This is a genomic window from Methylococcus geothermalis, assembly GCF_012769535.1.
GTDB classification, from domain to species: Bacteria; Pseudomonadota; Gammaproteobacteria; order Methylococcales; family Methylococcaceae; genus Methylococcus; species Methylococcus geothermalis.
In genome coordinates this window covers 1,565,542-2,488,287 of sequence record NZ_CP046565.1, presented here as the reverse complement: position 1 = coordinate 2,488,287, position 922,746 = coordinate 1,565,542, and the positions used below count along the sequence as shown (strand labels likewise).

General features: G+C 63.7%; 791 protein-coding genes, 8 tRNA genes, 1 other RNA gene, 6 pseudogenes, 1 CRISPR repeat array and 1 other annotated feature (2 of these 808 cut by a window edge). Of the genes and pseudogenes, 362 read left to right on the top strand and 444 right to left on the bottom strand.

Going from position 1 to position 922,746, the window contains the following annotated elements:
• Positions 1–1,192 carry the beginning of a DNA mismatch repair protein MutS gene (mutS, locus tag GNH96_RS11555; RefSeq protein WP_169603817.1) on the bottom strand. The gene continues 1,373 nt to the left of window position 1, outside the view, so only the first 1,192 of its 2,565 coding nucleotides appear in the window; it begins with the start codon at positions 1,190–1,192; its stop codon lies beyond the left edge, outside the window.
• Positions 1,193–1,386: 194 nt separating this feature from the next.
• On the opposite strand from mutS, the gene GNH96_RS11550 reads away from it, so the two are divergent.
• The 3 genes from GNH96_RS11550 to groL all read left to right on the top strand — a co-directional run bounded on the left by GNH96_RS11550 (position 1,387) and on the right by groL (position 4,016).
• Positions 1,387–1,764: a cupin domain-containing protein gene (locus GNH96_RS11550; protein ID WP_169603816.1), complete on the top strand. Its 378-nt coding sequence runs from the start codon at positions 1,387–1,389 to the stop codon at positions 1,762–1,764.
• A gap of 286 nt (positions 1,765–2,050) precedes the next feature.
• Positions 2,051–2,341: a co-chaperone GroES gene (gene groES, locus GNH96_RS11545; RefSeq protein ID WP_169603815.1), complete on the top strand. Its 291-nt coding sequence runs from the start codon at positions 2,051–2,053 to the stop codon at positions 2,339–2,341.
• Positions 2,342–2,387: 46 nt separating this feature from the next.
• Complete coding sequence (gene groL, locus GNH96_RS11540; protein ID WP_169603814.1) at positions 2,388–4,016, top strand: chaperonin GroEL; 1,629 nt, start codon at positions 2,388–2,390, stop codon at positions 4,014–4,016.
• A gap of 288 nt (positions 4,017–4,304) precedes the next feature.
• On the opposite strand, the gene GNH96_RS11535 is transcribed toward groL, so the two are convergent.
• From GNH96_RS11535 to GNH96_RS11435, 21 genes are all read right to left on the bottom strand, one after another.
• Positions 4,305–5,948, bottom strand: coding sequence for an FAD-dependent oxidoreductase (locus GNH96_RS11535; protein ID WP_267313371.1), 1,644 nt, complete (start codon positions 5,946–5,948; stop codon positions 4,305–4,307).
• 185 nt (positions 5,949–6,133) lie between these two features.
• The gene (locus GNH96_RS11530) at positions 6,134–7,069 is read right to left on the bottom strand and encodes a SufB/SufD family protein (protein WP_169603812.1); all 936 of its coding nucleotides are present in this window, start codon (positions 7,067–7,069) and stop codon (positions 6,134–6,136) included.
• Entirely contained in the window at positions 7,062–7,781 is a 720-nt protein-coding gene (locus GNH96_RS11525) for an ATP-binding cassette domain-containing protein (RefSeq protein ID WP_169603811.1), read from the bottom strand. The genes GNH96_RS11530 and GNH96_RS11525 overlap by 8 nt, the downstream gene beginning before the upstream one ends.
• Positions 7,782–7,803: 22 nt before the next feature.
• A complete protein-coding gene (locus GNH96_RS11520) occupies positions 7,804–8,547 on the bottom strand; it encodes a ZIP family metal transporter (protein ID WP_169603810.1) in 744 nt (247 codons plus the stop codon).
• 63 nt (positions 8,548–8,610) lie between these two features.
• A complete protein-coding gene (locus GNH96_RS11515; protein WP_169603809.1) occupies positions 8,611–9,216 on the bottom strand; it encodes a formylmethanofuran dehydrogenase subunit E family protein in 606 nt (201 codons plus the stop codon).
• A gap of 137 nt (positions 9,217–9,353) precedes the next feature.
• Complete coding sequence (locus GNH96_RS11510) at positions 9,354–10,151, bottom strand: sulfite exporter TauE/SafE family protein (protein WP_169603808.1); 798 nt, start codon at positions 10,149–10,151, stop codon at positions 9,354–9,356.
• Positions 10,148–10,525, bottom strand: coding sequence for a hypothetical protein (locus GNH96_RS11505; protein ID WP_169603807.1), 378 nt, complete (start codon positions 10,523–10,525; stop codon positions 10,148–10,150). The genes GNH96_RS11510 and GNH96_RS11505 overlap by 4 nt, the downstream gene beginning before the upstream one ends.
• 102 nt (positions 10,526–10,627) lie before the next feature.
• Positions 10,628–10,972: a hypothetical protein gene (locus GNH96_RS11500; protein WP_169603806.1), complete on the bottom strand. Its 345-nt coding sequence runs from the start codon at positions 10,970–10,972 to the stop codon at positions 10,628–10,630.
• A 146-nt stretch (positions 10,973–11,118) separates the two neighbouring features.
• Entirely contained in the window at positions 11,119–12,336 is a 1,218-nt protein-coding gene (gene arsB, locus GNH96_RS11495; RefSeq protein WP_456085582.1) for an ACR3 family arsenite efflux transporter, read from the bottom strand.
• A gap of 184 nt (positions 12,337–12,520) precedes the next feature.
• Positions 12,521–13,009 (bottom strand): arsenate reductase ArsC, encoded by a 489-nt coding sequence (locus GNH96_RS11490; RefSeq protein ID WP_169603805.1) that lies wholly within the window; start codon positions 13,007–13,009, stop codon positions 12,521–12,523.
• Between the two features lie 55 nt (positions 13,010–13,064).
• On the bottom strand, positions 13,065–13,562 hold the full coding sequence (locus GNH96_RS11485) for an arsenate reductase ArsC (RefSeq protein ID WP_169603804.1): 498 nt from the start codon (positions 13,560–13,562) through the stop codon (positions 13,065–13,067).
• Complete coding sequence (locus GNH96_RS11480; RefSeq protein ID WP_169603803.1) at positions 13,559–13,900, bottom strand: ArsR/SmtB family transcription factor; 342 nt, start codon at positions 13,898–13,900, stop codon at positions 13,559–13,561. Before GNH96_RS11480 ends, GNH96_RS11485 begins: the two co-directional genes overlap by 4 nt.
• Before the next feature lie 148 nt (positions 13,901–14,048).
• Positions 14,049–14,282: a formate dehydrogenase subunit delta gene (locus GNH96_RS11475; protein ID WP_169603802.1), complete on the bottom strand. Its 234-nt coding sequence runs from the start codon at positions 14,280–14,282 to the stop codon at positions 14,049–14,051.
• 32 nt (positions 14,283–14,314) lie between these two features.
• Positions 14,315–15,217, bottom strand: a complete 903-nt coding sequence (gene fdhD, locus GNH96_RS11470) for a formate dehydrogenase accessory sulfurtransferase FdhD (protein WP_169603801.1) — start codon at positions 15,215–15,217, stop codon at positions 14,315–14,317.
• 6 nt (positions 15,218–15,223) lie between these two features.
• Positions 15,224–18,067, bottom strand: coding sequence for a formate dehydrogenase subunit alpha (gene fdhF, locus GNH96_RS11465; protein ID WP_169603800.1), 2,844 nt, complete (start codon positions 18,065–18,067; stop codon positions 15,224–15,226).
• 57 nt (positions 18,068–18,124) lie between these two features.
• The gene (locus tag GNH96_RS11460) at positions 18,125–19,675 is read right to left on the bottom strand and encodes a formate dehydrogenase beta subunit (RefSeq protein WP_169603799.1); all 1,551 of its coding nucleotides are present in this window, start codon (positions 19,673–19,675) and stop codon (positions 18,125–18,127) included.
• Positions 19,672–20,151, bottom strand: coding sequence for a formate dehydrogenase subunit gamma (locus tag GNH96_RS11455; RefSeq protein ID WP_169603798.1), 480 nt, complete (start codon positions 20,149–20,151; stop codon positions 19,672–19,674). Before GNH96_RS11455 ends, GNH96_RS11460 begins: the two co-directional genes overlap by 4 nt.
• A gap of 142 nt (positions 20,152–20,293) precedes the next feature.
• Positions 20,294–21,925, bottom strand: coding sequence for a GTPase domain-containing protein (locus tag GNH96_RS11450; RefSeq protein WP_169603797.1), 1,632 nt, complete (start codon positions 21,923–21,925; stop codon positions 20,294–20,296).
• On the bottom strand, positions 21,922–23,724 hold the full coding sequence (locus tag GNH96_RS11445) for a GTPase domain-containing protein (protein WP_169603796.1): 1,803 nt from the start codon (positions 23,722–23,724) through the stop codon (positions 21,922–21,924). Before GNH96_RS11445 ends, GNH96_RS11450 begins: the two co-directional genes overlap by 4 nt.
• A gap of 157 nt (positions 23,725–23,881) precedes the next feature.
• On the bottom strand, positions 23,882–24,619 hold the full coding sequence (locus GNH96_RS11440) for a J domain-containing protein (protein WP_169603795.1): 738 nt from the start codon (positions 24,617–24,619) through the stop codon (positions 23,882–23,884).
• Positions 24,616–25,323 carry a VWA domain-containing protein gene (locus tag GNH96_RS11435; RefSeq protein WP_169603794.1) on the bottom strand — a complete coding sequence of 236 codons (708 nt, stop codon included), beginning with the start codon at positions 25,321–25,323 and terminating at the stop codon, positions 24,616–24,618. The genes GNH96_RS11440 and GNH96_RS11435 overlap by 4 nt, the downstream gene beginning before the upstream one ends.
• A 186-nt stretch (positions 25,324–25,509) precedes the next feature.
• Between GNH96_RS11435 and GNH96_RS11430 the strand changes: the two genes are divergently transcribed.
• Positions 25,510–25,938, top strand: coding sequence for a hypothetical protein (locus tag GNH96_RS11430; protein ID WP_169603793.1), 429 nt, complete (start codon positions 25,510–25,512; stop codon positions 25,936–25,938).
• 84 nt (positions 25,939–26,022) lie between these two features.
• Here GNH96_RS11430 and GNH96_RS11425 read toward each other — a convergent pair whose 3' ends face one another.
• The gene (locus GNH96_RS11425) at positions 26,023–28,515 is read right to left on the bottom strand and encodes an ABC transporter permease (protein ID WP_169603792.1); all 2,493 of its coding nucleotides are present in this window, start codon (positions 28,513–28,515) and stop codon (positions 26,023–26,025) included.
• The gene (locus GNH96_RS11420) at positions 28,512–29,222 is read right to left on the bottom strand and encodes an ABC transporter ATP-binding protein (protein WP_169603791.1); all 711 of its coding nucleotides are present in this window, start codon (positions 29,220–29,222) and stop codon (positions 28,512–28,514) included. The genes GNH96_RS11425 and GNH96_RS11420 overlap by 4 nt, the downstream gene beginning before the upstream one ends.
• Positions 29,223–29,238: 16 nt before the next feature.
• On the opposite strand from GNH96_RS11420, the gene GNH96_RS11415 reads away from it, so the two are divergent.
• Together GNH96_RS11415 and GNH96_RS11410 are read left to right on the top strand one after the other, a co-directional pair.
• On the top strand, positions 29,239–29,826 hold the full coding sequence (locus tag GNH96_RS11415) for an arylesterase (RefSeq protein WP_228719834.1): 588 nt from the start codon (positions 29,239–29,241) through the stop codon (positions 29,824–29,826).
• Complete coding sequence (locus GNH96_RS11410) at positions 29,823–30,182, top strand: HopJ type III effector protein (protein ID WP_407658824.1); 360 nt, start codon at positions 29,823–29,825, stop codon at positions 30,180–30,182. Before GNH96_RS11415 ends, GNH96_RS11410 begins: the two co-directional genes overlap by 4 nt.
• Before the next feature lie 4 nt (positions 30,183–30,186).
• Here GNH96_RS11410 and GNH96_RS11405 read toward each other — a convergent pair whose 3' ends face one another.
• From GNH96_RS11405 to GNH96_RS11380, 6 genes are all read right to left on the bottom strand, one after another.
• Positions 30,187–31,113, bottom strand: a complete 927-nt coding sequence (locus tag GNH96_RS11405) for a transglycosylase SLT domain-containing protein (RefSeq protein WP_228719833.1) — start codon at positions 31,111–31,113, stop codon at positions 30,187–30,189.
• 450 nt (positions 31,114–31,563) lie between these two features.
• Positions 31,564–33,144 carry an FAD-binding oxidoreductase gene (locus tag GNH96_RS11400; protein WP_169603789.1) on the bottom strand — a complete coding sequence of 527 codons (1,581 nt, stop codon included), beginning with the start codon at positions 33,142–33,144 and terminating at the stop codon, positions 31,564–31,566.
• A 79-nt stretch (positions 33,145–33,223) separates the two neighbouring features.
• Entirely contained in the window at positions 33,224–33,772 is a 549-nt protein-coding gene (gene sufT / locus GNH96_RS11395) for a putative Fe-S cluster assembly protein SufT (RefSeq protein ID WP_169603788.1), read from the bottom strand.
• Complete coding sequence (locus GNH96_RS11390) at positions 33,759–34,529, bottom strand: SDR family NAD(P)-dependent oxidoreductase (protein ID WP_169603787.1); 771 nt, start codon at positions 34,527–34,529, stop codon at positions 33,759–33,761. The genes sufT and GNH96_RS11390 overlap by 14 nt, the downstream gene beginning before the upstream one ends.
• Positions 34,530–34,543: 14 nt before the next feature.
• Positions 34,544–35,269, bottom strand: a complete 726-nt coding sequence (gene ubiG / locus GNH96_RS11385; protein ID WP_169603786.1) for a bifunctional 2-polyprenyl-6-hydroxyphenol methylase/3-demethylubiquinol 3-O-methyltransferase UbiG — start codon at positions 35,267–35,269, stop codon at positions 34,544–34,546.
• Between the two features lie 13 nt (positions 35,270–35,282).
• Positions 35,283–36,599 carry a TRZ/ATZ family hydrolase gene (locus GNH96_RS11380; RefSeq protein WP_169603785.1) on the bottom strand — a complete coding sequence of 439 codons (1,317 nt, stop codon included), beginning with the start codon at positions 36,597–36,599 and terminating at the stop codon, positions 35,283–35,285.
• A 389-nt stretch (positions 36,600–36,988) separates the two neighbouring features.
• Here GNH96_RS11380 and GNH96_RS16080 point away from each other — a divergent pair, with 389 nt between their 5' ends.
• Together GNH96_RS16080 and murI are read left to right on the top strand one after the other, a co-directional pair.
• Complete coding sequence (locus GNH96_RS16080; protein ID WP_323848027.1) at positions 36,989–38,929, top strand: AI-2E family transporter; 1,941 nt, start codon at positions 36,989–36,991, stop codon at positions 38,927–38,929.
• A gap of 20 nt (positions 38,930–38,949) precedes the next feature.
• The gene (murI, locus tag GNH96_RS11365) at positions 38,950–39,789 is read left to right on the top strand and encodes a glutamate racemase (RefSeq protein ID WP_169603783.1); all 840 of its coding nucleotides are present in this window, start codon (positions 38,950–38,952) and stop codon (positions 39,787–39,789) included.
• Positions 39,790–39,881: 92 nt separating this feature from the next.
• On the opposite strand, the gene GNH96_RS11360 is transcribed toward murI, so the two are convergent.
• Positions 39,882–41,282 carry a TolC family outer membrane protein gene (locus GNH96_RS11360; RefSeq protein ID WP_169603782.1) on the bottom strand — a complete coding sequence of 467 codons (1,401 nt, stop codon included), beginning with the start codon at positions 41,280–41,282 and terminating at the stop codon, positions 39,882–39,884.
• A gap of 195 nt (positions 41,283–41,477) precedes the next feature.
• On the opposite strand from GNH96_RS11360, the gene GNH96_RS11355 reads away from it, so the two are divergent.
• The 9 genes from GNH96_RS11355 (at position 41,478) to dnaE (ending at position 52,575) form a co-directional block, all read left to right on the top strand.
• On the top strand, positions 41,478–42,743 hold the full coding sequence (locus GNH96_RS11355) for an ABC transporter substrate-binding protein (RefSeq protein WP_228719832.1): 1,266 nt from the start codon (positions 41,478–41,480) through the stop codon (positions 42,741–42,743).
• Complete coding sequence (locus tag GNH96_RS11350; RefSeq protein ID WP_407658822.1) at positions 42,730–43,698, top strand: PQQ-dependent catabolism-associated beta-propeller protein; 969 nt, start codon at positions 42,730–42,732, stop codon at positions 43,696–43,698. The genes GNH96_RS11355 and GNH96_RS11350 overlap by 14 nt, the downstream gene beginning before the upstream one ends.
• The gene (locus tag GNH96_RS11345; RefSeq protein ID WP_169603780.1) at positions 43,695–44,438 is read left to right on the top strand and encodes an ABC transporter ATP-binding protein; all 744 of its coding nucleotides are present in this window, start codon (positions 43,695–43,697) and stop codon (positions 44,436–44,438) included. The genes GNH96_RS11350 and GNH96_RS11345 overlap by 4 nt, the downstream gene beginning before the upstream one ends.
• Positions 44,435–45,238 carry an ABC transporter permease gene (locus GNH96_RS11340; RefSeq protein ID WP_169603779.1) on the top strand — a complete coding sequence of 268 codons (804 nt, stop codon included), beginning with the start codon at positions 44,435–44,437 and terminating at the stop codon, positions 45,236–45,238. Before GNH96_RS11345 ends, GNH96_RS11340 begins: the two co-directional genes overlap by 4 nt.
• Positions 45,239–45,243: 5 nt before the next feature.
• Entirely contained in the window at positions 45,244–46,317 is a 1,074-nt protein-coding gene (gene rfbB / locus GNH96_RS11335; RefSeq protein ID WP_169603778.1) for a dTDP-glucose 4,6-dehydratase, read from the top strand.
• Positions 46,314–47,201, top strand: coding sequence for a glucose-1-phosphate thymidylyltransferase RfbA (gene rfbA, locus GNH96_RS11330; protein ID WP_169603777.1), 888 nt, complete (start codon positions 46,314–46,316; stop codon positions 47,199–47,201). The genes rfbB and rfbA overlap by 4 nt, the downstream gene beginning before the upstream one ends.
• Complete coding sequence (gene rfbC / locus GNH96_RS11325) at positions 47,198–47,755, top strand: dTDP-4-dehydrorhamnose 3,5-epimerase (RefSeq protein ID WP_169603776.1); 558 nt, start codon at positions 47,198–47,200, stop codon at positions 47,753–47,755. Before rfbA ends, rfbC begins: the two co-directional genes overlap by 4 nt.
• Positions 47,752–48,657 (top strand): dTDP-4-dehydrorhamnose reductase, encoded by a 906-nt coding sequence (gene rfbD / locus GNH96_RS11320; RefSeq protein WP_169603775.1) that lies wholly within the window; start codon positions 47,752–47,754, stop codon positions 48,655–48,657. The genes rfbC and rfbD overlap by 4 nt, the downstream gene beginning before the upstream one ends.
• A 417-nt stretch (positions 48,658–49,074) precedes the next feature.
• Entirely contained in the window at positions 49,075–52,575 is a 3,501-nt protein-coding gene (gene dnaE, locus GNH96_RS11315; RefSeq protein WP_169603774.1) for a DNA polymerase III subunit alpha, read from the top strand.
• 657 nt (positions 52,576–53,232) lie between these two features.
• Here the strand turns inward: dnaE and GNH96_RS11310 are convergent.
• The 7 genes from GNH96_RS11310 to GNH96_RS11280 all read right to left on the bottom strand — a co-directional run bounded on the left by GNH96_RS11310 (position 53,233) and on the right by GNH96_RS11280 (position 60,432).
• Positions 53,233–55,026: a peptidoglycan recognition protein family protein gene (locus tag GNH96_RS11310; protein WP_169603773.1), complete on the bottom strand. Its 1,794-nt coding sequence runs from the start codon at positions 55,024–55,026 to the stop codon at positions 53,233–53,235.
• An 11-nt stretch (positions 55,027–55,037) separates the two neighbouring features.
• Positions 55,038–56,309, bottom strand: coding sequence for a hypothetical protein (locus GNH96_RS11305; protein ID WP_169603772.1), 1,272 nt, complete (start codon positions 56,307–56,309; stop codon positions 55,038–55,040).
• 207 nt (positions 56,310–56,516) lie between these two features.
• A complete protein-coding gene (locus tag GNH96_RS11300; RefSeq protein ID WP_169603771.1) occupies positions 56,517–57,002 on the bottom strand; it encodes a hypothetical protein in 486 nt (161 codons plus the stop codon).
• 85 nt (positions 57,003–57,087) lie between these two features.
• The gene (locus GNH96_RS11295; protein ID WP_169603770.1) at positions 57,088–57,597 is read right to left on the bottom strand and encodes a DUF1269 domain-containing protein; all 510 of its coding nucleotides are present in this window, start codon (positions 57,595–57,597) and stop codon (positions 57,088–57,090) included.
• 96 nt (positions 57,598–57,693) lie between these two features.
• Positions 57,694–58,068 carry a hypothetical protein gene (locus GNH96_RS11290; RefSeq protein WP_228719831.1) on the bottom strand — a complete coding sequence of 125 codons (375 nt, stop codon included), beginning with the start codon at positions 58,066–58,068 and terminating at the stop codon, positions 57,694–57,696.
• A gap of 31 nt (positions 58,069–58,099) precedes the next feature.
• Positions 58,100–59,083 (bottom strand): ribonuclease T2 family protein, encoded by a 984-nt coding sequence (locus GNH96_RS11285; RefSeq protein ID WP_228719830.1) that lies wholly within the window; start codon positions 59,081–59,083, stop codon positions 58,100–58,102.
• The gene (locus tag GNH96_RS11280) at positions 59,080–60,432 is read right to left on the bottom strand and encodes a UDP-N-acetylmuramoyl-tripeptide--D-alanyl-D-alanine ligase (RefSeq protein ID WP_169603769.1); all 1,353 of its coding nucleotides are present in this window, start codon (positions 60,430–60,432) and stop codon (positions 59,080–59,082) included. The genes GNH96_RS11285 and GNH96_RS11280 overlap by 4 nt, the downstream gene beginning before the upstream one ends.
• 203 nt (positions 60,433–60,635) lie before the next feature.
• On the opposite strand from GNH96_RS11280, the gene GNH96_RS11275 reads away from it, so the two are divergent.
• The gene (locus GNH96_RS11275) at positions 60,636–60,926 is read left to right on the top strand and encodes a hypothetical protein (RefSeq protein ID WP_169603768.1); all 291 of its coding nucleotides are present in this window, start codon (positions 60,636–60,638) and stop codon (positions 60,924–60,926) included.
• A 9-nt stretch (positions 60,927–60,935) separates the two neighbouring features.
• Here GNH96_RS11275 and GNH96_RS11270 read toward each other — a convergent pair whose 3' ends face one another.
• Positions 60,936–62,150, bottom strand: a complete 1,215-nt coding sequence (locus GNH96_RS11270; protein WP_228719829.1) for an N-acetylmuramoyl-L-alanine amidase — start codon at positions 62,148–62,150, stop codon at positions 60,936–60,938.
• A 219-nt stretch (positions 62,151–62,369) separates the two neighbouring features.
• On the opposite strand from GNH96_RS11270, the gene GNH96_RS11265 reads away from it, so the two are divergent.
• The 5 genes from GNH96_RS11265 to GNH96_RS16190 are packed head-to-tail and all read left to right on the top strand — an operon-like array spanning position 62,370 to position 67,406.
• Positions 62,370–63,575: an efflux RND transporter periplasmic adaptor subunit gene (locus tag GNH96_RS11265; RefSeq protein ID WP_169603767.1), complete on the top strand. Its 1,206-nt coding sequence runs from the start codon at positions 62,370–62,372 to the stop codon at positions 63,573–63,575.
• Between the two features lie 3 nt (positions 63,576–63,578).
• A complete protein-coding gene (locus GNH96_RS11260; RefSeq protein ID WP_169603766.1) occupies positions 63,579–66,680 on the top strand; it encodes an efflux RND transporter permease subunit in 3,102 nt (1,033 codons plus the stop codon).
• A gap of 37 nt (positions 66,681–66,717) precedes the next feature.
• Positions 66,718–67,035 carry a P-II family nitrogen regulator gene (locus tag GNH96_RS11255; RefSeq protein ID WP_169603765.1) on the top strand — a complete coding sequence of 106 codons (318 nt, stop codon included), beginning with the start codon at positions 66,718–66,720 and terminating at the stop codon, positions 67,033–67,035.
• A 33-nt stretch (positions 67,036–67,068) separates the two neighbouring features.
• A complete protein-coding gene (locus GNH96_RS16365; protein ID WP_169603764.1) occupies positions 67,069–67,278 on the top strand; it encodes a sigma factor in 210 nt (69 codons plus the stop codon).
• Positions 67,275–67,406 carry a hypothetical protein gene (locus GNH96_RS16190; RefSeq protein WP_267313369.1) on the top strand — a complete coding sequence of 44 codons (132 nt, stop codon included), beginning with the start codon at positions 67,275–67,277 and terminating at the stop codon, positions 67,404–67,406. Before GNH96_RS16365 ends, GNH96_RS16190 begins: the two co-directional genes overlap by 4 nt.
• Before the next feature lie 25 nt (positions 67,407–67,431).
• Here GNH96_RS16190 and tsaE read toward each other — a convergent pair whose 3' ends face one another.
• Both tsaE and GNH96_RS11240 read right to left on the bottom strand, forming a co-directional pair.
• A complete protein-coding gene (gene tsaE, locus GNH96_RS11245) occupies positions 67,432–67,851 on the bottom strand; it encodes a tRNA (adenosine(37)-N6)-threonylcarbamoyltransferase complex ATPase subunit type 1 TsaE (RefSeq protein ID WP_169603763.1) in 420 nt (139 codons plus the stop codon).
• Positions 67,848–69,272, bottom strand: coding sequence for an NAD(P)H-hydrate dehydratase (locus GNH96_RS11240; protein ID WP_323848025.1), 1,425 nt, complete (start codon positions 69,270–69,272; stop codon positions 67,848–67,850). The genes tsaE and GNH96_RS11240 overlap by 4 nt, the downstream gene beginning before the upstream one ends.
• A 146-nt stretch (positions 69,273–69,418) precedes the next feature.
• On the opposite strand from GNH96_RS11240, the gene queG reads away from it, so the two are divergent.
• Together queG and GNH96_RS11230 are read left to right on the top strand one after the other, a co-directional pair.
• The gene (gene queG, locus GNH96_RS11235; RefSeq protein WP_169603761.1) at positions 69,419–70,492 is read left to right on the top strand and encodes a tRNA epoxyqueuosine(34) reductase QueG; all 1,074 of its coding nucleotides are present in this window, start codon (positions 69,419–69,421) and stop codon (positions 70,490–70,492) included.
• A 117-nt stretch (positions 70,493–70,609) separates the two neighbouring features.
• Entirely contained in the window at positions 70,610–72,811 is a 2,202-nt protein-coding gene (locus tag GNH96_RS11230; RefSeq protein ID WP_169603760.1) for a carboxypeptidase-like regulatory domain-containing protein, read from the top strand.
• Here the strand turns inward: GNH96_RS11230 and GNH96_RS11225 are convergent.
• Positions 72,801–73,160 carry a glutathione S-transferase family protein gene (locus GNH96_RS11225; protein WP_228719828.1) on the bottom strand — a complete coding sequence of 120 codons (360 nt, stop codon included), beginning with the start codon at positions 73,158–73,160 and terminating at the stop codon, positions 72,801–72,803. The genes GNH96_RS11230 and GNH96_RS11225 overlap by 11 nt on opposite strands.
• 222 nt (positions 73,161–73,382) lie before the next feature.
• Between GNH96_RS11225 and GNH96_RS16250 the strand changes: the two genes are divergently transcribed.
• The 5 genes from GNH96_RS16250 (at position 73,383) to GNH96_RS11200 (ending at position 80,441) form a co-directional block, all read left to right on the top strand.
• Positions 73,383–74,468, top strand: coding sequence for a DUF2760 domain-containing protein (locus GNH96_RS16250; RefSeq protein WP_323848024.1), 1,086 nt, complete (start codon positions 73,383–73,385; stop codon positions 74,466–74,468).
• Complete coding sequence (locus GNH96_RS11215; protein ID WP_169603759.1) at positions 74,465–76,420, top strand: Hsp70 family protein; 1,956 nt, start codon at positions 74,465–74,467, stop codon at positions 76,418–76,420. Before GNH96_RS16250 ends, GNH96_RS11215 begins: the two co-directional genes overlap by 4 nt.
• Before the next feature lie 58 nt (positions 76,421–76,478).
• Positions 76,479–79,217 (top strand): Hsp70 family protein, encoded by a 2,739-nt coding sequence (locus GNH96_RS11210; RefSeq protein WP_169603758.1) that lies wholly within the window; start codon positions 76,479–76,481, stop codon positions 79,215–79,217.
• A gap of 29 nt (positions 79,218–79,246) precedes the next feature.
• A complete protein-coding gene (locus tag GNH96_RS11205; RefSeq protein WP_169603757.1) occupies positions 79,247–79,684 on the top strand; it encodes a nucleoside deaminase in 438 nt (145 codons plus the stop codon).
• A gap of 79 nt (positions 79,685–79,763) precedes the next feature.
• The gene (locus GNH96_RS11200; RefSeq protein ID WP_169603756.1) at positions 79,764–80,441 is read left to right on the top strand and encodes a Bax inhibitor-1/YccA family protein; all 678 of its coding nucleotides are present in this window, start codon (positions 79,764–79,766) and stop codon (positions 80,439–80,441) included.
• A 68-nt stretch (positions 80,442–80,509) separates the two neighbouring features.
• Here the strand turns inward: GNH96_RS11200 and pnp are convergent, their stop codons facing one another.
• The 7 genes from pnp to rimP form a co-directional block, all read right to left on the bottom strand.
• A complete protein-coding gene (gene pnp, locus GNH96_RS11195) occupies positions 80,510–82,585 on the bottom strand; it encodes a polyribonucleotide nucleotidyltransferase (protein WP_169603755.1) in 2,076 nt (691 codons plus the stop codon).
• Positions 82,586–82,617: 32 nt separating this feature from the next.
• The gene (gene rpsO, locus GNH96_RS11190; RefSeq protein ID WP_169603754.1) at positions 82,618–82,887 is read right to left on the bottom strand and encodes a 30S ribosomal protein S15; all 270 of its coding nucleotides are present in this window, start codon (positions 82,885–82,887) and stop codon (positions 82,618–82,620) included.
• Between the two features lie 99 nt (positions 82,888–82,986).
• Positions 82,987–83,916, bottom strand: coding sequence for a tRNA pseudouridine(55) synthase TruB (gene truB / locus GNH96_RS11185; protein WP_169603753.1), 930 nt, complete (start codon positions 83,914–83,916; stop codon positions 82,987–82,989).
• Between the two features lie 3 nt (positions 83,917–83,919).
• Positions 83,920–84,279: a 30S ribosome-binding factor RbfA gene (gene rbfA / locus GNH96_RS11180; RefSeq protein ID WP_169603752.1), complete on the bottom strand. Its 360-nt coding sequence runs from the start codon at positions 84,277–84,279 to the stop codon at positions 83,920–83,922.
• 17 nt (positions 84,280–84,296) lie between these two features.
• Complete coding sequence (gene infB, locus GNH96_RS11175) at positions 84,297–86,903, bottom strand: translation initiation factor IF-2 (protein ID WP_169603751.1); 2,607 nt, start codon at positions 86,901–86,903, stop codon at positions 84,297–84,299.
• A 27-nt stretch (positions 86,904–86,930) separates the two neighbouring features.
• On the bottom strand, positions 86,931–88,436 hold the full coding sequence (gene nusA, locus GNH96_RS11170) for a transcription termination factor NusA (RefSeq protein ID WP_169603750.1): 1,506 nt from the start codon (positions 88,434–88,436) through the stop codon (positions 86,931–86,933).
• Positions 88,437–88,455: 19 nt separating this feature from the next.
• Positions 88,456–88,908, bottom strand: coding sequence for a ribosome maturation factor RimP (rimP, locus tag GNH96_RS11165; protein ID WP_169603749.1), 453 nt, complete (start codon positions 88,906–88,908; stop codon positions 88,456–88,458).
• 243 nt (positions 88,909–89,151) lie between these two features.
• On the opposite strand from rimP, the gene GNH96_RS11160 reads away from it, so the two are divergent.
• Positions 89,152–89,880 (top strand): UDP-2,3-diacylglucosamine diphosphatase, encoded by a 729-nt coding sequence (locus GNH96_RS11160; protein WP_169603748.1) that lies wholly within the window; start codon positions 89,152–89,154, stop codon positions 89,878–89,880.
• Positions 89,881–89,891: 11 nt separating this feature from the next.
• Here the strand turns inward: GNH96_RS11160 and epmA are convergent, their stop codons facing one another.
• Both epmA and efp read right to left on the bottom strand, forming a co-directional pair.
• Complete coding sequence (gene epmA / locus GNH96_RS11155) at positions 89,892–90,881, bottom strand: EF-P lysine aminoacylase EpmA (protein WP_169603747.1); 990 nt, start codon at positions 90,879–90,881, stop codon at positions 89,892–89,894.
• A complete protein-coding gene (gene efp, locus GNH96_RS11150; RefSeq protein ID WP_169603746.1) occupies positions 90,871–91,437 on the bottom strand; it encodes an elongation factor P in 567 nt (188 codons plus the stop codon). Before efp ends, epmA begins: the two co-directional genes overlap by 11 nt.
• A 99-nt stretch (positions 91,438–91,536) precedes the next feature.
• On the opposite strand from efp, the gene epmB reads away from it, so the two are divergent.
• Positions 91,537–92,508 (top strand): EF-P beta-lysylation protein EpmB, encoded by a 972-nt coding sequence (gene epmB / locus GNH96_RS11145; RefSeq protein WP_169603745.1) that lies wholly within the window; start codon positions 91,537–91,539, stop codon positions 92,506–92,508.
• Here epmB and GNH96_RS11140 read toward each other — a convergent pair.
• Complete coding sequence (locus GNH96_RS11140; protein ID WP_169603744.1) at positions 92,501–93,403, bottom strand: 5'-nucleotidase; 903 nt, start codon at positions 93,401–93,403, stop codon at positions 92,501–92,503. The two genes, epmB and GNH96_RS11140, sit on opposite strands and share 8 nt — an antisense overlap.
• A 154-nt stretch (positions 93,404–93,557) precedes the next feature.
• Here GNH96_RS11140 and GNH96_RS11135 point away from each other — a divergent pair, with 154 nt between their 5' ends.
• On the top strand, positions 93,558–93,995 hold the full coding sequence (locus GNH96_RS11135) for a hypothetical protein (protein ID WP_169603743.1): 438 nt from the start codon (positions 93,558–93,560) through the stop codon (positions 93,993–93,995).
• A gap of 34 nt (positions 93,996–94,029) precedes the next feature.
• On the opposite strand, the gene GNH96_RS11130 is transcribed toward GNH96_RS11135, so the two are convergent.
• The 9 genes from GNH96_RS11130 to GNH96_RS11090 form a co-directional block, all read right to left on the bottom strand.
• A complete protein-coding gene (locus tag GNH96_RS11130) occupies positions 94,030–94,374 on the bottom strand; it encodes a histidine triad nucleotide-binding protein (protein ID WP_169603742.1) in 345 nt (114 codons plus the stop codon).
• 26 nt (positions 94,375–94,400) lie between these two features.
• Complete coding sequence (recR, locus tag GNH96_RS11125) at positions 94,401–94,997, bottom strand: recombination mediator RecR (RefSeq protein ID WP_169603741.1); 597 nt, start codon at positions 94,995–94,997, stop codon at positions 94,401–94,403.
• 6 nt (positions 94,998–95,003) lie between these two features.
• Positions 95,004–95,327 carry a YbaB/EbfC family nucleoid-associated protein gene (locus GNH96_RS11120; protein WP_169603740.1) on the bottom strand — a complete coding sequence of 108 codons (324 nt, stop codon included), beginning with the start codon at positions 95,325–95,327 and terminating at the stop codon, positions 95,004–95,006.
• A gap of 4 nt (positions 95,328–95,331) precedes the next feature.
• On the bottom strand, positions 95,332–96,981 hold the full coding sequence (gene dnaX / locus GNH96_RS11115; protein WP_169603739.1) for a DNA polymerase III subunit gamma/tau: 1,650 nt from the start codon (positions 96,979–96,981) through the stop codon (positions 95,332–95,334).
• Between the two features lie 36 nt (positions 96,982–97,017).
• An RNA gene (gene ffs / locus GNH96_RS11110) (signal recognition particle sRNA small type) lies at positions 97,018–97,114 on the bottom strand.
• A gap of 96 nt (positions 97,115–97,210) precedes the next feature.
• The gene (locus tag GNH96_RS11105) at positions 97,211–97,747 is read right to left on the bottom strand and encodes a DUF2058 domain-containing protein (protein WP_169603738.1); all 537 of its coding nucleotides are present in this window, start codon (positions 97,745–97,747) and stop codon (positions 97,211–97,213) included.
• A 50-nt stretch (positions 97,748–97,797) separates the two neighbouring features.
• Entirely contained in the window at positions 97,798–98,979 is a 1,182-nt protein-coding gene (locus tag GNH96_RS11100; protein ID WP_169603737.1) for an acetate/propionate family kinase, read from the bottom strand.
• A 6-nt stretch (positions 98,980–98,985) separates the two neighbouring features.
• Entirely contained in the window at positions 98,986–101,421 is a 2,436-nt protein-coding gene (locus GNH96_RS11095) for a phosphoketolase family protein (RefSeq protein ID WP_169603736.1), read from the bottom strand.
• 155 nt (positions 101,422–101,576) lie between these two features.
• Entirely contained in the window at positions 101,577–104,966 is a 3,390-nt protein-coding gene (locus tag GNH96_RS11090; RefSeq protein ID WP_169603735.1) for a GH36-type glycosyl hydrolase domain-containing protein, read from the bottom strand.
• Between the two features lie 315 nt (positions 104,967–105,281).
• Between GNH96_RS11090 and GNH96_RS11085 the strand changes: the two genes are divergently transcribed.
• Positions 105,282–107,633: a fatty acid cis/trans isomerase gene (locus GNH96_RS11085; RefSeq protein WP_169603734.1), complete on the top strand. Its 2,352-nt coding sequence runs from the start codon at positions 105,282–105,284 to the stop codon at positions 107,631–107,633.
• Between the two features lies 1 nt (position 107,634).
• Here GNH96_RS11085 and GNH96_RS11080 read toward each other — a convergent pair whose 3' ends face one another.
• From GNH96_RS11080 to GNH96_RS10930, 31 genes are all read right to left on the bottom strand, one after another.
• Positions 107,635–107,970, bottom strand: a complete 336-nt coding sequence (locus GNH96_RS11080; protein ID WP_169603733.1) for a hypothetical protein — start codon at positions 107,968–107,970, stop codon at positions 107,635–107,637.
• 1 nt (position 107,971) lies between these two features.
• Positions 107,972–109,396 (bottom strand): GGDEF domain-containing protein, encoded by a 1,425-nt coding sequence (locus GNH96_RS11075; RefSeq protein ID WP_169603732.1) that lies wholly within the window; start codon positions 109,394–109,396, stop codon positions 107,972–107,974.
• Between the two features lie 240 nt (positions 109,397–109,636).
• Positions 109,637–111,131: a CRISPR direct-repeat array (repeat unit 36 nt; unit sequence GTCTTAATCCCTTCTTCATCAGGTCTCGATTACTAC).
• A 171-nt stretch (positions 111,132–111,302) separates the two neighbouring features.
• Positions 111,303–111,620: a CRISPR-associated endonuclease Cas2 gene (gene cas2, locus GNH96_RS11070; RefSeq protein ID WP_169603731.1), complete on the bottom strand. Its 318-nt coding sequence runs from the start codon at positions 111,618–111,620 to the stop codon at positions 111,303–111,305.
• A gap of 3 nt (positions 111,621–111,623) precedes the next feature.
• Positions 111,624–112,397, bottom strand: a complete 774-nt coding sequence (locus GNH96_RS11065) for a CRISPR-associated endonuclease Cas1 (protein ID WP_169603730.1) — start codon at positions 112,395–112,397, stop codon at positions 111,624–111,626.
• Positions 112,394–113,368 carry a CRISPR-associated endonuclease Cas1 gene (cas1, locus tag GNH96_RS11060; RefSeq protein ID WP_169603729.1) on the bottom strand — a complete coding sequence of 325 codons (975 nt, stop codon included), beginning with the start codon at positions 113,366–113,368 and terminating at the stop codon, positions 112,394–112,396. The genes GNH96_RS11065 and cas1 overlap by 4 nt, the downstream gene beginning before the upstream one ends.
• 7 nt (positions 113,369–113,375) lie before the next feature.
• On the bottom strand, positions 113,376–113,660 hold the full coding sequence (gene cas2 / locus GNH96_RS11055) for a CRISPR-associated endonuclease Cas2 (protein WP_169603728.1): 285 nt from the start codon (positions 113,658–113,660) through the stop codon (positions 113,376–113,378).
• Between the two features lie 99 nt (positions 113,661–113,759).
• Complete coding sequence (csx2, locus tag GNH96_RS11050; RefSeq protein WP_169603727.1) at positions 113,760–114,932, bottom strand: TIGR02221 family CRISPR-associated protein; 1,173 nt, start codon at positions 114,930–114,932, stop codon at positions 113,760–113,762.
• 72 nt (positions 114,933–115,004) lie between these two features.
• Positions 115,005–115,322: a CRISPR-associated protein Csx16 gene (gene csx16, locus GNH96_RS11045; RefSeq protein WP_228719827.1), complete on the bottom strand. Its 318-nt coding sequence runs from the start codon at positions 115,320–115,322 to the stop codon at positions 115,005–115,007.
• Positions 115,323–115,364: 42 nt separating this feature from the next.
• Complete coding sequence (locus GNH96_RS11040; protein ID WP_169603726.1) at positions 115,365–117,071, bottom strand: RAMP superfamily CRISPR-associated protein; 1,707 nt, start codon at positions 117,069–117,071, stop codon at positions 115,365–115,367.
• On the bottom strand, positions 117,068–118,042 hold the full coding sequence (gene csm4, locus GNH96_RS11035; RefSeq protein ID WP_169603725.1) for a type III-A CRISPR-associated RAMP protein Csm4: 975 nt from the start codon (positions 118,040–118,042) through the stop codon (positions 117,068–117,070). The genes GNH96_RS11040 and csm4 overlap by 4 nt, the downstream gene beginning before the upstream one ends.
• A gap of 120 nt (positions 118,043–118,162) precedes the next feature.
• Positions 118,163–118,888: a type III-A CRISPR-associated RAMP protein Csm3 gene (gene csm3, locus GNH96_RS11030; RefSeq protein WP_169603724.1), complete on the bottom strand. Its 726-nt coding sequence runs from the start codon at positions 118,886–118,888 to the stop codon at positions 118,163–118,165.
• Positions 118,889–118,904: 16 nt separating this feature from the next.
• Complete coding sequence (csm2, locus tag GNH96_RS11025) at positions 118,905–119,402, bottom strand: type III-A CRISPR-associated protein Csm2 (RefSeq protein ID WP_169603723.1); 498 nt, start codon at positions 119,400–119,402, stop codon at positions 118,905–118,907.
• 11 nt (positions 119,403–119,413) lie between these two features.
• A complete protein-coding gene (gene cas10, locus GNH96_RS11020) occupies positions 119,414–122,179 on the bottom strand; it encodes a type III-A CRISPR-associated protein Cas10/Csm1 (protein WP_228719826.1) in 2,766 nt (921 codons plus the stop codon).
• A gap of 297 nt (positions 122,180–122,476) precedes the next feature.
• Positions 122,477–123,607 carry a CRISPR-associated ring nuclease Csm6 gene (gene csm6 / locus GNH96_RS11015; RefSeq protein ID WP_169603721.1) on the bottom strand — a complete coding sequence of 377 codons (1,131 nt, stop codon included), beginning with the start codon at positions 123,605–123,607 and terminating at the stop codon, positions 122,477–122,479.
• A 30-nt stretch (positions 123,608–123,637) separates the two neighbouring features.
• Entirely contained in the window at positions 123,638–124,630 is a 993-nt protein-coding gene (gene cas6 / locus GNH96_RS11010) for a CRISPR system precrRNA processing endoribonuclease RAMP protein Cas6 (RefSeq protein WP_169603720.1), read from the bottom strand.
• Positions 124,631–124,739: 109 nt separating this feature from the next.
• A complete protein-coding gene (locus tag GNH96_RS11005; protein WP_169603719.1) occupies positions 124,740–126,224 on the bottom strand; it encodes an NADH-quinone oxidoreductase subunit N in 1,485 nt (494 codons plus the stop codon).
• A 1-nt stretch (position 126,225) separates the two neighbouring features.
• Positions 126,226–127,701 carry an NADH-quinone oxidoreductase subunit M gene (nuoM, locus tag GNH96_RS11000; protein WP_169603718.1) on the bottom strand — a complete coding sequence of 492 codons (1,476 nt, stop codon included), beginning with the start codon at positions 127,699–127,701 and terminating at the stop codon, positions 126,226–126,228.
• Complete coding sequence (gene nuoL / locus GNH96_RS10995) at positions 127,698–129,563, bottom strand: NADH-quinone oxidoreductase subunit L (RefSeq protein ID WP_169603717.1); 1,866 nt, start codon at positions 129,561–129,563, stop codon at positions 127,698–127,700. The genes nuoM and nuoL overlap by 4 nt, the downstream gene beginning before the upstream one ends.
• Before the next feature lie 8 nt (positions 129,564–129,571).
• On the bottom strand, positions 129,572–129,880 hold the full coding sequence (nuoK, locus tag GNH96_RS10990) for an NADH-quinone oxidoreductase subunit NuoK (RefSeq protein ID WP_169603716.1): 309 nt from the start codon (positions 129,878–129,880) through the stop codon (positions 129,572–129,574).
• 11 nt (positions 129,881–129,891) lie between these two features.
• Positions 129,892–130,386, bottom strand: a complete 495-nt coding sequence (nuoJ, locus tag GNH96_RS10985) for an NADH-quinone oxidoreductase subunit J (RefSeq protein WP_169603715.1) — start codon at positions 130,384–130,386, stop codon at positions 129,892–129,894.
• 22 nt (positions 130,387–130,408) lie between these two features.
• Positions 130,409–130,924, bottom strand: a complete 516-nt coding sequence (gene nuoI, locus GNH96_RS10980; protein WP_169603714.1) for an NADH-quinone oxidoreductase subunit NuoI — start codon at positions 130,922–130,924, stop codon at positions 130,409–130,411.
• Between the two features lie 13 nt (positions 130,925–130,937).
• Positions 130,938–131,888: an NADH-quinone oxidoreductase subunit NuoH gene (nuoH, locus tag GNH96_RS10975; protein WP_169603713.1), complete on the bottom strand. Its 951-nt coding sequence runs from the start codon at positions 131,886–131,888 to the stop codon at positions 130,938–130,940.
• Positions 131,885–134,701 carry an NADH-quinone oxidoreductase subunit NuoG gene (gene nuoG / locus GNH96_RS10970; protein ID WP_169603712.1) on the bottom strand — a complete coding sequence of 939 codons (2,817 nt, stop codon included), beginning with the start codon at positions 134,699–134,701 and terminating at the stop codon, positions 131,885–131,887. Before nuoG ends, nuoH begins: the two co-directional genes overlap by 4 nt.
• Entirely contained in the window at positions 134,694–135,977 is a 1,284-nt protein-coding gene (gene nuoF / locus GNH96_RS10965; protein ID WP_169603711.1) for an NADH-quinone oxidoreductase subunit NuoF, read from the bottom strand. Before nuoF ends, nuoG begins: the two co-directional genes overlap by 8 nt.
• Positions 135,977–136,450, bottom strand: a complete 474-nt coding sequence (nuoE, locus tag GNH96_RS10960) for an NADH-quinone oxidoreductase subunit NuoE (RefSeq protein ID WP_169603710.1) — start codon at positions 136,448–136,450, stop codon at positions 135,977–135,979. The genes nuoF and nuoE overlap by 1 nt, the downstream gene beginning before the upstream one ends.
• A gap of 15 nt (positions 136,451–136,465) precedes the next feature.
• The gene (gene nuoC, locus GNH96_RS10955; RefSeq protein ID WP_169603709.1) at positions 136,466–138,229 is read right to left on the bottom strand and encodes an NADH-quinone oxidoreductase subunit C/D; all 1,764 of its coding nucleotides are present in this window, start codon (positions 138,227–138,229) and stop codon (positions 136,466–136,468) included.
• Between the two features lie 18 nt (positions 138,230–138,247).
• On the bottom strand, positions 138,248–138,889 hold the full coding sequence (locus GNH96_RS10950; RefSeq protein WP_169603708.1) for a NuoB/complex I 20 kDa subunit family protein: 642 nt from the start codon (positions 138,887–138,889) through the stop codon (positions 138,248–138,250).
• A 9-nt stretch (positions 138,890–138,898) separates the two neighbouring features.
• Complete coding sequence (gene ndhC, locus GNH96_RS10945; protein ID WP_169603707.1) at positions 138,899–139,318, bottom strand: NADH-quinone oxidoreductase subunit A; 420 nt, start codon at positions 139,316–139,318, stop codon at positions 138,899–138,901.
• Positions 139,319–139,492: 174 nt separating this feature from the next.
• Positions 139,493–142,657: an efflux RND transporter permease subunit gene (locus GNH96_RS10940; protein ID WP_169603706.1), complete on the bottom strand. Its 3,165-nt coding sequence runs from the start codon at positions 142,655–142,657 to the stop codon at positions 139,493–139,495.
• Entirely contained in the window at positions 142,654–143,793 is a 1,140-nt protein-coding gene (locus tag GNH96_RS10935) for an efflux RND transporter periplasmic adaptor subunit (protein WP_228719825.1), read from the bottom strand. Before GNH96_RS10935 ends, GNH96_RS10940 begins: the two co-directional genes overlap by 4 nt.
• Positions 143,794–143,962: 169 nt before the next feature.
• A complete protein-coding gene (locus GNH96_RS10930; protein ID WP_169603704.1) occupies positions 143,963–145,558 on the bottom strand; it encodes an efflux transporter outer membrane subunit in 1,596 nt (531 codons plus the stop codon).
• A gap of 74 nt (positions 145,559–145,632) precedes the next feature.
• Between GNH96_RS10930 and GNH96_RS10925 the strand changes: the two genes are divergently transcribed.
• Together GNH96_RS10925 and GNH96_RS10920 are read left to right on the top strand one after the other, a co-directional pair.
• Entirely contained in the window at positions 145,633–146,181 is a 549-nt protein-coding gene (locus GNH96_RS10925; RefSeq protein WP_169603703.1) for a hypothetical protein, read from the top strand.
• A gap of 239 nt (positions 146,182–146,420) precedes the next feature.
• Positions 146,421–147,326 (top strand): RodZ domain-containing protein, encoded by a 906-nt coding sequence (locus GNH96_RS10920; protein WP_169603702.1) that lies wholly within the window; start codon positions 146,421–146,423, stop codon positions 147,324–147,326.
• Positions 147,327–147,651: 325 nt separating this feature from the next.
• Here the strand turns inward: GNH96_RS10920 and GNH96_RS10915 are convergent, their stop codons facing one another.
• The 4 genes from GNH96_RS10915 to GNH96_RS10900 form a co-directional block, all read right to left on the bottom strand.
• Complete coding sequence (locus GNH96_RS10915) at positions 147,652–148,737, bottom strand: YkgJ family cysteine cluster protein (protein ID WP_169603701.1); 1,086 nt, start codon at positions 148,735–148,737, stop codon at positions 147,652–147,654.
• A 65-nt stretch (positions 148,738–148,802) separates the two neighbouring features.
• Positions 148,803–149,306, bottom strand: coding sequence for a hypothetical protein (locus GNH96_RS10910; protein ID WP_169603700.1), 504 nt, complete (start codon positions 149,304–149,306; stop codon positions 148,803–148,805).
• Between the two features lie 18 nt (positions 149,307–149,324).
• On the bottom strand, positions 149,325–151,226 hold the full coding sequence (locus tag GNH96_RS10905) for an ATP-binding cassette domain-containing protein (RefSeq protein WP_169603699.1): 1,902 nt from the start codon (positions 151,224–151,226) through the stop codon (positions 149,325–149,327).
• A gap of 18 nt (positions 151,227–151,244) precedes the next feature.
• Positions 151,245–151,769, bottom strand: a complete 525-nt coding sequence (locus GNH96_RS10900) for a YcxB family protein (RefSeq protein ID WP_169603698.1) — start codon at positions 151,767–151,769, stop codon at positions 151,245–151,247.
• Between the two features lie 178 nt (positions 151,770–151,947).
• On the opposite strand from GNH96_RS10900, the gene bfr reads away from it, so the two are divergent.
• From bfr to GNH96_RS10835, 13 genes are all read left to right on the top strand, one after another.
• A complete protein-coding gene (gene bfr, locus GNH96_RS10895; RefSeq protein ID WP_169603697.1) occupies positions 151,948–152,427 on the top strand; it encodes a bacterioferritin in 480 nt (159 codons plus the stop codon).
• A 133-nt stretch (positions 152,428–152,560) separates the two neighbouring features.
• Entirely contained in the window at positions 152,561–152,764 is a 204-nt protein-coding gene (locus GNH96_RS10890; RefSeq protein ID WP_169603696.1) for a (2Fe-2S)-binding protein, read from the top strand.
• Between the two features lie 420 nt (positions 152,765–153,184).
• A complete protein-coding gene (locus GNH96_RS10885) occupies positions 153,185–154,558 on the top strand; it encodes a porin (RefSeq protein WP_169603695.1) in 1,374 nt (457 codons plus the stop codon).
• Between the two features lie 454 nt (positions 154,559–155,012).
• On the top strand, positions 155,013–157,082 hold the full coding sequence (chrA, locus tag GNH96_RS10880) for a chromate efflux transporter (RefSeq protein ID WP_169603694.1): 2,070 nt from the start codon (positions 155,013–155,015) through the stop codon (positions 157,080–157,082).
• A gap of 274 nt (positions 157,083–157,356) precedes the next feature.
• Complete coding sequence (locus GNH96_RS10875; RefSeq protein ID WP_223163407.1) at positions 157,357–158,871, top strand: efflux transporter outer membrane subunit; 1,515 nt, start codon at positions 157,357–157,359, stop codon at positions 158,869–158,871.
• 61 nt (positions 158,872–158,932) lie between these two features.
• On the top strand, positions 158,933–159,976 hold the full coding sequence (locus GNH96_RS10870) for an efflux RND transporter periplasmic adaptor subunit (RefSeq protein WP_169603692.1): 1,044 nt from the start codon (positions 158,933–158,935) through the stop codon (positions 159,974–159,976).
• Positions 159,973–161,742, top strand: a complete 1,770-nt coding sequence (locus GNH96_RS10865; RefSeq protein WP_169603691.1) for an ATP-binding cassette domain-containing protein — start codon at positions 159,973–159,975, stop codon at positions 161,740–161,742. The genes GNH96_RS10870 and GNH96_RS10865 overlap by 4 nt, the downstream gene beginning before the upstream one ends.
• The gene (locus tag GNH96_RS10860) at positions 161,739–162,890 is read left to right on the top strand and encodes an ABC transporter permease (protein WP_169603690.1); all 1,152 of its coding nucleotides are present in this window, start codon (positions 161,739–161,741) and stop codon (positions 162,888–162,890) included. The genes GNH96_RS10865 and GNH96_RS10860 overlap by 4 nt, the downstream gene beginning before the upstream one ends.
• Before the next feature lie 103 nt (positions 162,891–162,993).
• Entirely contained in the window at positions 162,994–164,004 is a 1,011-nt protein-coding gene (locus GNH96_RS10855; RefSeq protein WP_323848023.1) for an ABC transporter permease, read from the top strand.
• A 151-nt stretch (positions 164,005–164,155) separates the two neighbouring features.
• On the top strand, positions 164,156–164,524 hold the full coding sequence (locus GNH96_RS16360; protein ID WP_407658819.1) for a hypothetical protein: 369 nt from the start codon (positions 164,156–164,158) through the stop codon (positions 164,522–164,524).
• Positions 164,525–164,721: 197 nt separating this feature from the next.
• A complete protein-coding gene (locus tag GNH96_RS10845) occupies positions 164,722–165,258 on the top strand; it encodes a flavodoxin (protein WP_169603688.1) in 537 nt (178 codons plus the stop codon).
• A gap of 143 nt (positions 165,259–165,401) precedes the next feature.
• Positions 165,402–165,545 (top strand): hypothetical protein, encoded by a 144-nt coding sequence (locus tag GNH96_RS10840; protein ID WP_169603687.1) that lies wholly within the window; start codon positions 165,402–165,404, stop codon positions 165,543–165,545.
• Between the two features lie 26 nt (positions 165,546–165,571).
• On the top strand, positions 165,572–166,039 hold the full coding sequence (locus tag GNH96_RS10835) for a type II toxin-antitoxin system RatA family toxin (protein WP_267313368.1): 468 nt from the start codon (positions 165,572–165,574) through the stop codon (positions 166,037–166,039).
• Between the two features lie 11 nt (positions 166,040–166,050).
• Here the strand turns inward: GNH96_RS10835 and GNH96_RS10830 are convergent, their stop codons facing one another.
• Positions 166,051–168,390 (bottom strand): DNA translocase FtsK, encoded by a 2,340-nt coding sequence (locus GNH96_RS10830; protein WP_169603685.1) that lies wholly within the window; start codon positions 168,388–168,390, stop codon positions 166,051–166,053.
• A gap of 192 nt (positions 168,391–168,582) precedes the next feature.
• Between GNH96_RS10830 and trxB the strand changes: the two genes are divergently transcribed.
• From trxB to miaA, 4 genes are all read left to right on the top strand, one after another.
• Positions 168,583–169,536 carry a thioredoxin-disulfide reductase gene (trxB, locus tag GNH96_RS10825; RefSeq protein ID WP_169603684.1) on the top strand — a complete coding sequence of 318 codons (954 nt, stop codon included), beginning with the start codon at positions 168,583–168,585 and terminating at the stop codon, positions 169,534–169,536.
• 48 nt (positions 169,537–169,584) lie between these two features.
• Positions 169,585–170,196: a hypothetical protein gene (locus tag GNH96_RS10820; RefSeq protein WP_228719824.1), complete on the top strand. Its 612-nt coding sequence runs from the start codon at positions 169,585–169,587 to the stop codon at positions 170,194–170,196.
• Between the two features lie 135 nt (positions 170,197–170,331).
• On the top strand, positions 170,332–172,134 hold the full coding sequence (gene mutL, locus GNH96_RS10815) for a DNA mismatch repair endonuclease MutL (protein ID WP_169603683.1): 1,803 nt from the start codon (positions 170,332–170,334) through the stop codon (positions 172,132–172,134).
• Positions 172,131–173,069: a tRNA (adenosine(37)-N6)-dimethylallyltransferase MiaA gene (gene miaA, locus GNH96_RS10810; protein WP_169603682.1), complete on the top strand. Its 939-nt coding sequence runs from the start codon at positions 172,131–172,133 to the stop codon at positions 173,067–173,069. Before mutL ends, miaA begins: the two co-directional genes overlap by 4 nt.
• A gap of 151 nt (positions 173,070–173,220) precedes the next feature.
• Here the strand turns inward: miaA and pqqE are convergent, their stop codons facing one another.
• The 7 genes from pqqE to GNH96_RS10775 form a co-directional block, all read right to left on the bottom strand.
• The gene (pqqE, locus tag GNH96_RS10805) at positions 173,221–174,342 is read right to left on the bottom strand and encodes a pyrroloquinoline quinone biosynthesis protein PqqE (RefSeq protein ID WP_169603681.1); all 1,122 of its coding nucleotides are present in this window, start codon (positions 174,340–174,342) and stop codon (positions 173,221–173,223) included.
• A complete protein-coding gene (pqqD, locus tag GNH96_RS10800) occupies positions 174,311–174,592 on the bottom strand; it encodes a pyrroloquinoline quinone biosynthesis peptide chaperone PqqD (protein ID WP_169603680.1) in 282 nt (93 codons plus the stop codon). Before pqqD ends, pqqE begins: the two co-directional genes overlap by 32 nt.
• A complete protein-coding gene (gene pqqC / locus GNH96_RS10795) occupies positions 174,589–175,323 on the bottom strand; it encodes a pyrroloquinoline-quinone synthase PqqC (protein ID WP_169603679.1) in 735 nt (244 codons plus the stop codon). The genes pqqD and pqqC overlap by 4 nt, the downstream gene beginning before the upstream one ends.
• Positions 175,324–175,331: 8 nt before the next feature.
• Positions 175,332–176,246 (bottom strand): pyrroloquinoline quinone biosynthesis protein PqqB, encoded by a 915-nt coding sequence (gene pqqB, locus GNH96_RS10790; RefSeq protein WP_169603678.1) that lies wholly within the window; start codon positions 176,244–176,246, stop codon positions 175,332–175,334.
• 86 nt (positions 176,247–176,332) lie between these two features.
• Positions 176,333–176,407: a pyrroloquinoline quinone precursor peptide PqqA gene (gene pqqA, locus GNH96_RS10785; protein ID WP_010960722.1), complete on the bottom strand. Its 75-nt coding sequence runs from the start codon at positions 176,405–176,407 to the stop codon at positions 176,333–176,335.
• A gap of 174 nt (positions 176,408–176,581) precedes the next feature.
• Complete coding sequence (locus tag GNH96_RS10780) at positions 176,582–176,953, bottom strand: hypothetical protein (RefSeq protein ID WP_169603677.1); 372 nt, start codon at positions 176,951–176,953, stop codon at positions 176,582–176,584.
• 41 nt (positions 176,954–176,994) lie between these two features.
• Positions 176,995–177,171 (bottom strand): hypothetical protein, encoded by a 177-nt coding sequence (locus tag GNH96_RS10775; RefSeq protein ID WP_169603676.1) that lies wholly within the window; start codon positions 177,169–177,171, stop codon positions 176,995–176,997.
• A gap of 429 nt (positions 177,172–177,600) precedes the next feature.
• On the opposite strand from GNH96_RS10775, the gene GNH96_RS10770 reads away from it, so the two are divergent.
• From GNH96_RS10770 to GNH96_RS10760, 3 genes are read left to right on the top strand one after another with little or no spacing between them, the layout of a single operon-like run.
• Positions 177,601–179,208 (top strand): SulP family inorganic anion transporter, encoded by a 1,608-nt coding sequence (locus GNH96_RS10770; RefSeq protein WP_169603675.1) that lies wholly within the window; start codon positions 177,601–177,603, stop codon positions 179,206–179,208.
• A 54-nt stretch (positions 179,209–179,262) separates the two neighbouring features.
• Positions 179,263–179,907 carry a carbonic anhydrase gene (locus GNH96_RS10765; protein ID WP_169603674.1) on the top strand — a complete coding sequence of 215 codons (645 nt, stop codon included), beginning with the start codon at positions 179,263–179,265 and terminating at the stop codon, positions 179,905–179,907.
• Positions 179,908–179,960: 53 nt separating this feature from the next.
• The gene (locus GNH96_RS10760) at positions 179,961–180,599 is read left to right on the top strand and encodes a class I SAM-dependent methyltransferase (RefSeq protein ID WP_169603673.1); all 639 of its coding nucleotides are present in this window, start codon (positions 179,961–179,963) and stop codon (positions 180,597–180,599) included.
• Here the strand turns inward: GNH96_RS10760 and GNH96_RS10755 are convergent.
• Genes GNH96_RS10755 through GNH96_RS10710 form a run of 10 tightly spaced genes read right to left on the bottom strand, consistent with a single transcriptional unit; the run spans position 180,596 to position 191,402 of the window.
• Positions 180,596–181,012 carry an ATP-binding protein gene (locus GNH96_RS10755; protein WP_169603672.1) on the bottom strand — a complete coding sequence of 139 codons (417 nt, stop codon included), beginning with the start codon at positions 181,010–181,012 and terminating at the stop codon, positions 180,596–180,598. The genes GNH96_RS10760 and GNH96_RS10755 overlap by 4 nt on opposite strands.
• Complete coding sequence (locus GNH96_RS10750; RefSeq protein ID WP_169603671.1) at positions 181,009–182,214, bottom strand: PP2C family protein-serine/threonine phosphatase; 1,206 nt, start codon at positions 182,212–182,214, stop codon at positions 181,009–181,011. The genes GNH96_RS10755 and GNH96_RS10750 overlap by 4 nt, the downstream gene beginning before the upstream one ends.
• A complete protein-coding gene (locus tag GNH96_RS10745; protein WP_169603670.1) occupies positions 182,215–183,678 on the bottom strand; it encodes a sugar phosphate nucleotidyltransferase in 1,464 nt (487 codons plus the stop codon).
• A 28-nt stretch (positions 183,679–183,706) separates the two neighbouring features.
• Positions 183,707–184,921, bottom strand: a complete 1,215-nt coding sequence (locus GNH96_RS10740; RefSeq protein WP_169603669.1) for a glycosyltransferase 87 family protein — start codon at positions 184,919–184,921, stop codon at positions 183,707–183,709.
• Positions 184,902–186,218, bottom strand: coding sequence for a WecB/TagA/CpsF family glycosyltransferase (locus tag GNH96_RS10735; RefSeq protein ID WP_169603668.1), 1,317 nt, complete (start codon positions 186,216–186,218; stop codon positions 184,902–184,904). The genes GNH96_RS10740 and GNH96_RS10735 overlap by 20 nt, the downstream gene beginning before the upstream one ends.
• Position 186,219: 1 nt before the next feature.
• Positions 186,220–186,738: a serine O-acetyltransferase gene (locus GNH96_RS10730; RefSeq protein ID WP_169603667.1), complete on the bottom strand. Its 519-nt coding sequence runs from the start codon at positions 186,736–186,738 to the stop codon at positions 186,220–186,222.
• A 5-nt stretch (positions 186,739–186,743) separates the two neighbouring features.
• The gene (locus GNH96_RS10725) at positions 186,744–187,718 is read right to left on the bottom strand and encodes a glycosyltransferase family 2 protein (protein WP_169603666.1); all 975 of its coding nucleotides are present in this window, start codon (positions 187,716–187,718) and stop codon (positions 186,744–186,746) included.
• A complete protein-coding gene (locus GNH96_RS10720) occupies positions 187,705–188,895 on the bottom strand; it encodes a glycosyltransferase family 2 protein (protein WP_169603665.1) in 1,191 nt (396 codons plus the stop codon). Before GNH96_RS10720 ends, GNH96_RS10725 begins: the two co-directional genes overlap by 14 nt.
• A gap of 18 nt (positions 188,896–188,913) precedes the next feature.
• On the bottom strand, positions 188,914–190,143 hold the full coding sequence (locus GNH96_RS10715; protein ID WP_169603664.1) for a glycosyltransferase family 4 protein: 1,230 nt from the start codon (positions 190,141–190,143) through the stop codon (positions 188,914–188,916).
• Complete coding sequence (locus tag GNH96_RS10710) at positions 190,140–191,402, bottom strand: glycosyltransferase family 4 protein (RefSeq protein WP_169603663.1); 1,263 nt, start codon at positions 191,400–191,402, stop codon at positions 190,140–190,142. Before GNH96_RS10710 ends, GNH96_RS10715 begins: the two co-directional genes overlap by 4 nt.
• Positions 191,403–191,584: 182 nt before the next feature.
• Here GNH96_RS10710 and GNH96_RS10705 point away from each other — a divergent pair, with 182 nt between their 5' ends.
• The 7 genes from GNH96_RS10705 to GNH96_RS10675 all read left to right on the top strand — a co-directional run bounded on the left by GNH96_RS10705 (position 191,585) and on the right by GNH96_RS10675 (position 199,171).
• The gene (locus GNH96_RS10705; RefSeq protein WP_169603662.1) at positions 191,585–191,929 is read left to right on the top strand and encodes an STAS domain-containing protein; all 345 of its coding nucleotides are present in this window, start codon (positions 191,585–191,587) and stop codon (positions 191,927–191,929) included.
• Between the two features lie 61 nt (positions 191,930–191,990).
• Positions 191,991–192,986 carry a polysaccharide biosynthesis/export family protein gene (locus GNH96_RS10700; RefSeq protein WP_169603661.1) on the top strand — a complete coding sequence of 332 codons (996 nt, stop codon included), beginning with the start codon at positions 191,991–191,993 and terminating at the stop codon, positions 192,984–192,986.
• 8 nt (positions 192,987–192,994) lie between these two features.
• On the top strand, positions 192,995–195,124 hold the full coding sequence (locus GNH96_RS10695) for a GumC family protein (RefSeq protein WP_228719823.1): 2,130 nt from the start codon (positions 192,995–192,997) through the stop codon (positions 195,122–195,124).
• On the top strand, positions 195,121–196,179 hold the full coding sequence (locus GNH96_RS10690; protein WP_169603660.1) for a glycosyltransferase family 4 protein: 1,059 nt from the start codon (positions 195,121–195,123) through the stop codon (positions 196,177–196,179). The genes GNH96_RS10695 and GNH96_RS10690 overlap by 4 nt, the downstream gene beginning before the upstream one ends.
• Positions 196,172–197,188 carry a glycosyltransferase gene (locus tag GNH96_RS10685; protein WP_169603659.1) on the top strand — a complete coding sequence of 339 codons (1,017 nt, stop codon included), beginning with the start codon at positions 196,172–196,174 and terminating at the stop codon, positions 197,186–197,188. Before GNH96_RS10690 ends, GNH96_RS10685 begins: the two co-directional genes overlap by 8 nt.
• 4 nt (positions 197,189–197,192) lie before the next feature.
• Positions 197,193–197,783 (top strand): acyltransferase, encoded by a 591-nt coding sequence (locus GNH96_RS10680; protein ID WP_169603658.1) that lies wholly within the window; start codon positions 197,193–197,195, stop codon positions 197,781–197,783.
• On the top strand, positions 197,783–199,171 hold the full coding sequence (locus tag GNH96_RS10675; protein WP_169603657.1) for an O-antigen ligase family protein: 1,389 nt from the start codon (positions 197,783–197,785) through the stop codon (positions 199,169–199,171). The genes GNH96_RS10680 and GNH96_RS10675 overlap by 1 nt, the downstream gene beginning before the upstream one ends.
• On the opposite strand, the gene GNH96_RS10670 is transcribed toward GNH96_RS10675, so the two are convergent.
• On the bottom strand, positions 199,166–201,988 hold the full coding sequence (locus tag GNH96_RS10670; protein WP_169603656.1) for an MFS transporter: 2,823 nt from the start codon (positions 201,986–201,988) through the stop codon (positions 199,166–199,168). The genes GNH96_RS10675 and GNH96_RS10670 overlap by 6 nt on opposite strands.
• Before the next feature lie 128 nt (positions 201,989–202,116).
• Between GNH96_RS10670 and GNH96_RS10665 the strand changes: the two genes are divergently transcribed.
• The 13 genes from GNH96_RS10665 (at position 202,117) to lapB (ending at position 218,276) form a co-directional block, all read left to right on the top strand.
• The gene (locus GNH96_RS10665; RefSeq protein WP_228719822.1) at positions 202,117–202,845 is read left to right on the top strand and encodes a glycosyltransferase family 25 protein; all 729 of its coding nucleotides are present in this window, start codon (positions 202,117–202,119) and stop codon (positions 202,843–202,845) included.
• A gap of 23 nt (positions 202,846–202,868) precedes the next feature.
• Positions 202,869–204,683: a cellulose-binding protein gene (locus GNH96_RS10660; RefSeq protein ID WP_228719821.1), complete on the top strand. Its 1,815-nt coding sequence runs from the start codon at positions 202,869–202,871 to the stop codon at positions 204,681–204,683.
• Between the two features lie 93 nt (positions 204,684–204,776).
• Positions 204,777–207,359 (top strand): DNA gyrase subunit A, encoded by a 2,583-nt coding sequence (gyrA, locus tag GNH96_RS10655; RefSeq protein ID WP_169603654.1) that lies wholly within the window; start codon positions 204,777–204,779, stop codon positions 207,357–207,359.
• A gap of 130 nt (positions 207,360–207,489) precedes the next feature.
• Positions 207,490–208,572, top strand: coding sequence for a 3-phosphoserine/phosphohydroxythreonine transaminase (gene serC, locus GNH96_RS10650; protein WP_169603653.1), 1,083 nt, complete (start codon positions 207,490–207,492; stop codon positions 208,570–208,572).
• 9 nt (positions 208,573–208,581) lie between these two features.
• On the top strand, positions 208,582–209,784 hold the full coding sequence (locus GNH96_RS10645) for a 3-phosphoglycerate dehydrogenase family protein (protein WP_169603652.1): 1,203 nt from the start codon (positions 208,582–208,584) through the stop codon (positions 209,782–209,784).
• Positions 209,785–209,787: 3 nt separating this feature from the next.
• Positions 209,788–210,876 carry a prephenate dehydratase gene (gene pheA / locus GNH96_RS10640; RefSeq protein ID WP_169603651.1) on the top strand — a complete coding sequence of 363 codons (1,089 nt, stop codon included), beginning with the start codon at positions 209,788–209,790 and terminating at the stop codon, positions 210,874–210,876.
• Positions 210,877–210,885: 9 nt separating this feature from the next.
• On the top strand, positions 210,886–212,001 hold the full coding sequence (hisC, locus tag GNH96_RS10635) for a histidinol-phosphate transaminase (RefSeq protein WP_169603650.1): 1,116 nt from the start codon (positions 210,886–210,888) through the stop codon (positions 211,999–212,001).
• The gene (locus GNH96_RS10630; protein WP_169603649.1) at positions 211,998–212,870 is read left to right on the top strand and encodes a prephenate dehydrogenase; all 873 of its coding nucleotides are present in this window, start codon (positions 211,998–212,000) and stop codon (positions 212,868–212,870) included. The genes hisC and GNH96_RS10630 overlap by 4 nt, the downstream gene beginning before the upstream one ends.
• Positions 212,863–214,176 carry a 3-phosphoshikimate 1-carboxyvinyltransferase gene (gene aroA / locus GNH96_RS10625; protein ID WP_169603648.1) on the top strand — a complete coding sequence of 438 codons (1,314 nt, stop codon included), beginning with the start codon at positions 212,863–212,865 and terminating at the stop codon, positions 214,174–214,176. The genes GNH96_RS10630 and aroA overlap by 8 nt, the downstream gene beginning before the upstream one ends.
• A 6-nt stretch (positions 214,177–214,182) precedes the next feature.
• Positions 214,183–214,860, top strand: a complete 678-nt coding sequence (gene cmk, locus GNH96_RS10620; RefSeq protein ID WP_169603647.1) for a (d)CMP kinase — start codon at positions 214,183–214,185, stop codon at positions 214,858–214,860.
• A gap of 110 nt (positions 214,861–214,970) precedes the next feature.
• Positions 214,971–216,638 carry a 30S ribosomal protein S1 gene (gene rpsA / locus GNH96_RS10615; protein ID WP_169603646.1) on the top strand — a complete coding sequence of 556 codons (1,668 nt, stop codon included), beginning with the start codon at positions 214,971–214,973 and terminating at the stop codon, positions 216,636–216,638.
• 69 nt (positions 216,639–216,707) lie between these two features.
• Entirely contained in the window at positions 216,708–216,995 is a 288-nt protein-coding gene (locus GNH96_RS10610) for an integration host factor subunit beta (RefSeq protein WP_169603645.1), read from the top strand.
• 60 nt (positions 216,996–217,055) lie between these two features.
• Positions 217,056–218,276 carry a lipopolysaccharide assembly protein LapB gene (gene lapB, locus GNH96_RS10605; protein WP_169603644.1) on the top strand — a complete coding sequence of 407 codons (1,221 nt, stop codon included), beginning with the start codon at positions 217,056–217,058 and terminating at the stop codon, positions 218,274–218,276.
• On the opposite strand, the gene asd is transcribed toward lapB, so the two are convergent.
• The 4 genes from asd to GNH96_RS10585 all read right to left on the bottom strand — a co-directional run bounded on the left by asd (position 218,242) and on the right by GNH96_RS10585 (position 222,335).
• Positions 218,242–219,108 (bottom strand): archaetidylserine decarboxylase, encoded by an 867-nt coding sequence (gene asd, locus GNH96_RS10600; RefSeq protein ID WP_223163406.1) that lies wholly within the window; start codon positions 219,106–219,108, stop codon positions 218,242–218,244. The genes lapB and asd overlap by 35 nt on opposite strands.
• Positions 219,105–219,947 (bottom strand): hypothetical protein, encoded by an 843-nt coding sequence (locus tag GNH96_RS10595; RefSeq protein ID WP_228719819.1) that lies wholly within the window; start codon positions 219,945–219,947, stop codon positions 219,105–219,107. The genes asd and GNH96_RS10595 overlap by 4 nt, the downstream gene beginning before the upstream one ends.
• A 132-nt stretch (positions 219,948–220,079) precedes the next feature.
• On the bottom strand, positions 220,080–221,051 hold the full coding sequence (locus GNH96_RS10590) for a 2-hydroxyacid dehydrogenase (RefSeq protein WP_169603642.1): 972 nt from the start codon (positions 221,049–221,051) through the stop codon (positions 220,080–220,082).
• Positions 221,052–221,147: 96 nt separating this feature from the next.
• Positions 221,148–222,335 carry an aminotransferase class V-fold PLP-dependent enzyme gene (locus tag GNH96_RS10585; protein WP_169603641.1) on the bottom strand — a complete coding sequence of 396 codons (1,188 nt, stop codon included), beginning with the start codon at positions 222,333–222,335 and terminating at the stop codon, positions 221,148–221,150.
• 288 nt (positions 222,336–222,623) lie between these two features.
• On the opposite strand from GNH96_RS10585, the gene GNH96_RS10580 reads away from it, so the two are divergent.
• A tRNA-Met gene (locus GNH96_RS10580) sits at positions 222,624–222,700 on the top strand.
• Between the two features lie 714 nt (positions 222,701–223,414).
• On the opposite strand, the gene GNH96_RS10575 is transcribed toward GNH96_RS10580, so the two are convergent.
• Positions 223,415–223,487, bottom strand: a tRNA-Lys gene (locus GNH96_RS10575).
• Between the two features lie 143 nt (positions 223,488–223,630).
• On the opposite strand from GNH96_RS10575, the gene GNH96_RS10570 reads away from it, so the two are divergent.
• Both GNH96_RS10570 and mtaB read left to right on the top strand, forming a co-directional pair.
• A complete protein-coding gene (locus GNH96_RS10570) occupies positions 223,631–224,392 on the top strand; it encodes a hypothetical protein (RefSeq protein ID WP_169603640.1) in 762 nt (253 codons plus the stop codon).
• Positions 224,393–224,420: 28 nt separating this feature from the next.
• Entirely contained in the window at positions 224,421–225,731 is a 1,311-nt protein-coding gene (gene mtaB, locus GNH96_RS10565) for a tRNA (N(6)-L-threonylcarbamoyladenosine(37)-C(2))-methylthiotransferase MtaB (RefSeq protein WP_169603639.1), read from the top strand.
• Here mtaB and cysZ read toward each other — a convergent pair.
• The 6 genes from cysZ to GNH96_RS10535 are packed head-to-tail and all read right to left on the bottom strand — an operon-like array spanning position 225,685 to position 232,461.
• The gene (cysZ, locus tag GNH96_RS10560; RefSeq protein WP_169603638.1) at positions 225,685–226,446 is read right to left on the bottom strand and encodes a sulfate transporter CysZ; all 762 of its coding nucleotides are present in this window, start codon (positions 226,444–226,446) and stop codon (positions 225,685–225,687) included. The two genes, mtaB and cysZ, sit on opposite strands and share 47 nt — an antisense overlap.
• A gap of 36 nt (positions 226,447–226,482) precedes the next feature.
• The gene (locus GNH96_RS10555; RefSeq protein WP_169603637.1) at positions 226,483–227,865 is read right to left on the bottom strand and encodes a sigma 54-interacting transcriptional regulator; all 1,383 of its coding nucleotides are present in this window, start codon (positions 227,863–227,865) and stop codon (positions 226,483–226,485) included.
• 20 nt (positions 227,866–227,885) lie between these two features.
• The gene (locus GNH96_RS10550) at positions 227,886–228,398 is read right to left on the bottom strand and encodes a surface-like protein (protein ID WP_228719818.1); all 513 of its coding nucleotides are present in this window, start codon (positions 228,396–228,398) and stop codon (positions 227,886–227,888) included.
• A 49-nt stretch (positions 228,399–228,447) separates the two neighbouring features.
• Positions 228,448–230,001 (bottom strand): sensor histidine kinase, encoded by a 1,554-nt coding sequence (locus GNH96_RS10545; RefSeq protein ID WP_169603635.1) that lies wholly within the window; start codon positions 229,999–230,001, stop codon positions 228,448–228,450.
• A gap of 28 nt (positions 230,002–230,029) precedes the next feature.
• Entirely contained in the window at positions 230,030–230,908 is an 879-nt protein-coding gene (locus tag GNH96_RS10540; RefSeq protein WP_188114775.1) for a ribose-phosphate pyrophosphokinase, read from the bottom strand.
• Between the two features lie 2 nt (positions 230,909–230,910).
• Entirely contained in the window at positions 230,911–232,461 is a 1,551-nt protein-coding gene (locus GNH96_RS10535; RefSeq protein WP_169603634.1) for a thymidine phosphorylase family protein, read from the bottom strand.
• Positions 232,462–232,552: 91 nt separating this feature from the next.
• Between GNH96_RS10535 and GNH96_RS10530 the strand changes: the two genes are divergently transcribed.
• The 7 genes from GNH96_RS10530 (at position 232,553) to GNH96_RS10500 (ending at position 241,658) form a co-directional block, all read left to right on the top strand.
• The gene (locus GNH96_RS10530) at positions 232,553–233,329 is read left to right on the top strand and encodes an ABC transporter permease (protein WP_169603633.1); all 777 of its coding nucleotides are present in this window, start codon (positions 232,553–232,555) and stop codon (positions 233,327–233,329) included.
• Entirely contained in the window at positions 233,326–234,066 is a 741-nt protein-coding gene (locus GNH96_RS10525; protein ID WP_169603632.1) for an ABC transporter ATP-binding protein, read from the top strand. Before GNH96_RS10530 ends, GNH96_RS10525 begins: the two co-directional genes overlap by 4 nt.
• A 98-nt stretch (positions 234,067–234,164) precedes the next feature.
• Entirely contained in the window at positions 234,165–234,803 is a 639-nt protein-coding gene (locus GNH96_RS10520; RefSeq protein WP_169603631.1) for a DUF2076 domain-containing protein, read from the top strand.
• Between the two features lie 538 nt (positions 234,804–235,341).
• Positions 235,342–236,460: an efflux RND transporter periplasmic adaptor subunit gene (locus GNH96_RS10515; protein ID WP_228719817.1), complete on the top strand. Its 1,119-nt coding sequence runs from the start codon at positions 235,342–235,344 to the stop codon at positions 236,458–236,460.
• A 26-nt stretch (positions 236,461–236,486) separates the two neighbouring features.
• Positions 236,487–239,642 carry an efflux RND transporter permease subunit gene (locus tag GNH96_RS10510; protein WP_169603629.1) on the top strand — a complete coding sequence of 1,052 codons (3,156 nt, stop codon included), beginning with the start codon at positions 236,487–236,489 and terminating at the stop codon, positions 239,640–239,642.
• Positions 239,639–240,949, top strand: coding sequence for a TolC family protein (locus GNH96_RS10505; protein WP_169603628.1), 1,311 nt, complete (start codon positions 239,639–239,641; stop codon positions 240,947–240,949). Before GNH96_RS10510 ends, GNH96_RS10505 begins: the two co-directional genes overlap by 4 nt.
• 184 nt (positions 240,950–241,133) lie before the next feature.
• Positions 241,134–241,658 carry a hypothetical protein gene (locus GNH96_RS10500; protein WP_188114774.1) on the top strand — a complete coding sequence of 175 codons (525 nt, stop codon included), beginning with the start codon at positions 241,134–241,136 and terminating at the stop codon, positions 241,656–241,658.
• 13 nt (positions 241,659–241,671) lie between these two features.
• Here GNH96_RS10500 and alr read toward each other — a convergent pair whose 3' ends face one another.
• The 5 genes from alr to GNH96_RS10475 form a co-directional block, all read right to left on the bottom strand.
• Positions 241,672–242,751 (bottom strand): alanine racemase, encoded by a 1,080-nt coding sequence (gene alr, locus GNH96_RS10495; protein ID WP_169603627.1) that lies wholly within the window; start codon positions 242,749–242,751, stop codon positions 241,672–241,674.
• 4 nt (positions 242,752–242,755) lie between these two features.
• On the bottom strand, positions 242,756–244,141 hold the full coding sequence (gene dnaB / locus GNH96_RS10490) for a replicative DNA helicase (RefSeq protein WP_169603626.1): 1,386 nt from the start codon (positions 244,139–244,141) through the stop codon (positions 242,756–242,758).
• Between the two features lie 11 nt (positions 244,142–244,152).
• Entirely contained in the window at positions 244,153–245,574 is a 1,422-nt protein-coding gene (hldE, locus tag GNH96_RS10485) for a bifunctional D-glycero-beta-D-manno-heptose-7-phosphate kinase/D-glycero-beta-D-manno-heptose 1-phosphate adenylyltransferase HldE (protein ID WP_169603625.1), read from the bottom strand.
• A 76-nt stretch (positions 245,575–245,650) separates the two neighbouring features.
• The gene (gene pip, locus GNH96_RS10480) at positions 245,651–246,601 is read right to left on the bottom strand and encodes a prolyl aminopeptidase (RefSeq protein WP_169603624.1); all 951 of its coding nucleotides are present in this window, start codon (positions 246,599–246,601) and stop codon (positions 245,651–245,653) included.
• A 113-nt stretch (positions 246,602–246,714) separates the two neighbouring features.
• Positions 246,715–247,641: a hypothetical protein gene (locus GNH96_RS10475; RefSeq protein WP_169603623.1), complete on the bottom strand. Its 927-nt coding sequence runs from the start codon at positions 247,639–247,641 to the stop codon at positions 246,715–246,717.
• A gap of 463 nt (positions 247,642–248,104) precedes the next feature.
• Here GNH96_RS10475 and GNH96_RS10470 point away from each other — a divergent pair, with 463 nt between their 5' ends.
• From GNH96_RS10470 to GNH96_RS10425, 10 genes are all read left to right on the top strand, one after another.
• Complete coding sequence (locus tag GNH96_RS10470) at positions 248,105–249,073, top strand: HpcH/HpaI aldolase/citrate lyase family protein (protein WP_169603622.1); 969 nt, start codon at positions 248,105–248,107, stop codon at positions 249,071–249,073.
• 55 nt (positions 249,074–249,128) lie between these two features.
• On the top strand, positions 249,129–250,307 hold the full coding sequence (gene sucC, locus GNH96_RS10465; RefSeq protein ID WP_169603621.1) for an ADP-forming succinate--CoA ligase subunit beta: 1,179 nt from the start codon (positions 249,129–249,131) through the stop codon (positions 250,305–250,307).
• The gene (gene sucD, locus GNH96_RS10460) at positions 250,304–251,206 is read left to right on the top strand and encodes a succinate--CoA ligase subunit alpha (protein ID WP_169603620.1); all 903 of its coding nucleotides are present in this window, start codon (positions 250,304–250,306) and stop codon (positions 251,204–251,206) included. The genes sucC (GNH96_RS10465) and sucD (GNH96_RS10460) overlap by 4 nt, the downstream gene beginning before the upstream one ends.
• A gap of 60 nt (positions 251,207–251,266) precedes the next feature.
• On the top strand, positions 251,267–251,587 hold the full coding sequence (locus GNH96_RS10455; protein ID WP_169603619.1) for a rhodanese-like domain-containing protein: 321 nt from the start codon (positions 251,267–251,269) through the stop codon (positions 251,585–251,587).
• 1 nt (position 251,588) lies between these two features.
• Positions 251,589–252,035, top strand: a complete 447-nt coding sequence (gene dtd / locus GNH96_RS10450; RefSeq protein ID WP_169603618.1) for a D-aminoacyl-tRNA deacylase — start codon at positions 251,589–251,591, stop codon at positions 252,033–252,035.
• 69 nt (positions 252,036–252,104) lie between these two features.
• Entirely contained in the window at positions 252,105–252,953 is an 849-nt protein-coding gene (locus tag GNH96_RS10445) for a GNAT family N-acetyltransferase (protein WP_169603617.1), read from the top strand.
• Positions 252,954–253,041: 88 nt separating this feature from the next.
• Positions 253,042–254,025, top strand: a complete 984-nt coding sequence (gene dusB / locus GNH96_RS10440; RefSeq protein WP_169603616.1) for a tRNA dihydrouridine synthase DusB — start codon at positions 253,042–253,044, stop codon at positions 254,023–254,025.
• A 14-nt stretch (positions 254,026–254,039) separates the two neighbouring features.
• Positions 254,040–254,312 (top strand): helix-turn-helix domain-containing protein, encoded by a 273-nt coding sequence (locus GNH96_RS10435; RefSeq protein ID WP_228719816.1) that lies wholly within the window; start codon positions 254,040–254,042, stop codon positions 254,310–254,312.
• A 34-nt stretch (positions 254,313–254,346) separates the two neighbouring features.
• Positions 254,347–255,909, top strand: coding sequence for a bifunctional phosphoribosylaminoimidazolecarboxamide formyltransferase/IMP cyclohydrolase (gene purH, locus GNH96_RS10430; protein ID WP_169603614.1), 1,563 nt, complete (start codon positions 254,347–254,349; stop codon positions 255,907–255,909).
• Positions 255,910–255,915: 6 nt separating this feature from the next.
• Positions 255,916–257,115 carry a (Fe-S)-binding protein gene (locus tag GNH96_RS10425; protein ID WP_169603613.1) on the top strand — a complete coding sequence of 400 codons (1,200 nt, stop codon included), beginning with the start codon at positions 255,916–255,918 and terminating at the stop codon, positions 257,113–257,115.
• Between the two features lie 64 nt (positions 257,116–257,179).
• Here the strand turns inward: GNH96_RS10425 and speD are convergent, their stop codons facing one another.
• The 3 genes from speD to GNH96_RS10410 form a co-directional block, all read right to left on the bottom strand.
• Positions 257,180–257,980 (bottom strand): adenosylmethionine decarboxylase, encoded by an 801-nt coding sequence (gene speD, locus GNH96_RS10420; RefSeq protein WP_169603612.1) that lies wholly within the window; start codon positions 257,978–257,980, stop codon positions 257,180–257,182.
• A gap of 93 nt (positions 257,981–258,073) precedes the next feature.
• Positions 258,074–258,490: an OsmC family protein gene (locus tag GNH96_RS10415; protein ID WP_169603611.1), complete on the bottom strand. Its 417-nt coding sequence runs from the start codon at positions 258,488–258,490 to the stop codon at positions 258,074–258,076.
• Between the two features lie 67 nt (positions 258,491–258,557).
• A complete protein-coding gene (locus GNH96_RS10410) occupies positions 258,558–258,911 on the bottom strand; it encodes a hypothetical protein (RefSeq protein ID WP_169603610.1) in 354 nt (117 codons plus the stop codon).
• Positions 258,912–259,026: 115 nt separating this feature from the next.
• On the opposite strand from GNH96_RS10410, the gene GNH96_RS10405 reads away from it, so the two are divergent.
• Positions 259,027–259,689, top strand: coding sequence for an alpha/beta fold hydrolase (locus GNH96_RS10405; RefSeq protein ID WP_169603609.1), 663 nt, complete (start codon positions 259,027–259,029; stop codon positions 259,687–259,689).
• A gap of 84 nt (positions 259,690–259,773) precedes the next feature.
• Positions 259,774–265,536 carry an alpha-2-macroglobulin family protein gene (locus GNH96_RS10400; protein WP_169603608.1) on the top strand — a complete coding sequence of 1,921 codons (5,763 nt, stop codon included), beginning with the start codon at positions 259,774–259,776 and terminating at the stop codon, positions 265,534–265,536.
• 552 nt (positions 265,537–266,088) lie between these two features.
• Here GNH96_RS10400 and GNH96_RS10395 read toward each other — a convergent pair.
• The 3 genes from GNH96_RS10395 to GNH96_RS10385 all read right to left on the bottom strand — a co-directional run bounded on the left by GNH96_RS10395 (position 266,089) and on the right by GNH96_RS10385 (position 268,924).
• Entirely contained in the window at positions 266,089–266,409 is a 321-nt protein-coding gene (locus tag GNH96_RS10395; RefSeq protein ID WP_228719815.1) for a hypothetical protein, read from the bottom strand.
• A 566-nt stretch (positions 266,410–266,975) separates the two neighbouring features.
• The gene (locus GNH96_RS10390) at positions 266,976–268,193 is read right to left on the bottom strand and encodes a UbiH/UbiF/VisC/COQ6 family ubiquinone biosynthesis hydroxylase (protein ID WP_169603606.1); all 1,218 of its coding nucleotides are present in this window, start codon (positions 268,191–268,193) and stop codon (positions 266,976–266,978) included.
• 32 nt (positions 268,194–268,225) lie between these two features.
• Positions 268,226–268,924 (bottom strand): hypothetical protein, encoded by a 699-nt coding sequence (locus tag GNH96_RS10385; protein ID WP_228719814.1) that lies wholly within the window; start codon positions 268,922–268,924, stop codon positions 268,226–268,228.
• A gap of 142 nt (positions 268,925–269,066) precedes the next feature.
• Here GNH96_RS10385 and GNH96_RS10380 point away from each other — a divergent pair, with 142 nt between their 5' ends.
• The 4 genes from GNH96_RS10380 to GNH96_RS10365 all read left to right on the top strand — a co-directional run bounded on the left by GNH96_RS10380 (position 269,067) and on the right by GNH96_RS10365 (position 275,630).
• Entirely contained in the window at positions 269,067–270,542 is a 1,476-nt protein-coding gene (locus GNH96_RS10380; RefSeq protein WP_169603605.1) for an NAD-dependent succinate-semialdehyde dehydrogenase, read from the top strand.
• A 111-nt stretch (positions 270,543–270,653) separates the two neighbouring features.
• Complete coding sequence (locus GNH96_RS10375) at positions 270,654–274,583, top strand: DUF3683 domain-containing protein (RefSeq protein WP_169603604.1); 3,930 nt, start codon at positions 270,654–270,656, stop codon at positions 274,581–274,583.
• 82 nt (positions 274,584–274,665) lie between these two features.
• Positions 274,666–275,436, top strand: coding sequence for an alpha/beta hydrolase (locus GNH96_RS10370; protein ID WP_169603603.1), 771 nt, complete (start codon positions 274,666–274,668; stop codon positions 275,434–275,436).
• Positions 275,433–275,630 (top strand): hypothetical protein, encoded by a 198-nt coding sequence (locus GNH96_RS10365; RefSeq protein ID WP_169603602.1) that lies wholly within the window; start codon positions 275,433–275,435, stop codon positions 275,628–275,630. The genes GNH96_RS10370 and GNH96_RS10365 overlap by 4 nt, the downstream gene beginning before the upstream one ends.
• A 7-nt stretch (positions 275,631–275,637) precedes the next feature.
• On the opposite strand, the gene nhaD is transcribed toward GNH96_RS10365, so the two are convergent.
• The 5 genes and pseudogenes from nhaD to GNH96_RS10345 form a co-directional block, all read right to left on the bottom strand.
• On the bottom strand, positions 275,638–277,083 hold the full coding sequence (gene nhaD / locus GNH96_RS10360) for a sodium:proton antiporter NhaD (RefSeq protein WP_169603601.1): 1,446 nt from the start codon (positions 277,081–277,083) through the stop codon (positions 275,638–275,640).
• 48 nt (positions 277,084–277,131) lie between these two features.
• Positions 277,132–278,346 carry a cation:proton antiporter gene (locus tag GNH96_RS10355; RefSeq protein WP_169603600.1) on the bottom strand — a complete coding sequence of 405 codons (1,215 nt, stop codon included), beginning with the start codon at positions 278,344–278,346 and terminating at the stop codon, positions 277,132–277,134.
• Positions 278,347–278,511: 165 nt separating this feature from the next.
• Positions 278,512–278,715 carry a glucan biosynthesis protein gene (locus GNH96_RS16355; RefSeq protein WP_407658816.1) on the bottom strand — a complete coding sequence of 68 codons (204 nt, stop codon included), beginning with the start codon at positions 278,713–278,715 and terminating at the stop codon, positions 278,512–278,514.
• Positions 278,716–278,748: 33 nt separating this feature from the next.
• A pseudogene (locus GNH96_RS16350) lies at positions 278,749–278,816 on the bottom strand (hypothetical protein); the annotation flags it as partial.
• A gap of 89 nt (positions 278,817–278,905) precedes the next feature.
• Positions 278,906–280,276, bottom strand: coding sequence for an OpgC family protein (locus GNH96_RS10345; RefSeq protein ID WP_169603598.1), 1,371 nt, complete (start codon positions 280,274–280,276; stop codon positions 278,906–278,908).
• Between the two features lie 188 nt (positions 280,277–280,464).
• Here GNH96_RS10345 and GNH96_RS10340 point away from each other — a divergent pair, with 188 nt between their 5' ends.
• From GNH96_RS10340 to GNH96_RS10305, 8 genes are all read left to right on the top strand, one after another.
• On the top strand, positions 280,465–281,139 hold the full coding sequence (locus GNH96_RS10340) for a response regulator (protein WP_169603597.1): 675 nt from the start codon (positions 280,465–280,467) through the stop codon (positions 281,137–281,139).
• Positions 281,132–282,532 (top strand): sensor histidine kinase, encoded by a 1,401-nt coding sequence (locus GNH96_RS10335; RefSeq protein ID WP_169603596.1) that lies wholly within the window; start codon positions 281,132–281,134, stop codon positions 282,530–282,532. The genes GNH96_RS10340 and GNH96_RS10335 overlap by 8 nt, the downstream gene beginning before the upstream one ends.
• 60 nt (positions 282,533–282,592) lie before the next feature.
• A complete protein-coding gene (locus GNH96_RS10330) occupies positions 282,593–283,723 on the top strand; it encodes an efflux RND transporter periplasmic adaptor subunit (RefSeq protein WP_169603595.1) in 1,131 nt (376 codons plus the stop codon).
• Positions 283,724–283,733: 10 nt separating this feature from the next.
• Positions 283,734–286,835 carry an efflux RND transporter permease subunit gene (locus GNH96_RS10325; RefSeq protein WP_169603594.1) on the top strand — a complete coding sequence of 1,034 codons (3,102 nt, stop codon included), beginning with the start codon at positions 283,734–283,736 and terminating at the stop codon, positions 286,833–286,835.
• Entirely contained in the window at positions 286,832–288,136 is a 1,305-nt protein-coding gene (locus tag GNH96_RS10320) for a TolC family protein (RefSeq protein ID WP_169603593.1), read from the top strand. Before GNH96_RS10325 ends, GNH96_RS10320 begins: the two co-directional genes overlap by 4 nt.
• Before the next feature lie 167 nt (positions 288,137–288,303).
• Positions 288,304–288,753 carry a MarR family winged helix-turn-helix transcriptional regulator gene (locus GNH96_RS10315; RefSeq protein WP_169603592.1) on the top strand — a complete coding sequence of 150 codons (450 nt, stop codon included), beginning with the start codon at positions 288,304–288,306 and terminating at the stop codon, positions 288,751–288,753.
• A 126-nt stretch (positions 288,754–288,879) separates the two neighbouring features.
• Positions 288,880–290,373: a SulP family inorganic anion transporter gene (locus tag GNH96_RS10310; protein ID WP_169603591.1), complete on the top strand. Its 1,494-nt coding sequence runs from the start codon at positions 288,880–288,882 to the stop codon at positions 290,371–290,373.
• The gene (locus GNH96_RS10305) at positions 290,373–291,242 is read left to right on the top strand and encodes a universal stress protein (protein ID WP_169603590.1); all 870 of its coding nucleotides are present in this window, start codon (positions 290,373–290,375) and stop codon (positions 291,240–291,242) included. Before GNH96_RS10310 ends, GNH96_RS10305 begins: the two co-directional genes overlap by 1 nt.
• A gap of 120 nt (positions 291,243–291,362) precedes the next feature.
• Here GNH96_RS10305 and pdxR read toward each other — a convergent pair whose 3' ends face one another.
• Positions 291,363–292,814 carry a MocR-like pyridoxine biosynthesis transcription factor PdxR gene (gene pdxR / locus GNH96_RS10300; protein ID WP_169603589.1) on the bottom strand — a complete coding sequence of 484 codons (1,452 nt, stop codon included), beginning with the start codon at positions 292,812–292,814 and terminating at the stop codon, positions 291,363–291,365.
• An 89-nt stretch (positions 292,815–292,903) separates the two neighbouring features.
• Between pdxR and GNH96_RS10295 the strand changes: the two genes are divergently transcribed.
• Positions 292,904–293,359, top strand: coding sequence for a 2,4'-dihydroxyacetophenone dioxygenase family protein (locus GNH96_RS10295; protein WP_169603588.1), 456 nt, complete (start codon positions 292,904–292,906; stop codon positions 293,357–293,359).
• Between the two features lie 61 nt (positions 293,360–293,420).
• Positions 293,421–294,317: a haloalkane dehalogenase gene (locus tag GNH96_RS10290; RefSeq protein WP_169603587.1), complete on the top strand. Its 897-nt coding sequence runs from the start codon at positions 293,421–293,423 to the stop codon at positions 294,315–294,317.
• Between the two features lie 6 nt (positions 294,318–294,323).
• On the opposite strand, the gene GNH96_RS10285 is transcribed toward GNH96_RS10290, so the two are convergent.
• From GNH96_RS10285 to GNH96_RS10260, 6 genes are all read right to left on the bottom strand, one after another.
• Complete coding sequence (locus tag GNH96_RS10285; RefSeq protein ID WP_169603586.1) at positions 294,324–295,568, bottom strand: alpha/beta hydrolase family protein; 1,245 nt, start codon at positions 295,566–295,568, stop codon at positions 294,324–294,326.
• A 70-nt stretch (positions 295,569–295,638) separates the two neighbouring features.
• Complete coding sequence (locus GNH96_RS10280; RefSeq protein WP_169603585.1) at positions 295,639–297,099, bottom strand: efflux transporter outer membrane subunit; 1,461 nt, start codon at positions 297,097–297,099, stop codon at positions 295,639–295,641.
• Entirely contained in the window at positions 297,096–298,076 is a 981-nt protein-coding gene (locus GNH96_RS10275) for an efflux RND transporter periplasmic adaptor subunit (RefSeq protein WP_169603584.1), read from the bottom strand. Before GNH96_RS10275 ends, GNH96_RS10280 begins: the two co-directional genes overlap by 4 nt.
• Positions 298,077–298,104: 28 nt before the next feature.
• Positions 298,105–298,812 (bottom strand): ABC transporter ATP-binding protein, encoded by a 708-nt coding sequence (locus tag GNH96_RS10270; protein ID WP_169603583.1) that lies wholly within the window; start codon positions 298,810–298,812, stop codon positions 298,105–298,107.
• A 7-nt stretch (positions 298,813–298,819) separates the two neighbouring features.
• Positions 298,820–299,980, bottom strand: a complete 1,161-nt coding sequence (locus GNH96_RS10265; protein ID WP_169603582.1) for an ABC transporter permease — start codon at positions 299,978–299,980, stop codon at positions 298,820–298,822.
• A complete protein-coding gene (locus GNH96_RS10260) occupies positions 299,977–300,633 on the bottom strand; it encodes a CerR family C-terminal domain-containing protein (RefSeq protein ID WP_169603581.1) in 657 nt (218 codons plus the stop codon). Before GNH96_RS10260 ends, GNH96_RS10265 begins: the two co-directional genes overlap by 4 nt.
• Before the next feature lie 161 nt (positions 300,634–300,794).
• Here GNH96_RS10260 and GNH96_RS10255 point away from each other — a divergent pair, with 161 nt between their 5' ends.
• The gene (locus GNH96_RS10255) at positions 300,795–301,076 is read left to right on the top strand and encodes a hypothetical protein (RefSeq protein ID WP_169603580.1); all 282 of its coding nucleotides are present in this window, start codon (positions 300,795–300,797) and stop codon (positions 301,074–301,076) included.
• A 52-nt stretch (positions 301,077–301,128) separates the two neighbouring features.
• Here GNH96_RS10255 and GNH96_RS10250 read toward each other — a convergent pair whose 3' ends face one another.
• Together GNH96_RS10250 and GNH96_RS10245 are read right to left on the bottom strand one after the other, a co-directional pair.
• Complete coding sequence (locus GNH96_RS10250; protein WP_169603579.1) at positions 301,129–302,451, bottom strand: ATP-binding protein; 1,323 nt, start codon at positions 302,449–302,451, stop codon at positions 301,129–301,131.
• Positions 302,448–303,110 carry a response regulator gene (locus GNH96_RS10245; protein WP_169603578.1) on the bottom strand — a complete coding sequence of 221 codons (663 nt, stop codon included), beginning with the start codon at positions 303,108–303,110 and terminating at the stop codon, positions 302,448–302,450. The genes GNH96_RS10250 and GNH96_RS10245 overlap by 4 nt, the downstream gene beginning before the upstream one ends.
• A 142-nt stretch (positions 303,111–303,252) precedes the next feature.
• On the opposite strand from GNH96_RS10245, the gene trhP reads away from it, so the two are divergent.
• The 11 genes from trhP to GNH96_RS10190 all read left to right on the top strand — a co-directional run bounded on the left by trhP (position 303,253) and on the right by GNH96_RS10190 (position 311,541).
• Positions 303,253–304,593 carry a prephenate-dependent tRNA uridine(34) hydroxylase TrhP gene (gene trhP, locus GNH96_RS10240; RefSeq protein ID WP_169603577.1) on the top strand — a complete coding sequence of 447 codons (1,341 nt, stop codon included), beginning with the start codon at positions 303,253–303,255 and terminating at the stop codon, positions 304,591–304,593.
• A 31-nt stretch (positions 304,594–304,624) separates the two neighbouring features.
• Positions 304,625–305,110, top strand: coding sequence for a ribonuclease E activity regulator RraA (rraA, locus tag GNH96_RS10235; RefSeq protein ID WP_169603576.1), 486 nt, complete (start codon positions 304,625–304,627; stop codon positions 305,108–305,110).
• On the top strand, positions 305,110–305,718 hold the full coding sequence (locus GNH96_RS10230; protein WP_169603575.1) for a cob(I)yrinic acid a,c-diamide adenosyltransferase: 609 nt from the start codon (positions 305,110–305,112) through the stop codon (positions 305,716–305,718). The genes rraA and GNH96_RS10230 overlap by 1 nt, the downstream gene beginning before the upstream one ends.
• 23 nt (positions 305,719–305,741) lie before the next feature.
• Entirely contained in the window at positions 305,742–306,683 is a 942-nt protein-coding gene (gene ispH, locus GNH96_RS10225) for a 4-hydroxy-3-methylbut-2-enyl diphosphate reductase (RefSeq protein ID WP_169603574.1), read from the top strand.
• Between the two features lie 38 nt (positions 306,684–306,721).
• Complete coding sequence (locus tag GNH96_RS10220) at positions 306,722–307,084, top strand: rhodanese-like domain-containing protein (protein WP_169603573.1); 363 nt, start codon at positions 306,722–306,724, stop codon at positions 307,082–307,084.
• A 4-nt stretch (positions 307,085–307,088) separates the two neighbouring features.
• Complete coding sequence (locus GNH96_RS10215; protein ID WP_169603572.1) at positions 307,089–307,514, top strand: RNA-binding S4 domain-containing protein; 426 nt, start codon at positions 307,089–307,091, stop codon at positions 307,512–307,514.
• Between the two features lie 7 nt (positions 307,515–307,521).
• A complete protein-coding gene (gene xseA / locus GNH96_RS10210; protein WP_169603571.1) occupies positions 307,522–308,925 on the top strand; it encodes an exodeoxyribonuclease VII large subunit in 1,404 nt (467 codons plus the stop codon).
• A gap of 40 nt (positions 308,926–308,965) precedes the next feature.
• Entirely contained in the window at positions 308,966–309,505 is a 540-nt protein-coding gene (locus GNH96_RS10205) for an OmpA/MotB family protein (RefSeq protein WP_169603570.1), read from the top strand.
• 142 nt (positions 309,506–309,647) lie between these two features.
• Positions 309,648–310,058 (top strand): ketosteroid isomerase-related protein, encoded by a 411-nt coding sequence (locus GNH96_RS10200; protein ID WP_169603569.1) that lies wholly within the window; start codon positions 309,648–309,650, stop codon positions 310,056–310,058.
• Positions 310,059–310,063: 5 nt separating this feature from the next.
• Entirely contained in the window at positions 310,064–310,675 is a 612-nt protein-coding gene (locus GNH96_RS10195; protein ID WP_169603568.1) for a GNAT family N-acetyltransferase, read from the top strand.
• Positions 310,672–311,541 carry a carbon-nitrogen hydrolase family protein gene (locus GNH96_RS10190; RefSeq protein ID WP_169603567.1) on the top strand — a complete coding sequence of 290 codons (870 nt, stop codon included), beginning with the start codon at positions 310,672–310,674 and terminating at the stop codon, positions 311,539–311,541. The genes GNH96_RS10195 and GNH96_RS10190 overlap by 4 nt, the downstream gene beginning before the upstream one ends.
• A gap of 7 nt (positions 311,542–311,548) precedes the next feature.
• Here the strand turns inward: GNH96_RS10190 and GNH96_RS10185 are convergent, their stop codons facing one another.
• Complete coding sequence (locus tag GNH96_RS10185; protein WP_169603566.1) at positions 311,549–311,959, bottom strand: hypothetical protein; 411 nt, start codon at positions 311,957–311,959, stop codon at positions 311,549–311,551.
• Positions 311,960–312,160: 201 nt separating this feature from the next.
• On the opposite strand from GNH96_RS10185, the gene GNH96_RS10180 reads away from it, so the two are divergent.
• Positions 312,161–313,003 carry a DMT family transporter gene (locus GNH96_RS10180; protein WP_228719813.1) on the top strand — a complete coding sequence of 281 codons (843 nt, stop codon included), beginning with the start codon at positions 312,161–312,163 and terminating at the stop codon, positions 313,001–313,003.
• Between the two features lie 4 nt (positions 313,004–313,007).
• Here GNH96_RS10180 and GNH96_RS10175 read toward each other — a convergent pair whose 3' ends face one another.
• Both GNH96_RS10175 and GNH96_RS10170 read right to left on the bottom strand, forming a co-directional pair.
• Positions 313,008–313,664, bottom strand: coding sequence for a DUF2231 domain-containing protein (locus tag GNH96_RS10175; protein ID WP_169603565.1), 657 nt, complete (start codon positions 313,662–313,664; stop codon positions 313,008–313,010).
• A 97-nt stretch (positions 313,665–313,761) separates the two neighbouring features.
• Positions 313,762–314,907 (bottom strand): lytic transglycosylase domain-containing protein, encoded by a 1,146-nt coding sequence (locus GNH96_RS10170; protein WP_228719812.1) that lies wholly within the window; start codon positions 314,905–314,907, stop codon positions 313,762–313,764.
• Here GNH96_RS10170 and GNH96_RS16075 point away from each other — a divergent pair.
• Complete coding sequence (locus GNH96_RS16075; protein WP_228719811.1) at positions 314,906–315,070, top strand: hypothetical protein; 165 nt, start codon at positions 314,906–314,908, stop codon at positions 315,068–315,070. The two genes, GNH96_RS10170 and GNH96_RS16075, sit on opposite strands and share 2 nt — an antisense overlap.
• Positions 315,071–315,249: 179 nt before the next feature.
• Here the strand turns inward: GNH96_RS16075 and GNH96_RS10165 are convergent, their stop codons facing one another.
• The 5 genes from GNH96_RS10165 to GNH96_RS10145 form a co-directional block, all read right to left on the bottom strand.
• Positions 315,250–315,768 (bottom strand): hypothetical protein, encoded by a 519-nt coding sequence (locus GNH96_RS10165; RefSeq protein ID WP_169603563.1) that lies wholly within the window; start codon positions 315,766–315,768, stop codon positions 315,250–315,252.
• A gap of 39 nt (positions 315,769–315,807) precedes the next feature.
• On the bottom strand, positions 315,808–316,182 hold the full coding sequence (locus tag GNH96_RS10160) for an NAD(+)--dinitrogen-reductase ADP-D-ribosyltransferase (protein WP_267313366.1): 375 nt from the start codon (positions 316,180–316,182) through the stop codon (positions 315,808–315,810).
• Positions 316,183–316,274: 92 nt separating this feature from the next.
• Positions 316,275–317,579 carry an ATP-dependent Clp protease ATP-binding subunit ClpX gene (clpX, locus tag GNH96_RS10155; protein ID WP_169603562.1) on the bottom strand — a complete coding sequence of 435 codons (1,305 nt, stop codon included), beginning with the start codon at positions 317,577–317,579 and terminating at the stop codon, positions 316,275–316,277.
• A 25-nt stretch (positions 317,580–317,604) separates the two neighbouring features.
• Positions 317,605–318,330, bottom strand: coding sequence for a serine O-acetyltransferase (gene cysE / locus GNH96_RS10150; protein WP_228719810.1), 726 nt, complete (start codon positions 318,328–318,330; stop codon positions 317,605–317,607).
• 14 nt (positions 318,331–318,344) lie between these two features.
• On the bottom strand, positions 318,345–318,512 hold the full coding sequence (locus GNH96_RS10145; RefSeq protein ID WP_169603560.1) for a hypothetical protein: 168 nt from the start codon (positions 318,510–318,512) through the stop codon (positions 318,345–318,347).
• A gap of 269 nt (positions 318,513–318,781) precedes the next feature.
• On the opposite strand from GNH96_RS10145, the gene GNH96_RS10140 reads away from it, so the two are divergent.
• From GNH96_RS10140 to budA, 6 genes are read left to right on the top strand one after another with little or no spacing between them, the layout of a single operon-like run.
• Positions 318,782–319,855: a DUF1611 domain-containing protein gene (locus GNH96_RS10140; RefSeq protein WP_169603559.1), complete on the top strand. Its 1,074-nt coding sequence runs from the start codon at positions 318,782–318,784 to the stop codon at positions 319,853–319,855.
• Positions 319,852–320,922 (top strand): dipeptide epimerase, encoded by a 1,071-nt coding sequence (locus tag GNH96_RS10135; protein WP_169603558.1) that lies wholly within the window; start codon positions 319,852–319,854, stop codon positions 320,920–320,922. Before GNH96_RS10140 ends, GNH96_RS10135 begins: the two co-directional genes overlap by 4 nt.
• A 22-nt stretch (positions 320,923–320,944) precedes the next feature.
• Positions 320,945–321,385, top strand: coding sequence for a DUF2721 domain-containing protein (locus GNH96_RS10130; RefSeq protein WP_169603557.1), 441 nt, complete (start codon positions 320,945–320,947; stop codon positions 321,383–321,385).
• Positions 321,386–321,398: 13 nt separating this feature from the next.
• Positions 321,399–323,111 (top strand): NAD-dependent malic enzyme, encoded by a 1,713-nt coding sequence (locus GNH96_RS10125; protein ID WP_169603556.1) that lies wholly within the window; start codon positions 321,399–321,401, stop codon positions 323,109–323,111.
• A gap of 22 nt (positions 323,112–323,133) precedes the next feature.
• Positions 323,134–324,795, top strand: coding sequence for an acetolactate synthase AlsS (alsS, locus tag GNH96_RS10120; RefSeq protein WP_169603555.1), 1,662 nt, complete (start codon positions 323,134–323,136; stop codon positions 324,793–324,795).
• 15 nt (positions 324,796–324,810) lie between these two features.
• Positions 324,811–325,593 carry an acetolactate decarboxylase gene (gene budA / locus GNH96_RS10115; RefSeq protein WP_169603554.1) on the top strand — a complete coding sequence of 261 codons (783 nt, stop codon included), beginning with the start codon at positions 324,811–324,813 and terminating at the stop codon, positions 325,591–325,593.
• Positions 325,594–325,623: 30 nt separating this feature from the next.
• On the opposite strand, the gene GNH96_RS10110 is transcribed toward budA, so the two are convergent.
• The 7 genes from GNH96_RS10110 to GNH96_RS10080 form a co-directional block, all read right to left on the bottom strand.
• On the bottom strand, positions 325,624–326,094 hold the full coding sequence (locus tag GNH96_RS10110) for a DUF1579 domain-containing protein (RefSeq protein ID WP_228719809.1): 471 nt from the start codon (positions 326,092–326,094) through the stop codon (positions 325,624–325,626).
• 129 nt (positions 326,095–326,223) lie between these two features.
• Complete coding sequence (locus tag GNH96_RS10105; RefSeq protein ID WP_228719808.1) at positions 326,224–326,331, bottom strand: VOC family protein; 108 nt, start codon at positions 326,329–326,331, stop codon at positions 326,224–326,226.
• A 6-nt stretch (positions 326,332–326,337) separates the two neighbouring features.
• Positions 326,338–326,724 (bottom strand): YciI family protein, encoded by a 387-nt coding sequence (locus tag GNH96_RS10100; protein WP_169603552.1) that lies wholly within the window; start codon positions 326,722–326,724, stop codon positions 326,338–326,340.
• 35 nt (positions 326,725–326,759) lie between these two features.
• The gene (locus GNH96_RS10095; protein WP_169601118.1) at positions 326,760–327,011 is read right to left on the bottom strand and encodes an SRPBCC family protein; all 252 of its coding nucleotides are present in this window, start codon (positions 327,009–327,011) and stop codon (positions 326,760–326,762) included.
• Between the two features lie 44 nt (positions 327,012–327,055).
• A complete protein-coding gene (locus GNH96_RS10090) occupies positions 327,056–327,382 on the bottom strand; it encodes a YciI family protein (protein WP_223163405.1) in 327 nt (108 codons plus the stop codon).
• Positions 327,383–327,513: 131 nt separating this feature from the next.
• Positions 327,514–327,936: a VOC family protein gene (locus tag GNH96_RS10085; protein ID WP_169603551.1), complete on the bottom strand. Its 423-nt coding sequence runs from the start codon at positions 327,934–327,936 to the stop codon at positions 327,514–327,516.
• A 446-nt stretch (positions 327,937–328,382) separates the two neighbouring features.
• Positions 328,383–329,216, bottom strand: coding sequence for an acid phosphatase (locus GNH96_RS10080; protein ID WP_169603550.1), 834 nt, complete (start codon positions 329,214–329,216; stop codon positions 328,383–328,385).
• A 275-nt stretch (positions 329,217–329,491) separates the two neighbouring features.
• Between GNH96_RS10080 and cfa the strand changes: the two genes are divergently transcribed.
• The 8 genes from cfa to GNH96_RS10035 all read left to right on the top strand — a co-directional run bounded on the left by cfa (position 329,492) and on the right by GNH96_RS10035 (position 352,761).
• Positions 329,492–330,649, top strand: a complete 1,158-nt coding sequence (gene cfa, locus GNH96_RS10070) for a cyclopropane fatty acyl phospholipid synthase (protein ID WP_169603549.1) — start codon at positions 329,492–329,494, stop codon at positions 330,647–330,649.
• 404 nt (positions 330,650–331,053) lie between these two features.
• On the top strand, positions 331,054–332,343 hold the full coding sequence (locus GNH96_RS10065; RefSeq protein ID WP_169603548.1) for a PKD domain-containing protein: 1,290 nt from the start codon (positions 331,054–331,056) through the stop codon (positions 332,341–332,343).
• Between the two features lie 47 nt (positions 332,344–332,390).
• Positions 332,391–333,881 carry a hypothetical protein gene (locus tag GNH96_RS10060; RefSeq protein ID WP_169603547.1) on the top strand — a complete coding sequence of 497 codons (1,491 nt, stop codon included), beginning with the start codon at positions 332,391–332,393 and terminating at the stop codon, positions 333,879–333,881.
• Positions 333,882–334,042: 161 nt separating this feature from the next.
• Positions 334,043–335,686 carry a ShlB/FhaC/HecB family hemolysin secretion/activation protein gene (locus tag GNH96_RS10055; protein ID WP_228719807.1) on the top strand — a complete coding sequence of 548 codons (1,644 nt, stop codon included), beginning with the start codon at positions 334,043–334,045 and terminating at the stop codon, positions 335,684–335,686.
• 13 nt (positions 335,687–335,699) lie between these two features.
• Positions 335,700–345,740, top strand: a complete 10,041-nt coding sequence (locus GNH96_RS10050; protein ID WP_169603546.1) for a filamentous haemagglutinin family protein — start codon at positions 335,700–335,702, stop codon at positions 345,738–345,740.
• Between the two features lie 1,315 nt (positions 345,741–347,055).
• Positions 347,056–348,144 carry an efflux RND transporter periplasmic adaptor subunit gene (locus GNH96_RS10045; protein ID WP_169603545.1) on the top strand — a complete coding sequence of 363 codons (1,089 nt, stop codon included), beginning with the start codon at positions 347,056–347,058 and terminating at the stop codon, positions 348,142–348,144.
• A gap of 20 nt (positions 348,145–348,164) precedes the next feature.
• Positions 348,165–351,341: an efflux RND transporter permease subunit gene (locus GNH96_RS10040; RefSeq protein ID WP_169603544.1), complete on the top strand. Its 3,177-nt coding sequence runs from the start codon at positions 348,165–348,167 to the stop codon at positions 351,339–351,341.
• A gap of 25 nt (positions 351,342–351,366) precedes the next feature.
• Positions 351,367–352,761, top strand: coding sequence for a TolC family protein (locus GNH96_RS10035; protein WP_228719806.1), 1,395 nt, complete (start codon positions 351,367–351,369; stop codon positions 352,759–352,761).
• Between the two features lie 549 nt (positions 352,762–353,310).
• Here the strand turns inward: GNH96_RS10035 and GNH96_RS10030 are convergent.
• The 12 genes from GNH96_RS10030 to GNH96_RS09975 all read right to left on the bottom strand — a co-directional run bounded on the left by GNH96_RS10030 (position 353,311) and on the right by GNH96_RS09975 (position 367,659).
• A complete protein-coding gene (locus tag GNH96_RS10030) occupies positions 353,311–354,084 on the bottom strand; it encodes a hypothetical protein (RefSeq protein WP_228719805.1) in 774 nt (257 codons plus the stop codon).
• Positions 354,085–354,108: 24 nt separating this feature from the next.
• Positions 354,109–355,887, bottom strand: coding sequence for a putative porin (locus GNH96_RS10025; RefSeq protein WP_169603542.1), 1,779 nt, complete (start codon positions 355,885–355,887; stop codon positions 354,109–354,111).
• A 59-nt stretch (positions 355,888–355,946) separates the two neighbouring features.
• Positions 355,947–356,609 (bottom strand): TonB family protein, encoded by a 663-nt coding sequence (locus tag GNH96_RS10020; protein WP_169603541.1) that lies wholly within the window; start codon positions 356,607–356,609, stop codon positions 355,947–355,949.
• Positions 356,610–356,620: 11 nt separating this feature from the next.
• Entirely contained in the window at positions 356,621–357,025 is a 405-nt protein-coding gene (locus GNH96_RS10015) for an ExbD/TolR family protein (RefSeq protein ID WP_169603540.1), read from the bottom strand.
• Positions 357,022–358,845 carry a DUF2341 domain-containing protein gene (locus GNH96_RS10010; RefSeq protein WP_169603539.1) on the bottom strand — a complete coding sequence of 608 codons (1,824 nt, stop codon included), beginning with the start codon at positions 358,843–358,845 and terminating at the stop codon, positions 357,022–357,024. The genes GNH96_RS10015 and GNH96_RS10010 overlap by 4 nt, the downstream gene beginning before the upstream one ends.
• A 617-nt stretch (positions 358,846–359,462) precedes the next feature.
• Positions 359,463–359,813: a c-type cytochrome gene (locus tag GNH96_RS10005; protein ID WP_228719804.1), complete on the bottom strand. Its 351-nt coding sequence runs from the start codon at positions 359,811–359,813 to the stop codon at positions 359,463–359,465.
• Between the two features lie 419 nt (positions 359,814–360,232).
• Positions 360,233–360,631 carry a YkvA family protein gene (locus GNH96_RS10000; RefSeq protein ID WP_169603537.1) on the bottom strand — a complete coding sequence of 133 codons (399 nt, stop codon included), beginning with the start codon at positions 360,629–360,631 and terminating at the stop codon, positions 360,233–360,235.
• Between the two features lie 27 nt (positions 360,632–360,658).
• Positions 360,659–362,281 (bottom strand): ABC transporter ATP-binding protein, encoded by a 1,623-nt coding sequence (locus GNH96_RS09995; protein ID WP_169603536.1) that lies wholly within the window; start codon positions 362,279–362,281, stop codon positions 360,659–360,661.
• Entirely contained in the window at positions 362,278–363,120 is an 843-nt protein-coding gene (gene serB, locus GNH96_RS09990) for a phosphoserine phosphatase SerB (protein ID WP_169603535.1), read from the bottom strand. Before serB ends, GNH96_RS09995 begins: the two co-directional genes overlap by 4 nt.
• Positions 363,121–363,131: 11 nt before the next feature.
• Positions 363,132–364,520 (bottom strand): ABC transporter permease, encoded by a 1,389-nt coding sequence (locus tag GNH96_RS09985; protein ID WP_169603534.1) that lies wholly within the window; start codon positions 364,518–364,520, stop codon positions 363,132–363,134.
• Positions 364,520–365,497, bottom strand: coding sequence for an ABC transporter permease (locus GNH96_RS09980; protein WP_169603533.1), 978 nt, complete (start codon positions 365,495–365,497; stop codon positions 364,520–364,522). Before GNH96_RS09980 ends, GNH96_RS09985 begins: the two co-directional genes overlap by 1 nt.
• Entirely contained in the window at positions 365,494–367,659 is a 2,166-nt protein-coding gene (locus GNH96_RS09975; protein ID WP_169603532.1) for an ABC transporter substrate-binding protein, read from the bottom strand. Before GNH96_RS09975 ends, GNH96_RS09980 begins: the two co-directional genes overlap by 4 nt.
• Positions 367,660–367,788: 129 nt before the next feature.
• Between GNH96_RS09975 and GNH96_RS09970 the strand changes: the two genes are divergently transcribed.
• Positions 367,789–368,571 (top strand): enoyl-ACP reductase FabI, encoded by a 783-nt coding sequence (locus GNH96_RS09970; RefSeq protein WP_169603531.1) that lies wholly within the window; start codon positions 367,789–367,791, stop codon positions 368,569–368,571.
• A gap of 226 nt (positions 368,572–368,797) precedes the next feature.
• Here the strand turns inward: GNH96_RS09970 and GNH96_RS09965 are convergent, their stop codons facing one another.
• The 11 genes from GNH96_RS09965 to GNH96_RS09915 all read right to left on the bottom strand — a co-directional run bounded on the left by GNH96_RS09965 (position 368,798) and on the right by GNH96_RS09915 (position 382,055).
• A complete protein-coding gene (locus tag GNH96_RS09965; RefSeq protein WP_169603530.1) occupies positions 368,798–369,211 on the bottom strand; it encodes a hypothetical protein in 414 nt (137 codons plus the stop codon).
• Positions 369,212–369,357: 146 nt separating this feature from the next.
• Positions 369,358–372,435, bottom strand: coding sequence for a hypothetical protein (locus GNH96_RS09960; protein WP_228719803.1), 3,078 nt, complete (start codon positions 372,433–372,435; stop codon positions 369,358–369,360).
• A 413-nt stretch (positions 372,436–372,848) separates the two neighbouring features.
• On the bottom strand, positions 372,849–373,616 hold the full coding sequence (locus GNH96_RS09955) for a LuxR C-terminal-related transcriptional regulator (RefSeq protein WP_169603529.1): 768 nt from the start codon (positions 373,614–373,616) through the stop codon (positions 372,849–372,851).
• 72 nt (positions 373,617–373,688) lie between these two features.
• Positions 373,689–373,901 (bottom strand): FmdB family zinc ribbon protein, encoded by a 213-nt coding sequence (locus GNH96_RS09950; RefSeq protein ID WP_169603528.1) that lies wholly within the window; start codon positions 373,899–373,901, stop codon positions 373,689–373,691.
• A 13-nt stretch (positions 373,902–373,914) separates the two neighbouring features.
• Positions 373,915–374,337, bottom strand: a complete 423-nt coding sequence (gene hemJ / locus GNH96_RS09945) for a protoporphyrinogen oxidase HemJ (protein ID WP_169603527.1) — start codon at positions 374,335–374,337, stop codon at positions 373,915–373,917.
• A gap of 4 nt (positions 374,338–374,341) precedes the next feature.
• Positions 374,342–374,839 (bottom strand): TlpA disulfide reductase family protein, encoded by a 498-nt coding sequence (locus tag GNH96_RS09940; protein ID WP_169603526.1) that lies wholly within the window; start codon positions 374,837–374,839, stop codon positions 374,342–374,344.
• A gap of 38 nt (positions 374,840–374,877) precedes the next feature.
• Positions 374,878–375,804, bottom strand: coding sequence for a Tim44 domain-containing protein (locus tag GNH96_RS09935; protein WP_169603525.1), 927 nt, complete (start codon positions 375,802–375,804; stop codon positions 374,878–374,880).
• A gap of 332 nt (positions 375,805–376,136) precedes the next feature.
• Positions 376,137–376,307 carry a rubredoxin gene (locus GNH96_RS09930; RefSeq protein WP_169603524.1) on the bottom strand — a complete coding sequence of 57 codons (171 nt, stop codon included), beginning with the start codon at positions 376,305–376,307 and terminating at the stop codon, positions 376,137–376,139.
• A 39-nt stretch (positions 376,308–376,346) separates the two neighbouring features.
• A complete protein-coding gene (gene prlC, locus GNH96_RS09925) occupies positions 376,347–378,395 on the bottom strand; it encodes an oligopeptidase A (RefSeq protein WP_169603523.1) in 2,049 nt (682 codons plus the stop codon).
• A gap of 217 nt (positions 378,396–378,612) precedes the next feature.
• Positions 378,613–380,745 (bottom strand): sodium-translocating pyrophosphatase, encoded by a 2,133-nt coding sequence (locus GNH96_RS09920; protein ID WP_223163404.1) that lies wholly within the window; start codon positions 380,743–380,745, stop codon positions 378,613–378,615.
• A gap of 47 nt (positions 380,746–380,792) precedes the next feature.
• Positions 380,793–382,055, bottom strand: coding sequence for a 6-phosphofructokinase (locus GNH96_RS09915; RefSeq protein ID WP_169603522.1), 1,263 nt, complete (start codon positions 382,053–382,055; stop codon positions 380,793–380,795).
• 425 nt (positions 382,056–382,480) lie between these two features.
• Between GNH96_RS09915 and GNH96_RS09910 the strand changes: the two genes are divergently transcribed.
• Positions 382,481–383,779 (top strand): hemolysin family protein, encoded by a 1,299-nt coding sequence (locus GNH96_RS09910; RefSeq protein WP_169603521.1) that lies wholly within the window; start codon positions 382,481–382,483, stop codon positions 383,777–383,779.
• A gap of 16 nt (positions 383,780–383,795) precedes the next feature.
• On the opposite strand, the gene GNH96_RS09905 is transcribed toward GNH96_RS09910, so the two are convergent.
• Positions 383,796–384,419: a histidine phosphatase family protein gene (locus tag GNH96_RS09905; protein WP_169603520.1), complete on the bottom strand. Its 624-nt coding sequence runs from the start codon at positions 384,417–384,419 to the stop codon at positions 383,796–383,798.
• A complete protein-coding gene (argH, locus tag GNH96_RS09900) occupies positions 384,419–385,816 on the bottom strand; it encodes an argininosuccinate lyase (protein WP_169603519.1) in 1,398 nt (465 codons plus the stop codon). The genes GNH96_RS09905 and argH overlap by 1 nt, the downstream gene beginning before the upstream one ends.
• 138 nt (positions 385,817–385,954) lie before the next feature.
• Between argH and pgi the strand changes: the two genes are divergently transcribed.
• From pgi to GNH96_RS09865, 7 genes are all read left to right on the top strand, one after another.
• A complete protein-coding gene (gene pgi, locus GNH96_RS09895) occupies positions 385,955–387,595 on the top strand; it encodes a glucose-6-phosphate isomerase (protein ID WP_169603518.1) in 1,641 nt (546 codons plus the stop codon).
• Between the two features lie 34 nt (positions 387,596–387,629).
• Positions 387,630–391,772 carry an EAL domain-containing protein gene (locus GNH96_RS09890; RefSeq protein WP_169603517.1) on the top strand — a complete coding sequence of 1,381 codons (4,143 nt, stop codon included), beginning with the start codon at positions 387,630–387,632 and terminating at the stop codon, positions 391,770–391,772.
• Between the two features lie 81 nt (positions 391,773–391,853).
• Positions 391,854–393,251 (top strand): DUF6513 domain-containing protein, encoded by a 1,398-nt coding sequence (locus GNH96_RS09885; RefSeq protein WP_169603516.1) that lies wholly within the window; start codon positions 391,854–391,856, stop codon positions 393,249–393,251.
• Between the two features lie 3 nt (positions 393,252–393,254).
• Positions 393,255–393,845: a DUF447 domain-containing protein gene (locus GNH96_RS09880; RefSeq protein WP_169603515.1), complete on the top strand. Its 591-nt coding sequence runs from the start codon at positions 393,255–393,257 to the stop codon at positions 393,843–393,845.
• The gene (locus tag GNH96_RS09875; RefSeq protein ID WP_169603514.1) at positions 393,842–394,663 is read left to right on the top strand and encodes a (5-formylfuran-3-yl)methyl phosphate synthase; all 822 of its coding nucleotides are present in this window, start codon (positions 393,842–393,844) and stop codon (positions 394,661–394,663) included. The genes GNH96_RS09880 and GNH96_RS09875 overlap by 4 nt, the downstream gene beginning before the upstream one ends.
• A 62-nt stretch (positions 394,664–394,725) precedes the next feature.
• On the top strand, positions 394,726–395,754 hold the full coding sequence (locus GNH96_RS09870) for a quinone-dependent dihydroorotate dehydrogenase (protein WP_169604672.1): 1,029 nt from the start codon (positions 394,726–394,728) through the stop codon (positions 395,752–395,754).
• Positions 395,751–396,110 (top strand): VOC family protein, encoded by a 360-nt coding sequence (locus GNH96_RS09865; protein WP_169603513.1) that lies wholly within the window; start codon positions 395,751–395,753, stop codon positions 396,108–396,110. The genes GNH96_RS09870 and GNH96_RS09865 overlap by 4 nt, the downstream gene beginning before the upstream one ends.
• A 16-nt stretch (positions 396,111–396,126) precedes the next feature.
• On the opposite strand, the gene GNH96_RS09860 is transcribed toward GNH96_RS09865, so the two are convergent.
• Genes GNH96_RS09860 through GNH96_RS09850 form a run of 3 tightly spaced genes read right to left on the bottom strand, consistent with a single transcriptional unit; the run spans position 396,127 to position 397,386 of the window.
• Positions 396,127–396,720, bottom strand: coding sequence for a UbiX family flavin prenyltransferase (locus GNH96_RS09860; RefSeq protein ID WP_169603512.1), 594 nt, complete (start codon positions 396,718–396,720; stop codon positions 396,127–396,129).
• A 28-nt stretch (positions 396,721–396,748) separates the two neighbouring features.
• A complete protein-coding gene (locus tag GNH96_RS09855; RefSeq protein ID WP_169603511.1) occupies positions 396,749–397,156 on the bottom strand; it encodes a type II toxin-antitoxin system VapC family toxin in 408 nt (135 codons plus the stop codon).
• Complete coding sequence (locus tag GNH96_RS09850; RefSeq protein WP_169603510.1) at positions 397,156–397,386, bottom strand: AbrB/MazE/SpoVT family DNA-binding domain-containing protein; 231 nt, start codon at positions 397,384–397,386, stop codon at positions 397,156–397,158. Before GNH96_RS09850 ends, GNH96_RS09855 begins: the two co-directional genes overlap by 1 nt.
• A gap of 107 nt (positions 397,387–397,493) precedes the next feature.
• Here GNH96_RS09850 and GNH96_RS09845 point away from each other — a divergent pair, with 107 nt between their 5' ends.
• The 3 genes from GNH96_RS09845 (at position 397,494) to GNH96_RS09835 (ending at position 411,841) form a co-directional block, all read left to right on the top strand.
• Positions 397,494–400,592, top strand: coding sequence for an efflux RND transporter permease subunit (locus GNH96_RS09845; protein WP_169603509.1), 3,099 nt, complete (start codon positions 397,494–397,496; stop codon positions 400,590–400,592).
• A gap of 248 nt (positions 400,593–400,840) precedes the next feature.
• Entirely contained in the window at positions 400,841–409,579 is an 8,739-nt protein-coding gene (locus GNH96_RS09840) for a type I polyketide synthase (protein ID WP_169603508.1), read from the top strand.
• A gap of 339 nt (positions 409,580–409,918) precedes the next feature.
• Positions 409,919–411,841: a putative bifunctional diguanylate cyclase/phosphodiesterase gene (locus GNH96_RS09835; RefSeq protein WP_169603507.1), complete on the top strand. Its 1,923-nt coding sequence runs from the start codon at positions 409,919–409,921 to the stop codon at positions 411,839–411,841.
• A gap of 204 nt (positions 411,842–412,045) precedes the next feature.
• On the opposite strand, the gene aspS is transcribed toward GNH96_RS09835, so the two are convergent.
• Complete coding sequence (aspS, locus tag GNH96_RS09830; protein WP_169603506.1) at positions 412,046–413,845, bottom strand: aspartate--tRNA ligase; 1,800 nt, start codon at positions 413,843–413,845, stop codon at positions 412,046–412,048.
• A 71-nt stretch (positions 413,846–413,916) separates the two neighbouring features.
• A complete protein-coding gene (locus tag GNH96_RS09825; protein WP_169603505.1) occupies positions 413,917–414,204 on the bottom strand; it encodes an FmdB family zinc ribbon protein in 288 nt (95 codons plus the stop codon).
• 173 nt (positions 414,205–414,377) lie between these two features.
• Here GNH96_RS09825 and GNH96_RS09820 point away from each other — a divergent pair, with 173 nt between their 5' ends.
• Entirely contained in the window at positions 414,378–415,349 is a 972-nt protein-coding gene (locus GNH96_RS09820; protein ID WP_169603504.1) for a COX15/CtaA family protein, read from the top strand.
• On the opposite strand, the gene GNH96_RS09815 is transcribed toward GNH96_RS09820, so the two are convergent.
• From GNH96_RS09815 to GNH96_RS09780, 8 genes are read right to left on the bottom strand one after another with little or no spacing between them, the layout of a single operon-like run.
• Entirely contained in the window at positions 415,346–416,053 is a 708-nt protein-coding gene (locus GNH96_RS09815; protein WP_169603503.1) for a hypothetical protein, read from the bottom strand. The two genes, GNH96_RS09820 and GNH96_RS09815, sit on opposite strands and share 4 nt — an antisense overlap.
• Complete coding sequence (locus tag GNH96_RS09810) at positions 416,050–416,790, bottom strand: type III pantothenate kinase (protein WP_169603502.1); 741 nt, start codon at positions 416,788–416,790, stop codon at positions 416,050–416,052. Before GNH96_RS09810 ends, GNH96_RS09815 begins: the two co-directional genes overlap by 4 nt.
• A complete protein-coding gene (locus GNH96_RS09805; protein ID WP_169603501.1) occupies positions 416,787–417,782 on the bottom strand; it encodes a biotin--[acetyl-CoA-carboxylase] ligase in 996 nt (331 codons plus the stop codon). Before GNH96_RS09805 ends, GNH96_RS09810 begins: the two co-directional genes overlap by 4 nt.
• On the bottom strand, positions 417,779–419,086 hold the full coding sequence (locus tag GNH96_RS09800; protein WP_169603500.1) for a replication-associated recombination protein A: 1,308 nt from the start codon (positions 419,084–419,086) through the stop codon (positions 417,779–417,781). Before GNH96_RS09800 ends, GNH96_RS09805 begins: the two co-directional genes overlap by 4 nt.
• Positions 419,087–419,092: 6 nt before the next feature.
• On the bottom strand, positions 419,093–419,719 hold the full coding sequence (lolA, locus tag GNH96_RS09795; RefSeq protein WP_169603499.1) for an outer membrane lipoprotein chaperone LolA: 627 nt from the start codon (positions 419,717–419,719) through the stop codon (positions 419,093–419,095).
• A gap of 4 nt (positions 419,720–419,723) precedes the next feature.
• Entirely contained in the window at positions 419,724–421,085 is a 1,362-nt protein-coding gene (purB, locus tag GNH96_RS09790; RefSeq protein WP_169603498.1) for an adenylosuccinate lyase, read from the bottom strand.
• A gap of 22 nt (positions 421,086–421,107) precedes the next feature.
• Positions 421,108–422,223: a tRNA 2-thiouridine(34) synthase MnmA gene (mnmA, locus tag GNH96_RS09785; protein WP_169603497.1), complete on the bottom strand. Its 1,116-nt coding sequence runs from the start codon at positions 422,221–422,223 to the stop codon at positions 421,108–421,110.
• 7 nt (positions 422,224–422,230) lie between these two features.
• Positions 422,231–422,707 carry an NUDIX hydrolase gene (locus GNH96_RS09780; protein WP_169603496.1) on the bottom strand — a complete coding sequence of 159 codons (477 nt, stop codon included), beginning with the start codon at positions 422,705–422,707 and terminating at the stop codon, positions 422,231–422,233.
• A gap of 110 nt (positions 422,708–422,817) precedes the next feature.
• On the opposite strand from GNH96_RS09780, the gene GNH96_RS09775 reads away from it, so the two are divergent.
• The 3 genes from GNH96_RS09775 (at position 422,818) to clpA (ending at position 426,274) form a co-directional block, all read left to right on the top strand.
• A complete protein-coding gene (locus tag GNH96_RS09775; protein WP_169603495.1) occupies positions 422,818–423,567 on the top strand; it encodes an elongation factor-1 alpha in 750 nt (249 codons plus the stop codon).
• 85 nt (positions 423,568–423,652) lie between these two features.
• The gene (gene clpS, locus GNH96_RS09770; protein WP_169603494.1) at positions 423,653–423,973 is read left to right on the top strand and encodes an ATP-dependent Clp protease adapter ClpS; all 321 of its coding nucleotides are present in this window, start codon (positions 423,653–423,655) and stop codon (positions 423,971–423,973) included.
• Positions 423,974–424,003: 30 nt separating this feature from the next.
• Entirely contained in the window at positions 424,004–426,274 is a 2,271-nt protein-coding gene (gene clpA, locus GNH96_RS09765) for an ATP-dependent Clp protease ATP-binding subunit ClpA (protein ID WP_169603493.1), read from the top strand.
• A gap of 8 nt (positions 426,275–426,282) precedes the next feature.
• Here the strand turns inward: clpA and infA are convergent, their stop codons facing one another.
• Genes infA through GNH96_RS09745 form a run of 4 tightly spaced genes read right to left on the bottom strand, consistent with a single transcriptional unit; the run spans position 426,283 to position 429,106 of the window.
• The gene (gene infA / locus GNH96_RS09760; protein ID WP_010961043.1) at positions 426,283–426,501 is read right to left on the bottom strand and encodes a translation initiation factor IF-1; all 219 of its coding nucleotides are present in this window, start codon (positions 426,499–426,501) and stop codon (positions 426,283–426,285) included.
• A 39-nt stretch (positions 426,502–426,540) separates the two neighbouring features.
• Positions 426,541–427,260, bottom strand: a complete 720-nt coding sequence (locus GNH96_RS09755) for an arginyltransferase (RefSeq protein ID WP_228719802.1) — start codon at positions 427,258–427,260, stop codon at positions 426,541–426,543.
• A complete protein-coding gene (gene aat / locus GNH96_RS09750) occupies positions 427,257–427,964 on the bottom strand; it encodes a leucyl/phenylalanyl-tRNA--protein transferase (RefSeq protein ID WP_169603492.1) in 708 nt (235 codons plus the stop codon). Before aat ends, GNH96_RS09755 begins: the two co-directional genes overlap by 4 nt.
• Positions 427,958–429,106 (bottom strand): GNAT family N-acetyltransferase, encoded by a 1,149-nt coding sequence (locus tag GNH96_RS09745; protein WP_169603491.1) that lies wholly within the window; start codon positions 429,104–429,106, stop codon positions 427,958–427,960. The genes aat and GNH96_RS09745 overlap by 7 nt, the downstream gene beginning before the upstream one ends.
• Positions 429,107–429,195: 89 nt before the next feature.
• Between GNH96_RS09745 and ettA the strand changes: the two genes are divergently transcribed.
• Both ettA and GNH96_RS09735 read left to right on the top strand, forming a co-directional pair.
• The gene (gene ettA / locus GNH96_RS09740) at positions 429,196–430,863 is read left to right on the top strand and encodes an energy-dependent translational throttle protein EttA (protein ID WP_169603490.1); all 1,668 of its coding nucleotides are present in this window, start codon (positions 429,196–429,198) and stop codon (positions 430,861–430,863) included.
• Positions 430,864–430,877: 14 nt separating this feature from the next.
• On the top strand, positions 430,878–431,756 hold the full coding sequence (locus tag GNH96_RS09735; RefSeq protein ID WP_169603489.1) for an ATP-binding protein: 879 nt from the start codon (positions 430,878–430,880) through the stop codon (positions 431,754–431,756).
• A gap of 128 nt (positions 431,757–431,884) precedes the next feature.
• Here GNH96_RS09735 and amoB read toward each other — a convergent pair whose 3' ends face one another.
• The 3 genes from amoB to amoC form a co-directional block, all read right to left on the bottom strand.
• Entirely contained in the window at positions 431,885–433,129 is a 1,245-nt protein-coding gene (gene amoB, locus GNH96_RS09730; RefSeq protein WP_169602352.1) for a bacterial ammonia monooxygenase, subunit AmoB, read from the bottom strand.
• 104 nt (positions 433,130–433,233) lie between these two features.
• On the bottom strand, positions 433,234–433,977 hold the full coding sequence (gene amoA / locus GNH96_RS09725; RefSeq protein WP_169603488.1) for a bacterial ammonia monooxygenase, subunit AmoA: 744 nt from the start codon (positions 433,975–433,977) through the stop codon (positions 433,234–433,236).
• Positions 433,978–434,126: 149 nt separating this feature from the next.
• On the bottom strand, positions 434,127–434,909 hold the full coding sequence (amoC, locus tag GNH96_RS09720) for a bacterial ammonia monooxygenase, subunit AmoC (protein ID WP_169602347.1): 783 nt from the start codon (positions 434,907–434,909) through the stop codon (positions 434,127–434,129).
• A 320-nt stretch (positions 434,910–435,229) separates the two neighbouring features.
• On the opposite strand from amoC, the gene GNH96_RS09715 reads away from it, so the two are divergent.
• Both GNH96_RS09715 and GNH96_RS09710 read left to right on the top strand, forming a co-directional pair.
• Complete coding sequence (locus GNH96_RS09715) at positions 435,230–435,580, top strand: c-type cytochrome (protein ID WP_228719801.1); 351 nt, start codon at positions 435,230–435,232, stop codon at positions 435,578–435,580.
• Positions 435,577–436,854: an NAD(P)/FAD-dependent oxidoreductase gene (locus GNH96_RS09710; RefSeq protein WP_169603487.1), complete on the top strand. Its 1,278-nt coding sequence runs from the start codon at positions 435,577–435,579 to the stop codon at positions 436,852–436,854. The genes GNH96_RS09715 and GNH96_RS09710 overlap by 4 nt, the downstream gene beginning before the upstream one ends.
• Here GNH96_RS09710 and GNH96_RS09705 read toward each other — a convergent pair.
• Together GNH96_RS09705 and GNH96_RS09700 are read right to left on the bottom strand one after the other, a co-directional pair.
• Positions 436,829–437,995, bottom strand: coding sequence for a cation diffusion facilitator family transporter (locus tag GNH96_RS09705; RefSeq protein WP_169603486.1), 1,167 nt, complete (start codon positions 437,993–437,995; stop codon positions 436,829–436,831). The genes GNH96_RS09710 and GNH96_RS09705 overlap by 26 nt on opposite strands.
• Before the next feature lie 25 nt (positions 437,996–438,020).
• A complete protein-coding gene (locus GNH96_RS09700; protein WP_169603485.1) occupies positions 438,021–438,617 on the bottom strand; it encodes a DUF4202 domain-containing protein in 597 nt (198 codons plus the stop codon).
• A gap of 125 nt (positions 438,618–438,742) precedes the next feature.
• Here GNH96_RS09700 and GNH96_RS09695 point away from each other — a divergent pair, with 125 nt between their 5' ends.
• The 3 genes from GNH96_RS09695 to tilS are packed head-to-tail and all read left to right on the top strand — an operon-like array spanning position 438,743 to position 441,850.
• Entirely contained in the window at positions 438,743–439,462 is a 720-nt protein-coding gene (locus GNH96_RS09695; RefSeq protein ID WP_169603484.1) for a dienelactone hydrolase family protein, read from the top strand.
• A gap of 41 nt (positions 439,463–439,503) precedes the next feature.
• A complete protein-coding gene (locus GNH96_RS09690; RefSeq protein WP_169603483.1) occupies positions 439,504–440,469 on the top strand; it encodes an acetyl-CoA carboxylase carboxyltransferase subunit alpha in 966 nt (321 codons plus the stop codon).
• Positions 440,470–440,497: 28 nt separating this feature from the next.
• Entirely contained in the window at positions 440,498–441,850 is a 1,353-nt protein-coding gene (tilS, locus tag GNH96_RS09685; RefSeq protein WP_169603482.1) for a tRNA lysidine(34) synthetase TilS, read from the top strand.
• Here the strand turns inward: tilS and GNH96_RS09680 are convergent.
• Positions 441,835–444,273: a fatty acid cis/trans isomerase gene (locus GNH96_RS09680; protein WP_169603481.1), complete on the bottom strand. Its 2,439-nt coding sequence runs from the start codon at positions 444,271–444,273 to the stop codon at positions 441,835–441,837. The two genes, tilS and GNH96_RS09680, sit on opposite strands and share 16 nt — an antisense overlap.
• A 77-nt stretch (positions 444,274–444,350) precedes the next feature.
• Between GNH96_RS09680 and GNH96_RS09675 the strand changes: the two genes are divergently transcribed.
• The 3 genes from GNH96_RS09675 (at position 444,351) to GNH96_RS09665 (ending at position 447,466) form a co-directional block, all read left to right on the top strand.
• Positions 444,351–445,835, top strand: a complete 1,485-nt coding sequence (locus GNH96_RS09675; RefSeq protein ID WP_169603480.1) for a lipopolysaccharide biosynthesis protein — start codon at positions 444,351–444,353, stop codon at positions 445,833–445,835.
• A gap of 348 nt (positions 445,836–446,183) precedes the next feature.
• A complete protein-coding gene (locus GNH96_RS09670) occupies positions 446,184–446,612 on the top strand; it encodes a universal stress protein (RefSeq protein ID WP_169603479.1) in 429 nt (142 codons plus the stop codon).
• Positions 446,609–447,466: a c-type cytochrome gene (locus GNH96_RS09665; protein ID WP_228719800.1), complete on the top strand. Its 858-nt coding sequence runs from the start codon at positions 446,609–446,611 to the stop codon at positions 447,464–447,466. Before GNH96_RS09670 ends, GNH96_RS09665 begins: the two co-directional genes overlap by 4 nt.
• Here GNH96_RS09665 and GNH96_RS09660 read toward each other — a convergent pair.
• The 4 genes from GNH96_RS09660 to GNH96_RS09645 all read right to left on the bottom strand — a co-directional run bounded on the left by GNH96_RS09660 (position 447,453) and on the right by GNH96_RS09645 (position 451,126).
• Positions 447,453–447,641 (bottom strand): hypothetical protein, encoded by a 189-nt coding sequence (locus tag GNH96_RS09660; RefSeq protein WP_169603478.1) that lies wholly within the window; start codon positions 447,639–447,641, stop codon positions 447,453–447,455. The two genes, GNH96_RS09665 and GNH96_RS09660, sit on opposite strands and share 14 nt — an antisense overlap.
• 101 nt (positions 447,642–447,742) lie before the next feature.
• Positions 447,743–448,759 carry a site-specific integrase gene (locus GNH96_RS09655; RefSeq protein WP_228719799.1) on the bottom strand — a complete coding sequence of 339 codons (1,017 nt, stop codon included), beginning with the start codon at positions 448,757–448,759 and terminating at the stop codon, positions 447,743–447,745.
• 253 nt (positions 448,760–449,012) lie between these two features.
• Entirely contained in the window at positions 449,013–450,377 is a 1,365-nt protein-coding gene (gene radA / locus GNH96_RS09650) for a DNA repair protein RadA (RefSeq protein ID WP_169604667.1), read from the bottom strand.
• 5 nt (positions 450,378–450,382) lie between these two features.
• Positions 450,383–451,126, bottom strand: coding sequence for a class I SAM-dependent methyltransferase (locus GNH96_RS09645; RefSeq protein WP_169603477.1), 744 nt, complete (start codon positions 451,124–451,126; stop codon positions 450,383–450,385).
• Positions 451,127–451,233: 107 nt separating this feature from the next.
• Here GNH96_RS09645 and htpX point away from each other — a divergent pair, with 107 nt between their 5' ends.
• On the top strand, positions 451,234–452,118 hold the full coding sequence (htpX, locus tag GNH96_RS09640) for a protease HtpX (protein ID WP_169604666.1): 885 nt from the start codon (positions 451,234–451,236) through the stop codon (positions 452,116–452,118).
• A 137-nt stretch (positions 452,119–452,255) separates the two neighbouring features.
• Here htpX and GNH96_RS09635 read toward each other — a convergent pair whose 3' ends face one another.
• The 6 genes from GNH96_RS09635 to modA (GNH96_RS09610) form a co-directional block, all read right to left on the bottom strand.
• Positions 452,256–453,059: a sulfite exporter TauE/SafE family protein gene (locus GNH96_RS09635; protein ID WP_169603476.1), complete on the bottom strand. Its 804-nt coding sequence runs from the start codon at positions 453,057–453,059 to the stop codon at positions 452,256–452,258.
• 95 nt (positions 453,060–453,154) lie between these two features.
• On the bottom strand, positions 453,155–453,583 hold the full coding sequence (locus tag GNH96_RS09630) for a TOBE domain-containing protein (protein ID WP_169603475.1): 429 nt from the start codon (positions 453,581–453,583) through the stop codon (positions 453,155–453,157).
• Positions 453,584–453,711: 128 nt separating this feature from the next.
• On the bottom strand, positions 453,712–454,782 hold the full coding sequence (gene modC / locus GNH96_RS09625) for a molybdenum ABC transporter ATP-binding protein (RefSeq protein WP_169603474.1): 1,071 nt from the start codon (positions 454,780–454,782) through the stop codon (positions 453,712–453,714).
• 1 nt (position 454,783) lies between these two features.
• Entirely contained in the window at positions 454,784–455,461 is a 678-nt protein-coding gene (gene modB / locus GNH96_RS09620; RefSeq protein ID WP_169603473.1) for a molybdate ABC transporter permease subunit, read from the bottom strand.
• A 13-nt stretch (positions 455,462–455,474) separates the two neighbouring features.
• The gene (gene modA, locus GNH96_RS09615) at positions 455,475–456,245 is read right to left on the bottom strand and encodes a molybdate ABC transporter substrate-binding protein (RefSeq protein ID WP_169603472.1); all 771 of its coding nucleotides are present in this window, start codon (positions 456,243–456,245) and stop codon (positions 455,475–455,477) included.
• 29 nt (positions 456,246–456,274) lie between these two features.
• Positions 456,275–457,024, bottom strand: a complete 750-nt coding sequence (gene modA / locus GNH96_RS09610; RefSeq protein ID WP_169603471.1) for a molybdate ABC transporter substrate-binding protein — start codon at positions 457,022–457,024, stop codon at positions 456,275–456,277.
• A gap of 328 nt (positions 457,025–457,352) precedes the next feature.
• Here modA (GNH96_RS09610) and GNH96_RS09605 point away from each other — a divergent pair, with 328 nt between their 5' ends.
• The 3 genes from GNH96_RS09605 (at position 457,353) to GNH96_RS09595 (ending at position 462,614) form a co-directional block, all read left to right on the top strand.
• Positions 457,353–459,083: an OprO/OprP family phosphate-selective porin gene (locus GNH96_RS09605; RefSeq protein ID WP_228719798.1), complete on the top strand. Its 1,731-nt coding sequence runs from the start codon at positions 457,353–457,355 to the stop codon at positions 459,081–459,083.
• A 464-nt stretch (positions 459,084–459,547) separates the two neighbouring features.
• Entirely contained in the window at positions 459,548–461,086 is a 1,539-nt protein-coding gene (locus tag GNH96_RS09600) for a hypothetical protein (RefSeq protein ID WP_169603470.1), read from the top strand.
• Positions 461,087–461,120: 34 nt separating this feature from the next.
• Positions 461,121–462,614 carry a PKD domain-containing protein gene (locus tag GNH96_RS09595; RefSeq protein ID WP_169603469.1) on the top strand — a complete coding sequence of 498 codons (1,494 nt, stop codon included), beginning with the start codon at positions 461,121–461,123 and terminating at the stop codon, positions 462,612–462,614.
• An 18-nt stretch (positions 462,615–462,632) separates the two neighbouring features.
• Here the strand turns inward: GNH96_RS09595 and GNH96_RS09590 are convergent, their stop codons facing one another.
• The 12 genes from GNH96_RS09590 to GNH96_RS09535 all read right to left on the bottom strand — a co-directional run bounded on the left by GNH96_RS09590 (position 462,633) and on the right by GNH96_RS09535 (position 473,332).
• Entirely contained in the window at positions 462,633–463,082 is a 450-nt protein-coding gene (locus tag GNH96_RS09590) for a winged helix-turn-helix domain-containing protein (protein WP_223163403.1), read from the bottom strand.
• A gap of 486 nt (positions 463,083–463,568) precedes the next feature.
• The gene (locus GNH96_RS09585) at positions 463,569–464,147 is read right to left on the bottom strand and encodes a recombinase family protein (RefSeq protein ID WP_169603468.1); all 579 of its coding nucleotides are present in this window, start codon (positions 464,145–464,147) and stop codon (positions 463,569–463,571) included.
• A gap of 716 nt (positions 464,148–464,863) precedes the next feature.
• Entirely contained in the window at positions 464,864–466,069 is a 1,206-nt protein-coding gene (locus tag GNH96_RS09580) for an AAA family ATPase (protein ID WP_223163402.1), read from the bottom strand.
• Complete coding sequence (locus tag GNH96_RS09575) at positions 466,050–466,307, bottom strand: hypothetical protein (protein WP_169603467.1); 258 nt, start codon at positions 466,305–466,307, stop codon at positions 466,050–466,052. Before GNH96_RS09575 ends, GNH96_RS09580 begins: the two co-directional genes overlap by 20 nt.
• A 93-nt stretch (positions 466,308–466,400) precedes the next feature.
• Positions 466,401–466,697, bottom strand: coding sequence for a hypothetical protein (locus GNH96_RS09570; protein ID WP_169603466.1), 297 nt, complete (start codon positions 466,695–466,697; stop codon positions 466,401–466,403).
• A complete protein-coding gene (locus GNH96_RS09565) occupies positions 466,687–466,986 on the bottom strand; it encodes a hypothetical protein (RefSeq protein WP_169603465.1) in 300 nt (99 codons plus the stop codon). Before GNH96_RS09565 ends, GNH96_RS09570 begins: the two co-directional genes overlap by 11 nt.
• 604 nt (positions 466,987–467,590) lie before the next feature.
• Entirely contained in the window at positions 467,591–468,214 is a 624-nt protein-coding gene (locus GNH96_RS09560) for a hypothetical protein (protein ID WP_169603464.1), read from the bottom strand.
• A 317-nt stretch (positions 468,215–468,531) separates the two neighbouring features.
• The gene (locus GNH96_RS09555) at positions 468,532–469,008 is read right to left on the bottom strand and encodes a hypothetical protein (protein ID WP_169603463.1); all 477 of its coding nucleotides are present in this window, start codon (positions 469,006–469,008) and stop codon (positions 468,532–468,534) included.
• A gap of 82 nt (positions 469,009–469,090) precedes the next feature.
• Positions 469,091–469,279: a hypothetical protein gene (locus GNH96_RS09550; protein WP_169603462.1), complete on the bottom strand. Its 189-nt coding sequence runs from the start codon at positions 469,277–469,279 to the stop codon at positions 469,091–469,093.
• Between the two features lie 228 nt (positions 469,280–469,507).
• Positions 469,508–472,147 carry a PriCT-2 domain-containing protein gene (locus GNH96_RS15830; RefSeq protein WP_188114773.1) on the bottom strand — a complete coding sequence of 880 codons (2,640 nt, stop codon included), beginning with the start codon at positions 472,145–472,147 and terminating at the stop codon, positions 469,508–469,510.
• Complete coding sequence (locus GNH96_RS09540; RefSeq protein ID WP_169603461.1) at positions 472,144–472,434, bottom strand: helix-turn-helix transcriptional regulator; 291 nt, start codon at positions 472,432–472,434, stop codon at positions 472,144–472,146. The genes GNH96_RS15830 and GNH96_RS09540 overlap by 4 nt, the downstream gene beginning before the upstream one ends.
• A 79-nt stretch (positions 472,435–472,513) precedes the next feature.
• Positions 472,514–473,332 (bottom strand): hypothetical protein, encoded by an 819-nt coding sequence (locus GNH96_RS09535; protein ID WP_169603460.1) that lies wholly within the window; start codon positions 473,330–473,332, stop codon positions 472,514–472,516.
• Positions 473,333–473,490: 158 nt separating this feature from the next.
• Here GNH96_RS09535 and GNH96_RS09530 point away from each other — a divergent pair, with 158 nt between their 5' ends.
• The gene (locus GNH96_RS09530; RefSeq protein WP_169603459.1) at positions 473,491–473,772 is read left to right on the top strand and encodes a DUF1640 domain-containing protein; all 282 of its coding nucleotides are present in this window, start codon (positions 473,491–473,493) and stop codon (positions 473,770–473,772) included.
• 22 nt (positions 473,773–473,794) lie between these two features.
• On the opposite strand, the gene GNH96_RS09525 is transcribed toward GNH96_RS09530, so the two are convergent.
• The gene (locus GNH96_RS09525; RefSeq protein WP_169603458.1) at positions 473,795–475,006 is read right to left on the bottom strand and encodes a tyrosine-type recombinase/integrase; all 1,212 of its coding nucleotides are present in this window, start codon (positions 475,004–475,006) and stop codon (positions 473,795–473,797) included.
• Between the two features lie 184 nt (positions 475,007–475,190).
• Positions 475,191–475,265: transfer RNA gene (locus GNH96_RS09520), tRNA-Val, on the bottom strand.
• Between the two features lie 525 nt (positions 475,266–475,790).
• Here GNH96_RS09520 and pstB point away from each other — a divergent pair.
• Positions 475,791–476,756, top strand: a complete 966-nt coding sequence (gene pstB / locus GNH96_RS09515; RefSeq protein ID WP_169603457.1) for a phosphate ABC transporter ATP-binding protein PstB — start codon at positions 475,791–475,793, stop codon at positions 476,754–476,756.
• 307 nt (positions 476,757–477,063) lie between these two features.
• Here pstB and glnA read toward each other — a convergent pair whose 3' ends face one another.
• The 4 genes from glnA to secA all read right to left on the bottom strand — a co-directional run bounded on the left by glnA (position 477,064) and on the right by secA (position 483,526).
• Positions 477,064–478,473: a glutamate--ammonia ligase gene (glnA, locus tag GNH96_RS09510; RefSeq protein ID WP_169603456.1), complete on the bottom strand. Its 1,410-nt coding sequence runs from the start codon at positions 478,471–478,473 to the stop codon at positions 477,064–477,066.
• Between the two features lie 161 nt (positions 478,474–478,634).
• On the bottom strand, positions 478,635–479,591 hold the full coding sequence (locus GNH96_RS09505; protein ID WP_169603455.1) for a Nudix family hydrolase: 957 nt from the start codon (positions 479,589–479,591) through the stop codon (positions 478,635–478,637).
• 7 nt (positions 479,592–479,598) lie between these two features.
• On the bottom strand, positions 479,599–480,807 hold the full coding sequence (gene argJ / locus GNH96_RS09500; RefSeq protein WP_169603454.1) for a bifunctional glutamate N-acetyltransferase/amino-acid acetyltransferase ArgJ: 1,209 nt from the start codon (positions 480,805–480,807) through the stop codon (positions 479,599–479,601).
• 1 nt (position 480,808) lies between these two features.
• Positions 480,809–483,526: a preprotein translocase subunit SecA gene (secA, locus tag GNH96_RS09495; RefSeq protein ID WP_169603453.1), complete on the bottom strand. Its 2,718-nt coding sequence runs from the start codon at positions 483,524–483,526 to the stop codon at positions 480,809–480,811.
• A gap of 178 nt (positions 483,527–483,704) precedes the next feature.
• Here secA and uvrC point away from each other — a divergent pair, with 178 nt between their 5' ends.
• Both uvrC and pgsA read left to right on the top strand, forming a co-directional pair.
• Positions 483,705–485,543, top strand: a complete 1,839-nt coding sequence (gene uvrC / locus GNH96_RS09490; protein ID WP_169603452.1) for an excinuclease ABC subunit UvrC — start codon at positions 483,705–483,707, stop codon at positions 485,541–485,543.
• Between the two features lie 3 nt (positions 485,544–485,546).
• Positions 485,547–486,116, top strand: a complete 570-nt coding sequence (gene pgsA, locus GNH96_RS09485) for a CDP-diacylglycerol--glycerol-3-phosphate 3-phosphatidyltransferase (protein ID WP_169603451.1) — start codon at positions 485,547–485,549, stop codon at positions 486,114–486,116.
• A gap of 31 nt (positions 486,117–486,147) precedes the next feature.
• On the opposite strand, the gene GNH96_RS09480 is transcribed toward pgsA, so the two are convergent.
• From GNH96_RS09480 to GNH96_RS09455, 7 genes are all read right to left on the bottom strand, one after another.
• The gene (locus tag GNH96_RS09480; RefSeq protein WP_228719797.1) at positions 486,148–488,406 is read right to left on the bottom strand and encodes a PAS domain S-box protein; all 2,259 of its coding nucleotides are present in this window, start codon (positions 488,404–488,406) and stop codon (positions 486,148–486,150) included.
• Positions 488,403–488,555: a hypothetical protein gene (locus tag GNH96_RS16065; RefSeq protein ID WP_228719796.1), complete on the bottom strand. Its 153-nt coding sequence runs from the start codon at positions 488,553–488,555 to the stop codon at positions 488,403–488,405. Before GNH96_RS16065 ends, GNH96_RS09480 begins: the two co-directional genes overlap by 4 nt.
• An 11-nt stretch (positions 488,556–488,566) precedes the next feature.
• Positions 488,567–491,944, bottom strand: a complete 3,378-nt coding sequence (locus GNH96_RS09475) for an NAD-glutamate dehydrogenase domain-containing protein (protein WP_169603450.1) — start codon at positions 491,942–491,944, stop codon at positions 488,567–488,569.
• Positions 491,945–491,973: 29 nt separating this feature from the next.
• Positions 491,974–492,402 (bottom strand): ATP-binding protein, encoded by a 429-nt coding sequence (locus GNH96_RS09470; RefSeq protein WP_169603449.1) that lies wholly within the window; start codon positions 492,400–492,402, stop codon positions 491,974–491,976.
• Between the two features lie 13 nt (positions 492,403–492,415).
• Entirely contained in the window at positions 492,416–492,751 is a 336-nt protein-coding gene (locus tag GNH96_RS09465; protein ID WP_169603448.1) for an STAS domain-containing protein, read from the bottom strand.
• Between the two features lie 104 nt (positions 492,752–492,855).
• Positions 492,856–494,496 carry an ATP-binding protein gene (locus GNH96_RS09460; RefSeq protein ID WP_169603447.1) on the bottom strand — a complete coding sequence of 547 codons (1,641 nt, stop codon included), beginning with the start codon at positions 494,494–494,496 and terminating at the stop codon, positions 492,856–492,858.
• A 30-nt stretch (positions 494,497–494,526) separates the two neighbouring features.
• Positions 494,527–494,664, bottom strand: coding sequence for a hypothetical protein (locus GNH96_RS09455; protein ID WP_169603446.1), 138 nt, complete (start codon positions 494,662–494,664; stop codon positions 494,527–494,529).
• Positions 494,665–494,744: 80 nt separating this feature from the next.
• Here GNH96_RS09455 and GNH96_RS09450 point away from each other — a divergent pair, with 80 nt between their 5' ends.
• The 3 genes from GNH96_RS09450 to mepA are packed head-to-tail and all read left to right on the top strand — an operon-like array spanning position 494,745 to position 497,932.
• On the top strand, positions 494,745–496,016 hold the full coding sequence (locus GNH96_RS09450; protein ID WP_169603445.1) for a hypothetical protein: 1,272 nt from the start codon (positions 494,745–494,747) through the stop codon (positions 496,014–496,016).
• Positions 496,000–497,076, top strand: a complete 1,077-nt coding sequence (locus GNH96_RS09445; protein ID WP_169603444.1) for a hypothetical protein — start codon at positions 496,000–496,002, stop codon at positions 497,074–497,076. Before GNH96_RS09450 ends, GNH96_RS09445 begins: the two co-directional genes overlap by 17 nt.
• 16 nt (positions 497,077–497,092) lie before the next feature.
• The gene (gene mepA / locus GNH96_RS09440; RefSeq protein WP_228719795.1) at positions 497,093–497,932 is read left to right on the top strand and encodes a penicillin-insensitive murein endopeptidase; all 840 of its coding nucleotides are present in this window, start codon (positions 497,093–497,095) and stop codon (positions 497,930–497,932) included.
• Between the two features lie 87 nt (positions 497,933–498,019).
• Here mepA and GNH96_RS09435 read toward each other — a convergent pair whose 3' ends face one another.
• Genes GNH96_RS09435 through leuS form a run of 4 tightly spaced genes read right to left on the bottom strand, consistent with a single transcriptional unit; the run spans position 498,020 to position 502,465 of the window.
• On the bottom strand, positions 498,020–498,232 hold the full coding sequence (locus GNH96_RS09435) for a hypothetical protein (protein WP_169603443.1): 213 nt from the start codon (positions 498,230–498,232) through the stop codon (positions 498,020–498,022).
• Between the two features lie 26 nt (positions 498,233–498,258).
• Entirely contained in the window at positions 498,259–499,263 is a 1,005-nt protein-coding gene (holA, locus tag GNH96_RS09430; RefSeq protein WP_169603442.1) for a DNA polymerase III subunit delta, read from the bottom strand.
• Positions 499,260–499,772, bottom strand: coding sequence for an LPS-assembly lipoprotein LptE (locus GNH96_RS09425; RefSeq protein ID WP_228719794.1), 513 nt, complete (start codon positions 499,770–499,772; stop codon positions 499,260–499,262). Before GNH96_RS09425 ends, holA begins: the two co-directional genes overlap by 4 nt.
• A gap of 2 nt (positions 499,773–499,774) precedes the next feature.
• Positions 499,775–502,465: a leucine--tRNA ligase gene (gene leuS / locus GNH96_RS09420; protein ID WP_169603440.1), complete on the bottom strand. Its 2,691-nt coding sequence runs from the start codon at positions 502,463–502,465 to the stop codon at positions 499,775–499,777.
• 120 nt (positions 502,466–502,585) lie between these two features.
• Here leuS and GNH96_RS09415 point away from each other — a divergent pair, with 120 nt between their 5' ends.
• Positions 502,586–503,362 carry a ParA family protein gene (locus GNH96_RS09415; RefSeq protein ID WP_169603439.1) on the top strand — a complete coding sequence of 259 codons (777 nt, stop codon included), beginning with the start codon at positions 502,586–502,588 and terminating at the stop codon, positions 503,360–503,362.
• Here the strand turns inward: GNH96_RS09415 and lnt are convergent.
• The 17 genes from lnt to rpoE all read right to left on the bottom strand — a co-directional run bounded on the left by lnt (position 503,359) and on the right by rpoE (position 518,882).
• On the bottom strand, positions 503,359–504,864 hold the full coding sequence (gene lnt / locus GNH96_RS09410; protein ID WP_169603438.1) for an apolipoprotein N-acyltransferase: 1,506 nt from the start codon (positions 504,862–504,864) through the stop codon (positions 503,359–503,361). The genes GNH96_RS09415 and lnt overlap by 4 nt on opposite strands.
• Before the next feature lie 3 nt (positions 504,865–504,867).
• Entirely contained in the window at positions 504,868–505,722 is an 855-nt protein-coding gene (locus tag GNH96_RS09405) for an HlyC/CorC family transporter (RefSeq protein WP_169603437.1), read from the bottom strand.
• Positions 505,719–506,171 (bottom strand): rRNA maturation RNase YbeY, encoded by a 453-nt coding sequence (gene ybeY / locus GNH96_RS09400; RefSeq protein WP_169603436.1) that lies wholly within the window; start codon positions 506,169–506,171, stop codon positions 505,719–505,721. Before ybeY ends, GNH96_RS09405 begins: the two co-directional genes overlap by 4 nt.
• Positions 506,168–507,154, bottom strand: coding sequence for a PhoH family protein (locus GNH96_RS09395; protein WP_169603435.1), 987 nt, complete (start codon positions 507,152–507,154; stop codon positions 506,168–506,170). Before GNH96_RS09395 ends, ybeY begins: the two co-directional genes overlap by 4 nt.
• Positions 507,147–508,520 carry a tRNA (N6-isopentenyl adenosine(37)-C2)-methylthiotransferase MiaB gene (miaB, locus tag GNH96_RS09390; RefSeq protein WP_169603434.1) on the bottom strand — a complete coding sequence of 458 codons (1,374 nt, stop codon included), beginning with the start codon at positions 508,518–508,520 and terminating at the stop codon, positions 507,147–507,149. Before miaB ends, GNH96_RS09395 begins: the two co-directional genes overlap by 8 nt.
• A 133-nt stretch (positions 508,521–508,653) precedes the next feature.
• The gene (locus GNH96_RS09385) at positions 508,654–509,190 is read right to left on the bottom strand and encodes a hypothetical protein (protein WP_169603433.1); all 537 of its coding nucleotides are present in this window, start codon (positions 509,188–509,190) and stop codon (positions 508,654–508,656) included.
• A 257-nt stretch (positions 509,191–509,447) separates the two neighbouring features.
• Positions 509,448–510,194 carry a DNA repair protein RecO gene (gene recO / locus GNH96_RS09380; RefSeq protein WP_228719793.1) on the bottom strand — a complete coding sequence of 249 codons (747 nt, stop codon included), beginning with the start codon at positions 510,192–510,194 and terminating at the stop codon, positions 509,448–509,450.
• Between the two features lie 59 nt (positions 510,195–510,253).
• Positions 510,254–511,135 (bottom strand): GTPase Era, encoded by an 882-nt coding sequence (gene era / locus GNH96_RS09375; protein ID WP_169603432.1) that lies wholly within the window; start codon positions 511,133–511,135, stop codon positions 510,254–510,256.
• A complete protein-coding gene (gene rnc / locus GNH96_RS09370; RefSeq protein ID WP_169603431.1) occupies positions 511,132–511,824 on the bottom strand; it encodes a ribonuclease III in 693 nt (230 codons plus the stop codon). Before rnc ends, era begins: the two co-directional genes overlap by 4 nt.
• Positions 511,821–512,198: a DUF4845 domain-containing protein gene (locus tag GNH96_RS09365; RefSeq protein ID WP_169603430.1), complete on the bottom strand. Its 378-nt coding sequence runs from the start codon at positions 512,196–512,198 to the stop codon at positions 511,821–511,823. Before GNH96_RS09365 ends, rnc begins: the two co-directional genes overlap by 4 nt.
• A 3-nt stretch (positions 512,199–512,201) precedes the next feature.
• Positions 512,202–512,990, bottom strand: a complete 789-nt coding sequence (gene lepB / locus GNH96_RS09360) for a signal peptidase I (RefSeq protein ID WP_169603429.1) — start codon at positions 512,988–512,990, stop codon at positions 512,202–512,204.
• Between the two features lie 15 nt (positions 512,991–513,005).
• Positions 513,006–514,811, bottom strand: coding sequence for a translation elongation factor 4 (lepA, locus tag GNH96_RS09355; RefSeq protein WP_169603428.1), 1,806 nt, complete (start codon positions 514,809–514,811; stop codon positions 513,006–513,008).
• On the bottom strand, positions 514,808–516,229 hold the full coding sequence (locus tag GNH96_RS09350) for a DegQ family serine endoprotease (RefSeq protein WP_169603427.1): 1,422 nt from the start codon (positions 516,227–516,229) through the stop codon (positions 514,808–514,810). The genes lepA and GNH96_RS09350 overlap by 4 nt, the downstream gene beginning before the upstream one ends.
• 57 nt (positions 516,230–516,286) lie before the next feature.
• Positions 516,287–516,727: a SoxR reducing system RseC family protein gene (locus GNH96_RS09345; RefSeq protein WP_169603426.1), complete on the bottom strand. Its 441-nt coding sequence runs from the start codon at positions 516,725–516,727 to the stop codon at positions 516,287–516,289.
• 5 nt (positions 516,728–516,732) lie between these two features.
• Complete coding sequence (locus GNH96_RS09340) at positions 516,733–517,737, bottom strand: MucB/RseB C-terminal domain-containing protein (RefSeq protein WP_169603425.1); 1,005 nt, start codon at positions 517,735–517,737, stop codon at positions 516,733–516,735.
• Positions 517,738–517,755: 18 nt separating this feature from the next.
• On the bottom strand, positions 517,756–518,262 hold the full coding sequence (locus GNH96_RS09335) for a sigma-E factor negative regulatory protein (protein WP_169603424.1): 507 nt from the start codon (positions 518,260–518,262) through the stop codon (positions 517,756–517,758).
• A 20-nt stretch (positions 518,263–518,282) separates the two neighbouring features.
• Entirely contained in the window at positions 518,283–518,882 is a 600-nt protein-coding gene (rpoE, locus tag GNH96_RS09330; protein WP_456085589.1) for an RNA polymerase sigma factor RpoE, read from the bottom strand.
• A 158-nt stretch (positions 518,883–519,040) separates the two neighbouring features.
• Here rpoE and nadB point away from each other — a divergent pair, with 158 nt between their 5' ends.
• Positions 519,041–520,642, top strand: a complete 1,602-nt coding sequence (gene nadB / locus GNH96_RS09325; RefSeq protein WP_169603423.1) for an L-aspartate oxidase — start codon at positions 519,041–519,043, stop codon at positions 520,640–520,642.
• A 10-nt stretch (positions 520,643–520,652) separates the two neighbouring features.
• Here nadB and malQ read toward each other — a convergent pair whose 3' ends face one another.
• On the bottom strand, positions 520,653–522,137 hold the full coding sequence (malQ, locus tag GNH96_RS09320; RefSeq protein WP_169603422.1) for a 4-alpha-glucanotransferase: 1,485 nt from the start codon (positions 522,135–522,137) through the stop codon (positions 520,653–520,655).
• Positions 522,138–522,240: 103 nt separating this feature from the next.
• On the bottom strand, positions 522,241–523,515 hold the full coding sequence (glgC, locus tag GNH96_RS09315) for a glucose-1-phosphate adenylyltransferase (protein WP_169603421.1): 1,275 nt from the start codon (positions 523,513–523,515) through the stop codon (positions 522,241–522,243).
• Between the two features lie 149 nt (positions 523,516–523,664).
• On the opposite strand from glgC, the gene glgB reads away from it, so the two are divergent.
• On the top strand, positions 523,665–525,887 hold the full coding sequence (gene glgB, locus GNH96_RS09310) for a 1,4-alpha-glucan branching protein GlgB (RefSeq protein ID WP_169603420.1): 2,223 nt from the start codon (positions 523,665–523,667) through the stop codon (positions 525,885–525,887).
• Entirely contained in the window at positions 525,884–527,347 is a 1,464-nt protein-coding gene (glgA, locus tag GNH96_RS09305; protein WP_169603419.1) for a glycogen synthase GlgA, read from the top strand. The genes glgB and glgA overlap by 4 nt, the downstream gene beginning before the upstream one ends.
• A gap of 21 nt (positions 527,348–527,368) precedes the next feature.
• Here glgA and GNH96_RS09300 read toward each other — a convergent pair whose 3' ends face one another.
• From GNH96_RS09300 to rluC, 3 genes are all read right to left on the bottom strand, one after another.
• Positions 527,369–527,971, bottom strand: a complete 603-nt coding sequence (locus GNH96_RS09300; protein ID WP_169603418.1) for an NUDIX domain-containing protein — start codon at positions 527,969–527,971, stop codon at positions 527,369–527,371.
• Positions 527,971–528,954: a signal peptide peptidase SppA gene (gene sppA, locus GNH96_RS09295; protein ID WP_169603417.1), complete on the bottom strand. Its 984-nt coding sequence runs from the start codon at positions 528,952–528,954 to the stop codon at positions 527,971–527,973. The genes GNH96_RS09300 and sppA overlap by 1 nt, the downstream gene beginning before the upstream one ends.
• A gap of 67 nt (positions 528,955–529,021) precedes the next feature.
• Positions 529,022–529,975 carry a 23S rRNA pseudouridine(955/2504/2580) synthase RluC gene (rluC, locus tag GNH96_RS09290; RefSeq protein WP_169603416.1) on the bottom strand — a complete coding sequence of 318 codons (954 nt, stop codon included), beginning with the start codon at positions 529,973–529,975 and terminating at the stop codon, positions 529,022–529,024.
• A 659-nt stretch (positions 529,976–530,634) separates the two neighbouring features.
• Here rluC and GNH96_RS09285 point away from each other — a divergent pair.
• A complete protein-coding gene (locus tag GNH96_RS09285; protein ID WP_169603415.1) occupies positions 530,635–533,325 on the top strand; it encodes an Rne/Rng family ribonuclease in 2,691 nt (896 codons plus the stop codon).
• 351 nt (positions 533,326–533,676) lie between these two features.
• Here the strand turns inward: GNH96_RS09285 and hrpA are convergent, their stop codons facing one another.
• The 10 genes from hrpA to dapC form a co-directional block, all read right to left on the bottom strand.
• Positions 533,677–537,561 carry an ATP-dependent RNA helicase HrpA gene (gene hrpA, locus GNH96_RS09280; RefSeq protein ID WP_169603414.1) on the bottom strand — a complete coding sequence of 1,295 codons (3,885 nt, stop codon included), beginning with the start codon at positions 537,559–537,561 and terminating at the stop codon, positions 533,677–533,679.
• Between the two features lie 6 nt (positions 537,562–537,567).
• Entirely contained in the window at positions 537,568–538,332 is a 765-nt protein-coding gene (locus GNH96_RS09275; protein ID WP_169603413.1) for an ABC transporter permease, read from the bottom strand.
• Positions 538,325–539,254: an ATP-binding cassette domain-containing protein gene (locus GNH96_RS09270; protein WP_228719792.1), complete on the bottom strand. Its 930-nt coding sequence runs from the start codon at positions 539,252–539,254 to the stop codon at positions 538,325–538,327. The genes GNH96_RS09275 and GNH96_RS09270 overlap by 8 nt, the downstream gene beginning before the upstream one ends.
• Before the next feature lie 122 nt (positions 539,255–539,376).
• On the bottom strand, positions 539,377–540,096 hold the full coding sequence (locus GNH96_RS09265) for an SAM hydrolase/SAM-dependent halogenase family protein (RefSeq protein WP_169603411.1): 720 nt from the start codon (positions 540,094–540,096) through the stop codon (positions 539,377–539,379).
• A gap of 23 nt (positions 540,097–540,119) precedes the next feature.
• A complete protein-coding gene (gene tatC / locus GNH96_RS09260; protein WP_169603410.1) occupies positions 540,120–540,923 on the bottom strand; it encodes a twin-arginine translocase subunit TatC in 804 nt (267 codons plus the stop codon).
• Positions 540,910–541,224 carry a Sec-independent protein translocase protein TatB gene (gene tatB, locus GNH96_RS09255; RefSeq protein ID WP_169603409.1) on the bottom strand — a complete coding sequence of 105 codons (315 nt, stop codon included), beginning with the start codon at positions 541,222–541,224 and terminating at the stop codon, positions 540,910–540,912. The genes tatC and tatB overlap by 14 nt, the downstream gene beginning before the upstream one ends.
• A 7-nt stretch (positions 541,225–541,231) precedes the next feature.
• Positions 541,232–541,450, bottom strand: coding sequence for a twin-arginine translocase TatA/TatE family subunit (tatA, locus tag GNH96_RS09250; protein WP_169603408.1), 219 nt, complete (start codon positions 541,448–541,450; stop codon positions 541,232–541,234).
• A gap of 83 nt (positions 541,451–541,533) precedes the next feature.
• Positions 541,534–541,938, bottom strand: coding sequence for a hypothetical protein (locus tag GNH96_RS09245; protein ID WP_169603407.1), 405 nt, complete (start codon positions 541,936–541,938; stop codon positions 541,534–541,536).
• A 35-nt stretch (positions 541,939–541,973) separates the two neighbouring features.
• Positions 541,974–542,789, bottom strand: coding sequence for a 2,3,4,5-tetrahydropyridine-2,6-dicarboxylate N-succinyltransferase (gene dapD / locus GNH96_RS09240; RefSeq protein WP_169603406.1), 816 nt, complete (start codon positions 542,787–542,789; stop codon positions 541,974–541,976).
• Positions 542,790–542,800: 11 nt separating this feature from the next.
• On the bottom strand, positions 542,801–543,997 hold the full coding sequence (gene dapC, locus GNH96_RS09235) for a succinyldiaminopimelate transaminase (RefSeq protein WP_169603405.1): 1,197 nt from the start codon (positions 543,995–543,997) through the stop codon (positions 542,801–542,803).
• A gap of 365 nt (positions 543,998–544,362) precedes the next feature.
• Here dapC and GNH96_RS09230 point away from each other — a divergent pair, with 365 nt between their 5' ends.
• Genes GNH96_RS09230 through GNH96_RS09215 form a run of 4 tightly spaced genes read left to right on the top strand, consistent with a single transcriptional unit; the run spans position 544,363 to position 548,266 of the window.
• Positions 544,363–545,688 carry an NAD(P)/FAD-dependent oxidoreductase gene (locus GNH96_RS09230; protein WP_223163401.1) on the top strand — a complete coding sequence of 442 codons (1,326 nt, stop codon included), beginning with the start codon at positions 544,363–544,365 and terminating at the stop codon, positions 545,686–545,688.
• Entirely contained in the window at positions 545,688–546,707 is a 1,020-nt protein-coding gene (locus GNH96_RS09225) for a chorismate transformation enzyme, FkbO/Hyg5 family (RefSeq protein WP_169603404.1), read from the top strand. Before GNH96_RS09230 ends, GNH96_RS09225 begins: the two co-directional genes overlap by 1 nt.
• An 18-nt stretch (positions 546,708–546,725) precedes the next feature.
• On the top strand, positions 546,726–547,502 hold the full coding sequence (locus GNH96_RS09220; RefSeq protein ID WP_228719791.1) for a lysophospholipid acyltransferase family protein: 777 nt from the start codon (positions 546,726–546,728) through the stop codon (positions 547,500–547,502).
• Entirely contained in the window at positions 547,499–548,266 is a 768-nt protein-coding gene (locus tag GNH96_RS09215; RefSeq protein ID WP_169603403.1) for a glycosyltransferase family 2 protein, read from the top strand. Before GNH96_RS09220 ends, GNH96_RS09215 begins: the two co-directional genes overlap by 4 nt.
• 53 nt (positions 548,267–548,319) lie before the next feature.
• Here the strand turns inward: GNH96_RS09215 and glcF are convergent, their stop codons facing one another.
• From glcF to GNH96_RS09190, 5 genes are read right to left on the bottom strand one after another with little or no spacing between them, the layout of a single operon-like run.
• Positions 548,320–549,522, bottom strand: coding sequence for a glycolate oxidase subunit GlcF (gene glcF / locus GNH96_RS09210; protein WP_169603402.1), 1,203 nt, complete (start codon positions 549,520–549,522; stop codon positions 548,320–548,322).
• Positions 549,523–550,593 carry a glycolate oxidase subunit GlcE gene (gene glcE / locus GNH96_RS09205; RefSeq protein ID WP_228719790.1) on the bottom strand — a complete coding sequence of 357 codons (1,071 nt, stop codon included), beginning with the start codon at positions 550,591–550,593 and terminating at the stop codon, positions 549,523–549,525.
• A gap of 4 nt (positions 550,594–550,597) precedes the next feature.
• The gene (locus tag GNH96_RS09200; RefSeq protein ID WP_169603401.1) at positions 550,598–552,079 is read right to left on the bottom strand and encodes an FAD-linked oxidase C-terminal domain-containing protein; all 1,482 of its coding nucleotides are present in this window, start codon (positions 552,077–552,079) and stop codon (positions 550,598–550,600) included.
• On the bottom strand, positions 552,076–552,789 hold the full coding sequence (locus tag GNH96_RS09195) for a rhomboid family intramembrane serine protease (RefSeq protein ID WP_169603400.1): 714 nt from the start codon (positions 552,787–552,789) through the stop codon (positions 552,076–552,078). Before GNH96_RS09195 ends, GNH96_RS09200 begins: the two co-directional genes overlap by 4 nt.
• Complete coding sequence (locus GNH96_RS09190; protein ID WP_169603399.1) at positions 552,786–553,688, bottom strand: hypothetical protein; 903 nt, start codon at positions 553,686–553,688, stop codon at positions 552,786–552,788. The genes GNH96_RS09195 and GNH96_RS09190 overlap by 4 nt, the downstream gene beginning before the upstream one ends.
• A 368-nt stretch (positions 553,689–554,056) precedes the next feature.
• Here GNH96_RS09190 and soxC point away from each other — a divergent pair, with 368 nt between their 5' ends.
• From soxC to GNH96_RS09170, 4 genes are all read left to right on the top strand, one after another.
• Positions 554,057–555,319, top strand: a complete 1,263-nt coding sequence (soxC, locus tag GNH96_RS09185; RefSeq protein WP_169603398.1) for a sulfite dehydrogenase — start codon at positions 554,057–554,059, stop codon at positions 555,317–555,319.
• Positions 555,306–555,842: a c-type cytochrome gene (locus GNH96_RS09180; protein WP_228719789.1), complete on the top strand. Its 537-nt coding sequence runs from the start codon at positions 555,306–555,308 to the stop codon at positions 555,840–555,842. The genes soxC and GNH96_RS09180 overlap by 14 nt, the downstream gene beginning before the upstream one ends.
• Before the next feature lie 19 nt (positions 555,843–555,861).
• Positions 555,862–557,556, top strand: a complete 1,695-nt coding sequence (locus GNH96_RS09175; protein ID WP_169603397.1) for an MFS transporter — start codon at positions 555,862–555,864, stop codon at positions 557,554–557,556.
• A 223-nt stretch (positions 557,557–557,779) separates the two neighbouring features.
• Positions 557,780–559,816, top strand: coding sequence for an O-linked N-acetylglucosamine transferase, SPINDLY family protein (locus GNH96_RS09170; protein ID WP_228719788.1), 2,037 nt, complete (start codon positions 557,780–557,782; stop codon positions 559,814–559,816).
• A 50-nt stretch (positions 559,817–559,866) separates the two neighbouring features.
• Here GNH96_RS09170 and GNH96_RS09165 read toward each other — a convergent pair whose 3' ends face one another.
• From GNH96_RS09165 to GNH96_RS09140, 8 genes and pseudogenes are all read right to left on the bottom strand, one after another.
• Positions 559,867–560,280 (bottom strand): pilin, encoded by a 414-nt coding sequence (locus GNH96_RS09165; RefSeq protein ID WP_169603396.1) that lies wholly within the window; start codon positions 560,278–560,280, stop codon positions 559,867–559,869.
• 109 nt (positions 560,281–560,389) lie between these two features.
• Entirely contained in the window at positions 560,390–562,564 is a 2,175-nt protein-coding gene (locus GNH96_RS16060; protein ID WP_228719787.1) for a tetratricopeptide repeat protein, read from the bottom strand.
• Positions 562,565–563,053: 489 nt separating this feature from the next.
• Positions 563,054–563,617, bottom strand: a pseudogene (locus GNH96_RS16345) (tetratricopeptide repeat protein); the annotation flags it as partial.
• Positions 563,618–563,793: 176 nt separating this feature from the next.
• Positions 563,794–564,492, bottom strand: a complete 699-nt coding sequence (locus GNH96_RS09155; RefSeq protein WP_169603394.1) for a glycosyltransferase family protein — start codon at positions 564,490–564,492, stop codon at positions 563,794–563,796.
• A 332-nt stretch (positions 564,493–564,824) separates the two neighbouring features.
• Positions 564,825–565,721, bottom strand: coding sequence for a class I SAM-dependent methyltransferase (locus GNH96_RS16050; RefSeq protein WP_228719785.1), 897 nt, complete (start codon positions 565,719–565,721; stop codon positions 564,825–564,827).
• Positions 565,721–566,443 (bottom strand): hypothetical protein, encoded by a 723-nt coding sequence (locus tag GNH96_RS16045; protein WP_228719784.1) that lies wholly within the window; start codon positions 566,441–566,443, stop codon positions 565,721–565,723. Before GNH96_RS16045 ends, GNH96_RS16050 begins: the two co-directional genes overlap by 1 nt.
• Positions 566,433–568,187 (bottom strand): tetratricopeptide repeat protein, encoded by a 1,755-nt coding sequence (locus tag GNH96_RS09145; RefSeq protein WP_169603393.1) that lies wholly within the window; start codon positions 568,185–568,187, stop codon positions 566,433–566,435. Before GNH96_RS09145 ends, GNH96_RS16045 begins: the two co-directional genes overlap by 11 nt.
• 20 nt (positions 568,188–568,207) lie before the next feature.
• Positions 568,208–568,525, bottom strand: coding sequence for a hypothetical protein (locus GNH96_RS09140; protein WP_169603392.1), 318 nt, complete (start codon positions 568,523–568,525; stop codon positions 568,208–568,210).
• A 302-nt stretch (positions 568,526–568,827) separates the two neighbouring features.
• On the opposite strand from GNH96_RS09140, the gene GNH96_RS09135 reads away from it, so the two are divergent.
• Positions 568,828–570,567, top strand: a complete 1,740-nt coding sequence (locus tag GNH96_RS09135; RefSeq protein ID WP_169603391.1) for a cation:proton antiporter — start codon at positions 568,828–568,830, stop codon at positions 570,565–570,567.
• Between the two features lie 31 nt (positions 570,568–570,598).
• On the opposite strand, the gene pta is transcribed toward GNH96_RS09135, so the two are convergent.
• The 3 genes from pta to GNH96_RS09120 all read right to left on the bottom strand — a co-directional run bounded on the left by pta (position 570,599) and on the right by GNH96_RS09120 (position 574,580).
• Positions 570,599–572,698 carry a phosphate acetyltransferase gene (pta, locus tag GNH96_RS09130; protein WP_169603390.1) on the bottom strand — a complete coding sequence of 700 codons (2,100 nt, stop codon included), beginning with the start codon at positions 572,696–572,698 and terminating at the stop codon, positions 570,599–570,601.
• Positions 572,695–573,129: a hypothetical protein gene (locus tag GNH96_RS09125; RefSeq protein WP_169603389.1), complete on the bottom strand. Its 435-nt coding sequence runs from the start codon at positions 573,127–573,129 to the stop codon at positions 572,695–572,697. Before GNH96_RS09125 ends, pta begins: the two co-directional genes overlap by 4 nt.
• Before the next feature lie 185 nt (positions 573,130–573,314).
• The gene (locus GNH96_RS09120; protein WP_223163400.1) at positions 573,315–574,580 is read right to left on the bottom strand and encodes an MFS transporter; all 1,266 of its coding nucleotides are present in this window, start codon (positions 574,578–574,580) and stop codon (positions 573,315–573,317) included.
• Positions 574,581–574,745: 165 nt separating this feature from the next.
• Between GNH96_RS09120 and GNH96_RS09115 the strand changes: the two genes are divergently transcribed.
• The 17 genes from GNH96_RS09115 to GNH96_RS09035 all read left to right on the top strand — a co-directional run bounded on the left by GNH96_RS09115 (position 574,746) and on the right by GNH96_RS09035 (position 593,468).
• Positions 574,746–575,576 (top strand): 4'-phosphopantetheinyl transferase family protein, encoded by an 831-nt coding sequence (locus GNH96_RS09115; protein WP_228719783.1) that lies wholly within the window; start codon positions 574,746–574,748, stop codon positions 575,574–575,576.
• Between the two features lie 89 nt (positions 575,577–575,665).
• Entirely contained in the window at positions 575,666–575,875 is a 210-nt protein-coding gene (locus tag GNH96_RS09110; RefSeq protein WP_169603388.1) for a cold-shock protein, read from the top strand.
• 179 nt (positions 575,876–576,054) lie between these two features.
• A complete protein-coding gene (locus GNH96_RS09105) occupies positions 576,055–578,784 on the top strand; it encodes a DUF499 domain-containing protein (RefSeq protein WP_169603387.1) in 2,730 nt (909 codons plus the stop codon).
• On the top strand, positions 578,784–579,776 hold the full coding sequence (locus GNH96_RS09100) for a hypothetical protein (protein ID WP_169603386.1): 993 nt from the start codon (positions 578,784–578,786) through the stop codon (positions 579,774–579,776). Before GNH96_RS09105 ends, GNH96_RS09100 begins: the two co-directional genes overlap by 1 nt.
• An 8-nt stretch (positions 579,777–579,784) precedes the next feature.
• A complete protein-coding gene (locus GNH96_RS09095) occupies positions 579,785–580,534 on the top strand; it encodes a TIGR04255 family protein (RefSeq protein WP_169603385.1) in 750 nt (249 codons plus the stop codon).
• A 1-nt stretch (position 580,535) separates the two neighbouring features.
• A complete protein-coding gene (locus GNH96_RS09090; protein ID WP_169603384.1) occupies positions 580,536–580,826 on the top strand; it encodes a hypothetical protein in 291 nt (96 codons plus the stop codon).
• Positions 580,816–581,163 carry a type II toxin-antitoxin system PemK/MazF family toxin gene (locus GNH96_RS09085; protein WP_169603383.1) on the top strand — a complete coding sequence of 116 codons (348 nt, stop codon included), beginning with the start codon at positions 580,816–580,818 and terminating at the stop codon, positions 581,161–581,163. Before GNH96_RS09090 ends, GNH96_RS09085 begins: the two co-directional genes overlap by 11 nt.
• Positions 581,164–581,166: 3 nt before the next feature.
• Positions 581,167–584,373, top strand: coding sequence for a DUF1156 domain-containing protein (locus GNH96_RS09080; protein ID WP_169603382.1), 3,207 nt, complete (start codon positions 581,167–581,169; stop codon positions 584,371–584,373).
• On the top strand, positions 584,370–585,569 hold the full coding sequence (locus GNH96_RS09075; protein ID WP_169603381.1) for an ATP-binding protein: 1,200 nt from the start codon (positions 584,370–584,372) through the stop codon (positions 585,567–585,569). Before GNH96_RS09080 ends, GNH96_RS09075 begins: the two co-directional genes overlap by 4 nt.
• The gene (locus GNH96_RS09070) at positions 585,566–586,555 is read left to right on the top strand and encodes a ParA family protein (RefSeq protein ID WP_169603380.1); all 990 of its coding nucleotides are present in this window, start codon (positions 585,566–585,568) and stop codon (positions 586,553–586,555) included. Before GNH96_RS09075 ends, GNH96_RS09070 begins: the two co-directional genes overlap by 4 nt.
• Positions 586,555–587,052, top strand: a complete 498-nt coding sequence (locus tag GNH96_RS09065; protein ID WP_169603379.1) for a hypothetical protein — start codon at positions 586,555–586,557, stop codon at positions 587,050–587,052. The genes GNH96_RS09070 and GNH96_RS09065 overlap by 1 nt, the downstream gene beginning before the upstream one ends.
• Before the next feature lie 9 nt (positions 587,053–587,061).
• On the top strand, positions 587,062–589,839 hold the full coding sequence (locus GNH96_RS09060) for a DEAD/DEAH box helicase (RefSeq protein WP_169603378.1): 2,778 nt from the start codon (positions 587,062–587,064) through the stop codon (positions 589,837–589,839).
• A gap of 103 nt (positions 589,840–589,942) precedes the next feature.
• Positions 589,943–590,140: a bestrophin-like domain gene (locus tag GNH96_RS09055; RefSeq protein WP_169603377.1), complete on the top strand. Its 198-nt coding sequence runs from the start codon at positions 589,943–589,945 to the stop codon at positions 590,138–590,140.
• 141 nt (positions 590,141–590,281) lie between these two features.
• On the top strand, positions 590,282–591,955 hold the full coding sequence (locus GNH96_RS09050; protein ID WP_169603376.1) for a formate--tetrahydrofolate ligase: 1,674 nt from the start codon (positions 590,282–590,284) through the stop codon (positions 591,953–591,955).
• A gap of 256 nt (positions 591,956–592,211) precedes the next feature.
• Positions 592,212–592,532, top strand: a complete 321-nt coding sequence (locus GNH96_RS09045) for a hypothetical protein (protein ID WP_169603375.1) — start codon at positions 592,212–592,214, stop codon at positions 592,530–592,532.
• 144 nt (positions 592,533–592,676) lie between these two features.
• Positions 592,677–592,910, top strand: coding sequence for a Mor transcription activator family protein (locus tag GNH96_RS09040; protein ID WP_169603374.1), 234 nt, complete (start codon positions 592,677–592,679; stop codon positions 592,908–592,910).
• Between the two features lie 18 nt (positions 592,911–592,928).
• Positions 592,929–593,468 carry a DUF4823 domain-containing protein gene (locus GNH96_RS09035; RefSeq protein ID WP_169603373.1) on the top strand — a complete coding sequence of 180 codons (540 nt, stop codon included), beginning with the start codon at positions 592,929–592,931 and terminating at the stop codon, positions 593,466–593,468.
• Positions 593,469–593,678: 210 nt separating this feature from the next.
• Here GNH96_RS09035 and ffh read toward each other — a convergent pair whose 3' ends face one another.
• Positions 593,679–595,037, bottom strand: coding sequence for a signal recognition particle protein (ffh, locus tag GNH96_RS09030; protein WP_169603372.1), 1,359 nt, complete (start codon positions 595,035–595,037; stop codon positions 593,679–593,681).
• Positions 595,038–595,139: 102 nt separating this feature from the next.
• On the opposite strand from ffh, the gene GNH96_RS09025 reads away from it, so the two are divergent.
• Positions 595,140–595,961 carry a cytochrome C assembly family protein gene (locus tag GNH96_RS09025; RefSeq protein WP_169603371.1) on the top strand — a complete coding sequence of 274 codons (822 nt, stop codon included), beginning with the start codon at positions 595,140–595,142 and terminating at the stop codon, positions 595,959–595,961.
• Between the two features lie 109 nt (positions 595,962–596,070).
• On the opposite strand, the gene ubiA is transcribed toward GNH96_RS09025, so the two are convergent.
• From ubiA to tusD, 6 genes are all read right to left on the bottom strand, one after another.
• Entirely contained in the window at positions 596,071–596,949 is an 879-nt protein-coding gene (gene ubiA, locus GNH96_RS09020) for a 4-hydroxybenzoate octaprenyltransferase (RefSeq protein WP_169603370.1), read from the bottom strand.
• On the bottom strand, positions 596,946–597,446 hold the full coding sequence (locus tag GNH96_RS09015) for a chorismate--pyruvate lyase family protein (RefSeq protein ID WP_169603369.1): 501 nt from the start codon (positions 597,444–597,446) through the stop codon (positions 596,946–596,948). Before GNH96_RS09015 ends, ubiA begins: the two co-directional genes overlap by 4 nt.
• Before the next feature lie 136 nt (positions 597,447–597,582).
• Positions 597,583–597,906, bottom strand: coding sequence for a TusE/DsrC/DsvC family sulfur relay protein (locus tag GNH96_RS09010; RefSeq protein WP_169603368.1), 324 nt, complete (start codon positions 597,904–597,906; stop codon positions 597,583–597,585).
• Complete coding sequence (tusB, locus tag GNH96_RS09005) at positions 597,897–598,205, bottom strand: sulfurtransferase complex subunit TusB (RefSeq protein ID WP_169603367.1); 309 nt, start codon at positions 598,203–598,205, stop codon at positions 597,897–597,899. The genes GNH96_RS09010 and tusB overlap by 10 nt, the downstream gene beginning before the upstream one ends.
• Positions 598,202–598,570, bottom strand: a complete 369-nt coding sequence (gene tusC, locus GNH96_RS09000) for a sulfurtransferase complex subunit TusC (RefSeq protein WP_169603366.1) — start codon at positions 598,568–598,570, stop codon at positions 598,202–598,204. The genes tusB and tusC overlap by 4 nt, the downstream gene beginning before the upstream one ends.
• Positions 598,567–598,938, bottom strand: coding sequence for a sulfurtransferase complex subunit TusD (tusD, locus tag GNH96_RS08995; protein WP_169603365.1), 372 nt, complete (start codon positions 598,936–598,938; stop codon positions 598,567–598,569). Before tusD ends, tusC begins: the two co-directional genes overlap by 4 nt.
• A 63-nt stretch (positions 598,939–599,001) precedes the next feature.
• Between tusD and GNH96_RS08990 the strand changes: the two genes are divergently transcribed.
• Both GNH96_RS08990 and GNH96_RS08985 read left to right on the top strand, forming a co-directional pair.
• Entirely contained in the window at positions 599,002–600,495 is a 1,494-nt protein-coding gene (locus tag GNH96_RS08990; protein ID WP_228719781.1) for a beta-barrel assembly-enhancing protease, read from the top strand.
• Between the two features lie 286 nt (positions 600,496–600,781).
• A complete protein-coding gene (locus tag GNH96_RS08985) occupies positions 600,782–602,512 on the top strand; it encodes a tetratricopeptide repeat protein (protein ID WP_169603364.1) in 1,731 nt (576 codons plus the stop codon).
• A gap of 102 nt (positions 602,513–602,614) precedes the next feature.
• Here GNH96_RS08985 and GNH96_RS08980 read toward each other — a convergent pair whose 3' ends face one another.
• The 5 genes from GNH96_RS08980 to GNH96_RS08960 form a co-directional block, all read right to left on the bottom strand.
• Complete coding sequence (locus GNH96_RS08980; protein WP_223163399.1) at positions 602,615–603,064, bottom strand: YciI family protein; 450 nt, start codon at positions 603,062–603,064, stop codon at positions 602,615–602,617.
• Between the two features lie 40 nt (positions 603,065–603,104).
• Complete coding sequence (locus GNH96_RS08975; protein WP_169603363.1) at positions 603,105–603,713, bottom strand: GyrI-like domain-containing protein; 609 nt, start codon at positions 603,711–603,713, stop codon at positions 603,105–603,107.
• Positions 603,714–603,726: 13 nt separating this feature from the next.
• Positions 603,727–604,980: an RNA polymerase sigma factor gene (locus tag GNH96_RS08970; RefSeq protein ID WP_169603362.1), complete on the bottom strand. Its 1,254-nt coding sequence runs from the start codon at positions 604,978–604,980 to the stop codon at positions 603,727–603,729.
• A 64-nt stretch (positions 604,981–605,044) separates the two neighbouring features.
• Positions 605,045–605,728 (bottom strand): helix-turn-helix transcriptional regulator, encoded by a 684-nt coding sequence (locus GNH96_RS08965; RefSeq protein WP_169603361.1) that lies wholly within the window; start codon positions 605,726–605,728, stop codon positions 605,045–605,047.
• Positions 605,729–605,777: 49 nt separating this feature from the next.
• On the bottom strand, positions 605,778–606,149 hold the full coding sequence (locus GNH96_RS08960; protein WP_169603360.1) for a VOC family protein: 372 nt from the start codon (positions 606,147–606,149) through the stop codon (positions 605,778–605,780).
• 343 nt (positions 606,150–606,492) lie between these two features.
• On the opposite strand from GNH96_RS08960, the gene GNH96_RS08955 reads away from it, so the two are divergent.
• The gene (locus GNH96_RS08955; protein WP_169603359.1) at positions 606,493–608,592 is read left to right on the top strand and encodes a phosphocholine-specific phospholipase C; all 2,100 of its coding nucleotides are present in this window, start codon (positions 606,493–606,495) and stop codon (positions 608,590–608,592) included.
• 71 nt (positions 608,593–608,663) lie between these two features.
• Here the strand turns inward: GNH96_RS08955 and GNH96_RS08950 are convergent, their stop codons facing one another.
• From GNH96_RS08950 to GNH96_RS08940, 3 genes are read right to left on the bottom strand one after another with little or no spacing between them, the layout of a single operon-like run.
• Positions 608,664–609,320 carry an RluA family pseudouridine synthase gene (locus tag GNH96_RS08950; RefSeq protein ID WP_228719780.1) on the bottom strand — a complete coding sequence of 219 codons (657 nt, stop codon included), beginning with the start codon at positions 609,318–609,320 and terminating at the stop codon, positions 608,664–608,666.
• Positions 609,304–609,963: a thermonuclease family protein gene (locus GNH96_RS08945; protein WP_169603358.1), complete on the bottom strand. Its 660-nt coding sequence runs from the start codon at positions 609,961–609,963 to the stop codon at positions 609,304–609,306. Before GNH96_RS08945 ends, GNH96_RS08950 begins: the two co-directional genes overlap by 17 nt.
• Entirely contained in the window at positions 609,963–610,445 is a 483-nt protein-coding gene (locus GNH96_RS08940) for a HepT-like ribonuclease domain-containing protein (protein ID WP_169603357.1), read from the bottom strand. Before GNH96_RS08940 ends, GNH96_RS08945 begins: the two co-directional genes overlap by 1 nt.
• 149 nt (positions 610,446–610,594) lie before the next feature.
• Between GNH96_RS08940 and GNH96_RS08935 the strand changes: the two genes are divergently transcribed.
• The 12 genes from GNH96_RS08935 to GNH96_RS08880 all read left to right on the top strand — a co-directional run bounded on the left by GNH96_RS08935 (position 610,595) and on the right by GNH96_RS08880 (position 627,255).
• The gene (locus tag GNH96_RS08935; protein WP_407658811.1) at positions 610,595–612,148 is read left to right on the top strand and encodes an efflux transporter outer membrane subunit; all 1,554 of its coding nucleotides are present in this window, start codon (positions 610,595–610,597) and stop codon (positions 612,146–612,148) included.
• Between the two features lie 29 nt (positions 612,149–612,177).
• The gene (locus tag GNH96_RS08930; protein ID WP_169603355.1) at positions 612,178–613,347 is read left to right on the top strand and encodes an efflux RND transporter periplasmic adaptor subunit; all 1,170 of its coding nucleotides are present in this window, start codon (positions 612,178–612,180) and stop codon (positions 613,345–613,347) included.
• Positions 613,344–616,511 (top strand): efflux RND transporter permease subunit, encoded by a 3,168-nt coding sequence (locus GNH96_RS08925; protein WP_169603354.1) that lies wholly within the window; start codon positions 613,344–613,346, stop codon positions 616,509–616,511. The genes GNH96_RS08930 and GNH96_RS08925 overlap by 4 nt, the downstream gene beginning before the upstream one ends.
• A 53-nt stretch (positions 616,512–616,564) precedes the next feature.
• On the top strand, positions 616,565–617,212 hold the full coding sequence (locus GNH96_RS08920; RefSeq protein ID WP_169603353.1) for a CerR family C-terminal domain-containing protein: 648 nt from the start codon (positions 616,565–616,567) through the stop codon (positions 617,210–617,212).
• A gap of 157 nt (positions 617,213–617,369) precedes the next feature.
• Complete coding sequence (locus GNH96_RS08915) at positions 617,370–618,842, top strand: DegQ family serine endoprotease (protein ID WP_169603352.1); 1,473 nt, start codon at positions 617,370–617,372, stop codon at positions 618,840–618,842.
• A 112-nt stretch (positions 618,843–618,954) separates the two neighbouring features.
• A complete protein-coding gene (locus tag GNH96_RS08910) occupies positions 618,955–619,191 on the top strand; it encodes a HypC/HybG/HupF family hydrogenase formation chaperone (RefSeq protein WP_169603351.1) in 237 nt (78 codons plus the stop codon).
• A complete protein-coding gene (gene hypA, locus GNH96_RS08905) occupies positions 619,184–619,537 on the top strand; it encodes a hydrogenase maturation nickel metallochaperone HypA (protein ID WP_169603350.1) in 354 nt (117 codons plus the stop codon). The genes GNH96_RS08910 and hypA overlap by 8 nt, the downstream gene beginning before the upstream one ends.
• 35 nt (positions 619,538–619,572) lie before the next feature.
• A complete protein-coding gene (gene hypB / locus GNH96_RS08900; RefSeq protein ID WP_169603349.1) occupies positions 619,573–620,412 on the top strand; it encodes a hydrogenase nickel incorporation protein HypB in 840 nt (279 codons plus the stop codon).
• A 12-nt stretch (positions 620,413–620,424) separates the two neighbouring features.
• A complete protein-coding gene (gene hypD, locus GNH96_RS08895) occupies positions 620,425–621,525 on the top strand; it encodes a hydrogenase formation protein HypD (RefSeq protein ID WP_169603348.1) in 1,101 nt (366 codons plus the stop codon).
• Between the two features lie 9 nt (positions 621,526–621,534).
• The gene (gene hypF, locus GNH96_RS08890; RefSeq protein ID WP_169603347.1) at positions 621,535–623,793 is read left to right on the top strand and encodes a carbamoyltransferase HypF; all 2,259 of its coding nucleotides are present in this window, start codon (positions 621,535–621,537) and stop codon (positions 623,791–623,793) included.
• Positions 623,794–623,872: 79 nt separating this feature from the next.
• Positions 623,873–624,925: a PspC domain-containing protein gene (locus tag GNH96_RS08885; protein WP_169603346.1), complete on the top strand. Its 1,053-nt coding sequence runs from the start codon at positions 623,873–623,875 to the stop codon at positions 624,923–624,925.
• On the top strand, positions 624,925–627,255 hold the full coding sequence (locus GNH96_RS08880; protein WP_228719779.1) for a mechanosensitive ion channel domain-containing protein: 2,331 nt from the start codon (positions 624,925–624,927) through the stop codon (positions 627,253–627,255). Before GNH96_RS08885 ends, GNH96_RS08880 begins: the two co-directional genes overlap by 1 nt.
• Here the strand turns inward: GNH96_RS08880 and GNH96_RS08875 are convergent, their stop codons facing one another.
• Positions 627,256–628,476: a toxic anion resistance protein gene (locus GNH96_RS08875; protein ID WP_169603344.1), complete on the bottom strand. Its 1,221-nt coding sequence runs from the start codon at positions 628,474–628,476 to the stop codon at positions 627,256–627,258.
• Between the two features lie 208 nt (positions 628,477–628,684).
• Here GNH96_RS08875 and GNH96_RS08870 point away from each other — a divergent pair, with 208 nt between their 5' ends.
• The 5 genes from GNH96_RS08870 to GNH96_RS08850 all read left to right on the top strand — a co-directional run bounded on the left by GNH96_RS08870 (position 628,685) and on the right by GNH96_RS08850 (position 634,511).
• Positions 628,685–631,594, top strand: a complete 2,910-nt coding sequence (locus GNH96_RS08870; protein WP_169603343.1) for a ribonucleoside-diphosphate reductase subunit alpha — start codon at positions 628,685–628,687, stop codon at positions 631,592–631,594.
• A 110-nt stretch (positions 631,595–631,704) separates the two neighbouring features.
• On the top strand, positions 631,705–632,124 hold the full coding sequence (locus GNH96_RS08865; RefSeq protein WP_169603342.1) for a hypothetical protein: 420 nt from the start codon (positions 631,705–631,707) through the stop codon (positions 632,122–632,124).
• Positions 632,125–632,161: 37 nt separating this feature from the next.
• The gene (locus GNH96_RS08860; protein ID WP_169603341.1) at positions 632,162–632,716 is read left to right on the top strand and encodes a cytochrome b; all 555 of its coding nucleotides are present in this window, start codon (positions 632,162–632,164) and stop codon (positions 632,714–632,716) included.
• A 52-nt stretch (positions 632,717–632,768) separates the two neighbouring features.
• A complete protein-coding gene (locus GNH96_RS08855; RefSeq protein WP_169603340.1) occupies positions 632,769–633,989 on the top strand; it encodes a ribonucleotide-diphosphate reductase subunit beta in 1,221 nt (406 codons plus the stop codon).
• 114 nt (positions 633,990–634,103) lie between these two features.
• Complete coding sequence (locus GNH96_RS08850) at positions 634,104–634,511, top strand: VanZ family protein (RefSeq protein WP_169603339.1); 408 nt, start codon at positions 634,104–634,106, stop codon at positions 634,509–634,511.
• Positions 634,512–634,732: 221 nt separating this feature from the next.
• Here GNH96_RS08850 and GNH96_RS08845 read toward each other — a convergent pair whose 3' ends face one another.
• Positions 634,733–635,842 carry a fatty acid desaturase gene (locus tag GNH96_RS08845; protein WP_169603338.1) on the bottom strand — a complete coding sequence of 370 codons (1,110 nt, stop codon included), beginning with the start codon at positions 635,840–635,842 and terminating at the stop codon, positions 634,733–634,735.
• Between the two features lie 20 nt (positions 635,843–635,862).
• Here GNH96_RS08845 and GNH96_RS08840 point away from each other — a divergent pair, with 20 nt between their 5' ends.
• Both GNH96_RS08840 and GNH96_RS08835 read left to right on the top strand, forming a co-directional pair.
• Positions 635,863–637,626, top strand: a complete 1,764-nt coding sequence (locus GNH96_RS08840; RefSeq protein WP_228719778.1) for a carbamoyltransferase family protein — start codon at positions 635,863–635,865, stop codon at positions 637,624–637,626.
• Positions 637,623–639,575 carry an iron-containing redox enzyme family protein gene (locus tag GNH96_RS08835; protein ID WP_228719777.1) on the top strand — a complete coding sequence of 651 codons (1,953 nt, stop codon included), beginning with the start codon at positions 637,623–637,625 and terminating at the stop codon, positions 639,573–639,575. The genes GNH96_RS08840 and GNH96_RS08835 overlap by 4 nt, the downstream gene beginning before the upstream one ends.
• A gap of 278 nt (positions 639,576–639,853) precedes the next feature.
• Here GNH96_RS08835 and GNH96_RS08830 read toward each other — a convergent pair whose 3' ends face one another.
• Both GNH96_RS08830 and GNH96_RS08825 read right to left on the bottom strand, forming a co-directional pair.
• Entirely contained in the window at positions 639,854–641,386 is a 1,533-nt protein-coding gene (locus tag GNH96_RS08830; RefSeq protein ID WP_169603336.1) for a long-chain-fatty-acid--CoA ligase, read from the bottom strand.
• A gap of 157 nt (positions 641,387–641,543) precedes the next feature.
• Positions 641,544–641,933: a glycine zipper family protein gene (locus GNH96_RS08825; protein ID WP_323848020.1), complete on the bottom strand. Its 390-nt coding sequence runs from the start codon at positions 641,931–641,933 to the stop codon at positions 641,544–641,546.
• A 266-nt stretch (positions 641,934–642,199) separates the two neighbouring features.
• Between GNH96_RS08825 and GNH96_RS08820 the strand changes: the two genes are divergently transcribed.
• Positions 642,200–643,930, top strand: coding sequence for a DEAD/DEAH box helicase (locus tag GNH96_RS08820; RefSeq protein WP_169603334.1), 1,731 nt, complete (start codon positions 642,200–642,202; stop codon positions 643,928–643,930).
• A gap of 163 nt (positions 643,931–644,093) precedes the next feature.
• On the opposite strand, the gene GNH96_RS08815 is transcribed toward GNH96_RS08820, so the two are convergent.
• Positions 644,094–645,158 (bottom strand): NAD(P)-dependent alcohol dehydrogenase, encoded by a 1,065-nt coding sequence (locus tag GNH96_RS08815; RefSeq protein WP_169603333.1) that lies wholly within the window; start codon positions 645,156–645,158, stop codon positions 644,094–644,096.
• Positions 645,159–645,288: 130 nt separating this feature from the next.
• Here GNH96_RS08815 and GNH96_RS08810 point away from each other — a divergent pair, with 130 nt between their 5' ends.
• The 3 genes from GNH96_RS08810 (at position 645,289) to GNH96_RS08800 (ending at position 648,918) form a co-directional block, all read left to right on the top strand.
• On the top strand, positions 645,289–645,561 hold the full coding sequence (locus GNH96_RS08810) for a type II toxin-antitoxin system Phd/YefM family antitoxin (RefSeq protein ID WP_169603332.1): 273 nt from the start codon (positions 645,289–645,291) through the stop codon (positions 645,559–645,561).
• 201 nt (positions 645,562–645,762) lie between these two features.
• On the top strand, positions 645,763–647,901 hold the full coding sequence (gene pbpC / locus GNH96_RS08805) for a penicillin-binding protein 1C (RefSeq protein ID WP_169603331.1): 2,139 nt from the start codon (positions 645,763–645,765) through the stop codon (positions 647,899–647,901).
• Between the two features lie 57 nt (positions 647,902–647,958).
• Complete coding sequence (locus GNH96_RS08800; protein ID WP_169603330.1) at positions 647,959–648,918, top strand: nuclease-related domain-containing protein; 960 nt, start codon at positions 647,959–647,961, stop codon at positions 648,916–648,918.
• A 24-nt stretch (positions 648,919–648,942) separates the two neighbouring features.
• On the opposite strand, the gene GNH96_RS08795 is transcribed toward GNH96_RS08800, so the two are convergent.
• Genes GNH96_RS08795 through GNH96_RS08785 form a run of 3 tightly spaced genes read right to left on the bottom strand, consistent with a single transcriptional unit; the run spans position 648,943 to position 655,162 of the window.
• On the bottom strand, positions 648,943–649,521 hold the full coding sequence (locus tag GNH96_RS08795; protein WP_169603329.1) for a DUF4136 domain-containing protein: 579 nt from the start codon (positions 649,519–649,521) through the stop codon (positions 648,943–648,945).
• A gap of 14 nt (positions 649,522–649,535) precedes the next feature.
• Complete coding sequence (locus tag GNH96_RS08790) at positions 649,536–650,888, bottom strand: GH1 family beta-glucosidase (RefSeq protein WP_169603328.1); 1,353 nt, start codon at positions 650,886–650,888, stop codon at positions 649,536–649,538.
• A 29-nt stretch (positions 650,889–650,917) separates the two neighbouring features.
• Positions 650,918–655,162, bottom strand: a complete 4,245-nt coding sequence (locus GNH96_RS08785) for a DEAD/DEAH box helicase (protein WP_169603327.1) — start codon at positions 655,160–655,162, stop codon at positions 650,918–650,920.
• Between the two features lie 192 nt (positions 655,163–655,354).
• On the opposite strand from GNH96_RS08785, the gene GNH96_RS08780 reads away from it, so the two are divergent.
• From GNH96_RS08780 to GNH96_RS08765, 4 genes are all read left to right on the top strand, one after another.
• Positions 655,355–656,548 carry an ammonium transporter gene (locus tag GNH96_RS08780; RefSeq protein ID WP_169603326.1) on the top strand — a complete coding sequence of 398 codons (1,194 nt, stop codon included), beginning with the start codon at positions 655,355–655,357 and terminating at the stop codon, positions 656,546–656,548.
• Between the two features lie 300 nt (positions 656,549–656,848).
• Positions 656,849–657,082: a DUF4160 domain-containing protein gene (locus GNH96_RS16340; protein WP_169604649.1), complete on the top strand. Its 234-nt coding sequence runs from the start codon at positions 656,849–656,851 to the stop codon at positions 657,080–657,082.
• On the top strand, positions 657,036–657,338 hold the full coding sequence (locus GNH96_RS08770) for a DUF2442 domain-containing protein (RefSeq protein ID WP_323848019.1): 303 nt from the start codon (positions 657,036–657,038) through the stop codon (positions 657,336–657,338). The genes GNH96_RS16340 and GNH96_RS08770 overlap by 47 nt, the downstream gene beginning before the upstream one ends.
• Entirely contained in the window at positions 657,256–657,780 is a 525-nt protein-coding gene (locus GNH96_RS08765) for an NYN domain-containing protein (protein ID WP_228719776.1), read from the top strand. Before GNH96_RS08770 ends, GNH96_RS08765 begins: the two co-directional genes overlap by 83 nt.
• A gap of 293 nt (positions 657,781–658,073) precedes the next feature.
• Here the strand turns inward: GNH96_RS08765 and GNH96_RS08760 are convergent, their stop codons facing one another.
• Genes GNH96_RS08760 through GNH96_RS08745 form a run of 4 tightly spaced genes read right to left on the bottom strand, consistent with a single transcriptional unit; the run spans position 658,074 to position 661,237 of the window.
• A complete protein-coding gene (locus GNH96_RS08760; protein ID WP_169603323.1) occupies positions 658,074–658,364 on the bottom strand; it encodes a hypothetical protein in 291 nt (96 codons plus the stop codon).
• Entirely contained in the window at positions 658,361–658,870 is a 510-nt protein-coding gene (locus tag GNH96_RS08755) for a hypothetical protein (RefSeq protein ID WP_228719775.1), read from the bottom strand. The genes GNH96_RS08760 and GNH96_RS08755 overlap by 4 nt, the downstream gene beginning before the upstream one ends.
• On the bottom strand, positions 658,860–659,609 hold the full coding sequence (locus GNH96_RS08750) for a glycine zipper 2TM domain-containing protein (RefSeq protein WP_169603321.1): 750 nt from the start codon (positions 659,607–659,609) through the stop codon (positions 658,860–658,862). Before GNH96_RS08750 ends, GNH96_RS08755 begins: the two co-directional genes overlap by 11 nt.
• Positions 659,610–659,620: 11 nt before the next feature.
• Complete coding sequence (locus tag GNH96_RS08745; protein ID WP_169603320.1) at positions 659,621–661,237, bottom strand: formylglycine-generating enzyme family protein; 1,617 nt, start codon at positions 661,235–661,237, stop codon at positions 659,621–659,623.
• A 190-nt stretch (positions 661,238–661,427) separates the two neighbouring features.
• Here GNH96_RS08745 and GNH96_RS08740 point away from each other — a divergent pair, with 190 nt between their 5' ends.
• On the top strand, positions 661,428–662,759 hold the full coding sequence (locus GNH96_RS08740) for a POT family MFS transporter (RefSeq protein ID WP_169603319.1): 1,332 nt from the start codon (positions 661,428–661,430) through the stop codon (positions 662,757–662,759).
• 96 nt (positions 662,760–662,855) lie between these two features.
• On the opposite strand, the gene ggt is transcribed toward GNH96_RS08740, so the two are convergent.
• Together ggt and GNH96_RS08730 are read right to left on the bottom strand one after the other, a co-directional pair.
• Complete coding sequence (ggt, locus tag GNH96_RS08735; RefSeq protein WP_169603318.1) at positions 662,856–664,616, bottom strand: gamma-glutamyltransferase; 1,761 nt, start codon at positions 664,614–664,616, stop codon at positions 662,856–662,858.
• Between the two features lie 183 nt (positions 664,617–664,799).
• Entirely contained in the window at positions 664,800–666,140 is a 1,341-nt protein-coding gene (locus GNH96_RS08730; protein WP_169602424.1) for an IS1380 family transposase, read from the bottom strand.
• A 584-nt stretch (positions 666,141–666,724) separates the two neighbouring features.
• Between GNH96_RS08730 and GNH96_RS08725 the strand changes: the two are divergent.
• Positions 666,725–666,961, top strand: a pseudogene (locus GNH96_RS08725) (transposase); the annotation flags it as partial.
• 544 nt (positions 666,962–667,505) lie between these two features.
• Here the strand turns inward: GNH96_RS08725 and GNH96_RS16335 are convergent.
• Together GNH96_RS16335 and GNH96_RS16040 are read right to left on the bottom strand one after the other, a co-directional pair.
• Positions 667,506–667,646 carry a hypothetical protein gene (locus tag GNH96_RS16335; RefSeq protein WP_407658849.1) on the bottom strand — a complete coding sequence of 47 codons (141 nt, stop codon included), beginning with the start codon at positions 667,644–667,646 and terminating at the stop codon, positions 667,506–667,508.
• Entirely contained in the window at positions 667,619–667,948 is a 330-nt protein-coding gene (locus GNH96_RS16040) for a hypothetical protein (RefSeq protein WP_228719774.1), read from the bottom strand. The genes GNH96_RS16335 and GNH96_RS16040 overlap by 28 nt, the downstream gene beginning before the upstream one ends.
• Before the next feature lie 174 nt (positions 667,949–668,122).
• On the opposite strand from GNH96_RS16040, the gene GNH96_RS08715 reads away from it, so the two are divergent.
• Both GNH96_RS08715 and GNH96_RS16330 read left to right on the top strand, forming a co-directional pair.
• Positions 668,123–669,360, top strand: a protein-coding gene (locus GNH96_RS08715) for an IS3 family transposase (protein ID WP_407658810.1) whose coding sequence is annotated in 2 segments (ribosomal slippage) — positions 668,123–668,402 and positions 668,402–669,360 — 1,239 coding nt in all. Because the reading frame shifts where the segments join, the coding sequence is not laid out codon by codon here.
• Positions 668,401–668,517, top strand: a sequence feature (AL1L pseudoknot). Its footprint overlaps the gene before it by 117 nt.
• Positions 669,361–669,398: 38 nt before the next feature.
• Positions 669,399–669,485, top strand: a pseudogene (locus GNH96_RS16330) (alpha/beta fold hydrolase); the annotation flags it as partial.
• 401 nt (positions 669,486–669,886) lie between these two features.
• Here the strand turns inward: GNH96_RS16330 and GNH96_RS08705 are convergent.
• Together GNH96_RS08705 and GNH96_RS08700 are read right to left on the bottom strand one after the other, a co-directional pair.
• Complete coding sequence (locus GNH96_RS08705; protein ID WP_169603316.1) at positions 669,887–670,537, bottom strand: glutathione S-transferase family protein; 651 nt, start codon at positions 670,535–670,537, stop codon at positions 669,887–669,889.
• The gene (locus GNH96_RS08700) at positions 670,534–671,322 is read right to left on the bottom strand and encodes a ceramidase domain-containing protein (RefSeq protein ID WP_169603315.1); all 789 of its coding nucleotides are present in this window, start codon (positions 671,320–671,322) and stop codon (positions 670,534–670,536) included. The genes GNH96_RS08705 and GNH96_RS08700 overlap by 4 nt, the downstream gene beginning before the upstream one ends.
• 91 nt (positions 671,323–671,413) lie before the next feature.
• Here GNH96_RS08700 and GNH96_RS08695 point away from each other — a divergent pair, with 91 nt between their 5' ends.
• The 3 genes from GNH96_RS08695 (at position 671,414) to GNH96_RS08685 (ending at position 675,157) form a co-directional block, all read left to right on the top strand.
• Positions 671,414–672,304 (top strand): LysR family transcriptional regulator, encoded by an 891-nt coding sequence (locus GNH96_RS08695; RefSeq protein ID WP_169603314.1) that lies wholly within the window; start codon positions 671,414–671,416, stop codon positions 672,302–672,304.
• Between the two features lie 102 nt (positions 672,305–672,406).
• Positions 672,407–673,183 (top strand): class I SAM-dependent methyltransferase, encoded by a 777-nt coding sequence (locus GNH96_RS08690; protein WP_169603313.1) that lies wholly within the window; start codon positions 672,407–672,409, stop codon positions 673,181–673,183.
• 39 nt (positions 673,184–673,222) lie between these two features.
• The gene (locus tag GNH96_RS08685) at positions 673,223–675,157 is read left to right on the top strand and encodes a hypothetical protein (protein ID WP_169603312.1); all 1,935 of its coding nucleotides are present in this window, start codon (positions 673,223–673,225) and stop codon (positions 675,155–675,157) included.
• Between the two features lie 49 nt (positions 675,158–675,206).
• Here the strand turns inward: GNH96_RS08685 and GNH96_RS08680 are convergent, their stop codons facing one another.
• Both GNH96_RS08680 and GNH96_RS08675 read right to left on the bottom strand, forming a co-directional pair.
• Complete coding sequence (locus GNH96_RS08680; RefSeq protein ID WP_169603311.1) at positions 675,207–676,856, bottom strand: alpha-keto acid decarboxylase family protein; 1,650 nt, start codon at positions 676,854–676,856, stop codon at positions 675,207–675,209.
• A gap of 309 nt (positions 676,857–677,165) precedes the next feature.
• Positions 677,166–678,275 carry a hypothetical protein gene (locus tag GNH96_RS08675; protein WP_228719773.1) on the bottom strand — a complete coding sequence of 370 codons (1,110 nt, stop codon included), beginning with the start codon at positions 678,273–678,275 and terminating at the stop codon, positions 677,166–677,168.
• Between the two features lie 207 nt (positions 678,276–678,482).
• Between GNH96_RS08675 and GNH96_RS08670 the strand changes: the two genes are divergently transcribed.
• The 7 genes from GNH96_RS08670 to GNH96_RS08640 are packed head-to-tail and all read left to right on the top strand — an operon-like array spanning position 678,483 to position 684,608.
• Entirely contained in the window at positions 678,483–678,941 is a 459-nt protein-coding gene (locus GNH96_RS08670) for an SUF system Fe-S cluster assembly regulator (RefSeq protein ID WP_169603310.1), read from the top strand.
• Between the two features lie 16 nt (positions 678,942–678,957).
• On the top strand, positions 678,958–680,403 hold the full coding sequence (gene sufB / locus GNH96_RS08665) for a Fe-S cluster assembly protein SufB (RefSeq protein ID WP_169603309.1): 1,446 nt from the start codon (positions 678,958–678,960) through the stop codon (positions 680,401–680,403).
• 38 nt (positions 680,404–680,441) lie between these two features.
• Positions 680,442–681,197, top strand: coding sequence for a Fe-S cluster assembly ATPase SufC (gene sufC / locus GNH96_RS08660; RefSeq protein WP_169604646.1), 756 nt, complete (start codon positions 680,442–680,444; stop codon positions 681,195–681,197).
• A 1-nt stretch (position 681,198) separates the two neighbouring features.
• Complete coding sequence (sufD, locus tag GNH96_RS08655; protein ID WP_169603308.1) at positions 681,199–682,560, top strand: Fe-S cluster assembly protein SufD; 1,362 nt, start codon at positions 681,199–681,201, stop codon at positions 682,558–682,560.
• 14 nt (positions 682,561–682,574) lie between these two features.
• Positions 682,575–683,819, top strand: a complete 1,245-nt coding sequence (locus GNH96_RS08650) for a cysteine desulfurase (protein ID WP_169603307.1) — start codon at positions 682,575–682,577, stop codon at positions 683,817–683,819.
• The gene (gene sufU, locus GNH96_RS08645; protein ID WP_169603306.1) at positions 683,819–684,274 is read left to right on the top strand and encodes a Fe-S cluster assembly sulfur transfer protein SufU; all 456 of its coding nucleotides are present in this window, start codon (positions 683,819–683,821) and stop codon (positions 684,272–684,274) included. Before GNH96_RS08650 ends, sufU begins: the two co-directional genes overlap by 1 nt.
• Before the next feature lie 13 nt (positions 684,275–684,287).
• The gene (locus GNH96_RS08640; protein WP_169603305.1) at positions 684,288–684,608 is read left to right on the top strand and encodes a non-heme iron oxygenase ferredoxin subunit; all 321 of its coding nucleotides are present in this window, start codon (positions 684,288–684,290) and stop codon (positions 684,606–684,608) included.
• Here GNH96_RS08640 and pssA read toward each other — a convergent pair.
• The 5 genes from pssA to GNH96_RS08615 all read right to left on the bottom strand — a co-directional run bounded on the left by pssA (position 684,605) and on the right by GNH96_RS08615 (position 692,122).
• Positions 684,605–685,120: a CDP-diacylglycerol--serine O-phosphatidyltransferase gene (gene pssA / locus GNH96_RS08635; protein WP_169603304.1), complete on the bottom strand. Its 516-nt coding sequence runs from the start codon at positions 685,118–685,120 to the stop codon at positions 684,605–684,607. The two genes, GNH96_RS08640 and pssA, sit on opposite strands and share 4 nt — an antisense overlap.
• Positions 685,121–685,227: 107 nt before the next feature.
• Positions 685,228–688,218, bottom strand: a complete 2,991-nt coding sequence (locus tag GNH96_RS08630) for a sensor domain-containing protein (RefSeq protein ID WP_228719772.1) — start codon at positions 688,216–688,218, stop codon at positions 685,228–685,230.
• Positions 688,219–688,246: 28 nt separating this feature from the next.
• The gene (locus GNH96_RS08625) at positions 688,247–690,703 is read right to left on the bottom strand and encodes a sensor domain-containing protein (RefSeq protein ID WP_228719771.1); all 2,457 of its coding nucleotides are present in this window, start codon (positions 690,701–690,703) and stop codon (positions 688,247–688,249) included.
• 17 nt (positions 690,704–690,720) lie between these two features.
• Positions 690,721–691,386 carry a DUF1614 domain-containing protein gene (locus GNH96_RS08620; protein ID WP_169603303.1) on the bottom strand — a complete coding sequence of 222 codons (666 nt, stop codon included), beginning with the start codon at positions 691,384–691,386 and terminating at the stop codon, positions 690,721–690,723.
• A 205-nt stretch (positions 691,387–691,591) separates the two neighbouring features.
• The gene (locus tag GNH96_RS08615) at positions 691,592–692,122 is read right to left on the bottom strand and encodes an Hsp20/alpha crystallin family protein (protein WP_169603302.1); all 531 of its coding nucleotides are present in this window, start codon (positions 692,120–692,122) and stop codon (positions 691,592–691,594) included.
• A 351-nt stretch (positions 692,123–692,473) separates the two neighbouring features.
• Here GNH96_RS08615 and GNH96_RS08610 point away from each other — a divergent pair, with 351 nt between their 5' ends.
• From GNH96_RS08610 to GNH96_RS08595, 4 genes are all read left to right on the top strand, one after another.
• Entirely contained in the window at positions 692,474–693,628 is a 1,155-nt protein-coding gene (locus GNH96_RS08610; RefSeq protein WP_169603301.1) for an efflux RND transporter periplasmic adaptor subunit, read from the top strand.
• Positions 693,625–696,690, top strand: coding sequence for an efflux RND transporter permease subunit (locus GNH96_RS08605; RefSeq protein WP_169603300.1), 3,066 nt, complete (start codon positions 693,625–693,627; stop codon positions 696,688–696,690). Before GNH96_RS08610 ends, GNH96_RS08605 begins: the two co-directional genes overlap by 4 nt.
• Positions 696,687–697,004, top strand: coding sequence for a P-II family nitrogen regulator (locus GNH96_RS08600; RefSeq protein WP_169603299.1), 318 nt, complete (start codon positions 696,687–696,689; stop codon positions 697,002–697,004). The genes GNH96_RS08605 and GNH96_RS08600 overlap by 4 nt, the downstream gene beginning before the upstream one ends.
• Positions 697,005–697,079: 75 nt before the next feature.
• Entirely contained in the window at positions 697,080–698,960 is a 1,881-nt protein-coding gene (locus GNH96_RS08595; RefSeq protein ID WP_169603298.1) for a potassium transporter Kup, read from the top strand.
• Here GNH96_RS08595 and GNH96_RS08590 read toward each other — a convergent pair.
• From GNH96_RS08590 to rluD, 3 genes are read right to left on the bottom strand one after another with little or no spacing between them, the layout of a single operon-like run.
• Positions 698,947–699,765, bottom strand: coding sequence for a ZIP family metal transporter (locus GNH96_RS08590; protein ID WP_169603297.1), 819 nt, complete (start codon positions 699,763–699,765; stop codon positions 698,947–698,949). The genes GNH96_RS08595 and GNH96_RS08590 overlap by 14 nt on opposite strands.
• A 22-nt stretch (positions 699,766–699,787) precedes the next feature.
• On the bottom strand, positions 699,788–700,513 hold the full coding sequence (gene pgeF, locus GNH96_RS08585; RefSeq protein WP_169603296.1) for a peptidoglycan editing factor PgeF: 726 nt from the start codon (positions 700,511–700,513) through the stop codon (positions 699,788–699,790).
• The gene (gene rluD / locus GNH96_RS08580; protein ID WP_169603295.1) at positions 700,510–701,514 is read right to left on the bottom strand and encodes a 23S rRNA pseudouridine(1911/1915/1917) synthase RluD; all 1,005 of its coding nucleotides are present in this window, start codon (positions 701,512–701,514) and stop codon (positions 700,510–700,512) included. Before rluD ends, pgeF begins: the two co-directional genes overlap by 4 nt.
• Before the next feature lie 45 nt (positions 701,515–701,559).
• Here rluD and GNH96_RS08575 point away from each other — a divergent pair, with 45 nt between their 5' ends.
• Both GNH96_RS08575 and GNH96_RS08570 read left to right on the top strand, forming a co-directional pair.
• Complete coding sequence (locus GNH96_RS08575; RefSeq protein ID WP_169603294.1) at positions 701,560–702,420, top strand: outer membrane protein assembly factor BamD; 861 nt, start codon at positions 701,560–701,562, stop codon at positions 702,418–702,420.
• A gap of 7 nt (positions 702,421–702,427) precedes the next feature.
• Positions 702,428–703,315, top strand: coding sequence for a carbohydrate kinase family protein (locus GNH96_RS08570; protein ID WP_169603293.1), 888 nt, complete (start codon positions 702,428–702,430; stop codon positions 703,313–703,315).
• A 1-nt stretch (position 703,316) separates the two neighbouring features.
• Here the strand turns inward: GNH96_RS08570 and GNH96_RS08565 are convergent, their stop codons facing one another.
• The 5 genes from GNH96_RS08565 to msbA all read right to left on the bottom strand — a co-directional run bounded on the left by GNH96_RS08565 (position 703,317) and on the right by msbA (position 709,484).
• Positions 703,317–704,939 carry an NAD+ synthase gene (locus tag GNH96_RS08565; RefSeq protein WP_169603292.1) on the bottom strand — a complete coding sequence of 541 codons (1,623 nt, stop codon included), beginning with the start codon at positions 704,937–704,939 and terminating at the stop codon, positions 703,317–703,319.
• A gap of 44 nt (positions 704,940–704,983) precedes the next feature.
• Positions 704,984–705,856: a succinate--CoA ligase subunit alpha gene (gene sucD / locus GNH96_RS08560; RefSeq protein WP_169603291.1), complete on the bottom strand. Its 873-nt coding sequence runs from the start codon at positions 705,854–705,856 to the stop codon at positions 704,984–704,986.
• A complete protein-coding gene (gene sucC, locus GNH96_RS08555; protein ID WP_169603290.1) occupies positions 705,853–707,013 on the bottom strand; it encodes an ADP-forming succinate--CoA ligase subunit beta in 1,161 nt (386 codons plus the stop codon). Before sucC (GNH96_RS08555) ends, sucD (GNH96_RS08560) begins: the two co-directional genes overlap by 4 nt.
• Positions 707,014–707,145: 132 nt before the next feature.
• The gene (locus GNH96_RS08550; RefSeq protein WP_169603289.1) at positions 707,146–707,607 is read right to left on the bottom strand and encodes a hypothetical protein; all 462 of its coding nucleotides are present in this window, start codon (positions 707,605–707,607) and stop codon (positions 707,146–707,148) included.
• A gap of 71 nt (positions 707,608–707,678) precedes the next feature.
• Complete coding sequence (gene msbA, locus GNH96_RS08545; protein WP_169603288.1) at positions 707,679–709,484, bottom strand: lipid A export permease/ATP-binding protein MsbA; 1,806 nt, start codon at positions 709,482–709,484, stop codon at positions 707,679–707,681.
• A 174-nt stretch (positions 709,485–709,658) separates the two neighbouring features.
• Here msbA and GNH96_RS08540 point away from each other — a divergent pair, with 174 nt between their 5' ends.
• Entirely contained in the window at positions 709,659–711,710 is a 2,052-nt protein-coding gene (locus GNH96_RS08540) for an acyltransferase family protein (protein ID WP_169603287.1), read from the top strand.
• 8 nt (positions 711,711–711,718) lie between these two features.
• Entirely contained in the window at positions 711,719–713,239 is a 1,521-nt protein-coding gene (locus tag GNH96_RS08535; RefSeq protein WP_169603286.1) for a hypothetical protein, read from the top strand.
• On the opposite strand, the gene GNH96_RS08530 is transcribed toward GNH96_RS08535, so the two are convergent.
• Entirely contained in the window at positions 713,225–714,538 is a 1,314-nt protein-coding gene (locus GNH96_RS08530) for a M18 family aminopeptidase (RefSeq protein WP_169603285.1), read from the bottom strand. The two genes, GNH96_RS08535 and GNH96_RS08530, sit on opposite strands and share 15 nt — an antisense overlap.
• Positions 714,539–714,789: 251 nt before the next feature.
• Between GNH96_RS08530 and GNH96_RS08525 the strand changes: the two genes are divergently transcribed.
• From GNH96_RS08525 to GNH96_RS08485, 9 genes are all read left to right on the top strand, one after another.
• The gene (locus GNH96_RS08525) at positions 714,790–715,167 is read left to right on the top strand and encodes a VOC family protein (protein WP_169603284.1); all 378 of its coding nucleotides are present in this window, start codon (positions 714,790–714,792) and stop codon (positions 715,165–715,167) included.
• The gene (locus tag GNH96_RS08520; RefSeq protein WP_169603283.1) at positions 715,164–715,814 is read left to right on the top strand and encodes an HAD family hydrolase; all 651 of its coding nucleotides are present in this window, start codon (positions 715,164–715,166) and stop codon (positions 715,812–715,814) included. Before GNH96_RS08525 ends, GNH96_RS08520 begins: the two co-directional genes overlap by 4 nt.
• 19 nt (positions 715,815–715,833) lie before the next feature.
• Positions 715,834–716,622 (top strand): hypothetical protein, encoded by a 789-nt coding sequence (locus GNH96_RS08515; protein ID WP_169603282.1) that lies wholly within the window; start codon positions 715,834–715,836, stop codon positions 716,620–716,622.
• A gap of 1 nt (position 716,623) precedes the next feature.
• Positions 716,624–717,340 (top strand): MgtC/SapB family protein, encoded by a 717-nt coding sequence (locus GNH96_RS08510; RefSeq protein ID WP_169603281.1) that lies wholly within the window; start codon positions 716,624–716,626, stop codon positions 717,338–717,340.
• 157 nt (positions 717,341–717,497) lie between these two features.
• Entirely contained in the window at positions 717,498–719,099 is a 1,602-nt protein-coding gene (locus tag GNH96_RS08505; RefSeq protein WP_169603280.1) for a multiheme c-type cytochrome, read from the top strand.
• Complete coding sequence (gene haoB / locus GNH96_RS08500; RefSeq protein ID WP_169603279.1) at positions 719,099–720,091, top strand: hydroxylamine oxidation protein HaoB; 993 nt, start codon at positions 719,099–719,101, stop codon at positions 720,089–720,091. The genes GNH96_RS08505 and haoB overlap by 1 nt, the downstream gene beginning before the upstream one ends.
• 47 nt (positions 720,092–720,138) lie before the next feature.
• A complete protein-coding gene (gene ccmA / locus GNH96_RS08495; protein ID WP_169603278.1) occupies positions 720,139–720,762 on the top strand; it encodes a cytochrome c biogenesis heme-transporting ATPase CcmA in 624 nt (207 codons plus the stop codon).
• Positions 720,759–721,436 (top strand): heme exporter protein CcmB, encoded by a 678-nt coding sequence (ccmB, locus tag GNH96_RS08490; protein ID WP_169603277.1) that lies wholly within the window; start codon positions 720,759–720,761, stop codon positions 721,434–721,436. Before ccmA ends, ccmB begins: the two co-directional genes overlap by 4 nt.
• A gap of 4 nt (positions 721,437–721,440) precedes the next feature.
• Entirely contained in the window at positions 721,441–722,172 is a 732-nt protein-coding gene (locus GNH96_RS08485; RefSeq protein ID WP_169603276.1) for a heme ABC transporter permease, read from the top strand.
• 1 nt (position 722,173) lies between these two features.
• On the opposite strand, the gene GNH96_RS08480 is transcribed toward GNH96_RS08485, so the two are convergent.
• The 6 genes from GNH96_RS08480 to GNH96_RS08455 form a co-directional block, all read right to left on the bottom strand.
• Entirely contained in the window at positions 722,174–723,124 is a 951-nt protein-coding gene (locus GNH96_RS08480; protein ID WP_169603275.1) for a hypothetical protein, read from the bottom strand.
• A gap of 132 nt (positions 723,125–723,256) precedes the next feature.
• Positions 723,257–724,456 (bottom strand): amidase, encoded by a 1,200-nt coding sequence (locus GNH96_RS08475; RefSeq protein ID WP_169603274.1) that lies wholly within the window; start codon positions 724,454–724,456, stop codon positions 723,257–723,259.
• A gap of 189 nt (positions 724,457–724,645) precedes the next feature.
• The gene (locus GNH96_RS08470) at positions 724,646–725,698 is read right to left on the bottom strand and encodes a PstS family phosphate ABC transporter substrate-binding protein (RefSeq protein ID WP_169603273.1); all 1,053 of its coding nucleotides are present in this window, start codon (positions 725,696–725,698) and stop codon (positions 724,646–724,648) included.
• 92 nt (positions 725,699–725,790) lie between these two features.
• The gene (locus tag GNH96_RS08465; protein WP_169603272.1) at positions 725,791–726,162 is read right to left on the bottom strand and encodes a c-type cytochrome; all 372 of its coding nucleotides are present in this window, start codon (positions 726,160–726,162) and stop codon (positions 725,791–725,793) included.
• Positions 726,163–726,210: 48 nt separating this feature from the next.
• On the bottom strand, positions 726,211–727,836 hold the full coding sequence (locus GNH96_RS08460; RefSeq protein WP_228719769.1) for a porin: 1,626 nt from the start codon (positions 727,834–727,836) through the stop codon (positions 726,211–726,213).
• Between the two features lie 488 nt (positions 727,837–728,324).
• Positions 728,325–728,612, bottom strand: coding sequence for a hypothetical protein (locus tag GNH96_RS08455; RefSeq protein WP_228719768.1), 288 nt, complete (start codon positions 728,610–728,612; stop codon positions 728,325–728,327).
• A gap of 195 nt (positions 728,613–728,807) precedes the next feature.
• On the opposite strand from GNH96_RS08455, the gene GNH96_RS08450 reads away from it, so the two are divergent.
• From GNH96_RS08450 to GNH96_RS08440, 3 genes are read left to right on the top strand one after another with little or no spacing between them, the layout of a single operon-like run.
• On the top strand, positions 728,808–729,809 hold the full coding sequence (locus GNH96_RS08450; RefSeq protein ID WP_169603270.1) for a DUF6635 family protein: 1,002 nt from the start codon (positions 728,808–728,810) through the stop codon (positions 729,807–729,809).
• Positions 729,806–731,422: an alpha-amylase family glycosyl hydrolase gene (locus GNH96_RS08445; protein ID WP_223163395.1), complete on the top strand. Its 1,617-nt coding sequence runs from the start codon at positions 729,806–729,808 to the stop codon at positions 731,420–731,422. The genes GNH96_RS08450 and GNH96_RS08445 overlap by 4 nt, the downstream gene beginning before the upstream one ends.
• A gap of 16 nt (positions 731,423–731,438) precedes the next feature.
• Positions 731,439–733,862, top strand: a complete 2,424-nt coding sequence (locus tag GNH96_RS08440; RefSeq protein WP_169603269.1) for a beta-galactosidase — start codon at positions 731,439–731,441, stop codon at positions 733,860–733,862.
• 10 nt (positions 733,863–733,872) lie between these two features.
• Here the strand turns inward: GNH96_RS08440 and GNH96_RS08435 are convergent, their stop codons facing one another.
• Positions 733,873–735,396, bottom strand: coding sequence for a sulfatase family protein (locus GNH96_RS08435; protein ID WP_169603268.1), 1,524 nt, complete (start codon positions 735,394–735,396; stop codon positions 733,873–733,875).
• A 562-nt stretch (positions 735,397–735,958) separates the two neighbouring features.
• Between GNH96_RS08435 and GNH96_RS08430 the strand changes: the two genes are divergently transcribed.
• Entirely contained in the window at positions 735,959–737,305 is a 1,347-nt protein-coding gene (locus tag GNH96_RS08430) for a sulfite exporter TauE/SafE family protein (protein ID WP_228719767.1), read from the top strand.
• 26 nt (positions 737,306–737,331) lie between these two features.
• Here the strand turns inward: GNH96_RS08430 and GNH96_RS08425 are convergent, their stop codons facing one another.
• From GNH96_RS08425 to GNH96_RS08410, 4 genes are all read right to left on the bottom strand, one after another.
• A complete protein-coding gene (locus GNH96_RS08425) occupies positions 737,332–737,787 on the bottom strand; it encodes an HAD family hydrolase (protein ID WP_169603267.1) in 456 nt (151 codons plus the stop codon).
• 700 nt (positions 737,788–738,487) lie between these two features.
• Positions 738,488–738,685: a hypothetical protein gene (locus GNH96_RS08420; protein WP_169603266.1), complete on the bottom strand. Its 198-nt coding sequence runs from the start codon at positions 738,683–738,685 to the stop codon at positions 738,488–738,490.
• Positions 738,686–738,879: 194 nt separating this feature from the next.
• Positions 738,880–739,881 (bottom strand): glycosyltransferase family 4 protein, encoded by a 1,002-nt coding sequence (locus GNH96_RS08415; RefSeq protein WP_169603265.1) that lies wholly within the window; start codon positions 739,879–739,881, stop codon positions 738,880–738,882.
• Entirely contained in the window at positions 739,838–740,644 is an 807-nt protein-coding gene (locus GNH96_RS08410) for a UDP-2,3-diacylglucosamine diphosphatase (RefSeq protein ID WP_169603264.1), read from the bottom strand. Before GNH96_RS08410 ends, GNH96_RS08415 begins: the two co-directional genes overlap by 44 nt.
• Positions 740,645–740,972: 328 nt before the next feature.
• Here GNH96_RS08410 and GNH96_RS16245 point away from each other — a divergent pair, with 328 nt between their 5' ends.
• Positions 740,973–741,380 carry a DnaJ domain-containing protein gene (locus GNH96_RS16245; RefSeq protein WP_223163394.1) on the top strand — a complete coding sequence of 136 codons (408 nt, stop codon included), beginning with the start codon at positions 740,973–740,975 and terminating at the stop codon, positions 741,378–741,380.
• Positions 741,381–741,530: 150 nt separating this feature from the next.
• On the opposite strand, the gene GNH96_RS08400 is transcribed toward GNH96_RS16245, so the two are convergent.
• Both GNH96_RS08400 and GNH96_RS16185 read right to left on the bottom strand, forming a co-directional pair.
• Positions 741,531–742,460, bottom strand: coding sequence for a TIGR01777 family oxidoreductase (locus GNH96_RS08400; RefSeq protein WP_169604640.1), 930 nt, complete (start codon positions 742,458–742,460; stop codon positions 741,531–741,533).
• Between the two features lie 669 nt (positions 742,461–743,129).
• Entirely contained in the window at positions 743,130–743,252 is a 123-nt protein-coding gene (locus tag GNH96_RS16185) for a hypothetical protein (RefSeq protein ID WP_267313363.1), read from the bottom strand.
• A 219-nt stretch (positions 743,253–743,471) separates the two neighbouring features.
• On the opposite strand from GNH96_RS16185, the gene rplU reads away from it, so the two are divergent.
• The 4 genes from rplU to proB are packed head-to-tail and all read left to right on the top strand — an operon-like array spanning position 743,472 to position 746,268.
• A complete protein-coding gene (rplU, locus tag GNH96_RS08395; protein ID WP_169603263.1) occupies positions 743,472–743,783 on the top strand; it encodes a 50S ribosomal protein L21 in 312 nt (103 codons plus the stop codon).
• Positions 743,784–743,807: 24 nt separating this feature from the next.
• On the top strand, positions 743,808–744,065 hold the full coding sequence (gene rpmA, locus GNH96_RS08390) for a 50S ribosomal protein L27 (RefSeq protein ID WP_169603262.1): 258 nt from the start codon (positions 743,808–743,810) through the stop codon (positions 744,063–744,065).
• Between the two features lie 60 nt (positions 744,066–744,125).
• Complete coding sequence (gene cgtA, locus GNH96_RS08385; protein WP_169603261.1) at positions 744,126–745,160, top strand: Obg family GTPase CgtA; 1,035 nt, start codon at positions 744,126–744,128, stop codon at positions 745,158–745,160.
• The gene (gene proB / locus GNH96_RS08380; protein ID WP_169603260.1) at positions 745,144–746,268 is read left to right on the top strand and encodes a glutamate 5-kinase; all 1,125 of its coding nucleotides are present in this window, start codon (positions 745,144–745,146) and stop codon (positions 746,266–746,268) included. The genes cgtA and proB overlap by 17 nt, the downstream gene beginning before the upstream one ends.
• Before the next feature lie 42 nt (positions 746,269–746,310).
• Here proB and rpsT read toward each other — a convergent pair whose 3' ends face one another.
• The gene (gene rpsT, locus GNH96_RS08375; RefSeq protein ID WP_010961480.1) at positions 746,311–746,589 is read right to left on the bottom strand and encodes a 30S ribosomal protein S20; all 279 of its coding nucleotides are present in this window, start codon (positions 746,587–746,589) and stop codon (positions 746,311–746,313) included.
• A gap of 190 nt (positions 746,590–746,779) precedes the next feature.
• Between rpsT and murJ the strand changes: the two genes are divergently transcribed.
• Genes murJ through lspA form a run of 4 tightly spaced genes read left to right on the top strand, consistent with a single transcriptional unit; the run spans position 746,780 to position 752,568 of the window.
• Positions 746,780–748,291, top strand: coding sequence for a murein biosynthesis integral membrane protein MurJ (murJ, locus tag GNH96_RS08370; protein WP_267313362.1), 1,512 nt, complete (start codon positions 746,780–746,782; stop codon positions 748,289–748,291).
• Positions 748,292–748,299: 8 nt separating this feature from the next.
• Complete coding sequence (gene ribF, locus GNH96_RS08365) at positions 748,300–749,229, top strand: bifunctional riboflavin kinase/FAD synthetase (protein ID WP_169603259.1); 930 nt, start codon at positions 748,300–748,302, stop codon at positions 749,227–749,229.
• A 28-nt stretch (positions 749,230–749,257) separates the two neighbouring features.
• Positions 749,258–752,077 (top strand): isoleucine--tRNA ligase, encoded by a 2,820-nt coding sequence (gene ileS, locus GNH96_RS08360; protein ID WP_169603258.1) that lies wholly within the window; start codon positions 749,258–749,260, stop codon positions 752,075–752,077.
• An 8-nt stretch (positions 752,078–752,085) separates the two neighbouring features.
• A complete protein-coding gene (gene lspA, locus GNH96_RS08355) occupies positions 752,086–752,568 on the top strand; it encodes a signal peptidase II (RefSeq protein ID WP_188114772.1) in 483 nt (160 codons plus the stop codon).
• On the opposite strand, the gene GNH96_RS08350 is transcribed toward lspA, so the two are convergent.
• Complete coding sequence (locus GNH96_RS08350) at positions 752,565–752,987, bottom strand: hypothetical protein (RefSeq protein WP_169603257.1); 423 nt, start codon at positions 752,985–752,987, stop codon at positions 752,565–752,567. The genes lspA and GNH96_RS08350 overlap by 4 nt on opposite strands.
• 32 nt (positions 752,988–753,019) lie before the next feature.
• Positions 753,020–753,643, bottom strand: coding sequence for a TetR/AcrR family transcriptional regulator (locus GNH96_RS08345; RefSeq protein ID WP_169603256.1), 624 nt, complete (start codon positions 753,641–753,643; stop codon positions 753,020–753,022).
• 111 nt (positions 753,644–753,754) lie between these two features.
• Here GNH96_RS08345 and GNH96_RS08340 point away from each other — a divergent pair, with 111 nt between their 5' ends.
• The 3 genes from GNH96_RS08340 to GNH96_RS08330 all read left to right on the top strand — a co-directional run bounded on the left by GNH96_RS08340 (position 753,755) and on the right by GNH96_RS08330 (position 759,657).
• Entirely contained in the window at positions 753,755–754,780 is a 1,026-nt protein-coding gene (locus GNH96_RS08340; protein WP_169603255.1) for an HlyD family secretion protein, read from the top strand.
• Between the two features lie 11 nt (positions 754,781–754,791).
• Positions 754,792–756,336: a DHA2 family efflux MFS transporter permease subunit gene (locus tag GNH96_RS08335; RefSeq protein WP_228719766.1), complete on the top strand. Its 1,545-nt coding sequence runs from the start codon at positions 754,792–754,794 to the stop codon at positions 756,334–756,336.
• A 228-nt stretch (positions 756,337–756,564) separates the two neighbouring features.
• Entirely contained in the window at positions 756,565–759,657 is a 3,093-nt protein-coding gene (locus GNH96_RS08330) for a cytochrome C (protein WP_169603253.1), read from the top strand.
• 405 nt (positions 759,658–760,062) lie between these two features.
• Here the strand turns inward: GNH96_RS08330 and metE are convergent, their stop codons facing one another.
• Positions 760,063–762,375, bottom strand: a complete 2,313-nt coding sequence (metE, locus tag GNH96_RS08325) for a 5-methyltetrahydropteroyltriglutamate--homocysteine S-methyltransferase (protein WP_169603252.1) — start codon at positions 762,373–762,375, stop codon at positions 760,063–760,065.
• 100 nt (positions 762,376–762,475) lie between these two features.
• Between metE and GNH96_RS08320 the strand changes: the two genes are divergently transcribed.
• The 5 genes from GNH96_RS08320 to GNH96_RS08300 all read left to right on the top strand — a co-directional run bounded on the left by GNH96_RS08320 (position 762,476) and on the right by GNH96_RS08300 (position 769,729).
• On the top strand, positions 762,476–763,417 hold the full coding sequence (locus tag GNH96_RS08320; RefSeq protein WP_169603251.1) for a LysR family transcriptional regulator: 942 nt from the start codon (positions 762,476–762,478) through the stop codon (positions 763,415–763,417).
• A 51-nt stretch (positions 763,418–763,468) separates the two neighbouring features.
• On the top strand, positions 763,469–763,912 hold the full coding sequence (locus GNH96_RS08315; RefSeq protein WP_169603250.1) for a hypothetical protein: 444 nt from the start codon (positions 763,469–763,471) through the stop codon (positions 763,910–763,912).
• Positions 763,913–764,014: 102 nt separating this feature from the next.
• Positions 764,015–765,295 carry a TolC family protein gene (locus GNH96_RS08310; RefSeq protein ID WP_169603249.1) on the top strand — a complete coding sequence of 427 codons (1,281 nt, stop codon included), beginning with the start codon at positions 764,015–764,017 and terminating at the stop codon, positions 765,293–765,295.
• Positions 765,292–766,575, top strand: a complete 1,284-nt coding sequence (locus tag GNH96_RS08305) for an efflux RND transporter periplasmic adaptor subunit (RefSeq protein WP_169603248.1) — start codon at positions 765,292–765,294, stop codon at positions 766,573–766,575. Before GNH96_RS08310 ends, GNH96_RS08305 begins: the two co-directional genes overlap by 4 nt.
• A 1-nt stretch (position 766,576) precedes the next feature.
• Positions 766,577–769,729 carry an efflux RND transporter permease subunit gene (locus GNH96_RS08300; RefSeq protein WP_169603247.1) on the top strand — a complete coding sequence of 1,051 codons (3,153 nt, stop codon included), beginning with the start codon at positions 766,577–766,579 and terminating at the stop codon, positions 769,727–769,729.
• 308 nt (positions 769,730–770,037) lie between these two features.
• Here the strand turns inward: GNH96_RS08300 and GNH96_RS08295 are convergent, their stop codons facing one another.
• The 6 genes and pseudogenes from GNH96_RS08295 to gndA form a co-directional block, all read right to left on the bottom strand.
• Positions 770,038–770,988, bottom strand: a complete 951-nt coding sequence (locus GNH96_RS08295; protein ID WP_169603246.1) for an IS5 family transposase — start codon at positions 770,986–770,988, stop codon at positions 770,038–770,040.
• A 68-nt stretch (positions 770,989–771,056) separates the two neighbouring features.
• Positions 771,057–771,505, bottom strand: a pseudogene (locus tag GNH96_RS16030) (IS3 family transposase); the annotation flags it as partial.
• Between the two features lie 105 nt (positions 771,506–771,610).
• Positions 771,611–771,748: pseudogene (locus GNH96_RS16025) on the bottom strand (hypothetical protein); the annotation flags it as partial.
• A gap of 229 nt (positions 771,749–771,977) precedes the next feature.
• Positions 771,978–772,460: a hypothetical protein gene (locus GNH96_RS08280; RefSeq protein WP_228719765.1), complete on the bottom strand. Its 483-nt coding sequence runs from the start codon at positions 772,458–772,460 to the stop codon at positions 771,978–771,980.
• A gap of 68 nt (positions 772,461–772,528) precedes the next feature.
• On the bottom strand, positions 772,529–773,560 hold the full coding sequence (gene moaA / locus GNH96_RS08275) for a GTP 3',8-cyclase MoaA (RefSeq protein ID WP_169603243.1): 1,032 nt from the start codon (positions 773,558–773,560) through the stop codon (positions 772,529–772,531).
• 106 nt (positions 773,561–773,666) lie between these two features.
• Entirely contained in the window at positions 773,667–775,187 is a 1,521-nt protein-coding gene (gndA, locus tag GNH96_RS08270; protein WP_169603242.1) for an NADP-dependent phosphogluconate dehydrogenase, read from the bottom strand.
• Between the two features lie 156 nt (positions 775,188–775,343).
• Here gndA and GNH96_RS08265 point away from each other — a divergent pair, with 156 nt between their 5' ends.
• From GNH96_RS08265 to odhB, 3 genes are all read left to right on the top strand, one after another.
• Positions 775,344–777,134, top strand: a complete 1,791-nt coding sequence (locus GNH96_RS08265; RefSeq protein ID WP_169603241.1) for a trypsin-like peptidase domain-containing protein — start codon at positions 775,344–775,346, stop codon at positions 777,132–777,134.
• Between the two features lie 151 nt (positions 777,135–777,285).
• Positions 777,286–780,060 (top strand): 2-oxoglutarate dehydrogenase E1 component, encoded by a 2,775-nt coding sequence (locus GNH96_RS08260; RefSeq protein WP_169603240.1) that lies wholly within the window; start codon positions 777,286–777,288, stop codon positions 780,058–780,060.
• Positions 780,061–780,063: 3 nt separating this feature from the next.
• Complete coding sequence (gene odhB / locus GNH96_RS08255; protein WP_169603239.1) at positions 780,064–781,209, top strand: 2-oxoglutarate dehydrogenase complex dihydrolipoyllysine-residue succinyltransferase; 1,146 nt, start codon at positions 780,064–780,066, stop codon at positions 781,207–781,209.
• Between the two features lie 122 nt (positions 781,210–781,331).
• Here odhB and GNH96_RS08250 read toward each other — a convergent pair whose 3' ends face one another.
• From GNH96_RS08250 to GNH96_RS08230, 5 genes are read right to left on the bottom strand one after another with little or no spacing between them, the layout of a single operon-like run.
• Entirely contained in the window at positions 781,332–783,356 is a 2,025-nt protein-coding gene (locus tag GNH96_RS08250; protein WP_228719764.1) for a methyl-accepting chemotaxis protein, read from the bottom strand.
• Between the two features lie 12 nt (positions 783,357–783,368).
• Positions 783,369–784,640: an ABC transporter substrate-binding protein gene (locus GNH96_RS08245; protein ID WP_169603238.1), complete on the bottom strand. Its 1,272-nt coding sequence runs from the start codon at positions 784,638–784,640 to the stop codon at positions 783,369–783,371.
• 32 nt (positions 784,641–784,672) lie between these two features.
• Complete coding sequence (locus GNH96_RS08240) at positions 784,673–784,999, bottom strand: STAS domain-containing protein (protein WP_169603237.1); 327 nt, start codon at positions 784,997–784,999, stop codon at positions 784,673–784,675.
• A 36-nt stretch (positions 785,000–785,035) separates the two neighbouring features.
• A complete protein-coding gene (locus tag GNH96_RS08235) occupies positions 785,036–786,763 on the bottom strand; it encodes a solute carrier family 23 protein (RefSeq protein WP_169603236.1) in 1,728 nt (575 codons plus the stop codon).
• Between the two features lie 12 nt (positions 786,764–786,775).
• Positions 786,776–787,492, bottom strand: a complete 717-nt coding sequence (locus tag GNH96_RS08230; protein ID WP_169603235.1) for a carbonic anhydrase — start codon at positions 787,490–787,492, stop codon at positions 786,776–786,778.
• Positions 787,493–787,616: 124 nt separating this feature from the next.
• Here GNH96_RS08230 and GNH96_RS08225 point away from each other — a divergent pair, with 124 nt between their 5' ends.
• The 8 genes from GNH96_RS08225 to mrcB all read left to right on the top strand — a co-directional run bounded on the left by GNH96_RS08225 (position 787,617) and on the right by mrcB (position 795,329).
• Positions 787,617–788,099 (top strand): ATP-binding protein, encoded by a 483-nt coding sequence (locus GNH96_RS08225; protein WP_169603234.1) that lies wholly within the window; start codon positions 787,617–787,619, stop codon positions 788,097–788,099.
• Between the two features lie 108 nt (positions 788,100–788,207).
• The gene (locus tag GNH96_RS08220; protein WP_169603233.1) at positions 788,208–788,753 is read left to right on the top strand and encodes a hypothetical protein; all 546 of its coding nucleotides are present in this window, start codon (positions 788,208–788,210) and stop codon (positions 788,751–788,753) included.
• 47 nt (positions 788,754–788,800) lie between these two features.
• Positions 788,801–789,544: a pyridoxine 5'-phosphate synthase gene (gene pdxJ, locus GNH96_RS08215; protein ID WP_169603232.1), complete on the top strand. Its 744-nt coding sequence runs from the start codon at positions 788,801–788,803 to the stop codon at positions 789,542–789,544.
• Between the two features lie 114 nt (positions 789,545–789,658).
• Entirely contained in the window at positions 789,659–790,318 is a 660-nt protein-coding gene (locus GNH96_RS08210) for a hypothetical protein (RefSeq protein WP_228719763.1), read from the top strand.
• 67 nt (positions 790,319–790,385) lie between these two features.
• Positions 790,386–791,441 carry a tRNA dihydrouridine(20/20a) synthase DusA gene (dusA, locus tag GNH96_RS08205; protein ID WP_169603231.1) on the top strand — a complete coding sequence of 352 codons (1,056 nt, stop codon included), beginning with the start codon at positions 790,386–790,388 and terminating at the stop codon, positions 791,439–791,441.
• A gap of 12 nt (positions 791,442–791,453) precedes the next feature.
• Positions 791,454–792,011 (top strand): GTP cyclohydrolase I FolE, encoded by a 558-nt coding sequence (folE, locus tag GNH96_RS08200; protein ID WP_188114771.1) that lies wholly within the window; start codon positions 791,454–791,456, stop codon positions 792,009–792,011.
• Between the two features lie 4 nt (positions 792,012–792,015).
• Complete coding sequence (gene hemH / locus GNH96_RS08195) at positions 792,016–792,993, top strand: ferrochelatase (protein ID WP_169603230.1); 978 nt, start codon at positions 792,016–792,018, stop codon at positions 792,991–792,993.
• 47 nt (positions 792,994–793,040) lie between these two features.
• Positions 793,041–795,329 (top strand): penicillin-binding protein 1B, encoded by a 2,289-nt coding sequence (gene mrcB, locus GNH96_RS08190; RefSeq protein WP_228719762.1) that lies wholly within the window; start codon positions 793,041–793,043, stop codon positions 795,327–795,329.
• A 150-nt stretch (positions 795,330–795,479) separates the two neighbouring features.
• Here the strand turns inward: mrcB and GNH96_RS08185 are convergent, their stop codons facing one another.
• The 4 genes from GNH96_RS08185 to hypE form a co-directional block, all read right to left on the bottom strand.
• Complete coding sequence (locus GNH96_RS08185; RefSeq protein ID WP_169603229.1) at positions 795,480–799,526, bottom strand: bifunctional diguanylate cyclase/phosphodiesterase; 4,047 nt, start codon at positions 799,524–799,526, stop codon at positions 795,480–795,482.
• 58 nt (positions 799,527–799,584) lie between these two features.
• Positions 799,585–801,675 carry a methyl-accepting chemotaxis protein gene (locus GNH96_RS08180; protein ID WP_169603228.1) on the bottom strand — a complete coding sequence of 697 codons (2,091 nt, stop codon included), beginning with the start codon at positions 801,673–801,675 and terminating at the stop codon, positions 799,585–799,587.
• Between the two features lie 128 nt (positions 801,676–801,803).
• Positions 801,804–803,519 carry an ABC transporter ATP-binding protein/permease gene (locus GNH96_RS08175; protein WP_169603227.1) on the bottom strand — a complete coding sequence of 572 codons (1,716 nt, stop codon included), beginning with the start codon at positions 803,517–803,519 and terminating at the stop codon, positions 801,804–801,806.
• Positions 803,520–803,721: 202 nt separating this feature from the next.
• On the bottom strand, positions 803,722–804,747 hold the full coding sequence (gene hypE / locus GNH96_RS08170) for a hydrogenase expression/formation protein HypE (protein WP_169603226.1): 1,026 nt from the start codon (positions 804,745–804,747) through the stop codon (positions 803,722–803,724).
• 136 nt (positions 804,748–804,883) lie between these two features.
• On the opposite strand from hypE, the gene GNH96_RS08165 reads away from it, so the two are divergent.
• A tRNA-Gly gene (locus tag GNH96_RS08165) sits at positions 804,884–804,959 on the top strand.
• Between the two features lie 53 nt (positions 804,960–805,012).
• Positions 805,013–805,086 (top strand) — tRNA-Cys (locus GNH96_RS08160).
• Between the two features lie 231 nt (positions 805,087–805,317).
• Here the strand turns inward: GNH96_RS08160 and GNH96_RS08155 are convergent.
• From GNH96_RS08155 to GNH96_RS08120, 7 genes are all read right to left on the bottom strand, one after another.
• The gene (locus tag GNH96_RS08155) at positions 805,318–805,818 is read right to left on the bottom strand and encodes a DUF1269 domain-containing protein (RefSeq protein WP_169603225.1); all 501 of its coding nucleotides are present in this window, start codon (positions 805,816–805,818) and stop codon (positions 805,318–805,320) included.
• A gap of 339 nt (positions 805,819–806,157) precedes the next feature.
• Positions 806,158–806,244: transfer RNA gene (locus tag GNH96_RS08145), tRNA-Leu, on the bottom strand.
• A gap of 174 nt (positions 806,245–806,418) precedes the next feature.
• Complete coding sequence (locus tag GNH96_RS08140) at positions 806,419–808,824, bottom strand: PAS domain S-box protein (protein WP_169603224.1); 2,406 nt, start codon at positions 808,822–808,824, stop codon at positions 806,419–806,421.
• Between the two features lie 3 nt (positions 808,825–808,827).
• Positions 808,828–809,454 (bottom strand): MEDS domain-containing protein, encoded by a 627-nt coding sequence (locus GNH96_RS08135; RefSeq protein WP_169603223.1) that lies wholly within the window; start codon positions 809,452–809,454, stop codon positions 808,828–808,830.
• Positions 809,455–809,527: 73 nt separating this feature from the next.
• Complete coding sequence (locus tag GNH96_RS08130; protein ID WP_169603222.1) at positions 809,528–811,762, bottom strand: heavy metal translocating P-type ATPase; 2,235 nt, start codon at positions 811,760–811,762, stop codon at positions 809,528–809,530.
• 111 nt (positions 811,763–811,873) lie between these two features.
• A complete protein-coding gene (locus GNH96_RS08125; protein ID WP_169603221.1) occupies positions 811,874–813,589 on the bottom strand; it encodes a DUF2207 domain-containing protein in 1,716 nt (571 codons plus the stop codon).
• Between the two features lie 15 nt (positions 813,590–813,604).
• Positions 813,605–814,165 carry a LemA family protein gene (locus GNH96_RS08120; protein ID WP_169603220.1) on the bottom strand — a complete coding sequence of 187 codons (561 nt, stop codon included), beginning with the start codon at positions 814,163–814,165 and terminating at the stop codon, positions 813,605–813,607.
• A gap of 180 nt (positions 814,166–814,345) precedes the next feature.
• On the opposite strand from GNH96_RS08120, the gene GNH96_RS08115 reads away from it, so the two are divergent.
• Together GNH96_RS08115 and pyrC are read left to right on the top strand one after the other, a co-directional pair.
• A complete protein-coding gene (locus GNH96_RS08115; RefSeq protein WP_169603219.1) occupies positions 814,346–816,688 on the top strand; it encodes a TonB-dependent receptor in 2,343 nt (780 codons plus the stop codon).
• Positions 816,689–816,746: 58 nt separating this feature from the next.
• Positions 816,747–817,790, top strand: coding sequence for a dihydroorotase (pyrC, locus tag GNH96_RS08110; RefSeq protein ID WP_169603218.1), 1,044 nt, complete (start codon positions 816,747–816,749; stop codon positions 817,788–817,790).
• 61 nt (positions 817,791–817,851) lie between these two features.
• Here pyrC and GNH96_RS08105 read toward each other — a convergent pair whose 3' ends face one another.
• A complete protein-coding gene (locus GNH96_RS08105; protein WP_169603217.1) occupies positions 817,852–818,715 on the bottom strand; it encodes an MlaA family lipoprotein in 864 nt (287 codons plus the stop codon).
• A 151-nt stretch (positions 818,716–818,866) separates the two neighbouring features.
• On the opposite strand from GNH96_RS08105, the gene rnt reads away from it, so the two are divergent.
• Positions 818,867–819,496, top strand: coding sequence for a ribonuclease T (rnt, locus tag GNH96_RS08100; RefSeq protein WP_169603216.1), 630 nt, complete (start codon positions 818,867–818,869; stop codon positions 819,494–819,496).
• Positions 819,497–819,502: 6 nt separating this feature from the next.
• On the opposite strand, the gene grxD is transcribed toward rnt, so the two are convergent.
• Positions 819,503–819,835 carry a Grx4 family monothiol glutaredoxin gene (grxD, locus tag GNH96_RS08095; RefSeq protein WP_169604633.1) on the bottom strand — a complete coding sequence of 111 codons (333 nt, stop codon included), beginning with the start codon at positions 819,833–819,835 and terminating at the stop codon, positions 819,503–819,505.
• A 230-nt stretch (positions 819,836–820,065) separates the two neighbouring features.
• Here grxD and GNH96_RS08090 point away from each other — a divergent pair, with 230 nt between their 5' ends.
• From GNH96_RS08090 to cpdA, 7 genes are all read left to right on the top strand, one after another.
• Positions 820,066–821,241: an aspartate aminotransferase family protein gene (locus GNH96_RS08090; RefSeq protein WP_169603215.1), complete on the top strand. Its 1,176-nt coding sequence runs from the start codon at positions 820,066–820,068 to the stop codon at positions 821,239–821,241.
• A 25-nt stretch (positions 821,242–821,266) separates the two neighbouring features.
• Positions 821,267–822,163, top strand: coding sequence for an ornithine carbamoyltransferase (argF, locus tag GNH96_RS08085; protein ID WP_169603214.1), 897 nt, complete (start codon positions 821,267–821,269; stop codon positions 822,161–822,163).
• 255 nt (positions 822,164–822,418) lie between these two features.
• Positions 822,419–822,847 carry a TIGR04211 family SH3 domain-containing protein gene (locus tag GNH96_RS08080; RefSeq protein ID WP_228720075.1) on the top strand — a complete coding sequence of 143 codons (429 nt, stop codon included), beginning with the start codon at positions 822,419–822,421 and terminating at the stop codon, positions 822,845–822,847.
• Between the two features lie 60 nt (positions 822,848–822,907).
• Positions 822,908–824,596, top strand: coding sequence for a dihydroxy-acid dehydratase (gene ilvD, locus GNH96_RS08075; RefSeq protein WP_169603212.1), 1,689 nt, complete (start codon positions 822,908–822,910; stop codon positions 824,594–824,596).
• Between the two features lie 19 nt (positions 824,597–824,615).
• Positions 824,616–825,788, top strand: coding sequence for an acetylornithine deacetylase (gene argE, locus GNH96_RS08070; protein WP_169603211.1), 1,173 nt, complete (start codon positions 824,616–824,618; stop codon positions 825,786–825,788).
• Between the two features lie 16 nt (positions 825,789–825,804).
• Positions 825,805–827,154: an amino-acid N-acetyltransferase gene (argA, locus tag GNH96_RS08065; RefSeq protein ID WP_169603210.1), complete on the top strand. Its 1,350-nt coding sequence runs from the start codon at positions 825,805–825,807 to the stop codon at positions 827,152–827,154.
• 6 nt (positions 827,155–827,160) lie between these two features.
• A complete protein-coding gene (gene cpdA, locus GNH96_RS08060; RefSeq protein WP_169603209.1) occupies positions 827,161–827,952 on the top strand; it encodes a 3',5'-cyclic-AMP phosphodiesterase in 792 nt (263 codons plus the stop codon).
• On the opposite strand, the gene GNH96_RS08055 is transcribed toward cpdA, so the two are convergent.
• On the bottom strand, positions 827,853–828,428 hold the full coding sequence (locus GNH96_RS08055) for an RNA pyrophosphohydrolase (RefSeq protein WP_169603208.1): 576 nt from the start codon (positions 828,426–828,428) through the stop codon (positions 827,853–827,855). The two genes, cpdA and GNH96_RS08055, sit on opposite strands and share 100 nt — an antisense overlap.
• 189 nt (positions 828,429–828,617) lie before the next feature.
• Between GNH96_RS08055 and GNH96_RS08050 the strand changes: the two genes are divergently transcribed.
• Complete coding sequence (locus tag GNH96_RS08050; RefSeq protein ID WP_169603207.1) at positions 828,618–829,280, top strand: histidinol-phosphatase; 663 nt, start codon at positions 828,618–828,620, stop codon at positions 829,278–829,280.
• 7 nt (positions 829,281–829,287) lie between these two features.
• Here GNH96_RS08050 and GNH96_RS08045 read toward each other — a convergent pair whose 3' ends face one another.
• Positions 829,288–829,518: a sulfurtransferase TusA family protein gene (locus GNH96_RS08045; RefSeq protein WP_169603206.1), complete on the bottom strand. Its 231-nt coding sequence runs from the start codon at positions 829,516–829,518 to the stop codon at positions 829,288–829,290.
• A gap of 47 nt (positions 829,519–829,565) precedes the next feature.
• Between GNH96_RS08045 and cysG the strand changes: the two genes are divergently transcribed.
• Positions 829,566–830,993 carry a siroheme synthase CysG gene (gene cysG / locus GNH96_RS08040; RefSeq protein ID WP_169603205.1) on the top strand — a complete coding sequence of 476 codons (1,428 nt, stop codon included), beginning with the start codon at positions 829,566–829,568 and terminating at the stop codon, positions 830,991–830,993.
• An 11-nt stretch (positions 830,994–831,004) separates the two neighbouring features.
• Here the strand turns inward: cysG and yacG are convergent, their stop codons facing one another.
• The 9 genes from yacG to GNH96_RS07995 form a co-directional block, all read right to left on the bottom strand.
• Positions 831,005–831,220 (bottom strand): DNA gyrase inhibitor YacG, encoded by a 216-nt coding sequence (yacG, locus tag GNH96_RS08035; protein ID WP_169603204.1) that lies wholly within the window; start codon positions 831,218–831,220, stop codon positions 831,005–831,007.
• Positions 831,221–831,231: 11 nt separating this feature from the next.
• On the bottom strand, positions 831,232–831,999 hold the full coding sequence (gene zapD, locus GNH96_RS08030; protein WP_169603203.1) for a cell division protein ZapD: 768 nt from the start codon (positions 831,997–831,999) through the stop codon (positions 831,232–831,234).
• A gap of 102 nt (positions 832,000–832,101) precedes the next feature.
• Entirely contained in the window at positions 832,102–832,698 is a 597-nt protein-coding gene (gene coaE / locus GNH96_RS08025) for a dephospho-CoA kinase (protein WP_169603202.1), read from the bottom strand.
• Positions 832,699–832,705: 7 nt separating this feature from the next.
• Positions 832,706–833,584, bottom strand: a complete 879-nt coding sequence (locus tag GNH96_RS08020) for a prepilin peptidase (RefSeq protein WP_169603201.1) — start codon at positions 833,582–833,584, stop codon at positions 832,706–832,708.
• Between the two features lie 10 nt (positions 833,585–833,594).
• Positions 833,595–834,809, bottom strand: coding sequence for a type II secretion system F family protein (locus GNH96_RS08015; RefSeq protein ID WP_169603200.1), 1,215 nt, complete (start codon positions 834,807–834,809; stop codon positions 833,595–833,597).
• Between the two features lie 4 nt (positions 834,810–834,813).
• Positions 834,814–836,529: a type IV-A pilus assembly ATPase PilB gene (gene pilB, locus GNH96_RS08010; protein WP_169603199.1), complete on the bottom strand. Its 1,716-nt coding sequence runs from the start codon at positions 836,527–836,529 to the stop codon at positions 834,814–834,816.
• Positions 836,530–836,578: 49 nt separating this feature from the next.
• A complete protein-coding gene (locus GNH96_RS08005; RefSeq protein ID WP_169603198.1) occupies positions 836,579–839,344 on the bottom strand; it encodes a valine--tRNA ligase in 2,766 nt (921 codons plus the stop codon).
• A gap of 94 nt (positions 839,345–839,438) precedes the next feature.
• Entirely contained in the window at positions 839,439–839,870 is a 432-nt protein-coding gene (locus GNH96_RS08000) for a DNA polymerase III subunit chi (protein WP_169603197.1), read from the bottom strand.
• Complete coding sequence (locus tag GNH96_RS07995) at positions 839,867–841,360, bottom strand: leucyl aminopeptidase (protein ID WP_169603196.1); 1,494 nt, start codon at positions 841,358–841,360, stop codon at positions 839,867–839,869. The genes GNH96_RS08000 and GNH96_RS07995 overlap by 4 nt, the downstream gene beginning before the upstream one ends.
• A gap of 81 nt (positions 841,361–841,441) precedes the next feature.
• On the opposite strand from GNH96_RS07995, the gene lptF reads away from it, so the two are divergent.
• Together lptF and lptG are read left to right on the top strand one after the other, a co-directional pair.
• Entirely contained in the window at positions 841,442–842,578 is a 1,137-nt protein-coding gene (gene lptF, locus GNH96_RS07990; protein WP_169603195.1) for an LPS export ABC transporter permease LptF, read from the top strand.
• Positions 842,575–843,645 (top strand): LPS export ABC transporter permease LptG, encoded by a 1,071-nt coding sequence (gene lptG, locus GNH96_RS07985; protein WP_169603194.1) that lies wholly within the window; start codon positions 842,575–842,577, stop codon positions 843,643–843,645. Before lptF ends, lptG begins: the two co-directional genes overlap by 4 nt.
• Positions 843,646–843,651: 6 nt before the next feature.
• Here the strand turns inward: lptG and GNH96_RS07980 are convergent, their stop codons facing one another.
• Together GNH96_RS07980 and GNH96_RS07975 are read right to left on the bottom strand one after the other, a co-directional pair.
• A complete protein-coding gene (locus GNH96_RS07980; RefSeq protein WP_169603193.1) occupies positions 843,652–844,098 on the bottom strand; it encodes an RDD family protein in 447 nt (148 codons plus the stop codon).
• Between the two features lie 10 nt (positions 844,099–844,108).
• Positions 844,109–844,297: a hypothetical protein gene (locus GNH96_RS07975; RefSeq protein WP_169603192.1), complete on the bottom strand. Its 189-nt coding sequence runs from the start codon at positions 844,295–844,297 to the stop codon at positions 844,109–844,111.
• Between the two features lie 559 nt (positions 844,298–844,856).
• On the opposite strand from GNH96_RS07975, the gene GNH96_RS07970 reads away from it, so the two are divergent.
• Positions 844,857–846,029: a TolC family protein gene (locus GNH96_RS07970; RefSeq protein WP_228720074.1), complete on the top strand. Its 1,173-nt coding sequence runs from the start codon at positions 844,857–844,859 to the stop codon at positions 846,027–846,029.
• Between the two features lie 142 nt (positions 846,030–846,171).
• On the opposite strand, the gene smbP is transcribed toward GNH96_RS07970, so the two are convergent.
• Together smbP and GNH96_RS07960 are read right to left on the bottom strand one after the other, a co-directional pair.
• Positions 846,172–846,540: a small metal-binding protein SmbP gene (gene smbP, locus GNH96_RS07965; protein WP_228720073.1), complete on the bottom strand. Its 369-nt coding sequence runs from the start codon at positions 846,538–846,540 to the stop codon at positions 846,172–846,174.
• Positions 846,541–846,599: 59 nt separating this feature from the next.
• A complete protein-coding gene (locus GNH96_RS07960) occupies positions 846,600–847,916 on the bottom strand; it encodes a porin (RefSeq protein ID WP_228720072.1) in 1,317 nt (438 codons plus the stop codon).
• Between the two features lie 383 nt (positions 847,917–848,299).
• Here GNH96_RS07960 and GNH96_RS16020 point away from each other — a divergent pair, with 383 nt between their 5' ends.
• Positions 848,300–848,788, top strand: a complete 489-nt coding sequence (locus tag GNH96_RS16020) for a hypothetical protein (protein ID WP_228720071.1) — start codon at positions 848,300–848,302, stop codon at positions 848,786–848,788.
• Here the strand turns inward: GNH96_RS16020 and mltB are convergent.
• Entirely contained in the window at positions 848,769–849,896 is a 1,128-nt protein-coding gene (gene mltB, locus GNH96_RS07950; RefSeq protein ID WP_169603189.1) for a lytic murein transglycosylase B, read from the bottom strand. The two genes, GNH96_RS16020 and mltB, sit on opposite strands and share 20 nt — an antisense overlap.
• A gap of 125 nt (positions 849,897–850,021) precedes the next feature.
• Between mltB and GNH96_RS07945 the strand changes: the two genes are divergently transcribed.
• Complete coding sequence (locus GNH96_RS07945) at positions 850,022–851,176, top strand: transglycosylase SLT domain-containing protein (RefSeq protein ID WP_228720070.1); 1,155 nt, start codon at positions 850,022–850,024, stop codon at positions 851,174–851,176.
• A gap of 4 nt (positions 851,177–851,180) precedes the next feature.
• Here the strand turns inward: GNH96_RS07945 and GNH96_RS07940 are convergent, their stop codons facing one another.
• On the bottom strand, positions 851,181–851,921 hold the full coding sequence (locus GNH96_RS07940) for a 4Fe4S-binding leucine-rich repeat protein (RefSeq protein WP_228720069.1): 741 nt from the start codon (positions 851,919–851,921) through the stop codon (positions 851,181–851,183).
• 19 nt (positions 851,922–851,940) lie between these two features.
• Positions 851,941–852,672 carry an ankyrin repeat domain-containing protein gene (locus GNH96_RS07935; protein WP_267313393.1) on the bottom strand — a complete coding sequence of 244 codons (732 nt, stop codon included), beginning with the start codon at positions 852,670–852,672 and terminating at the stop codon, positions 851,941–851,943.
• Between the two features lie 248 nt (positions 852,673–852,920).
• Here GNH96_RS07935 and GNH96_RS07930 point away from each other — a divergent pair, with 248 nt between their 5' ends.
• The 3 genes from GNH96_RS07930 (at position 852,921) to GNH96_RS07920 (ending at position 856,579) form a co-directional block, all read left to right on the top strand.
• Positions 852,921–854,147, top strand: coding sequence for a polysaccharide deacetylase family protein (locus GNH96_RS07930; RefSeq protein ID WP_169603186.1), 1,227 nt, complete (start codon positions 852,921–852,923; stop codon positions 854,145–854,147).
• A 90-nt stretch (positions 854,148–854,237) separates the two neighbouring features.
• Entirely contained in the window at positions 854,238–855,698 is a 1,461-nt protein-coding gene (locus GNH96_RS07925; RefSeq protein WP_169603185.1) for a glycosyl hydrolase family 57, read from the top strand.
• 143 nt (positions 855,699–855,841) lie between these two features.
• Positions 855,842–856,579 (top strand): helix-turn-helix domain-containing protein, encoded by a 738-nt coding sequence (locus tag GNH96_RS07920; RefSeq protein WP_169603184.1) that lies wholly within the window; start codon positions 855,842–855,844, stop codon positions 856,577–856,579.
• On the opposite strand, the gene GNH96_RS07915 is transcribed toward GNH96_RS07920, so the two are convergent.
• Entirely contained in the window at positions 856,569–857,333 is a 765-nt protein-coding gene (locus GNH96_RS07915) for an ABC transporter permease (protein WP_169603183.1), read from the bottom strand. The genes GNH96_RS07920 and GNH96_RS07915 overlap by 11 nt on opposite strands.
• Before the next feature lie 6 nt (positions 857,334–857,339).
• Entirely contained in the window at positions 857,340–858,266 is a 927-nt protein-coding gene (locus GNH96_RS07910; RefSeq protein WP_169603182.1) for an ABC transporter ATP-binding protein, read from the bottom strand.
• Positions 858,267–858,328: 62 nt separating this feature from the next.
• On the opposite strand from GNH96_RS07910, the gene ppx reads away from it, so the two are divergent.
• Positions 858,329–859,873: an exopolyphosphatase gene (gene ppx / locus GNH96_RS07905; protein WP_169603181.1), complete on the top strand. Its 1,545-nt coding sequence runs from the start codon at positions 858,329–858,331 to the stop codon at positions 859,871–859,873.
• Positions 859,874–860,195: 322 nt separating this feature from the next.
• Here ppx and GNH96_RS07900 read toward each other — a convergent pair whose 3' ends face one another.
• Together GNH96_RS07900 and GNH96_RS07895 are read right to left on the bottom strand one after the other, a co-directional pair.
• On the bottom strand, positions 860,196–861,371 hold the full coding sequence (locus GNH96_RS07900) for a glycosyltransferase (RefSeq protein WP_169603180.1): 1,176 nt from the start codon (positions 861,369–861,371) through the stop codon (positions 860,196–860,198).
• Between the two features lie 25 nt (positions 861,372–861,396).
• Positions 861,397–862,578, bottom strand: a complete 1,182-nt coding sequence (locus tag GNH96_RS07895; protein ID WP_169603179.1) for a DegT/DnrJ/EryC1/StrS family aminotransferase — start codon at positions 862,576–862,578, stop codon at positions 861,397–861,399.
• A gap of 234 nt (positions 862,579–862,812) precedes the next feature.
• Between GNH96_RS07895 and GNH96_RS07890 the strand changes: the two genes are divergently transcribed.
• On the top strand, positions 862,813–863,913 hold the full coding sequence (locus GNH96_RS07890; RefSeq protein ID WP_169603178.1) for a glycosyltransferase: 1,101 nt from the start codon (positions 862,813–862,815) through the stop codon (positions 863,911–863,913).
• On the opposite strand, the gene asnB is transcribed toward GNH96_RS07890, so the two are convergent.
• The 7 genes from asnB to grxC all read right to left on the bottom strand — a co-directional run bounded on the left by asnB (position 863,906) and on the right by grxC (position 873,781).
• Positions 863,906–865,723 carry an asparagine synthase (glutamine-hydrolyzing) gene (gene asnB / locus GNH96_RS07885; protein WP_169603177.1) on the bottom strand — a complete coding sequence of 606 codons (1,818 nt, stop codon included), beginning with the start codon at positions 865,721–865,723 and terminating at the stop codon, positions 863,906–863,908. The two genes, GNH96_RS07890 and asnB, sit on opposite strands and share 8 nt — an antisense overlap.
• A 106-nt stretch (positions 865,724–865,829) precedes the next feature.
• Positions 865,830–866,759 carry a cupredoxin domain-containing protein gene (locus GNH96_RS07880; protein ID WP_169603176.1) on the bottom strand — a complete coding sequence of 310 codons (930 nt, stop codon included), beginning with the start codon at positions 866,757–866,759 and terminating at the stop codon, positions 865,830–865,832.
• A 2-nt stretch (positions 866,760–866,761) separates the two neighbouring features.
• The gene (locus GNH96_RS07875) at positions 866,762–868,486 is read right to left on the bottom strand and encodes a multicopper oxidase domain-containing protein (RefSeq protein WP_169603175.1); all 1,725 of its coding nucleotides are present in this window, start codon (positions 868,484–868,486) and stop codon (positions 866,762–866,764) included.
• A gap of 91 nt (positions 868,487–868,577) precedes the next feature.
• Positions 868,578–869,135 carry a hypothetical protein gene (locus GNH96_RS07870; RefSeq protein WP_228720068.1) on the bottom strand — a complete coding sequence of 186 codons (558 nt, stop codon included), beginning with the start codon at positions 869,133–869,135 and terminating at the stop codon, positions 868,578–868,580.
• A 211-nt stretch (positions 869,136–869,346) separates the two neighbouring features.
• Positions 869,347–872,421: an efflux RND transporter permease subunit gene (locus GNH96_RS07865; RefSeq protein WP_169603173.1), complete on the bottom strand. Its 3,075-nt coding sequence runs from the start codon at positions 872,419–872,421 to the stop codon at positions 869,347–869,349.
• On the bottom strand, positions 872,418–873,500 hold the full coding sequence (locus tag GNH96_RS07860) for an efflux RND transporter periplasmic adaptor subunit (protein WP_169603172.1): 1,083 nt from the start codon (positions 873,498–873,500) through the stop codon (positions 872,418–872,420). The genes GNH96_RS07865 and GNH96_RS07860 overlap by 4 nt, the downstream gene beginning before the upstream one ends.
• A 47-nt stretch (positions 873,501–873,547) precedes the next feature.
• A complete protein-coding gene (grxC, locus tag GNH96_RS07855; RefSeq protein WP_323848042.1) occupies positions 873,548–873,781 on the bottom strand; it encodes a glutaredoxin 3 in 234 nt (77 codons plus the stop codon).
• A 181-nt stretch (positions 873,782–873,962) separates the two neighbouring features.
• Between grxC and GNH96_RS07850 the strand changes: the two genes are divergently transcribed.
• The 4 genes from GNH96_RS07850 to GNH96_RS07835 are packed head-to-tail and all read left to right on the top strand — an operon-like array spanning position 873,963 to position 875,339.
• The gene (locus tag GNH96_RS07850; protein ID WP_169603170.1) at positions 873,963–874,181 is read left to right on the top strand and encodes a YgaP family membrane protein; all 219 of its coding nucleotides are present in this window, start codon (positions 873,963–873,965) and stop codon (positions 874,179–874,181) included.
• 4 nt (positions 874,182–874,185) lie between these two features.
• Entirely contained in the window at positions 874,186–874,605 is a 420-nt protein-coding gene (gene trxC / locus GNH96_RS07845) for a thioredoxin TrxC (RefSeq protein ID WP_169603169.1), read from the top strand.
• Between the two features lie 37 nt (positions 874,606–874,642).
• Positions 874,643–874,915, top strand: coding sequence for an addiction module protein (locus tag GNH96_RS07840; RefSeq protein WP_169603168.1), 273 nt, complete (start codon positions 874,643–874,645; stop codon positions 874,913–874,915).
• Positions 874,887–875,339: a DUF1810 domain-containing protein gene (locus tag GNH96_RS07835; RefSeq protein WP_169603167.1), complete on the top strand. Its 453-nt coding sequence runs from the start codon at positions 874,887–874,889 to the stop codon at positions 875,337–875,339. Before GNH96_RS07840 ends, GNH96_RS07835 begins: the two co-directional genes overlap by 29 nt.
• A 119-nt stretch (positions 875,340–875,458) precedes the next feature.
• On the opposite strand, the gene GNH96_RS07830 is transcribed toward GNH96_RS07835, so the two are convergent.
• Complete coding sequence (locus GNH96_RS07830; protein ID WP_169603166.1) at positions 875,459–876,901, bottom strand: ammonium transporter; 1,443 nt, start codon at positions 876,899–876,901, stop codon at positions 875,459–875,461.
• 31 nt (positions 876,902–876,932) lie between these two features.
• Entirely contained in the window at positions 876,933–877,271 is a 339-nt protein-coding gene (gene glnK, locus GNH96_RS07825) for a P-II family nitrogen regulator (protein WP_169603165.1), read from the bottom strand.
• A 261-nt stretch (positions 877,272–877,532) separates the two neighbouring features.
• Here glnK and GNH96_RS07820 point away from each other — a divergent pair, with 261 nt between their 5' ends.
• The 6 genes from GNH96_RS07820 to GNH96_RS07795 all read left to right on the top strand — a co-directional run bounded on the left by GNH96_RS07820 (position 877,533) and on the right by GNH96_RS07795 (position 882,979).
• Positions 877,533–877,784, top strand: coding sequence for an accessory factor UbiK family protein (locus tag GNH96_RS07820; RefSeq protein ID WP_169604631.1), 252 nt, complete (start codon positions 877,533–877,535; stop codon positions 877,782–877,784).
• Positions 877,785–877,792: 8 nt separating this feature from the next.
• Positions 877,793–879,313, top strand: coding sequence for a YifB family Mg chelatase-like AAA ATPase (locus GNH96_RS07815; RefSeq protein ID WP_169603164.1), 1,521 nt, complete (start codon positions 877,793–877,795; stop codon positions 879,311–879,313).
• A complete protein-coding gene (gene rep, locus GNH96_RS07810; protein WP_169603163.1) occupies positions 879,310–881,313 on the top strand; it encodes a DNA helicase Rep in 2,004 nt (667 codons plus the stop codon). The genes GNH96_RS07815 and rep overlap by 4 nt, the downstream gene beginning before the upstream one ends.
• Positions 881,314–881,339: 26 nt before the next feature.
• Positions 881,340–881,416: transfer RNA gene (locus GNH96_RS07805), tRNA-Arg, on the top strand.
• A 57-nt stretch (positions 881,417–881,473) separates the two neighbouring features.
• Positions 881,474–881,550 (top strand) — tRNA-Pro (locus GNH96_RS07800).
• A 299-nt stretch (positions 881,551–881,849) separates the two neighbouring features.
• Positions 881,850–882,979 (top strand): IS3 family transposase gene (locus GNH96_RS07795; protein ID WP_169601147.1). Its coding sequence is split into 2 segments (ribosomal slippage): positions 881,850–882,108 and positions 882,108–882,979, totalling 1,131 coding nucleotides; the frame shifts between segments, so codons are not numbered across the junction.
• 162 nt (positions 882,980–883,141) lie between these two features.
• On the opposite strand, the gene GNH96_RS16325 is transcribed toward GNH96_RS07795, so the two are convergent.
• The 7 genes from GNH96_RS16325 to GNH96_RS07760 all read right to left on the bottom strand — a co-directional run bounded on the left by GNH96_RS16325 (position 883,142) and on the right by GNH96_RS07760 (position 888,636).
• Positions 883,142–883,267, bottom strand: coding sequence for a helix-turn-helix domain-containing protein (locus GNH96_RS16325; RefSeq protein ID WP_169603162.1), 126 nt, complete (start codon positions 883,265–883,267; stop codon positions 883,142–883,144).
• 39 nt (positions 883,268–883,306) lie between these two features.
• The gene (locus GNH96_RS16320; protein WP_169603161.1) at positions 883,307–883,537 is read right to left on the bottom strand and encodes a type II toxin-antitoxin system MqsA family antitoxin; all 231 of its coding nucleotides are present in this window, start codon (positions 883,535–883,537) and stop codon (positions 883,307–883,309) included.
• Positions 883,534–883,815: a DUF4258 domain-containing protein gene (locus tag GNH96_RS07780; RefSeq protein WP_169603160.1), complete on the bottom strand. Its 282-nt coding sequence runs from the start codon at positions 883,813–883,815 to the stop codon at positions 883,534–883,536. Before GNH96_RS07780 ends, GNH96_RS16320 begins: the two co-directional genes overlap by 4 nt.
• Positions 883,806–885,128: a tyrosine-type recombinase/integrase gene (locus GNH96_RS07775; RefSeq protein WP_169603159.1), complete on the bottom strand. Its 1,323-nt coding sequence runs from the start codon at positions 885,126–885,128 to the stop codon at positions 883,806–883,808. Before GNH96_RS07775 ends, GNH96_RS07780 begins: the two co-directional genes overlap by 10 nt.
• A gap of 978 nt (positions 885,129–886,106) precedes the next feature.
• The gene (locus tag GNH96_RS07770) at positions 886,107–886,298 is read right to left on the bottom strand and encodes a hypothetical protein (protein WP_169603158.1); all 192 of its coding nucleotides are present in this window, start codon (positions 886,296–886,298) and stop codon (positions 886,107–886,109) included.
• Positions 886,299–886,357: 59 nt separating this feature from the next.
• Complete coding sequence (locus GNH96_RS07765; protein ID WP_169603157.1) at positions 886,358–886,660, bottom strand: hypothetical protein; 303 nt, start codon at positions 886,658–886,660, stop codon at positions 886,358–886,360.
• A gap of 257 nt (positions 886,661–886,917) precedes the next feature.
• A complete protein-coding gene (locus tag GNH96_RS07760) occupies positions 886,918–888,636 on the bottom strand; it encodes an FG-GAP repeat protein (protein ID WP_169603156.1) in 1,719 nt (572 codons plus the stop codon).
• Between the two features lie 110 nt (positions 888,637–888,746).
• On the opposite strand from GNH96_RS07760, the gene GNH96_RS07755 reads away from it, so the two are divergent.
• The 10 genes from GNH96_RS07755 to trmB all read left to right on the top strand — a co-directional run bounded on the left by GNH96_RS07755 (position 888,747) and on the right by trmB (position 895,772).
• A complete protein-coding gene (locus GNH96_RS07755) occupies positions 888,747–889,055 on the top strand; it encodes a hypothetical protein (RefSeq protein ID WP_169603155.1) in 309 nt (102 codons plus the stop codon).
• 109 nt (positions 889,056–889,164) lie between these two features.
• Positions 889,165–889,497: a hypothetical protein gene (locus tag GNH96_RS07750; RefSeq protein WP_169603154.1), complete on the top strand. Its 333-nt coding sequence runs from the start codon at positions 889,165–889,167 to the stop codon at positions 889,495–889,497.
• 86 nt (positions 889,498–889,583) lie between these two features.
• Complete coding sequence (locus tag GNH96_RS07745) at positions 889,584–890,612, top strand: AAA family ATPase (protein ID WP_169603153.1); 1,029 nt, start codon at positions 889,584–889,586, stop codon at positions 890,610–890,612.
• On the top strand, positions 890,609–891,448 hold the full coding sequence (locus tag GNH96_RS07740; RefSeq protein WP_169603152.1) for a DUF58 domain-containing protein: 840 nt from the start codon (positions 890,609–890,611) through the stop codon (positions 891,446–891,448). Before GNH96_RS07745 ends, GNH96_RS07740 begins: the two co-directional genes overlap by 4 nt.
• Positions 891,449–891,457: 9 nt before the next feature.
• Positions 891,458–892,345: a hypothetical protein gene (locus GNH96_RS07735; protein ID WP_169603151.1), complete on the top strand. Its 888-nt coding sequence runs from the start codon at positions 891,458–891,460 to the stop codon at positions 892,343–892,345.
• The gene (locus GNH96_RS07730) at positions 892,342–893,319 is read left to right on the top strand and encodes a vWA domain-containing protein (RefSeq protein WP_169603150.1); all 978 of its coding nucleotides are present in this window, start codon (positions 892,342–892,344) and stop codon (positions 893,317–893,319) included. The genes GNH96_RS07735 and GNH96_RS07730 overlap by 4 nt, the downstream gene beginning before the upstream one ends.
• Entirely contained in the window at positions 893,313–893,867 is a 555-nt protein-coding gene (locus GNH96_RS07725; RefSeq protein ID WP_169603149.1) for a tetratricopeptide repeat protein, read from the top strand. The genes GNH96_RS07730 and GNH96_RS07725 overlap by 7 nt, the downstream gene beginning before the upstream one ends.
• The gene (locus GNH96_RS07720; protein ID WP_169603148.1) at positions 893,864–894,790 is read left to right on the top strand and encodes a vWA domain-containing protein; all 927 of its coding nucleotides are present in this window, start codon (positions 893,864–893,866) and stop codon (positions 894,788–894,790) included. The genes GNH96_RS07725 and GNH96_RS07720 overlap by 4 nt, the downstream gene beginning before the upstream one ends.
• Complete coding sequence (locus GNH96_RS07715; protein ID WP_169603147.1) at positions 894,777–894,992, top strand: DUF2905 domain-containing protein; 216 nt, start codon at positions 894,777–894,779, stop codon at positions 894,990–894,992. The genes GNH96_RS07720 and GNH96_RS07715 overlap by 14 nt, the downstream gene beginning before the upstream one ends.
• An 87-nt stretch (positions 894,993–895,079) precedes the next feature.
• A complete protein-coding gene (gene trmB, locus GNH96_RS07710) occupies positions 895,080–895,772 on the top strand; it encodes a tRNA (guanosine(46)-N7)-methyltransferase TrmB (RefSeq protein WP_169603146.1) in 693 nt (230 codons plus the stop codon).
• Here trmB and GNH96_RS07705 read toward each other — a convergent pair.
• The 4 genes from GNH96_RS07705 to GNH96_RS07690 form a co-directional block, all read right to left on the bottom strand.
• A complete protein-coding gene (locus tag GNH96_RS07705; RefSeq protein WP_228720067.1) occupies positions 895,757–896,125 on the bottom strand; it encodes an EAL domain-containing protein in 369 nt (122 codons plus the stop codon). The genes trmB and GNH96_RS07705 overlap by 16 nt on opposite strands.
• A gap of 128 nt (positions 896,126–896,253) precedes the next feature.
• Positions 896,254–896,832, bottom strand: a complete 579-nt coding sequence (locus tag GNH96_RS07700; RefSeq protein ID WP_169603144.1) for a YggT family protein — start codon at positions 896,830–896,832, stop codon at positions 896,254–896,256.
• Positions 896,832–897,659, bottom strand: coding sequence for a pyrroline-5-carboxylate reductase (gene proC, locus GNH96_RS07695; RefSeq protein WP_169603143.1), 828 nt, complete (start codon positions 897,657–897,659; stop codon positions 896,832–896,834). The genes GNH96_RS07700 and proC overlap by 1 nt, the downstream gene beginning before the upstream one ends.
• Before the next feature lie 67 nt (positions 897,660–897,726).
• Entirely contained in the window at positions 897,727–898,416 is a 690-nt protein-coding gene (locus GNH96_RS07690; RefSeq protein WP_169603142.1) for a YggS family pyridoxal phosphate-dependent enzyme, read from the bottom strand.
• Positions 898,417–898,469: 53 nt separating this feature from the next.
• On the opposite strand from GNH96_RS07690, the gene GNH96_RS07685 reads away from it, so the two are divergent.
• Together GNH96_RS07685 and GNH96_RS07680 are read left to right on the top strand one after the other, a co-directional pair.
• Positions 898,470–899,504, top strand: a complete 1,035-nt coding sequence (locus GNH96_RS07685) for a type IV pilus twitching motility protein PilT (RefSeq protein ID WP_169603141.1) — start codon at positions 898,470–898,472, stop codon at positions 899,502–899,504.
• A 14-nt stretch (positions 899,505–899,518) separates the two neighbouring features.
• Entirely contained in the window at positions 899,519–900,649 is a 1,131-nt protein-coding gene (locus GNH96_RS07680) for a PilT/PilU family type 4a pilus ATPase (protein WP_169603140.1), read from the top strand.
• A 58-nt stretch (positions 900,650–900,707) separates the two neighbouring features.
• On the opposite strand, the gene GNH96_RS07675 is transcribed toward GNH96_RS07680, so the two are convergent.
• Genes GNH96_RS07675 through metH form a run of 7 tightly spaced genes read right to left on the bottom strand, consistent with a single transcriptional unit; the run spans position 900,708 to position 909,362 of the window.
• Positions 900,708–902,498, bottom strand: a complete 1,791-nt coding sequence (locus GNH96_RS07675) for a VWA domain-containing protein (protein ID WP_169603139.1) — start codon at positions 902,496–902,498, stop codon at positions 900,708–900,710.
• A gap of 10 nt (positions 902,499–902,508) precedes the next feature.
• Positions 902,509–902,931 carry a hypothetical protein gene (locus GNH96_RS07670; protein WP_169603138.1) on the bottom strand — a complete coding sequence of 141 codons (423 nt, stop codon included), beginning with the start codon at positions 902,929–902,931 and terminating at the stop codon, positions 902,509–902,511.
• Positions 902,925–903,182 carry an FAD assembly factor SdhE gene (locus tag GNH96_RS07665; RefSeq protein ID WP_169603137.1) on the bottom strand — a complete coding sequence of 86 codons (258 nt, stop codon included), beginning with the start codon at positions 903,180–903,182 and terminating at the stop codon, positions 902,925–902,927. Before GNH96_RS07665 ends, GNH96_RS07670 begins: the two co-directional genes overlap by 7 nt.
• Positions 903,179–903,961, bottom strand: a complete 783-nt coding sequence (locus GNH96_RS07660) for a succinate dehydrogenase iron-sulfur subunit (protein WP_169603136.1) — start codon at positions 903,959–903,961, stop codon at positions 903,179–903,181. The genes GNH96_RS07665 and GNH96_RS07660 overlap by 4 nt, the downstream gene beginning before the upstream one ends.
• 32 nt (positions 903,962–903,993) lie before the next feature.
• On the bottom strand, positions 903,994–905,403 hold the full coding sequence (locus GNH96_RS07655) for a class II fumarate hydratase (protein WP_169603135.1): 1,410 nt from the start codon (positions 905,401–905,403) through the stop codon (positions 903,994–903,996).
• 19 nt (positions 905,404–905,422) lie between these two features.
• Positions 905,423–905,641, bottom strand: coding sequence for a glutaredoxin family protein (locus tag GNH96_RS07650; protein WP_407658841.1), 219 nt, complete (start codon positions 905,639–905,641; stop codon positions 905,423–905,425).
• Between the two features lie 7 nt (positions 905,642–905,648).
• Positions 905,649–909,362, bottom strand: a complete 3,714-nt coding sequence (metH, locus tag GNH96_RS07645; protein ID WP_169603133.1) for a methionine synthase — start codon at positions 909,360–909,362, stop codon at positions 905,649–905,651.
• Between the two features lie 199 nt (positions 909,363–909,561).
• Between metH and GNH96_RS07640 the strand changes: the two genes are divergently transcribed.
• The 12 genes from GNH96_RS07640 to GNH96_RS07585 all read left to right on the top strand — a co-directional run bounded on the left by GNH96_RS07640 (position 909,562) and on the right by GNH96_RS07585 (position 918,597).
• A complete protein-coding gene (locus tag GNH96_RS07640; RefSeq protein ID WP_169603132.1) occupies positions 909,562–909,954 on the top strand; it encodes a hypothetical protein in 393 nt (130 codons plus the stop codon).
• Positions 909,955–909,964: 10 nt separating this feature from the next.
• Positions 909,965–910,438, top strand: coding sequence for a hypothetical protein (locus GNH96_RS07635; protein ID WP_169603131.1), 474 nt, complete (start codon positions 909,965–909,967; stop codon positions 910,436–910,438).
• 45 nt (positions 910,439–910,483) lie between these two features.
• Positions 910,484–910,696, top strand: a complete 213-nt coding sequence (locus tag GNH96_RS07630) for a DUF2970 domain-containing protein (protein ID WP_169603130.1) — start codon at positions 910,484–910,486, stop codon at positions 910,694–910,696.
• Positions 910,697–910,778: 82 nt separating this feature from the next.
• Positions 910,779–911,195 carry a succinate dehydrogenase, cytochrome b556 subunit gene (sdhC, locus tag GNH96_RS07625; protein ID WP_169603129.1) on the top strand — a complete coding sequence of 139 codons (417 nt, stop codon included), beginning with the start codon at positions 910,779–910,781 and terminating at the stop codon, positions 911,193–911,195.
• A gap of 5 nt (positions 911,196–911,200) precedes the next feature.
• Positions 911,201–911,581: a succinate dehydrogenase, hydrophobic membrane anchor protein gene (gene sdhD / locus GNH96_RS07620; RefSeq protein WP_169603128.1), complete on the top strand. Its 381-nt coding sequence runs from the start codon at positions 911,201–911,203 to the stop codon at positions 911,579–911,581.
• A gap of 5 nt (positions 911,582–911,586) precedes the next feature.
• Complete coding sequence (gene sdhA / locus GNH96_RS07615) at positions 911,587–913,374, top strand: succinate dehydrogenase flavoprotein subunit (RefSeq protein ID WP_169603127.1); 1,788 nt, start codon at positions 911,587–911,589, stop codon at positions 913,372–913,374.
• 123 nt (positions 913,375–913,497) lie between these two features.
• Positions 913,498–914,076: a DUF2726 domain-containing protein gene (locus tag GNH96_RS07610; RefSeq protein WP_169603126.1), complete on the top strand. Its 579-nt coding sequence runs from the start codon at positions 913,498–913,500 to the stop codon at positions 914,074–914,076.
• A gap of 2 nt (positions 914,077–914,078) precedes the next feature.
• Positions 914,079–914,417, top strand: a complete 339-nt coding sequence (locus tag GNH96_RS07605; RefSeq protein WP_169603125.1) for an arsenate reductase — start codon at positions 914,079–914,081, stop codon at positions 914,415–914,417.
• A complete protein-coding gene (dapE, locus tag GNH96_RS07600; RefSeq protein ID WP_169603124.1) occupies positions 914,414–915,547 on the top strand; it encodes a succinyl-diaminopimelate desuccinylase in 1,134 nt (377 codons plus the stop codon). The genes GNH96_RS07605 and dapE overlap by 4 nt, the downstream gene beginning before the upstream one ends.
• 390 nt (positions 915,548–915,937) lie before the next feature.
• A complete protein-coding gene (sseA, locus tag GNH96_RS07595) occupies positions 915,938–916,792 on the top strand; it encodes a 3-mercaptopyruvate sulfurtransferase (protein ID WP_169603123.1) in 855 nt (284 codons plus the stop codon).
• A 15-nt stretch (positions 916,793–916,807) separates the two neighbouring features.
• Entirely contained in the window at positions 916,808–918,193 is a 1,386-nt protein-coding gene (gene atpD, locus GNH96_RS07590; RefSeq protein WP_169603122.1) for a F0F1 ATP synthase subunit beta, read from the top strand.
• Positions 918,190–918,597, top strand: coding sequence for a F0F1 ATP synthase subunit epsilon (locus tag GNH96_RS07585; RefSeq protein ID WP_169603121.1), 408 nt, complete (start codon positions 918,190–918,192; stop codon positions 918,595–918,597). The genes atpD and GNH96_RS07585 overlap by 4 nt, the downstream gene beginning before the upstream one ends.
• Here the strand turns inward: GNH96_RS07585 and GNH96_RS07580 are convergent, their stop codons facing one another.
• From GNH96_RS07580 to GNH96_RS07565, 4 genes are all read right to left on the bottom strand, one after another.
• Positions 918,598–918,891 carry a hypothetical protein gene (locus tag GNH96_RS07580; protein ID WP_169603120.1) on the bottom strand — a complete coding sequence of 98 codons (294 nt, stop codon included), beginning with the start codon at positions 918,889–918,891 and terminating at the stop codon, positions 918,598–918,600.
• Positions 918,875–919,120 carry a hypothetical protein gene (locus GNH96_RS15825; protein ID WP_188114797.1) on the bottom strand — a complete coding sequence of 82 codons (246 nt, stop codon included), beginning with the start codon at positions 919,118–919,120 and terminating at the stop codon, positions 918,875–918,877. Before GNH96_RS15825 ends, GNH96_RS07580 begins: the two co-directional genes overlap by 17 nt.
• 125 nt (positions 919,121–919,245) lie before the next feature.
• Positions 919,246–920,097, bottom strand: coding sequence for a class I SAM-dependent methyltransferase (locus GNH96_RS07570; RefSeq protein ID WP_169603119.1), 852 nt, complete (start codon positions 920,095–920,097; stop codon positions 919,246–919,248).
• A gap of 56 nt (positions 920,098–920,153) precedes the next feature.
• Positions 920,154–920,360, bottom strand: a complete 207-nt coding sequence (locus GNH96_RS07565; protein ID WP_169603118.1) for a hypothetical protein — start codon at positions 920,358–920,360, stop codon at positions 920,154–920,156.
• A 1,005-nt stretch (positions 920,361–921,365) separates the two neighbouring features.
• On the opposite strand from GNH96_RS07565, the gene GNH96_RS07560 reads away from it, so the two are divergent.
• The gene (locus GNH96_RS07560) at positions 921,366–921,932 is read left to right on the top strand and encodes a molybdopterin-dependent oxidoreductase (protein WP_169603117.1); all 567 of its coding nucleotides are present in this window, start codon (positions 921,366–921,368) and stop codon (positions 921,930–921,932) included.
• A gap of 93 nt (positions 921,933–922,025) precedes the next feature.
• Positions 922,026–922,746, top strand: partial view of a hypothetical protein gene (locus tag GNH96_RS07555; protein ID WP_169603116.1) — the 5' portion only. It continues 647 nt past the right edge of the window; 721 of the gene's 1,368 nt are visible here — the first part of the coding sequence; it begins with the start codon at positions 922,026–922,028; its stop codon lies off the right edge, out of view.

The following is a 922,746-nucleotide window of genomic DNA, read 5'->3' as shown; positions in this document are numbered from 1 at the left end:
GCTGAGCCAGATCGCTCAGCAACGCGCCTTCGATGCCGGAAAGGGTGTCCCGGACCGCCGGCAAGGTCTGCAGGGCCTGGCGCAATGTCGTGAGGTCGCGCGGTCTGGCCGACTTCAGGGCGATGCGGGTTGCGATCCGCTCGATGTCGCCCACGCCGCGTAAAAGTTCGAGCAGGTCTTCGAAACGGTGTTTCTCCAGCAGCTCACCGATCGCCTCCTGGCGTCGTTGGATGATGGCCCGGTCGCGCAAGGGTTGATGCAGCCACCGCCGCAGTAATCTCCCGCCCATGGCCGACCCGGTGCGGTCCAGGATGCCCAGCAGGGTGAATTCGGTGCGGCCGGACGGATGGGAGTCCAGCTCAAGATTGCGCCGGCTGGCGGGGTCCAGGCCGATGTATTCCGCTCCGGTCTCGGCCCGGACGCCGCGGATGTGGGGCAGGGCGCTGCGCTGGGTGTCACGCACGTATTGCAGCAGGCAGCCGGCGGCACCCAGCGCCACGGTCAGATGCTCGCAGCCGAAGCCCGACAGGTCACGGGTGCCGAACTGGTTCAGCAACTGGCGACGCCCGCTTTCCGGGTCGAAATGCCAGGGCGGACGCCGGGTCAGGCCATTGCGTCCGGACAGCCCCTCCGGCAGCGCTTCGTCCTCGCTTACGAGGAGTTCCGCCGGGTTCAGCCGCTCCAGCTCGCTCGTGAGCTGGGCGGCCGACTCAGGCTGCTGCAGGGTGAAACGTCCGCCGGACAGATCCAGCACCGCCAGTCCGAACACCGCGCCGTCGCGAGCGATCGCCGCCAGCAGGTTGTCGCGGCGCTCCTCCAGCAACGCCTCGTCGGTCACCGTGCCCGGCGTCACGATACGCACCACCTTGCGCTCGACCGGTCCCTTCGATGTGGCTGGATCGCCGATCTGCTCACAGATCGCCACCGATTCGCCCAACCGGATCAGCCGAGCCAGATAGCCGTCGACTGCGTGGTAGGGAATTCCCGCCATCGGGATGCGTTCACCGCCCGATTCGCCCCGGCTGGTCAGGGTCAGGTCCAGCAGCTTCGCCGCCCGCCGGGCATCTTCGAAGAACAGCTCGTAGAAATCGCCCATCCGGTAAAACAGTAGCCGGTCCGGGTGCTCCGCCTTGATGCGGAGAAACTGCTGCATCATCGGAGTGTGTCTGGACAGGTCGGCTCGATCGGTCATGGCGTGGAGCTTGAGGTGAGGCAGGACGGACGCCGCCGAAGCGGGTTGAGGCGGCGAATTTTAACCGAATAGTGAAGGCGTGGCCGGCGCAGTGGCACCTAAGGCCGGGTCCATCGTCCCATAGCCCGCTATACTGCGGGAAGACACGAAAGCTCGTGCAGGTGGGCTCACAGGAATCCGGCGTCAAACTCATCATGACTCAGGCAGGCATCAATCACGGCTCGGCGGTGGAGTACTATTTCGACGAGCGTTGCTACATCACCGAGTGGTGGAATTCTCCCGCCGATGACGATGTTTCCATTGCGCAGGCCAGAGTCGAGGCCGGGGTCACCACACGGCTTCACCGGCTCAGGAACGTGACTGAGCGCTACCTGATCCTGCAGGGCGAGGGCAGGGTCGAAATCGGTGCACTGGAGCCCGAGGTCGTCGGGCCAGGGGACGTCGCCGTCATACCGCCCGGTGTTTCCCAGCGAATTGCCAATACCGGGAATACCGACTTGGTGTTTCTTGCGATATGCACGCCGAGATTTACCCCGGAGATTTACGAAGATATCGATGCTGATGGGGATTGACGAGGTCGGTAGCCGGACACCGATCTCGTTCCCCCACCGCCCCTCTTCCCGGCATTCCTGGCCGCAAGTTTCGTGCTGGCGTTAACGCCCGGTCCGCCGTCCCATCCCTAGGAACCCGCGACCCTCGCCGCCCGACATCAGGTGGTACCGTTCCGGCGGATCCGCCCTTGAAAAAAAATCCCCCGGCTCCATATTGCTGGCAGCACTCCCTTGCGAGTGCCAACTGCAGAACCCTGTAAAATTATTGCTGAAATTCAATGCATTATAGAAGGAGTTCCAAGTCATCATGAAAATCCGTCCCTTGTATGACCGTGTTGTGGTTATCCGCCGGGAAGAAGAGAAGACCTCGCCGGGCGGCATCGTGATCCCTGATACCGCGAAGGAAAAGCCGATCAAGGGCGAAGTCGTCGCCGTCGGCAACGGCAAGGTGCTGGAGAACGGCCAAGTGCGCGCCCTGGAAGTGAAACCGGGCGACACGGTCCTGTTCGGCAAATACTCCGGCACCGAAATCAAAGTCGACGGAACGGAATATCTGATACTCCGGGAAGACGACATCATGGGTGTCCTTGAATCCTGATCCTGATTTGCGAAGCCTTTGAACCGAACATTGGAGGAATGAACTGATGGCAGCAAAAGATGTACGTTTTTCGGATGATGCCCGTCACCGCATGCTGGCCGGCGTGAACATCCTGGCAGACGCAGTGAAGCAGACCCTGGGACCAAAGGGGCGCAATGTCGTGCTGGAGAAGAGCTTCGGCGCGCCGGTCGTGACCAAGGATGGCGTTTCCGTCGCCAAGGAAATCGAGCTGAAGGACAGGTTCGAGAACATGGGCGCGCAGATGGTCAAGGAAGTCGCGTCCAAGACTTCCGATGTCGCCGGCGACGGCACCACCACCGCGACCGTGCTGGCCCAGGCCATCGTGCGCGAAGGGCTGAAGTCGGTGGCCGCCGGGTCCAATCCGATGGATATCAAGCGCGGCATCGACCAGGCGGTCGGCGTCGTGGTCGAGGAATTGAAAAAACTGTCCAAGCCCTGCACCGACAGCAAGGCAATCGCCCAGGTTGGCACCATCTCCGCCAATTCCGATGAGAGCATCGGCCAGATCATCGCCCAGGCCATGGACACCGTCGGCAAGGAAGGCGTGATCACGGTGGAGGAGGGCTCGGGCCTGCAGAACGAGCTGGATGTCGTCGAAGGCATGCAGTTCGACCGCGGCTATCTGTCGCCGTACTTCATCAACCAGCAGGACACCATGAGCGTGGAGCTCGAGAATCCTTTCGTTCTGCTGCACGACAAGAAGATCTCCAATATCCGCGATCTGCTGCCCGTGCTGGAGAAAACCGCGAAGTCCGGCCGCTCTCTGCTGATCATCGCCGAGGACGTGGACGGCGAAGCGTTGGCTACCCTGGTGGTCAACAACATGCGCGGCATTTTGAAGGTCTGCGCGGTCAAGGCGCCGGGCTTCGGTGACCGCCGCAAGGCCATGCTGGAAGACATTGCCATCCTGACCGGCGGACAGGTGATTTCCGAGGAACTGGGGCTGAGCCTGGAAAAGGTCGAACTCACCGATCTGGGCCAGGCCAAGAAAATCCAGATCAACAAGGAAAACACCACGATCGTCGACGGCGCCGGCTCCACGGATGCCATCAAGGCCCGCGTCGAGCAGATTCGCAAGCAGATCGAGGATACCACCTCCGACTACGACCGTGAGAAGCTGCAGGAGCGCGTCGCCAAGTTGGCCGGCGGCGTGGCCGTCATCAAGGTGGGCGCGGCGACCGAAGTCGAGATGAAGGAAAAGAAGGCCCGTGTCGAAGATGCACTGCACGCGACCCGGGCGGCCGTCGAGGAAGGCATCGTGCCGGGTGGTGGTGTCGCTCTGATCCGCGCTCAGCAGAACCTGAAAACCTTGCAGGGCAAGAACCACGACCAGACCGTCGGCATCGCCATCCTGCGGCGGGCCATCGAGGAACCGCTGCGCCAGATCGTGGCCAACGCCGGCGAGGAGCCTTCGGTCGTCCTCGCGAAAGTCCAGGAAGGCACCGGGACCTTCGGCTACAACGCCGGCACCGGCGAGTACGGCGACATGATCGAAATGGGCATCCTCGACCCCACCAAGGTTACCCGTTCCGCCCTGCAGAACGCGGCTTCCGTCGCGGGCCTCATGTTGACCACGGAAGCGATGGTCGCGGAAATGCCCAAGAAGGAAAAGGGCGGCATGCCGGCAGGCGGCGGAATGGACGACATGATGTAATCGGCGTCCAGTCTTCGGGACTCTCCTGAGTTCCCGAAGCCGCAAAGAAGCCGGGGATGGCCATCCCCGCGTCAACCCCCGGTTCCGGAGCCGTCATGGCACGGAACCGGGGGTTTCGTTTAAGGACCGGTTTGACCCGGAACTCCAGCGCCGAGGTGCCGGAAAGGCTGATCCAACAGTCCCAGACCGGACGGCGTCCTGACGATACCGGAGACTGGCCGGCGGCGATTCGCTGCCCATCAGCGACAGTCCTCCTCAAAAAGTCCACGGGAGCCCATAAAAGCGCGATCAATCAAAGGCCCGAGTCCATGCTTTGTAGGTTTGCATGCCGCCGGAAAGTATTTTCACCCTGAAGCCTTCTTGCATTAAAACGCGCATCGCGTAGTAGGCGCGTTGCCCGACACCACAGACCAGCCAGATTTCCCTATCCTGCGGCAATTCGTGAAGCCGGTCGCGCAAAATTTCGAGAGGAAGGTTGTGTGCGTTCGGAATGTGGCCACCGGCAAACTCCGCCTCGCTGCGGACGTCCACCAGCAAAGCCGAGGTTTTTGCCAACTCATCCCAATCTGCGAGCGGCAGACTGCCGCGCAAATGGTTGGCGGCGATCATGCCGGCGACATTGACAGGATCCTTGGCGGCGCCGAACTGCGGCGCGTAGCAAAGTTCCAGGTCCTCCAAATCGAACACGGTTGCACCCTGCCTCATGGCCGTAGCGATGACATCGATGCGTCGCGCGACATCCAGTTCGCCTACGGCTTGCGCACCCAGGATCCGACCATCCGTTTTGGAGAACAACAATTTGATGTGAATCGGCTTGGCACCCGGAAAATAAGTCGCATGGTGGCCGGGATGCAGGTAAACCTTTTCGTAATCCATGACGACCCGCCGCAGCGCTTTCTCGCTGGCGCCGGTACAGGCGATCGTCAGACCAAACACTTCGCACACCGCGGTTCCGAGCACCCCCTCGAATTTCAAGGGAGGCGGTGTACTATCGCCGTATTCGAAATGGTGAAGAATAGCGGTGGCCGCGACCCGCCCCTGACGGTTGGCGGGCCCTGCCAAGGGGACCAGTTGCCAATCCCCCGTCACCCGATTTTTTACTTCGACGACGTCACCGACGGCCCAGATGGCGGCATCGTTGGTCCGCATGTACTCATCCACCCGAATCCCGCCAAGGGCGCCCAGTTCCAAGCCGGCGGCCTCCGCCAGCCCTGATTCCGGTCGCACGCCGATTCCCAGGATGACCAGATCGGCGGCGATGGTTTCGCCCTTCGATGTGTGAACGTTCAGTCCATGCTCCGGCTGCTTATCGAAGGACTCGACGCGTTCGCCTAGTCTCAGGCTGACCCCGCGAGTTTTCAGCCGCTCGGCGGCGTAGCCGGCCATTTCCGGATCGAGCGGCGGCAACACTTGGTCGGCCAATTCCAGGAGGGTGACTTGAAGTCCCAGTCCGGCTAGGTTCTCGGCCATTTCGAGGCCGATGAAGCCGCCGCCGACCATGACCGCCCGCTTAGCATGGGAGACCGCAGCCTTGATCTTTCGGCTATCCGGGATGGTGCGTAGTACATGGATGCCGGGCAGGTCGATACCCGGCAGAGACGGCCGGATCGGCTGCGCGCCGGTCGCCAGGACGAGAGCGTCATAGGGCTCTCGTCGCACCGCGCCGGTTCTGAGATCGCGAACTTCGATCTGTCGGGCATGCCGATCGATGCCGGTGACCTCCGTTTCGGTATGGACCTCGATGTTGTAGCGGCGCTTGAACAGCTCGGGGCTTGCTACCAGGAGATCAGTTTCCGATTGGATGACGTCACCCACGAAATAGGGCAAGCCGCAATTGGCGAACGAGACATGGGGGCCGCGTTCGAATACGTGGATCTCGCAGGTTTCGCAAAGGCGGCGCGCCCGTGCCGCACATGTTGCGCCGCCGGCCACGCCGCCGACGATAAGGATGCGTTTTTTCGCTGCATTCATAAGATTGAACCTCCCAAGCCGGCGTATTCGGATATCTGGATCGCGGCTCGGGCTTTTGCCTCTTTCAGATCATTCATTGGGGGGTCTCTCCACGATTGGTGCGGCTGTCTAGTCGCCTAAGGATGCACGAAGCGGATCTTTTGGTTTCAAGTGAGTATGCCTAGGATGATTCGGTCCACGGCCTCATCCGGATCGAGGCCCCGTGCCAGAAGGGTCTCAAATTGTTTCGGATCGACGCTGCCGATAGCCGCCTCATGGGTGACCTTGGCTTGTGGGTGCGAAACGCGAACCTCGGGGATGGCGCTTACTACACCCCGGCCTTTGACGATTTCCAGGCAGTCCACATGGCCTCTGGCGCCGGCGGCATTGCCGTGCATGATGCCGAGGACCTGCGCGCTGGCTTCGTCTTCGACGGCGATTCTCGATTTAATGAGGCCGCGGGCACGCTCGCCGTCGAGGTTCATCTGTTCTCGCATGCGAATCTCGTCAGCGACATGGCCATAAACCCGGCTGGTGAGTTCCGCAGCCGCCCCTGGTCCGACATCGACAACATAGTCGACGTCCAGCAGACCAACCCGTCCTAGCAGCAACGAGAAATCAGACCGGTAGCGGGCGTCTTTATCGAGCGCGATCCTTGCGCGGGGCCGCACGGAGATACCCCCGGACATCCCGTGGTAGTGGGATTCCTGATAGTTGAGCGATGCGTTTTCCTGGATCTGGACCCGTGCCTGCATGGCATGAAAGGCCCGTTCGGCATGAGCGAACAGGCAATGCGACCAAACGGCGGCACTGGCCCCGGCCTGAACGGTCAGGTCAAGCTCCACATTCTGGCCGCCGAAGCGATCCAACAGGCTGAAGCAGAGGTGGATAGGCTGCGCTATAGTGAATCCCTTTACGATGGTGATCTGCGCTTTGATCACGTTCCGTTCGTTTTTGGCGAAAACCACGACTCCTGGAATGGACTGGAGGCCGACGATCTGATGGTCATAGGCCAGAAGGTGTGCAGTGTCCTCGGCCAGAATCTGACCGGGATCTTCACCGGCCAGCCGGAAGGCATCGATGAGAGGAGCGAGATCAGACATGGCGGCAGATCTCACCATCGCAGCGACGGCAGCGGCGCGCTTTGTAGTTTTCGATCACGGCTTGCGTTTCCCCTTGGCAGACGATCTGACCACCGCAAAGCTGTGACGCGCGGTCTGCGTGGGCGGCAACTTGCTCGACGTGGGTGATCAGCAGAATCGTGCTGCCGATACTTTGCATCGCTTGAATGGCCGCGACCAACTCGTCGAGCGACAGCAGATCGATCCCTGCCGCGGGCTCATCGAGTATCGCCAGTTTGGGCCGCATGGTAATGATCGCGGCAAGTTCGATGCGCTTGCGCTCCCCGCCGCTCAGGGTATTGTCCACGGGCCGGTCAAGATATTCAGTCGGCGACAAGCCGACCGCTTCCAGCGCCGTGATCGGATCTCCCGGCGGTGAACCCAAGTGCAGATAATCGCTGACACGCAGTCCTTCGAAGCGCGCCGGCTCCTGCCAGGCTAAGGTTATTCCGAGGCGCGCCCGCACCTGTATCGGCAGTTCATCGATGCGCCGGCCTTCGAACAGGATGGTCCCCTGTTGGGGGCGATAGCCCTCACATCCCATGATGGCATAGGCCAGACAGCTCTTGCCGGCACCATTTGCACCCACGAGCGCATGGATGTCGCCGCGCGCAATGCTCAGACCGATCCCGCCGAGCACCTGCCGCTGACCCAGCGACAAGGTCAGATTTTGCAATTCGAGCAGTGTATCCACGGCCCAGCAAAGCCCGCGGCATCTAACCCAGACCGAACAGGTGAAAAAAAGCGATGGTGCCGATGCCGGCCAACATCAACAGAAGCTGCCGCCGGGTCACCGCCAAGGGCACGTACCGGTGCAGACTGGGCAAGAGATCGGCCATCGCGATGTACATGAAGCTTGCCGCGGAGAGCGCCAGCACGTAAGGAACGGCCGCCTGCAGCGCCGCCAAGGACGCGTAGGCAACGACCGCGCCAGGCAAGATGGCGAGGGCGGACAACAGGTTATAGAGGAATGCCTTGCGCGTGGAATAACCGCTGTCGAGCAGAATCGCGAAGTCGCCCACTTCCTGGGGAACTTCATGGGCGAATACGGCCAGTGCCGCGGCCACCCCCAAGGGAAACGAGGTCAGGAAAGCCGCTGCGATGACGAAGCCGTCGACAAAATTGTGCAGCGCATCGCCAATCAAAATGAGCGGACCCGCCTGTCCGTGGACCTCACAGACTTCGGCGTGGCAATGGCGCGAGATGACGCATTTCTCCAGGAGAAAAAATATCAGAATCCCCACCAGGACAGTGGTCGAGACAGCCATCGGTTTCGCCAGCTCCAGGCTCTCCGGAAGCAGACCGAGAAAAGCGGTGCCCAGGAGCGTTCCGGTGGCATAGCTCAGCAGCAAAGGCAGGAGGCTTTTCCGGAGCGCCTCCGGCAAGGCGAGAACGCGAGAGGCCGCGACCACGCCGCCAATACCGCCGAGCAAACAGAATAAGATGATCCAGAACAGCATGGGGTTTCTCCTTCTGGTTCCGAGATATTGGTCAAATGGCTCACTGACCGCCCCAACATGGCCTCACCGGGGCATGTTCTTGTTGACGATATCGCCTCGTGTACCAAGCAAGTCCATCGGCACGAACCGGTAGTTCGGCAGCGGGCGCACATCCAGCAAAATCGATGGCGGCGTCGTGAGCATCTTCTGGCTCAACCGGTCCGCTTGGCGCTCCAGTTCGGCGATTTCGGTGGCAGTGACCGGCTTGCCTTCGGCGCGCGCGGCGCGGATACGCGCCTCGAGGTCGGCTTGTTTCGCTGGGAATACGCCGGGCTTCAAAGAGACCTGATAGGTTTCCCCGGTCGATATCTTCTGGATGATGAAGCCGTCGCCGACGGAATTGTCGATGCGCAGGGTCTGAAAATTGATGCGGGCACCGGTCATCCAGGACACCGCATCCACCCAGCAGGGGCCGTTCTTGGATACCGCCCGAAGGTCAGTACGGTCCACGACGCCCTCCGGAAACAGCCTTTCGAACACTGCCTTGATCTCGACGAAGGCGATCACCAGCCCATCGCACAGATGGCCGTGCATGCGGGCCAAGTCTTTAAGCCCGATCTCCTTGGTCTTGAGCGAGTAGCGGCCCAGGGCACTGTCCGTGTCGCGGACCCGGATGGCTTGATTGTACATGGCCTGCGCGGCCCAGACAGGGTAGAACCAGTCCGGGGTATTGTCAGTGGGGCCGTCACGAGACGCTGCGCAGCCCGGGATGGGGCTAGTGAGAAGACTCAGTACCAGAACGATGCGACAGCAAGGCTTTTGCCGGATCATTGCAGGCAGACCGCCAGGCAATGCCAAATCGACGATAGCTTGTCGTACACGCCGTGAAGGCTATAGCCCGGCAGGGTCGAGAGCTTATAGAGTGTGACCAGGACGATCAGTACTCCGAACAACTGTTTGATGCGGATCGAGGGCACATAGAGACTGGTCAACCGCGATCCCAGGTACGAACCCAAGGCGCCGAATAACAACAGGGTCACCGTAAGTGTCGCATCGAGCCGTGCGGTGCCGATATGGGGCAAGTATGACGAAAAGGACGGAGGGGTGACCGCAAATGCGTTGATGCCGGCCGCTTTCTTGGGATCGTGCCCGGTGAGGATCAGGGTCGGCATGAGCAAGAATCCGGGACCAACCCCGAGGAACCCTGACAGTACCGAGATGGGGGCGGCCAAGGCCAGGGCGAGAGGAAAGCGTTCCTGCCGGCTTTGCGTCTTTACGGGACGGAACAGATTGAACGCCAGATAGGCGACGGCCGCGAGGTAGAGCCACCATACCCAGTGCACCTCGACGCGCTGAACCAGCCAAGCCCCCAGAGGAGCGAAAATCGTCGTGACGACCGCCAGCAGAATCGCCTTCCGCCAGTCCACATAACCGCTTTGGGCGAAGCCGAAGACCGAGAACAGCGCGGTGATGCCGTTGAGCAGCAAGGACAACGGCTGGACCTGATGCACCAGATCGGGCAGGAACAGGGAAAGAAAGGGGACGGCCGCGAAGGCCACGCCCAAGCCCAGCATTCCCGAAACGATGGCCAGGACGAATAATCCGCCCACGACGATCAGGCTCATGGGATCATCTCCCCATCCCCTTCAATGGAAGCGCCCGAGTGAGGGTCTGGAATACCATGCTGTTGGGTCCGGCCAAGGTCACTGACCGGTCGCGGCGTTCTTTTGCTGCTTCGCTGGCAAGGTGCAGCACATGGCGGATCCGCATCAGCGAAGGAGGTTTGTCGTGAGGGGGCTTCGAATTCGATCCCTGTCTCATCAAGCGATATTCCGGACGGTTTGGCCACGAAATCCGCCGCGGCGAACCACGTCTCGACTGGCTTGAAGCCATCTGCGCGATCTGCATGTCCAGCTCTGAGTCGCAGCACAAAGCCCCGTGCCGACGCATGGGTGTATGATGATTCGATGCGTTCGCCACGGATATGGTGATTTTGCATGGAGACTCCTTCCGATCGGTTATACTGCGCTTGAGTTCACGAGCGACGTTTCCCGTCACGATGTCATTACGCCACACGCTCCCCGACGGCGTATCTTGATAGCTAAAACCCGATGACCGTGGCACCTTCGAGGGCGTATTCGGAGAACTTGTCGCGTGCATAGGCCATCTGGATTCCCCGTGCCCTAAAGGCCTCCTCAGCGGCTATGGCCTTGGCGATATCAATGCAAGTGTAAACGGCGATACCTTCCTTCACGAGCCCGTCAATGGCGGTATTGAAAGTTGAAAAGTCGGGGTTCATAAGGGCCTTCTCCGCTGGGCCGAATACGTATACTTCGAGAGCCAATCCTCTTTCATCCTTGATTTGGCGAATGCGCTCCGCCAAGTGTGAACCGGTTCCGAGGGAAGATTCGTCGGCGTGAAATATATGGATCACGATTTTAGGCATGGCGATTACCTCATACTTTCAGGTTGGAGACCAAATGCTGCCGGCTTAATAGCAAACCATGGTTCAACATCACCAAACAGGTGGAAAAATGACGGTATGGAGGCCTATTCTCTATTGACTAGCGGGTCAACGGCACGCTCCGCCATTCATTTGCCTGCATGCCGATGCACGTCCACCGGGCAGCATTCTTCGTAACCGGGAACGCCTGAACGCAGCTCGTACCAAGCGCGGCTGCGGTTGACCACCCCCACTGCCAACAACATCACCGGCACCTCGATCAAAACACCTACGACAGTCGCCAATGCGGCGCCGGATTCGAAACCGAATAGGGCAATGGCCGTAGCGACGGCAAGTTCGAAGAAGTTGCTGGCCCCGATGAGAGCCGACGGTCCCGCAATGCAATGGGGTGACCGAACGGCACGGTTGAGCAAATAGGCAAGTCCCGAATTAAGAAATACCTGGATCAGGATGGGCACCGCCAGGAGTAGGATGACCAGAGGCTGAGCGAGTATCTGCTCGCCTTGGAAACCGAACAGCAAAACCAACGTGCCTAGGAGCGCCGTCAATGATACGGGATGCAAAACCTTCAACAGGCGGTCCAGGCGCACATATCCATGCTCGTGGCGTAATACAAGCGCGCGTCCGAAATTCGCCAGCGCCAGGGGGATGACGATATAAAGCAGTACCGATAGGAACAATGTGTCCCAGGGCACAGTAATGGCCGACAATCCCAGAAGCAATCCGACGATGGGCGCGAAGGCGATGACCATGATGACATCGTTGAGCGCCACCTGCGATAAGGTGAAGTGAGGTTCGCCGCGCGCGAGATGGCTCCAGATGAATACCATCGCCGTGCATGGCGCTGCTGCCAGAAGTATCAAACCGGCGATGTAGGAGTCGATCTGATCGACCGGGAGCCATGGACGAAACAGTTTGCCGACGAAGAGCCATCCCAAGAGCGCCATCGAGAATGGTTTCACGCCCCAGTTTACCAACAAAGTTACCCCCACTCCGCGCCAGTGCTGCACGACGCCTTTCATCGCTTTGAGGTTTATTTTTAATAACGTGGGAATGATCATTAGCCAGATCAGCGCGGCGACCGGTAGATTGATCTTCCCGATCTCTAATCGTCCTACTGCGTGAAACGCGCCGGGGAAGAGATGCCCCAGACCAACGCCAGCAACAATGCAAAGAACTACCCAGAGAGTCAGATAGCGATCGAATACGCTCAACCGTTGTGGCTTTGACGGTGCCATTGACTTGCTGCCGACGGTTGCCCGTGCAGGTTTCCTCACAAACCGAGATGGGCCGTCCGTCGGGGAATGGGTGATCGTCGCGGTGTTTCGGGTTTTCTGCTTTGTCATGGCCGTGGTTCTCTGGGATCAAATCGGGTTATCGAACAAAGAAATTTACCTGCAGATCTGGCTCAGCGCTTCGGCCGCCTCCGCCGGGAAGGCTAGGAATCGCCAGATAAACCATTTTGGGGTCAGCATGCCAACAGATACTTGTCATGCGCTTGCGGGGGACTAGGGGACGGCTTGGGCTTCTTCATGCGATTTTCCCGATGCGTTCCAGTTCCGCCGAAAGCTCGGCGGGGCTCATGTGTTCAATCGGCAGGGCCAGCAACGCCCGCGCCCTGTTCTCCAAGATTTCGAATGTTGCGTCGAACACACGGTCTATTTCCGCCAGCGTGCCCGTCGCCTTGGCCGGATCCGGCATGCCCCAATGGCCTCGAATGGCCCGGCCCAGGTAGACCGGGCAGGCCTCTCCCGCCGCCTCGTCGCACACGGTGATCACGATGTCGAATACGATGTCGCCGAGGGCATCCCAGGACTTGCTGCGCAAGCCGTCCGCGGGCAGGCCGTGCCTGCGCAAGGCCGCCAGGGCGTGGGGATTGACCGTCCCGGTCGGATGGCTCCCGGCGCTCCAAGCCCGGAGGCGGTCTCCGCCGAGATGGTTGAGCAGCGCTTCGCCTAGGATGCTGCGGCAGGAATTGCCGGTGCAGAGCACCAGCACGTTGATCAATTTTGGGTTCATGAGTGTTTCCTTCGCTTCAAATGCCGAAGAGGCCATCTCTCCCATCCAACGTGCGCTAACCCGTGCGTCCTATTTCGCGAAGCTTCCGCTCCAGGGCGAGCCGTTCCAGGCTGAGCGGATTGAGGGCAGTGAACAAGGCGATGCGTCGCGCGAGAAGAGCGAAGGCTTGGGCGAATGCGAGCCGTCGCTCACCTTCGGAGCCCTCGACGGCGGCCGGATCGGCCAGGCCCCAATGGGCGGTGAGGGGCTGACCGGGCCAAGCCGGGCACACTTCGCCCGCGGCGTCGTCGCAGACGGTGATGACGAAGTCCAGCGGCGGTGCGCCGGGGCTGGCGAACTCGTCCCAGCTCTTGCTGCGTGCCCCTTCCGCCGGAATGCCTTCTTTTTCCAGCCGCTCCAGCGCCAGCGGATTGACGTGACCGGTTGGATGGCTGCCGGCGCTGTAGGCGCGGAAACGCCCCCTGCCGAGGTGGTTGAGCAGCGCCTCCGCCATGATGCTGCGGGCCGAATTGCCGGTACACAGAAAAAGCACGTTGTAGGTTCTCTCGCTCATTCACGGGTCTCCTGATCGCTTGCGCATTGAATCGGGGTTGATGTCGTGCAGGGGGCGCCGCTGCAACAATTCTCGGTCAGAAAGCCGATCAGCTCGTTCATCGCCTGAAAATTTGCCGAATAGATGACATAGCGGCTCTCCTGCCGTGATCTGATCAGACCGGCATGGGCGAGTTCTTTGAGGTGGAACGACAAAGATGATGGCGCAATTCCCAGCGCCTCCGAGATACTGCCCGCAGACAGGCCTCCTGGCCCGGTCTGGACCAGCAGACGGAACACCGCCAGGCGGGAATTCTGGGCAAGGGCGGCAAGCGCGGTGACGACGGACTTGATTTCCATATTTCTATGATTATGGAAATAATGAAGCAAAGCAAGAGCCTCACGACGTTCGCGCTCGGCCAGAGCCTAAGTTTCGTACAAGACCCCGCAAATGCGGGGTATCTGAGCGAGATATCTTGTTCGGCGGCGAGGCGGCCGGGGTATCCGCTCAGGCCGCGTTCTTCTGCTGTTCGTCCCTGAGGACGGCCACGGCGTCGCACGCCAGCGGGCTCAGTCCTTCCCCGCCGGCCTGGAGGTGGGCGATGATCTGCCGGCGCATCCGGGGCTCCCAGAACTTGTGCAAATGATCGACCATTCCCTGGACGGCTACGGCGTGGTCGGGCTCGGCCTGGAAAAATGCGCTGATGTTGTTTGCCATCTTGACAAGGTTTTCTTTATGCATGTGGAACCTGGGCTCCTTCTTGGCATTGTGGGTTAGAAACTCGCTGATTGTTCGTGCAGCCGGTGAGGATGGGCATAAACCACACACGTCTCGCCGCGGACGAAACCGACCAGGGTCAGGCCGGTCTCTACCGCGAGCCGGACGGCAAGGCCGGTAGGCGCTGAAATCGCCGCCAGAAAGCCGATGCCAGCCTCCGCGCATTTCTGTACCATCTCGTAGCTGGCTCGGCTGGTGACCAGGACGAAGCCTTCGTTCCGGGACGCGCGGGTTTTCGCCAAGACCCCGATCAGCTTGTCCAGGGCGTTGTGGCGGCCGACGTCTTCCCGCAAGTGAACGAGGCCCTTGCCGGGCACGACCCAAGCCGCGGCATGCACCGCGCCGGTCAACGAATTGATGTCCTGCCGCGCGCGCAATTCCTCCTGGGCGCGGCGCAGATCGGCCACCGCCACGCCGGCGCCCGTCCCGACGGGCGGAGGATGACGCACCGCCTGTTGCAGGGTCGCCGAGCCGCACAGGCCGCAGCCGGTACGGCCGGTGAGATTGCGCTCCTTGCCCGGCAGGCCGGCGAAACGTTCCTCGGTGATGCGCAGTCTCACCTCGATGCCTTCGCTGCGGTTGTGGGCGCGGACCGCCAGGATTTCGGACGGCGAGCGGACGATGCCCTCGGTCAGGCTGAAGCCGATCGCGAAATCCTCCAGGTCCAGGGGTGTCGCCAGCATGACGACATGCGGCACCCCGTTGTAGACCAGCGCGACGGGCACCTCCTCGGCCACCTCGTCGGTCTCGATGCTGGCGATCCCGTCACGCAGGCGTTTGACCGTGACCCGGCTATGGCTGGGCCGGCTTCCGTCTTCCAGGTCCCACCCACCCGGCGCGTCGTCCTCGCCGCTCGGGCACGGAACCGGATCCAAGACGGTCGCCGCCGGGCCCACCATCCCGAATCAGCCCGCCGTGGCCTTTTCCAGGAAGGACAACTGCTCTTCCGTAAAGCTGCGGAACTTCTCCTGCCACTCCGAAGGCGCATTGACCTTGGTTACCTGCACGGCGGTCACCTTGTATTCGGGACAGTTGGTCGCCCAGTCCGAATTGTCGGTGGTGATGACGTTGGCACCGGATTCCGGGAAATGGAACGTGGTGTAGACCACTCCCGGCTGCATGCGCTCGGAAACCACGGCGCGCAGCACCGTCTCGCCCTGGCGGCTCTTGATGCCAACCCAGTCGCCGTCATTGATACCGCGGTTTTCGGCGTCGTGCGGATGGATTTCCAGGCGGTCCTCCGGATGCCAGGCGGTGTTGGCGGTGCGGCGGGTCTGCGCGCCCACGTTGTACTGCGACAGGATGCGGCCCGTGGTCAGGATCAGCGGGAATTTGCTGCTGGTGCGCTCCTCGGTGGGGACGTACTCGGTCAGCATGAACCGGCCTTTCCCCCGCACGAAATGGTCGACGTGCATGGTGGGCGTGCCGTCCGGCGCTTCCTCGTTGCACGGCCACTGCAGGCTGCCGACTTCATCCAGGCGCTTGAAGCTGACCCTGCTGAAGGTCGGCACCAGGCTGGCGATCTCGTCCAGGATTTCCGAAGCATGGCTGTAGTTCATCGGATAGCCCAGCGCGTTGGCCAGCATCTGGGTCACCTGCCAGTCCTCGTAACCCGCCAGTGGCGGCATCACCCGGCGCACCGGCGAAATGCGCCGTTCCGCGTTGGTGAAGGTGCCGCTCTTCTCCAGGAAGGAGGCGCCGGGCAGGAAGACATGGGCGAACTTGGCGGTTTCGTTCAGGAACAGGTCCTGGACGACGACGCATTCCATCGCCTCCAGCGCCGCGAATACGTGTTGGGTGTCCGGATCGGACTGGGCGATGTCCTCGCCCTCGCAATAAAGGCCCTTGAAGCTGCCGTCCAGCGCCGCCGAGAACATGTTGGGAATGCGCAGGCCCGGTTCGGGGTCCAGCTTGGCGTTCCAGGCCGCTTCGAACTGGGCGCGGATCGTGGCGTCGGAGACGTGGCGGTAGCCCGGCAGTTCGTGCGGGAACGAACCCATGTCGCAGGAACCCTGCACGTTGTTCTGGCCGCGCAGCGGGTTGACGCCTACGCCTTCGCGGCCGATGTTGGCGGTGGCCATCGCCAGGTTGGCGATGCCGATGACCGTCGTCGATCCCTGGCTGTGTTCGGTGACGCCCAGGCCGTAGTAGATGGCCGCATTGCCGCCGGTGGCATAGAGCCGCGCCGCTTCGCGCAGGGTTTGCGCCGGGACGCCGGTGACGGATTCCATGGCTTCCGGAGAGTTGCGCTCCTGGGCGACGAAATCCTTCCACTTCCTGAATGAATCCACCTCGCAGCGCGCGTTCACGAAGGCTTCATCGACCAAGCCCTCCGTGACGATGACGTGGGCGAGGGCGTTGACCACGGCGACGTTGGTGCCGGGCTTGAGTTTCAGGTGGTAATCGGCCTTGATGTGCGGAGAGCGGACTATGTCGATGTCGCGCGGATCGACCACGATCAGCTTGGCGCCCTGGCGCACCCGCTTCTTCATCAGCGAGCCGAATACCGGGTGGCCGTCGGTGGGGTTGGCGCCGATGACCATGATGACGTCGGACTTCATCACCGAGTCGAAGGTCTGGGTGCCGGCCGATTCACCCAGGGTCTGCTTGAGGCCGTAGCCGGTGGGGGAATGGCAGACCCGGGCACAGGTGTCGACATTGTTGTTGCCGAAGGCGGCGCGGACCAGTTTCTGCACCAGGTAGGCTTCCTCGTTGGTGCAGCGGCTGGAGGTGAGCCCGCCGACGGAGTCCTTGCCGTACTTGGCCTGGATGCGCTTGAATTCGGACGCCGCGTAGTTGACCGCTTCTTCCCAGCTCACCTTCTGCCAAGGGTCATGGATGCTCTTGCGGATCATCGGCGAGGTGATGCGGTCCGGATGGGTCGCGTAACCGAAGGCGAAGCGGCCCTTGACGCAGGAGTGGCCATGGTTGGCCTGGCCGTTCTTGTCCGGCACCATCCGCACGACCTCGGAACCCTTCATCTCGGCCTTGAACGAGCAGCCGACCCCGCAATAGGCGCAGGTGGTGATGATCGAATGGTCGGCCTGGCCCTTTTCGGCCACGGACTTTTCGATCAGGGTCGCGGTCGGGCAGGCCTGGACGCAGGCGCCGCAGGAGACGCATTCGGAATCCATGAACGACTGGTTCTGTCCAGGGGATATCTTGGACTCGAAGCCGCGGCCGTCGATGGTGAGGGCGAAGGTGCCCTGGGTCTGTTCGCAGGCGCGGACGCAGCGGGAGCAGACGATGCACTTGGAAGGCTCGAACTGGAAGTAGGGATTGCTCAGGTCTTTCTTCGCATCGAAATGGTTCTTGCCTTCGTAGCCGTAGCGGACCTCGCGCAGGCCGACCACGCCGGCCATGTCCTGAAGTTCGCAGTTGCCATTGGCGGAGCAGGTGAGGCAGTCGAGCGGGTGATCGGAGATGTACAGCTCCATGATGCCGCGGCGGACCTGGGCCAGCCGGTCGTTCTGGGTCACGACCTTCATGCCCTCGAACACCGGTGTCGTGCAGGAGGCCGGAAGCCCGCGCCCGCCCTCGACCTGGACCACGCACAAGCGGCAGGAGCCGAACGGTTCCAGGCTGTCGGTAGCGCAGAGTTTGGGAATGTCGATGCCGATGCTGGCGGCCGCACGCATGACCGAAGTGCCTTCCGGCACGGTGGCGGTGAAGCCGTCGATTTCGAGGGTCACCATCTTGTCGGAAGCGCTGGGCGGCGTGCCGAAATCTTTGTCTTGTAATAGAGCCATGGGGCTATCTCCTCTCTTGGTCGGTGCTTGCAGGGCACCCGTCAGGGAAGGGCGGCGTCAGGCGACCTGCGCCACGCTCTTCTCGCCGAAATCTTCCGGAAAATGGTTGAGGGCACTGAGCACGGGGTAGGGCGTCATGCCGCCCAGCGCGCACAGGGAGCCGGCCAGCATGGTGTCGCCCAAGTCCCGCAACAATGCCAGATTCTTCGCCCGGTCCTGGTCGTCGATGATGCGGTCGATGACTTCCACGCCGCGGGTCGAGCCGATCCGGCAGGGCGTGCACTTGCCGCAGGACTCGATCGCGCAGAATTCCATGGCATAGCGCGCCATTTTGGCCATATCCACCGTATCGTCGAACACCACCACGCCGCCATGGCCGAGCACGGCCCAGATGGCGCTGAACGCTTCGTAGTCCAGCGGGGTGTCGAACTGGGACTCCGGCATGAAGGAGCCCAGCGGACCGCCGACCTGCACGGCGCGGATCGGGCGCCCGCTGGCGGAACCGCCGCCGTAATCGTACAGCAGCTCGCGCAGGGTCATGCCGAAGGCCTTCTCGATCAGGCCCGGGCGCTTGACGTTGCCGGCGAGCTGCAGCGGCAGGGTGCCGCGTGAGCGGCCCATGCCATAATCGGCATAGTACTTGCCGCCCTTGTCCAGGATGATCGGCACCGAGGCCAGCGAGATCACGTTGTTGATGACCGTGGGTTGGCCGAACAGACCTTCGATGGCCGGCAGTGGCGGCTTGAAGCGGACCATGCCGCGCTTGCCTTCGAGGCTCTCCAGCAGGGCGGTTTCCTCGCCGCAGACATACGCGCCGGCACCCAGGCGGACTTCCAAGTGGAAGCGCTTGCCGCTGCCGAGGATGTCATCGCCCAGGTAGCCGGCCTCGAGGGCGGCCTCGATGGCCTGGTTCAGCGCGATTTCGGCATGCGGGTATTCGACGCGGAGGTAGATGTAACCCTGGGTCGCCCCCACGGCGAGGCCGGCGATGGTCATGCCCTCGATCAGCACGAAGGGATCGCCTTCCATGATCATCCGGTCGGAGAAAGTGCCGGAATCGCCCTCATCGGCGTTGCAGACGATGTACTTTTGGTCGGCGGGGGTGTTGAGCACCGTCTTCCATTTGATGCCGGTGGGGAAGGCGGCGCCGCCGCGGCCGCGGAGGCCGGAAGCCGTCACTTCCTCGACGATGGCGGCCGGGTCCAGCCCCAACGCGTTGCGCAATCCGCGGTAGCCGTCGTGGGCCAGGTAATCGTCCAGGCTGACCGGATCGGTGATGCCGACCCGGGCGAAGGTCAGGCGCTCCTGGTTCTTGAGGTAAGGAATCTCTTCCGTGGGGCCCATGCACAACGGATGCGCCTTGCCTTCGAGGAAGCCGGCGTCGAACAGGCCGGCGACGTCGCCCGGCTGCACCGGCCCGTAGGCGACCCGGCCGGCAGGCGTGGCGACCTCCACCAGAGGTTCCAGCCAGTACAGGCCGTGCGAGCCGTTGCGGACCAGATCGATCGGGAGATTGCGCTTGGCGGCTTCCATCTGGATGGCGCCGGCCACCCGTTCGGCGCCGAGGCCGAGAGCGCTGGAGTCGCGGGGGACGTAGACGGTGGTCATGCGGCGAACTCCCTCAATTCATTGATGATCGCGTCGAAGCTCTGCGGGGTGACACGGCCGTGCACTTCGTGGCCGATCATCATCGATGGCGAGCAGGCGCAATTGCCGAGGCAGTACACGGGTTCCAGGCTGAAGGCGCCGTCTGCCGTGGTTTCGTGGTAATCGATGCCCAAACGCGCCTTGATGTGCGCCTCCAGCGCCTCGGAATTCATCGCCTGGCAGGATTCGGCCCGGCACAGGTGGATCGTGCGCTTGCCCGGCGGGGTGGTCCGGAAATAGTGGTAGAAGCTGATGACGCCATGAACTTCGGCACGCGAAAGATTCAGTGCCTTGGCGATCTGCGGAACCGCGTCTTCCGGAATGAAACCGATACGGTCCTGGATTCCGTGAAGAATGGGCAAAAGCGCCCCCGGCATGGATTTCTTCTGTTCGATGACTTCCGTCACCGCATCGCGATCCCATTCGGTCTGCGTCATGGTGCGTCTCGTGAGTGCCTAACGAAATAGTTGATCAAAGTAGTATGGATTTATAGCACAACGGCAATCCGGTGCAATAGGCTTTAACCCAAAAATTAAAGCACTTTTATCCTGCCTGCTCAATGACGTATAGGCTCGTCGCTCAGCGTTTCGCCAGCAGTCTGGCGATTCTCGAATCCTCAAAACCCTTGTTATTCGTCGGGGGTTCACAGGATTTCAGCCATGCCGACGCCGTTTCGGAAAGCTGTTCGCTTTGGCGTCCCAGGTGATCCAGGCATTGGGAAACTCCCTGGCCGATTTCATTCAGTCCGACCTCCAGACCACTGCGGATCCCGCGCAGGGCCGCGCGTTCGGCGGATGGCTTGAGTAGGCGGTACAGCAGGTAAGGCAGTAGCCAGGCCAGGGCGATCAACAGGCCGCTGTGCACGGCGAAATCGACGCCCAGGTAACCCAGATGCTCGGTGCTGCTGCGGTAATAGAAGGTGACCACGTTGAACGTGACCCAGCCGGCCGCAGCCAGCGGCAGGAGCGAGGCGAGCACCCAGCAGAGCCGGTAGAGCACGCGCTGCAGCCGGTTGCCCGGACGGGCGAGGGCGCCGCGCAGCCGCTCCTCGACCCGCCTGCCTACGGTTGGCGCAGCGCCGTCCCTGAAAGGTGCCAGCGCCTGCTGTAAGGGTTGTCGCGGCAATTGCCGCGTGTCGGCATCGACGGCGAGGGCCGCGAGAGCGTCTTCCCAGTGCTGTTGCGCCCACGGATCCCAGACGGCATTGACGGACGGGGTGGCCCGGCCGGCCGTGGGCTCAGGCGGATTCAGCGATTTGAGGCGGCCCTGCAAAAATTCAGTGGCGGCTCGCTCCGTCACCCAGGCGAGTCCGCCTTCGATCTCGCCTTGACTCACCTCCCATTGCGCCTCCCAGCGGGCACGCAGCGCGTCCCATGCTGGACGTTGCTCCAGGCGCGCCTTGATCAAGTCGAGGCGCGTCTGCAGCTGCCGGATGCGGTAGGCCAGCGCCTGGGCGTCGACCTGGTCGACCAAGTGCTTGTCCGCCAGCTCTTCGATCAGTCGCTCCAAGGCGGCGAAATCGTCCGCCCCGGCGGGCGCGCCGTCGTCGCTGGCGCATTGGGTGCGGAACAGGTAGGGCTCGGCGAAACCGCCTTCCTTCAACAGTCCGAGGAAGTCCTGGATCTGGACGGGGTCGCCGTGGTCCCACTGGTTCATGACGAAGGCCCAGGCGTGGGTGCCGCGTTCCTGCATCAGCATCCGCCAGCCGCAATCGTCGCGGTAGCGTTCCGGGCTGACCACATAGATCAGCAAATCGATGTGCGGCAGCCAGCGCAGCGCCAGATCCCGGTTGGAGGGCTCGGCGCTGTCGATGTCCGGCATGTCGACCCAGACCAGCCGGCGCAAGGCATCGTTGTGGTGGTGGGCCAGCCTGACGCGGTCCAGGGGCACGCTGGTCGGAAACCGGTCGAGCCGCACCGATTCGTGGGCATAGAGCGACACCTCGCGTGAGGTTGGCCGTTCGACGCTGACTCTGGCCACGGCGTCCCCGGCGAGGCGGTTGAGCAGCGAACTCTTGCCGACACCGGTGCCGCCGAAAAAGCCGACCACCAGAGGCCGGTGGACGCTGCCGTCGAACAGTGCGCCGGGCCCCGGCTCATCCTGGTCGCCGAACGGCTCGACATCCTCGCGGGCTAGCCAGCCGGCGTGCGCCAGCGCCTGTGCCCAGGCGACAACTTCGCTCCGGAGGGTGGAATAGTCCTGCTGATTCATGATTTCCGGGATGGGCCGGCGAGTTCCCGCTCCGCTGCTTCGATGGCGTCGACGGGAATGAAGAAACCGGTGTCGTAAGGCATGTCTTCGGGCAAACGGAGGAGAGTTGCCGCGAGATGATCCTCGAACAATCCGCTCACCGCGGCGGCCTGGCGTCTTTTCAGGTCCTCGGCGGCGCGCTGGACGTAATGGCCCAGCGCGCTCTCGGTCAGCAGCGAGGTGAGCGACAGGATGGCCGGGGCGATCACGAAATCCTGCAGCCCGATTCCGCCCGTGTGCAATCCCACCGCCAGCGCCGCGGCGTCGGTGGTGACGCGGGTGGCCCTGAGGCTGTTGAGCACCGCCGGATGTTCACGCAAACGGTCGTACAGCGCATGCGCCGTGTTTTCGACTTCCGGCTCGAAGTCCCGCGCGTAGGCCGAGGCCGCCTGCGAGAAGCGCTCGATAGCGGCGGGTTGCCGCTGGCCGAGTTCGCGCCCCAACGCCAGCCACCACGGCCGCGTGTCGGCAGCGTTCTCGGCCATGTCGGCCGCCTCCTGGCGCAGCGTGAGCATGACGTGCGAGGCGGCCTGGCGCAGCACCGACTGCTCGCTGCCCAGATTTGCGGCATCGGGCCGCCAGCGGCGCCCGATCTGCCCGATCTGCCGCATCGGCCAGGTCATGATCCGCCGCATCTGCGTCAGCACCCGCGCGATGCCGGGGATTTCCAGCAAGGTCAGCAGCTCGGCCAGGGCCCGCTGGAAGGTTTCGTAATGGTGGGGGTGGTCAAGATAGTCGCGGCGGTAGATCCGGTTCGCGGAAGCCACCGCCCGGCCAACCAGGGCGCGCCATTCCCGTTGGGCTTTCTGTTCCATGCGGACCGGTTCGAGCCAGCGCTCCCAATTGGCTTGTATAAACCTTCGCAACGCCGTGACTTGACGCGTCCTGTCCGGTTGCCGGAGGAAGGTTTGGGCCGCTGCGACCAGCGAATCCACACCGGGAGGCTCGGTGGCGCCCCCGCCAAGATAGGGCAGGGAGACGATCGGGGGTGTCGCATCGCGCCTTGCTTGGCGCCATTTTTCGCTCAGCGAACGCACCAGCGTTTCCGCTGCCGCGGCGGGCGTCTTGTTCAGGCAAATGAGGCTGGGGATGCCGAGCGGCTCGATCATGGCCAGCAGCTCCCATACCGACTGGTCGGCATACTTGTCCTTGCTGAGTACGCAGACAAGCAGGTCCGACAGGGCGATGGCCCGGAGCAGTCCGCCCCGGTACCGTTCCGAATCGATCGAATCGAAATCCGGTGTGTCCCAGACGACGACGGGGACGCCCAGCCGGGGAGCGTCGGCACGGGCCGACTCGAGGCCGAAAAACCGGAAATCCTCGGCAGGCAGATCGGAGATGCGCCTCGCCTGCAGCGGTTCGAAGTACCGATGCAGAGCGGAAAGGGTTTCGTCAGCGCAGCCATAGGCAAATCCCTGCGGATGGCGGGTGAATCCTGCAAGGGGACTGGCCACGGCGGCATTCGCGCCCAGCAGCCAGTTGATCACGGAGCTCTTGCCGGCCTGCGTGGGGCCGATGACGGTGATCTGAGGCGGCGTCTCGCTCGAACCGAGCCAGCGTAACCGCAGATTCGCCAGCTGGATCGAATGCAGGTTCCGGCGATGGTCCGTCGGCCGGACAGCCCCGGTTTGGGCCAAATGGTCGTCCTTGCGCACGTAACAGTTTTCCAGCCTTGCCAGGAACTGGCGCAGAGCCGGGCCGCAAGGACCGTCGCCGGAACCCACGACCAAGGCGTTGCGGGGCGGGCTTTCCTTTCGCATCAAGAGTCCCTCCCCGGTGCCGCGGGAAGCTGAATACGGCCGGGCGTTTCCGGAGTGCGATACGCTGAGCTGGAGTCCATGAGCAATGAGGTGGTCAGGAGGGCCGGGGCGAAGCCGGCCTGTGCGTCGGGGAATTTTAGCGCGTTTGAGCCCGCCATTACCGGTTTTCCCGCAGCAGCACGTCTTTGGCCTGATTGATCTTGGCCGCGAGATAATCCGAACCTCCTCGGTCGGGGTGCAGCTTCTGCATCAGCCGCCGATGGGCTTCGACGACGGCATCGCGTTGCGCGCCTTCCTTCAAACCCAGGATCGCCAAGGCTTCGGAGCGGCTCATCTTGCCTGACGCGAAAGAGCCGGTGCCGGCATCGTCCGCACCCGCACCGGTACCCGCCCGCCAGCCAGCACCCATCACCCGGTCCAAGTAAGCGCCCAGCAGGCGGGCGGACTCGGCATCGGCCCGTGTCAGTTCGGCGTGGAGCTGCCGCAATTCGGCCGGACTCAAATCGTAGAGCTGGCGGCCTGCCTGCCGTCCGGCGAGTATTTCGCCGCGGATTTCTCCCGTGGTCCGGTCCAGGCGCATGCGGAGGAACGGCGTTTCCACCACCGATGCCTCCGCGGCGTCGAAGGTTTTCCGGCGCCACAGGCGTTGCAGGACGGGCAGCAGGGGAAGCAATGCCGGGAGCAGCCGAAGCAAGACCGCGAATACGGCACCCGCCAGCGGCAGGACCCAGCCCAGGCGGCCGGTCGCGGCCAGCCCGACGAACAAAAGCAGGATGAGCCATGGTGCCATTCGGCGAAAGCCGCCGGCCAGGGCGGGACCCAGCGCCCGCAGCAATGCCCCCAGAGCAGGCAGGACGAGCAGCAGGATCAGAAGCAGCAGGACGATCTGGATCAAGGCTGGCGCAACTGCCGGGTCAGCTCGGGTATTGCCGCGTCCCCGCGTCCCGCCAGCGCCTGCATCGACCGGATGCCGCCCGCGGCGTAAACGGCGACGGCACGAAGCAGTCGGGCAAGACGGTCCGGGCTGCCTGCGTCGAAGCGCGCATAGGCACCGCCGCTCAATCGGGCAATTCCCCGGAAAACCGTCTCGACTCCCGGATCATCGCCTTCCTGGAACATAAAGACGCGGACCCCTTGCAGGCCCAGCTGGCCCGCCAGGGCAAAGAGCGGTTCCTCGTCCTCTTCCCATGCATCTCCGATGAATACCAGGGCATTCACCCGTTCCCGCCGATGTTCGGCCAGCGCATGGCGCAACACGCGATCCACCTGGGTATAGCCGCTGACACAGCCGATGCGCTCCATTTCCGTCCGCAACGCCTGTGCCGTGGTATGCCAGGGGAGCGTTTCGAAACCATCGAATCCCCGGTAATAGCAGAGCTGGATGGCGAGCCCGCCGGCCTCTGCCGCGACCTCGAACATCTGGGCTTGGAGCCGGCTGGCCCATCGCCAGGTGGGCTCGCGGCTCGCGGTAGCGTCGAGAGCGAAGATCAGACGGCCAAGGCTTGGCGCCGGCTTGAGTTGCCGAACCGCGGTCATTTCCGCCAGGAAGGCGTCGACTCGGGAAGCGTTTCCCCGCACCGCCGGCGGTTTTTCGTTCATGCCATACCTCAGGGTCGATCAGCGATTCGCGGGTATTTTCTGGTCATACCGCACAGTGTACCGGAGACGCCGCCGGCGGTTGAGTCCCGGCCGGGGGACGCGCCTTGTTCGATGATGGTGCGACATGGTAACGTGCGCGTACCCTGGGAAGGGGGAGACTTGATCCCAAAGAGGAGGTAATAACGAATGTCTAACGAAAACAATGGCGAAGGAAGCGCTAAACAAAGCATTTTAGACACGCTCAAGGCCAATCCGAAAGCGCTGTATGCGGCAGGCGGGGCCCTGGTCGTCATCCTGCTCGCCTTGGCCATGGGCGGCGGCGGGACCGGGGAGGTCCAGGTCAAGACCGCGGTCCAGGTCGGCCAGACGGTGGTGGTGTCCAACCCCAACGTCGGCGATTCCCAGTTGACCGCGGCGCCGGGATTGATGAACGTCGCGTCCGGCGAAGAAGAGAACGACGAGCAAAAAGTCTGCGTGGTGAAATCGGGCACCCGGGCGACGGTGGAAGAAGAAACCATCGTGGGCGCTCTGCCCTTCGTGAAGCTGAAGATTCTGGATGGCCCCTGCGAAGGCAAGAGCGGCTGGACTTCCAAGGTCAACGTGTCCGTGAATTGAAGGCGGTGGGCGATGGGCCGGGGCCGGGACTGAACCTCCCCATCGCCGCTCCAGCACAACGTTTGTCCGTTCAGCCAGACCCATCTAGGACAGATCGCGTAGAACGTCGGCGGGGCTGGTACCGACGACTCTGCCCGCACTCCATCGTCCCGCAAACCCCACGCTCAATGCGCCGAGGCAGGGCGCGACGAACCAAAGCCAAGGGTGGGCGTGCGGCGTCAGATTCATCACTCGGGAAAATACCACGGCGCCGACCGATTCCGCGCAGGCGACGGCAAGGATACCGGCGAGAAACCCCAAGCTCGCAAACTCTATCCACTGGCTCGTTTGTAGAAGCGACGCGTCTGCACCGACGGCCCGTAGCAGCGCATCCTCCCGCATCCGCTCCTCCGCCGTGGCATGCACCGCCCCGAACAGGACCGTGAAACCGGCGACCACGGCAAAACCCAGAACGACTTCAACCGCCAGCGTCACCTGTTGCAGAATGGCCTGAAACTGCTTCAGCAGAGCATCGACATCCAAGAGGGTCATGGCCGGAAACGCTTTGACCAGGGCGTTGAGCACCGCGGTCCGCTCCTGCGCAACGTGGAAGCTGGTCAGATAGGTGCGCGGCTGGTCCTGCAGGCTGCCGGGCGAAAAAATCACATAGAAATTCGGGGTCATCGAGTCCCAGCGAACGCTGCGCAGGCTTTCTACCCTCGCTTCGATCTGCGTGCCGGCGACATCGAACGTCAGGCGTGCGCCGAGGCGGATGCCCAGTTCACCGGCGAGCTTCTCCTCCACGGATACGCGCAGGGGCCCTTCCGACCACCAGCGCCCCTGGACGATGCGGTTGCCGGATGGCACGGCCTCGCTCCAGGTGAGGCTGAGATCCCGCTCGATGGCGGCTTCCGCCTGCGAATCCTTCGGCGCGAGCAGCCGCACATCGGTTCCGTCCACCTGAATCAGCCGTCCGCGAACGATGGGATAGAACTCGCTGCTTTCGATCGACTCAGCAGCCAAGAACTGCCGGAACCGGTCGAGTTCGGTATCCTGCAAATTGAGCGCGAAAAAGTTCGGCGCATCGGCCGGAAGTTGCCGCTTCCACTCGGACACGAGTTCGTTCTGCACGATGTAGCTGACCAACATGGCGGCCATCGCCAGGCCGAAGCCGATGATCTGAAACGAGGCGAGACGCGGCCGGCGCAGCAGATTGTGGAAGCCGAGACGCCAGACCAGAGGGCGCCGCCGCATCAGCGCAGGCAGCCGCCGCAGAATGTAGCCGAGGCAAAAGCGAAACCCCGTCAGAACCAACACCCCGCCCCCAAGGATGAGTGCCGCCAGCAGGGGATCGCGGGCGGGACGCAGCAGGAGAATTCCCAGCGCCGCGACAGCCAGCCCCAGGCTCAGCCAGACGCCGGGCGGCGTCGGCACCCGGTCGCGCCGCAACACCCGCAAAGGTGGCACGCGCATCAGTCCAGGCAAGGGTGGAACGGCGAATCCTGCCAGGATGACCAGCCCCATGAGCGGCGCGACCAGCAACCCCTCGAGCCCGGGCTGGGCCAGGCTGTGGGGCAGGAGCCCCGCGACCGTTCGGGCCAGGCCGGCCTGGATGAGATCACCCAGGACGCTGCCGAGTATCGCACCAGGGACGCCTACGATCGCCAGGACGAGGGCGTAAATCGTCAGGATGTCGTTTTTCCCGGCTCCCAGGCATTTGAGCAGGGCGGTGGTATCGGCATGGCGCTCGGTGTAACGCCAGGCGCTCATGCCGATCGCCACCCCGGCAATCAGCACGACCATCACGCTGGTCATGCCCAGATAGCGTTCGGCACGGTTCAGCGCCGTGCCGACCTCGGGACGGTCCTCATGCACATCCAGCAGTCGATCGCCGTGCTGCAATTGCGGCTTGAGCCAGGTCTTGAACCGTCTCACCGAGGCATCTTCGCCAGCGAACATATCGTAGTAATGCACCCGGCTGCCGGGCCGGATGACCTGCGTGGCCGGCAGATCCGCCAGGTTCATGAGCACGCGGGGTGACAGGCTGTAAAGATCGCCGCGCCGGTCCGGTTCGTGGGTAAGGATCCGTTCGATACGGAACTGCGCGGAGCCCACGGTGAGCGACGAGCCGATCGTCAGGCCGAGGGTGCCGAGCACCCGCGGCTCGACCCACGCCGTCCCTGCCGGCGGAACGCCCGCTTCCACCTGTTCGGCCGCCGTTTCCGCGGCGCGGGTGCGGAGTTCGCCGCGCAAGGGATAGGCCGTACTCACCGCCTTGATCCCGGCCAGCAGAATTTGCTCGTTTTCCATGAGTACGCTGGGGAATTCGACGCTGGCCGCATGCGTCAAGCCCAGCGTCTGCGATTTCTCGACCCACGCCGCCGGAATCCGGCGATGACTCGCCAGCGTAAGGTCCCCGGCGATGAACTCCGCCGCATGGTCGACCATCGTGCGGGCCAGCCGTTCACCGAACAGCTGGGTCGCAGCCGTGGCGGCAACCGCGATCACCAGCGCAGCCAGCAGGATGCCGAGTTCGCCTCCCCGCCAGTCGCGCCTGGCAAGACGCCAGGCCAGCCGGAAATTGCGGGAAGGGGTCATGACTCGAGAATCCGCCCGGCTTCCAGCCGGATCAGGCGATCGCAACGCGAGGCGAGGCGTGCGTCGTGCGTCACCAGCACCAGGGTCGTGCGGTGCTCGTGGTTGAGATCGAACAGCATGTCGATGACGGTCTGGCTGGTGCGGTTGTCCAGGTTTCCGGTCGGTTCATCGGCGAACAGGATTGCCGGCACGGTGACGAAGGCGCGGGCCAAAGCCACCCGCTGCTGCTCACCGCCGGACAGCTGGCGGGGATAATGGCCGAGGCGATGCCCGAGACCGACCCGTGCCAGCATCTGGCGGGCCCGGTCCTGGGCGTCGTCGAGACGGCCGGCGAGTTCCAGCGGCAGCATGACGTTTTCCAGGGCGGTGAAGCTCGGCAGGAGTTGGAAGGACTGGAATACGAACCCGACTGTTTGGGCCCGCAGGCGCGCCAGCGCGTCTTCGTCGAGCCCGGAAAGGCACCGGCCGTCGAGTTCGATCTCGCCGTCGGATGGCCGATCGAGCCCGGCGAGCAGGCCGAGCAGGGTCGACTTGCCGGAACCGGAGGTGCCGACGACCCCGACGCTCTCCCCCTGTTTGATCGCCAAGTCCACACCTGTCAAGATATCGACCCTTTCACCGGCGCTCTCGACCCATTTGCCCACCCGTTTCGCCATGATCAAAGCGCGTTCGTTCCTCGGTCCGGCATCGTTGCTGTTCTCGTCCATCACGTCTGGTTTCATCTTGGGAATTTCCCACCCCGCCCAATCCGCAGAGGCGGCCTCGGTGCTCGTGCTCGGCGACAGCCTCAGCGCCGCCTACGGCCTGGCGGATAGCAGCAAGGGCTGGGTCGCATTGTTACAGGAAAAACTGCGGGCCCGGAACATCGCGGTGGTCAATGCCAGCATTCCGGGCGATACCAGCGCCGGCGGACGGGCTCGCCTGGCGCCGGCGCTGGCCGCGCACCACCCCCGGATCGTGATCCTGGAACTCGGCGCCAACGACGGTCTGCGCGGACTGCCGCCGTCGACATTGAAGGCCAATCTCGGTGCGATGGTCGACCAGGCCCGATCGGCCGGGGCACAGGTCTTGATCCTGGGAATGAAACTGCCACCAAACTACGGCAACCGCTATGCGGAAGCCTTTGAGCGGGTCTATGACGACCTCGCCAAGGAGAAAAAAGTGGAGGTACTGCCATTCTTCCTGGACGGGGTAGGGGGCAACGACCACCTGGTGCAGCCCGACGGCCTGCATCCGAATGCCGAAGCGCAGCCCATCCTGATGAACAATGTACTCGACAGACTCGATCCGATACTGACTTCAATCAAATGACCATGACGACAGAGGAACTCATTGCCCGTGTTCGAAAAGGCGAGCGCATTGCCTTCCAGGATACGATCCAGGCCATCGACTCGGCCTACCACTTCACTCCTACCGAGTTTCGCAACGGGGTGGGAGACGACATGGTGATCAATCCGGCCGGCGCGAACTCGGGTTCATGCAAGATTTTCGGCTTCGCCCAACTGCATCGGCTTTCCGCCGAAGAAACTCTTGCGTTGTTCGGCGACTACTACTGGCAGGACGTGCTCGCGCATCCGGCGGGCGATGATCATCGCAACATCCGGACATTCATGAAATACGGCTGGGACGGAATCGGCTTTCAGGCGATACCCCTGACACCACGCTGATCCGCTAGCCGTGCCTGGCGTTCCGGCTGAGCGCGGACAGCGCAGCACCGCGCTTGCCGGCGCTTTTCCGTGATGGTCCCAGCTTCGCGCCGTCGAGGCTTGAGGCCAGAATGGCGGCGCTCTCGACCGGCAGCAACACGTCGTAGCTCCGTTTGGGCGGTCGCACGTCGGGTCTGAGGGCTGGGTTCATCTTGAAAAACTCCTGCTCGGGGAGTCCCGAGCCGGCGACGACCTCGGCCACCCGCACCTTGGAATCGACCTCCACCCTTGCCAGGTAGGGCTTATCCTGGATATTCCGAAGCTTCACCCCATAGCCTTCCGGATTGGCGATGATGCTGGACAACGCCAGGATCCGCGGCACGTAGGCGCGGGTTTCCGCCGGCAGGTCGAGCGCCCAGAAATCACCGTCGCGGCCGGCTTTGAGGCTGGCCGCGACCGCCCGCTGCACTGCGCCTTCGCCCGCATTGTAGGCCGCCAGGGCCAGCAGCCAGTCGCCCTTGAACACGGTGCCGAGATGCTTCAGGTAAGACAGGGCCGCGGAAGTCGACGCATGGATGTCGTAGCGGCCATCGTAGGATTGATCCACGGTAAGTCCGTGCTCCTCGCCCGTACTGCGTACGATCTGCCACAGGCCGGCGGCATCGCGGGACGAGAGGGCCTGGGTGTCGAACGCGCTTTCGACCATGGGGACGACCAGCACGTCCATGGGCAGTCCCTTGCGCTCGATTTCGCTCGCCAGATAGTGCAGGAAGGGCTCGCCGCGTCTTGCCAGCACGTCGAGGTATGCCGGATTGCGCGCGATCGACTCGATCTCGGCATCCACCGCCTCATGCCGGATGTCGTCCAGGACCAGATGCTGCCGGATATGTTGCCAGAGGCCATCCCTTCCCGGCCGGTCGGGGCTGGACTTGACCAGACGCAGACTGGGCAAGCCCCTGCCTTTCCGGCCTTTGCCTCTTTGCGGGCTTGCGATGCCGGATGGCTTTCCGGAAGGCTTCTCGCCGTCCCAAAGACGGCTTGCGAGCCGGTCCTGAAGAAGCGCCAAGTCCGATGGCAGACGAAGATACGCCTGGTCGTCCGGCTTTGGAGGCTTCGATTCGACATGGCGATGCGGCATCGAATGCTGGCCGGCCGGCGGTAGGGTGTGCGCACAAGCGGCCAAGAGGGGCGGGAAGGTCAGCGCGCCGACCAGTCGGCTCGCTCTTCGCAGCAACGCGGACCGCCCTCTGCGTCCAGCGACGGCGGACGCTGGGGGCGGATGTCGTTTGGTCATAAGCTTATGAGTATTTTGGACAGAAGTCGGTGATCCATATCTTATGATCACCGATTTTGCCCGAAACACCCGGCCGCGACAAGCTTGTATCTTGAAACCAGGCAGCTCTCACTGCTTCTTCACCATTTGGCGGATTTCAACCGGTGCCGCCCGGCCGGCTGCTGATACTTTGTCATATATTTCGTCGAAAGCCAGTTTGCACAACGGTAATTCTTCGCGCAAACGGTCGTAACCGGTATGATCGAACATCCGTCTAAAATCGGCGCGACTCAGAGTTGTTTTTGCATAAAGCGCCTGATAACCCTTGTGCTGCAGCACGAACTGTTCGAGTCTGCCCAGCACCTCCCTTGCATCCGCGTCTTTCTTCTTCAGCGTGCCGTAGGCGCCGATATCCACGAACAGTTCGTCCTCGACGCCGTCTTCGTCGCGGAAGGGATGGACGGAACCCCTGTTGGAGTCGTTACGCCATATCGACATAGGGGAAAGCCAGAGAGGATAGAGTGCGGTTTCTTCATCGAAATGGTCGATGGATTTCTTCAGGTATCGGATGGGCATGAGCATGTCCTGAATCATCTGATGGCGTTCCCTCAGCTCCCGCGTGGTTTCGGTTTCCGTATATTTCAGAAGCTCGATCCTGGGTGGCAGCGCCCAGCCCAGGAGCATCCGGAACATCGGATGATTGCCGAAGGGTATGACGTCTTCCATCATCCAAAAATAGCCCCGCGTGTGGCGGTGAAAATAATCCTTCAGCGGGATATATTCATTGCCATTCCGGCCTGTTTTCAGATAAGTCTCTACATGCTTGAAAAACCATGGTTTGTACCAGCGGTTCAGGGGGTTGATCGGGCCATCGCTGCCGGCTTCGTCAGTCAATCTGCCGTACATGACGACTGCGCGGTCTCTGCCGTAGACTATCCCTTCCACGAAATCGTTATCGGCGTTGCGGGACGCCCGCTCGAACAGCCTTGTCATCTCGTCCAGAGAAAATACCGGCTGGTAATGTAATCTGACATATCGTTTCGACGGTATTATCTTCAACTCGGCTGCCACGAGAAAGCCGAGCGTGCCGTGACTCCATGGAATCTGATCAAATAATGCCGGATTTTCGGAACGACTGCAGCGAACGAGCTTCCCCTCCGCGGTTACGATTTCGAAAGATTCGCATATATGCTGAAAGAGCCCGAACTTGTGGCTGCTGGTTTCGATCCCGAAGCCCATGATCAAGCCCCCCACGGTCAAATCGTTCAGCTCCGGAACAACGGGGAGCATCCACCCCTTCGACCTCAGGCGGGAGGATATCTGCCCCATGGTGACGAGCGGCTCGACCCTGACGACACGGCGTGATGCATCGATTTCCAATATGTCATACAGATCAAGATAGATTTTTCTGTGAGAATACTTATATCGAGGCACGAGTTCGCTCATGCTTTTCCACCCGGATCGTCCGGTACACAGCTTTTCCTTGCAGCCTTGATCTTTCCAGAGATCGATCTGACGGATCACCGCCATGACTTTGGCATCATGCTGAGCTGGCGCGCTTTGCAAAAGAAACGTCCAGCGATTTCTAAGATTCACATATGCGGCATAGATGACGGAGATCGGTAACAGGAACAGCGTGGCGAAAATGCCGCGGTGATGCGTCAGGACATATTCGAGCATGCGACCGGAAAGGCGGGAAACGTGTTTCATTACTTCGTTGCTTTGACTGGCTTGGCGAGAATAGCCTCAAGCGGCCATGCTCCGCTTGCCGAAGCATGGGTTGCAGCGGTCAAAGCATCCCAAGCTGCAGCTTGGCGACTTCCGACATCATGTCGCGGCCCCAGGGGGGGTCGAACACGACGCTGACCTCCACCGCGGACACCGACGGCAGATTTTTCACCAGGCTTTCGACGTCGCTCTGCAGCACGGGGCCCATGCCGCAGCCGGGTGCGGTCAGGGTCATGACGATTTCGACCTTGAAGCCGTCCGCGCCGTCCGGGATGACGCGGCAGGCATAGACCAGCCCCAGGTCGACGATGTTGACCGGAATCTCCGGGTCGTACACCGTGCGCAGGACTTCCCACACGTTCTTTTCCACCGATTCGGCGTCGGCCTCGGGGCTGATGCCGGGCATGAGGGGCGGTTCCTTGCCCAGCGCGTCGGCGTCCATGCCGGCGATCCGCGCCATGTAGCCGCGCTCGGTGGTGACCGTGAAGTTCCCGCCCAGCGACTGGAACAGGCTGACGACCTGGCCTTGCGCCAACACGCAAGGGGTGCCGTCGGGAATCTGAACCGCATTGACATCTCGCCGCAGTACGATGTCTTCACGTCCGTACATGCTGAAATTCCTCCTCGATGACGGATGGTTCGACTGCTGCGCGGGCGATTCGCTCGCCGTTGAGGTAGGGACTGTCGCTGCGCATCAGGTCGATGAAATAAGGGGCAAGCACCGCCGGGTCGGCGCCGGCTTCGGCGGGAAAGGCCTTACGCCGCAGGCGTGTGCGGATCGGGCCGGGCGCGAACAGGTTGACCCGCAGGGTGCCGGCACCGTCGTACTCGTCCGCGAGAACGAGCGCGAAGGCTTCCAGGCCTGCCTTGGCGACGGCATACGGTCCCCAGTAGCCACGCCGACGTTCGGCTTCGGTGTCGGTGACGACGACCACGGCGGCAGCTTCCGTGTTCGTCAGCAGGGGCAGCAGGGTCCGGGTCAGGCGGAAGGCGCCGGTCAGGTTGACATCGAGCGCCTGGCTCCACTGAGTCTCGGTGACGTCCCGTAGCGGGCCCAGATAATCCATGTGCGCGGCGCAATGGATCAGCCCGTGTAACGCGCCGAACCGGGATTCGATCGAGCCCGCGATTGTCGACAGTGCTTCGGGAGCCGCGGCGGCCAAGTCCAGCGGTGCCAGGAGCGGTTCGGGTCCGCCCCGCTGGACGATGCGGTCGTAGGTCGACTCCAGCCGGGCGAGGGTGCGGCCCAGCAGGATCACCGTCGCGCCGGCGCCGGCGCAGGCTTCCGCGGCCAGGGAGCCCAGATCGCCGCCCGCGCCGGTAACCAGGACGATGCGGCCGTCGAGCGTAGGCTTGGAGGTATTCATGGTGCGGCTGGCGTTCAACAGCCCCCCTGGTTTTCCGTCCCGGGCTTGTGGAAAGCTGCCAGGTAATTGACGCCGATGTCGGATGTCAGGTGGAACTGGCCGGTGATCGGGTTGTAGCCGATGCCTTCCAGGCCGGCCAGCTCCAGGCCGCGGCCGCGCGCCCAGCGGCTCAGTTCGGAGGGACGGATGAAGCTGCTGAAATCATGGGTGCCCCTTGGGATCATGCGCAGCAGGTATTCCGCGCCGACGATGGCCAGGAGATAGGCCTTGAGGTTCCGGTTCAGGGTCGAAAAGAACACGGTGCCGCCGGGCTTGGCCAGTCTGGCGCAGGCGGCGACCACCGACGCAGGTTCCGGCACGTGCTCCAGCATTTCCATGCAGGTCACGACGTCGAAGGCGCCGGGCTGCGAGTCCGCCAATTCCTCGGCGCTGATCCGCCGGTATGTCACGGCCAGGCCGGATTCCCGGGCATGCGCTTCGGCGGCGCCGAGGAGGTCCTCGCTGAGGTCGATTCCCAAAGCATCCGCACCGCCCTTGGCGAGCGCTTCGGTAAGGATGCCGCCGCCGCAGCCCACGTCGACCGCCTTCCGGCCCGCCAGGGAGACATGCGCCTGGATGAACTGCATCCGCAGGGGGTTGATGGCGTGCAGGGTCTTCAGCTCGCCGTCCGGCTCCCACCAACGGTGGGCGTGGGAGCCGAATTTCTCGATTTCGCCGATATGGACGTTGTCGGTTGCCATGAGTCTTAGCCGGTCAGGAGTGGTGGATCAGTTTGTCTCGCCAGTTCAGCGTCTTTTCGCGGATTTCCTGCGTGTCCAGCGTCAGCAGCTCGCGTTTCTTGAGCACATGGCGCCCTGCCACCCAGACGTCGGTGACCTGCTGGCGGCCGGCGGCGTAGATCAAGTCGGAAATCGGATGGTAGATGGGCAGAGACTCGACGTGTTCCAGGCCGATGGCGACCACGTCGGCGGACTTGCCGATCGTCAGCGAGCCGGTTTCCGCCGCCAGTCCCAAGGCCGCTGCGCCGTTCAACGTCGCCATCCGCAGGGCCTGATGGGCGGGGAGAGCGGTGGCGTCGTTCGCCACGGCCTTGGCCAGCAGCGCAGCGGTGCGGGTTTCGCCGAGCAAGTCCAGATCGTTGTTGCTGGCCGCGCCATCGGTGCCGAGAGCGACGTTGACGCCCGCGGCCAGCAGCTTGGCGGCGGGGCAGAAGCCGCTGGCCAGCTTCAGGTTGGATTCGGGGCAGTGCACCACGCTGGCGCCGGTTTCGGCCAGGCGCGCGATCTCGCCGTCATCCAGCTGGGTCATGTGGACGCCGATCAGGTGCGGCCCGACCAGGCCGAGCTGATCCAGCCGTTTGAGCGGGCGCATGCCGTACTCCCGTCCGCTCCGGTGGATTTCGTCGGCGGTCTCGTGGAGATGGATGTGCACCGGGCAGTCCAGTTCCTCCGACCAGGTACGGATCCGCGTCAGCGGATCGTCGCTCACGGTGTAGGGGGCGTGCGGCGCGAACACCGTGGTGATCAGCGGTTCGTGGCGGTAGTCGTCGCGCAGGGCCAGTCCTTTGCGGAGATAGTCGTCCGCGTCGGCGGCCCAGGCGGTGGGGAAATCCACCACGATCATGCCCACCGCCGCCCGCATGCCGGCCCGGACCGCTTCGCGCGCCACCACCTCGGGAAAGAAGTACATGTCGTTGAAGCAGGTAACGCCTCCGCGAATCATCTCCGCCATCGCCAGCTGCACGCCGTCGCGGACGAAGGCTTCGCCGATCCATTTCTGCTCCAGCGGCCAGATGTGCTCCTGCAACCATTGCATCAGCGGCAGGTCGTCGGCGACGCCGCGCAGCAGGGTCATGGCGGCGTGGGTGTGGGCATTGACCAGGCCGGGGATCAGGGCATGGTGTTCCAGCCGTTCGATCCGCCGCGGCTGGTATTTGACCAGCGCTTCGGTCGTGGGGAGCAGATCGGCAATGCGGCCGCGGTCGATGGCCAAGGCATGGTGTTCGAGCGTGACGCCGTCGGGCTCGACGGGGATGATCCAGCGCGCCGTGATCAAAGTGTCGATAATCATCGGATAATTCTGACCATTTCGCTGGGCTTTGTCACCCCGTAGCCTCCCCGAGCCGGCGCAAACGGCCGGGGGACGCTAGAATAGGACGATTTGTCGGTCGGATGGATTTTCCATGATGAACAATCCCGTGAGCGGGCGGATGGGCGCGGTGCAGGCGCCTATCATTCCGGTCATCGCCGCGATGATCAGCGAGCACCCCGGCGTCATTTCGCTGGGGCAGGGCGTGGCCTGGTACGGGCCGCCGCAGCGGGCGCTGGAACGGATGCCGGAATTCGGCGAGGGGCCGGACCAGCACCGCTACGGCCGAGTGGAAGGGCTGCCGGAGCTGCGGGCGCTGATGCGCGAAAAAACTCGAGCGGGAGAACGGTATTTCCCTCTCGGGCCGCTCGGTGCTGGTGACGGCCGGTGCCAACATGGGATTTCTGAACGCGCTGTTCGCCATCGCCGATGCGGGCGACGGGATCGTTCTGCCGAGCCCTTACTATTTCAACCAGGAAGTGGCAGTCCGCATGCTGGGTTGCACGCCGGTCCGGCTGCCGACCGACGACCGGTTCCAACTCGATCTGGACCGCCTGGAACGCGCCATCACGCCGCGCACCCGTGCCGTCGTAACGATCTCGCTCAATCATCCGTCCGGCGCGGTCTACCCGGAAGCCGCCTTGCGGGCGGTCAATGCGCTGTGCCGGGAGCGGGGCCTATTCCACATCACCGACGAAACTTACGAGTACTTCGTCTACGATGGCGCCTGTCACTTTTCGCCGGCCTCTCTGCCGGATTCCGCCGGGCATACGATTTCCCTGTATTCTCTCTCCAAGGCCTACGGGTTCGCCGGCTGGCGCATCGGTTACATGCTGATCCCGCAAGCGCTGGAACAGGCCGTGCTCAAGGTCCAGGACACCAACCCGATCTGCCCGCCCCGGGTTTCCCAGCACGCGGCAGTCGGAGCCATGGAAATCGGATCGGGGTACTGCCGGGAAAAGCTGGAGACGACAGCGCGCGTGCGGCGCATCGTTCTCGACACGCTGTCGGGACTGGACGAACGCTGCCGTGTTCCGGAAGCGCTAGGGGCGTTTTACGTGCTCATCCGCATCGAGCGCGGCGGCGATCCCCGGCGCCGCCTTCGGGCTCGGCGACGGTTGCCACCTCCGGATCGCCTACGGCACGCTCGGGCCCGACCTTGCGAAGGAAGGCATAGGCCGCCTGGTGCACGGCCTGCGAACCATCATGGACGGTCGCTAACAACACATAAGAAACCTACTTTCACGTTGATGTCTTCCTATTTTTTCACCGTTTTCAAACCGGCCGGCCTGGCGGTCTTGCTGTTGCTGGCGGCGGGCCTTTGGGTCCTGCACGGCTTTATCCTGCCCATCGCCTGGGCGGTGGTGCTGGCCTTTGCCGTCTGGCCCTTGTACGAGCATCTGTACCAGAGGACGCCTCGCGGCATGCGCAGCGGCTTGCTGCCGCTGGGCATGACCCTGCTGATGATGGTGCTGCTGATGATCCCGGCCACCTTTGGTGTCGTCGTCCTCGGCCACGAAGTGCAGATGCTCCACCACCTGCTGGTCAAGGTACAGAGTTCCGGTATCGGTGCGCCGGACTGGCTGATCCAGTTGCCCTGGGTCGGTGACTGGGTACAGGAAACCTGGAGCGAGACTTTCGGCAACCCGGAAACGATCAAGAACGCGCTCAATGCGCTGGGGATGGGGACGGTGTTTACCTATACCCGCGATCTGGCGGCGCAGGTGTTGCATCGCTTCATGTCGGGTTTCGTCACCCTGCTCGCCCTGTTCTTCATCTTCCGCGACGGGCACGGTTTGGGGCAACAGATTCTCGGCCGTTCCGTGAGCCTGTTCGGCTCAGCCGGTGCCCGGTATGCGCGGCATGCCGTCACCGCCGTGCGCGGCACGGTCAACGGCATGCTGCTGGTCGGCATCGGCAAAGGGGTCGTTCTCGGCATCGGCTACTGGGCCGTGGGGCTCAGCCAGCCGGTTTTGCTCGGTACGCTGACGGCCGTCGTCGCGCTGGTGCCTTTCGCCGCCAAGCTGGTGTTCGGTGCCGCCTCGATCTATCTGATCGTGCAAGGCCATGCCGTGGCCGGCATCGTACTCGCGGTGTATGGCTTCATCATCACGCTCATCGCGGACAACTACGTGCGTCCGACGCTGATCGGCGGTGCCGCCAACATTCCCTTCCTGCCCACCTTGTTGGGCATCTTCGGCGGCGTCGAGGCGATGGGATTCGTCGGCCTGTTCATCGGCCCCACCGTCATGGCCATCCTCATGTCGCTGTGGCGCGACTGGAACGACGAGACGCGCGTGCCCGCGGCCTGATTGCGAAGGGACTTCCAGGCTTGACCGGCAACGACGATCCCATCGGTGTGTTCGACTCGGGTGTGGGCGGGCTCTCCGTACTGCGCGAGATAAGGGCCGCGCTTCCGCATGAAAACTTGCTGTATGTCGCCGATTCGGGGCATCTGCCCTACGGCAGCAAGCCAGCGGAATACATCGAACAGCGCGCGCTGGCGGTCGGACGGTTTCTGTTGGGCCGCGGCGCGAAAGCCATCGTCGTGGCCTGCAACACGGCGACGGCCGCGGCAATCGCGACTTTGCGGGCCGAATTCCGCGTCCCCGTCATCGGCATGGAGCCGGGCATCAAGCCTGCGATCGCGTTGTCGACATCGCGCATCGTCGGCGTGCTGGCGACCGAGGGCACGTTGACGAGCGCCAAATTCCGCGACTTGGTGGGCCGGACCGGCGAGGCGGTGGAAGTGATCGCCCAGGCTTGCCCCGGCTGGGTCGAACAGGTCGAGCGGGGTGAACTGGCAAGCCCTGCGACGCGTGCGCTGGTCTACAGGCATACGCAGCCGGTGCTGGAGCGCGGCGCCGACACCCTGGTGCTGGGCTGTACGCATTATCCGTTCCTCTGCGATGTCATCGCCGACATCGCCGGGCCCGGAGTGCGCATCGTCGAAACCGGCACCGCCGTCGCGCGCCAGCTCCGGCGCCGCCTTGAAGCAGAACGGCTGTTGGCGCGGCGGACCGGGCCGGGTGCCGAACAGTTCTGGAGCAGCGGTCCGGAAGACGTAACGGGCCGCTCCATTGCCATGCTTTGGGCCGCCGCACATCGCGTGCAGCGTCTGCCGGCGGATGTCGCCGCGGCGGGCGTGGCGGGGGCTTGCGCTGAGGATTAGGCCCTAACCTGCGAAGACGGCTTGCCGCCTAGAACGGGTCGGTCCCAGCCGTCTTGTTCCCAAGCTCGGGTATTGGAACCGGCAGCCATGCTCTAGCCGGCCTTGCGGCTCGTCTTGAGTTTTGGCGGGGCGGTGGGGGCGTCGGTCTTGTCCTTCGCCGGGATGGCGGCTGGCGTCTGCAGCCAGCCGTTGATCCGGTCCAGGTCCTCGCGCTGCATCACGCTGGCGGCTTCCTTGAGCGCCACGCTGTTGACGATGTAGTCGCGCAGGGCCAGGGCGAAATCGCGTTTGTTTTCGTAATACTGGCGCTGCACGAACAACACGTCCGTCATGGTGCGGGTGCCGACCTCCATGCCGGCGATGGCCGCCTCCAGCGCGCTTTCCGAGGACTTGATCGCGGTCTTGAAGGCCTTGGCCTGGCCGATGGCCGAGCGGACCGCGCGGTAGGCGTTCTTCACCTTGGTGCGGATGGCCCGGCGCTCCTGGTCGACCTGCTGGGTTGCCGATTCGAAGCTGAAGCGCGCCTGCCGGACCTTGGCATTGACCCCGCCGCCGGCGAACAGCGGCACGTTGATCTGCATGCCCACGTCCTGCTGCTGGTAGCGGTTGGGCCGTGGCGGTCGGTCATTGTCGTAGAACTGGGCATCGGCGATCAGGTTGATCGACGGGTAATGACCGGCGAACTGCACCTCGATTTCCTGTCTGGCCCGGTCCGCCCGGTTGATCGCCGCGATGATCGTCAGCGCGCTCTGCTGGGCGGTGTCGTTCCAGCGCTCGATGTCGGCCGGCATCGGGTCCTCCAGCGGCACCTCCGCCTTCAAGTCCTCCAGTTCGCCGGGATCGTCGCCCACGATCTGGCGCAGGTATTCCCGGGCGTTGTTCAGCTCGTTCTCGGCGATGATGACCCCCGCCCGCGCCCGGTCCGCCGCCGCCTGCGCCTCGTTCACGTCGGTCACCGCCGACAGTCCCACCTCGAAGCGGGCGTTGGCCTGCTCCAGTTCCCGGTTGATCGACTCCAGTTCCGCATTCGCGAACTCCAGTGAAGCCGACTTGTACAGCACATCGAAGTAGGTCTGGGTCACCCGGAGCATCACGTTCTGCAGTTCCGCCGCATACAGCGCCTCGGCCTCGGCCACCGCATTGTCGGCCTGGGCCAGCCGAACCCATAGGTCGTGCTGGTAGATCGGCTGCACCAGTTGCACGATGCCGGTCGCCAGCCAGAAGCCCACGTTCCGCTTGGTGTTGAACACCAGGATGGGGGAGTCGCCGGTCTGCACCATCTGGCGGGTGAGGCCGGTGGTGGCGGAGACCGTGGGCAGCAGCCGGGCCAGGGCCTGAGGCTTGTTCTCCAAGGCCGCGTCGCGTTGGGCCTGGGCCGCATGCAGGCGGGGATCGTACTGCAGCGCCAGGTCGAATGCACCGAGCAGGTCGACGGCGGAAGCCGGAAGGGTGAACAAAGAGAAAATCAGAGCGGCAAATGCGGGTCTTTTCATGCAGCTTGAAAGCAGGAGAGGAAGGACGCGGCTCGTACTTGAGCAGTGGGGCAAACGGATGGATTCGGCCAGCGCGGGCTAGGATTATCTACCATCTCGTTACGTCATGGTGTGTTCCTTACAAATCCCATAGAATTCCATCCGCGCCCGAGCCGGGTAGCCGCTCCGCCTCAATCTCAAGCCAGAATCCAGCCGTTGAACCCCATCATTCGTCTCACTGCCTTTTCCGGCCGAGCTGGGCTTCGGTCCGTCATTGCCGCATTGGTGCTCCTTCAGGCCGATGGCGCTGCGGCGGCCAGGCGCGCGCCGCCCCCAGCCCCGCAGCGCAGCGCAGTGCCGGCGGCCACGCCCCAGCCAGCGCAAATCCTGACGCTGGCCTACCTCGGCCAGCGCGCTGACACGACCGTCGTTCCGCCGTATTTCGATCCCGTGGTGACCGACCGGGGTATCCAGGGCGCGCGGCTGGGGCTGGCGGACGACAATACCACCGGCCGCTTCACCCGCCAGGAATTCGCCATCGCCGAAACCCTGCTCGCGCCCGGGGACGAGGCCGAAGCGGCGTTCAAGCGGCTGGTCGCGGCGGGCCGCCGTTTCATCCTGGCGGATCTGAAGCCGGAAGTATTGCAGCGCCTGTCCGCCCTGCCGGAGGCGCGCGACATCCTGCTGCTGGACATCGCCAGCCGCGACGATGCCCTGCGCGGCGAGTCCTGTGCGCCCAACGTGCTGCACCTGCTGCCGAGCCGGGCCATGCGGGCGGATGCGCTGTCCCAGTACCTGGTGAAGAAGAAATGGACGCGCTGGTTTCTGGCGGTGGGGCCGGCGCCGGAGGACCGCTTGTTCGCCGATGCGCTGAAGCGCTCGGCCAAGCGTTTCGGCATGAAGATCGTCACCGAGAAGAACTGGGAGCATACCTTCGACGACCGGCGGACGCCGGAGTCGGAAGTGCCGGTGTTCACCCAGGGCAGCGACTACGACGTACTGTTGGTGGCCGACGAGGCCGGCTTGTTCGGCGATGCCCTGTTATACCGGACCTGGCGGCCGCGGCTGGTTGCGGGCACCCAGGGACTGGTCGCCGCCGCCTGGCACCATACCCTGGAGTCCTGGGGGGCGATCCAGTTGCAGAACCGCTTCCGCGAGCAGGCCGGGCGGCGAATGACCGAGGTCGACTACGGCGCCTGGCTGGCGGTGCGGGCCATCGGCGAGGCCGCGACCCGGACCCGGTCGCTGGAGTTCGAGGCGATCAGGGCCTACCTGTTGGGCGATCATTTCGCGCTGGCCGGCTTCAAGGGCGTGCCGCTGTCGTTCCGTCGCTGGGACGGCCAGTTGCGGCAGCCGGTGCTGCTGGCGCAGGAGCGTTCCCTGGTCGCCGTCGCGCCGGTGGAGGGCTTTGCCCATCCGAAGAACGAATTGGACAGTTTGGGATACGATGAACCGGAAACACAGTGCCGTGCCAAGAAATAACGTCCGCCTGATCGGCGCCGTCCTCGCCCTGGCCAGCGGCGCCGCGGTGGCCGATACCGTCTACGTCACCCTGGAGAAGGATGACGCCGTCGCGGTCGTCGATGGCGCCACCGGTACCCGGACCCGAAGCGCGAAGATCGGCAAGCGTCCCCGCGGCATCCTGCTGGCGAAGGACGGCAAGAGCCTCTACGTCGCCGCCAGCGACAGCAATACCATCCAGGTGGTCGACGCGGACACGCTGAAAGTCACCGGCACGCTGCCGTCCGGCGAGGACCCGGAAACCTTCGCCATGGACCCGGAAGGCAAATTCCTGTATGTCTCCAACGAGGACGACAACCGGGTGACGGTGATCGACATCGCCGCCCGCAAGGCGGTCAAGGAGATCCCGGTGGGTGTCGAGCCCGAGGGCATCGCGGTCAGCCCGGACGGGCGCTGGGTGGTGAGCAGCAGCGAAACCACCAACATGGTGCACTGGATCGACCGTTCCAAACTCGAAGTCGTGGACAACACCCTGGTCGACCCGCGCCCCCGCGCCGTGGCCTTCACCGCCGACAGCAAGCAGCTCTGGGTCAGCTCCGAGATCGCCGGCACCGTCACGGTGATCGATACGGAAACCCGCCAGCCCGTCAAGACGATTCCATTCAAGATCGCCGGCGTGACCCAGGAGAAGATCCAGCCGGTCGGCCTCCGCATCGATCCCGAGCGGCGCTACGCCTATGTAGCACTGGGGCCGGCCAACCGCGTCGCGGTGATCGACGCGCAAAAGCTGGAAGTGAAGGACTACCTGCTGGTCGGCCAGCGGGTGTGGAACCTGGAATTCTCGCCCGATTTCAAGCGGCTTTACACCACCAACGGCCTGAGCAACGACCTTTCCATCGTCGACCTCGGATCGCACAAGGTGACCAAGTCGGTGGCGGTGGGTAATGATCCCTGGGGCGCGGCGGTCCGGCCATGAGTGTCGCGGTTCCAGCGCTCGAGGTCGAGCATCTTTCGTTCGCCTACGGGCCGCGCAAGGCGTTGGACGACGTGGGTTTCCGCATTGGCCAAGGCGAGTGCGCGATCCTGCTCGGTCCCAACGGAGCGGGCAAGAGTACACTGTTTTCGCTGGTGACCCGGCTTTACGACGCGCCCTCAGGGCAAATCAGCATCGCCGGCCATGCCTTGCGCAAGGATTCCTGCGCGGCGCTGGCCCGGCTCGGCGTGGTGTTCCAGCAGCCGACCCTCGACCTGGACCTGAGCGTCGCCCAGAACCTGCGCTATCACGCATCCCTGCACGGCCTGAGCCGCAAGGAGGCAGAGCTTCGTATCCGGGAAGAGCTGGAGCGGCAGGGCATGGAAGAGCGGCGCGACGAGAAGGTCCGGCAGCTGAACGGCGGCCACCGGCGGCGGGTGGAGATCGCCCGCGCCCTGCTGCACCGCCCGGCGCTGCTGCTGCTGGACGAGCCCAGCGTTGGGCTGGACGTGCCCAGCCGCAAGGCCATGGTCGATCACATCCACGAATTGTGCCGCAGCCGCGGGCTGGCGGTGCTGTGGGCGACGCACCTGATCGACGAGATCGGTCAGGACGACAGCCTCATCGTGCTGCACAAGGGGCGGGTCCGGGCGCAGGGCACCGTGCGCGAGGTGCTGGCCGGGCAGGGTGCGGAAACGGTGAGCGCGGCGTTCCACCGGCTGACCGCGGAGGGCGAGGGATGAGGCCGATGCATTATCTGCGGGCGCTGCGCGGCATCGTCGTCCGCGAGCTCTACCGCTTCGTCCACCAGCGCGAACGTTTCATCTCCGCCCTGGTGCGGCCCTTGGTCTGGCTGTTCGTGTTCGCCGCCGGGTTCCGTTCGACCTTAGGTTTGGCCATCAGTCCGCCCTATGAGACCTATATCCTGTATGAGGTGTACATCACGCCGGGGCTCCTCGGGATGATCCAGCTGTTCAACGGCATGCAGAGTTCGCTGTCGATGGTGTACGACCGTGAAATGGGCAGCATGCGGACGCTCCTGGTCAGCCCCCTGCCGCGCTGGTTCCTGCTGACCGCCAAGCTGGTCGCGGGTGTCGCAGTGTCGATCCTGCAGGTCTACGTGTTTTTAGGTGTCGCCTGGGCCTACGGCATCGAGGCGCCGGCCCACGGCTATCTGGCGGTGCTGCCGGCGCTGCTGCTCTCCGGCGTGATGCTGGGCGCGCTCGGCCTGCTATTATCATCTTTCATCCGCCAGCTGGAGAATTTCGCCGGCGTGATGAATTTCGTAATATTCCCGATGTTTTTTATGTCCACGGCGCTGTACCCGCTCTGGAAGATCCAGGAATCCAGCGAGCTGCTGCATGCGCTGGCCCAATGGAACCCCTTCTCGCAGGCGGTGGAGCTGATCCGCTTCGCGCTGTACGGACAGTTCAACGGGTTGGCATGTGGCTACACGGCCGGGGCGACGGTGCTGTTTCTCGCCGTGGCGATCATCGGCTACAACCCTTCCAAAGGCATGATGCAGCGTAAAGGCGGCGCTTGAACCCAGTGAAAACCCTACTCGTTACCGGCGGTGCCGGATTCATCGGCGGCAATTTCGTGCTCAGGCAGATGCGGCAGGGCGGCGTCGAGGTCGTCAACCTCGATGCGCTGACCTATTCCGGCAATCTGCGTACCCTCGCCGAAGTCGAGGACAATCCGAACCACGACTTCGTGCTGGGCTCGATCGGCGACCGCGAGCTGGTCGAATACCTGCTGGAGCGCTATCAGCCGGACGCGATCGTCAATTTCGCCGCGGAGACCCACGTCGATCGCTCGATCGACGGCCCGGACGCTTTCGTCCATACCAACGTCACCGGCACTTTCGAACTGCTGGAGGCCGCGCGCTGGTACTGGCGCCAGCTGGACGGCGAACGCCGGAAGACGTTCCGGTTCCTGCATGTCTCCACCGACGAGGTCTACGGTACCCTGGGCCCGACCGGCAAGTTCACCGAGGAGACGCCGTACCGGCCCAACTCCCCGTATTCGGCGTCCAAGGCCGGCTCCGACCACTTGGTGAGGGCCTATTTCCACACCTACGGCCTGCCGGTGCTGACCACCAACTGCTCGAACAATTACGGGCCGTACCAGTTTCCGGAGAAATTGATTCCCCTGATGATCGACCACGCGCTCCAGGGTCTGCCGCTGCCGGTGTACGGCGCGGGTACCAACGTCCGCGACTGGCTCTACGTGGAAGACCATTGCCGGGCGATCGAGACCGTCCTGGCCGGCGGCCGGCCGGGCGAGGTCTATAATGTCGGCGGCAACAACGAGAAGACCAACATCGAAGTGGTGGAGACGATCTGTGCCCTGCTCGACGAATTTCTGCCCGATTCCCCCCACAAACCGCACCGCCACCTGATCCAGTTCGTGCAGGACCGGCCCGGCCACGACCTGCGCTACGCCATCGACGCCGGCAAGATTGGCCGTGAACTGGCCTGGCAGCCCGAAGAAACCTTCGAGACCGGCCTGCGGAAGACGGTGCGCTGGTACCTCGACAACCGCGACTGGGTGGAGCACGTCAAGTCGGGCAACTACGGTGGCGAGCGTCTGGGCGTCGAAAGCGCCAAGGAGTCGGAATGAGCGGTATCCGCGGTATCATCCTGGCCGGCGGCTCCGGCACCCGGCTGTATCCGCTGACCCATGTGGTGAGCAAGCAACTGCTGCCGGTCTACGACAAGCCGATGATCTACTACCCCTTGTCGGTGCTGATGCTGGCCGGCATCCGGGACATCCTGGTGATCACCACGCCGCATGATGCCGCGCTGTTCCAGGCCTTGCTCGGCGATGGCGCGCAATGGGGTATCAGCATCCGTTACGCCGCGCAGGCGAAGCCGGAAGGCCTCGCGCAGGCTTTTCTCATCGGCCGCGATTTCATCGAGGGCCGGCGCAGTTGCCTGATTCTCGGCGACAATATCTTTTACGGCCACGATTTCCAGGGCTTCCTGTCCAATGCCACGGCACGCCAAGAAGGAGCTACGGTGTTCGGCTACTGGGTGCGCGATCCGGAGCGCTACGGCGTCGCCGAATTCGACGCGACCGGCCGGGTGATCGGGGTCGAGGAAAAGCCTGCCAGACCTAAGTCGAACTATGCCGTCACCGGCCTTTATTTCTATGACCGGCAGGTCGTGGACATGGCGGCGACGCTCAAGCCCTCGGCGCGGGGCGAACTGGAAATCACCGACATCAACCGGCTTTACCTGGAGCAAGGCCAGTTGCACATCCAAAAGATGGGGCGCGGTGTCGCCTGGCTGGACACCGGTACCCACGACTCGCTCCTGCAGGCCTCCAATTTCATCCAGACCATCGAGGAGCGGCAGGGCCTCAAGATCTGCTGTCCGGAGGAAATCGCGCTGAACAAGGGTTGGATCAATGCGGAAGAAGTCGGCCGACTGGCCGACAATCTGGGCAAGAGCGGCTATGGCGCTTATCTGCGCCGGCTGATCGAAGGGGGAATGCCGGTTTGAAAGTCGAACAGACCTCCTTGCCGGGCGTGATGCTGATTTCGCCCAAGGTATTCGGCGACGCCCGCGGCTATTTCAAGGAAACCTGGAGCCGCCAGCGTTACCAGGATGCCGGACTGCCGGCCGATTTCGTGCAGGATAACCTTTCCTTTTCGCGCAAGGGCATCCTGCGGGGCCTGCATTTCCAGAATCCGCGGCCCCAGGGCAAGCTCGTGCAGGTGCTGCAGGGCGAAGTCTTCGACGTGGCGGTGGACATCCGGCGCGGATCGCCCCAATTCGGCCGCTGGTTCGGCACGGTGCTGTCGGCGGAGAACCATCTGCAGATGTATGTGCCGGAAGGCTTCGCTCACGGTTTCTGCGTGCTGAGCGAGGCCGCCATGTTCGCCTACAAGTGCACCGAGTATTACCAACCGTCCGCCGATTGTTCGCTGCGCTGGGACGATCCGGACATCGGCATAGACTGGCCGCTGGCGTCCGCGCCCGAGCTCTCGGCCAAGGACCGGGACGCCATGCTGCTCCGGGACTTCCCGCAGGACAGGCTGCCGGCGTATCCATGAAGATACTGGTCGTGGGCAGAGCCGGGCAGCTGGCCTGGGAGCTGCGGCGGACGCTCGCCTGTTTCGGCGAGGTCGTCGCGCTCGATCGCCATTCGGAACCGGCTATCGATCTGGCCGAGCCCGGTGCCGTTGCCGCCGTGGTGCGTGCCGTCAGGCCCGATCTGATCGTCAACGCGGCTGCCTATACCGCGGTCGATCGGGCCGAGCAGGAGCCGGAGCTGGCGTGGAAGGTGAACGCCGAGGCGCCGTCGGTACTGGCGGCGGAAGCGGCGCGTTTGGGCGTAGGGTTGATTCACTATTCGACCGACTACGTTTTTCCCGGCGACGGCGCCGTGCCGTACCGGGAGGACGATCCGGTCGGTCCGCGGAACGTCTACGGCCGCAGCAAGCTCGCCGGGGAGCAGGCCATCGCCGAATCCGGCGCCGCCCATGTCATCCTCCGCACCGCTTGGGTTTACGGCGTACGGGGCCAGAACTTCATGAAGACCATGCTGCGGCTCATGGCCGAGCGCGCGCTGGTGCGGGTCATCGACGACCAAAGGGGGGCGCCGACCTGGGTGCGGATGATCGCCGAGGCGACTGCGATTCTGGTGGCGCGCTCGCTGCGTGCCGGTCTGGCCGATCTGTCGGGTTCGAGCGGTGTCTACCATCTCACCTGCAGCGGCCAGACGAGCTGGTATGGCTTCGCCTGCGCCATCCGCGAGCAGGCCGTGGCTGCCGGCTTGCTCCCCGACACCGCGGCCCGGGTCGAGCCCATCCCGACCTCGGAGTATCCGACCCCCGCCCAGCGGCCGGCTTATTCGGTGCTGGATTTGAGCAAGCTCGAGGAGCGCTTTGGTATTGCGCCTCCCGATTGGCGACACGCCTTGGAGCTTTGTTTGGCTGATCTTGCCGGTCAATAAAATCGGCTAGGCGCAGGCCACGCGAAGCGGGGCCGTTTTCGCTCTTGAAATCCCGTTCAGCCGCGCTGAGCATCGCAGCTTGCCAAGCGGATCAACCCGCAGGGGCGCCGCAAGGAGGCGGCGCGTCGACAGATGGGCATGGAAGCCCCCTCTGTCGACCCCGATTGGCAAGCGACAACTTTGCTGGGAGCAAAGTTGAACCGCCGAAGGCTGGCCCGAAGGGCGAAAACCAAGGATGGTTTTCGTAGAAGCGCAAGGGCTTTCGCGGCTGTCGGGCGGCCTTTTCTTTGCGTACTTTCTTTTGGCCCCACAAAAGAAAGTGCGTCGGCCGTGGGTCCGAAAACCCCCATTTAAACAAGCTTCGCGCAGCGTTTCTTTACCAATCTTTCATATCGCAATATTTGGCGGCAGTCGTCCATGGAGCCTAAGTTCGTCCATCTCCGGATTCACACCGAATATTCCCTGGTCGACGGGGTGGTCCGGATCAAGCCGCTGGTCAAGAAGCTGGCGGAATTCGGCATGCCGGCCGTGGCGGTGACCGACCAGTCCAATCTGTTCTCGTTGGTCAAGTTCTACAAGGCGGCCATGGGCGCCGGGATCAAGCCGATCGCGGGCGCCGACGTGTGGATCCAGAATCCGCAGGAAGCCGGCGCTCCGCACCGGCTCACCCTGCTGGTCCAGAACCAGGAAGGCTATCTGGCACTGACCGAGCTGATCTCGCGCAGTTATCAGGAAAACCAGCACCAGGGCGTTCCCATGCTGATGCCGGAATGGCTGGCCGACCGGAATGCCGGCCTGATCGCGCTGTCCGGCGGGCGCGAAGGCGCCATCGGCCATGCGCTGATCGGCGGCCATGCGGCGGAGGCCGGCCGGCTGGCGGAATACTGGGGCGGGGTGTTCCGGGACCGCTTCTATCTCGAACTGTGCCGGACCGGCCGCGCCAACGAGGAGCGCTACATCGACGCTGCGGTTGCGCTGGCCTCCCGGTTCGGACTGCCGGTGGTGGCGACCAACGACGTCCGTTTCATTTCGGCCGAGGATTTCGAGGCTCACGAGGCCCGGGTCTGCATCTACCAGGGGCGGGTGCTGGACGACCCGCGTCGGCCGCGTGATTACAGCGAGCAGCAATACCTGCGCAGCGAGGAGGAGATGCTCGCACTGTTCGCCGATTTGCCCGAAGCCCTGGAAAACAGCGTCGAGATCGCGCGCCGCTGCAACCTCGGCCTGACGCTGGGTAAGAACTTCCTGCCGGATTTTCCGGTGCCGGAGGGCGTGACGCTGGACGATTTCTTCATCCAGCAATCCCGCGAAGGGCTCGAGGAGCGGCTGGCCGTGCGCCCACCGTCCGGTCGGGGGCCGCTGGATGCGCGGACCGAAAGGTACCGGCAACGGCTCGAACTGGAGCTCTCGGTGATCCGCGAAATGGGCTTTCCGGGCTACTTCCTGATCGTCGCCGACTTCATCCAGTGGGCCAAGAGCCAGGGCATCCCGGTGGGGCCGGGACGCGGTTCCGGCGCCGGGTCGCTGGTGGCCTATGCGCTCAAGATCACCGACCTCGATCCGATCGAATTCGATCTGCTGTTCGAACGTTTCCTGAATCCCGAGCGCGTCTCCATGCCCGACTTCGACGTCGACTTCTGCATGGAGCGGCGCGATGAGGTGATCGACTACGTCGCCCGCAAGTACGGCCGCGACAAGGTGTCCCAGATCATCACCTACGGCAGCATGGCGGCCAAGGCGGTGGTGCGCGACGTCGGCCGTGTGCTGGGCCACCCGTACGGCTTCGTCGATCGCATCGCCAAACTGATCCCGTTCGAGCTCGGCATCACCCTCAGCAAGGCGCTGGACGACAGCGAAGACCTGCGCAAGCTGTACCAGGAGGACGAGGAGGTCAAGGCGCTGCTCGATCTGGCCCGGTCGCTCGAAGGCATCACCCGCAATCCCGGCAAGCACGCGGGTGGCGTGGTGATCGCGCCCTCGCGCCTGGTGGATTTCAGCCCGCTGTATTGCGAGCCGGGCGGCGGCAACCTGGTGACCCAGTTCGACAAGGACGACGTCGAGGCGGTCGGCCTGGTCAAGTTCGACTTCCTGGGGCTGCGGACCCTGACCATCATCGACTGGGCGCTGGCCGACATCAACGCAAAGCGCCGGGCGGCAGGCGAGGAACCGATCGACATCAACCGGATTCCGCTCGATGATCCCAAGACCTACGAGCTGCTGGGGAAGTGCGCGACCACCGCCGTGTTCCAGCTCGAATCGCGCGGGATGAAGGACTTGATCAAGCGGCTCAAGCCGGACTGCTTCGAGGATATCATCGCCCTGGTCGCACTGTTCCGCCCTGGCCCTTTGCAATCGGGCATGGTGGACGACTACATCAACGTCAAGCATGGCCGGACCAAGGCGGAATATCCCCACCCGCTGCTGGAGCCGATCCTCAAGCCGACCAACGGCGTCATCCTCTACCAGGAGCAGGTGATGCAGATCGCCCGCGATATGGCCGGCTACACCCTGGGCGGTGCCGACCTGCTGCGGCGCGCCATGGGTAAGAAGAAGCCTGAGGAGATGGCGAAACAGCGCGAGATTTTCGTCGCCGGCTCCACCGCGCAAGGGGTCGAGGAAAGCATCTCCTCGTACATCTTCGATTTGATGGAGAAGTTCGCCGGCTATGGTTTCAACAAATCGCATTCCGCCGCCTATGCCCTGGTGTCCTACCAGACGGCATGGCTCAAGTCGCATTACCCGGCCGAATTCATGGCCGCCGTCCTGTCCGCCGACATGGATAACACCGACAAGGTCGTGGTGCTGATCGACGAATGCCGCGGGATGAAGCTGTCCATCCTTCCACCCGACGTCAATCTTTCGGACTACCGGTTCACCGTTCAGAGTCCGCGGGAAATCCTTTACGGGCTAGGGGCGGTCAAGGGCGTGGGCCAGACCGCGATCGAGGACATCCTGCAGGAGCGGGGGAAAAACGGGCCGTTCGCCGATCTGCTCGACCTGTGCCGGCGCATCGATCTCAGAAAAGCCAATCGCCGCGTGCTGGAAGCGATGATCCGGGCGGGCGTGCTCGATTGTTTCGACCGGAACCGGGCTGCCTTGTTCGCTGCTTTGCCGGATGCCCTCAAGGCTGCGGAGCAGCACGGCGCCATGAGTGCGGCCGGTCAGGACGACCTTTTCGGCGGCTTCGCCGCCGCAAGCGCGGTGGCGGCAAGCGTCAATGTCACGGTGGGTCACGTCGAACCCTGGACTGAAGCCGAGCGGCTGGCCCAGGAAAAGGCGACCTTGGGTTTGTATCTGACCGGTCACCCGATCACCTCGCACGAACATGAACTGGAACAGATCGTCACCACCCGGCTCGGACCTCTCATGGGAGAGGGCGAGGGCAGCCGGGGGGAGACGCGGGTGGTGGTGGCGGGCTTGATCGTCGACATCCGCACCCGCCTCACCCGCAACGGTCAGAAGATGGGCTTCGTTTCGCTGGACGACCGCACCGGGCGCATGGAGCTGGCCGTCTACACGGAAACCTTCCAACGCGACGGACACCATCTGACGAAAGACGGCATCGTCGTCGCCGAGGGGATGCTGGGATTCGACGAGTATGCCGGCCAGACCCGTATCACCGCCGAACGGATTTTCAGTATCGAGGAGGCGCGGGCGCATTATGCCCGCTGTCTTCGGATCGAATGGCCCGGCGCAATGGCAGCGGATGGTGTACCCCCGTCATTCTTGAATGAATTCAAGAACTTGCTCGGCCAGTTTGCCGGGGGGGAATGTCCCGTCCAGATCGCCTATCACGGGCGCGGCGCGGAGACCCTGCTTCGTCTCGGCGAGCGTTGGCGGGTCTATCCCAGGGATGAGCTGATAGGGCGCTTGCAAAAATGCATCGGCAACGGCCGGGTCGACGTCGTGTATCGTTAGCGGCAAGATGCGCCGTTAAAAATAACCTAGCTCCAGGCTGGGAAATCGCATTTTGGAGGCTGAGACGAAACGCAACCTATTGAATTAAAAAGCGAAAGTGTTGCAGGAAAGAGGTTGTTTCAAATTTGTAAAAAAACCTGGACACCGGGAACTTTTCCGCTATACTTTGCCCAGCCGTCAGGGACGGGGCCTCAGAGAGAGTCGTCAATGAGGAGGAGAGCCCTTCGGGGCAACTGATAATTACAACAATAACGCAACTACCGATGCGCTTCGCAGGTAAACTCGGCGATAGCGTTGAAACAACAACAATAACAAAAAACGCTAAAAAGCCCGCCCCTGGCGGGCTTTCTTATGCCTGCCAGGAGGGAGATAAGGCGACCTCGGATGTCGCCCAGGAGGAGGAGAACAAAAACCGCGCAACCACCGGTCCTCGTCAAGCCGAACCGCATCGTTCCGTTGAGGTTGAATAAATTATACCTAATTCAACCCATTTTAGTATCAGAGTTTCTTATGATGTCCATGCTTGACATTTATTTTCGGTAAACAAAACCGTATTCAACGGCCGTTCTGTATCACCGGCAGTGCACGCTTCCCGCTGCATCATTTCCGGGCTTTGTCTGCGACGTCGGTTCTGCGAGCCGATCGCGGTTTCTCGGTTCAACCCATGTTGTCCCTATCGACGGCCTCGTCAGACAGTCTGGCCGTTTGCAGAAAGCCATCGCGCCTGGCCCGCACGCCTTGTTTGAACTTGTCAGGCATGCGTTCCACGCTTTCGTCGGCGATGGCTTCCAGGATGTCCCTTTCGTGCATGCCCTCGCGGTGAGTCGCCGTGTAGAGTTTTTTCAGCCCGCCATCTCCGAACTGGTTGGCCACATCCAGCATGAAGGCGATGCCGCGTTCCGTGCCAAGGTCCTGGGCATAGCTTCGTATTTTCTTGAGGGACTGTCGAAACGCGCCGACGGCGGTTTGTACCTGGGCTCGCTGGAACGGCAGGTGAAGGGTGGCTTTCTCGAAGCGCTCTGTCCATGGGGCATGGATGAGATCGAAAGCCGGATCGAGCGTGACGCCGGTTCTGGCGTTGACGCCGCCGTTGGCCCTGCTGGTATAGGCAATGAGACTGTCGGCAAGCCCGGCATCGCCGTCGCCGAAGATGTCGATGTAACGCTCCCTGTCGGCGGCGGAAAATGCCCGCAGCAGCTCCGGCAGGCGGCCGGGGCGCTGCGCCCATTGGATGATGCCATAGGACAGTCCGGCGGCGTCGGTATTGAGATTGAGCGCGCCGAATTTGCCGACGCCTTCCATCTGCGCGACGATGCACAATATCTTGTACAGGCCGCGATAAGGCATTCCCAAGACCAGGGAGAGATAGACCTGGGAAATCCTGGGCTTGCTCGCGGGGGTTTTTATCAGGGTCCGCAGGGTCGCTTCATCCACTTCGCCTGAAACGGGGAGTCCGTGCTTGGCCTGAAAGCTTTGCACAGCGGCTGCGGTCTTGCTGCCGAACCGTCCGTAGCTGGCGGCGAGGAGGTTGGGCAGGCCGATATGGCCGTGGCCCGACAGCAGGTCCTGGATGGCGCCGACGGCATCGCTTGCCGGCTCCTGGGCGCCGATGGCCTCGCCGCTTTGCCCGCCGAACAGGGCGTCGATCCGGGGAATCCCGCACTCGATGCCGGCCATCGGTTGGGGGGCCGGCGGCTCGGGAGTCACCGGCGGAGGCGCCAGCGGCTGCGGCCTGTCCGTGGCTCCTGCCCAGAGGAAGGCGTTTTCCGGCGTCTCGTACCAGATGGCGTTCCCCTCGATCCGTTCGCCGCGGTCGCTGAAGCCCGCGATCGCCACGTCGGTCCCTTTCGGCAGGGTGCGAAGGATGCGGGCGCGGGTATTGGGCGCACCGTCGCGCAGGTGGGCGGCGCTGACCAACTGCACGAAGTGCTGTGTCAACGGGGACGGCGGAGGCGGAGCGGGTTGGGAGGCGATTCTCGTCAGCAGCTCGGCGCGGTCGAAGCCGGGACCGGTGCAGTCTCGGGAAGCCCGTACCTCCGAGTGCAGCACGATGTGGTCCGGGTCCGGCGGAAAGCCCCAATGGGCGGCGATCTCCCCTATCAGCTCCGCCACCGCGCGATACAGCTCATCGGGCCAGGCTGCGCCTGCCTGGATGGCCGCGGCGACCCCCACCGTCATCAAATTGGGATTGATGCCCTGGCGGTACAGTGTCCATCTCGGGTTGACGACCAGGCCGGCGTGATAGGCCGTGTCCGTTTCGTCCACGTATTGTTGGACCTGACCGGCAGCGCCCACCACATAGTGGCAGGACTCGCTGGATTTCGGGTTGGCGAACAGGGTTTCGGCGGCTTCCAGGCTCGGGTAGGCGTGGATGACGACCGCCACCGGCTTATGGCCGCGCCGGCCTTGGGTGAAGTTGTCCGACGGACAGCCGATCCATTGCTTCAGCATGGCGCCGTCTCCTATCCCAGTACGCCGCGCTCGCCGACGAGGGGCGGTGCGGCCTGCGTACCGCCGGCGGTCAGGTCAGCGGGGGGTTGGGGATTCTGCCGTTCGCGCCGTTGCTCGTCGTCCTTGACGGCCAGAATGCCCCGGAGTTTGAGCAGGTTCTGCAGCACGGCATACCAGAATGGCGCGCCGAGGCTGAGGAGGAAGACCGACAGGATCATGCCGATGGGATTGACCTCGCGCCAGCGTCCGTACCAGCTCTTACTGCTACCCAACACGTTGATGAGGCCGAGGTCCTGCAGATATTCCAGGTCTGTCCTGACGCTGGCCGGGGCCGGCTTGCCCGTGGGGTCCGGGGCGGACACGGCGGGCTGCGGCATCGATGCGCTCGCCGGCGCCGTCGAAACGACGGGGGGTTTGCCTTTGGCTTCGTCCGTCCGGCCCGGACTGGCCGGCGTACCGTTCGATCCCTTGGCGTACGGACTCGGGACGGGGCTGGCGTTGCCGGAGGAGCCGGCAGATACCCTCGGTTTGGAGGTATCACCTGACCTCTCGGGTCTGCCGGGATCCCTCGGCCGCTCATCCAGCGCGAAGGCCTTTTCGACCAGGGCGTTTCGCAGTCCTTCGTCGATGGACAGCCGGTTGATGATGTCGATGGTATCGAGCTGAACCGCGGCAACCACTGCCACCGAGCAAGCCACCGTGATCATCCGGGTGGAGGCGGTGAAGCGTTCTGAAACCCGGTCTATGGTCTGATCGAACCAGGCGTTGATCTTGGCCACCAGCCGGCTGTTGGCCTCCTGCAGCAGCGCCATGTTGTGGCGCACGTTGGTGGCGAGTTCCGGACGGCTCATTTCGAGCTGCAAGGCATAGGCCCGGACGTTTTCCAGGGTGGCGGCGGGGTCTCGGATGCCGTTATTTTCTATCAGTTTGGCGAGAATCTGTTTGGCCGGGTCGGACAAACGGTTCTTGTCGTTTCTCGGCGTCTGGCCGCTGGCGATGTCCAGCAGCAACTTGGTGAATTCCTCACGGTGTATCGTGGCTCCCAACCGCTGCCCGACATCGCTGATCATCGGGTGGGTCAGCACGGCGCGGGAGACCTGCTCGGCCATCTCGCTGCTGAGGCTGGGGTCGATTTGCCGCAGGAGATCGCCCAGCCCGCGCGCCAGATGTTTTCCCCGCGTATTCGCCAAATCGGTGATGAGCTGGGTCAGTACGGTGACGGCCATGCTGGCGATGAGCATGACCACGGTGATCCCTAACAGAATGTCGATGGTTTTCAGCATGGCTGAATCCTCCGATTGGCGGAAGCCGGAAAATACCCAGCAGGGCCTTAGGGCAAGGCCGGTAAGTTTTGCGGCAGCCCTCGTTCGATGAACCGCTTGCCGAAGGGGTGCAAGTGCAGTTTAGCCGGAAACCCGCCCCCGGCAATATTTCCTGATCTGTCTTAGGGGCTTGAAATCATTGCAACGAGACTATCGGCATCTTTGCGCTCAGTGCGGCCATCGATCCAGGCGATTGCGAACGGAGCGGTCGATGGATGCCTTGAAAGCGAGAGCCGCGCGGTACCAATGCGATTCCTGCACCATGGCGTGGGCCCAGCGCAAAATCCGCATGATCCCTTCATAAAGCCGGGCGAACCAGGCGAAGTACATCAGAGCCGGCCGCGTCAGCCTGAATACCCGGGCGACCAGCAGCGTGCCAAGCAGCTTGGCGACGACCTCCAGCAGGATGCCGGCAGTCATCGCGCCGTGAACCATCAGCACGACCGCACCGACGTTTAGCGGTGCGACCACGAGCAGGGGGATCACGAACGCCATCAGCGCAAGCTTGGGCGAAGCTTGCGACAGCCAGGCATCGAAGCGTTCCAGATGCAGAATGCGGGAGAGCCACTGACCGAGAGCGGTCAGGAGGTCCCACAGCCATTCTTCGAACAGGACGAGCAAGGCGAGGACGGACGAAAAGAGCTGCTTGAGCACGGTTGGCGGAAAATCGTGGAATATTCAAGGAACGGCCAGGGGCGACGGGCTGCTTCGCGGATGCGGGCATTTCATCGCCCATGGGTTAGGCGGACAGGTTGGCCGAGCGGTGCTCGGCGAGCAGTTTCCGCAACGCCTCCTCGCTTTCCTTCGGCAGGCTGGTATAGAGAATCTCGCCGCCGAACCGGGCCAGTTCCGGTTCGACCTTGTCCCGGGTGATGTTGCGCAGCGCCATGAAGATGGCGGAGGTGCCGGGCCGCATCTTCTCGCTGATGTTCTTGATGAAGCCGTCATCGATGCCGTAGTCGCTTAACGAGCCGCCGATCGCGCCCGCCGCGGCGCCGACTGCCATGCCCGCCAGCGGTGAGAGGAAAATGAGGCCGATCAGCGCGCCCCAGAGCGCCCCGGAAGTGGCGCCGATGGTGGTGAGATCGACCGCCTGGTGCAGCTTGATCTTGCCGGATTCCTTGTCGCGCACCACGACGCAGGCGTCTTCGAGGTCCACCAGGTAGCCGCGCTGCAGGCGCTTGAGCGTGGCCATGACTTCGGCGGCGCGGAATTCGTCGGGATATACGATCGAGATGAGTTCTGCCATTCGTGGACTCCTTGAGGTGAAGAAAGTGTGCTGCCGGCGCTGCCTCGAGTTCGGGCTCCGCTCGGAACGGCCGCCATGGTAGCCCGATCGGCATCGTCAGCGTACTGCGGCAATGAGAAAAATTCCGACGGCGAGCGCGAGGAAGCCCCACAGCCGGACGGCGGTTTCCGGTTGCTGCGCCCACCACTCGATGATCTTCGCAAGGCGGACGTGGCCGAGGAGGAGGATGATTACGGCACCGGCGATGGACAGATAGCCGAGCGCCGTGAGGGTTCTGGGATAGGCCGAGTCGGCCGCGGCCAGGAGCAGGGCGAGGCCGAGCGCCAGACGCAGCGCTGCGGCGTAATGCGCGCCCCGCGACGTAGCCCAGAAATGGCGGACGAGGCCGACGAAATCCGCCGGTCTGATCAGGCCGAAAGCCCCGAACGAGGCGATGAGCATTCCGAACAGCGCGACGATCAGGCGCATCATGTCAGCCCTCTGTTTCGATTGAGACGACGAGCTAGGGGCCCATCGGGTCCAGCCGGAAGCTGCTTCCGCAGTTCGAGCCGCTGTTCCTTCCGGCAAGCCGCAGCAGAGATTCGAGCCTGGCGCCGGGCTCCAGCTTGGGCGGCAAGTTCAGGTGCACCTCGACCAGCATGCCGCGCTCGCAGTTCAGTCGAATCCGGTCGCGCGCGCCCGTACCCAAGTCCGTATCCAGTCTAGCCAGAAAATCCTCCGTCCGCACCGTCCGGCCGATGCGGGGCGCGAGAAAATCCGCGATGCCGGAGCCGTTGAACTGTCGGGTCAGGTCCGCAGCCAAGGCGAAATAGGCATCGCTCGACCATGCGGTTTGGCAGGTGCCATGCTTATGCCATTCATGACGCTCCAGACAGGAAGCGGTACCGGGCATGACCTGGGCCAGTACGGCCTGGGTGGCCGCGTCGAGTGCGACGGGGGGATAGTCACAGAATTCGCGCTTGGGCTGCTTCACTTCGCCGCAGAACCCGTAGTCCTGCCCGCAGCTCGCTTTGGTCGGCCAAAGTCCGTGCAGACTGAAGTTGCGGGCGGCGTAGGCCGCGGGGCCGGCGTCACGGCATTCCGGCTTGCCGGCCTTTAGTTCGCAGAAAGCCGGCTGCCAGCTCAGGGCCAGGACATAAGCGTCCGCCTGCCCGGCAAGATCGCAGCGGCCCGCGACCGGCTCTGGCCCCGCGCTTGCCTGCGCCCGCCCGCAGTCCCGGCTCACCCAGCGCTCGGGCGGATCGGCCATCGGCAGGCGGAGCCGGTACCAGTCGGCCGCATCCGGTTTGTTGGCTTCGATCACCGGATAGGCTTTTCCGGTATTGATGTGGGCGCCATCCGGGTTGGTTTGCTTGTTTTTCGAGACGTAGGCCGGGCAATCCCGGTCGGCGTTGAAGATGCCTTCCATGGGCACGGCCATGCAGGCGGGGACGCCTCCCAGCCATAGAAGCAGCTCCAGGAGAACCGTGAAACGGGACGGCTTCATTCGGGTTTCGCCAGCGCCTTGACCGCGCGCTCCATCCTCATGAAGCGCGAACCCTTGACCAGCAGCGTGGCGTCTGGCCTGTCGGCGGATGCCAGCGCGTCGATCAGTTCGTCCATCGAACCAAAGTGGCGTCCGCCGTTTTCGCCGAATGTCCGGATCGCTTCGTAGCACAGGTCGCCGAGGCCGAGCAGGGCGTCGATGTCGCGCTCGCGGGCATAGCGCCCGATTTCGCGGTGGAACGCCGGGCCCTGCGCGCCGACTTCGCCCATGTCGCCCAAGGCCAGAATCCGCGGCGGGGGGAAGCCGGCGAGCACGTCGATCGCTGCCCGGACGGAATCGGGGTTGGCGTTGTAGGTATCGTCGATCAGCCGCGCGCCGGTTCGCGTCCGCAGATGGACGCCGCGGCCGGCAACTGGCCGGAAGGCTTCGAGGCCTTCCCGCACCGCCGAGGGAGGGATGGCGGCGGCCAGTGCCGCCGCGGTCGCGGCCAGCGCGTTGTGGACGTTGTGTTCGCCGGCGAGTGCGAGATTGACCTGAAAAGCGCCGGCGGGCGTCGTGATCGAAACTTCGGTGCAGCCGGCTCCGGTCCGGAATGTTCCGGTGATCGCAGCCGCCCCGCTGCGCGCGAAGTCCATCACCCGGCGTGCGCCGGCCAGTTCCCGCCAGATGCCGTCGCAGGCATCGTCGGCCGGGAATACGGCGGTTCCATCGGCCGGCAGTGCCGAGATCACCGCGCCGTTTTCGTGGGCCGTGGCGTCCACGCTGGCCAGGAATTCCTGGTGTTCACGCTGGGCATTGGTCACCAGGGCCACGGTGGGCCGGGCCAGGCCCGCGAGGTAGGCGATTTCTCCGGGATGATTCATGCCCAGTTCAAGCACGGCGATCCGGTGGTCGGCTTTCAGCTCGAACAGCATCAGCGGCAGGCCGATGTCGTTGTTGAGGTTGCCGCGCGTTGCCAGACGATGTTCCTCGCCGAATTCGGCTGCCAGAATCCCGGCGATCATCTGGGTGACCGTGGTTTTGCCGTTGCTGCCGGTGACCGCGATCAGCGGGACGTCGAACCGCGCACGCCAGGCGGCCGCCGCCGAGCCCAGCGCCCGCCGGCTGTCGGGAACGACAAGCTGGGGGAGGGCGGCATCGACCGGACGCTCCACGACCAGTGCGGCGGCACCCTGATTCACCGCGTCAGCGATGAAATCGTGGGCATCGAAGCGATCTCCGCGCAAGGCGAAGAACAGCGAGCCGGGCCGGATGGTGCGGGTATCGGTCGATACGCCGTCGAAACCGGTTTCGGCCTTCCCGATCAGCGTTGCATCGGGAAGGCATTTTGCGAGTTCGGCTAAATTCATCGTCGGGTTGTCCGAAGGTTTCCATCGGGATGGAAAACGATCGCGCGTTCGCGCCGCAGGCACGAACTGCGCTGGATGTTTTCAAAGAAGAAGAATTATCGCATGGTGGCCAGGCAGAGTTCGCCGGCGGTCGTTCCGAGTAAAGCCGTTGCAATATTGCCCCGATAGACTGGCCGACATAACCACATCGGGGAGGGTGTGTCATGCTCAGTCTCTTGGTTGCTCTCGGCATCGCCGCCTGGTTCTTTCATCGCGCCATGGTCCGCAAGCGGAATCCCGCCACCGCGGCGATCATGGGGATTGTGGCGTATTACTTCATATACATGTTCGTCGACTGGAGTGTTCGCCTGGTTTACGGTGGGACCGTGCACCACTACGAACGCTACGCGGACGGCACGGTCGAGGGAGTCGCCATACTGGCCGGCGGGGTGGCGGCGGTTGCGCTGGGCCTCTTCGTTTTGCAGGGTGACCGCGAGCGCGGAAACGAAGCCTGAAAGGGCCCGTTATTTCACCATTTTTTCCGTTGCCGAGACAGCTAGGTCCTGACGGGCGTTCCGGCTCGGGGGCATGGCAGCGGGACGCGTATGCTTCAAATGGGTGCGAATCCCTTCGGTAATGGCGGCGGCGATCTGATCCTGATACGCCGAGGTACGCAGTTTCGCCTCTTCCTCGGGATTCGAAATGAAGGCGGTTTCAACCAGGATCGACGGCACGTCCGGCGATTTCAGCACGACGAAACCGGCCTTCTGTATCCCGGGCTGATGCAGTGCGTGGGTTTTCTGCAGCGCCTGCAGGATGCTGGCCGCAGCCCGGTCGCTGGCTTCCAGCGTGGCGTTCTGGGTCAGATCCAGCAGCACCGACGCCAGGACTTCGTCCTTGTCGTGCAGGGCGACGCCGCCTATCCGGTCCGCCGCGTTTTCGCGGTCAGCCAGGCGCCGGGCGGCTTCGCTGGTGGCGCCGTGCTCCGAAAGCGTGAATACCGACGCGCCTTTGGCATGGGTATCGTAATAGGCATCGGCATGCAGCGAGATGAACAGGTCGGCGTGTTCCTTGCGGGCCCGTTCCATGCGCTGCCGTAGATCGATGAACTCGTCGTTCTGGCGTATCAGGACGGGACGGATGCCCGGTTCGGCCTTGAGCAGAATCTCCAGTTTCCGCGCGATTGCCAGCACGATGTCTTTTTCCTGAGTGCCTTCCCCGCCCACTGCCCCGGTGTCTTTTCCGCCGTGGCCGGCATCGATGGCGACCACGAAGGGTTTGCGGAGCGGCCCGTCTCCGGGCTTGACCAGGGTGGGTTGCTGCGTTTTGGAGGCCGCCGCGGTGCTTGCCGTCACGTCCACGATCAGGAGGGGGCCGCCGCTCTCGGTGATCGAGAGCGCGGTGCGGCATTGGGCGGCGGGACGCAGTTCCACGATCAATTCGAGCTTGCCCTTGGCCTCGCTGCGGGTGTGCAGGGCGGATACGTAACGGTCGCCCGCCGGGTTCGGCAATCCCGGCAGCGCTTCGACGCCGCCCAGCGCAACGATCAAACGGTCGGCGCGGCCGGTGGCCCGCAGGTCGAAGCTCGCGCCTTTCGGACCCCGCAGCAGCAGGCGCGTGACATTCGCCCCGGATTTCATGCTCAGCGAGGCGTTCGCAGCCGAGTCCGCGACGCTGCCGGGCGAGAGCAGGGCGAGGGCAGCGAAGGCGAGAGCGGCTATGAAGGAATATCGCATCATTGGCAGCGTCAGGCAGGACGGGTAACGATACTCCGCGTATTGGGGGCCCGCAACAGCGCCCCGGATTCAAACGGCTCATCGTACAAAAGTGCGTTGCCGTCGCGCAACAACGGCGACCGGTTTCGACGTCCCGTGCAGGACGCGGAAGCCGGCATGGCTATAATGGACCGCGGCATGATGGCCGCCGTCCGTTTTTCCATGGGTGAAGGAGTTGGCGATATGAGGTTCGCGTTGGCGTGTGCGATGCGCGTGGCGCTGTTTATCGGAGCCGCCGTCCCTCTCTGGTCTTGCCACGGCGAACCTGAACAAAAATCTCCCGAAACGGCGCAGGCGGAAGAGCCCGGTATGGTGGCTCAACAGGAATCCACGGCGCAGGATTCCACGCTGGTCACAGCGGCACCGGACCTCCTGAAACGGCTGCGCGTGGCGGTGCTGTCCGAAGGCGAACTGCACGAGCCGCTGCGGGTGCCGGGCCGGGTCAGCATCGAAGAATTCAGCCGCCTTGCGCGCATCGGTGCGACGGTGACGGGGCGCATCACCCATATCGATGCCTCGGTAGGGCAACGCGTGAAGCGGGGCCAGAAGCTCGCCGTCCTGAACAGCACCGAGTTTTCCGATACCCAAAGGGCGTTCCTCAAGGCGCTCGCCCAGAAACAGTTGCACACAGTGATCGTCGAGCGGGCGCGCAAGCTCTACAAATCCGGCGTGATCAGCGAGCTGGAGTTCCAGCGCCGCGCCAGCGAGTTGTCCCAGGCGGAAACCGAGTACAACGCGATGGCCGATCAATTGCAGGTACTCGGCATGTCGGACGAATCCATCGCCGTGCTGGAAAAGAACCGGACGATCCAGCCGCTGGTGCCGGTGGCCTCCTCCATCGACGGCATTGTGATGGAGCGCCATGTCAGCCAGGGGCTGGTGGTCCAGCCCGCGGATGTTCTGTTCGTGGTGGCCGATCTGTCGCAGCTCTGGATCGTCGCCGAAGTGCCCGAGCAGCAGGCCGAGTGGGCACGCGTCGGTCAGCAGGTCGAAGCAGAAATCCCCGCATTGTCGGACCGCCGTGTCAAGGGCCAGTTGGTCTACATCGCGCCCACCGTCGATCCCGAGACCCGCACCGTCACCGTCCGCATGGAGGTGGCCAATCCGGACGGCTCGCTCAAGCCCGAAATGCTGGCGACCATGCTGATTTCCGGCAAGGTGAGCCGGCTTCCCATGCTGCCGGCGGAAGCCGTGGTCCGCGACGGCGATCACGATGCCGCGTTCGTGCCGGCCGGCGACGGCCGGTTCCGGCTGAAGCCGGTGAAGCTGGGCAAGGAAATCGGCGGGCTGCGGCCCGTGCTGTCGGGCCTCGCCGCCGGCGAAGAGGTGGTTACCGAGGGTTCGTTCCATCTCAACAACGAACGGCTCCGCAAGGAACTGGAGCGCTAATCCGTGATCGCCGCTCTGCTGCGCGCCGCGCTCGAACAGCGGCTGGTGGTGCTGGTCGTGGCCCTGGCCTTGCTGGGCTTCGGTCTCGATGCGGCGCGCAAACTTTCGGTCGACGCCTTTCCCGACGTGACCAACGTCCAGGTGCAGATCGCCGCGGAAGCGCCCGGCCGCTCGCCGGAGGAGATCGAGCGCTTCATCACGGTGCCGATCGAAGTCGCCATGACCGGATTGCCCGGCCTCACCGAGCTGCGCTCGCTGAACAAGAATGGCTTGGCCATCGTGACCCTGGTGTTCACCGATGCCACCGACGTCTACTTCGCCCGCCAGTTGGTGATGGAGCGGCTGATCGAGGTGTCCTCGCGCATGCCGGAGGGCGTCACGCCGGTGCTGGGGCCGGTGTCGACGGCGCTGGGGGAGGTCTACCAATACACCCTGGAACGCCCCGACGACGGCCAGCGGGCGCTGAGCTACGACGAGCTGGTGGAGCGCCGCACCGTGCAGGACTGGGTGGTGCGGCCGCTGCTGCGGAGCATCCCGGGCGTGGCGGAGATCAATTCCCAGGGCGGTTTCGTCAAACAATACCAGGTGCTGGCAAACCCCGACCGGCTGCGCCACTACCAGATCAGCCTGCGGGAAGTCTACGAATCCCTGGCCCGTAACAACGCCAACAGCGGCGGCGGGGTGCTGCCGCATTTCTCCCAGCAATATCTGATCCGCGGCGTCGCCCTGATCTCCAACCTGGACGACATCCGCAGCATCGTACTCAAGGAAATCAGCGGCGTGCCGGTACATCTGGGGGACGTGGCGGAAGTCCGGTTCGGTCATGAGGAGCGCGCCGGCGCCATCGTCAAGAACGGTTACACGGAGTCCGTTGCCGGGGTGGTGATGATGGTGCGCGGCGGCAACGCCAAGGAAATCGTTGCCCGGATCAAGGCGCGGGTGGCCGAGATCAACGACAAGGACGTGCTGCCGGAAGGACTCAAGATCGTGCCGTTCTACGACCGGACCGACCTGGTCGATGCGGCCCTGAACACCGTCACCAAGAGCCTGACCGAAGGCATCCTCCTGGTGATCGGGGTACTTTTCGTCTTCATGGGGGAAATCCGCTCCAGCCTGATCGTGGTTTCCACACTGGTCCTGACTCCCCTTCTGACCTTCATGGTCATGAATCACTACGGCATCTCGGCCAACCTGATGACACTCGGCGGGCTCGCCATCGCCATCGGCATGGTGGTCGACGGCTCGGTGGTAGTGGTCGAGAACGCCGTGAGCCAGTTGAGCGAGCGCCGGGACAGCGGCGAAAGCCAGGTTCGCATCGTGTTCGAGTCAACCCTGGAAGTCGGCATTCCGGTGATCTTCGGAGTCGGGATCATCGTGCTGGTGTTCCTGCCCCTGCTCATGCTGGAAGGGATGGAGGGCAAGCTGTTCGCCCCGCTGGCCCTGACCATCGCCATCGCCCAGGCGATTTCGCTGGTCCTGGGCATGGTGCTGGCGCCGGTCCTGTCGTCCTATGTCCTCAAGCCGCAGGCGCATGCGGAAACCCGGATCATCACCCTGATCAAGCGTCCGTACACCAAGGCATTGCATTGGCTGATGCCGCGCGGCGTCCTGGTCTGCGGGGTCATGGGGACACTGCTGATCGCGGCGCTGGGGATGGTCCCCTTCCTCGGCACGTCATTCATCCCCACGCTCGACGAAGGCACGATCACGCCCGGTGTGACCCGCGTGCCCAGCATCGCCTTCGACGAATCGCTGCGCATGGAAATGGAGGCCATGAAGCTGGTGATGGAAGTCCCGGGCGTCAAGATGGCCGTGTCCAAGCTGGGCCGCGGCGAGAGTCCGGCCGATCCGGCCGGGCCGAACGAGGCCGATCCTGTGGTGACGCTGCTGCCGAAAAACGACATGCCGGACGGCTGGGACAAGACCCGCATCGAGGAAGAAATCCGGCGCAAGCTCGACGTGTTGCCGGGCATCCAGCTGGTGATGAGCCAGCCCATTGCCGACCGGCTCGACGAAATGGTGTCCGGGGTGCGTTCCCAGGTCGCCATCAAGCTGTTCGGCGACGATCTGGTCGTGTTGAAGGAGAAGGGCGACGAGATTGCCAAGGTGTTGAAGGACATCAAGGGCACCAAGGACTTGCGGGTCGAGCGCGTGACGGGCCAGCAGTATCTCACCATCGAGGTGGACCGCGGAGCCATTGCGCGCCATGGAATCAATGCCTCGGACGTCCACGACATCATCGAGACCGCCGTGGGCGGCAAGAAAGGGACCGAAATCTACGAAGGCCAGCGCCGGTTCGACGCGGTGGTGCGCTATCCGGAGCGCTTCCGCAACAGTATCGAACACATTCGCACCATCGCCCTGGTTTCACCCAACGGGGCCGTCGTGCCGCTGGAGGATGTCGCCCAGATCCGGCTGCAGGACGGTCCGGCCCAGATCAGCCGCGAGACGGGACGGCGCCGCATCGTGATCGGCGCCAATCTGGAGGACCGGGACGTCGGCGGTTATGTCGCGGAAGCGCAGAAAAAGATCGCCCGTCTGGTCGACCTGCCGGACGGCTATTCGCTGGACTGGGGCGGACAGTTCGAAAACATGCAGCGGGCCATGGCCCGGCTCGGCGTCACGGTGCCGATCACCATTGCCATGATCTTCTTCCTGCTGTTCGTGCTGTTCAACTCCCTGCGTTACGCAGCGCTGATCCTGCTGGAACTGCCGTTTTCCTGCATCGGCGGGATTTTCGGCCTGTTCGCGACCGGCGAATATCTGTCGGTGCCGGCCTCGGTGGGCTTCATCGCCCTGTTCGGCGTCGCGGTGCTGAACGGTGTGGTGCTGGTGAGCTGCATCATCGATCTGCGCAAGGACGGCTACAGCCAGTACGATGCTTGCGTGCAAGCCTGCATGCAGCGCTTGCGGCCGGTATTGATGACCGCATCCGCCGCATTGCTGGGGTTGATCCCCATGCTGTTCGGCACCGGTCCGGGTTCGGAAATCCAGCGTCCGTTGGCGATCGTGGTGATCAGCGGACTGGTGTTTTCCACCGCACTGACCCTGCTGGTCTTGCCGACCGTGTATCGCTGGTTCGAGGAAAAGCGGATCGAAGCCTGAGCGCGAACCATAAAATCAAGAAACTTCAGGTGATGATGTGAAAGAGATCAAGGCAGTCATTCAACCCTACCGTTTGAGGGCCCTGCGCAACGCCTTCCGCCGCATGAGCGGATTTCCCGGCATGAGCGTGTGGCGGGTCGAGGGTTGCAGTTCGCACGAAGGCGAGGAAGTGCATGACAGCTTGCGTTGCGAGCTGACCGATTTCTCGCACAAGGTGCGGATCGAAATTCTCGCGGAAGAAGCCCAGGTCGAGGAAATCATCCGTATCATCTACGAGAACACCCATTCCGGCCGGCTGGGCGATGGCATCGTGTGGGTCACGCCGGTCGAGCAGACCCGGCGGCTGAGCGAGTAAGCGGGTAAACCCGCCAGGCGCGGAGCAAATTTCATGACAAATCGCAGATCTCCGCAGCCATCCGCTCCGGAGCGCTGGCTCGACGAGCACGGCGACTACTTGTTCCGGTATGCCCTGATTCGCGTGCGCAACGAAAGCACGGCCGAAGATCTGGTTCAGGAGACCCTGCTTGCCGCCATGTCGGCGCAGGTTCAACGGTCGGGGGAGTCCAGCGAAAGGACTTGGCCAAAGGGTATGCGATGACCGACGAAGGGCACGGCAACTTCAAGCTGCCGCTGATGTACCTCGTCATGCTCCTTCCGCTGTTGTTCGGCGGCGCCGGGCGATACAGCATGGATGCGTGGGTTTCCGGCAAGGCTCAACGGCGCTGACCGTGCCGCGGGGAGGGAGGCGGGATCAGATCGGTTTCGGGCTGATCCTGAGCCGCCTTCCCGTGTTTTCCGGTTCCAGGTAAATCTCCAGGTCGGGCAAGGGCAGGAAACCTTCGCCCTTCTCCGGCCATTCCACGAAACACAGGCTGTCCGGCCGGAAATAATCGCGAATGCCCATCCATTCGAGTTCCTCCGGGTCGCTCAGGCGGTACAGGTCGAAGTGATAGACGGTGCGGTCGGCCAGAGGGTATTCCTCGACCAGCGTGTAGGTCGGGCTCTTGACCGTGCCCCGATAGCCGGCGGCGCGCAGATAACCGCGCACCAGGGTGGTCTTGCCGGCGCCCAGATGGCCGTGGAGGAACACCACGTGTCCGGGCGGCAGAGTCGTCTGCAGGCGGGCGGCGAAGGCCAGCGTCGCCTCCTCGTCGGGCAGGTACAGCATCATCGGTTGACACAGGTGCGCAAGGCTTCGATCACGTCGCCGGCGAGGAGGCCCCGCTCGCCGGCCGAGGCGGCCAGGTCGCCGGCCTGGCCATGTATCCGCACCCCCAGGCAGGCGGCCTCGAACGGCGGGAGGTGCTGGGCCAAGAGCCCTGCGATCACGCCGGTGAGCACGTCGCCCATGCCGCCGCTGGCCATGCCGGGATTGCCCCAGCGGGCGACATGCGGGACGCCAGCCGGTCCGGCGATCAGCGTGCCGGCGCCCTTGAGCACGGCGATGCCGCCGTAGCGGCGCTGCAGTGCCGTGACGGCGGCGAAGCGGTCGCGCTGGATTTCGGCGGCGGAGAGCCCGAGCAGACGCGCTGCTTCGCCCGGGTGCGGCGTCAGTAGCCAGTGATCGCTTGAGCGGGGATGCTCCGCCAGCAGATTCAGCGCGTCGGCGTCGACCACCAGGGGTTTGCCGCTGGCGATGGCGGCGTCGAACAGGGTCTTCGCCCAGTCCGAGCAGCCCAGGCCGGGGCCGACCGCCAGCACCGATGCGCGTTGCAGCAGCGGCTGGAGCTGTTCGGTGGATTCGACGCCATGCGCCATCAGCTCCGGCCGGCCCAGGTTGATGAGGGCTGCATGGGCCGCGCGGGTGGCGATGCTGACCAGACCCGCCCCGATGCGTGCCGCCGCCTCGCCCGCCATCCGCGCCGCGCCGCTGTAACCGCATTCCCCGCCGATCACCAGCACGTGTCCACACTGGCCTTTGTGTGCATCCCGGCGCCGGGGGGGCAGGGCGAAATCGCCGCTCCGCAGCAAGCGCGACGAAGGCGTCTGCTCCAGCCGGACCTCCGGCGGCGTGTCCAGATCGTCGAAGACGATTTCGCCGCAATGCGCGGGACCGGCGCCGGTGAACAGGCCCTGCTTGAGGCCGATGAAGCTGACCGTCAGATCGGCATGGACCGCGTTTCCCATCACTGCGCCCGTGTCGGCGTTGAGTCCGGACGGAATGTCCACGGCGACCACCCCGCCGGGGAAATCGTTGATCGCCTCGATGACGGCGGCGTATTCACCGGCCACGTCCCGGTCCAGCCCGGTCCCGAGCAGGGCGTCGACCAGGATCTCGGCGCCTTCGAAGCCGGGCGGAATGAAGTTCAGCACCGGCCCTTCGGCGTCGCGGTATTCGGCGAAAGCGGCCGCGGCGTCGCCGCGCAGCCGCTCGAGGGGACCTACCGGATAGGCGCGGACGTCGAAGCCCGCCGCTAGCGCCAGCCGGGCGATCACATAGCCGTCGCCGCCATTGTTGCCGGGGCCGCAGACGACGGACAGGGTCTTCGCATCCGGCCAGCGCCGGCGCAGCGCCGCGAAGGTCGCTGTGCCGGCCCGGTGCATCAGTTCCAGCCCCGGGATGCCCAGGCCGTCGATCGCATGGCGATCCATGGCTCGCACCTGGGCCGCGGTGAAAAGTGACGTGGGAAGGGTGTCGTTCGAATGGGACGGCATCGGCTGGGCGAGGCTACGTTGTGCGGAGTGATGGGAAAGGCGCTATTCTGGCCGAACCCCGTGACTACGCCAAGGATTCCTGAGTGCCCCATGCCGCCATTTCATCCCCCGACTTCGCGGAGCTGAAGGAGCGCATCCGCGAATGGGGCAGGGCGCAGGGCTTTCAGCAGATCGGCTTCGCCGGCGTCGATCTGGGCGAACACGAAACCCGGTTGATCGAATGGCTGGCGGCGGGGTTTCACGGCGAAATGGACTACATGGCCCGGCACGGGGTGAAGCGCAGCCGTCCCGCGGAGCTGGAACCCGGCACGCTGTCGGTCATCAGCGTGCGGATGGACTATCTGCCCGAGTCCATGCGGAACATGAAGGAGGCGCTGGCGGACCCCGCGGCCGCGTACGTGTCCCGCTATGCCCTGGGGCGGGATTACCACAAGCTCATGCGCCGGCGCCTGCAGAGGCTCGCCGAGACCATCGCCGAGCAGGTCGGGCCGTTCGGCTACCGCGTCTACACCGACAGCGCGCCGGTATTGGAAAAGGCGCTGGCGGAGAACGCCGGACTCGGCTGGATCGGCAAGCACACCAATCTCATCAACCGCGAGGCCGGCTCCTGGTTCTTTCTCGGCGAGATCTACACGAACCTGCCGCTGGCTCCGGATCGGCCAGTCGCGAACCACTGCGGCCAATGCCGGGCCTGCATCGACGTCTGTCCGACCCGGGCGATCGTCGCGCCTTACCGGCTCGACGCCCGCCGCTGCATTTCGTATCTCACCATCGAACTCAAGGGCCCGATCCCGGAGCCGCTGCGTCCCGGCATCGGCAACCGCATCTACGGCTGCGACGATTGCCAGATGGTCTGTCCGTGGAACCGCTTCGCGCGGTTGACGGAAGAAGCCGACTTCCTGCCCCGGCAGGGCCTCGATCGTGCCCTGCTGCTGGAGTTCTTCGCCTGGGACGAGGCCGAATTCCTGCGCCGCACGGAGGGGTCGGCCATTCGCCGTATCGGCCATGAGCGCTGGCTGCGCAATCTGGCGGTGGCCATCGGCAATGCGCCGCCCCATCCGGACCTGGCCGAAGCCTTGAGGCAGCGGCTCGATGCCGCCTCTCCGCTGGTGCGCGAGCATGTGGCGTGGGGCTTGGGAAGGCAAACAAGGTCATAAGGGGGAGATTCGGGGGAGGCGTAGCGCCGTAGCCAATGCCAACCAATGTCTTGGGCCAATTTCGAAAACGGTCCCGGAGGCGTATCGTTACCCTACCAAGGTCCGGATCTGGGAGGCATGCCAATGAGCACGGAGCAGTCGAAATTAAGAACGGTTTGCCTGGCGGCAGCGGCGTTCATCGCGGCTCTGGCGATGCAATCGTCAGGGGCGGGACAAAGCGATCCGGTCGAGCCATGGTCCCTCGGCGAAAGTGTCGACGTCGCGCCGGGCGAACTGCACATCAGCCAGCGCACGGACCAGATGATCGACGGCGAAGTCCGCATCGCAGCGAGCGCGAACGGCCCGGTGACGATCTCCTTCGCCTCTACGCGGGACTTCAGCGGAACCACGGAAATCGCCATCGTCCTCCATCCCGGCGGCAAGCGGCTGTTCGGGGAGCTGGATGCCGAGGGGGACATCCTGCGGGTCGAGGTTATCGCCGGGAACGGCGCCGTCACCGCCGTCAGCGACGAGGAAAAGCGTCTGCTGCGATCGTTCCTTCGGACCCTCGGCAAGTCGTTCGGCGACACGGGCCGCGCCGCTTTCGCAAGGCTCGTCGAATTCGCGATCGCCAAGGCGCCGGAAGGCGTGCCGCTGTCCCTGCATTTCCGCAAGGTTCCGGTGGAGCCGATGCAGGCCGCGCCCGGTTTGTGCGTGGAACTCGGGGTCACCCTGTCCTATCTCCTCGGCGAGGTGCCGACCACGCTCATCGAGCAGGGCCTGATGGAAGTATGGCTGATGGACCACGGCTGGACCTATGACCGTGGCCGCAGGGAAATCTGCGGGCTGGGTTATACCCGGCTGTGCGGCACGATCGGACGGCCATACCGGGGGCGGCCGGGCTACGTCAGCATCCTGCCGCTGCTGGACGCGGCCACCGCGCACGACCGGCGGCGGCGTACCCGCATGCATGGCGGCAACATGCCCGTCGGGCATATCCGCCTTTATCCCGGAAATCCGCCGGACGCCTTCTGCGTCGGTCGGTGCGGACCGGGCTGCTTCGGCTCGTTCGGCGATTATCTCGGCAACAGCGACTACACCGTCACGGCGGAATGCTATGCCCATGACGCCTGCATCGGCGAGGTCGGCTACGACACGCTCATCCCGACCACGGGCACGGACGACGCCTGTACCGACGAATTCATCAACGCCGCCTGGGGATACCTGAACGGGACGGCGTGCAACGACGCGCCGGCCGATGACGTCATGGGCTGGTGGGTGGTCGCCAACGAATTCATGTATCTGAGTCCGGATGCCGACGGCGGCGGACGGGCGCTGCAAGTCTGGCGCGACGGCAGGCCGCAAACGGTGGGGCGGTATTTCGTCAACGGCCGGCGGGTGCTCGAACGTTATCTCGCCATCCGGCGGGAGGAGACGGCGGGCACCACCTTCTATTCCGGCCAGATCCGCACGGGCCGGCGGGTATGGGTTTCCGGCCTGCAGACCTCCGACAACGCGGCCGCGCAGGCCTTCGACGGCTGGCGCACCCGGATCCACGGCAGGGTCTACGATTCCAAGAGCCACAAGCCGGTGGCGCGGGTGTCGGTCGTGCTCAGAGGGGGGCGGTATGATCCCGGCGAAAGGAGTACCTCGACGGATGCCACGGGGCGGTTCGTCTTCGATCAGGTGCATCCTTACGAGACCTACATCGTGGCCCTCTCCAAGCGAGGCTACGACGACCAGGCCCAGGAAGCCAGTGTGTCTCTGTTCGATGCGGGCGAATCCTACTACCTCGTGAAACGCTCGGCCGTGGAGGCGAGTTTCGGCGGCACGGACAGATGGAAGTATCGTGGAACGACCTTCGAGCTGTTCCAGTCGGGCCGACTCACGGGGCAGGGAGCGCGCATCCTCAAGGAGTCGACCTCGTCGCCGCCGGCGCCGTTTCGGTCCGTCGTGGCCACTTTCGACCGGGTCGAAGGCGATACGCTCAAATTCGACTACGAAATCAGGCTGAGCGCGGCCAACCGCTCGAATGCCTGGGAGACCGTGGAAGGGAAATGCTTTGTCGTTTACGGCATGACCGTCAACCATTATCGGCTTCAGTATTTTTCCGTCGATGCCGCGGGGCAGATCCAGAGCTACAACCTGTCGTCCGACACGGGGGTGTTCTCCGTCAGCGTCCCGGTTTTCGCCGCCGATCCCTTCGGCCACGACCAGATTCTGACGCCGCTCTACGCCACGGTGGTGTATACGGTGAGCTGGTCGATGTCCTGCGACGGCGCGATGACCTCCGACTCGGAAACCTGGAGCCTCCAGGCGCTCGATTGGACTACGTGGTAAAGCTCTCGGTGGTGAATATCCGGGCGAAGCCGTGTCCGTGCAAGGTGCCGACCACATAGGCCAGCATTTCGATCACTCTGGCCGCACCGTCGGGGTCTTCCGGCAGGAGCTTGGCTTTCGGGTACGCCAGCGCCAGCCAAGAGGCGGTGGCCTGGCATTCGGTCAGCGCCGATCCGTCGTCGCGCACCAGCATCGGTAGGGTGGACTTGGGATTGATCGCGAGATACTCCGGTTTGCGGTGATCGCCTGCCGGCAGGTTCAGGAGGTACGCTTCGAAACGAATGTCCAGTCTTCCAGCAGGATGGGGGATGCCGGTGGAGCAGGAACCCGGGGTCATGTAGAGTTTCATCGGGTGCGGTTCGTCGGTCGCGGATTTGGGCCGGAAAGCCTCACCAGCTCGGTCCGGCGAGCAAGCCCCGATCCGGAAACGGCGCATTCCCGAATTCGGCACCGTTCCCGCTAGCATGCTTGCAATGCCGATGCGGCAGCCTCATATCGGCCCAAGGTGCATGAGAAGCACTCCGACATGGCGTAAAATCGCCCCCCGCTGTTGTCGAAGATTAGACGAACCTTGATAAACACAAGACTGCATACCCGATGCGTGGCCTCTGCTGCGCTGGTGGCGGCGCTGGCAGCGTCGAGCCTCGTCCGTGCGGAGGGCGAGTGGCAGCCGTCGACGCTGTCGGAGGCGACCCTGGCCAAGGTGCATGAAGCGGCTAAGGCGTACCAGGACTGCCTGAACGGCGAATTCGTCGCCCATGGCGACGAGGGTGTGGATTCGCGCCTTCAGGCCGACCGGATTCTGCACACCTGCGAAAGCCGGCTGGCGCCGATGAAAGCCGCGTTCGATGCCGAGAATGTGCCGGATTCGATCAGTGAACGCTACATGCGCTCGCATCGCACCCGGGGCGCCCGGGAGCTGGTTCGACTGCTGATGTCCGCCCAGGCGATGCGTGCGGCGGCGGGCGCGTCCGAGTCGAATCCGCCGGCCGCGGCCGAGACGCCCTCCCAAAATCCTCAAAAAAACCCCGAAGGGAAATCCATGGAAATTGATCTGAATCTGATTCCCGCGAAACTGGACGCGGTGCACGTCGGCCTTGCCGCCGTGGTGGTGGCCTTGCTGCTGGTGCAAGTCATCCTGCTTTCGGTGGCAGTGATCGCCCTGCTGCGGCGCAGGCCCGAGCCCGCGGCTGCTGCACCCGCCGCCGTCCCCGTAGCCGAGCCCGCGAAGCTGCCTGAGCCGGTGGTGAAGAAGGAAACCGTGGTGCTGAAGGAATCGACCCCCGATGCCGCGTTGCAGCTTCTGGCCTTGTTGCAGAAGGAGGCGCGCTTCGTGGATTTCGTGCAGGAAAACGTGGCGCAGTATTCCGACGCCGAAATCGGCGCGGCGGCGCGGGTGGTGCACGAGGGCTGCCGCAAGGTGATCGGCCAGGTCTTCGAGCTGGCGCCGGTGCGCACCGAGACCGAAGGCAGCCGGTTGACGCTCCCCAAGGGTTTCGATGCCGCCAGCGTGCGGCTGGCCGGCAACGTCGTGGGCGAGCCGCCGTTCACCGGCACCCTGGTGCACCGCGGCTGGAAGGTGGAAAACATCCGCTTGCCCAAGGTCGCGGAGGGCCATGACACCCGCATCATCGCCCCGGCAGAGGTGGAACTGTGAGCGAGACCCGCTTTTCGGTCGGCATCGACCTCGGCACCACCAATAGCGTGGTGGCCTACGTGGACTTGAGCGGCTGCGACGGCGAAAACGCGCCGCTGGAAGTCCTGGACATTCCGCAGCTCACCGCGCCGGGTACGGTCGGCGACAAGAAGCAGTTGCCGTCCTTCATGTATCAGGCCCACGAGGCCGAACTGGCGCCCGGCGATGTCGTCCTGCCCTGGGACGAGCATCCGGAGACCATCACCGGCGATCTGGCCCGCCAGCTCGGCTCCAAGACCCCGATCCGCCTGGTGGCCAGCGCCAAGAGCTGGTTGTGCCACAGCGGTGTGGATTGCCGCGCGCCGATCCTGCCGATCCAGTCGCCGGAAGAAGTGCAGCGGGTCTCGCCCTTGCAGGCTTCGATCGCCTATCTGCGCCACATGCGCGATGCTTGGAACGCGCGCCATCCCGAATATCCCTTGAGCGAGCAGGACCTGACCATCACGGTGCCGGCCTCGTTCGACCCGGCGGCGCGCGAGCTGACGGTGGAAGCGGCCCACGCTCTGGGCCTGCGCCAGGCGATCCTGCTGGAAGAGCCGCAGTCGGCACTGTACAGCTGGATCCAGAGCAGCGGCGGCGGCTGGCGCGAGCAGGTCCGGCCGGGCGACATCATCCTGGTGGTCGACGTCGGCGGCGGCACGACCGACCTCTCGCTGATCGCGGTCACCGAAGCCGAGGGCAACCTGGAACTCAACCGCGTCGCCATCGGCGACCACATCCTGCTGGGTGGCGACAACATGGATCTGGCGCTGGCCTACGGTCTCAAGCTGAAGCTGGAAGGCGAGGGCAGGAAGCTCGAAGCCTGGCAGGTGCAGGCGCTGATGCACGGCTGCCGGGACGCCAAGGAATCGCTGCTGTCCGATCCGGACCTCTCCGAGGTGGCGGTGGTGGTGCCCAGCCGCGGCTCCTCGCTGATCGGAGGGACGCTCCGCACCGCGCTGACGAAGGACGAAGTCAACCGGACGCTGATCGAAGGCTTCTTCCCCAAGGTTTCGATCGCGGACAAGCCGCTGGTCCAGGCCCGCACCGGTCTGACCACGATCGGCCTGCCCTACGCCAAGGACGCCCGCATCACCTGCCATCTGGCCGGGTTCCTGAGCAAGCAGGTCAACGCCGCCAACGAGCTGGAAGGGTTCTCGTCGCCGGACGGCGCACGCTTCATCCATCCCACCGCGTTGCTCTTGAATGGCGGCGTTTTCAAGTCCGAGGCGCTGGGGCGGCGGCTGCTGGAAGTGCTCAACGGCTGGCTGCAGGCCGACGGCGCGCCGGAAGCGAGGATGCTGCACGGCGCCGATCTCGATCTGGCCGTGGCCCGCGGCGCGGCCTATTACGGCTATGTGCGCAAGGGCCGGGGCGTGCGCATCCGAGGAGGCACGGCGGCGGCCTATTACGTCGGCGTGGAGAGCGCGATGCCGGCCGTGCCCGGCTTCCCCGCGCCGCTGCAAGCGCTGTGCATCGCCCCGTTCGGCATGGAAGAGGGCACCGAAGCCGAGTTGCCGCCCGAAGAGTTCGGCCTGGTGGTCGGCGAGCCGGTGCGTTTCCGCTTCTTCGCCTCGACGCTGCGCCGCGAGGACTTGGTCGGCACGCGGATGGAAGACTGGGGCGAGGACGAGATCGACGAACTGGACGAAATCGAGGTGACCCTGCCCGTCGAAGGCCATCAGCCCGGCGAGGTGGTGCCGGTGCGGCTGGCGGCGAAGGTGACCGAGGTCGGCACGCTCCAGCTCGAAGCCGTGGCGCGCGACGGCCAGCAGCGCTGGAAGGTCGAGTTCGAGGTGCGCCAGGGCGAGAAGCCGGCGGAAGCTTTCGACGAGGCGGTTCCGGAAGCGCCTTATCTGGGCACTGCCGACCCAGAACCGGAGGCCGGAGGCGAACCGGGCGAGAGGAAGCCGTTCTGGTCCTTCAACAAATAAACTTTGACCGAAGGGGGGCGGCGGCCGGCATCGCCTCTCTCGGGCGCCAGCATTTCGCATGTCTTCCATCGCGCCACGCTACATCGTAGGCATCGACCTCGGTACCACCCACACCGTCGTCGCCTACGCCGAGGGTGCGGACGCCGCGCGGATCGAGCTGTTTCCCATCGAACAGCTGGTGGCGCCGGGACAGGTCGCCGAACGGCCGCTGCTGCCCTCGGTACGCTACCACCCGGCCGAAGGCGAACTGGCCGAAGCCGACTATGCGCTGCCCTGGCCGGTGGAGGAAGTGGCGCCGGGTTGCCGCCCGGTGATCGGCGAGCTGGCCCGCCAGCTCGGCAGCCGCAGTCGGGGCCGGCTGGTCGCCAGCGCCAAGAGCTGGCTGTGTCATGCAGGCGTCGACCGCACCGCCGCGATCCTGCCCTGGGGCGCGCCGGATACGGTGCCCAAGGTCTCGCCGGTGGAGGCGTCCGCGAGTTTCCTGCTGCATGTGCGGCAGGCCTGGAACCTGCGCTTTCCGGGTCATCCGCTGGAGGCGCAGGAAGTCATCGTCACCATTCCGGCATCGTTCGACGATGCGGCCCGCGCCTTGACGGTCGAGGCGGCGCGCCAGGCGGGCCTCGCCAAAATCCGTTTGCTCGAAGAACCGCAGGCGGCCTGTTACGACTTCCTGTGGGCCCACCGCGACCGCCTCGCCGAGACCCTGGAAGGCGTGAGCCTGCTGCTGGTCTGCGATGTCGGCGGCGGCACCACCGATTTCACCCTCATCCGCATCGGGGCGGGCGCGCCTGAACCCAAGCTGGAACGCATCGCGGTGGGCAACCATCTGATGCTGGGCGGGGACAACATCGACCTGACCCTGGCGTACCGGCTGGAGCCGCGCCTGACCGGCGCGGAGCGCAGCCTGTCGGCCACCGATGTGATCCTGCTGGCGGAACGGTGCCGGGCGGCGAAGGAGCAACTGCTGGCGGAGCAGGGGCCGGAAGCCGTGACCGTCACCCTGCTCGGCAAGGGCGGCGGCCTCGTGGGCGGTGCCCGTTCCGTCGAATTGAGCCGGAGCGAAGTGCTGGAGGTCGTCCTGGATGGATTCTTTCCGCGGGTCGAAGCCGGGGCGGTGCCGGAGCGGCGCAGCGGCGTGGTCGAATTCGGCCTGCCATATGCGTCCGATCCGGCGATCACCCGGCATGCCGCGGCATTCCTGGCCCAGCATCGGAGCGAGACGGGGACGGCCGTGCCCGACGGCTTGCTGTTCAATGGCGGCGCTTTCCATAGTCCGGTGATCGCCGGAAGGATGGCCGAAGTCGTCGGCTCCTGGGCGGGGCGCGCGCCGGTCCTGCTGCGGAATCAGCGCCCCGACCAGGCCGTCGCCTTCGGCGCCGTAGCCTATGGACTTGCTAGGCGTGGACTGGCGGTGCAGCGGATCGAGAGCGGTTCGGCCCGCAGCTATTACCTCTTGGTCGGAGATGGCGGCAGCGACGCCCGCCGCGGCGTGTGCATCCTGCCGCGCGGCGCCGGCGAGGGGCGGGAATGGGTGGTGGAGCAGCGGCATTTTCTGCTGAGCGTCGGCCAGCCGGTGCGCTTTCATGTGTTCTCCTCGACCGTCGATTCCGGCCACGCCCCCGGCGACCTGGTGGCGCTGGATGAAGGTGTCTTCGGCGAACTGCCGCCGCTGGCCGTGGTTTTCGAGGGCGGGGAGGGTGGCGAGATCGAGGTGCGGCTTGCCGCGCATCTCACCGAAATCGGCACGCTGCAATTGCAATGCGTGGCGGTGGCCGATGCCGCCCGGCGCTGGAACGTCGAACTGCAACTCCGGCCGGGGGCCGCCCAACCGTCGCTGCCAACGGGATTGCATCCGCGCGCCGCCGAGGCGCTGGAGCACATCGCGCTGATTTTCGGCAAGAAGACCCGCCAGCTCGATCCCAAGGCCGTCAAAACCTTGCGCAACGATCTCGAAAAGATCTTGGGCAAACGCGAGGACTGGGACACCGCGCTGTGCCGCGAGCTGTTCGCGGCCCTGCTCGAAGGCGCCCCGCACCGGCGCCGCTCGGCCGATCACGAAAGGCTTTGGCTGAGTCTGACCGGCTACTGCCTGAGGCCCGGATTCGGCGCGCCGCTCGATGACTGGCGGGTCGGGCAGCTCTGGAACCTGTATTCCCAAGGCTTGCAGTTCGTGAACGAGGCGCAGAACTGGTCCGAGTGGTGGATACTGTGGCGGCGGGTCGCCGGCGGCCTCGATGCGCAGGCGCAGCGGCGCATCTTCGCCGACATGGCCGGTTTCATCGACCCGGTCCGGGCACGGCGGGGCAATGCCGAAGCGCTGGCCAGGAAGCGCGGTTTCGAGGACATGCTACGGCTGTCGGCATCGCTGGAGCGGCTGCCGTCCGGGGACAAGGCCATGCTGGGCGACTGGCTCCTCCAGCGGCTGGACAAGGCGCCGGATTCGGCGGAGCTGTGGTGGGCCTTGGGGAGGGTCGGTGCGCGCGCGCCCTTCCACGGCAGTGCCCACAATCTGGTCGGCAGCGACGTCGTCGAAGGCTGGCTGGAAAAAGCCTTGCAGCGGGACTGGAAGAAGCAGAGCTTCGTCGCCTTCGCCGCGACGATGATGGCGCGGCTCACCGGCGACCGCGAGCGCGACCTCGATGCCTCGCTGAGAAACCGGGTGGCGGAAAAGCTGGCCGCATCCCGCTCGCCCGAATCCTGGCTGGAACTGGTGACCGTTGTCAAAATGCTGGACGCGGCAGACGAAAAGCGCATCTTCGGCGAGGGTCTGCCGCCGGGCTTGCGGTTGGTTGAATAGCCGGTTTATCCCCGTTCCATGGAGGTGACATGGACATCTATATGCAGGCGGCCCTCGCCGAAGCCCGTAAAGGGCTGGAAGAAGGCGGCATTCCGATCGGCTCGGTGCTGGTGATCGACGGCGAGATCGTGGGCCGGGGCCACAACCGTCGGGTCCAGCAGGGCAGCGCGATTCTGCATGCGGAAATGGATTGCCTGGAAAACGCCGGGCGCCTGAGTGCCGCGGACTACCGGCGAGCGACGCTTTACAGCACCTTGTCGCCCTGCGACATGTGCAGTGGCGCGGCGCTGCTGTACCGCATTCCCCGCATCGTCGCGGGGGAGAACCGGACCTTTCAGGGGCCGGAATCCTACCTTCGGTCGCGCGGCGTGGAGCTGGCCGTGCTGGACGATGCGGAGTGCATGGCGCTGATGCAGGATTTCATCGCCGCCTATCCCGCGCTATGGAACGAGGACATCGGCGTGTGAAATCGCGCCTGGTTGCAACGAAACTCCGCTAACATAAGGCGGTCTATTGGGTGAATGTAAAACAACTTGAGGAGATAGCATGAGTACACCCCGTGAACAGGTCGTGAGCCGCGGCGTCTATGCCGTCGTGCCCCGCCACAAGGTTCTGACCAACACCTATGCACTGCTGTCACTGACGCTGCTGTTCAGCGCCGTGACCGCAGGCGCTTCCATGGCGCTCGCCCTGCCTCATCCGGGCATCGTCATCACCCTCGTGGGTTATTTCGGCCTGCTGTGGCTGATCAACAAGTTTTCCAACAGCGCCGTCGGCATCCTGTGGGTCTTCGCTTTGACCGGCTTCATGGGCTATACCCTGGGCCCGATCCTGAACGCCTATGTCACGCACTTCGCCAACGGCACCCAGCTCGTCATGATGGCCATGGGCGGCACCGGGGCGGTGTTCCTGGGCCTTTCGGCGTATGCGCTGACGAGCCGCAAGGACTTCGGCTTCCTCGGCGGCATGTTGGCCGCCGGCATCCTGGTCGCCTTTCTGGCCGGGCTGGTCGCCGCTTTCGTGCCGGGCCTGATGGGTCTGAGCCTGGCGGTATCGGCGATGTTCGTGGTGCTGATGGCCGGGATGATCCTGTTCCAGACCAGCGCGATCATCCACGGCGGCGAAACCAATTACATCCTGGCCACCGTATCGCTCTATGTGACGATCTTCAACCTGTTCACCAGCCTGCTGCAGCTGCTCGGCGTGTTCAACAGCGACGATTGATCGCGCCGATCTTTCGGGCACAAAAAACCCCGGCCTAGGCCGGGGTTTTTTGTGCTGACGACGGTAGATCAGTCGACGGCTTTCATGCTGAGCCGGACCCGGCCCTGGCGGTCGATCTCCAGCACCTTGACGCGAACCACATCGCCTTCCGCCAGCTTGTCGCTGACTTTCTCCACATGCTCGTCGGAAATCTGGGATATGTGCACCAGTCCGTCCTTGCCCGGCAGGATGGTGACGAACGCTCCGAAGTCCATGAGCCGTGCCACCTTGCCTTCGTAGACCTTGCCAACCTCGACTTCCGCCGTGATGTCCTCGATCCGGCGGCGTGCTTCCAAACCGGCCTGCTTGTCGACCGAGGCGATCTTGATGACGCCGTCGTCGGTGATGTCGATGCTGGTGCCGGTCTCTTCGGTGATGGCGCGGATGGTCGCGCCGCCCTTGCCGATCACTTCCCGTATCTTGCTGGGGTCGATGGTGAAACTGGTGATGCGAGGCGCATAATCGGACATTTCGTTGCGCGGCGCCGGCAGGGATTGCGCCATTTTGTCGAGGATATGCAGGCGTCCGTCACGGGCTTGATGCAGCGCCTGACGCATGATCTCCGGCGTGATGCCGTCGATCTTGATATCCATCTGCAGCGCGGTGACGCCGTCGCGGGTGCCGGCCACCTTGAAATCCATGTCGCCCAGATGGTCCTCGTCGCCCATGATGTCCGAAAGCACGGCGAATTCGTCGCCCTCCAAGATCAAGCCCATGGCGATGCCGGCCACGGCGCCCTTGGTCGGCACGCCGGCATCCATCAGTGCCAGGCTGCTGCCGCAGACCGAGGCCATGGAGCTGGAGCCGTTCGATTCGGTGATTTCCGAGACGATGCGGATGACGTAGGGGAATTCGTCCATCGTCGGCATGATCGCCTGCACCCCGCGCTTGGCCAGGCGCCCATGGCCTATCTCGCGCCGCTTGGGCGAGCCGATGGCGCCGGTTTCACCCACGCAGTAAGGCGGGAAGTTGTAGTGCAGCATGAAGTTTTCCTTGTACTCACCCTCCAGCGCGTCGATGAGCTGCGCATCGCGGCCGGTGCCCAGAGTCGCGACGACCACGGCCTGGGTTTCGCCGCGGGTGAACAGGGCCGAACCGTGGGTCCGCGGCAGGATGCCGGTGCGGATGCTGATGGGACGGACCGTGGCGAGGTCGCGTCCATCGATCCGCTTGCCGTGGCGGAGGATGTTGCCGCGGACGATCTCTTCTTCCAGCTTTTCGATCTGCCGTTTTACCGAGTTTTCCTCGTAGGCGCCCTCGGCGGTGAGGGCATCGATCACGCTCTTGCGGGCGTCCTTGAGCTTCTGCTGGCGGATCTGCTTGTCGGCGATGCTGTAGGCTTCCGACAATGCGGGCCGGGCGAGTTCGTCGACGGCCGCGGCCAGCGCCGTGTCTACGGCAGGTGGCGCCCAGTCCCAGGCGGTGACGCCGACATCGGCGGCCAACTCGTTGATGGCCCGGATGGCTGCCTGCATCTGTTCGTGGCCGAAGACGACCGCGCCCAGCATGACTTCCTCGGGGAGTATCCGCGCTTCCGATTCGACCATGAGAACGGCGTTGGCGGTACCCGCCACCACGAGGTCGAGTTCGGAAGCTTCCATGCCGGATCTGTCCGGGTTCAAGACATAGGCGCCGTTCACGAAACCGACCCGGGCCGCGCCGATCGGACCCTTGAAGGGCAGGCCGGACAGCGTCAGCGCGGCCGATGCGCCGAGCATGGACGGGATGTCCGGGTCCACTTCCGGGTTCAGCGACATGACGGTGGCGACGACCTGGACTTCGTGAGTGAATCCGTCCGGGAACAGGGGCCGGATAGGCCGGTCGATCAGGCGGGCGGTCAGCGTTTCCTTTTCGCTGGGACGTCCTTCCCGCTTGAAGAAACCGCCCGGAATGCGTCCGGCAGCGTAGGCCTTTTCCTGATAATTGACGGTGAGGGGGAAGAAATCGACGTGGGGAGACGCCTCTTTGCGCCCCACGACGGTGACCAGCACCACGGTGCCGGCCATGTCCACCATGACCGCGGCGTCGGCCTGACGGGCGATCTCGCCGGTTTCCATCGAGACGGTATGATCGCCGTACTGAAATTGCTTCCGGATCGGGTTCACGGGTTCTCCTTGGGGGTATCGGCGGGCGAGAGTTATTTACGGAGACCCAGCCGCTCGATGAGCGTGCGGTAACGTTCGTTGTCGGTGCTCTTCAGGTAGTCCAGCAATTTGCGGCGCTGGTTGACCAGACGGAGCAGGCCGCGGCGCGAATGGAAGTCCTTCTTGTGCTTGACGAAGTGCGGGGTCAGGTAATTGATGCGGTTGGTCAGCAGGGCCACCTGAACCTCGGGGGAACCGGTATCGCCTGGGGCGCGTTGGAATTCCTGCACGATGGCGCTTTTTTCTGCTGCTGTGAAAGCCATGGGATAATCTCCAAAAAACTCGTTGAAAACCTTTTGAACAATCGCCAATTGTACCGTCAGGGGCGGGAAAAGGACAAGGTGCAGTCGAGCGAGACGATGTTATCGAGACCTTGGTTCCACGTCGCCACCATGCGGGGTGATCACGCGCCTGGGTGCCACCCGGCCATGACCGTCGCTGCAGCCTATGCCGAGAAACGCGTGTTCTTCGTCATAGACCCGCAGCAGATCGCCGCAGGGCGCGTCGGTGACCGCAACGGCTTGGCCGTGCAGAAAAAGCCGGGAGGTTTCGGCATCAAGCCGCACCGCGGGCCAATGCGGCACCATGCTGTCCATCGGGCGCAGGCATGCCAGCCTGGCTGCCGGCGTCATCGCTTCCAGTTCGTCCAGGGTAACGGCTTGATCGACGGAAAATCCGGCGACGGCCGTCCGCCGCAGCACTTCGACATGTGCGCCGCAACCGATGGCGTTGCCGATATCCTCCACCAGGGTGCGGATATAGGTGCCCTTGGAGCAATGCACGTCCAGCTCCAGATGATCGGGACCCCAACCGGTCAGTGCGAGCCCGAAGATCGTGACCGAACGCGCCTGCCGTTCGACTTCCACGCCTTTGCGTGCCAATTCGTAGAGCCGTTTTCCCTGGTGCTTGAGGGCCGAAAACATCGGCGGCACCTGCAGGATGGGACCGGTGAACCTCGCCAGGAGCGCGAGAAGCGCCGGTTCGTCGAGGGCGGGGATCGCAGACCGCGTCAGCACCTCGCCGTCGGCATCGCCGGTGTGGGTGGTGGCTCCGAGCCGGGCCAGAACGCGATAGCGCTTGTCCGAATCCAGCAGATAGCCGGACAGCTTGGTGGCCTCATTGAAGCAGAGCGGCAGGATGCCGCTGGCGAGGGGATCGAGGCTGCCGGTATGGCCGGCCTTGCGTACGCCGAACAGCCTACGGGCGCATTGCAGGACGCGGTTAGAGGTGAGCCCCGAACTCTTGTCGAGCAGCAGAATTCCCGACAGCGGGCTCGTCAACGCCAAACCCATGTCTTAGGTTTCGCCGTCCCCGTCCAGTGAACGCAGCACCTGGTCCATGTGCAGGCCGCGTTCGATGGAGTCGTCATAGACGAAACGGATTTCGGGAAGGACGCGCATGCGCATCCGCCGTCCCAGCGCTTGCCGGAGCTGAGGCGCGAATTCTCCCAAGCGCTTCACGGCCGCCTTGGTTTCCAGGCGCCCGCCCAGGAAGGTCACAAACACCTTGGCCACGGCGAGGTCGCGGCTGACCTCGACGTCGCTGACGGTGATCATGCCGAGTTCCGGCGCATCGATGCCGGTGCGCAGAAACTCCGCGATTTCCCGTTGCATCTGGGCGGATACCCGGTCGCTGCGGCTGAATTCTCTAGGCATTTTCTGGGATCACCGTATCAATGCGGTATGACCTGGATCTTTTCGAACACCTCGATCTGGTCGCCTTCGCGCACGTCGTTGTAATTCTTGACGGCGATGCCGCATTCCATCCCGGACTTGACCTCGTTGACATCGTCCTTGAAGCGGCGCAGCGATTCGAGCTGGCCCTCGAAGATGACCACGTTGTCGCGCAGCACGCGGATCGGCAGGTTGCGGCGGACATGGCCTTCGATGACCAAGCAGCCGGCGACGGTGCCGAACTTGGTGGAGCGGAACACCTCGCGGACCTGGGCGATGCCGACGATCTGCTCGCGGAACTCCGGTTCCAGCATGCCGCTGATCGATTTCTTGATGTCGTCGATGGCGTTGTAGATCACGCTGTAGTAATGGAGGTCGATGCCACGTTCCTCGATCAGCTTGCGCGCGCTGCCGTCGGCGCGAACGTTGAAGCCGATCAGGATGGCGTTGGAGGCCAGCGCCAGATTGGCGTCGGTTTCGGAGATCCCGCCGACGCCGCCGCCGATCACCTTCACCTTGACCTTGTCCGTGGACAGCTCTGTCAGCGAGCTGCGCAGGGCTTCCAGGCTGCCCTGGACGTCGGCCTTGATGACCAGATTGAGATCGATGGTTTCCTCGCCGCCCATGAGCGAGAACACGTCTTCCAGCTTGGCGGCTTGCTGCGCGGCGAGCTTGGTGGTGCGCAGCTTCTCTTCGCGGTGCATGGCGATTTCACGGGCCTTGCGCTCGTCGGCCACCACGATGAATTCGTCGCCCGCGTCCGGCGCGCCGGATAGGCCGAGCACTTCGATTGGCGCCGAGGGGCCGGCTTCCTTCAGCGGTTTGCCGTTCTCGTTGAACATGGCGCGAACGCGGCCGATTTCCTTGCCGCACAGCAGGAAGTCGCCTTTGCGCAAGGTGCCGCGCTGGACCAGGATGTCCGCCACCGGGCCACGCCCCTTTTCCAGCTTCGATTCCAGAACCACGCCGCTGGCCGGAATATCGGTCGGCGCCTTGAGTTCGAGCACTTCGGCCTGAACCAGGATGGCGTCCAGCAGGGCGTCGATGCCGGTGCCGGTTTTGGCGGATACCGGAACGAACTGCACGTCGCCACCCCACTCCTCCGGAACCACATTGAGTCCGACCAGCTCCTGCTTGACCCGGTCCGGATCGGCGTCAGCCTTGTCCATCTTGTTCATGGCGACGACGATGGGCACGCCGGCGGCGCGGGAATGCTCCACGGCTTCCTTGGTTTGCGGCATGACGCCATCATCCGCCGCCACGACCAGCACCACGATGTCGGTGACTTTGGCGCCGCGTGCGCGCATCGCGGTGAAGGCGGCGTGGCCGGGGGTGTCGAGGAAGGTGATCGAGCCGTGGTCGGTCTTCACCTGGTAGGCGCCGATATGCTGGGTGATGCCTCCCGCTTCGCCAGCGGCGACCCGGGATTTGCGGATGTAGTCCAGCAACGAGGTCTTGCCGTGGTCGACGTGGCCCATGATGGTGACCACGGGCGGACGCGGCAGATGCGGGGCTTCGGCTTCGGCGGCGAGATTGGCCATGATTTCCGCCTCGAGATCGTCTTCTTTCTGCGCGGACGCCTTGTGGCCCATTTCCTCGACCACCAGCATGGCGGTTTCCTGGTCCAGCACCTGGTTGATCGTGGCCATGATCCCCATTTTCATCAGGGTCTTGATGACCTCGATGCCCTTGACCGACATGCGCTGCGCCAAGTCCGACACCGTGATGGATTCCGGAACGGCGACTTCATGCACCATGGGTGCGGTCGGCTTCTCGAAGCCGTGTTTCTGCTCCGGCATGACCATGGGCTTGCCGAATCGGGTTTTTTTCTTTTTTCCGCCGCCTTTGCGGAAATCGTCGCCCTGGAGTTCGCGGTATTCATCCTTGCGGCTGAGGCCAGCCCCCCGTTTTTCACCGCGGGCTTCGGTTTCGCGTTCGGCAAGGTGTCCTCGGGGCGCTTCGCCTTTGGGTTTGGCGGCGACCGGACGTGGAGCCGCGGGGCGAGCTTCCGGCGCGGGGCGCGGGGCGGAGGGGGTGGCCGGGGCCGGTTTGGACGGCGGGGCTTCGCGCTCGGCAGTCGGCTTGCTTTCCTCTTTTTTCAGGCGCGCCTGTTCTTCGGCGGCTCGGGCCGCTTCCTCCCGTTTGCGGCGCTCTTCTTCAGCGGCCTGTTGCCGGCGCAGTTCTTCCTGTTGCCGGCGGGCTTCCTGCTCGGCCAGTTCGCGCTGCTGTTGCTCCTCCAGGGCCCGCCGCGCCTGTTCGGCTTCGGAGAGTCGCTCACTGGTTTCCGGCAGCTCGCTGCGCTTCACATAGGTGCGTTTCTTGCGCACTTCGACGCTGATGGTCTTGGCACCCTTGCCCGGCACCGTGCCCTGCTTGAGTTCGGTTACCGAGCGGCGCTGAAGGGTGACCCGCTTGGGCTCGGTCACACTCTCCTGCACCTTGCCGTGGCTCTGCCGCAGATGGTTGAGCAGCTTCATCTTTTCGGCATCGCTCAGCACATCGTCTGCGTCGGAGATATGAAGACCTGCGTCTCCCAGCTGATGGAGCAGCCTGTCGAGGGGAATGCCCACGATCCCGGCCAGTTGTCTCACTGTTACGTCACTCATGATTCAGCCCCTTATCGGTAATCGTCCTCAGTCTTTGGAAAACCACGAGGCGCGCGCCTTCATGATGAGCGCCGCGGCCTTCGCCTCTTCCATGTCTTCGATGTCCAAAAGATCCGGGACGGCCAGGTCGGCCAGGTCTTCCAGCGTGCGAATGCCATGGCGCGCAAGGCGGTAGGCCAGTTCGCGGTCCATGCCCTCGAGTTCCAGCAAATCCTGCGAGGGCTCGGTGTCCTCGAGCTTTTCCTCGGAGGCGATGGCTTTGATGAGCAGCGCGTCCCGTGCCCGGTTGCGCAATTCTTCCACGATATCCTCGTCGAATTCCTCGATTTCGAGCAATTCCTTGCTCGGCACGTAAGCCAATTCCTCCACGCTGGAAAAGCCTTCCCTGACGAGGATTTCCGCGACGTCTTCGTCGACGCCGAGTTGCTCGACGAAGGTCTGGATCAGGCGTTGGGTTTCTTCCAGGGTTTTGGCGTTGGCCTGGGTGGAGCTCATGACGTTGAGCGTCCAGCCGGTGAGTTCGGAAGCCAGCCGCACGTTCTGGCCGCCGCGGCCGATGGCTTGCGACAGGTTTTCATCGGCGACGGCGATGTCCATGCTGTGGCGGTCTTCGTCCACGACGATGGACACGATTTCGGCCGGCGACATGGCATTGACCACGAACTGGGCCTCGTTTTCGTTCCACAGGATGATGTCGATGCGCTCGCCCGCCAGTTCGTTGGACACGGCCTGTACCCGCGAACCGCGCATGCCGACGCAGGCGCCGACCGGGTCGAGCCGGGGGTCGTTGCTCTTGACCGCCACTTTGGCGCGTACGCCGGGATCGCGCGCCGCGCCCTTGATTTCGATGAGGTTCTCGCTGACCTCCGGGACTTCCAGCCGGAACAGGGCGATCAGGAGTTCCGGCGCGGTGCGGCTGACGAACAACTGAGGTCCCCTGACATCGGGCCGGACGGCGCTCAGGATGCCGCGCAGGCGGTCGCCGGAGCGGACCGATTCCCGGGGAATCATCTCGTCGCGCGGGATGAAGGCTTCGACATTGCCTCCGAGGTCGAGAAAGACGTTGCCCCGCTCGATGCGCTTGACGACGCCGGTGATCAGCTCGCCGACTCGGCCCTGATAGGCGTCCGCGATCTTCCTCCGCTCGGCTTCGCGCACTTTCTGCACGATGACCTGCTTGGCGGTCTGGGCGGCGATGCGGCCGAACTCGATGGAGTCGAAAGGCTCTTCCACGAACTCGCCGGCCGCGATGCCGGGATGGGTTTTGCGCGCTTCCTCGAGCAGGATCTCCTTTTCCGGGAATTCGACGCCGCCGCCGAATTCTTCACGGGGTTCCACCACCAGCCAACGGCGGAAAGTCTCGTAGTCGCCGGTCTTGCGGTCGATGCTCACGCGCACGTCGTACTTGCCGTCGTGCCGCTTGATCGTGGCGGTGCGAAGCGCTTCTTCGATCGCGGAAAAAATGACTTCTTTTTCGATGTCCTTTTCATTCGACACCACGTCGACTACCAGCAGGATTTCTTTATTCGCCATCAGGTCGTCCTACAAAAATTCAAATGTCAAATTCGGGTATCAATCGCGCCTTGTCGATCGCGTCGAAAGGGATGGCATGCAGGCCGTTCTCGTCCTCGATGTCGACCATCCCCTCGCGAACGCCGGCGATACGGCCCTTGAACCGCCGCTGGCCATCCAGGGAACGTACCGTCTGAAGCCGCACCTGGCGGCCCGTGAAGCGTTCGAAATGCTCGATGGTGAACAGCGGACGGTCGAGGCCGGGCGAGGATATTTCCAGTTGATACTGCCCGGGGATGGGATCTTCCACATCCAGCATGCCGCTGAGCTGGTAGCTGACCTTCGAGCAATCGTCGAGACCGATCCCCTCGGGACGGTCGATATAAACGCGCAGAATCCTGGCGCGAGCGTCAAATTCGATTCCCGCCAGTTCGTAACCCAGTCCGGTCACGACGGGTTCGATCAAACGCTGCAAGTGTTCGGGCATCCGCATGGTCAGTTTCCGGCCCACAAAAAAAGGGCGCAAGGCCCAATGTTATTATCCCGTTCCTTCAGAAACTAAAAACGCCCGCAAGGGGCGCCGCTCGGGACGGAGGTCTCCGGTCTGAAGACCCGTCTCATCAGTCCGCGTATGCTAACATAAACGCCACACCGAGATAAACCCCCAATTTCTCAAGTATTTTGCGGCGCCGTGCGGTTGGATCGGCGCGTTCCCGTTTGAATCATGGAGTCGCCCTTGAGGCCGGAGACGCTGTTCATTGCCGATTTGCACCTGAGCGTGGCGGGGCCCGAGCGGGTCCGGCTGTTCCAGGATTTCATCGCAGGACATGCCCGGGGCGCCGAGGCCTTGTACATTCTCGGCGATCTGTTCGATGCCTATGTCGGTGACGACGACACCGCTTTTCCTGCCGGCGCGGTTCGGCGGAGTCTCCGGCAGTTGACGGAGTCCGGCACCCGGGTGTTCTTCCAGCAGGGCAACCGCGATTTCCTGGCGGGCTCGGGTTTCGCCGCGGCCACCGGGGCGAGCCTGCTCGATGATCACGCCGTGATCGGCTTGTACGGCTGCAACGTGCTGGTCATGCACGGCGATCTTCTCTGTACGGACGATCTCAAATATCAACGGGCCAGGGCCCGGATTCGCACCGACGAATGGAAACGCCATGCCCTGGGCAAGCCGTTGTGGGCCCGCAGGCTCTACGCGCGCTGGTATCGGCTGCGCTCGGCGCTCGATAAGCGCGGCAATGCGCCGGAGATCATGGACGTCAACCCCGGCGAGGTGGAGCGGGTGTTCGAGCGCTTCGGCGTCGACGCCATGATCCACGGCCACACCCACCGCCCGGCGGATCACGAGCTGACCTGCGGCGGCCGTCCGGTCCGCCGGATCGTCCTGGCGGAGTGGCGCGACGAAGGCGAATTTCTGTGCTGGACGCCGGAGGGGCACCGCCGGGTGCGAATACCGTCCTAGGCCCCGCCCAGTCATGCCGTCGCCAGCGGAAACGCCAGGGTTTCGGCGATCGCCTCCAGCCGGTTGAGGCCGAGCAGCAGTCGGTCGACGCCGATGGCAATGCCGGCGCAATCGGGCAGTCCGGCTTGCAAGGCCTCCAGAAGGCGGCCGTCCTTTTCCGGAACGGGGCGTCCGGCGTCGAGGCGGGCCGCGATGTCCCGGTCGAAGCGGCGTTCCTGCTCCAGCGGATCGTTGAGTTCGAAAAAGCCGTTGCCCAGCTCCATCCCGTCCAGGAAGACTTCCACCCGCTCCACCAGCCGCTCATCGTTCGACTTGAACCTGGCCAATGAGGGTAGGATCGCCGGGAAATCGCGGACGAAGGTGAAGCGGTTTCGCCCCAGACGGGGCTGGACAAGGTGGCTGAACAGCAGGTCGAGCCAGATCGCGCGATCCGCCCCGCCTATTTCCGCGGCCTCCTGCAACCCGTGGCGCGATGCGCAATCGGCGAAATCCTCCAACCCCGCGTCCAGCGGGTCGAGGCCCGCGTGGGTCAGAAAAGCCCCCCGGTAGCTCGTATGTTCCGAGGGCGCCAGGTTGCGCGTTGCTTGGCTCACCATGCGCAGCAGCGCATCGGTCTCCTCGATCAGTTCATCGAGTCCGAAGCCCACCCTGTACCATTCCAGCAAGGTGAACTCGGGGTTGTGGAAACGGCCGTATTCCTCGTTGCGGAAGGCCTTGCATATCTGGTAGATCGACCCGGTGCCGGCGGCCAGCAGCCGCTTCATGGCGAATTCCGGCGAGGTTTGCAGGTACAGCCGCTGCGAAGGGTCGCCGCCGTAGGCCGTGGAGAAAACGCTCAGGTGCGGATCGGTGACGGTGCCGTGCGAGAGGAGGGGGGTCTCGACTTCGAGAACTTCCCGTTCGGCAAAAAACTGCCGGATTTTCCGCAGGAGTTCCGCCCGCCGGCGCAGCATCGCCGGCGAGCAGGACGGACGCCAGTCGGACGGCGCCCTATTTGACACGAGAGACGTATTCCCCCGTGCGGGTGTCCACTTTGATGACTTCGCCGGTCTGGACGAACAGCGGCACCCGGACCACGGCGCCGGTGTCCAGGGTCGCCGGTTTGCCGCCGCCGCCCGAGGTGTCGCCACGGACGCCGGGGTCGGTTTCGACGATCGTCAGTTCCACGAAATTGGGTGGCTGCACCGCCAGCGGGATGTTGTTGAACAGGGTCAGAATGCAGATATCCTGCTCCTTCAGCCATTTCTTGGCGTCACCCACCGCGTTCGAGTCGGCGGCGTACTGTTCGAACGATTCGGGCACCATGAAGTGCCAAAGCTCGCCGTCGTTGTAAAGATACTGCATCTCCACATCGACCACGTCCGCGGTCTCCAGCGTATCGCCGGACTTGAAGGTGCGCTCGATCACCCGGCCTGTCTTGAGGTTGCGCAGCTTGACCCGGTTGAAGGCCTGGCCTTTGCCCGGCTTGACGAATTCGCTCTCGAGAATCGTGGCGGGATCGCCGTCCAGCATTACCTTCAAACCATTTTTGAATTCACTCGTGCTAACAAAAGCCATGCGTACCTCGAGTCGGTGCTTGGAAAAAAATGTAAATCATTATAATGGATGGCTGTTTCCCATGAAACAGCGCTGAATTTGTCAGACACGATCATCGACATGAGCAAGAATTGGCAGGCCGAACTGGCCGAAGGCTTCGCCACCGTTCACGAGTTGTTCGGCTATCTCGGCCTTGCCGCGGCGTTCTCGCCGGAGGCCGCGCAACGATTTCCGTTTCGTGTTCCGCGCGCCTATGCCCTGCGGATGAGGCCGGGGGATCCGCATGACCCGCTGCTCCGCCAGGTCCTGCCGATCGAGGAGGAACTGGCGTCGCATCACGGCTTCGTCAGTGATCCCGTCGGCGACCGGCATGCGCTCAAGGCGCCCGGCCTGCTGCACAAATACCGGGGGCGGGCTTTGCTGATCACGACGGGGGCTTGTGCGATCCATTGCCGCTATTGTTTCCGCCGCGAGTTTCCTTACGCCGAGAGCCAATTCACCCCCCAGAGGGAAAAGAAGGCGCTGGATTACCTTGCCGTTGATACGGAATTGAGCGAAATCATCCTGAGCGGGGGCGACCCGCTGCTGTTGAGCGACGCCCGTTTGGCCCACCTGATCGGCCAATTGGCGGCCATCCCCCATTTGCGGCGATTGCGTATCCATACCCGGGTGCCGCTGGTGTTGCCTTCCCGAATGGAGGGGCGGCTCCTGGAAATCCTGTCCGGCCACCGTCTGCAGACCGTCGTGGTCATTCATGCCAATCATCCCCGGGAACTGGGCGGCGACGTCGGTGGTGCGCTGGCCGGGATGCGGGATGCGGGCATGACGTTGCTGAATCAGGCCGTGCTGCTGCGGCAAGTGAACGATTCCGTCCAGACCCTGTGCGACCTCAGCGAATGCCTGTTCGACCACGGGGTGCTGCCTTACTACCTGCATTTGCTGGACAGGGTGCGCGGTACGGCCCATTTCGAAGTGTCCGAAGCCGAAGCGCTGGAGCTGCACGAAGCCTTGCGCCGGCGGTTGCCGGGATACCTGGTGCCGCGCCTGGTTCGGGAAATCGAGGGGCAGCCGTACAAACAGGCGGTCAGCTAGGCGGAGGCGGGTTGGCCACGCCGTGCGGCACATGGCCGGTCGCGACATGGCGGCTGGCCGCCTCGCAATTGCTTTTCTGGTCGTCGAAGAAGATGTCCGCGCCGAAGGCTGCCAGGAACTGGCTCTTGTCCAGGCCACCCAGGAACAGCGCCTCGTCGATCCGGATGTTCCAGGCCCGCAGGGTCCGCACCACCCGTTCGTGCGCGGGGGCGCCCCGGGCGGTCACCAGGGCGGTGCGTAGCGGTGAACTGTCGGCGTCGAACTGGGTCTGAATGTGGTGGAGCACCGCCAGGAAGTTCCGGAACGGACCGCCGGGCAGCGGTTCGCGGGCGCTGGCGCGTTCGTTCTCGGCGAAAGCCTCCAGTCCTGCCGAGCGATAGATGCGTTCGGATTCGTCCGAGAACAGCACCGCGTCGCCATCGAAGGCGATGCGCAGTTGGTCGGATTCGCTGCCGCGGGCGGGCGCGGTGATGATGGTGGCGGCCGCCTGGCCGTCATTGAGTGCGTCGGCGACGTCGCCGGCATCCGCCGACAGGAAAAGTTGGGCGCCGAAGGCCGCGACGTACTTGAACGGAGATCGCCCGCCGGTAAAGGCGGCGCGGGTGATGTCCAAGCCGTGGTGCTGGATGGAGTTGAAGATTCGCAAGCCCGTGTCTGCGCTGTTGCGTGACAGCAGGATGACCTCGACCAATGGCGTGCCGAGGTGTTCGTTCATGACCAGGAGCTTGCGGACCAGCGGGAAGGCGACACCTGGCGTCAGGATCTCGTCTTCGTGCTCGATCTGGTAGCGGCAATAAGCTTCTCGGCCTTCCTGTTCGAAGATGCGGTGCGATTCGTCGAGGTCGAAGAGGGCCCGAGAGGAAATGGCGACGACAAGCTTGGAGGGTGGGTTCATGGCTTGAAAATCAGAGGGTTTCGGCATCGCCGGTATACATTTGGACGCCGGTGCCGCACAATTGAGCGTTTTTCGTGATTCCGCGGCGGCCCCTCAAGGGGTTCCCGGATTCCTCATAATCAGAACAAAAGCAGAACAAAACAAGAGGAGCATCATGCGCCGCAACATCTCCCTCGTATTATTGGTTTTATTCATCATTGGCCTTTACGTGCTGCAGAACAAGGGTGTCGTTCCGTTCGTGATGAAGGTTCTGGAGTCGGATCTCTTCGATGTCAAGGAAGAGGAGGAAGAACAGCTCGGCAAGATCAGGAACGAGCGCACCGACTTCGCTTTCATGCATTGCAAGGCGGCGATGCTGGATGAGCATGTGGTGCCCGAGAATTCGGAGTTCCCGAGCGACAAGTATGAAGCCTGGGCGCTGGGCGGCAGGAACTACATCCTGAGGTCCGAAGTTCTGGCCGACTCCCAGGAGGGAAGGATTGCCCAGAAATTCGTGTGCAAGTTGCGCATGACGGGCGACGACCAGGCGAATCCGGACAGCTGGTCCATCCTCGGCACCGAGCTGAATCCCGCCGAGGGCGGCGCCGAGTAGTTTTTGACCGTCCCTCCTGCAATGAACGGGCGGCTCAGCCCGGCGGCCAGTGCAGGCGGCGGCCGCCGAGGACGTGCAGATGCAGATGGTCGACTGCCTGGCCGGCATCGCCCAGGCAATTGACCACCGTGCGGTAGCCCGATTCGGCAATCCCTTCCAGCGCCGCGACCTTCTTGGCCGTATCGAACAGCGCCGCGGCCAATCCCGGCGCGTCAGCGGGCAATTCGTTGAGGTTCGCGATGTGCGCCTTGGGAATCACCAGCACGTGCACCGGCGCCTGCGGATGGATGTCCCGGAACGCCAGCGTCAGATCGTCCTCATAAACGACGGCGGGCTTGATTTCCCCGGCGACCATCTGGCAGAAGATACATTGCGGCATAGTTCGGCTCCTTGGGGTAAGGGGGTTTAGAAATCCTTGCGGCCGTCGAAGGCGTGCGAAAGCGTGGTGCCGTCGACGTATTCCAGCTCGCCGCCGAACGGGATGCCGTGGGCAATCCGGGTGGTCCGGATGCCGTGGCGCCGGGCCATGTCGCTGAGGTAATGCGCGGTGGCTTCGCCCTCGACCGTGGTATTGGTCGCCAGGATCAGCTCCGCGACACCGTCTTCCTTCAGCCGTTTCTCCAAGGCGCCCAGGCCCAGTTCGGCCGGGCCGATGCCGTCGAGCGGAGAAAGCCGGCCGTTCAGGACGAAGAACAAGCCCTTGTAGGCGGTGGCCCGGCTGATCGCGTATACCTCGGCGGGCGATTCCACGATGCACAACTGCGACCGGTCCCGGGCGGGGTTGGCGCAATGCTCGCACAGGGTGCTCTCGGTCAGGGTGCGGCACTGGCCGCACAGGCCCACCTTCGTCAGGGCGTCATGCAGGGCTTCGCTCAGCCTGCGGGCGGCATCGCGGTCGCGCTGCAGCAGATGCAGCGTCATGCGCTGCGCGGTCTTCGGCCCGACGCCGGGCAGACAGCGCAATGCGTCGATCAGCTCGGAAATGGCGCCGGATTGCCGCATGCGGGGCTAGAACGGCATGTTGAATCCGGGCGGGATGCCCAACCCGCCGGTCAGGGCGGCCATCTTCTCCTGCTTTAGCTTGGCGACCCGGCGCACGCCGTCGTTGAAGGCCGCGGCGATCAGGTCTTCCAGCACTTCGCGTTCTTCCCGCAGCAGGCTGGGATCGATGTCCACCTTCAGCACCTCGCGCTTGCCGGTCATGCGGATCTTCACCAGGCCGCCGCCGGATTCACCCTGGATTTCGGTCGCCGCGATTTCCTCCTGGGTCTTCTGGAAGCTCTCCTGGAAGCGCTGCGCCTGCTGCATCAAATGGGCCAATGGATTTTTCATGGAATTACCTTGAGTTTTCGTGACTGTCTAGCGGCCGGGTCGAGCCTGGCAGGATCTGTGCACCGAACATATCTTTCAGGGCGTTGACGGTCGCATCGTTTTCGATTTCGAGCTCGGCCTCGCGCTGCCTTTCGGCCTGCGTCCGTTGCTCGGCGGCAGCGGGCGTTTCCTCGTTCAAGGATTCACTGCGGATCGTCAATTTGATGGGGCGGCCGAGGAGCTTTTGCAAGGCGTTTTCGAGATTGTTCGCCACAGTGGGCGTGTGAATCTGCGCTTGTCGGGGGTCCAGCACCAGTTCGCACGCGTGCTCGGTCAAGCTCCTCAGCAAGCAATGGCTGGCGAGCTGGCGGGTCATGCCGGCGAGGTTCATGGTATCGATCATCCTCGGCCAGTTCGGCGCATCGCTCGTCGCCACGGGGTTCGCCGCCGCCGGAGACGCTTCGGAAGCGGCCGGGTTAGGGGCCTGCCGGGTGACTTCCCGAGCGCGGTGCGGCTCCCGAATGCCGGCGTCGGCGGGTGCCCGCATCGCCGGGGCGGCCGCCGGCGGGACGATCCTCGGCGCGGCTTCGGCGGAGTGCGGGCGGAAGGCCAGCATTCGCAGCAGCAGCATCTCGAAGCCGTCGCGCGGGTCCGGCGCCAGCGGAAGGTCCTTCTGCCCCTGGAGCGCGATCTGGTAGTAGAGCTGGGTATCCTCCGGGGACAGGCGGCGGGCGAGTTCCAGAATCCGCTCGGCTTCGTCGTCGCGGCGGGCGGCTTCGGGGGCCCACTGGGCGATCGCGACCTGATGCAGGATCGCCAGCAGTTGCTGGACCACGTCCTGGTAGTCCGGTGAGAATTCGGCGAGTGCGGCGGACACAGCGAGCAGGGCGTCGGCGGCGCCGTCGGCCAGCGCGTCCAGCAGGCCATAGACCGGTTCCCGCGAGACGGTGCCGAGCATGGCGCTGACGCCGGTTTCGGTCAGGCGGCCGCCGCAGTGCGCGATGGCCTGATCCAGCAGGCTGAGGCCGTCGCGCATGCTGCCCTGGGCGGCACGGGCCAGAGCCTTGGCGGCGCCGGGTTCGAAGTCCAGGTTTTCCGATGCCAGAATCCGCGTCATCTGGGCGCGGATCTGCTCCGGCGTCAGCCGTTTGAGGTTGAACTGCAGGCAGCGCGACAGCACGGTGACCGGAATCTTCTGCGGATCGGTGGTCGCCAGCAGGAATTTCACATGCGGCGGCGGCTCTTCCAGGGTCTTCAGCAGGGCGTTGAAGCTGTGCCCGGAGAGCATGTGGACTTCATCGATCAGGTAGACCTTGTAGCGCCCCTGATTGGGAGCGTACTGGACGTTGTCCAGAAGGTCGCGGGTGTCCTCGACCTTGGTGCGGGAGGCGGCGTCGACTTCGATCAAATCGATGAAACGGCCTTCGTCCACTTCCCGGCAGATCAGGCAGTGGCCGCAGGGATTCGCCCCCTGGAGGTCTTCGCAGTTGAGCGCCTTGGCCAGAATCCGGGCCAGCGTGGTCTTGCCGACGCCGCGGGTGCCGGTGAACAAATAGGCATGGTGCATGCGGCCGGCTTCCAGCGCATGCGTCAGCGCCTTGACGACGTGCTCCTGGCCGACGACTTCGGTGAAATTGTGGGGTCGCCACTTACGCGCAAGTGCCTGGTAGAGCATGGAGTTGCGGCGAAAGAGTAGGGAATGGGTGGCTCACCGCATCAGCCACACCCCGGCACACGAATCCGCTGCTACCGTTGCTCCCTTCCGGGCCTGGCGGGGTTCACAGCGTATCATTGCGAGGGGACCGATGCGGCTTGCCATAGAATCGGTGAGCCGGGTGCTCATCAGAGAAGGGGCATTATGCCTGTTAGCGAGGCCTTGCACAAGGACGCAATAGCCATTCTGATTACCACCTCAGATCGTCCGGCACTGGGTAGGCGGCGTAGGGGTCGTCCGAATTGTCCTCGCCGGTCTGCCGTGATTCATTCTTGAGAACGATATATGAGGCGTCCCGGGCGGCGATGCGATCGGCGATTTCCGCGGGCACAAGCTGGTACTTGCCGTCCAGTTTGACGATGGCGGCCTGGCCGGCGGCGAGCCGCTTGCGCATGGCCTCGTCGACATAGATGCGTTTGACGGAGCCGCCATCGGCGAAGTGGAACGCCACATCGCCTTCGGCGGACTGTCGGTTGGCGTCGACGAGCTGGCGGATCTGGGCGGCGAGGGCCTTGCGATCGTCGGCCTCCTTCTTCTGCAGGTTCAGCTCGCGGTCGCGCGCGGCTTTTTCCGCCTGGGCCTGCTGTATCCTGGCCTTGTCGGCATCGGCGCCCTTGTTTTCGATGGCGCGCTGGCGCTCCTTGCGCTGGTCCTTTTGCGCTTTCTTCAGTTGCTTGTCGTTGACCAGGCCTGCCTTGCGCAGCTGCTCCTGGAGGGGGTTGCTCATGGAGGGGGTCCTGTAGGCTTGAATGATCTCGGAGGGGCGAATATTAAGGCTTAAGGGGGTTCCGCGAAACCTCGCGCCAGCCCCAGGGTTTGCCGGACATGGCGGGCGATCATGGCTTCCTCGTTGGTGGGGATCACCAGCACGCGGACACGGCTGTCCGGCGTGTGCAGGATTCGGTCGGCGGCCGGATCGATCACGACCCCGAGCCAGGCCGCAAGCTCGCAGATGCGGGCGCGCACGGGCGCTGCGTGTTCGCCGATGCCGGCGGTGAAGACCAGGGCGTCCAGCCCGCCCAATGCGGCGCTCAGCGAGCCGATTTCGCGGGCGATGCGGTAGCAGAAATACTCGACGGCTTCGGCGGCTTCCGGGCGGTCGCTGGCCAGCAGATCGCGCATGTCGCCGCTCAGGCCGGACAGCCCCAGCAGTCCCGAGCGCTTGTAGAGCAGGTCCGAGAGCGTTGCGGCATCCATGCCCGGCTGGGTCATCAGGTGCAACAGCACGCCGGGATCGATGGCGCCGCAGCGGGTGCCCATGGGGATGCCGTCCAGGGCGGTGAACGACATGGTGGTGGCGACGCTGCGGCCCGCCCGCATGGCGCAAAGGCTGGCGCCGTTGCCGAGATGGCAGACGATGGTGCGGCCTTCCGCCGCGACGGGGTCGACCTCCGGCAGACGCGAGGCGATGTACTCGTAGGACAGGCCGTGGAAGCCGTAGCGGCGGATGCCGGCCGCCTCGTATTCCCTGGGCAGGGCGAAGCGCTTTTCGACGGCAGACTGGGTGGCGTGGAAGGCGGTGTCGAAGCAGGCGACTTGCGGCAAGTCGGGGAACTTCGCCGCCAGCAGCCGGATGGGAGCGAGGTTATGCGGCTGGTGCAGCGGCGCCAGCGGGATCAGCGCCTCGATCCGCCCGATGATCTCGTCGGTCACCCGTTCCGGTCGAACCAGGCCGTCGCCGCCGTGGACCACCCGGTGGCCGACCGCGGCGGGCTTGAATCCCCCGTCGTTGCGGGTCAGCCAATCGAACAGCCAGACCAGGGCCTCCTCATGGGTATGCGCCGGAATCGGGCCTTGAAACAGCATGGCGCCTTCGGCATCGCGCAAGCTGGCGCAGGCGCTGCTGCCGGATTTGCCTCCGAGCCGGTCGAGCAGGGCGCCCAGCAGCCGTTTTTCGCCGTTCAGCAGGGAGAACTTGACGGTCGAGGAACCGGCATTGACGACGGCGATAGGGTTCATGGGGGATCAATACGGCCAGCGCCACTCGACCATTTCCGGCATGTCGACGCCATGTTCGTAGGCGTACTGGCGGCAGGCGATCTGCTGCTTGCGGAACCTGGCCTTGGCGTGAGCGCCGGAAACCGCGATTTCCGGAATCCGGTCGATGACGTCGATGGCCAGGCTGAAGCGGTCGATCTGGTTGTTGATCGCCAGTTCCAGCGGGGTATTGATGTTGCCTTTCTCCTTGTAGCCGCGCACGTGCATGTTGGCGTGGTTGGTGCGTCGGTAAGCCAGGCGGTGGATCAGCCAGGGGTAGCCGTGGAAGTTGAAGATGATCGGCTTGTCCTTGGTGAACAGGCTGTCGAAATCCTTGTCGCTGAGGCCGTGCGGATGCTCGGATTCGGGCTGCAGCTTGAACAGGTCCACCACGTTGATGAAGCGGATCTTCAGTTCCGGGAATTCCTCGCGGAGCAGGGTCGTGGCGGCGAGGGCTTCCAGGGTCGGGATGTCGCCGGCGCAGGCCATGACCACGTCGGGCTCCCGACCCTCGTCGTTGCTGGCCCATTCCCAGATGCCCAAGCCCTCGGTGCAATGGGCAACCGCGGCGTCCATGTCCATGAACTGGAGGTGCAACTGCTTGTCCGACACGATCACGTTGATGTAGTTCTGGCTGCGCAGGCAGTGGTCGGCGACCGACAGCAGGCTGTTGACGTCCGGCGGCAGGTAGATGCGGGTGACGTCCGCGCTCTTGTTGACGACCACGTCCAGGAAGCCGGGGTCCTGGTGGGTGAAGCCGTTGTGGTCCTGCCGCCAGACCGTCGAGGTGATCAGGAGGTTGAGCGAGGCGATGTCCTGGCGCCAGGACAGGTGGTTGCAGATGGACAGCCACTTGGCGTGCTGGTTGAACATCGAGTCGATGACATGCACGAAGGCTTCGTAGGTCGAGAAGAAGCCGTGGCGTCCGGTCAGCAAATAGCCCTCCAGCATGCCTTCCAGCGTATGCTCGCTGAGCATTTCGATGACCCGGCCATCGGGGGCCAGTTCGCCGCCGTCCTGGTCCTCGGGGAAATACTCGGCGATCCAGAATTTCTTGGCGGCGGCGTAGATGGCGTCCAGCTTGTTGGAGGTATTCTCGTCCGGGCCGAACACCCGGAAGTTGTGCATGTTCTCCTTCATCACGTCGCGCAGGAACACCCCCAGCGGCTGGGTGTTCGGCGCTTCGATCTGGCCCGGTTTGGCGACCTCGATGCCGTAGTTCCGAAAATTGGGGATGCGCAGGGCCTTGCGCAGATAGCCGCCGTTGGCGTGGGGATTGAGTCCCATGCGGCGGAAGCCGGCCGGCGCCATTTCCCGGATTTCCGCGACGGGCCGGCCTTCGGCGTCGAACAGTTCTTCCGGTTTGTAGCTGCGCATCCAGCTTTCCAGCAGCTTCAGGTGCTCGGGGTTTTTCAGCACGTCCGCTACCGGCACTTGGTGGGCGCGCCAGAAGCCCTCGACGTTGCGGCCGTCGATCTGGCGCGGCGCGGTCCAGCCCTTGGGCGAACGCAGCACGATCATCGGCCAGCGCGGTCGCCGGGCGATGCCGGAGGCGCGAGCCTCGGTCTGGGCGGCGCGGATGTCCTCGATGCAGCGGTCCAGGGTGGCGGCCATCGCCTGGTGCATGCTTTCCGGCTCCGACCCTTCCACGAAATAAGGCGTGTAGCCGTAGCCTCTGAGCAGGTTTTCCAGCTCGTCGTGGCTGATGCGGGCCAGCAGGGTGGGGTTGTTGATCTTGTAGCCGTTGAGGTTGAGGATAGGCAGCACCGCGCCGTCGCGGATCGGGTTGAGGAATTTGTTGATGTGCCAGGAGGTGGCGAGCGGGCCGGTCTCGGCCTCGCCGTCGCCGACCACGGCGGCCACGATCAAGTCGGGGTTGTCGAAGGCCGCGCCGCAGGCGTGCGATAGCACATAGCCCAGCTCGCCGCCTTCATGGATCGAGCCCGGCGTTTCCGGGGTGCAATGGCTGCCGATGCCGCCGGGGAAGGAGAACTGCTTGAAGAAATTCAACAAACCTTCTTCGCTCAGGTCCTTGTCCGGGTAGATTTCGGTATAGCTGCCTTCCAGATACAGCGGTCCCAACACACCGGGGGCGCCGTGGCCGGGCCCGGCCATGAAGATCATGTTCAGGTCGTGTTTCTTGATGGCCCGGTTCAGGTGGGTGTAGGTGAACGAAAGGCCGGGGCTGGAGCCCCAATGGCCGAGCAGGCGGTTCTTGATATGCTCGCGCTTGAGCGGTTCGCGCAGCAGCGGGTTGTCGCGCAGGTAGATCATCCCCACCGCCAAATAATTGCAGGCCCGCCAGAAGGCGTGGATTTTCCGGACTTCTTCGGCATCCAGCGGCGTTTCGCTCACGGTGGCGCGGGTCGGGCCGTAGACGCTGAGCTGCTCGAATTCGGAAGAAGGGGGGAGCTGGGTTTCCATCGGTACTCTCCGTGGTGAACTGCGTGACAGAGGAGCGTTTGAGCAGGGGGCAGGGCCCGGATGACGCTGCCTATTTTGCTCCGCCATTATGACAGCGCAAGAACCGAAGCGGTCCGCGGATGCGGCGAAACGGTCTCGATGCCGGCGCGGGCGTCTCAATTCAAGGTCACGGCCAGCCGGTTCCGGTCTTCCGTCGACTTCGCCCGTAACGCCTCCAGCGCGACTTCCACGCCGCCCATCCGGTAAGGATTGGCCGCCCGGCTGAACGGCAGATCGGCACCGTTCAGGCTGAGCGCCAGGGGACCGCAGCCGGAACTCCGGACGGAGTAGACGACTTCGAACTGGCAGCCGGCGAGATCCAGTTCGATACGGAGGCCGTCCAGCGCTTTCGGGATGACCGGGTCGATCACCAGCCTCGAGCTTTCCAGCCGCAACCCCAGCAATCCGCGCAAGATCAGGCCCATGCCGATGCCCGCGCCGCTCGAATACACCCGCCAGCCGCCGTCGAAGGCGATTTCCCCCTTCCGAACCCGCTCGTACTCGGCGTAAGCCTGGTAGCGGTCGGCGAAGGCGGCGTCGGAGCTGGAGTAATAGCAGTTGGCCTGGCGCAAGGTCGCGGTGGGTACGAGCGCGCGGAGGCCGATGGGATTGGCCTTGCATAGCGCCTTGAAGAAGCCCTCCGCGTCACCGTAGCGGGCCAGCGCTTCCGCATAGCGGAGATGGGCGTGGGTGTACATCAGCCCGATTTCGCGGCCGAAGAAGCTGCTGCTCTCGGCCCGCTGGAAGTATGTCTGCGGGCCGCCGCGGTAGGCCATCGGCCGGTCGAACAGCCTGGCGCCGTCGGGCCCGAGCAGGTGGTCCTCGATGAGTTGCAGGTGCCGCGCCGCCTGTCCGGGCGTCAACAGCCCGTGGGTGATGGCATGGATCATCGGCAGCAGGCTATAGGAAAGTCCGGTGGCCCGGTCAAGCGGATGCACGAGATAGTCGATGCTTTCATCTTCCCTGACATGGGCATAGCCGGCGAGGATGCCGTCGACGATCAGCAGACGCTGGAAGTCGTCGCGCACTTCCGCCGCCGCGGCCTCGAAGGCCGCCGCCTGGTCATCGCGCTTCAAGCGGCGCAGCGCCTCCGCCAGCGTGGCCAGGGTCTGGTGGTGCAGGGTCACCGTCCAGGAACTACACAGGCGCTCGCGCATGGCCGGGTTGACCGGCTGGAGGGAATCGTTCCAGTCGCCGTGGCCGTAGGCGGCCAGCCGGGTCCCGGGGATGGTCCGGGCAGCCACGACCAGCAGCGCGCGCTCCACGTGCTCCCAGAGCGTCGCCCGTTCGGCCTTGTCGCCGCCTTCCGGATGGAAGAAGGGCAGAACCTCGTCCAGCAGCGCGCCGTCTCCGGAGGCCAGCAGGTATTGGGCGAGGGCCAGGACCGGCCAGAACACGATGTCGCCGTGCGAGTCGCCGGGGCGGATGTTGCGCTCGCGCTCGAAGAACATGAACCACTGCGGCCAATCGCCATCCGGATTCTGGTTCCTGAACACCCGGCACAGCAGGTCGCGAATCGGCTCGAACCGGCCCAGGGCCAGCAGCATTTCCACCGGTCCCTGGCAGACGTCGCGGACACCCCAGCCGCCGCCGGAATACTGCTCCAGCCCGCGCGGACTGAGGTAATGAACCAGGGCGTCATGGGCGAACCAGGGCAGGATTTCCCGCAGGCGCTCGATGTCTCCCCCCAACGCACTGCCGGCCGGCGGATGGACCCGCAATCCCGCGGTCATGTCGCGCCAATAGTGGCCCGCGCCGGTTTCGGCTGTGGCCGGGGGAGCCGGCACCAGGCTGCCGGTGATGCGGAAGCCGGCCGACGAGACCGGGGCCGTGACGAGGCACAGGAAGGGTTCCCCTCGGGACTGGCCGTCGGCGTACAGCAGCTCGTCCCCCCCCACGGTCTCGAGCGGAGTGCCGGGCAGCGGATCGATGCGGAAGCCGCCGTCCGGGAAACGGCGGCCGAGGTCGGATCCGGGTACCGGGCGAACCAACACCCCCGTCCCGTCGCGGACGAACCGCGCCGGGACGGCCTCGGCGCCGTCGTCGCCGTTGAGGGCGACATGGTTGCTGAGCAGGCAGCGGACGGGCGGTCCTTCCAGTACCTCCAGGGTTACCGAGAGTTCATGACTTCCGGTGGCGGCCTCGCTGCGTATCTGCAACGATCCGCCGGCGTGTTTATAAATCCAGCGGCAGCCCTCCGGCTTCATCTCGAAGGCGGAGGGCACGTCGAGCAGCTGCCAGCGGCCTTCGATCTCGACGAACAGCCGTTGACCGTGCGCCCGGAACAGGCTCAGGTAACTGTGGGTGGTGGACAGGAAGCGGTTGATGCTCACATGGCCCTGGGTCACCATCGAATGAAACACGCCGGCCATCCAGACGGTGGAGGTCAGGCCGGCCTCGTCCGGCACCAGGCCGTTGCCGGTGCGGAGGATGTGGCCGTGGGGGCGCAGCACCTCGAGCTCCTTGGCCCTGAGCGCGATGTGGCCGCGGTCGCCGGCGAAGAAGGACAGCAGGCGGCCATGCTCCGATTCCGGCTCCCGCCGGATGCCGCCGAACAGCTCGGCGATCTCGGCATCGCCGAGCTCGAGGGCTTCGAGGAGCGGTGCGGCGCTGAAGAGATTGGCTGACGGCGCGAAACCTTCGGATCGATCCGGCCTTGCCGGGGGAGGCGCGGCTTCCGGCAGGCTCAGCGCCCGGTCGGCCAAGGTCAGATCGGCCTCGGAGGTCGCCTCCGGGTGATCCGGTTCGAACCAGCCGAAGAACCCCGCCGCCGATGCCTCGCCAGGTGCCAGTGTCAGCGGGGCATCCTGGATCACGGCCATGGCGTGTTCGTGCTGGCGGCGCGAGCCGGGGAGGCCCTCCATCAGCCCCCGCGGCGGGCGCCCGGCCCGGCTTTCCAGGCCGTAAAATTGCAGCGCGTCGGTGGCGAAGCTCCGAGCCCGGTTCAGCGAGCCGATGGCGACCCAGGGAAAACGGCCGCCCATCGCCAGATTCTGACGGGAGGCCAGGACCGTACCCCGCGAGGGGTGAGGGAGCGGTGTATGGTCGAGGTACTGGCTGACGTAGTATTCGTTGAGCCGCACCGCCCCGTATTGCGCCAGCCCCAGGTCCTGGGCGTAGACCAGCTCCACCGTTGAGGCGGTCCGGCCGGTGTTCTCCAGCGCCACGTGCCAGAACCAGGCGGGCGCGGCTTCGGCCAGCACCAGGCAGACGCCGAACCGGATGCCCGCCCATTCCCCCTCGATCGATAGCCCTCGACCGTCGCACCGTATGCGGCCGGGACCGCGCGGACCGAGCAGCGGCACGGCCTCGCAGGGGGAACCGAGGCGGCGCAGATAGAGATTGGCCGGTCCGCCCTCGGCTTCCGAGCCGGGGAACAGGTTGATGAGAATATCCCCGTGATCCATGCGCCGGATCGAGCCGCTGGATGTGAGCCGGAAGACCAGACCGGAAGGGCTTTCGAGGCGGAGCGCCGGCTTCGCCGCCAGCGGATGCTGTGGGTTCATGGGCTTTCCTTCATGGTCGGCTGCGATCCGCCGGGATGGCGGGATGCGGGATGCGGTTTCAAAACGCGACGGTTGGAGTGATGTCGTCCAGTTTCGTTTCGACCGGCGCGGAAACGGCGTTGTCATCGGTCGCCTCGCGGGTAGTGACGACCTGTCCGTGCGACTGATGCCGGCTCGATGCAGGCGGGAGGATAGCGGATCGCTTCGGCGAAACCAAGAATGGCATTAGCCGCGCTCGGGCATCTTTGTTACCTTTCCGGGCCAGATGCGTGACCCAGAGGGGAAAGTGCCGTGGACTGCTTCCGAAGACTTCCAATGCGTGTCTTGTTCGCGTCGATCCTCGTCGTGCTCGTCGCGGGTTGCGCCGCCTATGGCCGGTACCCGTGGGATCAGCGCTACGGCGCACCCGATCCGGGACGTTTCGACGGATCCCGGACTACGGCGGCATCGCCCATCGAGTACCGGCGCGACATCAAACCCATCCTGGACAGCCGCTGCGTGGTTTGCCACGCCTGCTACGACGCGCCCTGCCAGTTGCAGCTGGGCAGCTACCAGGGAGTGACGCGCGGCGCCAACGGCGAACGGGTCTACGACGCCGCCCGCCTGCTGGCGGCCGAGCCGACCCGCTTGTTCCAGGATGCCGCCAGCAACGCCGAATGGCGAACCAAGGGATTCCACCCCGTGCTCAACGAGCGCAGCCCCGGCGCCGAAGCCAATCGCGAAGCCAGCGTGCTGGCGCGCCTGCTGGCGCTCAAGCGCCGATATGAATTTCCCCCATACGGCGTGCTGGCGCAGGACCGCTACGATTTTTCCCTGGACCGCAGTCAGCAATGCCCGGCCATCGAAGAGATCGGCCGCTTCGAATCGGAGCACCCCGAATGGGGCATGCCTTACGGCCTGCCACCGCTCTCCGAGCGGGAAAACCGCGCCGTGACGGCCTGGCTGGAGGCCGGCGCCCCCGCCGCTCCGGAGCCTTCCCCGAGCGAGGCGCAGCGCGATCGGATCGCCCGCTGGGAGGCATTTCTCAACGGCGCCGATCCGAAAACGCGCCTGATGAGCCGGTACCTGTACGAACACTGGTTCCTGGCCCATCTCTATTTCGACGACCTTCCGCCCGGCGACTACTTCGAGCTCGTCCGCTCCCGCACCCCGCCGGGCCAGCCCATCGACCTCATCGTGACCCGCCGCCCCTACGACGATCCCGGCGTGGCGCGGGTCTACTACCGCCTGCGCCAGCATCGCCCGACCCTGGTCTCCAAGACCCACATGCCCTATGCCCTGAACGCGGCACGAATGGCGCGCATCCGGGCGTGGTTCCTGGACCAGCCCTATGCCGTCAAGGCGCTGCCGTCCTACGATCCGAAGGTCGCGGCGAATCCGTTCCTCGCCTTCGAGCAGATTCCGGTGCGTTCGCGCTATCGGCTGCTGCTGGACGAGGCCCAGTTCACCATCATGAATTTCATCAAGGGGCCGGTCTGCCGCGGCCAGGTGGCGCTCAACGTGATCACCGATCACTTCTGGATCGGCTTCCTGCATCCCGACGCTCCGACGTCCAACGAAACGTCGGCCTTCCTGGCCGACGTCCTCAAGGAAGTCAGTCTGCCGACGGAACAGCAAAGCGATGCGCTCCTCACCAAATGGCTGTCGTATTCCCGCGGGGAAACCGAATACCTGAAGCGCAAATCCGAACTCTTGAACCGGCAGTTCACGGGAGAGAACAGTCCCAGCTTGTCCATGCTGTGGGACGGCGACGGGACCAACCGCAATGCCGCGCTCACGGTGTTCCGCCATTTCGACAGTGCCAGCGTGGTCAAGGGGCTGCTCGGCGATCGGCCGCAGACCGCCCTCATCATGGGCTATCCCTTGCTGGAGCGCATCCACTACCTGCTGGTGGCCGGGTTCGACGTCTACGGCAACACCGCGCATCAACTCGAGGCCCGGCTATACATGGATTTCCTGCGCATGGAGGGAGAGCTGAATGTTCTTGCGCTGCTGCCCGCGGGCGACCGCAACGAGGTGCGCGACCTGTGGTATCGCGGAGCGGGAGATGCGGTGAAATCCTACCTCAACGGCAGCAAGGCCTATTTCACCCAGCGCACGGGCATCGCCTACCGAACCGGCGACTCGCTATCGGAACTCTACGGTCTGTGGAAAGCGCATCTGTCGCCGGTGCTGGATCATCGCCACGATCTTGCCGAAAGCGCGCAGGACGATCCGAATGCGGAGCTGCTGAAAACGCTCGCCGCCTTGCGGGGCAGGGTGCTCTCCTATCTTCCGGAATCCAGTTTCCTGACCGTCCAGGGCGCGGACGGCGTCGACCGCCATTACACCCTGATCCGAAACAGCGCCCACAGCAACATTTCCGAGCTGTTTTCCGAAGAAGACCGGCGCCTGCCCGACGAGGATACCTTGCTGGTGGCGCGCGGATTCATCGGCGCCTATCCAAACGCTTACTATCGGCTCCGGAGCAACCGGCTGGCGGCGTTCGTCGATCGGGTCGGCCGTCTCCGCTCGGAACAGGACTATGCCGCGCTCGCCGCCCGCTTCGCCGTGCGTCGCACGAATCCGCGGTTTTGGGCCCACAGCGATGCCTTGCACGAGGCCTTCCGCAAGGCCGAGCCGGTGGAAGCGGCGCTGTTCGACCTCAATCGCCTCGAAAACCGTTAGTTCAGCGTTTGAACAGCAGATCGAAGGTTTCCTGCTGGCGGGTGTCCAGGCCGGCGGTCGTGATCTGCAAATGGAGCATATTGCCGTTGATGAACGTCACCCGGCAGGGGATTTTCAGCAGCGCGTTGGGCAGGCCGGGGCCGCGGATGATGAGGGTGAGTATGCCCCGGTCTCCCGGCTTGGGCCGGCGAGGTCCGGGCGTCAACAGGGCGGCGCTTTGCAGAGAGACATCCTGGGGCGAGAGGTCGCGGGTGTTGCCGGTGATCGTCGAACTGCCGGGAAGTTCGAGCCTGCAGGCCAGGCGGAGTTCGCGGCGGGCGGCATGGGCCTGGGCCATCCTACGTCTCCGCGCCTGCCCCGGGGCGGTTTTGCTTTTCCGCATACATGGCGGCATCGGCCCGGCGCAGCAATGCGTCCAGCGCCGTGTCGGATTCGGCACGTACCGCCACGCCAATGCTGGCCCCCACATCGAGTCCGGGCGTAGCGGCCAACCGCAGCGTCCGCTCGATCCGGGCGCTCACCTTGCGTGCGCCGGCCTCGTCGGTGGCCGGCAGGAGCGCGGCGAATTCGTCGCCGCCGATCCGCCCGACCAGATCGCCTTCCCGCAGGCCGGTCCGGCAAGCCTCGGCGACCCGAGTGATGGCCGCATCGCCCATGTGATGGCCGTAGCTGTCGTTGATGACTTTCAGGCCGTCCACGTCGATTATCAGGGCCGCCAGCGGCCGGCCGGAGGTGCGGGCGTCGGCCAGCATCGTTTCGCCCCGCTCGAAAAAGTAGGCGCGATTGCATAGCCCCGTGAGGCCGTCGCGGGTGGCACGGCGGTGAAGTTCTTCGGTGCGCTCCGCCACGCGTTTTTCGAGCGTCTCGTTCAACCGCATCAGTTTTTCCTCGGCGGCACGGCGCTCGCTGACGAGGGCTCCCATGGCCAAGGTGGAAATCCCCAGGGCGACCACCAGCAGGCCCACGCTCAACAAGGGCTGCGAATTCCCCAAGAGATGAAACGGCCCATGCCGGAGCAGGGTTCCGCCGATGGCGATCAGCGCCACGGCCGAAAGCAGGGTGGTCGCCGCACGCAGGGAGCAGCGCACGGTCAGCCACAGAACCGGCCCGAACAGCAGGTAGGGCAGTCCCTCGAACGGATGTTCCGGCGCACGGATGCCGAGAAAAACCGCCACGGCGAAGACCAGCGTCGCGGTCGCCACGGCGGCGGCCTCCCAAGGCATGCCGCGACGCCGGCGCTCGCGGCGATGGGCGAGCCACAGGATCAGCGTCGGTCCCAGAAGAAATATGCCGCCCGCTTCGGAAAGCATCCAGCGCCACCAGGCGCTGTCGATGCCCTTCAAGGGGACGAGGCTGGCCGCGACCGCCAGGGCGACCCCGACGGAAGCGGCAAGACAAGCCGGCACGATCGCGCCGAAAACGACGAAGCAGACCACCTGCCGGAGCCGGGCAAATGGCAGCTTCGAGTGCGTCGTCCAGCGGACGAGCTGCGCGCCGAAAACCGGAGCGGCAACATTGACCACGGATATGGCGATCGCCAGCGGAAGAGGTAAGCCGAACAGGCGCCAGTTGACGAAGAAGGCGCCGGCGAAGATGCCGGGCCATAGCCGGGTGCCGCCCAGCAGTGCCGCCGCCAGCGCGATGCCGGCAGGGGGCCAGAAAGGCGAGGGGAAAAAGCTGAATCCCGAGAGCAGTGCCGAGGTGCCGAACCCCGCCGCGGCATAGGCCAGCGCGACGCTGAGATTTTGCCATTCAGTACGCATCGCTCGGCCCGGGATATCTTCGGCGAGATGCCGGCGGGTGGCCGCTGCCCGGCATCGGCTCGTTCGGTCTTCGTGTCGAACCGGCGCGCGGATGGTGAAAATCGATCAGGGGCATGTCTCGATTGCTACCTATCGCAGGAGCAGGTTTGAAACCCGCCCCTGCCATGAATGGCTTAATCCTTTTTCTACCAAGTCTCGATTACGACGTTTAATCGTAGACGGCCTCCGCAAACTAAGCAAGTCTTAATCCCTTCTTCATCAGGTCTCGATTGCTACTGAAAAAACCGGTAAGCCTATTACTGAAGCTCGGTCTTAATCCCTTCTTCATCAGGTCTCGATTACTACTCGAGGAGATTGCGATGACTATGGAATTGAGAGTCTTAATCCCTTCTTCATCAGGTCTCGATTACTACCGGCATGAATCAATTATTGCAAGCCATTCGCACCGTCTTAATCCCTTCTTCATCAGGTCTCGATTACTACTCACCGGAGATGCAAAGATGCCCGAGTCTGAAGGGTCTTAATCCCTTCTTCATCAGGTCTCGATTACTACGCCGAAATTTCGCCCTACGACCGCGAAAAAGTGCGTCTTAATCCCTTCTTCATCAGGTCTCGATTACTACCGTCATTTTAAATCTGTTGATTCTGTTTTGTCGTCTTAATCCCTTCTTCATCAGGTCTCGATTACTACGACCGAATGCCGTAAGGTCGCCCGCATCTTTGAGGTCTTAATCCCTTCTTCATCAGGTCTCGATTACTACCCTGATTGTGGCGACATCGAGCAGCGTTGCCTGGTCTTAATCCCTTCTTCATCAGGTCTCGATTACTACATTGGGGCGATTATAGCTACGGCTCTGCATACGGTCTTAATCCCTTCTTCATCAGGTCTCGATTACTACTTACCCAGTGCTTCAGAAGCACGTCAAAAAAGACGTCTTAATCCCTTCTTCATCAGGTCTCGATTACTACACTTCCCGGAAGCGAAACTCATGGACGAGCAGATGTCTTAATCCCTTCTTCATCAGGTCTCGATTACTACCGGCGATATCGTTGAAACTGTCGAATCTGACATGTCTTAATCCCTTCTTCATCAGGTCTCGATTACTACGATGTATCAGTATCATGGGAGCGCGAACCCTTCCGTCTTAATCCCTTCTTCATCAGGTCTCGATTACTACGAATTATGCGTATTGATAGAGCGCACATAGCAGGTCTTAATCCCTTCTTCATCAGGTCTCGATTACTACTGGAGTCGGAGTTTGAAGCGGATTGTCAAAATTGGTCTTAATCCCTTCTTCATCAGGTCTCGATTACTACGCATCGCGACGATTACGCGTCCGGTGCTTAAACTGTCTTAATCCCTTCTTCATCAGGTCTCGATTACTACGGCCCGGCCCAATGACTAGGCCAGCCGCCCTGGGGTCTTAATCCCTTCTTCATCAGGTCTCGATTACTACAGATCGAGCTTTCGGCCCGCGAGCTGCGGGAATGTCTTAATCCCTTCTTCATCAGGTCTCGATTACTACCTATGCAGCGGACAATCACTACTCTGACAACCAATGTCTTAATCCCTTCTTCATCAGGTCTCGATTACTACATTGTAAAACTGGAGGAATATCAATGCTTTGGAGTCTTAATCCCTTCTTCATCAGGTCTCGATTACTACAAAAAACATAACTGTTTACTTCAAAATCGAGTCGTCTTAATCCCTTCTTCATCAGGTCTCGATTACTACTGCTTCGTCTTTTTTCTCCTTTTGAGTCAATGGGTTGTAAAGGGGGTTGGCAAAAAATCGCGCGCTTGAAAAGCTGACTCTCATGCGGGGCGCGTCTTCGGTCCGTTTCGCGGTGGCTGAGGGGGTCTTGGGTAGTTAACCATCGGCCGGCATGCCGGGCAAGGGGGAAACTCAGCATTTGGCCAGGGAGAGGAGGTCGCAGCCTTGGCCGATGAGGAATACGCCTTCCGGAAAACTCTGGCGGCCCATCCGGATGCGTTCGCCGTTGCGCGGGAAGGGATAGACGCGGACGTCGTCACGGCGCGGGTCGATGATGTCTTCGATGCTTTTGAGCACGCGAGCCAGCTTACGCGGCGAGAGTTCCACCACGAAGACCGAATATTGCAGCGGCATGCCGACGCCGCTGAGGTAACGATGGAGCCGGGTCAGACGCCGGGGATCGGCGATGTCGTAACTGATGAGGTGAAGCCGGGGTGCGTTGTGGGCCATGGTTCAGCCGATTTCGACCAGCCAGCGGTGCATGCGGCGGGTGATGCTGCGCGTGAGCCAATCCAGCCGTTCGGTCCGCTGTTCGTACCAGGCGAGGATTTCGCCTGGCGCCGGGGGCTGGCCGATCAGGTTGTGCTGGAGCCGGTATTCCAGCCAGGCCGCGCAGGGCAGTTCGAACTCCCAGCGCAGCAGCCGCACCCAGCCGGCCACCGGGTCGAAGCCGAGGGCGGCCGCCAGGCTGAGGTCGACGCCGAGGTCTTGCAGCGCCTGGGTGACGTGGGAGGCGAGCAGGGTGCGCAGTTGCGCGCCGATGGTCCGGTAGGCTTCATATCCTCCCATTGCCCGGGCCGATTCGAAGAATAACCGGCGCAGTTCCGGGGCGGTGAGGTCGGGGGCGGCGCCGAGTCCGGCGCGGCGGATCAGGCTGTGGATGGCGCTGCGCTCCACGCCGTTGAGCCAGTCGGTGTATAGCGAGTCGCGGTCGGGGTGTTGCAGGAATTCGGCGAAACGCTGGGCGAAGCCGTCGTTGGGCGAGGGGCTCGGCCCGATGCAGCGCATGGCGACGGCGCCATCGGCGCCGAGAAAGGTGACGGTGATGCCGGCCTCGGCGCAGAGAAGCAGGGCGGCGGTGCTCCAATCGACCCCGCGGGCGGAGATCACCCGCGACAGCCGGACCAGCGGATACCAGCGGGGGGCGTGCTCGGGCTGGAGGATTCGTAGCGCCGCGCCGTCGATCGTGACCTGAAGGCCGGCGCCGTACAGGTAGAGCGGTTTCATGCGGCGGCGTTCCTCGGGGTGTCATGGTCGTCGACGAGGCGCATGGCGATGCGGTGGACATAGCGCCGGAGCAGGCGGCGCAGCGGTCGGCAACGGATTTCGAAGGCGCTGTAGAAGCGTTCGCGTCCGGCCTTGCCGAGCAGGCAGGTGTCGCCGGCGCGGGTGAAGTGCTCGTCGCGCAGGACGCGGTCGGCGAACAGCCGCCAGACCCAGCCGTCGATGTGGGCGCGTAACGGTTCGATCAGGTCGGCGGCAAGCGATTCGCGGTTGTAGGCGGGTTCGTGGTAGAAGCCGATGTACGGGTCCAGCCCGCCGGCATGGCAGGCGGCGACGGCTTCGAAATGCAACAGGGTATAGGCCAGCGACAGGACGGCATTCACCGGGTCCCGCGGGGGCCGGCGGTTGCGTCCGGTGAAGCCGAGCGCCGGGGGAAACAGGCTTTGCAGCGCGTTGAAATGGGCGGCGGCGGCGGCGCCTTCGAGCCCGCGCAGGCTGGCCAGGGTGCCGGTATCGAGCGGAAGGGCTTGCACCTTGCCGAGGAGTTCAGTCAAGGTGCGCTGGGCGTCCTTGATGGGCTTGCGGCAATCGGGCCGCAGCGACAGGGCGTCGGTGAGCATGCGCTGCTGCGCGCGCAGCTTGAGCAGAACGAGGCTGCGGGCCCAGCGGCCGCGGTCTTCGGCATGGTGGTACCAGCGATACTGGCCTATGCGGCGCCAGGCATCGCCTTGCGGCCGCCCGAGCACGGTGGCCATGTGTTTGCCATGCCGGCCACTGAGCAGCACCAGGCCGACCCCTTCTTCGGTGAGCGCGCCGATGGCGCCGGCGCTCAGGGTCACGGCCCCTCGGATCACTACGCGGTCGATCAGATTGATCGGCACGGTGCCGCTTTTTGCGCCGTTTTCGTAGAGACAGAGGTGTTTGCCTTCATGGCGGAGTTCGAGGTCCTTGCGGTCGAGATACAGTGTGCCCATGGGAATGTCATCCGACGTAGTAATACTCTGGATCGGCCGGGGGTACGGCGATGCCCAGGACCGCGACTTTGTGCGCCGGGTCGAGCCGGATCAGAAAGAACCGGTCGTCGCTGGGGTCGATGACGGCTCCGATTTCCTCGATCAGCTCGCGCTTTTCGCTGCTGCTCAGAAAGCACTCGAACACCGATTTCTGGCCGCCGGTGCTGTAGTTGCGCAGCACTTTCAGCGCGGCCCGCAGCCGGTTGTCGTCCGAGACGTCGTAGGCGCCGAGGTACAGGGTGCGTTTGGCCATGGGGCAAGATTACCCGGCGGGAAGGGAAAAGGGTGGGGTGGCAAGCTTGCCGTCTCGTGGCGCTGTTCCACTCGGGGGGGCAGGCGGCGTCCGGCAAGATCAACCGAAGAGTTTTTTCCGAATTGCCCTTAGCTTATTCGTGAGCGTGGGGGCATCCTTCAGCGCCCGCTGCACGTCCTCGTGATCGTTGGCACGCAAACCGTGCGCCATGGCGTTGCGCAGGCGGCTGAGCAGTTTGAATTCATCCAGCGTTTGACGCTCCTTCCTGACAGCTTCCCGGGCGGCATAGTCGTTGGTGTCTTCCTTGCGGTTGTACACTTCACGGGTAATGAAGCCTTCCTGTAAAAAGATGGCGCCGCGCATCAAATCCGATCGCTCCAGCGCGGCATCCGCCAGCGCAAGTTCCCAGTCCGCGCGGTTCGCCTTCTGACACCAGGCCAGCCGGCGGAGTAATTCCGGACGGAACAGCCCGCCGATGGGGGTTTCCAGGTTTTCGATGGATCGGTACGCCGTAAGCAGTGACTGACGCGCTTGCCCCGGGTTGCCGGTTCGTTCCTGGAAAGCGGCTATGTGCAATTGTCTGGCTATTTTGGGCGGAAGACCTTCATCTTCGAGCAGGGGGGCGAAGGCGCCGTAATCGCCGTCCTTGTCATAGGCCGCCAAGGTCTGTACCCAATCCATGAGCTTGAGTAAGCCGCGCAGGCGGACGACCGGGGTTGGGGATTCCCTTTGCATTTCGAAAGCCCCGTAGTAAATGTCCGCGATGCGGACCTTTTTCACCCGTTCCAGATATTGCGCGGCGACCAGCGCCAGCATCGGCAGGGTCCGGAATGCGTGGGTGATGTCCAGAAAAACCTCATCGCCGGAATTCACGGCGGCAGCGAGCCGTCGCAGCACCGCGACCTGTTCTTCCTCGCTGACCGCGTAAGGCACGATGGCCAAGTTCACGGGGATGCCCAGCCGGTTTTGCACGAGGGGCGCGAGCTCTTCCAGGAGCGCATCGTCGACCCGATTTTCCTGGGCGGCTTCGAGCAGCCGCCAGCGGGCGTCTTCATGTTCGTTGCCCTGGCTCTGGTGCTCGATGAAAACATCCCACATGCTGCCGGAGGTGCCGAGAATCACCAACCGTTCCGGTTTGAGATGATCGGCGAGCGCAAGGCCGAAATACGGCGAGGTGCGTTCGCTGCCGTCCTCGAAACGGTAGGTCGCGGTCTGATAGCCGGTGGCCGGGTCGAGGCGGCCTTTGCCGAGGAAGCTGATGAGGATTTTCATGATGCGTTTCCTGCTCGTCGGTGCGGAGGTGTTGGCGGGGTTTCGCTATCCAAGCCGGGGTGGCGGCAGGCGTCAAGCACTATCGACGGCCCTTACCTCGAATTCCCGCAGGCTGGCTCCGAAGCGGCGGAGATCCTCGGCGGAGAGCTCCTTGCCGCGGCATTCCGGCGGCAAGGCCAGGGTAAGGTGAAGATAGCGGGCGCCACGGGCGCAGACCTCGGCGGCGAGATGGACCGGCAGCGTGCCGAGCACGGCGTCGTTGGCCTGGATTTCCACCGGGTCGAGATGATCGAGCAGCCGGTCGACGCGGATGCCTTCCTGCTCGGCCCAAACTCGGGCGCCGGGATGACGGGTGATGAAGAAGGTGGTCATTCGGAAAAAACGATGCATGGCTAAAGCCGGCGAGAGAGCGGTCGTGCCGGGTTCCCATCCCTAGGGGTTGCCGGATGCGCGGAAGGTCCCCTCCAGCGCTTCCAGGCCACTGCGGAACTCGGCTTTGCGCTCCTTCTTCGCTGGCCAATCGGTCCAGTCCTTGATGGTTTCGCGCAGCAGGGCCGCCGCGGCCTGGCGTGCTTCCTGATCGGTCCAGGCCTGCGCGGTCTGAAAGAAGGCGCGGCGCTTTTCGTCGAACTGGCTGCCCGGCTGGTAGCGTCCTTTGTGTTTTTGTTCCTCGTAATACGCGCGGAATTCCTCGACGGCGCGCCGTTCCGGCGCCATCGCCGCCAGCCGCTTCTCGCGTTCCGCCTGTTCACGCGCGGCTTGCGCCTGCCTTTCGGCTTCCAGCCGCGCCCGTTCTTGTTCATCGCGGCGTCTTGCCTCGGTGTCCGCCCGCTGTTGCGCAGCCTTCGACGCCTGCGCTTCGAGCCGTTCCGCCAGCTTGCGCGCGTCCCCCAGGCGCGCCTCGCACAAGGCTTGCAGTTCCGGCCAGTCGGTTTCGGGAGCGTCCAGGGGTTCGACTTCCACCAGCAGCCAGCCGAACGGCAGCAGGCCGGTTTGCTGTTCCTTGGTTTGGGCGGCGAGCCAGAGGGTTTTGGGCGCGTCGGCGTATTCGGGCTGTTGCCCCTTGCCCCTCATGATCTTGATGTTGCCGTTACGGGCGCCGCTGACCGTGACCGACTCGGCTCCACTGTGACGTCCGGCGCGCAGCAGGAAGGCCTGGCCGCTTTTCAGCTTGTCCTGACACAGTTTCAATAGTTGCTGGATGCTTTCAAACCAATCGTTGTCGATGAAAGCTCGTTCTTTCAACAGCCGGATTTCTCCGCTAAGCACGGGGAGGTAAAAGTTATTGCAGTCGTGGGCTAGCGCCTCCAGGGAATACCGGAATTTCCGGGCGGGCAGTTTGTCCTGCTGCGGCAGGTCATCGACTCGTTGCAGATTGAGCTGGGCCGAAAACGCCCGGTAGCGCCAAGCCGATACGCATTCCAGGATCTGATACAGATTCTTGTTCTCGCCCAGGGCCTTGCGCAGCTGGCCTTTTTCATCCCTGACCGGTGCTTTCTTGCGGTTGACGGCGCAATGAACCTCGGTGGCCGTGAGTCCGGACTCGCTCTGCCAGCTTGCGTCCGACAACTGCACCAGGCGCAGGGGATCGAGTTCAAGAGGGGGATAGCCGAACACGCGGCCTTGAAACTCGTGCAATCCTTTGGGTTCGTGCGCCCGCGCGCCGCCATTGGCCTTGTCCAGCAAGGCCGTCCGGATCGCGCCTTTCAGCGAAGAGCCGAACAATACGGGTTTCCGGCTGATGGGGTTGAAGGCGGTACGGTCGATTTCCAACCAGTTGTTATCCTGTCCGCCTTGGCTCTCGGGGTTGGCGGTCTGTCCCACCCGGCTGGCATACAAACGGGCTACGCCAGGCAACACCGGGATCCGGTTGATGGCCCAAGGCATGAGGGCGCCGCGGCGCTTATAAAAATAGCCTTGCATCGCCTTGATCATGTCCGGGTTCGGTTTGCGGCTGACGATGGCGAGCAGTTCTTTCCGATCCTGCATCGGTAACACATCCATCACGGCCACGCTATCGAATTCATGGAGGACGCCGTCCTCGATCACGTAGTGGGTCGGTTCGTAGCTTTCGCCAGTGCCGATGTGGAGGGGCGACAGTGGCGTGATGTGCAGCCGGTAACTGGTGAAAGCCTTCATACGGCCGCCTCCCTTCGCGGCAGTTGGATTCCGATGACGGGTGCATAACCCTGGTGCACCGTGGCGGGCAGGGAACGGGACAGTTGGCCGTCGCCGCCCAGGCCCTGGCCGAGGAAAAGCCTCGTCCGTTCCGCCGGGCCCTTGCCGTCCGCCGTTGGCGTCAAGACCGCCCCGGTTTGAGCCAGCAGGACCGGCGTTTTGAAGGGATGCCCCTGGTGCACGCCCATGTCGCCATGTCGGCCGAAGCGGGTGAACACCCGGTAAAAGCTCCGGCTGGCGTCGAACCCCAGTCCTTGCGGTGCGCACGGGGCCAGGGTCAGCCAGGCATCGGCGCTGAGCGGCTCAGGCCAGGAAAAAGGCTCGAGGCTTTTCACCCGGAACTTGCCCAGACCGGCGCTGGCATCGCGGCCGAAACCGAAGGCGCCCATATCGTTGAACAGGGTTTCCAGTTCCTGGGCGTTCAATCGCGCGTCATCCAGCACCACATAGATGTCAAGTTCCGCGTCATCGCCGTACCAGAGCTGGTTCATGGCGTAGGGCACGAACTGGCGGCCTTCCCCGGTGGTGCCGGTCTGGCGGTGAATGCTGTTGTGAGGCTGGGAGTGTTCCCTCGGGATCGCGCCGGGGATCTCGGCCGGTGTTTGGCAGTGCCTGGGCCACTCGGCCACAGGTGTGGTGGCGGCGAGATTCAACGGCATCCAGACCCGCTTCTTTGCCGATTTGCGGTCTTGGTCGGGCGCGCTTTCAAACCAGTGGCCGGGCAGGGCGGGACGCGGCAGGTAGCCGGAAGGCAATGCATCGGACATCACCGCGAAGGGCCGGTTTCCAGTGTAGCCCTCCAGCAGGTTACGCAACCGGTCTTCGCCGTAACGGTTGCGCACGGTCCAGCACAGTTGCCCGAACAGCATGTCTCCCAGCGGTTCCGAGCCGAAGGCCGAGCACGGGAGAATGACGATCCGGTACCCATTCATGTCGGTTCCACCCGATGGTGACTCGGGGCTTCCGGGACGGAAATGCTTTCCGGCGCATCGTTGATGATCTGGCGAATCGGTGGCATGTCGAACTCCTCACCTGACATCGACGGGATGGCCTCAAGCCGCCACGCTGAAGCTGACTTTGTCGAGCTCGGGCAACACGTTCTCACCCTCCAGCTCCAGCTGGCTGAACTTCAGCTTGCCGTAGCCGCGCGAGCCGGATCCGCCGAGGCCGGTCAGTTCCAGCAGTCTGAGGCCTTTCCACACGGTATCGAACAGACCGGTGTCGGTGTCGTGCACCCGCACGGTCAGATTGAACTCGAAGCGCGCACCGGCCGGCACCCGTTCGGTGTTGCGCGGATGCTCGGCCACGCCGCGAATGCGGTCGATCATGTTTTCCGACTTGTTTTCGGTCAGCAGCAGGTTGCGGCGGTTCATTTCGTCCACCCAGGCGGGATCCAGCGCGCAGTCCCAGAAGGCCAGGCGGGTCGGGCCGATCTCCCTCACCAGGTCGCTGTTGTGGTTGCCGCTCTCCGGCGCGCCGCCGAACAGGCGCAGAAGGCTTTTGGCGGCCTCCTGCTGGTCCGGCGCCAGTTTACCGATGTGCTTGAAGCCCAACGGCTGACCGTCGGTGATGCCAACCACCCCCAGTTCCCATTCCAGCAGGCTGCGGATCTTGCCCTTGAGGCTGGAGCCGGGGATGTAGGGGTGCTGAGTCAGCGGATGCTTGATGACCGGGTTGTCGGTGCCGCCGATGTGCATCTCGGTGTTGCCGGAGCCGATGTGCAGGCCGGAGACCAGCTCGATGACGCCGGTGAGTTTTTGGATTGCGATGAGTTTCATGGTATTTATTCTGTCCTCACTTCGGCCGAGCAAGTTTATAGAAACCTACGAAAGCTTCAAACAAGGTTCTGAAATTGTGAAGCCTTATTAAACCTTCGGAGTTCGCAGTAGTAATCTGGCCAAGACAACTGGAAAACCAAGCCACAAATTTATCATCCACCAATTCTCTGCCGCGGGCATAGGCAGCTTTGGCATTCATCATTTTGATAAATGGCAGATTCCTTTCGAAGATTTCGACGCTTTGAGTTTTCTCAGCCCAAAGACAGACTTCGTCATAGAATTTCCGAATCTGCGTCGGTGCATTGGCTTTCTTGTTCTTGTCTTCGATAACCTTCCACTGCTTATTTTTACCTTGGCCGATTTCTTTTATTAGTTGCGGATTTGCTAACTCCTCGGCAACCGCTTTCGCGGTTTCGTCAAAAAGCTTAGCGTCAGGTTTATCCAAAGGGAATATCTTGGTGTTGCAACTGCATAGTGGCGGATTCGTAGCGAGGTTAAACGAGAATATATCCATGATGGGTGTCCTCAATCCCGTTGCTGATACAAATAGGTAAACAGGGCGATTTTGTAGGCCGCCCCGAACTGCGCGATGCCTTTGTTCGCGATTTCCAGCGCCAGTTCGCTTTGCAGGGTTCGCCGCTTGCGCTCCGTGGCCTCCCGGTCTTCGCCGCCCTTGACCCGCGACTCCAGCATGCGCCGGGTGCGATAGGCGAAATAGGCGTGCCAGAGTGCGTTTTCCGGACGCTGGCTCACCTGCGCCGCCATGTCGGTCAGATGCAGCAGGCCGTAAAGATAGCCGGTTGATAGGCCGAACTCGCCGGCCAGCCTTTCCAGCACCGTTTCCTGAGCGAGGATGGCGTCGAAATCGCTCCAGCTGACCGCCTGACCGAAGCAACTCACGGCGTTCTTGGTCGGCGAAGTGTCCGGGGGGCGCGAGGGCGGGTAGCTCTTCGCCGCTTCCAGCCCCTCTTCCGCCAGCGCGGCCAGTTGCCGGATCGGCAAACCCGGCTTGGTCATGGATAACCCGGCCGAGAAATGAATCTCCGGGTTATCGGCCACGTAACGGGCGAAATCCTTCTTCATGCGCTGCGCCAGCCGCAATGTGGAATGCCAAGGCCCGATCAGGAAGAAGTCGTCGCCGCCGGCGAATACCGTGTAGGTATTGCGGTAGCGTTTCACTCCGTCTTCCTCGCCGTGTGCGCACAGCCAGGGCAGATACACGGCGAAGAAGGCGTTCATCTGCCTCGACAGCGCTGCCATCTTGGCGAAGCTCGGCCGCTCCAGGCCCTTCTGGAAGATCAAACCCAGATCATCCACGTCGCCCTTGAGTGTCATCAGGGCTTCCTGCCCATACCAGTGTCCGTTCGGGTCGACCTGCCGGTCATCCCGCGCCAGATGGTTCAAGGTCTTGATTTCATCCGGGTGGGGATCGAACGTTGCCGGGTTTTCCATGCCGCGGTAGCGTTCCGCTTCCCACTCGTTGACGGCGTGGAAGCGCGGCACGTAAGCGTTGATGTAACGGCGGGCGTAGCCGTTCCACAACGGCGCATCGAAGGACGCCGGCAAGGAAAAATCCCAGCAGCGGCGCAGATTGCCGGTTTTCGCCTCGCGCCCGAAGCGGCCCGTATCGTCCTCGCCCTCGGTGAAGTTCACTCGGTAGCCAAAGATCGGCAGATCCAGGGTGTGATGGTCTAAGGTTTGGGCGGTGATCAACACTCGCTGCTGGGTCGCCAACCAATGGCCGGTCTTGATCTGATCCGCCGCCAGATCAGAAACGAAGAGGTTTTCCTCTCCCTCCAAAGCCGCCTTGGCGGGTGATCGTCCGTCGACAGCGCAAGCACCCTTGTTGGAGTCGAAGGCATCGAGAAAACCCTGGAACAGCGGCGGGGCAGGCGTGCCGCTACACAGCCCGAAGCGCCGCAGCTTGGTTTCTTCCAGTTGCTCGAACAGCCGTTTCGTCAGCGCGCGGAACGGGCTTTCCTCGCCCCGCTTGCCGGCCTGGAAATCCCGCGCTCGCGCCGGCAGCATCGCCAGACCGATGCCGGACTGCCCATGGGTGTGTTGCAGGAACCAACGGTCGAATTCCGCTTGAACCGCCGTGACCGTCTCGCGCGCTTCCGGGGTATTGGGCGCCAAGATCAGAAACTTGCCGGCCGCGTTCACCACCTGGCTGGTCGGAGGCAAATCCAGTGTCTCCAGCAAGCGCAGCGCCGCCAGTTCGGTCAGGAGCGACACATAGAACGAGCGGCCGCGCAGCAGCTTGGCGGCGCGCCTTTGCGTCTCCCCGCCGGTGGCGAAGATGAAATCCTGGATTCCGAAGAAATCGCCCTGAATCAGCAGGAATTTTTCCTCCTTCCATGCCTCTCGCGCGATATCGGAACCTTCCCGCTGCCGGTCCCACAGGGCGCGGAAGGAATCATGCACCGCGCCAAGGTCATGAGCGCAATCCGAGTGGTAGCGCCACAGTGCTACCGCCAGCGCCGCGGTGGTGCGGGAATGGTCGTACAGAGACACCTCCGGCTTGACCTGTCCCGCCGTCGCCGCCGGAATGGCATGCGTGAACGTTTGCCAAAGGCAGTCGAAATGATCCAGCCACAGCGGCAGACTGGAGCGGTGAGTTTGCGGAATCTGGCCTAGCGCTGTCTTGAAACCTTCCCACAGCTTGGCATAAAGCCGTTGTGCGGCCGCGTTATCTGGCCTCTCATGCTCCTCCGCCCGGACCGGAAAAAGGGAGTTCGGCGACAACGGCGCCAGCGGATAGCGAAACTTCGGCACCTCGCCATTCTGATGCGCCTGAAGCCGGATCTGTTCGAGCAAGGTGAGCTGCCGCTTGGTGTAGTGATTGAGTTTCTGCGTCTCTTCGTCCGGCGCGGCATTGTAGGTATCGAACTCCTCCCGCTCGAAGCCGGACGCCAGACGATCCGCCGTTGCCACGATCCACTGCAGATAGGTGCCGGGACGGTGATGCCGCGCCGCGGCGTTGATGATGGAATCGTCGGCGTTGCGGTCCCGCCAGGGGGCGAATGGGGCCATGTCTTCGCCTACCAGATCGGGCAGGTGCTGTTCCAGCAGATCGAAGCCGATGGCTGTATAGGCCGCGTGAATGTGGGTATGGCGTCCGTTGAAGCTGGGGCAGTGGAGCTGTTTCTCCAATTCGACGCGAACAGTGCCATCGGCGAATTGTTCCTTTGCTTCGCCGATACGGGCGCGTTCGGCAAACTTGCCCAAGTCGTGCAGATAGGCCGCCAGAGCTACCCGGCTCGAAGCAGCCAGACGTGGTTGGTCGGTCAAGGGGATTCGCTCCTGTGGCGTTGAGTTCCGGTGAAGTCTACAACAGGGCATCGGTCCGATTCGATGCTGGCAAGCTTGCCGCCGTGAGTACGGTGAGGACGGCGGGGAGTCCGCCCGACTTGCACGGGACCCAAAGGCGCCGTTCGGTCGGTTGGTAGCGGGCCTTGGTTGGCTTGACGCGCGCTGTCCGCCAGAGCATGCCGTGTCATCCTGGTTGATGCGCCGTATGGATTGACGTGCGCCGTGTTCGCCAAACCCGTCCCGCTGATCGGGCCCGCCGTGACCTCCGCGATGGGATCAGCCACCCGCTGCTCCGAACTTGATGGCCTCCGCCGGAAGAGTCAGGCCGAAGCGGCGGGGACGATCGCCGTCGTGATCGATGAGGTAGGGGCTGGCGGCATGGCCGAGCGCGTCTTTCAGATGGCGATGCAGCTTGGATTTGGTCTGCTCGAAGAAGGCTTTGTCCATGCCGTGGCGGAGCCGTTCGTTGGTGCGGTCGCCATCGCCCATGGCGCCAATGATTTTGATGTATTCGGCCAGATAGGCGCCGGCGTACTCCGATTCCGGTACGCCGTCGGCGGGGCAGGAGAGAGCCTGTGCCCCCGCCAGCCGGCGGCGGGCCAGCCATGAGAGGAAGGCTAGCTGGGTGGGGGGCAGGTTGATGATGACGCCCCCGGCCTGGATGCGCCGCTGTGCCAGGTCGATCGTCAACTTCGGCTCGCTCAGCGAGGATTGCGCGGCATCGACGGCCTGCGAAAACGGCGTGCGGTCCTTCAACAAGGTCTTGGGGAGACCCTGGCGCAGCCGAACGAAGGGGATGTCGGCCAGCGTGACGGCGGCGGCCTTGGTGTCCAGCGGGCGGCTGTCGGCGCCAGCGGTGTAGATGATGCGGCTGGTCGGCGTGGGGTAGAAGAAGTCGGGGTGCGACTCGTAGGGTGGCATCACCAGCACATGGGAGAGCCGGTCCTGGGGCCGGCCGTACAGCGAGAGGGCGTAGCCGGCGTAAAACCCCATGGACTTGCGGCCGCCGGCCAGCGAAACGTGGAGTTGGGAGGCATCGTCGGCGGTGAGATGCCGGATCCAGTCGGTGATGGTATCGGCAGCGGCGATGTTGTCGCTTTCGGTGCGGATGTCGGTCAGCGCCCGCCCGGTGCCGTCTACGAGGACGTGCAGGCAGGCTTCAGTGAAGTGCATGGCAGGGAGTGCGTAATCCCGCCGCAGCCGATGGAACCAGCCGGGTTCGTCACTGAGCAGGGTGAGCCGGGCGCGTTCTATGCCTTCGGCGGTGGAGAGCAGGTGGATCTCGGTCGGCAGGGCTTCATCCCCTAAACGCCAAAGGGCATAGAGGGTTTCAGTGACGACTTGCGGGGTGAGGCCGGTCACTGCAAGCAGGATGCGCTTTGGATGACGAGGTTCTGGCGTTTCCATGCGATGCCGGGGCGATGGTCGCTCGGGGGATCAAGCGTTCGTTGCGGGCTGCGGCAAGTTTGCCCGGGATTCCGCGGGGGCGGGGACCCGGCTTGCCGAAACGGCTTCGATCCGGTAGCGCCCCAGCCCCATGCTGGTGGCCTTGCCGGCGTGAGTCCATTGGCCTAGCCAGAGGTAGGGCCAGAAAGGCGCGAGGGCCGCGCCGTCGAGCGCGAAGCTGCCGATCAGGCCGCCCATCTGCATGGTCGTGTCCTGGCGCGAGGAGTAGCGGGTCCAGTCGTGCCAGACCAGCTCCGGCTCCTCCACGGCGATGCCGCGCGCCTGGGCATTGAGGCCGGCGAAGTCGATTTCCAGCGGTGTGGCGGTGTGGAAGTAGCTGAGCATGGAGATGCGTCGCAGGAGGTTTCCGAACAGGTCCGCGAAGCCGAATTCGCTCGGACCGATCTGGCGCCCCTCCCGGCGCAGGCGCAAGGGCGTTTCCAGGTGAACCAAGCAGCGTTTCGGAACGGGCGGGACAGCGGGAGTCCTGGCTGGCAAGGGGCTGAGCGGCTGTTCGGCGGTCCAGATCAGGCGCGGGTCGCCGTCCGAGTCCGTCTGCCGAACGGCCTGGAGTTCCAGCCGGTTGTCCCGGTTGCCGATACCCTGACGCCCGGCTTGCTGCAAGGCGTGCACGAGGTAGGGAAGCTGGTGTTCTGCGTGGCCGATCAGCGTCAGGCTCAGCCGGAAGGCTTGGGACGCAGGACTGGTTTGCATGCCGAGGATGAAAGGATGCGGAGCGGCGTTGTATTTCCGCATCTTGATGGCCGTTGCCGGTGGTGGCGTTTCGAACACATAGGAGTAGACGCAAGCGCGGTACAGCAGGCAGTCCGGACAGGACGTGCCACGCACGACGCAGACCGTGCGCTTGAGGGCGTGGCCCAAGGCGCCGCGCCAAGCCGAGCCGGGATAGTCGGGTAGTCGGATCGGATGGTCGGCGGAGAATTCGAATCGGTAATGGGCGAGCGGGAGACCAGGCCAAGTCATTTAGCGAGCGATGTCTTGTTGCTTTGGTGATTGATCATAGCATTCCGACTCCCGGACGCCGCCCGTCGGCAAGCTTGCCGACGGGTTCCAAGATCAGCCCTGGGGCGGGCTAGCGGCTGGCGGCCGGCGAAGCGGCGGCCTGGTGCGGGCTGTCAGCGGTGGTGGGCGAATGTGGCGTATTCGCCGCCGCGTCGATCAGGAGCTGCGGGAACAACCCGGCCGCGAGGACGAGCAGCGCCGTGACGGCCAAAGCGGTTCCGGCCGCCGGATGCAGTGCGAGCCGATGCCCGGCGTCAGCCGGCTGGATCATGGCCAGCACGACCCGTAGGTAATAGTAGATGCCGATGCCGCTGCCGACGACGACGGTGGCCACCAGTGGCCAGGTCTCCGCCTGCACGCCGGCGGCGAAGACGTAGAACTTGCCGACGAAGCCGACCGTGAGCGGGATTCCCGCCAGAGACAGCAGGGAGAGCGTCAGCACCGCGGCGAGCCAGGGCGAGCGCCAGAACAGGCCGGCGTAGTCGCTGAGCCGGTCGGATTCGCGGGCGTCGTCGGAAATGGCCGAGATGGCGCCGAAGGCCGCCAGGCTGGTGAGCGTGTAGGCGGCGAGGTAGAAGGCGATCGTTTCCGCCTGCAGGTCCCGCCGCAGCAGCCCGGCGGCGACGAATCCCACCAGCAGGTAACCCATGTGGCCGATCGAAGAGTAGGCGAGCAGGCGTTTCAGGCTGTCCTGCAGCAGCGCCAGGAGATTGCCGGCCAGGATGGACACGACGGCCAGGAGGCCGAGCACGCAGAGAAAGGTTTCCGAGCGCTCGGCATGGACGGTGGTGAAAAACCTGAGCAGCAGGGCGAACACGGACGCCTTCGACACGGTCGCCAGGAAGGCGGTGACCGGCGCGGGCGCGCCCTGGTAGACGTCCGGCGTCCACAGGTGGAACGGCACCAGCGACAGCTTGAAGCCGATCGCGGCCAGGATCAGGAACATGCCGGCGAGAGCGAGCGGTTTTTGCTCCAGTGCCGCCCCACTCGCGCCGATCTGTTCGAACGAGAGTCCGCCCAGGTCGCCGTAGACCAGCGCCATGCCGAACATGAGGAAGGAGGAGGCGAGTCCCGACAGCATCAGGTATTTGATGCCCGCTTCCAGGGGGCGGGAGGCCCGGACGCTGTAGGCGATCATCGGGAACAGGGAGATCGTCAGCACCTCCAGGCCGAGGAAGAACATGGCGAGATGGGCGCTGGATACCAGCAGCAGGGCCCCCAGGGTCGAAGTGAGGAGCAGCACGAAGATTTCTTCGTTCTCGTTTTCACGCCGGCGGAAATAAGCCAGACACAGGAGGGCGACGGCGAGCGCGGCGAGAAGCAAAAGCGCATGGAAGAACAGGCCGTAGGCGTCGACCAGCAGCAGGTCCGTGACCCGGAGCGGTGCGACGGCCAAAGCGTGGGGCAGGGTGGACAGGCTCGCCAGCAGCCCGCCGACCGTCAGCCAGAAAATGAGGCGGAAGCTCCGCCGGATCGCGATGGCCAGCATCACGGCGACGGCGGCCGCCGACAGCACGAGGAAGGGGAGCAGGGCAGTGAATGCGTCGGCGGTCACGTCAGGTTCCTCGCTGAGCCAGGGTCCGGGTCAGTCCGTTTACCGTGGCATCGGTGTAGGCCAGCATCGATTGGGGATGGAGCCCCATCCAGGCGGTCGCGGCGACCAGGAACAGCATCACGCCCATTTCGCGCAGGCCGAAGTCCCGGACTTCGCGGGGCGAGGCCGGTCCGTGGAATGCCCGCTGTATCACGTAAAGCGCATAGACCGGAGCCAGGATCAGGCCGAGGGCGGCGAACGCGGTGATGGCGGTATCGACGCGGAAGCTCCCCAGCAGCACCAGGAATTCACCGACGAAATTGCCCAGCCCCGGCATGCCCAGCGCGGCGACCGAGAAAAACAGGGTGATGGCGCCGATGCGGGGCGCCAGCGTCCACAAGCCTCCCATCTTGTCCATGTCGCGGGTGTGGAGCCGCTCCTGCAGGGCGCCGGCGACCATGAACAGCGCAGCCGCGCTGACGCCGTGGGCCAGCATGGTCATCACCGCGCCTTGCAGCGCCGCGGCGTTGCCGGCGAAGACGCCGAGCAGCACGAAGCCCATGTGGCTGACGCTGGTGTAGGCGATGAGGCGCTTGATGTCGCTCTGGGCGAAGGCGAGCTTGGCGGCATAGAGGATGCTGACCGCGCCCAGCGCCATGGCGATGGGGGCGAAATCCTGTGCGGCGCCGGGGAACAGCGGCACCACGAAGCGCAGCAGGCCGTAGGCGCCGGTCTTCAGCAGTACCCCGGCCAGGATGACGCTGCCGCCGGTCGGCGCCTGGGTATGGGCGTCCGGCAGCCAGGTGTGGAAGGGAATGGCCGGCAGCTTGACCGTGAAGGCGACGAAGAAGCCGAGCATGATCCAGCGCGCCGCGCCCGGATACAGATCGGCCTCGAGCAGCTCGAAATAGTCGAAGCTCAGGGTCCGCGTCGTCTGGTAGTGCAGGAACACCAGGGCGAGGATCGCGATCAGCATCAACAGGCCGCTGACCTGGGTGAAGATGAAGAACTTCATGGCCGCATAGGCCCGGTTCTCGTGGCCCCAGATGCCGATCAGCAGATACATCGGGATCAGCATGACTTCCCAGAAGAAGAAGAACAGGAACAGGTCCAGGGCGAGGAACACGCCGATGACCCCCGCCAGCGTCCACAGCAGGTTGAAATGGAAGAAACCCTGCCGTTCGCGGATCTCGGTCCAGGAGCAGAGCACCGCGGCGAAGCCGAGGAACACGGTCAGCGCGATCAACAGCAGACTGAGCCCGTCCAAAGCCAGATGGAAGCGGATGCCGAAGCGCGGGATCCAGGCCCAGTCGATCTGCGCCAGCCAGGCGGTTTGGGGGGCGGCGCCGGTGTCCGCGAACTGGGTCAGGACCAGCACGGCGTCGACGGCCAGCGCGGCCAGCGCGACCCAGCCCGGCGCCCGGTCCCGCCAGTGCCCGGCCGGGAGCGACAACAGCCCGCCGATCAGGGGTATCAGGATCAGCCAGAGCAGGATCATGCCCACACCCCCACGGCCAGGATCAGCGCGGCGCCGAACAGCATGCCGGCGGCATAGCGCCGGAGCTGGCCGGTCTGGGTGGGGACCAACAGGCGATGGCCGAGCCGGGCGAGAGCGACCACGCCCCGATACAGGCCGTCGACCCCATCGGCCTTGTTCAGCCGGGCGAGCGCGACGAAGGGATGGACGAACAGCCGGTCGTACAGCCAGTCCATGCCCCAGCCGCTGAACCACAGGCGGCGCAATGCCTCTCCTCCGGGGAGCTTCAGCAGGGCCTCGGCGGAAGCGGTTCCGGTGCGGTAGACGAGGAAGCCGATCGCGATGCCGAGGAAGGGCGCCGCCGTGGTCGCCAGGCCGATCGAGCCACCGGCTTCCCCCTCGGCTCCGCTCGGGGCGAGCTCGGTTCCGGTTTCAGGCAGCGCCGGGAACAGCGGCAGCTTTGCCCATCCCCCGGCCAGGGAAAGCAAGGCGAGGACGATCAGCGGCACGCCGATGTTCGAGCCGTAGTGCGGATGGGCCCGGGTCCGTTCCGTGCCGAAGAAGGCGATCAGGAGCAGCCGGGTGCTGTAGAGGCCGGTGAGGATCGCGCCCGCCGTGCCCGCGGCCCACAGCAACGGCCCGGCATCGCCCGATCCGTAGGCGCCCAGCAGGATCTCGTGCTTGCTGTAGTAGCCCGACGTGAACGGCAGGGCGACCAGGGCCGCCAGGCCGACGACGAAGGTCCAGAACACCAGCGGCAGGCTGCGCCGCAAGCCCCCCATTCTGAAGATGTCCTGTTCGTGGTGCAGCGACAGGATGACGGCGCCGGCGCCGAGGAACAGCAGGGCCTTGAAGAAGGCATGGGTGGTCAGGTGGAAAATCGCTGCGGACCAGGCGCCCACGCCCAGCGCCAGGAACATGTAGCCGATCTGGCTGATGGTGGAATAGGCCAGGATGCGCTTGATGTCGGTCTGGGTCAGGGCGCTGAAGCCGGACATCAGCAGGGTGAGCGCGCCGATGACCGCGACCAGGGTCTGCACGGCCGGGGCGAGCATGAACAGGGCGTGGGTGCGGGCAATCAGGTAGACGCCGGCGGTCACCATGGTGGCGGCGTGGATCAGGGCGCTGATCGGCGTGGGGCCGGCCATGGCGTCCGGCAGCCAGACTTGCAGCGGCAACTGGGCCGACTTGCCGACGGCGCCGCCGAGCAGCAGCAGGGCCGCTGCGGTGGCCAGGGTCGAACCCGCCGGCCATTGGGCATTCGCCCTGGCCATGGCCTCCTGGACGTCGAGCGTGCCGAGCTGGGCGAACAGCAGGAACAGGCCCAGCGCCATGGCGGTATCGCCGACGCGGGTGACGACGAAGGCCTTGCGGGCCGCGTAGCCGTTCTCGGGTTTCTCGTACCAGAATCCGATTAGAAGGTAGCTGCACAGCCCCACGCCTTCCCAGCCGAGGTAGAGCAGCGGCAGGTTGTCCGCCAGCACCAGGATCAGCATGGCGAACACGAACAGGTTCATGTAGGCGAAGAAGCGGCTGATGCCGGGATCGTCCGCCATGTAGCCGGCGGAATAGACGTGGATCAGGAAGCCGATCCCGGTGACCACCAGCAGCATGTTGAGCGACAGGGCATCGAGGTAGAAGGCGAAATCGACGCCGAAATCGCCCGCCGCCATCCAGTGCCACAGCGTCTGCCGGAACACCCGGGCTTCCGGCGCCAGGGCCAGAAGCTCGAAAGCCAGGGATGCCGCCAGGGCCGCCGAGAGGCCTACCGAGCCGGCGCCGATCCAGGGGACACAGGCCCTGGGCAGCCGGCCTTCGGTCCCGGTGAGGATCAGGAAGCCCGCCAGAGGAAGGAAGGGAACCAGCCACAACAGATTCAGCATGACGACTCCTAGCCTTGCATTTCGCTCAGGCGATCCGCGTCCAGCGTCTTGTAACGCCGGTAGATCTGCAGCACCAGCCCCAGACCGACGCCGACCTCGGCGGCGGCGAGGGTCAGGATCAACAGGAACATGACCTGGCCGTCGGGCTGGCCCCAGCGCGAGCCGGCGGCGATGAAGGCCAGCCCCGCCGCGTTCAACATGATCTCCACCGACATCAACATCACGATCAGGTTGCGGCGGATCAGCAGGGCGACGAGGCCCAGCACGAACAGGACCGAGGCCAGGAGCAGTGCGTGTTCGAACGGAATCGGCGCCATCGCTTCAGCTCCTAAGACTTGAGGGGGCGGCCGAGGTGATAGGCGCCGACCAGCCCCGCCAGCAGCAGCATGGAGGCCGTTTCGACCGCCAGCAGGTAGGGGCCGAACAGGGCGATGCCGAGCGTCTTGGACTCGACGATCCGGCCCGCCTCATGGGCGCCGGAGCGCGTCAGGGCGACCAGCAGCTCCGCGAACAGGATGGCGCAGAGCACGGCGGGTCCGTGCCAGATGCCGGGACACAGCCATTGTCTCTCCTGCTCGATCGTCTCGCTGCCGAGATTGAGCATCATCACCACGAACACGAACAGCACGATGATCGCTCCGGCGTAGATGATGACTTCCAGCACCGCCGCGAAAAACGCCCCCAGCAGGTAGAAGATGAAGCCCGAGGCGAGGAGCGAGACGATGAGGTAGAGCAGGGCATGCACGGTGTTGCACTGGATCACCACCATGAAGGTGGCGGCGATAGCGACCAGGGCGGCGAGGTAGAAGAGGGTCAGTTCCATGTCGATGCCTGTGGGGTTGCGGTCAGGGCAGGAGGCTCCGGACGTCGATCGGGGGCGCTTCGTTTTCCGCTTGCCCCTTGTCCTTGCCGGCGATGGCTTTCCCCGCCACCCGGTAGAAACTGTAGCCCGGATACTTGCCGGTGCCCTGGATCAAAAGGTGCTCCTTTTCGTACACGAGGTTGCGGCGGTCGTATTCGCACAGCTCGAAATCGGGGGTGAGCTGGATCGCGTAGGTCGGGCAGGCTTCCTCGCACAGTCCGCAGAGGATGCAGCGCGAGAAATTGATGCGGAAGAACTCCGGATACCAGCGGCCGTCGACGTCCTCGGTCTTCTGCAGCGCGATGCAGGCCACCGGGCATACGGCGGCGCAAAGGTTGCAGGCGACGCAGCGCTCCTCGCCGTCGGGGTCGCGGGTGAGCACGATGCGGCCGCGATAGCGCGGATAGAGCTTGGGCCGCTGTTCGGGGTACTGGACCGTGTCCGCCCGGGTGAAGGTGTGCTTGAGCACGATCCACAGGGTGCGCAGTTGGCTGATCATCTCGCTTCCTCCTTCATGGCGCCGACAGGCCGACGGCCCCGGTGACGACGATATTGACGAGGGTCAGCGGCAACATCACCTTCCAGCCGAAGCTCATGAGCTGGTCGTAGCGCGGCCGGGGCAACGCTGCCCGGAGCAGGATGAAGAACAGGATGAACACCAGGGTCTTCAGGACAAACCAGGCCAAAGGCGGCAGGAAGCCCGGCCCTAGCCAGCCGCCGAAGAAAAGCGTCACCAGGATGGCCGAATTCAAGGTGATCCCCAGATATTCCCCCACGAAGAACATGCCGAATTTCATGCCGGAGTATTCGGTGTGGAAGCCGCCGGTGATCTCCTGCTCGGCTTCCGGCAGGTCGAAGGGCGCGCGATGGCATTCCGCCACGGCCGCCACCAGGAAAGCAAGGAAGCCTGCGAACTGCGGCAGCACGTACCAGCAATCCTTTTGCGCCTCGACGATCTCCCGCAGGTTGAAGCTGCCGGACAGCATCACCACGCCCATGGCGGCCAGGCCCATGAACACCTCGTAGCTGATGCTCTGGGCGGCGGCCCGCAGGCTCCCGAGCAGCGAGTATTTGTTGTTCGAGGCATAGCCCGCCAGCACCTGGCTGTAGACCGCCAGGGAAGACAGCGCGAAGAAATACAGCAGGCCGAAATTGAAGTCGATGACCCCGACCCCCGGTGCGAACGGCACGACGACGAAGCCCAGCAGCATGGTCACCATGACGATGGCCGGCGCGATGACGAACACCGGCTTGTCGGCGAAAGGCGGAATCCAGTCTTCCTTGAAGAAGATCTTGACCATGTCCGCCACCACCTGTCCCAGCCCCAGCGGACCGACCCGGTTGGGCCCGAGCCGGTCCTGCCAGATACCGATCAGGCGGCGCTCCACCCAGATCAGCCAGGCCGCGACGACCACGACCGAGAGCAGGATGCCGACGACGGCATAGGGCGATCCGACGGTCATGGCGCATCTTCTCCGGTTTTTTTCGGCGTCCACGGACGCGACGCGGTTTCCAGGAAAGGCAGGTCGGGCAGGCCGGCCGGCACGCCGGCGACGCCGGCCGCCAGACCGGGGAGGCGCTTTACAGGCAGCCAGACGTCCTTGGCGAGTTCGAGTTCTTCGCCTTCGGTGAGACCGAGGCGCGCCATGTCCTCGGGGTTGAGGGCCAGATACGGGTGCGGCGCCCGCTTGGCGACCGCGGCCGAGCGCATGCTGGTCTCGTCGCTGCCGAAGATGTGGTGCAGCGGCACCAGCCGCAGGGCGTCCGAGGGGGGCGCCTCGGCTTCCGGCGGCGCGAACCAGGAGGCCTCGCCGACTCCGCCGTCGCCGATCAGGCGGATGCCGGGATCGCCGCCGCGCAAATGACCGCCGGCTTCGTCCTGGAATTTGCCGACCGACTGGTTCGAGTTCCAGCCCGGCGCCCACACGAACGGATTCAGCGCCGGTGGATGGTCCAGCGCCGCGCCTTCCATGGAAAAGGCCAGGGCCGAATCCGCATCGTCCGGCTGCTTCGGTTCATGGATGCGGACATCGGCCAGCATCGCGGTGCGTCCGCTGTAGCGGTGCGGCTGGCGCGGAATCTTCTGGCCCGCGATGCGGAAGGCCGCTCCCGGCGCGCAATCGGTGATTTCCCGGAACACCGGCAGCGATTCGGCCAGCGCCCGGGTCAGATCGTCGATGCGGGTCCAGGGCCCGAGCCAGCGCCAGGCGTCGCGGCTGTCCCCGATGGGTTGCATCGCCGAGAAGAAACGCTGGGCGCGGCCTTCGCTGCTGACCAGCGTCCCTTCGGTCTCGGCGAAGCTCGCGGCCGGCAGGGCGAGGTGGGCGCGCTCGGCGGTCTCGTGCAGGGTATGGTCGATCACGATCACCCGTCTGGCCCGATCGAACAGGGCGTCGACCGCGGCTTTGTCCGCCCGCCGGTAGAGGTCGTTCTCCAGGATGAGCAGCGTGTCGGCCATTCCGGACTCGATGGTCTGGAAGGCGTGTGCCAGAGCTTGCGCGTCCATCATCGCCAGCCCCAGGCTGTCGCATTCCGGCACCGCGAAATGCACAGCCGTGGGTTGGCCCGGCCGTTTCGCCGCCAGCGCAGCGGCGATCTGCCCGGCGGCCCGCAGCACGTCCTCGCTCAGGCAGCCGGTGCCGGACACGATCAGGGGCCGTTCGGCGCCCGCCAGCGCTCCGGTGATTTCCGCGGCCAGCGCCTCGTGTTCGGGCGTCAGCCCCGCGACGGCCGGCGCCTCGGGGTGGATGTTGTGCGCGACCGCGAAGCCCAGCCGGGCGATGGCGCCGGGGTCGGCGCGGCAGGTTCGCGCGGCGACCTCGTCCAGCCGGGTCGGCGCTGGACTGGCGACGAACAGCGGGCTTTTTTCGGCCTGGGCCGCTTCCCGCACGGCGGCGTCCTGCCAGCGCGGGATGCCCAGCCCTTCGGCAATGGCATGGGCGCGCTGGCGCACCGCCTGGCGCAGCGCCAGCGCCAGCCGCGGCGCGGTCTGGGTCAGGTCTTCGCCCAGCACCAGCACCGCGTCGGCTTGTTCGGCTTCCCGCAGGGACACGAGGTGCACAGGGAAATCCCGGACGATACCGAGGAGGGTTCGAAGGCAGCCGTGTTCGGTATCGCCGATGCCGGCATGGAAACGCTCCGCGCCGACCAGTTCCCGCAGTGCGAAATTGGCCTCGAGGCTGGCGCGGGGCGATCCGATGCCGATGATCCCCTGAGCGTCCCGGATCGCGGCGGCGAACCGGCCGGCGGCCATGTTCGGGTCCAGCGGACCTTCCTCGGCCGAGCGGGCCTGATGGAGGCGCGCCGGGCCGTTGACGAAGTCGTAGCCGAAACGCCCGCGGTCGCACAGGAAATAGCCGTTGACCTCGCCGTGATAGCGGTTGACGATCCGCCGCAGGCTGCCGTAGCGCTCGCCGGGGCTGGTGTTGCAGCCGATCCCGCAGTGGACGCAGACCGAGGGCGCGGTCTGCAGATCCCATTTGCGGCTGTAATGCCGGCTGAAGGTCTTGTCGGTGAACACCCCGGTGGGGCAGACCTCGACCAGGTTGCCGCTGAATTCGTTCTCCAGCGCCCCGTCCTCATGGCGGCCGAAGTAGACGTGGTTGTGCGAGGCGAACACCTGCAGGTCGTTCCCGCCGCAATAATCCTGGTAATAGCGGACGCAGCGGTAGCAGGCGATGCAGCGGTTCATCTCGTGGTTGATGAACGGCCCCAGGTCCTGGTTGCGGTGGGTGCGCTTGAGGCCGCGGTATTGGCGGAAGGTATGACCGGTCATCACGGTCATGTCTTGCAGGTGGCATTCGCCGCCTTCTTCGCACACCGGGCAGTCGTGCGGGTGGTTGGTCATCAGCAGTTCCAGGATGCCGGCGCGGAAATGCCGGGCGCTCTCGCCTTGCAGCGAAATCCGCATGCCTTCGGTCACCGGCGTCATGCAGGCCATCACCAGCCGGCCGTGGCTGTCGTCGGCGTTCTGGTACTGGATCACGGCGCACTGGCGGCAGGCGCCGACCGAGCCCATGGCCGGGTGCCAGCAGAAATAGGGCAGGTCCAGGCCGAGCGAGAGTATCGCCTGCAGCAGATTGTCTCCCGCCTTGACCGGATAGCGCCTGCCGTCGATGTCGATGTGAGGACTCCTTCCCTGGAGTCCGTCCTCCGGACCAGACTTCGGCTGTCCAAAATCGTTCCCGACGATTTTGTGCGGACTCCTTCCCTGGCGTCCGTCCTCCGGACCAGCCTTCGGCTGTCCAAAATCGTTCCCTACGATTTTGTCAGGCATGCACGCCTCCGCTGATACTGTGCGGCTGGAGATAGCGCTCGAAATCGGCGCGGAAATGCTTGAGGGCGCTCTGCAGCGGCTCCATCGCGCCCGGAGCGAGGGCGCAAAAGGTGTTGCCCGGACCCAGCAGGCCGCACAATCGCTCCAAGGTCTCGAGGTCCTCCGGCCGGCCGCGCCCCGCGATCAGTCCTTCGAGCAGGCTGACGGTCCAGGGCAGGCCGTCCCGGCAGGGCGTGCACCAGCCGCAGGATTCCTGGGCGAAGAACTGTTCGAGGTTGAGCACCATCCGCACCGGGCAGGTCCTGTCGTCCAGCAGGATCAGGGTGCCCGTGCCGAGCCGGCTGCCGGCCTTGGCGATCGAGCCGTAATCCATGGGGATGTCCAGGTGTTCGGGCAGCAGGAAGTCGGTCGACGCGCCGCCCGGCAGGTAGCCCTTCAAGCGGTAGCCGTCCCGCATGCCACCGGCGTGTTCCTCGATGATCTCGCGCGCCGTCGTGCCCATGGGCAGCTCCCAGGCGCCGGGACGCTCGACCCGGCCGCTCACGCCGTAGATCTTGGTGCCCGGCTCGCCGGTGCGGCTGAGTCCTTTGTACCACTCCACCCCGTTGCGGAGGATGTGCGGCAGGTTGCACAGGGTCTCGACGTTGTTGACGATGGTGGGCTTGCCGAACAGGCCGGATACCTGCGGAAACGGCGGCTTGGCGCGGGGGTTGGCGCGCTTGCCTTCCAGCGAGTTGAGCAGGGCGGTTTCCTCACCGCAGATGTAGCGTCCGGCGCTGGTGTGCAGGCGTAGGTCCAGGTTGAATCCCGAGCCGAGGATGTTCTCGCCGAGCAGCTGGTGTTCTTCGGCCTCGGCGATCGCCCGCCGCAGCCGGTCCGCCGCCAGCCGGTATTCGCCGCGGAGGAAGACGTAGGCGATGTTCGCCTGGATGGCGTAAGACGCGATGGCGACGCCCTCGATCAACTGGTGCGGATCGCCTTCCAGCAGCAGCCGGTCCTTGAACGCGCCGGGCTCCATCTCGTCACCGTTGACCACCAGGTATTTGGTCTTCGGCGCGTCCTCGCCCATCGGCACGAAGCTCCATTTCATTCCCGTCGGGAAGCCGGCGCCGCCCCGGCCGCGCAGCCCCGAGTCCTTGACCTGCCGTTGCACCTCCAGCGGGGCGAATTCGGCGAGGACTTTTTTCAATCCCTCGTAGCCGCCGCCGGCCCGGTATTCGGCCAGGCTGGCGGCGGAGCCGTCGGGCTTGATGTTGCGGGTGAGCGGCTTGTCCATCAGGGCGCTCCGGTATCGCCGAGAATGGCGTCCAGCTTGGCCGGATCGACATTGAAATGGGTCTCATCGCCGATCATGAGTACCGGCGCCTTGTCGCAGGCGCCCAGGCAGACGATGGGCAGCAGGGTGTATTCGCCGTCGCCGGTGGTTTCCCCCAGCCCGATGCCGAGCTTTTCGCTCAAGTGGCGGCGGTTGTCCTCGGCGCCCAGCATCCAGCAGCTGACGCTGTTGCAGTAGTGGATGACGCGCTTGCCCACCGGACGTCGATAGATCAGGTTGTAGAAGGTGGCGACGCTGTCCAGCTCCGCCGGCGACATCCCCAGCACGTCGGCGATCTCCTTCAGCAGTTCGTCGGAAATCCAGCCATGGCCTTGCTGGGCGATGTTGAGCGCTTCGATCGCGGCCGCGGAAGGGTGGGGGAAGTGCCCGGCTTCCTGGCGGATGGCTTGGATTTCGTCGGGGTTGAGGATCACGGTCTTTCAGCTCCTTCAGCGGTCCACGTCGGCCATCACGAAATCGATGCTGGCGAGGATTGCGATCAGGTCGGCGACCATCATGCCGCGGCTCATCAGCGGAATCATCTGCAGGTGGGGGAAGGACGGGGTGCGGATGCGGGTACGGTACGACATCGTGCCGCCGTCGGAAGTCAGGTAATAGCCGTTCAGGCCCTTGGTCGCCTCGATGGTCATGCAGGCTTCGCCGGGCGGGATCACCGGGCCCCAGGAAACGCCGAGGAAATGCTGGATCAGCGTCTCGATGTCATGCATCGTGCGCTCCTTGGCCGGTGGGGTGGTGAGCGGGTGCTCGGCCTTGTAGGGGCCGGACGGCATGTGGTTCACGCACTGCTCGATGATCCGGAGGCTCTGCCGCATCTCTTCCACCCGCACCGCGCAGCGGTCGTAGCAGTCGCCGTTCGCGCCGATGGGAATCTCGAATTCGAAGTTCTCGTAGCCCGAATAGGGCCGGGCCTTGCGGTAGTCCCAGGCGAGGCCGGTGGCCCTGAGCCCCGCGCCGGTCACGCTCCAGTCGATGGCCTCCGCCGTGGTGTAGGCGCCAATGCCGCGGGTGCGGCGCTGGATCAGCTTGTTGGCCATCACGGCCTTGTCGTACTCGGCCAGGCGCTTGGGAAAGTAGGCGATGAACTCGCGGATCAGCCTGTCCCAGCCCTCCGGCAGGTCCATGGCCACCCCGCCGATGCGGAAGAAGCTGGAATGCATCCGGGCGCCGGTGAAGGATTCGATGATTTCGAACACCTTCTCGCGGTCGGTGAACATGTAGAAGATCGGCGACATCTGCCCCACGTCCTGGGCGAAGGTGCCGTAGAACAGCAGGTGGCTGGCGATCCGGTAGAACTCGGAGATCATGACCCGGATGACCCGGGCGCGCTCCGGCACCTCGATCCCGGCCAGCTTCTCCACCGCCATGACGTAAGGCAGGTTGTTCATCGAACCGCCGAGGTAGTCGACCCGGTCGGTGTAGGGGATGTAGCTGTGCCAGGACTGGCGCTCCCCCATCTTTTCGGCGCCGCGGTGGTGATAGCCGATGTCCGGTACGGCGTCGACGATCTCCTCGCCATCGAGCTGGAGGGCGACCCGGAACACGCCATGCACACTGGGATGGTTGGGCCCCAAGTTCAGGAACAGGAAATCGGTATCCTCGCTCTGACGCCGCATCCCCCATTCCTCGGGCACGAAGCGCAGGGCTTCCTGCTCGCGCTGCTGCACGTCGTCCGGCAGGCTGAACGGTTCCATCTCGGTGGCGCGGGCCGGGTGGTCCTTGCGCAAGGGATGGCCCTGCCAGGTCGGCGGCATGATGAGGCGGCGCAGGTTCGGATGCCCGTCGAAGCGGATGCCGAACATGTCCCAGACTTCGCGCTCGTACCAGTCGGCGGCAGGGCAGACCGCGGTGATGCTGGGCAGGGCGGGGTCGGACTCCGGGAGGGCGACTTTCAGCCGGACGTCGGCATTGCGCTCCAGGGAAATCAGATGGTAGACGACGGTGTAGGCGCTGGCCGGCAAGCCGTCGCGGTGTTGGCGGACTCGCTCGTCGATGGCGCTCAGGTCGAACAGCAGGGCGTAGGGCCGGTCGATTTCCAGCCGCAGGTAGCGGACCATCTCCACGATGGTTTGGGAGGGGAGCCACAGCGTCGGGATGCCGTCGGCGGTGACTTGCGGGATGAAGGTCTCGCCGCCAAAGCGCCGGCACAGGTCCGGGACGATGGTTCCAGCATGTTCCGTCATCGAGGCCGCCATGTCCGGGTTCCTTCTCGTTCAATCCAGGCTGAACGGATCGTGCAGTTCGAAGGCCCGATTGCGTTCGGCCTGCTTGAGGTCGCGCCGGCTTGGCAGCGGGGCCTTCTCGATGCTTTGCGGACCGACCAGCCAGCTCAACGGCCGTTCCTCCTTCCCCACCGATTCCTGCAGCATGATCAGGCCTTCCAGCAAGGCTTCCGGTCGCGGCGGGCAGCCCGGCACGTAGACGTCCACCGGCAGGAACTTGTCCACCCCCTGGACGACGCTGTAGATGTCGTACATCCCTCCGGAATTGGCGCAAGAGCCCATGGAAATGATCCACTTGGGTTCGAGCAGCTGGTCGTAGAGATGCTTGACCACCGGCGCCATCTTGCGGAACACCGTGCCGGAAATCACCATCAGGTCGGCCTGGCGGGGACTGGCCCGGATCACTTCCGAGCCGAAGCGGGCGATGTCGAAGCGGCTGGTGAAGGCCGTCGCCATTTCGACGTAGCAGCAGGACAGGCCGAAATTGAACGGCCAGATCGAATTCTTGCGGCCCCAGCGCACCAGGTCGTCCAGGCGGGCGAACAGGATGTTGCGCCGCAGGGCTTCCTCGTAGGTCTGCCGGCCCGGCTGGGGCATCGGGCTTTGGTCCGCTCGTGTCAGGCTCCAGCGCATGGGGGGCTCCTACAGGTGGATTTTGGCTTCGACGATGCGCTGGCGTGGCGTGCGCCAGTCGAGCGCACCGATCCGCCACAGATAGACCAGCGTGGCGACGAGGACGCCGATGAAGATCAGGATTTCGATGTAGCCGGGCCAACCGCTTTCGCGGAAGGCGATGGCCCAGGCGAAGATGAAAACGGCTTCCAGGTCGAAGATGACGAAGAAGATCGCGATGAGATAGAAGCGGACGGAGAAGCGGAGCTGGGAGCTGCCCACCGCGACGATGCCGGATTCGTAAGGCTGCCCGGTCGCCTGGGTGCGGCGGGTGCGGCGCTCCCCCAGGAAGGGAGGCAGGGCGAGCATGGTGCCCACCACGACCAGCACCAGCCCGAAGTAGAGCAGGAGCGGCCAAAGATCGGTATGTGGAACGCCAGCGGAACTCATGTGCTCATGTCTCCCGATGTTCGCGTAAGCATCCTCCGCCGAGGCGGGGGAGGTACCACCAAGCTGGCTACACTTTCGTCAAGCTAAGCCTGCTTGTCAACCGCAATCATGGGAGCGGGTCAAAGCCGACCTCCCTTGGCGTTCCTGCAGCCACCGGCAAGCCGAGACGTGCGCTCAGCCGGCCGTTGCAGATGTCGCCCCCGCTCTTGTCTTCCGCTCGCTCCAGCGCTGGGTGATGACGTAGAACACCGGCACGAAGGGGATGGCCAGGATGGTCGAGGCCAGCATGCCGCCGAATACCACCGTGCCGATCGCCTGCTGGCTGGCGGCGCCTGCGCCGCCAGCCTTCATCAGCGGGACGACGCCCAGGATGAAGGCGAACGAGGTCATGATGATGGGCCGGAACCGGCGGCGGGTGGCTTCCACCGCGGCGTCGGCGATGGCCATGCCCTCGGCGCGCAATTCCCGGGCGAATTCCACCACCAGGATGGCGTTCTTGCTGGCCAGCGCGATCATCAGGACCAGTCCGACCTGGGTGTAGAGGTTGTTGTCGAAGTGGCGGATGATGAGCGAAACGATGACACCCACCAGCGCCATCGGCACCACCAGGATGACTGCGGCGGGGCTGGCCCAGCTTTCGTATTGGGCCGCCAGCACCAGGAACACCAGGACGATGGAAAGCGCGTAGATGTAATACGCCTGGTTGCCCAACTGCTTTTCCTGGAATGCCGTCGCGGTCCACTCGAAGTTCATGCCTTGCGGCAAGGTGTTCTTGGCGACCTGCTCCATCAGTCCGATCGCCTCGCCGGAGCTGAACCCGGGGGCGGCGGTGCCGAACACCGGCGCAGCCGGATAGAGGTTGTAGCGCGTGACCAGTTCGGAACCCAGCTTGTGGTTCACCGTCAATAGGGTGCCCAGCGGCACCATTTCCTCGCGGACGTTCTTCACGTACAGATTCTTGATGTCTTCGGGGCGCAGGCGGTAGGGGGCGTCGGCCTGGACGTAGACCTGGAACGACTGGTTGAACTTATTGAACAGATTGACGTAAGTCGATCCCAGATAGCTTTGCAAGGTGGCGAATACGTTGTTCATCGGGACTTCCAGCGACTGCGCCTTGGTCCGGTCGATGTCGAGATAGAGCTGGGGGCTGCGGTTGCTGAAGGTCGAGCCCACGAAGCCGATACCGGATTGCGTGGAGCCGGCGCGGGTCAGTTCCAGTACGTCTTTCTGCAATTCGGGCAGGCCGAGACTGCGCCTGTCTTCAACCATCATTTGGAAACCGCCGGCCTGGCCGAGGCCGCGGATGGGCGGCGGGATCATGATCGCGAACTGGGCCTCGGGAATGGCGTCGAGCTGTTTTTTCAATCCGCCGAGAATGTGCGCTTGGGTCAGCGCCTCGCCGCGCTTGTCCCAGTCGTCGTAGATGACGAAGGTCGTGGAGGTGTTCGAAAGGTTGGCGGTATCGAGAATCGACAAGCCGCCGATCACGACCCAGGCGTTGACGCCGGGGGTTTTTTTCAGAACCTCATCCAGTTTACGGCTAGCCTGCCGGAGTCTGGGCTGCGCGGCACCGTCGGGCAGGCGCGTCATGACTATGGCATAGCCTTGGTCCTCGCTGGGCAGGAAGCCGGTGGGGTGGATGCTGAACAGCCAGCCGCCCACGGCGATGACGGCAAAGAAAACCGCGGCCATCGTTCCGGTCCGGTTCACCATCCAGCGGACCAGCCGGGTATAGGCCGCCTCGATTGCGCCATAGACTTTGTTGAAACCGCGGTAGAACGCATTCGGACGGTGATCGGCCGGCCTGGCCTTGAGGTAGAGGGCGCACTGGGCCGGTTTGAGGGTCAAGGCGTTGATGGCGCTGATGACCGCGGTGGAAGCGATCACCAGGGCGAATTGCCGGAACATCTGGCCGGTGATGCCGGGCAGGAAGGCCGAAGGCAGGAATACCGCCGTCAGAACCAGGGTGATGCCGATGACCGGGCCGGTCATCTCGCTCATGGCCTTGATCGACGCCTCCTTCGGCGTCAATCCCTTCTCGATGTAGTGCCAGGCGTTCTCGACGATCATGATGGCGTCGTCCACGACGATGCCGATCGCCAGGATCAAGGCGAACAGTGTCATCAGGTTGACCGAGAAGTCCAGCATCGCCATCGCGGCGAAGGCGCCGATGATGGTCACCGGGACGGTCGTGGCCGGCACCAGGGTGGCCCGCCAGTTCTGCAGGAACACCATGATGACGATCAACACCAGCACGCCGGCTTCGAACAAAGTCTCGTAGACCGCGTGGATCGATTGATCGATGAACTTGGTGGTGTCGTAGAAGATCGCGTATTTGAGCCCTGCCGGAAAGTCCCGGCTCATTTCCTCCATCGATTTCTTGATCTTTTCGCCGACGTCGATGGCGTTGGCCCCCGGCAGGGTATAGACCACGATCTGGGTCGATCTATGGCCGCTGGCCTCGGCGTAGTTGGTATAAGTCTGTTGGCTCAATTCGACTCGGGCGAGGTCCTTCACGCGCACCATCCGGGCCGTATCTTCATTCGTGACCGACTGCTGTGGTTTTCCCCGGCTCGTCTTGATGATGATGTTCTCGAATTCCGAGACATCGGCCAAACGGCCCAAGGCGTTGATGGTGAACTGGTAGGGCTGGTCCTCGGGCACTGGCGGGCCGCCGAGCTGGCCGGCCACGACCTCGACGTTCTGCTGCTGGATCGCGTCGGCCACATCCTTGGCGGTGAGGCCGTAGTAGCGCAGCCTCTCCGGATTCAGCCATACCCGCATGCTGTAGGAGCCGGCGCCGACGACCTTGATCTGCCCGACGCCATGGATGCGGGCCAACGGATACTGCAGGTTGATGACGGCGTAATTGGAAAGATAGGTTTCGTCGAAGCGGTCGTCGTCCGAATACAGGCTGATGACCTGCAGCATGTCGGTCGAGACCTTGCGTACCGTAACGCCTTGTTTCTGCACTGTATCAGGCAACTGGGCCAGGGCGCCGTTGACGAAGTTCTGTACCAGGGCGAGGGCGGTGTTGAGGTCGCTGCCGACCCTGAAGGTGACGGTCAAGGTGTAGGAGCCGTCGCTGCCGCTGGTCGAGGACAAGTACAGCGAGTTTTCCACCCCGTTGACGGCCTGCTCGATCGGGATGCCGACCGTATTCGCGATGATCTCGGCGCTGGCGCCGGGATAGCGGGTGGTCACCTGGATGGTGGGGGGGACGATGTCCGGATACTGGGCGACCGGCAAATTGATGAGGCTGACGACACCCAGGATGATCGTGATGATCGCGATGACGTTGGCGAAGATAGGCCGTTCGATAAAGAACTTGGAGATCATCGGGCGGGTGCTCCCGCCGGCTCACCGGTGTCGCTTGCCGCGGCGGCGGGCAGCGGCTGCCGGACGGGCGCCACTTCCTTGCCCGGAATGGCGCGCAGCAGGCCGTCGGTGACGATCCAGTCGCTGTTCTTCAAGCCGTCGCTGACCGACATCATGCGGCCGGAAGGCGGGCCGGTGGTGATGGTGCGCCGTTCGACCAGATTCTTGTCGTTGACCACGAGCACGTAAGGGCCGATCTGGTCGTAGCTGATGGCTTCCACCGGGATCAGCAGCGCGGACTGGGCCGCGTCGACCGGGGCCTTGAGGCGGGCGAACAGGCCGGGAAGAATGGCGTAATCGGGGTTCGGAAAGACGGCGCGCAGCAGCAGGGTGCCGGTGGTGGGGTCCAGCCGGATGCCGGCGAAGTCGAGCTTGCCTTGGTGCGGGTAGCCGTCCTCGTTGGCGAGGCCCAGAAAGATCGGCACGTCGGGCGTCCGGGGGTTCGCTGCTTCATTCTGGCGCCTCCCCCGGACTCTCAGCAAGTCCTGCTCGCTGATCGTGAAATAGGCATAGATCGGGTCGATCTGGTTGATCTCGGCCAATACGGTTTTCTCGCCGGCGCCGACCAGGTTGCCGGGATCCTCGAGGCGGCGGCCGGCGCGGCCGTTGAAGGGCGCCCTGACCTCGGTATAGCTCAGATTGAGCTGGGCCAGGTCCACGTTGGCCTCCGAGGCCATGACGGCGGCCTGCGCGGAATCCCGCTCGTAATGCCATTTGTCGACGTCGGTCTGGGCCGCGGCGTTCTGCTTGAGCAGTCCGGAGAAACGGGCGAACTCGGTTTCGGCATGCATCAGGCGGGCTTTGTCCGCCAGCACTTGCGCTTTGGCCTCCTTCAGTTTGGCCTCGTAAGTGTTCCGCTGAATCAGAAACAGCAACTGCCCTTCCTTGACGATTTCGCCTTCCCGGAACAGGATTTTTTCCAGGTAGCCCTCGACGCGGGCCCGGAGTTCCACGGTCTTGATCGCCTGGGTGTTGCCGGTGAACTCGAGGTAAGGCGTGACCGGGCCTTCGACCGGCTGGCTGACGATCACTTTCGGTGCCGGCGGCGGCACGTAGGTGTTGGGTTTCTCGCAGCCGGCGGAAGCCAGCAGCAGCATGGACGTGCCCGTACCGATAAGCGCTCGCCATGGAGTCCCCGAGCGGCAAAGAGTCGTGCGAATCACTGGAAGAGTCTCCCTGAAGTCGTTTCCGGTAGCGGCGGCGGGACCGTGTGAGGAGGCGCTCGCCGCGAGGTCTTGAGTCATGAGGCTTGCGAGGGTGCCGGCCTCACCAGTCCGGTGCCCGGATGAGGCTGGATGGCGGCGCTGCGGGCACTGCCCCCGGCTTCAACAGATCGCCCCAGTTGGTCCGCTCGGCCATGGCTGCCTGAATCGGTTCGGGCACGAAGTCCTTGCCTTCGCGAATTTGCCAGCCGCCGCCCAGGGTGCGGTAGACGCCGACCAGATGGGTGGCGATGCTGCCGAGGGTCTGGGCGAAATTGTCCTGCTGTTTGAGCAGATCCTGCTCCGCGGTCAGCACGGTGGTGAAATCGGTGATGCCTTCGCGGTACTGCAGCGTGGCCAGATCCAGCGAGCGCTGGGCGGCGGCGGTGCTCTCCGCCAGGAACTCCGCGGAATTCTGGGTTTTGAGGAAGCCGATCAACGCGCTCTCGGCCTCCTGCTGCGCCTTCAGCACCGTGTTCTGGTAACTCAGTGCGAGCTCCTGGAAGCGGGCGTCCTGGGCCCGGACCTGATTGGTGAGCTGGCCGTAATTGAACAGGTTCCACTGCACCGAGGGCCCGAAGCGGTAGAAGTGCTGGCCCCAGTTGAACAGGTCGCCCAGGCTATGGCCCTGGGAATTGGTGGAGACGAAGCCGAAGCTGCCGCTGATCGAGAAGGCCGGATAGAGCGACGCCTTGGCGATGCCGATGCGGGCCGATTGCGCCGCGGCGCTCTGTTCCGCGCGGCGCACGTCCGGGCGCCGCCGCAGCAGATCGACGGGAATGCCGACGGCGACCTGGACCGGCGGGGCCGGAATCTTGCCGAACCGGTCTTCCGACCCCAAGGGCTTGTCGAGCTTGTTGGGCGGCATGCCCAGCAAGTAGCACAGCGTGTTTTTTGCCTGCCGAATCTGTCCTTCCAGCACCGGGATGGTGGCCTGGGTGCTGGCGAGCACGGTCTTCGCCTGCTCCACGTCGCGCTGGGTGCTGGTGCCGCCGTGGAACTTGGCATCGGCGATGCGCAGGCTCTCGCTCTGGGTCTTGACGTTCTGTTGGGCGATGTCCAAACGCTTTTCCAGGGTCCGGATCTGCACATAGGTGTTGGCCACGTCGGCGGTGAGGGTGACCAGGATGTCGTCGTATTCGGCGACGGAGGCCATCAACTGCGCATCGGCCGACTCGATGGCCCGGCGGTACTTGCCCCATATGTCGATTTCCCAGTTCGACATGACGCCGATGCGGGTGTACCAGAGACTGTCGCCACTTCCCAGCCCCAGATCCCGGAGGAAAGGCAGGCTGATTTTTTCGGTCTGGCCTTGGAAGCCCTGGCTCTGCGGGAACAGATTGCCGGTCGCGACGCCCAGTTCCGCGCGCGAACCCAGGACGCGGACGGCGGCGATTTGGAGCGGGAGATTCTGCGAATAAGCGGTTTCCACGAGTTGATTCAGGACAGGGTCCTTGAACACCCGCCACCATTCGCGGAAATTGCCCTCCTTTTTGGAGACCCGAGAGTCGTCGCTTTCGAGCCAGTCGGGCGATACCTGGGTTTCGGGGGTCTGGTAGTCCGGCCCGATCTTATTGGTGCAGCCAGCGGCAAGAAGTGCCGGAAGGATCAGAAGCAGCCGGATTCCGGCGGATTTGAATGCATCGATTCTGGGTTCCATCCTGTACGGAATCCTGCCTGAGTCAAGGTCCTGGAAATGATCGCTGATCGGTTGGCGGCATCCACCACGCACACTTGGGCGAAGCGCGCGCGGGAGCGGGCTTCAGCCCGTGGCTGATTCGGGATGACCGGTTCCTGATGCCTTGGCCCGCAACACGACTCAAGCATGCCTTAAGCCTTCGACGGTGTCGAGCCATCCCTCGAAATTTCAACCAAGACGTCAAGGCTATCGTGAACTGCTCGAATGAACTTCTCCGGCTCGTGGCGACGGGCTATTTCAGAGGAACGAAGCGTACTTCCCTTGGCGAAGCGATGAAGGGGGCCATGCCCCCTTCCTATCCGGCAGTGTTCTATAATTTTCCGAGCATGAAAAGCACCACGCCCGGCATGCCCAGCGCAGGTCCCCACCAGGCCCCGACAAGGGTCGCCACGATACCTGCCGCCAAGATCAGAATACCGACGGCCTGGAATTTTCCTCCAAGCTTCCGGATGGGCGGCTCGCTGTCGGAACCGGACGATTCGATCGGTTTTCCGCAACTGGGACAGAGGGGCGTTTGCACAGATATTTTCGCGCCGCAGTTTGCGCAGGTGCCGACTTCCATCATTTTCCTCCTCGTTCTGTGATCGGGCCGAGATGCCCTTGTTATTTGGGAGTGGAGACTGCATAGCCGTTCGCCGGAACACTTGCCCGGCGGAACCATTTTGACATCAATGAGATCGGCCGCAACTACGATCAGATATCCCTTCGCAAGGTTTGCAGGGTAGCATCATGTTTGCAAAGCCATTGGTAGATGCACATGAACGCGAATCTTAGAGCCAACAGGTGGACTGCAATACGTCGTTTTGGGAAGGCGGAATGAGATATGAGCGAAGCGATGGGTCACGATCTTGAAGACCGGCAGGATGGCGAGGGAAGGAGCCTGGGGGCGATCCTCAAGGCCGCCAGGGAAGCTCGCCGTTGGGGGATCGACAAGATCGCCCGGGAGCTGCACCTTCCCGTGGAGACGGTCGGGGCACTTGAGCGGGATGACTACTCCGTATTGCCGCCGCCGACTTTCGTACGGGGTTACGTCCGCAGTTACGCCCGTCTGCTGGGTTTGCCCGAGCAGGAGGCGGTCGATGCCTACCATCGCGTCGTAGGCGAGGGGGCTGAGCCGGCGTTACATCCCGCGGCGCGCGGGCAGGGCGAGGCAAGACCTGCCTCCTGGGCCGGTCCGCTGGGATGGCTCCTGGTAGGCATGTTGGGAATCTGGGGCTACCAGTACTGGCGTTCGTCCCAAACATCCGAACCGGTTCCTTCGCCGGTGGGGCTTTCCGGACCTGCTCCGGAGGAGTCGGCGGCGAGGGGAGCCGGCTTGCCGGCGGACGCTGAAACGCCGCATCCTTCCAACATGCCGGCGACCGCCGTGAGGCCATTGGAGGTTGCCGGCGCGTCTCCGGCGCCGAGCGTTCGGTCGGATACGCCCGCGCCTGCGCCTGGGCTAGCACAGCCGTCCGGCCAATCCGGGCAGCCGGAGGTGGCTACCCTCGTGCTGAGTTTCTCAGGCGACTCTTGGGCCAGCGTAATCGATGCGGACGGAAAAAAACTGCTCTATCAGACGGTGGCCAAAGGGCAGGTCAGGACCGTCCAGGGGAAGGCCCCCTTCAAGATAACTCTCGGTCGCCCGGCGGACACCCTTTTGGAATACAACGGGCAGGCTTACGATCATGGCTACAAGAGCAATCGTACGTCCGTCAGATTCATCGTTCCCAAGGAGACGGCCCATTGATGGTTCGGGACGTTCGACGCTGGGTATTCCATTTGACGCCTCTCAATCAAAGATATTGACAAACCCTATTCCGCCCATCGCCGCCATGGAAGATTGACAAATAGGTAATCTAGGTAGGGGTCACCATCCCGCAAGCCGGCAGAGTTGCGGGGCAAGGCGGAACTGATCGGTTTCTCGGGCATACGCTATGCCCCTTCTGCTCGACGTGATCGAAAGCGAGAGTGGCATCGAGGGCGTGGGCCATGAGGAAGCCCTCTTTTGTCCGGAGCGGCCATAGCAAGTATCAGCTCCGTAATCTGTTGGCGTTGTCATCCGGTGCGGACGGCTATAGGGACAGGCCGACTCTCCGCCGGGCGTCCAGACAATTCGCGCTGCCGCGGGTGAACTCCCGGCAGGTCCGCGGGCGGTCTTGGTATATCCGGCAGGCATACGGTTCAGTTGGACTGTTGCCGCCGGCCAGGGCGGCGCAGCGCTCGCCGTCGCGGCGCAGTTTCCGGCGCGTGTCGGCGACCATGACCAATTCGGGATGTTTGCGGGCAACCCTTTCACGCGCCGATAGTTCCACGGCCTGATAGGCTTCCCGGCAGCAGGCGCCGCAGGTCAGGCAATCCAGCTCCTTCGCCGGCTCCCAGCGGCTGCAGGCCGGCGCATCGGAGGCGATGCGAACCTTCGGCGCATGTCGGCAGCGAATTCCCTTGCGCTCGACGTATGACCAGGCACAGCCCACGCAGGCGTCGCCGGCGCGGTGGAGTGCGACAATGGCATGGCCTGCGGGATGTCGCGGCGGCGACGGGGCGACCGTGCCCCACAAGGAGGGCATCCGCGCGCCGCCGGCGTCATCGCTCCGGGTACGGCGGGGAACAACGGCGGCGATGGTCGCGGTCGCCGTCAACGCGGCCTGAAGATGAGGCGCCCAGCGCGGCTGCGAGGCGCGCCATGCGGCCACCCGTGCGGCGACGCAGGAAGGTTCGCGGCGGCCGCCTTTATCGGCCGGTGCCGCCATCGGATCTTCGCCCAGGGTCGGCCAGAATTTGACGCGGAAATCGGTGGTCGGGGCGAAGAAATCGCGCAGGCCCACGCCGTCGGCCAGATAGGCCTGGAGCCGTAAACACGCCTGCTCGCGCCACAGATGCCGGTTGCTGGTGTTGTCCAATCCCCAGTCGATCCGGTTTTCGCCCGCCTCGCCCTCCACCAGGGCATGACACAGCTCGTGAAAAATCATCTGGGCGAGCGAGTCGTCCGGGTCGAGCGAATCGTCGCTACCGATCAGGATCGTGCCGCGCCCATCGGTGGATGCGTACACATCGGGGCTGCGCACGATGCGGAATCCCACGTTTTCGGCACAGGCGATCCAGATTCGCGCCAGGGGATCTTCGTAACGGTGATGTGGCTGGCGCAGGAATGCGGTCATGTAGCGAAGGCGGCGGTGCGCAGGTGAAACTTGACAGGAGCGGAGGGGGACGACTGCCGATGCCGTCAAACGGCCGAAGGCGGGAACAGCGTCATCATGACACTGTAGCTTCCCGCCACATAAGCGACGGCCAGCAGCAGGCCGGTGGCCCAGGGCTTGGACAGCGCATGACGGAAGATGTGCGCGACCACGGCGACGTGCCAGAGCATCATGCCGAACAGCAGGAGATGGATGGCGGTGGCATCCGGGACTGCAAGGGTCCAGCCCACCAAAGGGATGGCGGGCGTGCTGATGACGACGTCGCTGCCCAGCATGGCGGTCGCCGTTTTCTGCCAACGCGGTGTCTTCTTGAACAGCGCCAGCAACAGCCAGACGAATCCCAGAAGCATCGCCAGTTCCACCAGCGATTCGACGATCGCCGGCAGCCATGCCACTTCCAACCCCAGCAGGATGAAACCGACCAGCAGATAGGCACCCGCCACCAGCCAGAACAGCAGCATGGATGATGGGACATCCTGCGGGCCTCTGCGAAACAGGCAGATTTCGATGAACAGTCGTATGAGTGCCATGCGGCGATTTCTCCAGATTCAGGCCATATCCGGCAAGGTCTGAGCCTGTTCCAGCATCTCGGTGGCGGCATACCAGGCCGTCTCCGCACGGGTCAGGGCTTCTTCGGCCTTGGCCTTGTCCAGCAGCAGCCGCTTGAGACGGTCCTTGGCTTCTTCGGCGTAAAGGCCGGGATCGGCCAGTTGCGCCTCGAGCTCGTCGCGCCGCTTCGAGCAGCGTTCCAGTTCGGTTTCGGCACGTTCGAGCTGCAGGCGCAAAGGCCGGAGCTGCTGGCGTCTTTCGGCGTCGGCCCGGCGGGCGTCGCGGCGGGAAGGTGCGGTGTCGCGGCGGTTGTCCGCGGGGGTTTCGGATGAGTTCCGGTTGCGCAGCCAGATGCGGTAATCGTCCAGATCGCCGTCGAAAGGCATGACCCGGCCGTCGCCGACCAGGAAAAAGCTGTCCGCCACCGCCCTGAGCAGGTAGCAGTCGTGTGACACCAGTACCGCCGCACCTTCGAAATCCTGCAGCGCCCGGATCAGCGCCAGACGCATTTCCAGGTCCAGGTGGTTGGTAGGCTCGTCCAGCAACAGCAGGTTCGGACGCTGGTAGACGATCAGGGCAAGCACCAGGCGGGCTTTCTCACCACCCGAAAACCCAGCGACCGCTTCGAAGGTCCGCTCGCCGCTAAAGCCGAATCCACCGAGGAAATCGCGGATATCCTTTTCCGACGCTTTTTCATCCAACCGCTGGACATGGAAGATCGCGTTTTCGTCGGGACGCAGCAGTTCCAACTGGTGCTGGGCGAAATAGCCCAGCCGCAGCTCGCTGGAGACTCTGCGCTCGCCGGACAAGGGCGGCTGCAATCCGGCCAGCAACCGGATCAAAGTCGATTTGCCGGCGCCGTTGCGGCCCAACAACCCGACGCGATCGCCCGGCATCAAGGACAGGCCGATATCGGCCAGCAACGGAACGCCGTCGTATCCCACCGCCACCTCATCGGTTTGCAGCAATGGCCGGGGCAGCTTTTCCGGCGTGCGGAAGGCGAATTCGAACGGTGAATCCACATGCGCCAGCGAAATGACCTCCATCTTCGCCAGCAGCTTGAGCCGGCTCTGGGCCTGGCGGGCCTTGGTCGCTTTGGCCCGGAACCGGTCGACGAAGCCGTGCAAGCGCGCGATTTCGGCCTGCTGCCTGCGGAAGGCGGCCTGGTTCTGTGCCAGCCGCTGGGCCCGGGCCTGTTCGAAGGCGGAGAAGTTGCCGGTGTTCAGGACCACTTCGCCGTTTTCGATGTGCAGGATATGGTCCGCCAGGCCGTCGAGGAAATCGCGGTCGTGCGAGACGAACAGCAGGGTGCCGGGATAGGCGGCGAGCCATTCCTGCAGCCATAGCACGGCATCGAGGTCGAGGTGGTTGGTCGGCTCGTCCAGCAGCAAGAGGTCCGAGCGGCACATCAGCGCCCGCGCCAGGGCCAGGCGCATGCGCCAGCCGCCGGAGAAGGTGTCGACCGGACGTTCGGCGTCGCCCGGAGCGAAGCCCAAACCCGCGATCAGCCGCGCTGCATTCGCTCTGGCTTGGTAGCCGCCGATGGTCTCATAGCGGGCATGGCCGCGAGCCAGCGCGAGGCCGTCTCCCGAAGTTTCGGCCGCGGCGATCTCCCGTTCGATTTCGCGCAGTTCGGCGTCGCCATCCATGACGAATTCGATCGCCGCCCGCGCATCCCTTGGCGTCTCCTGGGCGACATGGGCGATCACCCAGTCCGGCGGGGTTTGGATTTCTCCGGTGTCGGCCTGACCGCTGCCGGTCACCAGCCTGAACAGGCTGGACTTGCCGACCCCGTTGGCGCCGGTGACACCGACCTTCTGACCCGGGAATATGCTGAACGAGGCATGCTCGAACAGTATTCGGCCGCCGATTCTCAGCGTGACGTCGCGAAACCCGATCATAGCGAATGGCTCAGCCGCTCAGTCCGCCGCGGCAATCCGTTCGTCGGCCGCCCGCACGAAATCGCGCAGCTTGCCCGCCTTGACGGTGGCTCGTGGCACGATCAGCGCTGCATCGATCGCCACGAAAATGAAAGCGTATTTGTCGGTCAGCTCGATCCGCAGGATCTCGCTCCAGGGAATGCGGCTTTCCTCGCCGTCCAGCTTCTTCTCGATCAGCGCGTCTTTCGCCACGCTCAACCGGTAGCGACCCAGGATACGCTGCTTGTCTTCGTCGGAGTACATGGCGAGCAATTGCTTGCGTGTGGTCCATCGCATGTAGGCGGGAACCAGGAAGCCCCAGGACAGCGCGATGACGCCTACGTAGGCTGCGGACACCATGTCCTTGTAGTAGAACCAGAGAAACAGCGAGATGACGACGAAGAAAGCCGGGATCGTCGACTGATGCCGCTGCCGCCGCTTTCGCAGTGCCTTGGTTTCCCGTATCTGATGCTCGCTGAAGGCCAGCAAGTCCTGTTCGCGCAGTTCGTATTCGATTTCGTTCATCTGTCAAGGTGTTCCGGTCGCCGATGTTGTTGTTTTCTTGCCGCCAGCGCGGCGGATCGGGCGTAAATTTGAAAGAAGCGGGGTGCCTTTCCTAAGCTGACTAGTATACGTAATTCTGTTTCAATTACGTACGACAACCACAATGGCCCCGAAGGGCCGCGTCCCGGGAGATAAGGAAATGAAAGGTCAACCTGAAGTGATAACGGCGCTGAATCGGCTGCTGGCGGGCGAGCTGGCCGCGATCGACCAGTATTTCATCCACGCGATGATGTACCAGGACTGGGGATTTCATGCTTTGTATGAGCACACCGCCCACGAAATGCAGGAGGAGCAGACCCACGCCAGTGCGCTGATCAAGCGAATCCTGTTTCTGGAAGGCATTCCGGACGTCGTGAGCCGGGATGCGATTCACGTCGGAAGGAACGTGCCGGAAATGCTGAAGCACGACCTGGACGTTGAATATGCCGTCATCGGCCATCTGCGCGAGGTGATCGGCTTATGTGAGGAGAAGGGCGACTACGAGACCCGCCGCATCCTTCAAATCCTGCTCGAAGACACCGAGGAGGATCACAGCTTGTGGCTGGAGACCCAGCTTCGGCTGATCGAGCGGGTCGGCCTGGAAAACTATTTGCAAAGCCAAATGGAAGACGGGGTCTAGACGGCGATTTCAGCGCCAGGCCGGGCCATGCGCCTGTCTCGAAGAGGAAACAAAATTTTTTTCTAATTCTTGTTTGAGAAACGTTCTCAGTTCTGCTAGTCTAAGCTCATACCAAGTCTTGAGGTTCACGCTTATGTACGTCTGCATCTGTAGGAACGTCACTGAACGCCAGGTTCGGGAAGCCGTCGTTCGGCACGGCGTGTGCAATCTGCGCACGCTGCGAAAACGTATGGATGCCTGCAGCCAGTGCGGCAAATGCGCACTGGAGGTCAAGACTCTCATCCAAGAGACTGCCGCGGAAAACGCCATGCTGGAACAGCAAGACATGGCGGCCTGAGACCGCAACAACTTCTTTTCGCCGCCGCCGGGTTTCGCGCTATGCCCCAGTCGCCGTATCATTGGGCCTCCGCTGGACGTCGGCAATGGCGCGCAACGCCTCGTCGAGGTCCATCGTCCGGGACCGATCGAGTGTCTTCGCTGCCCGATCGGAGGTCGGCGTGACCCGCAGGCGCATCAGCCGAACGCGTACTCGGCGACGGGCGCTCCCTCATCGGCAATCTTGCCGATCATCGTATTTGTCGCCCAGGCTGGTCTGAAAACATCGAGATTTTCGACGCGGGCAAGCGTCGGGATCAGTCGCGGTTTTCCCTTCCGGGTGACCCTCCGAGCCCAGCAGTCATGGATGCAGAAGGGTTTTTTTACGCACTTTTTACCGCCTCATGGCTAAACTGCGTTCTTTTTCCATTCGGGAAATCGAATGCGTCTGGCGCTGAAGAGGCTGTGCCCCTGGGCTCGAAACCGTATCGCCACGGCGATCTTATTCCTGGCATGTCCCCTCGCGATGGCCCAGGTCAATGCGTCGGGCCTGCTGGAGCATGTCGGTGCCGATGTGAACGGCAGCGCCTGGATGCAGCGTGCAGGCATCCGTCTGGGAGGGTGGTTGAATGCCAGCGTGACCTATAACGCAAGCAGTCCGGCGGACAACTTCAATGGTCCCGTTTCGTTCAACGACCGTACCGGCGAACTCCAGATGAACCAGTTCTATCTGTTTCTGGAGCGTGCGGTCGTGGTCAGTTCCGACGAGTGGGATGTCGGTGGCCGTTTCGATTTCGTGTACGGTACCGATTCCATTTTCACCCAGGCGTACGGCATCCCCTATGTCGATCCGAGAACCGGGCGGCCGCTGAATCGGGGACATTGGGACCTCCATCTTGCGAGCTGGTCGGACCGCTTCTACGGCATCGCTCTACCTCAGGCATATGCCGAATTCAATCTGCCCCTCGGCAGCGGCCTCAGCGTCAAGGCCGGCCATTTCTACACTCCGCTGGGCTATGAAATGGTCACCGCGCCGGACAACTTTTTCATCACCAAGCCTTATACCTTCCAATTCAATCCCTTCACCCATACCGGCATTCTTTCCAGTTACGCGGTCGCTGCCAACTGGGCGGTCTCGGCCGGCGCGGTGACCGGCAGCGCCACCGGCGGCGGCGACGGCGGCTGGGATCAGCAGCTCGGCAATTGGGATTTCCTGGGCGGTGCAGCCTGGACCAGCGACGACAAGAGCGATTCACTCAACCTGACCTCGATGGCGGGGGGGCGTTCCGAACGGTTCGGCGACCTTTGGGCGGTATATAGCCTGGTGGGCAAGACCGGCTTCCTGGACAACACGCTGCATTATGTCATCGAGCACACCCATGGCTTCGCGGATCAGGTGCAGACCGCCAATTACGACCGCAACGGTGGGAAGCTGGAAAATGCCCAGTGGTACGGCATTGCCCAGTGGCTGACCTATGCGCTGGAGGAACACTGGTCGGTCGGCCTGCGTGCCGAATGGTGGCGGGACAACAACGGTTTTCGCGTCTCCGGACCGCCGCGCTGCAGCGGGAGCATGAATGGCAACGGCGCCGGAGCCGCGCGGCCCTATGCCTGCAATCCGGATTTTTCCACGGTCTATCCGTTTCAGGGCAGCGGGTATTACGCGCTGACGTTGGGCTTGAACTGGAAACCTCTGAACTGGGTCACCTTGCGCCCCAACGCCCGCTATGACTGGTCCGACAACATCAAGATTTTCGATGCGGGAAAACGCTCGGACCAATTCCTGTTTTCCGCCGATGTGATCGTGACTTTCTGACGCCAGCAGCCTTTGGCCGCGAACCGGGATCACATCTTGTATTCCCCGCCCATCGAACCGCGCCGCTTTGTAAATTAAATGGAAATCGAATGAATCCGCTGTCGAAGAAATCGGCCTTGCCGTTCTGGACTTCGGTGTCCAGAACCAGCCCAACGTTACTGATCCAGTAGGTAGGCAAGATTCATGCAGGTCCAGGTGATGAAGCGGGCGCGCTAGGCCGATACGACGGGGAAACGGACCTCTGCCGGCACGGACGGGCCGGACAGCAGCGGGAAGAAGATGAGGAAAATAGGTTCGATCGATTACAGTCGGTATCATGATGTCGAGAATATTAAAAAAATCCGATGAGAAAAAACCTGAAATGTCCGTAACAACCGCAGCGCCATCCGGCGGCATGCAAATCCACCATGCCCGGATGCGGGCCGACGCATACCCCATTGGATGAAGGCGCAGGATGAAATCGGCATCCGGCAAAAAAACTCCGCACATCCAGATCGGCAGCGTGCAGGTATCCCGACTGGGTTTACCCCGATACCGGTGGCATGACGTCTATCACATGGCGCTGACCCTGTCTTGGCCGGGTTTTTTTGCAGTCCTGATCGCCCTTTATCTGGGGGCAAACGCTCTGTTTGCTTTGGCCTATCTCGCGGACGGGAACGGGATACTAAACGCGCGCCCCGGCTCTTTCAGCGACGCATTCTTCTTCAGCGTTGAGACCATGGCGACCGTCGGTTACGGCATCATGAGCCCGAACACGCTTTACAGCCATATCGTGTCGATGACGGAGGTTCTGGCGGGGATGCTGGGTTTCGCCATGGCCACCGGCCTGATGTTTGCGCGCTTCTCGCGGCCAAGGCCGTGTTTATTGTTCAGCGATGTGGCCGTCATTGGCCCGTTTAATGGTGTGACCACGTTTATGATTCGCGTGGCGAACAAGCGCCATGACCTGATCGTCGAACCGTCCGTTCGCATGAGTCTCATATTTCTCAATGAAGTCTCGAAGGCGGGTGACGATTTCCTTCATTGTCACGACCTGAAATTAGTCCGGGACCGTGCGCCGATCTTGGCGCTGAGCTGGACCGTGATGCATGTCATCGACGAATCCAGCCCGTTCTACGGCCGCACCCCCGAAACGCTCAATGATTGCGCGATTCTCGTCTCCTTCAGCGGACTGAATGAAACGATGTTGCAGACGATCCAGGCCCATAAATCATATGGCGCAGCCGATATCCGTTGGGGTGGGAAATTCGTCGATATTCTGTCGATCGCCCCTGATGGCGAGCGTTCGATCGATTACAGCCGGTTTCATGAGGTGGAAAGCTCTCACAGCCGGATGGCCGAGGCGGATCGATCCACAGCAGCCCCACTGTCTCTGCCGAGCATGCTGGGGCTTTTTCTTAAGATCGGTGCCATCGGTTTTGGTGGAAGCATGGCCGTGATCGCGATCCTGGAGCAGGAATTTGTTCAGAAGCGACGGCAGCTTCCAGCAGAAGAATTTCTTCATGCTGTCGGCTTGGCTGAAATTCTCGGGTCCTTTGCTCCCAATACGGTATTCTTTTTGGGTTACCGGCACTATGGCTTATTCGGTGCCTTGGTCTCAGTGGCGGCATTCCTGCTGCCTTCCGTAACGATCGTAATCTTCCTTTCATTTTTATACTCACGTTATCACGCCATCCCTGCTTTGCAGGGAGTTCTGGTGGGCCTGGGGCCTGTGGTGATAGCGCTCATACTCGCCGCGGCGTGGTCAATGGGCCGCAGAGTTTTGACCGGCTGGCCCGCCGTGGTGTTTGCTGTGGCGGGCGTTGTGACGGGTGCCTGCAAGGTGAACGCCATCTGGGTACTCCTGACGGCAGGCATCGTCGGGCTTCTGGTAGGGCGAAAACGCTTGGTGAAGGGATCGGAGCCGAAGCAGTCGAATGCCAATACTGAAGAACCATCTTCTCCGAAAACAGGCGCCATGGCATTCCTGGCCTTCCCTTCACTGGGCGCAAATGTTGGCTCAGCTTCGTTTGCCACGGTGGGTCTGACCTTCCTGAAGATCGGCCTGGTCTTTTTCGGTGGCGGTTTTGTTCTCATCCCGGTTCTGCACCAGCAACTCGTTGAGCATCTCCATTGGCTGACGCCGCAGGAATTCCTGGACGGTGTAGCCATCAGCAACCTCACGCCGGGGCCCATCGCCGTTCTTGCGACCTTTGCCGGTTACCACCTGCTGGGAGTTTCCGGAGCCTTGCTGGCTACCGTGGCTCTTTTGACCCCCGCCATGATTCTTATGGCGGTTATCTGTATTGCCTACGAACGCCTCAAAACTTCGTCACAGGCACAGGACTTCCTGGCCGCTGTGGCTCCAACCGTCGTGGGCTTGATAGCCTCCGCTGCCTTGCTGCTCTGGCATTCCGCCATCCCTTCGTGGAGGGCGCTACTCCTCATGGCCGTGGCGATGGTCTTGCTCATCCGCTTCACATGGCATCCCGCCTTCGTCCTGGCAGTCGGTGCCACCTTGGCTGTTCTGGGAGCGATTCCATGAACCGGGTAAGGTCGCTCGGTATCGATTCAGGGATTCAATCCCGCCAGACTGGTACGCACAAGTCGAATCCAGGCAAAAGCCTGAAAGTGCGCGGTTTTGTGCTGACAGGCTTTCGAAAGTTCAGACATATAATAGAACTCTAATTTTCGCCATCGCAGCTGAGAACAATCGGCATCATTTTTTAGTGAATCTCTTGTCTGATAATAAAGGTTCAACAGAATCTTGGTTCAAAGGACTTCATTGGCTGTTTGCGCTGAGTCTTTGTGGATGCGCGGTGGGGCCGGATTTCGAGCAACCGAAAGCCCTCGCGCCGCCGAGCTGGTCCGCCTCGCCCATCCGCTCGAACCCGGCGTTTACGCAACTGCCGAGCCGGGTGGTGACCGGACCGATGGATGCGACCTGGTGGCGAGCATTCAATGATCCGGTGCTGACTTCATTGGAGGAACGGGCGGCAAAAGCCAACCTTTCGCTTCGCACCGCCGCGCTCAGGCTGACCCAGAGCCGGGCACAGCGCGGCATCGCCGCCGCCGACCAGTTCCCTTTACTGCGCGGCAATGCCTCCTATACCCGCGCCAAGCCGAGCGAAAAAGGCGTCTTCAGCATCATGAGCAGTCTCCTGGGCGGCGGCTCCACCGCCAGCGCGGCGAGCGGAGCGGGCTTGGGCGCCGCCGCGAATGGGACCGGCATCGGGGTGATCGCCGCGCCTGCGGCCAACATCAAACCGTTCAACCTCTGGCAGTACGGCTTTGATGCGTCCTGGGAGCTGGATCTTTGGGGACGGGTTCGCCGTGAAGTCGAGTCCGCCGATGCCAGCGTCGAGGCCTCCGGCGAGGCGCAGCGGGATTTGCTGATTTCCGTCATGGCGGAGGTGGCGCGCGATTACATCGAACTACGCCGGGTCCAGCGGTTGTTGACCCTCACACGGGAGAACGCGGTTTTGGCACAAGAAAGCCTCACACTGACGGAGCAGCGGGCGGAGAGCGGCCTGGTGAACGATCTTGAGGTCGCCGAGGCGCGGACGCAGCTCGCCAATATTCAGGCGCAGATTCCTCAGCTTGACCAACAATCGGCGCAGGCCGTCAACCAGCTCGGTTTGTTGCTGGACGAGCCGCCGAGAGCATTGCAGACCGAGCTGACGGCGCCGCGTCCGGTGCCGCCCGTTCCCCCACGCGTCCCCATCGGTCTGCCATCGGAATTGGCGCGGCGCCGGCCCGACATCCGCCAGGCCGAGGCGCAACTGCATGCGGCGACGGCCGATATCGGCGTGGCGGTCGCCGATTTCTATCCGCGCATTACTCTGTCCGGCAGCGTCGGAATGCAGGCTCTGCAGTTCAAGGATCTCGGCAATTGGGCGGCCCGGCAATATGCGCTGGGGCCAAGCATCACCCTGCCGATTTTCGAGGGCGGACGGCTCAAAGCCACCCTGGAACTGCGCGAAGCCCAGCAACAGGAAGCCGCCATCGTCTACCACAACACGGTGCTGCTGGCCTGGCACGAGGTGGACAACGCCTTGACGGCCTATGCCGACGAGCAACGGCGAAACGATGCGCTGAACCAGTCCGTGCAATCGAGCCGACAGACGCTGGATCTCGCGCGGCGCCGGTACCGCGCAGGGATTTCCAACTTCCTGCCAGTGTTGGACGCCCAACGCACGCTTCTTCAGGCGGAACAGGATTACGCCAACAGCACGAGCACGCTGGCGGCGGATCTGGTGGCGCTTTACAAAGCGCTGGGCGGCGGCTGGCAGTCGCCGGAAGACGGTGCGCGCGCAGACCAGCCCCCGCGGTAAGCGAATGTTTCTGTCGCCCCCTTCCTGAATGACTTTCCATGACGAGTTCAAGGGAGTTCATGTGAAAAAGAAGATTCTCCTGTTCGGTTTGTGTGCTTTGAGCACCGGCCTCGCGGCGGCCTACTGGCCGTGGAAGACCGGTGGCGATTCCGCAAGCGAATTGACGCTTTACGGCAACATGGACATTCGCGAGGTCGACTTGGGATTCGGCGTCGACGGCCCGATCGACCAGGTTCTGGTGGAGGAAGGCGACCGCGTGGAAGCCGGGCAGACGCTGGCGATTCTAGAGCAGGATGCCTTCCTGGACGCCGTTCAGGCCGCCGAAGCGACGCTGAAACTGGCCGAGGCGCGACTGGCCGAAGGGGTTCATGGACCCAGACCGCAAGAAATCGAGCGGGGGCGTGCCACCGTGCAGGCCGCCGAGGCCGCGCTGGCGAACGCTGCTCTGATCCATAGCCGGCGCGTGAGTTTGATCGACGCGCACGAACGCGCCGCTTCGAGGGAAGAGGCAGACACGACGAATGCCGAGCGCCTCGTGGCCGAAGCGGACCTGAAGAAGGCGCGCGAGGATCTGGCCTTGCTGTTGGAAGGGACTCGCCGGGAGCAGCTGGATCAGCAACGCGCGGAAGTCGAGGCGCAGCGCGCCAATCTGGCGCTGCTCCGTTACCGTCTCGGGCGCGCCACGCTGAAGGCGCCCACGGCCGGCGTCATCCGCACCCGCATCCTGGAGCCTGGCGCCGTGGTCACGGCCAACAGTCCGGTGTTCACGCTGGCGCTTACCGATCCTAAGTGGTGCCGCGCTTACGTGAACGAATCCGACCTGGGCAAGATCCGTTTAGGGCTGCCGGCCCGCATCACCACCGACAGCTATCCGGGCAAATCCTATCGTGGTTGGGTCGGTTATATTTCCCCGGTCGCCGAGTTTACCCCCAAAGCCGTCGAAACACCGGAGTTGCGCACCAGCCTGGTTTACCAGGCGCGCGTCTATACCTGCGATCCCGATCAGGAATTGCGGCTCGGCATGCCCGCCACCGTCACGCTTCTCCTGAACGGGGAAACTCGCACGCCTCCCGCTTCATTGTCGGATTACTGCAAGTCCCCATGACGAAGGCGCCGCCTTCGACGGAAAAGGACGCGGCTGTTGCCGTGGAAGCGACCGGCATCGGCAAACGCTTTACCGTGGGCCGGCGACAGATGACGGCGCTTGAAGGCGTCACGCTGAGCATTCGGACCGGCGCCGTCAGCGCGCTGATCGGGCCGGACGGGGCGGGGAAAACGACCTTGTTGCGCCTGATCGCCGGTTTGCTGGCCCCGGATCGCGGCGCGATCTCGGTATTCGGCCTGGATCCGGTAGCGCAGCCGGACGCCGTCCATGCCATCACCGGTTACATGCCGCAGCGATTCGGCCTTTATGAAGACCTGACGGTGCAGGAGAACCTCGACTTGTATGCCGATCTGCACGGCGTCCCCTCCTGCCTCAGGGCGGGGAGGTTCCATGAACTGTTGGAGATGACCAAGTTGGTTTCTTTTCGGGACCGACTGGCAGGGAAGTTGTCCGGCGGCATGAAGCAAAAGCTGGGGTTGGCCTGCACGTTGGTGGCCAGGCCACGGCTGTTGCTGCTGGATGAACCGACGGTGGGCGTCGATCCGGTGTCGCGGCGCGAGCTTTGGGTCATCATCGAGGCGATGGTGGAGAGCGGCGCCACCGTGCTGATGAGTACCGCCTATCTGGACGAGGCCGAACGCTGTCGCGAGATTTTCATGCTCCATGCCGGACAACTGATGCGGCATGGCGCTCCCGACGCGGAACTCGCCCTCTTGGCGGGGCGCTGTTACGAAATCCGGGGCGCGGGAAACCTTACCCGCCGCCTGCAAAGCCGGCTGGAGGAACGTCCGGAGATGATCGATACCGTGATTCAAGGAGATGCGGTGCGGGTGGTGACGGTCCGGCCCCAAGCCCCAAAGCTCGATGATCTCGCCGCGGAGTTCCCGGCGCTGACCGTTACACCCGTGCAGCCCCGCTTCGAAGACGGTTTCATCACCCGGCTCAAACCCCTGGTGGAGCCGGTGGCCCTGGGGCGGGCCATATCGGCTTCATCCAAACCGCTAGGTCGAGAGGGATCGGTGATCGAGGTACAGGAGGTGGAGCGCTGGTTCGGCGCTTTTCAGGCGGTCAAGCGCATCAGTTTCGAGGTGAAGCGGGGCGAGGTCTTCGGACTCCTGGGCGCCAACGGCGCCGGCAAGACCACCACCTTCCGGATGTTGTGCGGACTGTTGCCGCCGAGCCGGGGTCAACTTCGCGTCGCCGGCGTCGATCTGCGCAGCGCCGCCTCCGAGGCCAGGCGACGGATTGGCTACATGTCGCAGAAGTTCTCCCTCTATGGCGCTCTTAGCGTCCGCCAGAATCTGGAATTTTTCGCCAGCGCCTACCGCTTGGACAAGGGGAAGCGGCGGGTCCGTCTGGATTGGGCCTTGAAGGAATTTCAGCTGACGGCCTATGCCGAAAGCGCCAGCGGGGACTTGCCACTGGGGCACAAACAGCGCCTGGCGCTGGCCTGCGCCCTGCTGCACGAACCGGAGATTTTGTTCCTCGACGAACCGACTTCGGGCGTCGATCCCTTGATGCGCCGCGCCTTCTGGTCGGCGATCAATGTATTGGCGGAACAGGGCGTCACCGTGCTGGTGACCACGCACTTCATGGAAGAGGCCGAATATTGCGACCGCCTGGTGATCATGGCGGCGGGCAGCCTGCTCGCCGCCGGCCGGCCCCAGGAGATTCGCGCTAAGGCCCTTCGCCCCGAGCGGCCCAACCCGACCCTGGAAGACGCCTTCATCCTGTTGCTTGAACAATCGGAATCCTCCCATCCATGAATGCCGAACCTTTCGCATTACCCCGCCGGGCCGCCCGGCGGCTTCATCTGGCGGGTCTGATCCGCAAGGAATTTCTGCAGATCCGGCGCGATCCCTCCAGCATCGGCATCGCCTTCCTGTTGCCTATCGTGCTGCTGATCATATTCGGCTACGGGGTCTCGCTGGACGCCAAGCATGTACGGATAGGCCTGGTGGCCGAAAATCCGGGGCCAGAGACGGCGGATTTTTTTGCGGGACTACAACGCTCCGAGTATTTCCAACCGGCGTATTTCCCTGACCTGAGCAAGGCGCAGGAGGCCTTGGACCGGCGGGAGGTGAGCGCCATCGCGCACTTGCGCGGCGACTTTGCCCGTCAAGCCTTGAACAAGCAGACGGCGCCGATTCAGGTCCTCTTGGACGGCGTCGACGCCAATACCGCCCGCCTGGTTTCGGGGTATCTGCAGGGCGCATGGACGCAATGGCTGAACCGGCAGGCCGACCAGCGCGCGCAGGCATCGATGCAGGCGGTGCAGATGCAACAGCGCATCTGGTTCAATCCGGCCGTGCGCAGCCGGGATTATCTGGTTCCGGGCTTGATCGCGGTGATCATGACCCTGATCGGCGCCTTGCTGACCGCGATGGTCGTGGCCCGCGAGTGGGATCGCGGCACCCTGGAGGCGCTGATGGCGACCCCGGTCAGTGTCGGCGAGGTGCTGGTCGGCAAGCTCGCGCCCTATTATTTGCTGGGAATGGGCGGCATGATCCTGTCGATCGGCATGGCCCTGTATCTGTTCGACGTTCCGCTGCGCGGCTCGCTCTGGGTGTTGCTGGCGACCGGCACGCTGTTTCTATTGGCCGCCTTGGGAATGGGGCTTTTCATCTCCATCGTCGCCCAGAACCAGTTCGTCGCCGGGCAAGTGGCCATCATCGCCACCTTCCTGCCGGCCTTCATCCTGTCCGGCTTCATTTTCGACATCGGCAGCATGCCCGCCGCCGTACAGGCCTTCACCTACCTGATTGCGGCGCGTTATTTCGTCGCCATTCTGCAAACCGTCTTTCTGGCTGGCGACGTGTGGGAGGTGATCGTCCCCAATGCCCTGGCCTTGGCAGCGATGGCGGCGGTCTTTCTGACGCTGGCCGCGCGCCGCATGCCCCGGCGCTTGGGGTAGGTCGATGTGGCGCGCGATCTTAGGACCGCTGAAAAAGGAGTTCCTGGCGCTGCTCAAGGACAAGAAGAGCCGTTTCGTACTGATCGGCCCACCCATCATCCAGTTGCTGGTGTTCGGCTATGCGGCGACCTTCGATCTCAATCGCGCGCCCATCGCCATCTATAACGAGGACACGGGATCGGCCTCGCGCGAACTGATCGCCCGTTTCGCCGGCGCCAGAGCCTTCCGCGTGGTGGGCCGGATTGCCCGGCAATCCGACATCGCCGAGTTCATCAATCCCAAAAAGGCCTTGCTGGTCTTGCATGTCGGGCGCGAATTCAGCCGCGATCTTTCCAACCGCCGACCGGCCAGCGTTCAGCTTGTCATCGACGGGCGCAATTCCAACACCGCCCTGATCGCCCTCAATTACGCCCAAACCATTCTGGCCGACTTCAACCGCCGCTGGGCGGAGCAACAACATCTCCCGTTGCCCGCCACCCGTTTGGATATCCGCGCCTGGTTCAACCCCAATCTGACCAGCCGATGGTTCATCGTGCCGGGCATCGTCGGATTGCTGACGCTGGTGGTGACCACGCTGGTCACGGCGCTGTCGGTGGCCCGCGAACGGGAACAGGGCACCTTCGACCAGCTCCTCGTCACGCCGTTCACACCGCTGGAAATTCTCGTCGGCAAGGCGCTCCCCGGCGTTCTGATCGGTCTGGTCGAGTCCACTTTCATCCTTCTGATGGCGGTGTATTGGTTTAGCGTACCGTTTGTCGGGGAAGTCTTTGCACTTTACCTGGGTATCGTCTTGTTCGTGACGGCGACCGTCGGCACCGGCCTGATGATTTCGTCCCTTGCCGCCACTCAGCAACAGGGACTGCTGGGTGCTTTTCTGTTTATTGTGCCGTCCATCATTCTGTCGGGGTTCGCCACACCCATCGCGAACATGCCTGAGGTCATGCAAACCTTTACTTTGCTGAATCCGTTACGTTATTTCCTGGTCATCGTGCGCAGCGTCATGCTTGAAGGAATCCCGATGTCCTTGCTGCTGGATCAATATTGGCCGATGGCGTTGATCGGGTTGGCGACGCTCTTCCTGGCGGCCTGGATGTTCCGAAGGCGGCTTTATTGAGTCACTGCGAGCCGGATGCCGTCTCGGCTTGGCCGTACGGCCAGCACAGCGCCTCGTTCGCAAACGCGCTGTCCGCGTTCGTCGATAACGGAACTCTGATGTTCGCCGTCCTGAGCATGCGCCCCGATTGCCCGAAGGGCGGTGGTTGCTGGTGACGCTGACCCTGGGGGTAGGGAGCCTGCCGGCCATCGCTCTGCTCGGCATGACCAGAGGACGATACAGCTTCAGCAGCCATCTGAAATGGTGCCCGGTCATCCTGCTTGGTAATCTTGCCGCCATCGGAATCCCTTTCCTCGTCAACTCACGTTATTTCCGACAACGCGTGCCTCAGGGCCGTGCATCGGTTACGGCATCCGCACCGTTTCCGCGCGCGTCTGGAAAAGCGCTGGCCGCTGCAATGTTTTCTTGGATTTTCAATGGCCTGATGCTTTATTGCCGGGCAAGCCCACATGCTTATCCACAGATTCTGTGGACAGTTTTCGGATGTGGAAACGGTCCAACGTCCGTCATCCGGACTTGACCCCACTATTGGTCCGGTTATTGCTTGATCCTGGTGGATGCCTGAATCGTGGACATCTGCCGCAGGTGCGGGATCGCTGTTTTCGTAAGGAACCAGCCGGCGGTGTCGGAAGTCCCGGCTCGGCGAGAAGACCGGGCCAGACCGGTTCAGGCGCAGTTATAACCCTTGTTGAACAATATGTTATAGAGGAAACAGTCATGGGGAAGATAGGGATCTTTTTCGGCTCCGATACCGGCAATACCCGCCGCGTCGCCAAGCAGCTTGCCAAGAAGCTGGGCGATGATGCGGATGCTCCGGTCGATGTCAAAAAGGCCAGCATCGACGATGTGCTCAAATACGATGCACTGATTCTGGGAACACCGACCCTGGGCGATGGCGAATTGCCGGGCCTGGACTCCGGAGCATCGGAGGAAAGCTGGGCCGAATTCCTACCCAAGTTCAAGGGCAAGGACCTGTCGGGAAAGACCGTGGCGCTGTTCGGCCTGGGCGATCAGCAGGGTTACGGCCATGAATTCGTCGACGCACTGATCGAGCTCTACGAGCAGATGATCGAGTGCGGGGCCAGCGTGGTCGGCGCATGGCCGACGGACACTTACGAGTTCGAAAAGTCGAAGGCGATCGTGGACGGTAAGTTCGTCGGCCTGGTGATCGACCACGAAAACCAGAGCGAAATGACCGATGAGCGCCTGGACGAGTGGCTGGCGATCGTCAAGCCGGCTTTGCTCGGCACCTGACCGTTCCGCACTGCCCAACTCAGCAATACCGCGAAGGAAGCTCCGGGTCGATCGGAGCTTCCTTGAATTTCTCGTCCGTCGCCCGGTCAAACCCTAGAGGTTTGCGGCGCCTCGGTGTGAGGGGCCAGGGATCTCGAGAGCGCATGGCATTCGTCTTCTTCGGCCGCCTGCCCAAGACGTCCGGCTTCGATCCCTGCGGCAAACTGCTTTATCATTTCGGCATTCGGCTTGCGTTGCGGCTCAAAACGCGCAAGCCGGCACGACCGCCAAACTTTCGAGGGAAATGATGCCGACAATATCGACCAGCGTCTGCGTGAACTACACGCAAGATCAGATGTACGAGCTCGTCAACGACGTGGCCGACTATCCGAAATACCTGCCGCTCTGCCGCGACGTAAGAGTGCTTTCGGCCGGAGAGCGCGAAATCAAGGCGACCATTACCCTGGCGAAAGGCGCCGTACGGCTGAATTTCACCACGGCCAACACGATGGAGCCGGGCCGGCACATCCATATGAAACTGGTGGATGGGCCTTTCAAATATCTGCGCGGCAACTGGCGCTTCGACCCCAATCCGCACGGCGGCTGCGACGTTTCGTTCCGGGTGGATTTCCAATTCGCGAACCCGCTGCTGCAGATGGCTTTGGGCGGGATTTTCAAGGAAGTGATGGAATCGCTGGTGACAGCGTTCTGCAGCCAGGCGGCGAAGCGTTACGGCAACGGCGGATTCGCGTTGCCGCAGCGGCCGGGGCGGGACAGCGTCGAGCAGACCGAACCGGCCTGATTCCGTCTCCTTCAGACCGGCGGCGGGGGCGGGGCCAGCACCTGGCGGCTGCCGTTGGTATCGGCCGGGGTGACCACGCCGGCGCGCTCCATGTCCTCGATCATCCGCGCGGCGCGGTTGTAGCCCACCTTGAAGCGGCGCTGCACGGCGGAAATGGAAGCCTTGCGGCTCTCCGTCACGAACCGCACCGCTTCGTCGTAAAGGGCGTCGCTTTCGTCACCTCCGCCGCCGTCGCCGTTCCCGCCGCGAAACCCTGATCCGTCTCCGCTGTCCTCGTTGAAACGCGTGATGTCTTCGATGTAGTCCGGCTCGCCGGTGCTCTTGAGGAATTCCACCACCTGGTGGACATCATGGTCGGACACGAAGGCGCCGTGGGCGCGCTGCGGGAAGCCGGTGCCGGGCGGCAGATAGAGCATGTCGCCATTGCCGAGCAGGGCCTCTGCGCCGCCCTGGTCGATGATGGTGCGCGAGTCGATCCGGGACGACACCTGGAAGGCGATGCGGGTCGGGATATTGGCCTTGATGAGGCCGGTAATCACGTCCACCGACGGCCGCTGGGTGGCCAGGATCAGGTGCAATCCCGCGGCGCGCGCTTTCTGCGCCAGGCGGGCGATCAGTTCCTCCACCTTCTTGCCCACGATCATCATCATGTCCGCCAGTTCGTCGATGACGATGACGATGCAGGGCAGGGGCTCCAGCAGCGGCGGCTCCTCGTCGCCCAAAGCCAGGTTCGGGTTCCACAGCGGATCGCGCAGCGGCTTGCCGGCGTCGGCGGCCTCCCGCACCCGCTGATTGAAGCCTTCGAGATTGCGCACCCCGACCAGCGACATCAGCTTATAGCGCCGCTCCATCTCGGCTACGCACCAGCGCAGGGCGTTGGCCGCCTCCTTCATGTCGGTGACCACCGGGGTGAGCAGATGCGGGATGCCTTCGTAGACCGAAAGCTCCAGCATCTTGGGGTCGATCATGATCAGGCGGACCTCGCTGGGGCTGGCCTTGTACAAGAGGCTCAGGATCATCACGTTGATGGCGACCGACTTGCCCGAACCGGTGGTGCCGGCGACCAGCAGATGCGGCATCTTGGCCAGATTGGCCACCACCGGGTGGCCGCTGATGTCCTTGCCAAGCACCAGGGTGAGCGGGGAGGGCGCCTGCTGGTAGGCATCCGACGACAGAACCGAGTGCAGCAGCACGATTTCGCGTTCCCGGTTGGGAATTTCCAGGCCTACCACCGACTTGCCCGGAATGACCTCGACCACGCGCACGCTGGTGACCGACAGCGCTCGCGCCAGGTCCTTCGCCAGGCCGCTGATCCGGCTGACCTTGACCCCGGCCGCGGGCTGCAGCTCGAAGCGGGTGATCACCGGGCCGGGATGGACCGAGACCACTTCGACGTCCACGCCGAAATCGGCAAGGATCGTTTCCACCAATTCGGACATCTGCTGCAGCACCGTGGGCGAATAGGCATGCACCTTGGCCGAGGTGTCGTTCAGCAGGCTCAGGGCGGGCAGAGCTCCGCTGGCGGGCTTCCGCGCGACAGGTGCCGCCGGCGGTTTCCTGGGTTGCAGGAAGGGAATCACCGGAGTGCGCTGCGCGGGGGGTTCTGGGGTCTGGGCCGGCATCGCGGACGGCTCCTGCGGCCTGGCCGGGCGCGGTGCAGTTTGACGAGGCTTCGCCGGCGCGGCTGCGGCCGGCTGTGGCGGCGCGGGAGCGGGTTGGGGCGGGTGCGCGCCCCTCGTGAGGAAAGCGGGAACGGTCGTGACCGCGCGGATCAGCGTCAGCACCGTCTGGCCGATGGTATCCACCAGTCCCAGCCAGGACAGGCCGGTAGCCAAGGATATCCCGGCCAGGAAGACGCCGCCGAGCAGGGCCGATGCGCCTTTGACGCCGAACGATCCGGTGACGAGGTCCGCGAGTTCCCGGCCCACGATGCCTCCCGTCGTCTCCGGCAGTGGCAGGGGAACCCGCAGCAATTGCAGGTCGACGATGCCGGAGCCGGCCGCAATGGCCGCACCCAGCCCGAGCCACCGCAGCGTGGAGTCCAGCAGCGAGAACCGGTGCTGCGCACTGCGTCCCCGGTAGATCCGGTAGCCGTAGCCAGCCAGGAGCAGGGGCAACAGGTAGGCCATGATCCCGAACAGGGAAAACGAAAAATCCGACAGCCAGGCACCTACCGCACCGGCGCCGTTGGATACCGACCGGCGGCTGCCGGTATGGGTCCAGCCGGCATCCTCGAGGTCGAAGGTGACAAGAGCGATGAGGAAGAACGAGGCGAGCGCCAGATAGGCGAGGAACGCTCCCTCTCTCAAAGTCCGCACCAGGGAGGAGCGCAGATCGTCCGCCTGTGTCATTTTCTTGTCCGCTCTCGCCAAAAGGCCCACCAAATCAATCAAATAAAGGAACTCGATATTGTTTCAAATGTGCGCGCCGATCCGCAAGGCGCACCGTGTCCGGCGCACGCCTCCCCGCTGAGCGTCCGGTTAGAAATCGCGCTCCGCGGCGCCGTATAATGCCTTTATTTTTGCAGCAGGATAGAGGATTTCATGAGCGAACCGAAGCACTCCAGAGTTCTGATTCTGGGCTCAGGCCCGGCGGGCTATACGGCGGCGATCTACTCCGCGCGCGCCAATCTCAAGCCGGTTCTGGTGACCGGCATCCAGATGGGCGGGCAGCTTACCACGACGACCGACGTCGACAATTGGCCGGGTGATGCCGATGGCGTGATGGGTCCGGAACTGATGGAACGGATGCGGCGCCATGCCGAGCGTTTCGACACCGAAATCGTCTTCGACCATGTCCACACGGCCGATCTGTCCCGGCGCCCCTTCACGTTGACGGGGGATGCCGGCGTTTATACTTGCGATGCGCTGATCATCGCCACCGGCGCGTCCGCCCGCTACCTGGGCCTGCCTTCCGAGGAGGCGTACAAGGGTCGCGGCGTTTCGGCCTGTGCGACCTGCGACGGGTTTTTCTACAAGGGGAAGCACGTGGCCGTGATCGGCGGCGGCAATACCGCGGTCGAAGAGGCCCTGTACCTGTCCAACATCGCCGCGAAGGTGACCGTGGTCCATCGGCGCGACAAATTCCGCTCCGAAAAGATCCTGTCGGACAAACTGCAGGAACGTGCGCGCAGCGGCAATATCAGCATCGAGTGGAACAGCGTGCTGGACGAGGTTCTGGGCGATGAGATGGGCGTTACCGGGATGCGCATCAAGAACGTGCAGGACGGTACGACCAAGGACATCGCTCTGGAAGGGGTCTTCATCGCGATCGGCCATAGCCCGAACACCGACATCTTCGCTGGCCAACTGGAGATGCGCGGCGGCTACATCGTGGTAAAGGGAGGCAGCGAAGGCGGTGCCACGGCGACCAGTGTGGAAGGCGTGTTCGCAGCCGGCGACGTATCCGATTCGATTTACCGCCAGGCCATCACGTCCGCCGGTTCCGGCTGCATGGCGGCGCTCGACGCCGAGAAATTTCTCGACAACCTTGGGTGAGCCGCAAGCGCCCTCCGGTCGTCCCTGTCCCATGTCAAGGAGTCGCAGATGAACAACCCCGTTTGGAACTTGAAAAGTGCCTGCCGCCTTGCCTCGTTTTCCCTGGCGGTGGCCGGTATCGCGGCATGCGCCCCTCGCTACGATCCGAATGCCCCGGCTTTGAGAACCGGCTATACCTGCTGTAACCTGCATTTCGAGGGCGACTGGATCAGCGACGGCAACTACGGTGATGAGCCATTCATCGCTGCGGGTACTCCGGTCAAGGTGTACGGCATGAGCGGGAATGTGGCCTATGCCGAGATCGGCGGCCGTCTGATGCGGCTGGGGCACGATTACGGGCGCAAACAGGAAAGCCTGCAGCAGTGGGTCGAGAAGGTCGTCGTGACGAAGGACCCGAAGGTCCGTCTTGCCACGTTCCCGGCCGAAGTGCAGGAAGCGATCCGGATCGGCAAGATGCTGGAGGGCATGACCAAGGAACAGGCCATCATGGCGGTCGGCTATCCTCTGACCAGCGATACGACTTCGCTGGATGCGCCGGTGTGGCATTACTGGCTGTCCAGTTTCGACCAGTACCAGCTCGTCTGGGACAAGCAGGGCAAGTCAAAGGTCTCGGCCGATCCCGGCGTCAAGGCCCGAGCAGTGTATGCACCCCCAAAATGAGACACCCACGGAGCGGCCGACGGCCTTCCGAAACGGCCAGGGAGGCGCCGTCCTGGTCGCCCACGATTTCTTGCCTGAACGGACGAAGGCTTTCCGGATAAACGGTCCGGCGCTTTCAGCCCTCTCTTCCCCGCCATGCGCATCCGTCAGCTCCCCCCGCAACTGATCAACCAGATCGCCGCCGGCGAGGTCATCGAGCGGCCCGCTTCCGTGGTGAAGGAACTGGTCGAAAACGCCTTCGATGCCGGCGCCCGCCAGATCGAACTCGATATCGAGCAGGGCGGCGCCCGGCTGATCCGGATTCGCGACGACGGCTGCGGCATCGACCGCGAAGACTTAGGCCTGGCCCTGTCCCGCCACGCCACCAGCAAGATCGCCTCGCTGGAGGACTTGGAGCGGGTGGCGAGCATGGGTTTTCGCGGCGAGGCGCTGCCCAGCATCAGCTCGGTGGCGCGGTTGACGCTCACTTCCCGCACCGGCGATGCGCCGTGCGGCTGGCAGGTGAGCGCCGACGGCAGCGAGAGCGATTTCGACATCCAGCCCGCCCAGCACGCGCAGGGAACGACGGTCGAGGTGCGAGACCTGTTCTACAACACCCCGGCCCGCCGCAAGTTCCTGCGCGCGGAGAAGACCGAATTCGGCCACGTCCAGACCCTGGTGCAGCGGATGGCACTGGCTCGGTTCGACGTCGGCTTCGCGCTGCGCCACAACCAGCGCGAAGTTCTCAGGCTGCGGGCGGGCGGAGAGGACACCGACCGGGCCGAACGCATCGGTGCGCTGTGCGGACCGGATTTCCTCGAACAGTCGCTGCGGGTGGATTTCGAATCCTGCGGCTTGCGCCTGCACGGCTGGGTCGGGCTGCCGACGTTCTCGCGCAGCCAGGGCGACCTGCAGTTCTTCTACGTCAACCGCCGGTTGATCCGCGACAAGCTGGTCGGCCACGCCATCCGCCAAGCCTATCAGGACGTGATGTACCACCAGCGCCAGCCGGTCTATGTGCTGTACCTGGAGATCGACCCGGCCCTGGTCGATGTCAACGCCCACCCCGCCAAGCTGGAAGTGCGGTTCCGCGAAGGGCGGATGGTGCACGATTTCCTGTTCAGCGCGCTGCACCGCTCGATCGCCGGGCACAAGCCTGGGCAGACGGCGGTTGCGATGGAAGCGCCCGTTCAGGAGCGCCCGGTGTCTTCCTACGAGCCGTCCGCCCGCCAGCAACCCTTGTTCCGGGTGGCCGAGGCGCCGCGTCAGGCTTATCAAACCGGCAGCGTGGTCGATACCCTGGGCGATCTGCGCAAACTCTATTCAGCGCCCGCGCCCGTCCCGAACCGGCCCGACACCCGCGCCGAACAGGATATCCCCCCGCTGGGTTACGCCCTGGCCCATCTCAAAGCAGTGTACATCCTGGCGGAGAACGCTCGAGGCTTGATCCTGGTCGACGGCCATGCCGCCCACGAGCGGATCACGTACGAGCGCTTGAAGCGGCAATATCAGTCCGGCCGGATCGCCAGCCAGCCCTTGCTGCTGCCGGTGCGGATCACGCTGGGTCTAGCCGATGCCGAGCTGGCCGACGAGCACGGCGAGCACCTGGCGCGGCTGGGCATCGAACTGCGGCGCACCGGCGGGGACAGCGTGCTGGTCCGGTCGGTGCCGGCTTTGCTGGAGGGGGGCGATGTCGAGCGCCTGGTGCGGGATGTGCTCGCCGACCTGCGCGAGCACGGGTCTTCCGATCGTCTGCAGGACACCGTCCACGCGACCCTCGCCACCATGGCCTGCCACGCTTCGGTGCGGGCGGGCCGCAAGCTCACCGTGCCGGAGATGAACGCGCTGCTGCGCGAAATGGAGGCGACCGAGCGCGCCGGGCAATGCAATCACGGCCGGCCGACCTGGGTGCAGCTCGATACCCAGGAACTCGACCGGCTGTTCCTGCGCGGCCGATGACCGCTTCCGAGCTGCCGCCGGTCGTGGCGCTGATGGGGCCCACGGCCTCCGGCAAATCGCGGCTGGCGATCGAGATCGCCGGCGCCCTGAACGGCGAGATCGTCAGCGTCGATTCCTCCCTGGTCTACCGCGGCATGGACATCGGCACCGCCAAGCCCACCTCCGCCGATCGCGCAACGGTGCCGCACCACCTGATCGACATCCTCGACCCGTCCGAAACCTTCTCCACCGGCCAGTTCCGCGACCGGGCGCTGGCCCTGATCGCCGACATCGCCGCCCGCGGCCGCTTGCCGGTGTTGGCCGGCGGCACCATGCTGTACTTCAACGCGCTGCTGCGCGGATTGGCGGAACTGCCACCCGCCCATCCGGAAATCCGCCGCGAGCTTGAAGAGCGGGCGGTGCGGGAAGGTTGGCAAGCGCTTCACGCCGAACTGTCCCGCATCGACCCTCCGGCGGCTGCGCGCATCCACCCCAACGATCCCCAGCGCCTCCAGCGCGCCCTGGAGGTGTTCTACCTCACCGGACAACCGCTGTCCGAACTGTGGGAGGGAAGCCGAAACCCCGAGCTGCCGTTCCGGCCGCTGCGCCTGGTGCTGGCCCCATCGAGCCGGGCCGTGCTGGCGGAGCGGATCGCCGAGCGGTTCCGGCGGATGCTGGACGATGGTTTCCTGGGGGAAGTCGAAGCCCTGTACCGCCGCGGCGACCTGAACGAAACCCTGCCCTCGATCCGCGCCGTAGGCTACCGGCAGGCCTGGGCCTATCTCGAGGGCGAATGCGATTTCGATACCTTCGTCGAACGCGCCATCATCGCCACCAGGCAGTTCGCCAAGCGGCAGTACACTTGGTTGCGGAAGGAGACCGAGGCTACTTGGCTGGAGAGTGAAGCGGGCGGTTTGATCGCGAGCGGGTTGGCAGTGGTGAAAGCGGCGCTTTAGAGCTGGCTCAGCCACCGTTCAGATCCGCCAGCCGCCGAGTTCTCATGCGGCTTCGATCGGGCTCATCTTAGCGAAAGCTACGATGAGCATTTCGCCGGAACAAGGGGGGGTAACAGGGGAAGCGGCCACATTTTCCGTGGCCTGAGTCGAATCAGCCGCTCAGGGCTCGGGAATTCTTGGGATTACGGAAGACCAAAGGTCTGTCCGCCAGCGACCGCTGCGCAGAGGCGATGGCTTCCGCCACCCGATGGTGGTGCGGGGATTTGCTGCAAACCGGGTCGGCATCGGTCATGTCGCCGGTCATGAGATAGGCTTGGCAGCGGCAGCCGCCGAAGTCCTTTTCCTTTTCCGGGCAGGAACGGCAGGGCTCTTTCATCCAGCCATAGCCGCGGAAGCGGTTGAAGGCGTCCGATTCGTACCAGATGTCGCGCACGTTGAAATCGCGCACGTTGGGGCAGTCCAGCCCTGGCAGTTCTCGGGCGGCATGGCAGGGGAGCGCCATGCCATCCGGCGCGATGGTGAGGAAGGTCGTGCCCCAGCCGTTCATGCAGGCCTTGGGCCGGTCTTCGTAATAGTCCGGGACGACGTAGTAGATCTTCATCCGGCCCTTCACCTTTTCCTTGTAGGCCTGGGCGATCGCTTCGGCTTCGGCGAATTGTTCGCGGGTCGGCAGCAAATGGTCCCGGTTGAGCAGCGCCCAGCCGTAATACTGGGTGTTGGCCAGCTCCAGGTAATCCGCCCCGAGTTCCTCGGCCATCTCCAGAATCTGCCGCATCTGGTGGATGTTCTGGCGATGGATCACCACACACAGCACCATCGGATAGCCGTGCCGCTTCACCCAGCGGGCGACCTCGAGTTTGTGCTCGAACGACTCGGTGCCTGCGAGCTTATCGTTCAGCAGCTTTTCCGGCGACTGGATGCTGACCTGGATGTGGTCGAGGCCGGCCGATTTCAGCTCGGCGATACGGGCTTCGTCCAGGCCGTAGCCGGAGGTGATGAGGTTGGTGTAATAGCCGAGCTGGCGGGCGTGCGCGACGATCTCGGCCAAGTCGCGGCGGGTCAGCGGTTCGCCGCCGGATAGCCCGAGCTGCACGGCGCCGAGCGCGCGGGCCTCGCTCAGCACCCGCTTCCATTCCTCGGTGCTCAGTTCATGCCCTAAACGGGCATAATCCAGCGGGTTGGAGCAATAGGGGCATTGCAGCGGGCAGGAGTAAGTCAGTTCCGCCAGCAGCCAGCGCGGTTTACTGAGGGACGAATTCTCTGATCCAGCCATTGTTCAAGGCACTTTCGAGCATTTCGCGCACATCGGGTTCGATTCCGGTCGCCTCGTACTTTTGTTCCAGTTTTTCCACGATGTGAGTGAGATTGTGCTTGCCGTCGCAAAGTTCCAGGATCGCGGCGGCCGTCTCGTTCAGTTCGATCATGCCTTCGGGGTAGAGCATGACGTAGCGCTGCTGAGCTTCCTCCCATTGCAAGCGCAGCAGGGGCGAGATTTCCAGCAGTGTGTCGGGTTGCAGGCTCATGCGGCTCCGGCGATGTTGAAGTAAGGTGGCTTGTTGTCGATATAGGCCAGATACATGGCATCCAGCATCGACCACAGGATGTCGAGCTTGAACTGGAGGATTTCCAACGCCCTTTCCTGCTGTTCGCGGGTCTTGAAGTAATCCAGCGTGATTTCGATGCCGTGTTCGACGTCGCGGCTGGCCTGGGTCACCCGCTTGCGGAAGTAGGCAAGGCCGTCGGCGGCGATCCAGGGGTAGAGGTCCGGCCAGCCGGCCAGCCGCTGCTTGTGGATGGTCGGCGCGAACAGCTCGGTGAGCGAGGAGCAGGCGGCTTCCTGCCAGGTCGCGGTGCGGGCGAAGTTGACGTAGGCGTCGACCGCGAAACGCACGCCGGGCAGCACGTGCTTGAGCGAGGTGAGGTCCTCCCGGCTCAGGCCGCAGGCGATGCCGAGCTGGATCCAGGCTTCGATGCCGCCGGGGTCGTCGCCGTAGCCGTCGTGGTCCATCACGCGCTGCATCCATTTGCGGCGGGTTTCGCGGTCCGGGCAGTTGGCCATGATGGCCGAGTCCTTGCGCGGAATGGCGATCTGGTAATAGAAGCGGTTCGCCACCCAGCCCTGGATCTGCTCGCGGTTCAGTTCGCCGTTGGCCATCATCACGTGGTAGGGGTGATGGATGTGATAGAACTTGTCCTTTGCGCGCAGCCGGGCTTCGAATTCTTCGCGGCTCCAGGGGGTCGTGTCTTGGCTCATGGGATTCCTCACAAAACGATTTCCAAACCGTCGTAGGCGACCTCGACCCCGGCTTGGGTCAGGATCTGCCGCTCCGGCGAATCTTCGTCCAGAATCGGGTTGGTGTTGTTGATGTGGATCAAGACCTTGCGGGCATCCGGCGAGGCATTCAGGATTTCCAGCATGCCGCCGGGGCCAGACTGCGGCAGGTGGCCCATCTCCCGCGCCTGTTTGTCGCAGATGCCGGCATGGTGCATCTCGTCCTCGCGCCAGAAGGTACCGTCGACCAGCAGACAATCGGCGGTTTCCATGGCTGCCTGGACGTGCGGTTCGATCTCGCCCAAGCCGGGCGCGTAGTAAAGTTTACGGCCGTTTTCCGTGTTTTCGACGATCACGCCGATGTTGTCGCCGTCGTGCGGATCGTGGCGGTGGGGCGAATAGGGCGGCGCCTTGCTTTTCAGCGAATGGGTCGAGAATTTCAAGCCGTTGATGCCGGGAATCGCGAAGCTGCCGCCGTCCAGCGGAACGGCATGGTGCTCCACCCCGCAATAATGTTCCAGCATCCGGAATACCGGGAAGCCGGTGGACAAATCCTGTTTCACCATCTCGCTGCAATAGATTTGCAGTGGGCGGGTGGATTCGCGCAGCATCAATAGGCCAGTGGTGTGGTCGATCTGGCTGTCGATCAGCACGATGGCGTGGATGCCGCTGTCGCGGACACCCTCGCGCGGATGGCTGGCAGGAAAAGCCTCGAGCTGGCTGCGGATGTCCGGCGAGGCATTGAACAGCACCCAGCGCTTGCCATCGGCGCTGATCGCGATCGAGGACTGGGTCCGGCCGCGAGCGTTCAGGCTCTTTTCGCGGAAACGCCGGCAATTGCTGCAGTTACAGTTCCATTGCGGAAACCCGCCGCCGGCGCCGGCTCCGAGCACACGAATGATCATAGGGAAGCTCTGAGGAGTTGATGCTGCCGCGCAAACGAAAACGGGGCTCGAACGATCGAACCCCGCTTTCGCACAACCGTTTGAGATTAACGGTTGTAGATGTACATGGTGACTTCGAAGCCGAAGCGCATGTCGTTGTAGCTCGGTTTTTCCCAACGCATCTTAATGTCCTCCAGATAATGTTATACGTCTGGTCTTCAAGAGAAAGAGCAGGTTACAGCTCGGCAGCCAGTATACGTACCGCCCCGTTTCGACGCAACAGAGTTTTTCCCGAAATGGCGGTCGTTGCCATCCACCGGCGGAAGCCTCCTCTCTCATGGATGGGGGAAGGAGGTTCATCCCCGGCCGGGGATCAGGCCGACGGAGCCGGGTTTGATCCGCTTGCATTGTACGACGACGTCCTCCATGTGGCAGTGGAACCGGTCCCTGTCGCCGCACTCCTCGCAGACCAGTTTGCCTGCGCTCTTGCGCTGCTCGACATGCCAGCCGTAACCTTGGGATTCGCAGAATATCCTGGCGTGTTTCTTGAGATTGTATTCGTCGGCCGCACTCGCCTCGGCTTCGGCTCTCGCCGCGCATTTCTGGGGCGGGAGCGTATTGCCGATCAGGTCGCGATAGATGTATTCCGTTGCGAAAACGCTTCCCGGCAGTGCCGAGACCCACGCAAGAAGCAGGAGAGAATAGAGTTTCAAGCTTGTATCGATCATGGGAGTGTCCTTCCGCCGAAGCGGGCGATGGGGTTCCGTATTCAGTTAAGAACGCGTATGTTCATGCGCGCGATTTCTTCGTTCTGCTGCGCGCGGATGGGATCGTATTTGTCGTTTTCACTCATCTTGGCCATGACGACGACGCCCACCAGAGCGGCCGTTGCCAGCGCAACATAAATCCAGAAGTAGTCTTTCGCGGGTTGGGTTTCTTCGTTCATCTTTTTGTTCTCCTCTCGGTCAGTCGGGTAGTGGCCTGCGCGAGCTCTGGACGGGATGCGCGTCATTCCGGGCGCGCCGAACCTTCCGTTTTCATGCAGGCCGTAATAGTTTCGTAGCGAAACTATAAGGTAGAGTAAGCGCCATAAGATTCACTGTCAATACATGATTGAGTCGATACGTCATCGTCATCGAACCGGGGTGACCGGGTCCGCAGACGTAGGAGGTTCGGGCCGAAGTGGGTGCGGTATGGTGTATTTCAACCTCTCAGTTGAAATCAACCTATCGTTCTGGTGTAATTCAGCCATGGGCGAGTGAATCGGCGAGCGTGTCGTCGTTTCATCCTCGCCAGCCTATGCATTCGGCCAGATTGGCGGCGGACCCGCCGCGTTCCACGGCCGCCTGCACCACACGAGTGGAAAGCATCGAACATGGTCAGAAAGCATCTCTCGTATTACCTTGAGCATCTCAAGCAGGACATCCCCGCCGGCATCGTGGTCTTTCTGGTCGCGCTGCCTCTCTGTTTGGGCATTGCCCTAGCGTCCGGCGCGCCGCTGCTTTCCGGTGTGGTCGCGGGCATCATCGGCGGACTGATCGTGTCCTGGGCCAGCGGCTCGCAGTTGAGCGTGTCGGGCCCCGCCGCGGGCCTCACGGTCATCGTGCTGCAGGGCATCGAAAAGCTCGGCGGCTTTGAGCACTTTCTGCTCGCCGTGATCCTGGCGGGGCTGATGCAACTCGCTCTCGGTTTCCTCAGGGCGGGAACCATCGGCGCCTATTTCCCGTCGTCCGTCATCAAGGGCATGCTGTCGGCCATCGGGCTCATCCTGATCACCAAGCAGCTCCCGCATGCCGTCGGCTACGGCCAGGACCTCATGGGAGAAGAAACCTATCTGCCTCAGGACGCCGAGGGTACGTTCTCGGAACTGCTGCACGCCATGGACGCCATTTCGCCGGGTTCGACTTTGGTGAGTGCGGTAGCGATCGCCATCATGGTGCTGTGGGAGACCCGGCTGATCCGCTTCGTGCCGCTGCTGGCGCAGATTCCCGGTCCACTGGCGGCGATACTCTGGGCGGTGGGGTTCAACGTCTCGATGGCGGGATCGTCCCTGGCGATCGCGCCGGAACACATGGTGCAGCTTCCGAACATTCAGGGCTTCGACGACTTGGCCGGGCGGCTCGTCTTCCCGGATTTCAGCCGCATCATGGACCCGGCGGTGTATACCGTTGCGTTCACCGTTGCCGTGATTGCCAGCCTCGAAACCCTGCTCAGCCTGGAGGCAGTCGACAAGCTCGATCCGCTGAAGCGGGTGGCGCCGACCAACCGGGAACTCAAGGCGCAAGGCCTGGGCAACCTGCTGGCCGGTCTCTTGGGAGGCTTGCCGATCACGGCCGTCATCGTCCGTTCCTCGGCCAATATCAATGCCGGCGGGCGGACCAAAGTGGCATGTTTCATCCACGGCGTCCTTCTGCTGCTGAGCGTCGGCTTCCTTGCCCGCTATCTCAATCACATTCCTCTGGCCGCGCTGGCATCGATTCTGCTGGTGACCGGCTACAAACTGGCCAAGCCGGCGATGGTGCTCCAGATGTACCGCAAAGGAACGACACAGTTCGTCCCGTTTGCCGTCACCGTCATCGCGATACTGGCGACGGACCTGCTCAAAGGGATTGCCATCGGCGTCGCCTGCGGTTTGTATTACGTCATCCGGGCGAATTTCCGCGCCGCCATTTCCCTGACCCGGCACCGCAACCATTATTTGCTGCGGCTTCGAAAGGATGTCTCGTTCTTGAACAAGGCCCTGCTGCGCGAGCTGTTGGATCAGGTCGAACCCGACAGCGAGCTGATCATCGACGGAACCGACGCGGCATTCGTGGACCAGGACATCCTGGAAACCATCGAGGACTTCGTCAAGGCATCGCCCGAGGACCGGATCGTGGTTCATCTGAAGAATCTCAGATCCGCGCCGAGGCCGACCGGCAGAGAACCCGAAACCCGACAAGGCGACGCCGGGGCGAGCCCTCTGTACAAAATTTCCGGCTGACGCCCGTGTCGGCCGGACCGTTCACCATCTCCTAAAGACAAAAAGTGCGAGCTGATGGAAGCTTTCGAGAGGATGCTGCTGGAAAACAAGGCCTGGGCCACGGAACAGACCTTGAAAGAACCCGATTATTTCGAGCGACTGGCGGTCGATCAGAGTCCGGCCGTGCTCTGGATCGGCTGCTCGGACAGCCGAGTGCCGGCGGAAATCATCGTCCACGCCCAGCCCGGCGAAATCTTCGTCCACCGCAACATCGCCAACCAGTTGATCACCACGGACTTCAACGGCTTGAGCGTCTTGCAGTATGCGGTCGACGTGCTCAAGGTGCGCGACGTCATCGTCTGCGGACACTACAACTGTGGCGGCATCAGGGCTGCGCTGCAAAAACAGAGCGCCAGGCTTTTGATCGTGAACAAGTGGCTGAAACACGTCAAGGATATCTATCGGCTGCATGCCGACGAGATCGAGGCGCTGGGCACCGAAGAGGAACGAATCGGCCGTCTGGTCGAGCTGAACGTGATCGAACAGGTCCATAACCTGGCCCATACCTCGATCATCCAACAGAGCTGGGCACAGGAACATGGTCCCACCCTGCACGGCTGGGTGTACGGCTTGCGAGACGGCCTCATCAAAGAGCTGATTTCCCTGCCGCCCGGCAGCGGGGTCAGCCCGATTTACCAGTACGTCGATTTTTCGGAATAGCGCGAGTATCCTGGGTCCCGGCGCGTCCAAGGCGCCGAAGCCGGGAGATGGGCATGAACGAGGTTAGCGACACGACCGACACGGTGCGCCATCGCTATGACCGCATCGCACCGTTCTTCGATCTCATCGAAGGCATCATGGAGGCCATGTGGTTTGCGCCGTGGCGCCGCCGTGTCTGGAGCTTGGTCGAAGGCGAACGCATTCTCGAAGTCGGCGTGGGAACGGGCAAGAATCTCGCGTTCCACCCGGTGGGACAAGTCGTTACGGCGGTGGATTTCAGCGAGAAGATGCTGCGCCGAGCCCGCCGCCGCGCAATCCGCCTCGGTGTCCAAACCGATCTGGAACTCATGGACGTTCAGGCCCTGAAGTTCGCCGATGGCGAGTTCGAAACCGTGGTCGGTACCTTCGTGTTCTGTTCGGTGCCCGATCCAATCCGCGGCCTGGGAGAGTTGCGCCGCGTCTTGAAACCGGGCGGCAAGCTCGTTCTGCTGGAGCATGTGCGTTCGGATTCCGAAGCGGCGGGACGGGTGATGGACCTTCTCGATCCCTGGGTGTCCCGCCTGGTCGGCGCTCACATCAATCGCCGCACGGTAGCGAACGTGGAAGCCTCCGGATTCCGCCTGGAGCGGGTCGAACGGCTGAATGCCCTCGTGCGGCTGATAGTGGCGCGCAGTCCTTCCACGGTTTCTTAAGTTCGGGGGAGGGATATGCCTTGCGCCTTGACCAGAATCAGCGTGTTCTTCGACGCTTCCACCCGGTAATCGACGCTGTCGAAACAGGCGGCAATCAACGGCCAGCCTCGGCCGGATTCCTCGAACGGCTCCGGAAATGCGTTGCGTGGCGGCCAATGGGCCAAGGGCTCGCCGCTGTCCTCGATTTCGATAGAAATGCCGCTCGGGGTGCGGTTCCATGACACGGTGATCGGTGCGCTGCTGCCGCCGTGAAGGATGATGTTGTTCAGAGCTTCGACGATGCCGAGTTCGATGCGGGCGGCATCCTCCGGCGAAATCTCGGCAGCGAAGCACAAGGCGCGGATCGTCACGCCCACCAGATTGACGTTGTTCGCTTCGCTGCCGATGACGAGCCGGATGGCTGGATACGTCACTTCCTCTCCATGACGACCAGCGAAATGTCGTCCGTATAGCCGCCTTGGCCGCGCCAGTCGGACAGCGCTCGTTCGATCCGGCCGATCGCCTCCGCCAGCGGCAGAGAGCCAGTGTCTTCCAGCAGATGCCGGAAACGCCCACCGCCGAAGGCTTCCCCCGCTGGGCTCATGCATTCGGTGATGCCGTCGGAATAGACGAAGAGCCGGTCTCCCGGGGCGAGCCGGTGCGATTCCGACGCATAGCGCCGGTCCGCGACCACGCCCAGCGGCAGTCCGCGGACCGCGCTTTCCGCGATCGTTCCCGTCTCTCGTTTCCACAGCAGCGGCGGCGGATGCCCGGCCGCACTGAGTTCGAGCCGGCCTGTCTCCCGGTCCAACACGGCGTAGATCATGGTGGCGAAATGGCTGTTGGACTCGGGCTGGACGGCGAAGAAACGGTTCAATTCTTCCAGCATGCGATTGGGCGAAGGGCTCCCGCGGCCGGATGGCGCGCAAGTCTCCGCGGTGATCTCGAGCGATCGGCTTTGCGCCAGGCATTTGCTCAAGGCGACGGAAATCAGTGCCGATGACACGCCGTGACCGGAGACGTCGAGCTGGAACAGGGCAAGATGGCGATCGTCCAGCGGGAAGTAGCCGAACATGTCTCCCGCCAGGAAATCGCTGGCGATGAACAGGGAGCGGATTTCCAGGTCGGCCAGGGTCCACGGTGCGGGCAAGAGGGATTTCTGGATCGCGGCGGCCGTGGCCAGATCGTTACGGATGGTCTGATAGGCTTGTTTGAGCTCACGGTTGACGTTCTCCAGCAGCCGGCTCCGCTCTTCGAGCTGCTGTTCCAGCCGGACGATGCGTTCTCCCGCCCTGATCCGGACCCGCAGTTCCTCGCGGTCGACCGGCTTGACCAGAAAATCGTCGGCGCCGGCTTCCATGCCCTGCAACAGCGAATCCTTGTCGTCCCGCCCGGTCAGCAGGATGAAGTAGACATAGTAAGGCAGCTTCAGCGACCTTACCCGCCGGCACAGTTCCTCCCCGTTCAGGTAAGGCATGTTCCAGTCGCTGATGACGCATTCGAAACGCTGGGATTGAAACTGCTCGATGGCTTCACGGCCGTCTCGCGCCGAATTCACCTCGTAGCCGAGTTTGCGCAGGTAGACGGCGACTGCGAGCACCGAGATGGGGTCGTCGTCGACCAGCAAGATGCGCACTCAATCCTCCGGCCGCCAGGCCCGCCGGCTGAACAGGACCCGCAAGCCGCGCAGGATGACGCGAAGCTTCTTGCCCGAGTCCGCCTGGGCGGCAAAAAAGGCATCGCTCATCAGGCGTTCCTCGGCAGGCGCGGAGGCCGGCAGATCCAGTTGGGTCGGACCGATCAAACCGGCCGGGGCCCGGTCCGCCATTCGCTCCCACTCCGCGGTCCGGCTGGCCGCCTGCTCGGGCGTGACGGGCTCCACTCCGACCAGATGAAGGTCCCCTCTGGCTACAGGCAGGAGCCAGGGCAGTTTCGCCAGCACCGGAATGCCGGTTGCCCATTCGGCAGCGGTGAAGGCCGCTCGCCTGGGCGTGCCGGCGTCCCCCCGGACCAGGCGGTTGCCGCGCAAACGTCGGAAGCGCAGCGGCCGGGTTGGATGGCGCGCCAGTGCGGCCAGCGCGGCCAGTGGCCACAGCGGTGCCGAGGCTACCAGCAACAAAACGCCTGCCAGCCGGTTCAGCAGATCGGAAAAGCCATGAGTTATCGAGACTTGATCCAGATCGGCCAGCAGGAATGCGTCGACGATCCTGAGCCGGGCGCCGGTGTCGATGCGGAGGAGATCGTTGCCCCGCACGATGCCGTTTTCAACGGTCACCAGCTCGCCCACGTAAGAATAGGGCAGCACGACAGTGTTGGACAGCCGGGCGCCCCGGTCGACGATGACGCCGTCGGAGATCACATTTTCGCCTTGAAGTTGGACGCTGGGATGGATTCGGCAATGACTGCCGATCAGGGCGGTGCCGTTCGCGAGGCTGCCGGCCGACACGGACGAATTGCGGCCCACGGTGAGTCCGGCATGGGCCTGTTGTCCGGGGAGGGCGAGCCCGCCGATGCGTCCGCCCGCTGCGTCCAGATTCGTCCGATGATAGGCAGGCAACGAATCCAACGGGTGGGCGGTGCCTCCCTCCAGCTTCAGCTTGCCCGATTCCGGTACGGCCGTGCCGGAGACGATATCCCGCCAGTCCATGCCGCAGGTGTCATCGGCATTGCCGCGCAGCAGCCATAGTCCCCCCGGGTTCCCTTCGCACCAGCCGTGGAGAACGGGGGCGTCGCGGGAACCGGCCATCTTGAGAAAGGCACCGAGGAGGGGAGAGCGCAGCATGTCGCCGCGCACCACCAGAGTCGATTTTTCCGAGCATTTGGGAAGCTGGCTCAGCAGCAATGCAACCTCCGTCTCGCCGGGCGATGGCCAGTACTCCAGCCGCAAGCCGAAATGCCGGCCTTCGCCGAGGTGCGCTCTGATCTGCTCGCCGAACGGACCGGCGACGATCAGCGCTTCCGTAAGGCCGGTCGCCGCCAACATGTCCAGGGTATAGTCGATCAGGGGTTTCGCCGCCACCGGCAAAAGAGCGACACACGTGCGGTCGGTCAGCGGCAGGAGTTCGCGGCCGATACGGTCGGCCAGGACGATCACGCGCATGAGCCTGCCCTCCGGCGGGTTGTCCCGGTCATTGTCGTTCTGCCCGCCATCCGATCCAAGCCAACAGTGACCACGACAGCAGGTTGATTCCCGAAACGGCCAGCAGGAGCGGGTCGAAACGGGGGATATACCAAGTCTCCCGCGCGCTCAGGTGCAGGACCTGCGCCATGCTGACGAACAGCATCGCGCTGAATCCGAGGAACAGCCACAACGCCCGCCGGTCGCGGCTGAGGATGTGGTAGGCGAGCAGCATGGCGAGAGCGGGAAACAGGTAGCGCTCATGCATCTTGATCGACCACAGGTAAACGGAGACCGGCAGAAAGGCCGCCAGGTAAACGCAGTCCGAAGCCGTCAATCCGCGCCAGGCCAGCCATGCCGCCCAGCCGAGGATGACGAAAAGAAAAACCGTTCCCCAGGTTTCGAAACTCAGGAACAACGCCGTCTGGGCCGCGTCGGCGCCGTTGCCGCCGACGAGGGCGAAGACGTTGGCAGCGTTCAGGCTGGCGTAGGGGTAGGAGGCCAAGGTAGACGCATATTTCTCGACGACCCAGGCGGGCCCGTTTTCCGCGGCAAACGGCAGGACCCCGAGGGCGAACACCAGGATCGCGGCCGGCATGAAAAGGCTCAGTTCGGCAGCCGTGTGCCGGCGGAACAGCTGGTTCCCCAACCACAGCAAGGGGACGGGAGCGAAAATCAACGCCTGCGGCTTCACCAGCAGAGCCGCCGCGAAAGCCGCGCCGGATGCGGCGGGGCGGCGTTCCAGCCACAGCACGCCGAGCAGGACGAACAACGTCAGCACGGAATCGACCTGCCCCCAGACCGCGGAGTCGGCGATGACGGCGGGATTGAAGGCATAAAGCGCGGCGAGAGTGAGCGCCTTGGCGCGGCCATGGCCTTGTTCGGTGGCGAGGTGGTGGATCACCCCGATCGTCGCGAGGTCCGCCGCGATCGCCGGGAACTTGAGCATCACCAGAAATTCGGGGGTATCGAAGCCCGTCTGTAGCAGCGCCCGCGATTTGCCGATCAGCCACAATACGTAGATATAGCCCGGCGGGTAGTCCGCGAAATAGCCGGGGCTGTAGAACGAGAGCAGCCCTTCCGCCGCGTGCCCTGCCCAGGCACTGAAGGTGCCGACGTCGATGGGGTGGCCTTTGAAGGAGGCCGCCAGCACGATGCGCAGCAGCAGGGCCCCTGCCAGAATCGCCGCCAGTCCGTAGTTCCTTTCAGATGACGAGTTTTCCAATTTTCTGCCGCCACACGCGATAGAGGAAAAGGGGATTGCCAATGATATAGCGCCGCCACATCCGTCCCGGCTCCTGCAGCAGCCGCCAGCTCCATTCCAGCCCAATTTCCCGCAGCCAAAGCGGAGCCCTGGGGATTCGGCCGGAGTAAAAATCGAACAGCCCCCCGACGCCCATGGCGATGCGCGGCTTGAGCCGGGAGCGGTGTTTCCAAAGCCAGAGTTCCTGTTTGGGGACGCCGAAGGCGACCAGCAGGATGTCCGCCCCGGACCGGTTGATGGTCTCGATGACCTCGGCTTCGGCGTCAGGCGCGAAATAGCCGTCGCGGGTGCCGGCGATTTTCAGGTCGGGATAGCGCTGAAGCATGTTTTCGGCTGCCTGCCGGGCCACCCCCGGCCGGGCGCCCAGCAGGAACAGCGACAGTTTTTCGTCCGCGCAGCGTTCGCATAGCCGGGGGAACATGTCGGTGCCGTTGACGTTGGCGCGCAGGCCGAAGCCCAAAATCCGGCAGCCGAAGCGGATGCCGATGCCATCCGGCAGGACGCGTTCGACTTGGTTCAGAACCTCCCGGTATTCCGGGTTGGTATAGGCGATGTTCAAGCAGTCGGGGTTGACGAAGGCGATCGTTGCCGGCCGGTCGTCGCGGATGCGGCGGACGATCCAGTCGATCGCCTCGCCCATCGTGGTGTTGGCGATGGCTATACCGAAGAAATCCAGATGGTCCGGCATCGGCCGCGCGGCGTCGCCGGCAAGCAACCCGCTGACACCGGTACGCACGACCAGACCGAGATTGCCCGCTGCCGTTTCGGTGTAATAGAACTCGCGATCCAGGTCCGCTTCGCCCTCATAGGCAATCCCGACCTTGGACCGCAACGCATAGGGCGAAAAAACGCCGGGCCGGAGGCTGAAGCGGATGCCCTGGTCCGCGGGTACCGCCGCCGCCTCCTCGAGGCTCAGGGCGCGCGGTCCGGCGAAAGCCATGTCTCCCCGGAACACGTTCAGCAGAACCGCGAGGTTGCGGCCGGGGGCGTCGTCGGCGAAGGCGAGCTGCCGGAACGGCATCTGGAAACGGCCCACCCGCTCCGTGGCGGCGAACACGCGTCCCGCGCGCAGTTTGGCGATGAGGGCGCGGAACAAAAGCAGCGGGGCGAGCAGGATCAGCAACGCCCCCGCCATGCTGAAATCGATGATTCGTGGCAACAGGCTCGCCCCCAGGGTCAGCAGCGGGAGCAGCCACGGACGCCAATACCAGCGAGGGCGTTTTCCCAGGGGGCCGGGAATCGTGGTATGACCGCCCATGTCAGCGCTCGGCGCCCGTGTCCGCCCGGGATTTGATGCGCGCGGGAACTCCGACCGCGAGGCTGTTCGGCGGCACATCGGTGATGACCACGGCATTGGCGCCGATGACGACGTCGTCGCCGATCCGGATCGGTCCCAGCACCTTGGCGCCCGCGCCGATGTCGACCCGGTTGCCGATCACGGGGGAGCCGGGTTCGTTGGTGCGTTTCAGCCCGATGGTGACGCCGTTGCGGATCGTCACGTCGTCGCCGATGACGGCATCGCCGCTGACAATCACGTCGCCGAAGTGCTCGATGGTGAAGCGCCGCCCCACCTGCGCTTCGCAGGGGAGGTCGATGCCGGTGAGTATCTGCGACAGCAGCTTCAGCACCTTGTAGAGGAACGAGAGCGGCAGCCTCAGCCAGCGCGGTCCTACCCGGTAGCGCCAGCGACCGAACCGGTAGACCAGCATGACCCACAGTCCTTGCCGGGTCAGGTCGCCTTGATAGTTTCTCCAGTCTTCTCGGATATGCTCGAACATCGATGTCACCAGGGTTGCGGCGGCGACACGGTGCCGCCTTCGGTTTCTTTCCAGGCTTGGTTCCACAGCCGGATCAGACCTTCGGATTCGCGCGCCTTGGCCGGAATCGAATTGCGGTTTCGGAAGGCTCGAAGGCCGTGCCAAGCCTGTTCGAGCACCTTGACGCTCCAGGCGCCCGCAAAGCCGTGCCATTTGCGGTAATACAACGCCTGGCTTCGCATCCGCCACAGCGTAAGCTGTGAGGCATGGGAGGAGAAATCCATGTCGCTCAAGGTTTTGGCCGATTCACCGCCGAGATGGGTGATCATCAGTTCGGGCCAGTACATGACTCTGCAACCCGCCGCCTTGATCCGCCGGCACAGGTCGACTTCTTCGTAGTAAAGGAAGAAGCGCGGATCGAACAAACCGATGCGATCGATCAGGTCGCGCCGCAGGATCGCGAAAGCTCCCGGCACCCAGTCCACTTCGGCTTCCTCGGCCGGGTCGGCCCAGGTACGGTCGAAGCGGCCGAACAGCCGGGATTTCGGGTAGCGGTGCGCCAGGCCGCTCAGGATGATGAGTTCGTTGAGCAAAGAGGGAAACATGCGGGCAGAGGGCTGCCAGCCGCCTTCCGTGCCGACCAGGCGACCGCCGGCCATGCCGACCTCGGGAGCGGCTTCCATCCGCTTCAAAGCGGCGTCGAGAACGCCGGGCGCGAGATAGGCGTCGGAATTCAGCAGAACCAGATAGCGTCCGCGGGCCTCTTCGAACGCCCGGTTGTTGGCATTGCCGAAGCCGAGATTCACGGGACTGCGGATCAGCCGGACTTCCGGAAACTCTGCGGCAACCATATCCGCCGATCCGTCCCTGGAGGCATTGTCCACCACGAGGGTCTCGATGCCGGCCTCCCCCTTCTGCTCGCGCAGGCTGGCCAGGCACTGGCGCAGGAGGTCGCGGGTGTTGAACGATACGATCAGAACCGAAATGTCAGGCGGATTCATCGGATTGGGTCCTTTCGGTGCGTACCCAGGCCGCTTCCCGGCTGGCGGACGACAGCAGACGTTTGCCCAGCGTGAGTTTCCAGAGAATATAGAACGGCGCCGTGGCCAAGGCCGCCCAATCGCGCCACCCGGCGCGTCCCACCGCCAGGGCGGCGGTCACGTGCAGTCCGACGACGGCCAGCCCGAACGCCGCCAGCATCCTGCCCGGTGCCCAGGGCCAGACCAGCAGCAGCGCCAGCAAAACCACGTGAAAGGCCAGCGGCAGCAGCAACAAGTCTAGCAAAGGCTCCAGCAGCGGCCAGCGGCCTCCGGCCACCTGCCGGATGAGGGGAGGGATCTGTTCCCGCATCATCCGGAACCGTCCTCCCTCCCAGCGGGCGCGCTGGCTCGAAGCCACCGCACCGGTGGCCGGCACCGGCGACCACACCGTCGTGCCGTCGCAGAAGCGCACGCGCTTGCCCGCTTGCACGAGGCGGATGTGATATTCCAGGTCTTCGGCGATGGAGCCGGCGTCGAAGGGGACGCTTTCCAGGGTCCTGCGGTGCAGCCCGAAGCCGCTGCCGAGAATGCCCGCGGACCAGCCCCAATAGTCCCGGCCGCGCGGACGCAGCACGTTGAACGCCAGCCAGGCCACATGCATCAGGCGGGCCCGGGTCGACTGCTCCGGGTTGGATACGCAATAGCGTGTTTGCGCCGCGTCGGCGCCGGCCTGGAATGGTGCCGCGAGTTCGGTGAGGAAGTTCGCCTCCACCCGGGTGTCGGCATCGACCACCACGAAAACATCGTGGTCCTCCCTCAGCAGGATCGAAAAGGCATGGTCCAGCGCATGGCCCTTCCCGCGCCGTCCCGGATCGTTGCGGACCAGGACCCTTGCTCCGGCGGCTTCCGCGCGGGCGGCCGTGTCGTCGCTGCAGTTGTCGGCGACGACGACGACCGTGACGGTGTGAGGGCCCGCGTCGGCTCCCCGGATGCCGCGCAGGCAGGCCTGGATGCCTTCGGCCTCGTCGTGCGCCGGGATCACGATGCAGAAGCGGATCGAAACCGTGTCGCTGCCCGCCACGGTTTTTCGGGGAGGCAATGCCCCTCCGAGCGTCAACATGGCGAGCTCGAAGGTGCCGGGCAGGACGGCGGCGCTCAACAAGGCGCCGGGTATCATGATGAGGGTGTCGGTCAGCATGCCGGAGCCTCGAAGTGGTCAGGAAGGGGAAAGCCTGTGCATGAAGACATCCGACAGCCGCGCGATGCTCCCGTTCAGGTCGTATTCGGCCAGCACCTTGCGCCGTCCGGCTTCCGTCAGCCGGCTGCGGAGCGCCGGATCGTCCATCAGCCGCTCGATGGCACCGGCCAGCCCTTCGGTGTCGGACGGCGCGACCAGCAAGCCTTCGATGCCGTCCCTGATCAATTCCGGCACGCCGGTGATGTGGGTGGTGATGCAGGGAACGCCGAGCGCCATGGCCTCCATCAACACCACCGGCAGCCCCTCCGCGAAGCTGGGCAGCACGAAGGCGTCGGCGGCAGCGTAGTAGCCGAACACCTCGTCCTGGTTGACGGCCCCGGCGAAGTCGACGGCGCTTGCCAGCCCCAACCGGTCGGCCTGGGCCTCCAGCGAGGAGCGGTCCGGTCCCTGGCCGACCAAGGTGAGGCGGACCCGGCGGCCGCGGGCGAGCAGCAAGGCCAAGGCATCGAGCAGAATGTGCTGCCCCTTGGCGGGCACCAGGCGGCCCACGCAAAGCAGATCGAACACGGCGCCGGCGGATTTGCTCTCACGCAGGGCGAAACGGGCGGGATCGACGCCGAGCCGGCAGACCTCTAGCTTGTGCCAGTGCGCCACCGGCGAGAGCTTCATCAACTGGCTGCGGGCATAGTAGCTGATGCAGACGACAAAGTCGGCGCCCGCGATCTTCTCCGTCAGGCGGTAGCCGGGGGCGTCATAGAACTCGTCGGGACCGTGTACGGTGAAGGAAAAGCCGATGGGAAAAACTTTGCTGACGATCAGGCCGACCATCGAGGCGGGCGTCGCGAAATGGACGTGCAGATGGCAAAGCCCTTCCCGCCGCATCCAGTCACCCAGCATGACGGCTTCCACCCAATAGGCGAATTGGTAGCCCAGTTTTTTGACGTCCGTGCCGCCAAGCCGTAGCGCGAACCACAAGCCTCCGGCGAGGGCCAACGGGCGGCGCAGGGCGGTCAGGCACAAGGCCTTCAGTGCGCCCATCGCGCCCTGGGGCTTGAGATACCAGGAGGCGTCCGCCTCCCGCCGCTCATCCGCCGTCAGCTTTTCGAGCGGCCGATCCGGCGGATTCACCGAGGCGACGCGGATCGCGAAACCCCGCGCTCTGAGGCCGAGCACTTCCCGCAGGATGAAGGTATGGGAAATGGCCGGGTATTGGCTGACCAGATAAGCCAGTTTCAGTGGGCCACTCATCGGCTCTCCAGGCATTCGCGGTAGAGGGACAACGCCGCGTCGATCTTCGCGGGCCAGGAATACCGCTGTTCGATCCGACGGCGACCGGCCTGGCCGCGGCGGCGCCAGCCTTCCGGATCACGGAGGATTTCTTCGAAGATGCCGGCAAGCCCTTCCACGACGGGCTTCCAGCCGGTGGCGGGCACCAGGGCGCCGACCTCGCCGTCGACGATTTCCGAAGGCCCGCCGTAATCCAGCGCGACAACCGGCCTTGCGGCGGCCATCGCCTCCAGCAACACCGCTCCGCCCGATTCACGGATGGAAGGCAGGCAGAACACATGGCATTCGGCCAACCGGCGGGCCACTTCGGCGTGGGGCAGGGGGCCCAGAAACTCCACCTGACCGGCGATCCCGAGTTCGTCAGCTTTCTGCCGCAGCGCGTTTTCTTCCGGGCCGGCGCCTGCGACGGCAAGATGGACGGGCGAGCCGGCGCAGACCCTCGCCACCGCTTCGAGCAGCATGGCCACGCCCTTGAAGGGGAGCAGACGGCCGACGAAAAGGATGCGCAAAGGCTGCCCCTCACCGGGAGGTTCGGGCCAGGGCGCGGCGCGAAAAACCTCCAGATCGACGCCGTTCTCGATCATGTTGCGGCACTTCACCCGGTAGCGTTGCGGGATGTCGGCGCGGGTGGCGGCGGTGGCGGTCAAAAGCAGGCGCGCATTGCGGCTGGAACCGAGCAGCCAGTCCGCCAGCCGGCCCAGCCGCCGCACCGGATAAAGCCAACCGGATTCGGCGGCCATGATTTCGGGAAAAGTGTCCGGCGACTTCAAGCCACCGTTCCATGGACCCAGGATCAAAGGCAACCGCAGCCGGTGCAACGTGGTCGCCGCCAAGGGAGACACCGGCGTCGGCTGATGGATCAGGTCCCAGCTTTTTCCTTGCCTGCGGAGCTTCCTCAACATGCGCAGCGCCAGCCGGTCGTAAACGAAAAAGTCCAGCGAGGAGATCAGGAATACCGGATGTTCGCTGCGGGGAAACAGACGGGAAGCCAGGCGATAGAGGGGGCCGGCGAACCATTCGGTATCGACGTAAAGGATTTCGGTACCGGGCAGAGGGGCACCGGCCTTTTCCAGCGCCTTCTGGTTGCGGATATGAGTCACCAGGGTGAGTGGGAGGCGCCCGGCCAGCCGCGAATACCATTCCCAGCCGATCTGGGAGACGGACCCCATGCCCGGCGCGCATTGGTAGGCCGAAAGAAGCAATCTGCCGATGTTTTCCATGCTGTCCCCAGTCGATAACGGTCGAGCCGATGCCTGTTGCCCCCACGAGCGGGCAGAATTGTAGCACTCGCTTCGCCATGGTCGGATAGCGCGCCGCAACGATTTCATCGACTTTGTGAAACTGTTCTAACTACAATAATTGAGCATAGCCACTTTTATCGATGACTGCCGGGAGTAGGGGGATGCTTCTCAAGCACAGGACGCAGGGCAACGTGGACATCGCCGAACTCAGCGGACGCCTGGTGATGGCCGATGCCGCCAAGGCCAGGGCGGAGCTTCTGGCCATCGTGGAGAAAGGGACCGGTCGCCTGGTGGTGGATTTCCGAGACGTGAGCTTCATCGATTCCAGCGGCCTGTCGGTGCTCATCGCCGCTTTCAAGGGCATCGAAGCCCGCGCCGGAAAGATGGTCCTGGCGGGGCTGTCCCCGGAAATACAGGCCTTGATGGAACTTACTCGGCTCAACGAGATTTTCCTGGTTTTCGCCGACCCCGAAGGTGCGGCCCGCTATCTCGCATCGACCGAATGATTTCCGGCCGAAGGGATTCGACGCGGTCATCGACAGCCATCACCGACCGGAAAGGTGGACGGTGAAGCCATTCCGCCGGGCAGGGCATGTCGCGAGTCTGGTCCTGGGATTGGCTGGCTGCGGCTCCTGGGAGTCGGTGCCGGATGCCACGCCCGATGCCCGAGAGGCGTTCAGCGCGCCGCACAAAGCCGAGACGATGTCGCCGGCGGACGTCCTCAGGGCTTTCCAGGAAGATACCGTCACTGACTACCGGATCGGCGACGGCGATCAGGTCAACATCGACGTGGTCGGCCGGGCCGAGCTTTCCGGACCCCAGGTGGTCGGACCGGATGGCAACGTCACTTTGCCGGTCGTGGGTAACATTTCCGTCCGCAATCTTACCCGCGAACAGGCGGCCAGCGCCATCAGCAAGGCTTTGGGAAAATACTACCGGGATCCCTTCACGACCGTTCGCGTCCTGCAATACGCTTCCAATCGCGTCACCGTACTGGGCCGTGTCGAGCATCCGGGCCCCGTGCCGTTCGATACACCTCCGACGCTGCTGGAAATCCTCTCCAAAGCCGGCGTGTTTCCTCTGATCCGGCCGGAGCAGGTGCTCACGAGCTGCGCGGTGATCCGGCGCGACCGGATTCTCTGGGTGGACATCGGAAGGCTGCTGGGGGGCGATTTGCAGCTCAACGTGCAGTTGCACCGAAACGACGTCGTGTATATCCCCGATGCTTCGGACCGCCAGGTTTTCGTGCTCGGCGCGGTCAACAAGCCGGGCGCCTACCGGCTCACTTCGCGGATGTCCTTCGTGGACGCTCTGGGCCAGGCCGGCGGCGCCACGCCGGAGGCGCACAAGAACGAGATCCATCTGATCCGTCCCGAAAAAGGCGTCAACCTGCAAGTCAGCTTCGACGAAGTCATGAAGCCCGACCCGAATCTCTCCCTGGCCCTGGAGCATGGCGACATCATCTACGTGCCCATGAACACCGCGGCGCGGATCGGCTACGTCCTGCAGAAGGTCAATCCCTTCATGCAGGCCTGGATGATCAGGCAGATGGGCACCATGTAGGGGCGATCATGAACGCCGCCGGTTCCGAGATCGCGCAGAATCCGCCGCCGCCCGGCGGGACGTTCATGCCGCTGGTCAGCCTCCGCAGGCATCGCCGCATCGCTCTCATCGTCATGGCCGTGGTCGTCGTCCTGGGAGCGGGATTCGCCTGGGTCAAGGGCAAGGCGGTTTATTCGGCCACCGCCGTGCTGTACGTGGCCCCGCATTTCGTGAACATCCTCAAGGAATCCAAGGAGCTGGACATCCTCGCCTATGATCAGTTCGTCGAACACCAGGCGCTGACCGTTCCGCGCTACGACATCCTGCTGGAGTCGCTGGCCAAGCTCGGCGACAAGCGTTACGTCTGGCAAAGGAAGAACGAGTCGGATCGGCGGGCGGCGGAAAGGCTGCAGGCCGCGCTCGAAGTCAAACCGGTCAAGGATAGCTACCTCATCACCGTGACGCTGGAATCGACCACGCCGGATCACCTCGACGAATTGGTCAACACCATCGTCGACACCTATCTCGAAAAAACCCGGGAATCGGATTCCTTTTTCGCCCGCAATGTGCGTCTGGCCAGCCTGCAGGAGCGGCGCGGGCAGATCCAGGATGAAATCGACGCGAAGCTGGCACGCCGGACGGAGATCGCGCAGGAGCTGAGCGTGACGACGTTCAGCGAACAGATTGCAAGCCCGTACGACAGGCTGCTGGTCGAAAGCCAGAATGCCCTCGCCATGGCGCAGCGTACCCGCGTGGCCAGTGAGGCGGCGTTGGCGTTGTTCGAGGACCGGACCAGCAAGCAGGGGCAGGACGCCATTGCGGCGGCGGCGTTCGATACCATTCAGAAAGACCCCGGCCTGATCAGCTTGAAAGCCAGCCTGTACAAACGCCGCAGCGATCTCTTGCAGCAGGCCAGCGGGCTCGATCCCAGACATCCGCTGAAAATCCAGATCGACCGTGAACTGAAGGAAATCGACGAGGAACTCAATCGCACCGTCGACAAGCTCACCGAGCAGGTGGCGAAAAGCCTCATCGACCAACGCAGGTCCGATGTGAAGCGCGACCGCCAGATCGAACAGGAACTGAATCAACAGCTCGAATCGTTCCGCAACAAGGCGTCCTGGTTCGCGGCTCTGTACAACGAAGCCCTGAGCCTCAACCACGAGATCGAGCGCAGCCGAAAACAGCTTGATGTCATCGACGGACGCATCGAATTCTTCGAGCTGGAGTCGCGTGCGCCCGGTTTCGTTCGCGTCGAAACCTATGCCCGTCCGCCGGAGCTTCCGGTCAAAGGCGGCCGCAAGAAGCTTTTCGCCGTGGTGATGGTACTGGCGATGATCCTGGGTGTCGCCACGCCGGTGGGGCTCGACATGTTGGATCAGCGCATCCGCACCACCGGCCAGGTCGCCAAGATCATCGGCCACCGCCCCGTCGCCTGGTTCGTCGACCACGCCGGTGATCCCGGTCTGAAACGGATGACGGCAGACCAACGGCGCCGGCTGGCCATCGCAGTGAACCGGGAACGGGAGTCGCATGGCAACCGTCTGGCGCTGCTGACCTCGGTCAAATCGGAGGCGGGTGTGACCGGCCTGGCCCTGGATCTGGCCCGCGAATTGGCGGTGCTGGGTGTGAGCACCGTGGTGGTCGAGGCCAATCCGCTCAGGCCGGATGACCGTTACCGGGCCGATCCGGCAAAGCCGGGTTTGGCGAATCTGCTGGCCGGCTCCGGCGACACGGTCGCAGCCGTCCTGCCTGCCAGCGATGGATTGCCGGATCGGCTGGGGCTCGGAGTCGCGCCGGGTCCGCAGTTGTTCGCCTATCCCGTGCTGCGCCGTCGTCTCGACGAATTGAAGGCGGCGTACGACATGGTGCTGATCGATGCGCCGCCCCTCCTCCTGTCCGCCGATACCGAATACCTGATCGAGGTCGCGGACGTGACGCTGCTGCTGGTCGGGGCCGGCCAGGTCAAGCCGGGCGAACTGCGGAGGGCGGCGGGCATCGTGCAGAAGATCGACCCGCCGGCGGTGGGTTTCGTGATGACCCGCCTCGAGGTCTATCAGGGGGGAGGCTATTACGCCAAACTGGCCGAAGAACTCGCCGGCGCGAAAGTCTCGCGCGAGAATGGGCACGAACACACATCGAGGAGGCTGGAGGGATGAAAGCGGTATTTCTTTACGTGCTGCACAGTGGCAACCTCTACGGCACCGAACGCATGGCGCTGGCGACGCTGGACGGTCTGCGCGACCGGCTGACCCCCGTCCTGTTCGCACCGGTCGGTCCCGCCCTCGGCGAGGCTGGGCGGATGGACATCCAGGCCATCGAATTCCGTGGCGCGCGCGATCTGGCGCGCAAGCTGCGGCCCTGGATCGCTGGCCATGAGCGGGTCGCCTTTGCCGCCACTGGGGTCAGCCATTCTTTGATATTCCTGGCCTGGAACCTGCTGTACCGGCGCCGCAACGTGCATGTCCACCTCGTGCACGGCGGCGCGGACGAACGCGAGAGCTACGGGCGCAAGCGGATGTTGAACGGTAAGGGGGTGCGCTTCGTGGCGGTGTCGGAATTCGTCCGCGACCGCCTCATCGCTCATGGCGTCGCCGAAGCCGATATCGAAGTCTGCGAAAACTTCCTGCCGGACCGGCAGATAGCCGAGGCCCCTCGGCGGGCTGCCTTCGGCGACGCCATCCGCAATGTCATCGTCGTGTCCCGCGTCGACCCGGTCAAACGGATCGACTTGCTGCTCGACTGTCTGGATCAGCATCCGGCGGTGAAGGGTCTGAATTTCCGCATCTACGGCACCGGCTGGGACCTGGATGCGCTGCGCGCACGGGCGCAGAAAGATCATCCGAACGTGGTGTTCGAAGGCTTCAGCGACAGGATTCCGCAAGCCCTGGCGAGGAGCGACCTGTTGCTGCACCTTTGCCCCTGTGAACCGTTCGGCCTCGCCATCCTGGAGGCGATGGCCGCCGGAATTCCCGTGCTGGTGCCGGACTCCGGCGGCGCGGCGTCATTGATCGAGCCGGGCATTTCGGGATTCCAGTTCCGCGCCGGCGACGCCGGCGATCTGGGGACGGTCCTGGAAGAAGTGGCCGGTCTGCCACCGGCGAGTCTCAACCGGATCGTCGCGGCGGCCGATGCGAGGCTGCGCGAACGCTATTCCAGCAAGGCCGGTCTGGCGCGCTATGCCAACCTGTTCAGGGAGCTTGCCGATGACTGAGCCGACGTCTCCCCCATCGCCTCTGCTCTCCGTCATCGTCATTGGGCGCAACGAGGGCGAGCGCCTGAGCCGTTGTCTCGCGTCCGTGCGCGGCATGCGCGACCCCGGCGGTCCGGTCGAGATCATCTATGTCGATTCGGCCTCGCGGGACGACAGCGTGGCGCGCGCACGCGCGTTCGGCGCGAAAGTCGTCGAGGTGAATCCCGAACGGCCTTCCGCCGCCCTCGGCCGCAACGCCGGATGGCGGGAGGCCCAAGCGCCGTACCTGCTCTTCCTCGACGGTGACACCGTGCTGCACCCGGATTTCGTGGCCGACTCGCTGCGCGAATTCGACGATCCCAAGGTCGCCGTGGTGTGGGGGCACCGGCGTGAGCTGCACCCCGAGCATTCGCTGTTCAACCGGGTGCTGGATCTCGACTGGATCTATCCGCCGGGTCCGTCCGAATTCTGCGGGGGCGATGCGCTGATGCGCGCCGATGTCGTCCGCTCCGTCGGCGGCTTCGATGCCAGCCTGATCGCCGGGGAAGAGCCGGAAATGTGCCAGCGCATCCGGGCACGGGGGTTTTCCATTCTGCACGTCGACCGCCCCATGACCGGACACGATCTGGCGATGAAAACCTGGGCCAGCTACTGGAAGCGGGCTTTCCGGGCGGGCTACGCCTATTCGGAAGTATCCGAGCGGCTCAGGGGCACCGAATTCCCGCTGTGGGTGGAGGACGCGCGGCGAAACCTGTTGCGCGGCGGTTTCCTGAGCCTGCTGTTCACCGTCGGCGCATCGGCCTCGGCGGTCGCCAAGAGCATGCTGCATCTGGGGCTGGTGATGGCGATCTTCCTGGCGCTGGCTCTGCGTTCGGCCTGGAAGGCCCGCTGGAAAGGGGGAGGGACCTGGACGCTTCTGCTCTATGGCATCCACTCGCATCTCCAGCAGATTCCCATTCTGGCCGGCCAGATTTCCTGCCGGCTCGACCGCTGGCGCAAACGCAGCCGGTTTCTCATCGAGTACAAGTGATGTCATGTCCCGAACAATCAAACGTCTCCTGCTGGGCTTGTTGAAACCCGCCGCGGCGATCGCAAACCGCCTCGAATCCTGGGACCGCCTGTGGGCCCACGCGCGGCTCAAGGCGGCCCTCGATTCGGCCCTGGACTCCTCGGTGGTGGTGCTGGGGACGCCCGAACTGCACGGCAGCAGGAATATCCATCTGGGGCGGGATCTGTTCCTGTATCCCGGCCTGTACCTGGAAACCCAGGAACGAGGCCGCATCGAGATCGGCGACGGCGTCGTGCTCTCGCGTGGCGTGCACATCGTGTCCTATGCATCGGTCGTCCTCGAAGACGGCGTGATGGTGGGCGAGTACACCAGCATCCGGGACGCCAATCACCGCATCGCCGAAGGCCACTCCGTGCGGGACACCGGCCATGACGCCAAGGCGATCCGGATCGGGCGCAACGTCTGGATCGGACGGGGCGCGGTCATCCTGCGGGGCGTGACGATCGGGGAGTCGGCGGTGATCGGCGCCAACGCGGTCGTGACGCGCGACGTGCCCGCCCATGCCGTCGTGGGCGGGGTTCCGGCCCGCCCCATCGAGCGCGCACGCGGCGGCTGATGCTGTCCTACATTGCGCTGCTACCGGGCATCGCGGCCTTCCTGATCGCCACGCGGCACGATACCCAATACGCCTTTCTCCGCGTCTATCTGCCGGTACTTTTGCTCCTGCCGGACTATTACCGCTGCATCTTTCCGGGCCTGCCGGACCCGACCTTCAACCAGGCGGCCTGCGTCGCGGTGGCGGCCAGTTTCGCCATGGCCGGCTTTCCCGGCTATCGCTTCAGCCTCACCGATCTGTGGGTGTTCGGCTACGCATTGTGCGTGTCCATTTCCGAATACCGCGCTTCCGGCTATTCCGACGCCCAGAACCTGATGTTCGCGATGCTGTTCAGCGGCGTCGTCCCTTACGTGCTGGCGAAGAGCCTGATCGAGCCTTTCGGCAACCGCTTCCTGTTCGCCAAGATCTGCGTGTTGTCGATGGCCGCCGTTTCGATCCTGAACCTGATCGAGCTTCGCTTGGGGATGAACCCCTGGCGTTTCGTGTTCGACCGCTTCTTTCCGGGGCAGGGGCTGGAGTGGCTCACGACTTTCCGCTTCGGTCTGGCGCGGGCCGCGGGTCCCTATGCCCATGCCCTGCTGGCGGGGATCATGATGATCGTCGCGTTTCGGTTGCAGCGCTGGCTGCAATGGTCTGGGGCTTGGCCGGCCAAGCTCCGGTGGCTGCCCTGGCTGCCTTACTCACCGGCACTGTGGCTGAGCCTGATCACGGCCGGCGGTCTGTTCATCACCCTGGCGAAAGGTTCCTGGCTCGCCGCCTTCATCGGCGCGGGGCTGGTTGCCGTGGGTCGGAGCAAATACCGGCGGGCGGCGATGGCCGCAATCCTCGGCGGGATGGTCGTGGTAGGCATTCCCGCGATGATCGCTTTTCTCGACTACGCTTCGGTCGGGCGAGAGAACGCCAAGGATGATAACCAGGAAACCGCTGCCTACCGCTACGAACTGGTCGAGCACTATCTGGACATCGCCAACCAGGAGCCGCTATGGGGCTGGGGCCTGACCAAATGGCCGAAGGTGCCGGGGGCGGAGTCCATCGACAACCATTTTCTGCTGTTGCTGTTGATGCATGGCTATCTGGCCTCGGTGTTCTTTCTGCTGTTGCTGCTCGGCACCATGACTCGGCTCCTGCTCTACGGGCTGCGCCAACCGCCCACCGGACCGCCGGGCAGCGCGCTGTCCTTTACGCTTGCCGGCATCTATCTCGCCTATTTCGTCGCCATAGCCACGGTGTTCATGGGCCAGCAGACGATGCCCATGTTCTTCATGCTCACCGGCTGGGCCGAGAGTTACATGCAGCGGCGAAGCCGGGAATGGGCCGGGGCCGGGGCCGGCGAGGCGGCGCGGCGGTTCGAGGCACCGGCGCCGTTCCGGTTCAGGCGGGTCTTATGACGCGTCGGCTCCTTCGGCCTGGCTGACCAGCAGATTGCAGAGAAAGCCGATCAGCAGCAGGCCCGATGCCATCCATAACATGGCGAACCGGGCATGAGTCTCGGCGAGGCCGATGCCGGTCAGCCAGGTTTCCAGCCGGGAAACCAGCGGCGGAATGGCCGCCGCCGCGACCGCCCAGGCCGTTAGCAGGCTGCCGTAGATCTGCCCGATCCGACGGGTTCCGAATAAATCCGCCGCATAAGCGGGCAAGGCCGCGAGCCCGCCACCGAAAAGGCTCGCCGCGGCAGCGCAGCAAACCACGAAAACCGGAACGTTGCCGGCCAGACCGGCGAAAGGAAGAGCCATGCAGAGCGCCGCTCCTCCCAGGAAGACGAGCACATAGGCGGATTTGCGGCCGAGGTGGTCGGCCGCCCAGCCCCAGGCCAGGCGGCCTCCGAGGTCGGCCAGCGCCAGGAGACCGGCGAATGCCGCCGCCGTCCCGGCCGCGTCGGGCATGCCCCGCAGCGTCGGCACGGCCAGGCTCGAAAGGCCGATGCCGGCGGCGGCGCTGAGGCAGAGCATCAGCCAAAGCAGGTAAAACCGCGGCGATCGCCACTCCCGTCCCGTGGCGGGTTTGCCATCCGATGACGGTACGCGGATGGCAAAACATCCGGCCAGCAGCAATGCCAAGCCCAGTAATCCAAGGGCAAACACGGTTTCCGCCGTTCCCAAGGGTTCGGGATTTCCGATGACCCTCGGCATGGCGTCCATCAGCGGTCCGGTCGACAGTACGCCACCGCCGAAGCCTGCGAGAGCCAGTCCGGCCATCAATCCGCGGCGGGCGGGAAGGACACGCATCAGCGGGGGCATCGCGGCCGAATACCCCAGCCCCAAGCCGAGGCCGCCAGCAACGCCATAGCCCAGGAGAATCAGGACGGCGGATTGGCGATGGGCGCCAAGCAGAACCGAGAGGAGGCCAGCCAAGATGAAAAGGGAGGCGGCCAGAAGCGGTGGGCGGGGTCCGGCCCGGTCGGCCCAGCAGCCACCGAAGCCCGCCGACAGTCCCATGAGCAGCACCGCGATGCCGAACACCCCGTCCAGTGCCGGCGCATCGGCAGCCTGGAGAAGGCCGGTGAGCGGCCCGCCTGCCATACCGAGTGCATGGATCAAGCCGCCTCCGAAATACACGCACAAAGCAGGGGGGATCAGCCAGCGGCTGAAGCCGCCGGCGGATGTGGCCGCCTGCGCGGAAAAAAAGCTGGGCCGGCATTCGCCGCTCCGCTTCCATCCCAGGCGGGCCAGCGCATCGAAAACCATCCGGCGCTCGTCGGGCTGGGACAGAAAGGCGAAGACGAGACCGAGGGTGACGGCGGAATAGGCCACGCCGAACAACGCCAATACGCCGAGGGCCTCCCAGCGTGTGAGTTCGGCAAGTCCGGCCCAGCCGGAGACGGCTTGGTATGCCACATAGCCGACCAGATAGGGCAGGGCGCCGATGGGGGCGACCTCCCTGAAAAACCGGAACTGGCCGATACCCAATTGGGCATTGGCGTAAACGATGACGCCCAGGCTGGCGCCGATCCGGGTCAGCATGATCATCCCGGCCAGAGAGAGCAGGCCGGTTTCACCCCGCCACAGCATCCAGGCCAGCCCCATCGCCAGCAGGACGATCTGCGGCACGATGAAGGCCCAGAAGGTGCGGGCGGGCGAATTGACCGCCTGGAAATAGCTGGTGACCGGAGCCGTCAGCGCGTGGACATGGAAACCGATCGCGGCATAGAGCAGCAAGGTGCCGGCCTCGGCGACCGGGACGCTCTGCCCCATCCAGGCCGTGATCAGAACCGCCGAGAAAGGTGCCATGAACCCCAGCGCCAGCCCATTGAGCGCATTCAGGTAGCGCGAGGAGCGCAGATACAGCCGCACCAACTCGTCCTCCTGTCCGAGCGCGTGCAAGTGCGTGATCGCCGACAGCAGGCTGTTGGTCGCCGAATTGAAGAGCTGGGTCGCCATCATCGGGAATTTCTGGCTGATGTCCAGCAGGCCGACGGCGCCCGGATTGTGGGTGACGTAACCGGCCAGTGCCCGCTCGCTGGTATTGAGGAATACGCTGAGCAGCCCGTTCACCTGCATGATGCCGCCGTATTCCAGGAACGGCCGCCACTGGGCCTTCCCCAGCCCCCAAAGATGGATGCGGAATCCCGGCAGCAGCCGGTGAAACCAGGTCAGGGTGAACGTCAGCGCGAACACCGCGCGCAGCACATAGGCCGCCATCATCCCGACCAGGCCCCAGCCCTGAAGGAGGAAGACGACGATCAGCACGGCCTCCAGGGTCGAGCAGATCAGCGAGATCACCGCGTTTTCCGCATTGCGGTGAATGCCTCCCATGACGTAACCGTAAGGAATCAGCAGTTCCAGCAGCATCGCCCCCACCACGCCCAGCACCAGGAGGCGCATCGTGTCCTGCATTCCCGGCTCGATGTGGAACCAGGCATAGAGCCAGGGCATGGATACCCACAACACTCCCAGGATGAGACTGCCGAGCGCCAGCGTCAGCCAGATGCCCGCGCCCATCATGCGGCCTATCTCATCGAGCCGGCCGTGGGCGTAGTATTCGGCGGAATAGCGTATGTACACCCCGGCGATGCCGAAGGTGCTCATGCCGATGTAGCCCAGCACCAGGAAGCAGGTGGCCCAGATGCTGTAGTCCTGCAGCGAAACGTGCAGGAGGATGAACGGGGGCAGGCCGACGCGGGTGACGAGGTAGATCATCTGCCCCACGACGCTGGCGATGGCATTCCTGGACAGGCGGGTATGGGCGTTGCGGTGGTCGTCGGCCATGGACTGCTGTTCCTGTGAATCGAAGGGCGCGTTATTTTGCCATGTGCGTCGCCCTCCGGCTGCAGATGCATCGAGCCGCACGATGGCTGCGGTATGATGGGCGGCATCGACCGCAAAGGGGTAGAGCCATGCGACTGATGGATTATTTCGACCGCTGCTACATCATCAATCTGCCCGAACGCAAAGACCGCCGGCGCGAGATGGAAAAGGAGCTGAAACGGATCGGACTATCGCCTGAGCCCGGACGGGTGGAGTTTTTCCCGGCGATCCGGCCCGAATCCGCCGGACCGTTCCCCAGCGTCGGGGCGCACGGCTGCTTCATGAGCCATCTGGGCATTTTGCGCGAAGCCAGGGCCCAGGGACTCCGCAATGTCCTGATACTCGAGGATGACCTCACCATCGATGCGCGCTTTCCGGCGGTCGAAGAAAAACTGCTTGGGGAATTGCGGGAGACCCCGTGGGGTTTCGCGTTCTTCGGCCATGTGCTGGAGCTTCCCGAAGCCGGCTTGGACGACGCGCATCTGGAGCCTTACGCCGGTCCCATCGTCACTGCCCACTTCTATGCAGTCAACGGTCCCGTCATCGAACGCCTCCTGGCTTTTCTCGACGCCCTGTTGCAGCGCCCGCCGGGCCATCCGGACGGCGGACCCATGCATGTGGATGGAGCGTACTCGACTTTCCGACAGCGGAATCCCGATGTCGTTACCCTGGTGGCGGTGCCCAGCCTCGGATGGCAGCGCAGTTCGCGCAGCGATATCTACCCCAACCGCTGGTACGACCGGTGGCCTTTGGTGCGGACTCTGGTCGCGCTGGCACGCCGCGGCAAGGTATGGATGCGCGGCAACCGGCGGGTTTGAGACTTCGACGGGCGGGCGGGCCGATGGGCGGCCGGGGGAACGGCGGACTTTATGCGGCAGTGCTGGCCCTGGTCCTGGCGGCCTGCGGCGACTCGGATTCTCCGGCGCCGGTGCCGGACGCCGGCTTTGGCGTCGGCGTGAACGTCGCGGGCCTGGCCTACTACGGCACCGAAATTCCTTTCGTCGATCTGTTCAAACTGTCGGGGCCGTGGCTGACCCAATGCCAGCCCGGGCGCGATCCGGGCTGCAGCGAGGGAGGCTGGCCTCCGGGCGCGAGCGCCTGGAACACGCTCGAGCAGGACAAGCTGGCGCTGGATGCGGCGGGCTATCCAAAATCCTTGCCGGGTCCCGCCGGAAACGCGGCGTCCGGCAGCCGTTTCACTTCCGTCGCGACGCTGGTGCCGACCGGCTTGAGCCCTTCGCGACCGACCGGGCGCTTCCTCGTTTTCTACCAAGGCCAGGGCACGCTCGGCTACGCGCGGGGAGCCGTCCGCAATCCCGCCTTATCCAGACCGGGACGGGAAGTCGTCGACGTAACCGGCGACGGCAGCGAATCCTGGTTCGAGCTGGCCATTCTGGCGACGGACCCCGCGGGCAGCGACGACTACCTCCGGAATATCAGCGTGATGGCCGAGGGCGGCCCGTGCGACGGGCCGGCGCCCGCCTACTGCATGGATTCCCAGGTGTGTGACGAGCAGCGCGCCTGCCGGCCGTTCGAGGAGGCGGGCCAGCCGCAGCTCTTCGATCCGCGTTTCCTGCGCAACCTGACGAAGTTCCGCGCCATCCGCTTCATGGCCTACCAGAATACCAACGATTCGCCCGCGCTGAGCTGGGCTGACCGCACGACGCCGGCAAGCCGAAGTTGGGCGCAGGACAACCGCGATGGCGGGCCGGCCGAGATGATCCCGGCATTGGGCAACCGGCTGCAGGCGGACATCTGGGTGAACATGCCCGCCCACGCCGACGACGACTACGTTCGCCAGTTCTCTGCCCTGATCCGGCAGGGGCTCGACAAAGGCCGCAAGGTCTACGTCGAGTACGGCAACGAAGCCTGGAACGACGTCTTCTTCGCCGGCCGCTGGATGGAAGCCCAGGCGCTGGCGAAATGGCCGGACGCGGGCGACAGCGCCTATGGCAAAAGGCTGCAATGGTACGGCATGCGGACGGCGCAGGTGTGCGACATCTGGAAGGAGGTGTGGGCGGAAGAGGGGGCGCGGGTCGTCTGCGTCATGGGAAGCCAGGCGGCCAATCCCTGGACCGCACGCCAGTCGCTGGACTGTCCCTTGTGGCGAACCGAAAGCGGCGGCGCGCCGTGCTATCGGCATCATATCCGGGCGTTGGCCATCGCCCCCTATTTCGGCCATTACCTGGGCCTGCCCGAACATGCGGCGGTAGTGAAAGGATGGTGCGCCGATCCCGATGGGGGGCTGAACCGCCTTTTCGCCGAATTATTCCACGGCGGCGAACTTCCCGGCGGCCCGGCCGGAGGCGCCTTGGCAGAAGCCAAGCGGCAGATGCAGGAAAACAAACGCCTTGCCCACGAATACGGGCTGGATCTGGTGGCCTACGAAGGCGGCCAGCATCTGGTGGGGGTGGGCGAAGCCGGCAACGATCCGGCGATCACCGCCCTGTTCGTGGCCGCCAACCGGGACGAGCGCATGGGTGAGGTCTACCTTCGTCATCTGGAAGACTGGCGGGACGCGGGCGGCGGACTCTACCACCTGTGGAACAGCGTCGGTCCTTCGACCCGCTGGGGCAGTTGGGGGCTGCTCGAATACCGGGACCAGCCTGGCGCACCGAAATACGACGCGGTCAGGGCACTGATGCCCCAGGAATGAGCGCGGGGCAAGGGATGATGCTTTTGTTATAATGCCCCGATTCTATCCTGGGCAAGCGTCCTCGCCGCGCCCATTCCATACCGCTCAGGTCCGATGACAGCCTTCGCCAAAGAAATCATTCCGGTCAATCTCGAAGACGAGATGAAGCAGTCCTACCTCGATTACGCCATGAGCGTGATCGTGGGGCGCGCCCTGCCGGATGCCCGCGATGGGCTCAAGCCAGTGCATCGCCGGGTGCTGTACGCCATGCACGAGCTCGGCAACGACTGGAACAAGCCTTACAAGAAGTCGGCCCGCGTGGTCGGCGACGTGATCGGTAAATACCACCCGCACGGCGACACGGCGGTGTACGACACCATCGTGCGCATGGCCCAGCCGTTCTCGCTGCGCTACATGCTGGTGGACGGCCAGGGCAACTTCGGCTCGGTGGACGGCGACCCGCCGGCGGCCATGCGTTACACCGAAGTGCGCATGGCCCGCATCGCCCACGATCTGCTGGCGGACCTGGAAAAGGAAACCGTCGATTTCGTCCCCAACTACGACGATTCCGAAAGGGAGCCTTCGGTCCTCCCGACGCGGGTTCCCAATCTGCTGATCAACGGGTCGGCCGGCATCGCGGTCGGCATGGCGACCAATATCCCCCCGCACAATCTGAGGGAAGTCATCGATGCCTGCCTGGCGCTGATCGAGAACCCCGAGGCGACGGTGCAGGACCTCATGGCCCATATCCCCGGGCCCGATTTCCCCACCGCCGGCATCATCAACGGCGCCGCCGGCATCCGCGAGGCCTATCTCACCGGCCGAGGGCGCATCTACCTCCGCGCCCGCTGCCAGTTCGAGGGCGAGGAAGGCGGGCGCCAGAGCATCATCGTCAACGAGCTGCCATACCAGGTGAACAAAGCGCGGCTGCTGGAGAAAATCGCCGAGCTGGTCAAGGAGGGCAAGCTCGAAGGCATCGCCGGACTGCGCGACGAGTCGGACAAGGACGGCATGCGCATGGTGATCGAGCTGCGCCGGGGCGAAGTGCCGGAAGTGGTGCTGAACAACCTGTACCTGCAAACCCAGATGCAGAGCGTGTTCGGCATCAACATGGTGGCCCTGCTGAACGGCCGTCCGCGCCTGATGAATCTGCGCGAGCTGATCGCGGCCTTCATCGATCACCGCCGCGAGGTGGTGACCCGGCGCACCCTGTACGAATTGCGTAAGGCTCGCGAGCGGGCGCATGTATTGGAAGGCCTGGCGGTGGCGCTGGCCAACATCGACGAAGTCATCGAGCTGATCAAGACCTCGTCGAACCCCGCCGAGGCCAAGGAGCGCCTGGTCTCGCGCGCCTGGCGGCCGGGTGCGGTGACCGAATTGCTGGAGCGGGCCGACGCCGCCGAAGCCTCCCGGCCGCGCGATCTGGACCCGATCTACGGCCTGCGCGAGGGCGCGTATTACCTGTCGCCGACCCAGGCCCAGGCCATCCTGGACCTGCGGCTGCACCGCCTCACCGGCTTGGAGCAGGACAAGATCATCGCCGAGTACCGGGCGCTGCTGGAGCAGATCGCCGATTTGATGGACATCCTGGCCAAGGACACCCGGTTGATGCAGGTGATCCGCGACGAACTGGCCGCCGTCCGCGAACAGTTCGGCGATGCCCGCCGAACCGAGATCATCGCCCACCGCCTCGATCTGTCCGCCGAGGACCTGATCACCGAGGAAGACATGGTGGTGACGGTATCGCACGAGGGCTACGTCAAGGCCCAGCCGCTGTCGGACTACCGTGCCCAGCGCCGCGGCGGACGCGGCAAGCAGGCGGCGGCCACCAAGGAAGAGGACTACATCGAGAAGCTGGTCGTGGCCAACACCCACGACACCATCCTGTGCTTCAGCAGCACCGGCAAGGTGTACTGGCTCAAGGTATACGAGCTTCCGGTCGCCAGCCGCACCGCCCGCGGCCGCCCCTTCGTCAATCTGCTGCCGCTGGAGGAAGGCGAACGCATCAACGCCATCCTGCCGATCCGCGAGTTCGACGAAGACCATTTCATCTTCATGGCCACCGCCTCGGGCACGGTCAAGAAGGTCGCGCTCAGCGAATTCGAACGGCCGCGGCCGAGCGGCAAGATCGCCATCGAGCTGCGCGAGGATGATCGTCTGGTCAACGTGGCGATCACCAACGGCGAGCAGGACGTGATGCTGTTCAGCAGCGATGGCAAGGTGGTGCGCTTCAAGGAGACCGATGTCCGCGCCATGGGCCGCACCGCCGCCGGCGTGCGCGGCATGACCTTGCAGGAGGGCAGCAAGGTGATCGCCCTGATCATCGCGGCCGAGGGCACGGTGCTCAACATCACCGAAAACGGCTTCGGCAAGCGCACGCCGGTGGCGGATTTCCCCCGCCACCGGCGCGGAGGGCAGGGCGTGATCGCCATCCAGACCAGCGCCCGCAACGGCGCGGTGGTTGGCGCGGCCTTGGTCGAGGACGACGACGAACTCATGCTGATCACCGATGCCGGCACCCTGGTGCGGACGCGGGTGGGAGAAATCTCCGTGCTGAGCCGCAACACTCAGGGCGTCACGGTCATCCGGCTGAACGCCGGCGAGAAGGTCGTCGGCATGGATCGTATCGGCAATCTGCCCGATTCCGAAAGGGAAGAACCGGAGGACGGGTCCGAAGACACCGCGGAATCGGAATGATTCCAGCCGGGCGGATCAGGGGTATCAATGAAATCTTGCAGGTGTTCAATGCCGGCCATGGGAAGGCGATGAGTTCGGATACCGAGCCTTCACGCCATCCTCCACGCCAACGCATACCGGGAGTCTATCCATGACACGCATCTACAATTTCAGCGCGGGCCCCTCGATGCTGCCGGAGGCGGTGCTGCGCCGCGCCGGGGAGGACATCCTCGATTGGGGCGGGAGCGGCATGTCGGTGATGGAAATGAGCCATCGCGGCAAGCATTTCGGCGCCATCGCGGAAAGAGCGGAAGCCGACCTGCGTGAACTGCTCGCCATTCCGCCGGAATACAAGGTGCTGTTTTTGCAGGGCGGCGCCACCGCCCAGTTCGCCATGGTGCCGATGAACCTGCTGCGTGACCGGACTGCGGCCTGCTATGTCGATACCGGCATCTGGTCCGGAAAAGCCATGGAAGAAGCCAGCCGTTATTGCCAGGTCGGCGTCGCGGCTACCGCCAAGGCGGGCGGTTTCACGACCGTGCCGCCGCGCAGCGAATGGCGGATCGATTCCGAAGCGGCTTATCTCCATTACACCAGCAACGAGACGATCAACGGCGTGGAATTCCAGGACGTCCCGGATTCCGCCGGCCTGCCCCTGGTGTGCGACATGTCCTCGAACATCCTGTCCCGACCGGTCGACGTGAGCCGGTTCGGCCTGATCTATGCCGGCGCCCAGAAGAACATGGGGCCGGCAGGCATCACCGTGGTCATCGTCCGGGAAGACCTGATCGGCAAGACCATCCCCGGTACGCCCACGGTGTTCGATTACAAGAAGCATGCGGACAACGGCTCCATGCTCAACACGCCGCCGACCTACATCTGGTATCTGCTCGGACTGGTGCTGGACTGGTTGAAACAGCAGGGCGGAGTGGCCGGCATCGAAGCCCAGAACATCCGCAAAGCGCAAAAACTCTATGCCGCCATCGACGCCTCGGCGTTCTATTCCAATCCGATCGATCCCGCCTTCCGTTCGCGCATGAACGTGCCTTTCCGCCTGGCCGATGCCGGGCTGGAAAAGATCTTCGCGGCCGAGGCCGCCGGCCACGGACTGGTGGCGCTGGAGGGCCATCGCTCGGTCGGGGGCTTGCGTGCCAGCATCTACAACGCGATGCCCGAAGCCGGGGTGGATGCGCTCATCGCCTTCATGGCGGACTTCGAGCGCAGGTACGGCTAGGGGCGCGCGATGTACAAGATACTGACATACAACAACATTTCCGTCGCTGGACTGGAGCGCCTGGCGCGCGACCGCTACGAGGTCGCCTCGGAGATCCAGCATCCGGATGCCATTTTGCTGCGGTCCTTCGATCTGCACGGGGTGGCGATCCCGGATTCGGTCCGCTGCATAGGCCGGGCCGGCGTCGGGGTCAACAACATTCCGGTGGAGGAATGCAGCCGACGCGGCATCCCGGTATTCAATGCGCCGGGCGGCAACGCCAACGCCGTCAAGGAACTCGTCATCGCCGGGATGCTTCTGGCTGCGCGGCATATCTGCGAAGCCTGGGATTTCGCCCGCTCGCTGTCGGGCGACGACGAGACCGTCAGCCGGGCGGTCGAGCAGGGCAAGAAACGTTTCGCCGGCACCGAACTGGCCGGCAAGACACTGGGCGTGCTCGGCCTGGGAGCGGTGGGCGTCAGGGTCGCCAACGCCGCGGTGTCGCTCGGGATGAACGTGATCGGTTTCGATCCGGCTCTCACGGTGGATCGGGCCTGGGAGCTTTCCGCCTCCGTTTCCCGCGCCGCCGGCATCGACGACTCGATCGCCCGTTCCGACTTCATAAGCCTGCACCTGCCGCTCAATGGCGAGACCAGGCACATGATCGGCGCCGCGCGGCTCGAGGCCGCAAAAAAGGGGGCGGTACTGCTCAATTTCTCGCGCGCCGGCATCGTCGACGAGCCCTCCGTTTGCGCCGCGCTGGACGAGGGCCGACTCTCCGCTTACGTCAGCGATTTCCCTACCTCTGGCCTCATGGGGCGGAAGGGGGTTCTCCTGCTGCCGCACCTGGGCGCGTCCACGGCGGAAGCCGAGGACAACTGTGCGGCCATGGTGGCGGACCAGATTCGTGATTTTCTCGAAAACGGCAATATCCGCAATTCGGTCAACTATCCGACGGTCGAAATGCCGCGGGGCGAAGGTCATCGCATCGGCGTCGCCAACGAAAACGTTCCCAACAGGGTGAGCCAGATCTCGGCGGCCCTGGGCGAGGCGAACCTGAACATTCTCGAGCTGGTGAACAAGTCGCGAGGCGAATACGCCTATACACTCATCGACCTCAATGCGGAGGTTCCACCCACCGTCATGGACAGGATCCGGAAAATCCCGGGGGTATTGTCCGTTCATTCCATTTCCAATCACCCATCCTCGGCTACTGCGGCTTTTCAAGACTAGGGCATGGCGAACGATTCTTCTCTCGCGGAACTGCGCAAGCGGATCGACGAACTCGACGACAGGGTGCTGGAACTCCTCAACCAGAGGGCGCGGTGCGCGCAGCAGGTGGCGGAAATCAAGGTCGCCGCGGGCGAGGCGGACTGCTTCTACCGGCCGGAACGGGAAGCGGAAGTACTGCAAAGGCTGGCTGCGAACAACCCCGGCCCGCTCGGCAGGGAAGCGGTGATCCGCTTTTTCCGCGAAGTGATGTCGGAGTGCCTGGCCCTTGAAAAGCCGCTGAGCGTCGCCTTTCTCGGTCCGGCAGGGACGTTCACCCAACAGGCGGCGTACAAGCATTTCGGCCATGCCATCCAGGCCACGCCGCTGCCGGCCATCGACGAGATATTCCGGGCCGTGGAAGGCGGCGCCTGTCATTATGGCGTGGTGCCGGTCGAGAATTCGACCGAAGGCGTCATCACCCACACTCTGGACAGTTTCGTGCGCTCCAGCCTGATCATCGCCGGCGAGGTGCAGCTGCGCATCCATCATCATCTTCTATGCAAGGCACCGGCGGCGCTGGATACGCTGACCGAGGTGTTTTCCCATCCGCAATCGCTGGCGCAGTGCAGGGAGTGGCTGGACCGTTTCCTGCCCGCGGCGCGGCGAACCCCCCTCGGCAGCAATGCCGAGGCCGCCCGGCGCGCAGCGGAGAATGCCGGCACCGCCGCGATCGCAGGCGAGGTGGCGGCGGCTCTCTACGGCCTGGAAATCCTTGAACGCAATATCGAGGACGAGCCCGACAACACCACCCGTTTCCTCGTCATCGGCGGCCAGCCGGTGGGTCCGACCGGCCGCGACAAGACTTCCCTGTTGCTGTCCACCCGCAACGACCCCGGCGCGCTCTACCGGGTCATCGAGCCGTTCGCGCGTCTGGGCATCAGCATGACCAAGGTCGAATCGCGCCCTTCCCGGCGTGGCATGTGGGACTACTTTTTCTTCATCGACGTGGAAGGGCATCAGGCCGATCTCACCGTGGCACAGGCATTGGCCGAGGTGCGGGAACAGACCAGTATGATGCGCATCCTGGGTTCCTATCCGCGCGCACTGAGCTGAAATCCCGCCATGAGCATTTCTTCCCTCGCAGTCCCCGGCATCCGCGGACTGACCCCTTACCAGCCCGGCAAGCCCATCGGCGAACTGGAACGGGAATTCGGGCTGGAGCGCATCGTCAAGCTGGCCTCCAATGAAAACCCCTTGGGCGCGAGTCCCAAGGCGCTGGAGATGGTACGGCAGATACTCGGCGGTACCCATCTCTATCCCGACGGCAGCGGCTTCGAGCTCAAAGCTGCGCTGGCGGAAAAACTGGCTGTCGAGCCCGCGCAGATCGTCCTGGGCAATGGCTCGAACGACGTGCTGGACCTGGTGGCCCGTGTCTTCCTGGCCCCCGGACTCAACGCGGTGTATTCCGAACACGCATTCGCGGTCTACCCGATCGCGACCCAAACGGTCGGAGCGGCGGGAAAGGCTGCTCCGGCCCACGACGGCAGCCGGGGGCCGCGCTTCGGCCACGATCTGGAAGCCATGCTGGAGCGGGTCGATGCCCATACCCGCGTGGTCTTCGTCGCCAATCCGAACAATCCGACGGGAACCCTGCTGGGCCGGAGCGAATTGCATGCCTTCCTGGCGGCGCTGCCGGAAAGGGTCATTGCGGTTGTCGACGAGGCGTACTTCGAGTATGCGCATGCCCCCGATCATCCGAATGCGCTGGAGTGGCTGGGCGAGTTTCCCAAACTGATTGTCACCCGCACTTTCTCCAAGGCCTACGGCCTGGCGGGCCTGCGGGTGGGCTACGCGGTGTCCGGCGCGGAAATCGCCGATCTGCTGAACCGGGCCAGACAGCCGTTCAACGTCAACGCATTGGCCCTCGCCGCGGCTGCCGCCGCCCTGGGAGATGTCGAGTTCCTGGAGGCCACGGTGCGGGTGAACGACGCCGGCCTGGCCCGGCTGGAAGCCGGTTTCCGGACGCGGAATTTCGATTACATTCCCTCTGCCGGCAATTTCGTTAGCTTCGACCTGGCCCGTCCCGGCGCGCCGGTCTACGAGGCTCTGCTGCGAGAGGGCGTCATCGTGCGTCCGGTGGGGAATTACGGATTGCCGAACCATCTCCGGGTCTCGGTCGGCACGGCCGAGGAAATCGACGTCTTTTTCGCCGCCCTGGACCGCGTGCTGGGCCGATGATCCGCAAGCTCTGCATCATCGGCGTCGGCCTGATCGGCGGTTCGGCGGCCCGGCGCGCCCGCCGGTTTTGCGAGGAAATCGTCGGAATCGACGCGGACCCGGAGAACCTGCGGCGGGCCGAAACCCTGGGCGTCATCGATCAAGGCTGCGCCAGCCTGGAACGAGGCGTGGCAGCGGCCGATTTCGTGCTCATCGCGACGCCCGTCGGCGCCATCGAGCCGCTGTTCCGCGCGCTGGCACCGCTCTGGCGTCCGGACTGCATTTACACCGACGTGGGCAGCACCAAGGGCAACGTCGTGGAGGCGGCGCTCCGGGTGTTCGGCATAGTGCCGCCCAATTTCATTCCCGGCCATCCGATCGCGGGCGCCGAGCGCAGCGGGGTGGAGGCGGCCGATGCCCGCCTGTTCGAAGGCAAGCGGGTCATCCTGACGCCCTTGCCGGAGAGCGCGCCGGACGCACTGGCGCGGGTGGAAGCGTTCTGGATGCATCTGGGCGCACGGGTGGAGCGCATGGACGTCGGGCATCATGACGAGGTGCTGGCGGCGACCAGCCACCTCCCGCATGTGCTGGCCTTCACCCTGGCGCGGATGCTGGGCCGGAAAGACGAGCAGGCGGAGATTTTCCGCTATGCCGCGGGGGGCTTCCGCGATTTCACCCGCATCGCCTCCAGCGATCCCAAGATGTGGCTGGACATCTGCCGGGCCAATCGCGGACCGCTGCTGGAGCTGCTGGGCGAATACGAAACGGCGCTGCGCGAGGTGGCCGGACTGGTCCGCTCCGATGACGCCGACGGCTTGTACGCCTGCTTCAGCGAAGCCAGGGCCGCCCGCGAAAAATTTCTAAAGTCGACGGAAAACAATCATGCATGACACAGATGTGGTTTTCACTGCCAAGCCGGGCGGGCGGATGCAGGGCGACATCCGGGTGCCGGGCGACAAGTCCATCTCCCACCGCTCGGTGATGCTGGGTTCGCTCGCCGAAGGCGTCACCGAAGTCAGCGGTTTTCTCGAGGCCGAGGATTGCCTGGCGACGATGGCGGCGTTCCGGGCCATGGGCGTCAAAATCGAAGGCCCGGAGAACGGCCGGCTGCGCATCCACGGCGTCGGCCTGCACGGGCTGAAACCGCCCGCGGCGGCGCTGGATCTCGGCAATTCCGGCACCTCGATGCGCTTGTTGTGCGGGCTGCTGGCAGGCCAGTCGTTCGACACCACGCTGACCGGGGACGCCTCCCTGGTGCGCCGGCCGATGCGTCGCGTGACCGAGCCGCTGCGCGCCATGGGCGCGCGGATCGACACCACCGAAGCCGGCACCGCACCGCTGCGCATCGCCGGTGGAGCCGCCCTCAAGGGCATCGACTACGCGATGCCGGTCGCCAGCGCCCAGGTGAAATCCTGTTTGCTGCTGGCCGGCCTCTACGCGGAAGGGCAGACCTGCGTCACCGAACCGGCGCCGACCCGCGACCATACCGAACGCATGCTGGCCGGCTTCGGCTACCCGGTGGCGCGTGACGGCAACCGCGTCTGCATCCGATCCGGCGGCAAGCTTTCCGCGACCCGTATCGACGTGCCGGCGGACATTTCCTCGGCGGCGTTCTTCATGGTGGGCGCGGCGATCAGCCCTGGGTCCGACATCGTCCTGCGGCATGTCGGGATCAATCCGACCCGTACCGGCGTCATCGAAATCCTGCGCGAAATGGGCGCCGACATCGAGATGCTCGATCCTCGCGAAGTCGGCGGCGAACCGGTGGCGGACATCCGCATCCGCCACCGCGAACTGCGCGGCATCCGCATTCCCGAGCATACCGTGCCGCTGGCCATCGACGAGTTCCCGGCCCTGTTCGTCGCCGCCGCCTGCGCCCGCGGCGAGACCGTGCTGACCGGCGCCGAGGAGCTGCGGGTCAAGGAAAGCGACCGTATCCAGGTCATGGCCGACGGCCTGACTGCACTGGGGATCGATGCCCGGCCGACGCCTGACGGCATGATCGTGCAGGGCGGCAGCCTCCGCGGCGGCGTGGTCGATTCGCGCGGCGACCATCGGATCGCCATGTCGTTCTCGATCGCGGCTTTGCGCGCCGCCGGCCCTATCGAGATCCACGACTGCGCCAACGTCTCGACCTCGTTCCCCAACTTCGTCGCGCTGGCGCGGACACTGGGTCTGGACATCGAGCTGAGCTGACCCGCCATGCACGATCCTGTTCCCGTACTCACCATTGACGGCCCCAGCGGGGCGGGCAAGGGCACTGCGGCCCGCGCAGTCGCCGCCCGGTTGGGCTGGAACTTCCTGGACAGCGGAGCGATCTATAGAGCACTGGCGGTCGCGGCGATGGATCGGGGGGTTGCCTGCGAAGACGAAGCGGCGCTGGCGGCGCTCGCCCATTCGCTCGATCTGGTTTTCGAAGCGGCTGCCGTCCCGCGCACGATCTTGTGGGGCGCCGATATCGGCGATCGGATCGTGACCGAGGAATGCGGCAATCTGGCGTCGAAAGTGGCGGCATTCCCGCGGGTTCGCCAGGCGCTGCTCGAAAAGCAGCGCAGTTTCCGTCGGCCGCCGGGCCTAGTGGCCGATGGACGCGACATGGGAACGGTGGTTTTCCCGGATGCGCTTTACAAAGTGTTTCTCACCGCGAGCGCGGAAGTCCGCGCGCTTCGGCGTTATAAGCAGTTGAAAGAGAAAGGCATAGATGTTAGCCTTGCCGACTTGACCGAAGAGATCGAAGCGCGTGACCGGCGTGATCGGGAACGGCCGATCGCTCCGCTCAAAGCCGCGGACGGCGCCGTGATCATCGATTCCTCGGATTTATCCATCGAGGAAGTGATCCAGGCGTGTCTCGCCGTAGCAAGATCGCGCCGAGAGTCCTGAGGTCATACAGCATAGGGTGTGTTCGCCCGCAGGTCGGGGGACACGGTCATCAACCAATTTATTAAACTGACTACGTCCGATTTTTACCTCGGACGCCGGAATCATAGATCATGGGCGAAAGCTTTGCAGAACTGTTTGAAGAAAGTCTGGCGAAAGCCGAGATGCGCGCTGGCAGCATCATCACCGGCACGGTCGTCGACATCGGCACCGACGCGGTGGTTGTCAACGCCGGACTGAAATCCGAAGGCGTCATCCCGAAGTGGCAATTCCTCAATGCCGATGGCCAGCTGGAAGTCCAGGTGGGCGATCAGGTCGAGGTGGCCCTGGACATGGTGGAAGACGGCTTGGGGGCGACCCTGCTGTCCCGAGACAAGGCCAAGAAGCTCAAGGCCTGGGATGACCTGGAAAAAGCCTTCGAAGGCGGCGAAACCGTCGTCGGCCGCATCGTCGGCAAGGTTCGCGGCGGCTTCACCGTTGCGATCGGCGCCCTGCGAGCTTTCCTGCCCGGTTCATTGGTCGACGTGCGCCCCGTACGCGACACCACCTTCCTGGAAGGACGCGACCTCGAATTCAAGGTCATCAAGATCGACCAGAAGCGCAACAACGTCGTGCTGTCGCGGCGTGCCGTCGTCGAATCCGAATTCAGCGCCGAGAAGGAAGCGCTGATGGAAAGCCTCAAGGAAGGCGCCATCGTCACCGGCGTGGTGAAGAACCTCACCGATTACGGCGCGTTCATCGATCTGGGCGGCATCGACGGCCTGCTCCACATCACCGACATGGCCTGGAAGCGCGTGCGGCATCCCTCCGAGGCCGTCCAGATCGGCCAGGAACTGCAGGTCAAGGTCCTCAAATACGATCAGGAGAAGAACCGCGTATCGCTGGGCCTCAAGCAGCTCGGCGAGGATCCGTGGGTCAATATCGCCCGCCGCTACCCGGCCGGCACCCGCTTGTTCGGCAAGGTCAGCAACCTCACCGATTACGGCTGCTTCGTCGAGTTGGAAGAGGGCGTCGAGGGTCTGGTCCACGTCTCCGAAATGGACTGGACCAACAAGAACGTCAATCCGTCCAAGGTCGTTCAACTCGGCGACGAAGTCGAGGTCATGGTCCTGGATATCGACGAAGAGCGCCGCCGCATATCCCTGGGCATGAAGCAGTGCAAGATGAACCCCTGGGACGAGTTCGCCGCCACCCACAAGAAGGGCGAGAAGATCAGGGGTACCATCAAGTCCATCACCGATTTCGGCATCTTCATCGGCCTCGACGGCAACATCGACGGCTTGGTCCATCTTTCGGACATTTCGTGGTCGATGCCCGGCGAAGAGGCCATTCGCCAGTTCAAGAAAGGCGACGAGCTGGAAACCGTCATCCTGGCCATCGATCCCGAGCGCGAGCGTATCTCGCTGGGCATCAAGCAGCTCGAACAGGATCCGTTCCAGAACTTCCTGGCGGCTCACGACAAGGGTTCGATCGTGCGGGGCGTGGTGAAGGAAGTGGACGCCAAGGGCGCAGTCATCACCCTGGCGGACAACGTGGAAGGCTATCTGCGCGCTTCGGAGATCCAGCGTGATCGTGTCGAGGACGCGCGGGCGCTGCTGAGCGTAGGCGATGAAGTCGAAGCCAAATTCATCGGCGTCGACAAGAAGACCAAATCGATCTCGCTGTCGATCAAGTCCAAGGATCAGGATGAAGAAGCGGCTGCGCTCAAGGACTACTCGCAGCAGGCGTCGGGTACGCCCACCCTTGGCGACATCTTCAAGGAACAGATGGAAAACCGCTGATCGTTCCGGTTTTTCCGGAAGGGGCGGTCAACGCCCCTTCCGTTTGCTTTTTGGAACCTGGAAATCGATATGACCAAGTCAGAATTGATCGAATCCCTGGCCGGAAAGTACCCGCATTTGTCTCCTAGGGACATCGAACACGCCATCAAAGAGATGATCGGCTATATGAGCGAAGCCTTGGCAGGGGGCGAACGCATCGAAATCAGGGGCTTCGGCAGCTTCTCCCTGCATTACCGCCCCCCCCGCGTCGGCAGGAATCCAAAGACCGGAGCGTCAGTTCATCTCCCTTCCAGGCGCGTTCCGCATTTCAAGCCAGGGAAAGAGTTGCGCGACCGGGTCAATTCGATTAAGAAATAGCACATCTATCGGCGAGAGCGCCCTCGCCGTTTCCATCCTGGGGCGGCTCGGGGTACCGAAATGCTTGACGGCGCCATGCTCGAACTGCTGACCCTGCTTCTTCCGGTCGCCGCGGCTTCCGGGTGGTACGCCGCGGCCAGGCACCATAGGCGAAGCCTGTCGGGAGAACTGATCGGCTCCGTCCGACGAGCCTATCAGGGGACCGTAGATCCCAACATCGGCGCCAAGGCCGATGAAGCCTTTCATCTGCTCAGGCAGATCGCCGATTCCAACACCAAGACCCTCGAACTGCAGCTGGCGCTCGGTAGCCTGCTCCGCAGGAGCGGCGAGCTTTCCAAGGCGATAGAGCTGCACGAGCGTCTCCATTCCCAGCCCCAGTTGACGGCTGAACAGCAACACACCGTTCGTTTCGAGCTGGGGATGGATTATTTGAGCGCGGGATTACTGGATCGGGCCGAAAACGTCTTTGCCGACCTGGCGGCGAGCGCTTCGCACGGTAAAGCCTCACTCCAGCAAATGCTGGCGATCTACCAGAGTGAAAAGGATTGGGTGAGGGCAGCCCAGTGCGCCCAGTCGCTCAAGAAGCACGATGCCGGGCAAAGACACGCCACTTTAGCCCATCTCCTGTGCGAACAGGCCGAATCGGCGATCGCACTCGGCGACACCGCTACGGCGCAAACCCATCTACAGCAAGCGTTAGCCGAAGATCCTCGCTGCGTCCGGGCCACCCTCTTGAAATCCCAGCTTGCGCTGCAACGGCAGCATTGGGCGGAAGCCGGCATCCTGCTTCGGTCGGTGGAATTCCAAAATCCGGCCTTCATCCCGGAAATCATCGGGCAGCTGCGTCTCTGCCACGCCAATCTCCGGGACATGGACGGGTATCTGACCTATCTGGACTATGTCTACCAGCGCTATCGCACGGAAGCGGCCGCCTTGCTGCTGGCCGATGAGCTGGCGCAGCGGGAAGGGGACTCTGCCGCAGCAAGCTATCTGACAGGATTGTTGTCCGAGTGCTCGAGCCTCAACCTGATTCGACGCACGCTGCACTATGCCGGATCGGTGTCTTGCGACGACGGCGATTGTGTTTCAGTCCTGCGGCGCTGCCTGGCAGCCCTCGACAGTATGGCCATGCAGCAAGCGGGTTACGGCTGTATTCAGTGCGGTTATGAATGCCGGGAACTGCATTGGCATTGTCCGACCTGCCGCGCCTGGGGAATGATTCAGCCTGCCGATGCAGGCATCGGATTCATCGGAAGAAACCCAGCGCCATACCCATCTTGACCGAAGTGCCGGCTTGGAACCCAGGGATCCAGCGTACGCGATCCGCGCCGAAAAGGACGATCACCGTCGAACCCATGTTGAACCGGCCGATTTCGGCGCCTCGTTCGAACGTGAGGTGTTGCTCCGAGTAATCCCATTGACGGATCGTTTTCGAGCGGGGCGGCGTAACCTCGCCGTGCCATACGGTCTCGATGCTCGAGACGAAGATCGCTCCGACCAGAATGACCGCCATCGGTCCTGCAGCGGTATCGAAATGACAGATCACCCTTTCGTTGCGGGCAAAAAGCTTGGGAATGTTTTCGGTAGTCGCGACGTTGACGCTGAACAGCTCGCCAGGCACATGGGTCATGGCGGTCAGTGTGCCGGCTACCGGCAGGTGAATGCGGTGGTAGTCGCGAGGTGAAAGATAAACGGTAACGAAATGACCATTCTCGAATTTCGCCGCCTGGATTTCATCGCCTCCCAGCAGCTCCACCAGCCCGAAGCGGTGTCCCTTGGCCTGGAACAGCATCCGGCCCTCGATGGTGCCAATCTGGCTGATGGCGCCGTCCGCAGGGCAGGCAATGGCGTGGGGTTCGCTGCATATCGGCCGGGCATCGGGCTTCAGGGCACGTGTGAAGAACGCGTTGAAGCAGGCGAAAGACTCCAACGAGTCGCAAGCCGCCTCGGCGAGATCCACCCGATAGAGTTTGCAAACCGCCCGGATCATGGCGTTCTTGATCCAAGGCTGCCGGATGCGGACGGCCGCATGCATGAGGCGTGAGAGGCCATGTTGGGGCAACAGATACTGGAGCCCGGCAAATATTCGGGAGGACAAAGCAGCCATGGTCATCGGTTAACGGTCACGTGGGCGAAGCGGTGATTTTCGTCGAGAAACAGAGTGATATCCGCGCGCGCGGGCATTTCCTCCAGCATATGGCGGGTGAGGCGTTCGTAATGCATGATGAAGCGCCGCAGCGCCGCCTCGTCCATCAGGCGGTGGCTTGGGGAGCGGTTCTCCCGGACCTGAGTCGCGAGTTTGCGCTCCTGCAAACTCCGCCAGCGGTATACGCATTCCATGTCGGGCACCCGCAGCATGACCAGCCGATCGAGCCGCCCGAATAGTTCCGCGTAAGGCCCTCGAAGCTGTTCATTGACGTAGTCCCTCCAGCAGCCGTCGGCATCCTCTTCGGCCTCCAGGGCATTGACCGGGACGGCAAGTTCATCCGTTGACTGCGGAAGGCACCCGACGCACCAGCCTTCGAAGATGACGATGTCGACCGGTGCCCGCACCCGGAGCCAGGCGGGTTCCGGACGTCGGTCATCGATGGCCTTGTCGAAGGCCGGCAAGGCCACAGGCGTTCCCGGACTACCGTGCGTCAGACGATCGAGCGTTGCCAGTCCCAGGCCAACGTCGTGGGAGCCCGGAACACCCCGCGTCACCAGCAAGGGATGGACTTCCCGCGCCAGCCGTTCGCGTTCAGCCCTCGTCTTGTAGATATCGTCGATGGAAAACCCGGCGACCCGGTAACCATAACCCCGGTTCAGAATCAGGGTCAGGAATTCACACAGCGTCGACTTGCCCGAGCCTTGGGCACCGTTGACGCCGAGCACGAACGGCCCGTTTTTCTTGTGCGCATCGACCCAGGCGGCCAGCGGCAAGTAGATTCGCGCCAGAGGCTCAGCCGCCACGTCGTGAATGCGCTGCCTCGCCATTGATGCAAGGAACGCCGGCCGTATCCGCCTCCAGAGCATTCGGAATTCGTCATCCGGCAAGAGCCAGGCCGGCCATGACGGGGACGAACCGATCGGGTTTTCCGACAATCAGGCCACCTTGTCTCCCGGCGCGCGCCCTTCAAAAAACGCGGTGATGTTGTCGATCACGCGCATGCCCATGGCAATCCTCGTTTCCTCGGTGGCACTGCCCAGGTGGGGGAACAACACGACGTTGTCAAGTTCGAGAAAGCCCGGATTCAGCCGGGGCTCCCCTTCGTAAACGTCCAGGCCTGCCCCCCGGATACGCCGGTTCCGCAGGGCGTCGATCAGGGCTTCGCTGTCGACCACGTCGCCGCGGGCGGTATTGATGAGATAGGCATGCGGCTTCATCCGCGCCAGCCGTTCGGCATTGATCAAATGCCGGTTTTCCTTGCTGCCGGGACAGTGAAGGGCGACGAAATCGGCGCGCTCGAGCACCTCTTCGAGCGTGTCGCACCTCGCGGCGCCCAGGGTGTCGATCACGTCCTGTGCCGGCGGAAATGGATCGAAGAAAACGATGGGCATATCGAAGCCGAAGTGGGCCTTTTTCGCCATCGCTCGGGCGATCCGCCCGAAACCGATCAATCCCAGAGTCTTGCCGGTCACCTTGGTGCCGAGCATGTGCGTAGGACGCCAGCCCGTCCATCGGCCGGCGCGGACCTCCCGTTCGCCTTCGCCGCCCCGCCGGGCGACTTCGAGCATGAGCAGCATCGCGATGTCTGCGGTGCAGTCGGTCAGCACGTCCGGCGTGTTGGTGACGGTGACGCCGCGCTGCCTGGCGGCCTCGAGGTCGATATGGTTGAAACCCACCCCGAAGTTGCCGAGGATCTTGCAGCGCAGAGGCTCAGCTCCCAGTATCTCGGCATCGATGACGTCGGTGACGGTGGGCAGAACCGCATCGTAATCACGCAGGGCGGCCTTCAGCTCCTCCCTGCTCATCGGATGATCGTCGACATTGAATGCGACATCGAACGATTCCCGGAGTCTGGTTTCACAAGATTCCGGCCAGCGTCGCGTTACCAGGACTTTGGGTTTGCTCATGGGGCGGCTCCGAGAGGAGAAGAGGGCGCACCAAACGGCGCACCCTGATCGAATCGGCCCTCGCGGCGGCTTTCCGGGACGCCGCGAGGAGTAGTATCAAACCCGCGGTTTGATGGCCGGCGCGGTCTCACGCCAATAGGTGCTTGCTGCCCCGATGCCGCTGCCCGGTGTGATCGGGATGCCCACGTCCAGCATGGCCATCTCGGAACCGACGATGGCGCTGGATAGACTCAGCTCATTGAGGTCGCCCAAATGGCCGATGCGGAATACCTTGCCGGACACCTCGGCCAGGCCGGCGCCGAGCGAGAGGTTGTAGCGGTAATAGGCCGTATGGATCACGTCGCGGGCGTCGAATTCGGGCGGTACGACAACGGCTGATACCGTATTCGAGTACCACTTCGGCTCCTGCGCGCACACTTTGAGGCCCCAGGCGGCGACCGCACGGCGGACACCTTCGGCCAAGCGTGCATGGCGGGCGTAGACATTTTCCAGACCTTCCTCCAGCAGCAGGTCGAGGGACTTGCGCAGGCCATACAACAGCGGAATCGACGGCGTGTACGGAAAGAAGCCGCCGGCGTTGTGGACAATGTGATCATTGATGTCCAGGAAGGCGCGCTTGCACTTGGCGGATTCACGGGCCTTCAGCGCCTTCTGGCTGAAGCCCAACAGCGCCAGTCCGGCGGGCAGCATGAAGCCTTTTTGAGAGCCCGCCACGCCTATGTCGATGCCCCATTCATCCATGCGGAAATCCAGGGAACCGATGGAGCTGACGCCATCCACATAGAACAAGGCGGGGTGCCCGGCTGCGTCGATGGCCTTGCGCACCGCGGGCAGGTCGTTGGTCACGCCGGTCGCAGTCTCGTTATGGCAGATCAGCACCGCCTTGATTTCGTGCGCACGATCGGCCCTCAGGCGCGCTTCCAGCTTGTCCAGTGGCACACCCTGGCCCCACGGTACTTCTTCGTATTCCACATCGAGTCCCAAACGCTTGGCCAGATCGATCCAAAGATGGCTGAATTGCCCGAAGCGGTATGACAGCACCTTGTCGCCGGGGGAGAGCGTGTTCGACAGAGCGATTTCCCATCCAGCGGTTCCCGTGGCCGGGAAAATGAAGCATTGTCCGGCTTCGGTCCGGAATACCTTCTTCAAATTCGTCAGCAGAGGGGCCACAAGGTCCGGGAAGTCCGGCCGCCGATGGTCCTCCATCGGTACGTGCATCGCGCTGAGAACGGCATCCGGGATATTCGTCGGACCGGGAACGTAAAGATGGTTGCGACCAGGCATCAAATTCACCTTGAGTTTATGATTTGGAATATTGCTCTTGTTCGTAGGGGCAGGGACGGGAACAGGACGAACCTAGATTCATCTGGCCACGGAGCGTGATGACAAAGCCGGCCCATCCCCTCAGGAAGGAGGGCAATCATGCCACAGCGGCCGGATGTTCTTCAATAATGGACGAACTCTGGACAAGGCTAACTCACTCTTGACACGATCACCGTCACAAATGACAATGCGCGCTTCGGTTCCGAGCGCACGCATAGGCGGTTCGCGCTTTTGCGCAGGCATATCAGCGGTGGCGTAGCTCAGTTGGTCAGAGCGAGGGATTCATAACCCCTAGGTCGGCGGTTCAATTCCGCCCGCCACCACCAAATTCCCCAGCACAGTATCGATTTTTGAGCGGAACTTTTGAGGGTAGTCAAACGCCCGATCAGCCACCCTCAAGTCTCCATCACACCCCTTGAGATACCGTCACGGATGGACGGGACCTCCACGATTTCAAAAATCGGATACCGCCGTTCACGTCGCCAAACCCGAGCCGGGCAAGCCTTTCAAGCTCTCCGGCGGAGAAGGGCCTCTATCATCCCGTCCGGCGGGAAGCTTTGGCGCTTCGATTACGAAGACAAGTGCAAAACGCAGGTCCTTGGCACGTACGCCGATGTCGCCTCGGCCAAGACCAGAGAGAAACACTCGTACTGCGCACGGTTTTGGTTGTTGAAGCCCTGCGCCCACTATTTAACATAATATATATTATGCGCAACTTAGCACAGCTTTCCGGACAGTCCGCCGAGGTGTGGCCAAACGGCTATGCTCAATGATTCGATCAACGAAAAGGTTGGGAGCGCCGCCGATCTGTGCGGCGTGAATCGACGGACGATCCAGAATGGGGACGAGATAAGGCGCACTGGTTTCGACCCTGCGTCTTTTGCCGTTCTGGGACCGCTAGCGGATCAGGAACACGCCCAAAGGCTAGCATCTTGCCCTGTTCCGCTGCGCTCCACCAGGTCTGCGCCTAATGGTTACGAATCGGCCACGCTCAGAAATAAAAAAGGGTTAAGCTTTCGCCTAACCCTTTGTTTTATCTGTGGGCCGTATTGGATTCGAACCAATGACCACTGCATTAAAAGTGCAATGCTCTACCGACTGAGCTAACGGCCCGAAGTGATCCATTATAGATTTGATGAACGAGTGGAGCAAGCTGCTTTGACAGCTGTTCGGCGCGTCAGGCGGGGTTGTCGCATTGACCCGATGTTCCCCGAGGCGGACAATGGTTTTTCGATGTTTGCTTCGATGACCGCATCATGCGCTTTCTTCCGCGTTGCTCCGTTCTGGCCGTGGCGCTCATGCTCGTGGGGTGCGTCTGGCTCCGCCTGCTTGAAGTGAAGAACCAGCTCGACGATTTCGACAGTCATTTCAAGGTGGTTACGACGGATCATCTCCTGGTGGAGTTTCTGCACCCGGTGCTCTACGCCGACGACTTCCGCGAACTGACGCGGATGGAGCCGACTCGTGTCGAAGCCCTGCCCAAGGGCAGCCGCTGGCATGTGCTGTTCGAGAAAGTCGATATGAACGGGAAACCGGACCCCGGCCACTACGATTTGGAGTTCGTGCTGAGTTTCAACTCGAAATCACGGCTGGAGGTGTGGGATTTTCCGCCACCTTTCCTGGCGGCCGCTCCGCCACAGTTCTTGGAGGCGTCCTTGCGATCGCTGGGCAAAGGCGAAATTTTTCAGGATCAGCGCCAACTCAAGGTCGACCCAAAGCACCTGCCGCACATCACCGCGGAGCTGCCCAACCAGGCTCGCGTGAAGGCGGGATTGGGGCAGCCCGCGCTGGAACTGGATCACGAGGACGGGCGGCTTTGGGTCTACCGATACCGCGTGAACACGCCCCATATCGAGGACGAAGAAGGCAACCGGCGCTTCGCGCTGGCGAGGTTCTGGTTCGATCCGGCCAGCAAAACCTTGCTGAAATTCACAGGAAAATTCATCGGACTCAAGCTGTCCATCGATTACCGTAACTTCGCACCGACCACGCAGGCCAGCCGCTCCGACGAAGACTGAGCGGCATTCTTCCGTCATTCGATCCCTTATGCGAATCCATCTTCAAACCCTGGGCTGTCGTCTGAACGAGGCGGAACTGGAAAGCTGGGCACGCGAATTCCAAGCCGGCGGGCACCGCCTTGTCGACGAGGCCGTCGATGCCGATGTCGTCGTGCTGAATTCCTGCGCCGTCACTGCAGAAGCCGTCCGCAAATCCAGGCAGACGATTCGGCGTGCCCAGCGCCACAATCCGCGCGCCCGCCTCGTGCTGAGCGGCTGCTACGCCACCCTGCACCGGGACGAGGCAGCAGCGCTCGGCGTCGATCTCGTGATCGGCAATGCCGACAAATCTCGCTTGGTCGAAATCGCCGGCCGGGAACTCGATCTCGTGGCCATGCCCGAATTTTCCACCGAGCCCGGCGAGGCGGCGTTGTTTGCGCTGGGCCGTCAGCGCGCCTTCGTCAAGGTACAGGACGGTTGCCGCTACCGCTGCACCTTCTGCATCGTCACCGTGGCGCGAGGCGAGGAACGCAGCCGCCCGCCGGCGGAAATCGTGCGGGAGATCCGGCGTTTGCAGGAGGAAGGCGTGCAGGAGGTGGTGCTGACGGGCGTGCATCTCGGCGGCTACGGCAGCGACCTCGGTATTCCGCTGGACGCTCTGATCCGCTCTATTCTGCAGGAAACCGACATTCCGCGCCTGCGTTTGGGCTCACTGGAACCCTGGGACCTGCCGCAAGGCTTCTTCGAGCTTTTCGATAATCCCCGCTTCATGCCGCATCTGCACCTACCGCTGCAGAGCGGGAGCGATGCGGTGCTCAAGCGCATGGCGCGGCGCTGCAAGTCGGCGGAGTTCGCGCATCTGGTGGCAGACGCCCGACGGCAAGTCCCGGACATCAACATCACCACCGACATCATCGTCGGGTTTCCGGGTGAAACCGAGCGGGAATGGGAGGAAAGCCTGCGGTTCATCGAGACCTTGGCTTTCGGCGATATCCATATCTTCACTTACTCCCTTCGCGAGGGCACGAAAGCCGCGGCGATGGACGGCCAGGTTGCGGCCGAGGTGAAGAAAGAACGCAGCCGGGCTCTGCACGCCCTGGCCCGGGCAGAGAAGCGGGCGACGTTCGACCGTTTTACCGGACGGGAAATGCCGGTGCTGTGGGAGAACCGGAGAGACGGTGTGGACCGGGGCTACACGCCGAACTACCTCCGCGTCGCCGCGCAGGCGCCGGAAACCGAACTGGCCAACCGCATTCTGCAGGCTCGGCTCGCGAAGGTCGATGTTTCCGGCGAATTTCTCTGGTGCGAGCCGCCTAGTCCTCTACCGGCAGTTCCAGCAGATACAAGGTCGCGCCGATGACGGCCGCCGGTGCGGCGAAGACGTTCAGAAGCGGAATCGTTTGTGCCAGCATGACCGTCCCGCCGAACGTCGCCGCGCCAATCCGGAACCGGCCCAGCAGTTCGCGCTGGCGATCGAAGTCGCAGCCGCGCGCTTCCAGCGGATAGGCCGTGTATTCCAGCGCCATGAACCAGGCATTGAAAACCATCCACAAGATCGGAGCGGCGAGGTTGACGACCGGAATCAGGAACACTATGGCCAGGGGCACGACGCGTAGCCCCAGATAGGCCAAGCGCCGCCATTCGCTCCGGAGTCCGTCCAGCATGGCGGTCCTCCCCGGCGTTTCGGTTCGCTCCATCCGGCGGCCAGTCGCCAGTTCCGCCGTGCGCTCGGCCAGAACGCCATAGAACGGCGATCCGATGATGTTGGCCAGCACGGAGAAGGTGAAATACATCACCGTGAAGAACCCGATGGCGAACACGGGCCACAGCAGCCAACGCATGAAATCCAGCCACCCCGGCAACATCCAGTTCAGGAATGCGGAAAAATAGCGAATCCCCAGCCACAAACCCAGGCTGTACAGGATCAGGTTTATAACCAGGGGGATCCAGACATAGCGCCGGAGACCGGGTTGGGTCAGCCATGTCAGGCCCACGACCAGATAGCGGATTGCCGTCGCGGGTGAATTCAGGCGGCGGAAATCGGCCGCCGTTATCTGCGATAGGGAATTGCTCATAGTGGGATCAGGCGAGAAAACCGAGTCCTGAGAATATCACGAAGACTGCGGCGCATCGCCCACCGCCTCTCCGCCCCCCTTGAACATCGCCGGGTTCATCCCGTGGCGGCTCAGCAGCCGGTAGAACTCGGTACGGTTGCGCTTGGCCAGACGGGCGGCCTGGGTGACGTTGCCCTTGGTCATTTGCAGCAGGCGGATGAGGTAGTTGAGCTCGAACTGGTCCCGCGCCTCCTGCAGCGAAGGGAACGACGACGGAGCTTCCCTCAAGGCCCTCTGCACCAGGGTGACCGGGATCAAAGGCGTGGTCGAGAGCGCTACGCACTGTTCGACGACGTTGCGCAACTGGCGAACATTGCCGGGCCACTGGAAATTCACCAGGGATTCCATGGCCTCGGGCGAGAAGCCCTTGACCTGGTCCCCGTAGGATTTCACCAATTCCCGCAGGAAATGCATCGCCAGCAAGGGGATGTCCTCCGGACGCTTGACCAGCGGCGGCAGCAACAGGGTCACCACGTTGAGCCGGTAATACAGGTCCTCACGGAAGTTGCCCTCCGCCATCGCCTGTTCGAGGTCGACGTGAGTGGCCGAGATGACGCGTACATCGACCGCTTCGTCATGGGTCGCTCCGACCGGGCGCACCTTCATCTCCTGCAGGGCACGAAGCAGCTTCACCTGGAACGATTTCGGCATGTCGCCCACCTCATCCAGAAACAGCGTGCCGCCGTCGGCGGCCTTGAACAGTCCCTGATGGTCGCGCGTCGCGCCGGTAAACGCCCCCTTGCGATAACCGAACAGTTCGGATTCGAGCAGATTTTCAGGAATGGCGCTGCAGTTGACGGCTACGAACGGCGCCTTGGCGCGAGGGCTCAAGTCGTGAATGGCCCGCGCCAGAAGCTCCTTGCCGGTGCCGCTCTCGCCGCCGATGAACACGCTGGCGCGGTTCTGAGCCACCCGCTGGGCCTGCCCCAGAACCTCTTCCATCAGCGGGCTCTGCGTGACGATTCGCGAGCGCCATTCCTCCTTGTCGGGAATCACCGCCGTGTTTCCGTTGATACGGATCGCCTCGGAAATGTGCTGGATCAGCTCGTTCTTGTCGACCGGCTTGGTGACGAAGCCGAACACCCCCCGACGGGTTGCGGCGACGGCGTCGTTGATGGTGCCGTGCGCCGTCATGATGATCACCGGCAGGGTGGGATGGCGTTCATTCAGGGCATCGAACAACGCCATGCCGTCCATGCCGTCCATCCTGAGATCGGTCACGACGACGTGCGGCCGGAACACTGCTATCTGGGACAGGGCCGACTGGCCGTTCGCGGCCTTGGCCACGTCGAACCCCGCAGCCGTCAGGCGCAGCCCGATCAGCCGCAACAGATCCGGGTCGTCGTCCACCAGCAACACTCGCTTGCGCATTTCACTCATCGTTTGAAAAATCCTGACCGCTATAGTTTCTGCTCGATCGACTTGAGCGTATTCAGCTTGCTACGCAATTCTTCGACTTCGTTTTCCAGGCTCTGGATCTTGCTGTCCTTGGCCTTGGCATCCTTGCGCACCTTGTGCTTGCCGGATTGAGCCTCTTTGAGCTGTTTGTCCAGCTCAGCCTTTTCCGCCGCCGCCTGGTTGGACCGGGACACCAGTTCCCCCAGGTAGGCCAGCCAGCCGCGGACCCGCCCATCCTCGATTTCGTTGGCCACCACCCTGATGTTTCCCAGGGTGATCGAGGCATCGCCGCATCCGTCCGTCACCATCTGCGCCAGCAGCAGATGCAGCCGGTAACCCATGCGCGGATTGGATGCCTGCATGCGATCGACCTGCTGGCACTCCGGCAGACGCTCGGCAGGCGTCATCTTGCTGAGGTCTTCGCTATACCGGACCAGCGCGTCCAGATCCATCGCGGCATAGTCGCGCGGCGGAGCCGCAACCGGCTGTTCCGGAGCTTTCGCAGGCTGCCACAACTGACATCCCGCCAGTAGGCCAACAAGCAAAACAAGCAATACATGTGCCTTAAACATCGGCTGATTCTCCTTGTCGAGGAAGCGATATTCGCACGCGCAACCGCGGCGCCGATTCTTCACACCAGGGGATTCTGACCCTGACCAGGGTCCCCTTACCCACCGGCGCATCCAGCAGCTCGACGCTGCCATGATGACTCATGACGCATTCGCGGACGATGGCCAGACCGAGCCCCGTCCCCGGGATTCCGAGTTCCCGGCCTTTGCTTCCCTGGAAAAACGGCTCGAACACCTGCTGCCGCTCTTCGGGCGCGATCCCCGGCCCCTGGTCGCCGACTTCGAGCTCCATGTAATGATCCAGAGCGCAAAGCCGTATCGAAATCAGGCCACCGGCCGGGGAATACTTGACGGCGTTGGACAATAGATTGTCGACCACGGTGCGCAGCTGTTCGCGATTGCCTTCGATTTCGATCTTCGCCAAATGCGAGTCCACCCGGAGTTCGTTCGCCCGGAGCCGCAACTGGTATTCGTCCAGCACTTCGCTCACCAGTGCATGCATGTCCACCGGTTCGCGCCGGAGCGCCGCCGGATCGGCATTGGCCTGGCTGAAATTGATCAGCGCAGCAATCAGCCGCTCCAGCCGTTGCGTGTTGCTGACCAGGATCTGGGTGATTTCCTTCTGTTCCGGATTCAGCTCGCCCACTATTTCGTCCGCCAGCAGTCCCGTGCCCTCGTGTATGGTCGCCAGCGGCGTCTTGACCTCGTGCGAGACATGCCGCATGAACTGCTGTTTGGCTTCTTCCAGCGCATTCAGGCGGCCCCTGAGCCATTCCAGGCGTTCGCCGAGAAACGTCAGATCGGACGGTCCCCGCACGCTGACCGGCTGTTGGTAGTCGCCGCTCCCCAGTTGGCGAATCGCGTGCTCCAATTGCCGGATCGGGCGCGTGATGAGAACGGTGAACAGGGCGACGAGGCAGGCGGCACCGGGAACCAGCACCGCCGAGCGCACCAGGATGCGGTCCTGGACCGTTTTGGAATGCGCGTCGAGCATTGCGACATCCTCGTCGATCAGCACCGTATAGGCTTGCGACAGAGCGCGGGCCCTCATGCCGAGCGCCTGGAACACCCCGTCGAACTTCTCCAGCGCCGCCGAGGACCCCTGCGAACTTCGCCGCTGCACCGGCCCTTGGGTTTTCGCCTTGCGGCTTTCGTAAGCCTCCACCACGCTCTGATAAGCGGCGGCCTCGTCCGATCCGAATTGATCGAGCTGGGCGGTCAACGGCTCGTCCTCGGTTCGGACCCGCAAGTCCAGCACGATATCCTGCACTTGCTCATGCATGGCCTTGAAGGCACTGCGCATATCCGCGTCATCGAAGACCAGAAGCTGCTTTCCCTTGCGTTCCAGATCGCTTAGCCGTTCCATCAGCATGAAGCTTTTCTGGCTGAGCTGGGCGACGGAGTAGACGGTTTTTCGAGACTGCGCGGCAAGATCATCGACGGCGCTGACGGTCGAGCCGATGGCAACCAGCAATGGCAGAGCCGCCAGCACGAAGCCGCCGAGCACCAGCTTGCTCAGCGACAGCGAAGGAAAACGAAATGTGTACAAGGAAAGATTCCTGCTGCTTTGGGGCCGCTCAAAACGCGCATTTTCGCACCGCATCGGCCAACAGAGGTGCGAGACACATCCGGTTGGTGGGATGAGTGATGCTGTCAGTCGATGCGATCTCGCCGATGCCGGCCTGCTTGAGCCGGTTCCAGGCATCAGCCGCGAACAGGGCATGAGTGACGACGACATCGATTCTGATCGCACCGCGCTCGCTGAGCTTCCGTGCCGCTTCCGCCAAGGTCGTGCCAGTACTCGCGACATCGTCCACCAGCACCACGGCATCGAATTCCCCGATCTCCTGCGGGAGCGCGATGCCCACCTCCCTATCCCCTAGCCGTCGCTTCGAAGCGACGGCGCACGGCAGGCCCGCCTCCCGTGCAATCGCCTCCACCCATTGGCGGGACTCCTGATCCGGCCCCAATAACAGCCGTGCCTTTTCATTTGTCGCCAGATAGCGACTGATGAGCGTCGCCGATGACAGACTCCGGACCTGTTTCAGCGGCACCGCCTGCTCCAGACGGTCGATCCGGTGCAAATGGGGGTCGACGGTAATCAGGGCATCGAAATAACGTGCCAACATGCTCCCGACGATCTTCTGGGCCACGGCCTCACCGGGATGAAAGGCGATGTCCTGGCGCATGTAGCAGAGATAAGGCGCCACCAGGATCAGCCGGTCGCAGCCCTGCCGACGCAGGGTCTCGGCGGCGAGCACCAATTCCACCAGTTTATCGTTGGGACGGTCGAGGCTGCGGTGTACGACCACGGTGCCGCGTACGTCCGGCGGAACCCTCACCCGGCTTTCGCCGTCGGGGAAACGGTGAACTTCGATCTCGCGCCAGGGACAGCCCAGCACCTTGGCGAGTTGGCGGGACTGCCTGCAGGTTTCCTCAAAGCCGGCGACGATCACGCTCAGAATTCCGTGTGCAGTCTGCGGAGGGACTGAGCGTCGCCGATACGGTAGCCGCTTCTGACACGAGTGAACTCGTGAGCGAATTCGAAATTGGCGGGGAATTCCGCATAGACCCGGTAGAGCGGTTGCCCCTCCTCCACCATGTCGCCCAGCTTGTGCAACAAATCCACCCCGGCGCCCCTGCTGATCGGCGCGCCGGCCAGGCGGGCGGTCTGCGCCAAGAAGAAATTATCGATCGCCACCACCATGCCGGTTCGGTCCGCGAGCACGTCGAAGCACAGCCGCCCGGGTTCCAGTTGCAATTCCTGTCGCCCCTGGGCGTCGATGATCCTCTGCATCTTGGCGAGCGCCCGGCCCGATTCCAGGATGTCGCGCGCGATCGAATAGCCGAAGCCGCCGCGGACATCGGGATCGAACTCGATGATACGCCCGGCCAGGCGCAGGGATTTTTCGCGCAGATCGACCGGCGCTTGCGGATCGTTTTCCAGCACCTGCATGACGTCCCGCACCTCCAGCACCGGACCGATGCCGCGGCCGATCGGCTGGCTGCCGTCGGTGATCACGGCTTCCAAATGCAGGCCGACGCGGTCGCCGACATATTCGAAAAGCTTTCTGAGGCTCATGGCATCGCGCATCTGCCGCACCTTGGCGGTGGGGCCGACCGGGATGTCCAGCAGCAGATGAGTGGCGCCGGCAGCCAGCTTCTTCGACAGTATCGAGGCCACCATCTGGCCTTGCGAGTCGATGCCGAGGGGGCGCTCCACGGATATCAGCATGTCATCGACCGGCGCCAGCCGGGTGGTGCCGCCCCAGGCCAGGCAGCCCCGTTCCATCCGCACCAGCCGGTCGAGGGACTCCGGCGCCAGGTCGGTGCGGGCGAGCACTTCCATGGTGTCCGCCGTCCCTGCGGGCGAGGTGATCGCCCGGCTGGACGTCTTGGGGATCAGCATGCCATGCGCCGCCACGATGGGCACCACCAGCAAGGAGGTCCGGTTGCCCGGAATACCGCCGATGCAGTGCTTGTCGGCCACCAGCGGCTCGTTCCAGTTCAGGCGCACCCCGGTTTCCAGCATCGCCCGGGTCAGCGACAGCACTTCATCGCGATCGAGGCCGTTCTGGCCGGTCGCCACCAGGAACGCGGCCATTTCCATCTTGGAATAGCGTCCCTTGGCGATGTCGCTGGTGATGGCCTGATAGTCGCCGTAATCCAGCCGCTCCCCGCCGATCTTTCGCCTGACTCCATCCATGGACAAGGGCGGCTCGGCCTGGGCCACGTTGACCGGCTGCCCCGCCGGCTCGGCAAAGCGCTGAAACGCTTGTTCGGAAAGGCCCAGTTCGTCCGGACCGACGATGCAAATATCGTCGACCACGTTCAGCACCGCCTCGATCTGCTTGCCGTTGCAGCCAACCCGGATCTTGGCCAGCGCTTGGAAGCCTTCCGCCCGGTACACCGAGCATTCCCGGTGCATGTAGGCCACGTTTTCCCGGTACGTATCGACGGCCACCGCCCGGAGCTTCAGCCGGGTCTTGATTGACTCTTCGTCGGACATTGGTCGGCAATCTCTCCTCGAATCGAAAGTCCCCGGCACCGCGGGGACAAAGCCCCTTTCGCCCCGTACAATATCACGCCTTTCAAGTCCCATGATCGCTCTCCCCGGCGTGCCCTCCCTACGCTCCAGCTTTTACAGGATTTACCCCGCACTCTCCATGCTGGTGCTGCTGGGACTCTGGCACATCGCGGCGAACGCGACGGCGTCGGCTACCCTGCCCAGCCCTTCCGCGGTCCTGACGGTGCTGGCCGGGGAAGTCCGTTCCGGCAACCTGTTCCATCATCTCGGCGCCACCCTGTCACGGCTGGCGGTGAGTTTCGTGCTGGCGATGAGCCTGGGGAGCGCGCTGGGCGTGCTGCTGGGACGGCACCCCCACCTCGACCGTTTCTTCGATGTCTGGGTGATGCTGTTCCTCAACGTGCCGGCCCTCGTCATCATCATCCTGTGCTACGTCTGGTTCGGGCTGGGCGAAGCCGCGGCGGTGACGGCTGTGGTCGTGAACAAACTGCCCAACGTCGTCGTCACCCTGCGCGAAGGCACCCGCGCGCTCGACCGCAACCTGCTGGAGATGGCCGAATCCTATCGCTTCGGCCGCATCAAGACCTTGCGCCATGTCATCGCACCGCAGCTTTTTCCGTTCTTCGTCGCCGCCGCCCGAAACGGCGTGGCACTGATCTGGAAAATCATCCTGGTGGTTGAAATCCTCGGTCGCAGCGACGGCATGGGTTACCAGTTGCACCTGTTCTTCCAGCTGTTCGACGTGGCGGGCATTCTGGCCTACACGATCGCCTTCGTCGGCGTGATCCAGCTCATCGAATGGGCAATCTTCCAGCCCCTGGAGACGCGGGCAATGCGGTGGCGGCGATGATTCGCATCCGGATCGTGCGGAAGTTGTACCGGGTGCCGACCTCGCGGGAAAACCCGGCGGTCATCGAAAACCTGGAGCTGAACCTGGGAGATGGCGAATTCGTCTGCCTGGTCGGTCCTTCCGGCTGCGGCAAGACTACCCTGCTCAACATCGTCGCCGGCCTGGACAGGGAATTCGAAGGCAGCGTCGACTTCGGCGAGGAGGCCGGCGACCGGCCCCATACCGCCTACGTATTCCAGGAGCCGCGCCTGCTGCCCTGGCGCAGCGTCCGCCAGAACATCGAACTGGCGCTGCCGAAGGGCGAAACCGACCGCGAGCACGTCGACCACCTGCTCGACATTCTCGGACTCACCCACGCCCAGCACCAGTTCCCGCAGCGGCTGTCCCTGGGGATGAGTCGTCGCGCCGCACTGGCCCGGGCTTTTGCCGTCCGCCCCGCCCTGCTGCTCATGGACGAGCCCTTCGTGTCGCTCGATGCCGCGACCAGCCGCCGAATCCGCGAACTGCTGCTCGCCGTCTGGCAGGAGCGGCCCCATACCGTGCTGTTCGTGACCCACGATGTCCGCGAAGCCATCGCGCTGGCCGACCGCCTGGTTTTTCTGACCGACCACCCCCTGCGCATCCGGCAGCAGGTTTCCGTCACGGGACCTCGCGCCGACCGCGCCGCCGGAGACTGGGTGGAAAGCTTCCGCGCACGCCTGAGGGAAGAACATCCGGCCATCGGGCACATGCTTTGAACTTCGGCGCAAGTCCCGCCATTACCCCCATTGAAATCCTCGCATCGATCCCGACAATGGGGGTGTCGGGCATGCCGCCCGCTATCGAACATCGACCTATGAACACTGAAGAACGCCAGGTACTCGAACACTTTCTTTCCAGGCTGACCGACATCAAGGGGATCGACAAGGACCCCGAGGCGGACCGGCTGATCCAGCAAGCGACGGCACGCCAGCCCGATGCCGCCTACCTGCTGATCCAGCGCAACCTGTTGCTGGAGAAGGCCCTGGAAAACGCCAAGGCCCGAATCGAGGAACTCCAGCGCCAGCCCGCCCCGGTCAATCGCGGCGGCCGCTTCCTGGGCGGCGATCCCTGGGCGCAGACGGGGACTCCGGCCGGCCGCACCTGGGACGCCACACCGCCGGGCTATCGCCAGCCTGCCGCGCCGCCCCTGCAACCATCCGGTGCGCCCAGTTTCCTCGGCAACATGGCATCGACCGCCGCCGGCGTGGTGGCCGGCTCGTTCCTGTTCCAGGGCATCGAAAGTCTGATGCACGGGGGCCAGCACGATCCCTGGGGCGCATCGGCCGGAGAACACGTGACCGAAAACACCACCATCAACAACTATTACGGCGCCGATCAGGCTCCCGCCTCCGACCAACAGAACGGCTGGTCTGACCAGGACGATTCTTTCCTCGACACCGGCTACGACTTTTCGGATGACGACACCGGAACCAGCGACGACAACTGGATCTGATGGGCGGGGTTCTCGCCGTCTCCGTCCGTGTGTCGGCGGCTGTGGGAATTCCAAGCTGAGGTTTGGATGGGCGTTCCGAGGCTTTGCGGGAAGCTTCCGCGAGATACCATGCCGTGCAACAATGCGACCGGCGACTGTCCGGCTTCGCGGCTCATGAATCGAGCCACGGGCCGGCTTTCCCAGCCGGCCCGTCCTTATCCGTCCCGCAACCTTCCTGTTCCGCTCCTGTTGGCGGGAAATCCTCCCGTGCCCTCGCCCATGACGTTTGCTGATCCGTGAATCTTTGCCGATACTAGACGCCCCGGTAAGGGATCCCTTCACGGCTTGGAACGATGTCATCAGGCGCCCATCCATCCTGCTGTCACAAGATATTCGAGTCAAGGAAGGCAAATACATGAAAGTGATACAAAGTGGAACCGGCGCTTCCCGCCTGCTCGGGTCTTTTCGATTTCCTTTCTCCCTATTCGTTCTCCTCACTCCTCTCGCCGGCTGCTCCGACCACGGCGACTCCAACGAGAACACTGCAACAACGAAAAGCGTGGCGGCGGTCGCACCGGTGGTGCGCGCGGACCTGATCAGCACGCGCAATATCGCCTCGGAGTTCGAGCCGTACCAGCAGGTCGACGTGCATGCCAAGGTGGCCGGCTACGTGAAAAGAATCGACGTGGACATCGGCGATGCCGTCAAGGAAGGCCAGGTTCTCGCCGTCCTCGAGGTTCCGGAGCTCGAGGAGGATCTGGCCCGTGCCCACGCCGCCGTTTTGCGGGCCCGTGAGCGAATCCGGCTGGTACGCAGCAATATCCACCGCGCCGAAGCGATTGCCTATCAGGCGGAGCTGACGTACAAGCGCATGTATTCGGTCAACCAGACCACGCCCAATCTGGTGGCACAGCAAGAGATCGACATCGCCCGGTCCCAAGCGGATGCCACTGCGGCGGAACTTTCCTCCCGCAAAGCCGCCGCCCTGGTAGCCGAACAGGAACTCGCGGAAGCCCAGGCGGAGGAACTCAAGGCCCAGGCACTGGCCGACTATGCGACGATCCGGGCGCCATTCACGGGCATTGTCACCAAGCGTTATGCCGACACCGGCGCCATGGTGCCTCAAGGCATCCAGTCCAGCCAGCAGGCCATGCCGGTGGTCCGGATCACGCAGGTCGATCCGCTGCGGCTTTCGTTCCCCGTCCCTGAATCCATGGTTTCGCTGGTTCATACGGATGCGCCGGTCACCGTTCACGTACCGTCATTGAACCGCACTTTCGACGGGAAAATCTGGCGCTTCACGGGGAAAACCACCGACATCACGCGCACCATGGAAACCCAGCTCCTGATCCCCAATCCACGGTTCGAACTGAAACCGGGCATGCTGGCCTCCGTGGAGTTCGTGCTGGCGCGGCGCGACCAAGTCCTTGCGATCCCCGTCGAAGCCGTGGATGAAGACGGGAAGGAGCCGACGGTCCTGGTTGTCGGTCCGGACGGCAAGGTGGAGGATCGCAAGCTGAAGCTCGGCATCAAATCGCCGAACCGCTACGAAGTGATCTCGGGCCTGGCGGAAAACGAGAAGGTCATCGTCGCTGGACACTCCCGGTTCGTTCCCGGCCAGATCGTGCAGACGAAAACGGTGTCGTTCGACGTCCCGGCCGCCGACGATGGGCAATAGACGACCGTAACCCCCGGCTTGCCAAGATGCCCCGTTTCGCCCTCCGCTTCCCCTATTTCATCATCGTCTGCGGGCTGATGGCGGGGGTGCTGGGCGTGTCGGCCTTGCTGCGAATGCCGGTCGACCTGTTCCCGAGCATCAACATACCGGTGGTGATGGTCGCCACCTTCTACTCGGGCATGCCGCCGCAGCAGATCGAAACGGCCATCACCGCGCCGTTCGAGCGCATGTTCACCCTCGCCAGCGACGTCGATCACATCGAATCACGTTCCCTGCCCGGCGTCAGTCTGATCAAGGTGTACTTTCATCCCGGCTCGAATCCGGACTCGGCGTTGACCGGTATCTCCAATCTGGCGATGGCGACGCTCCGCCGCCTCCCGCAAGGGACACTGCCGCCGGTGATCCTGAAATCCGATGCCTCCAGCATGCCGGTGTGCCTGGTGACGTTCAGGGGCAAGGACCTGGCCGAAAAGGACTTGCTGGACATCGCCCGCTTCAACGTGCGCAACCAGATGGCGAGCGTGCCCGGCGCCTCGGTGCCGTTGCCGTTCGGCGGCAAGATGCGGCAGATCCAGGTCTACGTCGACCCCGTGAAGATGCAGGCCTACGGCCTGAGCATCGACGACGTGGTGAGTTCGGTCAACGACGCCAACCTGATCCTCCCCGCCGGCTTCTCGCGCATCGGCAACCTGACCTACAACATCTACACCAACAGCCAGGTCGCCACCATGCGGGAGCTCGAGCAAGTGCCGCTGCGCACCGTCGGGCAGGGAGCGGTCATGGTGGGCGATGTCGGCCGGGCCAAGGACGACACCATGATCCAGACCAACATCGTGCGCATCGACGGCCAGCGCTCGGTGTACGTGCCGGTGCTGAAGCAAGGGGGGAATACCAATACGATCGCCATCGTCGACGGCATCAAGGACATCGTCTCCCGCCTGCTCGACGTGCCCAAGACCCTGGTGACCGACGTCATCTTCGACCAGTCGCTGTTCGTCAAGAGCGCCATCGAGAACCTGATGCACGAAGGACTGACCGGGCTGTGCCTGACCGGCCTGATGATCCTGATGTTCCTCGGCAGTCCGCGCGCCACCGGGGCGGTGATGCTGTCGATCCCGCTGTCGGCGCTGACCATGTTCTTCGTCATGTACCTCGGCGGCGGCTCGGTCAACACCATGCTCTTGGGCGGCCTGGCGCTGGCGTTCTCGCGCCTGATCGACAACTCGGTGATCGTGCTGGAAAACATCTTCCGGCACATGGAGATGGGCAAACCGGCTGCCGAGGCCGCGGAGCGGGGCGGCATGGAAGTCTCGCTGCCGGTGCTCGCCGCCACCCTGACCATGGCCATCGTGTTCTTCCCGGTGAGCTTTCTGCAGGGCGTCAGCAAGTTTCTGTTCTCGGCGCTGGGACTGGCCGTGGTCATGTCGGAATTCGCTTCCTACATCGTGGCCATGACGGTGGTGCCGCTGTTCTGCTCCCGGTTCATCACGAACGTCCACGGCGGCGTGCACGCCACGGCCTCCCACCCTTCCCTTTTGGCCCGCTTCAACGCGGGGTTCGACGCACGCTTCAAGGCCTTTCTCGATCGCTACCAAGCCCTGCTGGCCCTCGCTCTGCAACGCCCGCAAGCGACCCTCGCCGGCATCGTGGGCCTGTTCGCCGCCAGCCTGCTTTTGTTTCCGCTGCTTGGCCTGGCATTTTTCCCCCGCACCGATCCCGGCCTGTTCACCCTCATGATCAAGGCGCCTTCGGGGATGCGGCTGGAGAAGACCGAGGACCAGATCCGCCAGGTCGAGGCGCTGATCCGCCGCAACGTCGCTCCGGAAGACCTGCAGCTCGTCATGTCGAACATCGGCTCGGTGGCCGACCTGCCGGCGCTCTACACCACCAATTCCACCGAGGATACGGCCTTCGTGCAGGTCGCCCTGAAGGCCGACCACAAGACCGGGAGTTTCGAATACATGGACCGGATCGGCAAGGCACTGACAGCGGAAATGCCGCAACTGAGCAGCTACCTCCTGACCAGCGGGCTGGTCGATGCAGTCATGAACCAGGGCATGCCGGCGCCGATCGACGTCCAGGTCAGCACCAACGACCTTCCTGCCGCCGACAGCGTTGTCAAGGCCCTGACCGCGAGGATTCGTGAGCTTCCCGGCGTCGGCGGCATTTTCACCCCGCAGAACAACCATCTGCCGGCCTTCAACATCGAAGTCGACCGTATCCGCGCCGGCCAGGTCGGCCTCACGGAGAAGAACGTGGTCGACAGCCTGATCTCGGCCCTGACCTCGGACGTCATGATTTCGCCGAACTACTGGATCGACCCCCAATCCGGCAACAATTATTTCCTTTCCGTCCAATATCCGCTGGATCTGATCAAGTCCATCGCCGATCTGCAGAACCTGGTATTGCACGGCCCCAACGTGAAAGGTCCGACGACCCTGGACAGCGTCGCCAGGATCACGGAGATGCGTTCGCCCAACGAAGTCGACCACTACCAGATCCGGCGCGTGATGGACATCTACGTCGCGCCGAGCGGGGAGGACCTGGGCCGGCTGGCCACCGCCATCGAAGACATCGTCGCGGGAATGCCGTTGCCGGAAGGCGTGGTGGTGACCTTGCGCGGCTCCGTGCAAAGCATGCGGGCGTCTTTCCACAGTTTCGCCGTCGGCCTGAGCCTGTCGGTCATCCTGGTCTATCTGGTGCTGGTCGCCCAGTTCCGCTCCTTCGTCACGCCCTTCATCATTCTGCTGGCGGTGCCCACCGGCATCACCGGGGTGATCCTGATGCTGCTGTTGAGCGGCACCACGCTCAACGTCATGTCGCTGATGGGCGTGCTCATGCTGAGCGGGATGGTGGTCTCGAACAGCATCCTGATCGTCGAATTCACCAACCAGTTGCGCGCCGCGGGCATGGGGGTGGAGGAAGCTGCCTCCCAGGCGTGCCGGACACGGTTGCGGCCGGTGCTGATGACCTCGCTCGCCACCATCATCGGACTGATTCCGATGGCATTGAAGCTCGGCACCGGCAGCGAGGCGTATGCGCCGCTGGCGCGCGTGATCATCGGCGGCCTCAGTGTCTCGGTGGTGCTGACGGTGTTCATCGTGCCGGCCGCCTACGTGCTGATTTTCCGCAATCGCGACGGCGAAGCGAACGCTGCTTCCCTGCCGGAGGCCATTCCATGAGATCCGACCGGCGCAACCTGCTCGCCGCCTTGGCGCTGCTGCTGGAATCCGCCGCCGGCCCGGCAAGCGCCCGCACCCTGTCGCTCCGGGAAGCGCAGGACGCCGCCCGCGCCAACCACCCCCGTCTCCAGGTTGCCGACCTCCAGGCACAGGCATCGCAGGAGGCCGTCATCCAGGCCAGGGCTGCCTATCTCCCCCATATCACCCAGCAGACGGTCGGAGCGATTTCCAACAGCTCGAAGAATGCCCCGGCGCGGCTGGCCGCCGGCTTTGGCCTGGCGCCGCCGCCGGTTGCATCGCGGGCCGCGACCGGCGCCTACCTGAAGCAACTGATCTATGATTTCGGCCGCACCTCCAACCTGGTGGCCAGCGCCGAACTGAATGCCAAGGCCAGCGATGAAAACCGGGCCGCTAATGAAGCGCAGATCATACTGTTGGTGACCGCTGCCTACTTTCAGATGGTCCAAGCGCAGGAAGTGCTCAAAGTGGCCGAGGACACCCTCGCGCAACGGGAACTCAATCTCAAGCAGATCAAGGCGCTGACCGCATCCGGCCTCAAATCTGCTCTGGACGTCAGCTTCGCGGAAGTCAACCAGAGCGATGCCCAGATGTTGCTGCTCAAGGCCCAGAACGATCTGGCTTCGGCCCGCGCCGTGCTTTCCACCGCCATGGGCAGCCGCGACGAAGAAATTTTCGAGGTGCGGGAGGAGCCTCTGCCGTCGCCCATCGGAAAGCTGGAAGCCGCGGTCACCGAGGCGCTTTATTTGAGGCCTGATCTGCGCACGCTGCGGCTGCAATTGCAGGCGGCGGAAAAGTTCGCGGAAGCGGAAAAAGCCGCGGCCCGCCCGAAGATCGAGCTGGTGGGTGACATCAACTACATGCCCTGGGTCAATATCGAGGCGGGCAAGTATCCGAAATTCAATGTCATCGGCGGCATCCTCATCGATGTCCCGGTTTTCGAAGGCTTTGCCCTGGAGGCTCGCGAAAACAAGGCGAGAAAAGAATACCAAGCCGCGGCCCACGGATTGACCGATGCGGAAAACAACATCCTGCGCGATGTCCGGGTGGCCTGGATGGCGGCGAAAACCGCGTTCGAACGGATGCCGCCCGCTCACCAGCAGTTCCTGGAAACCACCCGATCGTTCCAATTGGCGCAGTCGCGCTATCAGATGGGATTGAGCTCCATCGTGGAACTGACCCAGGCCCAGCTCAATGTCACGCGCGGCGCCATCGACGAAATCGAAGCCCGCATCGAATATCAGATGCGCCGCGCCGAGCTGGATTACCAGATGGGAAAGCTGCGCTGACCTCCGTTGCGATGCCCGCTGCGGCCGATTGCACCCTGTGTGATTTCAAGCAGTCATCGAGGCATATCACACAACTTTTCGATGACTCCCATCCCGAGTCATCGTATGCCTTGTGATTGTCCGTGGCAGCGAACTTGCATTTCTCCGGATTTGACAATCACGTCCGCTCTGCTCGCTGCATTCGATGATCACGAAAACACACACACCCGGCTTTTCCCCCTCCCTCTCCACCGTCCTCCTGACCGTAAGCGCTCTGTTCGCGCTCGGCCCGGGCGCGGCTCCAGCCTTCGAGTACAACGACGAAGGAAAAACCCTGGCGAACAAGCGGCTGAAAGGCAGTTACGGCTTCGCCGCGCAAGGCTATTTCGGCGCCGATTTCGATGCCACGACCCAGCTCACCACCGGCGCGATCGCCATCCGGGTCGGCGTGTTCAATTTCGACGGCAATGGCCATTGCAGCATCCACAGCATGGCCAACAAGGCCGGCCTCAAGGCGGCGGTCACCCAGGATACGTCCGATTGCACCTACGAGGTGTATCTCGACGGCACCGGGAAGGTCGATGCGATGCTGGGCGGAAAATCCTTCCAGACGTTTTTCGTGCTGGTGAACGGCGGCAAGGAATTCATGTTCACCCGGCGCGAAGGCACCAGCACTTCCGCGGACCAAGGCGGAGCCACGCTGGTCTTCGCCATAGCCAAGAAACAATAGCCGGTCCGGCGCTTCAGGCGGCGGTTTCCACCATGTTCACCCGCTGCGTGACATTGCACAGCAACACGTAGGGAATCGTGTCGGCGCAGCGTGCGACTTCCTCCACCGGTAGCCCCTGTCCCCATAGCGTCACCGTATCGCCGATTTCAGCCGTCGGGCAATCGGTCAGATCGACCGATATCATGTCCATGGAGACCCGGCCGATCAGCGGCACGCGCCTGCCTCGGACCAGTACCGGTGTGCCGGTGGCCGCGCGGCGGGGATAGCCGTCGCCGTAGCCTATGGCCGCGATGCCCATGCGGGTCGGGCGCCGGCACACGAAATCGCCGCCATAGCCGACCGCGTCGCCGGTTTTCAGGTGCTTGATCGCAATCAGCCGGCTCTGCAGGGTCATGACCGGCCTCAAGCCTTCTTCCGGGCCGGGCCGGCCGGGAAACGGCGATACGCCGTAAAGCAGGATGCCGGGCCGGACCCAGGCGCCGCGGGCTGCTTCCCAGGCCATGAGACCCGCCGAGTTGGCGATGCTGAATTCGCCGCCGTCGCCAGCCATTCGGCCAAAACAGCGGAGCTGTATCTCCGTCGCCGGGTCATCGGTGACGTCGGCATTGGCCAGATGCGTCATGACGGGCACCGGCTGGCACACCTGCGGCATCCGCGCCAGCCGCGTCCGCGCACGGGCGAACTCCTCTTCGCCCAATCCCAGCCGATGCATGCCGCTGTCCGCCTTTAGCCACACCCCCATCGGGACACGAGTATCGAGCCGCTCCAGCAGATCGAGCTGAAAGCCGGAATGAATCACCGGTTCGAGACCATGGCGGGCGCTCAGCCTCATCCCTTCCTCGTCGGTATAGCCCTGCAGCACCGCGATCCGTTGAGCGATACCCGCCTGGCGCAGGACGACGCCCTCCTCCACCCGCGCCACGGCGAACGCGTCCGCTGCCGGCAGCGCTCTAGCGGCTCGGACCAGCCCGTGCCCGTAGGCATTGGCTTTGATGACGGCCATGATTCTCGAATCCGGCACGGCGGCGCGGATCCAGGCGAAATTGTGGGCGAAGGCCGCCATGTCCAGGACGGCGCGGGCTGCGGGCACCACGGCTTCAGTACCCCTCGCTGGAATAAGGATCGGCGATGAAGTTCTCGAAGCGCGTGTATTGGCCCAGGAAGGTCATCCGCACCGTGCCGATCGGGCCGTTACGCTGCTTGGCGATGATGATTTCCGCCGTGCCCTTGTCGGCGCTGTCCGGATGGTAGACCTCGTCGCGGTAGATGAACACGATCAGGTCGGCATCCTGCTCGATCGAGCCCGATTCGCGCAGATCGGACGGCACCGGCCGCTTGTTGGGCCGCTGCTCCAGATTGCGGTTGAGCTGAGACAGGGCGATCACGGGCACGTTCAGTTCCTTGGCCAAGGCCTTGAGCGAGCGGGAGATCTCGGAAATTTCGGCCACCCGGTTCTCGCCGCCCGAGCATTGCATGAGTTGCAGGTAGTCCAGCACTACCAGCCCGAGCTGGCCGTTCTCGCGCGCCAGCCGACGGCAGCGGGCGCGGACCTCGGTAGGTGAAAGCGCCGCCGTGTCGTCGATGAAGAGCTTGGTCTCGGCCAGGATGTTGATGGCCGAGGTCATGCGCGGCCATTCGTCGTCCTCCAGCTTGCCGGTCCTGACCCGGTGCTGGTCGATGCGGCCGAGCGAGGACATCATGCGCATCGCCAGCTGTTCGCCGGGCATCTCCATGCTGAACACGGCGACAGGCAGGCCTTCCTTGATCGCCACATTTTCGGCGATGTTCATCGCGAAGGTGGTTTTACCCATCGACGGGCGGCCGGCGATGATGATGAGGTCGGACTGCTGCAAGCCCGAGGTCATCTCGTCGAAATCGGCGAATCCCGTGCTTGCGCCGGTGATGTGCCCTTCTTTCTGGAACAGCGTCTCGATGCGGTCGACGGCCGCGACCAGCAGGCTCTTGATCGGCTTGAAACCGGCGCTGCCGCGCTGGCGCTGGTCGGCGATCTGGAACACGCGCTGCTCGGCGTGCTCGAGCAGCTCGCTCATGCCACGCCCTTCCGGCTGATAGGCCGAATCGGCGATTTCGGTGCCGACATGGATGAGCTGCCGAAGAACGGCGCGCTCGCGCACGATGTCGGCATAGGCCGATATGTTGGCGGCGCTGGGCGTTTCCCGCGCCAGCACGGCGAGATAGGCCAGACCGCCGGCATCCTCCAGCTCACCGGTCTTTTCCAGCACCTCCGACAGCGTGACCACGTCGAACGGCACCTGTTTTTCCGAGAGCTGGCGGATCGCGCGGAAAATCAGGCGATGGTCGCGCCGGTAAAAATCCTCCTCGACGAGACGGTCGGCGACCACATCCCAGGTCAGGTTGTCGAGCAACAGGCCGCCCAGCACCGCCTGTTCGGCCTGGATCGAGTGGGGCGGTACCTTGAGTGCCTCCACGCGTTTGTCGATCGATCGGGCGTAATCGGACATCTTGAGTTCAATCAACCGTTGCGGATGGTTTCAATGAGGCGGGTGGTCGAATGGCCGTCGACGAAATCGAGCACCCTCACTTCGCCTCCGGCCGCCAGGACACAATCGTGTCCGGCGATCGCGGCGATGTCGCGGTAGTCGCCGCCCTTGACCAGCACGTCGGGCCGGATGGCGCAGATTTCATCGCGCGGGGTGTCCCCTTCGAATGCCACCACCCAGTCGACGCTTTCCAAAGCAGCCAGCATGGCCATCCGATGGGCCAGCGGATTGACCGGACGGCCTGCCCCTTTCAGGCGCCGCACCGAGTCGTCGCCGTTGACCAGCACGATCAGGCGGTCGCCCAAGGCGCGGGCCTGTTCCAGATAATGCACATGGCCGGGATGCAGCAGGTCGAAACAGCCGTTGGTGACCACGATCCGTTCGCCGGCACGCCGCAACGGATCGAGCACGTCCAGCAATTCCGCGAGCTTAATCGCGCCGCGGCTCGGCGCCCGCTGACCGTGGATCGCGATGGCCAGTTCCTCCGGCGAGACCGCGGCCGTTCCGAGCTTTCCGACCACGATGCCGGCGGCCAGATTCGCCAGAGCCACGGCCTCCGGGAGCGGCCTGCCCGCGGCGAGCGCGGCGGCCAGCACCGAGATGACCGTATCGCCGGCACCGGTCACGTCATACACCTCTTTGGCATGCGCCGGAAGGTGCAGCGCGCCTCCCGCCGGTTCCAGAAGACTCATGCCATGCTCGCCCCGCGTGACCAGCAGGGCTCCGAGGTCCAGTCCTGCGATCAGCTCCAGACCTTTGCGTTCGATCGCCGCATCGTCCCGGCATGCGCCGACCACGGCTTCGAATTCGGCAAGGTTGGGCGTCAACAGGGAGGCGCCTCGATAACACTCGAAATCCCGTCCCTTGGGATCGACCAGAACCGGTATGCCGACGCAGCGTGCCGCTGCAATGAATTCATGAACCGAGGCAAGTGTGCCTTTCGCGTAGTCCGATAGGACGACCACACCCGCCTCGGCCAGCAACGCACGGAATCGCGCGACCAGGACGGCCGGATCGAGATGGCCGAATCCGCCCTCGAAATCCAGGCGAATGAGCTGCTGCTGCCGGCTGATGATGCGGAGTTTGGTGACTGTGGCGGCCGTGGGAACACGTTCGATGTGGCTGCGGATGCCCGCCGCGGTCAGGAGGCTCGCCAACACATCGGCGGCTTCGTCCTCGCCCGCGTAGCCCAGCAGATCGACCGTGCCGCCCAACGCCGCCAGATTGAGCGCCACGTTTCCCGCCCCGCCGATGCGTTCTTCCACATTCTCCACCCGAACGACCGGCACCGGGGCCTCCGGCGAGATGCGGGAGGTTCCGCCGAACCAGTAGCGGTCGAGCATGAGGTCTCCGACGACCACTACGCGGGCAAGGCTGAAGTCGGGGAGGATCATTGGACCGAGGGAACGAGACAGACGGTTAGGATACCATAGCGGCGATCCGGGATGCGGCGCCTGCCATGCCGGACAATCAGGCTGACAGCCGTCCCGTCAGGGTCTCCAATGCCGTCACCAACGCATCGATCATTTCCTCGCCCTGGGCGATGTGGCCGGAGTTCGGCAGTATCTTCAGCTCCGATCGCGGCAATGCCCGATGCAGCAACCAAGCCGCCTCGGGGGGACAGACCCGGTCCTGCCGGCCGTGCACGATGATCGCGGGAATATGGGCAATCTTCGGACAGTCTTCGAGAATCTGCCCTTCCCTGAGGAAATAGCGGGCGGCGGCGTAATGCAGTTCGATGCGGCACTGGGACAAGGCATCGACAGGCAGGGATTCGTCATCGGGAGGGTTGAATGCATCCCCCAGAGTGACGCGGGTGCTCCACAGCCACCATGCTCGCGCCATTCGCCGTTGTTCGAGTTCGTCGGCGCCGTTCACGCGGCGGCGGGCAGCCCCCACCGGGTTGGTCCGTTCCTTGGGACTGAAATTGTCGATGAACCGCTGCCAGTCTTCGGGATAGAACCGGCTGGCGCCGTCGCGGACGAACCAGTCCACATCGCGCTTGCGGGCCAGGAAGCTGCCGCGCAGAACCAAGCCGCTGACCCGTTCCGGATGAGCCTGGGCATAAAGCAATGCCAGCGCCGCCCCCCAGGAGCCGCCAAAAATCAGCCATTTCGGGATGTTCAGGCACGCCCGGATGGATTCCAGGTCGCCGAGCAGATGCCGGGTCGTGTTGTTCCGTAATCTACCGTGCGGAGTCGACCGCCCGCAGCCCCGTTGATCGACGAGTATCGCACGGTAACGCTCCGGGTCGAAAAACGAGCGATGATGGCTTCTGCAGCCGGAACCGGGTCCCCCATGCAGAAACACGGCAGGAATACCCTCGGGGTTGCCGCATTCCTCCACATAGACCGCATGCCCGTTCCCGACCCCGACATGATGGACGGAATAGGGCTCGATCGGCGGGTAAAGCGATTTCATTGAAAATTTGTCAACGAGCCGTTGTAAAGTATAACGGCCGGTAAAGAAAAAAAGGGGGATCCGCGATCCCCCTTTTTTCGGCCGGTGTCAGGCCTGATGAACTCTTCCGCTCATCAGAAGCCGATACCGACGTAGGCACCCGCGGTGTAGTTGTCCGTGTCGGTGCTGTTCAGGATGGTCTTGCCGCCGGCAGTCTTGACACTGTAGCCTACATCGCCGCCCGTAAAGGTGTAGCGGAAGTCGGCGCCGACCCACAGATTCTTGAAGATATTGTATTCGAGACCGGTACCCAACATCAGGCCGGGATTCAAGACGGTCACACCGCTGGACGGCGGGCTGATCACGTTCATGCTGAGGCCGAACGGTATGACCCAGGGACGGAAGTCCTTGATGCCGGTGTACTTCAACTTCGGCGAGGTATTGAGCGACAACATGGTGACCTGGGCCTGAGACCGGATGCCGCCGAGCTGGCTGCTCACGAAGGCGTTGTTGGCACTGCCGTAATTCTTATATTCCCACATCAGTTCGACATCAAGCGCCAGATCGTCGGAGATGCCGAAGGTATCGTCGCTCAGCCGGTGATCCAAACCCGCACCGACGTACCAGCCGGCCTTGTTGTCGCCGAAAGAGGACGGCGAAAGGAGGTTGTTGTTGACCAGCAGCTCGTTGGTGCGGGCATGGCTCATGGCCGCCCAGCCGCCGCGGAAGAAGGCCAAATCGTCCTTCTTCTCTTCGTGCTTGGCCAGTTCGGCAGTGCTCTGGTCCACCTTGGCCTGCTGGGCCTGCACTTGCTGGGCGGCCCGGCTGGCTTCGGACTTCGCCTCCGCGGTTTCGGCTTCGGTCTTTGCGCGCGATGCATCAAGTTCGGCACGCAGCGCCTGCATTTCCTGTTCCATCACCTGCAGCCTCCGCTCCAGCGAAGACTGTGCGGAAGAGGCATGCGAATGCGAAGCAGCCATGGAAACCTGAGGCGCGAGAGCGGCGGCGATCGAAGCGGTGAGCAGCGTGGTGATGCCGCCCGATTTCTTGATCTGATTCATGACAATCCCCTCGACAAAGTATTGTTTGGTTGGATAAAGCGTTGCTCCGGAGCAACAGTTAGTTGCTTGCCAAAAGGATGCTAGCAAAAAACCTGCACCGTAACAATTCTCCTTGTGCGATTTTGTTGATACAGGTCAGATTTGCCTCCCTAGGGACAGCGCCTCCATGACGTGGGAACGCGCGGCCTGTCCAGGCGGGACACCTTCCGACGCTCCCGTACGGTTACCTCGTCCGAGCAGTATAGAACATTCCTGCCGGCATGCTCTGTTAGGGAAACGAAACAGCCTGGTTTATAATGCACAGTTTGCCGTGTACGGACAGACGACCATTCGTCAAGAACGTCCGATACGCCTTGCGCTGCCCGGCCGCCGTAAGGCGACCCTTCCGGCGGCACGCGCTCACCCAGCGGTGTTGCACACGAAATACGCACAAGATACAACTCCTACAGATTCGAGAGGTCACATGGCTGTCAAGAACCGTCTCCACCGCAGCGAACTCGCGGTGCCAGGCAGCAATCCGCGCATGCTTGAAAAAGCGCCCGATGCGGGCGCCGACATCGTTTTTCTGGACCTGGAAGACGCGGTGGCGCCGGACGACAAGGCGCTGGCGCGCAAGAACATCATCGCCGCGCTCGATACTTACGATTGGTCCAAGTGCGCCGTTTCGATCCGCATCAATGGGCTGGACACTCATTACGCCTATCGCGACCTGGTCGATATCGTCGAAGCCTGCGGCGACAAACTCGATACCATTCTGATTCCCAAAGTGGGCTGCGCCGCGGACGTCTTGTTCGTCGCGACCATGCTGTCCCAAATCGAAGCATATAAAGGCTTCAAACCCATCAATATCCATGTACTGATCGAAACTGCGATGGGCATGGCCAACGTGGAAGAGATCGCCCGCACCTGTCCGGAACGCATGGAAGCCATGGTCTTCGGGGTGGCAGACTACGCCGCGTCGGTGCGCGCCCGCACCACCAACATCGGCGGCGCCAACCCTGATTACGGCATGCTGACCGACCCCGACGAGACCGGTGCTCGCGCCTATCACTGGGGCGACCAGTGGCATTTCGGCATTTCCCGCATGGTCGCGGCATGCCGCGCCTACGGGCTTCGTCCCATCGACGGTCCGTTCGGCGATTTCAGCGACCCGGAAGGCTTCCGCGCTGCCGCCCGCCGCGCCGCGGCCCTGGGCTGCGAAGGGAAGTGGGCCATCCATCCCTCTCAGGTCGCACTGTGCAACGAAATCTTCACTCCCACGGAACAGGAAGTCACCCGCGCCTACCGCATCCTGGAAGCCATGGAGCAGGCGGCGAAGGAAGGCAAGGGCGCGGTATCCCTGGACGGACGCCTGATCGATGCCGCTTCGATCCGCATGGCGGAGAACGTGGTGCGCCAGATGAACCAGATCGAGTCGCGCCGGAATGGTTGAGACCGCGAGCATGTCGCGCGCCGATGCAGACTTCAGTTGAACGAGGAGATCGTCCGTGAATATCCATGAATACCAGGCCAAGGAGTTGCTGAAAACCTATGGCGTACCCGTGCCCAACGGCGCCGTCGCCTATTCCGACGCCCAGGCCGCCAGCATCGCCGAGGAGCTCGGCGGCAGCCGCTGGGTCGTGAAGGCGCAGATCCACGCCGGCGGCCGCGGCAAGGCCGGCGGCGTCAAGGTCGCCGGTTCGGTCGAGGAAGTGCGCCAATATGCCGACGCCATGCTCGGCAGCCACCTCGTCACTCACCAGACCGGCCCGGAGGGGTCGCTGGTCCAGCGTCTGTGGGTGGAGCAGGCCAGCCACATCAAGAAAGAATACTACCTGGGGTTCGTGATCGACCGCGGCAGCCAGCGCATCACCCTGATCGCCTCCAGCGAAGGGGGCATGGAAATCGAGGAGGTTGCCAAGGAAGCCCCGCAAAAAATCGTCAAGGAAGTCGTCGATCCGGCGATCGGCCTGCTGGACTTCCAGTGCCGGAAGGTCGCCACGGCGATCGGCCTGAAGGGCAAGCTGATGCCCCAGGCCGTCAGGCTGATGAAGGCCATCTACCGCTGCATGCGCGACAAGGACGCGCTGCAGGCCGAGATCAACCCGCTGGCAGTGGTCGGCGAGAGCGATGAATCGCTGATGGTGCTGGATGCCAAGTTCAACTTCGATGACAACGCCCTCTATCGCCAGCGCACCATCACCGAAATGCGCGACCTGGCCGAAGAAGATCCGAAGGAGGTCGAAGCTTCCGGCCACGGCCTCAACTACATCGCCCTCGACGGCAACATCGGCTGCATCGTCAACGGCGCCGGGCTCGCCATGGCCTCACTGGACGCCATTACCCTGCACGGCGGCCGTCCGGCCAACTTCCTGGATGTCGGCGGCGGCGCCTCGCCGGAAAAGGTGACCAACGCCTGCCGCATCGTGCTGGAAGACCCCAACGTCAAATGCATCCTGGTGAACATCTTCGCCGGCATCAATCGCTGCGACTGGATCGCCAAGGGCCTGATCCAGGCCTGCGACAGCCTGCAGATCAAGGTGCCGCTGATCGTGCGCCTGGCCGGCACCAACGTCGACGAGGGCCGCAAGATCCTCGCCGAATCCGGCCTCTCCTTCATCACCGCGGAAAATCTGGATGACGCGGCGGCCAAGGCCGTCGCCATCGTCAAGGGACAACAGCCATGAGCGTATTCGTTAACAAGCACTCCAAGGTCATCTTCCAGGGCTTCACCGGCGAGCACGCCACCTTCCATGCCAAGGACGCGATGCGGATGGGCACCCAGGTGGTCGGCGGCGTCACCCCCGGCAAAGGCGGCACCCACCATCCCGACCCCGAACTCGCCCATCTGCCGGTATTCGATACCGTGGCCGAAGCCGTGGCCGCCACCGGTGCCGACGTCTCCGCCGTATTCGTGCCGCCCCCTTTCAACGCCGATGCGCTCATGGAGGCGATCGACGCCGGCATCAGAGTGGCCGTGACCATCGCCGACGGTATCCCGGTGCATGACATGATCCGCTTGCAACGCTATCGCGTGGGCAAGGACGCCATCGTGATCGGTCCGAATACCCCCGGCATCATCACGCCGGGCGAGTGCAAGGTGGGCATCATGCCCTCGCACATCTACAAGAAGGGCAAGGTCGGCATCGTGTCGCGCTCGGGCACGCTCAATTACGAGGCGACCGAGCAGATGGCCGCCCTGGGGCTCGGTATCACCACTTCGGTCGGTATCGGCGGCGACCCCATCAACGGCACCGACTTCGTCACCGTGCTGCGCGCCTTCGAGGCCGACCCGGAAACCGAAATCGTCGTCATGATCGGCGAAATCGGCGGTCCCCAGGAGGTCGCCGCCGCCCGCTGGGCCAAGGAGAACATGCGGAAGCCGGTCATCGGCTTCGTCGCCGGCCTTGCCGCTCCGGCGGGCCGCCGCATGGGCCACGCCGGCGCCATCATCTCCAGCGAGGCCGACACCGCCGGCGCCAAGATGGACGCGATGGAAGCACTGGGACTGTATGTCGCCCGCAACCCGGCTCAGATCGGCCAGACCGTGCTGCGTGCGGCCCAGGAGCACGGCATCAAGGTCTAGGCAACCCGCCATCCCGGGTCCGTAGCCCCGTGCCGCGGACCCTCTTGCCCGTTTCCCGCCATGCGACAACTGGACGCCAACCGAGTCGAACGACTCCTGAAAAGCGCAGAACCCAAACCGCTGCTGCTGGACGTGCGCGAACCGAACGAATTCGCCTATTGCCGCATCGAAGGCAGCCTGCACATCCCCATGGGCGAGATCGCATCGAGGCTCAATGAACTCGATCCCGACCGGGAGATCGTGGTCGTCTGCCACCACGGCATGCGCAGCTTCCAGGTCGCCCAATTCCTGGAAACCCAAGGCTTCGAACGAATCATCAATCTTTCCGGCGGCATCGACGCCTGGGCGCGCGAAGTGGATCCCGGCATGCCCAGATATTGAGATGATCGCTCTCATCCAGCGGGTGACCGAGGCCAGCGTCCGCGTCGACGGGGAAACCATCGGGGCCATCGGACGGGGCCTTCTGGCCCTGGTCGCCGTCGAGCGTGGCGACGGCGAACCCCAAGTCTCGCGCATGGCCGAGCGCCTGCTCGGCTACCGGCTATTCGCCGATGGCGAAAATCGCATGAACCTGAGCGTGGTCGAGACCGGCGGCGGCGTGCTGCTGGTCCCGCAGTTCACCCTGGCCGCCGATACCGCCAAGGGCATGCGCCCCAGCTTCACCCCGGCAGCCGATCCCGAAACCGGCCGGCGGCTGTTCGACGCCCTCGTGGAAGTCATCCGCAGCCGCCATTCCCCCCTCGCAACCGGCCGTTTCGGCGCCGACATGCAGGTCTCCCTCGTCAATGATGGCCCCGTGACCTTCCTCCTGCGCTGCCCGCCCGGCTGACTTCATGGGGGATAGTCCCCTTCCGCGGCGTTCGCTATGATCATTCACAGAGTGTACGGAGGTGGCGCCATGCAGCAGAAATTTCGTATCGAACGAATGGATCGGGAGCACTTGGAACTGGCCCTCGACTGGGCGGCGGCTGAAGGGTGGAATCCGGGCTTGCACGATGCTGCCTGCTTCTTTTCCACCGATGCCGAGGGATTTTTCATGGGATTTTTGGGCGACGAGCCGGTGGGAAGCATCAGCGCTGTCTCCTATCCCGACGACTTCGGCTTCATCGGGCTCTACATCGTCCGGCCGGAACATCGCGGCAAGGGCTTCGGCCTCAAGCTCTGGCACACGGCGGTCGACCATCTGGGAGAGCGCACGATCGGTCTGGACGGCGTGATCGAGCGGCAGTCCAGCTATGCCCGGTCGGGATTCGTGACTGCCCACCGCAATGTCCGTTTCGAATGGACCGGTCCCGCCGTCACCGAAACCGACCCCGCGGTACAGAGGCTGGACCCGGCAGATTTCGGCGAACTCCTGGCCTACGATGCCGCTCTTTTCCCCGGCATGCGGGACGACTTTCTGCGCGTCTGGATGGGCCAGCCAAGCGGCGTCGGGCTGACCTATCGTTCCGATGACGGCGGCATCGCGGGGTACGGCCTGCTGCGCCCTTGCCGCGTGGGCTACAAGCTCGGTCCGTGGTTCGCCGATACCGCCCGCATCGCCGAAGACCTGCTAAAGGCCTTCCGCCATCATGCGGGCGCGGCGCCTATTTTCATCGACGTGCCGGAGCCCAACACCGCCGCCCTGCGCCTGGCCACGGTCCACGGCATGCGGCGGGTGTTCGAGACCGCCCGCATGTATACCCCGCGAGCACCGGCCCTGCCGCTGGAGCGCACCTTCGGCATCACCACTTACGAGCTGGGCTAAGTGCGCCATAACATGCCGGCGCCCGCGACGCCAGTGCTTGGCGTCACAGGTGCTTCCCGGTAAACTCCGCCGCTTTTTTGCTGCCACCATGCAAATCGGACCCCATACCCTCAGCAGCCCGGTGATTCTTGCGCCCATGGCGGGCGTGACCGACCTCCCCTTCCGCAGTCTCTGCCGGCGATTCGGCGCGGGCCTTGCGGTTTCGGAGATGATGGCCGCGAGTCCCGCGCTGCGGAGCACCCGCAAGTCCCTGTTGCGACAGGACCACCGCGGAGAGCCCGGACCGGTCAGCGTGCAGGTCGTCGGCGCCGATCCCAAGGACATGGCCGAGGCGGCCCGCCGCAATGCCGACCTGGGTGCCGACATCATCGACATCAACATGGGGTGTCCGGCAAAAAAAGTCTGTAACGTCGCCGCCGGTTCGGCCCTGCTGCGCGACGAGAAGCGGGTGGCGAGCATACTCGAAGCGGTGGTCCAAGCCGTGCCGATTCCGGTCACGCTGAAGATCAGGACCGGCTGGGATCCGTCTTCCCGCAATGCGGTCACCATCGGCAAAATCGCGGAAAGCGCCGGAATCCAGGCGCTCACGGTCCACGGCCGGACCCGCGCCTGCGGCTTTGCGGGGGCAGCCGAATACTCTACAATTGCCCATGTTAAGAATGTCATCGGCATTCCGGTCATCGCCAACGGCGACATCGACTCCCCCGGAAAAGCCGAGGCCGTGCTCCGAGCGACCGGCGCGGACGCCGTGATGATCGGCCGCGGCGCTTGGGGACAACCCTGGCTGCTGCGGGAAATCGCTGCTGGGCTCAAGGATGGCCTCCCGCCCTCGCCCCCCACGCTCGACGAGATACGCCGCACCGTCCTCGGCCATCTCGAGGCGCTGTATTCCTTTTACGGGGAGTTGCAGGGGGTGCGCATCGCACGCAAACATATCGGCTGGTACGCCGCCCGCATGCCGGGTCTGGACGCTCAGCCGGTACGGGGGATTTTTTCCCTCGACAACGCCCGCCAGCAGCTCTCCGCTGTGGACGCCTTGTTGAAGTTTCAGTTCGAGAAGACCGCTGCATGAGACAGGATAATCGATTGCTTGAATCTTTCGAATCGCCGGCCATGGATCATTCCCACACGACCGTCGTACTCAGCGAGCAGGTGCGCGTGGCCTTGGTCAACTATTTGTCCCAACTGGATGGCATCAACGTGACCGACATGTATACCCTCGTCATGGCCGAGGTCGAACGGCCGCTCATCCGCACCGTCCTCGAGCACTGCTGTCACAACCAGACCCGCGCGGCCCAGGTTCTGGGCCTCAGCCGCAGCACGCTGCGCAAGAAGATGCAGCAGCACGGCATCGAATGAGCCTTATCTCCGCTTCTCCCATCGACGAACTCCAATGAACCATTCAATCGCCCGCGCCCTGGTCAGCGTTTCCGACAAGACCGGCTGCGTGGAGTTCTGCCGGCGCCTCGCTGCCGCAGGCGTCGAAATCATCTCGTCCGGCGGCACCGCCAGGCTGCTGGCCGAACACGGCATCCCGGCCATCGAAGTCGGCGACTATACCGGCTTTCCGGAAATGATGGATGGCCGGCTCAAGACCCTGCACCCCAAGGTGCATGGCGGCATCCTCGGCCGGCGCGGCCTCGACGAGGCGGTCATGGCCGAACACGGCATCCGCCCGATCGACCTGGTCGTGGTCAATCTCTATCCGTTCGAACAGACCGTCGCCAAGCCCGGTTGCGACCTGGAGACCGCCATCGAGAACATCGACATCGGCGGCCCGGCCCTGATCCGCGCGGCATCGAAGAATCACGCCTCGGTGGCGGTGGTCGTCGATCCCGCGGACTACGCCGCGGTGTCAGCCGAGCTGGAAGCCTCCGGCGGCGGCCTGTCGCACGCCACGCGCTTCGCCCTGGCGGCCAAGGCCTTCCGCCACACGGCCTGGTACGACTCGGCGATCGCCGATTACCTCGACCGCCGCAAGGGTGATGACGGCTTCGCCGATCCACTGCTGCTGCGCTTCCGCCGCGCCCAGTCGATGCGCTACGGGGAGAATCCACATCAACGCGCGGCGTTCTACGTCGAACCCGGCGCCCCCGCCGGCTGCATCGCCTCGGCCCGGCAACTTCAGGGCAAGGCGCTGTCATACAACAACATCGCCGACGCCGATGCCGCGCTGGAATGCATCAAGGGCTTCGCCGAGCTGCCGGCCTGCGTGATCGTCAAGCATGCCAACCCCTGCGGCGTCGCCGAAGGCCGCACCCAGCTCGAAGCCTACCACCTGGCCTACGCCACCGATCCGACCTCCGCCTTCGGCGGCATCATCGCCTTCAACCGTATCCTGGACGCCGAAACCGCCCGCGCCATTGTCGAGCGCCAGTTTGTCGAGGTGATCATCGCTCCCGCCGTCGCCGATGACGCCCTGCCCGTGCTGGCCGCCAAGCCCAACGTGCGGGTGCTGAGCGCCGGCGCTTGGCCAGCCGAGCCCCTGCCGGAGCTGGATTGCAAGCGCGTCGGCGGTGGCCTCCTGGTGCAGGACAAGGATATCGAACGGGTGACCGTCGACCGTTTCCGGGTGGTGAGCCGGCGCGCGCCGACTGAACAGGAACTGATCGACCTCCAGTTCGCCTGGCGGGTGGTCAAGTTCGTCAAGTCCAACGCCATCGTTTACTGCAAGGACCGCCGCACGATCGGCATCGGCGCCGGCCAGATGAGCCGCGTCTACTCTGCCCGCATCGCCGCGATCAAGGCGCAGGACGAGGGCCTGACCGTCGCCGGTTCGGTCGTCGCTTCCGACGCCTACTTCCCGTTCCGTGACGGCATCGATGCCGCCGCGGAGGCCGGCGTGACGGCGGTGATCCATCCCGGCGGTTCGATCAGGGACCCGGAAGTCATCGCCGCCGCCGACGAACACGGCATGGCGATGGTCTTCACCGGCATCCGCCATTTCCGCCACTAGAAGCGCGTGACGGCGCCGCTGGATTCGCTGCTCGCCGACGCCGACCTGTGCGTCAAATGCGGCCTGTGCTCGCCGCACTGCCCGACCTACCGGCAAACTTCCGACGAGAACGAATCGCCCCGTGGACGGATTGCCCTCATCCAGGGCTGGGCCGCCGGCCGGCTGCCGCTGACGGCGGCGCTGCGCGAACCGCTGGACGATTGCCTGCTGTGCCGCAATTGCGAAGCGGTGTGTCCTGCCAAGGTCCCCTACGGAAATCTCATGGACCGGTTCCGCGCCGAAACCGGCCAACGCCAAAAATCCCTGGCGGCACGCGCCATGTCGTCCGCACTGCGCAAGGCGCTGCGCAGTCCGGCGTTGTCGAGCCTGGGGCGCCGGGCGCTGGATGCCGCAGCGCAGCTGCCGGGCGGCTCCGCGTGGAAGCATCTCCCGCCCGCGGGAAATCCGGAAGACTGGTACGGAGACCACCCCGCCGCCGGAGAGTCTCTCAGCCATGTCGGCCTCTTCCTCGGGTGCACGGCGGCGGTGGCCGATGCCGCCACGGTGTCGGCGATACTCGAACTGCTGCCGAGACTGGGCGTCAGCGTCACCGTGCCGAAAAACCAGGCCTGCTGCGGCGCGATGGACCTGCATGCCGGCGATGCCGCAACGGCCCACGGACTGATGTCCCGCAACATCGAGGCCTTCGCGGGACAGCCGCTGGATGCGGTGATCGGCTTCGCCAGCGGCTGCAGCGCGACCCTGATGGAATACCGCCACCCTGCCGATACCGCGGGCGCCGAGTCACTGTCGGCCAAAGTTCAGGACATCGGCCGTTTTCTCGCCGAGCGCATTCCCGCAGAACGCTGGGCTCTTGCTCCGCTACGGGCCAGGATTCTGGTCCACAACCCTTGCTCGCTGCGCAACGTCTGCAAGAGCGAAGGCAAGGTGGAGGTGCTGCTGGGCAGAATTCCGGAAGCGGAGGTCATCACGCTGCCGGGCAAGGGACGCTGCTGCGGCGCCGCCGGCAGTTACATGATCGAACACCGGCGCATGGCCGAGGCCATCCGGACCGAGACGGTGGAGGCCATCCTCGCAGCAGCCCCGGATTACCTGGTGACCTCAAACATCGGCTGCGCGCTGCATCTGCGCGCCGGCTTGCAGGGCCGCGCCGACATCCCCGTGATCCACCCGGTCCAGTTGCTGGCGCGGCTCCAGCGCGTTTGATCCCCGCGAAAACGAAACGGGCGCCGAAAAGGCGCCCGTTTTTGCAAGCCGTTCTCGTCCAGCCTCAACGTCGCAGCTTGTAATTGCGGCCGTAAAAGATTTCCGCCATCTCCCGCTGGAGCTGCTTCTGCACCTGGGCGCGCTCCTCCGGAACAAGCTGGTCCTTGTCGGTTTCGAACAGGTAATTGTCGAGATTGAAGTCCTTCAGGATCATCTTGGTGTGGAAGATCTTCTCCTGATAGACGTTCACGTCGATCATCTGATAGCGATCCGCCGTGGCATCGGAGATATAGTTCTGGATCGAGGTGATGTCGTGGTCGATGTAATGCTTCTGGCCGCTGATGTCGCGGGTGAAGCCGCGCACCCGGTAGTCCATGATCACGATGTCGGACTCGAAGCTGTGGATCAGGTAGTTCAATGCCTTCAGCGGCGAGATGCGGCCACAGGTGGAGACGTCGATGTCGGCGCGGAAGGTGCTGATGCCGGCGTGCGGATGGCTCTCCGGATAAGTGTGCACCGTGATGTGGCTCTTGTTCAGATGCGCCACCACGGCTTCCGGCATCGGGCCGGGCGACTCGGAATTGGTCACCGCGGCGGGAGCCTCATGTCCTTCCGAGATCAGCATCGTCACGCTGGCGCCCTGCGGCTCGTAATCCTGGCGCGCGATGTTCAGAATCTCCGCGCCGATGATAGCGTTGACGTCGGTAAGGATCTGAGTCAGGCGCCTGGCGCTGTAGGCCTCATCGATGTATTCGATATAGCGGCGCTGGCCGGATTCCGACTTTGCGTAGCAAATGTCGTAGATGTTGAAGCTCAGCGATTTGGTCAGGTTATTGAACCCGTGTAATTGCAGCTTGTTGTCCATCAATTTTCGATATGACCCCGCCAGGAATATCTGCCACAAAAAATGAACGGGCGCCCGCGCCCGCCGAAAGTTTTCTGCGCCGCCCGTGCCTGACTAAACTTCGGCGATTTCGTAATCGTGGGTGATCTCCGCGGTTTTGCCCAGCATGATCGACGCCGAACAGTATTTTTCGGCCGACAGATCGATCGCCCGCTTCACCGCCTCCTCCCGTAGCCCCCTTCCCTTCACCACGAAATGGGCATGAATCCGCGTGAAAACCTTCGGATCGTTCTCCGCCCGGTCAGCTTCGAGATGGACCTCGCAATCGCGCACGTCATGCCGCCCTTTCTTCAGGATATGAACGACATCGAAGGCCGTGCAGCCGCCCATGCCGAGCAGCAGCATTTCCATGGGGCGCACACCCAGATTCCGACCCCCGCTCTCGGGCGGTCCGTCCATCAAGACGGCATGGCCGCTGCCGGATTCACCCAGAAAGGCCATGTTGTCGACCCATTTGATTCGTGCCTTCATCGCGATGGCGCTGCAGCGTATAAAGTTTCATAGAGTATCATAAACGGGAACGGAATAGACCCGTCGGCTAGCGCTTGGGATAACGGCGTTCCAGATCGTCAAGGTAGCGGTGGACGAAGTCCAGGCTGCCGGCCAGAAGCCCGGGCGCCCTGCGTTCCATGAAACCGGCGAGGGGAACGCCTATTGGGGGATAGAGAATCAGGATGCCGAGCACCCAGAACGGCGGCAGGCCCATGACGACCTCGCTCAAGAGTCCCCCTCCGAGCAGCATCCAGCCGATATCCCGTGGCAGTTTTCCGATCCGGCTCAACGCCTCATCCCGGTTCGTCGGCAGGAGGGCACTGGCGGGATGGGCGCTTTCATTGGGTTCTGCCGGCAGAGGAAGCGTTGCCTTCCGTGAAAACCCTCGTTTATCTTTCATGGTTAGCTCCAGAGCGTGAGGTGTCGGTCGAGTGTCCACCGGCATCGTTGCAGCCATGTGACACGCAACGGGACGAATCTCAGACGCCGCAACTTCTTTCTCACCCGGCAAAGCCATGGATACCGACACCTCACCCGTTCTGGAAGAGCTGATTCCAGGCTCGCGCAAACTGTACCTGACTTTCGGCGGCATGCAGGGCGCATTGGGGATTCCTCCCTTCGAGTTCTACCAGAGCTCCAGGATTCTGAACGAAAGCCGGGTGTTTTTCCGCGACCTGTCGCAAACCTGGTACCACGCCGGCCTGCCCGGCATCAGTTCGAACATCCCGGAAACGGCTCGATACATCGAGACCATCATCGACAAATCGTCGGCCGACGAAATCATCTACCTCGGCAACTCGATGGGCGGATACGCCGCCATCCTCTTCGCGGCGCTGATCGGACACGGCAGGGTCGTGAGTTTTTCGCCGCAGACCTTCATTTCGCCGTCCCAACGGCGGGCGGCCGGCGACCGGCGTTGGCGCTCGAAAGTACTCCGCACTTACGGCGCCGCGCTGTTCAAGCCCAAGTTTTTCGATCTCCGGGCAGTGATGGAAAAAGCCGGGGCGAACAACCCCATCGAGATTTTCGTCTCGTCCCTGGACGCGCTGGATCTCGTCCATGCCCGCAACCTGGAACGATTCCGCAACGTCCGCATCACCGTGCGCGATCTCGGCGGCCATAACCTGGTCAAGCACTTGCGGGACAGCGGAGAACTTCAACTCATCCTGCAAGGATGAGACCATTGGGGCCTTCGGAACGAACCATCCGACCAATCCGCTCCGGCTCGACCCGGGCGAATCCGATCCGCGACGAGGACGCAGATGACCATGCGCGCAGTGCTCTGGGTTGTGACGTTGTTTTGGATTCAGGCCGCCGCCGCGGCCCGGCTGGAATTGTTCTCGCCGGAGGGAACGGCCAAGGACGTGCGCCAGGTGACGGCGCGCTTCTCCGAAGCCATGGTCGCATTCGGCGACCCTCGCCTCACCGATCCGTTCACGGTCGATTGCCCGGCCAAGGGGCGCGGACGCTGGGCCGAACCGCGCACCTGGGTCTACGACTTCGAAGCCGACCTGCCCGCCGGCCTGTCCTGCCGCTTCCGGCCCAAGCCGCAGTTGAAGACATTGAGCGGAGCGGCGGTCGAACTCGCCAAGGAATACGGTTTCGACACCGGCGGGCCGGTGGTGACGGGCTCATTCCCGAACGAAGGCAGCGAAAGCGTCGACGAAAACCAGGTCTTCCTGCTGGCCGCCGCTGCCCCAGCCACGCCTGAAAGCATCGCCGCCCATACCCGCTGTCAGATCGAAGGCGTTGGCGAGGAGATCGGGGTCGATATCCTGAGCGGCGAGCGCCGCGATGCCGTGCTGGCGCAGCGCCGAAAACTGGGGTGGGGCTACACCGAGCTGCTGTGGCCGGACGCCGATTTCGACAGGCTCAAGCCGGAGGACATCCAAGCCGGCGAAGCGCGGCTTGCCCTGGTGCAATGTCGCCGGGCCATACCGCCGGAAACGGAAGTCCGCATCGTCTGGGGCAAGGGCATCGCCACGGCCGGCGGGATCGCGACGACCGAAGACCAGGTGTTGAGCTTCAAGGCCCGCCCGAGCTTCACCGCCCGTTTCAGCTGTGACCGCATCCATGCCGACGCGGACTGCATCCCCCTGCTGCCGATGGTCCTGCGCTTCGGTTCGCCCGTGCCGGCGGACCAGGCCGGCGCCGTGCGCCTGGTCGATGGCGCCGGCAAGGTCTACCCGGCGGATGGGCTCGACCCCGTCCGCAAGCCCTTCGTCGAGGAACTGAGCTGGAAAGGCCCCTTCCCCGAAAAGACGACTTTCCATATCGAATTGCCGTCCGGATTCGCCGACGATGCCGGGCGCCCGCTGGAAAACGCCAGCCGCTATCCGCTCGAGGTCAAGACCGACGACTATCCGCCGCTGGCGAAGTTCCCCGGCGAATTCGGCATCCTGGAGCTGAAGGAGGGCGGCGTCCTGCCCGTCACCGTGCGCCACATCGAGAATCCCGTTCCCGGCCAGCGCCTGGCCTCGGGCGGCCCGGCCATCCCTGGCAAGATGATGCGGGTCGCCTTGAGCGACCAGGACATCGCCGCCTGGATACGCAGGGTCCGCAAGGCCGCCGAACGGCGGGGCGAATCGATCCAGTCACCCAACGGCGAAACCGAATGGAAGGAACTCACCGGCACCGAATCGGTGTTCGCAGGTACCCAGGCGGATGCCTTCGAACTGCCGCGCGCCGAGGCGCAAAAAGAATTCGAAGTGCTCGGCATCCCGCTGGAAACCGCCGGCTTCTACGTGGTCGAGCTGGCCAGCCCTCGCCTGGGCGCGGCACTGCTGGGCGAGGACCGGCCCCGCTACGTGGCGACTTCCGCACTGGTCACCAATCTTTCGGTGCATTTCAAATGGGGCCGGGAATCGTCGCTGGTCTGGGTGACGAGCCTGGATTCGGCCCAGCCGGTGCCGAACGCCGACATCCGCATCAGCCGCTATTGCAAGGACGAAGTGTTCTGGCAAGGCCGGACCGATGCCAACGGCATGGCGCTGATCCAGGGCCAGGCCCTGCCCAAGCCATCGGATTCCGGCGAGAGCTGCGAGTGGGGCGAAGGGCCGCTCATGGTGAGCGCCCGGACCGAGGGCGACATGAGCTTCACCCTGAGCAGTTGGGCCAACGGCATTTCCCCGCAGAACTTCAACCTGCCGGTCGGCTTTTACGACAACCCGCAGATTGTCCACACCGTGCTGGACCGCAGCCTGTTCCGGGCCGGCGAGACCGTGTCCATGAAGCATTTCCTGCGCCTGCGGACGGCCCATGGCTTCGGCTTGCCGGAAAACCGCCCCGAGAAGATCAAGATCCGCCATGGCGGCAGCGGCCAGGAATACGAGCTGCCGACCGATTTCGACGCTCGAGGCATCGCCGAGAACATCTGGCCCATTCCCCCGGATGCCAAGCTCGGCAGTTACGAAATCACCTTCGCCTACGCCGACGGTACCGAAACCGCCACCTCGGGTGAATTCCGGGTCGAACAGTTCCGGGTGCCGACCATGCGCGCCGACATCCAGCCGCAGTCCGATGCCCTGGTCAATGTCAAGGAAGCCACGCTCGACCTCCATGTCAGCTATCTCTCCGGCGGCGGCGCGGCCAATGCGCCGGTCAAGGTCCGCACGATGGTCGAACCGCGCCAGGTGTCCTTCCCCGACTATCCGGATTTCGACTTCGAGGCGCGGAACATCGAGGAAGGACTGCGCGACGACGGCTACAGCGAGGAGGCCGAGGAAGCGCCGGGCGCCGGCGGGCCCGCCCAAGTGCTGCCGCTGAGCCTGGACAAGGGCGGCGCGGCGCGGGTGACGGTCCCCAACCTGCCGCGCCAGAACACGCCACAGGATCTGGTGGCCGAACTCGAATACCAGGATGCCAATGGCGAACTCCTGACCGTGGCGCGCCGGATTCCGCTGTGGCCGGCCAAGCTCAGCCTGGGGCTCAGGACCGAAGGCTGGGTGGCGACCAAGGACCGGCTGCGGTTCCAGGTGCTGGCGCTGGATCTGGCCGGGAAACCGGCGGCCGGTCGGGATATCCGGGTCGACTTGTACTCGCGCACCACCTACTCTCACCGCAAACGCCTGATCGGCGGCTTCTACGCCTACGAGGACAAGACCGAGGTCAAGCATATCGGCGCCGACTGCAACGGCAGGACCAACGACCAGGGGCTTCTTCTTTGCGTCCTAGCCCCCGGCGTTTCCGGCGAAATCCTGCTCAAGGCCACGGCCGGCGACGGCGCCGGCAACCAGGCCCTGGGAACGACCTCGGTCTGGATCGCCAGCGAAGACGAATGGTGGTTCGAGAACGACCCCAGCGACCGGATGGACGTGATCGCCGAAAAGCGCGCCTACGAACTGGGCGACAAGGCCCGGTTCCAGGTGCGCATGCCGTTCCGCGAAGCCACGGCTCTGGTGACGGTCGAACGCGAAGGCATCGTCGACAGCTTCATCACCCGTTTGTCCGGGCGCTCGCCGGTGGTCGAGGTGCCGATCAAGGACGCCTATGCGCCCAACGTGTTCGTCTCGGTGCTGGCGGTGCGCGGCCGGGTGGGGCCAGTCCAGACCTGGATCGCTGACATGGCCCGCCAATTCAAGCTGCCCTGGCAGCCCGACGGCGGCAAGGCCACGGCGATGGTCGACCTGAGCAAGCCGGCCTACCGCATGGGGCTGGCCCAGATCGACGTGGGCTGGGCGCCCAACCGGCTGGATGTCAAGGTCCAGGCCGACCGCGAAACCTACAAGGTACGCGAAACCGCCAAGGTCAAGGTCGCGGTCCGGCGCGCCACCGGCGGCGCGCCGGCCGAGGCGGAGATCGCCCTGGCCGCGGTGGACGAGGGCCTGCTGGAACTCAGGCCCAACGATAGCTGGAACCTGCTGGACAAGATGATGGGCCGGCGCGGCATCGAGGTGCTCACCTCCACCGCGCAGATGCAAGTCATCGGCAAGCGACACTACGGCCGCAAGGCGGTGCCGCACGGCGGCGGCGGCGGGCGCCAGGCGGCGCGCGAGCTGTTCGACACCCTGCTGCTTTGGCAAGGCCGGGTGCCGCTGGACGCCAAGGGCGAAGCCGAGATCGAGGTGCCGCTCAACGACTCGCTCACCGCCTTCCGGCTGGTGGCGGTCGCCAACGCCGGCAGCGGGTTGTTCGGCACCGGCAAGACCTCGATCCGCACGACCCAGGACCTGATGCTCTATTCCGGCCTGCCGCCGATGGTGCGCGAAGGGGACCGTTTCCGTGCCATCTTCAACGTACGCAACGCCACCGACCGGAAAGTCACCGGCCTGCTCACCGCGATGCTGACGCCGAAAGGCGCGGCGGGCCAGGCGCTTCCGCCCCAACCGTTCGAGCTCGAGGCCGGCACGGCAGGCGACTTCTCCTGGGACGTCAACGTGCCGGTCGACGTCGCAGGGCTGGACTGGGAGATCGCCGCCGTGGAAAACGGCGGGGTCGCCACCGACCGGCTGAAAACCTCGCAGCAGGTCCAGCCGGCGGTGCCGGTCCAGGTGTTCCAGGCGACGTTGACCCGGATCGACAAGCCGCTCTCGCTCGCCGTGCAGCGTCCCGAGGACGCCGCGCCGGGGCGCGGCGGCGTGCGCGTCTCGCTGCGGGCCCAGCTGGGCGACGGCCTCGGCGGTGTGATCGACTACATGAGCCACTACCCCTATTCCTGCCTGGAGCAGAAGGTTTCCAAGGCCGTCGCGCTACGCGACGAGGGCCTATGGAACAAGATCGTCGCCGACCTGCCTGCTTATCAGGACAGCGACGGCCTGTTCCGCTATTTCCCGAGCGACAACATCAAAGGCAGCGACATCCTGACTGCCTACGTCCTGGCGATCGCGCAGGAAGCCGGCTGGGAGCTGCCCGAGAATGCCCTGGGCCGGGCCAAGGACGCGTTGAAAGGCTTCGTCGAAGGGCGCGTGCTGCGCGACTCCGCCCTGCCCACCGCCGATCTCTCCCTTCGCAAGCTGGCGGCCGTCGAAGCCCTGGCCCGCTATGAAGAGGCGACGCCGGAGCTTCTGGACAGCATCCGTATCGAGCCCAAGCTCTGGCCGACCTCGGCGGTACTGGACTGGCTGTCGGTATTGCAGCGGATCGAAGCCATTCCCGATCGCCGCGCCAAGCTCAAGGACGCCGAACAGACGCTCCGAACCCGCCTGAACTTCCAGGGTACCACCCTGAACTTCTCCAGCGAGAAGAGCGATGCCCTGTGGTGGCTGATGATCTCCCCCGACCTCAACGCCGTGCGGGCGGTGCTGGACGTGATGGAACTGCCTGGCTGGCGCGAGGACGTGTCGCGGCTGGTCACCGGCGCGCTGGGCCGCCAGACCAAGGGGCGCTGGAATACCACCACGGCCAACGCCTGGGGCCGGCTGGCGATGGAAAAGTTCAGCGAGACTTACGAAGCGGTGCCGGTCACCGGCTACACCGAGGCGAATCTCGGCGCGGTGAAGAAAGGCATGCAGTGGACCGAGGAAACCCGGCGCAGCGCTTTGAACCTGCCCTGGCCCGACGGCCCCGGCACGCTGGAAGTGCGCCATCAGGGCACGGGCAAACCCTGGGCCATCGTCCAGAGCCGCGCCGCGATCCCGCTGAAGGAACCGCTGTTCACCGGCTTCTCGATCAAGCGAACGGTCACCCCGGTCGAACGGAAGCAGCCCGGCGCCTGGAACCGTGGCGACGTGGCCCGCATCACACTGGAACTCGACGCCCAGTCCGACATGAGCTGGGTGGTGGTGGACGACCCCATCCCCGCCGGCGCCAGCATCCTCGGCGGCGGCCTGGGACGCGACGCCGCCCTGCTGACCCAAGGCGAACAGCAGACCGGCTGGGCCTGGCCCATCTACGAGGAGCGCCGCTTCGACGCCTACCGCGCCTATTACGACTATGTGCCGAAGGGGCGCTGGAGCGTCGAATATACCGTGCGCTACAACAACCCCGGCAGCTTCGAACTGCCGCCCACGCGAGTCGAGGCCATGTATGCGCCGGAGATGTTCGGGGAGCTGCCGAATAAGGTGCTGGAAATCAGTGGAACACCTTGAGCCGTTAAGGCAAAAAAACTCAGACGGACTTGTGGATCGAAATCTGCCGGCCCCTTGGCACGGGTATTCGCTTAGTCGGCATATTGCGGATGGGCGATTATCCCCGCATCACGGTGACTATTGGCGTAAGACGATATCGGGGAGTTGACACCGGCAAGCGAAGACCAGGATACTATTTTTCGTCGTTTATTTACTTCAGGAGAGCAACCTAATGATTCGGATGATATTTATAGGAGCAATGAGTGTTTTATCGGCGTGCGCCGTCGGGGAAAGAATCAACACCGCGGTCACAGGACACACCACGCAATGTATCGATGGCGTCGAATATGTGCAGTTCGCCAGCGGCGCTTCGGTGGCATATAGCCCTGATGGAAAGGTCAAGGCCTGCCGCAATTGATCGGCACTCGACCCCCGCATGAGTAGAACCCGCCTTGCTCGTCCGGCGGGTTCTTGCTTCGACGGTGCACCACGCCGGTCCGATGATGGCGAAGCGTAATCGGACCTGCCTAGCGTTCAGCCGAATGGGACGCAGGCTGGCTTACACCGCCAGCCTCAACGGGGCATCGCGTTATAGATGCTCTGATCGAGAGTTCGGCGCATTTGAGTCCTTATCAATGCGTCTTCTTCATCCTGGGTGGGTTTGCCGCAGTTCGCTTTTTCTCCCAGTTCCGCCTCTTTAGCAAGTTCCTTGTTTTGCCAATACAGGTTGGAAGCCTTCATCTTCCCGCCACATCGCTCCGGCACGACCATGCCGATGGTGAAGCCGTCACATACTCCGTTGGCCGATATTTTGCCCGTAGCCGGGCAAGGATGTGAGTTTAGAAAGGCTTGGGTTTCTCGCTCTTTCAAAGCATTGGCAGCCTGTATGTCCATTTCGGATTTCTGTGGCTGTTCGGCACAACCGAGCAATAGCGAAAATCCCAAGACCGCCATCCCATTCTTGACATTGCCCGTGAAACCGCACCGTCCATCCATTAGGACCCTCCAGTAGATTGCTGCGATTACAAACCGATAACGAATCTCTAGTCCATAGTCCGCGATTGGGTCGAGGTAACGGGCGCAATCCCGTTACCTCGACCCAATCGCGAGCTGGGGGCAAGAACCCCCGGTTACCCAATGAGGGCGGCATATTGGCTCATTGGTTTGCCGCCCATGGATAAAGGCGACGAATGAATATTGTCAGGGCTATAGCAATAGCTACGGCGACCAAGGAGCCAATGATAAACACCCCCCAATCGTTGGGCTGAAGTACGCCCAATGTGACAATCAGTAACGGTATCGGCAAATCGAGGAAGTGAGTGAAAGCTGGCACGTTTTCAGGGCGACAGGATGCACTGAGGGTACGAAGCGCATCAATCGCGAACGATGCGCTTACCTTCGTTCAGCGCATCCTACCTACCGCGATAAATGCAACGGCCAATTTTTTCTTCAGCGATTTTTCAGCCTCCCAACCCCTCCCCTCTCGCCAGCTTCGGCAAACTCCCATCCAATCCCATCGCATACCGCATCACCAGCTTCTTGGCGGGGGTGATCCGTTCGGCCAAGCCGAGGCCGAGATTGCGGACGAAGCGCAGCGGGACGTTGGCGTTGCCGAAGGCGCGGTAGAAGAAGTCCATGGCGGTCATCATCAGCAGGTTGCTGTTGCGGCGCATGCCTTCGTATTCGCGCAACACGGTGCTGGAGCCGATGTCGCGGCCGGCGCGCTTGGCCTTGGCGAGCACTTCGGCCAGGGCGGCGGCGTCGAGCAGGCCGATGTTGACGCCCTGGCCCGCGAGGGGATGGATCATGTGGGCGGCATCGCCCACCAGGACCGCGCCCTCCTTGTAGTAGCGAAGAGCGTGCTGGCGGCGGAGCGGGAAGAAGCCGCGGCTGACGATGCCCTTGATTTCTCCCAGTTCGGCGGGAAATTCCCGGCTCAATTCGCCCAGCAGGGCTTCGTCGGGGAGGGAGAGCAGCCATTTCACCCGTTCGGGCGCCTCGTACCAGACCAGGGAGGCGTTGCGCCCATCGAGCGGCAGGAAAGCCTGGGGCCCGTGCGGGGTGAAGCGCTGCCAGGTGATGTCCTGCTGCGGATAGGCGGTTTCGACGGTGAGCACCAGGGCATGGTGCTCGTAGTCCCAGCTGCTGACGCCCATGCCGGCGGCCTGCCGGGCCTGGGACTGGCCGCCGTCCGCCGCGACCAGCAGCCGCGCTTCGATCACGCGGCCGTCCTCCAGTTCGATGCGCGAGCCTTGCGAGCCATAGTCGATCTTGCGAGTCTTGGTCGGACAGAGGAAATCGACGCCGGACAACGCCGGGAGCCGGTCCATCAGGGCGAGCTGGAGCACACGGTTTTCGACGATATAGCCGAGCACCTCCTCGTGGATGTCCTCGCTGGCGAACAGCACGTCGCCACGGTCCTCCCAGACCCGCATCCGCCGGAACGGACAGCAGCGGCGGGCAACGACGCCGGCCCAGGCGCCGACCGAGTTGAGGATGCTGACCGAGGCGATGCTCACTGCGGAAACCCGCAGGTCGTGCGGCTGCTCGGGCGAAAACGCGGGCGGCAGCGCCCCCTCGATCAGGGCAACGCGCAGCCCGGTCCCTTCCAGCGCGCAGGCCAGCGTCGCGCCTACCATCCCGCCGCCTACGATGGCGATATCGTATTGTTCTGACATGCTCATTTCTCTCCCGCTGGCGGAAAACCGTTTCAGCGCTTGTGGTTGACCCGGTCGAACTCGGCGAGAAAGTTCCTGACCCTTTCTTCGATCGCGGCCTTCGACTGTTCCACCAGGGTGGACTGATCGCCGGGTGTGGCGAAAATGAAGTTGCTTTCCCACAGCAGCGCATCGACGTGCTGGGGCACTTCCAGCGGGCTCTTGTCCTTGCCGCCGGACTCGGGATAGAGTTCGGATGACCAGTTCACCGCGTGGGCGTAGTGGGCCAGCCCCTGGACTTCGGCTGAAATCGCCGCGGGCTGGGCGCCGGCCGGCGTCGCCGCCAGGTCGACGACGAGCAGCAGCCGGCCCGACATATGCGGCAGGAAATGCATGTCGAACGAGCTCTTGGCGATCTGGAACGGAATCTTGTGTTCCGCCATCAGGTTGCCGATATCGGCGTTCACGGCGGTGCAGATGGCCTTGACCGCCGGATTTTCCGCTTCTTCCACGGGGCAGTAGAAGATGATTCCCGGCCAGCCTTTCAGACGCTCCAGGTTGGTCTGTTTCATGTGCTCGAGAACCTTTTGCTTCACCGCCGGGGAAATCGAGGCCGTGTCCGGCGAAAAGGTTTGCGGCTGAGCCGGTTCGGGCTCGGCTCGACTGCTGCCCCATCCGAGCATCAACAGCATCGCCGCCGCGATTTTCAGCCGGGACGCGGCCCCTTCCGATCCATTCTTTGGTACGTTCATATACGATTCTCCTCTTTCGACTTTCGTTGTGATGCGCTTAAGACGCCTGCGGCCTCATGGTGCATCATGGTACTACCGCGCCGAAAATGTGCGAAATGCCGTACACGGCGCGGGCACATCCATTCTTTTGTGGAATCCGCCGATGAGCCATGAACTCCGACTCTCCCAGCCCGGCCTGCTGCGCACGCAGTGCCTGATCGACGGCCAATGGGTTGGTGCCGACAGCTCAATGACTTTTCCCGTTACCAACCCGGCCACAGGCGATATTCTGGCCCGCGTTCCTGCCATGGGTACGGCTGAAACCTTGCGGGCCATCGCCGCCGCCCAGAACGCCTGGGCCGGCTGGCGCGGCAAGACCGCCAAGGAGCGTGCCGCCGTGCTGCGCCGCTGGTACGAGCTGATCCTGAGCCTTACCGACGACCTCGGCCGCATCATCACCGCGGAACAAGGCAAGCCGCTGGCCGAGGCGCGTAACGAGATCGTCTATGCCGCCGGCTTCGTCGAATGGTTCGCGGAGGAAGCCCGGCGCGCCTACGGCGAAACCATCCCCTCGCCGGTGGCCGACAAACGGCTGCTGGCCATCCGCCAGCCCATCGGCGTGTGCGCAGCCATCACGCCGTGGAATTTCCCGGCGGCGATGATCACCCGCAAGATCGCGCCGGCCCTGGCCGCCGGCTGCACCGTGGTGGTCAAGCCCGCCGAGCAGACGCCGCTGACCGCCCTCGCCCTGGCCGAGCTGGCGGTACAGGCCGGCTTTCCGCCGGGCGTCGTCAACCTCGTGACCGGCGATCCGGCAACGATCGGTGGCGAACTGACCTCCAGCCCGCAAGTCCGCAAACTCTCCTTTACCGGCTCGACCGAGGTCGGACGCCTCTTGATGGCGCAATGCGCCGAGACGGTGAAGAAGGTCTCGCTGGAGCTGGGCGGCAACGCGCCCTTCATCGTGTTCGAGGACGCCGATCTGGACGCGGCGGTCGAGGGCGCGTTGCTGTCGAAATATCGCAACGCCGGCCAGACCTGCGTCTGCACCAACCGTTTCCTGATCCACGATTCGATCTACGACGCCTTCGCCGAACGCCTCGCGGCCAAAGTGCGCACGCTCAAGGTCGGCAACGGCATGGACGAAGGCGTCGTCCAAGGGCCGCTCATCGACGTCAGCGCGGTGGCCAAGGTGGAGCACCACATCGCCGATGCGCTGGACAAAGGCGCCCGGGTGCTGGCCGGCGGCGAGCGCCACGAGCTGGGCGGACGGTTTTTCCAGCCTACGGTGCTTGCGGAAGTCACGCCGGAGATGCTGTGCACTCGCGAGGAAACCTTCGGGCCGGTGGCGCCATTGCTGCGCTTTGGTTCCGAAGACGAAGCCTTAGCGATCGCCAACGCCACCGAATACGGCCTCGCCGCTTATTTTTACACCCGCGACCTGGCCCGCGCTTTCCGCGTCGGCGAAGCGCTGGAATACGGCATGGTCGGCGTCAACACCGGCATGTTGTCCTATGACGTCGCGCCTTTCGGCGGGGTCAAGCAGTCCGGCATCGGCCGCGAGGGTTCGCGCCACGGCATCGACGAATACCTGGAACTCAAATACCTTTGCCTGGGCGGGATGGGCCCGCCGGCTTGAGCCCCGCCGGCAGGATTCGGATTCCGATCATCTCTATTGCGCGCCCGGCCGTATTTCCGGCCCGGCCCGCGCGATAGAATCGCGCCTTTATTGGCAAAGAGAAACCACGGCATGGCTGCGGACCCGGACTCCTTTCCCCCGAACACAGACCCAGGCCCCGTCCGCCTGCGCGAGATTCCCTACAACTACACTTCCTTGTCCGACCGCGAGATCGTCATCCGCTTGCTCGGCGAGGCGATGTGGCAGGTGCTCGACGGCCTGCGCACCGAGCGCGTGACCGGCCGCTCGGCGCGCATGCTGTACGAGGTGCTCGGCGACATCTGGGCGGTGCAGCGCAATCCCTACCTGGAAGACGACCTGCTCGACAACACCGGCCGCCGGCGGGCGCTGCTGGAGGCGCTGCGCCATCGCCTGCGCCAGATGGACCAGCGCCGCGCCGAGATCGAGAGCGATCAACCAGAGCGCGCCGCCCGGGTCGCGCTGCTGATCCAGGCGGCGCATCAGGCGGTGGATGCCTTCCAGGCCCGCTTCGAGCACACCCGGGAACTGCGCCGCCGGGCGCTGACCCTGCTGTCTCGCCACACCCGCAAGGACAACATCTGCTTCGACGGCTACGCCCGCGTCACCCACGTCACCGACGCCACCGACTGGCGCGTGGAATACCCGTTCGTCGTGCTCTACCCCTGCAGCGAGGAGGAAGTCGGCCACCTGGTGCGCGACTGCATCGAGCTGGGCCTGACCATCATCCCCCGCGGCGGCGGCACCGGCTACACCGGCGGCGCGGTGCCCCTGACCCCGCTGTCCGCCGTGATCAACACCGAGAAGCTGCTGGCGCTGGGGCCGGTGGAACGCGATGCCCGGCTGCCCGGCGTGGATCAGCCCTGCGCGACGATTTTCACCGGCGCCGGCGTGGTGACGCGGCAGGTGATGGATGCGGCTGAACAGGCCGGCCTGGTGTTCGCCTGCGATCCGACTTCGGCGGACGCCTCCTGCATCGGCGGCAACGTCGCCATGAACGCCGGCGGCAAGAAAGCGGTGCTGTGGGGTACGGCGCTGGACAACCTGGCCTCCTGGCGCATGGTCACGCCGGACGGCAACTGGCTGGAGGTCGAGCGGCTGAACCATAACCTCGGCAAGATCCACGACCAGGACGAAGCGCGGTTCCGGCTCAAGCGCTACGACGCCGACGGCCACCGACTTTTGGGCGAGGAAATCCTCTCGCTCCCCGGCGACCGCTTCCGCAAGACCGGCCTGGGCAAGGACGTGACCGACAAGTTCCTCGGCGGCCTGCCCGGCATCCAAAAGGAAGGCTGCGACGGCATCATCACCTCGGCGCGCTGGATCCTGCACGAGATGCCGCCCTATGCCCGCACCTTCTGCCTGGAGTTCTTCGGCCAGGTGCGCGAAGCCGTGCCGGCCATCGTCGAAATCCAGGACTACCTCGGGCGCCTGCCCAAGACCGGCGGCGCCCGCGTGATGCTGGCCGGGCTGGAGCACCTGGACGAACGCTACGTCAAGGCCGTGGGTTACGCCACCAAGGCCCGCCGCCACGGCCGCCCCAAGATGGTGCTGTTCGGGGACATCGTCGGCGACGACGACGATGCTGTGGCCCAAGCCGCCTCGCAAGTGGTGAGGCTATGCAACGCGCGGGGCGCGGAAGGCTTCATCGCCGTCAGCCCCGAGGCCCGCCGCAAGTTCTGGCTGGACCGCGCCCGCACCGCGGCGATCTCCAAGCACACCAACGCCTTCAAGATCAACGAGGACGTGGTGATCCCGCTGCCACGCATGGGAGACTACTGCGACGGCATCGAGCGCATCAACATCGAGCTGTCGCTGCGCAACAAGCTCAAGCTGTGCGATGCGCTGGCGGAATTCCTCGGCGGCGACCTGCCGCTGCGCGCCTACGAGGACGGCATCAACAAAATGGAACTGATCGGCGACCGCCGGGCGCTGGCGCTGGATGCCGTGGCGGCGGTGCACGAACGCTGGCAATGGATACTGGACCACCTGGACCTGCCGCTGGACCAGGCCGAGGCGCAGTTCGCCAGTCTCGGCATCGAAGCCGGCGAACTGACCAACCGGGCCGAGCGGCCTACCCTGTTTCACCGGGTCCAGGACCACTCGGTACGCGTCTCCTGGAAGCACGAATTGCTGCCGCGCCTCAAAAGCATCTTCGAGGGCGACAACTTCCGCCCCGTCGTCGAGCGGATCGAGGCGGTGCACAAGGCCGTCCTGCGTGGCCGGGTCTTCGTCGCCCTGCACATGCACGCGGGGGATGGCAACGTGCACACCAATTTGCCGGTCAACTCCGACCATTACGAGATGCTGCAAGAGGCCAACGCCGCCGTCGCCCGCATCATGGCGCTGGCGCGCTCGCTGGGCGGAGTGATTTCCGGCGAGCACGGTATCGGCATCACCAAGTACGAATTCCTGACCGAAGAGGAAGTGGCGCCGTTCCATGCCTACAAGGCCCGAGTCGATCCCGAAGGCCGCTTCAACCAGGGCAAGCTGATGCCTGGAGCCGACCTCCGCGCCGCCTACACGCCCTCGTTCAGCCTGATGGGTTTCGAGTCGCTCATCATGCAGCAGAGCGACATCGGCGCCATCGCCGATTCGGTGAAGGACTGCCTGCGCTGCGGCAAATGCAAGCCGGTCTGCTCCACCCACGTGCCGCAGGCCAACCTGCCCTATTCGCCACGCAACAAGATCCTCGCCACCTCGCTCCTCATCGAAGCCTTTCTGTACGAGGAACAGACCCGCCGCGGCATCTCCATCACCCACTGGAAGGAATTCGAGGACGTCGCCGACCACTGCACCGTCTGCCACAAATGCTACAACCCCTGCCCGGTCGACATCGATTTCGGCCAGGTGTCGATGAACATGCGCAACCTGCTGCGCAAGATGGGCAAGCAGAGCTTCAACCCGGCCAAGACCGCGGCCCTGGCCTTCCTCAACGTCACCCGCCCCAATGCGATCAAGGCCTTGCGCACCACCATGATCGAATGGGGCTACCGCGGCCAGCGCTTGGGTCATCTGCTGCTCAGACCCTGGGGCCACGCCCAGACCCGCCGGCCGCCGGCCTCGCTGGGCAAACCGAAAGTCACCGAACAGGTGATCCACTTCATCAACAAGAAAATGCCGGGCCAGTTACCAGCCAAGACCGCGCGCGCCTTGCTCGACATCGAGGACAACCAGGTCGTGCCGGTGATCCGCGATCCCCGCAAGACTGCGGTGGATTCCGAAGCCGTGTTCTATTTTCCAGGCTGCGGCTCGGAGCGGCTGTTCTCGCAAGTGGGGCTCGCCACCCAGGCCATGCTGTACGAGATCGGCGTGCAGACCGTGTTGCCGCCCGGTTACCTGTGCTGCGGTTTTCCCCAGCGCGCCGCCGGCCAGTTCGACAAGGCCGAGAAGATCACCACCGACAACCGGGTGCTGTTCCACCGGGTCGCCAACACCCTCAACTACCTCGACATCAAGACGGTGATCGTGAGCTGCGGCACCTGCCTGGACCAGCTCGCCTCCTACGAATTCGACCGCATCTTCCCCGGCAGCCGGGTGCTCGACATCCACGAATACCTGCTGGAAAAAGGCGTGAAACTCGAAGGCGTGAACGGCGCCCGCTACCTGTACCACGATCCCTGCCACAGCCCGATGAAGCAGCAGGACCCGCTCAAGACCGTCAATGCCCTGATCGCCACCGCCGACGGCAGCCGGATCGCCAAATCCGAGCGCTGCTGCGGCGAATCCGGCACCCTCGCCATCGCCCGCCCCGACATCTCCACCCAGGTCCGCTTCCGCAAAGAGGCCGAACTGAAGGCCGATGCGGCCAGGGTAAGAGCGGACGGCTTCGACGGCCCGGTCAAGGTGCTCACCTCCTGCCCTTCCTGCCTGCAGGGACTACAGCGCTACCGGGAGGATGTCGACAAGCTCGACGCCGATTACATCGTGGTGGAAATCGCCCGGCATGTACTCGGTGAGAACTGGATGAAGGCTTATGTGGAGCGGGCGGTCAAGGGAGGGATCGAGCGGGTTTTGGTATAGGAACCGTGTCTCCATGACCCGTCTGCCCCCTCGTGCGCGCCCTTTGCTCATGTCCTTGGCCCTTTCAACCGGAGCTTTCCCCATGGCCCATGGCACGAATTCACCCTCCGATCTGGAAACCGCCGTTTGTGGCATCGTGCGGGAACCCCTGGCGTTCTGGCAGTTCCGGCGGGCGGCCGGCGCGCCGGATGCCCGCCGCGTCCGGTCGATCCGCGGCATCGAGCGGCTGTCGTTCAGCACCGGCGACGGCCGCGTGCTGGGCGGCTACCGGCTGCGGGCGGCCGATCCCAGGGGCTATCTGCTGGTGGCGCAGGGCAATGCCATGCTGGCCGATCAGATCATGGGTGCGCTGGAATTTTTCCGTGATTCGGGCCTCGATGTATACGTTTACGACTACCGGGGCTACGGGCTTTCCGAGGGAAAGAGCCGGCTCAAGGCCATCGTGTCCGATTACCGAGAGATCGTCGCGGCGCTGAATGCCAAGGGCTATGCCCACCGCTACCTGTACGGCATGTCCATGGGCGGCGTCGTCCTGGCCAATGCCGTCGGCGCGGGCGGGGAATACGATGCGCTGGTGGTGGACTCCTCTCCCAGCCGGATTTCCCGTCTGGGCTGCCCGGAGGACTACGATCCGGTGCGCAAGCTCCCGCAGGACGGAACCAAGCTCATGCTCATCGTCGGCCTGCGCGACCGCGTCGTGATGCCCTGGGAAATGGATGAACTGGCCAGACTCGTGCAGGAGCGCGGCGGCCTCGTCGTCAAATCCCCCGAATTCTCCCATCCATTGCAGGACATCGATCCGGCGATTCGCCGGCGCCGCTTTCAAGCGGTCGCCGATTTTCTCGCGCGATGAATCCGCTCGCCCGGCTGCCCTTGCCTGTTGTGGCCGTGCTCCGCCTGCACGGGACCCGGCCCGGCAAATCCGGTCCCCGCGAAGGCGAGCCCTATGCCTCGGTCTACGTGGTCAACCAGGGCAAGATGGCGAGAATCAGGCCCTATGCCGCTCGGGCGAAACCCAAACGAAACTGCCCGCCGTTGCACATTTGACGCGCCATCAGAACATTTCGGCGTTGATCAGGAAATGCGCCCCGATACTCGCCAGATAGCCCAGAACGATCGCGGGCGCCCATTTCAGGTGCGTGACGAAGGTATAGACGCCCTTGGCCTGCCCCATCAGGGCCACACCCGCCGCGGAACCGACGGAAAGCAGGCTGCCGCCGACACCGGCGGTGAGCGTCACCAGCAGCCACTGGCCCGTGGACATCTCCGGGTGCATGGAGAGGATCGCGAACATCACCGGGATGTTGTCGACCAGCGCGGAAATGATGCCGACGAGCGTATTCGCCGAGGTCGCTCCGAGATCGCCGTACAGGAAATCGGACAGATGGTGCAGATAGCCGATGAAATTCAGTCCTCCCACGCACAAGACCACCCCGTAGAAGAACAGCAAGGTGTCCCACTCCATGCGGGCGAGATGGTGGAAGACGTCGAAACGGAACGTGCTTTCCGGCTCCTCCGCCGTCACGGCCTCGCCCGCCATCGGATCGATGCCGACTTCGGGTTCGTCGCTGTGGGTCACGTGGAGGAAATAGCCGAACAGCTGCAGGTAGGTCAGTCCGGCCATCATGCCGACCGCGGCCGGCAGCTGCAGCCCGTTCTGAAAACCGACGGCGGTCAGCACGGTCAGCAGGAACAGCAGCACGATCCGCTTGGCGCCGCGGCGCATGGTGACCTTGGCCACGAGCGGCGCCGGCCGCCCTTTCGGCACGGCGAAATGCATCAGTCCGGCCGGAATGATGAAATTCACCACCGACGGGACGAACAGCTTGAAGAAGGTCCAGAACTCCACGATGCCCTTCTGCCACACCATCAGGGTGGTGATGTCGCCGAACGGACAGAATGCGCCGCCGGCATTCGCCGCCACGACCGTGTTGACGCAGGAAAGACCCACGAATTTCGGATTGTCCTTGCCCACTGCCATGACCACTGCACACATCAGCATGGCCGTGGTCATGTTGTTGGAGACGGAGGAGATGAAGAAGGCCAGCACACCGGTCACCCAAAACAGCTTGCGGTAGCCGAAACCCCGGTTGACCAGCCAGGACCGCAGGCTGTCGAAAACCCGCCGTTCCTCCATGGCGTTGATATAGGCGATGGAAACGATCAGGAACAGCAGCAGTTCGCCGTAATCCAGCACATCGTGGCGAATGGCCGCTTCGGCTACGTCGGACATGCCCTCGCCTTTGTAGACGACGGCGATGGCCACCCAGATCAGCGCCGCCGCCGCCATCATGGGCTTGGACTTGCGCAGCTCGAGTACCTCCTCGAGCACCACGAAGACATAGGCGATGCCGAACAACGCCAACGCGAGGTAACCCACGGCATGGCCGCTCAGGTCCAGGGAGCGGGGCAAACCGGGCATGGCCGACGCCGCCAGAGGCGTCATGGCCAGCCCCGCCGCGGCCAAGGCTCGAAACGGAATGATCCTCGAACAATTCATGCTGTCTCCACTTGCGGCGACACACCGCGCAAAAACCACGTATGGTAGTCAATTTTCTAGCGGAAGATACCGGCGGTAGACATCTTTCAGCAAGATCGGAGCGAGCAGTGTCGTAAGCGCGATGACGATGATCAGGGCGGCGTAGGTTTCGTTGTCCAGAATGCCCGAGGTGCGCCCGAGTTCCGCGAAGACGAGGCCGACCTCGCCCCGGGGAATCATGGCGATGCCTATGGCGAAGCGCTCCCTCCACGGTCCCCTGAGCAAGAGGGCGCCCAGAAGCTTCCCCGATATCGCTGCGGCGAACAGGCTGAGGGACAGCGACCAGATGAACGGCGAACCCCAATCCACCGCGCGAAGGTTCAGCGACAGCCCGACCATGACGAAGAAGATCGGCACGAACAGATGGATGATGGGGCGCATCTGATCCTCGATGCGTCCGGCGAAATCCGTGTCGTGATGCAAGGCCAAGCCGAAAGGAAGAAAGAAGCGCCGCGACAGGGCCAGTCCCGCGGCGAACCCGCCCAGCAGCTCCGGTGCGCCCATGGCATGCGCCAGCCAGGCGAAGAACAGCACCAAAGACACAATCAGTGTCGGAATCAGGCCATCGGTCCGGCTGATCCGGGCAAACTGGCGGATCGCCAGCGAAATCAGCCTGGCGAACAGCGGCGCCAGCACGAAGAACACACCGATGAAAGCCATGACACGGACCGCATTGGCCGGATCGACGCTGCCGGCCAGCGAGAATTCATACAGCAGCGCCAGCAGAATCACGCCCAGAATGTCGTCGATGACGGCGGCGCCCAGCACCACCTGGGCCTCCCTGCCATGGCGGCGCTGCAGATCGGTCAGCACGCGAACGGTAATGCCGATGCTCGTCGCCGTCAGCGTACCGCCGACGAAGAAAGCCTCCAACAGGCTGAAACCGAACGCCAAGTATCCGATGCCGGCGCCGAAGGCGAAAGGGAGGACGAAACCGCTGACCGCGACGAACAGTGCCCGCCCTCCCGTCCTGGCGAGCTGCCGGATGTCGGTTTCCAAGCCGACTTCGAACAGCAGCAGAATGATGCCGATTTCCGCCAAGAGCCCGATCACGGGACTGGCTTCCAGCCAACCCAAAAGGCTCGGGCCGAGGATCACACCGGCCAGGAGTTCGCCCACCACGGACGGACTGCGCAGGCGCGCGAACAGCTCGGCAAATAACCGGGCGGTCAGCAAAATGACCATCAATTGGAAAAAAAACTGATGAACCGCCTGGCTTTCCATGATCGCCTCCTTAATAGAAATTCGCCCGCTCCCCCTGCGCACCAGCCGCGCTCGCGCGATCGGCTACGCAGGGGGTCCCCAATCATCACGGGGAATCGGCGAATCAGCAAACCATGGACGCGAGAATGGGTGAACTCTGCGAAGTGGGGACCTCCACGGACGCCGTCAGGCAGGGGGAGTCCGCTGATAAAGCCAGGTCTCCGTCAAAGCGCCGAAACCGTCACGGAGGAAACAGCGCAAGTCCATGGGCTCGCCTCCGTCGCTGAGCAGGTCGAAGTTGCAGCGCCAGGTCGCCGTTCCTTTGACCGGGCGGGCAGCGGCCCTCTCGAGGCGGACACCACTGGTTCGGACGGGTGTTCGGGACTCCAATAGGTTTCGATGTTGTCGAAGGTCAAGTCAGAGGTGGGCCTTTCCACCCGTTGAACGGCACCCCCGCCCCAGGCTCCGACGGACGCCACCCCCTCCGGCATGTCGTCTGCTGGACCTCGATAGGGCTCTCGCGACAGCCTCATCGCCTCCAAGCCTTGCTGAACGGCAGGGCCGTCGAAGCGCCGCTCATTCAGATTCCGTCCTGCCACTCGATCCGTTCTTCCCCTTTCGGCTGGTCAATGACGTCATGGCCGTAGCCAACCCCATCCGCCTGCCCGACGCTGGCGACCAACGACACCCCTGCCGAATCCCCTAGTTCGGGCAACAGGATCAGCAAGGGCGACGCGGCCAGGAAGACCAGAGCCGCCTGTCCCACCCCAACGTTCAGCAAGGCACTCCTCGTCGGCAGCAGAAGCGACGCGGAGCGGTCCGCGGCCGGCGCGCCGGCGACCGCCCTCCAGGGCTTGGAATCCAGCCACTCCAAAACCCCGGCCACGCCGAGCATCAGCCCCAATCCGGCGAGGTTCACCCAGGCGACATCGAACGCGTCCCGGCCGCTCCAGTCGAGCGCCATCCCCGCGAGGTAAGAAAGTGCCATGGAGAAAAGGAACAGTGGCAGCGATTGCCGGCCCATTCGCGCGATCCAACGCGGCAGGGACGAGTCCAGCCGATGGGCTTTCCAGGACGACAACCGGTTCATCAAATAGGCCAGCGCCAGAAAATGCGCCAAGCGCAGCAGTCCCAAATGGCTCTTGTCCACCCAGGGCTCCAGGTGGGCGCGTACAGCGCCCAGGAACGCCACCCTTTGATAGGTCGGCTCATGGCCAAGCGGAATGGAAACCAGCACGAAGGCCAGACACAGCGCGGTCAGTCCCCGGCTGGCACGCGGCACCCGAAGCCACCCGGCCCCGAACCCGAAGCCGGTGAAAAACAGCAATTGCCAGGCGAAGGGATTGAAGAACCAGGGGCGGTCGCCGGCAGGCTCGGCCGGCAGCTCCCACCCGAAATGCCAGGCGCCCAGGTAAACGAGCAGGGAAACTCCCAGCCCCAGGGCGGCATGCCTCTGCGACAGGCTCCATGCCAGAGGCACCCAGAGCAGGATCACGAAGTACATCGGCAGGATGTCGAAGAAATTGGGAACGTAGCGGAGGCTGAACAGCGCGGCGATCGCCTCGGGCGTACTCTCGAAAAAATACCGCAGGTACAGGCGGTGGATGTAATCCTCCCCGCCCAGCCATCGGTTGCCGAATGCGCAGATCGCCGCCAGGACGAAAAACAGGGCGAGGTGCGAAACGTAAATCTGGCCGCAGCGGCGCAGGATACGCAGCGTCCCCAGCCACATTCCGGCCCTATCGAAGCATCGACCATAGGCCAGCGCCGCGGCGAACCCGGAGAGAAAGACGAAGATTTCCGCGGCATCGCTGAATCCGAACCGGGAGGGGGTGTAGAAATACAGGGGGTTGAAGGGGATGTGGTTGACGAAAATGATCATCAGCGCCACACCCCGGAAAAAGTCGAGCCGGACGTTGCGCGAAGGCACGGTGGAATTCGGCGTTCCCATGATTGACCCCATTCGGCGTGGCCCCGCTGGATGCCGGCCTCCGACGGCACGGATTGCCGATTCGAGGAAGTATCGTGCAGACTGCTACGATCCCGACGAATCGCCCTACGCGGCGCCAAGCTTGTCGTTAACCGTCGGAGTTTAGAGAAGAAAGCTTTCATGAACCTTTCATACCCCGGTGAAAACCGATGAGGATTCTGCTCGTCGAAGACGACGAAACCCTGGCCGACGGCCTGTCGCGCAGCCTGGCCGAGGACGGCTTCGACCTCACCGTTGCCGCGACGGGAGCCTACGCCGACAGCGCCCTGCGCACCCAGGACTACGATCTGGTCATTCTCGACCTCGGCCTGCCCGACATCGACGGGAAAGAAGTCCTCAGGCAGTTGCGGGCCAGAAAATCGCCGGTGCCAGTCCTCATCCTGACGGCCCGTGACAGGCTGGACGACCGGATCGGCGGTCTGGAGCTGGGCGCCGACGATTACATGACCAAGCCTTTCGAGCTGAGGGAACTGGAGGCGCGGGTGCGGGCACTGATCCGGCGCAGCCATGGCGGCTTCAGTCACGACATCGTGTGCGGCCCGCTCGTTCTCAATACGCTCGACCGCCAGCTCCATGTGAATGGCGAACCGCTGCTGTTGCCTTCCCGCGAATATGGCGTGCTGGAGGCTCTGCTGCTGCAGGCGGGCCGGGTGGTCAGCAAGGACCGGATCGCCCTGCGTCTGGCGAGCGGAGCGGACGAACTGGCGGACAACGCGATCGAAGTCTATGTGCACCGTCTGCGCCGCCGCCTCGACGATCTCGGCATCCGCATCAGGACGGTGCGCGGCCTCGGCTACCTGCTGGAGCGGCCCGCCGATGAATAAGCCGCACAGCCTGCGGACCCAGCTGCTGCTGCGGTTGACGCTGCCCCTGGCTTTCGTCGTGATGCTCGATGCGGCGGTGTCGTATGTCGTCGCCCTGCACTACGCGGATCTGGCCTACGACCGCTGGCTCCTGGACTCCGCCCGCTCGCTCGCCCAGCAGGTCAAGGGACAGAAGGACAAAATCACCATCGACCTTCCTCCGATTGCCGTCGAAATGTTCCGCTGGGACGACATGGACAAGACCTTCTTCAAGGTCGAGTCGCTCGGCGGGGGATTCATGGCGGGCGACAAAGCCCTGCCCAGCCCCTCGATACCGCCGGAGGAACGGGACCTTGCGTATTTTTCGGACGGCGAAATCGGGGGCAAGCCGATCAGGATCGTGTCGGTGCTGACGGCTCCGACGGCGGCATCCGGGGAAGTGCTGGTTTCGGTGGCGGAGACCCTGAACAAGCGCCGCGGCATGATGAGCGAGATTCTCCTCGCGGTGGTGCTGCCCCAAATCCTGCTGGTACTGGTCACCGGCATTCACATTTGGACGGGCGTCAACCGGGGGCTCCACCCGCTGCGCAACCTGGCACGCATCATCGCCGGGCGGTCCGCCCGGGACCTCGATCCCATCCCGGACACCGATGTTCCGCTCGAGGTGCGCTCCCTCACCCATACCATCAACGACCTCCTGCAACGCCTTGCAGCGTCCATGGCGACTCAGCGGCGTTTCATCGAAAACGCCGCCCACCAGCTTCGCACCCCCTTGGCCGGCCTCAAGATCCAGGCGGAGCGGATTCTACGCACGCAAGACCCGGAAACGATGAGGCCGGCGCTGATCCACATCAAGACCTCCGCCGACCGGGTCGCCCATCTCAGCTCCCAACTGCTGGTACTGGCCCGCTCCGAGGCCGTGATGCAGGACCGCCGGGAGTTCGCGCCGGTGGACTTGTGCGCGCTGGTGCGCGAAGGCTGCATGGACTGGGTACCCAAGGCGCTGGAACGGCATATGGAACTGGAACTCCGCGCGCCGGACGAGGCCATTTTCATCGCCGGCAACGCGCTTCTCCTGCGCGAACTCCTCAACAATCTGCTGGACAACGCCCTCCGTTATGGGAGACCAGGTGGTCAGATCGCCGTGAAACTCGATGGCCCGTCACCAACAGCTCTCATCGTCGACGACGACGGCCCCGGCATTCAGCCGACCGAAGCGGACAAGGTCATCGAGCGGTTTTACCGCATACCCGGAAGCCCCGGCGACGGATGCGGCCTGGGCCTTGCGATCGTCAAGGAAATCGCCGACCTGCACGGCGCCCGGCTGCGTATCTCCCGCTCATGTTTCGACAGCGGCACACGCATCGAAATCGCATTCGGACGGCAACCGGAGGAAGACCGGGGCCGTCGCTGAAAGGTATCTGAAAGCTTCCGCGCATAGCATGGGCAACCCCTGTGCTTCCCAAGTTTTCCCATGCCTTTTCCATCCCGGCTCGCAGTGTTCGGTTTCCTGTGCCTTGCCGCCTGTGAACAAAATGGTATCGAGCCGATTGAGCGTTCCCGGCCAAGTCCGTCATCACCGGCTGACCTACGGAAACATCCCGGACCGGTCACGGTTTCGCTGAGGCCGGAATCCCTACCCTATCTCACCATCCAGGCGATCCATCCGGACGCCTTCGACGCCTCGATTTCAGCTCCCGCCAGGGTCGATTTTCGCACCCAAGCCGTTTCGGCCGCGGGCACGATCGTCCCCGGCCGGGTCACCAAGGTACATGCGCAGATCGGCGAGCGCATCAGGGCCGGTGCGCCGCTGGCCACGCTGGTCAGCGCCGACGCCGCCCAGATGCGCTCGGATTTCTCCCGGGCCGAGGCCGAGCTGAGCCGTGCCGAAGACAGGCGCCGGCGCCAGGAGGAAATGGCCCGCCGCGGCGTCGGCCTGGAGGTCGAACGGATGGAAGCCGAGACGGAGTACCGCCAGGCCCGCACCGAATACGAGCGCAGCCGCGACCTCCTGCACCTCATCGGGGATGGCCGCGGGGGCGAGGTCGTCGTCCGGGCGCCGATGGACAGCGTGGTTCTGAAGGCCCACGTCTCCGTAGGTGCCGCGGTGGGGCCGGGGTCACCCCTGTTCGACCTCGGCGAGCCTTCCGCCGCCTGGATCGTGGCCGACGTGTTCGAAAACGACCTCCTGCTGGTGGAAGTCGGGGCCAAGGCTTCGATCGAACTCGCTTCGCTGCCCAACGCCATTTCCGGCCATGTAGTGGCCGAGAGCGCCGCCATCCAGAACGAACTCCGGCGCGCCTCGGTGTTCATCGAGCCGGACGACCCCGCGGTTCCGCTGAGACCTGGCATGTACGCGAGAGTATCGATCACCGTGTCGGAGCCCGGCCGGATCGTCCTGCCCACCTCGGCCGTGCTGATAAAAGACGGGCGGGAAACCTTCGTTTATGTGGAGAAGGAACCGGGAATCTTCGAAGCCCGCCCGGTGCGGGCGGGGCAGTCGCGGGCCGGCATGACCCCCATCCTTCAGGGACTGTCCGGGGGCGAACGCGTGGTGGTGAAAGGCGCCCTGCTCCTGGACGGCGAAGCCGCAATGCTCTTGTAAGGGTGCGATCATGCTGAGGCTGCTGATCGAGCATTGCGTACACCGGCGTTTCGCGACCATCGTGGTGAGCGCGGTGATCGCCGTGTACGGGGTTCTTGCCTACCTCGAAACCCCGATCGAAGCCTACCCCGATGTCACCAACACCCAGGTGACCGTCATCAGCCTGATGCCCGGATATGCGCCGGAAGAAGTCGAACGGCAGGTCACCATCCCTCTGGAGCGAGTGCTGAGCGGCACCCCCGACATGCTGCAGATGCGCAGCCAGAGCCTGTTCGGCCTGTCCCTGATCACCATCACCTTCCAGGATGACATCGACAGTTTCCGGTCGAGAACGCTGATTTCCGAGCGGATGGCCGGCGCCGAGCTGCCCGAAGGGGTCACGCCCGTGCTCGCTCCGGATTACACGCCTCTGGGGGCAATCTACAGGTTCGTGATGGTGAGCGACCGCCATACGCTTTACGACCTGCGGTCCGAAATGGAATGGAACGTGTCCCGCGCGCTGCGCCAAGTCCAAGGCGTCGCCGACGTATTGACCTTCGGTGGATACTACAAGGAATTCCATGTCGAAACCGATCCGGTGCGGCTGGAGTCCTTCGGACTGACCCTGGAAGACGTCAACCATGCGATCGCTCGGTCCAACCGGAATGTAGGCGCGGGATTCCTGCGTCATGGCGACCAGCAGATGCTGGTGAGAGGCGTGGGCAACCTCGCCTCGGCCGAGGACGTGAAACGGATCGTGCTCAAGAGCGCCGGCGGCACGCCGGTCACCGTCGGCGACGTCGCGCGTCTGGTCCAGGCGTACACGCCCCGCCAGGGGGCCGTGGGCCTGGACCACCGGAAAGAGGCCGTGGAGGGCATCGTGCTGCTGCGGCGGGGGCAGAACCCCTCGAAAGTGCTGGAAGCCGTCCACCGGAAGGTGGAGGAGCTGAACAGCCGGATCCTCCCCGCCGGCGCGAGGATAGAACCCTTCCTCGATCGGACCGAACTGGTCGACAACACCCTGCACACGGTCTACGACAACCTGTTGCATGGGTTTTTGCTGGTGGTGGCCGTGGTCTGGCTGTTTCTGCGCAGCATCCGCGGTTCTCTCATCGTCGCGCTGATCATTCCGTTGTCCCTCCTTGCGGCTTTCTCCGGGCTCTATCAGCTCGGCCTCCCGGCCAATCTCATTTCCATGGGGGCGATCGATTTCGGAATCATCCTCGATGGCGCAGTGGTGCTGGTGGAAAACGTGATTCACCTTGCCACCTGCCGGCGTCCGGAAAGCCGGCGCGAGATGCTGCGCCTGATCATCACCGCGGCGCTCGAAGTGGCCAAACCGACATTCTTCGCGATGCTGATCATCATCGCCGCGCTCATCCCGGTATATACGCTGGAGCGCGTCGAAGGCCGCATCTTCCGCCCGCTGGCCTTCACATACAGCTTCGCTCTCGCCGGCGGTCTGGCATTCGCGCTGACCCTGGTGCCGGCGCTGTGCGCCGCCTTCATCCGGCCACGCCACGCCGTGATCGAGGAACCGGCGTTCCTGGCTTCCCTGCGCCGGGTTTACGGACACGTCTTGAAACTGGCACTGGAGCGGCGCGGCGGAACCCTGGCCGTGGCGTTCCTGCTGCTGTTCGCCGGCGGCGCCGCGGGAACCCGGCTCGGAAGCGAATTCCTGCCCGAGCTGGACGAAGGCGACGTTCATTTGTTCGTCGAGATGCCGGCGAGCATCGCCCTGGCCAAGGGACAGGAGGTCCTGCTCGACATGCGCGAGCGCCTGCTCGGGTTTCCCGAGGTCAAGAGCATTCTCAGCCAGCAGGGCCGTTCCGAGGATGGCACCGACAACGAAGGAGTGAACATGAGTGAAACCTTCGTCCACCTGAAGCCTCGGGCGCAATGGCGCGCAGGGCTGGAGAAGGCCCGGCTGGTCGATGAGATGCGAGACTCCCTCGCCGCGATCCCCGGCGTACGCTTCCATTTTTCCCAACCCATCAAGGACGCCGTCGAGGAGGCCGTCAGCGGCGTCCGCGGAAAGGTCGTGCTCAAGATCTACGGCGCCGACCTGGAAAAGATGCGCGTCACCCTGGAACAGGCAAAGGCGGTGCTGAAAGACATCCCCGGGGTCATCGACCTGGACCTTTACCGGGATTCGGTGGTGCCGCAGCTCCAGTTGAAGCTGGACCGGTCGGCCCTGGCCCGGCACGGAATCGACGTCGATGCGGCCCAGACCGCCATCGAAACCGGCCTGGCTGGCAAGATCGTCACAGAACTCTGGGAGGGTGAACGCCCCGTGCCGGTGCGGGTGATCCTCCCCGGCGCCGAACGCGGCGACATGGAGCGCATCGCGAACCTGATGCTTCCCACCCCGGGAGGCGCACGGATTCCGCTGCGGGAGGTCGCCGACCTGCGCATCGAGCGTGGCCGGACCGCCTTCGAAAGGGAGGCGAACCGGCGGTTCCTGGCGCTCAAATTCAATATCGAAGGCCGCGATCTCGGATCGGTGGTGCGCGACGCGGCGATCGCGGTCGAATCCGCCGTCGACGTGCCGGAAGGCCACTTCCTGGTCTGGGGCGGCGAATTCGAGAACCAGCAGCGGGCGATGACGCGCTTGGCCGTCGCCGTCCCCGTGGCGGTTCTGGTCGTCTTCGCGCTTCTCTACGGCGCCTTGCAATCCGCCCGTAGCGCCCTCGCCATCCTGGCATGCGTGCCTTTCGCCCTGGTCGGCGGCGTATTCATCCTGCTGTGGAGCGGGATACCTCTGTCGGTAAGCGCCGCCATCGGCTTCATCGCCTTGCTGGGCCAGGTTTCGCTGATGGGACTCCTGGTCCTGAGCGCCGCCGAACAGTGTCGTCGCCAGGGCATGCCCCTGTTCGACGCCATCCGGGAGGGAGCGGTGGAGCGGCTTCGTCCGGTGCTGATGGCATCGCTGCTCGCGCTGCTCGGCCTGCTTCCCATGGCGCTGTCCACCGGCATCGGCAGTGAAACCCAGCGCCCCTTCGCCATGGTCATCGTCGGCGGCATGTTCACGACGTTCTTCGTGGCGATGTTCGTCCTGCCGGTGCTCTATTCCTTCATCACGCCCAAACTGCTGCTGTCGCCCGAAACGGCCGACGAACTGCTCGAACGATGATCCAGGCAAACCCCCGTATCCGCCTTTTCCGGGCATTCAAATGCCTGCTCCCGTTATGCCTCGCACTGAATCTCGAAGGCACCGCGCTTGCCGGAACGACAGCGGAATCTCTGCCGCAGGCCGTGACCATCAAGCAGCTGCTGGAAGTCGCGAGACGACACAGCCCCCGTTATGCGGCCTTGAGGCAAGCGGTCGAGCTTTCCAAGGCCGAAATCGCGGCGGCGGACGTCCTGCCGAATCCAAGAGTCAATTTCGGGAACTACAGCCTCTTGAGCGCCAACAACACGATGTACGACGGCAAGGTGCAACGCGAAGTCGTCCTGGAAGTCCCCGTGCTCATCTCCGGCCAGCATGGCGCCAGGGTCGAAGCCGCGGAAAAACAGGTGCAAGCCATTGAAGCCACGGTCCAGGCCGAGTTCGCTGGCCTGGTACACGAGCTGTGGCGCACGTTCATCAAGCTGCTGGCAGGCCAGCAGCGGGTCGCCGTATGGGAAGAAACCAGCACCAACATGGAGCGCCTCGCCGCGCTCGTCGCCGGGCGGGAGGAATCCGGCAGCGCCAGCCGGTACGACGTGCTGCGCATGGAAATCGAAGCCAAGGACGTCCGGGCGAAACTGGAAACCGCCCGTAACGACCTGCAGGGAACGGTGGAAGAACTGGGGTTGATGCTCGGTCTGCCGGACTGGAAACCGCAGGCATTGGGAAACTTCGCGCCGCTGGGCGTCTCGGCCGATCCGAACAAAGCCTGGGCGGACGCAGAGCGGATCAACCCCGAAATCGAAACGGTGCGCCGCGGAGAAACCGCCGCCGAGGCCCGCCTGGAAAAAGCCAAGGCCGAGCGCTGGCCGGTTCCCTCGATCCAGTTCGGTTCGGCGTTTACCGACCAGCCGTACGGGCATGCCTTCTTCGGCGGCTTTTCCGTCGAGATTCCCCTGTTCGACCGCAACCAGGGCGGAATGGCCAGAGCATCGGCGGAAAAGCAGTCGGCGATCCTCGAACGCGAGTTCGTGACTTCCCGAGTCCATGTTGCGCTCGATCGCGCCACCGGCCTGCTCGCACGCAGGCGCGAAACGCGGGCGCGGTTCGAGCGCGAGGTCATCGCCAAGCTGCCCGCCCTCAAGGAAATGGGGGAAGCCGCTTACAGGCTCGGTAAAGGCACGTTGCTCGAACTGCTGGACTCCACGCGCTCCAGAACGGAGATACGCCTCACCCACCTGGAGCTCATCGAGCTCGAACTGGAAGCGGAGCTCGAAACGCTGAGAGCCTCGGGACTGCTGGTCAGCCGGGCCGAAACCGGTTGACCGCCGGTTCGGTGGATCGCCTGCTTGTACCCGGGCAACGCCGATATTCCCACCCACTGGGCGGCACCCGGTTCAACCAACCCGGCTCCCACTGATGCTCATTCCTGACGAGAGCATGGAGAACAACTAACATTAAATTATACCCGTCGCTTACGATATAATGGATCATGCATTCCAAATTCGGCTTTCTGAGCTACGAAATCAGTCATTGCATCCGTCAGCGCTTTAACAAGGCAGCCGAAGGCATCGGCCTGACCCATGCCCAGTGGCGAGCCTTGGTGCATTTATCCAAGCACGAAAATTGCCGCCAGATCGATCTGGCCGAGATCCTGGAAATCAAGCCCATTACCCTGGCCCGGCAGATCGACCTGCTGGAGGCGGTGGGTTTGGTTCGACGCAACAAGGATGCCGAAGACCGGCGCGCTTACCGGCTGGAGCTGTTGCCCAAGGCCCATGCCGTCATGCAGGAACTCTGGTCCATCGCCGATGGGGTGGAGGCGCAGGTGCTTAGCGCCCTGTCGGCCCGGGAACAAGAAACGCTCACGGCATTGCTGGAGCGCGTCAAACACCACATCACCACCGTTTCGCCTCCGGACAACAGCCAGCCCGATGATTAGTCCACCATAGTCTCACACGATACCCCCGATGCGCCGCCATGGGTTTGGCGGCGTGTTCTCCCGTTTCGTGTCACTCCGGCGCGGCGTCGCCTCGATGATCGCGCCTTCGTACTCATCAGGAAATTCATGCTCTTCTCATCGAAAAAACAGGATTGGCTCGGCAATGTCCGAAGTGACGTGCTGGCCGGTACGGTCGTCGCTCTCGCCTTGATTCCCGAAGCCATCGCTTTTTCCATCATCGCCGGCGTCGATCCGAAAGTCGGACTGTATGCCTCGTTCTGCATCGCCGTCGTCACGGCCTTCGTCGGCGGCCGCCCCGGCATGATCTCGGCGGCCACCGGCGCCATGGCCTTGCTGATGGTGACCCTGGTCAAGGATCACGGTTTGCAGTATTTGCTGGCGGCGACGCTGTTGACGGGCGTTTTGCAGATCATCGCGGGCTACCTGAAGCTCGGCAACCTGATGAGTTTCGTGTCGCGCTCGGTAGTGACCGGCTTCGTGAATGCGTTGGCCATCTTGATCTTCATGGCGCAGCTGCCGGAATTGACTGGCGTTTCCTGGCAGGTTTATGCGATGACCGCGGCGGGTCTTGCGATCATCTATCTATTTCCCCATGTGCCGCTGATCGGTAAGTCCCTCCCATCACCCCTGGTCTGCATCATCACCTTGACCGGTGTAGCCGTCTATCTGCACCTGGATGTCCATACCGTCGGCGACATGGGCCAGTTGCCGGATACGCTGCCGATGTTCCTGTGGCCCGACGTACCCCTGAATAGGGAGACCCTGAAAATCATCCTGCCGTATTCCGTGCCACTGGCGGTCGTCGGACTGCTGGAGTCTTTGATGACCGCGACCATCATCGACGACCTGACCGATACCACGAGCGACAAGAACCGTGAATGCAAGGGCCAGGGTCTGGCCAACATCGTGGCGGGGCTGCTCGGCGGCATGGCCGGCTGCGCGATGATCGGCCAGTCGGTGATCAACATCAAATCCGGCGGCCGCGGACGCCTGTCGACCCTTTGCGCCGGCCTGTTCCTGTTGATCATGGTCGTCTTCCTGGACGAATGGCTCTCGCTGATCCCGATGGCCGCGCTGGTAGCGGTGATGATCATGGTCTCCATCGGTACCTTCAGTTGGCGCTCCATCCTCAACCTGAAGCAGCATCCTTTGTCCACCAACGCCGTCATGTTGTCCACCGTGGTGGTGGTGGTCTGGACCCATAACCTGGCGCTGGGTGTCTTTGTCGGCGTCTTGCTGGCGTCCTTGTTCTTCGCCAACAAGATCAGCCACTTCATGTACGTGGAATCGACACTGGACCAGGACGGGGGCATCCGCACCTATAAGGTGGTCGGCCAGGTCTTCTTCAACTCAGCGGATCGATTCGTGGCCGCCTTCGATTTCAAGGAGGCCGTGGAGAAGGTCGTCGTCGATCTGCACCGCGCCCATTTCTGGGACATCACCTCGGTTTCCGCACTGGATAAGGTCGTCATCAAGTTCCGCCGCGAAGGCGCCGAGGTCGAACTGATCGGGATGAACGAAGCGACCACCACCATCGTCGACCGCTTCGGCATTCACGACAAACCGGAAGAAATCGAGAAAGTCCTGGGGGGACACTGATGAACGCAAACACCCTTCGCGTATTGGCCTGCATCGACGGCTCGGCCCTGACCCCGGCGGTGTGCGACTACGCCGCCTGGATCGCCCACCGGCTTCAGGCGCCACTGAAACTACTGCACACCATCGACCACCATCCGGAGACCGCCCTCACCGCCGACCTGTCGGGAAACATCGGGGTCGATAGCCGTGATCATCTGCTCGAGGCACTGAGCCAGATCGAACAGCAGCGTAGCAAGCTCCGTCTGCAGCAGGGCAAGGCACTCCTGCAAGCCGCCAAAGAGCGCGTCATTCAAGCCGGCATCTCCGATCCGCTCACCCACCAGCGTCACGGCAGTCTGGTGGAGGCGCTGATCGAACTGGAAGAGGACATTCGTGTGCTGGTCGTCGGTGTACGCGGCAAGAGCCACGAAAAACAGCCCGACAAGATCGGCGCCAAGCTGGAATCCATCATCCGCTCCATGCACAAGCCTATTCTGGTGGTCAACGCCGAATTCAAAGCGCCGCAACGCATCATGATCGCCTATGACGGCAGTTACGCGGCGGAGAAGGCCGTCGAAATGGTGTCGACCAGCCCAGCCTTCAAAGGTCTCATTTGCCATCTGGTCTGTGCCGGCAAAGACGATGCCGTCACGGAACAGCGGTTCGAGGCGGCGACCCATCAGCTGGCACAATCCGGCTTCGGCGAGCTGATCGCACAGAAATTGTCGGGCAAGCCCGAACAGGTTCTCTGCGACTACCAGGACCGGCAGGCGATCGACCTGACGGTGATGGGGGCCTTCAGCCACACCCGAATTCACGACCTGCTGTTGGGCAGCTTTACCGCCAAGATGCTGGCACATACTCACAAACCGCTGTTACTGCTGCGCTGATCCAGCGTTTCATGACTTTCGACTGATTCGTACGCAACCGAGCCTTCATCGAGGTCCGATCCGCCGATCGGGGCGTTGCAGGGTGCGGATATCCGCGGTTTGCGCGTCGGCCGGAAGCCGTCATGCGAGACGAGCCACGATCTTTGCCAGTCGCTCGATTGCGGTATCGATCCGCTCTGAGCGGATCATTCCATAGCCCATGGCCACGCCGTTGGGCGCCGGCTTTTCGGCGGAGTATCGATCGAGGGCATGAAGGCGGATGCCGGCCACCGCCGCGGCCGACACCAATTCGTCGGCCGGAATCTCCCGGCTCAGCATCACCGCCAGATGCAGGCCCACCGCATCCCCCACGGGATGCATCCGACCGCAGCCATGCCGCGACAAGGCCTGAAGTAGGACCGCACGCCGCCCGGCGTACACCCTGCCCATCTTGCGCACGTGGCGGGCCAGATGGCCTTCGCCGATGAAGGCGGCCAGGGTATCCTGAGACGGCGTCTGGCAATGCCAGTCGGCACACGCCTTGGCGGCGACCAGTGCGTCCAGCGCCCAGGGCGGCGCCACCACGAACCCCAGACGCAGCTCCGGGAACAGGCTCTTGGAGAAGGTTCCGACATAGCAGACCGAGCCGGTCCGATCCAGCGTCTGCAGCGCGTCCAAGGGTCGGCCTCCGAGGCGGAACTCGCCGTCGTAATCGTCCTCAATCACCACGGCCCCCCTTTCCTGCGCGAATTCGAGCAGGGCGACCCGGCGCTTTGCGGACAGTGTGACGCCCAGGGGAAACTGGTGGGAGGGAGTGACGCAGATCACTCGGGCCTCGGCCGGCAGGCGATCGACCCTCAGCCCTTCCTCATCGACCGGTATGGCGGCGAGTCTCGCGCCGGCGGCGGTGAAGGCATCCCGCAGCGGCGGATAACCGGGGTCTTCGACCGCGACCACCGTCCGGCTCCGCGTGACCAGGATGCGGGCCAGCAGATCGAAAGCCTGCTGAGCGCCTGCGGTGACCACGATCTGTTCCGGCGAGCAGGAAACCGCCCGCGCGAAGGAGACGTGCTTGGCGATCGCCGCCCGGAGTGCTGGCCGGCCTTGCGGCTGGCCGTAGACTGCCGGTGCTTTCGACCAAGCTCTCAGGGCCCTGGCGGAGAGGCGCCGCCACACCGGAAAGGGAAACGCCGATTTGTCAGGGAGGCCGAGCCTGAAGTCGAAGGGAAAGCACGCATCGTCCACCCCGGGGAGCGCCGGCAACCGGCGCCAGGCCTCATTATTCAAACGGCTGTCCGTGCCCGACTCGCCGGCCGGATGACGAGCCGGGCGCGGCGAGATGGCCGCCACATAGGTTCCCGAACCCGGCCGAACGGCCAGATAGCCCTCGCTCAACAACAGCTCGTATGCCGCCACCGCGGTGTTGCGGGACACACCGACGGCGGCGGCGAATGCCCGTGTCGAAGGCAGTCGCGTATCGGGCTGGAGTCGGCCGTCGAGGATCGCATCCCGCAGCTGTCCGTACACGGAACGCAGCAGTTCCCGGGAGCCTTTGGGCGGCAGGATGATGGGCAGTTCGAAAAGTGGCTCCATGATTTTTGCCTAGTGTGGTCCTTTTTCGCGGTCGCTCGCCGCACTATTGTGCCAGCACCTTCCCTCACTATCCGGCAAAGGAGCATCCCATGTTGGCTACCGAACCGTTCATCCCCGCAGCCGCGGGCAACCCTCAGCTGCCGTGGATTTCCATGGGCCCCGGCATTTCCAAAAAGCTGCTGGCCTTGTTTCCCGAGCGCGGGGAATGGGTCACGCTGCTGCGGCTGGAGCCGGGAACGCGCGTCCCCCTGCATCGGCACCAGGGCGAAGTGCACGGCTATCTCCTCAGCGGAGGCCGGCGCATCGAACCGGAAGGACGAGTGCTGGGACCCGGCGATTACGAATACGAGCCGGCCGGACATGTCGACACCTGGGGCGTTCAAGGCGACGAACCTCTGGTGAGCCTGTTCTTCGTGCGCGGCGCGGTGGAGTACCTGGCTGAGGACGGCTCTGTCCTGCGCCGGGAAACGGCCGCCACCAACGCCGAGGAATATCGCCACGCCTGCGCCGTGCAGGGCCTCGTGCCGCTCGACCTGCGTGGCTGATCAGGTGGCCCCGGCGCCGGAAGCCGGGTGGCTGGCTCATACAAGATCAGGAGTACCGATCATGTTCCCATCCGAGATTTCCGCTGTCGATCACCACCCCAGGAAGCGCGTTCCGGTCCTGGATGCCGAGATGAGCTACGTCGATGTCGGCGAAGGCGCACCCATCGTGTTCCTGCACGGCAACCCGACCTGGTCCTACCTGTGGCGCAACATCATCCCCTACGTCCAGCCCCTCGGCCGCTGCCTGGCGCCGGATCTGGTGGGGATGGGCCAGTCGGACGGTGCGCCCGCATCGGCTTATCGATACTTCGATCACGCCCGATATCTCGATGCCTGGTTCGAAGCAGCGGGCATCGGCGGTGACGTGATCCTGGTGGTCCACGACTGGGGCTCGGCCCTGGGCTTCCGCTGGGCCCGCCACCATCCGGAACGGGTACGCGGGATCGCCTACATGGAAGCCCTGGTGCAGCCGAGACTATGGTCCGATTTCCCTCCGCCCAGGGAGCAGATTTTCCGCCGCCTCCGCGCGGAAGAAGGTATCAGGATGATCGCGGAGGAAAACTTCTTCGTCGAGACCGTGCTGCCGAAAAGCATCCTACGGAGTTTGACGGAGGAAGAAATGGATGCCTACCGGACCCCATTCCGCACGCCGGAATCCCGGCTGCCGACGCTGGCCTGGGCCCGCGAGCTGCCCATTGACGGGGAGCCGCGGGACGTCGCCGAAGCGGTCGAGGCCTACGGCGCCTGGCTTGCGGCTTGCAACATCCCTAAGCTGTTCATCAACGCCGAGCCGGGCGCTCTGCTGGGACCGCGTGCACGTGAATTCTGCCGGCACTGGCCGAACCAGACCGAGATCACCGTACCGGGCATCCATTACCTGCAGGAGGATTCGCCCCACGACATCGGCGCGGCGCTGGCGCGGTTCGTCGCCCGGCTCCGCGGGTCGGCGGTCCGTTGAGCCGTGCTACTTACGCCGGAGCTCCGCCGACGCCGCCATCCATCGGCCCGCATCCCGGCTCAGCCACTCCCTGGCGCGCTCGCGCCCTTTCAGGACGAGATCGAGGAACGCCGTGCTGACGCCGGCCACCTCGGCCCAGTGACGGATGTCCGGGCCGCGCTTTCGCATTTGCCCGCCGAGCTGCTCCCTCCCTCCGGCCGGTGGACCGCCGGCGATGCTTCCACGCCCTCTGCCCGTCCCGCTCTGCTGCCCCACCTGCAATGTGAGGTCCTCGCGGGACCAGGGCATCCATCCGCCCCCTGCCGGGCCTTCGCCCGGTACCGGCTGCGACGGCGGCCCTTTCCATGTTTGCCCCGGCGTCACGCCGGCAAGCTCGTCGTGAGTCCCTCCCTGCAGCACCAGCAGGTATTTGCCGCCGGGCGGCATGGACTGCCACAGGGCCGAGCGGAGGGAGGTAGCGCTCATGCCATAAGGGTCATCGTCGTCGGTGCCGGTCACGGCAAGCAGGGGCATCGCCATCCCCGCGGCACGTCCGTCCAGCTTGCCTTCAGCCAGGGTGACATGGGGACTGAGGACGACGGCGCCGGCGAAAGCGAATTCCGCGTTTGCCGGGAGCGCCGCCTTGACCGCTTCCCCCGCCAAGGCGGAAGCGGCCTGAGCGCCGAGGTCGAATCCCGCCACCGCTGCCTTGCCCGGATCGGCTGCGGCATAGGGGCTGCCCGGCACCGCGGCGCGCTGGCGCAATTCGCCCAATGCCCACGCCAAGTGAGCCAGCCGGCTTTCCAGCGATGCAGGTGAGAAGTAGATCCTTCCCGTGGCCCGCAGTTCCCCGGCATCGAGCTTGTCGGAGGCCCAGAATACCTTGGCCAGGGCCGACGGCTGCATGGCGAACACGGCGTAGCCCGCCGCGGCCCAACGATGACGCCAGAACACCCCCGCCGTGGCGTCTTCGCCCAAGCCGGGAAGGTAAACGACGAGGGGGAATCGGGCACCACCGGCCGGGGCCGTGAAGGCGACGTCCAGCTCGGCGCGCCCGTGTTTCCAGGACTCACGAATCTCGGTGGTAGCGTAGCTGCGTTCCGGGTGGTAGCGTCCCTCGGCTTCGAATTCCTCCAGTATCGACCCGGCCTCGTCCGGGTCGGCCGGCTCCGGCATCGACGGCGGCCCCATTCGGCAGCTTGCGAGAGCGGACAAAACGATCGCGTAGATGATCGAAGAGGACCGAGCGCTACGGCATTCAGGTTTGCTCATGGGGTTCCTGCACTGGATGTGACCCGTTATATCAACAAAACCGGCTGCCGGTGTAACGCCCCCGCGCCGCTCAGCCTCCGCCGGCGAATGTCCCTGCCTCGACCGGAGCAGCTTGCCAGCCGCCGCCGAGGGCCTTGTAGAGCGAGACCAGGTCGGCCGAGACGCTGGCCTGGCTCTGCACCAAATCGCTCTCGGCCGAATACACCGCCCGTTCGGAGTCCAGCACGTTGAGGAACGAGGTGAGGCCGGAGCGGTAGCGCTCCTTCGACAGCTTGAGGGCCAGCCGGTTGGATGCGACCGCCTGCTCCAGTGCGGCCCGGCGGGCCTTTTCCTGGGCGTAGGCGACCAGGGCATCCTCGACGTCCTTCAAGGCGCCGAGCACGGCGGATTGATAGGCCAGGAAGCTCTGTTCCTGCTGGGCCTTTTTGGCGTCGATGTTGGCCCGGATCTTTCCCCAGTTGAACAGCGGGGTGGTCAAGGTACCGGCGGCCGACCAGGACTTGCTGAGGGCGGTGACGTCGGTGATCTTCATGTTCTGGAACCCCAAGAAAGCGGCGATGTTGAACTTGGGGTAGAGATCGGCGGTGGCGATGCCGACCTGGGCGGTGGCGGCGGCGAGCTGGCGTTCGGCCTGGCGGATGTCGGGCCGGCGCCGCAGCAGTTCCGAGGGCAATTCGAGCAGGATGCGGTCGGGTGCCTCCGGCACCGGCTGTTCGGGGTCGAGCAGGGCGCGCAGGGCGCCGGGCGGTTTGCCCAGCAGCAGCTCGAGCTGGTGCTGGGCCTGCTTGCGGGCGGCTTCGTACACCGGCAGCTGGGCTTGGGTCTGGGCGGCCAGGGCTTCGGCCTGGACCGCCGCCAGCGAGTCGGACAACCCGGCCTGGTAGCGGATGCGCATGAGCCGGGCGGTTTCGAGCTGGAGCTTGAGGTTGGCCTGGCTGACGTCCAGCAGGCGCTGGTCGCTGCGCATTTCGATGTAGGCGCGGGCGACGTCGCCCAGCAGGGTGACCAGGACGGCCCGGCTGTTTTCGACTTCGGCTTCCATGTTGGCTTCGGCGGCTTCGATCGAGCGGCGGATGCCGCCGAACAGGTCGACCTCCCATTGCACGTCGAAACCGAGCTGGAAGATGTCGATGTTGTTGCCGAAGCCGATGCCGCCGGGCTGCCCGCCGGCCCCGCTCTGGCCGGCGTTGTTGAGGCGCCGGCTCACGCTTTCCTTGTTGGACACGATCGGCAGTCCGTTCGCGATGGCGACGATGCGCTGTTCGCGGGCGGCGCGGATGCGGGTGTAGGTCTGCTTGAGGTCGAGGTTGGCGAGCATGGCTTCCCGGATCAGCCGGTTCAGCACCGGGTCGCCGAAGGCTTGCCACCAGTCCGCACCAACGGCTTCCGACCGCGCTGCCGCCGGCGGCCGGGCTTCCTGCCAGCGCTCCGGCATCACCGTGTCCGGCCGCCGGTAGTCCGGACCCACCGGCGAACAGGACGACAGCAGAACAAGGAGCAGAAATCCGCCGATGGGCTTGAAATCCCTCATGATCCGGCCCCTTTCTCGGCTTGCGGATTCGGTGTCGAACCCGTGTATTCCGGCGCCTCGATGAACACATCCATCTGCTGGCCGACATACACCGGCAGCGCTGCCGGATCGAAGCTGTACAGCACCTGCAGCACCCGCGTGTCCACCCGCTCGGTGCTGTCGCCGGTGAGGGAGCGTTTCGGCACGATGTAGGGTTCGACATAAGCCAGCTTCAGTTCGGTGCCGAGCTGGCTGTTGCCGCGCAGATAACCGTAGGCCTTGCCGTCCTTGTGGAAGCGCCAGGCGTCGTTTTCGTCGATGTCGACCCGGATGTGGAGCCGGTCCATGTCGCCCATGATGATCAGGGGCGTATTGAGGAATCCGGCGGTCGCGTATTCGCCCAGGCGTACATTGACCTGCAGGATTTCTCCCTTGATCGGCGCGCGCACTACCATCCGGTCCAACGTCGTCTGGACCAGCGCCAGCTGAGCCTCGGCCTGCTTGACCTGGGCACGGGCGGTTTCCAGCCGGGCCTTGGCGATCAGCACGGCGTTACGGCGGCGCTTGATGTCCTCGGCGCTGATGGCCCGTTCGTCGGTCACGGCCTCGGCCAGGGCCAGCAAAGTATTCACGTCGGTCAGCGAGGCCTCGGCTTCCACCACGCTCGCCTGGGCTTTGGCCAGATCGGCGCGGCGCACCTCCAGCTCCGCCAGCGGCTCGCGGTCGTCCAGCCGGAACAGGACGGCACCGGCCTCGATCCGATCGCCGACCTTGACGTCGACGCTCTTGATCAGCCCCGGCAAGGGCGTGCCGATGCCGATGTTCCTGCTCCCGGCCTCGACGATCCCCGCCCCCGCGATGTATGACTTGAACGGCGGGCGGGAGGGCTCGACCACGGCAGGTGCGACCGGCGGCGGCTGATTGCCGGTGACGACGGAATAGACCCCGAACAGGAATCCGGCAACGGCCAGCACCGGCAAGGTCGCTTTGGGTAACATTCTGTCTCCGCGATGATGGGACGGGGGGTCACGACGGCCCGGACGAACGGACGACTTTCACCACCAGCCCGTCGTCCATCTGTGCAATGCAGTCCGCGAATTCGAAAATCCGGGCGTCGTGGGTGACGATCACCAGTGCCCGGTCCTGGTCCAGCGCAACCTGTTTCAGCAAATCCATGACGCGATGCCCGGTTTCATGATCCAGCGCACTCGTAGGCTCGTCACAGACGATCAGCCTCGGCCCGTGCACCAGGGCCCTGGCGATCGCCACACGCTGCTGCTGGCCGCCGGAGAGCTGGGAAGGCAGGGACTCGGAGCGGTCGGCCAGCCCCACCCGTTCCAGCACTTCCACGGCACGGCGCTTCGCCTGCTGCCGCGGGGTTCCGTTGAGGATCATCGGAATCGACACGTTTTCCGCTGCCGTCAGACTGGGCAGCAGATTGTAGGCCTGGAATACGAAACCGATGTTGGCGGCGCGGAACCTGAGCTTGTCCTTGTCCTTCATGTGCAGCAGGTCGTGGCCGAATACCTCGCAGAGCCCTTCGTCCTGGTCGAGGATACCGGCGATCACCGATATCAGGGTGGTCTTGCCGCAGCCGGAGGGGCCGACCAGCATCATCAGCTCGCCGGCGTGAATGTCGAGGTCGATGCCACGCAACGCGACGACCTGCTGCCCGCTACCGTCGTAGGTTTTCCTGACTCCTTGGCATCGCACCGCCAATGTCGATGCGCTCATGGTTTCCTCAGCCCTTGAACACGATGGCTGGCTCCAGCTTGATCACCTTGCGGATGCTCAAGAGGGCCGCGAACACGCAGATCAGCGTCACCCCCAGGCCGCTGAATACCAGCAACTGCCAGGGAAGCTTGAAAGCCAGAATGGTGTTGCGCATGGACCAGCCGAACAGCGAGGTCAGGCCGACCCCCAGCCCGTAGCCGATCGCGCCCACCAGGGTCGCCTGCAGCAGGATCATCCCTAACAGCGTGCCGTTGCCGGCGCCCATGGCTTTCAGCACGCCGAACTGGCGGATGTTTTCCAAGGTGAAGTTGTAGAAGGTCTGGCCGGCGATGGCCGCGCCGACGATGAATCCCAGGGTGACCGACATGCCGAAGTTGATGGGGATGCCGGTGTTCTTGAGAAAGTAATTGACGGTCAGCTCCTCGAATTCGGTCTGGGTATAGGCCGCCAGCCCGGTGGTTTCCCGAATGCGGCGGGTCAGTGCATGGATGTCTTGCCCCGGCTTGGCCTTGACCAGCACGAAGGACAAGAGCTTGCGTTCCCTCGGTGCGTACAGCGTGGCCCGGGAGTAGGTCGTGTAAACCACCGGCTGGGACTGGAAGGTCCGGGTGGTCTTGGCGATGCCGACCACCACGGCGCGACGGTCGTTGAGTTCCAGCGTGTCGCCCACTTTCAGCGGCACCGGCTTGCCGCCCGGCTCCTTCGGCGGCTTGGCCAGCTTGTCGCGGGCGCCGTCGATGTCGACGATGACCGAATCGGCCCGCCGCAGGTCCTCCAGCCGTCCCTCCAGCATGACCGGCGGCCCGCCGATGAGGGTCGCATCATCCAGGCCGATCACGTTGCAGGTCTGGAACGTCCCGTCCGCCAGGCGCGCCTTGATGAGCCCCTTGTACAGGGGCATCGCCCAGTCCACGCCGCTGACGCCGCGCACCCGGAACAGCTTGGTGTCCTGCAGCGGCTTGATGTCGTCGACGAACTGCACCTTGGAATCCATCACCCAGACGTCGGGCAGGCCGACGTCGGTGACGAAGCTGTACGAGCGCATCATCAGCCCGACGAAGATGGCCGGCTGCTGGGTCATGATCAGCGAGGCGAAGGTCAGGCCCATGACGATGCCGAGGTACTTGCCGCGGTCGCCCATCAACATCTTCAAGGCAATGTAGTTCATGATCCTGCCTCCCCGGCGGGTAGATGCTTGAGGGCTGCGATGGAGAATCGGGCGATGAGATCCGCGGTTTTCCCGATTTCCTCCGGCGTGGCGATGATGTCCGGACAAAGCCGGTCGATCAGAGAGCGTGAATGCCGGTACATCAGGCATTGGCCGACGATGCTCAGGCCCAGCCGGTGCATGCCGGCCTCGCTCACGCCGGGCCCGACCAGCTCGGCGACGATGCCTTGCAGGAGAGCGCAGCGCGGCTTCATCGTGGTTTCGATGACCTGGTCGAGCGCGGCGGTGGGGTCGGCGATCTCCCGCGCGATCAGCTTGCCGTGGCGGCCGAGATGGGTCTCATCCAGCAGGCGGGCCAGGAAGTTGGCGATGAAATGGCGCAGCCGCATCTCGGGCGGCAGACTCGCATCGCGGGCCAGCGTGTCGGGGTAGCGTTCGTGAGTTTCCCGGAATGCGACGGCCAGCACTTCCGAATACAGCGCCTCCTTGCTGCGGAAGTAGTAGTTCACGGACGCCGCATTCACCTCCGCCCGCGCGCAGATGTCCCGTACCGTGGCATTGCGGAATCCTTTGTCGGCAAACACGTCCAGCGCGGCTTGCAGCAGCCGTTCGCGAGTCGGATCCTGGCAAAGAGGAGCGTTGGGTGGATTCATCCAGATGATTCAAACGAATGTTTGAATCAACATACTCAACCAAAAGCTCAAAGTCAAACGCACGGCACACCTCGCCTCTCGAGCCCCTGCAAGGCGCCGCCGCCAGCCGCTTCGTCAAAGAAACGAATCCGAATTTCAGACGCGTCCCGGCAAGTTTCGTCATGCCTTGGCCGGAAGTTCGGGCCCAGCGCGAGGCGGACGAAAAGGCCAAGCCGCTGGAACAGTATCGCCGCGAAGAGCTTGCCCAAATGCGCCGGAACTTCTGGGGCGACGACCCGAGCTATCACTTGGCGCGCACGGCATTCGTGCGCAAGCAACCTCGGCCGGGACATCTGAAATGCTCGATCGCCCTCGAAAACGCCTGCGGAAGCGAGCATTGCGAGGAGTCCAAGCGAGCGTCCGCGAACCGCTGTGCACTGGCTTCGGTGGGCTGGGCCGAGTAGAGCCTCCCGTCACCGGGTCTGCCTCGCTCTCGCCGCGGATGTCACATCCCCGTCAGGGCCGGCGACGCTCCGGTGGATGTTGAGCGGGGAAGGCGACGCGCACGCGAAGCCCTTTTTTCTCCCCCTCGCCCAGCGTGATGCAGGCACCGTGCCGGTCGGCGATCGCCCGGACGATCGCGAGCCCAAGACCGGTCCCCGGTTCGGGGGTTTCCGCGCCACGGTAGAAGCGGTCGAACACCCGGTTCCGTTCGGCGGCGGGGATGCCGGGACCGGTGTCCACGACTTCCAGACAGGGCCGGCCGTCCTCGGCTCGCCGCACCGAGACATCGACGACGCCGCCCCGGGGGGTGTAATGCACGGCGTTGTCGACCAGATTGGCCAGCAGGGTACGCAAAGCCCCCGGATCGCCGGTGACGCTCAAATCGGCGTCGACTTCGGCGAAGCCGAAATCGATCGACTTCCGGGCCGCCAAGCCTGCGTGCTCGGCCACCACCTGCCGGGCGATGTCCGCCAGCACCACGCGGGTCAAAGGCACCGAGACGGCATCCGGCTCCTGGCGAGCCAAGGTCAGGAGTTGCTGCACCGCCCGGCCGGCACGCCGGACGCCGGCCTTGAGGTCCTCCATCGCCGCGCTGCGTTCGTCCGCCGTTTCCGCGTGCTCGGCCAGATCCGCCTGGAGCTGCATGGCGGCGATGGGCGTACGCAGCTCGTGCGCCGCATCGGCGATGAACGCCCTCTGCGCTGCCAGCGCTTCCGACAGGCGGGCGAGCAGGTCGTTCAAGGAGCGGACCAGCGGCAAGGCTTCTTCGGGGATGGGGGTTTCGGAGAGAGGCTCCAGGGATTGCGGCGTGCGCGCCGCCACCGCCCGCGCCAGCCGCCGCAACGGCGCCAGGCCTCGCCCGACGATGACCCAGATCGCCAGGCTCAACACCGGCAACAGCACGACGAACGGCATCAGCACGCGGGATGCGGCTTCCAGCGCCAGCTTGTTGCGCACGCTCATGGGCTGCGCCACCTGGATCACCCGCCGGCCCAGCGGCGTGGCGAACACCCGCCACGCGCCCTCGCGGGTTTCGACGGTGGCGTAGCCGGTGCCGACGAGGCCCGGCAGCGTCCGGTGCGGATGGGAATAATAGAGTTGAACGCCCTCCGGGCTCCAGACCTGGACGACGAGGTCCAGATCGTCGCGGTCCTGCCGTACGGGCGGTGGATAGGCCTGGTCGCCCAGCGACAGCGCGAACTGGCGCAACTGGTAATCCAGCAGCGCACCCACCTCGAACCTGGCCGCGGAAAAAGTCGCGTAAGCCCCGATGCCGGTAGCGACCGCGATGGTTCCGAGCAGTGCTGCAATCAGCCGTCGGCGGATGGACCTCACGTCTGCCTCGGCATGAGATAGCCGACCCCGCGCACGTTGACGATCCGTTGGGTTCCGAGCTTGCGCCGGAGCGAATGAATGTAGACCTCGATCGTGTTGCTTTCCACCTCCTCGCCCCAACCGTAGATCCGCTCTTCGAGCTGGCCCCGCGACAAGGGCATGTCCGGATGTTCGAGCAGCGCGGTGAGAAGAGCGTATTCCCGCGCCGAGAGCCGGACCGGCACATCGTTCAGCCACACCTCGTGGGTCATCGGGTTCACCGTGAGTCCGTCGTGCTCGATCAGCGGCGTCGGCCGCCCGCTGCGGCGCCGCGCCAGGGCCCGGACCCGGGCGGAGAGCTCTTCGAGATCGAAGGGTTTGACCAGATAGTCATCGGCCCCCGAATCCAGCCCGGCAACCCGATCCGCGACCGAGTCGCGCGCGGTGATGATCAGCACCGGCATGGGGTTTCGACGCGCCCGGAGCGTCTTAAGCACGTCCAGGCCCGGTTTGCGCGGAATGCCGAGATCGAGGATCAGAAGTTCGTGCACGTCGTTGGCAAGCGCCCGTTCCGCGGCCAAGCCGTCCCGCACCCAGTCGACCGCGTAGCCTTCCCGCTTCAGCCCGAGCTGAACGCTCTTGCCGATCATGGCGTCGTCTTCAACCAGCAGGATGCGCATGCGGCGAATCGTGATCGTGGCTATTGGCGGCAATGAATAGGCCTTGGCGGCGGCCGAGTCAAGCGGCGCCGGTCAACGCCGCTGCCGGGTTCTGGTATAGTGCGGAAAGCTACGCCATTCCTTAAGATGTTTCCGCTCCCCCATGCGCTCTGTCGAACTGCTCTCCCCTGCCGGCACCCTGAAAAACCTGCGTTACGCCTTCGCCTATGGCGCCGACGCGGTCTATGCCGGCCAGCCGCGCTATTCGCTGCGGGTCCGCAACAACGATTTCCTGGAGAAAAACCTGGCGTTGGGAATCGCCGAGGCGCATCGGCTGGGCAAGAAATTCTATCTCGCGGCCAACGTGCTGCCCCATAACGCGAAGATCAAGACTTTCCTCAAGGACATGGCGCCGGTGATCGAAATGGGGCCGGATGCGCTGATCATGGCCGACCCCGGCCTGATCCTGATGGTGCGCGAGGCGTGGCCGGCGATGCCGGTCCATCTGTCGGTGCAGGCCAACACCATGAACTTCGCCGCAGTGAAATTCTGGCAATCGGTCGGCATCTCGCGAATCATCCTCTCGCGCGAGCTCTCGCTCGACGAGATCGCCGAAATACGCCAGCACTGCCCGGACATGGAACTCGAAGTCTTCGTCCACGGCGCGCTTTGCATCGCCTACTCCGGCCGCTGCCTGCTGTCCGGGTATTTCAATCACCGCGACCCCAATCAGGGCACCTGTACCAACGCCTGCCGCTGGAAATACGAACTGGGGCCGGCGCAGGAAAACGCGGAAGGAGATTATGTCCCGGGCGCCTTGCGCTTGAACCTTGCCGACCTCAACGGCCACTTCGCCGATTGCGGCGGCGCGGAACGCCACCCCCTGGCCGACGAGGTCTATTTCCTCGAGGAAGAAAACCGGCCGGGCGAACTGATGCCGGTCATGGAGGACGAACACGGCACCTACATCATGAATTCGAAGGATCTGCGCGCGATCGAGCACGTGCAACGGCTGGTGGACATCGGCGTCGACAGCCTGAAGATCGAGGGACGCACCAAGTCTTATTATTACGTGGCCCGCACCGCCCAAGTCTACCGGCGGGCCATCGACGACGCGCTGGGCGGCCGTAAATTCGACTGGAACCTCTTGGGCGTGCTGGAAAACCTGGCGCAACGCGGCTACACGGACGGGTTCTACCAGCGTCACCATACCCAGGATTACCAGAACTATGTGCGGGGTTATTCGGAAAGCCACCGACAGCAGTTCGTCGCCGAAGTCGCCGGGTTCGACGCGGGGGTGGCCGAGGTGCTGGTCAAGAACAAGTTCGGCGTGGGCGACCGGCTGGAACTGATCCGGCCGGAAGGCAACCTCGATTTCGTCCTGTCCGGCATGGAAGATTCCCAGGGCAACGCCATGCAGGAGGCGCCCGGCGGCGGCTGGGAAGTGCGAATCCCTCTGCCGGAACCCTGCGGCGATACCGCCCTGCTGGCCCGTTACCTGTGATACCGACCTGCCCGATACTGGAGTTCGTACCATGGATTTCACCACCGCCGATCTCTGTGACCGGTTTTTCCCGAGCCACCCGCTGCAAATCGCGGAACCGGCCTTCCGCGCCTTCGGCGCAGTCCCGCGCTTCCACGGCCCGATCACCACCCTCAAGGTGTTCGAAGACAATGTCCTGCTCCGCGAAACGCTAGAGCAAAAGGTCGACGGCCGCGTGCTGGTCGTTGACGGCGGCGCCTCCCACCGCTGCGCGCTGCTGGGCGCAAACCTCGCGCGGCTCGCCGCCGACAACGGCTGGCAAGGCATCATCGTGTACGGTTGCGTACGGGACTCCGTGGAACTCGGTACGCTGCCCATCGGCATCCGTGCACTCCACACCCACCCGCTCAAGAGCCACAAGCGCGGTGGCGGCGACAGGGATTGCCTGATCACTTTCGCCAGCGTGAACTTCCGCAGCGACCATTACCTTTATGCCGACGAAGACGGTATCGTCGTCTCCGAGGAGAAGCTGATCTGATGGGAAATCGCCTGACCCGAATCTACACCCGAACCGGCGACGACGGCACCACCGGACTTGGCGATGGCGGCCGCACCGACAAGGACAGCCTGCGCATCGAAGCCTGCGGTGCGGTCGACGAGTTGAACAGCACGCTCGGTGTCGTGCTGACCCAAGCGACTTCGGAGGAACTGCGCACCTGTCTGGCCGAGGTCCAGCAAACCCTGTTCGATCTGGGCGGCGAATTGAGCCTGCCCGGTCAAACCCTGATGCAGGCCCGGCAGACCGAATGGCTGGAAGCCTGGCTGAACCATTTCAACGGGCAGCTGCCGCCGCTGAAGGACTTCGTGCTGCCCGGCGGGAGTCTGCCGGCAGCCTATTGCCATGTCGCACGGACGGTCTGCCGCCGGGCGGAACGGCGGCTGGTGGCGCTGGCTCGCGCCGAGTCCGTCAACCCGGCATCGCTGGCCTATCTGAACCGGCTATCGGACTTCCTGTTCGTGGTGGCCCGGATGCTGGCCCGCATGGGAGGCCATCACGAACCGATCTGGCGCCGGGACCGCGAACCGCCTCTGCCTCGCGTTGATTCTGCGGTCTTGCCATGCCACAATGCCCCACCCCGCAAGTAAGAAATTAGCCTGGTAACAGCCCCATGGAAATCATCCTCGCCAATCCCCGCGGCTTCTGCGCCGGCGTCGACCGTGCCATCGAAATCGTCGACCGCGCCATCGAAGTGTTCGGGGCGCCGATCTACGTGCGCCACGAAGTCGTCCACAATCGCTATGTGGTGGATGGGCTCCGCGATCGCGGCGCGGTGTTCGTCGAGGAACTGTCCGAAGTGCCGGAAAATTCGACGGTCATCTTCAGCGCCCACGGCGTCTCCAAACAGATCCAGGAAGAAGCCAGGGAGCGAGGCCTTCAGGTTTTCGATGCCACCTGCCCGCTGGTCACCAAGGTCCATATCGAAGTGCACCAGCACGCCAGCGAGGGCCGCGAGATCGTCTTCATCGGCCATGCCGGACATCCTGAAGTGGAAGGCACCATGGGACAGTACGACAACCCGGCCGGCGGCATCTATCTGGTGGAGTCGCCGGAGGACGTCGAAAAGCTTCAGGTGGCGAATCCGGACAATCTGGCCTACGTGACCCAGACCACGCTTTCCATCGACGACACCGGCGCCGTGGTGGAAGCGCTGAAAGCGCGCTTCCCCAAGATCCTGGGGCCGCGCAAGGACGACATCTGCTATGCCACCCAGAACCGGCAGGATGCCGTGAAGAAGCTGGCGGCCCAGTGCGACACCATCCTGGTGGTCGGATCGCCCAACAGCTCCAATTCGAACCGGCTGCGCGAAATCGCGGAGAAGCTGGGCCGCAAGGCTTTCCTGATCGACGACGCGGCCCAGCTGACCCGCGACATGGTCGCCGGCGCCGAACGCATCGGCGTCACCGCCGGCGCCTCGGCACCCGAGATTCTGGTCGGGGAGGTCGTCGCCCAGCTCAAGGAATGGGGCGGACGCACCGCCACCGAAACCCAGGGCATCGAGGAAAAGGTCGTGTTTTCCCTGCCCAAGGAACTGCGCCGGCTCAGCGCCTGAGCCGGCAGATTCCAATACTCAGCGAAGGAGGAGTGACCATGGCGCTCACCCCCATGGATCTGGTTGCCGCCGCCAAGCAGCGGATTCGTGAAGTCGGCCCGAGCGAGGTCCAGGCAGTGCTCGGCCGAACATTGATTCTGGATGTCCGGGAACCGGAAGAGTACATGGCGGGACACCTGCCCGGCGCGATCAACATTCCGCGCGGCGTGGTGGAGTTCCGCATCGAGACCCATCCCGCATTCCAGGGAAAAAAGGATGCCGACATCATCGTCTACTGCCAGAGCGGCCTCCGTTCGGCACTGGCCACCGATATCCTGCAACAGCTCGGCTGGAGCGGAACCGTCAGCATGGCGGGCGGTTTCAAGGCCTGGAGCGAGGGCGGTCTGCCGGTTTCGAGCTGACCCCATGGCAGGACCGGGCGGGCGCCCCTCCCCGACGGAAGAAGGCGGGGACAAGGTCAGGCTGGACAAATGGCTGTGGGCCGCCCGTTTCTTCAAGACCCGGCAGCTCGCCATCGAGGCCATCAACGGTGGCAAGGTCCATCTGAACGGCCAGCGCGCCAAGCCTGGCAAGGAAATCGGCCCCGGCGCGCGGCTGGAAATCACCCGTGCACAGGATGTCTGGGAAGTCGTCGTCGAAGCCCTCCCTACCCAGCGCCGGCCCGCCAGGGAGGCCGTGCTGCTCTATCGCGAAACCCCGGAGAGTCAGGCACGGCGCGAGGCCGAAGCCGCCCGCAGGCGGGAGGCGCGGCAATTCGCGGATGAACCCGCGCACCGGCCCTCCAAGAAGGACCGCCGCCTGATCCACCGCTTCAAGCAATCCCTGGACTGAGGCGGGCGTGAACCTCCGCTCGTTTCCGGCTGCCCGGCCCGAATTCGTCTACACCGTTTCGCGCCTCAACCGCGAAGCCCGCATCACGCTTTCCGGCCATTTCGGCACGGTCTGGGTGGAGGGCGAAGTCTCCAACGTGGCCGCACCGGCCTCGGGCCACCTTTATTTCACCCTGAAGGACGCCGAGGCCCAGGTCCGCTGCGCCATGTTCCGCGGGTCCGGACGCCTGCTCGGCTTCAAGCCCGCGAACGGCGATCATGTCCTGGCCCGCGCCCAGGTCGGACTGTACGAACCCCGCGGCGACTACCAGCTGATCGTGGATCTGCTGGAGGAGGCCGGCGATGGTGCGCTCCAGCGCGCGTTCGAGGCCTTGAAGAAACGCCTGGACGCCGAAGGACTGTTCGATCCGGCCCGCAAGAAGCCCATCCCCCGCTTCCCCGCCTGCATCGGCGTCATCACCTCGCCCACGGGCGCCGCGATCCGCGACATCCTCACCGTGCTGGCCCGGCGCTACCCGGCGGCTACCGTGATCGTGTTCCCCGCCACGGTCCAAGGCAGCGAAGCACCGGCGGAACTCGTCCGTGCGTTGCAGCGGGCCGATGCCAGCGGCTGGTGTGACGTCCTGCTCTTGGCCCGCGGCGGCGGCTCGCTGGAGGACCTCTGGGCCTTCAATGACGAAAGCCTGGCGCGGGCCATCGTGGCCTGCCGGACGCCGGTGGTGACCGGGATCGGCCACGAAGTGGATTTCACCATCGCCGATTTCGCCGCCGACCTGCGCGCGCCCACGCCTTCCGCGGCCGCCGAATCGGTCACACCCGACCGGATCGACCTCGCGAACCGTCTGCAGCGACTGGCATCCCAACTCCGCCGCAGCTTCCGCGGGCGGCTGGAGCGGGTCCAGCAGCGGCTGGACTTCGTCGAACGCCGGCTGCTGCAATCCCATCCCAGACAGCGGCTGGAACGCCAGGCTCAGCGCCTGGCGGAGCTGCGACACCGGCTCGCGCGCAACGCCGCCGTGCGCTTCAATCTTCAGCGCCAGAGACTGCAAGGCATGGCGTTGCGGCTCGTCCGCCACGATCCCGACCAGCGGGTGAAACGCCTTGCCGAGAAGCTCGGTACGCTGGATTCCCGCCTGCGGCGCTCGGCATCGCTCCTCCTGGAACGCCGAAGTGAACGGCTCGGCACGCTGGGCCAGCGGCTGGACACGGTGAGCCCGCTAGCGACCCTGGCCCGGGGCTATTCGATCGCCCTGCGGGCCGCCGACAACACCGTTGTCCACTCCTGGGAAGACATTCAGCCTGGAGAGATTCTTTACACCCGCTTGGCGGAGGGTTCGCTTCTCAGCCGGGTGGAGAAGGCCGAACCTGGCGGCCTGCCGGTTTTTCCTGGACAATCCCGGCGAGGCCGTTAAGGCGCTCATCAATCAACCGCCAATCAGGAAGGAGCAAACCATGGTAAGAAAATTCGCGACCACCGTGCTCACCGCCGGGGTGCTGAGCGGATGCGTGATGCAAAGCACTTACGACCGCGATGTCGGCTACGAAAGACAGCTCAATGAACAACTGCGCACGGAAGTGGAAGCCGACGAGGTCAAGATCCAGCAGTTGCAGGATCGTCTCCGCGTCACCATGGAAGACGAGCTGCTGTTCCCCGAAGGCGGATACCAGATCAGCAAGGAAGGCAAGGCATCGATCGACAAGATCGTGCCTACGCTGCAGAGCGCCAGCAATCACCGCATCGAAGTCGAAGGCCATACCGACAACGTGCCGATCGGCAAACATCTGGCCCACCGCTTCTCCAGCAACTGGGAGCTGTCCGCCGGGCGCGCCTGCGAAGTGGTCAAGTATCTTCAGTCCAAGGGCATTGACCCGAGCCGCATGACGGCCGCCGGACACGGCGAGTACCAGCCGGTGGCTTCGAACGCGACCGCGGAAGGCAAAGCCCAGAACCGCCGCATCGACATTGATCTGGTGCCGAGCTATCAGCAATGATCCGATCTGCCGGCCCAAGCCTGTCACGCGGTCTCGACAGGCTTGGGGGCCCCTCATTAAAATGGCGGGCTTTTGAATTCCGGAAGACACGCCGCACTTGGTGCTCCGGAAACTCCTCACCCAGCATCCGGAATTTCAGCGCATGCATCAAAACGCCAAAGCTCTCATCGAAAACTATTACGCCGCCTTCAACGCAGGCGACATGGAGACCTTTCTGGGCCTCCTCACCGACGACGTGATCCACGACATCAACCAGGGCTCCCGCGAGATCGGCAAGGACGCGTTCCGCGCCTTCATGGACCGGATGAACCGCAATTACAAGGAACGGCTGGTCGACATGGCCATCATGACCAACGAGGACGGTACCCGCGCCGCTGCCGAATTCGTGGTCCTCGGCGAATACCTGGTGACCGACGAGGGCCTGCCGCCCGCCAAAGGCCAGACCTACCGGCTGCCGGCCGGCGCATTCTTCGACATCCGCGACGGCAAGGTCGCCCGCGTCACCAACTACTACAACCTCCAGGACTGGATCCATCAGGTCGAAAAGGCTTAGGCGCCATGAGCGAGGCGATCACCGTCAAGATCCTGTCGGGACCCGAAATCGGGAAATACATTCCCGACCTCGCGCGCTTGCGCATCGAAGTATTCCGAGACTTTCCCTATCTGTACGACGGCACCGCCGAATACGAGGAGCGCTATCTGCAGACCTACGTGGAATCGCCGGAGAGCGTGGTGGTACTGGCCCTTGACGGCGAGCGGGCCATCGGCGCCTCCACCGGCCTGCCGATGGAGCACGAAACGCCGGAATTCAAGCGCCCCTTCCTCGAGCACGGCTACGATCCGGCCCGGATCTTCTACTGCGCCGAATCGGTGCTCCTCAAGGAATACCGCGGCCGCGGCATCTACAAGCGGTTTTTCGAAGGCCGCGAAGGCCATGCCCGCCGCCTGGGACGGTTCGACTATTGCAGCTTCTGCTGCGTGCAAAGGCCGGACGACCATCCCTTGAGGCCCGCCGACTACGAGCCGCTCGATGCCATTTGGACCCGTTTCGGCTACGTCAAACACCCCGAACTCGTCACCACCTATGCCTGGAAGGACGTGGATCAGGCCGACGAGACCGAGAAACCCATGGTGTTCTGGCTCAAGCCACTGAAGGATTCCACCCGATGAAGCCGCTGTTTCTCGCCGCGGCCCAGTACGACATCGGCTTTCTCGGCGACTGGTCCGCCTACCAGGAAAAAGCCGGGCGCTGGGTCGGAGAGGCCGCCGGCAACGGCGCCCAGATGCTGGTGTTCCCGGAATACTTCAGCATGGAACTGGCCTCGCTGTTCCCGGAGGCGGTCTACCGCAGCCTGTCCGGCCAGCTGGCGGAAATGCAATCGGTCCTGCCGGATTTCATGATGCTCTATGCCGATCTGGCGGAACAGCACGGCATCTACATCCTGGCGGGTACCTTCCCGGTGCGCCAGCCGGACGGCGGCTACCGTAACCGCGCCTTTCTGTTCCGCCCGGACGGCACGCCGGAGTTCCAGGACAAGCTGCAGATGACCCGGTTCGAGAACGAACAGTGGCTGATCTCGCCGGGGAAGGAAATCCGCACCTTCGATACCGAATTCGGCCGGCTCGGCATCAACATCTGCTACGACAGCGAATTCCCCATGATCGCCCGCAGGCAGGTGGAAATGGGCGCGAACCTGATCCTGGTGCCGAGCTGCACCGATACCTTGGCAGGTTATCACCGGGTTCGCATCGGCTGCCAGGCGCGGGCACTGGAAAACCAGTGCTATGTCGTGCAGTCGCCGACCGTGGGATCGGCACCCTGGTCCGAGGCGGTGGACGTCAACGTCGGAGCGGCGGCGATCTATACGCCGGTGGATTACGGCTATCCCGACGACGGCATCCTGGCGATCGGCGAGCTGAACCGCCCGCAATGGGTCTATGCCGAAATCGATCTCGGCTCCATTGCCCGCGTCCGCGAAACCGGCCAGGTCTTCAACTACCGCGACTGGCCGGCCCAGTTCGATCTGGTCGGGTAGGGGAAAATCAAAGGATCATCGCGAGGCCGGCCAGCACTGCCAAGCCGCCGCTCAGGTAAGCCGTTTTCTTGAGCCAGCCCAGGCTGCGCCACCAGGCGCGGAGCGCGTCGCGCCGATCTCGATACCAGGCTTTGCCTTCCTCGATTTTCAGGGCGACTTTCGGCGCCAGTTTCCGGATGGTCAGGATCAGCACGATGATGAAAGTGATCATGCTGGTCCAGGCCGCCTTGTGCTGGGCTTCCAGATGATCCAGCCCGAACACCTTCGAATAGAAGGTGATCAGGGCGTGCTGGGAAAGTTCGAGCAGCAGGTCGGCGAATTCGATCAGCCCCTCGAGCATCAGTTCGCCGGCAAAAACGGCCGAGATCAGGAAAATGATGGGAAGCCCGTAACGGATCAGTTTTCTCTTGTCGATCATGATGTTTATTGTTCTTGTCGAGTCCTGTCGTCAAAAACGCGATGTGGCCGGGGGACCGGTGCCATTGAAAAAACCGCAGAAATATAGTGTCAATTCGCGACGGATTCAATCCACCGGCAGATGCGCGAGGCTTCACCGGCGTTGAACATGCGGATGGCGGGATCGAAGTCGGGCGGGAGCAGGAGCCTTGGATTGTGGTCGATGCTGTTGGCCTCCCTGCTGTTTTCCTTCATGAGCATGTCCGTGTATGCATTGGGGATTCGTCATCCCGAGCTGCCGGCGATGACGGTGAGTTTTTTCCGGATTCTCATCAACCTGGCTGTCCTTTTTCTCCCTGCGATCGCCCGGGCGCGGACGTCTTCACTGCTCGGCGACATGCGCATGTCACTGTGGCTGCGAGGCGTGTTCGGCTCCCTGGCCCTGATCCTCTCTTTCATCTCGATCCAGCGGATCGGGCCGGGGGAAGCGGCGTTTCTGGGCGCCAGCAGCGGAGTGTTCGTGGCCCTGCTCGGCCCGAAAATCCTCGCCCAGGGAAACAGCCGGTGGATCTGGGCCGCCCTGGCCGGTTCGCTGGCCGGGCTGTATCTGTTGCTGGAGCCACGGGGAGACATCTCCGATGAGCTGGGCAGACTGATGGCATTGGGTTCGGGCCTCCTTAGCGCCCTCGCCTATTTGATGGTCGCCCGCGCCGGCCGCAGCAATCCCCCCGGCACCGTCGTGTTTTATTTCTGCGTGGTCGCCATACCGATGCATCTGGCCTGGTTCGGGCTGACCGGATTTACGCTGCCGCGAAGCGGCGAGGCCTGGGCCTTGCTTCTCGTTTGCGGGCTGGCGGCAAGCGGCGCCCAGGTTCTGATGACACAGGCATATCAGAAATCCCCAGCGGCCCTGGTCAGCGCGGTGGGTTATGCCACCCCGGTGTTCAATCTGGCTTTCGGCTGGCTATGGTTTGCCAAGGTACCGGATGGCGCAGCGCTGGCCGGCTGCGCCCTGGTCTTGCTTTGCGGGGTACTGCTGCCGTTCCTGAGCAGCCGCGGGATTTGAGCGGCTAGGGCTCGGCGGCGCCGTGATCGTGATGATGCGCGGCGTCCTGCGACTGGAGGTTTTTTACGCCCACGCCGTGCTGGTACACCATCAACCCTCCCAGATCGGCGCCGAAGAACATCGCGGTTGCCATGAGACCTGCCAGAAAGAGATGAAAGGCGTTGGCCATCCCGGAAAACCGGTAACGGGCGATCAGCCGCCAGAGGGAAAGAACAAGGGCAAGACTGCTGACCGTCAACCCCAACCGCTGATGCCACTGCATGATCTGGTGCACCGCTTCGCCATGGGGGACGATGCTCGCCGCGAACAGTCCCGCCGCAGCCGCTGACACAGCGCCCAGGGTCCCCAGATAAAGCATCCAGCTAGCGACCACGCGCAGGTCCTTCCTCCTTAACGAGACGGCAACCAGGTCGAGCAGGAAAAACGCGTTCAGGAAGGCGATCGGAAAATGCACCAGGAGGGGATGGATGTTCGGAGCGAGTGCGGAAACGCCCGGCAAGAACTCGAACGTTCCGCCGCCGTCAAAAAACCGCGTGGTCGAATCGAGCGCATTCTCCAGCAACCCCACCCAGCCCGCCCCGGCCGCATCGCCTGCGCCATGTACCGCCGGTGTGAGAAATCCGCTGCCGACCGAACCCGGCCAGCTGCCCCAAAATGCCATGATGCACTCCGCGTCTTGTTTATTCGGAACATCCTAAAGGATCGGGGGTGGACTTGCCATCCCCGCCCAGGCATCCCTGGAAGACGGCCGGCCAAGCTCAGCGCAAACGCGCGATACGGAGTTTTTCTCCGCTCCTGCTCACAGGTACGGTCTTGATCTTGATCTTGGCTTGGGCAGCGGGATGGCTGTTTGAGGCGACAGGCCTCTGTCCGGCCTTGCCGTGCAAGGGCTTGGAGAATTTGGCGTCGTGGCTATGGCTCGGTTTGGGCGATTCAACCTGCGCCTCGTGAGAAACCGGCCGAAAACGCTGCACCGGAGGGTCGCCGGCTACGACGAACGGGCTGGGTGCATGGTCCAGCGGATTTTCGTAGGCCACGCCTTCCGGAAAGAAACGTTCCGGATCGCTGGCTATTTCCGACGCCGCAAGAAACTCCGCATAATAATTGCGGGACGCGAACCCGAACAGCGGGTGGTCGTAGTCCTGGACGATGCGCTCGAAGTCGTGCCCGTACCTGTTCTTCGCCTTCTGCATCCCCCCGATACCGTGATTGTAAGAGGTCACGGCCAACGGCCAGCTCCCCAGCTTGCCGTAAGCATGGCTGAGGTATCGCGCCGCGCCATGTGCGGATGCGATCGGGTCCAGACGGGCGGAGACACTGTCCTGACCGTTCATGAATGTCTTGGCGGCTCCGGCGGTAAATTGCCAGATTCCGATCGCTCCAGCCGAGGACCTCGCGTTGGCCTGGAACGAAGATTCCACGTGGGGCAGAAACGCAAGCTCTTCCGGAAGGCCGGCATCGCGGAAAATCCGCCGGAAATGCTCGTGATAGCGCCCGCTGATTTCCAGCCCGCGTTTGAACCGCTCCCGCAGGCCACGCTGATAGCGCAGACGCTCGGCAGCCCCCTGGATGGCCGTCCGGACGTCCACGTGCTCGCCGATCCGGCGGGCCAGTTGCAGGTCGGCGGCGTCCAGCGGCGCCCGCGATGCCAGCTTGTCCTCCAGACGCCGCAAGCGGTATTTCCAGTAATCGAGCCGCTCCTGTACCAGCGCTTTCTGGCTGGGGGTCAAGCCGCCCCTGGCGTCCCCCGGCAGATCGACGACCTCGTAAACCACACCCATGTGGCGGTCATCGTGCAGGGCCACCTGGGACCGGCTCCACTCCGCATAGACTCTACGCCAGAAGGCGACCTGCGGTTCCAGCGCGGGGTAACGCGGAAACACGCCTCCCAAACGAAGGGGCATGTATTCCGCCCTGGGCCGGTTCTTGGGAGTGAAATCCAAATCCGGCGCCCTGGCCCGTTCAGAGGAAGGAGCGGTCTGCGCCAATGTATCCTTCTTCGGAGCCATGGTGCGTGAAGAACATGCGACCAGCAGTAAAACCGGAACGATGCAGACGAACCCTTGAGCGAGTCGCTCGAACATGAGTGTGTCCCCCCTTAGGCATGAGCCGACGCCCTCCCCTTCGGTCACGTACCGTAGGCGGTATCGTCCGAAGCCGTCGGCCTGAATGAATGCCTCTATTGTAGTCCGTTACCCTGGGGCTACAACTACCGTGGCGATCTCCTCCCGGCGGCTCGTTATTCCCTATTGAGACTTCGGCATCAAAGGCAATGACGCGCCGATTTCCACGTCCTCCGCCCCTTGCAGCACGTTTTCGATCTGCAGAAAGCGCGCGCCGATCCTTTTCGAAAGGGCTTTCGCCAATTTGCCGTAATATTTTTCCAGCAACGCGGTGCGCGATTTACGGAACGCCAGGGCCGCCCTGACCAGCGCATCGGCCTTGGCTTCACTGATGGTATCGAAATTCGCCGCGTAGTCGCTGATCAACGTGTAACGGGTCTCGTTCAGCTTCATCAGGTCGGCTTCGTACTGATGGTAGATCGACCAGAATTGCTTGCCCTGCGCCTCATCCAGATCCATCGCATCGGCGACGAATTGGCGTTTCTCCATGCGGATGCTGGCTCGGAACAGCGCCAGTTCGTCCTGCTCGGCAGGCCGAGCAGCCGGAGCGGTTGGGGGCGCCGCCGCTTTCGCGGCGTGGACCTCGGCGCCGGGAAGAATGGCGGAAACAGCCAGTACCCCTGATAGGAAGGTTTTATTCATGGAACGGCCGCTCCCGGCTTTGACGAGGCTCCATGAGTATCATAGGCCAGCTTGTGTGCGAATGCACCGGCCACCGCTCCTTATACATACCGTAAGCCTTACCCGGTAAGTCTCGCCAATCACCAGATACTCCGCTTCTCCTCGCAAGGGATGGCGCGGCAGCAGATCATTGAAGAATATCAGTTTGACGACCGGCACTTCGGTTTCGAGGATATAGGCGCCTAACTGTCCCGCCTGGGTGCGGTCGCCGGCGAATGAGACGATGTTGTTGAGGCGCACCAGGATGTCCCGGCCCATGCCGGCGCCGAGGGTGCAGAATTCGCCGACGCTGTCTACGCCGCGGTAGAGCCGGATATGGCGACGTGCCGGTAGCTTGAAACGGCCGATCGCCCATTGGCAGAACTCAAACAGCAAGTCGAGCTGCAGGTAAATGCAGTTATTGTGGAAGCGGGTCGCCCCTCTTTACCTGCGAGTGAGAATCCACAGGCCTTCCCGCGGCTTTCGCCTCAGACGCACCCTGCGGCGGCGCAGGAATCCGACGAAGCCTCCTCGTCGCGGATCAGCTTCACTGGGGCGTTGCGTTCCACCGTGTCCGCATCGACGACGCACTGGCGGACGTCCGACTGCGAGGGAATCTCGAACATCGGTCGGCGGAGGATGTGCTCGATGATGCTGCGCAAGCCGCGCGCGCCGGTGTCCCGCTCGATGGTGCGCGCGGCGATGCGGCGGATCGCTGCCTCGGTGAAGACCAGTTCGACGCCCTCGTAGGCGAACAATTTCTGGTATTGCCGCACCAGAGCATCTCGGGGCTCTGTGAGAATGCGGACCAAAGCGGCCTCGTCCAGCGGCTCCAAGGGAGCGATCACGGGGAAGCGGCCGATGAACTCCGGGATCAACCCGAACCGCCGCAGGTCTTCGGGCTGGATTTCCGCCAGCAATTCCTCCAAGGGCGGCTTTTTCGAGTCCTGCATGGGCGCGTGGAAACCGATCTCGCCGCGCGGCGGGCCGATGCGTTTCTCCACGTGCTTTTCCAAGCCCGGAAACGCACCCCCCGCGATGAACAGGATGTTGCGGGTATCGATTGTGACCTCGTCGCCGCCGCTGCCTTCGCGCCGCCGGCCTCGGGCCGCCACCTTCACCTGGCTGCCTTCGACGAAGCGCAAGAGGGCCTGCTGCACGCCTTCGCCGGAAATGTCGCGGGTGTTGATCGCCATTTCCGGGCTCTTCGCCAGCTTGTCAACTTCATCGATGTACACGATGCCCCATTCCGCCCGTTCGACGCTGCCGTCGGCGGCTTCCAGCAGGCGCACCAGGATGTTCTCGACGTCGTCGCCGACATAGCCGGCCTGAGTCAGGGTGGTCGCATCCGCCACCACGAACGGCACGCCGACGATGCGCGCCAGGGTGCTGGCCAGGAGGGTCTTGCCGGTGCCGGTGGGTCCGATCATCAGGATGTTCGATTTGCCGACCTGAACGTCCGTGTCGTCCGCGGCCAGCCCCAGGATCTCGCGGCTCTCGTGGCGGAGGCGCTTGTAGTGGTTGTAGACGGCGACGGAAAGGATTTCCTTGGACAGCTCCTGACCGATCACGTACTGGTCGAGGTGGCGCTTGATGTCCCACGGCTTGGGAACGTTGCCGTGCAGCTCCGCCATCGACCGCTTGCGGCCCCAGTTCGTCACCACCTGCTCGGCCAGGCGCACGCAGGCCTCGCAGATCTGGCCCTCGATGCCGGCGATGAGCGGCGTGTCTCTGCTTTGTTCGATACCACAAAAGGAGCAGTGCTGGGTGTTTGCCGGCGTATCGCTGCTCATGCCGTCCTCCTCAAAGCTCGATGATTCAAGATTCCATGTCCGCGGGTTCCCTGCACACCGGTTCCCCTTCGCACTGCCTGCACGCGTGGTTCGAATCGATGTGGCGCTTCACCAGCTCGTCTTCCAGGATTTCGATCCGGTCCAGCAGGCATTGCACCGCCTTGCCGACCGGATCGGGGATCAAATGGTGGTCCAGGTCGATGCCGTGGGGATCGATCCGGCGCGAACTCTTGGGCTGGACGATCTTGCCGGGGATGCCGACCACCGTGCAGTAAGCCGGCACGTCCTTGATCACCACCGAATTCGCGCCGACGCGGACCTGGTCGCCGAGCGTGATGGGCCCCAGAATCTTGGCGCCGGCGCCGACCAGCACGCCACTGCCCAGGGTGGGATGGCGTTTCACCTTGTTCCACGAGGTGCCGCCGAGGGTGACGCCGTGATAAAGCGTCACGTCGTCGCCGATCTCGGCGGTCTCGCCGATCACCACGCCGGCGCCGTGGTCGATGAAAAAGCGCCGGCCGATGGTGGCGCCGGGATGGATGTCGACGTTGGTCAGCCAGCGGGCGAATGCCGCCATCAGCCGGGCGCTCAGGCGGTGTCCCGCGCGCCACAGCCGATGAGCGATCCGGTGCAGCAGTACCGCGTGGACGCCGGGATAGGTCAGCATGACTTCCAGCCGGCTCCGCGCCGCCGGGTCGCGCTCGAACACGCAGCCGACATCCTCGCGCAAAAGCTCCGCGAGGGACGGCATGGCGGCCTCGTTTCCTACCACGGAACCACGCTCCACGAAGTCCGTCCCGGCACGGGCGGCGCCGGGATGATGTAGAAGGGATATTCGTCCTGCTCGGTCGCTGCCGTCTCCTGCTCGTTTGCAGGTGTGCTGGGAACGACCGTTTCGCGATAGTCCTGGTCGATGAATTCGTAGCCGATCATGGAACACCTCCTCGCATGGGGATGCATGGAAACAACTCTCGGATACTACCCAAGCAACCGATATGCCATCCGCTGGCGGCACGACAAACCCAATGAATTCACGGTGGCGCCCTGGCCACCCTTGGCGTGGGCACAACACCTGACTCAACGGCCAGAGGCATTTGTACGGTTTGTGACAAACGGGCATGGAAACCCATTTCACCGATTGTTCCCGAATCCCGGTATATGATGGGCACCACTCGCCGCGCTTCGCATGGAGGACTACAAGCTTGGACAAGTCGCCCGCCCTCATTCTGGCCCACGGCTGCTTCCGGGACATACACGGCAAAGTCGCCCACGGCCTGGTCCGAAGCACGGACCGCTTCGACATCGTCGCCGTGATCGATCCCGCCTGCGCCGGCCAAGACGCCGGCACCCTGCTCGACGGACGGCCACGGGGCATTCCCGTTCTTGCCTCGATCGACGCCGCCCTGGCCCACGCGCGCATACGTCCCGAATTCGCCATCGTCGGCATGGCGACACACGGCGGTCGCTTCACCGAAACCCTGCGCACCGCCCTGCTCGAAGCGGCACGGGCCGGCCTGTCGCTGGTCAACGGCCTGCATGACCTCGCCGGAGACGATCCGGAAATCGCGGCGGAAACGGCCCGCCACGGCGCCAGTATCCTCGACTTGCGCCGGCCCAAGCCCGTCGCCGAACTGCATTTCTGGACCGGCCAGATCCACGGCGTAGTCGCACCGCGGATCGCGGTGCTCGGCACCGACTGCGCCCTGGGCAAGCGCACCACCTCCCGATGGGTGGTCCAGGCGCTGAACGCGGTAGGCGTCAAGACCGAGATGATCTACACCGGCCAGACCGGCTGGATGCAGGGCGGGCGGCATGGCCTGATCCTGGATGCCCTGCCGAACGACTTCGTCAGCGGCGAGCTGGAGCACGCCATCCTGAGCTGTTACCGCGAATGCCGGCCCGACCTCATCGTCCTGGAAGGCCAATCCGCCCTGCGCAATCCGAGCGGACCCTGCGGGGCGGAACTGCTGCTGTCGGGGGCCACGGCGGGTGTCATCCTGCAGCACGCCCCCGGCCGGCGCTGTTACGACGGCTTCGAAGGACCGCATTTCCGGATTCCTCCCGTGGAGGACGAAATCCGGCTGATCGAACACTACGGTGTGCCGGTGCTGGGCGTCAGCCTGAACGGACGGGATTCGAGCCCGGAAGAATTGCGGGAAGCGCAGCGCAGACTGGCCCGGACCCTGGACATCCCGGTCGTCTGCCCGCTGGAAGACGGTGTAACCGAGCTGCTGCCGCCGCTGCGGGCGTTGCTGGACCGGAAGCAAGTCGCATGAATATCCTCGACATCCGGGTGCGGACCGAACACTTCCCGCTGACACGGCCCTACCGCATCGCCTTCCGTTCCATCGACGAAGTCGACAACCTGATCGTCGAAGTCAGGACTACGGACGGCTTGCTCGGCTTGGGCGCAGCCTCGCCTGAACACCACGTCACCGGCGAAACCCTGGAAGCCTGCCACGCCGCCTTGAGCGTGGACGATCTCGACTGGCTGATCGGCCGGGACATCCGCACCCTGCCGCGGCTGTGCCGGGAATTGACGGAACGGCTGCCCGCCGCGCCGGCCGCCCGCGCCGCCCTCGACATGGCGCTGCACGACCTGTTCGCCCAAGCGCTGGATCTGCCCCTGGCCGACGTCCTGGGACGCGCGCACGACAGCCTGCCGACCTCGGTCACCATCGGCATCAAGCCGGTCGAGGAAACGCTGACGGAGGCCCGCGAATACCTCGGCCTCGGCTTCCGGGTGCTCAAGGTCAAGCTCTCCGGTGAAGAGACGGAGGATTTCGCGCGGCTGCATCGGCTGCACGAAACGCTGGCCGGACGCGCAGTCATGCGGGTCGACCCCAACCAGAGCTACGGCGTCGACGGCCTGCTCCGGCTCGACCGGGCCGGCCGGGAACTCGGCATCGAGTTCGTCGAACAGCCCTTCCCGGCGGAGAGGACCGACTGGTTCCGGGCGCTGCCGGAAGCGGTGCGACGGCGGGTCGCCGCCGACGAATCCCTGCTCGGCCCCGCCGACGCCTTCGCCCTGGCCGCGCCGCCCGCCGCTTGCGGCATCTTCAACATCAAACTGATGAAATGCGGAGGGCTGGCCCCGGCACTGCGGATCGCCGCGATCGCCGAAACGGCGGGCATCGCGCTGATGTGGGGCTGCATGGACGAGAGCCGCATCAGCATCGCCGCCGCCCTGCACGCCGCCCTCGCCTGCCCGGCCACCCGCTACCTCGACCTGGACGGCAGCTTCGACTTGGCCCGCGACATCGCCGAAGGCGGCTTCGTCCTCGAGGACGGCCGGCTGAGTGTGACCGGCAAGCCTGGGCTCGGGCTGAAACGCCTGGATTGAGCCGCCTGCCGGGAGACCATCGATGCAATTCCTGATCAACATCGAGGACGTCGCCCACGTCATCCAGCTCGCCGTTGCGCCGGTATTCCTGCTGACCAGCATCGGCGCCGTGCTGTCGGTGATGACGGTCCGCCTCTCCCGCTGCATCGACCGGGCGCGCTACCTGGAAGACAACCTCGAAAGGCTCGACCAGAAGATGCGCCAGTTCGCCCATGTGGAACTCAGAATTTTGTGGCGGCGCGCCCGGATGATCGGCGCAGCCCTCACCCTCTGCACGATCAGCGCCCTCCTGATCTGTACGGTGGTCGGCATTCTCTTCGTGGGCGGCATTTCCGACGCCCAGTTGGGCACGGCGATCGCGCTGCTGTTCATCGCGGCCATGGCCACGCTGATGCTGGCCTTGCTCGTTTTCCTGGTGGAAATCTATATCGGCATCGCGACCCTGCGGGTCGGGCCGCGCTGAGGACTCAAATCTCATGATCGACTTCAAAATCGCCCGCGATCCACAAACCGGCAAGGAAACCTGGTCGGTGCCGCTCAAGGGCGCTTTGCTGCTGAACCATCCGCTGTTCAACAAGGGCACGGCCTTTCCGGAGGAAGAGCGCCGCGAACTGGGCCTGCTCGGGTTGTTGCCGCCGCATGTCGACGACCTCGATGCCCAGCTCGAACGGGCCTACGAGGCATTCAAGGGCAAGGCCACCGACCTGGAACGCCACATCTACCTGCGTGCCCTGCAGGACGAGAATGAAGTGCTGTTCTACCGGCTGATGCAGGACTACATCGGCGAGATGATGCCCGTCGTCTACACGCCGACCGTGGGCGAAGCCTGCCAGCGGTTCAGCCACATCTACCGGCATCCGCGCGGCCTGTTCGTCGCCTATCCGCAGCGCGGCGACATCGACGCACTGCTGGCCAATGCCCTGCAGCGGGACGTTGACGTGATCGTGGTGACGGACGGCGAGCGCATCCTCGGCCTGGGCGACCAGGGCGCCGGTGGCATGGGCATCCCGATCGGCAAGCTGGCGCTGTATACCCTCTGCGGCGGGATTCACCCGGCCCGCACCTTGCCGGTGCTGCTGGACGTCGGCACGGACAATCCCGCCCTGCTGAACGACCCGCTGTACATGGGCTGGCGCCACCCGCGGGTGCGCGGCGCCGAATACGACGCCTTCGTCGAGCGCTTCGTGCAGGCGGTGATGCGGCGCTATCCGAACGTGCTGCTGCAATGGGAAGACTTCGCCCAGGCCAATGCTGGCCCGCTGCTGGAGCGCTACCGCGACCGGCTCTGCACCTTCAACGACGACATCCAGGGCACGGCGGCGGTCGCCACCGGCACGGTACTGGCCGCGATCAAGGCCACGGGAGTTCGGCTGCGGGACCAGGTCGTCGCCGTGTTCGGCGCGGGCTCTGCCGGCTGCGGCATCAGCGAGCAACTGTGCGCGGCAATGGTCCGGGACGGCTTGTCCGAGACCGAAGCGCGCTCGCGCTTCTATCTGATCGACCGGGCCGGCCTGCTGCGCGAGGGACTTTCCGGGCTGCTGCCGTTCCAGCAAGCCTTCGTGCAGCCAGCTGAACGGCTGGCCGGCTGGCGGTTGGATCAAGCGGGGACCATCGGCCTGGCCGAGGTAGTAAACAACGCACACCCCACCGTGCTGATCGGCGTCTCCGGAGTAACGGGGGCTTTCACCGAATCCATCGTCAAGACGATGGCCGGCCGGGTGCCGCACCCTATCGTCCTGCCGCTGTCGAACCCGACTTCCCGCTGCGAAGCCCTGCCCGCCCAGATCCTGGCCTGGACCGAAGGCCGTGCCCTGGTCGCCACCGGCAGCCCGTTCGCCGACGTTGCCTGGGAGGGGCGCACGATCTCGATTCCACAGTGCAACAACAGCTATGTTTTTCCGGGGCTGGGGCTAGGCATCCTGGCCGTCGGCGCTCGCCGGGTCACCCCCGGCATGTTCATGGCCGCAGCCCAAGCTCTGGCCGACGCCTCCCCCGCGGCAACCGACCCGGACGGCCCCCTGCTCCCGCCCCTGACCGCCATCCGCAGCGTATCGCGCTGCATCGCGCTGGCTGTCGCAAAGGAGGCCATCGCCGCCGGCGTCTCAGCGCGCTCCAGCGATGCCGATCTGGAACGTTTGGTGGACGAACGGATGTGGACCCCGGCTTATGCGCGGCTGACTGGACATTGAACTTCAAAAGAGGATCACGCTCATGAATGAAACAAGCCGTCCCCGCACCGGCGCCGACCTGCTGGTCGATTCGCTGCAAGCGCTGGGCGTCGAATATGTCTTCGGCGTGCCCGGCGGCGCGATACTCCCGATCCTGAACGTGCTGGCCGAACGTGGTCCTCGCTTCATCGTGTGCCGGGACGAAACCGGCGCCGCCTTCATGGCCCAGGCCTGGGGCCGGATCACCGGCCAGCCCGGCGTGGTGCTCACCACCTCGGGTCCCGGCCTCATCAACGCCGTCTGCGGCGTGGCGACCGCCACAGAAGACCGCGACCCGCTGGTCGTCATCACCGGTCAAGTGCCGCGGGCCGTGCAGTTCAAACAGAGCCACATGAACTTGGACTCGGTGAGCTTGTTCGCGCCGATCACCAAATGGAGCGTCGAGGTCGAGGAGCCGAACACCGTATCGGAAATCCTAATCAACGCCTTCCGTACCGCGCAAGCGCCGCGCGGCGGCGCCGTTCACGTCTCGGTGCCGAACGACATGCTCACCGCGCCGGTCACGGCGGAAGCCCTGGCTCCGGCTGAACCCGCCGTCTGGGGCGCAGCCCCGGCCGCCATCGTCGAACGCGCGGCGGACCTGCTGAACGATGCCAAAGCGCCCGCCATCCTGCTCGGCGTGCGGGCAAGCGCGCCTGGAGCGGCGGCAGCAGTCCGGCGTTTCCTGGAGCGGCATCCGCTGCCGGTGGCGATGACCTTCGAAGCCGCCGGGACCCTCTCGCGCGACTTGGTCGAAAACTTCGTCGGCCGGGTCGGCTATGTGCTCAATCAGCCGGGCGACGACGTGCTGCGCCAGGCCGATCTGGTGCTCACCATCGGCTACGACCCGATCGAATACGAGCCTTCCGCCTGGATCTCGCCGCAATCACAGGTGATCCACCTGGACGCCCTGCCCGCCACCGTCGACCGGGCCTACCGCCCTGCCGCCGAATTGGTCGGCGACATCACTGCCAACCTGGAGGCGCTCGGCGGCCAACTCCTAGGCGAGACTCCGGCCGAACAACCCGCCGTCGCCGAAGCGCGGCGGCGTCTGCTGGAAGAGCAAGGCCGCGGCGCGGCGCTGGCCGGCATGCCGATCCATCCCCTGCGCCTCATCCACGACCTTCGGGCCACGCTGGACGACGAGGTGACGGTGACCTGCGACGTCGGCGCCCACGAAATCTGGATGGCCCGCTATTTCTTCTGCTATGCCCCGCGCCACCTGCTGTTCAGCATGGGACACCAGACCATGGGCGTCGCCCTGCCCTGGGCTATCGGCGCAGCCCTGGCCCGGCCCGGAAAGAAAGTGGTTTCGGTGTCCGGCGACGGCTCCTTCCTGATGACCTGCATGGAGCTGGAAACCGCAGTGCGCTTGAGGCTGCCGATCGTGCACATCGTCTGGAAAGACGGCAGCTACAACCTGATCCGCAGCCTGCAGATGCGCGACTACGGCCGCAGCTTCGGCGCCGAATTCGGCCCCACCGATTTCGTCAAGCTGGCGGAAGCCTTCGGCGCGACCGGCTACCGGATCGAATCCGTGAACGACATCGTCCCGGTGCTGAACCGGGCCTTGGCCGCCGACACCCCGGTGCTGATCGAAGTCCCCATCGACTACAGCGACAACGTCGACCTGGTCGACGCGATCAACGCATCCGCCCAGCACTGACTTAAGGAGATTGCCTTGGCCATCGACGACATCTTCATCCAAGCCTTCCGCAACCACCAGCAGAAAGGCGACCTGTTCCACCCGCTGGGCCGCGAGGACCACGAGGTGTACCAGGCCTCCACGATCGGCGCCCTCATGGAAGGCGTCTACGACGGCGAAGTGACCTACGGCGAACTGGCCGAGCACGGCGACTTCGGCCTGGGCACCTTCAACGCACTGGACGGCGAGATGGTCGCCCTCGAAGGCCGATTCTTCCAGATCAAATCGGACGGCAAGGCCTATCCCGTCCCACCCGCCGCCAAGACGCCATTCGCCGTGGTAACGCTATTCGAACCGACCGTGCAGGTGGCCTGGCCCAACCCGATCGACTGGAAGCAGTTCCAGGCCGCCGTCGACAAGGCCGCGCCCAGCAAGAACATTTTCTACGCCATCCGGGTGCGGGCCCGCTTCGATTACATCCGCGTCCGCACGGTGCCGCGCCAGCACAAACCCTACCCACCCCTGGTCGAAGTCGCCCGCCACCAGCCCGAATTCGAATACGACAACCTGGAAGGCACCCTGGTCGGCTTCCGTTTCCCCGACTACACCCAGGGCGTCAACGTCGCTGGCTACCACGTGCATTTCTTGGACAAAACGGCAACCGTCGGCGGCCACGTGCTGGACTTCACGATGCGCGAGGCCACCGTCGACATCGACGTCACCTCCCAATTCCGCATGGAAGTACCCGAATGCGGGGCTTTTCTCGACGCGGACTTGGCGAAGGATCAGGACGAAGCGATACACGAGGCGGAGAGCTGAAAACCCTGCTTGCGGCGGACTATGCAGTCGCTACCGCTTCCTCCGATAGCTCGCAGTCATGAATGGGTGCCATTTTCCATCAGCCCCCAGTTTGTGAGACGTCATCACCCGATGGTCGCTGCCTTTGATCTCGATGACGTCCTTGTACCTCACGAGTTTTCCTTCCTCGGTACAGTCAGGACCTTCGGTTTCGAGCGTCAGCACCTTTCCTTCGGCGTCCAAGTATCCGTCGTAAACCCACAGGTGAGTCATCATGGAACCCACCCAAGTGCCGACATATCGCTTCTTTTTAGGGTCGTAACCCAGCGTCATCACGGTGTTCGCCACGCCTCCGCCCGGCATCTCGCCGCTGCCCTCGGCCAGCACCCAGAGGCCGCCGAGCGAACGGATGCTTTCCGATCCCTTGAATTTCTCCGGCGGTTTGCCCGGCTCCATCGAACATTCGTGCTCGTAGACCCACTCGCCTACGAGATTTTCCTGCCACTCGTGTTCGCTTTGCATTTTGATATTCATTAGTGTCCTCTCAAGTAACCATAATCGTTCCGGAAAACCGTGCAGCGAGCCCGGCGAAGCGAAAAGGCGTCCGGTGATGCCCGAAGTCCATGACGATGGCCCAGGATGTTCATGGTTTCAGCAAGCCTGTTCAGGTATTTTCGATTTTTCGAAAATAGAAATATAAAAGCCAACTGCCTCTTCGGCTTGGTTGTCGAACCATAAAAACGGGGTAATTCTTTGCATACGAAGTTACTCCAATCCCGCTGAGAATCCCAGCACACTCAATGTCTGCACGTCCTCCGCGACAGGCCTAATCTCGACGCATCCGATCCAGCCTCCCGGAATCCTCGAAGCGATCTCGACTGCCTCGTTCATATCTTTGGCCTCGATGAGGTAATAGCCGCCGAGCTGCTCCTTGGTCTTGGCGTAAGGGCCGTCTGTCGCCGAAATCTTGCCGTTTCGCACCCGGATCGTGGTCGCGGCGGCCGGAGGCAGCAGACGGTTGCAGCCGATGTAATGGCCGCTCCGCCGAATGGATTCTGTAAACTCCCGGTACTCCTCCAGATGCCTTTCCGCATCGGCTTCCGACATCTGTTCCTTCACGGTTTCCGCGCAAATCAAACACAAGTATTTCATCGGACACTCCTAACACATGCGCTGCTACGAGACTTTCAGTTTTCGGCTGCGGCCTTGAGGCTGGCAAGACCTGCCTCGAAATCCTTGCCTATCATTTTGTCCATACTGAAAAATACCGTCATGACTTTCGAGAGGAATGGCATAGGCCCGTGTATGGCCCAGGTCACCTGCGTAGTCTCACCCTGGGGCTCCAGCGTGAATTCCACGACGTTCTGGGCTTCGAACGGCCGGATGAAATCCAGCTTCAAGACCAGCCTGGAAGGCGGCGACGATCCGGTGATCTCCATGCTGCCCGCGCCAATTTCCCTAGCGACTCCAGTCGATATCCGAATCAAAGGACCGAGGCGTCCGGCGGCTGTTTTTCGAAGCAAACGTCGAGCTCCCGGAACCGCTCGATCGCCTCGCCGGGAGCGAAGTCTTCCAGCTCGAACAACTGGCGAACTTCGATCTCGCATTCGGCGCCGTCAATGGTTGGATTGGGAAAGCGCCGCGTCCATTCCATCGCTTCTTCCCTCGATTTCGCCTGGATCAGGGTGTAGCCGGCGATCAGTTCCTTGGTTTCGGCGAACGGACCGTCGACCACCGAACGCTTGTCGCCCGAGTACCGGATGCGCCAGCCTTTCGCGCTCGGCTGCAGACCGGAGGCATCGAGCAACATCCCGGCTTTCTGCAGTTCCTCGTGCTAGCTCGCCATTTCAGCGATGAGCTCTTCCGGCGGCATGAGCCCCGCTTCGGAGTCCCGTGTGGCTTTGACGATGATCATGAATCGCATCGGTCTTCTCCTCTTGGCTACGCCGGCTCGCGGCATTCGACGAGGACCATCCAACACACGCCGAAGCGGTCGATGACCATGCCGAAGCGCGGAGAAAAAAAGGTCTTCGCAAGCGGCATCTGCACCTGGCCGCCCTCGGCCAAAGCGGCAAACAGGCGATCGGCCTCGTTTTCGTCCGCCACCGTCAGCGTCAGCGAAAATCCCTGGAAGCTGGGCTGTCCGCCACACCGGCCGTCGGACGCAAGAATGACGGATTCGCCGATACGGAAACTGGCGTGCATCACCTTGTCCTCGGTTCCGGCCGGCGGCGTGCACTGGGGCGGCTCGGGGCTGTCCTTGAAGCGCATGAGCAGGGTGACCTCGGCGCCCAGTACCGAACGGTAGAACTCGAGCGCCTCGTCGCAGCGGCCGTCGAAAAACAGGTAAGGCTGGATTTGCATGGTGTTTGCCTCTGATGGATGGGTTGACGGGATAAAACAGGCTTGCGGACATGCTTTTTCACGCAAGCTTCGTGGACTAGTCGAACGGCACCCGCGACAATCGACACGCTCCTTCAACCTGACTTGAAAAGAAAACAAAACGGCTATTGCCATGAGGCCTCGTGTCACCGCAGTTTTCCCATCAATAGAAATTGCGTCCTTACAACCCCTTGTTGCTCTGGTTGTATTTTTTCACCCAAGCAATCCGTAGGATGCCGCCGAACGAAGGGAGGCGCATCGTTCGCGACAAGAAAAACCCAGTGTTGCAGCCTATTCCGGCGGTTCGAACGACCCACTTCGTTCTGTCAACTCATCTTGCTCCGGATGAAGCTCGGATGCCGAGGAGGCGGTGCCTGCAGCGGGCTTCAGCATCGTGATCTTTAATGAACTCACTGAACCAACGACCGCTAAAGCGCCACAGCCGCAGCTTCGCTCTTGCAGGCACGCTGAGGTTTCAGGCCCCTGCGGTGTACCGCATCGAGCTCGGCTTTGGCGGCTTTAAAATCCGCAAGAAACGCCGGGTTCGCATGCAGTTTGGCGACCGTTGCGGAAGCCATGTTGCGTCCCTGAATCGCATCGCTGTACCAGTGCACGTTGCATACGATCCGGCTCAGCCCGAAAGCACGGCCACGCGCGAGGATTTCCTCGGTTTGCCCCGGTGAAAGCTCGGCGAGAATGAGCGCCCAAGTCATGCCGATCGCACCGTGCGCCGAAGGGTACGAGCCGTTCTCCTCCAGCCTGCCCTGCTCCGCCGGCGTGCAAATCGGCTCCTTGTTCGACGCGAACGGCCGTCCCCGCCGGTAGTAGTTTTTTGCTGCATAGGTCGAAAGCCCGGCGTCGATCAGGGTTTTTCGCAGCAGGAGGTAAAGGTGCGGCGTATCCGCTTCCGTGATCGGGGCATTCAATGCGCAGGAAAAGGTGCCCGCCGCATGCGGGAACATCAGATAAGCGTCAGAAACCGCCAGTCTCCATGCCGGGGAATCGCACAAGACCACGCTCCTGCGGCTGTAATCCATGTCAAGGGCAAAAGCCTCCGATCCATCCGCCGGAGGCGGCGGAACCAGGGCGCGACTGTCGGGGAGGGTTTGAAACGGCAGATAACCCACGACCGACGCCGAGCGGAGTTCGGCAACGGCATCGGGTTGTCTGACTGCTGGGTCTTGGGCGCAACCTGCAGACAGGCTGGCGTATATCAGCGCAGCCCAAAACCCATGCTGCCCACGATAGCTGACATAGTTCATCGGAAGCCGGTCTCCACTCGTTTTGGCGTCGTTGCGCTTTGCACCCTGATAGTGTAAGCCAGCTCTCTCCGGGCATGTCGGTGTCCGTGAAAATCAAGACTGGCAAGCGCCAGGTGATCGAATATTTCCTCAGTCCGACGATTCAGCATGCCAGCGAGAGCCTGCATGAAAGGTAAGTTCGGGTTCCGCCGTCAGCCCAGGACTTTCCCGTATTGCTCCTTCGCGTCGCCCGTTGTTGAATAGGGGACCCGAATGGTGAAGGTGGAGGACGGAACATGCCGATCAATACCTTGGAATCATTGCCCTGGCGGGGAAGCCATCACGATTTTTGCCGCGAGCGGCTTGAATCGCTTCTGGAACGGGCCGGCGTCCGGATCGATGGAGACCGGCCCTGGGACATCCGGGTCCACGACCCGGCCTTCTTCCGGCGTATCTTTGCCGATGCCTCGCTGGGGCTCGGTGAATCCTATATGGACGGCGGGTGGGACTGCGACCGGCCCGACGAGCTGATCTTCCGCATCCTCCGCGCCGGCCTGCCCAATCATTTCCATTCCTGGCGGGACATCGCCGCCGCCCTGCAAGCGAGCCTGCTGAACCTTCAGCACACGGCGCGGGCTTTCCATGTCGGTCGGCGCCACTACGACATCGGCAACGACCTCTACAGCCGGATGCTGGACCGACGCATGATCTACAGTTGCGGCTACTGGAAGGACGCCGTGACCCTCGATCAGGCCCAGGAAGCCAAGCTGGACTTGGTGTTCCGCAAGATCGGCCTGGAGCCCGGCATGCGGGTGCTGGACATCGGCTGCGGCTGGGGCGGCGCGGCGAAGTTCGCCGCGGAAAAGTACGGGGTGGAGATTCATGGCGTCACGGTGTCGACCGAGCAGGCGCGGTATGCCCGCGAAATTTGCCAGGGGCTGCCGGTCACGATCGAGCTGAAGGACTACCGGGAGATCGAAGGCCGCTTCGACCGCGCCTATTCCCTCGGCATGTTCGAGCATGTCGGCTGCAAGAACTATTCGACCTACATGAAGGTCGTCGCGGACCATCTCGCCGACGACGGCCTGTTCCTGCTCCACACCATCGGCGGCAACGCCTCCGACAACCACGGCAATCCGTGGGTGGAGCGCTACATTTTCCCCAACTCCATGCTCCCATCCATCGCACAGATCGGAGAGGCCACCGAAAATCGCCTGGTGATGGAGGACTGGCAGAATTTCGGTCCGGACTACGACCGGACACTGCTGAGTTGGTACGAGAATTTCGAACGGCACTGGCCGTCTTTACGCCCCCATTACGGCGACCGGTTCTATCGGATGTGGCGTTTCTACCTGCTGAGCTTCGCCGGCGCGTTCCGGGCACGCCACATCCAGCTATGGCAGATCGTATTCTCCCCCAAGGGGCTGGCCCAGCGCTACGACGCTCCGCGTTGAGCCATAAGGAAGCCCTTATATCCCTCCCCCGGCCTTCGGTCTGCGATCGGCGTTGACCGCGGGCCGAGGCTCGTTCCCACGGACCTCCCCTCCCGACAGACCGCCCCCAAGAACGGCGCATGGCCGCTCGCGTCACACAACCGCAACTCAACTGTCATTTTCAAGTCATACCGCCGTAACAAAACACGGCTATTTTTGCGCTCTCATCTTCTGACGTGACACTCGGTGGCATGAGCCCGGGTGTCTCGATGGGATTTTTGGGCGGGGGGAACCGGCCATCTGGAGCGTCACTGCATCGTTTCACAGGGATTCGGCTTCGCTGCTCGTCGAGTCGGCTGGATTTTCGACCGCCGAGCTTGCGTGGCAAACACGACTTTTTCCCATTCACGGAGAGCGCTAACACCATGAAAAAATTGCGAGCGGTAATACTAGGCACGCTTGTAGCCGGCGGGCAACAAGCTCACGCCTTGATCAACGACGGCAAGTTCGGCGAACCGGGCGAGCTGTTCATCTCGGTTTTTGACGAGGACGGCAAGAAGTCCTACTACAAGGACCTCGGCGTCGATATGGTCCAGTTCATGAACGGCCAGAGCTGCCTCGACGCCAATCTGGCGCAGGACCCCAACTTCGCGGCCTTCGCCGGCAAAGATAATCTGGTCTTCAACGTCGCGGCGGTCAATCCGTTGTTGAAGGATGCCAGCAATATCGCTCAGTGGGGCTATTTGGCCACCTCGAGCCAGGGCAAGGACAGTTTCAGCGCCAAGTGGAACCTGATCGACAACACCGTCCAGAAAATCCAGGCCTATATCGGTGCCCTCAACGTCGCCCCGTTCGAGAACAAGCCCGGGCAGGCGGCGGAGAACAAATCGGGCGTCTTCGGCCCGGAAGACCTCGCCTATCACGGCAACGCCACCTGGGGCCCGACGATGGGCCAGAGCGTCAAGGGCAACACCGAGGGCAAGGTCGGGGCGGAACTGGAGTTCTATTTCGTCACCAACTCCACCGGCGACTCCAAGGGCGAGAAAGTCACCAAACTGGGCGCCTGGAGCCTTTCGAGCGCCGGCGCCCTGAGTTACAGCGGCACCGGCACCTCCACCGTTTGTTCGGGCACCGGTAATACGCCGCCGACGGCAGTCGTCACGAATCCGGCCCAGACGGTCACGGTGAACACCGCTGTGACGCTGGACGGCAGTGCGAGCTACGACCCCGACGGCGGCCCGCAAGGCTTGTCCTACGCATGGAAACAGACCTCGGGTCCTTCGGTCACCCTGAGCAATGCCAGCCAGGCCAAGGCCAGCTTCACCCCTACCGAGGCCGGCAGCTACGGCTTCCAACTGACAGTGAGTGACGGCGCCGCCACCGGCACCGCCCAAGCCACGGTCACGGTCGAAGGGGGTTCCACCGGACCTTCCATTCACATCAACGCACCCGCTGCCTGGACGGTGAAACAGAAGCAGACGATCTCCTGGTCCGCCACCGGTATCCCCGCCAACAAGCTCGTCAACATCGACTTTTCGAAGGATGGCGGCTCCAAGTTCAAGCGATTGAAGAGCATTGCCAACAAGAAAGGGCAAACGCAGTGGAAACCCACCAAGAAGCACGTCACGGAACAGGGCGTACTCCGGATTTGCGCGAAGCCGGACAAGAAATCCGCATTCGTCTGCGATCAGATCGACGTCATGGTGTCGCCCTAAATAAGGCATAACCACCCCATCTCTCTCAAACAGATAGGAGTTAACTCATGCAACTCAAAAAAATCACTGCAGCGGTCGCAGCAGGCACACTGGGGTTTTGCGGTCAGGGCTGGGCGCATCCGCCCAGCGTTTCGCCCGACATCGAAATTTTCATGTCCGGCGCCACGGCACAGGACCTCAACGTAAGGCAGTTGTTCGAACAACTGTGCGTCGACGGAACCCGTGACGAGTATTTGGACAACTCGGTCCCCGCCAATCCGGGTAGCGCACACACTGCGATCTTTTGCACACTGGACTCCACCAAGGTCAACGGCCTATCGGTCAACAATCCGAAGGTGCTGTTCCATAAGCGCTCAGCCGGTGGCTCTGCCCAAGGCGTGAATCCGGTGCTCGACGAGCAGGCCATCGACGCCATGTCAATCACCAATGGCAATTGCACGAAGGAAGGTAATGACGCCTTCTACCGCTGCCGCATTTCACAGCCCGGCGACCTGGTCCAGAAGGTCTCCGACGCTGGTGTTTCGGATGTCAACCCCGCGCTTTTCCGGGGTGCAAATACCCCGGATGGTTCGGCACCGGTAATCCCTTCGAAGGTCGCCCAGCGTATGGACGTCGTCTCGGGTGGCGCGCTGGTCTTCAACACGCCGGTCACCAAGTCCCTGCGTGACGCTCTGCAGCGTGCGCAGATCGATATGGGCAAGCTGGACGCCGACTGCGAAGGCCAGGATACCGAGCGCTGCATGCCCAGCCTGAGCAAATATCAGGTTGCCAGCCTGTTCACCGGCAACATTGGCAAATGGAGCGGGATCAAAGTCATCAATAAGCAAGGCGCTTCTGCACCGCTGACGGACTATGCCCAAGGCTCCATCACGGACGAAAAAGTCTATCTCTGCCGCCGCGTCAACGGTTCGGGCACCCAAGCTCAGTTTAACGCGAACTTCCTGAGCAACCCTTGCACCGACGGCGCCCTGAGCCCGATTGCGACTACCAACCCGTTGAACGGACCGGTGGTCGTACTGAACTCTGGCGCCGGGAATGTCGACGTCTGTCTCAAAGACTTCAATGACGGCAGTAACGACAGCAGCGCCAATCCCAACGGTATCAAGGCCTGGGCGATCGGCGTCCAGAGCACGGAACGGAACGCTGACCTGAAGCGCAACTATCGCTTTATCAGGATCGACGGCGTCGCCCCGACCCTGGAAAACGCCGCCAGCGGCAATTACATGGACTGGGCGGAAAACACCTACCAGTGGCGCAAACCCGCCTACAACGGCCCGACCGGCGACAAGCTGAAGATCATCCAGACGATCGCATCCAATGCCGGCAATCCCACCATCACCGCGAAGAACAACGCGCAATACGTCCATCCTTTCGGCCAAGGAGGGTACCTTGCGGTGACTACCAACGGGAATGCGGCACCCGCGGACGGCAAATTCGACATCAATAACCCGATTATGCCGTATACCCATGCGCCTGGTGTGTCCCTGGACAACTGCCGCGTGCCCGTGATCGACGACAACCAGCCGAACCGGCTCTGACCGAGCGGATCGGTGACGGGGCCGCACGCGGCCCCGTACTCCCGCTCCGGGAGCATGAACCGGCGTTCCGCAAGGGACGCCGGTTTTATCGCTATTTATATTTATTGATATATATCGCCGTATAATGGCAAAGTCTGTCTCTCTGGTATCGAATGGACCACATGCGAGAAACAATGCCGCGGAGCCGCACCGGTATCCTTGCCGGCCTCCCCTTCTGTCTTGCCTTGGTTGCATCGCCGGCAGATGCCGGCCCGACCGGCAACCCGGCCGAAACGGGCGCCCCGCCTGACGCGGCGGCCGATCAGGCCCCGGCCTTCGACATCTGGGAGTACCGGGTCGAAGGCAATTCCGTGCTCGATCAAAGAGTGGTCGAAAAGACCGTCTACGGCTTTCTCGGGCCGGGCAAGTCGATCGGCGACGTCGAAAACGCGCGCGCCGCCCTGGAAAAGGCCTACCACGACGCCGGCTATTCGGCGGCGCTGGTGGACATCCCCGAACAGGACGTCAACGAGGGGGTGGTGATACTCAAGGTCAGCGAAGGGAAAGTCGACCGGCTGAAAGTGACGGGATCGAGATACTTCTCCCTGGGCCATATCAAGGAGAAAGTGCCGGCCCTGGCCGAAGGCCAGCCGCTCAACATGCCCGCCGCGCAGGAGCAGCTTGGCAAGCTCTCGGCGGAGAATCCCGACCGCACGGTGACTCCCGTCATGCGTGCCGGCAACACGCCCGGCACGGTCGAAGTCGAACTGGCGGTGGACGATCAGCTTCCCCTGCACGCGGGGATCGAATTCAACGGCCGCAACAGCGTCGACACCAGCCGCACCCGTCTGATCGCCTCGGCGCGCTATGACAACCTCTGGCAGTTGAATCACAGCGCTTCGCTGCAGTTCCAGATTTCCCCCGAGAATACGGACAACGTCCAAGTGTGGTCAGGCACCTACGTGATGCCTATGGACATTTTCGATTCCGACTCCCGCATGGTTTTTTACGGCATAGGATTGAATTCCAAAAGCGGCGTCTCGACGGTGGGCGCCCTCAACGTCCTGGGTGATGGCGAAATCTTCGGGCTCCGCTGGATCAAGCCCCTCCCCCGCCTGGCGAAGAACCTCGGCCATTACGCGACCATCGGCTGGGATTACAAGAATTTCGGCCAGGCCATCCTGTCCGACACCGACACCCTGATGAAACCCGTCAGTTATTCGCCGTTCATGGCGGGCTACGACGCCAGCGTCGGCTACGAGGACGGATCGTTCAGCCAGCTCAACCTGGAAACCCACTTCCTGTTCTGGGGCGATTACCAGGAATTCGAGGACCGCCGCTTCGGGGCGACCCCCAACTACGTGTACCTGAAAGGCGACGTGAGACACCGGCAGATGCTGCCGGAGGACCTGTCCATGCAGCTGCGGCTGGCCGGCCAGGTCACCAACGTGCCCCTGATCAGCAACGAGCAGATGGGGGCCGGCGGCATGTTCAGCGTGCGCGGCTATCACGAGGTCGAGCGGCTGGGCGACAACGGCGTCAACGGCTCGCTGGAGTTCTACAGCCCGGACCTCGGCAAACATCTTTACGACGGGCTGGGGCTGCTGCGATTCCTGGTCTTCGGGGACATCGCGTACCTGTGGGTCAAGGACGCGTTGCCCGGACAGCCACAGAACTACAGCCTGGCGAGCACGGGGGCGGGATTCAACATGGAGCTGTGGCGACAGCTCAACGGCACCCTGTTCTGGTCCTATCCATTCACCAGGACGGAAAGCGTCGCGGTCGGTGAAACCCGCGTCGATTTCCGCATCGCTTACGATTACTGATTGGGAAACGAGCATGACGACGCGCGAACCTGCAAGCCGCAAGCAGAACCTTCCGCCCACCGACACCAGCCTGAAACCTCTGGCATCGTCCGTCCGCACCGTCCTTGCCGGCGCCTTCCTGGCGGGCGGGGCCGCCCAGGCCGGCAGCCTCCCGGTTCCCGCCGGCGCCTTCGTGTCGAGCGGCAGCGCCGACCAGTCGATCGCCGGCAACCTGATGACGATCAACCAACACAGCGATCGCGCGATCCTGAACTGGAAGAGCTTCAACATCGGCGCGGAAAACACCGTGCAGTTCAAACAGCCGTCGGCGGCGTCCATTGCGCTCAACCGCATCTACCAAAGCGATCCCAGCCGCATCTTCGGCAAGCTGTCCGCCAACGGGCAGGTTTATCTGCTCAACCAGAACGGCTTCATTTTTGGCAAGGGCTCTCAAGTCGACGTCAACACCCTGCTGGTCAGTACGCTGAACATCACCGACGACACCTTCCAGCGCGGCATCACCAAGGTCATCGATCAGGACGGGCGCCCTGCGCTGGTGGGCGACGGCAAGGTCTACCGCGTCGACGAGCAGGGCAATTTCGTCCTCGACGAGAACGGAAACCGGACCAAGATCGGCATCGAATTCGCCGAGGGCTCCTCCGTCAAGACCGCCCCTTCCGGCCGCATCATCGCCGCAGCCCCTTCGGTGGTGAACAAGGGCGATTTGTCCGCGCCCGACGGCCAGATTCTCCTCATCGCCGCCACCGACAAGGTCTACCTGCAGGAAGCCGGCAGCGACTCGAATCTGCGCGGCCTGCTGGTCGAGGTCGGGACCGGGGGCGAGGTCACCAACATCGGCAAGGCCCTGGCGGAACGCGGCAACGTGACGCTGATGGGCTTTGCGGTGAATCAGCAAGGCCGGGTGTCGGCAACCACCTCGGTGCGCGTCAACGGCTCGGTGCGCCTCCTGGCGCGGGAAGGCGCGAGCGTGCGCCGCGAGGGCGACGCTTGGCTCGTTCAGGCGAACCGCACCAAACGCGGTTCGGAACAGGACGACGGCCTCGGCACCCAAGCCACGGTGACGTTGAAAGGCGGCAGCAAGACCTCGGCGAATCCCGACATGAACGATCCGTCCACCGCCGTGGACGGCCAGTCGCAGGATGCCTCCTGGATCGAGATCATGGGGCACCAGGTCCGGATCGAGAATGGCGCGCAAGTGACCTCCCACGCCGGCAAGGTAACGGTGACGGCGACCGAAAACCCCGCCAACCCCGGCCTGGCCAACGTCAAGAACGATGCCCGTATCCATGTGGACAAGGGCGCGAAGATCGACGTGTCGGGCATCAAGGATGTGAGCGTGGCGATGGAGCGCAACGTGGTGACGGTCGAACTGCGCAGCAACGAACTGCGCGACTCGCCCCTGCAGCGCGACGGCGTGCTGTATGGACAGAAGATACGGGTCGACATCCGCAAGGGCACGCCGATCGCCGACATCTCCGGCGAGCTGGAGCGCATCGCCCGCACCGTGGCCGAACGCAGCACCGGCGGCGGCACCCTGAACCTGGTCTCGGAAGGCGACGCCATTCTGCGGCGTGGCGCGGTGCTGGACTTTTCCGGCGGATCGGTGGCCTACCGCTCGGGTTACGTGGACACCACCCAGTTGCTGACACCGGACGGCAAGACCGTGGACATCGGCAGCGCCGATCCGAACCAGACCTATGCCGGCATCTTCGGCCAGGTCACCCAGAAATTCAAAGCCTGGAACATCACCAAGACCTGGGACATCCTCGGCCCCAGGAACCTGGGACGTTACGAGCAGGGCTATGTGGAAGGCAAAGCGGCGGGCACGCTCGACATCAAGGCGGCGGCGCTGGCGCTGGAAGCCGAGATGCGCGGCGCCTCGACCGCCGGTCTCCATCAGCGCGAAGCGGGAACCCAGCCCGCGGGCGGTACCCTGAAGATCGACCTGGCGCGCAGCCCCGACAGCACCCAGTCCGTGATTTTCGGCGGAGCTTCGGCCAGTCTCGGCGTAGGCAAGGAAGAACCGTTCCCCCAGGAGCCGGGAAAAACCGGCCAGCCGGCGGCCCTGGTCCTGTCCGGCGACAAGCTGCGTGACTCCGGCATCATGCATGCCGACATCAAGACCAACGGCAAGGTCGTGATCCGCTCCGGCGAAAACCTCACCATGACCGACGGCGGCAGCCTCGCGCTCACCGGCGGCGAAATCAAGGTCGATGGAACGATCACGGCTCATGCCGGCGAAGTCGATCTCTCGACCCGGCTCACCAGTGCCACCCAGGGCAAGCTGTCCGGCGCCATCGATCTGGCCTCCGGCGCCTCCATCGACGTCAGCGGGCAGTGGATCAACGACCGTCCGGCCGATGCCACCGGCAACAGCGGGCAGGACCGCAGCCGCGTGCTGGTGAACGGCGGAACGGTCTCGGTGAAGGCCGAAGGCGACGTCAATCTGGCCGCCGGCAGCCGCATCGATGTCAGCGGCGGCGCGCGGCGCACCGGCAAAAACAGCTTCAGGGCCGGCGACGCCGGGGGCATCAGCCTGGAAGCCGCGGCGGTCGACGGCTCTGACCTCAAGCTGAAAGGCACGCTCGAAGGCTACGCCTTCGCCGGCGGCAAAGGCGGATCACTGAGCCTCGTCTCCGACCAGGTCATCCTGGGCAACGCCGCGGACGCCGAGATCGCCAAGGGAGCCGACCCCCTGGTCCTCAACCCGGATTTCTTCGGCCAGGGCGGGTTCGCGCATTATTCCGTGGGATCCAACAAGAGCGGGGTCACCGTCACCGACGGCACCAACATCCAACTCAGCGTCAAAAACCGGGTCCTCGATCCGGAAGCCGTCCGCCACGTCAGCGGCTCGAATTTCCTCGACTTCGCGCAAGTCAAGCTGCTGTCGGAGTTTTCGCGCGAAGCGGGTGAACTCGATCTGCTGCTGGCTCAGGAAGTCGGCCAGGGCGGAAAGGACGCGGCGGTCCGGATCGGCGACGGCGCGGTGATCCATACCGATGCGGGCGGCAGGATTTCCCTGCAATCGGATGCCAGCATCTTCATGAACGGGACCCTTGAGGCCGCCGGCGGCAACGTGGCGATGACCGTCACCCCGCCCGCCGGCACCGACCCCGGCTTCAAGGCGGACCAGGGCATCTGGATCGGTTCCGGCGCGCGGGTGGACGTGTCCGGCACGGCGCTGCTCTACAGCGACCGGCCGGACCACGTGACCGGCAAGGTGCTGGATGGCGGAACCATTACCCTGCATGCCGACCGCGGCTTCGTCGTGGCGGATAAGGGTTCGGAACTCGACGTTTCCGGGACGCAGGGACGCCTGGACGTACCGGTCAGGGGACCGAACGGCGCCATCTCCCAGGAACGCCGCCAGGTCGCTTCCTCCGGCGGCAACATCGAAATCCGCGCCGCCGAGGGCATCCAGCTCTACGGGAAACTGGAAGGACGGGCCGGTGACGGAACCGGCGCCGCGGGCGGCGGGCTGTCGCTGGAACTCAATCCCAACACCCGGGCCGAACCGGACGAAATCGGGCTGGGCCAGACCCCGTTCCCCAAGGTCCCCAGCGTGATCTCGCTGACCCAGTCCGAACCCGAAGGACTGCCCACGGTGCAGGGCAAGGCCGTGTCGTCGGACCGCTACGGCCAAGCGGTGCTGGGCGTCGGCCAAGTGGAACGTGGCGGATTCGGCGAGCTGACGTTGCGCACGCCGGGCCGCATCGAATTGGCCAGAGGTCTCAACCTGCATACCGAGCGCAGCATCGTGCTCGACGCGCCGGTGCTCGCCTTCCAGCCCGCAGCCGGCGCCACCGCCGGCAAGGTGTCGCTCGATTCGGCCTATGTCGCGCTCGGTTCGACCCAGACCCGGCCGGGCAACGCCGCCCCAACCGCCGGCAACGGCAGCCTTCGCGTCAGTGCCGGACTGATCGACCTGGTCGGCACCACTGCGCTTCAGGGCTTCGACGGCGCCGACCTGAAAAGCTCGGGCGACCTGCGCCTGATCGGCGTGCGCACGACCCAGCAGCAGCGGGACTTCCTGGGCGAGTTCCTGGCGGCCGGCGACCTCACCCTGACCGCGGACCAGCTCTATCCCTCGACCCTGAGCGAATTCCGGATCGCCGTGAGAGGTACGAGCGATGGCACGCTCACCATCAAGCAAAGCGATTCCAACGGGGGAACGGTGCTCTCCGCCGGCGGCAAGCTGACGCTGGAAGCCCCGAACATCGTCCAGGGCGGCACCGTGAAGGCGCCGCTCGGCGAGCTGAACTTCCAGGCCTCCAACCGCCTCGAACTGGCCGCGGGCAGCGTCACTTCCAATTCGGCCAAGGGTGCGATCATTCCTTTCGGCCGCACCCAGGGCGGACTGGACTGGATCTACCCGCTGGGCGACCAGAACCTGGTCATGACCGCACCGCCGGAAAAGAAACTGGTGCTCGACGGCGCGAAGGTCGACATCGCCGACGGCTCGGTGATCGACACCCGGGGCGGCGGCGACCTGTCCGCATTCGAATTCGTGCCGGGGCCGGGCGGTTCCTATGATCTGCTCGACCCCGCCAGCAAAGGCTATCAAGAAGCCTATGCCATCCTGCCTTCCTTCAAGGGCACGACGGCCCCCTACGATCCCCTGGAATTCCCGAACTCCGGCCTGAAAGTCGGGGACAGCGTCTACCTCTCCGGCGGCGGCGGCCTCAAGGCCGGGTACTACGTCCTCCTGCCCGCCCACTACGCACTCCTCCCCGGCGCCTACCTGGTGACGCCCGACAAGAACGCCACCAACATCGTGCCGGGCCTCGATCTCAAGCGCGCCGACGGCGCCCCGATCGTCGCCGGCTACCGGACCGTTTCCGGCACCGGCATACGCGATGCGCTCTGGAGCGGTTTCGCGGTGGAACCCGGAAGCGCCGCCCAGACCCGCGCCGAATACTCGATCTCCAGCGCCAACGACTTTTTCTCCGCCAAGGCGGCCAAGGACGAAGCCGCCGTGCCCTATCTTCCGCGCGACGCGGGCTCCATGCTCATCTCGGCGGAAACGGCGTTGGGCCTCAACGGCCAGGTATCGGCCAAGGCCGGCGCGAAAGGCCGCGGCGGCCGCCTGGACATCGACGCCGCCAACATCGCCATCGTCTCCGAAGGCGCGGCCGGGCAGGCGACGGGCAACGCCATCAAGCTGGTCGCGGAGAAGCTCAACGGCCTTGGCGTCGCCAGCATCGCGATCGGCGGCGTCCGCAACACCGAGGACGGCACCGTCACGGTCGATACCCATGCCTCGAACATATCCCTGGGGCAGAACGCCAAGCTCAAGGGTGCCGAATTCATTCTCACCGCCAAGGACAACATCACCCTCGCGAAAGGCGCAGACATCACCGCCGAAGGCGCGTCCAAGGACAGCGGCGCGCCGAAGGTCTACAAGCTGGACGGCGACGCCGCCTTCCTGCGGGTATCGTCGTCGGACCAGGCCGACCTCCAGCGCAGCGGGGTCTCGGGGCATACCGGCTCGATCATCATCGGCTCGGGCGCGACTCTGGCCACGTCGAATTCCATGATCGTCGACGCCACCGCCGACATGGACCTTTCCGGCAAGCTTTTGGCCCAAGGCGGCTCGGTCTCGCTGGGGGCCAGCCGGATCGGCCTGGGCGCCGACAGCAGCTTCCAGAACGGCCTGGCGCTGAGCCAGGCGGCGCTGAACGCCCTCCAGGCGAATGAGCTGCGCCTGAACAGCGGTAGCGACATCAGCCTGTTCGGCGCGGTCGAACTGGCCTCTCAGCATCTCGTCCTGCGTTCGGGCGGGCTCCTGGGATTCGACAACGCCGGCCAGACCGCCAGCATCAAGGCCAGCGACATCCGCCTGGAAAATCCGCTCGATGCGAAGACCAGCCGGACCGGCAACGGCACCGGCACCCTCTCGCTGATCGCCGACACCATCGAGCTGGGCGAGGGCGCCTACGCGCTCAAGGGCTATTCCAACGTCACCGTCGAAGCCGGCAAGGCGATCGTCGGCTCGGGTACGGGCACGCTGACCGCATCCGCCGACCTCGACTTCAGCACCCCCATCGTCACCGGCGACCGCGGGGCGGACACCCGGATCGACGCCACCGGCCATGCGGTGGGCATCCGGTCTTCCGGCACCGCTCAGGCCACCGCCGACGCGCTGGGTGCCCAGTTGTCGATCACCGCGGACAGCATCCGCAACGCCGGGACGATTTCGCTCAAGTCCGGCGTCGTCAAGCTCGATGCGCTGAAGGGCGACGTGGTCCTCGCCGCCGGCTCCAGCATCGACGTTTCCGGCCGGGAAGTGAACATCGGCAACGCCAACGTCGCAACCGACGGCGGCGCGGTGGAACTCTCCAGCCAGACCGGCAACGTCGCCTTGGAATCCGGCGCCAAGCTCGCGCTCAACGGAAGCAAGGGTGGCGAGCTGCTGGTGTCCGCGGCAGCGGGCGGATTCCGTTTCGAAGGCAGCGTCGACGCCCAGGGCGCGGAACGCGGCGGCCGTTTCGCTCTCGACGTCCGCGCCCTGGAGAACAAGGGCGACGTGGGCGGGATGGCCGGCAAGCTGGCATCGGCCGGATTCAGCGACGGCATCAGCCTGAGGACGCGCACCGGCGACCTGCACCTGAATGCGGGCGACACCGTGGCGGCGCGCACCGTCGAACTCGCGGCCGACCAAGGTTCCGTCCGGATAGACGGCAGCCTGAAGGCTCAAGGCGACAACGCCAAGCTGGACATCGAGGCCGGCAGCGGCCTGACCCTGGCCGCGAGCGCCGACCTGGAAGCGCACGGCAGCGCCGAACAGGGCGGCCGGGTCGTGCTGGAATCCCTGGGCGAAGGCGGCATCACGGTGGCCTCGGGCGCCCACATCGACGCCAGCGCCACCGACGGTTCCGCCAACGGTACCGTGAACCTCCGCGCGCTGCGCACCGATCAGGACGTCGCCGTCGCCGCGAACCTCGGATCGTCCGTGTCCGGCGCCGCCGAGACCACCGTGGAAGCCGTCCGTATCTACGATCACAGCGGCACCATCGGCAGCGCCGACATCGCGGCGTGGAAAACCGATACCGACGCCTACATGGCCAACGCCGGCGCCATCGAAACCCGCCTGGGGCTGCCGGGGGGGCTCAGGGCCGGGCTGGAAATCCGCAGCAGCGGCGACCTGACACTGGGATCGAACGGCTGGGATCTGGTCGACTGGCGTTATGACGGCCGTCCGGGCGTGCTCACCTTGCAAGCCGGCGGCAAACTCTCGATCGACGGCAAGCTCAGCGACGGCTTCCGCGACGATCCGAACGGCATCGACGTCTCGGGCATCCTCGGCCCGGGCGCCACCGTCGCGGTGAAGGACATGTTGCAGACCGGCTCGTCCTGGAGCTACCGGCTGCAGGCCGGGACCGACGTGGTCGTCGGATCGGACGTCGCGGTGCGGACCGGCACCGGCGACATCGACGTCGAAGCCGGCCGCGACGTGATCCTGACCAATGCCGGCTCCTCGATCTATACGGCGGGTCGTCCGACCGACACCCAGCGCTACGGCAATTTCAAGAATGGCTTCGTGGCCTTCCAGTTCTACGGCGAATATCCCGTCGACGGCGGAGACATCAACATCAGCGCCGGCCGCGACGTGGTCGGCGCCCGTACCGGCCAGTTCTTCGACGGCTGGCTGGTGCGAACCGGCAACTGGACCGAAAGCGCCAGCCATCAGGGCGAAACGCCGACCGCCTGGGCCGTGGCGATCGGCGGACCGGTCGGCACCTCGGCGCAGCAAGGCACTTTCCAGCAAAACGTCGGCGCGCTCGGCGGCGGCAACATCACCGTCGAGGCCGGTCGGGACGTGTCCGACCTTTCGGCGGTCATCGCCACCACCGGAAAGCAGGTCGGCACCGTTTCCAAGCCGAACGACCCCTCCGATACCGGATTCAACACCAACGAAGTGCAGGTCTCCGGCGGCGGGAACCTGACCGTCAGCGCCGGCGGCGATGTCCTGGGCGGAACCTTTTACACCGGCAAGGGCATCGGCGAGATCAGCGCAAGGGGAGCGATCAAGGGATCGGCGAACGGACTGGGGCCGGTCCTCGCGCTGGGGGACTCCCGGTTCAGCCTGAGCGCTGGACAGGACATCGAACTGGGCGCGGCCATCAACCCCACCGTGATCAACAGTGCCAGCGCCCGCAACTTTTTCTTCACCTATTCCGACCGGAGCGGCATCGCGCTGGAATCGCTCTCCGGGGATGTGCGCATACAGAACGACATCTCGGGGATGGTCAGCGCCGTGAACAAGCTTCGCAGCGCCAAGAATCAGCTCAGCTTCCCCGGCGCTTCGTTGAGTGCCCTCAGCGTCTATCCGGCGTCGCTCGACGTCGCCGCGCTGCAGGGCGACGTCGTGCTGGAACGGAGCTTCACGACCTATCCCGCCGCCAAGGCCGGCTTCAGCATGCTGGCGGGCGGAAACATCACGACGGGCTCGGTGGGCGACAACGTCAACGTCACGCAGTCGGACGCCGACCCGATCTTGCTGCCGGGGATCGCCAACCCCGCCAAGAGCTGGGAAGACGCCTCTCAAAGGCTGCAGCCTTTCGGCGCCTCCAACCTGATCCACGCGCAGGTTCCCGTCCATCGCGGCGACTCGGAGGCGGCAAGGATATACGCGAAAGGCAACATCGCCTCGGTCGATCCCCTCCTCCTCGTCCTGCCCAAGGCGGTGGACGTCATGGCGGGCCGCGACCTGTTCGACGTCAGCCTGCACGTGCAGCACCCCGACTACGCGATGTCCAGCATCACCGCCGGCCGGGACATCCGTTTCACCTCCCCGCGCAACGCGCAGGGCAACCTGGTGAACCTGACCCGTGAAATCCAGCTGTCGGGCCCCGGCCAGCTCTGGGTCAGCGCGGGGAGGAACATCGACCTGGGCGCTTCCGAAGGCATCTACACCATCGGCAATACCGAAAACAACGCCCTGGCCGACAATGGCGCCTCGATTTCGGTCATGGCCGGCCTGAACGGCAATCAGGCCCGCTTCGACAAGTTCGCGGAAAAATACGATCCCACCTCGAGCCGGTACCGAGCGCTCCTGCTTGACTACATGCGCAAGCGGACCGGCAACGACGGGCTCAACTACGCCGACGCAGCCGCGGCGTACCAAGCCTTGCCCGGTGACCAGCAGCACGAACTCCTGCTGGCGATCCTGTTCGATGAGATTCGGGCCTCCGCCGCCCAGGCGGCCAAAACCGGGCGCCGGTCCGACTACGACCGCGGTTTCGCGGCCATCGACACACTGTTTCCACACGACGGCGACACCAAATACAAAGGCAATCTCAGCCTGTTCTTCAGCAAGATCCACACGGTCGACGGCGGAGACATCAATCTTCTCGTCCCCGGCGGCGGCGTGAATGCGGGCCTTGCGGTCGCCTTCGCCGGATCGAAGGCCGCCAGCGATCTCGGCATCGTCGCCCAGCGGCAAGGCGCCGTGAACGCCCTGGTGAACGGCAATTTCATGGTCAACCAGTCGCGCGTGTTCGCCATGGACGGGGGCGACATCACCATCTGGTCGTCCAACGGCAATATCGACGCCGGCCGCGGTGCCAAGTCGGCCATCGCCGCCCCGCCGCCGCGGATCACCTTCGACGAACGCGGCAACCTGCAGGTCGAATTCCCGCCGGTGGTATCGGGCAGCGGCATCCGTACCGCCGCCAGCACGACCTCCCGGCCGGGTGACGTTTTCCTCGCCGCGCCGCGGGGCGTGGTCGACGCCGGCGAAGCGGGCATCGGCGGCACCAACGTGGCGATCGCGGCGACGGCCGTGCTCGGCGCCAGCAACATTCAGGTCGGCGGCACCGCGACCGGCGTTCCCAGCGGCAACGTCAGCGTTCCCGTCGTACCGGCCGGCGCGGCCGCCGCCGCGGGTGCGGCCACCCAGGCTGCCATGCAGTCAACGGTGTCCGACAGCGAGGAGAAATCGGAACCGAAAGTGGCGGACTCCAGCAGCCTCAACCCGCTCAAGGTCGAACTGCTGGGATTCGGCGAATGCTCCACGACCGACATCAAGAACGGCTCGCCGGGTTGCACCTGAGTGGCCCGGACGCCGGGGCGGGCCGTTCCCGCTCCCGGCGGGCCGCTCATTGACAGGCGACGATAAGCCGCCGTCCGGGATGCACGGCGCGTTTTCAAGGCTCGTTTGAACCGTCGCCTTTTTCCGTGGAGCCCGACTGGCCATCCAAGTCACCCTGGGAAGTGACTCTTGGCAACGTGCTTACCTTCGCAGGCCCCGCCCGTCCCGCATCCCCACAACAATCTGCCGCCTTTTGTCTCCAAGACGTCTATCGCCAAGTCCTCCTATTTCCACCCGCCATAGAGCCGAAGACCCCGATAAGACATGGGGCTTTGCAGGGGGCCGTCGCACACGCCCGTTTCGCTCGACGACGGTGACGCCCCCTCTCAAGGTTGGTGACACTCTTCTGTCCGGCGCGTCCCTGCTAGACGGACCAGAATCTTCCCGGTTCACCGACCGCCACTATTGAACCGCCATATTTGGTTCATATTCCCCGCTGTCGGATAGCGGGAGCCCTGCCACGCAGCAGAAGACTTATACGCCACTACTCGCTACGCCTTTATACGCGAGTCTTCAACCCATTGATTTGTAGAGGCTGAATCAAAACGTTGGGGTTTGTAACGCCAACCCCTTGGAAATATCCGAATACGACCATGACTACTGGCACGACACCTGCATAATCTAATTCGCGAACCGCCAACCATCGGTCTCCACGAACTCCATGGCCCAGTATGTGCAGACTCTCACTGTCATCGGTTTTTGTCTCCCAGCCAAGAGGATTTGCTCGTGACAAAAGTAGGTCACATAGCATCCATTCTCTTACTACGTTTCTCGAAAGCAGAGTCACACAATGATGCATTGGCATTCAAACTGACGGAAGACTGACGCCGCCAATTCCAGTAGTTTTTTTAATATGGCGTAGTGTAGAGAGGGTAATCGCTCCATGTGGTCATCACTCTATACCAGGCGCATGACTACCTGGCGCATCAGCTGACCCAAGACTTGTTCATCCGGGCTCAGGTGGAGCGAATACGGCGGTAGGATAAACAGCTTGAGTCGGCGTTGTTGGGCCTCACTAAATGATTGCCTTTATAGATCAGTGAAGCAAATGATAGATAACTGGCCGGATACCACCATAGTGCAGGCAACCCTATCCAACGAATTCAGCAAGCTAGTGGTTTCACCTGCAGTGATACCGTGCCAACGTTATCTTCTCTAGAAAACGAAGACCGTCGAATACTTATCTATCGTTTCCAAAAGTCGAGCCATCGTGACACACCCTCTATGCGATATGGACGACTAACATGATTTAATAATGACGAACGCGCATTCAAAAATGATCGCCAAGGCTCATGTATATCTCTATCTCATATCCATATTGATGTATGGCTGTCAGCAGTCTGAGAGCGACGTGCACTATGACAATCCGAGATACGAAGCAACCACTCCATTTCGCAAAGAAATTTCAATCAGAAAGGAATATGTATGTCAGATTCGTGCGTTCAGACATATTGAGGTACGCGCCATGGAGAAAGGGTATTTGCAGAATATATATGTTGACGAAGGGCAGATGGTGCATCAGGGCCAACTAATGTTCAAAATCATGCCGAACATATATCAGGCGGAGCTTATGAGAGCACAGGCAGAAGCCAATGTAATGAATATCGAATACACGAATACGAAGGGTTTGGCTGACCAGAATATCGTTTCCCAGAATGAGCTCGCTTTGGCTAAGGCAAAATTAGATAAGGCCAATGCCGAGGTGAAGCTGGCGGAAACCCATCTCAGCTTCACGGTTATAAAAGCGCCATTCGACGGGATCATGGATCATCTCTTGGTCAGAACTGGCAGTCTTTTAGATGAGGGGACACTATTAACTACGCTTTCCGACATCAGCAAACTATGGGTTTATTTCAACGTACCAGAATCCGAATATCTTGAGTACAAGATGAAAAAGAATGATGATCAGACTTACTCAAAAGTACGACTGAAGATGGCAAATGGTGCTATATTCGATCAGGAAGGTACGATTGAAACGATCGAAGCCGATTTCGACAATACTGCAGGCAATATCGAATTCAGGGCAACATTTCCAAATCCGGACGGTCTCCTTCGGCATGGACAGACCGGAACCATCATCATGAGAAAACCTTATAAAAACGCTCTTATCATCCCTCAAAAGGCCACGTTCGAAGTCTTGGACAAGACGTTTGTCTACATAATTGATAAAGACGGCAACCTTGAGCAGAGACTCATCAAAGTGGACGCTGAGATACCCTATTTCTTTCTCGTAAAGGAAGGCGTCGATGATGACGACAAGATATTGATCGAAGGTATGCGAAAAGTGCACCCAGGCGATCATGTAGACGTCACTATGATTCCCAAAGAGAAGCTACAGTCCAATCTGCAGCTGCATGCCGAATAATCAGGCGAATTAAGTCAAATATGTTTGGCATTTTTATTAATAGACCAGTGATGGCAATCTCGCTATCGCTTTTGATTGTCTTCATGGGGTTCTTGTCGATCAAATCATTGCCGGTATCGCAGTTTCCAGATATTGCGCCTCCACGTGTCACCGTTTCTCTTTCATTCCCTGGAGCCAGTGCAGATGTGTTGGTGCAGTCGTCCATCATCACCATCGAGCGCGCAATCAATGGCGTACCCGGAATGAAATACATGGTCTCCGCCTCGACGAGCGCCGGGGAAGCTACGATCCAGATTTTATTCGATCTGGGAGTCGATCCTCTGCAAGCCATGATCGACGTCAAGACACGGCTAGATACAACCATGAGCCGTCTTCCACAGCTGGTTACGCTCGAAGGTGTGTGGGTGCAGCGTGTGCAGCCTAGTATGCTCATGTATATCAATCTCTTTAGCAGGAATAAGGACGCCGATCAAAAATTCTTATTCAATTATGCATTTGTCAATGTCATTCCTGAAATCCAACGGGTAAATGGGATTGCGCAGGCGAGGATATTGGGCAGCCGTCAGTATGCCATGCGAGTATGGCTCAATCCAGAACGGATGAGAGCCTATAAGGTATCAACCGAAGAGGTAATGAAGGCAATCGGCGAACAGAGTATTATAGGCCGCCCTGGTAGGTTGGGGCAGAGCACCGGAATTAGTGCGCAGTCAAAGGAATATGTCTTGGTATATCAAGGGAGATACAATAAGCCTGAACAGTATGAAGAAATCATTATACGTGCTAATTCTGAAGGTGAAATCCTGCGTCTTAAGGATATTGCGACCGTTGATCTGAATAGCGAGTTTTACAATATCTACTCGGACAAGGACGGACTCCCTTCTGCGTCGATCGTGCTCAACCAAAATTACGGTACCAATGCGAGCAAGGTGATCGAGGATGTAAAGGAGAAGTTGAAAGAGTTGAGGAGCTCTTTTCCAGAGGGTATGGATTACGAAATAAATTACGACGTGTCCAGATTTCTAGATGCATCCATCCACAAGGTTCTTCATACATTGATGGAAGCGTTCATACTGGTTGCACTGGTTACGTTCATTTTCCTGGGAGACTGGCGCTCCACATTGATTCCAATCCTCTCTATTCCCGTTTCCTTGATTGGTACGTTCGCTGTCATGCAGGCTTTCGGACTATCAATCAATCTGATCACGTTATTTGCCTTGGTACTCGCCATCGGTATTGTCGTCGACGACGCCATCGTGGTGGTAGAAGCCGTGCACGCCAAGATGGAAGCGGAGCATCTCTCTCCGTATGAGGCATCCAAAAGGGTGTTGAGTGAGATTGGGGGTGCCATTATTGCAATCACGCTGATTATGATTTCGGTTTTCGTACCGATTTCGTTCATGAGTGGCCCTGTTGGGGTGTTTTATCGGCAATTCGGCATCACGATGGCGTCCTCTATCCTAATTTCTGCCCTCGTCGCGTTGTCGCTTGCTCCAGTGCTTTGCGCAATGATACTGAAAAATATGCATGGACAGCAGAAAAGGAAATCCCCTATCAGCATCTTCATCGACGCGTTCAATTATTACTTCGAGAAGGTGACAGGACGATACGTCAAGATTCTGGATATGGTCGTTACTCGACGAATCGTAACTATTCTGGCTTTTTTTGCTTTCTCTTTCGGAATCTATGGCGTCAACTTAACCTTGCCGGCGGGTTTTATTCCAGGTGAAGATCAAGGGATGATATACGCGATCATTCAAACTCCGCCTGGATCGACGATTGAAACCACTAACAAAGTAGCTCGGGAACTTGAGGAAATAGCTAAGGGTATAGATGGCGTGCAATCCGTTTCATCCCTTGCTGGCTACGAGGTTCTCACCGAAGGTCGTGGTTCAAATGCGGGCACTTGTATCATCAACCTGAGAGATTGGTCTGAACGCAAGAACTCGGTACAAGATGTGATCAAAGAACTTGAGGAAAAATCTAAAGATTTTGGAGCGATCATCGAGTTCTTCGAGCCACCTGCCGTGCCCGGTTATGGGGCCGCCTCAGGTTTGGCCTTGCGTCTGCTCGACAAATCAGAGAATATCGACTATCAACAATTCGACAAAATCACTCAGGATTTCCTCTCGGAATTGAGAAAACGCAAGGAGTTAACCGGCCTTTTCACTTTCTACGCAGCCAATTTCCCGCAGTATGAGCTTGTGATCGACAATAAGCTCGCCATGCAGAAGCATGTCTCTATTTCCAAGGCCATGGAAAACTTGGATATCATGATCGGAAGTACCTATGAGCAGGGCTTTATCCGTTTCAATAACTTTTTCAAAGTCTATGCACAGGCTCTCCCGGAATACCGGAGGTATCCATCAGATATTTTGAATTATTTTGTCAAAAATGATGAAGGGGAAATGGTGCCTTATTCATCATTCATGACCATGAAAAAGACGCAAGGCCCGAATGAAATAACCCGATACAACCTTTACAACTCTGCTGTCATACGAGCGGTGCCGGCCGCTGGATATACATCAGGCGATGCTATCGAGGCGGTCAAGAACGTTGCGGCAGCCACACTACCACGTGGTTATGACATTGCCTGGGAGGGTTTATCGTTCGACGAAGCCGCCCGCGGTAACGAAGCAATCATTGTGTTTATCGTCGTCATCGTATTCGTCTATCTTGTTCTGGCAGGCCAGTACGAAAGCTTTCTCTTACCCATGGCAGTGTTATGTTCCTTGCCGGCAGGTATCTTTGGCTCCTATTTTTTATTGAAGATACTTGGACTCGCCAACGATGTCTATTCGCAAATTGCGTTGATAATGTTGATTGGCTTGTTAGGAAAAAACGCCGTGCTCATCGTCGAATTCGCTGTTCAACGGCATAGCCAAGGATTATCCGTCAAGGAGGCCGCAATCGAAGGAGCAAAGGCGCGCTTCCGCCCCATCCTCATGACTTCGTTCGCCTTCATAGCAGGATTGATACCCTTGGTCATGGCGACGGGCGCGGGCGCGGTGGGTAACCGCACCATTGGTACGGCTTCGATGGGGGGGATGCTCTTCGGGACTATGATAGGGGTTGTCCTCATCCCGGGACTTTATTACTTATTCGGTAAAATCATCGATGGTAAATCACTGGTCAAGAACGAGGGCAGCGAGCCTTTAACTGAAACCTATCGCTATACCAGGGATAACCTTAATGACTAGGGTTATACGTCGATTCTCAATCATCATGGCACTGTTGACGTTGCAAGCCTGTGGCATTCCTGATATGACAACCCGGACGGCAGATATCCATCTGCCGAATCAATTCGGGCTCGAACGTGCCGGAAAAGCAAACTCGTCAAATATCAAGTGGAAAGATTTCTTTGAGGATCAAAACCTGTTAAATCTGTTGGAGGTCGCTATCGCCAACAATAAGGAAATCAATATCATGATGCAGCGGATCAGTGTCGCCGAAAATGAGATACAGGCGCGGCGAGGCGCGTACATGCCATTTGTTAGAACCGGCGCAGCGGCAGGAGGAGAAAAGCCTGGCGAATATACCTTCAACGGTGCGGTTGAACGTAATCTTCCTCTTGCAGGGAATCCTTTTCCAACTTTTGTAGGCAACTATCAGTTTGGTCTGACATCAACCTGGGAGATCGACATCTGGAGAAAGCTTAGGAACGCGACCGAGGTGGCCATGCTGGAGTATATGGCTACGATGGAAGGGAGGAATTTCCTGATAACGAACCTCGTAGCAGAAGTTGCGAAGTCCTACTATGAACTGGTTACTTTGGATAATCAGCTGGAAAATCTCGAACAGAACATTGCGATCCAGCAGAATGCATTACAGATCGTCAAGGAACTTCAAAAATTTGCAAGAGCAGACACTCTCGCTATCAAGCGGTATGAGGCGGAAGTGGCCAAAAACCAAAGTAAAAAATATGATATCAAGCAGGAGATCACCATTGTAGAAAATCGGATCAATTACTTATTAGGTCGCACCCCTGAGCCGGTCAAGCGGACGTCCTCCGGTTTCCTGGAGTTCAGTCCAAAGATGCTCAATACCGGTATACCATCACAACTGCTCGAGAACAGACCCGACATCAAAAAGGCAGAACTGGAATTGGCTGCAGCCCGGCTGAATATCGAAGTGGCCAGAGCGGAGTTCTTCCCCTCCTTCGGCATTAGGGCCGGGGTTGGATTTGATGCATTTGCAATGAAATATCTCATCAATACGCCGGAATCATTGGCGGCCTATGTCGCAGGTGAGTTGGTCGCTCCTCTGGTAAACAAAAATGCCATCATCGCTGCTTATAAAACTGCAAACGTCAAACAGGTCCAGGCCGCCTTCGAATACGAAAAAACCATAATCAGCGCCTATGTTGAGGTGTTGAATCAGATGGCCAATATAGAAAACATGCAGAAAAGCTTTGCGATAAAAACTAATCAGGTGGATTACCTAAACAAATCAATTGATATATCCATTCAACTCTTTAAATCCGCACGGACGCATTATCTCGATGTGTTGACGACGCAACGGGATGCCCTAGATGCCAAGCGGGAGTTGATCGAAACAAAGCAAAAACAAGTGTTTGCAATGATCGACCTTTACAAGTCTCTGGGCGGAGGATGGCGATGAATTCTCCCTGAATCCGTCTGACCGGAATGCACGGCCAAGAGGGATTCCGGCGGAGGATATTCAGCCAGGTGGGACGGTGTGCAGCCGGGTTTGAAGTTGTACGAAAACATCGACAAGCGCTACCACGCCTGAAGTCGAGCACGAGTTTTCGGGCATAGGCCACGAAATTCGCCACCCGGTACATGATTTCCTGCCTTTCTGCATCCATTCACTCACAGGCAGCACCGTCTTGATCCAACGGCGTTTGACCGGATGGCGGATCGGTGCAATCTCGCCATTCAGCCCCCATTGCCCTACAAGGCGCAGGCTGTGGTAGGCCACAAGGCCGCCAGATTGTACAGATGCTGCAAGACCAGCATCTTGAACTTGAGCATCACACCAATGGGCTTCGCCTCCGCCGCGCTCTTGCGACCCTTTTTAGCGTAAAAGAAACGACGTTAGCTACGGCGTCAGACCGCCAAAAAACCATCACGGCCTCTACTCGCTCCACCCACTTAGTCTCTTTCATTTTCAGGGGTGGTGCCAACCACAATGATCGTTAACGAGATTCTATTCCCCATCTTCGTCTTCTTCTTCTTCCTTCGCCGGCGGTGCATCGGATACGCCTCTCGCAGGAGCTGCCGAATCTTGAGGCGGCGCCTCCTTCCAGGGCGTGACTTCCAGGTCTTCGATCTTGTAGCGGAACTCTTGTACCGCGTTTTCCTTGTCGACCGCGGCGATGCCGGTGAACGGCTCGGATTCCGCCAGTTTGTCCAGCAAGCTGCTGTTGCCGAATTTCTTCAGGACTTCCTGGTTCACCCGCACCAGGTCGCGGTTCTTGGCAGCGCAACTTTCGATCCAGCGCGTCCGCTCCTTGACCGCATCGACCAGAAGCTGGTTGTCCCTCCGGTAGCGTTCAAGCTCGGCCAAGGCTTTCTTGTGCAGCTCGGATACCGCACGCAGCCGCGAAGTCTGCCCGCCGAGCTGCTGTTCCAGGCTCTGCCGGGCGGCGGTGATCTGCTTCAGTTCCCCCTGCAGGGGTTCAAGCTTCGCGGCCCTGGCCTCGAGCGCCTTGAGCGCGGCGGCCTGGTCGGCGAGCTGCTTTTCGAGCGCGACGTTCCTGGCCTCCAGCTCGATTTTCTCCTGGCTGAGCTGCCGCAGCATGCCCTGGGCCTTGCGCAGGGTCTGGACGACACCCTCGTCGCCCTTCGGCTTCTCGGCGAAAACCGATGCACTCCAGACCAGCGAACACAAGCCGAGCGCTACGGCGGGCGCCAGGCGTGAGGGAAGCGGCAGCAGGATCGAATCCCTGCTTCTTTTCTCGGTGTCCTTGGCGGACGGCATAACTACTTTCCTCACACGTCAGGACTAGAAACGAGCATTCAGGTCAATCAGCAAAGTGTTCACGTTATAGGTTGGACCGGAGATCACCGAACTGGACAGCCAATTCAGGCCGAGCCAAGTGTTGTTGGCGATGGCATAGTTGCCAGCCAATTCCCAGCCTTTCGCATTGGTGCCGCCATAGGCGTGGAAATTGGAATCGGTGAAGGCATCCAGCACCGAGTCCGCTTCCAGGTACTTGTAGGCCAGCCAGACGTTCCAGTCTCCGAAGCGCTGGATGTTCGGTTCGCCGACCTCGAAACGGGCTTCGAAGGCGTTGGTTCGAGGCTGTAAATCCTCGCCCAGCGTGTTGTAGATTTGTTGCTGATCGAAACCGAAATTGTGCGAATAGCTTCCAATCAACATCACGTGCTGCGGATAGAAACCCGTATAGTCGTAAGTCGCCGTGACATCGAAAATTTCGAATTTCGAAGCAAGACCGACCAGGCGCGGCTCGGTCGAAGAATTGAGATCATTGCTGATCCGTGCCAGGCTGTTGCCCTGTGTAAAGAACTGGGGCGCCGTCCAGTCATACTTCGTGCTGCCGAGGGGATCGCGCCTTGCCTGGGTATTGTTATAGTCGTAATAGGCCACACCGATCTTGAAACGGTTGTTGCGGTTGAACAGATAATCCATACCGCCCTGCGCCGCCCACAGGTATTTACTGGCACCAAACAATGTATCCTGTTCCAAGGGGAAGGCTCCCAAGGTCAGATAGGCCTCGTTCGGCTTCGTATAACCCCAGTTGAACTGCTGACGTCCCGCCGTGCTGACCACATGGTAGGCGATGACTTCCGCGTTGTAGTCATGCCCGAACGGAAAGCGGAAGGTGCCTGAAAATCCCTCAAAATTGAGATCAGGATCGAAGGTGTTGTCGGTGCTGAACCACGGATTCGCCATCCGCCCGGCCCACAATGTAACCCAATCCTGGCCTTTGTCGTCCAGATAGTCGTACTGGAGGAATGCCCGATCGAGCTGTACTTGATATCCGGTACCATACTGTCCCATGACCTGGTTCGTTGAAATAGGACTGTACTGGTTGCTCGTGGTCAACCTGATCTGGGCTTGCAATTCGTCGGTAATTTTTGCCTCCAAACCCAGCCGCATCCGCAGCTTCCAAAGATTGAAATCGTTCGTCGTATTTCGGTAAGGATCACCGAGTTGTGTAATACCTCCAGCCGCGTTGATTGCCGGCCAATTGAAATAGGTGTTGGGACGGTTACTGCTGCCGAAAAACTGGTTTTCGGAGCGAACCATAAAGTCCCCAAACAACTTGAAACGGTTGACCCAGTCCGGCAAGGCCGCCGGAACGCCCCACTTCTCCTGCTTGGCGTTCGCCTTGACCTCCTTGACCACCTCATCCTTGAGTTCCTTGCGCACCTCGGCGCGAATCTCATCCTTCACGAAGTCCGGTACATAGGTGACCCGCACGGTACCCGGCTCGCCCTTGCTCTTTTCGGCCTTGCCCGAGGCGCCGTCCTTCCCTTCCGGTCTCGCACCTCCGCCTACCGATGCCGATTGCTCGGCTTCCCGCCGCGCCTCGGCCTTGGCTTCGGCCGCCGCCTTCTGCTCGGCCTGCCGGATCATCTGGTCCGCCTTGCCCTTGTCCAGGATGCCTTGCTGGACCAGCAGCTCGATCAGGTTCAGCGTGGTGTTGCGCAGCGTGAGCAGTTCCTCCTTCTCGTTCTTCTCGCCGCCGTAAGCGGCAGGCGACCCCGCCAGCGCGCAGGAAACGAGCAGCGCAAGGGATTTGTGTTCGCTTTTCATAATGTCCCGTTTGTTTGCCTCGCCGCATCCAAGGTGCGGTAGTTTTCAATAGGTGCCTGTTAACCTTCGGACTGAACCCTGATCTTGACCGGTTGCGGCATGCGCTCCGGGGGCGGATCGAGCTGTCCGTGCATCGTTGCCAGCGCAGCCTTGAGCGCTTCGTCGATCTCTTCGATGCCACTCGACTTCCCCAGCTCGACCCGGCTGATGGTGCCCTGGGGGCTGATCCAGATGTGGAGCACGGCTTGGTACCGGCTGTTGCGTGCCCGGTCCTTGAGCTTTCTCTGCAGCTCGCCGGAGACGGTCCGCTGCAACTGCTGGCCGTACCAGATGATGGCGTTGCCGCCCCCGCCCCCGATCAGGCCATGCCCGCCTTTCTTGCCGACCAGCCCGAAACCGTCGCTTCCGGCGCCGCCTTCGGCATCCACGCCGAGATCCTCACCCGGCGGCGGCTCCTCGGCCTGCTCGGGTTCCGGCTCCGGCTCGGGTTCCGGCTCCTCCATCTTTTCCTCCTTGACCTCGGGCTCGGGCGGCTTTTCCTGCGGAGGCGGGGGCGGCGGCGGAGGCGGCGGCTGAACCACGGTGATCTGCTGGATTTGCTTCTTGGTCTGCGCCGGCTTGTCGAACAGATCCCTCGCCAGATAGACGCCGAGAGCTACCAGCAGGATCAGAACCACACCGACGGCGACGGGCAGATATCGGCGCATCAGCTTGATGTTCATGGAACGCGCCGCTACTTCACCAGTTTCTGCGTCACCAGACCCAGCTGGCTGATTTCGAGCCGGGTGACGATATCCAGCACTTCGACGACCTTCTGGTACTGGATCGAGGCGTCTGCCTTGAGCACCACGGGCAGGTCCGGCGTCGCCGCCTTGTACTGGGCCAGGCGGGTTTCCAGTTCCTCGAGCGACACCGGATAGGTGTCCAGGTAGATGGTGCCGTCCTGGGTGATGGAAATCGCCTTGGTCTTGGGCTTGGACAGGCTGGGTGTGCTGCTGGCCTTGGGCAGGTTCACCGTGATGCCCTGCACCGTCGCCGTGGTCATGATGATGAAGATCAGGAGCAGCACATACGCCACGTCCAGCATGGGCGTGATGTTGATGTCGTCGTAGACCTTTTCTTCGGATTCGACCTTCATGACGATGCCTCCCTGTAACGGTCGGCCACGCGCTCGGACAGCATGGCGAGGAACTCGTCCGAGAACACCCGCATGTCGGCGATGATGTCCTTGATCTGGGTCAGCAGATAGTTGTAGGCGAACAGGGAGGGAATCGCGACCGCAAGCCCTGCCACCGTCGCCAGCAGCGCGGCCGCGATGCCGGGGGCGATGGAGTTGATGTTCACGTCGCCGGTGGCGGCGATGACCGCGAAGGTGATCATCACGCCCACCACGGTGCCGAGCAGGCCGAGGAACGGCCCGCCGGCGATGGCGATGGTCAGGAGCACCATCTTGCTGTTGAGGCGCTGGCTTTCGCGGACCACGATGGAATCCAGCTTGACCCGCACGACATGAAGGGCTTCCGGGGTCAGTGGCCTGGAGGAGGAACCCAGGCGTTTTTTCACCTCGCGGATACCGGCGTGGTAGATGTGATAAAGCGGCGAGCTCTGGTAATGGTCGTGCTTGCCGACCAGGGCCGAAAGGAATTCGGAATCGGCCAATTCCTTTTCGTCCTCGGTTTCCTCACGATCCAGTTGACCGGGATCGGCATCGGGGCTCAAGGCTTCGTACTGGGTCAGGAATGCCTTGTTGTCCTTCTTGATCTTGGAGATCACCACGGCCTTGATGATCATCACCAGCACCGAAACCACGAACATGACGCCGGTCAGGGCGATCACCACCCAGCCGTCCAAGGTCACGTTCTGAATGATGACCACGAAGGAGCTCACCTCGCCCGCGCCGCTCTTGCCTTCGTCCTGGCCGAAACTGACGACGCTGAAATCCTGGCTCTGGCTGCGCGCCGACAGCTTGATCCATTCGGCGCTGCGGGCCGTATTCGAAACCTGGACCTCATCGAGCAGGCCGGTCAGGAACCCGCCGGCCGCAGCACCTCCCAGCACGATCGACGGATTCATGGCCGACGGAACGGCGGCTACCTGGGCGACAGACTCACCATTGAGATAGAGTTCCAGCTTGTCCGGCCGCAACACGAAGGCTACGTGCTGCCAGCGGTCCGGTGCCTGGATCGCCACCGGCGTCGTCTCGGCCGCCTTGCCGGCGGCGACATAACGCGCCACCAGCATCCCGCCGCGCAGCAGCAATTCCATGGCGTGGGACTCGCCTTCGGCCGCACGGAACACATAGCCTTCGGAAGCGCCGGGCTCGATCTTGATCCAGCTCGAAAAGGTCCAGCCTTTCGCCGGTTCCAGTTGCAGCGACGGCGATGGATTGATCTGGATGCCTCCCGTTCCGGCAAACCGGGCGGCAGCCCCTATCCATCCCGCCGGTTCGGGCGCGGCCGCGGACTTGGCCGCATGGTTGCCGTAGGCCGTAACATCCTGGGGCACCGGATTCTTTTCGTCGAAATGGAAGACCAAACTCTGGCTGACGTCGTAGGTTCCTTTCGCATCGCTGCCATCGGGAGCTTCCTCGTTGCCGTAGTACATCCAGAACGACTCGCTGGCCGACTGGCCAGGCACGCTCGGCACCTTGACCCAGATCAGCGCCATTTCGTTGATCGGATCGAGTTTCTCGAGATGGAACTTGAGCGGCGTCTTGTCGTCCGCCATGAAGCGGAGATCTTTCCCACCCTCGGCCAGTTCGCCAAAATAGCTGAAATTGCCCGTATGCAGGCGAATCAGGAGCGGGAAGTCGACCACCAGGTCGCGGGTATCCGCACCGGTGACGCTGGCATCCACGGAAATCTGCTTTCTGGACCGCCAGTCGTCGTTCCACCAGGACAGCGCGATGGCCGGCACCATGACCAGGCATGCCAATACGATCAACCTCGAAGTCTTCATATCTCTCGCCGCGCCGTGTGACGCGTAGTGTTGAATGGGATTGCTTTCATCGTATTACACAAGTGTTACGAACACGTGACGAACTCGACGAAGCGCCGGAACCCGCGATGGGTCGGTCAGACGCTCCTGATGCTGGAACAGGACGAACCTGCTAGCGCTGGCGCGTCGATGTGTTTATTCTAACATAACGAATCAAGCTCGAGCCTATAGACAGCGGACCTTCCGGAGGGGCCGCTGGTCAAGGCATGCCCAGGGGGCAGAAGACTCGATAGGGGAACGCGGAGGGAATTTGATGCGCATGGTCCGCCCTGGCTGTAGTTTCAGAGGGACAGCTGACCGGCGCTGCGGTAGGCGAAAGGTGGACGATGGGGGCAGCAGGAAATATCTATACAGACATAAAGCAAAGCGCCGCAAGGGCCCTTGATGCATGTTTTCGCCCCTACGCCCACGATTTGAGCGGGAAGGTGGCTTGGGGAAAATTCAGGGCGCCTAGGGGATAAGGCTCCCGCCCGTGGGATGCGCAACCTGCGACTCCGTTGCACCCCGCGATGAGCAACGCTGCGGCATAGGCTGCGCGAAACGCCGGACGATGCCGGCGCCGGCGCAGCGAGATACCTTCAAGGTTTCCGGAGTGTCGCGATGTAGGCCGCGATGTTGTCGATGTCGGTGTCACTGAGTTCCGACGCGATCTCCCGCATCGAATCGCTGTCCTTGGAGCGGTGCTCCCAACCGAACGGCTGGATGCGTTCCTCAGAACCGCCGCAAGGAGGGAGCCAGTCGTCCGGGCGGCATCGCTTGTAGGTGTTCAGCACTTTCCTGATGTAAGTCGCATCTTTTCCGGCCAGGCTGGGAACATTGGGGGCGGCGTCCTCCTTCCCCCGTCCGTGGCACTCGACACAACTCTCATATTTCGCCTTGCCGGCTGCGACATCGCCCGCATGGACTGCGCCCGCTGCGAGTGCCAGCACGACCCCGCATCCCAAATCTAAGGACCTTCTCACTGCCAATCTCTCCGTATGGTTAACGCTTGGAATCCAGACAAGTCTTTGAAGCGGCTCCGCGGCACGCGAGGCCAAGCTTCCCCCTTTTCAGGATACAGCACAAGTCCGGGAACTTTGAGCGGGGGATGGTCATAGATGCCGGAGACGCGGCCACTCCATCCTCGGCCCGGTTGCGCGCGCTACTCCTGGAAAGTCAGGAACAGACGAATGAGTGAGTCTCCCCTTCCGCAATGAGGGCAAACCGCCTATCGGGACAGGACAGGCCGTCCCGAAAATGCATCCTGCGGATCTTGCCTCATGTGGCCAGGGTGATCACCCTCCAACTCCTGCTCCCAAATGGCGCAGGATAGGTTGAACAACCTGGTCGGTTTTCCGCCGGAATCATCCTAAAAATCCAAGCGGTTTTTTAACGGCGTCGATACCCAGAACATCCCCAGCACAGCGAGCGCCACCCAGACACCGGCGATCACGCATCCGGCGGTACGGCTCACCGGCCTGCCATTCTCCGCCATCTCCGCCGCCTTGGCCCGGCATTCGGCCAGGACCTCCGCAGGCACCAGCCTGATGGCCAGCAGGATGCCCAAGGGGATGAGCACCAGATCGTCCAGATAGCCGAGGACGGGAACGAAATCCGGAATCAGATCGATCGGGCTGAAGGCATAGGCCACGATGAATGCGACCAGGAGCTTCGCATACCAGGGCGTCGCCGGATGGCGCGATGCTAGGTAGAGCGCGAGGGTTTCCGCCTTGAGTCGGCGGGTCCGGGATCTAAGACCGGTCAACATGGATTCAAGCTTCGAACAGGGGCATAGCTACGAAGCCTTGCGCAGTCCCGGCAATGCCTCGAGCAACGCACGAGTGTAAGGGTGCCCGGGCCGCAGCAGCACCTGTTCGGTAGGTCCCATTTCGACGATCTTGCCGCGGTACATGACGGCGACCCGGTGGGCGATGTCGGCGACCACGCCCAGATCGTGGGTGATGAAGAGGTAGCTGAGCCTCTGCTTTTCCCGGAGTTCTTTGAGCAGGGCCAAAATCTGCACCTGGACCGAGACGTCCAGCGCGCTGGTGGGCTCGTCGCAGATGATGAGGCGCGGCTCGACCGCCAGGGCGCGGGCGATGCAGATGCGCTGGCGCTGACCGCCGGAGAATTCATGGGGATAGCGCAGCCGGCTTTCCGGGTTCAGTCCGACCGACTCCAGCAGGGATTCGACGCGGGCGCGGCGCTGCTTGGCGCTCAGGCCCAGGTTCACCGCCTGCATGCCCTCTTCGATGATGTCGCCCACGATCATGCGGGGATTCATCGCCGCATAAGGGTCCTGGAACACGATCTGCATGGCGCGGCACAGCGCCCGGCGCTGCTCGCCGCGGGCGGCGGTGATGTCGATGCCGTCGAATTCGACCTTCCCGCCGGAGGTCTCGATCAGGTTGAGGATGCCCTTGCCCAGGGTGGTCTTGCCGCAGCCGGATTCGCCGACCAGGGCCAGGGTTTCGCCCGGCTGCAGACTGAAGGACACGCCGTCCACCGCCCGCACCCGGTCGACGACGCGCTGGAACAGGCCCTTGCGGACCGGGTAGTGCACCTTGAAGTCGCTGACCGCCAGCAAGGGATGCCCCCCTTGCGGCACCGGTTCGCGCCCGATGCAATGGCTCAGCTTGGGCAGGGCTTCGAGCAATTGGCGGCTGTAGGGATGCTCGGGCTGTTTGAAGAAATCGTCCCGGCTGGCCTCCTCCACGATCAAGCCGTTGCGCATCACCGCGATGCGGTCGGCCATATCGTGCACGATGCCGAGATCATGGGTGATCAGCCACAGCGCCATGCCGGTTTCCCGCTGCAGGCGCTTGAGCAGTTCGAGGATCTGCGCCTGTACCGTGACGTCCAGTGCCGTGGTCGGCTCGTCGGCGATCAGGAGGTCCGGCTCGCCCGCCAGGGCGATGGCGATCATCACGCGCTGGCGCATGCCGCCGGAAAGCTGGTGCGGATATTCGGCGAAATGCTGTTCGGGCCGGGGCAGACCGACCAGGCCCAGCAATTCGATCACCCGCGCCTTGAGGGCGCCGCCGTTGAACCGTTTGTGCAGCCGCAGCACTTCGCCGACCTGCTGGCCGACGCTCATCACTGGATTGAGGGAGCTCTGAGGGTCCTGGAAGATGGTGCCGATGCGGCGCCCGCGCACCGAATTCATCATCATCTCCGGCAAAGCGAACAAATTGCGGCCTCTGAGGCTGACCTTGCCATCGATGATCCTGCCGTTCTGCGGCAGCAGGCGCAGCACCGAGAGCGCCGTCACCGACTTGCCGGAACCGGATTCGCCGACCAGAGCGAAGGTTTCGCCCCGGTTGATGGCGAAGGACACGCCACCGACGGCCTTGGTCATCTGCCCGCCCTGGACGAAGCCGGCCTTGAGATTCTCGACCTGCAGCAATGGGCCGCTCATCGCGTGTCTTCCAGAAAATCGGCGACGGCCGCCAGGTCGGCGTATTCGATCACCGCGTCCGCGATGGCCCGCAGGACCGGCTTAGGGCGGTATCCCACACCCAATCCCGCCACGCCGAGCAGCTTGGCGTCATTGGCGCCGTCGCCCAGGCCGATGCAGGTTTCCGGCACGAGGCCGAGCCGGCCGCACAAGCTGAGGAGGAAGCCGGCTTTCTCCACCCCGCCGCAGATCGGCCCCTCGATGCGGCCGGTCAAGCGGCCATCCCTGGCTTCCAGCCGGTTGGCGAGGGCGAAATCCAGTCCCAGCTCGTCCTTCAACCGGTCGACGAAGAAATCGAAGCCGCCCGAGACCAGGGCGATGCGGACGCCGCGCCGGCGGCAGGCAGCGACCAGCGCCTCGGCGCCCGGATTCAGCGCCACCTTCTCGTCGTAGACCGCCTCCAGCACCGACACCGGCAAACCTTCCAGCAGGGCAACCCGGCGCTGCAGGGCCTGGGCGAAATCCAGTTCACCGTTCATCGCGGCTTCGGTGATCGCCGCCACCGCCCGGCGCTGACCGGCGCGGTCGGCGATTTCGTCGATGCACTCGATGGCGATCAGGGTGGAATCCATGTCGGTGACCAGCAAGCCGACGGCAGCGCCGTCGAAGCCTGGCGGCAGTGGATTGATGTCCAGCCGGAGCGATGTGCGCAGAGCCTCGATGGCGTCGCGTTCCGCCGGCCGGTCATGGCGCAGCAGCCAGTGGGTATCCCGCGGTTCGAGCCGGCCGGGAATGGCGGCCAGGATTCGCTCGGCCTGCGCATCGGCAAGGCAGGCGCTATGGATCAGGGTTCGGTACACCTAAGACTCCTTCAGTCGGCGCGGCGTGGATCAAAGGCGTCGCGCACTGCGTCGGCGAACAGATTGGCCGCCAGCACCAAGGCGAACATGAAGGCGAAAGCGGCGGTGAGCGACCACCACACGGGCGGCTCGCGGGCCATTTCCAGGCGGGCGCCGTTGATCATATTGCCCCAGGAATCGGTGGTCGGGTCGACGCCGATGTTGACATAGGACAGCACGGCCTCGGCCAGCACCAGCGAGCTGAAATCCAGCGCCACCGAGATCAGCACGATATGAAACACATTGGGCAGGATGTGGCGCAACAGGATCGTCCCCTGCCGCACGCCCAGCGCCCGCGCGGCCTGGACGTATTCCATCTCGCGCAGCTTCAGGGTCTCGGCGCGCAGTAACCGGCACAGCCCGGTCCAGCTCGTGATCCCGAGGATCAGGCAGAGGAACAACAGGCGCAGATCGGCGCGCAGCGCCAAGCTGGCGAAATCGTCCTCGTGCTTGGCCATGTAGACCTGAGTTAGCAGAATCACGGCCGCGATCAGCAGCACGCCGGGAATCGAGTTCAGGGTGGTGTAGACGTACTGGATCACGTCGTCCACCCAGCCTCGGAAATAGCCGGCGAGTATGCCGAGCAGCAGCGACAGCGGCAGGGTCACGAAGGTGGTCAGCGTGCCGATCAAAATGCCGGTGCGGATGCTCTTGAGGCTTTGGTAAAGCACGTCTTCGCCGACTTTATCGGTGCCGAACACATGGTATTTCAGGCTCAGTTCTGCCAGCACACCGCCGCCGACGCACAGCGCGATGACGGTGCCCAGCATGGCGCGCCAGGGAATCTCGCTCTGGCCCGACAGCACTTCGCCGCCGACCAGGGAAAACGGCAGGCCCCGCACACGGGCGATCAAAGCCACTATCCCTAAGCCGAGGATGGTCCCTAAGCCGAAACCGTCGGCCGCGCCCTTGAGGCCGGTCCGCAGCACGTCGCCCAGCCAGCTCCGCGCCGGGTCTTTCAGCTGGGCGCCGCCGTACTTGAGGCGCGGATAGTCCCAGCGGGTACTGCCGTCGGGCAAGCGGAGGTTTTCCCTGGCATAGCCATGTACGGCAAGGGGCGCCGAATAGGTCTTCTCCACCCGTGTCCGCAGCGGCGTCAAACACCAGTCCAGCGCGCTGACCGGTTCGGTCTTGAAACGAGCCCCGCCCTCCCCGTCTCGCGGCAGGAAATGGATCGAATCGAGCACTGCGATCAGCAGGTATACCACCAGGATCACCGCCGAGATCATCGCGCTGCGGCTCCGGGCAACCTTGCGCCAAGGCCGGCGCAGATGTTCGTGCCTGCGGGTCTGCCAGATCAACCCGCCCAACATGGCGAGCAGCAGCAGAAATAAAGCGTCGGTCCAGAACAGGGTCAGCATCAGTTGAGGCGCACGCGCGGATCGGCCAGGGTGTAGGAAATGTCGGTCAACACCAGCCCCAGGATGTACAGCGCCGAGCCCAGGAACACCATGGCGCGGACGATGGCGAAATCCTGCTGGGCGATGGCGTCGATGGTGTAGCTGCCCAGGCCCGGAATGGCGAAGAACGATTCGGTGATGAGGCTGCCGATGAACAGCGAAGGCAAGATGACCACGACGCCGGTGAGGATCGGTATCAGCGCATTGCGCAGCACATGGGTGAACAGCACCCGGGTTTCCGAGAGTCCCTTGGCGCGGGCGGTACGGACGTAGTCGCGCTCGACTTCTTCCAGGAACAGCGTCCTGTACCAGCGCACGCCGGAACCGGTGCCCGCCACCACGCTGATGACCACCGGCAGGATCAGGAATTTCACGGCGTTCCAGCCGCCGTCGTAGCCGGAAATCGGCACCAGCAGCAAGAGCTTCCCCAAAAGGTACTGACCGCCGATGATGTAGAACAGCGAGGAGATCGACAGCATCGCCACGCAGGCCGCGACGCCCCAGAATTCCAGGTAGGTCAGCCGAAAGAAGACCAGCCCGACCGCCAGGGTGATGTGGACCAGGAGCCCGAAGATCAGGGCGGGTACGGCGAAGGCCAGCGAAGGCCAAGCCCGCTGGGCGATGTCCGCGCCGATGTCGCGCCCGCTGTCGGAGCGGCCGAAGCGGAACAGGAACAGCCCCACCGATTTCTGGTAGAAGATGGTCTCGGTCAGTTTACCGACCCCTTCGGCCTCGCCGTTCCAGAGCTGCGGCAGATCGTAGCCCCGCTCGTGCTTCCACAGATCGATCGCCTCCTGGGTCACGTGCTTCTGGCCCAGATGCATGCGGGCCATGTCGTCGGGACTGTTGACCACGAAGAACAGCACGAAGGTGAGGACATTCACCCCGAGCAGCAAGGGCAGCGCGTACAGCGCCCGCCGGATCAGATAGGCCGTCATCGCGCGGCAGCCCTCTGCCGCTGCCGGTAGTGCCGGTAAGCCGGGACGACTGCCGCGAGCAGCAGCGCGAAGCCCGCCAGCAGCGGCCACCACACCGGCCGGTTCCACGCGGCGCGCCGGGCCGCGCGCTGTCGGGCATCGATCTTCATGTACTTGAGCTTGTTGTTGGCCATCAGATGGGGCTTGAGATTGCCGTACCAGGCGTGATGCAGCGAGAAACTCTTGGGATGCAGCCCGAAGATCCAGGGCGCATCGTGCCGGACCTTCTCCTGCAGGGCCTCGATCAGCCTCAAGCGCTCGGGGCCGTCGTCCAGATTCCGCATCCGCTCGAACAAGCGGTCGAATTCCTCGCTGACATAGTTCGAGGCATTTTCGCCGCCGTTCGGCACCTTGGCATTGCGCCCGTACAGCAGGAAGAAGAAATTCTCCGGATCCGGATAATCGGCATTCCAGCCCCATTGGTAGATCTGGGCATTGCCCGCCGCCATCTTCTGCTGGAACTGGTTGTAATCGGTGGCCCGGAACACCAGCTGCACACCGAGCTTTTCCAGTTGCTTGCGATACCAGGCGAGCAGCGGCTTGTCGTCGGCCCCGTGGGTGGAAAGATCGAGATAGAGCACCAAAGGCTTGCCGGTCGCGGCGTCGACGCCGTTGGGATAGCCGGCCTCGGCCAGCAAGCGGCGGGCGGTCTCGATGCTCTTCCTCCGCGGAACCCCGTCCACCCAGTCGTAGACGTAAGGGTTGATACCCTTCTCGCCCTCCTGGTAGCCGTAGATGCCCGGCGGCAGCACGCCCTGCGCCGCCACGCCGCGCCCGTTCATGAAGATCGAGATGAATTCCTCGTAGTCCATGGCGATGCTGAGCGCTTGGCGCAGCTTGCAGTGCGCCTCGTCCAGCCCGCCGACCACCGGGTCGCGCAGGTTGAAGCCCAGATAGTAATCGGAGGCCGCCACGGACGTTTCCAGCCGGATGCCCTTCTCCAGCATTTCCGGCGTCAGCTCCGGGCTGCCTGAGCTGCCGAATTGCACCGCCTGGTCGAAGTTGTCCGAGGCGATGCCGGAATAGTCGTAATAACCCTGCAGGAACTTGTTCCAATAGGGGATCGTTTCCTTCTCCAGATTCATCACCACCCGGTCTACCAGGGGCAAAAGCCTGCCCGCATCGGCCAGCAGTCCGTTCGGTCCGTCCTCGGGATCGCCTTCCGCCGGATAGCGGTCCTCATGGAAGTAAGGATTGCGCTCCAGCACCATCCGGCGGTTGGGGTTGTTCTCCGCCAGCAGGTAGGGACCCGAGCCCACCGGATACCAGTCCAGGGTGATGTTCTTCTCGATCAGCCCCGGCTGGGCATAGAAGGCGTCGGCTTCCCAGGGCATCGGGGCGAAGAAGGTCATCGCCAGCCAGAAGCGGAACTGCGGATATTTGCCGTACAGCCGGATCACCAGGCGATGGCTGTCAGGGACCTGGACGCCCTCCACGGCGTAGGGCCGCAGATCGAAGAAGCGGCCCTTGGGAGCTGCGAAATAGTCCCGCTCCAGGGCATCGCCCAGCGCTTTGAAGCCGACGATATGCTCCTTCATCAGCTCGGCGATCGGCGAATGCAGCGCCGGATGCAGCAGGCGCTTGATCTGGTAGGCATAGTCCTCCGCCGTCAGCTCGCGCGTACCGGTTTCGCGGAAATCCGCCAGGGTGCGGATGCCGGCGAACTGCTCGGGCCTCAGATGATGATAGAGGTATTCACCCCCGGCGCCGCGGGCGAACGCCGGATGCGGCTGGAAACGGATGCCCGGCTTGAGGCGGAAATCGTACTCACTGTAGGCGATCGCCGAATCCGGCGCCCCGGCCGGCAGCACCTTTCCGCTGGCATCGAGATAGCGGATCTCCGGCAGCGCCTCGGCGGTCGCTGGCTCCAGGACATAAGGGCGCTTGAGGTAGTGGTACTGCAGCAGCGGCTCGTAGATCTGGCCGATGATGAGACTTTCGTCGGAGCTGTAAGCGCGCGCGGGGTCGAGGTGCTTCGGGCGTTCGGAAAACGAGGAATACAGGATGTTGCGCTCGGCATCGGCCGCCGGGTAGGGACTGTTGAGCGGCCCCTCGCAGCCCGCCAGCGCGAGGGCAGCGGCCAGCATCAGGCCAAACCCGAGTTCGTTCGATCCGGTACTCACTAATCCGAGCCCATTAAAAAGGTGCGCAATTATACGCGAACCCTGCGGACACGATAGCGCTGGACAGCCCTTGAACCCTTGGCGATACTCTGCGCCTTTTCCAAGATCCCATCCCGAAGGAGCATCCCCATGGGCTTCATGCAAGACAAGCGCGTACTCATCGTCGGCGTCGCCAGCAACCGTTCCATCGCCTGGGGCATCGCCGAAGCGATGAAAGCGCAAGGCGCGGAGATCGCTTTCACCTACCAGAACGAAAAGCTCAAGGAACGCGTGGAAAAGCTGGCCGCCGAATGCGGCTCCTCCATCGTCCTGCCTTGCGATGTCTCCAGCGACACCGAAATCGACCAGTTGTTCACCGATCTAGCCAAGCACTGGGACGGCCTCGACTGCATCGTCCACTCGGTGGCCTTCGCCCCCCGCGAAGCCCTGGAAGGCTCCTACATCGACGCCGTCACCCGCGAGAACTTCCGCATCGCCCACGACATCAGCTCCTACAGTTTCACCGCCCTGGCCAAGGCCGGCCGGGCGATGATGGCCGGCCGCAACGGCTCTTTGCTCACCCTGTCGTACTTGGGCGCCGAACGCGCCGTCCCCAACTACAACGTGATGGGCGTCGCCAAAGCCAGTCTGGAAGCCAACGTCCGCTATCTGGCCTATTCGCTGGGACCGGAAGGCACCCGGGTGAACGCCGTGTCCGCCGGCGCCATCCGGACGCTGGCCGCCTCCGGCATCGCCAACTTCCGGGAAATGCTGGCGAAGGCCGAACAGGCCTCGCCGCTGCGAAAGAACGTCACCATCGAAGAAGTCGGCAACGCCGCCGCCTTCCTCTGCTCGGATCTCGCCTCCGGCATCACCGGCGAGATTCTCTATGTAGATGCCGGCTACAACTTCGTCGGCTTGTCGAGCTTTTGAGCCCAGCGGTGGAGCCGTAAATCGGCTCCACCAATCGCCGGCGACTTCCAAGATCAGTCTGAATCTGCGTAGCGATGCCCCCCTGCCCCCCTTGTGCCCGTCACGCGTTGGAATTAGACAGGCCCGGCGGAATGCATATTTTGAAGGGTGTTGTGGAGCCCCGGACAGCCTGGAAGCTTCGCATATGAAGCTGAGAAATGAAGAATATCATATCTGATGATATCTGTTACTTGAGAATGAGCTTGTTCGAAACGCGGCGACTGGTGCCGGCAATAACGCCATCGCCTGAGGTCAGAATATAGGTCATACTATCGCCGTTCGGACTGACATAGATGTTGTAGACGCTGCCCGAACCATAGGTAACTGTCCCATGGCAATCCTCGCCCATGACGTAGGTCGCGGTATCGCCTGCATTCACACGGCCCAAGCTATCGGTATATGTGTTGACGACGTTACCGGCGCCGTTATAGGACTCCATCCCGCTTTCGGCATACGGATTGCCCGCGTAATACCCTTGACTGAAATACGCATATGTGCCTTTGAGAGTTTTGATAGAGCAATATTCCTTGCCGACAGCGTCGAAGGAAGTGGCCAAGCTCAACATGGAAACACATGCGCATAACATCAACTTTGTCTTCATGATATATCCCTCTCTAAATGGAGTGTTATTGGTATTGCCGTCCGGACTCCTCACGACAATATCCCGGAAACTCGGGGCGGGGGAGCTGACCCCGCCCCAATCCGCGGTACCACTATTCGCCTACCCTTACGACCGATCGCACATGATCAAGGGCGAACCCCTGGCGTAAATGTTCCCGAAAGAAGGACCGACTGCGTCACAGGCGTCCCCGTGTAGTTGATGGCCACCACGTCCATCTTCTTGGGCGTCTTGTCACCTTTCGTGATCTTCACATCACAATACGTATAGGGATTGATATCCGGATTGTGTTGCGTATTGCAGGATGCCTGGAATTGTCCGCCAAAGGTCAGGGAATAGTTGAGCGGCTTGCCTGACGTTATGATGGCTTTCGGCCACGTAACATGGACGGTCACCCCATCCGGCATCAGTTCACCTGTCACCTTGGCGCCGTTGGGCCAGAACACCGCATCAGGATCCGGCCCTTTTTTCGGCGGCTGAGCGATGGAAACACCGACCCGTGGCATGTTCACATAGTCGAGTCCCATGTAAACCACATCGCGCGCCAAGGGCGCGCCGGCCCAGACGGCGGATACGTTCACATTGTTGCAAAAGCCGGAAACGCTGAAATAAGCGCTGGAATTATCGATGCAATACTGCAGATCCTTTGCGTTCAGGTCCGAAGTCACCGGAGGTGCGCCGGTATGTTTCTTTCCTGTCGGAAAGCCCCATAGAGCGGTCCAGTCCGTCACTTTCGACCCGGTGTAAATATCGACGATGCCGGTTTTCTTTTCGGGCGCCATCCTCAGTTTCAGCTCGTCGCCAAACTTATCCTTCGCCACGATGTCGCACGGCAGATAGCCTTTAGCAGTGTCGTATCCCAACGGGAGCGTTTGGGCTCCCGGGCCCCGGATCGGTACCTGATGACCACAGGTCGTCAGGCTTACCCAGTTGTTGGCTTGGGGAATATCGGCTTTCTTCAGAGCGATCTGATCGTACAGTCGCGCTTCGCCGGCGGGCCAGCCCGTGTCCACATCGAAATCCAGCACGCCGATCGCCTGTTCATTGACGGCATCGACGTTCAGCGCCTGCGGGGGAAACACGTCCGCCGGCTTCTTGAGGAAAACGCGGTCGATCAAATCCTGATAGGTGTGGTTCTTGCCCTTGCTGTTCTCCATTTCCTGGGCCGCCAGAGCCTCCAGATCGGACTTCGTGGTCAGCGGATTGGTCAACTGCCACCCACCGCTGGTGTCGTGTCCCAACACGGCCAGCTTATCGCCCTGCCTGAGCAGGAACGGACGCTTGCCATGGTTGTCGGCGATCTGCTCCAGCTTGGCCTTTATGCCCTCGATGCTGATTCCGGTATCCAGCCAGGCGAGACTGAACTGATCCCGGTTATATCCCCAGGTCACGGTGTACTGCTGGTAGGGATCGTAAGGGCGCTTGTTCTCCAGTGCGGTCACGCCGCCGGCATCGACGGTAAATCCCGACGCCGCGTCACGGAAGTTGCCGTATTTGTCATCGATCGAGAACGCATAGGACACCGAGCCTATCCCGTCCTTTACGTTATGTACCAGGCGAGTATAGGGGTTCAGATTGAATTGGCTCTCGTACGGCGCCGCAAACGTCAAGAACGGATCAAACTGCCACTGTTGGACGTCCGCCTTGGGGACGCTCGGAGCATTGGGATCGTAAGGATCATCGGCTTCAAAGGCAACGCCACGCAGAAGCGCTTGGACCCGCCCCGGCAGGTCACCGCCGAGAACTTTCGAATCATAGCCTACGATTTGGTGAATGATGCAGGCATTCTTGGTATTTTCATCGGTGGGATACGGTTTTGTATGAAACCCGCATTTCCCCCAGATCTTATCTTGATTTGGATAAAATCCGTCGACAGCATCGGTGGTGAAATGGTTCCAAACCACTTTGACGCTCTCCTGGAACTTCTCACAGAAGTACTGGTGCTTGAATGTGCAGTCCTGAACGGCCTTCTTGCTGTTGAACTTGCAAACATGATCCGGCCACTGCAGTTTTTCCAAATTCGTCTTATCCGCGCAAAACCCTGGATTGTCCTTCTGTTTTACCCAGAACATCCAACGATCGATGTAGGGCTGAACTTGACTTGGATTGCAGAAGATCAGCTTTTTCTTATCGCATCCTTCCATCCCGGCAATAAAGTAACCTTTATCCTGCACATAGTCAGTCCCCGTATAATAAATTGTCGAATTGGCTCGTGTCAGTGTCATGTCTACACTGTTATAGCCGCCAGGAAAGTGCGGGATGATGGTGTTCCCCCCGTTCTTACCCAATTCCTTCGGCAACAGATCGCTGAAGGTATTTATTGTTTTATTCGGGGAATTAAAATACTGGCTCGTGTAAGCCGCGAATACGGGCCATACCTTTTTCCTTCCACCGTGGCCGTCCGGATCGGTAAGGAAACCATCGATCCGCTTCTTGAATTGAGTCAGGTCATTGACGCCATTTGTGGTGACGGTCGCGGAGGAGCCGCCCATGTAGCCCGTGGCGCCATGATTGGCGACGGAGCCGGCCACGGGAATATACAGTTCGTCGACCATGGACACGTCGATATCCGCCATCGGATCGCCGGTATCCATGTTTTGATCCGTGGGATTGTCCGCGTCGAAGGTAAATTCGGCCAACTGCGCGGGCGCATCGACGGAATAGCTGGCACCGGAGACACCCGTCTTGCAGCTTCCCTTGACTGCGTCACCTTCGGCGTTATTGTCCCCCTTGTAACAGTCGACAACCTCCGACGGATGCGTCGGATCGTCAAATTTGGTGATTACTTTTGTCTGCAAGGGGTCCAATTTGACTATATTGGCCTCGTACGTTTTTAGAGCCACGGGGAAAATATAGACACGCCCGCTTTGATACCAACAGTTCTTGTAGACTTTCTTCCCGTCGACAATCACCTGTTTTTGCTCGCGCGGAATCCAGACGGTGATTTTCTTGCCCGTTGGCAGCCCTTCTGTCTTCGCGTCATAGTTAATGATAATCCGTCTGTCTCCGGTAGCCGCGGCGCCGTCGCAGATGTCGGCCGGGACCTGAATGACAGGATACACCGTAAATGGAAAATCGTTCTGGAACGTAATAAAACGATTGTACTTGTCGTCCGTCTTCTTGGCTTCCGCCGGCGGAACCGCCAGCGACAGCAGGCACAAGGCGGGCATCGCCAAGCGCATATAGCTTATTAGCTGCTTCATCATTCTCATCTCCTCAATAGACAATGCGTCGTAAAGCTGACCGACTCAACTTCATTACCTTCCGTGTTTTGCCCCATTCGGGACACCCCATGCTATTGGCGAGCCCCTTGACATCATTTTGGCGCCATGGCTCGTGATGAGTTCCCATCTCCGCTATTGCATCTTTTTTGTGTAGATCAGGCTAAGCCGGTTGGGCTGGGCACCAGAATTGTTACTCTATGAAAAACCTTCCTTCCGTAAGAAAGGAGGTTAGCGTGAGGACCCGATGACAAGATGTTTCTAAAACCTTTGTCACTTATGCCGAACATTACTAACGATCATTGGGATCAGATCGTCGCAAGAGTAAACCGCAGAAAATGGGGTGAACAGTCTCTGTTCAGAGACTGTTCAGAGACGGGGCGATACGACTCTGACAGTCAACGACCCAGCCACAGCGCACTCAGGCCGGCGCGCCCTTTGACGCCGAATTTTCGGTAGATGCGGGTGGCATAGGTATGCACTGTGGTGGGGGTGAGGCCGAGCCGCTCGGCGATCTCGGCCTCGGAGGCGCCGCTGAACAGTGCGTTAAGCAGCCGTCGCTCGGCTGGGGTGAGCGGCTTGGAGGCGATCAGCAGACCATGATGCAGAGCGACTTCTCGATGGAACCATTTCAGTGCCGGACCGGCCTGCTCCAACAGGGCACGCTCTGTCTCTCCGAACAGAGGCGCTTCCGGACCGACGCGCTCGAAGCCGAACCAGGATTCCATATCGCTGTTGACCGGGGTCGCCATGTAGCAGACGTCGCGGATGCCGAAGGGCTTGAACAGATTGCGATAGAACTCGCTGTCGTACCAGCCGGGCGGCACGATCTCGTGCTGGATGCTGACGCGGAAACGGCCGGCATGGCGCAGATTGGCGATGACGCTGGGGTCGATGTCGCCCCGATCGAGACGGCGGCAATGCTCCGCATAGGCCGCATCCCGCTCGGGGTGAGGGTGAAGGTAGCGAATGGCGCAGGCCCGCCAGCCGTCGATCGGATCGTCCCGGCAGTCCAGGCGCACCGCGCCGAACCAGCACGCCTGCTGCGCGCCGATCATCTCGCATAATGAGGCCATGGCATGGTCGAGCGCCTCATTGACACGAGTCGGCCCGAATTCGGCGAGCCCGTCCCACAGGTCATGAATCTGTTGTTGTTTCGACGCCATGTGGACCGGAAAGGAAAATCCCGCCGGGACTGTCCCGCCTCGGAACCCGCCAGAGGACGGACTGGGACAGGGTCAGTGCTTGCAGCCGCAGCCGCCCATGCCGCAGCCGTGGCCGGATACAGGGGGCGAGGAATGACTCGATCCGCCATGGACGGCAGGTGCCGAGAGCTTCTTGGTCACCGACTCGGAACCGCAGTGCGGACAGGCGGGCTGCGGATCGCTGATTTTCTGCATCACGGTGAAATCCCGGCTGCAGGACTGGCAGGCATAGTCGTAGGTAGGCATTCGAAGCTCCTCGTCAGAAGGGTTTCAAACTTGCGAGCAGGACGATGGCGAAAAGAAACAGCACCGGGACTTCATTGACCCAGCGGTAGAACAAATGGCTGCGGGTATTGCGGTCCTCGGCGAAATCCCGCAGCCATTGCCAGCACAGGAGGTGGTAGCCGACGAGAAGCGCCACCAGCGTCAACTTGACATGCAGCCACCCGCTGCTGCCATAGAGCTCCCAGGCGTAGTCGGCCAGCATCCAGATACCGAATGCGAGCGTGAGGATCATCGCCGGGGTCATGATGCCCCAGAACAGTTTTCTTTCCATGATCTTGAATCGGGCAATGCCCACCGCATCGGAAGTCATGGTGTGGTAGACGAACAGTCGCGGCAGATAGAACAACCCGGCGAACCACGTCACCATGAAGATCAGGTGAAAGGCTTTCAACCACATGCGCTCATCCCTCCCGGAGCAGCTCGTCTATCGCTTCCCGCAATTCGCGGAAATCGGGTTTGCCAAGGCGCGTTGCGACGATCGCGCCGTCGCCGTTCAGCAGGTAACAGTTCGGCACCAGTTCGACCCTGAGCGCGCCGGCCAGCTCGCCCAGCGGATCGAGAGCGACGGGAAACGGCCAGCGTTCCTTTCCGGCCAGGGTCACTACCCGACTTGGCAAATCGTAAGGCATCGCCACGGCCGCCATCCGCAGGCCGCGTCCTTCGTAATCCCGGAACAGCGCGGCGAGTTCCGGCATTTCTTCCAGGCAACTGCGGCAATTGCTGGCCCAGAACGCCATCAGCACGGGGTGGCCGCGCCAGTCGCCGAGATTCACCCTTTCGCCCTTGATGGTGGTGAAGCCGAGATCCGGCGACGGCCCCTCTCCCCGGAGATATCCATAGCCGAGCCAGAGCACCGATGCGAGCAAGCCCGCACCGGCGAGGAAACGAACGCCCCTCACTTGCAAACCATGGGATCGCTCCCGGCCGGGATGGCCTCTCAGGCCTCGACCTGCTGGATGCCGTCCAGGAACCAGGTGGGCTGGCGGCTCGAACGCGATCGCACGAAGTGCCAGACCTCGTGAACCACAGCCGCTTCTTCGGCTGGCGCCTCGCGCAGCGTGACGTCGAACAGGACGGCAACTTCACGCTCGTCGCCGCGGTCGCTCACCTCGAGGATTTCCGCGTCGACCCGCAGCAGTTCCGTGCGGTGAGGCTCGGCAGATGCCCGCAACTGGTCCTGCAGCTCGGCAAACACCTTGTCGGTCGCAAGGGCCCGCAGAGTCCCCAGATCGCGCTCGTCCCAAGCCGCTTGAAGCTGACGGTAGGCCGCCTTGGCACCGTTCAGAAAACCGGCCGGGTCGAAATCGGCCGGCAGGGTCCGCCCCGGCTGTGCTCGTCCGCGACGGGACAGCAGATCGGTATCGAATGCAGGACGTTCCGAAGAAGGCTTCAGGCCCGTGGCAGGTTCCGAATGGGGGTAGTACCCGGCTCCCGCCGCAGGCTGAGGCTGGGGCCTGCGCGCAGCCAACAGCCGGTAGAGGCCATAGCCGACCCCCGCGAACAAAAGGATATCGAGAAAATTCAGATGCTCGAAAGCGCCGCCGAACAGCATGGCTCCCAGCAGACCGCCCAGCGCCAGACCGCCGAGCATGCCCATCAAGCCACCCCGGCGGGAATACGCCTCGCGCACCGCCTGGTTGCGCTGGCTCGCGGCGCTGGCCGGCTGGCTGGGCTGGTAACCCGGCCGCTGCGTTTGGGAGAAAGAATTGCCATCGGTCGAACGCCGATAGGGTTCGCTGTACGACGGCCTGCTCCCGAAAGAACTTCCCCCGCCCAGACGTTTGGCGAATGCTTCGTTCATACCGGAAAACAGCAGGACTGTGATGAGCGCCGTGCTTAGCGCGAAACCGAAAGTCTTTTTCATATGGCCCTCAAGCCGCAAAGGTATCATCGGTGTTATAGGGGAAGCACCAGCGAATTACAACTCCCCCTGTCATCCCACCGTGCCCGCTCCGAAATTTCCCGAGCGCGTCATGTGCGATGATCGCGTCGAGCGGCCGGCAACGTCGACGCGCCCGGCTGGACTAACGGACATGGGCCGAATTGTGCGGATCCCCGCACGATCCAGGGATCCACGTTCCCGAGTGTCCCGACACGTGGTTCCCGTTCCATCATCAGCCTTTCGACTACTTCGCGAACTTCAGCATTCATGCATTCCGCCGGCCGCACGGCCGGCGGAGACCATCATCCCTCAGCCTAATCCAGCAGTTCGAAGAAACTCTTGTCCACCCCGCACTCCGGACAGCCCCATCCTTCGGGAATGTCCTCGAACAGGGTCCCGGGAGCAAGACCCACGTCGGGATCGCCCTCGGTTTCATCGTAGATGTAGCCGCAGGCGGAACACTGGTACTTATGGTATTCGATCATTTTTCATCTCCTTGTCGATTGAGGAACTCCCGACCGAACCTAGCCGGCGGTTGGCAGCATGCCGCTGTGGCGCAGCAAGGCCTCGATTTCCGGTTCGCGACCACGGAACGCCACGAAAGACTCCAGCGCGCTGCGCCGGCCGCCCTGCTCCAGCACATTGGCCAAGAAGGCATGGCCGGTTTCCGGATCGAAGATGCCGCGCTCTTCGAACAGTGAAAACGCGTCGCTGGACAGCACCTCGGCCCATTTGTAGCTGTAGTAGCCCGCCGCGTAGCCGCCGCCGAAGATGTGCTGGAAGCTGTGCGGGAAGCGGTTGTAGGCCGGCGGCGACATGACCGAGACCTGCCGCCTGACTTCGTCGAGCGTCTCGTAGACGCGTCCACCACGGGCCGGATCGTAATCGCGGTGAATGCGGAAATCCAGCAGGGCGAACTCCAGTTGCCGGACGGTCTGCATCCCGGCCTGGAAGTTTTTGGCCGCCAACATCTTGGCCAGCAGTGCGTCCGGCAGAGGCTCGCCGGTGCGGTGATGTCCCGAGATCAGCGCCAGCGCCTCGCGTTCCCAGCAGAAGTTCTCCATGAACTGGCTGGGCAGTTCCACCGCATCCCATTCCACGCCTCGAATGCCTGACACGCCGAGGTACTCCACCCGGGTGAGCAAATGGTGCAGACCGTGGCCGAATTCGTGGAACAGCGTCACCACGTCGTCGTGCCGAAGCAGCGCGGGTTCGTCGCCGGCCGGGGGGGTGAAATTGCAGGTCAGATAGGCGACCGGAATCTGGATGCTCGCGCCGACGCGGCGCCGGCTGATGCATTCGTCCATCCAGGCACCACTGCGCTTGCTGGGCCGGGCGTAGAGGTCGAGATAGAACCCGCCCCGGCGTTCGCCTAGCCGGTCGAATATCTCGTAGTAATGGACGTCCGGGTGCCAGACATCGACGCCGTCGCGAAGCTTGATCTCCAGACCGTACAGCCGCTGCACCACCGCGAACAGGCCGGAAACCACGCGTTCGGCGGGAAAGTACGCCTTCACTTCCTCCTCGGAAAACGCGTATTTGTGCTCGCGGAGTTTCTCGGAATAGTAGGCCACGTCCCAGGACTGAAGCTCCTCGATCCCATGCAGATTCCGCGCGAACGCCCGCAACTCCTCCAGGTCGCGCCGGGCGAAGGGCAGGGCCTTGTCGGCGAGATCGTTCAGGAAACTCAGCACCTGTTCCGGGCTCTCCGCCATCTTGGTCGCCAGGGACAGTTCGGCATAATTGGAAAATCCCAAGAGATTGGCCTCTTCGTGACGCAAGGCCAGGATCTTCTCCATCACCTCGCTGTTGTCCCAGCGTCCGCCTTGGGGCCCGGTTTCGGAGGCGCGGGTCGCGTAAGCCTGGTAGAACTCCTCGCGCAGCGCCCGGTCGTCGGCATGGGTCATGATCGCGATATAGGAAGGAAAGGCGAGGCCGAAAACCCAGCCGGGCTTGCCTTCCGCTTCCGCGGCCTGGCGGGCGACGGCGAGGTCGGTTTCGGGCAGCCCGGCCAGCAGTGCCTCGTCTTCGATATGACGCGTCCAGCCCTTGGTGGCATCCAGCACGTTGTCGGAAAACCGGCTACCCAGTTGCGACAGTTCCTGAGCGATTTCCTTGAAGCGGGCCTTGTTCTCGCCTTCCAGGGCAACCCCTGACAGGCGGAAATCGCGCAGGGCATTGTCGACGATCTTGCGCTGGGCGGTGTCGAGCCGAGCGTATTCCCCACCTTCCGCGATTTCCCGGAACGCGGCGTACAGCGCCGCATTCTGGCCCATTTCGGTGGCATATTCGCTCAACAGGGGCAGACAGGCATTGTAGGCTTCCCGCAAAGCCTCGCTGTTCATCACGGCATTGAGGTGTCCGACCGGCGACCAAGCCTTGTTCAGGCGGTCATCGAGATCATCCAGCGGTTCCACCAGACCGGACCAGGTAAACGGCCCACCGCGTTGGAGCAAGGCATCGACCGCCGCCCGGTTTTCAGCCAGGATTTGTTCAACCGCCGGCAGTACATGGCTCGCTTCGATGCGCGAGAACGGCGGCAGTTCGTAGTTTTCCAGCAAAGGGTTGGTCATTGCATCACCTCGATTTCGGTTTGAATCCCGCAAACCGCCCAGGCAGCGCCTCGGTTGGACGCCGGGAATCGCTGGGGGAGTATCGAAAGAGGGAATCTTACAGGGAGTTGGCCTCCGCCCTCACCCTCTGCCCTCATGTTTCCGGGCGGAAACGCCCGGAAGACCCCTCCGCCCCCGGCGGATTTGCCCCAGAGGGAGAGGGGAGACAAGCGGGGATTTAGAGCAGGGGTACGATCAACAGGGCCACGATGTTGATGATCTTGATCATCGGATTCACCGCCGGGCCCGCAGTGTCCTTGTACGGATCGCCGACCGTGTCGCCGGTCACCGCCGCCTTGTGAGCTTCCGATCCCTTGCCGCCGAAATGGCCGTCCTCGATGTATTTCTTGGCGTTGTCCCAAGCGCCGCCGCCGGTCGTCATCGAGATGGCGACGAACAGGCCGGTGACGATGGTGCCGATCAGCACGCCGCCCAAGGCCTCCTTGCCGAGCAGCAGCCCCACGATGACGGGAATGGCCACCGGCAGCAGCGAGGGCACGACCATCTCCTTGATCGCCGCCTTGGTGAGCATGTCGACGGCACGGGAGTAATCGGGCTTGGCCGTGTGCTGCATGATGCCCGGGATTTCCCGGAACTGCCGGCGCACTTCGTTGACGATGCCGCCAGCGGCCCGTCCCACGGCCTCCATGGCCAGCGAGCCGAACAGGTAGGGCACCATGCCGCCGATGAACAGGCCGATGATGACCATGTGGTTCGACAGGTCGAAGTTCACGTTGCCGCCCAGCGCATGAGTGTAGTCGGCGAACAGCACCAGCGCCGCCAGCCCCGCCGAACCGATCGCATAGCCCTTGGTCACGGCCTTGGTGGTATTGCCCACGGCGTCCAGCGGATCGGTGATGGCGCGGACCGAATCCGGCAGCTCGGCCATCTCGGCGATGCCACCGGCGTTGTCCGTGATCGGACCGTAAGCGTCGAGGGCGACGATCATCCCGGTCAGGGACAACATCGAGGTGGCAGCCACCGCGATGCCGTACAACCCGGCGAGTTCGTAGGCGCCCCAGATGCTGGCGCACACCGCCAGCACCGGCGCTGCCGTCGCTTTCATCGATACCCCGAGGCCGGCGATGATGTTGGTGCCGTGGCCGGTGGTGGAAGCTTCGGCGATATGGCGTACCGGCGCGAATTCCGTGGCCGTGTAGTACTCGGTGATCACCACCATCAGACCGGTGAGACCCAGGCCGATCAGGGCGGCGAAGAACAGGCCGAACCAGGACACGTCGGTGCCGCCGAGACTGATGCCGCCGCCGAACATGAATCCGGTGATCGGCAGGAAGGCCGCGGCGGCCAAGCCGCCGGACACGATCACGCCCTTGTACAGCCCGCTCATGATCTTCTGGCCCGGCGTGATCCGGACGAAGAAGGTCCCGATGATCGAGGCGACGATGGAAATGCCGCCCAGCACCAGGGGGTACACGATGGCCGCCTCGCTGCCCCCGGTCAGGAGCCCTCCCAGCAGCATGGTGGCGACGATGGTCACCGCATAGGTTTCGAACAGGTCGGCCGCCATGCCCGCGCAGTCGCCGACGTTATCGCCGACGTTGTCGGCGATAACGGCCGGATTGCGCGGATCGTCCTCGGGAATACCCGCCTCCACCTTGCCGACCAGGTCCGCGCCCACATCGGCGCCCTTGGTGAAAATGCCGCCGCCCAGACGCGCGAAGATCGAGATCAGCGAACCGCCGAACGCCAGCCCCACCAGGGCATGGAGCGGATCGCTCGCGCCGGCCGATTTCAGCAGCGCGTAATAGCCGGCCACCCCGAGCAAACCGAGCCCAACCACCAGCATGCCGGTGATGGCGCCGCCGCGGAACGCCATGGAAAAAGCCTCATCCATGCCGGTCATGGCTGCCTGCGCGGTCCGGGCGTTGGCGCGGACCGAGATGTTCATGCCGATATAGCCCGCCGCGCCGGAGAGCGCCGCGCCGATGACGAACCCGAACGCGATCGTCCATCCCAGGAAGGCTCCGATGACGAAGAACAGCAGCCATCCGACTATCGCGATGGTCCGATACTGCCGATTGAGGTAGGCCTGGGCACCCTGTTGAATCGCCGAGGCGATATCCACCATCCGCTCGTTGCCGGCGGGCTGGGCATTGACCCAGCCGATGGAGAGGATGCCGTAGAGCAGCGCGGACAGCGCAGCGGTAAAAGCGAATGCCGTTCCCCAGTCGACCAGCAAACCGATCGCGAGAAATTCCGCGAGCCCCGCCAAGGCGATCACCTTGGTCCGGGGATTGCGCATCAAACAACACAGCCCCTCCCGGGCGCAGGACAGAACCGAGCAAGCCATAGCGATACTCCTCGAACGTTGTTGTTGGTGTGACGAAAAAAGAGGAATCAGACGCTGAACGACGTAGCCGTTTTCTTCGGGACGGCGACGTTCCTCAGCGTCACATAGTCCGGCAGGCCCCCGGCGTAGGGCGGGTAATCCTCGCCCTCGATCAGCGGCTGCAGGTATCTGCGGCAGTCCTCGGTGATCCCGAAGCCATCGGCGCTGATGAATTCGAGGGGCATCTTCTTCTCGACGTTGGCCACTTCCGCCAGAGGGGCGGCGCCAATTTCCCAGCGGTAAGGCGAATCGGAGGTTCGTATGATGGCGGGCATCACGGCATTGTGCCCTTTCAAAGCCATTTCGACACCGGCCTTTCCCACGGCATAGGCCTGCTCGACATCGGTGCGCGAAGCGACGTGGCGGGCGGCGCGCTGCAGGTAATCGGCGACGGCCCAATGGTACTTGTAGCCCAGGCGTTCCTTGACCAGCCCGGCGATGACCGGCGCCACGCCGCCGAGCTGGGCATGGCCGAACACGTCCCGGCTGCCTGATTCGGCGATGAACCTGCCGTCGGCGCCCTTGATGCCCTCCGACACCACGATCGAACAATAGCCGGTGGTGCGGACCTTCTCGTCCACCGCGCGCAGAAACCGTTCCGGGTCGAACACCTGCTCGGGAAACAGGATGACCAGCGGCAACGCGTGCCGCTCGTCGCTCGCCAGGCCGCCCGCCGCGGCGATCCAGCCCGCGTGCCGCCCCATGACCTCGAGCACGAAAATACAGGTGGAAGTGGCCGCCATGGAGCGCACGTCGAAACTCGCCTCGCGCACCGATACCGCAATGTATTTGGCGACCGAACCGAAGCCCGGACAGCAGTCGGTGATCGGCAGATCGTTGTCCACCGTTTTCGGAATATGGATGGCCTGCAGGGGATAACCCATCTTTTCGGAGAGCTGGGAGACCTTCAGGCAGGTGTCGGCGGAGTCCCCGCCGCCGTTGTAGAAGAAATATCCGATATCGTGGGCGCGGAAAACCTCGATCAGCCGCTCGTACTGGGCCCGGTTTTCCTCCAGTCCCTTGAGCTTGTAGCGGCACGAACCGAAAGCCCCGGATGGCGTATGGCGCAGCGCGGCTATGGCTTCGGCGCTTTCCTGGCCGGTATCGATCAGGTCTTCGGTCAGGGCGCCGACGATGCCGTTGCGCCCGGCGTAGACGGTACCGATACGGTCGGGAAACAGCCTGGCGGTTTCCAGTACGCCGCAAGCCGATGCATTGATAACGGCGGTCACACCGCCGGATTGGGCGTAAAAAGCATTCCGCGCCACCATGTACCGCCTCCCCCTGAGTATTGTTGGTTGCCGCTAACTTAGAACAAACGCCCCCTTCCTTACAACAAGTTTCGGCCCGTCAGCGTCGCCCGCAGGAACCGAAAACAGTTGAATCGAACCCGCGACCCGGCTACGCTAACGACCGAGGCATCCCAGCCTTTCACCGATAACCATGCTCGAATCCTCAACCTATCCCAACCGCCGGTTCTGCCGGACGGATGATTGACGGACTGCCTCGTGTCCGACGAATACCCCAGTTCATGCCCATGGCATGAACTTTTTCCGACTCCTGAGCCTCCTCGTCATTTCGCATTCCTCCGTCCGGCCTTCCGGGGATCGCGAACACCCATGACTTCCGCCCAGGCGCCCGCATCCCGCCTTGCTCCGAGTCTTTGCCGTTTTTCCAACTACCCGCTCCCCTTAAAGTGATCCAGATCGGATTGGTTCTGTTCCTTATCTTTGTCAACGGCCTGTTCGCCATGTCGGAAATGGCCATCGTGTCCGCCCGAAGATCCCGCCTCCAGCACCAGGCCGACAAGGGCGGTGCCGGCGAAGTCCGCGCCCTCGAACTCGCGGCGCAGCCTTCGCGGTTTCTCTCCACGGTTCAGGTCGGCATCACCACGATCGGGGTGCTGAACGGAGCCCTGGGTGAAGCCTCGGTTTCCAGCCAGATCGAGCCGCTGTTGATGACGATGCCGGAACTGGCGCCGTATGCCCACGAGATCAGCCTGACCATCACCGTTTTCGCGATCACCTATCTGTCCCTGATCATCGGCGAACTGGTGCCCAAGCGCCTGGCTCTGCTCCACGCCGAATCCATTGCAGCCGCCGTGGCGCGGCCCATGCATTACCTGTCCCTGATCGCCCTTCCCCTGGTCAAGTTCCTGAGCATTTCCACCGACATCGTGCTGCGGCTCATGGGCGCCCGCCCGGTTCGCCAGCCTTCGGTCACCGAGGAAGAGATCAAGCTGCTGCTGCAGCAAGGCATCCTGGAAGGCGTGTTCGAGGAAGTCGAGCAGGAACTGGTGGAAAACATCCTGAGGCTGGACAGCCGCAAGGTCGGCGCGATCATGACGCCGCGCAAGGATGTGGTCTACCTGGACGTCACCAAATCCTACGAGGCGAACCGCGGTATCCTGACCGACCATCCGCACTGGATCATCCCGCTGTGCCGGGGCGGCGTGGACAACGTTGTCGGCTTTGTGAAAACCAAGGATGTGCTGAACCGGCTGCTGGCCGGCGAGAAACCGGATCTGGCGGAACTGGTGACCCCCGCGCTTTTCGTCCCCAACTCGCTGTCGCTCATGCAATTGCTGGAGCACTTCAAGCGATCGCATCTGCAGACGGCACTGGTCGTCGACGAGTACGGCGAACTGACCGGCCTGGTGACGCTCACCGATGTGCTCGAAGCGATCGTCGGTGCCATTGCCTCCGAAACCGCGGAAGAAGAACCTCAGGTCTCGCAGCGCGAGGACGGCTCCTGGCTGGTCGACGGCATGCTCGACATCGACCGGTTCAAGCAGCTGTTCGAACTAGACGCTCTGCCGGAGGAGGAAAGCGGCAATTTCCATACCATGGCCGGTTTCGTCATGCTGCGGCTGGGCAACGTGCCGAAGGTGACCGATACCTTCGAATTCGAGGATCTGCGGTTCGAGGTCGTGGACATGGACCGCAACCGGGTCGACAAGATTCTGGTGACCCGCCTTCCGCCGGCGGCCGGCTAACCCCTCCCGGGGGGATTCACGCGGCCGGCGTCCCGCCGTGGAACACCAGCTGGGACAGGAATTCGTCACCCTGCTCGATGCACTCGATGCGCGTGATGCCCGCGTTGGCCACCTTGATGTGGAACAGGTTGGCAAGCGGAACGTCGAGCACATGCGAGATCACCATCCGGATCGTGCCGGCATGGCAAATGACCAGGAGGTGTTTGCCGAGATGCCGTTCCAGCATGTCTTTCCAGCCCGCGATGACGCGGCTGCGGAAATCGCCCAGGCCTTCCGCGTTTTCCGGACGATGGTTCAGGGGATCGCGATAGAAACGCTGCAGCACACCGGGGTCGTATTCGGTGGCGATTTCTTCCCGGGTCTTGCCCTGCCATGCGCCGAAACCAAGCTCCTTGAAGCGCGGCTCGATTTCCAACGGGAGCTGGTGGCGTTCGCTGAAAGCCTCGGCAAAGGCCTGACAGCGCAGCAGCGGGGAGGTGACGATGACATCCCACGGACAATGCCGCCCCAGCGCACGCCACATCTGATCCCAGCCCACGGCGCTGAGGGGGTCGTCGATCTGCCCCCGATAGCGGCTGCCGCCCGCCGGCTCGCCGTGGCGCATCAGGTCGACCAAGGTATTGCAGCTTTCTCCGGCCATCAGCTCTCCCGCAGTCCAAGCAGACGAACCCGTGCCTCGACGGCGGCCTTGCGGACGCATTCCGGCGCGGTGCCGCCGACATGCGAACGCGCTGCCACCGAACCTTCCAGCGTCAGCACCGCATAGACGTCCGGCCCGATGGCGGCCGACAGGGATCGAAGCTCCTCCAGCGGGATATCCGCGAGGTCGCGGCCGGTCTCTATCCCTAAACGGACGGCCTTGCCCACGATCTCGTGGGCATCGCGGAACGCCGTGCCACGCCGGACCAGGTAGTCGGCCAGATCGGTGGCAGTCGCATAGCCCTTGCGGGCCGAGGCATACATGGCCGGCCGGTTCGGCCGCACGTGCGGCATCATGTCGGCGAAGGCGCGGAGACAACCGGACAGGGTATCGACCGTGTCGAACAGCGGCTCCTTGTCCTCCTGGTTGTCCTTGTTGTAGGCGAGTGGCTGGCTCTTCATCAGGGTCAGCAAGGCGAACAGATGGCCGAACACCCGCGCGCTCTTGCCGCGTACGAGTTCGGGCACGTCGGGATTTTTCTTCTGCGGCATGATCGAGGAGCCGGTACAGAAGGCATCGGGCAGGTCGACGAAGCCGAACTGGGCGGAGGTCCACAGGATCAGCTCCTCCGAAAAGCGCGAGAGATGCATCAGCACCAGACTGGCGCAGGCGGCGAATTCGATGGCGAAATCGCGGTCGCTGACGGCGTCCAGCGAATTCGCCGCCGGCCGGGAGAAGTCGAGCAAGGCCGCGGTGTAGTCGCGGTCCAGCGGAAAGCTGGAGCCGGCCAGGGCCGCCGCCCCCAGCGGCATGACGTTGACCCGCTTGCGGCAGTCGCGCAGGCGGTCGTAATCGCGTGCCAGCATCTCGTACCAGGCCATCATGTGGTGGCCGAAGGTGATCGGCTGTGCCACCTGGAGATGAGTGAAACCCGGCATGATGGTGTCGGCCTCGCGCTCGGCCAGGTCCACCAGCGCGGTTTGCAAGCGCAGGATCAGGCCGCAGATCCGGTCGATTTCGGCGCGCAGATACAGCCGCACGTCGGTGGCAACCTGGTCGTTGCGCGAGCGGCCGGTATGCAGCTTCTTGCCGGCTTCGCCGATCCGCTCCGTGAGGCGGGCCTCGATGTTCATGTGCACGTCTTCAAGGCGCACCGACCAGGGGAATTCCCCGGCCTCGATTTCGGCGCCTATGGCTTCCAGACCGCCGACGATCGCCCGAAGTTCCTCGCCGGTCAAAAGGCCCAGCCGCTCCAGCATGGTGGCATGTGCAATCGAGCCTCGGATGTCGTGGGGCGCCAGCCGCTTGTCGAAATCGACCGAGGCGGTGAAGGCCTCGACGAAGGCATCCGTCGCCTCTTCGAACCGCCCTCCCCAAGGCTTTTGCTGAATACTCATTGCAACTTCCGCTACGACGATCAAAGCGGCTCATTATAAACCCAACGCTGGCGGAGCTTCGCCCACCCCCGCCGCTTGTAGTAGCATTTATACATGAGCGGCACTCACGAGCTCGCGCGACATCATAATAAGGAAACCATGCCACAATCGACCGACCTTCCCGCCTGGCGGACTCTTTCCGAACACTTCAAGACCATCGCCCCGCGCCACATGCGCGACATGTTCGCCGACGATCCCGGGCGTTTCGACGCTTTTTCCATCCGGCTGGGCGATCTTCTGTTCGATTATTCGAAGAACCGGATCACCCGGGAAACCATCGACGCGCTGGTTCGTCTCGCCGAGGAAGCCGGCCTGCGGGAAAAGATCGACGCCATGTTCCGGGGCGAGCGGATCAACGTCACCGAGAACCGCGCGGTACTCCATGTCGCCCTACGCAACCGCGCCAACCGGCCGATTCTCGTCGACGGCAAGGATGTCATGCCCGACGTCAACCGCGTTCTCGAACGCATGCGCCGCTTCTCGCAGTCCGTGCGCACGGGGGAATGGCGCGGCGCAACCGGCAAGGCGATCACCGACGTCGTCAACATCGGCATCGGCGGATCCGACCTCGGCCCCAAGATGGTGGTCAAGGCCCTGCTGCCCTATGCCGACCCGCGCCTGCGCGCCCATTTCGTCTCCAATGTGGACGAATCCGATCTGATCGAGATCCTGCGGCCGCTGAATCCGGAAACCACGCTGTTCGTCGTCGCGTCCAAGACTTTCACGACCCAGGAAACCATGACCAACGGCCGCTCGGCCCGCGCCTGGTTCCTGGAGCGCATCCCGGACGAGACCGCCATCGCCCGCCACTTCGTGGCCATTTCGACCAACCGTACCAAGGTCGCCGAGTTCGGCATCGACCCCCGCAACATGTTCGAATTTTGGGACTGGGTGGGCGGACGCTATTCGCTGTGGTCGGCCATCGGCCTGCCGATTGCGCTGAGTATCGGCATGGACCGCTTCGAGGAAATGCTCGAAGGCGCCCATTTCGTCGACGAGCATTTCCGCACCGCCCCCTTCGAGCGCAACATCCCTCTGCTGATGGGCCTCCTGGGCATCTGGTACATCAATTTCTTCGGCGCGCAGAGCCACGCCGTCCTGCCGTACGATCAATACCTTGAGGATCTGCCGGCCTATCTTCAGCAGGCCGACATGGAAAGCAACGGCAAAACCGTCGACGTGGAAGGACGGCCGGTGGCCTACTCCACCGGTCCCGTCATCTTCGGCCAGCCCGGCACGAACGGCCAGCATGCGTTCTACCAGTTGCTCCATCAGGGGAGCATGCTGGTCCCCTGTGATTTCCTCGCCGCGGCCGAAAGCCATCATCCGCTGGCCGAGCACCACGACATCCTGATCTCCAATTTCCTGGCCCAGACCGAAGCGCTGATGCGCGGGCGCACGACGGAGGAGGCCCGGCAGGACATCGCCTCGGAAAACCTGAGCGCTGAACGCCTCGAAATGCTGGCCGCCGCCAAGACCTTCCCCGGCAACAAACCGACCAACAGCTTCCTGTATCGCCGCCTCGATCCCCATACCCTCGGCATGCTGATCGCATTGTACGAACACAAGATATTCACCCAAGGCGCGATCTGGTACATCAATTCCTTCGACCAGATGGGCGTGGAACTCGGCAAGCAATTGGCGAGAACCATTCTTGCCGAACTTCTCGGCGATGGCCCGATCGGTACGCATGATGCTTCCACCAATGGCCTGATCCGATACTTCAAGTCGCTACGTTGAAGCCTTTCGCCGCATGGTCGAGGACGCTGGCAACATGGACAGTGAAAAGGCCACCCATGGCTCTCCTGCCGTGCGGCTTGTCGTCGCGCCGTGGGATACGCCGGATTCGGCGAAAGCGTTCCTGCAGTCGCTCCCCGCAGACTGCGAGGCGGCATTCTTCCTGCTGGGTTTGCCGGACGGCTCCCACGCCGGGCTGATCGCCCCCCCACTGCCGGTGGCGGTCACGATCGCCGAAGCCGGCGCCCCGGTTCTGCCGGCCCGCGCTTATATCCCGCCCGCCGGCCAATACCTCTCCATCGACAGTGGACGGATAAAACTGGACAGCCCGCCGCCGTCCGCTCATCCGATCGACCATTTCCTGCGGGCTCTCCCGCCCGAGAGTTACGGACGGACGGCCGTGGTCGTCTGCTCCGGTGCCTCCAACCGTCAATGCAAGCTCGCGAGCGTCGTGGAACACGGCGGGGGACTGGTGATCGCGGAACCGCCCTTCGAACCCGGCCATCGAAGCGGGGATTTTGCGCCGGCCGCGATCGCCCGGACCATCGGACGGTGGGTGCGCGGCGAGGTCCCGGCCGGCCCCTGCACCCTGGAGGCGATCCTCAACCGGGTGCGCAGCCATGCAGGGGCCGATCTGCGCGCCTACAAACCTCCGACCCTGCTGCGCCGCATCGAGCGCCGCATGGGCATCGCGCACGTTGCGAATACCGCCGATTATCTGCGACTGATCGAGACCGATGTGAACGAACTCGACCGCCTGGCCGAAGACCTGCTGATCGGGGTCACCGCGTTCTTTCGCGATGCCGAAGCCTTCGAATTCCTGGACCGGATCCTCGTCCCCGCCCTGTGCGAGCGCAGCAACACCGAACGGCCGGTGCGCTGCTGGATCGCCGGCTGTTCCACCGGAGAGGAAGCCTATTCCATCGCCATCCTGCTGACGGAAGGGTTCGAGCGTGCGCAACGGCCAACCCGCCTGCAGATCTTCGCCACCGACGTCGATACCGATGCGCTGGAGATCGCCCGCCTCGGCCTGTATTCGGAATCGGCGCTGGCGGGGGTTTCCGAATCCCGCCTGCAGCGTTATTTCGTCCGAGAAGGGACTGGCTACCGCATCGCCAAGCAGATACGCGAATCCGTCGTTTTCGCGCCTCACAATCTGATCAGTGACCCGCCGTTTTCCAAGCTCGACCTGGTGGTATGCCGCAACGTCCTGATCTACCTCAATGCAAAGACGCAAAAGACGCTGCTCGAAATCTTCCACTTCATCCTCAACCCCGGCGGTCTTCTGTTCCTGGGCAGTTCGGAAAGCCTCGGCGAGGCCGCCCACCTTTTCGACGAGATTTCGAAACCGTGGCGGATATTCCGGCGCAACGACACAAGCGCGGCGGTGCGGCCGAGTCTGCCACTGTTTCCGCCGGCCAGCACGGCACGCATGGCGGAAGGGCGCGTTCTGAGCGCGGACAGGGGCGGCCATGACATCCAGGAAAGGCTGTACCGCAGCCTTCTCGAACGCCATGCACCCACCTTGATCGTGGCAAACGGAAGACACGAAGTCGCCTACCTCAGCGGGAACACCCAGGCCTATCTGGAGCTGCCTCCCGGCGAGCCCACCCTGGACCTGTTCAGGCTCATCAAACCTCCATTGCGCGCCACGCTGCGCTTTGCGCTGGACCGGTGCCGGCGGGAGGCCAGGAAGGTCGCCATGGTGGCGAACGGCAACGGCCCCGGAACCTCGGCGCCGGAAGCCGTCCGCATCACGGTCACCCCGGTTTCCGACGGTGAGGTCTCCGACCTGTGGCTGATCGGGCTGGAAGCGGAGGCCTTGACCGATTCGATCGTGCCCACCGGCGCCAAGAACAGCGACGACGGCTGGCTGCTGCAGCAGCTCGAGCGCGAACTGACGGCGACGCGCGAGGAACTGCAGCGCACCATCGAGAAAACCCGCCACACCAACGAAGAACTGCGGGCCGCGAACGAAGAAGTCATGGCCATGAACGAGGAGCTCCAGTCGGCCAACGAGGAACTCGAAAGCTCGAGGGAAGAACTGCAATTGCTCAACGCCGAACTCACCGCCACCAACGCGACTCTTGACGCCAAGGTCGGCGAACTGGAAGCCACCAGCAACGACCTCAACAATCTCCTGGTCGGCACCGACCTCGCGATCCTGTTCGTCGACCGCACCCTCAACATCCGTCGCTACACGCCGGCCTGCAACCGGCTGATGCGCCTGATTCCCAGCGACATCGGGCGGCCTTTCGGGGACATCGTCCACCATTTCGAAGACAGCGAACTGTTCGACGACGCGGCCGGTGTGCTGACGGGCGAAGCCCCGAAGATCCGCGAAATCCGAGACCATCAGGGGGCCTGGTATCTGCGCAAGATACTGCCCTACCGCTCGCGGGACAACTGCTCGGTGGAGGGCTTGGTCATCACCTTCGGCGAGGTGACGTCGCTCAAACAGGCCCAGCAGGAACTGATCGCACAGGCGGCGGAACTGCGCCAGCAAGCCGAGCTGCTGAAACACGCCCATGTCATCGCACGCGATCTCGACGACCGCATCGTTTTCTGGAACGCCTATGCCGAAAAGTTCTACGGCTGGACCAGGAACGAGGCACTGGGCCGTATTTCCCAGGAATTGCTCAACAGCCGCTTTCCCCTGCCCCTGACCACGATCCGCCAGCAGATACTGGCCGAAGGCTATTGGAAAGGCGAACTCACTCACGTCGACCGGGAAGGCAGGGAGAGGGCGGTCGCCACCCACTGGGAACTTTATCGCGACGCCGAAGGCATCCCGCGCGCCATCGTCGAGGTCAACAACGACATCACCGAGCGCAACAGCCTCGAAGCCCAGTTGCGGCAAAGCCGTCACTACCTCGATTATCTGGCGCACTATGATCCGCTGACCCAACTGCCGAACCGGCTGAGGTTCCAGCAAAGACTGGAACAGGCCGTCGCCCAAGCGTTGTCGGGCGGCGGAAGGCTGGGCCTGCTGTTTCTCGATGTCGACCGCTTCAAATTGATCAACGACAGCCTGGGCCACGACGTGGGCGACCGCCTCTTGCAGGAGGTCAGCCGGCGCCTCGCAGACCGGCTGGGTCCCCGCGACACCTTGGCGCGCATAGGCGGAGACGAGTTCGCCGTCCTCATGGAAGACCTGGACGACATCGGCTATGCCTCGCGTATCGCCCTGGCGGCCATCGAAACGCTGCAGAAGCCGGTCGTGGTCGAACACCATGAGCTGTTCGTCAGCCTCAGCGGCGGCATCAGCCTGTTTCCCGAGGACTCCCGCGATGCCGACGGCCTGCTCCGCAGCGCCGACGCCGCGATGTTCCTGGCCAAGGAAAAAGGCCGCGGCAACCACGAGTTCTTCACCCCTGAGCTCAATCGCCGGGCCAACCGGCTGCTGTCGATCGAAACCCGGTTGCGAAAAGCACTTGAAAACGGGGAACTGGATCTGGCATTCCAACCCCAGATGGACCTGCAGAGCGGCGCCATCATCGCCGCCGAAGCGCTTGCACGCTGGAACAGCCCCGAACTCGGCCGGGTACCGGCAGACGAATTCATCCAGGTGGCCGAGGATAGCGGCCTGATCGTCCCCCTGGGCGAATGGGCCATCAGGACCGCCTGCCGCAGGATCGCCGAATGGCAGCAGTCCGGGCTGACGCCGGTTCGTATCGCGGTGAATATCTCCACCCGTCAATTCCGCGAACCGAACTTCGTCCGGCTGATCGGCGATGCGCTCGCCGAAACCGGGGTGAATCCGGCCCTGCTGGAACTCGAGCTGACCGAGCGGTTGCTGCTGCAAGACGTCGACACGGTCGTCAGAACGCTGCTGGACCTCAAGCGCACCGGCATCAGTTTCTCCATAGACGACTTCGGCACGGGCTACTCTTCCTTGAGCTACCTGCGCCGGCTGCCCCTGAGCCACCTCAAGGTCGCCCGGGAGTTCATCCCCTGGGGCGCCGACGACTGCAACAACCTGTCGATTTCCCGAGCCATCGTATCCCTGGCCAAGAGCCTGGAACTGACCTGTACCGTCGAAGGCATAGAGACACGGACGCAACTGGATTGCTTCAGGCAGCTGGGCTGCGACCAGGCGCAGGGCTATCTGATCAGCCCGCCGTTGCCGCCCGCGGAGTTCGAGGATTTTCTGCGCCGGCCGCCGCTGTTCGAACTTTGAACATCGACAAACAGCGCGGCGCCGCGGCTTTGCTATACTTCCATCCCCTCGCCCCAACCCCGGATATTCCCGCACCCTCCTATGGCGGAACACATCCTGTTCCTCACCGGCAAGCTGGCCGAAAAGCAGCTCCGCCAGATTCTCGAGGAGATGGCGCCGGAGTTCGAATACACGGTGCACCAACTCGGCCTCAGCGTGGCCGCGCTGATGACCGCGGACATGATCCGCCGCCGTTTGAAGGATACCTATGGGGCAAACCGCATCCTGGTCCCGGGCCGCTGCCGCGGCGATCTGGAAACCCTGTCGAAGGACTTGGGCCTGCCGGTTGAGCGGGGACCTGAGGAGTTGCGCGACTTGCCGGAATACTTCGGCCGAAAGTCCAGGAAACCGGACCTGAGCCGGTATGACCTCCGGATTTTCGCCGAGATCGTCGACGCCCCTCACCTGGACATGGACGGCATTCTCCGCCAAGCCGCGGACTACAGAAACCATGGCGCCGACGTCATCGACATCGGCTGCCTGCCGGCCACGCCGTTTCCCCACCTCGAAGCCGCCGTCGCCGCGCTCAAGGCCGAAGGCCATCGGGTCAGCGTCGATTCGCTGGAAACCGACGACCTGGTGCGAGGCGGCAAGGCCGGTGCCGATTTCCTGCTCAGCCTGCACGAAGACTCGCTGTGGATCGCCGACGAAGTGGCTTCCACCCCGATTCTGATCCCCGCCAAGCATGGCGATCTGGATTCGCTCGACCGCGCCATCGCCGGCATGCGATCGCGGGACAGGAGCTTCCTGGTCGACCCCATCCTCGATCCGATCCATTTCGGCTTTGCCGACTCGCTGGTGCGCTACCACGAAACCCGGCGCCGCCACCCGGAGGTGGAGATCATGATGGGCGTCGGCAACCTCACCGAACTGACCCATGCCGACACTGCCGGGATCAACGCCATGCTGCTCGGCGTGTGTTCGGAACTGGGGATTCGCGCCATCCTGGCGACCCAGGTCAGCAAGCATGCCCGGCGGGCCGTGGCCGAAGCCGATCTGGCCCGGCGGATCCTGTTTGCCGCGCGCGAGCTGGGCGCGCTGCCCAAGCACATGGGCGACGGGCTGATGGCCCTGCACGAGCGCGCACCGTTCCCCTACACCGAAGCGGAGATCCGGGAGCTGGCGCAGGCCATCCGCGATCCCAGCTACCGCATCCAGATCAGCGCCGAGGGCATCCACATCTTCAACCGGGACGGCTTCCACAGCGCCACCGATCCCTTTGAGCTCTACCCGTCGCTGCGGGTGGAACACGACGGCGGGCATGCTTTCTATCTCGGCGTGGAACTTGCCCGCGCCCAGATCGCCTGGCAGCTCGGCAAGCGCTACAGCCAGGACGAAACCCTGGACTGGGGCTGTGCCGTCGATCCGCCGGCAGCCACGGTCGACCCCCACGCCTACAAACCGGCCGGCAGCACGCTGGCCCAATCCACCGGTGATTGAATCATGATCCGCGAAACCCTGGTGACCACCGCCACCGCCGGCGGAGCGGCGCACATCGCCCCCATGGGCATCCATGCGCCGGACACCGACTCGAACAGCGGCGGAGCCGAATACCTCATCATGCCGTTCCGGCCCTCGCAGACGCTGGAAAACGCCCTGGCATCCGGCTGCGCCGTGGTCAATTACAGCGACGACGTCCGCATCTTCGCCGGCTGCCTGACGGGGCGCCGCGACTGGCCGCTGGTGCCGGCGGAGCGCGTGTCCGCCCAGCGTCTGAACGGCACCCTGGCCCATGCCGAACTCGAACTGAGCCGCGTCGAGGACGATCCCGAGCGGCCCCGGCTGTATTTTCGCGTCGTGCACGAGGCGAATCACGCGCCGTTCCGCGGTTTCAATCGCGCCCAGTTCGCCGTGCTGGAAGCCGCCATCCTGGTGAGCCGCCTGCATTTCCTGCCCTGGAGCAAGATCGAGCGGGAGCTGGATTATTTGCGCATCGGCCTCGACAAGACCGCCGGGCCGCGCGAACTGGAAGCCTGGAACTGGCTGATGGAGGCCGTCGAAGCGCATCGCCCGCTCGCGGGAGAAATCGAATGACCGGCATGCTCGCCAGCGTCCGCAATCTGGCCGAGGCGCGGCTGGCCGTGGCGGCCGGCGCCGACATCGTCGACCTCAAGGCCCCCGAACACGGCAGCCTGGGCGCCCTGCCCGCCGAAGAAGCGGGGCGGATCGTGGCGGCGCTGGACGGTGCAGTGCCGGTCAGCGCCACCATCGGCGATCTGGCGCTGGACCCGGACCCGGTGTGCCGCGCGGTGCTGGAGATGGCGGCGACCGGCGTGGATTACGTCAAGATCGGGATGTTCCGCGGCGGCGACTGGGGCTCCACCCTGGTGACCCTGGCCCATCTGGGCAGCCGCGGCACGAGGCTGGTCGCCGTGCTGTTCGCCGACGATCTGCCGGATTTCGACTGGATCGCACGGCTGAAGAAAGCCGGCTTCGTCGGCGTCATGCTGGACACCCAGGACAAGGCTTCGGGATCGCTGACCGCCCTCCTCGACCGCCATACCCTGGAGCGCTTCCTCTGCGAGACGCGGGACCAAGGGCTGCTGTGCGGGCTCGCCGGGTCCCTCCGGGCAACGGACATTCCGGAACTGCTCACCCTCCGGCCGGACTACCTCGGCTTCCGCGGTGCGCTTTGCCGGGCGAACCTCCGAACCGCGGAGCTCGACCCCGAAGCCTTCACGACCGTGCGCCGGCTGATCCCTCCGCGCCATACGGCACGGCCCCCTCATCCCCAGCCGTTTTCCTGCCAGGCATCGTGCCCTGACACCCTTCGGGCCCACGCAAAACCGCTCCTGGCAGCTTTGTCCCGGAAGGAGAAGTCCCTCTTCCCCTGGGAGAGGGAGTTGGAATGACGGCACGCTACGGCGGAGAGTCTTCTGCAACCGATGGCCACCCCACCCCCTTTCGAGTCCCCATGTACGACCATCTGCTCCGCCCCCTGCTGTTCCGGTTGGACCCTGAAACCGCCCACGAACTCAGCCTGTCGGCCTTGCAACTGGCGGCCAGGATGGGGCCGGCGAATCCCTTGCGGCAAACGCTGCCGTCCAGCCCACGCACCGTCATGGGGCTGGACTTTCCCAACCCTGTCGGCCTCGCCGCCGGCCTGGACAAGAATGGCGACTGCATCGACGGGCTGGCGGCGCTCGGTTTCGGCTTCCTCGAAATCGGCACCGTGACCCCGCGTCCCCAGCCCGGCAACTCCCGACCCCGTTTGTTCCGGCTGCCCGAAGCCGGCGCCATCATCAACCGCATGGGCTTCAACAACGCCGGCGTCGAACACCTCGTCGGCCGGGTCCGCCAAGCCCACTATCGCGGCATCCTCGGCATCAACATCGGCAAGAACCTCACCACGCCGGTAGATCGGGCGCTGGAGGATTACCGGGCAGGGCTCAGGGCGGTCTATCCCCATGCCAGCTATGTCACCCTCAACGTATCCTCGCCCAACACCCCGGGCCTGCGCAGCCTGCAGTTCGGCGCGCAACTCGACGGGCTGCTGGCGGGCCTGATGCGGGAGCGCGATAAGCTGATCGGGGAGCACGGCAGGCGGGTGCCGCTGGCACTCAAGGTTGCGCCCGACATGGACGCGGAGGACATCAAGGCCCTGGCAGCTGCGCTGATCCGTCACGGCGTCGACGCCGTCATCGCCACCAACACCACGGCGTCGCGGGATGGCGTGGAGGGGCTGAAACACGCCGAAGAGGCCGGGGGCCTGAGCGGCAGGCCGCTGTTCGCGCGCTCGACCGACGTCGTCGCTCGCCTCGCCGAGGCCCTGCAAGGCCGGCTGCCCATCATCGCCTGCGGCGGCATCTTTTCCGGCGCGGACGCCGTGGCGAAGCTCGAGGCCGGGGCCAGCCTGGTGCAAATCTACACCGGCTTCATCTACCGCGGCCCGGCGCTGCTCGCCGAGATCGGACAGGCCGTGGCCGCCCTGGGCCGGCCGTGAGTTACCTCGCACTGGCGACCCGGCAGTTCGAGGCCATGGCGGAGTTCTACGCCAGCCGGCTCGGATTTCCGGTCTTGCGCGGCTGGGACCGCCCGAACTCCCGCGGCTGCCTGCTCGACCTGAACGGGCTGAAACTGGAAATCCTGGATGCGGCGCGGGAAAGGGCGCCGCTGGAACTCGGCCCCTTGGGCGACCGGGTCCATCTGGTGATCGAAGTGGAAGATGTCGACGCCGCCTATGGGAACCTCGCGATCGATGCTCCACCACCGGTCACGACCAGTTGGGGCACCCGCATGTTCGCGCTGCGCGATCCCGACGGCACACCCGTACACTACCTGCAATGGACAAACGAATAAGCCTTGCCCAGGCCCTTCAGCTATCGGCAGCGCCGGTGTCGATATCCTCCCCCCAGCGTTTGGTCCGCCCCACGTCGATGTCGAACAAATCCAGCACGCGGCATACGGTATCGGTGACCATGTCGTCGAGGGTCTGCGGCCGGGTGTAGAACGCCGGCACGGGCGGCATCACGATGGCACCGCACTCGGTCACGGTCAGCATGTTGCGGAGATGAATGGCGTGCAGCGGCGTCTCCCGGACCACCAGCACCAACCGCCGCCGCTCCTTCAGCACCACGTCGGCGGCCCGCGTCAGCAAGGTGCTGGTCACGCCGGTGGCGATCTCCCCCAGCGTGCGCATGGAACAAGGCAGGATCACCATCCCCGAGGTGCGGAACGAGCCGCTGGAAAGCGCCGCGCCGACGTCGTTGGCGCCATAGCTCACGCTGGCAAGACCCCTCAGGGCGGCGGCGCTCAGGTCCAGCTCGTGCGCCCGAGTCAGGTCGGCCGCGCGCGACACGACCAGGTGCGTCTCCACCTCGGTCCCCTTGAGCAGCGCCAGCAAGCGGGCACCGTAGACGATGCCGGTGGCGCCGCTGATACCGACGATGAGACGCTTGGGATGGGGCATGGAAGTCTCCGTGGTTCGGGAAATGGACTCAATCGGGTGCGATCAACCGCAAGTCCGGGAAATAGGTTCGGTAACGCGCCGCGTCCCGGGTCAGCAGGGTCAGCCCCGCCACCTGGGCGTGGGCGCCGATAAAGAAATCCGGCAAAGGCGCGCCGCGGACGCCGCCCCGGCGCCGGTAGGCGACGAATGTCCGGCCGGTGAGGAAGGCGGCCTGCCAGGGAAGCTGGGCCTTTTCCAGCAGAAAATCGTCGATCAGCGCGGCCAGCGCCGATTCGTCGTTCACGTACCCCGCCAGTTCCGCATAAATGATGGGATTGACGCAGCCGCCGACGTCGTCGACGACCCGGCACAATTGCCGCGCGGACCATTCATGCCATTCCGTTCCAGGGCTCGCGGCATCGAGGATGACATTGGTATCGATGAGGACGGCGGCCATCACTCCCCGCCGCGAGTCTCGCGCATGATTTCGTCGGTGCTCTTGCCGCAAGCGCTGAACATGCCGCGCAGGCGCGAGACCAATTCCTCGCCGCGCGTTTTCCCGCCCGCCCGCCGCAGGATGACCACACCGTCGCGATACTCGAACTCCACTTCGGATGCCGGAAGCAAACCCGCTTGCCGGCGAATCCCGGCCGGAATGGTGACCTGGCCTTTACTGGTGATGCGCATGGGAACCCCTCTACAAAAGTATTACATTGAAAGTAATACTACGCGGAATATGACCTCCCCGCCATGCTAGACTGCCTGGCGACCCCAGCTCCCCGTCGCCTCATCCCATGATCGAATCCCTCATCCGCACGGCCCTCCGCCAGCGGCTCATCGTCGTGATCGTCACACTCTGCCTGCTGGCTTTCGGCCTCACCGCGATGCGGGAACTGTCGGTGGATGCCTTCCCCGACGTGACCAACGTGCAGGTCCAGGTCGCGGCGGAGGCGCCGGGACGCTCACCGGAGGAGGTCGAGCGCTTCGTCACCGTGCCGCTGGAAATCGCGATGACGGGATTGCCGGGCTTGACCGAGATGCGTTCGGTCAACCGCAACGCCCTGTCCCAGATCAACCTGGTGTTCACCGACGACACCGACGTCTACTTCGCCCGCCAATTGGTGCTGGAGCGGTTGATCGAAGCGGCGAGCCAGTTGCCGGACGGCATCACGCCGGTGCTGGGGCCGGTGTCGACCGGACTGGGCGAGGTCTACCAGTTCACCCTGGAGCGCCCGGACGACGGCGACCGCGCCCTGACCGAGCAGGAGCTGACCGAGCGCCGGACCGTTCAGGACTGGGTGGTCCGTCCCTTGCTGCGCGGTGTCCCCGGGGTGGCGGAAATCAACTCGATCGGCGGTTACGAGCGGCAGTACCAGGTGCTCGCCAATCCGGACCGGCTGCGCCACTACGGCATCTCGCTCAAGGACATCTATACCGCTCTCGCCCTCAACAACGCCAACAGCGGTGGCGGCAAGCTGCCCCGCTATGCCGAACAATACCTGATCCGCGGCCTGGGGCTGATCGAGAACATCGAGGACATCCGCAACATCGTGCTCAAGGAAAGCGGCGGCACGCCCGTGTTCATCCGCGACGTGGCCGAAGTGAAGATCGGCCACGCGGTGCGCTATGGTGCCGTGATCAAGAACGGGCAGACCGAAGCGGTGGGCGGCATCGTGATGATGATCCGCGGCGGCAACGCCAAGCGGATCGTCACCGAGCTGAAGGAGCGGATCCAGGAAATCAACGACAAAGGCATGCTGCCCGGCGGGCTGAAAATCGTGCCGTACTACGACCGCACCACCCTGGTGGACGCCGCGATCCATACCGTGACCAAGGTGCTGGTCGAAGGCATCGTGCTGGTCATCGTCATCCTGCTGCTGTACCTGGGCGACGTCCGCTCCAGCCTGATCGTGGTGGCGACCCTGGTGATCACGCCGCTGGTGACCTTCATGGTCATGAACCGCTACGGCATTTCGGCCAACCTGATGTCGCTGGGCGGGCTCGCCATCGCCATCGGCATCATGGTGGACGGCTCGGTGGTGGTCGTGGAAAACACCTTCCGCCATCTCGGTGAGATGAGGGACACCGGGGAGACCAAACTGCAGGTGGTGCTGCATGCCGCCGCCGAAGTGGGCACGCCGGTGCTGTTCGGCGTCGGCATCATCTGCCTGGTGTTCCTGCCGCTGATGACCATGACGGGACTGGAGGGCAAGCTGTTCGCCCCCCTCGCCTATACCATCGCCATCGCGCTGTTCATCTCCCTCATCGTGTCGCTGACCCTCTCGCCGGTGCTGTGCGCCTACCTGCTCAAAGGGGGGGGCGAGCAGGATACCCGCATCATCGCCGCGATGAAGCGGCCCTACCTCGCCCTGCTGTCTGTCGCGCTGTGCCGTCCGCGCACCGTGGTCGTCACGGCCCTGGCCTTGCTGGCCTTGAGTCTGGGACTGTTCCCCCTCCTGGGCACCTCGTTCATTCCCGAAATGAAGGAAGGCGCGATCGTCACCGGCATCAACCGGGCGCCCAGCATGTCGCTGGACGAATCGATCAAGATGGAAACCGAGGCGATGCGGCTGGTGATGCAGGTGCCGGGCATCGCGCGGGCGGTATCGCAGCTCGGCCGCAGCCAGAATCCCACCGACACCCAGCCGGAAAACGAATCCACCCCCATCCTCACGCTCAAGCCGCAGGAAGAACTGCCTCCCGGCTGGGACCAGGACGACGTCATGGACGCCCTGAGCGAAACACTGCGGGTGCTGCCCGGCGTACAGGTGGTCATGGCCCAGCCGATCTCCGACCGGGTCGACGAAATGATCACCGGCGTGCGCTCCGACATCGCCATCAAGATCTTCGGCGACGAACTGGAGGTATTGAAGCGCAAGGGCGATGAAATCGTCCGCGTGCTGCGTTCAGTCCGGGGTGCAAGCGACATCCGGATGGAGCGGATCAGCGGCCAGCAGTACCTGACCATCGACATCGACCGCTGGGCCATCGCCCGCCATGGCATCAACGTACAGGACATCAACGACATCATCGAGACGGCGATCGGCGGGCGCGAGAGCACCCAGATCTACGAGGGTGAAAGACGCTTCCAGGCGGTCGTGCGCTTCCCCGATGCTTTCCGCGGCAGCGGGGAAGCCATCGGCAAGATCATGCTGGAGTCTCACCATGGCGCCCTGGTGCCGTTGGAGCATCTGGCCGAAATCCGGCTGACCGACGGCCCCGCCCAGATCAGCCGTGAAATGGCCAAGCGCCGTTTGGTGATCGGCGCCAACGTGCGGGGCCGAGACCTGGGCGGGTTCGTGGCCGAACTGCAAAAGGCCGTCGGCGAAAAGGTCAAATTGCCGGAGGGCTATTTCCTCAAATGGGGCGGCCAGTTCGAGAACCTCGAGCGCGCCATGAACCGCCTGCTGGTCATCATTCCGATCACCATCGCGGCGATCTTCTTCCTGCTGTTCCTGCTGTTCCAGTCGCTGCGCTTCGCCGGACTCATCATTCTGGTCCTCCCCTTCGCTTCCATGGGCGGGATCTTTTCCCTGTTTGCCTCCGGTGAATACCTGTCGGTACCGGCCTCGGTCGGTTTCATCACCCTTTGGGGCATCGCGGTATTGAATGGCGTGGTGCTGGTGTCCCGTATCCGGGGACTGCGCGAAACCGGCATCGACCGCGAAACCGCGATCGTCGAAGGCTGCACGCAGCGTTTCCGCCCGGTCATGATGACGGCGACGGTCGCCATGCTGGGCTTGGTGCCGTTCCTGTTCTCCAACGGCCCCGGCTCGGAAGTCCAGCGGCCTCTGGCCATCGTCGTCATCGGCGGACTCATCACCTCGACCCTGCTGACGCTGGTGGTGCTGCCAACCCTGTACCAGTGGTTCGAAGACCGCTCTTCCCCCTAGGTCGCGACAATAACCCGGCCGGACGAAATCCGGATTTCCCGCAGATTCCCGGAATAAGCCTTTTATTCCCCCAATACCGATACCGGGTCCTCTACTGCCATATATCCCTTGAATTCCTCCCCATTCTTGTTAGGTTGAGCTTCGAGGCAGCCCTTCTCGCTGCATTCACATCTCGACGTCTCACCGAAAGGCAAGCGTCGGTTCAAGTGCCCATCCCGGGCAGTTTTTTTTCAGGAGGAAATAACCCTATGCGTACCGAAACCGCTCAACCGATCGCCGTGGTCGGCATGGCCTGCCGTTATCCCGGCGCTGGAAATCTGCTGCAACTGTGGGAAAACATTCTCAGCCGCCGCCAGCAGTTCCGGGAAATACCCGATGTCCGGCTGCCGCTCGCGGACTATCACGACCCGGATCCGTCGGTGCCCGACAAAACCTATGGACGCAAAGCCGCAGTCCTGGACGGCTTCGAGTTCGATCCCGGAACCTACCGCATCCCCAGGTCGACTTTCGATACCACGGATATCGTCCATTGGCTCTCGCTGGCCACCGCTCTCGAAGCGTTGGGCCACGCCCGCATCGGCCCCGACACCCTGCCGAAGGACACCGCCGGAGCGATCATCGGCAATACTTTGACGGGAGAAGAAACGCGAGCAGGAACGATGCGGCTGCGCTGGCCCTTCGTCCGCAAGGTGCTGCGGCGCACGGCGGAAGCGCGGGGACTGCCCGAAGACCTGATGCAGGAGTTCGAAACCGCGATGGAAGAGGTCTACAAGTCCGTGTTCCCGGCGGTCAACGAGGACACTCTGGCCGGCAGCCTGGCCAACACCATTGCCGGCCGCATCTGCAACTACCTCGACTGGCACGGCGGCGGCTACATCGTCGACGGGGCGTGTTCCTCCTCGCTGCTGGCGGTCGCCACCGCGGCCGACTACCTGCAGCAGCGCAAGATGGACCTGGCGATCGCCGGCGGCGTCGACGTCAGCCTCGATACGCTCGAACTGATCGGCTTTGCCAAGGCCACCGCCCTGACCCGCGAAGAGATGCGGGTCTACGACCGGCGCGGCAACGGCTTCATTCCCGGTGAAGGCTGCGGCATGGTGGTATTGAAACGGCTGGAAGACGCGCGCCGGGACGGCGACACGGTGTACGCGGTGCTGCGCGGCTGGGGGGTGTCGTCCGACGGCCGCGGCGGCATCACCGCCCCGAGCGCGAAAGGACAGACCCAGGCGCTGCTCCGAGCCTATCAGGCGGCGGGTTATGCCCCGCAGACGCTGGCCTTCGTCGAAGGCCACGGCACCGGGACCACGGTGGGCGACCGCACCGAGCTCGAAGGCGTCGTCGGCGCGCTGGCCGCCCACGGCCCGGTGGAAGACCATAGCGTGGGCATGACCTCGTTCAAATCCATCGTCGGCCACACCAAGGCGGCGGCCGGCATCGGCGGATTCATCAAGGCGGTGCTGGCAGTCAACCGGCGCGTCGTGCCGCCCACCGCCGGCTGTGTCGAACCGCATGCCAGCTTCGCCGAATCGGCGCGGGCGCTTTACCCGGTGTTGGAAGGCCAGATCAGAGCGGCCGACGAGCCGCTGCGCGCCGGCGTTTCCGCGATGGGGTTCGGCGGCATCAACTGCCACGTGACCCTGGAAAGCGGCGACCCGCCGGCGCCGGAACTCCAGCCGGCCCTGCCCGAGCGCATGTTGCTGGCCAGTCGCCAGCATACGGAAGTTTTCCCGTTCTCGGGCTCCGATTCGGACGGGCTGCTCCAGACGGTGAGGGTGTTCCGGCAGCAGGTCCACGGGCTGGCCGCCGGCGAGCTGGTGGACGCGGCGGCCCATGCCGCCACCCTGGCCAATGATCAGCCTTGGCGGGCGGCGGTGGTCGCCGGCTCCGTCGAGGAACTCGAAGCGCGGCTCGATCTGCTGGAAAAGCGCCTGACGGAAGATCCGCCGAGGCCAGGCAGCCTATGGCGGGGCGATCAAGTCTGGATCAGCCACGCCGTCCCTGCGCAGCGGGTCGGCTTCCTGTTTCCGGGCCAAGGCTCGCAGCAGATCGGAATGGCCCGCAGTCTGGTGGAACGTTTCGACTGGGCGCGGGAGATGGTCGAACGCGCCGACGCCGAAGTGGCGGCGGCGTGTCCCAGCGGCCGGGACGTACCCTTGAGCCATCTTTACCTGCGCCCCACCGAGCGCGATCCGGCCAAAAAACTCGAGCCCGAGTGGCTGGCGGTGCTGACCCGAACCGAGCATGCCCAGCCGGCCATCTGTACCGTCTCCTTGCTGTGGAAGGAGCGGTTGGAATCACTCGGCATCGTTCCCGCGGTGGTCGGTGGACACAGCCTGGGCGAGCTCACGGCACTGGCCGCGGCCGGCGCCTACGGCCCATCCGCCCTGGTCCGCCTCGCCGCCCTGCGCGGACTCGCCATGGCGGCGCCGGAAGGCGAGGCCGGCGCCATGGGCGTATTGGCCTGTGACGCCACGACCGCCGAGGCGATCATCGGCCGCGTGGGAGACGGCTATTGCGCCGTCGCCAACGTGAACTCGCCGCTACAGACCGTAATTTCGGGTGAACGCGCAGCGGTGTCCCGCGCCGTCGAACTGGCAAGCGCCGACGGCATTCGCGCCAGCCTGCTGCCGGTGTCCAATGCTTTCCATTCCCGCCTGGTGGATGGCGCGGCGGAGAGCTTCCGGAGCGGCGCGGATCTGCCCGACTGCGCCGGTGATTTCACCCGCCGGGCGTTCTCCAGCATCGACGGCGCGGAGATCGCGCCGAGCACCGACCTCCGCGCCCATCTGGCGCGGCAGATCGTGTCGCCGGTGAATTTCACCCGCCTGCTGGAAGCCCTGTCGGAACATTGTGACTGGCTGGTGGAGGTCGGTCCCGGCCGCGTGCTTTCGGGGCTGGCGCAAAGCCACGACGCCGACCGCGTACGACCTTGCCTGCCGGTCGAAGGACGGCCGGGACGCGACGCCGATTTCAATGCGGTGGTGGCCGAAGCCCACGCCCGGGGCCTCGCCCTGCGCTGGGCGCACTTGTACGAGAACCGGCTGGTCCGCCCCTTCGTGCCGGCTTCGGCACGCAAGTTCTACGTTGCGCCCTGCGAACGCGAACTTGCGGCCGTCCCCCCCGCCGCCCCATCCCGAACTTTCCGAGCAGCCACCTGGGTCCGCCAGCTCGAAGGACAGGCCAGCTCCGATCTCGCCCAACTGTCGGAAACGCTGACGGCAGCCTTCCGCGACGCGGTACACGCGGAGCACGCCACCGTGCTGCTGTTCGAACAGGCGGAGGATGCCCTGCGCGTCGTCCTTCCCTTCGACGCATTCGCCAATCGGGTGAGCGCCGCCGAGGGTATCTTCGCCGACGTCCTCCGCTCCGGCGCGCCGGAAGCCATCGAAGTGTTAAGCGAGGATTCCCGCTTCCGGGCCGAATTCGAGTCCCTCGGCATCCCTGCGGGATGGACTGCGCTCTACGTACCGTTCCCCAGCGGCGCCGGGCGTCCGCTGGGTCTGGTCCGCGTCGCCCGCCCCGGCGAACCCTTCACCCCAATGGACGCTGAAATCCTGGCCGAACTGGCCGCGATTGCCGCACCCGGGCTGATCCAGGCCTATATGGCCGAACGTGCACGGGAACTCCACGGGATCGAAACGCTGCTGCACGGCGCGGTCGCGAGGGAATCGGCGGACCGGGACCCGACGGCGATCATCGACAACCTGGTGGAATCGGCCAAGGACAGCCTGGGGGCTGAATACGGCGCGATCCTGCTGCACGACCGCGACACCGGCACGCTCCATCCCGCCGTCCACGACAAGGCCGAAGACCTGCGCCTGAGCGCCGAGAGCGGCATCCCCGGCGAGGTATTCGCGACCCGGCGCTCCCTGCATCTGGCCAATGCCCACGCCGACCCGCGTTTCGAGCCGGCGCTCGACCGCCTGGCCGGCACCCGCACCCGCACCGTGGACTGTGTTCCCATCCTGACGATGCAACATTCCCCGCTGGGCGTACTGCTGCTGGTGAACCGCCGCTTTCCCGGCAACCGGGATTACCTGGCGGAGCTGGGCCTGAGAATCGGCGCCCTGCTGGCCAGCCGGCCGCTGCTGGACCGCATGCGGGCCGTCTCGGAAGGTCTGAAGGGCGAGATCGTCGCCGCTGCACCGCGGACGGTGGCGGAGCGGTCGCCTGAACCGGCGCAATCTCCCCCGCTTCCCCAGACGGCGATCGCAGGCTCGGCGCGCAGCGTCGTCCTGGAACTGCTGAGCGAACGTACCGGCTTCGCGATCGAAACACTGCAGGACGATGCCCGCCTGATCGACGACTTGAACCTGGACTCGATCAAGATCGGCACCTTGCTCGGCGATGTCGCGATCCGGTTGGGGGTGCAGGGCAAGGTCGATCCGATGCGCATGAATGCCGACACCGTCGGCCATGTGATCGAGGCCTTCGGCGCCGTCGCCGCACCCGCGGCGCCGGCGGTGGCCGCCGCGGTTCCGGCGCCGGCATCGGCGATGGACCTCTTGCTCGACCTGGTCGCCGAACGGACCGGCTTCAGCCGCGACTGTCTGGCGCCGGACCAGCGCCTGCTGGATGACCTCAACATCGATTCCATCAAAGCCGGCGCCCTGTTGGGCGACCTGATCCTGAGCACCGACACCCAGGACCGGATCGAAGCGGCACCGCTGGCCAACGCCACGCTGGGAGAAATCGCCGCCCGGGTTCAGGCCGCGATCGGCGGTTCGGCCGAACATCCCGAACCGGCCGCCGTGCCCTCTTTGGGACAGGCCAGACGCTTGCATTGGGTGAGAGCGTTCACCCAGTCAAGCATCCCGGCGCCGCTGTTTTCACCCCCCGGCAAGCCGGAACCGCGGAGCGGCGACTGTCTCCTTCTGCTGCCCGATGCCACGGCCCCGTATGGAGAGCATCTGCGGCAACGCCTTGCCGCACGCGTGCTGAATGCTCGGAGTCTCGGCTCCGAGCACCTCGAGGCCGGCCCACGACGGCTGGTGCTCATGCTGTCCGATGCGCACACGCCACGCGCCGACTCTCCCGCCCAGGCCGGCATCGACGAGCTCGCCGTGCTTCACGATCTGGCCCAACGGGCTCCCGCGGCATGGCGGAGCTTGACCAGCGTCGTCTTCGTTCAGCGCAGCGGTGGCCGGGGACTCTCGGCGGCTGGGGCGCCCAGCGCCTGGTCCTTCGCCGGCAGCCTTTCGCTGGAACGGCCGGAACTCGAGGTCGGCGTGATCGATTTCGATCCCTCCCTGGCCGCCGATTTCGTCGCCGACCGGACCCTGGCCGAACTGTCCGGACAGCCCGGCTACAAGGCGGTGGAATACGACGCCGAAGGCATGCGCTGGACCCGCTGCATCCGGCCGGTCGAGCCCGAGGACTGCGCGGCGCGCTCGATCGAATGGTCGGCGCGGGACGTGGTCCTGGTCACTGGCGGCGGCAAGGGCATCACCGCGGAGTGCGCGCTGGCCTTCGCCCTCGAGACCGGCGTCAGGCTCGCCCTGGTCGGCCGCTCGCCGGCACCGCGGCCCGGCGAAACCGGAGAACTGGCAGCGACCCTGCAGCGGTTCGCGGAAGCGGGCATCGACTGCCGGTATTACGCGGCCGATGTCGCCGATCACCCGGCAATGGAACGGGCCGTCGCGACGATCCGGGCCGAAATGGGGCCGGTGACCGGCGTGATCCATGGCGCCGGCACCAATACCCCTCGGCCCGTGGCCGAGGTGTCCGCCGACCAGGCCCGGCTCGAAATCGCGCCCAAGCTGCAAGGCGCCGAGAACCTGCTGGCCCTGTTCGAGAACCATCCGCCCAAGCTGTTCGCGGCACTGACTTCGATCATCGGTGTGACCGGCATGAAGAACAACGCCTGGTACGCCTATTCCAACGAAGCGGTGGCGCGGCTGCTCGACGGCTTCGCCGAGGCGCACCCGGAAACCGCGGTGGTCTGCCATGCCTTCAGCGTGTGGGACGAGGTCGGGATGGGCGTGAAGCTCGGCAGCGTCCGCCATCTGGGCCAGATGGGCATCGACGCCATCCCGGTCGCCGAGGGCGTGCGCCAGTTTCTGCGCTGGATGCGCACCGCGCCGCCGCTCAAGGAGGTCATCGTGGCCGCCAGCGCCGACGGATTGGCCACCTGGGTTCGGCCGCCGACGGTCGAGCCGACGGTCCCGGCCGGCCGTTTCGAAGGCGAGATCCAACGCTTCGAGGCAGGGATAGAACTGATCACCCAGGTCAGTCTCGACATCCGGCACGATCTCTATCTGGCCGACCATGACTACCGCGGTTCCCTGCTCCTGCCCACCGTCATGGGGCTCGAAGCCATGGCCCAGGCGGCACTGCGTGTCGCCGGAGGTACCGGAACGGAAGTTGCTCGGATCGAGGATATCCGCTTGGAGCGGCCGATCGTGGTGAGCCGGGAACGCCCGCAACGGATCGAGATCCGGGCGCTGGCGCGGGAGCGCATGGAAGCGTCCGATCCGGTTGTGGTGGAAGCCTCGATCCATGCCGAGCAGACCGGCATGGAACCGGCGCATTTCTCCGCGCGCTTCGTGCTCGGCCGGCGTCCCGAAGCCGCCGCGGGAGATACCGCTCTGCCGAGGCGCCAGCTGCTGGGCATCATGCCGAAAACCGACCTCTACGGCGGCGTGCTGTTCCAGGGACCGCTGTTCCAGCGCATCAGCGGCCTGGAAGCGCTGGACGACAGCCATGTGGTCTTCGTCACCGAAGCGCGAGCCGAGACGCTCCGCGTCCCCGAGGGTTTCTCGGACACGGTGCGCGCTCCGCTGGTACTGGGCGACCCGTTCTACCGCGACACCCTGCTGCAGGCCGCCCAGATCTCGCTGACGCCGGAAGTCTGCCTGCCGGTTCGTATCGGACGGATCGACCTGTACGGCCGGGATGCGGCGGGGGGCCGGTATCGAGCCGAAGCCAAAGTCGTCGGACGCGACGGCAGCCGCATCCTCGGAGAAGTCACGGTGTTCGACGAGCAAGACCGGGTCATCGAGCGCATCACGGACTACGAAGTGCGGATGCTGGATCGGCGCGGTGATCTCCCGACGCCGGCCCAGCTGGTGGAACGGGCGAACCGGTCGGATCATCCGGCGCTGCAGAGCGAACTGGACCACCGAGCGCAAGGATTCGGCCTGTCCGCCCCGTGCGTGATCGTTCGCGACATTCCCGATCTGCACGCCATGGAGCGCGACAGGAGGCGCGCGATCAGCCGCCCGGTCTTTCACGCGGCGGTCCGCGAGGCCGGACGCCGCTTTGCGGTCGATACCTCGCACCTCGATGTCCGCTGGCTGGAAACCGGAAAACCGGTGCTGTTCCGCTCGCATGGCCGGTCGGGTGCGGACACGACGGCCGGACTCATGGATCCGGAGGCCTCCTTCGTACCCCTGGAGGTCTCGTTGAGCCACGACGACGACAGGGTGCTTTGCGTAGCCGGCAAGGGACTCCAGGGCTGCGACCTGGTGGGCCCGATCCAGCGCAGCCGGGAACAATGGCGCGCGATGCTCAACGCCGGGCTGTTCGTCCTCGTCAGCCGCCTCGAAACCGAAGGCGACTCGCTGGATGAGGCCGGAGCGAGAGTCTGGTCTGCGCTGGAAGCCGCGATGAAAGCGCTCGATACCCGCGACATCACGCTGGACATCGAGGCCAGACATGCCGACACCGTCCTGTTCCGCGCCGCCTGGGAAGACGTCCGGCTCCGGGTGGTGAGCTTCCCGACGATGCCGGCGGAAGGGGCAAAGCGCATGGTGGCCGTGGTCGTCAACGGCATGCCGAAACCTGACGGAAGGAATGCATTCGATCGGGAGCAGCGCCACGAAGGCTCAGCGGAAACGACGGGAGCCGGGGCAGCCCAGATCGTGGCGGCGACTCAGCACGCCCCAATGGCCGGGAGCGAGGGATCCTGGACCGGATGGCTGGCGGCGGGGGGAAACCCATCGGATTTCCTCCGGGTGCAGACCCACATCGCCAATCCGGATGCCGACCACCCTATCGCGTTCCGTTTTCCCCTGGCTTTCAAGGATGGCGCCAACGCCGATGGCACGCTCTATTTCTCCCGCTTCTTCGAATGGATGGGACGGCTCAGGGAGATGGCTTTGCGCCCCGTCTTGGCACTGCTTACCGACGAATTCACATCGGGCAAGCATGCCTGGGTCACCAACCGTTCCTGGGCGTCGATCGAACGGCCAGTGTACGCAGGGGAGATCATGGAAGTCTCATGCCGGTTCCTTGGCCGCAATGGCCCCGGGAATGCGACGGTCGCGGTCGGATTCGAATGGCACCGGGTCCTGCCCGCCGGGACATTGGAGCGCGTTGCGACCAGCCAAATCCAGATGACCTGGGCCAGGGTCGTCTCCCACGGAGTGGTCACGCCCGAACCGTACCCCGCCTATCTCGACGGCTTCTTCCGGGAGCTCGGATCGACGACAGACGGGACCGGCCAAACCGACCAGGCCAGCCATGCCGGTGCGATGGAACGCATCGGCGCCGCCTTGTGGCGTGCGAAACCGGGGCCGGTTGCCGGCATCGTCCTTGCCGAGCAGAGTACTGCCACATCGCCGACCGACGCCAATCTGGTGGGCAATATCTATTACTCGAAGTACTATGAGCTGCAAGGGGTGCTGCGGGACGGCTATTTTTACCGTATCGTGCCGGATGCCTATCGGCTCGCGGAAGCTCGCGGCGGGTTGCGGTGCATCTTCACCGAAGTCAGACACCTTCGCGACGCCATGCCGTTCGATACCATCAAGGCGCGTATGCACGTGGCGGGGATCCACGAAAAAGGCATCGTACTGGCATTCGACTTTTTCCGGATCATGCCCGGCGGCAAATCGGAAAAACTCGCCACCGGCACCCATGTCGCGGCTTGGAGGACAGCCGAGGAATCCGGGGAAGTCACGGACCTCCCGGCAGCGCTGCGTGAGCATTTGCTCGACAGGGCAAGGGAGGAGATACTGGCGGCCACGAGCAAATCGGCTGCTTGACGGCGACGTCGCTTGAAATACCTCGCCCGCCCTCTCCTTCCGGGAGGGGGCGGAAACGAGGGCCATGGCGAAAGGTACAATGGTTACCATCCGGAGCATCCATTCCCCATGGCAACGATGCGCAAAGCCGTTTCAAAATCCAGGAAGTTCGACCCGATGCGCAATCCGGATCGAACGGTGGCGGATTGCCCCGGCGATAGCGCTACAATACCCCCACCCGGTCACGAAAGGCGGGATCGCCGAAACGGGAACGAATCAACGCCGGGCTCCCATCGTCCCTTGCCGCCAGAGGCATCGGGACAAACCGAGAATAGGAAAACCAAGAACAGGAAAAGTCGGGTGACACTCATCATCATTTTGGGGAAATATCTGTGGCTAGCCGGCATTCTGGCTTCCATAGTGATGTCCGAAGTCGTCACCGCAGCGATGGGTTTGCTCCTCAAAGGAGAAGTCACTTTCGACTATCTGGCCACCGGCATGGTGGCCGCTTTCCTGGTATCAGGCATCGTGGTCGCCGGCACCATGAAGATGGAGGAACTGGAACGGCGGCGGCAGGAGGAGGTCGCCAAGAATCGCGCGCTCCGCGCCAGCGAGCGGCGCTACCGTACATTGATCGAAGTCGCCAACGACGCCATCCTGGTCACCGACGCCGAAACCGGAACCCTCGTCGATTGCAACCGGCAGGCCGAGGTACTGCTGGGTATGTCCCGCAACGAAATCATCGGACAACACCTGAGCAACCTGCACGAGACCGGCAAAGACCTCGAGGAGGCGGAAACCGATTGCATCAGCCGTCTGCTGCGAGGCAAGACCGGCACCATCGAACTATCGCTGATCAGGGCCGACGGCACCAGCATTCCGGTCGAAGTCAGCAGCAGCGCCTTTGAAATGGACGGGCGGCGCTATGTCCATGGCGCATTCCGCGACATCACCCAGCGAAGGGAAGCCGAAGACCGGATCAAGCATCTGGCCCATCACGACCCGCTGACCAATCTGCCCAACCGCGTTTTCCTGCATGGCCGTCTCGAACAGGCCGTTGAATTCGCCAGGCGGGAACAGAAGCAGGTCGCGGTGATGTTCATCGACCTGGACAATTTCAAGAGGATCAACGACACCTTGGGCCACCGGATCGGCGATGCGCTGCTGGAACAGGTCGCAGGGCGACTGACCGAAAACGTGCATGGCAGCCAGGTGGTCGGACGGCTGGGCGGCGACGAGTTCCTCGTCGTGATCACCGGCAATCATGTCTCGACGACCGCAACGGCCATGGCGAAGCGAATCCTGGAGAGCATCTGCCGGCCCTATACGGTCGAGGACTACCAATTGCATTCCGGCGCAAGCATAGGCATCGCCGTGTATCCCGCCGACGGAAACAGCGCCGAGACCCTGATGAAACACGCGGACGCCGCGATGTACCATGCCAAATCCAAGGGCCGCAACACGTTCGAATTCTTCAGCCAAGCCATCAATCGCGGCGTCAGGGAACGGCTCGAAATCGAAAACGGCCTGCGGGACGCACTGAAACACGGCGCTTTCAGACTCCATTACCAACCCCAGGTCGATCTGGCCACCGGCTCCATCCGCAGCGTCGAAGCGCTGCTGCGGTGGCGTCACCCGGTGCTGGGAGTCATCACTCCCGACCGGTTCATCCCCATTGCCGAGGAAACAAAGCTGATTCTGCCGCTGGGCCTGTGGGTCCTAGACCGCGCATGCCATCAGTTGCGAACCTGGCGGAACGACGGCATTGCGGGCATACGCATGGCCATCAACGTTTCCGTGAAACAGTTGCAGGACGAGGCTTTTTTCGAAGCCTTGGGCTCGATCGTCGAACGCCACGGCTTGTCCGGCTCCGATATCGAACTCGAAATCACCGAGTCGGCCATCATGGAAAACCTGAGCCGGGTTCAGGCGATATTGAAATCGCTGCGGGATTACGGAATCACGCTCTCCATCGACGATTTCGGGACCGGCTATTCTTCCCTGGGCCGGCTCAAACTCCTGCCCATCCAAAGTCTGAAAATCGATCGCTCCTTCGTCCGGGACATCGAAACCGACCAGGGAAATGCCAAGATTTGCGACGGCATCATCGCACTCGGCCACAGCCTGGGACTGAAGATCATCGCCGAAGGTGTCGAGACGGCAGCGCAAAAGGTCCGGCTGCAAGACGCCGGCTGCGACGCGATTCAAGGCTTCCTCATCGCTAAACCGCTGCCTGCGGACGAAGCCGCCAAACTCATCAGCCGAGTCAACGCGATCACCTGACCGGATGGTCTAGCCCGGATATTTCACCAGCCCTTGGCCAGCGCTGGCATCGGCGGAACCTCCCTCGATACGGCTTCATACCTGCTCATGAAATATCCGGGCTAGGCATCGCAGGGTGCCCAGTCGACGGGCTGACCCAGCGCTTGCTCCAGGGGCGATTTGTCCCGGGGGAGAGGGAATCGGAACTGACGGCGAGGGATGACATCAAGCGGCCGGTGTACTTCCGCCTTCCGTGGCCGGATTCTTCCGCAGCCGGATGCCGAGTTCGTGCAACTGGGCGTCGTTGACCTGGGCCGGGGCGTCGATCAGCGGGCACCAGGCTGACTGGGTCTTGGGGAAGGCCATCACTTCGCGGATGGAGGATGCGCCGGACATCAGCATGACCAGGCGGTCCAGGCCGAAGGCCAGGCCGCCATGGGGCGGACAGCCGTAGCGCAGGGCGTTGAGCAGGAAACCGAACTTCTGCCGTGCTTCCTCTTCGCCGATGCCCAGCAGGCCGAACACGGTCTGCTGCATCTCGGTGCGGTGGATACGCACCGAACCGCCGCCGATCTCGGTGCCATTGAGCACCATGTCGTAGGCGCGGGACAAGGCCGTTCCGGGGCTCCGCTTCAATTCTTCCTCCGAACAGTTGGGGGCGGTGAAGGGATGATGCAAAGCCATCCAGCGGCCGGATTTCTCGTCCCACTCGAACATGGGGAAATCGGTGACCCACAGCGGCCGCCAGCCCGGCTCGACCAGGCCGCGGTCCTGTCCCAGCTTCACCCGCAACGCGCCCATGGATTCGTTGACGACGCGCGCCTTGTCGGCGCCAAAGAAGATCAGGTCGCCGCTTTGCGCTTCGGTGCGTTCCAGGATGCCGCGGATCGTGGCTTCCGGCATGAACTTGAGGATCGGCGACTGCAGGCCCTCCAGCCCTGCGCCGAGGTCGTTCACCTTGACATAGGCCAGGCCCTTGGCGCCATAGATGCCGACGAAGCGGGTCAGGTCGTCGATGTCCTTGCGCGAGATGTCGCAGCCGCCCGGCACCTTGAGCGCCACCACGCGGCCTTCGGGGTCCGCGGCAGGCCCGGCGAACACCTTGAACTCCACGCCAGCCATGAGATCGGCGATGTCCACCAGCTCCAGCGGAATGCGCAAATCCGGCTTGTCCGAGGCATACCGGCGCATGGCTTCGGCATAGGTGATGCGCGGGAACGGGTCCGGCAGCGCTTCGTTCAACACTTCGCGGAACAGGTCGCGAATCATCGCCTCCGCGAGGGACATGATCTGGTCCTCGTTCATGAACGAGGTTTCGATATCGAGCTGGGTGAATTCCGGCTGGCGGTCGGCCCGCAGATCCTCGTCGCGAAAGCAGCGCACGACCTGGTAATAGCGGTCCATGCCGGAGATCATCAGCAGCTGTTTGTAGAGCTGCGGCGACTGCGGCAGGGCGAAGAACGAATGCGGATGGGTGCGGCTGGGCACCAGGTAGTCGCGCGCGCCTTCCGGCGTGGCTTTGGTCAGGAACGGCGTCTCGATCTCGTAGAAACCGTGATGATCCAGGAAATTGCGCAGGAAGCGGGTGATGTCCCGGCGCATCCGCATGCGCTGCTGCATCACCGGCCGGCGCAGGTCGATGTAGCGGTAGCGCAGCCGCATCTCCTCGTTCACCTCGATGTCGCTTTCGATGGGGAACGGCGGGGTTTCCGAACGATTGAGGATTTCCAGCGAACTGGCCAGCACTTCGACCTTGCCGCTCTTGAGGTTGGGGTTCTCCGTCCCCTCGGGGCGGCTGCGGACCTTGCCCACCACGCGGATGACGTACTCGCTGCGGACCGTCTCGGCGAGCTTGAAGGATGCCTGGTAGTCCGGATCGAACACGACCTGGACCAGTCCTTCCCGGTCCCGCAGGTCGACGAAAATCACCCCGCCATGATCGCGTCGGCGGTGTACCCATCCGCACAACTGGACTTCCTCGCCCAGAAGGCTCTCATTCACTTCCCCGCAACGGTGACTGCGCATATTCAAACTCTGTCGATCGACTTCAAAAACTTCGGATGTTACGCGTTGGCTTCGAGCCAACGCAAGCCGGCTCACGCCTCCTTGGCTGCCGGCTTGCTGGACGCAGCGGCGCTATCCGGGGACTTGCTTTCCGGATTCGGCTTGGAATCGCCGGCCAGATTCTTCTTTTTGTCCTTGCTGCCCTTGAAGTCGGTTTCGTACCACCCGCCGCCCTTGAGCCGGAAACCGGCGGCGGAAACTTGCTTGGCCAGCTCCGGCTTACCGCAGGCCGGGCAATCCGTCAACGGCGCGTCACTGACCTTCTGCATGGCCTCCAGGTTGTGGCCGCAGGATTTGCACTGGTATTCGTAAATCGGCATGTCAAACTCCTTGGAACGCTGAAGATTTGTAGAGAGACCCAAAGCGCATATATGAGCGCATGGACTCTTTATCAAGGCCGGGCGGACGGAATTTCCGCATTCTCCGCGCGCCCGATTACCGCCGCACCGGTCTGGTGCTATGATGCGCCGGGCTTCAATTTCGAGAACCTCCCATGCATGTCAGCGCCATCCCCGACGCAGGTCTCCGCTTCGCCCGAATCGGCATCATCACCATCGCCGCCGTCTATTTCCTGATCATGGTGGGCGGCATCGTCAGAGCCTCGGGCGCCGGCATGGGCTGCCCGGATTGGCCAACCTGCTTCGGCCGGCTGATTCCGCCGACCGACGAATCCCAGCTCCCGGCCAATTACCATGAAATCTATGCCGAGCGCGGCTATGCCGATACCCGCTTCAATCCGGTCAAGACCTGGACCGAGTACGTCAACCGCCTGATCGGCGTCAGCATCGGCCTGCTCATCATGGTCACCCTGTACCGCTCCCTCGCCTTCTGGAAAACCGACCGGGCCGTGACCTGGCTGGCCCTGACCGTCTTCCTGGCGGTGGGCTTCCAGGGCTGGCTCGGCTCCGCCGTGGTCGCCAGCAATCTGCGGCCCGTCATGATCACGGCGCACATGCTGACGGCCTTCGCGATCGTCTGCCTGCTGATCTATGCGGTGACGCGTTCGCAGCGCCGCTATTTCGCGGCGCTGGATCTGTCGGGGCTGCCCCCGCGCTTCCGCACCGTTCTGCTGACCGCGATAGGCATGACCCTGTTCCAGATCGCCATGGGCACCCAGATCCGCGAGTCGGTGGACGTCATGGCCGCGGCCGCCTCGACGGACCGCAGCCTATGGCGCGAGAACTTCCCTCTCGTCTTCTACGTCCACCGCTCGTTCTCCGCCCTCATCCTCGGGATCAACCTGTGGCTGGCCTGGACGATGGTCAAGGCGCTGCCTTCAGGCTCGCTCTATGCCCGGTTCGGAAAGACTCTCGCGGGCCTCGTCGTCGCTGCCATTGCCGCCGGCGTGACCTTGGACCGGCTCGGTTTCCCGGCCATCGCCCAGCCGCTGCATCTGGTCCTGGCAAACCTGATCTTCGGCGTGCAGTTTTTCCTCTATGTCGCCTACCGCTACGCCGGCCATTAAGACTTCGACTTCGGCCTCGGGCAAGCCCGCAACGGCGGCACCGAAACGTCCGGATTCTCGCCGCGGAGCTGGATCATGATCTCATCCAGCTCCATTGCCGATTTGTCCCAGGCAAACTGTATCCATGCCGTTTCCGACTGAGTGATCCGAGGGCGAATCTGGGCCCGCACGTTGAGCTTGGACAGACGGAGCAATTCGGTTTCGGCCTCTTCCCTTGTCTTGAATATCCCAAGGGAAATCATGCCCGCCATGTCGCCCTTGTCGATCAACCAGACATCCTTGATCCCCTTGTCCATCAGCATCTTGCGGTTGCCCTTGGCCTCGTCCATGTTGTCCGCCTTGGGATAGAGCAACCAATAGCCGTCCAGCGATTCGGAGGATTCATTGGTTACCGTCGGCCGGTCGATCCAGTCCTTGACCAGAGCGAGCACCCGCCGAGCTTCGGCGGTTTCGGCGAACGGACCGAGGCGGTAGCAGGAGCCGTCGCCGGCGGACGATCCGGAATCGAACCCAACCGGGGGCGGAGTCTCCGCTGCGGAGGCCGGAAGGTCCCCGCGTGCGTCGGCGACTTCCGAACGCAGCAGCAGCCTTCCCGGCGCCTCGACCGACTTGGCATCGACATGCCGCTTGGTGTCCCGGTGCCCCAGGCTCCAGAAGAAGAACGCCACATTGGCGATCAGGAGGACATAGAAGAGGAATCTCATGGTGATTGCTCGGCCACGGCATGCAAGCCTTCAATAACGAGATGAGGCACCAGTCGGCAGGATGCCTCGATATGGGGGCGGAGCGTTTCGGCATCACCGCCGGTCAGCAGGAGTTCAGGCTCGGTGCCGAGGAGCGTTGCCGCCTGGCGCAGCGACTCCCGGACCAAGCCGACAGCCGAATGGACGATGCCGCTGGACAGCGCCGCGCCCGTCCGGTTGCAGAAGAAGCCATCGAAAGTTTCTACAGGGCCGCCGAGCGCCTCCAGCCCACCGAGGGCGGAGCGCATCATCGCCAACCCCGGCGCGATCGCCCCCCCCCTGTGCCGCCCTTCCGCGTCCAACAGGTCGACGGTCATCGCGGTACCGGCACTGACGATACAACATGCCCCCTGCCCCATCCGCCTGGCGCCAATCAGGCCGAGCCAGCGGTCGACCCCCAATTGGGCCGGGTCCGGATAGGCGCTGACGACGCCCAGGGCGGATGCCTCGCTGCGGACTGATCGGACCGGCACGGCCCAGTGCTTGGCGCACCAATCCGCAAATATCTCGCCGGCCAGCACGCCGCCGACGTTGGACATAAGCACAGCCTCCGGCCGCCGTAGAGCCGCCATCTGACGTTCACATTCGGCCGCCAGATAAGGCACATCGGTGGGAAAAGCTCCGCCGAAGGACCACCGGCCCGCCTCGGACAGGCCCCATTTCACCCGCGAATTGCCGATGTCGACCAGCAGCTTCACAGCGGCCTCACCCGCACGTCGCCGGATGCGAACTGCCGGACCTTGCCATCCTCGCATTCCAGTATCAGCAGGCCCTCCGCGGAGACGCCGACGATCCGGCCCGTCCGCGCCCAGTCGCCCTGCTGCACGGTCGCCATGGCGCCGTCGAAACCGTGGTAGCGGCGCCATTCGTCGAGATAAGGCGCGAGCCCGGTGGATTCGTAATCCGCCAGCATCGGCGCCAATGCGTTGAGCATCCCTGCAACCAGCCGATTGCGCGACACGCCGGCCCCCCCGGGAATTCGCGCCAGGTCGATCCAGTCCTGGTCGATGTTCTCGCCATGACGGTCCGGCAGGTTCACGTTGAGGCCGATGCCGATGACCACGGCGTACTGGCCATTGGCCTCGCCGGTCACCTCGATCAGGATGCCGCCGAGCTTACGGCGCGACCACAGGATGTCGTTCGGCCATTTGAGCGCCGGATCGGCGATGCCCTGCGCGCGCAAGGCCCGCACCACGGCCACCCCCACCGCCAGACTGAGGCCCGAAAACCCGGCCCGGCCGAAGCGCCACAAGAGGGAGAGATAGACGTTACCGGACAGCGGCGACACCCAGTCCCGGCCGATCCGCCCCTTCCCCGCCGTCTGGCGCTCGGCCAGGCAGACGGTGCCGGTCGGGGCGCCGTGGGCGGCCCGTCGCATCAGGTGGCTGTTGGTGGAATCGAGCTGAAAATGGATTTCGAGGCCGCCGAAGGATTCCGCGGCCGCGCCTGTCAGCGCGCTCGCGATCGCGTCCCGGTCCAGCAGCTCCAGCGGCCGCGCCAGGCGGTAGCCGGTGCCGGGAACGGCATGAACCTCCACGCCCAAGGCGCGCAATTCCTCGATGCGCTTCCAGATGCCCGCGCGGCTGGAGCCGGTGCTTGCCGCAATGGCCTCCCCCGAATGGAAACCGCCGTCCGCCAGCAGCGCCAGCAGGTTCCGGGAAGCGGGGGAAAGACCGTCGGCAGCGCTCACCGCTTGCCTGCCTCCTGGTCCAGCGCCTTGAGGCGCTCCAGCTTCTCGGCGATCTTGATCTCCATGCCGCGGTTGACCGGCCGGTAGTACTCCCGCCGCCCCAGCTCGTCGGGGAAGTAGTTTTCCCCCGGCACATAGGCATCGGGATAGTCGTGCGCGTAACGGTATTCCTTGCCGTAGTCCAGGCTTTTCATCAAGCCCGTCGGCGCATTGCGCAGATGCAGGGGCACCGGCAGGCTGCCGGACTGAGCCGCATCGGCGCGGGCGGCCTTGTAAGCCTCGTAGACCGCGTTGCTCTTGGGTGCGACCGCGAGATAAGCCACCGCCTGCGCCAGGGCCAGCTCGCCTTCCGGGCTGCCCAGGCGCTCCTGGGCGTTCCAGGCATTCAGGCACAGTTCCAGCGCCTTGGGATCGGCATTGCCGATGTCCTCGGAGGCGATCCGCACCAGGCGCCGGGCCAGATAGAGCGGATCGCAGCCGCCGTCCAGCATCCGGCACAGCCAGTACAGCGCGGCGTCCGGCGAACTGCCGCGCACCGATTTGTGCAGGGCGGAAATCTGGTTGTAGAACTCCTCGCCCTGCTTGTCGAAGCGGCGCGTGCTTCCCGAGGACAAGACCTGATGAGCGATCTCCTCGCTCACCGCGGTCTGGCCCTCGTCCAGCAAGTCCGCGGTGATTTCCAGCAGGTTCAGCAAGCGGCGGGCGTCGCCGTCGGCGGCGCGGACGTAGGCCATGCGCACCGGCTCGGGCATGGCCAGACCACGCCTGCCCAAGCCGCGCTCCGAATCCGACAACGCGCGCTCGATGACGCCCAGCAAATCGGTTTCGGTCAGCGCTTTCAGCACATAGACCCGGGCCCGCGACAGCAAGGCGCTGTTGACCTCGAACGAGGGATTTTCGGTGGTGGCGCCGATGAAGCTCACCGTGCCGTCTTCCACATGAGCCAGGAACGCGTCCTGCTGCGACTTGTTGAAGCGGTGCACCTCGTCGACGAACAGGATGGCGCTGCGCCCGGCGGCCTTGAATTTCGCCGCTTGAACCAATGCTTCGCGGATTTCCTTCACTCCCGACAGCACCGCGGAAACCGACAGGAACTCGGCATCGGCATGACGGGCGACCAGCCGCGCCAGGGTCGTCTTGCCGGTGCCGGGCGGTCCCCAGAAAATCATCGAATGGACGCGGCCGCGCCGGATCGATTCGTACAGCGGCCGGCCCGGCTTGATGAGATGGGTCTGGCCGATGTACTCGTCGAGCGTCCGGGGACGCAGCCGGTCGGCCAGTGGCTGGGATAGATCTGCGAACACCGGAGGCTACTTGTCCTCGAACACGTCCACCCCGGGCGGCGGGCTGAACTGGAACAGCTTGGGATCGAGCGCGATTCCGGTACGCAAGTGGGAGAAATAGATGCGGGTCAACTGGCCGAAATTGTCACTCAGCTCCATGCCGGCCAGCTTGTCGCCGTCGAGCCCGATCAGCACGTAGCGGAATCCGCCCTCTTCCGACTTGGGCACCAGTTTGATCCAGAACATGCCCTCGTCGGCGCCCTGGTCCTCGATGGTGAAATTGTCCTCCAGCGCCATTTCGCCGCTCAGCAACAGTGCCGGGGTCGAACCCACGGCCTGGCCGAGCTTCTTGGCGGTGACTTGTTCCAGATCGACGTCATAGAACCAGACCTTGCCGCCGGCGGACACGATTTCCTGATGATAGGGCTTGGCATAGTCCCAGCGGAACTTGCCGGGCCGCTGCAGATAGAAGGATCCCCTGCTCTCCTGCTTGGGCCGCCCGCTTTCGTCGAGCTGGACCTGGGTGAACTCGGCCTGCAGGGTGCGGGCCGAATCGAGGAAAGTCTTCAGCCGGCTTTGCGGCGTGGTCTCCGCCCGCGCGGCGAGGCACAGGAACAGCAGCGGCAGGACGATCAGATGTCGGAATGCGGACATGGGCTCAGATGGCTTTGGCGAAGGTTTCAGCGTAGCCGATGTAGCCGCGCGGGGCCAGTTCGGCCAAGCGGCGGCGCGCGTCTTCCGGGATTTCCAGGGTCTCGACGAAGGCGCGCATGCCGGCGGCATCCACCCGCTGGCCTCGGGTCAGAGCCTTGAGTTTCTCGTAGGGCTGCTCCACGCCGTAGCGGCGCATCACGGTCTGGATCGCCTCCGCCAGCACCTCCCAGTTGCCATCGAGATCGGCCTCCAGCACCGGCGGATTCAGCTCCAGCTTGGCCAAGCCTTTCAAAGTGGAACTCAGCGCGATGAGCACATGGGCGAAGCCCACGCCGAGGTTGCGCAGCACCGTGGAATCGGTCAGGTCGCGCTGCCAGCGGGAGACCGGCAGCTTCTCGGCGAAATGCGAGAACAGCGCATTGGCGAGGCCGAGGTTGCCTTCCGAATTCTCGAAGTCGATCGGGTTGACTTTGTGCGGCATGGTGGAGGAACCCACTTCGCCGGCCACGGTCTTCTGCTTGAAGAAGCCCAGCGAAATGTAACCCCAGACGTCGCGGTCGAAGTCAATCAGCACCGTGTTGAAGCGGCCGAGGGCATGGCACAGTTCGGCCAGATAGTCGTGCGGTTCGATCTGGATGGTGTAGGGATTCCACGCGAGCCCCAGCGACTCGACGAAACGCTGCGCCAGTTTGGGCCAATCGACTTCCGGATAAGAGATGGCATGGGCGTTGAAATTGCCGACCGCGCCATTGATCTTGCCCATCAGTTCGACCGCCGCCACTTGATCGCGTTGCCGCGCCAGACGGGCGGCAACGTTGGCGAACTCCTTGCCCACCGTGGTGGGCGTCGCCGGCTGGCCATGCGTCCGCGACAGCATCGGCTGGCCGGCATAGGCATGCGCCCGGTCGCGGACCGAGGCGATCAGCTTGTCCATCTCCGGCAGCAGGACCGCATCGCGGGCTTCCTTCACCATCAGGCCGTAGGCGAGATTATTGATGTCCTCCGAGGTGCAGGCGAAATGGATGAACTCGGCGACCCGCTCCAGTTCGGCGCAGCCCTTGATCTGCTCCTTCAGGAAATATTCGACCGCCTTGACGTCGTGATTGGTGGTCCGCTCGATGGTCTTGACCCGTTCGGCGTCCGGTTCGCCGAATTCGTTCACGATCCGGTTCAGGAGATCGCGCGCCTCGCCGCTCAAAGCGGGAACCTCGGCGATCGCGGGCTCGGCCGCCAGCGCCTCCAGCCAGCGTAGCTCGACCAGCACCCGGAACCGGATGAGCCCGTATTCGCTGAAGGTGTTGCGGAGGGCGTCGGCCTTGTCGGCGTAACGCCCGTCTACCGGCGATAATGCCTTGATGGAATTCATGGTTTTCCTTATGTCTTGGGTCTTACGCGGCTTCGGCCTTCGAAACCGTATTGAAGGTCAGGTCGATGACGCCGCCGCCGAGGCAGCGATCGCCCAGGTAAAACACCACCGACTGGCCCGGAGTGACGGCGCGCTGGGGCCGGTCGAACACGACTTCCAGACGGTCTTCGCCGATGATGCGGATACGGCAATCCTGGTCATTCTGGCGGTAGCGGGTCTTGGCGGTACAGCGCAACACCTCGCCAGGTGCGGGCCCCGAGCCGTCGACCCAGTCGAGCCGGCCGGCCTCCAAAGCATCCCGGTACAGCAGAGGGTGATCGTGGCCTTGGCCTACCACCAGCACGTTGTTGGCCAGATCCTTGTCCAGCACATACCAGGGCTCCTGTCCGCCTTCCTTGATGCCGCCGATGCCGAGTCCGGAACGCTGGCCCAGCGTGTAGTACATCAAGCCGTCGTGCCGACCGAGCAGCCTGCCTTCCGGCGTGCGAATCTCGCCCGGCTGGGCAGGCAAGTAGCGCTCGAGGAAATCCTTGAAGCGCCGCTCGCCGATGAAACAGATGCCGGTGCTGTCTTTCTTGGCATCGTTGGCGAAACCGGCCTGGGTCGCCAGCACCCGCACCTCGGTCTTGTGCAGCTCGCCCAGCGGAAACAGGGTACGGGCGAGCTGCTCCTGCTGCAGCGTGTACAGGAAATAACTCTGGTCCTTGCCGGCGTCGCACCCCTTGAGGAGCCGGAACCGGCCGCCCTCTCGCGCCACGCGGGCATAATGGCCCATGGCGATCAGGTCGGCGCCCAGGTCTTCGGCATAGGCGAGGAAGGCCTTGAACTTGATCTGCTTGTTGCAGAGGATGTCCGGATTCGGCGTCCGGCCGGCCCGGTATTCGCTCAGGAACACCTCGAACACCTCGTCCCAGTATTCCGCGGCAAAGTTCACCGCGTGCAGCTCGATACCCAAGCGCTCGCACACCTGCTTGGCGTCGGCAAAATCCTGCACCGCCGTGCAGTACTCGGTGCCGTCGTCCTCCTCCCAGTTCTTCATGAACAGGCCGCTGACACGATAACCCTGCCGGAGCAACAGCAGAGCGGCGACGGACGAATCCACCCCGCCCGACATGCCGACGATCACATGCGGCTTCATGTCCGCCTCAGCCGAGCATCGGTTTCAGGAGGCTGAGCGGATGCCGCTCGCCACGGAGGTAGTCCTCCACCGTGTGCAACACCAACGGGCTGCGGTGACGTTCCCGTTCGCGCAGCAGCTCCTCCCGGCTCAGCCATACCGCCCGCTCGATGCCCTCGTCCAGCCGCACCTCGCCCTCGGGCGCCTCGGCCCGGCCGGTGATGGCAATGCGCAGGAAGCTCCTGCCGGATGCCGGATGGCGCCACAAATAGATGCCTGTCACCGCTTCCGGCACCAGGTGCCAGCCGGTCTCTTCCAGGGTCTCGCGGATCGCGGCTTCGATCACCGATTCCGCCGCTTCGACATGACCCGCCGGCTGGTTGATGACGAGATCGGCAGATCCAGCGGTGCGTTCCTCGACGCACAAGAAACGGCCGTCGCGTTCGACGACGGCGGCTACCGTGACCCGTGGACGGCCGTCCGACGGGGTTTCCAAATTTTGCATACTCTTTTCAATCGGAAGCGAATTGAGTTGTCAATTCGCGTATGTTATTTAAGCCGTTAAGACGCAGGAGTTGCCTGCGAAGTTCGTGATGATTCGTGGGAGCCGCGGGAATGCCGCTGAACTTGAGCAACTTGGGCACATCGGTCAAATTGTTATTTTCCGGTTATTTGATCGTCGTCGCAATCGGCTATGCCTTGGCCATGGTGCAGATCCTCTTCACCCATGGCATGGCCGACGGCAAGTTCGGCCTGTCGATCGAGGATATCGTCTACAGCTATTACGGCAACCGCTCGGGTTCGGTGCTGGAAGCCAAGCTGAACGGGTCCATGAAGGTCAACGCACCCGACGAGGCACGCTTCCAGATCATCCAGTGGGTCCGCGACGGGGCCGGAGAAAATGCCTACGCCCGGGAAATCAAGCCTCTATTCGAAGCGCATTGCACCGCCTGCCATAATGCCGACAGCGGATTGCCGGATTTCACCCGGTACGAGAACATCAAGGCGCGGGCCCAATCGGATGAAGGCGCGACGTTTTCGTCATTGACACGGGTGTCGCACATTCATATGTTCGGCATCGCTTTCATTTTTATGTTCGTCGGCATGATCTTCGCTCTGGCATCTGGTGTACCCTGCAAACTCAAGTGCGCGGCCATCCTCATGCCGTATATTTTCCTGCTGCTGGACATCGCCTCCTGGTGGCTCACGAAGCTCGACCGCCATTTCGCCCTGCTGGTCGTCATGGGCGGCGGCGGTCTGGCGATGGCTTTCGTGTTCATGTGGGTGGTCTCGATGTATGAAATGTGGATCCTGCCGCGGCATTTGCCCTATCTGGATCAGCGCGATGCGCTCAGGCGGTGCTGACGCCGCTTCACCGGCTTGATCTCGGGAATTCACGGCCCATATTCGTGATAAAGGTAACCAGTTTTTTCGTGGGAACGACGGACAGATGACTCAGGAATCGGACCACGACTCCGGCGAAGGTTTGGCGCTTCAAGAGGTCCAGCCCAAGCTCAAGCGTCCGCCGCTGTACAAAGTCATGTTGTTGAATGATGATTTCACTCCAATGGAGTTCGTTGTGCAGGTCTTGATGCTATTTTTTGGCATGAACGAAGAGAAAGCCACGCAGGTGATGCTGCATGTTCACACGCGTGGCGTGGGTGTATGCGGGGTCTTTTCCAAGGATGTGGCGGAAACCAAGGTCCAGCAGGTCAACGCCCATGCCCGCCAGAACCAGCATCCTCTCCTCTGCACCATGGAAGAAGCATAATTTTTTTACCAGTCTCGAGCAGGTTCCACTATGTTGAGCAAAGAACTCGAACAATCACTCAATTCGGCCTTCCGTACCGCATACGAGAAACGCCATGAGTTCATTACCGTGGAGCACCTGTTGCTTGCCATGCTCGACAACGGCGCCGCCATCGAAGTCCTGCGTGCTTGCGGCGGCAATCTCGACCTGCTGCGGACCGAGCTGAACGAGTTCCTGGACGAGACCACGCCACTGATACCGGCCGGGGTCAAGCGCGACACCCAGCCCACCTTGGGATTCCAGCGGGTGCTGCAGCGTGCCGCCTTCCACGTGCAATCGTCCGGCAAGAAGGAAGTCACCGGCGCGAACGTCCTGGTGGCCATCTTCAGCGAACAGGATTCGCACGCGGTCTATCTGCTGCACAAGCAGGACATTACCCGGCTCGACGTGGTGAATTTCATCTCCCACGGCATTTCCAAGGTGCGCGACGAAGCGGACGGTTCGCCGCGGGGCACCGCACCCGAGTCGGACGATGCGGAAAGCGGGGGCGGCGCCAATCCGCTCGAAAAGTTCGCCACCAATCTCAACGAGTCCGCCCGGCGCGGGAAGATCGACCCTCTCATCGGCCGCAAGGACGAACTGGAGCGCACCGTCCAAGTGCTATGCCGCAGAAGGAAGAACAATCCGCTGTTCGTCGGCGAAGCCGGTGTGGGCAAGACCGCCATCGCCGAAGGCCTGGCGAAGAAAATCGTCGAAGGCGACGTACCGGAAGTGCTCAAGGACAATACGATCTATTCGCTGGATCTCGGCAGTCTGGTCGCGGGGACCAAATACCGCGGCGACTTCGAGAAACGTCTCAAGTCCCTGCTGGCCCAGCTCAAGAAAGAACCTAACGCCATCCTGTTCATCGACGAGATCCACACCATCATCGGCGCCGGTTCGGCTTCGGGCGGGGTGATGGATGCCTCCAACCTGATCAAGCCGGTGCTGGCCTCGGGCGAGCTGCGCTGCATCGGTTCGACGACCTACCAGGAATATCGCGGCATCTTCGAGAAGGACCGGGCATTGGCCCGCAGATTCCAGAAGATCGACATACAGGAACCGTCGGTCGAGGAGACCTACCTGATTCTCAAGGGTTTGAAAAGCCGCTTCGAACAGCATCACGACGTCAGGTATTCCCTCGCCGCGCTGCGGACGGCCGTGGAGCTGTCCGACCGCTACATCAACGACCGCCATCTGCCCGACAAAGCCATCGACGTCATCGATGAAGCGGGAGCGAACCAGCGGCTGTTGCCTCCGTCACGCCGCAAGAAGACCATCGGCACGGTGGATATCGAGGACATCGTGTCGAAGATTGCGCGGATCCCCGCGAAGACCGTATCCGCCAACGACAAGGAAAAGCTCCGTGACCTGGAATCCAATCTCAAGATGCTGGTGTTCGGCCAGGACGAAGCCATCTCCGCACTGTCGTCGGCGATCAAGCTCTCCCGCGCCGGCCTGCGCGACGGCCAGAAGCCTATCGGCTCATTCCTTTTCGCCGGCCCCACCGGCGTCGGCAAGACCGAGGTGACGCGCCAGCTCTCCCATATGCTCGGTGTCGAGCTGATCCGCTTCGACATGTCCGAATACATGGAACGGCACACCGTGTCGCGGCTGATCGGGGCGCCGCCCGGCTACGTCGGATTCGACCAGGGCGGCCTGCTGACCGAAGCCATCAACAAGCATCCTCACGCCGTACTGTTGCTGGACGAGATCGAAAAGGCCCACCCGGACGTTTTCAACCTGCTCCTACAGGTGATGGATCACGGTACGCTCACCGACAACAATGGACGCAAGGCCGACTTCCGCAACATCATCCTGGTCATGACGACCAATGCCGGCGCATTCGAGGGCGCCCGGCCGTCGATAGGCTTTACCCCGCAGGACCATTCCACGGACAGCCTGAAGGCGATCGAACGGCTATTTTCGCCCGAGTTCAGGAACCGGCTCGATGCAATCATCCAGTTCAACCCGCTGAGCACGGAAACGATCGGACACGTGGTCGACAAGTTCATTTTCGAACTCGAAGCCCAATTGGCCGAAAAGCAAGTGGCCCTCGTGATCGAGCCGGACGCAAGGGCATGGCTGGCCGAACACGGCTTCGACCCGAAAATGGGCGCACGTCCGATGGCCCGCGTCATTCAGGAAAACATCAAGAAACCGCTGGCCGAAGAAATCCTGTTCGGCCGCTTGGCGCATGGCGGCACGGTGCGAGTCAATGCCGCCGCAGATGCCCTGACGTTTACCTACGAAACCCGCCAGAAAGCCGCAGAACCCGCCTGAACGCGCAGCTAGCGATGGCGGAAGGTGATACGAGCCTTGCTGAGATCGTATGGAGTGAGCTCGACCTTGACACGGTCGCCGGTAAGAATGCGGATATAATTTTTCCGCATCTTGCCGGAGATATGGGCGATGACCACATGCCCGTTATCCAACTGGACGCGGAACGTGGTATTGGGCAAGGTTTCTATCACCTTGCCTTCCATTTCGATATGATCTTCTTTCGACATTTGTTCACAGGGTGAAAAATTTTTGCAATTATAGCACGCTCACGGTAGCGCAGGCTCATCCATCTCGAATCGACGCCAGCGGTTCCCAAGCAACGCCTCCAACGGCCTGAACTTCGCCTTGTAGTTCATTTTGCGGCAACCACCGATCCAATAGCCCAGATAAAGCCAGTTGAGCCCCAACCGCCGGGCTTCCGATATCTGCCACAAAATGGCCAGGGAACCTGGACTTCGCGCCGACGCACCCGGATCGAAAAAGGTATAGACGGCGGACATGGCGCCGGGCACGTAGTCGACGACCGCCACGCCCAGCAATTCCGCGTCCGTGCGGAATTCCACGAAGCGGGTTTCCGCCCAGGAACTGCCTAAAAACGACCAGTATTCGTCCCGTGAGACCGGCGTATCCGTCGGATGGCGTACCGCCAGGTACCGCGTGTAAAGCTGAAACTGCCGCTCGTCAAACCGTGCCGTGGAGGCCTGAATCTCGACGTCTGCGTTGCGCTTCAACACACGTCGCTGACCGCGGGTCAAATGAAAATCTTTCACCAACAGGCGCACGGGCAGGCAGGCGCTGCATCCCCTGCAATAAGGACGGTACACCAAATTTCCGCTACGCCGGAACCCCTGTTCCATCAGCGCACCATAGATGTCAGGGGAGAGCGGCTGATCGGGCGAAACGTAACCGAATCGCGCCTCCCGACCAGGCAGATAGCTGCATGCATGAATCGGCCCCATCCCTATCGCCATCCGCTCCCGGTTCACGGAAAATTCTCCGGGGCACGCTGCCACGCGTCCGGATGCACCGGCATTTCCGAATACCGCCCCACCCAGGCCTCAAACTGGCTGCGCGGGACGGAAGAGGCCCCGAGACTGGCCAGATGGGAACTGTAGACCTGGCAGTCGATCATGCGATATCCCCAGTTCGACAGGCAGGCCACCGCAAACACCAGTGCTGCCTTCGAAGCGTCGGTCACCCGGTGGAACATCGATTCCCCATAATAAATCCGCCCCATTGCCACACCATACAGCCCTCCTACCAAACGGCCATCCTGCCATGCCTCGAAGGAATGTGCGAAACCGGCGCGGTGGAAAGCGACGTAGGCCGACTGCATTTCCGCCGTCAGCCAAGTACCCTCTGATTCTCGGCGCGGCTCGGCGCAGGCCGTTATAACGGCGTCAAAAGCTCGATCGAAGCTGAATTGGAACAGTTGGCGGCGAAGCGCCTTGCGCAGGCTCCGCGAGATTCGCAGGTTCTCCGGAAGCAGAACCAGCCGGGGATCGGGCGACCACCACAGAATCGGGTCGCCGTCGCCGTACCAAGGGAAAATCCCGCGTCGATAGGCACGTTCCAGGCGGGCCACGCTCAACGAGCCGCCAACCGCGAGGAGGCCATTGGGTTCCTTCAGTGCCCTTTCGGCCGGCGGAAACTCTTGCCGCTCATTGTTGGGATCGATCAGCGTCAGCATCCGGGGTCCCCCTTGAAAGGCAAATGGGATTCCAGCGAACGCATGTAATTCTCGATGTGCCGACGTTCGACTTCAGTGTGATGGGCGATGGCCGCCCGTAAACGCATATCGGCGATCCAATGTGCCGACCAGGTCGGCGTGGGCTCGAAACCCCGGCTTACTTTGTGTTCGCCCTGGGCACCGGGCTGAAAGTAGCTGAGACCTCGCTCCAGACAAAACTCCAGACCTTGGTAATAGCAAACCTCGAAGTGGAGGGAAGGAATGTCTTCCGATGCTCCCCAGTACCGGCCGTACAAAGTATCTTCACCGACAAGGAAGAAACCGGCAGCCACCAGATCCGCATTCCGCTCCGCAAGCACGAGCATGATCTTGTCGCCCATGGTCTCGCCGATGCGCCGAAAAAACCCTGCGTTCAAGGCGGGGTAGTTTCCGTGCTTGTCGAATGTGTTCCGGTACAGCTCGTAAAACCGGCTCCAAATCGCCTCGCTCACCTCGCTCCCCGGCACCCGCCGGATTTCCATCCCGGCCTCGCGAACCTGGCGCCGTTCCCTTTTGACTTCTTTCCGCCTTTTCGCATTGAATCTATCGAGATAATCCGCGAAGTCTCGATAACCGGCATTGCGCCAGTGGAATTGGCATCCCATGCGGCGAATGAGCATCGGCGTTTCGAGCAATACCGGGTCGGTGCAGAATAGCCAATGCATGGATGACACACCCGCGGACTCGCCCACCTTGATGGCGCATGCCACCATCGCCTCCTTCGAGACATCCGAAGCGCCGGCAGTCGCCAGGAGGCGCCGGCCGGTGACAGGAGTGAAGGGCGAAGCGATGACCCATTTCGGATAGTAAGCCAGGCCGGCCCGCGCATGCGCTTCGGCCCATGCCCCATCAAACACGAACTCACCGAACGAGTTGGTCTTGAGGTAGGCGGGCATGGCGGCAAATGGGGCACCCCCTCCCTCCGCCGCGAACGAGAGGTGCATCGGAATCCAGCCGATGGAATTGCCGAGGCAACCGGTCTCCTCCAGGGCCGAGAGAAACTCATGGCTCAGCGGCGTGTCCGGACTGCCGAACGCATTCCAGAGCGCCGCTGGCACCTCGGCCAATGTCGAATGTAGACGTACGCTGAGTTCAGCGCTCATCCGCTGTCCTCACCCCTCAATCAAACCTGTGCCTCATGGGCGCTAACGTGAAATAATACTATGATCTTAGACTTTATAACGCACTCGGAATGGCACAATATATTTACACCATGAACCGCGTTTCCAAGGTCGTTCCGCCCAAACGGACGATCCTGGAAAACATCTCCCTGTCGTTTTTCCCGGGCGCCAAGATCGGCGTTCTGGGCCTCAACGGCGCCGGAAAATCCACGCTGCTTCGCATCATGGCGGGCGTCGACAAGGAATACGACGGCGAAGCGCGGCCACAGCCCGGCATCAAGATCGGCTATCTGGCGCAGGAACCGCAACTGGACCCCGCGAAAACGGTACGGGGAAACGTCGAGGACGGCGTAGCCGAGACCAAGGCGTTGTTGGACCGATTCAACGAAATCAGCAACGCCTTCGCCGACCCCGATGCCGACTTCGACAAGCTGCTTGCCGAACAGTCCGAGCTCCAGGACAAGATCGATGCGGCCGGCGCCTGGGACCTTGACCGGAAACTGGAAATCGCCGCCGATGCCTTGAGACTTCCGGACTGGGACGCCGATGTCACCAAACTTTCCGGCGGCGAGCGCCGCCGCGTCGCCTTATGTCGCCTGCTCCTGTCCAATCCGGACATGTTGCTGGTCGACGAGCCAACCAACCATCTTGATGCCGAATCGGTGGCTTGGCTGGAGCGGTTCCTCCATGACTATCCCGGAACGGTCGTCGCCGTCACTCACGACCGTTACTTCCTGGACAATGTGGCGGGCTGGATTCTCGAACTCGACCGGGGTCGGGGAATTCCTTGGGAAGGCAATTACTCTTCGTGGCTGGAGCAGAAGGAAGCCCGGCTGGAAATGGAAGAAAAGCAGGAAACTGCCCGCATGAAAGCCATGAAGGCAGAACTCGAATGGGTGAGGTCCAACCCCAAAGGCCGCCATGCCAAGAGCAAGGCACGCCTGGCCCGGTTCGAGGAACTGACCCAAAGCGATGTGCAAAAGCGCAACGAAACCAAAGAAATCTACATCCCGCCCGGCCCAAGGCTCGGTGATCTCGTCGTCGAATTCGAAGGCGTTTGCAAGGGCTTCAATGATCGCATACTGATCGAGGACCTAAGCTTCAGGCTACCGCCGGGAGGCATCGTCGGTGTCATCGGGCCCAACGGTGCCGGCAAGACCACACTGTTCCGCATGGTCGCCGGCATCGAGACACCGGATCGAGGCTCCATCCGCATCGGCCCCACGGTGGCGCTCGCTTACGTGGAACAGTTCCGGGAACACATGGACGACAGCAAAACCGTTTGGGAAGAGATTTCCGACGGTCTCGACATGATCACGGTAGGTACCTATCAAACGCCTTCGCGTGCCTACGTCGGGCGCTTCAACTTCAAAGGCTCGGACCAGCAAAAGCGCATCGGGGAACTTTCTGGCGGCGAACGCAACCGGGTCCACTTGGCCAAGCTGCTCCGCAGCGGCGGAAACGTCCTCTTGCTCGACGAACCCACCAACGATCTCGATGTCGAAACCCTGCGGGCTTTGGAGGACGCTCTTCTGGATTTTCCCGGTTGCGCGGTTGTTATCTCCCATGACCGCTGGTTCCTGGATCGCATCGCCACGCACATTCTGGCGTTCGAAGGCGATAGCAAAGTGGTCTGGTTCGAAGGCAACTATGCCGATTACGAAGCGGATCGGCGCCGGCGTCTCGGCGAGGAAATGAACACGCCCCATCGCATCAGGTACAAGCGGATCGAGGCCTGACCTCCGGACCCAGCATGGCAGCAAACCGCACCGACGTCCTACTGACAACGCTCCAACGGCTGGCCGACGCCGTCGAACGTCTTGCGCCATCCGATCCCAAGACGATTGACTGGATGTATACCGCCTACCGCTGGGGTGGAATGACTTGCGATCCGCTCCTGAAACCCATCCGGCACCCCCATGGGATCGGGCTCGCCGATCTGTTGTGCATCGATCGCCAGAAAGCGGCGTTGGAGCGCAATACGCGGCAGTTTCTCCGAGGCTTGCCGGCCAACAACGCGCTGCTTTGGGGCTCAAAGGGAACTGGAAAGTCTTCCCTCGTCAAAGCCCTGCTCCACGACTACGCGGACTCCGGACTCCGGCTCATCGAAGTGGACAAGGAGCATCTCGTGGAATTGCCTGACATTCTGGAGTGTATCCGTGACCGCCCCGAACGCTTCATTCTGTTTTCCGACGACCTGTCCTTCGAAAGCGGAGAACCCGGGTACAAGGCTCTGAAAGCCGCGCTGGATGGTTCAACCAGTGCGTTGAGTGCCAATGCGCTGATCTATGCCACCTCCAACCGGCGGCACCTGTTGCCTGAATACATGGCGGAAAACCTGGAAGCACGTCCGGTAGGAAGCGAGATCCATCAAGGCGAATCGGTCGAAGAAAAAATTTCGCTATCCGAACGATTCGGGCTATGGATATCGTTTCATCCCTTTTCCCAGGACGATTACCTGGACACCGTCGGATATTGGCTGGCAAAGCTCGGAACACCTGACCTCGAAGCCTCGTGGGCCGACATCCGGACAGAAGCGCTGCGCTGGGCACTCGCTCGCGGCTCACGCAGCGGGCGTGTCGCCTGGCAATTCGCGCGCGATTGGTGCGGCCGCGTACTTTTGGAGTCCTGAAACGGCAAGCCCGGTCTGAGATTTCACAACACAACCCTCACACAAACAAAAACCCCCGACCGTTGCCGGTCGGGGGTTTTGGCTTTCACCGCCGAGGAGGGAAGCCCCGAAGGACTTCCCCTAAGCGATTACATGAACGACGGGATCAGCGGTGCGTCGATCTGGGTCACCTGACGGTTGCCCTGATCGTCGAAGAAGAACAGCAGACCGGCGAAACGGCTGTCCGGATCGTAGATGATGTCGGACAGACGATACACTTCCCAGGCTGCGTCCGACGCGGTGACGTCGACCGTGCGGGTCTCACCCGGAGCCAGCGGGCTGTTGTCGCTGACGCTCAGGCCGTCTTCTGCCAGCAGGTCTTCCGGATAGCCCGTGGTGTCCTTGTACACGTTGGAATCCAGGAAACGCACCGAGGCGGTGTAGAACTCACCCAACCGGATCGGCCTGTTGCCGTGGTTGGTGATGGTGAGCTTCATCCGCATGGCACGACCCGGCACGCGGTAGGTGGCGTCTTCCACTTTCACCGAGACCGTCGGCGCCGGCATGTCGATCGGCTTCATGCCACGCATGGTGCCGGCCTGCAGCGGGATGGTGATCGGGTACTTGCTGTTGGCGCTGGACATGGCCATGACCACGATCAGGATGGTGGCGGCCAGGAAGCCCATCGCTACCTTGCGGTCGGTGGTGGACACCAGTTCGTCGGCGCGGCCTGCATCCACCATCAGCAGACGGGGGATGAAGATCGGTCGACGCGACCAGTAGCCGATCCAGGCGACACCGATGGCGAACCAGAAGGCATGCCAGAAGTAGGTGTTGCCTTCGTTGTAGTTCTCAAGATCCACCGTCTGACCGGTCAGGGTCGTGACGGGGTTCCTGAATTCGCTCATGGAACCTTCCACGGTGATCCACTTGCCGGGGCCGATGATCGGGCCACCGCCCTGGACGTTCATCATGGTGTGAACGTGCCAGTCACCCGGACGACGGGCTTTGAGGACGACCCGGAAGTCGTAGGTCTTGCCGATTTCCAGACGTACCGAACGCGGCACCAGCTGGCCACCGATGTACGATTCCTTGCGGATGAACACCGGACCCGGCATGCCGACGTTGAGGAACGCGACATCCGGTTCGTCGACCGTTTCCGGCCAGCCTTCGAACACGTGGAATTTGCCTTTGATTTCCACGGTTTCGTTGACTTTGACTTTCTCTTTCGACCAGGTCAGGTCGTACCAGTGGATGGTACGCATACGCATGAACGCGGCCTGCGATTTTTCACCGTGGGCGGAGGCGTTCGGGGCGTAGAAGCTGGTCGCTGCCACGGCGGACAGCAGTCCGATTGCAGACCATTTTGCAATCCGGTCCTTTATTGTTTTCATGATCTCTCCTCTTTCGAGTTCTTTCTGTTGGGTCACCCTCAGGCTTGTCACCAGGCCTTGGGGCGGTCTCTCGCGATGGTCGTGACGACCCCGATCTGTAAGGATCAGGTGCTCTGCAGGAACCGTTCGTTGGAGAACCAGCGACCGATGAAGTGCCACATGAAGTAGATCAGGATCGACATGAACGCGGAGAAGAATGCCGATACCGGGGCGACGTCCTTACCGAAGGTACGCAGGGTGCCCTTTTCGACCATGCGGATGTATTCCGGGGTGCCCGTGCGGACGTAGTTGTAGCCCTGGATGTCGGCAATCGACATCAGCATGCCGTTGTACTCCACGGGAACGTGCAGCGGCGCGATGATCGGCCAGTTGCCCGGATAGAAGATCAGACCCCAACCCATCGCGCCAACAATGGCGGTGAACAGGTAGCTGCCCGACAGCATCAGGACGGTGTCCAGGATGATGGCGCCCGGCACCAGCGAGGCGGGGAAGACGAAGTTGATCGGGAAGTAGGTCCAGCCCCAGAAGTTGAAGTAGCGGTTGATCCACTCACCCAGCAGCAGGCCGAGGACGCAGACCGTGGCACCCCAGGGCAGACGATACCGTTCCCACAGGTAGGATTGGACGGCCGCCGGGAAGGTGACCAGCACGATCGGGGTCACGGTGACCCACAGTCGACGGTCTTTCCAGTCGGACCAGAAGTCCCAGTCGCCCATGGTGAGCATGGCGTGAATGTGGTACGAGCCCACGATCACGAAGAACACTACGAATAAAGCCATCCAGTCGATCGTACGGGACAACTGGACCGCTTCGGCGTGCGAACGAACCGCAGATTGCGCAGCACTCATTAAAGTTACCTCCAAATTTGTCGTTTTCTTATTTTCGACGGTGCCCGGGAAAGTCCGGACACCCTCGCCGCGAGTCCCTTCCGGCCGCCGGCACCGACGCGGGCCCTGTCACCAGGACCTCGAGCCGGCCCCGACGGCCTTGCCGTTCCTTATTTCGCGATCAAGCCTTCGTCCACGGCTTCACAGAGGGACTGTCCCAGTCCGCCCTGAGCGAAGCTGTAGAAGGTCTGGCTCAGCGTGCCCATGACGGCCAGCGCCAGCCAGCCGAAGATCACGAAGCCATAGTGCAGCGGTGCCACGAACAGCTCTTCCATGAACCAGAAGGTGTGACCCCATTCGTTCAGACCCACGTTCGGCAGAATCATGAACGGACCCACCACCAGCACCAGGTACGGCAGCGAAATGCCCTTCGCGAAGTACGGCAGACGCGTCTTGGCGTAGATGAACGCCGCGAAGCCGGTGATGATGTAGATCGGGTAGCTCAGATAGAACTCGATGATGTGCGACGGGGTGAAGTCGGTGTCGCGCACGATCGTCTGATGCCAGGTGCCGTCCTGCTCGGTGAAGTAGGAGGCGCCCCAGTAGATGGCCCAGGCGTAGGCCACCAGCCACACCAGGTGGGTGAAGTTGCGGCGCAGTTCTTCCCGCGGGCTCAGCGCGGCCAGGTTGCGGTCGCGGGTCTTCCACAGGTAGCCCCACAGGATCGAAGCCGTGACGATTTCCAGGACGATCTCGGTGTACAGGAAGTTCATCCAGTAGGTTTCGAACTCCGGCGCGAACGAGTCCAGGCCGGCGGACCAGCCGTAGACGCCTTCGTACCAGCGCACCCACATGTAGAACACGGTGTAGATCGCCAGTGCGAACGTGAGCCACTTCTTGTCCAGCATCGGCGCTTCGGCCGCGGCTGCACCACCCAAAGTTGTTGCTGCCATTGTTTTATCCTCCTCGTTATGATTGAACAGGAGCCGGCCTACGGCCGACACCCACTTCTTTGAATTCCCTATATTTCCTGCCTCTTGCGGGCATTCTATTGGTCCCGCAATAGAGAGCAGTCCCGATCCTTCGATGCCGGGGAGTCTATCACCCTTCATCAAACTGTCAAGAAAAATATGCGACATTTTGACGCAGGGTGACGCCAATGAATTCAATACGTTGCGCAAGCTCTACTGCAGTATCCCCGCCGAATTGGTAGCTTGGTCTGATCGGTATGCTTGAATAAAATCGGTCTTGCCGAACCCAAGGATATCCCGCCGTGAGTCGTCAATCGAAAACCCATCATGTCGCTCGATCGGTTGCGAAGTCTGTGCGTTTCACCTCGAGGGCGATCGTTTTCGGGCTCTCCGTTACCGCCAATGCCGAGAACCTGGATACCTCCTTGGCGGCTCTCAGTTGCCTGGGCTGCCATGCTGACATTGAACAGCCGGCGACCGGACGGTTGGCCGAACCGGCCTCACTCCGCGGTCTCGATGTAAACGCCATGGTCTCCGTCTTGCGCGACTATCGGGAGGGAAAGCGATCGGGTACGGTGATGAATCGAATCGCAGCGGGTCTCAAAGACGCCGACATCGAAGGCATCGCTCGCTTTCTGGGGAAACGGCAATGAACCCGCGGAGGCGATTCCTGCGTCTACTGGCGGCCTCCGGCTTGGGTTGGAGCCTGGGCGGTTGTGTTTCCAGCAGGTATCTGCGCGGCACCGGACCCGGACGGGTCGTCGTCGTCGGCGGCGGCTTTGGCGGCGTGACGGCGGCGCGCTATCTGAAACTGATGAACCCCGCCCTTTCCGTGACGCTCGTCGAGCCGCGCGACACGTATTTCTCCTGCCCTGGATCGAACGAAGCCATCGCCGGGCTCAGCGGTTTAGGTACGCTGGAGCGTTCCTATGCTACGGTGAGCCGGGCATTCGATATAAAGAAGGTAAACGCCCAGGCCACACACCTGGATAGACCACGAAGACGCATCGTGCTGTCGGACGGCTCCGAGGTCCCGTACGACCGGTTGATCCTCTCCCCCGGCATCGATTTTCGCTGGGATGCGATAGAAGGCTACGACGAGGCTGCGAGCCGAACCGTTCCCCATGCCTGGAAAGCCGGCCCCCAGACCGCGATGCTGGCCCGGCAGCTCCGGGCGATGCCCGACGGGGGCCGGGTGCTGATCACCGTGCCCGCCAATCCCTACCGCTGCCCTCCCGGACCTTACGAACGCGCCTCGCTCATCGCCTGTTATCTGAAGAAGCACAAACCCCGGTCAAAGGTCCTGATCCTGGACGCCAAGACCCGCTTTTCCAAGCAGCCCGCCTTCGAACAGGCTTGGCGCGAACTCTATGGTGACATGCTGGAATGGATTTCCTCGGAAAAGCAAGGCCGGCTGGAGCGGGTCGATGCCGCGGCGCGCAGCGTGGAAACCGAATTCGATACCTTCCGAGCGGACGTACTCAATGTCATTCCGCCGCAGAAGGCGGGAGCGCTGGCGGAGGTTTCTGGCTTGACGGACGGCTCCGGCTGGTGTCCGGTCGATCCCATGAGTTTCGCGTCGCCTTTCGACTCCGCGATCCACGTCATCGGCGACGCCTGCCAGGCTGCCCCCATGCCCAAGTCGGCGTTTTCGGCCAACTCCCAGGCCAAGGTTTGCGCCGCTGCCGTCATCGCCTCGCTCGCCGGCGAGCCGCCGCCGGAGCCGCTGCTGATCAATCATTGCTATAGCTTGGTCGCGCCCGATGAAGCCATTTCGATCAGCGGTGTCTACGGCTATTCGTGGAACGACGGCCAGCTCGCAACACGGTCGGCCGGCGAAACACCCCCGGACGGCGATCGCAAAAGAGAGGCCGCTTATGCAAGGATCTGGCAGCGCAACTTCAGGGCCGATGTCTTCGGATATTGACGCCCTCCTTCCGCCGCCGAGCTTCACCATGCCGGCGCGCCGCCAGAATCAGGAGAAAACCGAGCAGCGCCGCGCCCAGTGAAGCGTCGATCCACCCCCCGGACGTCATCATGCTCGAAGCACTGCCACCCACGAGCAAGGCCGTCCCGGTCGCCGCAGCGATCCGAAGCCGCTTCGCGTGTCGGCGAGGAGAGCCGGATGGCGGCCTCGAACGGGGAGTCGCGATTTCGGTAGCGATTGCCGGAAACGGCTCATGATGGGCGAACGATGCGGGATCCTCGATCGGCTCGATGTGAGTGACGACGGTCAAATTCGCCAACGCGGCGCACAGAGCCGCTTCGATTTCCTCCGCCATATCGTGCGCCGACTGTACCGTCCACGCACCCGGCACCAGCACATGCACACTCATGAAGCGATGCGCTCCGGATTGGCGGGTTCTAAGGTCGTGGAAGCCGATGCCGCGCTCGCGAAAGGCGTCGAGAACCTCGCGTATCCTCGTGTTTTCGTCCGACGGCAGCGAGGCATCGAGCAAACCGGCGATGGAGCGCCGGACCAGGCCGCCTCCGGTCCAGATGATGTTCAACCCCACCAGCGCAGCGACGCCCGGGTCGAAATCGTGCCAGCCGGTAAAACCGGCGGCGGCCACGCCACATACCGTACCGACCGAGGTCCAGACGTCGGTCAACAGGTGCTTCCCGTCCGCCTCCAGCACGATCGAGCCGGCCTTTCGACCCACCGATACCAGTAACCAGCCGGCCAGACCGTTGATAGCTGCCGCGGCGACCGCCAGCCCCAGGCCGAGATCGAGCGAAGCCAGCGCGCGCGGATGCAGATAGCGATCCCAAGCCGCGAACAGAATCGCCGCCGCGGCCGCGATGATCAGCACACCTTCGAATCCACTGGCAAAATAATCGGCCTTGCCGTGCCCGAAATGGTGATGTTCGTCCGCCGGCTGCGCCGAAAACCTTAGCGTTGCCACCGCCACGACCGCGGCCGACAGATTGACTATCGACTCCATGGCATCCGACAGCAGACCCACCGATCCCGTGACCTGGTAAGCCGCGGCCTTGATCCCCATGGTGAGCAGCGCTACGAAAATCGACAGCCAGGCGTAGCGGGTCAGCGATTCCGGTCGGATCATCGCAGAAGCCACCGAAAGCCCCGGTTCAGGATGCCCCGGCATCCAGAGCCTTCGCTACGACGGCACCGAGATGACCCGGCAGATCAAGCTCCAATGCGCGGGTTCGGGCGGCATCCGTCATCTTTTTCCAGGTCTTGCGGACGATGTCGATGAGCTTGGACTCGTCCTGATCCCCGGCAAACGGGGCGAAATAGTGTTCGAGGAAAACCAGGCAAGCCGTGTCCTCGAGAGTCTGCGATTCGGCGTCGGTCCGGATATCCCGCTTGGTCAGCATGCGTTTCACGCGCTGGATCGAAGCCTCGTCGTAACCGGCCTCGGCCATGATCAGCCCGAGCTGATCGCCGTGAAAACCATAGAGACGTGTCCGCCAGCGCAGATAACCCTCGCGGGTCTTGGGGTAGTCGCTGCGGGGAATCTCCCAGCGCCTGATGTGCTGCCCCCGCGCTGCCAACCGCAATGCTTCCGAAGCGTCGGGACAAAGTCGCGCCAGCCATTCGGTCATACGCCGGCCATAGAGCAGCTCCTTGGGATGCAAAGCGCCCTCCCATTCCTCAAGATTGGGATCCTGGGCGTTGGCCGCGTCGATCGCCTGCAGCGCCCGGTTGAAACGGTCGGAATTCATCGGATGCAACTCCGTGGAATGCACAGGCGGCGGATTGTATCATCTGCCATCGGACCGGCTTGCGAGAGGCCGGGAAGGCGGGGAAAATCACCGGCCGCCGCTTAACGTTTCGAGGGGAACGCCCCATGGCCGTGCAGACAAGGGACATCGATTACCGTCACGCCGATACGCTTCTGTCCGGTTTCCTCGTCTACGACGACGACCTCTCCCTACCCCGCCCCGCCGTCCTGATTTCACATGCCTGGGGCGGCCGCGACGAATTCGTGTGCAACAAGGCGCGCCGACTGGCGGAATTGGGCTATGTCGCCTTCGCCCTGGACATGTACGGCAAGGGCGTGCTGGGCGAAGGGCCGGAGCAGAACGCAAGGCTCATGCAGCCGTTCGTGTCCGACCGCGGACTGCTGCAGGCGCGGATCATCGCCGCCCTGGATACCCTGCGGGCACTTCCCGAGGTCGATCCGGCACGCATCGCCGCGATGGGATTCTGTTTCGGCGGCCTGTGCGTCCTCGATCTCGCCCGCACCGGCGCCGATCTGCGCGGCGTGATCAGCTTCCATGGCCTGTTCACCCCGCCCGGCAATACCGCGGGCCGGAAAATCCGCGCCAAGGTACTGGTGCTGCATGGCTACGACGATCCCATGGCGCCGCCGGACCAAGTGATCGCCCTCGGCCGCGAATTGACGGAAGCCGGGGCCGACTGGCAGATCCATATGTACGGCCATACTCGCCATGCCTTCACCAACCCCTTGGCCAACGACCCGGCCTTCGGCACCGTTTACGACCCGGTGGCCGACCGGCGCTCCTGGCAGGCCATGCAGAATTTCCTGACCGAAGTGTTAAACTAACCGATCACATCATTCCCGGCACTTGAAAAAACAAGACCTAAATGGATCTGAAATTCCTGGATTTCGAACAGCCGATCGCCGAGCTCGAAGCCAAGATCGAAGAGCTCAGACACGTCGGATTCGACAACGAAATCAATATCTCCGAGGAAATCGCCAAACTCGAGGAGAAAAGCCGCAAGCTCACCGAATCGGTCTTCTCTTCCCTCAGTGCATGGCAGATATCCCAGATATCCCGGCACCCGCAAAGGCCGCATAGCCGCGATTACATCGACCTGATCTTCCAGGAGTTCCACGAACTTCACGGCGACCGCGCCTTCGCCGACGACCCCGCCATCATCGGCGGCCTGGCGCGGCTGGACGGCATCGCGGTGCTGGTGATCGGGCATCAGAAGGGACGCGACACCAAGGAAAAAATCTACCGGAATTTCGGCATGCCGAGGCCGGAAGGATATCGCAAGGCGCTGCGGCTGATGCGGCTCGCCGAACGTTTCCAACTGCCCATCATCTGCTTCATCGACACCCCCGGCGCCTACCCGGGCATCAATGCCGAGGAACGCGGCCAGAGCGAAGCGATCGCCCGCAACCTGTTCGAAATGGCGCAGCTGCAGACCCCCATCGTCTGTGTGGTGATCGGCGAAGGCGGCTCCGGCGGGGCCCTGGCCATCGGCGTGGGCGACCGTTTGCTGATGCTCCAGTACGGCACCTATTCCGTCATTTCGCCCGAGGGCTGCGCCTCCATCCTGTGGAAGAGCGCGGAGAAGGCCGAACTGGCCGCCGAAGCCATGGGTATCACTTCCGAACGCCTGATGGAGCTGGGGCTGATCGATTCGATCGTGCCGGAACCTCTCGGCGGCGCCCATCGGGACCGGGAACGGATGTCCGACAACCTGAAGATCGAACTCAAGCGCAACCTCGAAGAACTCGCCGCGGTGCCGATGGACGAACTCCTGGCGATGCGCTACGAGCGCCTGATGGGTTACGGCGTGTACGACGAACCGGTCGCCTGAGCCAACCGGCCTGCACGGGGCGAATCCGGTGAGATTGAGCCTCGACAGTTTTCGCGCCGGCCTCCAGCCCGGTACCGTATACCGGGTGGCTTTCAGCGGCGGCCTGGATTCCACCGTCCTGCTGGATCTGATGCAGGAGCTTCGCTTCCTCATCCCCTTCGAGCTGCAAGCCGTTCACGTTCACCACGGTCTCCTGGCCGAAGCCGATGGCTGGTCCAGGCACTGCGCAGAGGTCGCCGGGAAATACGGCATCGTGCTGGATACCCTCCGGGTCGACGCCTGCCCACGGCCGGGAGAGAGCCCGGAAGGGGCAGCCCGAACCGCCCGCTACCGGGCCTTCGAAGCCCTGCTGAATCCTGGGGACATCCTCCTGACCGCCCAGCATCTCGACGATCAGGCCGAAACGCTGCTGCTCCAGCTCATGCGCGGCGCAGGGCTGCCCGGCCTCGCGGCGATGCCGGCCGTCGCGCCGTTCGGTCGGGGGATGCTGCACCGCCCCCTCCTCCGCTTCAGTCGGCGGGAAATTCTGGAGTACGCCCGAAACAAGGGGCTGACCTGGATCGAAGACCCCAGCAACCGCGACGAGCGCTACGACCGCAACTTCATCCGCCGCCGGATCATGCCGCAGCTCGCTACACGCTGGCCGGCAATCGCGGCCAATCTTGCGCGCAGCGCCGGACACTGCGCCGAAGCCGCCGGACTCTTGGATAAGCAGGCTGACACGTTGGCAGCGGCAGCGACTCCCGCCGACGATCCGGCGAGTCTCGACGTCATTGCCGTGCGCGCGCTCCCGCCGGACGAGCAACGGCTTCTGCTGCGCCGCTGGATCAAGAAACGCGGCCTGCGCGCACCCTCGGCCAAGCTGCTGGAACGGATACGGTGGGAAATCCTGGAGTCCTCCGGAGAACATGCGCCGGCAATCGCCTGGGCCGACGGCGACGTGCGGCGTTACCGTCAGCGCCTCTATCTGGTTCCTCCGGCGACGGATTTCGCCCCCTCATGGACGAGTGACTGGACCGGCGAGACGCTCCTCAGGCTACCCGGCGGCGACAGCCTTGTCGCGTCGCTGGAATCCGGCCCCGGCATCGATCCGGCCCGGTGGCGGGACGGGACCATCACCGTGCGTTACCGGCGGCAAGGTGACCGGATCGAACCGGCAGGACGCCTAGGCCACCGCGAACTCAAGAAACTGTTTCAGGAGGCCGGGCTGCCGCCGTGGGAGAGAAACCGCCAGCCGATCGTGTGCATCGACGGCAGGATCGCCGCCATCGGCGGCAGCCGCTGGCTGGCTTCCGAATTCGCCGGCCCGCGCGAACAGCTCAACGTGGTCGTCCACTGGGACCAGACCGCCGTTGCCGGAAACGGTCACAGATTGTCGTAACGGCTGAGGTCCAGCCAGCCCGCGGTCACCGGATTTGTCTCCAGGTGACGCCGGTTGAACCAGTCCGATATCTTCCAGAATCCGGGATTCCCGCGATGGACACCGAAGCGTTCGGCAAGCTTCGCGGCGAATCCTTCCGGGCTCTCCAGGCTCAGGACAGCGTCCACGAATTCGTCGACCTCGGCTTCATCCAGGTCGAAAAAGAAGTTCGGATAGCTGCCGACGACGCCGCGCACCACGGTCAGAGTGTCTTCCCGCGGCTCGCGCCTCAACTCCTCGAGAAACAGCATCGATACGTTTTCGAGCGCAGCGTTCTTGACGAGGCTGTAGATCCAGCCGTCGTCCGGCGCATGGCTCCCGGCCCGGATGCGGACATAAGACAGTTCCGGGAGAAATGCGATACCGCCACCCCTGAGAAAAGCCAACGGACGCAGCTTACGCTCCAGAGCCGCCTGCGCTGAAGGTATCGCCGCTCTGCCCCCGCACTCAGCGGCCCGGCAGCCGACAAACGGATCAGGATCGCCCGCCGCCTTGCCGAAATGGACTCTGACCCGATCGAAAAATTCTTTTTTTGGATCACTAGTCCGGTATCCAATGCCCGTTTCCCGATCCGGGTCCCAAAGAGGATTCTGAACGAGGTTGTTGATTTCTCCACCGACGCCTTTGTACCAGCTCATGCGTTCGGCCTGCCTCATGTTCGCCGGCAGGAAGCGGAGAAAATTGTTTTCCGCCTCCATGCGCATGAAATCCATGTACAAGCGGGTCGCCAGTTGATGGCCTACATTGCCGAAGACGTCGAAACCGGCAACCAGCAGGTAATGAATCCGTTCCAGCAGGGGATAATCGACGACCCAGGCGGTCAGCGGTGTATCCCCGACCAGACCCCGCTCGACCGAAGCGCTGTCGAAATGCCGGAAGACCGTCAGTAACGCGTCGCGATTGCCGCCGTCGCCGTCCCAGAGCTGCTCCAGGCCGGGCCCGCCGCGATCGCCGTGTATCCGCAGCCAGCCCGCCTTGGCTGCCTGATAATCCTCCTCCAGCGCCCAGTAGGTGTACCAGATGTCCGCGATGCCCGGAGCGTTTTCCTTCTCGGCCGGCAGCCGCAACCGATCCGCCTGGTTCGCCAGGAAGCGGGCATCGTTGCTGACGGGGTCGGTGTCCGGATCGGTGAAAGCGACCCAGAAGCGGTCCTGAATGACGTTGAGCGCGACCTGACCACGGCAGACCGGCCCCTTCATGAAGCCGGAGAAGAAGAAATAGGCATCGTCGAGCAGGAAGCGATAGCGCGACCTGGGCGGGATGGCAACGAAGGTCTTGAACGGGTTGGCAGCGTCGGCGGCGGCATAGCCGGGCAACTCGCCGACGGCATACTCGGGTTCCAGGAACAGCTCGCGGTAGCGGCGCATCCTCGCATCATCGAGTTCGTAGACCATGTGGATCTTGTCGACGATGCTCTGCCGCACCGGCCGTAGCCGATAGTAGAAAGTTCCCGGCCCCGGGCTGTCGTACGGCCGGGTCGTCGCGATTTCCCGAATCGGCTCTCCGGGCGGCGTGCGGGACCGCACCAGGCGGAAGAATTCGCGCGGCGCCAGTCCGCGGAAATGAAGGTTGCCGATGAAGACATGCTCGTAGACATAGCGGGCGAACAGCCGCTCCTTCGAACTGGAACCGTTAAGGAACGCCTCCCAGCGCGCCACGGCGGCAGCGGCCTCGGGAGAGACCGGCGCCGGCGGTGGCGCGACCGCCCCCTGGTGCAACCAGGCTACCAGGACGTTTCGCTCGCGTTCGCTCAGACCGGGAAAGCCGTAAGGCATGCCCCATTCAGGATGCTTGGCGGCGAAATCATCGAACTCTTCGATGGTCGGGCAGCTCAGCGGACGGTCTAGCGTGAAGTCGAAGGTATCGGGCAACACGCCTGACGTCGGCAGCGGATGCTCCTTCTTCTGCTGCAGCATGCGATACAGCAAGGAACCCATCAGGTTAGCCTCGGACGAATCGCGCCGTTCGTTCAGTACCGGGAAAAAACCCTTGGAGCGCCAGTCCTGCGCATTCTCGGCGTCGACGAACAAACGCGTGGGGGCGATGGCGTGGATGCGGGTGCTGTCGTACACGGTGGTCTTGCTGCCGCCGCGCTCGAGACCTTCAAAAGCTTCCATTTTCAACTGGCAGGGCGCATCGTAACAGCCGTGACAGACGACACAGCGGGAGTCGAGGATCGGCTGGACATCGCGGGCATAGGACACCTTTTCCGTGGCGAGCTGCGCCAGATGGGCCTCCCCGCTCAGACGCCATTCCCGCGGCGCAGGCCGGCCGTCGAGTGCATCGTCATCCTTGCGGTAAGCCTCGGTGCAGCCGGCGATCGACAGCAGGGACAACACGACCAGCAGATAACGGCATAGCCCGGTCAGGAATTCAAGAAACATCCGCCCCCCCTTCTTCTCCATCATCCGCCGCATCCCGGAGTGATAGCATTGACGCTTTGCATCGCATTCCCCCGATCATGAATCCGCTCAAGAAGCTGGCCGGCCAGACCGCGATATACGGCCTCAGCACCATCATCGGCAGGCTGCTCAATTATTTCCTGGTTCCGCTGTACACCTACCAGTTCGCCAATCCCGGTGAGTTCGGCGTGATGACGGAGTTCTATGCCTATACGTCGTTTCTCAATGTCGTTCTGACCTACGGCATGGAAACCGCACTGTTCAATTTTTCCGCGAAATCCAACGATGGGGTGACAGTGTACAGCACTGCACTGCTGTCTCTGGTGCTGTCGACGGCGTTGTACCTCACGGCGGTGTTGTGGCAGGCCGACAGTCTCGCCGACCTGCTTCAACATCCGGACCGCGCCGATTACGTGCGCTGGGTCGCCTGGATCATCGCCCTCGACGCGCTCGCCGCCATCCCGTTCGCCAAGCTGAGGGAACAGCAGAAAGCGAAGCGTTTCGCGGTGCTCAAGACCACGAATATCCTCGTCAACATCGCCGCCAATGTCTTTTTCATCGGCTTGTGCAAAGGGGCGTACGACAGCGGAACCGCCGGTTCGCTGGCCTGGGCGGGCCGACTCTACGATCCCGAGATCGGCATCGGCTACGTGTTCATTGCCAACCTCATCGCCAGCGGCCTGACCCTCGCGCTGCTGCTGCCCGAGTTGGCCGCCGTAAAGCTTCGCTTCGATGTCGCGCTGTGGCGACGGATGCTGGCCTATGCCCTGCCGCTGCTGGTCGCCGGGCTCGCCGGCATGGTCAACGAAACCATGGACCGCATCCTCCTGAAGTATCTGCTGCCGGCGGACGTCGCGATGGAACAGCTCGGCATCTATGGTGCCTGCTACAAGATCGCGATCCTCATGAGCCTGTTCATCCAGGCCTTCCGCTATGCCGCCGAGCCGTTCTTCTTCTCGCACTACCGGCAGAAGGAAGCGAAGGAACTCTATGCCCTGGTCATGAACTGGTTCGTCATGGCCTGCTCCCTGATCTTTCTGGGCGTGATGCTGAACCTCGGCTGGATCCAATATTTCGTGGGCGCCAGATACCGCGCCGGCATCGACGTGGTCCCGATCCTGCTGATGGCCAACCTCTGGTTGGGGATCTTCTTCAACTTCTCCCTCTGGTACAAGCTGACCGAGCAGACGCGCTTTGGCACCTACCTGACCGTCTGGGGCGCAGTGGTCACGCTGGCGCTCAACATCTACTGGATACCGCGGCTCGGCTACCGGGGCGCCGCCTGGGCGACGCTCGCCTGCTACGGCAGCATGGCCCTGCTGTCCTACGTCCTGGGCCAGCGCTTCTACCCGGTGCGCTACGATTTGAAGCGAATCCTCGGTTACCCCACGCTCGCCGTGGGCATCTGGCGGCTCACCGAACGCCTGCCTCCCCTGCCGTTCTGGGCCGAAGTCACCTTCAACAACAGCCTTTTGCTCCTCGTCCTCGCCCTGGCGGTCGTGCTGGAACGACACCGTCACGGTGACCCGGCCCCCGTCCGTTGACCCACCCCGCGGCCGCTCGCCATCTCCGAGCATTGGCATCGATCATGCTTATCATCTGCTGACGCACGACCGGCGGTGGTACCCCCGCCCGCACCATGCGTCCATCATCTCCCATCTTCAGGACACGGTTTCCTGGCATTCCGGATCTCATGGAATGTTCGGCCATGGATGGCGCATTTTTGGGCGTATCCGCGATGAGTCGCGGGCTGAAACCAGTTCCCGCAGAGGCATCCCTGGGCAAATCGGCTGGCGGCGGACGCTCCGATTTACACCGCCACCCCTCCCGCCCAATAATGTTCACGGCCCGCAACGGGCCGACCACGACCATCCATCGAACAGGCGGACCCCATGAAGCTGCTGGTTGCAATCGATTTCTCCGATCTCACCGACAAGGTACTCGCACAGGCCAAACTCCTGGCCAGAGCGCTATCCGCCGAGATCTGGCTGCTGCACGTCGCCGAACCCGAGCCGGATTTCGTCGGCTACGACGCCGATCCTCTGGTCATGCGTGACTTGACCGCCGAAACCTACAAGATCTGGCACCGGCGGATTCAGGAAGCCGCCGAGGCATTGCGCGCGGAAGGACTGAACTGCACTGGCCTGATGGTCCAGGGACCGACGGTGGACACGATTCTCAAGGAAGCCGAGCGGCTGCAGGCCGACATGATCGTGCTCGGTTCCCATAGCAAGGGCCTGCTCGCCCGGCTCGTCGTCGGAAGCACTTGCGAAGGCGTCCTGCGCGGGACTTCGGTGCCCGTCCTCATGGTACCCGTATGAGAGCATCGGCCCTCTTGGGTCTCGACCTCATCGGGCCGCCGCCCTCGTTGGCGGGCATGCTCCGCGCCGCTGTTCTGGCGGCGCTTCCGGTCTTGGCCATCCCCGCACAAGCTGTCGAATTACCTCCGCCGGACAGGCTGGGGTCCGAAACCGGTATACCCGCACAGATCGTGGAGGTGGTCGAGCCGCACGCCTCCAGCCCTGGACACGAACGCCGGATCGGCTACCGGGGATTCGCGATGGTCGGACTATTGAATCGGCTATATGGGGAACGCTGGAAAGCGCCGGGCACGGAGATCGTATTTTTCGCCCGGGACGGCTACCGCTCGAGCACCGATTCTGCCCGGTTCCTTGCCGGCACCGCGTGGCTCGCTTTCGGCCGTGCCGACGACAAGCCCTTCACGGTCGACAATCCGAGCCAGCACCAGCGCGACATACCCCTCGGACCGTACTACCTGATCTGGGACAACCTGCACGATCCCGTTGCTCGGGCCGAAGGCGCATATGGCTGGCCCTACCAGGTAGTCAGGATCGATCTGGCCATGCCGGCAGACTATGCCGCGGCGCAGCCGCGGGACGCCGAAGGTTTCGGCCAGGTAAAGAAATATTGCCTCACCTGCCATCAGGTCGCGGGCATGGGCGGCGAGAAATGGCGCGGCGACCTACGCCAACTGTCCCGCCCCCTCAGCGACGGCGAGCTGAAAACCTGGATCATCGAACCCCAGAAAATGCGCCCCGCCACCACCATGCCACCGCTGGACACGCGGTTGCCGGACGTCGAACGCAACCGCATCGCCGACGCCATCATCCGCTACCTGCGGGCAGCGCCGGCAACGGACATCACGAGACCATGAATCCGATGTCGGCGGCCGGAAACCTAGCCAGATTCGGAAACATCGCGGCCCGTTCGGCATCCGAGGCGCCGAACCGGCGGTCCAACGTCGCTCCGAACGGGAAGATGACCATCTTCGGAATCCAAACCCCGCGGTCGTTCGCCTCGTCCGGACCGGCCAAGGAGAAGGCAGGCATTGCTCCGTAGCTTCCCCTTGCACCGCGCCGCCCAGCACCAAGTGGCGGCTGCCCCAGACATGGTCGCTATCGAAGATCGAGAACGATCGTTCCGGTCCCGGCTACTTTACCGGGGAAACCGGGGGGGCGCCATGCTCGATGCCATAGTCGAGCCTGGCGAGCTCGGCCAGGAGCACGTCCGGGTGGGTTTCCCAGAGGGGCTTCACAGAACCGCATCCTGCGCCGCGCCCGGTCAGTCCCAGCAAGGCCTGGATATAAAACTCGGCAACGCCAGCCCTCCTCAGATACGCCTGGAACGTGGCGCGGAAGACATCCGAGCGGCGCCCTTCCCGCTTCAAGCCGAGCATGTTCAAGTGCCGGTTGAGCCACATCCCGAAGTTCTGGCCTTTGCTGCCCAAGCGCGGGATGTTCAGCCCCGGCCAGAGCGTGTCGCGGCCCCGGAGGTGTTCCGCATGTTCCAGTAACCCCAAGGCGATCAGCCGGGGGTGGACCGGTACCAGGCGCAGTTTGCGCATGCCGGACAGCCGGGCGTTGGCGGCGACCAGCCGGAAGGCGGGGATACCGCCCGGAAGCCGCACGATGTCTCCGGGAGTGAGCTGGCAGATTTCGCCGATACGGGCGCCGGTGTAGAGCTGGATCAGGGGAATCCAGTACTTGTAGGCAGTGTCGACGCCGGTCCGGGCCGCTTCGGATTCGAAGAAGGTTTTCAGCTGCTCTGGGCTGAACGGTTTGTCGGCGCTTTGCTGGCGCAGTTCCGCCACGACGCTTTCGTCCGGAAGCCGGCAGCCATTGCAGGGATTGCGCTCGAGACCGTAGTGGGGGTCCGCGATGGCCCAGTTGAACAGCGCCGACAGCGAACCAAGATGGCCGTTGACCGTGGAGGCGGACAAGGCATACCGGTTGCGCAGAGCGCTCAACAGAGCGCGGATGTCGTCGGGCCGGTACCCGCCGATCGGACGATCGCCGAGGATTTCGGCGCAGCGGTACAAATGGCTTTCCGCCTGCCGCAACCGTTCGTAACGCACCTTGGTATGCCGGGCGCGAACGTAATCCCGAATGACCTGCGATAACACGTGGTCGGTGCTCGGCCGCAACGCCTGGCCGTATCTTCTGGTCACGGCGTTGAACGGCTGCGATGTGGCTTTGGCTATGGCTCTTTTCACTGTTCCGGGATTGGACAACCAATAAGGATTCAGGGATTCTGAACGAATGCGCCGGCGCGTTCTTGGACAAAAGCGCACTCGGAACAGGATAATTGCGCACTTTGGGGGATGAGAGGCGGACTGTGCTGCCCAGCCCGAGTCGCTTGTGACCTCGCCGCTGCCGGTACCACCCTTCGGTGCATGCGTCACGCCGGCGAGAACCGAGCCGTCAGAGCGCGTTGATCGCTTCGCGCAGATTTTTCGCTGGCATCACAGACAGGCCGGCGACGCCCTGCTTCGGCGCGTTCTTGGCCGGCACCAGGGCGTGCTTGAAGCCGTGCTTGGCGGCTTCGCGCAGTCTCTCTTCGCCGTGGGGCACGGGGCGGATTTCGCCATTGAGGCCGAGCTCGCCGAAGATGACCCAGTCGCCGGGCACGGGGCGGTCACGGAAACTGGAGACCACGGCGCAGGCCACGGCGAGGTCGCCGGCAGTCTCGGTGAGGCGGACCCCGCCGACCAGGTTGACGAACACGTCCTGGGCCGCGACCGGCACGCCGCCGTGGCGGTGCAGCACCGCCAGCAGCATCGCCAGCCGGTTCATCTCCATGCCCACCACCAGCCGCCGCGGGGCCTGGAGATGGGATTCGTCGACCAGGGCCTGGACTTCGACCAGCAAGGGCCGGCTGCCCTCGCGGGTCACGGTGACGATGCTGCCCGGCATGTCCTCGTCGCCCCGCGACAGGAAGATGGCCGAAGGGTTGCGGACTTCCTTGAGGCCGGTCTCGGTCATCGCGAACACGCCGAGTTCGTTGACCGCACCGAAGCGGTTCTTGAACGAGCGCACCACCCGGTAGCGGCTGGAGGCATCCCCCTCGAAATACAGCACGGTGTCGACCATGTGTTCCAGCACCCGGGGGCCGGCCAGCGCGCCCTCCTTGGTGACGTGGCCCACCAGGAACACGGTGGTCGAACTCTGCTTGGCATGGCGCACCAGTTGCGCCGCGCATTCCCGCACCTGCCCCACCGAACCGGGCGCCGATTGCAGGGCCTCGCTGTACACGGTCTGGATCGAATCGACCACCAGCACTTCCGGCTTGTGTTGATTCGCGGTGCCGAGGATGCGTTCCAGCGAGGTCTCGGCCAATGCCTGAATATCGTGGCCATCAAGGCCTAGACGATGTGCCCTGAGGCTGACCTGGCTGAGCGACTCCTCGCCGGTCACGTACAGCGTGCGGGCGCTCTTGCCCAGAAAAGCCAGAGTCTGCAGCAACAGGGTGGATTTGCCGATACCGGGATCGCCGCCGAGCAGGATCGCCGAGCCCGGCACCACCCCGCCGCCGAGCACCCGGTCGAGTTCGGCCAGGCCGCTGCCGAGGCGCGCCAGTGCCTCCAGGGATACCTCGGCCAGGGCGACCGGGACGCTCGCCTCGGCGACGCCGGCATAGCCGACCTGGCGCCGGCTGGGCGCGGGCGCTTCGACCTCCTCGACCAGGGTATTCCACAAACCACAGCCACCGCACTGGCCTCCCCATTTGGGCTGCGCCTGGCCGCACTCGGTGCAGCGGTAGACGACCCGGCCGGATTTGGAGCGAATCGCGCTCAGGGCTTGACTCCGCTCACGAGCGCGTTCACCTCGTTCCGATAATGCACGGTGACGGCTTGGTATCCGATTTGCGCCATGTGCTCCAGAGCCGGGGCCAGCCGCATCACTCGGTCTGGCGATTCGTCGCTGAACAGATGGACGATCCAGTGTTCCAGCAGGTCGAGCCGATCCAGCTCGCGGAACGTCTTGAAATACTGTTTCACCTCCTCCTGGATCAGCCGGGTATGCTCCAGGGTGTCGTCCAGTCCGTAGCGGTCACCGTTTACGAACAGCCCGCCGGGCTTGAGCACCCGGAAGATTTCCCGCATCACCTCGCTGCGGTAGCCATACATGAAGTTGTGCAGGGTGAAGGCGGAAGCGACGGCGTCGACGCTGTCATCGTCCTGGGCACGGAGAAACGACAGGGCATCGTTCTGGATGAGCCGCAAGCGCCCCGCCTCGATCCAGGGCGCAAGATTCGCTCTAGCCTGGACCAGCATGGCGGGCTCTGAATCAATGGCGGTCAGCGGCGCCTCGCCCAGCGCTGCGAGCAAGGCGGCAGTGGTCACCCCGGTACCGCAACCCAGCTCCAGCACCCTATTCGGGCCAGCCCGCCCCTGCACCCAGTCGGCAAGGAACTCGCCGACGCGCCGGCTCATGTCCGCAGCGGCGGGGCAGATCAATTTGAGCTTTTCGTATTCTTCGGCCATCAGGCCGGAGAACAGCCTCTCGGCGGTGTGTGAATTCGGAATCGCGTTCATGGAAGGGGAGTTACCGTGTCGTCGAAGGAAAATCGGGCGGCGCTTGATTTTTCACCCGGACGCCGCAGATTATGGTAGCACTCAAACCAACCACGGGTATTGCCGCCATGCGCATCCTCTTGTTCCTGCTGACCAACGCCGCCGTGCTGGTGCTGATCAGCATCGTTTTCAACGTGCTCGGTCTCGGCCAGTTGCTGGCCCAGCAGGGCGTCGACCTCGACCTCAACAGCCTGCTGGTGTTCTCCGCCGTCATAGGCATGAGCGGTTCCTTCATCTCGCTGCTGATGTCCAAGTGGATGGCCAAGCAGTCCATGGGCGTCTTCGTCATCGCACGACCGTCCAACAACACCGAGAGCTGGTTGGTCGACACCGTCGCCCGCCAAGCCCGGCAGCTCGGGCTCGGCATGCCGGAAGTCGGCATTTTCGAATCGCCGGAACCGAACGCCTTCGCCACCGGCGCCAGCAAGAACAGCTCGCTGGTCGCGGTCAGCACCGGCCTGTTGCAGAACATGAACCCGGACGAAGTCGAAGCCGTGCTCGGCCATGAAATGAGCCACGTCGCCAACGGCGACATGGTCACCATGGGTCTCTTGCAAGGCGTGGTCAACACCTTCGTGTACTTCTTCGCCACCATTGCCGGCCATCTGGTCGATCGGGTGCTGTTCCGCTCCGACGACGACCGCGGCGGTTACGGCCCGGCCTATTACATCACCCAGATGATCGCGCAGATCGTACTGTCGATCCTGGCCACCATGGTCGTGATGTGGTTCTCGCGCTGGCGCGAATTCCGTGCCGATGCCGGCGGTGCCAGCCTGGCCGGCCGCGACAAGATGATCGACGCCCTGCGGGCGCTCCAGCGGGCTCAGGAACCGCATGACCTGCCCGGCCAGCTCGCCGCCTTCGGCATCAGCGGTGGCGGCGGCCTGAGCCGGCTGTTCATGAGCCATCCGCCGCTGGAAGAACGCATCGCCGCGCTGCAGAACCTGCGCTGATCGGGGCGTCCCCTCGGACCTCGAGCCCCTCTCCTTCCGGGAGGGGGTGAGGGGAAACCATTCTCGCCCCCGTCCAGCCGAGCGGCTGTCGACGCGAGACCGGCAGACGGCTCGGTCGCGGCGATCTGCCGTTGCCTTCAGCCGTGGCGCCAGACCTTGATGGCCGATATCGCCAAAATCGCCGCCAACACGGGCCGCAGCCAAGCCGTAGGAACCACGCCGAGCAGCAGACCGCCCAGCCAGACCCCGGCGAGCGAGCCAAACGCCATGACGGCGATGAAGCGGCGCTGCGCGCCGATCACCGCGAAGCTCCGGTCCCGGCTGTAGCGGGCGAAGCTCGTCACCATGGTCGGCAGGCTCACGGCGAGGGATAGGCTGCCCGCCAACTTGAGATCCAGGCCGAACAGCAGAACGATGGTGGGGATGAGCAGTTCGCCCCCGGCGACGCCCAAGACTGCCGCGACCACCCCGATACCGACGCCGGCGAGCGCACCGGTAAAGGCCAAGGCCAAGCCTTCGAACGACGGGGAAAACCCGCCCTCGACGCCATGCCCCACCAGTAAGACAGCGGCGATACCTGCCAATAGCACCGCGATCACCCGATACAAGGTCCGGGATGGGAGCCGGGTCGCCCTGCCGGCGCCAAACCAGGCGCCGGCCAAGCTTCCCGACAGCAGGGTGAGAACGACGTCCCAATGGGACATGATGTGCGAAAACGGCACGCTGCCGGTGCGGAACGGCAAGGCGGCAGCCACCACGATGAGGCTCATCGCCTTGTTCAGGATGACCGCCTCCAACGCGCCGAAGCCGAAAAGACCGATCAGCAAAGGAAGCCGGAACTCCGCTCCGCCGAGGCCGATCAGCCCGCCCAGGATTCCGATGGCGGCACCGCTGCCGAAGACGGCGAACGGCGAACGGACTTCACAGGATTGGGAAAGCATATTCTGATGCTCCTGGGCTTCGTGCCTCAGCCCAGGCTACATTGGATTGGGAAGTTCGCTCCGGCTCGGGCATGCGGCCGGGCGGACGATGGGACTCAGCCAGCCACGCCGAGAATGACCGACCCGGCCTTGAATACCGCCGTGGCGGCCTGGCCTTCCGCCAGCCCAAGCGCTTCGAGGCTGTCGTTGGTGATCGTCGCGGCCACGGTCTCGCCGCCGCCCAGATCGATGATGACATCCGAATTCACCGCCCCCTTGTGGATACGGCTCACCTTGCCGCTCAGCTGGTTGCGCGCGGACAGGCGGTAGCCGGCAGTGTCCGTGACGACGATGACCTGAGGCGCCTTGACCAGCGCCACGGCGTCGCCGCCGACTTTGACGCCGAGCTTCTCCACCGATTCCTTGGTGATCGCCGCAACGATGCTCTGCCCTCCCTTAAGTCCCACGGCCACTTCCGCGTTGACCGCGCCGACATTGACGGAGGTGATCCTGCCGAAATACTGATTACGTGCACTCGTTTTCATGACTCGACTCCTTTGCTTCGTTAGCCGCCAGAACATGTAGTATCACGGAAGTGGCGGCAACCTCCGTCACAGCGGGCAGGAACGATGCCGCAGTCTCTCGGATGCGGCTCGCCCCGTACCGCCCCGGCTCATTCCATCAAGGCGACGGACTTCACCTGAACCCATACCTCCAATCCTCGGACGATGCCGAGCGCCGAGGCGGAACGCTTCGTCAACCGGGCAAGCAAAGGCGATGCTCCCACCCGAACCCGCACCAGCGCCAAGCCCGGATGGTCCTCGTCCTCGATCGCATCCACCCGTCCCCGCAGCAGGTTGAGCACACTGGTTTCCTCCTGCCGCTGCCGGGCCAGGCTGACATCGCGGGCCAGCACCCGCACCCTGATCTTGCGCCCCACCGGAATACCCCGATCCCTGGTCCATAAACTCCCCCCTGGAAAATCAACGCGCGCCAGATGCCAGGACTCGTCCCTCTCCCCCACCACGGCATCCAGCACGGCCCCGGCATCCTCGCCGAGCCGAATGGGCAGATCGAGCCGCGCGAGGGTTTCTTTCAGCGGACCGGCGGCGATCACCCGCCCCTCCTCCATCGCAACGAGGTGATCCGCCAGCCGGGCCACCTCATCGGGAGAATGACTCACGTACATTACCGGAATGTCCAGCTCGTCATGCAGGCGTTCCAGATAGGGCAGGATTTCCTGCTTGCGCTTGAGATCGAGTGCGGCAAGCGGCTCGTCCATGAGCAGGATGCGCGGACCTACGGCGAGCGCACGGGCGATGGCGACACGCTGACGCTCTCCGCCGGACAGCCGGTCCGGCTTGCGGTCGAGGAGATGCCCGATCCCCAAGAGCTCCACGGCCTGATCCAGGCGCACCCTCTGCTGCCCGGACACCCGTTTCATACCGAAGCGCAGATTGCCGAGGACCGTCAGATGGGGAAACAGGCTGGCCTCCTGAAAAACGTAGCCCAGCGGCCGCCTGTGGGTGGGAACCCAGGTATTTTCGTCCTGCCAGACTTCGCCGTTGAACGCAAGGTGGCCTGGGGAGGCGCGTTCGAGTCCCGCGATGCAGCGCAGGAGCGTGGTCTTTCCGGAACCGGAAGGGCCGAACAAGGCCATCACTCCCCGTCCGGGCAGGGCCAGGTCGACGTCGAGCCGGAAACCCGGCCAGTCGACCTGGAAACGGGCGCGAATCTCCCCCATCTCACGCCTTCTTGGGGCTGGGCCGCCAGGCATAGAGCCCCAGCAGAACCAGAAACGAAAACACCAGCATCACCGCCGCCAGCCGATGGGCCTGGGCGTACTCCAACGCTTCCACATGGTCGTAAATCTGGACCGAGGCCACCCGCGTCACGCCCGGTATGTTGCCGCCTATCATAAGCACGACGCCGAATTCCCCCACGGTATGCGCGAACGTCAAAATGCCGGCGGTGAGGAAACCCGGCAGCGCCAACGGCAGAGCCACGCTGAAGAACGCATCCAGCGGCGTGGCGCGCAGCGTCGCAGCCACTTCCAGCGGCCGGTCGCCGATCGCCTCGAAGGCGTTCTGCACCGGCTGCACCATGAAAGGCAATGAATAGAACACCGAGGCCAGCACCAGTCCCCGGAACGTGAACGGCAGCGGGCCGATGCCCAGCTCGCTCGTCAGGTAACCTACCGGCCCGTAAGGCCCCATGGCAAGCAGGAGGTAGAATCCCAGCACCGATGGCGGCAGCACCAGGGGCAAAGCCACCACGGCGCCGATCGGCCCTTTCCATTTCGATCGTGTACGTGCCAGCCACCAGGCGATGGGCGTCCCGACGAGGAGCAGGATCACGGTGACGATGCTCGCCAGCCTGACGGTGAGCCAGATCGCCTGAAGATCGCTGTCGGACAGCAGCATCCTGGCGACCCTGCTATTTTTTCAACTTCTCGCCCGGCAGTACGAAACCGTACCGCGTCATCACGGCGCGAGCGGGCTTGCTGCCCATGTAGTCGGCGAAACGTTTGGCCAACGGATTGCTCTCCGCCCGCTTGGTGATGATGAAACCCTGTTCGAGAGGCTCGTGCAGGGAATCCGGGATCAGCCAGTAGCCTCCCTTGCTCGCCAGCTCCGGATTCAGCGCCAGAGACAGTGCGATGACGCCGATCTGGGCGTTACCGGTCTGTACGAACTGCGCCGTGGCCGCGATATTCTCGCCGTACACCAGCTTCGGTTCCACCTTGTCCCACACGCCCGCGGCGCGCAATGCCTCCTCGGCGCGCTTGCCGTAAGGCGCATGCTTGGGGTTGGCGATGGCGATGCGGGTGATCTTGGGATCGGCAAGATTGTCCAGATTCATCTTGGCGGCATCGACGGTCGCACTCCACAGCACGATGCGGCCGAAAGCGTAAGGTTTGACTTCCGAGGCGGCCAGGCCTTTTTTCACCAGTTCATGGGGGAAACCGATGTCGGCGGAAAAATAGAGGTCGTAGGGCGCCCGTTCCTGAATCTGGGTGTGGAATTTGCCGGAGGAGCCATAGATCACCTCCACCTCCTCGCCGGCATGGGATTTCTTGAACGTGGCGACGATCTCATCCATTGCGAATTTGAGATCGGCCGCGGCGGCGACGGTGATCTTCCCGGCATGGGCGGCGCTTGCCGAAAGCAGGAAGCATGCGGCCAGCAGTGATTTGATGAAATTCATTGTATTTTTTCCTTATTTTGGATTCAGGATCAAAGTTCGTAACCGTATGTGCGAATGATCTCCTTGGCCGCGTCGCTCTTCAAAAAGGCTAACAGCGCTGCAGCGGCTTCGTTGTCCTTGCCTTTGACGAGCTGCACCGCCTCCTGCCTGAGCCGCGGATAAAGCTCGGCCGGAATCAGCCAATGCGAGCCCGGCGCGAAACGGCCGTCCTGATAAATCTGGGACAAAGCGACGAAGCCAAGGTCCGCGTTGCCGCTGGCGGTAAACTGGTAGGCTTGAGTGACACTCTCTCCCAGAACGAACTTCGGTTCGAGCGCCGACGCCACACCCAGCTTGTTCATGACATCCATCGCCGCCGCGCCGTAGACGGCCATCTTCGGGTTCGCCAGCGCCAGATGCCGAAACGCCCCGCGTTTGAGCACCTCCCCCTTGTCGTCGACGACGCCGGCCTTGGCGCTCCACAGCACGAGCCTGCCGACGGCATAGGGAAAACGGCTTCCGGGAATGGCTAGACCCTCCGCCTCCAGACGAGCGGGTGTTTCGGCATCGGAGGAAATCAGCACTTCGAAAGGTGCGCCGTTCTTGATCTGCGAGTAAAACTTGCCGACCGTCCCATAAGCGAGAGTGGCCTTATGGCCGGTCTCCCGCCCGAATGCCGAAGCGATCTTTTCCATGGGGCCGGTGAAGTTCGCAGCCACCGCCACCTTCACTTCCGCGCCAAAGGCAAGTCCGGAAATCAGCGCATAGGCAAACAAACCAAGAAATTTCAGGGCATTCATCAGATGTCTCCAAATCAGCTAGCGAGGGCAAGCCGGCGCGCCCTTCCGTCAAGTCCGGTCGATGGCCCAATCGATAGGTTCAGTAAAATATATCGGAAGATCGGTCTGCGAGCCGTTGCAAGACAGCATAAAGTACCGGCGAGTACCGATTAACCACACGAATTGTAAATGATCCATTGATCGGACACGAGCGGGCTGCATCGGGTATCCCTTTGCATCATAACCGCGATGACTTCTCGCCATCATGCCGCAACCCGGCGGTTGTCGCGTCGTCCTGCGTTATATTTTTCACGATATTCTGCCACACCCGACAACGGAGAACCTTGTCATGAGATTGCGAAAATTGCCCCCTCTGATGATCGCAGCCGGTCCGGTGCTGTTGAATGCGCCAGAGACATTCTCGATGACCATGGAGGAGCGTATGCAGGCCATGGAACAGCGCATGCTTCAGTTGGAAAGCAAGCTGGAAAAATCCGAGCAGGAAAACGCCGATCTGAAACAGCAGCTGGCCGCGACCCAGAAAGTGGTCGCCGCAACCGCAGCGGCGGCATCCAAACCGGCCAAAGCACAAAATGGCCAGGCCGAAAAGGCCGCCCAGGCCGGAGCCGTCAAGGAATTGGAAAGCTGGGTCGGCAGTTTCCAGCAATGGCCCACCGAAGGCTTCGATCCCAACAAGGTCACCGAGCTGCATGAGCGGCTCACCACCTTGGAAAAAACCACCGAAGCCCAGAAAGTGGCCGCGGAGGAGAAAGCCAAGAAGAGCACCCTCACGGAGATAGGCGACCGCGGCATCGCCTGGTCTTCCGCCGACGGCAACTACAAACTCGCCCTGCGCGGCTACCTGCAGGCCGACTTCCGCACCTTCTTCGACGGCTCCACCAAGACCAAGAATCCGGGCTCGAATCTCACCGACTCGGCGCTGATTCGGCGCGCCCGCCTGACTCTGGAGGGCCAGTTATTCAAATGGGCCGACTGGCGGGTATCTCCGGACTTCGCCAATAGCCAAGTGCAGTTGTTCGACGCCTTCATCGACGCCCATTACATCCCCGAAGCCGCCCTGCAGGTGGGAAAGATGCGCGTGCCCATGAGCCTGGAGCGCTACAAGACCGCGACCAACCTGGATTTCGTGGAGCGCGGCTACCCGGCCCAGATCGCGCCCAACCGCGACGTCGGCGCCATGCTGCACGGTCAGATCGGTTATCCTGGCTACAAGCCGCAATACTCGATCCAGCCGGTGTTCCGGGACTGGATTTCCTACGAGTTCGGCTGGTTCAACGGTACCGGCGACAACACGCCGGTCGGCCAAAGCGACGTGGAAGTCGACCAGGAAAAGGACCTCGCCGCCCGCGTCTTCTCCCATCCCTTCCTCAAGAGCGGCATCGAACCCCTGGAGGGCTTAGGGATCGGCGTTGCCGGCACTTGGGGCAACCCGATCAACCAGACGCTCAACAAGCTGATCAGCGTCGGCCAGCAAACCATCTTCAACTACGGCGGCAGCGGCACCAATACCTCTTCGGTCCTCGCCAACGGCAACGCCTACCGCTACTACCCTCAGGCCTACTGGTACTACGGACCGTTCGGCCTGCTGGGAGAATACCTGTGGACCAACCACGCGGTGCTGGCCACCAGCACTTCCGGCAACAAGTCCACGAGTTACGAGACCAGCATGAACAACCGAGCCTGGAACCTGGAGGCCAGCTATGTGCTCACCGGCGAGCGGGACGGCTTCTTCGGGATCAAGCCTCAAAACAACTTCGATCCGCTCGCCGGCAACTGGGGCGCCTTCGTGCTCGCCGGCCGCTGGACCGGCCTCACGCTGGACGCTCACGCTTTCGAACCGTTCAAAGGCGCGAATGGCAAAAACGCAACGCTTGCCAACCCTCTCACCTCAGTCTCCGGCGCCAACACTTTTACCGCGGCCCTCAACTGGTATCTCAACCCGTTCATGAAGGTACAGACCGACTACAGCAACACCTGGTTCACGGGCGGTGGCGGAACCAAGGACGAGAACCGGCGACAAGAACAAGCCTGGTTCACCCGCTTTCAGATCGCCTATTAGGTACTCAGTCCTCAGGGATTTTCGCAATGCCTCGTCCTTTCGAACCGCCACCCACCTGTTGGCGGTCGCGGCAGAGCGATAATGCAATCATTATATTTCACAAACGTTAACACTCTCCGGACATCGGGACGAAACTGGCTCAGTCACCGCAGAACCGGCGGGGCCCCTCAGCTCCGCGTTAAACCGGCCAGTCCAGGCGGCGTTCCGCCCTTCAGCCGGCTTCAAGCCCCGCGGCAGGACAGGACGCCCACATCAATCGACAGGCTCCGCTGCCCCGAAAGTGAGGCGTTTCGCCGTTGCGGAGCGCGTTCTCCGCATTTGACATCGTTATGTCCAGTTAGCTATAACGAAACCACGCCCTCGCATGCTGACTCGAACCCGTTCCTCCCTCGAGGATGACCCGGGCGGGGAAGAGCCTTGGCTCGGCGGACCGTTAACCTGAACAACTCCAACGGAGACGAGAGATGAAGCTTCGCGTGATCGATGCCGCCCTGATGTCCGGCGGCCTATGCATTTTCAGCGGCGCTGCGCCGGCCCTTCAGCCCAGCGACACGCCGGACATCACCCTTCGCATCGCGGGATCGACCATTCAGGACAACAACTTCAAAAAGGTGCTGGACGACCTTTGCAAATCGGGAACCCTCGACACCTACAAAGACGCCGACGCCACCGGCAAGGGCACTTACTACAAGGCATTCTTCTGTCAGATCGATTCCAGCAAAGTCCCCGGGCTCAATCTCAAGGATCCCAAGCTGCTGCTGCTAAAACGCAACCGCAGCGGCGCCATCACCGGCATCTATCCGTTACTGGAGCCCGACAAGACCATCAATTTCATGGGTATCAACAACTCGCCGGGGGGTGAAGCCCAGTGCACATCGGCCGGCTCGCAAAGCTGGACCTGCCGTACCGACCGTCCGGGAGACGTGTTCAAGGCCCTGCCCGACATGGGGGTTTCGGACATCGACCCGCAGATTTTCCGCGACATCAATTTCAACGCAAAGATCGACGACACTTCGTTCAACCAGCCCACGCCGGCAGAAGTCGCCGCGACCCTGACCGTCAAGAATGCCGGAGCGGTACTGCAAAACACCCCGGTCAGCAAGAATCTCCGTGACGCTCTGCAGGAAGCTCAGGTGGCGCAAGGCAAACTCGACCCGCAGTGCCTGACCGACGCCAGCCTGCGGGAAACGGAAAGCTGCATGCCGTCACTGAGCAAGGGCTTCCTGACCAGCCTGTTTGCAGGCCATATCGGGAAATGGAGCGACGTGAAGGTTGAATTTACCGCTTCCGGCTCATCCAGCGCGACCTCCAAGGCGCTGACGGACTTCAACAGCGGGTCCTTCAGCACGCCTTTGGTCCATATCTGCCGCCGCAACAAAGGCGCCAGCACCCAGGCGGCCATCAACGCTTATTTCCTCAACACCCCCTGCGCCGCAACCGGTTCAGTGCCGGTGGAAGTCAGCAATCCGGTCGCCGGCCCCGTGGTCGTGGCCCCCACCCAGGTCACCATGGAGGAATATTGCCTGGCGGACTTCAATGACGGCACCAACAACGGCACCTATAATCCCAATGCCGCCAAGGCCTGGGCCATCGGCATGCTGACCACCGAACGCAACGGCAATCTGGCCCTCGGCTACCGCTACATCAAGATCGACGGGGCAGCCCCGACGGTGGAGGAAGTCGCCGCGGGCCACTACCAGTATTTCTCGGAAGCGGCGTATGTCTGGCGGCGAAGCGCCCCCGCTCCCACCGGCGATACCCTGACCCTGATCCAAAAGATCGCCACAGACGCCACGACGCCGAGCATGTTCGGCCAGTTGAATACCGCCATCGCCCAACCCTGGGGCAGGGGATCGTTCATCGCCGTGGCAGCGCAAGGCTATTCGGTGACGCATCCCTTCGATCCGAACAATCCGGTCACCGCCTACACCCACGCCCCCACGGGCAGCCTGGACAACTGCACCTATCCCCAGGTTGCCGAAGGGCAGACCCCAAACCTCTGAACGGCCAATGGGCAACTCACGCGGGATAGCCATCATGACCAGATTCATCACCCTAGGCCTCTGGCTGCTTGCCTTCGGGGCCGGCCATGCCTTTGCACTCACCAGCAACGGCGGCAATGGCGCGCCTTCCTCCCTGTTCATCGCGGTGTTCGATCCGGATAGTCGCAAGTCCTATTACCGGGACCTGGGCACGACGATGGACTCATTTCTTCAACATCCGTCCGCCAGCGCCGACCTGGCATCGGATGGGAGTTTTGCTGCTTTTCTAGGCAAACCCAACCTCGTATACAACGTCGCGGCGTTCCACGCGCTCAAGCCGGACCAAAGCAACATCGCCAGTTGGGGATACCTCCTGACCTCTGCCGAGGGACGGGGAATCTTCGGCCACAGCTTGGTGGCGGTAGATGCGGTGAGACAGCGCATGCTGATTTACGCCAGCTATCTCACCGGTTCCAGCGGCGTATTCGGCGTCGGGGATGGCGGCTACTTCGACGGCGACCACTGGGGGCCGAGTCTCAATGGGGAGTTGGGCGGCAGCAGCGTCGGCCAGATCGGCCAGCCCTTGCCGTTCTATTTCGTCAGCAACTCGACGGGAGATTCGGCCGGCGGCATCGTCCGGGCGCTCGGCGCCTGGACCTTGGGTGGCGATGGCAAGCTGAACTTTTCCGCCCAGGCCAGCGCCAACCAGCCGCCGGTCGCGGATGCCGGCAGCACCCGGACAGTCGACCAGGGAACCGTAGTGACGCTGGACGGCAGCGCCAGCCATGATCCCGACAACGGCCCCGATCCCCTGTCCTACGCCTGGAGCCAGACCGCCGGGCCGTTCGCGGCCTTGAGCGGAGACACCACGGCCAAACCGAGTTTCACCGCCGCAAAGGCCGGCACCTACGGCTTCCGGCTCACCGTGGGCGATGGTGAAGCGTCGGCCACGGCTGCCGTGACCGTGGCGGTAGGCGCAGTCAATCAGCCTCCGGTTGCCCATGCGGGAGCGCCCCAAACAGCGGTCGTGGGAAACCTCGTGACTCTCGACGGGACTGCCAGTAGCGATCCCGATCAAGGTCCCTCGCCCTTGGCATACCAATGGACCCAGGTATCCGGCCCGGTCGCGGTTGCCCTGGCCGGGGATACGACGGCCAAGGCCAGCTTCACGCCATCCCAGGAAGGTATCTACGGATTCGAACTCACCGTGAGTGACGGTGCCGCCTTCTCGACCGCGGCTACCCAGGTGGAAGTCAGCGCAGCGAAGCTCATTACGCTGGCAGCCCCCAGTCAATGGAAGGTCAAGGTCAAGCAGCAGATCGGCTGGGATCCCGGCACCATCAAAGGCAGCCGCCAAGTGAAGATCCAATTCGCCAAGGACGGGGCGAATTTCAAGACGATCGGAACCGCGGCAGTCAAGAAACGGAGTTTCAACTGGAAGCCGACCCGGAAGCAGATCACCAGCCAGGGCGCTCTCCGGATATGCGTCAAACCGACCGCACAGTCGCCCCTCGTGTGCGACGTCCTATCGGTGGTGGTGGAACCCTGAGCCGACATCCCGCCGCCGTCAGGAATCCGGAGTGGGAACCTCCGTGGATTCGCCGATCGGCGGCGTCGTGGCCATGCAAGGACGAAACAGCCGCAGATAGGTATCGGCGACCTGCTGGAGCGCGCCCTGGACCTCGCGATAGCGCTCCAGCACCTCCTTGCCGAAAGGCGTCAGGTGGGCGCCTCCACCGTGCCGCCCGCCGCGGGAGGCATCCACCACCGGTTCCCGGAAGGAACGGTTCATGGTGTCGACCAGCAGCCAAGCGCGCCGGTAGCTCATGTCCATGCTGCGCCCCGCAGCCGAAATCGACCCCGTCTGTTCGATCGCCTCCAGCAACTCCGCCTTGCCGGGGCCGAAGGCGATTTCGGTACCATAAAGCAGACGCAGGGTTAGTTTGAACTTCGGCTCGGTGAAACAACGCGGCGGATGCGCTGTTTTCTTGGAGCGCCGCTTACGCGGCGCCTGCATCTCTTCAACCGGAGAATCGGTACCGGATTGCAGCCTCGGCCGGTTGGGGCCTGGCTCGGGAAATCGGGGTTTCTCGGACGGCATTCGCAACTCTTTGGGAGACGGCGGTCGAGCGACTAATCACAGAGGGCCAATCGTAACGGTTCTACAGTCTCCACGATATCACCCTGAGCCACACGGGCCTGCCGGCAAGACGCGCTACTGCTGCTTTGGCCTCTCCTTCGCGCGCCCATGCCGCAGCGCGATCTTTTCGCCATCGGTGAAAGCCTTTGCTAATTCTAGCGCGGAAAACTGTCAGGAGGATCCCCCACTGGAACGCAACCCCACTCAATCCAGGCACATCAAACTGTGCCGGATGGGTTGAAATAGAGGATAACTATTTGATCTGATTGGTGGGCGGTGCAGACACTTAACAGCTCATCTACACCAATGATTTACTTGAACTTTTACGCTCGGCGCATTCATCGAATACCATCATAAACACCATCAAACACCAGAAGCGCTCCTATCTCCCAAGTAGCGGTACAGCGTAGCCTCCCCAATCCCAACCGCCCTTGCCGTCGTCCGCTTGCTGGCCCCGGACGCCAAAAGCGCGTCGATCTTCGCGCACAGCTCCGGGGTCAGCTTGGCCGGCGCCCCGAACTTCCGACCCCGCGCCCGTGCCGCCGCCACGCCTTCGCGCCGCCGCTCGTTGATCAGCTCCCGCTCGAACTGCCCGAACGCGGCTAGCATGCTCAGCATCAGGTTCTTGAACGGGTCATCGTCGGACCCTGAAAAGGTGAGGTTCTCCTTCAGAAACCGGACCGTCACGCCCTTGCCCGTGATCTCCCGGACCAAGCCCAACAGCTCCGCCGTGTTCCGCGCCAGCCGGTCCAGTGAATGACAGACCAGCGTATCCCCGGCCCGCACGTAGGCCAGGCATTCCGCCAGCACGGGCCGGGCCGTGACCGTCTTCGCGCTCGCCTTTTCCTCAAAGACCCGATCCAGCGCCACGCCCGCCAATTGCCGGTCCGTGTTCTGTCCGACCGAACTTACCCGGATGTAACCCACGACCTGGTGTTTCATGATGACGACCTCCCAAAAATGACGAATGGAACACGATCAGAAGTCTATCATAAGTCTTAAAAGCGTTTCCATCTGTCTATCAAAAGTCGAAAAATAAACTTTTGATCGACGGTGAAATGCGGCTTCCAGGCCGGTCTATCACGTCTATCATGTGTATACAAAATGATAGACTCGGGAAAGGATCGGAGAAGGCCTCGAGAACCAGCCCACCGCCTGGTGACCGGCCAAGGCACGGCCTCCGGATCAGGAACCGGCGAGGCCTTCGGATCAGGCAAGGCCTCGAGGTTCGGCCCACCGCCGGGTGATCGGCCAAGGCGAGGCCTCGAGGACCGGCAAGGCCTCGAGGTTCGGCAAGGCCTCGAGAACCAGCCCACCGCCGGGTGATCGGCCAAGGCGAGGCCTCGAGAACCAGCCCACCGCCGGGTGATCGGCCAAGGCTGGAGGTCCAGCCCAGCGCCGGCCCGCATCACGTCACGGCCACCGCCGGATGATTGGAAGGTTTGAGGTGTGGCGCCTTATCGGTAAAATGAAATCACGCCACTCGCAGGGCGGGTACTGCGAGGAAGGCCTGGATGTCGGCGAAGGACTTCGGCGAGAGTACGCCACTCGCGGGGCGAGTACTGCGAGGAGGTAGGAGGATTCATACTTGTCCATCCATACCATACTTGTCCATCCATTTTGATGGACAAGTATGGAGTTCTTGGCCAACTATGGGGCTACGGAAGACCCCAAAAGGAGGTGGAGTCCTTTCCGAAGCCGACCCGGCGGGGCGTGATCCCTAGCCGATTTTGTGCCCGTCGCACTGTCCGCCAGGCCATTCCAGCTTCCAGCGCCTGCCGCTGAACTTCCGTGGCCGAAACAGGCCCCGCCGCCAACAACTCCTGAAGAAACGCGCAGGCTTCGTCCAAGGCCGACATGGCTTCCGGATCACACGAAGCCTCCGCCCGCGCCAGCAGCGCCCTTGCCGAACCGGCTACCGCCGTGCCCCAGTCGACTCGGGTCGCCGTCACGCCTGGGTGATCGGCCAGCGCATCGAGGACCAGCTCGTAGATAAAGCCGCCCTCGTCCGGCCCAAGGTTCGACTTCACCCGCGCCAGGCAGCGGCCGCCGCCGTCCTCCTCCGAGCGCTTGAAGGCCGCGAACACGATCCGGGCCAGCGCCCCGAACGCCAGCGAGCCGGTCACCCGCTCCAGCGGATCACGGCCCGCCGAGCCCTTGGAGAAGTGCGAGATGCCCAGCAAGGCGCAATCCAGCCGCTCGGCCAGCGTCACCAGCGGGGCCAGCCCGCGCCGCACCTCGGCGTTTTTGTGGCTGTCCGCCGCCACCGCCGACACGATGGGGTCGACCAGCAGCAACCGCACCTCGCCAACCTCCCGCGCCGCACGCAGCAGGGCGGGCATGTCGCGGGAGGGATCGAACGGACGCCGCCCGTCTTCGGCCTGCACGTCGGTGATGAAGAAGCAGCGTTTCGGATCCGCCCCGCAGGATAGAAGGCGCGGCATCAGGGTATCCCTCACGTCGTCCTCGCCGGACCAGATCAGCACGTTGCCCGGCGCCGCCGGCGTGCCGTCCGGCCAGCGTCCGCCCGCCGTCAGCGTCGCCGCCAGGGAAAGCGCCAGACTGGTCTTGCCCGTGCCGGGCTGCCCGGCGATGACGTGCAGCTTGCCTTTCGCCAGCCAGCCCGGCCACAGCCAGCGGACCGGCTCAGGCTGCACGCTGGCGCCCTGCAACAGGTTCACCCCCAGCGTCACCCGGCCACACTGCGCCACCGAAGAAGCCGAAGGCCTCGGCGGCACGGGTGAAGCCGAAGCCGCCACCGGCGAAGCCGAAGGCCTCGGCGCCTCCCGCGCCCGCGCCGCCATCTCGGCCACCCGCAGCGCGAGGTTTCCCACCGCCACCGGCCTATCGTTGCGCCGGGTCATGCGCCGTCTCCTCGGTCTGGGTGCGTAGCATGTGCATGGCCATGTCCAGCACCTCGGCTACTTCCATCACCGATTGCTCCAGCCCCCAGCAGAATGCCTCGTATTCATCATCGGTAAGACCGGGGTCTTCGCTCCGGTTCATGCGGAGCAGCACCAGACCCGCCGCCACCGATCGGGCCGCCATGCCTGCCGTTTGCAGCGCCCCGTTCATCCGCTCAACCGCGTTCGCGTCTCTCATAACCCACCTCCCGCCAGCCACCCGGCCAGCATGTCTGCAAGGGAAAAAATCACGTCGGCCATGCCCAGCGCCGCCAGCGTTGTTTTGATTTGCTCAATCATGGCTGGGCTCCTCCTGGCGCAATGGCGCCTCCATCTCGAAGTCAAGCGCCGCCTTGACGGCCCGGCCCAGCAGATAGGCATAGTCCGCGCCTTCCAGCCCCTCGCCGTGCGTGCTGGACAGCGCCTCGACCAGCCACGCCGCCAGCGCACTGGCGTTCGCTAGGGTGTCATGCGGGTAAGAGCCGATGATGGGGTTGAGCTGTTTCGCCAGATGGCGCGGTATCAGCGGCAGGCCGGACACGGGGTGGTAACCGCAGCCGAGCAGTGATGGGTGTGTTTTATGCGTCATGGCCGCCCTCCTGTCCGGTGAGCGTGGCCGAACCTTCCGCCGCGTGCGCCTCGATCCAGGCTTGCCGGGCCGGGTTCTTGGCCATAACCATCGCCCGGCTGGCGGCCCGGATGCAGCGGGCGACTTCCCGCAACGCCTTGGCCTTGGGGAACTGGTTTACCCAGTCATCGCAAATCAGCGCGAGGTGTTCCAGCTCGTCGGCCAGCCGGCATACATCGCCGTCGAGACGATGCGCATCGGACAGGGAAATAATGATCGGGCGTGGTGCGCCCGTGGTAAGGGGTGTCATGGTGTTGGCTCCGTAGTTGACATTGGGAACCGTCACCAGCAGTTTCGACGCTGCAAGGGTGACGGACGATGCGGGAGTCGAAAACCGGCCTACGGGAAACCGGCCACGGACGGACCGTGCCCCGCACCGCCCGCCGTAGAGTATCGACGGACACAAAAAAGCGCCGTCGACTGGCGCATGGTGCGCCCGTAGTACACCGGGTTTCGACGCCCGGCCCCGGAAGCGTCCGGGGACGTTTGAAAGTGTAGCACAACCCGGCGGAGAATGGTTACAATAAGGTCACGCCACTCGCGGGGCGAGTACTGCGAGACACATCGTTGTATCTCCTGGTTGGGACATCCGCAAGTCGAACAACCGCCACTCGCGGGGCACGTACTGCGAGCACCTGGGCAGGACGCCGGCTGCATGCCGGCGCCCGCCATCTCCAGACGCCACTCGCGGGGCGAGTACTGCGAGACACATCGTTGTATCTCCTGGTTGGGACATCCGCAAGTCGAACAACCGCCACTCGCGGGGCACGTACTGCGAGCACCTGGGCAGGACGCCGGCTGCATGCCGGCGCCCGCCATCTCCAGACGCCACTCGCGGGGCGAGTACCGCGAGATCACCTCATCCCGCTGGCCAGCCCCGAACCCAGGCTACCGCCCAAGGCCGCGCCCGTCAGAGCGAAGCCAGCCCCTCCGGTCATGAGCCCCAGCGCCGCGCCGCCCACCATGCCGGCCATCTTGCCGATGCCCTTGGCGTTGTCCGCCTCCATCTCGCTCGCCAGCGATGCCCGGTTTCTCTCCCAATCGCTGGACTTCCTGGAAAGGTTGGAGAACGTATCCACCGCCGATCCCAGCCGCTGCCGCCCGGCGCCTATGGCCGCGTTCATCAGCCCGAGACGCGCATCCAGATTGCCCATGCGCCCCTGCATCGATCCCTGCGCCCGCGCCTGCGCGTTGGCCTGGTCCAACTGCGTCTCGGTGGCCAGGAACCGCCCGCTGCCCGGCGCCGCACCGCTGGCCATCGTCTGGTACATCGCCTGCTGCCGCAGCGGGTCCCACTGCTGCAAGGCCGAACTCAGCCCCAGGCCGCCCGCCGCATCGTAGGCCAGAGGCGTGTTCATCGCCTTCATGTTGCGGACCGCGAACTTCTCCACCGGCGCCGTCAGCGCGTTCGACGACTGGAGCACATTCTGCAGCACGTTCGCGTACTCCAGCTCCTGCGCCGTAATCTGAGGGGTCAAAGCCCCGCCACCACCGCCCATCTCTTTGTCTCCATCATGGTTTGTTAGATCAATCAGTTATATGAGTGCCCGTTACGGCCCTTGCCAAGCATATCAACCCCGAAGGCGTCCACCCCGTCCGCTTCGCAGCGTGGCGGATGTCCCTTTCGTTGCAGGCCGCCAACAGCCACGCCGCTTCCCGCCGCGCCGCCTGGGCCGCCTGGTCGAGTTGCTTTGAGTGTTTGAGCAGCCGGATAGCTTCAAGAAGCTCTGTCTTCATGCACGCCTCGCCGCAGGGAATCCCTGCCCGACGGATCGGGCAGGGTGTGTAGGTAGAATCAAGCCGCCCGGACAGGACGCCCGTACATCGTTGTTTCGCGCTGGCTCAGGATATGCGCCGGCGCCAGGTTACGACGGGCTTTGAGGTCCGCCGCTCGATCCTCGTACCTCGCTCGAAACAGCTCCGTGCGGGCGGCCCACTTTTCATGCTCCACCAGAACGCGCCCAATGAACTCCGGTCCCCAATCTTCGATAAAGCGAATTTCCGAGCTCAGGGCCTCGATTTCCGCTTTCATCGCCTCGTCGCCGCTCTCGATGTATTTGAAAAGCAGCTCACCCCGCCGCCGCCGGGCCACCGCCAGCCGATGCTGTATGCCGTCGGATGTGTGAAGGCAAGGGCTCAGAGCCGCCGACCACTGCCGGACCCGCTCGCCCCGCTCCGCCAGCTCGGCGGTCGCCTGGTCGATCCGCTCTTGCAGGTCGGCCAGGTCGGCCTCGATCAGCGCTTCGTTGTAAACAATTGAATCATCAGACATTTTTTCACCTTATGGTTACCGGAGCGGGAACACCACCCCGTCAAAACTAGGATTTGTGATGTTATAACATCACGGCTTTTTATTACCATCCGTTATATGAGGTTCCCTCCTCCAGCTCCTTGATTCGGGCTTCGAGTTGGCCGTTTTTCTGAAGCAGTTCGAGGATTTGTTGCTCCTTGGCCTCGATATGTTTGACCAAGACCCACACCGGCAGGGTGTGCATCCACTTGTGGTGCTTGGCACCGCCTATTCTTTGCTCTGCGTCGTTCATTTTTTCGCCCTCTCGCGATCATGGCGCCTCCCGGCGCGATTGCCCGGCCTATTGGCCGGACGCCTTGGACCGGCGACCGCCGGCCCGAATTTTGGCAGTTACGGCAGTTAGGGGGCTGTTTTATCCCTAGAGGGTAAAAATGGAACAACCTAAAGTTGTGCCATTTTTCCGCACTGGGGATATTTATAGGCTTTAACTGTCGTAACTGCCAAAAGTTTTGACACGATACTAAATTTTGATTACCCGCCATCGAGCCCTGGTGCCTGAGGCGCCGTCCGAGTCCAACCGCAGACCACCAACCACCCGGCCTCGATACCTCCGGAGCCAGTGCCCCAGCCGCCGCGAATCAATCTGGCGCGGGTCGCGGCGATTGGCCGCGATGGCCAACAGCACATCGCGAAGCTCATCGTTCTGGCTCAGCCCCGCACTCTCGATCACATCGCGTACCTGCACCGCCTCGCCCCGCCATCGAGCAAACCAGAGCGGCAACACATCCGCCAGCTCGCCCCTCACTGGATCGAGTTCCTCGATACGGGCCCGCGATTCGCACGGGTCAGCCGCACCGGCCCAAATCAAGGCGTTTCGGATTGTTTCGCTCCAAGTATCAAAAGAGCCGAAGGGCGCCGTGCCCACATCAGGCCGCCCCGCTGCCTGGTAGTTGCCAACGATCGTCAAAGCCGCCTCTACCAACGCCTTGCGCCGCTCCAAAATGTAATCTCCAATGTTTCGGGCAAAAACCCGCTGGTCAGGCCTTTCACAGCCGGCGTCAAGGCGGCACACCAAGGCCCTGCGCGACAGATCGCCGACCAGGCACAGGTTGTTGCCGGTGGCCGCCACGAAGACGCTGGTGCTCACCGATGGGGCGCGGGATACGCCCAAAATGCGTAGACGTATGGAAGCCGCCGTCAATATTTGGCAGAGCAAATCCGATTGAAGTGGCCGCGAGAGGTTGTCCAGGTTTAATGCTCCAACACCAGAAAGCAGAAGCGCCCCCAAACGCTTTTCACACTCCTCCTCGTTTGCCCCGGCCAACGTTATCGCCGGAACCGGCTGGCCAAGGGCAACAAGGCCGAATACGTCGACCAAAGTTGTTTTTCCAGTGCCGGGCGTTGATGCGTCCACGCCAATCATGGGTGCCGACGGCAGCAAGGGCCGCATAACCGCAGTCAAAATCCCCGCCAGCGCCACCGCCCGGTCAACCTCGCCGACGAACGGAAATTCGCTCAGCATTTCCTCCAGCAGCTCGCGGGCCTTAAGCGCCGCAAACAGCCCGCCCGCCCGATCAGGCTTGATCTCGCCAAGGTCCCAGCTCAGATATAAGCCGGTCTGGAGGTCATAGCCGGGCTCACAGACGATCGATCCGTCCGGCCTCAACAGCGGGCAGCTTGCCACGCCGCGAAGCGGACGCAGCCGCCGCAGGCCGTTCGCCTCGATAAATGTTCTGGCCACCTGGATCGGGCAGTCCGTGCGTTTCCAGCCGCCGATGCGGGCGTCATACTTCACAAAAACGGCGTCCCTAGTTGCCACCAACCGCAGCAACTCCGGGCTCACGGCCTCAATCACAAGGCTGCCTTCCGGCAGGTGGGCGCCGCCCTGCAATTGCCTGAGCTTTTCGGTGCGAAACGTATGCACGACGCCCCCGCCCCGCTCAAATATTTCGGCACCCGAACGCAGCAGCGCCTCGTTCATCTCATTTATGATTTCCGGCAACCGATGCGCCACCAGAGCTATTGAGCCCGCAGGCGCATCCTGCATACCCGGCTCATCCTCGCCCAGCTCGTCCCCCGGCGCCCCAGGCCCGGCCCCGCCTCCCTGCGCCACCGCCACCGGCACCGCCGCCGCGATGCACTCCGCCACCGCCGCCGGCCCGCGAACGACAGCCAAGTCATTGAAATCCTTGTGGTTTTGCTCTCTATCCGCGCCGAAATGCGGCACCGCCAGCCGCCCGCCGACCGCCCTCGCAGCCTCGACCGAGTGCGGATCAGGCTCGCCTGTAACCTTTACCAAATCGGCCAGCACCACCAGGTGCGCCGCCGGGTACTTGGCCCGCAGCGCCGTAGCCACGGGTTTTAGGTTGCCGCCCGCCAGCGACGCCACGCCCAAGGCCCCAGCCGCCGCCGAGGCAGAAAGCATCGTCGCCACGCCTTCGCCAACCAGCAGGGTTAGGCCCTCGCCGTCACCGTCAGGCAGTCTTGCTGTGGCCCAGAACCCGCCGGATTTGCTGCCCCTCCCGGCCAAAGCCGCCTTGCGCCCCGGCTGGTCGATCAACTCCAAGGTCACCAGCTCGCCGCCGGTCCGGCGGACAGGCACCACCAACAGCCGCCCGGCCAACGCCTCGCCGCCCGCCTTGGGCACGTAACCGATAATCTTCGCCGCCTCGCCAGCCTCGATCTCACGTAACGTCGCAACCGGCGCCACCTGTTTTTTTATCAGATAGGGGTGATCGGCCCGAGCCGCGCCCGCTGCCTTGAGCACCGCCGCCGCCTTCCTGGCCGTCTCCGCCCGCTCGTGCTCAATTTCGGCAGCCTCCGCCGCTGCCCGCTCCTTGGCCCGCCTCCGCCACGCGGCCAGCTCCTCCGGAGAAGGCTTCTGGTATCCTCCCTCGTCCCGCCAGCCGTTGGCCTTAGCTTGATGAAACAGGCTACCGAGTGTCACCCCTCCGGCGGACCGGATGCTTTTCCATACCTCAGCCGCCGCCTTGGCGTTATAGTTGTCAGCCCTTCGGCTCCACTCATCCCATATTTCAAACCCCGCATCGCCAAGGCCGGCCTTAACCGCCATGCCCGCTCTTACCCAGCTTTCACGGTCGGCGGCATCAATAAACGCCAACGCCGACCTAATCCTTTCAATGTCGGCGGCCTCGCTCATGCCGGCGCCCGACGGTCAGCCACGATTTTTTTTACCAGCGCCTTGATTTCTGGCGCCGTTGCGCCTGCCTCACGGGCCTCGTCGACTCTATCGAGTTCGGCAAGCACCCAACAGCTTGTTTTCGCTGCAAGTTTTATCGGCGGAGGAAGCAAACCAATTTGGCACCACCGCCAAACTGTTGCCTGCGAGACTCCGTACCTTGCCCTCAGGCCGGGAAGCCGAAGATAACGAGGAATCACCCCAAAATGCGTCTCTGAAGTGGGGCGCGGAAAGGTTTGAAAATACATGCCTGGTCTCCTTGAAAGATGACGGAGACCAGATTAAATGTATGATTTACAAGATGATTGTTAAGTGTGCTTAATTCCCTTAAATGTGCTTAACTCCCTTAACATACCTACCCCACCTCCTCTTAAAACCATCCTTCCTCAACTCCTTCTCTCCCTTCATTACCACCGCCCGGCCACCTTCTTTCACCTCAATCCCCAGCCCCTTCGGAGGATCACGCACCAGCCGTACCCATGCCTCAACCCAGTCCACCGCCTGCCCGCGCTCAAGATGAACCGCCCAGGCCAGCCTTTTCAACACCTCCACCCAACCATCCCTCTGCCTCTTTACCACAAACCAAGGCGCATTCCCTTCCTCAATCACCTCTACCGCCAACGCATCCTCATCCGCGCCCAGGGCTTCCCCCGCGCCTTCACCATCACCAAGCCCATGCCGCGCCTCCACCTCCCAAACCTGGTCGGCAAAAAAAAGCGCGGTCTCCCTCACCGCGCCGCCGACTCCCCAGCTCACCGCCGCCGCGTTCGGATAGATCACCTCCAACACCCCCTCGTCACACCTCGCCTGAATAAAATCCTGCACGTCCTCGCCCAGCGCCTTCCCCCATCGCCGGATCAGATCCCCCCCGGCCACAAACCGGCAACCCGGCTCAAAGGCCTCGATGTCCTCCTCCCTAAACCACACATAATGCAAATCCCCCAGGTAATCCGCCCCAGGGTCGTCGACGGCCAAAGGAAAATAAAAACGTGGCGGATCATCCAGCACGTCGGCCCGCACAAAAGCCGCCAAGCCGCCCAGCTCCGGCCCCAAAAAAACCCAGCCCGCCAGCTCCCGCGCCGTCGCGTCCAGCCGCGCCCGCAGCCGCCGGACAGCCAATAAATAAGGAATGTAGACTGATGACACGATCGAGCCTCCCGACAGACTCAGCCCCCCAAGGATAGGACCGCGCCAAAGGGGTGAAGGGCCTCCCTCTTATCGCCTGGCCGGGCTAGGCGCGGTTGCGTAAAGTGTATCAAACCCCAGGGCGCTTCAATGATAAACTGCCCGCCGGAGGTCCTCCCGTGGCTACCATCACATTCGACACGCTCAAGTTTTCCAAGCGGCTGAAGGAAGCCGGCATCCTGCCCGCCCAGGCGGAAGCCGAAGCGGAAGCCCTGGCCGAAGTCCTGGAAGTGAATATGAGGGAACTGGTGACGAAGGACGATCTTCGCCACGAGCTGGAGCTGTTGCGCCGCGACATCGACGCCCGGTTCATCCAGCTCGAACAGCGTCTTGTCATCAAGCTCGGCGCCCTCATGGCCGTCGCCGTGGGCGCCGTCGCCGCCCTGGTGAAGCTGCTATGACCGCTCAGCGGTTCGACTGCGCTCAGCGTCCGCCCGCCTTCCGTCCGATCGGCACCACCCCGGCCCCGGTACGAAGGCCCTCCAGATAGCCCGCCCAAGTCTCCATCATCCCCCGCCGCTCCTCGATGAACGTCGTCCGGTTGTATGCCCGGCCCAGCGGATCACGCACCACGTGCCCCAACTGCTGCTCCACGATGTCCACCCGAAAGCCCAGCTTCTCCACCAGCAGCGTCCTCGCCGTCGCCCGCCAGCCGTGGCCCACCAGCACGCTCTTGTCGATCCCCAGCGCCCGGTACGCCCCGAGCACCGCCCCTTCCGACATCGGACGCAAGCCCGTAGGCGACCGCGCCGAAGGCATCACGAACACCCCGCGCCCCGTCAACGGCCACAGCTCCTCGATGATCTCCACCGCCGCCCGCGCCAGCGGCACGATGTGCGGCGTTTGAGTCTTGCTCAGCGTAAACCGCCACTCCCGCGCCTCCATGTCCAGATCATCCCAACGCATCGTCCGCAGCTCCCCAGGCCGCACAAACAGCAACGGCCCCAGCCGCAAGGCCGCCCGCACCTCCGCCGTGCCCGTGTACCCGTGCAGCACCCGCAGCACCCGCCCAATCTCCACCGGGTCCAGCAACGCCGGGTAATGCACCGTCCGCACCGGCGCCAGCGCCCCGCGAAGCGCTTGCGTCGGATCCGAATCAAGCCGGCCACTGGCCACCGCGTACCGCAGCACCTGGCCGATGATCCCCCGAATGCGATGGGCGCTCTCCACCTTCCCCGCGTCCTCCAGCCGCCGCAGCGCCGCCAGAATCACCGGCGCCGACACCGCCGCCACCGGCTTGGCGCCCAGGTGCGGAAAGATGTGATTCTCCAGCCGCTCCAACACCCGCTTGGCATGACTCGCCGCCCAGCCCGGCGAGAATCGCCCATGCCACTCGCGGGCAATCGCCTCGAAGGTCTCCCGCTCCGCCAGCCGCGTCGCCTTCCGCTCCTCCCCAGGGTCAACCCCGTGCGCCAGCAAGCGCCGGGCATCCTCCCGCCGCGCCCTGGCATCGGCCAACCCCACCTCCGGATACGCCCCGAAGCAAAGCGTCCGCTGCTTCCCCCCGAACCGGTAATTCATCCGCCAAAGCTTCCCGCCCTGCGGCGTCACCAGCAGATACAAGCCCCGCTCATCGCTCAGCTTGTACGGCTTCTCTCCCGGCTTGGCCCTGCGTACCTCGATGTCTTTCAGCATTCACCCACCTCACACCGTGCGTGATGGTATCCGGCCCGCCAAACCTCCGGATACCATCAAACCTACCATCAAAAATGATGGTATCAGATGCTATTCCGCGATATGACGCGAGACAACAAAAAACCCGCAAAGCCTTGCAGCATGCGGGTTTCGAGAGTTTTTGAGATTCGGTGAAATTTTGAACTGGTGGGCGGTGCAGGGATTGAACCTGCGACCCCTTCCGTGTGAAGGAAGTGCTCTCCCGCTGAGCTAACCGCCCGAATCTGATGAGTCGCGCACGATGTCCTACGACTTTAAAGAGGGGGTGGTGGCTGTATTGGATTAGAATCAACAGGCGCTGCATTCCCGGTGCCGACCACGAGAAAATCTTACCTTGAAATCAAAACCTTGTAAACGCTCACATCGTCAAATGAATTCCCGTAACGTCTTGATTCGACGTGGCCTTGGGCTCTGATCGGCTATGAATCGGCTACACGGCCTCGCCGGTCTGAGCGACTTCGTTGCGATCCGGCCCTTCACCAAACGCTCTTACAGCCAAAATTCGGCCCTGGCGTTCTCTTGGGTAGAATGCTGAACCCAGACCAAAAGCTCCAAAGCGGCCGCCTTCTAAGCCATATCATGTCATCCAATTGTCATGTAAACGTGGGATCATTTTCATGATCCCATGGCTCGGCGTCGTAGTCCTCGGTCTGCATGGAGCGACGCAAAGTATCCGCCGATCGGAAGGTACTCCGCGACATTCATAAGTTGGACCGGTGACACGAAACTCCACCGCCATCCCCTCATGTCATCCGTCATTACCCTGCCAGCAGACACCAACCCCGCCAGACTCCAGCGTGATCGCCAAGAGTCGGTGTCTCCTGCGACCTCGAAAGCTACGCGCAACCCGAAAGCCACGGCAAGATACCTACTTTTGAAACGGGCGTCCGTCCGTCCTACCCCCGCCCTTTACTTTAAGGATCTTACCGCCATCGCTGGTGATTCGGTCATTGCAAATCCGCGCATCGCCTGCCGCCGCGTCAATGTCCACTATGGCGCAAAACACGCCATTCGGAATCTCACCTTGGACATCGGCCGGCATGAGGTCTTGGCGCTGATAGGTCCCTCGGGGTGCGGCAAGACCACATTCCTGCGCTGCTTGAACCGGATGAACGACACCATCGACGGTTGCCGGGTGACAGGCGAAATCCATATCGACGGCCGGAACATTTGTCACGATGGGATCGACGTCGTGCCGTTGCGCGCGCTGGTTGGGATGGTATTTCAAAAACCGAACCCCTTCCCCAAGAGCATCTACGACAACGTCGCGTTCGGGCCTCGGCTCCACGGTTTGGCTAGCACTCCGGCGGAATTGGACCAGATCGTCGAATCATCCTTGCGAAGTGCCGGTTTATGGGATGAAGTCAAGGACGGACTGGGTCAAATGGGAACCAGCCTTTCCGGCGGCCAGCAACAACGCCTGTGCATCGCGCGGGCAATCTCGGTGAATCCCGAAGTCATTCTGATGGATGAGCCCTGCTCAGCCTTGGACCCGATCGCAACCGCCGTCATCGAACAACTCATCGACGAACTGCGGCAGCGATATACCATCGTCATCGTGACCCATTCGCTATCCCAGGCAGCCAGAGTGTCGCAGCGGGTGGCGTATTTCCATCTCGGCTGCCTCATCGAAGTGGGCTCTACGGACGTCATATTCCAGAATCCGCGCCATAAACTGACAGAGGACTACATCACCGGGCGTTTCGGTTGACCGGAAACCTTCTCACCCGAATACGGCGAGGCGACTTTAGGGGGCTTATCAGCCCGAGCGCGCCAAGAGCGGCTGATCGACCTATTTGACGGCTCCTCCGCCGGAGCCGCGACTTTGCGAAAGGCCTCCATTCCGGTTACCGGAAGCTTTCCCGAATCGATCAAACCCGGCTGAGCAAGTACGGACGCCTGATCCGAGGAGATACGCTCGACGGCATGAAACCGCGGAGGCATTAAAAAACCCGCCGAATGGGTCATTTCGGCGGGTTTCTGTACACTGCATGGACCGTAGGGAACGGCCCGAAATTTTACAAACTGTAGTACATGTCGAACTCGACCGGGTGGGTGCTCATGCGCAGACGAGTCACTTCCTGGCCCTTGAGTTCGAGGTAAGCATCGATCATATCGTCGGTGAAGACACCGCCGCGGGTCAGGAACTCACGATCGCTGTCCAACGCTTCCAGCGCTTGGTCGAAGGAGTAGCAGACCTGCGGAATTGCCTTTTCTTCTTCCGGCGGCAGATCGTACAGGTCCTTGTCCATGGCATCGCCCGGGTGGATCTTGTTCTGGATGCCGTCCAGACCCGCCATCAGCATCGCTGCAAAGGCGAGGTAGGGGTTCGCGGTGGAATCCGGGAATCGCACCTCGATGCGGCGGGCCTTCGGGTTCATCACATAGGGAATACGGATGGAAGCCGAACGGTTGCGCGCGGAGTAGGCCAGCATGACCGGCGCTTCGAAGCCGGGCACCAGACGCTTATAGCTGTTGGTCGAGGCATTACAGAAGGCATTCAGCGCCTTGGCATGCTTGATGATGCCGCCGATGTAATACAGCGCGGTTTCCGACAGGCCGCCGTAGAGGTCGCCGCTGAACAGGTTCTTTCCGTCCTTCGCCAGCGACTGGTGCACGTGCATGCCGTTGCCGTTGTCGCCGACCAGCGGCTTCGGCATGAAGGTCGCGGTCTTGCCGTAGGCATGCGCCACGTTCTGCACCACGTACTTGAGCAGCAGGACTTCGTCGGCCTTCTTCACCAGGGTGTTGAACTTGACGCCGATTTCACACTGGCCAGCGGTCGCTACTTCATGGTGGTGGACTTCCACGCCCATGCCCATGTCTTCCAGGGTGTTGCACATGGCCGAGCGCAGATCCTGGAACGAATCGACCGGCGGCACCGGGAAGTAGCCGCCCTTGGTGCCGGGACGATGGCCGATGTTGCCGTCTTCATAGACCTTCTCGGAATTCCAGCCGGCCTCTTCCGAATCGACCTTGTAGAATGCGCCGGACATGTTGGCGCCCCAACGGATGTCATCGAAAATGAAGAATTCGTTTTCCGGTCCGAAGTATGCCGTATCGGCGATACCGGTGGCTTTCATGTAGGTCTCGGCGCGCTTGGCGATGGAACGCGGATCGCGCTCGTAACCTTGCATGGTGGCGGGCTCGACGATATCGCAGCGGACGATAAGCGTCGGATCGTCGAAGAACGGGTCCATCACGGCGGTGGACGCGTCCAGCATCAGGATCATGTCGGACTCGTTGATGCCTTTCCATCCGGCGATCGAGGAACCGTCGAACATCTTGCCTTCCTCGAAGGTGGCCTCGTCGATCGTCGAAGCGGGGACGGTCACGTGCTGTTCCTTGCCGCGGGTGTCGGCGAAACGCAGGTCCACGTAGCGGACTTCCTTCTCCTTGATGATCTGCAATACGTCTTTCGGTGTCATAGTAAGGTCGTCTCCTCCAGCTAGGATTGGGTAACTCATAAGTTACACAAGAATTGTACCAAGGGTACCGGGCAAATATCTTTTTGATTTTACGCCCGAGTCAAGCGCCATACGAAACGATCGGTGCGCCATGATAGTGCCTTCAGCACCTCCATGGCGCATCACGATCCCGAAAATCCCCGAATACCCGCAATTCCCCACGCGCCGGCCGATCTGGCCCGGACGAGATGTTCCGCCGCCAACCCGCCCAAAGCGTATACCGGAAGGTTGACGGCCTGAAGGCATTCGGAGAAACGCTCCCAGCCCAGCGGCGCCGATGCCGGGTGGGACCGGGTCGGCAACACGGGACCGAAGACGGCGAAATCCAATCGCAGCGACTCCGCCTTTTCCAGCTCGCCCGCGTCGTGGCACGAAGCGGCGACCCAGAATTTGTTGTCCAGCGGCCTTGAACTCAGGCTATTCAAGCGGGCGCTGGTGAGGTGGACACCAGCGGCCCCGAGCTCGACCGCCAGCTCCGGCTCGGCGTTCAATATCAATCGAACGTTACTGCCGGCACAGCAATCTATGCATTCCTGCGCGAAACTCCGGTAGACCGCCCGCTCAAGTGTCTTGGCCCGGAGCTGGATCAGCGAGAAGCCCCCGGCCACCAGCCGTCGAAAATGACGACGCATGGCCGAAAGGTCGCCGGCGACATCGTCCACGATAGGATAATGGAACGGAAGCCGGGCGGCCGCGACGATGAAACGGTTCGCCGCCGGAAATCGAAAATCGACCAGGTCGTCTGCGCCGACCCAGCGGATGGGCTGGCCGAGACAACCGCGGGCCTCGCCGGAAAATTTCCGAACCCGAAAGATCTCCAGGATGACCCGCTGCCTGGGATATGCGTGGCGCACGACCAGCATGGGCTCGGCACCATCCACGGCGATACCTATCTCTTCCATCAGCTCGCGGCGCAGAGCGTCGAACGGCGTTTCACCGGGTTCGATCTTGCCGCCGGGAAATTCCCACAAGCCGCCCTGGTCCGCCTCCGCCGACCGCTGGGCGATCAGGATGCGCCCTGCGGCATCTTCGATGACACCGGCGGCAACCCGGATTTCCTTCTTCGGGACGGCGCTCAAGGGGCGCTCAGGTCCGGTATTCGGCGTTGATGCGGACGTAATCGTAGGAAAGGTCGCAGGTCAACACCCGGGCCGTGGCCCTACCCCGCCCGAGGACCACGCGTATGGTGATTTCCGGCCGCTGCATCGCCCGGGCCCCGCGCGCCTCGGTATAGCCATGGTCCCGTTCGCCGCCCGCAACGATTTGGACCTCGTTCAGCCATAGGGCAACTCGGGAGATATCCAGGCCGACGCAGCCGGAACGTCCGACCGCCGCGAGAATGCGGCCCCAGTTGGGATCGCTGGCGAAACACGCGGTCTTGACCAACGGCGAATGCGCGATGGTTTTCCCGACCTGTCTGGCTTCGTCCTCCGAAGCCGCCTCCTCGACCACGATGCGGATGAATTTGGTGGCGCCTTCGCCATCGCGAATGATCTCTTCGGCCAGCTCTTCGAGCACGGCGTCGACGGCGGCCTGGAAAGCCTTGGCGTGAGAACTGCCGGGCTCGATCCGCGGCGCTTGCGAGCGCTGGCTCGCCATCAGGACACAGGCGTCGTTGGTCGAGGTATCGCCATCGACGGTGATGCAATTGAAGGAGCGGTCGGCGGCACGCTGCAGGACGCTCTGCAGCAACTCGGCTTCGATACGGGCGTCGGTGGCGACGAAGGCCAACAGGGTCGCCATGTTAGGATGGATCATGCCGGCGCCCTTGGCGATACCGGAAACGACGACCGGATGCCCCTCGATCTCGATGGTGCGAGTTGCTGTTTTCGGTCGAGTGTCGGTGGTCATGATGGCCCGGGCGGCGGCCTCCCAGCCGTCTTCCGACAGGCTTTCGAACGCCTTGGGCAAAGCTGCCCGGATCTTTTCGAGTGGAAGATATTCGCCGATCACGCCGGTGGAAAACGGCAGCACCTGCTCGGCCCGGCCGCTGGTCAGCGCAGCGACCGCCTCGCAGCTCGAACGGGCGTCCGCCAAGCCGCGCACGCCGGTTCCGGCATTGGCGTTGCCGGAATTGACCAGCAACCAGCGCGGCCCCCGCGGTAAATGTTCGCGGGAGACGATGACGGGTGCGGCGCAGAAGGCGTTCTGCGTGAACACGGCCGCGCAGCTCGAACCTTCCGCCATCTCGATGAGGAGCACATCGTCGCGGCCGGCGTGCTTGATCGCCGCCGCCGCCGTGCCGAGGCGGATGCCAGGGACCGGCCTTATGCGGGCGTTCGCCACCGTTTTCATCTCAAGCGAGCCGGCCGTGGCATTGCTTGTATTTCTTGCCGGAGCCGCAGGGGCAAGGATCGTTGCGGCCGACTTTATCGCCGGGACGCACGAACGGCCGCGGACCTTCCGGTCTCGCATAATCCTGCGGCTCTTCCGGTCCGGCTGGCGACTCGTCGATGGTCAGAGCGCTGACCTCGGCATGCTGAAACTGCATTTCCTGGGGCTGGCGACTCTGCTCCTCCATCTCCTGTACTTCTTCCTCCGAATGGACCTGAACGCGGGAGACGATGCCGACGACCTCCTGCTTGATATTCTCCAGCATGCCGGTGAACATCTCGAAAGCTTCCCGCTTGTACTCCTGCTTGGGATCCTTCTGGGCATAGCCGCGCAGATGGATGCCCATGCGCAGATGATCCATGGAAGCCAGATGCTCCTTCCATGCGTTGTCGAGTACCTGCAGCATCACCGATTTTTCGAAATGCCGCATGACCTGCGGTCCGATCGCCTCGACCTTGGCAGCGTAGGCGCTGTCGGCTTCCTGGATGATGCGCTCCAGCAGCGACTCCTCATGGAGATCCGGCTCATCGTCCAGCCATTGCCGGATCGGCAAGCTCAAGCCGAGCTCGCGCTCGATCACCTCCTCCAAACCCCGGACGTCCCACTGCTCCTCCAGAGTATGAGGCGGGATGTGTTCACCGAAGATGCGGCCGAGCACATCGTGACGGATGTCCTCGATGGTCTTCGAGATATCGTCCGCCCGCATCAGCTCGGTGCGCATGTGGTAAATCACCTTGCGCTGGTCGTTGGCGACGTTGTCGTATTCCAGCAATTGCTTGCGGATATCGAAGTTGCGCGCTTCCACCTTGCGCTGGGCGTTCTCGATGGCGCGGGTCACCCAGGGATGCTCGATGGCCTCTCCTTCCTTCATGCCGAGGCGCTGCATCAGTACCGCGACCCGGTCGGAAGCGAAGATGCGCATCAAGGGATCTTCCAACGACAGATAGAAACGGGTGGAACCCGGATCGCCCTGGCGCCCCGAACGACCGCGCAACTGGTTGTCGATGCGGCGCGATTCATGGCGTTCCGAACCGATCACGTGCAGGCCGCCGGCGGCGATAGCGGCGTCGTGGCGCTGTTTCCACTCCGCCTTGATCTGCTCGGCCATGGCCGGATCGGCCCGGGACAGATCCTCCTCCAGGCTGCCACCCAGCACAATGTCGGTACCGCGGCCGGCCATGTTGGTCGCAATCGTGACCGCCCCCGGTCGTCCGGCCTGGGCGATGATGTGCGCTTCCTGCTCATGGTGCTTGGCGTTGAGCACTTGGTGCGGCACGCCGGCTTGACGCAGGATGGCGGACAGCAATTCCGAGTTCTCGATGGAAGCGGTGCCGACCAGTACCGGCTTGCCGTGTTCGACGCAATACTTGATGTCTTCGACGATCGCGTCAAATTTCTCGCGAGCGGTGAGGTAGACCAGATCACCCATGTCGTTGCGGATCATCGGCCGGTTCGGCGGGATCACGACCACTTCGAGAGCGTAGATCTGATGGAACTCCGCCGCCTCGGTGTCCGCCGTACCGGTCATTCCGGCCAATTTTTCGTAGAGGCGGAAATAATTCTGGAAAGTGATCGAGGCCAGCGTCTGGTTCTCGTTCTGCACCTGAACGTTTTCCTTGGCCTCCACCGCTTGGTGCAGCCCCTCGGACCAGCGCCGGCCGGGCATGGCGCGGCCGGTGAACTCGTCGACGATGATGACCTGGCCATCGCGCACGATGTAGTCGACGTCGCGCTGGAACAAGGCCTGCGCCTTGAGGGCGGCGTTGATATAGTGCATCAACCGGATGTTGACGGCGTCGTACAGGCTCTCGTCGGCCCCGATCAGCCCTTGCTCCACCAACAGCCGCTCGATGGCTTCATGCCCGCTCTCGGTCAGATAGACCTGGCGCGCCTTCTCGTCCACCGAATAATCACCCGGTCCGCCTTCTTTTTCCTGGCGTTTCAGATGGGGAATCAGCGCATTGATCTTGTGATAGAGATCGCTGCGGTCTTCGGTCGGACCGGAGATGATCAGCGGGGTCCGCGCCTCGTCGATGAGGATGGAGTCCACCTCGTCGACAATCGCGAAATACAGATCGCGCTGCACCCGCTGATCCAGGGTGAACGCCATGTTGTCGCGCAGGTAGTCGAAACCGAATTCGTTGTTGGTGCCGTAGGTGATGTCGCAGGCATAGGCCCGGCGGCGCTGTTCCTGATCGAGGTTGCTGACGATGACGCCGGTGCTCAGCCCGAGGAAGCCATACAGCTTGCCCATCCACTCGGCGTCGCGTCGTGCCAGGTAGTCGTTCACCGTCACCACGTGGCAGCCTTTACCGGGCAGTGCATTGAGATAGGCAGCCAGGGTGGCGACCAGTGTCTTGCCTTCGCCGGTTTTCATCTCCGCGATCTTGCCGTCGTTCAGGACCATGGCCCCGATCAGCTGCACGTCGAAATGACGCATGTTCAGCACCCGGCGCGAAGCCTCCCGTACCACCGCGAAGGCTTCCACGAGCAGATCGTCGAGCGTTTCGCCGCCGTTCAGCCGCTCACGGAACTCGACGGTCTTCTGCCCCAGCGCCTCGTCGGAGAGCGCGGCGATCGTGGCTTCGAGCTGGTTGATCTTCTTGACCAGACGCCTCTTGCGTTTGACGATGCGGTCGTTGCGGCTGCCGACGACCTTTCTGACAAGCTTGCCAAGCATGATTGGGTGAATTCCGGACGAAAACGTAATCCAAACATGATACCGCAAAACCCGATCCCCGGAGAAATGCGGGGACCTCGCCGCCCGCGAACGAGCGGCAGCGGGAACGAAGGAGAGTGGCGGCGGCGGGCTATATAATAAGCGCCGGCATTCTCCCAGGCTTCCCCCTCTCGGCACCATGAGCACCGCCCTCACGGCAACGGCTTTCGACATCAGAGCCTTCCTGGCGACCCTGACCGGCGCGCCCGGCGTCTACAAGATGCTGGACGGGAACGGCGAGGTGATCTACGTCGGCAAGGCCAAGAACCTGAAGAAGCGCGTCGCCAGTCACTTCGCCCAGCGCGACAACTCACCCAAGCAGAACGCGATGGTGGCGCGGGTGCAGGCGATCGAAGTCACGGTGACCCGCACCGAAGGCGAGGCGCTGCTGCTGGAAAACCAGCTCATCAAGCGCCACAAGCCGCGCTACAACATCAACCTGCGCGACGACAAGAGCTATCCCTACATCTACGTCTCCACCCACCAGGAATTTCCGCGGCTGGCCTTCCATCGCGGCAGCCGGGCGCGGCCGGGGCGCTTCTTCGGGCCGTTCCCGAGCGCCGCGGCCGTCCGCGATAGTCTGAAAACCTTGCAGAAAATATTCCCGGTCCGCCAATGCGAGGATTCATATTTCGCCAACCGCACGCGGCCCTGCCTGCAGTACCAGATCGAGCGCTGCACCGGCCCCTGCGTGGAGCTGATCGGGCCGGAGGCGTATGGCGAGGACGTGGCGAACACCCTGCTGTTCCTGGAAGGCCGGGGGGAGGCGCTGATCGACCGGCTGGCCCAGCGCATGGAGCAAGCCGCCCTGCGGCTGGAATTCGAAAAGGCAGCGCGTTACCGGGACCAGATAGCCAACCTCAGGACCGTACTCGCGAAGCAACTCGTCAGCGGCGAACAGGGGGATCTCGACATGATCGCCTGCGCCATCAAAGGCAATATCGCCTGCGTCCACGTGGTGTTCATCCGCCACGGGCAGCAGATCGGTGACCGCAGCTTTTTCCCGCGGATGCAGGACGAGCACGACGCCGCAGCCATCCTCGAAGCCTTCATCCCGCAGTTTTACCTGGACAAGGAGATCCCGCGCGAACTGCTGCTCAGCCACGGCATCCGCGACCATGCATTGTTCGAGGCCGTGCTTGGACAGCAGGCCAAGCGCGGCGTCAAGATTTCCTGGCGGCTGCGCGGCGAGCGCGCCAAGCGCCTCGAACTGGCTCAAGCCAACGCCGACTATGCACTGAACGCCAAGCTGGCCAGCCAGCAGACTATCGCCGAGCGCCTGCAGTCCCTGACCGAGATGCTGGGTCTCGACGAGCCGCCCAGCCGCATGGAATGCTTCGACATCAGCCATACCCAGGGCGATCAGACGGTGGCGTCCTGCGTCGTATTCGATCGCAACGGGCCGCTGAAGTCGGCCTATCGCCGCTTCAACATCGAAGGCATCACCGGCGGCGACGATTATGCGGCCATGGTGCAGGCACTGTCGCGCCGCTACCAGCGGGTTCGCGCCGGAGAGATCGAGGCGCCGGACATCCTGTTCATCGACGGCGGCAAGGGCCAGATCCATGCGGCGGCCCAGACGCTCGATGAACTGGGAATGGGAAATATCCGTATAATCGGCATCGCCAAAGGGCCCGACAGAAAACCCGGGAGGGAGACCTTGTTCAAAGCGGGCAGCAGCGATCCCATCGTCGTCGAGCCCAACAACCCCGGTTCCCTGCTGATCCAGCACATTCGCGACGAGGCGCACCGCTTCGCCATCACCGGGCACCGGCAACGACGGGCCAAAGCCGCGACCCAATCGCCGCTGCAGGCCATAGCGGGCCTCGGTCCCAAACGGCGCCAGCAGTTGCTGCGGCAGTTCGGCGGTTTGCGACAGATCAGCCACGCCGATGTGGACGCCCTGAGCAGCGTCGAAGGGATCAACCGGCAACTGGCTCAGCGCATTTACGACATGTTCCACGATCATGGCGCCTAACTCATGCACTTCAACCTGCCCACCTACCTGACGCTGCTCCGGATCGCGCTCATCCCGATTCTTGCGGTCCTGTTCTACGTGCCCTGGGGTGCCGCCCACATCGCCTGCGGCGTCATCTTCGCCCTGGCCGCGGCCACCGACTGGCTGGACGGCTACCTCGCCCGGCGTATGGGCCTGACCACCCGCTTCGGCGCCTTTCTGGATCCGGTGGCCGACAAGCTGATGGTCGCCGTGGCTCTGGTCCTGATCGTGCAAGCCGACCCGCAACCGCTGATCGCCGTTGCCTCTGCCATCATCATCGGCAGGGAGATCACCATCGCCTCCCTGCGCGAGTGGATGGCGGAAATCGGCCAGCGCAAGCGGGTCGAGGTTTCCTCCCTGGGAAAATGGAAAACCACCTTCCAGATGCTGGCGATCACACTCTTGTTGCTCGGCCTGGACACTCCACAGCGGACGATGAAGGCAACCGGACAGTGGCTGCTGGTGGTTTCCGCCGTCCTGACGCTTTGGTCGATGATCATTTACCTTCAGGCTGCCATGCCGGTATTCAAGGCCAACACGGAAGTGGAATGAGGGCGGTTGCCGCCCGGATCCTGGTGCGGGGTTAACGGGCCCGCAACGCCACCATGCTGACATCGTCGCGGAGCGGGACTTTCCCGAGGAATGCCCGAAGCTGGGCCAGGAGTTCGGCGACCATCGCTTCCGGCGTCAGCGCACGGCGTGTCGAAAAAAGCTGGCAGAGCCTGGTGATGCCGAAGAACTCCCCTTCCCCGTTCTGCGCCTCGATGACCCCGTCGGTATAGAGCAGCAGCCAGTCGCCGGGCTGCATGTCCAGGGTTCGATCCTCGAACGCCACGCCTTTTCTGACGCCCAGGACGAGTCCTTCCGCGTCCAGCGGGATGCAGCTCTCCTCCCCATTGCGGAGCAGCAGCGCGAAGTTGTGGCCCGCGTTGGCGTAGCTGAGCCGGCGCGTTAGGCATTCGTAGCGGACGTAGAACATCGTGATGAACAGGTCCGCCCCCGACAGGTCCTCATGCAGCATGTCGTTGAGGCCGCCGAGAAGCCGGGCGACGCCATCGCCGCGGGCCGGTTCCGCAAGCGTCCGGCGGGTCTCGGCCCGGAGCGCACTGCGGGCCTCCGCCATGATGAGCGCGGCGCCGACGCTGTGGCCCGAGACATCGGCGATGACCAGCTCCACCCGGTCGCCCCAATGGAAATAATCGAAATAGTCGCCCCCGACATGGGTCGCCGGAACGCACAGACCCGCGATCTCGACCGTCGGCAGATGGAGCGGCGCCTTGGGGAGGAGCGAGAGCTGGATCTGCTTTGCGATTTCCAGCTCGTGCCGCTCCTCCTCCGCCCGGCGGCGCTCGGTCACATCGGTCTGTATCCCGATGTAGTGGGTGATGACTCCCGCCTCGTCCTTGACCGGCGAGATCAGCAGCTCGTTCCAGAACGGGGTGCCGTCCTTGCGGTAGTTCTTGATCGTTAGCTGGCAGGGCTGTCCCGCCCGGATCGCGTCGCGTATTTCTTCGATCCGTTCCGGATCGGTCTCCGCTCCCTGCAACATCCGCATGCTGTGATCGAGCAACTCCTCGCGGGAATATCCGGTGATGCGGCTCAGCGCCGGATTGACGTAAACGTTCGGCAGTCCCTTCGACTGCGCGTCGGCGATGTTGATGCCGACGCTCGCCGATTCGATCGCGCGATTACGCACTCGCAGTTCGTCCTCATAGCGCTTGCGGGAGGTGATGTCTTGGTCCACGCCCCGCCATTTGATCAGTTCGCCCTGCCCGCCGAAGATCGGCGCTCCGGTGGATTCGGTATAGACCTCATGGCCATCCTTGTGCCGGTAGCGGTTGATGAGCCGGAAGAACGGTTTTTGGCTCGCCTTGGAGGAAGGCAAGGCATTCATCCAATGCTGCCGGTCCTCGGGCGTCAGCAGGTCGAGGTAATGTTTGCCCCGCACCTCCTCCGGCTCGAAGCCGAGGATGGCCCGCACCGCTCCGCTGCTGTAGAGATAATGCCCCTCGGGGTCCTGTTCCCAGAGCCACTCCCCGGCCATTTCCGCAACCTGGCGGAATCGTTCCTCGCTCTCGGCGAGTGCCTCCTTGTCCCGCTTTTGTTCGGTGATGTCCTGCTGGATGACGAGATAGTGCGTCACCTCGCCGGTTGCGCTGCGAATCGGGGTGATGCTTTCGAGCGCCCAATAGATTTCGCCGTTCTTGCGGATATCCCGCACCTCTCCGCGCCATTCCCCGTGCGAGCGGATGACATGGCGCAGACGTCCGAACCGGTCCGCATCCCCTGCCTTCGCCCCACCGGGCCGCTTGCCGACGAGTTCCTCCGCGCCGTACCCCGTCAGCGCCGTGAAACCTCTATTCACATACTGGATGCGGCCCTGCGGATCGGCGATCAGCACGCCCGAGGGGCTTTGGTCCACCGCGCTGGAAAGCATGAGAAGACGGTCCTCGGCCTGATTCCGCGAGGTGAGATCGCGCGTGACGCCGATGAACCAGCGGCGCTGATCCATGCGCAGCTCGCCGACCGCCAGGTGAACCGGGAACACCCGCCCGTTCTTCCGCCGCCCCTGAACCTCCCGTCCGATTCCGATGATCCTCGGCTCGCCGGTGCGCAGATACCGGGCGATGTAGCCGTCGTGCTCCTCGCGATACGGCGACGGCATCAGCAGTCCGACATGGCGTCCGAGAACCTCATCGGCGTCGTAGCCGAACATGCGCTCCGCCGCCGGCGTGAACAACTGGATGATGCCCTTGTCGTCGATCACGACGATGCCGTCGACCAGCGTATTGAGCACGGCGCGCAAAGTGGCTTCACTGTCCCGGCGGCTGGCGTCGCTCATGGAAGCCCCCCCGCGAACGCCCGCACACTGGAACCGAACAGGCGTTCCGCCGCGGCATTCAGCCCGATGCGGTTTCGGGCCGAATCCAGCAGGCAGGGTGTCTCATCGAAGGCATTCGGCAACGCGCGTGACAGCTCCGGTTCCTGCATGGGCCGCTCCGTCAGGCACCCGACGATCGGCCGAGATCGACGAGCGCTTCCAGCTCCGCGCCCAGCACCGCGAAAGGCGTCAAGGATGGCGAGGAGGCTTCCTCCAGCTCGTTCAGCAGCCGCCGGAACCGCGCCAGCCGAGACCGAAGCCGCGGCTCGGAAAACCAGGTCGACGGTTCGCGCCCGCCTGCTTGCAATGCCAGCCGCGTCAGGCACAAAGCACCCTTGCGAAGCCGTTCCAGGAGGGCGGCCTGCGCCCGCCGCTCCCAGCGATCGCGCGGCCCGACGCGCCGGAGCAGATTCAGACAGCGGCGAAGCCCCAAAAGGTCGGCGATGGCATCGTCCAGGCCGGCGACCCGTTCCAGCGACGCGCCGGTCGAACGGGCAAGACTCGCCAGCATCGGAAAATCTCGGAGACCGCCCAGCAGCGCCAAGGTACGCGCTTCCCGTTGGTCGAAGCCGAGATCCTTCAGTTCCGCCACATGCTCGGCCAATGCCGTGCGCTCGTTGTCGCCGAGCGCAGTCTCGCTATAGTCCAGATAATCCGCCAGATCGGACTGCCATGACCCGATTTCGGCATCACCGGGACGCAGCCCGATGCCTTCGCGGATCGCCCAGTCGCAGCAGGCGCACAGGACTTCTTCCAGTTCCAGCAGCATCCGGTATCGCCGGTCCATCTCAGCGCCGTGGTCAAAGCCGGCCATTTTCCTCCGCAACTCGCCCCCCCCGAAGGCGGCATCGAAGCAGAGGTAGGCACCGGCCAGATCGGCCGCAGCGGCCGGATCGAGTTCGTCGGCCAGAACGAGGAAAGACGATCCGGCCTGGTCCAAAATGCGGTTGCAGATGACGGTGGCCGTGATTTCACGGGCCAGGGAATGCTTGTGGAGAACCGATCCGTAACGCTTCCTCACCTCGGCAGGAAAATATCCAGCCAGCATCGGACGAGACCATTCGGCATCCAGAAAACCGGGCGCGTCGAGCAGCGCCCGCTTCAGGGCCAGCTTGGCGTGAGCGAGCAAGACCGCCAGTTCCGGCCGCACCAGCCCGCGCCGCTCGCGGGCCTGAACCTCTTTTCGGCCGGGGAAGGACTCGTAGCTACGGTCCAGGCTGCCGGAGCTCTCGAGCCGGTCGGCGAGTTCGAGAAAGGGCTCCGCGTCGCGTAGGCAGCGCTCCCGGTCGAGCGAAAGACACAGGCTTTGGGATGCATTGTCGCGCAGCACCGAATCGCAAACGGTTCGGGTAAGTTCGGTCAGGAACCGGTTCCGCTCCTCCCCGCCGGCCATCATCCCGTGCTCCCGCAGCAGGCCGGTCAGGATTTTCAGGTTGACCTCGTGGTCGGACAGATCGACTCCTGCCGAATTGTCCACCGCATCGGTGTTGATGCGGCCGCCGGCCAGAGCGAACTCCACGCGCCCCTGTTGAGTGAAGCCGAGGTTGGCACCTTCCGCCACCACTGCCGCGCGCAGCTGGATGCCGTCCACCCGCACCGCGTCGTTGGCCCGGTCGCCGACGTCTTCATGACTTTCCGAACTGCCTTTCACGTAAGTCCCGACGCCGCCGAGCCAGAGCAGGTCGACCGGCGCCGTCAACAGCAGGTGGACGAGTCCCTCGCCGTCGATGGAACCGTGCCGGACGCCGAGCCAGGCCCGGACCGGCGGCGACAGGGGAATATCCTTCGCATCGCGCCGGAACACGCCGCCGCCGGAAGAGATCGCCCGGCTGTCGTAGTCCGCCCAGGTGGAGCCCGGCAGATCGAACAGCCGGCGGCGCTCCCGGTAGGACGTCTCGGGATCCGGATCAGGGTCCAGGAAAATGTGCTGGCCGCTGAACGCCGCCAGGAGCCGGATATTCCGGGAATACAGCATGCCGTTGCCGAACACATCGCCATCCATGCTGCCGATGCCGACCACCGTGAACGGCGCCAGTTCGATATCCCGGTTCAGCTCGGCAAAGTGGCGCTTCACGCATTCCCACACGCCGCGGGCGGTGATGCCGAGCCGCTTGTGGTCGTAACCCTGCGAACCGCCTGCGGCAAAGGCATCCCCCAACCAGAAGCCGTATTGCTGCGCGATGGTGTTGGCGGTGTCGGACAGCCGCGCCGTGCCTTTATCGGCGGCGACGACCAGATACGGGTCGGGATCGTCGTAGGCGACGACGGACAGGGGATGCATGACGCCTTGCGCCGTGACATTGTCGGTCAAATCCAACATGCCCCGGATCAGCGTGGCATAGGCTTCCCCCGCCAGACGCCGGCACTCGTCGGGATCGCGGCACGGAGACTTCAGGATGAAACCACCCTTGGCGCCTTGCGGCACGATCAGGGCATTCTTGATCATCTGGGTTTGCATCAGGTCCAGAATCTCGACCCGGAAATCGTCCGGCCGGTCCGACCACCGAATGCCGCCACGGGCCACTGGCGCCCCCCGCAGATGGATGCCCTCCATGGCGGCCGAATGCACATAGATTTCGAACAGCGGTTTCGGCGCGGGCATGTCGATGACGCCCAGGCCGCTGATCTTCAGGGCGATGAAATAATCCGGATCGTCCCGGCGCCGGTAGAAATTCGTGCGCAGCGTAGCGTCGATCAGGTTGAAAAGCGACCGCAGTATGTGATCTTCGCCGCTGTCCGTCACCTCGTTCAGAGCCACGATGAAGTCCTGCCGGAGCGCCGACAGCACTTCTTCGTCACCCTGTCCACGAGGCTGAAACCGACTCTCGAAATACCGGTAGAGAAGGCGGGTGGCTTCGGGGTTGTTGAACAACGCCCGGAGGAAACGGGAACGCCCGAACCGGCTGCCGAGTTGCAGACGGTAATTGTGATAAGCCCGAAACAGGTCGATTTCCTTCCACGACAGGCCGGTGGCGAGGATCAACGCATTCAGGGCATCATTCTCCACGCGCCCGGCCATCAAGGCAGCCAGCGCTTCCAGCAGAGGTCCGCGCGCGGACATCAGGTCGCCGCCCGGAGCGGCATCCGAGGCTACAGCGAAGCTTCGGATAAAACAGCATCGCCCTCGAAATACCAGCCTGAACTGGATCTGGTCGATGATGCGGAGATGGAGGTTCTGCAGAAACGGCATGACCCGGTCGAGATCCTGCTCGACCGGGCTGTAGATTCGCAGCCGGTGGTGAGGGTCGCCGAAGCACGGTGAAGGCCGCCAGAGATCGGCGGTATCGGCGCCCGTCCGCACCACCGTTTCCAGCCGGATCGCGTCCCTCAACGCCGCCGCCGGCGGAATCCGCGAGCGGTATTCAGGAGGGAAAACCCAAGCGCCGGGCAGAGAATCCGCCGCGATCCCGCGGCTACGGCGGAATCGTTCGAGCCGGCGGCGGTAGGCGCTTTCCCAAGACGGGCCGGCTTCCGGCCAGGCACGGCGGCTATCGTTCATAACCGCGCCCTCCCGGGCGATTCGGCCGGCTAGGCCAGCTTCTTGCGCATTTCCAGGACATTGCCGCTCTCGGTCCGGCGATAGGTCACCGAATCCATCAACTTGCGGATGAAAAAGATGCCGCGGCCGTGTTCGCCGGGATCGTCGAAGTCGGGCATCGGAACGGACTCCAGATCGAAGCCTTGGCCGTGGTCGTAGACCCGGATGCACAGGTCTTCGTCTTCGATATGGATCCAAACCCTGACCGTCTTGTCCGTCTCTCCCGGTGTGGCGTGTTCGATGGCATTGACCATGGCCTCGGTCAGCACCAGGTTCATGTTGTAACCCAGCGCATCGCGATCGCCGCGATAGTCGACCAATTCCCTGGCGATCTGCTCCGCAATGTTCCCGATCAGCCCCAGGTAACGGGTCTGGTTGGGAACGACGATGTCGACATTGACGTCGGTTTCGCCATGCATGGCACCCTCCCGGCTACTCGCCGCGCAATGCTTCCTCGAGCGTGGAATAGATCTCGAACACCCGGTGCAGACGGGTCAGCTCGAACATCGAGCGTACCCTAGGCTGGAGCCCGACCAGCAGAAAGACGCTCGAACGCAGCGTGGCATTCTTCTGCCCCGACAGCAGGGCGCCCAGCCCCGAACTGTCGATGAAGCTCACTTGGCTCAGGTCCACGACCAGATGGCGGCTGCCGCCCTCCAGCAGCTTGAGCATGAAATCCTTCAGCTCGCCGGAGTTGTGGGCATCCAGGCGCTGCTCCGCGAGGGTCAGAACAGTCTTGCCGTCGCTGATTTCGGTGGAAAGATTCATAGGTCGAATTCCTTGGACTTCGGACACATCGTCCCGGCTTGCTCAGCCGTACTCATACACCCGCGGCAAGACACATACAAGCCTAGGAACGGCCGACATATGACTTACCGCCCCTGGCTCCACCAGCATCTGACGATCGCCTCGATGTCGAGGTCGTCGGCATCGGTGGTCCAGGCTTTATGGAAGTCCACGTCATTGCTGTTGGGTGGCGGGTCGGGCCTGAAGATCTGGCAGCGCACCGGCAACGGGGTCGCCTCGCCCAGGATCAGGGCTTCGCCCCGGCCCAGCACGGTGAGGACATCCACCAGATCGGCCTCGCCTTCGGGCACCAGTTTGCGGACATAGGCTTGGTCGTCCGGGTTGCTGATCCTCAGGCAGAGGTAGGACCCGCACTGCGAGAGCACCGTCTCGGAAAGTTCGTGCGGGCGCTGGCTGACCACGGCGAGGCCGACGCCGTACTTGCGTCCCTCCCTGGCGATGCGCTCCATCGACTTCCGCGTGCCTTCATACGGGGTGGCGCGCTCGCGGGGGATGTAGGCGTGCGCCTCTTCGCAGACCAGGAGGATGGGAAACTCTCGCCGGTCGGGGTTCCAGTAGTTGAACTCGAAAGCCAGCCGGCCGATCTGGGCGGAGACGGTGGGGCGCACGTCGAATGGCACGGGACTCAGGTCGATCACGCTGACCTGGCAATGCGGCTCGCCCAAGCCGACGAAATCCCGCAGCAAACCGGGCAAGGTTTCCGAACGGTTGCGGCGGCTCGGCTTGAGCAGAAAATCGTAGCGCACGTCATGCAGCCGGCTGCCGAGCTTGAGCAGGAATTCGTCGAATTGCCCGAACAGCGGGCCCTTGGTCTTGCCGAAATCGGTCCGGTGTTCGTTGGCCTCCTTGAAACGCTCGTACACCTCCTGCAGGGAGAAATACACCGGCGCATCGATCGACACCCCCGCCAGACCCAGCTCGCGGGCGCTGCGCCGCTTGAGCTCGAACACGGCTTCGCGCAGGAAGGCCGTCTGGATCGAGGCCGCCGGATCGTCGCGCTCGATCAGGAGATCCACCAGCTCGGCGAAACTCATCAGCCAGTAGGGAATTTCCAGCTCGCGGGCATCCATCGCCCGGGTGGCCTCGGGCGGAAATGCGCTATGGAGCGCGCCTTCGGCGCCGCGCCAGCAGTATTCGCCGTGCAGGTCCAGCACGATGATGTGCGCCTTGGGGCTGGAGACGAGCAGGCGCTGGATCAGGCTGGCCACGGTCCAGGACTTGCCCGCGCCGGACTGGCCGAGGATGGCGAAATGCCGGGCGCACAGGGCGGAGGGGTCGAGATAGACGCCGGTCGCGGGATGATTCGGCAGATAGCCCGGGTTGAACCGCAGATTGCGGGTGCGGGCGAACACGGCGTTGATCTCTTGAGGAGAGGCGGCGTGGACCTCGGCCCCCGGCACCGGATAACGCCGCACCCCGCGGCTGAACGCGCCCTTGTCGTTGAATTCGCCCAACGGTACCAACTGCATCGAGCTGCCGGCGGCCGATCCGGCAGCCCCGCCGGAGACCTCTCGAACCAGGGCGAGAATACGGAAAGCGCCATGCCGGACCGATACGTACGCGCCGATCTGGCCGGGCCGTTGTGTTTCTTCCCCCACCGATATTTCGCTACGGAAACCTTCCGCCTCCGACAGCAGACGGGCGGCGAACCGCCCGACCCGCACCTCGGTGATACGACCGATCAGCGAATTTTCGGAGGCTTCCATGACGACCTGGCTCCCCGGCGCAACAAACCTTCAGTCCTCATCGTCCCAGCAAGGCTGGGGACGCACCGTCTCGGGCAGCTTCGGCGTTCGCGCCGTGCGCAACAAGAGCAATGCGTTGCCGACGATGACCAGGAAAGCAATAATGGAGAAAATCAGGAACGGCTCCATGACATCCCTCTTCACATTCGCCCATAGACTCGATCGATGACCTGCGGCCAAGGTTTCCATTCTGCCCGGACGAGGACGACATGAACACATCGGTCTGGCGCATCGGACAGATATTGAACTCGGTGCAGAGCACCTTCGTGGGCCTCCTGCGCATCTGGTCCATTCCGCTGGTGCTGCTGCTCAGCCTCGCCTCCGGCTACACCACCTATTATGGCCTGTCCTACTTCATTACGGACTGGATCGCGCTGATCATCACCGTCGCCGTGCAGTCGGTCATCGTGATCTGCTCCCTGGAACTGGCGAGCTGTCACTGGCGCGCCAACCTGGCGCGCTTCCTCACCGTCGGCGTGACGCTGGCCGTCGCCCTGCTGGTCTCGGTGTCGTTCTCCTATTTCAAGTTCTACGAGCTTTCGCAGCAGGACAACACCTTGCTGACCCGCTACCGCACCCTGGACCAGAACCTGAACGACTATCTCGACCAGGTCAACCAGTTGAAGAGCACGCTGATGGCGCGCCAGCAGAAGCGGACCGAAGCGGCGGCGAAGGAGGCCACCCAGGCCTATCTCGGCACCCTGCAGGGCATACGCGAGGAAAGCAGGAAACGGGTGGGCAAGGGACCGATGTGGAACCACTACAACGAACTCCAGCTCACCGAGGAAAACCGGCTGCGCCAGATGGCGTCGAACTTCGGCGACCTCGACCAGCGTATCGCGGCCGCGCGCGGCGCGGTGCAGAAATTTTCCTCCGATCTCAAGAATCCGGCCGTCTACGCCGAACTCATGGAACAGGTGCGGCAAGTCCAGGCCAAGGCCGACAATCTGGCGTCTGTCCACGGTGTCAAGCCGGTGCCCGCCCCGGTCTGGGGCAGCCACGTCGAATTCGTCCGCGGCATCACCCCCTCGTTCGCGATGTGGGAAGACCTGTCCCTGTTCGCGCTCGCCTGCGCCGCCATGGTGGATTTCTTCACCCTCGTCCTGTCCTACCGGCTGGAGTTCAGCGCGCCGGGGCCCTTGACCGAGGAGGAGAAGGTACTGGCCTTCCAGGGGCTGCGGCAGTTCTCGGAATTCGCCATCAACGACAACGACGAGCTGGAGTTCGTGTTCGAGAAGACCGAACTCGAGCGGGCGAAACGCTATCCCGACTGGAACCGCATGTTCACCGTCGCCTTCCTGCTCAACCGCGGGTTCCTCAGGAAGGTCAGCGAACGCAGCGTGGAATTCGCGCCCAATCTCTACCCCATCATGGCCGAATGTATGAGGAAGGAACCCGCGCAGGCCGGCCCGGACGAGGGTATCAGCGAAGGCAACATACGACGGTTCATCGAGAGCAAGGCCCATGAACGGCGAGCTTGACACCGAACGCTGGGACCCCGGCTTCGTCGGCGACCATTACGTCGTCACCACGCGGCTCGGGCCGTTCCGCAAGCTGTTCCTCAAACCGCGCGATTTCACGCCGCGCATCTACCACCGGCTCACCGAACTGAGCATCGAGGACTGGATTCTGCCGGTGCCGGAGCAGACACTGGGCGATGCGCTGCGCATCGGCGTCGAACTGTCGGTACGGTTCCAACCGACACTGGACTATGCCCGCCGCAACCCGGACAGCCTCGACCAGCTCGCCCATGCCATCAAGCTCCGCTACCAGCGCGTCCTGCTCGACATGGCGCTGGAAGAATTACGGGTGCTGGAGGACCCGTTCTGGCTGGCCGCGGGCTGCACAGCGGTGGAGCGGCGCATCGAAACCCGAACCAACGAGACTCTGGCCGCGCAGGCCATCCGCTGCCGCACGCGCTGCGTGCTCACCCCGGCATTCGAAGCGCTGGACGAATCGGAAGTGGAAGCCTTGCCGCCATGGTCGCCTTACCGGCCGCTGTATCGAGCCTTGCTACAGCGTCAGCGCGACCTCGCTGCCGAAGCCGAACGGCGACGCCTCGAACAGGAGGTCCAGGACGAAGTGGCCCGGCTGAAACGGGAGCACGCGCGACTGGCGCTGGAACGGCATGAGACTGAATTGAGGCAGGCGAGGCACGAACACGAAACCGAGCGCCTGAAGGCCGAACTCGCCGCGGAAGAAGCGCTGCAGGCCGAACGCCGGGCCGCGGAAGCCCGCCAGAAGGAAGAGCAGGTACGCCACGAGCAGAAACTGCGGGAAATGGAAATCGAGGCCGAGCTGCAATCGAAAGCCCGGCGCGCCGAAGCCATGGACGATGCCGACGCCCGCCTGCGCAGGGAAATCGAGCTGCTCGCGCTGGAGCGCCAGCGCCTGCTGCTGGAGGAAGAAGTCAAGGACATCAAGCTCGCCAAGGCCAAAGGCTGGATCATCAATGCCTCGCGCCGATTCCAGCTTGGCCAGGACGCCGAATTCGACGAGCCGGAAGCGCCCGGCCTGCCCCCGGAATTGCCGGAAAAATGATCGTTCGCCGTTGCCGATGAAGCCTAGCCGTCTGCCCCTACTCCTCGCGCTGCTGTCCGTGTTCGCCCTGCCGGCGGAAAGCCGCGACTGGGGCGACGTCGTCTCGCCGACCTCCGGAACGCCCGAAGCCATCGGCGAAACCGGGGCAGGATGCCTTGCCGGCGGCGTGCGCCTGCCGACCGAGGGCGACGGGTACAAGGTCATGCACCTCGAACGCAACCGCAACTACGGCCACCCCGACCTGATCCGCAGCATCACCGAACTGGGGCGCGCAACGGCTCAGAACCGCTGGGGCGAACTCCATGTCGGCGACCTGTCCCAGCCGCGCGGGGGGCCCATGCGGTTCGGCCACCGCAGCCATCAGAGCGGCATCGACGTCGACGTCTGGTTCGCCCTCGACCCGAACCTGATCCGCAACGCCGATGGGTTGCGCAGCAACATTCCCGCCCCCTCCCTGCTGACCCACGACCAGAGCCGGCTCAACCACATGCTGTGGGACGCCAACCACGCCCGCGTCCTCGAAGCCGCCGCCCGCGACCACCGCGTCGACCGGATTTTCGTCAACGCCCACATCAAGCAGGAACTCTGTCGCTCGGTGCGCGGCGACCGCTCCTGGCTGCGGAAAATCCGGCCTTGGCACCGGCACGACGACCATTTCCACATGCGCCTGGCCTGCCCCGCGGACAGTCCCGACTGCATCCCGCAGAAGCCGTTGGAACCCGGCGACGGCTGCGACGCCTCGCTGGACTGGTGGCTGTCCCTCCCACCGCTACGCCCTTTGCCCGAAAACCACCACGGCCCCGCCCCCTCGCCTGCCCTCCCCCGCGCGTGCCGGGCGGTGCTGAGCGCTCGGTGACGCGCTGGGGGACCTCCCCCAGCCGATAGCCTTCGGCGCCCGGAACATCCCGCAGGCACTCGGTCGGCGAGAGACTCGACGGTTTGTTCAATCCGGATTCATCAAATCGAACACCATCAAGACATGCTTGCCGGTCTTGGTATTGGTGGCCTTGAAGGTTGCGACATCGTTCTCCGTGCTCACGCACTCGATTTCCACCGGCGGATCATCATGCTCGCTGGGCGGGATTTCGAGCTGCTCGAGCAGGTCCGCGTCTTCCTCTTCGGTCAGTTCCATGTTGCCGTGCTTGTCGATTCTCATGATCGGTTTACCTTCACTTCGCTAAATCAGGGGGGAGCGGTGACACACAGGCAGACATCGGCCAGAGCGACCCAGGGATCGCCGGGCTCCAGCCCTTTGACCATCCTGTCGACCCGCGTGCATAGCCGGATCGCGTCGAGCACGCGCTCCCGGCTCAGACGTCGGGCCGCCTTGGCGAACGCGTCCTTGCGCTTGTCGACTAGCCGCTGCCTGGACAGAACGGCATCCACCGATTGACCTCGTGCCATCTCCCGCTGCACGGCCGCAAGCGAACGCAATTCGCGGGCTACCGCCCAAAGCACCACCAGCGGCGCCACCCCTTCCCCTTCGAGTCCCCGCAGGATTCTCAAGGTTCGGACAAGTCGCCCTTCAAGCATGGCGGCGGCGACATCGAAGACGTCGTAACGGGCGCAATCGGAAACGGCGGACAGGATCTGGTCGTCTTCGATCCGCCCGGCGCCGTACAGAATACGGAGCTTTTCGATCTCCTGCGCGGCCGCCAGCAGATTGCCCTCCACCCGAGCAGCCAGGAACCGGAGGCCGGACTGGTCCGCCAGCATGCCGAAGCGATTCAGGCGCCGGTCCAGCCAGCCGATCAGCTCCCGCCCTTCCAGCGGCCAGACCTGTACCAGCACGCCCGCCGAGTCAGCGGCGCGCGCCCAGGCGGCATTCAACTCATCCTTGGTCAAGCGCGGCAAGGTGAGGATGAGGATCGCATCCGACGGCGGATTTTCGAGATAGCGCAGCAGTGCAGCGGCGCCTTCCTTGTCCGGCTTGGCATTGAGGCGCAGGTCCAGGATGCGCAGGTCGCCGAATAGGGGTACGGAATCGCCGGCCTCCAGAAAAGCTCCCCAGCTGAAACCTGGCTCGACATGAAACAGTTCCCGCAGGACATAGCCCCGTTCGCGGGCCGCTGCACGGACGGCATCCGCAGCTTCACCCAGTTGCAGGGGTTCGTCTCCGGAGAAAACATAGACCGGGGCGAGGCCACGCTCCAACGCACCGGCCAGTTGATCCGGCCTCAGCTTCAAGACTTACCGCCGGAATTCCGGCTCATCTCGATGAGTACGCGACGGACGAGGGTTTCCGCGACTTCCCGCTCCATTTCGTAGCGCAGCAGCGATTCCTCCTCCCCCTGGCCGATCGGCGAGAGCTGATTGTTGAAATATTCGCGCTTCACCTCGACCTCCTGGGGCGGAATGATGATCTCGCCTTGTGGCGTCGTGACTTCGTATCTCACCCGTGTATAGAGGTCGAACAGGTTGCCGCGCCCGCCCAGGTTCAAGGACATCGTGCGGCGTTCGTCGGTTTCCTTGAGGATACGGATGACGCCTTTGGCGTCGACCATATTGCGCGAGAGCTGAGCGCCCGTCAGGCGGATCGCTTCGGGAAGTCTCGAAGCCACGCGGCTGGCGCCGGCTTTTTCCAGGTAGAGGACTTGACCGGCACCGTCCGAGGTCTCGCCTCCACGTAGATGGAAGCCGCAACTGGCCAACGAAGCCAAGAGAATCAGGGAAAGATGCCGGAAAGCCTTGCCCACACTCACACCACGATGTTGACCAGCTTGCCCGGCACGACGACGATTTTCTTCGGCGGCTTGCCTTCGACGAAGCGCTGCACCTGGGCGTCGGCCAAGGCCGTCTGTTCCACGGCTTCGCGGGAAGCATCCGCCGCCACGGCGATCTTTCCGCGCAGCTTGCCGTTGACCTGAACTACCAGCTCGATTTCGTCTCGCACCAGGGCGGATTCATCAACCTCCGGCCAGCCGGCCTCGAGAATATCCGTACCTGGAGCCAGTTGCCGCCAGAGTGCATCACAGATATGGGGCGTGATCGGGTACAGCAGCCGGGCCAGCAGCGAATAGCCCTCGAAGGCGACCACGGCGGCGCTGCGGCGGAAATCGGCCTTGGCCGATTCGTCCTGGAGGTGGTCGCAATTCCAGAATCCCTTGTCGTCCGCCAGGATGTTGAGGATCTTCATCGCCGCCGAGACCACGGTATTGAACTGGTGGCGGGCGAAATCGAAATTGGCCTGCTTCAGAGTCGCGTGGATCAGGCGGCGGGCTTCCTTGTGGTTCGGCTCCAGCGGAAAAACGCTCCAATCGGCGACCCGCAATTCGTCCCGTCCATAACGCGAAAACGCCGTGTTGACGTTGAACGCGGCCCGCGTCCACAACCGCTTGAGGAACCTGAACGCCCCCTCCACCCCGCTGTCCGACCATTCCAGCGACTGATCCGGGGGTGCCGCGAACAGGGTGAACAGCCGCACGGTGTCCGCGCCGTACTGGTCTACCAGAGCTTCCGGGTCCACGCCGTTGTTCTTCGACTTGGACATCTTCTCGATGTGGCCCACGATGACCGGCGCGCCGTCGGACTTCAGGGTCGCGCCCAGCAAGCGGCCTTTTTCGTCAGTGCTCAGGTTCACCTCGGCCGGGCTGAAATAATGTTTCTTGCCGCTTTCCTCCCGGTAGAAGGTGGGAGCGACCACCATGCCTTGGGTCAGCAGATTGGTGAACGGCTCGTCACAATGGACCAGTCCGGTATCGCGCATCAGCTTGTGGAAGAAGCGGGCATAGAGCAGGTGCAGGATGGCGTGCTCAATGCCGCCGATGTATTGGTCGACCGGCAGCCAATAGTCCGCGCGCTGGTCCAGCATGGCATCGTTGTTGTCCGGGCAGGCATAGCGGGCGTAATACCAGGACGACTCGACGAAAGTGTCCATGGTGTCGGTCTCCCGCTCCGCCGCGCCGCCGCAGTTCGGACAGGCGGTCGTATACCACTCCGGCATCTTCTTGAGCGGCGAGCCGACGTCGAGGGTGACGTCTTCCGGCAGCACCACCGGCAGCTGGTCCGCCGGCACCGGCACATCACCGCAACTCGGGCAATGGATGATGGGGATCGGGCAGCCCCAGTAGCGCTGGCGCGAAATGCCCCAGTCGCGCAGGCGGAACTGGGTGCGCTTCTGGCCCAGGCCCTTGGCCTCCAAATCGGCGGCGATGGCGTCGAAGGCTTGGCTAAAAGCTAGGCCGTCGTATTTGCCGGAATTTATGCAGAGGCCGTGCTCGGCGTAGGCATCCAGCCAGGGGCCTTCGGCATCCACGGTTTCATAGACGCCTGATACCGAGGCGATGACCGTTCTGAGCGGTAAGCCGTATTTGCTGGCGAACTCGAAGTCGCGCTGGTCGTGCGCCGGCACCGCCATCACCGCGCCTTCGCCGTAGCCCCACAACACATAGTTGGCGACCCACACCGGCAGTTTTTCGCCGTTCAGCGGATGGATCACGAAACGTCCCGTCGCCATGCCCTTCTTTTCCATGGTGGCGAGATCGGCCTCGGCCGTGCCGCCATGCCGGCATTCTTCGATGAACGCGGCCAGCTCGGGATGGCCTTCGGCCGCAGCCAGCGCCAAGGGGTGCTCCGCCGCCACGGCGACATAGGTCGCGCCCATCAAGGTGTCGGGACGGGTGGTATAGACCTTCAGCACCGAGTCCTCACCCCGACCCTCTCCCAAAGGGAGAGAGGGAACGATCGGGAAATGCACCTCGCAGCCGTGGCTCTTGCCGATCCAGTTGCGCTGCATGGTCTTGACCTGTTCGGGCCAGCCGGGGAGATTGTCCAGCTCGGCCAGCAGCTCGTCGGCGTAGGCGGTGATCCGCATGAAATACATGGGGATGTCGCGCTTTTCCACCACAGCGCCGGACCGCCAGCCGCGGCCGTCGATCACCTGTTCGTTGGCCAACACGGTTTGGTCCACCGGATCCCAGTTGACTGGCGCGGTCTTCTTGTAGATCAGGCCCTTCTCGAACAGGCGGGTGAACAGCCACTGCTCCCAGCGGTAATATTCCGGCTTGCAGGTCGCCAGCTCCCGGTCCCAGTCGATCGCCAGCCCTAAGGATTTGAGCTGCTTCCTCATGTAATCGGCGTTGGCATAGGTCCAGGCCGCCGGCGCGACCTTGTTCTGCATCGCCGCATTTTCCGCCGGCAGGCCGAAGGCGTCCCAGCCCATGGGTTGCAGCACATTCCTACCGCGCATGCGCTGGTAGCGGGCGATCACGTCGCCGATGGTGTAATTGCGCACATGCCCCATGTGCAGCCGCCCGCTGGGGTAAGGAAACATGGAGAGGCAGTAGAATTTTTCGCGGCTCGGGTCTTCCTTGGCGCGAAAAACCCCGCCCTCTTCCCAAGCGCGTTGCACGGCCTCTTCAATGGCCTTCGGACTGTAAATCTCTTCCATTCGAACCGATTCGATCAATCAAGCAAAAGTGGCTAGAATACCGGACGCCGCGTCGAATCTGAAGCCGAAACAGGCGATGAACGCTTATTTAAGGAGCGGCAGCGTTCGGGGGAGACAATCATGCATAGGGTCATATTCAACCAGAAGGGCGGCGTCGGTAAATCGACCATCACTTGCAATCTCGCCGCCATCAGCGCCGCCAAAGGCAAGAAGACGCTGGTCATCGATCTGGATGTCCAGGGCAATTCCACCCATTATCTTTTGGGTCAGAAGGTGGCGGACCAGGACCGCACCATCGCGCGCTTCTTCAAGGACACATTGGGCCTGAGCCTGTTCGGCAAAGGCCAGGACGAGGGGCTGAATGCGGTTATCCACGAGACCCCCTATCCCAATCTGTACATTGCACCTTCACACCCCGAGCTCGAGCCGCTGCAGGGGCGGCTGGAATCCCGCTACAAGATCTACAAGCTGCGCGAGGCGTTGGAAGCCCTCTCGGGCTTCGACCGGGTCTTCATCGACACGCCGCCGGTCCTGAATTTCTACAGCCGCTCGGCCCTGATCGCGGCTCGCCGCTGCCTGATCCCGTTCGATTGCGATGCCTTCTCGCGCGAGGCCCTGTACAACCTGCTGGCGGTGATCGCCGAAATCAAGGCGGACCACAATGACGGCCTGATGCTGGAAGGCATCATCGTCAATCAGTACCAGAGTCGCGCCAGTCTGCCGCAGAAGCTGGTCGAGGAACTGCTCGCCGAAGGCCACCCCGTACTGGATACCCGGATTTCACCCTCGGTGAAGGTCAGGGAATCGCACAGCGAATCCAAGCCCCTGCTTTACTATGCGCCGGACCACAAGCTGTCCAATGAATTCCAGGCCTTGTTCGACGAGCTGGAGACCTAGCTCCCCCCACCCCGAGGGGGAGGAAGCAAGACGTTGCGGCGGCGTCTGAAAAAGCAGGCACCGATGATCCCCGCGCATAGCCCGACCGCCGGCCAGTCACCCCACAAAGCATAGGGTGTCGCGCCCGCCATGGGCTGCAGCATGCCGGTCAGCGCCTCACGCCGAAACATGGGCGCAACGGCGACCGGCTTGCCGCTGGCGTCGATGATGCCGGTAACGCCGGTGTTGGTGGCGCGCAGCATGTAACGCCCTGTCTCCAATGCCCGCATCCTCGCCTTCTGCCAGTGCTGGTAGGGTGCGAACGAATCGCCGAACCAGGCGTCGTTGGTGACGTTCACCAGATAGGCCCCTTCCGGTAACCCCGCCAGCGATTCCTGGCCGAAGATGTCCTCATAGCAGATCGACGCGATCAGCGGATAGCCCGCCGCCTGGAGCAGCGTCTGGCGGGGTGCCCCGGCGGTGAAATCCGCCAGCGGGATCTGCAGGATATCCAGCACGAAGCCCAGCACCGGCCGCAACGGCAGGAACTCCCCGAACGGCACCAGGTGGCGCTTGAAATAGCGGCCCGGCTTTGCGCCCAGCGTCACGACCGCATTGTAGTAGCGGTCACCCTGGGCCTCGTAGTAAGGCACACCGACCAGAATGTCGACACCGTGCTGGCGGGCCTCCGCCTCCAGCGGCGCCATGAAGCTCTCGGCCACTTGCTGGTAGAACGCCGGCACCGCGGTCTCAGGCCATACGATCAGCCGGGAATCCCAATGCTGGCGGGTCATGTCGACGTACATTTGGACGGTGGCGCTTTTCGCTTCCGGCCGCCACTTCTGGTCTTGCGGCACATTGCCCTGCAACAGCGTGACACGGATCGGATCGCCGGCGGGTTGAGTCCATTGCACCTTCGCGAACTGGGTACTGCCGACCAGCACGACCGCGGCGCCGAGCAGTGCCAATCGGCGACCGCGCCGGTCCAGCAACCAGGCGCTCAGCACCAGACCGGCCAGTACGGCGAGCAGCCAGCCTACCCCGAACACGCCGAACACCGGCGCAATGCTGCGCAATCCGGTATCGGTCTGGCTATAGCCGATCTGCAGCCAGGGGAAACCGCTGAACAGCCAGCCCCGGAGCCATTCGGTGACGACCCAGGCGGCGGGGAATACCAGCAACGCCCGAACGAGCACCGAACCGCCGCCGACGGTGACGCCGAGCCAGCCCGCCAACGCCGGAAACAAAGCCAGATAGGCCACGAACAGCGCGGTCAGGCCAGCGGCGGAAAACACGTCGCTGCCGCCGAATTCGTGCATGCTGATGAACACCCAGGACACGCCGACCCCGAACTGCCCCAGCCCGAACAGATAGCCGTACATGGCCGCTCTCGGAGGGGAAGCATTCAGCCAGACCCGGAACAGCAAGGCCAGCGACAGCAGTGCCACCAGCGCGTAGCCGAATGGCGCGAAGGCGAGCGGCAGCAGCGCACCGCCGACCAGCGCTAGCAGCACGGACTTCATCCTTCAGCCCGGCGCCGGACTGAGGGCGTCCGGAGATAGGCGCAGCAGCCTCAAGAGATGCACGCGCCGACTGTCGGCGCGAATCACGGTAAAGCGAAAGGGGCCGATCTCGATCCGCTCGCCCCGTTCCGGGACGTGTCCCAGGCGATGCACGATCATTCCTCCCACGGTGTCGTATTCATCGTCTTCGAAATCCGTGCCGAAATATTCGTTGAATTCCTCGATGGGCGTGATGGCTTTCAGGGTGTACTCCTGATCGTTCTTCCGGAAGATGTACTCTTCCTCGCCCAGATCGTGCTCGTCCTCGATTTCGCCGACGATCTGCTCCAGCACGTCCTCGATGGTCACCAGGCCGGCGGCGCCGCCGTATTCGTCGACGACGATGGCCATGTGGCTACGGGAGGTCTTGAACTCTTTCAACAGCACATTGAGGCGCTTGCTCTCCGGCACGAACAGGGCCGGGCGCATGATTTCGGAGACCTTGAGCTGGCGGTTGCGGAGGCTATGCGCCAGGAGATCCTTGACTAAAAGGATGCCCACCACTTCGGCGCGGTCGTCGGCAATGACCGGATAACGGGAATGGCCCGACTCGACGACCAGCGGGAAAACTCTTTCCAGTTCGGCATCCTGGGGCACCACCGCCATCTGCGCCCTGGGAATCATGATGTCCCGGACGCGAAGCTCGGAGACCTGCAGCACGCCTTCGATCATATTGAGGGCTTCGGTTTCGATCAGTTGACGCTTCTGGGCATGCCGGAGCGCCTCGAGCAACTCCTCCCGGCTTTCCGGCTCGCCGGACAGGAAGTGCACGAGCCGCTCCAGCCAACTTCGATGTTCGCCCGAGTGTTCCTCGCTCATTGCGACTCAATCTCCAGATAGGGATTTTCGATGCCCAAGCCGCGCAGTATCATGATTTCGCGGTTTTCCATGACTTCCGCATCCGCATCTTCGATGTGATCGTAGCCCTGCAGATGCAGCATGCCGTGGACGACCATGTGGGCCCAGTGGGCCTTGGGAGCCTTGCCCTGCTCCCGCGCCTCGCGCTCCACCACCGGCGCGCAGATCACCAGATCACCCAGCAGAGCATTGGGTACACCCGCCGGGACCGTGAAAGGGAAACTCAACACATTGGTCGGCCCGGTTTTACCTCGGTAGGTCGAATTCAATCTCGCACTTTCGTCCGCGTCGACGATGCGGATGACGACTTCCGCATCCCGCCTCTCCGCCGCCGCCGCCGCCCAGATACGGAACTCCGACTCGTCCGGCACCGTCGAAACGGTCGCTTGCTGCAGGGTCAGATCGATCATTCGCCTCCCTCCTGCTGTGCCTTCTCGTGTGCTTCGTAGGCAGCGACGATGCGCTGGACCAGCGGGTGACGCACCACGTCGCGGGTGCTGAAGAAGGTGAAACTGATGCCTTCCACATCGCGCAGCACCTGCAGCACGTGGCGCAACCCGGATTCCTTGTTGCGCGGCAGGTCGGTCTGGGTGATGTCGCCGGTGATGACCGCGCGGGAGCCGAAACCCACCCGGGTCAGGAACATTTTGATCTGTTCTATCGTCGTATTTTGGGCTTCGTCGAGAATGATGAAGGAATCGTTGAGGGTCCGCCCGCGCATGAAGGCGAGCGGCGCCACTTCGATCACGTTGCGCTCGATCAGCTTGGCGACGCGTTCGAAGCCGAGCATCTCATACAGAGCATCGTACAGCGGACGCAGATACGGATCGATCTTCTGCGCCATGTCGCCCGGCAGAAAGCCCAGCTTTTCTCCCGCCTCGACCGCCGGCCGCGCCAGCACCAGGCGCCGGACCTGTTCCTGCTCCAGCGCCGCCACGGCGCAGGCGACCGCCAGATAGGTCTTGCCGGTACCGGCGGGACCGATGCCGAAATTGATGTCGTGCTGCTCGATGTTCTGCAGGTATTTCCGCTGGTTGGTCCCGCGCGCCCGGATCACCGAGCGCTTGGTGCGGATCAGCACCTCCTCTTCGGGAGCGGCGGCTTCGCTCACCAGCGTATCGACATTCGCGGTCTGCAGCGACAAATGAACCCGCTCCGGCGTGATGATCTCGTGCTGGGCCGCGTCGAACAGGCTGCGGATCACCGCGAAGGCCGCCCGGGCTGCCTTGCCGGCGCCGATGATCTGGAACTGGTTGCCGCGGTTTTGGATTTCAACCCCGAGGCGCCGCTCGATCTGGCGCAGGTGCTCGTCGAACTGGCCGCACAGGTTCGCGAGCCGGGCATTGTCCGACGGCTCCAGGAGCAACTGCAATGAACTGGGATGATTAGGCAACTTGAGCGGTCACTGCTGAGACGGGGCGGGACTCGCAGGCCAATCCAACGATCCGGCCGCGTAGCGAATTGGGCAGGGCGTCGGTGATCACCACGTCGACGAACTGGCCGATGAGACGCGGATGGCCTTCGAAATTCACCACCCGATTGTTCTCGGTGCGGCCGCTGAGTTCGCTGAAATCCTTGCGTGAAGTGCCTTCGACCAGCACCGATTGCACGCTGTTCAGCATCCCCGAAGAGATGGCCGCGGCCTGCGACGCGATTTTGGCCTGCAATCGGGCCAGACGCGCGCGCTTGGTTTCCAGTGCCACATCGTCGATCATTTCCGCCGCCGGTGTACCCGGCCGGGCGCTGAAGATGAAACTGAAGGAATGGTCGAAGCCGAGCTGGCCGATCAGCGCCATCGTGTCCTCGAAATCGTCGTCGGTTTCGCCCGGAAAGCCGACGATGAAATCCGACGACAGACTCAGATCGGGCCGAACCTCGCGCAGCCGGGCGATCCTGTCGATGTACTCGGCGCGGGTATGTCCCCGTTTCATCAGCCCGAGAATCCGGTCGCTGCCGCTCTGGACCGGGAGGTGCAGATGGCTGACCAGTTGCGGAATGTCGCGGAAAGCCTCGATCAGGCTGTCGGAAAACTCCACCGGATGCGAGGTGGTGAAGCGGATGCGGTCGATGCCGTCCACCGCCGCCACGTAATGCAGCAGCAGGGCCAGATCGGCCACGCCGCCGTCGGCCAGCGCGCCGCGATACGCATTCACGTTCTGGCCCAGCAGGTTGATCTCGCGGACACCCTGCGCCGCCAGCGCCACGACCTCGGCGACCACATCGTCGACCGGGCGGCTGATTTCCTCGCCACGGGTATAGGGCACGACACAGAAGGTGCAGTACTTGCTGCAGCCTTCCATCACCGACACGTAGGCCTTGGGGCCTTCGGCGCGCGGCTCGGGCAGCGCGTCGAATTTTTCGATCGCCGGGAACGACACGTCCACCACCGGCTGCCGGTCGCGCCTGACCTGCTCGACCATGGCGGGCAGGCGGTGCAGCGTCTGTGGGCCGAACACGATGTCGACATAGGGCGCCCGCTTCTGCAGGGCCTCGCCTTCCTGGCTTGCCACGCAGCCGCCCACACCGATGATCACCTCGGGACGCCGGAGCTTGATCGGGCGCCAACGGCCCAGTTGCGAGAAGACTTTTTCCTGGGCCTTTTCCCGGATCGAGCAGGTATTGAGCAGGAGGACATCCGCCTCTTCGGGCGTCTGTGTGAGTACGAAGCCGTCGGAAGCGTCGAGCAGATCCCGCATCTTGGCGGAATCGTACTCATTCATCTGGCAGCCGAAGGTCTCGATGTAGAGCTTTTGCGGCATGTGTTTCGGGTTGCGGAACCGTCGGGGATCAGCATCGGGGAATGGCGCTATTCTAGCAGACTTGCGAGAACCAAACGAAAAACCGGCCCGCCCCTTCATGGAAAGAAGGGCTCGGACCGGCTGCCGCCGGCCATCAGACGGCGGGTCGTGCAAATTTGAATGGATTGATCAGGGTCGACCCCACCCGCAGCAAATGCGCGTCCGGATAGGTGCGCGCCATCAGCTCGCGGACGCGCTCTTCCTCTTCAGCCTTGGCATCGATGAGGATAAGGTGCTTCCCAGCCTCGATCTCGCCGTGATAGGCGGCGATCTTCTGATTCTCGGTGGCCATTCCCATCAGTCCGCCCACCCAGACGCCGAACAGTGTCACGAAGCCGAAAATCGCAAAATAAACCATCCCGCTCATGTCGGGACCGAATGGCTGCTCGCTGGCGACATAAACGCTGCCGAGGATGGAACAGAGGAATCCCACCATGGCCCCGCGCTCGGCGTAGCGCACCACATCGGACTTCTGGACGAAGTTCGCCGAATGGATGTGGCGGCGGTACAGACCCGCCTGGTCCTTGCTGATGACGTGGAAGTTCCAGTCGGATACGCCCTCCTTATGCAAAGCCTCGGCTATCCTCTCCACGCTGTCGAGAGTGTCCGTAAGGTAATACAGTCGTTTCATGGCCAACCCCCTTACCGGCGTTACGGTGTGAATGTTTCCCGGCGAAGATCTATTTCGTCAGGATAAATGGACTCTTAGTCCTTTTGACGACCGCTGTCAATCGTTAGCCATCGACTCGATCGCCTTGCCCCTTCTTGCGGATATTCAAGCACCATCGAGACCCGATCCCGCCCGTTCCGCTTCGCGCAATGACGTGCCTGATCAGCGCGCGGCCGGATGTCCGCCACGTCGAACGGCGCCTGGCCGGGGAGGCGAACTCAAGGCGAGTTCCGGAACAGCTCACGGCTCTTGAGCGCCCGCCCTTCCAGATGATGGGCGATGATTCGCCGCATCAGGCGCTTGGCTTCCGTGCGGGTTTCGGGCGAGTCGAAGCGGCGATCGCGCAAGGCCAGGAGGGTAGCGCCGAGCACCGCATCGGCCTCATCCTCGGTGGCGGGGACAGGGCCGGCTTCGATCCGGTAAGTGTAAAGTCTGTCGGGCCGGACAGCCTGTCCGCCGACTGCCTCCGCCACGAGCTGCAGGCCATAACCGATGTCCTCCAGCAGCGAGAGCTCGAAACCGCGTAGCGCAGTTTCGGGATCCTCATCAGCGGCGAGGTCTGCCAGGGCGTGCCGATAGGCGTTGAATAGCTCGGGATGGGGATCGTGCGACGGCAGCAACTTCATCAGGAGTTCGTTCAGGTAGAAGCCGCAGAACAGCGCAGTGTGCTGGAGCCTGAGGCCGGAACCGCCGGCTTCCGCTTGAGTCAGAGTGGCAAGCTCGCCTCGTCCGCACCAGGACACCAGGAGAGGCACGAAAGGCTGCAGTACCGGCGCCAGCCCCTGCCTGCCGCGGCGGGCGCCCTTGGCGATCAGGCCGATGCGGCCATGATGGAGCGTGAACAGTTCGAGAATGAGGCTGGTTTCGCGGTAATCGCGCCGGTGCAGCACGAAGGCACTGTCAAGCAGTACACGGCTCGGGTCGCCCCGCTGCAGGGCTTCATTCGGCATGCGGGGGAAGAACATACGAGGGCTTCAGCCCCCGAGAGATCGCGGCCGGGAGAGCATTCCCGCGGCAGGCGAGATCACTCGGCATAGCCCAGGGCCTGCAATGCCCGTTCGCTATCCGACCAGCCGCGCTTGACCTTGACCCAGAGTTCGAGATAGACGCGCCGCTCCAGCATGCGCTCCAGATCCTTGCGCGATGCTTCGCCGACCCGTTTCAGGACCTCGCCGCTCTTGCCGATGACGATGGCTTTCTGCCCTTCCCTTTCCACCCAGATGACGGCATGGATGCGGACCAGGGTCTGGGACTCCTTGTACTGCTCGATCTGGACGGTGAGCGCGTGCGGCACCTCCTGTGCCAAGCGGTTGAACAGCTTCTCGCGGATGATTTCCGCCACGAAGAAGCGCTCCGGCCGGTCGGAAATCTGGTCTTCCGGATAGATCGGCTCGCCCTCGGGCAGGAGCGCCAGGATGCGCTTTTCCAGCACCGGCAAGTTGACGCCCTTGAGCGCCGAGATCGGCACGATGTCGGAGAACATCCCCAGCGCGTCGGCCTCGGCGACGAACGGCAGCAGGACGTCCTTGTCGTTGAGGCGATCGACCTTGTTGATGGCGAGGATCACGGGGAGCTTGGCCTCCTTGATCCGGGCCATGACCAGCGCGTCATCCGGCAGCCAGCCGGCCTGATCCACCAGCCAGACGATGAGGTCGACACCGAGCAGCGATGAGATCGCGGTGCGGTTGAGATAGCGGTTCATGGCCCGCTGCCCGCCGCCATGGATGCCGGGCGTGTCGACGTAAATCGCCTGACCGCGCTCGTCGGTCTTGATCCCGAGAATGCGGTGGCGGGTGGTTTGCGGCCGGCGCGAGACGATGCTGAGCTTCTGGCCCAGCAGATGGTTGAGCAGGGTCGACTTGCCGACGTTGGGGCGGCCCACCAAGGCCACGTAGCCTGATTTCAAACGCTTATCCTCGATTGCTCGGAAAGGCGGTTGAGCATGTTTTCCGCCGCCTGTTGTTCGGCCTTCTTGCGGGAGCTGCCTTCGCCGAGGCAGGGCTCGACCTGCAGCGGAATCTCGCACCGCACCTGAAAATGCTGGTCGTGCGGCAGTCCCGACTGGGCGATCAGGGTATAAACCGGCAGCGGCAGGCCACGCCCCTGCATCAGCTCCTGCAGACGCGTTTTTGGGTCCTTTTTCCAGTCGTCCAGCGACAAAGCGGACAACGGCCGCTCGAACAGCTGGAGGATCAATGTCCGGCAGGCGTCGATGCCCTGGTCCTGCAGCACGGCGCCGAGGACGGCTTCCAGGGCGTCGGACAAGATCGAATCGCGCCGGTAGCCGCCGCTCTTGAGTTCGCCCGAACCCAGGATGAGGTATTCACCGAGATCCAGCTCCCGCGCGATCTTCGCCAAGGCGGTTTCGTTGACCAGAGTCGCCCGGAGCCTGCTCAGCACGCCCTCATCCGCCGAAGGAAAGCGCTGGTAGAGGTACTCGGCGACCACGAAGCCGAGCACGGAATCGCCCAGGAACTCCAAGCGCTCGTTGTTCGCGCCTTCGGCGCTGCGGTGAGTCAGGGCGTTCCTGAGCAGGCTCGGATCACTGAACGGGACGCCGAGCTTGCGCGCCAAATGCTCGTGGCTGCGAATCAATGCCGCGCGACCTCGATCCGGTCGTCGAAGCGGATCAGCGCATCGATGTTGCCCATGACGGGCTTGACCACTTCGTAAGCGATCTGGACGCGCAGGACTCCTTCGCTGCGGGTAATCTTCACGTCTTTCGTCGTCACGCCATCCACCATGTTGATATCCCAGCGCCGCTCCAAAGCCTTGAGGATATCCTCGCGAGTCTTCTCCAGCAGTTCCGGGTCCGATTTCAGCGATTCCAGCGAGCTGCGGACCTTGTAGTGATTGAGATAAACCGGCCCGATGCGGAACAGCAGCATCATGAAGAAGCCCGCCACCGCCATCAACACGGCGAAGCTGATGAAGGTCAGCCCGCGCAGACGCTGGGGCGTGCCGCGCATGATTCAGCGTCCCGAGTTCAGCACGGTACCCAGGCGGGAAAAGCCGATGCCGCCATTCTCGAAATCCCAGCTCATCCAGATGAAGAAGGCCTTCCCCACCAGATTGGCTTCCGGAACGACACCCCAGTAGCGGCTGTCGTTGCTGTTGTCGCGGTTGTCGCCCATCACGAAATAGCTGCCTTCGGGTACGGTGAACTCACCCTCCACCGTCGGCTGGCCGCGGCGGATCAAAATGTCGTGCCTGACGCCTTCGAGGTCTTCCAACAGCAGCTCCGCCCCGCTCATGCTGGCACCCTGCCCCACGCCTTCGTAGGTACCGAGCGAAGTCTGGGCGATGGGCTTGCCGTTGATGTAGAGCTGCTTGTTGTAATAGCCGATCTTGTCGCCCGGCAGACCGATCACGCGCTTGATGTAATCGACGGTCGGGTCCTTGGGGAAGCGGAATACCACGATATCGCCCCGCGCGGGCTCGCCCATTTCGATGACCTTGGTATTCAGCACCGGCAGGCGGATGCCGTAGATGAATTTGTTGACCAGAATGAAATCACCGATCAAGAGCGTGGGCATCATGGAGCCTGACGGGATGCGGAACGGTTCCACCAGGAAGGAACGCAGCAGCATGACGATGAGCACGATCGGGAAGAACGACCGGGCATATTCCACCAGCAGCGGCTCCTTGTGCGCCGCGCCGGCGGGCAAGGGATGTCGCTTCAGCCAAAGCGCGTAACCGCCCCAAACCGCGCCGGTGACGAACGTGGCGGCGACCAGAAAGAAAGAAAAATCGTAGTCCATCGGATGCAACCGTTATCAGGAATCCTTGTTGACGCGCAGCACGGCGAGAAACGCTTCCTGGGGAATGTCGATCTTTCCCACCTGCTTCATCCGTTTCTTGCCGGCCTTCTGTTTTTCCAGGAGCTTGCGCTTGCGGGTGATGTCGCCGCCGTAGCACTTGGCCAGCACGTTCTTGCGCATGGCCTTGACCGTGGAGCGGGCGATGATCTTGGAGCCGATGGCGGCCTGGATCGCCACTTCGAACATCTGTCTCGGGATCAGGTCCTTCATCCTCTCGACCAGGTCGCGGCCACGGTTCATGCTGATGTCGCGGTGCACGATCAGGGACAGCGCATCCACCTTCTCGCCGTTGATCAGGATGTCGAGCTTGACCAAAGGCGCGGCCTGGAAGCGCAGGAATTCGTAATCGAAGGAGGCAAAGCCGCGGCTGCACGATTTGAGCCGGTCGAAAAAATCGAGCACCACCTCGCTCAGGGGCAACTCGAAGCTCAAGGCCACCTGCCCGCCCATGTATTGCAGCTTCTTCTGCACGCCGCGCTTTTCGATGCACAGGCTGATGACCGCACCCAGATAATCCTGCGGCACCAGAATGTTGGCCTCGATGATCGGTTCGCGGATTTCCTCGATCTCGTTCGGCGACGGAAGGTCGGCGGGGTTGTCGACCGGTATCACCGTGCCGTCGGACCTGGCGACCTCATAGACCACGGTCGGCGCGGTGGTGATGAGATCCAGGTCGTACTCGCGCTCCAGCCGCTCCTGGATGATCTCCATGTGCAGCATGCCGAGGAAGCCGCAGCGGAAACCAAATCCCAAGGCCTGCGAGACTTCCGGCTCGAAGTGCAGGGCGGCGTCGTTCAGATGCAGCTTGTTGAGCGCTTCCCGGAGATTCTCGTAGTCCTCCGAGTCCACCGGATAAAGCCCTGCGAATACCCGCGGCTGGACCTTCTGGAATCCCGGCAAGGCTTCCGTGGTCGGGCGGTCGGTGGTGGTGATGGTGTCGCCCACCGGCGCACCGAAGATGTCCTTGATGCCGGCCACCACGAAGCCCACCTCGCCGGTGTTCAGCACGGTTTTGTCCAGCGGCTTGGGCGTAAACACGCCCAGTTTCTCGACCAGATGGCTCTTGCCGGTGGACATGATGGTGATCTTCTGCTTGCGCGAAATCGAGCCGTTCACCACCCGGACCAGGGATACCACCCCGAGGTAGTTGTCGAACCAGGAATCGATGATCAGCGCCTGCAGCGGTCCATCGGCGTCACCTTTGGGCGCCGGGATCTTCTTCACCAGTTCTTCGAGCAAGGCATCGACACCGAAGCCGGTCTTCGCGCTGATCTCCACCGCGTCTTCCGCCGGAATGCCGATGATCTCCTCGATCTCGCTCTTGACGCGCACCGGATCGGCCGAGGGGAGATCGATCTTGTTCAGCACCGGCAGCACTTCCAACCCCTGCTCGATGGCCGTGTAACAGTTCGCGACGCTTTGGGCTTCCACACCCTGGGCGGCATCCACCACCAGCAAGGCGCCTTCGCAGGCCGCCAGCGAACGGGACACTTCGTAGGAAAAATCGACGTGTCCCGGCGTGTCGATGAAATTGAGCTGATAGGTGCCGCCGTCCTTGGCTTTGTAATCGAGCGTAACGCTCTGGGCCTTGATGGTGATGCCGCGCTCGCGCTCGATGTCCATGGAATCGAGCACCTGCTCGGCCATCTCACGGTCGCTCAGGCCTCCGCACATCTGGATGAAACGGTCTGCAAGCGTCGATTTCCCATGGTCGATATGCGCGATGATGGAAAAGTTGCGTATGTGCGTTAGGTCGGTCACTGCTTTTCGTCTTTCAATTTCATCGCCAGGAAGATGGAACCATCGCGCCGCTGCACCAGAACCGCCAGGGATTTTCCCGTCGGCAGGGTCTTTTCCATCTCCACCAGTTGTTTCACGCTGTTGATTTCCTTGTCCTGGATCCGGAGGATCACGTCACCGCGTCTAAGGCCTGCGTCGTAGGCCGGACCGGGACTGACGCTGTACACGATGACCCCGCCGCGAGGCACCTCGAACTGCTCCCGCAGCTCGGGCGTAAAGTCCGCCACGCTGGCGCCCATGCGTTTCAGCGGCACGGCATCGGGCTCAGCAGCGCCCATGGCCGGTTCTTCCTCATCGGGGAGAGAGCCGATCTTGATGCTCAATTCCTTGATGGCGCCGCTGCGCAAGAGCTTGATCTTGGCCACTTCGCCGACCTTGGTCATGCCCACCATGGGCGGCAGCGTCGCCGACGTGTCCACCGCCTGTCCGTTGAACTCCAGGACGATGTCGCCGACCCGGATACCGGCCGCTTCGGCGGGGCTCTTCGGCAGCACCTTGGACACCAGGGCACCCTGCGGCTTCTTCATGCCGAAGGACTCGGCCAGCTCCCGCGTCACGTCCTGGATCTGGACACCGAGCCAGCCGCGCGAGACGCGCCCGCTGACCTTGAGCTGGTCCACTACCTGCATGGCGACCTCGATGGGAATCGCGAAGGACAGCCCCATGAAACCGCCGGTGCGGCTGTAAATCTGGGAATTGACCCCGACCACCTCGCCGTTCAGATTGAACAGGGGGCCTCCGGAATTGCCGGGATTGATGGCCACGTCGGTCTGGATGAAGGGCACATAGTTGTCGCTGGGAAGGCTGCGTCCCTTGGCGCTGACGATGCCGGCGGTGGCCGAGTGATCGAAGCCGAAGGGCGAGCCGATGGCGAGCACCCATTCGCCGACCTTGAGCTTTTCCGACGAGCCCAGCTTGACCGTAGGCAACTGGGCGGCCTCGATCTTGAGCAGGGCGACGTCGCTGCGCTTGTCGGAACCGACGATCTTGGCGACCAGTTCGCGTCGGTCCTGCAGGCGCACGACGATCTCATCGGCACCCTTCACCACGTGGTGGTTGGTGATGATGTAGCCGTCCGCCGACATGATGAAACCCGAGCCCAAAGACTTCGCCTCGCTGGGCTGGCCATCGCTGCCTCCGCCTTCGCCGAAGTAATGCCGGAAAAAATCGTCGAATGGCGTGCCTTCCGGAATTTCCAGGCCCTCCGGCATCTGTTGTTCGTTGGCCGCCACTTTCTGCGTGGTACTGATGTTCACGACGGCCGCGTTGTTCTGTTCGACCAGATTGGTGAAATCGGGAAGCTGTGCCCGGGCGGCCGGGGGAGCAGCAAGAACCAGGACCGCCCAAATCACGCCGGCGAAGCGGTATCTCTTAAACATGGTGACTCCTGAATGCAAAGGCGGCGGCAATGGCGCACCCGAAAAATCCGGGGCGCCTTAGCGGGAAATGCGGCGAATGAATACCGGGCGAAGATCCTGCCCATGGAGGCCGGGACAATACTTGAGCAATACGAACGTCAGTCCCAGACCGAGCAGGCCGCCGAAGATCGAACCGGCATCGGCCGAAGCGAACACTCCCTGGTCGGCCAGCAGCTTGCCCAGCAAGGCGCCGCCGAGGAGAAAAAACAGGGGCAACAGGTACATTCTGAAAGAACCGGCGAGCAGAGCGCCCTCTTCCACCCCGATGATCACGCGATCTCCCGGAGACATCGGGCCGTCCGCGTCGACCTTAAGGCGCATGGGCTTGTCGCCCAGCATCCGGGCCACCAAGGACGTACTGCAGCCTTGGGCGCAGCTTCCGCAGGCCGATTTCTGGAACTTTTCCACCCAGATCGAATGCCCTTCGACCTCGGTGACTATTGCCTCTTCCTCAATCATTCACGTCACGGTTTTTCGTTGGATTTCTGGTAGCGGATGCCATTGGCGATCATTTGAACGGTCTTGGGCGGCACTTCCCCCATCACAGTCACGACGAAACCGTCGATTTTCCGGGTATAAGCATTCACGGCGCCAATTTTCTTCAGCCTCTCGAGGAAGGGCTCTTCCTTGAGTTCGTCTACGTAGATTGAAACAGATGAGAGCCCATCGCTCAACAAGATATGTTCGATGGGATGTTTCAGGGGCGGCTGCTGGATGCGGCTGTAGCCGCTGATACGGAAACCCACGGGAACGCTGTCCAGGCTCCAATCCATCGACTCGATGGGTATGACCTCCCGTTTCGACGACTGTTCCGAGTAAGTATCGGATGCCGCCGCCGGCGCCACCCCCCGGGCGGGCGCATCGCCCGATATCTCCAGTGAGGTGAACACCATCTGTTCGACCGGTCTGTTGTTCTCATCGAGCAATTCGAAGCGCAGCGGCAGATGGGACTCGATGTCGATCCATAACTTACGCCCGTAGCGGTAGTCGTCGACCGGTATGATGTCGATGCTTTGGGCACGCCGCTGCGCCACGTACTCCTGTCCGCCGACCAGGAATGCGTAATAGTCGCACAAGCCGACGAACGACTCGGGTAGATCGACCAGGAACGAATGGTTCGAAGGCACGCGTTCCGTCATGACCGACTTCGTCTCGGGAAAGAAGAACCGGACCAGATCGCCGTCTCTGACGATTTCCCGCATCGGACTGTTCAGCGAGGTCAGCCGCTCGTGCTCGATGCCGTTCGACATGCCGTGGACGAACTCCATGCTGTTGACCTTGTCGTCCTTCAAATAAGCCACCAGGCCCCGATAATTGAGGCGGACCATGGCATTGCGCATGTTCGACAGCCACTCGACACCGGCCCGTGCACCGAGCGCCTGCGGCGCATCGTCCGCCCGGGACGGCGGCAGGCGACCAAATGCAACGACGGCCCCCAGGGCCGCCGCGATTACTCGAATTCTGACCATGGCCGGCTTCGGGTGAGGTTATTGCTCATAGCTGACCAGCCTCATGTACGGCATCAGCGTCCCGGCTCCCGCCAGGTGGGAAGTCCCGCTGTGAGCCAGCAGATAGGCCTGCATTTCGGGATCGATTCGCGCCTCGGCCAAGGCCATGCCCGAACCGGCGGATGGGCCACCGTCGAATGCGGTGAAACCGCTCAAGCCTCTCCAGACGAAAACCGCCATCGCCACCAGGGAAGCCGCGAGCGCGCCGGTCACGATGTGTCTTCGAAAGGTATCGGATGACTTCGCCATTGCGGGGGCCAGAATCGTCGGCTCGACGGCAACCTGGCGCGCCACGCGATCCGCCAGATCACCACCGAGCGGCATCCGGCCCGTGCGGAGCACTTCACCGATCAAGTAATACCGACTCACGACAGAACGGACATCCTCCCGCTTTTCGATCAGCCGGAAATAGTCCTGCGCTTCGGCAAAGCCCATCTCGTTATCCACGAAAACAGAGGCCTTCTGTGCCATATGCTCGTCCAACATCGTTCGGTTCCTGTCCTCTATCAATCGAGTAACGGCCTGAGCCGTTTGTCTATGGCTTCCCTTGCCCTGAAGATACGGCTGCGCACGGTACCCACCGGGCAGCTCATGACTTCTGCGATTTCGTCGTAACTCAGCCCCTCCAGCTCCCTCAGAGTTATAGCCAGCTTAAGTTCTTCCGGCAACTCGTTCAGAGCCGATTGAATCGTGGCCGCCAATTCGTCACTCAACACCGCCGCTTCGGGCGTGTCGACATCCTTTAGACGATAGCCATTCTCGAATTGTTCCGCAGATTCGACGTCGAATTCGTCTTCGCTGGGCCGGCGTGACCGGGTGACAAGGTAGTTTTTTGCTGTATTGATCGCAATGCGGTAGAGCCAGGTATAGAACTGGCTGTCCCCGCGAAACCCCGGCAGCGCTCGATAAGCCTTGATAAAAGCCTCCTGCGCCACATCGAGGGATTCGTAGGGATCCTTGATATAGCGGGAAATGAGCTGGGTGATCTTGTACTGGTACTTTCTGACGAGTAAGTCGAAGGACTTCTTGTCGCCGCGTTGCACCCGCCTGACGAGTTCCTCATCCAGTTGTTCACTCATCTCCATTCCACGGTTCGCCTTGGACATCACACCCTTTCCTTCCGGGAAATCCTCGGAATCGCGGGCATTCACGATCCCCTGCTGGAACGGATAGGCGGAAGCAGGGCTTCGATTATCTTACGTTCGGAAGCGCGCTTCAACGCAAAACCGATTTGCTGTAACATGCCCTTAACACAGCGATACCCATGGACAAGGACATCACCTACGACGCGCTCATCATCGGCAGCGGTGCTTCCGGCCTCAGCTTGGCCTTGCGACTCGCCGACGGCGCGCGAGTCGCCGTCCTGTCGAAGGTTGCCCTGAGCGAAGGCAACACGCGCTACGCCCAGGGCGGCATCTCGGCGGTGCTCGACGCGCAGGACTCCCTCGAATCGCACATCGAAGACACCCTGGTAGCGGGCGCCGGCTTGTGCGATCCGGACGTCGTGCGTTTGGTGGTGTCTCAAGGCAAAGAATGCATCGACTGGCTGCTCCAGCACGGCGTCGCCTTCACCGAAATCGAAAGCACCGATGGTGCCCACCATCTGCACCTGACCCGGGAAGGTGGCCATACCCACCGACGGGTCGTCCACGCAGCCGATGCAACCGGGCAGGTGGTGGAATCCTCGCTGGAGGCGCATGCCCGAGCCCATCCCAATATCGAGCTGTTCGAATACCACAACGTGATCGACCTGATCACCTCGGCCAAACTGGGGCTCTCAGGCCCCCGGCGCGTGTTGGGCGCCTATGTGCTCGATGCCCGGCAGCAACGGATCCGAACGTTCCGCGCCCGCGTCATTGCCCTCGCAACCGGCGGCGCCAGCAAGGTTTATCTCTACACCAGCAATCCCGACGTCTCCACCGGAGACGGCATCGCGCTGGCTTGGCGCGCGGGCGCGCGGGTCGCGAACATGGAGTTCATCCAGTTTCATCCGACTTGCCTTTACCATCCGCACGCTCGTTCCTTTCTCATCTCGGAAGCAGTCCGAGGCGAAGGCGGCCGGTTGCTGCTGCCCGATGGCAGCGCTTTCATGCACCGGTTCGACCCGCGTGGCGAACTGGCTCCGCGCGACATCGTGGCGCGCGCCATCGACCATGAAATGAAGCGACTGGGCGCCGACTGCGTCTACCTCGATATCAGCCACCGGCCGGCCGAGTTCATCCGGAGCCATTTCCCAACGATTCATGCGCGCTGCCTGGAATTGGGCATGGACATGACCCGTGAGCCCATCCCGGTGGTACCGGCCGCCCATTACACTTGCGGAGGGGTGGTGACCGACCGTCTGGCACGGACCGATATCGAAGGGCTCTATGCCGTCGGCGAGGTGGCCTGTACCGGCCTGCACGGCGCCAACCGCATGGCCAGCAACTCGTTGCTGGAGTGCCTGGTGTTCGCCAAGCAGGCGAGCCTGGACATCCTGAACCGGCTGCCGGATATTCCTCTCCCGCCGGCATTGCCGGAGTGGGACGAATCCAAGGTCACGGATTCCGACGAAGAAGTCGTCGTGTCCCATAACTGGGACGAAATCCGGCGCTTCATGTGGGACTACGTCGGCATCGTGCGGACCGACAAACGGCTGCAACGCGCCCTGCACCGGGCGGAGCTGCTCAAGCAGGAAATTGCCGAATACTATGGCAACTTCCGGGTGACCAGCGATCTGCTGGAGCTTCGTAACCTGGTCATCGTCGCCGAACTCATCATCCGCTCGGCCTTGCAAAGGAGGGAGAGCCGCGGACTGCACTTCACCCTCGATTATCCGGCGCCGGACGATAGTCACCCGCCGAAAGACACGGTACTCGTGCCCTAAATCCCCACCTTCAAGCTGACCGGCCGTACATTCGAATCTGGTGAGCGAGGTGCTCGACGTGCTCATCGCGCAGTTGCGCCCAGTCGAAGCGCCAATGCCAGTTGTTGCCCACCGTGCCCGGCGTGTTCATGCGGTGCCCCTGGCCCAATCCCAACACGTCCTGCATGGGCACGATGGCTAGGCGCGCAACCGAAGCCATGGCGGCCTGCACCAGCGCCGCCGGCATGGGCAGTCCCGAACGGCCGAGATAGTCGTAGACATAGCTCTGCCGATCTGCGGACAGCCCCTCGAACCAGGACAGAGTCGTGTCGTTGTCGTGAGTCCCGGTATAGACGACACTGTCCACGGCGTGGTTATGAGGCAGATAAGGATTTTGGGAGCCGCCTTCGAAAGCAAACTGGAGTATCCGCATGCCGGGGATGCGGAAACGCCTACGCAATGATTCTACCTCGGCGGTGATGATGCCCAGATCCTCCGCCACCAGCGGCAGGGACTCGCCGAACACCTCTACGCAACGCGCCAGCAGCGCTTCGCCGGGGGCTTTGACCCAGCGCCCCTCCATCGCCGTTTCCGAGCACGCGGGAATTTCCCAGTACGCTTCGAACCCGCGGAAATGGTCGATACGGATCAGATCGTAGAGCCCAAGCTGGGTGCGCAGCCGGTCGATCCACCAGGAGAAGCCGGAACGCGCCATGTTGTCCCAGTTGTAGTGGGGATTCCCCCAGCGCTGGCCGGTGGCGGAAAAATAATCCGGCGGCACCCCGGCGACGACGCGCGGCTCGCCGTCTTCGCCCAGTTCGAAATAATCCCGCCCGGCCCAGACTTCCGCGCTGTCCGAGGCGACGAAGATCGGCATATCGCCGAACAGGAGGACGCCCAGCCTCTTGGCGTGCTCATGCAAACCGTGCCACTGCTCGAAAAACACGAACTGCTCGAACCGGACCCGGGCTATCGTATTGGCATATAAGGTACAGGCGGAGGCGAGTGCATCGGGTTTTCGGTCCCGCAAGGCCGGGGGCCAGGCCTGCCAGGGCAGGCCGCCGTTGACCTCCTTGAGCGCGGCGTACAAGGCGTAATCGGCCAACCACCAGTCGTTGGCGCTGACGAAATCGCCGAATGCGGAACACAGGGCATCGGAGGTTCCGCGCCGGCGAAAGGATTCGAAGGCTCGGCGCAACGCCCGTTGCCGCGCCGTTACCGGATCGTCGGCGGCGGGGATGGCATCGGCTTCCAGCAGTCCGCGCTCGACCAGCCAGTCCAGTCCTATCAGCAGGGGGTTTCCGGCGTGCACCGAAGTGCATTGGTAGGGCGAGCCGTCCTCGTGGGTCGGATTGATCGGCAGCGTCTGCCATACGGTGACGCCGGCGGCGGCGAGAAAATCCACGAAACGGAAGGCATCCGCCCCCAGGTCCCCGTTTCCCGGACCGCCGGGCAAGGAACTGATGTGGAGCAGAATGCCCGCGCGGCGCCGATCGAAAATTCCGTGAGCATCCATGTAGCTATGACATCAAAAACAACGGGTGGAGCCATACTGCGGCAGGCATGCCCCGGCCGCCGGGCCGGAGAACGGGCCGTCCCGACGGTACCTTCAAGTCTTATCAGCGGTGGAAATGCAGCATCTGGCCGAGACAATCGGGCGTCACCAGCACGATACCATCGGGGCTGACGTAAAATCTCTTGCGGTCCTCTTCGAGATTTTCGCCGATGATGGTGTTGGGCGGGATGTTGCATCCCTTGTCGATCACCGCCCTATTGATGCGGCAATGGCGGCCGACGTTCACGTCGGGCAGGATCACCGAGTCGCGCACCCGCGAGAACGAATTCACCCGTACGTTCGAGAACAGCAAGGAGTGGCGGACGTCGGCGCCGGAGATGACGCATCCGCCCGAGACCATCGAATCCACCGCCATGCCGCGCCGGTCGTCGTCGTCGAACACGAACTTGGCCGGCGGGGTCTGGGCCTGATAGGTCCAGATCGGCCATTCCCGGTCGTAAAGGTTGAGCTCCGGATCGACCCCGATCAGCTCCATGTTGGCGGCCCAGTACGAATCCACCGTCCCCACGTCGCGCCAGTAGGCCTGCACCCCGCTCTGGGCGTTGCGGAAACGGTAGGCGAAGACGCGGTATTTTTGGATGACCTGCGGGATGATGTCCATCCCGAAATCGTGGTTCGAGCCCGGGGTGTCGGCGTCCTTGATGAGCTGCTCGAACAGAAACGCCGTGTTGAAAATGTAGATGCCCATCGAGGCTGCCGCGTGGTCCGGGCGGTTCGGCATGGCCGGCGGGTCGGCGGGCTTCTCGACGAATTTCTGGATACGCTGCTCGGCATCCATCTGCATCACGCCGAACGCACGGGCATCGGCGAGCGGCACCTCCATGCAGCCGATGGTGAGATCGGCCTTCCTTTCCACGTGATAGGCCAGCATCAGGCCGTAGTCCATCTTGTACACGTGATCGCCGGCCAGGATCATGATGAATTCCGGATCGCGCTGGCGGATGATGTCGAGGTTCTGGTACACCGCGTCGGCGGTGCCCGCGTACCAGCTCTCCTGCAGGCGCTGCTGGGCGGGCATGATGTCGATGAACTCGCCCAGTTCACCGCGCAGGAAGCCCCATCCCTGCTGGATGTGGCGGATCAGCGAGTCCGCCTTGTACTGGGTCAGCACGCCGACCTGGCGTATCCCGGAATTGATGCAATTGGACAGGGGGAAGTCGATGATCCGGAACTTGCCGCCGAAAGGTACTGCCGGCTTGGCACGCCATTCGGTCAGTTTTTGCAGCCGGCTGCCGCGCCCTCCGGCGAGGATCAGGGCCAGGGTTTGCCGGGTCAGCCGACTTACGAAACGGGATGGTGGGTGCATCGACTCCGACATATGGGACTCCTATTCCTGTTCCTGACTCGGACATGCGCGGTGGGAAATCTGGTAACATCCTGCCACAGACATCGCATATTCGGCACCGGCGGCCGGCATTGTACTATCAGAAATCTCGCAAAGTGAATCCGAACGGGGAGGAATGCGGTTTGACGGACAGCTCGACCTTGGCAGAACTCTCGCAGGACTTCCAGCGGCTCATCGAAGCCCGCCACCACGATCCTTTCTCGGTGCTGGGCCGTCACCGGCGGAATGAACGGGATATCATCCGCGCTTTCCTGCCCCGTGCCGAAGAAGTGCGCGTCGGCGCCCATGGGCCGGTGTTGGAACGCATCGCCGGCACCGCCCTCTTCGAATGCGAGATCGACCCCCTTGTCGCCGATACCCACTATCGGCTGTACTGGAAGGACTCGACGGGGCATACGCACAGCTTCATCGATCCTTATACCTTTCCTCCCCAGCTGTCCGATTTCGATCTTTATCTTTTCGGCGAAGGCCGGCACTGGAACATCTACCGCACTCTTGGAGCGCATCCGCACAGCGTCGACGGCATCGACGGCATTCTGTTCGCGACCTGGGCACCCAATGCCGAACGCATCAGCGTGGTCGGAGAATTCAATGGCTGGGACGGTCTCCGGCATCCCATGCGGGTGCGGGGCGGCAGCGGCGTCTGGGAGCTGTTCATTCCGGAACTGCAACCGGGCTTGCTGTACAAGTTCGAGATCCGCAACCGGCCGCACGGCACCGTCCATCTCAAGACCGACCCTTACGGACGTCAGTTCGAACTGCGGCCGAACACCGCCTCCATCATCACCCGCGAAAGCGAATACCTCTGGAACGACACGGACTGGCTGGAGCAGCGCAAGGACTGGCCCTGGCTACATCGGCCGCTTTCGGTGTACGAGGTGCACGCCGGCTCCTGGAAGCGTGATCTCGAAGGCGGCTACCTGAACTACCGCGATCTCGCGCATGATCTGGTCGACTACGTCAAATCGGCGGGTTTCAGCCACATCGAGCTGATGCCCATCACGGAGCATCCGCTGGATGCCTCCTGGGGCTACCAGACGACCGGCTATTTCGCCCCCACCAGCCGATTCGGGACGCCCGATGACTTCCGCTATTTCGTCGATTACTGCCATCAACACGGCATCGGCGTCATTCTGGACTGGGTGCCTGCGCATTTTCCGAAAGACGCCCACGGCCTGGCGCGCTTCGACGGCACCGCCCTGTACGAGCACGAAGATCCGCGGCTGGGCGAACACCGCGACTGGGGCACGCTGATCTACAACTACGGCCGCAACGAGGTCAAGAACTTCCTGCTGGGCAGCGCGCTGTTCTGGCTGGAGGAATTCCACCTCGACGGCCTGCGCGTCGATGCCGTTGCCTCGATGCTCTATCTCGATTATTCGCGCCAACCGGGCGACTGGATACCCAACAAGTACGGCGGCAACGAAAACCTGGAGGCCATTGCCTTCCTGCGCGACCTCAATACCGTCGTGCACCAGCAGTTTCCGGGCGTGCTGGTCGTGGCGGAGGAATCGACCGCCTGGCCGCAGGTCACCCGGCCGACCTGGACCGGTGGCCTGGGCTTCTCCATGAAATGGAACATGGGCTGGATGCACGACATTCTGGTCTACATGAGCAAGGATCCGGTACACCGGCACTACCATCACGACCAGCTCACCTTCGGGCTGCTGTACGCCTTCACCGAAAACTTCGTCCTGCCCTTCTCCCACGACGAGGTCGTCCATGGCAAGGGCTCGATGCTGGCGAAGATGCCGGGCGACGAATGGCGGCGCTTCGCCAATCTGCGCGCCCTATATACCATGATGTTCACCTACCCCGGCAAGAAGCTGCTGTTCATGGGCTGCGAATTCGCCCAAACCGGTGAGTGGAACCATACCACGGCGCTGGACTGGCCTCTCTTGGAAGCGCCGCTGCACCGCGGTATGCTGCGATTGGTGAGTGATCTCAATCGCCTTTACTGTGGCATATCCGCGCTCTACGCCTACGATTTCGAGAGCCAGGGCTTCGAGTGGATAGACAGCCACGATGCGGCGCAGTCGGTCATCAGCTACCTTCGCCGCGACGATGACAGTCACGTGGTCGTCGTCCTGAACTTCACCCCGGTACCGCGCCACAATTACCGCATCGGCGTGCCGGAGCCCGTTCAATACCGGGAAATCTTCAATTCCGACGCCGAATGCTACGGCGGCGCCAACCTCGGCAACTGGAAAATCGAAACCGAAACCGTGGAATGGATGGGACGGGCGCAGTCCCTCGTGCTGACCCTGCCCCCCTTGGCCGGCATCGTGCTAGCCCCGGTCACGCCGTCGACCGAAGAAACGACCGGGACACCAGCAGACGAATGAAAGTCCTATTCGTCTCCAGCGAGGTCTTCCCCCTGATGAAGACCGGCGGCCTTGCGGATGTGTCCGGCAGCCTGCCGGCGGCGTTATCGGCCCTGGGGCACGACGTGCGTATCCTGATGCCCGCCTATCCGGAGGCCATCGCCGCTGCGGAAACCCCGAAGGAACTGAGCCTGCGTCAGTCGGGCAGCCAGCTGACCCTGCTGTCGACGCGGTTGCCTGGAACGGCCGTCCCTCTCTGGCTCCTGGATGCCCCGGCCTCGTTCGGCCGTTTCGGCAATCCGTATCTGGCGCCCAATGGCGCGCCCTGGCCCGACAACGCCGAACGCTTCGCGCTGCTCGCCCGCGTCGCCGTCGACCTGACCCAGGACCGGCTCGGCCTCGGCTGGAAACCCGATGTCGTCCATTGCAACGACTGGCAGACCGGGCTGATCCCACCGCTCTTGAGCGACGAACCGAACCGGCCCGCGGTCGTGTTCACCGTGCACAATCTCGCCTACCAGGGCCTGTTTCCCTACGATACCTTCCAGCGCCTGGCGCTGCCGCCACGCCTTTGGAAGATGGAAGCGCTGGAGTTCTACGGCCAGCTTTCCTTCATCAAGGGCGGCCTGGTTTTCGCCGATCGCATCAATACCGTGAGCCCGAGCTATGCCCGAGAAATCCAGACGCCGGAGTTCGGCTGCGGGCTGGATGGCCTGCTGAGGAACCGGCGGGCATGCCTCAGTGGCATCCTCAACGGCATCGACGACATCGCCTGGAATCCGGCAACCGATCCCTACCTCGCTGCGACTTACGGCCCGGAGACCCTGGAGCGCAAACGCGCCAACCGCACGGCCCTCAGGCAAAAGTTCGGCCTGCCGGATGATCCGGACATCGCCGTCCTGGGCATGGTGGGCCGGCTGGTCGAACAGAAAGGTATCGACCTGCTGATCGACATCCTGGACGATCTGCTCCAGTTGCCGATCCAACTGGTGGTCCTGGGCAGCGGCAACAAGGCATTCGAACACGCCCTCGAACGGGCGGCTGCAGCCTGCCCGGAACGCCTCGCCGTCACCATCGGCTATGACGAGCCGCTGGCCCATCTCATCGAGGCCGGCGCCGACATGTTTCTGATGCCCTCGCGTTTCGAGCCCTGCGGATTGAACCAGCTCTATAGCCAACGCTATGGCACCGTGCCCATCGTGCGCAAGGTGGGCGGACTGGCCGATACCGTCGATGACGCCACGCCCGAGCGCCTGGCCGCCGGCCAAGCCAGCGGAATCGTGTTCGAACCGGCCAAGCCGGCCTTCCTGCTGGAAGCGGTCCTCCGGGCGCTGACGCTGTACCGAGCACCCGAGGTGTGGCGGACGATCTGCCAATGCGGCATGCGCAAGGATTTCTCCTGGCGCAAGAGCGCATCCCAGTACGTCGAACTCTACCGGGAAGCTCAGACCGAATTGAATGCCGACCGCTGCGCCGCCTGATTCGGCACGGCCGAAGCCGAATCAGGCGGCGCCGTAACGCGTCCTGATACGCTCCCGGTTCAGCGCCAGCCACTGTAGGCCGATGATGGGGATGGCCGAGCGGATGCGCCCTTCGCCGAGCAGGACCATCGCTTCGGCAAAATCGACCACGCTGACCAGGATGTCCTCATGCTCTTCGGCCAGGCCATGGATGCCGCCGAGACCGGCGGAATCGACGATGCCGCAATAGAGGGCAATGCTTTCGGAACAGCCGCCGGGCGTGGTGAAAAACTCGGACACGGGGATAAGCTCGCGGATTCGGCTTCCGGCCTCCTCCATGGTCTCGCGGTGCGCCACCTCATCCGGATGTTCGCCCGGCTCCACGGCGCCGGCGACGATTTCCAGCAGCCAGGGATTCTCCCCCGACTTGAGGGGCCCGACGCGAAACTGTTCGATAAGCACCACCCGGTCGGCCATCGGATCATAAGGAACGACCGCCACGCAACGGCTTCGATGATACAGCTCGCGCGTCAAGACCTCGCTCCAGCCACCGCCGTGCAAGGTATGGCGCAAATGCATCCGCAACAGCGTGAAGAATCCCCCGTGGAGCCGCTCTTCCCGCAGGATTTCGAAATCGCGGGCCATCAGTACAGGCGCGGCGAGGACATGGACAGATTTCTGAGAGCGGTGCCCAGGCTTGCGCCCAGTTGCTGGGAGAGGCGGTCCAGCCACGTCTCCCTGTGCGAGTAGTTCACGATTTTCTTGGCCCCGATCACCGTCTCGGCCACCTGATGCAGTTCGCCGACGTCGTCGGCCAGACCCAGCTCGATGCCCTCGGCGCCGGTCCAGACCAGACCCGAAAAGAGTTCCGGCTCGTCCTTGAGGCGATCACCGCGCCCGGTCTTCACCGCCGTGATGAACTGCTGGTGGATGCCATTCAGCAATTGCTGCACATGCCGTTTTTCGGCGGGATCGACGGGACCGAACGGATCGAGTATCGCCTTGTGGTCGCCCGCGGTCATCACCCGGCGCTCCACGCCCAGTTTCTCCAACGTGCCGACGAAGCCGAAACCGTTCATGATGACGCCGATCGAACCGATGATGCTGGCCGGATTGACAAAAATCTTGTCCGTGGCCGAGGCAATGTAATAGCCGCCCGAAGCGCACAGGTCGGACACGACGGCATAGACCGGCAGCGCCGGATGTTCCTTCTTGATCCTGCGGATCTCATCGTATACGTAGGCCGATTGCACCGGACTCCCGCCCGGCGTATTCATCCTCAGCACGATGCCTTTCACGCCCTTGGCCTCGGCCGCCTCGCGCAGTCCCTCGATGATGGTGTCGGCGTCGATCTCGCCGCCTTCGACGATGGTGCCGATCACGTCGACCACGGCCGTATGAGCCTCACCGGCACCGGACAGACCATCCTGTGACAGCGGCTTGAGCGTCAGCAGGAAAGTCAGCCCGATCACCGCCACGAGGAAGGCCCGGAATATCAGGTTCCACCGCCGTGCCTTCCGCTGTTCCACCAATGCTTCGAGCAGTAGCTTTTCCAACAGTTCCCGCTCCCAACCCGGCGCCGGACGAGCCGATTCGGTCGATGACTCGAGTGTGGAATCCTCATTCATACGTCTTGAGCCTTCTGGAATAAAAAAAAGGGGAAAGGATGCCGAAGAATGCGCGGCCGGGAAGAACTTAAAGTCTGACGGCCATCAGAAAATCAGCGAGGTCCGACTCCAGCGGCGCCTCGATGCGAACTTCCCGACCGCTGCGGGGATGCGTGAATCCGAGCGTGGCGGCGTGCAGGAACAGCCGTTTCAGGCCGCGCTGGCGGAATGCCTGATTGAGGCCGGCGTCGCCATACCGCTCATCGCCCGCCAGCGGATGGCCCAGCGAGCGGGCATGCACGCGGATCTGATGGGTGCGGCCGGTGACCGGCCTGGCTTCCACCAGCGTCGCGCCGGAAAGCAGCTCCAACCGGCGGAACACCGTGACCGCCGCTTTTCCCTCAGCCGCAATCTTTACCATGCGCTCGCCGCTCTGCAGGACGTTCTTGAGCAAGGGAGCGTCCACCACTTGCCGCTGGCGCGTCCAGACGCCGCTCAACAGGGCAAGGTAGGTCTTTTCCACACCGTCCCCCCGAAACTGCTCGTGCAACTGGCGCAGCATCGAACGCCGCTTGGCGATCAGCAGACAGCCGGAGGTGTCGCGGTCCAGCCGATGCACCAGTTCGAGAAACCGCGCCCCTTCACGCACTGCGCGCAGCCCCTCGATCACGCCGAAGCTGAGCCCGCTGCCGCCATGCACCGCCATGCCGGGGGGCTTGTTGACGACCAGAATATCCTCGTCCTCGTAAAGCACCCGGTTTTCCAGCCGCTCCCTCAGCCAGGGCGCCGGCCGTTCAGGCTCCGACGCTACAGCGACCCGCACCGGCGGCACGCGCACCACATCTCCCGTGCTCAGCCGCTGCTGCGCCTTGCTCCGTCCCCCGTTGATGCGCACCTGCCCGGTCCGCAAGATGCGGTACACATGGCTCTTGGGCACGCCCTTCAAGCGTGAAAACAGAAAATTGTCGATGCGCTGACCGGCAGCTTCGGCGTCGACTTCGATCAGGCGAGGCTGGTTCGGGTCTTGCAGGAGAGATTTCATCGCAAAAATCATATCAGCTTTACACCTTAAATTGATGCTTTTGCTGAAGATTGCTATAGTCTGTCTGGCATTTCGCCGACCACGCGCCTTACGGCATACGTCACCTCCGGTGAAAGCCCCAAAGAATTGTTGAACGAATGAACCGGTGCATCGCCGGAAAACGCGGGTGCGGCCGACGCGCAAGTCGCGCGGGCCGAAGCGTGGAAAAGCAGGCGATGTCTGGCCGGTATCCGATATACAAATCAAGACCAGGGTTTGGATGCTCGACCCTTGACGAGCTCAAGAGACACATTTTCAAACAAACATTAGTATCCGCCGGGCCGGCCTTCGGGCCGAGCGGACTGGCCGTGTTTTCGCACGGTGTGAAAGTGGACGGGCCATTCCGAAAAGACCTCGCGGAACGCGGGTTCATGGCCAGCATCACGCAACATACCGTTCGCCGAATGGGACCGGCGCCGGAACCACCCGGTTCCCCGGCAACCCATCCTTAACACACAGGGCACCGGGATACCCATCATCCGATCGATCGCTTCGATACCGCGAACCTGACAAGAGCATTCGCATGATAGAAGAAACAGAACAGGAAGGGATGTTGGAGAAATCCTGCGGCACCACCGGTTCAGGCGGTTCTCCAGCAAGAACGCCCAAGGAATCCATTGATGAAAAGAATGTTGATCAACGCCACGCAACCCGAGGAACTGCGGGTCGCGCTGGTCGATGGACAAAAGCTTTATGACTTCGACATAGAAATCCCTTCGAGGGAGCAGAAAAAAGCCAATATCTACAAGGGCCTGATTACCCGCGTCGAGCCGAGTCTCGAAGCGGCGTTCGTCAATTTCGGGGCGGAGCGGCACGGCTTCCTGCCGTTCAAGGAAATCCTGCCGAAATATCTCAGCGCGACCGGCGAGGAATCCGTCTCCCGCCGGGAAATCAAGGACGTCCTCAAGGAAGGCCAGGAAGTCGTGGTCCAGGTCGAAAAGGAGGAACGCGGCACCAAGGGCGCGGCGCTGACCACCTACATCAGCCTGGCCGGCAGCTACCTCGTGCTGATGCCGAACAACCCCAAGGCGGGCGGAATTTCCCGCCGCATCGAGGGCGATGTCCGGTCCGACATGAAGGAGACGCTGAGCCAGCTCCAGATCCCCGACGACATGGGGGTGATCATCCGCACCGCAGGCGGCGGCAAAACGGTCGAGGAACTGCAGTGGGACCTCGATTATCTGCTGCAACTGTGGGAGGCGATCGAACGCTCGACCCGCGAAAAGCCGGCCCCCTTCCTGATTTTCCAGGAAAGCAACGTCATCATCCGAGCGTTGCGCGACCATCTGCGCAGCGACATCGACGAAATCCTGGTCGACAACCCGTCTACCTTCAGGCTGGTGCACAGCTTCCTGCAGCAGGTCATGCCGCAGTTCATCAACAAGGCGCGCTTGTATCAGGACAACGTGCCTCTGTTCAGCCGCTACCAGATCGAGAGCCAGATCGAGACCGCCTATTCCCGCGAAGTACCCCTGCCTTCCGGCGGCGCCATCGTCATCGACCACACCGAGGCCCTGACGACCATCGACATCAATTCCGCGCGGGCCACCAAGGGCGGCGACATCGAAGAAACCGCGCTGAACACCAATCTCGAGGCCGCCGACGAGATCGCCCGGCAGCTGCGCCTGCGCGATCTGGGCGGGCTGTTCGTGATCGATTTCATCGACATGATGGCTGCGCGTAATCAGCGCGCCGTGGAGAACCGTCTGCGCGAAGCGGTACGTGTCGACCGCGCACGCATCCAGCTCGGCCGCATATCCCGCTTCGGACTGATGGAAATGTCGCGCCAGCGCCTGCGGCCATCGCTCATCGAAACCGCATTGTTGACCTGCCCGCGCTGCAAGGGCCAGGGGACGATACGCAGCGTCGAATCGCTGGCCCTGTCCATCCTCCGCGTCCTGGAGGAGGAAACGATGAAAAAGAACACCGACCGGATCATCGCCCAATTGCCGGTCGAGTCGGCCACCTATCTGCTGAACGAGAAACGCGCCGCGCTTCAGCAAATCGAAACCCGGCACAACGTGGCCATCACCATCGTCCCCAATCCGCACCTCGAGACCCCCAATTACGACATCCAGCGGATCCGGAGCGGCGGACCCGGCGCGGAAGAGGAAACCCGCAAAAGCAGTTACCAGCTGATTTCGGAAAAATCGCCCGAATCCCCGAAATCCGTTCGGGGACCCGGTGCGTCCTCGGAAGCCCCCGCCGTCCGGGAATTCATTCCCGCCTCCCCCCAGCCCAGCGGTGGTGAGCAGCGCATCCAGGCTCAGCCGGGCCAGCCCGGCGGCGGACTGATCAAGCGCTTCCTCAACATCCTGACCGGCCAGCGCATCGAAGACCAGCCCTCCTCTGAAGCGGCCCGGTCTTCGGCGGGGCTGGCCCTGCCGGCGCCGTTCGTGCAGCCGGCCAAGACGTCCGGCGAGCCGGAAGGAGGCGGCGCTGCTTCGACGGAAGAAAGCGAACGCTTCGGCGGCCAGCGCCGTCGCGAACGCGACGGCGGCCGACGCGGCGCCGGCAATCGCCGAAAGCACCCGGCACAGCGGGACGACGCTGGCGACAGACGCCACAGCGGGGTGACGGCAGAAACGGAGACCGTCCAGGAACCGGCAACGGCGGAACCGCAACAGACCGGGCAAGAGAACCGGACGAAACCCCAGGAGGGCCGCGGTCGTCGCCAGGAGGGTCGCGGTCAGCGGCGCCGGGCTACGGCTGAGCCCGTCGACATGCCGCTGGAAGAAGCGGCGGCCGGGGCGGCAATGCCGGAAGACTCGGCTGGCGCAGCGGATTCGAAGGAACGGGTCCCGGCCCTCGAGCCGGTCGCTCCCGCAGATGCCGGTGAACGCTCAGAGGAAGGCGAGACTGTCGATGTCGAAACAGCCGAGGAAGACCTGGCGGAAGCGGAGTTTCGCCCCCGGTCTTCACGGTCGCGCCGGGGCGGCATCCGGCGGCGTGGCCGTGGCAGGCGGGATCGCCGGCCGGTGGCACCGGGTGAACAGGAGGCCGGCGAAGCTCCCGACGCCACCCACCCCGATGGGGAAAAGGACGGCCCCGAACGCGATGTCGCGGAACCCGGCTCTGACCCGGCCGCACCTCGGGAAACAAGCGATCACCGCACCGTGCTCTCCTCCCCTGAAGCCTCCCCCGCCCACGTGGAACGGGAAGTACGCCTGGACTACCCTCCGGAAGCGGAATACCGTGCTCCCGGTCTGCCGCCCCGAGCGAGGGAGGAGCAAAGGCAGGATCCTGAACCTCGGGAAGAGCGCAGCGATTTCCCCCCCTCTACAGAACGCGGAGCGGATTCCCCGGACTGATCGGTATCCGCCGGGCAGGGGCCAGCGTTCCGTGCCCGGCGGGCGTCATCAGCCCCGAATGATCGGTGGGGCATGTTCCTCCCTTCCGGATTCGTCAGGGAACCTGGCTTCCAAAGCCGGTGTCACACCGGCCCCTCTGAAATCCGCGCCGCTCGGCGAATCCCCGAAATCCCCTCTTCCGCTCGAGCTGGAAACAAGGCCGGTCCGCCCGACCGGTGGCGAAAGTGAACGACGGACCTTCCCATCCAAGCCAGCAGGACAACGAGGAACCCGAACGAGCCCCCGAAGAGCGGCATCGCCACCCGATTTCACGGCGTCGTCTCCGACGAGGTGCGCACCGCGACCGGTCGCTTAGCGCTGGCGCGACATGCGCTGCGACCACAGCTCCCGCAGGCGCTTTGCCGAGACCGGAAAGGCGGTTTTCATCTGCTGGGCGAACAGGGAGACCCGGAACTCTTCCAGGGTCCAGCGCAATTCGTCGCGCTCGGGTACGCAGGGCGCCTTCCCCTGCTTCACGGATTCCCAGTAAGGCTGCCAGAACGGAGCAAGCTCGCTCTGGAGTTTGGCGTCACGGCTCGGATCCTGGCGGCATTTTTCCAGGCGGTGCAGTAGCGCTTTGAGATAGCGCGGAAAGTGCTTCAGCCGCGGGTAAGGCACCTTGACCACGAAGCCGGCATAGACGAGATGGTCGAGCTGGTCTGCCGCATCGCTGGCTGCGGTGCTGCCGCCCAAAGCGGTCAAGGCCTTGCGGCAGTCGGCGTAGAGCCCCAGCACCTGGTCGACCGTCCGCACCACTTCATTGGCCTTGAGGACCAGATCGCCGCGCCATTGTTGGCTCCGCGTCTCGAAATCCTTGCGCGTCCGCAGCTCTGGCTGGTCGTCGAGAAAGAGGGCCGCCATGAGCTTGTCCAGCACGTCTTCGCGCAGATCCCGGCCGGACGGCGGCAGCTGGCGGTAAAGGAGCTCGATGGCCGCGCCGAGCGGCAGGTTTTTGCGCAGGTATTTGATCTCCTTGGCCAGGGTCAAACGCAGCAGCCGGACCAGGCCGAACTCGTGCTGGGTCCTGGCCTCATCCGCCAGATCGTAAATCCTGACACCGACGGTGTCGCCTTCGTCGACGACAGCGGGAAAGCCGTGCAAGACTTGGCCGTCGATCTGTCCGCGGTAGGCCACCGGGAGATCGTCGAAGTCCCAGGCGCGCCGTCCGGTCACGGCGATCTCCTGGCGGGCGATGTTCTGGAAGTTTTGGCCAGCCTCGGCGCCGTGGCTGGCCTGGAGCCGGCCGAGGTCCCGGGAGCGGGCAATCACCACATTGGTTTCGTCGACCAAGGCATAGTTCATGCGCAAGTGCGCCGGCAGCGCAGCCTCGTCGAAAGCCGAAACAGGCGGCGCCACCCCGCCGATTTTCTTCAGCGCCTTCGCCAGTTCCGCCGGCAGCGAACCTTGGCGGTAGTCCAGCATGGGCAGGGCACGGTCGGCGAAATCGGGGGCGGGCACGAAATGGATGCGCCAGGTCTTGGGCAAGGACTTGATCAGGGCCACCACCTTCTCCCGGTACAGCCCCGGCACCAGCCAGCGCAGCGGCTCGGGGTCGATCTGGTTGAGCACGTGCAATGGCACGATGGCGGTGACGCCGTCGTCCTCGTGGCCCGGTTCGAAACGGTATTCCAGCTTCAGGCGCACCGGCCCCAGGGCCAATTCGTCCGGAAAATCCGCCGCCGCCCCGGCCCCGCCGCTGTCCAGCGTGATGTCTTTCCGCGACAGCATCAGCAGCCGGGGCTCGCGGCGTTCGGCGGCCTTGCGCCAGACCTCGAAACTGGCGCCGTTGACCACTTCGGCGGGCACCCGCTCGTCGAAGAAGCGGAACAGGGTCTCCTCGTCCACCACCAGGTCGACCCGCCGCTCTTTCTGCTGGGAGTACTCGGCCTCCTCCAGCAGCTTGCGGTTCGACAGCAGGAACGGAGCCTTGCTGTCGTAGTCCATGCGCACCAGGGCCGAGCGGATGAACAGCTCCCGCGCCGCCGCCGGGTCGACGTTCTCGTAAGGCACCTTGCGGCCGTTCTGCACGGTGAGGCCATACAATGCGGTGCGCTCGAACACCGCGCCCCGCGCGGCCTTACGCTCCCAGTGCGGCTCGTAGTAGTGGCGCTTCAACAGGTGTGCGCCACACTTTTCGATCCATTCCGGCTCGATCTTGGCCACGGTGCGGGCATAGACCCGGCTGGTCTCGACCTGTTCAGCCGAGACGATCCACACCGGCCGGGCCTTGAACAGGAACGAACCGGGGAATATCTGGAACTTCTGCCCGCGCACGCCGACGTATTCGTTCTGATCCTGGCGGAAACCGACATGGCACAATAGCCCGGTCAGCAGGGCCCGGTGGATCTCGCCGTAGTCGGCGGGGACCTGGTTCATCCTCAGGCTCAGTTCACCCTTGATGACTTCCGTGATCTGTTGGTGGATGTCGCGCCATTCGCGCATCCGCAGGGCCGAAAGGAAATGCTCGCGGCAATACTGGCGCAGCTTGCTGCCGGAGAGATGCTGGCGCTGCTCCTCATAGTCGTTCCACAAGGCAAGGATCGCCATGAAATCCGAATCCGGATGGCGGAACCTGGCGTGCTTCTGGTCGGCGGCCTGGGCCTTGTCCACCGGGCGCTCGCGCGGATCGGGCACGCTCAGGGCGGCGACGATGATGCAGACCTCCTTCAGACAGTTCTCATCCGCCCCGGCCAGGAGGATGCGGCCCAGGCGCGGATCGACCGGGAGCTTGGCCAGCCGGCGGCCCAGCTCGGTCAACCGGCCCTGGCCGTCCAGCGCATTGATTTCCTGCAGGGTCTTGAGGCCATCCCGCACCAGCCGTTCGTCCGGCGGCTCGATGAAGGGAAAGGCGCGGATGTCGCCCAGGTTCAGCGCCTTCATCTGCAGGATGACGGCGGCCAGGTTGGTGCGCAGGATTTCCGGATCGGTGAATTCCGGCCGGTTCAGAAAATCCTGCTCCGAATACAACCGGACGCAGACCCCCGGGCCCACCCGGCCGCAACGGCCCGCGCGCTGGCTGGCCGAAGCGCGGGACACCTTCTCGATCGGCAAGCGCTGCAGCTTGCTGCGATGGCTGTAACGGCTGATCCGGGCATAGCCGGCGTCGATCACCCCGCGGATGCCCGGCACCGTCAGCGAGGTCTCGGCCACGTTGGTGGAAAGCACGATGCGGCGGCGGCCGTGCGGCTTGAAGATCTTCTCCTGATCGGAAACCGCCAGCCGCGAGTACAGCGGCAGCACTTCGCAGTCGGCCGGATGATGCTTGCGCAACGACTCGGCCGTGTCGCGAATCTCCCGCTCTCCACTCAGGAAAATCAGGATGTCGCCGATATTCTCCCGGTACAGCTCGTCCACCGCATTCAAGATCGCCTGCTGCTCGCCGCGGTCGGTCTCGTCGCATTCCTCGTCGGCCAGATCGGGCGGACGGTAGCGGATTTCCACCGGGTAGGTGCGCCCGGACACGCTGACGATGGGCGCGTCATCGAAGTGGCGGGAGAAGCGCTCGGGGTCGATGGTGGCCGAGGTGATGACCAGCTTGAGGTCGCGTCGGCGCGGCAGCAGCCATTTGAGGTAGCCCAGCAGGAAGTCGATGTTGAGGCTGCGCTCGTGGGCCTCGTCGACGATGAGGGTGTCATACTGGTCGAGGAAGCGGTCCGCCTGGGTCTCGGCCAGCAGGATGCCGTCGGTCATCAGCTTGATGAGGCTGTCCGGGCGAGTCTGGTCGTGGAAGCGGACCTTGTAGCCCACCGTCTCCCCCAAGGGCCGCTTCAGCTCGTCGGCAATGCGCGCGGCCACGCTGCGCGCGGCGATGCGGCGCGGCTGGGTGTGGCCGATGTAGCCCCTGATCCCGCGCCCCGCCTCGAGACATATCTTGGGGAGCTGGGTGGTCTTGCCGGAGCCGGTCTCGCCGCACACGATCACGACCTGGTTTTGCCGAACCGCTTCGGCGATCTCCCCGCGCCGCTCGGACACCGGCAGCTCCTCCGGATATTCCAGCGCCGGCAGAGCCGCCGCCCGCGCCGCGCACAGGGCGATCGACGCCTCGATCCGCCGGGCGACCGCTTCCAGCTCCCCTTCCGGGGGCTTCCCCTTTCCTGCCGCGGTTTTCAGACGTTGCAGGCTGCGCCGCAGCGCAAACCTATCCTTACCGAAACATTGATCCAGCGATTGTTCCAGCCGGGCGATGCGATCGAGCATGAGAGATTATGGCGTCAGCCTGCGCTCTAGGCGCCAGATGGCAAGGAAAATCGCCGGCACGGCAAAAGCCAGCAGCACCGCGGCATGCCGGAGCAAGCCGAGCTCCAGGTTCCCGGCCAGTAGCGGCCGGATCGCTTCGACGACATGAAACAGCGGCAAGCATCCGGCGCCGGCCCGGACGGCGGGGGGAAGGCTGTCGGACGGGAAGAACACCCCGCTCAGGAGTACCATGGGCGTGATGCCCAGCGTGATGTAATACACGAAGAAGTCATAGCTGCGGGCGAAGGAAGTCACCACCAGGGCGATGCTGCCAAAACAGACGCCGGCCAGGAAAGCCAGAGGCAGCAAGCCGAGCGCGGTCCAGCTCGTGGCCAGCCCGAAGCCGGCCAGCACCGCCAGGATCAACCCGGCGCCGATCACGCTCTTGGTCCCCATCCACAGCACCTCCCCGCACACGATGTCGGCCAACGACAGCGGCGCGGCCAGCATGCCGTCCCAGGTCTTGAGCACCGCCATGCGGGTGTAGGCCAGGTAAAGTCCTTCGAAGGTCGCGGCATTCATGGCGCTGGTCGCGAGGATGCCGCCGGCGAGGAAATCCAGATAAGACAAGCCGGCGACCCGGCCGACGTAGCTCCCCAGCCCGAGGCCGAGCACCAGCAGATTGAACAATGGCTCGACGAAACCGCCCAGCAGTGCCGTGCGCGCGCCTTTGCGCCAGACCCAGGCGTTGCGCCGCCACACGGATTTCCAGCGCTTGCAGGCTTCAAGCATCGCGCAGATCCCGTCCGGTGAGTTTCAGAAACACGTCTTCCAGATTGGCGCGGCGGTAGACGTAATGGACGCCGTCCCAGGCATCCAGCGATCGGACCAGGACCTCCAGATCGTCGCCGTAGTGGAAGATGCTCTCGCCGATGCGCTCGCAACGCACTCCGCCCGCCAGGACCAGCGAACGGCGCCAGCTTTCGGCATGGGCGCCGTGCACCTCCAGCACGTGCGGCTCGATATGATCGCGAATCAGCGCCTGCGGGCTGCTGTCGGCCAGAATCCGCCCCCGGTCCATCAGGATGATGCGCCCGCACAGACGCTCGGCTTCCTCCATGTAATGGGTGGTCAGGATGATCGTCAGGCCCTCGTTCTGCAACTGGCGCAGCATGCTCCAGATGTTGTGCCGAACCTGGGGATCGAGACCCGTGGTCGGTTCGTCCAGCACCAGCATCTCAGGTTCGTTGACGAGGGCGCGGGCGATCGACAGCCGCCGTTTCATGCCGCCGGAAAGCTGGCCGATGCGGGCCCCAGCCCTGTCGGTGAGAGCGGCGAGATCGAGGAGCCTGGGCATCCGCGCCCTCAGCGTCTTCTCGCTCAAGCCGAAATAGCCGCCGTAGATCCGCAGGTTCTCCATGACCGTGAAATCGATGTCGAGATTGTCCTGCTGCGGCACCACGCCGATTCTGGCGCGCATCGCCCGCCCCTGCTCCGGGATGGTGAAGCCCAGCACCGAAAGTTCGCCCGAACCGGGCGGCGTGTTGCCCACCAGCATCCGCAGCGTCGTGGTCTTGCCCGCTCCGTTGGGACCGAGTATGCCCACGCATTCCCCGCGCCGGATTTCGAAGGACAAACTGTCCACCACCCGCTTCCCGTCGAAAGACTTGGTCAAATGGCGCGCGATGACGACGGGGGAGCGGAAAGAATGCACGGAAAATGGGAGGGCGGAAATGCCAAGGAGCGGGATGTTCAGGCCTAAAAGTTTTATTATCGCACGCCCCGGGGCCGCCATGCGGCAAAACGGGACGGCCTGCCGCGACCGGACTGAGCCCCCTACGGCACGAACAGCACGCTGTCGCCAACGGCGAGGCTCAATGCCTGGTCCGCCCGGCCCTGGTTGACGGCGACCTCAACCAGATCCAGCGAGTTGCGGTACCAGAACGCCGTGCCCGGATCGACCGCACAAAAAACCTCCGCATGCCGCACCTGCCGGTCGTTGACGAGCAATACCCGTCCCGCGAGCTCGCAGCGGTAGCGCAGCCCGGTCAGCGCGTTGCCGTAATGGTCGAAATAGACGATCGAGGCGCGGTCCGCCGGCCAGAACGCCGTGTCCGGCCCCTCGACGGGCTGGTGCGCCCAGCCGAAGTCGCGTTTGGCGATCCGTGCCGCGACCGGCGCGAACAGGTCGCGGCCGTGGAAGCTCGCCGACAGGCGCTCCGGCCGCCAGTCGCAACGCAGCCAATGCTTGCGCTCCGCCTGCGCTGCGACGGTATTGAGCAAGCCGTTGTCGGGTCCGACAAACCAGCGGCCATCCGCCTCGAGCACCAGCGCTTGCCGGTCACCGCCCACTCCCGGGTCGACCACGCAGAGAAACACGCAGCCTTCCGGAAACTGCCGGCATAGCGCCGCAAGCAGGTAACCGGCGGGTACCGGCGCCGGCGCATCGCTCACCAGATGGATGACGTCGACGCCGGGCGCGTTCAGCCGGAGCACCGCCTCCATCTGGCCCAGGTAGGGGCCGGCCGGACCGAAGTCGGTGAACAGCAGGATCATGGCTTAACGATCGCAGCCCGGCCTCAACGGTCGGAAGAGGGATCGCGGTGTTCGATGACAGGGGTCCCGGCTGGCTCATTTTCCGGCGCCCCCTCGAAAAACCGTGAAAAGAAGAGCCCTAGCTCGAACAGCAGCCAGATCGGCACCGACAGCAAGGTTTGCGACACGACATCCGGAGGCGTCAGGACGGCGCCGACGACGAAGGCGCCCACGATGACGTAAGGACGATTGTCGCCTATGGTCTGACGCGAGACGATGCCGCTCCATACCAGGAGGATCGTGGCGATCGGGACTTCGAAAGCGATGCCGAAAGCCAGGAACAGCGTGAGGACGAAATCCAGGTACTTGGCGATGTCCGTCATCACGGCGACGCCCGCCGGTGCCGTCGCGGTCAGGAAGCCGAACATCAGAGGGAACACCACGTAGTAGGCAAACGCCACACCGCCATAGAACAGGAGCGTGCTCGCCACCAGCAGCGGAAGCACCATGCGCCGTTCATGACGATACAGGCCGGGTGCGACGAAAGCCCAGGCCTGGTAGAGAATGAACGGGATCGACAAAAAAACGCAGACCATCAAGGTCAGCTTGAACGGCGTGAGAAACGGCGAGGCCACGTCGATGGCGACCATCTGCGACCCTTCCGGCATATGCTTCAGCAATGGCCCGGCCAGGAAGGAATAAATTTCGTTGGAATAGAACGCAAGCCCCAGAAACAGCACCAGCACCATCGCCAGGGCGCGCAAAATCCGCTGCCGCAGCTCCACGAGGTGCGAGATGAAAGGCTGCTCCACATCCTCGTCGGCCAGTCTGGACTTACGGTCGGTCATCGGCGTGTTCCGGCGATGCGGGCTTCGGCTCGGTCTCCGTCGGCGGATTCTCCGCGGGCTCGGTAGCCTGGTCCGAGGCCGGTTCGAGAATCCTGGCCGACTTGGCTTCCAGCATGGCCTGCTTCAATTCCTGCATTTCCATTTCATGTTCGATTTCCGCGCGTACCGAAGCCAGCGAGCTGCGGGCCTTGCGTATCCAGTAGCCGGTCTCGCGCGCCACCTTTGGCAGACGCTCCGGCCCGAACGCCAGCAAGGCCACCAACCCGATCAGCAGCATTTCGGTGAAGCCGATATCGAACATGGCCCGGTCAGACCTTGTCTTTCTCTTTCTTGTCGACCACTTCTCCCTCGATGGTGCGCGTCGTGTCCCCCGAAGGCTTGTCCTTGTCCTCGCTTTCGCTCATCGCGGAGCGGAAGCTCTTGATCGCGCCGCCCAGGTCGCCGCCGATATTGCGCAAGCGCTTGGTGCCGAAGACGACCAGAACGATCAGAAAAAGCAGCAACAACTCCCAAACACCTATGCCCATGGTTCAAACTCCGGAGTTGGATTCCTATGGATTCGCGGGGCGCCTGGCCCGGATCAATCGGGAGGCGCGCCGCGTTCTCCTCGTCATTTGACGAGAATCAGCGGCTTGCCTTCAGAAGCAAATTTGCAATAGGTGCCGAGAAAATAATCACAATCCTTGGACTGTTCGATCATGGCCGCATCGCCTTTGAGGTGAATCTTCAGCTCGCAATAGCGCGCCTCGCTTTCCACCTGCTTCTTCAGCACCAGTTCGTTCTCGGCGACCTGCTCCGCATGGCCGTCCAGCTCGTGCGAACAAGGCCGCTTGCCTTCATCGACGCTCCCGACCGGCTCGAAGTCGACGTCCACGCCGACGCGGATTTCATTGCCCACCTTGTTGACCTTCAGGTGCTGGACATGGCCGCCGTCCTGGCGCACGTAGTGCTGGGCCACGGCGAACACGTTGGCGGAAAACAACAGGCCGCATATCGCAGCGGATACTCGTTTCATGACGCTTCCTCGCTCCCTTATCTTGGTTTGGTGAATCAGTCTCTGAGCAACTCGTTGATGCCGACCTTGCCGCGGGTCTTCTCATCCACCTGCTTGATGATCACCGCGCAATACAGGCTGTGGCTGCCATCCTTGGCCGGCAGGTTGCCGGACACCACGACCGACCCCGCGGGAACCCGGCCGTAGCTGATCTCGCCGGTCATCCGGTTGTAGATCTTGGTGCTCTGGCCGATATAAACCCCCATCGAGATCACCGAGCCCGCTTCGACGATGACGCCTTCGACGATCTCCGAACGCGCGCCGATGAAGCAATTATCCTCGATGATGGTGGGACCGGCCTGCAGCGGCTCCAGCACGCCGCCGATGCCGACGCCGCCGGAGAGGTGGACATTCTTGCCGATCTGGGCGCAGGAGCCCACCGTGGCCCAGGTGTCGACCATGGTGCCGGAATCGACATAGGCGCCGATGTTGACGAAGGACGGCATCAGGATCACGCCGGGGGCGATATGGGCGCCGCGGCGGACGGCGGCGGGTGGCACCACACGGACGCCCGCGGCGCGGAAGTCTTCCGGGCCGAAGCTGCCGAACTTGGGTTCGACCTTGTCGAAATAGCGCGTCTCGCCGCCGTCCATGACGCGGTTGTCGTTGATGCGGAAGGACAGCAATACCGCCTTCTTCAGCCACTGGTTGACGACCCAGCCGCCGTCCTTCTTCTCGGCGACGCGCGCCGCGCCGCTGTCCAGCAGGCGCAGGGCCTCTTCCACCGCCTCGCGCACTTCCGCGCCCACCGCGCCCGGGCTGATCTGCGCACGATTTTCGAAAGCTTCGTTGATGATGTTTTCCAAAGACATGTTATCGCTGACTAGAGGGTTTGAACGAACTGCTTGATACGATGGGCCGCTTCGACACACTCCTCCAAAGGAGCGACCAGGGCGATGCGGACATGGCCTGCGCCCGGATCGACGCCGCCGTGCTGCCGGGACAGGAACCGTCCCGGCAGCACGGTGACATTCTGAGCCTCGAACAGGCCGGCGGCAAATGCGGTGTCTTCGATCGGCGTCCGTGGCCAAAGATAAAACCCGGCCGAAGGCACGGTCATGTCGAGGACGTCCCCCAGCACGGCGGCAACGGCGTCGAACTTCTGCCGGTAAAGCGTCCGGTTCTCGCGCACATGGGCTTCGTCGACCCAGGCCCTTTCGCTGGCCTTTTGCACCGGAAGCGACATGGCGCAGCCGTGATAGGTCCGGTACAACAGGAAACGGCTCAGGATCTCGGCATCGCCGGCCACGAAGCCCGAGCGCAGGCCCGGCGCATTGGAACGCTTGGACAGGGAATGGAACACCACGCAGCGGCGAAATTCGGTATGACCCATCTTGGCTGCGATCTGGAGCAAACCCGGCGGCGGATCGGCCTCATCGGCGTACAGCTCCGAATAGCATTCGTCCGATGCGACGATGAAATCGTACTTGTCCGCGAGTTCCAGCAACTGCCGCTGCTGATCGGCCCCCATCACCGCGCCGGTCGGATTGCCGGGCGAGCAGACATAGACCAGCCGGCAGCGGCGCCAGACCGATTCCGGCACCGCGTCGAAATCCGGCAGGAATCCGGACTCGGCCGTGGTATTGAGGAAAAAAGGCTCCGCGCCGGCCAGGATCGCCGCGCCCTCGTAGATCTGATAGAACGGATTCGGCATCAGCACGAGAGGCTGCTCCGCCGGATCGATCACGGCTTGGGCAAAGGCGAACAGCGCTTCCCGCGTGCCGTTGACCGGCAGCACCTGCCGCTCCGGGTCGACCGCGCCCTCCCCCAGGGCGAACCGCCGTTCCAGCCATTGCGCGATGCTGCGGCGCAGTTCCGGGCCGCCCTTGGTGGTCGGATAGGCGGACAGGCCGTGCAGGTGCTGCAGCAGCGCCTCGGCGATGAAGTGCGGTGTCGGATGCTGGGGCTCGCCGATGGACATCGCGATGTGAGGCTTGTCCGCCGGCGGCATCCGGCCCCGTTTGAGATCCGCCAGCTTCTCGAAGGGATAAGGATGCAGGCTGGCGAGCTTGGGATTCATGTCGGGAAGAATCGTGGGCGCCGTCTTCGTTGAAAAGGTGCGCAAGTATAAGTCATGGCGCCCGCTTTCTTCCAGAATCGGGCCTGTCCTGTGTAAGAGCCACGTCGTCATGTCCCTTTTCGGCGGGATAGACAAGGTCCCTTTTTGGGGCTGGAGGAGGCGGGATGACCCAAAGGATGGTGACGATGAGCGAGATAGCAACACGCCATCGCTGCCCGCCGGTCCGGCTTTGACCTCATGGATGCCTTCAGCGAGAACCGGCCGACTTGCTTTCCGCAGGCGATCATGGTTCGCAACCGCCGGATGGTTGAAGCTATAATGCCGCGCCTGCCATCGTTCGCCTCGTCCAGATTCAATCCATCCCGATGAACCCGCACTCCGAATCCATGCTTTCCGAATTCGCCGATTGCGACGTGCTGGTCATAGGCGGGGGACCCGCCGGCTCCACGGTCGCCGCGTTGCTGGCCGAGCGCGGCTACCGCACGGTGGTGCTGGAAAAATGCCGCCATCCCCGCTTCCACATCGGCGAATCGCTGCTGCCGGCGAACCTGCCCTTGCTGGAGCGGCTCGGCGTGAAGGATGAAGTCGAACGCATCGGCATGTACAAACCCGGCGCGGAGTTCGTGTCGCCCGATCACGACGACACGCTCACCTTCGAATTCGCCGACGCCTGGAACAAATCCCTGCCGTATGCCTATCAGGTCCGGCGCTCGGAATTCGACCACATCCTGATCCGCAATGCGGCGAAGCGCGGCGCGGAAGTTCTGGAGGGCTGGCGGGCCACGGACATCCGGTTTCTGGCCGACGGCCAAGGCGCCGACGTCGATGCCGAGGACCGCGCCGGGCTGTCGCGGCGCTGGCGGGCCCGCTTCGTGGTCGACGCCTCCGGCCGCGACACTTTCATCGCCAACCGGATGAAGCTCAAGCAGCGCAACAGGAAACACAACAGCGCCGCGGTCTACGGCCACTTCGCCAACGCCCGCCGGCGCAGCGGCCGGCACGAGGGCAGCATCTCGATATTTTGGTTCGAGCACGGATGGTTCTGGTTCATCCCCCTGGCCGATGGCACGACCAGCGTGGGCGCGGTGACCTGGCCCTATTACATGAAACGCAGAGACAAGCCGCTGCGCGATTTCTTCCTGGAGACGATCGCTTTGTGCCCGGCACTGGCCGAGCGCCTGGCCGATGCCACACTGGTCTCCGAAGTACAAGCCACCGGCAATTTCTCCTACGTCTCCACGCAAACCCACGGTGAGCGCTATTTGCTGATCGGCGACGCCTATGCCTTCATCGACCCGGTGTTTTCCTCCGGCGTGCTGTTCGCCATGCAGGGGGGCGTGACCGCGGCCGAAACAGTCGATGCCTGTCTGAGCCGGCCGCAGGAGGCGAATGCGGCGCTCAAGCGCTTCGACCGGCGGATGCGGCACGGCCCTCGCGAGTTTTCCTGGTTCATCTACCGGATGACCAACCCGACGATGCGCGAACTTTTCATGACGCCGCGGAACGTCCTGCGCATGAAGGAGGCCCTGCTGTCGTTGCTGGCCGGCGACATCTTCGGCCAAACGCCGATCTGGTTCTCGCTGTACGCATTCAAGGCGGTCTATTACCTGAACTGCCTGTGGTACCTCCGCCGCACCCTGGACGCGCGCCGGCGGCGCGGCCTGAACATCCAGGACGCCGACGCCGCCTGATGGCCCTCGCCATGGTCACGCCAGCGGATCGCGCCCTGTCGGTCCTCTACCTGCGGCCGGCCGAACTGCCGGCCATGGCCGGCCTACTGGACACACGAGGGCTCGGCGCCGTCGGTTTCGCGCGGGATCGGCCGGTCGGCCTCCCACGCTCGCTGCCTCAGGCGGGAATCACCGCTCCCCCGATCCACCCGGATGAGCCGCTGGTCGAAATCTGGATGAGCACGCACCCGACGACCGGCGGCCAAACCGGGGCCATCGCCTGGCGCTGCGACGGCCAACACCTCTTCGGCATGCTGCAAGCCGACGCCGGCGCCGACATACGGGGCGTGACGGAGCAAGCCTATGCCGCCGTGTGTCGCTTGCTCGATCAGGAGGGATACCCGCATCTCGTCCGGGTCTGGAATTACTTTCCGGCGATCAATCGCGAGGAGGCCGGACTCGAACGCTACCGGCAGTTCAACATCGGGCGGCAGGACGCTTTCCTTCGCGCGAACCGGCCCATCGCCGGTGCCCTGCCTGCCGCTTGCGCGCTCGGAACGCCCACCGGCCCGTTGACGGTCTACTTCATCGCCTCGCGCACTGCCGCGATCCCGATCGAGAACCCGCGCCAGCTCAGCGCCTACCTGTATCCCGGGGAATACGGGCCACGCAGCCCGAGCTTCTCCCGCGCCACACTGCTGCGCTCGGAGGGCCAAACGACCGTGTTCGTTTCCGGAACCGCCAGCATCGTCGGCCATGAAAGCCTGCATCCCGGCGACGCCGCGGCACAGACGCGGGAAACCCTGGCCAACATCGCCGCCCTGGTCTTTGCGCTGAACCGGGAACCCCACGGCGCCGGCTTCACTCTGGCCGATTTCCGCTACAAGGCCTATGTCCGGCCCGGCTGCGCTCTGGAACCGATACAATGGGAACTCGCCTCCGCCCTGCCGGCCGCGGCCGAGGTCCTGTTCTTGCAGGCCGACATCTGCCGCCACGAACTGCTGGTGGAAATCGAAGCCTTCGGGAGCAGATCGCCTTAGAAATCGAGGAGTCCCGACTTGAGCCTGCTGATTCGCCCACTGAGGGCCTTGTACGAATACGCCGCGCTGTATCTGGGCCTGCTGCTGTATGCCTCCATGTCCCTGGCCTGGATCGGCACCGCCGTGCTGCTCCATCCACTGCTGCCGGAGCGGCTGGGCCGCCCCGTCGGCCGGTTCGGAATCATGTACGGCTGGCGGATCTTTTTCGGCATCATGGGCGCCTGCGGCGCGTTCCGCTTCGACACTGCGGAACTCGAATCCCTGCGCGACGAAACGCCGCTGCTGCTGGTCGCCAACCATCCCAGCCTCCTCGATGCCGTGATCGTCGCCTCGCGCCTGCCCAACCTGGTCTGCATCATGAAGGCGAATCTGAACGACAACATCTTCCTCGGCGCCGGCGCCCGCCTGGCCCGCTACATCCGCAACGACGCCGGCCACGGCATGATCAAGGCGGCCGTCGCGGAGCTGCGCAAGGGCGGGCAACTGCTGATCTTCCCCGAAGGCACCCGCACCGCCGAGCCGCCGGTCAACCGCTTCAAGGGCGGCGCCGCCCTGATCGCCCGCCATGCCGGCGTTCCGCTCCAGACATTGATCGTGGAAACCGAGTCCCCGTTCCTGAGCAAATGCTGGCCGGTCTATGCAAGGCCCAGCCTTCCCATCCGGTTCCGCATCCGGCTGGGCTTGAGATTCGATCCGCCCGAGGACCCCGTCGCCTTCACCCATGCGCTCGAAGCCTATTACGCCCGCGAGCTCGCCGGCGCCCCGACCGCTCCCACCGACTCCGATCCGACATGAACACGCCCTCCCGCACCCACCTCGTCGTCATTCCCAGCTACAACCCCGGACCCAAGGTTTACGACACCGTCAAGGCGGCCCGGCATTACTGGAACCCGGTCTGGGTGGTGGTGGACGGCAGCACGGACGGCACCTGGGAAGGACTGCTGAAACTCTCGGCGGAGGACAGCGGCCTGGTCGTGCTGGGGATGCCCGCCAACCGCGGGAAGGGCGCGGCCGTGCTGCGCGGCCTGCTGACCGCCCGCCGCAAAGGGTTCACGCACGCCCTGGTCATGGATTCGGACGGACAGCATCCGGCCGACCGCATCCCGGAATTCATGGCGCGATCGCAGGAAGAGCCGGATGCCATGATTCTGGGCACACCGGTGTTCGACGACTCGGCTCCGCCGCTGCGCGTGAAGGGCCGGCGCATCTCCAACTGGTGGGCCAATCTGGAAACGCTGTGGACCGGAATCGGCGACTCCCTGTTCGGATTCCGCGTCTATCCGATCCAGGCCCTGTGCGTGATCATGCAGGATCACCCATGGATGCGGCGCTTCGACTTCGATCCGGAAGCCGCCGTCCGGCTCTGCTGGGCCGGCATCCGGCCGGTCAATCTACCGGTGCCGGTCTACTATCCCAAGCCCGAAGAGGGCGGCACCTCGCACTTCCACTACGGGCGCGACAACGTCCTGCTGACCTGGATGCATATCCGTCTGGTGTTCGGTTTTCTGGCGCGTCTGCCGATCCTGGTCGCCCGAATCATCCGCCGGCCGGAATTGTGAGCCGCCGGTTTCGGACACGGCCTCGCCCCCGCGGCACGGCCTTTCTCCCGCTATCAATCCAGCAACTCCACCCAATGCCTCACCGGCACCTTGGCCTCCGCTGCCAGGTGGACCAGGCAGCCGATATTGGCGGTGGCGATGACTTCGGGGAGACCGGCTTGCAGGTTCCGGAGTTTGTCGTCCAGCAGCCTTGACGAAAGCTCCGGCTGCAGCAGGGAGTAGGTGCCGGCGGAACCGCAGCACAGGGCGGCGTCCGCGACCGGCGTCAGTTCGAACCCCAGGCCTTGCAGCAACGCCTCGACCACCCCTTCCAGCCGCTGGCCGTGCTGCAGGGTGCAGGGCGAATGGAAGGCGATGCGGCGTTTTCGGACGGCCGGCAGCGACCGCCAGTCCTCGGCGGCGATAACTTCGCTCAGGTCCCGCGCCAGCGCGGACACCTTTTCGGCTTTTTGCGCATACGCCGGATCGTGGCGCAGCAGCTCGCCGTATTCCTTCACCGTCACCCCGCAGCCGCTTGCGGTGATGACGATGGCCTCGGCGCCGGCTTGGATGGCGGGCCACCAGGCGTCGATGTTGCGGCGCATGAAGTCCAGCCCTTCCTCGTGGGCGCCGAGGTGGTAGCTCAGGGCGCCGCAACAGCCGCCCGCCGGCACCCGCACCAAAGAGATGCCTAAGCGGTCCAGCACCCGCGCCGCGGCGGCGTCGATGGCCGGCGCCAGCGCGGGCTGCACGCAGCCGCCCAGCGCCAGCATGGCGCGCGCATGCCGGACCGGCGGCCAGGGAGCCCCCGCGGCCGCGGGAGGCAGCTTGCGCTGCAACGCGCGCGGCAACAGCGGACGCAGCCGGCGCGCCAAGCCGAGCCAGGGTGCGATCCGCCCCGGATACGGCAGGATCAGCCGCAGCAGCCTGCGCTTTGCCCTTTCGAGCCACGGCCGGGGGGCCTGCCGCTCGACGATGCCGCGGGCGATGTCGGCGAGCCGGCCATAGCGCACGCCGGATGGGCAGGCCGTCTCACAGGCCCGGCAGCTCAAGCAGCGGTCCAGGTGGAGACGGGTCCGACCGGTCGCCGCCTCCCCTTCCATCATGGATTTGATCAGGTAGATGCGGCCGCGCGGACCGTCACGCTCGTCGCCGAGCAAACGATAGGTCGGGCAGGCGGCCGTGCAGAATCCGCAGTGGACGCAGGCGTGAAGGATGGCTTCGGCCTCCTGCCCTTCCGGCGTGCCGCCGAATTGCCGATCCAGCCGGGTGAGCATCTAGAATGCCTCCTGCCACAGTCCTCGGTTGAAGATTCCCTCCGGATCGAACGCCGCCCTCACCCGCCGGTGCAGGCCGGCCAGCGCCGGCGCCAGAGGAGCGCAACGCTCTGCCGCGGGATTCGCGGTGCGGAACAGGCGCGCATGCCCTCCCACGGCCTGGACGGCAGCGCAGACCTCGGCCGGGCCCGCATCGGCCGCGCGCAGCCAGCGCTGGGCGCCGCCCCAGTCAAGGAGCCAGGCACCGGACAGGCCATCGAGGCTTGCGGCCGGTGGCAGCGACAACCGCCAGAGATCGCCCGCACCGGCGAAGAAACCGTGCGTCTGCTCCCTCAGGCTGCTCCAGAATGCGTCCGCCGACACCAGCGCATCGCCGCCGACACGCCGGACGGCGGCGGAAACCGCCTTTTCCGGCCCCGACAGACGCAGGTAGAGCCGGCCATCCCAGGCCATGGCCGTCATCGGCAGACCGCTGCCGCCCCACTGGATCATCCGCTCCCGGGCTTCCGCGGACGAACCGTCGAAACACCGCGTCATCTCGCACTCGGGCCGGGGCTGCACTTTCACCGAAATTTCCAGCAGCAGGCCCAGCGTGCCGAGCGCACCGGCCATCAGCCGAGAGATGTCGAACCCGGCCACGTTCTTCATGACCTCGCCGCCGAAGGACAGCACGTCGCCTCGGCCGTTGACGATCCGGCAACCGAGCACCGCGTCGCGCACGCTGCCGCCCCAGGGCCTGCGCGGGCCGGACAATCCGCAGGCCACGGTCCCGCCCCAGGTTGCGCCGGTACCGAAATGCGGCGGCTCGAATCCCAGCATCTGGCCGGATTCCGCCAGCGCCGCTTCGATTCGGGCGAGCGGCGTGCCGCTGCGAGCGGTGAGCACCAGTTCGGTGGGTTCGTAATGGACGATGCCGGTGTGCGCCAGGGTGGACAGCGGCCGCCCTTCGCACGGCCCGGTGTAGAAGGTCTTGCTGCCGCTGCCCCGAATCCGTAGGGGTTCCCGGCGGGCGCAGGCCGCGCGCACCTGTCCCGTCAGATTGTCGGCATCGTCCTGGTACGGAATCGTCATCGACTCAGAAGCGCTCCAGCTCGGAATGGCGGAGCCTTCCGCCGTGCACGTGGACATGGCCGAATTCGGCGCAACGCGCGAGCGTCGGCACCGCCTTGCCGGGATTGAGCAATCCCTTGTCATCGAACGCTTCCTTCAGCGCGTGGAACTGCCGCAGCGCCGGCGCGCTGAACTGGACGCACATCGGGTTGAGCTTCTCGACGCCGACCCCATGTTCGCCGGTCACCGTTCCGCCGACCTCGACGCAGAAGGTGAGGATGTCTTCCCCCAGCGCCTCGGCGCGCTCCAGCTCACCGGGAAGCGAGGCATCGTAGAGGATCAAAGGATGCAGATTGCCGTCGCCGGCGTGGAACACGTTGCCCACGGCCAGCCCATACTGCTCCGACAATTCACCGATTCGTCCCAGCACTTGCGCCAGCCGTTTCCGCGGGATCGTGCCGTCGATGCAGTAATAGTCCGCGGCGATCCGCCCGACCGCCGGGAAGGCGGCCTTGCGTCCGGCCCAGAATTTCCGGCGCTCGGCTTCGTCGCGCGATTCGCGCACTTCCAGCGCGCCATGCGCCGCCAGCACCTGGCGGGCACGGGCGATCTCGGCCTCGACTTGCTCGGCCATGCCGTCCATCTCGCACAGCACGATGGCCGCCGCATCCACCGGATAGCCGGCATGGACGAACTCTTCGGTCGCTCGGAGGGTGAGCTTGTCCATCATTTCCAGGCCGGCCGGCAACAAACCCGCGCCGATCACTCCGGCCACGGCGTCACCCGCCGCTTCGATGCCGTCGAAAGCGGCCAGCAGCGTCCGGGCCGTCTCCGGCAGCGGCAGCAGCTTGACGACCACTTCGACGATCACGCCCAGCAGGCCTTCGGAGCCGTTCACCACGGCCAGCAGGTCGTAGCCCGGACCGTCCAGCCCCAGCGACCCCAGCGTCAGCAGATCGCCTTCGATGGTCAGCAAGGTGACCTGCAGCACGTTGTGCACCGTCAGGCCGTATTTCAGGCAATGCACCCCGCCGGAGTTCTCCGCCACATTGCCGCCGATGGTGCAGGCGACCTGGGAGGACGGGTCCGGGGCGTAATACAGGCCGAACCGCGCCGCCGCCTCCGAAATGGCCAGGTTGCGAACGCCGGGCTGCACGCGGGCCATGCGGTTGGCGGGGTCCACCTCCAGGATGCGGTTGAACTTCGCCAGGCTCAGCAGCACGCCGTCGGCCACCGGCAAGGCGCCGCCGGACAGGCCGGTACCGGCCCCCCGCGCCACGACCGGCACGCCATGCGAATGGCACAGACGCAGCACCGCCTGGACCTGCCCGACCGTAGCCGGCAACACCGCGATCCAGGGCAAGACGGTGTAGGCGGAAAGCGCATCGCATTCGAACGGCCTGAGATCCTCCGCGTCGCTCAACAGGGCTTCCGCCGGAAGGATGCGCCGCAGCTCAAGAAGGAAGGCTTCCCGGTCCTCGCCGCGCGTGCACCGTTCCGGGCTCATGGACGTACCCGGCGCAAGCCGGTCTCTTCGGGAGGCTCGCGCTCCGGCAGCAGAAACAGGCGGTGCAGGAGCGCTCCGGTAATGAACCCGCCGAGATGCCCCCACCACGCCACGTCAGCGTAAGGCGCATGGCTGCCGAAGCCGCTGGTCGCCTTGAACAACTGGTAGATCACCCAGGCCCCGAGGAAGGCGATGGCTGGTACCGTGACGAACAGCGGCAGGAAGAACACCCAGATCACCAGACGGGCGTAAGGGTATAGAAAAAAATAGGCCCCCATGACTCCGGCGATGGCGCCGGACGCCCCCACGGTGGGCACCGTCGACTGAGGGCTGAAATAAACCTGGAGTCCCGCAGCCACCACGCCGCAGAACAGATAGAAGAACAGGAACCGCACCACGCCCATGCGGTCCTCGATGTTGTCGCCGAAAATCCACAGCAGCCACATGTTGCCGACCAGATGAAACCAGCTTCCGTGCAGGAACATGCTGGTGACGAAAGGACTATAGACATCGGGCGGGAACCCCACCGTCCCAGCCCATTCCGGCAGTCCATACCGCGCCGGCACCAGGCCGTGCAGGGTGAACAGCGCCTGCAGCGCCCTGGGCGGCAGCCACTGCGTGTAAAGATGGACCGCGAGGTTGAACGCCATCAGGCTCCAGGTTACCCAGGGCGTGTGGCGGCAGGGGATGGTGTCGCGGTAAGGAATCACGGCGTCCGGCTCTTCGCCGCGGGCAGGCGCCGGAAATTCGCCAGCGCATCGACGGCACCCAGCGCCGCCAATCCGACGGTGCCGAACTGCGGTACGAACACCAAGGCGAGATACGGCGGCAGCCAGCCGATCCAGCCGATCCCGCGCTGAGCCACCACGCCGTGCACCACGGCCAAACCCTGGAATGCGTACACCATGATGCCCACCAGCAGAAGATGCATCTGAAGCGCCGGGCGCCAGAAATGGGCGATGACGACCAGCGCCACGGCCGCCGCCAGGGCCGGGCGGGGCAGTCGAAGCCGCTGGAACTCCGGCCCGAACTGGTCCGGGTTGTACAGCAGGGATTGCCACCAGCGCGCCAGCAGCAGCGTCAGAAAGGCAGTGCCGCCGATCAGGAAAGCCATGAGGCCGTTCATCAGCACCAGCGTGCCGTTCTCTTCGAATCCTTGAACGGTCGCGCCCCTGACTCCCTTCACCGCATGTTGCAGCCAGCTCCGCCAGAATGCCGTGGCATCGCCCGAAATCAGTTCTATGGCGATGACGCCGGCCATGCACACCGCGCCGATGAACAGCAGCGCAGGGCCCTGTTTGCCGCCCCGAAGCAGCAGGGCGGCCGCGCCGAGCACCAGCGGGCAAAGCAGGACCAGCAGGGGAAGCTCCAGACCCGGCCGCGGCGGAAACAGGTAGCCGCAGGCCGCCACCGGCACCGCGATCGCCAGCGCCAGAAAAACGCCCCTGGCCGTTCCCAGACGCAGGGCGACCAGGCCGACAGCCGCCGCGCTGAACGATGCGGCCGGGAGAAAATACAGCGACAGCATGCCCAACAGGCCCGCGATGAGGAAGGCAAAGCCCGTCCCCCGCATGATCAGCCCGGCAAAATCCCGCATGACCTCACGCATACCCAGACCTCCGTTTCGTTGTGATGGGCTTAAATTAACTTAGGCGGCGGGCAATAAAAACCCTGGGCCGAGTGGGATATCCTACGCTGTGGCGCCGAAGTCGGAATTTTGTAAGACTGTAGAAGGATGCTGAGGTACGGAAATGGCCACCATGACATGGGATACCCACACATTCGTTCGGAAACCGACCGGCGCAAGCGCACCCCCCGGCATAAAGAAACGCCATCGGAAGCCAAACTCGGCGCCTTCATCCTGCGGGCTCAGGAGGTCCTCATCGTAGGTAGGGCGAAACCGTCTTTTCGGGTTCCGCCGGATGCGGCTGAAATGGAACCCACGTGCGCCGGCCCTTAGATAACGAAAAACCCGACATGAAGCCCTACATCGAACCCCGCACCCCTCCGTCCGAAACCGCTGGCACCGAACCGGAGCGCCGCCGCTTCCTGAAAGCCGGCCTGGCCGTCACCGGCGCCGCGCTGGCCGGCACCGCCCAGGCGGTGCCTCCCCCGCCCTGGATGACCCGGCCCGGTGCTCCGCTTTCCAACTACGGCCAGCCCTCGCCGCACGAGCGCGCCGTCATCCGCTGGATCGCGGCCAATGCCGATGCGCCGGGGAACGGGATTTCCTGGACACCGCTGGAGCGGCTGGAAGGCATCGTCACCCCCAGCGGCCTGCATTTCGAGCGCCACCACAACGGCGTGCCGCAGATCGATCCCGCCGTACATCGGCTCGCGGTGCATGGACGGGTCGGCAAGGCCTTGAGCTTCGGCATCGACGACCTGCTGCGCTACCCGATGACCTCGCGCCTGTGTTTCATCGAATGCGGCGGCAACAGCAATGCCGGCTGGCACCAGGAGCCGATGCAGGCGCCCGCGGGCAACATCCACGGACTGGCGTCCTGCAGCGAATGGACCGGGGTTCCGCTGGCCACCGTGCTGGCGGAGTGCGGCCTGCAGCCGAACGCCCAATGGCTGATCGCCGAAGGCGCCGACGCCGCGGCGATGAACGTCAGCATCCCGCTGGACAAGGCGCTGGACGATGCCCTGCTCGCCCTGTACCAGAACGGCGAGCGGCTGCGGCCCGAGAACGGCTATCCGCTGCGGCTGGTCCTGCCCGGCTGGGAAGGCGTCACCAACGTCAAATGGCTGCACCGATTGCAGCTCGCCGATCAGCCGGCGATGGCGCGCAACGAAACCGCCAAGTACACCGAACTGCTGCCCTCCGGCCAGGCCCGGCAGTTCAGCTTCGTCATGGAAGCCAAATCGCTGATCACCCGCCCCTCCGCCGGCCAGGCCCTGCCCGGCCCCGGCCTGCACCCGATCTCCGGGCTGGCCTGGAGCGGCCGGGGCGCGATCCGGCGGGTGGAAGTCTCGACTGATGGCGGCAAGACCTGGCAGGACGCGGCGCTCGACTCGCCCGTGCTGCCCAAGTGCTTCACCCGCTTCCGCCTGTCCTGGCGCTGGGACGGTTCTCCCGCCATCCTCAAGAGCCGGGCCACCGACGAAACCGGCTACGTCCAGCCCGAACGCCAGATCCTGGTCGCCGAACGCGGCCGCCACGGCTATTTCCATTACAACGCGATCGTGTCCTGGGCCGTCGCCGCCGACGGGAGCGTCAGCCATGTCCATGCGTGACCTGACCCTCACCCTGCTTCTCGCTGTCGCCAACGCCCCGGCACACGCCGCCCCCGAAGGCCCGCGCCTGGGACAACCCCTGGAAGCGGCCGCGATCTCCGCCCTGGACATCACCGTCTTCCCCGACGGCACCGGACTTCCGCCCGGCCAGGGCACGGCAGTCGAAGGCAAGGCCGTTTACGACGCCAAGTGCGCCGCCTGCCACGGCCCCAACGGCAGCGGCGGCAGCGCCGAGGAGCTGGCCGGAGGCCGCAATCCCCTGACCAGCGCCGAACCCGACAAGACCATCGGCACTTACTGGCCCTATGCCAGCACGGTCTTCGATTTCATCCGCCGCGCCATGCCGCTGGACGCCCCGCGCTCGTTAGGCAACGACGAGGTCTATGCCGTCACGGCCTACCTCCTCCACGCCAACGGCATCATCGGCGAACACGACCGGCTCGACGCGGCGACGCTGCCGAAAATCCGCATGCCGAATGCCGCCGGCTTCGTCTGGGTTTACCCCGAACGGCAACCCCGCTGAACTCTTTATCCAAACGACCATGCAGTTCCCGGAAGACCAATCCCCCCACGACCGCGAATCCATCGCCACCCACGCCGGCCTGGTACGGCAATGGCTCGACGCCAACATCCTCGAACTCGGCCGGGAGGTGCGGCTCAGCTACCTGCCGCCGCTCATGGTCTATCTGGCCGCCGGCATCTCCGGGCTCACCGGCATCGTCGGCACCTTCTTCGTCAAGGAATATTTGGGCCTGTCCGCAGAATTCCTGGCCGCGCTCGGCTTCTGGGCCATGCTGCCCTGGGCGATGAAGATGCCCATGGGGCACCTCGTGGACCTGCTCTGGCGCCACAAGGGCCGTCTGATCTACCTTGGCGCGGGACTCGTCGCCCTGAGCCTCATCATCATGATCGGACTGCTGGCCAAGCCGGCGGCGATGCGCGAAATCATGTCGCCCGAAAGCTGGTACGTGCTGTCCGTCCTGCTGGCCCCGATGGGCTACGTCATCCAGGACACGGTGGCCGATGCCATGACCGTGGAAGCCGTGCCCCGCGTCGACGAGGCAGGCCACCCCGTGCCGGCGGAGCAGCTCAAGCTCGCCCACACCACCATGCAGACCCTGGGCCGCGTTGCCATCATCAGCGGCACTCTGCTGGTCGCCGCCGTCAACGTGCTCATGTTCAGCGGCGTCGAAGGCATGAGCCTGGCGCAGAAGAAGGAGATCTACCTCGAAATCTACCGACTGGCCCTGATCATCCCCGTGGTTTCCATCGGGGGCGTCTGGCTCTCCGAGATGCTCAAGCACAGGGAGGCCAGGCGCCTCGCCGCCCAGGGTTTCGAAACGGACGCCATCCAACGGCTCCAGGCCACGCAAATGGAAACCCCCGAGGTGAACGGGTGGATACTCGGCGGCAGCCTCGCTTTCCTCGCGTTTTCGGTCGTCATGGGCCTGGCCGATTTCCAATTCAGCGCCGAGATCGTTTTCGCCGGCTCGATGGGCATCGTTCTGTTCCTGATGCGGCAGCTCACCGAAGACCTGTCGCCCGATGCCCGACTCGAACTCCTCGGCACGGCTGCGGTGATCTTCGTGTTCCGCGCCATCCCCACCAGCGGCGCCGGCTCCACCTGGTGGATGATCGACGAACTCGGCTTCGACCAGCAGTTCCTCTCCAAGCTGTCCCTGCTCGCCAGTGCTCTTGCGCTGTTCGGCATGTTCATCTTCCGCCGCTTCATGGCCGAGCGCTCGGTGATCTACGTGTTCGGCGCGCTCACCGTCGCCGGCGCCGTACTGTACCTGCCGAACATCGCCATGTTCTATGGCTTCCACCACTGGACCGCCAAACTCACCCACGGCCTCATCGACGCCCGCGCCATCGCCCTGATCGACACCGCGCTGGAATCGCCTCTCGGCCAGATCGCCATGATCCCCATGCTGACCTGGATCGCCCGCTCCGCCCCGTCGGCGCTCAAGGCCACCTACTTCGCCGTCATGGCCGCATTCACCAATCTGGCGCTCTCGCTCTCGCAGCTCGGCACCAAATACCTGAACCAGATCTTCACGGTGACTCGGGAAGTGAAGGACAGCGTGACCGGCGCCGTCAAAATACCCGCGGACTACAGCCAACTCGGCGAACTCTACATCACCGTCGCCCTGCTCGGCCTGATCCTGCCGCTGACCACGATCTATCTGGTACAGCGCCATGTGCCTCGGCTGGCAAAGCAGGAGGCCCGAGACTAAAGAACGCTCTCGCGCCCGTCGCGAGGACAGGCGCTCGAACGCCAAAGGCGATGGGAGATACCGGCCAGCGGAAGAATGCGAAATCTTCCACGTTTCAAAAACGAAGGGGCCAGAATGTTATTGTCATATCAGGATGCGAAGGCAAAGACAGGCTCCTCTTTTGATATCACTGAAATTTTCAAACAGGATTAGATTACCCTGGGATGTTTGGGAAAGCCATATAATGGGAATGTTGCGACGATTAACGGCTAACATCTCGCTCGACCTCCGGCATGGGCGAAAAATCGCCATTGCAAGCGATTTGATCAACTCGGAGAAGCTCGATGCGGCAGAAGATATCGTTAATTCAGTCCTTGGTCGCTATCCGGCGAATGCGGAGGCATTACACCTGGCAGGCTTCATTGCTCACCGCAGAGGTGACCAGCATCGGGCGGTGGAGCTCATTTCCAGTGCGATCCGCCATGCCCCCGACAATGGCCTTTTTCATTTCAATCTGGGCAATGCACTTCTGGCGTCCGGCGCCACCGAAGCAGGAATTGAAGCGCTTCAAAATTCGACGAAACTGGATCCAGAAAGGGCGGACGCCTGGATCAACCTGGGGCTCGCTTTGATAGAAGCGGGGCGTCATCCGGAAGCCGTATCCGCATTCGAACGGGTGTTGGAAATCAGGCAGGAACGCGACATCAGCCTCGCATTCGCCTCCGCCCTGGTTGGAGCGGGAACGATGCGAAACGAACCGGGAATGGTGGACAGGGCAATCGCGCTGCTCGAATCAAAACCCAAGTCGGGCTATGAACGTCATGCCGCGGGGGTCATTCTGGCGAGGGCGCTGGAACACCGAAACCGGTTCAGCGAGGCCATCGCGCAGTACCAGGCGCTGCTCGAGCTCGACCCCGAACATGTCGGGATACGTAACAATCTCGCCCGTTGCCAAATTCGGCTCGGTTTAGCCGATGAAGCCAGGCAACACTATCGATTATGCGTGAAGGCGGCACCGGACAAGTTCCATGCATTTTCGGCGTTGCTCGCCGGCCTGAATTACGATCCGGATCTGACACCAGATAGGCACGAAGCCGAAGTGCGAAACTGGGAGAAGCAACTGGCATCACCCCATTATCCGCTCAACCCGAAATTTGCGAATGAACGTGATCCAGAGCGTCCGCTCAAGATAGGCTATCTCTCGCCGGACCTTAGACAGCATGTCGTCGGCCACCATTTCCTGCCCATGCTCGAACACCGGAGTCGTGACCGGTTTTCGGTCGTTTGTTATCACATCGGAAAAAAGGAAGACGACATGAGCCGCAGGATTGCCGCGCTTTCGGATGACTGGCGCCATCTTCATGGCGCTTCCGACGATGAAATCGCCGACATCATACGGCAAGACCGCATCGATATTCTCGTCGACCTATCCGGCCACACGTCCAATACCAGACCTCTGGTACTCGCCCGAAAGCCAGCGCCGGTGCAGGTGAGTTGGCTCGGCTATTTCGATACCACAGGGCTGGCCACGATGGACTGGTTCATCACCGATCCGTATTCATCACCGCCGGATCAGAAACAGTATTTCTCCGAGCGGCTGCACCGCATGCCGCATACCCGTCTCTATTACCACCCCTATCCCGACATGCCGGAGGTAGGGGCATTGCCGGCCAGGCGGAACGGTTACATCACCTTCGGCTGTCTCAACAATCTGGCAAAGATCAACACCCAAGTACTCGACCTCTGGGCAGAAATTTTGGCGGCGTCGCCCACCAGCCGCTTGCTTATTCAAACAGTCGCGCTGTGCGACAAGCTCAACCTCGAGAGATTTCGCGCTCTTTGTGTCGAGCGGGGGATGGACCCGTATCGGCTTGATCTTCGGCCCGCGATGCCACTGGAAAAGTTCGCGCAGACCTACCGCGAAATCGACATCGCGCTCGATCCCTTCCCCTATTGCGGCGGATTGACCAGTTTCGACGCCTTGTGGATGGGGGTGCCGGTCGTCACACTGGAACAGCAGCGGCTGGTGGGCCGCCAGACGCTCGCCATGTTGATGAATCTGGAACTGCCGGATCTGGTCGCCAGAACGAAAACCGACTACGTCTCCATCGCGCTTGGCCTCGGCAATGATTGGACGAAACTCGAACGATGGAGATCGGACCTGAGACCGCGGTTTCTCCGGTCTCCCTTGATCGACCACCGCGGGTTTGCTGGCGAACTGGAACGAACGTATCGGTTCTTCTGGAAAACCTGGTGTATGGAAAATCCAGGGGCCGCGTAAAAAAAGCGCCCCAAAAAGGGGCGCCTCTAGACCTAATGGATTGTTGTCCGTTAGCGACAAGAGCCAGGAACATATCTGGCAGGAGTCCCCGTGCAGCTCCAAACGGCGGTTCCGAGAGTCGAATTCCAGCTCGGCGTCAGCACGATGGTTACATTAGCCCCTACGCTGTCCGTTGCGGTGCTCCCAGCGATCGTCACCACACCGTTATCTGCCACACTGCCACCGGTAATCTTTCCTCCGAACGTAACCGTCAAACTTGTGCCTGCGGCGTCGCAACTAGTGGCAAGCTGGCATTTTTCAGTGATATCCGTTCGATATTTGGATGCCGCAAGGATTAGCTCGGAAACCTTGGCCCGAACCGAATAGTCCTGGTAAGCCGGCAAGGCAACCGCAGCGAGGATGCCGATGATCGCCACCACGATCATGAGTTCGATCAGTGTGAAACCTCTTTGTACCGCTTTCATATCATCTCCTTTTTATCGTCCTGTTTGCGGGTGAATGTGACTTGCGTCACTTGCATAAACATAGCAGACGCACGGCCTTACCGAAAGGTCGTGGTCGCGGGTTCCAAGGCTACGGGCGAGGGATGCTTCTCAGACTATGCCCGATCTCTTCCACCACCTCCCGCCATGCCCCTGGCCGACGCTGGCGGAAGAGCCGTACGGAAGGGTACCACGGCATGGACGCTCCGGAATCGAGATATCGCCATTCGGGGATGGTCGGTACAAGCACCCAGGCAGGCCGACCTAGAGCCCCCGCCAGATGGACGATCGAAGTACATACCGTGACAACCTGGTCCAAGGCCGAAACCAGAGCCGCCGTCTCGTCGTAGTCGTCAATCGCGTCCTGCCAATGATGGACGATAATCCCGTGCCGTTCGGTCAAAGCTTGAAGCTCGTCACGGCAATCGGTGTATTGCAGGCTGACGAAATGGGCGCCCTCCATCGTCAAAATGGAAAGCCATTGGGAAAGGGGAATGGACCGGAGTTGCCGCCGCGTCTTGGCCTGTCCGCCCTGCCACGAGATGCCGATCTTCGGTCCTTCGCCGAGCGCGCTCAAGCGCGCTCGCCAGTAAGCCACACGTTCCGGCGCGGGGCGGAGATAACCCGCATGGTGGGGAAATGATGCCTCGTCCTTACGGAAGAAACCGGGCAGATCGCCGATCGCCACCTGCCAGTCGATGCGATGACCGTCTGCCGTATCCTGCCGCCCCCCGTTTCCAACGGGCGCCTCCACGACGTCAAATCCGGGAAAGGAGCGTTTGAACAGACTTTTCAAGCGGTCGTTGCACCGCAACAGGATCCGTCCCTCCACTCGGGCCCTCAGATCAGGGAGGCAAGAGGCAAACATGATCTCATCCCCCAGACCTTGTTCGCCGAACACCAGAAGCGTCTGGTCGCGACAGGAATCTCCTTGCCAATCTGGAAAATGGGAGGGCCTGTGCGGTGCGCCCCGATAACCCCATCGAGAACCGTAATCCGACCAGCCCATCCCAAAACGGCCCTTTTTCAACAGGGCAACGGCACGATGGAATCTGGAGGACTGTTGATAATCGCCTTCAGCCATCTGGTCGAATCCGGCAACTGCTTCCTCTGTCCGGCCCAAGTACATAAGAGCGGTATACAGGTTGAAACGGGCTTCAGCCAGTTCCGGCTTGAGCGCCAGGGCGTTCTCAAAGCACCGCCTCGCGTATTCGGCATCTCCTTTGCCAAAAAGCCACTGCAAACCGAGATTGTTGTAGGCGGACGCATCCGCTGGACGTATTTCCAAGACTCGATTCCAGATATCAACCGCCCGGTCGGTTTCATCCAGTTCGCCCCAATACAGCGCCAACCGGGAAAGAAAATCCGCGGAATCCCAATTGCCGGCTCCGGCATCTTCGAGGAGAGGGATCGCCTCCCGACGCTCCCCTCGACTCACGCAGTTCCTGGCCAAACCAAGCAGGAGTTCCCCCGAACCGGGCGCATATCGCAAGCCCATGTGGAAACAATAGTCCGCTTCGGTGATTTCTCCCCGCTCGAAGTAAAGGGTACCCAGCATGCTGTACGCCGGGACATACTCAGGATCGACGTCAATGGCGCGCTCCAGGCATGAAATCGCCGATTCGATGTTCTTGTTGGATTTCTCCACCAGACCTTGATGGTAGAACTTCTCGGCTTTACTCACGGCTACGGCGGGTGACGACGCCTGGATTCGCGGCCCAACACCCTCGTTGAAGGGCCCCCTGTCGTTTGCCAAATGCAGGAATTCGGCGGCGACCCGCCGAAGGACGGGGGCCCAATCCCTCGGCACCGCCTGCCGAAACAACCTCGCCGATGGATACCACGGCAAATGATCCCGATCACGCATGTATCGCCAGCCCGGCGAATTCGGCACCAGGACCCAGACCGGCACGCCCAGCGCGCCGGCCAGATGCACGACGGCGGTGCAGACGCTTATGACCAGGTCCAGGCTGGCGACCAAGGCCGCCGTTTCCTCGTAGTCAGTTTCCATTTCCCGCCAGGAATGGATCCGGATGCCATGCCGTGCATGCAGCGAATCCAGCTCGGTCCGGCAATCGGTGTATTGAAGATTCACGAAATGGGCGTTGGACTGGCTGAGCAGCGGCAACCAGTTTTCCAAAGGTATGGAGCGCAGGTAGGCGTTCGTCCGGCTGGTCCCGCCCCGCCACGACAACCCGATTTTCAGTCCCGGCCCGAGCGCGGCGAGCCGCTCTTTCCAGCGCCCGATACGCTGGGGATCGGCCACCAGATATCCGGAATGTCGAGGGAAATCCGCCTCCTCGTTGCGGAAAAAGCGTGGAAGGCTGCCGACCGGTATTTGCAGGTCGATGGGACGGAATGCCTCCAGCCAGGTATCCGGCTTCTTGAACCTTTTTCCGGCAAATTCGGCTTGTGGAAAAGAACGCCGATACAGGCTTTCGAGCCGGGGGTCGCATTCGATCACCCAACGGCCTCCCTTCGCGAACAGATCGGGAAAACAACCGGCCAGCATGATTTCATCGCCGATTCCCTGTTCGGCGTAGACCAGCAGGTTTCTTCCGGTGAGGTCCTCTCCCTGCCATTCGGGAAACGGGAACCGGTCACGCGGAAACTCCGGCGCCAGCCGCCGGTATTCCTGTTCCTCCCAGCCTTCGCGGAAACGTCCGGACGAAAGCAGCAGGTGAGCTTTGGTCAAATGAATATCACCGGATTCGGGCTCCAGTTCCAATGCCCGATCGAAGTCTGCCAACGCCTGGACGATGTCACCGAGGTCCTGATGCAGGACGCCGATATTGGCATGAGCCAGTGCGAACCCGGGTTTCAGCGATACGGCGCGTTCAAGCATCGCCAACGCCTCGCCCGGTCTTCCCAAATCTCTCAACAGGAGTCCGCCATTATGCATGGCGTCCGCGAAGTCGGGCTTGAGTTTCAGGGCCCGCCGGAAACAGGTGAGGGCTTCTTCCAGGTCGCCTTTCCGCTGCAAGGCGATTCCCAGATTGCACCAGGCATAGGCGTGCGTGCCGTCCGCGGCCAGTATCGAACGGAAGCGGGTCTCCGCCCTTGCGCAGTCGTCCAGATCCAGCCAGACGATCCCGATACGGTTGTGGGTTTTCAAGTCGAGGCCCGGGGTGCTTTCTGCCCGGTTCAGGCATTCCGAGGCCTCCGGCAAGCGCCCTTGAGCGAGCCTGACCCTGGCGAGATGAAGATAGGCAAGAGCCGCCTCCGGCCGCAGGTTCAGAATTTTTTGGCAGCAGGTTTCCGCGAGGACGAGATCGCCCTCCGCCAAGCCTTTCTCGGCTTGCTGATAAAGCTGCGCCATCGCCGCTTCGTCGGAATCGGTGGATTCCTCCCCACCGACAGGGGAAGGGCGCACGCCAGGGAGGGGAAATGCGCCGGCTCCCGCTTCATGCGCCCCCTTCGCTCCGTCCGCGAAGCAAAGATCCTTGAGTAACCGCAGCAGCATGGTCGAATTCCGCGCTGAACCGGGAGCCGTCGTCAGCGGCTCTGTCTCTGGTCGACCCGCGCCATGCCGGCGAGCTCGGCGCGCCATTCTTCGGAATATTCACAGTCACGGTATTCCTCGAAATAGGGGCCGCCTATGGTGTAGTGCACGAGGGATACGTCGCGGGACGGGGAATCATATCCCACCAGGTGGTTCCAGCGATGAGGTATTTCCCCTATCAAGGCTTCGTCATCGAGCCATTTGAATTGGTGTAATTCAAGGCCCGAGGCGGTATTGACGTAATCCGGCGTCAAGGCCTTGCATTTCGCGTTATTGAAAAGCATGACGCTGGACCAGTTCTTTTTCTCGTATCGGGTCTGTGCCGCGTCCAGGAATTTGATCGTTTCCTCGGGAACGTGGTTGTGCTTGACCACCTGTACGGCATAACGCTCGTCCCGTAATGCCCAAAGCTTTGCGACATCGTCGAGGACGAGCATGTCGCAGTCCATGAAAACGGACCATCCGGAAAATCCCGACAGGTACGGCACCAGGAACCGGCTGAACGAAAAATCCGTCGACTGAAGCGGATTGCGTTCCCGCCTGTACACTTGGCCAAGCTGGGTCAGCATCAAGGGCGTGATGGAGACCGGCTGTGAAGCCCTGACGTGAATGCTGTGGGCCAGCACGCTGAAGGCCGCGGCCTCGCGCGGATCGTAGCCGATGAATATCCGAAGGGGGGAGACTTCTCGCATGTGCTTTTTGAGAATCGTGTTTTTTACCAAAAGGGCCGAAGCGGGTATTTTCGCTTCGACTCCGCTCAAAGAACGACTGACCAAGAGTTAAGAAACCCATGCCATGTATCGGCTTCCCTCTCCCCTAGGGATAAGGCCGTCAAGTGAAGAAGAACTCGTCGTTCCGGCAGGGAATGCCGGAATCCGGAAGCCAGGGATGGCGGCAGCCGTACACGTCCTTGTGGCCTGAATGCCGGCACTCCCTGCCGGGATGACGATCTCAGTCGACTGCGTTAGGCAGAGGAGCATTCCGTCTATTTGGACATTACTTTATTGACATCCGGCGGCCGAGATCAAGAACGGTGTGGCTTCATGCCAACCATCCTCATATCCCTGGGCTCTTTCAATTTGAATTGGGCGGGCTCCTGACGCACGTTGATCAACCCGGATTGCCGCATGATTTCCGCAAGACTCTCGGGCGTGTAACCCCAGCGGTGGACCATCAGCGGATCACGCCAGGAGGGATCGCCGTAAAGCACCCACATCGACCGTTGGCACTCCCTTCCTTCCCCGTTGGCGCAGGCCGGGTTCCTGATGATTTCCTGGCATGCGGCGATCAGATTCGGACACTCCAGAATCATTCTGCCGCCGGATTTCAGAACCCTGATCCACTCCCGCAGTACGTCCTGGACCTCCCATCGCCAGAAATGCTCGATGACATGGACGGAAAGGATTTCGTCCACCGAGTCGCCATCAAACGGCAGGGCACGAAGATCGCTGATGATGTCCGGCACTTTTCCAGCACGGCCGGGAGCTACGTCGACGTTCACATAACCGGGAAGTATTTTGTCCCCGCAACCGAGATTCAAACGAAGCGAATCGGCGACCGGCCCAGCGCCTATCGTGGCCTTTTTGTGAGAGGTGCCGTAAGGCGTATCGGAAATGACCTCCAGCCAGCGAGCCCCGATCTTTTCGGGGGAAAAATGATCTTTTATGAACGCCTGGGCCTGTGCCACCTGGCTCGACACCATATCCGGATGCGTCAATGCCCACTTGATACCCGTCACCAGATCTTCGCTGATCCAGGCCCAGTCGATGAAATCCTGGTAGGCCGGCAGCGGATGGGCGACGGCGTATTTCCCGGCCCAAAGCGTTTCGGTCAGCCTGTTGTGGCTTTTGACGGATTCCCTGCCTCCGGCGGGATCGCCGGGGATGATCACCAGGTCGCAGCGTTCCAGAGCATTTTCCATCACCTGGGGGACCACTCGGAGAACGCGAGACGAAAGTTGTTGCCGCCCTCCATCGCATGTTTCGATAGCAGACCTTCCAACAAGGGATTTCTCGATGTGACGATATCCAGCTCTACCGGATGGTCCTTCGCCAACGCCACGAGCGAGGGAATCACCCCCAGCAGAGCGGGCATGCTGGACGGATGCCCGAACCAGAGCAGGCGCACGGCCTCCCGAGGGAGGGGAAACAAACCGAAGCGTCGGCGCCTGACGGCCTTCATGGCGGAAGGGGGTTTTCTCTGCCCTTCCACCGGATCGGGAATGACGGCAGGGATGATGCCGGTGTGCTCCGAAACCGCTCTGCCCATCGCCGCGGTCGGTACGGTCACTTGATCCGCCAGGGCCGCCATCGCATGGTAATGGGCACTGAGTTCGGGATTGATGAAATGATTGTCGCTGACGTCGAATATGACTTTCGCACCTTGCGTTCTGGCCAAAGAGGCCGCGCCCTCGTTCGCCCGGTTGAAGCTCTTGGAGAAAATGACGACGTCGGCATCCAGCGAATCACGGGGATAGGCATCCCAGCCCACCTCCAGACCGACGCTGTGAAACGCCACCGCATGTCCCCGACGCCGCAGATACCTGCCCGGCAAGAGCATGCGATAGCGCGCGCTGGCCATGTCCGATGTGATTTCGCCATTTCCCGTCCGGAGGCTGGCGAAGGTGATCCAGCTAATTTTCATCGAGATGCGCGCTCAACTCATGCCTCACGCGAAGAATGACTTCCTCCCAAGCAAACGGCACTGCCTGTCTCAGGACTCGGCAGGTTGGATACCAAGGCATGGCGCCTTCGCCGATTCCATACCGCCACTCCGGCCCGGCCGGCGCCATGACCCACACCGGCCGTCCCAGCGCGCCGCCCAGGTGAACCGCCGCCGTGCAGACGCTGATGACCAGATCGAGCGCACCGAAAAGCGCGGCCGTTTCGTCGTAATCGGCGATGGCCGCAGGGAAATGATGGACGGTCAATCCGCGGGCCGCCTCGAGGGCTGTAAGCTCATCCCGGCATTCGTCGTATTGCAGGCTGACGAAATGCGCTCCGGCAACTTCGAGCACCGGCGCCAGCGCTTCCAAAGGAATGGAACGGTGGCTCTGACGGGTCTGCCGGGTACCGCCCCGCCAGGCGATGCCGACCTTCAAGCCGGGGCCGAGCGCAGCCAACGAACGGCGCCAGTGTGACACGCGCGCTTCATCCGCCTTGAGGTAGCCGCCGTGATGCGGGAAATCCTCCAATCGCCGGCGGAAATGCAGAGGCAGGCTGCCGATCGGGACACGGCAATCGATCGGCGGCAGCCGGGACGGCCCGGTCAGTCCGTCGTGCTGGCTGCCGCCATGCACGGTGGCCGTCGGGAATGAGCGCCGGAAGATCGGCGCCAGTTTCTCGTGGCATTCGATGACGCAGTGACCGGCCCGGGCGATGACGTCGGGCAGGCAGGAAGCAAACATGATTTCATCGCCCAGGCCCTGCTCGGCATAAACCAGGATGGTCCTGCCGCTCAGGTCCGAACCGTCCCAAGGTGGGAACGGGAACGCGCGCCGTGGGGTATCCTCACCGAGCAGGCGGAGTTCGTAGTCCGGCCAGGCGTTTTCGAAATCATGAACCAGCAGCCGGGCAAGGGCGCGGTGAAAACGCACCGCGCGGTTTTCCGGCTCCAGATACAAGGCCTCGTCGTAGCTGGCCAGCGCTTCATCGATGCGGCCGAGGTCCTGCAGGGCGATGCCGCGATTGCCGTGCAGTTCGGCATTGCTCAACCCCAACGCCAGCGCGCGGTCGAAATGCACGAGCGCCTCATCGGGCCGGAAGCGGTGCTTGAGCGACATGAAACCCAGTGCGGCGTGCGCTTCGGCGTGGTCCGGCGCCCTCGCCGCCCAGCGCTCCAGAAGCTCCGGCGCGCCTTCCGGCCAATCCAGTTTTGTCTGGATGCCCACCCAATGCCGTAGCGCCACACCGAACCGGGGATTCAGATCGAGCGCCCGGCGGAAGCTTTCGGAAGCGTCCGCCAGCTCGGAGCGCTTTTGCTGGCACATACCGAGGTTGCACCAGGCCAAGGCGCTCGTTTCGTCCGCGGCCAAGGCTTGCCGATAGGCCGATACCGCCTCCCCCAGCCTGTCGGACATGTGGTGAACGTTGCCGAGATCGACCCAGGCTTCCGCAAAATCGGGTCTGAGCCGCACCGCTTTCGCCAGATTCTGGCCGGCGAGCTCCAGTTCGCCGCGCACGCCCTGCAACCGCCCGAGGCCATGCAGGGCTTCGGGTGATTCCGGAACGAGCTGGAGGATGGAGGCGAAAGCGCGTTCCGCGCCTTCCGCATCGCCCGCCGCCGCAAGTTCGCGTGCTTCCGCCAAGCGGCTGGAAACGCCGAAATCTCCGCGGTTGCCGCGATCCGCCAACACACCCACCGCCCGCTTGAAGACCCGAGCAAGCATACGTTTGGGCCTGCCGGGCGTTACTTTCGGCTGAGATAGACGATCAACCCTTCCGTGGCCACTTCCACGAAGTCCTTGCTGTAGCCGAGCTCCTTCAGCTCCCAGCGGAAGGTGTTGCCGAATTTGGCCTTCTTGTACATGCCCAGGCCCTTTTCCCGGTTGAACTGCTTGGCCTTCGCGTAAGCGTCTTCGAGGATCTTGGTGAGCCGGTTGGCGGAAATCTTCTTCTCCGCGGCGGTATCCAAGGACGGGGGGTAGCGCTTGGCGATGTCCTGCGCGAGTGTCTTGGCGAACAGATCGACTTCTTTGTTGGCGGAGAACCAGGATAACAGACTCATGTCGTTGCATTCCTCGAGGGGATTTGGAATTTTTTCTCAATGCACTGGAAGCTTTTTGTACGCCGACTCCGGATCGTGAAAACTAGCAGATTTCCAATTTTCCGCAAGGGAACCGGCGCCGCTGGCAAGTCCGTCCGCCTGCCGGGCGAACAGGGACATCGCCCCTCATCCAAGTGAGCCGATGCCGAGAAAACGTCGGGTTTCCGCTGCCACCGGCTTGACGAACCGGCTTTCCGGCACAACAGTGCCAGTACAGGGCGCGGTAAGAACGCCCGATTCTTTGTCCTACCCGACCCCGGAACATGGCCGAACATCTCTACCCAAGCTTCTTCAGCGAACTCCTGGTGCTGCTGCTGGCCTCTCTCGCCAGCGTGCTGCTGTTTCAGCGCCTTCGCCTGCCCGACATCCTGGCCTATCTGTTCGCCGGCGGGCTGGTGGGGCCGTTCGGCTTCGGCATGGTGACCAACGATGACAACATTCATTTCTTGTCCGAGCTGGGACTGGTTTTCCTCATGTTCGAGCTGGGACTCGAATTTTCGGTCCGGCAGTTGCTGCACCTGAGCCGTGCCGTCTTCGGCCTCGGCTCGCTGCAGATGCTGCTGACGCTCTCGGCCTTCGCCTCGGTGCTTTTCTTCGGCCTCGGCTGGCCCGTCGGCGCCACGCTGGTGGTGGCGGGTTCCATGGCGTTGTCCTCGACCGCCCTGGTCATCCGTGAACTGCGCTCGCTGAAACTGATCAACCGCCACCATGCCCAGCTCGCCGTGGGGGTGCTGATTTTCCAGGACCTGGCCGCGCTCGTGGGCCTCATCCTGGTCCCCGCGCTGGCCGGAAACGGCGGGCACGCCCTGCACGAACAACTGCTCCAGGTGATCGAAAAGGGAGGCATTCTGGTCGTGATCCTGGTGGGCGCCGGCAAGTGGCTGCTGCCGCCGATCTTCCACGAGGTCGCACGGAGCCGCTCGGAGGAAATCTTCGTCCTGACGGTGCTCGTCATCATCCTGCTTTCCGCCTGGCTGACCCAGACCTTCGGCCTTTCCATGGCCCTGGGCGCATTCCTGACGGGCGTGATGCTCGGGGAGGGCGAATTCCGCCATCAGGTGGAAACGGACATCCGTCCTTTCAAGGACATTCTGATGGGCGTGTTCTTCGCCAGCGTCGGCATGCAGATCGATTTCGGCCTGCTCGCCGAGGACGGCCGCGCCGTCCTGCTCGGCATCGGACTGCTGATTTTCGCCAAGTCGGTGGTCATCACCCTCGCCGCTCGCCTCATGGGCGAATCGGCCACGACGGCGAGCAAGACCGGCATCATCCTCGCCCAGGCCAGCGAATTCGGGCTGGCCCTGATTACCTTGGGCGCGCAGCTCAATGTGCTTGCTCCGCGGGTCGCCTCGCTGGCGCTGGCCATCATCGTCGGCAGCCTGGTCCTCGCGCCCTGGCTGATCCGCTACAACTTCGAGATCAGCCAGTGGGTCGGCCGGCTGGCCGGCCAGAAAGTGTCGGGCCGGGACCGCGAGTTGAGCCGGATTCCGCCGCATCTGTCCGACCACATCATCCTCGCCGGTTATGGACGGGTCGGCCAGATGATCGCGAAGTTTCTCAAGAACAACGGCATTCCGTTCATCGCCATGGACCCGGACGGCAACCGGATCAAGGAAGGGCGGGCGGCCGGCGATCCGGTGATCTACGGCTCCTGTGCCCGAATCGACCTGCTGCGGCGCTGCCACATGGAGCGCGCCCGGCTCGCCATCCTGACCTTCAAGTCGCTGAACGAAGCGCGCCGGATCATCACCCAGATACGCCAGCAGGGCTATACCTTGCCGATCGTGGTCCGCACCCAGAACGAAGCCGACCATGCCCAACTGATCGAAGCGGGTGCCGATTACGTCATTCCGGAAATGCTGGAGTCGAGTCTGGTGATCGCGGCCGAAGTTCTCAACTTGCTGGGCTATTCCAAGACCGTGGTACAGCCCCAGATCGACGCCGAAAGGGCGCTGCATGCGCAGATCAAGCAATCCGCCGCGCCGGATCGCGGGGATGATTAGCCACCGCGATTCGAGCCTCGGTTGCACCATCCTACCTGGCCATGGCGCCCTGCGCCTGTATCGCCGTGATCACCACCGTGTTGACGATGTCGGCCACGGTGCAGCCGCGGCTGAGATCGTTCACCGGCTTGGCGAGGCCCTGCAGAATGGGGCCGATGGCCAGCGCGCCGGTTTCGCGCTGCACAGCCTTGTAGGTGTTGTTGCCGGTATTGAGATCGGGAAACACGAACACCGTGGCGCGGCCGGCCACCGGCGACCCCGGCATTTTCTGGGCGGCGACGCCGGCATCGACCGCGGCATCGTACTGGATCGGCCCTTCCAGCAGCAGATCGGGCCGGCGTTCACGGGCGATGCGGGTCGCTTCCCTGACCCGTTCGACATCCGCCCCTGTCCCCGAGGTTCCGGAGGAATAGGACAGCAGCGCGACCCTGGGCTCGATTCCGAAGGTCTTCGCCGTGTCGGCGGAACTGATGGCGATCTCCGCCAACTGTTCGGCGGTGGGGTTGGGATTGACCGCGCAGTCCCCGTATACGACCACGCCGCCCTCCAGGCACATGAAGAACACGGAAGACACGATCGAGCAGCCGGGCCGGGTCTTGATGATCTGCAGGGCCGGGAGGACGGTATGCTGGGTCGTGTGGATGGCTCCCGAGACCATGCCATCCGCATCGCCGCGATAGACCATCATGGTGCCGAAATAGGAGACGTCGAGCATGCAGTCGCGGGCGGCGTCCAGGGTCATGCCCTTGTGCCGCCTCAGCTCGAAGTAGGTTTCCGCATAGGATTCGCGCCGACCGTCGGTGGCCGGGTCGACGATATCCAGAGCCTCGGCGTCCAGCAGGATGGCGTGCCGCCTGATCGCTTTTTCCACGTCCTGCCTGGACCCCAGCAAGGTGAGGCGGACGGCTTCGCGCTCGATGAGCAGGGCCGCGGCCCGCAGCACTCGGGCGTCAGTGGATTCGGGCAGCACGATGTGGCGCTTGTCCGCCTTGGCGCGCTGCATCAGATTGTAGGTGAACATCCGCGGCGTAACGCCTTCGAAGCGGACATTGCGCACCTGGGATTCCAGACATTCGGTGTCCACGTGATCGTTGAAGGCGGTGATGCTGCGTTCGATTTTTCCGCGGTCGCCGGCGCTGAGCTTGCTTTTGATCTGGAGTGCCCGGGTCGCCGTGGTGTAGGTATCCGCGGACACGGCGATGATGGGCAATGAATCCGGCAGGCCCTCGATCAGGCTCTGGATCGAAGGCTCGGGCCGCTGCCCGCCCGACAGCAGCAGGCCGGCCAGCGAGGGGTAGCGGGCCGAGCGGTCGGCCTGCAGCATGCCGACGATGATGTCGCCGCGGTCTCCCGGCGTAATGACCAACTGCCCTTCTCGCAGCCAGGTAAGGGCGTGCTGCAACTGCATGGCCGCCACCAGATAGCCGGAGACGAGCCCGTCGAGGCGCTCTCCGCCGCTCAGGATTTCCGCGTCCAGCCGCGCCGCGATCTCCCGCACGGTGGGACGGCCGAGCCTGGCATCGAACGGAATCACCGCCTTCAGCCCGATCCTGTCGCCGAAATGGCCGGCCAGCGCGTCGCGGCAGGCGTCCAGGCGTTGCGGATCGGCCTTGTTCAGGAATACCCCGGCCACTTGCCCGCCACGCTCGCGGCAGGCATCTACGGCTATCGCCAACGGATGCACCGCCTCGTCCAGGGTTTTTCCGTGGGCGCTGCCGACCATCAGGACCGGCGCCCCCAGATTGCGCGCAATCTCGCAATTGAGCTCGAACTCGAGGGATGCCATCTCGCCGAGATAGTCCGTGCCCATGCAGACGATGAAATCGCAGCCCGCTTCCAGCTTCTTGTAGGCCGCTATGATCCGTTCCAGCAGTTCGTCAGCCCGGTTTTCGCTGAGCAGCGCCTGTGCCTCACGGTAGGTCAGGGCATAGGAATCCTCGTCGTGCTGCTGAAGGGCAAAATGTTCGAGCACGAGGGCGATGTCTTCGTCGCGACCGCCGCCGTCCGGAACCACCGGCCGGAAAAACCCGACGCGGGTCGTTTTCCTCAAAGCGAACTCGGTCAGGCCCAGCGCCACCAAGGCCTTGCCGCTGTCAGCTTCGGTTGCCGCGACATAGAGTGATTGGCTCATGCTTGCGTCCCGTTGGATGGAAGAACGGTTTGAAATCGCACGGCATCTTCCGCTCTCGCGAATTCGGCCAGAGCGCGCTCGATGGCCCAGGCATCGGCGCCGGACGGACGACCGTCGAGCAACCTCCCCAGCGCGATACGCGCCGCCGGCCCGAAGCGCCGGCACTCCCCCAGCGCAGCGAGCAGGGCGGCGATCGAGTCCCAGCCGCCGGCGGACATCCGCTCGTTCGGGGCCTTGCCTTCGACGCGCAGGGCTCTTTCGATCAGGATAGCGCGCAAATATTGAAGGCTGTGGACGACATGGGTGTTCATGTCGCTGACCAGGTCATCGAAGCGCGCCGAGAACTCGGGATCGGCCAGGCACTCCGCGACACAACCGCCCTCGAGCGCCGCTGCCACGGCGAGGAACAAAGCCCGTTGCCCGGCATGCAATGCCGCATCATGGAAGAATGGGCAGGCGCAGCGCCCAGCGGCCTTGGAGCCAGGCCAGCAGCGCCGCCGATAGCGCCGTTGCGCCAGCGCCCGGATAGCGCGCCGATCCGGTCGCGGAGGACCGACTCGGCCCGTTCGGCGGGCGGCGCGCCGTCCGGGCCGGAATCAGCGGTGCCGGACACGGCCTAGCGGGGCATGTGAAAGTGGAATTCACGCACGAACAAGACGAGCGTGACCCACGATACGGTGGCAGCCGCAGCGATCCAGTAGGCCGGCATGATCGGGTCGCCGGTTCGATTGATCAGCCAGGCCGCGATCAGCGGGGTGCTTCCGCCGAAACAGCCCACCGCCGCATTGTAGGCGAAGGCCAGCCCGGTGCAGCGCACCTCCGCCGGCACCAGTTCGACATTGGTGGCGACGATGCCCCCGCTGATCAAGCCGATGATCGCGGCGAAGCCGGCTTCGCCCAGGAAAATGGTGAAAGGATCGGTGGAATGCATGAATTGGAACAAAGGTATCGCGCCCGCGGCGAGCAGGCCGAAGCCGGCGAGCAGCACCGGCTTGCGGCCGAGCCGGTCGGAAATCCAGGCGGCGGCGGGCAGCAGCAGCAACAGCAAGGCCATGGCCGAGGTGTTCAGGTTGAACACCGTCGCCTCCGGCAAATGGTCGATGTTCTTGATGTAGCTCACCGCATAAATGAAGGCCGCATAGAAGCCGACGCCGAAACCCAGGTTCAGCAGCGCGACGCGCAGCATCGCCCCCTTATGCCTGGCGAAAACGGCGCGGACCGGGCTCGCCCCCTCGCCGGCCGGCAGTTCCGGCCTGAGCCCCTGCCGAACCCAATACCCCGTGAGCGCCACCAGGCCGCCCGCGACGAACGGCAGGCGCCAGCCCCAGCTCAGGATTTGCGCTTCGCTCAGCACATGGGTGAGCAGGTCGCCGATGCCGGAACCCAGGAGTATGCCGGCGGAGGCGCCCCAGCTTCCCCACACCGCGGTAAACGCCCGGCGGTGGTACGGAGCGTGCTCGACCAGGAACACCAGGGAGTTGGTGAACTCTCCGCCGACAGACAAGCCTTGAACGATGCGGAGCAGGACGATGGCAACCGGCGCGGCAAGACCGATGGAGGCATGGGTCGGCAGCAAAGCCATGAGCACCGTAGGCACGGCCATGGCCACGACGGACCAGGTGAGCGCCTGCTGCCGCCCGGCCCGGTCGCCGATCCGGCCGAACAGCAAGCCGCCGATCGGGCGAACCAGGAAACCCGCGGCGAAGGCGCCGAACGATGCGATCAACGAGACTGCGGGATCGTCCGCCGGAAAAAACAGCTTGCCGATCGCTCCGGCGAAATAGCCGTAAACGGCAAAGTCATACCACTCCATCACGTTGCCGATCAGGCCGGCGAGGATGATGCGGTTGCGAGGGGGACACACCGAGGTCGCCATGATCATGGACCGTTTGCCGAGTCGTTTTCTGGAACAAACAAGGGAACGGAGTATCGTCCGGCAATGTGGCGCGCGTGACAAGCTCGCCATCGGGTTCGGCCGGAAATACAATCGCGGACGCCGGCTCCCGCCGGCCCCTCGTCGCAAGTCCCATCCTCTACGAGCCCGCAGATGCCCCGACACATGGACCATGAGGCCCTCCCACCCTTGCCGGCGACGCTCGCCAGCGGACAGGTCCATGTGTGGCACTGTGAGGTCGGCGACAGCCGCGCATTCCGCCAGGAATGGCTTTCCGCCGAAGAAAAGGCCCGGGCCGACCGTTTCTCGTTGGCAACCCCGAAAGCGCAGTTCATCGCCGGCCGCACGATCCTGCGGGCGGTACTGGGGCAGTATCTGGGGTGCGACCCGGCATCACTCGCATTCAGCATCGGCGAGTACGGGAAGCCGGCGCTTCGCGGTTCCCACGGACTGGAATTCAATATCAGCCATTCCGGCGGGCGGATCATACTGGCCCTGGCACGGGACACCCCGGTCGGCGTCGACATCGAGGCCCGGCGCCGGCTGGCCTCCCTGGACACATTGGCCCGGCGCTGCCTCGCACCTTGCGAATACGCGGAGCTCGGCGGCCTTGATACCGATGCCATGACTCGCGGCTTCCTCCGCCTTTGGGTGCGCAAGGAGGCATTGGGCAAGGCCTCGGGACGCGGCATGGCGCTGGGCCTTCAACACTGCGTGTCCAGCCTCGAAGGCCCCCCGCGCTGGCTGGAGATTCCGCCTGAATTGGGACCAGCCGGAGGCTGGTCACTCGCCGAGCTGCCGGTCATGGAAGGATTCGAGGCCGCGGTCACCGTGCACGCGGCGAATGCCCGATGCTACTGCGGCGGGATCGAATTCGAGGGCGAAAATCTGAGGTTTGAAAACCTCAAATCGCTTCTGTATTCTACGCCGGACTGCGTCTTGGGAAACGCGGCAGCGGATTCATCGCGGTACCCTTCCCGGTAAAGCTACTTGCGCCATCGATCTCCTGCTACCAGTTCGCCCGGTCGCCGTCGGCAGCGGCATCATTCGATCCACATTGAGAGACGAGAGAGATGAGTCAAGTTCAGCAGGGCACCGTTAAATGGTTCAATGAAACGAAAGGATACGGCTTCATTCAGCGCGAAAGTGGCGCCGATCTGTTCGTCCACTTCCGCTCCATCCAGGGCGAGGGCTTCAAGACCTTGAAGGAAGGCCAGCGGGTCAGCTTCGTCGAAGTCCAGGGCGCCAAAGGTCCACAGGCTGACCAAGTCAGCTTGCTCTGATTTTTCGAACCGGTCTCGGTTTCGATGTCGAAAACAGGCCCCCCGGGGCCTGTTTTTTTTCCTGCTTCACGCGCATACATCGACCGCTGGATCAAACAGCAGTCGATGGAAGGGCTTGCCACCGGCGGTGACGGGGACGAGACGGCCGATGGTCAATCGAACGATTGGGGGCATAAAAAATGCTTGGACTGACGCTACGAGAAGAATTCCGGGGCAAGCGCCTCAAGGGCACAGCCATCGAGCTGTCCAACGACCAGCACACGGGCGCGACTCAGATCGCGGCTCAGCAGTTCCTGGAGATCACCTATCCCACGCATGACCTGCTGAAAGGCATCGAGGCCGTTGGTCCCAACCAAGGACGCCCCGTGGTCGTGATCGGCGAACGCGGCCTCGGAAAGTCGCACTTGATGGCCGCGCTGTACCACGCGGTCACCGACCCAATCTCGACGAGCGCGTGGCTCAATACGTGGGCGACCACGCTGGCCGAGCCCAACCTCAGCAAGATCGCGCTACGCGACGGGATGCACGTCATCGCTGAAAGCCTGCATCGTCAGCGCTACAAGTTTCTGTGGGACGTTCTGTTCGAGAACCACCCCCACGGCACATTCATTAAGGGCAAGTGGGAGGGGCAAGGCGCGTCCAAAACGGAAATCCCTTCTGACAAGCTCATCATCGAACTGCTGGAGAACAAACCGACGATGCTGCTTCTGGACGAGTTCCAGACGTGGTACGACGGGCTCACCAACACCAAGCAGTACCCATGGAAGAACTGGGCCTTCAACTTCATCCAGATCCTTTCGGAAATTGCGAAAGAACGGCCCGACCTGCTGGTGCTGGTGATCTCGGTTCGCAACGGCGGCAGCGACGCCTACCAGCAGGTGCATCGCGTCAACCCGGTCGCCATCGATTTCAAGGCGGGCGGTAGCGCCGAGCGCATCCAGCAAGATCGCCGGCGCATGCTTCTGCATCGTCTGTTCGATAACCGCTTGCAGATCCCCAGCGGCACCATTGAATCGCTGGTCGCGCAGCACGTGGCGGAGTTCTTCCGATTGCTTGACGTGCCGCCCGCAGAGCAGGAGCGCAAGCGGCGTGAGTTCACCGAATCGTGGCCTTTCGCGCCGCACTTGCTACGCCTACTCGAAGAGCAGGTGCTTATCGCGACCGATGCGCAGGAGACGCGCGACCTGATCCGTATTCTCGCCAACCTGTACAAGAGCCGTGGCGAGGTCGTGCCGGTGCTCACTGCTGCCGACTTCCGGCTGGACGATGACGCCTCGGGCATCGGTGCATTGCTTGAAGCCGTTGCCAACCAGCATCACCGCACGCTGCGCGAGAAGGCCCAACAAAACATCATCTCGGTGCAGGAAGCGCGGCACGATCACGCCAGCATCGCGCCACACCTACAGGAAATCATCGGCGCGCTATGGCTGCGCTCGATTGCCGTCGGCAACCTCGCCGGTGCCGATCCCGCCACCCTGCAGTTGGACATCACCCGCGACAAGCCAGTGGACGACAACGCTTTCCAGGTCGAACTGGCCACCATCGTCGAGAACAGCTTCAACATCCACCAGGAAGGCACCAAGCTGCTGTTCCGCGAAGAGGAAAACCCGCGCGCCAAGCTCATGGCCTACGCGCGCAACGACAAGCTGTTCGCCGACGGCGCGGATCAGGCGCAGCTCGCCAAGCAGGTGCGCTACGTCATCGGCGGCAGCGACGAAGTCGCCAAGACCTTCCGCGTAATCGCCCTGCCGAAATCGTGGGTCAGCGATCCCTGGACTGCGCTCGATGACGCCGAGCAGCCCGACAAATGGGATGACCGTCTGCCCATCCTCGTGCTGCCCGAGGAGCCCGATAAGCTCGACGCCACGCTGGGCCGCTGGCTCAAAGACCAGTTGCAGAGGCGCCGCAACACAGTGCGCTTCTTGCTGCCGCGCGCGGGCAGCACCAATTCCTTCATGGATCGTGACTTGCTCATCCTCGCCCGCGCGGAGATGAAGGCGCAGGAATGGAGCGGCCAGAACTCCGAATACAAGAAGCTGCACAAGGAGTTCGAAAACACGCTGCGCGAAAACCTAAAAAAGCGTTTCGACCGCTTCGCCGTGCTGCAACGCTGGAACTTCGCCGACCCCGCGCAGTGCAAGTTCAGCGTCGAACGGCTCGACAAGCAGGGTTCTCAGATTCCCGAGGCCATCGAGGAGGCGCTGGCCAGCGACCTGTTCGTGCCGGAGGACTTCGAAGAACTGGTGCTCGAATACGCCGGCAACAACGAATCGGTCGGCAAGCTGCTGCGCGAGCTTCAGGAGCCGCGCCCGGCTGGTCAGGACTGCATCCCGTGGCTGGGCGAAACGAGGATGAAGGAACGCCTGCTGCGTCTGTGCGCCAAGGGCAATGTCGCCATCAACGTGCGCGGCAGGGAGTACCTGCAAACCCATCCGGGCGAAGATGAAGACGCCGCGTGGCGGCGTCTGCGCCCCAAGCTCCCGGACACGGGACGCCACCTCGACGACGTGTTCGTGATGCTGCCCTCGGCCGTGCCTGCGACCGGCGGCTCCGCGCCGCCCGCGCTGCCGTCGGGGGGTGTTCCGCCGGGAGGTGGCGCTGCCCCCACGCCGAGCGTAGCCGAACCCATCCCGGGTGGTTCTCCCGCTCCCACGCCAACGCCGACGCCGGGCGGCATATTCGGAGGCGACGGCACCACCACCAAGCCGCGCATCCTGCTGTCGAACCCCGCCACATCGCCGCTCAACCTGATCGGCAAGATCGAAAGTTGGGGGATTGGCCCGGCCACCAAGGTCGCGGAGGTATCCATCAAGGTGTCCGCCGCCACCGGCGCACAACTCAAGGAACTGCTCAAGAAGTTGCCCGAAGGCATGAGCTTTGAGCTGAGCCTCGAGAAGGAGGACGACTGATGGCACTCACCACCAGCGCGCTGCAATCGCTGACGCAAGGCTCGGACGCCGACGCTTGGCGCGTCATCATCGACCACGCGATCGGGATCGCGTCGAAACCTCTCGCCGCAGGCAACGCGCCCAGCGAGGTTGTCAAGCGCGACCGCGAAATTGGCGAGCTGGATTTGTTCCTCTCCTCCAGCGGCTGGGACTTGTGGAACACCTTTGGCGATAACGTGGAGCGCACGTCGGAGCGCCTCATGCGCTGGTGGGCACAACCTTTTGGTGCCAAGGCGGTGCTGATCCTCGACGGTCTCTCCCTGCGCGAGCTGCCGTGGCTGTTGCAGGGGGCAAAGGAGCGCGGCTTCACCACCCACGCGGTCGCTGCCTGCGCCTCCGAGCTGCCCGGCGAAACCGATGCATTTGCCCGTTCGCTCGGCTTTGCCAGCCGCAGCAAGCTCCAGAACAAAGGCGGCGGCCTCGCGCACAAGCTGCAACCTGCCGACACGGAATGCGTCGACATGCCGTGGAAGGACTGCGAAGCCCTGATTGGAAGCGCGCCGAACCAGATCTTCTGGCATCCCTGGCCAGACGCCAAGCTGCATGACATCGCGGGCCAAGGCCAAGGGCTGGAGCCATTGACCAAGGACGTGGCCGAGCAGTTGTCCAGCGACGACTTCTGGAGCTTCGTCGAACGCCTCGCCACCGGGCGACGGCTGGTCATCACCTCCGACCATGGCTACGCCGCCACCGGCTACTTCCCTGATGCCGACGGCGAGGTCGGCCAGTTCCTCAAGCAGACGTTTGGAAGCTCGCGCAGCAAGGCGGGAACCGCAGACACCGGCCCTTTCGTGCCCCCAGTGGCATTGCAGATCAACAGCCCTCACGGCACGGACCTGTTGGCCCTGGGTCGCAGGAAATGGCGCAGCCAGGGCGGCTACCCGACGTTGACGCACGGCGGACTTTCGCTGCTGGAGGTGCTGTCACCGTTTGTTGAAATTTCAAAGAATTGAGGCTGAAAATGAACCAAATACCTACGCGCCTGAAAAAGGAACCTCTGATCGAAGCCATTTGGCAAGCCCAGTTTGAGCCCAAGGAGGGCTTGCCAGTTGGCGATCTACTGCCTGGAATCTTGTATTCAGCCCTCAAGGTTGATCACCCGAATTTGCAATTGCATCGCTTGCCAACTGCGGATATTCCAGCGCCCGTCGCACAGCTCGATCCGAACCTACGGTTGTCTGCCAAGTACCGTATGGAAGAGCCTGGCAGCCCGTTCCTGTTTCAGGTTGGTGATCGTATTGTGACCATGAATTGCAGAAAACCCTATGCAGGCTGGTCTGCTTTCAAGGAAAAAATTCTGAAACTTCTGGAAGTAATCGAAAGTAGCGGCTTGGTGCCGACGCCCATGCGCCACTCGTTGCGTTATATCGACTTGCTTAGCCTTGATCCAGCTCCAGACCTTAAAGCACTGCAGGTCAAATTTCAGATTGGGCAATGGAACATAGAGAATCGACCATTGCAAATGCGCGTTGAAGTGCCCGATGGCGAATATATTCACGTCATACAAATTGCCACGCCTGCAGAGGCCAATTTACCTGAAGGAAGACTTCAAGGTTCAATAATTGATCTTGAAACGTTTTTGAGCTCACAACCGAGTGGCTGGCAGGATGTTCGAGCACAAATCGATCAGATTCATGACCGCTCAAAAGCAGTTTTCTTTCAACAATTACTGACAGCAAAAGCAATTGAACTCATGCAACCGGAGTACTGACATGCTGCCAACCACGATAGACGCGCTGAATATCCCACCTCTGTGGTATCAGGCTGTTCAACAAATTCAAGCGGCTGCCGAGCCGCCCAAGCCATCCTACCTGGATAGGATCGGCAAAGGATTCAACTACATACTTGGCACGTCCAGCACCGTAACTACGCACGTCGCTAAATTCCCCAGCATTGAGCAATTAGGCTGGAGTTCGGTTGAGGCGCTTGAGACACATCTGCGCTTCCGTAATTTCGCTGATGACTGGGACGCACCGGGCATGGAGGCATACGATGACCTGTAATCGTGGTGATGTGATCCTAGTGAGATTCCCCAATTCCGATTTGAAAACATACAAAAAACGCCCTGCGTTGGTAGTACAAGCTGATGGTTTGGCGACCGGCTTGCCGCAAAAAATCATTGCCCTGATTACTTCAAACATCGCGCGGATAGGTACGACACGCGTTCACTTCCAACACCAAAGCAAGGAAGGACAAACCATGGGCTTGCGCTCAGATTCCGTTGTCGTAACGGATAACCTCGCAACTGTTCTGGATCGTGAAGTAGACAAAACCATAGGCCATTGCCCATCCATGCACCTGGTAGATGCTGCGTTAAAACAAACGCTTGGGTTAATGTAAGCAATGGCTACCAAAAAAGAACTACTTCAACAGCAAGTCGCCAAGGCCGTCGGCGCAGGCAAGGCGGTCGCACTCGAAACCGTTGATTTCAACGACCCGAACCGGCCAAAGACCTGCCTTGAGGTCGACTTCCCCATCCTGCCGGTCAATCAGGTGGCAATCATCGAGGGCAACGCGGGCAAGCCGATCTACCAGATGTCGAAGTGGTGGGCGCGGCGACGTTCCAGCGTGTTCCGCTCGATGTTGATCGCAGCGGCAACCAAAGCGCCGGACGACCCCTCGCACGCGGCCAAACTGGTCTGGGATAACTACTACGCCAACCACCAGAAGAAGGGGGCTTTCAAGCATTTGAAGGTGGCCGACATCTTCATGGGCGGCGGTACCACGCTGGTCGAGGGCTCTCGCCTCGGCATGCAGATGGTCGGCAACGACCTCAACCCGGTCGCGTGGTTCGTGGTCAAGCAGGAACTGGCCAATGTCGATCTGGAGGAGGTGAAGCGCCTGCTCGCCGACATCAAGGCCGAGGTCAAGCCGCATATCATGCCGTACTACTACTGCGACGGCCCGGAAGGTGAAAAGGGAACGTGGACGCACCTGCCGACCCAAAAGGTGATGCCCGCCGACTTCGATCCGCTGACCATCCCACGCGAGCAGCGCAAGGACTACAAGTACGAAGGCCCGGAGATCATTTACACCTTCTGGGCCAAGCACGGCCCGTGTCAGGTGACGGGCTGCGGCCACCGCACGCCGATCATGACCAGCCCCGTGATGGCGGTGAAAACGCTCACCGTCAAGTACTGGGCACACACCTGCGGCAAGTGTGGGGCAGCCTTCGACGTCGAGGAAGAAGCCGCGCGTATGGCACCCGATGCGCCGTTCTACGTCGCGCCCACGGAAGCGCCTTACTCGGTGCTCGACCGTAAGAAGGGCGTCATCTGCCCACACTGCGGCCACACCGCGATGGTGAAGCTCGGCAAGGGCAAAAACAAAAAGGTGGAACTGAGCCTGCTGGTGCATCCGCAATGGCTGGCGGGCGAAGTCAGGCAGGATGCAACGGGCGCGCCCTACGGCGGTTCGGCCCAGGACGATGCCGCCGCCACCGCGCGCTGGAACCAGGCACGCGCTGCCAAGATTCGCTTGCTGGAGGTGCGTGGCAAGCTGCCGGGTGAGGTGACCTGGCCGGAGGCGAAAACCACGTTTCCAACAGATCGCGCCAACAAGGCAGGCAATGGCAAATTTACTTGCGCGCAATGCGGCACCACCCAAGACATTATTGCTGCGCTGAGGCCAACCGGTAAAACAGCGCCATTTGGTGCTTACGGGGTTCAAGGCTACGCACCGAAGCGAGATAAAGCCGGAATGCCGTACAGTGGTCGCTTCTTCGCAGCATTTGATGTGGCGCACGCCAAGCAGTACGACGCAGCATTCGCGGAATGGGAAGCACGCAAGAACGCTGACCTGAAGGACTACTGGCCGCAATCTGATATCCCGCCAAGCCTGCGCGCCATGATCAAAGACCTAATTGCCAATGGCCACGGTTATCAGCAATGGGCCGATATGTTCAATCCGCGCCAGTTGCTGGTGCATGCGCAACTGCTCAAGGCTATTGTCGAAGTCGGCAGCTATGACTGGAAGGTGCGCGAGTATGTGCTGGGGGCGTTTCAGAACTATTTACGCAACCAAAGTATGTTTGCCTTCTGGCACGTTAAGAAAGACCACTTTGTACCAGCGCTATCCAATAACAACTACCACCCTAAATCCACGCTGATTGAAGTTGGCGTTTTTTCACCAATGGGTTACGGTCCTTGGACGTCTTGCATCCCTTCGCTAATTGAAGGCCGCGATTGGGCCATCCATCCTTGGGAAGCGGTGAGCGCCGAGACGCTCCGGCGCACGGATGCCGCGCTGGCTGGCGAAATCAGCGGCAAAAGCGAAAAAGTCTCTCCCGGCGATCCGGTGGGTGAGGCGGAGGTATTCTGCGGCTCCTCGACCGAGCTGAAGCAGCTTGCGGACGGCGGCATCGACCTGGTTATCACCGATCCGCCGTTTGGCGGCATTCTGCAATACGCAGAGCTGGCCGACTTCTTCTACGTCTGGCTGCGCCTGGTGCTCAAGGACAAGTATCCCAACTATTTCACCGCCGAGTACACGCCCAAAGCGGTGGAGGTGGTTGCCAACCCATTCCGCGAAAAGGACGACCCGGATGGCTTCTACCAGCGCCTGCTCACCCAGTGCTGGCGCGAGGCGCATCGCATCCTCAAACCCGGCGGCATCCTCGCCTTCACCTTTCACCACAGCGAAGACGAGCCCTGGGTGGCGGTGCTGGAGTCCCTCTTCGATGCCGGCTTCTATCTGGAGGCGACCTACCCCATCCGCTCCGACGAGACCAAGGGCGAAAACGCTTCTTTTGGCGCCCAGAAGATCGAATACGACATCATCCACGTCTGCCGCAAGCGTACCGAAGAGCCCAAGCCAGTGAGCTGGGGCCGGATGCGCCGCGAAGTGATGGCCGATGTGCGCCAGTTGCAGGCCATGCTGGAGAACCACGCCAAGGAGGGCTTGCCCGCCGCCGACCTGCAGGTGATTCGACGCGGCAAGGCGCTGGAGTACTTCTCGCGCCACTACGGCAAGGTCTATGTGGACGAAGGCCAAACCCTTTCCGTGCGCGAGGCGCTGATTGGCATCAACCAGCTCATCGACGAGGACGCCAACAAAGGCATAGAACCCCCGCCGGTCAATGCCGAGCCGATCACCCGCCAGTTTTTGCGCACCTTCGGCGCTGCGTCAGAGCTCAAGCGCGACCAGTTGCAGAAGTTCCTGCGCGGCACCATTACCACGCCGGACGACTTCGTGCAACGCGGCTGGTGCAGCGAGAAAAACAAGGTGTTCATTCGCACCCATGCGCTGGACTTTGCCCGTGATTGGGTGGGCAAGCATCGCCGCCGCCTCACGTCCGATCTGGATCAAGCGCTGGTGCTGATCGGCACCTGCTTCGACGGCAGCGGCATCAACGCCTTGGATACGCTGAAGAACCAAAACTTCAGGCCGCACGTGGCGCTGAAACCGCTGCTGGAATGGTTGCACAGGAACAGTCCGGATCAGGCCAGCCGCAACGCGGCGTCGCGTGCCGTGTCGATCTACAACGGGTGGGCGGCGGCGCAGGCGGTCAAACCGACTCAGGGCACGCTGTTCGAGGAGTATGAGCTATGAATCCATACAAGGACGAAGTGCTCGAATCCATGCTGACCGATCTCGAATCGGATCGGGTGGAACGCAAGGAGTCGTTCAAAGGCAATGCGCCCCAATCCGTTCGGGAGGCGGTATGTGCGTTTGCCAATGACCTGGCCGGACATCAAGCGCCTGGCGTGGTTTTCATCGGCGCAAAAGACGATGGCACTCCGATGGTTCTGGATGTCACCGATGAGTTGTTGCGGCAGTTGGCGGACATCAAGACTGACGGCAATATCGCACCACCACCGTCCCTGCTCGTAGAGAAGCGACGGTTGGCTGGCCACGATATGGCGGTGATCACCGTCTGGCCGTGCGATACGCCGCCGGTGCGCTACAGAGGCCGCATCCATGTCCGTTGGGGGCCGCGCCGGGGGCTGGCGACTGCGCAGGATGAGCGCATTCTCAATGAACGCCGCCGTCACCGTGATCGACCTTTCGACGTGCAGCCGGTGAGCGGGGCGACGCTGGAAGAGCTGGATCGCCTGCGTTTCGAGCAAGAATACCTGCCCGCGCTGGTCGCCCGGGATGTGCTGGATGCCAACGAGCGTAGCTATACGCAAAAGCTGGCAGCCACCAAGCTGATCCTGGGCGAGGAAGAGCCCGTGCCTACCGTTCTGGGTCTGCTGGTGATCGGCAGGTCGCCCGCGGATTGGTTGCCCGGCGCTTATACCCAGTTTCTGCGTCTGGCGGGCAACGACCTGACAGCACCCATTGCCGACGAGGAGCTGATCCACGGCACCGTGGCTGACCAGATTCGCCGGCTCGAGGAAAAACTCGAAGCCCACAACTGGCGCGGCGTGCGCTTTGCGGATACGGCCACCGAAGAGCTCCGTGAGTCTTATCCCCTGAACGCGCTGCGCCAACTAGTGCGCAATGCCTACATGCACAGAAGCTACGAGGCCACGAACGCCCCGGTGCGGGTGTACTGGTTCGATAACCGCATCGAAATCCACAACCCCGGCGGCCCATTCGGCAGCGTGACGCCGGAAAACTTTGGTCAACCCGGTATGACCGACTACCGCAACCCCAACTTGGCCGAGGCACTACGGGCCTTGGGCTATGTGCAGCGCTTCGGTGCCGGCATCGCCATTGCCCGCAAGGTTCTCGGGGAACGACTGCGCTTCGAGGTACAGCCAGGGTTTGTCGCGGCCATTGTCCGGGGAGAGGACGCATGATCAGCATCGCGTTTTTCAACAACAAAGGGGGGGTGGGCAAGACCTCGCTGGTTTATCACTGCGCCTGGATGTTTACGGAACTGGGTTTTTCCGTGCTGGCCGTGGACCTCGACCCGCAGTCGAACCTGTCCATCATGGCGCTGGATGAGGAACGGCTGGAGGCGCTCTGGCCGGATGACGATCACCCGAAAACGTTGCACGGGGCGATCGCCCCACTCTTTGGCGGCACGGGAGACGTTCGCCCGGCGCATATCGAGCCGTTGTCGGAAGGACTGGGGCTGTTGGTGGGGGATTTGGCGCTCTCCCGCATCGAGGATGATTTGTCTACCGAGTGGCCGCGCTGCCTCGAAGGAAGAGAACGTGCGTTTCGCGTGACCACGGCTTTTTGGCGCGTCATTCATGAGGCTGCTACTCGGCACCAAGCAGATGTCGTGTTGATCGACGTGGGCCCGAACCTGGGCGCCATCAATCGCGCCGCGCTGGTGGCCTCTTCCCACGTGGTCGTACCGGTGGCCCCCGATCTTTTTTCTTTGCAGGGTTTGAAAAACCTCGGTCCTACACTTCGGCAGTGGCGTGCTACCTGGGAACAGGCGCTGCCCAAGGCAGCGTCCGCGTTGGGCCCATTGCCACAGGGTGAAATGACTCCAATCGGCTATGTTTTGATGCAGCACGCAGAACGACTCGGGCGTCCCACCAAGGCTTACGAGAAATGGCAAGGGCGGCTACCCGCCGCGTACCGCGAAAGCGTGTTGGGTAAAGCATCCTCGGGTTGTGAAACGCCGGATCCCAATTTGATTCATCGAATCAAGCACTACCGTAGCCTGATGCCGATGGCGATGGAAGCGCGCAAACCCATGTTCAAGCTCACTGCTGCCGATGGCGCCATTGGCGCGCACCAGAGCAACGTGCAGCAGTGCCAAAGCGATTTCACAGCGCTCGTTCATGCCATTGTCGAGCGAGCCGGTATTGAGCGGGGAGCAAACTGATGCGGCAGTTGTTGGATACGGTGTGGCAGGTTCGAGGCACCAGTTGGGTGTGGGACGAAGAGGCCCGCAACCAGATCTGCGCGGCCAGCGAGGTGTGGAGCCTGCGTCAGTTCCTCCGTGCAAAAGGAAACTGGCCAGACGACCTGCCCAGCAATGGCGGCAGAACACTGGTAGTGGCCGGGCTGGATGGCAGCCTCGACCTGCTGACGCCAGGCGATGCCGAAGCGTGGCTAGGCGATGCGATCAAGCCAGCCATCCTGTCCTTTCAGGACGAATGGGGAAGCGATGGGGCACTGGTGTTCTGGCTGCCCGGCGGCCACAACCGCGTCAGAGCGCACCCAGCCACCGATGAGGTGGGCTGGTTGTGCCACACACCTCACGGGCATCAGATCGACTTCGGTCGCATCCTGTGGGGTCAAGCCAACGAGTATCCGCAGGAAATCCTGTTGCGTGATGGCGCCAAGCCCGCTGGCCTGTTCCACCTGCGGATTACCTGAGGGCAATGCGTGACGGCAGATATTGAGTTCCAACCCGGCGAGCGCATCACCCACCCCGAGTACGGACAGGGGGTCGTCCTCGACCCGGTGCGTGACGGCTATCTGCGTGCGTTCTTCGGCATCGGCGAACGCCGGGTGCCACTAGCCTCCCTGCGGCGTGAACTCTCGCGCACCGAGCGCATTCTGCGTGCCGTGGATGGCAGTGCGGAGCGCAGTCGGAAGGCCTGGCTGTCCTACGAAGCGCACGTGTTGCCGGTAATGGAAAGCGCCTCGGCGCTGACATCGGCCAGAATCGATCTGCTGCCGCATCAGGTGGTGCTGACGCACCGCATCGCCACCGCATCACCCCGGCGCTACTTGATCGCCGACGAGGTCGGCCTGGGTAAGACCATCGAAACCGCGCTGATCCTGCGCGAGTTGGCCAGCCGGGGCGAGCTGGCGCGTGCCTTGATGGTGGTGCCTGCGGGCCTCGTAAACAACTGGCACCGAGAGTTGAACGAGGTGTTCAACCTCGACTTCGAGGTATTCGGCTCCGAGGGTGACATTACCGACCGCAAGAGCAATGCCTTCGCCAAGCACGACCGATTGATCGCCAGCATCGACACCTTGAAACGCCCGGCGCGCATCAAGCGGCTAGTGGACGCGCCACGTTGGGATCTGGTGGTGTTCGACGAAGCGCACCACCTCACTGCCTATAAGACCGGGGGCAAGGTGCGCAAGACCGAGAACTACAAGCTAGCCGAGGCGCTGAAGGATCACTCCCGCGACCTCGTGCTGCTGTCGGCCACGCCGCATCAAGGCAACCACTTCCAGTTCTGGATGCTGGTGCAACTGCTGAACCCCACCCTGTTCCGCAGCCCCGAGGAGATGGTGGAGGAGCGGCACCGGCTCAACACGGTGATGTTTCGCCGTACCAAGGCTGACGCCTGTCAGCTTGATGGCTCGCCACTGTTTGCGCGGCGATGGGTTCACACCGAGTCCTTCGTGATGAACCAGGCCGAGCGGCAGTTCTACGAGAAGCTGCGCGAGTACCTGCAGGACGGATTCGACCTCGCACGCCGGCAAGGCAACCAGGGGCGTGCGCTGGGCTTCCTGATGGCGATCTTCCAGAAAATCGCGGCCTCGAGCTTTGCCGCCGTGCGCCGCACGCTCAAGCGCCGCTTGTTGATGCTGACGCTGCACGAGGCGTATCTGCGAGACAAGGAACTGGACATCGAAGGCCGCGAGCGCCTGACCGAAGAGGCACGCGAACTGATCCACGAGGAGTTCGCCCTGCCGCGCGACAGCATCGGACGCAGCGAGGTGGATCGCGTGCTGGCCGACCTGAAGTATCGGCTGGTCAAAAAGCTGGACGAAGAGGCGCTTGAGCTGGCCTCAGACCCTTACGGCAGCGAGTATTCGGCCACACACGCGGAAGAGGCCGCGTCGGCGGTCGTGAACCTGCACCTGCCGGAAGAGCGCCTGCGCATTGGCGACCTGCTGCGGGTGTTCCCGGCAGAGCGCGAGACCAAGATGCAAAAACTGCTCGATGGCTTGGGCACGCTGTGGCGGCAAAACCCGAACGAGAAGATCGTGATCTTCGCCACCTACCTCGGCACGGTGGACATGATCGCCCGCGAAATCGAGCAGACCTTTCCCGGTCAGGGCGTCGCCGTGCTGCGCGGCGGCGACCACGGCGCGAAGGTGGCGGCGGAGCGGCGCTTTCGCCTGAAGGACGGCCCACGCGTGCTGGTCTGCACGGCGGCCGGGCGCGAAGGCATCAACCTGCAGTTCGCGCGCATTTTGTTCAACTTCGACCTGCCGTGGAACCCGATGGATATGGAGCAGCGCATCGGGCGCATCCACCGCTACGGCCAGAACCACACCGCGCAGGTCTACAACCTCGTACTGTCGGACACCATCGAAGGCCGCATCTTCCTGCTCCTCGACGAGAAGCTGACCGAGATCGCGCGCACAGTCGGCAAGGTGGATGACCAGGGCAACGTGGCCGAAGACCTGCGCGCGCAGATTCTTGGGCAGTTGTCGGAACGATTGAATTACGACCGCCTATATCAAGAGGCGCTGTCCGACCCGGAGCTGAAGCGCACGCAGGTGGAGTTGGAGGCGGCGCTGTCGAACTCCCGCGAAGCACGGCAGGTGGTATTCGACCTATTCCAAGACCTCGACGGATTCAGTCTCGACGACTACAAGCCCTTCTCGGACGTGTCGTCTAGTCTGGATCGGCTGATGCGCTTTCTGTCGGCGGCGGTCGCGGATCGCCAGCAGAAGCTGATCAAGGTGGACGATGCAACCTACGACCTCGTCACTGTGGAGGGGATTCGCCGCGCCCGTTTCACGTTGAACCGCGACACCGCCACGAGCCGAGATGATGTGGAGTTGCTCGGCCTCGACCACCTGCTGATCCAGGAAGAACTTGGACGCTGGCGTAACGTGCCGCCGGAGGATGTCGGCATTGCCGTGATGGGCGACGTGGATGAGCCGGTGTTGCTGTCGCTGTGGATGGTTGAAACATCTACAGGCAAGGGAGAACGCCGCGTGGTCGTGCAGCCGATTGCGGTCAAACAGGACGGCACGCGCGTTCCGGTGGTTGAGCGCCTGTGCGAGAAGTACCTGCAAGCATCACCCGCCGCACCGCTGTTCCGACCCGAGCAGCGAAGTGACCTGTTCACCCACGCCGTTGAGCCAGCCCTCCAACGGGAACTGAAACACAAAGGAGCCGCGAAGGGGGATGGCAGTTATTCGGCGGAGTTGATTGGATACGTTGAGATCATGAACCAGGAGGCGTGATGTTCTTCATCGGGGGTCGACAAGATCGGTAAAAGTAGGAGCGAGGATCGGGCAACATCCGGTATTCTGGGTTGTCATCCTGGCCGGCGCCATCCTGTCCATCATGCTGACGTACATGTTCCACCTGCCCTCGCTCAAGACCCATCTGCTTCTCACGGGGATTTTCTCGCTGTTCCTGGGATTCGTGATATTCCTCATCGCCGCGCTGGACAATCCTTTCCGGGGAGAAATGGGCGTCTCCCCCGAAGTCTACGCTTCGGTTCTCAAGGGGCTGAACGATCTCGATCCGGACGGACGGTGAGGACTCGCGCCAAGGAAGAGGAAGCGCGGACCTGCGTCCCGCGCCCCGCTGCTGCCTCCCCCTCGCCAACTTGATAAGATGGCGCCCCGAATCAGGCCCGGAAGCGGCAGCCTGACCCGCAGATGAACAAGAGGAACCCCGATGTCCGATATCGAAATCGCGCAGCGCGCCAAGATGCTGCCCATCATTGACTTGGCCCGCGAGAAATTAGGAATTCCCGCCGCCAGCCTCGACCCTTACGGGCATTACAAAGCCAAGATCGCGCTGGACTACATCGACAGCCTCAAGGACCGGCCCGACGGCAAGCTCATCCTGGTCACCGCCATCAGCCCGACCCCGGCCGGCGAAGGCAAGACCACGACCACGGTCGGCCTGGGCGATGCGCTGAACCGGATCGGCAAGAAGACCGTGATGTGCCTGCGAGAACCCTCGCTCGGCCCCTGCTTCGGCGTCAAAGGCGGCGCGGCCGGCGGCGGCCATGCCCAAGTGGTGCCGATGGAGGACATCAACCTGCATTTCACGGGCGACTTCCATGCCGTCGGCGTCGCCCATAACCTGCTCTCGGCCCTGATCGACAACCACATCAACCACGGCAATGCGTTGGGGCTAGACCCCCGCCGCATCCAGTGGAAGCGCGTGGTCGACATGAACGACCGCGCCCTGCGCAAGATCGTGGTCGGCATGGGCGGCACCGCCAACGGCTATCTGCGCGAGGACGGTTTCGACATCGTGGTGGCCTCCGAAGTGATGGCCATCCTGTGCCTGGCCACCAGCATGGCCGACCTGAAGGAACGGCTGGGCCGCATCATCGTCGGCTACAAGAGCGACGGCAAGACCCCGGTCTACGCCCGCGACCTCAAGGCCCACGGCGCCATGGCCGCCCTGCTGAAGGACGCCATCAAGCCGAATCTGGTGCAGACCCTGGAGAACAACATCGCCATCATTCACGGCGGGCCGTTCGCCAACATCGCCCACGGCTGCAACACCGTCACCGCCACCCAGACCGCGTTGAAGCTGGCGGATTACGTGGTGACCGAAGCCGGCTTCGGCGCCGACCTGGGCGCCGAGAAGTTCATCGACATCAAGTGCCGCATGGCCGGGCTCAACCCCGCCGCGGTGGTGCTGGTCGCCACCGTCCGCGCCCTGAAATTCCATGGCGGCGTCACCAAGGACAACCTCAACCAGGAAAACCTCGCCGCGCTGGAAGCCGGTTTCGCCAACCTGGAAAGGCACGTCCACAACATCCGCGAACATTACGGCCTGCCCTGCGTGGTTTCGATCAACCATTTCAGCTTCGACACCGAAGCCGAAATCGCGTGGCTGATGACAAAATGCCAGGCGCTGGGGGTGAAGGCAGTCCTCGCCCGGCATTGGGCCGAGGGCGGCAAAGGCGCGGAAGAGCTGGCCAAGACGGTTGCCGACATCGTCGACCACAAGCCGGGCCGGCATACCTTCGTCTACGGCGACGAAGCCCCGCTGTGGAACAAGATCGAAACCATCGCCACCCAAATCTACGGCGCCGCCGGCATCGGCGCGGACACCAAGGTCAAGGCCCAACTCGAAGCCTGGAATGCCGATTACGGGCATTACCCGGTGTGCATGGCCAAGACCCAGATGTCCTTCTCCACCGATCCCAACGCCAAAGGCGCGCCGACCGGCCACACCGTCACCATCCGCGAAGTCCGCCTGGCCAACGGCGCCGGCTTCATCGTCGCCATCGCCGGCGACATGATGACCATGCCCGGCCTCCCGAAAGTCCCGGCGGCGGAGCACATCGACGTCGACGAGAACGGCAGGATCAGCGGATTGTTCTGATCGGCGGCGCGGTCGTCATTGCCGGTTCCCAAGCTCAAGCTTGGGAACCGGCGGCGACACCGATCAAACCAACCCCAAAGCTTTGAGGCGGGCCGGCCTTGGGGCTATGCGCTCGGCATCTGCAGCAAGGTCTGTAAGCGCGAAAGGCTGGAATTCTGCACCGACCACGAACTGCGGAAAATCGTCGCCGCGCTCAACTACGATGCCAAACGGCACGGGAGGCGCATGTGAGCGCCAAACGTGCCTTCGTCCAGAGGTGCATCATCCGCGCCCTGCCCGCGCTGACCGTGTCGACGCCGCCATCGCCCACGCTGAAGCGCTGTGGGAATGCCTGACCGCCAAGGGCTATGGCGCGCCGCGCCAGACCGGCCCGCGCGAAGCGGTGGACTGGTACGCCAAGCTGGCCGAGCCGTCCCGCAACTGGTTCGACCAGTTCTGGACGGCCTACGGCCTCAAGAAAGACCGCAACGGCTTGGCCACGATCCAGCGTCTCCACGCCGCCGCCCCGAACGACGAGCTGCAACGCCAAATCGACGCCCTGACGCGGCGGATCGGCAACTTCCATGGTCGTGACTGATCTGTCGATGCCTGGCATATTGGCCGACATTGAGCGCATTGCCGGGGTCCCAGCCGCCCTCGCCATAGCCGAGCGCTTCGTGGTCGCCGGCTTGGAGGGCTGCTTCGGGTCAATCTATCCGATAGCCATCCGCTGGTGCAGACCGTGGGATGGGAGGCAGCGAGGAACATCGCGGATGAGTTCGGCGGCGAACGGCTCGAAATACCCAAGGGCGATGGCTATTGGCGGCATGTGCGCAACCAGCGCATGCGGCGAGAGCGTGCTCAGGGCGCCACGCGAGCCGAGCTGGCTGCGCGCTATCACCTCACCGAGCGACAGGTCACGAACATCCTCCGGGAGGGCAATTCGGCCCGTACGCAAACGGGCTTTGACTGGTAAATTGCAGGAGATGATGAAATGAAAAAATGGATAGTTCCCGCATTGGCAATGCAGCTCGGGGGATGCGCCTATACCCATGCCATTTATTCCTCCGAGAGCCATGTTCCTAGGTTGACGGCAGCAAGTCGGCTTTGCGTGCTGTCTGCCATTGATGGTGTTTATCAGGGAGATCCCTATGAAGGCTCAGGAAAGGAAGTAGCGGTCCGAGTGAAAAACGCCCTGGCGATGCCGATCCCACAAACCCGATTGATTGATTCTACCGATGAGATCGAAGGCGCCCAGCGCTGTACGGAATCTGGCGCCCAGTACATGCTTGCTCCATCCATCCAGCACTGGGAAGATCGTGCAACTCAATGGTCTGGCCTGCGCGATCTGATCCGCATTCAGGTGCGGCTCATTCAACTCCAACCGCCTCCACCAAAAATCCTCAAGACGGGATATTTCGAGGCCAGAAATGGCTGGCTCACATTCGTCAACAATCCGCCGGAAGAGTTGCTGAGCCAAGACGATGGGTTTTTCTGGTTCGTCCGTCGTTTGGTCGGTTTGCCAACGCATTGACGGCGTTCTGGCCGGGCGCCTAGCCTTTTGGCGGAACCCCAGATAAGGCCTGCTTTGCCCAGCTCCACCCGTTGGCTTGTCACGCTTCTTGGGATCGATCCCTGCGAGTCTCCGTCCATTGGATCCTGCCAGCCGGTCGACGCCGTTGATGTCTTCGTGATCTTGCGCGCATTCCGCGACCAAATTCCCCACGAAAACGGTGGCAGGTGCTCAGAACGGCATCCGGCGGCCCATCTGGCCTTTCATGCCTTTCATCATGTTCATGATGTTGCCGCCCTTGAGCTTCTTCATCATCTTCTGCATCTGCTCGTGCTGCTTGAGCATGCGATTGAGGTCCTGCACGTCGGTGCCCGAGCCCAGCGAGATGCGGCGCTTGCGGGAGGGATTGATGATGTCCGGGTCGGAACGCTCACCGGGCGTCATGGAGTCGATCATCGCCAGCTGCTGATACATTTCCTTGTCGTTGATCTTGTCCTTGACGTGCTGGGGCACGTTGCCGACGCCCGGCAGCTTGTCCAGCATGGCGGCAAGGCCGCCCATGTTCTTGAGCTGCAGCAGCTGGTCGCGGTAGTCGTTGAGGTCGAAGCGGCGGCCCTTGTGGATTTTCTTGGCGAGCTTTTCGGCCTTGGCCTTGTCCATGGTGCGCTCGACGTCCTCGATCAGCGAGAGCACGTCGCCCATGCCGAGGATGCGCGAAGCCAAGCGGTCGGGATGGAACATTTCCAGCGCGGCGGTCTTCTCGCCCACGCCCATGAACTTGATCGGCTTGCCGGTGATGTGGCGGATCGACAGCGCCGCGCCGCCTCGAGCATCGCCGTCGGTCTTGGTCAGGATGACGCCGGTCAGCGGCAGGGCATCGTGGAAGGCCTTGGCGGTGTTCGCGGCGTCCTGGCCGGTCATGCTGTCGACCACGAACAGGGTCTCGATCGGCTTGATCGCGGCGTGCACGGCCTTGATCTCGCCCATCATCTCTTCGTCGATGTGCAAACGGCCCGCAGTGTCGATGATGACCACGTCGAGGTAGCGTTTCTTGGCGTGCTCGATCGCGCGCAGGGCGATATCCACCGGCTGCTGGGTGACGTCGCTGGGGAAGAATTCCGCCTTCACTTCACCGGCCAGGGTCTCGAGCTGCTGGATGGCAGCCGGACGGTAGACGTCGGCGCTGGCCACCAGCACGGACTTGCGCAGGTTCTCCTTGATCCAGCGCGCCAGCTTGGCGACGGTGGTGGTCTTGCCCGCCCCCTGCAGGCCCGCCATCAGGATCACGGCCGGCGGCTGGGTGGCGAGATTCAGTTTCTCGTTGGCCTTGCCCATGATCGTCACCAGTTCGTCGTTGACGATCTTGATCATGGCCTGACCGGGGGTGAGGCTCTTCTGGACTTCCTGACCCAGCGCCCGTTCCTTCACCTGTTCGATGAAATCCTTCACCACCGGAAGCGCGACGTCGGCTTCGAGCAGCGCCTGGCGCACTTCGCGCAGGGCGTCCTGGATGTTGGCTTCGGTCAAACGCCCCTGGCCGCGCAGTTTGCGCAAGGAGTCGGAAAGGCGGTCGGTCAGATTGTCGAACATGGCTTGTTTCCTGATCTTGTAACTCGGGTGCCGGCGCGGTCCGCTCGGCTTCAAACAGACCGCGCATTATGCCAGACTACGCCCCGGAGGACATGACCCCGTATGCATTCCACGATCTTCGCCGTCACCGCGATCCTGGCCTATCTGGCCGCCGCCGCGTCCATCTACTCATCGTTGCACACCGATTACCTTTCCGCGGAGGAGACCCGCCGCCAGAAGGGGGCGATCCTGGTGTTCGGCTTTGTTGCGAGCGGCTGTCATGCCCTGACGCTCTCCACGCTGTTCGACGCCGAAGGGGACCTCAACATCGGCTTTCTGAACACGCTGTCCGCCGCGGCCTGGATGATCGTGACGGTATTGCTGGCCGGGGCGCTGTTCCGACCGGTCGAGAAACTCGGCATCGTGGTATTTCCGATGGCCGCCCTGATCCTGGTCCTCAAGCTTTCGCTGCCGGATACGGAACATGTCCTGAAGAACCACTCTCTGGAGATGCGCCTGCACATCGTGGTGTCGATGCTCGCATACAGCTTCCTCAACATCGCCGCGCTGCAGGCGATCCTGCTCGCCCTGCAGGACTGGCGGCTGCGGACCCACCACGCCAGCGGCTTCGTGCGCTCGCTGCCGCCCTTGCAGACCATGGAGAAGCTGCTGTTCCAGCTCATCGGCGCCGGGTTCGTCCTGCTCAGCGTATCTTTGGTCACCGGTTTCCTGTTCGTCGAAGACCTGTTCGCCCAGCATCTGGCCCACAAGACCGTCTTGTCCATCGCCGCCTGGGGCGTATTCGCCGCCCTGCTCGGCGGCCGCTGGTTCCGCGGCTGGCGGGGCAGGATCGCCATCCGCTGGACCCTGGGCGGCTTCGTCGCGCTGATGCTGGCTTATTTCGGCAGCAAGATGGTGCTGGAACTGGTGCTGCACCGGGTGTGAAGCGATGAATGCAGAGGATGTCCGCTGGCGGCAGCGGTTCCGTCAGTTTGAAAAGGCCGTCCTGCTGCATGAGGCAAATGAGATCGAACGGCCTTCGATAGCGGACGGCTCAGTCAGACCAGGCGTAATCGGCAAACAGCCCGGCGAACACCGCCGCACCGAACCAATGATTATTGAGAAAGGCATGGAAGCACTTGGGTTTCTCCCGCCGGAATATCAGGACCTGCTGGTAGACCGAAAATCCCGCCGCGGCAGCCAGGCCCAGCGCGTAGGGCCACCCTAAGCCCAGATACCGACCGATGCCGAACAGGATCGCCAGCATGATGATCTGCAAGGCGCCGATGATTTCGCGGTCATGTTTTCCGAACAGAATGGCCGTCGATTTGACTCCGATCTTCAGGTCGTCTTCCCGGTCCACCATGGCGTACATGGTGTCGTAGATCAGCGCCCACAGCACGGTCGCCGCGTACAGCGCCCAGGCCACGGCCGGAATCGACCCGGTCTGGGCGGCGAAAGCCATGGGAATGGCCCAGCCGAAGGCCAGGCCGAGATAGGCCTGGGGCAGATGGGTATAGCGTTTGGTGAAGGGATACGAGGCGGCCAGGAACGCGCCGGGCACCGACAGGGCGATGGTCAGGCCGTTCATCGTCAGCACCAAACCGAACGCGGTGAGGCATAAGACTACAAACAGGACCAACGCCTCCTTCGGCGTGACCTCCCCCGCCGCGATCGGCCGCAGCCGGGTGCGCTCGACGTGCGGGTCGAAATCCCGGTCGGCGTAGTCGTTGATGACGCAGCCGGCCGCCCGCATCAGGATCACGCCGAGCACGATCACCACCGCCACGCCGACATCCGGACGGCCCTGCCCCGCGATCCACAACGCCCACAAAGCCGGCCACAGCAGCAACAAGATGCCGATGGGTTTGTCGAAGCGCATCAGGCGCCAGTAGGCGCTGACGCGCGATTCGAGCGAGGGCGTGACGTTCATGCGGACTCCGTGACGGAAAGCACTGCGGGAAGGAAAAACTCTGCGACCAGCAAGGGCCTCCCGGCGATCGAATAGACCGAACGGCGTCCCCAGACCGGCGTGGCCAACCCCAATCCGGCGCGAACCTCCGGATGCCAATGGCGGGTCTCGACCCGGGCCGCCTCGAACCCATGACGCCGCGGACGCCGTGACGCGAACAGGATTTCGCCCAGCGGGCGATTGCCCAGGTGCGCCAGCCGGCGGCCGGCACCCTTCAGGGTTTGCACCGGCAGCACGCTGCGGGCCAGAACCAAGGGACACTCGCCGGATCTCAGCTCGACTTCGCGCACCAGCGCGCGGCGGCCGGATCTGAGCTTCAGCAGTAAGGCCTCGTCCGGAAACGGGTGGGCGAAGCCCTGGCGGATCACCCGAACATTGAAGTCGGCGCCGCACGCGGCTTTCAAGCGCCGGGTCAGGGAGCCGCTCTCGAATACCCAGGACGACGTCGGTCGCGGCATGGCAAAGCCGCAACCCCGATGTGCCTGACGAAAATTCGGCAGCGACGAGAAAAGTTTGCTCCTGGAATACAAGACGTGCGCCCGATGGGTGGAAAACCGCCGGATTTTAGCAGACCGCAGCCTCGTGCCGCCGGCGCTACAGGCAGCCCGGCGGTTTGGGCAGGCCGGCGATCAGGCAGGCGTGTTTGAGCGGCCCGCCGGGAAACAGGCCGTGCAGATAACGGTTGTTGCCTTTGGCTTCCCCCAGCGTTTTCCGGATCGCCTTGACGAACAGGCGGGCGTTCGGCAGATGATCGAAGCGACGATGGTAGTCGCGGATAAAGCGGACGATCTCCCAGTGCGCCTCGGTCAATCGGATGCCGATGGTTTCGGCGAGGCGTTCCGCCGTGCGCTCGTCCCAGCACTGCGGGTCCAGCAGGAAACCGTCGCGGTCCAGCTGCAAGGGTGGATTCATGTCCATGTCAGCGAAAGCTCATGCCGCACGGCGAGTTCGACAAAACCGTCATAGCCCACCCGGTCGAGCGATTGCAGCAGATTCGATGCGCAAAGGCCGCGGGCGTCGAGATCCGGCGCCAGCACGCGGATATCCAGCCGCGTCGCCGCCGCCGCGACCTCATCCGAGAATCGGCAGCCGGCCAGAGCGCCGTAGACGCCGTTTTCCAGCAAGAGCACGGCGTCGCCCTCGCCCGCCCGGGCCAGACACCGGCTGAGCGCGGCGCTCTCGAAAGGGGACGCGTTGACCAGATGCAGCACGCTCATCCGCAGCCCACCGCGAGGTCATGGCCGGCGATCCAGGCCGGAACATCGCGCCGCGCCAGCAACCGCACCGGAACGGCCAACCGATCCGCGGACAGCGCTCGCTCGGCGAGCGACTCGCTTTCCGCCGCGACTTCGCGGACATCATAAAACTCCAGGGTCTGCAGCACCGGCGCCAATGGGCGAAGCCCCGCGCATTCGGCGCGCTGGCCGGAAAGCAGCTGCAGCACACCGTCGTCAAGGAACAAGACGTCGATCGGGTGGTCGAACGCGGTAGCCGCAAGTATCTGGTCCAGCATTTCGACATTGCGGGCGCCGCAGAAAGGCGGCTGCCGCACCACGAAGACGAAACTCTTCGACCGGTTCATGCGGCGAAGGTGAGCGCCCGCTCGGCTTTCAAGCAGGCATCCACCCACTGGCCGAGGCCGCCGACGCGGAAACCCGGTGCGAGATAGCCTTCGTCGCGGCCCTCCGTCGAGACCAGGCCCCGGCGCTGGGCCGCGGAGACACACAGGACCAGATCCAGTCCGTGCTCCCGCGCCAGGGAACTCCAGCGGGCGGCGGGATCGTCTTCGCCGGCAAACGATGAAACTTGTGCGTTGCAGACGCCGTCATAGTAAAAGAACACCAGCAGGATAGCGTGTCCGTTCGCCAGCGCGGCTTTGATAAACTGATACGCGGTGTTCGCCGCCTGAGCCTCGCGAGGGCTCGCATTGATCTGTATGACGAATTTCATGATCACCGACTCCGCCGCGAACCGCTCCAAGCCGTTTTCCGCCCCATGTATCCGACCCCATTCATGACTTTTCCCCGCACCCGCCGATTCGCATCCATGCCAGCCTGCCTGGGGACCGCCGCACTATCGGCGCTCTTGGTCGTTTCGGTCCCCGCCACCGCGGGCGAACCGCTCAACCTCGAATTGCCGGACATGGGCGACTCCACCGGCACGCTGTTCACACCCCAGCAGGAGAAGGCGCTGGGCGAAGCCTTTTACCGGAACCTGCACAACCAGTTACAGATCAACGAAGACCCGGAAGTCACCGATTACATCCAGGCGCTCGGCCGGAAACTGGTGGAACACAGCGATATGCCCGGACAGGCCTTCCATTTCTTCGTCGTCAACCAGCCGGTGATCAACGCCTTTGCCGGCCCCGGCGGCTACATCGGCGTCAATTCGGGACTGGTCCTCACCACGGAAAGCGAAAGCGAACTGGCTTCGGTGCTCGGGCACGAAATCGCACACATCACCCAGCGCCATCTGTATGACGCATTCCAAGCCGCCGGCCGGCTGTCCCTGCCGACCGCCGCCGCCATGCTGGCCGGGGTGCTGCTGGGCGCCGGCACCGGCTCCAGCCAGTTGGGCCAGGCGGCCGTCATCGCCGCATCGGCAGCCAACCAGCAGGCTCAGATCAATTTTACCCGAGACAACGAAGCGGAAGCCGACCGTGTCGGCATGAAAATCCTCTCCAGCTCGGATTTCGACCCCCGCGCCATGCCTACCTTCTTCGAGCGGATGCAGCAGTCGACCCGCTTCGCCACCGGACGCAGCACCCCGGAATTTCTGCTGACCCATCCGGTGACCATGTCCCGTATCGCCGATACGCGGGGACGCGCCGAACAATACGCCTACAAGCAATATCCGGACTCGTTCACCTACCAGATCATCCGGGCCAAGCTGCACGTCCAGACGACCCGCAACCCTCAGGAAAGCGTCAGCTATTTCACCGCGATTTCCGATGTCGGCACCCGCCAGCAGCAGGACGTGGCCCGCTACGGCCTGGCCTTGGCGCTGATCGCCCAGGGCAAGATCGGCCAAGGCAGGGCCATGCTCCAAGAGCTCATCCGCCTCTACCCCGAGCAGTCGCAATTCTACAATGCGCTCGCCGATGCCGAGCGCGAGGCCAAGAATTATCCCGCTGCCCTGGCCGCTTACGAGGAAGCCTTGAAGCGCTTCCCCGGCAACCGTGCACTCGGTCTGAGCTATGCCCAGACCCTGGTCCGGGCGGGCAAGCCGGCGGAGGCGCGCAAGAGGCTGCAGGAGTACCTGCTCCATTTTCCCGCAACGCCGGAGGTGTACGAGCTGCTGGCGCAAGCCCATTCCCAGCTCGGCAACGAAGCCGAATCCCACCGCTATCTGGCCGAAGCCTATTACGCCGACGGCCAGACCCGCAATGCGATCCTCCACCTCAAGCTGGCGCAAAAAGCACCGGGCCGCGACTTCCAGACCGACTCGGCGATCGAGGAGCGGCTTAAGGAATGGCTCGAAGAGCAACGGGAAGAAAGGGAAAAATAGGCACTCATGATGCCGACGTTGTTTCGGGGCACCATGAGGGATCCCCGTTCGCCTATACGTTATTGATAAGCCGGACGTTTCGGCCCCCGACTGCAAGGCCCTGAACATCGCGCCGAAGCGTTTGCGATATTGGGCAGGCGTGAGATTCACTTGGCGCCGGGCCGCTGCCCTCGCTGGGAGCGATCCAGATTAGCCCGGTATCCTGTGTCATCACCGAGTAAGATTGGCGGGGCATTCCCCTCCGGACGCCCCGCAAGCCTCACGCTTTTTTTGAAAGAATAAATCCATGAACTGCAACGGGTCACTCACCCTCATCTTCCTCAGGAGAAACGTACCGCTACTCGCCGCGTTGCTGGCAGCCAGCGTCAATGTGCTTGCCGAAGGCCATCCCGGTCATACCCATGGTCACGGAGAGGCCGGGCACCTTCCGGCGGCAGCCGTGGCGGCTTCTGACTATGCCAACACCGAACCGCCCCTTTGGAGCAACCTCGGTACGCTGAGCTACAAGATAAAGACCCATGACAGGCTTGCCCAGCGCTACTTCGATCAGGGCCTGCGCCTTTCCTACGCGTTCAATCATGCTGAAGCCTTGCGCGCCTTCCGCAGGGCGCAGAAGCTCGATCCAAGCTGCGCGATTTGCTTCTGGGGCGAAGCCTTGGTACTCGGCCCCAACATCAATGCCCCCATGGAACCCGCCGCCATCGCCCCGGCCAAGTCATCGATCGAGCAGGCCAAGACGCTCGCCAAGCGAGGGAATCACAAGGAACGGGCTTTGATCGAGGCGCTCGCCAAGCGCTATGGCGGAGCCACAGGGGGCGAGCGCAAGCTCCACGACCAGGCCTATGCCGAAGCCATGGGCGGGCTTTACCGGCGCTATCCAAAGGATGACGAGATCGCCGTGCTTTACGCGGAAAGCCTCATGGACCTTTCGCCCTGGGACTATTGGGAAGAAAACGGACACACACCGAAGGGTCGCACGGTGGAAATCCTACAGGTATTGGAACGGGTGCTGGCGCGGAATCCCGACCATCCCGGCGCGATCCATTACTACATCCACATGGTGGAAGGCTCCGACCGGCCCGAACGGGCCGAAGCCCATGCGGACCGGCTTGCGCGGTTGATGCCCGGCGCCGGTCACATGGTCCACATGCCCGGCCACCTGTATTACCGCCGGGGCCGCTACCGCGACGCGTTGGAAGCCAATCGCGCCGCTATCGCCGCGGACGAGGCGTATCTGAAGGAGACCGGCGCCAAAGGCATCTACACGCTCGCCCATTATCCCCACAACGTGCATTTCCTGATGGTCTCGGCGCAAATGGCCGGCGACGGCGAAACGGCGCTGGATGCGGCTGCCAAGCTCGCCGCGGTCATCTCCAACGAGACCGCGCGGACCGTCCCCTGGGCGCAGCCCATCAAGGCGGCGCCGTATTTCGCCCAGGCCCAGTACGGTAGGCCGGAGGCTGTATTGAAGCTGGCCGACCCCGGTTCGGAGTTTCCTTACGTCCAGGCCATGTGGCGCTATGCCCGGGGAGTAGCGGCGGCTCGCCAGGCGGCCGTTCGGGAGGCCCAGGCGGAACTAGACGCTTTGTCGCGGCTGGAAACAAAGGCGGACTTTTCAGCGCTGTCCGCCGCCGGAGTGCCTGCGCCGGATCTGGTCCGCATCGCCGGTGAAGTCCTCCGCGCCCGCATCGCCCAGGCACGGGGCGAATCCGCGCAAGCCATTGCCGCCTTCGAGCGGGCGGCGGCGCAGCAGGAGAGACTGCCGGAGCCTCCTTACTGGTATTACCCGGTACGCCGCTCGCTGGGCGCCTTGAAATTCCTGGGGGGAGACCTCGCGGGCGCCGAGCGGGAACTGTGCGCCTCGCTCGAACAGGTTCCAAACGATGCCTGGGCACTTTGGGCCCTCGCGGAAGTGCAGCGAAAAAGCGGGGATATAGGCTCGGCAGAGGAAACGCAGCGCATCCTGGAGAACGCCCGGGCAGGCAATCAGGGCTCCCTCGCCATGGACCGGCTGTGAAAACGGCGAAGCCATGACCTTGTCCGGCGACTTGGACGTGGTCTCAACCTCCTTCTCTCAAGTACCGGTCGATTTTCTCCGACGTTGTGTGTGTAGCGGCTATTATTTTGCAGCGGCGCGGCGCTTCTCGCTTTCCGCGATCATGGCCGACAAATCCTCGGCTGGCCGGATTTCCCAGGACCCCATATGGAGGCCGGGATGATTCGATATCAACTGGATGGCCTGATTCAAGTCTTCAGCTTCCAGAATCAACAGCCCGCCTAGAAGCTCCTTTGTCTCGGCGTAAGGCCCGTCGGTGATGGAGACTTTGCCGTTCCGGTAACGCAGCGTCGTGGCGGCGTCTGGACCTTTGAGCCCTTCCCCGCCAGCCCAATGGCCGTTTTTCCTAAGCACCTCGTCGTAAGCGAAGCACTTGTCGATCATGGCGTTTTGCTCGCTATTCGATTTTTTCATCCAGCTCTCGACGTCCAGATATCCGAAACAGATATATTTCATATTTTTCTCCTTGACGATCAGTTTGCGGGCCAGCCTCCCGGGCTGGGTTCCCGTCACTTCCTAGTCGTTTGGACAGGTTGGAATTCGACTCAGTGTTTCACCGCATTGAATACCTGATGATGGTTCTCCACTTCGCCGGCTCCGCCCTCCGGATATCGCTCAGATAAATTTCGTGGTGTTTTCCGGTTTTTTCGCCGTTGGCGTCGATGAACCGGTGCAGTTTCTCGATGGTCGGACCTTCTGCCGAGAATGGGCCGACGTGCAGGATTTGCGCGCAACGGCCTTCCTCCAGTGACTCGAAGCGCAGCCTGGAAATCCCCGGCGGATTCTTTTTCCTCGCAACTTCGGCGACAGCGTTGTCGACGGTCTCCCGGCCGACGAACGGCGGCTGCAGGATCATCATCGTCCATTTCCAACGGGCCTTGTCCTTCGTCGCAAACACCGACGGATCATCGGCCCACCATAGTCCTTCCAACGGCATGACGGCGTAATCGATCGCCAATGGCCCATTCTTGATCATGAACTTGACGGCATAGGCCGCCATGAACAGGGCTTCGACCGCCTCCGCATAGCTCGGGGAAGTATTCGGGTCCCCTTCGCCGTCCACCATGAGGAAATTCAATGCGGGCACATCGAGTTGGACGGGCCCGTCGGCCGAGGCCTGATACAACGACTTCAGTTGCTTCTTGAAATCGATTTTCTCCATGACTTCTCCCTCTTCAATCCGGCAATTCCCGCAATCTCCGCTCCAGAAACCGCCGCTCCGCGTCCTGTTTTACGAGGCTGAGGGCACGCTGGTATGCAGCCCGGGCCTCGGCGGTGCGCCCGAGCCGCCGGCACAGGTCGGCTCGCGCCGCATGCGCCAGATGGTAGTCCGCCAGAACTCCCTCCACCACGATGGCGTCGACCAGGGCCAATCCCGCCGCCGGACCGTCGCGCATGGCGACCGCCACGGCGCGGTTCAATTCCACGACGGGCGACGGTTCGGCCCGCAGCAGCACTTCGTAAAGGCCGGTAATCTGCGCCCAATCGGTGGCATTGGCGCTGGGCGCCTCGGCATGCACCGCGGCGATCGCCGCCTGCAGCGCGTAGGGGCCGACGTACCGCGATGCCAGGGCCCGGCTTACCAAGGATAATCCTTCCGCAATTTGGTCCCGGTTCCAGAGCGTGCGGTCCTGTTCGTCGAGCAGGATCAGTTCGCCCTCGGGCGAGCTGCGCGCCGAGCGCCTGGACTCGTGGAGCAGCATCAGTGCCAGCAATCCCAGCACTTCCGGATCAGGCAATAGTTCGATCAGCAGCCGCCCCAGGCGGATTGCTTCGGTCGATAGATCGTGCCGCATGAGAGCGTTGCCGAACGACGCCGAATAACCTTCGTTGAATACGAGATAGACGACGCGCAGCACGGCATCCAGGCGGACCGGAAGGTCCTCGCGCGCGGGAACTTGGTAAGGGATGCGGGCATCGCGGATCTTCGCCTTGGCCCGTACGATGCGCTGGGCGAGCGTGGGAGCGGCGGTGAGAAAGGCGCGCGCAATCTCTTCGGTGGTCAGGCCGCACACTTCGCGCAGGGTCAGTGCGACCTGCGCGTCGGGGGAGAGCGCGGGATGGCAGCAGGTGAAGATCAGCCGCAGACGATCGTCCTCAACTGCCTCGCCATCGAGGCCGGACGGATCGGCCAGGTCGTCCGCGAGCTGCTCGGCGACCTCGTCCGGCAATGCTTCGAAACGGGACCGGCGGCGCATGCCGTCGATGGCTTTGAAGCGTCCGGTGGAGACCAGCCAGGCTCTGGGATTGGCCGGGACGCCATCCCGCGGCCATTGTTCCAGCGCCGCCCGAAAGGCGTCGTGCAGCGCCTCCTCGGCAATATCGAAATCGCCGAGCAGGCGCACCAGCGTGGCGAAAACGCGGCGCGATTCCTGGCGATAGATCGCTTCGATCGTACCGCGTATCCCGTCGGCCAAATCTCCACTCATCACGATTCCGCCTTTGGATTCTGCAATTCTCCGCGCACTCTCACCCCCTGAAACCGCGTTGGAGTCACGAATTGCAGGTCATCCGCTTGATGAAGTCCTGCAGGCTTTGCCCGGCCCCATCTTCGAACGACTCGTTTTCCATCAGAATCGCCTGCATGCGGTCCAGCCGGAAATTGCGAAAGTCCTCCCGAAGTTCGCACCAGCCGGCCAGCGACCATACGTTTCCCCAAAAGTAGAGGCCTAAAGGGCGGATGCGGCGCCGGCTTTGCTCGCCGTCCGCACGGCAATAGCCGAAGTATAGGAAACGCTTCAGATCGATGGCTTTCCGGCAGATGTCGAGAGTCACATCGATGTCCTCGCGTTCGCCGAAGCGCAAGGAAAACAGCTTGCTGCGCTCGATGTTGGCCTTCAGCTCCGCGGGAATGACCGCTGTCACCTTGTCGAGCACCGATTGCGCGGAATGGCCCAGTTCGGTTCCGCCCCATGACTTCACCATCCTGGCCCCGACCGCCAGCGCCTCCAGTTCTGCTGCGGTGAACATGATGGGCGGTATGTCGATGGCATGTCGCAAGGTGTAGCCGACACCCGCCTCCCCTTCGACGGGAATGCCCGACAGGCTGATATCCTGGATGTCGCGGTAGATCGTGCGCTCGGAGACCTCCAGCCGTTCGGCCAGCGCCTTGGCGGTGACCACGCGCTTGTTGCGCAGGATTTGGACGATCTGAAACAGGCGGTCGGCGCGTCGCATCGGGTGGGCAGGCGGCCAAGGTGCGCTCGGCCGCCCGTCTCGGCAAGGTTTAAGCCGGCGAGTATAAGCCGATGCGGTTGCCTTCGCTGTCCAGGAATTGCGCGAAGTAGCCGCAGTCGCCGTCATGGATCGGCGTTTTCGGCACGAGCACGCTGCCGCCGTGCTCGACCGCGCGCTGCAGCGGCTGGCTCAAGTCCGCTCCGCCGTTGAGATAGACGACCGCGCCGGTCTGGCTGGGCTCGTAATGCTCGCCCGCTATCAGCATGCCGCTGACCGCCTGGCCTTCATAAGCGAAGATCGCCATCTGGTAGCCGCCCATTTCCTCGTCTTTGAACGTCGTTTGCATGACGTCCCCGTAAAAAACCTTGGCACGCGCCATGTCTTTCACCGGGATTTCGAACCAGTTCGCTACGTTGCTCATATCTATGGTCTCCTTGGAGTTTGTCAAGAGGCTGCATGGTAAGGGCCTGTTCCTGACAACGTGGTGTCAGCAATGTTCGGCTCCCCATCGAAACCGTCAGCCATCTTGCGATCCTCCCTCCCCCAGGTACGTTGAGAATGTCGACCCCACCGAAATGCTGTAACAGATCGTTAATCAGACTGTTTCACAGTTGACATTATTGCGGACCTACAATCCTGCATCTGCCCAAAATTTTCCAGGCCCGTAATTGGCCTGCCTATATTGCCTGACGATTCGGCAGCCGAATCGGAATGAGGCTTGGGAGTGGGCGCGGATCAATAACAAATCTAGACAGAGGCAACCCATGGGCAATACCGATCGTCGTACATTCCTCAAGTTGATGGGCTCGGGCGCAATGGCTACAGCGATGCCGACCAGCATCGCCCGTGCCTTGGAGATTCCCGCCAACCATCGCACGGGCACCATCAAGGACGTAGAGCACATCGTCATCCTGACGCAGGAAAACCGCTCCTTCGATCACTATTTCGGCATGATGCGGGGCGTACGTGGCTTCAACGACCCCAGGGCGGTGATGCTCCCCAACGGCAAGGCCGTCTGGCATCAGCCCAATGGAGCGGAATATCTCCTGCCATTCCGCCCGGATGTCGAAAACGCTGGCCTGTGGTTCTCGCCGGACCCGCCCCACAGCTGGAACAACACCCATGCCGCCTGGAACTGGGGCAATCACGACCAGTGGGTGCCGAACAAGGGGGTCGCCGCCATGACCTACCTGAGCCGCAAGGACATCCCCTACCACTACGCGCTGGCGGACGCCTTTACGATCTGCGACGCCTACCATTGCTCCCTGATGGGCGGAACCGATGCCAACCGCTATTACATGTGGACCGGCTGGTGCGGCAACGACGGCCAGGGCGGCGGCCCTGTGATCTTCAACGACGAGGCCGGCTACGATTGGCACACCTATCCGGAGCGGCTGCAGGACGCCGGCATTACCTGGAAGGTCTATCAGGATATCGGCGACGGCTTGAACGCGTACAACGGCAACTGGTGGGGCTGGACCTCCGACCCGTTCATCGGCAACTACGGCGACAACTCCCTGCTGTATTTCCTCAAATACCAGAACGCCCAGCCCGGGGATCCGCTGGCGGATCGCGCCAAGACCGGAACCGAAATCAAGGCTCACGGCAAGGATCCGCTGATGCTGCTCGAGGACTTCCGCGCGGACGTCATGTCGGGCAACCTGCCTCAGGTTTCCTGGATCAGCGCGCCCGAGACCTATTGCGAGCATCCGATCTGGCCGGCCAACTGGGGGGCGTGGTACATCTCCCGGATCATGGACATTCTGGTTTCCAACCCCGAGGTGTGGAGCAAGACCGTCTTCATCATCAATTACGATGAGGAAGGCGGATACTTCGACCACATGGTTCCGCCGACCCCGCCGATGAACGACAGCCAAGGACTGTCCACCGTCGACACCGTCAATGAAATCTTTCCGGGCAACCCCGCCGATCCCAGGAATCCCCCGTCCGCCCCTTATGGCCTGGGGATGCGCGTGCCGATGCTGGTCGTTTCCCCATGGAGCAAGGGTGGCTGGGTGAACTCGGAGGTGTTCGACCACACCTCCTTGATCCGCTTCATCGAGGCGCGCTTCGCGGATGAGCATCCCGAACTGATCGAACCCAATATCACCCCCTGGCGGCGTGCGGTGGTGGGCGACCTCACCAGCGCCTTCGATTTCAAGAGGCCCAACGCCCGGAAGGTGAGGCTGCCGGCCACCAGCGCCTATCTGCCGACCGACCTGAACAAGGACTCCTATTCGAAACAGGTACCGACTCCGCCCGTCAATCAGACTCTGCCCGTCCAGGAGCCCGGCGTCCGTCGGGCGCGCGCTCTACCCTATGCACTCAATGCCCACGGAGCTCGCAGCGGCAATGCGTTCCGGATCGATTTCGATAACGTGGGCACGGCCGCCGCGGTCTTCCAGGTACGTTCGGGGAACAACCAGGAAGTGCCCAGAACCTACACCGTCGAAACCAACCAGTCGCTCTCCGACAATTGGAGCGCGTCGACCGGCTACGACTTGTCGGTTTACGGCCCGAATGGCTTCTTCCGGTCGTTCAAAGGCGGCCATAACGGCCGGGCCAATCTGGACATCAAAGCCAGCTACGACAGCGTGAGAAACGGCATCACGCTGAACATCGCCAATCTCGCAAACGGGAAGGCCAAGGTCCGCATTCTCGACAAGTACACCGGCATGGTTACAGCGCTTGAACTGCAGACCAGAGCCAGCACCTCGAGGCAGTGGTTTCTCGGTCTGTTCTCCGGGTGGTACGACCTGATCGTCACCGTCGAAGGCGACACCGGCTTCGAATATCGGCTCGCCGGCCATGTCGAAACCGGCAGGGACAGCATCAGCGACCCCATGATGGGCGGGCTGATCTAGTCCGCAGGCTGCCGGCCGAGCTTCTTCATGGGTCCCTCACAGGCCCGGTGTCAGTCCTGACGAGGACCCCGTCAAAACGGCACCGGGCTTTCGAATTCGAGCCATTCGCCGCTCACCGGATGGGCGAGTCCCAGGGTCTTGGCGTGCAGCAGCAGCCTGCCGGCCCGGGATTTCGCCGCTTCGTGCCCGTACAGCGGATCACCGAGAATGGGATGCCCCAGGGCGGCGAGATGGACCCGCAGCTGGTGGGAGCGTCCGGTGACCGGTTCGAGTTCGACGCGGGTGGCATCGGTTTCATGGCCCAGGATGCGCCAGCGGGTCAGGCTGGGTTTGCCGTACAAAGGGTCGATCTTTTGCAGTGGCCGATGGGGCCAGTCGACGACCAGGGGGAGATCGATGCGGCTCCAGCCGTTTTCGGCTTCCGGCGGCGTGCCGAGCACGCCGTGGACCACCGCTTCGTAACGCTTGACCACTTCCCGGCAGGCGAAGGCCTGGCTCAGGATGCGCTGCGCCGCCGGTCCGCGCGCCATGGCCATCAGGCCCGAAGTGGCCATGTCGAGCCGGTGCACGACGAGGGCGTCGGGAAACCTGGCCCGAGCCCGTCCGCTCAGGCAGTCCTGCTTGTCAGGGCCGCGCCCCGGTACCGAGAGCAGGCCGCTGGGTTTGGAAAGCACCAGCAATGCGGCATCGGCATGAACCAGTTCCATCGCTTCAGCAGAGGTCTTCACAAGGAATGCCGTCGCCGTCCCGGTCCAGACTCTTGACGCCGCAGCGCAGCAGGTAGAAACGCGCCTCCTCGCAGGAGGCCATCTCGGCGCAACGGCGCTTGGCACCGCATTCAGCGGTGCTTTCTGAGGGAAGGCGGCGTGATGGGGAGGCGCCTGTTTCGCCCCGATGGCGGAATCGCCAGGGTGGAACCGGGTGAGACTGCGACCACAGGCCCCGCCTTTCCTGCCGTGCACCCTCTTCGGCACGGAAATAAGCCTGATCGGCAGCGTATTGCCGGTACACCCAGGCCATGCCGCGCCGAACCTGCTCCAGGCTGGCATCGACTCCATCCGTCCACACCCGGCCCACCACCCGGCCGTAACGGTCCGCGTCCACCCGCTCCACGGTCACGGTCTTCCCCAGCAGCAGTTCGGACAGCGATTGTCTGGACGCCTGCCAGTCCGCCTGGCCGTATTCCGGCGCGTCGATCTGCGCCAACCGCACTTGAACTTCCCGCTGTCCGGCATCCACGACGGTGATGGAGTCGCCGTCCAGCACCGCCGATACCCGTCCGCTGAGGATCGAACCCGCCCGAGCTGACGCTACCCCCAGCAACAGGCAGGCGATCAGTGCCGCGGCGGAAGAACGTCGAAAGAGGCACATCACTCGACCGTGTCGCGCAGAAGCGGCGTGCGGCTGAACTGCGGAAATTCGTCCGCATGTTGCTCGATGACGCTGACGGTGATGGGCGACTGCAGGCCCTGGTCATCGTCCACGGCGATGTTGCGGAATCCCACCATGCCTTTGAGCGCATCGGCGAGAACAGGCTCGATCCAGCCGCCCTGGGCCAACGGGGCGAACACGTCCCATGCGCTCTGAGGGACACCGAGCCATTCCCGCCGGAGGGTGGAGGCCGCGCGCGGATCCCGCAGATCGACCGGGCAACCGGCGGCATCGGAGAGGGCGCCGGCCCGTTCCCACAGAACCACCGGATCGGCATACCCCGCGACCGGCACAGCCAGGTCGAGGTCGCTGTCCGGCCGCGCATCGCCGCGGATACGGCTGCCGAATGCGTCGACGGCCGGTCGCTGGGGCAGGCCCGATAGCAGGGTTCGGAGGATCGATGTGCATTGGGTGCGAGTCATTGAAGCCATTTTCCGCCAACCGCCGCCGGATCGTCCATCCTGTCGAAAAAAGGGCAGCCCAGCTCTGAGCTGAATATTCCGGTTGACATCCAAACGCTTGTTTCGTATTTTCGATTCAAACGATCGTTTTAATTGCCTGGATGAATTTCTTGAATCAGCCGGACCATCACAATTCGCGCCCCGAACGCATGCCGCCATCCGCGGGGCCGGTCCGTACGGGACAGCGCACCCGCGGCGAGGGCCCGTGCCGTGTCCGGCGCCTCTCTGCATGCCTGCTCGGCGCGGTGTTTACCGCCTGCGCGCCGGTGGGTCCGGACTACCGGCGGCCGGACACGGTGATGCCGGAGCGCTGGCAGGAAGCCCGGCCGCCGGCGGCAGCGCGGTCGGAAGCCGTTGGTGCGGACTGGTGGCAAGCCTTCGGCGACCCGGTGCTGAACCGGCTGATCCGCGAAGCCATGCTCGCCAACCTCGACCTCAAGCAGACCTACACCCGCATCCGCGCCGCCCGCGAACAGCGCATCGTCGCCATCGCGAACGGACTGCCGATCGTGTCCAACAAGGAAAGCGTGAGCCGGCGCCTCAACAACGCCGGCCAGAGCGGGGCCGGCGGGCAACCCGGCGGCGTCGGCTTCGGCAACAACATCGACATCTTCCAGCTCGGCTTCGACGTGCAATGGGAGGTCGACCTGTTCGGCGGCATCCGCCGCTCGATCGAAGCCGCCGAAGCCAACATGGAAGCCGAAGTCGAAAACAGCCGGGCCGTCCTGGTCACCCTGCTGGGCGACGTCGCCCGCGCCTACATCGAAATGCGCAGCGACCAGCGCCTGTTGGACGTCAGCCAGGCCAACCTCAAGCTCCAGCTCGAAACCGCCCGGCTCATGCGCATCCGCTACCAGGCCGGGTTGTCCGACTCGCTGGCGGCGGTCCAGGCCGAAGCCCTGGCCGCCCAGACCCAAGCCCAGCTGCCGGTGTACGAAGCCGCCCGCAAGCAGGCCCAGCACCAGCTCGAGCTGCTGCTGGGCAAACCGCCCGGCGCCCTGCGCGCCCTGCTCGACCCCGAACAGCCGGTGCCGGAGGCGCCCGACCGCATCCTGCTCGAATTGCCCTCGGAACTGCTGCGGCGCCGGCCCGACATCCGCCGGGCCGAACGCCAGCTCGCCGCCGCCACCGCCCAGGTCGGCATCGCCACCGCCGATCTCTACCCCAAGTTCAACATCGCCGCTTTCTTGGGGTTCCAGAACATGAAGATCACCGACGTCACCGCCCTCAGCAAGTCCTGGTCGGCCGCCGGTACCTTGACCACCCCGCTGTTCAACTGGGGAAAGATCCGGGCCAACATCGACGCCAAAAAGGCCCAGCAGGAACAGAGCTTCCTGGCCTATCAATCCGCCGTGCTCGGCGCCTTGAAGGACGTCGAGGATGCCCTGGTCGCCTACGCCCAGGAAAAGGCCCGCCGGGCCGCACTGGAGCAGGCGGTCGCATCCAACCGGCTGGCCCTCAAGCTGTCGAAGGAGCGCTACCGCTCCGGCCTCACCTCGTTCCTCAACGTGCTGGACTCCGAACGGGCGGTGTATTCGGCCGAGAGCGATTTGGTGCAGAGCCAGGCCAGCGTCTCGGCCGACCTGGTCTCGCTCTACAAGGCCCTCGGCGGCGGCTGGCAAGCTGCTCCGGTCGAGGCAGAGACATTCGCCGGCGGAGGGTGACATGGCCCCCTATTCAGGAGTGTTTTTTCATGAACGACAAGATCCATCCCAGATTGAGAGTCGCGCTTTATTCGCTGGTCGCGGTCGGTCTGCTCCAGCTCGACGCCTGCGGCGGCCGCGACGGCACCGGCATGCCTGGATTACCCGGGCCGAAGGTGGAGGTAAGCCAGCCGGTGCAGCGCGAAATCATCGAGACGGATGAGTACACCGGGCGTTTGCAAGCGGTGGAATCCGTGGAGGTCCGGGCCCGCGTCTCCGGATATCTCAAGCAAATTCTCTTCACGGACGGTAGCAGGGTAAAAAGGGGCGACTTGCTGTTCGTCATCGACCCGCGGCCCTATGTCGCGCAGCTCCAGCAGGCGCAGGCCGGGCTGGCCCGGGCCAAGTCGAAGCTCAAATTGGCGCAGAACGACCTCCAGCGCGCCGAAAGCCCTTTGAAAGAGCAGGCGATTTCGGAAGAGGAATACGACACTCGCCGCCAGAGCCTGATCCAGGCCATGGCCGATGTGGAATCGGCCAAGGCATCGGTCGATCTGGCCCAGCTCAACGTCGACTTCACCCAGATTCGCTCGCCCATCGACGGGCGCATTTCCCGCAAGCTCATCACCGAGGGCAACCTGGTCACTGCCGATTCCACCGTGCTGGCCGGCATCGTTTCGGTCGATCCGATGTACCTCTATTTCGACGCCGACGAGCGCTCGCTGCTTAAATACCGGCGCCTCGAAATCGACGGCAAAAGGAAAAACGCGATACCGATCGAGATGGCGCTCATGGACGAACAAGGTTTTCCCCATCACGGCTACCTCGATTACATGGATCCCCAGGTCAATGCCGACATGGGCACGGTGCGCGCCCGCGGCGTCGTCGCCAACCCCGACGGACTGCTGGAGCCCGGACTGTTCATCCGCGCCCGGGTTCCCGGCGGCAGCCGCTACCAAGGCTTGCTGATCAGCGACCGGGCGATCGCGATGGATCAGGGAAAGAAATATGTGATGGTCGTGACGGCCGACAACCGGGCGGACTACCGCCCCATCACCACCGGGCGCCTGCATGAAGGCCTGCGCATCGTGTCGGGGGGTTTGTCGCCCGAAGACTGGGTGATCGTCAACGGTCTCCAATTCGTCCGGCCCGGCGCACAGGTTGAAGCCGCGCGCACCGCCATGCCGGGCGACAGGTCTGCGACCGGAGCCGCGCAATGAACTTCGCCCATTTCTTCATCGACCGGCCGCGCTTCGCCATCGTCCTCTCCGTCATCACGGTGCTGATCGGCGGCATTTCCATGTTCGCGTTGCCGATCGCGCAGTATCCGGAAGTCGTGCCGCCCACCATCGTGGTGTCGGCTACCTATCCCGGCGCTAACCCCAAGGTGATCGCCGAGACGGTGGCCGCCCCCATCGAACAGGAGGTCAACGGTGTCGAGCACATGCTGTATATGTCTTCGCAATCGACCAGCGACGGGCAGATGCAGCTCACGATCACCTTCGAAATCGGCACCGACATGGACATCGCCCAGATGCAGGTGCAGAACCGGGTGTCCAATGCCGCGCCCAAGCTGCCGGAGGACGTCCGCAGGCAGGCCGTGACGACCAAGAAGTCTTCTCCGGACATCCTGTTGGTCATCCACCTGGTATCGCCGAACCGGCGCTACGACCAGCTTTACCTTTCCAATTACGCGCTGCTCAACATCCGCGACCAGCTCCTGCGGCTGCCGGGGGTGGGCGACGTCAGGACCTTCGGCGCCGGCGACTACAGCATGCGGGTCTGGCTGGACCCCGCCAGGATCTCGGCCCTGAATATGACCGCTGGCGACGTGGTGCGCGCCATCCGCGAACAGAACATCCAGGTCCCGGCCGGGGTGATCGGCCAGCCGCCGCTGGACGGCAGCCCCGATTTCCAGCTCAACGTCAATACCATGGGGCGGCTCACCAGCGTCGAGCAGTTCGGCGCGATCATCGTCAAGTATGGCGAAGGCGGCAGCCTGGTGCGTCTGCGCGACGTGGCCCGAATCGAGCTGGGCGCCAACCGCTATTCCATGCGCAGCCAGCTGAGCAACGAGGACGCCGTCGCCATACCGATTTCCTTGCGGCCCGGCGCCAACGCGCTCGACACGGCCAAGCAGGTCAAGGGCATGATGCAGACCCTGAAGAAGCGCTTTCCGGAAGGCGTGGACTACAGGATCGTCTACGACACCACGATCTTCGTGGAACAGTCGCTGGACGCCGTCACCCGCACGTTCTTCGAGGCGCTGGCCCTGGTCGTGTTGGTGGTGCTGGTGTTCCTGCAGACCTGGCGCGCGGCCATCATCCCGCTGCTGGCGGTGCCAGTGTCGATCGTGGGCACCTTCGCGGTCATGGCGGCGCTGGGCTATTCGCTGAACAACCTGTCGCTGTTCGGGCTGGTGCTCGCCATCGGCATCGTCGTCGACGACGCCATCGTCGTGGTGGAGAACGTCGAGCGCCACATCGGCCTCGGGCTGTCGGTCAAGGCGGCGGCGCGCCAGGCGATGCGGGAGGTGACGGGCCCGATCATCGCCATCTCGGTGGTGCTGGGGGCGGTGTTCATTCCGGCCGCCTTCGTGTCCGGCATCAACGGCCAGTTCTACCGCCAGTTCGCCGTCACCATCGCGGCATCCACTCTCATCTCCGCGTTCAACTCCATGACGCTCAGTCCCGCCCTGGCCGCGGTCCTGCTCCAGCCGCACCATGCCCGGGAGGACCGTCTGAGCCTGTGGATCGACCGGCTGTTCGGTTGGCTGTTCCGTGGATTCAACCGGGGTTTCGATGCCAGCTCGAACGGTTATGCCGGCCTGGTCAAACGGCTGCTGAGGATGTCCGGCGTGGTGCTGGCGCTGTACGCGGGGCTGCTCGCCTTTACCGGGTTCGAATTTCAGCGGGTACCGAGCGGATTCATTCCGCTGCAGGACAAGGGCTATCTGGTGGTGTTCGCGCAATTGCCGGAAGCCGCCTCCCTGGAGCGTACCGATGCCGTGCTGCATAGGGCCTCGGAAATCATCCTGGCCCAGCCGGGCGTGCAGGGGACAGTGGCGTTTCCGGGCTTCTCGGTCGTCAGTGGCGCCAACACCTCCAATGCCGGCACCATCTTCGTGCCCCTGAAGCCGTTCGAGGAGCGGGTGGCTAAAGGCCTGTCGGCCCAACGCATATTGGGCGAACTGCAGCCCAAACTCGGCGGCGTGAAGGATGCCTTCATCGGCATATTCCCGCCGCCGCCGATCCTAGGCCTGGGCAGTCTCGGCGGTTTCAAGCTGCAGATCCAGGACCGCGGCAACGAGGGCTTCGATGCGCTGGACGGCGCGCTGCAAGCCGTCCTCAACGCGGGCCGGCAGACGCCTGGATTGATGGGGCTGTTCACCAGCTTCCAGAACGACGTGCCGCAGCTCTATGCCGATATCGACCGGGTCAAGGCCAAATCCCAGGGCATCCCGCTGTCGGAGATCTTCGACACCATGCAGATCTATCTCGGCTCGCTGTACGTCAACGACCTGAACCTGTTCGGACGCACCTTCCAGGTGACAGCCCAAGCCGACGGCGAATACCGGCGCGAGCCCGAGGACATCGGCCGGCTCAAGACCCGCAACGCCGCCGGCGACATGGTGCCGCTGGAGGCGCTGATGGCGGTGAGGGAGATCAGCGGGCCGGACCGGGTGCTCCGCTACAACATGTACCCCGCAGCGGAGATCAACGGCTCTCCCGCGGCCGGCGTCAGCTCGGGGCAGGCGGTGGCCTTGATGGAGGAGCTGGTGCGCAGGACCATCCCGCTGTCCATGGATTTCGAATGGACCGAGTTGACGTACCAGCAAATCCTGGCGGGCGATACCGCGGCCTATGTGTTCGCCCTGTCCAGCCTGCTGGTATTCCTGGTCCTGGTAGCCTTGTACGAGAGCTGGATCCTGCCTCTGGCCATCGTGCTCATCGTGCCCATGACCCTGATGTGCGCGCTGGGAGGGGTATGGCTGCGCAGCGGCGACAACAACATCTTCACCCAGATCGCCCTGCTCGTGCTGGTCGGGCTTGCAGCCAAGAACGCCATCCTGATCGTCGAATTCGCCAAGGCCCGGCGCGAAGAGGGGGTGGACGCACTGGCGGCGGCTCTCGAAGCGTGCAGGCTCAGGTTCCGCCCGATCCTCATGACCTCGTTCGCGTTTATCATGGGCGTTTTGCCGCTCATGTTCGCGACCGGGGCGGGGGCAGAGATGCGGCAAGCCCTCGGGGTGCCGGTCTTCTTCGGCATGCTCGGCGTTACCGTGTTCGGCCTGCTGTTCACGCCGGTGTTTTACTATGTCCTGCAAAGGATCGCCGACCGGAGCCACGGCCGCGCCGCGCAAGCGGTCGGCGGCGAGGACTGAGGTCCGCGTCGCCCGCTTGAACAACGCGGCTGGAACCCCAATAAAATCATCATATGAATACACTGAACGAGGCGCCTTGCCACGACCCGACCCGCGAACGGCTGCTGCAAGCCGCGCTCGACGTGTTTGCCGACAAAGGATTTCGCGACGCAACGGTGCGGGAGATCTGCGCCAGAGCGGAGGTGAATACCGCTTCCGTGAATTACTACTTCCGCAGCAAGGAGGCGCTCTATTCCGAGGTCTTGGGCTTCGCCTTCCGGGAGGCGCACGAACGCTATCCCGACACGCTGGCCAGCGATCCGGGCCTCCCGCCCGAAACGCGGCTGCGCCATTTCATCGCCAATTTCCTGGCCCGTTTATTGGACGAGACCCATCTCGGCCGCCACGGAAAACTGATCGCGCGCGAGATCGCAGATCCCACGGCGGCACTCGATCAGGTCATCGAGACCACGATGAAGCCGCATTGCTCGATTCTGCACGAGATCGTCGCCGCACTGATCGGCCCAGGCTACAGCGAAGCAGACAGGCACCGGCTGGGCCTGAGCGTCGTCGGGCAGTGCCTGATGTACCGGCACTCCCGCTCGCTGATCGACCGGGTCTACCCGGAGATCATCGCCACGCCGGAAGAAATCGAAATGACCGCCGAGCACATCGCCCGCTTTTCGATTGCGGCTTTGAAACACCTGCGATCCGCGCCATGAACCGCATCCCCCGGAAAATGCTCGGGGGCGATCGCGGATGGATCGGCCGGGCCGCTGGTGCGAGCTCCGCCTCGCCGGTTAAGCCAGTTTTAAGTTTCCTGCCCTATCGTGACCACCAAGCAGCGAGTTGTCGCTGATTCGTGAGGAAAAACCTGCCATGCAAAAGAACGTTCTGCGTCCCACCTTGATTGCCGCGTCCGTTATTGCCGCCCTGGGCGCCGGCTATGCCCGTTACGGAGATTACACCCTGGTCCCGAAGTCGTCCCAGGTCCAGCCGATGGCCCAGGCGACTCAGCAGCCGGCGATGCCGCCTGCGGCCTCCGCCGCCCTGCCCCTGCCCAATTTCGCCGCCATCGTTCAGCGCAACGGACCGGCAGTGGTGAACATCAGCGTGAGCGGGACCACCCGAGTCAACATGCCGGATGCGCCCCCGTTCGACCCGAACGATCCCTTCAGCGAGTTTTTCCGGCGGTTCCAGCCGCAGATTCCCCGTGGGGAGGGTGCTCCCACGCATGGACTGGGCTCGGGCTTCATCATCCGTCCAAACGGCCTGATCCTGACCAATGCCCATGTGGTGGACGGCGCCCAGGAAGTCACGGTCAAACTGACCGACCGCCGTGAATACAAGGCCAAGATCGTCGGCGTGGACAAGCCGACCGACGTCGCGGTGCTCAAGATCGAGGCCGACAACCTGCCCGTGGTGCCGCTGGGACAGCCGGCGCAGTCCGGCCCCGGCGACTGGGTGGTGGCGATCGGCTCGCCGTTCGGCTTCGAGAACAGCGTGACCGCCGGCATCATTTCCGCGAAATCGCGCAGCCTGCCCGAGGAGACCTATGTGCCGTTCATCCAGACCGACGTCGCGGTGAATCCCGGCAACTCCGGCGGCCCGCTGTTCAACCTGAACGGCGAAGTCATCGGCATCAATTCGCAGATCTATAGCCGCACCGGCGGCTACCAGGGCCTGTCGTTCGCCATCCCCATCGACGTGGCACTGAAGGTGGAAAAGCAGCTGCTGGCGGACGGCAAGGTCAGCCGCGGGCGGCTGGGCGTCGGCATCCAGGAATTGAACCAGTCGCTGGCCGAATCCTTCGGCCTGGAACGGCCCACGGGCGCCCTGGTCGATTCGGTGCCGAACGACGGACCGGCAGCCAAGGCCGGTATCAAGCCGGGCGACGTCATCCTGAGCCTGAATGGCCAGCCGATCGAGAACGCCGGCCAGTTGCCTCCCCTGGTCGCGGACATCAAGCCCGGCAGCGAGGCCAAGCTGGGCATCTGGCGCAACGGCAGGCGCGATGAGGTGACGGTCCAGCTCGGCGAAATGCCGGACACCCAGCAGGCCGCCGTGACCAGCAACGGCCTGGCCAAGGGCTGGCTGGGACTGGCGGTGCGCCCGCTGTCGCCGGAAGAACAGCGGGCGGCGGACGTCAGCGGCGGCGTGCTGGTCGAGGCGATCACGGGGCCGGCCGAACGCGCCGGCATCCGGCCGGGCGACGTGGTACTGGCGCTCAATGGCCATCCGGTGGCCAATCCCGGTGAATTGCGCGAACTGGCGGACCGGGTGGACAAACATGCGGCCCTGCTGGTGCAGCGCGGCGGTATGAGGATTTTCGTGCCGCTGGATTTAGGCTGAATCCGAAGCGGTGTATATTGACGGGCAGTTGAACCGGCTCCGAGGATTCTAGCCGACCATGTTGCGAATCGAACCGACCGCGGCTCCGGTCCGCGGGCTTTAGGAGGCGGCCATGTGTCTCGCCGTCCCGATGCAGATCACCCGGCTCGACGGCTTTTCCGCGCGCTGCACGGCGCGCGGCGTCGAGCGGGACGTCAGTCTGTTCATGCTGCAGGACGAAGGCATGGTCCCGGGCGACTTCGTGCTGGTCCATGTCGGCTACGCCATCCAGAAGATCAGCCGGGAGGATGCCGAGGCGACCTGGGAGCTGTTCGACCAGATCCTCGCCGCGGGCGATGCCGATGCATGAGCTGTCGGTCTGCATGGAGCTGATCGACCAGGTCGAAGCCATCGCCCGCAGCCACGATGCCGAGCGGGTGGACACCATCGTCCTGCGGATCGGATCGCTCTCCGGCGTCGAACCCGGCCTCCTGGAAAGCGCCTTCGAAATGGCGCGGCTGGGCACGGTCGCCGAGCATGCGCGCCTGCGCACCGAGCGGATCGAGCCCCGCATCCGCTGCCGGGCCTGCGGCCTGGAGGCGGAGGCCGGGCCGAGCGACCTGCGCTGTCCGGCCTGCTTCGGCACCGACACGGCGCTGATCACCGGCGACGAAATGATCCTGGCCCGGGTCGAACTGCTGCAGGCCGCAGACTGAATCCGCTTTTCGAGACTGTATGAGGTAAGCCCACCATGTGCGACACCTGCGGCTGCAACATCACCGACGGCAACCGCCATCTGCTGCGCGCCGACGGCTCGCACCGGAAGCTCACGGCGGTCAGCGTTCTGAACAAGCTGCTCCAGCACAACGACGCCCAGGCCGAGGCGAACCGGGCCCTGTTCGACCGGCACGGCGTACTGGTCATCAATCTGATGTCCTCGCCCGGTTCCGGCAAGACTTCCTTGCTGGAAGCGACCATCAAGGCGCTGGACGGCGCGTTGCGCATCGCCGTCATCGAAGGCGACCTGGAAACCGAAAACGACGCGGCGCGCATCCGCGCCCTGGGCGTCGAGGCGCACCAGATCACCACCGGCACGGCCTGCCATCTCGACGCGCATCTGGTCGCCAAGGTATTGCCCAAGCTCGATTTGGAGAACATCGATGTCCTGTTCATCGAGAACGTCGGCAACCTGGTCTGCCCCGCGAGTTTCGACCTGGGCCACCATCTCAACCTGACCCTGCTTTCCGTCACCGAAGGCGACGACAAGCCGGCCAAATACCCGGTGATGTTCCGGGCGGCCGACGCCATGCTCATCAGCAAGACCGATCTCCTGGCAGTGCTCGACGAATTCTCCCCGGAACGGGCGGAAGCCTGCCTGCGCAAGCTGGCCTCGAATGCTCAGGTGCTGCGCGTCTCCAGCAAGACCGGCGAAGGCATGCGGGAATGGCTGGATTGGCTGAACCGTCGGCTGGAGCACTACCGGAACCTGCGGCGCGAAAACCGCAGCCTGAGCCCGGCGGTGCAGTCCGAAGGCCGGAGGCTGCATGGCCTCGCCAGGCCGGACGTCCGTTTCAAGCCCGAAACGGCCTGAAGCAGCCAGGCGATGAGCGACCCACGGCTTTGGCTGGAGCGGATCAGGGAGCTGCCGATTCCGGACGGGATCCGCATCATGAACGTCTGCGGCGGGCACGAGCGCTCGATCAGCATGGCGGGACTTCGTACCGCGCTGCCGCAGGCCATCCGCCTGATTCCGGGCCCCGGCTGCCCGGTCTGCATCTGCCCGGAAGAGGACATCTACCAGGCCATCCAGCTCGGCCTCAACGGCGATGCCATCGTCGCCACCTTCGGTGACATGCTGCGGGTGCCGGTCAATCTCGGACGCCAGGCCGTACGTTCGCTGGATCAGGCCAAGGCGGCGGGCGCCGACATCCGGCCCATCGCGTCGCCCATCGAGGCGCGGATCATCGCCGAAAAGGCGGCCGGCAAGCCGGTGGTACTGTTCGCGGTCGGCTTCGAGACCACCATGGCGCCGGTCGCTGCCCTGATGGCGGAAGGCCTGCCCGACAACCTCTACATCCTGTGCAGCGGCCGGCTGACCTGGCCGGCGGTCAAGCTGCTGCTCGATTCCGACGAATGCGTGCTGGACGCCCTGGTCGCGCCCGGCCACGTGGCCACGGTGATGGGTCCGGAGGAGTGGGCCTTCGTCGCCGACGACTACCGCTTGCCGGTGGCGATCGCCGGCTTCACCCCCGCCAGCCTGCTCCAGGCCGTGCATTCGACGATCGTCCAGTGGCTGGAGGAAACGCCGCGGCTGGCTAACTGCTATCTGGAGGCGGTGAAGCCGGGGGGCAATCCGAAGGCTCGGGCATTCCTGGACCGCGGCTTCGACGTCACCACCGGCAACTGGCGCGGCATCGGGCCGATCGCGGATTCGGCCTACGCGCTGAAGCCGGAATTCGCCGCCCACGACGCCCGCCTGCATTTTCCGGACTACAACGCGGGGGACCGCAGCCGCGCCGGCGAAATGCCCGCCGGCTGTGACTGTGCCCGCGTCGTGCTCGGCAAGATTCAGCCGGACGAGTGCCGCATCTACGGCAAGCCCTGCACCCCCCGCAGCCCGGTCGGTCCCTGCATGGTCTCCGACGAAGGCGCCTGCCGCATCTGGTGGGCGGCCGGCGTGCGCAAGGACGCGGCTCCCGCCTGAAGCTTCGCGATGCGGACCGCCCAGCGCGTCGAGGTCCGCGGCCGTGTGCAGGGCGTGGGGTTCCGCCCCTTCGTCTGCCGGCTCGCCCGCGAATTCGACCTCGATGGCTGGGTGAGGAATCGCGGCGGCAGCGTCGAGATCCACGCCGAGGGCGAGCCCGCCGCGATCGAGCGGTTCATCGAGGCGCTGGTCTCCCGTGCCCCGCCGCTGGCCGATCCGCAGCCGGCCGTTCGCCGGCCCGCCGAATTCCGGGGCTGCGCCGGGTTCGACATCCTGCACAGCGATTCCGGGACCGAAACGCCCATCCACGTACCGCCGGACCACTTCGTCTGCCCCGATTGTCTGGACGAAATGCGCGATCCGGCCTCCCGCCGCTACCGCTACCCCTTCATCAACTGTACCCAGTGCGGGCCGCGCTACACCCTCATCGACCGGCTGCCCTACGACCGCCCGAACACCGCGATGGCGGATTTCCCGCTGTGCGAAGACTGCCGGCGCGAGTACGAAGACATCCACGACCGGCGCTACCACGCCCAGCCGCTGGCGTGTCCCCGGTGCGGACCGGTGCTGGAATTTCGCGAGCCGTCCGCATGCGTCGCTATACCGGGCAACGAACCGGCGCTCTCGGGCTGCATCGAAGCCCTGCGGCGAGGCCGGATCGTCGCCGTCAAGGGCATCGGCGGCTACCACCTCCTCTGCGACGCCCGTTCGGATGCCGCCGTCGGGCGCCTGCGCGAACGCAAGCGCCGCCCGGACAAACCTCTCGCGGTGCTGATCCCGTGGTTCGAGGACGAGGGGCTCGACTGGCTGGCATGCCTGGCCGAGCCGAGCCCCGAAGAGCGCGATCTGCTGGCATCCCCGCTCCGGCCCATCGTCATCGTCAAACGCTCCGCCGACAGCGACCTGTCCGGCCTCATCGCGCCGGGCCTGGACGAAATCGGCCTGATGTTCCCTTATAGCCCGCTGCATCACCTGCTGGCGGGGGACTATGGCGCGCCGCTGGTCGCCACCTCGGCCAACCTCAGCGGCGAGCCGGTGCTGACCGATGGCGCGGAAGTCGAGCGCCGGCTGGCTCACGTCGCCGACGCCTTCCTGCATCACGACCGGCCCATTCGGCGGCCCGCCGACGACTCGGTCTACCGGCGCAGCGCGGGGACTATGCGGCCCTTTCGGCTCGGCCGGGGCTCAGCACCACTGGAGCTCGCGCTGCCGCACCCCGTCAGCGTGCCAACGCTGGCGCTCGGAGCCGATCTCAAGAACACCGTCGCCCTGGCCGTCGAAGACCGCGTGGTCGTCTCGCCCCACCTCGGCAATCTCGGCGCGCCGCGCAGCCTCGACGTCTTCGAGCAACTGATTCGGGAACTGTCCGGGTTGTACGGAATCGAGCCGAAGCGGGTGGTCTGCGATGCCCACCCCGACTATTTTTCCGGCCGCTGGGCCCGGACCTGCGGGCTGCCAGTCCACCGCGTCCTCCACCACCACGCCCACGCCTCGGCGCTTTGCGGCGAGTTCACGCCGGACGGCCCCATCCTGGTCTTCGCCTGGGACGGCACCGGCTTCGGCGGCGACGGCACCCTGTGGGGCGGCGAAGCCCTCCTCGGTCGGCCCGGCGGCTGGCGGCGGGTGGGCAGCCTGCGTCCGTTCCGCCTCATCGGCGGCGAAAAGGCCAGCGCCGAACCCTGGCGCTGCGCGCTGGCGGCCTGCTGGGAAGCGGGGCTGGCATGGTCCGGCTGCCCGGTGGACGCCGCCCCGTTCCGGCACGCCTGGGAACGCGGGATCAACAGTCCCTACACGACCTCTGCCGGACGGCTGTTCGACGCCGCCGCCGCTCTGCTCGGCGTCGCGCTCGATCAAAGCCACGAAGGCCAGGCCGGCATGCGGCTGGAAGCGCTGGCCGGCGACACCGGGGATTTCCTCGAACTGCCGCTGCGGCGGGAGAACGGGTTGTACCGCGTCGACTGGACACCCCTGCTCCCCGCTTTGATGAACGGGAGCCGACCGGCCGCCGACCGCAGCGCGCTGCTCCATGCCAGCCTCGCCCAGGCCGTTCTGGCCCAGGCCCGGGCGGTCCGCGGCGAATCGGGCGTAAACCTGGCCGGCCTCACCGGTGGCGTGTTCCAGAACCGCGTTCTCGCCGAACATGCTGCGCGCCTGCTGCGGACCGACGGGTTCGAAGTCGTCCTGCCCGCCAGCCTTCCTGTCAACGACGCCGCGATCAGCTACGGCCAGATCGTCGAAACTGCCCACGCCGGCCCATCAATTCAATGAGACGTGAAGGGGGCAGGCACGGGCCGAGTTGCGTTATGCTTGCCCGGTTTACGGCCACCCGATGGTTTCGATGCGCTCCATGCAGACCCCTCCTTCCCTTTCCCGTCCTTCCCGCCTCGAACGCGACCTCGACCGGCGCCGCATCGGCGGCGTGTGCGCGGGGATCGCACGCTATTTCGGGCTGGAGGTGTCCCTGGTCCGCCTGATCTTCCTAGTCTCGATTTTCTTCAGCTTCAGCTTTACCTTCTGGCTCTACCTGGTGCTCTGGCTGGTGTTGCCGGCGCGGGGGACGGAGCTGTCCTGGCGGCTGCGGAGAAAGGCGCGGCGGCTGGCGCGGCTGTTCGATGGCGCCCGTGCCCGGGCAAGGCATCCGGCGCTACAGGCCAAACTTTCCGACACCGAAGCCCTGGTGCAGTCGTTGCTTCCCCAGCTCGACCTCCCCCGCTCACGGCAGCCACAGGCGCTGATTGCGGTGCGCAAGGCGGCGCTGGAAGAGCTGCCCGCTCTTTTGAGCCATTATCTGGAGCTTCCCGAGCACGATGCCGCGAGCCACCGCCTGGACGACGGCAGGACGCCCGAGCAGCAACTCGTCGCGGAGCTCGATACGCTGGGACAGAGCCTGCGGCAGGTCGCACTGGAGACCTATAGCGAGCGCTTCGCCCGAACCGCCGGCAACCTGGACGAACTTCGGGAACGGTTCGACGGCGACCCGGTGGCGGCGGTCCGGGTCCGGCTGGAGACGTTGCGGAACCGGGTGGCCGGACGGGTCGACCCCGAAGCGGAAGCTCGCATCGCCAGCATCGCGGAATCCCTGCTCGGTGCGCTGGACCGCCTGTTGCGCACGGCCCATGAGTCCGACCCCATGCTCTACGACGTCCGCCGCATCGCCCTGGAGTATCTGCCAGACGCCGTGGAGCACTATCTCGCGCTGCCCGCCGATCTGGCCCGCAGCGAGCCGCTGCTGCACGGGAAGACAGCGCAAGCCGTGCTGCACGAGCAGCTCGACGTACTGGACCAGTCCCTGCGCCAGATGCTGCACGGCCTGTACCGGGACGACGCCCAGGCTATGGCGGTGCATGCCCGGTTCTTGAAGGAAAAGTTCGCCCGCTCGCCGGCCGAATGGAGTGCCTGATGGCGACACACGGCCTGCGCGGCGGCATGGGTGCGCCGTTGGCGCTGTTGGCGCTGCTTGCTTTGGCCATGCCCGCGGTACCGGGAAGCAATGCGCAGGTGGAAGCCTCCCCGTCTCCGGCCGCGATGCCGGCCCCCGCGGAGCTGCGTCCGGAAATCCAGCGCAAATTGGAAGACGCGACCGTCCTGCGCGACCAATTGGCGGGCGAGGAAAACGCACGGGAATTTACGCCCGAGGATAAGGCCCTCGCCCTCCGCCAGTCCGACCTCCTGGTCTACATCTATCAAGCCGAATTGGAGACCCTGTCGGAACAGGAAGCGGCGATCCGGACACGCGATGAAGCCGAAGCCAGGGAAGCGGCCTGGTCGGGTTTCGATCAGCCGCCGCCCTATTCGGTGCTGCTGCTGGACGATCTGCAGGATGCGCTCGACGCCGCCCGAACCAAAACCGCGGCCTTCGAATCGGCCCAGGTCCAGCTCCAGCGCGACGCCCTCCGGTTCGAGGCCGATGCCAAGCAAGAAAAAGCCGCCGCGCGGTTGGCCGCCGAGACCGCCGAACGGGCTCGAACCCCGGAGGACGCTGCCAAGGCGAAATCGAACCAAGCACTGGCCCAATTGCGCGAACGGGTGACGGACAACCGCTTGGCCTGGACCGGGCTGGAACTCACCCTCGCCAAGACCCGCCTCGAGACCTCGAAATCGGAGGCCGCGTTGCTCCAGAGGCAGATCGCCAAGGCCAGGGGCCATAGCTCGTTTACCCTCCGGGACCTGGAAAGCGTGCAGGAACGCCTGCGGCAATATCAGCAACCCCTGGAGCGGGAGCAGCAAAGCGTCCTGGCCGACCACGACCGCTGGAGCAAGGAACGCGAAGCAGCCGCACGCGCGCTCCAGCAAGCCAAGGCCGGTGCGGACGTGGCCAAGCCAACGCCGGACCTCGATGCGCTTGCGGCGCGCCTGAGAGCGGCCGACGCCTGGCTGCAAACCCTTCGGTTCCGCAGCTATGCCGTGAACACGACGGGGGCGATCAACCGCTATTTGTCCGACCTCTGGAACCAGCGCTATATCCTGGTGACCGGCGCCGACCCGGAAGCCCGGCGCCGGGCGCTCGACCTCATCGGCCAGAGCATCGAACGGCTGCAGCCTGTATTGCCCTACCTCGCCGGCGAATCGGATCTGGCGTACGCCGAGGAACGCGCCCAAGCCGCGCGATTGGCCAAGTTGCAAGGCAACACCGACGGGGTGCGGGGCTACGAACAATCGGCGGCCGACGCATACCGCGCCCGCCAGGAAGCCAACCAAAAATTGCGGCTCTTCGTGGACCGGACCGAACGCATGCTCCGGCGCTGGCGGGACGAACACAAGGTTCAGCTCAGCACCCTTGGCATGGAACAGCGGCTGGGCGAACTTCTCGCCACCGTCAGCGGCATCGGCAAATCGATCTGGCAATTTGAGCTGTTCGCCGTCGACGACAGCATCGAAATCGAAGGCAAGCCGGTTGCCATCAGCCGCAGCGTGACTTTCGGCAAGAGCGTCGGCGCGGTGCTGCTGTTCCTGCTCGGCTATTGGCTGTCCGGGGTGGTCACCCAGCGGGTCAAGCGCGCCCTGATCTCGCGTTTCGGCATCGATCCGCCCCAGGCCAATTTGTTCCGCCGCTGGTTGCGCGCCGTTTTCATCCTGGTCCTGCTGCTGATCGTCCTCGACTTCATGAGCATCCCGCTCACCGCCTTCGCCTTCCTCGGCGGCGCTCTCGCCATCGGCATGGGCTTCGGCACCCAGACCCTGCTGAAAAATTTCATGAGCGGCGCCCTGATCCTGTTCGAACACAAGATCAAGGTCGGCGACATCGTGGAAGTGGACGGCATCGTCGGCACGGTGACCGACGTCGACGTTCGTTCGTCCACGGTGCGCGGCTTCGACGGCGTGGAAACGATGATCCCGAATTCGACCTTCCTCGAAAACAAGGTCACCAACTGGACCTATACCACGCCGAAGCTTCGGCGTTCGTTCAAGGTCGGCGTCGCCTACGGCTCGCCCTCGCGTCGGGTCTCCAACATCCTGCTCGAATGCGCAAGCCGCCACGGCCTGATTCTCGACGACCCGGCGCCGTTCGTCTGGTTCGAGGATTTCGGCGAGAGCGCGCTGATCTTCGGCATCTATTACTGGCTGGAAATGCACCCCGCCATGAGCGCCTACCAGGTTGCCAGCGACCTGCGCTTCATGATCGAGAAACGCTTCTTCGAGGAAGGCATCGCGCTGGCCTTCCCGCAGCGCGACGTCCATCTCGATACCGTCCGTCCCCTGCAGGTGGAGATGGTGCCGCGCCGGACCTGACTACAGAACGATCTCGTCTTCCTTCGCGGCGGGAAGGGCACCCGCCACTTCCGCCACCGTTTCCTCCCGCGCGCGGTCCAGATAGGTCTTCGACTTGGCGACCGCCTGGGTCAGGGCGTCCACCGTCTGCCGCAGGTTGTCCAGGGCCTGGAGCTTGTAGCCGGCAACCCTGTCCATGGTCTCGTAGATGTTCTGGAACGCGGCCTGGAGCTGTTTCAGGTCGACGGCGGTGCCGCCGGCCTGCTCATGCACCCGGCCGGCCTGCTGCTTGAGCATGGCCGAGGTGGATTCGATCAGGTTGCCGGTCGTGGCGCGCAGGGCCCCGACCTGGTCCAGCACCAGTTTCTGGTTGGCCAGGGCCTGGGCGACGATGACCGCGGTGCGCAGCGCCGAGAGGGTGGTCGTGGTCGCCCGTTCCACCCCCTTGATGAGTTCCAGGTTGTTCTTGCGGATCATGTCCATCGCGAGATAGCCCTGGATGGTCACGGCGAGCTGGGTGAGGATGTCCTGCACCTTCTGGCGCACGTAGAACTGCAGCTCCTCTCGGACCACGCGGGCCTTTTCCGGGTCCTGCGCCTCGATCTCGGCCAGCTTCCGTTCCAGCGCGGCATCGATCTTCTTGCCGACATAGGCGTACTGTTCCAGCTTCTCCATGATCTTCCAGGCCTGGAGCTTCTCCTCCTCGATCGCGGCATTGTCCTTGCGCAGCTCGTCCTGGCCGCCGTAGAGGGCCTGGATGATGCCGTTGATGTGGGCCTGGGCCGATTCGTACCGGCGGAAATAGTCGTGGATGCGGCTGCCCATCGGGATCAGCCCCAGCAGCTTGCGCGGCTCCAGCAGATTGCCCTGGCGCGAGGGGTCCAGCTCTTCCACCTTGGCGCGCAGGTCCAGCAGGGCGCGGGAAATGTCCGAGCCGCTGTCGAACACTCCGGCGCTCATGGCCCGCATGGGTTTTTCCAGCAAGCGGTTGGAAATGCGGGCGGCCGCCCGGATTTCCTCGTTCCCCAGGGTATGCGCCCCGGCCAGCCTGGCCTTGAATTCCTCGCTCTGCAGCGGATGGTCGATCACCGCGGCGATGAAATCCTCGATCTTCACGTCCAGCTTCGCCAGGGTCTCGGCTTCGAGCCGGACCATGCCGGCCGCCTGCGCCTCGTCGACCGGCTGGACCGGCTGCGGCGGACTGAGAAATTCGGGGGGCGTCAGCTCGGAATTGGCGCTCATCGGGACTCCATCGCGGGGAAAAATTCAGGAGGCGTAACTGTATCACCGGGCCGCACCGACTTGCGAACCGGCGCGGCCTGGCGCCGGTTTTCCACAGGCTATCCACACCTCGTCCACCGCTTTGGCACAAGATAATGTGCTTGACGTCATCAAAAAACACCGTCTATAGTGTTTGCACTCGCGACCACAACCCCAGGAGGTCCTATCCATGTCCAACCCAAACGCTGCGCGCCCCCTCCCCGATACCGCACTCGACGCCGCGCCCGCCGAACTCCGCAGCCTGTCTCCGGGCGAAGTCCGGGTCATCCGCCGCAACGGCAAAGTCACGGCCTTCGACGCCGCCAAGATCAGCGTCGCCATCACCAAGGCCTTCCTCGCAGTGGAAGGCGGCAACGCGGCGGCGAGCCGGCGCATTCACGAGAGCGTGGACGCCTTGACCGACCAGGTGGTCAAGGCGCTGCTGCGGCGCCTGCCGGGCGGCGGCACCATCCACATCGAGGACATCCAGGATCAGGTCGAGCTCGGCCTGATGCGTTCCGGCCACCAGAAAGTGGCCCGCGCCTACGTGCTCTACCGCGAGGAGCGCGCTCGCCTGCGCGCCGAAAAGAGCCGCGAGGAAAAAACTCAGGCCCGCGAAGATGACGTTATTCACGTCACCCTGGAAGACGGCAGCCGCAAACCGCTGGACACCGCCCGCCTCCAGCGCGTCGTGGAGGAAGCCTGCCGCGGCCTGGCCGACGTCGAGCCGCAATGGATCATCGAGGAAACCCGCCGCAACCTGTTCGACGGCGTACCCGAGAAGGACGTGGCGCCGACCCTGGTGATGACCGCCCGCACCCGCATCGAGCAGGAATCGAACTACTCCTACGTCTCCGCCCGCTTGCTGCTGGACGCGCTGCGCCGGGAAGCCCTGAGTTTCCTCGGCCACGGCGCCGTCTCCGCCACCCAGGACGAGATGAGCCAGCGCTACGGCGACTATTTCAAGGACTACATCAAACGCGGCGCCGAGTTGGAGCTGCTGTCGCCGGAGCTGACCCGTTTCGACCTGCAGCGGTTAGGGCAGGCGCTCAAGCCGGAGCGCGACCTGCAGTTCAACTATTTGGGTCTCCAGACCTTGTACGACCGCTATTTCATCCACAGCGGCGACATCCGCTTCGAGCTGCCGCAGGCTTTCTTCATGCGCGTGGCCATGGGGCTGGCCATCCAGGAGATCGACCGGGAAGATCGCGCGATCGAGTTCTATGACCTCCTGTCGTCCTTCGACTTCATGTCCTCGACGCCAACCCTGTTCAACGCCGGTACACTGCGGCCGCAGCTTTCGTCCTGCTACCTGACCACGGTGCCGGACGATCTGGACGGCATCTACAGCGCCATCAAGGACAACGCCCTGCTCTCCAAGTTCGCCGGCGGCCTCGGCAACGACTGGTCCCGGGTGCGCGGCATGGGCGCCCACATCAAGGGCACCAATGGCAAATCCCAGGGCGTGGTGCCCTTCCTCAAGGTCGCCAACGACACGGCCGTCGCCGTGAACCAGGGCGGCAAACGCAAAGGCGCGGTCTGCGCCTATCTTGAAACCTGGCACATCGACATCGAGGAATTCCTCGACCTGCGCAAGAACACCGGCGACGACCGCCGCCGTACCCACGACATGAACACCGCCAACTGGGTGCCGGACCTGTTCATGAAGCGGGTGGCGGAAGACAAGGATTGGACCCTGTTCTCACCGAACGACACCCCCGACCTGCACGACCTGACGGGACTCGCCTTCGAGCAGCGCTATCTGGACTACGAAGCCAAGGCCGACCGCGGCGAACTCAAGCTGTACAAGCGCCTGCCCGCCAGCCAGTTGTGGCGCAAGATGCTGTCCATGCTGTTCGAGACCGGCCACCCCTGGCTGGCCTTCAAAGACCCGTGCAACCTGCGCTACACGAACCAGCACGCGGGCGTGGTGCATTCATCCAACCTCTGCACCGAAATCACCCTGCACACCAACGACGGCGAAATCGCCGTGTGCAATCTGGGCTCGGTGAACCTGGCGGCGCACATCACGCCGGACGGCGCGCTGGACACCGTGAAGCTCCAGAAGACCATCGCCACCGGCATGCGCATGCTGGACAACGTCATCGACATCAACTATTACAGCGTGCCGCAGGCGCGCCGCTCCAACCTGCGTCACCGCCCGGTGGGCTTGGGGATCATGGGCTTCCAGGATGCCCTGTACCAGCTGCGGCTACCCTATGCCTCGCAGGAGGCGGTCGCATTCGCCGATCTCAGCATGGAAGCGGTCAGCTACTACGCGATCCAGGCTTCCTGCGACCTGGCCGAGGAACGGGGCCGCTACAGCACCTTCGACGGCTCGCTGTGGAGCCGGGGCATCCTGCCGATCGACTCCATCGCCCTGCTGGAAGAGGGACGCGGCGGCTATCTGCAGATGGACCGGAGCTGGACGCTGGACTGGGATGCCCTGCGCGAACGGGTGCGCACGGTCGGCATGCGCAACAGCAACACCATGGCGATCGCGCCCACCGCGACCATCTCGAACATCTGCGGCGTCTCGCAGTCCATCGAGCCGACGTACCAGAACCTGTTCGTCAAGTCGAACCTGTCGGGCGAGTTCACCGTGGTCAACCCCTATCTGGTCCAGGACCTCAAGGCGCTGGGACTGTGGGATGCGGTCATGATCAACGACCTCAAGTACTACGACGGCAGCGTGCAGAAGATCGAGCGCGTCCCCGAACCGCTGAAACAGCTCTACTCCACCGCGTTCGAGATCGACGCCCGCTGGCTGATCGAGGCGGGTTCGCGCCGGCAGAAATGGCTGGACCAGGCGCAGTCCCTGAACCTGTACCTGGCCGAGCCTTCCGGCAAGAAGCTCGACACGCTCTACAAACTGGCCTGGGTGCGCGGCCTCAAGACCACGTACTACCTGCGTTCGCTGGGCGCCACCCACGTCGAGAAGAGCACGGCCTTCGACGGCAAGCTCAATGCGGTCAAGACCGATCCGATCGACGATGCCATCCCCGGCCTGCGCCAGATGGACGCCGTTCACGCCGACACGAGGCCGGCCGAGCCCAAGGCTTGCCTGATCGACGATCCCACTTGCGAAGCGTGCCAGTAGCCGAAACGCTCATCCTTGTGCATCATGGGCCTGGCGCCCGGAAAGGCCGTCAGGCCCTGGCGGAAGGCCCCCCTGAAAATAACTGAACCACGAGAGGTAAGGAGAGTCAAATGAGCGAACTGACCAAACTCATCTACGCATTCGTCGGCATCATGATCATCGGTTTCGGGATCGTGTATTTCTCCAAGGAAACCGAACAGGACAAAGTCGGCCAGGCGCTGCTGATGTCGGGCAACATGCTGAACACCTATGCGCGGGAATCCTGCACCCAGGCCGGCGAAGCCAAGGCCGGCACCCATCTTTACATGCCGAGCGAGTCGCAGAGCGACGGCAACAGCTATGTGAACCTGACCTGGAACTACAGCAACAATGGCGACCACGTGCTGACCTGCCGCTACGAGCGTGACAAGGGCATCACCGAGATGACGCTCGACGGCGCCCCGGTCGGCAACGTCAGCGTGGACCGGGGTGCGGATGCGCCGTCCCGGGCTGCCGGCGCGGCCAACGGCAAGCACGACACCGGCCACTGAGCCCGTCGCCGCGACCTGCCGATCGGGAAGCACCCGCATGAACGCGACTCGCGACGAATACACGAATACCGCCAAATGGCTGCATTGGATCATGGCCGTGCTCATCGTGCTCGCCTGGTTCATCGGCCTCTATGTGGCCGATCTGCCCAAAGGGCCGGAAAAAGCCCTGATCATGGCCTGGCATAAGGGTTTCGGCACGGCGGTGCTGGCCCTGATAACCGTCCGGCTGGCCTGGCGGCTGCTCAATCCGCCACCGCAGTTTCCGGACGGCATGTCGCCCGGCCTGAGGCAGGCGGCGCATTCGGTGCACTGGACCTTGTACGGGCTGATGATCGCCCAGCCCCTGAGCGGGTGGGCGGTCAGCTCCGCGTCCGGCTATCCGGTCAAGCTGATCGGACTGATCACCCTGCCGGCCCTGGTCGAAAAGAACGAGTCCCTGGCGGAATTCTTCGTCGATGTCCATTCGATGCTTGGCTGGGGCCTGGCCATCCTGGTGCTCGGCCACGTCGCGATGGCGATCAAGCATCACCATGTCGACCGGAACGGCATCCTGAAACGAATCCTGCCGGGTCACCGTCCGGCGGCCGACTGATCCGCGTCGTTTCCTCGAGCGACACCGATACGACTTTGAGAGAGCAAATACCATGCTGAATTGGGACGATCCCTTGGCCGGCTTGACGACCAGGCCGACTCCGGCGGCCAAGGCCGCCTTCACCCTGGATTTCGAATCCGCCGCCGAACCCGCCCCGATGCCGGCCGCCCCGGCTTCGGAACCATCGCTCGACAGTGTCGCGCTACCCGATGCCGCCGCCGGCGCCACCGGCCTGGAAAACATCGAGATGGGCGCCCGCCGCATCCAGGTGGACGACAAGAAGATCATCAACTGCCGGGCCGACCTCAACCAGCTGGTGCCCTTCAAGTACCACTGGGCCTGGCAGAAGTACCTGGACGCCTGCGCCAACCACTGGATGCCGCAGGAAATCAACATGAACGCCGACATCGCCCTGTGGAAGAGCGCCGACGGATTGACCGAAGACGAGCGCACCATCATCAAGCGCAACCTCGGCTTCTTCTCCACCGCCGATTCGCTGGTGGCGAACAATCTGGTGCTGGCCGTGTACCGTCACATCACCAATCCGGAATGCCGTCAGTACCTGCTGCGCCAAGCCTTCGAAGAGGCGCTGCACACCCATGCCTACCAGTACGTGGTGGAGTCGCTGGGGCTGGACGAGGGCGAGGTGTTCAACATGTACCGGGAGCTGCCGGCGGTGGCGCGCAAGGCCGAGTGGGCCCTGCCCTTCACCCAGTACCTGTCCGATCCCCATTTCAAGACCGGCACGGTGGAGAACGACCAGCGCCTGCTGCGCGAGCTGATCGCCTTCTACGTGATCTTCGAAGGCATCTTCTTCTACGTCGGCTTCACCCAGATCCTGTCCATGGGCCGCCGCAACAAGATGACCGGCACCGCCGAACAGTTCCAATACATCATGCGCGACGAGTCCATGCACATGAACTTCGGCATCGACGTCATCAACCAGATCAAGGTCGAAAACCCGCACCTGTGGTCGGAAGGCTTCAAGGGAGAGATGATCCGGATGATCCGCGAAGCCGTGGAGATCGAAACCCAGTACGCCTACGACACCATGCCGCGCGGCATCCTGGGCCTCAACGCACCGATGTTCAAGGAATACCTCGAGTTCATCGCCAACCGCCGCTGCGCCCAGATCGGCCTGCCCGAGCAATATCCCGGCGTGTCGAATCCGTTCCCGTGGATGAGCGAAGTGCTGGACCTCAAGAAGGAGAAAAACTTCTTCGAAACCCGGGTCACCGAGTACCAGACCGGCGGCGCCCTGAGCTGGGACTGAACGGGCAATGAGCAACGCGGCCGCCGTGGTTTCCGACGATGCGCGAGACTTTCTCCCCCGTCTGGCTCGCGCAGGGGATCCGGCGGCTTTTTTCGCCTGATCGAGGGAGCGGGCATGAATGATTCGACGCCGAACCCCTACCGCTACGCCGCCCTATGGCGAGGCATCGGCTGGGCCATGGTCGCCGCGGTCGTCGTTCTATCCCTCGTTCCGCAGTTGCCCAAGGCGCCATCCCTACTGGGTTGGGACAAGGCCCAGCATTTCCTCGCCTACGCGGTCCTGACCTTCTGGTTTTGCCTGAGTTATTCCCGCCACTGGCGCTGGCCGGCTTTCTTCGTCGCGCTGGGAACCCTACTTGAGCTGCTGCAGGGTTTCACCGGCATCAGGACGACCGACCCCTTCGATATACTGGCCAACGGGACCGGTGTGTCCATAGGCTTAAGTCTTGCTTTCACTCCACTCATCAAGAGCCTACAAAAGTTTGATGATCTGCTTTCCCGGTCCTGCGGATCGAGCTGTTAGGCCAGTCTCTGGACATCGCCGGGTCGTAGCGAAACAGCGCCAGCAGCGCACCCCAACCGATCGGGGCGGCAACCCTGTCGAAAAGTCCCGAAGGGCCTTGCAGCCAGAACACCTGCCAGGCAACAAACTCGGCAAGAGCGAGGATGACGCCCACCCCATCGAATGGGACGTCAGTGGCAAAATCCCGGAAACCGAGGGGGACTGAATCCGTCAGGCGTCTCTCACGACGTCTCCACGAGACCCGTTTCCGATGACCTGACCCCGGGTGTGCGCCGCGTCGACAAAGCGCTCCCTGAAGCAGTGACCCGTTCAAGGTGCGCTTCGGCCCATCGACGGTAGCTGTCGTTCCGGCGCTGCACCCACAGCGCCATGCCCATGTAGCCGTAAGGCATCCGCGGTCCTTCCGGCGTCGTCCGCAACTCCGCATAACTCACTCCGGGCCGAAGATGGTGATCGGCATGGCGGCTGAGCCCGAGAAACATGAACAGGCTGAGGGCCGAATCATTGCGCCATGCGATCGCCCCGCTCTGGCCGGAATCTTCGGTCAGGCCGTAGTGCTGGAAATAATTCACCGATTCCAGGGTCCGTACCGCGCCTCGCGCCTGATGCAGCAGCACCAACGCCGCCAGCAAGCCGAACAGCGCGGCGTAGAGCGCCAGCCATGCCAGTTCGAACACCAGCCCCGCCACCGCCGCCCCCCGCCGGTCCGACCAGGCGATGCGCCATTGCTGGCGCAGCCCGCGCCGATAGAAATCCTCGAAGCTCTCCCCTCTGTGCGCAGTCGAGGGGTCGTCGGCCGTTCCCAGCCGGGCATGATGTCCCAGCTTGTGCGCGACGTAGAAATGGTCGTAGCCGAGCGAGGCGAGCAGCAGCCGTCCCAGCCTTCGTTGCACACGGGAGCGCCGATGCATCAGCTCATGGGCCGGACAGATGCCCGCGCAGACGAAATCGGCGGAGACCATCGCCCGTATCGCGAACAAATCGGCCAGGCTCGCCACGATTTCGGAAAATCCAGTCCAGCCGAGTTGCGACACCAGCCGGCCGAGCAGGATCAGATTCAGCACCTGCAGTCCGGCCAGCAAATAGAGGATGCCGTCGAAGAAAAGATGCGGCGCATCTCCTTGCACCACGCGGGTTTCCGCCGGCCCGAGATACTCGGCCAGCAGAAGGCCCAGCATGGGCAGGGTCCAGAGCAGCGCAGCCGCCGGCCGGTGCGGACCGGTGGCGAGAAAGCCGAGGACGGCCAGAGGAAACACCAGGCTGAGTCCGTAGCCGGTCCACCACGGCAGCGGCCAAATGGCCACCGATCGGGTTTTCGATAGAATGCTCATGGGCTTTGCGGAACCTCACGATGCGGCCATCAAAAGCGAGAACCTATTATCTCGGCCTGTGCCTGACCTACCACGATCCGGCCTTGGCGATCGTCGGTCCGGACGGCGGCATCCTGTTCGCCGAAGCCGCCGAGCGCCGGCTCCAGAGCAAGCGGGCCTTGAACGCCCCGCCAGACGACCTGTTCCAAACGCCTGCGCTGTTGCAGGCGCATTGCGCCGACGCCGATGAATTCGTCATTGCCTGCAACTGGCAGGAGCCGCGCCCTCTGCACGAGCATCTCGCCCGCTGGGCGGGATGGCTGTCGCCTGAGGGTATTCTCGCCAATGCGGGCCGCCGGCTCCATGCCTGGCTGGAGCCCTATCAGCTCTACCATATGCAAGCCGCCCAGCACCATGCCTTGAAAAGCCGTCTGCTCAACCTGGCTCGGAGCCTGCGCCGCGATTTTCCCGGCGTCCCGGTCCGTATCCGGGCCTACGACCATCACCTCAGCCATGCCGCGCTGGCCTGTTACGGCAGCCCTTTCGAGACCGCGGCCTGCGCCGTGATCGACTCATACGGCGAAACCGGGTCGATGGCGTTCTTCGACTACCGCGACGGCCGGCTGCGCCCCGTGGCCAAACTCGACGGACCGCAGAGCCTGGGATTCTACTATATGAAGCTCACCGAACTCTGCGGATTCGACTGGCTCGGCGGCGAGGAATGGAAAGTCATGGGGCTCGCCTCTTACGGGCGCGCCGACGCGGAAGTGATGGGCTGGCTGCGGGACATGATGCAGGTGGACGGCCTGCGCCTGAAGACCGGCCACGCTGTGTTTTTCGACCGGTTGCAACGGCTCGAATCCCGCCGGCGGCATCCCGAGCAAGCGCCGGAATCCGCCGCCGACCTCGCCCATACGGGCCAGCTTTTTTTCGCCGAAACCGTCAACCGCCTGCTCACCAACTTCCATGCTCGCGGATGTTCCGGACACCTCGCGCTGGCCGGCGGCTGCGCGCTGAATTCGGTCTGCAACGGCCAGATTCCGCGCGGGACGCCGTTCCGGGCGCTGTACGTACCGCCGGCGCCGGCCGATGACGGCACTGCGCTGGGGGCGGCATGGCTCGCCTTCCGGGAAGATCACCCCGGGCAATCCTTCGAACCGGGCCATCTCTCCCCTTATCTCGGCAGCGAGATCGCGGCCGCGGACATCGAACGCTTCGCCCGCTACGCCGGTGTGCCGGTTCGGCACCTCCCCGGCGATGCCCTCATCGGCGCCGCCGCCGAACTGCTGGCCCAAGGCAAGATCCTGGGCTGGCTTCAGGGCAAGGCCGAATTCGGCCCCCGCTCGCTCGGCAACCGCTCCATCCTGGCCGATCCCCGGCATGCCGAAACCGGCGAGCGCATCAACCGCGAGGTCAAGTTCCGCGAACGCTTCCGGCCCTATGCTCCCGCCATCCTGCACGAATACGGCCCGGACTGGTTCGAGGCCTATCAGGAATCCCGGTATATGGAGCGCACCCTGCGGTTCCGGCCGGAGGCACGGGAGCGGGTGCCGGCGGTGGTGCATGTGGACGGTACCGGCCGGTTGCAGACCGTCAAACAGAGTTGGAATCCGCGCTTTCATGCCCTTCTGGAAGCATTCCACCGGCTGAGCGGGGTGCCGGTATTGCTCAACACCAGTTTCAACGTCATGGGGAAACCCATGGTGCACAGCATGGAAGACGCCTTCGCCGTGTTCCTGGGATCGGGCATGGATGCCCTGGTCGCCGGCGATCATCTCTTCACCAAACCGGAGACACTGCCATGACCGGACTGCGCAGCCTGTGCCGGGCGCTGCTGCACGGTCCCGCCGATGCCGAGACGCTTCGGGGGGCATCGGCATTCTTCGAGTCGGCGCTGGCCAAGGCCGTGGGGGCCAGCACGCGCCCGAGCTTCGGGAATCCCTGGTCGCCACGGGTCCGGCCCAATCCCACAGAAGAAGCCGGACGGCGCACCGTGCTTCTCGCCCTGGCGCCGACGCTTTTGCTGGATGGCATCGGGCTGGCCCGCGCCGCGCAGCCGGCCACGGCGCACCGCCTCGCCGAATGCCAGCTGTTCGAACTGTATTGCCGCAGCGTCGGCCTCGACGAGCCCGCCACCTCGGCTCCCTTGAAGTTCCGGGCAAAGCTCACCCTCGCCGGCGCGACTCTGCCTCCCCTGGACGATCCCACCTTCTTTCACGCTCCCAACATTCCCGATTTCGCCTGGACGCTGCCGGCCGTCCAGCTTTGCCTGTTCCATCGCCCACGCAGCTACTTCCCGGAACTGCTGGGCTGGACTCTGGCCCATGGCCTGCGGGAACCGGATTGGTGGGATGACGACGATGCAGCCGAAACCGGCCGCTGCCGCGCGTTGGCCCGCGCCGCGCTGGAGGCTTGCACGGATCGCGACGAAGGTCGCGTCCATGCCGGCTGGTCCCTTTACTGCCTGTCGTTCACCGAACTGCTCCAGGAAACCGCCGGCCAATTGGCCCGCAGACTCCAGGCCAGGGAGGCGATGGCCAGTATCGTCCAGGCCAAACGGGCCCATGCCCTCGGCCATCACGGCAGGGTCTTGCTCGCCGGACGCAGCCTCGATGACTGGCTGGCGCAAGCCGGTCCGGAACCGCTGCTCGACGCGCTGCGCGATTCGCCCTACCTGGACCGAACCTGCGCGGCAGAAAGCCGCCTGATCCGCGCCATGGACTTCGGCGGACCGATGTTCGGCGTGTTCGATGCCGCCGAGCGGCGGGTTTGCCTGGACTGGATCGAAGATGAGAGCCGGAGCGTCGACATGGCAGCGACCGGCTCGGCCTTCATTCCACGGCCGAATCGCGTGAACCAACGGCCGAAGTCCGGTCCGCGCTCGAAGCGTGCGTTTTACACCGCCCTGCTGGGTGCCGAATCGACGTCCGACATCCCCGGTCAAGCCACCGAGGTCGTGGAACGGACTCTCCGCCTGACCCGCTTGTTCATGCAACTGCAACGAGGTTACCGCCGTTTTTTTCCCTACGATGAGGCGGCTTTCCACGCTCGCATCGAAGCCATATACCGGCACGACATCGAGCGTTACCGCCCGCTCACCGTACCACCCCGGATCGGCAAGGACTTCTGCCGATGGGTCATCCTCCAGCTCGCGCCCACCATCCTGGTCGACGGCTGCTGGCTGGCCGGCATCGCCACGGCTGCCGAAAACCTGGACACCATCGACCGCCATCTGCTGAAAATCTACGCCGACGAACTGGGCAACGGCCGGCCCGAACGCAACCATCCCAACGTCTACCGCCGCCTGCTCGACGACCTCGGCATCCGGCTGCCGCCGTTCGCCAGCGAAGCCTTCGCCCAGGACCCGCGCTTCCTGGATGCCGCCTTCGACATACCGGTCTACCTCCTCGCCATCGGCCAGCACCCCCGCCGCTATTTCCCAGAACTGCTCGGCCTCAATCTCGCCATCGAACTCAGCGGACTCGGCGCCGGCTACATGCGGCTGATCGACCTGCTGCGCGACCATGGGATCGACCCCGCCATCATCCAGCTGCACCTCAGCATCGACAATCTCGCTTCCGGCCATGCCGCCCGGGCAAGGGATGCCGTCATGATTTACATGGACGAAATGGAACGGAAGGGGGGCGCGGAGGTCTCGCGCCAGGTATGGAAGAGAATCTGGACCGGCTATCTGTCGCTCGAAACCACCGCGCTGAAATGGGCTCTGCAAATCCGCTGGCGATCTCGATCTTGAGCCGTGCAGACGCGAAGAAAATCCCGTGGCCGACGAGAACATCCATTCTTCCGCGGCGTCCCGCGTCGAATGGAAGCACACCATCTTTTCGTTGAACTCCTGCCCCTCGCCGCCGACACGCTGATCGCATCGATACCGGCGGACATCAGGACACCGTTCATCATGAAGCGCGAGCCGCGCTCGTTCGACCGAATCAACGGGCACCGAAGCGGGAACGGCGGACCGATCCCCGCGGAAACCGGAGGCGACAAAGAGCCCCGTGAATCAGATTCCGTGTGTCATGAGTCCACCCCTCGCTCCACCTCGCCCTGACGCCGCAACTGCCGTTTCAATATCTTGCCGGCGGCGTTCCGCGGCAGCTGTTCGAGCGCCACGACCCGGCGGGGAATCTCGTGGCGGCCCAGGGAGGGTTTGCACCACGCGCGGATTTCCGCCTCGGTGACGGGGGTTGCCAACACGACATAGGCCACCACCCGCTCGCCGTGCAACGGGTCCGGATCGCCGACCACGGCCACTTCGCGGATCGCCGGATGCCGGCACAAGACGTCTTCGATCACCCTTGGATAGACGTTCATGCCGTTGACGATGATGAGGTCCTTCTTGCGGTCGACGATGCTGAAATAACCGTCCTCGTCGACATGCCCCAGGTCGCCGGTGAGGAACCAGCCGTCGCGAAAGCTTTCCTCGGTGGCTTCGGGCTGTTTCCAGTAGCCTTTGAAGACATTGGCGCCGCGCACGGCGATTTCACCCATCTCGCCGACGGGTAGTTCGGCGCCTTGCTCGTCGACGATCTTCATTTCCACGCCCGGCACCGGCAAGCCGACCGTGCCGCATTTGACGGGACCGCCCACCGGATTGACGCAGGTGACCGGCGAACATTCGGTGGGACCGTCGCCTTCATGGATCGGCAGACCAAAGCGGTCCTGGAACTGCTGCATCACCGCGGGCGGGAGGGCCGCACCGCCGGATACGCACAGGCGGATGGTTCCGAACCGGGCGATTCGATCGTCACGCAGCCGGCACAGCAAGGCATACATGCTGGGCACCCCGAGAAACAGGGTGGCCCCGTGCCGGCCGATGGTATCGGCCACCAGATCCGGTTCGAACTTCGCCAGCGGAACCAGGGCACAGCCGTGGGTGAGCGGAGTGAGCATACCGACGGTGGCGGCGAAGGCGTGGAACATCGGCAGCACGACCAGTACCCGGTCCTCGCCGGACCGCCAGTCCAGGGCTTCCCGCACGCTGGCGGTGTTCGCCAGCAGGTTGCCGTGGGTCAGCATCGCGCCTTTCGGCCGGCCCGTGGTGCCCGAGGTATAAAGGATCGCGGCCAAATCTTCCGAGGCATCGAAGTCAACGATCGGAGGTGCTGCCATCTCGTCCAGCAAATCCCGCCAAGCCTGCCCGTCCGGGCCGTCGCCGCCGATGCAGGCACGAATCTTCAGCGGAAACAGGCGCTCCAGTACCGCGCCGGCATCAGCCGCAAGCTGGTCATGATAGATCAGCCCGCTGACCTCGGCATCGGCGAGGTTGTAACGCACTTCCTCGACGCTGAGCAGCAGGTTGATGGGCACGACCGCGGCGCCGGCCTTGAGGATGCCGGCATAGGCCAGGGCGAATTCCGCCGAGTTGACGCAGTACAGGCCGATCCGCTCGCCCTTGCCTATGCCGCGGGCGGCGAGGCCGGCGGCAATGGCGTCGGACAAACGGTCGAATTCCGCGAAGTCGACGCAGCAATCGGCCGTCAGGATCGCCGGAAACGAAGCATAACGGCTTGCTGCGTCACGCAGCGCGTCCGCAAGAGAATGAGGCATGACGGAACACTCGTGGGGAATTCGGAGCTGCCGGAGGATCGTCGTTGCTCGACCTTCCTGCAGCGGTTTGACGGGCGCCCGGCACAGGGGGTGTCCATGGCCTGCGCTCCCTCACCCTCGCCCGGAGGGTGAGGTTGGAAAATGCGGCCTGTCCGGCCTAGTTGATGACGTTGTGGCCGCGTCCGCGCATGCAGTTGATGAAGGCGCGCTTGTACTGCTCGTCTCCGGACACGCCCTGCTGGGTGGCACCGCCGATGCCGCCGGCCGCCGCACCGATGGCCGCGCCGGTACCGGGGTTTCCCACCGCCGCGCCGATGGCTGCACCGGCCGCCGCCCCCACCAGGCCGCCCACCGCGCCGCCCTTCAGGGCCTCGGTGCCTGCGCTGCCGGCTTCCTTGGCCATCATCCGGCATTCCTCTTCGTCGAGGGAGATGCGAGCGGCGTTGGGATCCTTGTAGGTGTCGTAGGTCGGCTTCCATCCCGAATAGGTGGCGCAACCGGACACAGCGACGGCTGCCATCAGCAATACCGATATGTTTTTCAGCATGTTCATAAACTCCTCGCTCGAAAATTCTATCCTGGCGGCCTGACTCCCTTGGTTCGGGCACGGCCGAAAGACCGGCCAACTATATCAAAACCAGACGCATGCGGTACGTCGGCCGATTCGGGAATATCCGCCGCTTCTGTTATGATCACCTCCATCGATGAGGGCGACGACCCGCTGCCGCAAAGACCTCCAGCGTCCACCAGCCATCCGGTTTCCGGCGGGATGGGCCTTTCATCGCTCTTTTCACTCCCTACTCCCCCATCCTGATGCAATCTACCGAAACGACCTTTTCCTTTTCCGATCTAGCCATCTCGCCCCCCATTCTCCAGGCCATCCGCGAAATCGGCTACGAGATTCCCTCCCCGATTCAAGCCGCGAGCATTCCTTATCTTCTCGCCGGCCATGACCTGCTGGGCCAGGCCCAGACCGGCACCGGCAAGACCGCCGCTTTCGCCCTGCCGATCCTGAACGGCATCGATCTCGAGCGCCGCGAGCCGCAGGCCCTGGTGCTGGCGCCGACCCGCGAGCTGGCGTTGCAAGTCGCCGAAGCCTTCCAGAGCTACGCCCGCCATCTGCCCGATTTCCACATCCTGCCGATCTATGGCGGCCAGTCGATGGACGCCCAGTTGCGCCACCTGCGCCGCGGCGTCCACGTCATCGTCGGCACGCCGGGGCGGGTGATGGACCATCTGCGCCGCAAGAGCCTCAGCCTGGACAGCCTGCGCACCCTGGTGCTGGACGAGGCGGACGAGATGCTGCGGATGGGCTTCATCGAAGACGTCGAATGGATCCTGGAGCACACCCCGCCCCAGCGCCAGATCGCCCTGTTCTCCGCCACCATGCCGGAAGTGATCCGCAAGGTCGCCAAGCGCCATCTGCGCAGCCCGAAGGAAGCCAAGATCGAGGCCAAGACCGCGACCGTCGAGGCCATCACCCAGCGCTACTGGCTGGGCTCGAGCGCGCACAAGCTCGACGCGCTGACCCGCATCCTCGAAGTCGAGGACTTCGACGCCATGATCATCTTCGTCCGCACCAAGGTGCTGACGGAAGAACTGGCGGAAAAACTGGAGGCCCGCGGCTATTCCGCCGCCGCACTGAATGGCGACATGAGCCAGGCGCTGCGCGAAAAGGCGGTCGACCGCTTGAAGAAAAACACCCTGGACATCCTGGTCGCCACCGACGTCGCCGCACGCGGTCTGGACGTCGAACGCATCAGCCATGTGGTGAACTACGACATCCCCTACGACACCGAGGCTTACGTCCACCGCATCGGCCGCACCGGCCGCGCCGGGCGTAAAGGCCAAGCCATCCTGTTCGTCGCCCCCCGCGAAAAGCGCATGCTGAGCGCGATCGAGAAGGCCACACGCCAGCGCATCACAGAGATGCGCCTGCCCACCCACCAGGACATCGCCGAGCGCCGCGTCGAGCAATTCAAGGCCCAGGTCATGGCGACGCTGGAAGAGGAGGATCTGGAGTTCTTCCGCCGCCTGGTGCAGCAGCTCGGCCGCGAGCAAGGCCTCTCGCCGACCGATATCGCCGCGGCCCTCACCTTCCTGGTCCAGAAGGACCGACCGCTGATTCCGGACGAGAAGCCTGCGCCGGCCGAATACACCCCGTCCAGCCGCGAGCCGCAGAAAAAATTCCGCGACAGCGAACCGCGGGACAAGAAGCACAAGCGCAAGGAGCGCGAAGACGGAGGCGTGCTCTACCGCATCGACGTGGGCCGTAACGACGGCGCGGCGCCCAAGGACATCGTCGGCGCCATCGCCAACGAAGCGGACATTCCCGGCAGCTCCATCGGCCACATCAAGCTGTACGACGACTTCAGCACGGTCAGTCTGCCGGCCGACATGCCGAAAAAATCGCTGAAGCGGCTGGAGAAAGTGTGGATCGTCGGCAAGCCGATCAACATCCGGCTCTGGACCGGCGACGCGCCTGCCGCGCCGGCCTTCGGCAAGCCGAAGCAAAAGAAGGGCTATCCGAAGAAGAACGGCTGACCATCCCCTCTCCCAGAGGGAAAGGGGCTGTCTTTCCTTCTCCCTCCGGGATCAATCCGCCAGGAGCGGTTCTGGCCGGGCGGGGCTCGCCCGAAGGGTGTCGGGCAGGACTGCCCGAAAACGGAAGGTGGCCCGTAGGACCGGATGAGGGAAACGGGATTCGTCAATTCCCGGACGGTTCCCCGCCCAGCGTCGCCATATCGATCACGAAGCGGTATTTCACGTCGCTTTTGAGCAGGCGTTCGAAGGCCTCGTTGATGCCCTGGATCGGGATCAGCTCGATGTCGCAGACGATGCCGTGTTCGCCGCAAAAGTCCAGCATCTCCTGGGTTTCCCGGATGCCGCCGATCAGCGAGCCGGCCAGCCGGCGGCGCCCGCCGATCAGGCTGAAAGGCATGACCGGCAGGCTTTCAGGCGGCACGCCGACCAGGGTCAGCGTGCCGTCCCGCTTCAGCAGGTTCAAATAGGCATCGATGTCGTGCGGCGCCGAGACGGTATCGAGGATGAAATCGAAGCGGCTGGCCTGCCGAGCCATGGCGTCCGGGTCTTTCGATAGCACGATCTCGTCCGCGCCCAAACGCCGCGCATCCTTAGCCTTGCCCGGCGAAGTCGTGAACAGCACCACTTCCGCGCCGAAGGCATGGGCGAATTTCAAAGCCATATGCCCCAGTCCCCCCAGGCCGATGATCCCGACCCGCTGTCCCGGCCCCACCTTCCAGTGCCGCAAGGGCGAATAGGTGGTAATGCCGGCACACAGCAAAGGCGCGGCGGCGGCCAGATCCAGCTTCTCCGGCAGCCGCAGGACGAAGGCCTCGTCGACCACGATGCTGTCGGCGTAGCCGCCGTAGGTCATGCCGCCGCTGTGACGGTCCGGGCTGTTGTAGGTGAACACCGGACCGTGCTCGCAATGCTGTTCCAGGCCGTCCGCGCAGCTCGGGCAGGTCCGGCAGGAATCCACCATGCAGCCGACCGCGACCACGTCGCCCGGCTTGAACTTCGTCACGCCGCTGCCGACCTGCGCCACCCTTCCCACGATCTCATGTCCTGGCACGCAAGGGTAAGTGGTCGCATTCCATTCGTTGCGCGCCTGATGCAGATCGGAATGGCAGACGCCGCAATAGAGGATGTCGATCCGGACATCCTCCGGCAGCGGCTCGCGGCGCTGCAAGACGATTGGCGCCAGTGCCGAATGGGCACTCTGAGCGGCATAGGCGTTGGCGGTGTACATGTGGCTATCCTCCATAGATACGGTTATTTCAGGCGGAACAGTGCTGGGATGGACGGTCATGTTGCACTTGGCCGGATGACCTTATAGAGCGGACAATAAGACCATCTCTGACCATGTTATGACTTTGCCCATGAAAACCACCAGCATCGCCGACACCAAATCGCATTTGTCCGCTCTGCTCGCAGACATCGAAGCAGGTGAAGAGCTTGTCATCACCCGGCGGGGAAAGCCCGTAGCCCGTCTGGTTGCGGAACCCCGTGCCGAAGGTTTCGGCTGGTCCGATTTGCGCACCCGGGTCGCCCAAGGGGCTACGCCAACGCAAGCTGATGGTTTCAAGCCTGGACCTTGGCCGAAATGGCCAGCGTCGGCGGAAGCGTTGGGTCTCGGCCTTATCGTGACGTAAGACAGGGTTCATCCCTCCTCGGTTTTCCCGCCGACCGACTGCGAATTTCCGCCAATCCTTCCCTGTCATGACCCTCAGCAAGTGCTCGAATCTTGCGGTCAGGGCCGCCTTGTCCAGGCGCCGCCGACCGCACCAATGTCCTGGAAACGCCCCCCGGCGAGGACGATAGCGGCTCGAAGAGCTGCCGAATCGAAGCCAAGCATGTCCCGCCACCCCACTCGTTGGCTCATGGGTATCGCCCTGCTGGTACTCTCGGCCATCGCCATCGTTTTACCAAGTTTCCCGGAAGCCTCCATCCCCGAGTTCCAAACCGTCAAGGCTGAATGGATTCCGTCCGAAGCCTATCTGCTGGATCGCAACGGCGAGGTCATCCACGAGCAGCGGGTGGATTTTTCCGCCCGCCGCAAACCCTGGATGTTGTCAACGACGTTTTCCCCGGCCTTGCTGAAGGCCGTCGTCGCCGCGGAAGATCGGCGCTTTTATCGCCACCACGGCGTGGACTGGCGGGCCATGGCCGCAGCGGCATGGGGGACGGTCGGCGGCCACAGGCGCGGGGCCAGCACGATCACCATGCAGCTGGCGGCGCTGCTCGATCCGCGGCTCGCCATGCACGGCGGGGGACGCTCCCTCCGGCAGAAGCTCGGGCAGGTCGCCGCGGCGCTGAAGCTGGAACGCCGCTGGAGCAAGGACGAAATCCTCGAAGCCTACCTCAACCGGGTCCGATTCCGGGGCGAACTGGAAGGCGTGCCGGCGACGGCCTTAGGCCTGTTCGGCAAGCAGGCCTCGGGTTTGGACGAGGCCGAATCGGCGCTGCTCGCCGCCATCTTGCCCTCCCCCAACGCCGGCCCGGCGCGGATCGCCCGCCGCGCCTGCGCCATCGCCAAGGCCGCCGTATTCTCGGTGGACTGCGGCGATCTGGAGCGCCGTGCGGCGATGGCGCTGACCCATGCCCATCGTCCGCCACCTTCGATCGCGCTCGCACCTCATCTCGCCCGCCAGTTGCTGAAAAAGCGCGGCGAAAGCGTGCGGACCACGCTCAGCGCGCCTGTCCAGCGCCGCGCCATCCAAGCCCTGGAACAACAGCTCCAGGGCTTGAAAGCGCGCAACGTCCGCGACGGAGCGGCCCTGGTCGTCGACAACCGCAGCGGGGAGGTGCTTGCCTACGTGGGCTCGGCGGGAGTGACCAGCCGAGCCGGTCAGGTCGACGGTGTCCGCGCCCGACGCCAGGCCGGCTCCACCCTCAAGCCCTTCCTTTATGCGCTGGCCCTGGAGAAGCGTTACCTCACCGCCGCCTCCATCCTGGACGATTCGCCGCTCAACCTGGAAACCCGCACCGGCCTCTACGTGCCACAGAACTATGATCGCAACTTCAAAGGCCGGGTCAGCGTCCGCACCGCCCTGGCCGCCTCGCTCAACATTCCGGCCATCCGCACCCTCATGATGGTGGGGCTGGAACCGTTCCACGAACGGCTCTGGAACGCGGGCTACAGGGGCCTGACCGAGGATGGCGAGTATTACGGCTATTCGCTGGCCCTGGGTTCGGCCGAGGTCAGCCTGTGGGAGCAAGTGAACGCCTTCCGGACCCTCGCCAACGGCGGCCGCCAGACGCCTCTTCATATCCTGCCCGGGGACGCGGCCGACGACTCCCGTCCGCTGATCGACCCGCGCGCGGCCTACATCGTGGGCAGCATCCTCAGCGACCGCTCCAGCCGCGCCCTCAGCTTCGGTCTGGACAACCCGCTCACCACCCGCTACTGGACCGCGGTCAAGACCGGCACCAGCAAGAACATGCGCGACAACTGGTGCATCGGCTACAGCGCGCGCTACACCGTCGGCGTCTGGGTCGGCAACTTCGAGGGCGATGCCATGCAGGACGTCTCCGGCGTCACCGGCGCCGCCCCGGCCTGGCTCGAAATCATGAACGGCCTGCATGCGGACCTCCCCAGCCAGCCGCCGTCGCCGCCGGACGGGGTCGTCGGCCGGCGCATCCATTACGCCGACGGCCTGGAACCGGAACGCCAGGAGTGGTTCATCGCCGGCACCGAAACCGCGGAAGTGGCAATCCCCGATCCCGCGACGCAGCCGCCCCGGATCGAATCGCCCGCCGACGGCATGACCATCGCCCTCGACCCCGACATTCCCGTCCAAAACCAGAAACTCGTCTTCCGTGCCCGGCCGGCCCGGTCCGGCACATCATTCTTGCTTGATGACAGACCGATGGGCGGTGCGGGAAATCCGGTGAAATGGCGGCCGGAACCGGGCAGCCATGTGCTGAAGCTGAAGGATAGCCGCGGGCGGATCTTGGATACGGTGAAGTTTCAGGTGCGTGGACTAAAATAGCGGACGCTCATCGGACAGGAATCGATATCTCACCGCATCGACAAGAAGGAATTCAATATGTTGCTGCAATGGATTTGGACACAGCTCCACGCTGAAATGACAGTCGTGTTTGCTTTTTTGGCCCCGATGGCCAGTGCGGTAGGCATCGTCGTTTATTACCGTCGTCGGCTAGTTAACCGCAACCGCAGATCTCCGCTCACCATAGAGCTTTTGCGAACACCCGGTTATGGACTGCAGCGGCAGCTCGACGGCATAGAAGCTGATATTATTCTCAACCTCATTCTCTGCGCTTTACTCCCGGTTTTCCTGTACTGCGTCTACCTTTCCCGCCTTCTCGACCAGCAAGCGGGCGGTCCCCAAGTCAGGGCGTGGCTATATCTGTCGTTAGGCATTGGGGGCTTTGCCTATTTCCTATGGAAACTGGTGCGGCTGACCGACAAGCGAATCAGGTTTCGGGAAGCGTTAGCTGGAGAGTTGGCCACAGCCCAGTGTCTGGAACCTGTCATCGCGGCCGGTGGCCGGGTTTTTCACGACTTGCAGGCCGAGGGCTTCAATATCGATCATGTTGTGGTTGCTCCCGGCGGTGTATTCGCGATAGAAACGAAGCACCGGCTGAAGCCTCTCAACGCTGATCCCAAGAACGCAGCGCGAGTCCGATTCGACGGAAACGCCTTACATTTCCCAGATTGGGTGGAAACAGCCCCCCTCGAGCAGGCGAAACGACAAGCGGCTTGGTTATCCAAATTCCTCGCCAAGTCGACCGGCGAACCCGTCGAGGTTGTCCCGGTCTTGGCTTTGCCCGGTTGGTTTGTGGAGCTTTGTGGACGCTCTGATGTACGCGTCGTCAACCCCAAGGTTTCAGCTTTTATGCTTAAACCACCAAATGGCCAGCCGCCCATCTCTCCAGACCGACAGCAGCGCATCTGCTATCAGCTCGAACAACGTTGTCAGGAGCCGCCGGAAGCCAAAACCAAAAGGACGGGGCCGCACAATCGCGTCAATGGTCGGTTTTCGTAACGCAGACCGCTGCTTTTTTCTATCTCACCGCCCCGGCGGAAACGCCTGAAACGCCTTTTCCACCGCCTCCCTGATTTCCGTCCTTTGGGTGTCCGGGTCGTAGCCGAAGTCGCCGTCGTCTTCGACACGGGCATGCCAGACCACGCGCTGGGTCTTGCCGTCCACCACCACCAAGTCCAGCTTGGCTTTTTCGTAGGATGAACCATAGGGATCGACGCTGGGCGGCAGCGCCCGTCCATCGGACTCTTTCGGCGCGGGCACGGCATGCATGCCGGGGTAGAACAGGCCGACCGCCCCCCATTCGGCGCTGGATTTGGGACGGCGGTCGATCTTCCATTCGCCGAAGGACCAGCCGACCTGGAAATCCGCGCCGTCCTCGCGGCGGGCATAGCCCTTGGCCGCCAGCAGCGGTTCGAGCGTGTCCTTCATCAGGGTATCGAGTCGCAACCGCTCGGCGGCCGCCTTGTCGGAGCCGGGCATGACGGCATAGCTCCAGGTCTTGGCCCGGGCGAAGTCGTAATCCTTGTCGAACCCGCTCTTCAAAGCCGGTCCGGCACACGCGGCCAGCAGCAACATGGCCCATGTCGCAAACGATGGTTTCATCACCGCCTCCCTGGTCAATATTCCCGGTCCAAGACCGCACCGTTGGATTGAGCCACTTCGGCGTAAAACCCGGCGCTGGCCTTGGGTCTGCGCTGCTGGCTCGCTGGGTCGACCTGCACCAGGCCGAAACGCTTGGCATAGCCGTAGGTCCATTCGAAATTATCCAGCAGCGACCAGGCGAAATAGCCGCGGACGTCCACGCCTTCGGCGATGGCCTCGTGCAGCGCGCGCAGGTGGCTGCGGTAATAGGCAATGCGGCGCCGGTCGTCGATGCGGCCGTCTGCCGGAGGCGGATCGGCGAAAGCGGCGCCGTTTTCGGTGATGTAGAGCGGGATGTCGCCGTAGCGGGCCTTGACCCAGCGCAGGATGTCTTTCAGCCCCTGCGGATAGACTTCCCAGCCCATCGCGGTGTGCTCCGCGCCGCGCTGGGGAACGGCCGAGACCTCGAGCGGCCCGCCCCGCGGGTCGTGCTTCACCACCGCACGGGTGTAATAGTTGATCCCGAGATAATCGATGGGTTCCTGGATCAGGCGCAGGTCTTCGCTCTCGAACCGGGGCCAATGCGGCCCGAAGATTTCCGCCAGCTCCTCCGGATAGGCGCCGCGCAGCACGGGGTCGAGATACTGCCGGTTCATGTAGGCATGGGCGCGCTCGGTCGCGGCGCGGTCGTCCCGGCTGCTGGTCGCGGCGTACTTGGGCTCGAGGTTGACCACCAGGCCGATCTGCCCCCTGCCGTCGGCACGGAAGGCCTGAACGCCCAAGGCATGAGCGCGCAGCAGGTTATGCGAGACCCAGGGCGCTTCCTTCGGCGAGACATGGCCCGGCGGATGCACGCCCGACATATAGCCCGCGTCCATGATGACCCAGGGCTCGTTCAGTGTCGCCCAGAAATCGATCTTGTCGCCCAGGGCGCGGATGACGGTGTGGGCGTAGTCGGCGAACCAGCCCGCGCTGTCGCGATTCGCCCAGCCGCCGGCATCCTCGAGCGCCGCCGGCAGGTCCCAATGATAGAGCGTGGCCATCGGCCGGATGCCGTGGGCCAGCAGCGTATCGACCAGGGACTGGTAATGGGCGAGTCCGCGCGGATTGAGCCTGCCCTTCCCTTCCGGGAACACCCGGCTCCAGGCGATCGAGAAACGGTAGGCCGAGAGACCCAGTTCCTTCATCAGCGCGATGTCCTCCCGGAAACGCCGGTAGTGGTCGCAGGCGAGGTCGCCGGTGTCGCCGTTCAATATCCGCCCCGGCTGGCGGCAAAAGCGGTGCCAGTTGCTGGGCCCCGCGCCATCGGCCAGGGGCGAGCCTTCGACCTGGTAGGCCGAGGTGGCCACGCCCCACAGAAAATTCTCGGGAAACTCGTATCTGCTCATGCAACGTCCTGTCTGTCGAAAACTTCGAATTATCGGCGCTTGCCCAGGTAGGCTCGCAAGCCGGGCGCCACCGGCGGCCGCGCCGCCGCCTGCCGCGGGTCGACCGGCCCCCCGTCGGTGGCGAGATGCACCACCCCTTGCGCCGTTCCCACCGCCACCGGCACGCCGTCCCGCAGCACCAGCCGCTTGCCGCTGTTGGCGGCGATGCGCTCGCCGGGCAGCACGATGCCGGCCAGGTTGAGCGGATCGGCGCCGTCGACGGAGACGACCAAGCCGTCGGGCGGCTGGCTGCGCAGCTTGCGCAGCGACTCGACCGCCTCCGGCAGAGCGAATTGCTCGCCGTAGCGGCCGGCGATGAAACGCCCGCCGCGGATTTCGCCGCGCGCCTCCAGCCGCCGGTATACCCGGACCAGCTCCAGCCAGGCCGGCATCGACGGTTCGCGTTCCAGCAGGCTGCGGAACACCACGCCGTAGCGCTTCAGCAGCACCCGGGCGGCATGCTCGGTGCGGTCTGCCTGACTCTCGCCGGAGCCGGATGGCGCCAGGCTCCAGCGCCCCGCGTCCTCGATTCCCGTCACGCCGCGGTAGCGCCGCTTGCGCTGCTCCGGCATCAGCAGGGCGCGCAGGCCCATGAAACTGTCCGAAGTGACCCGGCCTTTCGCAGCCAGTTCCGACAGGGCGTCCTCGGTTTGCGTCTTGAGCAAGCCGGTCGAAGCCACCAGTTCGTCAAAGAACTGCGCGCCGCGCCGTTCCAGGCTCTCGGCCACGCGGGCCGCGATGCCCGACACTTCCGGAGACGCAGCGGGCAGCCACCGGGCGCTGTGGACGCGCGGCAGCAAGACCAAGGGCGCGACCCGCAGCGACCCGCCGCCGGAGCCCTCGCGGGGCAGACGCCGCCATAGGATACGGCCGGAGACGCAGAGCGCGTCCAGCCAGGCCGGATCGTAATCCTCCACCCGCAAGGGCAACAGCTCCCGTTCCCAAGCCGCGGCGGTGGCCTGGAAGCCTTCGAGCCGATCCAGCACCAGGGCCAAGCCCTCCTTGCCGCGGACCTTCGCCGCCGGATGCACATGCTGCCAGTGCAAGAGAAACCGCACGAAATCGGCCGCCGTGACCGGCTCGATCGCCTGCCGCAGCCGCCCGAGGGTGTAGCGGTGGATGCGCGCCAGGATGCCGCGCTCGCACCATTCGGTTTCGCTCGCCCCCGGCGTGAAGGTGCCGCGCAACACCGTGCCTTCGTTTTCGAGCGCGTAAAGGGCCGCCTCGACCGTCGCCGCGGCCAGCCCGGTCTGGGCGACGAGCCGCGCCGCGGTCGCCGGTCCGATGACGCCGAGGCGGGCGCGCAGGATTTCCACCAGAGCCGGCCCGGGCTCCCAGAACGCGGCGTCCAGGGCCGGCGGCAACCTCAGCGCCGGTTCGGTCGCGGTGTCGGGATAGACGGCCCGGAACTGCGGCCAGCGTTCGGCGGCGAGCCACAACCCCGCGCCGCCACAAGGCAGGCGGGCGGCACGGCCGGAGCCCGCGAGTTCCGCCAGGAAGCGCATCCAGCCCCTTTGGGCAGCCTCCTGCACCGTGACGTAGCCGGAGACGCTCAGCGCGTCGTGTACCTCTTCGGCAGCGCCGCCTTGCGGCTCGATCTCCTCGAGCACGCGGGCGATCGCCGCCGCGTCGAGCTGGCCCAGCTCGCCGGCGGCGCCGGGCTCCAGCCAGCGGCGCATGGATACCGCGCGGGTCCGCCGTTCTTCCAGCGGCGCGCCGTCGAGGAAGGTGTAGACCTTGGAATTGACGATCTCGGCGGCCAGCGGCGAAGGCTCGGTGAGATCACGGCATTCGACCCGGATCGTCCCCTCGCGGATGCCCCGGATCACCTCGATCAGCCGGTCCAGGTCCATGGCCTCGGTCAGGCAATCGTGCACGGTCTGGTTGACCAGGGGATGGTCGGGAACCTCGCGGTCGCCGACGATGTTTTCGAAACAGGCGAGCTGGTCCGGGAACACGCAGGTCACCAGGTCCTCCGCCTGCATCCGCAGCAGGTAGGGCGGGGTCTTGCCGCCGCCCTGGAAGCGCTTGAGCGCCAGGGCGCAGACCGCGTTCCACCGCCAGCGCACCTTGAACATGGGCGCATCGAGCATCGCCTGGACCAGGAGGGTCCTCACCGTGTCGACGCTCAGGAACTGCTTGACCTCTTCCAGGGCGAAACTCTGCGCCACGCCCAGCGACAGGATCAGTGCGTTCTCGGTCGCCGCGGCCTGGAGTTCGAAATTGAAGGTGCGGCAGAAGCGCTTGCGCAGCGCCAGCCCCCAGGCGCGGTTGACCCGGCTGCCGAAGGGGGCGTGGATGATGAACTGCATGCCGCCGGATTCGTCGAAGAAGCGCTCGAACACCACCGTGTCGAAGGTCGGCAGCACGCCCAGCACCGCCTTGGCGGCGGCCAGGTAGTCGACCGCCTGTTGCACCGGCCCCGGCGCCAGTCCCAGTTCGGCGGACAGCCCCTCGGCGACTTTTTCCGGCGCCGACTGCTCCAGGCCATCCCCGATCCGCGCCCGCAGACGCGACACCGCCAGCGACAACTCATGCGAGCGTCCCGGCGCCTCGCCGAACCAGAAGGGAATGCTGGGCGGGATGCCGGCGGCATCCTCGACCCGCAGCGCCCCGCCCTCCAGCCGCAGCACCCGCCAACTGGTGTTGCCGAGCTGGAACACGTCGCCCGACATGCTTTCGATGGCGAAATCCTCGTCCACGCTGCCGACGACCTCCCCGCTCGGCTCGACGATCACCCGGTATTCGGCATTGTCAGGAATCGCGCCGCCGCAGGTGACCGCGGTCAGCAGCGCGCCCTTGCGGGGCCGCAGCCGACCGTGGATGCGGTCGCGGTGCAGGTAGGCGCCGCGGATGCCGCGGCGGGTGCTGTAGCCGTCGGCCAGCATGGCGAGCAGCGCGTCGAAGGCTTCGCGCGCCAGCTCGCGGTAGGGATAGGCGCCGCGCACGACGGCGTAGAGTTCGTCCTCGCCCCATTCCTCGCAGGCCACCATGGCAACGATCTGCTGGGCCAGCACGTCCAGCGGCTGGGCCGGGATCGGAATGCGGTCGAGTTCGCCCTGCCGCAGCGCATCGACCAGCGCGATGCAGTCGACCAGGTCGTCTCGGCTGGTCGGAAATAACCTGCCTTTCGGCAGGCCGCCGGCATAATGCCCAGAACGCCCGACCCGTTGCAGGAAGGCGGCGATGGTCCCGGTCGCGCCGAACTGGCACACCAGGTCGATGTCGCCGATGTCGATGCCCAGCTCCAGCGAAGCCGTCGCCACCAGGGCCTTCAGTGCGCCGGCCTTGAGCCGGTTTTCCGCTTCCAGCCGCTGCTCCTTGGACAGGCTGCCGTGATGCGAGGTGACGCTGTCCTCGCCGACCCGTTCGGCCAGCGCCCGTGCCAGCCGCTCCGCCATGCGGCGGGTGTTCACGAACACCAGGGTGGTGCGGTGCTGACGCACCAGCTCGGCCATGCGGTCATAGACCTGCCCGGCCGCCTCGTTCGACAGCACCGCCTCCAGCGGGAAATCCGGCAGCTCGATCCCTAAGTCCAGCCGCCGCCGATGGCCTTCGTCCACGATGATGCATTCGCCGCGCCCGCCGGTGAGGAAACGCGCGACCTCCTCGACCGGACGCTGGGTAGCGGACAAGCCGATCCGCCTGAGCCCCCGGCCGGCCAAGCGTTCCAGCCGCTCCAGCGACAGCGCCAGGTGCGAGCCGCGCTTGCTGCCCAGCACGGCGTGGATTTCATCGACGATCACCGTCCGCACCGAACCCAACATCCGCCGCCCGCTGGCACTGGTCAACAGGATGTAGATGGATTCCGGCGTGGTCACCAGGATATGCGGCGGCTGGCGCTTCATCGCGGCGCGCTCGGTGGCCGGCGTGTCGCCGGTGCGGACCTGGGAGCGGATCGCCAGAGCGGTCCGGCCCGCTTCGAACAGCATCCGCTGGATGCCTTCCAGCGGGAGCTGGAGGTTCTTGTGGATGTCGTTGCTCAGCGCCTTGAGCGGCGAGATATAAAGGATACGGGTCTCGTCCGGCAGGCCGAACACCTCCCCCTCCCGCACCAGTTCGTCGATGGCGGCAAGGAACGCGGCCAGGGTCTTGCCCGAGCCGGTGGGCGCCGCCACCAGCACGTCGCGCCCGGCCTGCACCGCCGCCCAGGCGCGGAGCTGAGCCGGTGTCGGCGTGCCGATGGCGGTTTCGAACCATGCGCCGACGATGGCGTGGAAGCCTTCCATGCTCATGCCGGAATGCTCATGACCATGCACCAATAGACACCAGCACCGTCAGGGCATGCACCATAACAAATCACGCCGATTGCGCCCCACAGTTGGACGTATGGCGCCCAAACAGGGCAATGGCAGAGTCCGTCGTAGTGGCCCGCCGATTGCTTTAGTCGCGTTACTCAATGAAAAAACCGCTATTTAGGGAAAACAATGACAAAAAGTGCAGACGTACTCTTCGTACTACTCGGCGCCATCATGGTGCTGGCCATGCATGCAGGCTTCGCCTTCCTCGAAGTCGGCACCGTTCGGCGCAAGAACCAGGTGAATGCGCTGGTCAAGATCATCAGCGACTTCGCGATGTCCACCATCGCCTATTTCTTCATCGGCTATTATCTCGCCTATGGCGTCCATTTTTTCGACGACGCGCAAACGCTGACGGTGGACAACGGCTACGGACTGGTCAAGTTCTTTTTCCTGCTGACCTTCGCCGCCGCCATCCCGGCCATCATCTCCGGCGGCATCGCCGAACGCTCGAAGTTCAATCCCCAGCTCGCCGCCACCTTCCTGCTGGTCGGCTTCGTCTATCCGCTGTTCGAAGGCATCGCCTGGAATTCCAACCTCGGCTTCCAAGGCTGGCTGCAGGCGCGGTTCGGCGCACAGTTCCATGACTTCGCCGGTTCCGTGGTCGTGCATGCCTTCGGCGGCTGGATCGGGCTCACCGCCGTGCTGCTGCTGGGACCGCGCCGCGGACGCTACCACCGCGACGGCATGATCGCCGCCCACCCGCCGTCCAGCATCCCCTTCCTCGCGCTCGGCGCCTGGATCCTCACCGTCGGCTGGTTCGGCTTCAACGTCATGTCGGCCCAGAACTTGGGTGGCATCAGCGGCCTGGTCGCCGTCAACTCGCTCATGGCCATGGTCGGCGGCACCCTCGCCGCCCTACTCGCCGGCCGCAACGATCCCGGCTTCGTCCACAACGGTCCCTTGGCCGGTCTGGTCGCCGTCTGTGCCGGCTCCGACCTGATGCATCCGGCCGGCGCGCTGGTCGTCGGCGCGGTCGCCGGCTTCCTGTTCGTCTCCCTGTTCACCCTGACCCAGAACCGCTGGAAAATCGACGACGTGCTCGGCGTCTGGCCCTTGCACGGGCTCTGCGGCGCCTGGGGCGGCGTGGCCGCCGGCATCTTCGGCCAAAGCGCGCTGGGGGGCATCGGCGGCATCAGCTTCATGGCCCAGGTATGGGGGACGGGACTGGGGATTGCAATCGCCCTGACCGGCGGCTTCGCCGTCTATGGCCTCCTGAGGCAATCGGTCGGCCTGCGCCTGGACCCTGAAGAAGAATTCGAAGGCGCCGATCTCACCCTTCACAAGATCACCGCCAGCCCAGAGAAGGAAGCAGGGTGGTAACCGCCGGAAGACCGCAGGAGTGCGGCTTTACCGTCACAGTCGATCGAGCGCCGTGACAAGAACGCCATCTCGCGCCAGCCGGGTCTCATGGCGATGGGTCAGTTCTGCGGGGAGAGTCAGCATGGGATGGTATCCAGATCTGTCTATCTTCGGAAAAGGGGTGATAAACAGAAGGATAGCCCAACAAAATCAAAGGCGTTGCCGACCGGAAGACGGTGTGGTAGAAGCTTCACGGAAGATAAACGGAAACCATTCAATTAGTTGTTGGGCAACAACAGCGTTACGCGTATCATCCTTCCTATGAGTCCAACAGTTTTCCGTGAGGGCGGTTTCCGCTTCTACTTCTTCTCACGAGATGAGCCGAGGTTGCATGTCCAAGGTCAAAATGGTGAAGCCAAGTTTTGGCTTGAGCCAACTATCGAGGTTGCGCAGCATACAGGTCTTTCGAAGCGGGAAATATCTGAAGCACTTCGTTTAGTTCAGGAGCATGAGAATGACATCCGTAGCGCGTGGCGCAGACATTTCCCCGGTTGAGGTAACAAATATCTCGCTGCACGGCTTCTGGGTCTTGCTGCACGAAGAAGAGTTGTTTCTACCATTTTCTGAGTTCCCGTGGTTTCGGGATGTCGCAGTTGGAAAGATCCTGCATATAGAGCTACCTTCCGAAAACCATCTCTACTGGCCGGAACTAGATGTCGACCTAGCGGTTGAGTCAATTCGGCATCCTGAGCGATTCCCCCTTGTCAGCCAAGTTGCCCAACCCGGCGGTCCAGCGGACGCTGCGCGATAAAGCCGCGCACCGACGGGTTTTTGATTGGAGCTACAAACTCGATTACGGCAAGTTGTACGAATATCTCTGCGGTGACGGACAGGAGGTTGGGTGCGCAAAACTTCGGGGGCCGCCGCCACCCTCTGACAGCTTCTGGAAAATGGTTGAACGAAAGGTCTTCGAAGTTAAAACCTATGACCGAAGCCTTTCCTGGAAGGAAAAGAAGGTTGATGTTGCAATCGCGCACGCAATGACAAAAGACGCTTACACCAAGATCGACAAGGCAAATGCTGAAATTGTTCTGGTTGCTGGCGACAAAGACTACATGCCTGTGATTGAAGACTTGAAGAGCGAAGGATTTAGGGTTGTCGTCGTCTTCTGGGATCATGCCACGCAAGAAGTAAAACAAGCCGCAACAAAGTTCATATCGCTGAATCAATGGCTCAATTACCTGCAACTGTAAAAGTGCTAATCGGGTAACCGGGGGTTTCTAGACCCCGGTCCCCACACCACCCGGCATGCGGGTCCGCTACCTAAGAGCGGTTCACGAGAAGGGGCCCGTGGCGATGTCAGGCGTCGCCATCAAGACGTCGTGTTGGACCTTGTCGAAGGACTTCGCCAAGTCCGGCTTCGGTCTTGTCGAGCAGGCCGGCTTTGAGGGGGGTTTGACATTGCCGTGCAGGGCCTTTGCGTCACGTCCTGCCTGCCCGCTGACCCCGCTTTCGTCCTGAACCGGCCCATCCCTTCGACCATGCGCTACTTCGGCGCTTCCGGTTCCTTTTGCGGGGACGAATCGGCCGCTTCTCCCGATTCCAGAAGTTTGGCCGCTTCGGGATTCGAACAGACATCGGTTTTCAGAACCTGCTCGATCCTGGCGATTTTCGCCTTGAGCGCCTCGTTCTCGGCCTTTTGCTTTTCGATCTGCTCCCGCAGGCTCGGCGCGTCCTGTGCCGCCACGCCCGTGCCTGCGAACAAGGCCATTGCCAGCACGGCCGGCAATCCAGTGCTTTTCTTCATTCCCGTTTGAGTTTCGGTTTTTTCGTTCATTTGCCACGCGCCAGATCGACTTCCCGCTCCAGTTCCTTCAATCGCCGGTCCAGCTCGGCGCGCCGCTTGTCGAGTTCGGCCCGGGGCGACATCGTATCCGCCTTGAGCAGATCGAGCTGATTCTGGACGCTCTTGATCTCGCGGCTCAGATCCTTTTTCTTCGATTTGGACCGAGCCAATCGGGCGTTCAGGGCATCGATGTCGCCCTGCAGATCCGCATATTGTTTTTCGGCGGCTTGCCGCTGGGCGTCCGTTTCGATGGCGGCCTGGTTCGCCTGCGCGTACTCGCTCCGCAAGCCGGCCTGGGTCTGCTGCTCCCGGCTGATGGTGGACTGCATCTGCTGCTGCCTCTGACCGTAGCTGCCGCTCGCCGAACAGCCGATGCCGCGAAAGAAGCCGCCGCGGCCGGGATCGCAGTCGGTGGTGGCGCAGCCGGTGGCCAGGATGGCGAGCGCCGCCGGCAGAACGATCGCTGGGCGGGGAAACGGGAGGCGTCTAGCCGACACGGTCCACACTCCGCAGTTGGGTGAGCGTATTCAGTTCCGATTCGAGCGCCTGGACCTGCTGTTCCTTTCGCGCCAGCTCCTCGTGCGCGATGTTCGCCAATTGGGGATTGGCGTTGCGCGTGTTCATCGCGATCGCCGCATGCTGCTCGGCCAGGCGCTTCTTGGCGCTGCCCAGCGTCGCCTGCAATTGGGACCGGCTCGCATCGAGATCGGCAAGCTGGCCGGCGGCCTGCGCGCGGGTCATCCGCCCCGAAGCGATGGCTTTGTTCAGCTCCGCGACCCGCGCCTTGTTGTCCTCGACGACCCGCTGGGCGACGGGAATCAACTCGGCGAGAGACTGGTTGTCGCGGCGGATGTCGATGATCACCGCATTCAGCCGGTCTTCTTCGCGGGCATAGCTGTTCTGCAGGTTGCCCATGTAACTTCCCGCGGCACAGCCCAAGGCGGCGCCCGCGAGCAGGCCGGCCACCGCGCCTTTCCAGTCTCTGCCGATCAGGCCGCCGGCCAGGCCGCCGACCGCGGCCCCGGTGACGCAGCCTTCCGCCAGCGTCTGGTTGTAGGCTTCGGAAAGCTGGGCCAGGCGCGCCTGGCTGGAACTCGCATAGGACTGACGGTAGCCGCCGGTGCTGGCGCAGCCGGAGACGAGCAGCGCCGGGATCAGCGCCCCGGCGATGAGACGCCGCCGTCCCGGAGGCCGGGGAGGCGTATCGACCCTGTTCGAATGGTTCAGAACGTTCAATCCATACCCGCCTATTTCTTGTTCAGCGCCTTGCAGTCGTTAAGCCAGGCATTCTGCCTGACCGCCGGATTCCCGCGATACGCCATCAACTGCCGGTAATAGGTATCGGCGTAGCCGAGCAAGGCCTGGTAGTTTTTCAATTCCAGCTCGGTTTTCAGGACCTCGAACTGTTCGCCCAGCACCGGTCCGTCGTAGATCGCCGCGGCGCCCAGGATCGTTTCGGAATAGTACAAGAGATTTTCCGTCAGGGCAGCACGATCGCCCTTCAACTGGTCGCGGCGGGACTTGACGCCCGGGTCGTCCGCACCGAACGCCGCCTCCCGCTGCTTGAGGAGGGTTTCCGCGGCATCGACCCATTTCCCGTCTGCCCCCATCTTCTGGCAGAGGAAAGCCCCCAGACGCAATGCCGCCTTGGCCGCCAGCTTGCGCTGGTCGTCGCGTTCCTGGATGGTCATTTTGAGCCGGTTCTGGACGTTCCTGAGCCGGTTCTTCATGTTGGCATCCTGCGCCGCGTCCGAGATCACCCCCAGCTCAGCGACCGGGTCGTCCAGCGCCTTGGCATCGATGGACTGGGGCTGGCCCGGCGAGGCTTCCGCCGCGATCGCCGCCGAGCCCAGTTTGTTCCAGCCCTCCCGCAGCGACTTGAGCTTTTCGCGGGAGGATTCCACCGGCGCCGTCATGACCAGCCGGAATCCCGTGGTCTCGGCCCGCCGCGGCTCGCCTTTGACGTAGAACGGCACCTCGATGCGCTGGGCGGTACGCACCTCGGCCTGCGGGGTGAAGTAGTTGCCGCCGCGCACCACGAAGCCGCCGGCCTGACCGTGGAGCCGGTCGAGTCGGTTCAAGCGGTAGGGTTCGAAGACCATTTCGTCCACGTTGCCGAGGATGTCATGCAGACCCAGCGGATTCGGCTTGAGCATGCCGATGGGCTGGGGTTTGCCGTTGGCCGATTCGGTGCCTTCGAACCAGACGTAGCGCACCATGTCATCCTCCATCGGAAACGTCCGCTCCCGGAACTGCGCGACCGGCACGGCGAGACCGCCACGGGCGGCGAATTCCCATTCCACCTCGGTCGGCAGGCGCAAGAAGCCGGGCTGCTGGCCATCCTTCGGCAGCTTGTCGGCGGCGTTTTTCAGCAGCCATTGGGTGTAGCGGTCGGCGAACGCCATCGCCTCCAGCCAGGTGACGTTGTTCTGCGGCAGCCGCTGATCGTCAGCCGGAGGCTGGCATTGCGAGCCCAGAGCGGCGTACTGGGCGCGGTTCACCTCGTATTTGCCGATGAGGTAGTAGCGGGTCTTGGCGTCCTGATCGAAGCTCCCGGCGATCTGGGCCGGCCGCGGGTGCTCGGCGTAGGCGTGGTCCGCATCGTCCCCGCCCACGACGATGCCGTAATCGTTGAGCGGCCCCTGGTTGGGAATCAGCACCTTGCGGAAGGCCATGGCGCCGCCGCAAGGCATGGGAAGAATCAGGTCGCCCTTGTCCGCGGCCGGATTGGACAGGTCCTTGGGCCACGCCGCCGCCGGGCCTGGCGAACCGGCGATCAGCAGTAGCGGAACCAGCGAGCGTATGAGCCCGTCGCGCAATGCGGAAATTACGCCGCCTCTCGTCTCTCGATCTTGAATCCACATGAGTCCGCCGCTTCGGTCGATCAGGATTGGCGAGCGATTTTACAGGCGGTCTTTGCCGGAGCGGAGCGCTTTGGCGACCCTTCGGGCTTTTTTGCCGACTCCTTCGCTTCGCATTAGATTCGACCGCCACGTTCCGTTTACCATGCGCCCTCCGGCCGTCTTGCTGCCACTAATCCCCGCCCGAAAACCCATGAGCCGTTACCGCACCGCGCCGCTTGCCTCCACCGAACTCCCGCCCGGCATTCCCTTCATCGTCGGCAACGAGCTGGCCGAGCGCTTCAGCTACTATGGGATGCGGGCGATCCTGGTGGTGTTCATGACCCGCTATCTGGTGGACGCGGCGGGCAACCCGGCGCCCATGCCGGAAAGCGAGGCGAAGGGCTATTTCCATTTGTTCGTGTCGCTCACCTATTTCACGCCGTTCCTCGGCGCCCTGTTGGCCGACGGCGTGCTGGGCAAGTACCGCACCATCATCGCCCTCTCGCTGGTCTATTGCCTCGGGCACTTCGCCCTGGCCCTGGACGACACCCGGATGGGCCTAATGCTGGGCCAGTCGCTGATCGCACTGGGGGCCGGCGGCATCAAGCCCTGCGTTTCGGCGCACGTGGGCGATCAGTTCGGGCAGTCCAACCGGCATTTGCTGAGCAAGGTCTACGGCTGGTTCTACCTCTCCATCAACCTGGGCGCGTTCGTATCCATGCTGTTGATTCCCTGGCTGCTGGAGCACCACGGCGCGGCCGTCGCCTTTGCCGTGCCCGGCCTCCTGATGCTGACGGCGACGATCGTTTTCTGGTCGGGGCGCCACCGTTTCGTGCACATCCCGCCCGGGGGCATGCGCTTCGTCAGGGAGGCATTGAGCGGCGAGGGCTTGCGCGGACTGGGCCGGCTGATCGGCGTGTTTCTCTTCATCACCATGTTCTGGGCGCTGTTCGACCAGACCGGCTCGTCCTGGGTGCTGCAATCCCAGCGCATGGACCGCGTGCTGTTCGGGCACGAGATCCTGCCCTCGCAGATCCAGGCGGCCAATCCCTTGCTGATCGTGCTGCTCACGCCCCTGTTCTACCGCCTGCTGTACCCGGCGCTGGGACGCATCGCACCGATGACCGCGCTGAACAAGATCGCGCTGGGCCTGTCGTTCACCGTGCTGGCCTTCGCCCTCGCCGCCTGGATACAGACGAAAATCGACGCAGGATTGAAACCCGCCATCGGCTGGCAACTGCTGGCTTACCTGCTGCTGACCTCGGCCGAGGTCATGGTGTCCATCACCTCGCTGGAGTTCGCCTACACCCAGGCGCCGCTGACCATGAAGTCCTTCGTCATGGCGCTGTATCTCGGCGCCGTGGCGCTGGGGAACCTGTTCACCGCCCTGGTGAATTTCTGGATCGAGCGCTCGCAGGCGGCATGGCTGGCGGGCGCCGGGTACTTCTGGTTTTTCACCGGACTGATGCTGGTCACGGCGCTGGGATTTTTCGGCTACAGCCGGGGATACAAGGAGGAAGTTCATCTCCAGGCGGAAAATTGATTTTCTGGCACGGTGGAAGATGAAATCCTTATCGATACCCTCACCCTCCCCCTCGCCCCGAGGCGAGAGGGATCGTCGCGCCGCCTGGGGCTGCCGTCACTTGACCGCCGCCGCGCCCTCCCCGCGCGGATCGCTGGCGGCGCTCAGCCTGTTCCGCACCCGGTCCCACTGGACCGCGTGCATGTCGCCATAGCGGTACCCGGTCGGTTTCAGGGTGTGCCCTCGGCTCTCCAACCCCCGGATGTCCTCCTCTGACAGCCCGCCGGGCTCGTACTCCACGACGTCGGGCAGGTATTGATGATGGAAACGCCCGGCCGAAACCCAGGATTCCGCCCCATGCCCCTGGGCGAAGTCGAGCACGGCCAGCAGCACCATGGAGATGATCCGGCTGCCACCGGGCGTCCCGAGCACGGCGGTGCGGTCCTGCGTCTCCAGGAAGGTGGGCGACATGCTCGACAGCATGCGCTTGCCCGGGGCGATGGCGTTCGCGCCCCCGCCGACCAGCCCATAGGCGTTGGGCTTGCCGGGCGCCGTCGCGAAATCGTCCATTTCGTCGTTGAGGAGGACGCCCGTGCCCGGCGGGACGAAACCGGAACCGAAGCTGTTGTTGATGCTCAAGGTGGCGGCGACCAGATTCCCCTCCCCGTCGATGAGGGAGAAGTGGGTGGTGTTGTCGCCCTGGCTGGACGAGGCTTGCGGCGCGCTCAAGGCCGAGCTGGGCAGGGCCCGGTCGGGCCGGATGGCGACGCGCAGCCCCTCCGCGTAATCCGGACTCAGCAACCGGCTCAGCGGCATCCGGACGAAGCCCGGATCGCCCAGGTAAAGATCGCGGTCGCGATAAGCGCGGCGTTCGGCTTCGATCACCAGGTGCTTGCGCGTCAACGCATCCATACCGTCGAGATCATAGGCGGACAATATGTTCAAGGCTTCCAGCAAGACCGTGCCGCCGCTGGACGGAGGAGCCGCGCTGGTGATCCGGATGCCGCGATAACGCCCCCGCACCGGCGCCCTCTCCACCACGCGATAGCCCGCCAGGTCGCCGGCTTGCCAGATGCCGCCGCCGTCCCTCACCCCTTGCACCAGGAGCCGTGCGGTCATTCCGCCGTAGAATCCGGCATGCTCCTGTCTCGCGATGCGCCGCAGGGTTTCGGCCAGATCCTTCTGCACCAGCCGGAAGCCGGCCTGGGGCGCTGTGCCCCGATCGAGGAAAATCGCGCTCGCGGCGGGCGATTGCCGCAAAGCAGCCTCGCGGTCTTTGGCGGCGCGCGCATAGCGTCGGCCCACGGCGAAACCGTTTTCGGCATGGCGGATGGCGGGCGTCAGGGATTGGGCCAGAGGCAGGCGCCCGTAGTCCTTGGACAGCCGCACCAGCGCCGCTGGCAGCCCCGGAATCCCGGCTGACAGCGCGCCATCCAGCGAAGCGCGTGGGCGGGGTTCACCCCGGGCGTCCAGGTACATGTCGGGCCGGGCCGCAAGCGGCGCGGTCTCCCGCCCGTCCAGCATCACGGTCTTGCCGTCGGCCGCCCGGCGCAACAGCCAGAATCCGCCGCCGCCTATCCCTGAGCTTTGCGGCTCCACCACCGCCAGCACCGCGGATACCGCGACCGCCGCATCGAAAGCGTTGCCGCCCTGGTCCAGAATTTCGAACCCGGCCTGCGTGGCCAGGGGATGGGCGCTGGCGATGGCGGCATGACCGGGTCCGCCGGAAGCCTGGGCGGCGCAAACGGCGGCCGCGAGCAGCAGGCATCTCGAGAAGGCCACAGCAGCACGCCGCCAGCCGGGCCGGTTCCACCCCAACCCGTAGCGGATCGATTCAACGCGCCTTACGGACGGCGCCTTCCCGCCGAGGTCCGCCATCAGCCGGTCCCGGATGCTGTATCCATGGCTTTTCGTGCCGCGCCCGGAGAATTCCCACGGCCGGGAAGAGGATCGCTCCCATGGGCTGCCCCCAAATTGACGCCGGCCAGGCAATTCGTGCCGCTGGGACTCGGTTCCCTGATCACGACGCCACCTGGCATTCTTTTCAACCCAAATTGTCCATTAGCCATTTTGCAGCCCCGGGATGAAGGGGGGAGCGGAGGCATTGGCCCAGAGGCCGGCGAACCAGGCGCGTTTTTTACGTGGCACGGACAGCATCAAACGATGCTGGCTGGTATCTTGATGCCACGCGCCACCGATGGCGAGCACCAGGCCGTGCAGGGTGGACAGCGTATGCTGAATCCGGGAGCGCAAGACGGCCTGCCGAAACAGGCTCATCAGGTTGTAGGCGAGCATGGCAAAGCCCAGTGCGGCTTCCGTGGCCCAGAAGTCGCGCATGTTGAACGCATCAAGTCCGAAGTCGGCTTTCAGTTCCTTGATCCGGTTCTCACAGTCCGCTCGTCCCCGATAGGTGCGCCAGACCTCCACCATCGGCAGATCAAGCGTGGTCACGAAGGCTCCATAGCGCCAGCCCTGAATGTCCGGATCGTCGGCGAACAACGACAGCGTCTTGCCCGGCGCCGTTTTGCGCTTGACCGATTGACGCACCACGATCAAGCGCCGTTCACTCTGCCAGCCTGCCGCGTGGTAGCGCAGTTCGGTCAGTTCCAGCCCCGTTTCCAGCGCCCACCAGCCGGTGGCCTGATAGATCGTCCGTTGCAGCGGCTGGGTCAGCCGGGCTGCGATGATGTAGGGAATCCGTTTGCCTTCCAGGGCCGACAGGATGGCCTCGTCGAAGAAGCCGCTATCGGCACGCAGCAGGCCAACGGCCTTGTCGCCCAGATGGTGCAGGGTCGATTCGAGAAATGGCAGGATGTTGTTGGCGCTGTGCGCATTGCCCGGCCGCAGCCAGAAGTTGGCCACCATGCGCGCTTCGGCAACAAAGGCCAGCAGCGGGTGATGGCTGGCCCGACCGTGCCGGTTGGGATTGTAGCCACGCGCCGCCCCTTCCTGCTCGCCGTTGCGGGTGATGACCGTCGAATCCACGTCGAGCGTCACCTGCTTCAAGGCGCTGATCTTGCCAAAGAACCAGCGGTAGGCCTCGGCCTGCACCCGTTCGTTGGTGAGCATGTCAAAGCGGCCAAACAGGCGCATGATGGCCTTGTGGCCAGCAGCACGTGCCCAGCCAAACAGCCGCACCAGCGTGCTGTCCATGCGCACCGTTTCGGCATGCGCGAAGCGGCAGGCGCCGCACCAGATCGAGACGATGAACTGCTCGATCAGTTGCAGCGGCGCATAGCCCCGGTTCGACTTCGGCTCGGGCAATCCCCAGCGCGCCGCTGCTTCCCGAAATCCCATGCTGTCAAGCATCTGCTTGAACAGCGCCAAACCACCCCAGGCCGTCACCTCACGGTGGCTGAAACTGACCGAAAATCCCTCTCCCTGTAGCACAGAACCCGCCATGAGCACCACCTATCCCAATGATCCACAAAAGATTTCTCTAATGACCGCCATTAGAAACCGTCTCGCCCAAACGCCGATACGCCCGCCAATAGCTTGCATCAAAATCAGGAAAAAATGGCTAATGGATTATTTGGGTTGAATCCGGATCAGACTGATGCGAAAGCAGGCGATCCAAGAGAGGGGAAAACCGAGGCCAAAAAAGCCGCTTGAGATTTAACCACCGAGGCGACAACTACCTTGACAATTTCCGACCCCTTCGGATCAAATCCTCCAGACCCAGCCCCAGCTCCGTTGCCTTTTTCTCCTCGTCCTGCGTAACCTTGCTCATGGCGTACTCACCTCAATGCTGCTTTTCAGTCTCGACAACCGAATTGTCAGCAGGGTACGCCACCCGTTCAAGCCATCACCCCCCTGGCTCATACACCAGTTCCGACTATAACTCCATCGCAGCCGCGAATTTATCGATTTGCTCAAACGTCTGGATGCGCATTACCAGAGCCGGCCCCGGAAAATAGGACAGCCGCTTAGGTGAGGTTTCTGTTCTAATCACCGGCCCTAGGAAGGGCTGAAATCGGAGAACAGAGATGAAGAGAAAGAGAAGAAATCACTCGGCGGCCTTTAAGGCCAAGGTGGCCCTGGCAGCGCTCAAAGGCGATAAGACGTTGGCGGAGTTAGCGGAACAGTTTGAAGTTCACGTCAACCAGATCACGCAGTGGAAGAGCCAGTTGCAGGAGCGGGCGAGCGACGTGTTCGCCACAGCCGCGGAACGCAGTGAGTCGAGCGGGCCAGACGTGAAGGAACTCCACGCCAAGATCGGGCAGTTCTTCATGGCTCCATCTTCTCAAGAGTTGGAGCCTCCACCAAAGCCGGGGCGGTTCACATCGTCTTTCCTGTCTCAAAAAAGTCAGAGCTTGTCTCCCTATCTACGCAGATAGTTCTTGACCAGCAAACCCGACACTACTTATAGTCTGTGAACACCCGCGCATGGGTGTACTAACAGGAGAATGAAATGGGCCCGGTTCTGATAGTTTTCCTCATCAATGCAGCAGGGTTTGACGTCCCGTCGAACATCGTGGTTGGCGAAACGCCTTGTGTTAACGCCATAAACAAGCTACGGTCGGAGCAGTATTTGGCAGTAGTTAGTTCGACGGCGGGAAGTAACGGTTCTTTAGTTTATACCATGACCAACGGCCCCTTGCCGAAGGGCTACACCAAAAAAACCGCTATCCTTGAGTGTGGAAAGGCTCCAAGCTAGAACGTCTGAACAAGACACGCGACCGCGGGCCGGACGTTGGCGGTGAACGCGTCGCAACGAGTTGAAGTGGGTTCTGGAGGCTGACGTAGCCGATGTTCGGCGTTCAAGCGTCATTTTCGCCCTCCATCACTCCGCATGGGCGAACTGCGGACGCAATTGGCCGATATCGCCAGCAACATCAGGATCTGAGCGGTGTTCTTGGCCGGTCCTTTGAAGCGCACCTTCACGTAGCCGAACTGGCGTTCGAGGATCCGGAACGGGTGCTCGACCTTGGCACGGATGCTGGCCTTGCAGCACTCGATCTTCCAGGCCGCCTCTCCTGTTGAGCTTCCGGCAAGGCCTTGATGCGGACCGGACGCTGCGCGATCTCCCAGCGCAGCGCCTTGCAGGAGAGCTGCTTCTCGGCGCCAGTGGGGCCGGCATCGGCATGAACGACTTCTTCCTCGCCGTACGGCAGCTCATCGACGACTTCGATATCCGCCTCGTGGGTCGGAGGGTCACCACGGTATGGACCCAGACCGGAGTCGACTTCGGCGCCGATGTGCGCCTTCATGCCGCCTGCCTGCTGCAGGCAGGAAGGACCACTGCTTTCCTCTCTTGGTCCGGTGCATCTCCGGAGCGCGCTCGCGAGCGGCGTTCGTGGCGGAGGTGGGGGCTGCGATGATCGTGCATCGACGTGAACCGCCCCGGCTTTGGTGGAGGCTCCAACTCTTGAGAAGATGGAGCCATGAAGAAGTCAACGAAGTTTTCCCCTGAGGTCCGTGAGCGTGCTGTTCGCCTAGTGTTCGAGTGCCGCAACGAACATCCTTCACAATGGGCTGCCGTGGTTTCGATCGCAGGCAAGATGGGCTGCACGGCGCAGACGCTGCTGAGCTGGGTGCGACGTCATGAACGCGACACGGGTCAACGTGATGGCCTGACATCGGCAGAGCAGCAACGCATCAAGGAACTGGAGCGGGAAGTGAAAGAGCTGCGCAAAGCCAATGAGATCCTCCGGTTGGCCAGCGCTTTTTTCGCCCAGGCGGAGCTCGACCGCCGATTCAAGTCGTAAGGGAATTCGTGGATGTGCACCGGGATACCTTTGGGGTCGAGCCGATCTGCAAAGTCTTGCAGATCGCCCCGTCGGGCTATCGGCGTCACGCGGCACAGCAACGCAACCCGGCACTGCGCAGTGCGCGTGCCCAGCGCGACGACGCCCTGGTTCCGCAGATCGAACGCGTCTGGCAGGTCAATTTGCAGGTGTATGGCGCCGACAAGGTGTGGCGACAAAGGAACCGGGAAGGCATCGCCGTCGCCCGCTGCACGGTCGAGCGGCTGATGCGACGGCTTGGCCTGCGCGGTGTCATCCGTGGCAAGGTGGTGCGGACCACGGTCAGCGACCGCACGCTGCCTTGCCCGCTGGATCGGGTCAATCGGGACTTCAAGGCCGAGCGTCCCAATCAGCTGTGGGTGGCCGATTTCACCTACGTCTCGACCTGGCAGGGATGGTTGTACGTGGCATTTGTCGTCGACGTGTTTGCCCGGCGCATTGTCGGCTGGCGGGTGAGTTCTTCCATGCACACCGACTTCGTACTCGATGCGCTGGAGCAAGCGCTGTATGCCCGCCAGCCGGAACGCGATGGCGCCCTGATCCATCCTTCGGACCGCGGTTCGCAGTACCTCAGCATCCGCTACAGCGAGCGCCTGGCCGAGGCCGGTATCGAACCCTCGGTGGGCAGCAAAGGCGACAGCTACGACAACGCGTTGGCCGAAACCATCAACGGCCTCTACAAGGCTGAGTTGATCCACCGGCGGGCCCCCTGGAAAACCCGGGAAGCCGTCGAACTGGCTACGCTGGAATGGGTCTCCTGGTTCAACCACTCAAGGCTGCTGGAACCCATCGGGTATATCCCTCCCGCAGAAGCTGAGGCAAACTACTATCGCGACTATCGCGACTTAGCCCGTCGGGCTGCCCAACTGGCGTAACTTAAACCAACCAGCCTCCACCAAACCCGGGGCGGTTCATGCTGCTCCGAAGCAAAGGTATGAACCCGCCCTACGTTCTGGTAGGGCACTCGCTCGGCGGTTTGTATATGCAGCTTTTTGCCCGACGCTACCCGGACGAGGTGAGCGCGCTTATTCTCGTCGACTCCACTCATCCAAAACAGCTCGATGGCGAAGGCTCTCTGGATAAGCTGCCATTCTTGACTCGGGGTTTACTCGGCATTTTGGTGACGGGTACGGCCAGGGAGGAACTCGACCTGCTGCCTCAAACCGGCGAGCAGGTCCTCGGCTTACCGCCCCTGCTGAATAAACCGGTGTTCGTTCTAAGCGCGTCTGAACCGATGAAAGAAAAATCACCGTTGGCGGATGATGCAAACGCAAAACGCAAAGACATCGCCCGGCTTTATCCCGGCTCCAAGCAAATATGGGTCGATAGCGGACATGCCATTCCGTTGGAAAAGCCCGAGGCGGTCATCTCGGCCATACGCGAGGCGACGCGGGCGTCCCGTCAGTCTTCGAACGCCGGGATCACCTCGTTCTCGGCCCGACCGGCTTCCATCCATTCCTGCGTCGCCGGGTGGCCGAGCACCGTGCTCACGTACTCGGCCGCCGACTTACCGGCCTCGAGCCGGTAAGTCGCAAACCGCAGCGCGACGGGCGCGTACATCGCATCGGCGATGCTGAAGCGACCGAACAGCCAGGGTCCATCGCCGGCAAAACGCTCCCGGCAGTCCCGCCAGATATGGCCGATGCGGGCAACATCCCGGTGCACGGCCTCCGGCACCGCCTTGACCGCGGGAGGCCGGCGGCAATTCATGCCACAGTGCGTGCGCAGCGCCAGGAAGCCGGAGTGCATTTCCGCCGCGAGCGAGCGGGCGAGCGCCCTGTCCGCGGGCGCTTGCGGCCAGCCGGATGTTTCGGGAAACCGCTCCGCCAGGTATTCCAGGATCGCCAGGGAATCCCACACCGCGACGTCGCCGTCGATCAGCACCGGCACCTTCCCCGTCGGGGAATGCGCCAGAATCTTCGGCTTCGAGTCTTCCCGGTACAGAGGAATCCGGACCTCCTCGAAGGCCAGGCCGTGGTGCTTCAGGTACAGCCAGGGACGCAGGGACCAGGACGAATAGTTCTTGTTGCCGATGACCAGGGTCAGGCTCATGGGGTTTCCTTTTCGTGATGGCAGACGGGGGACGGTGAAACCGTGCTTCGCCGCCGGATGGCGGCCAGGAAAATAGACACCCCCAAGGCCGCCAGCAGATGCTTGAGGGCGTGTCCACTCAAGGGATGGAACATCCGGAAGATGGGCTCGTCCAGGAGTTCCGCGGCCTTGGCGGCGGCATAGGCGCCGAACACCGCCCACAGGTAAGCCGTGCCGCCGAACCTCGACCGGAACAGGAGGAGGATCAGCGGAATCAGTGCCATCGGCAGGAACTGGACCAAGCCGTAGAGACGGAGGTCGCCACGGCCCCGCGTTTCGGTGAAATCCCAGTAGAACACCGAAACGATGCCGATCGCGAGCAGCGGCCACAGCAGGCGCCGCCCCAAAGGCACGGACAGGTACTCGGCGACGACGATGGCGAATAGGGCCATGAAGGCGACGGTCATGGGCAGCCGGTCCCAGACCAGGGTGGCGTTGTTCGGATTCAGGTGGTAGTACGCCGAGCCCGGCGCTACCAGGGCGACCCCGGCGAAGAAGATCAGGTAGGCGATGCGGAACTCCGCCAGGATGGCCGGCCTTCCCCGGCACACTTCCAGGACGCCGGCAAGGCCGATTAACAGAAACGGCAGATTGCTCATGACGTTCCAGAAATTGGGAATGCCGAAACGGGCATTGCCGTCCGCGAACCCGTGGTAAGCAGGGTCCTGCGGAATGGCGGGCACACATAAGGCGCCTATCACGGCCAAAGCCGCCAGGACCAGCAGCAGTCTCTCCTTTTGTCGCAAGGCACCCTCCGATCGTCTTCGCTCCGGGCAACGGAACCGGTATGCTCGAATCCGTAAAAGCCCTCCTGTTCCTACCCGACATCATCCCGCCGTGCGTTTCGATCTGAAAGACCTGGAACTGTTCGTCGCCGCGACCGAGGCCGGCAGCATCGCCAAGGCCGCCGAGCGCTGCCATACCGTGGCCTCCGCCGTCAGCAAACGGCTGTCCGACCTGGAAGCCGCCTACGGCACGGCGCTCCTGGTGCGCAGCAGCAAGGGCATCGTGCCGACGGCCGCCGGTCTCGCCCTGCTCGGCCGCGCAAGGGCCGTGCTGCATCAGGCCGGCCAACTGGAGCATGAGCTGCGGGGCTATTCGAAAGGGCTGCGCGGACGGGTGCGGGTGTTCGCCAATATTTCCGCGATCGTGGAATTCCTGCCCTCGGCGCTCGCCTCGTTTCTCGCCGCCCATCCCGAAATCGAGGTGGAGCTGGAAGAGCGGGTGAGCACCGAAATCGCGGAGGCCGTCGCCGAAAACCGTGCGGACTTGGGTATCCTGAGCGAACTGCCCGCCGGCAGCAAGCTTGCGGCGATACCCTTCCGCGAGGACGAACTGGTGCTGCTGATTCGGCCGGACCATCCGCTGGCGGCGCGGGGCAGCATCGCCTTCGGCGAGGCGCTGGATTCGGACTTCGTCGGACTGCACACGGACGGCGCCCTGCATTACCTGATGCTCCGCGCCGCCGCCGAGGCCGGAAGGCCGCTCAAGCTCAAGATACAGGTCACCAGCTTCGACGCCGTCTGCGCCATGGTGGCGGCGGGCTTGGGCCTCGGCGTGGTGCCGCGGGCCGCCGCCGCAGCCTACACGGCATCGCTCGGGCTGGTGCCGGTCGCGCTGGAAGACACCTGGAGCAAGCGCCGCCTGCACATCTGCCTGCGCTCCCCGGAAAGCCTGTCCGCCGCTTCCCGGCGGCTGTTGGACCATCTCGCCGGCCTGTCTTCCTGACCGGCCATCGCCAACGGCGATGGCGGCCTCGCCAGCAATCAATTTTCCCGCCCTCCCGCCTGCGGCATCCTGCCTCCGAATGTCCAAGCTCAGGAGCAAGCCATGTACCGCTGGAACCCCGAAGACTACGCCCGACACTCCGCCGGCCAGGAAGCCTGGGCGCGGGATCTGTTGGCCGGATTGAAGCTGCGTCCGGACGACTCGGTGCTCGACATCGGCTGCGGCGACGGGCGCATCACCGCCGCCATCGCCGACCGGGTGCCGCAAGGCCGGGTCGTCGGCGTGGATTGGTCACCCGACATGATCGGACATGCCCAGGCGCACCATCACCGCGCCCATCTTTCATTCAGGCAGATTGACGCCCAGGCCCTGCCGTTCGACGCCGAATTCACGGTCGTCTTCTCCAATGCCGCCCTGCACTGGATCCAGGACCACCGGCCGGCATTGGCCGGCATCGCCCGCGCCCTGAAGCCGGGCGGACGCTGCCTGATGGAGATGGGTGGCCACGGCAACGGGGCCGGCGTGATCGCCGCTTTCGAGGCCCTCGCGGAAGAAGACGAATGGCGCGGGCATTTCACGGACTTCGAATCCAGCTACGGTTTCCATGATGCGGACAGCTATCGCCGCTGGCTCGGCGAAGCCGGCCTGCATGTCGTAAGGGTGGAATCGATCCCCAGGGACATGGTCCACGCCGGCGGCGAGGCCTTCGCCGGCTGGCTGCGGACCGCCTGGCATCCTTATACTTCGCGGGTTCCGGCGGATCGCCGGGAGCGCTTCATCGATGCCGCAACCGAACGCTATCTGGCGGCGTACCCGCAGGATGCCTCGGGACGGGTGCACGTCGCCATGGTGCGGCTGCAGGTGGAGGCGTACCGATAAACCGTCCTTGTGACTATTCACCGGCCAGGTTATTCGCCCATGGGCATTGCACTGTTCGTCTTCTTTCTGGGCTGCGGACTGGCGATGTCCCGCCGGCTGCTCGCCGAGCACGGCCCCTGGGTGCGCGCCTGGGCAGGGCTGGCCGGCGGCCTCTTGGGGCTCATCTGGCTGCCTGCCGCGACCGCCCTGCTGACCGGCTTCACGCCGCGCTGCCAGTGGATCGCGGCCGGCATGATGGGCGTCTTCACCCTGCTCACGCTGCGTTTCGCTCCTCTGCCGGCTGCCGCTTCCGCCCCCTCGGACAGGCCGAGCCGGGCGGAAAGAGGCATGGTGGCGCTGTTCACCCTGCTGATCTGCCTGCTGCTCTACACCCACGTGATCTACCCCGATGCGGACGGCGGGCTCAGCGTGGGCCAGTCGACCTATGGCGATCTGGCCTTGCACCTGGGGATCGTCACCAGCATCGCGGAACAGGGCGAATTCCCGCCCGATTATTCGATCTTCCCCGGACACCGGTTGAACTATCCGTTCCTGGTGAATTCGCTCTCCGCCAGCCTCTACCTGCTCGGCACGCCGCTGCGCTGGGCCATTCTCCTGCCCAGCTTCGCCATGGCCTTCTGCGTGGTCGCCGGCTTCACCAGCTTGGCGAGGGAAATCCTGCAAAACCGATCGGCCGTGCTGTGGGCCCAGGTCTTGTTCTTTCTCAACGGCGGTTTCGGCTTTGCCTATTTCCTGGAAGGCGCCACCAAGAATCCGGAAAATTTCTTCCGCATCTTCACCGGCTTCTACCAAACGCCCACCAACCTGGTGGAAGAAAACATCCGCTGGTCGAACGTCATCTGCGACATGCTCGTGCCTCAGCGCACCACCCTGGCCGGCTGGTGCTTCCTCATGCTGTGCCTGTGGCTGCTGTATCTCGGCCTCACCCGCCACCGGCGCAAGTATTTCATCGCCGCCGGTGTCGGCGCGGGCCTGTTGCCGATGATCCATACCCATTCCTTCCTCGGGCTGGGCATCATCTCCGCCACCTGGCTGTGGGTGTTCATGGCACAGCAGAGCCGGCGGACGATCAGGCCTTATCTGCGGCATTGGATCCTCTACGGCGCGATTGCGGTCGGCCTGGCGGCGCCGCAGCTTTTCGCCTGGACCTTTCAGCAGGCCGACGAAGGGAGATTTTTGAAATTCCATTTCGACTGGGTCAACCACGACGACATCTGGCCCTGGTTCTGGGTGAAGAACGTAGGGCTGGTGTTCGTGCTGCTGCCCGCGGCGCTTTGGGCCGCGAACCGGCGCCTGCTGTCCCTCTATTCCGGCGCCATCGGCATCTTCGTGCTGGCCGATCTGGTGCTGTTCCAGCCCAACGAATACGACAACAACAAGCTGTTCTACGTCTGGTACGTCCTGAGCTGCATTTTGGTCGGCGGCTTCCTGCACGATCTCCACCGGCGCCTGGAAGGACTGCCCGGCCGCTGGATCGCCTCGGCGCTGGTCCTGTTCATCGCGAGTTTCTCCGCGATCCTCTCGATCGGCAGAGAGGTCGTCTCCGACTACCGGCTCTTCGACCGTCACCAGGTCGCGGCCGCCGAATTCATCCGGGCCCATACGCCGAAGGATGCGCTGTTCATCACCTCGGACAATCACAACAACCCCGTGGCCGCGCTGGCCGGCCGGAATATCCTGGTCGGCACGCCCATTTACCTGTACTTCCACGGCATCGGCTATGAGACGCGCCGGTCCGCGCTGGAAAGGATGTACAGCGATCCCGGCGCCTTTCCCGAACTCAGCGCCCAATACCGGGTCGACTACGTCTATTTCAGCAGCTATGAGCGGGACAAGTTCAAGCTCGACGGACGTCATTTCGAGCAGCGCTATCCGCGGGTTTTCGCCTCCGGAGACATCGGCATCTATGCCGTATCCCCACGGGCCATCGCCGCCCAAGCCGAACCGTCGCGGCTTTCCTCGATCCAGCGGTGACGCCGGCTTGGCCGCGAGGCCGGGGCGTCCCGGCAGTCGGAAAGCCCATTCAGCCCTCGCCCTTGACCCGGGACTGCAGATGCCCGGCCAGACGCTTCATGGCTATCGAAGCATCGCCGGGGGGAAGACGGACGTTGATGAGGCTCGGCATGCTTCGGTTGGCCAGCGCTTCGCTGAGCGCGCTTTCAAACGCCGTTTCATCGGGCGCCTCGTAGCCCTGCATGGGGCCGAACACCTCGCCCAGCCGGTGGAAGCGCCAGTCGGCGATGTCGTTGAAGGCCCCGTCGAGGATGAAGCGTTCGGTGTTGTAGCCGCGGTTGTCGAACACCACGACGATGGGCGCCAGGCCGAGCCGGGCATGGGTCGACAACTCCGTTCCGGTCATCTGGAAGGCGCCGTCGCCGACCAGAATCAGCGCCCGGTGGTCGGGACGGGCGACCTGGGCCCCGAGCGCGGCGGGAACCGCAAAACCCATCGAGGTATAGAAAGCTGACGCAAGGAATTCGCTGCGCTCGTGCACGCGCAGGTCGGCGGCGGCGAACAGGCAGTCGCCGACGTCGCACACTACGATCATGTCGGGGGCCAGGGCGCGGTCGAGCCGCTCCACCAGCCGGGCGATCGTCATCGGCCGGTCCGGCGCGGGAAAGTCCCACGGTTGCGGAGCCGCCGGCGCAGGAAACGCCTCGCCCCGGGCCTTGACGGACCGGGCCAGGGCCGCGACGAAATCCGCGAGCAGGACGCGGGGATAGCGGTGATGGCGAATCACCACCTCGTTCTGGGCGGCGCGGACGATGCGTTGCGGATCGAGGCGCGCCGTGTAGATGCCGGTGTCCACGTCGTTCAGCGTGACCCCGAGCATCAGCAGGAGGTCGGACTGTTCGACCAGGTAGCGCGCGTTTTCCGTGCTCATCGCGCCCTCGTACACCCCCAGATAGGCGGGATGACGCTCGGCGAACACCGACTTGCCGGTCAAGGTCGCCGCCACCGGCAGGCGCGCCTGCTCGACGAGCCCGACCAGAGCGTCCTGGAGCCCTCGCCGGTGCAGCTCGACGCCCGCAAGGACCACCGGCGACACCGCGTGACCCAGGAGTTCCGCAGCCTCGGCGACCGCTTCCGCCAGGGCCGAATCGTCGCTGGAAGGCGTTTCCGGGATTTCCCGCGGCATCGGATATCCCGGCGCCATCACCTGGTCGGCGGGAATCTCGATGTACACCGGTTTGCAATGCTGGCGGGCGGCCGCGAGCGCACGCTCCACCTGCCGGAAGGCGATCACCGGATCGTCCAGCACCACGGCGGCGCAGGTGATGCGTTCGAATATCTCGCGCTGAAACCGGAACGGCCCGAAGCGGTGGTGGATCAACGGATCGTCCCTTTGCTCGCGCACGCCCGGCGCGCCGCTGATGACCACCACCGGCGAGGATTCCGCGTAGGCGCCGGCGATGGCGTTGACGGTGTTGAGCGCACCCACCCCGTAAGTCACCGCCAGCGCGCCCATACCCCGGCAACGGGCATAGCCGTCGGCGGCGAAGGCAGCGGTGTCCTCCCGCGTGGTGCCGATATGCCGGACGGGACCTTTGGCCATCAAGCCGTAGAAGCCAAGCACATAATCGCCGGGAACGCCGAAGATGTGCTCGACACCCCCCTGATAAAGGCAGGCGAGCAGATATTGTCCGATAGTGCCAGGATCAGCCTTACTCATCACGTCCTCCAGCAGGCAAAAGGGGGGAAGGGATACTCGGGACCGGTATCGACCCGCCGCCGCAAGGGCAGGCCCGGTCTCTTGAGGGACCGTGGCCCAACGTCGCCGGTAGCCGGGCTGCGGTCGACCCGCGGCCGGAGCACTCGCCGGAACGGCAGATTGTCAACCTCAGGCAAAGTATCAAGGCGGACGAAAAATGGGAACATCGCGGGAGGCGTCGGCCGTATGGCTGACGCCTCCCGCGACGACGGCCGATGGGGGACGCGGACCGCGCCCGAGTGCAGCCCGCTCCCCCCGGTTGCGCCCCGCTTACGGGGCGGGGACCGCCACGCGGTTGACCGGCACGATCTGCGGCTGGTAGGAAAACACTTCGCGGCTGCCCGGATCGACCAGCACCTTCAGCCATTGCACGTCGTTGGTGCCGTTGCCTTGATTGTCGCCGAAGGTTTCGACGCGCGTGAAGTTTTCGAGCCGGCGCCCTTGGGCGTCCAGGAACGGCCTGTCGACACGGAAATAATGGGAATCGCCGTGCACATAGGCGACCGGCCGGCGGAACGCGATGACCTCTTCACGCAACGCGCTGAGGAATTCCTGGAAGCCGTCGGGGTAGCCATCGGTTTCCGCGAGCGTCTTCGGATCGCGCAGCGGCGCCCGCTCCGGATCGTTCAGGTCCCAGCCGGGGTTGGCCTGCGAGATGAACATGACGGCGGCAGCCTTGCGGGTCTTGGCCAGCTCGAAGGTTTCCTTCATCCAGGCGATGTTGGCCGCGTTGCGCGCGGCATATTCCACCGGATCGGGCTTGACGTCGCAGAGGTTGTTGCACGAGCCCTGAACGTTCATGGTGGCGTAGATCACCCGGCCGACGCTCCAACGGCGGTTCTCGACGCAAGCCACGTAGGAACCGTCCGCGCCGAGGCAAAGCGGACTGGTCTGGACCTCCTGGCGCAGGCGGCGCTGCCCCAGGGAGAACGGTGTATCGAAGAACAGCTTGCGCTCCTTGTCGAGCTGGACCAGCGAGTTGTAGTTGGGGTTGCGGTCGCAATCGGTCCAGTCGTTGTCGCCGGGCGTGAACATGGCGGGCGCCTTCAGCGCATTGAAATAGCCGAGCGCCGCGGTGTAGACCGCATCGGTGCACTCGCTGCCGCCCGATTTCAGATCGCCGTCGTGAACGGTGAAGGCCAGGAACTGAGCGTTCATGTCCTCGATCAGATGGTTTACACCGGCCGCCTGAGCCGTGGAATACGGCAGATCGCCCCACAGCCCGATGGCGTAGGGATAACCCCGGCCCAGACCGTCGACGGAAACGTTCGGCGAAGCCATGGCGGCAGCCGCCAGCAGCGGCAGAGACAGAGACGATGCCCCCGCAGCCAGTCGGCGCGTCGCCCGCTGAACCGATCGAAAATCTCTCACGTGTTTCATGATGCCCTCCCGTTTGTCGAAAAATTTGCCGAGCCAAGGATGCTAGAGGGGTTTGTTTGCAGGACGGTGACGAAAACCGCCGGGCCGGCGCTCCGGAACCCGTGGCGGGGAAGCGCGCTGATTCAGGGTGTTGTGCCGGCTTACCCGAGTTGTTTACTTGGAAATTAATCAGGACTAAAATGGTCCGGAATTTGAGCAGGTACCGCGATGCTGCGAATAAGCAAATTGACCGACTACGCGATCATCCTCCTCGGCCAGATGGCCCGCTCGGACGAACAGACCTATGCGGCGGCCGAACTGGCGGAACACACGTCGATCGCCATGCCGACCGCGAGCAAGATCCTCAAGGCGCTCGCCCGGGCCGGAATCGTGACTTCGACCCGCGGTGCCCGCGGCGGCTACGCCCTGGCGCAGAAGCCCGAGCACACCAGCGTCGCCCGCATCATCGGCGCCCTGGAGGGGCCGATCGCCCTCACCGAATGCGGGATCGAGCAGGACCTCTGCCAGCAGTCCTCCTCCTGCGAGATCCGCGGCCACTGGAATGTGATCAACCGCGCCATTCTGGCCGCGCTCGAGTCGGTCAGCCTGGCCGACATGGTCCGGCCGGCGCATGTCCCCGCTGAAGTTCCGGTCTCGCTAACCCGGCTGCAGCCCCCTACCCGATAAACCTCAGAGCACCGCCATGTCCGCCACGGCAGAAACCCTGGACCGCCTGATCAAACAAGACTACAAGCCCGGCTTCGTCACCGAACTGGAAGCCGACACGCTTCCGCCCGGCCTGAACGAAGACGTCATCCGCGCCATCTCCAGGAAGAAGAACGAGCCGGAATTCATGCTGGAATGGCGCTTGAGCGCCTACCGCCACTGGCTGACGATGCGGGAACCGCGCTGGGCCTTCATCGAATACGAGCCGGTGGACTACCAGGCCATCAGCTACTACTCCGCGCCGAAAACCATGGATCACCCGAAATCCCTGGACGAGGTCGACCCCAAGCTGCTGGAGACCTACAACAAGCTGGGCATCCCGCTGTACGAGCAGGAAAAGCTGGCCGGCGTCGCGGTGGACGCGGTGTTCGATTCCGTGTCGGTGGCGACCACCTTCAAGGACAAACTGGCCGAGGCCGGCGTGATCTTCTGCTCCATGTCGGAGGCGATCGAGAAGCATCCCGACCTGGTTCGGCAATACCTGGGCAGCGTGGTGCCGGCGGGAGACAATTTCTTCGCGGCGCTCAACTCCGCGGTGTTCTCGGACGGCTCCTTCGTCTACATCCCCAAGGGCGTGCGCTGCCCGATGGAGCTGTCGACCTATTTCCGCATCAATGCGGCCAACACCGGCCAGTTCGAGCGCACCCTGATCGTCGCCGACGAGGGCAGCTACGTCAGCTACCTGGAAGGCTGCACCGCACCGATGCGCGACGAGAACCAGCTGCACGCGGCGGTGGTCGAACTCGTCGCGCTGGAAGGCGCCCAGATCAAGTACTCGACCGTGCAGAACTGGTATCCGGGCGACGAGGAAGGCCGCGGCGGCATCTACAACTTCGTCACCAAGCGCGGGGACTGCCGGGGGGCGCGCTCGAAGATTTCCTGGACCCAGGTGGAAACCGGCTCGGCCATCACCTGGAAGTATCCGAGCTGCATCCTGCGCGGCGACGATTCGGTCGGCGAGTTCTACTCGGTGGCCGTGACCAACCACCGCCAGCAGGCCGACACCGGCACCAAGATGATCCACATCGGCAAGAACACCAAGAGCACCATCATCTCCAAGGGCATTTCCGCCGGCCGTGCCCAGAACAGCTACCGTGGCCTGGTGAAGGTCCTCAAGAGCGCCGAGAACGCCCGCAACTACACCCAGTGCGATTCGCTCTTGATCGGCGACCGCTGCGGGGCGCACACCTTCCCCTACATCGAGGTGAAGCAGCCCTCCGCCCAGGTCGAGCACGAGGCGACGACCTCGAAGATCAGCGAAGACCAGCTGTTCTTCTGCATGCAGCGTGGCCTGTCGGCGGAGGATGCGGTCTCCATGATCGTGAACGGCTTCTGCAAGCAGGTCTTCAAGGAACTGCCCATGGAATTCGCCGTGGAAGCCCAGGCGCTGCTGGGCATCAGCCTGGAAGGCAGCGTCGGTTGAATTAGATTTAGAACCCCATGAGCCCGTACATGAACACCCTGCTCCGTATCGAAAACCTCCACGCCCGTGTCGATGACAAGCCGATCCTCAAGGGCATCGACCTCACCATCAAACCCGGCGAGGTCCACGCCATCATGGGCCCGAACGGCTCGGGCAAGAGTACCTTGTCCAACGTCCTGGCCGGACGCTCCGGCTATGAAGTGACCGAAGGCACGGTGACCTATCGCGGCCGGAACCTGCTGGAGCTGCCGCCGGAACAGCGCGCCCGAGACGGCGTGTTCCTGGCCTTCCAGTACCCGGTGGAGATTCCCGGGGTCAGCAACATCTACCTGCTGAAGGCGGCCTACAACGCCATGCGGCGCCATCGCGGCCTGAACGAGGTCGACGCGCTGGACTTCCTGAAGCTGGTCAAGGAAAAAACCAAGATCGTCGATCTGGACGAGCAGTTCCTGTACCGCGGCGTCAACGAAGGCTTCTCGGGCGGCGAGAAAAAGCGCAACGAGATCCTGCAGATGGCGATCCTCGAACCCACTTTGTGCATCCTCGACGAGACCGACTCCGGCCTCGATATCGATGCCCTCAAGGTGGTGGCGAACGGCGTCAATTCACTGCGTTCGCCGGACCGCGCCTTCATCCTGGTCACCCATTACCAGCGCCTGCTGGATTACGTCAAACCCGACCATGTCCACGTGCTGGCGCACGGGCGCATCGTCAGGTCCGGAGACGCGGGGCTGGCGCATGAACTCGAACAGAAGGGCTACGGCTGGATCGAAGCGGCTGCCGCGGGAGGCTGAGATGAGTGCGCTATCTCACAGCCTTTACGTTGATTCGTACCGCGAACCGGCCACCCATGAACCAGCCTGGCTGAGCCGGCTCCGCCGGCAGGCGCTGACGCGCTTCGAAGCGTCCGGCTTTCCCTCGCCGCGCGACGAGGAATGGCGCTACACCCATGTCGCGCCGATCGAGCGCAAGCTGTTCACCGCGGCGACCGGTCCCGCCGACATCGCGACCGCCAACTCGCTGATCGAGGGCTGCCGGATCGCGGATGCCTGGTCGCTGGTGTTCGTCGACGGCATGTTCGCGCCCGAGCTGTCCGAGCGGAACGGCCTGCCTGCCGGCGTGATGCTGGAAAACCTGGCCTCGCTGCTCCAGACGCTTGCCCTGAGCGAAGCCGAAGGGAATGCCGGCTGGCTGGAAGCCGGGCTCGAACTGGAAACCGAATCCGACCGGCACGGCTTCCTCGATTTCAACACCGCTTTCTTCACCGACGGCGCCGTGCTGCGCGTAGACGAAGGTGTCATGCTGGAGAAGCCGATCCAGCTGTTCTTCGTCTCGACCCGCGACGAGGGCCGGGCCACGCTGCGCAACCTGATCCGGATCGGCAGGCATGCCGAGGCGCGCATCGTCGAAACCCACGTCGGCGCGGCGGCGACCGGCTATCTGGGCGCCGTGGTCAACCAGATCGAAATCGGGGACAACGGCGGCCTGAACCATTACAAGCTCCAGCTCGACGGCGGCAGGGCCTACCACTTCGGTGGCAGCTACGCCCACCTCGCCCGCGACGGCCGCTTCGGCCATCACTCGCTGTCGCTGGGCGGACTGCTGGTCCGCAACGAGGTGCACGCCCGCCTCGCCCGCGCCGCCCGGACCGAAATGAACGGACTGTTCCTGAGCGAAAACCGCCAGCACGTCGACAATCACGTCCGGGTGGACCACGACGAGCCGCACGGCAGCAGCCGCGTGACCTATCGGGGCATCCTCAAGGACCGCTCGCGCGGCGTGTTCCAAGGCCGGATCGTGGTGCACCCCGATGCCCAGAAGACCGACGCGGAGATGAACAACCGCAACCTGCTGCTGTCCGATGACGCCGAGATCGACACCAAACCGCAGCTCGAGATCCATGCCGACGACGTGAAATGCGGCCACGGCGTCACGATCGGCCAGCTCGATCCGGATTCGGTGTTCTACCTGGAATCGCGCGGCATCGACGCAGCCACGGCCCGCGAGATGCTGACCTTTGCCTTCGCGGCGGAAATCGTCGAACGAATTGCCGTGAGCCCTGCGCTGAGCGGAGTCGAAGCGGGAGTCGAACGGCCCGACCCGTTCCACGAGCTGCTGCGCGGCATGCTGCTGGCCCGTTTCCCGAACGCAAAGTGAGCCAAGGAGTCGCCATGAGTACCGCCCCCGCCGCCGTCCCGATGTTCGACGCCGCCCGGATCAGGAAGGACTTCCCGATTCTCGGACAGCAGGTTCACGGCAAACCGCTGGTCTACCTGGACAACGCCGCCACCGCCCAGAAACCCAAGGCAGTGCTGGACTGCATCGCCAAGGTGTACACGGAGGACTACGCCAACGTCCACCGCGGCGTGCACACGCTGAGCCAGCGCGCCACGGAGCTGTTCGAGGGGGCACGCGAAAAGGTGCAGCGCCACCTCAACGCCCGCCACTCGCACGAGATCATCTTCACCCGCGGCACCACCGAGGCGATCAACCTGGTCGCCCAGTCCTACGGACGGCCGCGCTTCAAGGCGGGGGACGAGATACTCATCACGGCCATGGAGCACCATTCCAACATCGTGCCCTGGCAGATGCTGTGCCAACAGACCGGCGCGGTGCTGAAGGTCGTCCCGATCGACCGCACCGGCGCCTTGGTGCTGGACCAGTTCGAGGCCCTGCTGTCGAACCGCACCCGGCTGCTGGCGGTGGCGCACATGTCGAACGCGCTGGGCACGATCAATCCGGTCGAAAAGCTGATCGAACAGGCCCATCGCCACGGCGTGCCGGTCCTGGTCGACGGCGCCCAGGCGATTCCGCACATGGCGGTGGACGTGCGGGCGCTGGACTGCGATTTCTACGCCTTTTCCGGCCACAAGCTGTATGGCCCCGCCGGCATCGGGATCCTCTACGGCAAGGAGGAACTGCTCGACAAGATGCCGCCCTATCAGGGCGGCGGCGACATGATCCGCCGGGTGACCTTCGAAAAGACCGAATACAACACCCTGCCCTACAAGTTTGAAGCCGGCACGCCGAGCATCGTCGACGCCATCGCCCTGGGCGCCGCGATCGACTATGTGAATGGGATCGGCATCGAAACCATCGCCGAGCACGAACACCGGCTGCTGGCCTATGCCACCGAACAGGCGCTGCGAATCCCGGGCTTAGAGCTGGTCGGCCAGGCCGCCGACAAGGGCGCCATCCTGTCGTTCACCTTGCACCGCATCCATCCGCACGACATCGGCACGATTCTCGACCACCTCGGCATCGCCATCCGCGCCGGGCACCACTGCGCCATGCCGGTGATGGACTTTTTCGGCGTTCCCGCGACGGCGCGGGCGTCGTTCGGGCTTTACAACACTTTCGAAGAGGTAGACGCATTGATCGCAGGCATCCACGAGGTCATCGAGGTGTTCGGCTGATGCTGGACCAGATTCGGGATCTCTACCAGGAGGTGGTGTTCGACCACAACCGCAATCCGCGCAACTTCCGGGTCATGGAAGACGCCAACCGCACCATCGAGGGCTTCAACCCGCTGTGCGGCGACCGCATCACCCTGTACGTGAAGATCGATGGCGACGGCATCATCCAGGACGTCAGCTTCCAGGGCTCGGGCTGCGCGATTTCCACCGCGTCGGCCTCGCTCATGACCGAGATCGTCCGGGGCATGCACGAAAGTCAAGCCCACGCGCTGTTCCAAACCTTCCACCGCATCGCCACCGGCAAGGACGAAACCCTCAACCTGGAAGAGCTGGGCAAGCTGGCCGTGCTCGCCGGCGTGCGCGCCTATCCCGCCCGGGTCAAATGCGCCACTCTGGCCTGGCACTCGCTCGAAGCCGCGATCGAGAACAAGCAAGCAACCGTCACCACGGAATGAGGACTCGCTGCCGATGAACGACTGGATCGACATAGCGCCGGCGGACGGCTTTCCAGAAGGCGGGCATGTCGTTGCCGATCTCGACGGCATCCCCGTCGCCGTATTCAAGCTGGGCGGCGAGTTCTACGCCATCGAGGACGCCTGCACCCATGATGGCGCCGAGATCGCCAGCGGGCGGCTGGACGGCGGCGAGATCACCTGCCCTCGCCATGGCGCCCGCTTCTGCCTCAAGACCGGCAAGGTCCTCGCGCCGCCGGCCTACGAAGACCTCACCTGCTTCCCCGTCCGGGTGGAGGGGGGCATGATCCAGGTGCGCGACGCGCGCTGGGACTAGAACAGCCGGCTGACTTTGAGGCTGGAGGCCATCAGCAAGCCCATGGCCAGAAACACGGCCGGCCAGGCGCTGAGGCTGGGAGGGAAAAGCACGGACAGCAGGTAGAGCAACGGAAACAGCACGCCATTGACCGTGATCGGCACGCCCTCGAAACCCTTGCCCGTGGAGATGTTGTAGCGCGCCAGCCTGAGCATCCCGCAGGCGACGAAGAACAGCAGCGGCGGCACGGCCAGCCAGGACGGCGCGCTCAGGGTGAAGAACAAACAGGCCGGCGATACGCCGAAGGAGACCAGGTCAGCCAGCGAATCGAGCTGCTTGCCGAACTCGCGGCCGGTATGGTGGGTCCAGGCCGCCACCTTGCCGTCCAGCGAGTCCCACACCACCGCCAGCGCGATCAGCCCCGCGCCGATTTCCGGATGCCCCTGGATCGCCGCGAATATCGCCGACATTCCGCAACTCAGATTGGCGATGGTCAGCGCATCGGCCCAGCACAACAGACGCAGCATGTTCATCTTGGCGTTCCCTTCCCTCTTTACATGGTGATCCTTCCTTGAATAGCACGGGAAGATGACAGCCTGGTGTCACGACCGCCGGTCGCCCGTTCCGCGGCGCCCGCGGATCAGGAAACGATGCCCCGGTCGTTTCCCGCCATGGCCTCGAAGCCGGAGCGCGGGAGGGGAATGCCGAACAAGTGGCCCTGGGCCAGCCGGCAGCCATGAGCCTGGAGATAGATCGCCTGTAGGGGGGTTTCCACGCCTTCCGCCAGCACTTCCAGGCTCATCGCCTGGGCGATCGAAATCATGGCCTTGACCACCTCGGATTTGCGGCGGTCGGACGGAACACCGCGGACGAAGGAACGATCGATCTTGATCCTTTTCACCGGAAAGCGATGCAGGTAGCTCAGGGCCGAATAGCCGGTGCCGAAATCGTCGATGGCGATCGACAGCCCCATGCGGTCGAAGGTTTCGAGTGTCGCGCGGATTTCCTTGCTGTCTTCCAGCAGCAAGCTTTCGGTGATTTCGAGTTCCAGCCATTGCGGCGGGCAGCCCGTCTCATCCAGAATGCGCCGCACGGTACCGGCCAGGTCGTTCAGGATGAACTGGCGAGTGGAAAGGTTGACGGCGACGCGCAGCGGCTGCTCGCGGTGGCGGTTCCAGGCGACGGCGGCCCCGCAGGCCTGGGCCAGGACCCATTCGCCGATGCCGACGATCAGGCCGCTTTCCTCGGCTACCGGGATGAATTTGTGGGGCAGCATGATCCCCTGACCCAGCCTCTTCCAGCGCAACAGGGCCTCGGCGCCGACGAAGGCCCCGTCGGTCATGTCGATCTGCGGCTGGAAATACAGTTCCAGTTCGTTCCGTTGCAATGCCCGGCGCAGGGCGGATTCGATCCGCATGCGTTCCGATGCGCGTGCCGTCAGGTCGGCGGAATAGAACTGGAAATTGTTCCGGCCCCGCCGCTTGGCGTGGTACATGGCCGTGTCGGCAAAACGGAATAGGGTCTCGATGCCAGTGCAATCCTTGGGATAAAGCGCTATGCCCAAGCTGGCGGAAACGAAAAGCTCCCGGCCCTCGATCAGAAATGGCTCGGCAAAAGCGCCGAGGACCCTGGCGGCAAGCGTGGCGAGTTCCGCCCGGTCATTCGGCTCCGGCACCAGGACCGCGAACTCGTCGCCGCCCAGCCGCGCAACCATATCCTCGCCGCGTACGGCGCCCAGCAGGCGGTGGGCGGCTTTTTCCAGCAGCAGATCGCCCACCCCATGGCCCAGGGTGTCGTTGATTTCCTTGAAGCGGTCGAGATCCAGCATCATCAGGGCAAACCGCTCGCCGGCTCCGGAAGCGCCACTTTCCATCGCCTTCCGTATTCTCTCGTTGAGCATTTCCCGGTTCGGCAATCCGGTCAAGGTATCGAAAAAGGCCATGTGATGAATGCGCCGGCGATAGGCATCGATTTCCGTGATGTCCCGTCCGACCGCCAAGACGTGCCTCACTTCGCCTTCAAAACCGACTTCCGGCGTCAGCCGGATATGGGAGACCACCTCGCCCCCTTGGGCCGTCGTCCAGGTCAGCTCGAACTCCTCCGGCATGCCGGTATCGAAAACCTGCCGGATCTTCGCCTGGTAGGCGCGTGCGCTCTCGCCGCCGGGAAATTCGGCCGGTGTCCTTCCCAGCAGTTCGGACAACGGCACGCCCGCCTCCTCCACGAGCCGGGGATTGGCGTAAATGCGCCGGCAATCCCGGCCGTAGCGGGCAACGGTGTCCGGAGAATGCTCGACCAGGGAACGGAATTCCTGCTCCTTCGCCCTGAGCTGACGCTCCGAGCGGTCCCGCTCCAGGGCCGCCGCGACCCGCGCAGCCACGAGCTGCAACAGGGCAGTGACGGAATCCGTCTCAGCCATCGGCCTGCCGTCCATCACCGCGATCAAGCCGATCGCAGTTCCCGTCGAGTCCCACAAGGGCACGCCAGCGTAGCTTTCCACGGCCATGTCCCGGAGCATAGCGTCCTCGGGAAACAGCTTGCGGACTTGCCGGGGGAAACAGCACAGACTGCGGCCCATGAGGCTCTCGCAAGGGGTGCCGGTAAGCCGGTAGCAGATATGGGGCAGCTCCTCGCCCCGTGCATACAGCGCAACCGTTTCGGCGAATTCGGACTCCCTGGTCAGCCTGTCGATGATGACGTAATCGACGCCGAGGGTTTTGCCCAGGTGGCGAGCCATGCCGGAAAAGAACGCTTCGCCCTCGGTAGCCCAACTGCGCTGGGCGATGAAGCGCAAAGTCTCTTCCATCCGCTTCCGCTCGGTGACATCGACCAGAAAGCCGTGCCACAGCGTGGCGCCCGTTCCCTGCCGTTCCGGCAGGGAACGGGCTTCCAGCCAGCGCTCACCCTTGGCCGGGTGCTGTATCCGGTATTCGGACTGAAACGGCAACAGTTCGACGCGGGACGGCGTCTCGTGCTGCAGAAGCATCTCCCTGTCTTCCGGAACAACCAGCGCATGGATGCGGCCGATATCTTCGAGCACCGCCGCCACACTCAGTCCGAGAACGTCCTCCACGCCCGAACTGGCGTAGGTCATGGCAAGGCTGCCGTCGGCCCGTTGTTCCACGGTATACATGAATCCCGGCGCGCACTGGGCAAACCGGGACAACCGCCGCAGGCCGGCCTGCTCCGCCCGCAGCCGCTCGATTTCCTTGATACGCTCCTCGGCCTCGCGGCGGGGGCGCAGATCGCGGCTGATGCACATCGCCAGGCGTTTTCCATTCTGCTCGAACAAGTTGGTCGTCACCTCGACCGGAATCACCTCGCCGCCTGCCACCCTATGCAGCGTCTCGAACGTCATTCCCCCCGTCAGCCGGTGTTGCTCGAGGCTCAGGCGCAGGCTTTCCTCGTCGTGGGTAGGATCGAAATCCAGCGGACACCAGGTCAGCAAGGTCTCGAGATCGACGCCGAAATGGCGGCAGGCGGCTTCATTGGCGTAGATGATGCGCGCGGAATCCCCGATGTCGTGCACCGTCACCACCTGATCCTGCAGGCATTCGATCATCGCCCGGAACATGGCGTTTTCCCATGCCGCGCTTTCCCTGTGCTCCAACTCGCCTCCTTCCAAGCTCATGGTGTAAACGCCCCCGGCATCGGCAGGATCAGGCACTGCCCGCCAGAAGGACTTCGAACCGATCCTGCGGCACGGGCTTGCCGAACAGATGCCCTTGTGCCAGACGGCAGCCCTGGGCATGGAGGTATTCCGCCTGGCGGGGCGTCTCCACCCCTTCCGCGATCACTTCCAGTTGCAGGGCGCCCGCGATCGAGATGATGGCCTTGACCAGTTCGGCCTTTTCCTTGTCCGCCGGAAATCCATGGATGAAAGAACGGTCGATCTTGATCTGGTCCAGCGGAAAACGGTTGAGATAGCTCAGCGCCGAATAGCCGGTGCCGAAATCGTCGATGGAAATGGCGAACCCCATCTCGTGAAGCTCCTCCAGCGCGGCGCCGACGTCGGTATCGTTCCCGAGCAGCAGGCTTTCGGTGATCTCGAGCTCCAGCCATTCCGGACGGCAGCCGGTGTCCTGGACGATACGATGCAATTCGCCCGGCAAGTCGTTACGGGTAAATTGCCGGGTCGACAGATTCACCGCGACTTTGAACGGCGAGTCGATGGTTCGGTGCCAGTGGACGGCCCGGCGACAGGCCGTCGCCAGGACCCAGTGGCCGAGATCGCGGATGAACCCCGTTTCTTCGGCGACGGGGATGAATCGGTCGGGTGTCACGATTCCCTGCTGGGGATGCCGCCAGCGCAGCAAGGCCTCCGCCCCGACGATACGCCCGGCCGGCAGGGCCACCTGGGGCTGATAGTACAGTTCCAGCTCGCCGTTCCCGAGCGCCCTGCGCAACGCGCCTTCCATGGCCATGCGGTCCGACACCCGCACGGCGAGTTCCTCCGCGTAGAACTGGAAGTTGTTCCGGCCCTGCTTCTTGGCGTGGTACATCGCAAGATCGGCCTGCTTGAACAGTTCGTCGACGTCGCAGTGGCCCTCCGCATGCAGGACGATGCCGATGCTGACCGAAACGAACGTCTCCTTGCCTTCGATGGCGAAAGCTTCGCCGAAGGCCTCGAGAATCCTGCCGGCGATGGCCCGGAGATCGCCCTGATCGCGCACCACCGGCAACAGGATGGAGAATTCGTCCCCTCCCAGCCGCGCCACGGTATCGTAGCCGCGGACGCAGGCATTCAGGCGCCGGGCGGCCTCGCACAGCAGCCTGTCGCCGGCCCCGTGCCCAAGGGTGTCGTTCACCTCCTTGAAGCGGTCCAGGTCCAGCAGCATCAGGCCGAACTGGCTGCCCCGCGTGGCGGCGTCGGCGAGACACTGGCGAAGCCGGTCGTTGAGCAGCGCCCGGTTGGGCAGGTCGGTGAGGGGGTCGAAGAACGCCAGGCGCTGGATGCGCCGGCGGTATTCGTCGACCTCCGTGATGTCGCGGCCGACCGCCAGCACGCCGATGCATTGGCCGTCCGGGTCGTGCTCGGCCACCAGGCGGATGTGCAGCAGCCGGGGACCCTTGTGTGTCCCCCGCAGCAGCAATTCGATTTCATCCGCCTTGCCCGTGGCCATGACCGCTCGGAGCTTGCCCTCGTAGGCCGCGAAACGTTCGTCGCCGGGATGAAGCTCGGTGGGGGTCTTGCCGAACATCTCGCCGGCGGAGAAGAGCAAGGTGTTCTCCAGGCTGGGATTGAGATAGACGACGCGGCAATCCCGGTCATAACGCATGATGCTGTCGGGCGAGTTTTCGGCGAGCGAGCGGAATTCACGTTCGCGCCGGAGCAACGCCGCCTCCGTCCGCCTGAGGATGCCGGTGTCGCGAACCAACGCCAGCATGTAGCCGCGGCCTTCGTGCTCGAGGTAGTGCGCGTCGACCGCGACCGGAACCCGCCGTCCGTCCTTGGCGCGCTGGACCGTTTCCCATTGCAGCGAGACTTTCTCGCGGATTTCGCGGAAATGGCCGGGCCAGGACTGCGGTGCCAGATCAGCCACGACATCGGCGACCGACAGGTTCAGAAACTCCTCCCTGCCATAGCCCAAGGCCTTTCGGCAGGCCTTGTTCGCATACACGAACCGCCCCTCGGCATCGCAGATCGAGACCCGTTCGGAGGCGTGATCGAGCGCCTCGTCCATCAGCCTGGCGCGGGTTTCGGCCCGTTTGCGCTCGGTGACGTCCATGAGGAAACCGTGCCACCGGGTCGCGCCGCCGGCTACACGTTCGGGGGTGGCGCATGCCTCCAGCCAGCGCAGCCCCTTGGCTGGATGGACGATCCGGAATTCCGTCCTGAACGGGGTCAGATGGCGCCTGGAGGCCGCCTGTTGGCGTATGACGAGCGCGAGATCCTCCGGCCTGATCAGCGCCTGGAGGCAGCCGATATCGTCCAGCATGCGGGCAAGCTCGAGTCCGAGAATGTCCGCCATGCCGGGGCTGGCATATACGATCACGAGGCGGCCATCGGGAGGCTGCTCCAGGATGTACATGCCGCCCGGCGCGCTTTCCGCAAAACGGGACAGGCCGGAACTTTGATCATCCAAGTCCCCGCCCAGCCCGTCGATCGTCGCCATGTCCCCTTGCCCTCCCTTCAGGTCAGAAGGACCGCGACCAGGCCGGTCATGAAGATGCCATCGAAGGTTCCCGCCCCGCCGATGGAAGCGATCGGCGTGCCCAGGCGGCGGATATCGGGAATGCGCAGCAGATCGGCCCCGATCAGCACGCCGATCGTTCCGGCGATGTAGGCGACCGGCGCCCGGTGTTCTCCTCCCAGCACCAGGGCAACCAGCGCCGCCGCCAACGGAGCGATCAGGATGGGCATGCCGATGCCGAAACCGGGAATGGGCCGGCTGAAGCCGTACGCCACTGCCGCGACGATGGCCGTCGCCAGTCCCAATGGCGGCAGCGGGATACCGTTATTGGCGAGCAGGTAAAACGAAAAAGCCACCGGGACCAGTCCGCCACCCACGTTGACCACGATTTTCGTCCGCCCGTTGAACGGAATGTCCGGCAAGCGCAGCAGCCCGCGGAACGGCTGTGGCGGAACGACCGGCGGCGTGTCCGCCTTGATGGTGGCCACCGGCAGGTTGATGGCGCTGCCCAGCAGGGACGTCAGGACCAGGCTGAGGGCGGACGAGGGATCGAGGCCGAGCTTTTCGAAAGTCAGCGCGATGATCTGGAAATTGATGCTGACGATGATCCACAGCAGCAAGCCGGCAAAAAACAGAAAATACAGGGGGGAGAAGGGACCGCGCATGGGATGACCTAGCCTTATCGTGAAAGTCGCATAGCGAACACCGTTCTCGTCCTTAACCTGCAGGATAAGCACTGGCCGAGGGAAACGATCATGGCGCAGGCGGTTTTTTCGTTACCGGAGCCGGGACACCCCGGCCTTGCGGTTCGACAAAAGGCCGGGCCGGCCGAAGATTAAGGATTCTCCGGGCCGGCCTCGCTGCCCGCGATCAGTCGATCTTGACGCTCTTGCGCTTGCTGCTCGCCGCCTTGGGAATCACCACCTCCAGTATTCCATCCTTGAAGGAAGCCTTGGCCTTGTCCGCGTCCACGGCACAAGGGAGGCGCAGGCTCCGGCTGAATTCGCCGCGGCTCATCTCGCGGTAAAAGTACTGGCCCTTCTCATCCTTGGTTTCGGCCTGCGAGGAAGCCCGCAGCGTGAACATGTCTTCACTGAGAGAGACCTCCAGATTGTCCTTGGTGACACCGGGCAATTCCGCCTTGACGACGACCTCGTCCGCGCGGTCGATCACGTCGACTTTCGGTACGCGAACACTGGTCAAACCGGTCCGGAACAACGAAGGCCAGGGCCGCCGCATCATCGCCCAGGGATCGTGTTCCAGCCATCCCGCCGGTACGATCTGTTCCATCCAGCGCTCCATCTCTTCCCAGGGGCTCGGGTAGGCTCTTGTGGCCACCGGCTCCGGCGCCTTCAGTTCCTTGCCCGTCGATTCTTTTTCACACTCTTCTTTCTTGGACATGACATGCTCTCCTATCACTCAAGTCAGCGAGATTGAACCCGGACGTTTCGCCCGGATTTCGAACCCTGTCGTCGAATGGCCCGACGCCGGTAAGTATAGCGGTATCGGTCCAAAAGGACCCCCGCGGCCGGGGCTTTACCCCCGTCTCTGAACGGCATGACCGGATGATTTTCCCATGACTGAAGCTAAAATCCCGAATTTCCATCGCATCGCAGATAACCGTTCCGTGGGTGCGAATATTGCTCTGATCTCTGGCCGGCCAGCGGTCGGAATCTGGCGGTGCCCGAACTGCGGGCGCCGCCTCTCGCACAGACCCGCGCCTCTATGGCCAACCTCCGGGAGTCCGACACCATGAAATTCCATCGCATGTGGCAATGGTTCCGCCCGTGCACGCTGGCGCTCGTGCTCGTAGCCTGTCACGGAACGGATGACAATGACCAGGCCGAGCTTTCGCCGAATCCACAAGACATCCTCCAGCTTCCGGCCAATTCCCCCAAGATCCACTCGATTCGGGAGGCGGAAGCCATACCCGAACAGCGCCCCCTGTTGGAACCCATTACGGGCAAAATCACCTACGACGAGACCCGTACCGTGCGCGTTTCATCGCCCATCGCCGGACGCATCATCGCGATACCCGCGCAGCTCGGCGCCGCCGTCGGCGTGGGCACTCCCCTGCTGGAACTGGATAGCCCCGAGCTCGGGCAGGCCCAGGCGGAATACGCCAAGGCCACCGCCGACCTGAAACTGGCGGAATACGATTTCGAGCGGCTGAAAAACCTGTACGAACACGGCATCGCCCCGCACAAGGAATTCCACCAGGCCGAGGACGCGCTGGAGCGGGCGCGCAGCGAGGCCGAACGCAGCCGCCTGCGGCTGGCGAATCTCGGCGTGCATGAAAAACGCCCCGACAACCATTTCACACTGAAGGCACCGATCGCCGGCATCGTCACCGAGCGCAACGTCAATCCCGGCATGGAAGTCCGTCCGGACCTGACCACGCCGCTGTTCGTGGTGTCCGATCTGAGCCGGCTCTGGGTCCTGCTGGATGTCTTCGAGAAGGATCTGGCCGTGATCCATCCCGGCCAGGACGTCAAGCTCACCGTGCCGGCCTATCCGGACGAGTGGTTCCCCGCCCGGATCGACTACATCGGCAAGGTCGTGGACGAGACGACGCGGACGGTGAAGGTGCGCTGCCTGTTGCCCAACCCGGACGGCAAGCTTCTTCCATCGATGTATGCCTCGGTGGAGGTGGAGAGCCCGCCCGACGACAAGGCGATCGTCGTCCCCTTGACAGCCCTGTTCACCGAGGGCGAATCGGACTGGCTATTCGTCGCCCTCGGTGAAGGACGCTACCAGAAACGCGAGGTCCGGGTGGGATTGCGGCTGAAGAAAGAGGCGGTATTGCTCGAGGGCGTGCAGCCCGGCGAGCGGATCGTGACCGATGGGGCCCTGTTGCTGCGCTCGGAACTCGACACGGCGCCGGACGCCGAAAAGAAACAGCCATGATTCGTGGCATCATCGCATTCAGCCTGCAGCAACGCCTGCTCATCCTCGGCCTGGCGGCGCTGCTGGCGGCAGGCGGCATTCTCTCCTTCGAAAAGCTGCCGGTGCAGGCCTTTCCCGACGTGCAGAACGTGTTCGTGCAGGTCGTCACCCAGTTTCCCGGCCAGGCGCCGGAAGAGGTCGAGAAACTGGTCACTCTGCCGATCGAGCGCGAAATGAATGGCCTGCCCCATCTCATCAATCTGCGCTCCGTCTCCATCTTCGGCCTGTCCGTCGTGACCCTGACTTTCGACGACGACGCCGAAGATTATTTTTCCCGGCAGCAGGTACTGGAGCGGCTGCGCGCGGTCGGCCTGCCGGCCTCGGCCAGCGCCAACCTGGGGCCGCTCAGTACGGGAATCGGCGAAATCTACCGCTACCGCATCGAAGCGCCCCACCTGTCCCTCATCGAGCAGCGCGCGTTGCAGGACTGGGTGATCGAGCGGCGTCTGCGCACCGTGCAGGGCGTGGCGGATGTGGTGTCGTTCGGCGGCGGCGTCAAGCAATACCAGGTGCAGATCGATCCCAACCGGCTGAAGGACTACCGGCTGGCGGTCCAGGACGTCTATCAGGCGGTGGCGAACAACAACGGCAATACCGGCGGCGGCTACATCGAGCATGGGGACGAAGCGCTGGTCGTCCGAGGCGTCGGACTGCTCAAATCGGTGGACGAAATCAAGTCCATCGTCATTGCCACCCGCGCCGGCGTGCCGATTCATGTGCAGAACGTCGCCACCGTGAGCGTCGGGCCGCAACCCCGCACCGGCATCGTCGGTTTCAACCAGCTCGATGACGTGGTGGAGGGCGTGGTGCTGCTTATCAAGGGCCGCGACGCGCTCGATGTACTGAGCGGTGTCAAGGCCGAAATCGACGCACTGAACCGGCATGGCTTACCGGCCGGGGTGACGATCGTGCCGTTCTACGACCGGACCGAGCTGGTGCATCACACCATTCGCACGGTCGAGCACAACATGCTGGAAGGAGCCTTGCTGATCCTCGCCGTCCTGGTGGTATTCCTGCGCCGTCTGGCGGCCGCGCTGGTGGTCATCGTGGTCATTCCGCTCTCACTGCTGTTCGCATTCATCCTCATCGACGCCATGCACATCTCGGCCAACCTGATTTCGCTGGGCGCGATCGATTTCGGCATCATCGTCGACACGGCGGTGGTACTGGTGGAAGCGGTCATCGTCCGCATCTCGCTGGACCTGGACCGCGGGGCGAGCCTGCCGCAAATGCGGCGAACCCTGCTCGACACCAGCATAGAAATGGGCCGGCCGGTGCTGTTTTCCAAAGCCATCATCATCACCGCCTTCCTGCCGATCTTCACCTTCCAGCGGGTGGAAGCCAAGATTTTTTCGCCGATGGCCTACACGCTGAGCTTCGCCCTGCTCGGCTCCCTTGTCGTCAGCCTGACCCTCATCCCGGTACTGCTGACCTATCTGCTGGGGCCACGCCTGTCGGAAGCCCACAATCCGCTGGTGACTTTCATGGAGCGCGGCTACCGCCGGCTTTTGGTCGGCATCCTGCGGCGGCCGGCCCGACTGTTCGCGGCCAGCGGCCTGCTGCTGGCGCTGGCCGGCGGCTCGGTCCATTTCATCGGCACGGAATTCATGCCCAAGCTTGACGAAGGCAACATCTGGCTCACCATCACCCTGCCGACGCCGATTTCGCTGACCAAGGGCAAGGAGCTGGAGCGCGACATCCGTACACGCCTGCAGGAATTTCCCGAAACCCGCTCGATCACGACCCAGCTCGGACGGCCGGAAGACGGCACCGATCCCAAGGGCTTCAACAATCTCGAAATCCTCATCGACCTGAATGACAAGGACACTTGGCGTTTTTCGGACAAGGACCAGCTGGTGGAGGCCATGCAGCAGAGACTCGACATCTTCCCCGGCCTGCAGTTCAATTTCTCGCAAGTGATCCAGGACAACGTGGAAGAAGCGATTTCCGGCGTCAAGGGCGAGATCGCGGTGAAGATTTTCGGCGACGACCTGAAGATCCTCCAGGAAAAGGCCGATCAGGTCACCCATATCCTGCGCTCGATCCGCGGCGCCACCGATGTCGCCGCCGAACAGCAGTCCGGCCTGGCCCAGGCCGTGATCGAAGTGGACCGCGCCGCCATCGCCCGCTATGGCGTCAGCGTCGACGACGTGGAGGAGACCATCGGCATCGCCGTCGGCGGCCGGACCGCGACCCGCTTTCTGGAAGGCGAACGGCGCTTCGACGTCGTGGTCCGGATGAAGGAGGATGCACGCGACTCGGTCGGCGCCATCGCCGATCTCACCATCGCGACGCCCCTGGGCAGCCGCGTGCCGCTGGCCGAACTGGCTGCCATCAAGGTCGACCAGGGGGCTTCCCGGATCAGCCGCGAGGACAACCGGCGGCGCATCGCCATCAAGTGCAACCTGATCGACCGCGACCAGGGCAGCTTCGTGGCCGAAGCCCAGGAGCGCGTCGCCCGCGAGGTTCGCCTGCCGCCCGGCTACCGGCTGCTGTGGAGCGGCCAGTTCGAGAACCAGCAGCGGGCCATGAAGCGCCTTTACGTCATCGTGCCCATCAGCCTGCTCCTGATCTTTCTTCTGCTATTCTGGACGTTCAAGTCGATGCGCCATGCGGGGCTGATCGTGATGAACGTGCCGTTCTCGCTCATCGGCGGACTCGGCGCCTTGCTGGCGACCGGAATCCACCTGAGCGTCTCGGCCGCCGTGGGTTTCATCGCGCTGTTCGGCATCGCGGTGCAGAACGGGGTCATCCTGCTGTCCCGGATCAACCAGTTGCGGATGGAAGGACGCGACATGACGGATGCGATCATCGACGGCTCGGTGAGCCGCCTGCGGCCGGTCGTGATGACCGCGATGATGGCGATGCTGGGCCTGTTTCCGGCGGCCTTGTCGCACTCGGTCGGCTCGGAAACGGCGCGGCCGTTCGCGGTGGTCATCATCGGCGGACTCGTCAGCGCCACCCTGCTGACCCTGACTTTGCTCCCGGTACTCTATCGGCGTTTCGGAGGAGCCGCCTCATGAAAGAGATACGCGCCTATATCCAACCGTTCATGCTGTCCAAACTGACCATGGCCTTGCTCGACATCCCCGGATTTCCGGGAATGAGCGTATCGGACTGCGAAGGCTTCGGCCGCAGCAAGGCCAGCGCCGCCCAGGACTTCAGCCCGTTCATGGCGAAGAAGCGGATCGAAATCTTCGCGCCCGATGACCTCGCCGACCGCATCGCCGCCGTCATCATGGAAACCGCCAACACCCATCAGCCCGGCGCCGGCACCGTCTACGTGCTGGACGTCGGCAAAGGCGCCCGCATCAGCATCGGCCAGTGGGAAAGCTGATCCGGCTGGGGTAATCTTCGCGCGGTGGCGACAGGGAGCCGCCGTTTCCTTCCGACCCGGAGCTACCTGACATCCATGGACCGAACCAAATCGAAACCTTCCGGATTCCTGACCCTGTCCGCCGGTGCCCTGGGCGTGGTCTACGGCGACATCGGCACCAGCCCGCTGTATACCGTGCGGCAAATCTTCGGCGGCGCTTATGCCGTCCCCCTGACGCCGGAGAACGTCCTCGGCGCGCTATCCCTGATCTTCTGGGCCCTTCTGATCATCGTGGCCGTGAAATACGTGGTGTTCGTCATGCATGCCGACAATCACGGCGAAGGCGGCATCATGGCCCTGACCGCTCTCGCCCTGCGGCAGCGGCACCGGCGCAAGCACCGGGCCTGGATCATCGCCTTGGGACTGTTCGGCACGGCACTTTTCTATGGCGACGGGATGATCACCCCCGCCATTTCGGTGCTGGGTGCGATGGAGGGCCTGGGGGTTGCCGCCGCGGCACTGTCGCACTCCGTGGTTCCGGGTTCGATCCTGGTCCTGCTGGCACTGTTCCTGATCCAGCGCCGCGGGACGGAACGCGTCGGCAAGCTGTTCGGCCCCATCATGCTGCTGTGGTTCCTGGCCATCGGCACGCTGGGTTTCGACAGCATGCGCAAGACCCCTGAAGTCATGGCCGCATTCAATCCACTGCATGGATTCCATTTCCTCACCATGCACCAGGGGATGGGCTTTGCCGCGCTCGGCGCGGTGGTGCTGGCGGTCACGGGCGCGGAAGCGCTGTATGCCGACATGGGCCATTTCGGCAAAACGCCCATTCGCGCCACCTGGTTCGCCGTGGTGTTTCCCGGCCTGATCCTGAACTATCTCGGCCAGGGCGCCCTGCTGATCCGCAATCCGGAAGCGGTGCGGAATCCGTTCTATCTGCTGGTCCCGGAATGGGCGCTCTACCCGATGATCGGCCTGGCCACGATCGCCACCGTGATCGCCTCGCAGGCCGTGATCTCGGGCGCTTTTTCGCTGACCCACCAGGCCATCCAGCTCGATTATCTGCCACGTCAACGCATGGTCCACACCTCCGAATCCGAACGGGGCCAGATCTATGCTCCGGCGGTGAACCGCCTGCTCCTGATCTCGGTGTTGGCCCTGGTGCTGACGTTCGGCTCTTCCTCCAGCCTCGCCTCGGCCTATGGGCTGTCCGTGGTCGGCACCATGGTGGTCACCACCCTGCTGGCCCTGGTCGTGGCCCACGACACGTGGCGCTGGCCAGGCATGGCGTTGCTGCTGACCGGAGCGGTGCTGTTGTCCGTCGACCTGTCCTTCCTGACGGCCAATCTGGCCAAGCTTGAGGACGGCGGCTGGATTCCGCTCTGTCTGGCTCTGATCCTGGGCACCGTCATGTCGACCTGGAAAAAAGGCCGCGACGTCCTGTTGGCCCGCCTGCAGCAGGAGTCCGAGTCCCTGAGCCGGTTCCTGCAGCGGCTGACCGACGAGCCGCCGCCGTTCCGGCCGACCGGCACCGCGATCTTCCTGACCGCGCGCAATCTCAGCCTGCCCTTCGCCCTGCTGCGCAACTACGAGCACAACCAGGTGATCCACCAGCGGGTGATCCTGCTCACCATGAGTACCCTGGACAAACCCTACGCGGCGGAAAAGGAAAAAATCACCATCGAAGCCCTCGAACACAACTTTTTCCGCATCACGACCCGCTTCGGCTTCATGGAGCGCCCCAACGTGCAGCGCATGCTGAATCTGTGCCGCCATGCCGGGCTGAACATCGACCTCGACCAGACCACGTTCTTCCTGGGCAGGGAAACGCTGATCCGTTCCGCCGAGCGGAGCCTGAACCGTTGGGAGGAAGTCCTGTTCATTTCCATGTTCCGCAACGCCTACAACCCGATCGGCTACTTCAAGCTGCCGGTGGATCGGGTGGTGGAACTCGGCACCGTCATCGCGATATAGCCGGAGCGGTTCCGGGCATGCCGGCGTGCATGTCCTCGGCCCAGTGATTGACCGTCACGATCAGCGCGATGCCGGCCGCGATCATGACGAGCTGCTGGATGGCCGCAGCCAGATGCGTCCTGCGGTGCAGCGAGGGAATCAGGTCGGCGACCGCGACGTAGATGAAGCTGGACGCCGCCAGTGCCAGTACGTAAGGCAGGACGCCGTTCATCCGCTCCAGCGCGAAATAGGCGGCCACCCCCCCCACCACCGTCCCCAGGCTGGACATGAGGTTGTACCACAGCGCGCGGGTCCGGCCGTAGCCGCTTTGCAGCAGAATGGCGAAGTCACCCACTTCCTGCGGAATCTCGTGGGCGGCGACCGCCAGGCTGGTGACGATGCCGAGCCGGATGTCGGTCAGGAAAGCCGCCGCAATCAGCACGCCATCGACCAGGTTGTGGATCGCATCGCCGATGACGATGAGCGTGCCGGCAGGCTGGTGAAAATGGCCCTCGCCGTGCGTCTCACAATCGCCGGCATGGCAGTGGCGCCACAACAGCAGCTTTTCCAGGATGAAAAAACCGAGGATGCCGGCCAGTACCGTGGCGAACAGCATCTCGACGTTGCCGACGCCGACGCCGTGGGCGGCCTCCGGAATGAGGTGCAGGAATGCCACACTGAGCAGGGAACCCAGGGCGAAGCTGACGCCATGCGGCAAAAGATGCGGGTGATGATCTTCCGGAACGAGGAGGAACAGCGAGGCGGCCATGACACTGAGCACGCCGCCCAGCAATGAAAACAGCAGAATCCAGAGTAATACGCTCATCGGCGGAAAGGTTCGAAGGTGTTTAGCGGTCGCGCCAGATGAGTGTGGCCATCCGGCCCGTCACTCCATCGCGCCGGTAGGAAAAAAAGCGGTTTTCATCGCTGTAGGTGCACCAGCGGCCGCCATGGACGTCGCCGATGCCGAGGCGCCGGAGGCGCAGCCGGGCGAGCAGATAAATATCGGCAAACCAGCGGCCATTATCCCCGCCTCGGAATGCCGCGTCACTTTCCGCATCCTGCGCCAGGAAGGCGGCGCGCACTTCTTCACCGACTTCGAACGCCGCCGGACCTATCGCCGGACCGAGCCAGGCCAGCAAGCCGCCCGAACCCAGGGCATCGGCGGCGCGCTCGATCACGCCGCCCGCCAGGCCCCGCCAGCCGGCATGCACGGCGGCCACGCCCTTGCCGTCGCGGGTACAGAGCAGGACGGGCAGGCAATCGGCCGTCATCACCGCGCAGACGACACCGACGTCCCTGGTGTAGCTGGCATCCGCTGCCGGCTCGGGTTCCACACCGGCTTCCACCGCATCGCTCCCATGCACCTGGCGCAGCCAGGCAGGCTCGGCCGGCAGATCGAGCCGGCGGCGCAGGAACGCGCGGTTCGCGGCGACCGCTTCCGGCGCATCGCCTACATGGGCCCCGAGATTCAAGCCGGCATAAGCCCCCACGCTCGTACCGCCCCGGCGCAGGGTCGACGCCGCCCGCACACCCGGCGGCGCCGGCCAGTCGGGCTCGATCCAGAACGTCACGCCAGCCCCCGTAGGAGGCACAGCAAGGCTTCGAAATCCGGGGGAAGCGGCGACTCCCAGGCCATCTCCTCGCCCGTCTCGGGATGGATCAACCCCAACCGTGCGGCGTGCAAAGCCTGCCGCCGAAAGACGCGCAAGGCCTCGATCAGCGCCGGATCGGCGCCGGCGGGGATGCGCGCGCGGCCGCCGTAGACCGGATCGCCGACCAGAGGATGATGCCGATGAGCCATGTGGACCCGGATCTGGTGGGTACGCCCCGTTTCCAGCCGGACCCGCAGCAGGGTATGGTGCGGAAAGCGCTCCTCCACCCGGTAGTGAGTCACGGATTCCTTGCCGTCCCGGCGCACGGCGAAGCGCTTGCGGTCGGAAGGATGGCGTCCGATCGGCGCATCCACCGTCGCTCCGGCGGTGACCGCGCCCTGAACCAGGGCCAGGTATTCGCGGCTGACGCTGCGGTCCTTGAGCTGGTCCACCAGGGATTTGTGTGCTTCGAGCGTACGCGCGACCACCAGCAGGCCGCTGGTGTCCTTGTCCAGCCGGTGCACGATGCCGCATCTCGGCATCGCCGCAAGGGTGGGATCCAGGTGAAGCAGGGCATTCTGCAGCGTTCCATCGGGATGCCCCGCCGCCGGATGCACCACCAGGCCGGCGGGCTTGTCTATGACGACAATCGACGCGTCGGCATGCACCACGGCCAGAGGAATCGCCTCGGCGGCACACTCGACCACGTCTTCGGCCTCGGCATGCAGCTCGATGCGCTCGCCGCCCAGCAGGCGCTGGCGAGGTATCGCCGTAACGCCATCCAGCAGCGCATGGCCGTCCTTGATCCAGGTTTGCAGGCGGGCGCGGGAAAAGTCCGGAAACAGCATCGCCATCGCCTGATCCAGCCTCAGGCCGGCCAGTTCGTGCGGTATTTCGGTCGTCAGGGTTCGGCTTCGGGTCACGGTGGGGGAAAGAGGAAAAGGTCTATGAATACGGTTATACTGCGGCGCCTTACGCATGGCTGACGCACCCGTCAAACGCACACACGAGGTAGTTTCCCGCTCATGGGTTTCCCCCGCCGCATCGTACTGATCGCCGCCCTGCTGGGAAGCGCGGTGTCCGGACTCACCGCCTGTTCCAGCTTCCCGTTCTGGTCGGCCGGCAAGGAAGAAGACGCAGACATCAAGGATGAGTATGCCGATTGGGGTCCGGCGCAGTTCTACGCCGAAGCCAAACACGCGATGATGGACGGTTCCTACGAGAAGGCCATCAAATTATACGAGAAACTGGAAGCCCGGTACCCGTTCGGCGACTATGCCACCCAGGCCCAGATCGACGTGGCGTTCTGCTACTACAAGAACAACGAGCCGGAATCGGCGATCGCGTCGGTCGACCGCTTCATCAAGCTCAATCCGACCGAACCCCATGTCGACTATGCTTACTATCTCCGGGGCCTGATCAACTACAACCGCGGCATCGGCTTCATCGACCGCTGGCTGCCGACCGATTCCTCGCAACGCGATCCGGGATCCGCGCGCGATGCCTACAACGATTTCGAAACGCTGCTCAACAAGTTCCCGAACAGCCAATACCGGGACGATGCCAAGCAGCGTGCCATCGCCCTGCGCAACAACCTCGCGATGTACGACATTCATGTGGCCGACTACTACATGCGGCGCAGGGCCTATGTCGCGGCGATTCGGCGGTCGGCGGAGGTGATCCAGAAGTACCAGCGCACCCAGGCCATTCCCCATGCCCTCAAGATCATGGAAGACGCCTACCGCCAGCTCGACATGCCGCAGATGGCCGACGACATCGCCCGCGTCTACGCCCTGAACTACGCCGAAGGCCGCCTCAGCAAGGACGAGCAGTATGAACGCACGGTCATGGAAGAGGTCTGGGATTTCATCGGCTTCGACAAATAGCACGGCCATGCCGCTCGACGTTCTCTGCGTCGGCCACGCGTCCTTCGATCTCGTCTTCGGCGTCCCGCACCATCCGGCGGCGGATGAAAAGATAGTCGCCGACCGGCTCCTGGCCTGCGGCGGCGGCCCGGCCGCCAATGCCGCCATCACCGTCGCGCGCCTGGGACTGAAAGCCGGTTTCGCCGGCTATCTGGGCACGGACCTTTACGGCGAGCGCCACCTGGACGAACTGATCGAGGCGGGGGTCGACAGCCGGTCCGTGGTCCGCGGCACCTCCCCCACCCCACTGTCCGCGGTGCTGGTCAAACCGGACGGCCAACGCGCCTTGGTCAACTACAAGGGCGACACCCGGCCACTCCCTCCGCAAGCCTTTCTCCCCCCCGCGACGCCAGCGCGTTGCATCCTGTTCGACGGCCACGAGCCGGGGCTTTCGGAACCGGTTCTGGGCTGGCGGCGGGCGCAAGGCGGCATCACCGTCCTGGATGCGGGCTCCCTGCACGCCGGCACGGAATGGCTCATGTTCCGCGTCGATCACCTCGTCGCCTCGGAAAAATTCGCCGCGCAATGGCTGGGAAAGGACGAGCCGGAACAAGCGCTAGCCGCCCTGGCCGAACGCTCGCCTTGCGTCGTCATCACCCTCGGCGAGCGTGGTCTGATCTGGCGCCGCGGCACGGAGTCGGGACGCCTGCCGGCTTTCCCCGTCGAAGCGGTGGACACCACGGGCGCCGGTGACGTGTTCCACGGCGCTTACGCGGCGGGCCTCGCCGCCGGGCTGGACTGGCCGGAACTGCTGCGCCATGCCAGCGCGGCCGGGGCGCTGTGCTGCACCGGGCTGGGCGCGCGGCCGGCCATTCCGTCCCGCGCCGAAGTGGAACGGCTGCTCGCGGCGCGCTGAACTATCGCTCGAAACCGCAGGTAATGGGGAACCGCCGTTCACGACCAAAGGCGCGGCGGGTGATCTTGACGCCGGGCGGCGCCTGCCGCCGCTTGTACTCGTTGCGGTCCACCATCCGCACCACGCGCCGCACCACGTCTTCGGGATAGCCCGCCGCCACGATCTCGGCGATCGAACGATCCTGCTCGACGTACAGCGCCAGGATCGGATCGAGCACCGCGTACGGCGGCAGCGAATCCTCGTCCTTCTGGTCCGGCCGCAGCTCGGCCGAGGGCGGACGTTCGATCACCCGGGCCGGAATCACCGCCGCGATTGCATTGCGGTACTCGGCCAGGCGGTAGACCAGCAGCTTGGACACGTCCTTGAGCGGGGCAAAACCGCCCGCCATATCGCCATACAGCGTGGCATAGCCCACGCTCATCTCGCTCTTGTTGCCGGTGGTGAGCAGGATCCGGCCCTGCTTGTTGGACAGGGCCATCAGGATCACGCCGCGGCAGCGGGCCTGGATGTTTTCCTCGGTGACATCCGGCGCCGCACCGCCGAAAGGTTCGGCCAGCAGTTCCAGAAAGCTCCGGAACACCGGCTCGATCGGGATCAGATGCCAGGCCACGCCCAAGGCCTCGGCCTCCAGGCGCGCATCCTCGATGCTCATGTCCGCCGTGTAGCGCGATGGCATCAGGACAGCCTCGACCTGATCGGCGCCCAGCGCATCCACCGCCAGGGCCAGGGTCAGGGCCGAATCGATGCCGCCCGAAAGACCCAGCACGGCGCCCCGGAACCCGTTCTTGATGACGTAGTCACGAATGCCGGTCAGCAGTGCCTGGTAGACACTGGCGACCTCCTCCAGCGGTTCGGCGAGTTGCGAATGCCGTGGGAGCAGCCGCCCCTCGCCATCCGAAGCGAACTCGACGACTTCCAGAGTCTCCTGGAACTGCACCGCCCGGTGAGCCACCTTGCCCGCGGCGTCCATCACGAACGAGCCGCCGTCGAACACCAGTTCGTCCTGTCCGCCCACCAGATTGCAATACACCAGCGGCACGCCGACGGCAGAAACCCGCTCGCGCACCACGTGCTCGCGTTCGGCCGTCTTGCCGACGTGGAAAGGGGAAGCATTCAGGTTCAGCACCAGCCCCGCTCCCGCCGCCGCGGCCTGTTCGACCGGACCGGGAAACCAGATGTCCTCGCAGATGGTCAGCCCCACCGGCACGCCGGCCAGATCGAACACGCAAGACTCGGAGCCGGGCAGGAAATGGCGCTTCTCGTCGAACACCCCATAGTTGGGCAGGATCTGTTTGCGGTAGATCTTGTGGATACCGCCGTCGCGCAACACCGCCGCGCTGTTGAATGGCAGCCCGTCATGCCGTTCGGGGAAGCCGACGATCGCGTCGATTCCCTGTACCCGAGGGGCAAGCGCGGCCAGCGCCGACTCGACGGCCACCAGGAAATCGGCGCGCAGAATGAGATCATCGGGGGGATACCCCGCCAGGGTCAGTTCGGGAAACACCACGGCGTCGGCTCCCAGCTCATCCCGCGCTCTCATGGTGGCGGCCAGCACACGCTCGGCGTTCCCTTCGACATCCCCGACGAGGAAGTCGAGCTGGGCAATGGCGATGCGGAGATTCAAAACGATGCCACGCGGTTCTTGAGATGGGAGGAGCGCATCCGGTCTCAGTCCTTCAGCAATTCCAGCATGCGCCGACCCATGTCGGACAGCGAATCGACCATCTCGACGCCCGCCCGGCGCATCGCCGCCACCTTGCCGGCGCCGGTGCCTTTGCCGCCGGTGATGATGGCGCCGGCGTGGCCCATGCGTTTTCCCGGCGGCGCGGTCAGGCCGGCGATGTAGCCGACCACCGGCTTGCTGACGTGGGCGTGGATGAACTCGGCCGCTTCTTCTTCGGCGCTGCCGCCGATCTCGCCCACCATGATGATGCCGGCGGTTTCAGGGTCCCGCTCGAACCTATCCAGCACCTCGATGAAATCCAGTCCCTTGATGGGATCGCCGCCGATGCCGACGCAGGTGCTTTGGCCCAGACCAACCCGGGTGGTCTGGTAGACAGCCTCGTAGGTCAGGGTGCCGGAGCGCGAGACGATGCCGATGCTGCCCTTGCGGTGGATGAAACCGGGCATGATGCCGATCTTGCACTCGTCGGGGGTGATGACGCCGGGACAGTTCGGGCCGATCAGCACCGCCCCGTACGAGGCCAGCGCCGCCTTGACCTTGAGCATGTGCAAGACGGGAATGCCCTCGGTGATGCAGACGATCACCGAAATCCCGGCCTCGGCGGCTTCCAGAATGGCATCGGCCGCGAACGGCGGCGGGACGTAGATCATGCTGGCATTCGCGCCGGTGGCCGCGACCGCCTCGCGAACGGTGTTGAACACCGGCAGGCCCAGATGCAGGCTGCCGCCCTTGCCGGGCGTGACGCCGCCCACCAGTTGCGTGCCGTAGTCCAGGCACTGGCGGGAATGGAAGGTCGCCTGCCTGCCGGTGAAGCCCTGGCAGATGACGCGGGTATCCTTGCCGACCAGGATGCTCATGCCGCCGCCTCCACGGCCTTGCGCGCCGCCTCGTCCAGTTCGTTGGCGGCAATGATGGCAAGCCCCGAACGCTCCAATAGGGCCCGGCCCTCGCCGGCGTTGGTGCCTTCCAGCCGAACCACCACCGGCACACCGACCTGGACCTCGCGCACCGCGGCGATCAGCCCTTCCGCGATCAGATCGCAACGGACGATGCCGCCGAAGATGTTGACCAGCACGGCCCGCACGCCCGAATCGGACAGAATCAGCTTGAAAGCCTCGGCCACCTTCTCCGCGGTAGCGCCGCCGCCGACGTCGAGGAAATTGGCCGGCAGCCCGCCGTAGAGCTTGACCATGTCCATGGTGGCCATCGCCAGCCCGGCGCCGTTGACCATGCAACCGATGTTACCGTCCAGGGTGACGTAGCTCAGGCCATGTTCGCGTGCGGCGTTCTCGCGCGCGTCCTCCTGGGAGACATCGCGCAAACCGGCCAGATCGGGATGGGCGAACAAGGCGTTGTCGTCGGCGCCGATCTTGGCATCCAGCGCCAGCAGCTCGCCGTCGCTGGCGACGATCAGCGGATTGATCTCGATCTGGTTCAGATCCTTGTCCAGGAACAGGCGGTACATGCCCGCCATCTGCCGGGTCAGCGCACCGACCTGGACGGTATCCAATCCCAGCGCATAGCCGATATCCCGGCCCTGGTAAGGCTGGAAACCGGTCGCCGGATGCACCCGGCAGGACAGTATCTTTTCCGGCGCCTCGGCCGCCACGGTTTCGATGTCCATGCCGCCTTCGCCGGAAGCCAGGAACATGACCCGGGCGCTGGAGCGGTCGACCAGCAGGCTCAGATAGATTTCACGGGCAATGCCGCGCACCTCCTCGACCAGCACCGCGTGCACGGGCAGCCCCTTCCCTCCGGTTTGGTAGGTGACCAGCTCGGAACCCAGCAGCTCGCGCGCGGCGGCGACCACTTCCTCTTCGCTGCCGCACAGCTTCACGCCGCCGGCTTTGCCGCGTCCCCCCGAATGCACCTGGGCCTTGACGACCCAACGTTCGCCGCCGATGTCGAGAGCGGCGGTCCTGGCCTCTTCGGGAGAAAAAGCGACACCGCCACGCGGCACGGGGATGTCGTATTCGGCAAGCAGCCGCTTGGATTGGTATTCGTGGAGATTCATGTATCGACCTGAAAGAAACCAGACGAACGGGATCACGACGCAAGCGTCGGCCCCGCGAGAGAAGCCCGGTGACGCGCCCGCGCCGCCGGCTGCGAGGAAACGGAAGGGCCCCGGCCAGCGGAGCCTTCCGCTCTAGCCCTGATACTTGGCCAGTCCCTTGAAGCGTTCGAGCGCGTCCTTGACCTTTTGCACCGTATCGCCCTTCAACTCGGCGTTCTTGTAGACCCGGTCGAGCAGTCCTTCCGCGACCAGCGCTTCCTTGATCCACTTCTTGGCGAACCGGTAATTGGTGGGCACCGGGGCGATTTCACCGGTCGCCGGATTGCGCAGCGACACCGCCTTTTCTTCGGCTTCGGCGGCGGCCTCCTCCACGGCCGGCGTCTTCTCCGGGGTTGCCGCAGCCTCGGCAGGTTCCTCTGCTGCCGGCTCGGCCACCGCCTCGGCCGGCGTTTCCGCAGGCTTCGCCACGGTCACCTCCGGCGCGCAGGCCACGTGTGTTTCGGCGGTCGACGCCGGACGGGACACGGTCTTGAAGACCTCGTAAAGCACATAACCGACAAAAACCACGGTGAAGACAAACAGAAGCTCGGTCATCACGCCACTCCTCGATATGCTTGGCGGGGTTAATCCCCCGTTCTTGTCACACGCCGGTCAGCCCGGCCCTTTTATCGGCTGACAGCTTGCACCGCCACCGCATCCGGCATGCTCGAATAGCCGAATTGCATCGCGTAGAGATCGGCATACCCCCCCCGCGCCGCCATAAGCTGGGCATGGGTGCCGCACTCGATGATGCGCCCGGCGCGCATCACGCAAATCTGGTCTGCATTCTGGATGGTGGAGAGCCTGTGCGCGATGACCAGCGTGGTCCGGTTTCGCATCAGGACTTCCAGCGCCTGTTGCACGTAGCGTTCGGATTCGGCGTCCAGCGCCGAGGTCGCCTCATCCAGGATCAGAATAGGGGCATTTTTAAGCAAGGCCCGTGCAATGGCAATACGCTGGCGCTGGCCGCCGGACAGAACGATGCCCTGCTGGCCGACGAAGGTCTCGAATCCTTGCGGCAATGCCTCGATGAAATCCAGAGCGTTCGCCGCCCGCGCGGCTTCGCGGACCGCGCCGAAACCCACGCTGTCCAGGCAGCCGTAGGCGATGTTGTTGGCCACGGTATCGTTGAACAGCGTCACTTCCTGGCCGACGTAGGCGATCTGCCGGCGCAGGCTCTCCAGCGTCAGTTCGCGGATATCGTGTCCGTCGATCAGTATTTCGCCCGCCGAGTTTTCATATAGGCGAGGGAGGAGGCGCACCAGTGAAGTCTTGCCGCTGCCCGATTGGCCCACCAGCGCCACGGTCGTGCCGGCCGGGATGACAAGCGAAACATCGTCGACTGCGGCGCCGTGGCGATCGTCATAAATCAGGCTGACGTGCCGGTATTCGATCGTCCCGTGGGCGCGCTTCAGGCTGATCCTTCCGGTGTCGCGCTCCCGCGGCATGTCGAGCATGGCGAAGATGCTGTCGCCCGCGGCGATGCCGCGCTGCATGACCGAGACCACCTGGCTGAGCCGGCGGATCGGGCTCAGCATCATCGCCATGGCGGCGATGAACGCCATGAGGCTGCCCGGCGTGATGGTCTGCCGCACGGAATCGAGCGAAACGACGTAGAGAATCCCGGCCACACCGGCAACGCTGATGAGATGGATCACCCCTCCGCCCAAGGCATCGGTGGCGATCAGCTTCATCTGCCGCTTCTGGTTGCGGTCGTTCTCCCGGGCAAATTTGGCGGCCTCGTAAGCCTTGCCGTTGAACACCTTGACGATACGATGCGCGTCGATGACTTCCTGGGTCACATGGCTCACCTTGCCCATCGACTCCTGAATGCGCATGCTCAGGCGCCGGAACCGCTTGCTGACGAACCGGACGCTCAGCCCCAGAATCGGCCCCAGCACCAGGAACACCAGGGATAGCACCAGGTTCTGGTACACCATCAGAGCCATCAGGCCGATGATGGTGAAGCCTTCGCGGATGCAGGTGATGATGCCTTGCTGGAGCGAGGCCGAGACCTGCTCGGTGTTGTACAGCAGCTTGGACAGGAGCTGGCCGCCCGAAGCGTTGTCATAGAAGGTGCAGGGCAGATTGAGCAACTGGTCGAAGATGTCCCTGCGCAAATCGGCGATCACGCGCCGCCCCACCGAACCCGAGCAATATTCGCTCAGAAAACCGGCGATCCCCCTCAGCACGGACAGGCCGATCAGCATCAGGGACACATGGCGCAGTACCGTCGGATCGTTATCGATGAAACTGCCGTCGATCAGAGGCTGGATCAGCTTGGCGAAAAACGGGGTGATCGCGGCATAGGCGATCATGGCCAGCACGGCGACGAAAAAAGACTTCCAGTACGGAAATCCGTAGCGGAGCAGGCGGCGGTAGATGGCCAGTCCGCTGGATAGCGGTTTGGATTCCGAAGCTGAATGTTTCATGCGAAAAACGTGGGGAAATCTCGAAATGCCTGACGGCCATCGTTACAATGATGCCCAACCCACGGTGCGGTTACAACGCCGACAAGCACATACGTCATTTGAACCACCGTTTCCGCCCCCTCACTAAAGCCCCCGGCATTCAGGATGCGATCGCCGGCATCCCCTGAAACGGACATGCGCAGCCACCGACACCCCGCTTACCGCGCCGACATCGACGGTCTGCGCGCGCTCGCCATCCTGGCGGTCGTCGTATTCCACGCTTACCCGCGCTCGCTGCCGGGCGGCTTCGTCGGCGTCGACGTTTTCTTCGTCATTTCCGGCTACCTGATCGGCGGCATCATCTTCAAGAATCTCGACGCCGGCTGCTTCAGTTTCGCCGATTTCTATGCGCGCCGGGCCAAACGTATCTTTCCCGCACTGATCGTGGTGCTGCTGGGATGCCTTGGGTTCGGCTGGTTCGCCCTGCTGGCCGACGAATACCGGGCGCTGGGCAAGCACGTCGCCGCCGGCGCCGGCTTCGTCTCGAACCTGGCACTATGGCGCGAATCGGGCTATTTCGACACGGCGGCCGATTTCAAGCCGCTGCTGCATCTGTGGTCGCTGGGCATCGAGGAACAGTTCTACCTGCTCTATCCCCTGCTCATGGTGCTGGCGTGGCGACTCCGCACCAACCCTTTGGTGGTCTTGGCTCTGCTCGCAGGACTGTCGTTCGGCTTCAACCTGTTTCTGGCCGGCAGCGACACCGTCGCCGCCTTTTTCCTGCCCGTTAGCCGCTTCTGGGAACTGCTGACCGGAAGCGCCCTGGCCTATGCCCACTTCCAGCGTGCCACGGCCAAACCCTCGGCGAGCTTGCGCCACGAGTTGCAAGCCGTCGCCGGAATGCTGCTGATCGCCGCCGCGATCCTCGTTCTGGACAAAGACAAGGACTTCCCCGGCGCCTGGGCGCTGCTGCCCACGCTGGGTGCCCTGCTGCTGATCGGCGCCGGCCCGGGCAGCTGGATCAACCGCCACCTGCTTGCCAGCCGTCCGATGGTCTTCATCGGCGTGATCAGCTACCCCCTCTATCTCTGGCACTGGCTGCTGCTGTCCTTCGGGCTGATCCTGCGCTCGGGCGAACCGCTACATCATCGCGCCGCATTCCTCGTCGGCGCCGCCTTCCTGCTGGCCTGGCTGACCTACCGCTTCGTCGAATGCCCGGTCCGCTTCGGGGCTCCGGCGTTTCCACGACTCAAACTGGCATCGCTGTGGAGCCTGCTCGCCTGCGCCGGCCTGCTGGGCTTTGCCGTTTTCCGGCTTGACGGGCTGCCGGAGCGCCCCGCGCTCGCCGATGTCCGCCTGAAAATCGACCGGGACCTGCCCCGCCTGGCCGCCGACGGCTACCGCAGCAACGGCATCGCCAAAGCGCTTTTCCAGGGCGAATTCAAGCCGGGCGACGATTTCTTCCAGCTCGGCGACTTGCCCAAGGATCAGCCGCTCACCGCGGTGATCGGCGACTCCCACGGCAACATGCTGTACCAGGGACTGGCGACCGCGGCGGCGCGGCCGGAAACCGTCCTCAACCTCGGGCGCGGAAGCTGCCTGCCCTTCATCGGGCTGGACACGATCAAAAAGAGCGGCAAGAGCGCCGGCTGCCAGCCTTTCGTCGGCAATGCGATCGACTTCATCGCGCAGACGCCGAACATCGCCACGGTGGTGGTCGCGGCGTTCTACAAGCAATACCTGGACGGCGGGGTCACGCTCCGTGGCAGGCAAGCCGGCAGTACCCCATCCGGTTCGGCTCCGCTCACCGCAAGCACCGCCGAGCTTTTCCGCACCGGCCTCTCGGACACGCTGGAGCGTCTGGTGCAAGCCGACAAGACCATCGTCCTCAGCCTGGACAACCCGGACATGGACCGGACCGTCATGACCGCCTGCTATTCGTTGCTGCGTCCGCTCCTCCCCCGAAGCCCGGACACCGGCTGCCAGATGCCGCGGGCCCGCCACGAACGGGACCAGGCCCTGGTCCGCAGCCTGATCGAGGACGCCGCGGCCCGCTTCCCGCACAAGGTCCGGGTATTCGACCCGGCGGCGGTCTTGTGCGACGCGCGATACTGCTACGCCTATCACAAAGACGACCTGATCTACCAGTTCGACGGCAACCACCTCACGGTGAAGGGCGCGGTGCTGGTGGCGGAACAGCTCTCGTCCCGCCGGCAAGGCGCCGCGACATTCGCCCGAGCTCGTTGACGCCGCCCATGCCTTCACTCCGCTTTCCCGTTCCGCGCAGCGAAGCCGGCGCGCGCCTCGCCGCAGCCGCCCTGATGATTGGGTTCTTCGTCATCTCGGTGGCCGTGGGCGACACCATCAACAAGGACGGCGTGCTTTACCTGGATGCCGCAGCGGCATTTCTCGAACAGGGCATGAAAGCGGCGGCGGCGATCTACGGATGGCCCGGCTATTCCCTACTGATCGCAGCGACCTCCCGCCTCACCGGCTGGCCGCTGGAAGCCTCCGCCCATCTGCTCAATGCCGCCTGTTTCCTGGCCATCGCCGACAGCTTCGTCCGACTGCATTTTGCACTGCGCAGCGAAGAAGACTCGCCTTCCGGCTGGACGCCGGTATTGCTCATTCTGGCCTTCCCCGCGCTGGGCGACCGGCTGAACATCGTCCGCGACTGGGGCTTCCTGGCGGCCAGCCTTTGGGGATTGCTCCATCTGGTCAAGTTCCGCTTCGAGCCTCAGCGCAGGTTCGGCAACGCCATGTTCTGGCAAGCCGGCGTCGCGGCGGCGTTCGTGTTCCGGATCGAGGCCTTGGTGCTGATTCTCGCCGTCCCCGTCTATTTCCTTCTCGAACCGCTGCCTTGGCGCCTCAGGACGCGCCATTTCCTGTTTTCGATCAGCGGCATCGTGCCGGTGCTGATCCTGGGCGCCGCTCTCCTCGCCACCGGCAAGCTCGCCCCGGGCAAGCTGTGGGAAATCACCGCTTATGGCTACCACGACCCGGCGTTGATCTGGAAATACTTCTCCCTGCACGCCGATCGGCTGGCGGCGGCACTCCCCAACGACTATGGCGCGGATCACGCCAAACTGATCCTGGGCTCGGGCCTCGTCGCCGTACTGTTTTGGCTGATCGGTGCCAATCTCGGACCGGTGCTGCTGGGAATCTTTGGTTACGCCGTGTATCGGCACGGCTGGCGGCTCCCGCCTCGGTTCAGGCTGATGCTCTGGACGGCCGGCATGGCCAGCAGCACCCTGCTGGTGTTTCTGGTCGTCCAGCTCGTGCCGGACAAACGCTACGCGCTGCTGCCTTCCGCACTGCTGCTGCTCGCCGGCGGGGTTTACCTGGAGCGCATCGTCGCCGGCACGGAATCACCCTGGGCCAGGCGGCTTTCGCTCGCCCTGGTCGCGGCGCTGTGCCTCAAAAGCGCCGTCGTGACGCCCGACTACCGGCTCTACCTGCGCGATGTCGGCCGTTGGATGCGGGCCAACATCCCAGCCGGCGCCAGCCTCGCGACCAACGATCCGAGGATCGACTACTACGCCGGCCGTCCCATGAATCAGGAACAGACCCGCCAGCTCACCCCGGTCGATCGGCTCGCCGACTGGCTGGCCCAACCCGGTCTGCCCGACTACCTGGCTCTGCGCCTGACTTCGCCGCGCGACCTCAAGAAAGCGGAAAATGCGCTGAACCGCAAACCCCTGAAAACGTTTTCTCCCAGCCCGCGCGAACACGTGCTGATCTACAGGCTGAACGGCGGGAACTCAGGCGCCCCCTGAGAAAAAGCGCCGCAGCAAGTGGATCATGTGAGTATGATCCCGCACTCCAGCGCTTTCGCGGATGCTGTGCATCGCCCACATCGGGTTGCCGATGTCGGCCGCGGGAATGCCCAAACGCGCGGCGGTCATCGGGCCGATGGTGCTGCCGCAGGCCAGATCGGTGCGGTGCACGTACTGCTGGTACGGCACCCCCGCCTCCTCGCAGAGGCGAATGATCCGCGCCGCCGCCGCCACATCGGTGGCGTAACGGCCGCAAGCGTTGGTCTTCACGACCGGCCCCGCGTTCACGAAGACCTTGTGCTGCGGTTCGTAAAACTGCGGAAAATTGGGCTGATAGGCATGCGCCATGTCGGCGCTGATGAGGAAACTGCGCGCCAGCGCCTGCTTGTACCGGACGCGGTCCAGACCCAACGCCAGCGCGATGCGTTCCAGCACGTCCGGCAATAGCGCCCCGTCCGCGCCCTTGTGGCTTTCACTGCCGATTTCCTCGTGATCGAAGAACGCCGCCACCGCCACCGCCTCGGAGTCGAACGCCTGCAGCAAGGCGCTCAGGCCGGCATGACAGGAGGCGAGATTGTCCAGCTGGCTGTCGGCGATGAACTCCCGCTGCGGACCCCAGAAAGCCCCCGGCTGAGTGTCGAACACGCTCAGCTCCCAGCTCAGGACATCCTTCGGCTCGCAGCCGGCCCGCTCCGCCAACAAGGCCCGCAGCCGCTCCTCCGCAGGCACTTCGTCCGCCACCGCCAGCAGCAGCGGCAGCTCGGTCTGCTTGTTGAACTTCAGCCCGTCCTTGTTGACATCGCGGTTCATGTGGATGGCCAGGTTCGGCAAGCGCACCAGCGCATCCGGAAAGCCGACCAGGCGGATATCGACGCCAGCCTCCGTCCGCACGCCCACCCGCCCCGCCAAACTCAGATCCCGGTCGGCGAAGGTGGCGAGGATCGGCCCGCCATAGACCTCCACCCCCAGCCGCAGCATGGAACTTTCCGCGTGCGCCCCCCGCGGCTTGACCCGCAGACCCGGCGAGTCGGTGTGTGCGCCGACGATCCGGAAGCCGGTTTCGGCCAGCGCCCCCTCCCCCACGAGGAAGGCCACCACCGAGGAGTCGCCCCGCACCACGAAAGCGCGATCGCCAGCCTCCAGCGTCCAGACCTCGCCTTCCTCCAGGCGCCGGAACCCGGCCGCCAGCAGCCTGCTCGCTATCGAACTCCCGGCATGCCAGGGACTGGGACTCTGGTCGATGAAATCGAGAAGCTGCCGGGCGTTGGTCGAGAATTCGGCCGTGGTGTCGTCGTTCATGGCGGTAAGGATATGGAGTTGAGTCCGAAAGCCGGTAACTTATCACGCGGAGCTTGAGGGTGTGCCCAATTCCGTGGATGGCGAGCCAGCGAACGGGGCCACGCGCATCCGCAAGATCATGTGCGGTGTACGGATTTCGTCATCGCACGACGGGCAGCGACGATTCGGCAGAAATCCCGCACCCGTTACTCCTCGCTTCTGGCACAATCCGAGCCCCGTGGCCATAACCCGATTGGAGTACGACGCCCTCCATGCCCATCATCAGCCATCTGCACCATGTCTCCCTCCTGGTCTCCGATCTGGAGGCCAGCCGCCGTTTCTATGAAGGCGTGCTGGAATTGACACCCAGCGACGCCCGGCCCGCTTTCGATTTCGACGGGATCTGGTACGACCTCGGCGCTCAGCAAATCCACCTCATGGTGCTGCCCAATCCCGACCTCGGCACGGAGCGACCCGAGCACGGCGGGCGGGACCGCCACGTCGCGCTGGCGGTGGCGGACTGGGAAGCATTGCTTGCCCGGCTGGAACAGCAAGGAATTTCTTACACCACCAGCCGTTCCGGACGGCGCGCCGTGTTCTGCCGCGACCCGGACGGCAACGCCGTGGAACTCATCGGCCCGGCCGCATGAAGTACGATCTCATCATCTTCGACTGCGACGGCGTGCTGGTGGACAGCGAGCGGCTGGTCAACCGCATCACCGCCGCGTTCTTCAGCGAACGCGGCCTGCCGATCGAAGCCGATGCCTTGCGTGCCATGTTCAAGGGCAAGACCATGGCGGACCTGGCCCGCTGGGCCGAAACCGCGGCCCAACCGCCCTTGAGCGACGACTGGTTCTATGAACTCGGCATCGCCACGGCCCAGGGATTCCAGCGCGATTTGCGGGAAGTGGAAGGGGTGCGGGCGGTGCTCGAAGGCTTGAGGGAGCACGGCACCAAAATCTGCGTCGCCTCCCAGTCTCCCCCGGCCCGGCTGATGCTGTCGCTGGCGGTCACGGGGCTCGACGCCTTCTTCGGCGGGCATGCCTATTCCGCCGCCCAGGTCGGCCGGCCCAAACCGGCGCCCGACCTGTTCCTGCATGCGGCCCGGCGGATGGGCGCCGCGCCCGAACGTAGCGCGGTCATCGAAGATTCACGCAGCGGCGTGCTGGCCGCACGCGCGGCCGGCATGACCGTTTACGGCTATGCCGCCGACGAAGAACCGGAAACGCTGGTTGCGGCGGGTGCCATCGTGTTCGAGTCGATGGCACAATTGCCGCACCTTCTGTGCGCCGGCTGAATCCGGCAGGAATCCGAGCATGAAAAAACCCGTCGTCATCATCGGCATGGGCGAAATGGGCGAATTGTTCGCCCGCGGTTTCCTGAAATGCGGCCACCCCGTCTACCCCCTACTGCGCGGCACCGCGCTGGACGGCGTGGCCCGGGAGACACCCGCACCCGAGCTGGTGCTGGCCGCGGTCGGGGAAGACGAACTGCACCCGCTGCTGGCGTCCCTGCCTCCGGCATGGCACGGACGGCTGGGGCTCTTGCAGAACGAACTGTTGCCCCGCGACTGGCAGCTTCACGGCCTCTTTGATCCCACCGTGATCGTGGTCTGGTTCGACAAGAAAAAGGGGCGGCCCTTCGTCCCGGTGCTGCCGACCCCGGTCTGCGGCCCCCGTGCGGCGCTGGTCGTCCAGGCCCTGGAGGCGATCGAGGTTCCCTGCCACGCCATTCCCGAGGACGAACTGCTCTACGAACTGGTGCGGAAAAACCTCTACATCCTCACCATCAACATCGCCGGCCTCCGCAGCGGCGGGACGGTCGGTGAACTCTGGGACCGGCACCGCGAACTGGCGGAGCAGACGGCAGGTGAAGTCCTCGACATCCAAGAGTGGCTCACCCAAACCCGCCTGCCACGCGGCCGGCTGATGGCCGGCATGCTGGAAGGCTTCGCCGGCGACCCCAACCACATTTGCACGGGGCGCACCGCCCCTAGGCGGCTGCGCCGGGCGCTGAACTGGGCGAAACAAGCCGGCATCGCCACCCCGGTCTTGCAAAGCATTGCCGACGAATTGGCCGCTACCCACCCGAAACAGGCCCTCTGAAATGGAAGCGATCCAGAACATCAACATCACCTCGTTGCTGGACACCCTCATCAGCCTCACCGCGGCCTTCGTGCTCGGCGCTTTGATCGGACTCGAGCGCCAATTCCGCCAGCGCACCGCAGGCCTCCGCACCAACGTCCTCGTCGCATTGGGCGCCGCCATCTTCGTCGACATGGCAAACCGCCTGCATGGCCACGACGGCGCTGTGCACGTCGTCGCCTATGTCGTTTCCGGCGTCGGCTTCCTCGGCGCCGGCGTCATCATGCGCGAACAAGGCAATGTCCGCGGCCTGAACACCGCGGCCACCCTATGGGGATCGGCGGCCATCGGCGCCTGCGCCGGCGCGGATCTGGTCCTGGAAGCGCTGGTGGGAACCGTCTTCGTGCTCGCGGCCAACACCCTGCTGCGCCCGGTGGTCGACCGCATCAACCGGCAGCCGATCGACACGCCGGCGGTGGAAGTCACCCATACCGTCTACGTCATCGCCCCGCGCCAATGGCGGAAGGACGCGCTGGCGCTGGTCGAACAGGTGCTGCAGCAGGCGGGCTATCCGCTCGGCGATCTGGCGGTGCATGCCTTCGGCGACGAGGAGATCGAAATCGAAGCCACCCTCGCCGCCGCCTCGGTCGACGGCGCCCACCTCGAGCGCATCCTCCAGCAGCTCAAGGAACATCCCGTCGTCAGCCAGGCGTTCTGGAGTCCGAGTACGTCGGAATGATGGCAGGCTGCACGGTAGTTTCTCCCAATCGCCGCCGGCCCGGCATACCAGTAAACCCCAATGCCTCGGGCCGTGCCTCGTATTGACGCCATTTTGTTTTGCTCCGATACTTTCAAAGGGTCACAAACCGGGACGGATTGCCGAAGGAGCACACTCGATGATCAGAACAACGACGACATGGCTGCTGGCCGCTTTGCTGATACTCGCTCACGCAGCGGTGTTCGCCGCGGCGAGCGAGACGGATTTTTCTCAGATCAAGGACAAGTACCAAAAGGACCATCCCGGCAAGGGCAAGTTCTCGCAGTACTGGGAGCCGATCCCGATCCAGAAATACTGGAACCCCAGGGATTTCTACCAGCCGCCCACGGCGGTCTCGGGCGAAGTGGCCCGCGACCAGTGCGTAGCCTGCCACCAGAGTCTGACGCCGGGCGCATTCCATGCGTGGGAAAACAGCACCCATGCGAAGCTCGATGCGATCCGCAACCTGAGCAACAGCCAGGATGCGCGTTTCTACAAGAAGGACAAGCTGGCCGAGGTCGAGAAGAACCTGGTCGAGCAGGGCCTGCTGAAGGAGGGCGAGGCGCTCAAGGAAGTCGGCTGCATCGACTGCCACGGCAAGGTCGGCGCCCAGTCCATCCGCCACGACAAGGACCTGGTCATGCCGGACCGGACGCAATGCGGCACCTGCCACGTGCAGGAGTTCGCCGAGGCCGAATCCGAGAAGGACCAGCAGTGGCCGCAGGGCCAGTGGGGCAAGGGCCATCCCTCCCACGCCGTCGACTGGGAAGCCAACGTCGAAACCGCCATCTGGGCCGGCATGGCCGAGCGCGAAATCGCCCAGGGCTGCGACATGTGCCATTACCAGCAGAACAAGTGCGACGGCTGCCACACCCGCCATACCTTCTCGGCCGCCGAAGCCCGCCAGCCCGAAGCCTGCGCGACCTGCCACAACGGCGTCGATCACAATGAGTGGGAGAACTTCACGCTGTCCAAGCACGGCACGGTCTACCAGACCCACAAGTCGACCTGGAACTTCGAGGTCCCGCTCAAGGACGCCCTGACCAAAGGCGGCTACACCGCGCCGACCTGCCAGTATTGCCATTTCGAGTTCAACGGCGAGTTCTCGCACAACCTGGTGCGCAAAGTCCGCTGGGGCTTCAACCCCACGCCTGCCATCGCCGACAACCTGAAGCATCCGTGGTTCGAAGGCCGCAAGGGAAGCTGGAACGCCACCTGCGCCAACTGCCATAGCCCGAGCTTCGCGAAGAGCTACCTGGAGGCCGCCGACAAAGGCACCATCGCGGGAATCAAAGTGGAGCAGGAAGCCAAGCAGGTCGTCGAAGGTCTGTTCAAGGACGGCCTGCTGCCGGGCCAGAAGACCAACCGGCCCGCCCCGCCAGCGCCGGAGAAGGACGCCCCCGGCGGATTCTTCCAGCTGTTCTGGGCCAAAGGCAACAATCCCAGCCATGTGGAACGCGTGCATGCCGACATGTGGGAGCACGACTTGATCAAGCTCTACAAGGGCCTGGTCCACGGCAACCCCGGCGGATTCACCTACACCGAAGGCTGGTCCGAGCTGATGCGTGACTACGCGCTCATCATGGACGAGAACACCCGGCTCCGCGAGAAGGCCGGCGATGCCGGCAGCAGTGCCGGAAACCTGCCCCCGACGAAACAGGGCTCGAACATCCGCAACGTGCTCGGCGGACTGGCGCTATTGGCGGGCATCGCGGTGCTGCTCTACAGGCGCAAGCACTGATGGCGGACACGGCCGGCCAGCCGAAGCGCTCTCGGCTGGCCACCTCCACAGGGCTCGCGCTGCTGCTCGCGGGCGGCGCGACTCTGCTGTATGACCGCCTGCTCCCGCAGGTCCATTACGACGAGGCGCCCATTCCCAGCGCCGACTGGAGCGCCATGGAATCCCGTGGCGCTTTTCCCGTCACGGCACTGACGCGCTACATCCTGCACCAGGGCGACCAGGTTTCGGTCCCCCTCACGGTTGCCGACTACCGCGACGGCCGGAACCAAGATCAGAGGGTGACGCTGTATCCCCCCGAAGCCGGAAATACCGCGGCCAGGCTGCGCCACGATTTATGGCGGGCCGCGGGAGAAGCCATCGTCCGCCACACGGACGATAACGCCCTGTTCCTGGCCTGGTGGGACGACGCCCAGCGTATCCGTTTCCTCAGCGGACGCGACACCTGGCTCGACCGGCCGGCCGCCGCCGCCTTCCCGAACGGCGCGGAGCGCAGCTTGTGGGAAAAGGTCGCGGGCGGATTCGCGGCCGTCCCGGACCCGTCGCGGCGGCTGGCACGCTGGCTGGGCATGGACGCCGATACCGCCCTGGCGGAGATGAAGGCCCAGCTTCCGGCAGACCGTCCGGTCTACATGCTCGTCTGTCTGGACGATCTGGCCCGGCTCGGCGAAATCGAGGCGCTGGCCGGCGTCCGTCTCCCGTTCGAGGCCGCGCGCTTCCCCGGCGGCGACATGCACGGCCAGATCGCGGCAGTGCAGCAGTGGGCCCGGCAGGACGTCGATCAGGCCAGCTATCTGGTCCAGCAGATTTCCGGCGCCGGCGTGCGGGCCTGGCGCATCACCACGCCGCAGGGCCGCGATACCCTGCTTGCGCGGCTGCTGCCCTTCAGCACCTCGCTGGCGAGGCCGCTGCCGCAGGCGCAGGCAGTCTATCAGTCCGGCTGGGGTTCCTACCTCACCATCTATGCACTGAACTTCGGCGAAGGTAAGATGTGACCCGCGCGGCAGCCGCGCGTTTGTCTAATCCTTGAACATCCACGCCTTTGTCAGACGCCCCTCTTCGCGCCGCGGGCCTCGAGTGCATTCGGGGCGACCGGCTGCTTTTCTCCGGACTGAACCTGAACCTTTCGCCCAGCCAGTTGCTGCAGGTCGAAGGCGCCAACGGCGCCGGCAAGACCAGCCTGCTCCGCGTGCTGGCGGGCCTGAGCCGTCCTGCCGAAGGCGAGGTACTCTGGCGCGGCCTGGACATCCAGCACAACCGGGCGGCCTATTTCACCGAGATGGTCTACATGGGACATGCGCCGGGTTTGAAGGCCGAGTTGTCGCCGCTGGAAAACCTCAAGGTTTCCGCCGCCCTGCGCGAAGGACCGGCGGATGATGCGCGCATCGAGGCAGCCCTGACGCGGGTCGGCCTGGGCGGCTTCGAGGACGTTCCGGCGCGCGGGCTTTCGGCCGGCCAGAAACAGCGCACGGCGCTGTGCCGCCTGTTGCTGAACCCGGTACCGCTGTGGATCCTCGACGAGCCTTTCACCGCACTGGACGTGCGCGGCATCACCTTGGTGCGCGAACTGCTGGAAGCCCATCTGGCGGAAGGCGGCATGGCGCTGATGACTTCGCATCACGCCCTGGAGGTCCGGGGTGACTGCCGGAGCCTGAACCTGTCATGAACGGACTCGCCTCCGCCTTCTTCGCCATCCTGCGGCGCGACCTGATGCTGGCCTTCCGCCACCGCGGCGAACTGGCCAATCCGCTGCTGTTCTTCCTCATCATCGTCACGCTGTACCCCCTGGGGGTCAGCCCGGACCCCGAACTGCTGCGCAAGATCGCGCCGGGCGTGATCTGGATCGCGGCCCTCTTGGCTGCCCTGTTCTCCCTGGAAAACCTGTTCCGGGGCGATTTCGACGACGGGTCGCTGGAGCAGATGCTGCTCAGTCCCCAGCCGCTGTCGGTGTTGGTGGTGGCGAAGGTGCTGGCGCACTGGCTGGTCAGCGGCCTGCCCATGCTGTTCCTGGCGCCGCTCCTGGCCCTGTTGCTGGACATGCCGTCCAAGGCGGCCTGGGCGCTGGAAACGACGCTCGCCATCGGCACCCCGCTGCTGAGCCTGATCGGCGCGATCGGGGTGGCGCTGACCGTGGGCCTCAAGCGCGGCGGCATCCTGCTCACCCTGCTGATTCTCCCGCTCTACATCCCGGTACTGATCTTCGCCACCAATGCCGTCGCCGCCGCCGGTGCCGGCATGCCGGTGGAAGGTCAGTTGTACTTCCTGGCCGCGTTGCTGGTGCTGGCGCTGACGCTCGCGCCCGTCGCCATCGCGGCCGCCTTGCGCATAAGCATGAGTTGACACCATGTGGTCCTTCTTCCATAAGCTCGCATCCCCCAAGCATTTTTACCGCATCAGCGGCAAGCTGATTCCCTGGCTGGGCGCGATCACCGCCCTGCTGTTCGTCTCCGGTCTCTACTTCGGTCTGTTCAAGGCGCCGCCGGACTACCAGCAGGGGGAGAGCTACCGGATCATGTTCGTCCACGTGCCGGCGGCCTGGATGTCCATGTTCATCTACACCTTCATGGCGGTGCTGTACGCCATCCACCTGATCTGGAACATCAAACTGGCCGACGTGATGGCCTCCAGCTCGGCGGCGATGGGCGCCTCGTTCACCTTCCTCGCGTTGGTGACCGGTTCGCTCTGGGGCAAGCCGATGTGGGGGACATGGTGGGTATGGGACGCGCGGCTGACTTCGGAGCTGATCCTGCTGTTCCTGTACCTGGGCTACATCGCCCTGGTCTCGGCGATCGAGGACAAGCGCACCGCCGCCCGTGCCGGTGGACTGTTGATCCTGGTCGGCGTGGTCAACATCCCCATCATCCATTACTCGGTGGAGTGGTGGAACACCCTCCACCAGGGGCCCACCGTCACCAAGCTGGACAAGCCTTCGATCCATCCCAGCATGCTGCTACCGCTGCTGCTGATGGCGCTGGCCTTCCAGTGCTACTACTTCACGCTGGTGCTGGTCCGCGCCCGCACCGAACTGCTGGAGCGGGAACGCCGCAGCGCCTGGATCAAGGAGCTGTTCGGCTGAGTCAGAACGCGATGGCCAGGCCCATCGTGCCCAGATAGCTCGGCACATAGTCGCCCAAGGCACCGCTGTAGCTGCCGAAAACCGCGATGCGGTCGTTCACGGTCCACTGAAATCCCACGCCCATGACGTGCTCCTGCAGCATCTGGACCGGCCCCACTGTTCCGGCATGCAGCGTACGCGGCAGGGCCGCTGCGTTGACGTAACCCTGGAGAAACAGCGCGAAATCTTCGACGATGTCGCGCTGCAGCGCCCATTGGAACGATGGCAAGATGACCTCGGCCCCCTTGAAGTCCTGCAGGCTTGCGAAACCGAAATTCCAGTTGAAAGCCACGTCGAAGGGCAGGACGTGATCCGCATTGAGCATCAAGGAACCCTGGGTGCCACCATTGAAGACAGGGCTCCCCCAGGTCGTCTGCACGTATGCCTCCAGCCCCACCGAATAGTTGAAATACTCGAAGTCGTCCTTGTACAGGTGGATCTTGGTATCGAAGGTCAGCGGCGAAAATCCGGTGGCCGATTGCGGCGGGCCTTGCACGGTCAGGCCCTGAGTGAACAAACGCAGCTCCAGGTCGTCGGTCAAGCCATAGCGGAACAGGACTTCCCAGTTGTACTGCTTCACCGAATTCGAACTCGCCCCCTGCAGCATGAGCGGGCTCATCTCCAGGTAGATACCGCCTTCGGGCAGCGTGTAGGACGAGTTGGGGAAGTTGGAAAGATCGGGGCCGGGCTCCCTGATCGTCGGCACTGCAGACTCGGGAGCCGCCGGCTCGGGCGAAGCCGCGGGACTCGGCGACGGCGGCCGGTCCGGCTCCGGACTGTGGACATGCTCGCGGTAGACCGCGGCGTGTTCGCCGGGACGCCCTGGCGCCGACTCGGTCGAGGACTGCTCCGCATGCGCCTCGAGACCATGCGCCGTCACGGCGGCCAGCAATGCGATCGCCGCTCCCGCCATAAGCCCTGCAGGGCCACATTCCCGGTGCCGGAACAGGCGTTTCGAAGAGCAGCCATCGGGTCGCATCCCTGCCTCCCTCCGCCGGCAGGCTAGGCCGAAACCGGGAGACTCGCCGGGGTCACGGTTCGGCGGTCAGTCATCGAGCGCAGCCGCCACCCCTTGGGCAGCGGACAACAAGAACGCATCGTTCCCTTCGGCGGCCAGCAGGGAAAGACCGACCGGCACCCCAGCCACGTCGACCGCGGGGAGAGATATCTGCGGCAGCCGGCCGATCCCCGCGATCGCCATGCGGGCCAGCACGCGCGGGAAATAATCACCCTGGGTACGGTCCAGTCCGAGGCTGCCCTTCAAGGGAGCCGGCGCATGCACGCTAGGAAAGCAAAGCAGATCCTCGGGCCCAAGGAATCTTGCAAGCGCGGCACGATAATGCTCCCGGCTCGCCAGGGCGGCCGGCAGCAACCGGCGGTCCAGGCCCCTCGCCAATTCGAAATTGCGGCGGGTACGCGCTCCCAGGGTCGGTTGCGCCGACTCGATCCAGGAGCCCAGTGTGCTCCAGATTTCGGCCCACTGGATGGGCAGATAGACTTGGGCCCAGTTGTCCAAGCCGGTGGCCCCCGCCTCGCCGTCGATGCTTCGCAAAGACATCTCGCGGCAGGGAAAACAACCGGCCAACCGCTCCAGCACCGGCTCGAAAGCGGTTCGCACCGCCGGCTCCGCCTCATCGAAGCCCTCCTGCAGCAGCCACAGCTTGCCGAGAGCGGCCGGCCGTGGGCCGATGTTCAGCAACAGGCTCATGACCCGCTGCAAGACCCCGCCGCAGCGGGCGAAGGCGCCGACCGTGTCGAAACCGGGCGCCAGCGGACTGACGCCGGCCACGGAAATGCGGCCGTGGCTGGGACGCATGCCCCAGATGCCGCAATTGCTGGCCGGCAGCCGGATGGAACCGCCGGTATCGGTGCCCAGGGCGAAATCCACCTCGCCCGCCGCCACCGCCGTCGCCGAGCCGCTGGACGAACCGCCCGGCACCCGGTCTGGCGCAGCCGGATTCAACGGGGTGCCGTAGAACGCATTCTCCCCGCTGAGGCCGAAAGCCAGTTCGTCGGCATGGGTCTTGCCGAGGCAGATGGCGCCGGCTTGCAGACACTGCTCGACGCACACGGCGTGAGCGGCTGCGGGCGGATGGCTGTTGGCCCAGTCGGGATTGGCGCAGCCGGTCACATGGCCGGCGATATCGATCACATCCTTGACGGCGAACGACAGATCCGCCAGCGGACCGGCTGCGACCGATCGAAGCTTCATCGGCGCGAGAAACGAACAGGAGGATTGGGGCATTGGGGCATCCGAACGGTTGTGGAAATGAGGTGGCAAGGGAATGGCAGGGCCAAGCTGCCGTAGTGGCGCCATTCTAGCCGGTTCGCCGCCTGCCGAGAAAGACAACTTGCGAACTCTCCCCCAAGAAAAAACGGCCCGGGGATCTTCGATCCCCGGGCCGTCGCGGAGCCACAGCGGCTGTAACAACCCTTACAGCGAAAGGAGTTTCAGTTTCTTCGCATCCTCTGCCATTTGCTTCCGCTCGTCGGCCGGCAGCGGGACGAGTCCGCGTTCGGACAGATAGCCGTCCTCACCCCAAGCCTTTTCGCTGGTGAACTCCGCGATGTACTCCGCGATTCCCGGAATCATGCCGATATGGGATTTCTTGACATAGAAGTACAGCGGGCGGGAAATCGCGTAGCTGCCATCGGCGATCGATTCGAACGAGGGATCCACACCTTCGATCTTCACCGGAGCAACCTTGTCGGCGTTTTCTTCCAGGAAGCTGTAACCGAAGATGCCCACCGCATTCGCGTTGGATACCAGCTTCTGCACGATCAGGTTGTCGTTTTCGCCGGCTTCCACGTAAGCGCCGTCTTCACGGATGGTGTGGCAGACCTTCTTGAATTCCGGTTCGTTGTCCTTTTTCAGGGCAGCAATCCACTTGAACTCCTTGCAGCCCCCCTCCATCGCCAGTTCCGCGAAGGCGTCACGGGTGCCCGACGTCGGCGGGGGACCCAGTACCTCGATCTTGGTGGCCGGCAGCGCTGGATTGATCTCGTTCCAGGTTTTGTAGGGGTTGTCGACCAGGTTGTCGCAGCCGCCGCAGTCCGGATCCGGAATCTGCTTGGCCAGCGCCAGATAGACTTCCTTACGGGTTAGCTCCATGGGCTTGGCTTTCTTGGACTGCGCCAGCACGATGCCGTCGAATCCGATCTTGACTTCGACGATGTCCTTGACACCGGCTTTCTTGCACTGCTGGAACTCGGTGTCCTTCATCCGGCGCGACGCATTGGCGATATCCGGATGGTCGACCCCTTCACCGGCGCAAAACAGCTTGATGCCGCCGCCGGTACCGGTGGACTCCACTTTCGGCGTCTTGAACTTCCCGCCCTTGCCGAAATGTTCCGCCACCACGGTGCTGAACGGGTAAACCGTGGAAGAGCCCACGATGCTGATGGTATCGCGGCCACCGGCGGCGCATATGCCGGCGCCGAACACCGCGGCCGACACGGCCAATCCCATGCTGATGATCTTTTTCACGTGAATTTCTCCACTGTTAAGGTTTCTATCTTCTCAAGAGCAAGCGCGGCGCCGATCCCCCGAGAATTCCCAGGGGCCGGCACCGCCGTTTCTTACCAGGCGCCGCCGCGGTTGCCGGGCTGCGTCACCATGTAGTAAATCGCATCGGCGACGTTTTTCTCGGAATATCCCGGCCCAACGATGGTTTTCGGGTTTTCGAGATATTTGAGATCGACATGCTTATTCAGAATCTTCCGCCACAACGCGGATGGTTCGCCCCAGATGACGGTGGCCGAAGGGGTCAACGCCCCATTGGTGCCGTTGTCGTGACAGGCCGAACAATAGGTGGCATAGGTGTTGCGGCCGTTCTGATAATCGAAGCGAGCGTTCGCCAATTCAGGCGTGTTCGCATCGATCGGGGTGTGCAGCGTGCAACCCGCCATCAGCAGGGGCAGCACAGCCAGTATCGACAGTTTGATTTTCATATCTGCATTCCTTGAATGAGGTCGACCATACGCTTCGGCCCGCCCGTCTCAGTAATTGGCCTGAAGCTGCAGGCGCAGCACGTTGCCGTCGGCCTGACCGTAGCCGGCAAACAACGACTTGGAATTCCAGCCATCGGTGGTTCCCGCTGTGACGGTACGGAAGTTGGTCGTATTGATCAGGTCGTACGCCGCGGTCACTTCGACTTCCGGCCAGGGTTGATATTCCACGCCGAACTCCCACAGCCGTTCGGAAATATTCGGCGAGTTGTTGTCGAACTTGCTGCCGCCATTATAGGTTTCGAAGCGGGCGTAGGGCATCCAGCCGCCGTAGAAGTGGTCGATCTTGTAATGGGCCTGGACGTAACCACCCCAGACGTTCTTCGATTCGATCCAAGCGACTTGCTTGTTGTTATCGATCTGCAGTGTCGGTGCGATACCCCAGGTCCATTCCGTCTGCAGACCGAAGGGCTTCGGATAGAGCACGGCGTGAATGGCGCCGCGCAGATCCTGCTGGCCCTGGCCGTCGTTGATCCCGCCCACGCTGGTGCCGGTGATCGTCCCTTTCTGAGTCAAGTTCCGGCCACCGGCCGCGGTGTTATAGAAATTCTTTCCGACAATGTACTGGGTCACATTGCCGGTGACCGGATCCGCCGGACCGTTGAAGTTGGCCATCTGCACGACGTACTTGCCGTTGTAGCCGGAGGCGCCGATTTCGAGGATCTGGTCGCCGGGCAGCTCGAACGGATAAGTCACGCGGCCGTTGATGTGGAGGTTGTCGTTCAGCTCGAAGCGGTTGGCGCCCTGGCCGTTGTAAACGCCGAATGAAGCGACACCGTAGTCGCCGGAACCGCGCAGGCCGCTTTTCTGCAGGTATTTGAAGCGTTCCTGGGCCACATCGGGCGACCACATCGCGAAGACGCCGAGATCGCGTTCGTCTCGGACGGCGTTGGCGTCGGTCGCCAGGTTACGTTCGAAAGCGATGCGGTTCTGGGAGGACTGCAGGTTTTCCCAGCCGAACGGCACTTTGGACTGGCCGACACGAAAGCGGTACTCGCGTTCAGAGTCGATGAAGATATCACTATAAGCGTCGCGAATCTGGGCAAACTGGTATTGGCTGGTCGAGCTGTTCTGATCGACCGCCGGCGTGTTTGCGGCAAAATCCGTCTGCAGATAGAAAAGCAGGTGATCGGACACGTCCGCAGTCAAGGCCAGACGCGTGCGCCGCAGCAGGAAGTCCTTGTTCTGGCCGATGGAGTTGTCGTTCGGCATCGCCAGATTGTTGCGCGAATTTTCGTCGCCGTTCAGCAATTGGGAATAGCGGGTCTGGTTGTAGCCTTTGATGCTGATCTTGTCGAACCACTTCTTCTCGCCGGAGGGCGCGGGAGCGGTAGCGACTTTCTTTTCGGATTCCTTGATGGCGGCGGCCTTCTTGTCTATGCGCTTTTCCAGCGCTTCGAGCTCCACCTTCTTCTGGTCGAGCTTCTGCTCGATGGACGATGCCTTGTTCTCGTCCACCTGCTCGAAAGTCCCCATTCGCACGCGGCCCGGGCCTGGCTCCGCATAGATCTGCTTGGTCTTCTTGTCCATGTACAGATCGATCGCGGCGTATGCCGGCACCGCCAGCGTTCCGCCAAGCAGAGCCGTCACGCTCATACGCAACAGATTGGATTTCATTTGTCGTTACTCATTTGGTCGCAAATCGTTTTTTTCGTGCCCAAAGCAACAGGCAGTGGCAATTCGGCAGCGCAACGATAATGAGCAAATATGACAGGAACGTTACAAAGCGATGTAAGCACGAAGAAAAGCACGTCGAGCCGGAGGTCCGTTGCGCTGGCGAAAGCCGGTCAGGCCCGGCCATGAAGAGCAATGACGCCCTGCGATCTCGGAATGGAAAGAGCGGCGTTGCTGCCACCCTCGAGAGAAGGGCCTTAACGGCAAGGAGAGGACAAGGTTTTCGACCAAGACGTGGTCAGAAGTTGATGAACAGCGATCCCATGATGAGGTTGCGCATGACCTGATCCTGGTGATCGGAAGTGTCGATGTACTGGTTCATTTAGCCCAGCTCCACCCGGAATCCGGGATCGAAGCTCCATCCTGCCCCAGTCATCGGTCACCGGCTCGGCATGTGCGCCGTATGGCAAAGCCAATGCGACCGCGACGGTTCATTCCAGCGTCGGTTTTTCCCGTATCGAACAGATTTTTTCGTCGCGGCATTCGATGTCGTAGGAAACGGCCCGGCCGCAGCCGTTCACGCGGATGCCGTATTCGCTGTAAAGCTCGCCCAACGGCTGGCCCGGCACCTCCTTTTTCGTCACGATCTCTGCCTTGGCCTGCGGGCAATTCAGTTCCCTAGCGGCGCGGGTTTCGGCGGTCTGCAACGCGATCCGGGCATTCTCGGCCAGAAGCTCGGCGTCGGTCACACAACCGGCCAGCAAGGAAACAACCGGCAACAGGCGAATGCTTGCCGCACCGCCACTTGTCACGGATGAGAAATCAAACCGGTATCGTCGAACACTCTGCATGACAACGCCTCCTTTGATATGGGCTGGTGGAATGGCGGACGCTGTCGGCCCCTCCCGGAATCGTCCCGCATGACGATATACTCTGCCCGGCACTTCTTAGGCCAGACAAGCCTCAGGGCCGCCATGAAATCAGACAGCTCGATACCCGACTCGGAAGCCGCCATCCGCGAACTGCTGGAGCGGGCGACCGCGCGTGGCGTCGCCGGCTATATCGAAAGCCGGAAAGCGAGAATCCCCGACTTCGTGGAGCGCTACTTCTCCTTCCGAGGCGCCTGGGAATTGCACAAGAAAACACTGGGGCGGGATTATTACCGTATCCCTGTCAATCTGCTGTGGAGTCTCCCGGCGTTTCTGGCCCATGCCGCCGCCGCCATTTCCGAGAAGCTGGGGGCATCCGCCGCTGCCCACTGGCTCGGCAAGGTTCCTTCCGGCCTGCCCACAGCGTTCCAGAACGAGCTGAACTGGCTGATCCATGTCGAATTGCTGGAACTCCCTTACTCGGACGGCATTCGCCAGTCCACCAAGGATGCCCTGCTGGAGGCGATCCTGAGCGATTCCGAACTGTCAGCCCGGCTCGCGGAATATCTCGGCGTCATACAATCCCGCGCCGAATCCGAAGCATTTCGCGCGATCCTGGCAGCCAAGCTTGCGGAGTACGGCAAGACCCGTCAGGCCGCGACCGAACTGGCCGGCAACATCGCCACCCTGGCCGGCGGCTATGCGGCTTTCGGCCAGCTGACCCCGGGCGCCGTTTCCGCCGGCAGTGCCGCGGCGGCTGCCATCGCTCAGCAAATCGCGATCGCCAATTTCTGGCTCGGCCCCACGCTGGGCGCTTGGTACTACACGGTGTTTCCGGCCAGTGCCTCGTTCGCCCTGATCGCGGCGAGCACGGGTGCGGTGATGGCGGCCCTGGGCGTCCTCGCCGCCCTGTCGGCCGTCGTGGTCGATCCCCTCCTGGCCAAGACCGGTTTCCACCGCAGGCGGCTGGAACGCTTCGTCGATGCCCTCGAACCCATGCTTGCCGGGCGGGAGGGGGGCGATTACCGCGTGCATGACCATTACCTCGCCCGGGTGTTCGATCTCGTCGATCTCCTGCGGCTGGCGGCGCGGGCGGCTCGCGCATGAAGGAAATGAACCCCCTCCCCGCCTGGTGGCAATCCGGCATCATCTACCAGATCTATCCCCTATCCTTCCAGGACGGCAACGGGGATGGGATGGGCGATCTTCCCGGCATCCGCCGCCGGCTGGACTATCTCGCGAGTCTGAACGTCGAAGGCATCTGGCTCTCGCCCATCTTCCCCTCGCCCATGCGGGATTTCGGCTACGACGTGGCGGACTACACCGGCATCCACCCCTGGTTCGGAACGCTGGAAGACTTCGACCGGCTGCTGGACGACCTGCATGCCCGCGGCATGAAGCTGATCCTGGACCTGGTGCCGAACCATACCTCCGATCGACATCCCTGGTTCCTGGAAAGCCGCGGTTCGCGCAACAACCCCAAACGTGACTGGTACCTCTGGCGCGATCCGGCGCCCGATGGCGGGCCGCCCAACAACTGGCTGAGCTTCTTCGGAGGCCCGGCCTGGACCTTCGACCGAGCCAGCGGGCAGTACTACCTGCACCAGTTCACCCAGGAGCAGCCGGAGCTGAACCTCCGCAACCCCGCCGTGCTCCAAGCCCTGCTGGATGCCATGCGGTTCTGGCTGAACCGGGGCGTGGACGGGTTTCGGGTGGACGTGCCTTGGCTGCTGGTCAAGGACGCCGAGTTCCGCGACGAGCCGGAGAATCCGGCCTGGGACGGTATCGATCCGCACGGCAGGCTACTCCACATCCATACCGCCCATCAGCCCGAGCTGCACGCCATCGTCCGGGCCATGCGCACAGTGGTCGACGGCTATGGCGGCGACCGCATCTTGATCGGGGAAACCAATGTCCCGGACGCGGAACTCGTCAAGTATTACGGCGCCGCGCTGGACGAATTCCACCTGCCCTTCAATTTCCGGCTGATCTACGCCCCCTGGAACGCCCGGGAAATCCGGCGGCTGGTCGAAACCTACGAAGCGATCCTCCCGCAAGGCGCTTGGCCCAACTGGGTGCTCGGCAACCACGACCAGCCCCGCATCGCCAGCCGCATAGGTCCCGAGCAGGCCCGCGTCGCCGCGATGCTGTTGCTGACCCTGCGGGGCACGCCGACCTGCTATTACGGTGACGAGCTGGGGATGGAGAATGTGGCGATTCCAAGGGAACGGATGCGCGACCCGCAGGCGCTGCACCAGCCCGAGGTCGCCGGGGTATTCAACCGCGACTCGGCGCGGACGCCCTTGCCTTGGGACGGTTCGCCCAACGCCGGATTCGCGCCCGAAGGCGTGGAACCCTGGCTGCCGCTGGGCGAGGACTGGCCGGTGAGGAATGTCGCCGGCCAATCGCAGGACCCGCGTTCCATGCTGAGCTTTTTCAGGACGCTGACCGCTCTGCGCCGCCGCACGCCCGCGTTGACCAGCGGCGACTACACGGCTGTCGACACGGCGGCCGACGATGTCTTCGCCTATAGCCGGGCTTTCGGAGCCGAGCGCATCCTGGTCGTGCTCAACCTGGGAGGCAACGACCGCCTGCTGGACCTGAGCCAACTCGGCGATGGCGCGGAGATGCTGCTGAACACCGGCATGCAGCGCTCCGGCAGAGTCGAGCTGTGCCGGCTCCGCTTACTCGCCAACGAAGGTCTCGTGCTGCGAACATGACGGGAGGCCCAGCGCCATGATCGAGCTCCGCGACAAGACCCTCCTCATCGACGGCCGGCCCCGCCTGGTGCTGAGCGGCGAGGTGCATTACTTCCGGCTCCGGCGCGAGGACTGGCAGGACCGGCTGGACAAGCTCAAGGCCGCCGGCTGCAACGCCGTCGCCTCCTACATCCCCTGGCTCTGCCATGAAACGGTCGAAGGCCGGATCGACCTCGACGGCCGCACCCGCCCGGAACTGGACCTCGGCGCCTTCATCGACCTGTGCCAAGCCAACGGTCTCTGGTTCATCGCCCGCCCCGGCCCCTTCGTGATGGCCGAGATGAAGAACGAAGGGCTGCCCTACTGGATTTACGAAAAGCATCCCGAGATCGTGCCGGCCGGCTGGGACGGCAAGCCCGCGACCACCCCTACCGTCGACTACCTGGCGCCCGGCTTTCTGGATGCGGCCCGCCGCTGGTACGACGCGGTGATGGCCGTGATCGCACCGCGTTTGCAGCCGGGCGGCGGCAACGTGATCGCGCTGCAGCTCGACAACGAGATCGGCATGCTGTCCTGGGTCAGCAACTGCCCGGACCTCACGGAAAACGTGCTGGCGGATTTCGCGGCCTGGCTGAAAGCCCGTCACGGCCTTGAGGCCTTGCGCCAGCGCTATCCGTTCGACCCGGACGCGCCGGAGGCGCGCCGCGACGGCATCCGATCGCCCGCCGAGAACTATGCCCTCGCCCTCATGCGCGACCTCGGCCACTACATGCGCGACCGTTTCGCCCGCTACGTCGCGACCCTGCGCGTCTGGGCGGAAAACGCCGGCATCCGCGGCATCCCGTTCGTGGTCAACATCCACGGGACCGGCGGCGGCCGCGGCTTCGGCTTCCCGATCGGCATCAGCCAGCTCTATCCGTCCTACACCCAGGACGCCGGCTACCTGTCGGGCTCGGACATCTATTTCGGCAACCTGACGTTCGACAATTTCCAGGACCTGTATCTCTGCAACGCCTTCATGGAAGCCGTGCACCGGCCCGAGCAGCCGCTGGCCTCCATGGAGTTCGAATGCGGCGACGGCAACTACGGCAACACCTACGGCAACCGGCTGGACCCTTCCGCCGCCGACTTCAAGGCGCGCATGTGCCTGGCCCAGGGCGCACGGCTCATCAACTACTACCTCTTCAGCGGCGGCCGCAATTACAAGCTCGACCCGGCGCCGCAGGACGGCGATGGCCGCATCGCCGTCACCGGCGAACGCCACGGCTTCGCCGCGCCGGTCGATCCCGAAGGGCGGTTGAACTACAGCTATCCGCGCCTGGCGAGCCTGACCCGGACCGTGGCCGCCGTCGCCGATAAGCTGGCCACGATGCGGGAGGAGCGCGACCCGCTGGCCTTCGGCTTCATCCCCGACTATTTCATGACCGAATACCGCTATCCTGCCAGCGCCGCCATGGCCGACATCATCCGCAACCTGGAAGCCAACCGCGGGCCCGGCGCCTGGGAAACCATGGCGCGGGCGATGCTGCTCGGCGGCTACCGCTTCGGCGCGGTGGACATCCAGAACCGCGCGCTCGACGTGGCAAGCACGCCGGTGCTGGCGCTCGGCTCGGCCCGCTACATGGACGCCTCTGTCCAGCGCAAGCTGGCCGATTGGTTGGCCGCCGGCGGGGGGCTGTTGCTATATGGAGAGGTCCCGCAATACGGGATGGAAGGCGAGCCCTGCACGGTGCTGGCCGAGGCGCTGGGCGCCCAAATTTCAGGCTTTCGCCAGGCCAGCGAGCGCTATTTCCTCTCGCTCGCCGCGGATGGCTGGGCCGCGCCGCGGCCGGAAGTGCGCACCCATTTCGCCCAGACCTTCGCCGTCCCATCCGCTAGAGCACTGCTGCGGGTCTGCGACACCGGCGAAATCTGCGGCTTCGAGACGGCTGTCGGAAACGGCCGCGCCATCGTCATCGGCACCGCCTACCCTTGCGACATCGCCCTGTTCCGCACGGCCCTGGAACGACTGGGCGCGGTCGCCGCCTTGCGGCACGACTGCGAAGACCACGGCATCTTCATGACGTCGACCGCCAACGCCGCGGGCGAGCGCTTCATCCACCTGCTGAACCTGGACGGATTCGACAAGCGCTTCCGCCTTTACGAGCACGGCCAGCCGCTGTTCGGCGGACGCGAAATCGAGCTGCAGGCCCGCGACGGCGTGATGCTGCCGCTGGCCATGCGCTTCGGTGAAGTGAAGATCGAGTACGCCACCGCGGAAATCGCCGCCGTGTCACCGGACTGCATCGAATTCCGCCCGACCCAGCGGCTGGACGTGATCGCCGTCGAGACGGCACGGGAGATACATCTCTCCTGGCATGACGAACTGCAGCAGGACACCCCGACGACTTACGTGGTGTCGCTACGCCCGCCCCCGCTTCGCGACCGGATCACCCTGCGGCACGAAAGCGCTGGCGGCTGACAAGTGTCCGTTATTGCGGCGGCTCGGCTTCCGCCTTGCGCAGCACCTTCGTCTTGGCCTTGCGCAAAGACTCCAGCCAGACCGCCAGCCGGGCTGTCAAAGCGGGATCCGTGCCGGCATGAACGTTGGTGAGCTGCTCCGGATCGGTCCTCAAGTCGTAGAGTTCGCGCTCCCCGGTTTCGTACTCCACGTAGGTCAGGCCCTCCGCCGTGCGCAGCCCCTCGAAGCTTGGCGCAACTCCCCCGGACGTCATCTGTGCGTGAATTTCTTGAAGGTCCGGCGGCTCAAGCACCTTCCGGGCCACCGCAGCGGCTGCATCCTCCCGCTTGCGCTGGAGCAGGAAGCCCCGGCGCCAGCGCTTGGGCGGCGTGCCGTTCAGGAAAGGCGTCAGCGAGCGCCCGTCCACATAAGGCGGCGCGGGCAGGCGGGCAATCGCCGCGAACGTCGGCGCAAAGTCCACGTTGCCGGTCATCGCCTTGACTGTCCGCCCCGCCGGAACCCCAGGCCCCCGCACGACCAGCGGCACATGGATGTCCTCTTCGAACGCGGTGTTCTTGCCCATCGGCAACCGGTGCTGGCCCATGTGAAAACCGTTGTCGGAGGTGAAGAAGATATAGGTGTTTTCCAGCCTCCCCTGCGCCTGCAGGGTATCGACCAGGCTCTTCACCATGTCCTCCACCGCCTGCATGGACTGCAAGCGCCTGCGGTATGCCGCATCCATGTCGGCGATCTGTTCCGCGGTGAGCTTAGGAGCGCTCTTGACCCAGTCCGGTTTGTCGCTCACGTCCTTTTCGTTGAAGGACGCTGTGCGCGGAACTCGAGCGTCGGGGAAGGAGTCTTTGTACCGGACCGGAGGGGTAGCCGGCCCGTGCGGAATATAGGGAGCGAGATAGATGAAGAATGGCCGGCGCGGAAAGGACTTGACCGTGTCCTTGATGAACGCCTTGACCCTTTCCGACAGGACGTCAACCAGATAATCCTGAGTCGCGTTTCCGTATTTTCGACTCTTGCCGTTCTCGTTCAGCGAGTAGTCGTACTCCTGGTAAGGATCGCCGCCGTTGGGGCTGAGCCAATATGACCAGCCCGGCGGAACATAATCAGGCGCATCGACCGCCGGATAACCGTTGAGGTATTTTCCGAACAGCGCGGTACGGTATCCAGCCGCCTGCAGCCAGGCGGCGATGGTCGCATTTTCCAAACCTCTGGCGTAGACCTTGTCGAACCCGCCCAGCGGAAGATTGTTGCCGTAGATATTGGTGTTGTGGGCGTACTGCCCCCGCAACGTCGTCACCCGGGAAGGACAGCAGACGGACATGTTGACGAAATGGTTGAGAAATACAGTCCCATGCTTGGCCAGGAGAGAATCGATGACGCCCTGTTCCTGAAACGTTGGCATGTCGAGATCGTCGATCAGGATGAAGACGATGCTCGGCAGCCTGGGTTGGGGGGGCGCTTTCGCTTCGACCTCGGAAACGCTGGCCAAAGCGCAAAGCAAGGAGATCAATATCGGGCGGACGAAAACAAACCGACTCATCAAAGCATTTCCATTTTGCTGAATGGGGCTCTCTGAAGCCACCTACACCAAATTTTGAGAATTTTACGCCGCTCAGGACGGGATGGAACGCCATCCGGGAACCCGCCCCCATCTCCATGCCACCCATGTTGGCGCCGCAGGCCATTTCCCCGCCCTTCATCATCTTGGCGCCACAAGTAATCTCACCGCCCTTCTGGACCATGACCTTGACTTCCGGCTTGGCGGCGGTGGGCGTGGCCATATCCGCCCCGCACTTACCCTCTCCGCAGCTCATTTCCTTGGCTGTCTTGCCCTGAGCTGGGCCAGTTGAGCACTACGATCCGCCAAATCACCTTGTCCCAAGGCGTCATGGGACGCACAAGCAACACCCGCCATCGCCGCCATAGCGCAAAAATTCAGTCTATGGGAACCCCGTATTTTCATGTCGTTACCCCCAGTCGGACGGTTCCTCGGAAAAAGACCTCCAGTGACGGGTTGCCGGCTGCAACGTCGGGTGCTACAAGTCAGCCCTACCGGCATGGTAGCCGCGTCTCTCACCCATCGGAATGCATAGGTTCCTTCCGTGAATTCATCGAACGCCGCTCCCCTCCCGCCGCCTGCAAGAGACCGCGGCACGAAAACCGGTCTCGGCGGTGTCCTGAAGAAGGTGACGGCGGTTTTCCTCGCCTTGTCGGGGATCGGGCTGATCCTTTGGTTCGACAGCCATGTCCTGAATCAGGTGGACATGCCCAAACTCAGCCGGGACACGAGTTATGGGCTGCTCTTCTTCGTAGGCTTTCTGACCGGGTTCCACTGCGTGGGCATGTGTGGGCCACTCGTCGTGGGGTATACGGCAAAATATGCATCCGCCGGCACGAAATCCTATGGTTCCCATCTCCTTTACGGCTTGGGAAAAACCATCTCCTATACGGTCATCGGTGGTCTGTTCGGCGCTTTCGGCTCGATCCTCGCCTTCACCCCTTTTACCCAGGGGGTGGTCGGCATCGCGGCCGGCGTTTTCCTCATCCTGTTCGGGCTGCACATGCTGAATGTGTTTCCGTCACTGCGCCACTTCCATGTCAAAACGCCCGGCGTCCTCATGCGGTTCGTCGGCAAGGAGTACCGGAAGCACCACAACCCCTTCGTGATCGGCCTCTTGAACGGGCTCATGATCATCTGCGGTCCGCTCCAGGCCATATACATCATGGCCGCCGGCACCGGCAGTTGGTCCGAGGGAGCGGCCATCTTGTTCTTTTTCGGCCTCGGCACCCTGCCATTGTTGCTGGGCTTCGGATTCCTCACCAGCCTGGTGTCCGCCAACCTGACGCCCAAAATTTTGAGAGCCTCGGGCATTGTCGTGGTGATCTTGGGATCCATCATGCTCGACAGGGGACTGGCGGTCGCGGGTTCCGGTTTCGATTTCAACACCCTGATCGCGCGCGTGTCCCAGGCGTTGTCGCCTCCCGTGGCGGCGCCGGAGTCCAATGCCGCCGAACAGACGATCACCATGGATGTGGTCGCTGGAAAATTCGTGCCCAACCGGTTCACCCTGCGCAAAGGCGTGCCGGTGAAGTGGGTGATCAACGGCAAGGAGCTGAACGAGTGCAATCGGGTCATCGTCGTGGCCAAATATGGGCTCGAGATCAAATTGCACGAGGGAACGCAGACCATAGCATTCACCCCGGAGGAAACCGGCGTCATCCCCTGGAGCTGCTGGATGGGAATGATTCCTGGGACTTTCATAGTCGTTGACCATCCCCCGGCGCCGGCAACTCCCACGCCGGGGATATCCGACCGGTTCAAGGCTATTGCGGAAGATTGGCGAGACTGCCTGATTCAGACAACCAACGAATTGCGCGACTGGCTGCGCTCGCTCCGATTGCCTGCGCTACAACCGGCCGAGTCCCGGGACGAGAGAAAAAACCACTGACCCATCTCCCCCTCAAGAGCAAGGACTCAGCGCCGTTGCAGGCGCAGCGAATTCAGCACCACTGACACCGAACTGAATGCCATGGCGGCCGAGGCGATCATCGGATTCGGCTTGCCGAAGGCGGCGACCCGTGCCGGCGCATCGTTGATACCGTCGCCGATCACCAGCAGCGTGCGAACACCCATCCGCCGGAGCCGGGCCAGTGCCTGCGGCGCATTGGCCCGCGGACGGTCGGCGATGCCGAAAATCGTCACCATGCCTTTATCCATGGCGCAGTAGCCCGGCGTCTTGCCTTCGCCGGCCAGGCTCGCGGCAATGGGCTCCCAGGATTCGAGCGAGATGTCCTGTTCAGTCAGCCAGGCGGCGTTGCCCAGAATCAAATCATGGCGTCCGACGCGTGCGCTGATGCCGCGTCCCGGAACGCCGGTGAAGTTCTTGGCGTCGCGGATCGTAGCGCCGAGTTCGCGCGCCCGGACGACCATCGCCTGGCCGCACGATCAAGGTGTCGTCGACCTGGACATCCTCGATCGGCATGGTGATCTCGGCCCCCCCTCGCGGATCACCTTGGCCGTCACCGGCTGCGAATCGCTTGCCGGGCTCGGTCACGATGTGTCCGACTCATGCGGTCTGCCCAGCGCCTCAATGCGCGGGAAGCCATCAGGACCTTGCGACCGGCAGCCGATGATGATCGATTTGCCGTGATGTGGACGGCTCGATGTCTGCCATCGGAAGGGTGACGGCGGGATCATGCCAGCCGGCGCGCACTCGAACGGGCACTAGGACACGAAGCCCTTTCCCTTTTCCGCGGCCCGACGAGCCGCCCCAATGATCTCTTCACGGTATTTGTGGATCAGGTATCCGATCGTCAAGCGGAACCGGCATCGGCAGGCCCATCGCTTCGAACAATGTCATGGCAAACGTCGCCGGATTGACACAACGGTCGCAACCGGCCGCCGGACTTGGCCAATCGAGGGTTCCAGCATGCGAGCGAGCACTCATTCGGGAGAGAGGGAAAGTACGATGTCGCCACCGTGCGACGGCCTTCCGGCCCCGCGGCGCCATGCGCCGCCACTGTTTTCTTGACCTATGCTGGAACCGGCACGCCCTTGAGGGAAAGGCTCGGAGAAAGTTTCGCTGCCGGTTGGAACTGGCACGAAAAATGGGAGGAGAAGGACCATCCCATCACGTTCCGGATGTCTCTCCATGAAGAAGGCGTTTGTCTCGACCCTCGTTGTTCTGGGCTCCCTCGTCGCAAACCATGGCACTTTGGCTGGGGGACACCCCCAAGGTCACGGTCACGAGCACCATCATGGCCATCACCATGGCCACGGCCATGCCTACGGCCTCCACCGGCACCATCACCATCATTACATCGAGCATGAAGTGCCGGTAATTCCTGTCCCGCTGATTCCTGTCCCGACGATCACGCTTCCGGCACCCCCTTCAGTTCCGCGTCTGGCGCTACCGGCACCGCCCCCATTGCCGGGCCTGCCGCATCCTTGAGAGCCGAGGTCCGGACAAACGGCTCGACACCAGCAACGAACTGAAACGGGTACCAGCAAAACCGGAAGGGGTCAGCGCGAAATCGGCGCCAGATAGCCGATGAACTGTTCGACACAGCGGTCCCAAGTGAACGCCTGGGCAAATTCGCGGCAGTCTTCGCCCCGCAACTCCAGCGCCCGCAACGCGGCGGCACGCAGATCGTGGTCAAGACAGCCCACGGAGGGATCGGTGATGACATCCTGCGGTCCCGGCACCGGGTAGGCGGCGACCGGGACGCCCGCGGCCAAGGCTTCCAGCATGACCAGCCCAAAAGTGTCGGTCCGGCTGGGGAAGACGAAGACGTCTGCCGCCGAGATCGTTTCGGCCAGGTTCAGGCCGCTTCGGTAACCCAGGAAGCGCACTTCCGGATAGCGCTTCTGGAGCTCGGTCCGGGAGGGGCCGTCGCCTACCACGTATTTGACGCCGGGCAGATCCAGCGCGAGGAAGTCATCCAGTCCTTTCTCCACGGCGAGGCGCCCCACGTACATGAAGACTGGACGGACGTCGTCGATCCGCCCTTTGCCGCGCGGCGCGAAAAGCGCCGTGTCGACCCCGCGTGACCACAAGACGAGATTCCGGAAGCCCCTCCCGCCGAGCTCGCTGACCTGGGTCGGCGTGGGCGCCATCACCCGCACGCTGGGACGATGGAACCAGCGCAGCGCCGCATATCCCCAATTCAGGGGGAGACGGGTCCGGAGATTGATGTATTCGGCGAAGCGCGTGTGGAACGAGGTCGTGAAGGGGAGACCCCGGCGCAGGCAATAGCGGCGCGCGGCCATCCCTAGCGGACCTTCGGTCGCGATGTGGATGGCATCGGGCGCGAACGCGTCGAGCTGGGCCGGCAACCTGAAGCCGCAGCCGAGCGCCAGCCGAATCTCCGGATAACCGGGACATGGCCAGTTCCGGTAACGGTCTGGAGTAAACGTCTCGACTTGGTGACCTCGCTTCCGAACCCCCTCGCAGATCCGGCTCAAGGTCGTGACGACGCCGTTAACCTGCGGTCGCCAGGCGTCGCTTATCAGTGCCAGTTTCACTCTTGGTATCCTCGAGCAGGAAGGCGCTTTCCTCGACCCAGCGCACAACCTTCAGCTCGCCGGTCACCGTTTCCACCAGCGCCGTGCAACTTTCCACCCAGTCGCCGCAATTAGCATAGGTGAGGCCGTCGATCTCGCGCAGAGCCGCATGGTGGATGTGCCCGCACACCACGCCATCCAGCCCCCGGCTCGCCGCTTCGTGCATCAACACCTCTTCGAAGCGGTAGATGACGTTCACGGCATTTTTGACCTTGTGCTTGATGAAAGCGGAAAGCGACCAATAGGGGAATCCGAGCCGACGGCGGCCCCAGTTGAACCAGCGGTTGCATGCCAGCAGCACTTCGTAGGCCTCGCTGCCGAGCACGGCCAGCCATTTCGTGCTGCAGACTACACCATCGAACTCGTCGCCGTGCAACACCAGCAGGCGGCGGCCTTCCTTTGTCTCATGCACGGCACGGTCGACGACCTCGACGCCTCCGAACAAGCTGCCCGTGTAATCTCGCAGCATCTCGTCATGGTTGCCCGGCACATAAACCACTCTGACGCCACGCTTGGCCCGATCCATGACCGTGCGCAGAATCTCGGAGTGCATCGGCGGCCAGTGCCATCCCGATTTGAGTTTCCACAGGTCGAGGATATCGCCCACCAGATAGAGCGTATCGCACCGGACATTCTTGAGAAAATCCACCAGATACTCGGCCTTGCAACCGCGGGTACCCAGATGCACATCGGAAATCCAGACCGTTCTATAATCCAGACTCATTAAGGCCACCTCATTCAGCCGGATTGATAAACGGTCATAAGGTAACCGGCATGTATTACAAAGCCGTCATGGTTTGATGACAGTTTCCGGATTCAGCGCACCAAGCCGGATCAAAAGCCACCAATTCACCAAACGGAAACAATAGGGTCATCACTCCGTCATTCCTGATGGCTAAAGTTCTTTCCGAGCCAGGTCTCCCTAACCTCTTGAGGCCAAGTCTTGGGCAAACCCGTCCCCGGACGGGTTCTTTTTTGCCTGTCCGTTTGAAGCGCTCACGAAAGGCTTGTCATGATCCGGGCTTGATCGCGGGTCTCCGGCACAGCAAACCATGCAGTTCAAGGATTACTACCAGATCATGGGCGTCTCGCGGGATGCTTCGCAGGAAGAGATCGAACGCACCAACCGCAAGCCCGCCCGCACGGCCCATCCCGATGTCGGCAAGGAACCCCATGCTGAAGAGCGCTTCAAGAAAATCAACGAGGCCCATGAGGTCCAGCAGGACAAGGAGCACGCGCGGCTTGCGACCGGCTTGCCTCAGGCCATCGCGCCGCAGACCCCTTCCAGCCGCCTCTGGATGGGTATTTCGAATTTCACGGCGACATCCCCACGGGATCTGACATGCCCGACAATGCCGTCGTCGTCACGCAGGAACTGGTTCTGGACGAACACTTGGAGTTTTCGCTGCTGGAAGTCTGTGACGACCGCCGAATCGACCCAAGCGACATCATCGAGATGATCGAAGAAGGTATCGCCGAACCGGAGGGGCCTCATGGGAAGATTGGCGCTTCGCGCGAGGGCGCTCAGGCGTTTGCAGCTTGCGTTGCGTCGCCAGTGCGACTCCGGGTCAATGCGGCCGGCGCGGGACCTGCTCGAGGAACTGGAACAGCTACGGCGGCACGCCCAGGATGCCCGGCATTTGGGATAGCGTATCCCGCAACGCCATTTCCAGCTCAGGGTATCTGAACCGAAAACCGGCCGCCAGCAAACGGGCAGGCAAAACCCGCTGGCCACCCAGCAGCAAGCTGCTCATTTCCCTTCCCATCAGCACGCGGAGGACACCTGCCGGAACGGCCAGGAAAGCGGGACGGCGGAGCAGGCGCGAGAGGATTTCGGTGAATTGGCGGTTGGTCACCGGATTCGGCGCCGTGGCATTGAAAACGCCCGACATGTCCGGCGCATCGATCAGCCGCCGAATGACGGCGACATAGTCGCGCGAATGGATCCAGGACATCCATTGCTCGCCGCTGCCGATGCGGGCTCCGAGCCCAAGGCGGAACAGCGGCAGCAAGGGCGCAAGGAAACCGCCCGTCGCCGCCAGTACCATGCCGGTCCGCACGATGCAAACGCGAACGCCGAAATCGGCCGCGCGCAGGGCAGCCGCCTCCCAGGCAGCGCACAGCCGGTGCACGAAACCGTCTGCGTAGCCCGAGGTTTCATCCAGAATGCAGTCCCCCCGATCGCCATAGAAACCAACCGTCGAGCCGCTGATCAGCACGTTCGGTCTGACATCGGCGCGGTCGATGTAGTCGACCAAAGATCGGGTCAGCTCGACCCGGCTGTCCCAGAGAAGTTTCTTGCGCGCTTCCGTCCAGCGCGGTCCGACGATCGGCTCGCCCGCGAGGTTGATAACGGCGTCGAATGCCAGTGAAGACGGTAGTTCGGAAAACGAGGTGATTGCGGTGACGCCCAGACCGCAGCGGTCTCGAACGCGGTCCGGCCGCCTGCTCAGGACAACCAGCCTCGCACCACTGCCGCCAAGATCCTGGCACAATGGGTTGCCAAGAAATCCGGTACCGCCGGTAACAAGAATTCGCATCATCGCCCTCTCCACGCCCCGCACCCACGCGGGCCGGACTCGTGCCGGGAGAATCGATAGCTTGGCCGGCACCCCTCTCCTGCCGGAAGGTATCTGCCGAAAACGCAAGGCCCGAGCTCATATGAGTCTCGCGGGCCTATTTGGGGGAATCTAGCTACGCCCCCTGAAGGAACCACGCGCTGCGACCGAACCGGCGCGCGACGTGAGAATTAAGAGAACGCTCGATATGTGCGTGGCAAGAAAGGGAACACCATCTCGCGCCCCAAGCTTGCCACACCACGGGGAGACCTCTTATTGATTGCTGCTATCTTCGTCCTTGAAGACCCAACGAACGAAAAAGAACGCGATCGCGACGATGGCGATGGTGACGACGATTCCCGTCGGCGATCTCATCTTTTCAACCAGATCAAGTATAGCTCCCATGTATGTACCTACCTTGTAGTGTAATGTTTTGAAAGAAATAGATATCAGATTGGGTCTGAACGCTACCGGCCCGTAATGTTACCTTCCCTTCATCTCCTGTCAAGAAAAACGACTCGACTGCGGAACTGACTGACTTGCGGACACAAAAAACCCGGGTGACCACACCCGGGTTTTGCAAGACCGATGGCTCTGTACGAAGCCGACCCGAAATTTATGGGTGTTGGAGCCGGGTCGGGCTGACGACCTTTACAGAGACGGCGAAACGATGGTGCTGGAGATCTTCTGCTTGTCACCGTCCGGCGAATTGCCGCAGCCGACCACGACCAGGGACATCATGACAACGCTCAGGGCGCACAGTGCTTTTTTCATAGATCCTCCTCAATTAACAATAGGTTAGAATTGTGCTTTTATTGTTGGTGCCGTAGCACGGGTGATTTTATAAAGCACCTTTTCGAAAAACGCAAGCCCTGAACAAGCGCCTCGTAAAGTACTGTGGCGAGTCCGGCGGGACCTCAACTTCGATTGACTAACGACGCTCCATCGCTATACAATTGCGCGTTTACGCGAATCTCTCAGGAGCACCTGAACATGTACGCTGTTATCCAGACGGGCGGCAAGCAATACCGCGTCCAACCCGGCGACAAGGTGAAGGTCGAGTCACTCGACGCTGAAGCCGGTCAAGAAGTCGCTTTCGAAAACGTCCTGCTGATCCAGTCCGATGACGGGATCAAGGTCGGACAGCCGTTCGTCTCGGGCGGCAAGGTGACCGGCACGGTCGTCGCAAACGGACGCCACCCGAAAATCCGGATCGTCAAGTTCCGCCGCCGCAAGCATCATATGAAGCAGGCCGGCCATCGCCAGAACTACACCGAAGTCCAGATCAACGAGATTACGGCGTAATCAACCTCACACGGAGAGACACTCATGGCACATAAGAAAGCAGGCGGCAGCTCCCGCAACGGCCGCGACTCCGAATCCAAGCGACTGGGCGTGAAGCGCTTCGGCGGCCAGATCGTCCAGGCCGGCAACATCATCGTCCGCCAGCGCGGCACCCACTTCCACCCCGGCGAAAACGTCGGCTGCGGACGCGACTATACGCTGTTCGCCCTCACCGAGGGCCGCGTGGAATTCAAGGTCAAGGGTCCGGTCGGGCGCAAGTATGTTTCGGTGGTTCCCGTCTGAGCGGTACCGGCGCGAAACACCTCTTAGGCCCAGCTCGTCTGGGCCTTTTAGTTGATACCCATGAAATTCGTTGACGAAGCCGAAATTCGCGTGGACGCCGGAGATGGCGGAAACGGCTGCATCAGTTTCCGGCGCGAGAAATACATCCCGTTCGGCGGCCCGGACGGGGGCGATGGGGGCGACGGGGGCAGCGTGTATCTGGTTGCGTCGAACAACCTCAACACGCTCGCCGACTTCCGCTTCCACTCCCGCTTCCGCGCCCAGCGCGGCGAGAACGGCTCCGGCAACAATTGCACCGGGAGGAGCGGAGAGGACTGCGTCATTCAGGTCCCCGTCGGCACCATCGTTTCGGACGCGGACACCGGCGAGCACCTCGGCGATCTGACCCGGCCCGATCAACGCCTGCTGGTTGCCCAGGGCGGCTTTCACGGCATAGGCAACACCCGCTTCAAAAGCAGCACCAACCGGGCGCCGCGGCGCGCCACGCCAGGAACGCCGGGGGAACACCGCACCCTGCATCTGGAACTCAAGCTGATCGCCGACGTCGGCCTGCTCGGCATGCCCAATGCCGGCAAATCGAGTCTGATCCGCGCCGTCTCCGCCGCCCGCCCCAAGGTCGCCGACTATCCATTCACGACGCTATACCCCAACCTGGGCGTGGTGCGCGTCGGCGATCAACGCAGCTTCGTGATGGCCGATATTCCCGGTCTCATCGAAGGCGCCGCGGAAGGCGCCGGACTCGGCGTGCAATTTCTCAAACACTTGGCGAGAACCCACCTCCTTCTTCATCTGGTCGATGTCGAGCCCTATGAAAGCGGCCTGGATCCCGTCGCCGCGGCGCGCAAGGTCATCGCGGAGCTGTGCAAATGGGGACACGGACTGGAAGAGAAGCCGCGCTGGCTGGTTCTGAACAAGATCGACCGGTTGGCCCCCGAAGCCATGGAAAACCGCTGCCGGGAAATCATCGACGGCCTGCACTGGACAGATCCTGTTTACCGGATTTCCGCCATGAAGGGCGAGGGCCTCGACCGCCTGACCCACGACATCATGCAATTCCTCGAACGGGAACGGAGCCTCGATGCAGAGCAGGAGTGAGCTCCCCGGCAGCCGGCGCGTCATCGTCAAGATCGGCAGCACCCTGCTGACCGCGGGCGGCAAGGGCCTGGACCAGGCCGCGATCGGCCAGTGGGTGCAGCAGATCGCCGAGCTACGCCAACGCGGGATACAGGTGGTATTGGTATCCTCGGGCTCGGTCGCGGAAGGCATGTCGCGACTGGGCTGGAAAACCCGCCCCCACCGGCTGAACGAGCTTCAGGCCGCCGCCTCCGTCGGCCAGATGGGGCTGGTGCAGACCTATGAAAGCCTGTTCAAGCGGCACGGCCTGCAGACCGCCCAGATCCTCCTGACCCACGACGACCTGTCGAACCGGGAGCGCTATCTCAATTCGCGCAGCACCATACTCACTCTGCTCCAACTCGGGGTCATCCCTGTCATCAACGAAAACGACACCGTCACGACCGAGGAAATCCGCTTCGGCGACAACGATACGCTGGGCGCATTGGTGGCAAACGCGGTCGAGGCCGATCTCCTCATCATTCTGACCGACCAGGCCGGGCTGTTCGAACGCAACCCGTCCATCGATTCCACCGCGCCGCTGGTCCAGCAGGCCGGCATCAACGATCCGCGCCTCAGCGCCATGGTCGGGGACAGCCTGAGCGGCCTCGGCCGCGGCGGCATGATTACGAAACTGCGCGCCGCCCGTCTGGCCGCCCGCTCGGGAACGGCCACCGTCATCGCCAGCGGCAGGGAAACCGGCGTGCTTCCGCGCATCCTCGGGGGCGACAACCTCGGCACGCTACTGATCCCTGACGTCTCCCCTCTGATCGCCCGCAAGCGTTGGATGGCCGGGCAACTCAAATTGAAAGGGAGCTTCGTAGTCGACGAGGGCGCCGAGCGGGTGCTACAGGAGGCCGGCAAGAGCCTGTTGCCGATCGGCGTGACCGCCGTGGAGGGAGAGTTCCGGCGCGGGGATCTGGTGGCCTGCCTGAATCAGGCCGGGCGGGAAATCGCGCGAGGACTGACCAACTACAGCGCGGAAGAATCCCGCCTCATCATGCGCCAGCCGAGTACGCGCATCGAGGAGATCCTGGGATACGTGGACGAGGCCGAACTCATCCACCGCGACAATCTGGTGCTGAGTTGAGCGGCGGGCCGGGCACGAACCCCGGCCCGCCACGTCCCGGATTCAGGAAGCAGCCTGCAGTGCCAGCGCCTTGACGCGGGCGTTCAGGCGGCTCTTGCTGCGCGCCGCCTTGTTGCGATGAATCAGCCCCTTGTTCACCGAAGAATCGATGATGGGCACGGCCTGCCGGAACGCTTCCTGCGCCTTCGTCAGATCGCCGGAATCCACCGCCAGGATGACTTTCTTGATGTACGTGCGGAGACGGCTACGCAGGGCGGCATTGTGTGCACGGTTATTTTCCGCCTGCCGAGCGCGCTTTTTCGCGGAAGCGATATTAGCCAAGGTCGACCTCTTCTGGATTGCGACTGTAAGAAAAGGCGAGGATTGTCCTTGTCTTTACTACCACTGTCAACCTGGAAATCACACGCGGCGGGGCATCACGGCCGCCGATTGATTATACTGAGCCTTTTTTTCCCGACGGAGCCGAACGCTGAGCCGACGCCTGTTGAAATCCACCGCCGTGGTGGGTTCCATGACACTGATTTCACGTCTGCTGGGCTTCGTCCGCGACATGCTCATCGCGCGGACCTTCGGCGCCGATGCGGCAACGGACGCATTCTTCGTCGCTTTCAGAATCCCCAATTTCCTGCGCCGGCTTTTCGCCGAAGGGGCTTTCTCGCAGGGACTGGTGCCGATCCTGTCGGAACTGCGCGCCGGCACGGACGATGCGGCGACCCGGCGCGCCATCGGCCGGATGGCCGGAACCCTGGCGCTCACCGCCTTGCTGCTCACCGCGCTGGGCATGGCGGCCGCGCCGATCCTGACCCTGCTGTTCGCGCCGGGCTTTCATGACCAGCCCATCCAGTACGAAATGGCGGTGGAGATGCTGCGCATCACCTTCCCTTACCTTTTCTTCGTCACGCTGACGGCATTCGCCGGCGGAGTCCTGCATACCTGGGGGCAATTCGCCGTGCCCGCCCTGACCCCTGCCCTGCTCAACCTGGCGATGATCGCCGCCGCACTGTGGCTGGCGCCGCGGATGGAACGGCCGGTCGAAGCCCTGGCCTGGGGCGTTTTCGCCGCCGGTATCCTGCAACTGGTCTTTCAGCTTCCCTCGCTCTGGGGCATTCGCCAGATCGCCCTGCCGCGCCCGGCCTGGCGAGACCGGGAGGTCCTGCGCATGTTCAAGCTGATGGGGCCGGCTATCCTCGGCGTTTCCGCGACCCAGATCAACCTGCTGCTGGACACGCTGGTGGCCTCGTTCCTGGTCTCCGGCAGCGTATCCTGGTTATATTACTCGGACCGGCTGGTGGAGCTGCCGCAGGGGCTTCTGGGCGTGGCGATCGGAACGGCCATCCTGCCCCATCTGTCCGCCAACCATCTCGGCCGCGACCGCGACGGTTTTTCCCGTGCGCTGGACTGGGCCTTGCGCTGGGTCGCCTTGCTCGGCCTGCCCGCGACGCTGGGATTGATGATTCTCGCCAAACCTCTGGTATCCACCCTGTTCGAGCACAACGCATTTTCATCTTACGACGTGGAGATGGCGAGCCGCAGCCTCGTCACCTACGCGGCGGGCCTGCCGGGCGCGATCGCCGTCAAGGCGCTGGCCTCCGGATTCAGCGCCCGCCGGGATGTCCGCACCCCACTGCGGTACAGCCTCCACGCCATCGGCGCCAATTGCGCGCTGGCGCCCGCCCTGGCCTTTCTCCTGGCGCCCCACGGCTGGGGACATGCCGGCCTGGCCTTGGCGACCGCGGTGGCGGCTTCTCTCAACGCATCGCTGCTGCTCGGCAAGCTGCTGGCCGAACAGGCCTACCGGCCGGGTGCTTCGTGGCGCAGCTTCGCGGCCCGCCTGGTGGTGGCGAACACAGCGATGAGCGCGCTGCTGGTCCAAGCCCTGGACTCCCCTTGGGCCGACTGGTCCACACCGGATCGCATCGTCCATCTCGCCCTGTGGCTCGGCGCCGGCATCGCCATCTATCTGCTGTGCCTGCTGCTGACGGGCCTGCGGCCCCATCACCTGCTCCTGCCCGAACGGGCATAAGGCCAGCCATGCGCGTCATTCACGGCGTCTCCGGCACGACATGTCCTTCCGCCTGCGTCGCCAGTATCGGCAACTTCGACGGCGTCCACCTGGGACACCAGACGCTGGTCCGGCGGCTGGCCGAAGAAGGGCGCCGTCTCGGCCTGCCGGTCGCCATCGTCCTGTTCGAACCGCAGCCGCGCGAGTTCTTCGATCCGGACCAGTCCCCTCCCCGCCTGATGCGCCTGTCGGAAAAGCTCTCCAGACTCGCCGATCTGCCGGTCGACTGGGTGCTGCTGCTGCGCTTCGACGAGAAACTCGCCAATCTGGCGCCGGAGGACTTCGTCCGCCGGATACTGGTGGAGCGGCTGCACGTCCGCCACCTCATCGTCGGCGACGACTTTCGTTTCGGCCGCGGCCGCGCCGGCGACCACGAATTGCTATGCCGCCTGGGCCGGCTCCACGGCTTCACGGTGAGCGATACCGAATCGGTGACGGTCGACGGCTTCCGCGTCAGCAGCACCCGGGTACGGGAGGCGCTTTGGCGGGGCGACATGGCCGGGGCGGCCAGACTGCTGGGCAGACCCTATGCCTTGCGCGGACGCGTGGTCCATGGCGACCAGCTCGGCCGCCGGCTGGGCTTTCCCACCGCCAACATCGAACTGCGCCGCGAAAACATTCCGGTGCAAGGCGTATTTGCCGTTACAATGTCGGGCATTTCAGCCGAAGCTTGGCCCGGTGTGGCCAACATCGGCATCAGGCCGACCGTGAGCGGCAGCCGCAAGGCCATGCTGGAAACCCATTTGTTCGATTTCACCGGCGATCTGTACGGGCGCCGGGTGGAAGTCCATCTGCACCACAAGCTTCGCGACGAGATGCGGTTTGCCGACATCGAAGACCTGAAGGAACAGATTGCCCGCGATGCCGCCGCCGCGCGCGGCCATTTCGCGGCAGGCTGACCCGATACACGACTCCCGACTTTCGACCATGGATTACAAAAGCACGCTGAACCTCCCCCAGACGCCATTCCCCATGAAAGCCAATCTGGCGCAGCGGGAACCCGAGCAGCTTGAACGCTGGCGCACGCTGGACCTTTATAAGAAGGTGCGGTCCCAGCGTGCCGGCCGGGACAGGTTCGTCCTTCACGACGGCCCGCCCTACGCCAATGGCGAAATCCACATCGGCCACGCGGTCAACAAGATCCTCAAGGACTTCATCGTCAAGAGCAGGACCTTGAGCGGCTTCGACGCCCCCTATGTGCCGGGCTGGGACTGCCACGGCCTGCCCATCGAGCTGATGGTCGAGAAGAAGATCGGCAAGGCCGGCCACAAGGTCAGCCCCGCCGAGTTCCGCAAGGCCTGCCGGGAATACGCTGCCGCCCAGGTCGATATCCAGCGCCGCGAATTCATCCGGCTCGGCGTGCTGGGCGACTGGGAAAATCCGTACCTGACCATGGATTTCCGCTTCGAGGCGAACATCGTCCGGGCGCTCGGGAGGATTTCCGCGCGCGGCCATCTGGTCAAGGGTGCCAAACCGGTACACTGGTGCATCGACTGCGGCTCGGCCCTGGCCGAAGCCGAGGTGGAATACGAGAACAAGCACTCGCCGGCGATCGACGTGCGTTTCGCCGTGATCGACGAATTCGGCCTGATGGCGCGGTTCCATACCGCCGACGGCGCGCTCGGCGAAGGTCCCCTGTCGGTCGTGATCTGGACCACCACGCCCTGGACCCTGCCCGCCAACCAGGCCGTGGCGCTCAACCCGGAACTGGACTACGTCGTCGTCCAGCGCGCCGACGTCAAGGAACGGCTGGTGCTCGCCGATGCCCTGATGAAGGACGTGATGCTGCGCTGCGGCGCGGAGGATTACCGCGTCATCGGCTACTGCAAGGGTGCCGAGCTGGAAGGCGTGCAACTCCGGCATCCGTTCTACGACCGCAGCGTCCCGCTGATCCTGGGCGACCACGTCACCCTGGACGCCGGCACCGGTGCGGTCCACACCGCCCCCGGCCACGGCCAGGAAGACTACGCCGTCGGCCAGCGCTATGGCCTGGCCGTGGACAACCCGGTCGGCGACGACGGCCGCTTCCTCCCGAACACCGAGCTGTTCGCCGGCGAACACGTGCTGAACGCCAACGGCCACGTGGTCGAAGTGCTCAAGGAGCGAGGCGCCCTGCTGCACGAGGCGCGGATCGAGCACAGCTACCCGCATTGCTGGCGCCACAAGACGCCGGTCATCTTTCGCGCCACGCCGCAGTGGTTCATCGCCATGGACAAGGGCGAGCTGCGCCGCCAGGCCCTGGAGGCCATCGGCCAGGTGCAATGGGTGCCGGACTGGGGTCAGGCCCGCATCGAGGCCATGGTCGGCAACCGCCCGGACTGGTGCATCTCGCGCCAGCGCACCTGGGGCGTGCCGATCCCGCTGTTCGTCCACAAGGAAACCGGCGCGCTGCATCCGGACACCGGCCGACTGATCGAAGAGGTCGCCCAGAAGATCGAAACCCGCGGCATCGACGCCTGGTTCGAGCTGGACCCGGCCGAACTGCTGGGCGCGGAAGCGGAACGGTACAGCAAGATCGGCGACACCCTGGACGTCTGGTTCGACTCCGGCGTCACCCACCATGCGGTGCTGGCGCAGAACCCCGCACTGGCCTTCCCCGCCGATCTCTATCTGGAAGGCTCGGACCAGCATCGCGGCTGGTTCCAGTCCTCGCTCTTGACCTCGGTCGCGATGCGCGGCCAGGCGCCCTACAAGGCGGTGCTGACCCACGGCTTCACGGTGGATGCCGAAGGCAAGAAGATGTCGAAGTCGCGCGGCAACGTGGTGGCACCTCAGAAAGTCATGCAAACCCTGGGCGCCGACGTGCTGCGACTGTGGGTGGCGGCGACCGACTACCGCGGCGAGATGACGGTATCCGACGAGATCCTCAAGCGCATCTCGGACGTCTACCGCCGTCTGCGCAACACCGCCCGCTACCTGCTGGCCAATCTCGACGGCTTCGACCCGGCCCGGCATCTCGTCAAGCCGGAAGACATGCTGGCGCTGGACCGCTGGGCGGTGGACCGCGCCCTGGCAATCCAGCAGGACGTGATCGAAGCCTACGAGACTTACCAGTTCCATACCATCTTCCAGAAGACCCACCATTTCTGCTCGGTGGACCTGGGCAGCTTCTACCTGGACGTGCTCAAGGACCGGCAGTACACCTGCAAGACCGACAGCCTGCCGCGCCGCTCCGGCCAGACCGCGATGTACCACATCGCCGAAGCCATGGTGCGCTGGCTCAGCCCCATCCTGAGCTTCACCGCCGAGGAAATCTGGCGACACCTGCCCGGCCAACGCGAGGAGTCGGTGTTCCTGTCGACCTGGTACGACGGCCTGTTCGCGCTGGATACGGACAGCCGCTTCGATCGGCCATTCTGGGAGCAGCTCTTGAAGATCCGCGAGGCCGTCGGCAAGGAGCTGGAAATCCTGCGGGTCCGGGGCGACATCGGCTCCTCGCTGGACGCCGAGGTCGAGCTGTTCTGCGATGCCGAACTGTTCCAGAAACTGAGCGGCGCAGGTGACGAGCTGCGCTTCGTGCTGCTGACCTCCTATGCGTCGGTCAAACCGGCGGCAGAACCCGGCACCGTCACCCTGCCGACCGAAGTCCCCGGCCTGGAATTGCGGCTCACCGCCTCCGACAAGCCCAAGTGCGTGCGCTGCTGGCACCACCGCCACGACGTCGGCTCGAACCCGGACCACCCGGAACTGTGCGGCCGCTGCGTGGAGAACGTCGCCGGCGCCGGCGAATCCCGCTCGTTCGGCTGAGGTCGTCCATGTTGAAATGGCTTTGGCTGTCGGTGCTGGTCTTCGCCATCGACCAGCTCAGCAAGCAGATCGTCGACGCCTCGATGCGGCTGTACGAGACGATTCCGCTGCTGCCGGTGTTCCAGCTCACCTACCTGCGCAACCAGGGCGCGGCGTTCAGCTTCCTGAGCCAGGCCGGCGGCTGGCAGCGCTGGTTCTTCATCGCGCTGTCGGTTGGCGCCACGGTGCTGATCACGTACTGGCTCAAGCACCTGGACCGGCGGAAAACCTGGGAAGCCGCCGCCTGGGCGCTGGTGCTGGGCGGCGCGGTCGGCAACCTGTCGGACCGGGTCGTCTACGGCTACGTCATCGACTTTCTCGACGTGTTCTACGGCGACTGGCACTGGCCGGCGTTCAACGTGGCCGACTCGGCCATCACCATCGGCATCGGCATGCTGCTGATCGATTCGTTCCGGGGCCGCGTGAACGCCCCAATCTCAAGTGGACGCTAACTCGGCCGGCGGCTGAGGCAGGAGAGATAGGACGAGGTGATCTCGTTCAGGAGGAACGAGGCATCCGGGTACTGAATGCGGAACCGGCCCGGCTTGCGGCGCGCCTTTCCCCGCGCCCAGGAGACCTCCACCGGATACACCATCCAGCCGGCGGCGCCGACGTGGGATTCGATCGCCCACGCGAATTCCTCGGCGCCGTCGTGGGTGACCGCCAGTTCGGCGGACCTCTGCCGCAGGTCGACCGCGGCCTGGCGCCCGTATTCGCTCAGGGCGCCGGCGAAGGTTTCCAGGACGGGCCCCACGACATCGCGAAAATAAGCCTCGCACTCCCTGCCATATTCCGCTTCGGCCGCCCGGGCACCCTGGGCCTCCAGCGCCAGCTTCCGGAAATGCAGGTCCAGACGTTGTTTCCAGTCCATCCGTTCATCTCCCCTCGCGGCCAAAGGCCGGCTCATTCGCGTGCAAGCGATTCCCCATAGCCGTGTCCCCGCAGAAACAGATCGACGGCCGCGCCGACCAGTGACGTTTTTTCGTCTTCGCCGAGACCTTCCTTCTGGCCGAGCAGGCAGCGGAAGTGCTCGTCGCCTTTCAGCATCCCCAGAAACAGCCGGGCCGACACGCCGACATCCGCAATCGCCAGGACTCGCTGGGCCGACAGTTCCTCGAGATAGGCCGACAGCTTCCGGAGCACCGGCTCGGGGCCGGTCCGGTACACGCGGGCGCCCAGTTCGGGGAAGAGTTGCTGCTCGCCGATGATCACCCGGTAAAGCGTCAAGGCTTCTTCGGAATAAACCAGATCCACGAAGGCGCGCGCAATGGCGGTCAGCGCCGCGACCGGATCGCGCACCTCGGTCTGCGCCTTGGCCAAGGTGTTCAGCAGGGCCTCGCATTGCAGCGAAATCACCGCGGCGAACAGATCCTGCTTGCCCTCGAAATGGCTGTACAAGGTGGCCTTGGACACGGGCGCCGCTTCGGCGATGGCCTCCATGCTGGCGCCGGCGTAGCCATGCAGGAGGAACATTCGCTTGGCTGCCAGCAGGATGCTCTCGCGTTTGGAAACTCGGACGGTGTTCATCGGCTCTCAAAAGATCGCCCCGGCTTGCGGCCGGACCGGTTCGTGATTATCCTGAACTGAACGTATCAGTTCATTTTTCTTATTCGGTCTCCTCAATAATAGACGCACAAGATGCGACTGCCCACCTCCCCGCGACATCTGCTCCTCCTCGTCGGCCTGGCGTCCCTGAGTACGGGCGGCGCAGCCTACTGGCTCGAGGCCATTCACCCGTATGAGACCACCGATAACGCTTACATCAAGGCCCACCTCATCCTGCTCAGTTCCAAGGAAACGGGCTACGTGAAAGAGGTGTTGTTCCGGGACAATCAGCGGGTGAAGAAAGGGGACGTGCTGGCGGTGATAGACGATCACGAATTCAAGGCGCGCGTGGCCGAAGCCAGCGCCGAGGTGGCGGCGACGGCGGCGCGCATCACCGCACTGGAATCCGAGAAGCGGACCCAGGCGGCCAGGGTCCGCGAAGAGGACGCCAATATCGCCTCGGCTTCAGCCGACCATGAACGGTCGATACGCGACCTGAAACGGCTCGACCGCCTGGCCGAAGCCGGCGCGGCCTCGGCCCAGTCGCTGGACACCGCGGAAGCCTCCTACAAACAGGCCAAGGCGTTGCTGGACAAGAACCGGTCCGCGCGGGATCAGGCCGAAATCCGCCTGATCGCCCTGGACGCGTTGATCGCCGAAACCCGGGCCCAGCTGCAGCAGGCCCAGGCCCGGCTGGAATTGGCCCAGATCGACCTGGAGCATACCCGCATCCTCGCCCCCATCGACGGCACGGTAGGAAATCGCAGCGTCCAGATCGGGCAACTGCTCCAGCCCGGTAGCGTGCTGGCCTATCTCATCCCGGCGGACGGAGTGTTCGTCGAGGCCAATTTCAAGGAAACCCAGATCGAACACATGCGGATCGGCCAGGCGGCGAGCGTCGTCGTCGACGCCTATCCCGCCGCGCCGTTCGAGGCGGTGGTGGACAGCCTGGCGCCGGCCAGCGGATCGGAATTCAGCATCCTTCCGCCGGAGAACGCCACCGGCAATTTCACCAAGATCGTCCGCCGGGTTCCGGTCAAGCTGACCTTCGCCGCCGGCGCCGACCTCAGTCTCCTCAAACCCGGCCTGTCGGTGCAGGTAAGAATCAAAGTGCACTGAGCGGCATGACGATGACGGGAAGCGTCACCCCCCGTGCCTGGATCGGCTTCTTCGGGATGGTATTCGGGGTCTTCATGGCGATCCTGGACATCCAGATCGTCGCCAGCTCGCTGGAGCAGATCCAGGCCGGCCTCGCCGCCACCCGCGACGAGATCACCTGGGTGCAGACCGCCTACCTGATCGCCGAAGTGGTCATCATCCCGCTGTCCGGCTGGCTGAACCGCGCCCTCTCCACCCGCTACCTGTTCGTGCTGTCCTGCGGCGGCTTCACCCTGACCAGCCTGTGCTGCGCGCTGGCATGGAACCTCCCCTCCATGATCGCGTTCCGAGCCCTGCAGGGCTTCTTCGGCGGGGCCATGATCCCGACCGTATTCGCGGTGATTTACACCCTGTTCCCGCCCCGCCAGCAAGCGGCCATGGTGATCGTGGTCGGCATGGTGGTGACGGTGGCGCCCACCGCCGGCCCCGTGCTCGGCGGCTATCTGACCGAAGTCCTGTCATGGAAGGCGCTGTTCCTGGTCAATCTGCTGCCGGGCGTTCTGGTCTGCCTTTCGACCTGGTTCCTGGTCGAGGTGGACCGCCCCGACTGGGCACTGCTCAAGCGCGTCGATTTCCCCGGCATCCTCTATATCTGCGTTTTTCTGGGCAGCCTGCAATTCGTCCTGGAAGAAGGCATCCGCAAGGAATGGTTCGATAGCCGCGAGATCGTGTTCTTCAGCGCCGTTGCGGTCATAGCCGGCGGCGCCATGTTCTACCGCGAGCTGCGCATCGAGGAACCCATCGTCGACCTGTGGGCGTTCCGTAACGCCAATTTCGCGGTCGGCTGCTTGTTCAGCTTCATCATCGGCATCGGGCTCTACACCCTCATCGCATTGACGCCCATCTACCTTTCCACGGTGAAAGGCCTCAACAGCCTGCAGATCGGCCAGTACCTGATGGTCACCGGCATGTTCCAGTTCGCTTCGGCGTTCGTGGCGGGCCCCTTGGCGAAGCGGATGGACTCGCGCCTGATGTTGGCGATGGGCATGTTCCTGTTCGGGCTGGGCACCTGGCAGAACGGCAACCTGAGCCACGACGCTGGCTACTGGGAATTCTTCTGGCCCCAGGCGCTGCGCGGCTTCGCCCTGATGTTCGCCTTCCTGCCGGTCAACTCGCTGGCGCTGGGAACCCTGCCGCCAGAGGAAGTCAAGAATGCCAGCGGGCTGTACAACCTCACCCGCAATCTGGGCGGCGCCATCGGCATCGCCGTCGCCAACACCCTGATGATCCGCTGGGACAAGGCGCATTACGCCGCGCTGCGCGAATCGGTCACGCCAGGTTCCGCACAAGCCGATGCCCTGCTCGCCCGGCTGGAAGCCCAGGCCGCCCTGCTCCGCGTCCCCGATCCCGCCGATGCCGCACTCAAGCAACTCTACGGACTGGCCATGCGGGAAGCCCAGATCATGACCGTCAACGATTTGTTCCATGTCCTCGGCCTGCTGTTCTTCGCCTCTCTCCTCCTGATGCCGCTGGTCAGAAAAGTCCGGCACGATGCCGGCGACAGCGGCGCCCACTGAGCCGGCGCCGGCTCTAAACCCTCGTCCGCGTCCAAGGACCGGCGTCCGGAAGCCGCGATGCGCGGTTTCGCCCAGATCGACCCGATATCACACAACATGGCTTTTCGCTGATGTGCGGTTGGCATTGATTCTCATCGAGTTTCCTCCTGGCACGATGACTGCGTAGGCATTGTCGACGAGCCCCCGCTCGCCGTCCGCGACACAACAATCGAGAAATAGGGAGGAACCGTGAATACCACAAGCCATGCACCACCATCCTTGCATCGCGGCGGCCCGCTTTTCGCGGGCCTGCTGTTGACGCTGGCCGCCACGCTGGCCCCCGAAGCCGCATTGGCCGCAGCCAAGTTCAAGATCAAGGCCACCTGGTCGGACAAGGCCGGCACGCTGACGATCAAGGGCAGCGCCAAGGGCAACAACGGCCCGGTCGACGTCTACGACATCAACGGCCGCCGCCTGGGCAGCGGCCAGGGCGCCAGCTTCGCCCTCACCCTGGCCCGCCAGGACCTCGGCAACGTGCCTTGCGCCGTGCGGATCGAGGCGGGCGGCACGGAAGCGGTCAAGCTGGTGAAGGGCGCGCCCAAATCCTGCGCCGGCGTTCCCACCTGCAGCATCACCAGCCCGGCCGATGGCGCGGTGCTCCCGATCGGCGTGCAATCGCACTTCCAGGCCATGGCCAACAGCAGCGATCCGACGGCGCAGCCACTCAAATACGAGTGGGATTTCGCGGGCGGCGCGATGGGCCATCCGACCGACCTCATGGCCATGCCAACCTTCATCCGCGACAACAGCCATTACCGGGTGCGCTTCAGCGCCACCGACGCCAAGGGCCGGCGCTGCGAGGATGCGGTCGAAGTCGTCGTGGGCACGCCGCCCGTGGGCTTGCCGGGCAAGGTTTCCGAACAGTCGGCGCCCAAGTTCGGCGGGGAACTGGATGGCGCCAAGGGCGACGTCGTGGTGATGCCGTTCGAAAGCTGGACCTATCAGGGCGTAGCCGATCACGACTTCCAGCCCAACCAGGAACTGGCGTTCAATCCGCCGCTCAACATGCTCAACGCCCTGGCCTACCGCAAGGACCGGCTGCCGGTAGCGCTGGACCCGACCCAGATCGAACTGCGCTATTCCGCCGCTTCCAACCCCTCCGATCCGGCCGGCGCGGGCTCCATCAACTCCACCAGCCGCAACTGGAATTCGGCGGAAGGCGCCAATGTGGAATACATCCTGGACGGCGCGCTGCAAAAGACCGACATCTGGGACCGGGTCGACCGGCGCGGCGCGACCAATCTGGCCGCGGACTATGTCTCGCGCTTCATCGCCTGGCAGCAGAACTGGCCCACGGGCAGCCCGGAACAGACCCCGGCACGCGACGAAGGGTATGTGATTGATCCGTTCAAGCCGTTTCTGGACGACAACGCTTCCACCAATTTCCCGGCCAAAAGCGCCCGCATGCCCGGCTTCGCCAACCCCTATCAGGCCAACGATCCCCAGGCCTTCGCGTTCTACGACCCCAGCACTCGCGCACTCGGGGCTGGCTATATTCCGGTGACCGACGCGGACGATACCGGCCGGGTCAACCCTTATCCGCTCATGCGCGTGCAGGCGGTGGACAAGAGCGGCAACACCGTGGCGTCGACCGACGGCGTGATGACCACCAGCCGCGACCACCACTGCCGCGAATGCCACGCCAAGGGCAAGATCGCCGCCAATCCCAACGCGGGCTGGAGCAAGGAAGCCTTCCACTATTCCGTCTACGGCAAGATAGTGGACGACAGCATGTGCAGCGCCAACGGTGGCGGGCATAATCACGAAGGGCACGGCGGAACATTATGCACCTTCGCCCAGCCCGAGTTCTTTGAGCCTGCGGGCAAAACCCTGAGGGACCAGGAAGACGCTGCGATGAAGAACGTCTACAGCCTGCACGATTTTTACGACGGACTGAATCTCCTTCAGGAACGTCTTTACGGCGCGGGCCACAACGATCAAGGCCAGATCAGCAACGACGGCTCCTTTTTCTGCGCGGCCTGCCATTCATCTCCCACCCGCCACTGGCCCCTGGGAGTGGTCATGTGGCAGGATTATTTCTTCATGGACGAAACCGGCGCGCAGTGGGGCAATGGCGGTTACTGGCCGAACTACACCATGGCCATGCACAAGCTCCACGGCCGCTTCCAGCGCGACCCGTCCAATCCGGACAACATCCTGCGCGAAGCCAGTGGCGTGCCTAAGCTGTGGGACCCCGCTCAGGGCGCCAATCCCAACACGCTGTTCCCTGTGAAAACCGCCAGCGGCGAATCCAAGCCAATGGAGGAAAACTGCCTGCAGTGCCACGCCGGCCAGCGCGAACAGCAATATCGCGACCGTATGTACACGGCCGGGGTGACCTGCTACGACTGCCATGGAGACATGCTGGCCCAAGGCTTGGCGTATGAAAAATCCCAAGTTGGCGCCGACGGCAACAAGCACCGCGTGGCTTATTACGACGAGCCCGACTGCGGTTCTTGCCATACCGGCAACGCCAACGACGGCGGCAGCGGCTTCTTCAGCGCCGGCGTCATGAAGCGCGCCTTCGACGACGGCGACCGTTCAGCCACCACCCGCCCGCCCAAGACCGAGCGTTTCGCGGTGCAACCCAAGGACTACGGCAAGATGCCGACCACCCAATGGATGAACGATCCATCGTCGCCGGATGGCGGGTACACCGTCGACGTCTCGTTCAACATCAACGAACGGGTCTACCGCGACAGCAAGGACAAGCACGGCGACGTCGCCTGCGGTGCCTGCCACGGCCCGGCCCACGGCGTCTGGCCCAACCGCGATCCCAGCTCGAACGACAACGTCACCGCGCTGCAGCTCCAGGGCCACACCGGCACCATCCTGGAATGCAACGTCTGCCACACGGCGGATTCATTCGCCAAGCTGGAAGACCTGGATGGCGGCCAGTACAGCGGCGACGCCAAGCCCGGCATCCTGGGCGGACCGCACGACATGCATCCCGTCAACGACCCGTACTGGTGGAAGCAGGCCAATGGCGACGTCGCCAACAGCGACGGCGGCACCTACGGCGGCTGGCACAACAACTACGCCAAAATGCCCGGAGCGAATGGCGAAGACCAGTGCGCAGCCTGCCACGGCAACGACCACAAGGGCACCCGTCTGTCCAAGACGCCGGTGGACCGGGTGTTCGACTTCCGCGGCTTCGACGGCAAGAAGCTGAAGAAGGCCGGGTTCAAGACCAAGGTCGTGAAAGTGGCCGCCGGCACCCCGATCGGCTGCGACACCTGCCATAGCCTGGAGACCAGCTTCAAGGGGTCGCCGGGGCATTGAGGACACTGTCCCAACCGCCAGGGATGGCTTTTCACCGCGGGGGCGCCGAACGGTAGCGGCTTAGGGCCCAATCCCGTATCCGCGCCTCGAGGTGGAAGGACATCGGGAAAAAACGGCGGAACCGGGCGACCGGTTCCGCCGTTTTCATTCTTCCCGAGGATCGTGGCGACCAGCCACCCTTGAAGATGGAAGTCAGGTAAGGCGGATGCCGAAGGCGATCCGCCGCATCTGGCGGAACCCGAAAAGACGGTTCCGCCCTACCCGCTGGTCGGGCGCGGTTGCCGCGACTTTCACGTCAAATGCTTCCGTTGGACGCGCAAGAATGCCGTTCGTCCCGAGCCGTGAGCTTGCCTAAGGGTTCACCCCGAACGATTCCCATGGAGAGTTCAACGAGCGCGTTCAGGTTCATGCCCGTTTCAAAGCTCCCTTTCGTCCCGCCGATTCGAGCCCCGATTTCGCCTCTCGCATGGCCCTGGCCGCCTCGACCATGTTCGCCAGCGCCTGCTCGACCTCCGGCCACTGGCGGGTTTTCAGGCCACAGTCCGGGTTGACCCACAGCCGCTCCGGATCGACCGCCGCGGCGGCCTTTTCCAGCAGCGCCCGCATCTCGGCGCCGGCCGGAACCCGTGGCGAATGGATGTCGTAGACGCCGGGGCCGATGTCGTTGGGATAGCCGAAGACGCGGAAGGCTTCCAGCAGGTCCATGGCCGAGCGGCAGGTTTCGACGGTGATGACGTCGGCATCCAGCGCGGCGATGGCCGGCAGGATGTCGCCGAACTCGGAATAACACATGTGGGTATGGATCTGGGTGTCGTCGGCGACGCCGCAGGAGGCGAGCCGGAACGCCTTGACCGCCCAGTCCAGATAATCGGCCCGATCGGCGGCCTTGAGCGGCAGCCCTTCGCGGAATGCCGGCTCGTCGATCTGGATCGCCGCCACGCCGGCGGCTTCCAGGTCGGCCACCTCGTCGCGGATCGCCAGCGCGATCTGCAGGGCGGTCGTCGCGCGCGGCTGGTCGTCCCGCACGAAGGACCATTGCAGCATGGTCACCGGCCCCGTCAGCATGCCTTTGACGGGCTTCTTCGTCAGGCTTTGGGCGTAGCCGATCCATTCCACCGTCATCGGCTTAGCTCTCGCCACGTCGCCGTAAATGATCGGCGGCTTGACGCAGCGGGAGCCGTAGCTCTGCACCCAGCCGTGCTTGGTGAAGGCGTAGCCGGCCAACTGCTCGCCGAAATACTCCACCATGTCGTTGCGCTCGGCCTCGCCGTGCACCAGCAGGTCCAGCCCCAGGGCTTCCTGCTTGCCGATGGCTTCGCGGATGGCCGCCCGCATCGCGTCCCGGTAGGCCGCCTCGTTCAGCTCGCCGCTGCGGTGGGCAGCCCGCGCCTTGCGGATCGCCGGCGTCTGGGGAAAGGAGCCGATGGTGGTGGTCGGAAACGGCGGCAGACGCAGCCGCTCGCGCTGCAGCGGACAACGCTCGCCGAACGGCGAGTAGCGGCGGAAATCGGCATCGCTCAATCCCTCCAGCCGCCGCTTGACGTCGGGATCATGGGTCAGCGGCGATTGCGCCCGGGCCAGCAGCAAGCGCTCCTGTTCCGCCAGTTCGGCGGCGACGGCCTGCCGCCCCAGCCGCAGCCCCTTGTCGATCACGGCCAGCTCCTCCAGCTTCTGCACGGCGAAGGCGAGCCAGGCCTTGATCTCGGGATTCAGCGAGGTTTCCAGCTCCAGGTCCTGCGGCACGTGCAGCAGGGAGCAGCTGGGCGCGAGCCACAGCCTCTCCCCGAGTGCCGCACTGGCGCTTTCCGCCAGGTCCAGCGCGCGGCGCAGGTCGGTGCGCCAGACGTTGCGCCCGTCGATCAGGCCCAGGGAAAGCACCTTGTCCGCCGGGAACTCTTCGACGAAATCGGCCACCTGTTCCGGCGCCCGCACCGCGTCGATATGCACCCCGGCGACAGCCGAGGACTTGAGCCAGACCGCGTGCTCCGCCACCGAAGCGAAATAGGTCGCCAGCAACAGCTTGGGACCGGCTTCCGCCAGGGCGGCATAGGCCGGCGCGAAGGCTTCGATCCAGTCGGGCGGCAGGTCCAGCCCCAGGATCGGCTCGTCCATCTGCACCCAGTGCACGCCCGCGGCATGCAGACGCCGCAGGATCGCGGCATAGGCCGGCAGCAGCCGGGGCAGGAGTTCCAGGCGGCCGAAGCCGGCCTGCCTTTCCTTGCCGAGATAGAGATAGGTCAGAGGCCCGATCAGCACCGGCTTGGGATTGAGCCGCAGGGCCTTGGCCTCCTCCACTTCGTCGAACAGCCATTCCGTGCCCGGACCGAAGCGGGTCTCCCGGTCGAACTCGGGGACGATGTAGTGGTAGTTGGTGTCGAACCACTTGGTCATTTCCATCGCCGGCTGCTCGGCGTTGCCCCGCGCGAGCTGGAAATACTGGTCCAGGGTCAGAACATCCGGCTGGAAGCCGAACCGGTCGGGGGCGGCACCCAGCAGCGCCGTCATGTTCAGCATCTGGTCGTACCAGGCGAAGTCGCCGACCGGCACCAGATCGATGCCGGAATGGCTCTGGATCTTCCAGTGCCGTTCCCGCAACTGCCGTCCCGTTTCCATCAACTCCGCCAAGCCGGCCCGGCCGGCCCAATAGGCTTCGACGGCCTGCTTCAGTTCGCGGCCTGCGCCGATGCGGGGAAATCCCAGGGAATGTGTGACTGCCATATCTGCCTCCTCGTGCTCATCGAATTGAGAGCTGGCATGATCGGGACAGGATGATTATTATTCAAACTCAATATTTTCATCGCAGTCATCGATTTCATTCATGAAGCCATCTCTGCTGGAACTCCGCCACCTGCAAACCCTCCTGGCCCTGGTCGAAACCGGCACGCTGTCGAAGGCGGCGGCGCGGGTGTTCCTCACCCAGTCGGCCATCTCGCACCAGATCAAGCAGTTGGAGGAGCACTACGGCGTGGTGCTGTTCGAGCGCAAGACCCAGCCCTTGCGCCTGTCGCCCGCAGGCCAGCGCCTCCACAGTCTGGCCGAGACGGTGATGAAGGCGGTGCGGGAAGCCGAACGCGACATCGCCCGCATCGCCCAGGGCAACAGCGGCCAGCTCCGGATCGCGGTGGAGTGCCATACCTGCTTCGACTGGCTGATGCCGGCGATGGACCAGTTCCGCGAACACTGGCCGGAGATCGAGCTGGACCTGGTCTCCGGCTTCCACGCCGATCCCTTGGGCCTGCTGCGGGAGGACCGCGCCGAGCTGGTGGTGGTGTCCGAACCTCAGGCGCGCGAGGGCGTCGCCTTCCATCCGCTGTTCCGGTTCGAGATCGTGGGCCTGGTGTCGCGCCAGCATCCGCTCGCGCCCAAAACCTTCCTGGCGCCGGAGGATTTCGCCGAGGAAACCCTGCTCAGCTATCCGGTGCCGGAGGACATGCTGGACATCGTCCGCAAGGTGCTCAAGCCCCGCGGCATCGAGCCGAAGCGGCGCACCGCCGAACTCACGGTCGCCATCCTGCAGCTCGTCGCCAGCCGCCGCGGCATCGCCGCCCTGCCCAACTGGACCGTGCAAAACTATCTCGAGCGCGAATACGTGCTGGCCAAGCCGATCGGCGAAACCGGCCTTTGGAGCGCGCTGTACGCAGCTACCACGGAAGACATGGCGCAAACGGCGTACATGGGGGATTTCCTGGACATCGTGCGCTCCAGCAGTTTCCGCAATCTGCGGGGGCTGCTGCCGCTCACGACGGAAGATTCGCCTTGAGGTTTCGTGGCGGCAGACCAACGTGTTCCCGGTTGCACAAGCTCCGGCAACATGTTTTTATTCCCCACCATGTCGATGTCCCTGCCCTGGCAAATCCGCCGCTCGCTCGCCGTCCGCCTTTGCGCGGTACTGAGCCTGTGCGTCTGGCTCTCGTCCTCCGTCGGCGCGGTCTGCCTGATGGCTAACGGCCCCGAGGCCAAGCAGGCAGCGGACCATTGCGCCGGGATGCCGGAGCAAGACACCTCCCATCGAGCCACGCCGGGCGGCTGCGACAAGCAGGCTTCCTGTTTCGGCGTGCAGGCGGTGGACGAAGACGGCATCGCCATCGACCAGGCCGGCCCCGGCTTTCCGGCAAAACTCCTCACGCTCTGCCTATTGGTTTTCATCGGCCCATGGGCCGCGATCCGGCGGCTGCCGGACCACCACTACCTGCGGCGGCCTCCCCCCCTTCCCAAGGTTCCCGTCGCTCTCCGCTTCTGCGTCCTGCTGAATTAGCGCTCCTTTTCCATTGCTGACCGCAACGCGATTGGCCTGCCGCGTCCTGCGCCGGACCGGGAGGGAATCGCCGCTCGACCGCGTCCGAAAAAGGAGCATTCCATGTTTTCGCTACACCCCTCGTACAGGCGACCGGACTTCGCTGTGCTGCTGACCGTCTGCCTGACGGCGCCGGCACAGGCCGGTCCACTTTCCCTGGAACAGGCGCTGAACCAGGCGCTGGCCGGCAATCCCGGGCTGGCCGAAATCAAGGCCCGCGCCGATGCCCTGGCCAGCGTTCCGCCCCAGGCCGGCAGCCTGCCCGATCCTTTCCTGAGCTTCGGCGCGCTGAACGTCCCCACCAACGATTTCAGCCTCAACCAGGACCAGATGACCATGATGGAAGTCGCCGTCAGCCAGCAGCTTCCGTTTCCGGGCAAGCTCGGCCTGGCCGAACGGGCGGCGCAGCAGGAAGCCATCGGCGCGGCCAAGGATGCCGATGAAGCACGGCTCCGGCTGGCGCGGGACATCCGCCTGAGCTGGTGGGCGCTGTTCTACTACGACCGCACCCTCGGCATTCTCGCCGAAAGCCGGGACTGGATGGCCAAGCTGGCGGACATCGCCGACCAGCGCTACCGGCTCGGCCAGGCGGAACAGTCGGACAGCCTGCTGGCCCGGCTGGAACTCACCAAGCTGCGCGACAAGACCCTGGAACTGATCAACATGCGCCACGGCGAGGCGGCCCGTCTCAACGTGCTGCTCGACCGCTCCAGCGACAGCACGCTGGAACTGCCCAGCGAAGCCGCGTTCAGTTTTCCCGAACTGTCGGCCGAGCCGGCGCTGCTCGACCAGGCCCAGGCCCAGCGGCCGCTGCTGGCCCAGAAACAGGCGGCCATCGAAGCCGCCCAGAACCGCCTCGACCTGGCGAAAAAGGAGTACCTGCCCGACCTCAACCTCGGCTTCGGCTACGCCTTCCGCCAGAACGCGCCGAATGGCGAATTCCGCAGCGACTTCGCCAACTTCCGGCTGAGCATCAACCTGCCGCTGTACGCCGCGACCAAGCAGTCCAAGCAGGTCGACCAGAGGCAGAGCGAGCTGATGCGGGAACGCTATGCGCTGCATGATGCCGAACGCAGCGTCCAGGCCGACGTGACCACCGCGCTGGCTGCCTACCACCATGCCCATGAGCGCCTGAGCCTGTTCGAGAAGGAACTCCTACCGCAGGCGCGCGGCACGCTGGATTCCCTGACCGCCAGTTATCGGGTGGGCAAGATCGCCTTCGCCGACGTGCTGCGCGCCCAGCTCTCGGTGTTCGATTACCAGGTGCAGTACTGGAACGCCCTCACCACTTCCCAGCAGGCGCTCGCCCGCCTCGCCGCCGCCCTCGGCAAGGAAACGCTATGAAACCGTCTGTACGTCCGATCTTGCTCCTCCTGGCATTGGCCGGCACCGGCCTCGGCGGCTACGGGCTGGGACGGAAAACCGCGCCACCGCCTCCACCCGGCCCGGAGACCGCAGCCGCGAGGCGTCCCTTGTTCTACCGCAATCCGATGAACCCGCAGGTCACATCGCCCGTGCCGGCCAAGGACGACATGGGGATGGACTACGTGCCGGTCTACGCCGAAGACCTGGCGCCGTCCGCCCGCTCCGGTGAAGCGGTCATCAGCCTCGGCCCGGAGAAGATCCAGAAGCTCGGTGTGCGGTCCGAGCCGGCGCGGCGCCGGGTCCTGACCCACGTCATCCGGGCGCTGGGCGTGGTCGAGATCGACGAGCGCCGGGTCCATGCGATCGCGCCGCGCTTCGAGGGCTGGATCGAACGGCTGGGCGTCAACACCACCGGACAGCCGGTACGGCAGGGCGAAGTGCTGCTGGAGGCGTACAGCCCCGACCTGGTCTCGGCCCAGGAGGAATACCGCATCGCCGGCTCCGGCGAGGCCAGCCGGGCCTTGCGGGAAGGGGCGATCCAGCGGCTGCGCAACTGGAGCGTGCCGGAACCCTGGCTGCGCCGGTTCGAGGCCAGCGGCGAAATCCAGCGCCGGGTGCCGCTGGCGTCGCCGGTGAACGGCATCGTGCTGGAGAAGAATGCGCTGCAGGGCATGCGCTTCCTGCCCGGCGACACCTTGTTCCGCATCGCCGATCTGTCCACGGTCTGGGTGATCGCTTCGATCTTCGAGCAGGACCTCGGCCATGTCCGGGTGGGGCAGACCGCCCGCATCGGCTTCAATGCCTATCCGGAGCAGTCCTTCGAAGGCCGGGTGAGCTATGTCTACCCCACGGTGACCGATGCCGTGCGCACGGCGAGGGTGCGCATCGAACTGGCGAATCCGAAGCAACGGCTCAAGCCGGCGATGTACGGCGACGTCACCCTGCAGGCGGCGGCGGAGGCGGAACCGGTGCTGGCGGTGCCCGACTCCGCCGTGCTCGACAGCGGCACCCGGCAGCTGGTTCTGGTCCGCCTGGGCGAAGGCAACTTCGAGCCCCGCCCGGTCGAAACCGGCCAGCGGGTGGAGGGGTATACGGAAATCCGCCGGGGACTCAGCGCAGGCGAAGAGGTGGTGACGCGCGCCAATTTCCTGATCGATTCGGAAAGCAACCTGCGCGCGGCGATCGGCAGTTTTTCGACCGGCCAGCCCTCGCCCGCCCCGACCGCCGCGCCCGACCATTCGATGCACGGAGGCCATTGAGATGCTCGCGCACGTCATCGACTGGTCCCTGCGCAATGTCTTCCTGGTGCTGCTGGCGACGGTCGCCGTGGTCGCCGCCGGCATCTATGCCGTGGTTCGCACCCCGCTGGATGCCCTCCCCGACCTGTCCGACGCCCAGGTCATCGTCTACACCGAATACCCCGGCCAGGCGCCGCAGGTCGTGGAGGACCAGGTCACCTATCCCCTCACCACCTCGATGCTGAACGTGCCCCGCTCCAAGGTGGTGCGCGGCTTCTCGTTCTTCGGGGCCTCCTACGTCTACGTCATCTTCGACGACGGCACCGACATCTACTGGGCGCGCTCGCGGGTGCTGGAATACCTCAACGCCGCCGCCGCGAAGCTGCCCAAGAACGTCACCCCGCGCATCGGCCCGGACGCGACCGGGGTCGGCTGGGTCTACCAGTACGCGATCACCGGCGCCGGCCACACCCTGGCCGAGCTGCGCACGCTGCAGGACTGGTTCCTGCGCTATCAGCTCAGCAAGGCGCAGGGCGTGGCCGAGGTCGCCAGCATCGGCGGCTTCGTGCAGCAGTACCAGGTGACCATCGATCCGCACAAGCTGCAGGCCTACGGCGTGCCCTTGAAGAAGATCATCGAGGTAATCCGCGCCAGCAACACCGACGTGGGCGGGCGCGTGGTCGAGCTGGCGGAAACGGAGTACATGGTGCGCGGACGCGGCTACCTGCACGGCATCGCCGACCTGGAACAACTGGTGGTGAAGGCCGCAGGCGGCATCCCGGTGCTGATCCGCGACGTCGCCCGGGTGGAGCTGGTGCCGGACGAGCGCCGCGGCATCGCCGAACTGAACGGCGAAGGCGAGGTGGTATCCGGCATCGCCCTGGCCCGCTACGGCCAGAACGCGCTGGACGTGATCGACAGCGTCAAGGCCCGGCTGCTCGAAATCGCCCCCGGCCTGCCCGAAGGCGTCGACATCGTGCCGGTGTACGACCGCTCGGAGCTGATCCTGCGCGCCATCGCCACCCTGCGCGAAACCCTGCTGGAGGAAAGCGCGGTGGTCGCCGCGGTCTGCGCGCTGTTCCTGTTCCATCTGCGCAGCGCCCTGGTCGCCATCCTGATGCTGCCGGTCGGCATCCTGATCGCCTTCATCGTGATGCGCTCGATGGATCTAAATTCCAACCTGATGAGCCTGGGCGGCATCGCCATCGCGATCGGGGCCATGGTGGACGCCGCCATCGTGATGATCGAGAACGCCCACAAGCATCTGGAGCGCGACCCCGACCGACCCCGCATCGAACTCATCCGCGCCGCCTGCCGGGAGGTGGGGCCGGCCCTGTTCTTCAGCCTGCTGATCATCACCGTCTCGTTCCTGCCCGTGTTCGCGCTGGAAGCCCAGGAAGGCCGGCTGTTCCATCCGCTGGCCTACACCAAGACCTTCGCCATGGCCGGCGCCGCGCTGCTGTCGGTCACGGTGGTGCCGGTCATGATGCTGCTGTTCGTGCGCGGCCGCATCCTGCCGGAGGCCCGCAACCCGGTGAACCGGCTGCTCATCGGCCTGTACCGGCCCGTGATCCGGGGCGTGCTGCGCCACAAGGCCCTCACCCTGACCGGCGCCTTCGCCATTCTGGCGGCGACGCTCTATCCGGCCTCTCGCCTCGGCAGCGAATTCATGCCCACGCTGAACGAAGGCACCCTGTTGTTCATGCCGACCACCCTGCCTGGCATCTCCATCACCAAGGCGTCGGAGCTGCTGCAGACCCAGGACCGCATCCTGAAGCGTTTTCCGGAGGTGGCCTCGGTGTTCGGCAAGGCCGGCCGCGCCCAGACCGCCACCGATCCGGCGCCGCTGGAAATGGCCGAGACCCTGGTCAACCTGAAGCCTCAGGATCAGTGGCGGCCGGGCATGACGATCGACAAGCTGGTCGCCGAGATGGACCAGGCGCTGCAGATCCCCGGCGTCACCAATGCCTGGACCATGCCGATCAAGAACCGGATCGACATGCTATCCACCGGCATCCGCACCCCCATCGGCGTCAAGGTGTTCGGCCGGGACCTGGAAACCCTGGACCGCCTCGCCCGCCAGATCGAGCAGGCCATCAAGACCGTGCCGGGCACCACCAGCGTGTACGCCGAGCGCGTCACCGGCGGCCATTACCTCAACATCGAACCGGATTACACCCAGCTGGCGCGCTACGGCCTGACCGTCGGCGACCTGCAGGAGGTGATCGCCACCGCGCTGGGCGGCGAAACCATCACCACCACGGTGGAAGGACGCGAGCGCTTCGGCGTGATCGTGCGCTATCCCCGCGAGCTGAGGGACGATCCCCTGAGCCTGGGCAGCCACATCCTGATTCCCACTGACTCGAAGAGCAGCGGAGCTGACTCCGGCGCCAACGTCCCGCTCGGCCAGCTCGCCCACATCTCGCTCACGCTGGGCGCCCCCGGCATCCGCACCGAGAACGCACTGCTCTCGGCCTACGTATTCGTCGACCTGCGCGGACGCGACATCGGCGGCTATGTCGAGGACGCGCGGCGGGCGGTGCAGTCGGCGGTGAAACTGCCGCCCGGCTACTTCGTCACCTGGAGCGGACAGTTCGAATACCTGCAGCGGGCCGAACAGCGCCTGATGCTGGTGGTGCCGCTCACCCTCGCCGTGATCTTCGTCCTGCTGTACCTGAACTTCGGACGGCTGACCGAAACCCTGATCGTGATGGCCTCCGTGCCGTTCGCCCTGGTCGGCGGAGTGTGGCTGCTGTGGCTGCTCGATTACAACCTGAGCATCGCCGTGGGCATCGGCTTCATCGCCCTGGCCGGCGTCGCCGCGGAAACCGGCGTGGTCATGCTGATCTATCTCGACCACGCCTGGAAGGAACTGCGCGAGGAAGCCCGCCGGACAGGCCGCACGCCCGGCACGGATGATCTCTATCGCGCCGTCATGGCCGGCGCGGTGGAGCGGGTGCGGCCTAAGATGATGACCGTCACTGCGATCATGGCGGGCCTCCTGCCCATCCTCTGGAGCACCGGCTCCGGCTCGGAAGTCATGCGCCGCATCGCCGCGCCCATGGTCGGCGGGATGGTCTCCTCCACCGTCCTGACCCTGGCGGTCATCCCGGCGGTCTACGCCTGGTGCAAACTGCGTTCGCTGGAGAGCGAAGACTGGAAATGCAGTCGGTAACACCACCGGATGTAGCTGTAAACTGATCTTGCAACCCTTTTCTGGACACCGGGCTCATTAGGCCGCCTTCCGGCTCTCGAAGTCCCTGGGTGACAGGTCATTCAAAGTGGAGTGACGCCGGATCGGATTGTAATAGGTCTCGATATACTTAAGGAACCTCTGAACAAACCCGATTTGGCCGGTAAAAACACATCCCGCTGATAATCAGGCTTTGAAAAATGGGTAAATGGCACCGAAATGCCTTGCTTACCGCGGCGATTTCCACCCGGATGCGCCCGTCGGGGCGGATGCCGGGCGCACCTCGCCCGTCAGGTCATCAATGCGCGCATCTTTAGGTAAAGATGGGTCAACCCTATGAGGGTCAACACCTGGGCGGCGTTCTTAGCCAGACCCCGGTAGCGCGTCTTGGTGTAGCCGAACTGCCGCTTCATCACCCGAAAAAGGTGCTCGACTCGGCTGCGGATCGACGACATTCGCCGATGGCGGCGTTTCTGCGCAGCCCCCAAGCGCCGTTTCGGACGGGCTTTCAAGGCGACGCCCCACACGACCCCGGCCTGCCGCGCAGCGCGCTTATAGGTGTCGTTGACGTAGCCGGCATCGCCGAGGATCAGCCGGTCGTCCTCGCGCAGCAGGTTCGGCAACTGGCTGATGTCGGCGGCATGGGCCGGTGTCACCGAGACCGTGTGGGCGACGCCGGTGTGAACGTCTGCTCCCACGTGCACCTTCATGCCGAAGAACCACTGATGGCCCTTCTTGGTCTGGTGCATCTCGGGGTCGCGCGCTTTGGCCTTGTTCTTCGTCGATGGCGCGGCGTGGATAATCGTCGCATCCACCATCGTGCCCCCCTTGAGCAGCAACCCTCGCGCTTCCAACACGTCATTGATGGCGTTCATCAACTTCGCCGTCAGCTCGTGACGTTCCAGCAGGCGCCGGAAGTTGAGGATCGTGGTTTCATCCGGCAGCGCGTCATCGGCCAACTCCAGACCCGCAAAGCGCCGCATCGATTCGATCTCGTACAGGGCATCTTCCAGGCCCGGGTCGGACAAGGCATACCCTTGCTGGAGGAAGTAAAGCCTGAGCATCGTCGCCAACGGGTACGGTTGACGACCGCGCCGACCCGCTTTCGGGTCATGCGGTTCGATCACCGCCAGCAACTCCGGCCACGGCACCGCCTGCTCCATCTCGGCCAGAAACTTCTCACGCCGAGTCTGCTTCTTCTTCCGGTCAAACGCTAAGGAGGCAAAGGTGGTCTGTTTCATGGGGGCACCGCGTTCATGGGTTCTGGGCAGGGATTAGCTTACCAGCAGGGTTTGTTCAGAGGTTCCTTAAAGATATCGCCCTTGGCTTCTTCCCGTGTCGGGTAGCGGCAATCATTGACCTGTTCGACCTTCAGCGAGTGGACGAAGCTTTCCATCGCCTTTCCGACTCATGCCGCACAGGAAGCCATGGAGTTCCAAGACCTCATGGTAATCCCCTGAGGCATACTGGCTACCCCGGTCGGAATGGACGCGCCCTGGCCGACGGCGCCAGATGGCCGGGGTAAGGGCAGCGATCACAAGCTCCCGCGTCATCCGCTCCGCCATGGCCCATCCGACCACGGCGCGGGGATACAGGTCCAGTACGACTGCCAAGTATAAGCCAGCCCTCCTCGGTCCAGATGTAGGTGATGTCCGCTACCCACTTCTGATTCGCCGCCGTCGCGGTGAAGTCCTGTACCCGCCGGTTCGGAGCCACCGGCAGGTTGTGCCTGGACTGCGTGGTGGCCTTGAATTTCCGGTATTTTCCAATCCAGACATGAGCCTGAACATCGCATACACCGGCTTTCCCCGCCCGAATCCGGTGGGCGGCTTCATAGCCGTCCAATGCCGGCATCTGGCAATCCATGAGCACGAGGCCATACCGGCGTTCGCTCAGAGCCTTCAGGCAGGCGAGTCCGTCGCACACCGCATCGGCGGGATACCCCAACCGGTCGAGGAGGGCGAGCAGCAGTTTGCGGTTGATGGGGCTGTCGTCGGCCACCAAAACCCGGCAAGGACGATTCGACGCGGGGCGAATGTCTTCCGAAGCGATTTCCGGTTTCCGACTACCGCCTCGCGCACCGACCGTAGGTTCATACGGACGGCATTCAGTGACGGGGGTGGTCGGTCCATCTTCGCCGAACGTGCAGCCAGCCGCGGGCCTCCGGAGAGGCGGGATTCTGGCGTGACGCTGCCGTTCATGCCTCCCACGGATTCGCTGCGGCCGACGGCTAATCCGGTGACCGGGAAAAGCTCAGGCCTCCGTCGTTTCGCCCCAGATCGAGGAAAAGGCGGCCAGCCGTTTGATGGTAGTGCGACGCCGCCTCCAGGGACTGAATGAAATGCTCGGCGGTCGGCCCCGGCTGGCAGCGCCCGGCATCGGCCCGGGTGACGGCGATCACGATCCGGTCGCCATGGGTTTCATAGATGCCCTCGCCTTTCAAGCATTCGGCGGAAAACTTCAGCCAACCGTTGGCGAGCAGTTGCAGGGTGTATTTTTCCGGTTTGGACACCAGATGGGTCTTGCCGTACTGCTCCCAGGACTCCCATCGCCACAGCGGGACGCCGGGCAATGGGAAGGACTCCCGGCGGTCGGTGGGAGGAGGCTCCGTCCGCTTCGGCACGGCCGGCTTGGCATGCTTGGCGGGTACCGATTGAGGCACCGGCGCCGGCGGCGGTTTGCCGGCGCAGCCCGCATAGAACGTCAAAATCAAGGAAATGACCAACCACCGGCCGAACTCCCGCGCCGGAAACAACCACCGCCGCACAGCCATCGTTTCTGCTAGCCGCCCGTGACGTTCATATGGCGCAGGATCACCGGCCGGGCAGCCAGATCGAAGTCGTGGCGCTCCGGCTTCCGGTTCATCGCCTCCACGATCGCCCGTTTCAGACGCTCCATGTCGCCGGGATGGGCCCGCACGACGCGCTTGAGGTCCACGGAATGCTCGTTGCCCAGACAGAGCAGCAGCAGCCCCTCGGCCGTCAGCCGGACCCGGTTGCAACTGCCGCAGAAATTGTGCGAATGGGGCGAGATGAAGCCCACACGGGTATCGGTGCCGGCGACCCGGAAATAGCGCGATGGCCCACCGGTCGTCTCGGGGGTCGGCAGCAGGCTGAACCGCGCCTCCAGATCGTTCCGGATCGCGTCGCTCGAATAATAGCCTTCCAGGCGGTCGTGGCCGTCGACCCATCCCAGCGGCATCTCCTCGATGAAGCTGATGTCGATGCCCTTGTCCACGGCGAAGCCGACCAGATCGGCCACCTCGTCGTGATTGCGCTCCTTCAGGATCACTGCATTGAGCTTGAGCCGCTCGAAACCGGCCGTCACCGCGGCGTCGATCCCCCGCAACACTGCGGCGAGGTCGCCCACCCGCGTCAGCGCCCGGAACCGCTCGGGCCGGAGCGAATCCAGACTGATGTTGATGCGACGCACCCCGCAGGCCTTGAGCTCCGCGGCGGTCCCCTCCAGCCGCATGCCATTGGTGGTCACCACCAGTTCGCGCAGCCCATCGATCCGTCCGAGCCCCCGCAGCAGGTCCACGGCGCCCTTGCGCACCAGCGGCTCACCGCCGGTGATACGAATCTTGTCGACACCCAGCGCCACGAACGCGGCGGCAATGGTGTGAATTTCCTCCAGCGTGAGAATCTGCGCGCGCGGCAGGAAATCCATCTCCTCGCTCATGCAGTACACGCAGCGCAGATCGCAGCGGTCGGTGATGGAGATGCGCAGATAGTTGACGCGGCGGCCGAATCGGTCGATCAGACCGGAGGGTGGCGCGGAAGTGCTGGCCATGGGAACGAGCGAAACAGTCATGCCGCGTATTTTCCCATCGTTGACCGCGCCGTGAAAGAGCCGCTAACGGCCGGATGCTTGCGAAGGGAGGATCCGAGTACCGGCGAACCCTCCCGCGGACGCACTTTCAGCCGCCGGCCTCCGTCTCGGGCCGATCCGGCGCGGGCCAGTCGAGATGGAAGAAATGGCCGCGCGGCCGGTCGGTGCGTTCGTAGGTATGGGCGCCGAAATAGTCGCGCTGGGCCTGCAACAGGTTGGCGGGAAGGCTGGCGCTGCGGTAGCCGTCGAAATACGCCAGGGCCGAACCGAAAGCCGGGACCGGCAGCCCGTTGCGGACGGCGAGCGCCACGATTTCGCGCCAGTGGTCCTGGCCTCGATGGAGGGCGTCGCGGAAATAGGGATCGAGCATCAGGTTCGAAAGCGCGGCATCCAGGGTGTACGCATCGGTGATCTTTTGCAGGAAACGGGCGCGGATGATGCAGCCGCCCCGCCAGATGCGGGCGATGGTGGCAAAGTCCAGTTGCCAGCCGTAGGTCTTCTGGGCTTCGGCCATGAGCTGGAAACCTTGGGCATAGGCGCAGATCTTGGCGCAGTACAGGGCATCCCGGACCGCCTCGACCAGGTGCGCGGTATCGGCCTCCCGCCGCCGGACCTCCGGGCCCCGCAGGATGGCGCTTGCCGCCACCCGCTCCTCCTTGAGGGCCGAAAGCGCCCGGGCGAACACCGCCTCGGCGATGGCGTTGGCCGGTATGCCCTGCTCCAGCGCGCTGACCGCGGTCCATTGTCCGGTGCCTTTCTGCCCCGCCGCATCCAGGACCTTGTCGACCAGGAAACCATCGCCGGACGGGTCCTTCTGCTGCAGGATGTCGCTGGTGATTTCGACGAGGTAGCTCGAAAGCTCGCCCTGGTTCCAATCCCGAAAAATGGATGCGATGGCGCCGGAGTCCAGCCCCCCCAGGTGCTTCAGCAGCCAGTAGCTTTCCGAGATCAGCTGCATGTCGATGTATTCGATGCCGTTGTGCACCATCTTGACGTAGTGGCCGGCGCCGTTCGGACCGATCAGGGCCGTGCAAGGCTCGCCTCCGGCAACGGGGCGGCCGGGCGCCGCCCCCTCCAGCGGCTGCCCGGTGGCCGGGTCGACCTTGGCGGCAATCGCCTGCCAAACCGGCTCCAGCAAACGCCAGCTTTCCGCGCTTCCGCCCGGCATCAAGGAGGGCCCGAAGCGGGCGCCGATTTCTCCGCCGGAGACACCGGAGCCGATGAAGCGGAAACCGGCGGCGTCCAGTTCCCGCTCCCGCCGGATCGTGTCCAGCCAATGGGCATTGCCGCCGTCGACGACGAGGTCGCCCGGATCCAGCAGCGGCAGGAGCTGCCCGATCACGGCATCGGTCCCCGCGCCGGCTTTGACCAGGAGAATGATGCGCCGCGGCCTTTCGATGGCCTGCACGAACTCCGCCAATTCGGCGCAGGGAAGAAGGCGTGCCCGAGACGGCTCGGCGCGTTCGCAATGTTCCATGAATTCCCGGGTGCGCTCGTAGTTGCGGTTGTAAACCGCGATCGTGTAGCCATGATCGGCGATGTTCAGGGCCAGATTCTGGCCCATCACGGCCAGCCCGATCAGCCCGATGTCGGCATTCCCATTGTTCATCACGAAAGGCTCCCAAAGATAAGGTCGGAAACTACCTTAGAACGCTTTGCCCGGCGAGTAAAGGCGGGAACCTCTCGAGCTTTCGCCCGGTCTGAAAAAGTCGTGCGCACATGAACTACTATAGGGTTGCGACTTTCTTAAAAAGGACTCCCGCCGATGAAAATACGCTCGCTGTCCCTGGCCGTCGCGATGGCAGCCTCTTACTCCGTCCAAGCCGACCGGACCGAACCGGCGCAGTATCTCCCGGCTACGCCGCTGAGCGCGGCGAGGACGTCGGAGAGCGGTTTTCTGGGCAGCGGCAGCCAGCCTTTCGAGCTGGAACTGCCCGCCGTGGTGGCCGATCTGACTTCGACCAAGCCCGGCGTGCCGAAGACCGGAACCGTCTACCCATTGCCCATCCCGGTCACGCCGTCGCTGTTGCAGTGGGAAGCGGTCGAAGGCGGCTATGCGGCCCGTATCCGGGTGTCGACGGTCAACGCGGTTCGGCTCCGGCTGCACCTCGTTTTCGGCGGTACGCTCCCAGCCCTGGAATTGCGCATCCAGGGTGATCAGGACGCGACTCTCCCGGCACCCATCGGCAATGCGGCAATTCACGGCAACGAGCTTTGGCTGCCCGCCACCCAGGGAAGCGGCGCCGATCTCGAGATTTTCGTCGGCGGGACCGCAGCACCGGAGACACTCGACTTGAGGCTCGACGCGATCAACCTCATTCTGACGGATGCCAGCAACGCCGACACCCCCGGCTTCAGCGCGCAAAGCTTGGGATACGCCGAATATCAGGAAATTGACCTCGCCTGCTGGTCCGACGACCCACGCTACCCGGCCCTTCAAATCGCGGCGGCGGCCACCGCCAAGGTCAATTTCATCGAAGACGGCGGCTCCTACATCTGCAGCGGCACCCTGCTGAACGACAAGGGCAGCACCCTGACGCCCTGGTTCGCCACGGCCAACCATTGCCTGCCGAATCAGACCGTCGCCGATACGGCATCCTTCGAATGGTTCCTGCAGGCGACCGACTGTGGCGCCTCGTCCACCGATTCGCGCTACAGCCAAACCTTCGGCGGCGCGCAGCTGCTCTGGACCGAGTTCAACCGTGAGCCTTCGTTTCTCAGGCTCCGGAATCCCCCGCCGGCCGCTGTCTATTTCTCCGGCTGGGACACCGCGATCCACGTCGGCGATGGCGTGTGGGGCGTGCATCATCCGCGCGGCGACCACACGATGGTCAGCAAGGGCCGGGTCACGGCCCTGCAGGAGACCGTCACCGACAGCGGCCAAGGCGGGACCCACATACTGGACGAGGTGCAATACGTCTACGGCGGCACCGAAGGCGGCAGCAGCGGTTCCGGCCTGTTCGCCGTCAACGGCGGCACCGCCTACTGGAAGGGCTCGCTGTTCGGTGGGCCGGATAACGACTACCAGAACAGCGTCTACAGCCATTTCGCCGGCTATTACGAGCAGATCAAGCCTTGGCTCACGTCCTGCGCGCTGCCTTGGGGCGGCAGCATCCCCGGGGGACAAAGCGTCACGGCCTATCAGATCGATCGCGCGGTGAGCTGCACATCGGTCGCGGAGGTCCGCACCTGCTCCGACGGCACCCTCAGCGGCAGCTACGCCCTTCGGACTTGCACCGGTTCCGGTGACTCGGCCACCATGACCGTCATCCATCCCGCCGGCGGCGAAACCTTCAACGCCGGAGCAATCGTCCCGATCCAGTGGCAACTGACCGGCTATGGTCCCAAGGCGAAAGTGAACATCGCCTTGTCCAGGAACGGCGGGGCGAAATGGAGCGCCTTGAAGTCCGGCGCCAGGAATACCGGCAGTTGGAACTGGAAGGTCAAGAAGGGCCAGGCGACGTCCCAGGCGCTCATCCGCGTCTGCCTGCCCAAGACCAACAAAGCCCCGGCCGTTTGCGATGTCAGCGACGCCGTCTTCGTCGTCTCGAAGTGATCCGGGCTGCCGGGGCGGCCCCAAGGAAGGGGCCGGCAGCCTCCAACCGATTTCCCCCAGTATTTCAGCTCTTGAAAGCCCACCGCCTTGGCCCCCACAATTCCCGAGTATCCCTCCGAGCCGGCCGTGTCTTTGGCAAGGAATGCATGAGATGAACAGCAAATCCGGACTATTCCCGAACACCACAGCATTTTCCGAAGACAACGCCGGTTTCGTCGAGGCGCTTTACGAACAGTTCCTGCGCGATCCGGAAACCGTGGCGCCGGACTGGCGTGAGAAATTCCGGGCTTTCCGCGAAGGCAGGACGGCCGAACCGGTCATTCCCGTCCGAACCGGGGACATCGACCGCGCCGTGCGCAAGCAGGCGGCGGTGGACCGGCTGATCGACCAGTACCGCACGCATGGCCACCTGTCGGCGGACAACAACCCGCTCCGGCCGGCTTCGCCTTCCCGCGACCTGGACCCGGCCCGCTACGGCCTCGACTCCACCGACATGGACACCCCCTTCTACCTGGACGTTCTGCACAGCGACGAGAAACTGCCGCTGAGAAGCATTCTTGACACCCTGCGGGCGACCTATTGCCGGCATGTGGGCGTGGAGTACATGCATATCATGGACTCGGAAATCCGCGAGTGGCTCCGGCAGAGCCTGGAAGGATCGCGCGCCCAGGGCCATTTCGGCCCGGAACAAAAGAGGGAACTGCTGCGCCTCCTCACCGCGGCCGAGGGCATCGAAAAATATCTGCACCGCAAATACGTGGGGCAAAAGCGGTTCTCGCTCGAAGGCGCAGAAAGCCTGATTCCCTTGCTCGACGAACTGATCCAGCGTTGCGGCGCCAAGGGCACGCGGGAAGTCGTGCTCGGCATGGCGCACCGCGGCCGCCTCAACGTCCTGGTCAACATCCTCGGCAAGAAGCCCGAGCTGCTGTTCCGCGAATTCGAGGGCACCGAAATTCCCGACGGAGGTTCCGGCGACGTCAAGTATCACTTAGGGTTTTCCTCCGATGTGGAAAGTCCCGGCGGCCCGGTCCATCTGACCCTGGCGTTCAACCCTTCGCACCTGGAAATCATCGACCCCGTGGTCGAGGGCTCGGTGCGGGCGCGCCAGGACCGGCTTCCCGGCGATGCCGAAGTCGCCGTGGTGCCGGTGCTCATTCATGGCGATGCCGCCTTCGCCGGGCAGGGCGTGGTCATGGAGACCCTCAACATGGCGGAAACCCGCGCTTATACGACCGGCGGCACGATCCACATCGTCATCAACAACCAGATCGGCTTCACCACCAGCAATCCCTTCGACGCCCGCTCCACGCTGTATTGCACCGATGTCGCCAACATGATCCAGGCGCCGGTGTTCCACGTGAACGGCGACGACCCCGAAGCGGTGCTGTACATCACCCGGCTCGCCGTCGACTACCGGATGAAATTCCGGCGCGACGTGGTGATCGACCTCATCTGCTACCGCCGCCACGGCCATAACGAGGCGGACGAGCCGGCCGTCACCCAGCCGCTGATGTACCGCTTCATCCGCCGGCATCCGCCCGTGCGGGCGTTGTATGCCGAACGACTCGCCGCAATGGGCATCGTTTCCGCAGAAGACGCCGCGCGGATGGATAACGACTACCAGGAGGCTCTCGCCAAAGGCGAGACCGTGTCCAGGCCGTTGCTGGGGGACGCCGCCGGATATATCAAGACCCGCTGGGATCGCTACCGGGGTGTGGAATGGACCGCGCCGACGGAGGCCGGCCCGCCCGTGGCGGACCTCGCCGCCATGGCGGAGCGGATGACGGCGCTGCCCGACGGCTTCGAAGCGCATGCCAGGGTCGAGGCGATCCACACGGCACGGCGGCGAATGGCGGCGGGCGAACTCCCGGCCGACTGGGGCTTCGCCGAAAACCTCGCCTACGCCTCCCTGTTATGGCATGGCCACAACATCCGGCTGACGGGCCAGGACGTCGGGCGCGGCACTTTCTTCCACCGCCACGCCATCGTCCACGACCAGCGCACCGGACAAGCCTATGCCCCGCTTCAGCACCTGAAAGCCGGCCAGGGCAGGTTCGACATCTACGATTCGCTGCTGTCCGAGGAGGGCGTGCTGGGCTTCGAATACGGCTATAGCAGCTCGGAACCCGAAACCCTGGTGATCTGGGAAGCCCAGTTCGGCGACTTTGCCAACAACGCCCAGGTGGTCATCGACCAGTTCATCTCCTCCGGCGAAACCAAGTGGGGCCGCCTGAGCGGCTTGACCCTGCTGCTGCCGCACGGCTATGAGGGACAGGGCCCCGAGCATTCCTCGGCCCGTCTGGAACGCTATCTCCAGCTCTGCGCCGGCAACAACATGCAGGTCTGCGTGCCGACCACCCCGGCCCAGATTTTCCATCTGCTACGGCGCCAGTTGCTGCGTCCCTACCGCCGCCCGCTGATCGTGCTGACGCCCAAGAGCCTGCTGCGCCACAAGCTGGCCACCTCGCACCTCGACGAACTCTCCGGCGGAGGATTCCGCTGCCTGATCGGCGAAACCGACGAGCACGATCCGACCCGAATCACCCGGCTGGTCCTGTGCGCCGGCAAGGTCTATTACGACCTGCTGGAAACCAGGCGTCGGGAGAATTTGGACCATATCGCCCTGATCCGCATCGAGCAGCTCTACCCCTTCCCGCGGGAGGACTTTCTGGCGATGCTGAAACGCTATCCCAAGGCACAGGAACTGATCTGGTGCCAGGAAGAGCCGGAAAACCAGGGTGCCTGGCACCAGATCAAGCACCGTTTCCTCGGCGTTCCGGACCGTTCCTTCAATATCGGCTATGCCGGCCCGCCGATGTCCGCCTCTCCCGCGGTCGGGCACTTCCGCCAGCACATCGAACAGCAGAAAATGCTGGTGGAACGCGCCCTGGTTCTCCCGGTCAATCCCACCGCTACGATGGAATAGCCCATGCGCATCGAAATCAGCGTGCCCCCTCTGCCTGAATCGGTCAGCGACGCGACGCTGCTGGACTGGCACAAGAAGATCGGCGAGGCGGTCAGCAGAGGCGAGAATCTGGTCGACCTCGAAACCGACAAGGTCGTGTTGGAAGTCCCTGCGCCGGAAGACGGCGTGGTGACGGAACTGCGCGGCGGCAAGGGCGACGTCGTGGTCAGCGGCCAGCCGATCGCCGTGATTGACACCGCGATTCGGCCCGCCTCGCCGGCAGTCGCCGTGGCGGCGGAAAAGCCGGCGCCGGTGCTGAGCCCCGCGGCGCGCCGCCTGGTCGCCGAACACGCCCTCGATCCGGCGCAGATCACGGCCAGCGGACGCGAGGGCCGGCTCACCAAACAGGACGTACTGGATTTTCTGGAGACCCGGGCTCCCGCAGAGCCAGCGGGAGTTCTCCCCCCAGCCCGGGCGGACCGCCGGGTACCGATGAGCCGGCTGCGGGCCAGGATCGCCGAGCGCATGCTGGAAGCCCAGCACCGGACGGCAACCCTGACCACATTCAACGAAGTCAATCTGCAGAGGGTGTTCGACATCCGCAATGCGCACAAAACCCGTTTCGAGCAGCAGCATGGCACCAAGCTCGGCTTCATGTCGTTCTTCGTCAAGGCGTCGGTGGAAGCCCTGCGCAGGTTCCCCATCGTCAACGCTTCCCTGGATGGCGAGGACATCGTCTACCACGACTATTACGATATCGGCATCGCCGTCTCGACCGACCGCGGCCTGGTCGTGCCGATCCTGCGCGATGCGGACAAGGCGGGCTTCGCCGAGATCGAAAAAGCGATCGCCGACTTCGGACAGAAGGCCCGCAGCGGCAAGCTGAGCCTGGACGAACTCAGCGGCGGAACCTTCACCATCACCAACGGCGGCATCTTCGGCTCGATGCTGTCGACGCCGATCCTCAACCCGCCCCAGAGCGCCATCCTCGGCATGCACGCCATCAAGGAACGACCGATGGTGGAAGACGGACAGATCGTGATCCGGCCCATGATCTATCTGGCATTGTCCTACGACCACCGCGTCATCGATGGCCGGGATGCCGTGTCGTTCCTTTTCACCATCAAGGAATTGCTCGAAGACCCGGTCCGGCTGATGCTCGAGGTTTGACGCCTTCGCTCAGCGGCGTGGCGATGCACGCCGCCGATTGCAACGCAGCGTCACCGCCGCCCAGCCTCTTCGCCGACATCCCTGAACCCCGCCGCCTCGACCGCCGGCACGTCCCAAACGCATCAGGACAAGCGGAAGATGGCGATTTCCTTGCGCAACTCGGCAATCGCCGTTTCCAGCCGCTGCGAGGCCCGGTTGGTTTCCTCCAGCGCCTGTGCGGACTGCATCGCGCTTTCCGACAAGGCCACCATGGCGTCGCGAATCTGGATCGCGCCGGCCGACTGCGAGCGCATGCCCTCATGCACGGCATCGAACCGCGGGGTCAGCTCCCCCACCTGTTCGATGATCCGGGAAAACTGCTGGCTGATCCGGCGGGTCTCGTCGACGCCGCGCCGGACCTGCTCCGAGAACTTGTCCATTTCCATGACCCCGACCGACACCGCGGCATGCATCTCCCGCACCACGGTTTCGATATCCAGGGTCGCCACCGCGGTCTGATCGGCGAGGCGGCGGATCTCGCGGGCGACGACGGCGAATCCCAGACCGAACTCCCCGGCTTTCTCCGCTTCGATCGAGGCATTGAGCGACAGAAGATTGGTCTGCTCCGCCACCCGCTTGATGGTGGTGGTCATCGTGGAGATGTCGCTGGCGCGCGCGCTGATGGCGTTGAGCTTGTCGGCGATGGAACCGGTCGATTCGGCCAGGGTGCGCATCACCTGCTCCATGTCCGCCAGTTCGTTACGCCCGGCATTCGCCATTTCGGTCGTGCTGCCGGCCATCCGGGTCACGTCCGCCATCGTGCGCAACAGCTCTTCCGAAGTCGCCGAAATTTCCCTCGACGCCGCGGCGATCTGATTCGTAGTGGCACCGAAGGCGGAAATATCCTCTTCCTGAGCCCGGTTCATCGCGGTCAGCGTATTGGACGTCGATACCAGCTCGATGATGGATTTCTGCACCTGCCCAACCAGCGAATTGAGATAGGTGGTCATGCGCCCCAAGGCCCGGAGCAGTTTGCCGGTTTCATCGTTCCGGTCGCTGTCCAGGTTCGCCGTGAGATCGCCTGCGGCAACCGTCTCGGCGGCGGCTATGGCTTCGCCCACCGGGCGCGAAATGGTGCGCGAGACCAGCAAGGCCGCCAGCGTGGTGGGGATCAGCAGAAACGCCAGCAGCCCGCCGTTGACCAAGCGCTGGGTGTCCACCAGGGCAAGCGCTTCGTCCACGTCCATTTGCACGGAGAGGCCCCATCGAAATGATGGCAGATAGGTCCAGCTGGCCAGCACCGGCTCCTTGAGTATTCCAATAATTTCCCCGAAATCCCGGTTTCCTAGAACCGCTTTCTGAATGCCCTGGCCTTGGATGTCTCCCATCTGGATACGCAGCCTGGACGCCGCATCGGGCTGGTTCCGCAACGGCGAAACGATGCGTATCTCATGGTGGTCGAGCGAACCTACGACGGTCTGCCCGCTGTCTCCCAGGCCGCTATAATCCAGGAACGGTGCGAAGACCTCGTCCGTATCCAACTGCAAGGCGAGAATGGCGACGAGCTCTCCGCCGATGTCGAACAGCGGCGTCACCACGTATCCCAGCGGCTTGTCGCTGCCCGGATAGGCGCCGAAATCGGAAATTTCGGCATCGAGCAGGGTGGTGGCGTGCTGCACCGCTTTGGCAAGCGGCGAATCCTTCAACGGCCCTTCGAAGAGCTTGCTCCCGAGCTGCTGGACCGGGTGCGACTGGTATAGCACCTCGCCTTGAGGATCAAAGACGATCAGATTCCGGAAGCCCAGGTTTTCTACCATGAAATCCAGCACGGGGCGCGCATCCGCATCGAATGCCTGCCGTTCCTTGGCGTAACGGCCCGGTTCGCGCCGGTACTTCTGCAGCGCGTTCATCGACGCAACCAGATAGCGGTCGTTGCGCAGCACCACCGCCGCCCTTATCCGCTCATAGGCATAGGTTTCGACGTCCTCCGCCTTGGACAGGGCGATGAACATCAGCTCGCCCTGCACCCGGTCGCGCAGCGCACCCGCGGAAAGGTGGTTAGTGACCAGGGTCAACGCGATGCTCGGAACCGTGGCCAGAATGAGAAACCAGCGGAGTATGCGTCCCGCGATGGTGCCGTGTTCACGCCAGGAAGCCGAAACTTTCACTGCTGCTCGTCCTTATCTTTTGGCGGGCGCGACGGCCGGCACCGGATTCGCCCAGTTATGGTTCCAGCCGATGTAGAGCTGATTCAGGAAGCTCTCCCATTCGCCCCGGCTGCGGGTTCTGGGATAAGGCACGGGCCTGATCGGATGGTCGGTCGACCAGACGATTTCGACCTGGCCGTTGTCGAGGATGCGCCCCATGTTGAACGACCGCCAGGTGTGGCGTGTGGCGGGATCGATCGTCACCACGCCCTCGGGGGCGTCGATGCTCTGGCCGAGCATGTATTCGTTGACCAGACTGGCCTCCTGCGAGCCCGCCTCGCGCACAGCCTCGGCCCAGAGCAGCATGCTGAAATAGGCAGTCTCCGGAAAATCCGCGGTCACCCGATCCTGGCCGTAGCGCTCCCGGAACCGTCTGACGAAGGCGGTGTTTTCCTCGCGGGCCACGGCCTGAAAATAACCCCAGGCCGAATAATGCCCGGCAGCGTCCCGCGGGGGGATATCGCGCAGCTCTTCTTCGCCCACGGAAAGAGAAACCACGGGAACGTCTTTCGCCAGAATGCCCGACTCCCGCAGCACACGGTAAAATGCCAGATTGGATTCCCCAGCGATCGTGCTGATAACGACATTCGGGCGTAGGGCGGCGATTTTCTGAACCACGCCGCCAACATCGCTGCTGCCGAAAAAGACGTATTCCTCGCCCACGATTTCGCCGTCGAGGCCTTTGATCCAGTCCCGCAGAACGGCGTTGACGCTGTGGGGCCACACGTAATCGGACCCCACCAGGAACACGCGTTTTCCGAGCTTGTCCAGGCTCCATTTCAGGGCGGGGACGATCTGCTGGTTCGGCGCCAGACCGGTATAGATGATGTTTTTCGAGATCTCCAGGCCTTCATAGGCCATGGGGTAAATCAGCAGATGGTTGTATTTTTCCACCACCGGCTTGACGTTTTTCCGGCAGGCCGACGTCCAGCAGCCGATGATCGCGCTGACTTTTTCTTCGGTGATCAGGCGCCCCGCCTGCCTGGCGAAAGTCGCCCAGTCCGACGCGCCATCGGCCACCACCGCTTCGACGTGGCGCCCGAGCAAGCCCCCGGCGGCATTGATCTCATCGATGGCCATGAGTTCGGCATCCACGGCCGATTTCTCGCTGATGGCCATGGCACCGGTGAGCGAATGCAATATGCCGATCTTGATGGGTGGGCGGGCGTGTTCGCGGAAGACCCACAGGCTCCCCCATGCGGCCAGGAGCGCGAGCACCGCGCCTGAAATGAAAACTCTGTTCATGGCAAAGACCGGACGGCCGCGCCGTTTCAGATTCAGGTCACATGTTCCAGCGACGGATAGATCGAAAACAGGCGGCTGAAACCGCTGATTTCGAAAACGTCGTTGACCGGCGGTGTCAGGGCGCAGAGCTTCACCGAGCCATCCGCTTCCTTGAGTTTCTTGGCGATCAGCAGAAAGACCCGCAACCCTGCGCTGCTGATGTAGCTGATCGACGAAAGGTCCATCACCAGATGGCGGGTTCCCGCCTCCAGCCAGGCCAGCGCCTGTTCCTCGAAGGCGCGGGACGCCGCGGCGTCGATGCGGCCGCTCAGATGCGCGACCAGCACCTCGCCCCGGTTTTCACAAGAGATATCAAGCATCGGTGTGCTCCAGGCAACAAGTTGAAATAAAAGGAATTATTCGACAAAGGTCAGGCGAAACTCCGCCATCCCCTTGGAAAGTTCACGCGAACGCACCCTGTCCGCGAGCTTGTAAAGCAGATAGCCCGCCATCTGCAGGATACCCGTGTCGGACTCCAGAAGCTCCTCATGGCTGGGGGCATGGGTGGAAACCGGGATCGCCTCTCCGCGGTAACGCGCGATCACGGTGAACGTGAATTCGTCGACCAGGGTTTCGACCTCGACCACACCCCGACCTTCCTCGTCCCGTGCCACGAAATCGTGGTCATGGAGAATCTCGAACGCCTGCCAGATCGCATACTCGCTGCGGCGCACGACTTCCGCGCACGCACCCCAAGCCCGTCCCTGGTGGTCCAGGTAGGCGATGACATCGTCCAGCTGCGATTGCCCCAGGACGAACGAACGCCGCCGCCGCGTGCCCGCGCCGATCCGGAACACGCCCGACAGCAAGGTCGCGCCCGCCACCCCGAGCGCGACGCTCGACTGCGTCACCGGCACCAGGAATGACGGCAGCTCCTCACGGTAAAAATGCTTCAAGGGTTCGTGGCTGAAGCCGAGTAACAGCCCGATGCCCACGGTAAGAATCTTGCGGTTGTCGAGCATGCGCGATGCGATCATCTGCAAGCCGGCCAGCAGTGTGAAGGACGACAGGAACACGGCGGCGGCGCCGATCACCGGCACGGGGAGCACCAACCAGAGTACCGTGATCTTCGGCACAAACGCCAGGATGATCATGATTCCGCCGAGCCAGTAGGCGATATGGCGGCTGGTGCAGCCGGTCGCAGCGGCCAGGGACACAGCGCCGCCGCTGGAGGTGAGCGGCAGGCCGTTCACCAAGCCGGCGATGAGATTGGATACGCCCTCCGCGCGGATGCCCCGGGAGATCTGCGCCATGTCCGGATGCCGCCACTCCGAATCGTTGAAACGCTGGGCGGCAGCCAGCGCGCCGAACCCATGCAGGGAAAAGGCCAGGCCCAGCACGACATAAGGCACGATCAGCGCCGGATCGAATGCCCAACCGAAGGTGGGCAGCTTGGGCATTTCCAGCAACGGTATTTCCTTGTAGGACTCGGCGTCCTCGGGCCGGACGCCGTCGACCAGAACACTGACGGCCAACCCGACGGCCAATCCGGCAAACGCCGAAAACAGGCGAAGGCTGCCGGAAGACCAGACATTGCAGACGATCATCACCGCGAGGGCGAGAAATCCGATGGCGATGTCGTGCTTCCATAGCCCGCCCGGCGCGTCGACGCCGGCGAGCAGGGTGACGCCCTTGTAACCGAGGCCCAGGCCGACCAGTGTCACGGCCACGCCGGCGAGCTCCACCGAAAAGATGCCGCGCAGCCGCCGGAACATCTCGCCGAACAGGACCTGCGCCGCCCCCATCACGCCCACCATCCCGAAGGCGAGTTCCAGCCCGCCGGCGAGCCGGGCCAGCTCCAGGGTCGCGAACGATGCCGAGGTGACCTGCAAAGGGCAGAAGTACCCGGAACCGATGCCGAACCGCCCGGCCGCCTGAAACATGACGCCGATGCCCGAAACCAGGAGCGTGGTCGCCATCAGAATCTGGGAATCGTGGCCATCGATGTTTTCCGCCCTTACGAACAGCGGGGAAATCACGAGGTAGACGCCCAGAAACGACATCTGCTGCAACCCGATGAAAACCGAAATCGCGGCCGGCGGCTTGTCCTTCAACCAATAAACGATGTTCTCGGGCTTTTTCATCCGGAGGGCGGGTCAGTCGGTGACGGGCAAGAACTGCGAATTGTCGCCGCTGGTGACCCAGAGATCGCCGGATTCGAGATCGAACCACCAGCCCTGCAGGAAAAGCCGCCCCGTCGCCACGGCATCCCTGACCCAGGGATAGGTCAGCAAGTTCCCCAGGGAGCCTTGGATGGCCGCGCGCTCGACCAGATAGGAATAGTCCTTGAGCCGCTCCAGGGAGACCTGCCGCAGTCCCTCGCCGTTGCTGTCCGGGACGTACTGCCAGCAGGCATCCATGGCCATCGACACCCATTCGCCAATGAAGTCGCTCTCGAACCGGGCCCCGGTCGCCATGTTGAGCAAGGCTTTGATTCCGCCGCAGTGAGCATGTCCAAGCACGATGATGTGGGGCACTTCGAGGTGGCGGACGGCGTATTCCAGTGCCGCTCCGACACCATCCGGCGCAAACGAAGTGTGATAAGGCGGCACGAGGTTTGCCACGTTGCGCACCACGAACAGGTCCCCCGGCGCGACGTTCATGAGCAGGGCGGGATCGACCCGCGAATCGCTGCAAGCGATCATGAGCGCTACCGGACGCTGCCCCTCTTCGATGAGCCGCTGCATGTGTTCCGGATAGCGGCCGTAGAAGCGCTCCTTGAAACCCTTGACCCCGGCGATGAAACGTTCGAGATCACAGCAGGAGCCATCGGCCCCGCATTCGTCCTTGCCTTTGATGTGAGACTCTTGCACGATTCCGGTCCGTAAGATGGATGGATGCGGCCCGGCGCGGTCCTCCGCGTCCAGGGCCCCTGACTCAAAAGCGGCGTCATTCTATCACCGGTTTTTTCCCGACCCGACTCACTTCGAGCCCCCCATGGAACCGAACGAGCCCGACGCGCAATGCGCTCAGTTTGAGCGAACCATCGACGCAGGCATCGAGCCGCTGATCGAGGTCATGGAGCAACTCGAATCGTTCTGCACGGCTTCAGGAGTGCCGGAAGCGGTCGCGGTCCAGCTCAATCTCGTCTTGGAGGAACTGGCTACCAATACCATCAAGTACGGCTACCCTGCCGGTAAAAGCGGAAAAATCGAAATCTGTCTCACCCTGCATGGAGGTCTGGCCTCGCTTACCGTCGCCGATGACGGCAACGAGTTCGACCCCACGACCTCCCCCGCGCCGGACGTGTATCGCCAGTTGGAGGAGCGCGCCATCGGCGGGCTGGGAATCCATCTGGTGATGCGGATGATGGACTCGGTGACTTATCATCGCCATGGCGGAAAAAACATCGTCACCGTTAGCAAGAACACCCGGCCGGCGAACGGTTTGACGAGCGTTACAGGGGAGCGCTGCGAATGAAATGCGAAAATTTTGCTGATACCATAGCACCGCTACGGAAACGAAGGCCACATCGATTTCGACTCGACCAAGGGCCGGAACCAAAGGACAAATGAATGGAGAAATGTCATGCATCTTGCCGACCGTTCCCCCCTGGCTTTGGCTAGCCAAACGCTCGGCGCAAGCGTCATCTGCCTACGCGCCGCGGGCGTTCATCAGCCATCCGAGACCGCGCCCCAGGTATCCGAAGCCGAAACATGCAAGTCGCTGAACCACGGCGTCAGCCAGGCTGACGACGATTTCAAGGACATCGAGCTCAACGTTGGGGTCGATCCCTTGGTTAACCGCTGGGACACCAAGGCGATATTCCCCGAATCCGATGGCGACGTGCTGGATTGGGGCGGCGGGCGACTCAGCTATGGCTGCGTCCGGCAGGAAAGCGACCAAAGCACGGCCCGACAAAACGACGAAGAGAACCCAAAACTTGCCGCCCGAGGCATGGGTAAGGAATGGCATGCTTCGGAGCAGCCCGGCAAGACGGGCGAGATCACGCCGTTCTCCAAAGCCGGCGAAGACACCAGGATCGAATTGCGCTCCTTCCAGGAACGCGCTCCAGCCGCCCGATGGCAGACCTCCGTGACCATTGGCGACCGCATCACGCCGAACGCCCATTGAACGACTGCATTCTCGGGCGCGCCACTACTTCAGCATACCGACCATTCGTGAATTCCAAGGGCACGATCAGACTGGGCGTAAACATCGATCACGTCGCAACGATCCGGCAGGCACGAGGCACTCCCTACCCGGCTCTCCTGCACGCCGCCTTTGTCGCCGAACAGGCGGGAGCTGGCGGAATCACCGCGCACCTTCGGGAAGACCGCCGCCATATCCAGGACAGGGACGTCGAGCTTCTGCGGGACCAGATCGAAACCCGACTCAACCTGGAGATGGCCGTCACCGACGAAATGATCGCCATTGCCTGCCGCGTCCGCCCGCATGCCTGCTGCCTCGTGCCGGAACGGCGGGAAGAACTGACGACCGAGGGCGGCCTGAACGTGGCGAATCACTTGGAACGGATCGGTGAGGCCTGTCGCCGCCTCGGCGATGCCGGCATAGAGGTGTCGCTGTTCATCGATCCGGAAACCGCCCAGATCGAGGCCGCGGCCCGTGCCGGCGCACCGGTGGTCGAACTGCACACCGGCCGTTACGCGGATGCGGGAACCGACGAGGAAAGATCCGCCGAGTTGGAAAAGCTCCAACGTGCCGCGGCCGCTGCCGAGGCATTGGGGCTGCAGGTCAATGCCGGGCACGGCTTGAGCTACGCCAACGTGGCGGCGATCTGCCGGATCCCGCAAATCGTCGAGCTGAACATCGGCCATGCCATCGTAGCCCGTGCCTTGTTCACGGGGCTGGAAAAAGCGGTGGCCGACATGGCCGGCATCCTGCATGCCGCCCGGTCCGGATGAAATTGACCGGCCGGTGGTGATCTGTCATATTTAAAAATCAGTTCCGGCCCGGCTGAACCGCTGTGAGTGCGCGCAAACCAACCTTCAATGCCCATGGATAAAAGGGAGAGCAAGATGTCCCACGGCCATCCTCGCCCGGATTTCGGCGAAATCGTGCTCGCCCGGCCGACAGGAGCGCCGAGCCACGGATCGTCCTGGCTGCGCACTGCGGGAATCCTGTTCCTGTGGCTTGCGCTCGCGATCATGGCGTTGATCCTGTGGCGGGGAGAGACCCTGATCAAAGAACTGAATGCGTCTTACGCCGAACGGGCCGCCATCCAGAATCCCGATCTGCTGCAATATCAGAACGAACTCGACTCGCTCCAGGGCAGGGTTGCCGGCCTGATGAAGGATTCCGTCGAGAACAAGCTCAGAATGCTGGAAAAGAGTGTCCAGGGGGGGCGCTTCGGCCCGGATGAAGCAGGGCTCCTCGAGGCGCTGAAATCGGAATTGCGGTTCCTGCAGAATTACGCGACCCAGGGCGGCCAACTGAAATCCGCCGGCGAGCACGAACGCTACCGCATGTCGCCCGAGATGGCCGAGGGTTCGGCCACCGCCCAAACCGCGCGTGACTGGATGGAATTCGAGAAACTGCTCTATCTCGGCGCCGGGGCGCTGGGTGCCGGCACGCTGATGCTGAGCGGAGCCTGGTTGAGTGCGCGCACCGTCCAGCACCAGCCTTCCCAGCACCGTGTGTTCCTGGCTGGCCCCTCGGAAGAAAATCCCGGATCGTGACGTTTCCTTGAACGCCTCCTACGTCCGGCCGGTGGACCGCCCTACAGCCCGGACAATCGAAGCACCCATGCCCGCCCTTCCGGCCCATGCCCCGCCGTCCGGACGGCTGCTGAGCGTCGCGCCGATGATGGACTGGACGGACCGGCATTGCCGCTATTTCCTGCGGCTGATTTCCCGCCATACCCTGCTCTATACGGAAATGGTGACGACTGCGGCCATCCTGCACGGCGATCGGGAGCGGCTCCTTGGCTTCCACCCCGCGGAGCACCCTTTGGCGATCCAGCTCGGCGGCAGCGAGCCCAAGGATCTGGCGGAATGCGCGAAAATCGCGGAATGCCGGGGCTTCGACGAAATCAACCTCAACGTGGGCTGCCCCAGTCCCAGAGTCCGGAACGGCCGCTTCGGCGCCTGCCTGATGGCCGAGCCCGAGCTCGTGGCAGACTGTGTCCGCGCCATGTGCGAAGCGGTCTCGGTGCCGGTCACCGTCAAGACCCGCATCGGCATCGATGACCGCGACTCCTACGAAGACTTGGTTCGGTTTGTGACGACCGTGGCCGATGCCGGTTGCCGTACCTTGATCGTCCATGCCCGTAAAGCCTGGCTGCAAGGTCTTTCGCCCAAGGAAAATCGGCAGACGCCGCCGCTGCGCTACGACATGGTCCGCCGGCTCAAGTCCGATCTGCCCCGCCTCGAGATCGTGTTGAACGGCGGCATCCAAACTCTGGACGAAGCCGGGCGGCATCTGTCCTGGTGCGACGGCGTCATGATCGGCCGGGCCGCCTATCACAATCCCTACCTGCTCGCGGATGCCGACCGCCGCTTCTACGGGCGCGGCGATCCCAAGCCCAGAACGCGAGAAGGCGTCATCGAGGACTTCCTTCCCTACCTGCGGGAGGAACTCGCCAAAGGCACCCGGCTGCATGCCATCACACGCCACATCCTGGGGCTTTATCATGCCACACCGGGCGGAAGGCGCTGGCGCCGCCGGATCAGCGAAGGCTCGTCCCGGCGGGAAGCCGACGAAACCCTGCTGCTGGAGGCGGCGGATTCACTCGGCGTCGACGAGTACCAGGAAAACTTGCGCCGGCCCGAGCGGCGCGTCTCCGTCCCTTCACCCGTTTAAGAGGTTTACCCCATGCACAGCGCAATGGAAAAACTGTTCAGCCAACTCATTCAGGAAATCGGCGAGGACGTCTCCCGTGAAGGGCTCATCGACACCCCGAAGAGAGCGGCAAGCGCTTTCCGGTTCCTCAACAGCGGCTACCACCAGTCGCTGGCTCACGTCCTCAACAATGCGGTTTTCGAAGCGGACTCAGAGGACATGGTGATCGTCAAGGACATCGAGCTGTATTCGTTGTGCGAACACCATCTGTTGCCTTTCATCGGCAAGTGCCATGTCGGCTATCTGCCGCAGGGCAAAGTCATCGGCCTGTCCAAGATCGCGCGGATCGTGGAGATGTACGCGCGCCGGTTGCAGATCCAGGAGCGCCTGACCAAGCAGATCGCGGATGCGATCCAGGCGGCAGTCAATCCCCGGGGCGTCGCAGTGGTGGTCGAGGCCAAGCATTTGTGCATGATGATGCGTGGCGTGGAGAAACAGAATTCGGTCATGACCACGTCTTCCATGCTCGGCCTCTTCCGCAAGCAAAGCAGCACCCGGTCCGAGTTCCTGGACCTCATCAACCGCAAGTAGCGCCATGAACTCCGGCACCGCCCGCCTCGGGGTCCTGCTCGTCAACCTCGGGACACCGGATGCGCCCACACCGAAGGCGGTCCGGCGCTATCTGCGCGAGTTCCTGTCCGATCCGCGCGTGGTCGAGATTCCCCGCGCGCTGTGGTGGCTGATCCTCAACCTGATCGTTTTGCGGATCCGGCCTAGAAGATCGGCCCATGCCTACCGGACGATCTGGACCGACCGCGGCTCGCCATTGCTGGCCCATACGGAGGACCTGCGCGATCTGCTGGCCGCCGACGGCAGATTCGCCGGCGTCGAGTTCGCCATGCGCTACGGTAATCCCTCCATCCGCTCGAAGCTGGAGGCACTCAAGCGCCAAGCCGAAACCATCGTCATCCTGCCGCTGTACCCCCAGTATTCGGCCGCCACGACGGGATCGGTGTTCGATGCCGTATGCGACACGGCGAAATCCTGGCGTCACGTCCCCGGCCTGCATTTCATCAGCGACTATTATCGCGCGCCGGCTTACCTCGAGGCCGTCGCCTCGAGCATCCGCTCGTTCTGGCAGGCGCATGGCCGTCCCGATCGCCTACTGTTTTCGTTCCACGGACTGCCCAAACGCTGCGTCGATCGGGGCGATCCTTATGCCGGCCAGTGCCAGCACACGGCGAGAGAGATCGCCGCCCTGCTCGGCCTCAACGATGAGGAATGGCTGCTGGCCTATCAGTCGCGCTTCGGCCGCGCCGAATGGCTCAAACCCTATTGCATCGACACCCTGCGGGAACTTCCGGTCCAGGGTATCCGGCGGGTGGACGTGGTATGCCCCGGCTTCGCCGTGGACTGCCTGGAAACCCTGGAGGAAATCGCCGTCACCAACCGCGGCGAGTTTCTCGGCGCAGGTGGAGAATGCTATCGCTACATTCCGGCCTTGAACGCACGTCCCGAGCATGCCAAGGCCCTGATCGGCCTGCTGGAACCCTACCTGGCCCTCCCCGGCTGAACACCGCCGGTCCGCCCTCTCCGGATACCCCAATCCGGTGATCCACGGTGCCCTATGACTCCCCGCTCCTGATGCGCATGACCCGCAAGTTTCTCTTTATTCCGGCTCTGCTTTTCGCGATCGCACTGATGGTCTATCTCGCCTCTCAGGACTCGCTGATCCGCGCAAAATTCGAAGGCCGTCGCTGGGCCCTGCCCGCCAAGGTGTACGCCATGCCGGTGGAACTCTATGCGGAGGCGCCGGTCTCCGCGGATCAACTGGTGTGGATGCTGGACCAGCTCAAATACCGCGCCGATCCGCACTTGACGTCTCAGGGCACCTACACCCGCAAGGGCAACGAGATCCGACTCAGAACCCGGGAGTTCGTGTTTCCCGACAAATCCGAACCCTCCCGCGCGGTCCGGCTCGGCTTTGGCGGCGGTGCCCTGCAAACCCTGGAAGACCTGGAGACGACCGACGCCCCTGCCTTGGTGCGGCTGGACCCGGTACAGATCGGCAGCTTCTACCCCACGCTGAAGGAAGACCGGATCCTGGTCAAGCTCGACGAAGTGCCCCAGTCCCTGATCGACGCGCTGCTCGCGGTCGAAGACCGTGATTTTTATGAGCATTTCGGCCTTTCGGCCAAGGGCATCCTGCGGGCCACCTGGCAAAACCTCAAGGCGGGCGGCTTCGTCCAGGGCGGCAGCACCCTGACCCAGCAACTGGTCAAGAATTTCTTCCTCAGCTCCGAACGCACCCTGGGACGCAAGATCAGCGAAGCTTTCATGGCGCTGATTCTCGAAGCCCGTTACAGCAAGGATGCGATCCTGGAAGCCTACCTCAACGAGATCTATCTGGGCCAGGACGGCACCCGCGCCATCCACGGCTTCGGCCTGGCGAGCCAGTACTATTTCAGCCGGGCGATTGGCGAACTGGAGCTGCATCATGTCGCGCTGCTGGTCGCCCTCGTGCGGGGACCGACCTATTACGATCCGCTGAAACACCCCGAGCGCAGCCGAGAACGGCGCGACCGCGTGCTGGACGCCATGGTGGAACAGGGATTCGTCACGGCGGCCGAGGCCGAGGCGGCCAAGCAGCGGCCGCTGGACGTGATCAAGAACCCGCATCAGGCCATCAGCCGCTATCCCGCCTTTCTCGATCTGGTCAGACGCCAGCTTCAGGAGCAATACCGCCCCGAGGACCTGACCTCGGAGGGCCTGCGCATTTTCACCACGCTGGATGTCTTCGCCCAGGAGCATCTGGAAGCGGCCATCGCCAAGACCTTGTCCCGGCTCGATCCGTCGAGCCGTCCGGAGGACCGGCTGGAAACCGCGGCCGTCTTTACCCGGCGCGCCAACGGCGAGATCGCGGCCTTCGCGGGCGGACGCGATGGGGAGTCCTCCGGCTTCAACCGGGCGCTCGACTCCGTGCGCCAGATCGGCTCCCTTTACAAACCGGTGGTCTATCTCACCGCCCTCGAACAGCCCGGCGGCTACACCATCGCCACCCCCTTGCTGGATGAAGCCGTCAAAGTGGAAAGCGGAGGCAAACCCTGGCTCCCCAAGAACTACGACGGCAGGGAGCATGGACAGGTGCCGCTGCATAAGGCGCTGGCCAACTCCTACAATCTGGCGACGGTGCGGCTGGGCCTTAGCATCGGCGTCGAACGCACCGCCGAGACGCTCAGAAAGCTGGGTGTGAACCGGGAAGTCGATACCTATCCCTCATTGCTGCTGGGTGCGGCCAACCTGTCGCCGATCGAGGTCGCCACGCTTTACCAGACTCTCGCGAGCGACGGTTTCGTCACGCCCCTGCGCGGTATCCAGGCCGTTCTGTCGCAGGACGGCCAGACGCTGCAGCGGTTCGGACTGGAGCTTCGGCAGGCCGTGGACCCCGGCGCGGTCTACCTGGTCAACACCATCCTGCAGGAAGTCATGAGCGAAGGCACCGGGCGTTCGGTCTACAGCTACCTGCCGGAAGATATGCATGTCGCCGGCAAAACGGGAACGACCAACGACATGCGCGACAGCTGGTTCGCGGGCTTCGGCGGCGACTACACCGGCGTGGTCTGGGTGGGACGCGACGACAACCGCCCGGCCGGCCTGACCGGAGCCCGCGGCGCACTGCAGATCTGGGGCGCCACGATGCAGAAGATAGCGAAGGAACCGCTGGACCTGCTGCCTCCGGACAACATCGAAATGCTGCGGGTGGACGGCGATACCGGGCTGCGCGCCGACGACGGCTGTGCCGACGCGCAGGAATTGCCATTCATCAAGGGATCGGCACCGGCGGCGTGGGCGCCTTGCGCGGAAGGCGCGGAAACCGGTGGAGAGTCTTGGATCAAGAAGCTGTTCTAGCCGTCGCGGTGATTTCGTTTCCCGACGACGACATCCGCTCGCGCCGTGACCATTGCCCGTTGCCGGCGGAAGCGAAGGGAAACGGGTTCCGCTGCAAGGCTTCCGCGTTCGAGGCCGGCTTGCGATAGGGCTGCTCCCCGCAAAAGCGCCTCAGCTTCGATAGCGCCTATCCGTCTGTAGCCGCATCGTGTGCTCCATGCGCCATTTGGTGAATTCCTTCGAACCCAGGGGGCGCGAGAACAGGTAGCCCTGGCCGAAGTCGCAACCCTGCTCCAGCAGGATGCGACGCTGTTCCTCGCTTTCCACCCCTTCGGCGATCACCTTGAGCCCCAGGCTGTGCCCCAGTGCGACCACCGTGCCGGCAATGGTCCTGTCGTCGGCATCGAAGGCGATGTCGCGGACGAAGCTCCGGTCTATTTTCAAGGTGGCGATCGGCAGGTTCTTGAGATAGGACAGACTGGAATACCCTGTGCCGAAATCGTCGATGGAGAGGCTGCACCCCAGCGCGATCAGCTCCTGCAGCACTTTCATGGTTTGGGCATCGGCATCCAGCAGGGTGGATTCGGTCAACTCGAGCTGCAGGGCCGAGCCCGCTACGCCATAACGGGACAGCAACGACTCGACCCGCTCGAGCAATCGCGGATCGCGGAAATGGCGAGCGGACAGATTGACGCCGACGATGATCGGCGGCAGGTCGGCTTTTTGCCACTGGGCGAGATGCCGGCAGGTGTCTTCCAGCACCCAATCGCTGATCGCAACGATCAGATCATTGCTTTCCGCGATGGGGATGAACTGATCGGGCGATAGCAGGCCCCTCGCCGGATGCTGCCAGCGCACCAACGCCTCTGCCCCAACCAGTTGCCCGTTGGCCAGATCGATTTCGGGCTGGAAGAAGGTCCGGAGCTCGCCGGCGGGAATCGCCTCCCTGAGTTCGGAAAGCACGGTCAGACGCGCCCGGATGTCCACGTTCATTCCGGGATCGTAAAAGCGGAACTGGTTGCGGCCCTGCTGTTTGGCATGGTACATCGCGGTGTCGGCGTTGCGGAGCAACGTTTCGAAATCGGACCCATCATGGGGGTAAAGGCTGATGCCGATGGAACCCGTGACCGCGAAGGCCTGACCGGAATGTTCGAACGGCTTGCGCAGGGCTGCCAGTATCTTGTCGGCGACTTGCGAGATGCCATCACGCCCCATGTCCGGCAGGAGCAGCGCGAACTCGTCCCCTCCCAAGCGCGCGATGGTGTCGGTGTCCCGGGTGAATTCCTTGATCTGTGTGGCCACCCGGACCAGCAGTTCGTCGCCCACCTGATGGCCGAGGGAATCGTTGACGTCCTTGAAGTGGTCGACATCCAGGAAAACCACGGCCAGCTCTTCCTTGCGGCGCTCCGCCAGGGCCAGGGCGTATTCGGCACGCTCCATCAGATAACGGCGGTTGGGCAGGGCCGACAGAGGGTCGTAATAAGCCAGATGGTGAATATGCTCTTCCGCCTCCTTGAGACTGGAAATGTCCGCGGCAACCCCGATGTAATTGACCGTGGCGCCCGTTTCGTCGCGCACCGCCACGATCGTTTCCAGCACCGCGAAAAGCTCGCCGTTCTTGCGCCGGTTCCAGAATTCGCCCTGCCAGGACCCTTCCTGCTCGACGGCCCGCCACATCGCCGCATAGTATTCCTTGCCGTGCCGGCCGGATTGCAGGAACATGGGCGTTCTGCCCACGGCCTCTTCCGGACTGTAACCGGTCATGTCGCTGAAGGCGGGATTCACCGCCACGATGACGCGGTTCGCGTCGGTCACCATGATCGACTCCCGTACCGCTTCGAACACCTTGCCGGCCAGGAGCAGGCGTTCGTCGCCTTTCTTCCGGTCGGAGATGTCGATGCACGATCCGATATAGCCGACGAATTCGCCTGCGGCATCGAACCGCGGTGTCGCTTTGCCCAGCATGGTACGGTATTCCCCGTCGCGTCGGCGCAAGCGATATTCGATCTCGAACGGCATCCGCGTTTCAAACGCGGAGGAATAGACGCCGCTGCAGCGTAAGCGATCGCCCGGATGAACGCCCTCCAGCCAGCCATCCCCCAGTTCGTATTCGAGTGAGCGGCCGGTGAAATTCAGCCACATGTCGTTGAAGAAAATGCATGCGCGCGAGGTATCGGCCATCCAGATCAGCACGGGCGCCGAATTGGCCGCCAGCCGGAACCGTTCTTCGCTCTCCCTGAGCCGCATTTCGCTTCTTTCCCGCTCCGCATCACCGGCCAGGATGTCCAGCGCGAAGGACACGTCCATGGCCATGGTATCGAGCACGGCGACGATATCCTCCGAAAAGAAACCCGCTTCACTCGCGTAAAGGTTGATCGCCCCCACCACCTTTCCGAACCGCCGAATGGGAAAAGCGCCGGAGGCGCGCACGCCCGCCGCGCGCCCGACCTCATGCCAAGGCTGTGTGGCCGGATCGGCGAGAAAGTCGTCGCTGATCACATGCTGGCCGGCGGTCACGGCCATCCTCGTGGGACCCCGATGCTGGTCCGGCGCTCCGACGGACAGCTTCAGCCGCCCGACATAATCGGCATCGTCACCGTACTGAGCGACCGGGGTCACGATGCCGGTTTCACCATCCACCATCCCGATCCAGGCGAACCGAAACCCGCCATGAGTGACGGCGATCCGGCAGATTGAATCGAACAGTTCCTGCTCGCCGGTATGGCGCACGATGATCTGATTGGTCTGCGCCAGCAGGCTGTACAGGTTCTTCTGCCGCGCCAGCGCCCGTTCGATGCGTTTGCGCTCGCTCACGTCCCGAACGATTGCCTGAATGAAATCGGAGCCTTCCACATTGATCGAGCGGACGCTCAGTTCTACGGGAACAGGCACGCCATCCTTGCGCGTATGCACCGATTCCCAGACCCCGCTGCCCCGGGCAACCACCTCGTCCAGCCGGGCCCGCTGGGCATCTTCCTCCTCGCCGGCCACGACGCCGGCCAATGGCATCCCGGTGAGCTCCTCGCGGGCATAGCCATAGAGCTCCAGCGCACGATCGTTGGCGTCGACGATGCGATGATCCCGGTCGGCCAGAAGAATGGCATCGTTGGCATATCGGACGAAGTATTCGAAGCGTCTCAGCAGTTCGGACCGTTCCCTTTCGGCGCATAGCGCGAGGCTGGCATGGCGCCGATCCGAACGCCACCCGGCCAGCGCCACTGCCGCCGCGATGGCACTCATCAGTCCGAGCCATGATGCTCCCAGGAAAAACGGCCTGGATTCTCCCCGGGACGACGACGGATTCATCTCGACCATCACGAACCAGGCCGACCCCGGAATCGGCGCCCCCAACGATAACAGCGTCGCACCGGCATCGCGCTGCCGTGCCAGCAACCCGCGCTCTCCCTGTACGATCCTGACCGTCGGTTCGGAAATCTGGGTCACCGGTGTGCGCATCGTCGGCCGCCCGTCCCGCTCGAGAAAGTGCCGGTCCAGGGATACCACGTGGTTTCCCCGCTGGCCAAGCAGGGAAATTTCTGCCTTGTGCTGGAACAGCGGCAGAGCCTCGAACAGGGCGCGCAGAAAATGCCCGGCATCGGCCACCATCACGATGACGCCGATGCGCCGCTCTTCGTTCTTTTCATACGGAAGAGGAACGAGAGCGTCGGTCAGGAAACGACCCTCGTCCGGCGAAAGATACCAGTCGCTCAAGACGGGATGCGATTCCTCCAGCTTACTTGGTATCGGGGAGTGCTTGTCCTCGCCTCCTCGATCGTTTTCGCCCTTGCCAGAAAGCGACAAATGAACCCTGCCATCGGCGTCGAGCAACAGGATATCCAGGTAGTCGCCCGCTTGCCGGCAGGATTGCATTTGCGCCAACACCCGCTGAGTCGAAGCGGCATCGCGCTTGTCCGCGGCCAGCCAGGCGCCGGCCGTCGACAGGAATGCGGCATTCCCTGCCACCTGCATCGCGTCGGCCAATCTTTCCGCACGCCAATGGGCAATGTGCTGGAATTTTGCTTGAACTACCGCGGCCAGCGTATCCCCGGCGTGCAGGCGCAAATGTTGCTCATGGGCCTGATAGAACTGCAATCCGCCTGCCAGGGTGATACAGACCGTCAACGCGATGATGACCGACCAAGCGGACCAGCGCCGGGAGGGACGCGCCGCCGGTATCCGATCCGCGCCATGGAATGTCCGCCGTAACTCTTTGCTCATTGTTTCCCCTGGGCATGACGCGGAACGCAAAGTAACGCCATGAAACCGCCGAAACGGCTTACAGCCTGAACCTGCCGATTTCGGCCTGCAGTTCCTGAACCGCGGCATACAGCTTGACCACCATCAAGCTCAAGTTCTCGGACGATTTCGCCGCCCCTTGAGCCTCGTCCCTCAACGCTGCCATCGCGCCATTGATTTGCTGCGCACCCTCCGCCTGCGCGCGCATGCCGTCGTAAACCTGGCCGAAACGCGGCAACAATTGGTCGACCCGCGCCAGAACAACCGTGAAATGCTCGGCCAGCCGCCGCACGTTCGACAACCCGCTCGTGCGCATCTCCTCCTGGAAGGCTTCCAAAACCTCGACCCCGCCCGCAACCGCGAATTGCATATCCCGTACCATCCGCTCGACGTCCAGGGCGGCCACGGCGCTTTGGTCGGCAAGCCGCCTGATCTCGCCGGCGACAACGGCGAACCCCGCCCCCTGCTTTCCCGCCTTTTCGGCTTCGATCGAAGCGTTCAACGAAAGCAGATTGGTCTGCACGGCGATGTCGGTCATGGCATTCATGATCCTGTTGATACTCTTGGCTTGCTCGCCAATAGCGGCGAAGCGCTCCACCACCGATGCCATTCCGTTGCTCATGCGATGCATCGCCGCCTCCGTTTCTGCCAGACTTTCCTTTCCGGACGAGGCGATTTCGGCCGTTTCCGAAGTGGCCTGGGCGACATCGGCGATATTGCGGACCATCTCATCCCCGGTCGTCGAAATCTCCCGAACCGAAGCCGCGATCTGCTGCGTCAGCGCGCCGAAATCATGCGCCAGTCTCTCTTCATGGCGGGCCGCCGCGGTGATTTCATCGCCTATGGAGACCAGTTGCTGGCTGGACAGTTTCACCCGCCCGATCAAATCGGCCAAAGCCTGCCGCATCGCGCCCAGGGCTCTCACCAAATCGCCGATTTCATCCGTACCGGCCGCATCCAGCCTGGAATTCAGATCGCCCGCCGCGACTTGCGCGGCGACGCTGGCGGCCACCTCGATACGCTGGGTCACGGCACGCAAGGCCACGAACGCCAGCGCCAACACGGAGACCAGAATACCGGCCGATACACCCAGCGCGCCCTCGACGGTATCGATCAGGCCAGCCAGGATTTCGGCACGGCTGGCGGCCAGAACCAAGGTCCAGTCCCCGTTGGCGAGGTGAGTCGACACGAAATAGGTTTCCGCCCCGTTGCGCGGATCACGCGCCAGTTGGAAGGTACCTTTGCCGGCATCGAGATAGGCCGGCTCCAGCACCGGCAACCACGCGGTGTCTTCTATGGGGCGGGCTCGCGCCGAAGGGTCCACTGTCGATGCAATGACGCGGCCCCGCTGGCTCAAGAGGAAAAATCCACCGGTTTCATGGCGATGCATACCCCGGAGAATATTGTCGATATCGTTGAGCGCCCGGTCCACCCCGGCGATCCCCAGGAACCGCCCCTCGAACGTCAAGGGGACGGTATGTTCCACCATGTATTTTCCCTCATAATCGTAAGGCTCCGTCACCATGGCGAACCGCTGGCCCTGGCCGGCATGCTCCCGAGGTCGGTAAAGCCGGCTGATGCCTCCCGCCAGACTGACGCCTTCGTCTTCCGATTTCCCTTCGTATCGATTCTTCGCGCCGCGATAATAGTAACTCGACTCCATGTCAATCAACGGCGACAGCTTTATCCGCGAAGAGTCCTCGCGGTCGCGGAACCAGTAAGGGATGAACCGTCCCTCCCCGCTCACCGCTGCGGAAGGGAGCTCCCCGCCCTCCGAAACCGGACGGTCGCGGCCGTCACCGTCAGGTTCATAACCGAAATAGGCCCCGGTAAATTCCGGAAAAGCCTCCAGGATCTTGCGAGCGAACCGCAGGGATATCAGCCGATTGCCGAAAAGACCCGCCTCTTGCGCCAGCGCCATGGTCTTCGGCACCGTCAAGGCCGTTATGTTGGCCAGCTCGATCCTCAACCCCGCCTCGTTGACTTCGGCCCGGAGCCTCAACTCCGATTCGCGGACCAGATCCTGATAGTAGTTCCAGATGACGAAGCCCAGCACGATGCCCATGGCCAGGGCCATGGGAAGAACGCAGGCGAGCAACAGACGCGCACGCACCGTCAATCGGAGTCGCATGTCGAAACCCTAAAGAGATAAGGGGTGTTGGAAAAGCCGTTCTCCCCTGGCCAGCGGGGGCTGGCGCAGGGCAAGGCTGAGAGGGGTCTGGGCGCCGCACCAAGGGCCGGATCGTCGGCTGGGCCGTGTCAGGCTGCCGTTTCGACGACGCCCCCTTCCCGGATTTCCTTCCACGACCAGCGGCCTTCGGGTTCCAGTTCCAGCACGGCGTCGTAGAAAGAAAGATTGTCGTGGCCATTGCCGAGGGTGATGTAAGCGATCGAGTTGTCATGCAGTATTTGCAGCACCCGGTCCAGTTGCTCGGCATCCAGCGCGGTCCCGGGCCGGTCCAGGAACACGAAGCGCGGCCCCAGCAGCAGCAGATGGGTGAAAGCCAAAAGCTGTTGCTCTCCCAATGACAGCACGTCGTCCCAATCGGGCTCCGTGTCCAGCCCGTTAACCCGGGTCACAATGGAATCAATGCCCAATGACCGCAAAGTCGCAAGGATCCGCTCATCGGAAACCTGCTCTTCGCCTCCCGTACGCAGCAAACACTCGCGTAGAGTACCCGGAGGCAAATAAGGCCGTTCCGGCAGAAACAACGTGTCCTCAAGGCCGGGACGGATGATCTTTCCGTTGCCCTCATCCCAAAGATCCGCCGTCGCCCTGAACAACGCAACCTTTGCAGTCTGGTTCTCACCCCGGATCAGGAGCCGGCCACCCGCGGGAATCTCCACGGAAAGCTGGTCGATCAAGACCCGGCCGTCGCGCGGGGAACGCAGAGTCAGCTTGTCGTAGGCGATCCGGTCGCACATCTCGCAGACTTCGATCGGAGATGCGGTTCTGGAACGCGCCTTCTCGATTGCCTGCACCAGGCCGCTCAGCCGGGCGATGACCGCCGTGTAAGCCGAAATCGACTGGAACTGCGTCACGATGAGTGAAAACGCGCCAAGCAGATAGGTAAAAGCCATCGCCGACTGGGTGATCACACCGAATTCGACCTTGCCTCGGATGAACAGAGGCGCAACGACCAGGGCAGGTATCACCGGAATCAGATAGTTGTACCAGGTGGTGAAGAACCCGAGGTTGCGGTTGACCGCGATCAATTTCCGGAAATTGGCGGTGAGCGCCTCCAGTTGACGCAGAAGGCGGGACTGTATCCGCCGCTCGCGATGCAGCAGCGCAATGGACTCGGCATTTTCGTGCACATGGATGAGGCCGGCCCGGAAATCTGCCTCGCGGTCGAGCTGGTCGTAATTCAGTTTCACCAGGGGCCGCCCCAGCCGTACGGTAAAATATGACCCCGCCACCGCGTAGACGACCGCGACCCCGAACAACAGAGGACTGATACTCCACATCACACCGGAAAATGCCACCACGGTGAACGAACCATTGAGAAGCATCAAGGTAAAAGACAGCGTGGTAACGGTGAAAGCCCGCACGTCCTCGGCGATGCGCTGATCGGGATTGGCAACCTCCTGACTCTCGTCGAGGCGATAGTAGACCCGTTCATCCAGGTAGGCGTTCACCAACCTTCGAGTCAGCCATTCCCGCCAGAGCAGGCCCAGGCGCTCTTCGCAGAACCGGTAGATCACCGCGGTGACGGTGGTTGCCGCAAACACGCCGAGATAGATCACCGCATACCAGATGAACTCACCCATGTAGCGGTTTTCGATCGCAGTCATGAAATCCCGGCCCACATAGCTGTTCACCACATTCAGGCCGTTGATCGTCAGCATCAGCAAGAGAAGCGAAGCAAACAGGACCTTGGCCTTCCAGCCCACCTCCGAACTGGTGAAATCCTTGACGCTGCCGACGATGCGCTTCAGGATCAAACCATACTTTGAGTCTTGTTCGGCGCTCATGATTGTTCTTCTCGATTGCTGTTCCCGCGGATACCAAGCAAAGCCAAGATCGCAAGGCACGACCACGAAAGAAGGCCGGCGGCTCGGCCCATTCGGCGCTTACCCGGCCGGGACCTGATTCCGACGGCGTTGAGGCATTATCGACAAAACGCGGAAAGACACAATCGACACCGCTGCAGACGCGGACCCTGAACCGCCGGTTTCAGCATATCCGGGGGAGCGGATCGTCTTCGAGTTCGGGAAGGAGTCTTTCCCCCCCCAGAGATGTCTGGAGGATGACGCGTGCGGGACCGGCCTCGATTGCTCCTGCGATACTCGCCTCCGTGAATCCCCCCGCTCGAAGCGCTCCCCGTGCCTCCGCGGCGACCGCAGCGTCCACGATCGCCACGACCCGTCCTTCACACGCCAGATAGTAGGGATCGTAGCCCAGGATTTCGCATACGCTGCGGACCTCGGGCCTAACCGGCAAATCGGTTTCCAGCAACCGAACCGTCGCGCGGGTTGTACGGGCGATCTCGTGTGCGACCGTCGCCACGCCTCCGCGCGTAGGATCCCGCATAAAACGCAGCCCCGCGAACCCGAGCAGAATTTCGGTGATGGGCAGAACGCTCTGCGCATCGGAACGGAGACTGCCAAACAAACCGAACTGCTCGCGCGCGAGCATCACCGCGGCGCCGTGATCTCCCACCGGACCGCTCACAATGATTCGATCCCCGGGCCGAACGCGGTGCAAGCCGAGATCCACCCCCGCCGGCCTTTGCCCGATGCCGGTGGTCGCCAGATATACTCCGCCCCCCTGCCCGCGCCGGACAACCTTGGTATCGCCCGCCAACACCCGCACACCGCAATCCGTGCAGGCGCGCGCCATCGACGCCACGATCCGCTGCAGCACCTCGATATCCAGCCCTTCCTCGATAAAGACGTTGAGACTGAGGAAGCGCGGCACCGCCCCGGAAACCGCTAGATCGTTGACCGTGCCATGCACCGCGAGACTCCCCACATCGCCGCCGGGGAATTCCAAGGGCTCTACCGTAAAACCGTCCGTTGTGATCATCCACTCCGCAACCCCGGCGTCCAGCGGAAGCCGTGCCGCATCGGCAGTGGTGTCGAGATCTTCCTGGCCGAAGTGAAAGGCGAAAATCTCCTCGATGATTTCCCGCATCAAGCGGCCCCCATTGCCGTGGGCCAGGGAAATCCGAACAGCATGACTTCGGTTGTCTTCATTCATGAGTAGTGACGGGAAGGACGCCTTGAACTCGGGGACAGCATAGCGGAATGCAGCATCGCCGCAGCTGCCGAGCCAGATTGTGGTGGCCAGATTGTTGACATGTGATTCAAGACCAGTATAATTTGCAGAATCGAATGCGGGAATAGCTCAGTTGGTAGAGCACAACCTTGCCAAGGTTGGGGTCGCGAGTTCGAGTCTCGTTTCCCGCTCCATCGCTTTCGGAAAAGCCGCGCTTCGAACCGCGGCTTTTTGCTTTAGCTTCAAAGGCTGAGTGGCAGAGTGGTTATGCTGCGGATTGCAAATCCGTCTATGCCGGTTCGATTCCGACCTCAGCCTCCATCATCTCAAGCAAATCCAGGCAGTTACAAACCTGCCTTCGGATTCGCTCAAGAAATGTCTGCCGCAATCCGGTCGCAATAGGGTACAAATCGCCGCCAAGGTGGTCGCCCCCTCATCGGACCATTCGTCCGTCAACGGCAGACAGCACGGCACTCATACGGCAACCCCCATGCCTGGGCGTCAAGCCTGACGCCCAGGCATCCGCCGGACATCGCATCCCATGCAGCACACCTACGGGAACGTATGTGGATCGGTGCCCTCACACGCCGCTTCCGGATGATGTTTCCTAATAATGCTCTCGATTTCCTCGATGCGGGATCGAGGCACATCAATCATCACCAGGATCTCGCCCTTCTCTATGGCCTCCTGATAGTGCTCGATCCTTCGGCTATCGACGTTAATACCGATCATGCTGGACATCAGCCCGCCGATCCCGGCGGCTGCCAGCGAAATTGCCGCCACTGCACCGCCTCCGAGAACCAGCCCGGTCGGCAACGCAATCGCAATCAATCCCGCCAGTATCCCGGTCACGCCGCCAATGGCAATCCCTTGTTCCAAGGCCGGGAAGAAATCGGATTTCTGCAAGAAGGAGGCTTCCGGCAAATCTTCCAAAGGAATGCCTGGTTTGGCGATCACATGGATATGGCGCTCCTCCACCCTTTCAAGAAGCAGCTCGTCTACGATCTGCTTGGTCATGTCGATGTTGGGCACAAGGAAATAGATGCGTCTCATGATCTTTACTCCTACGCGAAGGGTCACCTGCATTTTCGGCCTAAAACCCCCGACCGCGCCATCCCCTCGTCACTGCTCAAGTATCTGATGCCGTCTCTTTCCTGCCGTCCAACGCCTTACCGTCGTCCTGCGGAGGGGTCATCCGACAGTGATCTCATTGCCCGCGATCCACCGGCCCCGTCGGGAAGTGGGCCGCAGCTTTGGGTGGCTGGAGAAATGTCGCCGATTGTGGAAGAACCATGAGCGCCAGCTCAACACCGGCTTGCAGCGCATACGCTTGGCACTCCTCGTCCTGCTCATCAAGAAGATCGTGAACAGGCTCTAAGGCATGGCTTTTCCTGGTGCCTCGGGCCGGAATCGAACCGGCACGGCCTTGCAGCCGAGAGATTTTAAGTCTCTTGTGTCTACCAGTTTCACCACCGAGGCATGGGTCGTGCGGTAGCGGCTCGCATCTTACCATTTCGCATGGGGCCCTGGCAGCGCACACCGCCTCCTGCTCAGGTGAGGCATGATGCCGTGCGCTCCCCGACCGACACCCGGCGCCGGCTCACCGCTCCCGGCATCTCTATCCACGCCACTTCCACCTATCCGCAAGGGGCATCACTGCAAGGGGTAGCCTTCGTCCCGGAAAAGGGCCTTGCAGGCGTCGACAACCCGTGCGTCGTACCAGCTTCCGCGGCGCGCCTCCAGTTCCGCCAGCGCCGCTTCCTTGCCGAGACCGGGCCGGTAGGGGCGATGTGACGACATCGCCTCCATGACGTCCGCGACCGCGATGATCCGCGCGCCGAGGAGGATGGCATCACCGGCGAGTCCTTGCGGATACCCCGATCCGTCCAGCCTCTCGTGGTGCTGCAGGACCATGTCTGCGATCGGCCAGGGGAATGCGACGTCCTTGAGGATGTCGTATCCGACTTGGGGGTGGGTTTTGATGAAATCGAATTCCAAAGGGGTCAGCCGGCCCGGCTTGGTCAGGATTTCGGCGGGGATGCGAATCTTGCCGAGATCGTGGACCATGCCGGCCAGCCGGATGCCGTGCACCTCGTCTTCGGACAAATTCAGTTTTTTCGCGATGGCCGCGGCGAGATCGGCCACCCGCCGCTGGTGACCAGCAGTATAGGGATCCCGCATTTCAAGGGTGGTGGCGACGGCTTGAATCGTCTGCTCCAGGCTTCGCGTGATTCGATCGGCATTCTTCAGGCGTTCGGCCTGGTCCCGCAGATGAGCGATGCCGTATGCCATATCCCCCGCCAGCTTTTCCAGCAGCGCCATTTCGTCGCCTTCGAAGGCTTCCAGAGTCTCCGCACAGAGCCCCAGCATGCCGGCGACATCCGGGCCGTTCCGTATCGGAATCAGCGCGAAGGCATCGCAGCCTTGTTCAGCGGCATAGTGACACAAGGGGAACAGCGGCGACGCTTCGTCAATTTCCCGCACCACCCGCCTGATCCCCGAATGACCCACGCTGCGCAAGATGGAATCGAACACTTCACGCTTCCGCAGCCGCGAAACGCAATCCGCGATCCCCGGCGTTTCGCTGTGATAGACCTCAGGCGGCACATGGGCGTTCGGACCCTCCGGGAGCACGCCCACCCAAGCCTTGCCATACCCGCCGACGTCGGCGATGACGCGGCACATCTCGCCGAGCAGTTCGGCTTCGCTCCGCGCCCTGACCAGGACGCTGTCACAGCCGGTGACCGTCTTGAGAACCCTGTTGAGCCGCCGCAACGCTTGTTCCGATCGCTTGAATTCGGTGATGTCGCGCCCGATGGCGGATGCGCCCACGACCTTCCCCTCTTCGCCGCGCACCGGGGAAATCGTCAGCGAAACGTCGAATTGCGCTCCGCTCCTGGTCATGCTCCGAATCTCGAGATTCCGTACGGCCCTGCCGTTGGCCACTTCCGCCAGGCAGCGGCGGATCTCGCCGTGCAGCTCCGGGGGTACCAAACGGGTGACCGGCTGGCCGATGATTTCCTCGGCCCGGTAACCGAACATCCTCTCGGCTCCGGCGTTCCAGCTCGTGATGATGCCATCGAGGGTGTTGGCCAGGATGGCGTCCTCCGACGATTCGACGATGGCGGCCAGCCTGGCCTTGAGGGCATCCGCATGTTTCCGCTCGGTGATGTCCCGGATGACGCCGATGGCGATCCACTCCCCGCGGATCTTCACCGAAGAGACCGAAAGCTCTATCGGAAATTCACTGCCATCCTTGCGCATCGCGTACATTTCCCGGGTCAGACCGATCGCTGCGCCCGTGCCGCTGCGCTGGAACTCGGCGATTCCAGCGCGGTAAGGTCCGAGGTAGCGCTCCGGCGCCAGTACCTCGTGGAGGTCGCGTCCGACGATTTCATCGCTCAAGTAGCCGAACATGGCCTCCGCCGCCGGGTTCCAGTACATCACCCGGCCGCGGCCATCGATGATCGCGATGGCGTCCAGCGCCGCCGTGCTGATCTGGCGGAACTTCTCCTCGCTCTCGGCCAGATCGTCCTGAACAGCCCGCCGAATTTCGCATTCGCGTTGAAGCTCGGCGGTCTTCTCGGACAATGCGCGGGTACGCTCGTCCACACGCTGTTCGAGCAAGCGGTTGGAACGGGCCAGTTCAGCCACGTACGCCCGGTTCTCCAAGGTACGCGCCACCACGTTGGCGATGTTGCCCAGAAAATCCCGGTAATTCTGGAATTGCGCGGGCTCCGATAGGCGCAGCAGCAGCACGCCGTAGCAACGTGCCGCGATCCTCAAGGGATAGATGAACAGGCGCGCGCCTTCGCCCAAAGGGCCGGCCACGAGCCGCGCAGGATTCATCTCTAGGCCGTCACACACCGCGTCGAGGTCCGAAGACGCCGGCATGAGTTTGCCATCGACACAAAGGTGGGCGCCGGCGACCCCGGGTACTTCGGCCAGGGCGGCATCGAGAAACGCCGCGATACCTGCCGTGTCGGGAAGTACATCCAGGGTCTCCTGAATGACGAGGAGGCGACCCAGAACCGTCGCCTCCGGTTCCAAACGGGTCATCGCCTATGCGTGCCCTGCTGAATAGCGGGCAAAGTATTGCTCGGGAGGGAGATAGTAAGGATTGTGGACGACCTGTCCATGCACGATCATCATCGGATGGGCGTTGAGCACCTTGAACAAGGTGGCGCCGTCGAAGCGGTTGGCGTCGTACTGGCAGATCACGGTGAGCGGGCAATCGACCACCAGGAGGTTGATGCGGGATTCATATTCGGCCAGACGCTCCGAACCCGGCAGCCCCCGCAGCGCCCAATGCATTTCACCGGTGAGCCGGACGCCGTCGAATCCCTCCCCCATGCCCTCATCGTAGGCCGCACGCAGCCGATCCAGCATCCTTTCGGGCGAGAAACTGCCGTCCGGACAATACACCGCTACCGACGGCTCGACGTCCAACTGTGTTTCTTCCGCGGGCACGATACCGAGGCCGGCAAAGTAGTCGCGCAAACCCTGAGGGCTCATCTCCTCGACGAAATAGCCCACCTTTTCCCCTGCCTCCAGGCCGCTGCGCACGAACTCGGACATGATTTCCAGGCGTTCTTGTTCGTCGTTGTAGAGGTAGCACATGTGGGTGCCGGGCGGAAAAAGCTCGGCGGTGAAACCCAGCGAAACCATGCGCCGTGCGAATTCCGTCATGACGATCTCCTCCTTGTTGTGGGTTGTCTCGATGGCGGCGGAATGAGGAAAGGATAGGCTTTTTTCCGCCGATTCATAGCCAGCGCAAACGATTGGCGTTGGCCACCACGGTGACCGAAGAAAGCGCCATGGCCGCCCCGGCGATCATCGGGTTCAGCAGCACGCCGGCGAACGGGTACAGGATACCCGCCGCGACCGGTATGCTCAGGGTGTTGTAAATGAACGCCCCCAGCAGATTCTGCTTGATGTTGCGCACGGTCAGCCGCGACAAATGAATGGCTTCGGAGACTTTCAGCGGCGAACCCGCCATGATCACGACGTCACCGCTTTCGATCGCGATGTCGGTGCCGGTGCCGATGGCGAAGCCTACATCGGCTTGCGCAAGGGCCGGCGCATCGTTGATGCCGTCGCCGACCATGCCGACGATCTCACCGCGTGACTGGAGCTCCTTCACCACCGTCGCCTTGTCCTGCGGCAACACCTGGGCGCGGACCTCATCGATACCGGCCGCACGGGCGATCGCCTGCGCGGTGGCTTCATGGTCGCCGGTCACCATCAAGACTCGGACGCCGAGTTCCTTCAGGCGCTGCACCGCCTCGCGGGCGTCCGGCTTGATCGGGTCGGCGACCCGCAGCAGGCCGACCACCTGGCCATCGGCTGCAAGCAGGAGAGGCGTCAGCGCCTCCTTGAAACAGCTCGCCAGTTGGGCCTCGAAAGCCCGCAAATCGATGCCGTGCTTTTCCAGCATGGCCACATTGCCGAGCAGCAACCGAATGCCGTCGACGCTGCCGGCGACACCGTGACCGGGCTCCGCGACGAAACCGTCCACCGCGGACGTGGCTATCTTGCCCGCTTCCGCGGCCCGCAACACCGCCGAGGCCAGCGGATGTTCGGACCCTGCTTCGAGGCTCGCGGCCAGGCCCAGCACGCGTTTCTCCGACCAGCCCTTGGCCGTATCGATGCCCATCACGCTGGGCCGGCCTTCGGTGATGGTGCCGGTCTTGTCCAGCACCACGGCAGTGAGCCGGCCCGCGCTCTGCAACGCCTCCCCGCGGCGGATGAGGATGCCGTGCTGCGCCGCGCGCCCGACCGCGACCATGATCGAAATCGGCGTCGCCAGCCCCAAAGCGCAGGGACAGGCGATGACCAGCACCGTCATCGCGGTGACGAAGGCATAGCCGAAGGAAGGCGTCGGCCCGAAGATCCACCAAACCAGGAAGGTGAAGGCGGAGATGCCGACCACCGCCGGCACGAACACCGCGGAGACTTTATCCACCAGACGGGCGATCTCGGGCTTGGTGGCCTGGGCCTGCCGCACGCTGGCGATGATCTGGGCCAGCACGGTGTCGCGGCCGATGCGGGTGGCGCGGAACAGGAAAGTGCCGGACTGGTTCAGCGTGCCCGCCACCACCGTATCGCCCTCGCCCTTTTCCACCGGCATCGGCTCGCCGGTCAGCATGGACTCGTCCACGCTGGATCGTCCCTCGACCAGGATGCCGTCCACCGGGATCTTCTCGCCCGGCCGCACCCTCAGGATCTCGTCCAGCCCGACCTCGGAAATCGGCACGTCGAGTTCCTGGCCGTCGCGGATCACCCGCGCGGTGCGGGGCTGCAGGCCGATCAGCGCGCGGATCGCGGAGGAGGTCTTGCCGCGGGCGCGAGTCTCCAGCGCCGAGCCGAAATTGATGAAGGCGATGATGATCGCCGCCGCCTCGAAATAGGCGTGCTGCCCTTGCGCCGGCAGCAGATCGGCGGAATCGATGGCCACCGTCGAATAGAACCAGGCCGCGCCGGTACCCAAGGCGATCAGCGTGTCCATATTGGCCTGGCGATGCTGGAACGACTTGACCGCGCCGCGGAAGAAATGCCCGCCGGAGAAATAGAGCACGGCCAGCGTGAGCAGCGAAATGAGGGTCCAGAACGTCGTTCCGGCCGACGTCCCGATCATCGGAAACCAGTCCAGGTGCGCGCCCAGCATGAGCGGCACGCCCAGGGAGGCGGCCCAGGCGGCCTTTTTCAGCAGTTCGCGGTAGCGCTCCTCTTCCGCCCGCTCCTGCGCGGCAGGGTCTTCGAGGGACTCCATCACCGCGCCGTCGTAGCCCGCCGCCTTGAGAGCGGCTTTCAAGCTCTCCGGATCGGCCTTGCCCTTGACCAGGGCGGAATGGTCGCCGAAGTTGACGCTGACGGCCTCCACTCCCGGCACATCCTTCAATGCGGTTTCGACGGCCTCGACGCAACCTGCACAGCGCATGCCCAGGATGGACAAGCGCAGAGCCTGGTCGTCGCTCAAATCGTTAGGGTCGTTCATGACTCGCGAATCCTCGATGGTCTGCTAAGAATGGCGGGAAAGCCGGCGCAAGCGCCTTGCCAGTAGGGAAAAAACATATCATGGACAGCCGCAAACCCGCAGCACTGCACGCTAAAATCCACCGCCGCCGCCACCGCCGAAACCGCCGCCTGAACTTCCCCCGCTGAAACCCGACCCGCCGGAACTGCGCGGCGCCGAACTCATGGCCGCTGCGGCCTGAGTGGCCATGCGGCCGAGATCGCGGGCGAAATCGCCGGCATCGAAATCCATGGCGCCCCCCCGATACCAAGCCGGCGGCTGGGTACAGATGCCGGCGAATGCCGCGGCCCAGCGCTTTTCCAGCCCCAGCGCCATGGCATAGGGGAGCAGCTTCTCGAACATGTCGGGGGTGCGGATCATCCGGTCCATGCGGTCGGCTTCCACCTTTGCCAGGAAGTCCTCGAATCCCAGCGCGGCTTCCAGCACCCGAGTCCCGGCCAGCGTCCTAGCTGGCATGAAATAGCCGAAAGCGGCGACGATCGCTGCGGAAATCAAGCCGGGGAGGACCAGCGTGCCGGCGGCCATGCCCCAATGCAGGCGAGCGTAGTCGGCGGCCAGAATCGCGCCGAAGAACCAGACCACGCCGAGCATCAGACCGCCCAGCATGTAGTTCCTCCGCACCCGGTCGGGGCGGGCGGCGAAATAGCGTTGCGCCATCAGCGCGTCGAAGATCTTGTCGCGGATGCCGGGCACATGGGTATAGAACGTCCGTTCCATGTCGGAAAGCCGAACGCTTTCCGTCACCCCGCCGGAAAACACACCGCTCAAGAGTGCCCGCTCATGGGCGTGGAGTACGTTCCAGGCGGAAGGCGGCTGGCGCAGCCGGAACAGGTAATCGGTATCCTTCCAGATCCCCAGCAGCCTGTCGGTCTCCTGCTTTTCGATCAGCACATAGCCTTTGACCGCGAGGTCGACCAGGGTGGCGGTGATGTCCCGCATGTCCACGGCATTGTCGATCAGGGTTCCCAATTCGGCCGGCGTCAATCCCTCCGGCGGGCGGTACTGCGGGGCGATGGGGCGAAGGCGCGGGTCGCGGCCGCGGACCGACCAGTGCCGGTACATCGCGGCCAGCACGACCAGGGGCAGACCCAACGGCCAGTTGGCGCGCAGGAAATCCCCGGTCCTTGCCATCGCGCCGGGCCGCTGCACCACCCCTTTGTTCCAGCCGACGACCGCGGTCAGACCCTCGTGAAAAGCCAGAGGGCGCCGCATGCGGAAATCGATTTCGCGGCCGCGCACCTGCACATCCGCAGCCTCTTCCCGTGAACCGTAGCCGCCCGTGAAAGCCAGGGTACGGATGCCTTCGGCGCCGGACGGCAACACGATGTGGGCGCTGGCGGCCTCGATGGGAACCTCCCATTCGTCGCCGGTGATGTTCCAGTACAGCTCGTCGTGATCGTCGAAAAACTTGAGGCCGTTGCGCACCCGGTAATGCAACATCACGGTCTTCGCCACGTCCTCCGCGCCCGGGATCCAGATTTTGAACTTGCGGTAATGGCGCTCGCTGCCGTCTTCCACCTTCAATGGAACGCCCTGCTGATCGGTCACGCCGAGCAGATCGAGAAACAAGTGGTCGTTGAACCCCTGCGGCGTAGTGTACTCGACCGGAATCGAACGGTAGATGCCGTTCCAGCTCCCCTCGAAGCGCGGACGGATGGTTTCGGTGACGTCCAGCCCACCGTCCGCCCCGACCACGATGTCGGCATGGAAGCTCTGGATCACCAGAGACCGCGCCTGGACCTGAGAGGTACCAACCAGCCAGGCGAAAACCAGGATTGCCCACCGCATCGCCTAACGACCCCCTTAGTGGGCGCCGGTATCGAAACGCACGGCCGGCGTCTCGCGCTGGGCCGTCTCGCTGAGCTCGAAGAAGGGGCGGGCGGTGAAACCGAAGCTGTTCGCAATGAGATTGGAGGGGAACTGGGCAATCCGAGTGTTGAGATCGCGCACCGCGGCGTTGTAGTAGCGCCTGGCGTTCTGCACCGTGTCCTCGATTTCGGTGAGGGTGCCCTGCAGCTGGTTGAAGCTCTCGACCGCCCTCAGTTGGGGATACTGCTCGGCCAGCGCGAAGAGCTGCCGCAGCGCGCCGCTCAGGGCATCCTCCGCCTCGGCCCGCCCCGCGGCACCCCGCACCGACATGGCCCGGTTGCGTGCCTCGATGACGGCCTCCAGCGTGCCCTTTTCATGCGCCGCGTATCCCTTGACGGTTTCCACCAGGTTTGGGATCAGGTCGTAGCGGCGCTTGAGCTGCACGTCGATGTCGGCCCAGGCGTTGTCGCACTGCACCCGTAGCCGCACCAGGGCGTTGTAGATGAACACGATCAGCAGAGCGATCAGGATGAGAACCAGGACTGCATACTGCATGGCTGTTGTGACTCCTTATTGATTCAAAGAGACGCGAACGGACTCCGGAACGTCGCGGCAGTCTCTTGTCGCAGGGACGTTTTGTCAAACCGGCGGACACCCGAACGGCGGGATTTTTTCCCTATCCGCAGCAGGGCGCCATTCCCTATCATTGCGCGATTTCTTGAGCCCGACATCGACATGCGCAAGATCACGGTTTGCGGCATCGCCGCCTTGAGTTTCGCCCACTGCGCCGGCGCCGCGGAGGAACCCGCCAAGACCGCCGATATCAAGAAAGCAGCGGACAAGACGGTGCAACTGGAGACCGTCAAGGTCGTTGCCGATTCTCCAGTCGGCGATTCGGGCGTGGAGGAGTACAAGCTCCCCTCCCATGTCCAGACCGTCGACGCCAAGGAGCTGGACCAGGCGGAAAGCGTCACCCTGCCGGACTACATGAACCGCTTCTTCGGCAGCGTCAACGTCAACGACGCCCAGAACAACCCGTTCCAGCCGGACGTGCAGTACCGCGGCTTCGTCGCCTCGCCCTTGCTCGGGCTGCCCCAGGGCCTTTCGATTTATGTCAATGGCATCCGCTTCAACGAGCCCTTCGGCGACACGGTGAACTGGGACCTCATCCCCGAAGGCGCCATCGACAGGATGAGCCTGGAGTCCGGTTCCAACCCGGTGTTCGGCCAGAACACCCTGGGCGGCGCGATCAGCGTCCGCACCAAGACCGGCTTCACCGCGCCGGGCTACCGGGCCGAACTGTTCGGCGGTTCGTGGGGCCGCAACTCCGAGGAGGTCGAGAGCGGCTGGAACGATGGCGAATTCGGCGCCTATTTCCATTTCCGCCATTTCCACGAGGACGGCTGGCGCGAGTACTCGCCGACCGGGGTGATGCAGTGGTTCTCCACCCTGAGCTGGAAGAACGAGGAGCGCTCCAATCTCAACCTGAACTTCGCGGCGACCGATGACAACATGATCGGCAACGGCGCTGTCCCGGTCCAGCTCTACGAGCAACAGCCCAACGCCGTCTTCACCTACCCCGACCAGACCAAGACCAACCTGTTCCTGGCCTCGCTGGACGGCAACCACTGGCTGACCGACGAGATCGAACTGTCCGGCAACGCCTTCTTCCGCCAGAACCTCATCAGCACCTTCAACGGCGACGGTTCGGACTACGAACCCTGCGCAGGCGATCCCACCTACGTCTGCGACGACGGCGGTGAAGGCGGACAAGTCCTGGACATCTACGGCAACCCGGTCGTCAGCGGCCCCAAGGTGGAAGGCGCGACCAACAATTTCACCCAGACCAACCAACGCAACTACGGCGGCAGCCTGCAGACGGCGTTCAACCAGACGCTCGGCGGTTACGGCAACCGCTTCCTGGTCGGCGGCGTCTACAACCAGGGCCAGGTCGATTACGGCGCCGACACCGAACTGGCAGAACTCTTGAGCAGCCGCGGCACCCTGGGCAGCGGCGTCATCCTCGAAGAGCCGCGGGTGCGCCTGCATACCAGCGTGTACAACTACGGGGTCTATCTGAGCGATTCGTTTTCCCTCACGGACGAACTCACGTTCACCGTCGCGGGCCGCTACAACCTGACCCAGATCGAACTCGTCGACCAGATCGGCACCGAACTGAACGGCAACCACAGCTACGACCGGATCAATCCCTCCGCGGGCCTCACCTACCACTGGCGACCGGAACTCAACTTCTTCGGCAACTTCAGCCAGTCGAACCGGGCGCCGACGCCGCTCGAACTCAGTTGCGCCGACCCCGCCCAGCCATGCAAACTGCCCAACGCCTTCCTGTCCGATCCACCGCTCAAACAGGTGGTCGCGACCACCGGCGAAATCGGCGCGCGCGGTGGATTCGCGGACATCGATTTCGGTGGCGTCCTGGAGGGCGACATCAACTGGAACGCAACGCTGTTCCAGACCGAGAACAGCAACGACATCCTCTTCATCGCCTCCGGCGGCGTGTACAACAACCAGGGCTATTTCGACAACGTCGGCCAGACCCTGCGCCAGGGCTTCGAGCTTGGCGTCAACGCCGAGTTCGAGCGATTCCGCGTAGGACTGAATTACACCCTGCTCGACGCCACTTTCCAGACGCCGTTCGTCGAAAACAGCCCGAACAACCCCTACGCCCAGAACGGCTTGATCTACGTGCAAAAGGGAGACCACATTCCGGGCATCCCGCAGAACATGCTGAAGTTCAACGCTTCCGTGACCATCCTGGAAGGACTCACCGCCGGCACCGAGATCATCTACAACAGCGGGCAGTATCTGCGCGGCGACGAAGCCAACCTGACCGCGCCGCTGGAGGACTACACCATCGTGATGCTGCACGGCGAATACCGCTACGACGATCATTTCTCGCTGTTCTTCCGCGTCAACAACCTGTTCGACGCGCAGTACCAGACGTTCGGCATGTACGGCAATCCTCAGGAAGTGCTGGGGCCTGAATACACCAACAACCGCTTCGTCGGGCCGGGTTCGCCCAGGGCCGCCTGGGCGGGGGTCAAGCTGGCGTTCTGAGGGCAAGGCCGGCGGGAGGCCGGTATAATTCGGCGGAAGACCTCATCCCGGAATCGACATGGATTCGATCACGCTGGCGACACCCGACGACTGGCATCTGCACCTGCGCGACGGCGCGGCGATGGCGGATATCGCAGACCACAGCGCCCGTCAATTCGGCCGGGCGGTCATCATGCCCAACCTGAAGCCGCCGGTGACGACGGTAGCGGCGGCGCTGGAATACCGTGGACGCATCCTGGCCGCCCTGCCGGAAAACGCGCAGTTCGAGCCGCTGATGACGCTTTATCTGACGGATGCCACGCCCGTCGAGGAGGTCGAGCGCGCAGCGGATACGCCGGAAATCATCGGATTCAAACTCTACCCCGCGGGCGCCACCACCCATTCCGAGGCCGGGGTCACCGGTATCGAAAAGGCTTACCGGGCGATCGAAGCCTTGGAACGGCATGGCGTACCGCTGCTCGTCCACGGCGAAGTCACCGACGCGGAAGTCGACATTTTCGACCGGGAAGCGCGTTTCATCGAATCGGTTCTGGAGCCGCTGGTCCAGCGTTTCACGGAATTGCGCGTCGTCCTGGAACACGTGACGACCAAGGAGGGCGTGGAGTTCGTGCGAAGCCGCGGGCCACGGGTCGGAGCCACCATCACGGCCCACCACCTGCTCTACAACCGCAACGCCTTGCTGGCCGGCGGCATCCGTCCCCACCATTACTGCTTGCCTGTGCTCAAGCGCGAATCCCATCGGCAGGCGCTGGTGGCAGCCGCGACCAGCGGCGATGCGCATTTCTTCCTGGGCACCGACAGCGCCCCCCACCCCAAGCCGCAAAAGGAAAGCGCCTGTGGTTGCGCCGGCTGCTACACGGCGTATACGGCCATCGAACTCTATGCCGTGGCGTTCGAGCGGGCAGGCGCGCTGCACATGCTCGAGCGGTTCGCCAGCCACCATGGCGCCGATTTCTACGGACGGCCCAGGAACGGCGGCACCCTGACCTTGCACCGAGCGAAATGGCGGGTTCCAGAAACCTTGGCGTTCGGACCGGAACGAGTGGTTCCCGCCATGGCGGGCGAAACCCTCGACTGGCGAGCATCTCGCCGCACGCTCTGAATGCCGGCCATGAAAAAGCCCGCGCGGAGCGGGCTTTTTCATGCGATGGTGGAAAAACCGGTCAGGGTGACGCCGGTTTTGCCTCGTCCTTCCCTTCTTTCTCTCTGGCCTCCGTGGCCCGGTCTTCGACGCCCTGCAGCTCGAACTCCATTTCGATCCCTTCGCCACCGCCGAAATCTTCTTCCAACGGCGGATTGCCGTCGTGGATCAGATAGTTCCGCTGCTGGAAATAGGCGTTGCGAATGAATTCGTAGCGGTCCACCGAAGCCTCGTCGGCGATCTTGGTCGCGCTCAGCATATCGGCACGGATGTCCACATACCGTCCCGCCCCGGCCCCCCAGGGAATGCTCGCCGGGGTGATGTAGTTGATCGGATTGGCCGCCGTGTCCCCGGCGAAACCGACGACGCCGCGCGGCGACCCCGGTCCGATGACGGGCAGCACGAGATAAGGGCCGGCGGGAACCCCCCAGGTCGCCAGAGTCTGGTCGAAATCTTCGTAATGCTTGGGCAGATCGAGCTTGTCGGCGACGTCGATGAAGCCTGCCATACCGATCGTCGAATTGACGATGAGGCGCCCCAGATCCTGTCCCGTCTGCACCAGCTTGAACTGGAGCAGATCGTTCGCGATCACGGACACATCGTCGACGTTGCTGAAAAAGTTCGTCACGCCTTTGTCGACGAACTTGGGCGCCGCCCATTGATAGCCTTTCGCCACGGGCTTGAGGAAGTAGTCGTCCAACCCGTCGTTGAATGACTGAGCGCCCCGATTCCATCCTTCCCAAGGATCGCGCGAGTCGGAATGTGTCGGCGGGGTGCCCGCGCTGGCCGTTTCCTGCTTGACTGTGTCCGACGCACAGCCGGCGGCCCCTGCGACCGCCATGAAGACCAGCACCAGCCGGCCCGGCATGATTCGAGAATTGTCCATTTATTTTTGTACCCTTGATCTCGTGGTTCCAGGGGATCTTGACGCGTGTGCGTATTCTAAACGCAATACCGTAATCCGCAATGCAATCACCCCCGAAATCGCCTTACAATGGGTTTCAATGCACCGCAAACCGGCGATCGCCCCCCCTTATATGACATCCCGCAAATCCCCCATGGCCCGGCGCTTCCGGAGTTACCTGCCAGTCGTTGTGGACGTCGAGACTTCGGGTTTCGATCCGCATGCCAACGCCCTGCTCGAAATCGCCGCCGTCCACTTGGACATGGATGAAACGGGAAATCTTCACCCCGTTCGAACTCATCAGCTGCATGTGAAGCCCTTCGAAGGCGCCAAACTCGAGGAAGCGGCGTTGAGCTTCAACAAGATCAATCCGTTTCACCCCTTCCGGTTCGCAGTGGACGAACGCGAGGCGCTGTCGCAGATTTTCGACGCGGTCCAGCAGTCGATCCGGCAACACGGCTGTACCCGGGCGATACTGGTGGGCCACAACCCGGCATTCGACATCGCTTTTCTCAATGCCGCGTCGAACCGGGCCAGGATCAAGAAGAATCCCTTTCACCCCTTCAGCACATTCGACACCGCAACCCTGGGCGGCCTGGCCTACGGCCAGACCGTCCTGGCGCGCGCGGCACAAGCGGCGGGGCTGAGCTGGGACCCCCAGGAAGCCCATTCGGCCGCCTACGACGCCAATCAGACCGCCCGCTTGTTCTGCACCATCGTCAACCGTTGGAAACGGCTGAACGACCTCCTGCCGCAGGAATGATCGGCCTCATGCCTTCCGCTCGCCGGCCGTCTTGACCTCGGCGAGCAGTTTCTGCAGTTCACCGCTCTCGTAGAGCTCCATCATGATGTCGCTGCCTCCGATCAGTTCCCCTTTGACGAACAACTGAGGAAAGGTCGGCCACTGGGAGACCAGCTTCAGGTTCTCACGAATCTCGGGGGCCTCGAAAACATTGACGAAGGCGTACTCCGCTCCGCACTGGTCGAGAATGTGGACGGCCCTTCCGGAAAATCCGCACTGGGGGAAATCCGGCGTTCCCTTCATGTACAGGATGACGGGATTGTCTGCGATCTGGCGCTTGATACTTTCGATCACGTCCACGGTTTGCCTCTTCATTGGTCCGAGTGAAATTTCCGGATTCTTCGATACTCGACCCCGAACGTCAAGCGTCGGGATCGACGGACACCTCCGATCGACCGCACGGAGTCGGTCTGCCGTATCGGGTCGATGAATTTGTTGTGCTGGACATTCTTTTCCGTTAACCTTCCGCCTTCCATCTAGGCAGTCTTGCTCGACTGCCTTTTGTTTTTTTGGGTTTTTGCCACCTATCCATGACGAGCAACATCATGCCGACTTACGCCCGGCAACCGGTGACGTTCACCCACGGCGAGGGAGCCTGGCTTTTCGACACCGAGGGCAGGCGCTACCTCGATGCCGTTTCCGGCGTCGCCGTCTGCAGCCTGGGCCATGCCCATCCGGCGGTTGCGAAGGCGCTGTGCGACCAGGCCGGGCGTTTGGTCCACAGCTCCAACCTGTACCGGATCGGACTGCAGGAAGAACTGGCCGGACGTCTGTGCCGCCTGAGCGGCATGGACAACGCGTTCTTTTGCAATTCGGGCGCCGAGGCCAACGAGGCCGCGATCAAGATCGCGCGGCGCTACGGCCATCATCGCGGCATCGACGCTCCGAAGATCATCGTCATGGAAGGAAGTTTCCACGGCCGCACGCTGGCGACGCTGAGCGCCACCGGCAACCCAAAGGTGCAGGAGGGCTTTGCGCCCTTGGTCGGCGGTTTCCTGCGCCTGCCCTACGACACTATGGAAGCGGTCGCTGCCGTCGATGATCCCGATGTCGTCGCGGTCCTGGTCGAACCGGTCCAGGGCGAAGGGGGGGTCCGCGTTCCCTCGGCCGATTATCTGGCGCGGCTGAAGTCGCTGTGCGACCAGCGCAACTGGCTGCTGATGCTCGACGAAGTGCAGACCGGCATGGGCCGGACCGGCCGGATGTTCGCTTACCAGCATGCCGGAATCGTCCCGGACGTCATGGCCCTGGCGAAGGCGCTCGGCAACGGCGTGCCGATCGGCGCCTGCCTCGCCCGAGGCATCGCCGCGGAAATGCTCACGGCGGGCACGCACGGCTCGACTTTCGGCGGCAATCCGCTGGCCTGCGCTGCGGCCTTGGCCGTGGTCGACACCCTGGAACGGCAGGCCTTGCCCGCGCGCGCGGCGGACCTCGGCCGGCGGCTGGTGAACGGCTTCCGGACCCGCCTCGGCAACCACCCCGGCATCGCGCAGATCCGTGGCCTGGGCCTCATGGTCGGGATCGAACTCAGCCGGCCCTGTACAGAACTCGTCGGGATTGCCCTGGAACAGGGCTTGCTCGTCAATGTCACCGCGGAACGGACCGTGCGGCTGCTTCCTCCCCTGATCCTGACGGACGCCGAAGCCGACGAACTGGTCGACCGGCTGAGCGCCATCATCCAAGCCTGTCTCGATCCGGTAGGCTGATTTTACAAATTGCAGCAGATTCACCATGAAACCGCGTCATTTCGTCACCTTGCGCGACATCGGTTCCTCCGAATTCCGGGGCCTGATCGCCCGTGCCATCGAACTCAAGGCCCTGAAGGAAACTTACGAGCCCCTGAAAAACAAGGTCCTGGGGATGGTGTTCGAAAAGTCCTCGACCCGTACCCGCGTATCCTTCGAAGTCGGGATGGCCCAGTTCGGCGGCAGCTCCATCTTCCTGTCGCCGCGGGACACGCAGCTCGGGCGCGGAGAGCCGATCGAGGATTCGGCGCGGGTGCTGTCCCGCATGGTGGACTGCATCATGCTTCGCACCCATTCGCACCGCACGGTGGAAGTGTTCGCCCAATACTCGCGAGTGCCGGTCATCAACGGCCTCACCGACCGCTTCCACCCCTGTCAGCTGCTGGCTGACATGCAGACCTATTTCGAACACCGCGGCGACATCGTCGGCAAGACCGTTGCCTGGATCGGCGACGGCAACAACATGTGCCAGACCTATATCCATGCAGCCGAGCTGCTGGATTTCGAATTGCGCATCGCCTGTCCCCCGGGCTATGAACCCGAAACCGAGCTGATCGAAGCCGCGGAAAAGCGGGTCGCCGTCAGCGGGGATGCTCGGGCCGCGGTCACCGGCGCCGACCTGGTCGTGACCGACGTCTGGGCCAGCATGGGTCAGGAAAACGAGCAGGCCGAGCGCATCGGCGCCTTCGAAAACTTCCAGGTGGACGCCTCTCTCATGGCCCTGGCGCGCCCCGACGCACTGTTCATGCATTGCCTTCCCGCCCACCGCGGCGAGGAGGTTTCCGCCGAGGTGCTGGAAGGTCCGCAAAGCGTGGTCTGGGATGAAGCCGAGAATCGGCTGCACGCCCAGAAGGCCTTGCTGGAATTTCTGCTCGCGACGTGAAGCGCTTCGCCCCCGCGTCGGTGAATGGCGTCGGGGTTATAATCGCTTTTACTGCCGGGACCCTGCGACTCTTGCTATCCGGACCCGTAGTCGTCCGTTTTTTTCATTGGTATTCGGCCCGAGATGAAAAGAACCCTAGCCTGCCTTCTCCTTGCCGCCGCATCGGGCGCGTCCGCTGCACCGGAGCACGGCAGACCACCAGTACCGGCCGAGGCCGCCCCAGCTCCCCAGAAGCCTCGAAGCGGCCAAGTCGTTTTGCTGAAAGATTTCAATGAAGTCAAGCAGAAAAATATCGAACTCAAGCAGAAGCTCGCCGAACTCGAGAATTCGCGCAAGGCGCTCGAAACCGAACTCGCCGACCTGCGGTCAGGCCGGGACGCGGCGGAATCCAACGCCCGCAACCTCGGCTCGGAAAACGAGCGCCTAAAGGCGGAACTGGCGTCGATCCGGCAGACCGCCGCCAACGCCCTCCAGATCGAAGCCGAACGCAACCGTCTGCGCGAAACGGTGGTGACCGTCGAGCGTGATCTCGAAGCCAAGCGGCTGGAAAACCTGGCGCTGGCGGAGGACACGCGCCAGCGCTGGTTCCTGATCGGCGCCGGGGTGCTGGCCGCCGGCTTCGTGCTGGGCCTGATCGTTCCGCAACTCGGCTGGCGCAAACGCAGCAGCTGGGATTCGTTCTGACCCCCCTTTTTTCATCCTCGCCGCTCCGGCAAACCGGACTTTTGTCAAGGAATCCGAATCATGACCGACAAGCACTCACGTCCCTTTTCGTCCCAGGTTGTCGACGGCATGGAGCGCGCGCCCAGCCGCGCCATGCTGCACGCGGTCGGCTTTGCCGATGCCGACTTCGCCAAACCGCAGATCGGCATCGCCTCCACCTGGGCCATGGTGACCCCGTGCAACATGCACATCAACAAGCTGGCCGAGGACGCGGCGCGCGGCGTCGACGGCAACGGCGGCAAGGCGGTGATCTTCAACACCATCACCATCTCGGATGGCATCTCCATGGGCACCGAGGGCATGAAATACTCCCTCGTGTCGCGTGAAGTCATCGCCGACTCGATCGAAACGGTGGTCGGCTGCCAGGGTTATGACGGGGTGGTCGCCATCGGCGGCTGCGACAAGAACATGCCCGGCTGCATGATCGCCCTGGCCCGCCTGAATCGTCCGGCAGTGTTCGTCTATGGCGGCACCATCCTGCCCGGCTGCCATGACGGCAAAAAGCTGGACGTGGTGTCGGTGTTCGAGGCGGTCGGAGCCCGTGCCAACAACCGCATCGACGACGCCGAACTGCACGCCATCGAGTCCAAGGCCATCCCCGGCCCGGGCTCCTGCGGCGGCATGTACACCGCCAATACCATGGCCTCCGCCATCGAGGCGCTGGGAATGAGCCTGCCGGGGAGTTCGGCCCAGGTGGCGATTTCCAGGGATAAGGCGCTGGATTGCGAACGCGCCGGCGCACAGGTGCTCAAGCTCCTCGACTTGGATATCAAACCCCGCGACATCATGACCAAACCGGCCTTCGAAAACGCCATCACCGTGGTGATCGCCTTGGGCGGCTCCACCAACGCGGTGCTGCATCTGCTGGCCATGGCCCATGCCTGCGGTGTCGACCTGACGCTCGAAGACTTCACCCGCGTCGGCCAGAAGGTGCCGATGCTGGCCGATTTGAAGCCCAGTGGGCGCTATTCCATGGCCGAATTGGTGGAGATCGGCGGCATCCAGCCCATGATGAAGACGCTGCTGGCGGCCGGCCTGCTGCACGGCGACTGCATGACGGTCACCGGCAAGACCTTAGCGGAAAACCTGGCGGAAGCGCCGGACTATCCGGCCGGGCAGGAGATGATCCGGCCCCTGGACAACCCCATCAAGAAGGACAGCCACCTCGTGATCCTCAAAGGCAATCTGGCGCCGGCGGGCGCGGTCGCCAAGATCACCGGCAAGGAAGGCCTGAGTTTCACCGGCACCGCGCGCGTGTTCGACTGCGAAGAACAGGCGCTCCATGCCATTCTCGACGGCACGGTGGTGAAGGGCGACGTCATCGTCATCCGCTACGAAGGTCCCAAGGGCGGACCCGGCATGCGCGAGATGCTCTCCCCCACCTCGGCGGTGATGGGCAAGGGCCTGGGCAAGGAGGTCGCCCTGATCACCGACGGACGCTTCTCCGGCGGCACCCACGGCTTCGTGGTCGGCCACATCACGCCCGAAGCCTACGCGGGCGGGCCGCTGGCGATTGTCCGGGACGGCGATACGATCACCATCGACGCAGAGACCCGCGCGCTGACCCTGCACCTCGCCGACGACGAGATCGGCCGGCGTCTGGCGCAATGGACCCAGCCGGCGCCGCGCTATACCAAGGGTGTGCTGGCCAAGTACGCCAAGCTCGTCAGTTCGGCCTCGGAAGGCGCCGTCACCGACAAGGGCCTCTAGCTCACATCGGAATCAACCCATGGTCCGGCGCCTACCGACGACCCTCGAGATGATCCGGGCGCTCATCGCCCGGCCCTCGGTCAGTTGCACCGATCCGCGCTTCGACCAGTCCAACCGGGCGGTGATCGAGCTGCTGGCGGAATGGGCCGAAGCGCTCGGATGCCGGGTCGAAATCCAGCCGCTGGACCACGGCAAGGCCAACCTCATCGCCACCCTCGGTCCTACCGGGGGCGGCGACGGACTGGCGCTTTCCGGCCACACCGACACGGTACCTTGCGATCCGGACCGCTGGCATAGCGACCCGTTCACGGCAATCGAGAAGGACGGGCGGCTCTACGGGCTCGGCAGCGCCGACATGAAATCCTTCTTCGCCCTGGCTCTGACCGCTGCGGGCGAAATCGATCCAACCGCCCTGCGGAGACCCCTGCTGCTGATCGCCACGGCGGACGAAGAGAGCTCCATGGCCGGCGCCAAGGCGCTCCTGCCCGAGCAGCTCGCCCCGGCCCGATGCTGCGTGATCGGGGAGCCTACCGGCCTCAAGCCCGTCCGCACGCACAAGGGCGTCATGATGGAGTCGATCCGCATCCAGGGTCAGGCCGGGCATGCCAGTGATCCCGCGCTGGGCGCGAACGCCATCGAGGGCATGCACCGGGTGATTTCCGAACTGTTGACGATCCGTGACGAACTGCAAGAGCGCTACCGCAACCCGGCCTTCGCCGTGCCGGTGCCGACCCTGAACCTGGGCGCCATCCACGGCGGCGACAACCCCAACCGTATCTGTGGCCATTGCGAGCTGAGCATCGATCTACGGCCCCTGCCCGGCATGGACATGGAGGAACTGCGCGGTCTGTTGAACCGGCGGCTCGGTCAGGCACTGGCCACCTCGCCGGGGCTCAGGCTTTCGGTGGAATCCCTGTTCGGCGGTGTTCCTGCCTTCGAAACGAAGGCCGACGCCGGACTGGTACGCTGCTGCGAGCATTTGAGCCACGCCACGGCTGGCGCGGTTTCCTTCGGCACCGAAGCCCCTTTCCTGTCCCGGCTCGGCGTGGAAACCGTGATCCTGGGTGCCGGCCATATCGAACAGGCTCACCAGCCCGACGAGTACCTGCCGCTGGATCATGTCGAACCGGCGACGCGGATCCTGCGCGGCTTGATCGAGCGGTATTGCATCGCGCCGGGGCGGTCGCATTGACGTCGGACGACACCGAATGAACGCCGGCATCGCCCCCCCGACCTTCGTACGCTGGTTTCGTGGCGCCGCCCCCTATATCCACGCCCACAGGAACCGCACCTTCGTCGTCAGTTTCGGCGGGGAAGCCCTCACCGATGGGCGGTTCGCCGAGCTGGTTCACGACTTCGCCCTGCTCCACAGCGTAGGCGTCAAGCTGGTGCTGGTGCACGGCACCCGCCCCCAGGTCGAGCGGCGCCTGCGGAGCCGAGGTGCCGATTTGCGCTATCACCAAGGGCTGCGGATCACCGACGCGGCCGCGCTGGAATGCGTCCAGGAAGCCGCCGGTGCGGTGCGGGTGGAGATCGAGGCACTGCTGTCGATGGGGGCGGCCAATTCGCCCATGGCCGGAGCGCGGATCAGGGTTGCCTCGGGCAATTTCGTGGTAGCCAAGCCCTTGGGTGTACGCGAGGGCGTGGATTTCGGCTATACCGGCGACGTGCGCAGGGTCGATGCCGGTGCGATGCGGCGTCTGCTGGATGAAGGCAGTGTCGTCCTGGTGTCCCCGCTCGGCTATTCGCCCACCGGGGAAATCTTCAACCTCAGCGCCGAGGAAGTCGCGACCGCGGTGGCCGGCGCGCTGGGAGCCGACAAGCTTTTGCTGCTGATGGAACAAGCCTGCGCCGTCGTCCCGGAGGGCCGGATGATCCACCAGATGACGCTGGAAGAAGCCGAGCGTCTGCTGGAACGGGCCGGTTCGCTGGAGCCCGGCGTGGCCGCGCATCTGGCCGCCGCCGTCAAGGCATGCCGCTCCGGCGTGACCCGCGCCCATCTGCTCGATCGCCACATCGACGGTGCCCTGCTGCTGGAACTGTTCACCCGTGACGGCGTCGGGACCCTGGTCAGCGCCAATCCGTTCGAGGAGCTGCGCCCGGCCCGGATCAACGACGTGGTCGGCATCCTGGACCTGATCCGTCCGCTCGAGGAGACCGGTGCCTTGGTAAACCGGTCGCGCGAGCGGCTGGAAACCGAGATCGAGGATTACGTCGTCATCGAGCGCGATGGCCTGATCGTGGGCTGCGCCGCTTTGCACGAATTTCCGGCCGATAACCTGGGCGAATTCGCCTGTCTGGCCCTGCATCCTGACTACCGTGGCGAGCGCCGCGGCGAGAAGTTGCTGGAATTCGTCGAGCAGCGCGCGCGCAAGCTCGGCCTGGCGCGGCTCTTCGTGCTGACCACCCAGGCCATGCAATGGTTCCGTGAAAGAGGATTCGAACCCGCCTCACCCGCCGACCTGCCTGGGGAGCGGCGGACGACTTACAGCCCCGAACGCAATTCCCAGGTGCTGATCAAGACGATCAGGCCAACCGAAATTCCCAGGAAAAGCTGAACGCCCATGCCGAATTCAGGAACGCTGCGCCTCCTCCACCTCACCGACTCGCACATCCTGGCCGACCCGGAAGCGCGGTTTTACGGCGCCGACAGCGCGGCCACGCTACGCGCGGTCATCGAGCATGCGAACCGGGACCGCTTCGACCTGATCCTGTTCACCGGCGACTTGGCGCAGGACCCGGTGCCGCAAAGCTACCGGAGGCTGGCCGAGCTTTGCGCCGGACTGCGGGCGCCTTGCTACTGGCTACCGGGAAATCACGACCAACCCGCGCTCGCGCGGAGGATTCTGGACGAAACGCCGCTGCTGCGCGCAACTGCGATCCGCCTGGGCGGCTGGCTGATCGTCTGCCTGGACAGCACCCTGCCGGGTTGTGCCGGCGGCTCCTTGGCCGGGGAACAGCTCGACCTGCTGGAACGGACGCTGAGCGACCATCCAACGCTCCACACCCTGATCGCCCTGCACCACCATCCCGTCCCCTGCGGCAGCGCGTGGATGGACACGATGATCCTGGACAATGCCGGTGAATTCTTCGCCGTGCTGGCCCGGCACCCGCAGGTAAAAGCCATCCTGCACGGCCATACCCACCAGGTGTCGGACTTCGAAATCGAAGGAAAGCGGGTATTCGGCACGCCGTCCACCTGCATCCAGTTCAAGCCTGCCAACCGGACCTTCGCGCTGGATGAGGAGCAGCCGGGCTACCGCTGGCTCGAACTGGGGCAGGACGGGTCGGTCGCAACAGGAATCTGCCGCGTCCCGGTACCGACGCCCCCTCCACCGGCGTCGGCCAGCGCCTGAGCGCCCGCCTGCAACGCCCGCTGCAGTTCGCCCAAGGCCTGACGGTAGACTTCCCGTTTGAAGTAGACGACGTCGCTCAAGGGATGCCAGTAATCGACCCAGCACCAGCGGTCGAACTCCGGGCGCTCGGAACAGTCCAACCGGATGTTGGCCTCGGCACCGGTGAGGCGCAGGATGTACCATATCTGTTTCTGGCCGATGCACAGAGGAGAGGAGCGACGGCGGATGAAGCGCTCCGGAAGCTGGTAGCGCAGCCAGCCCTTGGTGCGAGCGATGATCTCGACGTATTGGCGCTCCAGCCCGACCTCTTCGTAGAGCTCCCGGAACATCGCGGCATCCGGATCCTCATCGACCTTGATGCCGCCCTGAGGAAACTGCCATGAACGCATGCCCGCCCGCCGCGCCCAGAACACCCGGCCCTCGTCGTTGCTGAGGATGATGCCGACATTCAGGCGATAGCCCTCGGCATCGATCATATCTCCCGCTAATCCGCCCATTGTCTCCAACTGGTATACTGTTTCCGGTCACAAGTGACTTAGCGTCGTTTCGCTCGCCGCCGACCCCACTCCGCACCGGCTCAAGAGCCCTGCGCGAAAGCCTCGACGGCTGTTAGCAGTACACCGATGCGAAATCCCGTTAATGTATTTGGAATGTAAAGGAAACCCGTGACTCTGGCAATATTCGACCTCGACAATACGTTGCTGGCCGGCGACAGCGACTACCTCTGGGGGCGCTTCCTAGCGGACAAGGGCATCGTCGATCCCGCGGCCTATGAAGCGGCCAATGCCAGGTTCTACGAAGAATACAAAAACGGCACGCTGGATATCGGCGCATTCCTGGCGTTCGCTCTGCGCCCGCTGGCGGAAAACGAACCCGAGCAACTGTTTCGCTGGCGTGAGTCGTTCGTCGAAGAAAAAATCCTGCCGATCGTGCAGACCGCAGCCCGGGACCTGGTCGAACAGCACCGCTCGGCGGGCCACACACTGCTGGTCATCACCGCCACCAACCGTTTCGTGACCGAGCCCATCGTGCGGCTCTACGGCATCGACAACCTCATCGCCACCGAGCCCGAGTTCCGCGAAGGCCGCTATACCGGGCAGGTCGAGGGCATTCCCTCGTTCCACGAAGGCAAGGTTCACCGGCTGTCGGCATGGCTGAGGGACAACGATGGCTACGATCTGGCCGACACTTGGTTCTACAGCGATTCGCACAACGACATTCCCTTGCTCTCGCGGGTCGCCCATCCGGTGGCGGTGGACCCCGACCCCACCCTGCGCCGCATGGCCGAGGAGCGGGGCTGGCCGGTCATCAGCCTGCGAGCCGCCTGAGTTCTCTTCAGCCTTTCCGGATCAGGAAGAAGTGCGTGCCGGTTTCTTCGGCATATTCGACGAGATCGTGGCCCGCCTGTTCGAGGTAGACTCCGAAATCCAGGACTGACGCGGGATCGGTCGCCCGCACCCGCACGATCTGGCCGCTGCCCATGAGCTGCAGGGTTTTTTTCAGGCGCAGCAGCGGCAGCGGGCACATCAGCCCGCTGGTATCCAGCTCCTGGTCTACGACGATCATGCTCTGACTCCATTGCACATGTCCGCATTTTAACAAAAGCCAGCCCCATGGATTACCTGCCGATATTCCTCAAGCTTCGTGACGCCCCCTGCCTGGTCGTGGGAGGCGGGGAGGTCGCCGGTCGCAAGCTCGGCCTGTTGCTCGAAGCGGGCGCAGCGGTCACCGTGATCGCGCCTTCCGCCGACGCGGCCATCGCCGAACTGGCCGAACGCGGTCGCATCCGGCTGCGCACGAAAACCTTCGACGCGGACGATGCCGACGGTTTTCGGCTGGTCATCGCGGCGACCGACGATCGCGAGGTGAACGAGGAGGTCGCAGCCACCGGGCGGAGGCTTGGCATTCCGGTCAACGTGGTCGACTGCCCGGCGCTGTGCGACTTCATCTTTCCGGCCATCGTCGATCGCTCGCCGGTGGTGATCGCGGTATCCACCGGAGGCGCGTCGCCGGTGCTGGGCCGGCTGCTGCGGACCCGAATCGAAGCCTGCATTCCGTCCGGCTTCGGCACGCTGGCCCGGATCGCCGGGGGGCTGCGGGACCGCGTCAAGCGAGCGATTCCCGACGCCCGCGCTCGCCGGCACTTCTGGGAGCAGGGGCTGCAAGGGCCGGCTGCGGAACTGGCGTTGCAGGGGCGCGCGGAAGAAGCCGAGATGCGGCTGCTGGAGGAAGCCGAAGCCGCCGCGACGCAAGGCGGACCTTCGCTGGGATCGGTCGCACTGGTCGGCGCGGGGCCGGGCGATCCGGACCTGCTGACGCTACGCGCCTTGCGGCTGATTCAGGAGGCCGACGTCGTCGTTTACGACCGCTTGGTCTCGCCCGAGATCCTGGCTCTGGTACGGCGGGACGCCCGGCGCATCTATGCGGGCAAGGAACGCAGCCGCCATAGCATTCCTCAGGACGATATCAACGAGCTGCTGGGGAATCTGGCCTCCGAAGGCCACCGCGTGGTCCGCCTCAAGGGCGGCGATCCGTTCATTTTCGGACGGGGCGGCGAGGAGATCGAAACCCTGATGGCACGCCATATCCCGTTCCAGGTCGTGCCGGGGATCACGGCCGCATCGGGTTGCGCCGCCTATGCCGGCATCCCCCTCACCCACCGCGACCATGCCCACGCCTGCCTGTTCGTCGCCGGCCACCTGAAGGATGGCAGCCTGCAAGGAATCGACTGGCCGCAGCTCGCGCGGCCCCGCCAGACCGTGGTGGTTTACATGGGCCTGCAGGGACTGCCGCAGATCTGCGCTGAACTGATCCGCCACGGCGCGCCGCCGTCACGGCCGGCAGCCCTGATCCAGCAAGGCACGACGAGCGAACAACGGGTCGTGTCCGCCACCTTGGAGACCCTGCCCGCCAGGGTGGCGGATTCGAATGTCAAGGCCCCCACCCTCGTCATCATCGGCGAGGTGGTGACGTTGCGGGAAAAACTGGCCTGGTACCGTGGCCGGGCGGAACGGGAAGAAATGTCCGCCAACGGGCGATAGATCCTGGGCGGTCAACGCTCGGGGGAGTTCGCCCCGCCGTCTCGATCGTCGGGGAGTTCCCGACTGTCCACCGATTCTCCTGGAATGGCGTAGTCCTCGTTGGCCCAGCTGCCCAGATCGATCAACCGGCAGCGGTCGCTGCAAAACGGTTTGAACTTCTGCGCCTCGGTCCAGGGCACCGGCTTGCCGCAGTGAGGACAGCGCACGATGGTATAGACGCGCGACATCGGCGGACGGCTCAGAGCAGACAGGAAGTCAATTGGAAAGGCACGTCCTCGCTGCACTGGGCAGGACGCTCGTTCGGCTGGCCGGTCAGGAACCGCACGGTGAAGCGGTGCTTACCGCCGCTGATCTCCGCGAAATAGGGCAATTCGATCGGCACGGCAACGCGCAGCAGTAGCACCGCTGCGGCATGATCCAGATTCTTCTGGAAGAATCCGCCATGGGCGGTTTCCCAGATACCCACGGCACTATCCCGGAGCAGGCCGAGGATGAGCCCGATCCCGTCCTGGACCGGACGGAAGCTGTCCAGCCATTCGGTAGCCTCGCCCCGCCTCCGCTCCGCGTCCCGCTCCAGCCAGAAATGGTAGGCGGGCAGGTCGAAGGAACACGTGCCGCCGGGGATTGCCGTCCGCTGCGCAACCGACTTGAACAGCTCGTTCTCCATCACCTGGAAGCCGATCCGTCCGCTGTGACCGTAGAGGCGCTGCCCGGCGGAATCGAGTTGGCTCAGGACCGAGGCCAATGCCTCCTGGTCGATGTGCTGGTTACCCTGCATCTTGCCCAAAGCTCCGCCGAGCCGGTCGATCTCCTTGAGCATCTCGGACTTGATGTCGTTCCGGCTGAGCAGCGCGACGATCTCGTTCAGCGTCGCGACGACCGCCCGACAGTCCCAGACCGAACCACCCTGGGCGAAATGCCTGGCCTGGCGAAACAGTTGCTCCAGGCGCAGAAACAAGCGCATCCGCTCGTTCAACGGAAACTCATAAACGATTTGATTCTTCAAGTTCGGGAAACCGGTCGAATTGGGGGATACGGGGTGAACCCGGAAGATCATCGGACCGAGCCATCGGTCGACGGCGTCATTGTCAACTTTGGCCCCGATTAGTCAAGCCGCGGCGAGTGCGCAATAGCGCCGGTGCAGCGCATCCACCTCCGACTCCAGGCAGGCCGGGTCGGCGGTATTGACGATGACGTCGTCCGCCGCCGCCAGCCTTTCGCTGCGGGACACCTGGGCAGCCATGATGGCGCGCACCTCCTCGGGCCGGAGCCCGCTGCGCCGAACCACCCGTTCGATCTGCAACGTCTCCGGGCAATCCACCACCAGGACGCGGTCGACGAACTTCCGCCGGCCGGTTTCCAGCAGCAAGGGGATGCACAGCAGGCAGTAGCTGCCGGCCGCGCCGAGCACGAGGCGCGCGAGCTCGGCATAGACCAGAGGATGCAGAATCCCTTCCAGGCGCTTGCGGGATTTCGGCTCGGCGAATACCCGGCGCCTCAGGGCCGCCCGGTCCAGATGGCCGTCGCCGCCGAGAATATCGGCACCGAATGCCCGGACGACGGTCTTGAGAGCCGGCTGCCCCGGCTCGAGCAGGCGGTGCGCCACCTCGTCCGCATCGAACACCTCGACCCCGCGCGCGGCGAACAAGCCGGCCACCGTGGATTTTCCGGCGCCGATGCCGCCCGTCAAACCGACTACAAGCATCCTTGCGCTAGCCTCCCGGCGCGGCCCAGCGCCAGTAGGCGTCGTTGAGCGCGGGCCCCCACAGCAGGGCGATCCAGCCTCCCGCCGCCAGAAACGGGCCGAACGGAATCGGCGTACGCCCGTCCTTCCCTCCGGCCGCCAGCGCAATCGAACCGATCACCGCGCCGGAGATCGATGAAAACAGAATGATCATCGGCAGCATCGGCCAGCCCAGCCAGGCACCCAGCATGGCGAGCAGCTTGAAATCGCCGAAGCCCATCCCCTCCCTTCCGGTCAGCAGCAGAAAACCGTGATGTAGGGTCCATAGGACGAGATAACCGGCGACCGTCCCGTACAGCGCCGTCTCCAGGCTGCAGAAGAGGCTCTGGGCATTCAGGAGCAGGCCGAGCCAGAGGAGGGGAAGCGTGATATCGTCCGGCAGCACCAGATGGTCGAGGTCGATGAAGGCCAAAGCGATCAGGCCGGCAGTCAGGCTCAAGGCAGCCAAGGTTTGCCAGGATGCGCCGAAATGCCAGGCCACCATCGCGAACAGCACTCCGGTCAGCAGTTCGACCAGCGGATAACGCCGGGAGATCGCCGCGCCGCAGGCGGCACAGCGGCCACGAAGCCACAAAAAGCTCACTACCGGCACGTTCTGCCAGAACCGGACCGGCGCTCCGCAATGCGGACACTGCGACCCCGGCCTCCAGAGGTTGTAGTCGGCTCCCCCGGACGGTAGCTCGGCGCCGGGTTCCAGGAATTCCCGGCATTCCCTGCGCCAGGCCCGCTGCATCATCTGTGGCAGGCGATGGATGACCACGTTGAGAAAACTGCCGATGATCAGTCCGAACAGGCCGCAGATGGCGATCAGAGCCGGTCCCTCCGGCAACAATGTCGAGTCGGTCAAGATGACACCTTCAGACGACGGAACCCAGTTTGAAAATCGGCAGATACATCGCGATCACGAGCCCGCCCACCAATACCCCGAGGACCACCATGATCAAAGGCTCCAGCAGGCTACTCAACGAGTCTACGGCATTGTCCACTTCTTCCTCGTAGAAATCGGCGACTTTCGACAGCATGCTGTCGAGCGATCCCGACTCCTCCCCGATCGCCACCATCTGCATCACCATGTTGGGGAACAGATTGGCCTGGCGCATCGACATCTGGAGCTGCTGGCCGATGGCTACGTCTTCGCGCATGCGCATGACCGCCTCGCCGTAAATGATGTTTCCGGTCGCTCCGGCCACCGATTGCAATGCCTCGACCAGGGGCACGCCGGCGGCGGACATCGTGGACAGGGTCCGGGCGAAGCGGGCGACGGCGGCTTTGTGCAGAATGGCCCCGACCACCGGCACCGCGAGGGCCATCCGGTCCAGCAAATGGTTGAACGCAGGCGATCGCTGCCTGGCCTTGATGAAGGCGGTCGCCGAAACCGCGGCGCTTCCGAAGACGACGTACCACCAGTCCCGCAGCCAGCGCGAAAGATCGATCACCAGCTGGGTGAAGGCAGGCAGATCGGCACCGAAGCTCTTGAACAGGTCTTCGAAGGTCGGCACCACGAACATGAGCAGGATCGTGGTCACGATCACCGCAACGACGACGACCGCGATCGGATAGGTGAGTGCCTTCTTGATCTTGCCCTTGAGGGACTCGGTCTTTTCCTTGTAATCGGCCACCTTGTGCAACAGGGTTTCCAGCACGCCGGCCTGCTCGCCGGCCCGCACCAGGTTGCAGAACAACTCGTCGAAATGGACCGGGTGTTTCGACAGGGCGTCCGCCAGGGTCGTGCCGCTCTCGACGTCGGCCTTGATGCCCAGCAGGAGGTCCTGCATGGCCGGGTTGTCATGGCCGCGGCCCACGATTTCGAAAGCCTGCACCAAGGGCACCCCCGCCGACAGCATGGTCGCCAACTGGCGGCTGAACACGGCGATGTGCTTCGACGTGATTTTCTTGCGCGGACCGCCGAACAGGGGTTTGGGCTTCTTCTTGATCTTGACGACGCGGATGCCCTGCCGCCTCAGCTCCGCCCTCGCAGTGATCTCCGAGCGGGCGCTGACTTCTCCCTTGGTCCGGCTGCCATTGCGGTCCAGTCCCTCCCAGACGAACAACGCCGTTTCCTGGCTCGCCACCGGCTCAATCCCTCGTCACGCGGTCGATTTCCTCAAGGCTGGTGACGCCTGCCTTGACCTTCTTCAGCCCGGACTCCCTCAGGTCCGCGATACCCTCCGCGTGCGCCTGCTCGGTCAGGGTCATCACATTTCCGCCTTCCAGGATGATACGGTTGATTTCCTCGGAAATCGGCATGACCTGGTAGATGCCGACGCGGCCTTTGTAGCCCTTCACGCACTGCTCGCAGCCGGCTGGTCCATAGAGCGTGAACCTGCCGATATCGCCCTCGCGGAAGCCGGATGCGAGCAGGACTTCGGGCGGCACCTTTTCCTCCCGCTTGCAATGCGGACAAAGCCGCCTGGCCAGCCGCTGCGCCATGATCAAGATGACCGAGGAGGCGATGTTGAAGGCCGGGATACCCATCTGCATCAGGCGGTTCAAGGTCTGCGGGGCATCGTTGGTGTGCAGGGTCGAGAGGACCAGATGGCCGGTCTGGGCCGCCTTGACGGCGATCTCGGCGGTCTCCAGGTCGCGGATCTCGCCCACCATGATGATGTCGGGGTCCTGGCGCAGAAACGCGCGCAGCGCCTCGGCGAAAGTGAGGCCGGTCTTGTAGTTGACGTTGACCTGGTTGATCCCCGGAACCGTGATTTCGACCGGGTCCTCCACGGTGGAAATGTTGGCTTCGACACGATTGAGCAGGTTCAGGCCGGTGTACAGAGTGACGGTCTTGCCGCTGCCGGTGGGACCGGTGACGAGGATCATGCCGTAGGGCTTTTCCAGGGCGCGCAGGAAATTGTCCCGCTGCTCCGGTTCGAATCCCAGCATTTCGACGCCGATCTGGGCCGAACCCGGATCGAGGATACGCAGCACGATCTTTTCCCCGAACAGTGTCGGGCAGGTATTGACACGGAAATCGATGGCGCGGGAACGCGACAACGTCATCTTGATGCGGCCATCCTGGGGGATCCGGTGTTCTGCGATGTCCATGCGCGACATCACCTTGATGCGGGCGCAGATCTTGACTCCCAGCGCCGCGGGAGGGTTCGCCACTTCGTGCAGGATGCCGTCGTGCCGGAACCGGATGCGCAGGAATTTTTCGTAGGGTTCGATATGAATGTCCGAAGCCCCTTTTCTCACCGCATCCAGCAGGAGGCGGTTGACGAAACGCACGATCGGCGCGTCGTCGATGCCGGAAATTTCCGGATCGGCGTGCGGGCCATCGTCGTCTCCGGCGGTGATCTGGAGACTGTCCAGGTCCTCCTCGAGCAACTGCTTGAGGCTGGTATCTGCCGCATCCAGCACTGCTTCGATGCAGCGGGAGAGTTTGTCCTCTTCGACCAGGATGCAATCGGTGACGAGGCGGGTCTGGAAGGTGATTTCGTCCAGCCCCAGAAAATTGGTCGGATCCGACACCGCGACGAACAGATGGTTGCCGCGCCGCATCAACGGAAGGATGTGGTGGTGGCGTATCAGCTTTTCGCTGACCCACTGGGTCGGCGGAATCTCGAAAGCGACCGCGTCCAGGTCGAGCAGCGGCAGCCCGAACTCCTGGTGGGCGACCTGAGCAATCTTAAGGCTGTCGAGGATCTTGTTGGAGACCAGATAACTGACGAAAGGGGTCTTCTTCCGGCGCGCATCCTCGAAATAGGCCTGGGCATCCGCTTCGGAAAGCATCTCGGCCTTGACCAGGCTCTTCGCCAGACCGCTCAGCTGCTGGACGCCGGGAACCGCAGCCATGCTCAGGCCGCCCCCCCGAACCCGCTCCGCCATGAAGGATGCGGGCGCATCACAGAGCCTGAATGCGTTGTTTCTGGGTCATGAGGGAAGCGAGGCCGGCCCGCAGATCGGCCAGGCGAGCCCTCTCCTTTTCGACCACCTGTGGCGGGGCTTTGCCCAGGAAGCTTTCGTCGCCGAGCTTCGCCTCCAGCCTCGGCAGCTCCTTGCCCAGCCTCTGGATTTCCTTGTCCAGCCGCACCAGTTCGGCATCCTTGTCGATCAGGCCGCGCATCGGAATGAGGACGCGCAGGTCCCCCACCAGGGCGATCGCCGATTCCGGCTCGGCCTGCCCCGGCTCCAGCCAATTCAGGCTCTCCAGCCGTGCCAGTTTCTCGATGAGCAGGGTCGAGCGCGCCGACCAGGCGCGGTCCAGCTCGGTACCGTTGCTCAGCAGCACCGGCAGCGGCTTGGCCGGGGCGAGGTTCATGTCCGCCCGGATGCGCCGCACCCCCAGGATCACTTCCATCACCCAGGCCATTTCGCGCTCGGCCTCGGGATCAGCCTGGGCCGGGTCCGCTTCCGGATAGTCCCGCTGCATGATGGTGGGCGCGAACGCGCCCGTCAGCGGTGCCACCCGCGCCCAGATTTCCTCGGTGATGAACGGCATGAACGGATGCGCCAGGCGCAGCAGGGCCTCCAGCACGCCCACCAGGGTCTGGCGGGTGCCGCGGCCCGCGGCCTCGTCACCGGACTGGAGCACGACCTTGGCCAGCTCCAGGTACCAGTCGCAGTACTCGTTCCAGACGAACTCGTAGATGGCCTGCGCTGCCAAGTCGAACCTGTACTGCCCCACCGCCTCCGTCACGGCGCCGACGGCCGCCTGGAAGCGGCTGCGTATCCAGCGGTCCGGCAGGCTGTAGCTGCAGGCGCCGCCGCCCAGGCCGCAATCCTGCCCTTCGGTATTCATCAGCACGTAGCGCGCCGCGTTCCACAGCTTGTTGCAGAAGTTGCGGTAGCCCTCGACCCGCTTCAGGTCGAAGCGGATGTCGCGGCCGGTGGAGGCCAGCGACGCGAAGGTGAAGCGCAGCGCGTCGGTGCCGTAGGAGGGGATGCCCTCGGGGAAGTCCCGGCGGGTGCGCTTCTCGATCCGCGCCGCCATCTGAGGCTGCATCAGCCCCTGGGTCCGTTTCGCGACCAGATCCTCCAGGGCGATGCCGTCGATCAGATCGATCGGGTCCAGCACGTTGCCCTTCGATTTGGACATCTTCTGGCCTTCGGCATCGCGCACCAGGCCGTGGATGTAGACTTCCCGGAACGGCACGTCGCCCATGAACTTCAAGCCCATCATGATCATCCTGGCCACCCAGAAGAAGATGATGTCGAAGCCGGTGACCAGCACGCTGGTGGGATAGAAGGTATCGAGCTCCGGCGTGCGCTCGGGCCAGCCCAGGGTGGAGAACGGCCACAAGGCGGAGGAGAACCAAGTGTCCAACACGTCTTCGTCCTGACGCAGCACGACGGACTCAGCGAGGCCATGCCTGGCCCGGACTTCGCCCTCGGAGCGGCCGACGTAGACTTGGCCCTCGCCGTCGTACCAGGCCGGGATGCGGTGTCCCCACCAGATCTGCCGGCTGATGCACCAGTCCTGGATGTTGTACATCCACTGGTAATAGGTGTTGCTCCAGTTCTCCGGCACGAAGCGGATACGCCCCTCCTCCACCGCCTTGATCGCCGGCCCGGCCAGGGGCCCCGCCTTGACGAACCACTGGTCGGTCAGGAACGGCTCGACCACCACGCCGGTGCGGTCGCCGCGCGGCACCATCAGCCGGTGCTCGTCGATTTTCTCGATCAAGCCGAGTTCGTCGAGATCGTGCACGATCAGGTCGCGGGCCTCATAGCGGTCGAGGCCGTGGTACTTGGCGGGGATGTCCGCCAGCGGCAGGATCGCCGCGCTCTTGTCGAACACGCTGATCATCGGCAGCGCGTGGCGCACGCCGATGGCGTAGTCGTTGAAATCGTGGGCGGGGGTGATCTTGACGCAGCCGGAACCGAATCCGGGGTCGACGTAGTCGTCGCCGATCACCGGAATCTCGCGGCCGGTGAGGGGCAGCCGGATCGACTGGCCGATCAGGTGGCGGTAACGCTCGTCCTCCGGGTGCACTGCGACGGCGGTGTCGCCGAGCAGGGTTTCCGGACGGGTGGTCGCCACCACGAGATGGCCGCTGCCGTCGGCCAGCGGGTAGCGCATGTGCCAGAGATGACCCTGCTCTTCCTCGGAGACAACCTCCAGATCGGACACCGCGGTGTGCAGCACCGGGTCCCAGTTCACCAGGCGCTTGCCGCGGTAGATCAGTCCCTCCTCGTACAGCCTCACGAACACTTCGCGCACGGCCTGCGACAGACCTTCGTCCATGGTGAAGCGCTCGCGCGACCAGTCCAGCGAGGCTCCCAAGCGGCGGAGCTGGCGGGTGATGGTGCCGCCGGAGGTCTCCTTCCATTGCCAAACCCGGTCGATGAACGCCTCGCGGCCCAGATCGTGGCGGGTCTGCCCCTGGGCGGCGAGCTGGCGCTCCACCACCATCTGGGTGGCGATGCCGGCATGGTCGGTGCCGGCCTGCCAAAGGGTGCGGTAGCCCTTCATGCGGTGGTAGCGGATCAGGAGGTCCATCACCGTGTCCTGGAAGGCGTGCCCCATGTGCAGGCTGCCGGTGACGTTGGGCGGCGGAATCATGATGCAGTACGGTGCACCCTCGCCCGCCGGGGCGAAGAAGCCGGATTCCTCCCAGAGCTGATACCAGCGCTGCTCGATGGCGTGGGGTTCGTAGACTTTGTCCATGGATTTCAAGAAAGATGAGCGAAACCGGCCGGCTCCGAAGCCGGCGTTTTCCAGCGATTATAATATGTCAATGATAACGAACCCGCCGGGGCGATCATGCGGTGGATTCGAGGTCGACCATGGCGGGATTCAGCCCCTGGCTGCGGTAATGACGGAAATGCTCGCGCCGGCGTGCCCGCGCCGCATCGTCCGGCTCGACCAGCTCGATCACGCGCCGGAACCGGCGGAACGCCTCCGGCACAGAGGAACCCAGATTGATCATCACGTCGTCGAAGCCGGCGGGCGGCGCCCGGCCCACTGCCACCGGACAGGGGCCGGCATCCGTGTTTCCGGTCACCGCGCAGTGCGGGACGAAGCTGCCCTGGCGGAAGGTCCACAGCAGTTCATCCAGCCTCGCCGCCTCCTCGTCCGTATCCGTCAGAAGGAATACCTTGTGCCCTTGCCGGTAAGCCTTCTCGGTCAGCCGGCAGGCATAGGGAAAGACGCTTTCGTTGCCCGGCAGCAGATAGAATTCGACGCCGGTCATGCCGCCCGGTCGATGAGGTATTGCACCAGAAGCGGCACCGGACGGCCGGTGGCCCCCTTGTCCGCCCCGGTCTTCCAGGCGGTCCCCGCGATGTCGAGATGCGCCCATTTGAAGTCCTTGGCGAACCGTGACAGGAAGCAGGCGGCGGTGATGCTGCCGCCGTCCGGCCCGCCGATGTTGGCGATATCGCCAAAATTGGACTTGAGCTGTTCCTGGTAATCGTCCCAGATCGGCATGCGCCAGACCCTATCCCAGGTGGCGTCGCCGGCGCGGGTCAGCTGCTCGCACAGTAAGTCGTCGTTGCCCATGAGGCCGCTGGGATGACGTCCCAGCGCCACGATGCAGGCCCCGGTCAAGGTCGCCACGTCGATCACCGCCACCGGATCGAAGCGCTTGGCATAGGTCAGCGCATCGCACAGGATGAGGCGACCCTCCGCATCGGTGTTGAGAATCTCGATGGTGATGCCGGCCATACTCTTGACGATGTCTCCGGGCTTGTTGGCGTTGCCGTCCGGCAGGTTCTCCGAAGCCGGCACCAGCCCGACCACGTTCAACGGCAGCCCGAGTTCCGCCACCGCCTGGATCGTACCGATGACGCTGGCGCCGCCGCACATGTCGTACTTCATCTCGTCCATGTTGGCGGCGGGTTTCAAGGAAATGCCGCCGGCGTCGAAAGTCAGGCCCTTGCCGACCAGCACGTAGGGCTTGGCCTTGCCGCCGGCGCCGCGGTATTCCATGACGATCAGCTTGGCCGGCTGGCGGCTGCCGCGCGCCACCGACAGCAGGGCGCCCATCCCGAGCTCCTCCATATCGCTCTCTTCCAGCACCGAAACCTTGAGCTTCTTGTGCTCCTTGCCGATGGCCTGCGCCTGCTCCGCCAGGTAGGCGGGCGTGCAGACATTGCCCGGAAGATTGCCCAGGTTGCGGGCCAGGGTCATGCCGTGGGCAATGGCTTGCCCTTCGCGGATTCCGGTCTCGGCCAGGGCCCGATCCGTCTCGGATGCCGTCAGGAATTGCAGTCTCGAGAGGCGCGGCGGGTGATCTTCGGAAGTATCCCCCTTCATTTCCTGGAAGCGGTAGAGCGCGCTTTCCAGCAGCTCGACGGCCTGGCGGACCTTCCAGTCCACCCCGCGTTGGCCGACCTCGACCTCGTGCAAGGCCGACACGGCATGCTTGGCGCCGGATTCCTTAAGCACCTTGAACGCCGCCGCCAGGCTCTTGCGGTAGCCGGCCACGTTCAGCTCCTCGCGCTTTCCCAGGCCCACCAGCAGCACCCGGTCGATCCGACCGCCCGGCAGGTGGTTGACCAGCAAGGTGTCGCCGGTCTTGCCTTCCACGTCGTCGCGCTTGAGCAGCTTGGCCAGCAGCCCGTCGAGCATCGCATCCAGCGCTTCCGCCGAGGGCGCGAGCTTGCGCTTCTGGAACACTCCGACGATCAGACAATCGGTCGAAAGCCGTTCCAGCGCATCAGTTCTTGTCGAATACTCCATGCTATCATCCGCCTGCTTTGAATCGCCCGGCACCGCCACGTCCACACGCAGCCCAGCCGCCGGGAAAGCCGTTAGGTTAGTATGAATCCGCAGCCTTTTGAACCCAGAAAAGCACGCCGCCCCTTCGGACTCCCGACGATCGACCGTCTGATCGCGGGCGAATTGGCCAAAACGCTGCTCGCGGTGCTGTTCGTTCTGGTCGCCATCGTCGTCAGCCGTAAATTCCTGGCCATCCTGGCGCGGGCCATCGAAGGCGAAGTCGCCACCGAAACGATCTTCACTCTGCTGGGCCTCAAGGTCGTCGTCACCCTCGCCGCACTGTTGCCGGCATCCATGTTTCTCAGCGTGCTGATGGTGCTCGGACGCATGTACCGGGACAACGAGATGACGGTGTTCGCCTGCGCGGGCATAGGACCGATGCGGATCTATCGCTCCATCCTGCTGTTCGCCGGACCGGTCTGCCTGCTGGGGGCGTTCCTCTCCCTGCAAGCCATGCCGTGGTCCGAAAGGCTGAGCCAGGAACTCATCAGCCAGGACGAGAAAGGCGCCGACGTGCGCGGCATCAAAGCCGGCCGGTTCAACGAATTCAGCCAGGGCGACGTGGTGCTGTACGCCGAGGAGCTGAACACCGACAAGACCATGAGCAAGGTTTTTGCGCAAAGCCGCCGCGGCGACGAAACCGGCATCGTCATCGCCGAGAGCGGCCATATGGAAATCAATGATGCGGGCGATCATTTCGTCGTTTTGAACAATGGCCGCCGCTACCAGGGCGTGCCCGGACGCCCCGATTTCGTGCTCAGCGAATTTCAGGCCTATGGCGTGCGAATCAACCCGCCCGAAGGCAACCAGGCGGCGCTCAAGCGCGAAGCCGCGAACAGCCTGCATTTGTGGATTTCAGGGCGGCCGCGCGAACTCGCCGAACTCCAGCGTCGGCTGGCGGTACCGCTGGGCACCCTCGCCCTGACTCTCCTGGCCGTTCCGATTGCAAGGACATCGCCGCGCGGCGGCGTGTGGGGCAACCTGATCGGCGCCTTCCTGATCTACATCGTCTACGAGAACCTGCAGAAAATCTCCCAGGGCCTGCTCGCCACCGGCAAGTTGTCACTGGGATTGAGCTACGGCGGCATCTATGCCGCGATGCTGCTCGCCACCGCCCTGCTGCTGGCCCGAAATGCCGGCTGGCGCTGGGTGCGCGATACGGTTCTGGGGCGCGGATGAATACCCTGAACCGGTACATCGGGCGCGAAGTCGTCAAGGGAGCAACCTTCGCCGCCCTGGTCCTGCTCGCCTTGCTCAACTTCTTCACCTTCGCCGACGAGCTCCGCGACCTGGGCGAGGGAAATTACGGGCTCGGCAGCATCTTTCTCTATCTGACGCTCACCTCCCCTCACAGCTTGTACGAACTCATCCCCTCGGGCGCGCTGATCGGCGGGCTGGTGGTTCTGGGCAACATGGCCAACAACCATGAACTGGTCGCCATGCAGGCCGCCGGGGTTTCGCGGGGCCGCATCGTCTGGGCGGTCCTGCGGGCCGGCATCGTGATCTCCCTGGTTTCGGTGGTCATCAGCGAATACATCATTCCGCCGGCGGAACGGGCCGCCCAGATGCTCAAAGCCACCGCGACCAGACAGCAGGTCGCGTCCCAGACCAAATACGGGGTGTGGATCCGCGATGGCGACGTCTATGTCAACATTCGGGAGATTCAAAACCAGGAACAACTGGGCGACATCCACATCTTCGAAATCTCCCCCGATGGCAAGCCTGTCCTGGCGATGCATGCAGCGCGCGCCGGTTTCGACCGCGGCGTCTGGAAACTCAAGGACATCGGCGTCACCCGCTTCGATTCCGCGGGGAACGCCGCCGTCGCGGAACACAAGGCGCAGGAGGATTGGTCCTCGGTGCTGTCTCCCGACATGCTCGAGGTGTTCATCGTCCGGCCGGAAAATCTGTCGGCGCAGGATCTCGCCAAGTACATGGCCTATCAGACAGAAAATGCGCAGAAATCGCTGGCCGTGGAGCAGGCGTTCTGGGGGCGCCTGGTCAACCCGTTCATCACCCTCGCCATGTTGCTGCTGGCCGTTCCCTTCGTGCTCAACGTTCGCCGCGATGTCAGCAGCGGACAGCGGATCGTGGTCGGAGTCACGATCGGCCTCGGCTTCTATCTGACCAACCGAATGGCGTCCCATCTGGGACTCGTCTACGAACTGAATGCCCCACTGACGATGGTGACGCCTCCCCTGGTCGTTCTCCTCGCCGCCTTGATCGCCTTCAGGCGAAGGCCGTAGACGGGGTCAGTCCGTCCGCAGGATCGTCGTACGGGACACGATGTCCTGCAAACTCCGGCGCCGTGCATCGAACCATGCCCACAAGGTCCCGAGGCCCAGTGTGAGGACGCCGACCAGCAACCGGATCGCGGCCTGGGACCAGCGAAGCGATTCACGGCCTTCCGGACACAGACGGATGCGCCAGGCGCGCATGCCGGGGGTCTGTCCGCCATGCACCCAAAACCAGCCGAAGTAAAGGAAAATGACCACCGCCATAAGCGCCGAATAAACCGGCTGGCCAGGACCGAAAGCCTCACCCGCGTTGAAAGGCAGCAGCAGCGCCGTAGCCGCGAACAGCACCCCGGCTACCATGAAGACATCGTAAAGAAACGCGGCGAAGCGGCGAAACACCGCCGCGCCGCGCACTGGAACGCTGCGGTCCCCGGAGCCCGCAGCGGATCTGACAGGTTTCACCGGGGGCGTATCACTCCCTCGTCACCAGCTTTGCTCCGAAATACATCGACAGATAAATCAGCCCGCCGACGAAGAGTATGTTGAGCACGACGGGGGGACGGACCAGCGGCATGAACATCAGTATGCCGATGTCGGCGACCAGCAGACTGGTCAGGAGCGGATGACCGATAAACGTGTTGAGATCGAACTTAAACGGCATGGAACCTCCTCCAAATTTAATTATTGTGGACCGGATAAGGCCGCTTGGGGTCTTGGGCGTCTGCCCGGTCTGGATTCCACCGGTCAGACCAGGGGAATTATAACCTTCCATTACTGCACGGCTATCGGCCAACGCACTCACGGCCGGGAACTGCCGCTGCGCTGGCAGCAGCCCAGCGTAGACCGAAGGGACGACCGGCCTCCGTCGGGTAGGGTCGTTCATGGTGCATTTCACCCTATCCCAGCGGACCAATCGCATCATGCAATATTTATTTCACTGATTTATATCATGATATTCAACATGGCTTCCTATTTGCTCCAGTCCGTCTGTCGCCCCCACGCTCAAGTGAACGGGCAACCCCAAGAGCTGCACGACCCATGCACCTTGGCGAATCATTGACTGTGTTTCTTGCCCTCGATAAGGAAACTCGCCTCACCCGATGACCCAAATGTCTATCAGCCGCGACGACTACACATCGTATGAAACGGGCTTGGCTCGCTTTTGGCTTCTTGTGTGCTTTTGCCTATGGCTTCCGGCATCCTGGGCCGCTGGAGAGCCTTTGAGCGAAGAGCAGGTCATCGGTCTGTTCTATGCCCGCAATCTCTCTCTGATCTCTGCAGAATTCGGGCTGGAAACGGCACAGGCACAAAAGCTGATTGCCGCCGCCATACCGAACCCCGAGCTGAATCTCTATTCGCAGGAACTGGCGCCGAATTACCCCATTGCCTCCAACGGGCCGGTCATCTACGTCTCGGTCTCCCAGCTCATTGAGACTGCCGGAAAACGTAGATTAAGGATGGAAAACAGCCTGTTGGGCGAACAAGCGGCGGAAAGCGATCTGCGCGATGCAATCCGCACACTGACCCAGGCAGTGCGCAGGGCCTACTATGACCTGCTGTTAGCGCAAGAAACGATGGAAGCCACACAGGAACAAAGCCGCCACGTCCAACGCCTGGTAGAGGTGCAACAGAAGCGTTTCGATGTGGGTGACATCTCGGAACGGGACCTCACCCGAATCAAGATCGAAGCACTAAAATCGCAATCGGACATAGACAAAACCACCGCCCAGGTTGTTTCGGCGCGATCGCAACTGGCGGTGTTTTTGGCATGGCCGGAAGAAACCGCACACCTAAGCGTGAAGGACCAATGGCCCGACGGGAAGGCCTTCGACGATTTGAAAGATGCCGTATCGGCGGTCGGCTTCGCCATGGAGCGCCGCCCCGACCTGCTGGCCGCCAGGACGCGGTATGCACAGGCAAAACAGGGTATCGATCTGGCCAAGGCACAGCGTATCCCCGACGTCAGGATCACGGCCGGCTTCGCGCATGACCTGGGCAATTTTGTACAGAATGGAGCCACACTAGGAATCAGCGTTCCCTTGCCGTTGTTTTACAGACAGGAAGGCGAGATAGCCCAGGCCGGCATACGATCGAACGATGCCGAATTACGCGTCAGGCAGACGGAAGTCGCGGTACATTCCGAAGTAAGTACCGCGTTCGCCGCCTGGATTTCGGCAAACACCATCGTCAAACGCTTCGAAACCGAAGTGCTGCAAAAGGCAAAGCACATCCGAGACTCAGCCGAGATCGCATACACCAATGGAAGCACTGATATCATCGATCTGATCCAGGCGCAGCGCGATTACCGCAACACGATACTGGATTACTACCAAGCTCAGGCCAACCGGGCGTATGCCTATGCCGACCTGAAAATGGCAATCGGCGAGGAGTAAGGGCGCCTGCCTGCCGACGGGAAAGAGTCCGCGACAAACGACATCATGACGCAACCGGAAAACCGCTCCTTCGCCGCCAGCTTGGAAAGAGGCGGGAACTCTGTGCCGGGTCATCCCGACCCGGCCCGGCATCGAATCAAGATCAAGGCGCTTTTTCCTTTTCCTTGATGTCCGACAAGGCTTTTTTCGCTTCGTCGGCCGCATCGCCCGCGACTTTCTTTTTCGCATCCTTCTCGGCTTTCTTCAGCTCCCGGAAAGCCTTGCGGTCGGCTTCCGCTTTCGGAGCGTCGCCGCTGATCTGCTTCATGGGTTCGGCGTAAGGATGCGCCTTGTTTTCCTTGATGAGATGCTTCTCCGCCTCATTCAGCTCCTTGGCCGCTTTCGACGTGGAACCCTTTGCGCTGTCCTGCGCCGCCTTCTCCAGGTCTTCCACGGCTTCCTGACCGTGCTCTTCCGCCATGACCATCGGCGGCGCCGCGCACGAAACGAGCACTGCGAGGGTTGCACCCATAATCAAATCATTTCTCATCTCGACAATCTCCTCAAAGAACCGACCCCTGCAAGATCGGGTCAGAAGCTGATGACCACGTCCGTCGAAAACAGGATCTGGTCGCCCCTGTCCCCGGCATAGCCCACCGATGCGCCGCCGTTGTTGAACGGCCTCGAACCGTCCGCCCAATCGTAACGCAGATTGGGACGCACCATCAGCCACTTCGACGGCTTCCAGTTCAGGCCCAGGGTGAACGCGTAGTAGCTCGATGCCGGCAGGAACGAACCCAGTCCGACACCGCCGACCTGGCGGCCGATCGAGAAGACGCGGCCGAAGTTGGCGCCGGTCGGGTCGGAGGAGACGACGGCATCGTCGTCGCGGAACCATTCGCCGCGGAGACCGACCGACAGGTCGTCCATCAGGTCGTAGAAGATGTAGTTGTTGATGCCGTACCAGGTGGCGTCCTGCGGCTTGCCGTTGGCCCCCACGGAAGCGCCATCGGCGAAGCCATGATCATGCTGGAAGACGTAGTGCAGGTCTTCCGTGAAGTCGTGCTGGATCACCAGGCTGTAGATGCTCCACTGGTTGGAGTTGGTCTCGGAGGTCGGACCGGTGGTGCCGGTGATGTTGACCTTGGTGCCCTGGTCGTCGCTGGCCCAGCCGATGCCGCCGATGCCGGACCAGGCGCCTAAGCCCTGGTTGAAGCCGCCGTCCCAGCCACCGACCACGCTGCCGGTGACCACACCGCCGGTCAGAGTCCAGTTGGAATCGATCGGATAGCTGCCCAGGAGGCCGGTGTGGGTGAAGGGCTCGCCGTACTGCATGGTGTAGGCGTGCGAATAGAAGAAGTTGTCTGGCGCGGTGACGACTTCATAGCCGATGATGGTGTAGAAGTGGCCGAGCTTGAGGGTAAGACCGTTGCCTATGGGCGCGTAGATCGAAGCGTAGGCCTGAGGCAATGCGGTCCGGTAATACTTGATGTTGCTGGCGTTCAGGTGCAGGTCCCAGTTGCCCTGGGGGGCGCCGTAGGTTTGGGTATAGCCTGCATCGGTACCGTACATGAAGTCGAAGCGGCCGCCGAAGTCCCAGTCGTCTCCCGAGGTGGCCACCGCCCGTTCCAAGTAGACGTACAGCTGGTTCATCTGCAATTCAGCCGAGCGGTCGCCAAACGATACCGGACCGTTCCATTTGCTGTTGTTGAAGTTCGTCGATATCCCCGTATCGATCCAGCCACCCCACTTGACGCCCCAGTCTTCGAAAGGCTGCACATTGGCGCCGTCGGTCGCCCAGTCCAGCAACCCCGTCGTTTCAGCGAAGTCTTTCGCTTCCCCCCCGATGGAAAGTGTCGCCAGCATCCCGAACACCAGCGGTTTCAGCTTGGCCGTTTGAATCATCATCGTCTCCTATGTGAATTAGGCAGCGTTATCTTTGGATCGCTACCCTTCACCAGAGCCGAAGCATGGAATATGCCACTCCAAACGAACCCGGCGAACATAAGCTTGGAACGGCTGACGGCATCGTGAGCCGCTCATGACCGCACCAAATTGATGCGATCGTGCTCTATATTTGCTCAATTACAACAGAAACCGACTTGTCGCCAACACCCTTCGTTCCGATGGTGATCGATTGACACCCCCGTACCGCAAGCTTCGCCATTGCGCTAAAGTGTGCCCTCATGAGTCAAGGCTCCCCTCCCCATCGGACAGCCGCTCGAAAACCCTAGGTGCGGCCTGCGGAACCCCCAGGATAAAAAAACAACCGGACGACCGACTTACGATCTATGCGGCATCATACGGGTATCGTCAGTATCGCGCTGTTCACCGGGATCATCCTCGCCGGCTGCTCAACCATCAGGACCCGCACACCGGAAGGCAGTGACGTCACCATGAACGAAAAGGAATTCGCCGTCTATGTCGAACATGTTTTCCGCCACCATAACCGGATACTGAACGAGCTGATCACCTCCGAGGAAACTTCCATGGGGACCGGAGACATCGATGCAGACGATCTGGAGGAGGCCGAAACGGACATGATCCGGACCTGCGATCCTTTGAACGAAATCGTCGCCGCCGAGGCCGAGCAGCGCCATGCGAGCTTTTCCACCATCCTGAAGCTGGCGGACGTCGTACCGGAGTGCGAATCCCGCACCCGTGAGCTGGAAGCCCTCTTGCATCCGACTCCCTCCTCGCTCACCGACACACCCGCTGGCAAGAAAGACGGTAAGGACTCAGGCGCCTCCGACGAGCCGGCTACTCATACCGCGCCTTGATCGCCTGTGCCAGTTCGTGCACGGCCATGGCATAGTAGGTGCTGTTGTTGTAGCGGGTGATGGCATAGAAATTCGGCAGACCCAGCCAATATTCGTCCCCCCCTTCCGCGCGCAGGCGCAGCAGACTGACAGGCGTGTCCGCGGCCAGAGTTCGTGCGGGCACGATCCCGTAGCGGGCAAGTTCAGCCACCGAATAGCGGGTGTCGTAGCCGGTTTCGAGCTCGTTGGCTCCCGCAACCTTCAGCACTGCCGGCATGACAACGCCATCCCCGCTCCGCCAGCCGTGCGCGGCGAAGTAGTTGGCGATGCTGCCTATGGCATCCGCCGGCTGCCAGAGATCTTTCCTGCCGTCGCCGTCGAAGTCCACCGCCCAGTTCAGGAAACTGCTCGGCATGAACTGCCCCAGCCCCATGGCACCGGCGAAAGACCCTTTGGGCAGCGTCGGATCGATCCGCTCCTGCCTTGCCATCAGCAGGAATTTCTCCAGCTCGTCAGCGAAATAATCGGCGCGGCGCGGCGAATCGAACGCCAGGGTCGTCAATGCGTCGAGCACTCGATGGCCGCCCAGATTGGCCCCGTAGGCAGTCTCCACCCCCATGATGCCGAGGATATATTCGGGCGGTACCCCGTAGTGCTCGCTGGCCCGCCGCAAGGTACCGGCATGCCGGCGCCAGAACTCGACGCCGCGGGAAACATGCAGCTTGTCCAGGAACTGGGCCCGATACCTGGACCATCCGCCCGGACTGGGCGGCCCGGGCTTGGATTCCTTGCGCATATAGTCGATCGTCCAAGTCTTGCGCTGCGCCTGGGAAAACAGACCGTTCAGATAGTCGCGGGGAAAGCCGTGCTGCTGCGCCATCCTGGCGATGAACCGGTCGAGCGCCGGATAGCCGGCATAATCGCCCGACACCCTCAGCGCCGAATACCCGCCCTTCGGCTGCACCGCCGATTCGAGCGCTTTGGCGCGAGGCACCTCCCCAGCTATCGGCTGGGACCCGGCGCCGCCGCTTATAACGGCACCGCGCCGGGCGGGCGGGTCCGAAGCGCAGCCCGACAGCAGGGCGAGGCCGATGAAGATCGCCGGGGAAAGATGAAATCGCTGATGCATGGCCGAAGGATGTCCGTGATTACGCCCCACCGCCTGGGGCCAAGCCGGGCATTCTAATTCATCGGCCAGCGGATGGCTGGCGTGTCGGCGTGGCCTGACTGTAATATCCTTCGTCCGGAAATTCCATGCAGCCGCCAGCCCCGGATCAGATGCAGCCTCCGCCGATGGAACAAGATTCCGCCCCGAAAGCGCCGGATAAGCCCGCCCCCAAGCCCAGGCCAAAACGGCAATCCAAGCCGAGGCGCCGCAGGAAGAAAAAGAAGAGCGTCCCGGCCTGGAAGCGCACGGCCATGATCTGCACCGAGACAGGCGCGCTGACAGCCTCCGCTCTGGTTGCGATCATCGCCGTCCTGGGCCATTCGGCGGACTGGTTTTCCGGAACCGGGTTCTGGGCACACCTGCTGCCCTTCGCGGCGACGGTGCTTGCTCTGGCCCTCCTGCACGCCTTGGTGCTCCGGTTCTGGTTCCTTATCCGGCCCTGGCTCGCCGGGAAGACCGAAATCCTGCCTGCCATCCTGGCCGTCCTCATCGCCATAGGCGCTGGCACCCATGCCTCCCGCGAGCAATTCCGGCATGAACTCGGCAGTCTGCGGACCCTGGTCGGCGGCAAGGAAGAAGCCGAACGCGTCACCCTCGCCCACCAAGTGTTCGCGGCCTACCGGCGCTCCAACCTGGCCGATCTCCAACGGCTGATAGAACGGAGCCGGAACTTCTGGCCGGCGGTCCAGGAGGCCGCGGCGAGCTTCGACGTCGACACGGAGATCCTTCTCGGCGTGGCCTCCGCCGAATCCTCGTTTCTCCCCCGCGACAGCAAGGACGGCGGACGCGGCCTGTTCCAGATCACCGCGGCGCCGGCATCCGCCATGGAAGCCGCCCGGAAGCGGCTGGACGCCGCCAAGCTGGACCTGGCCAACCCACGCCACAACGCCTACGTCGGCGCGGCCACTTTCCGGCACTACCTGGCCGATATGCACGGCGACCTGTTCCTCGCGCTGCTGGCCTACAACATCGGCCCCAGGAATGGCGGCCTGCAGTCGATCATGAGCCAATACGGTGCCCGCGACTTCGTCACCATCCAGCCCTATTTGCAGAACCTGCCGCGCGATTATCCGATCCGGGTGCTGAGTTCGGCCCTCGCCTTCCGGCTCTGGCGGGTGGACGGCAAGCTGCCGCGCTACGAGGAAGGCGGCAACGCCATGCACATCCAAAACGTCGGCATTCCGGGCCTGGAACCCGGCATTCCGGCTGGATCGCCGGTGAGTGCAGCGTTTCTGCGATGAACGCTCAAATGCCGGCAAGCCGCGCCCGGGCCACTTCGCGCACCTCCTCCACCGGATCGTCGAGCAGGTCCCGCAAGGCTTCCGGCGGCGCCTTGACCGCGGCCAGGTAGCGTATCAGCCATTCCCTGTCGCGCAGCAGCAGCGTCGCGCTTTCCGGGTCCATCCGCTCGGCGACGATCTGGCGGACCTGGAGATTTTCGTCGTAGGCCATCAGGGCGAGGCTTTGCGGCGGCAGCCGCCGCGCCACTTCCTTGCGCACCTGTTCATCCGGATCGGCGATCATGCGGAACAGCCTGCCCGCGGGCAGCCGCCGCGCCACGTAGACCCGCACCAGGTAATCCGAATCCTGCACCATCGCTTCGAGCCGCGCCGCCGGCAGGCGGTCGGCCACGGTGATCCGGACTTCACGGTCGAGGTCATGTATCAGGGCATCCAGCCAGGACACGGGCACGCGGTAGGCCACGGTGCGCCGCACCGCCTCATCGTCGTCGAGCAGGAGTGGCTTGAGTGCGCTCTGCGGTGCATAGCGGGCGGCGACGGCGCGGCGCTCCCACTGGGCATCGTGGAGATAACGCTCGGCAAGTCCCGGGTTGCGCTTCAGGAACCCATCGATCCGCCGGCTGTTCTGGAGCTGGATGCAGGCCTCGCCCGGATGGCAGCGGCCGCCTGCCAGCAGGTCTTTTTCGAATTCGCAGGCGCGGCAGTCCGGCGCCAAGGCGGTACCGGCATCCGTCCCGGCTGCCATGGCATTCCCGGAGGCAGGCTCAGGCATGGCCGTCGCGCCCTCCCGCGCGCCGCAATAGGTTCAAAATCTCGGCATTCGCCGCCAGGTCGAGGGCGGTGAAATCGTCCTCGGTCCGGAGACCGGGATCGGCGCCGCGATCGAGCAGGAACGAGACCACTTCGGTCCTCCCGGACGAGGCGGCGAAAATCAGCGCCGTCGCACCGGATGGATTGCGGCGGTCCGGATCGATGCCCGCGTCCAGCAAGACCGCGAGGGTCGGAAGATTTTCGCTGTAACACGCCGCCCAGAGAGCGTCGTTACCGTACGCGTCGGTCACGCTCAGGTCCGCCCCGGCGGCGACGAGCGCTTCGACGATATCGGCCCGCCCCATTTGGCAAGCTTTGATCAGGGGCCATCCCCCTCTGGCCTGACGATTCGGCTCGCCGGCCTCGAATCCCTGCTCACGCAGCCAGCCGGCCAAGGGACCGGCCGGGTCTTCGGCCTCGGCGACCCCGGTGTCGCCATGCCATGCCTCGAAACCGCCGTCCAGGCTGTATACTTCGCCGAAACCGAAGTCGGCGAACATCTGGGCGACGTCCTGACTGGAGATGCCGTGGTAACAGTACACCAGCAGGGGCCGATCGCGCGGCACGGTCCTGCGCAGTTCCAGGGGATTGAGGTCGGAAAACAGCAGCGCTCCGGGAATGTGGCCGTGGCGGTAGGCGCCGGCATCCCGGAGGTCGAGCAGCAACGGCGCTTTCGTCGCGATCACTTCGCGCGCTTCGCGTGTGGATATGCGTCGGTACATCGTGCAATGTCGAATCGGTTGTAAGGTTCCGGACAACGGTTCCGCCCCGCCGGACCGCGCTGCCGCCCAGGGAAACCGGGGCCGCGGCGTGCCGGGCGCCAGCGGCGCGGACGTCTCAAACACTATCGAGCAAATACTCTGCCAGATCGAACGCGCCACCACCTTACCGCTTACCCCCCGACCACCATGACGCCATCTGGAGTCCAGCGACGATGACCATCCACCATGCCCTGGTGCTGAACCTGCACCAGCCTCCCGGCAACCTGGAACACCTGCTCGACCATCAGGACTGGGAAGCCAAGGAAATCCTGTTCGCCTACGACCGCATCGCCCGCTCACTGTGGGACTATTCCGACGTCGGCCGGGTGCATCTGTCGGTGTCGGGCACCCTGCTGGAAACCCTCGCCAGCCCGGGCTTCCAGGAACGGGTCTACGGCATCGTCGACTGCGGCTCGCTGCTCTGGCACTGGCAGAACCAGTCCATCATCGACATCCTCGGCACGGGCTATTACCACCCGGTGCTGCCGCTGATTCCCGAGCGCGACCGGCTCGAACACCTGAAGCGCTGGCAAGGCATCGCCGGCCACTTATTCTGGCGCCAGCGCTTCAACGGCTTCTGGCCGCCGGAGATGGGTTTTTCCATGGAGCTGATCCCCCTGCTGCGGAAATGCGGCTACCGCTACGTGATCGTGGACAGCGAACACGTGGAGCCGGTCACGCCCATGGCCTGGCAGGAAATCCGCTACCGCCCCCACATCGCCCGCCACGGCAGCATGGAAATCATCGTCATCGTGCGCGACCGCGACCTGTCGGACGCCCAGGAATCCGGCATGGAGCCGGGCTGGTTCGAGAACGAGCTGAAGGAGCGCACCCGGTGGTGCAATTTCGAGCCGCTGGTCACCACCTGCACCGATGGCGAGAACGGCGGCTGGTTCCGCAATACCACCCACGAGGCCAACTTCTGGGGGGCGTTCTACCAGCCGCTGCTGGCAGCGGCGCGCAAGGGCGGCGACATCCAGCCGGCCTTCATCCACGATTATCTGGATCGCTACGGGGTGTTCGGCGAGGTCAAGGTCAGGACCGGCGCCTGGAACACCGGCTGGCACCACGGCCGCGACTTCACCCAATGGACCGGCTCGGAAGAGCAGAAAGCCGGGCTGGCCGAACTCCAGGCCCTGAGCGATGCCTTGCACGCCGAACTCGATCGGGCCGGAGCGCAGCCGGCCCACTGCGAGCTGGATACGGCGCTCTGGCACCTGCTGCGGGCGGAAACGAGCTGCAATTTTTACTGGGGCGAGGATTGGGTCGTCCGTGCCCGCGCCGACCTGGCGGAAGCCCGCGCCGCCCTGGCGCGTCATCTTGCCGCCCGCCCGCCACAGGAACGCCGGCCCGGCGGCCCAACCCCGGAAACTCGGCGTCAACCGGAAGCGCCCCAATAACCGGCGGATGGACACCATACCGACGCAATCCCTTGTGTATCATTGCGAGATGTTCTTAGTGTTCGCCCGAACCCCATCGAGGAGTTGTTCATGACTGAGATAGCGGAATATGTGGACGGCCTGCCCAATATCTGTGGCAATGAGAGCTGGATCGACGAGTTGCTGAAGCACCGCCCGGCGGAGGTCTTCAAACCGTCCAGCCCCATCGCCTTCGACCAAATCCGCAGCGCCTGCGCCATCGCCCTCCACATGCATCAGCCGCTCATCCCCGCCGGCGGCGGTGACCTCGCCAGCGCCGAGATCATCAGCAACCTCCAGTACATGATGGAAAACCAGCACATCGGCGACAATCACAACGCGCCGGTATTCCACTGGTGCTACAAGCGCATGGGCGAGTTCATCCCGCAGCTCATGCAGGAAGGCAAAGAGCCGCGGGTGATGCTGGAATACTCCGGCACGCTGTTCCACGGCCTGCGCAAGATGGGCCTGGACGACGTCTTCGACGCCCTGAAGACCATCACCTGCCATCCGGAATACCGCCGCGCCGTCGAGTGGCTGGGCTGCCCCTGGGGGCATGCCGTCGCGCCTTCGACGCCGAGCCAGGACTTCCGGTTGCACGTCAAGGCCTGGCAGCAGCATTTCGCCGGCATCTTCGGCAGCGAAGCCCTGGAAAGGGTGCGCGGCTTCTCGCCGTCGGAGATGGCTCTCCCCAACCATCCCGACGTCGCCTACGCATACATCAAGACTCTCAAGGATTGCGGCTATCTGTGGCTGCTCGTACAGGAACACACGGTGGAACGGCCGGAAAATGGCTGGGGACCGGAACTGAAACACCTGCCTCATCGGCTCGTCTGCCGCAATTCCGCCGGCGAGAGCGTCGCCATCATCGCCATCGTCAAGACCCAGGGCAGCGACACCAAGCTGGTCGCGCAGATGCAGCCCTATTACGAAGCGAAAAGCCTGTCGCGCTGGGAACTCGCCGGACGCAGAGTGCCGCCGCTGGTGACCCAGATCGCCGATGGCGAGAACGGCGGCGTCATGATGAACGAATTTCCGCCCAAGTTCCTGGAAGTGGTGCGCGAAGCCAGCGGCAGCGACACCCCGCTGATGAACGCCACCGAATACCTCGAATTCCTGTTCGGCCTCGGCATCAAGGAATCCGATTTGCCCGAACTCCAGCCCATCCACCAGAAGAAGATCTGGGACCGCTTCCAGCCAGGCGACGGGCCGGAGAAGCTGGCCCAAACCATCGAGGCATTGAAGAAGGAAGACCACCGCTTCCACATGGAAGGTGGCAGCTGGACCAACGACATCTCGTGGGTGCGCGGCTACGAAAACGTGCTCGGCCCGATGGAGGAAGCCAGCGTGGCGTTCAACGCCAAGGCCATCGAAGCCGGAGTGAGCCCCGCCGAACCGCGCTACCGCAAGGCCCTGTTCCATCTGCTGACCGCGCAGACGAGCTGCTACCGCTATTGGGGCCAGGGGCTATGGACCGACTACGGCCGGGAACTTTGCCGCCGCACTCTGTCCATCCTCCAGCACGATTTCTGAAAATCTGGAAAATATCCTTGCCGGAAGCCGTCCCTAGGCGGCTTCCGGATGTTATCCTTTTGCTTTTTTCCGCCGGCGTCCTGCAAAGTGCGTGCTCGTGCTTCCCAAGGATGAGGAAACGGCCGGGACCAGCCTGATCCGACATGGAACACCAGCCCAACATCTCCCAAAAACTCCGCGTCACCTGCACCAATTGCAGCCTCAACTCGCTCTGCATACCGCGCGGCCTCGCCCAGGAAGACGTCGACCGAATCGCCAACATCGTCGGGCGCAGAAAGACCCTGGCACGCGGTGAATACCTCTACCGGCGCGGCGATTCATTCCGCGGCATCATCGCGATCAAGGCCGGCACCGCCAAGCTGATCGCCCAGGACCGACGGGGCGAGGAATTCGTCTCCGCATTCCTGCTGCCGGGCGAATTGCTCGGATTCGACGGCCTCTCCACGGACATCCACCAGTGCTCCGCCATCGCGCTGGAAACCTTCAGCTATTGCGAGCTGCCGGCCGCCCAGCTGGACTCCCTGTGCCGGGAGGTGCCCAAACTCCTGCGCGAACTGTTCCGGCATGCGGGCAAGAGCATCGACAGCGCCACCGACCTGGCCCTGCTCGCCAAGCGGCCGGCCGAGGCACGCGTCGCCGCCTTCCTCGCCGATCTGTCCGAACGCCTGCAACAGCGCGGATTTTCCGGCACCGAATTCCGTCTGAGCCTGACCCGGCAGGAGATCGGCGAATACTTGGGGATGGCGCTGGAAACCGTCAGCCGCATTCTCAGCCAGTTCGCCATCCAGAAAATCATCACCATCAACAGCCGCAACGTCCAGATCCTCGACACCGCCGCGCTGAAACGGATCGCCAGAGGCGACCAATGTCTCAAGCCTTGAGGCCCGTTCCCCGCCGCAACAGGATCAGCGCCGCCAGCGTCAAGCCCAGGATGACTATCCCGACCATGGCGAAGGCCAGCGCCACCGGCACGTCGGAAATCCCCAGGAAGCCGTAGCGGAAGGCATTGATCATGTACAGGATGGGGTTGAAGCGCGAGGCCTCCCGCCAGAATGCCGGCAGCAGTTCGATCGAGTAGAACACGCCGCCCAGGTAGACCAGCGGCGTGAGCACGAAATTCGGCACGATGGAAATATCGTCGAAGCTGTTGGCGAACACCGCGTTCAGGAAACCCGCCAGCGAAAACAAGGTCGCGGTCAGCACGAACATGGCCGCCACCGCCCAGGGGTGCACCGGGCGGAAATCGGCGAACAACGCCGAGATCGCCAGTACCACGCCGCCGACCACCAGCCCCCGCACCACGCCGCCGCCGACATAGCCCGCCAGGATGACCCCCTCGGGCACCGGTGCCACCAGCAGTTCCTCGATGTTGTGCTGGAACTTGGTGGAATAGAACGAGGACACCACGTTCATGTAAGAGTTGGTGATCACCGACATCAGGACCACCCCGGGCACGATGTAGTCGATGTAACGGAATCCGCCCATCTCGCCGATTCGCCCTCCGACCACCGTGCCGAAGATCAGGAAGTACAAGCCGGTGGTCACCGCGGGCGGCAGCACCGTCTGCGGCCAGATCCGCAGGAACCGGTAGATTTCCTTGAACAAGATGGTCTGCAGTGCGACGCGGTATTTCATCTCGGGTCAAATATCGTCTTCGGAAGTCTCGAGCATGTCCACGAACAACTGTTCCAGCCGGTTCGTCGCGTTGCGCAGGCTCGCCACCTCGATGCCGGCCCGGCCGAGCGCGTCGAACAGGCCATGAACCCCCAGTTCCGTCGGCACCGTGGCCAGGACGCTGCGGTCGCCCCGTAGTTCCAGCCGGTAGCCGGGAACCTCCGGCAACGCGGACACGGCATGGCGCAGCTCCAGGATGAAAGCGTTCGCCTCCAGCTTCGCCAGCAGACTGGCCATGTCGCTGTGCTCCACGATCCGCCCGTGATTGATGATGGCGATGTGGCGGCAGAGGTTTTCGGCCTCTTCCAGGTAGTGGGTGGTCAGGATGATGGTCGTGCCTTCCCGGTTGATGCGGCGCAGCAAGGCCCACATCGACCGGCGGATCTCGATGTCGACCCCGGCCGTCGGCTCATCGAGGATCAGCAGCCGCGGCCGGTGCACCAGCGCGCGGGCGATCATCAAGCGCCGCTTCATGCCGCCCGAAAGCTGGCGGGAAACGGTATTGCGCTTGTCCCAGAGGCCGAGTTGGGTGATGCACTCGTCGGCGCGGGTCAGGGCTTCGCGGCGGGGGATACCGTAATATCCCGCCTGGTTGACCACGATGTCGATGACTTTCTCGAACTGGTTGAAATTGACTTCCTGCGGCACCAGCCCCAGGCAGCGCTTGGCAGCCTCCCGCTCGCGGTCGAGATCGTGGCCGAAGATGCGCACCGTACCCGAGCTCTTGGTCACCAGGGAACTCAGGATGCCGATGGTGGTGGACTTGCCGGCGCCGTTCGGGCCCAGCAGGGCGAAGAAGTCCCCCGCCGCCACGTCCAGGTCGATGCCTTTGAGAGCCTCGTGTCCGTTGCGGTAGGTCTTGCGGAGATTGCAGATCGAGAGGGCCGGCGTCACGGAAATTTAACGGCTCGATTGATTACAATGGAGGCATCCCTCCTCACACTCAAGGCCTGCCATTGTATCAGAACCCACCGTCCGGCTCCTCCGCGGCGCATGCCAGCCCGCAAGGCCGCCGAAGCCCGCCGGAACTCGTCGCCGCCATCGACCTCGGCTCCAACAGCTTCCACATGATCGTCGCCAGCCTTCGCGGCAGCGAGCTGATCGTGGTCGACCGCCTGCGCGAAATGGTCCGGCTGGCCGCCGGCCTCACGCCGGCGCGCAATCTGAGTCCGGAAGCCCAGCTGCGCGCGCTGGAATGCCTGGAACGCTTCGGCCAGCGGGTACGCGACATGCCGCCCGGCACCGTCCGCGCCGTGGGCACCAATACGCTCCGGGCCGCCCGCAACGCCCAGGCATTCCTCATCATGGCGGAACAGGCCCTGGGCCATCCGATCGAGATCATTTCCGGCATCGAGGAAGCCCGGCTGACCTATCTGGGCGTCGCCAACAGCTTGGCCGCCAACGGCCGGCGCCGAATGGTCATGGACATCGGCGGCGGCAGCACCGAATTCATCATCGGCGTGGACAACACCCCGCGCGACAAGGAAAGCCTGCGCCTGGGCTGCGTCTCCATGAGCCTCGCCCATTTCGGAGACGGCAAGATCACGCCCAAGCGCTTCCGGCGCGCGGTCCTCCACGCCGAACAGGAACTCGAACCGATCGAGCATGTCTTCAACCGCGACCGCTGGGACGAAGCGGTCGGCTCGTCCGGCACCCTGCGCGTGGTCCAGCGCATCATCCAGGCCGCGGGCTGGAGCCGGGACGGCATCACCGCGGAAGGACTGAACCGCGTGGCGGATGCGATGCTTGCGGCAGGTCACGTCGACCGCCTGACGCTTCCCGAACTCAGCCCGGAGCGCCGGCCCATCATCGTTGGCGGGGTGGCAATCGTCCATGCCGCCTTCAACGTGCTGCGCATCCCCCTCATGAAAGTCGCGGACGGCGCCCTGCGCGAGGGGCTGCTGTACGATCTGCTGGGCCGTCTGTTCGACGACGACGTCCGCAGCCGCAGCGTATCGGCCCTGGCTGCGCGCTACCACGTCGACGCCGCCCATGCCGGCCGGGTGCGCGACACCGCCCGCCATCTGTTGGAACAATGGCCCTGGACCGGCACCATCGACCGCGATGTCGCCCGGCTCTGGCTGGACTGGGCGGCGGAACTGCATGAAATCGGCCTCGACATCGCCCACAGCCAATACCAGAAACACGGCGCCTACATCGCCGCCAACGCCGATCTGGCGGGATTCTCACGCCACGAGCAGAACATCCTGGCCGCGCTGATCCGCGCCCACCGGCGAAAGTTCCAGGCCAAGCTGTTCCGCGAGCTACCCGCGCCCTGGAACGAGGCCGGAACAGCCCTCGCGGTGATACTGCGGCTCGCCGTGGTCCTCAACCGCAGCCGCCACAACGTCCCGCCGGACACGACGCTGGAGCGCCGCGGCAATGCGATCGCCTTGCGCTTTCCCGAAGGCTGGCTCAACGACCACCCCCTCACCATCGCCGACCTGGAACAGGAAGCCGAATACCTGCGGGGAGCGGGCCTAGCGCTGAATTTCTCCTGAATCCGCAGCCTCGGACGGGAAGATCCCAGGGTTTCAGTCCCGTCATCACTCGCCGACCTGTTTCAGTGCCCGCTCGATCAGATGATGGTCCAGGCGCGAACCGGGCGCGAGCAATGGATCGATGAGGGGAGGAGGCTGTCAACGATGCTTTCCATGTCAGCTTCACCTCAGAAGCCTGGTTCATTGAACGCCGGCCACGGTGCGGCAGGGAACCTGGGCGAAGTCGTTTCGCGCGGCCACCATGCCGCAGTTGCTGTTCGGCGGCGTTGCCGGTGAGGAGGACTGGAGCCGTAGAGCGGCCGGATGATTACCGTCCAGAACTTCACCATCCCGCGCCAATAAGCTGCCGATAAATCGCCGCCAGACGCCGCCCTTGTATAGCCGCGTCATATTCCGTCTCGATGCGCCGCCTTCCCGCGCCGAGGATGCCATCCCATTCCGACGCCGCGGCGAGACACTGGCGCAGGCAGTCCAGCAGCCCTTCCACGTCGCGCTCCTCGGCCAGCCAGCCAGTCTCGCCGTCCAGCACGATTTCGGGGATGTCGCAATGGTGCGTGCTGACGATGGGCATGCCGCTCGCCGCCAGTTCGATGATGGCGACCGGCGCGCCGCCTTCGGTATCGCCGTCGCGCCCGGTCACGCTGGGCGAGAGAAAGATGTGGTGGGCGTAGGCTTCGCGCCAGAACACCTCGTGCGGCTGGAACCCCAGCATCCGCGTGACCGGTCCGAGATCCATCCGCTCGATCACCTCCAGGATATTCCGCTTTTCCTCCCGGCTTTCCTCCGAGGCGCCGGCATCGCCGATCACCGTGATTTCCACCGGCACCTCGCGATTCAGCCGGGCCAGGGCTTCCAGGGCATAGGGAATGCCCTTGCGTTCGTGGAAGCTCGCGGCGATCAGCACCTTCAACGGCGTACCCGGCGTCCAGGCCCTGGGCTGGTAGCGGATCGTCTCCACCGGTACGCCGAGATGCTGCACTTGGATGCGTTCCGCCGGGCAGCCAAGGCCGGCCAGGGCCTTGGCCATGGCGTGGCCCTCGCATAGATAGAACGTCCCCTCGTCGGCGAACATCTCCCGGTAGCGCTCTCGCCAGACGGGATGGACCGCCGGCATCCGCGACACGTCCTGGCCATAGAAGGTTACGACATGGGGCACGCCTAAGCGCCGCACGGCCTGGTGCACGGTCCAGCCGTTGTTGCCGAAATGGGAATGGACGAGGTCGGGCCGGATGCGGGCGGCGACCTTGTCGAAAAAGCCGAATCCTTCCCGGAATCCCGCCAGGAACAGGGCTCGGTGCAGCAGATAGCCAGCAGGGCTTTCCCGCTTGAGGCAATGGATGTTGGGCGCCTCGAACTGGTGCAGGTTCTTGACGCTGCGGCAGACGATGTGGTTTTCGATCGAGGCCGGCAGGTGGCGGACTTGGCTGTACAGCCAGGTTTCGGTCAGCGGCAGCCAGACCGGCGAGTAATGAAGGACTTTGAGCGGCTTTTCTGTCATGGTTCCGGGCAAAAGAATTGGGCGATCAGCGCGATACGAGGGCGCGGACGGCGTCGACGACGTAGGCGACGTCGCTGTCGCTCAAGCCGGGCGACAGCGGCAGGCTCACGGTCTGACGGCCGATACGCTGCGCGTGGGGAAAGTCCTCCGGCCGCCAGCCCAGCGCCTCGCGGTAGTACGGGTGCTCCGGCAGGCTGAGGTAATGGACGCCGACCCCGACCCTGCGCGCCGTCATCGCATCCAGGAAGGCATCGCGGCTCACGCCGGTTTCCTTTTCGTCGATCAGCAGCGTGTACAGGTGGTAGGCGTGGCGGCAATCCGGCGCAGCCTCGGCCGGCCGGGTCACCGGCAGGTCGGCGAAGGCCTCCTGGTAGCGCGCCCAGATCTCGCGGCGGCGGCGCCAGCTCTCCTCAACCCGGGCGAGTTGGTGGATGCCGAGCGCCGCCTGCAGATCCATCATGTTGTACTTGAATCCGCATTCGACAACCTGGTAATGCTTGAATCCCTCGTCGCCGAAACGCTTCCAGGCGTCCCGGCTCATGCCGTGCAGCGCCAGGGTCCTGACCCGGCCGACGCTGTCGGCGTCCTTGCCGATCACCATGCCGCCTTCGCCGGTGACGACGTTCTTGGTCACGTAGAAGCTGAAGCAGGCGAAATCGCCGAAACCGCCGGCGGGACGCCCGCGGAATTCGGTTTCGATGGCGTGGGCGCAATCCTCGACCATGCGCAGGCCATGGCGGGCGGCGATTTCGCCCAGGGCGGCCATGTCGCAGGGATGACCGGCGAAATGCACCGGCAGGATGGCCCGCGTCCGCTCGCCGACGACGGCTTCCACCGCCTGCGGATCGAGGTTCATCGTCGCCGGATCGACGTCCGCCAGCACCGGCTTGAGCCCGGCGTGAAGAATGGCGTTGACGGTGGCACAGAAGGTCAGCGGCGTGGTGATGACCTCGTCCCCCGGCGCCAGGCCCAGCGCCAGGAGGCTCAGGTGCAGGGCCGCGGTGCAGGAATTCACGGCGGCGACGCGCTGCTCCGGCACGCCCTTGTAGCGGGCGAAATCCGACTCGAACCGGGCCACCCGCGGCCCCGTCCCGATCCACCCGGATTCGAGGCAGGCGACGACTTCGTCGATCTCCGCGCGGGAAATGGCGGGCGCGCCGAAAACCAGGAAATCGTCCCTGAGCGCCGGGCTGGTCTGCTTGTTCATGTGATGTGGTATCTGCTGCGGATTGGAGCCGTGGCCCGGCGCCGCGAGGCCCGGTCCCCCATGCCTTGGTGTAAACTTCCAGGTTCTTTTGATGGCCTCTTAGGAGAACCTCACGATCATGCCCTGCGCGTATCGCATCCCTCCGGTTCGTTCCCTGGCCCCAAACGGCGGGATTATAGCCGCCCAGCCGCCCGATGCCGAAGCCTTCGGCCTGGCCATACCGGAGAACCGCCGATGAAGGTGCTGCACGTCGAGGGCGGCAGAAACCTCTACGGCGGCGCCCGCCAGGTGCTGTATCTGCTGGAAGGGCTCAAGCGGCGCGGGATCGACAACGTGCTGGTCTGCCCGGCCGGCAGCGAACTCGCCCGGGAGGCCGCCGCCCATGCCGAGGTGCGCGCCATCCCGATGGCGGGCGACCTCGATTTCCGCCTCATCGGCCGGCTGTACCGGATCATCGGGCAGGTCCGACCCGACCTCGTGCACCTGCACAGCCGGATCGGGGCGGATGTCATGGGCGGCATCGCCGCCCGTCTGGCCGGCGTGCCGGTGGTGCATTCCAGGCGCCAGGACAATCCCGAGATGCGATGGGCCGTCGCCGTGAAATACCGTCTTCATGACCGTGTGGTCGCGATTTCCGAAGGCATCGGGCAGGTACTGGCCTCGGAAGGCATGCCCGCGTCCAAGCTGCGCTGCGTGCGTAGCGCAATAGATCCCGAACCCTTCCGCCGGGCCGGGGACCGCGCCTGGTTCCGCGCCGAATTCGGGCTGCCCGAGAATTGTACGGCGATCGGCGTGGTCGCCCAGCTCATCGAGCGCAAGGGCCACCGCTTCCTGCTCGAAGCCCTCCCCGAACTGGCCGAACGGTACCCCGGCCTCCACGTCCTCGTCTTCGGCAAGGGTCCGCTGGAATCCTCCCTGATCGAAACCGTACGCCGCCTCGGCCTGGCGGATCGCGTCCATTTCCCCGGCTTCCGGGACGATCTGCCGCGCATCCTGCCCTGCCTGGACCTGGTGGTGCATCCGGCCTTGCGCGAAGGGCTGGGCATTTCGCTGCTGCAGGCCGCCGCGGCCGGCGTCCCCATCGTGGCTTCGCGCGCCGGAGGGATTCCCGAAGCCGTGCGCGAAGGCGAGAACGGCCTGCTGGTCCCGCCGGGCGACGCCGTGGCCCTGGCAACCGCCATCCGCCGCCTGCTCGACGATCCGGAACTCGCGCGGGACATGGGCGAGCGCGGACAGGCGCTGATCGACCGCGAGTTCTCGGTCGACGGCATGGTCGAAGGCAATCTGGCGGTCTACCGGGAGCTGCTGGCGGACAAACACGCCGCGTTCAACTGATCCAGTCGAGCGGATCTTCGTCCGGCGACGGCTTGAGCCCCGGCTGCTCGACAAACAGCCGGTGCCAGATGGCGAACTGCATCAGGCAGAAGATTTCCCTTCCGGCATTGCCCTTCTTGCGTTGGGCCTGGAACAGGGCCGGGAACTGGCGGACATCGAACCATTCGCGCACGGCCGGATTGGCTGAAAGCTTGCTTTCCAGCCGGTCCAGCACCTCGCCGCCCAGCCATTCGCGCACCGGCACGGTGAAGCCGCGCTTCTTGGTGTAGAGATGCTCCTTAGGGACATGGCGCTCGGCCCAGCGGCGCAGGAAGATCTTGGGCTGTTCGCCGTCGGTCTTGAGCGCGTCGGGCAACCCCAGGCCGAATTCGACGACCCGATGGTCGAGGAAAGGCACCCGCCCTTCCAGGCCGAAGCCCATCATCATCCGGTCCACCTTGACCAGCAGGCTGTCCGGCAAGTCGGTGACCAGGTCGGTGTACTGGCAATGCTGCAGATGGCTCCAGGATGCCGGCGCCTCGCTCCAGGCTTTCAGATAGGGCGCCCGGAAATTCCTCCGCTCGGCCGCCAGCGCCGGCCCGAACAAGCGCTGCGAACGCTTGCGCCACCATTCGCTGCGGGTGCGGAAGCCGCCGGTACCCGGCGCCAGGAGATTCTTCGCCAGCCAGACCAGCCGGGGCTGCCGGTAGCGGCGGTAGCCGCCGAACGCCTCGTCGCCGCCTTCGCCGGTGAACACCACCTTGAGTTCCTTCGCCGCGGCCTCGGACAGCGCCGAGGTCGGGAAGCTCGCGTAGTCCCGCATCAGGTCGTCGGCAGCCCACACCGTGTGGGGAATCCGCCGGAACAGGTCCTCGCGGCGCAGACGGATCGACGTGTGCCGACTGCCGAACACCTGGGCGATCCGCTCAGCATCCCCCAGTTCGTCCTTCATCGCCGCATCGACGTAACCGATGGAAAAGGTGCGGACCGGCTGCGCTTGCAAGCGGCTGAGCATCGCCAGCAGAATCGCCGAATCGTTGCCGCCGGAGAGAAACAGGCCATAGGGCACGTCGGAGCGGACGTGCTCCTTCATCACCTGCTCGAACAACCCCTCGAATTCGGCTTCGGCTTCAGCGAAGTCCAGCGCCCGCGACCTCACGCAGAGCGGCGTCCAGTATCGGCGCTTGCGGAGGTTCAGCTCGGCGTCGACCTCGAGGATCTCGCCCGGCCCCAGACGGCGGATGCCGGAAAACAGGGTCTCTTCGCCGGTCGAGCAGTGCGTGTGCAGGAACTGGGAAAACGCCCCGGCATCGATGGCCGGAGCGTTCGGCAGCAACGGCAGGATCGCCTTCAGCTCGGAAGCGAACACCAGCCGGTCGGGCAGCAGCGCGTAGAACAAGGGCTTGATGCCCAGGCGGTCGCGTCCCAGCACCAATCGCCGGCGCACTCCGTCGTACAGCGCGAATGCGAACATGCCGTGGAGGCGTTCGGCGAACCCCTCCGGATCGAGCGCGTAAGCGTGCGGGATGGTTTCGCTGTCGGAATGGGTGGCGAAGCGGCGCCCTTCCCGCTCCAGCGCCTCGCGGAGTTCGACGTAGTTGTAGATTTCGCCGTTGGCGACCACGGCGAGCTTGCCGTCCTCACTGCAAATGGGTTGGCGGCCGCCGCTGAGGTCGATGATCGACAGCCGGGTATGGGCCAGCCCGAATGCGCCGTCGGTCAGGACCCCGTGACCGTCCGGCCCTCGATGCGCCAGCCGATCGATCATCGGCTCGAGCATGTGTTCATGGACGCTCCGCCCTTTCAGGACGAGCCCGGCAATTCCGCACATGGTTTGTCGTCGACGAGATAATTCAAAAGAAAAAAGGCGCCTTCCGACGAAGACGCCTCTTCTGGCAATACGAAACGTCCCGGCTGGCCGTTACCGGTCCGGGGCTCTACCTCTTCTTCCCGCGAGCCGCGTGCATCAGGCGGCTGATCAGGCCGAGCGTGATGTCGATCACATGGCCGAGGAAGCCGCCGACCATGGCCAACACATCGCCGCTCGTCATGCCACTCAAACGTTCGCGGCCAACCCGCAAGGCGATGGGGGTGCCGAATACACCGAGAACGATCCCCAGCACCAGGCTGCCGGTGAACCAGGAGTCGGACGCCGCCGCCCCGGTTTGTTCCGACCGCTTCACCGTGGACTCGCCGGGCTTCTCCGCACCCGCGGTCGGAGGCGCCACCGCCGGTTGCACCTTGCCGTCGGGTCCCGGCGTGTAATTGTCCGGGATCGCGGCATCGGTCACGCCGGGGATCGTCGGGAAAGTGCCGCTGCCCTTGCCCACGATCAGCTCGCCCTTCATGCCCTTTTCCATGTGCTGGGCGATGTCGCAATGCACCAGGTAGGTCCGGTCCTCCTTGGGCAGAATCAGCGTGCCGCTGATCTTCGCCGGACCCGTGACCTCCAGATGGAACATGCCTTTGTCGTACAGGTACTTGGGTAGACCGTGCATCATCCACTGGTGGCGGACGTTGTCCTCGTTGATGAAATGGACGGTGAGGCGGGTGCAGGGCTTGAAGCGCCACTCATGCTCGCTGAATCCGTACATGGTCCCCGGAAAGTCCTTGGCATACTTGTGGCCCGCTCGAACGGTGATTTCCGCGTCTTCGGCGATCCTGCTGCAACCTCCGGGCAATTTGTCCTTGTTCTGTCCCATGATCATGCCGCCTTCCATGTCCATGAGGTGGCCGTCACCATGGTCCATGAGCCGGGTGTGCTCCCTGATCTCGGTCGTCTCCGCGGCCACCGCGCCCACGCTGGCGGCGAACAGTCCGACCGAACATAAATAACCCAAACGGGTCGTGATCGACTTGGTATTCATGTCTATTTATTCCGTACGGCGGCGATCCACTCGGATGCAATTTCCAGCAGCTTCACCCGGTTGAGATAGGCGAAATAGCCGGCGATACCCAGCAGGAGCCCCAGAAACAGGTTGCGGCCGGTATTGCCCGGCGCCGCCGGCTCGGCCGCGGAAGCGGCGGGCTTGGTGGCGGCGGGCTTGGCCTCCGCCTTGACGAACGTTTCGGGATCGCCGAGGCTGGCGTCGAACACCTCCTGCCAGGGCGAAATCTTCCGCTCCCAGTATGTCTTGGTGAAATACTGGGCCAGACTCATGCCGTGGGTATGCGGCGTACCGTTCTCGTCGAGGTACTGCTTGTAGGCGATCAGACTGATGCTGCCGCCCTCGCCCATGCCATCGGTCGTAAACGCTCGTTCGACGTGATCGTGAAACATCCACAGGCCGGGGCCGAAGCTGCGCAGGCCATCGTCGACGGTTTCCAGCTCCAGGTCCAGACGCTGGGCGGGAGAGAGGGTATAGACGTCGCGCCGGACGCGCGCCTCGGGCCGCTGCTCGACGCCATCGTAATGGGTTTCCACCGCCTTGTGGCCATGGGTATGCAGGGAGAGCACTTCGGTGTGACCGTTGAGCACCCGCAGCTTAATCTTCTGGTTGGGCTCGACCACCACCAGGGATTCCCGGAGGGTATACGGGAAGGCGCGGCCGTTGAGCAGGTAATAGTCGTCGGTCGCGTCGGTGATGTCGTATTCCTGGTTGATGGCGCGGGCGATGAGCCGCGGATCGTTGAACGACTGCGGCAGCTTGTGCAGTTCCTTGTCGACCGACTGGTAGTGCAGGTCGTACTCGGCATCGTACTTTTCCGCCACCGCCTTGGAGGGGTGCCGCACCTGTCCGGCGCCGACATTGAAGACCTGCACCCAGTTGTTCGGACGGTTTTCCTCGACGATGAACATGCCCGCCAGCCCCAGCGGAATATGGGTATGCGGCTGGACATGGCAGTGGTAGTACATCGTGCCGGCCTGGCGCGGTTTGATCACGTAAGTCTTGCTCTGGCCCGGCATCACGTCCATCGCGCTGGTCTGGCCGACGCCGTCGTTGCCCTCGCCGCTGAAATCCATGTAAGGGTGATCCACCCCGTGGAGATGGATGGAATGAGGGAAATAATGGGTGTTCTCCAGCACCAGCCAGACGACGTCACCCTGCTCGACGCGAATGACGGGCGCCGGCATCCGGAGCATGGGATTGGCCTCGGCGCTGGCGAAGCTCCGGGTGGACATGTCGCGGGTCTTGGGCGCGAACACCCAGAACGCAGGCTCGATGCCGGGGGCTATGTCGTAGGTCGGCACGACGCCGGCGAAATCCGGGGAGTGGCCGTTCAGCTCCATGACTTCGAGCTTGATGATGTAATGGTCCGGGTCGCCGTCGTTGTCCATGTCGTTCGACAGGATGAGGGCATCCGCGGCCAGGTTGGTGTCCATCAGCGTCTGCATCGAGATGTTGTTCGTGCCCTTCACGAACGCTGCGATTTCGGCGGGACTGTCGGGGTTGCACAGCCTGGACTCCCGGATTTCCACCCCTTCCAGCACCTGGGCCTTGCGCCATTCCGCCGGCGCTCCGCTGTTGCAGAACGGCTCGACTTCGCCGAGCTCGACCTTCTTGCTTTCGGGTAGGGCGGTCACGGCCGGCGCACCTGCGGACCAGGCCAGAAAGGCAGACCCCAGCGCTGCCGACAAAAAGCGTTTGATCATGATCATGGCAACCAAGGCACGGTGACTGAAAAATGCAAAAGCGGGCTTGAAGAGCCCATCACCCGGCCAGCCGGGCGATGGGCCGGTACCCTTAGGTTTTCTTCTTGATCAACAGCAGCGAATCCACGACTTTCTTGAAGCCCGCATTCGAGAGATAGAGGATATAGCCGAGCGCGACGACCACCACCAGGATGATGATCCAGGTGGAACCGGAAAGACTGGTCTGATTGACGCCGACCTTGAAGGGAATGTGTGCGTCGATCTTCTGGCCGTCGTTCACCAGCGTCACGTGCGCCAGATAGCTGGAAGGCTCGGTGAAGTTGATGGTGGCGTTCACGGTGCCGGTGGGATACGCGGCGGGCGCTTGGTAGAACACGCGGCTGCCTTCGGGCTCCTTGGTGATTTCGAACTCGACGGTCATGTTGCGGAGCGCCTTGCCTTCATAGTCGAAGACCAGGGTGGTCGGGCCGGTTTCCGGAATCTTGTCGCAGTATTCGGTGGTGCCGGTGAGCTGCGGCTGATAAGCGGTGAAATGGACCCAGAAGCCGCCCACCGGGATACGGCAGGAGTCCACGTCGACACCGGAACCGCCGCCATGCGCCCATAGGGTCGCCGGAATCAGGGCGCCAAGGCCCAGAACCGCAGCCAAGAGGCCGCACTTAAGAAATTTCGTTCTTATCATTGGAGACGTCCCTCGCTGAATGTAGTGATTTATTCTAATAATCGCCGGAGCCCGCACTCGTTAAGCCCCGTGAGCACGCCGCATCCGTAACGGCGCGGCGGCATGGCATTGCGCGCGGGCAGACTAACATAGACAACCCCTGATTTAAAGGCCGCCCACTGGCGCGCGCGATACCAGTCTAGACCACGCCGGCCGCCCTTTCGTTCCCTTCGTCCGGCGCCTTCGGCGGCCTGGACAGCAGGGTGTAAACGGCCGGGATGATGAACACCGTGAACACCGTGCCGATCAGCAAGCCGCCGACGATGACCCAGCCGATCTGCCTCCGGCTCTCCGCCCCGGCGCCCGACGACAACGCCAGTGGCAGGGCGCCCAGAATCATGGTCAGAGAGGTCATCAGGATCGGCCGGAAGCGGAGCACGGAAGCCTCCACCACGGCTTCCACGGTGCGGCGCCCTTCCCTCTGCAACTGGTTGGCGAACTCGACGATCAGGATGCCGTTCTTGGTCACCAGACCGATCAGCATGATCATGCCGATCTGGCTGTAGACGTTCAGCGTGCCGCCGGTCCATTTCAGCGAAAGCAGCGCGCCGGTGACTGCCAGCGGCACGGTGAGCATGATGATGAAGGGATCGGAGAAGCTCTCGAACTGCGCCGCGAGCACCAGATAAATGAACAACAGCGCGAACACGAAAGTCAGGTAGAGCGTGCGGCTGGATTCCGCGAACTCGCGCGACTGGCCATCGAGATCGGTCTTGAAGCCCGCCGGCAGAATCTCCTTCGCCACCGCGCCGAGATAAGCCAAAGCCTCGCCGAGGGTGAAGCCAGGCGCGACGCTGGCGGACAGCACCGCCGAACGCAGCCGGTTGAAATGGTTGAGCTCCTTGGCCGCCCCTTTTTCCCGGGTTTCCACCAGGTTGGCGAGCTGAACCAGCCCGCCGCCGGCGCTGCGCAGATAGATCGAGCCCACGTCGTTCACGGTCGTCCGCTCGGCATCCTCCAGTTCGACGATCACGTCGTACTGCTCCCCGCCCTTTTTGAATCGCGTCACCTGGCGCCCGCCGAGCAGGGTCTGGAGCGTCCGTCCGATCTCATCGACGTCGATCCCGACATCGGCGGCCTTTTCCCGGTTCACCTGCACGCTGATCTGCGGTTTGTCGAGCTTGAGGTCGGAATCGGCGTTGACCATGCCCGCGTACTGGCGGGCGCGGTCGACGAACTGCGCCACCACGCCGTCGAGCTGTTCGTAGGTTGGTCCCTGGATCACGAACTGCACCGGCGGACTGCGGAAGCTCTGTCCCAGGGAAGGAGGATTGATGGCGAAAGCCATCACCCCCGGCAGGGCCATCAGTTTCGGCAGCAGGGTCGCCGCGATCTCCTGCTGGGAGCGCTTGCGCTGGTCCCAGGGCTTCAGGCGCACGAAGCCTATCGCGGAATTCACCGGGTTCGGCCGGTCCAGCCCCGGCGCCACCACCATGAAATAGCTCCTGACTTCCGGGATCGGCTGGATCATCGCCTCGATTTCACGGGCGTAACGGTCGGTGTATGCCACGGTCGCCCCTTCCGGGGCCGCGATCATGATGATGATGTTGCCGCGATCCTCCAGCGGCGACAGCTCGGCGTTGAGGGCGCGGAACAGGAAAACCGCGCCGGCGCCGATGCCCAGCATCACCCCGATCACGGCCCAGCGGTGCCGCAAGGCGGCTTCGAGCCCCTTCCGGTAAAGCTCCGCGAATCCAGATGCCGCACCGGGTTCGATAGGCACGGCCCCTCCGCCGGCGGGCGGCTTCAGCAAGCGTGAGCACATCATCGGAGTCAGCGTCAGCGCCACGAAACCGGAAACCAGCACCGCGCAGGACACCGCGAGGGCGAATTCGGAGAACAAGCGGCCGGTGTTGCCGCTCATGAACGCCAGCGGCGCGAATACCGAAGCCAGCGTCAGCGTCATCGCAATCACCGCGAAGGCGATTTCCCGGCTGCCCTCGACCGCCGCCCGGAACGGATGCACGCCGCGTTCGATGCGCCGGTAGATGTTCTCCATCATCACGATGGCATCGTCCACCACCAGGCCGATGGCGAGCACCAGCGCCAGCAGCGTCAGGATGTTGACCGAGAACCCCAGCGCATAAATAAAGATGAAGGCGCCGATCAGGGACACCGGGATGGTCACGAACGGGATCAGGGTCGCGCGCACCGAGCGCAGGAACAGCCAGGTGACCAGCGTCACCAGCCCCAGGGACTCGGCCAGCGTCTTGTAGACCGAATGGATGGACTCGTCGATGAACTGGGACGTGTCGAAGGAAACCTCCAGCTTCATCCCTTCCGGCAGGGTTTCCAAAATCTTCGGCAGTTCCGCCCGTACCGACCGGGCCACCTCCAGGGTATTGGCCGTGGCCTGCTTGACCACGCCCAGCGCCACCGCCGGATTGCCGTTCACCCGCACGATGTTGCGCTCGTCCGCCGCCCCCAGATCGGCCCGGCCGATGTCCGACAGCCGCACCGGAAAGCCGTTCACTTCGCGCACGATCAGGGCGTTGAATTCCTCGACCGTCTTCAGATCGGTCTCGCTGAACACGGTGAACTCGCGCTGGGCGCTTTCGATGCGTCCGCCCGGCAGTTCGACGTTGCGCTTCTGCAGTGCGGCCTCGACGTCCTGCACCGTCACCCCGTGGGCCGCCATCCGCTCGCGGTTCAGCCACAGCCGCATGGCATAGCGGCGTTCGCCGCCGATCATCACGCTGGCGACGCCGGACAGAGTCTGCAAGCGGTCCTGCACGTAACGATCGGCGAAGTCGGTGATTTCCAGCGGACCGTGGCGGTCGCTGGAAAAGGCGAGCCAGAGGATCGGCTGGGCGTCGGCTTCGATCTTGCTGATGACCGGCTCGTCGATCTCCCGCGGCAGCCGGGCCCTCACCCGCGATACCCGGTCGCGCACGTCGGCCGCCGCCGAATCCTGGTCGCGGCTGATGTTGAACTCGATGGTGATCTGGCTGACCTCTTCGCGGCTGACCGACTTCATGGTCCGTATGCCTTCGATGCCGGACAGCGAGTCCTCCAGCGGCCGCGTCACCTGGCTCTCGATCACCTCCGAACTGGCACCCTTGTAGACGCTGCGGACCGAGACCACGGGGGCGTCGATATTGGGGTATTCCCGTACCGGCAGGCGCTGGAAGCACATCAGCCCCACCAGCACCAGGGCCAGACTCATCACCGTCGCCAGGACCGGCCTGCGGATGGAAATGTCGCTCAGTATCATGGGGCGGGTGGATTGTCCTTCGCTTCCAGGACCGTGACCGGAGCACCGTCGCGGAGCTTGACCTGGCCTTCGGTCACGACGCTGTCGCCCTCGTCGAGGCCTTGCACGATCTCGACCTTGCCCTTGTAGCGCGCGCCGATCCCGACCGGGGTCGCGATCGCCTTGCCGGAAACCACCCGGAATACCGAAGCCGAGCTGCCCTTCACCACCAGGGCGGACTCTGGAACGAACAGCGCCCTGCGCGCCCGCCCCAGCGCCAGATGGATGCGGGCAAACATGCCCGGACGCAGCGCCTGATCCTTGTTGGGCAGGCGCGCCCTCACCCGCAGGGTGCGGCTTTCCTCCTCGAGGCGCGGGTCCACGGCGTAGACTGCGCCGGGAAAAGTACGGCCGGGATAGGCCGCCACCTCGGCGGTCAGGGCAAGACCCTTCGCCACGGTTCCGGCATATTTCTCCGGCACCTTGAAGTCGAGCTTGACCGGGTCCAGCGCCTCCAGGTTGACCAGCGCCTTGCCTTTATCGATGTACTCGCCGACGCTGACCTCCCGGATGCCGACGATGCCGTCGAACGGCGCACGCAGCACGGTCTTCTGCAGCAGCACACGGTCGCGCTCCACCAGCGCGTTGGAATACTTGAGCTTGGACAAGGCCTCGTCGTACTGCTGGGCACTGACATGGGCACGCTCGCGCATCGCCTTCATGCGCGCGAAATTGGCCTGGTCCAGCTCCTGTTGGGCCAGGCTCTGGGCCAAGGCCGCCCGGTATTCGTCCTGCTCGAGTTCGATCAGCACCTCGCCTGCCCTGACCGGCTTGCCCTCGGTGAAATGGATGGCTTTCACCCGTCCCTGGACCTCCGGCCGGATCACGACCGACTCGTCAGCCCGGAGGGTACCGACGGCATCGATGGCATCATCGACCGATTCCGCCCAGACCCGCGCCGCGAACACCGGAGCCGGCGGCGGGACCCTGACATCGGTGGGCGGCGCCGCAGCCGGCGGCCCCGCGACGAATCGCCACCACCCGGCGATGGCGGCCAGCGAGGCGGCCAGGACCAGAATAGCGAAGCCTTTTTTCGACATGGAGGGATACCCCTCGAACCAGCGGGGAAGGAAGCGGAATGGAAGTATCAGGCCGTTCCGGACAGCAGTTCGTCCAACTGGCCGGCGTGTTCCAACGCGGCGAGATCGTCGAACCCGCCCACGTGCCGGTCACCGATGAAAATCTGCGGCACGGTGCGCCGGCGGGTGATCGCGATCATTTCCTGGAGTCTGGAGGCGTCCAAGTCGACCCTGATCTTTTCGATCTCGGACACGCCCTTGGACTTCAGCAGCCGTTCGGCCGCCGAGCAGAAAGGGCACATGGCAGTGCTGTACATGCGGACAGAGGGCATAATCGTCTAGGCCGGCCTCACACGGGAAGAGGCTTGGAGTTTAGCATGCGGCTCGGGAGCAAATCCGGACACGGAGTGTTCACCGAACCCTCTTTACAAATTCACATTCCAGCTCAATATTAGAGGTTACTAAATCAACGAGGTGAACACCATGACCACCGAACGCTGGGTACGCATCGTCGCCGGATTCTTCGTCCTGCTCTCCCTGTCCTTGGGCGCGGAAGCCAGTCCCCTGTTCGTCAACGCCAACTGGCTCTGGTTCACGGCCTTCGTGGGGGCGAATCTGTTCCAGAGCGGCTTTACCCGGCTCTGTCCGCTGGAAAGCATCTTGCGGAAACTGGGCGTGAAAAGCGCCTGCGACGCGGGATAAAACCATGCAGTTGGTCTGCCCCGCCTGCCTGACCCGCAACCGCGTCCCGGCCGATCGGCTCGGCGAGCAGCCCAGATGCGGCCGCTGCTCCACGGCGCTGCTGAGCGGCCATCCGATCGAACTGGACGACAGCCGCTTCGATACTTACACCCGCCACTCCGATCTGCCGGTGCTGGTGGACTTCTGGGCGACCTGGTGCGGCCCCTGCCGGAGCCTCGCTCCGGTGGTAGCCCAGGCGGCGGATGCCCTCAAAGGCCAGATACTGGTCGCCAAGCTGGATGTCGACCGCGCTCCTGCCACGGCCCAGCGTTTCAACATCCGCAGCGTCCCGACCCTGGTGCTGCTCCAGAACGGCCAGGAAAAACGCAGAATCAGCGGAGCGCTCGGCTTCGGCCCGCTGATGGATTGGCTGAAGCGCGGCTGAGACTCAAGCTTGAGGCTGTGGGGCCCATGGTTACAGCATGAACGCAACGTTGGAAGAAATCGCGCGCGAGGTGCTGTTCCCTCCTGCCCAGCGAGAGGAACTGGCTGATTTTATTGTAGAAAGTCTGGACGCAACCGCGCCAGACGAGACCCAGCGCCTGTGGATGGAGAGGCGAAGAGACGCCTCGAAGAAGTCCGTGAAGACCGGCAGGTTGGCCTCGGCGCCGGGTTCACGATCGAAGAGGAAAGAGCCGGTCAGCGAACTACCGAGACGCCTACCCGATGGCATCAAAACCGCCCGATCCATTTGATCTCGATCGCTTTCTGACCGCCCAGGCTAACGAATACGAGAATGCGATCGCCGAGCTTCGCGCGGGCCGCAAGCGCACGCATTGGATGTGGTATGTCTTCCCTCAGCTTCGAGGGCTCGGGTTCAGCCCGACCTCCCGGTTCTATGCCATCGGTTCCGCCGAGGAGGCCCGTGCGTATCTTGGCCACGAAGTGCTGGGAAGGCGGCTCAGGGAATGCGTTTCCGTGCTCGATGAGCTGAAGACCGATTCCGCGGAAGAGGTCTTCGGTCGCGTCGATGCGGCGAAACTGCGGTCGTCGCTGACGCTCTTCGAGGCCGTAGCGGCTGAAAAGGCACCTTTCACGCGGGCGCTGGAGAAGTTCTTCGGCGGGAAGCGGGACGACAGAAGCCTGGCCATCCTTGCGACCATGACATCGATGAAGTGAGATGGGTAGCAGAAGCCGCCGCGGGCGTTGAGGGCCTCGCCCGCCGTCGCCCCGGTCATGACCCCGGGGCAGGACATCTTCCGATGCCCTGCCGGGAGGTTCCTGAACGGAATCCAGGATCAGAGGTGATATGCGGTTTCGCCGTGTTCGCGGATGTCCAGCCCCTCGCGTTCGGTTTCCTCGGAAACCCGGAGGCCGACCAGCAGGTCGACGATCTTGTAGGACACGAAGGACACCACGCCGCTCCACACGATGGTGAGGCCCACACCCCAAGCCTGACTGATGACCTGGGTCAGCATGTCATACTCGGCGACGGCGTTGGCGACATAGTCGTAGACGCCGGCACCGCCGAGAGCGGGCGCGGCGAAGATGCCCGTTCCCAGTGCGCCGATGATGCCGCCGACGCCGTGGACGCCGAACACGTCCAGCGAGTCGTCATAGCCCAGCGCATTCTTGAGGCTGGTCACCGCCCAGAAGCAGACGCCGCCTGCCAGGAGTCCCAGCACGATCGATCCCATGGGGCCGACGAAGCCGCAAGCGGGGGTAATCGCGACCAGGCCTGCGACCGCGCCCGAAGCCCCGCCCAGCATGCTCGGCTTGCCGCGCGCGATCCATTCGACGGCCGACCAGGCCAGCGTCGCGGCGGCGGTGGCCAACATGGTGTTGACGAAGGCCAGTGCAGCGGTTCCGGTGGCTTCCAGGTTGGAACCGGCGTTGAAACCGAACCAGCCGACCCACAGGAGCGATGCGCCGATCATGGTCATGGGAACGCTGTGCGGCGCCATCGCTTCCTTCTTGAAGCCGATGCGCTTACCCACCAACAGACAACCGACCAAGCCGGCGATGCCCGCATTGATGTGGACCACGGTACCGCCGGCGAAGTCGAGCGCGCCCTTCTGGAACAGGAAGCCCGCCGTGGCCAGGGCCTTTTCGCCCGCCGCGGCATCGGTGTAGGCGTCGGGGCCGGCCCAGTACCACACCATGTGGGCGATCGGCAGATAGGAGAAGGTGAACCACAGCACCATGAACAGCAGCACTGCGCTGAACTTCATGCGCTCGGCGAAGGCGCCGACGATCAGGGCGGGGGTGATGCAGGCGAAGGTCAACTGAAACGCGACATAAATGAGTTCGGGGATCACCACGCCCTTGCTGAAGGTGGCTGCCACCGAATTGGGCGTCACGCCGGCGAGGAAGGCCTTGTCCAGGCTGCCGAAGAAAGCGCCACCTTCGGTGAAGGCAATGCTGTAACCATAGATGGCCCAGAGCACGGCCATCAGCGAAAAGATCACGAAGACCTGCATCAGCACCGACAGCATGTTCTTGGCGCGGACCATGCCGCCGTAGAACAGCGCGAGGCCGGGAATCACCATCATGGTCACCAGCACCGTGGCGACGATCATCCAGGCCGTATCGCCCTTGTCCGGCGTCGGGGCGGCAGGGGCAACGGCTTGCTGGACGGCCTCGACGACGGTTTCGACGATCTCGCCAACGCCTTCGGCCAGCGCCGTGGTTCCGAAACCGAGGCACGCCAAACCGGCCAGGGAAGTCAGGATTTTTTTCATTTGAGGGGTCTCCTATCGTCCGTTATTGTTGTTACAGGGCATCCGGACCGGTCTCTCCGGTGCGAATCCGGACGACTTGTTCGAGATCGGCCACGAAAATCTTGCCGTCACCGATCTTGCCGGTATTGGCCGTCTTGGTGATCGCGTCGATGACCGCCTCGAGCTGGTCGTCGGCGATCGCCACTTCGAGTTTCACCTTGGGCAGAAAGTCCACGACGTACTCCGCGCCACGGTATAATTCGGTGTGCCCTTTCTGTCGTCCGAATCCCTTGACTTCGGTGACGGTGATGCCGGTGATGCCGACCTCGGACAGGGCCTCCCTGACGTCGTCAAGCTTGAAGGGCTTGAGTATGGCGGTAACGAATTTCATGCAGGTCTCCTTGGTTGAAGGTTTACACGGCCAGCCTCACGACCTCTTGCCGGGCAGGGCTGAACGCGATCCGATGGCTCCACTGGTAGAAAAGCATGAGCCATGCCATAGAGAATAACGAGCAGCATAGACCTCATCTACCGGACGACGCCAAACAAATTGCACCTTTGTTGTCAAACAACGGCAATAAAATGCACCAAATGAATGCGTACCCTTAAAGTATCCGACCCTCACCCATTCCGGACCTCCCGCCTGACCGCCATGATCGACAAGACCACCCTCGACGAACTTTCCAAACGCCTCGCCGACGCCGTGCCGACGGGTCTCCTCGGTGTCCGCGACGAGCTGGAAAAGAATTTTCAGGCGGTGCTGCAAAGCGCGCTGAGCCGCCTCAATCTGGTGAGCCGCGAAGAATTCGACGTGCAGCGCGCCGTCCTGGAGCGCTCGCGCACCCGCCTGGAAGAACTCGAAGCCCGCATCGCCGAACTGGAAAAGTTGCTGCCCCCGGCCTGAACCCGGCCATGGCGCTCGCCATCGTCCACAGCCGCGCCCGCCAGGGCATCGAGGCGCCGGAAGTCACGGTGGAAGTCCACATCTCCCCGGGGCTCCCCAACCTCACCATCGTCGGCCTGCCGGAAACCGCCGTGCGCGAGAGCAAGGACCGGGTGCGGGGCGCACTGATCACCACCGGCTTCGAATTTCCCGCCCAGCGCATCACGGTCAACCTGGCTCCGGCCGATCTACCCAAGGAAGGCGGCCGTTTCGACCTGCCCATCGCCCTCGGCATCCTGGCTGCGTCCAAACAGCTCCGCACCGAGCGGCTGGCGGATATGGAATGTGTCGGCGAACTGGCCCTGACCGGCGAACTGCGCCCGGTGCCCGGCGCCCTGCCGGTCGCCATCCAGTCGCGCCGCGCCCGGCGCGAACTGATCGTCCCTTTGGACAATGCCGGCGAAGCGGCCCTGGTCTCCGGGGCCAGCGTGCTCCCGGCCCGCCATCTGCTCGACGTCTGCGCCCATCTGGACGGCAGCCGCCCTCTCGCCGCTGCCGAATCGCGCACCGAAGCGTCTCCGACAAGCGAGGGACTTCCCGATCTCGCCGAAGTCCGCGGCCAGTTCCAGGCCAAGCGCGCCCTGGAAATCGCCGCCGCCGGCCGCCACAACCTGCTGATGCTGGGCCCGCCCGGCACCGGCAAATCCATGCTGGCCGCCCGCTTGCCCGGCATTCTGCCCGATCTGACCGAGGACGAAGCGCTGGAAACCGCGGCGGTCGCCTCGGTCAGCGGCATGCCCTTCGACCCGGCGGCCTGGCGCCGCCCGCCGTACCGCGCCCCCCATCACACCGCCTCCGCCCCGGCGCTGGTCGGCGGAGGAAGCACGCCGAAGCCCGGTGAGATTTCGCTGGCCCACAATGGCGTGCTATTCCTGGACGAGCTGCCGGAATTCGACCGGCGCGTCCTGGAAGTCCTGCGCGAACCCTTGGAAAGCGGCGGCATCACCATTTCCCGCGCCGCCCAACGGCTGGACTTCCCGGCCCGGTTCCAGCTCATCGCCGCGATGAATCCCTGCCCCTGCGGCTATCTGGGCGACGCCTCCGGACGCTGCCATTGTTCGACGGAACAAGTCTCGCGCTACCGGATGCGCATCTCCGGCCCCTTGCTGGATCGGATCGACATGCACATCGACGTGCCACGGCAGGATCCGGCCGCTCTGCTGGACACGGCCCCCACGAGCGAAGAATCCAGCGCCGCGGTCCGGAGCCGCGTGATCGCCGGCCGCGAAAAGGCGCTTCACCGCAGCGGCCAGCCCAACGCCCTCCTCACGCCGCGCCAGATCGAGCGCCACTGCATTCCGGACAGCGCGGGACGCGTCTTGCTGGAACAGGCCATGGCGCGACTGAACCTGTCGCACCGCGCCTATCACCGCATCCTCAAACTCGCCCGCACCATCGCCGATCTCGCCGGCAGCGAAGCGATCACCGCCGCTCACATCGGCGAAGCCATCAGCTACCGGCGTCTCGACCGGGCTCCCGCCGCCCGATGAACGGCCTCAATCCCCAGCAACGTGCGGCGGTCACCACGCTGGACTGCCCGCTGCTCGTGATCGCCGGCGCCGGCAGCGGCAAAACCCGGGTCATCACCGAGAAGATCGCCTACCTGATCCGCCAGGGCACGCCGGCCCGCCACATCGTCGCCGTCACTTTCACCAACAAGGCCGCGCGCGAGATGAAGAGCCGGGTCGGCAAGCTGGCCGACGACCAGTCGCTGCGGGGGCTCACGGTCTCCACCTTCCACGCCCTCGGGCTGGAAATCATCCGGCGCGAACACAAGTCGCTGGAACTCAAGGCGGCCATCTCCATCTTCGACGAGCAGGACCGGCAGGCTCTGCTGCGGGAACTGGTCCGCCACGGCGACCACCGTTTCGACCCGGAACAAGTCGACGCCTACGCCGCCCGCATCTCGCGCTGGAAGAACCGCTTCGTCACGCCCGACCGCGCCGGCATGCTCGCCGAGCCCGGCGCGGCGGAAACGGCCGTCCTGTATGAAGCCTACATGCGCCACATGAAGGCCTATAACGCGGTCGATTTCGACGACCTGATCCTGCTGCCGGTGATGTTGTTCCAGCAGCACGCCGACGTGCTGGACGAATGGCGCAACCAGATCCGCTACCTGCTGGTCGACGAATACCAGGACACCAACCAGACCCAGTACGAACTCATCAAGCTGCTCACCGGCAGTCTCGGCAAGTTCACCGTGGTCGGCGACGACGACCAGTCGATCTACGCCTGGCGTGGCGCCCAGCCGGAAAACCTGGCCCAGCTCCGCAACGACTTCCCCCGGCTCAAGGTCATCAAGCTGGAACAGAACTACCGCTCCATGGGCCGCATCCTCAAAGCCGCCAACCAGCTCATCGGCAACAATCCCCACATTTTCGAAAAGAGGCTGTGGAGCGCCATGGGCCACGGCGACCCGATCCGGGTACTGAAGCACCGCGACGAAATCGCCGAAGCGCGCCAGATCGCCGCCGACATCGTCCACCACAAGTTCCGCCACAACACCCGGTTCGGTGACTACGCCATCCTCTACCGCGGCAACCACCAGTCGCGGCTGTTCGAGCGGTCCTTGCGCGAATTCAGCGTCCCGTATCACATCAGCGGCGGCATGTCCTTCTTCGGCTACACGGAAGTCAAGGACGTCATGGCCTACCTCCGGCTGCTGGTCAACCCGGACGACGACGCCGCCTTCCTGCGCATCGTCAACGTCCCGCGCCGCGAGATCGGCCCCACCACGCTGGAAAAGCTCGGCCAGTATGCCAACCGCCGCCACATCAGCTTGTACGCCGCCTGCTTCGAACTGGGCCTCGAGCAATCCCTGCCCGCCAACGCCGTCCAGCGCCTGCGCCGCTTCGGCGAGCACATCGCCGACACCGCCGACCGCACCGCCCGCGGCGACACCTTCAAGGTCATCGACGAACTTCTGGGCGCGATCGGTTACGAAAACTGGGTGCGGGAAAACAGCAACGACGCCAAAGCCGCCGAGCGCAAGTTCGGCAACGTGCGGGAACTGCTCGACTGGCTCCAGCGCATCGCCGAGAAGGACGGCGAAAACCGCAGCCTCGCCGAAACCGTGGCCAAGGCCATGCTACTCGACGTCCTCGACCGCAACCAGGAAGACGACGCCGGCGACCGGGTCAGCCTCATGACCCTGCACGCCGCCAAGGGCCTGGAGTTTCCTTATGTCTACCTGGTCGGCATGGAGGAAAACCTCCTCCCCCACCAGACCAGCATCGACGAGGACAACATCGAAGAAGAGCGCCGCCTCGCCTACGTCGGCATCACCCGCGCCCGCCGCGACCTCACCCTGAGCTACTGCAGCCACCGGAAGCGCTATGGCGAAATGATCGCCTGCGAGCCCAGCCGCTTCCTCGCCGAGCTTCCGCAGGACGACCTGGAATGGCCCGACCGTCAGCCGCTCGATCCCGAAACCAAGCGCGAACGCGGCCGCGCCTCGCTGGCGCAAATGCGGAGTTTGTTAAGCGACTGATGAATTTGTATAATAAGCAGCTCAGCGCGCCCGTAGCTCAGTTGGATAGAGCGTTGGCCTCCGGAGCCAAAGGTCGGACGTTCGAGTCGTCTCGGGCGCGCCATTTGAAGACTGAACGAATGCCCAACCAGGGGACATTCGCAGCAAAAGCGGTAAATCTCGGGGCGTAGCGCAGCCTGGTAGCGCACCTGTATGGGGTGCAGGTGGTCGGAGGTTCGAATCCTCTCGCCCCGACCAATTAAATCAAGTAGTTAGAAATTAAGAAGGCCGGTATCAACCGGCCTTTTTTCGTTCATGTTCCCCACAATGCTCCCCACAAATGGAAAAGCTTGGGAATCCAGCAAGCCCGATTCATCGTCGCCCCTCCAGCCGGGCAAGCAATCGGACCAGGCTGGTTTTATGCCATTCCCCGCCCTGGGGCGTCTTGATGCCTAGGTTGTTCAGCTAGAGCCGGCCCCGGAAAATAGGACAGCCGCTTAGGTGAGGTTTCTGTTCTAATCACCGGTCCTAGGAAGGGCTGAAATCGGAGAACAGAGATGAAGAGAAAGAGAAGAAATCACTCGGCGGCCTTTAAGGCCAAGGTGGCCCTGGCAGCGCTCAAAGGCGATAAGACGTTGGCGGAGTTAGCGGAACAGTTTGAAGTTCACGTCAACCAGATCACGCAGTGGAAGAGCCAGTTGCAGGAGCGGGCGAGCGACGTGTTCGCCACAGCCGCGGAACGCAGTGAGTCGAGCGGGCCAGACGTGAAGGAACTCCACGCCAAGATCGGGCAGTTGGCGATGGCGAATGATTTTTGAGTCGCCGCGCTCGGTCGCGTCGGCGATGCGAGCGCAAAACGATGATTGACCGGTCTGACAAGCTCCCTGTGGTGCGCCAGTGTGAATTGCTGGAGCTATCCCGCTCTTCGGTGTATTACGTGCCCCAGCCAGTTTCAGAAAGCGATCTGGCCTTAATGCGTCGGATCGACGAGTTGCACATCAACCATCCGTTTGCTGGCGCCCGCATGCTGCGCGACCTGCTGCGCCTGGAAGGCATTCAGGTGGGCCGCCGGCATGTGTCCACGCTGATGAAGAAGATGGGCATCGAGGCGCTGTATCGACGGCCGAACACCAGCCGGAAGCATCCGCAGAACCCGATCTTCCCCTATCTGCTGCGCGGTCTGGAGATCACCAGAGCGAACCATGTAGGGGCCATGGATATCACCTACATCCCCATGCGCAAAGGCTTCGTGTACCTGGCTGCGGTACTCGACGGGGCGACCCGGCGGGTGCTGTCTTGGCGACTGTCCAACAGCCTGACCACGGACTTCTGCATCGAGGCCGTCGAGGAAGCTCTACAGCGTCATGGCAAGCCGGAGATCTTTAACACCGACCAAGGCAGCCAGTTCACCAGCACAGAGTTTGTCGATCTGCTCCAAGGTCAAGGTCTCCGAGTCAGCATGGACGGCAAGGGCCGCTGGGTCGATAACGTATTTGTCGAACGGCTTTGGAAAAGCGTGAAATACGAGGAAGTTTACTTGCATGCTTACGACTCAGTTTCTCAAGCAAGGCAAGGCTTACAAAGCTATTTCAAGTTTTACAATGAACGGCGGCCTCATTCATCGCTTGACGGCAAGACCCCGGATAGCGTGTACTTTAATTCGCTGCCACTCCAGAAGGCAGCCTAAACCGCAGAAGCCCACTTAAGCCCGGTAAAATCCTGTCTAAAAAACCGGGGCCACCGCAGGTGAAAATTGGAATGTCTGAGGTGCTTACGCAACCGGCTTGGCTGGTGGATCAGGACAAGAACGCCCCCCAATGCTTTTGCAAAGCGTTAATGGCAGGCTATCTCAGCTCTCCATACGGGCTACAACGCTTTGTGTAGTGCCCATCCGTGTGGCAAATTCCGCTTGGGTTATCCCAGCCGCCAATCGTCCCCGAATAAGCTCTAGTGCAATGGAAAACTCCTGTTCCATCGCGTCATACTCCCGCTTTACTTCCGGGTTTTCATGCTGCTATGCCACTTTGCGAAATCGTCTTACATCCACCTCTACACCTTCAGAAACGGCCTGCTCTGCCTGTTCCAATAGTTCACGGGTCACATCATCTTCGTGGTAGGTTTCCCCGCAGTTGTCGCAAATGAGAGCGGGAACTTGGCGGAAAATAACGGCTGCCCCTCCCCGTTCTAGCGTGACCGTTGCCACCCCTGGCCGCGTTTCCCCGTGCTTACAGATTGGGCATTTCATGGTTGTTTCAACCTCTTGGTAAATTTGTCGGCCCATTGGGCTGTGTTTGGTTCGTAAACGGTAATGATGATGCGTTCATCGTCTTCCCAATTGTCGGCGATGACCACATGAATCGGCCGACTCCCGGAAAATCCTAGCCATAGATAGCTTGGATACGGAGTATCGTTCGGATATTCCTCAATTTTCCTTCCATTGCTCAATGCCTCTACAATGTCATTGGGTGTGATGGATCGCTCAAACATACGCTTGATGGCGTGTTGCCGGTAGATCAACCGCACGCTGCCCGCCTCGGCATGGTCACCACATTATGGGCATCGTCACGGGTGAGAAGGTCCAGGCGCTCCCCAAGTATCCGCCATGCTTCCCGCTGCTCGGTTTCGAGCTTTTGGCGCTGATAGGTGCGCTGGATGCGGTTTTCTTCAACGTGATTTAGGCAGCGTTCAATCACATCTGGGCGTACCCCCAACTCTCCCATTATGGTCGCCCCGGTTCGGCGTAGATCGTGGGGTGTCCACTTGCCCCCAGATAAGAGAAGCGCCCCCGCGCCCTTGGTTGAACGGTTTTTCAATGGGTTGGGCCGCTGCCGGTCGCCAATCTGCTTGGTGATGGCCTTGTCCACGATGGGGCCACCGTCGCGGGATGGAAAAAGGTACTCAAATTCTCCCGTAAAGCCTCGTAGAGCTTCGAAATGCCGCAAGGCGAAGGGTGATAAGTACACGGTGTGGGTTCTGCCGTTCTTAGCGTTCTCATCGGGAATGGTCCAGGTGGCTGCTTCAAAGTTCAGGTGCTCCCACCGGGCCTTTGACAGTTCCCCCACACGGCAACAGGTGGATAGCATCAGCCAGACGGCGGCTTCGGTCGTCAGAACAAGGTGGGCTTCGGGAAGTTTGCACTTAAGTTCAAAAATTTCATCTTCGCTAAGAACGCGGGAGCGCTCCGTTTCCTTGCCCCCGAAATCGGCCTTTTTCAGCATGTGCGTGGGGTCGGCCTTCACGATGTCACGCACGTATGCAAAACCAAACATCTGCCGAAGCTCGGACAAGGTGCGGTTTGCCAGCCTATTCGCCCCACGGGCCACTATGGCATCCAGAATGCCGGTAATGTGGGCTCTTGCCACGTCTTCCGCCGCCATTTCGCCGATTCTGGGGAGCACATCCTTCTCAAAGCCCCTCTTCACTTCTGCCCCACCATCTTTTCGCTTGCTCAGCTCCAGGGCGCACCAGCGTTCGTATAGGTCGCGCACCGTGATGCGGGCTAACTGGGCTTGGATTTCATGGAGCCGGGCTTGTTGCTCGGCCTTTTCCTTGAGCTTGTCAGCCTGCCGTTCAATGGCAGGGTCTTTGCCCGATTCCAGAATGGAGCGTGCTTGGTCTCGGGTCTTGCGGATGACAGACATCTTTTCCTTCGGCCATGTTCCACACGGAAGTTCTTTTTGCCTGCCTTCGAATCGGTAGCGCCACACGAAGCAAACAGACACTTCCCCTGCCTTGGACACCCGAACCACGCCGCGAAGCCCATTGTCATCGAAAACTTTTTCGCCCTTATGTTCGGGCTTGAGCGCCAGTAGCGCCTTTTCGGTAAGCTTGCTCATCCGACCACCTGTATCCTTATTTTGGCTGTGGGGAGCACGTTTCATGTTCCCCACAATGTTCCCCACAAACGGGGGAGCTGGCGAGAGATTTTAGGAGACAAGCAGTGACAAGGCAAGCTCATAACATTTTGTTTTGACTACCGTTATTCGTTTCACTGAGACAGGCAGAAAAGGCCAAAAACGCTAATTACCTGTATGGGGTGCAGGTGGTCGGAGGTTCGAATCCTCTCGCCCCGACCAATCAAAACAAGATGTTACAAAATGAGAAGGCCGGTCCATCCCGGCCTTTTTCATTTTGAAAAGCTGGGCGCCGCCGTGCCGGGGGCCAGCAAGCCCGATTCATCGTCGCCCCTCCAGCCGGGCAAGCTGGAGCTGGAACAATCGCCATCCCCGCCCTGGGGCGTCTTGATGCCTAGGTTGTTCAGCTCTTCCACCATCTTGCGTTGCGATAGGCCGCGAGACTTCATGCCCTCCACCGAGCAAGGCGTTGGCGTCGTTCCGATCGATGTCCTTGCGGCGCACTGTCCCGAGGACGACGTTGCGGCACTCGGAAGGTATAAGCGCCGGCGCGATCCCATCCGCGTCTTTCAACAGGACTGCTTCCGCCGGGGCGGGTAGCAGCAAAGGGGCGAGAAGATTGGTATCGACCACGATCATGGCCGACCCGACGCCTTCCAGCCCTCGATATCGACGGCGCTGATGGCGGGCGGATAGCGGTCGCGCACAGCGCGAATGCGCGCGAGCAATTCCGTCTTGTCTGCAAGCTATGCACGGGCAGGCGATGAGCGGGAAGGATGCCCCCCTACCCTATGCCGGAAGCAGCGAGGAACTCGTGCGCCTCCCACAGCCAGGCCGCCAGCGGGTTGAGGACGAACAGGCGCGGGTCCCCGGGCCGGGCCATCACCGTGTGATCGCCCAGCGCGGTCCGCCACCAGGGCAGCGGTGCCTGGTGCCGGGCGATGCGGGGTGGGGCCTGGCTCAGAACCCACCCGGCGGCGGGGGCGGCGTCGAGAACGCCGAGGCGCGCCGCGACAGCAGCAGGGTGAGCATGACGGGCGGCGTATAGGCCGCGAGGGTCTTGAGCTTGTCCAGCACCTGGCGGCGGTCGGGGCGGTCGCAGGTGCCGGCTTCGGGCGGTTCGTGGTGGGGGTGGGGGTCGAGGTCGGTCATGTCTGAAAACGCCTGTCGGTTGGTGGATGGTCAAGCATCGCCGGGCGGGCGCGGCCGTTTCAGGGCTTGCCCAGGCCGCCGAGGTAGCGCCAGGTGAGGCGCTGGACCTTGTCGGCCATGAACACGGCCAGGCCGTTGGCCAGGCGAGGGTCGGTGGCCCGGTAGGTCCGCCCGCTGGCGCGGTCGGTGATGCGGGAGCGGGCCAGGATGCGGGGGTCGCCCTGCCAGGACACCCGCACTTCCGAGCCGGGCTGGTCGGCGCGGATCTCGATGTCCCAGCGCATGGGCTTGAGGCCTTGGGAGGGCCGGTAGTCGCTGGCGTAGTCGCCGGCTTGCGCGCCCCAGTCCGGGTGCGGGAACACCAGGGTGAGGTAGGGGCTGGCGAAGGGGGGCGGTTCGGCCAGGTCGTGGCTGTCGTAGCCGATCCTGGCGTCGGGCAGCTGGCCGAGGACGTTGCCGGCGTCCTTGTAGCCGAGGGCTGGGTTTTCGACGCTGAGGCGGACGTACCAGGCCTGGAGGCTGGCGAGGGCCTCGCTGTGGCGCCGGCTTTGCGCTTCGCGCGCGGCCAGGCCCTGGATTTTCGGGCCGGCGGGGCGCTCCCTTGCGCCTTCGGCACCGGCTACGGGATCGGGAACAGGATCGGGAACAGCCTGGGGAACAGCGTGTACGCATAGGCCTGGCCGGCGTTCGTGAGGCCGCCGGGGTCGGCGTAGGGCGCCCCCACCAGGGCTCTGTTGCCGGCCAGGGCGACCGAGGAGCCGAACCCGGCAGAGGCCGACTTGTCCGAGGCGGAAAGGATGGCTTGCTCGCTCCAGGTCCCGCCCGAGCGGGCATAGACGTAGGCCTGGCCGGCGTACCCGGCGTACGTGAAACCGCCGGAGTCGGCCTCGGGCGCCCCCACCAGGGCTCTGTTGCCGGCCAGGGCGACCGAGGCGCCGAAATAGGCACCGGCCGACTTGTCCGAGGCGGCGAGGATGGCCTGCTGGGTCCAGCTTCCGCCCGAGCGGACATAGACATAGGCCTGGCCGGCGTTCGTGAGGCCGCCGGGGTCGGCGTAGCGCGCCCCCACCAGGGCAGTGTTGCCGGACACGGCGACCGAGGAGCCGAAGTCGGCAAAGTCCGACTTGTCCGAGGCGGTGAGGATGGCCTGCTCGCTCCAGCTTCCGCCCCAGCGGACATAGACGTAGGCCTGGCCGGCGTTCAGGACACTGCCGGAGTCGGCCGAGGGCGCCCCCACCAGGGCTCTGTTGCCGGACACGGCGACCGAGGAGCCGAAGTAGGCATTGGCCGACGGGTCCGAGGCGGAAAGGATGGCTTGCTCGGTCCAGCTTCCGCCCGAGCGGACATAGACGTAGGCCTGGCCGGCGTTATAGAGACCGCCGGGGTCGGCGAGGTACGCCCCCACCAGGGCGGTGTCGCCGGACAGGGCGACCGAGACGCCGAACCCGGCATAGTCCGATTTGTCCGAGGCGGAAAGGATGGCTTGCTGGGTCCAGGTTCCGCCCGAGCGGACATAGACGTAGGCCTGGCCGGCGTTCGCGACGCCGCCGGGGTCGCGGTAGGGCGACCCCACCAGGGCGGTGTCGCCGGACAGGGCGACCGAGTAGCCGAACCCGGCATCGAACCACTTGTCCGAGGCGGTGAGGATGGCCTCGCTCGTCACCAGCGGATCGACCACGACCGGCCAGGCGGCGCCGCGGGCGTCGACCTCGATCCGCAGGCCGCCGCCGGCCAGGGCCAGATGGGCCGGGAGGGTCTTGCCGGCGGCGTCGACGACATGGAGGTCCTGGTAGCGCAGGACGGGGGCGCCGGCGCCGTCACGGAACGCGACGGCCCGGCCTTCGGGATCGAGCGAGGGCGTCAGGCCGCCCTCGAGGGCCAGGCCGAGCACCAGGGTCTGGGCCCCGGCGACAGGCGGCGCGGCCAGGGTGAAGCCCTGCTCCAGACCTTCGGCCCGGTTCTCATACCATTCGGTGACGACGCCGCGGCGGTATTCGATGCGCGAGGCCCGCGCCGAGACTTCGGCCGGGGCGACCGGCCGGAGGGCGTCCGGCGTGCCATAGCCGGTGAGCCTCAGGCCCCAGCGCCAGCCGGGCGCTGGCCGGGCCGGGCCGACGGCGACGCCTTCGCCGTCGAATCGCAGCGCGAGGCCTTGCTCCGGATGCAGCGAGACATGGCCCCCTTCCGCCGCTTCGATCTTCCGCAGGTCGGCGCTCACCGCCGCTGCGAGTTCCGGCGGCAGCGCCGTTTCCGCGCCCGCCGCCCACGCTCCGAAACCGGGCGCGGCCAGAACCAGCACCCACCCGATGATCCGCACCCAGAGACAGAAGTGACCCATGGCCGAGACTCCTTGTTTTGAAGGTTGCGGTATAGTCAAAAAAAAACCATGCCGTCAAGCCCTTGTAAGGCGAGAAAGGCACCTGGACCCAGCTGCCGACGGGCAAGGTGATGCCCGCCGATTTCGGCCTGCTCGCCATCCAGCGCGATGAGCGCAAGGACTCGGTATGCACCCAGCGCCTCCCCAACAACGGCGAACCATCGGGCTGGCATGCATCGGCCTTGGCGCGGCGGAACATCACTGCATCGAGACCGTGGCGGTTCGCCAGCGTCTCTTCGGAACCGCCAAACAGCGTGGGGTTCAAGCGTTACGCCAGCCATCCAGAACGGGAAGTGATTGCCGCTAACGCGGCGTGGCCGACGGCAGCGCCATCGAAGCGCTCAGGATGGCAGGCTGTGCTAAAATGCCGCGCATTTTGAGGTTGTGTCCCACTCCCGGCGCGCGCTGCCATGGCGATCCGCGTTCCGGCAACCGGACCACACGCGGCAGAGGCTTTCCATTAGAAAAATCCCGGGAAGGGCAAGACATATGAAAATTAACCTGATATTGGCTTATGCATTCAAGTTCGTTACCTTCGTGTTCTTCAGCTTCATCATTCTGGTCTACGCCGGGCTGTTGATCCTGCTGCCGCTGGACATCATGTTCCAGGTCATCCGCATCTTCGCGGGCATCGGCTTTCCCACGATCATCGCCGCTCTCGTCGGCATCGGCGCCCTGGGCTATGTCGGCTACAAGGTGTACCTCGCGCCCTCGCTGTACAAGCTGGTTTTCGATGTCGGCTACCAGTTGATCGAATTCACCCGCTTCCAGCTGAAGCGTTTCGACGACCTCATCGCCGCCGAACAGGCCGGCAAGAGCTGAGCGCTCCGGGTCGTCCCGACGTTTCCCCGATGCCCGGCGCCGCCGGGCATCGCTCGTTTTAAGACCCTGTACTTTCCGGATTCGCCATGTCCGCTGACCTGAAACAAACCCAACTCGCCGACTGGCGCCAGCGTGCGCTGGCCTTCGAGCGCGAAGTCGGCAAGGCCGTGATCGGGCTGGACCGGCCGATCCGCCACATCCTGATCGCCGTGTTCGCCCGCGGCCACGTGATGCTCGAAGGCGACGTCGGCGTCGGCAAGACCACCCTGCTGCGCGCCGTGGCGCGGTGTTTGGGCGGCGCCTACGAGCGCGTCGAGGGCACCATCGACCTGATGCCGAACGACCTGGTCTACCACACCTACATCAACGAGCTCGGCAAGCCGCAGGTCGACCCCGGCCCCGTGCTCAAGCACGGGGAGGAGCTCTCGGTTTTCTTCTTCAACGAGGTCAATCGCGCCCGCCCGCAGGTGCATTCGCTGCTGCTGCGGATCATGGCCGAGCACGCCGTGAGCGCCTTCAACCGGGAGCATTTCTTCCCCTACCTGCAGGTCTTCGCCGACCGCAACCGGGTGGAGAAGGAGGAGACCTTCGAGATTCCGTCGGCGGCGCGCGACCGCTTCATGATGGAACTGCACATCGAGACGCCGGCCGACCCGGCGTTGCGCCGCGCCCTGATGTTCGATCCGAAGTTCCACGACGTCGACCGCCTGCTCGATACGCTGACGCCGGGCCTCCTGCCGTACCGCGAAATCCCGCAGATCGCGCCCGTCATCCAGCAATCGGTCACGGCCAGCGAGACCTTGCAGCAGTATGCGCTGGACCTGTGGGAGGCCACCCGCCGCCCGGCCGACTACGGCGTGAAGCTGGAGGGCGTCGACATGGACCGGCTGATCCTGGCCGGCGCCAGCGCCCGCGGCGTGAGCATGATGATGCGCGCCGCCCGGGTCTCGGCCTGGCTGGACGGCCGCGATTACGTGGTGCCGGAGGACATCCACGGCGTGTTCCGCGAGACCATCGCCCACCGCGTGTTCTTCAATCCGGTGTACGAACTGCGGCGGACGGCGCTGATCGACGAACTCCTGGACGCCATCCGGCAAAGGGTCGCGGCGCCGTGATCCCGGAGTTCCACTACCGGGTCCGCTGGCGCGCCGGCGGCGCGCATCCCGGCCGCCACGCCAGCCACCAGACCGGCGGCGGTTACGAATTCGCCGGCCACGTGCCGCTCGCGGCCTTCCCGGACCCGCGCAACATCGACGCCCACGCCACCCTGAACGATCCCTTCGGGCAGCTCATGGTGAAAACCTTCCGCCAGCGCAGCGCGATTCCGGTGTTCGTCCTCGCCGACCTGTCGGCGTCGATGGGCTTCGCCGGCAAGGCGCGGACGCTGACGGAATTGGCCGCCGCCGCGGCTTATTCCGCCTACCGCAGCGGCGATCCTTTCGGCCTCATCGTCTGCGGCGAGGCCATCCGCTGGGACCTCAGCCTGCCGCTGCGCTGGCACAAGGGCGGGCTGCCCGCCGACATGGCTGACGGCCTCGCCAAAGTCCGGCCCGTCGCCCGCAGCGCCGCGGCCCTGGCAGACGCCGTGCCCCATCTGGGGCGCGGCAGGGCCTTGGTGCTGCTGGTGTCCGACTTCCACCTGGACGATGCCTTCCTCGAATCCCTCCTCGATGCCTTGCGGCCCCACGACGTAGTGCCGGTGGCCGTGTGGAGCCCCGCCGAATACGATGCGCTTCCCGACTGGGGCTTGATCCATCTGCGCGATCCCGAAACCGGCCAAACGCGGCGTCTGTTCATGCGGCCCGCCCTCAAGCGGCAGTTCCGCGAAGCGTTCCAGGCGAGGCGCGAGCGACTCCACGAGCTGGCCGCCCGCCACGGCGCTCGCGACCCGTTCTTTCTCGAAGGCCGCTTCGACGCCGACGCCTTGACCCGTTATTTCTACGAGACTTGAAGCGGCACCATGCGCAAGTTTGCCCTACCGCTCGCCATCATTCTCTCCGTCGCCGTCGCGCTGCTGATGAACGCGAACGACGGGACCGCACCGGCCAGGTTCGAGAGCCAGGACGATCACGCCGCCACCCACACGATGGGCGATCTGATCCTGCGCGACATCGTGGTGTCCACCGGTCCCGGCGTCCACATCGATCCCGCCTCCCTCCCCGCTCCCGGCGCGATCAACGACTGGGCGGAAATCCGCAAGGTGGAAACCGATTCAACCGATGAACAGACCCGGGTTCGCATCACCTACCAGGTCTTCTACGGCGTGCGCGGCCCGGAAACCGCCGAACTCCCGCCGATGCGGCTGCGTTTCGAAGGCGGCGGCGGCTCGCCGGACGTCGAGGCACCGGCGCTGCCGGTCAGCGTCATGCCGCTGATTCCGCCCGGCATCCCCGACGAAAAGGTGGCTATCCGCGCCCTCCGCCCGGCCGAGCCGCGAACGTATTCACCGTACCCGCAATGGCTGGCGCTCGGTCTAGGCGCGTTCGGCGCTGGGCTCGTCTACCTGCTGTGGATGCGCGGGCTCTTGCCACCGTTCGCCGGCCCTTTGCCATTCCGCCGCGCCTGCCGTGACTTGCAGCGGCTGGCCGACCAGCCTTCCCGGGACCGGGCGGCCTGTCTTCTCCTGCACCGGGCGCTGAACGAAACCGCCGGGGAGGCGGTGTTCGGCAACCGCCTGGAGGCCTTCCTCGAACGCCATCCCGAATTCGCCGGCATCCGCGAGGAGCTGGTCGAATTCTTCGCCCTGTCCCGCGAGATGTTTTTCGCGGAAGCCGCCGATGGCGATGCGTATGCCCGTTGCCTGAAACTCGCACGGCGGGCCCGCCGACTGGAGCGCAAGTCCTCATGAACGTTGGATTCGCCTCCCCTTGGTGGCTGCTGCTCGGCATGGGCGCTCTCCTGCCCTGGCTGCGCCCCGGCCAGCCCGGGGTGGACTATTCCAGCGCGGTCATGATTCCGGAGGACCGGCTCTCCGCCGCCATCGACCGCGGACTGCGCGCCCTGGCTTCGCTGGCGCTGCTGGCGCTCGCCGCGGGCATCGCCGGCCCTTACGCGCTCGAGCAGTGGGAAGAGCGGCTCGGCACCGGCGCCCATATCGTCCTGCTCTTGGACCGCAGCAGCAGCATGAACGAAAATTTCTCGGGCCGTTACCTCGGCGGCACCGCCGGCGAATCCAAGAACGCCGTCGCCCGCCGGCTGCTGTCGGATTTCGTGCAGCGGCGCGGCGACGATCTGTTCGCCGTAGTCGGCTTCAGCGCCGCGCCGCGCTATGTGATGCCGCTGACCCAGGACCGCGAAGCGGTGCTGGCCGCCATCGACAGCATCGGCGACCGCGGCCACGGCATCACCCACATCGCACCCGGCCTCGCCATGGCGCTGGATTTCTTCAACGGCAAGCCGGTGACCGGCGCCCGCATCATCCTGCTGGTATCGGACGGCGCCACCCGCATCGAGGACGAGTCCCAGGATATGATCCGGCAATGGTTCCAGGATTATCAGGCGCGGCTGCATTGGATTTACCTCCGAAGCAAGAACAGCGCGCCTCTGGCGCGGGCACCGATGGGGACGAGCGAAAACGCCTCGTCCGAATACCTGCTGCACCGGTATTTCCAAAGCCTGGGGGTGCCTTACACGGCCTACGAGGCGGAAAATCCGCAGGCGGTGGAAGACGCCATCGCCGACGTCGAACGCTTGGCCAACCAGCCCTTGCGCTACCTCGAAAAAATCCCCAAACAGGATTTATCCGGCTTCTTTTACGGCTGCGCCGTGATTCTGCTCTTGCCCCTGCTCCTGGCCAAATCCCTGGAGGTGCGCACATGGTGACCGCAGCCAAGCTCCGCGAGGCCCTCGCCTCCGGACTCCTCGTGCTCGGCCTGGCGGTCGCCGCCGGGTCAGGTTATCGCCTGATCGTCCTGGCGCGGGAAAACGCAGCCATCCACGATCCACGGGACGTGCGCCTGGACGAGAACACGACACCGGAAGTGGTCTTCGCCAAGGCGCAGGCGCTGGACCGGACCGGCGACCACCAGGAGGCGCTGAGGCTCTATCACACGATCCAGAACGACCCGATCCCGGCGTTCCGGCAACGTGTCCACTACAACATGGGCACGATCTATCTGCGCGAGGCGGCCAGCCTGTGGCATGCCCGGGGCGTGCTGGAACACGCCCGCGTCAATGCCTTGGTGGAGATGGCCAAGGAGAATCTGAAGGAAGCGTTGCGGCTGAATCCCGCCGACCAGGACGCGCGCTTCAATCTGGAATACGCCTTCCGCATCACCCCGCCGCCCAAGGAAAAGGAGAAGGCCAACTGGCAGGGCACCAAGTCCTCCGTGTTCTCCACCCTGCCCGGCATCCCCGGAGGCGGACCGTGAAACCGCGGTTCGGCCGGTCCTTCGCCGGGCTGGCGGTGGCCGCTCTGCTCGCCCTGCTGGCCTGGGCGAATCCGCGCATCCCGCTGGAGCAGCCGGTGTTCCGCTACCTGTTCGTGCTCGACATCACCCAGAGCATGAACACCCGCGACTATCACCTCGACGGCCTGCCCGCCGATCGGCTCGGCTTCGCCAAGGCCGCGGTGCGCCGCGCCATCGCCGAGCTGCCTTGCGGCTCGGAAGCCGGCCTGGGGCTGTTCACCACCCAGACCGTGGAGCTGCTTTTCGAGCCGCTGGAGGTCTGCCGCCATGCCGGCGTGATCGAGGACGTGCTGGAGCACATCGACTGGCGCATGGCCTGGGCCGCCGACAGCTTCATCGCCCAGGGGCTCAACGCCGCGCTGCGCATCGTGAAGAAGCGCGACTCCGGCCTCCGGCTGGTATTCCTCAGCGACGGCCAGCAGACGCCGGACGATCCGGTCAGACCGGAGCTCCAGGTCAAGCCGGGCGAAGTCCAAGGGCTCATCGTCGGCACCGGCGACCTCAAACCGGTGCCGGTGCCCAGGCTGGACCGCGAAAACCGCCCGCTGGGATTCTGGGAAAAAGCCGACATTCTGGCGCCGGTGACGACCACCGCCTACCTTGACGCGTCGGCCGACGCCACCCACCGGCGCAAGAACGACGGCAGCCTGTATTTGTCCTGGCTGCACGAAGCGGAACTGAAGGAATTCGCCAACACGGCCGGGTTGGGCTATCTGCGGCTCGATGCACCGGAAACGCTGAGCCGAGCCCTGCATGACCCGGGACTCGGCGAGCTGCGCCGGGTACCCACCGGCATCGGCTGGATGCTGGCCCTCGGAGCCTGGGTGCTGGTACTCTGGCCGCATATCGGTCCAAACCTGAAGGCTCGTCATGTCTCTGGCTAAACTGCTGATCGTCATCGGGCTCGGCGTCGCTGCCCTGGGCGCGTTGCTGCATTTCGCGCCCGGCCTCTTCGGCTGGTTCGGACGGCTGCCGGGAGACATCAGGCTGGGCGATGAAAACCGCACCGTCTTCATTCCCGTCACTTCCATGATCGTGATCAGCATCATCATCAGCCTGATACTGAATCTGTTCTTCCGGCGCTGAGCAGGCAAACCCGTGGGGGGGCGGCTTTCAGTCCGCAGACAACCGCGGACCGAAGCCCACTCCGACCTTGTTACCGCCCTTATCACCATGACCGAACCCGAGAACCTCACCCCGCCCCGCCGCATCCGCAGCTTCGTGCTCCGGCAAGGCCGCATCACCGCCTCTCAGAAGAATGCCCTGGATCATCTCTGGCCTCGCTACGGCCTGGACCCGAACGCGCCGTTCGACCCGGTCGCGGCATTCGGCCGCAAGGCGCCGCTCACCCTGGAGATCGGCTTCGGCAACGGCGAAAGCCTGGCGGCGATGGCCGAGCGCCTGCCGGAAGAGGATTTCATCGGCGCGGAAGTCCATCCGCCCGGCGTCGGCCATCTCCTGATCGAGCTGGACCGGCGCGGGCTGGAGAACGTCCGGGTGTTCCGGACCGACGCCGTCGAACTGCTTGAGAAACGCATTCCGGAAGCCAGCCTGGCGCGCATTCTGGTGTTCTTTCCCGATCCCTGGCACAAGAAGCGTCACCACAAGCGCCGCCTGATCACCCCGGCATTCGCCCGGCTGGCCGCCTCCCGCCTGGCGCCGGGGGGCGTGTTCCATGCCGCCACCGATTGGGAAGACTATGCGATGCAGATGCTGGAGGTATTGAACGGCTGCGACCTGCTGGTCAACCGGGCGCCGGACGGGCGCTTCAGCGAACGTCCGTCCTACCGCTTGCTGACCAAGTTCGAAAACCGCGGCCAGCAGCTGGGACATGGGGTGTGGGATCTGGTTTACCGCCGATCCTGAATTTCGCCCGCGGTCCCGTCACCCGACAGCCATGGTACGACCTCGGCCGCCGGTATCGGACGGCTGAAGTAGTACCCCTGCACCTCGTCGCACCCGGCCTTCTTAAGAAATTCGAGCTGCTCCGCCGTTTCCACACCTTCGGCGAGAACCTTCAGACGCAGTTGCTTGGCCAACGCGATAATGGCGCGCGTAATCGTGGCGTTGTCCTCCGTACCGGTCACATCACGAATGAAGGACTGGTCGATTTTCAGCTTGTCGACCGGGAGCCGGTGCAGGCGCTCGAGCGAGCTGTAGCCGGTGCCGAAGTCGTCGATGGAAAACCGTACACCCCGCTCCCTCAGTCTCTGCAACATTTCAGCCATCCGCCCGCATCGCGCACCCTGCCCCGGCGCGAACCTGCTGACGCCCGAGTTTTACAACAGCCTCCTCACGAGAAGAGGCGCCCCTGTCTATCGAGGTAGTCTGACCGCCCCCTGCCGCGTCAGTTCAAAAGGGCCGCGAGTTGTTGCAGCGGCGGCAGAATCAGCATCCTGGCCAACTGGATACCGATCAAGGGCACGATGGGAGAGAGATCGAGCCCGCCGGCCGGCGGCAGCAGGCGGCGGCTATGGCGCAGAAGCGGCTCGGTCAACCCGTTCAGGAGGGATGCCGCCGGATTGTAGGACATCCGTCCGAACCAGCTCAGCAGTGCACGGGCGATGATGCAGAAGAAAAAGATGTTGAACACCAGATCGAGCAGATCGTGAACCGACCAGACCGCCAGCGCGGCGACCGAGACGCCGGCCACGCCCTGCAAAAGAAACACCAGATAGCTCGCCAGCATCTGCAGTGCCAGCATCAGGACCAGCGATGCGGTATCCACCCGGCCGATGGCGGGAATGAAACGCCGCAAGAGCCGGAGCGGCGGATGGGTCACCTTGACCAGAAATTGGCACACCGGATTGTAATAGTCCGCGCCCGTCCATTGCAGCAGGAAACGCAGGACCACGGCGAGGATGTATAAACCGAACAGTGTTTCCACCAGAAACACCGCGGGATTGACGAGATAGCCCAGATCCATCACTCCGCCCCCAGTTCCCGCGCCATCTGAATCGCTCTTCCGTGGGCCGCCGACACGGCTTCCGCCACGATGTCACGCAATCCCCTGGACTCGAATATGCCAACGGCGCACTCCGTCGTCCCGTTGGGAGAAGTGACGCGGTGCCGCAACTGGGCCGGGCCTTCTTCCGATTCCATGGCGATGCGCGCCGCCCCCAGCGCCGTCTGCTGCACCAGGAGCCGCGCGGTCTCCGGATCGAGCCCCAGGCCGGCTGCCGCGTTTTCCAGCGCTTCCATGAGCAGGAAGAAATAGGCCGGGCCGCTGCCCGAAATCGCCGTGACCGCATCCAGCGCCTCCTCCCGTTCCACCCAGACGGTCAGGCCTACCGCGCGCAGGATGCTCTCGGCCTCGCTGCGCTGTGCCGCGGTCGTCTTGTCGTTGGCATGCAGGGCTGTGGCGGAGGTTTTGACCAGGGCCGGGGTGTTCGGCATGCAGCGAACGACCGCATGACCGCCGCCGAGCCAGCGGTCGATGGCGGCCTCACCGACACCGGCCGCGATCGACAACACCAACGGCCGGGTCCCGCCGACGACATCCGCCATACCTTCGGCCACCCCGCGCAGAATCTGCGGTTTCACCGCCAGGACCAGGATTTCCGCCAGCCCCGCGATCCGCCGGTTGTCGCCGGTGACGTTGACGCCGAATTTCAGCGAAAGCGCGTCCAGCTTGGCTTCGTCCACATCCGATACCCAGATGTTGCGGGCCGGATAACCGTCGGCCACCAGCCCTCCCACCAGGCTCGAGGCCATGTTGCCGGCCCCGATGAACCCAAGTGCTTTGTGCTTCATTTCCCCTGCCCTCTCCACTGAAAAACATGCACTGTCATAGTTTACTGCATCACCTCGGAAGCCACCGTCAGGTCCGGGCGCTCGGGCGCCGGCCGAAAATCGCGGTGCCGATGCGCACGAGGGTCGCCCCTTCCGCCACGGCCGCCTCCAGATCATTGGACATGCCCATGGAAAGCGTATCGAGTTCCGGCATGCTCAGTCCAGCCAGCAGTTCACGCATCCGGCGGAAAACGGCGCGCTGTTCCCGAACGTCGCCGGTCGGCGCGGGAATCGCCATGAGGCCCCTGAGACGCAGCCTTGGCAAGGCGGCGACCGCATGCGCCAGATCGGCCAGACCTCCCGGCGCCACTCCCGACTTGGTCGCCTCCCCGCCCAGGTTGACCTGGATGCAGACGTTCAACGGCGCCATCTCCTCCGGGCGCTGGTCGCTGAGGCGCTGCGCGATTTTCAAGCGGTCGATGCCGTGGACCCAGTCGAAGCGCTCGGCGATCGGACGGGTTTTGTTCGACTGGATGGGGCCGATGAAATGCCAGACGATGTCCAGATCGGCGAGGCTGTCCTGCTTCTCCGCGGCTTCCTGCAAGTAATTCTCGCCGAATTCGCGCTGCCCGAAACCATAGGCTTCGCGCAACACGCCGGCAGGCTGGGTTTTGGACACCGCAAGCAGCCGCACCGAGCCTTCCGGACGGCCACTCGCCAGCTCCGCTGCCCGGATCCTCCGCCGCACCGCTTGTAAATTTGCCTCAAGCTCCAGCATCCCATACACCGTTGGATATACTTTCCCTTCCGAATTCTACCCGACTGCGCCCCATGGATATCGCCGAACTGCTCGCCTTCTCGGTCAAGAACAAATCCTCCGACCTGCATCTATCATCCGGACTGCCCCCGATGATCCGGGTCGACGGGGATATCCGGCGCATCAACGTGCCGCCGCTGGAACACAAGGAAGTCCACGCACTGATCTACGACATCATGAACGACAAGCAGCGGCGCGATTTCGAGGAATTCCTGGAAACGGATTTCTCGTTCGAACTGCCCGGCGTCGCGCGTTTCCGCGTCAACGCGTTCAACCAGGACCGGGGCGCGGCGGCGGTTTTCCGAACCATCCCCTCGAAGGTCCTCACTCTGGAGGAACTGGGCTGTCCGAAATTCTTTCAGGATGTCACCCGCCAGCCGCGCGGGCTGATCGTGGTCACCGGCCCCACCGGTTCGGGCAAGTCGACCACCCTGGCGGCCATGATCGACTACATCAACTCCAACGACTACTCCCATATCCTGACCATCGAAGATCCGATCGAATTCGTGCACCAGAGCAAGAAATGCCTGATCAACCAGCGCGAGGTGCACCGCAACACCCTGGGGTTCAACGAAGCCCTGCGCTCGGCGCTGCGCGAAGACCCGGACGTGATCCTGGTGGGCGAAATGCGCGATCTGGAAACCATCCGTCTGGCGCTCACCGCGGCCGAGACCGGACACTTGGTGTTCGGCACCCTGCATACCAGCTCCGCCGCCAAGACCATCGACCGCATCGTCGACGTATTCCCCGCCGCGGAAAAGGAGATGATCCGCTCCATGCTGTCGGAATCGCTCCAGGCGGTGATCTCGCAGGCGCTCGTCAAGAAAGCCGGCGGCGGCCGAACCGCGGCTTGGGAGATCATGGTCGGCACCCCGGCCATCCGCAACCTGATCCGGGAGGCCAAGGTCGCCCAGATGTATTCCGCGATCCAGACCGGCCGCAAGGACGGCATGCAGACCCTGGACCAGCACCTGCAGGAACTGGTGGAAAAAGGGGTCATCAACCGCCAGGTCGCCCGCGAAATCGCCGTCAACAAGGCCGCATTCTAGCCCGGAGCCCGCCCATGGAATTCGAATCGCTGCTCAAGCTGATGGTACTGAAGAAAGCGTCGGACTTGTTCATTACGGCGGCCAAGGAGCCCTGCATGAAGGTCGACGGCGCCATCGTGCCGCTGTCCAGCGCCAAGCTGAGCGCCGAACAGGCGCGCCAACTCGTCCTCGGCATCATGAACCAGCGCCAGCGCGACGAGTTCGAGAACACCAACGAATGCAACTTCGCCCTGTCCGTGACCGGGCTTGGGAGGTTCCGGGTCAGCGCCTTCATCCAGCGCAACAGTCCCGGCATGGTGTTGCGCCGGATCGAAACCGAGATTCCCACCGTGGAACAGCTCAACCTGCCGCCCATCCTCAACGATCTGGTCATGACCAAGCGCGGCCTGATCCTGTTCGTGGGCGCGACCGGCACCGGCAAGTCCACTTCGCTGGCGGCGATGATCAAGTACCGCAACGAGCACTCCAGCGGCCACATCATCACCATCGAGGACCCCCTGGAGTTCGTCCACCCGCACGCAGGCTGCATCGTCACCCAGCGCGAGGTCGGCATCGACACCGAATCCTACGAAGTCGCGCTGAAGAACACCCTGCGGCAGGCGCCGGACGTGATCCTCATCGGCGAGATCCGCACCCGCGAAACCATGCAGCAGGCCATCACCTTCGCCGAAACCGGCCACCTCTGCCTGAGCACCCTGCACGCCAACAATGCCAACCAGGCGCTGGACCGCATCCTCCATTTCTTCCCGGAAGACATGCATCCGCAGCTGTTCATGGACCTGTCGCTGAACCTGCGCGCCATCATCGCCCAGCAGCTCGTCAAGCGCGCCGACGGCAAGGGACGCTATCCGGCGGTGGAAATCCTCATCAATACCCCTTTGGTCTCGGACCTGATCCGCCAGGGCGAGGTCCACAAGCTCAAGGACGTGATGAAACAATCGCGCGAACACGGCATGCGGACCTTCGACCAGGCGCTGTTCGAACTGTTCAAGGCGGGCAAGATCGGCTACGAGGATGCCCTCTACTGCGCCGATTCCAAGAACGAAGTGCGCCTGATGATCAAGCTGAGCGAACAGGGCAGTATCGACAAATACGCGCCCAAGGACGACGCCATCCGGATCGTCGAGAACGACGAGTGGAAATGAACTTTGGCCCGCGATGCGGGGGACGGTGGCGGGCTCAAGCCCGCTCCGACACATCCAGCTATTTGCAGTGCGCCGGCTTCTCGGCGTCCTTTGCCGCCTGCCTGACCATCTGATCCAGGCTCATTCCCGATTTCGGCGTCAGCACATCTCCGCCCGTGGCTTGGGCGATGCAGCTCACGGCGCCGTCGCCGACGATGTCGACCACGTTGATCTTGAGTTTGGGCTTGGCCGCCTTGACCGCCGCGGCGATGGAGCAAGGGTTGGCGTTGCAGCTGTCCTTGCCGTCCGACACGACGACCATGACCGCCGGCGCCCTCACGCCGTCCACCTTGTTCGCGGCCTGCACGATCCCGTTGCCCAACGGCGTGCCCTTGCGCGGGATCAGACCATTGACCCGCTGCAGGAGCTGGCCCCGGCGGGCACTGTCGTACATGCCGTAGTCCGAAGCCTGCGGGCAGTCTTCCAGCACCACCAGGCCGACGTCGACGTCGCCGGGCAGTCCGCTCACCACGTTGTTGACCGCCCGCTGGGCGGCCATCAGCCGGGTGGGGCCGCGGCCGGCTTGGGTGATCGACTCGTAGGCGCCGATGAGGTCCGCGCAGACCACCGGGGCGAGCAGTCCGCTGTCCATCATGCAGCGCTCGAAGCGGGCGATGAGCTGGGCACTGTTGCCGTCGAGAACCGAGGGAATGCGCATGCTGCCGGAGGCATCGAGCACGATCGCGACGTCCGGCGCATCCTCGGGGGGGCGTTCGCCGGGACAGGGCGGCAGGCCCTCGGCTGGCTTGACCGGTTGGGGCGAGGCTCCAGGAACAGGGGAAACGGCGGGCGGCGAGGTCGTTTCGGCGGTCTCGATGGGCGGTTTCTTGCCGCAGCGGCTCAGTTGGGCGGCGAGTTTGGCTTTCAAGGCCGTCAGCTTGGTGCGCAGCCTGGCCGACTCGGCCCGTTCGGCGCTCAGTTTGCCATTGCCGCACTTTTCACGCTTGGCCGCCAGTTCGCTCCGCAAACCGCTGAGCCGGACGCTCAGGGCGTCGTGCTCCTTCGACGCGGCTTCCAGCGCCGCCTCGTCCCGGCATGTTTCCAGTTTTCGGGCCAATTCCGCCGTCAGTGCGTCCAGTCTCCCCGCCAACAGCGCCCCTTCCTGCGCCACGGCGTCGCGTTGAGCCTGAAGCGCGCATTGGCCCAGGGACCGTGCCAGCTCGGACTGGCGTTCGAGCAGAGTGCGCCACAAGTCATCGCCGGCCTGCCGCTCGGCGGCGAGCAAGGCCGCGTAGTCCGGCCCCCAAGGCGGCCAGCGCCACAGATCGAGATGGAACGCGGCCCACCCCAGCCCGGCCGATAGCAGCAAGCCCGCCCAAGCCAGCCAAGGCCAGCGGGCATGCTTCCTGGACGCCGGGGCGGCCTGGAACCTGGCAGATCCGGGTCGGGTGGTCTCCCCGTAGCCCCAGAACGTCAGCACGGGCTGGCCATCCACCACATAGACCGCCGATTCGTCGGGAAAGCCGGCCGCCCGGCGCATCGCCTCGGCCAGGCCCGGATCGCCCGGCGCCAGCCGCTCCGACAACGCCAGCATGGCCTGGATTCGGTCTTCCAGCAGGTTGCGCGCGCGCCGCAACCCGTCCGCCGCCAGAGAGCGCAACGGAACCGGCTGACCTGCCAGCGTGGTGTACCAGTCGATCCACTCGCCGTCCCCGCTCGGCGCCGGCTCGGCTAGGAGGGTCGCCGCAGCGGGGGAAAGATGACGCCGCATCGCCTCGCACAGCCGAGCGTGCAAGCCGGCGTCGGGCAACCCCGTCTGCGGCGGCGGATAGGCGGTGGCGGGGGAACGGCAGATGCGGAGACGGCTCATCGGCATAGCGTCAGTGGAGGAACCCGGCGTTCCCGCCCGTTGGATGCGTCCCGGCGCAGCTCAGATGGACCCGGAGACGGCGGTAGGTTTCGGCGTCGACACTGTCCCTGAACACCGGGATCGCGACCCTGCCGTACCCCGTCGAAAAATGCAGCACGACGCAGAGCGAGGAGGCAAAACTCGAGCCCATGAGATCAGCCGGGCACGGTTCGCCGCCGGGAGGCATCACACACCAGGCCTCCGCGCCGTCGAGACGCGCGCTGAAGCGTCGGCGATGCCCGAGGTGGACGGCATAAGCCGCCAGAACCATGCTCAGACCCAGCTTGGCCGGCATCGGAACCCCCGCGCTCCAGATGCCGGCGCAAGCCAGCAGGCCCAGGGTGCCGACGGCCGTGGAATGAATCCGCGAGTGGCCGGGGGCCAGGATCAACACGCCGCCTCCTTGGCAGGGTCGAGAGCGCGGATTTTAGCCGTCAGTGCGACCAGCGCCGGATCTTCGGGACAAGTGCGGCCGGTGAGGCAACGCCAGAGTTCCGCATCCTGCATGTCCAACAAGCGTTCGAACACTTGCCGCTCGGCGGCCTCCGCATGCCGGTAGTCGCCGTCCAGATAGAACACGAGCAGGCGCTCCAGTTCCGCCATTCCCCGGCGGCAGCGCCACCGCAGCCGGCCGGGTTCGTTCATTTCTGGCGCTCGACCAGCAGCTTCTTGATCTCGGCGATCGCCCGCGCCGGATTGAGGCCCTTCGGGCAGGCCTGGGTGCAGTTCATGATGGTGTGGCAGCGGAACAGCTTGAAGGGGTCTTCCAGCGCATCCAGGCGCTCGCCGGTGGTTTCGTCGCGGCTGTCGGCGATCCAGCGGTAGGCCTGCAGCAGCGCGGCCGGCCCCAGGAAGCGGTCGCCATTCCACCAGTAGCTGGGACAGGAGGTCGAGCAGCACGCGCACAGGATGCATTCGTGCAGGCCGTCCAGCTCGGCCCGCTCCGCCTTGCTCTGCAGGCGCTCGCGGTCCGCGGGCGGGGGGGTCTGGGCCTCGATCCAGGGTTTGATCGACGCATACTGGGCGTAGAAATGGGTCAGATCGGGCACCAAGTCCTTGATCACCGGCTGGTGCGGCAGCGGGTAGATCTTCACCCCCTCGCCGCAATCGCTCAGGGGCTTGGTGCATGCCAGCGTGTTGCGGCCGTCGATGTTCATGGCGCAGGAACCGCACACGCCCTCGCGGCAGGAGCGCCGGAACGCCAGGGTACTGTCGATCTCGTTCTTGATCTTGATGAGGGCATCCAGCACCATCGGCCCGCAGCGGTCCAGGTCGATGGGGTAGGTGTCGAGCCGCGGGTTTTCACCCGCGTCCGGATCCCACCGGTACACCTGGACGACCTTGATCCGCCGCGCGCCTTCCGGCGCCGGATAAATCTTGCCCGGCTGGACCACCGAATTCGTGGGCAGATTGAACAGTCCCATGGCGCAGCTCGTTTCGGATGTTGAGGAAAAGGCTAACCCGCCCCGCCGCCCGGCGCCCCGTGGATGCCGCCGGTGGTGAGCCCCGCAGGATCGAGCAGGCGCTCCAGCTCTTCGCGGGCCATGCCGGTCATTTCCATCGCCACCTCCAGCACCGGGCGGCCGGTCTGGTAGGCCGTCTTGGCGATTTCCGCCGCCTTCATGTAGCCGATGACCGGGTTGAGCGCGGTCACCAGGATCGGATTCACCGCCAGGGCCCGGTGCAGATTGTCCTCGCGCACCCGGAAATCGGCAATGGCCTTGTCGGCCAGCAGCCGGGCGACGTTGGCCAGCAGCTCGATGCTTTGCAACAGGTTGTGGGCGATCACCGGCAGCATCACATTGAGCTGGAACGCGCCCGACTGCCCGGCCACCGTGATGGTGGCGTCGTTGCCGATCACCTGCGCCGCCGCCATGCAGGCGGCCTCCGGAATCACCGGATTGACCTTGCCGGGCATGATGGAACTGCCGGGCTGGAGCGCGGGCAATTCGATCTCGCCGAGCCCGGCCAAGGGGCCGGAATTCATCCAGCGCAGATCGTTGGCGATCTTCATGATGCCCACGGCGATGGTCTTGAGCTGACCCGACAGTTCGACCGCCGCGTCCTGGCAGCTCAGGCTTTCGAAGAAGGAATCGTTCGGCCGGAACGGCAGTCCGGTGGCATCGGCCAGAGCTTCGGCGAAGCTGGAAGCGAAGGCCGGATCGGCATTGATGCCGGTGCCCACCGCGGTACCGCCCTGCCCCAGCTTGTACAGACGCGGCAGGCTCGCCCGCAGCCGGTCGACGCCGTTGGCCATCTGCAGCGCCCAGCCCGAAAGCTCCTGCTCCAGCCGCACCGGCATGGCGTCCATCAGATGAGTGCGTCCGGTCTTGACGACCGCCGGGTGCGCCGCGCCCTTGTAGCGTATCGTCGCCGCCAGGTGCTCGAGCGCCGGGATCAGCTGCTCATTGACCGCCAGGGCGGCGCTCACGTGGATCGCCGTGGGAATGACGTCGTTGCTGCTCTGGCCCATGTTGACGTCGTCGTTGGGGCTCACCGGCGTTCCCAAGCGCCGGGAAGCCAGGGTCGCCAGCACCTCGTTGACGTTCATGTTGGTGCTGGTGCCCGAGCCGGTCTGGAACACGTCGACCGGAAACTGATCGGCATGGGCGCCGCCGATGATGGCCTCGGCCGCAGCGATGATGGCCTCGCCCTTGGCGGCCTCCAGATGCCCCAGGGCCATGTTGACCCGGGCCGCGCACTGCTTGATCCGGGCGATGGCGCGGATGAACGCTGGCGGCAAGCGCAGCCCGCTCACCGGAAAGTTGTCGATGGCGCGCTGGGTCTGGGCCGCGTACAGCGCGCCTGCCGGGACCTTCAGCTCGCCCATGCTGTCTTTTTCGATGCGATAGTCGTTGTGGCTCATGGCCTGCTTCCCCTTCGATTCATTCGTGCTCAAGAAACCGCCGCGCCGCCTCGGCGTCGAACGGCCAGCCCAGTTCGCGCCCCGCGCCGTCCCGCAGCACCGGGATACGGACGCCATACCGCTGCAACAGATCGTCATCGCCGGCGATGTCCACCACCTTCGCCGCCACGCCCAGACTCGCCAGCACCGACTCGGCTTCCTCGCACAGATGGCAACCGTCCGTGCCATATAAAAGCAAGCCGGACTCAGTCGGCATCGTAGCCGAGACTGGACGCCAGCCAGCGCTCGACCTCGCGTACCGCCATCCCCTTGCGCCGGGCGTAGTCCTCGACCTGGTCGCGGCCGAGCTTGCCGACATTGAAATATTTCGCCGTAGGATGCGAGAAATACCAGCCGCTGACGGACGATGCCGGATACATGGCGAAGCTTTCGGTCAAGGCGATGCCGGTGTTGGCTTCGGCGTCCAGCAGGCGGAACAGCGTGGCCTTTTCGGTGTGGTCGGGGCAGGCCGGATAGCCCGGCGCCGGCCGGATGCCGCGATATTCCTCGGCAATCAGCGCATCGTTGCCCAAAGATTCGTCCGGCGCATAGCCCCAGAATTCCCGCCGCACCCGCCGGTGCATCAGCTCCGCGAAAGCCTCGGCCAGCCGATCGGCAAGGGCCTTCAACATGATGCCGCTGTAGTCGTCGTGGGCCCGGGCGAAGCGTTCAAGATGCCCCTCGATGCCATGGCCGGCGGTCACGGCGAAGCCGCCCAGATAATCCGCCACCCCGCTGCCGACCGGCGCGATGAAATCCGCGAGGCAATAGTCTGGCTGGCCGCCCGGCTTTTCCTGTTGCTGGCGCAGATGGTGCAACACCGCCAGCCATTCCCTGCGGTTTTCGTCGGTCCACAGCACGATGTCGTCCCCTTCCGAATTGGCCGGGAAAAAACCGATCACGCCGCGGGCCGTGAGCCAGCGCTGTTCGATCAAGAGCGCCAGCATGGCGCGGGCGTCCTGCAGCAGCGTGCGGGCATGATCGCCCACCACTTCGTCGTCCAATATCTTCGGATAACTGCCGGCCAGCTCCCAGGTATGGAAGAACGGCGACCAGTCGATGTAGTCGGCGATCTCTTCCAGCGGATAGGCATCGAACACCTCCAGCCCCAACAGGCGCGGCACGGGCGGCGCGTAATGGGCCCAGTCGGTATGGAAAGCCTTGGCCCGCGCCTGCTCCAGGCTCAATAGGGTCCCTTGGGCGCGGCGCCCGGCGTGATGACGCCGCACCTCCTCGTATTCCTTGCGCACCGTGGCGGTGAATTCGTCCTTGAGATCGCCGCTCAGCAGGCTGCTCGCCACACCGACGCTGCGCGAGGCGTCTGAGACGTAGACCGTCGGCCCCCGGTAATTGGGCTCGATCTTGACCGCCGTGTGCGCCCGCGAAGTCGTCGCGCCGCCGATCATGAGCGGAATCTCGAATCCCAGCCGCTCCATTTCCTTGGCGACGTGCACCATCTCGTCCAGCGAAGGCGTGATCAGGCCGGACAGGCCGATGATGTCGACGTTCTCCTCGCGGGCGGTCTGCAATATCCTGTCGCATGGCACCATCACACCCAGGTCGACCACCTCAAAGCCGTTGCATTGCAGCACCACGCCGACGATGTTCTTGCCGATGTCGTGGACGTCGCCCTTCACCGTCGCCATCAGGATCTTGCCGTTGGAACTCGCAACGCCACCGTTCCGCTCCGCGTCCATGTACGGCATCAGGTAGGCCACGGCCTTCTTCATCACCCGCGCCGATTTGACCACCTGGGGCAGGAACATCTTGCCGGCGCCGAACAGGTCGCCGACCACGTTCATCCCGGCCATCAGCGGCCCCTCGATGACGTGCAGCGGTCGCTCGAACCGCTGCCGGGCCTCTTCGGTATCGGCTTCGATGAATTCGTCGATGCCCTTGACCAGGGCGTGCTCCAGGCGCTTGTCCACCGGCAGGGCACGCCAGGCCAGGTCGGCCTTGCGCTCGCCCACGGCGCCCTCCTCGCCCCGGTAACGGTCGGCGATGGCGAGCAGGCGTTCGGTGGCATCCTCGCGGCGGGCGAGGATGACGTCCTCCACCGCCTCCCGCAATTCCGCCGGCACCTCTTCGTAGATCGCGAGCTGACCGGCATTGACGATGCCCATGTCCATCCCGGCGCGGATGGCGTGATACAGGAACACCGCATGGATCGCCTCGCGCACCGGGTTGTTGCCGCGGAACGAGAACGACACGTTGGACACGCCGCCGGAAATCAGCGCATGCGGCAGGCGGGCCTTGATCTCGGCGACGGCTTCGATGAAATCCAGGCCGTAACGGTTGTGCTCATCGATGCCGGTCGCCACCGCGAAAATATTCGGATCGAAGATGATGTCTTCGGCCGGGAAGCCGACCTGTTCGGTCAGCAGTTTGTAGGCCCGCTCGCAAATCTCGATCTTGCGCTCACGGGTATCGGCCTGGCCCTGCTCGTCGAAGGCCATGACGATCACCGCCGCGCCGTAGCGCCGTACCAGCCGCGCATGGTGGAGAAAGACCGCCTCCCCCTCCTTGAGCGAGATCGAGTTGACGATGCCCTTGCCCTGGATGCACTTGAGCCCGGCCTCCAGGATGTCCCACTTGGACGAATCGATCATCACCGGTACCCGCGCGATGTCGGGCTCGGAGGCGATGAGATTGAGGAATTGCACCATCGCGGCACGCGAATCCAGCATGCCTTCGTCCATGTTGACGTCGATGATCTGGGCGCCGCTCTCGACCTGCTGGCGGGCGATGTCCAGCGCCTCGTCGTATTTCTCGTCGCGGATCAGGCGCCGGAACGCCGCCGAACCGGTGACGTTGGTGCGCTCGCCGACGTTGACGAACAGCGAGTCCGCGGTGATGTTGCAGGGTTCCAGTCCGGCCAACCGGCAGGCCGGGGGAATCGCGGGGATCCGCCGCGGCGGGAAATGTTCGACCGCATCATGGATCGCCTTGATGTGTGGCGGCGTGGTGCCGCAGCAGCCGCCGATGATGTTGAGGAAGCCCTGCTCGGCCCAGTCGGCGATCTCGCGCGCCATGGCCTCGGGCGATTCGTCGTACTCGCCGAATTCGTTCGGCAGGCCCGCGTTGGGATGGGCCGAGACATGGGTATCGGCGATGCGCGACAGTTCCTCGACGTGCTGCCGCAGTTGCTTGGCGCCGAGTGCGCAGTTCAGGCCGATCGAAAGCGGCCGGGCATGGCGCAGCGAATTCCAGAAGGCTTCCACGGTCTGTCCCGAAAGCGTACGCCCCGAAGCGTCGGTGATGGTGCCGGAAATCATCACCGGCAGGCTGAAGCCTTGCCGCTCGAAGAACTGATCCACCGCGAAAACCGCCGCCTTGGCGTTGAGGGTGTCGAAGATCGTCTCGATCAGTACGATGTCGGCGCCACCGTCGACCAGGCCACGCACGGCCTCGGTATAGGACGCCACCAGCTCGTCGAAGCTGATGTTGCGGAAGCCGGGATCGTTCACCGAGGGCGAAATCGACGCGGTTCGGCTGGTCGGCCCCAGCACGCCGGCGACGAAGCGCGGCCGATCCGGGGTCTGCTCGCTCATGCGGTCCGCTGCTCCGCGGGCCAGGCGGGCGGAAGTCACGTTGATCTCGTACACCAGCTCTTCCATGCCATAATCCGCCATGCTGATGCGGGTGGCGTTGAAGGTATTGGTTTCCAGGATGTCGGCGCCGGCTTCGAGATAGGCCCAGTGGATGGCCTCGATCACGTCCGGACGGGTCAGCGACAAGAGGTCGTTGTTGCCCTTGACATCCTGCGGCCAGTCGGCGAAGCGCTCGCCCCGGTAATCGGCCTCCTCCAGCTTGTAGCGCTGAATCATGGTGCCCATGGCGCCATCGAGAAACAGGATGCGCTCCTTGAGCAGGCTTCTTAGGAGCGAGGAGCGCTCCGCAGCGGTAACGGCAATGGTCATGGTCCAGAGCTGGGGCGAAAAGCGCTCCATTGTATTCGCTTGGGCCGCCTGGATAAACTTGGCGGGTTCCTTGCCAGATGCGAGTCAACCGGGAGACAATTGAAAACAACTCGGGTTACGACGAGCGCTTCCCTCCGATTCCCGTCCGGACGGAAGGAGAAGCATCATCCCGCAACGGGCACTTATGAGGAGGATCGGAATGAAGCGTTTTTCCACCCTGACGGGCATTGCGCTGCTCGCGGGACTATCGGCCGGCACGGCGGTCGCGGACGTTTATCTGAAGGATGCGAGCGAAATCGTGGGAACCTGGCAGCTCGAAACGGTGTCTTCCTCGTTGAAAGGCCCTCGCATCGAGGAAAACCGCACTTGGGAGTTCCGCGCCGATGGCATCATCGTGACCTCCGGCTACAACCGGCACCTGAAGATGAACGATGTGCACGAATGGAAATATCAGATCGTGGACGGCAAGATCTCCGCCGACGATCCCGGCCGTCCCGGCAAGACGATCGATTACGCGGTTCAGGAAAAGACCGCCGACAGCATGATTTTGAAAGGGGGAATAGAAGGTTTCTATTTCTTCAAGAAACGCTAGGAGAAAAATAATGAAAATCAGCGACTTTTTGGAATTCAGCCAGGCAGACAAGAAACTCTGGATCGCCATCGCCGTCGTCTGCGGCATCGCCATCCTCCTGCTGTCGGTGTTTGCGACGACCTCCCCGTTCTACTGGATCGAGCGCTTCGGGATCGCCATCCTGGAAATGTTCGTTCCGGGCTATCTCATCACCAAGCTTTTCTTCGACAAGATGGCGTTTTCCGAGCGCCCGATCTCCCTCAAGTTCATCGTCATCGAACCGGAGATCATCGACAAGGCCATGGTATCCGTGACACTCTCCGTCGCTACCGTACAGACCCTGTATTTCTTGGCCACGTACCTGCGCACCTACGGACTGAACGTGGATGAAGACGTCATCAGCAGCGACAAGCTCGCTGTCGCCATTGTCCTCTTGGTGATCGCCGGCGCCTTCGGGATCAAGTACTATTTGCTCCGGAAGAAATCGTCCACTCCGGCATCCTGAACAGGCAGCTCGAACAGGGACGTTCCGCCGTAGATTCGACACCCTATGTCCGACACTCACGACAAACCCAATCTGCTGCAAGTGATCGCCAGCACGCTGGCCGGCGCTTTCGGCGTACAGAGCGAAAAAAACCGTCTGCGCGACTTCCAGCACGGCTCCGCCAAGGTGTACATCGTAACCGGCATCATCGGGACGGTCCTTTTCGTCCTGACGGTGTACGGGGTGGTGAAGCTCGTTCTGAGCATCGCTGGAAAATGACGCCGGAGCCATGAACCACCGGCGGGATCACGAGCGAGCCCCATGCGGCGCAGGCGCCTGATTCGGGAGAAGCCACGCCGTCATGGAGAGAATGAACACCGAGCCGCCGCGACCGCCCGTCCGCGAACGTCCGCTTTCCCCGCACCTCCAGGCCTACCGCCTGCCGATCACCGCGTTGCTCTCCCTCACCCACCGGGTCACCGGCGTCCTGCTCAGCCTGGGGCTGGTCGGGCTGGTGCTGGTGCTCATGTCGGCGGTACAGGGCCCGTCGGCCTATGCCCCAATGCACGCTTTTCTGTCCGGCATCGCGGGCAGGATCCTGCTGTGGACCTGGATCGCCGCTCTGCTTTTCCATCTGTCCCACGGCATCCGCCATCTCGCCTGGGACACGGGACACGGTTTCTCGCGGGAGTCCCTGACCTACTACGCATGGTGCGAGCTTGCGGCCACGCTGGTGCTGGTGCTGGCGGTCGCCGTCGCCACCATCGCCCGGAGCTGAAACCGATGAAGCACTACCGCACCCCGCTCGCACGGGCCCGCGGCCTCGGCTCCGCCCGCGAAGGCTTGCATGACTGGTGGCGGCAGCGCGTGACGGCTGTCGCGCTGGTCCCGCTGGGGCTCTGGTTCGCCTTCAGCGTGGCGCTGCTGCCTTCCGCCAGCCATGCCGAGTTGGTGGCGTGGATCAACGTGCCCTGGAATACCCTGCTGCTCCTGTCTTTCATACTGATCGTCTTCTACCACACCCTGCTGGGGCTGCAGGTCATCATCGAGGACTATGTCCACCGCGACTGGCTCAAGCTGATCGCCATTCTCGGCATCAAGCTGCTGGTTTCGTTCCTGGCGCTGGCGGCGGTGTATGCCATCCTGCGCATCGTGTTCGCATAGCTAAGATGAGCAAGGCCTACGAAATCACCCGCCATACCTATGACGCCGTCGTCGTCGGCGCCGGCGGCGCAGGACTGCGCGCCACCCTCGGGCTAGCCGAGAGAGGTCTCAAGACCGCCTGCGTCACCAAGGTGTTTCCCACCCGCAGCCATACCGTCGCAGCCCAGGGCGGCATCAGCGCTGCGCTGGGCAACATGGGCGAGGACGACTGGCGCTGGCACATGTACGACACGGTCAAGGGGTCCGATTGGCTGGGAGACCAGGACGCGATCGAATACATGTGCCGCGAGGCCATGCCGGCGGTCGTCGAGCTGGAACACTACGGCGTCCCGTTCTCGCGCACGGAGAACGGCAAGATCTACCAGCGCCCCTTCGGCGGCATGACCACACGCTACGGCAAAGGTGTGGCCCAGCGCACCTGCGCCGCCGCCGACCATACCGGCCATGCCATCCTGCAGACCCTGTACCAGCAGTCGCTGAAGCACGATGCCGAGTTTTTCGTCGAATATTTCGCGCTCGATCTCATCATGGACGAGGGCGAATGCCGCGGCGTCCTCGCCTGGCGGCTGGACGACGGCACCCTGCACCTGTTCCGGGCGCACATGACACTGCTTGCGACCGGCGGCTATGGACGGGCCTATTTTTCCTCCACCTCGGCCCACACCTGCACCGGTGACGGCAATGCGATGGCGCTGCGGGCCGGACTTCCCTTGCAGGACATGGAGTTCGTCCAGTTCCATCCCACCGGCATCTACGGCGCCGGCTGCCTCATCACCGAGGGCGTGCGCGGCGAAGGCGGCTTTCTCACCAATTCCGAAGGCGAGCGCTTCATGGAGCGCTATGCCCCGCATGCGAAGGATCTCGCCTCGCGCGACGTGGTCAGCCGCGCCATGACGATCGAGATCCGCGAAGGCCGCGGCCTCGGCCCGGAAAAGGACCACCTGCATCTGCATCTGGAACATCTCGACCCGGCGGTCATCCACGAGCGCCTGCCCGGCGTCGCGGAAACCGCCCGGATCTTCGGCGGCATCGACGTGACCCGTGAACCGATCCCGGTACTGCCGACCGTGCATTACAACATGGGGGGCATCCCCACCAACTACCGTGCGGAAGTCGTGACGCTGAAGGGCGACGACCCCGAATCCGTGGTGCCCGGCCTGATGGCAATCGGCGAAGGCGCCTGTGTCTCCGTGCACGGCGCCAACCGGCTGGGATCGAACTCCCTGCTCGATCTGGTGGTGTTCGGGCGCGCCGCGGCACTGCGCTGCGAGGAGCTGATCCAGCCGCGCCAGATCCACAAGCCTTTGCCCGAAGGCGCCTGCGACGCCATCGTGGCCCGCTTCGACTGCCTGCGGCACGCCAGCGGCAACCGCAGTACCGCGGAAATCCGGCTGGACATGCAGCGCACGATGCAGAGCCACGCCAGCGTGTTCCGGACCGGCGAGGTGTTGCGGGACGGCGTAAGGGAACTGAAGCGAATCATGGAATCCTTCCATGACGTGCGCATCCAGGACCGCTCCCTGATCTGGAACACCGATCTGCTGGAAACCCTGGAGCTGGAAAATCTTCTGCAGCAGGCCATGGTGACCGTCGCCGGCGCGCTCAACCGGGAGGAAAGCCGGGGCAGCCACGCCCGCGAGGACTTCCCCGAGCGGGACGACGTCAACTGGCTCAAACACTCACTGCTCTGGCTCGACGAACGATACGAAACGGCCATACGCTACCGGCCGGTTCATCTCCATACCTTGACCGGCGACGTGGAAGCCATCCCGCCTCAGAAGCGGGTGTATTGAGCCGCCGTTCGCTCCGAAGAAAGACATTGCTTCCCGAACGCCGACGGCTTCGCAAGAAATCGCACGCCCGCTCTGGTATCTTTATCCGTTTCTCAACTCTCCTGGCGTCAAGTCGGCATCCCAATGAATTGGCTTTGGTACATCTATGGCGCAGCGGGCCTCATGGTCGCCTGGTGGCTGATACGCGCCATTCCTCGGCGCAAGCTCAAGCGCGCCCGCACGGTTCCGTGCCAAATCAAGCGGATGCTGTTCTCCCCGGAAGAGCAGGCTCTGTTCGCCGTGCTGAAAGGCGCGGTTGGCGATGAGTTCGAAATTTTCGCGAAAATCCGGGCGAGCGACATCCTGTCTCCCCATCGGGGCGCAGGCCGAAGGGAAGCCGGCGAGCTTTACCAGTCGATGGCCGGCCGCCGTTTCACTTTCGTGCTCTGCCACAAGGCCGACCTTTCCGTCGCCGGGATCGTGGAGCTGGCCGAACACGGGGCGGGACGAAAAGCCCAGGACACGGACGACCCGGTCGCGCTGCTGTGCCATGCCGCCGGCCTGCCGTTGATCCGCATCCCGGCCAGCCCCTACTACGACGCCGGCGAAATCGCGCGGCAAGTGATGGACGAAATCCGCCGGGAGCCGGCGATCGTCCACGGCGACGGCGAGGGCGGCCGTATCGAGCCGCGGATATCGAACCTCGAAGACCTCAAGTTCTGAACATGGACATCGTCGTCTACGGCATCGCCCGTTGCGATGCCTGCTGCAAGGCGCGCCGCACCTTGGAACGCCAAGGACTCGCCTTCCGCTTCCACGACTTCCGCGCCGATGGGCTGGACCGCCCCCTGCTCGAACGCATGGAAATCGCCTTGGGCTGGGACAACCTGCTCAACCGCCGCAGCACCACCTGGCGCGAACTCCCGGAACCGGACCGCGCGCCGCTCAACAGGGTACGCGCCCTGGAACTCATGCTGGAATACCCGACCCTGATCAAGCGCCCGGTCATCGAAAGCGCCGGCGCGTTTTTTCCCGGCCTTGCCGCCTATCTGCCCGTACCATGAGCGAAACCCTGGACCTTACCATCGAACTGATCCGGCGCGAATCCGTCACCCCCGAAGACGCCGGCTGCATGGATCTGGTGATCGAGCGCCTGACGCCGCTTGGATTCCGGGCCGAATGGCTGAACTTCGGCGATACCAAGAACATCTGGCTCAGGCGCGGCGAGGCAGTGCCGCTTTTCGTGTTCCTAGGCCATACCGATGTGGTGCCGCCGGGTCCATTGGAAGACTGGTCATCGCCGCCATTCGAACCCGAAATCCGCGACGGCAGGCTGTATGGCCGTGGCGCGGCCGACATGAAGAGCAGTGTGGCGGCCATGACCACCGCTTTGCAGCGCTTCGTCGTCCGCCATCCGGACCACAAGGGGTCCATCGCCGTTCTGCTGACCAGCGACGAGGAAGGCTCCGCCCACGACGGCGTGGTCAAGGTGGTGGATGTCCTGACATCGAGGGGCACGGCGATCGACTGGTGCCTGGTCGGGGAACCTTCGAGTTTCGACCTGTTGGGCGATGTCATCCGGGTGGGACGGCGCGGTTCCTTGTGCGGCGTGCTGCGGGTACTGGGGGTGCAGGGCCATGTGGCTTATCCGCACAAGGCGGACAATCCCATCCACCGCTTCGCTCCCGCGCTCCACGAACTCACCACCGAGGTCTGGGACGAGGGCAACGAATTCTTCCCGCCGACCAGTTTCCAGGTCTCCAACATCCGCGCCGGCACCGGCGCGGACAACGTCATCCCCGGCAGACTGGAGATGTCGTTCAACTTCCGCTTTTCGACCGAGCTCACGGTGGACGACATCCAGCGCCGGGTGGAAGCCATCCTCGATCGCCACGGCCTGCGCTACGAGCTGAGCTGGCGGCTGTCCGGCGCACCGTTCCTCACCCGCGAGTCGGAACTGGTGGAGGCGACCCGCGACGCCATCGCCCGAATCACCGGGCGCAGTACCCGGCCCGACACCGGCGGCGGCACCTCGGACGGCCGCTTCATCGCCCCGACCGGCGCCCAGGTGGTCGAACTGGGGCCGCTCAACGGCAGCATCCATAAGATCGACGAACACGTCGATATCGCGGACATCGACGCGTTGTCCGCGATCTACGAACTCATCCTCGACAATCTGCTGGCCAAGTCTTGATCCCGTCGAAAAACAGACCACGGCTCAAATGCTTGGTTCAGTTAACAATGAATTGCTATTGAGCCGCATTGTCAATGAATCAAGAAATATATAACCTTGAGCCGTGTTCCACTTCCAAGGCTCGAGGTATTTCTCATGACTGGTCTCGAACTTGTTCTGTTGACGGCGGTCTTCGGCACCTTCGCCGGCAGCGTCGGCTATTGCTGGAACCATTACCGCTCGCTCGGAAAATAAGCGCCGGGCCCGATTTCGCAGAGATCAACGGTCTCCTCCTCGTGTGCCATAGAGCTCACGCTTGACCTGCTGTTTCGGCAGGTCTTTTTTTGCCCGCCGGTCAAACCGGCCAGCGGTGATATCATTCCGAATCCGTCGAGATTTCAGGATTCGCTCATGGCAAACATCGCCGCCCCCCCTTTGGTCGACGCCCTCTGGCTAAGCCAACGTCTGGACGATCCGCACATCACGGTCGTCGACGCCAGCTTCTTCCTGCCTGCCCAGCAGCGCAACGCCAAGGCTGAATTCGCCGCCGCCCACATTCCGGGCGCCCGCTTCTTCGACATCGATGCGATAGCGGATATCGCCAACCCCCTGCCCCACATGCTGCCGGCCCCGGAATTCTTCGCCGAACAGGTGGGACGGCTGGGCATAGCCAACGATACCCATGTGATCGCTTACGACGGCAACGACTTCATGGCTTCGGCCCGGGTCTGGTGGACGTTCCGGGTGTTTGGCCACGATCGCGTATCGGTACTCGACGGCGGGTTCAGGCGGTGGCAGGCGCTGGGCCTGCCGGTATCCAGCGAAGACACGGCCGGCGCCGAGCGCGCATTCCGGCCCGGGTTCCGTCCAGAACTGGTACTGAATCTCGAAACCCTGCGGCGGCTGTGCGATGAGCGGACCGTCCAGGTTCTGGATGCCCGCTCGCCCGGCCGATTCGCCGGCACCGAGCCGGAGCCGCGGGCCGGCCTGCGCTCCGGGCATATTCCGGGCAGCCGTCATCTGTTCTTCAAACGCCTGATCGACGAAGCCACCCAAGGCCTCAAACCGGTGGCCGAACTGGAAGCGCTCTTCCGCGACGCCGGCATCGACCTCGCCCGGCCGGTGGCTACCACCTGCGGAACGGGGGTCACGGCGTCGATCCTGGCGCTGGGCCTCTACCTGTTGGGGCGCCCCGACGCCGCGGTCTACGACGGCTCCTGGACCGAATGGGGCGGACGGGCCGATACCCCGATCGAAACCGGCTGAACGGCCTTCCCGCGAATGACCGCCACCTCGGAGGACGTCCCGGTCATCGGCAGCATCGCCGAGGTGCACGGGCCGGTCGTGGTGATCGCCTGCCATACGCTGCCACCGCTCAGGCATGCGTTGTATAGCCGGATCGACCATGAAACCTATTTGTTCGAGGTCCACCAGCACCTGGACGAAAGCCATGTCCGCGCCGTCACTCTCCACCGCACGGCGGGCCTGCAACGCGGCATGGCGGTCCACGATCTCGGGGCGCCGCTGCGGATTCCGGTTTCCGGCGGCTGCCTGGGCCGGCTGGTGAACCTGTTCGGCGAGCCGCTGGACGGTGGCCCGCCCCTGCCGAACTCCGAATACCGCAACGCCCATCGACCGCCCGCCCCCCTGGCCGAATCTCTTGCGGCCAGCGAGACGCTGGAGACCGGCATCAAAGTCATCGACCTGCTATGCCCCTTCGCCCGCGGCGGCAAGACCGGCCTGTTCGGTGGTGCTGGCGTGGGCAAGACAGTGCTTATCATGGAATTCATGCACGCGGTCATCGCCCTGCACCGGGGTGTGTCGGTCTTCGCCGGCGTGGGCGAGCGCATCCGCGAAGGCCACGAGCTGTGGCACGAACTGGCCGAAGCCGGTGTCCTGGAGAAATCCCTGCTGGTATACGGCCAGATGGACGAGTCGCCCGGCGTGCGCTTCCGGGTCGGCCTGACTGCCCTGACCTACGCCGAATACCTGCGCGACACGCTGCACACCGAGGTGCTGTTCCTCATCGACAACGTGTTCCGCTTCGTCCAGGCCGGCAGCGAGATTTCCAGCCTGCTGGGCCGGATGCCCGCCACCGTGGGCTACCAGCCGACCCTGGCCACCGAGGTCGCGGAAATCGAGGAGCGCATCACCTCAACTGCCGCTGGTGCCATCACCTCGGTGCAGGCCGTCTACGTCCCCGCGGACGACATGACCGACCCGGCCGTCGCTGCCATCCTCAGCCATCTCGACACCACCGTCGTGCTGTCGCGCATCCAGGCCGGCAAGGGCATATACCCTGCGATCGATCCGCTGGCCTCCGGCAGCCGGCTGATGGACCGCCATGTGATCGGCGACCGCCACTACACGATCGCCCAGGGCGTGCGGGAACATCTGTCCCGCTACCGGGAGCTGGAGGACATCATCACCATGTTAGGGATAGAGGAGCTGTCGCCGGCGGACCGGCTCATCGTGCTGAGGGCGCGCAAGCTGCAGCGCTACCTGACCCAGCCTTTCTTCGTCACAGCCCAGCATACCGGTCTCGCCGGCGTCAGCGTGCCGCTGGAAGCCACACTCAGGGATTGCGACGGTTTTCTGGCCGGCCGCTACGATGACTTGGCGGAAGAGGATTGCTACATGCGCGGCATGCTGGAACGCGGCCCATGAGGACCTTCGCGCTCTGTCTCCGGGACACCCACCGCTGCGAGGAGCTGAAGGGCATCGAATCCTTCGTCGGCGCCGACGACACGGGCAGCTTCGCCATCCGAGCCGGACACGCGCCCCTGATCGCGGCCTTAGGGTTCGGTCTGGCCCGGTTCAAGCCGGAGGACGCGGCCTGGCGCTACTTGGCCCTGCCCGGCGCCGTGCTGAACTTCGCCGACAACCGGCTCGAACTCCTGACCCGGCGGTTCTATCTTTACGACGACTACCGGATCGCCGCCGCGGCTTTGCGGGAAGAACTGGAAACCGAGGAACGGACGCTGGCGGAAACCCGAGCCAGCATCAGGGCGCTGGAGCAGCACATGCTGAAACGGCTGTGGCAGATGCGGCGCGAAGGCATCAAGCTCTGATCACCAGGGCCCGCCCCAGTAGCCGCCATTCAAGGAGCCTGCCCCCATGTATCCGCCGCCGACGCCGTACCCGTAGGGGCTGGCATAGGGCATACCATAGTAATAATACGGATTGCCGCCGTAGAAGCCGCCCCCGCCGAGCGGATTGCCCGCCGCGCCGGCGTAATAGCCCATGGGCTCGCCATCCTGCGTCACATATGCGTCGGGCCCCGGCCCGCAGGCCGCCAGTGCGTAGACGGCCAGGACGGCAAGAGGACGAAGTGCCGAAAGTCCGGGCTTAGCGGTGATGGTCATCGACGACACCCACATAAGGGTCCCCCCAGTATCCGCCCATGCCGTACGGCATCCCATAGTAGTAATAGGGATCGCCGTAGAAGCCGCCGTAGCCACCGTAATAGCCCATGCCTGCGTAAGGATCGCCGGCGCCTACCGAGTAATAGCCGAAGGGCTCATCCTTGTTCAGATAGCCCTGATAGCCGGGGTCGCCGCAGCCGCCCGCAAGAACCGCAAGCCCTCCTGCCATGACTCTGTTCAATACCTTTTGCCTGAATTTCAAGACGGTCTCCCGCGGGATGAAGAACGCAGAGCATAGCCGGTTTCGCCGCGGCAGGCACGCTCGTGCTCCGGCGCGAAGCCCCGGAACCTGCATCAGCCGCCGATCTTCCGAAAGGCGAGAATCCGGTAGCGCAGCAACCCCAGCCGGCTGGCCGATTCCGCAAACAGCGTTTCCGCCACGGCGGAAAACCGCAGCCTGCGCAGTCGCGGGCTCAAGTGGCGCAGGAAGGGATAGGTGGGTAGGGTGTTGCGGGTGATGTCACGATCCAACACCGGCAGAAAACCGGCATCCGCCGCAAGCCGCGCGTAACGGTCGGCCGTGCAGCGCATATCGACCTTGCCATAGAACCCGCGAGAACCCGGCCAGTACTCCGCGGCCAGGACCGCCGGCAACAGCATCCGGGTCGGCACGAAATCGGACAGCGCCAGCCGTCCACCGCGTTTCAATACCCGCCAGGCCTCGGCGAAAAAGCGTCCTCGGTCGGGGAAATGGAAAATGCACTCCACTGCCAGGACAGCGTCGAAGGAGGCATCGGCGAAAGGCAGCGCACAGGCATCGGCCCGAGTCCAATCCAGCGTATTGCCGGCTGCCGCCACCCGCATCCGCCCTGCCCGGAGCAACTGGCGATGGTCGATGTTCACTCCGCTGAGAGTCATCCCGCTGCGGTGCGCATCGATGCTGGCAAGCGTCCCGCCGAAGCCGCAGCCCACATCCAGCACCCGCTCGCCGTCATGGATTTCAGCCGCCTGCCAGACTTCGCTGGACAGGCGCTCCGCTGCCGCCGCGAATTCGGCCGGCGTGGGGACAGGGTCCGGTTCGGCGTCCCAATAGCCCCAATGGACGTGATCGCCGAAAGCCTCGGCGACGGTGGGATCGCCCTCCTCGAAGCTTTCCAGCAGCGCGTCGAAATAAGGCAGTTGCGGCTCGTGGGAGTGCTGGGCCATGGACGCTCTCAGTCTATGGAGAAGCGGCCCTGCGCCCGGCCTCCCCTTACCCGGTGTCAGATCAATGCGGTTAACGCGATCAGTGAAACGAAACCGACCAGAACGAAGATGAGGGCACGGTCGTGATGGCCCGTCTCCTGGTCTGTCGAGAAATTTTCAAGCTCATCGAGCACTCTGTCCAGAAATTTCATGGTGTTTGAGTTCAAATGCCGCACACGGAAAACGCCGTGCTCTGTCAATGACACAAGCACAATGCGGGCCATCGCACCTCTAGTCGACAGATCAGTCACTTATCTCGCGGCGCCGGCCGGGCCGCAGAACCGATGGTGGATAGAAACCGGGACAGCTCTACCTGTTGGTGGACGCCTTCACCCACCTTGATAACACCGCTTTCGATCACCGGTCCGGAGGGGTGCCGGATATTTCGTATCCAAACGGCAACACCAGACCGAACACCGTTCGCGCGCCGAGCTGTGCGTGACTGGCCACGAAGATTGCCCATGCATCGGGCAAGTACAGTCATTTGAAAAGTTGGCGGATCGCCGGGTTCTCGAATGCCCGAACTCAGCACCGAGATAAAGTCCCCCGGTCGCTCCGCGACCCTGAACAGACGGCATGTCAAAGGGGACAGGCGAGTCACGAATCCGGAGGCACACGCCTCCATCGAATCAGTCCGTCGGCTGCGGGAAAGTCACCCGGACAGAAAGCCGGGGCGGCATAAAAAAGCGCCTTCCCTGGCACAGCCATGAGTCACTACCGTTGGACACTTCATCACCGCGCCCACAACGAGCGACGACTGAAGCATATCATTCGTGATATTTTTTTATATATAACGATCACGGCTTTGATGCGCCTCATCTCGGCAATAATCCATTTACTTGCCTCGCCCGCTACCCGGCAATCTCTACGTTCGATGCCATCCCCTTGTCCATCGTCAACCAATCCTTGCGCGCTATCATGCTGATTTCATGAACAAATAATCGAAATAGCTAGCCAAAAAGAAGCGGCTATTCCACCGAAGCGCGGCCGTTTCTGAGCGAGTACCCCATCACCTCATGGTGGAAAATTGTGGACGCCAGACGTCTACGATCGAAATCAGGTTTTTGTTATATTTAATTAGCTATATCGATATGGTGACTGCCCCGCTTCGAGCACCCGACAGCAACAGGGCGCCCTTCTGAAGGGCGGGGAAGAGCCAACGAAGCAACCAGCCACGATTCGAGTCCAGAAATAAAACACATTCGTAAACGACCCAAGAGAGGTGTGCAATGCCAACAAGCCTACCGCCGACGTCCGGCCTTCTGACAGTTCTCGTTCTTGCTTTTTCCGTGCTTGGAATAGGTGGCGCGCATGCAGCAGCCTGCCAGGGCGGGGCATCGACGGCAGTCAAGCTCAAAGGCGCCGTGAAGAACCCAGCCAGCTACACCCTGGATGACCTTCGCAACTTCAAACTCGACCCCGCCAAGGACTATCAACCGACCACCGTTACCATCACCTTCAACACCTCCAAAGGCCCTGTAACCGCTACCTATACAGGGGTGCCTCTGATCGATCTGCTCACAGTCGCGAATGTGAAGGTCGACAAAAACCAGAAGAACGACATCCTGCGCAAATACGTAGTCGCAAGGGCGACCGACTGTTATGAGGTCGTCGTCGCGCTGGGCGAAGTTCTGGCCAACTTTGAGGCGAAGCAGGTACTCGTCGCCTACCAGGACGGCGAAGGGCAGCCATTGCCGGAAAGCGACGGGATGGCACGCCTGGTGATGCCAGGCGACAAAGCCGGCGGCCGCAACGTCTTCCACCTGTCCCAACTGATCGTGCGCTCGGCGCCGTAATAGCAATCCTGGAGTCACGGCGGAAAACATCGATCGAATGAACGGACTTTCCGCCGTTTTCCATGGATCGACCAGGGCATTACGGTAAACGCCATGAAAAAGATCACGCGTTATTCGGTAGCAAAGGCGGGGATTTTCTTTACCGCGAGCGTTTTTCTCCCGATGAATGGAACCGCCGCGGCCCTTCGGAACTCGGCGAATTCTTCCGGCATATCGGCAACTTTCGGCGATATCGACAGGCGCAATGATTTTTTCAATGAATTCGGCGGCAACGGCCGCACCTGTCTGAGCTGCCACCGGCCGGGCGAAGGCTGGAGCATTACGCCGCAAGGCATGCGGAAGCGCTTCGACAGGAGCGACGGAACCGACCCGGCCTTCCGGCCCAATGACGGCTCGAACTCTCCCGACGCCGACGTCTCTACTGTGGATGCCCGGCGGCTCGCATACAGCGCTCTTTTGAACAAAGGATTGATCCGCATCGGCTTGCCGATTCCGGCATCGGCCGAATTCACTCTGACGGAAGCCGACGATCCTTACGGATTCGTTTCAAAAGATGCGGCGAATCCGGATCTGTCGCTTTTCCGACGGCCGCTCCCGGCCGCCAACCTCAAGTTCGCATCTTCGGTGATGTGGGACGGACGGGAAAGCCCTCCCACCTTCTCCATCCGGGAGGGCTTGGGCAACCAGGCAAATTCGGCCAACACCCAGCACGCGCAGGGCGCGGAACTCACAGCGGCGCAGCGGCAAAGCATCGTCGATTTCGAGCTGTCCCTCTTCGCCAGCCAGATCAGCGTAAGAGACTCGGATGTATCGA

Bases quoted from the DNA above. Each gene is read 5' to 3' on its own strand.
- GNH96_RS11550 (WP_169603816.1), top strand. From the start codon at position 1,387: ATGACTCAGGCAGGCATCAATCACGGCTCGGCGGTGGAGTACTATTTC.
- groES (WP_169603815.1), top strand. From the start codon at position 2,051: ATGAAAATCCGTCCCTTGTATGACCGTGTTGTGGTTATCCGCCGGGAA.
- groL (WP_169603814.1), top strand. From the start codon at position 2,388: ATGGCAGCAAAAGATGTACGTTTTTCGGATGATGCCCGTCACCGCATG.
- GNH96_RS11530 (WP_169603812.1), bottom strand. From the start codon at position 7,069: ATGTCTGATCTCGCTCCTCTCATCGATGCCTTCCGGCTGGCCGGTGAA.
- GNH96_RS11520 (WP_169603810.1), bottom strand. From the start codon at position 8,547: ATGCTGTTCTGGATCATCTTATTCTGTTTGCTCGGCGGTATTGGCGGC.
- GNH96_RS11515 (WP_169603809.1), bottom strand. From the start codon at position 9,216: ATGTACAATCAAGCCATCCGGGTCCGCGACACGGACAGTGCCCTGGGC.
- GNH96_RS11510 (WP_169603808.1), bottom strand. From the start codon at position 10,151: ATGAGCCTGATCGTCGTGGGCGGATTATTCGTCCTGGCCATCGTTTCG.
- GNH96_RS11505 (WP_169603807.1), bottom strand. From the start codon at position 10,525: ATGCAAAATCACCATATCCGTGGCGAACGCATCGAATCATCATACACC.
- GNH96_RS11500 (WP_169603806.1), bottom strand. From the start codon at position 10,972: ATGCCTAAAATCGTGATCCATATATTTCACGCCGACGAATCTTCCCTC.
- arsB (WP_456085582.1), bottom strand. From the start codon at position 12,336: ATGACAAAGCAGAAAACCCGAAACACCGCGACGATCACCCATTCCCCG.
- GNH96_RS11490 (WP_169603805.1), bottom strand. From the start codon at position 13,009: ATGAACCCAAAATTGATCAACGTGCTGGTGCTCTGCACCGGCAATTCC.
- GNH96_RS11485 (WP_169603804.1), bottom strand. From the start codon at position 13,562: ATGAGCGAGAGAACCTACAACGTGCTTTTTCTGTGTACCGGCAATTCG.
- GNH96_RS11480 (WP_169603803.1), bottom strand. From the start codon at position 13,900: ATGGAAATCAAGTCCGTCGTCACCGCGCTTGCCGCCCTTGCCCAGAAT.
- GNH96_RS11475 (WP_169603802.1), bottom strand. From the start codon at position 14,282: ATGCATAAAGAAAACCTTGTCAAGATGGCAAACAACATCAGCGCATTT.
- fdhD (WP_169603801.1), bottom strand. From the start codon at position 15,217: ATGGTGGGCCCGGCGGCGACCGTCTTGGATCCGGTTCCGTGCCCGAGC.
- fdhF (WP_169603800.1), bottom strand. From the start codon at position 18,067: ATGGCTCTATTACAAGACAAAGATTTCGGCACGCCGCCCAGCGCTTCC.
- GNH96_RS11460 (WP_169603799.1), bottom strand. From the start codon at position 19,675: ATGACCACCGTCTACGTCCCCCGCGACTCCAGCGCTCTCGGCCTCGGC.
- GNH96_RS11455 (WP_169603798.1), bottom strand. From the start codon at position 20,151: ATGACGCAGACCGAATGGGATCGCGATGCGGTGACGGAAGTCATCGAA.
- GNH96_RS11450 (WP_169603797.1), bottom strand. From the start codon at position 21,925: ATGAATCAGCAGGACTATTCCACCCTCCGGAGCGAAGTTGTCGCCTGG.
- GNH96_RS11445 (WP_169603796.1), bottom strand. From the start codon at position 23,724: ATGCGAAAGGAAAGCCCGCCCCGCAACGCCTTGGTCGTGGGTTCCGGC.
- GNH96_RS11435 (WP_169603794.1), bottom strand. From the start codon at position 25,323: ATGAACGAAAAACCGCCGGCGGTGCGGGGAAACGCTTCCCGAGTCGAC.
- GNH96_RS11430 (WP_169603793.1), top strand. From the start codon at position 25,510: ATGTCTAACGAAAACAATGGCGAAGGAAGCGCTAAACAAAGCATTTTA.
- GNH96_RS11425 (WP_169603792.1), bottom strand. From the start codon at position 28,515: ATGACCCCTTCCCGCAATTTCCGGCTGGCCTGGCGTCTTGCCAGGCGC.
- GNH96_RS11420 (WP_169603791.1), bottom strand. From the start codon at position 29,222: ATGGACGAGAACAGCAACGATGCCGGACCGAGGAACGAACGCGCTTTG.
- GNH96_RS11410 (WP_407658824.1), top strand. From the start codon at position 29,823: ATGACCATGACGACAGAGGAACTCATTGCCCGTGTTCGAAAAGGCGAG.
- GNH96_RS11400 (WP_169603789.1), bottom strand. From the start codon at position 33,144: ATGAAACACGTTTCCCGCCTTTCCGGTCGCATGCTCGAATATGTCCTG.
- sufT (WP_169603788.1), bottom strand. From the start codon at position 33,772: ATGTACGGACGTGAAGACATCGTACTGCGGCGAGATGTCAATGCGGTT.
- GNH96_RS11390 (WP_169603787.1), bottom strand. From the start codon at position 34,529: ATGAATACCTCCAAGCCTACGCTCGACGGCCGCATCGTCCTGGTTACC.
- ubiG (WP_169603786.1), bottom strand. From the start codon at position 35,269: ATGGCAACCGACAACGTCCATATCGGCGAAATCGAGAAATTCGGCTCC.
- GNH96_RS11380 (WP_169603785.1), bottom strand. From the start codon at position 36,599: ATGATTATCGACACTTTGATCACGGCGCGCTGGATCATCCCCGTCGAG.
- GNH96_RS11360 (WP_169603782.1), bottom strand. From the start codon at position 41,282: ATGAAAAGACCCGCATTTGCCGCTCTGATTTTCTCTTTGTTCACCCTT.
- GNH96_RS11345 (WP_169603780.1), top strand. From the start codon at position 43,695: ATGAGTGTCGCGGTTCCAGCGCTCGAGGTCGAGCATCTTTCGTTCGCC.
- GNH96_RS11340 (WP_169603779.1), top strand. From the start codon at position 44,435: ATGAGGCCGATGCATTATCTGCGGGCGCTGCGCGGCATCGTCGTCCGC.
- rfbA (WP_169603777.1), top strand. From the start codon at position 46,314: ATGAGCGGTATCCGCGGTATCATCCTGGCCGGCGGCTCCGGCACCCGG.
- rfbD (WP_169603775.1), top strand. From the start codon at position 47,752: ATGAAGATACTGGTCGTGGGCAGAGCCGGGCAGCTGGCCTGGGAGCTG.
- dnaE (WP_169603774.1), top strand. From the start codon at position 49,075: ATGGAGCCTAAGTTCGTCCATCTCCGGATTCACACCGAATATTCCCTG.
- GNH96_RS11310 (WP_169603773.1), bottom strand. From the start codon at position 55,026: ATGCTGAAGCAATGGATCGGCTGTCCGTCGGACAACTTCACCCAAGGC.
- GNH96_RS11305 (WP_169603772.1), bottom strand. From the start codon at position 56,309: ATGCTGAAAACCATCGACATTCTGTTAGGGATCACCGTGGTCATGCTC.
- GNH96_RS11295 (WP_169603770.1), bottom strand. From the start codon at position 57,597: ATGGCAGAACTCATCTCGATCGTATATCCCGACGAATTCCGCGCCGCC.
- GNH96_RS11290 (WP_228719831.1), bottom strand. From the start codon at position 58,068: ATGATGCGCCTGATCGTCGCGCTGTTCGGAATGCTCATCGCCTCGTTC.
- GNH96_RS11285 (WP_228719830.1), bottom strand. From the start codon at position 59,083: ATGAAGCCGTCCCGTTTCACGGTTCTCCTGGAGCTGCTTCTATGGCTG.
- GNH96_RS11280 (WP_169603769.1), bottom strand. From the start codon at position 60,432: ATGAATTTAGCCGAACTCGCAAAATGCCTTCCCGATGCAACGCTGATC.
- GNH96_RS11275 (WP_169603768.1), top strand. From the start codon at position 60,636: ATGCTCAGTCTCTTGGTTGCTCTCGGCATCGCCGCCTGGTTCTTTCAT.
- GNH96_RS11270 (WP_228719829.1), bottom strand. From the start codon at position 62,150: ATGATGCGATATTCCTTCATAGCCGCTCTCGCCTTCGCTGCCCTCGCC.
- GNH96_RS11265 (WP_169603767.1), top strand. From the start codon at position 62,370: ATGAGGTTCGCGTTGGCGTGTGCGATGCGCGTGGCGCTGTTTATCGGA.
- GNH96_RS16365 (WP_169603764.1), top strand. From the start codon at position 67,069: ATGACAAATCGCAGATCTCCGCAGCCATCCGCTCCGGAGCGCTGGCTC.
- GNH96_RS16190 (WP_267313369.1), top strand. From the start codon at position 67,275: ATGACCGACGAAGGGCACGGCAACTTCAAGCTGCCGCTGATGTACCTC.
- tsaE (WP_169603763.1), bottom strand. From the start codon at position 67,851: ATGATGCTGTACCTGCCCGACGAGGAGGCGACGCTGGCCTTCGCCGCC.
- GNH96_RS11240 (WP_323848025.1), bottom strand. From the start codon at position 69,272: ATGGATCGCCATGCGATCGACGGCCTGGGCATCCCGGGGCTGGAACTG.
- GNH96_RS11230 (WP_169603760.1), top strand. From the start codon at position 70,610: ATGCCAATGAGCACGGAGCAGTCGAAATTAAGAACGGTTTGCCTGGCG.
- GNH96_RS11225 (WP_228719828.1), bottom strand. From the start codon at position 73,160: ATGAAACTCTACATGACCCCGGGTTCCTGCTCCACCGGCATCCCCCAT.
- GNH96_RS11210 (WP_169603758.1), top strand. From the start codon at position 76,479: ATGTCTTCCATCGCGCCACGCTACATCGTAGGCATCGACCTCGGTACC.
- GNH96_RS11205 (WP_169603757.1), top strand. From the start codon at position 79,247: ATGGACATCTATATGCAGGCGGCCCTCGCCGAAGCCCGTAAAGGGCTG.
- GNH96_RS11200 (WP_169603756.1), top strand. From the start codon at position 79,764: ATGAGTACACCCCGTGAACAGGTCGTGAGCCGCGGCGTCTATGCCGTC.
- rpsO (WP_169603754.1), bottom strand. From the start codon at position 82,887: ATGGCTTTCACAGCAGCAGAAAAAAGCGCCATCGTGCAGGAATTCCAA.
- truB (WP_169603753.1), bottom strand. From the start codon at position 83,916: ATGGGTTTGGCGTTGACGAGCCCGCTGTCGGGAATTCTGCTGCTCGAC.
- rbfA (WP_169603752.1), bottom strand. From the start codon at position 84,279: ATGCCTAGAGAATTCAGCCGCAGCGACCGGGTATCCGCCCAGATGCAA.
- infB (WP_169603751.1), bottom strand. From the start codon at position 86,903: ATGAGTGACGTAACAGTGAGACAACTGGCCGGGATCGTGGGCATTCCC.
- nusA (WP_169603750.1), bottom strand. From the start codon at position 88,436: ATGGCGAATAAAGAAATCCTGCTGGTAGTCGACGTGGTGTCGAATGAA.
- rimP (WP_169603749.1), bottom strand. From the start codon at position 88,908: ATGCGGATGCCCGAACACTTGCAGCGTTTGATCGAACCCGTCGTGACC.
- efp (WP_169603746.1), bottom strand. From the start codon at position 91,437: ATGGCTTTTGTTAGCACGAGTGAATTCAAAAATGGTTTGAAGGTAATG.
- epmB (WP_169603745.1), top strand. From the start codon at position 91,537: ATGAGCAAGAATTGGCAGGCCGAACTGGCCGAAGGCTTCGCCACCGTT.
- GNH96_RS11140 (WP_169603744.1), bottom strand. From the start codon at position 93,403: ATGAACCCACCCTCCAAGCTTGTCGTCGCCATTTCCTCTCGGGCCCTC.
- GNH96_RS11135 (WP_169603743.1), top strand. From the start codon at position 93,558: ATGCGCCGCAACATCTCCCTCGTATTATTGGTTTTATTCATCATTGGC.
- GNH96_RS11130 (WP_169603742.1), bottom strand. From the start codon at position 94,374: ATGCCGCAATGTATCTTCTGCCAGATGGTCGCCGGGGAAATCAAGCCC.
- recR (WP_169603741.1), bottom strand. From the start codon at position 94,997: ATGCGGCAATCCGGCGCCATTTCCGAGCTGATCGACGCATTGCGCTGT.
- GNH96_RS11120 (WP_169603740.1), bottom strand. From the start codon at position 95,327: ATGAAAAATCCATTGGCCCATTTGATGCAGCAGGCGCAGCGCTTCCAG.
- dnaX (WP_169603739.1), bottom strand. From the start codon at position 96,981: ATGCTCTACCAGGCACTTGCGCGTAAGTGGCGACCCCACAATTTCACC.
- GNH96_RS11105 (WP_169603738.1), bottom strand. From the start codon at position 97,747: ATGAGCAACCCCCTCCAGGAGCAGCTGCGCAAGGCAGGCCTGGTCAAC.
- GNH96_RS11100 (WP_169603737.1), bottom strand. From the start codon at position 98,979: ATGAACCCTATCGCCGTCGTCAATGCCGGTTCCTCGACCGTCAAGTTC.
- GNH96_RS11095 (WP_169603736.1), bottom strand. From the start codon at position 101,421: ATGGAAACCCAGCTCCCCCCTTCTTCCGAATTCGAGCAGCTCAGCGTC.
- GNH96_RS11090 (WP_169603735.1), bottom strand. From the start codon at position 104,966: ATGAACCCACAGCATCCGCTGGCGGCGAAGCCGGCGCTCCGCCTCGAA.
- GNH96_RS11085 (WP_169603734.1), top strand. From the start codon at position 105,282: ATGCGTGTCTTGTTCGCGTCGATCCTCGTCGTGCTCGTCGCGGGTTGC.
- GNH96_RS11080 (WP_169603733.1), bottom strand. From the start codon at position 107,970: ATGGCCCAGGCCCATGCCGCCCGCCGCGAACTCCGCCTGGCCTGCAGG.
- GNH96_RS11075 (WP_169603732.1), bottom strand. From the start codon at position 109,396: ATGCGTACTGAATGGCAAAATCTCAGCGTCGCGCTGGCCTATGCCGCG.
- cas2 (WP_169603731.1), bottom strand. From the start codon at position 111,620: ATGGCCCACAACGCACCCCGGCTTCACCTCATCAGTTACGACATCGCC.
- GNH96_RS11065 (WP_169603730.1), bottom strand. From the start codon at position 112,397: ATGAAACCGCTCTACCTGTACGGCGCCGGCCTTCAGGTCACGATCGAC.
- cas1 (WP_169603729.1), bottom strand. From the start codon at position 113,368: ATGGGCACACTGTATCTCGACCGCAAGGACCTCGAACTCCGCCATGAA.
- cas2 (WP_169603728.1), bottom strand. From the start codon at position 113,660: ATGGCCAAACGCACCCTGTACCTCGGCGCCTACGACGTCTCGGACGAC.
- csx2 (WP_169603727.1), bottom strand. From the start codon at position 114,932: ATGAAAATCCTCATCAGCTTCCTCGGCAAAGGCCGCCTCGACCCGGCC.
- csx16 (WP_228719827.1), bottom strand. From the start codon at position 115,322: ATGCATCGTTTTTTCCGAATGACCACCTTCTTCATCACCCGTCATCCC.
- GNH96_RS11040 (WP_169603726.1), bottom strand. From the start codon at position 117,071: ATGAAGGCTTTCACCAGTTACCGGCTGCACATCACGCCACTGTCGCCC.
- csm4 (WP_169603725.1), bottom strand. From the start codon at position 118,042: ATGAATGGGTACCGGATCGTCATTCTCCCGTGCTCGGCCTTCGGCTCG.
- csm3 (WP_169603724.1), bottom strand. From the start codon at position 118,888: ATGAAACTCATCGCAATCCAAAAACTCACCGGCGTCATCGAGCTGGTC.
- csm2 (WP_169603723.1), bottom strand. From the start codon at position 119,402: ATGGATATATTCTCGTTTAACCTCGCTACGAATCCGCCACTATGCAGT.
- csm6 (WP_169603721.1), bottom strand. From the start codon at position 123,607: ATGGAAACGCCAGAACCTCGTCATCCAAAGCGCATCCTGCTTGCAGTG.
- cas6 (WP_169603720.1), bottom strand. From the start codon at position 124,630: ATGACTTGGCCTGGTCTCCCGCTCGCCCATTACCGATTCGAATTCTCC.
- nuoM (WP_169603718.1), bottom strand. From the start codon at position 127,701: ATGATCCTGCTCTGGCTGATCCTGATACCCCTGATCGGCGGGCTGTTG.
- nuoL (WP_169603717.1), bottom strand. From the start codon at position 129,563: ATGCTGAATCTGTTGTGGCTGGTTCCCTTCCTTCCTCTGGCGGGCTTC.
- nuoK (WP_169603716.1), bottom strand. From the start codon at position 129,880: ATGGCGCCGATTCCGTTCGAACACGCACTGCTCCTGGCCTCGGTCCTG.
- nuoJ (WP_169603715.1), bottom strand. From the start codon at position 130,386: ATGGAACTGACCCTCTTCTACCTCGCCGCCCTGGTCGCTATCGCCGCC.
- nuoI (WP_169603714.1), bottom strand. From the start codon at position 130,924: ATGATCAGCCAACTGCGCACCCTGTGGATCGTGCTCAAGCACACCTTC.
- nuoH (WP_169603713.1), bottom strand. From the start codon at position 131,888: ATGACCGTCGGATCGCCCTATGCCGTCGTCGGCATCCTGCTCTCGGTC.
- nuoG (WP_169603712.1), bottom strand. From the start codon at position 134,701: ATGCCTGACAAAATCGTAGGGAACGATTTTGGACAGCCGAAGGCTGGT.
- nuoF (WP_169603711.1), bottom strand. From the start codon at position 135,977: ATGGACAAGCCGCTCACCCGCAACATCAAGCCCGACGGCTCCGCCGCC.
- nuoC (WP_169603709.1), bottom strand. From the start codon at position 138,229: ATGGCGGCCTCGATGACGGAACATGCTGGAACCATCGTCCCGGACCTG.
- GNH96_RS10950 (WP_169603708.1), bottom strand. From the start codon at position 138,889: ATGCGCTGGAGCCTGACACGAGCGGACCAAAGCCCGATGCCCCAGCCG.
- ndhC (WP_169603707.1), bottom strand. From the start codon at position 139,318: ATGAGTTCCGCTGGCGTTCCACATACCGATCTTTGGCCGCTCCTGCTC.
- GNH96_RS10940 (WP_169603706.1), bottom strand. From the start codon at position 142,657: ATGATCTCCAAGTTCTTTATCGAACGGCCTATCTTCGCCAACGTCATC.
- GNH96_RS10935 (WP_228719825.1), bottom strand. From the start codon at position 143,793: ATGCTGCTGCTGGCTTCCGCCGGCTGCGAGAAACCCAACACCTACGTG.
- GNH96_RS10930 (WP_169603704.1), bottom strand. From the start codon at position 145,558: ATGGAACCCAGAATCGATGCATTCAAATCCGCCGGAATCCGGCTGCTT.
- GNH96_RS10920 (WP_169603702.1), top strand. From the start codon at position 146,421: ATGAGCGAAGCGATGGGTCACGATCTTGAAGACCGGCAGGATGGCGAG.
- GNH96_RS10915 (WP_169603701.1), bottom strand. From the start codon at position 148,737: ATGACCGCATTCCTGCGCCAGCCACATCACCGTTACGAAGATCCCCTG.
- GNH96_RS10910 (WP_169603700.1), bottom strand. From the start codon at position 149,306: ATGGCACTCATACGACTGTTCATCGAAATCTGCCTGTTTCGCAGAGGC.
- GNH96_RS10905 (WP_169603699.1), bottom strand. From the start codon at position 151,226: ATGATCGGGTTTCGCGACGTCACGCTGAGAATCGGCGGCCGAATACTG.
- GNH96_RS10900 (WP_169603698.1), bottom strand. From the start codon at position 151,769: ATGAACGAAATCGAATACGAACTGCGCGAACAGGACTTGCTGGCCTTC.
- bfr (WP_169603697.1), top strand. From the start codon at position 151,948: ATGAAAGGTCAACCTGAAGTGATAACGGCGCTGAATCGGCTGCTGGCG.
- GNH96_RS10890 (WP_169603696.1), top strand. From the start codon at position 152,561: ATGTACGTCTGCATCTGTAGGAACGTCACTGAACGCCAGGTTCGGGAA.
- GNH96_RS10885 (WP_169603695.1), top strand. From the start codon at position 153,185: ATGCGTCTGGCGCTGAAGAGGCTGTGCCCCTGGGCTCGAAACCGTATC.
- chrA (WP_169603694.1), top strand. From the start codon at position 155,013: ATGAAATCGGCATCCGGCAAAAAAACTCCGCACATCCAGATCGGCAGC.
- GNH96_RS10865 (WP_169603691.1), top strand. From the start codon at position 159,973: ATGACGAAGGCGCCGCCTTCGACGGAAAAGGACGCGGCTGTTGCCGTG.
- GNH96_RS10860 (WP_169603690.1), top strand. From the start codon at position 161,739: ATGAATGCCGAACCTTTCGCATTACCCCGCCGGGCCGCCCGGCGGCTT.
- GNH96_RS10845 (WP_169603688.1), top strand. From the start codon at position 164,722: ATGGGGAAGATAGGGATCTTTTTCGGCTCCGATACCGGCAATACCCGC.
- GNH96_RS10840 (WP_169603687.1), top strand. From the start codon at position 165,402: ATGGCATTCGTCTTCTTCGGCCGCCTGCCCAAGACGTCCGGCTTCGAT.
- GNH96_RS10830 (WP_169603685.1), bottom strand. From the start codon at position 168,390: ATGACACAGGCGGACGATCTGCGCTCCTCCCTGGTGCGGACTTTGAGA.
- trxB (WP_169603684.1), top strand. From the start codon at position 168,583: ATGAGCGAACCGAAGCACTCCAGAGTTCTGATTCTGGGCTCAGGCCCG.
- GNH96_RS10820 (WP_228719824.1), top strand. From the start codon at position 169,585: ATGAACAACCCCGTTTGGAACTTGAAAAGTGCCTGCCGCCTTGCCTCG.
- mutL (WP_169603683.1), top strand. From the start codon at position 170,332: ATGCGCATCCGTCAGCTCCCCCCGCAACTGATCAACCAGATCGCCGCC.
- miaA (WP_169603682.1), top strand. From the start codon at position 172,131: ATGACCGCTTCCGAGCTGCCGCCGGTCGTGGCGCTGATGGGGCCCACG.
- pqqE (WP_169603681.1), bottom strand. From the start codon at position 174,342: ATGGCTGGATCAGAGAATTCGTCCCTCAGTAAACCGCGCTGGCTGCTG.
- pqqD (WP_169603680.1), bottom strand. From the start codon at position 174,592: ATGAGCCTGCAACCCGACACACTGCTGGAAATCTCGCCCCTGCTGCGC.
- pqqC (WP_169603679.1), bottom strand. From the start codon at position 175,323: ATGAGCCAAGACACGACCCCCTGGAGCCGCGAAGAATTCGAAGCCCGG.
- pqqB (WP_169603678.1), bottom strand. From the start codon at position 176,246: ATGATCATTCGTGTGCTCGGAGCCGGCGCCGGCGGCGGGTTTCCGCAA.
- GNH96_RS10780 (WP_169603677.1), bottom strand. From the start codon at position 176,953: ATGATCGATACAAGCTTGAAACTCTATTCTCTCCTGCTTCTTGCGTGG.
- GNH96_RS10775 (WP_169603676.1), bottom strand. From the start codon at position 177,171: ATGAACGAAGAAACCCAACCCGCGAAAGACTACTTCTGGATTTATGTT.
- GNH96_RS10770 (WP_169603675.1), top strand. From the start codon at position 177,601: ATGGTCAGAAAGCATCTCTCGTATTACCTTGAGCATCTCAAGCAGGAC.
- GNH96_RS10765 (WP_169603674.1), top strand. From the start codon at position 179,263: ATGGAAGCTTTCGAGAGGATGCTGCTGGAAAACAAGGCCTGGGCCACG.
- GNH96_RS10760 (WP_169603673.1), top strand. From the start codon at position 179,961: ATGAACGAGGTTAGCGACACGACCGACACGGTGCGCCATCGCTATGAC.
- GNH96_RS10745 (WP_169603670.1), bottom strand. From the start codon at position 183,678: ATGCGCGTGATCGTCCTGGCCGACCGTATCGGCCGCGAACTCCTGCCG.
- GNH96_RS10735 (WP_169603668.1), bottom strand. From the start codon at position 186,218: ATGGGCGGTCATACCACGATTCCCGGCCCCCTGGGAAAACGCCCTCGC.
- GNH96_RS10730 (WP_169603667.1), bottom strand. From the start codon at position 186,738: ATGTTCGAGCATATCCGAGAAGACTGGAGAAACTATCAAGGCGACCTG.
- GNH96_RS10725 (WP_169603666.1), bottom strand. From the start codon at position 187,718: ATGAATCCGCCTGACATTTCGGTTCTGATCGTATCGTTCAACACCCGC.
- GNH96_RS10720 (WP_169603665.1), bottom strand. From the start codon at position 188,895: ATGCTGACCGACACCCTCATCATGATACCCGGCGCCTTGTTGAGCGCC.
- GNH96_RS10715 (WP_169603664.1), bottom strand. From the start codon at position 190,143: ATGAGTGGCCCACTGAAACTGGCTTATCTGGTCAGCCAATACCCGGCC.
- GNH96_RS10710 (WP_169603663.1), bottom strand. From the start codon at position 191,402: ATGGAAAACATCGGCAGATTGCTTCTTTCGGCCTACCAATGCGCGCCG.
- GNH96_RS10705 (WP_169603662.1), top strand. From the start codon at position 191,585: ATGCTTCTCAAGCACAGGACGCAGGGCAACGTGGACATCGCCGAACTC.
- GNH96_RS10695 (WP_228719823.1), top strand. From the start codon at position 192,995: ATGAACGCCGCCGGTTCCGAGATCGCGCAGAATCCGCCGCCGCCCGGC.
- GNH96_RS10690 (WP_169603660.1), top strand. From the start codon at position 195,121: ATGAAAGCGGTATTTCTTTACGTGCTGCACAGTGGCAACCTCTACGGC.
- GNH96_RS10685 (WP_169603659.1), top strand. From the start codon at position 196,172: ATGACTGAGCCGACGTCTCCCCCATCGCCTCTGCTCTCCGTCATCGTC.
- GNH96_RS10680 (WP_169603658.1), top strand. From the start codon at position 197,193: ATGTCCCGAACAATCAAACGTCTCCTGCTGGGCTTGTTGAAACCCGCC.
- GNH96_RS10675 (WP_169603657.1), top strand. From the start codon at position 197,783: ATGCTGTCCTACATTGCGCTGCTACCGGGCATCGCGGCCTTCCTGATC.
- GNH96_RS10670 (WP_169603656.1), bottom strand. From the start codon at position 201,988: ATGGCCGACGACCACCGCAACGCCCATACCCGCCTGTCCAGGAATGCC.
- GNH96_RS10665 (WP_228719822.1), top strand. From the start codon at position 202,117: ATGCGACTGATGGATTATTTCGACCGCTGCTACATCATCAATCTGCCC.
- GNH96_RS10660 (WP_228719821.1), top strand. From the start codon at position 202,869: ATGGGCGGCCGGGGGAACGGCGGACTTTATGCGGCAGTGCTGGCCCTG.
- gyrA (WP_169603654.1), top strand. From the start codon at position 204,777: ATGACAGCCTTCGCCAAAGAAATCATTCCGGTCAATCTCGAAGACGAG.
- serC (WP_169603653.1), top strand. From the start codon at position 207,490: ATGACACGCATCTACAATTTCAGCGCGGGCCCCTCGATGCTGCCGGAG.
- GNH96_RS10645 (WP_169603652.1), top strand. From the start codon at position 208,582: ATGTACAAGATACTGACATACAACAACATTTCCGTCGCTGGACTGGAG.
- pheA (WP_169603651.1), top strand. From the start codon at position 209,788: ATGGCGAACGATTCTTCTCTCGCGGAACTGCGCAAGCGGATCGACGAA.
- hisC (WP_169603650.1), top strand. From the start codon at position 210,886: ATGAGCATTTCTTCCCTCGCAGTCCCCGGCATCCGCGGACTGACCCCT.
- GNH96_RS10630 (WP_169603649.1), top strand. From the start codon at position 211,998: ATGATCCGCAAGCTCTGCATCATCGGCGTCGGCCTGATCGGCGGTTCG.
- aroA (WP_169603648.1), top strand. From the start codon at position 212,863: ATGCATGACACAGATGTGGTTTTCACTGCCAAGCCGGGCGGGCGGATG.
- cmk (WP_169603647.1), top strand. From the start codon at position 214,183: ATGCACGATCCTGTTCCCGTACTCACCATTGACGGCCCCAGCGGGGCG.
- rpsA (WP_169603646.1), top strand. From the start codon at position 214,971: ATGGGCGAAAGCTTTGCAGAACTGTTTGAAGAAAGTCTGGCGAAAGCC.
- GNH96_RS10610 (WP_169603645.1), top strand. From the start codon at position 216,708: ATGACCAAGTCAGAATTGATCGAATCCCTGGCCGGAAAGTACCCGCAT.
- lapB (WP_169603644.1), top strand. From the start codon at position 217,056: ATGCTTGACGGCGCCATGCTCGAACTGCTGACCCTGCTTCTTCCGGTC.
- asd (WP_223163406.1), bottom strand. From the start codon at position 219,108: ATGACCATGGCTGCTTTGTCCTCCCGAATATTTGCCGGGCTCCAGTAT.
- GNH96_RS10590 (WP_169603642.1), bottom strand. From the start codon at position 221,051: ATGAGCAAACCCAAAGTCCTGGTAACGCGACGCTGGCCGGAATCTTGT.
- GNH96_RS10585 (WP_169603641.1), bottom strand. From the start codon at position 222,335: ATGCCTGGTCGCAACCATCTTTACGTTCCCGGTCCGACGAATATCCCG.
- GNH96_RS10570 (WP_169603640.1), top strand. From the start codon at position 223,631: ATGCGCTTTCTTCCGCGTTGCTCCGTTCTGGCCGTGGCGCTCATGCTC.
- mtaB (WP_169603639.1), top strand. From the start codon at position 224,421: ATGCGAATCCATCTTCAAACCCTGGGCTGTCGTCTGAACGAGGCGGAA.
- cysZ (WP_169603638.1), bottom strand. From the start codon at position 226,446: ATGAGCAATTCCCTATCGCAGATAACGGCGGCCGATTTCCGCCGCCTG.
- GNH96_RS10555 (WP_169603637.1), bottom strand. From the start codon at position 227,865: ATGAGTGAAATGCGCAAGCGAGTGTTGCTGGTGGACGACGACCCGGAT.
- GNH96_RS10535 (WP_169603634.1), bottom strand. From the start codon at position 232,461: ATGTCCGACGAAGAGTCAATCAAGACCCGGCTGAAGCTCCGGGCGGTG.
- GNH96_RS10530 (WP_169603633.1), top strand. From the start codon at position 232,553: ATGATCGCTCTCCCCGGCGTGCCCTCCCTACGCTCCAGCTTTTACAGG.
- GNH96_RS10525 (WP_169603632.1), top strand. From the start codon at position 233,326: ATGATTCGCATCCGGATCGTGCGGAAGTTGTACCGGGTGCCGACCTCG.
- GNH96_RS10520 (WP_169603631.1), top strand. From the start codon at position 234,165: ATGAACACTGAAGAACGCCAGGTACTCGAACACTTTCTTTCCAGGCTG.
- GNH96_RS10510 (WP_169603629.1), top strand. From the start codon at position 236,487: ATGCCCCGTTTCGCCCTCCGCTTCCCCTATTTCATCATCGTCTGCGGG.
- GNH96_RS10505 (WP_169603628.1), top strand. From the start codon at position 239,639: ATGAGATCCGACCGGCGCAACCTGCTCGCCGCCTTGGCGCTGCTGCTG.
- GNH96_RS10500 (WP_188114774.1), top strand. From the start codon at position 241,134: ATGATCACGAAAACACACACACCCGGCTTTTCCCCCTCCCTCTCCACC.
- dnaB (WP_169603626.1), bottom strand. From the start codon at position 244,141: ATGTCCGATTACGCCCGATCGATCGACAAACGCGTGGAGGCACTCAAG.
- hldE (WP_169603625.1), bottom strand. From the start codon at position 245,574: ATGATCCTCCCCGACTTCAGCCTTGCCCGCGTAGTGGTCGTCGGAGAC.
- pip (WP_169603624.1), bottom strand. From the start codon at position 246,601: ATGAAATCGCTTTACCCGCCGATCGAGCCCTATTCCGTCCATCATGTC.
- GNH96_RS10475 (WP_169603623.1), bottom strand. From the start codon at position 247,641: ATGAATCAGATCAAGAAATCGGGCGGCATCACCACGCTGCTCACCGCT.
- GNH96_RS10470 (WP_169603622.1), top strand. From the start codon at position 248,105: ATGGCTGTCAAGAACCGTCTCCACCGCAGCGAACTCGCGGTGCCAGGC.
- sucD (WP_169603620.1), top strand. From the start codon at position 250,304: ATGAGCGTATTCGTTAACAAGCACTCCAAGGTCATCTTCCAGGGCTTC.
- GNH96_RS10455 (WP_169603619.1), top strand. From the start codon at position 251,267: ATGCGACAACTGGACGCCAACCGAGTCGAACGACTCCTGAAAAGCGCA.
- dtd (WP_169603618.1), top strand. From the start codon at position 251,589: ATGATCGCTCTCATCCAGCGGGTGACCGAGGCCAGCGTCCGCGTCGAC.
- GNH96_RS10445 (WP_169603617.1), top strand. From the start codon at position 252,105: ATGCAGCAGAAATTTCGTATCGAACGAATGGATCGGGAGCACTTGGAA.
- dusB (WP_169603616.1), top strand. From the start codon at position 253,042: ATGCAAATCGGACCCCATACCCTCAGCAGCCCGGTGATTCTTGCGCCC.
- purH (WP_169603614.1), top strand. From the start codon at position 254,347: ATGAACCATTCAATCGCCCGCGCCCTGGTCAGCGTTTCCGACAAGACC.
- speD (WP_169603612.1), bottom strand. From the start codon at position 257,980: ATGGACAACAAGCTGCAATTACACGGGTTCAATAACCTGACCAAATCG.
- GNH96_RS10415 (WP_169603611.1), bottom strand. From the start codon at position 258,490: ATGAAGGCACGAATCAAATGGGTCGACAACATGGCCTTTCTGGGTGAA.
- GNH96_RS10410 (WP_169603610.1), bottom strand. From the start codon at position 258,911: ATGAAAGATAAACGAGGGTTTTCACGGAAGGCAACGCTTCCTCTGCCG.
- GNH96_RS10405 (WP_169603609.1), top strand. From the start codon at position 259,027: ATGGATACCGACACCTCACCCGTTCTGGAAGAGCTGATTCCAGGCTCG.
- GNH96_RS10400 (WP_169603608.1), top strand. From the start codon at position 259,774: ATGACCATGCGCGCAGTGCTCTGGGTTGTGACGTTGTTTTGGATTCAG.
- GNH96_RS10395 (WP_228719815.1), bottom strand. From the start codon at position 266,409: ATGGACATACAGGCTGCCAATGCTTTGAAAGAGCGAGAAACCCAAGCC.
- GNH96_RS10390 (WP_169603606.1), bottom strand. From the start codon at position 268,193: ATGTCAGAACAATACGATATCGCCATCGTAGGCGGCGGGATGGTAGGC.
- GNH96_RS10385 (WP_228719814.1), bottom strand. From the start codon at position 268,924: ATGAACGTACCAAAGAATGGATCGGAAGGGGCCGCGTCCCGGCTGAAA.
- GNH96_RS10380 (WP_169603605.1), top strand. From the start codon at position 269,067: ATGAGCCATGAACTCCGACTCTCCCAGCCCGGCCTGCTGCGCACGCAG.
- GNH96_RS10375 (WP_169603604.1), top strand. From the start codon at position 270,654: ATGGCTGCGGACCCGGACTCCTTTCCCCCGAACACAGACCCAGGCCCC.
- GNH96_RS10370 (WP_169603603.1), top strand. From the start codon at position 274,666: ATGGCCCATGGCACGAATTCACCCTCCGATCTGGAAACCGCCGTTTGT.
- GNH96_RS10365 (WP_169603602.1), top strand. From the start codon at position 275,433: ATGAATCCGCTCGCCCGGCTGCCCTTGCCTGTTGTGGCCGTGCTCCGC.
- nhaD (WP_169603601.1), bottom strand. From the start codon at position 277,083: ATGAATTGTTCGAGGATCATTCCGTTTCGAGCCTTGGCCGCGGCGGGG.
- GNH96_RS10355 (WP_169603600.1), bottom strand. From the start codon at position 278,346: ATGGAAAGCCAGGCGGTTCATCAGTTTTTTTTCCAATTGATGGTCATT.
- GNH96_RS10345 (WP_169603598.1), bottom strand. From the start codon at position 280,276: ATGGGAACGCCGAATTCCACCGTGCCTTCGCGCAACGTCCGGCTCGAC.
- GNH96_RS10340 (WP_169603597.1), top strand. From the start codon at position 280,465: ATGAGGATTCTGCTCGTCGAAGACGACGAAACCCTGGCCGACGGCCTG.
- GNH96_RS10335 (WP_169603596.1), top strand. From the start codon at position 281,132: ATGAATAAGCCGCACAGCCTGCGGACCCAGCTGCTGCTGCGGTTGACG.
- GNH96_RS10330 (WP_169603595.1), top strand. From the start codon at position 282,593: ATGCCTTTTCCATCCCGGCTCGCAGTGTTCGGTTTCCTGTGCCTTGCC.
- GNH96_RS10325 (WP_169603594.1), top strand. From the start codon at position 283,734: ATGCTGAGGCTGCTGATCGAGCATTGCGTACACCGGCGTTTCGCGACC.
- GNH96_RS10320 (WP_169603593.1), top strand. From the start codon at position 286,832: ATGATCCAGGCAAACCCCCGTATCCGCCTTTTCCGGGCATTCAAATGC.
- GNH96_RS10315 (WP_169603592.1), top strand. From the start codon at position 288,304: ATGCATTCCAAATTCGGCTTTCTGAGCTACGAAATCAGTCATTGCATC.
- GNH96_RS10310 (WP_169603591.1), top strand. From the start codon at position 288,880: ATGCTCTTCTCATCGAAAAAACAGGATTGGCTCGGCAATGTCCGAAGT.
- GNH96_RS10305 (WP_169603590.1), top strand. From the start codon at position 290,373: ATGAACGCAAACACCCTTCGCGTATTGGCCTGCATCGACGGCTCGGCC.
- pdxR (WP_169603589.1), bottom strand. From the start codon at position 292,814: ATGGAGCCACTTTTCGAACTGCCCATCATCCTGCCGCCCAAAGGCTCC.
- GNH96_RS10295 (WP_169603588.1), top strand. From the start codon at position 292,904: ATGTTGGCTACCGAACCGTTCATCCCCGCAGCCGCGGGCAACCCTCAG.
- GNH96_RS10290 (WP_169603587.1), top strand. From the start codon at position 293,421: ATGTTCCCATCCGAGATTTCCGCTGTCGATCACCACCCCAGGAAGCGC.
- GNH96_RS10285 (WP_169603586.1), bottom strand. From the start codon at position 295,568: ATGAGCAAACCTGAATGCCGTAGCGCTCGGTCCTCTTCGATCATCTAC.
- GNH96_RS10280 (WP_169603585.1), bottom strand. From the start codon at position 297,099: ATGAGGGATTTCAAGCCCATCGGCGGATTTCTGCTCCTTGTTCTGCTG.
- GNH96_RS10275 (WP_169603584.1), bottom strand. From the start codon at position 298,076: ATGTTACCCAAAGCGACCTTGCCGGTGCTGGCCGTTGCCGGATTCCTG.
- GNH96_RS10270 (WP_169603583.1), bottom strand. From the start codon at position 298,812: ATGAGCGCATCGACATTGGCGGTGCGATGCCAAGGAGTCAGGAAAACC.
- GNH96_RS10265 (WP_169603582.1), bottom strand. From the start codon at position 299,980: ATGAACTACATTGCCTTGAAGATGTTGATGGGCGACCGCGGCAAGTAC.
- GNH96_RS10260 (WP_169603581.1), bottom strand. From the start codon at position 300,633: ATGAATCCACCCAACGCTCCTCTTTGCCAGGATCCGACTCGCGAACGG.
- GNH96_RS10255 (WP_169603580.1), top strand. From the start codon at position 300,795: ATGCCTTGGCCGGAAGTTCGGGCCCAGCGCGAGGCGGACGAAAAGGCC.
- GNH96_RS10245 (WP_169603578.1), bottom strand. From the start codon at position 303,110: ATGCGCATCCTGCTGGTTGAAGACGACGCCATGATCGGCAAGAGCGTT.
- trhP (WP_169603577.1), top strand. From the start codon at position 303,253: ATGCGCTCTGTCGAACTGCTCTCCCCTGCCGGCACCCTGAAAAACCTG.
- rraA (WP_169603576.1), top strand. From the start codon at position 304,625: ATGGATTTCACCACCGCCGATCTCTGTGACCGGTTTTTCCCGAGCCAC.
- GNH96_RS10230 (WP_169603575.1), top strand. From the start codon at position 305,110: ATGGGAAATCGCCTGACCCGAATCTACACCCGAACCGGCGACGACGGC.
- ispH (WP_169603574.1), top strand. From the start codon at position 305,742: ATGGAAATCATCCTCGCCAATCCCCGCGGCTTCTGCGCCGGCGTCGAC.
- GNH96_RS10220 (WP_169603573.1), top strand. From the start codon at position 306,722: ATGGCGCTCACCCCCATGGATCTGGTTGCCGCCGCCAAGCAGCGGATT.
- GNH96_RS10215 (WP_169603572.1), top strand. From the start codon at position 307,089: ATGGCAGGACCGGGCGGGCGCCCCTCCCCGACGGAAGAAGGCGGGGAC.
- GNH96_RS10205 (WP_169603570.1), top strand. From the start codon at position 308,966: ATGGTAAGAAAATTCGCGACCACCGTGCTCACCGCCGGGGTGCTGAGC.
- GNH96_RS10200 (WP_169603569.1), top strand. From the start codon at position 309,648: ATGCATCAAAACGCCAAAGCTCTCATCGAAAACTATTACGCCGCCTTC.
- GNH96_RS10195 (WP_169603568.1), top strand. From the start codon at position 310,064: ATGAGCGAGGCGATCACCGTCAAGATCCTGTCGGGACCCGAAATCGGG.
- GNH96_RS10190 (WP_169603567.1), top strand. From the start codon at position 310,672: ATGAAGCCGCTGTTTCTCGCCGCGGCCCAGTACGACATCGGCTTTCTC.
- GNH96_RS10185 (WP_169603566.1), bottom strand. From the start codon at position 311,959: ATGATCGACAAGAGAAAACTGATCCGTTACGGGCTTCCCATCATTTTC.
- GNH96_RS10180 (WP_228719813.1), top strand. From the start codon at position 312,161: ATGCTGTTGGCCTCCCTGCTGTTTTCCTTCATGAGCATGTCCGTGTAT.
- GNH96_RS10175 (WP_169603565.1), bottom strand. From the start codon at position 313,664: ATGGCATTTTGGGGCAGCTGGCCGGGTTCGGTCGGCAGCGGATTTCTC.
- GNH96_RS16075 (WP_228719811.1), top strand. From the start codon at position 314,906: ATGTATTCCGCCCTGGGCCGGTTCTTGGGAGTGAAATCCAAATCCGGC.
- GNH96_RS10170 (WP_228719812.1), bottom strand. From the start codon at position 314,907: ATGCCCCTTCGTTTGGGAGGCGTGTTTCCGCGTTACCCCGCGCTGGAA.
- GNH96_RS10165 (WP_169603563.1), bottom strand. From the start codon at position 315,768: ATGAATAAAACCTTCCTATCAGGGGTACTGGCTGTTTCCGCCATTCTT.
- clpX (WP_169603562.1), bottom strand. From the start codon at position 317,579: ATGAGCAGCGATACGCCGGCAAACACCCAGCACTGCTCCTTTTGTGGT.
- cysE (WP_228719810.1), bottom strand. From the start codon at position 318,330: ATGCCGTCCCTCGCGGAGCTTTTGCGCGAGGATGTCGGCTGCGTGTTC.
- GNH96_RS10145 (WP_169603560.1), bottom strand. From the start codon at position 318,512: ATGATCGGCTACGAATTCATCGACCAGGACTATCGCGAAACGGTCGTT.
- GNH96_RS10135 (WP_169603558.1), top strand. From the start codon at position 319,852: ATGAATATCCTCGACATCCGGGTGCGGACCGAACACTTCCCGCTGACA.
- GNH96_RS10130 (WP_169603557.1), top strand. From the start codon at position 320,945: ATGCAATTCCTGATCAACATCGAGGACGTCGCCCACGTCATCCAGCTC.
- GNH96_RS10125 (WP_169603556.1), top strand. From the start codon at position 321,399: ATGATCGACTTCAAAATCGCCCGCGATCCACAAACCGGCAAGGAAACC.
- alsS (WP_169603555.1), top strand. From the start codon at position 323,134: ATGAATGAAACAAGCCGTCCCCGCACCGGCGCCGACCTGCTGGTCGAT.
- GNH96_RS10110 (WP_228719809.1), bottom strand. From the start codon at position 326,094: ATGCAAAGCGAACACGAGTGGCAGGAAAATCTCGTAGGCGAGTGGGTC.
- GNH96_RS10105 (WP_228719808.1), bottom strand. From the start codon at position 326,331: ATGCAAAGAATTACCCCGTTTTTATGGTTCGACAACCAAGCCGAAGAG.
- GNH96_RS10100 (WP_169603552.1), bottom strand. From the start codon at position 326,724: ATGAAATACTTGTGTTTGATTTGCGCGGAAACCGTGAAGGAACAGATG.
- GNH96_RS10095 (WP_169601118.1), bottom strand. From the start codon at position 327,011: ATGGAGATCACCGGATCGTCGCCGCCTTCCAGGCTGGTCTTGAAGCTG.
- GNH96_RS10090 (WP_223163405.1), bottom strand. From the start codon at position 327,382: ATGTTGCTCGATGCCTCCGGTCTGCAGCCGAGCGCGAAAGGCTGGCGC.
- GNH96_RS10085 (WP_169603551.1), bottom strand. From the start codon at position 327,936: ATGCAAATCCAGCCTTACCTGTTTTTCGACGGCCGCTGCGACGAGGCG.
- GNH96_RS10080 (WP_169603550.1), bottom strand. From the start codon at position 329,216: ATGAACTATGTCAGCTATCGTGGGCAGCATGGGTTTTGGGCTGCGCTG.
- cfa (WP_169603549.1), top strand. From the start codon at position 329,492: ATGCCGATCAATACCTTGGAATCATTGCCCTGGCGGGGAAGCCATCAC.
- GNH96_RS10065 (WP_169603548.1), top strand. From the start codon at position 331,054: ATGAAAAAATTGCGAGCGGTAATACTAGGCACGCTTGTAGCCGGCGGG.
- GNH96_RS10060 (WP_169603547.1), top strand. From the start codon at position 332,391: ATGCAACTCAAAAAAATCACTGCAGCGGTCGCAGCAGGCACACTGGGG.
- GNH96_RS10055 (WP_228719807.1), top strand. From the start codon at position 334,043: ATGCGAGAAACAATGCCGCGGAGCCGCACCGGTATCCTTGCCGGCCTC.
- GNH96_RS10050 (WP_169603546.1), top strand. From the start codon at position 335,700: ATGACGACGCGCGAACCTGCAAGCCGCAAGCAGAACCTTCCGCCCACC.
- GNH96_RS10045 (WP_169603545.1), top strand. From the start codon at position 347,056: ATGATCGCCAAGGCTCATGTATATCTCTATCTCATATCCATATTGATG.
- GNH96_RS10040 (WP_169603544.1), top strand. From the start codon at position 348,165: ATGTTTGGCATTTTTATTAATAGACCAGTGATGGCAATCTCGCTATCG.
- GNH96_RS10035 (WP_228719806.1), top strand. From the start codon at position 351,367: ATGGCACTGTTGACGTTGCAAGCCTGTGGCATTCCTGATATGACAACC.
- GNH96_RS10030 (WP_228719805.1), bottom strand. From the start codon at position 354,084: ATGCCGTCCGCCAAGGACACCGAGAAAAGAAGCAGGGATTCGATCCTG.
- GNH96_RS10025 (WP_169603542.1), bottom strand. From the start codon at position 355,887: ATGAAAAGCGAACACAAATCCCTTGCGCTGCTCGTTTCCTGCGCGCTG.
- GNH96_RS10020 (WP_169603541.1), bottom strand. From the start codon at position 356,609: ATGAACATCAAGCTGATGCGCCGATATCTGCCCGTCGCCGTCGGTGTG.
- GNH96_RS10015 (WP_169603540.1), bottom strand. From the start codon at position 357,025: ATGAAGGTCGAATCCGAAGAAAAGGTCTACGACGACATCAACATCACG.
- GNH96_RS10010 (WP_169603539.1), bottom strand. From the start codon at position 358,845: ATGAAGACTTCGAGGTTGATCGTATTGGCATGCCTGGTCATGGTGCCG.
- GNH96_RS10000 (WP_169603537.1), bottom strand. From the start codon at position 360,631: ATGTTGACCGGTCTTAGATCCCGGACCCGCCGACTCAAGGCGGAAACC.
- GNH96_RS09995 (WP_169603536.1), bottom strand. From the start codon at position 362,281: ATGAGCGGCCCATTGCTGCAGGTCGAGAATCTCAAGGCCGGCTTCGTC.
- GNH96_RS09985 (WP_169603534.1), bottom strand. From the start codon at position 364,520: ATGCTGACCCTGTTCTGGACCGACGCTTTATTTCTGCTGCTGCTCGCC.
- GNH96_RS09980 (WP_169603533.1), bottom strand. From the start codon at position 365,497: ATGACGGCCTATCTGATCCGGCGGGCGCTGTACGCGCTGCCCTTGCTG.
- GNH96_RS09970 (WP_169603531.1), top strand. From the start codon at position 367,789: ATGGGCTTCATGCAAGACAAGCGCGTACTCATCGTCGGCGTCGCCAGC.
- GNH96_RS09965 (WP_169603530.1), bottom strand. From the start codon at position 369,211: ATGAAGACAAAGTTGATGTTATGCGCATGTGTTTCCATGTTGAGCTTG.
- GNH96_RS09960 (WP_228719803.1), bottom strand. From the start codon at position 372,435: ATGATGAAGCAGCTAATAAGCTATATGCGCTTGGCGATGCCCGCCTTG.
- GNH96_RS09955 (WP_169603529.1), bottom strand. From the start codon at position 373,616: ATGGCGTCGAAACAACAACAGATTCATGACCTGTGGGACGGGCTCGCC.
- GNH96_RS09950 (WP_169603528.1), bottom strand. From the start codon at position 373,901: ATGCCTACCTACGACTATGCCTGCCAGTCCTGCAGCCGGGATTTCACC.
- hemJ (WP_169603527.1), bottom strand. From the start codon at position 374,337: ATGTGGTTGAAAGCCTTTCACCTGATCTTCATGGTGACGTGGTTCGCC.
- GNH96_RS09935 (WP_169603525.1), bottom strand. From the start codon at position 375,804: ATGAAAAAGACTTTCGGTTTCGCGCTAAGCACGGCGCTCATCACAGTC.
- GNH96_RS09930 (WP_169603524.1), bottom strand. From the start codon at position 376,307: ATGATCGAATACCATAAGTACCAGTGTTCCGCCTGCGGCTACATCTAC.
- prlC (WP_169603523.1), bottom strand. From the start codon at position 378,395: ATGACCAACCCTTTGCTGGAAAACTACGAACTGCCGCCGTTCTCGCGC.
- GNH96_RS09920 (WP_223163404.1), bottom strand. From the start codon at position 380,745: ATGGCTTGCTCGGTTCTGTCCTGCGCCCGGGAGGGGCTGTGTTGTTTG.
- GNH96_RS09915 (WP_169603522.1), bottom strand. From the start codon at position 382,055: ATGGTGGCGCGGAATGCTTTTTACGCCCAATCCGGCGGTGTGACCGCC.
- GNH96_RS09905 (WP_169603520.1), bottom strand. From the start codon at position 384,419: ATGGCCGGAGAAAGCTGCAATACCTTGGTCGACCTGATGCGCCACGGC.
- argH (WP_169603519.1), bottom strand. From the start codon at position 385,816: ATGAGTATTCAGCAAAAGCCTTGGGGAGGGCGGTTCGAAGAGGCGACG.
- pgi (WP_169603518.1), top strand. From the start codon at position 385,955: ATGCCACAATCGACCGACCTTCCCGCCTGGCGGACTCTTTCCGAACAC.
- GNH96_RS09890 (WP_169603517.1), top strand. From the start codon at position 387,630: ATGGACAGTGAAAAGGCCACCCATGGCTCTCCTGCCGTGCGGCTTGTC.
- GNH96_RS09885 (WP_169603516.1), top strand. From the start codon at position 391,854: ATGGCGGAACACATCCTGTTCCTCACCGGCAAGCTGGCCGAAAAGCAG.
- GNH96_RS09880 (WP_169603515.1), top strand. From the start codon at position 393,255: ATGATCCGCGAAACCCTGGTGACCACCGCCACCGCCGGCGGAGCGGCG.
- GNH96_RS09875 (WP_169603514.1), top strand. From the start codon at position 393,842: ATGACCGGCATGCTCGCCAGCGTCCGCAATCTGGCCGAGGCGCGGCTG.
- GNH96_RS09870 (WP_169604672.1), top strand. From the start codon at position 394,726: ATGTACGACCATCTGCTCCGCCCCCTGCTGTTCCGGTTGGACCCTGAA.
- GNH96_RS09860 (WP_169603512.1), bottom strand. From the start codon at position 396,720: ATGCCCCATCCCAAGCGTCTCATCGTCGGTATCAGCGGCGCCACCGGC.
- GNH96_RS09855 (WP_169603511.1), bottom strand. From the start codon at position 397,156: ATGGCCGCCGTCCTCATCGATACCAATGTCATCCTCGATGCCGCGAGC.
- GNH96_RS09850 (WP_169603510.1), bottom strand. From the start codon at position 397,386: ATGCGCATCACCAGTAAAGGCCAGGTCACCATTCCGGCCGGGATTCGC.
- GNH96_RS09845 (WP_169603509.1), top strand. From the start codon at position 397,494: ATGATCGAATCCCTCATCCGCACGGCCCTCCGCCAGCGGCTCATCGTC.
- GNH96_RS09840 (WP_169603508.1), top strand. From the start codon at position 400,841: ATGCGTACCGAAACCGCTCAACCGATCGCCGTGGTCGGCATGGCCTGC.
- aspS (WP_169603506.1), bottom strand. From the start codon at position 413,845: ATGCGCAGTCACCGTTGCGGGGAAGTGAATGAGAGCCTTCTGGGCGAG.
- GNH96_RS09825 (WP_169603505.1), bottom strand. From the start codon at position 414,204: ATGCCGATTTACGAATACCAGTGCAAATCCTGCGGCCACAACCTGGAG.
- GNH96_RS09820 (WP_169603504.1), top strand. From the start codon at position 414,378: ATGCATGTCAGCGCCATCCCCGACGCAGGTCTCCGCTTCGCCCGAATC.
- GNH96_RS09815 (WP_169603503.1), bottom strand. From the start codon at position 416,053: ATGAGATTCCTCTTCTATGTCCTCCTGATCGCCAATGTGGCGTTCTTC.
- lolA (WP_169603499.1), bottom strand. From the start codon at position 419,719: ATGTCCGCATTCCGACATCTGATCGTCCTGCCGCTGCTGTTCCTGTGC.
- purB (WP_169603498.1), bottom strand. From the start codon at position 421,085: ATGAATTCCATCAAGGCATTATCGCCGGTAGACGGGCGTTACGCCGAC.
- mnmA (WP_169603497.1), bottom strand. From the start codon at position 422,223: ATGAAGCCGCATGTGATCGTCGGCATGTCGGGCGGGGTGGATTCGTCC.
- GNH96_RS09780 (WP_169603496.1), bottom strand. From the start codon at position 422,707: ATGCAAAATTTGGAAACCCCGTCGGACGGCCGTCCACGGGTCACGGTA.
- GNH96_RS09775 (WP_169603495.1), top strand. From the start codon at position 422,818: ATGCCGCTGAACTTGAGCAACTTGGGCACATCGGTCAAATTGTTATTT.
- clpS (WP_169603494.1), top strand. From the start codon at position 423,653: ATGACTCAGGAATCGGACCACGACTCCGGCGAAGGTTTGGCGCTTCAA.
- clpA (WP_169603493.1), top strand. From the start codon at position 424,004: ATGTTGAGCAAAGAACTCGAACAATCACTCAATTCGGCCTTCCGTACC.
- infA (WP_010961043.1), bottom strand. From the start codon at position 426,501: ATGTCGAAAGAAGATCATATCGAAATGGAAGGCAAGGTGATAGAAACC.
- aat (WP_169603492.1), bottom strand. From the start codon at position 427,964: ATGCTGACGCTGATCGATCCCAACAATGAGCGGCAAGAGTTTCCGCCG.
- GNH96_RS09745 (WP_169603491.1), bottom strand. From the start codon at position 429,106: ATGAGCGCTGAACTCAGCGTACGTCTACATTCGACATTGGCCGAGGTG.
- ettA (WP_169603490.1), top strand. From the start codon at position 429,196: ATGGCACAATATATTTACACCATGAACCGCGTTTCCAAGGTCGTTCCG.
- GNH96_RS09735 (WP_169603489.1), top strand. From the start codon at position 430,878: ATGGCAGCAAACCGCACCGACGTCCTACTGACAACGCTCCAACGGCTG.
- amoB (WP_169602352.1), bottom strand. From the start codon at position 433,129: ATGAAAACAATAAAGGACCGGATTGCAAAATGGTCTGCAATCGGACTG.
- amoA (WP_169603488.1), bottom strand. From the start codon at position 433,977: ATGAGTGCTGCGCAATCTGCGGTTCGTTCGCACGCCGAAGCGGTCCAG.
- amoC (WP_169602347.1), bottom strand. From the start codon at position 434,909: ATGGCAGCAACAACTTTGGGTGGTGCAGCCGCGGCCGAAGCGCCGATG.
- GNH96_RS09710 (WP_169603487.1), top strand. From the start codon at position 435,577: ATGAACCCGCGGAGGCGATTCCTGCGTCTACTGGCGGCCTCCGGCTTG.
- GNH96_RS09705 (WP_169603486.1), bottom strand. From the start codon at position 437,995: ATGATCCGACCGGAATCGCTGACCCGCTACGCCTGGCTGTCGATTTTC.
- GNH96_RS09700 (WP_169603485.1), bottom strand. From the start codon at position 438,617: ATGAATTCCGACCGTTTCAACCGGGCGCTGCAGGCGATCGACGCGGCC.
- GNH96_RS09695 (WP_169603484.1), top strand. From the start codon at position 438,743: ATGGCCGTGCAGACAAGGGACATCGATTACCGTCACGCCGATACGCTT.
- GNH96_RS09690 (WP_169603483.1), top strand. From the start codon at position 439,504: ATGGATCTGAAATTCCTGGATTTCGAACAGCCGATCGCCGAGCTCGAA.
- GNH96_RS09680 (WP_169603481.1), bottom strand. From the start codon at position 444,273: ATGTTTCTTGAATTCCTGACCGGGCTATGCCGTTATCTGCTGGTCGTG.
- GNH96_RS09675 (WP_169603480.1), top strand. From the start codon at position 444,351: ATGAATCCGCTCAAGAAGCTGGCCGGCCAGACCGCGATATACGGCCTC.
- GNH96_RS09670 (WP_169603479.1), top strand. From the start codon at position 446,184: ATGAAGCTGCTGGTTGCAATCGATTTCTCCGATCTCACCGACAAGGTA.
- GNH96_RS09665 (WP_228719800.1), top strand. From the start codon at position 446,609: ATGAGAGCATCGGCCCTCTTGGGTCTCGACCTCATCGGGCCGCCGCCC.
- GNH96_RS09660 (WP_169603478.1), bottom strand. From the start codon at position 447,641: ATGCCTGCCTTCTCCTTGGCCGGTCCGGACGAGGCGAACGACCGCGGG.
- GNH96_RS09645 (WP_169603477.1), bottom strand. From the start codon at position 451,126: ATGAACGCGATTCCGAATTCACACACCGCCGAGAGGCTGTTCTCCGGC.
- htpX (WP_169604666.1), top strand. From the start codon at position 451,234: ATGCGCATCCTCTTGTTCCTGCTGACCAACGCCGCCGTGCTGGTGCTG.
- GNH96_RS09635 (WP_169603476.1), bottom strand. From the start codon at position 453,059: ATGCTTTCCCAATCCTGTGAAGTCCGTTCGCCGTTCGCCGTCTTCGGC.
- GNH96_RS09630 (WP_169603475.1), bottom strand. From the start codon at position 453,583: ATGAAAACGAGTGCACGTAATCAGTATTTCGGCAGGATCACCTCCGTC.
- modC (WP_169603474.1), bottom strand. From the start codon at position 454,782: ATGGGGGAGATTCGCGCCCGTTTCCAGGTCGACTGGCCGGGTTTCCGG.
- modB (WP_169603473.1), bottom strand. From the start codon at position 455,461: ATGCTGCTGTCCGACAGCGATCTTCAGGCGATCTGGCTCACCGTCAGG.
- modA (WP_169603472.1), bottom strand. From the start codon at position 456,245: ATGAATTTCATCAAATCACTGCTGGCCGCATGCTTCCTGCTTTCGGCA.
- modA (WP_169603471.1), bottom strand. From the start codon at position 457,024: ATGAATGCCCTGAAATTTCTTGGTTTGTTTGCCTATGCGCTGATTTCC.
- GNH96_RS09605 (WP_228719798.1), top strand. From the start codon at position 457,353: ATGAGATTGCGAAAATTGCCCCCTCTGATGATCGCAGCCGGTCCGGTG.
- GNH96_RS09600 (WP_169603470.1), top strand. From the start codon at position 459,548: ATGAAGCTTCGCGTGATCGATGCCGCCCTGATGTCCGGCGGCCTATGC.
- GNH96_RS09595 (WP_169603469.1), top strand. From the start codon at position 461,121: ATGACCAGATTCATCACCCTAGGCCTCTGGCTGCTTGCCTTCGGGGCC.
- GNH96_RS09590 (WP_223163403.1), bottom strand. From the start codon at position 463,082: ATGCAGGCGCCGCGTAAGCGGCGCTCCAAGAAAACAGCGCATCCGCCG.
- GNH96_RS09585 (WP_169603468.1), bottom strand. From the start codon at position 464,147: ATGAAACACCAGGTCGTGGGTTACATCCGGGTAAGTTCGGTCGGACAG.
- GNH96_RS09580 (WP_223163402.1), bottom strand. From the start codon at position 466,069: ATGACCCGGCGCAACGATAGGCCGGTGGCGGTGGGAAACCTCGCGCTG.
- GNH96_RS09575 (WP_169603467.1), bottom strand. From the start codon at position 466,307: ATGAGAGACGCGAACGCGGTTGAGCGGATGAACGGGGCGCTGCAAACG.
- GNH96_RS09570 (WP_169603466.1), bottom strand. From the start codon at position 466,697: ATGACGCATAAAACACACCCATCACTGCTCGGCTGCGGTTACCACCCC.
- GNH96_RS09565 (WP_169603465.1), bottom strand. From the start codon at position 466,986: ATGACACCCCTTACCACGGGCGCACCACGCCCGATCATTATTTCCCTG.
- GNH96_RS09555 (WP_169603463.1), bottom strand. From the start codon at position 469,008: ATGTCTGATGATTCAATTGTTTACAACGAAGCGCTGATCGAGGCCGAC.
- GNH96_RS09550 (WP_169603462.1), bottom strand. From the start codon at position 469,279: ATGAACGACGCAGAGCAAAGAATAGGCGGTGCCAAGCACCACAAGTGG.
- GNH96_RS15830 (WP_188114773.1), bottom strand. From the start codon at position 472,147: ATGAGCGAGGCCGCCGACATTGAAAGGATTAGGTCGGCGTTGGCGTTT.
- GNH96_RS09540 (WP_169603461.1), bottom strand. From the start codon at position 472,434: ATGTATTTTCAAACCTTTCCGCGCCCCACTTCAGAGACGCATTTTGGG.
- GNH96_RS09525 (WP_169603458.1), bottom strand. From the start codon at position 475,006: ATGCTGAAAGACATCGAGGTACGCAGGGCCAAGCCGGGAGAGAAGCCG.
- pstB (WP_169603457.1), top strand. From the start codon at position 475,791: ATGTCATCCGTCATTACCCTGCCAGCAGACACCAACCCCGCCAGACTC.
- glnA (WP_169603456.1), bottom strand. From the start codon at position 478,473: ATGACACCGAAAGACGTATTGCAGATCATCAAGGAGAAGGAAGTCCGC.
- argJ (WP_169603454.1), bottom strand. From the start codon at position 480,807: ATGAAAACGGTGGCGAACGCCCGCATAAGGCCGGTCCCTGGCATCCGC.
- secA (WP_169603453.1), bottom strand. From the start codon at position 483,526: ATGCTTGGCAAGCTTGTCAGAAAGGTCGTCGGCAGCCGCAACGACCGC.
- uvrC (WP_169603452.1), top strand. From the start codon at position 483,705: ATGAGCACCGCCCTCACGGCAACGGCTTTCGACATCAGAGCCTTCCTG.
- pgsA (WP_169603451.1), top strand. From the start codon at position 485,547: ATGCACTTCAACCTGCCCACCTACCTGACGCTGCTCCGGATCGCGCTC.
- GNH96_RS09480 (WP_228719797.1), bottom strand. From the start codon at position 488,406: ATGAGCGACGCCAGCCGCCGGGACAGTGAAGCCACTTTGCGCGCCGTG.
- GNH96_RS16065 (WP_228719796.1), bottom strand. From the start codon at position 488,555: ATGCAGGAACCGGAGCTGTCACGCGCGTTGCCGAATGCCTTCGATGAG.
- GNH96_RS09475 (WP_169603450.1), bottom strand. From the start codon at position 491,944: ATGAACGATAGCCGCCGTGCCTGGCCGGAAGCCGGCCCGTCTTGGGAA.
- GNH96_RS09470 (WP_169603449.1), bottom strand. From the start codon at position 492,402: ATGCATGGCGAAACCGACGTCAATGTCGACATCGTCGTTCCCAACCAG.
- GNH96_RS09465 (WP_169603448.1), bottom strand. From the start codon at position 492,751: ATGAATCTTTCCACCGAAATCAGCGACGGCAAGACTGTTCTGACCCTC.
- GNH96_RS09460 (WP_169603447.1), bottom strand. From the start codon at position 494,496: ATGGAAGCCTCCGAAAATTCGCTGATCGGTCGTATCACCGAGGTGCGG.
- GNH96_RS09455 (WP_169603446.1), bottom strand. From the start codon at position 494,664: ATGGAGCCGTTCCTGATTTTCTCCATTATTGCTTTCCTGGTCATCGTC.
- GNH96_RS09450 (WP_169603445.1), top strand. From the start codon at position 494,745: ATGAACACATCGGTCTGGCGCATCGGACAGATATTGAACTCGGTGCAG.
- GNH96_RS09445 (WP_169603444.1), top strand. From the start codon at position 496,000: ATGAACGGCGAGCTTGACACCGAACGCTGGGACCCCGGCTTCGTCGGC.
- mepA (WP_228719795.1), top strand. From the start codon at position 497,093: ATGAAGCCTAGCCGTCTGCCCCTACTCCTCGCGCTGCTGTCCGTGTTC.
- GNH96_RS09435 (WP_169603443.1), bottom strand. From the start codon at position 498,232: ATGAGAATCGACAAGCACGGCAACATGGAACTGACCGAAGAGGAAGAC.
- leuS (WP_169603440.1), bottom strand. From the start codon at position 502,465: ATGGAAGAGATTTACAGTCCGAAGGCCATTGAAGAGGCCGTGCAACGC.
- GNH96_RS09415 (WP_169603439.1), top strand. From the start codon at position 502,586: ATGCATAGGGTCATATTCAACCAGAAGGGCGGCGTCGGTAAATCGACC.
- lnt (WP_169603438.1), bottom strand. From the start codon at position 504,864: ATGAAGTCCGTGCTGCTAGCGCTGGTCGGCGGTGCGCTGCTGCCGCTC.
- GNH96_RS09405 (WP_169603437.1), bottom strand. From the start codon at position 505,722: ATGAGCGAGGAACACTCGGGCGAACATCGAAGTTGGCTGGAGCGGCTC.
- ybeY (WP_169603436.1), bottom strand. From the start codon at position 506,171: ATGATCGATCTGACCCTGCAGCAAGCGACCGTTTCGACGGTGCCGGAC.
- miaB (WP_169603434.1), bottom strand. From the start codon at position 508,520: ATGCCGCAAAAGCTCTACATCGAGACCTTCGGCTGCCAGATGAATGAG.
- GNH96_RS09385 (WP_169603433.1), bottom strand. From the start codon at position 509,190: ATGAAACGACTGTATTACCTTACGGACACTCTCGACAGCGTGGAGAGG.
- recO (WP_228719793.1), bottom strand. From the start codon at position 510,194: ATGTTCTTCCCCCGCATGCCGAATGAAGCCCTGCAGCGGGGCGACCCG.
- GNH96_RS09365 (WP_169603430.1), bottom strand. From the start codon at position 512,198: ATGCGCGGCACGCCCCAGCGTCTGCGCGGGCTGACCTTCATCAGCTTC.
- lepB (WP_169603429.1), bottom strand. From the start codon at position 512,990: ATGGACTACGATTTTTCTTTCTTTCTGGTCGCCGCCACGTTCGTCACC.
- GNH96_RS09350 (WP_169603427.1), bottom strand. From the start codon at position 516,229: ATGTTTAAGAGATACCGCTTCGCCGGCGTGATTTGGGCGGTCCTGGTT.
- GNH96_RS09345 (WP_169603426.1), bottom strand. From the start codon at position 516,727: ATGATTGAGGAAGAGGCAATAGTCACCGAGGTCGAAGGGCATTCGATC.
- GNH96_RS09340 (WP_169603425.1), bottom strand. From the start codon at position 517,737: ATGGTCAGAATTCGAGTAATCGCGGCGGCCCTGGGGGCCGTCGTTGCA.
- GNH96_RS09335 (WP_169603424.1), bottom strand. From the start codon at position 518,262: ATGTTGGACGAGCATATGGCACAGAAGGCCTCTGTTTTCGTGGATAAC.
- rpoE (WP_456085589.1), bottom strand. From the start codon at position 518,882: ATGTCCAAGGCGAACCGTGGAATGGAGATGAGTGAACAACTGGATGAG.
- nadB (WP_169603423.1), top strand. From the start codon at position 519,041: ATGGACAAGGACATCACCTACGACGCGCTCATCATCGGCAGCGGTGCT.
- malQ (WP_169603422.1), bottom strand. From the start codon at position 522,137: ATGGATGCTCACGGAATTTTCGATCGGCGCCGCGCGGGCATTCTGCTC.
- glgC (WP_169603421.1), bottom strand. From the start codon at position 523,515: ATGTCGGAGTCGATGCACCCACCATCCCGTTTCGTAAGTCGGCTGACC.
- glgA (WP_169603419.1), top strand. From the start codon at position 525,884: ATGAAAGTCCTATTCGTCTCCAGCGAGGTCTTCCCCCTGATGAAGACC.
- GNH96_RS09300 (WP_169603418.1), bottom strand. From the start codon at position 527,971: ATGGCCCGCGATTTCGAAATCCTGCGGGAAGAGCGGCTCCACGGGGGA.
- sppA (WP_169603417.1), bottom strand. From the start codon at position 528,954: ATGAATGAGGATTCCACACTCGAGTCATCGACCGAATCGGCTCGTCCG.
- rluC (WP_169603416.1), bottom strand. From the start codon at position 529,975: ATGAAATCTCTCCTGCAAGACCCGAACCAGCCTCGCCTGATCGAAGTC.
- GNH96_RS09285 (WP_169603415.1), top strand. From the start codon at position 530,635: ATGAAAAGAATGTTGATCAACGCCACGCAACCCGAGGAACTGCGGGTC.
- hrpA (WP_169603414.1), bottom strand. From the start codon at position 537,561: ATGCTCGATCGCATCGCCCGGCTGGAACAATCGCTGGATCAATGTTTC.
- GNH96_RS09275 (WP_169603413.1), bottom strand. From the start codon at position 538,332: ATGCTTGAAGCCTGCAAGCGCTGGAAATCCGTGTGGCGGCGCAACGCC.
- GNH96_RS09265 (WP_169603411.1), bottom strand. From the start codon at position 540,096: ATGATCCTGCTGTTCACCGACTTCGGTCCGGCCGGCCCCTACCTGGGC.
- tatC (WP_169603410.1), bottom strand. From the start codon at position 540,923: ATGACCGACCGTAAGTCCAGACTGGCCGACGAGGATGTGGAGCAGCCT.
- tatB (WP_169603409.1), bottom strand. From the start codon at position 541,224: ATGTTCGATATCGGCTTCACCGAAATGCTGCTGATCGGGTTGGTGGCC.
- tatA (WP_169603408.1), bottom strand. From the start codon at position 541,450: ATGGGCATAGGTGTTTGGGAGTTGTTGCTGCTTTTTCTGATCGTTCTG.
- GNH96_RS09245 (WP_169603407.1), bottom strand. From the start codon at position 541,938: ATGAAACGAGTATCCGCTGCGATATGCGGCCTGTTGTTTTCCGCCAAC.
- dapD (WP_169603406.1), bottom strand. From the start codon at position 542,789: ATGTCTTTGGAAAACATCATCAACGAAGCTTTCGAAAATCGTGCGCAG.
- dapC (WP_169603405.1), bottom strand. From the start codon at position 543,997: ATGAATCCCAAGCTCGCCAGCCTGCATCCTTATCCCTTCGAGAAGCTG.
- GNH96_RS09230 (WP_223163401.1), top strand. From the start codon at position 544,363: ATGAACCCGCACTCCGAATCCATGCTTTCCGAATTCGCCGATTGCGAC.
- GNH96_RS09225 (WP_169603404.1), top strand. From the start codon at position 545,688: ATGGCCCTCGCCATGGTCACGCCAGCGGATCGCGCCCTGTCGGTCCTC.
- GNH96_RS09215 (WP_169603403.1), top strand. From the start codon at position 547,499: ATGAACACGCCCTCCCGCACCCACCTCGTCGTCATTCCCAGCTACAAC.
- glcF (WP_169603402.1), bottom strand. From the start codon at position 549,522: ATGCTCACCCGGCTGGATCGGCAATTCGGCGGCACGCCGGAAGGGCAG.
- glcE (WP_228719790.1), bottom strand. From the start codon at position 550,593: ATGACGATTCCGTACCAGGACGATGCCGACAATCTGACGGGACAGGTG.
- GNH96_RS09200 (WP_169603401.1), bottom strand. From the start codon at position 552,079: ATGAGCCCGGAACGGTGCACGCGCGGCGAGGACCGGGAAGCCTTCCTT.
- GNH96_RS09190 (WP_169603399.1), bottom strand. From the start codon at position 553,688: ATGCGTGAGGTCATGCGGGATTTTGCCGGGCTGATCATGCGGGGGACG.
- soxC (WP_169603398.1), top strand. From the start codon at position 554,057: ATGAAGCCCTACATCGAACCCCGCACCCCTCCGTCCGAAACCGCTGGC.
- GNH96_RS09180 (WP_228719789.1), top strand. From the start codon at position 555,306: ATGTCCATGCGTGACCTGACCCTCACCCTGCTTCTCGCTGTCGCCAAC.
- GNH96_RS09175 (WP_169603397.1), top strand. From the start codon at position 555,862: ATGCAGTTCCCGGAAGACCAATCCCCCCACGACCGCGAATCCATCGCC.
- GNH96_RS09170 (WP_228719788.1), top strand. From the start codon at position 557,780: ATGGGAATGTTGCGACGATTAACGGCTAACATCTCGCTCGACCTCCGG.
- GNH96_RS09165 (WP_169603396.1), bottom strand. From the start codon at position 560,280: ATGAAAGCGGTACAAAGAGGTTTCACACTGATCGAACTCATGATCGTG.
- GNH96_RS09155 (WP_169603394.1), bottom strand. From the start codon at position 564,492: ATGCGAGAAGTCTCCCCCCTTCGGATATTCATCGGCTACGATCCGCGC.
- GNH96_RS16050 (WP_228719785.1), bottom strand. From the start codon at position 565,721: ATGGAAAATGCTCTGGAACGCTGCGACCTGGTGATCATCCCCGGCGAT.
- GNH96_RS16045 (WP_228719784.1), bottom strand. From the start codon at position 566,443: ATGAAAATTAGCTGGATCACCTTCGCCAGCCTCCGGACGGGAAATGGC.
- GNH96_RS09145 (WP_169603393.1), bottom strand. From the start codon at position 568,187: ATGCTTGCTCGGGTCTTCAAGCGGGCGGTGGGTGTGTTGGCGGATCGC.
- GNH96_RS09140 (WP_169603392.1), bottom strand. From the start codon at position 568,525: ATGAGTCTGTTATCCTGGTTCTCCGCCAACAAAGAAGTCGATCTGTTC.
- GNH96_RS09135 (WP_169603391.1), top strand. From the start codon at position 568,828: ATGGCCGAACATCTCTACCCAAGCTTCTTCAGCGAACTCCTGGTGCTG.
- pta (WP_169603390.1), bottom strand. From the start codon at position 572,698: ATGAGCCAATCACTCTATGTCGCGGCAACCGAAGCTGACAGCGGCAAG.
- GNH96_RS09120 (WP_223163400.1), bottom strand. From the start codon at position 574,580: ATGATCATGGCGACCTCGGTGTGTCCCCCTCGCAACCGCATCATCCTC.
- GNH96_RS09115 (WP_228719783.1), top strand. From the start codon at position 574,746: ATGCCCCGACACATGGACCATGAGGCCCTCCCACCCTTGCCGGCGACG.
- GNH96_RS09110 (WP_169603388.1), top strand. From the start codon at position 575,666: ATGAGTCAAGTTCAGCAGGGCACCGTTAAATGGTTCAATGAAACGAAA.
- GNH96_RS09105 (WP_169603387.1), top strand. From the start codon at position 576,055: ATGCTTGGACTGACGCTACGAGAAGAATTCCGGGGCAAGCGCCTCAAG.
- GNH96_RS09100 (WP_169603386.1), top strand. From the start codon at position 578,784: ATGGCACTCACCACCAGCGCGCTGCAATCGCTGACGCAAGGCTCGGAC.
- GNH96_RS09095 (WP_169603385.1), top strand. From the start codon at position 579,785: ATGAACCAAATACCTACGCGCCTGAAAAAGGAACCTCTGATCGAAGCC.
- GNH96_RS09090 (WP_169603384.1), top strand. From the start codon at position 580,536: ATGCTGCCAACCACGATAGACGCGCTGAATATCCCACCTCTGTGGTAT.
- GNH96_RS09085 (WP_169603383.1), top strand. From the start codon at position 580,816: ATGACCTGTAATCGTGGTGATGTGATCCTAGTGAGATTCCCCAATTCC.
- GNH96_RS09080 (WP_169603382.1), top strand. From the start codon at position 581,167: ATGGCTACCAAAAAAGAACTACTTCAACAGCAAGTCGCCAAGGCCGTC.
- GNH96_RS09075 (WP_169603381.1), top strand. From the start codon at position 584,370: ATGAATCCATACAAGGACGAAGTGCTCGAATCCATGCTGACCGATCTC.
- GNH96_RS09070 (WP_169603380.1), top strand. From the start codon at position 585,566: ATGATCAGCATCGCGTTTTTCAACAACAAAGGGGGGGTGGGCAAGACC.
- GNH96_RS09065 (WP_169603379.1), top strand. From the start codon at position 586,555: ATGCGGCAGTTGTTGGATACGGTGTGGCAGGTTCGAGGCACCAGTTGG.
- GNH96_RS09055 (WP_169603377.1), top strand. From the start codon at position 589,943: ATGCTGACGTACATGTTCCACCTGCCCTCGCTCAAGACCCATCTGCTT.
- GNH96_RS09050 (WP_169603376.1), top strand. From the start codon at position 590,282: ATGTCCGATATCGAAATCGCGCAGCGCGCCAAGATGCTGCCCATCATT.
- GNH96_RS09035 (WP_169603373.1), top strand. From the start codon at position 592,929: ATGAAAAAATGGATAGTTCCCGCATTGGCAATGCAGCTCGGGGGATGC.
- ffh (WP_169603372.1), bottom strand. From the start codon at position 595,037: ATGTTCGACAATCTGACCGACCGCCTTTCCGACTCCTTGCGCAAACTG.
- GNH96_RS09025 (WP_169603371.1), top strand. From the start codon at position 595,140: ATGCATTCCACGATCTTCGCCGTCACCGCGATCCTGGCCTATCTGGCC.
- ubiA (WP_169603370.1), bottom strand. From the start codon at position 596,949: ATGAACGTCACGCCCTCGCTCGAATCGCGCGTCAGCGCCTACTGGCGC.
- GNH96_RS09015 (WP_169603369.1), bottom strand. From the start codon at position 597,446: ATGCCGCGACCGACGTCGTCCTGGGTATTCGAGAGCGGCTCCCTGACC.
- GNH96_RS09010 (WP_169603368.1), bottom strand. From the start codon at position 597,906: ATGGACATGAATCCACCCTTGCAGCTGGACCGCGACGGTTTCCTGCTG.
- tusB (WP_169603367.1), bottom strand. From the start codon at position 598,205: ATGAGCGTGCTGCATCTGGTCAACGCGTCCCCTTTCGAGAGCGCCGCG.
- tusC (WP_169603366.1), bottom strand. From the start codon at position 598,570: ATGAACCGGTCGAAGAGTTTCGTCTTCGTGGTGCGGCAGCCGCCTTTC.
- tusD (WP_169603365.1), bottom strand. From the start codon at position 598,938: ATGAAATTCGTCATACAGATCAATGCGAGCCCTCGCGAGGCTCAGGCG.
- GNH96_RS08990 (WP_228719781.1), top strand. From the start codon at position 599,002: ATGACTTTTCCCCGCACCCGCCGATTCGCATCCATGCCAGCCTGCCTG.
- GNH96_RS08985 (WP_169603364.1), top strand. From the start codon at position 600,782: ATGAACTGCAACGGGTCACTCACCCTCATCTTCCTCAGGAGAAACGTA.
- GNH96_RS08975 (WP_169603363.1), bottom strand. From the start codon at position 603,713: ATGGAGAAAATCGATTTCAAGAAGCAACTGAAGTCGTTGTATCAGGCC.
- GNH96_RS08970 (WP_169603362.1), bottom strand. From the start codon at position 604,980: ATGAGTGGAGATTTGGCCGACGGGATACGCGGTACGATCGAAGCGATC.
- GNH96_RS08965 (WP_169603361.1), bottom strand. From the start codon at position 605,728: ATGCGACGCGCCGACCGCCTGTTTCAGATCGTCCAAATCCTGCGCAAC.
- GNH96_RS08960 (WP_169603360.1), bottom strand. From the start codon at position 606,149: ATGAGCAACGTAGCGAACTGGTTCGAAATCCCGGTGAAAGACATGGCG.
- GNH96_RS08955 (WP_169603359.1), top strand. From the start codon at position 606,493: ATGGGCAATACCGATCGTCGTACATTCCTCAAGTTGATGGGCTCGGGC.
- GNH96_RS08945 (WP_169603358.1), bottom strand. From the start codon at position 609,963: ATGTGCCTCTTTCGACGTTCTTCCGCCGCGGCACTGATCGCCTGCCTG.
- GNH96_RS08940 (WP_169603357.1), bottom strand. From the start codon at position 610,445: ATGACTCGCACCCAATGCACATCGATCCTCCGAACCCTGCTATCGGGC.
- GNH96_RS08930 (WP_169603355.1), top strand. From the start codon at position 612,178: ATGAACGACAAGATCCATCCCAGATTGAGAGTCGCGCTTTATTCGCTG.
- GNH96_RS08925 (WP_169603354.1), top strand. From the start codon at position 613,344: ATGAACTTCGCCCATTTCTTCATCGACCGGCCGCGCTTCGCCATCGTC.
- GNH96_RS08920 (WP_169603353.1), top strand. From the start codon at position 616,565: ATGAATACACTGAACGAGGCGCCTTGCCACGACCCGACCCGCGAACGG.
- GNH96_RS08915 (WP_169603352.1), top strand. From the start codon at position 617,370: ATGCAAAAGAACGTTCTGCGTCCCACCTTGATTGCCGCGTCCGTTATT.
- GNH96_RS08910 (WP_169603351.1), top strand. From the start codon at position 618,955: ATGTGTCTCGCCGTCCCGATGCAGATCACCCGGCTCGACGGCTTTTCC.
- hypA (WP_169603350.1), top strand. From the start codon at position 619,184: ATGCATGAGCTGTCGGTCTGCATGGAGCTGATCGACCAGGTCGAAGCC.
- hypB (WP_169603349.1), top strand. From the start codon at position 619,573: ATGTGCGACACCTGCGGCTGCAACATCACCGACGGCAACCGCCATCTG.
- hypD (WP_169603348.1), top strand. From the start codon at position 620,425: ATGAGCGACCCACGGCTTTGGCTGGAGCGGATCAGGGAGCTGCCGATT.
- hypF (WP_169603347.1), top strand. From the start codon at position 621,535: ATGCGGACCGCCCAGCGCGTCGAGGTCCGCGGCCGTGTGCAGGGCGTG.
- GNH96_RS08885 (WP_169603346.1), top strand. From the start codon at position 623,873: ATGCAGACCCCTCCTTCCCTTTCCCGTCCTTCCCGCCTCGAACGCGAC.
- GNH96_RS08880 (WP_228719779.1), top strand. From the start codon at position 624,925: ATGGCGACACACGGCCTGCGCGGCGGCATGGGTGCGCCGTTGGCGCTG.
- GNH96_RS08875 (WP_169603344.1), bottom strand. From the start codon at position 628,476: ATGAGCGCCAATTCCGAGCTGACGCCCCCCGAATTTCTCAGTCCGCCG.
- GNH96_RS08870 (WP_169603343.1), top strand. From the start codon at position 628,685: ATGTCCAACCCAAACGCTGCGCGCCCCCTCCCCGATACCGCACTCGAC.
- GNH96_RS08865 (WP_169603342.1), top strand. From the start codon at position 631,705: ATGAGCGAACTGACCAAACTCATCTACGCATTCGTCGGCATCATGATC.
- GNH96_RS08860 (WP_169603341.1), top strand. From the start codon at position 632,162: ATGAACGCGACTCGCGACGAATACACGAATACCGCCAAATGGCTGCAT.
- GNH96_RS08855 (WP_169603340.1), top strand. From the start codon at position 632,769: ATGCTGAATTGGGACGATCCCTTGGCCGGCTTGACGACCAGGCCGACT.
- GNH96_RS08850 (WP_169603339.1), top strand. From the start codon at position 634,104: ATGAATGATTCGACGCCGAACCCCTACCGCTACGCCGCCCTATGGCGA.
- GNH96_RS08845 (WP_169603338.1), bottom strand. From the start codon at position 635,842: ATGAGCATTCTATCGAAAACCCGATCGGTGGCCATTTGGCCGCTGCCG.
- GNH96_RS08840 (WP_228719778.1), top strand. From the start codon at position 635,863: ATGCGGCCATCAAAAGCGAGAACCTATTATCTCGGCCTGTGCCTGACC.
- GNH96_RS08835 (WP_228719777.1), top strand. From the start codon at position 637,623: ATGACCGGACTGCGCAGCCTGTGCCGGGCGCTGCTGCACGGTCCCGCC.
- GNH96_RS08830 (WP_169603336.1), bottom strand. From the start codon at position 641,386: ATGCCTCATTCTCTTGCGGACGCGCTGCGTGACGCAGCAAGCCGTTAT.
- GNH96_RS08825 (WP_323848020.1), bottom strand. From the start codon at position 641,933: ATGCTGAAAAACATATCGGTATTGCTGATGGCAGCCGTCGCTGTGTCC.
- GNH96_RS08820 (WP_169603334.1), top strand. From the start codon at position 642,200: ATGCAATCTACCGAAACGACCTTTTCCTTTTCCGATCTAGCCATCTCG.
- GNH96_RS08815 (WP_169603333.1), bottom strand. From the start codon at position 645,158: ATGTACACCGCCAACGCCTATGCCGCTCAGAGTGCCCATTCGGCACTG.
- GNH96_RS08810 (WP_169603332.1), top strand. From the start codon at position 645,289: ATGAAAACCACCAGCATCGCCGACACCAAATCGCATTTGTCCGCTCTG.
- pbpC (WP_169603331.1), top strand. From the start codon at position 645,763: ATGTCCCGCCACCCCACTCGTTGGCTCATGGGTATCGCCCTGCTGGTA.
- GNH96_RS08800 (WP_169603330.1), top strand. From the start codon at position 647,959: ATGTTGCTGCAATGGATTTGGACACAGCTCCACGCTGAAATGACAGTC.
- GNH96_RS08795 (WP_169603329.1), bottom strand. From the start codon at position 649,521: ATGAAACCATCGTTTGCGACATGGGCCATGTTGCTGCTGGCCGCGTGT.
- GNH96_RS08790 (WP_169603328.1), bottom strand. From the start codon at position 650,888: ATGAGCAGATACGAGTTTCCCGAGAATTTTCTGTGGGGCGTGGCCACC.
- GNH96_RS08785 (WP_169603327.1), bottom strand. From the start codon at position 655,162: ATGAGCATGGAAGGCTTCCACGCCATCGTCGGCGCATGGTTCGAAACC.
- GNH96_RS08780 (WP_169603326.1), top strand. From the start codon at position 655,355: ATGACAAAAAGTGCAGACGTACTCTTCGTACTACTCGGCGCCATCATG.
- GNH96_RS16340 (WP_169604649.1), top strand. From the start codon at position 656,849: ATGAGTCCAACAGTTTTCCGTGAGGGCGGTTTCCGCTTCTACTTCTTC.
- GNH96_RS08770 (WP_323848019.1), top strand. From the start codon at position 657,036: ATGAGAATGACATCCGTAGCGCGTGGCGCAGACATTTCCCCGGTTGAG.
- GNH96_RS08760 (WP_169603323.1), bottom strand. From the start codon at position 658,364: ATGAACGAAAAAACCGAAACTCAAACGGGAATGAAGAAAAGCACTGGA.
- GNH96_RS08745 (WP_169603320.1), bottom strand. From the start codon at position 661,237: ATGTGGATTCAAGATCGAGAGACGAGAGGCGGCGTAATTTCCGCATTG.
- GNH96_RS08740 (WP_169603319.1), top strand. From the start codon at position 661,428: ATGAGCCGTTACCGCACCGCGCCGCTTGCCTCCACCGAACTCCCGCCC.
- ggt (WP_169603318.1), bottom strand. From the start codon at position 664,616: ATGGCGGACCTCGGCGGGAAGGCGCCGTCCGTAAGGCGCGTTGAATCG.
- GNH96_RS08730 (WP_169602424.1), bottom strand. From the start codon at position 666,140: ATGGCGGGTTCTGTGCTACAGGGAGAGGGATTTTCGGTCAGTTTCAGC.
- GNH96_RS16040 (WP_228719774.1), bottom strand. From the start codon at position 667,948: ATGAAGGCGCACATCGGCGCCGAAGTCGACTCCGGTCTGGGTCCATAC.
- GNH96_RS08705 (WP_169603316.1), bottom strand. From the start codon at position 670,537: ATGAGCCTGACCCTGGTCATCGGCAACAAGAACTATTCGTCCTGGTCC.
- GNH96_RS08690 (WP_169603313.1), top strand. From the start codon at position 672,407: ATGTACCGCTGGAACCCCGAAGACTACGCCCGACACTCCGCCGGCCAG.
- GNH96_RS08685 (WP_169603312.1), top strand. From the start codon at position 673,223: ATGGGCATTGCACTGTTCGTCTTCTTTCTGGGCTGCGGACTGGCGATG.
- GNH96_RS08680 (WP_169603311.1), bottom strand. From the start codon at position 676,856: ATGAGTAAGGCTGATCCTGGCACTATCGGACAATATCTGCTCGCCTGC.
- GNH96_RS08675 (WP_228719773.1), bottom strand. From the start codon at position 678,275: ATGAAACACGTGAGAGATTTTCGATCGGTTCAGCGGGCGACGCGCCGA.
- GNH96_RS08670 (WP_169603310.1), top strand. From the start codon at position 678,483: ATGCTGCGAATAAGCAAATTGACCGACTACGCGATCATCCTCCTCGGC.
- sufB (WP_169603309.1), top strand. From the start codon at position 678,958: ATGTCCGCCACGGCAGAAACCCTGGACCGCCTGATCAAACAAGACTAC.
- sufD (WP_169603308.1), top strand. From the start codon at position 681,199: ATGAGTGCGCTATCTCACAGCCTTTACGTTGATTCGTACCGCGAACCG.
- GNH96_RS08650 (WP_169603307.1), top strand. From the start codon at position 682,575: ATGAGTACCGCCCCCGCCGCCGTCCCGATGTTCGACGCCGCCCGGATC.
- sufU (WP_169603306.1), top strand. From the start codon at position 683,819: ATGCTGGACCAGATTCGGGATCTCTACCAGGAGGTGGTGTTCGACCAC.
- GNH96_RS08640 (WP_169603305.1), top strand. From the start codon at position 684,288: ATGAACGACTGGATCGACATAGCGCCGGCGGACGGCTTTCCAGAAGGC.
- pssA (WP_169603304.1), bottom strand. From the start codon at position 685,120: ATGAACATGCTGCGTCTGTTGTGCTGGGCCGATGCGCTGACCATCGCC.
- GNH96_RS08630 (WP_228719772.1), bottom strand. From the start codon at position 688,218: ATGAGCTTGGAAGGAGGCGAGTTGGAGCACAGGGAAAGCGCGGCATGG.
- GNH96_RS08625 (WP_228719771.1), bottom strand. From the start codon at position 690,703: ATGGCGACGATCGACGGGCTGGGCGGGGACTTGGATGATCAAAGTTCC.
- GNH96_RS08620 (WP_169603303.1), bottom strand. From the start codon at position 691,386: ATGCGCGGTCCCTTCTCCCCCCTGTATTTTCTGTTTTTTGCCGGCTTG.
- GNH96_RS08615 (WP_169603302.1), bottom strand. From the start codon at position 692,122: ATGTCCAAGAAAGAAGAGTGTGAAAAAGAATCGACGGGCAAGGAACTG.
- GNH96_RS08610 (WP_169603301.1), top strand. From the start codon at position 692,474: ATGAAATTCCATCGCATGTGGCAATGGTTCCGCCCGTGCACGCTGGCG.
- GNH96_RS08605 (WP_169603300.1), top strand. From the start codon at position 693,625: ATGATTCGTGGCATCATCGCATTCAGCCTGCAGCAACGCCTGCTCATC.
- GNH96_RS08600 (WP_169603299.1), top strand. From the start codon at position 696,687: ATGAAAGAGATACGCGCCTATATCCAACCGTTCATGCTGTCCAAACTG.
- GNH96_RS08595 (WP_169603298.1), top strand. From the start codon at position 697,080: ATGGACCGAACCAAATCGAAACCTTCCGGATTCCTGACCCTGTCCGCC.
- GNH96_RS08590 (WP_169603297.1), bottom strand. From the start codon at position 699,765: ATGAGCGTATTACTCTGGATTCTGCTGTTTTCATTGCTGGGCGGCGTG.
- rluD (WP_169603295.1), bottom strand. From the start codon at position 701,514: ATGCGTAAGGCGCCGCAGTATAACCGTATTCATAGACCTTTTCCTCTT.
- GNH96_RS08575 (WP_169603294.1), top strand. From the start codon at position 701,560: ATGGGTTTCCCCCGCCGCATCGTACTGATCGCCGCCCTGCTGGGAAGC.
- GNH96_RS08570 (WP_169603293.1), top strand. From the start codon at position 702,428: ATGCCGCTCGACGTTCTCTGCGTCGGCCACGCGTCCTTCGATCTCGTC.
- sucD (WP_169603291.1), bottom strand. From the start codon at position 705,856: ATGAGCATCCTGGTCGGCAAGGATACCCGCGTCATCTGCCAGGGCTTC.
- sucC (WP_169603290.1), bottom strand. From the start codon at position 707,013: ATGAATCTCCACGAATACCAATCCAAGCGGCTGCTTGCCGAATACGAC.
- GNH96_RS08550 (WP_169603289.1), bottom strand. From the start codon at position 707,607: ATGACCGAGCTTCTGTTTGTCTTCACCGTGGTTTTTGTCGGTTATGTG.
- msbA (WP_169603288.1), bottom strand. From the start codon at position 709,484: ATGAAACATTCAGCTTCGGAATCCAAACCGCTATCCAGCGGACTGGCC.
- GNH96_RS08540 (WP_169603287.1), top strand. From the start codon at position 709,659: ATGCGCAGCCACCGACACCCCGCTTACCGCGCCGACATCGACGGTCTG.
- GNH96_RS08535 (WP_169603286.1), top strand. From the start codon at position 711,719: ATGCCTTCACTCCGCTTTCCCGTTCCGCGCAGCGAAGCCGGCGCGCGC.
- GNH96_RS08530 (WP_169603285.1), bottom strand. From the start codon at position 714,538: ATGAACGACGACACCACGGCCGAATTCTCGACCAACGCCCGGCAGCTT.
- GNH96_RS08525 (WP_169603284.1), top strand. From the start codon at position 714,790: ATGCCCATCATCAGCCATCTGCACCATGTCTCCCTCCTGGTCTCCGAT.
- GNH96_RS08520 (WP_169603283.1), top strand. From the start codon at position 715,164: ATGAAGTACGATCTCATCATCTTCGACTGCGACGGCGTGCTGGTGGAC.
- GNH96_RS08515 (WP_169603282.1), top strand. From the start codon at position 715,834: ATGAAAAAACCCGTCGTCATCATCGGCATGGGCGAAATGGGCGAATTG.
- GNH96_RS08510 (WP_169603281.1), top strand. From the start codon at position 716,624: ATGGAAGCGATCCAGAACATCAACATCACCTCGTTGCTGGACACCCTC.
- GNH96_RS08505 (WP_169603280.1), top strand. From the start codon at position 717,498: ATGATCAGAACAACGACGACATGGCTGCTGGCCGCTTTGCTGATACTC.
- haoB (WP_169603279.1), top strand. From the start codon at position 719,099: ATGGCGGACACGGCCGGCCAGCCGAAGCGCTCTCGGCTGGCCACCTCC.
- ccmB (WP_169603277.1), top strand. From the start codon at position 720,759: ATGAACGGACTCGCCTCCGCCTTCTTCGCCATCCTGCGGCGCGACCTG.
- GNH96_RS08485 (WP_169603276.1), top strand. From the start codon at position 721,441: ATGTGGTCCTTCTTCCATAAGCTCGCATCCCCCAAGCATTTTTACCGC.
- GNH96_RS08480 (WP_169603275.1), bottom strand. From the start codon at position 723,124: ATGGCGGGAGCGGCGATCGCATTGCTGGCCGCCGTGACGGCGCATGGT.
- GNH96_RS08475 (WP_169603274.1), bottom strand. From the start codon at position 724,456: ATGCCCCAATCCTCCTGTTCGTTTCTCGCGCCGATGAAGCTTCGATCG.
- GNH96_RS08465 (WP_169603272.1), bottom strand. From the start codon at position 726,162: ATGAAAATCAAACTGTCGATACTGGCTGTGCTGCCCCTGCTGATGGCG.
- GNH96_RS08460 (WP_228719769.1), bottom strand. From the start codon at position 727,836: ATGAAATCCAATCTGTTGCGTATGAGCGTGACGGCTCTGCTTGGCGGA.
- GNH96_RS08450 (WP_169603270.1), top strand. From the start codon at position 728,808: ATGAAATCAGACAGCTCGATACCCGACTCGGAAGCCGCCATCCGCGAA.
- GNH96_RS08445 (WP_223163395.1), top strand. From the start codon at position 729,806: ATGAAGGAAATGAACCCCCTCCCCGCCTGGTGGCAATCCGGCATCATC.
- GNH96_RS08440 (WP_169603269.1), top strand. From the start codon at position 731,439: ATGATCGAGCTCCGCGACAAGACCCTCCTCATCGACGGCCGGCCCCGC.
- GNH96_RS08435 (WP_169603268.1), bottom strand. From the start codon at position 735,396: ATGAGTCGGTTTGTTTTCGTCCGCCCGATATTGATCTCCTTGCTTTGC.
- GNH96_RS08425 (WP_169603267.1), bottom strand. From the start codon at position 737,787: ATGGTCGTCCGGGCGCGCGAACTCGGCGCTACGATCCGCGACGCCAAG.
- GNH96_RS08420 (WP_169603266.1), bottom strand. From the start codon at position 738,685: ATGCTCGATGTAATGATGGTGATGGTGCCGGTGGAGGCCGTAGGCATG.
- GNH96_RS08410 (WP_169603264.1), bottom strand. From the start codon at position 740,644: ATGAGTCTGGATTATAGAACGGTCTGGATTTCCGATGTGCATCTGGGT.
- GNH96_RS16245 (WP_223163394.1), top strand. From the start codon at position 740,973: ATGCAGTTCAAGGATTACTACCAGATCATGGGCGTCTCGCGGGATGCT.
- GNH96_RS08400 (WP_169604640.1), bottom strand. From the start codon at position 742,460: ATGCGAATTCTTGTTACCGGCGGTACCGGATTTCTTGGCAACCCATTG.
- GNH96_RS16185 (WP_267313363.1), bottom strand. From the start codon at position 743,252: ATGAAAAAAGCACTGTGCGCCCTGAGCGTTGTCATGATGTCCCTGGTC.
- rplU (WP_169603263.1), top strand. From the start codon at position 743,472: ATGTACGCTGTTATCCAGACGGGCGGCAAGCAATACCGCGTCCAACCC.
- rpmA (WP_169603262.1), top strand. From the start codon at position 743,808: ATGGCACATAAGAAAGCAGGCGGCAGCTCCCGCAACGGCCGCGACTCC.
- cgtA (WP_169603261.1), top strand. From the start codon at position 744,126: ATGAAATTCGTTGACGAAGCCGAAATTCGCGTGGACGCCGGAGATGGC.
- proB (WP_169603260.1), top strand. From the start codon at position 745,144: ATGCAGAGCAGGAGTGAGCTCCCCGGCAGCCGGCGCGTCATCGTCAAG.
- murJ (WP_267313362.1), top strand. From the start codon at position 746,780: ATGACACTGATTTCACGTCTGCTGGGCTTCGTCCGCGACATGCTCATC.
- ribF (WP_169603259.1), top strand. From the start codon at position 748,300: ATGCGCGTCATTCACGGCGTCTCCGGCACGACATGTCCTTCCGCCTGC.
- ileS (WP_169603258.1), top strand. From the start codon at position 749,258: ATGGATTACAAAAGCACGCTGAACCTCCCCCAGACGCCATTCCCCATG.
- lspA (WP_188114772.1), top strand. From the start codon at position 752,086: ATGTTGAAATGGCTTTGGCTGTCGGTGCTGGTCTTCGCCATCGACCAG.
- GNH96_RS08350 (WP_169603257.1), bottom strand. From the start codon at position 752,987: ATGGACTGGAAACAACGTCTGGACCTGCATTTCCGGAAGCTGGCGCTG.
- GNH96_RS08345 (WP_169603256.1), bottom strand. From the start codon at position 753,643: ATGAACACCGTCCGAGTTTCCAAACGCGAGAGCATCCTGCTGGCAGCC.
- GNH96_RS08340 (WP_169603255.1), top strand. From the start codon at position 753,755: ATGCGACTGCCCACCTCCCCGCGACATCTGCTCCTCCTCGTCGGCCTG.
- GNH96_RS08335 (WP_228719766.1), top strand. From the start codon at position 754,792: ATGACGGGAAGCGTCACCCCCCGTGCCTGGATCGGCTTCTTCGGGATG.
- metE (WP_169603252.1), bottom strand. From the start codon at position 762,375: ATGGCAGTCACACATTCCCTGGGATTTCCCCGCATCGGCGCAGGCCGC.
- GNH96_RS08320 (WP_169603251.1), top strand. From the start codon at position 762,476: ATGAAGCCATCTCTGCTGGAACTCCGCCACCTGCAAACCCTCCTGGCC.
- GNH96_RS08315 (WP_169603250.1), top strand. From the start codon at position 763,469: ATGTTTTTATTCCCCACCATGTCGATGTCCCTGCCCTGGCAAATCCGC.
- GNH96_RS08310 (WP_169603249.1), top strand. From the start codon at position 764,015: ATGTTTTCGCTACACCCCTCGTACAGGCGACCGGACTTCGCTGTGCTG.
- GNH96_RS08305 (WP_169603248.1), top strand. From the start codon at position 765,292: ATGAAACCGTCTGTACGTCCGATCTTGCTCCTCCTGGCATTGGCCGGC.
- GNH96_RS08300 (WP_169603247.1), top strand. From the start codon at position 766,577: ATGCTCGCGCACGTCATCGACTGGTCCCTGCGCAATGTCTTCCTGGTG.
- GNH96_RS08295 (WP_169603246.1), bottom strand. From the start codon at position 770,988: ATGAAACAGACCACCTTTGCCTCCTTAGCGTTTGACCGGAAGAAGAAG.
- moaA (WP_169603243.1), bottom strand. From the start codon at position 773,560: ATGACTGTTTCGCTCGTTCCCATGGCCAGCACTTCCGCGCCACCCTCC.
- gndA (WP_169603242.1), bottom strand. From the start codon at position 775,187: ATGAACAATGGGAATGCCGACATCGGGCTGATCGGGCTGGCCGTGATG.
- GNH96_RS08265 (WP_169603241.1), top strand. From the start codon at position 775,344: ATGAAAATACGCTCGCTGTCCCTGGCCGTCGCGATGGCAGCCTCTTAC.
- GNH96_RS08260 (WP_169603240.1), top strand. From the start codon at position 777,286: ATGAACAGCAAATCCGGACTATTCCCGAACACCACAGCATTTTCCGAA.
- odhB (WP_169603239.1), top strand. From the start codon at position 780,064: ATGCGCATCGAAATCAGCGTGCCCCCTCTGCCTGAATCGGTCAGCGAC.
- GNH96_RS08245 (WP_169603238.1), bottom strand. From the start codon at position 784,640: ATGAACAGAGTTTTCATTTCAGGCGCGGTGCTCGCGCTCCTGGCCGCA.
- GNH96_RS08240 (WP_169603237.1), bottom strand. From the start codon at position 784,999: ATGCTTGATATCTCTTGTGAAAACCGGGGCGAGGTGCTGGTCGCGCAT.
- GNH96_RS08235 (WP_169603236.1), bottom strand. From the start codon at position 786,763: ATGAAAAAGCCCGAGAACATCGTTTATTGGTTGAAGGACAAGCCGCCG.
- GNH96_RS08225 (WP_169603234.1), top strand. From the start codon at position 787,617: ATGGAACCGAACGAGCCCGACGCGCAATGCGCTCAGTTTGAGCGAACC.
- GNH96_RS08220 (WP_169603233.1), top strand. From the start codon at position 788,208: ATGCATCTTGCCGACCGTTCCCCCCTGGCTTTGGCTAGCCAAACGCTC.
- GNH96_RS08210 (WP_228719763.1), top strand. From the start codon at position 789,659: ATGTCCCACGGCCATCCTCGCCCGGATTTCGGCGAAATCGTGCTCGCC.
- dusA (WP_169603231.1), top strand. From the start codon at position 790,386: ATGCCCGCCCTTCCGGCCCATGCCCCGCCGTCCGGACGGCTGCTGAGC.
- folE (WP_188114771.1), top strand. From the start codon at position 791,454: ATGCACAGCGCAATGGAAAAACTGTTCAGCCAACTCATTCAGGAAATC.
- hemH (WP_169603230.1), top strand. From the start codon at position 792,016: ATGAACTCCGGCACCGCCCGCCTCGGGGTCCTGCTCGTCAACCTCGGG.
- GNH96_RS08185 (WP_169603229.1), bottom strand. From the start codon at position 799,526: ATGAGCAAAGAGTTACGGCGGACATTCCATGGCGCGGATCGGATACCG.
- GNH96_RS08180 (WP_169603228.1), bottom strand. From the start codon at position 801,675: ATGCGACTCCGATTGACGGTGCGTGCGCGTCTGTTGCTCGCCTGCGTT.
- GNH96_RS08175 (WP_169603227.1), bottom strand. From the start codon at position 803,519: ATGAGCGCCGAACAAGACTCAAAGTATGGTTTGATCCTGAAGCGCATC.
- hypE (WP_169603226.1), bottom strand. From the start codon at position 804,747: ATGAATGAAGACAACCGAAGTCATGCTGTTCGGATTTCCCTGGCCCAC.
- GNH96_RS08155 (WP_169603225.1), bottom strand. From the start codon at position 805,818: ATGAGACGCATCTATTTCCTTGTGCCCAACATCGACATGACCAAGCAG.
- GNH96_RS08140 (WP_169603224.1), bottom strand. From the start codon at position 808,824: ATGACCCGTTTGGAACCGGAGGCGACGGTTCTGGGTCGCCTCCTCGTC.
- GNH96_RS08135 (WP_169603223.1), bottom strand. From the start codon at position 809,454: ATGACGGAATTCGCACGGCGCATGGTTTCGCTGGGTTTCACCGCCGAG.
- GNH96_RS08130 (WP_169603222.1), bottom strand. From the start codon at position 811,762: ATGAACGACCCTAACGATTTGAGCGACGACCAGGCTCTGCGCTTGTCC.
- GNH96_RS08125 (WP_169603221.1), bottom strand. From the start codon at position 813,589: ATGCGGTGGGCAATCCTGGTTTTCGCCTGGCTGGTTGGTACCTCTCAG.
- GNH96_RS08120 (WP_169603220.1), bottom strand. From the start codon at position 814,165: ATGCAGTATGCAGTCCTGGTTCTCATCCTGATCGCTCTGCTGATCGTG.
- GNH96_RS08115 (WP_169603219.1), top strand. From the start codon at position 814,346: ATGCGCAAGATCACGGTTTGCGGCATCGCCGCCTTGAGTTTCGCCCAC.
- pyrC (WP_169603218.1), top strand. From the start codon at position 816,747: ATGGATTCGATCACGCTGGCGACACCCGACGACTGGCATCTGCACCTG.
- GNH96_RS08105 (WP_169603217.1), bottom strand. From the start codon at position 818,715: ATGGACAATTCTCGAATCATGCCGGGCCGGCTGGTGCTGGTCTTCATG.
- rnt (WP_169603216.1), top strand. From the start codon at position 818,867: ATGACATCCCGCAAATCCCCCATGGCCCGGCGCTTCCGGAGTTACCTG.
- GNH96_RS08090 (WP_169603215.1), top strand. From the start codon at position 820,066: ATGACGAGCAACATCATGCCGACTTACGCCCGGCAACCGGTGACGTTC.
- argF (WP_169603214.1), top strand. From the start codon at position 821,267: ATGAAACCGCGTCATTTCGTCACCTTGCGCGACATCGGTTCCTCCGAA.
- ilvD (WP_169603212.1), top strand. From the start codon at position 822,908: ATGACCGACAAGCACTCACGTCCCTTTTCGTCCCAGGTTGTCGACGGC.
- argE (WP_169603211.1), top strand. From the start codon at position 824,616: ATGGTCCGGCGCCTACCGACGACCCTCGAGATGATCCGGGCGCTCATC.
- argA (WP_169603210.1), top strand. From the start codon at position 825,805: ATGAACGCCGGCATCGCCCCCCCGACCTTCGTACGCTGGTTTCGTGGC.
- cpdA (WP_169603209.1), top strand. From the start codon at position 827,161: ATGCCGAATTCAGGAACGCTGCGCCTCCTCCACCTCACCGACTCGCAC.
- GNH96_RS08055 (WP_169603208.1), bottom strand. From the start codon at position 828,428: ATGATCGATGCCGAGGGCTATCGCCTGAATGTCGGCATCATCCTCAGC.
- GNH96_RS08045 (WP_169603206.1), bottom strand. From the start codon at position 829,518: ATGATCGTCGTAGACCAGGAGCTGGATACCAGCGGGCTGATGTGCCCG.
- cysG (WP_169603205.1), top strand. From the start codon at position 829,566: ATGGATTACCTGCCGATATTCCTCAAGCTTCGTGACGCCCCCTGCCTG.
- yacG (WP_169603204.1), bottom strand. From the start codon at position 831,220: ATGTCGCGCGTCTATACCATCGTGCGCTGTCCTCACTGCGGCAAGCCG.
- coaE (WP_169603202.1), bottom strand. From the start codon at position 832,698: ATGCTTGTAGTCGGTTTGACGGGCGGCATCGGCGCCGGAAAATCCACG.
- pilB (WP_169603199.1), bottom strand. From the start codon at position 836,529: ATGGCTGCGGTTCCCGGCGTCCAGCAGCTGAGCGGTCTGGCGAAGAGC.
- GNH96_RS08005 (WP_169603198.1), bottom strand. From the start codon at position 839,344: ATGGACAAAGTCTACGAACCCCACGCCATCGAGCAGCGCTGGTATCAG.
- GNH96_RS08000 (WP_169603197.1), bottom strand. From the start codon at position 839,870: ATGACCGGCGTCGAATTCTATCTGCTGCCGGGCAACGAAAGCGTCTTT.
- GNH96_RS07995 (WP_169603196.1), bottom strand. From the start codon at position 841,360: ATGGAGTATTCGACAAGAACTGATGCGCTGGAACGGCTTTCGACCGAT.
- lptF (WP_169603195.1), top strand. From the start codon at position 841,442: ATGAATCCGCAGCCTTTTGAACCCAGAAAAGCACGCCGCCCCTTCGGA.
- lptG (WP_169603194.1), top strand. From the start codon at position 842,575: ATGAATACCCTGAACCGGTACATCGGGCGCGAAGTCGTCAAGGGAGCA.
- GNH96_RS07975 (WP_169603192.1), bottom strand. From the start codon at position 844,297: ATGCCGTTTAAGTTCGATCTCAACACGTTTATCGGTCATCCGCTCCTG.
- smbP (WP_228720073.1), bottom strand. From the start codon at position 846,540: ATGGGTGCAACCCTCGCAGTGCTCGTTTCGTGCGCGGCGCCGCCGATG.
- GNH96_RS07960 (WP_228720072.1), bottom strand. From the start codon at position 847,916: ATGATGATTCAAACGGCCAAGCTGAAACCGCTGGTGTTCGGGATGCTG.
- GNH96_RS16020 (WP_228720071.1), top strand. From the start codon at position 848,300: ATGCGGCATCATACGGGTATCGTCAGTATCGCGCTGTTCACCGGGATC.
- mltB (WP_169603189.1), bottom strand. From the start codon at position 849,896: ATGCATCAGCGATTTCATCTTTCCCCGGCGATCTTCATCGGCCTCGCC.
- GNH96_RS07945 (WP_228720070.1), top strand. From the start codon at position 850,022: ATGCAGCCGCCAGCCCCGGATCAGATGCAGCCTCCGCCGATGGAACAA.
- GNH96_RS07940 (WP_228720069.1), bottom strand. From the start codon at position 851,921: ATGGCAGCCGGGACGGATGCCGGTACCGCCTTGGCGCCGGACTGCCGC.
- GNH96_RS07930 (WP_169603186.1), top strand. From the start codon at position 852,921: ATGACCATCCACCATGCCCTGGTGCTGAACCTGCACCAGCCTCCCGGC.
- GNH96_RS07925 (WP_169603185.1), top strand. From the start codon at position 854,238: ATGACTGAGATAGCGGAATATGTGGACGGCCTGCCCAATATCTGTGGC.
- GNH96_RS07920 (WP_169603184.1), top strand. From the start codon at position 855,842: ATGGAACACCAGCCCAACATCTCCCAAAAACTCCGCGTCACCTGCACC.
- GNH96_RS07915 (WP_169603183.1), bottom strand. From the start codon at position 857,333: ATGAAATACCGCGTCGCACTGCAGACCATCTTGTTCAAGGAAATCTAC.
- GNH96_RS07900 (WP_169603180.1), bottom strand. From the start codon at position 861,371: ATGACAGAAAAGCCGCTCAAAGTCCTTCATTACTCGCCGGTCTGGCTG.
- GNH96_RS07895 (WP_169603179.1), bottom strand. From the start codon at position 862,578: ATGAACAAGCAGACCAGCCCGGCGCTCAGGGACGATTTCCTGGTTTTC.
- GNH96_RS07890 (WP_169603178.1), top strand. From the start codon at position 862,813: ATGAAGGTGCTGCACGTCGAGGGCGGCAGAAACCTCTACGGCGGCGCC.
- asnB (WP_169603177.1), bottom strand. From the start codon at position 865,723: ATGTGCGGAATTGCCGGGCTCGTCCTGAAAGGGCGGAGCGTCCATGAA.
- GNH96_RS07880 (WP_169603176.1), bottom strand. From the start codon at position 866,759: ATGAATACCAAGTCGATCACGACCCGTTTGGGTTATTTATGTTCGGTC.
- GNH96_RS07875 (WP_169603175.1), bottom strand. From the start codon at position 868,486: ATGATCAAACGCTTTTTGTCGGCAGCGCTGGGGTCTGCCTTTCTGGCC.
- GNH96_RS07865 (WP_169603173.1), bottom strand. From the start codon at position 872,421: ATGATACTGAGCGACATTTCCATCCGCAGGCCGGTCCTGGCGACGGTG.
- GNH96_RS07860 (WP_169603172.1), bottom strand. From the start codon at position 873,500: ATGTCGAAAAAAGGCTTCGCTATTCTGGTCCTGGCCGCCTCGCTGGCC.
- grxC (WP_323848042.1), bottom strand. From the start codon at position 873,781: ATGTGCCCTTTCTGCTCGGCGGCCGAACGGCTGCTGAAGTCCAAGGGC.
- GNH96_RS07850 (WP_169603170.1), top strand. From the start codon at position 873,963: ATGACCACCGAACGCTGGGTACGCATCGTCGCCGGATTCTTCGTCCTG.
- trxC (WP_169603169.1), top strand. From the start codon at position 874,186: ATGCAGTTGGTCTGCCCCGCCTGCCTGACCCGCAACCGCGTCCCGGCC.
- GNH96_RS07840 (WP_169603168.1), top strand. From the start codon at position 874,643: ATGAACGCAACGTTGGAAGAAATCGCGCGCGAGGTGCTGTTCCCTCCT.
- GNH96_RS07835 (WP_169603167.1), top strand. From the start codon at position 874,887: ATGGCATCAAAACCGCCCGATCCATTTGATCTCGATCGCTTTCTGACC.
- GNH96_RS07830 (WP_169603166.1), bottom strand. From the start codon at position 876,901: ATGAAAAAAATCCTGACTTCCCTGGCCGGTTTGGCGTGCCTCGGTTTC.
- glnK (WP_169603165.1), bottom strand. From the start codon at position 877,271: ATGAAATTCGTTACCGCCATACTCAAGCCCTTCAAGCTTGACGACGTC.
- GNH96_RS07820 (WP_169604631.1), top strand. From the start codon at position 877,533: ATGATCGACAAGACCACCCTCGACGAACTTTCCAAACGCCTCGCCGAC.
- GNH96_RS07815 (WP_169603164.1), top strand. From the start codon at position 877,793: ATGGCGCTCGCCATCGTCCACAGCCGCGCCCGCCAGGGCATCGAGGCG.
- rep (WP_169603163.1), top strand. From the start codon at position 879,310: ATGAACGGCCTCAATCCCCAGCAACGTGCGGCGGTCACCACGCTGGAC.
- GNH96_RS16325 (WP_169603162.1), bottom strand. From the start codon at position 883,267: ATGGAACAGGAGTTTTCCATTGCACTAGAGCTTATTCGGGGACGATTG.
- GNH96_RS16320 (WP_169603161.1), bottom strand. From the start codon at position 883,537: ATGAAATGCCCAATCTGTAAGCACGGGGAAACGCGGCCAGGGGTGGCA.
- GNH96_RS07775 (WP_169603159.1), bottom strand. From the start codon at position 885,128: ATGAGCAAGCTTACCGAAAAGGCGCTACTGGCGCTCAAGCCCGAACAT.
- GNH96_RS07770 (WP_169603158.1), bottom strand. From the start codon at position 886,298: ATGACCGACCTCGACCCCCACCCCCACCACGAACCGCCCGAAGCCGGC.
- GNH96_RS07760 (WP_169603156.1), bottom strand. From the start codon at position 888,636: ATGGGTCACTTCTGTCTCTGGGTGCGGATCATCGGGTGGGTGCTGGTT.
- GNH96_RS07755 (WP_169603155.1), top strand. From the start codon at position 888,747: ATGCCCGCCGATTTCGGCCTGCTCGCCATCCAGCGCGATGAGCGCAAG.
- GNH96_RS07750 (WP_169603154.1), top strand. From the start codon at position 889,165: ATGAAAATTAACCTGATATTGGCTTATGCATTCAAGTTCGTTACCTTC.
- GNH96_RS07745 (WP_169603153.1), top strand. From the start codon at position 889,584: ATGTCCGCTGACCTGAAACAAACCCAACTCGCCGACTGGCGCCAGCGT.
- GNH96_RS07735 (WP_169603151.1), top strand. From the start codon at position 891,458: ATGCGCAAGTTTGCCCTACCGCTCGCCATCATTCTCTCCGTCGCCGTC.
- GNH96_RS07730 (WP_169603150.1), top strand. From the start codon at position 892,342: ATGAACGTTGGATTCGCCTCCCCTTGGTGGCTGCTGCTCGGCATGGGC.
- GNH96_RS07725 (WP_169603149.1), top strand. From the start codon at position 893,313: ATGGTGACCGCAGCCAAGCTCCGCGAGGCCCTCGCCTCCGGACTCCTC.
- GNH96_RS07715 (WP_169603147.1), top strand. From the start codon at position 894,777: ATGTCTCTGGCTAAACTGCTGATCGTCATCGGGCTCGGCGTCGCTGCC.
- trmB (WP_169603146.1), top strand. From the start codon at position 895,080: ATGACCGAACCCGAGAACCTCACCCCGCCCCGCCGCATCCGCAGCTTC.
- GNH96_RS07705 (WP_228720067.1), bottom strand. From the start codon at position 896,125: ATGTTGCAGAGACTGAGGGAGCGGGGTGTACGGTTTTCCATCGACGAC.
- GNH96_RS07700 (WP_169603144.1), bottom strand. From the start codon at position 896,832: ATGGATCTGGGCTATCTCGTCAATCCCGCGGTGTTTCTGGTGGAAACA.
- proC (WP_169603143.1), bottom strand. From the start codon at position 897,659: ATGAAGCACAAAGCACTTGGGTTCATCGGGGCCGGCAACATGGCCTCG.
- GNH96_RS07690 (WP_169603142.1), bottom strand. From the start codon at position 898,416: ATGCTGGAGCTTGAGGCAAATTTACAAGCGGTGCGGCGGAGGATCCGG.
- GNH96_RS07685 (WP_169603141.1), top strand. From the start codon at position 898,470: ATGGATATCGCCGAACTGCTCGCCTTCTCGGTCAAGAACAAATCCTCC.
- GNH96_RS07680 (WP_169603140.1), top strand. From the start codon at position 899,519: ATGGAATTCGAATCGCTGCTCAAGCTGATGGTACTGAAGAAAGCGTCG.
- GNH96_RS07675 (WP_169603139.1), bottom strand. From the start codon at position 902,498: ATGAGCCGTCTCCGCATCTGCCGTTCCCCCGCCACCGCCTATCCGCCG.
- GNH96_RS07665 (WP_169603137.1), bottom strand. From the start codon at position 903,182: ATGAACGAACCCGGCCGGCTGCGGTGGCGCTGCCGCCGGGGAATGGCG.
- GNH96_RS07660 (WP_169603136.1), bottom strand. From the start codon at position 903,961: ATGGGACTGTTCAATCTGCCCACGAATTCGGTGGTCCAGCCGGGCAAG.
- GNH96_RS07655 (WP_169603135.1), bottom strand. From the start codon at position 905,403: ATGAGCCACAACGACTATCGCATCGAAAAAGACAGCATGGGCGAGCTG.
- metH (WP_169603133.1), bottom strand. From the start codon at position 909,362: ATGACCATTGCCGTTACCGCTGCGGAGCGCTCCTCGCTCCTAAGAAGC.
- GNH96_RS07640 (WP_169603132.1), top strand. From the start codon at position 909,562: ATGAAGCGTTTTTCCACCCTGACGGGCATTGCGCTGCTCGCGGGACTA.
- GNH96_RS07635 (WP_169603131.1), top strand. From the start codon at position 909,965: ATGAAAATCAGCGACTTTTTGGAATTCAGCCAGGCAGACAAGAAACTC.
- GNH96_RS07630 (WP_169603130.1), top strand. From the start codon at position 910,484: ATGTCCGACACTCACGACAAACCCAATCTGCTGCAAGTGATCGCCAGC.
- sdhC (WP_169603129.1), top strand. From the start codon at position 910,779: ATGGAGAGAATGAACACCGAGCCGCCGCGACCGCCCGTCCGCGAACGT.
- sdhD (WP_169603128.1), top strand. From the start codon at position 911,201: ATGAAGCACTACCGCACCCCGCTCGCACGGGCCCGCGGCCTCGGCTCC.
- sdhA (WP_169603127.1), top strand. From the start codon at position 911,587: ATGAGCAAGGCCTACGAAATCACCCGCCATACCTATGACGCCGTCGTC.
- GNH96_RS07610 (WP_169603126.1), top strand. From the start codon at position 913,498: ATGAATTGGCTTTGGTACATCTATGGCGCAGCGGGCCTCATGGTCGCC.
- GNH96_RS07605 (WP_169603125.1), top strand. From the start codon at position 914,079: ATGGACATCGTCGTCTACGGCATCGCCCGTTGCGATGCCTGCTGCAAG.
- dapE (WP_169603124.1), top strand. From the start codon at position 914,414: ATGAGCGAAACCCTGGACCTTACCATCGAACTGATCCGGCGCGAATCC.
- sseA (WP_169603123.1), top strand. From the start codon at position 915,938: ATGGCAAACATCGCCGCCCCCCCTTTGGTCGACGCCCTCTGGCTAAGC.
- atpD (WP_169603122.1), top strand. From the start codon at position 916,808: ATGACCGCCACCTCGGAGGACGTCCCGGTCATCGGCAGCATCGCCGAG.
- GNH96_RS07585 (WP_169603121.1), top strand. From the start codon at position 918,190: ATGAGGACCTTCGCGCTCTGTCTCCGGGACACCCACCGCTGCGAGGAG.
- GNH96_RS07580 (WP_169603120.1), bottom strand. From the start codon at position 918,891: ATGACCATCACCGCTAAGCCCGGACTTTCGGCACTTCGTCCTCTTGCC.
- GNH96_RS15825 (WP_188114797.1), bottom strand. From the start codon at position 919,120: ATGGCAGGAGGGCTTGCGGTTCTTGCGGGCGGCTGCGGCGACCCCGGC.
- GNH96_RS07570 (WP_169603119.1), bottom strand. From the start codon at position 920,097: ATGGCCCAGCACTCCCACGAGCCGCAACTGCCTTATTTCGACGCGCTG.
- GNH96_RS07565 (WP_169603118.1), bottom strand. From the start codon at position 920,360: ATGGCCCGCATTGTGCTTGTGTCATTGACAGAGCACGGCGTTTTCCGT.
- GNH96_RS07560 (WP_169603117.1), top strand. From the start codon at position 921,366: ATGCCAACAAGCCTACCGCCGACGTCCGGCCTTCTGACAGTTCTCGTT.